At 71.8% G+C, this 922,746-nt stretch carries 813 protein-coding genes, 6 tRNA genes, 5 pseudogenes and 3 riboswitches (2 of these 827 running past the window's edge); of the genes and pseudogenes, 311 read left to right on the plus strand and 513 right to left on the minus strand.

The features are described 5' to 3' along the window. From gltB to BLU27_RS23355, 7 genes are all read right to left on the minus strand, one after another. On the minus strand, positions 1-4,291 hold the 5' portion of the coding sequence (gene gltB, locus BLU27_RS23325) for a glutamate synthase large subunit (protein ID WP_092655786.1). It extends 263 nt beyond the left edge of the window; the window shows 4,291 of its 4,554 coding nt (coding positions 1-4,291); its start codon is at positions 4,289-4,291; its stop codon lies off the left edge, out of view. Positions 4,292-4,554: 263 nt separating this feature from the next. Further along, on the minus strand, positions 4,555-6,150 hold the full coding sequence (gene lgt / locus BLU27_RS30650) for a prolipoprotein diacylglyceryl transferase (protein ID WP_241827592.1): 1,596 nt from the start codon (positions 6,148-6,150) through the stop codon (positions 4,555-4,557). A gap of 50 nt (positions 6,151-6,200) precedes the next feature. Then, positions 6,201-6,983, minus strand: a complete 783-nt coding sequence (locus BLU27_RS23335) for a DsbA family protein (protein ID WP_092655787.1) — start codon at positions 6,981-6,983, stop codon at positions 6,201-6,203. Between the two features lie 64 nt (positions 6,984-7,047). Continuing rightward, positions 7,048-7,866 carry a tryptophan synthase subunit alpha gene (gene trpA / locus BLU27_RS23340; RefSeq protein ID WP_092655788.1) on the minus strand — a complete coding sequence of 273 codons (819 nt, stop codon included), beginning with the start codon at positions 7,864-7,866 and terminating at the stop codon, positions 7,048-7,050. Continuing rightward, positions 7,863-9,173 carry a tryptophan synthase subunit beta gene (trpB, locus tag BLU27_RS23345; protein WP_092655789.1) on the minus strand — a complete coding sequence of 437 codons (1,311 nt, stop codon included), beginning with the start codon at positions 9,171-9,173 and terminating at the stop codon, positions 7,863-7,865. Before trpB ends, trpA begins: the two co-directional genes overlap by 4 nt. Before the next feature lie 65 nt (positions 9,174-9,238). Then, complete coding sequence (trpC, locus tag BLU27_RS23350) at positions 9,239-10,042, minus strand: indole-3-glycerol phosphate synthase TrpC (protein ID WP_092655790.1); 804 nt, start codon at positions 10,040-10,042, stop codon at positions 9,239-9,241. A 314-nt stretch (positions 10,043-10,356) separates the two neighbouring features. Next, entirely contained in the window at positions 10,357-11,076 is a 720-nt protein-coding gene (locus tag BLU27_RS23355; RefSeq protein ID WP_092655791.1) for an RDD family protein, read from the minus strand. A gap of 116 nt (positions 11,077-11,192) precedes the next feature. Here BLU27_RS23355 and BLU27_RS23360 point away from each other — a divergent pair, with 116 nt between their 5' ends. After that, positions 11,193-11,672 (plus strand): DUF2752 domain-containing protein, encoded by a 480-nt coding sequence (locus tag BLU27_RS23360; RefSeq protein WP_157728771.1) that lies wholly within the window; start codon positions 11,193-11,195, stop codon positions 11,670-11,672. 19 nt (positions 11,673-11,691) lie between these two features. On the opposite strand, the gene BLU27_RS23365 is transcribed toward BLU27_RS23360, so the two are convergent. From BLU27_RS23365 to BLU27_RS23380, 4 genes are all read right to left on the minus strand, one after another. Next, positions 11,692-13,800, minus strand: coding sequence for a GxGYxYP domain-containing protein (locus BLU27_RS23365; protein WP_092655793.1), 2,109 nt, complete (start codon positions 13,798-13,800; stop codon positions 11,692-11,694). Between the two features lie 459 nt (positions 13,801-14,259). Beyond that, entirely contained in the window at positions 14,260-15,570 is a 1,311-nt protein-coding gene (gene rocD / locus BLU27_RS23370) for an ornithine--oxo-acid transaminase (RefSeq protein WP_092655794.1), read from the minus strand. After that, entirely contained in the window at positions 15,560-16,468 is a 909-nt protein-coding gene (gene ddaH, locus BLU27_RS23375; protein ID WP_092655795.1) for a dimethylargininase, read from the minus strand. Before ddaH ends, rocD begins: the two co-directional genes overlap by 11 nt. 220 nt (positions 16,469-16,688) lie before the next feature. Beyond that, positions 16,689-17,153: an Lrp/AsnC family transcriptional regulator gene (locus BLU27_RS23380; RefSeq protein WP_092655796.1), complete on the minus strand. Its 465-nt coding sequence runs from the start codon at positions 17,151-17,153 to the stop codon at positions 16,689-16,691. Positions 17,154-17,284: 131 nt separating this feature from the next. Here BLU27_RS23380 and BLU27_RS30950 point away from each other — a divergent pair, with 131 nt between their 5' ends. Continuing rightward, a complete protein-coding gene (locus BLU27_RS30950; RefSeq protein ID WP_277869252.1) occupies positions 17,285-17,410 on the plus strand; it encodes a hypothetical protein in 126 nt (41 codons plus the stop codon). A 41-nt stretch (positions 17,411-17,451) separates the two neighbouring features. Then, a complete protein-coding gene (locus tag BLU27_RS23385; protein ID WP_092655797.1) occupies positions 17,452-18,108 on the plus strand; it encodes a hypothetical protein in 657 nt (218 codons plus the stop codon). Between the two features lie 13 nt (positions 18,109-18,121). Here BLU27_RS23385 and BLU27_RS23390 read toward each other — a convergent pair whose 3' ends face one another. The 4 genes from BLU27_RS23390 to hisI all read right to left on the minus strand — a co-directional run bounded on the left by BLU27_RS23390 (position 18,122) and on the right by hisI (position 21,093). Next, complete coding sequence (locus BLU27_RS23390; RefSeq protein ID WP_157728772.1) at positions 18,122-18,418, minus strand: HGxxPAAW family protein; 297 nt, start codon at positions 18,416-18,418, stop codon at positions 18,122-18,124. A 97-nt stretch (positions 18,419-18,515) separates the two neighbouring features. Next, positions 18,516-19,142: a Trp biosynthesis-associated membrane protein gene (locus tag BLU27_RS23395; RefSeq protein WP_092655799.1), complete on the minus strand. Its 627-nt coding sequence runs from the start codon at positions 19,140-19,142 to the stop codon at positions 18,516-18,518. Positions 19,143-19,156: 14 nt separating this feature from the next. Further along, positions 19,157-20,662, minus strand: coding sequence for an anthranilate synthase component I (locus BLU27_RS23400; RefSeq protein ID WP_092655800.1), 1,506 nt, complete (start codon positions 20,660-20,662; stop codon positions 19,157-19,159). Further along, positions 20,659-21,093, minus strand: coding sequence for a phosphoribosyl-AMP cyclohydrolase (gene hisI, locus BLU27_RS23405; RefSeq protein ID WP_092658136.1), 435 nt, complete (start codon positions 21,091-21,093; stop codon positions 20,659-20,661). Before hisI ends, BLU27_RS23400 begins: the two co-directional genes overlap by 4 nt. A 194-nt stretch (positions 21,094-21,287) precedes the next feature. Between hisI and BLU27_RS23410 the strand changes: the two genes are divergently transcribed. From BLU27_RS23410 to BLU27_RS23440, 7 genes are all read left to right on the plus strand, one after another. Next, positions 21,288-24,689 (plus strand): GH92 family glycosyl hydrolase, encoded by a 3,402-nt coding sequence (locus BLU27_RS23410; RefSeq protein ID WP_241827593.1) that lies wholly within the window; start codon positions 21,288-21,290, stop codon positions 24,687-24,689. Between the two features lie 85 nt (positions 24,690-24,774). Further along, complete coding sequence (locus BLU27_RS23415) at positions 24,775-25,410, plus strand: TIGR03085 family metal-binding protein (protein WP_092655801.1); 636 nt, start codon at positions 24,775-24,777, stop codon at positions 25,408-25,410. Positions 25,411-25,557: 147 nt separating this feature from the next. Further along, positions 25,558-25,677, plus strand: a riboswitch (TPP riboswitch). Positions 25,678-25,789: 112 nt separating this feature from the next. Continuing rightward, positions 25,790-26,410 (plus strand): ECF transporter S component, encoded by a 621-nt coding sequence (locus tag BLU27_RS23420; RefSeq protein ID WP_092655802.1) that lies wholly within the window; start codon positions 25,790-25,792, stop codon positions 26,408-26,410. Beyond that, positions 26,407-27,945, plus strand: a complete 1,539-nt coding sequence (locus BLU27_RS23425) for an ABC transporter ATP-binding protein (protein WP_197681544.1) — start codon at positions 26,407-26,409, stop codon at positions 27,943-27,945. Before BLU27_RS23420 ends, BLU27_RS23425 begins: the two co-directional genes overlap by 4 nt. Further along, a complete protein-coding gene (locus BLU27_RS23430; protein ID WP_092655803.1) occupies positions 27,942-28,748 on the plus strand; it encodes an energy-coupling factor transporter transmembrane component T family protein in 807 nt (268 codons plus the stop codon). Before BLU27_RS23425 ends, BLU27_RS23430 begins: the two co-directional genes overlap by 4 nt. Positions 28,749-28,875: 127 nt before the next feature. Next, entirely contained in the window at positions 28,876-29,388 is a 513-nt protein-coding gene (locus BLU27_RS23435; protein ID WP_092655804.1) for a PH domain-containing protein, read from the plus strand. Further along, positions 29,385-31,028 carry a PH domain-containing protein gene (locus BLU27_RS23440; protein WP_241827594.1) on the plus strand — a complete coding sequence of 548 codons (1,644 nt, stop codon included), beginning with the start codon at positions 29,385-29,387 and terminating at the stop codon, positions 31,026-31,028. The genes BLU27_RS23435 and BLU27_RS23440 overlap by 4 nt, the downstream gene beginning before the upstream one ends. Here BLU27_RS23440 and BLU27_RS23445 read toward each other — a convergent pair. Continuing rightward, positions 31,006-31,887 (minus strand): helix-turn-helix domain-containing protein, encoded by an 882-nt coding sequence (locus BLU27_RS23445; RefSeq protein ID WP_092655805.1) that lies wholly within the window; start codon positions 31,885-31,887, stop codon positions 31,006-31,008. The genes BLU27_RS23440 and BLU27_RS23445 overlap by 23 nt on opposite strands. 210 nt (positions 31,888-32,097) lie before the next feature. Between BLU27_RS23445 and BLU27_RS23450 the strand changes: the two genes are divergently transcribed. The 5 genes from BLU27_RS23450 to BLU27_RS23470 all read left to right on the plus strand — a co-directional run bounded on the left by BLU27_RS23450 (position 32,098) and on the right by BLU27_RS23470 (position 37,982). Continuing rightward, on the plus strand, positions 32,098-32,493 hold the full coding sequence (locus BLU27_RS23450) for a hypothetical protein (protein ID WP_157728773.1): 396 nt from the start codon (positions 32,098-32,100) through the stop codon (positions 32,491-32,493). Beyond that, positions 32,493-33,425 carry a hypothetical protein gene (locus tag BLU27_RS23455; protein WP_092655807.1) on the plus strand — a complete coding sequence of 311 codons (933 nt, stop codon included), beginning with the start codon at positions 32,493-32,495 and terminating at the stop codon, positions 33,423-33,425. The genes BLU27_RS23450 and BLU27_RS23455 overlap by 1 nt, the downstream gene beginning before the upstream one ends. A 306-nt stretch (positions 33,426-33,731) precedes the next feature. After that, the gene (locus BLU27_RS23460; RefSeq protein WP_241827595.1) at positions 33,732-34,598 is read left to right on the plus strand and encodes a glycosyltransferase family 2 protein; all 867 of its coding nucleotides are present in this window, start codon (positions 33,732-33,734) and stop codon (positions 34,596-34,598) included. A 3-nt stretch (positions 34,599-34,601) separates the two neighbouring features. Beyond that, entirely contained in the window at positions 34,602-36,302 is a 1,701-nt protein-coding gene (locus tag BLU27_RS23465) for a glycosyltransferase family 39 protein (protein WP_092655809.1), read from the plus strand. Between the two features lie 18 nt (positions 36,303-36,320). After that, complete coding sequence (locus BLU27_RS23470) at positions 36,321-37,982, plus strand: glycosyltransferase family 39 protein (protein ID WP_092655810.1); 1,662 nt, start codon at positions 36,321-36,323, stop codon at positions 37,980-37,982. Positions 37,983-38,037: 55 nt separating this feature from the next. Here the strand turns inward: BLU27_RS23470 and BLU27_RS23475 are convergent, their stop codons facing one another. Next, complete coding sequence (locus BLU27_RS23475) at positions 38,038-39,303, minus strand: hydroxyacid-oxoacid transhydrogenase (RefSeq protein ID WP_092655811.1); 1,266 nt, start codon at positions 39,301-39,303, stop codon at positions 38,038-38,040. A gap of 111 nt (positions 39,304-39,414) precedes the next feature. On the opposite strand from BLU27_RS23475, the gene BLU27_RS23480 reads away from it, so the two are divergent. The 5 genes from BLU27_RS23480 to BLU27_RS23500 are packed head-to-tail and all read left to right on the plus strand — an operon-like array spanning position 39,415 to position 45,307. After that, on the plus strand, positions 39,415-40,107 hold the full coding sequence (locus BLU27_RS23480) for an HAD-IA family hydrolase (RefSeq protein ID WP_241827596.1): 693 nt from the start codon (positions 39,415-39,417) through the stop codon (positions 40,105-40,107). Positions 40,108-40,166: 59 nt separating this feature from the next. Continuing rightward, positions 40,167-41,687, plus strand: a complete 1,521-nt coding sequence (locus BLU27_RS23485) for an ABC transporter substrate-binding protein (RefSeq protein ID WP_092655813.1) — start codon at positions 40,167-40,169, stop codon at positions 41,685-41,687. A gap of 4 nt (positions 41,688-41,691) precedes the next feature. Next, positions 41,692-42,639, plus strand: coding sequence for an ABC transporter permease (locus tag BLU27_RS23490; protein WP_092655814.1), 948 nt, complete (start codon positions 41,692-41,694; stop codon positions 42,637-42,639). Then, positions 42,636-43,532 carry an ABC transporter permease gene (locus tag BLU27_RS23495; protein ID WP_092655815.1) on the plus strand — a complete coding sequence of 299 codons (897 nt, stop codon included), beginning with the start codon at positions 42,636-42,638 and terminating at the stop codon, positions 43,530-43,532. Before BLU27_RS23490 ends, BLU27_RS23495 begins: the two co-directional genes overlap by 4 nt. Then, the gene (locus BLU27_RS23500) at positions 43,529-45,307 is read left to right on the plus strand and encodes a dipeptide ABC transporter ATP-binding protein (protein ID WP_092655816.1); all 1,779 of its coding nucleotides are present in this window, start codon (positions 43,529-43,531) and stop codon (positions 45,305-45,307) included. Before BLU27_RS23495 ends, BLU27_RS23500 begins: the two co-directional genes overlap by 4 nt. A 31-nt stretch (positions 45,308-45,338) precedes the next feature. Here BLU27_RS23500 and BLU27_RS23505 read toward each other — a convergent pair whose 3' ends face one another. Further along, positions 45,339-46,211: a phosphotransferase enzyme family protein gene (locus tag BLU27_RS23505; protein WP_092655817.1), complete on the minus strand. Its 873-nt coding sequence runs from the start codon at positions 46,209-46,211 to the stop codon at positions 45,339-45,341. 57 nt (positions 46,212-46,268) lie between these two features. Here BLU27_RS23505 and BLU27_RS23510 point away from each other — a divergent pair, with 57 nt between their 5' ends. Further along, positions 46,269-47,069, plus strand: a complete 801-nt coding sequence (locus tag BLU27_RS23510; RefSeq protein ID WP_092655818.1) for a DUF427 domain-containing protein — start codon at positions 46,269-46,271, stop codon at positions 47,067-47,069. Positions 47,070-47,180: 111 nt separating this feature from the next. Here BLU27_RS23510 and hisF read toward each other — a convergent pair whose 3' ends face one another. The 13 genes from hisF to hisD all read right to left on the minus strand — a co-directional run bounded on the left by hisF (position 47,181) and on the right by hisD (position 60,175). After that, complete coding sequence (gene hisF, locus BLU27_RS23515; protein ID WP_092655819.1) at positions 47,181-47,954, minus strand: imidazole glycerol phosphate synthase subunit HisF; 774 nt, start codon at positions 47,952-47,954, stop codon at positions 47,181-47,183. Beyond that, positions 47,951-48,484: a YbhB/YbcL family Raf kinase inhibitor-like protein gene (locus BLU27_RS23520; RefSeq protein ID WP_092655820.1), complete on the minus strand. Its 534-nt coding sequence runs from the start codon at positions 48,482-48,484 to the stop codon at positions 47,951-47,953. The genes hisF and BLU27_RS23520 overlap by 4 nt, the downstream gene beginning before the upstream one ends. Before the next feature lie 43 nt (positions 48,485-48,527). Continuing rightward, on the minus strand, positions 48,528-49,460 hold the full coding sequence (locus BLU27_RS23525; protein ID WP_092655821.1) for a lysophospholipid acyltransferase family protein: 933 nt from the start codon (positions 49,458-49,460) through the stop codon (positions 48,528-48,530). A gap of 7 nt (positions 49,461-49,467) precedes the next feature. Beyond that, positions 49,468-51,048 carry an NPN-dependent hydroxyacid isomerase, LarAH14/15/16 family gene (larAH, locus tag BLU27_RS23530; RefSeq protein WP_092655822.1) on the minus strand — a complete coding sequence of 527 codons (1,581 nt, stop codon included), beginning with the start codon at positions 51,046-51,048 and terminating at the stop codon, positions 49,468-49,470. Further along, complete coding sequence (locus BLU27_RS23535) at positions 51,045-52,229, minus strand: zinc-dependent alcohol dehydrogenase (protein ID WP_092658144.1); 1,185 nt, start codon at positions 52,227-52,229, stop codon at positions 51,045-51,047. Before BLU27_RS23535 ends, larAH begins: the two co-directional genes overlap by 4 nt. Then, a complete protein-coding gene (locus tag BLU27_RS23540) occupies positions 52,226-54,505 on the minus strand; it encodes an HAD-IB family hydrolase (protein ID WP_092655823.1) in 2,280 nt (759 codons plus the stop codon). The genes BLU27_RS23535 and BLU27_RS23540 overlap by 4 nt, the downstream gene beginning before the upstream one ends. Positions 54,506-54,659: 154 nt before the next feature. Continuing rightward, positions 54,660-55,379 carry a bifunctional 1-(5-phosphoribosyl)-5-((5-phosphoribosylamino)methylideneamino)imidazole-4-carboxamide isomerase/phosphoribosylanthranilate isomerase PriA gene (gene priA / locus BLU27_RS23545; protein ID WP_092655824.1) on the minus strand — a complete coding sequence of 240 codons (720 nt, stop codon included), beginning with the start codon at positions 55,377-55,379 and terminating at the stop codon, positions 54,660-54,662. Between the two features lie 77 nt (positions 55,380-55,456). Beyond that, complete coding sequence (gene hisH, locus BLU27_RS23550) at positions 55,457-56,101, minus strand: imidazole glycerol phosphate synthase subunit HisH (RefSeq protein WP_092655825.1); 645 nt, start codon at positions 56,099-56,101, stop codon at positions 55,457-55,459. Continuing rightward, on the minus strand, positions 56,098-56,247 hold the full coding sequence (locus BLU27_RS29310; protein ID WP_157728774.1) for a hypothetical protein: 150 nt from the start codon (positions 56,245-56,247) through the stop codon (positions 56,098-56,100). Before BLU27_RS29310 ends, hisH begins: the two co-directional genes overlap by 4 nt. A 16-nt stretch (positions 56,248-56,263) precedes the next feature. Next, entirely contained in the window at positions 56,264-56,872 is a 609-nt protein-coding gene (gene hisB, locus BLU27_RS23555) for an imidazoleglycerol-phosphate dehydratase HisB (RefSeq protein WP_092655826.1), read from the minus strand. Continuing rightward, positions 56,869-57,948: a histidinol-phosphate transaminase gene (locus tag BLU27_RS23560; RefSeq protein WP_092655827.1), complete on the minus strand. Its 1,080-nt coding sequence runs from the start codon at positions 57,946-57,948 to the stop codon at positions 56,869-56,871. Before BLU27_RS23560 ends, hisB begins: the two co-directional genes overlap by 4 nt. Next, positions 57,949-58,761 carry an inositol monophosphatase family protein gene (locus BLU27_RS23565; RefSeq protein ID WP_157728775.1) on the minus strand — a complete coding sequence of 271 codons (813 nt, stop codon included), beginning with the start codon at positions 58,759-58,761 and terminating at the stop codon, positions 57,949-57,951. A gap of 58 nt (positions 58,762-58,819) precedes the next feature. After that, on the minus strand, positions 58,820-60,175 hold the full coding sequence (gene hisD, locus BLU27_RS23570) for a histidinol dehydrogenase (RefSeq protein ID WP_092655829.1): 1,356 nt from the start codon (positions 60,173-60,175) through the stop codon (positions 58,820-58,822). A gap of 142 nt (positions 60,176-60,317) precedes the next feature. Between hisD and BLU27_RS23575 the strand changes: the two genes are divergently transcribed. Together BLU27_RS23575 and BLU27_RS23580 are read left to right on the plus strand one after the other, a co-directional pair. Then, positions 60,318-61,172, plus strand: coding sequence for an LLM class F420-dependent oxidoreductase (locus BLU27_RS23575; RefSeq protein WP_092655830.1), 855 nt, complete (start codon positions 60,318-60,320; stop codon positions 61,170-61,172). Positions 61,173-61,252: 80 nt separating this feature from the next. Next, the gene (locus BLU27_RS23580) at positions 61,253-61,792 is read left to right on the plus strand and encodes an aminoacyl-tRNA deacylase (protein WP_197681545.1); all 540 of its coding nucleotides are present in this window, start codon (positions 61,253-61,255) and stop codon (positions 61,790-61,792) included. 123 nt (positions 61,793-61,915) lie between these two features. Here BLU27_RS23580 and BLU27_RS23585 read toward each other — a convergent pair whose 3' ends face one another. Beyond that, positions 61,916-63,403 carry a DUF3352 domain-containing protein gene (locus BLU27_RS23585; protein WP_092655832.1) on the minus strand — a complete coding sequence of 496 codons (1,488 nt, stop codon included), beginning with the start codon at positions 63,401-63,403 and terminating at the stop codon, positions 61,916-61,918. Here BLU27_RS23585 and BLU27_RS29315 point away from each other — a divergent pair. Continuing rightward, on the plus strand, positions 63,392-63,871 hold the full coding sequence (locus BLU27_RS29315) for a hypothetical protein (RefSeq protein WP_157728776.1): 480 nt from the start codon (positions 63,392-63,394) through the stop codon (positions 63,869-63,871). The two genes, BLU27_RS23585 and BLU27_RS29315, sit on opposite strands and share 12 nt — an antisense overlap. A gap of 51 nt (positions 63,872-63,922) precedes the next feature. Here the strand turns inward: BLU27_RS29315 and BLU27_RS23590 are convergent, their stop codons facing one another. The 24 genes from BLU27_RS23590 to mraZ form a co-directional block, all read right to left on the minus strand. Next, positions 63,923-64,540, minus strand: coding sequence for a hypothetical protein (locus tag BLU27_RS23590; RefSeq protein ID WP_092655833.1), 618 nt, complete (start codon positions 64,538-64,540; stop codon positions 63,923-63,925). 68 nt (positions 64,541-64,608) lie between these two features. Continuing rightward, the gene (gene dnaE, locus BLU27_RS23595) at positions 64,609-68,142 is read right to left on the minus strand and encodes a DNA polymerase III subunit alpha (protein WP_092655834.1); all 3,534 of its coding nucleotides are present in this window, start codon (positions 68,140-68,142) and stop codon (positions 64,609-64,611) included. A 208-nt stretch (positions 68,143-68,350) separates the two neighbouring features. After that, positions 68,351-68,680 carry a chorismate mutase gene (locus BLU27_RS23600; protein ID WP_241827597.1) on the minus strand — a complete coding sequence of 110 codons (330 nt, stop codon included), beginning with the start codon at positions 68,678-68,680 and terminating at the stop codon, positions 68,351-68,353. Between the two features lie 57 nt (positions 68,681-68,737). Then, complete coding sequence (locus tag BLU27_RS23605) at positions 68,738-69,697, minus strand: RluA family pseudouridine synthase (protein ID WP_092655836.1); 960 nt, start codon at positions 69,695-69,697, stop codon at positions 68,738-68,740. Next, positions 69,694-70,344, minus strand: coding sequence for a signal peptidase II (gene lspA / locus BLU27_RS23610; RefSeq protein WP_092655837.1), 651 nt, complete (start codon positions 70,342-70,344; stop codon positions 69,694-69,696). The genes BLU27_RS23605 and lspA overlap by 4 nt, the downstream gene beginning before the upstream one ends. Next, positions 70,317-71,117: a TraR/DksA family transcriptional regulator gene (locus tag BLU27_RS31010; protein WP_338417582.1), complete on the minus strand. Its 801-nt coding sequence runs from the start codon at positions 71,115-71,117 to the stop codon at positions 70,317-70,319. The genes lspA and BLU27_RS31010 overlap by 28 nt, the downstream gene beginning before the upstream one ends. A 247-nt stretch (positions 71,118-71,364) precedes the next feature. Beyond that, on the minus strand, positions 71,365-72,210 hold the full coding sequence (locus tag BLU27_RS23620; protein WP_092655838.1) for a DivIVA domain-containing protein: 846 nt from the start codon (positions 72,208-72,210) through the stop codon (positions 71,365-71,367). 195 nt (positions 72,211-72,405) lie between these two features. Then, positions 72,406-72,699 (minus strand): YggT family protein, encoded by a 294-nt coding sequence (locus BLU27_RS23625; protein WP_092655839.1) that lies wholly within the window; start codon positions 72,697-72,699, stop codon positions 72,406-72,408. A gap of 144 nt (positions 72,700-72,843) precedes the next feature. Further along, positions 72,844-73,368 carry a cell division protein SepF gene (locus tag BLU27_RS23630; protein WP_092655840.1) on the minus strand — a complete coding sequence of 175 codons (525 nt, stop codon included), beginning with the start codon at positions 73,366-73,368 and terminating at the stop codon, positions 72,844-72,846. 65 nt (positions 73,369-73,433) lie between these two features. Next, positions 73,434-74,159 carry a YggS family pyridoxal phosphate-dependent enzyme gene (locus tag BLU27_RS23635; protein WP_092655841.1) on the minus strand — a complete coding sequence of 242 codons (726 nt, stop codon included), beginning with the start codon at positions 74,157-74,159 and terminating at the stop codon, positions 73,434-73,436. Positions 74,160-74,196: 37 nt separating this feature from the next. Continuing rightward, positions 74,197-75,675: a cell division protein FtsZ gene (gene ftsZ / locus BLU27_RS23640; RefSeq protein ID WP_092655842.1), complete on the minus strand. Its 1,479-nt coding sequence runs from the start codon at positions 75,673-75,675 to the stop codon at positions 74,197-74,199. A gap of 277 nt (positions 75,676-75,952) precedes the next feature. Next, a complete protein-coding gene (locus BLU27_RS23645; RefSeq protein WP_092655843.1) occupies positions 75,953-76,741 on the minus strand; it encodes a cell division protein FtsQ/DivIB in 789 nt (262 codons plus the stop codon). Beyond that, complete coding sequence (murC, locus tag BLU27_RS23650; protein WP_092655844.1) at positions 76,741-78,177, minus strand: UDP-N-acetylmuramate--L-alanine ligase; 1,437 nt, start codon at positions 78,175-78,177, stop codon at positions 76,741-76,743. The genes BLU27_RS23645 and murC overlap by 1 nt, the downstream gene beginning before the upstream one ends. Beyond that, the gene (murG, locus tag BLU27_RS23655; protein WP_092655845.1) at positions 78,174-79,289 is read right to left on the minus strand and encodes an undecaprenyldiphospho-muramoylpentapeptide beta-N-acetylglucosaminyltransferase; all 1,116 of its coding nucleotides are present in this window, start codon (positions 79,287-79,289) and stop codon (positions 78,174-78,176) included. The genes murC and murG overlap by 4 nt, the downstream gene beginning before the upstream one ends. A 4-nt stretch (positions 79,290-79,293) precedes the next feature. After that, positions 79,294-80,562, minus strand: a complete 1,269-nt coding sequence (gene ftsW / locus BLU27_RS23660; RefSeq protein ID WP_197681546.1) for a putative lipid II flippase FtsW — start codon at positions 80,560-80,562, stop codon at positions 79,294-79,296. A gap of 37 nt (positions 80,563-80,599) precedes the next feature. Beyond that, the gene (gene murD, locus BLU27_RS23665; RefSeq protein ID WP_241827598.1) at positions 80,600-82,117 is read right to left on the minus strand and encodes a UDP-N-acetylmuramoyl-L-alanine--D-glutamate ligase; all 1,518 of its coding nucleotides are present in this window, start codon (positions 82,115-82,117) and stop codon (positions 80,600-80,602) included. Further along, on the minus strand, positions 82,114-83,199 hold the full coding sequence (gene mraY, locus BLU27_RS23670; protein WP_092655846.1) for a phospho-N-acetylmuramoyl-pentapeptide-transferase: 1,086 nt from the start codon (positions 83,197-83,199) through the stop codon (positions 82,114-82,116). The genes murD and mraY overlap by 4 nt, the downstream gene beginning before the upstream one ends. After that, positions 83,196-84,635 (minus strand): UDP-N-acetylmuramoyl-tripeptide--D-alanyl-D-alanine ligase, encoded by a 1,440-nt coding sequence (locus BLU27_RS23675; protein WP_092655847.1) that lies wholly within the window; start codon positions 84,633-84,635, stop codon positions 83,196-83,198. Before BLU27_RS23675 ends, mraY begins: the two co-directional genes overlap by 4 nt. Then, complete coding sequence (locus BLU27_RS23680) at positions 84,632-86,287, minus strand: UDP-N-acetylmuramoyl-L-alanyl-D-glutamate--2,6-diaminopimelate ligase (protein WP_092655848.1); 1,656 nt, start codon at positions 86,285-86,287, stop codon at positions 84,632-84,634. Before BLU27_RS23680 ends, BLU27_RS23675 begins: the two co-directional genes overlap by 4 nt. Before the next feature lie 232 nt (positions 86,288-86,519). After that, on the minus strand, positions 86,520-88,331 hold the full coding sequence (locus BLU27_RS23685; RefSeq protein WP_241827599.1) for a peptidoglycan D,D-transpeptidase FtsI family protein: 1,812 nt from the start codon (positions 88,329-88,331) through the stop codon (positions 86,520-86,522). Positions 88,332-88,567: 236 nt separating this feature from the next. Next, a complete protein-coding gene (ftsL, locus tag BLU27_RS23690) occupies positions 88,568-89,257 on the minus strand; it encodes a cell division protein FtsL (RefSeq protein ID WP_092655849.1) in 690 nt (229 codons plus the stop codon). After that, entirely contained in the window at positions 89,254-90,246 is a 993-nt protein-coding gene (gene rsmH / locus BLU27_RS23695; protein WP_092655850.1) for a 16S rRNA (cytosine(1402)-N(4))-methyltransferase RsmH, read from the minus strand. The genes ftsL and rsmH overlap by 4 nt, the downstream gene beginning before the upstream one ends. A gap of 15 nt (positions 90,247-90,261) precedes the next feature. Then, positions 90,262-90,471: a hypothetical protein gene (locus tag BLU27_RS23700; RefSeq protein WP_157728777.1), complete on the minus strand. Its 210-nt coding sequence runs from the start codon at positions 90,469-90,471 to the stop codon at positions 90,262-90,264. Between the two features lie 223 nt (positions 90,472-90,694). After that, positions 90,695-91,135, minus strand: coding sequence for a division/cell wall cluster transcriptional repressor MraZ (mraZ, locus tag BLU27_RS23705; RefSeq protein WP_092655852.1), 441 nt, complete (start codon positions 91,133-91,135; stop codon positions 90,695-90,697). 860 nt (positions 91,136-91,995) lie between these two features. Between mraZ and BLU27_RS23710 the strand changes: the two genes are divergently transcribed. The 3 genes from BLU27_RS23710 to BLU27_RS23720 are packed head-to-tail and all read left to right on the plus strand — an operon-like array spanning position 91,996 to position 96,859. Further along, the gene (locus BLU27_RS23710) at positions 91,996-93,021 is read left to right on the plus strand and encodes an AAA family ATPase (RefSeq protein WP_092655853.1); all 1,026 of its coding nucleotides are present in this window, start codon (positions 91,996-91,998) and stop codon (positions 93,019-93,021) included. A 5-nt stretch (positions 93,022-93,026) separates the two neighbouring features. Continuing rightward, positions 93,027-94,505: a DUF58 domain-containing protein gene (locus tag BLU27_RS23715; protein ID WP_092658155.1), complete on the plus strand. Its 1,479-nt coding sequence runs from the start codon at positions 93,027-93,029 to the stop codon at positions 94,503-94,505. Next, complete coding sequence (locus BLU27_RS23720) at positions 94,502-96,859, plus strand: transglutaminase TgpA family protein (RefSeq protein ID WP_092655854.1); 2,358 nt, start codon at positions 94,502-94,504, stop codon at positions 96,857-96,859. The genes BLU27_RS23715 and BLU27_RS23720 overlap by 4 nt, the downstream gene beginning before the upstream one ends. A 180-nt stretch (positions 96,860-97,039) precedes the next feature. On the opposite strand, the gene BLU27_RS23725 is transcribed toward BLU27_RS23720, so the two are convergent. The 3 genes from BLU27_RS23725 to BLU27_RS23735 all read right to left on the minus strand — a co-directional run bounded on the left by BLU27_RS23725 (position 97,040) and on the right by BLU27_RS23735 (position 99,123). Next, positions 97,040-97,510, minus strand: coding sequence for a DUF3040 domain-containing protein (locus BLU27_RS23725; protein ID WP_092655855.1), 471 nt, complete (start codon positions 97,508-97,510; stop codon positions 97,040-97,042). Positions 97,511-97,724: 214 nt separating this feature from the next. Continuing rightward, complete coding sequence (locus BLU27_RS23730; protein WP_241827600.1) at positions 97,725-98,534, minus strand: methyltransferase domain-containing protein; 810 nt, start codon at positions 98,532-98,534, stop codon at positions 97,725-97,727. A gap of 94 nt (positions 98,535-98,628) precedes the next feature. After that, positions 98,629-99,123 (minus strand): SAV_6107 family HEPN domain-containing protein, encoded by a 495-nt coding sequence (locus BLU27_RS23735; RefSeq protein WP_172805023.1) that lies wholly within the window; start codon positions 99,121-99,123, stop codon positions 98,629-98,631. A 522-nt stretch (positions 99,124-99,645) separates the two neighbouring features. On the opposite strand from BLU27_RS23735, the gene BLU27_RS23740 reads away from it, so the two are divergent. From BLU27_RS23740 to BLU27_RS23750, 3 genes are all read left to right on the plus strand, one after another. Next, a complete protein-coding gene (locus tag BLU27_RS23740) occupies positions 99,646-101,031 on the plus strand; it encodes an MFS transporter (protein ID WP_157728778.1) in 1,386 nt (461 codons plus the stop codon). A 431-nt stretch (positions 101,032-101,462) separates the two neighbouring features. Continuing rightward, positions 101,463-102,056, plus strand: coding sequence for a DUF4126 domain-containing protein (locus tag BLU27_RS23745; protein ID WP_092655857.1), 594 nt, complete (start codon positions 101,463-101,465; stop codon positions 102,054-102,056). 83 nt (positions 102,057-102,139) lie between these two features. Continuing rightward, a complete protein-coding gene (locus BLU27_RS23750) occupies positions 102,140-103,522 on the plus strand; it encodes a phytoene desaturase family protein (protein ID WP_172805024.1) in 1,383 nt (460 codons plus the stop codon). Positions 103,523-103,623: 101 nt separating this feature from the next. Here the strand turns inward: BLU27_RS23750 and metF are convergent, their stop codons facing one another. Beyond that, on the minus strand, positions 103,624-104,547 hold the full coding sequence (gene metF, locus BLU27_RS23755; protein ID WP_092655859.1) for a methylenetetrahydrofolate reductase [NAD(P)H]: 924 nt from the start codon (positions 104,545-104,547) through the stop codon (positions 103,624-103,626). Positions 104,548-104,596: 49 nt separating this feature from the next. Between metF and BLU27_RS23760 the strand changes: the two genes are divergently transcribed. Further along, the gene (locus tag BLU27_RS23760) at positions 104,597-105,787 is read left to right on the plus strand and encodes a polyprenyl synthetase family protein (protein ID WP_241827601.1); all 1,191 of its coding nucleotides are present in this window, start codon (positions 104,597-104,599) and stop codon (positions 105,785-105,787) included. Positions 105,788-105,824: 37 nt separating this feature from the next. On the opposite strand, the gene BLU27_RS23765 is transcribed toward BLU27_RS23760, so the two are convergent. The 3 genes from BLU27_RS23765 to BLU27_RS23775 all read right to left on the minus strand — a co-directional run bounded on the left by BLU27_RS23765 (position 105,825) and on the right by BLU27_RS23775 (position 108,015). Next, entirely contained in the window at positions 105,825-106,250 is a 426-nt protein-coding gene (locus tag BLU27_RS23765) for a barstar family protein (protein ID WP_092655861.1), read from the minus strand. Positions 106,251-106,363: 113 nt separating this feature from the next. Then, positions 106,364-106,813, minus strand: a complete 450-nt coding sequence (locus BLU27_RS23770) for an Rv2175c family DNA-binding protein (protein ID WP_241827602.1) — start codon at positions 106,811-106,813, stop codon at positions 106,364-106,366. Next, on the minus strand, positions 106,810-108,015 hold the full coding sequence (locus BLU27_RS23775; RefSeq protein ID WP_241827603.1) for an NAD(P)/FAD-dependent oxidoreductase: 1,206 nt from the start codon (positions 108,013-108,015) through the stop codon (positions 106,810-106,812). The genes BLU27_RS23770 and BLU27_RS23775 overlap by 4 nt, the downstream gene beginning before the upstream one ends. 111 nt (positions 108,016-108,126) lie before the next feature. Here BLU27_RS23775 and BLU27_RS23780 point away from each other — a divergent pair, with 111 nt between their 5' ends. The 9 genes from BLU27_RS23780 (at position 108,127) to aroF (ending at position 118,754) form a co-directional block, all read left to right on the plus strand. Beyond that, the gene (locus BLU27_RS23780; RefSeq protein ID WP_092655863.1) at positions 108,127-108,936 is read left to right on the plus strand and encodes a class I SAM-dependent methyltransferase; all 810 of its coding nucleotides are present in this window, start codon (positions 108,127-108,129) and stop codon (positions 108,934-108,936) included. Between the two features lie 241 nt (positions 108,937-109,177). Beyond that, a complete protein-coding gene (gene pknB, locus BLU27_RS23785; protein ID WP_157728779.1) occupies positions 109,178-111,148 on the plus strand; it encodes a Stk1 family PASTA domain-containing Ser/Thr kinase in 1,971 nt (656 codons plus the stop codon). Between the two features lie 191 nt (positions 111,149-111,339). Beyond that, positions 111,340-112,179: a deoxyribonuclease IV gene (locus BLU27_RS23790; protein ID WP_197681973.1), complete on the plus strand. Its 840-nt coding sequence runs from the start codon at positions 111,340-111,342 to the stop codon at positions 112,177-112,179. Positions 112,180-112,307: 128 nt separating this feature from the next. Continuing rightward, entirely contained in the window at positions 112,308-113,180 is an 873-nt protein-coding gene (locus BLU27_RS23795) for a DMT family transporter (RefSeq protein WP_172805026.1), read from the plus strand. 166 nt (positions 113,181-113,346) lie between these two features. Continuing rightward, positions 113,347-114,306, plus strand: coding sequence for a carbohydrate ABC transporter permease (locus tag BLU27_RS23800; protein WP_241827605.1), 960 nt, complete (start codon positions 113,347-113,349; stop codon positions 114,304-114,306). A gap of 45 nt (positions 114,307-114,351) precedes the next feature. Further along, the gene (locus BLU27_RS23805) at positions 114,352-115,248 is read left to right on the plus strand and encodes a carbohydrate ABC transporter permease (RefSeq protein WP_172805027.1); all 897 of its coding nucleotides are present in this window, start codon (positions 114,352-114,354) and stop codon (positions 115,246-115,248) included. A gap of 44 nt (positions 115,249-115,292) precedes the next feature. Beyond that, positions 115,293-116,642, plus strand: coding sequence for an ABC transporter substrate-binding protein (locus BLU27_RS23810; protein ID WP_092655866.1), 1,350 nt, complete (start codon positions 115,293-115,295; stop codon positions 116,640-116,642). 298 nt (positions 116,643-116,940) lie between these two features. After that, positions 116,941-117,504, plus strand: coding sequence for a molybdopterin-dependent oxidoreductase (locus tag BLU27_RS23815; RefSeq protein WP_241827606.1), 564 nt, complete (start codon positions 116,941-116,943; stop codon positions 117,502-117,504). A gap of 176 nt (positions 117,505-117,680) precedes the next feature. Beyond that, positions 117,681-118,754 carry a 3-deoxy-7-phosphoheptulonate synthase gene (gene aroF / locus BLU27_RS23820; protein WP_241827607.1) on the plus strand — a complete coding sequence of 358 codons (1,074 nt, stop codon included), beginning with the start codon at positions 117,681-117,683 and terminating at the stop codon, positions 118,752-118,754. A 35-nt stretch (positions 118,755-118,789) separates the two neighbouring features. On the opposite strand, the gene BLU27_RS23825 is transcribed toward aroF, so the two are convergent. Beyond that, positions 118,790-119,857 carry a threonine aldolase family protein gene (locus BLU27_RS23825; RefSeq protein WP_277869253.1) on the minus strand — a complete coding sequence of 356 codons (1,068 nt, stop codon included), beginning with the start codon at positions 119,855-119,857 and terminating at the stop codon, positions 118,790-118,792. Between the two features lie 153 nt (positions 119,858-120,010). Here BLU27_RS23825 and BLU27_RS23830 point away from each other — a divergent pair, with 153 nt between their 5' ends. The 3 genes from BLU27_RS23830 to BLU27_RS23840 all read left to right on the plus strand — a co-directional run bounded on the left by BLU27_RS23830 (position 120,011) and on the right by BLU27_RS23840 (position 123,204). Then, positions 120,011-120,901 (plus strand): phytanoyl-CoA dioxygenase family protein, encoded by an 891-nt coding sequence (locus BLU27_RS23830; protein ID WP_092655869.1) that lies wholly within the window; start codon positions 120,011-120,013, stop codon positions 120,899-120,901. A 177-nt stretch (positions 120,902-121,078) separates the two neighbouring features. Beyond that, the gene (locus BLU27_RS23835; protein WP_092655870.1) at positions 121,079-121,936 is read left to right on the plus strand and encodes an RraA family protein; all 858 of its coding nucleotides are present in this window, start codon (positions 121,079-121,081) and stop codon (positions 121,934-121,936) included. After that, a complete protein-coding gene (locus BLU27_RS23840) occupies positions 121,879-123,204 on the plus strand; it encodes a mandelate racemase/muconate lactonizing enzyme family protein (protein ID WP_092655871.1) in 1,326 nt (441 codons plus the stop codon). The genes BLU27_RS23835 and BLU27_RS23840 overlap by 58 nt, the downstream gene beginning before the upstream one ends. A gap of 100 nt (positions 123,205-123,304) precedes the next feature. On the opposite strand, the gene BLU27_RS23845 is transcribed toward BLU27_RS23840, so the two are convergent. The 5 genes from BLU27_RS23845 to BLU27_RS23865 all read right to left on the minus strand — a co-directional run bounded on the left by BLU27_RS23845 (position 123,305) and on the right by BLU27_RS23865 (position 128,785). Next, positions 123,305-124,633, minus strand: coding sequence for a class II 3-deoxy-7-phosphoheptulonate synthase (locus BLU27_RS23845; protein WP_092655872.1), 1,329 nt, complete (start codon positions 124,631-124,633; stop codon positions 123,305-123,307). Positions 124,634-124,704: 71 nt separating this feature from the next. Then, positions 124,705-125,730, minus strand: a complete 1,026-nt coding sequence (locus BLU27_RS23850; RefSeq protein ID WP_092655873.1) for a 6-phosphofructokinase — start codon at positions 125,728-125,730, stop codon at positions 124,705-124,707. An 82-nt stretch (positions 125,731-125,812) separates the two neighbouring features. Continuing rightward, complete coding sequence (locus BLU27_RS23855) at positions 125,813-126,469, minus strand: response regulator (RefSeq protein WP_092655874.1); 657 nt, start codon at positions 126,467-126,469, stop codon at positions 125,813-125,815. A gap of 33 nt (positions 126,470-126,502) precedes the next feature. After that, positions 126,503-127,828, minus strand: coding sequence for a MacS family sensor histidine kinase (macS, locus tag BLU27_RS23860; RefSeq protein WP_197681548.1), 1,326 nt, complete (start codon positions 127,826-127,828; stop codon positions 126,503-126,505). 57 nt (positions 127,829-127,885) lie between these two features. Next, a complete protein-coding gene (locus BLU27_RS23865; protein ID WP_092655875.1) occupies positions 127,886-128,785 on the minus strand; it encodes a lysophospholipid acyltransferase family protein in 900 nt (299 codons plus the stop codon). 326 nt (positions 128,786-129,111) lie between these two features. On the opposite strand from BLU27_RS23865, the gene BLU27_RS23870 reads away from it, so the two are divergent. Then, positions 129,112-129,960 (plus strand): alpha/beta hydrolase, encoded by an 849-nt coding sequence (locus BLU27_RS23870; protein ID WP_197681549.1) that lies wholly within the window; start codon positions 129,112-129,114, stop codon positions 129,958-129,960. A gap of 2 nt (positions 129,961-129,962) precedes the next feature. After that, on the plus strand, positions 129,963-130,844 hold the full coding sequence (locus BLU27_RS23875; protein WP_092655877.1) for a hypothetical protein: 882 nt from the start codon (positions 129,963-129,965) through the stop codon (positions 130,842-130,844). Positions 130,845-130,880: 36 nt separating this feature from the next. On the opposite strand, the gene BLU27_RS23880 is transcribed toward BLU27_RS23875, so the two are convergent. From BLU27_RS23880 to BLU27_RS23910, 7 genes are all read right to left on the minus strand, one after another. After that, entirely contained in the window at positions 130,881-131,399 is a 519-nt protein-coding gene (locus BLU27_RS23880; RefSeq protein WP_092655878.1) for a 2,4'-dihydroxyacetophenone dioxygenase family protein, read from the minus strand. Between the two features lie 50 nt (positions 131,400-131,449). Further along, a complete protein-coding gene (locus BLU27_RS23885) occupies positions 131,450-132,313 on the minus strand; it encodes an SDR family NAD(P)-dependent oxidoreductase (RefSeq protein ID WP_241827608.1) in 864 nt (287 codons plus the stop codon). After that, on the minus strand, positions 132,310-133,695 hold the full coding sequence (locus BLU27_RS23890; protein WP_092655880.1) for a GH1 family beta-glucosidase: 1,386 nt from the start codon (positions 133,693-133,695) through the stop codon (positions 132,310-132,312). Before BLU27_RS23890 ends, BLU27_RS23885 begins: the two co-directional genes overlap by 4 nt. Then, positions 133,695-134,879 (minus strand): aldo/keto reductase, encoded by a 1,185-nt coding sequence (locus tag BLU27_RS23895; protein WP_197681550.1) that lies wholly within the window; start codon positions 134,877-134,879, stop codon positions 133,695-133,697. Before BLU27_RS23895 ends, BLU27_RS23890 begins: the two co-directional genes overlap by 1 nt. Positions 134,880-134,882: 3 nt before the next feature. Continuing rightward, entirely contained in the window at positions 134,883-135,572 is a 690-nt protein-coding gene (locus BLU27_RS23900; protein WP_092655881.1) for an endonuclease/exonuclease/phosphatase family protein, read from the minus strand. Between the two features lie 96 nt (positions 135,573-135,668). Further along, positions 135,669-136,316, minus strand: a complete 648-nt coding sequence (locus BLU27_RS23905) for a response regulator (RefSeq protein ID WP_092655882.1) — start codon at positions 136,314-136,316, stop codon at positions 135,669-135,671. Continuing rightward, positions 136,313-137,575, minus strand: coding sequence for a sensor histidine kinase (locus tag BLU27_RS23910; RefSeq protein WP_197681551.1), 1,263 nt, complete (start codon positions 137,573-137,575; stop codon positions 136,313-136,315). The genes BLU27_RS23905 and BLU27_RS23910 overlap by 4 nt, the downstream gene beginning before the upstream one ends. A gap of 216 nt (positions 137,576-137,791) precedes the next feature. Between BLU27_RS23910 and BLU27_RS23915 the strand changes: the two genes are divergently transcribed. Continuing rightward, entirely contained in the window at positions 137,792-138,463 is a 672-nt protein-coding gene (locus tag BLU27_RS23915) for a DedA family protein (RefSeq protein WP_092655883.1), read from the plus strand. A 60-nt stretch (positions 138,464-138,523) separates the two neighbouring features. Here the strand turns inward: BLU27_RS23915 and BLU27_RS23920 are convergent, their stop codons facing one another. The 11 genes and pseudogenes from BLU27_RS23920 to BLU27_RS23970 form a co-directional block, all read right to left on the minus strand. Beyond that, positions 138,524-139,561: a Gfo/Idh/MocA family protein gene (locus BLU27_RS23920; protein ID WP_241827609.1), complete on the minus strand. Its 1,038-nt coding sequence runs from the start codon at positions 139,559-139,561 to the stop codon at positions 138,524-138,526. Then, positions 139,554-140,471, minus strand: coding sequence for a TIM barrel protein (locus BLU27_RS23925; protein ID WP_092655884.1), 918 nt, complete (start codon positions 140,469-140,471; stop codon positions 139,554-139,556). Before BLU27_RS23925 ends, BLU27_RS23920 begins: the two co-directional genes overlap by 8 nt. Before the next feature lie 58 nt (positions 140,472-140,529). After that, a complete protein-coding gene (locus BLU27_RS23930; protein WP_092655885.1) occupies positions 140,530-141,342 on the minus strand; it encodes an ATP-binding cassette domain-containing protein in 813 nt (270 codons plus the stop codon). Further along, positions 141,339-142,412 (minus strand): ABC transporter permease, encoded by a 1,074-nt coding sequence (locus BLU27_RS23935; RefSeq protein ID WP_092655886.1) that lies wholly within the window; start codon positions 142,410-142,412, stop codon positions 141,339-141,341. Before BLU27_RS23935 ends, BLU27_RS23930 begins: the two co-directional genes overlap by 4 nt. 4 nt (positions 142,413-142,416) lie before the next feature. Beyond that, on the minus strand, positions 142,417-143,457 hold the full coding sequence (locus BLU27_RS23940) for a sugar ABC transporter substrate-binding protein (RefSeq protein ID WP_092655887.1): 1,041 nt from the start codon (positions 143,455-143,457) through the stop codon (positions 142,417-142,419). Positions 143,458-143,650: 193 nt separating this feature from the next. After that, a complete protein-coding gene (locus BLU27_RS23945; protein WP_092655888.1) occupies positions 143,651-145,216 on the minus strand; it encodes a CoA-acylating methylmalonate-semialdehyde dehydrogenase in 1,566 nt (521 codons plus the stop codon). Positions 145,217-145,322: 106 nt separating this feature from the next. Next, positions 145,323-147,212 (minus strand): 3D-(3,5/4)-trihydroxycyclohexane-1,2-dione acylhydrolase (decyclizing), encoded by a 1,890-nt coding sequence (gene iolD, locus BLU27_RS23950; RefSeq protein ID WP_092655889.1) that lies wholly within the window; start codon positions 147,210-147,212, stop codon positions 145,323-145,325. A 67-nt stretch (positions 147,213-147,279) separates the two neighbouring features. Then, entirely contained in the window at positions 147,280-148,146 is an 867-nt protein-coding gene (iolB, locus tag BLU27_RS23955; RefSeq protein ID WP_092655890.1) for a 5-deoxy-glucuronate isomerase, read from the minus strand. A gap of 107 nt (positions 148,147-148,253) precedes the next feature. Continuing rightward, positions 148,254-149,192 (minus strand): annotated as a pseudogene (locus tag BLU27_RS23960) (Cgl0159 family (beta/alpha)8-fold protein); the annotation flags it as partial. Continuing rightward, positions 149,189-150,133, minus strand: coding sequence for a 5-dehydro-2-deoxygluconokinase (gene iolC, locus BLU27_RS23965; protein ID WP_277869254.1), 945 nt, complete (start codon positions 150,131-150,133; stop codon positions 149,189-149,191). The pseudogene BLU27_RS23960 and the gene iolC, both read right to left, overlap by 4 nt. Further along, positions 150,130-151,131 (minus strand): Gfo/Idh/MocA family protein, encoded by a 1,002-nt coding sequence (locus BLU27_RS23970; protein WP_092655891.1) that lies wholly within the window; start codon positions 151,129-151,131, stop codon positions 150,130-150,132. Before BLU27_RS23970 ends, iolC begins: the two co-directional genes overlap by 4 nt. Before the next feature lie 222 nt (positions 151,132-151,353). Between BLU27_RS23970 and BLU27_RS23975 the strand changes: the two genes are divergently transcribed. Then, positions 151,354-152,091: a GntR family transcriptional regulator gene (locus BLU27_RS23975; RefSeq protein ID WP_241827611.1), complete on the plus strand. Its 738-nt coding sequence runs from the start codon at positions 151,354-151,356 to the stop codon at positions 152,089-152,091. A 441-nt stretch (positions 152,092-152,532) separates the two neighbouring features. Here BLU27_RS23975 and BLU27_RS23980 read toward each other — a convergent pair whose 3' ends face one another. The 4 genes from BLU27_RS23980 to BLU27_RS23995 form a co-directional block, all read right to left on the minus strand. Further along, complete coding sequence (locus BLU27_RS23980) at positions 152,533-153,573, minus strand: ROK family glucokinase (RefSeq protein WP_092655893.1); 1,041 nt, start codon at positions 153,571-153,573, stop codon at positions 152,533-152,535. Then, on the minus strand, positions 153,573-154,610 hold the full coding sequence (locus BLU27_RS23985; RefSeq protein WP_422386064.1) for an ROK family glucokinase: 1,038 nt from the start codon (positions 154,608-154,610) through the stop codon (positions 153,573-153,575). Before BLU27_RS23985 ends, BLU27_RS23980 begins: the two co-directional genes overlap by 1 nt. Before the next feature lie 202 nt (positions 154,611-154,812). Further along, positions 154,813-155,253: an SRPBCC family protein gene (locus BLU27_RS23990; protein WP_092655894.1), complete on the minus strand. Its 441-nt coding sequence runs from the start codon at positions 155,251-155,253 to the stop codon at positions 154,813-154,815. Positions 155,254-155,465: 212 nt separating this feature from the next. Next, positions 155,466-156,452 carry a DUF3500 domain-containing protein gene (locus tag BLU27_RS23995; RefSeq protein WP_092655895.1) on the minus strand — a complete coding sequence of 329 codons (987 nt, stop codon included), beginning with the start codon at positions 156,450-156,452 and terminating at the stop codon, positions 155,466-155,468. Between the two features lie 167 nt (positions 156,453-156,619). Here BLU27_RS23995 and BLU27_RS24000 point away from each other — a divergent pair, with 167 nt between their 5' ends. After that, the gene (locus tag BLU27_RS24000) at positions 156,620-157,306 is read left to right on the plus strand and encodes a UdgX family uracil-DNA binding protein (RefSeq protein WP_092655896.1); all 687 of its coding nucleotides are present in this window, start codon (positions 156,620-156,622) and stop codon (positions 157,304-157,306) included. Positions 157,307-157,833: 527 nt separating this feature from the next. Here BLU27_RS24000 and BLU27_RS24005 read toward each other — a convergent pair. From BLU27_RS24005 to BLU27_RS24030, 6 genes are all read right to left on the minus strand, one after another. Next, on the minus strand, positions 157,834-158,979 hold the full coding sequence (locus BLU27_RS24005) for a glycosyltransferase family 4 protein (RefSeq protein WP_092655897.1): 1,146 nt from the start codon (positions 158,977-158,979) through the stop codon (positions 157,834-157,836). 94 nt (positions 158,980-159,073) lie between these two features. Beyond that, positions 159,074-160,345 carry a M48 family metallopeptidase gene (locus BLU27_RS24010; protein WP_197681552.1) on the minus strand — a complete coding sequence of 424 codons (1,272 nt, stop codon included), beginning with the start codon at positions 160,343-160,345 and terminating at the stop codon, positions 159,074-159,076. Between the two features lie 391 nt (positions 160,346-160,736). Then, positions 160,737-162,143, minus strand: coding sequence for a hypothetical protein (locus tag BLU27_RS24015; RefSeq protein ID WP_092655898.1), 1,407 nt, complete (start codon positions 162,141-162,143; stop codon positions 160,737-160,739). Between the two features lie 96 nt (positions 162,144-162,239). Next, on the minus strand, positions 162,240-163,271 hold the full coding sequence (locus BLU27_RS24020; protein ID WP_092655899.1) for a C40 family peptidase: 1,032 nt from the start codon (positions 163,269-163,271) through the stop codon (positions 162,240-162,242). Positions 163,272-163,281: 10 nt separating this feature from the next. After that, positions 163,282-163,441: riboswitch (cyclic di-AMP (ydaO/yuaA leader) on the minus strand. Positions 163,442-163,651: 210 nt separating this feature from the next. Then, positions 163,652-163,966 (minus strand): hypothetical protein, encoded by a 315-nt coding sequence (locus tag BLU27_RS30010; protein ID WP_197681553.1) that lies wholly within the window; start codon positions 163,964-163,966, stop codon positions 163,652-163,654. A 262-nt stretch (positions 163,967-164,228) separates the two neighbouring features. Next, complete coding sequence (locus BLU27_RS24030; protein WP_197681554.1) at positions 164,229-165,551, minus strand: NYN domain-containing protein; 1,323 nt, start codon at positions 165,549-165,551, stop codon at positions 164,229-164,231. Between the two features lie 87 nt (positions 165,552-165,638). On the opposite strand from BLU27_RS24030, the gene BLU27_RS24035 reads away from it, so the two are divergent. The 4 genes from BLU27_RS24035 (at position 165,639) to BLU27_RS24050 (ending at position 169,557) form a co-directional block, all read left to right on the plus strand. Next, positions 165,639-166,379 carry a phosphotransferase gene (locus BLU27_RS24035; protein ID WP_092658184.1) on the plus strand — a complete coding sequence of 247 codons (741 nt, stop codon included), beginning with the start codon at positions 165,639-165,641 and terminating at the stop codon, positions 166,377-166,379. A gap of 113 nt (positions 166,380-166,492) precedes the next feature. Continuing rightward, the gene (locus BLU27_RS24040; protein WP_197681555.1) at positions 166,493-167,254 is read left to right on the plus strand and encodes a class I SAM-dependent methyltransferase; all 762 of its coding nucleotides are present in this window, start codon (positions 166,493-166,495) and stop codon (positions 167,252-167,254) included. 163 nt (positions 167,255-167,417) lie between these two features. Then, positions 167,418-169,187 carry a DEDD exonuclease domain-containing protein gene (locus BLU27_RS24045; RefSeq protein WP_092655901.1) on the plus strand — a complete coding sequence of 590 codons (1,770 nt, stop codon included), beginning with the start codon at positions 167,418-167,420 and terminating at the stop codon, positions 169,185-169,187. A gap of 88 nt (positions 169,188-169,275) precedes the next feature. Further along, positions 169,276-169,557: an Lrp/AsnC family transcriptional regulator gene (locus BLU27_RS24050; RefSeq protein WP_092655902.1), complete on the plus strand. Its 282-nt coding sequence runs from the start codon at positions 169,276-169,278 to the stop codon at positions 169,555-169,557. Between the two features lie 22 nt (positions 169,558-169,579). Here BLU27_RS24050 and trpD read toward each other — a convergent pair whose 3' ends face one another. Together trpD and BLU27_RS24060 are read right to left on the minus strand one after the other, a co-directional pair. After that, positions 169,580-170,620: an anthranilate phosphoribosyltransferase gene (gene trpD, locus BLU27_RS24055; RefSeq protein WP_092655903.1), complete on the minus strand. Its 1,041-nt coding sequence runs from the start codon at positions 170,618-170,620 to the stop codon at positions 169,580-169,582. A gap of 10 nt (positions 170,621-170,630) precedes the next feature. Next, positions 170,631-171,086, minus strand: coding sequence for a response regulator transcription factor (locus BLU27_RS24060; RefSeq protein ID WP_092655904.1), 456 nt, complete (start codon positions 171,084-171,086; stop codon positions 170,631-170,633). A 152-nt stretch (positions 171,087-171,238) separates the two neighbouring features. Here BLU27_RS24060 and ctaE point away from each other — a divergent pair, with 152 nt between their 5' ends. The 5 genes from ctaE (at position 171,239) to BLU27_RS30015 (ending at position 176,174) form a co-directional block, all read left to right on the plus strand. Then, positions 171,239-171,886, plus strand: coding sequence for an aa3-type cytochrome oxidase subunit III (gene ctaE / locus BLU27_RS24065; protein ID WP_197681556.1), 648 nt, complete (start codon positions 171,239-171,241; stop codon positions 171,884-171,886). A gap of 79 nt (positions 171,887-171,965) precedes the next feature. Next, on the plus strand, positions 171,966-172,793 hold the full coding sequence (gene qcrC, locus BLU27_RS24070; RefSeq protein ID WP_197681557.1) for a cytochrome bc1 complex diheme cytochrome c subunit: 828 nt from the start codon (positions 171,966-171,968) through the stop codon (positions 172,791-172,793). Further along, positions 172,790-173,824 carry a cytochrome bc1 complex Rieske iron-sulfur subunit gene (gene qcrA / locus BLU27_RS24075; protein WP_092655906.1) on the plus strand — a complete coding sequence of 345 codons (1,035 nt, stop codon included), beginning with the start codon at positions 172,790-172,792 and terminating at the stop codon, positions 173,822-173,824. The genes qcrC and qcrA overlap by 4 nt, the downstream gene beginning before the upstream one ends. Next, complete coding sequence (gene qcrB, locus BLU27_RS24080; protein WP_092655907.1) at positions 173,821-175,530, plus strand: cytochrome bc1 complex cytochrome b subunit; 1,710 nt, start codon at positions 173,821-173,823, stop codon at positions 175,528-175,530. The genes qcrA and qcrB overlap by 4 nt, the downstream gene beginning before the upstream one ends. A gap of 365 nt (positions 175,531-175,895) precedes the next feature. Further along, complete coding sequence (locus tag BLU27_RS30015) at positions 175,896-176,174, plus strand: hypothetical protein (RefSeq protein WP_197681558.1); 279 nt, start codon at positions 175,896-175,898, stop codon at positions 176,172-176,174. Positions 176,175-176,578: 404 nt separating this feature from the next. Here the strand turns inward: BLU27_RS30015 and BLU27_RS24090 are convergent, their stop codons facing one another. The 5 genes from BLU27_RS24090 to BLU27_RS24110 all read right to left on the minus strand — a co-directional run bounded on the left by BLU27_RS24090 (position 176,579) and on the right by BLU27_RS24110 (position 182,254). Further along, positions 176,579-177,778 (minus strand): L,D-transpeptidase, encoded by a 1,200-nt coding sequence (locus tag BLU27_RS24090; RefSeq protein WP_092655908.1) that lies wholly within the window; start codon positions 177,776-177,778, stop codon positions 176,579-176,581. Positions 177,779-178,019: 241 nt separating this feature from the next. After that, entirely contained in the window at positions 178,020-178,415 is a 396-nt protein-coding gene (locus BLU27_RS24095) for a cytochrome c oxidase subunit 4 (protein WP_092655909.1), read from the minus strand. Continuing rightward, positions 178,412-180,190 carry an aa3-type cytochrome oxidase subunit I gene (gene ctaD, locus BLU27_RS24100; protein WP_092655910.1) on the minus strand — a complete coding sequence of 593 codons (1,779 nt, stop codon included), beginning with the start codon at positions 180,188-180,190 and terminating at the stop codon, positions 178,412-178,414. The genes BLU27_RS24095 and ctaD overlap by 4 nt, the downstream gene beginning before the upstream one ends. Next, a complete protein-coding gene (gene ctaC / locus BLU27_RS24105; protein WP_092655911.1) occupies positions 180,187-181,059 on the minus strand; it encodes an aa3-type cytochrome oxidase subunit II in 873 nt (290 codons plus the stop codon). The genes ctaD and ctaC overlap by 4 nt, the downstream gene beginning before the upstream one ends. 193 nt (positions 181,060-181,252) lie before the next feature. Then, on the minus strand, positions 181,253-182,254 hold the full coding sequence (locus BLU27_RS24110; protein WP_092655912.1) for a carbohydrate kinase family protein: 1,002 nt from the start codon (positions 182,252-182,254) through the stop codon (positions 181,253-181,255). A 323-nt stretch (positions 182,255-182,577) separates the two neighbouring features. Here BLU27_RS24110 and BLU27_RS24115 point away from each other — a divergent pair, with 323 nt between their 5' ends. After that, complete coding sequence (locus BLU27_RS24115) at positions 182,578-183,201, plus strand: hypothetical protein (protein ID WP_092655913.1); 624 nt, start codon at positions 182,578-182,580, stop codon at positions 183,199-183,201. A gap of 46 nt (positions 183,202-183,247) precedes the next feature. Here the strand turns inward: BLU27_RS24115 and BLU27_RS24120 are convergent, their stop codons facing one another. Continuing rightward, entirely contained in the window at positions 183,248-184,618 is a 1,371-nt protein-coding gene (locus BLU27_RS24120; RefSeq protein WP_092655914.1) for an enolase C-terminal domain-like protein, read from the minus strand. Between the two features lie 256 nt (positions 184,619-184,874). Between BLU27_RS24120 and BLU27_RS24125 the strand changes: the two genes are divergently transcribed. From BLU27_RS24125 to BLU27_RS24160, 8 genes are all read left to right on the plus strand, one after another. Further along, on the plus strand, positions 184,875-185,870 hold the full coding sequence (locus BLU27_RS24125) for an aldo/keto reductase (protein ID WP_092655915.1): 996 nt from the start codon (positions 184,875-184,877) through the stop codon (positions 185,868-185,870). After that, positions 185,860-186,774 (plus strand): amidohydrolase family protein, encoded by a 915-nt coding sequence (locus BLU27_RS24130; protein WP_092655916.1) that lies wholly within the window; start codon positions 185,860-185,862, stop codon positions 186,772-186,774. The genes BLU27_RS24125 and BLU27_RS24130 overlap by 11 nt, the downstream gene beginning before the upstream one ends. Before the next feature lie 74 nt (positions 186,775-186,848). Beyond that, positions 186,849-188,315 (plus strand): M81 family metallopeptidase, encoded by a 1,467-nt coding sequence (locus tag BLU27_RS24135; protein WP_092655917.1) that lies wholly within the window; start codon positions 186,849-186,851, stop codon positions 188,313-188,315. Positions 188,316-188,398: 83 nt separating this feature from the next. Continuing rightward, positions 188,399-189,238 (plus strand): ATP-binding cassette domain-containing protein, encoded by an 840-nt coding sequence (locus BLU27_RS24140; protein ID WP_157728780.1) that lies wholly within the window; start codon positions 188,399-188,401, stop codon positions 189,236-189,238. Further along, positions 189,231-190,814 carry an ABC transporter substrate-binding protein gene (locus BLU27_RS24145; protein WP_157728781.1) on the plus strand — a complete coding sequence of 528 codons (1,584 nt, stop codon included), beginning with the start codon at positions 189,231-189,233 and terminating at the stop codon, positions 190,812-190,814. Before BLU27_RS24140 ends, BLU27_RS24145 begins: the two co-directional genes overlap by 8 nt. Then, positions 190,808-192,598 carry a hypothetical protein gene (locus BLU27_RS24150; protein WP_092655920.1) on the plus strand — a complete coding sequence of 597 codons (1,791 nt, stop codon included), beginning with the start codon at positions 190,808-190,810 and terminating at the stop codon, positions 192,596-192,598. The genes BLU27_RS24145 and BLU27_RS24150 overlap by 7 nt, the downstream gene beginning before the upstream one ends. A 30-nt stretch (positions 192,599-192,628) precedes the next feature. After that, positions 192,629-195,553: an NB-ARC domain-containing protein gene (locus tag BLU27_RS24155; RefSeq protein WP_092655921.1), complete on the plus strand. Its 2,925-nt coding sequence runs from the start codon at positions 192,629-192,631 to the stop codon at positions 195,551-195,553. A gap of 68 nt (positions 195,554-195,621) precedes the next feature. After that, positions 195,622-197,193: a CehA/McbA family metallohydrolase gene (locus tag BLU27_RS24160; RefSeq protein ID WP_197681559.1), complete on the plus strand. Its 1,572-nt coding sequence runs from the start codon at positions 195,622-195,624 to the stop codon at positions 197,191-197,193. Positions 197,194-197,340: 147 nt separating this feature from the next. Here the strand turns inward: BLU27_RS24160 and BLU27_RS24165 are convergent, their stop codons facing one another. Together BLU27_RS24165 and BLU27_RS24170 are read right to left on the minus strand one after the other, a co-directional pair. Next, positions 197,341-197,706, minus strand: a complete 366-nt coding sequence (locus BLU27_RS24165; protein WP_092655922.1) for a HesB/IscA family protein — start codon at positions 197,704-197,706, stop codon at positions 197,341-197,343. A gap of 135 nt (positions 197,707-197,841) precedes the next feature. After that, positions 197,842-198,948 (minus strand): glycerate kinase family protein, encoded by a 1,107-nt coding sequence (locus BLU27_RS24170; protein WP_241827612.1) that lies wholly within the window; start codon positions 198,946-198,948, stop codon positions 197,842-197,844. A 102-nt stretch (positions 198,949-199,050) separates the two neighbouring features. Here BLU27_RS24170 and BLU27_RS24175 point away from each other — a divergent pair, with 102 nt between their 5' ends. Further along, positions 199,051-199,935 carry a GNAT family N-acetyltransferase gene (locus BLU27_RS24175; protein ID WP_092655924.1) on the plus strand — a complete coding sequence of 295 codons (885 nt, stop codon included), beginning with the start codon at positions 199,051-199,053 and terminating at the stop codon, positions 199,933-199,935. Positions 199,936-199,969: 34 nt separating this feature from the next. Here BLU27_RS24175 and pspAB read toward each other — a convergent pair whose 3' ends face one another. The 4 genes from pspAB to BLU27_RS24195 form a co-directional block, all read right to left on the minus strand. After that, positions 199,970-200,539, minus strand: a complete 570-nt coding sequence (gene pspAB, locus BLU27_RS24180; RefSeq protein WP_092655925.1) for a PspA-associated protein PspAB — start codon at positions 200,537-200,539, stop codon at positions 199,970-199,972. Between the two features lie 85 nt (positions 200,540-200,624). Next, a complete protein-coding gene (htpX, locus tag BLU27_RS24185; protein WP_092655926.1) occupies positions 200,625-201,527 on the minus strand; it encodes a zinc metalloprotease HtpX in 903 nt (300 codons plus the stop codon). A 128-nt stretch (positions 201,528-201,655) separates the two neighbouring features. After that, positions 201,656-201,934, minus strand: coding sequence for a PspA-associated protein PspAA (gene pspAA / locus BLU27_RS24190; protein WP_092655927.1), 279 nt, complete (start codon positions 201,932-201,934; stop codon positions 201,656-201,658). Continuing rightward, positions 201,931-202,755 (minus strand): PspA/IM30 family protein, encoded by an 825-nt coding sequence (locus BLU27_RS24195; protein ID WP_092655928.1) that lies wholly within the window; start codon positions 202,753-202,755, stop codon positions 201,931-201,933. The genes pspAA and BLU27_RS24195 overlap by 4 nt, the downstream gene beginning before the upstream one ends. Positions 202,756-203,087: 332 nt before the next feature. On the opposite strand from BLU27_RS24195, the gene BLU27_RS24200 reads away from it, so the two are divergent. Next, positions 203,088-203,684, plus strand: coding sequence for a DUF3043 domain-containing protein (locus BLU27_RS24200; protein ID WP_092658190.1), 597 nt, complete (start codon positions 203,088-203,090; stop codon positions 203,682-203,684). A gap of 54 nt (positions 203,685-203,738) precedes the next feature. Here the strand turns inward: BLU27_RS24200 and BLU27_RS24205 are convergent, their stop codons facing one another. Beyond that, complete coding sequence (locus BLU27_RS24205; protein WP_092655929.1) at positions 203,739-203,948, minus strand: hypothetical protein; 210 nt, start codon at positions 203,946-203,948, stop codon at positions 203,739-203,741. Between the two features lie 523 nt (positions 203,949-204,471). Between BLU27_RS24205 and BLU27_RS24210 the strand changes: the two genes are divergently transcribed. Genes BLU27_RS24210 through BLU27_RS24225 form a run of 4 tightly spaced genes read left to right on the plus strand, consistent with a single transcriptional unit; the run spans position 204,472 to position 209,039 of the window. Further along, positions 204,472-205,251, plus strand: coding sequence for an SCO2322 family protein (locus BLU27_RS24210; RefSeq protein WP_092655930.1), 780 nt, complete (start codon positions 204,472-204,474; stop codon positions 205,249-205,251). 4 nt (positions 205,252-205,255) lie between these two features. Then, the gene (locus BLU27_RS24215) at positions 205,256-206,401 is read left to right on the plus strand and encodes an energy-coupling factor transporter transmembrane component T family protein (RefSeq protein WP_092655931.1); all 1,146 of its coding nucleotides are present in this window, start codon (positions 205,256-205,258) and stop codon (positions 206,399-206,401) included. Then, a complete protein-coding gene (locus BLU27_RS24220) occupies positions 206,398-208,071 on the plus strand; it encodes an ABC transporter ATP-binding protein (protein ID WP_092655932.1) in 1,674 nt (557 codons plus the stop codon). The genes BLU27_RS24215 and BLU27_RS24220 overlap by 4 nt, the downstream gene beginning before the upstream one ends. Beyond that, the gene (locus BLU27_RS24225; protein WP_092655933.1) at positions 208,068-209,039 is read left to right on the plus strand and encodes an ECF transporter S component; all 972 of its coding nucleotides are present in this window, start codon (positions 208,068-208,070) and stop codon (positions 209,037-209,039) included. The genes BLU27_RS24220 and BLU27_RS24225 overlap by 4 nt, the downstream gene beginning before the upstream one ends. Here the strand turns inward: BLU27_RS24225 and BLU27_RS24230 are convergent. Genes BLU27_RS24230 through gcvT form a run of 3 tightly spaced genes read right to left on the minus strand, consistent with a single transcriptional unit; the run spans position 208,994 to position 211,067 of the window. Further along, on the minus strand, positions 208,994-209,557 hold the full coding sequence (locus tag BLU27_RS24230) for an ATP-dependent Clp protease proteolytic subunit (protein ID WP_092655934.1): 564 nt from the start codon (positions 209,555-209,557) through the stop codon (positions 208,994-208,996). The genes BLU27_RS24225 and BLU27_RS24230 overlap by 46 nt on opposite strands. A gap of 53 nt (positions 209,558-209,610) precedes the next feature. Further along, positions 209,611-209,931, minus strand: coding sequence for a helix-turn-helix domain-containing protein (locus BLU27_RS24235; protein WP_197681560.1), 321 nt, complete (start codon positions 209,929-209,931; stop codon positions 209,611-209,613). 41 nt (positions 209,932-209,972) lie between these two features. Continuing rightward, the gene (gcvT, locus tag BLU27_RS24240) at positions 209,973-211,067 is read right to left on the minus strand and encodes a glycine cleavage system aminomethyltransferase GcvT (protein ID WP_092655935.1); all 1,095 of its coding nucleotides are present in this window, start codon (positions 211,065-211,067) and stop codon (positions 209,973-209,975) included. A gap of 147 nt (positions 211,068-211,214) precedes the next feature. Between gcvT and BLU27_RS24245 the strand changes: the two genes are divergently transcribed. Continuing rightward, on the plus strand, positions 211,215-212,726 hold the full coding sequence (locus BLU27_RS24245) for a leucyl aminopeptidase (RefSeq protein ID WP_092655936.1): 1,512 nt from the start codon (positions 211,215-211,217) through the stop codon (positions 212,724-212,726). A gap of 56 nt (positions 212,727-212,782) precedes the next feature. Here the strand turns inward: BLU27_RS24245 and BLU27_RS24250 are convergent, their stop codons facing one another. Further along, positions 212,783-213,154, minus strand: a complete 372-nt coding sequence (locus tag BLU27_RS24250) for a hypothetical protein (protein WP_092655937.1) — start codon at positions 213,152-213,154, stop codon at positions 212,783-212,785. A gap of 358 nt (positions 213,155-213,512) precedes the next feature. Here BLU27_RS24250 and lpdA point away from each other — a divergent pair, with 358 nt between their 5' ends. The 3 genes from lpdA to BLU27_RS24265 all read left to right on the plus strand — a co-directional run bounded on the left by lpdA (position 213,513) and on the right by BLU27_RS24265 (position 217,853). Next, on the plus strand, positions 213,513-214,904 hold the full coding sequence (gene lpdA, locus BLU27_RS24255) for a dihydrolipoyl dehydrogenase (RefSeq protein ID WP_092655938.1): 1,392 nt from the start codon (positions 213,513-213,515) through the stop codon (positions 214,902-214,904). Between the two features lie 50 nt (positions 214,905-214,954). Beyond that, complete coding sequence (gene sucB, locus BLU27_RS24260; RefSeq protein ID WP_092655939.1) at positions 214,955-216,769, plus strand: 2-oxoglutarate dehydrogenase, E2 component, dihydrolipoamide succinyltransferase; 1,815 nt, start codon at positions 214,955-214,957, stop codon at positions 216,767-216,769. Positions 216,770-216,956: 187 nt separating this feature from the next. After that, on the plus strand, positions 216,957-217,853 hold the full coding sequence (locus tag BLU27_RS24265; RefSeq protein WP_092655940.1) for a TIGR01777 family oxidoreductase: 897 nt from the start codon (positions 216,957-216,959) through the stop codon (positions 217,851-217,853). A 34-nt stretch (positions 217,854-217,887) separates the two neighbouring features. Here the strand turns inward: BLU27_RS24265 and BLU27_RS24270 are convergent, their stop codons facing one another. Beyond that, positions 217,888-219,546: a serine/threonine protein kinase gene (locus tag BLU27_RS24270; protein ID WP_172805028.1), complete on the minus strand. Its 1,659-nt coding sequence runs from the start codon at positions 219,544-219,546 to the stop codon at positions 217,888-217,890. A gap of 92 nt (positions 219,547-219,638) precedes the next feature. Continuing rightward, on the minus strand, positions 219,639-221,435 hold the full coding sequence (locus tag BLU27_RS24275) for a serine/threonine protein kinase (RefSeq protein ID WP_092655942.1): 1,797 nt from the start codon (positions 221,433-221,435) through the stop codon (positions 219,639-219,641). 108 nt (positions 221,436-221,543) lie between these two features. On the opposite strand from BLU27_RS24275, the gene lipB reads away from it, so the two are divergent. Next, entirely contained in the window at positions 221,544-222,203 is a 660-nt protein-coding gene (lipB, locus tag BLU27_RS24280; protein WP_092655943.1) for a lipoyl(octanoyl) transferase LipB, read from the plus strand. A gap of 66 nt (positions 222,204-222,269) precedes the next feature. Here the strand turns inward: lipB and BLU27_RS24285 are convergent, their stop codons facing one another. Continuing rightward, a complete protein-coding gene (locus BLU27_RS24285; protein WP_092655944.1) occupies positions 222,270-222,851 on the minus strand; it encodes a DUF84 family protein in 582 nt (193 codons plus the stop codon). 104 nt (positions 222,852-222,955) lie between these two features. Between BLU27_RS24285 and lipA the strand changes: the two genes are divergently transcribed. After that, positions 222,956-223,900, plus strand: a complete 945-nt coding sequence (lipA, locus tag BLU27_RS24290) for a lipoyl synthase (protein WP_092655945.1) — start codon at positions 222,956-222,958, stop codon at positions 223,898-223,900. Positions 223,901-223,962: 62 nt separating this feature from the next. After that, on the plus strand, positions 223,963-224,661 hold the full coding sequence (locus tag BLU27_RS24295; RefSeq protein ID WP_092655946.1) for a DUF4191 domain-containing protein: 699 nt from the start codon (positions 223,963-223,965) through the stop codon (positions 224,659-224,661). A 40-nt stretch (positions 224,662-224,701) separates the two neighbouring features. On the opposite strand, the gene BLU27_RS24300 is transcribed toward BLU27_RS24295, so the two are convergent. After that, positions 224,702-225,163: an RDD family protein gene (locus tag BLU27_RS24300; RefSeq protein ID WP_092655947.1), complete on the minus strand. Its 462-nt coding sequence runs from the start codon at positions 225,161-225,163 to the stop codon at positions 224,702-224,704. A gap of 243 nt (positions 225,164-225,406) precedes the next feature. On the opposite strand from BLU27_RS24300, the gene glnA reads away from it, so the two are divergent. The 5 genes from glnA (at position 225,407) to BLU27_RS24325 (ending at position 230,750) form a co-directional block, all read left to right on the plus strand. After that, positions 225,407-226,831 carry a type I glutamate--ammonia ligase gene (gene glnA, locus BLU27_RS24305; RefSeq protein WP_092655948.1) on the plus strand — a complete coding sequence of 475 codons (1,425 nt, stop codon included), beginning with the start codon at positions 225,407-225,409 and terminating at the stop codon, positions 226,829-226,831. A 285-nt stretch (positions 226,832-227,116) separates the two neighbouring features. After that, positions 227,117-227,587: a nuclear transport factor 2 family protein gene (locus BLU27_RS24310; protein ID WP_092655949.1), complete on the plus strand. Its 471-nt coding sequence runs from the start codon at positions 227,117-227,119 to the stop codon at positions 227,585-227,587. Between the two features lie 778 nt (positions 227,588-228,365). Beyond that, positions 228,366-229,118: a hypothetical protein gene (locus BLU27_RS24315; RefSeq protein ID WP_157728783.1), complete on the plus strand. Its 753-nt coding sequence runs from the start codon at positions 228,366-228,368 to the stop codon at positions 229,116-229,118. A gap of 99 nt (positions 229,119-229,217) precedes the next feature. Then, positions 229,218-229,964 carry a class F sortase gene (locus BLU27_RS24320; protein WP_157728784.1) on the plus strand — a complete coding sequence of 249 codons (747 nt, stop codon included), beginning with the start codon at positions 229,218-229,220 and terminating at the stop codon, positions 229,962-229,964. A 381-nt stretch (positions 229,965-230,345) separates the two neighbouring features. Beyond that, positions 230,346-230,750 carry a pyridoxamine 5'-phosphate oxidase family protein gene (locus BLU27_RS24325; RefSeq protein ID WP_092655952.1) on the plus strand — a complete coding sequence of 135 codons (405 nt, stop codon included), beginning with the start codon at positions 230,346-230,348 and terminating at the stop codon, positions 230,748-230,750. Between the two features lie 345 nt (positions 230,751-231,095). Here the strand turns inward: BLU27_RS24325 and BLU27_RS24330 are convergent, their stop codons facing one another. Both BLU27_RS24330 and BLU27_RS24335 read right to left on the minus strand, forming a co-directional pair. After that, positions 231,096-232,007 (minus strand): helix-turn-helix transcriptional regulator, encoded by a 912-nt coding sequence (locus BLU27_RS24330; RefSeq protein ID WP_092655953.1) that lies wholly within the window; start codon positions 232,005-232,007, stop codon positions 231,096-231,098. A gap of 185 nt (positions 232,008-232,192) precedes the next feature. Continuing rightward, positions 232,193-232,771 (minus strand): GNAT family N-acetyltransferase, encoded by a 579-nt coding sequence (locus BLU27_RS24335; protein WP_092658193.1) that lies wholly within the window; start codon positions 232,769-232,771, stop codon positions 232,193-232,195. An 84-nt stretch (positions 232,772-232,855) separates the two neighbouring features. Between BLU27_RS24335 and BLU27_RS24340 the strand changes: the two genes are divergently transcribed. From BLU27_RS24340 to BLU27_RS24350, 3 genes are all read left to right on the plus strand, one after another. Continuing rightward, entirely contained in the window at positions 232,856-233,611 is a 756-nt protein-coding gene (locus BLU27_RS24340) for an aminoglycoside adenylyltransferase domain-containing protein (protein WP_157728785.1), read from the plus strand. A 5-nt stretch (positions 233,612-233,616) separates the two neighbouring features. Further along, on the plus strand, positions 233,617-234,084 hold the full coding sequence (locus tag BLU27_RS24345) for a GNAT family N-acetyltransferase (protein WP_157728786.1): 468 nt from the start codon (positions 233,617-233,619) through the stop codon (positions 234,082-234,084). A gap of 85 nt (positions 234,085-234,169) precedes the next feature. Beyond that, entirely contained in the window at positions 234,170-235,333 is a 1,164-nt protein-coding gene (locus tag BLU27_RS24350) for an AAA family ATPase (protein ID WP_092655956.1), read from the plus strand. Between the two features lie 28 nt (positions 235,334-235,361). On the opposite strand, the gene BLU27_RS24355 is transcribed toward BLU27_RS24350, so the two are convergent. Beyond that, positions 235,362-235,934 carry a YceI family protein gene (locus tag BLU27_RS24355; RefSeq protein ID WP_092655957.1) on the minus strand — a complete coding sequence of 191 codons (573 nt, stop codon included), beginning with the start codon at positions 235,932-235,934 and terminating at the stop codon, positions 235,362-235,364. Positions 235,935-236,098: 164 nt separating this feature from the next. Here BLU27_RS24355 and BLU27_RS24360 point away from each other — a divergent pair, with 164 nt between their 5' ends. The 6 genes from BLU27_RS24360 to BLU27_RS24385 all read left to right on the plus strand — a co-directional run bounded on the left by BLU27_RS24360 (position 236,099) and on the right by BLU27_RS24385 (position 242,880). Next, entirely contained in the window at positions 236,099-236,623 is a 525-nt protein-coding gene (locus tag BLU27_RS24360) for a MarR family winged helix-turn-helix transcriptional regulator (protein WP_092655958.1), read from the plus strand. Beyond that, complete coding sequence (locus BLU27_RS24365; RefSeq protein WP_197681561.1) at positions 236,620-237,546, plus strand: EamA family transporter; 927 nt, start codon at positions 236,620-236,622, stop codon at positions 237,544-237,546. Before BLU27_RS24360 ends, BLU27_RS24365 begins: the two co-directional genes overlap by 4 nt. 63 nt (positions 237,547-237,609) lie before the next feature. Next, positions 237,610-238,479, plus strand: a complete 870-nt coding sequence (locus BLU27_RS24370) for an endonuclease/exonuclease/phosphatase family protein (RefSeq protein WP_092655959.1) — start codon at positions 237,610-237,612, stop codon at positions 238,477-238,479. Between the two features lie 130 nt (positions 238,480-238,609). Beyond that, on the plus strand, positions 238,610-240,550 hold the full coding sequence (locus BLU27_RS24375; protein WP_092655960.1) for an ATP-binding cassette domain-containing protein: 1,941 nt from the start codon (positions 238,610-238,612) through the stop codon (positions 240,548-240,550). Further along, positions 240,547-242,328: an ABC transporter ATP-binding protein gene (locus tag BLU27_RS24380; protein ID WP_092655961.1), complete on the plus strand. Its 1,782-nt coding sequence runs from the start codon at positions 240,547-240,549 to the stop codon at positions 242,326-242,328. Before BLU27_RS24375 ends, BLU27_RS24380 begins: the two co-directional genes overlap by 4 nt. Positions 242,329-242,430: 102 nt before the next feature. After that, positions 242,431-242,880, plus strand: a complete 450-nt coding sequence (locus tag BLU27_RS24385) for a GNAT family N-acetyltransferase (RefSeq protein ID WP_092655962.1) — start codon at positions 242,431-242,433, stop codon at positions 242,878-242,880. Positions 242,881-242,906: 26 nt separating this feature from the next. Here BLU27_RS24385 and BLU27_RS29325 read toward each other — a convergent pair whose 3' ends face one another. Then, entirely contained in the window at positions 242,907-243,110 is a 204-nt protein-coding gene (locus BLU27_RS29325) for a hypothetical protein (RefSeq protein ID WP_157728787.1), read from the minus strand. Positions 243,111-243,325: 215 nt separating this feature from the next. Between BLU27_RS29325 and BLU27_RS24395 the strand changes: the two genes are divergently transcribed. Then, a complete protein-coding gene (locus BLU27_RS24395; RefSeq protein ID WP_277869255.1) occupies positions 243,326-244,453 on the plus strand; it encodes a 3-deoxy-7-phosphoheptulonate synthase in 1,128 nt (375 codons plus the stop codon). 125 nt (positions 244,454-244,578) lie between these two features. Beyond that, positions 244,579-245,898, plus strand: a complete 1,320-nt coding sequence (locus BLU27_RS24400; protein WP_092655964.1) for a DUF2786 domain-containing protein — start codon at positions 244,579-244,581, stop codon at positions 245,896-245,898. 14 nt (positions 245,899-245,912) lie between these two features. Here the strand turns inward: BLU27_RS24400 and BLU27_RS24405 are convergent, their stop codons facing one another. Continuing rightward, positions 245,913-248,912, minus strand: coding sequence for a bifunctional [glutamine synthetase] adenylyltransferase/[glutamine synthetase]-adenylyl-L-tyrosine phosphorylase (locus BLU27_RS24405; RefSeq protein WP_241827613.1), 3,000 nt, complete (start codon positions 248,910-248,912; stop codon positions 245,913-245,915). Between the two features lie 6 nt (positions 248,913-248,918). Next, the gene (locus tag BLU27_RS24410; protein WP_092655965.1) at positions 248,919-250,256 is read right to left on the minus strand and encodes a glutamine synthetase family protein; all 1,338 of its coding nucleotides are present in this window, start codon (positions 250,254-250,256) and stop codon (positions 248,919-248,921) included. Positions 250,257-250,398: 142 nt separating this feature from the next. Here BLU27_RS24410 and BLU27_RS24415 point away from each other — a divergent pair, with 142 nt between their 5' ends. From BLU27_RS24415 to BLU27_RS24425, 3 genes are read left to right on the plus strand one after another with little or no spacing between them, the layout of a single operon-like run. Then, positions 250,399-252,204, plus strand: coding sequence for an NAD+ synthase (locus BLU27_RS24415; protein ID WP_092655966.1), 1,806 nt, complete (start codon positions 250,399-250,401; stop codon positions 252,202-252,204). Between the two features lie 2 nt (positions 252,205-252,206). Beyond that, positions 252,207-253,172: an EamA family transporter gene (locus tag BLU27_RS24420; protein WP_092655967.1), complete on the plus strand. Its 966-nt coding sequence runs from the start codon at positions 252,207-252,209 to the stop codon at positions 253,170-253,172. Beyond that, positions 253,169-253,357, plus strand: coding sequence for an adenylate kinase family protein (locus tag BLU27_RS24425; protein WP_092655968.1), 189 nt, complete (start codon positions 253,169-253,171; stop codon positions 253,355-253,357). Before BLU27_RS24420 ends, BLU27_RS24425 begins: the two co-directional genes overlap by 4 nt. An 81-nt stretch (positions 253,358-253,438) precedes the next feature. Here BLU27_RS24425 and BLU27_RS24430 read toward each other — a convergent pair whose 3' ends face one another. The 3 genes from BLU27_RS24430 to BLU27_RS24440 all read right to left on the minus strand — a co-directional run bounded on the left by BLU27_RS24430 (position 253,439) and on the right by BLU27_RS24440 (position 256,560). After that, positions 253,439-254,455 (minus strand): HEAT repeat domain-containing protein, encoded by a 1,017-nt coding sequence (locus BLU27_RS24430; RefSeq protein WP_092655969.1) that lies wholly within the window; start codon positions 254,453-254,455, stop codon positions 253,439-253,441. Positions 254,456-254,494: 39 nt separating this feature from the next. After that, positions 254,495-255,232 carry a HEAT repeat domain-containing protein gene (locus BLU27_RS24435; protein WP_277869256.1) on the minus strand — a complete coding sequence of 246 codons (738 nt, stop codon included), beginning with the start codon at positions 255,230-255,232 and terminating at the stop codon, positions 254,495-254,497. 332 nt (positions 255,233-255,564) lie between these two features. Further along, positions 255,565-256,560 (minus strand): TIGR03557 family F420-dependent LLM class oxidoreductase, encoded by a 996-nt coding sequence (locus BLU27_RS24440; protein WP_092655970.1) that lies wholly within the window; start codon positions 256,558-256,560, stop codon positions 255,565-255,567. Positions 256,561-256,663: 103 nt separating this feature from the next. On the opposite strand from BLU27_RS24440, the gene BLU27_RS30020 reads away from it, so the two are divergent. Together BLU27_RS30020 and BLU27_RS24450 are read left to right on the plus strand one after the other, a co-directional pair. After that, positions 256,664-257,398: a hypothetical protein gene (locus BLU27_RS30020; protein ID WP_197681562.1), complete on the plus strand. Its 735-nt coding sequence runs from the start codon at positions 256,664-256,666 to the stop codon at positions 257,396-257,398. Between the two features lie 278 nt (positions 257,399-257,676). Beyond that, the gene (locus BLU27_RS24450) at positions 257,677-258,489 is read left to right on the plus strand and encodes a histone H1-like repetitive region-containing protein (protein WP_092655971.1); all 813 of its coding nucleotides are present in this window, start codon (positions 257,677-257,679) and stop codon (positions 258,487-258,489) included. A 180-nt stretch (positions 258,490-258,669) separates the two neighbouring features. On the opposite strand, the gene BLU27_RS24455 is transcribed toward BLU27_RS24450, so the two are convergent. Then, on the minus strand, positions 258,670-258,867 hold the full coding sequence (locus BLU27_RS24455) for an SPOR domain-containing protein (protein WP_092658203.1): 198 nt from the start codon (positions 258,865-258,867) through the stop codon (positions 258,670-258,672). 79 nt (positions 258,868-258,946) lie between these two features. On the opposite strand from BLU27_RS24455, the gene map reads away from it, so the two are divergent. Continuing rightward, a complete protein-coding gene (map, locus tag BLU27_RS24460; RefSeq protein ID WP_092655972.1) occupies positions 258,947-259,810 on the plus strand; it encodes a type I methionyl aminopeptidase in 864 nt (287 codons plus the stop codon). A 19-nt stretch (positions 259,811-259,829) separates the two neighbouring features. Here map and BLU27_RS24465 read toward each other — a convergent pair whose 3' ends face one another. From BLU27_RS24465 to BLU27_RS24490, 7 genes are all read right to left on the minus strand, one after another. Then, positions 259,830-261,386 (minus strand): glycosyltransferase family 39 protein, encoded by a 1,557-nt coding sequence (locus BLU27_RS24465; protein ID WP_092655973.1) that lies wholly within the window; start codon positions 261,384-261,386, stop codon positions 259,830-259,832. A gap of 45 nt (positions 261,387-261,431) precedes the next feature. Continuing rightward, the gene (locus BLU27_RS29330) at positions 261,432-261,584 is read right to left on the minus strand and encodes a hypothetical protein (protein ID WP_157728788.1); all 153 of its coding nucleotides are present in this window, start codon (positions 261,582-261,584) and stop codon (positions 261,432-261,434) included. Positions 261,585-261,843: 259 nt separating this feature from the next. Then, positions 261,844-262,395 carry a PH domain-containing protein gene (locus BLU27_RS24470; protein WP_157728789.1) on the minus strand — a complete coding sequence of 184 codons (552 nt, stop codon included), beginning with the start codon at positions 262,393-262,395 and terminating at the stop codon, positions 261,844-261,846. Continuing rightward, complete coding sequence (gene hisG / locus BLU27_RS24475; RefSeq protein WP_092655975.1) at positions 262,392-263,237, minus strand: ATP phosphoribosyltransferase; 846 nt, start codon at positions 263,235-263,237, stop codon at positions 262,392-262,394. The genes BLU27_RS24470 and hisG overlap by 4 nt, the downstream gene beginning before the upstream one ends. A 99-nt stretch (positions 263,238-263,336) precedes the next feature. After that, on the minus strand, positions 263,337-263,600 hold the full coding sequence (locus tag BLU27_RS24480) for a phosphoribosyl-ATP diphosphatase (protein ID WP_092655976.1): 264 nt from the start codon (positions 263,598-263,600) through the stop codon (positions 263,337-263,339). A 186-nt stretch (positions 263,601-263,786) separates the two neighbouring features. Next, entirely contained in the window at positions 263,787-264,476 is a 690-nt protein-coding gene (locus BLU27_RS24485; RefSeq protein WP_092655977.1) for a response regulator, read from the minus strand. Further along, positions 264,469-265,716 (minus strand): GAF domain-containing sensor histidine kinase, encoded by a 1,248-nt coding sequence (locus tag BLU27_RS24490; RefSeq protein ID WP_241827614.1) that lies wholly within the window; start codon positions 265,714-265,716, stop codon positions 264,469-264,471. Before BLU27_RS24490 ends, BLU27_RS24485 begins: the two co-directional genes overlap by 8 nt. 204 nt (positions 265,717-265,920) lie before the next feature. On the opposite strand from BLU27_RS24490, the gene BLU27_RS24495 reads away from it, so the two are divergent. From BLU27_RS24495 to BLU27_RS24505, 3 genes are all read left to right on the plus strand, one after another. Continuing rightward, entirely contained in the window at positions 265,921-266,643 is a 723-nt protein-coding gene (locus tag BLU27_RS24495; RefSeq protein WP_092655978.1) for an SDR family NAD(P)-dependent oxidoreductase, read from the plus strand. Next, positions 266,640-267,794 (plus strand): S-adenosylmethionine:tRNA ribosyltransferase-isomerase, encoded by a 1,155-nt coding sequence (locus BLU27_RS24500; protein WP_092655979.1) that lies wholly within the window; start codon positions 266,640-266,642, stop codon positions 267,792-267,794. Before BLU27_RS24495 ends, BLU27_RS24500 begins: the two co-directional genes overlap by 4 nt. Positions 267,795-267,883: 89 nt before the next feature. Beyond that, entirely contained in the window at positions 267,884-268,510 is a 627-nt protein-coding gene (locus BLU27_RS24505; protein WP_172805029.1) for an SGNH/GDSL hydrolase family protein, read from the plus strand. A gap of 74 nt (positions 268,511-268,584) precedes the next feature. On the opposite strand, the gene fabI is transcribed toward BLU27_RS24505, so the two are convergent. Together fabI and fabG are read right to left on the minus strand one after the other, a co-directional pair. After that, the gene (fabI, locus tag BLU27_RS24510) at positions 268,585-269,355 is read right to left on the minus strand and encodes an enoyl-ACP reductase FabI (protein ID WP_092655980.1); all 771 of its coding nucleotides are present in this window, start codon (positions 269,353-269,355) and stop codon (positions 268,585-268,587) included. A 3-nt stretch (positions 269,356-269,358) separates the two neighbouring features. Further along, the gene (gene fabG / locus BLU27_RS24515; protein WP_197681563.1) at positions 269,359-270,063 is read right to left on the minus strand and encodes a beta-ketoacyl-ACP reductase; all 705 of its coding nucleotides are present in this window, start codon (positions 270,061-270,063) and stop codon (positions 269,359-269,361) included. A 192-nt stretch (positions 270,064-270,255) separates the two neighbouring features. Here fabG and BLU27_RS24520 point away from each other — a divergent pair, with 192 nt between their 5' ends. Beyond that, positions 270,256-271,392, plus strand: a complete 1,137-nt coding sequence (locus BLU27_RS24520; protein WP_092658211.1) for an alpha-hydroxy acid oxidase — start codon at positions 270,256-270,258, stop codon at positions 271,390-271,392. Here BLU27_RS24520 and BLU27_RS24525 read toward each other — a convergent pair. After that, positions 271,383-273,167: an ABC transporter ATP-binding protein gene (locus BLU27_RS24525; RefSeq protein ID WP_092655981.1), complete on the minus strand. Its 1,785-nt coding sequence runs from the start codon at positions 273,165-273,167 to the stop codon at positions 271,383-271,385. The two genes, BLU27_RS24520 and BLU27_RS24525, sit on opposite strands and share 10 nt — an antisense overlap. Next, positions 273,160-275,187 carry an ABC transporter ATP-binding protein gene (locus BLU27_RS24530; RefSeq protein ID WP_092655982.1) on the minus strand — a complete coding sequence of 676 codons (2,028 nt, stop codon included), beginning with the start codon at positions 275,185-275,187 and terminating at the stop codon, positions 273,160-273,162. Before BLU27_RS24530 ends, BLU27_RS24525 begins: the two co-directional genes overlap by 8 nt. 204 nt (positions 275,188-275,391) lie before the next feature. Here BLU27_RS24530 and BLU27_RS24535 point away from each other — a divergent pair, with 204 nt between their 5' ends. Then, complete coding sequence (locus tag BLU27_RS24535) at positions 275,392-277,017, plus strand: CocE/NonD family hydrolase (protein WP_092655983.1); 1,626 nt, start codon at positions 275,392-275,394, stop codon at positions 277,015-277,017. An 11-nt stretch (positions 277,018-277,028) separates the two neighbouring features. Here the strand turns inward: BLU27_RS24535 and BLU27_RS24540 are convergent, their stop codons facing one another. The 4 genes from BLU27_RS24540 to BLU27_RS24555 all read right to left on the minus strand — a co-directional run bounded on the left by BLU27_RS24540 (position 277,029) and on the right by BLU27_RS24555 (position 280,784). Then, a complete protein-coding gene (locus BLU27_RS24540) occupies positions 277,029-277,643 on the minus strand; it encodes a response regulator transcription factor (protein WP_092655984.1) in 615 nt (204 codons plus the stop codon). Further along, the gene (locus BLU27_RS24545; RefSeq protein WP_157728790.1) at positions 277,640-278,935 is read right to left on the minus strand and encodes a sensor histidine kinase; all 1,296 of its coding nucleotides are present in this window, start codon (positions 278,933-278,935) and stop codon (positions 277,640-277,642) included. The genes BLU27_RS24540 and BLU27_RS24545 overlap by 4 nt, the downstream gene beginning before the upstream one ends. Before the next feature lie 65 nt (positions 278,936-279,000). Then, positions 279,001-279,732, minus strand: a complete 732-nt coding sequence (locus BLU27_RS24550) for an ABC transporter permease (RefSeq protein WP_092655986.1) — start codon at positions 279,730-279,732, stop codon at positions 279,001-279,003. After that, positions 279,729-280,784, minus strand: coding sequence for an ABC transporter ATP-binding protein (locus BLU27_RS24555; RefSeq protein ID WP_241827615.1), 1,056 nt, complete (start codon positions 280,782-280,784; stop codon positions 279,729-279,731). Before BLU27_RS24555 ends, BLU27_RS24550 begins: the two co-directional genes overlap by 4 nt. Positions 280,785-281,020: 236 nt before the next feature. On the opposite strand from BLU27_RS24555, the gene BLU27_RS24560 reads away from it, so the two are divergent. Both BLU27_RS24560 and BLU27_RS24565 read left to right on the plus strand, forming a co-directional pair. Continuing rightward, positions 281,021-281,350: a DUF3099 domain-containing protein gene (locus tag BLU27_RS24560; RefSeq protein ID WP_092655988.1), complete on the plus strand. Its 330-nt coding sequence runs from the start codon at positions 281,021-281,023 to the stop codon at positions 281,348-281,350. Between the two features lie 281 nt (positions 281,351-281,631). Further along, on the plus strand, positions 281,632-281,844 hold the full coding sequence (locus BLU27_RS24565; protein WP_092655989.1) for a hypothetical protein: 213 nt from the start codon (positions 281,632-281,634) through the stop codon (positions 281,842-281,844). A 37-nt stretch (positions 281,845-281,881) separates the two neighbouring features. On the opposite strand, the gene moaA is transcribed toward BLU27_RS24565, so the two are convergent. Continuing rightward, positions 281,882-282,880 (minus strand): GTP 3',8-cyclase MoaA, encoded by a 999-nt coding sequence (gene moaA / locus BLU27_RS24570; RefSeq protein WP_092655990.1) that lies wholly within the window; start codon positions 282,878-282,880, stop codon positions 281,882-281,884. A gap of 154 nt (positions 282,881-283,034) precedes the next feature. Between moaA and BLU27_RS24575 the strand changes: the two genes are divergently transcribed. Together BLU27_RS24575 and BLU27_RS24580 are read left to right on the plus strand one after the other, a co-directional pair. Then, entirely contained in the window at positions 283,035-283,973 is a 939-nt protein-coding gene (locus BLU27_RS24575) for an SURF1 family cytochrome oxidase biogenesis protein (protein ID WP_092655991.1), read from the plus strand. A gap of 23 nt (positions 283,974-283,996) precedes the next feature. Next, entirely contained in the window at positions 283,997-285,814 is a 1,818-nt protein-coding gene (locus BLU27_RS24580) for a glycoside hydrolase family 15 protein (RefSeq protein WP_092655992.1), read from the plus strand. Positions 285,815-285,950: 136 nt separating this feature from the next. On the opposite strand, the gene alaS is transcribed toward BLU27_RS24580, so the two are convergent. From alaS to BLU27_RS24595, 3 genes are all read right to left on the minus strand, one after another. After that, a complete protein-coding gene (gene alaS, locus BLU27_RS24585; protein ID WP_092655993.1) occupies positions 285,951-288,812 on the minus strand; it encodes an alanine--tRNA ligase in 2,862 nt (953 codons plus the stop codon). A gap of 288 nt (positions 288,813-289,100) precedes the next feature. Continuing rightward, positions 289,101-290,435: an alpha-L-fucosidase gene (locus tag BLU27_RS24590; protein ID WP_092655994.1), complete on the minus strand. Its 1,335-nt coding sequence runs from the start codon at positions 290,433-290,435 to the stop codon at positions 289,101-289,103. A gap of 173 nt (positions 290,436-290,608) precedes the next feature. Beyond that, complete coding sequence (locus tag BLU27_RS24595; protein WP_092655995.1) at positions 290,609-291,412, minus strand: SIR2 family NAD-dependent protein deacylase; 804 nt, start codon at positions 291,410-291,412, stop codon at positions 290,609-290,611. Between the two features lie 186 nt (positions 291,413-291,598). On the opposite strand from BLU27_RS24595, the gene BLU27_RS24600 reads away from it, so the two are divergent. After that, the gene (locus BLU27_RS24600) at positions 291,599-292,357 is read left to right on the plus strand and encodes an SDR family oxidoreductase (protein ID WP_092655996.1); all 759 of its coding nucleotides are present in this window, start codon (positions 291,599-291,601) and stop codon (positions 292,355-292,357) included. A 42-nt stretch (positions 292,358-292,399) separates the two neighbouring features. Here BLU27_RS24600 and BLU27_RS24605 read toward each other — a convergent pair whose 3' ends face one another. The 3 genes from BLU27_RS24605 to BLU27_RS24615 all read right to left on the minus strand — a co-directional run bounded on the left by BLU27_RS24605 (position 292,400) and on the right by BLU27_RS24615 (position 296,561). Then, positions 292,400-294,289: an ABC transporter ATP-binding protein gene (locus BLU27_RS24605; protein ID WP_092655997.1), complete on the minus strand. Its 1,890-nt coding sequence runs from the start codon at positions 294,287-294,289 to the stop codon at positions 292,400-292,402. 215 nt (positions 294,290-294,504) lie between these two features. Continuing rightward, on the minus strand, positions 294,505-294,723 hold the full coding sequence (locus tag BLU27_RS24610; protein ID WP_092655998.1) for a helix-turn-helix domain-containing protein: 219 nt from the start codon (positions 294,721-294,723) through the stop codon (positions 294,505-294,507). 224 nt (positions 294,724-294,947) lie between these two features. Further along, positions 294,948-296,561: an ABC-F family ATP-binding cassette domain-containing protein gene (locus tag BLU27_RS24615; RefSeq protein ID WP_092655999.1), complete on the minus strand. Its 1,614-nt coding sequence runs from the start codon at positions 296,559-296,561 to the stop codon at positions 294,948-294,950. 282 nt (positions 296,562-296,843) lie between these two features. Here BLU27_RS24615 and BLU27_RS24620 point away from each other — a divergent pair, with 282 nt between their 5' ends. The 5 genes from BLU27_RS24620 to BLU27_RS24640 are packed head-to-tail and all read left to right on the plus strand — an operon-like array spanning position 296,844 to position 301,402. After that, positions 296,844-297,518 carry a biotin transporter BioY gene (locus BLU27_RS24620; RefSeq protein ID WP_092656000.1) on the plus strand — a complete coding sequence of 225 codons (675 nt, stop codon included), beginning with the start codon at positions 296,844-296,846 and terminating at the stop codon, positions 297,516-297,518. Positions 297,519-297,529: 11 nt separating this feature from the next. Further along, complete coding sequence (locus BLU27_RS24625; protein ID WP_092656001.1) at positions 297,530-298,825, plus strand: class I adenylate-forming enzyme family protein; 1,296 nt, start codon at positions 297,530-297,532, stop codon at positions 298,823-298,825. Further along, positions 298,822-300,066 carry a thiolase family protein gene (locus BLU27_RS24630; protein WP_092656002.1) on the plus strand — a complete coding sequence of 415 codons (1,245 nt, stop codon included), beginning with the start codon at positions 298,822-298,824 and terminating at the stop codon, positions 300,064-300,066. Before BLU27_RS24625 ends, BLU27_RS24630 begins: the two co-directional genes overlap by 4 nt. Next, a complete protein-coding gene (locus BLU27_RS24635; RefSeq protein WP_092656003.1) occupies positions 300,063-300,737 on the plus strand; it encodes an energy-coupling factor ABC transporter ATP-binding protein in 675 nt (224 codons plus the stop codon). Before BLU27_RS24630 ends, BLU27_RS24635 begins: the two co-directional genes overlap by 4 nt. Beyond that, a complete protein-coding gene (locus BLU27_RS24640; protein ID WP_197681564.1) occupies positions 300,734-301,402 on the plus strand; it encodes an energy-coupling factor transporter transmembrane component T family protein in 669 nt (222 codons plus the stop codon). The genes BLU27_RS24635 and BLU27_RS24640 overlap by 4 nt, the downstream gene beginning before the upstream one ends. Positions 301,403-301,486: 84 nt before the next feature. On the opposite strand, the gene BLU27_RS24645 is transcribed toward BLU27_RS24640, so the two are convergent. After that, entirely contained in the window at positions 301,487-302,350 is an 864-nt protein-coding gene (locus tag BLU27_RS24645; RefSeq protein ID WP_241827616.1) for an IclR family transcriptional regulator, read from the minus strand. 228 nt (positions 302,351-302,578) lie between these two features. Here BLU27_RS24645 and BLU27_RS24650 point away from each other — a divergent pair, with 228 nt between their 5' ends. Further along, complete coding sequence (locus BLU27_RS24650; RefSeq protein WP_092656005.1) at positions 302,579-303,583, plus strand: LLM class flavin-dependent oxidoreductase; 1,005 nt, start codon at positions 302,579-302,581, stop codon at positions 303,581-303,583. A gap of 16 nt (positions 303,584-303,599) precedes the next feature. Here BLU27_RS24650 and BLU27_RS24655 read toward each other — a convergent pair whose 3' ends face one another. From BLU27_RS24655 to BLU27_RS24695, 9 genes are all read right to left on the minus strand, one after another. Continuing rightward, on the minus strand, positions 303,600-304,373 hold the full coding sequence (locus BLU27_RS24655) for an acVLRF1 family peptidyl-tRNA hydrolase (RefSeq protein ID WP_197681565.1): 774 nt from the start codon (positions 304,371-304,373) through the stop codon (positions 303,600-303,602). Continuing rightward, complete coding sequence (locus BLU27_RS24660) at positions 304,351-304,674, minus strand: metal-sulfur cluster assembly factor (protein ID WP_092656006.1); 324 nt, start codon at positions 304,672-304,674, stop codon at positions 304,351-304,353. The genes BLU27_RS24655 and BLU27_RS24660 overlap by 23 nt, the downstream gene beginning before the upstream one ends. Continuing rightward, positions 304,671-305,228, minus strand: a complete 558-nt coding sequence (gene sufU / locus BLU27_RS24665; RefSeq protein ID WP_092656007.1) for a Fe-S cluster assembly sulfur transfer protein SufU — start codon at positions 305,226-305,228, stop codon at positions 304,671-304,673. Before sufU ends, BLU27_RS24660 begins: the two co-directional genes overlap by 4 nt. Positions 305,229-305,260: 32 nt before the next feature. Next, the gene (locus BLU27_RS24670) at positions 305,261-306,583 is read right to left on the minus strand and encodes a cysteine desulfurase (RefSeq protein ID WP_197681978.1); all 1,323 of its coding nucleotides are present in this window, start codon (positions 306,581-306,583) and stop codon (positions 305,261-305,263) included. After that, on the minus strand, positions 306,583-307,347 hold the full coding sequence (gene sufC, locus BLU27_RS24675) for a Fe-S cluster assembly ATPase SufC (protein ID WP_092656008.1): 765 nt from the start codon (positions 307,345-307,347) through the stop codon (positions 306,583-306,585). Before sufC ends, BLU27_RS24670 begins: the two co-directional genes overlap by 1 nt. Positions 307,348-307,373: 26 nt before the next feature. Next, positions 307,374-307,709, minus strand: a complete 336-nt coding sequence (locus BLU27_RS24680) for a non-heme iron oxygenase ferredoxin subunit (protein WP_092656009.1) — start codon at positions 307,707-307,709, stop codon at positions 307,374-307,376. Further along, entirely contained in the window at positions 307,706-309,070 is a 1,365-nt protein-coding gene (sufD, locus tag BLU27_RS24685) for a Fe-S cluster assembly protein SufD (RefSeq protein WP_241827617.1), read from the minus strand. Before sufD ends, BLU27_RS24680 begins: the two co-directional genes overlap by 4 nt. 84 nt (positions 309,071-309,154) lie before the next feature. Continuing rightward, positions 309,155-310,567, minus strand: a complete 1,413-nt coding sequence (sufB, locus tag BLU27_RS24690; protein ID WP_092656010.1) for a Fe-S cluster assembly protein SufB — start codon at positions 310,565-310,567, stop codon at positions 309,155-309,157. After that, positions 310,564-311,361 (minus strand): helix-turn-helix transcriptional regulator, encoded by a 798-nt coding sequence (locus tag BLU27_RS24695; protein WP_092658221.1) that lies wholly within the window; start codon positions 311,359-311,361, stop codon positions 310,564-310,566. Before BLU27_RS24695 ends, sufB begins: the two co-directional genes overlap by 4 nt. 285 nt (positions 311,362-311,646) lie before the next feature. Between BLU27_RS24695 and BLU27_RS24700 the strand changes: the two genes are divergently transcribed. The 3 genes from BLU27_RS24700 (at position 311,647) to BLU27_RS24710 (ending at position 314,503) form a co-directional block, all read left to right on the plus strand. Continuing rightward, a complete protein-coding gene (locus tag BLU27_RS24700; protein ID WP_092656011.1) occupies positions 311,647-312,582 on the plus strand; it encodes an ABC transporter ATP-binding protein in 936 nt (311 codons plus the stop codon). Continuing rightward, positions 312,579-313,376, plus strand: a complete 798-nt coding sequence (locus BLU27_RS24705) for an ABC transporter permease (protein ID WP_092656012.1) — start codon at positions 312,579-312,581, stop codon at positions 313,374-313,376. Before BLU27_RS24700 ends, BLU27_RS24705 begins: the two co-directional genes overlap by 4 nt. A gap of 128 nt (positions 313,377-313,504) precedes the next feature. Beyond that, a complete protein-coding gene (locus BLU27_RS24710; protein WP_241827618.1) occupies positions 313,505-314,503 on the plus strand; it encodes a COX15/CtaA family protein in 999 nt (332 codons plus the stop codon). Positions 314,504-314,636: 133 nt separating this feature from the next. On the opposite strand, the gene BLU27_RS24715 is transcribed toward BLU27_RS24710, so the two are convergent. Beyond that, on the minus strand, positions 314,637-316,280 hold the full coding sequence (locus tag BLU27_RS24715; RefSeq protein WP_092656013.1) for a DEAD/DEAH box helicase: 1,644 nt from the start codon (positions 316,278-316,280) through the stop codon (positions 314,637-314,639). Between the two features lie 227 nt (positions 316,281-316,507). Between BLU27_RS24715 and BLU27_RS24720 the strand changes: the two genes are divergently transcribed. Next, on the plus strand, positions 316,508-318,022 hold the full coding sequence (locus BLU27_RS24720; protein ID WP_092656014.1) for an MFS transporter: 1,515 nt from the start codon (positions 316,508-316,510) through the stop codon (positions 318,020-318,022). Between the two features lie 33 nt (positions 318,023-318,055). Here the strand turns inward: BLU27_RS24720 and BLU27_RS24725 are convergent, their stop codons facing one another. Then, the gene (locus BLU27_RS24725) at positions 318,056-318,901 is read right to left on the minus strand and encodes a tyrosine-protein phosphatase (protein ID WP_092656015.1); all 846 of its coding nucleotides are present in this window, start codon (positions 318,899-318,901) and stop codon (positions 318,056-318,058) included. 136 nt (positions 318,902-319,037) lie between these two features. Continuing rightward, a complete protein-coding gene (locus BLU27_RS24730) occupies positions 319,038-320,096 on the minus strand; it encodes a heme o synthase (protein WP_241827619.1) in 1,059 nt (352 codons plus the stop codon). A 283-nt stretch (positions 320,097-320,379) separates the two neighbouring features. Between BLU27_RS24730 and tkt the strand changes: the two genes are divergently transcribed. The 6 genes from tkt (at position 320,380) to pgl (ending at position 328,968) form a co-directional block, all read left to right on the plus strand. After that, positions 320,380-322,485 carry a transketolase gene (gene tkt, locus BLU27_RS24735; RefSeq protein ID WP_092656016.1) on the plus strand — a complete coding sequence of 702 codons (2,106 nt, stop codon included), beginning with the start codon at positions 320,380-320,382 and terminating at the stop codon, positions 322,483-322,485. Positions 322,486-322,516: 31 nt separating this feature from the next. Then, positions 322,517-323,629, plus strand: coding sequence for a transaldolase (tal, locus tag BLU27_RS24740; protein ID WP_092656017.1), 1,113 nt, complete (start codon positions 322,517-322,519; stop codon positions 323,627-323,629). Continuing rightward, a complete protein-coding gene (locus tag BLU27_RS24745) occupies positions 323,626-325,245 on the plus strand; it encodes a glucose-6-phosphate isomerase (protein ID WP_092656018.1) in 1,620 nt (539 codons plus the stop codon). The genes tal and BLU27_RS24745 overlap by 4 nt, the downstream gene beginning before the upstream one ends. A gap of 95 nt (positions 325,246-325,340) precedes the next feature. Continuing rightward, positions 325,341-326,879, plus strand: coding sequence for a glucose-6-phosphate dehydrogenase (gene zwf, locus BLU27_RS24750; RefSeq protein WP_092658227.1), 1,539 nt, complete (start codon positions 325,341-325,343; stop codon positions 326,877-326,879). Then, positions 326,876-328,186 carry a glucose-6-phosphate dehydrogenase assembly protein OpcA gene (locus BLU27_RS24755; protein ID WP_092656019.1) on the plus strand — a complete coding sequence of 437 codons (1,311 nt, stop codon included), beginning with the start codon at positions 326,876-326,878 and terminating at the stop codon, positions 328,184-328,186. The genes zwf and BLU27_RS24755 overlap by 4 nt, the downstream gene beginning before the upstream one ends. Then, positions 328,186-328,968: a 6-phosphogluconolactonase gene (pgl, locus tag BLU27_RS24760; protein ID WP_092656020.1), complete on the plus strand. Its 783-nt coding sequence runs from the start codon at positions 328,186-328,188 to the stop codon at positions 328,966-328,968. Before BLU27_RS24755 ends, pgl begins: the two co-directional genes overlap by 1 nt. Before the next feature lie 222 nt (positions 328,969-329,190). Here pgl and BLU27_RS24765 read toward each other — a convergent pair whose 3' ends face one another. Further along, positions 329,191-330,276, minus strand: coding sequence for a Gfo/Idh/MocA family protein (locus BLU27_RS24765; RefSeq protein WP_092656021.1), 1,086 nt, complete (start codon positions 330,274-330,276; stop codon positions 329,191-329,193). Between the two features lie 235 nt (positions 330,277-330,511). Between BLU27_RS24765 and BLU27_RS24770 the strand changes: the two genes are divergently transcribed. From BLU27_RS24770 to BLU27_RS24795, 6 genes are all read left to right on the plus strand, one after another. Continuing rightward, entirely contained in the window at positions 330,512-331,948 is a 1,437-nt protein-coding gene (locus BLU27_RS24770) for an AGE family epimerase/isomerase (RefSeq protein WP_092656022.1), read from the plus strand. Next, complete coding sequence (locus tag BLU27_RS24775) at positions 331,945-332,688, plus strand: glucosamine-6-phosphate deaminase (protein WP_092656023.1); 744 nt, start codon at positions 331,945-331,947, stop codon at positions 332,686-332,688. Before BLU27_RS24770 ends, BLU27_RS24775 begins: the two co-directional genes overlap by 4 nt. Next, positions 332,675-333,877, plus strand: coding sequence for an N-acetylglucosamine-6-phosphate deacetylase (locus BLU27_RS24780; RefSeq protein ID WP_092656024.1), 1,203 nt, complete (start codon positions 332,675-332,677; stop codon positions 333,875-333,877). Before BLU27_RS24775 ends, BLU27_RS24780 begins: the two co-directional genes overlap by 14 nt. Then, positions 333,874-335,058 (plus strand): alkaline ceramidase, encoded by a 1,185-nt coding sequence (locus BLU27_RS24785; protein WP_197681567.1) that lies wholly within the window; start codon positions 333,874-333,876, stop codon positions 335,056-335,058. The genes BLU27_RS24780 and BLU27_RS24785 overlap by 4 nt, the downstream gene beginning before the upstream one ends. Positions 335,059-335,317: 259 nt before the next feature. Then, positions 335,318-335,989, plus strand: a complete 672-nt coding sequence (locus BLU27_RS24790; protein WP_092656025.1) for a TetR/AcrR family transcriptional regulator — start codon at positions 335,318-335,320, stop codon at positions 335,987-335,989. Positions 335,990-336,017: 28 nt separating this feature from the next. After that, entirely contained in the window at positions 336,018-336,923 is a 906-nt protein-coding gene (locus BLU27_RS24795) for an alpha/beta fold hydrolase (protein ID WP_092656026.1), read from the plus strand. A 105-nt stretch (positions 336,924-337,028) separates the two neighbouring features. Here BLU27_RS24795 and nadC read toward each other — a convergent pair whose 3' ends face one another. The 3 genes from nadC to nadA are packed head-to-tail and all read right to left on the minus strand — an operon-like array spanning position 337,029 to position 340,665. Beyond that, on the minus strand, positions 337,029-338,000 hold the full coding sequence (nadC, locus tag BLU27_RS24800; protein WP_092656027.1) for a carboxylating nicotinate-nucleotide diphosphorylase: 972 nt from the start codon (positions 337,998-338,000) through the stop codon (positions 337,029-337,031). Beyond that, entirely contained in the window at positions 337,997-339,652 is a 1,656-nt protein-coding gene (locus BLU27_RS24805) for an L-aspartate oxidase (protein WP_092656028.1), read from the minus strand. Before BLU27_RS24805 ends, nadC begins: the two co-directional genes overlap by 4 nt. Further along, positions 339,649-340,665, minus strand: a complete 1,017-nt coding sequence (gene nadA, locus BLU27_RS24810) for a quinolinate synthase NadA (protein ID WP_092656029.1) — start codon at positions 340,663-340,665, stop codon at positions 339,649-339,651. Before nadA ends, BLU27_RS24805 begins: the two co-directional genes overlap by 4 nt. A 116-nt stretch (positions 340,666-340,781) precedes the next feature. Between nadA and BLU27_RS24815 the strand changes: the two genes are divergently transcribed. Further along, positions 340,782-341,462 (plus strand): NUDIX hydrolase, encoded by a 681-nt coding sequence (locus BLU27_RS24815; protein ID WP_092656030.1) that lies wholly within the window; start codon positions 340,782-340,784, stop codon positions 341,460-341,462. A gap of 62 nt (positions 341,463-341,524) precedes the next feature. On the opposite strand, the gene BLU27_RS24820 is transcribed toward BLU27_RS24815, so the two are convergent. Further along, entirely contained in the window at positions 341,525-343,291 is a 1,767-nt protein-coding gene (locus BLU27_RS24820) for an HNH endonuclease signature motif containing protein (RefSeq protein ID WP_092656031.1), read from the minus strand. A gap of 151 nt (positions 343,292-343,442) precedes the next feature. Continuing rightward, positions 343,443-344,726 carry an alpha/beta fold hydrolase gene (locus BLU27_RS24825; RefSeq protein WP_092656032.1) on the minus strand — a complete coding sequence of 428 codons (1,284 nt, stop codon included), beginning with the start codon at positions 344,724-344,726 and terminating at the stop codon, positions 343,443-343,445. A 289-nt stretch (positions 344,727-345,015) separates the two neighbouring features. Between BLU27_RS24825 and BLU27_RS24830 the strand changes: the two genes are divergently transcribed. Further along, positions 345,016-345,807 (plus strand): alpha/beta fold hydrolase, encoded by a 792-nt coding sequence (locus BLU27_RS24830; RefSeq protein ID WP_157728792.1) that lies wholly within the window; start codon positions 345,016-345,018, stop codon positions 345,805-345,807. Positions 345,808-345,830: 23 nt separating this feature from the next. Here BLU27_RS24830 and BLU27_RS24835 read toward each other — a convergent pair whose 3' ends face one another. Then, complete coding sequence (locus BLU27_RS24835; RefSeq protein ID WP_092656034.1) at positions 345,831-347,318, minus strand: hypothetical protein; 1,488 nt, start codon at positions 347,316-347,318, stop codon at positions 345,831-345,833. A 107-nt stretch (positions 347,319-347,425) separates the two neighbouring features. On the opposite strand from BLU27_RS24835, the gene BLU27_RS24840 reads away from it, so the two are divergent. The 4 genes from BLU27_RS24840 to BLU27_RS24855 all read left to right on the plus strand — a co-directional run bounded on the left by BLU27_RS24840 (position 347,426) and on the right by BLU27_RS24855 (position 350,609). Then, positions 347,426-348,292 carry a GntR family transcriptional regulator gene (locus BLU27_RS24840; protein WP_092656035.1) on the plus strand — a complete coding sequence of 289 codons (867 nt, stop codon included), beginning with the start codon at positions 347,426-347,428 and terminating at the stop codon, positions 348,290-348,292. Positions 348,293-348,364: 72 nt separating this feature from the next. Next, positions 348,365-348,811, plus strand: a complete 447-nt coding sequence (locus tag BLU27_RS24845) for a hypothetical protein (RefSeq protein WP_092656036.1) — start codon at positions 348,365-348,367, stop codon at positions 348,809-348,811. A 128-nt stretch (positions 348,812-348,939) separates the two neighbouring features. Continuing rightward, a complete protein-coding gene (locus BLU27_RS24850) occupies positions 348,940-349,788 on the plus strand; it encodes a hypothetical protein (RefSeq protein ID WP_092656037.1) in 849 nt (282 codons plus the stop codon). Further along, positions 349,785-350,609, plus strand: a complete 825-nt coding sequence (locus tag BLU27_RS24855) for a GNAT family N-acetyltransferase (RefSeq protein WP_092656038.1) — start codon at positions 349,785-349,787, stop codon at positions 350,607-350,609. The genes BLU27_RS24850 and BLU27_RS24855 overlap by 4 nt, the downstream gene beginning before the upstream one ends. A gap of 9 nt (positions 350,610-350,618) precedes the next feature. On the opposite strand, the gene BLU27_RS24860 is transcribed toward BLU27_RS24855, so the two are convergent. From BLU27_RS24860 to BLU27_RS24885, 6 genes are all read right to left on the minus strand, one after another. Next, positions 350,619-351,686 (minus strand): DNA polymerase IV, encoded by a 1,068-nt coding sequence (locus tag BLU27_RS24860; RefSeq protein ID WP_092656039.1) that lies wholly within the window; start codon positions 351,684-351,686, stop codon positions 350,619-350,621. A gap of 29 nt (positions 351,687-351,715) precedes the next feature. Further along, positions 351,716-353,023, minus strand: a complete 1,308-nt coding sequence (locus tag BLU27_RS24865) for a Bcr/CflA family multidrug efflux MFS transporter (protein WP_092656040.1) — start codon at positions 353,021-353,023, stop codon at positions 351,716-351,718. 385 nt (positions 353,024-353,408) lie between these two features. Continuing rightward, positions 353,409-354,083: an SDR family oxidoreductase gene (locus BLU27_RS24870; protein ID WP_092656041.1), complete on the minus strand. Its 675-nt coding sequence runs from the start codon at positions 354,081-354,083 to the stop codon at positions 353,409-353,411. Positions 354,084-354,408: 325 nt separating this feature from the next. Continuing rightward, complete coding sequence (locus BLU27_RS24875) at positions 354,409-357,255, minus strand: vitamin B12-dependent ribonucleotide reductase (protein ID WP_092656042.1); 2,847 nt, start codon at positions 357,253-357,255, stop codon at positions 354,409-354,411. Between the two features lie 206 nt (positions 357,256-357,461). Next, positions 357,462-357,956, minus strand: coding sequence for a transcriptional regulator NrdR (gene nrdR / locus BLU27_RS24880; RefSeq protein ID WP_092658231.1), 495 nt, complete (start codon positions 357,954-357,956; stop codon positions 357,462-357,464). 418 nt (positions 357,957-358,374) lie between these two features. Then, complete coding sequence (locus BLU27_RS24885) at positions 358,375-359,073, minus strand: LysM peptidoglycan-binding domain-containing protein (RefSeq protein ID WP_092656043.1); 699 nt, start codon at positions 359,071-359,073, stop codon at positions 358,375-358,377. Positions 359,074-359,431: 358 nt separating this feature from the next. On the opposite strand from BLU27_RS24885, the gene lexA reads away from it, so the two are divergent. Beyond that, the gene (gene lexA, locus BLU27_RS24890) at positions 359,432-360,169 is read left to right on the plus strand and encodes a transcriptional repressor LexA (protein ID WP_092656044.1); all 738 of its coding nucleotides are present in this window, start codon (positions 359,432-359,434) and stop codon (positions 360,167-360,169) included. 43 nt (positions 360,170-360,212) lie between these two features. Continuing rightward, positions 360,213-361,079, plus strand: a complete 867-nt coding sequence (locus BLU27_RS24895) for a hypothetical protein (protein WP_092656045.1) — start codon at positions 360,213-360,215, stop codon at positions 361,077-361,079. Positions 361,080-361,151: 72 nt separating this feature from the next. On the opposite strand, the gene BLU27_RS24900 is transcribed toward BLU27_RS24895, so the two are convergent. Beyond that, positions 361,152-363,299 (minus strand): ATP-dependent DNA helicase, encoded by a 2,148-nt coding sequence (locus tag BLU27_RS24900; protein ID WP_092656046.1) that lies wholly within the window; start codon positions 363,297-363,299, stop codon positions 361,152-361,154. Between the two features lie 135 nt (positions 363,300-363,434). Between BLU27_RS24900 and BLU27_RS24905 the strand changes: the two genes are divergently transcribed. Further along, positions 363,435-365,342 carry a S9 family peptidase gene (locus BLU27_RS24905; RefSeq protein ID WP_092656047.1) on the plus strand — a complete coding sequence of 636 codons (1,908 nt, stop codon included), beginning with the start codon at positions 363,435-363,437 and terminating at the stop codon, positions 365,340-365,342. Positions 365,343-365,436: 94 nt separating this feature from the next. Here the strand turns inward: BLU27_RS24905 and BLU27_RS24910 are convergent, their stop codons facing one another. Continuing rightward, on the minus strand, positions 365,437-366,129 hold the full coding sequence (locus BLU27_RS24910) for a GIDE domain-containing protein (protein ID WP_157728793.1): 693 nt from the start codon (positions 366,127-366,129) through the stop codon (positions 365,437-365,439). Positions 366,130-366,536: 407 nt separating this feature from the next. Here BLU27_RS24910 and BLU27_RS24915 point away from each other — a divergent pair, with 407 nt between their 5' ends. Continuing rightward, positions 366,537-367,103, plus strand: coding sequence for a rhomboid family intramembrane serine protease (locus BLU27_RS24915; RefSeq protein WP_241827620.1), 567 nt, complete (start codon positions 366,537-366,539; stop codon positions 367,101-367,103). A gap of 94 nt (positions 367,104-367,197) precedes the next feature. Here BLU27_RS24915 and hflX read toward each other — a convergent pair whose 3' ends face one another. Next, positions 367,198-368,646 (minus strand): GTPase HflX, encoded by a 1,449-nt coding sequence (gene hflX, locus BLU27_RS24920; protein ID WP_479683689.1) that lies wholly within the window; start codon positions 368,644-368,646, stop codon positions 367,198-367,200. A gap of 429 nt (positions 368,647-369,075) precedes the next feature. On the opposite strand from hflX, the gene BLU27_RS24925 reads away from it, so the two are divergent. Next, the gene (locus tag BLU27_RS24925) at positions 369,076-370,392 is read left to right on the plus strand and encodes an enolase C-terminal domain-like protein (RefSeq protein ID WP_092656051.1); all 1,317 of its coding nucleotides are present in this window, start codon (positions 369,076-369,078) and stop codon (positions 370,390-370,392) included. Between the two features lie 90 nt (positions 370,393-370,482). Here the strand turns inward: BLU27_RS24925 and BLU27_RS29335 are convergent, their stop codons facing one another. The 12 genes from BLU27_RS29335 to BLU27_RS30025 form a co-directional block, all read right to left on the minus strand. Beyond that, positions 370,483-370,647, minus strand: coding sequence for a hypothetical protein (locus tag BLU27_RS29335; protein WP_157728794.1), 165 nt, complete (start codon positions 370,645-370,647; stop codon positions 370,483-370,485). Positions 370,648-370,882: 235 nt separating this feature from the next. Further along, positions 370,883-371,737 (minus strand): diaminopimelate epimerase, encoded by an 855-nt coding sequence (dapF, locus tag BLU27_RS24930; RefSeq protein ID WP_092656052.1) that lies wholly within the window; start codon positions 371,735-371,737, stop codon positions 370,883-370,885. A 188-nt stretch (positions 371,738-371,925) separates the two neighbouring features. Then, a complete protein-coding gene (gene ggt, locus BLU27_RS24935; RefSeq protein ID WP_092656053.1) occupies positions 371,926-373,782 on the minus strand; it encodes a gamma-glutamyltransferase in 1,857 nt (618 codons plus the stop codon). A gap of 169 nt (positions 373,783-373,951) precedes the next feature. Further along, positions 373,952-374,911: a tRNA (adenosine(37)-N6)-dimethylallyltransferase MiaA gene (gene miaA, locus BLU27_RS24940; RefSeq protein ID WP_241827621.1), complete on the minus strand. Its 960-nt coding sequence runs from the start codon at positions 374,909-374,911 to the stop codon at positions 373,952-373,954. A gap of 192 nt (positions 374,912-375,103) precedes the next feature. Then, positions 375,104-375,931 carry a class III extradiol ring-cleavage dioxygenase family protein gene (locus BLU27_RS24945; protein WP_092658235.1) on the minus strand — a complete coding sequence of 276 codons (828 nt, stop codon included), beginning with the start codon at positions 375,929-375,931 and terminating at the stop codon, positions 375,104-375,106. A gap of 75 nt (positions 375,932-376,006) precedes the next feature. Continuing rightward, positions 376,007-376,567 carry a hypothetical protein gene (locus BLU27_RS24950; RefSeq protein WP_092656054.1) on the minus strand — a complete coding sequence of 187 codons (561 nt, stop codon included), beginning with the start codon at positions 376,565-376,567 and terminating at the stop codon, positions 376,007-376,009. A 145-nt stretch (positions 376,568-376,712) separates the two neighbouring features. Further along, positions 376,713-377,939 carry an alpha-hydroxy acid oxidase gene (locus tag BLU27_RS24955; RefSeq protein WP_092656055.1) on the minus strand — a complete coding sequence of 409 codons (1,227 nt, stop codon included), beginning with the start codon at positions 377,937-377,939 and terminating at the stop codon, positions 376,713-376,715. After that, positions 377,936-378,697, minus strand: a complete 762-nt coding sequence (locus BLU27_RS24960; protein ID WP_092656056.1) for a GntR family transcriptional regulator — start codon at positions 378,695-378,697, stop codon at positions 377,936-377,938. Before BLU27_RS24960 ends, BLU27_RS24955 begins: the two co-directional genes overlap by 4 nt. A 167-nt stretch (positions 378,698-378,864) precedes the next feature. Continuing rightward, positions 378,865-381,912 carry an alpha-mannosidase gene (locus BLU27_RS24965; RefSeq protein WP_092656057.1) on the minus strand — a complete coding sequence of 1,016 codons (3,048 nt, stop codon included), beginning with the start codon at positions 381,910-381,912 and terminating at the stop codon, positions 378,865-378,867. A gap of 253 nt (positions 381,913-382,165) precedes the next feature. Then, entirely contained in the window at positions 382,166-383,254 is a 1,089-nt protein-coding gene (locus BLU27_RS24970; RefSeq protein WP_092656058.1) for a LacI family DNA-binding transcriptional regulator, read from the minus strand. A gap of 81 nt (positions 383,255-383,335) precedes the next feature. After that, on the minus strand, positions 383,336-384,508 hold the full coding sequence (locus BLU27_RS24975) for a glycosyltransferase family 4 protein (RefSeq protein WP_197681568.1): 1,173 nt from the start codon (positions 384,506-384,508) through the stop codon (positions 383,336-383,338). 11 nt (positions 384,509-384,519) lie between these two features. Continuing rightward, positions 384,520-384,666, minus strand: coding sequence for a hypothetical protein (locus tag BLU27_RS30025; protein WP_197681569.1), 147 nt, complete (start codon positions 384,664-384,666; stop codon positions 384,520-384,522). 162 nt (positions 384,667-384,828) lie between these two features. On the opposite strand from BLU27_RS30025, the gene BLU27_RS24980 reads away from it, so the two are divergent. The 4 genes from BLU27_RS24980 (at position 384,829) to BLU27_RS24995 (ending at position 390,503) form a co-directional block, all read left to right on the plus strand. Next, positions 384,829-385,734, plus strand: coding sequence for a PIG-L deacetylase family protein (locus BLU27_RS24980; protein ID WP_092656059.1), 906 nt, complete (start codon positions 384,829-384,831; stop codon positions 385,732-385,734). Further along, positions 385,731-386,942: a lysylphosphatidylglycerol synthase transmembrane domain-containing protein gene (locus BLU27_RS24985; RefSeq protein WP_241827622.1), complete on the plus strand. Its 1,212-nt coding sequence runs from the start codon at positions 385,731-385,733 to the stop codon at positions 386,940-386,942. Before BLU27_RS24980 ends, BLU27_RS24985 begins: the two co-directional genes overlap by 4 nt. Positions 386,943-387,075: 133 nt before the next feature. Further along, positions 387,076-388,443, plus strand: a complete 1,368-nt coding sequence (locus BLU27_RS24990) for a Gfo/Idh/MocA family protein (RefSeq protein WP_157728795.1) — start codon at positions 387,076-387,078, stop codon at positions 388,441-388,443. Next, complete coding sequence (locus BLU27_RS24995) at positions 388,437-390,503, plus strand: hypothetical protein (protein WP_241827623.1); 2,067 nt, start codon at positions 388,437-388,439, stop codon at positions 390,501-390,503. Before BLU27_RS24990 ends, BLU27_RS24995 begins: the two co-directional genes overlap by 7 nt. A 15-nt stretch (positions 390,504-390,518) precedes the next feature. Here BLU27_RS24995 and miaB read toward each other — a convergent pair whose 3' ends face one another. Then, positions 390,519-392,042 carry a tRNA (N6-isopentenyl adenosine(37)-C2)-methylthiotransferase MiaB gene (gene miaB, locus BLU27_RS25000; RefSeq protein ID WP_092656061.1) on the minus strand — a complete coding sequence of 508 codons (1,524 nt, stop codon included), beginning with the start codon at positions 392,040-392,042 and terminating at the stop codon, positions 390,519-390,521. A 384-nt stretch (positions 392,043-392,426) separates the two neighbouring features. On the opposite strand from miaB, the gene BLU27_RS25005 reads away from it, so the two are divergent. The 4 genes from BLU27_RS25005 to BLU27_RS25020 all read left to right on the plus strand — a co-directional run bounded on the left by BLU27_RS25005 (position 392,427) and on the right by BLU27_RS25020 (position 395,877). Further along, complete coding sequence (locus BLU27_RS25005; protein ID WP_422386111.1) at positions 392,427-393,146, plus strand: amino acid ABC transporter ATP-binding protein; 720 nt, start codon at positions 392,427-392,429, stop codon at positions 393,144-393,146. Between the two features lie 222 nt (positions 393,147-393,368). Next, positions 393,369-394,244, plus strand: a complete 876-nt coding sequence (locus BLU27_RS25010; RefSeq protein WP_092656063.1) for a glutamate ABC transporter substrate-binding protein — start codon at positions 393,369-393,371, stop codon at positions 394,242-394,244. A 95-nt stretch (positions 394,245-394,339) separates the two neighbouring features. Beyond that, positions 394,340-394,987 carry an amino acid ABC transporter permease gene (locus BLU27_RS25015; RefSeq protein WP_092656064.1) on the plus strand — a complete coding sequence of 216 codons (648 nt, stop codon included), beginning with the start codon at positions 394,340-394,342 and terminating at the stop codon, positions 394,985-394,987. Continuing rightward, a complete protein-coding gene (locus BLU27_RS25020; RefSeq protein ID WP_092656065.1) occupies positions 394,984-395,877 on the plus strand; it encodes an amino acid ABC transporter permease in 894 nt (297 codons plus the stop codon). The genes BLU27_RS25015 and BLU27_RS25020 overlap by 4 nt, the downstream gene beginning before the upstream one ends. Before the next feature lie 82 nt (positions 395,878-395,959). Here the strand turns inward: BLU27_RS25020 and rny are convergent, their stop codons facing one another. The 9 genes from rny to ispD all read right to left on the minus strand — a co-directional run bounded on the left by rny (position 395,960) and on the right by ispD (position 409,679). Beyond that, positions 395,960-397,453 (minus strand): ribonuclease Y, encoded by a 1,494-nt coding sequence (gene rny, locus BLU27_RS25025; protein WP_092656066.1) that lies wholly within the window; start codon positions 397,451-397,453, stop codon positions 395,960-395,962. Positions 397,454-397,937: 484 nt separating this feature from the next. Beyond that, on the minus strand, positions 397,938-399,134 hold the full coding sequence (locus BLU27_RS25035) for a GNAT family N-acetyltransferase (protein ID WP_092656068.1): 1,197 nt from the start codon (positions 399,132-399,134) through the stop codon (positions 397,938-397,940). Positions 399,135-399,212: 78 nt separating this feature from the next. Next, positions 399,213-399,827 (minus strand): regulatory protein RecX, encoded by a 615-nt coding sequence (locus BLU27_RS25040; protein WP_092656069.1) that lies wholly within the window; start codon positions 399,825-399,827, stop codon positions 399,213-399,215. 21 nt (positions 399,828-399,848) lie between these two features. Then, positions 399,849-400,892 (minus strand): recombinase RecA, encoded by a 1,044-nt coding sequence (gene recA, locus BLU27_RS25045; RefSeq protein WP_092658243.1) that lies wholly within the window; start codon positions 400,890-400,892, stop codon positions 399,849-399,851. A gap of 294 nt (positions 400,893-401,186) precedes the next feature. Beyond that, positions 401,187-401,381, minus strand: a complete 195-nt coding sequence (locus BLU27_RS25050; RefSeq protein WP_092658245.1) for a DUF3046 domain-containing protein — start codon at positions 401,379-401,381, stop codon at positions 401,187-401,189. A gap of 321 nt (positions 401,382-401,702) precedes the next feature. Then, positions 401,703-403,736, minus strand: coding sequence for a glycosyltransferase family A protein (locus BLU27_RS25055; RefSeq protein ID WP_092656070.1), 2,034 nt, complete (start codon positions 403,734-403,736; stop codon positions 401,703-401,705). Positions 403,737-404,011: 275 nt separating this feature from the next. Continuing rightward, positions 404,012-406,012: a hypothetical protein gene (locus BLU27_RS25060; RefSeq protein ID WP_092656071.1), complete on the minus strand. Its 2,001-nt coding sequence runs from the start codon at positions 406,010-406,012 to the stop codon at positions 404,012-404,014. A gap of 128 nt (positions 406,013-406,140) precedes the next feature. Next, positions 406,141-408,042 (minus strand): hypothetical protein, encoded by a 1,902-nt coding sequence (locus BLU27_RS25065; RefSeq protein WP_092656072.1) that lies wholly within the window; start codon positions 408,040-408,042, stop codon positions 406,141-406,143. After that, positions 408,039-409,679 carry a 2-C-methyl-D-erythritol 4-phosphate cytidylyltransferase gene (ispD, locus tag BLU27_RS25070; protein ID WP_241827624.1) on the minus strand — a complete coding sequence of 547 codons (1,641 nt, stop codon included), beginning with the start codon at positions 409,677-409,679 and terminating at the stop codon, positions 408,039-408,041. Before ispD ends, BLU27_RS25065 begins: the two co-directional genes overlap by 4 nt. 361 nt (positions 409,680-410,040) lie before the next feature. Between ispD and BLU27_RS25075 the strand changes: the two genes are divergently transcribed. Continuing rightward, positions 410,041-412,179, plus strand: coding sequence for a glycosyltransferase family 2 protein (locus BLU27_RS25075; protein WP_092656073.1), 2,139 nt, complete (start codon positions 410,041-410,043; stop codon positions 412,177-412,179). Positions 412,180-412,274: 95 nt separating this feature from the next. Beyond that, positions 412,275-412,877: a dTDP-4-dehydrorhamnose 3,5-epimerase family protein gene (locus BLU27_RS25080; protein ID WP_092656074.1), complete on the plus strand. Its 603-nt coding sequence runs from the start codon at positions 412,275-412,277 to the stop codon at positions 412,875-412,877. Positions 412,878-412,961: 84 nt separating this feature from the next. Here the strand turns inward: BLU27_RS25080 and BLU27_RS25085 are convergent, their stop codons facing one another. Then, entirely contained in the window at positions 412,962-413,384 is a 423-nt protein-coding gene (locus tag BLU27_RS25085; RefSeq protein WP_092656075.1) for a nuclear transport factor 2 family protein, read from the minus strand. A 156-nt stretch (positions 413,385-413,540) separates the two neighbouring features. Between BLU27_RS25085 and BLU27_RS25090 the strand changes: the two genes are divergently transcribed. Next, on the plus strand, positions 413,541-414,377 hold the full coding sequence (locus BLU27_RS25090) for a helix-turn-helix domain-containing protein (protein ID WP_092656076.1): 837 nt from the start codon (positions 413,541-413,543) through the stop codon (positions 414,375-414,377). 114 nt (positions 414,378-414,491) lie between these two features. On the opposite strand, the gene BLU27_RS30030 is transcribed toward BLU27_RS25090, so the two are convergent. The 4 genes from BLU27_RS30030 to BLU27_RS25110 all read right to left on the minus strand — a co-directional run bounded on the left by BLU27_RS30030 (position 414,492) and on the right by BLU27_RS25110 (position 418,673). Then, complete coding sequence (locus BLU27_RS30030; RefSeq protein WP_157728796.1) at positions 414,492-415,499, minus strand: class I SAM-dependent methyltransferase; 1,008 nt, start codon at positions 415,497-415,499, stop codon at positions 414,492-414,494. 156 nt (positions 415,500-415,655) lie between these two features. Continuing rightward, positions 415,656-416,516 carry a dTDP-4-dehydrorhamnose reductase gene (rfbD, locus tag BLU27_RS25100; protein WP_092656077.1) on the minus strand — a complete coding sequence of 287 codons (861 nt, stop codon included), beginning with the start codon at positions 416,514-416,516 and terminating at the stop codon, positions 415,656-415,658. Continuing rightward, complete coding sequence (gene rfbB / locus BLU27_RS25105) at positions 416,513-417,520, minus strand: dTDP-glucose 4,6-dehydratase (RefSeq protein WP_092656078.1); 1,008 nt, start codon at positions 417,518-417,520, stop codon at positions 416,513-416,515. Before rfbB ends, rfbD begins: the two co-directional genes overlap by 4 nt. A gap of 85 nt (positions 417,521-417,605) precedes the next feature. Further along, positions 417,606-418,673: a glucose-1-phosphate thymidylyltransferase gene (locus BLU27_RS25110; protein ID WP_092656079.1), complete on the minus strand. Its 1,068-nt coding sequence runs from the start codon at positions 418,671-418,673 to the stop codon at positions 417,606-417,608. A 169-nt stretch (positions 418,674-418,842) separates the two neighbouring features. Here BLU27_RS25110 and BLU27_RS25115 point away from each other — a divergent pair, with 169 nt between their 5' ends. The 3 genes from BLU27_RS25115 to BLU27_RS25125 all read left to right on the plus strand — a co-directional run bounded on the left by BLU27_RS25115 (position 418,843) and on the right by BLU27_RS25125 (position 426,007). After that, on the plus strand, positions 418,843-419,502 hold the full coding sequence (locus tag BLU27_RS25115) for a SigE family RNA polymerase sigma factor (protein ID WP_197681571.1): 660 nt from the start codon (positions 418,843-418,845) through the stop codon (positions 419,500-419,502). Next, a complete protein-coding gene (locus BLU27_RS25120) occupies positions 419,490-420,854 on the plus strand; it encodes a hypothetical protein (protein ID WP_092656081.1) in 1,365 nt (454 codons plus the stop codon). Before BLU27_RS25115 ends, BLU27_RS25120 begins: the two co-directional genes overlap by 13 nt. Positions 420,855-421,006: 152 nt before the next feature. After that, positions 421,007-426,007, plus strand: coding sequence for an Lhr family helicase (locus tag BLU27_RS25125; RefSeq protein WP_092656082.1), 5,001 nt, complete (start codon positions 421,007-421,009; stop codon positions 426,005-426,007). Between the two features lie 56 nt (positions 426,008-426,063). Here BLU27_RS25125 and BLU27_RS25130 read toward each other — a convergent pair whose 3' ends face one another. After that, positions 426,064-427,782, minus strand: a complete 1,719-nt coding sequence (locus BLU27_RS25130; protein ID WP_092656083.1) for a glycerol-3-phosphate dehydrogenase/oxidase — start codon at positions 427,780-427,782, stop codon at positions 426,064-426,066. Between the two features lie 218 nt (positions 427,783-428,000). On the opposite strand from BLU27_RS25130, the gene BLU27_RS25135 reads away from it, so the two are divergent. Both BLU27_RS25135 and glpK read left to right on the plus strand, forming a co-directional pair. Beyond that, positions 428,001-428,723: an MIP/aquaporin family protein gene (locus BLU27_RS25135; protein ID WP_092656084.1), complete on the plus strand. Its 723-nt coding sequence runs from the start codon at positions 428,001-428,003 to the stop codon at positions 428,721-428,723. Positions 428,724-428,810: 87 nt separating this feature from the next. After that, positions 428,811-430,325, plus strand: a complete 1,515-nt coding sequence (gene glpK, locus BLU27_RS25140) for a glycerol kinase GlpK (RefSeq protein ID WP_092656085.1) — start codon at positions 428,811-428,813, stop codon at positions 430,323-430,325. Between the two features lie 78 nt (positions 430,326-430,403). Here glpK and BLU27_RS25145 read toward each other — a convergent pair whose 3' ends face one another. After that, positions 430,404-431,000 carry a nitroreductase family protein gene (locus BLU27_RS25145; protein ID WP_092658249.1) on the minus strand — a complete coding sequence of 199 codons (597 nt, stop codon included), beginning with the start codon at positions 430,998-431,000 and terminating at the stop codon, positions 430,404-430,406. Between the two features lie 101 nt (positions 431,001-431,101). Here BLU27_RS25145 and BLU27_RS25150 point away from each other — a divergent pair, with 101 nt between their 5' ends. Together BLU27_RS25150 and BLU27_RS25155 are read left to right on the plus strand one after the other, a co-directional pair. Then, positions 431,102-431,731 (plus strand): GDSL-type esterase/lipase family protein, encoded by a 630-nt coding sequence (locus tag BLU27_RS25150; RefSeq protein ID WP_092656086.1) that lies wholly within the window; start codon positions 431,102-431,104, stop codon positions 431,729-431,731. Then, the gene (locus BLU27_RS25155; RefSeq protein ID WP_092656087.1) at positions 431,724-432,527 is read left to right on the plus strand and encodes a DNA-formamidopyrimidine glycosylase family protein; all 804 of its coding nucleotides are present in this window, start codon (positions 431,724-431,726) and stop codon (positions 432,525-432,527) included. Before BLU27_RS25150 ends, BLU27_RS25155 begins: the two co-directional genes overlap by 8 nt. Before the next feature lie 38 nt (positions 432,528-432,565). Here the strand turns inward: BLU27_RS25155 and BLU27_RS25160 are convergent, their stop codons facing one another. The 5 genes and pseudogenes from BLU27_RS25160 to rimO all read right to left on the minus strand — a co-directional run bounded on the left by BLU27_RS25160 (position 432,566) and on the right by rimO (position 436,475). Then, positions 432,566-433,186 (minus strand): DinB family protein, encoded by a 621-nt coding sequence (locus BLU27_RS25160; RefSeq protein WP_092656088.1) that lies wholly within the window; start codon positions 433,184-433,186, stop codon positions 432,566-432,568. Positions 433,187-433,338: 152 nt separating this feature from the next. Beyond that, positions 433,339-433,572: pseudogene (locus BLU27_RS31405) on the minus strand (helix-turn-helix domain-containing protein); the annotation flags it as partial. Positions 433,573-433,716: 144 nt separating this feature from the next. Next, on the minus strand, positions 433,717-434,277 hold the full coding sequence (locus tag BLU27_RS25170; protein WP_241827626.1) for a CinA family protein: 561 nt from the start codon (positions 434,275-434,277) through the stop codon (positions 433,717-433,719). Between the two features lie 28 nt (positions 434,278-434,305). Continuing rightward, entirely contained in the window at positions 434,306-434,881 is a 576-nt protein-coding gene (gene pgsA / locus BLU27_RS25175; RefSeq protein WP_092658253.1) for a CDP-diacylglycerol--glycerol-3-phosphate 3-phosphatidyltransferase, read from the minus strand. A 19-nt stretch (positions 434,882-434,900) separates the two neighbouring features. Then, a complete protein-coding gene (gene rimO / locus BLU27_RS25180) occupies positions 434,901-436,475 on the minus strand; it encodes a 30S ribosomal protein S12 methylthiotransferase RimO (protein WP_092656090.1) in 1,575 nt (524 codons plus the stop codon). A gap of 209 nt (positions 436,476-436,684) precedes the next feature. Here rimO and BLU27_RS25185 point away from each other — a divergent pair, with 209 nt between their 5' ends. Genes BLU27_RS25185 through BLU27_RS25190 form a run of 3 tightly spaced genes read left to right on the plus strand, consistent with a single transcriptional unit; the run spans position 436,685 to position 437,420 of the window. Beyond that, on the plus strand, positions 436,685-436,990 hold the full coding sequence (locus BLU27_RS25185; RefSeq protein ID WP_092656091.1) for a hypothetical protein: 306 nt from the start codon (positions 436,685-436,687) through the stop codon (positions 436,988-436,990). After that, positions 436,975-437,115 (plus strand): hypothetical protein, encoded by a 141-nt coding sequence (locus BLU27_RS29345; RefSeq protein ID WP_157728797.1) that lies wholly within the window; start codon positions 436,975-436,977, stop codon positions 437,113-437,115. Before BLU27_RS25185 ends, BLU27_RS29345 begins: the two co-directional genes overlap by 16 nt. Then, positions 437,115-437,420 (plus strand): helix-turn-helix domain-containing protein, encoded by a 306-nt coding sequence (locus BLU27_RS25190; RefSeq protein WP_092656092.1) that lies wholly within the window; start codon positions 437,115-437,117, stop codon positions 437,418-437,420. The genes BLU27_RS29345 and BLU27_RS25190 overlap by 1 nt, the downstream gene beginning before the upstream one ends. Here BLU27_RS25190 and BLU27_RS25195 read toward each other — a convergent pair. From BLU27_RS25195 to BLU27_RS25210, 4 genes are all read right to left on the minus strand, one after another. Continuing rightward, on the minus strand, positions 437,384-438,424 hold the full coding sequence (locus tag BLU27_RS25195) for a mannonate dehydratase (protein ID WP_092656093.1): 1,041 nt from the start codon (positions 438,422-438,424) through the stop codon (positions 437,384-437,386). The genes BLU27_RS25190 and BLU27_RS25195 overlap by 37 nt on opposite strands. Before the next feature lie 79 nt (positions 438,425-438,503). Next, entirely contained in the window at positions 438,504-439,361 is an 858-nt protein-coding gene (locus BLU27_RS25200) for an NAD-dependent epimerase/dehydratase family protein (protein WP_172805031.1), read from the minus strand. Positions 439,362-439,560: 199 nt separating this feature from the next. After that, on the minus strand, positions 439,561-442,248 hold the full coding sequence (locus BLU27_RS25205) for an FtsK/SpoIIIE family DNA translocase (RefSeq protein WP_172805032.1): 2,688 nt from the start codon (positions 442,246-442,248) through the stop codon (positions 439,561-439,563). A gap of 11 nt (positions 442,249-442,259) precedes the next feature. Beyond that, positions 442,260-443,330, minus strand: coding sequence for an MFS transporter (locus BLU27_RS25210; RefSeq protein ID WP_092656094.1), 1,071 nt, complete (start codon positions 443,328-443,330; stop codon positions 442,260-442,262). Between the two features lie 524 nt (positions 443,331-443,854). On the opposite strand from BLU27_RS25210, the gene BLU27_RS25215 reads away from it, so the two are divergent. The 3 genes from BLU27_RS25215 to BLU27_RS25225 all read left to right on the plus strand — a co-directional run bounded on the left by BLU27_RS25215 (position 443,855) and on the right by BLU27_RS25225 (position 447,493). Continuing rightward, complete coding sequence (locus tag BLU27_RS25215; RefSeq protein ID WP_092656095.1) at positions 443,855-445,132, plus strand: cytochrome P450 family protein; 1,278 nt, start codon at positions 443,855-443,857, stop codon at positions 445,130-445,132. A 110-nt stretch (positions 445,133-445,242) separates the two neighbouring features. After that, positions 445,243-446,373 carry a mandelate racemase/muconate lactonizing enzyme family protein gene (locus tag BLU27_RS25220; RefSeq protein WP_092656096.1) on the plus strand — a complete coding sequence of 377 codons (1,131 nt, stop codon included), beginning with the start codon at positions 445,243-445,245 and terminating at the stop codon, positions 446,371-446,373. Between the two features lie 46 nt (positions 446,374-446,419). Continuing rightward, on the plus strand, positions 446,420-447,493 hold the full coding sequence (locus tag BLU27_RS25225) for a serine hydrolase domain-containing protein (RefSeq protein WP_241827627.1): 1,074 nt from the start codon (positions 446,420-446,422) through the stop codon (positions 447,491-447,493). A gap of 4 nt (positions 447,494-447,497) precedes the next feature. Here BLU27_RS25225 and BLU27_RS30035 read toward each other — a convergent pair whose 3' ends face one another. Genes BLU27_RS30035 through BLU27_RS25240 form a run of 3 tightly spaced genes read right to left on the minus strand, consistent with a single transcriptional unit; the run spans position 447,498 to position 449,235 of the window. After that, positions 447,498-448,187 (minus strand): permease prefix domain 1-containing protein, encoded by a 690-nt coding sequence (locus tag BLU27_RS30035; RefSeq protein ID WP_197681572.1) that lies wholly within the window; start codon positions 448,185-448,187, stop codon positions 447,498-447,500. Further along, entirely contained in the window at positions 448,184-448,915 is a 732-nt protein-coding gene (locus tag BLU27_RS25235; protein WP_092656098.1) for a hypothetical protein, read from the minus strand. Before BLU27_RS25235 ends, BLU27_RS30035 begins: the two co-directional genes overlap by 4 nt. Next, positions 448,912-449,235 (minus strand): helix-turn-helix transcriptional regulator, encoded by a 324-nt coding sequence (locus tag BLU27_RS25240; protein WP_092656099.1) that lies wholly within the window; start codon positions 449,233-449,235, stop codon positions 448,912-448,914. The genes BLU27_RS25235 and BLU27_RS25240 overlap by 4 nt, the downstream gene beginning before the upstream one ends. Positions 449,236-449,428: 193 nt before the next feature. On the opposite strand from BLU27_RS25240, the gene BLU27_RS25245 reads away from it, so the two are divergent. The 3 genes from BLU27_RS25245 to BLU27_RS25255 are packed head-to-tail and all read left to right on the plus strand — an operon-like array spanning position 449,429 to position 451,988. After that, positions 449,429-449,956, plus strand: a complete 528-nt coding sequence (locus tag BLU27_RS25245) for a hypothetical protein (protein WP_197681573.1) — start codon at positions 449,429-449,431, stop codon at positions 449,954-449,956. Next, complete coding sequence (locus tag BLU27_RS25250) at positions 449,953-450,390, plus strand: hypothetical protein (protein ID WP_092656100.1); 438 nt, start codon at positions 449,953-449,955, stop codon at positions 450,388-450,390. Before BLU27_RS25245 ends, BLU27_RS25250 begins: the two co-directional genes overlap by 4 nt. Then, the gene (locus BLU27_RS25255; protein WP_092656101.1) at positions 450,387-451,988 is read left to right on the plus strand and encodes a multicopper oxidase family protein; all 1,602 of its coding nucleotides are present in this window, start codon (positions 450,387-450,389) and stop codon (positions 451,986-451,988) included. Before BLU27_RS25250 ends, BLU27_RS25255 begins: the two co-directional genes overlap by 4 nt. A gap of 44 nt (positions 451,989-452,032) precedes the next feature. On the opposite strand, the gene BLU27_RS25260 is transcribed toward BLU27_RS25255, so the two are convergent. Then, on the minus strand, positions 452,033-453,295 hold the full coding sequence (locus tag BLU27_RS25260) for a DegT/DnrJ/EryC1/StrS family aminotransferase (protein WP_092656102.1): 1,263 nt from the start codon (positions 453,293-453,295) through the stop codon (positions 452,033-452,035). A gap of 172 nt (positions 453,296-453,467) precedes the next feature. On the opposite strand from BLU27_RS25260, the gene BLU27_RS25265 reads away from it, so the two are divergent. Together BLU27_RS25265 and BLU27_RS25270 are read left to right on the plus strand one after the other, a co-directional pair. Continuing rightward, the gene (locus BLU27_RS25265; protein WP_092656103.1) at positions 453,468-453,866 is read left to right on the plus strand and encodes a ubiquinol-cytochrome c reductase iron-sulfur subunit N-terminal domain-containing protein; all 399 of its coding nucleotides are present in this window, start codon (positions 453,468-453,470) and stop codon (positions 453,864-453,866) included. Between the two features lie 110 nt (positions 453,867-453,976). Next, complete coding sequence (locus tag BLU27_RS25270) at positions 453,977-455,185, plus strand: DegT/DnrJ/EryC1/StrS family aminotransferase (RefSeq protein ID WP_092656104.1); 1,209 nt, start codon at positions 453,977-453,979, stop codon at positions 455,183-455,185. A gap of 378 nt (positions 455,186-455,563) precedes the next feature. Here BLU27_RS25270 and BLU27_RS25275 read toward each other — a convergent pair whose 3' ends face one another. From BLU27_RS25275 to BLU27_RS25310, 8 genes are all read right to left on the minus strand, one after another. Then, positions 455,564-457,174 (minus strand): hypothetical protein, encoded by a 1,611-nt coding sequence (locus tag BLU27_RS25275; RefSeq protein WP_092656105.1) that lies wholly within the window; start codon positions 457,172-457,174, stop codon positions 455,564-455,566. Between the two features lie 100 nt (positions 457,175-457,274). Further along, positions 457,275-458,825 carry a hypothetical protein gene (locus tag BLU27_RS25280; protein ID WP_157728798.1) on the minus strand — a complete coding sequence of 517 codons (1,551 nt, stop codon included), beginning with the start codon at positions 458,823-458,825 and terminating at the stop codon, positions 457,275-457,277. Between the two features lie 48 nt (positions 458,826-458,873). Then, positions 458,874-459,665 carry an ATP-binding cassette domain-containing protein gene (locus BLU27_RS25285; RefSeq protein ID WP_092656107.1) on the minus strand — a complete coding sequence of 264 codons (792 nt, stop codon included), beginning with the start codon at positions 459,663-459,665 and terminating at the stop codon, positions 458,874-458,876. Then, positions 459,658-460,812, minus strand: coding sequence for an ABC transporter ATP-binding protein (locus tag BLU27_RS25290; protein WP_092656108.1), 1,155 nt, complete (start codon positions 460,810-460,812; stop codon positions 459,658-459,660). The genes BLU27_RS25285 and BLU27_RS25290 overlap by 8 nt, the downstream gene beginning before the upstream one ends. After that, positions 460,809-461,732 (minus strand): ABC transporter permease, encoded by a 924-nt coding sequence (locus tag BLU27_RS25295; RefSeq protein WP_092656109.1) that lies wholly within the window; start codon positions 461,730-461,732, stop codon positions 460,809-460,811. The genes BLU27_RS25290 and BLU27_RS25295 overlap by 4 nt, the downstream gene beginning before the upstream one ends. Further along, the gene (locus BLU27_RS25300; protein ID WP_092656110.1) at positions 461,672-462,691 is read right to left on the minus strand and encodes an ABC transporter permease; all 1,020 of its coding nucleotides are present in this window, start codon (positions 462,689-462,691) and stop codon (positions 461,672-461,674) included. The genes BLU27_RS25295 and BLU27_RS25300 overlap by 61 nt, the downstream gene beginning before the upstream one ends. A gap of 2 nt (positions 462,692-462,693) precedes the next feature. After that, the gene (locus BLU27_RS25305; RefSeq protein ID WP_092656111.1) at positions 462,694-463,581 is read right to left on the minus strand and encodes a Gfo/Idh/MocA family protein; all 888 of its coding nucleotides are present in this window, start codon (positions 463,579-463,581) and stop codon (positions 462,694-462,696) included. Beyond that, positions 463,578-465,416, minus strand: coding sequence for a peptide ABC transporter substrate-binding protein (locus tag BLU27_RS25310; RefSeq protein ID WP_157728799.1), 1,839 nt, complete (start codon positions 465,414-465,416; stop codon positions 463,578-463,580). Before BLU27_RS25310 ends, BLU27_RS25305 begins: the two co-directional genes overlap by 4 nt. 289 nt (positions 465,417-465,705) lie before the next feature. On the opposite strand from BLU27_RS25310, the gene BLU27_RS25315 reads away from it, so the two are divergent. Together BLU27_RS25315 and BLU27_RS25320 are read left to right on the plus strand one after the other, a co-directional pair. Beyond that, positions 465,706-466,728: an NAD-dependent epimerase/dehydratase family protein gene (locus BLU27_RS25315; protein ID WP_092656113.1), complete on the plus strand. Its 1,023-nt coding sequence runs from the start codon at positions 465,706-465,708 to the stop codon at positions 466,726-466,728. After that, positions 466,728-467,783 carry a dihydrodipicolinate synthase family protein gene (locus BLU27_RS25320; protein WP_092656114.1) on the plus strand — a complete coding sequence of 352 codons (1,056 nt, stop codon included), beginning with the start codon at positions 466,728-466,730 and terminating at the stop codon, positions 467,781-467,783. The genes BLU27_RS25315 and BLU27_RS25320 overlap by 1 nt, the downstream gene beginning before the upstream one ends. Positions 467,784-467,845: 62 nt before the next feature. Here BLU27_RS25320 and BLU27_RS25325 read toward each other — a convergent pair whose 3' ends face one another. After that, positions 467,846-469,144, minus strand: a complete 1,299-nt coding sequence (locus tag BLU27_RS25325; protein ID WP_157728800.1) for a hypothetical protein — start codon at positions 469,142-469,144, stop codon at positions 467,846-467,848. A gap of 134 nt (positions 469,145-469,278) precedes the next feature. On the opposite strand from BLU27_RS25325, the gene BLU27_RS25330 reads away from it, so the two are divergent. Further along, positions 469,279-470,265, plus strand: coding sequence for a dihydrodipicolinate synthase family protein (locus BLU27_RS25330; RefSeq protein ID WP_092656115.1), 987 nt, complete (start codon positions 469,279-469,281; stop codon positions 470,263-470,265). An 8-nt stretch (positions 470,266-470,273) separates the two neighbouring features. Here the strand turns inward: BLU27_RS25330 and BLU27_RS25335 are convergent, their stop codons facing one another. Both BLU27_RS25335 and dapA read right to left on the minus strand, forming a co-directional pair. Beyond that, complete coding sequence (locus BLU27_RS25335; RefSeq protein WP_092656116.1) at positions 470,274-471,965, minus strand: ribonuclease J; 1,692 nt, start codon at positions 471,963-471,965, stop codon at positions 470,274-470,276. Then, on the minus strand, positions 471,962-472,879 hold the full coding sequence (dapA, locus tag BLU27_RS25340) for a 4-hydroxy-tetrahydrodipicolinate synthase (protein ID WP_092656117.1): 918 nt from the start codon (positions 472,877-472,879) through the stop codon (positions 471,962-471,964). Before dapA ends, BLU27_RS25335 begins: the two co-directional genes overlap by 4 nt. Positions 472,880-473,238: 359 nt before the next feature. Between dapA and thrS the strand changes: the two genes are divergently transcribed. Next, a complete protein-coding gene (gene thrS / locus BLU27_RS25345; RefSeq protein ID WP_241827628.1) occupies positions 473,239-474,489 on the plus strand; it encodes a threonine--tRNA ligase in 1,251 nt (416 codons plus the stop codon). Between the two features lie 44 nt (positions 474,490-474,533). Here thrS and thyX read toward each other — a convergent pair whose 3' ends face one another. After that, a complete protein-coding gene (gene thyX, locus BLU27_RS25350; RefSeq protein ID WP_092656119.1) occupies positions 474,534-475,349 on the minus strand; it encodes an FAD-dependent thymidylate synthase in 816 nt (271 codons plus the stop codon). A gap of 511 nt (positions 475,350-475,860) precedes the next feature. On the opposite strand from thyX, the gene BLU27_RS25355 reads away from it, so the two are divergent. Both BLU27_RS25355 and BLU27_RS25360 read left to right on the plus strand, forming a co-directional pair. Continuing rightward, positions 475,861-477,024 (plus strand): C1 family peptidase, encoded by a 1,164-nt coding sequence (locus BLU27_RS25355; protein WP_157728801.1) that lies wholly within the window; start codon positions 475,861-475,863, stop codon positions 477,022-477,024. A gap of 11 nt (positions 477,025-477,035) precedes the next feature. Continuing rightward, positions 477,036-477,476 carry a hypothetical protein gene (locus tag BLU27_RS25360; protein WP_157728802.1) on the plus strand — a complete coding sequence of 147 codons (441 nt, stop codon included), beginning with the start codon at positions 477,036-477,038 and terminating at the stop codon, positions 477,474-477,476. Between the two features lie 112 nt (positions 477,477-477,588). Here BLU27_RS25360 and BLU27_RS25365 read toward each other — a convergent pair whose 3' ends face one another. The 7 genes from BLU27_RS25365 to paaA form a co-directional block, all read right to left on the minus strand. Next, entirely contained in the window at positions 477,589-478,017 is a 429-nt protein-coding gene (locus tag BLU27_RS25365) for a protease inhibitor I42 family protein (protein WP_197681574.1), read from the minus strand. 139 nt (positions 478,018-478,156) lie between these two features. After that, positions 478,157-479,404 (minus strand): cysteine desulfurase-like protein, encoded by a 1,248-nt coding sequence (locus tag BLU27_RS25370; RefSeq protein ID WP_092656122.1) that lies wholly within the window; start codon positions 479,402-479,404, stop codon positions 478,157-478,159. Between the two features lie 70 nt (positions 479,405-479,474). Further along, entirely contained in the window at positions 479,475-480,644 is a 1,170-nt protein-coding gene (paaE, locus tag BLU27_RS25375) for a 1,2-phenylacetyl-CoA epoxidase subunit PaaE (RefSeq protein WP_092656123.1), read from the minus strand. Further along, positions 480,641-481,150 (minus strand): 1,2-phenylacetyl-CoA epoxidase subunit PaaD, encoded by a 510-nt coding sequence (gene paaD, locus BLU27_RS25380; RefSeq protein ID WP_092656124.1) that lies wholly within the window; start codon positions 481,148-481,150, stop codon positions 480,641-480,643. Before paaD ends, paaE begins: the two co-directional genes overlap by 4 nt. Then, on the minus strand, positions 481,150-481,956 hold the full coding sequence (gene paaC / locus BLU27_RS25385) for a 1,2-phenylacetyl-CoA epoxidase subunit PaaC (protein WP_241827629.1): 807 nt from the start codon (positions 481,954-481,956) through the stop codon (positions 481,150-481,152). The genes paaD and paaC overlap by 1 nt, the downstream gene beginning before the upstream one ends. Continuing rightward, positions 481,953-482,288, minus strand: a complete 336-nt coding sequence (gene paaB / locus BLU27_RS25390) for a 1,2-phenylacetyl-CoA epoxidase subunit PaaB (RefSeq protein ID WP_197681575.1) — start codon at positions 482,286-482,288, stop codon at positions 481,953-481,955. The genes paaC and paaB overlap by 4 nt, the downstream gene beginning before the upstream one ends. Then, positions 482,285-483,328 carry a 1,2-phenylacetyl-CoA epoxidase subunit PaaA gene (gene paaA / locus BLU27_RS25395; RefSeq protein ID WP_092656125.1) on the minus strand — a complete coding sequence of 348 codons (1,044 nt, stop codon included), beginning with the start codon at positions 483,326-483,328 and terminating at the stop codon, positions 482,285-482,287. The genes paaB and paaA overlap by 4 nt, the downstream gene beginning before the upstream one ends. A gap of 198 nt (positions 483,329-483,526) precedes the next feature. On the opposite strand from paaA, the gene BLU27_RS25400 reads away from it, so the two are divergent. The 5 genes from BLU27_RS25400 to BLU27_RS25420 all read left to right on the plus strand — a co-directional run bounded on the left by BLU27_RS25400 (position 483,527) and on the right by BLU27_RS25420 (position 486,839). Then, positions 483,527-484,099, plus strand: a complete 573-nt coding sequence (locus BLU27_RS25400; protein ID WP_092656126.1) for a CGNR zinc finger domain-containing protein — start codon at positions 483,527-483,529, stop codon at positions 484,097-484,099. Beyond that, positions 484,096-484,650 (plus strand): GNAT family N-acetyltransferase, encoded by a 555-nt coding sequence (locus BLU27_RS25405; protein ID WP_092656127.1) that lies wholly within the window; start codon positions 484,096-484,098, stop codon positions 484,648-484,650. Before BLU27_RS25400 ends, BLU27_RS25405 begins: the two co-directional genes overlap by 4 nt. 2 nt (positions 484,651-484,652) lie before the next feature. Then, positions 484,653-485,504, plus strand: a complete 852-nt coding sequence (locus BLU27_RS25410) for an AzlC family ABC transporter permease (protein WP_092656128.1) — start codon at positions 484,653-484,655, stop codon at positions 485,502-485,504. Then, positions 485,501-485,806 carry an AzlD domain-containing protein gene (locus BLU27_RS25415; protein ID WP_092656129.1) on the plus strand — a complete coding sequence of 102 codons (306 nt, stop codon included), beginning with the start codon at positions 485,501-485,503 and terminating at the stop codon, positions 485,804-485,806. The genes BLU27_RS25410 and BLU27_RS25415 overlap by 4 nt, the downstream gene beginning before the upstream one ends. A gap of 139 nt (positions 485,807-485,945) precedes the next feature. Next, entirely contained in the window at positions 485,946-486,839 is an 894-nt protein-coding gene (locus BLU27_RS25420; RefSeq protein ID WP_092656130.1) for a phytanoyl-CoA dioxygenase family protein, read from the plus strand. Between the two features lie 26 nt (positions 486,840-486,865). Here the strand turns inward: BLU27_RS25420 and dapB are convergent, their stop codons facing one another. From dapB to rimP, 12 genes are all read right to left on the minus strand, one after another. Continuing rightward, positions 486,866-487,612, minus strand: a complete 747-nt coding sequence (dapB, locus tag BLU27_RS25425; RefSeq protein WP_197681576.1) for a 4-hydroxy-tetrahydrodipicolinate reductase — start codon at positions 487,610-487,612, stop codon at positions 486,866-486,868. A 103-nt stretch (positions 487,613-487,715) separates the two neighbouring features. Continuing rightward, complete coding sequence (locus BLU27_RS25430) at positions 487,716-489,104, minus strand: M16 family metallopeptidase (RefSeq protein ID WP_092656131.1); 1,389 nt, start codon at positions 489,102-489,104, stop codon at positions 487,716-487,718. Continuing rightward, positions 489,101-491,308, minus strand: coding sequence for a polyribonucleotide nucleotidyltransferase (locus BLU27_RS25435; RefSeq protein ID WP_172805033.1), 2,208 nt, complete (start codon positions 491,306-491,308; stop codon positions 489,101-489,103). Before BLU27_RS25435 ends, BLU27_RS25430 begins: the two co-directional genes overlap by 4 nt. A gap of 237 nt (positions 491,309-491,545) precedes the next feature. Continuing rightward, complete coding sequence (gene rpsO / locus BLU27_RS25440) at positions 491,546-491,815, minus strand: 30S ribosomal protein S15 (protein ID WP_092656132.1); 270 nt, start codon at positions 491,813-491,815, stop codon at positions 491,546-491,548. Between the two features lie 241 nt (positions 491,816-492,056). Next, positions 492,057-493,169, minus strand: a complete 1,113-nt coding sequence (locus BLU27_RS25445) for a bifunctional riboflavin kinase/FAD synthetase (RefSeq protein ID WP_092656133.1) — start codon at positions 493,167-493,169, stop codon at positions 492,057-492,059. 219 nt (positions 493,170-493,388) lie between these two features. Continuing rightward, positions 493,389-494,261, minus strand: a complete 873-nt coding sequence (gene truB / locus BLU27_RS25450; protein WP_092656134.1) for a tRNA pseudouridine(55) synthase TruB — start codon at positions 494,259-494,261, stop codon at positions 493,389-493,391. A gap of 91 nt (positions 494,262-494,352) precedes the next feature. Continuing rightward, positions 494,353-494,802, minus strand: a complete 450-nt coding sequence (gene rbfA / locus BLU27_RS25455) for a 30S ribosome-binding factor RbfA (protein WP_092656135.1) — start codon at positions 494,800-494,802, stop codon at positions 494,353-494,355. A 202-nt stretch (positions 494,803-495,004) separates the two neighbouring features. Then, entirely contained in the window at positions 495,005-495,313 is a 309-nt protein-coding gene (locus tag BLU27_RS25460) for a DUF503 domain-containing protein (RefSeq protein ID WP_241827630.1), read from the minus strand. Between the two features lie 291 nt (positions 495,314-495,604). After that, positions 495,605-498,709, minus strand: a complete 3,105-nt coding sequence (infB, locus tag BLU27_RS25465) for a translation initiation factor IF-2 (protein ID WP_092656136.1) — start codon at positions 498,707-498,709, stop codon at positions 495,605-495,607. Between the two features lie 84 nt (positions 498,710-498,793). Further along, entirely contained in the window at positions 498,794-499,207 is a 414-nt protein-coding gene (locus tag BLU27_RS25470; protein ID WP_338417584.1) for a YlxR family protein, read from the minus strand. 203 nt (positions 499,208-499,410) lie between these two features. Then, complete coding sequence (nusA, locus tag BLU27_RS25475) at positions 499,411-500,484, minus strand: transcription termination factor NusA (protein ID WP_241827632.1); 1,074 nt, start codon at positions 500,482-500,484, stop codon at positions 499,411-499,413. A gap of 4 nt (positions 500,485-500,488) precedes the next feature. Further along, complete coding sequence (gene rimP, locus BLU27_RS25480) at positions 500,489-501,082, minus strand: ribosome maturation factor RimP (RefSeq protein WP_092656137.1); 594 nt, start codon at positions 501,080-501,082, stop codon at positions 500,489-500,491. A 364-nt stretch (positions 501,083-501,446) separates the two neighbouring features. On the opposite strand from rimP, the gene BLU27_RS25485 reads away from it, so the two are divergent. Continuing rightward, the gene (locus BLU27_RS25485) at positions 501,447-502,076 is read left to right on the plus strand and encodes a ferritin-like domain-containing protein (protein ID WP_092656138.1); all 630 of its coding nucleotides are present in this window, start codon (positions 501,447-501,449) and stop codon (positions 502,074-502,076) included. A gap of 70 nt (positions 502,077-502,146) precedes the next feature. Beyond that, a complete protein-coding gene (locus BLU27_RS25490; protein ID WP_092656139.1) occupies positions 502,147-502,650 on the plus strand; it encodes a ferritin-like domain-containing protein in 504 nt (167 codons plus the stop codon). A 25-nt stretch (positions 502,651-502,675) separates the two neighbouring features. On the opposite strand, the gene BLU27_RS25495 is transcribed toward BLU27_RS25490, so the two are convergent. After that, complete coding sequence (locus BLU27_RS25495) at positions 502,676-504,616, minus strand: GxGYxYP domain-containing protein (protein WP_157728803.1); 1,941 nt, start codon at positions 504,614-504,616, stop codon at positions 502,676-502,678. 119 nt (positions 504,617-504,735) lie between these two features. Then, positions 504,736-505,500 (minus strand): HAD family hydrolase, encoded by a 765-nt coding sequence (locus tag BLU27_RS25500; protein ID WP_092658275.1) that lies wholly within the window; start codon positions 505,498-505,500, stop codon positions 504,736-504,738. Positions 505,501-505,733: 233 nt separating this feature from the next. On the opposite strand from BLU27_RS25500, the gene BLU27_RS25505 reads away from it, so the two are divergent. The 3 genes from BLU27_RS25505 (at position 505,734) to BLU27_RS25515 (ending at position 509,848) form a co-directional block, all read left to right on the plus strand. Then, entirely contained in the window at positions 505,734-507,539 is a 1,806-nt protein-coding gene (locus BLU27_RS25505) for a gamma-glutamyltransferase family protein (RefSeq protein WP_092656141.1), read from the plus strand. Between the two features lie 268 nt (positions 507,540-507,807). Further along, the gene (locus BLU27_RS25510) at positions 507,808-508,968 is read left to right on the plus strand and encodes a hypothetical protein (RefSeq protein WP_197681577.1); all 1,161 of its coding nucleotides are present in this window, start codon (positions 507,808-507,810) and stop codon (positions 508,966-508,968) included. A 67-nt stretch (positions 508,969-509,035) separates the two neighbouring features. After that, positions 509,036-509,848 (plus strand): helix-turn-helix transcriptional regulator, encoded by an 813-nt coding sequence (locus BLU27_RS25515; RefSeq protein WP_092656142.1) that lies wholly within the window; start codon positions 509,036-509,038, stop codon positions 509,846-509,848. A 33-nt stretch (positions 509,849-509,881) separates the two neighbouring features. Here BLU27_RS25515 and BLU27_RS25520 read toward each other — a convergent pair whose 3' ends face one another. Continuing rightward, positions 509,882-511,651, minus strand: a complete 1,770-nt coding sequence (locus BLU27_RS25520; protein ID WP_092656143.1) for a proline--tRNA ligase — start codon at positions 511,649-511,651, stop codon at positions 509,882-509,884. Positions 511,652-512,166: 515 nt separating this feature from the next. Between BLU27_RS25520 and BLU27_RS25525 the strand changes: the two genes are divergently transcribed. Genes BLU27_RS25525 through BLU27_RS25535 form a run of 3 tightly spaced genes read left to right on the plus strand, consistent with a single transcriptional unit; the run spans position 512,167 to position 513,468 of the window. Further along, a complete protein-coding gene (locus BLU27_RS25525; protein ID WP_157728804.1) occupies positions 512,167-512,631 on the plus strand; it encodes a YbaB/EbfC family nucleoid-associated protein in 465 nt (154 codons plus the stop codon). 6 nt (positions 512,632-512,637) lie between these two features. Then, positions 512,638-512,973, plus strand: a complete 336-nt coding sequence (locus BLU27_RS25530; RefSeq protein WP_092656145.1) for a hypothetical protein — start codon at positions 512,638-512,640, stop codon at positions 512,971-512,973. Positions 512,974-512,979: 6 nt separating this feature from the next. Then, positions 512,980-513,468, plus strand: a complete 489-nt coding sequence (locus tag BLU27_RS25535) for a WXG100-like domain-containing protein (protein WP_092656146.1) — start codon at positions 512,980-512,982, stop codon at positions 513,466-513,468. A gap of 33 nt (positions 513,469-513,501) precedes the next feature. Here the strand turns inward: BLU27_RS25535 and BLU27_RS25540 are convergent, their stop codons facing one another. The 6 genes from BLU27_RS25540 to dxr all read right to left on the minus strand — a co-directional run bounded on the left by BLU27_RS25540 (position 513,502) and on the right by dxr (position 522,995). Continuing rightward, a complete protein-coding gene (locus BLU27_RS25540) occupies positions 513,502-514,443 on the minus strand; it encodes a DUF389 domain-containing protein (protein ID WP_241827633.1) in 942 nt (313 codons plus the stop codon). A 51-nt stretch (positions 514,444-514,494) separates the two neighbouring features. Then, positions 514,495-518,208 (minus strand): hydantoinase B/oxoprolinase family protein, encoded by a 3,714-nt coding sequence (locus tag BLU27_RS25545; protein ID WP_241827634.1) that lies wholly within the window; start codon positions 518,206-518,208, stop codon positions 514,495-514,497. A 49-nt stretch (positions 518,209-518,257) separates the two neighbouring features. Continuing rightward, entirely contained in the window at positions 518,258-519,103 is an 846-nt protein-coding gene (locus tag BLU27_RS25550; protein ID WP_092656147.1) for a GNAT family N-acetyltransferase, read from the minus strand. Positions 519,104-519,175: 72 nt separating this feature from the next. Next, a complete protein-coding gene (gene ispG / locus BLU27_RS25555; protein ID WP_092658283.1) occupies positions 519,176-520,312 on the minus strand; it encodes a flavodoxin-dependent (E)-4-hydroxy-3-methylbut-2-enyl-diphosphate synthase in 1,137 nt (378 codons plus the stop codon). Between the two features lie 147 nt (positions 520,313-520,459). Then, positions 520,460-521,749, minus strand: coding sequence for a M50 family metallopeptidase (locus BLU27_RS25560; protein ID WP_092656148.1), 1,290 nt, complete (start codon positions 521,747-521,749; stop codon positions 520,460-520,462). Position 521,750: 1 nt separating this feature from the next. Next, positions 521,751-522,995, minus strand: a complete 1,245-nt coding sequence (dxr, locus tag BLU27_RS25565; RefSeq protein ID WP_197681578.1) for a 1-deoxy-D-xylulose-5-phosphate reductoisomerase — start codon at positions 522,993-522,995, stop codon at positions 521,751-521,753. 88 nt (positions 522,996-523,083) lie between these two features. On the opposite strand from dxr, the gene BLU27_RS25570 reads away from it, so the two are divergent. Both BLU27_RS25570 and BLU27_RS25575 read left to right on the plus strand, forming a co-directional pair. Continuing rightward, positions 523,084-523,743 carry a TetR/AcrR family transcriptional regulator gene (locus BLU27_RS25570; protein WP_092656150.1) on the plus strand — a complete coding sequence of 220 codons (660 nt, stop codon included), beginning with the start codon at positions 523,084-523,086 and terminating at the stop codon, positions 523,741-523,743. 76 nt (positions 523,744-523,819) lie between these two features. Next, the gene (locus BLU27_RS25575; RefSeq protein ID WP_092656151.1) at positions 523,820-524,746 is read left to right on the plus strand and encodes a TIGR03620 family F420-dependent LLM class oxidoreductase; all 927 of its coding nucleotides are present in this window, start codon (positions 523,820-523,822) and stop codon (positions 524,744-524,746) included. Between the two features lie 48 nt (positions 524,747-524,794). On the opposite strand, the gene BLU27_RS25580 is transcribed toward BLU27_RS25575, so the two are convergent. The 3 genes from BLU27_RS25580 to BLU27_RS25590 all read right to left on the minus strand — a co-directional run bounded on the left by BLU27_RS25580 (position 524,795) and on the right by BLU27_RS25590 (position 527,845). Beyond that, the gene (locus BLU27_RS25580) at positions 524,795-525,661 is read right to left on the minus strand and encodes a bifunctional methylenetetrahydrofolate dehydrogenase/methenyltetrahydrofolate cyclohydrolase (RefSeq protein WP_092656152.1); all 867 of its coding nucleotides are present in this window, start codon (positions 525,659-525,661) and stop codon (positions 524,795-524,797) included. Between the two features lie 108 nt (positions 525,662-525,769). Further along, the gene (gene purU, locus BLU27_RS25585; RefSeq protein WP_092656153.1) at positions 525,770-526,639 is read right to left on the minus strand and encodes a formyltetrahydrofolate deformylase; all 870 of its coding nucleotides are present in this window, start codon (positions 526,637-526,639) and stop codon (positions 525,770-525,772) included. Positions 526,640-526,912: 273 nt separating this feature from the next. After that, positions 526,913-527,845: a C1 family peptidase gene (locus tag BLU27_RS25590; RefSeq protein ID WP_092656154.1), complete on the minus strand. Its 933-nt coding sequence runs from the start codon at positions 527,843-527,845 to the stop codon at positions 526,913-526,915. Positions 527,846-528,122: 277 nt separating this feature from the next. Here BLU27_RS25590 and BLU27_RS25595 point away from each other — a divergent pair, with 277 nt between their 5' ends. The 4 genes from BLU27_RS25595 (at position 528,123) to BLU27_RS25610 (ending at position 533,449) form a co-directional block, all read left to right on the plus strand. Then, entirely contained in the window at positions 528,123-528,716 is a 594-nt protein-coding gene (locus tag BLU27_RS25595; RefSeq protein WP_197681579.1) for a DUF6328 family protein, read from the plus strand. Further along, positions 528,706-530,046, plus strand: a complete 1,341-nt coding sequence (locus BLU27_RS25600; protein WP_092656155.1) for a four-carbon acid sugar kinase family protein — start codon at positions 528,706-528,708, stop codon at positions 530,044-530,046. Before BLU27_RS25595 ends, BLU27_RS25600 begins: the two co-directional genes overlap by 11 nt. After that, complete coding sequence (gene pdxA / locus BLU27_RS25605) at positions 530,043-531,044, plus strand: 4-hydroxythreonine-4-phosphate dehydrogenase PdxA (protein WP_092656156.1); 1,002 nt, start codon at positions 530,043-530,045, stop codon at positions 531,042-531,044. The genes BLU27_RS25600 and pdxA overlap by 4 nt, the downstream gene beginning before the upstream one ends. Before the next feature lie 155 nt (positions 531,045-531,199). Next, on the plus strand, positions 531,200-533,449 hold the full coding sequence (locus tag BLU27_RS25610) for an outer membrane protein assembly factor BamB family protein (protein ID WP_172805035.1): 2,250 nt from the start codon (positions 531,200-531,202) through the stop codon (positions 533,447-533,449). A gap of 63 nt (positions 533,450-533,512) precedes the next feature. On the opposite strand, the gene BLU27_RS25615 is transcribed toward BLU27_RS25610, so the two are convergent. From BLU27_RS25615 to BLU27_RS31370, 5 genes and pseudogenes are all read right to left on the minus strand, one after another. Further along, on the minus strand, positions 533,513-534,397 hold the full coding sequence (locus BLU27_RS25615; protein WP_092656158.1) for a phosphotransferase: 885 nt from the start codon (positions 534,395-534,397) through the stop codon (positions 533,513-533,515). A gap of 11 nt (positions 534,398-534,408) precedes the next feature. After that, a complete protein-coding gene (locus tag BLU27_RS25620; protein WP_092656159.1) occupies positions 534,409-535,050 on the minus strand; it encodes a TetR/AcrR family transcriptional regulator in 642 nt (213 codons plus the stop codon). A gap of 78 nt (positions 535,051-535,128) precedes the next feature. After that, positions 535,129-536,232, minus strand: a complete 1,104-nt coding sequence (gene rlmN / locus BLU27_RS25625) for a dual-specificity RNA methyltransferase RlmN (RefSeq protein WP_092658285.1) — start codon at positions 536,230-536,232, stop codon at positions 535,129-535,131. Positions 536,233-536,323: 91 nt separating this feature from the next. After that, positions 536,324-536,461, minus strand: a complete 138-nt coding sequence (locus tag BLU27_RS30660) for a hypothetical protein (protein WP_241827635.1) — start codon at positions 536,459-536,461, stop codon at positions 536,324-536,326. 70 nt (positions 536,462-536,531) lie between these two features. Further along, positions 536,532-536,627 (minus strand): annotated as a pseudogene (locus BLU27_RS31370) (MarR family transcriptional regulator); the annotation flags it as partial. 113 nt (positions 536,628-536,740) lie between these two features. Here BLU27_RS31370 and BLU27_RS25635 point away from each other — a divergent pair. The 4 genes from BLU27_RS25635 (at position 536,741) to BLU27_RS25650 (ending at position 542,032) form a co-directional block, all read left to right on the plus strand. Beyond that, positions 536,741-537,022 (plus strand): MMPL family transporter, encoded by a 282-nt coding sequence (locus BLU27_RS25635; RefSeq protein ID WP_277869257.1) that lies wholly within the window; start codon positions 536,741-536,743, stop codon positions 537,020-537,022. Between the two features lie 380 nt (positions 537,023-537,402). Beyond that, positions 537,403-537,825 carry a TIGR03668 family PPOX class F420-dependent oxidoreductase gene (locus BLU27_RS25640; RefSeq protein WP_092656161.1) on the plus strand — a complete coding sequence of 141 codons (423 nt, stop codon included), beginning with the start codon at positions 537,403-537,405 and terminating at the stop codon, positions 537,823-537,825. 356 nt (positions 537,826-538,181) lie between these two features. Next, positions 538,182-540,212: an ABC transporter ATP-binding protein gene (locus tag BLU27_RS25645; RefSeq protein ID WP_241827636.1), complete on the plus strand. Its 2,031-nt coding sequence runs from the start codon at positions 538,182-538,184 to the stop codon at positions 540,210-540,212. Then, positions 540,212-542,032 (plus strand): ABC transporter ATP-binding protein, encoded by a 1,821-nt coding sequence (locus tag BLU27_RS25650; protein WP_092656162.1) that lies wholly within the window; start codon positions 540,212-540,214, stop codon positions 542,030-542,032. The genes BLU27_RS25645 and BLU27_RS25650 overlap by 1 nt, the downstream gene beginning before the upstream one ends. A gap of 49 nt (positions 542,033-542,081) precedes the next feature. Here BLU27_RS25650 and BLU27_RS25655 read toward each other — a convergent pair whose 3' ends face one another. From BLU27_RS25655 to rpsB, 6 genes are all read right to left on the minus strand, one after another. Further along, complete coding sequence (locus BLU27_RS25655; protein WP_092656163.1) at positions 542,082-542,672, minus strand: histidine phosphatase family protein; 591 nt, start codon at positions 542,670-542,672, stop codon at positions 542,082-542,084. A gap of 2 nt (positions 542,673-542,674) precedes the next feature. Next, positions 542,675-543,574 carry a phosphatidate cytidylyltransferase gene (locus BLU27_RS25660; protein WP_241827637.1) on the minus strand — a complete coding sequence of 300 codons (900 nt, stop codon included), beginning with the start codon at positions 543,572-543,574 and terminating at the stop codon, positions 542,675-542,677. A gap of 40 nt (positions 543,575-543,614) precedes the next feature. Further along, on the minus strand, positions 543,615-544,169 hold the full coding sequence (gene frr, locus BLU27_RS25665) for a ribosome recycling factor (RefSeq protein WP_197681990.1): 555 nt from the start codon (positions 544,167-544,169) through the stop codon (positions 543,615-543,617). A 190-nt stretch (positions 544,170-544,359) separates the two neighbouring features. Then, on the minus strand, positions 544,360-545,109 hold the full coding sequence (gene pyrH / locus BLU27_RS25670; RefSeq protein ID WP_092656164.1) for a UMP kinase: 750 nt from the start codon (positions 545,107-545,109) through the stop codon (positions 544,360-544,362). A gap of 114 nt (positions 545,110-545,223) precedes the next feature. After that, positions 545,224-546,045 (minus strand): translation elongation factor Ts, encoded by an 822-nt coding sequence (tsf, locus tag BLU27_RS25675; protein WP_092656165.1) that lies wholly within the window; start codon positions 546,043-546,045, stop codon positions 545,224-545,226. 74 nt (positions 546,046-546,119) lie between these two features. Continuing rightward, positions 546,120-547,076: a 30S ribosomal protein S2 gene (gene rpsB, locus BLU27_RS25680; protein WP_092656166.1), complete on the minus strand. Its 957-nt coding sequence runs from the start codon at positions 547,074-547,076 to the stop codon at positions 546,120-546,122. Positions 547,077-547,548: 472 nt separating this feature from the next. Here rpsB and BLU27_RS25685 point away from each other — a divergent pair, with 472 nt between their 5' ends. Continuing rightward, the gene (locus BLU27_RS25685; RefSeq protein WP_092656167.1) at positions 547,549-548,601 is read left to right on the plus strand and encodes a M23 family metallopeptidase; all 1,053 of its coding nucleotides are present in this window, start codon (positions 547,549-547,551) and stop codon (positions 548,599-548,601) included. Positions 548,602-548,646: 45 nt separating this feature from the next. Here BLU27_RS25685 and BLU27_RS25690 read toward each other — a convergent pair whose 3' ends face one another. The 5 genes from BLU27_RS25690 to BLU27_RS25710 all read right to left on the minus strand — a co-directional run bounded on the left by BLU27_RS25690 (position 548,647) and on the right by BLU27_RS25710 (position 554,412). Beyond that, a complete protein-coding gene (locus tag BLU27_RS25690; RefSeq protein WP_197681580.1) occupies positions 548,647-549,915 on the minus strand; it encodes an aminotransferase class V-fold PLP-dependent enzyme in 1,269 nt (422 codons plus the stop codon). A gap of 32 nt (positions 549,916-549,947) precedes the next feature. Continuing rightward, positions 549,948-551,012, minus strand: coding sequence for a tyrosine-type recombinase/integrase (locus tag BLU27_RS25695; protein ID WP_092656168.1), 1,065 nt, complete (start codon positions 551,010-551,012; stop codon positions 549,948-549,950). A 73-nt stretch (positions 551,013-551,085) separates the two neighbouring features. Beyond that, positions 551,086-552,399 (minus strand): DNA-processing protein DprA, encoded by a 1,314-nt coding sequence (gene dprA, locus BLU27_RS25700; RefSeq protein ID WP_092656169.1) that lies wholly within the window; start codon positions 552,397-552,399, stop codon positions 551,086-551,088. Position 552,400: 1 nt separating this feature from the next. Further along, on the minus strand, positions 552,401-554,056 hold the full coding sequence (locus tag BLU27_RS25705) for a YifB family Mg chelatase-like AAA ATPase (RefSeq protein WP_092656170.1): 1,656 nt from the start codon (positions 554,054-554,056) through the stop codon (positions 552,401-552,403). Further along, positions 554,053-554,412, minus strand: a complete 360-nt coding sequence (locus BLU27_RS25710) for a YraN family protein (protein ID WP_092656171.1) — start codon at positions 554,410-554,412, stop codon at positions 554,053-554,055. The genes BLU27_RS25705 and BLU27_RS25710 overlap by 4 nt, the downstream gene beginning before the upstream one ends. Before the next feature lie 173 nt (positions 554,413-554,585). Between BLU27_RS25710 and BLU27_RS25715 the strand changes: the two genes are divergently transcribed. Together BLU27_RS25715 and araD are read left to right on the plus strand one after the other, a co-directional pair. After that, complete coding sequence (locus tag BLU27_RS25715) at positions 554,586-556,325, plus strand: thiamine pyrophosphate-dependent enzyme (RefSeq protein WP_092656172.1); 1,740 nt, start codon at positions 554,586-554,588, stop codon at positions 556,323-556,325. A gap of 38 nt (positions 556,326-556,363) precedes the next feature. Next, positions 556,364-558,088, plus strand: a complete 1,725-nt coding sequence (araD, locus tag BLU27_RS25720) for an L-arabinonate dehydratase (RefSeq protein WP_092656173.1) — start codon at positions 556,364-556,366, stop codon at positions 558,086-558,088. 34 nt (positions 558,089-558,122) lie between these two features. Here the strand turns inward: araD and BLU27_RS25725 are convergent, their stop codons facing one another. The 16 genes and pseudogenes from BLU27_RS25725 to pabB form a co-directional block, all read right to left on the minus strand. Then, positions 558,123-558,878, minus strand: a complete 756-nt coding sequence (locus tag BLU27_RS25725; protein ID WP_092658293.1) for a ribonuclease activity regulator RraA — start codon at positions 558,876-558,878, stop codon at positions 558,123-558,125. A gap of 83 nt (positions 558,879-558,961) precedes the next feature. Continuing rightward, the gene (locus BLU27_RS25730) at positions 558,962-559,537 is read right to left on the minus strand and encodes an LURP-one-related family protein (protein WP_092656174.1); all 576 of its coding nucleotides are present in this window, start codon (positions 559,535-559,537) and stop codon (positions 558,962-558,964) included. Next, on the minus strand, positions 559,534-559,866 hold the full coding sequence (locus tag BLU27_RS25735; protein ID WP_092656175.1) for a DUF2469 domain-containing protein: 333 nt from the start codon (positions 559,864-559,866) through the stop codon (positions 559,534-559,536). The genes BLU27_RS25730 and BLU27_RS25735 overlap by 4 nt, the downstream gene beginning before the upstream one ends. A gap of 248 nt (positions 559,867-560,114) precedes the next feature. Then, a pseudogene (locus BLU27_RS25740) lies at positions 560,115-560,765 on the minus strand (ribonuclease HII); the annotation flags it as partial. A gap of 15 nt (positions 560,766-560,780) precedes the next feature. After that, positions 560,781-561,725 (minus strand): signal peptidase I, encoded by a 945-nt coding sequence (gene lepB / locus BLU27_RS25745; protein ID WP_241827638.1) that lies wholly within the window; start codon positions 561,723-561,725, stop codon positions 560,781-560,783. A gap of 23 nt (positions 561,726-561,748) precedes the next feature. Beyond that, entirely contained in the window at positions 561,749-562,108 is a 360-nt protein-coding gene (gene rplS, locus BLU27_RS25750) for a 50S ribosomal protein L19 (RefSeq protein WP_092656178.1), read from the minus strand. A 220-nt stretch (positions 562,109-562,328) separates the two neighbouring features. Further along, complete coding sequence (trmD, locus tag BLU27_RS25755) at positions 562,329-563,138, minus strand: tRNA (guanosine(37)-N1)-methyltransferase TrmD (RefSeq protein ID WP_092656179.1); 810 nt, start codon at positions 563,136-563,138, stop codon at positions 562,329-562,331. Beyond that, positions 563,135-563,680: a ribosome maturation factor RimM gene (rimM, locus tag BLU27_RS25760; protein ID WP_092658295.1), complete on the minus strand. Its 546-nt coding sequence runs from the start codon at positions 563,678-563,680 to the stop codon at positions 563,135-563,137. The genes trmD and rimM overlap by 4 nt, the downstream gene beginning before the upstream one ends. Before the next feature lie 112 nt (positions 563,681-563,792). Then, on the minus strand, positions 563,793-564,047 hold the full coding sequence (locus BLU27_RS25765) for an RNA-binding protein (protein ID WP_092656180.1): 255 nt from the start codon (positions 564,045-564,047) through the stop codon (positions 563,793-563,795). A 2-nt stretch (positions 564,048-564,049) separates the two neighbouring features. Then, complete coding sequence (gene rpsP, locus BLU27_RS25770; RefSeq protein ID WP_092656181.1) at positions 564,050-564,526, minus strand: 30S ribosomal protein S16; 477 nt, start codon at positions 564,524-564,526, stop codon at positions 564,050-564,052. A gap of 277 nt (positions 564,527-564,803) precedes the next feature. After that, positions 564,804-565,898 carry an amidohydrolase family protein gene (locus BLU27_RS25775; RefSeq protein WP_092656182.1) on the minus strand — a complete coding sequence of 365 codons (1,095 nt, stop codon included), beginning with the start codon at positions 565,896-565,898 and terminating at the stop codon, positions 564,804-564,806. Beyond that, positions 565,895-567,508 carry a signal recognition particle protein gene (gene ffh, locus BLU27_RS25780; RefSeq protein ID WP_092656183.1) on the minus strand — a complete coding sequence of 538 codons (1,614 nt, stop codon included), beginning with the start codon at positions 567,506-567,508 and terminating at the stop codon, positions 565,895-565,897. The genes BLU27_RS25775 and ffh overlap by 4 nt, the downstream gene beginning before the upstream one ends. Positions 567,509-567,645: 137 nt before the next feature. Further along, entirely contained in the window at positions 567,646-570,051 is a 2,406-nt protein-coding gene (locus tag BLU27_RS25785) for a [protein-PII] uridylyltransferase (protein ID WP_092656184.1), read from the minus strand. 31 nt (positions 570,052-570,082) lie between these two features. Then, on the minus strand, positions 570,083-570,421 hold the full coding sequence (locus BLU27_RS25790) for a P-II family nitrogen regulator (protein ID WP_092656185.1): 339 nt from the start codon (positions 570,419-570,421) through the stop codon (positions 570,083-570,085). Continuing rightward, entirely contained in the window at positions 570,418-571,908 is a 1,491-nt protein-coding gene (locus BLU27_RS25795) for an ammonium transporter (RefSeq protein ID WP_172805036.1), read from the minus strand. Before BLU27_RS25795 ends, BLU27_RS25790 begins: the two co-directional genes overlap by 4 nt. A gap of 217 nt (positions 571,909-572,125) precedes the next feature. Further along, positions 572,126-573,601 carry an aminodeoxychorismate synthase component I gene (pabB, locus tag BLU27_RS25800; protein ID WP_092656186.1) on the minus strand — a complete coding sequence of 492 codons (1,476 nt, stop codon included), beginning with the start codon at positions 573,599-573,601 and terminating at the stop codon, positions 572,126-572,128. Positions 573,602-573,841: 240 nt separating this feature from the next. Between pabB and BLU27_RS25805 the strand changes: the two genes are divergently transcribed. Next, a complete protein-coding gene (locus BLU27_RS25805) occupies positions 573,842-574,609 on the plus strand; it encodes a GAF domain-containing protein (protein ID WP_092656187.1) in 768 nt (255 codons plus the stop codon). On the opposite strand, the gene trxA is transcribed toward BLU27_RS25805, so the two are convergent. The 9 genes from trxA to BLU27_RS25850 all read right to left on the minus strand — a co-directional run bounded on the left by trxA (position 574,598) and on the right by BLU27_RS25850 (position 584,744). Next, positions 574,598-574,975 carry a thioredoxin gene (trxA, locus tag BLU27_RS25810; RefSeq protein ID WP_092656188.1) on the minus strand — a complete coding sequence of 126 codons (378 nt, stop codon included), beginning with the start codon at positions 574,973-574,975 and terminating at the stop codon, positions 574,598-574,600. The genes BLU27_RS25805 and trxA overlap by 12 nt on opposite strands. Next, positions 574,966-575,367 carry a MerR family transcriptional regulator gene (locus BLU27_RS25815; RefSeq protein ID WP_092656189.1) on the minus strand — a complete coding sequence of 134 codons (402 nt, stop codon included), beginning with the start codon at positions 575,365-575,367 and terminating at the stop codon, positions 574,966-574,968. Before BLU27_RS25815 ends, trxA begins: the two co-directional genes overlap by 10 nt. A 118-nt stretch (positions 575,368-575,485) precedes the next feature. Further along, positions 575,486-577,132, minus strand: coding sequence for a gamma-glutamyltransferase (ggt, locus tag BLU27_RS25820; RefSeq protein WP_092658297.1), 1,647 nt, complete (start codon positions 577,130-577,132; stop codon positions 575,486-575,488). Between the two features lie 5 nt (positions 577,133-577,137). Then, entirely contained in the window at positions 577,138-578,952 is a 1,815-nt protein-coding gene (locus BLU27_RS25825) for an ABC transporter substrate-binding protein (protein WP_172805037.1), read from the minus strand. A 112-nt stretch (positions 578,953-579,064) separates the two neighbouring features. Further along, positions 579,065-580,390 carry an aspartate aminotransferase family protein gene (locus BLU27_RS25830; RefSeq protein ID WP_092656191.1) on the minus strand — a complete coding sequence of 442 codons (1,326 nt, stop codon included), beginning with the start codon at positions 580,388-580,390 and terminating at the stop codon, positions 579,065-579,067. Positions 580,391-580,572: 182 nt separating this feature from the next. After that, complete coding sequence (locus tag BLU27_RS25835) at positions 580,573-581,364, minus strand: GNAT family N-acetyltransferase (protein WP_092656192.1); 792 nt, start codon at positions 581,362-581,364, stop codon at positions 580,573-580,575. Positions 581,365-581,414: 50 nt separating this feature from the next. Beyond that, positions 581,415-582,602 (minus strand): signal recognition particle-docking protein FtsY, encoded by a 1,188-nt coding sequence (ftsY, locus tag BLU27_RS25840; protein ID WP_092656193.1) that lies wholly within the window; start codon positions 582,600-582,602, stop codon positions 581,415-581,417. 80 nt (positions 582,603-582,682) lie between these two features. Next, a complete protein-coding gene (locus BLU27_RS25845; protein ID WP_241827639.1) occupies positions 582,683-584,068 on the minus strand; it encodes a sensor histidine kinase in 1,386 nt (461 codons plus the stop codon). A gap of 4 nt (positions 584,069-584,072) precedes the next feature. Further along, positions 584,073-584,744 (minus strand): response regulator transcription factor, encoded by a 672-nt coding sequence (locus tag BLU27_RS25850; protein ID WP_092656194.1) that lies wholly within the window; start codon positions 584,742-584,744, stop codon positions 584,073-584,075. A 167-nt stretch (positions 584,745-584,911) separates the two neighbouring features. Between BLU27_RS25850 and BLU27_RS25855 the strand changes: the two genes are divergently transcribed. From BLU27_RS25855 to BLU27_RS25865, 3 genes are read left to right on the plus strand one after another with little or no spacing between them, the layout of a single operon-like run. Next, a complete protein-coding gene (locus tag BLU27_RS25855; protein WP_172805038.1) occupies positions 584,912-586,060 on the plus strand; it encodes a LolA family protein in 1,149 nt (382 codons plus the stop codon). Positions 586,061-586,091: 31 nt separating this feature from the next. After that, entirely contained in the window at positions 586,092-587,081 is a 990-nt protein-coding gene (locus BLU27_RS25860) for an ABC transporter ATP-binding protein (protein WP_241827640.1), read from the plus strand. Continuing rightward, positions 587,068-587,946 (plus strand): ABC transporter permease, encoded by an 879-nt coding sequence (locus BLU27_RS25865; protein ID WP_092656195.1) that lies wholly within the window; start codon positions 587,068-587,070, stop codon positions 587,944-587,946. Before BLU27_RS25860 ends, BLU27_RS25865 begins: the two co-directional genes overlap by 14 nt. 1,651 nt (positions 587,947-589,597) lie before the next feature. Here BLU27_RS25865 and BLU27_RS25875 read toward each other — a convergent pair. From BLU27_RS25875 to BLU27_RS25890, 4 genes are all read right to left on the minus strand, one after another. Further along, complete coding sequence (locus BLU27_RS25875) at positions 589,598-590,605, minus strand: adenylosuccinate synthetase (protein ID WP_092656197.1); 1,008 nt, start codon at positions 590,603-590,605, stop codon at positions 589,598-589,600. A gap of 94 nt (positions 590,606-590,699) precedes the next feature. After that, the gene (locus BLU27_RS25880; RefSeq protein WP_092656198.1) at positions 590,700-591,548 is read right to left on the minus strand and encodes a TrmB family transcriptional regulator; all 849 of its coding nucleotides are present in this window, start codon (positions 591,546-591,548) and stop codon (positions 590,700-590,702) included. A gap of 82 nt (positions 591,549-591,630) precedes the next feature. Further along, on the minus strand, positions 591,631-592,200 hold the full coding sequence (locus BLU27_RS25885; RefSeq protein ID WP_092656199.1) for a methylated-DNA--[protein]-cysteine S-methyltransferase: 570 nt from the start codon (positions 592,198-592,200) through the stop codon (positions 591,631-591,633). Between the two features lie 273 nt (positions 592,201-592,473). Next, the gene (locus tag BLU27_RS25890; protein ID WP_092656200.1) at positions 592,474-593,439 is read right to left on the minus strand and encodes an LLM class F420-dependent oxidoreductase; all 966 of its coding nucleotides are present in this window, start codon (positions 593,437-593,439) and stop codon (positions 592,474-592,476) included. Positions 593,440-593,637: 198 nt separating this feature from the next. Here BLU27_RS25890 and BLU27_RS25895 point away from each other — a divergent pair, with 198 nt between their 5' ends. Continuing rightward, complete coding sequence (locus tag BLU27_RS25895) at positions 593,638-594,531, plus strand: dihydrodipicolinate synthase family protein (RefSeq protein ID WP_157728805.1); 894 nt, start codon at positions 593,638-593,640, stop codon at positions 594,529-594,531. On the opposite strand, the gene cydC is transcribed toward BLU27_RS25895, so the two are convergent. From cydC to BLU27_RS25920, 5 genes are all read right to left on the minus strand, one after another. Beyond that, positions 594,512-596,185: a thiol reductant ABC exporter subunit CydC gene (gene cydC, locus BLU27_RS25900; RefSeq protein WP_092656202.1), complete on the minus strand. Its 1,674-nt coding sequence runs from the start codon at positions 596,183-596,185 to the stop codon at positions 594,512-594,514. The two genes, BLU27_RS25895 and cydC, sit on opposite strands and share 20 nt — an antisense overlap. Further along, complete coding sequence (cydD, locus tag BLU27_RS25905) at positions 596,182-597,915, minus strand: thiol reductant ABC exporter subunit CydD (RefSeq protein WP_241827641.1); 1,734 nt, start codon at positions 597,913-597,915, stop codon at positions 596,182-596,184. Before cydD ends, cydC begins: the two co-directional genes overlap by 4 nt. Further along, positions 597,912-598,898, minus strand: coding sequence for a cytochrome d ubiquinol oxidase subunit II (cydB, locus tag BLU27_RS25910; RefSeq protein WP_092658307.1), 987 nt, complete (start codon positions 598,896-598,898; stop codon positions 597,912-597,914). Before cydB ends, cydD begins: the two co-directional genes overlap by 4 nt. A gap of 16 nt (positions 598,899-598,914) precedes the next feature. Further along, complete coding sequence (locus BLU27_RS25915) at positions 598,915-600,366, minus strand: cytochrome ubiquinol oxidase subunit I (RefSeq protein ID WP_092656203.1); 1,452 nt, start codon at positions 600,364-600,366, stop codon at positions 598,915-598,917. Positions 600,367-600,457: 91 nt separating this feature from the next. Beyond that, positions 600,458-601,612 carry an acyltransferase family protein gene (locus tag BLU27_RS25920; RefSeq protein WP_241827642.1) on the minus strand — a complete coding sequence of 385 codons (1,155 nt, stop codon included), beginning with the start codon at positions 601,610-601,612 and terminating at the stop codon, positions 600,458-600,460. A gap of 127 nt (positions 601,613-601,739) precedes the next feature. On the opposite strand from BLU27_RS25920, the gene BLU27_RS25925 reads away from it, so the two are divergent. Then, positions 601,740-602,141, plus strand: a complete 402-nt coding sequence (locus BLU27_RS25925; protein WP_092656205.1) for a BlaI/MecI/CopY family transcriptional regulator — start codon at positions 601,740-601,742, stop codon at positions 602,139-602,141. A 1-nt stretch (position 602,142) separates the two neighbouring features. Next, positions 602,143-603,075 carry a M56 family metallopeptidase gene (locus tag BLU27_RS25930; RefSeq protein WP_092656206.1) on the plus strand — a complete coding sequence of 311 codons (933 nt, stop codon included), beginning with the start codon at positions 602,143-602,145 and terminating at the stop codon, positions 603,073-603,075. A gap of 13 nt (positions 603,076-603,088) precedes the next feature. Here BLU27_RS25930 and BLU27_RS25935 read toward each other — a convergent pair whose 3' ends face one another. Together BLU27_RS25935 and BLU27_RS25940 are read right to left on the minus strand one after the other, a co-directional pair. Beyond that, positions 603,089-603,277, minus strand: a complete 189-nt coding sequence (locus tag BLU27_RS25935) for a hypothetical protein (protein ID WP_092656207.1) — start codon at positions 603,275-603,277, stop codon at positions 603,089-603,091. Between the two features lie 216 nt (positions 603,278-603,493). Beyond that, positions 603,494-604,342, minus strand: coding sequence for an ABC transporter substrate-binding protein (locus BLU27_RS25940; RefSeq protein WP_157728806.1), 849 nt, complete (start codon positions 604,340-604,342; stop codon positions 603,494-603,496). A 4-nt stretch (positions 604,343-604,346) separates the two neighbouring features. On the opposite strand from BLU27_RS25940, the gene BLU27_RS29350 reads away from it, so the two are divergent. Next, positions 604,347-604,763 carry a hypothetical protein gene (locus tag BLU27_RS29350; RefSeq protein WP_157728807.1) on the plus strand — a complete coding sequence of 139 codons (417 nt, stop codon included), beginning with the start codon at positions 604,347-604,349 and terminating at the stop codon, positions 604,761-604,763. Here BLU27_RS29350 and smc read toward each other — a convergent pair. The 10 genes from smc to recG all read right to left on the minus strand — a co-directional run bounded on the left by smc (position 604,760) and on the right by recG (position 616,020). Next, positions 604,760-608,320, minus strand: coding sequence for a chromosome segregation protein SMC (smc, locus tag BLU27_RS25945; RefSeq protein ID WP_092656209.1), 3,561 nt, complete (start codon positions 608,318-608,320; stop codon positions 604,760-604,762). The two genes, BLU27_RS29350 and smc, sit on opposite strands and share 4 nt — an antisense overlap. Before the next feature lie 286 nt (positions 608,321-608,606). After that, on the minus strand, positions 608,607-608,804 hold the full coding sequence (locus BLU27_RS25950; RefSeq protein WP_092656210.1) for a hypothetical protein: 198 nt from the start codon (positions 608,802-608,804) through the stop codon (positions 608,607-608,609). A 321-nt stretch (positions 608,805-609,125) separates the two neighbouring features. Then, complete coding sequence (mutM, locus tag BLU27_RS25955) at positions 609,126-609,983, minus strand: bifunctional DNA-formamidopyrimidine glycosylase/DNA-(apurinic or apyrimidinic site) lyase (protein WP_092656211.1); 858 nt, start codon at positions 609,981-609,983, stop codon at positions 609,126-609,128. A gap of 15 nt (positions 609,984-609,998) precedes the next feature. Beyond that, on the minus strand, positions 609,999-610,790 hold the full coding sequence (gene rnc / locus BLU27_RS25960; RefSeq protein ID WP_092656212.1) for a ribonuclease III: 792 nt from the start codon (positions 610,788-610,790) through the stop codon (positions 609,999-610,001). A 16-nt stretch (positions 610,791-610,806) separates the two neighbouring features. Continuing rightward, on the minus strand, positions 610,807-610,998 hold the full coding sequence (rpmF, locus tag BLU27_RS25965; protein ID WP_092656213.1) for a 50S ribosomal protein L32: 192 nt from the start codon (positions 610,996-610,998) through the stop codon (positions 610,807-610,809). Between the two features lie 4 nt (positions 610,999-611,002). Beyond that, the gene (locus tag BLU27_RS25970; RefSeq protein WP_241827643.1) at positions 611,003-611,587 is read right to left on the minus strand and encodes a YceD family protein; all 585 of its coding nucleotides are present in this window, start codon (positions 611,585-611,587) and stop codon (positions 611,003-611,005) included. A gap of 250 nt (positions 611,588-611,837) precedes the next feature. Then, positions 611,838-612,497 (minus strand): hypothetical protein, encoded by a 660-nt coding sequence (locus BLU27_RS25975; RefSeq protein WP_092656214.1) that lies wholly within the window; start codon positions 612,495-612,497, stop codon positions 611,838-611,840. 80 nt (positions 612,498-612,577) lie between these two features. Beyond that, on the minus strand, positions 612,578-613,063 hold the full coding sequence (gene coaD / locus BLU27_RS25980) for a pantetheine-phosphate adenylyltransferase (RefSeq protein WP_092656215.1): 486 nt from the start codon (positions 613,061-613,063) through the stop codon (positions 612,578-612,580). A 69-nt stretch (positions 613,064-613,132) separates the two neighbouring features. Continuing rightward, positions 613,133-613,723 carry a 16S rRNA (guanine(966)-N(2))-methyltransferase RsmD gene (gene rsmD / locus BLU27_RS25985; protein ID WP_092656216.1) on the minus strand — a complete coding sequence of 197 codons (591 nt, stop codon included), beginning with the start codon at positions 613,721-613,723 and terminating at the stop codon, positions 613,133-613,135. A 38-nt stretch (positions 613,724-613,761) separates the two neighbouring features. Next, entirely contained in the window at positions 613,762-616,020 is a 2,259-nt protein-coding gene (recG, locus tag BLU27_RS25990; RefSeq protein WP_449709426.1) for an ATP-dependent DNA helicase RecG, read from the minus strand. Positions 616,021-616,181: 161 nt separating this feature from the next. Between recG and rpmB the strand changes: the two genes are divergently transcribed. Continuing rightward, the gene (gene rpmB / locus BLU27_RS25995) at positions 616,182-616,367 is read left to right on the plus strand and encodes a 50S ribosomal protein L28 (RefSeq protein WP_092656217.1); all 186 of its coding nucleotides are present in this window, start codon (positions 616,182-616,184) and stop codon (positions 616,365-616,367) included. A gap of 130 nt (positions 616,368-616,497) precedes the next feature. Here rpmB and BLU27_RS26000 read toward each other — a convergent pair whose 3' ends face one another. Further along, positions 616,498-617,634, minus strand: a complete 1,137-nt coding sequence (locus BLU27_RS26000) for a thiamine-phosphate kinase (RefSeq protein WP_277869258.1) — start codon at positions 617,632-617,634, stop codon at positions 616,498-616,500. Between the two features lie 249 nt (positions 617,635-617,883). On the opposite strand from BLU27_RS26000, the gene BLU27_RS26005 reads away from it, so the two are divergent. Together BLU27_RS26005 and BLU27_RS26010 are read left to right on the plus strand one after the other, a co-directional pair. Then, a complete protein-coding gene (locus BLU27_RS26005) occupies positions 617,884-618,117 on the plus strand; it encodes an Lrp/AsnC ligand binding domain-containing protein (protein WP_092656218.1) in 234 nt (77 codons plus the stop codon). A gap of 11 nt (positions 618,118-618,128) precedes the next feature. Next, positions 618,129-618,590, plus strand: coding sequence for a DUF3515 domain-containing protein (locus BLU27_RS26010; protein ID WP_092656219.1), 462 nt, complete (start codon positions 618,129-618,131; stop codon positions 618,588-618,590). 158 nt (positions 618,591-618,748) lie between these two features. Here the strand turns inward: BLU27_RS26010 and BLU27_RS26015 are convergent, their stop codons facing one another. After that, positions 618,749-619,912, minus strand: coding sequence for a D-alanine--D-alanine ligase family protein (locus tag BLU27_RS26015; RefSeq protein WP_422386066.1), 1,164 nt, complete (start codon positions 619,910-619,912; stop codon positions 618,749-618,751). A 74-nt stretch (positions 619,913-619,986) separates the two neighbouring features. Between BLU27_RS26015 and BLU27_RS26020 the strand changes: the two genes are divergently transcribed. Beyond that, entirely contained in the window at positions 619,987-621,228 is a 1,242-nt protein-coding gene (locus BLU27_RS26020) for a trans-sulfuration enzyme family protein (protein WP_241827644.1), read from the plus strand. A 3-nt stretch (positions 621,229-621,231) separates the two neighbouring features. Here the strand turns inward: BLU27_RS26020 and BLU27_RS26025 are convergent, their stop codons facing one another. Together BLU27_RS26025 and BLU27_RS26030 are read right to left on the minus strand one after the other, a co-directional pair. Next, complete coding sequence (locus BLU27_RS26025; protein WP_092656221.1) at positions 621,232-622,239, minus strand: NAD(P)H-dependent glycerol-3-phosphate dehydrogenase; 1,008 nt, start codon at positions 622,237-622,239, stop codon at positions 621,232-621,234. A gap of 7 nt (positions 622,240-622,246) precedes the next feature. Further along, positions 622,247-623,023, minus strand: coding sequence for a lysophospholipid acyltransferase family protein (locus BLU27_RS26030; protein WP_241827645.1), 777 nt, complete (start codon positions 623,021-623,023; stop codon positions 622,247-622,249). Between the two features lie 137 nt (positions 623,024-623,160). Between BLU27_RS26030 and cofC the strand changes: the two genes are divergently transcribed. Then, positions 623,161-623,859 carry a 2-phospho-L-lactate guanylyltransferase gene (gene cofC, locus BLU27_RS26035; RefSeq protein WP_092656222.1) on the plus strand — a complete coding sequence of 233 codons (699 nt, stop codon included), beginning with the start codon at positions 623,161-623,163 and terminating at the stop codon, positions 623,857-623,859. Positions 623,860-623,889: 30 nt separating this feature from the next. Continuing rightward, positions 623,890-624,099, plus strand: coding sequence for a hypothetical protein (locus BLU27_RS26040; protein ID WP_092656223.1), 210 nt, complete (start codon positions 623,890-623,892; stop codon positions 624,097-624,099). Between the two features lie 118 nt (positions 624,100-624,217). Here the strand turns inward: BLU27_RS26040 and BLU27_RS26045 are convergent, their stop codons facing one another. The 3 genes from BLU27_RS26045 to leuC form a co-directional block, all read right to left on the minus strand. After that, the gene (locus BLU27_RS26045; RefSeq protein WP_092656224.1) at positions 624,218-624,793 is read right to left on the minus strand and encodes an HU family DNA-binding protein; all 576 of its coding nucleotides are present in this window, start codon (positions 624,791-624,793) and stop codon (positions 624,218-624,220) included. A gap of 721 nt (positions 624,794-625,514) precedes the next feature. Continuing rightward, complete coding sequence (gene leuD / locus BLU27_RS26050; protein ID WP_092656225.1) at positions 625,515-626,126, minus strand: 3-isopropylmalate dehydratase small subunit; 612 nt, start codon at positions 626,124-626,126, stop codon at positions 625,515-625,517. A gap of 14 nt (positions 626,127-626,140) precedes the next feature. Beyond that, on the minus strand, positions 626,141-627,553 hold the full coding sequence (gene leuC, locus BLU27_RS26055; RefSeq protein WP_092656226.1) for a 3-isopropylmalate dehydratase large subunit: 1,413 nt from the start codon (positions 627,551-627,553) through the stop codon (positions 626,141-626,143). A gap of 144 nt (positions 627,554-627,697) precedes the next feature. Here leuC and BLU27_RS26060 point away from each other — a divergent pair, with 144 nt between their 5' ends. Continuing rightward, a complete protein-coding gene (locus BLU27_RS26060; RefSeq protein WP_092656227.1) occupies positions 627,698-628,417 on the plus strand; it encodes an IclR family transcriptional regulator in 720 nt (239 codons plus the stop codon). 85 nt (positions 628,418-628,502) lie between these two features. Here the strand turns inward: BLU27_RS26060 and BLU27_RS26065 are convergent. The 3 genes from BLU27_RS26065 to BLU27_RS26075 form a co-directional block, all read right to left on the minus strand. Continuing rightward, positions 628,503-628,575: transfer RNA gene (locus BLU27_RS26065), tRNA-Glu, on the minus strand. A 48-nt stretch (positions 628,576-628,623) separates the two neighbouring features. Further along, positions 628,624-628,695 (minus strand) — tRNA-Gln (locus BLU27_RS26070). A 96-nt stretch (positions 628,696-628,791) separates the two neighbouring features. Further along, positions 628,792-629,808, minus strand: a complete 1,017-nt coding sequence (locus BLU27_RS26075; protein WP_172805040.1) for a VanW family protein — start codon at positions 629,806-629,808, stop codon at positions 628,792-628,794. A gap of 139 nt (positions 629,809-629,947) precedes the next feature. On the opposite strand from BLU27_RS26075, the gene BLU27_RS26080 reads away from it, so the two are divergent. Further along, entirely contained in the window at positions 629,948-630,292 is a 345-nt protein-coding gene (locus tag BLU27_RS26080) for a DUF3159 domain-containing protein (protein ID WP_157728808.1), read from the plus strand. Between the two features lie 14 nt (positions 630,293-630,306). Here the strand turns inward: BLU27_RS26080 and gltX are convergent, their stop codons facing one another. Further along, a complete protein-coding gene (gene gltX, locus BLU27_RS26085; RefSeq protein ID WP_092656229.1) occupies positions 630,307-631,812 on the minus strand; it encodes a glutamate--tRNA ligase in 1,506 nt (501 codons plus the stop codon). Next, complete coding sequence (locus BLU27_RS26090) at positions 631,805-632,584, minus strand: fumarylacetoacetate hydrolase family protein (protein WP_092656230.1); 780 nt, start codon at positions 632,582-632,584, stop codon at positions 631,805-631,807. Before BLU27_RS26090 ends, gltX begins: the two co-directional genes overlap by 8 nt. A gap of 160 nt (positions 632,585-632,744) precedes the next feature. Between BLU27_RS26090 and BLU27_RS26095 the strand changes: the two genes are divergently transcribed. After that, entirely contained in the window at positions 632,745-633,716 is a 972-nt protein-coding gene (locus BLU27_RS26095) for a 3-methyladenine DNA glycosylase (RefSeq protein WP_241827646.1), read from the plus strand. Here BLU27_RS26095 and cimA read toward each other — a convergent pair. Beyond that, positions 633,713-635,311 (minus strand): citramalate synthase, encoded by a 1,599-nt coding sequence (gene cimA, locus BLU27_RS26100; protein ID WP_092656231.1) that lies wholly within the window; start codon positions 635,309-635,311, stop codon positions 633,713-633,715. The genes BLU27_RS26095 and cimA overlap by 4 nt on opposite strands. 491 nt (positions 635,312-635,802) lie before the next feature. On the opposite strand from cimA, the gene BLU27_RS26105 reads away from it, so the two are divergent. Further along, entirely contained in the window at positions 635,803-637,605 is a 1,803-nt protein-coding gene (locus tag BLU27_RS26105; RefSeq protein ID WP_092656232.1) for an ABC-F family ATP-binding cassette domain-containing protein, read from the plus strand. On the opposite strand, the gene BLU27_RS26110 is transcribed toward BLU27_RS26105, so the two are convergent. After that, positions 637,575-638,603 (minus strand): winged helix-turn-helix domain-containing protein, encoded by a 1,029-nt coding sequence (locus tag BLU27_RS26110; protein WP_092656233.1) that lies wholly within the window; start codon positions 638,601-638,603, stop codon positions 637,575-637,577. The genes BLU27_RS26105 and BLU27_RS26110 overlap by 31 nt on opposite strands. A gap of 135 nt (positions 638,604-638,738) precedes the next feature. Between BLU27_RS26110 and BLU27_RS26115 the strand changes: the two genes are divergently transcribed. Continuing rightward, positions 638,739-639,995, plus strand: a complete 1,257-nt coding sequence (locus tag BLU27_RS26115; RefSeq protein WP_092656234.1) for an alpha/beta hydrolase — start codon at positions 638,739-638,741, stop codon at positions 639,993-639,995. Here the strand turns inward: BLU27_RS26115 and BLU27_RS26120 are convergent. The 5 genes from BLU27_RS26120 to BLU27_RS29355 form a co-directional block, all read right to left on the minus strand. Then, on the minus strand, positions 639,980-640,234 hold the full coding sequence (locus BLU27_RS26120; RefSeq protein WP_092656235.1) for a hypothetical protein: 255 nt from the start codon (positions 640,232-640,234) through the stop codon (positions 639,980-639,982). The two genes, BLU27_RS26115 and BLU27_RS26120, sit on opposite strands and share 16 nt — an antisense overlap. An 89-nt stretch (positions 640,235-640,323) precedes the next feature. Further along, positions 640,324-640,587 carry a DUF397 domain-containing protein gene (locus BLU27_RS26125; RefSeq protein ID WP_092656236.1) on the minus strand — a complete coding sequence of 88 codons (264 nt, stop codon included), beginning with the start codon at positions 640,585-640,587 and terminating at the stop codon, positions 640,324-640,326. Between the two features lie 193 nt (positions 640,588-640,780). Continuing rightward, positions 640,781-641,869: a branched-chain amino acid aminotransferase gene (locus tag BLU27_RS26130; protein ID WP_092656237.1), complete on the minus strand. Its 1,089-nt coding sequence runs from the start codon at positions 641,867-641,869 to the stop codon at positions 640,781-640,783. A 190-nt stretch (positions 641,870-642,059) separates the two neighbouring features. Continuing rightward, the gene (locus BLU27_RS26135; protein WP_092656238.1) at positions 642,060-643,115 is read right to left on the minus strand and encodes a 3-isopropylmalate dehydrogenase; all 1,056 of its coding nucleotides are present in this window, start codon (positions 643,113-643,115) and stop codon (positions 642,060-642,062) included. Between the two features lie 107 nt (positions 643,116-643,222). Further along, positions 643,223-643,363 carry a hypothetical protein gene (locus tag BLU27_RS29355; RefSeq protein WP_157728809.1) on the minus strand — a complete coding sequence of 47 codons (141 nt, stop codon included), beginning with the start codon at positions 643,361-643,363 and terminating at the stop codon, positions 643,223-643,225. A gap of 147 nt (positions 643,364-643,510) precedes the next feature. On the opposite strand from BLU27_RS29355, the gene BLU27_RS26140 reads away from it, so the two are divergent. Beyond that, complete coding sequence (locus tag BLU27_RS26140) at positions 643,511-644,077, plus strand: O-methyltransferase (protein ID WP_092656239.1); 567 nt, start codon at positions 643,511-643,513, stop codon at positions 644,075-644,077. A gap of 56 nt (positions 644,078-644,133) precedes the next feature. Here the strand turns inward: BLU27_RS26140 and serA are convergent, their stop codons facing one another. The 9 genes from serA to BLU27_RS30665 form a co-directional block, all read right to left on the minus strand. After that, on the minus strand, positions 644,134-645,708 hold the full coding sequence (serA, locus tag BLU27_RS26145) for a phosphoglycerate dehydrogenase (protein WP_241827647.1): 1,575 nt from the start codon (positions 645,706-645,708) through the stop codon (positions 644,134-644,136). A 391-nt stretch (positions 645,709-646,099) separates the two neighbouring features. After that, positions 646,100-647,131, minus strand: a complete 1,032-nt coding sequence (ilvC, locus tag BLU27_RS26150; protein ID WP_092656241.1) for a ketol-acid reductoisomerase — start codon at positions 647,129-647,131, stop codon at positions 646,100-646,102. 115 nt (positions 647,132-647,246) lie between these two features. Then, the gene (ilvN, locus tag BLU27_RS26155; RefSeq protein ID WP_092656242.1) at positions 647,247-647,783 is read right to left on the minus strand and encodes an acetolactate synthase small subunit; all 537 of its coding nucleotides are present in this window, start codon (positions 647,781-647,783) and stop codon (positions 647,247-647,249) included. 84 nt (positions 647,784-647,867) lie between these two features. Further along, positions 647,868-649,883, minus strand: coding sequence for an acetolactate synthase large subunit (locus BLU27_RS26160; protein WP_241828060.1), 2,016 nt, complete (start codon positions 649,881-649,883; stop codon positions 647,868-647,870). 24 nt (positions 649,884-649,907) lie between these two features. Beyond that, positions 649,908-650,507: a pyridoxamine 5'-phosphate oxidase family protein gene (locus BLU27_RS26165; RefSeq protein ID WP_092656243.1), complete on the minus strand. Its 600-nt coding sequence runs from the start codon at positions 650,505-650,507 to the stop codon at positions 649,908-649,910. 60 nt (positions 650,508-650,567) lie between these two features. Then, positions 650,568-652,244: a dihydroxy-acid dehydratase gene (gene ilvD / locus BLU27_RS26170; RefSeq protein WP_092656244.1), complete on the minus strand. Its 1,677-nt coding sequence runs from the start codon at positions 652,242-652,244 to the stop codon at positions 650,568-650,570. Between the two features lie 145 nt (positions 652,245-652,389). Further along, positions 652,390-653,751, minus strand: coding sequence for a glycosyltransferase 87 family protein (locus BLU27_RS26175; RefSeq protein WP_092656245.1), 1,362 nt, complete (start codon positions 653,749-653,751; stop codon positions 652,390-652,392). A gap of 83 nt (positions 653,752-653,834) precedes the next feature. Beyond that, positions 653,835-654,791: a 2-hydroxyacid dehydrogenase gene (locus BLU27_RS26180; protein WP_092656246.1), complete on the minus strand. Its 957-nt coding sequence runs from the start codon at positions 654,789-654,791 to the stop codon at positions 653,835-653,837. Further along, positions 654,791-655,066: a hypothetical protein gene (locus BLU27_RS30665; RefSeq protein WP_241828078.1), complete on the minus strand. Its 276-nt coding sequence runs from the start codon at positions 655,064-655,066 to the stop codon at positions 654,791-654,793. The genes BLU27_RS26180 and BLU27_RS30665 overlap by 1 nt, the downstream gene beginning before the upstream one ends. A gap of 13 nt (positions 655,067-655,079) precedes the next feature. Here BLU27_RS30665 and BLU27_RS30670 point away from each other — a divergent pair, with 13 nt between their 5' ends. Then, on the plus strand, positions 655,080-655,259 hold the full coding sequence (locus tag BLU27_RS30670; RefSeq protein WP_241828079.1) for a hypothetical protein: 180 nt from the start codon (positions 655,080-655,082) through the stop codon (positions 655,257-655,259). On the opposite strand, the pseudogene BLU27_RS30045 reads toward BLU27_RS30670, so the two are convergent. Continuing rightward, a pseudogene (locus tag BLU27_RS30045) lies at positions 655,196-656,050 on the minus strand (patatin-like phospholipase family protein); the annotation flags it as partial. The gene BLU27_RS30670 and the pseudogene BLU27_RS30045 sit on opposite strands and share 64 nt — an antisense overlap. Between BLU27_RS30045 and BLU27_RS26190 the strand changes: the two are divergent. Next, positions 656,049-657,275: a PQQ-dependent sugar dehydrogenase gene (locus BLU27_RS26190; protein ID WP_092658323.1), complete on the plus strand. Its 1,227-nt coding sequence runs from the start codon at positions 656,049-656,051 to the stop codon at positions 657,273-657,275. The pseudogene BLU27_RS30045 and the gene BLU27_RS26190 overlap by 2 nt on opposite strands. Then, positions 657,272-658,570, plus strand: coding sequence for a PQQ-dependent sugar dehydrogenase (locus BLU27_RS26195; RefSeq protein WP_092656247.1), 1,299 nt, complete (start codon positions 657,272-657,274; stop codon positions 658,568-658,570). The genes BLU27_RS26190 and BLU27_RS26195 overlap by 4 nt, the downstream gene beginning before the upstream one ends. Positions 658,571-658,604: 34 nt before the next feature. Here the strand turns inward: BLU27_RS26195 and gatB are convergent, their stop codons facing one another. The 3 genes from gatB to gatC all read right to left on the minus strand — a co-directional run bounded on the left by gatB (position 658,605) and on the right by gatC (position 661,985). After that, positions 658,605-660,104, minus strand: a complete 1,500-nt coding sequence (gene gatB / locus BLU27_RS26200) for an Asp-tRNA(Asn)/Glu-tRNA(Gln) amidotransferase subunit GatB (RefSeq protein WP_092656248.1) — start codon at positions 660,102-660,104, stop codon at positions 658,605-658,607. A 64-nt stretch (positions 660,105-660,168) separates the two neighbouring features. Continuing rightward, positions 660,169-661,668, minus strand: a complete 1,500-nt coding sequence (gene gatA / locus BLU27_RS26205) for an Asp-tRNA(Asn)/Glu-tRNA(Gln) amidotransferase subunit GatA (protein WP_092656249.1) — start codon at positions 661,666-661,668, stop codon at positions 660,169-660,171. Further along, the gene (gatC, locus tag BLU27_RS26210; RefSeq protein ID WP_092656250.1) at positions 661,668-661,985 is read right to left on the minus strand and encodes an Asp-tRNA(Asn)/Glu-tRNA(Gln) amidotransferase subunit GatC; all 318 of its coding nucleotides are present in this window, start codon (positions 661,983-661,985) and stop codon (positions 661,668-661,670) included. The genes gatA and gatC overlap by 1 nt, the downstream gene beginning before the upstream one ends. A gap of 334 nt (positions 661,986-662,319) precedes the next feature. Between gatC and BLU27_RS26215 the strand changes: the two genes are divergently transcribed. Continuing rightward, positions 662,320-662,994 carry an ACT domain-containing protein gene (locus BLU27_RS26215; RefSeq protein WP_241827648.1) on the plus strand — a complete coding sequence of 225 codons (675 nt, stop codon included), beginning with the start codon at positions 662,320-662,322 and terminating at the stop codon, positions 662,992-662,994. Between the two features lie 23 nt (positions 662,995-663,017). Here BLU27_RS26215 and ligA read toward each other — a convergent pair whose 3' ends face one another. The 6 genes from ligA to BLU27_RS26245 all read right to left on the minus strand — a co-directional run bounded on the left by ligA (position 663,018) and on the right by BLU27_RS26245 (position 671,188). Continuing rightward, entirely contained in the window at positions 663,018-665,135 is a 2,118-nt protein-coding gene (gene ligA, locus BLU27_RS26220; protein WP_092656251.1) for an NAD-dependent DNA ligase LigA, read from the minus strand. Between the two features lie 10 nt (positions 665,136-665,145). Beyond that, entirely contained in the window at positions 665,146-666,723 is a 1,578-nt protein-coding gene (locus BLU27_RS26225; RefSeq protein WP_092656252.1) for an N-acyl-D-amino-acid deacylase family protein, read from the minus strand. Positions 666,724-666,876: 153 nt separating this feature from the next. Further along, positions 666,877-668,397 carry a Na+/H+ antiporter NhaC family protein gene (locus tag BLU27_RS26230; protein ID WP_092656253.1) on the minus strand — a complete coding sequence of 507 codons (1,521 nt, stop codon included), beginning with the start codon at positions 668,395-668,397 and terminating at the stop codon, positions 666,877-666,879. Positions 668,398-668,477: 80 nt separating this feature from the next. Further along, the gene (menC, locus tag BLU27_RS26235) at positions 668,478-669,599 is read right to left on the minus strand and encodes an o-succinylbenzoate synthase (RefSeq protein WP_092656254.1); all 1,122 of its coding nucleotides are present in this window, start codon (positions 669,597-669,599) and stop codon (positions 668,478-668,480) included. Positions 669,600-669,605: 6 nt separating this feature from the next. Continuing rightward, positions 669,606-670,301, minus strand: coding sequence for a MurR/RpiR family transcriptional regulator (locus BLU27_RS26240; RefSeq protein WP_092656255.1), 696 nt, complete (start codon positions 670,299-670,301; stop codon positions 669,606-669,608). Beyond that, positions 670,298-671,188, minus strand: a complete 891-nt coding sequence (locus BLU27_RS26245; RefSeq protein WP_157728810.1) for a GNAT family N-acetyltransferase — start codon at positions 671,186-671,188, stop codon at positions 670,298-670,300. Before BLU27_RS26245 ends, BLU27_RS26240 begins: the two co-directional genes overlap by 4 nt. Positions 671,189-671,478: 290 nt before the next feature. Between BLU27_RS26245 and BLU27_RS26250 the strand changes: the two genes are divergently transcribed. Then, positions 671,479-672,693: a M20/M25/M40 family metallo-hydrolase gene (locus BLU27_RS26250; RefSeq protein WP_092656257.1), complete on the plus strand. Its 1,215-nt coding sequence runs from the start codon at positions 671,479-671,481 to the stop codon at positions 672,691-672,693. On the opposite strand, the gene BLU27_RS26255 is transcribed toward BLU27_RS26250, so the two are convergent. The 10 genes from BLU27_RS26255 to BLU27_RS26300 all read right to left on the minus strand — a co-directional run bounded on the left by BLU27_RS26255 (position 672,690) and on the right by BLU27_RS26300 (position 682,337). Further along, on the minus strand, positions 672,690-673,778 hold the full coding sequence (locus tag BLU27_RS26255) for a methionine synthase (RefSeq protein WP_241827649.1): 1,089 nt from the start codon (positions 673,776-673,778) through the stop codon (positions 672,690-672,692). The genes BLU27_RS26250 and BLU27_RS26255 overlap by 4 nt on opposite strands. A 34-nt stretch (positions 673,779-673,812) precedes the next feature. Next, positions 673,813-674,898, minus strand: a complete 1,086-nt coding sequence (mnmA, locus tag BLU27_RS26260; RefSeq protein WP_092656259.1) for a tRNA 2-thiouridine(34) synthase MnmA — start codon at positions 674,896-674,898, stop codon at positions 673,813-673,815. After that, the gene (locus BLU27_RS26265; RefSeq protein ID WP_092656260.1) at positions 674,898-676,115 is read right to left on the minus strand and encodes a cysteine desulfurase family protein; all 1,218 of its coding nucleotides are present in this window, start codon (positions 676,113-676,115) and stop codon (positions 674,898-674,900) included. The genes mnmA and BLU27_RS26265 overlap by 1 nt, the downstream gene beginning before the upstream one ends. Before the next feature lie 71 nt (positions 676,116-676,186). Continuing rightward, the gene (locus tag BLU27_RS26270) at positions 676,187-676,852 is read right to left on the minus strand and encodes a TenA family protein (protein WP_092658327.1); all 666 of its coding nucleotides are present in this window, start codon (positions 676,850-676,852) and stop codon (positions 676,187-676,189) included. Then, a complete protein-coding gene (gene thiD, locus BLU27_RS26275; protein WP_092656261.1) occupies positions 676,849-677,679 on the minus strand; it encodes a bifunctional hydroxymethylpyrimidine kinase/phosphomethylpyrimidine kinase in 831 nt (276 codons plus the stop codon). Before thiD ends, BLU27_RS26270 begins: the two co-directional genes overlap by 4 nt. Continuing rightward, positions 677,676-678,335: a thiamine phosphate synthase gene (gene thiE, locus BLU27_RS26280; protein WP_092656262.1), complete on the minus strand. Its 660-nt coding sequence runs from the start codon at positions 678,333-678,335 to the stop codon at positions 677,676-677,678. The genes thiD and thiE overlap by 4 nt, the downstream gene beginning before the upstream one ends. Before the next feature lie 2 nt (positions 678,336-678,337). After that, positions 678,338-679,147: a hydroxyethylthiazole kinase gene (gene thiM, locus BLU27_RS26285; RefSeq protein WP_092656263.1), complete on the minus strand. Its 810-nt coding sequence runs from the start codon at positions 679,145-679,147 to the stop codon at positions 678,338-678,340. Then, a riboswitch (TPP riboswitch) is annotated at positions 679,140-679,237 on the minus strand. It overlaps the preceding gene by 8 nt. Positions 679,238-679,342: 105 nt before the next feature. Continuing rightward, positions 679,343-680,305 carry an electron transfer flavoprotein subunit alpha/FixB family protein gene (locus tag BLU27_RS26290; protein WP_092656264.1) on the minus strand — a complete coding sequence of 321 codons (963 nt, stop codon included), beginning with the start codon at positions 680,303-680,305 and terminating at the stop codon, positions 679,343-679,345. Positions 680,306-680,397: 92 nt separating this feature from the next. Next, positions 680,398-681,189 carry an electron transfer flavoprotein subunit beta/FixA family protein gene (locus BLU27_RS26295; RefSeq protein WP_092658329.1) on the minus strand — a complete coding sequence of 264 codons (792 nt, stop codon included), beginning with the start codon at positions 681,187-681,189 and terminating at the stop codon, positions 680,398-680,400. A gap of 287 nt (positions 681,190-681,476) precedes the next feature. Then, positions 681,477-682,337 carry a sugar phosphate isomerase/epimerase family protein gene (locus tag BLU27_RS26300; protein ID WP_092656265.1) on the minus strand — a complete coding sequence of 287 codons (861 nt, stop codon included), beginning with the start codon at positions 682,335-682,337 and terminating at the stop codon, positions 681,477-681,479. Positions 682,338-682,541: 204 nt separating this feature from the next. Here BLU27_RS26300 and BLU27_RS26305 point away from each other — a divergent pair, with 204 nt between their 5' ends. After that, on the plus strand, positions 682,542-683,309 hold the full coding sequence (locus BLU27_RS26305) for a class I SAM-dependent methyltransferase (protein ID WP_241827650.1): 768 nt from the start codon (positions 682,542-682,544) through the stop codon (positions 683,307-683,309). Positions 683,310-683,366: 57 nt separating this feature from the next. Here the strand turns inward: BLU27_RS26305 and BLU27_RS26310 are convergent, their stop codons facing one another. The 3 genes from BLU27_RS26310 to BLU27_RS26320 form a co-directional block, all read right to left on the minus strand. Beyond that, positions 683,367-684,572, minus strand: coding sequence for an MFS transporter (locus BLU27_RS26310; RefSeq protein WP_241827651.1), 1,206 nt, complete (start codon positions 684,570-684,572; stop codon positions 683,367-683,369). Positions 684,573-684,615: 43 nt separating this feature from the next. Beyond that, positions 684,616-685,140 (minus strand): MarR family winged helix-turn-helix transcriptional regulator, encoded by a 525-nt coding sequence (locus BLU27_RS26315; RefSeq protein WP_092656266.1) that lies wholly within the window; start codon positions 685,138-685,140, stop codon positions 684,616-684,618. Positions 685,141-685,309: 169 nt separating this feature from the next. Beyond that, complete coding sequence (locus BLU27_RS26320) at positions 685,310-686,266, minus strand: M23 family metallopeptidase (protein ID WP_157728811.1); 957 nt, start codon at positions 686,264-686,266, stop codon at positions 685,310-685,312. Between the two features lie 561 nt (positions 686,267-686,827). On the opposite strand from BLU27_RS26320, the gene BLU27_RS26325 reads away from it, so the two are divergent. After that, a complete protein-coding gene (locus BLU27_RS26325; protein ID WP_092656268.1) occupies positions 686,828-687,289 on the plus strand; it encodes a BlaI/MecI/CopY family transcriptional regulator in 462 nt (153 codons plus the stop codon). On the opposite strand, the gene BLU27_RS26330 is transcribed toward BLU27_RS26325, so the two are convergent. From BLU27_RS26330 to BLU27_RS30675, 5 genes are all read right to left on the minus strand, one after another. Continuing rightward, on the minus strand, positions 687,265-688,017 hold the full coding sequence (locus BLU27_RS26330; RefSeq protein WP_241827652.1) for an acyltransferase: 753 nt from the start codon (positions 688,015-688,017) through the stop codon (positions 687,265-687,267). The two genes, BLU27_RS26325 and BLU27_RS26330, sit on opposite strands and share 25 nt — an antisense overlap. 260 nt (positions 688,018-688,277) lie before the next feature. Continuing rightward, entirely contained in the window at positions 688,278-688,478 is a 201-nt protein-coding gene (locus tag BLU27_RS26335; protein WP_092656270.1) for a cold-shock protein, read from the minus strand. A 196-nt stretch (positions 688,479-688,674) separates the two neighbouring features. Continuing rightward, positions 688,675-689,790, minus strand: coding sequence for a class I SAM-dependent methyltransferase (locus tag BLU27_RS26340; protein ID WP_092656271.1), 1,116 nt, complete (start codon positions 689,788-689,790; stop codon positions 688,675-688,677). A gap of 89 nt (positions 689,791-689,879) precedes the next feature. Next, positions 689,880-690,662 carry an enoyl-CoA hydratase/isomerase family protein gene (locus BLU27_RS26345; protein WP_092656272.1) on the minus strand — a complete coding sequence of 261 codons (783 nt, stop codon included), beginning with the start codon at positions 690,660-690,662 and terminating at the stop codon, positions 689,880-689,882. A gap of 320 nt (positions 690,663-690,982) precedes the next feature. Beyond that, entirely contained in the window at positions 690,983-691,213 is a 231-nt protein-coding gene (locus BLU27_RS30675) for a hypothetical protein (protein ID WP_172804835.1), read from the minus strand. Between the two features lie 28 nt (positions 691,214-691,241). Between BLU27_RS30675 and BLU27_RS26350 the strand changes: the two genes are divergently transcribed. The 3 genes from BLU27_RS26350 (at position 691,242) to BLU27_RS26360 (ending at position 694,618) form a co-directional block, all read left to right on the plus strand. Further along, positions 691,242-692,756 carry an MDR family MFS transporter gene (locus tag BLU27_RS26350; protein WP_241827653.1) on the plus strand — a complete coding sequence of 505 codons (1,515 nt, stop codon included), beginning with the start codon at positions 691,242-691,244 and terminating at the stop codon, positions 692,754-692,756. Between the two features lie 150 nt (positions 692,757-692,906). Further along, a complete protein-coding gene (locus BLU27_RS26355; protein ID WP_092656274.1) occupies positions 692,907-693,992 on the plus strand; it encodes an S-(hydroxymethyl)mycothiol dehydrogenase in 1,086 nt (361 codons plus the stop codon). Then, positions 693,989-694,618 carry an MBL fold metallo-hydrolase gene (locus tag BLU27_RS26360; RefSeq protein WP_092656275.1) on the plus strand — a complete coding sequence of 210 codons (630 nt, stop codon included), beginning with the start codon at positions 693,989-693,991 and terminating at the stop codon, positions 694,616-694,618. The genes BLU27_RS26355 and BLU27_RS26360 overlap by 4 nt, the downstream gene beginning before the upstream one ends. A 144-nt stretch (positions 694,619-694,762) precedes the next feature. Here the strand turns inward: BLU27_RS26360 and BLU27_RS26365 are convergent, their stop codons facing one another. Then, positions 694,763-695,683, minus strand: coding sequence for an SMP-30/gluconolactonase/LRE family protein (locus BLU27_RS26365; RefSeq protein WP_092656276.1), 921 nt, complete (start codon positions 695,681-695,683; stop codon positions 694,763-694,765). 400 nt (positions 695,684-696,083) lie between these two features. Between BLU27_RS26365 and panC the strand changes: the two genes are divergently transcribed. Genes panC through panB form a run of 3 tightly spaced genes read left to right on the plus strand, consistent with a single transcriptional unit; the run spans position 696,084 to position 699,153 of the window. Next, complete coding sequence (gene panC, locus BLU27_RS26375; RefSeq protein ID WP_092656278.1) at positions 696,084-697,769, plus strand: pantoate--beta-alanine ligase; 1,686 nt, start codon at positions 696,084-696,086, stop codon at positions 697,767-697,769. A 2-nt stretch (positions 697,770-697,771) separates the two neighbouring features. Continuing rightward, on the plus strand, positions 697,772-698,194 hold the full coding sequence (panD, locus tag BLU27_RS26380) for an aspartate 1-decarboxylase (RefSeq protein WP_092656279.1): 423 nt from the start codon (positions 697,772-697,774) through the stop codon (positions 698,192-698,194). After that, entirely contained in the window at positions 698,191-699,153 is a 963-nt protein-coding gene (gene panB / locus BLU27_RS26385) for a 3-methyl-2-oxobutanoate hydroxymethyltransferase (protein WP_241827654.1), read from the plus strand. Before panD ends, panB begins: the two co-directional genes overlap by 4 nt. Before the next feature lie 27 nt (positions 699,154-699,180). On the opposite strand, the gene BLU27_RS29360 is transcribed toward panB, so the two are convergent. Genes BLU27_RS29360 through BLU27_RS26400 form a run of 3 tightly spaced genes read right to left on the minus strand, consistent with a single transcriptional unit; the run spans position 699,181 to position 701,590 of the window. Continuing rightward, a complete protein-coding gene (locus BLU27_RS29360; RefSeq protein ID WP_157728813.1) occupies positions 699,181-699,615 on the minus strand; it encodes an OsmC family protein in 435 nt (144 codons plus the stop codon). Further along, positions 699,612-700,475 (minus strand): universal stress protein, encoded by an 864-nt coding sequence (locus tag BLU27_RS26395; protein ID WP_092656281.1) that lies wholly within the window; start codon positions 700,473-700,475, stop codon positions 699,612-699,614. Before BLU27_RS26395 ends, BLU27_RS29360 begins: the two co-directional genes overlap by 4 nt. Then, entirely contained in the window at positions 700,472-701,590 is a 1,119-nt protein-coding gene (locus BLU27_RS26400; RefSeq protein WP_092656282.1) for a universal stress protein, read from the minus strand. The genes BLU27_RS26395 and BLU27_RS26400 overlap by 4 nt, the downstream gene beginning before the upstream one ends. Positions 701,591-701,929: 339 nt before the next feature. Between BLU27_RS26400 and BLU27_RS26405 the strand changes: the two genes are divergently transcribed. From BLU27_RS26405 to BLU27_RS26425, 5 genes are all read left to right on the plus strand, one after another. Beyond that, entirely contained in the window at positions 701,930-703,180 is a 1,251-nt protein-coding gene (locus tag BLU27_RS26405) for a site-2 protease family protein (RefSeq protein ID WP_197681583.1), read from the plus strand. Between the two features lie 35 nt (positions 703,181-703,215). Then, positions 703,216-704,724 (plus strand): GAF domain-containing protein, encoded by a 1,509-nt coding sequence (locus tag BLU27_RS26410; RefSeq protein ID WP_157728814.1) that lies wholly within the window; start codon positions 703,216-703,218, stop codon positions 704,722-704,724. Then, on the plus strand, positions 704,717-706,249 hold the full coding sequence (locus BLU27_RS26415) for a GAF domain-containing sensor histidine kinase (protein WP_092656285.1): 1,533 nt from the start codon (positions 704,717-704,719) through the stop codon (positions 706,247-706,249). Before BLU27_RS26410 ends, BLU27_RS26415 begins: the two co-directional genes overlap by 8 nt. Positions 706,250-706,338: 89 nt before the next feature. Further along, positions 706,339-708,453 (plus strand): glycogen debranching protein GlgX, encoded by a 2,115-nt coding sequence (gene glgX, locus BLU27_RS26420; protein WP_241827655.1) that lies wholly within the window; start codon positions 706,339-706,341, stop codon positions 708,451-708,453. A gap of 164 nt (positions 708,454-708,617) precedes the next feature. Then, positions 708,618-709,043 (plus strand): RbsD/FucU family protein, encoded by a 426-nt coding sequence (locus BLU27_RS26425; protein WP_092656286.1) that lies wholly within the window; start codon positions 708,618-708,620, stop codon positions 709,041-709,043. On the opposite strand, the gene BLU27_RS26430 is transcribed toward BLU27_RS26425, so the two are convergent. From BLU27_RS26430 to BLU27_RS26450, 5 genes are all read right to left on the minus strand, one after another. Continuing rightward, positions 709,032-709,889: a PhzF family phenazine biosynthesis protein gene (locus tag BLU27_RS26430; protein ID WP_092658339.1), complete on the minus strand. Its 858-nt coding sequence runs from the start codon at positions 709,887-709,889 to the stop codon at positions 709,032-709,034. The two genes, BLU27_RS26425 and BLU27_RS26430, sit on opposite strands and share 12 nt — an antisense overlap. Positions 709,890-709,932: 43 nt before the next feature. Next, positions 709,933-711,153 (minus strand): WD40/YVTN/BNR-like repeat-containing protein, encoded by a 1,221-nt coding sequence (locus BLU27_RS26435; protein WP_092656287.1) that lies wholly within the window; start codon positions 711,151-711,153, stop codon positions 709,933-709,935. Continuing rightward, positions 711,125-712,426 carry an ATP-dependent Clp protease ATP-binding subunit ClpX gene (gene clpX / locus BLU27_RS26440; protein ID WP_092656288.1) on the minus strand — a complete coding sequence of 434 codons (1,302 nt, stop codon included), beginning with the start codon at positions 712,424-712,426 and terminating at the stop codon, positions 711,125-711,127. Before clpX ends, BLU27_RS26435 begins: the two co-directional genes overlap by 29 nt. 410 nt (positions 712,427-712,836) lie before the next feature. After that, entirely contained in the window at positions 712,837-713,526 is a 690-nt protein-coding gene (locus tag BLU27_RS26445; protein WP_241827656.1) for an ATP-dependent Clp protease proteolytic subunit, read from the minus strand. A gap of 28 nt (positions 713,527-713,554) precedes the next feature. Beyond that, entirely contained in the window at positions 713,555-714,169 is a 615-nt protein-coding gene (locus tag BLU27_RS26450; RefSeq protein WP_092656289.1) for an ATP-dependent Clp protease proteolytic subunit, read from the minus strand. 228 nt (positions 714,170-714,397) lie between these two features. Between BLU27_RS26450 and BLU27_RS26455 the strand changes: the two genes are divergently transcribed. Next, entirely contained in the window at positions 714,398-715,150 is a 753-nt protein-coding gene (locus BLU27_RS26455) for an ArsR/SmtB family transcription factor (protein WP_092656290.1), read from the plus strand. Beyond that, entirely contained in the window at positions 715,147-716,487 is a 1,341-nt protein-coding gene (locus tag BLU27_RS26460; protein ID WP_092656291.1) for an MFS transporter, read from the plus strand. Before BLU27_RS26455 ends, BLU27_RS26460 begins: the two co-directional genes overlap by 4 nt. Before the next feature lie 126 nt (positions 716,488-716,613). Here BLU27_RS26460 and tig read toward each other — a convergent pair whose 3' ends face one another. Both tig and BLU27_RS26470 read right to left on the minus strand, forming a co-directional pair. Further along, on the minus strand, positions 716,614-718,056 hold the full coding sequence (tig, locus tag BLU27_RS26465; protein ID WP_157728816.1) for a trigger factor: 1,443 nt from the start codon (positions 718,054-718,056) through the stop codon (positions 716,614-716,616). Positions 718,057-718,237: 181 nt separating this feature from the next. Then, positions 718,238-718,311: transfer RNA gene (locus tag BLU27_RS26470), tRNA-Pro, on the minus strand. A gap of 217 nt (positions 718,312-718,528) precedes the next feature. Here BLU27_RS26470 and BLU27_RS26475 point away from each other — a divergent pair. Further along, a tRNA-Gly gene (locus BLU27_RS26475) sits at positions 718,529-718,602 on the plus strand. A 7-nt stretch (positions 718,603-718,609) separates the two neighbouring features. On the opposite strand, the gene BLU27_RS26480 is transcribed toward BLU27_RS26475, so the two are convergent. From BLU27_RS26480 to BLU27_RS26495, 4 genes are all read right to left on the minus strand, one after another. Then, positions 718,610-719,125, minus strand: a complete 516-nt coding sequence (locus BLU27_RS26480; protein ID WP_092656293.1) for a GNAT family N-acetyltransferase — start codon at positions 719,123-719,125, stop codon at positions 718,610-718,612. Positions 719,126-719,229: 104 nt separating this feature from the next. Beyond that, positions 719,230-719,682 carry a GNAT family N-acetyltransferase gene (locus tag BLU27_RS26485; protein WP_092656294.1) on the minus strand — a complete coding sequence of 151 codons (453 nt, stop codon included), beginning with the start codon at positions 719,680-719,682 and terminating at the stop codon, positions 719,230-719,232. A gap of 124 nt (positions 719,683-719,806) precedes the next feature. Beyond that, positions 719,807-721,195: a bifunctional DedA family/phosphatase PAP2 family protein gene (locus BLU27_RS26490; protein ID WP_092656295.1), complete on the minus strand. Its 1,389-nt coding sequence runs from the start codon at positions 721,193-721,195 to the stop codon at positions 719,807-719,809. After that, positions 721,192-721,848, minus strand: a complete 657-nt coding sequence (locus BLU27_RS26495; RefSeq protein ID WP_092656296.1) for a phosphatase PAP2 family protein — start codon at positions 721,846-721,848, stop codon at positions 721,192-721,194. Before BLU27_RS26495 ends, BLU27_RS26490 begins: the two co-directional genes overlap by 4 nt. A 114-nt stretch (positions 721,849-721,962) precedes the next feature. Between BLU27_RS26495 and BLU27_RS26500 the strand changes: the two genes are divergently transcribed. The 8 genes from BLU27_RS26500 (at position 721,963) to BLU27_RS26535 (ending at position 728,550) form a co-directional block, all read left to right on the plus strand. Then, entirely contained in the window at positions 721,963-722,337 is a 375-nt protein-coding gene (locus BLU27_RS26500; RefSeq protein WP_092656297.1) for a BlaI/MecI/CopY family transcriptional regulator, read from the plus strand. A 4-nt stretch (positions 722,338-722,341) separates the two neighbouring features. Beyond that, positions 722,342-723,295, plus strand: a complete 954-nt coding sequence (locus tag BLU27_RS26505) for a M56 family metallopeptidase (protein WP_092656298.1) — start codon at positions 722,342-722,344, stop codon at positions 723,293-723,295. 76 nt (positions 723,296-723,371) lie between these two features. After that, on the plus strand, positions 723,372-724,004 hold the full coding sequence (locus BLU27_RS26510) for a class I SAM-dependent methyltransferase (protein WP_092656299.1): 633 nt from the start codon (positions 723,372-723,374) through the stop codon (positions 724,002-724,004). Between the two features lie 69 nt (positions 724,005-724,073). Continuing rightward, positions 724,074-724,718: a DUF305 domain-containing protein gene (locus BLU27_RS26515; protein WP_092656300.1), complete on the plus strand. Its 645-nt coding sequence runs from the start codon at positions 724,074-724,076 to the stop codon at positions 724,716-724,718. Between the two features lie 43 nt (positions 724,719-724,761). Then, the gene (locus BLU27_RS26520; RefSeq protein WP_157728817.1) at positions 724,762-725,040 is read left to right on the plus strand and encodes a GNAT family N-acetyltransferase; all 279 of its coding nucleotides are present in this window, start codon (positions 724,762-724,764) and stop codon (positions 725,038-725,040) included. Positions 725,041-725,135: 95 nt separating this feature from the next. Further along, entirely contained in the window at positions 725,136-725,621 is a 486-nt protein-coding gene (locus BLU27_RS26525) for a hypothetical protein (protein ID WP_092656302.1), read from the plus strand. Positions 725,622-725,710: 89 nt separating this feature from the next. After that, positions 725,711-727,288, plus strand: a complete 1,578-nt coding sequence (locus BLU27_RS26530) for a multicopper oxidase family protein (RefSeq protein ID WP_092656303.1) — start codon at positions 725,711-725,713, stop codon at positions 727,286-727,288. Between the two features lie 374 nt (positions 727,289-727,662). Then, positions 727,663-728,550, plus strand: coding sequence for a cation diffusion facilitator family transporter (locus BLU27_RS26535; RefSeq protein WP_241827657.1), 888 nt, complete (start codon positions 727,663-727,665; stop codon positions 728,548-728,550). A gap of 104 nt (positions 728,551-728,654) precedes the next feature. Here the strand turns inward: BLU27_RS26535 and BLU27_RS26540 are convergent, their stop codons facing one another. After that, positions 728,655-730,094, minus strand: a complete 1,440-nt coding sequence (locus tag BLU27_RS26540; protein WP_092656305.1) for an MFS transporter — start codon at positions 730,092-730,094, stop codon at positions 728,655-728,657. Between the two features lie 256 nt (positions 730,095-730,350). Between BLU27_RS26540 and BLU27_RS26545 the strand changes: the two genes are divergently transcribed. Next, positions 730,351-730,689 carry an MmcQ/YjbR family DNA-binding protein gene (locus BLU27_RS26545; protein ID WP_092656306.1) on the plus strand — a complete coding sequence of 113 codons (339 nt, stop codon included), beginning with the start codon at positions 730,351-730,353 and terminating at the stop codon, positions 730,687-730,689. 16 nt (positions 730,690-730,705) lie between these two features. Here the strand turns inward: BLU27_RS26545 and senB are convergent, their stop codons facing one another. Further along, positions 730,706-731,692: a selenoneine biosynthesis selenosugar synthase SenB gene (gene senB, locus BLU27_RS26550; protein ID WP_092656307.1), complete on the minus strand. Its 987-nt coding sequence runs from the start codon at positions 731,690-731,692 to the stop codon at positions 730,706-730,708. Between the two features lie 60 nt (positions 731,693-731,752). Then, a complete protein-coding gene (senA, locus tag BLU27_RS26555) occupies positions 731,753-733,087 on the minus strand; it encodes a selenoneine synthase SenA (protein WP_197681584.1) in 1,335 nt (444 codons plus the stop codon). 185 nt (positions 733,088-733,272) lie between these two features. On the opposite strand from senA, the gene selD reads away from it, so the two are divergent. Both selD and BLU27_RS26565 read left to right on the plus strand, forming a co-directional pair. Next, positions 733,273-734,310, plus strand: coding sequence for a selenide, water dikinase SelD (gene selD, locus BLU27_RS26560; protein WP_092656308.1), 1,038 nt, complete (start codon positions 733,273-733,275; stop codon positions 734,308-734,310). Positions 734,311-734,398: 88 nt separating this feature from the next. Then, the gene (locus BLU27_RS26565) at positions 734,399-735,493 is read left to right on the plus strand and encodes a permease (protein ID WP_206744629.1); all 1,095 of its coding nucleotides are present in this window, start codon (positions 734,399-734,401) and stop codon (positions 735,491-735,493) included. Between the two features lie 48 nt (positions 735,494-735,541). Here the strand turns inward: BLU27_RS26565 and BLU27_RS26570 are convergent, their stop codons facing one another. After that, positions 735,542-736,183: a TetR/AcrR family transcriptional regulator gene (locus BLU27_RS26570; protein WP_092656310.1), complete on the minus strand. Its 642-nt coding sequence runs from the start codon at positions 736,181-736,183 to the stop codon at positions 735,542-735,544. Between the two features lie 91 nt (positions 736,184-736,274). On the opposite strand from BLU27_RS26570, the gene BLU27_RS26575 reads away from it, so the two are divergent. Then, positions 736,275-736,694 (plus strand): DoxX family protein, encoded by a 420-nt coding sequence (locus tag BLU27_RS26575; protein WP_197681585.1) that lies wholly within the window; start codon positions 736,275-736,277, stop codon positions 736,692-736,694. Between the two features lie 162 nt (positions 736,695-736,856). Here BLU27_RS26575 and BLU27_RS26580 read toward each other — a convergent pair whose 3' ends face one another. Then, positions 736,857-737,432, minus strand: coding sequence for a dienelactone hydrolase family protein (locus tag BLU27_RS26580; protein ID WP_092656311.1), 576 nt, complete (start codon positions 737,430-737,432; stop codon positions 736,857-736,859). 70 nt (positions 737,433-737,502) lie between these two features. Between BLU27_RS26580 and BLU27_RS26585 the strand changes: the two genes are divergently transcribed. Then, on the plus strand, positions 737,503-738,099 hold the full coding sequence (locus BLU27_RS26585) for an ArsR/SmtB family transcription factor (protein WP_092656312.1): 597 nt from the start codon (positions 737,503-737,505) through the stop codon (positions 738,097-738,099). Between the two features lie 7 nt (positions 738,100-738,106). Here BLU27_RS26585 and BLU27_RS26590 read toward each other — a convergent pair whose 3' ends face one another. Then, on the minus strand, positions 738,107-738,640 hold the full coding sequence (locus tag BLU27_RS26590; protein WP_157728819.1) for a GNAT family N-acetyltransferase: 534 nt from the start codon (positions 738,638-738,640) through the stop codon (positions 738,107-738,109). 146 nt (positions 738,641-738,786) lie between these two features. On the opposite strand from BLU27_RS26590, the gene BLU27_RS26595 reads away from it, so the two are divergent. Continuing rightward, a complete protein-coding gene (locus BLU27_RS26595; protein ID WP_092656314.1) occupies positions 738,787-739,674 on the plus strand; it encodes a class I SAM-dependent methyltransferase in 888 nt (295 codons plus the stop codon). Positions 739,675-739,710: 36 nt separating this feature from the next. On the opposite strand, the gene BLU27_RS26600 is transcribed toward BLU27_RS26595, so the two are convergent. Together BLU27_RS26600 and BLU27_RS26605 are read right to left on the minus strand one after the other, a co-directional pair. Next, positions 739,711-740,061, minus strand: coding sequence for a MarR family winged helix-turn-helix transcriptional regulator (locus BLU27_RS26600; protein ID WP_241827658.1), 351 nt, complete (start codon positions 740,059-740,061; stop codon positions 739,711-739,713). A 129-nt stretch (positions 740,062-740,190) separates the two neighbouring features. Then, positions 740,191-740,718, minus strand: a complete 528-nt coding sequence (locus BLU27_RS26605) for a bifunctional nuclease family protein (RefSeq protein WP_092656316.1) — start codon at positions 740,716-740,718, stop codon at positions 740,191-740,193. A gap of 186 nt (positions 740,719-740,904) precedes the next feature. Here BLU27_RS26605 and tsaA point away from each other — a divergent pair, with 186 nt between their 5' ends. The 3 genes from tsaA (at position 740,905) to BLU27_RS26620 (ending at position 744,315) form a co-directional block, all read left to right on the plus strand. Then, positions 740,905-741,339, plus strand: a complete 435-nt coding sequence (tsaA, locus tag BLU27_RS26610; protein ID WP_092656317.1) for a tRNA (N6-threonylcarbamoyladenosine(37)-N6)-methyltransferase TrmO — start codon at positions 740,905-740,907, stop codon at positions 741,337-741,339. A gap of 145 nt (positions 741,340-741,484) precedes the next feature. Further along, on the plus strand, positions 741,485-742,474 hold the full coding sequence (locus BLU27_RS26615) for an SDR family oxidoreductase (protein ID WP_092656318.1): 990 nt from the start codon (positions 741,485-741,487) through the stop codon (positions 742,472-742,474). Positions 742,475-742,839: 365 nt separating this feature from the next. After that, on the plus strand, positions 742,840-744,315 hold the full coding sequence (locus BLU27_RS26620) for an alpha/beta fold hydrolase (protein ID WP_197681586.1): 1,476 nt from the start codon (positions 742,840-742,842) through the stop codon (positions 744,313-744,315). Here the strand turns inward: BLU27_RS26620 and BLU27_RS26625 are convergent. The 3 genes from BLU27_RS26625 to add form a co-directional block, all read right to left on the minus strand. Continuing rightward, positions 744,284-745,984, minus strand: coding sequence for a tetratricopeptide repeat protein (locus BLU27_RS26625; RefSeq protein WP_092656320.1), 1,701 nt, complete (start codon positions 745,982-745,984; stop codon positions 744,284-744,286). The genes BLU27_RS26620 and BLU27_RS26625 overlap by 32 nt on opposite strands. A 288-nt stretch (positions 745,985-746,272) precedes the next feature. After that, positions 746,273-747,016, minus strand: a complete 744-nt coding sequence (locus tag BLU27_RS26630; RefSeq protein ID WP_092656321.1) for an HAD family hydrolase — start codon at positions 747,014-747,016, stop codon at positions 746,273-746,275. After that, a complete protein-coding gene (add, locus tag BLU27_RS26635) occupies positions 747,013-748,020 on the minus strand; it encodes an adenosine deaminase (protein ID WP_092656322.1) in 1,008 nt (335 codons plus the stop codon). The genes BLU27_RS26630 and add overlap by 4 nt, the downstream gene beginning before the upstream one ends. A gap of 149 nt (positions 748,021-748,169) precedes the next feature. Between add and BLU27_RS26640 the strand changes: the two genes are divergently transcribed. Then, on the plus strand, positions 748,170-749,294 hold the full coding sequence (locus BLU27_RS26640; RefSeq protein ID WP_092656323.1) for an adenosine deaminase: 1,125 nt from the start codon (positions 748,170-748,172) through the stop codon (positions 749,292-749,294). On the opposite strand, the gene BLU27_RS26645 is transcribed toward BLU27_RS26640, so the two are convergent. After that, positions 749,272-749,622: a DUF6191 domain-containing protein gene (locus BLU27_RS26645; protein ID WP_197681587.1), complete on the minus strand. Its 351-nt coding sequence runs from the start codon at positions 749,620-749,622 to the stop codon at positions 749,272-749,274. The genes BLU27_RS26640 and BLU27_RS26645 overlap by 23 nt on opposite strands. A 91-nt stretch (positions 749,623-749,713) precedes the next feature. Here BLU27_RS26645 and BLU27_RS26650 point away from each other — a divergent pair, with 91 nt between their 5' ends. The 4 genes from BLU27_RS26650 to BLU27_RS26665 all read left to right on the plus strand — a co-directional run bounded on the left by BLU27_RS26650 (position 749,714) and on the right by BLU27_RS26665 (position 752,059). Then, positions 749,714-750,166, plus strand: coding sequence for a TIGR03618 family F420-dependent PPOX class oxidoreductase (locus tag BLU27_RS26650; RefSeq protein ID WP_092656324.1), 453 nt, complete (start codon positions 749,714-749,716; stop codon positions 750,164-750,166). Further along, positions 750,163-750,516: an MmcQ/YjbR family DNA-binding protein gene (locus BLU27_RS26655; protein ID WP_241827659.1), complete on the plus strand. Its 354-nt coding sequence runs from the start codon at positions 750,163-750,165 to the stop codon at positions 750,514-750,516. The genes BLU27_RS26650 and BLU27_RS26655 overlap by 4 nt, the downstream gene beginning before the upstream one ends. A 98-nt stretch (positions 750,517-750,614) precedes the next feature. After that, on the plus strand, positions 750,615-750,836 hold the full coding sequence (locus tag BLU27_RS26660) for an SDR family NAD(P)-dependent oxidoreductase (protein WP_172805043.1): 222 nt from the start codon (positions 750,615-750,617) through the stop codon (positions 750,834-750,836). Positions 750,837-751,342: 506 nt separating this feature from the next. Further along, on the plus strand, positions 751,343-752,059 hold the full coding sequence (locus BLU27_RS26665; protein WP_157728821.1) for a GAF and ANTAR domain-containing protein: 717 nt from the start codon (positions 751,343-751,345) through the stop codon (positions 752,057-752,059). 1,346 nt (positions 752,060-753,405) lie between these two features. Here BLU27_RS26665 and BLU27_RS26680 read toward each other — a convergent pair. The 14 genes from BLU27_RS26680 to BLU27_RS26740 form a co-directional block, all read right to left on the minus strand. Next, positions 753,406-753,478 (minus strand) — tRNA-Ala (locus BLU27_RS26680). Between the two features lie 125 nt (positions 753,479-753,603). Then, a complete protein-coding gene (locus BLU27_RS26685) occupies positions 753,604-754,242 on the minus strand; it encodes a histidine phosphatase family protein (RefSeq protein ID WP_092656326.1) in 639 nt (212 codons plus the stop codon). Beyond that, positions 754,239-754,703 (minus strand): ribosome silencing factor, encoded by a 465-nt coding sequence (gene rsfS / locus BLU27_RS26690; protein ID WP_092656327.1) that lies wholly within the window; start codon positions 754,701-754,703, stop codon positions 754,239-754,241. The genes BLU27_RS26685 and rsfS overlap by 4 nt, the downstream gene beginning before the upstream one ends. A 77-nt stretch (positions 754,704-754,780) precedes the next feature. After that, entirely contained in the window at positions 754,781-755,383 is a 603-nt protein-coding gene (gene nadD / locus BLU27_RS26695; protein ID WP_241828063.1) for a nicotinate-nucleotide adenylyltransferase, read from the minus strand. Positions 755,384-755,426: 43 nt separating this feature from the next. After that, positions 755,427-755,567: a hypothetical protein gene (locus tag BLU27_RS29655; RefSeq protein ID WP_172805044.1), complete on the minus strand. Its 141-nt coding sequence runs from the start codon at positions 755,565-755,567 to the stop codon at positions 755,427-755,429. A gap of 115 nt (positions 755,568-755,682) precedes the next feature. Further along, positions 755,683-756,942, minus strand: coding sequence for a glutamate-5-semialdehyde dehydrogenase (locus BLU27_RS26700; RefSeq protein ID WP_092658351.1), 1,260 nt, complete (start codon positions 756,940-756,942; stop codon positions 755,683-755,685). A gap of 103 nt (positions 756,943-757,045) precedes the next feature. Further along, complete coding sequence (locus BLU27_RS26705; RefSeq protein WP_241827660.1) at positions 757,046-757,402, minus strand: hypothetical protein; 357 nt, start codon at positions 757,400-757,402, stop codon at positions 757,046-757,048. Positions 757,403-757,428: 26 nt separating this feature from the next. Further along, positions 757,429-758,580: a glutamate 5-kinase gene (proB, locus tag BLU27_RS26710; RefSeq protein WP_241827661.1), complete on the minus strand. Its 1,152-nt coding sequence runs from the start codon at positions 758,578-758,580 to the stop codon at positions 757,429-757,431. A 7-nt stretch (positions 758,581-758,587) separates the two neighbouring features. Then, on the minus strand, positions 758,588-759,949 hold the full coding sequence (gene obgE, locus BLU27_RS26715; RefSeq protein ID WP_092656330.1) for a GTPase ObgE: 1,362 nt from the start codon (positions 759,947-759,949) through the stop codon (positions 758,588-758,590). 129 nt (positions 759,950-760,078) lie between these two features. Next, positions 760,079-760,333, minus strand: a complete 255-nt coding sequence (gene rpmA, locus BLU27_RS26720; RefSeq protein ID WP_092656331.1) for a 50S ribosomal protein L27 — start codon at positions 760,331-760,333, stop codon at positions 760,079-760,081. Between the two features lie 53 nt (positions 760,334-760,386). Continuing rightward, positions 760,387-760,698 carry a 50S ribosomal protein L21 gene (gene rplU / locus BLU27_RS26725; RefSeq protein ID WP_092656332.1) on the minus strand — a complete coding sequence of 104 codons (312 nt, stop codon included), beginning with the start codon at positions 760,696-760,698 and terminating at the stop codon, positions 760,387-760,389. Positions 760,699-760,897: 199 nt separating this feature from the next. Further along, the gene (locus tag BLU27_RS26730) at positions 760,898-764,203 is read right to left on the minus strand and encodes a ribonuclease E/G (RefSeq protein ID WP_092656334.1); all 3,306 of its coding nucleotides are present in this window, start codon (positions 764,201-764,203) and stop codon (positions 760,898-760,900) included. Positions 764,204-764,404: 201 nt separating this feature from the next. Beyond that, positions 764,405-765,199 (minus strand): TIGR03936 family radical SAM-associated protein, encoded by a 795-nt coding sequence (locus BLU27_RS26735; RefSeq protein ID WP_092656336.1) that lies wholly within the window; start codon positions 765,197-765,199, stop codon positions 764,405-764,407. A gap of 64 nt (positions 765,200-765,263) precedes the next feature. Next, complete coding sequence (locus BLU27_RS26740; RefSeq protein ID WP_092658355.1) at positions 765,264-767,240, minus strand: TIGR03960 family B12-binding radical SAM protein; 1,977 nt, start codon at positions 767,238-767,240, stop codon at positions 765,264-765,266. A 217-nt stretch (positions 767,241-767,457) separates the two neighbouring features. Here BLU27_RS26740 and BLU27_RS26745 point away from each other — a divergent pair, with 217 nt between their 5' ends. The 4 genes from BLU27_RS26745 to BLU27_RS26760 all read left to right on the plus strand — a co-directional run bounded on the left by BLU27_RS26745 (position 767,458) and on the right by BLU27_RS26760 (position 771,709). Then, complete coding sequence (locus BLU27_RS26745; RefSeq protein ID WP_092656338.1) at positions 767,458-768,768, plus strand: hypothetical protein; 1,311 nt, start codon at positions 767,458-767,460, stop codon at positions 768,766-768,768. 118 nt (positions 768,769-768,886) lie between these two features. Next, positions 768,887-769,714, plus strand: coding sequence for a DUF1707 SHOCT-like domain-containing protein (locus BLU27_RS26750; protein ID WP_092656340.1), 828 nt, complete (start codon positions 768,887-768,889; stop codon positions 769,712-769,714). A gap of 109 nt (positions 769,715-769,823) precedes the next feature. Next, complete coding sequence (locus BLU27_RS26755) at positions 769,824-770,024, plus strand: hypothetical protein (protein WP_092656342.1); 201 nt, start codon at positions 769,824-769,826, stop codon at positions 770,022-770,024. Positions 770,025-770,218: 194 nt separating this feature from the next. Continuing rightward, positions 770,219-771,709: a sulfatase family protein gene (locus BLU27_RS26760; RefSeq protein WP_092656344.1), complete on the plus strand. Its 1,491-nt coding sequence runs from the start codon at positions 770,219-770,221 to the stop codon at positions 771,707-771,709. Positions 771,710-771,751: 42 nt separating this feature from the next. On the opposite strand, the gene BLU27_RS26765 is transcribed toward BLU27_RS26760, so the two are convergent. Then, positions 771,752-772,354 carry a DinB family protein gene (locus tag BLU27_RS26765; protein ID WP_092656346.1) on the minus strand — a complete coding sequence of 201 codons (603 nt, stop codon included), beginning with the start codon at positions 772,352-772,354 and terminating at the stop codon, positions 771,752-771,754. Further along, a complete protein-coding gene (locus tag BLU27_RS26770) occupies positions 772,351-773,055 on the minus strand; it encodes a DUF2461 family protein (protein ID WP_092656348.1) in 705 nt (234 codons plus the stop codon). Before BLU27_RS26770 ends, BLU27_RS26765 begins: the two co-directional genes overlap by 4 nt. Before the next feature lie 140 nt (positions 773,056-773,195). Between BLU27_RS26770 and BLU27_RS26775 the strand changes: the two genes are divergently transcribed. The 3 genes from BLU27_RS26775 to BLU27_RS26785 all read left to right on the plus strand — a co-directional run bounded on the left by BLU27_RS26775 (position 773,196) and on the right by BLU27_RS26785 (position 777,328). Beyond that, positions 773,196-774,185: a helix-turn-helix transcriptional regulator gene (locus BLU27_RS26775; protein WP_197681589.1), complete on the plus strand. Its 990-nt coding sequence runs from the start codon at positions 773,196-773,198 to the stop codon at positions 774,183-774,185. 94 nt (positions 774,186-774,279) lie between these two features. Then, the gene (locus BLU27_RS26780) at positions 774,280-775,935 is read left to right on the plus strand and encodes a glutamate--tRNA ligase (protein WP_092656350.1); all 1,656 of its coding nucleotides are present in this window, start codon (positions 774,280-774,282) and stop codon (positions 775,933-775,935) included. A gap of 103 nt (positions 775,936-776,038) precedes the next feature. Next, positions 776,039-777,328: an Nramp family divalent metal transporter gene (locus BLU27_RS26785; RefSeq protein WP_197681590.1), complete on the plus strand. Its 1,290-nt coding sequence runs from the start codon at positions 776,039-776,041 to the stop codon at positions 777,326-777,328. 36 nt (positions 777,329-777,364) lie between these two features. Here the strand turns inward: BLU27_RS26785 and ndk are convergent, their stop codons facing one another. From ndk to BLU27_RS26810, 5 genes are all read right to left on the minus strand, one after another. Then, positions 777,365-777,775, minus strand: a complete 411-nt coding sequence (gene ndk / locus BLU27_RS26790) for a nucleoside-diphosphate kinase (RefSeq protein ID WP_092656354.1) — start codon at positions 777,773-777,775, stop codon at positions 777,365-777,367. Between the two features lie 142 nt (positions 777,776-777,917). Next, the gene (locus tag BLU27_RS26795; protein ID WP_092656356.1) at positions 777,918-778,250 is read right to left on the minus strand and encodes a DUF4233 domain-containing protein; all 333 of its coding nucleotides are present in this window, start codon (positions 778,248-778,250) and stop codon (positions 777,918-777,920) included. 4 nt (positions 778,251-778,254) lie between these two features. Further along, complete coding sequence (locus BLU27_RS26800) at positions 778,255-779,670, minus strand: bifunctional folylpolyglutamate synthase/dihydrofolate synthase (RefSeq protein WP_092656358.1); 1,416 nt, start codon at positions 779,668-779,670, stop codon at positions 778,255-778,257. Positions 779,671-779,798: 128 nt separating this feature from the next. Continuing rightward, positions 779,799-779,987: a peptidase dimerization domain-containing protein gene (locus BLU27_RS26805; protein WP_092656360.1), complete on the minus strand. Its 189-nt coding sequence runs from the start codon at positions 779,985-779,987 to the stop codon at positions 779,799-779,801. Between the two features lie 18 nt (positions 779,988-780,005). Further along, a complete protein-coding gene (locus BLU27_RS26810; RefSeq protein WP_092656362.1) occupies positions 780,006-782,669 on the minus strand; it encodes a valine--tRNA ligase in 2,664 nt (887 codons plus the stop codon). Positions 782,670-782,789: 120 nt separating this feature from the next. Between BLU27_RS26810 and BLU27_RS26815 the strand changes: the two genes are divergently transcribed. After that, on the plus strand, positions 782,790-783,365 hold the full coding sequence (locus tag BLU27_RS26815; protein WP_241827662.1) for a GNAT family N-acetyltransferase: 576 nt from the start codon (positions 782,790-782,792) through the stop codon (positions 783,363-783,365). A gap of 25 nt (positions 783,366-783,390) precedes the next feature. Here BLU27_RS26815 and BLU27_RS26820 read toward each other — a convergent pair whose 3' ends face one another. Then, a complete protein-coding gene (locus BLU27_RS26820; protein ID WP_092656364.1) occupies positions 783,391-783,843 on the minus strand; it encodes a hypothetical protein in 453 nt (150 codons plus the stop codon). Next, a complete protein-coding gene (locus BLU27_RS26825) occupies positions 783,836-784,195 on the minus strand; it encodes a hypothetical protein (RefSeq protein ID WP_092656366.1) in 360 nt (119 codons plus the stop codon). The genes BLU27_RS26820 and BLU27_RS26825 overlap by 8 nt, the downstream gene beginning before the upstream one ends. A gap of 409 nt (positions 784,196-784,604) precedes the next feature. On the opposite strand from BLU27_RS26825, the gene valS reads away from it, so the two are divergent. After that, positions 784,605-787,235 (plus strand): valine--tRNA ligase, encoded by a 2,631-nt coding sequence (valS, locus tag BLU27_RS26830; RefSeq protein ID WP_092658361.1) that lies wholly within the window; start codon positions 784,605-784,607, stop codon positions 787,233-787,235. 3 nt (positions 787,236-787,238) lie between these two features. On the opposite strand, the gene BLU27_RS26835 is transcribed toward valS, so the two are convergent. Both BLU27_RS26835 and glgP read right to left on the minus strand, forming a co-directional pair. Continuing rightward, the gene (locus tag BLU27_RS26835; RefSeq protein WP_092656368.1) at positions 787,239-788,666 is read right to left on the minus strand and encodes an alpha-amylase family protein; all 1,428 of its coding nucleotides are present in this window, start codon (positions 788,664-788,666) and stop codon (positions 787,239-787,241) included. A 75-nt stretch (positions 788,667-788,741) separates the two neighbouring features. Next, the gene (glgP, locus tag BLU27_RS26840; protein WP_092656370.1) at positions 788,742-791,345 is read right to left on the minus strand and encodes an alpha-glucan family phosphorylase; all 2,604 of its coding nucleotides are present in this window, start codon (positions 791,343-791,345) and stop codon (positions 788,742-788,744) included. Between the two features lie 263 nt (positions 791,346-791,608). Here glgP and BLU27_RS26845 point away from each other — a divergent pair, with 263 nt between their 5' ends. The 8 genes from BLU27_RS26845 to BLU27_RS26875 all read left to right on the plus strand — a co-directional run bounded on the left by BLU27_RS26845 (position 791,609) and on the right by BLU27_RS26875 (position 806,187). Further along, entirely contained in the window at positions 791,609-793,771 is a 2,163-nt protein-coding gene (locus tag BLU27_RS26845; protein ID WP_092656372.1) for an alpha-1,4-glucan--maltose-1-phosphate maltosyltransferase, read from the plus strand. Further along, positions 793,768-795,471, plus strand: coding sequence for a maltose alpha-D-glucosyltransferase (gene treS / locus BLU27_RS26850; RefSeq protein ID WP_092656374.1), 1,704 nt, complete (start codon positions 793,768-793,770; stop codon positions 795,469-795,471). The genes BLU27_RS26845 and treS overlap by 4 nt, the downstream gene beginning before the upstream one ends. Positions 795,472-795,574: 103 nt before the next feature. Next, entirely contained in the window at positions 795,575-796,984 is a 1,410-nt protein-coding gene (locus tag BLU27_RS26855) for a maltokinase N-terminal cap-like domain-containing protein (RefSeq protein WP_241827663.1), read from the plus strand. Positions 796,985-797,329: 345 nt separating this feature from the next. Continuing rightward, on the plus strand, positions 797,330-799,477 hold the full coding sequence (gene glgB, locus BLU27_RS26860) for a 1,4-alpha-glucan branching protein GlgB (RefSeq protein WP_092658363.1): 2,148 nt from the start codon (positions 797,330-797,332) through the stop codon (positions 799,475-799,477). Positions 799,478-800,658: 1,181 nt separating this feature from the next. Further along, on the plus strand, positions 800,659-803,253 hold the full coding sequence (locus tag BLU27_RS26865; protein ID WP_197681591.1) for an AfsR/SARP family transcriptional regulator: 2,595 nt from the start codon (positions 800,659-800,661) through the stop codon (positions 803,251-803,253). Continuing rightward, a complete protein-coding gene (locus BLU27_RS30050; RefSeq protein WP_197681592.1) occupies positions 803,181-803,933 on the plus strand; it encodes a tetratricopeptide repeat protein in 753 nt (250 codons plus the stop codon). Before BLU27_RS26865 ends, BLU27_RS30050 begins: the two co-directional genes overlap by 73 nt. A 33-nt stretch (positions 803,934-803,966) precedes the next feature. Beyond that, positions 803,967-805,238 (plus strand): FAD-dependent monooxygenase, encoded by a 1,272-nt coding sequence (locus tag BLU27_RS26870; protein WP_092656378.1) that lies wholly within the window; start codon positions 803,967-803,969, stop codon positions 805,236-805,238. Between the two features lie 10 nt (positions 805,239-805,248). After that, the gene (locus BLU27_RS26875) at positions 805,249-806,187 is read left to right on the plus strand and encodes an NUDIX hydrolase (protein WP_172805046.1); all 939 of its coding nucleotides are present in this window, start codon (positions 805,249-805,251) and stop codon (positions 806,185-806,187) included. 21 nt (positions 806,188-806,208) lie between these two features. Here BLU27_RS26875 and BLU27_RS26880 read toward each other — a convergent pair whose 3' ends face one another. The 16 genes from BLU27_RS26880 to BLU27_RS26955 all read right to left on the minus strand — a co-directional run bounded on the left by BLU27_RS26880 (position 806,209) and on the right by BLU27_RS26955 (position 825,182). Next, positions 806,209-807,273: a DUF8094 domain-containing protein gene (locus BLU27_RS26880; protein WP_157728822.1), complete on the minus strand. Its 1,065-nt coding sequence runs from the start codon at positions 807,271-807,273 to the stop codon at positions 806,209-806,211. After that, positions 807,257-808,486, minus strand: a complete 1,230-nt coding sequence (locus BLU27_RS26885; RefSeq protein ID WP_092656384.1) for a hypothetical protein — start codon at positions 808,484-808,486, stop codon at positions 807,257-807,259. Before BLU27_RS26885 ends, BLU27_RS26880 begins: the two co-directional genes overlap by 17 nt. A gap of 210 nt (positions 808,487-808,696) precedes the next feature. Beyond that, entirely contained in the window at positions 808,697-809,695 is a 999-nt protein-coding gene (locus BLU27_RS26890) for a tetratricopeptide repeat protein (RefSeq protein ID WP_092656386.1), read from the minus strand. A 79-nt stretch (positions 809,696-809,774) separates the two neighbouring features. Further along, the gene (locus BLU27_RS26895; RefSeq protein WP_092656388.1) at positions 809,775-811,442 is read right to left on the minus strand and encodes a xylulokinase; all 1,668 of its coding nucleotides are present in this window, start codon (positions 811,440-811,442) and stop codon (positions 809,775-809,777) included. Positions 811,443-811,577: 135 nt separating this feature from the next. Further along, positions 811,578-812,243: a response regulator gene (locus BLU27_RS26900; RefSeq protein ID WP_092656390.1), complete on the minus strand. Its 666-nt coding sequence runs from the start codon at positions 812,241-812,243 to the stop codon at positions 811,578-811,580. Continuing rightward, positions 812,240-813,568, minus strand: a complete 1,329-nt coding sequence (locus BLU27_RS26905; RefSeq protein ID WP_197681593.1) for a sensor histidine kinase — start codon at positions 813,566-813,568, stop codon at positions 812,240-812,242. The genes BLU27_RS26900 and BLU27_RS26905 overlap by 4 nt, the downstream gene beginning before the upstream one ends. A 113-nt stretch (positions 813,569-813,681) precedes the next feature. Further along, a complete protein-coding gene (locus BLU27_RS26910) occupies positions 813,682-815,463 on the minus strand; it encodes a glycerol-3-phosphate dehydrogenase/oxidase (protein ID WP_241827664.1) in 1,782 nt (593 codons plus the stop codon). Continuing rightward, a complete protein-coding gene (locus tag BLU27_RS26915) occupies positions 815,460-816,164 on the minus strand; it encodes a class II aldolase/adducin family protein (protein ID WP_092656392.1) in 705 nt (234 codons plus the stop codon). Before BLU27_RS26915 ends, BLU27_RS26910 begins: the two co-directional genes overlap by 4 nt. After that, positions 816,161-817,693, minus strand: a complete 1,533-nt coding sequence (locus BLU27_RS26920) for an FGGY-family carbohydrate kinase (RefSeq protein ID WP_092656394.1) — start codon at positions 817,691-817,693, stop codon at positions 816,161-816,163. Before BLU27_RS26920 ends, BLU27_RS26915 begins: the two co-directional genes overlap by 4 nt. A gap of 12 nt (positions 817,694-817,705) precedes the next feature. Further along, positions 817,706-818,824 carry a 2-hydroxyacid dehydrogenase gene (locus BLU27_RS26925; protein ID WP_092656396.1) on the minus strand — a complete coding sequence of 373 codons (1,119 nt, stop codon included), beginning with the start codon at positions 818,822-818,824 and terminating at the stop codon, positions 817,706-817,708. Beyond that, positions 818,821-819,864 (minus strand): ABC transporter ATP-binding protein, encoded by a 1,044-nt coding sequence (locus BLU27_RS26930; protein WP_092656398.1) that lies wholly within the window; start codon positions 819,862-819,864, stop codon positions 818,821-818,823. Before BLU27_RS26930 ends, BLU27_RS26925 begins: the two co-directional genes overlap by 4 nt. Then, on the minus strand, positions 819,861-821,009 hold the full coding sequence (locus BLU27_RS26935; protein WP_092656400.1) for an ABC transporter ATP-binding protein: 1,149 nt from the start codon (positions 821,007-821,009) through the stop codon (positions 819,861-819,863). Before BLU27_RS26935 ends, BLU27_RS26930 begins: the two co-directional genes overlap by 4 nt. Beyond that, complete coding sequence (locus BLU27_RS26940; RefSeq protein ID WP_092656402.1) at positions 821,009-821,899, minus strand: carbohydrate ABC transporter permease; 891 nt, start codon at positions 821,897-821,899, stop codon at positions 821,009-821,011. Before BLU27_RS26940 ends, BLU27_RS26935 begins: the two co-directional genes overlap by 1 nt. Before the next feature lie 2 nt (positions 821,900-821,901). Continuing rightward, entirely contained in the window at positions 821,902-822,894 is a 993-nt protein-coding gene (locus BLU27_RS26945; RefSeq protein WP_092656404.1) for a carbohydrate ABC transporter permease, read from the minus strand. Beyond that, positions 822,894-824,336, minus strand: coding sequence for an extracellular solute-binding protein (locus BLU27_RS26950; RefSeq protein ID WP_092656406.1), 1,443 nt, complete (start codon positions 824,334-824,336; stop codon positions 822,894-822,896). The genes BLU27_RS26945 and BLU27_RS26950 overlap by 1 nt, the downstream gene beginning before the upstream one ends. A 183-nt stretch (positions 824,337-824,519) precedes the next feature. Further along, on the minus strand, positions 824,520-825,182 hold the full coding sequence (locus BLU27_RS26955; RefSeq protein ID WP_197681594.1) for a histidine phosphatase family protein: 663 nt from the start codon (positions 825,180-825,182) through the stop codon (positions 824,520-824,522). 313 nt (positions 825,183-825,495) lie between these two features. Between BLU27_RS26955 and BLU27_RS26960 the strand changes: the two genes are divergently transcribed. The 3 genes from BLU27_RS26960 to BLU27_RS26970 all read left to right on the plus strand — a co-directional run bounded on the left by BLU27_RS26960 (position 825,496) and on the right by BLU27_RS26970 (position 828,387). Further along, positions 825,496-827,490 carry an HNH endonuclease signature motif containing protein gene (locus tag BLU27_RS26960; RefSeq protein ID WP_092656410.1) on the plus strand — a complete coding sequence of 665 codons (1,995 nt, stop codon included), beginning with the start codon at positions 825,496-825,498 and terminating at the stop codon, positions 827,488-827,490. 174 nt (positions 827,491-827,664) lie between these two features. Beyond that, positions 827,665-828,021: a VOC family protein gene (locus BLU27_RS26965; RefSeq protein WP_092656412.1), complete on the plus strand. Its 357-nt coding sequence runs from the start codon at positions 827,665-827,667 to the stop codon at positions 828,019-828,021. 51 nt (positions 828,022-828,072) lie between these two features. Then, positions 828,073-828,387, plus strand: coding sequence for a hypothetical protein (locus BLU27_RS26970; protein ID WP_241827665.1), 315 nt, complete (start codon positions 828,073-828,075; stop codon positions 828,385-828,387). 10 nt (positions 828,388-828,397) lie between these two features. Here BLU27_RS26970 and BLU27_RS26975 read toward each other — a convergent pair whose 3' ends face one another. The 8 genes from BLU27_RS26975 to BLU27_RS27005 form a co-directional block, all read right to left on the minus strand. After that, positions 828,398-829,861, minus strand: coding sequence for an FGGY-family carbohydrate kinase (locus BLU27_RS26975; protein ID WP_092656414.1), 1,464 nt, complete (start codon positions 829,859-829,861; stop codon positions 828,398-828,400). An 87-nt stretch (positions 829,862-829,948) separates the two neighbouring features. Next, positions 829,949-831,688, minus strand: a complete 1,740-nt coding sequence (locus tag BLU27_RS26980; protein ID WP_092656416.1) for a coenzyme B12-dependent isobutyryl-CoA mutase large subunit — start codon at positions 831,686-831,688, stop codon at positions 829,949-829,951. 145 nt (positions 831,689-831,833) lie between these two features. Then, positions 831,834-832,349 (minus strand): MarR family winged helix-turn-helix transcriptional regulator, encoded by a 516-nt coding sequence (locus BLU27_RS26985; RefSeq protein WP_092656418.1) that lies wholly within the window; start codon positions 832,347-832,349, stop codon positions 831,834-831,836. 97 nt (positions 832,350-832,446) lie between these two features. Beyond that, positions 832,447-833,520: a phosphatase PAP2 family protein gene (locus tag BLU27_RS26990; RefSeq protein WP_092656420.1), complete on the minus strand. Its 1,074-nt coding sequence runs from the start codon at positions 833,518-833,520 to the stop codon at positions 832,447-832,449. A 405-nt stretch (positions 833,521-833,925) separates the two neighbouring features. Then, positions 833,926-834,573, minus strand: coding sequence for a PH domain-containing protein (locus BLU27_RS26995; protein WP_092656422.1), 648 nt, complete (start codon positions 834,571-834,573; stop codon positions 833,926-833,928). Continuing rightward, complete coding sequence (locus tag BLU27_RS29660) at positions 834,570-834,737, minus strand: hypothetical protein (RefSeq protein WP_172805048.1); 168 nt, start codon at positions 834,735-834,737, stop codon at positions 834,570-834,572. Before BLU27_RS29660 ends, BLU27_RS26995 begins: the two co-directional genes overlap by 4 nt. A gap of 165 nt (positions 834,738-834,902) precedes the next feature. Further along, positions 834,903-835,976: a methylmalonyl Co-A mutase-associated GTPase MeaB gene (gene meaB / locus BLU27_RS27000; protein WP_422386067.1), complete on the minus strand. Its 1,074-nt coding sequence runs from the start codon at positions 835,974-835,976 to the stop codon at positions 834,903-834,905. Continuing rightward, complete coding sequence (locus BLU27_RS27005) at positions 835,973-837,163, minus strand: acetyl-CoA C-acetyltransferase (protein ID WP_092656423.1); 1,191 nt, start codon at positions 837,161-837,163, stop codon at positions 835,973-835,975. The genes meaB and BLU27_RS27005 overlap by 4 nt, the downstream gene beginning before the upstream one ends. Positions 837,164-837,253: 90 nt before the next feature. On the opposite strand from BLU27_RS27005, the gene mce reads away from it, so the two are divergent. The 3 genes from mce to BLU27_RS27020 all read left to right on the plus strand — a co-directional run bounded on the left by mce (position 837,254) and on the right by BLU27_RS27020 (position 841,156). Continuing rightward, positions 837,254-837,772 carry a methylmalonyl-CoA epimerase gene (gene mce / locus BLU27_RS27010; RefSeq protein WP_092656425.1) on the plus strand — a complete coding sequence of 173 codons (519 nt, stop codon included), beginning with the start codon at positions 837,254-837,256 and terminating at the stop codon, positions 837,770-837,772. A gap of 389 nt (positions 837,773-838,161) precedes the next feature. Continuing rightward, entirely contained in the window at positions 838,162-839,589 is a 1,428-nt protein-coding gene (locus BLU27_RS27015) for a DivIVA domain-containing protein (protein WP_092656427.1), read from the plus strand. A 169-nt stretch (positions 839,590-839,758) separates the two neighbouring features. Next, positions 839,759-841,156, plus strand: coding sequence for an AI-2E family transporter (locus tag BLU27_RS27020; RefSeq protein WP_197681595.1), 1,398 nt, complete (start codon positions 839,759-839,761; stop codon positions 841,154-841,156). Positions 841,157-841,270: 114 nt separating this feature from the next. On the opposite strand, the gene BLU27_RS27025 is transcribed toward BLU27_RS27020, so the two are convergent. The 4 genes from BLU27_RS27025 to BLU27_RS27040 all read right to left on the minus strand — a co-directional run bounded on the left by BLU27_RS27025 (position 841,271) and on the right by BLU27_RS27040 (position 844,728). Then, positions 841,271-842,056, minus strand: a complete 786-nt coding sequence (locus BLU27_RS27025) for a ThuA domain-containing protein (RefSeq protein WP_092656429.1) — start codon at positions 842,054-842,056, stop codon at positions 841,271-841,273. A 104-nt stretch (positions 842,057-842,160) separates the two neighbouring features. Beyond that, positions 842,161-843,291 carry a Gfo/Idh/MocA family protein gene (locus BLU27_RS27030; RefSeq protein ID WP_092656431.1) on the minus strand — a complete coding sequence of 377 codons (1,131 nt, stop codon included), beginning with the start codon at positions 843,289-843,291 and terminating at the stop codon, positions 842,161-842,163. Between the two features lie 185 nt (positions 843,292-843,476). Next, positions 843,477-844,355: an alpha/beta hydrolase gene (locus BLU27_RS27035; protein WP_241827666.1), complete on the minus strand. Its 879-nt coding sequence runs from the start codon at positions 844,353-844,355 to the stop codon at positions 843,477-843,479. 76 nt (positions 844,356-844,431) lie between these two features. After that, complete coding sequence (locus tag BLU27_RS27040; RefSeq protein ID WP_092656433.1) at positions 844,432-844,728, minus strand: hypothetical protein; 297 nt, start codon at positions 844,726-844,728, stop codon at positions 844,432-844,434. A 60-nt stretch (positions 844,729-844,788) separates the two neighbouring features. On the opposite strand from BLU27_RS27040, the gene BLU27_RS27045 reads away from it, so the two are divergent. Further along, the gene (locus BLU27_RS27045) at positions 844,789-845,007 is read left to right on the plus strand and encodes an FmdB family zinc ribbon protein (protein WP_092656434.1); all 219 of its coding nucleotides are present in this window, start codon (positions 844,789-844,791) and stop codon (positions 845,005-845,007) included. 22 nt (positions 845,008-845,029) lie between these two features. Here the strand turns inward: BLU27_RS27045 and BLU27_RS27050 are convergent, their stop codons facing one another. Beyond that, a complete protein-coding gene (locus tag BLU27_RS27050) occupies positions 845,030-847,075 on the minus strand; it encodes a hypothetical protein (protein ID WP_172805049.1) in 2,046 nt (681 codons plus the stop codon). Between the two features lie 431 nt (positions 847,076-847,506). Between BLU27_RS27050 and nucS the strand changes: the two genes are divergently transcribed. Continuing rightward, positions 847,507-848,184, plus strand: a complete 678-nt coding sequence (gene nucS / locus BLU27_RS27055) for an endonuclease NucS (protein ID WP_092656438.1) — start codon at positions 847,507-847,509, stop codon at positions 848,182-848,184. On the opposite strand, the gene BLU27_RS27060 is transcribed toward nucS, so the two are convergent. Next, positions 848,136-849,158, minus strand: coding sequence for an AraC family transcriptional regulator (locus tag BLU27_RS27060; RefSeq protein ID WP_241827667.1), 1,023 nt, complete (start codon positions 849,156-849,158; stop codon positions 848,136-848,138). The two genes, nucS and BLU27_RS27060, sit on opposite strands and share 49 nt — an antisense overlap. Before the next feature lie 116 nt (positions 849,159-849,274). On the opposite strand from BLU27_RS27060, the gene BLU27_RS27065 reads away from it, so the two are divergent. After that, the gene (locus BLU27_RS27065) at positions 849,275-850,129 is read left to right on the plus strand and encodes a phytanoyl-CoA dioxygenase family protein (RefSeq protein ID WP_092656441.1); all 855 of its coding nucleotides are present in this window, start codon (positions 849,275-849,277) and stop codon (positions 850,127-850,129) included. 70 nt (positions 850,130-850,199) lie between these two features. Beyond that, positions 850,200-851,237, plus strand: coding sequence for an FAD-dependent oxidoreductase (locus BLU27_RS27070; protein WP_092656443.1), 1,038 nt, complete (start codon positions 850,200-850,202; stop codon positions 851,235-851,237). A gap of 78 nt (positions 851,238-851,315) precedes the next feature. Here the strand turns inward: BLU27_RS27070 and BLU27_RS27075 are convergent, their stop codons facing one another. The 4 genes from BLU27_RS27075 to BLU27_RS27090 all read right to left on the minus strand — a co-directional run bounded on the left by BLU27_RS27075 (position 851,316) and on the right by BLU27_RS27090 (position 855,031). Then, positions 851,316-852,044, minus strand: a complete 729-nt coding sequence (locus BLU27_RS27075; protein ID WP_092656445.1) for a GNAT family N-acetyltransferase — start codon at positions 852,042-852,044, stop codon at positions 851,316-851,318. Between the two features lie 92 nt (positions 852,045-852,136). Next, positions 852,137-852,406: a UBP-type zinc finger domain-containing protein gene (locus BLU27_RS27080; protein WP_092656447.1), complete on the minus strand. Its 270-nt coding sequence runs from the start codon at positions 852,404-852,406 to the stop codon at positions 852,137-852,139. Further along, positions 852,403-853,977, minus strand: coding sequence for a Na+/H+ antiporter (locus tag BLU27_RS27085; RefSeq protein WP_092656448.1), 1,575 nt, complete (start codon positions 853,975-853,977; stop codon positions 852,403-852,405). The genes BLU27_RS27080 and BLU27_RS27085 overlap by 4 nt, the downstream gene beginning before the upstream one ends. Before the next feature lie 184 nt (positions 853,978-854,161). After that, positions 854,162-855,031, minus strand: a complete 870-nt coding sequence (locus tag BLU27_RS27090; protein ID WP_197681596.1) for a 3-hydroxyacyl-CoA dehydrogenase family protein — start codon at positions 855,029-855,031, stop codon at positions 854,162-854,164. An 87-nt stretch (positions 855,032-855,118) separates the two neighbouring features. Between BLU27_RS27090 and murA (BLU27_RS27095) the strand changes: the two genes are divergently transcribed. Next, positions 855,119-856,450, plus strand: a complete 1,332-nt coding sequence (gene murA / locus BLU27_RS27095) for a UDP-N-acetylglucosamine 1-carboxyvinyltransferase (RefSeq protein ID WP_092656450.1) — start codon at positions 855,119-855,121, stop codon at positions 856,448-856,450. 12 nt (positions 856,451-856,462) lie between these two features. On the opposite strand, the gene murA (BLU27_RS27100) is transcribed toward murA (BLU27_RS27095), so the two are convergent. Continuing rightward, a complete protein-coding gene (gene murA / locus BLU27_RS27100; protein ID WP_092656452.1) occupies positions 856,463-857,743 on the minus strand; it encodes a UDP-N-acetylglucosamine 1-carboxyvinyltransferase in 1,281 nt (426 codons plus the stop codon). 122 nt (positions 857,744-857,865) lie between these two features. Here murA (BLU27_RS27100) and BLU27_RS27105 point away from each other — a divergent pair, with 122 nt between their 5' ends. Continuing rightward, entirely contained in the window at positions 857,866-858,462 is a 597-nt protein-coding gene (locus tag BLU27_RS27105; protein WP_092656454.1) for a cob(I)yrinic acid a,c-diamide adenosyltransferase, read from the plus strand. A gap of 35 nt (positions 858,463-858,497) precedes the next feature. Here BLU27_RS27105 and BLU27_RS27110 read toward each other — a convergent pair whose 3' ends face one another. The 24 genes from BLU27_RS27110 to BLU27_RS29365 form a co-directional block, all read right to left on the minus strand. Continuing rightward, positions 858,498-858,935: a DUF2550 domain-containing protein gene (locus BLU27_RS27110; protein WP_197681597.1), complete on the minus strand. Its 438-nt coding sequence runs from the start codon at positions 858,933-858,935 to the stop codon at positions 858,498-858,500. Positions 858,936-859,071: 136 nt separating this feature from the next. After that, positions 859,072-859,464 (minus strand): F0F1 ATP synthase subunit epsilon, encoded by a 393-nt coding sequence (locus BLU27_RS27115; RefSeq protein ID WP_092656456.1) that lies wholly within the window; start codon positions 859,462-859,464, stop codon positions 859,072-859,074. Between the two features lie 199 nt (positions 859,465-859,663). Continuing rightward, positions 859,664-861,121 (minus strand): F0F1 ATP synthase subunit beta, encoded by a 1,458-nt coding sequence (gene atpD, locus BLU27_RS27120; RefSeq protein ID WP_092656458.1) that lies wholly within the window; start codon positions 861,119-861,121, stop codon positions 859,664-859,666. Between the two features lie 5 nt (positions 861,122-861,126). Next, a complete protein-coding gene (locus BLU27_RS27125; RefSeq protein ID WP_092656459.1) occupies positions 861,127-862,038 on the minus strand; it encodes a F0F1 ATP synthase subunit gamma in 912 nt (303 codons plus the stop codon). Positions 862,039-862,041: 3 nt separating this feature from the next. Further along, entirely contained in the window at positions 862,042-863,685 is a 1,644-nt protein-coding gene (gene atpA / locus BLU27_RS27130; protein WP_092656461.1) for a F0F1 ATP synthase subunit alpha, read from the minus strand. A 47-nt stretch (positions 863,686-863,732) separates the two neighbouring features. Then, positions 863,733-864,554: a F0F1 ATP synthase subunit delta gene (locus tag BLU27_RS27135; RefSeq protein WP_092656462.1), complete on the minus strand. Its 822-nt coding sequence runs from the start codon at positions 864,552-864,554 to the stop codon at positions 863,733-863,735. Then, positions 864,551-865,093 carry a F0F1 ATP synthase subunit B gene (locus BLU27_RS27140; protein WP_092656464.1) on the minus strand — a complete coding sequence of 181 codons (543 nt, stop codon included), beginning with the start codon at positions 865,091-865,093 and terminating at the stop codon, positions 864,551-864,553. The genes BLU27_RS27135 and BLU27_RS27140 overlap by 4 nt, the downstream gene beginning before the upstream one ends. Before the next feature lie 23 nt (positions 865,094-865,116). Further along, positions 865,117-865,326: an ATP synthase F0 subunit C gene (atpE, locus tag BLU27_RS27145; protein ID WP_092656466.1), complete on the minus strand. Its 210-nt coding sequence runs from the start codon at positions 865,324-865,326 to the stop codon at positions 865,117-865,119. A gap of 70 nt (positions 865,327-865,396) precedes the next feature. Next, a complete protein-coding gene (gene atpB / locus BLU27_RS27150; RefSeq protein ID WP_092658381.1) occupies positions 865,397-866,170 on the minus strand; it encodes a F0F1 ATP synthase subunit A in 774 nt (257 codons plus the stop codon). Between the two features lie 49 nt (positions 866,171-866,219). Next, entirely contained in the window at positions 866,220-866,441 is a 222-nt protein-coding gene (locus BLU27_RS27155) for a hypothetical protein (protein ID WP_092656468.1), read from the minus strand. A 105-nt stretch (positions 866,442-866,546) separates the two neighbouring features. Next, positions 866,547-867,005: a Cg1360 family ATP-synthase-associated protein gene (locus BLU27_RS27160; protein ID WP_092656470.1), complete on the minus strand. Its 459-nt coding sequence runs from the start codon at positions 867,003-867,005 to the stop codon at positions 866,547-866,549. A 198-nt stretch (positions 867,006-867,203) separates the two neighbouring features. Then, the gene (locus BLU27_RS27165) at positions 867,204-868,325 is read right to left on the minus strand and encodes an MraY family glycosyltransferase (protein ID WP_092656472.1); all 1,122 of its coding nucleotides are present in this window, start codon (positions 868,323-868,325) and stop codon (positions 867,204-867,206) included. A gap of 9 nt (positions 868,326-868,334) precedes the next feature. After that, positions 868,335-868,982 (minus strand): arsenate reductase/protein-tyrosine-phosphatase family protein, encoded by a 648-nt coding sequence (locus BLU27_RS27170; RefSeq protein ID WP_092656474.1) that lies wholly within the window; start codon positions 868,980-868,982, stop codon positions 868,335-868,337. 92 nt (positions 868,983-869,074) lie between these two features. Then, positions 869,075-869,722 (minus strand): L-threonylcarbamoyladenylate synthase, encoded by a 648-nt coding sequence (locus BLU27_RS27175; protein ID WP_092656476.1) that lies wholly within the window; start codon positions 869,720-869,722, stop codon positions 869,075-869,077. 121 nt (positions 869,723-869,843) lie between these two features. Beyond that, entirely contained in the window at positions 869,844-870,695 is an 852-nt protein-coding gene (gene prmC / locus BLU27_RS27180; RefSeq protein ID WP_092656478.1) for a peptide chain release factor N(5)-glutamine methyltransferase, read from the minus strand. 57 nt (positions 870,696-870,752) lie between these two features. Then, positions 870,753-871,835 carry a peptide chain release factor 1 gene (gene prfA, locus BLU27_RS27185; RefSeq protein ID WP_092656480.1) on the minus strand — a complete coding sequence of 361 codons (1,083 nt, stop codon included), beginning with the start codon at positions 871,833-871,835 and terminating at the stop codon, positions 870,753-870,755. A gap of 157 nt (positions 871,836-871,992) precedes the next feature. Then, entirely contained in the window at positions 871,993-872,217 is a 225-nt protein-coding gene (gene rpmE, locus BLU27_RS27190; RefSeq protein ID WP_092656482.1) for a 50S ribosomal protein L31, read from the minus strand. Positions 872,218-872,382: 165 nt separating this feature from the next. Further along, the gene (gene rho / locus BLU27_RS27195) at positions 872,383-874,500 is read right to left on the minus strand and encodes a transcription termination factor Rho (RefSeq protein ID WP_092656484.1); all 2,118 of its coding nucleotides are present in this window, start codon (positions 874,498-874,500) and stop codon (positions 872,383-872,385) included. Positions 874,501-874,837: 337 nt separating this feature from the next. Beyond that, positions 874,838-875,863 carry a homoserine kinase gene (thrB, locus tag BLU27_RS27200; RefSeq protein WP_092656486.1) on the minus strand — a complete coding sequence of 342 codons (1,026 nt, stop codon included), beginning with the start codon at positions 875,861-875,863 and terminating at the stop codon, positions 874,838-874,840. A gap of 70 nt (positions 875,864-875,933) precedes the next feature. Continuing rightward, positions 875,934-877,013, minus strand: coding sequence for a threonine synthase (thrC, locus tag BLU27_RS27205; RefSeq protein WP_092658383.1), 1,080 nt, complete (start codon positions 877,011-877,013; stop codon positions 875,934-875,936). A 161-nt stretch (positions 877,014-877,174) separates the two neighbouring features. Further along, positions 877,175-878,503 carry a homoserine dehydrogenase gene (locus tag BLU27_RS27210; protein WP_092656487.1) on the minus strand — a complete coding sequence of 443 codons (1,329 nt, stop codon included), beginning with the start codon at positions 878,501-878,503 and terminating at the stop codon, positions 877,175-877,177. 174 nt (positions 878,504-878,677) lie between these two features. After that, positions 878,678-880,078, minus strand: a complete 1,401-nt coding sequence (lysA, locus tag BLU27_RS27215) for a diaminopimelate decarboxylase (protein WP_241827669.1) — start codon at positions 880,076-880,078, stop codon at positions 878,678-878,680. Positions 880,079-880,147: 69 nt separating this feature from the next. Beyond that, on the minus strand, positions 880,148-881,197 hold the full coding sequence (locus BLU27_RS27220; protein ID WP_092656491.1) for a class I SAM-dependent methyltransferase: 1,050 nt from the start codon (positions 881,195-881,197) through the stop codon (positions 880,148-880,150). Beyond that, positions 881,194-881,991, minus strand: a complete 798-nt coding sequence (locus BLU27_RS29365; protein WP_157728823.1) for a hypothetical protein — start codon at positions 881,989-881,991, stop codon at positions 881,194-881,196. Before BLU27_RS29365 ends, BLU27_RS27220 begins: the two co-directional genes overlap by 4 nt. A gap of 300 nt (positions 881,992-882,291) precedes the next feature. Between BLU27_RS29365 and BLU27_RS29665 the strand changes: the two genes are divergently transcribed. Continuing rightward, the gene (locus BLU27_RS29665) at positions 882,292-884,592 is read left to right on the plus strand and encodes a glycosyltransferase (protein WP_092656494.1); all 2,301 of its coding nucleotides are present in this window, start codon (positions 882,292-882,294) and stop codon (positions 884,590-884,592) included. Here BLU27_RS29665 and BLU27_RS27240 read toward each other — a convergent pair. Together BLU27_RS27240 and BLU27_RS27245 are read right to left on the minus strand one after the other, a co-directional pair. Continuing rightward, positions 884,589-886,832: a glycosyltransferase gene (locus tag BLU27_RS27240; protein WP_092656496.1), complete on the minus strand. Its 2,244-nt coding sequence runs from the start codon at positions 886,830-886,832 to the stop codon at positions 884,589-884,591. The two genes, BLU27_RS29665 and BLU27_RS27240, sit on opposite strands and share 4 nt — an antisense overlap. Before the next feature lie 255 nt (positions 886,833-887,087). Then, a complete protein-coding gene (locus BLU27_RS27245) occupies positions 887,088-887,837 on the minus strand; it encodes a DALR anticodon-binding domain-containing protein (RefSeq protein ID WP_092656498.1) in 750 nt (249 codons plus the stop codon). A gap of 49 nt (positions 887,838-887,886) precedes the next feature. On the opposite strand from BLU27_RS27245, the gene BLU27_RS27250 reads away from it, so the two are divergent. Further along, positions 887,887-887,958, plus strand: a tRNA-Arg gene (locus tag BLU27_RS27250). Positions 887,959-888,561: 603 nt separating this feature from the next. On the opposite strand, the gene BLU27_RS27255 is transcribed toward BLU27_RS27250, so the two are convergent. Together BLU27_RS27255 and BLU27_RS27260 are read right to left on the minus strand one after the other, a co-directional pair. After that, positions 888,562-889,059 (minus strand): DinB family protein, encoded by a 498-nt coding sequence (locus tag BLU27_RS27255; protein WP_197681598.1) that lies wholly within the window; start codon positions 889,057-889,059, stop codon positions 888,562-888,564. A 119-nt stretch (positions 889,060-889,178) separates the two neighbouring features. Beyond that, entirely contained in the window at positions 889,179-889,547 is a 369-nt protein-coding gene (locus BLU27_RS27260) for a metalloregulator ArsR/SmtB family transcription factor (protein WP_338417585.1), read from the minus strand. Positions 889,548-889,992: 445 nt separating this feature from the next. On the opposite strand from BLU27_RS27260, the gene BLU27_RS27265 reads away from it, so the two are divergent. Further along, positions 889,993-890,538, plus strand: a complete 546-nt coding sequence (locus BLU27_RS27265) for an ArsI/CadI family heavy metal resistance metalloenzyme (RefSeq protein WP_092656504.1) — start codon at positions 889,993-889,995, stop codon at positions 890,536-890,538. 112 nt (positions 890,539-890,650) lie between these two features. Here the strand turns inward: BLU27_RS27265 and BLU27_RS27270 are convergent, their stop codons facing one another. Continuing rightward, positions 890,651-890,971 carry an ArsR/SmtB family transcription factor gene (locus BLU27_RS27270; RefSeq protein ID WP_092656506.1) on the minus strand — a complete coding sequence of 107 codons (321 nt, stop codon included), beginning with the start codon at positions 890,969-890,971 and terminating at the stop codon, positions 890,651-890,653. 111 nt (positions 890,972-891,082) lie between these two features. Here BLU27_RS27270 and arsB point away from each other — a divergent pair, with 111 nt between their 5' ends. Together arsB and BLU27_RS27280 are read left to right on the plus strand one after the other, a co-directional pair. Then, positions 891,083-892,180 carry an ACR3 family arsenite efflux transporter gene (arsB, locus tag BLU27_RS27275; RefSeq protein ID WP_277869318.1) on the plus strand — a complete coding sequence of 366 codons (1,098 nt, stop codon included), beginning with the start codon at positions 891,083-891,085 and terminating at the stop codon, positions 892,178-892,180. Further along, complete coding sequence (locus BLU27_RS27280; RefSeq protein ID WP_092656508.1) at positions 892,177-892,614, plus strand: arsenate-mycothiol transferase ArsC; 438 nt, start codon at positions 892,177-892,179, stop codon at positions 892,612-892,614. The genes arsB and BLU27_RS27280 overlap by 4 nt, the downstream gene beginning before the upstream one ends. Positions 892,615-892,646: 32 nt before the next feature. Here the strand turns inward: BLU27_RS27280 and rox are convergent, their stop codons facing one another. After that, positions 892,647-894,074, minus strand: a complete 1,428-nt coding sequence (gene rox, locus BLU27_RS27285) for a rifampin monooxygenase (RefSeq protein ID WP_092656510.1) — start codon at positions 894,072-894,074, stop codon at positions 892,647-892,649. 450 nt (positions 894,075-894,524) lie between these two features. On the opposite strand from rox, the gene BLU27_RS27290 reads away from it, so the two are divergent. Then, positions 894,525-895,115 (plus strand): dihydrofolate reductase family protein, encoded by a 591-nt coding sequence (locus BLU27_RS27290; RefSeq protein ID WP_092656512.1) that lies wholly within the window; start codon positions 894,525-894,527, stop codon positions 895,113-895,115. 260 nt (positions 895,116-895,375) lie between these two features. Here BLU27_RS27290 and BLU27_RS27295 read toward each other — a convergent pair whose 3' ends face one another. Then, on the minus strand, positions 895,376-895,954 hold the full coding sequence (locus BLU27_RS27295) for a hypothetical protein (RefSeq protein WP_092656514.1): 579 nt from the start codon (positions 895,952-895,954) through the stop codon (positions 895,376-895,378). A 93-nt stretch (positions 895,955-896,047) separates the two neighbouring features. Between BLU27_RS27295 and BLU27_RS27300 the strand changes: the two genes are divergently transcribed. Next, entirely contained in the window at positions 896,048-896,653 is a 606-nt protein-coding gene (locus tag BLU27_RS27300) for a hypothetical protein (RefSeq protein WP_092656515.1), read from the plus strand. 28 nt (positions 896,654-896,681) lie between these two features. Beyond that, positions 896,682-897,461 (plus strand): MgtC/SapB family protein, encoded by a 780-nt coding sequence (locus BLU27_RS27305; protein WP_092656517.1) that lies wholly within the window; start codon positions 896,682-896,684, stop codon positions 897,459-897,461. A 16-nt stretch (positions 897,462-897,477) separates the two neighbouring features. On the opposite strand, the gene BLU27_RS27310 is transcribed toward BLU27_RS27305, so the two are convergent. The 6 genes from BLU27_RS27310 to dnaK all read right to left on the minus strand — a co-directional run bounded on the left by BLU27_RS27310 (position 897,478) and on the right by dnaK (position 904,642). Beyond that, positions 897,478-897,741, minus strand: a complete 264-nt coding sequence (locus tag BLU27_RS27310) for a UBP-type zinc finger domain-containing protein (RefSeq protein WP_092656519.1) — start codon at positions 897,739-897,741, stop codon at positions 897,478-897,480. A 61-nt stretch (positions 897,742-897,802) separates the two neighbouring features. Further along, positions 897,803-900,427, minus strand: coding sequence for an ATP-dependent chaperone ClpB (clpB, locus tag BLU27_RS27315; RefSeq protein ID WP_241827670.1), 2,625 nt, complete (start codon positions 900,425-900,427; stop codon positions 897,803-897,805). Then, positions 900,424-900,921: a chaperone modulator CbpM gene (locus BLU27_RS27320; RefSeq protein WP_092658387.1), complete on the minus strand. Its 498-nt coding sequence runs from the start codon at positions 900,919-900,921 to the stop codon at positions 900,424-900,426. The genes clpB and BLU27_RS27320 overlap by 4 nt, the downstream gene beginning before the upstream one ends. Continuing rightward, the gene (locus BLU27_RS30960) at positions 900,921-901,982 is read right to left on the minus strand and encodes a DnaJ C-terminal domain-containing protein (protein WP_092656523.1); all 1,062 of its coding nucleotides are present in this window, start codon (positions 901,980-901,982) and stop codon (positions 900,921-900,923) included. Before BLU27_RS30960 ends, BLU27_RS27320 begins: the two co-directional genes overlap by 1 nt. 6 nt (positions 901,983-901,988) lie before the next feature. Further along, the gene (locus BLU27_RS27330; RefSeq protein ID WP_092656525.1) at positions 901,989-902,633 is read right to left on the minus strand and encodes a nucleotide exchange factor GrpE; all 645 of its coding nucleotides are present in this window, start codon (positions 902,631-902,633) and stop codon (positions 901,989-901,991) included. An 8-nt stretch (positions 902,634-902,641) separates the two neighbouring features. After that, positions 902,642-904,642 (minus strand): molecular chaperone DnaK, encoded by a 2,001-nt coding sequence (gene dnaK, locus BLU27_RS27335; protein ID WP_092654846.1) that lies wholly within the window; start codon positions 904,640-904,642, stop codon positions 902,642-902,644. Between the two features lie 326 nt (positions 904,643-904,968). Here dnaK and BLU27_RS27340 point away from each other — a divergent pair, with 326 nt between their 5' ends. After that, positions 904,969-905,604, plus strand: coding sequence for a DUF7144 family membrane protein (locus BLU27_RS27340; protein WP_157728824.1), 636 nt, complete (start codon positions 904,969-904,971; stop codon positions 905,602-905,604). A gap of 134 nt (positions 905,605-905,738) precedes the next feature. Here BLU27_RS27340 and BLU27_RS27345 read toward each other — a convergent pair whose 3' ends face one another. The 3 genes from BLU27_RS27345 to BLU27_RS27355 all read right to left on the minus strand — a co-directional run bounded on the left by BLU27_RS27345 (position 905,739) and on the right by BLU27_RS27355 (position 912,517). After that, the gene (locus BLU27_RS27345) at positions 905,739-908,678 is read right to left on the minus strand and encodes a helix-turn-helix transcriptional regulator (protein WP_092656529.1); all 2,940 of its coding nucleotides are present in this window, start codon (positions 908,676-908,678) and stop codon (positions 905,739-905,741) included. Positions 908,679-909,254: 576 nt separating this feature from the next. After that, positions 909,255-911,681, minus strand: a complete 2,427-nt coding sequence (locus tag BLU27_RS27350; protein WP_092656530.1) for a hypothetical protein — start codon at positions 911,679-911,681, stop codon at positions 909,255-909,257. Next, positions 911,678-912,517: a hypothetical protein gene (locus BLU27_RS27355; RefSeq protein WP_092656532.1), complete on the minus strand. Its 840-nt coding sequence runs from the start codon at positions 912,515-912,517 to the stop codon at positions 911,678-911,680. Before BLU27_RS27355 ends, BLU27_RS27350 begins: the two co-directional genes overlap by 4 nt. Before the next feature lie 329 nt (positions 912,518-912,846). On the opposite strand from BLU27_RS27355, the gene BLU27_RS27360 reads away from it, so the two are divergent. From BLU27_RS27360 to BLU27_RS29670, 3 genes are all read left to right on the plus strand, one after another. Beyond that, positions 912,847-914,301: a hypothetical protein gene (locus BLU27_RS27360; protein ID WP_092656534.1), complete on the plus strand. Its 1,455-nt coding sequence runs from the start codon at positions 912,847-912,849 to the stop codon at positions 914,299-914,301. A gap of 191 nt (positions 914,302-914,492) precedes the next feature. Further along, a complete protein-coding gene (locus BLU27_RS27365; RefSeq protein WP_092656536.1) occupies positions 914,493-918,314 on the plus strand; it encodes a multifunctional oxoglutarate decarboxylase/oxoglutarate dehydrogenase thiamine pyrophosphate-binding subunit/dihydrolipoyllysine-residue succinyltransferase subunit in 3,822 nt (1,273 codons plus the stop codon). A 51-nt stretch (positions 918,315-918,365) separates the two neighbouring features. Beyond that, entirely contained in the window at positions 918,366-918,542 is a 177-nt protein-coding gene (locus BLU27_RS29670; RefSeq protein ID WP_092656538.1) for a DUF6104 family protein, read from the plus strand. Between the two features lie 73 nt (positions 918,543-918,615). Here the strand turns inward: BLU27_RS29670 and BLU27_RS27375 are convergent, their stop codons facing one another. Continuing rightward, the gene (locus tag BLU27_RS27375; RefSeq protein ID WP_092656540.1) at positions 918,616-919,590 is read right to left on the minus strand and encodes a zinc-binding dehydrogenase; all 975 of its coding nucleotides are present in this window, start codon (positions 919,588-919,590) and stop codon (positions 918,616-918,618) included. Between the two features lie 92 nt (positions 919,591-919,682). After that, entirely contained in the window at positions 919,683-920,921 is a 1,239-nt protein-coding gene (locus BLU27_RS27380; protein WP_092656542.1) for an NAD(P)-dependent malic enzyme, read from the minus strand. Positions 920,922-921,170: 249 nt separating this feature from the next. Between BLU27_RS27380 and BLU27_RS27385 the strand changes: the two genes are divergently transcribed. Then, on the plus strand, positions 921,171-922,082 hold the full coding sequence (locus BLU27_RS27385; RefSeq protein WP_092656544.1) for an ABC transporter substrate-binding protein: 912 nt from the start codon (positions 921,171-921,173) through the stop codon (positions 922,080-922,082). Then, positions 922,079-922,746, plus strand: the 5' portion of a protein-coding gene (locus BLU27_RS27390; protein ID WP_092656546.1) for an amino acid ABC transporter permease. Its footprint extends 304 nt past the window's final position; the window shows 668 of its 972 coding nt (coding positions 1-668); its start codon is at positions 922,079-922,081; its stop codon lies beyond the right edge, outside the window. Before BLU27_RS27385 ends, BLU27_RS27390 begins: the two co-directional genes overlap by 4 nt.

Here is a 922,746-nt window from a genome sequence, read left to right on the forward strand (position 1 = left end):
CGTCGAGGTCGAGCACGTAGGCGACGCCGCCCGACATGCCCGCCGCGAAGTTACGTCCAGTCGCGCCGAGTACGACGACGACACCACCGGTCATGTACTCGCACCCGTGGTCGCCGACGCCCTCCACGACCGCGGTGGCACCGGAGTTGCGGACGCAGAACCGCTCGCCCACCTTTCCGCGCAGGAACACCTGGCCGGCGGTCGCGCCGTAGGCGATGACGTTGCCGGCGATGATGTTGTCCTCGGCCACCAGCGTGGCGGCGCGGTCGGGCCGGACGATGATCCGCCCACCCGACAGCCCCTTCGCGAGGTAGTCGTTGGCGTCGCCCTCCAGCCGGAGGGTGATGCCCCGGGGCAGGAACGCGCCCAGCGACTGGCCGGCCGAACCCACCAGGGTCAGGTCGATCGTGTCGTCGGGCAGGCCCTCGCCGCCGTACTTCTTGGTCAGCTCGTGCCCCAGCATCGTTCCCACGGTGCGGTTGACGTTGCGGATCGGCAACTGCGCACGCACCGGCTCACCCCGGTCGAGCGCGTCGCGGGCGATCTCGATGAGGTGGTTGTCGAGCGCCTTCTCCAGGCCGTGGTCCTGGTTGGTGACGCATCGCCGCGGCGTGCCGTCCGGCAGCTCGGGCACGGTGAGGATCGGCCGCAGGTCCAGACCGGCCGCCTTCCAGTGCTCCACCGCCTGCGCGATGTCGAGCAACTCGGCGTGCCCGACCGCCTCGTCGATGCTGGCGAATCCCAGCTCGGCGAGGTACTCGCGCACCTCCTGCGCGATGTACTCGAAGAAGGTGACCACGAACTCCGGTTTGCCGTTGAACCGCTTGCGCAGCTCGGGGTTCTGCGTGGCCACACCCACCGGGCAGGTGTCCAGGTGGCACACCCGCATCATCACGCAGCCGGAAACCACCAGCGGCGCGGTCGCGAAGCCGAACTCCTCCGCACCGAGCAGCGCCGCGATCACGACGTCCCGGCCGGTCTTGAGCTGGCCGTCGGTCTGGACGACGATCCGGTCACGCAGGCCGTTGAGCAGCAGCGTCTGCTGGGTCTCGGCGAGCCCGAGCTCCCACGGCGCGCCCGCGTGCTTGAGCGAGGTGAGCGGCGCGGCGCCGGTACCGCCGTCGTGCCCGGAGATGAGCACCACGTCGGCGTGCGCCTTCGACACCCCGGCCGCGACCGTGCCCACACCGACCTCCGCGACCAGTTTCACGTGCACGCGCGAAGCCGGGTTGGAGTTCTTCAGGTCGTGGATCAGCTGGGCGAGGTCCTCGATCGAGTAGATGTCGTGGTGCGGCGGCGGGGAGATCAGTCCCACACCCGGCGTGGAGTGCCGGGTGCGCGCGATCCACGGGTAGACCTTGTTACCCGGAAGCTGGCCGCCCTCGCCGGGCTTGGCACCCTGCGCCATCTTGATCTGCAGGTCGGTCGCGTTGGTGAGGTAGTCCGACGTCACCCCGAACCGCCCGCTGGCCACCTGCTTGATGGCGCTGCGCCGTTCCGGGTCGTGCAGCCGGTCGGTGTCCTCGCCGCCCTCGCCGGTGTTGGACCGGGCGCCGAGCCGGTTCATCGCGATCGCGAGCGTCTCGTGCGCCTCCGCCGAGATCGAGCCGTACGACATCGCACCGGTGGAGAAGCGCTTGACGATGCTCTCCACCGACTCGACTTCCTCGACCGGGATCGGGGGCCGCTGCCCGTACTTCAGCGAGAACAGCCCCCGCAGCGTCATCAGCCGCTGGGCCTGCTGGTCCACCCGGGCGGTGTACTGCTTGAAGATGTCGTACCGCTGGCTGCGGGTGGAGTGCTGCAGCCGGAACACGGTCTCCGGGTCGAACAGGTGCGGCTCACCCTCGCGCCGCCATTGGTACTCCCCGCCGATCGGCAGCCGGCGGTGTGCCGGAGCGATGCCGTCGCGCGGGTAGGCGGTCTCGTGCCGGCGGCGCACCTCGTCGGCGATGAGGTCGAGGTCGACCCCGCCGAGCCGGGACGTGGTGCCGGTGAAGTACCGGTCCACGACCTCCTGGCCGAGTCCGACCGCCTCGAAGATCTGCGCGCCGGTGTAGGAGGCGACGGTGGAGACGCCCATCTTGCTCATGACCTTGAGCACGCCCTTGCCCAGCGCCTTCACCAGTTGCTGGACGGCCTTCTCCGGAGCGATGCCCTCCAGGAAGATGCCTTCCCGGACGAGGTCCTCCACGCTCTCCATGGCGAGGTAGGGGTTGACCGCGGCCGCGCCGTACCCGATCAGCAGCGCGACGTGGTGCACCTCGCGGACGTCGCCGGCCTCCACGACCAGGCCGACCTGGGACCGGGTCTTCTCCCGGATCAGGTGGTGGTGCACCGCCCCGGTGAGCAGCAGCGACGGGATCGGCGCCAGCTCGGCGTTGGAGTGCCGGTCGGACAGCACCAGGACGCGGGCGCCGGACGCGATCGCCTCCGACACCTCGGCACAGATCTCGTCCAGCCGCTTGGCGAGCTCCTCGCCGCCGCCTTCGACGCGGTAGAGACCCTGCACCAGATGCGCGGCGTAGCCCGGGAAGTCACCGTCACGGTTGACGTGGATGATCTTCGCCAGCTGGTCGTTGTCGAGTACGGGGAACGGCAGCACGATCTGCCGGCACGAGGGGGGGCCGGGCGAGAGCAGATTGCCCTCCGGCCCGATCTTCCCGGCCAGCGAGGTGACCAGCTCCTCCCGGATCGCGTCCAGGGGCGGGTTGGTGACCTGCGCGAACAGCTGGGTGAAGTAGTCGAACAGGAGCCGCGACCGGTCCGACAGCGCGGCCAGCGGGGTGTCGCTGCCCATCGAACCGATCGGCTCGGCACCGGTGCGCGCCATCGGCGCCAGGATGACCCGCAGCTCCTCCTCTGTGTAGCCGAACGTCTGCTGCCGGCGGGTCACCGACTTGTGCGTGTGCACGATGTGCTCACGCGGCGGGAGGTTCTCCAGCCGGATCAGCCCGGCGTGCAGCCACTCGTCGTACGGGTGTTCGGCGGCGAGGCGGCCCTTGATCTCCTCGTCCTCGATGATCCGGTGCTCGGCGGTGTCCACCAGGAACATCCGGCCCGGCTCCAGCCGGCCCTTGCGGACAACGGACTTCGGGTCGATGTCGAGAACGCCGACCTCGGAGGCCAGCACCACCAGACCGTCGTCGGTCACCCAGTACCGGCTCGGGCGCAGGCCGTTGCGGTCCAGGACCGCGCCGACCTGGGTGCCGTCGGTGAACGCGACACAGGCCGGACCGTCCCACGGCTCCATCAGCGAGGAGTGGAACTCGTAGAACGCGCGGCGCGCGGGGTCCATCTCGGCGTGGTTCTCCCACGCCTCCGGAATCATCATCAGCACGGCGTGCGGCAGCGAGCGGCCGCCCATCTGCAACAGCTCGAGCACCTCGTCGAACCTCGCCGAGTCACTCGCACCGGGCGTGCAGATCGGGTAGAGCCGGTCCATTCCGCGGCCGGCGTCGGCACCGGCGGGCTGGGCGAGCAGGTCGCTTTCCAGCAGCGCCTCGCGGGCCCGCATCCAGTTCTCGTTGCCCATGACGGTGTTGATCTCACCGTTGTGGGCGACGTAGCGGTACGGGTGGGCCAGCGGCCAGGACGGGAACGTGTTGGTGGAGAACCGCGAGTGGACCAGCGCGATGGCGCTCTCCATCCGGCGGTCGGACAGATCGGGGAAGAACGGCTCGAGCTGCTCGGTGGTGAGCATGCCCTTGTAGACGATCGTCCGCGACGACAGCGACGGGAAGTAGGCGTCGGTCTCGTGCTCGACCCGCTTGCGCAGGGCGAACGCGCGCCGGTCCAGGGGCAGGCCGCTCAGCGCGGTGCCGTCGGCCCCCTCAGCGGTCAGGAACAGCTGGCGGAACCGCGGCATCACCGCGCGGGAGGTGCGCCCGAGCAGCTCGGGCACCACCGGGACGTCGCGCCAGCCGAGGACGTCGAGGCCCTCCTCGGCGGCGATCTCGGTGATCCGGGCGACGGTGGCGGCGTCGGCTGCGTCGTCGTTGGGAAGGAACGCCGTACCCACGGCGTACTCGCCGGGAGCCGGCAGGGCCAGGTCGGTGACCGCACGCAGGAAACTGTCGGGCACCTGGAGCAGCAGGCCGGCGCCGTCGCCGGAGTCCGGCTCGCTGCCGGAGGCGCCGCGGTGATCGAGGTTGCGCAGCGCCGTGAGCGCGTGCTCGACGATCTGGTGGCTGGGCTCGCCGCTCAGGGTGGCCACGAACGCCACGCCGCACGCGTCGTGCTCGAACCGGGGGTCGTACAGGCCTTGCGGCGGCGGGGGCGTTCCGAGCATGTGAATACTCCCGTCGTCAACTCGCGTTGGGACACGCTCAAGGGACGACGTTGGCCCCGGCGGTTGCATGCAGGGTAGCGGACACCTGACGGTGAGCCCCAGGGACGATGGTCCCGGGCGCACCACCTCGTCGTGGCGTCCGCTGTGAGCGAACTTCGGCGGTAGCCGGCAACGCCACAGGTCGCGACAGCATAGCCGCGTGGCAGTGGCGGGTCACGGCGGTGTGACGTACTAGCCGAGACGCGCGTTCGATCGTACTTCGGTCATTGTGAACCCTCCGGGGGGTTTTCTGTCGAACGTGTTCGCTCCTCGGACACCTGCCGCCGCCCGGCCCCTCTCCGGCGGGGGTCCTGGTCGGGCTCGTTGGCGCGGTTGCGCTGGTCTGCGAGGTACTTCTCCTCCGTGGCGTACCGGTCGTCACCCGGGTAGCGCTCGTCGGCGTACACGCCGCGGTCCTCGGCGGGATGGCGCCCCTCGGCTTCCGCCGGGTGGTCCGGGCGGCTGCGGGCCTCCTCTTCGGGCGTTTCCTGTCGCCCGGAGGTCTGCCGGTGAGCCGTCTCACCACCGCGCGGCCGGGTCTGCGACGGGCGAGCGCCCTCCTCGATCTGGGTGCTCTGCTCCACCAGCCGGTCGCGGTCGACCACCAGGTGACCCTCGGCCACCGAGGCGGGATCCTCCAGATCGCCAGGACCGCCTGGGGCGGCACGGTCGCCCGAGCCGTGTTCGGTGCCAGGACCTGCGGATATGCCCGAGTCGTCGGCCTGGCGAGGCTCGTCCGGGTCGCCGAAGCCACGCGGGTGGGCGGGGTCCTGACGGGGATCACCGGCGGCGCGTCCACGGTCGGTGGTCCCCCGGCGGGTTCCGGTCCCCTGGTCGGCGGTGGGCAGCTCGTCCTCCGCCGACGCTCGGCGTCCGGCCGCCGAACGGGAAGCCGACGGGGAGCCGGTGCCAGTGGTGCTCTGCGCGGAGGTGACCCCGCCGCGGCCGACGGTGTCGGCGGTGGCGCTCACCTCGTCGCCGGGGGCCGTGGGTGCCGTCGGCTCGACGACGCGTTCCCGGCCCGGGCGAAGAGTGGCCGAAAGGACGAAGTAGAGCATCGCGAGCAGGAAGACCAGCACCGAGGTCCAGACGTTCAGCCGCAGGCCGAGGATGTGGTTCACGGGGTCGACGCGGAGGTACTCGATCCAGCCCCGCCCCAGCGTGTAGCACATGACGTACAACGCGAACGCGCGCCCGTGGCCGAGGCGGAACCGCCGGTCGGCCCAGATCACCAGCAGCGCGGTGCCGACGTCCCAGATGCTCTCGAACAGGAAGGTGGGCTGGAACGTGGCGTACTGCTCATATCCGATCGGACGGTGCGCCGGGTCGATCCGCAAACCCCACGGCGCGGTGGTGGGAGCGCCGAACAGCTCCTGGTTGAACCAGTTGCCCCACCGCCCGATCGCCTGGGCGAGGACGATCCCGGGCGCGAGCGCGTCGGCCATCGCCGGCAGCGGAATGCCGCGCCGCCGGCAGGCGATCCAGGCACCGAGCGCGCCGAACGCCACACCGCCCCAGATGCCGAGGCCGCCCTCCCAGACCGCGAACGCCCGCATCGGCTCGCGGCCAGGGCCGAAGTAGAGCTGGTAGTCGGTGATGACGTGGTAGAGGCGGGCACCCACGAGGCCGAACGGGACTGCCCAGACGGCGACGTCGGCGACCGTCCCCGGCCGGCCGCCGCGTTCGATCCAGCGGCGGTTTCCCAGCCAGACCGCCACAACGACGCCGAGGATGATGCATATCGCATATGCCCGGAGCGGGAGCGGCCCGAGATGCCACACCCCCTGCGAAGGGCTGGGTATGGACGCGAGGATCTGCATGGCCTGTGAGAACTCCTGCGGGCGATGGTTACCGGACGGACCTTACCCGCTCACTGCTTGTTGGTCTTGGCAGCCGCGGAGTCGATCGCGAGCTTCAGGCCGGTCCCGCTGGTGTCGCCGGGGTCCAGCTGCTTGCCGTTGACGAAGACCGTGGGGGTGCCCTGTACGCCGCGGTCGGTGCCGGTCTTGTCGACCGCCTTGACCCAGTCGGCGAACTTGTCACCGTTGACGCAGGAACGGAACGAGCCGGAGGTGAGCCCGATCCCCTTGCCGAGCTCGACCAGCTGGGAGTTGGTCCAGCTCTGGCTGTAGTTGGCGTACAGCGCGTCGTGCATCTCGCGGGCCTTGCCGGCGTCGACGGCGCACCCGAAGGCGTTGGCGGCGAGCTCGGTCGGCCGGCCGAAGCCCGGCAGCGTGAGCGGGTAGTAGATGACCCGCGCCTTGCCGGCCTCGACCTGTTGGTTCAGGGTCTGCTCGGCGTCGCTTTCGAAGTCGCGGCAGTGCGGGCAGGCGAAGTCCTCGAACATCTCCACCACGACGGGGGCACTGGACTTGCCGAACCCGACACCGTCGCCCTGACCGCCCGCCTTGCCGGCGACCGGCGTCGGGTCGCTCTTGGAGGCCGGTTTGTACGGGGCGACGACGCCCTCGGGGTAGGCCGCGGTGGTGTCGACCTTGGAGCGCTGCCACTGGACGACCGCGGCGATGGCCACGATCACCACGGCCACGACCACGGCCACGCCGATGCGCATCATGTTCTCGCGCCGCTTGGCCTGCGCGGCCTGCCGGGCACGCTCGGCGCGCAACTGCTCCCGGGCCGACTTCTTGCTCATGCCGCTCTCCGCCTCGTCTGTCCACCGGCGCCGCCGCGTCGCGGCGCCGGATGCTGGTGGTGCCTCACTGCCCCCGCCGGCGAACTCCGTCGGCGAGGTCGCGGGCGACTTCGCGCACCCGCTCGACGCCGGCGCGCTCGTCGGGCGCGTCCAGCAACGGGCGTACGAACGCCGAGCCGACGATCACCGCGTCCGCACTCGCCGCCACCTCGGCGGCCTGGTCGCCGTTGGACACGCCGATCCCGACGCCGACGGGCAGGTCGGTGACCTCCCGCAGTCTGGCGACCAGCCCGGGCGCACCGGCGCTGGTCTGCTCACGGGCGCCGGTCACCCCCATCACCGCCGCGGCGTAGACGAAGCCCCGGGAGGCCTGCGCGGTCAGCCGCAGCCGCTCGGTGGACGACGACAGCGCGACCAGGAAGACCCGGTCCAGGCCGGTCGCGTCGCTGGCGGCCACCCACTCCCCGGCCTCCTCCGGAATCAGGTCGGGCGTGATCAGCCCCACCCCGCCGGCCGAGGAGAGGTCCCGTGCGAAGCGTTCAACGCCGTAGCGCTCGATCGGGTTCCAGTACGTCATCACCAGGGTCGGTACGCCGAAGCCGGAGACCGCCTCGACCGTACGGAGAACGTCCTTGGTGCGGGTGCCGCCGCGCAGCGCCTGGTCGGCGGCCGCCTGGATGGTCGGGCCGTCCATCGTCGGGTCGGAGTAGGGCAGGCCGACCTCGAAGACGTCGACCCCCGCCTCGGCCATCGCCTCGAACGCCGCGATCGCACCGTCGTAGCTCGGGAATCCCGCCGGCAGGTAGCCGACGAGCACCCCGCGGCCCTCTTCCTTCGCCCTGGCGAAGACCGGGCCGACCCCGGTGGACGTCGAGGTGCTCACGCCTTCTCCTCCGTGCTCTCCCGCGCCGAGTCCGCCTGCTTGGCGTTCTCCCGCTCGGTACCGGCCGTCTCCACCCCGGGCTTGTCGTCGAGCAGACCGAACCACGTGGCGGCGGTGTCGACGTCCTTGTCGCCCCGGCCGGACAGGCACACCAGGACGGTCGCGTCCGGGCCGAGGTCCTCGGCCACCCGGAGCGCTCCGGCCACCGCGTGCGCGGACTCGATCGCGGGGATGATCCCCTCGGTCCGGGTCAGGAGCCGCAGCGCGTCCATCGCCTCGGCGTCGGTCACCGGGAGGTAGGTCGCGCGGCCGGTGTCGTGCAGCCAGGCGTGCTCGGGCCCCACCCCCGGGTAGTCCAGCCCCGCGGAGATCGAGTGGCTCTCGATGGTCTGGCCGTCCTCGTCCTGGAGGAGGTAGGACCGGGTGCCGTGCAGGACGCCGACCTGACCGGAGGTGATCGTCGCGGCGTGCCGGCCGGTGTCCACGCCGTCGCCGCCGGCCTCGAAGCCGTAGAGCCGGACGGACTCGTCGGGAACGAACGCGGTGAACGTGCCGATCGCGTTGGAGCCGCCGCCCACGCACGCGCACACCGCGTCCGGAAGGGAGCCGGTCAGCTCGATCGTCTGTGCCCGGGCCTCGTCGCCGATACCGCGGCAGAAGTCGCGCACCATGACCGGGAACGGGTGCGGTCCGGCTGCGGTGCCCAGGAGGTAGTGGGTGTTGTCGACGGAGGCCACCCAGTCGCGCAGCGCCTCGTTGATCGCGTCCTTCAGCGTCCGGCTGCCGGTCGTCACCGGGATCACCTCGGCGCCGAGCAACTCCATCCGGGCGACGTTGAGCGCCTGCCGGCGGGTGTCCTCCTCGCCCATGTAGACCACGCAGTCCAGGCCGAGGTAGGCGCAGGCGGTGGCGGTGGCCACACCGTGCTGCCCGGCCCCGGTCTCGGCGATGATCCGGGTCTTGCCCATCCGGACCGCCAGCAGTGCCTGGCCGAGGACGTTGCGGATCTTGTGGGCGCCGGTGTGGTTGAGGTCCTCCCGCTTGAGCAGGATCCGGACGCCGGCCACCTCGGAGAGGCGGGTCGCGTCGTAGAGCGGGCTCGGCAGGTTGGCGTACTCCCGGAACATCCGGTCCAGTTCGGCCATGAACGCCGGGTCGGCCTGCGCGGCGCGGTGCGCCTGCTCGAGTTCGTCGAGCGCGCTGATCAGGGCCTCGGGGGTGAACCGGCCGCCGAAGCGACCGAAATGTCCGTCGAGTCCCTGACCGAGCACGCCCCGGTCGGTGTTGGCAGCGGCCACGTCAGTCATCGAGTCACTTCGGTTCGGGGGTCGGTTGCGAGTGGGTTCGGGCAGTCATGGGACCGGCCACCGGCTCAGTCATGGTGCAGAGCCGGATGGGCACCGGCCGCGACCAGATCGGCCACCGCGGACCGGGGGTCCTTCCCGGTGACCAGGCTCTCGCCGACGAGGACGGCGTGAGCACCGGCGCGGGCGTACTCGATCACGTCGTGTGGTCCGCGCACGCCGGACTCCGCCACCTTGACGATACCGTCGGGGACCCGCGGCGAGAGCCGGCTGAACGCGCTCCGGTCGACCTCCAGGGTGCGCAGGTCTCGGGCGTTGACGCCGATCAGCTTCGCGCCCGCGTCGACGGCCCGCTCGACCTCCTCCTCGGTGTGCACCTCGACCAGCGGGGTGAGGCCGATCGACACCGCGCGCTCGATCAGCGAGACCAGGGCGTTCTGCTTCAAGGCCGCCACGATGAGCAGCACCAGGTCGGCGCCGTAGGCCCGGGCCTCCCAGAGCTGGTAGCTGGTGATCACGAAGTCCTTGCGGAGGATCGGAACGTCCACCGAGGAACGCACCGCCCGGAGGTCGTCGATCGAGCCGCCGAACCGGCGGCGCTCGGTCAGGACGCTGATCACAGCGGCCCCGCCGGCCTGGTAGTCGGAGGCGAGCGCGGCCGGATCGGCGATCGCGGCGAGCGCACCCTTGCTCGGACTCGACCGCTTGACCTCCGCGATGACGGCAACGCCGTCGCCCCGCAGAACCGGGACGGGATCGATGGCGTACGGAAGAAGGGCGACCCGCTTCTTCAGATCGTCGATCGAGACTCTCGCCTGCCGCTCCTCAAGGTCGGCGCGGACCCCGTCGAGGATCTCGTCGAGAACACTCACGCAGTCAGTCCTTCCTGAGCGACCTAAGCGCAGGCGCGGGTCTTCGGCGAACGAACCCGCTCTCGCTTCCAGAGACCTGCTCAGAGTAACGACGACCTCCCCCCACCCCGACACCGGCTGGTGGTCAGGGCGCGTCCGGTGCAGGGCCGCGTGCGCGGTGGAGGAGGCAGGGTACGGGCCCGGAATCAGTACGAAAACGGTGCGGGCGACGGCGCGGGCCGGGACGGCGAGCGCGGGACCGGTCCCGTCCGCCGCCCGTCGGGGGCGTGTTCCGACGCTGGCCACCAGACTCGCCGAACACGCCCCCGGACGGCTCACACCTTGATGACCAGGCTGGACATCACCTTGTCGGCGAACGTCTGGCGCTTCTTGTCCCACAGGGGCCAGAGGAAGCCGACGTAGCAGGGCAGCGCGTCCAGGATGTGCGCGAGCGCACGGACGAAGGTCGTGCCCGGACCCAGCGGCTGCCCGTCGGACTCACGGACCAGCTTGATGTTGAGCACCTGCTTGCCGATGCTCTGACCAGTACGGCCCTGCCGGAAGACGATGTTCCAGATACTGATGGCCAGGCTCACGAGGTACAGGATCGAACCGATCATCGTGGCTGCCCCCGACGGCTGGCCACCGGACTGCAGACCGGTCATCAGCGCCGAGCCGATGGCGCCGGGGATCCACGCCACGACACCGTCGACGAGGTACGCGCCCAGACGGTGGACCCACGGGGCGAGCATGTCCCGGTCGATTTCGGGAGCGCCGGAGTACTGGCCGTACTGATCCGGCTGGCCGTACTGACCCTGACCGTACTGACCCTGACCGTACCCCTCCTGGCCCTGGGGGTACGCCTGGCCGTAACCCGGCTGCTGGCCGTACTGCTGGCCGTACTGACCGTGTTGCTGTTGCCGGCCGTAGCCCTGCTGGCCGCCCTGTCCCTGGGCCTGCCGGCCGTAGGGATCCTGAGGCTGCGGAGCACCGTGCCGTCCCGAGGATGAGCCCTGGTCGGGTGCGTCGGGACCCGGCGGGGTCGGTGTACTCACAACCGTCTCCGTTCTGGAAGTCACACGTGAAAGTGGCAACGAATTCGAACAACCTAGTGGTCACAGCCTCCCCGCGAAACCGGTTCGGGCGAGGGGGTTGGGGTTACCGTGGACCCGTGCCGCAACCGCCCCTGAACCGACCGGGCGGTCTGCCCGCCGCGCGCGCCGCGCACCAGGACGTGCTGCCCTCGGACAGCACGCTGGCCGGCCTCGCCGTCCTAGGCGCCACAGGTCTTGGACTGGCGGCGGCGAACGCCGTGTCGGGCGGACGGTTCGGCGTCCCGTGCCTGCTGCACTTCCTCACCGGGCTGGACTGCCCGCTGTGCGGTACGACCCGGATGGCGGCCGCCGTGCTGCACGGCGACCTGGCCGGCGCGCTCAGGTTCAACGCGCCGGCCCTCCTCGCGATCCTGGTCGTGGCCTACCTGTGGCTGAGCTGGGTGCTCGAACGCCTGCCCTTCCGTGCCCGACTCCCCCGTCCGGTGCTGGGCCCGCGGGCGCGGTCGGCGCTCCTCCCGGCGGTGGTGGCGGCGGCCGTGGTGTTCATGGTGCTGCGCAACCTGCCCTGGCCGCCGTTCACCGCCCTGCACGTCTGACCGGCCGGCGGGCGCGGGCCTACCCGAGCGCCTTCCGGGCCAGGTCGAAGTACTGGTCGCCGCGCACCACGCGGTAGTCGGATCCGAGCGAGGCGGTCACCTCGGCCAGGTCCTGCGGCGTCATCGCCCAGGCGTTCACGCCGATCGAGACGAACCGCGGCGAGTTGCCGTCCCAACCCTGCGCCGACCGGGCGATGGCGGCCTTGGTCTCCTGAATTCCGCCGACACCGAGGATGGTGGCGAGTGGCGTACCGCCCTCCACGAGGCGGGTGGTGGTCGTGCCGGACCAGTTCAGGAAGATCCCCTGCGGCTCGACGTCGGAGACGTACGCATGGGTCTTCTCCGCCGACAGGTCGACGTCGTGACCGTCCACCCGGTTGAGCACGTAGACGATTCCCATCCCCGTCGCGTGCATGTACTTGCCGGTCTGCCGGGTGAACGCGCCGAAGGTGCCGTCCGGCCACGGTGTCGGGTAGATGTAGCCCGCGCCGGAGGGGCCCGCCACCAGCAGGTCGTTGTCGGTCGCGGTGCGCTGGAAGTGGCTGAGGAAGTTCGGCGCGGCGTCGGCGAGCAGCGGGTTGGTGGTCCAGTTGACCGGCACGCTGCCCCTGCCCGGGTTGTCCCACAGGATCCGCAGCCGGTGTTCGTTGTACTGCAGGTTGTCGCCCTCGGACATGGTGAAGGTGACGTAGACCTTGTTCTCCAGCGGAAGCGTGGGTGCCGGCTTCTGCTGGTCGGAGATCGGCGCCCGGGCACCGGAATGCACGGTGAGGTTCTCGAACCAGTCCGCGGCCAGCACGTAGACGCCGTGTCTCGAGCACAGTTCGGTGCCGCCGAACTCGCCCGCGATGTCCTGGGCGAACCACCCGAGATAGGGCGTGTACGGCTCGACCTCGGACATGATCTGCTCGAACAGTTCGCGTTCGGCGTCGACGTTCGGATCCAGCCAGAACGTCATCGCCTGGTTGGCCACGGCGTAGTCGCGCAGGTAGGCGAACGCCACCTTCGTCGGCCGGGCCGGCTCGGTCTTGCTCACCGACACCACGTACTCGTTCCACATCTCCACCGAGAGCGTCAGCTTCGACGTTCCGGAGGGCGGGGCGAACCCGTACACGAAGTAGCGGCCGCCGTCGGCGAACCGGTGCAGCGGCGGGCCCAGGCTGGTCTGGGAGTTGCTGTCGTCGAAGAGGTACGGGTCCTCCGCGTCGGTGCCGGGCACGAAGTCGGCCACCACGGTGTCGTCCGCGCGCAACGTCACCTGGTGCACGGCGGGGCCCCAGCCGTCGTTGGTGAACGCGTCGTCGAAGCGCACCCACACGCCTTTGCCGCCGAGCTGGCCGGTGAGGTCGAACTCGTACACCTTCCGGTTGGAGGCGTCGTGGATGTGCGTGTCCACCTTGGCGATGGTGGTGTAGTACGACGGGAGTCCGGGCGGGAGGCTGACGTCCTTCAGCGGCGGCAGGCCGATCAGCATCCGGTGGGTGGTCTGCGACCAGAGGTTCTCGAACTGCCAGCGGTAGGCGTCGATCCGGCTGGTGAACCGCCCGCGCAGGTCCTCGACCACCTTCACGCCGTAGTCCTTCGCAAGCGGTCCCACCAGGTCCGGGCCGACGGCGACGAGGTTGCGCAGGCCGGCGAGGGTGGTGGCCACATTGAGCGAGTCGGGCACCTCGGGGTCGTACACGACGCTGCCACGGATCGCGCCGCGGTACCTGTCCACCAGCGTCCAGAAGTCGTCGCGCACGGTGTACGACACGCCCAGGTCGCGCAGCCAGGTCAGCCGGCCCTCGCCGTTGGTGGCGTCGTCGCCGATGAGGTAGATCTGCGGACGGACCCGGTTCACCAACCCCTGCAGGGTTCCCAGCATCAGCTTCTCGTCGCCGGACAGGCCGGTGATGTCTACGACGTCGAGGGCGCGTGGTGACGCGAAGTGGGGCAACGCCTGCCCGTCCGGCCAGCTGATGCCCGACCGCGCCCGGGTCGTGGTGGCGGTCACACCGGTTGCCGGGCCGCCGGTTGCCGCCTGTGCGGTCCCCGGCGTGAGGAGGTTCGGCACGGTCGCTGCACCGAGTCCGGCCACGACCATTCGGCCGAAGGTCCGCCGCGAGTACTGGTTGTTCCATGTCATCGGTCGTCGCACCGCCTGGTGGTAAGCGCTGTCCGCGCGCTGGAGAAGGGAATCCGGACACGCCCGGCCACCGCGGCGACGGACCCGGAGAGATGCCTCCGCGGCGCACCGGCGTACGGGAGTTGCTGCGGGTCGAGCGGGAGTACTGGCATACGGAAGAAGCGGACGTGCCGGAGTTGCAGACGTACGGGATGAACGGACGTACGGGAGGAACGGACGCTCGGGGAGGGCCGACGTACGGAGGAACCACGAACGAGAGCTGACGTGCCCGGGAAACGACGAGCGGGTGCCCGTCCCAAGCGATGCTGAGTGATTGTGGTGTGTGCGGACAGGCGCAGACAAGATCACTGGCCAGAGCAGGCCGCGTTGTCGCGGGCCGCTCCGGCCAGTGAGGTGGTCGGCTCCGTGGTGCCGAACGTGATGCCGAGGTTGTGCCGAGCGTGGTGGGTGGCGCCGTGCCTACCGAGTCGCCAGCACGTCGGCCAACTGGTCCACGGCCCACTCCAGGTCGGCCTGTTCGATCACCAGGGGCGGTGCCAGCCGGATCGTCGAGCCGTGGGTGTCCTTGGCGAGTACCCCCCGCTCGGCGAGCGTGGAGCAGATGTCGCGACCGGTGCCGAGCGCGGGATCGACGTCGATGCCGGCCCACAGACCGGCAGTGCGTACGCCCACGAGCCCCTTCCCCAGCAGGGCGTTCAGGCGCTCGGTGAGGACGGTACCCAGGGCTGCGGCCCGTCGCTGGTAGCTGCCGTCGGTGAGCAGGCCCACCACGGCCCGGCCGACCGCACATGCCAGCGGGTTGCCGCCGAACGTGCTGCCGTGCTGACCCGGGCGGACGACGCTCAGCACGTCCGGCGAGCCGGCCACCGCCGAGACCGGCACCACTCCGCCGCCGAGCGCCTTGCCGAGGATGTAGAGGTCGGGGACGACGCCTTCGCGGTCGCAGGCGAACGTGGTGCCCGTCCGCCCAAGCCCGGCCTGGATCTCGTCGGCGAGCAGGAGTACGCCCCGCTCGGTGCACGTGCGGCGGACCTCGCGCAGGTAGCCCTCCGGAGGCACGATCACCCCGGCCTCGCCCTGGACGGGTTCGATCAGCACGGCGACCGTGGTGTCGTCGATCGCGTCGGCGACCGCACCCGCGTCGCCGTACGGCACGGTCACGAAGCCCGACGTGTAGGGGCCGTAGTGGTCGCGGGCGTCCGGGTCGTCGGAGAAGCTCACGATCGTGATCGTGCGGCCGTGGAAGTTGCCGGCCGCGACGACGATGGTGGCCTGCCCGTCCGGGACACCCTTGCGCTCGTAGCCCCACTTGCGGGCCAGCTTCAGCGCGGTCTCCACCGCCTCCGCGCCGGTGTTCATCGGCAGCACCATGACGCCGGGGGAAGCCTCGGCGCCGGTGACGGACCCCGTGCTCGACATCGGGTTCGACGCCGCGACCAGCCCGGCGAGCTCGGCGCAGAAGGCCCCGAACTGGTCGTGGTGGAACGCCCGGCTGATCAACGTCAGCCGGTCCAGCTGCTCACGTGCGGCGGCGAGGATGGCCGGGTGGCGGTGGCCGAAGTTGAGCGCGGAGTACCCCGCCAGGCAGTCGAGGTAACGTCGCCCGTCCACGCCGGTCACCCAGGCGCCCTCGGCTTCGGCGGCCACCACCGGCAGCGGATGGTAGTTGTGCGCGGCGTACCGCTCGGCGAGCGTGATCTGCGCCGCGGTCGGGTCCAGGGTCGGGTCCAGGGTCGGGTCCGCGGTTCGGGTCGTCGGGTCACCGAGCATCCGGGGCCCCCTCTCCCGCCATGACCACACCGCCGGCGACACCGTTCTCGACGCGGCCTTCGACATGGCTCGGACGGATCTCCAGCGTGCAGCACTTCGGGCCGCCACCGGACTTGCGCAGCTCGGACAGGTCCACCGGCACCGGCTGGTAACCGCGTTCGGCGAGCCGGCCCGCGAGCCCGGTCGCCTGCACGGGCAGTACGACGTTCCGGCCGTCGGACACGGCGTTCAGGCCCAGCACCACCGCGTCGGCCTCGTCGGCAAGCACCGCATCCGGGTACAGGTCCGCCAGCACCTGCCGGCTCTCCGGCGCGAACGCCTCCGGGTAGTAGGCGACGTTGTGCTCGTCGAGCACCGACAGAGCGGTGTCCAGGTGGTAGAAGCGCGGGTCGACCAAGTGCAGCGTGACGACCGGCCGGTCGACGTACTCCGCCAGCTCGCGGTGGGCCGCCGGGTCGGTACGGAAGCCGGTGCCGGCGAGGATGCGGTCCGGCGTGGTGAGCAGGTCGCCCTCGCCCTCGGCGACGGCCAGCGGGAGGTACGCGTCGCGGACACCGTGCTCGACGCCGTGGGTCCTGAACCACTCGAGGTAACGGGTGGCCTCGGGCATCCGCTCCAGGTAGCGGAACCGCGAGCCGAACGCCAGCCCGTCCACGACCACTGCACCGTTCGCGGCGAACACCATGTCCGGCAGGCCGGGCACGGGCTCGATCAGGCTGACCTCGTGACCGAGGTCGAGGTAGGTCCGGCGCAGACGCTCCCACTGCGCGATGGCGAGCTCGGTGTCGACCGCGTTCTCCGGGTGCATCCACGGGTTGATCGCGTACGAGACGGTGAAGTACGTCGGCCGGCACATGAGGTAGTGCCGGTGAGTGGCGGTCCTGACGGTCGTGGGCATCGAGAAACCTCCGCTGGGGTACGAACGGGGGCGCGAGCGGCCGCCGCGACCTTCCCGAGGTCGAGCCTAGGTAGCCACCTACCCGCGACCCAATGCGTCCTGACTGCGCATGGGCGGCAGTTCGTTGCGTGCTCGGCGCCGATGGCAGCGAATCGTTGCGCGGCCGGTTCACCGGGCCGGACGGGACGCGTTCGTGCCCGGCAACCCTCGGGGGCGGGTGCTAACCCGGGGTCTCCTGGCCGGTCAGTCCGGGCCGCTCCAGCAGCCGGGACAGCACCAGCGAGCTCCTGGTCCGGGCGACGTACGGCTCGGCGTTGATGCGTTCCAGCACCCGCTCGAAGTGCCCGATGTCGGCGGTGAGGATGTGCACCAGGGCGTCCGCCTCACCGGTCAGCGTGCAGGCCGCCACCACCTCCGGGAAGCGCGCCACGCCCGCCCGGATGGTCGCGGGCGAGGTCTTGCCCTGGCAGAACAGTTCGACGTACGCCTCGGTGGTCCAGCCGAGGGCGCGCGGGTCGACCTTCGCGGTGAACCCGGTGACCGCACCCGCCTGCCGCAACCGGTCCACCCGGCGCTTCACCGCCGGCGCCGACAGTCCGACCTGGGCCCCGATCTCGGCGAAGCTGGCCCGGCCGTCGTCGAGCAGCAGGGCGACGATGCGTTCGTCCACGGGGTCCAGCCGCACGCTCGCTCTCCTCCTTCTCCCGGCGTCTCCCGGCGTCTTGTCCCGGCGTCTCCTCGGCTTCCAGCACCGGGTGCCGGGTGCCCTGCTCACCGCTCGCCGGCTGTTCGTACAGCCGCCTAAACTGTGCACCCGTGACCGGAGTCCGCGCATCCGACACCATGGCCGAGCCGGCCGTCTGCCGCGTCGCGATCCGCATCAACGGTCTGCCCGCCCCCGGAAAGTCGACACCGGTCGACGTCGGCGCGCTGAGTGCCTGATGTCGTACGGAACTCCTGCCAGGCCGGCGGAATCGCTGCCCATGACCTGGGATCCGTTCGGGACGATCGCCGACACCCTGTGGCTCGGCGGCGGGCAGTGGGCCGGCAAGTCGACTGTGGCCCGCATCCTCGCCCGCCGCTGCGGGATCACGGCGTACCACTACGACTACCACGATGCCCGGGGACACGACGCGCGCCGCGTCGCCGACCGGGCTGCTCGTGGGGAGCCGCTGACCGGGCCGGGCCCGGACGAGGTGTGGGTCCGGCGTACGTCCGCGGAGATGGCCCGGGACGCGCTGGAGGAGTTCGGCCGGAGGTTCGAGTGGACGCTGGACGACCTGCGGGGGCTGGTGTCCGGGCGGCCGATCCTCGCCGAGGGGTGGGGACTGCGTCCCGAACTCGTCGCACCGTTGCTGGACTCACCCGGCCGGATGCTGGTCATGGTGCCGACCGAGGAGTTCCGGCAACGTCAGCTGCGGGAACTCCCCCGCGCCCGGGAGTTCGGGCCACGGGTCAGTGATCCCGAACGTGCGCAGGCCAACCGGGTCGACCGGGACCGGCTGCTCGCGGTGTCGGCCGCCGAGGCCGCCCGGGAGCACGGGATCCGCGTGCTGGCTGTGGACGGAAGCCGGGACGCCGAACAGGTGGCCGACGAAGTGGCCGACCACTTCTCGCCCTACCTGGCCAACCTGAGCTGAGCGGAGGCGGCGGTCAGGAGACCGTGCTGCTCTCCTCGGAGGTGTCGCCCGCGATCGGCTGCACCTCGGCCGGGCTGTGCCGGGGCGGGCGGGGGCCACCGAGGCCCATGACGTGCATGATCTTGCCGATGAGCAGGGCGACCAGCGTCCCACCTACCGCGCTGGCGAAGAACAGCCACCAGTTGCCGATCACGATCGCCACACCGGCGACCACGGAGACGGCCAGCAGGATTCCTACGGTCGTCCACGCCGCCGGGGTGTTGCCGTGGTGGGACTGCGTGGTGTTCTCGTGCCGGAACTTGTCGCTCATGTCGCCCATGGCCGACCCTCTCTTTCGTACCGTGGCCCATTGTGTCGCGCGCCCTGATCACCGGCGACCCGGGGTCGCCCGGTCGCGGGGCCGCCGGTCAGTCGCGCAGGGTGGGGTCCTCGCCGCGGTCGAGAGCCGCCCACGGATCGTCGTCGGTCCGCCTGGCCGCCGGTGCGTCGTACCGGCTGCCCATCGCCGGCCACCTCCGGCCGCGCGCCACCGCGAGCACTCCGCCGGCCACGACGAGCGCTGCACCGGCCATCGCGAGCCACGGCCAGGACTCGACCGTGACCGTGGACGCCCGGATGCCGCCTCCGCCGCCTCCGCTTCCCGCCCCGCCGGCGATCGCGCGGCGCACCGCCGCGTCCGCGACCGGGCCGGTGCGGGTCCAGAACGTCGCGCACGAGGCGACCGCGGCGGCTCCTGCCAGCGCGACCAGTCCACCGGCGACCTGGCGGCCGAGCCCTCTGGTGGCCAGCAGGGCGAGCACTCCGGCGAGGCCGAGGAAGCCGGCCGAGCGGACCAGCGGGGCGGCCTGTGCCCCGGTGACGGCGGTGTGCACCGCGGGGTAGTCGGGGATCGCCCACCGGGCTGCGAGCCAGGTGCGCCCGGCTGCCCACAGCACGAGGGCCGCGCCTGCGAGAACCAGCCCGAGAGCGAGGAAGAACTGCCGCCGGGCGGTCGGCTTCGCGGACACGGGAGTCGCGGTGGTCCTGGTGGTCATGGTGGTCCTTGCCGTCACGGTGTCCGGAACGTTTCCGCCACCGCCACCGCGCGCAGTGCCGCGGCCGCCTTGTTGCGGGTCTCGGCGTCCTCGGCCGCGGGGTCGGAGTCGGCCACGATGCCCCCGCCGGCCTGGACGTACGCCACACCGTCGCGCAGCAGCGCGGTGCGAATGGCGATCGCAGCGTCCAGGTCCCCGGCGAAGTCGAGGTAGCCGACGACCCCGCCGTACAGCCCTCGCCTGGTGGGTTCGAGCTTCTCGATGATCTCCATCGCCCGCGGCTTCGGCGCGCCGGAGAGGGTGCCGGCCGGGAAGCAGGCACACAGGGCGTCGAAGGCGGTCCGCCCCGGCGCCAGCCGTCCGACCACGGTGGACTCCAGGTGCATGACGTGGCTGTACCTGCGTACGGTCATGAAGTCGACCACCTCGACGCTGCCCGGCGCACACACCCGGCCGAGGTCGTTGCGGCCCAGGTCGACCAGCATCAGGTGCTCGGCGCGTTCCTTCTCGTCGGCGAGCAGTTCCTGCTCCAGCGCGTGGTCCTCCTCCGGAGTGGCACCTCGTGGCCGGGTTCCCGCGATCGGGTGCGTCAGCGCCCGCTCGCCGGTCACCGTCACCAGCGCCTCCGGGCTGGAACCCACGATGTCGAAGTCGCCGAAGCGCAGGAGGTACATGTACGGCGAGGGGTTGGAGAGGCGCAGCACGCGGTAGATGTCGAACGCCCTGGCCGTCGTCGCCCGCTCGAACCGCTGCGACACCACCACCTGGAAGGCCTCACCGGCGTGGATCTCCTCCTTGGCCTGCTCGACCGCCGCCATGTGCTCCTCGGCGGAACGGCGGCGTTCGTAGCCGGGCGGGGCCTGCAGGTCGGCCGCCGCGACGAACGACGGCGTGGGCTGGGCGAGCGCCTTCGTCATGGCGTCCAGCCGCTGAACGGCGTCGGACCAGGCCTGGTCGACGCGCTCGCCGGTGTCGTCCCAGTTGACCGCGTTGGCGATCAGCAGCAGCGTGCCGTCCACGTGGTCCAGCACCGCGAGGTCGGTGGCCAGCATCAGTGCCAACTCGGGCAGCCCTAGGTCGTCGGTGGTGAGGTCGGGCAGCCGTTCCAGCCGGCGCACCGCGTCGTAACCGATGTAGCCGACGAGGCCACCGGTCAGCGGCGGCAGGCCGGGGAGGTTCGGGGTGTGCAGCCGGGCCACCGTCTCCTGCACCGCGGCCAGCGGGTCGCCGCCCTCGGGCAGCCCCACCGGCGGGTTGCCGAGCCACTGCGCCTCGCCGTTGCGTTCGGTCAGCACCGCCGCTGAACGGACGCCGACGAAGGAGTACCTCCCCCACACCCCGCCGTGCTCGGCCGACTCGAACAGGAACGTGCCCGGCTCGTCGCGGGCCAGCTTGGCGTAGACGCCGAGCGGGGTCTCGGCGTCGGCGAGCAGCTTGCGGGTCACCGGGATCACCCGGCGGCCGGACGCGAGGTCGCGGAAGCCGGCGAGGTCGGGGGTGGTCGCACCGAGGAACGTCACGGCCGGACCTCCTCCTCCGCGGCGGCCGCGGCTCCCGGCTCGCCGACCTTCGCGGTGAGCAGGCCGTCGTCGAAGCAGGTGCGCGTGCCGGTGTGACAGGCCGGGCCCTCCTGGTCGACCCGGACCAGCAGGGTGTCACCGTCGCAGTCCAGCCGGACCTCCTTCACCCACTGCCGGTGACCGGAGGTCTCCCCCTTCACCCAGTACTCCCGGCGACTGCGGCTCCAGAACGTCGACCGGCCCGTGGTGAGCGTGCGATGCACCGCCTCGTCGTCCATCCAGCCGACCATCAGCACCTCGCCGGTGTCGTACTGCTGGACCACCGCGACCACCAGGCCGTGGTCGTCGCGTTTGAGGCGGTCTGCGACCTCGGGGGCGAGTGCGGTGCCGGCGCCGGGGCTGTCGGCACTGTGGGTGTCGGCACTGGGCATGCCCGCCATTGTTCCCGGTGCCGCCGACAGCGGGCGCGACGGGTCGTGCCGGTCCGCTCACCACCGCGGCCGGAGCCGGGCATAGCGGTACGAACGCCGATCTGCACGGATCCGCCACCGCTTCGCCGCTCCCCCCCCGCGGCCGGGCGGAGCCGGTGATCGGCATGTCGGTGGGCCGTGGCAGTCTGCCCGCCATGGCGAACTCGGTGGTGCACTTCCGGTCCTCCTTCGAACCCGGCGAGCCCCGTCCCGACCTGGCGGGCGGTGCCGGCCGGGCCGACGGTCATGCCGACGGCGGGCTCACCGTCGAGGTCGCGGGCGGGCCCGGCCACGCACCGGCGGCCAAGCTCGGTGTCGGCTTCACCGGCCGGCACGCGCTCCGCTACGCCGCCGAGGGGGCGAGGTCGGCCCCGCGCAGCGTGCGGTTGTTCGAGGTGGACGTCGAGGTCGGACCCGACACCGAGCTGTCGTACGTCCTGTTCCCGGAGTTCACCTCCGGTGACCTGAGCTACGCCGCGACCTATGCCGCCGTCGACCTCGAGTTCGCCGACGGCACCCGGCTCGGCGAACTCGGCGCGCGCGACCAGTACGACCAGCCCGCGGACGCGGCCGCCCAGGGCGCCGCCCGCATGCTCTACGCCGACCAGTGGAACTCCCGGCGGATCGCGGTCGGTGCCGTCGCCGCCGGGCGCCGGGTCACCGCCATCCTGCTCACCCACCACCAGCCCGGCGGGCCCGAGAACCCCGACGGCAGCAATGCCGGCGATGCCGCCGATGCCGCCGATGCCGCCGTGCCGGTCCGGGGCTGGGTGGACGACATCGTTCTCGCCGAGCGCGCCCGTCCCGCCGAGGAGCCGCGCCGGCTGTCCGACCACGTGCTCACCACCCGCGGCACGCACTCCAGCGGGGCGTTCTCCCGGGGCAACAACATCCCGGCCACGGCGGTGCCACTGGGCTTCAACTTCTGGACCCCGGTCACCGACGCGGGCACGCTGCGCTGGGAGTACGAATACCACCGCGGCAACGACGACGAAAACCGGCCGCGGCTGCAGGCACTGGGGCTCAGCCACCAGCCCAGCCCGTGGATGGGTGACCGGCAGACGTTCCAGGTGATGCCGTCCAACGCCGCCGGCCACCCCAACGCCGACCGCACCGCGCGAGCGCTGGCGTTCCGCCACGACAACGAGATCGCCCGCCCGCACTGGTACTCCGTCACCTTCGACAACGGCCTGGTCGCCGAGATCGCCCCGACCGACCACGCGGCGATGCTCCGGTTCACGTTCACCGGGCCGACCTCCACGCTGGTCTTCGACAACGTCGACGCCGACGCGGCAGTGACCGTCGATCCCGAGACGGGTGTGGTGACCGGCTACACCGACGTCGGCAGCCAACGGTCCAACGGCGCGGGCCGGATGTTCGTGTACGCGGAGTTCGACCGGCCCGTGGTCGAGTCCGGCCGGCCCGACGGTGTGGGCGAGCGTGCGCACGCGGCGGCGTACGCACGGTTCGACCCCGCCGGCGACCGTACGGTCACCATGCGGATCGCCACCTCGCTGATAAGCCTGGACCAGGCCCGCCACAACCTGGAGCTGGAGATCGCGCCCGGCGACACCTTCGACGACGTCCGCGAACGCGCCCAGCGGCAGTGGGACGACACCCTCGGCGTGCTCGAGGTGGAGGGGGCGAGCGAGGACCAGCTCACCACGCTGTACTCCAACCTCTACCGGCTCTACCTCTATCCCAACTCCGCCCACGAGAACACCGGCACCGCTCAGGTGCCCGTCTACACGCACGCCGTGCAGTCGGCGACATCGGCGCCGCCGAGCGGCCCGACCCGGACCGGCGCCGACGTCGTTCCCGGCAAGGCGTACGTCAACAACGGCTTCTGGGACACCTACCGCACCACCTGGCCGGCCTACGCACTGTTCACCCCCACGCTGGCCGGTGAGCTGGTGGAGGGTTTCCTGCAGCAGTACCGCGACGGCGGCTGGGTGGCCCGCTGGTCCTCCCCCGGCTACGCCGACTGCATGGTCGGCACGAGTTCCGACGTGGCCTTCGCCGACGCCTGCTGCAAGGGGATCGAGGGCTTCGACGCCTGGGCGGCCTACGAGTCGGCGGTGAAGAACGCCACCGTCCGCCCGCCCAACCCCTTCGTCGGCCGCAAGGGGATGGAGCGCTCGCCCTTCCTCGGCTACACACCGGTGGAGGCGACCGAGGAGGCGATGTCGTGGTCGATGGACGGCTACATCAACGACTTCGGCATCGCCATGATGGCCGGACAGTTGGCACGGGACGTCGGTCCCGACGACGCCCGATACCCCCGGCTGTGCGAGGAGGAGGAGTACTTCCGCCGCCGTGCGCTGGGCTACGTCCACCTGTTCGACCCGGCGGTCGGGTTCTTCCAGGGCCGGCACGGTGACGGTTCGCGGCGGCTGTCACCGCAGGAGTTCGACCCGCGGGTGTGGGGCTTCGACTACACCGAGACCAATGCCTGGAACATGGCGTTCCACGTTCCGCACGACGGCGCCGGGCTGGCCTGGCTGTACGGCGGGCGGGAGGCACTCGCGCACAGGCTGGACGAGTTCTTCGCGACCCCCGAGACCGGCCAGGAGCGGTTCAAGGGTTCCTACGGCGTGGTGATCCACGAGATGACCGAGGCCCGCGACGTCCGGATGGGAATGTACGGCCACAGCAACCAGCCGGCCCACCACATCGCCTACATGTACACCTACGCCGGACAGCCCGCACGCACGCAGGAGAAGGTGCGCGAGGTGCTCACCCGGCTCTACCTCGGCAGCGACCTCGGCCAGGGCTACTGCGGCGACGAGGACAACGGCGAGATGTCGGCGTGGCAGGTGTTCAGCGCGCTCGGGTTCTACCCGCTGCAGATGGGCAGCCCCCGCTACGCCATCGGCTCACCGTTGTTCACCAGGGCGACGGTGCACCTGGAGTCGGGCGCGGACCTGGTGATCAACGCGCCGGACAACAGCGCCGACAACATCTACGTCCAGGGCCTCACCGTCGACGGCGTGCCGTACGACCGGGCATGGCTGCCGCACGACCTGCTCGCCAAGGGCGGCGTGCTGGAGTTCGCGATGGGGTCCGAGCCCTCCGGCTGGGCGAGCGGGCCGGACGCCGCACCGCCCTCGCTCACCGCACCCGGCGAGGCGCCCGCACCCCTCGTCGACGTGACCCGGCCCAGCTCCGGCACGGCCCGGGCGAGCGAGGGAGCGGACGCCGAGCACCTGTTCGACGACAGCTCGGCCGGCTCGGTGACGTTCGCCGGTACCCAGCGGTGGGTCTCGTACGAGCTGGCGGCACCGGCCCGGGTCGGCTTCTACACGCTCACCTCTCCCGTGGAAAACGCCGGCGGTGCGGCCCCGGCGGCGTGGGTGCTCGCCGGCTCCCGGGACGGGACGAGTTGGGAGGTGCTGGACATCCGGAGCGGGGAGGAGTTCGCGTGGCCGGTGCACACCCGGCCGTTCCGGGTCGCAGCACCAGGCGAGTACTCCCACTACCGGCTCGACCTCGCGCCGACCCCCGAAGCCGCGGGTGGCCCGCCGGTGTCCCTCGCCCAGGTGGAGCTGCTGGCGTAGGACGTGATCGAGGTGGGCCGCCTCAGACGAGACACGCGGCAGGCGGCCCGCCTCCGAACCCGCCTCGGCGTCCTACGATCGGGGGATGACTGATCACGCCCGCGCCGAACGCCGAGCGCTCGCCGACCTGCTGGACGCACTGGGCCCGGACGCACCCACTCTGTGTGCCGACTGGAGCACGTCCGACCTCGCCGCCCACCTGGTGATCCGGGAGAGTGACCCGCTGGGCGCCGCGGGCATCCTGCTGCCACCGCTCGCCGGCAAGACGAAGGAACGCATGGCCGGGCTGGTCGGGAGGCTCGGCTACACCGGGCTGGTCGACCGGTTCCGTCAGGGCCCTCCCTCGTGGTCTCCGGCCCGGCTGCCGGTGGTGGACCGCGCCGCCAACACGGTGGAGTTCTTCGTCCACCACGAGGACGTGCGGCGCGCCCAGCCGGAGTGGACTCCGCGCGAGCTGCCGGGTGACTTCGAGGACCTCCTGTGGCGGCGGGTCGGCAGCGCCGGCCGGATGCTGTTCCGCCGGTCCGCCGCCGGGGTGCTGGTGGCCCGGCCGGACGGGGCCACCGCACGGGTCCGCAACGGTGAGCCGACCGCCGTCCTGTCCGGGCTCCCGAGCGAGATCACGCTGTACATGTTCGGGCGCAGGGGCGCGTCCCGGGCCGAGGTCGGCGGGCCGCCGGCGGCGGTCCAGGCGCTGGCCCACGCCCCGCTCGGGGTCTGACGGCCCAGCGGCTCGTCCCGGACCACGGCGAGTCCGGGCGGCCCGGTGTAACCTTCGGGCGGACGGAAGCAGGACCAGCAGACAGCAGGACCAGCAGACAGCAGGACCAGCAAGACCAGCAAGACCAGCAAGACCAGCAAGGACAACAGCAGACGACAGGGGAGCGCGGAAGCGCTGAGAGTGCGGGGCCGCCAGTGATGGCGCCGCCCGCAGACCCTCGAACCTGATCTGGGTAATGCCAGCGCAGGAAGTCGGTCTGTCCGTTCGTCACCGGGTCCGCGCCGGGCCGATCGACCGATCGGGCGGTGCGGAGCACCTAGCGGCGAGCCGGACCTGTGGCACTCGGCCGCGTCTCCTCCCCGGTTCAGGGAGGACGTTCATGACCCAGGATGTGACCTCGACCGCGGCGCGCGGTCAGCGGCCGGTCAACCGGCGGTGGCGCACTGTCGACATCGTGGTCGCGGCGGTGGTAGCAGTGGCGTTCGGCGTTGTGTTCGTCGCCTGGGGCGCGATGTACACCGCGGTCGGCCCGGTCTTCGCCGGCTTCAAGCCGGCCCAGGCGGTGCTCTACGGCATGTGGCTGCTTCCCGGCGTGCTCGGCGGCCTGCTGATCCGCAAGCCGGGCGCCGCGGTGTTCACCGAACTCGTCGCCGCCGCCGTCTCGGCCTTCCTGGGTGTCGACAGTCCGCTGGCGATCATCCTCTACGGCCTGGTCCAGGGTCTCGCCGCGGAACTGGTCTTCGCGGCGTTCCGCTACCGCCGGTGGCGGCCGCCGGTGGCACTGCTCGCCGGCGCGGTCGCCGGGGTGGTCCCGGCCGTGATGGACAACGTCCTCTACAACGTCGCGTGGGCGCCGACCTGGAAGCTGGTGTACGGCGTCCTCGTGGTGGTGAGCTCCGTCGTCATCGCGGGGGCCGGCTCGTTCGCGCTCGTCCGGGCACTCGCCGCCACCGGTGTGCTGGCGCCGTTCGCGTCCGGCCGGGAGCAGACGCCCCGGTGAGCGCGGCGGCGTCGGCGTCCCCGTCCGCTGCGTCCCGGCCCGGTCCCCCGCTGTCGATCCAGGCACGCGGGTGGTCGTTCCGGTACGCCGGCCGGCAGACGTGGGCGGTCCGGGACCTCGAGCTGACCGTCGAGCCCGGCGAGCGGGTACTGCTCGCCGGGCCGTCCGGCGGCGGCAAGAGCACCCTGCTCACCGGGCTCGCCGGACTGCTCGACGCCGAACAGGCCGGCGACGTCGAGGGGGCCCTGCTGGTCGGCGGTGCGCCTCCGGCGCGGGTACGCGACCGGATCGGCCTGGCGTTCCAGGATCCGGAGACGCAGCTGGTGATGGCGCGGGCCGGCGACGACGTGGCGTTCGGGCTGGAGAACCGCGCCGTGCCCACCGAGCGCATCTGGCCGCGGGTCGACGAGGCGCTCGCGCTGACCGGTTTCCCGTACGACCGGGACCACCCGACCGGCCGGCTGTCCGGCGGGGAGAAGCAGCGGCTCGTCCTGGCCGGCGTGGTGGCGCTGCGCCCGGACCTGATCCTGCTGGACGAGCCGACCGCCAACCTCGACCCCGACGGAGCAGCGCTGGTACGCCAGGCCGTCGACCAGGTGGTCGCGGCCACCGGAGCGACGCTGGTCGTGGTGGACCACCGGGTCGGTGACTGGCTGCCGATGGTGGATCGGGTGGTGGTGCTCCGGGCCGGCGGCGGCGTGCTCGCCGACGGTACCCCGGAGAAGGTCTTCGCCGCCGGCCACGGGTCGCTGGCCGCAGCCGGAGTGTGGATCCCGGGCGAAATCCCGGCGCCGCGCCGGACCGCTCCGAGCAGGCCGGCCGACCTGCTCACCGCTCAGGCGGTCGGCTACACCTACCCGGCTGCCGAACGGCCCGCCCTCGCCGACGCCGACCTGCGGCTGTCGGCCGGTGAGGTGGTCGCGGTCACGGGCGCTAACGGCTCCGGAAAGTCCACCCTCGCCATGCTCACCGCCGGGTTGCTCAGCCCGTCGGCGGGTGAGGTGAGGGTCTCCCCCGACCTGTCGTCCGGTCTGTTCCCGAGGCTCGCCGCAGGCCGCCGGAGATCCGGCGAGCGCCGGCCGTTGCACCGCTGGCGCGCGGCGCAGCTGGTACGCGCGGTGGGCACTGTCTTCCAGGATCCCGAGCACCAGTTCCTCACCGCGAGCGTGCGGGCCGAGCTCGCCCTCGGGCCCCGGCTCGCCGGCCTCTCCCGCGGCGACACCGGTCAGCGGGTGGACGAGCTCCTGCACCGGCTCGCCCTGGACCACCTGGCCGACGCGAACCCGTTCACGCTGTCCGGCGGGGAGAAGCGCCGGCTGTCGGTGGGCACCGCGCTGGCGAGCGGGCCGCGGGTCCTCGTCCTGGACGAGCCGACGTTCGGGCAGGACCGGCGTACGTGGGGCGAGCTGGTCGACCTGCTCGCCGAGCTGCGCGACGACGGCCACGCGATCTGCTGCGTGAGCCACGACCGCGACCTGATCAGCGTGCTCGCAGACCGGGAGGTCCGCGTGCGGTCCGGGCGGGTGATCGGGTGAGCATCCTCGCCGAACCCATCGTCACCGACCCGGACGCGCCGGCCACCCGGCTGAACCCGGTCACCAAGATCGTCGCAGCCCTCGTGATCCTGGCCGGACTGCTGCTCACTGCCGACGCGGTGACGCCGGCCATCGTCCTCGGCGCCGAACTGGTCGCCATCGCCGCGGCCGGGCTGCGGTGGCGGATCCTCCTCCGCCGGCTGGTGTTGCTGTTCGTCACCGTCGCCGGGCTGGCGTTGTCCACATTGCTGTTCACCGACCAGACCGGCGGAACGGTGTGGCTCGATGCCGGTCCGTTGCACGTGTCCAGCCAGAGCCTGCTGGCCACCGTCTCGGTGGTGACCCGGGTGCTCGCCATCGCGTTGCCGGGCGTGGTGGCGTTCGCCTCCACCGACCCGACCGAGTTCGCCGACGCGCTGGTGCAGCACTTCCGTACGCCGCCCCGGTTCACCTTCGGCGCGCTGGCGGCGTTCCGGCTGCTGCCGGTGCTCGGCGACGAGTGGCGGACCCTGCTACTCGCCCGCCGTGCGCGCGGGCTGGACGCCGGCCGGTCGCCGGTACGCCGGGCCCGGCTGTTCGCCTCCGGCGTGTTCGCCCTGCTGGTGGTGGCGATCCGGCGTGGGGTCCGGCTGGCGACCGCCATGGAGTCGCGCGGCTTCACCGACCGGCCGGACCGCACGCTGGCCCGGCCCCGGCCGCTGCGCCGGGCGGACTGGGTGTTCGTCGCCGCCACGGTCGCGGTCGTCGCGGGCGCCACCGCGGTCAGCGTCGCCCTGGGCACCTGGCGGTTCCTGTTCTGGTAGCGAACGCGGGCAACGGGACGAGCCTCCGGACCGGCCAGACCCGCGCCCGGACCCCTGACATCTGTCACGGGTCCGGCCCGCCCGACCCACACGGGACGGGCGGGCGTTCCTTCGCCACACTGAGCGGGTGACTGTCGCCGACCAACGCCAGCCCGCACTCGAGCTTCGTCCACCCCGGCACCGCGTCGCACCTCGAGCCACGCGCTACTGGGCCGCCCGCGCCGGCGCGGGCTGGTTGTTGCTGCTCGCCGTACAGGTCGGGTGGTGGGTGCTCGCCGGCGGCGCCACCGGCTGGCGGGCGGCCGGCGTGGTGGCAACTGTCGTCCTCGGCGCCGCCCACGTGACGGTGATGCCGCGCTGGCGCTACCACGTGCACCGCTGGGAGGCCACCGACGAGGCCGTCTACACCCAGTCCGGCTGGTTCGACCAGGAACGCCGGATCGCACCGGTGTCCCGGATCCAGACCGTGGACAGTGAACGCGGCCCGCTTGAGCAGCTCTTCGGACTGTCGAACGTCACCGTCACCACCGCCTCGGCCGCCGGTCCGCTGAAGATCCGCGGCCTGGACCGCGACACCGCCGAGCGGCTGGTCGACGAGCTCACCCGGACCACACAGGCCAACCAGGGGGACGCGACGTGACCGAGCTCGGCACCCCGCCCGCCGGCACCCCTCCCGCCGACACCGCGAACGCGACCGACACCGGGAGCTGGCGGCGGCTGAGCCCGCGGATGCTAGCGGTCCACCCGGTGCAGGAACTCCTCCGCTCGCTGCCCGCGCTGCTCGGCGTCGCGGTGGCCGGGAGCACCAGCGGTCACGGCCCGCTGTGGGGCCTGGTCGGCCTGGTCCTCGTGGTCGCCCTCGGAACCCTGCGGTGGTTCACCACCACCTACCGCATCTCTCCCGCGCACGTGCAGGTCCGCCGCGGTCTGCTGCGCCGCCGGGTGCTGACCGTCCCTCGTGACCGGGTACGCACCGTCGACGTCACCGCGAACGCGATGCACCGGCTGGTGGGGCTCGCCCGGGTCGAGATCGGCACCGGCCGTTCGGACCGCAAGGGCGAGCAGGGGCTGAAGCTGGACGCCCTCGCTGCCCCGGACGCCCACCGCCTGCGCGAGGAACTCCTGCACCGGCTGCGGCCCGGCACGGCGTCCGCTGCGGCGCCCGAAGCGGCGGCGGCACGCGCATCGACGACCGCACCGCCACCGGCCCGTACGAACACCTCGGAGCAGGAGACCAGGCTGGCGACCCTGGACCCACGGTGGGTGAGGTACGGGCCGTTCACGCTGTCCGGGTTGCTGACCGTCGGCGTGGTCGCCGGTTTCGGCTCCCGCGCGGTGTCGGAGGCGAAGATCGACCTGAGCAAGGTCGGCCCGGTGCGCGGGCTGCTCGACCAGGTACGCGGCGCGGGCTGGCTGGTGGGGGCGGTGGAGGTGGTCGTCGCGCTGCTGGCCGTCTGTGTCCTCGCGTCCACCCTGGCCTACGTCCTGGCGTTCTGGAACTACCGGCTGACCCGGCATCCGGGCGGGACCCTGCACGTCGACCGCGGCCTGATCACCACCCGCGCCACCAGCATCGAGGAGCGCCGGATGCGCGGTGTCGAGCTCAGCGAGCCGCTGTCCCTGCGGCTGGCCGGCGGGGCACGGTGCATCGCCGTCGCCACCGGGCTCCGGGTCGGCCGGGGCGCTGAACGCGGCGGTTCCCTGCTGCTTCCCCCGGCGCCGCGCGAGGTCGCCCTGCGGGTGGCAGGCGAGGTGTTCGGCGGAGCCGAGCCGTACGCGACCCCGCTCGTCCCGCACGGGCCGAAGGCGGTGCGCCGCAGGTTCACCCGCGCACTCGGACCGACCGCCCTCGTGGTCGTCGTACTGGCCGCCCTGCACGAGGTCGCCGGGCTTCCCTCGTGGGTCTGGCAGGCCTCACTGGTGTTGCTCCCGTGCGCCGCGCTGATCGCCGGCGACCGGGCGCGCAGCCTCGGCCACGCGCTCCGCGACGGCGTGCTGGTCTGCCGGTTCGGTTCGCTCGTACGCCGCCGCAACGTGCTGACCTGCGATGGTGTCCTGGGATGGAACCTCCGGCAGTCGTACTTCCAGCGCCGCGCCGGGCTGACGACACTGGTGGCGACGACCGCGGCCGGACGGCAGCACTACGAGATCCCGGACGTCGAGACCGCCGAGGCGGTCCGGGTGGCCGACGCCGCCGTACCCGGTCTGCTGACGCCGTTCCTCGTCCGGCCGGAACCCCTGACCAGGACGTCCGGGGTCACTCCTCGGGGGTCTCGCTGAGCACGTGCTCGGCCGCCCGCACGAAGTAGGAGACCGAGTCCGCCGGGCTGAGCGCCATCGCCCGCAGGTGGTCGAACGCCAGGCTGTGGCGGTAGACCTCGGCGTGGCTCTCGACGTAGCGGTTGGCGGTCATCGTCTCGACGTACACCGCCTCCGGCTCGTGTGGGTTGGGAAACTCGAGGATGTCGAACGAGCCGGCGCTGGCCGGGTGCGCACCCGCCGAGGCGGGCAGCACCTGCACCGTCACGGTCCCGCGTTCGGCGTACTCACGCAGCCGGTCGTACTGCTCTGCCATCACCTTGGCCGAACCGACCATCCAGGTCAGCGCGGGCTCGGCGATCACCAGCCAGAACCGCAGCGGGTCGGCCTCGCGGGCCAGCAGCCGCTGCCGGGTCATCCGCGCCTCCACCCGGCGGTCGATCTCGGCGGGCGAGGACAGGCCCATCGTGGCGCCGCGGATGATCTCGCGGGCGTAGGCCTCGGTCTGCATCAGGCCGTGGATCAGGTGAGCGCTGTAGGAGCGCATGCCGGAGAGCTGCGCCTCCAGCTCGATGTAGTCGACGTAGTCGCTCGGCAGGAACTCCGCGTAGGCGTCCCACCAGCCCTTGGTCCGTGCCGTCCGGGTCTTGCTGAGGATGGCCGTTCGGCGGCCTTCCTCGACGTTGTAGAGGTCGAGGAGCAGGTTGAGGTCCTTCAGGCTGACGCCCACGACCGCGGTCTCGATCCGGCTGATCTTGGCGACCGACCAGCCGGTTTCGGTGGCGACCTCCTCCAGCGTCACCTGGGCACGTTCGCGGAACATCCGTAGCTCCGCGGCGAGCCGGCGGCGCTGGATCGTGGGAGGTTTCGTACTCGGCATCGCGTCTTCCCCGTGTGGCCGTGTCCAGAAGATGTTTTGTCATTCGATATTGCGGGAAGTAGTCCGTCTTCGCACCAGGATCAGCCCAACCCATCCGGCACGACACAAGTGCAAATTTACGCATTGGTGTTGTAGGTGGCGGTGCTCGGGATTACGGTCGACTCAGGATCGTGCACCCAGAGCCATCACTCGACGGGGGAGGTTCGTGCGATGGCAACGACACCCGAGCGTCTGGGGCATTCGGGCCGGTTGCCGACGTCGTACCCCGATGTCGGCTTCCTCCCACTCCAGCATGACCGGCCACCGCGGCCGGAAACCGAGGTCGGCACCGAGGTCATCACCGACGCCGACCCCGAGGCTCTGACGGAAGCTCTGACCCAACTGGATCACCGCGCGAGGGATCTCGCGTCGATCCACCGACCGGACCGGGACCCGTTCCGCTGGCACCGCCGCTGGGGTTCGCTGCCCTGGCTCGGGCACGACCGCCCGCCGTTGTGCGTCTTCTGCCGACGGCCGTGGCTGTGTCCGCCCGCTGCCTGGGCGCACGCCCAGCTGTCCACCCTGAGGTGCTCCGCCCCCGAGCACCCCCGCCAGGAGGCCCCCTGATGTCCACCCCTCCGCCCGGACCCGCCCCGAGCACCGTCGTCTCGCGTCCCGTCATGGCCGGCGACGACGTGTCGGACGGCACCTCGCCGGACGGCACCGTGTCCAGTACAGCCACCGAGGAGGAAGGCACCATCGTCACCGCCACCGGCCCGCGGGCCGGAACCCCCACCGGTTCGTCCTCGACCTCACGTTCGGGGCCGTCCTCCGGACAGGAAGTCGCGCCGCGACGTGCGCCGCGGACACTGCGGATCGGCCCGGACGAGCCCCTCGCGCCGGACGCCGCTCCCGCGTCCTACGACAGCGTGGTGGCGGTCGAACCAGTCGCGAGGATTCCGTACGCCTGGGTCCAGATCGTCCGCCCGGGCGGCCGGCTGGTCGTGTCGTGGCGCAACCCGTTCGCCGGCTCGGTCGAGGCGCACCTCACCGTCACCGAGGACGGCCGGGCCACCGGGCACTTCGTCGGCTGGAGCGGTGCTCCCGAGCCGAACGCGCCGACGTCGGTGGTGACCGAGGCCGAGGGCACGGTGCCGTGGTACCACACCACGACCACACTCGACCCGGAGGCGATCTGGGCCGAACCGGCGGCGTTGTTCGGGCTGGGGATCCGGCTGCCGCACCTGCGCTGGGCGCGCACCGGACCGGGCGGGCCAGCACGGTGCTCCGCAGCCGGTGCCGCCTCGCCGGGCACCGCAACGACGCGGCACTGGGTGTACGACGACACCTCCTGCGCCTCCGCCCTGCGGCTTCCCTCCGGCGAGGTCCGGGTCGAACAGCACGGTCCGCGCCTGCTGTGGCGGGATGTCGAGTCGGCGTTCCGGTGGTGGGACGAGCAGGGCAGGCCGACGTTCGAGCGGTTCGGGCTGAGCGTGGCGTCGTTCGGCCAGTTCGCCTGGCTGGGCCATCGCTGCTCCGGCCGGATCTGGCGCCTCTGAGCCCTCGCGGCGGGGCGCCGGAGACCCGGGGGCCCCGCCGCCCGCAGGTTCTGCCCGGTTTGCCGCGCTCTCGCCCCGGACACAATTCGTGTCAGTACGCACGCTCTGTGCAACCGATCGCGAACGCCACTCCCGCCGGGGGAACGACGAGCCATGGATCCCTCCGTCCGGCACAGCCGAACCGCCACCCGTCCCGTCGCACGTTCAGGTGGCAGCCTCCACCGCCGGCGCGCCTCACGGCCCGACAGGGGCTTCCATCTCGAGCCTGGCGGAGCCTCCGAACCCGACGGGCACGTCGATGTCAGCGTGATCCTGCCCTGCTTCAACGAGGAGCAGCACGTCCTCGCCGAGATCGAGCGCACCGTGGCCGCGATGGAGACCAGCGGTTACAGCTACGAGATCCTGGCGATCGACGACGCCTCCACCGACGAGACGCTGAAGGTCCTGCGGTCCGCGGAGGACCGGTTCCCGCGGCTGCGGGTGATCGCGTTCGCCACGAACGGCGGGTCCGGAACGGCCCGCCGGATCGGCACCCAGCAGGCCCGCGGGGACATCGTGGTCTGGACCGACGCCGACATGTCGTACCCCAACGACCTGATCCCCGACCTCGTCGCCGTCCTCGAGCAGGACGGCACCATCGACCAGGTGGTGGGCGCGCGCACCAGCGAACAGGGCTCGCACAGGTTCCTGCGGGTGCCGGCGAAGTGGATGATCCGCAAGGTCGCCGAGCGGCTGACGAACACCGAGATCCCCGACCTCAACTCCGGGCTCCGGGCGTTCCGCCGGGAGGTGTCCCTGCCGTACCTCCGGCTGTTGCCGGCGGGGTTCTCCTGCGTCACCACGATCACCATGGCGTTCCTGCACAACCAGCACGGCATCAGGTACGTCCCGATCCCGTACGCCAAACGGGCGGGCACGTCGAAGTTCCACTTCGTGAAGGACGCCTACCGCTACATCCTGCAGGTGCTGCGGATGGTGATGTACTTCAACCCGTTGAAGGTGCTGATGCCGCCGTCGCTGGCGCTGCTGACCCTGGGCTGCGGGAAGGCGGTGTACGACGTGGTCGCCAACCCCGTGCGGCTGGCCAGCAACACCCTGCTGATCCTGCTGACGGGGCTGATCATCGCCTCGCTCGCGCTGCTCGCCGACCTGATCGTGCGCTCGCGGACCTGACCGATGGTCGAGTCCCGTCCCGACGCCGCTCGCGGAGCCACCGGCCGCGGTGGCGCGGGTGTGTCCGCGGGCCCGTGCGCCGCACACGACGAGGATGCGGGGCTGCTACCGCCGCAGGTTCCGCGAACTGGTGCCGCCGCCGGGCCGCCGCTGCGCCGGGCCGCCACGGCGGCCGTCGACTGCCTGCTCGGTCTGACGGTGGTGGCGGTGGCTGTGCTCTACCGCCTGCCGCCGATCCCGTCCGACCCGATCAACTACCTCGTCGCGGCGAGCTACTTCCCGAACCATCCGGACCGCGTCATCGAGCACCAGTACCTCCGCATCGGCCTGGTCCTCCCTCTCCGGCTCGCCTACGACGCGTTCGGCTACGCGCAGGCGGCGTACCTCCTCGTTCCCGTCCTCGCGGCGCTTCTGCTCGTCATGAGCGTGCACGCCCTCGGCACCATGCTGTTCAACCGCTACGTCGGTGTGGCCGCCGCGCTGCTGACCCTGAGCAACTCGGTGGTGTTCCCCGACCTGACGCAGCCGCGGCCGGACCTGCCGGCGACCGCCCTCCTGGTCACCGCCCTCGTCCTCGCACTGGCCCTGCGCCAGCGCCGGCCCTGGGCGTGCGCGAACCGGCGACGCGAGGTCGGCGTTCTGCTGGCGACCGGTGCGCTGCTCGGCTGGAGCTACCTCTGCCGCGAGTACGTCGTCTTCTGCTGGCCGCTGATACCCCTGCTGCTCGTCCGCAGGGTCCCGTGGCGGCGGGCGCTGTGGGTCGTCGTCCCGCTGGTGGTCGTCGCGGTCGGCGAGGCGGTGCTGAGCTCGCTGACCTTCCACGACCCGCTGGCCCGTCTGCACACCGCGGCCGGGCATGGTTCGGGACCGCCCATCGCCACCGACTACATCGACCGCGCCCGCTCCTGGTACCTCCTCCGGTTTCCCGACATCCTGCGTTCGTCACCGGAGGGATGGTGGCTGCGGACGACAGCGGTCGTCGCGGTCTGGGGTGTGGCGATCTCCCGGCAGCTGAGATTCCTGGTCGCCTGGGCCGCGTTGTTCTTCCTGCCCCTGGTGATGCTGGGCGGATGGGTGAACCCGCACGCACCGATGTTGCGGCTCTACCTGCCGAGGTACTGGGTCCCGATCATCCCCGCGCTCGCCCTGGCCTGCACCGGGGTGGTGCACGTGCTGGCGCGGTACGCGATCCACCTGCCGGCGCGGTACGCGACCCCGGCGACGCCACTCCCGCGGACTCGTGCCGCGCTCGTCGCAGGCATCCTCACCCTTCTGGTCACGGCCTTCCCGGTCGGCGTGTCCCAGCACGCGCGGGCCACCGACATGTCGGTTGCGCTCAACCAGGACTACGCGGCCAACGGGGGCACGCAGTTCGAGCAGTTCCGTACCTGGCTGACCCTGCACCGCCGCGACGTTCGGACGATGTGGGGTGAGCGCCGCACCCTGCGGATACTGGGCTTCTTCGTCAACTCCCCGGCCGGAACGCCGGTGTGGACGGGGCCGCTGCGGGAGTGGTCGCCGCGCAGCGAGAAGCCGGCCACCGGCGACCACGTCCTCCTGTACAGCGCCTACTCCGACACCTGCCGGCCCTGCCGGATCAACGTCGAGAACAACCTCGGCGTCCATCCGGCACGGCCCCCGAGCACCTGGCACCTCGTCTTCACGACCAGGGACCGGGTGGTCCAGGTGTACCGGGCCGACTGAACCGATCGGGAGCCGACGATGACCGCCGTGACACCGGACGACGACCGGGCCGGTGCGCCCGGCGACCGCGGAACCGTCGCCACCGACACCGCGCCGGAGGCGGCCCCGCCGCCGCGGCCACCCGATCGCGCGCGACTGCTCACTCCCCGCGTCGTGGCGACCCTGCTGGTCGACGGCACTCTCGCGGCAGTGGTGGCGGTGGTCTGTGTGCTCTACCGCGTACCGCCGCACCCGTCGGACCCGCTCAACTATTTCGACGCGGCCACGACCTTCCCCAGCGCCCCGGCGTACGCCGCGGCGCACCAGCTCGTGCGGACCGGGCTGATCATCCCGCTGCGGCTCGCGCAGGAGGTGTTCGGCTACTCCCAGACGGCGTACCTCCTCGTGCCTGTCCTCGCGTCCCTGCTGCTGGTGATGAGCGTGCACGCGCTCGGCACCCTGCTGTTCAACCGGTTCGTCGGGGTGGCGGCGGCCATGCTGACGTTGTTCAACTCGGTGGTCTTCCCCGACCTCACCCAGCCGCTCCCCGACCTGATGGCCACCGCGCTGCTGGCGGCCGCGCTGGTGCTTTCGGTGGCGCTGCGGCAGAACCGCCCGTGGGCCGCAGCGACCGGCCGCCGCCGGGTCGGCACCCTGATCCTCATCGGCGCGCTGCTCGGCTGGAGTTACCTCACCCGCGAGTACATCGTCTTCTGCTGGCCACTTATGCCCCTGCTGCTCGCCCGCAGAATCCCGCTGCGTCAACAGGCCTGGCTGCTGCTCCCGCTGGCCGTCGTCGCCGTCGGGGAGACCGCGCTCGACACCGTGGTCTTCCACGATCCGCTGATCCGGTTGCGGGGCGCTGCCGACCACGGCTCGGTGGGCACACCCACGACCGACGACTACATCGGGCAGAGCCCGCGGTGGTACCTCACCCGGCTGCCCACGATCCTGTCCACCACGCCGGAGGGGCTCTTCCTCAAGGCCGCGATGGTCGCCATCGTGGTCGGCGCGCTGTTCTCCCGGCGGATCTTCTTCCTGCTGGCGTGGGCGCTGCTGTTCTATGTCCCACTGGTGACGCTGGGCGGGCTGATCGACCCCGAGGCTCCCAAGCTGCGGATCCTCAAGGAGCGGTACTGGCTGCCGCTCGTTCCCGCGCTCCTGCTCGCGGCCGCCGGCGGGTTGTGGCTGCTGCTGAACAACCGCATCCGGGCCGTGCCGTTCCTACGGGCTCGCACCCGCCTGGCCGCCGGTGTGGCCGGCGTCGCCACCCTCGTCGTCGCCGCCGTACCGGCCGGGGTGGCCCAGCACGCCCGGGCCGGCAACCTGGCCGACCCGGTGAACCAGACGTACGCCGCCAACGGCGGAACGCAGTGGGAGGCGTTCCGGTCCTGGCTGGACGCGCATGCGGGCGAGGTGCACACCATCTGGGCGGACAAGCGCACCATCCGGCCGCTCGGAATCTACGTCCGTCCACCGATCGGCGGGCCGCTGTGGCACGGCCGGCTGCGAGTGCTGCCGGTCAGGACCAGGCCGGCGGCTGGAGACCACGTCGTCCTCTACAGCGCGTACTCCGGCGTCTGCGTGTCCTGCCGAGTCGGCGAGCAGCGACTGCTGGGCCGGCCCGTGCGACCGCCGGCGAACTGGCACCGCGTCTTCGGCAGCCACGGCCGGATGGTGGAGGTCTACGAGGTCCGCTGAGCGCCGACGGGCCGTGGCCGGCGGTCGCGGTCGCGGTCGGCGCGGCCGGCGACGGTCACCACAGGGTGAGCGAGTCCCTCAGGACGTCGGCGAGCACGTCGTCGCCGACGTCGATGGGGGCGATGGACAGCAACCGGTGCTGGCGGCTCGCCCCGTCCACGAGATCGGCGACGTCGGCCTCGGCGTACCCCACCTCGGTCAGGCCGTTCGGCATGCCGGTGTCGCGCATCAGCCGGGTGACCGCCGCGGGCAGCCGTTCACTCGGCTCCGCCACCTGGTCGGTCTCGGGGTCGAGGACGTGTGCCGCCCACAGGTGCCGCTCGGGATTCGCGTCGTACGTACGCCGGAACGCCGCCGGCGCGGTCAGCACCACCGACATGCCGTGGGGCACCATCGGCTCGGCGTCGGGGTAGCCGGCCGGGCGGAAGTCGCGCACCCGGCCGGCGATCGGGTAGGCGCAGGCGTGCGGGATGTGCACCCCGGCGTTGCCGAACCCCAGACCGGCGAACAACGCGGCCTGCAGCATGTCGGTGCGCGCGGCGAGGTCGTCGCCTGCCCGGTGGGCGGTCCGGAAGGACCGGGCCAGCAGCGGCAGAGTCTGCCTGATCCACACGTCGGAGACCGGGTTCGCGCCGCAGTAGGCGACGCGTTCCTCCGGGCGGCGCTTCGGATAGGTGTCGTACGGGCGGGCGGTGTAGGACTCCAGCGCGTGGCAGAGGATGTCGAACCCGGTGGCCGCGGTTACTCCGGGCGGCAGGGAGAGGGTCAGCTCGGGGTCGACGACCGCGAGCGCGGGCCGCAGCCGCGGGTGGCTGATGCCGGTCTTCACCCGCAGGTCGAGGACGTCGAGGACGCAGACGGCCGTGCTCTCGGCTCCGGTGCCGGCCGTCGTGGGCACCGCCACCAGCGGTGCGAGCGGCCCGGCCGGCGCGAGCCCCTTGCCGATCGGGGCGTTCAGGTAGTCGGCCAGGTCCGCCGGGTGGGACGTCATCAGGTCGACCGCCTTGGCGGTGTCGATCGCCGACCCGCCGCCGACGCCGACGAAGCCGTCCCATCCGCCGTCGCGGGCGAAGTCCACCGCGGCTGCGATGCTCCTGTCGGTGGGTTCCACGTGGACGCCGGTGAAGAGCTCCGCGGCGAGCCCGGCGGCGCGCAGGGAGTCGACCACCCGGTCGGGTACGCCGGTGGCGGCCACGCCGGGGTCGGTGAGGACCAGCACGCGGGACGCGCCGAGCTGGGCGACGTCGTACCCGATCTCGGCCACCGCGCCGGCCCCGAACTTCAGCGCCGGCCCGCCCCAGGTGAACACCGTTTCCCGCATCGTGACCGCTCCCTCGCTCGCCGCGCATCCCGTTCAGTGACAGTGGCGCACCCGTGCAGAGCATGCAACCGGGGAACGCCCGGTCGAATGGGCGAGATACGGTCGGTCGACGTGACTCCTCCCCGCACCGACCACGAACCCACGAGCACCCCGGTGCTGCGTGCCGAGGCCGTCCTGCTCGACCTCGACGGGACACTGATCGACTCCACGGAGGCGCTTCGCCGCTCGTGGACGACCTGGGCCATCGAGCAGGAGCTGACCCAGCAGGACTTCGCCCGGGTCCTGGGCCACGGCCTCACCTCCGCCGCGATCGTCGCGGCCCTGGTGCCGCCGGAGCGGATCGCGGCCGCGCAGGCCCGGATCGACGAGCTCGAGGTCGAGGACGTGGCCGGGATCGTGGCGCTGCCCGGCGCGCAGGCGTTCGTCTCCTCGCTGCCGGCCGGGCGGTGGACCATCGTCACGTCCGGTAACCGCGCCGTGGCCGGTGCCCGCCTGCGGGCCGCCGGCCTGCCCGTGCCGGACACCCTGGTCAGCGCGGACGACGTACGCAACGGCAAGCCAGACCCGGAGCCGTACCTCCTCGGCGCCAAGCGCCTCGGCATTCCCCCCGAACGCTGCGTGGTCGTGGAGGACGCACCCGCGGGCCTGGCCGCCGCCCGGGCCGCCGGGATGGCGACGATCGCGGTGACCACCCACTACGAGCGGGCCGAGCTCGACGCCGACCTGGTTGTCGAGGACCTACAGAACGTGCGGGTCGAGGTTGACGGCGACGACCTCAGCATCGCGGTGGCCGACGGGGCATGATCGGGGTGACCGCCCGCGTGACCCCACGGCATGCAGGGCACACCCACAGGAGGTAGGCGATGGGGAGGATCCCCCGGCGCTCGATGATCATCGGCGCCCTCGTCGCGTTGACGCTCACGGCGGCATGCTCGGCAGGCAGCGGCACGACCGGCGACAGCGACCGCAAGGACCACACCAGCACGCTCTCGGTCGGCTTCAGCGCCGAGCCGGTGAGCCTGGACTTCACCCGCAACGACGGCGCGGCCATCCCACAGGCGCTGCTGGTCAACGTCTACGAAGGCCTGGTCAAGCTGGACGCGCACGGCAGAATCGTTCCCCTGCTGGCCGGCAGGTGGAAGGTGAGCCCGGACCGGCGCACCTACACGTTCACCCTGCGAAAGGGTGTGACCTTCTCCGACGGCAGGCCGTTCACCGCCCAGGACGCGGCGTTCAGCATCAACCGTGTCAAGACCGGCTGGACGACCTCGCTCAAGGCCGGCATGGATGTCGTCCAGGACGCGCGGGCCGCCTCCCCCACCTCCCTGGTGGTGACGCTGAAGCGGCCGAGCAACCAGTGGTTGTTCGCGATGACCACCCGGATCGGCGCGATGTTCTCGCGTACCGGCGTGTCGAAGCTCGCCACGAAGCCCGTGGGCACCGGACCCTACGTGCTCGACCACTGGAACCGCGGCGACGAGCTGGTGCTGAAGGCCAGGAAGGGCTACTGGGGCACCGAACCCGCGGTGCGCCAGGTGACGCTGAAGTACTTCAAGGACCCCACCGCGATGAACAACGCGATGCGCACCGGCGGCATCGACGTGGTGAGCACCGTGCAGGCACCGGAAAGCCTGGCGGAGTTCAAGGACCGCTCGAAATACCGCGTCATCGAGGGCACCAGCAACGCCGAGGTGGTCCTGTCGTACAACAACGCCAAGCCGCCGTTGACGGATCGCCGGGTCCGGCAGGCACTGTCGTACGCGATCGACCGTAAGGCCGTCCTTGACACCGCGTGGGCCGGGCACGGAACGCTGATCGGGTCCATGGTGCCGCCCACCGACCCGTGGTACGAAAACCTGTCCGGCACCTATCCGTACGACCCGGCGAAGGCGCGGCGGTTGCTCGCCCAGGCGGGCCACCCGAGGCTGACGCTGCGGCTGCGGATCCCCAACCTTCCCTACGCGGTGGCCAGCGCGCAGGTGGTCAAGAGCCAGCTCGCCGACGTCGGGGTGAGCGCGAAGATCGACGTGCTGGAGTTCCCGGCACGCTGGCTGGACGTGGTCTTCACCAAGGCCGACTACGACATGTCGATCATCGCCCACGTCGAGCCACGCGACATCACCACCTTCGGCAACCCCGACTACTACTGGCGGTACGACAACCCGCGGGTGCGCGAGCTGCTCGACCAGGCGGACTCGGGCACGCCCGCGGTCCAGGTCGCGAAGATGAGGCAGGTGGCCCGCACCATCACCGGCGACGCGGCCGCGGACTGGCTGTTCCTGCTGCCCAACCTGATGGTCGCCGACCCTGCCGTGCACGGGCTGCCGACGAACGTCGTGTCGGAGGCGTTCGACCTCACCGCCTGCTCCTGGGCGCGGTCCTGACGCCGTGCTGTTCCGCCTCCTGACCCGCACCGGGGTGTTCGCAGGCAGCGTCGCGGCCGCCAGCGTGGTGGTGTTCGCGTTCATGGCGGTGCTGCCCGGCGACCCCGCGCGGGTGGCGCTCGGCGTCAACGCCACACCGAGGGCCGTCGCGGAGCTGCGGCGGGAGTTCGGCACCGACCGGCCGCTGGCCGTGCAGTACGCCGACTGGGCGCGCGGGTTGTTCGTCGGCGACTTCGGGGTCTCCTACGTCACCCGGACACCGATCGGCCCGCAGGTGCTCGACCGGTTGCTGGTGACCCTGTGGCTGGTCGGCGCCGCGATGGTGGTCGCCGTGCTGGTGGCCGTACCCGTCGGCACCGTGATGGCCGTCCACCACCGGCGGCTGCGGGGACTGGCTCTGTCGGCGCTGAGCCAGCTCGGCATCGCGGTGCCGGCGTTCCTGAGCGGGGTGCTGGCCGTCGCGATCTTCTCCGTCCGCCTGGGCTGGCTGCCGGCGGGCGGCTGGACTCCACCGGCGCAGGACCCCGGGCAGTTCGCCCGGCAACTCGTCCTGCCGGCCGGTGCACTCGGCCTGGCGCAGGCGGCGATCCTCGCCCGCTACGTACGCACGGCCGTGCTCGACGTGTTGCGCGAGGACTATCTGCGCACGGCCCGCGCGAAGGGGCTCACCCTGGGCCGGGCGCTGGTGCGGCACGGCCTGCGCAACGCCGCCGTTCCGGTGAGCACGGTCCTCGGGCTGCAGCTGGCCACGCTGCTGGTCGGGGCGATCGTGGTGGAACGCGTGTTCGTCATCCCGGGCCTCGGCAGCCTGCTGCTGGACGGCGTGGCCAACCGCGACCTGCTGCTGGTCCAGGGCGTGGTCATGGTGCTGGTCGTCGCGGTGCTGGTGGTCAACTACGTCGTCGACGTGCTGTACACCGCGCTGGACCCGCGGCTGCGGAGGGCAGCATGACGAAAACGCCCGCGACCACCGCTGAGGACCGGCGCGGAGTCGCTGTCGACCGGCGGGAAGGGGCCGTCGACCGGCGTGGCCACGGTGTCAATCCGTCCTTGCTGGCGGGCGGAATCCTCGTCGCGCTGGTCGTCGCAGTGGCGCTGGTGTCGTTCCTGTGGACCCCGCACGACCCAGGCCGGGTGGATGCCGCGCACCGGTTGCTCGGACCGGACGGCACGTACTGGCTGGGCACCGACAAGTTCGGCCGGGACATCGCCAGCCGGCTGATGGTGGGTGCGCGGACGACGTTGTTCGTCGGCGTCGTCGCGGTCGGGGTGGCCGCCGTGCTGGGTACGCCGCTCGGCATCTGTGCCGGGATGTCCCGCGGCCTGGTCGGCGGCCTGCTCGCCCGCGCGACCGACCTGGCGATGGCCTTTCCCGCACTTCTGCTGGCCATCATGTTCGGTGCGGTGTTCGGGGCCGGCACGCTCACCGCGATGGTGGCGATCGGTCTGGCGACCGTACCCGCGTACGTCCGGATCGTGCGGGCAGGCACGCTGTCGGTGCTGGCCCGGGAGTACGTCCTCGCCGCCCGGGCGGCCGGTCGCCGCGGACCCGGCATCGCGGTGCGGCACGTGTTCCCGAACGTCGCCGGGCTGGTCATCGTGCAGGGTTCGGTGTCGTTCGCGATCGCCGTGCTCGCCGAGGCCGGGCTGTCGTTCCTCGGCTTCGGCACGGCACCGCCGACGCCCTCGTGGGGGCGGATGCTGCAGGAGTCGCAGGAGTTGCTGTTCGTGCACCCGCTGCTGGCGTTGTGGCCGGGCCTTGCCATCATGCTCGCCGTACTCGGCTTCAACCTCGCCGGCGACGGTCTCCGCGACCGCTACGACCCCCGGTCGGCCGCCCGATGACAACCGACGCGCGGAGTGTGCCGGCGGGGTCGCCGGAGGGATCGGGCAGGCCTGACAAGCCGGCGTTGACAGTGACCGGGCTGCGGATCGGCACCACCGGTCGTTCCCTCGTGCGCGACGTCAGCTTCACGATCGCGCCTGGCGAACGCGTCGGCCTGGTGGGCGAGTCCGGTTCGGGGAAGTCGCTGACCAGTCTGGCCGTGATGGGCCTGCTGCCCGAGGGGTTGCGCGCGCAGGGCGAGGTTGCGCTGGCCGGTACGCGTGGGAACCTGCTGGACCGCGACGACCGCGCGATGTCGCGGCTGCGCGGCAAGGCGATGGGCATGGTGTTCCAGGAGCCCATGTCGGCGCTGAACCCCGTTCGGCGCGTCGGCGACCAGGTAGCCGAGGTGCTCCGCATCCACCGACCCGAGCTCGGCCGGCCGGGGGCGGCGGCCCGGGCCGTGGAACTCCTCTCCGCCGTACGCCTGCCCGACCCCGGCGAGGCCGCCCGGGCGTACCCACACCAGCTGTCGGGCGGCCAGCGCCAGCGGGTGGTGCTGGCGATCGCGCTCGCCAACGATCCCGCCGTGCTGTTGTGCGACGAACCCACCAGCGCCCTGGACGTCACCGTGCAGGCGCAGGTTCTGGACCTGATCGTGGCCGGCACCGCGACCCGCGGCACCGGGCTGCTGTTCGTCACCCACGACCTGGCCGTGGTGGCCACCGTGTGCAGCCGCGTGCTGGTGATGCGGGACGGCGAACTCGTGGAGACCGGCCCGGTCGCGGAGGTGTTCGACCGGCCGCGCCACCCGTACACACGTGCCCTGGTCGGCGCCGCCGACCTCGGCGGATCCGCACCGCCGCGGCGTCCGGAGCCCGCCGGACAGCACCCCGGACAGTCCGCCGGACAGTCCGCCGGGGAGTCCGCCGGGCAGTCCGGGTCGCCGCCGATGGTGTCGGTGTCCGGAGTGTCCCGTACCTACCGCCGGGCCCGTACGTCACTGCGTACGCCGCCGTCGGTGGAGGCGCTGCGGGACGTGAGCTTCGACATCGCCGCCGGGCAGCGGTTCGGCATCGTCGGGGAGTCCGGCTCGGGCAAGTCGACGCTGGTACGCCTGCTGGCCGGGCTCGACAAGCCGAGCGCCGGCACCGTCCGCTTCGCCGGGCAGCGGGTCGACGGACAGCCCGAACGCCGGCTGCGGTTCGTACGCGAGGACCTGCAACTGGTCTTCCAGGACCCGACGGGTTCGCTCGACCCCCGCATGCGGGTCGGGGAGATCGTCGCCGAGCCGCTGGTCGCGCTGCGCGGCCGGGCCTGGCGTACGCACCTGCCCCGCGTACGCGACCTGCTCGCCGCCGTCGGCCTGCCCGCCGACGCAGCGGACCGCTACCCGCACCAGTTCTCCGGCGGGCAGCGGCAGCGGATCTCCCTCGCCCGCGCGCTGGCGCCCGCCCCGAAGGTGCTGGTGGCCGACGAACCGGTCAGCGCCCTGGACGCCTCGGTCCGCGGCCAGGTGCTGGACCTGCTCGCGTCACTCGCGGACTCGTTCGGACTGACACTGGTGTTCGTGTCGCACGACCTGTCGGTGGTACGCCGGGTCTGCGACACCGTTGCCGTCCTGCACGCGGGCGAGCTGGTCGAGCTGGGACCGGCGGAGCAGGTGCTCACCCGACCCCAACACCCTTACACACAAGGGTTGCTAGCCGCGGTGCCCAGCCTGTCCCGGGCACTGGCCCAGGCCGCGGCGGCCGAACTCGCCGGCGAGCAGCCGCGGCCCGGACCGTCGTCCTGAGTGGGCAGCGATTCCTCCGCGGAGGAGTCCTTCAGCCGGCGGATCGATCACCGGCCAGATCGGTCGCCCGGTCGGTGGTCCCGGCGCCCGTCCCAGCCTGGTCGGCCCACCGGCCGGTCCGACGGCGCAACGGTTCGAGCGCGTCCGGGCCGTGGGCGTACCTCCGGGCCAGGTCGGCCAGCATCATCTGCCCGGCCCAGCGCAGGCAGTCGGCCGGGATGGAGGTCGCCTCCGGACCGTAGCCCGCGGCCCATCCGTCGGCGAGTTCACCCAGCAGGTTTCGCTCGGATGCCGGCAAAACGGCCAGGGCGGGATCGACGGTCAGGAGTGCGTACGTACGGGCGATATCCAGGAGCGGGTGACCGCGACGGGCGTTGACCCAGTCCACGATGCCGCTCACCTCGTCCCCGTCGACCAGGACGTTCAGCGGATGCCAGTCCAGGTGCAGCAGCGCACCGGCCGTCCGGTCAAGGCCGGCCGGTGCCGCGGCCCGGGCGTCGACCGCGGCCGCCACCTCCGCCGGTGCCGGGACGCGGTGCAACTCACGGTGTGCGGCCCCCATCAGCTCACCCAGGCGACGGGCCGACCCGAGCCCGGCCCGGAGCACGTCCGCGACGGTCCGCCCCGGAAGCCAGCTGAGCAGCAGGACCTCCAACCGATCGTTACCGGCGTGCCGCACCACCTCCGGCACGGGGAGTCCGGCCGAGCCGGCGGCCCGCATCGCCGCGAGCTGGGCCGGGATGCCCGACCCGGGCGCCGCGCAGCGCAGGGCGTACGGCGTACCGTCGTACCACACCTTCCACGTCTCACCGGTCGCGCCGCCGGCCGCCTCCACCGCTGCGTCGGCGGGCAGGTCGACGGCGGCCAGCGCCTCGGCCACCGTGGACTCCATGGGGTGGGTCATGGCCGGAGGTTACCGCCTCGGGTTTTGCGCCGGAACCATCCGAGCAAGGGAGCTGCCATGAGCACCGACAGCCGCGACAGCCGTGCCCGCCGTGCCGACCGTGCCGACCGTGACCGGGCGGCCCGGATCCGGGTGGAACCCAGCCCGAAGCGGGTGCGGGTGGTCCTCGGCGGCCACCCGGTAGCCGACACCGAGCACGCCCTGCTGGTGTGGGAGAAGCCGAACTACCCGACGTACTTCCTGCCCGCCCGCGATGTGCGCACCGACACCTTCCGCACGACCGGCGAGCACGACCACTCCCCTGGCCTGGGTGACGCCGAGATCCACACAGTCGTCGTGGGCGAGCGCGAGGCACCAGGCGCCGCCAGGTGGTACCGCGACTCCCCAGTCGCCGAACTCAGGGACACCGTCCGGCTGGACTGGACCGCGATGGACGCGTGGTTCGAGGAGGACGAGGAGGTCTACGTCCATCCGCGCGACCCGTTCAAGCGCGTGGACGTGCTCGCGAGTTCCCGGCACGTACGCGTCGAGGTCGGCGGGGTGACCGTGGCCGAGAGCACCCGGTCGCGCATCCTGTACGAGACCGGCCTTCCGCCTCGTTACTACTTCCCCAAGACCGACGTCCGGCTGGACCTGCTGGAGCCCAGCGACCATCACACACAGTGCCCCTACAAGGGAACCGCGAGCTACTACACGGTCGTGGTCGAGGACGACCGGCACGAGAACCTCGCCTGGTGGTACCAGCACCCCGCGCTGGAGAGCGTCAGGATCGCGGGCCACGTGGCGTTCTACAACGAGTTCGTCGATCTGTACGTCGACGGGCGACTCCTTCCGCGGCCGGCGACGCCGTTCAGCTGACGAGTCCGGCCGATCAGGCGGGGCGCGGAATCGCGAAGGTGGGAAGACCTGGGGGCCCATAGCACCCATAACCCTTCCCACCCCGCCGAACGAGTCCGGCCTGGCCTCGGCTCAGCGGACGACGTGACCGGCCTGACGCAAGGTCTCCTTGACGTCGCCGATCCGCAGGTCGCCGAAGTGGAAGACGCTCGCCGCCAGTACGGCGTCGGCACCCGCGTCGATCGCCGGCGGGAAGTCCGACAGCTTGCCCGCACCGCCGCTGGCGACCAGCGGGATGTCCACGACCTTGCGCACGGCGGCGATCATCTCCACGTCGTAGCCCGCCTTCGTACCGTCGGCGTCCATGGAGTTGAGCAGGATCTCCCCCGCCCCCAGCTCGGCTCCGCGCCGCGCCCACTCCACCGCGTCCAGTCCGGCACCGCGGCGCCCGCCGTGCGTGGTCACCTCGAACCCGGACGGCATCCCCTCGGCCCGGCGCGCGTCCACCGACAGCACCAGCACCTGCGAACCGAACCGGTGGGCGATCTCGGCCACGAGGTCCGGCCGGGCGATCGCCGCGGTGTTGACCCCGACCTTGTCCGCGCCGGCCCGCAGCAACCGGTCGACGTCCTCCACCGACCGGACTCCCCCGCCTACGGTCAACGGGATGAACACCTGTTCGGCGGTACGGCGTACGACGTCCTGGGTGGTCTCCCGGCCCTGCGCGGAGGCGGAGACGTCGAGGAAGGTGAGCTCGTCCGCGCCCTCGGCGTCGTAGACCTTGGCCATCTCCACCGGGTCGCCGGCGTCGCGGAGGTCGGCGAAGTTGACGCCCTTCACCACCCGGCCGGCGTCGACGTCAAGACACGGGATGACCCGGACCGCGAGACTGCTGCTGGTGGTCATGCCTCGAAGGTCGGGACGAGCATCGCCCGGCCGACGGTGTGCCCGAACAGGTTGAAGCCGAGCAGCGCCGGGCTCGCACCTTCGGGCAGGTCGAGGGAGTCCACGTCGAGGGCGTGCACCACGAAGAAGTACCGGTGCGGACCGTGCCCGGCCGGCGGGGCGGCACCGAGGTACTGGCGTACGCCGCCGTCGTTGGTGAGGGTGACCGCGCCGTCCGGCAGCTTGGCACCGTCCGGGTCACCGGCGCCGGTGGGCAACTCGGTCGTGGTCACCGGGAGGTTGTAGACGGCCCAGTGCCAAAAGCCGCTCGCCGTCGGCGCGTCCGGGTCGTAGACGGTCACGGCGAAGCTGCGGGTCTCCTCGGGGAAGCCCGACCAGGCAAGGTGCGGTGAGGTGTCGGACCCGCCCGCACCGAAGATCCCGGACAGATGCGGCGTCGCCATCGTCTGACCGTCGGCGATGTCGTTGCTGGTCAGGGTGAACTCCGCCGCCTTCGGCAGCGCCTCGTAGGGGTTCGGTGCCGAGCCCATGGATCCTCCCTCAGCCGGTTGGTCCGGTTGCTTCCTTCGTACGCTAGCGCCACGCGCCGCGCTTGCTGCCCTCGGCGGGCGGAGCGGTCTGAGCCCAGATTCGCCGCCACGACGCGACCTGCGGCCCGGACGGGTCGGGCGTCTCTCCCCGTGCGGCCCGCCGGGTGGCGTCCCACCAGGTGGTCGCGTCCTCGTCCAGCAGCTGCGCCACGGCCGCTGAGATGCGGGGCGCGAACGTGCGCGGCGCCTCGCCCTCCGCCGGCCAGATCGGCGCACCGAACCGTACCCGCACCGGCAGCCGGCCCGGACGGGGCCAGCCGCGCCCGCGCGGCATCGCGGCGTAGGAGCCGCGGATCCCGATCGGGACGACGGGTACGCCGTGCTCGACGGCCAGCCAGGACGCACCCAGGCGGAACCTGCCGGCCCAGCCGTCCACCGAACGCGTCCCCTCGGGGAACACCACGACGTTCCAGCCCTGGTCGAGCAGGTCCCCCGGCGTGGTCGACAGGGTGCCGCCGCGGCGTTCGATCGGGAAGGTGTTGAACACCATCGCCGAGCCGCTGGCGCGCCACCAGGTGTCGAAGAAGTAGTCGGCGGCGGCCGCCACGGCGGTGCGGCGGCGCCACTCGTCCGGCAGCGAGCACAGGATCAGCGGGGTGTCCAGGTGCGAGGTGTGGTTGGCCACGAACAGCACCGGCGGCTTCAGGGTGGTGAGGACGTCCAGCCCGGCCGTCTGCGGCGTGATGGTGGAGTTCAGCAACGGGTGCAACCCGAACCTCTGCACGACGTCGCGCACGGCGTTGGCGGTTGGCGTACGAGCCCAGGCCGTCGGGAACACCGAGGGCTGCTTGGGCGGCTGGAAGGGCTGGGCCGACAACGGCACCAGCGGCCGCCGGCCCCACCGCCAGCCACGCGCCACCGTCCGCACGTCCTGCGCGGTCTCCCTGACGAAGCGCACGGGGTTCTTCTCGCTCATGTCAGGCTCACCGCACGTCCGAGATCAGGTGCGGCGGGTTGTGGGTGTAGGTGATCGACGGCGAACGCCCGACCGTGCCGCTCACCATCTCCAGCGCGTCGGCAAGTGTGGACGCGGCCCGGAAGCCCATCCGCTCCACCGCGCGGCGGTCCGCACCCACCCACACGACGTCGCCCACGTGGTCCATCGCGTGCGCCGCCCAGTACCACATGTAGAACGGGTGCACGCCGTGGTAGGCGTACGACGTGCGGTAGAGGTGGATGTACCACGGGTCGGTGGCGTACTGCTTCTCGAAGCGCTGCTCGATGGTCGCCGGGTCGGTCGACTCCGCCAGCACCTCCTCGAAGAAGTCGACGTAGCTCGGGTGGTGCAGCTGGCTGAACTCGTACGGCACCGGGTGGTAGAGGATGACCGCGCCGCCCGGCCGGACCACCGGCTTGTTGCGGTAGGAGTTGAAGAAGTAGCCCAGCCCCATGCAGGTGGCGAGGATGGGGTTCATCACGGCGTTGACGTTGTACGGGCAGAGGTAGGGCACGCCCATGATGAGGACGTCGGACTGGCCCTGCACCTCCACCGCCTGCTGGCGGTAGACGTTCTCGAGAGTCTTCTCGTGCACCGCCTCGGTCTCGCCCGCGTGCACGCCGGTGATGCCGTAGGGCGCCTGAATGCCCTGGAAGATCTTCCGCTTCAGCTTCGACGGGGCCACTGCCAACCCGCGCTTGGCGGCCAGCATGGTGGCCTGGTCGCGGACGTTCCACTCCCACTCGCGCTTGTTCAGGAACTCGTACGGCGCGGGGAACACGTCGTTGTTGAGCGTGGTCTCGATGGTGAAGATCTTCAGGTGGTCCTTCAGCAGCCGGCCCATCCGCCAGGCGGAGTGGTGCATGGCCGACTTCTTGTGGTCCATGAACGACCGCGAGTGGACCATGGTGCGGCTGTTGTGGTGGTGGCGCAGCGAGCGGTAGGACGCCAGACCGATCGGCACCGACTTGTGCCCGCCGTCCATCGGCACGATGTTGATGTTGACGTACACCAGCAGGTCGGACTGCGCCGCCCGCTTGTTGATCTCGACCTCTTCGCCCTGGTCGGTGGTGCCGATGAACTCGAGGTTGTCGGGGTCCTCGGCGTCGTGGTTGTAGAGCAGTCCGTCCGGCGCGAACGAGCGGTAGACCCGCTCGCCGAGGGCGTGCTGGAGCTCGCTCGGCGTCATCCGCCGGTGCAGGGCCAGCGCCGCGATGATCTGTACGTCGTCCACACCGGCCTCGGCGGCCATCGTCAGCACCTGCTCGATGACGCGCTGCCGGATGTCCGGGCGCTTCATCGGGGGCAGCGGCAGCGACACGTCGTCGAAGGCGATGGTGAGTTTCATGCCTGGCCGCAGCAGGGCCCGCAGCGGCTCGGAGTTCTCCGGCTCCTCCAGGGCGTGCCTGATCGCGCCGTCGACGTCACGCAACGCCGGCAGCGACTCCGGGGAGTAGACCACCCGGGTGCCGAGCGGGAACTTCTCCAGCCGGAACCCCTCGCCCTCGTGGACGATGAGGGGTGGCGTACGGTCGTCGACCTCGAGTACGAATCCTGGTCGGCTCACCTGCTGCTCCTTAGGTCGAACGCCACCTTGACGGTCCCCAGCCGCCCGGCCGAGTGGGCATGGTCGAGCGCCTCCCGCCAACGGTAGAGGGGGTAACGGCCGCCGACCACGCCGTCCAGCGGCGCACTCGCGGCCAGGTCGAATGCCCGGGCGAAGGCTTCACGGCCCTGGGTGGCGTAGGTGCCCACGACCTCCAGCTCCCGGAACCACACCGGCGACAGGTCCGCTCCGGCCGCCGGCATGCCCGACAGCACCACCCGGCCGCCGGCCCGGGTGACCCGGAGAGTCGTACTGAGGGAGTCCTTGCTGCCCACGGCGTCGATCGCGACGTCCACACCGCCGAGCAGGAACTCACCGCTGCGGTCAGGGGACAGCCGGAACGCCTGGGTCGCCCGCCGAACCCGGGCCGGCACCTCGTCGGGCGCCAGCACGTCGGTCGCACCGAACGCCCTGGCCAGCTCGCGCTGGCGGGCGTGCTTGGCGACCACGCTGATCCGGCCGGCCGGAGTCAGCTCGCGCAGCGCCAGCGTCGCGAACAACCCGACCGCGCCGGCGCCGGACACCAGCACCGACCCGCCGTCGGGCACCTGGGCCCGCATCGCGGTGTGCACCGCGCAGGCCAGCGGCTCGACCAGCACGGCACGCTCGTCGGACAGCCCTTCGGGTACGACGTGCAGCTGGCTGCGGTGAGCGACCAGCTGCCCGCCCCAGCCGCCGCCGGTGTCGGCGCAGTAGCCGGTCTGCAGGCCCGGCGAGACGTGCCCGACGGTGACCCGGTCGCAGCGGTTGGTCTGCCCGCTCGCACAGGACTGGCAGCGCTCGACCCCGCGGGCCGCGCAGGCCAGCACCGGATCGAGCACGACGCGGGTTCCGGCGGGCAGGTCCTCGCAGTCGTCGACCAGCTCGCCGACCACCTCGTGGCCGGGCACGAACGGCATCGACACCAGGGCGGAGAAGTACAGGCTGGTCTGCCCGAACAGCGCGCCGAGGTCGGAGCCGCAGATGCCGGACAGGATCGGCTTGACCCGGGCCCAGCCGGCGGCCGCGGTGCGCGGCTCCTCGCGGTTGACGAGTCGCACCGGCGCGGCCGGGCCGGTGAGGATGCCCGGAACGCGGCCACCCACCGCCCGGGCCGCGATGTAGCGGGGCAGCGAGCGGTACATCTCCAACGCCAGCATCATGAGCTGCTCCCGGAGGTCGCGCCGGGCAGGGCCAGTCGGGACACCGAACTCGAGGTCTTCCACTCCTCCACCGGCCAGCGGCCCTTGCGGGCCTCCCGCCACAGGTGGACGTCGGGGCTGACCGCCACCGGGCGGCCGACCACGCGCAGCATCGGCAGGTCGGAGTGGCTGTCGGCGTAGGCGTACGACTTCGACAGGTCGAGGTCGCGCTGGGTGGCGTACCGCTTCAGCCAGGCCGCCCGCGCCTCGCCGACCAGCGGCGGGCCGGACAGGAACCCGGTGCACCGGCCGCGGTCGTCGACGGCCAGGTCGGCCGCCACGATCTCGTCGAACAGCGGCTCCAGCGGACGGGTCAGCGGACGGATGGCACCGGTGATGAGCACGGTGCGGTGGCCGGCCGCCTGGTGCGCGCGCACCCGGCGCAGGGCGGCCGCGGACACGCGTTCGAGCACGTGCTGGGACAGCACCTCGTCGACGATGTGTTCCAGCTCGGCGAGGTCGGCGCCGGCGTAGCGGCGGTAGACCGAGCGCAGGAACCGGCCGCGGTCCTTGCGTTCGGCGTTCAGGAAGCCGGGCAGCCGGCGGACCAGCGCGCCGAGCTCGCGGGCCTTCCCCTGCCGGTCCAGCTCGGGCATCCGCAGCCAGAGGTAGGTCTCCACGACGTTGGACGACAGCAGCGTGCCGTCCATGTCGAACGCCGCCACGATGTCCTCACCGGCCGGCAGCTGCGGCGCCACCGCGGGGGTGGAGCGGCCGCGCCGGCGGCGGATCACGTCGTACTTGCGCATCGCCTCGGTCACCGCCGGGCAGTGCACCTCGACGAAGTAGTGGTGCCAGTCGAAGCTCGTGATGTCGAAGGAGAAGTCCCGCTGGTCCTCCAGGTCGAGGCCGTTGTAGAGCGCGACGGTCCGGTCGTCGGTGAAGACCAGCTCGGTCTCGAGGTAGGGGCGGTAGAGGTCGTGGTAGCGGCGCAGGAAGTCCAGCCGGCGGCGCTGCTGGTCCAGGTCGCGGGCGAACCTGCGGACGCGTTCGCCGCGCGGTGCGTGGGTGACGAGGAAGTCGGCTGCCTTGTGTGCGCGTTCGCCGAGCGCGAGGGTGCGCTCGACCTGTTCGCCACCGGGGAACCGCCACGTGGGCAGGCGGACCGCGCCGCGTTCGCTCATGTCGAACGGGTGCGCGTCGAAGTACTCGTGGACGAGCTCGAAAACCATCGCGAACGTGAGCGGGTTGCGCAGGCCGGACGTCACCTGGAAGTACGCCGGACTGCCCGGCTCCGGCCGCTCCGCCGCCGCGGCCAGGGTGGCGTTGACCACGTGGTCGACCGGCACGATGTCGCACTGGGAGTCCGGGCTCGCCGGGAACTCCGGCAGCTCACCCCGGCCGTAGGCCAGGATCAGCGGCTCGGCCATCTTGAAGCCCTCGATCCACCCCGGGTGGGGAGTCTCGAGTGCGCTCTCGATGATGCTCGGCCGCAGGATCGTGACCGGCAGCGGTGCGCCGATCTCCTCCACGACGCGTTCGCCCAGGGCCTTGGTGAAGGTGTAGACGTCGGTCCAGCCGAGGGATCGTGCCCGCTCCCCGCCGGCCTCGACCAGCTTGGTGTCGACCCACTCCTTGCGGCGCCGCTCGGTGTCCTGGGCGGAGGTGATCGGCCCGGCCCGGCGGTGCTCCCGCTCGGCCTCCCGGCGCAGCTTGGACAGGACGCCGGGCGCCCGCGAGGTCTCCTCGATCCGGTCGCGCATGGCCTGGCCCCAGCGGGCCTCGGTGCGCCAGTCGGCGGTGTGGTCGACCGGCCCCTCCGGAATCGCGCCACGGCGGCGGCCTGAGACGTACGCCGTGGACACGTGAAGGTAGTGGGCCCGGCTGCCGCTGTCGAGGATGCGGCGCAGCAGCATCTCGGTGCCGAGCACGTTGGTCTGGAACGCCTGGTGGATCGGCGGGTCGAACGACACGTCGCCGGCGCAGTGGATCACCACGTCGAGATCGCCGGGCAACTCCGGAACGTCGGACAGGTCGCCTTCGAGCACACTCACCCGGGCGTCGAGCAGTGCGGCGGTGTCACCGGCGTACCGGGACCGGGCCTGCTCGAAAATCGGCTTGTTGAGCAGCTGCTCCATCCGCGCCCGCCCGGTGAGCGAACCCTTCGGCCGGACCAGCGCCACCACGTGCGTCCCGGGGAGGTCGCGGAGGATGCGGTGCAGCAGTGCCTCGCCGACGAAGCCGGTGACGCCGGTGAGAAGCATCCGCTTCCCGTCGAGTCGCTCCCTGAGCCTCAACTGTTCCCCTCCGTCGACATGGTGATGACAGGTCCAGCGGGTCACCCGGGCTGGTTTCGCAACACCTTATCCGCACGTCCGCGCGCACCGGCCCAGCCCGTCCGGAAGTCGCGACCGCCAGCACCTGGCGGCGTGGGTCCCTCACCCCGCACGGTCAACCGACCGCGGCGAGTGCTTCCTCCAGGGTGAACGCGCCCGCGTACAACGCCGTACCGACGATTGCGCCCTCCACGCCCAGCGGGGTGAGGGCCGCGATCGCGCGCAGGTCGTCCAGGCTGGACACCCCGCCGGAGGCGACCACCGGCCGGTCCGTCGCGGCGCACACGTCGCGCAGCAGGTCGACGTTCGGGCCCTGCAGCATGCCGTCCTTGTTGACGTCGGTGACGACGTAACGCGCGCAGCCCTCGGCGTCCAGCCTGGCGAGGGTCTCGAACAGGTCGCCGCCCTCCCTGGTCCAACCGCGGGCGGCGAGGGTGCGGCCGCGTACGTCCAGCCCGACCGCCACCCGGTCGCCGTACTCGGCGATGGCGCGGGCACACCACTGCGGGTTCTCCAGCGCCGCCGTGCCGAGGTTGACCCGGGTGCAGCCGGTGCTCATCGCCCAGGAGAGCGCGTCGTCGTCGCGCAGCCCGCCGGACAGCTCCACCTGCACGTCCAGCCGGCCGATGATGTCGGCGAGCACCGCGCGGTTGTCACCCCGGCCGAACGCCGCGTCCAGGTCGACCAGGTGCACCCACTGCGCACCGGCGCGCTGCCAGGCCATGGCGGCCTCCAGCGGGCTGCCGTACTGGCCGCCCGTACCGGCCCGGCCCTGCACCAACTGGACGGCCTGGCCGTCGACGACATCGACCGCGGGAAGCAACGCGAGGCTCATGGGCGCCGAGGCTACCGGCGGCCCGGTGACGCGTGGCGGGCGAGGTCAGCGCGAGCGGACCGAGGCAGGCCCGAACCTCAGCGCAGCGCGCCGATCCAGTTGGCGAGCAGCGCGGCGCCGGCGTCACCGGACTTCTCCGGGTGGAACTGCGTTGCGGCGAGCGGGCCGTTCTCCACCGCCGAGACGAACCGGTCACCGTCGTACGGCGTCCACGTCACGGTCGGCTGCCGGAACTTCCCGGTGGCGTGCAGCTCCCACTCGCGCACCGCGTAGGAGTGGACGAAGTAGAACCGCTCGCCGGCGATCCCGGCGAACAGCGTCGACTCGTCCGGAACCTCCACGATGTTCCAGCCCATGTGCGGCACGATCGGGGCCTTCAGCCGTTCGACCGTGCCCGGCCACTCGCCGCACCCCTCGGTCTCCACGCCGTGCTCGACCCCGCGCTCGAACAGGATCTGCATGCCGACACAGATGCCGAGTACCGGGCGGCCGCCGGCCAGCCGCCGGCCGATCACCTGGTCGCCCCGCACCGCGCGCAGGCCCTGCATGCAGGCTTCGTAGGCGCCGACGCCGGGCACCACCAGGCCGTCCGCCTCGCAGGCGGCGTCGAAGTCGGCGGTCACCTCCACCGCCGCGCCCGCGCGGTCCAGAGCCCGCTGGGCCGAGCGCAGGTTGCCCGATCCGTAGTCGAGCACCACGACGGAGGGCCTGGCCGTGCTCACGGTGTCGACTCCCGCAGCCCCGCCCACAGGAACACCCCGGCGAGCACACCGAGGGCCACCGTCAGCCAGATCGAGCGCTTCTGCTGCCGGCTGGCGATCATGCCGCCGACCAGCAGGCCTGCGAACGCGAAGTAGACGTACTCCACTACAGCGCCCCCTCCACTACAGAGCACCCTTCGTACTCGGCACGCCGCCCTCGCGCGGGTCCAGCGCCACCGCGTCGCGCAGCGCCCGGGCCAGCGCCTTGAACTGCGCCTCGACGATGTGGTGCGGGTCGCGGCCGGCGAGCACCCGCACGTGCAGGCAGATCGCGGCGTGGAAGGCCAGCGTCTCCAGGACGTGCCGGGTCAGCGAGCCGGTGAAGTGGCCGCCGATCATCGCGTACGCCTGGCCCTCCGGTTCGCCGGTGTGCACGCAGTACGGCCGCCCGGCCACGTCGACCACGACGTGCACCAGCGACTCGTCCAGCGGTACCGTCGCGTCGGCGAACCTGCGGATGCCGCGCTTGTCCCCGAGTGCCTGCCGGAACGCCTGTCCCAGCACGATCGCGGTGTCCTCGACGGTGTGGTGCACGTCGATGTCAACGTCACCTTGCGCCCGGACGGTGAGGTCGAACAGGCCGTGCCGGCCCAACTGGTCGAGCATGTGGTCGTAGAACGGCACCCCGGTCGACACGTCGACCCGGCCGCGGCCGTCGAGGTCGAGCTCGACGACGACCTTGCTCTCCTTGGTCTCGCGTTCGATCCGCGCGGTGCGCGCAGGTTCGGTCACGCCGTCACCTCCTGCAGGGCGGCCCGGAAGGCCGCCATCTCCTGCTCGGTCCCGATCGACACCCGCAGCCAGCCGTCCGGCCCGGTCTCCCGGATGAGTACGCCGCGGTCCAGCAGGCCCTGCCAGACCGCGTGCCGGTCCGCGAACGTACCGAACAGCACGAAGTTGGCGTCGGAGTCGGCGACCCGGTATCCCTGTCCGCGCAGCCACCCGACGGTCTCGTCGCGCCGGGCCCGCAGCTCCTGCACGCGGGCGAGCAGGGAGCCGGCGTTGCGCAGTGCCGCCCGCGCCACCGCCTGGGTCACCGCCGACAGGTGGTACGGCAGCCGCACGATCCGCAGCGCGTCCACCACCGCCGGGTCTGCCGCGAGGTAGCCGAGGCGGCCGCCGGCGAATGCGAACGCCTTCGACATGGTGCGGGTCACGATCAGCCGCGGGTGGGCGGGCAGCAGGCTCAGCGCGCTCGGCGTGCCGTCGCGGCGGAACTCGCCGTACGCCTCGTCGACCACCACCATCCCCGGCGCGGCCGCACAGATGCGCTCGACCACCTCGAGGGGCAGCGCGGTGCCGGTCGGGTTGTTCGGCGAGGCGAGCAGGATCACCGCGGGCCGGTGCTGCTCGATCTGGGCGAGCGCGTGCTCGGGGTCGACGGTGAAGTCCTCCGCCCGGCGCCCGGTCACCCAGGTGGTGCAGGCGTCGCGGGCGTACTCGGGATACATGGAGTACGTCGGTGCGAACGACAGCGCCGTGCGGCCGGGCCCGCCGAAGGCCTGCAGGATCTGCAGCATCACCTCGTTGGAGCCGTTCGCCGCCCACACCTGTGCAGGCGTCAGGTCGTGGCCGAGGTAGGCCGCGAGGTCGGTGCGCAGCCCCAGCGCCTCACGGTCGGGGTAGCGGTTGAGAGTACGCGCGGCCGCCGCGACCGAGGAGGCGATGTCGGCCACGACGTCCTCGTCCGGCGGGTAGGGGTTCTCGTTGACGTTGAGGATCACCGGTACGTCGAGCTGCGGAGCGCCGTAGGGCTCCTCCTCACGCAGGTCGTCACGCAGCGGCAGGTCGGCGAGGGTCTGCCCCACTCAGATCACCTTCACCATGCCGACCAGGGTCTTGGTGACCTCAGGCGTACCGGCGACCAGGACCTCCAGCCCACTCGACGTGGTGACCCACTCGCTGGAGCCGCCCGCGGCGTCGACCAGCGCGATGCCGGCCGCGACGTCCCAGATGTTGACGCCGAAGCCGAGGTAGCCCTCCTGCGCTCCGAGCGCCACCGACAACAGCTCGCAGGCCGAGGAGCCGGTACGCCGGTAGTCGCGGGCCTGGTGCATCAGCTCGCCGAGGAACGCGTGCACCCGGGTGCGGTGGTCCAGCACGCTCGGCAGCCCGATCCCGACCAGGGAGTCGGACAGCTCGACCGCCGAGGACACCCGGGGCGTGCCGTCCCGGCCGAACACCTCCGCGCCGCCAGCCGCCGCCCAGTCGCCGTCGGCGGGCCGGACGACCGCGCCGGCCACGATCCGGCCGTCGCGTTCGACTCCCACCGACACGGCGTAGTCGCGGCGGCGGTGGACGAAGTTCATCGTCCCGTCCAGCGGGTCGACCAGCCAGCGCACTCCGCTGTCGCCGTCGTGCACGCCGGACTCCTCGGCCAGCACCGCGTCGCGGGGACGGGCGGCGCTGACCAGCCGCAGAATCGCGCTCTCGGCTGCCTTGTCGGCCGTGGTCACGAAGTCGGCTGCGTGTGCCTTGGTGTCGATCCGCAGCTCGCCGCCGCGCAGCTCACGCAGGATCGCGTGCGATCCGGCGTTCGCGGCCGCCAGTGCGAGATCGCGAAGATCCTGGTCCAGGGTTGCCGGATCGTCCGGCCGCCCGGGGTGTACCGGTCTGGTCATGACTGGCTCGATTCGTCGAGGTGGGCCGCAGTGCGCTCGCCGGTGGGGCGGCGGGCCATCAGGCATACCCGTCGGCTGCGGATCCGAACCGTGCCCGGACGGCCTGCCCGTGCGCGGGAAGATCCTCCGCCTCGGCGAGGGCGGTGACATGGCCGGCCACCTCGCGCAGCGCGGCCTGGTCGTAGTCGACGACGTGCACCGCCTTGAGGTAGCTGCGCACCGACAGCCCGGAGGAGTGGCAGGCGCAGCCGCCGGTCGGGAGCACGTGGTTGGACCCGGCGCAGTAGTCACCCAAGGAGACCGGCGACCAGGGCCCGACGAAGATCGCGCCGGCGTTGCGTACCCGGCCGGCCAGCTCCCGGGCGTTCTCGGTGTGGATCTCCAGGTGCTCGGCGGCGTAGGCGTCGACGACCGCGAGCCCCTGCTTCAGGTCGTCGACCAGCACGATGCCGGACTGCTCACCGCTCAGTGCCTCGGTGATGCGCTGGACGTGCTTGGTCGCCGGGACCTGGTGAGCGAGCTCGCCCTCCACCGCCGCGGCGAGATCCTCGCTCGGGGTGACCAGGACGCTGGCGGCCACCGTGTCGTGCTCGGCCTGGCTGATCAGGTCGGCCGCGACGTAGGCGGGGTCGGCGGAGTCGTCGGCCAGGATCGCGATCTCGGTCGGTCCGGCCTCGGAGTCGATGCCAACCGTTCCCTTGACCAGGCGCTTGGCGGCCGTGGTGGTGATCCGGCCCGGGCCGGCCACGAAGTCGACCGGCCGGCACAGCAGCCGGCTGTCGTCGGCGCCGACGCCGGCCGGCACGCCGTAGGCGAACATCGCGACCGCGGCCACACCACCGGCGGCGTAGACCTCGTCCACGCCGAGCAGCTCGGCCACCGCCAGCACCGTCGGGTGCGGCAGCCCGCCGTACTCCTTCTGCGGCGAGGACGCCAGAGCCACCGACTCCACACCGGCGACCTGGGCGGGCACGACGTTCATCACCACGCTGGACGCCAGCGGAGCGACCCCGCCCGGGATGTAGACGCCGACCCGGCGGAACGGAACCAGCCGCTGGGTCACGGTGCCACCGGGAACGACCCGGACCTCGGTGTCGCGCTCCAGCTCGGCCTCGCTGACCGCGCGGAGCCGGCGGATGGACTCCTCGAACGCCGCTCGTACGTCGGGGTCGAGTTCGCGCAGGGCCTGCTCCAGGGCGGACTTCGGCACCCGGATGTCGGTGAGCTCCACGTCGTCCCATCGCGCGGCGTAGTCGCGCAGCGCGTCGACCCCACGATGGCGCACGTCGGCGAGCGTCGGCCGGACGGCCTCCACGGCCGCCTCCACGTCGAACGGAGCACGCGGGACGAGAGCGCTGTAGTCGAGGGCGGCGCTGTTTGCGGCGCGGCCGCGCAGATCGATGCGACGGATCACCTCACCGAGTCTAGGGTGTGGGTTCTGTCGCCTGCGGCGAAGGGTGATCGGCTCGCCACCTGACTCCGGACCCGCCCCGGGCTTGGTCCGGGCCCGCCGCGGGATTGACTCTGACACTGATGTCGGGCTTTAGCGTCGGAGCATGAAGATCGGGACATTCATCTCCATGACGGACGAGACGCTCGACCCGGCCGGCCTGGCGCGGGCGGTCGAGGAGCGCGGGTTCGAGTCGCTCTTCGTCCCCGAACACACTCACCTCCCCGCCTCGCGGGAGACGCCGTACGAAGGCGGCGGCGAGCTCCCCCGCGACTACTACCGCGTCCTGGACCCCGTTTCCACCCTGGCCACCGCCGCGGCCGTCACCACCTCCCTACGGTTGGGTACGGCGGTGAGCCTGGTCGCGCAGCACGACCCGATCGTGCTGGCCAAGCAGTTCGCCACTCTCGACCACCTGTCCGGCGGCCGGATCGAGTTCGGCGCCGGCGCGGGCTGGAACCGCGAGGAGATGCGCAACCACGGCACCGACCCGCGGACCCGCGTCCGGCTGCTCCGTGAGCGCCTGCTCTCCATCCGGGAGATCTGGACGCGGGAGCAGGCGGAGTTCCACGGCGAGTTCGTGGACTTCGACCCGATCTTCTCCTGGCCGAAGCCGGTTCAGCGACCTCACCCGCCGATCCTGCTCGGCGGGTGGGGACCGACCACGCTGGGCCGGGTGGTCGACCACGCCGATGGCTGGCTCGCGCCGTTCGGGGCGAGCCCGGACGACCCCGCCCCGGGGCTGCGAACGCTGCGCGAGCTCGCGGCCGCCGCAGGCCGTCCCGAGCCGACGGTCACCGCGACCACGTTCGGGGAGGACCCGGCCGAGCTGGCGGAGTTCGCCGACCTGGGAGTACAGCGGGTGCTGTTCTTCCTGCCCGCGGACGAGCCCGCGCAGGTGCTCCACCGGCTGGACCGGCTGGCCGCCCTGCTGCCGGCAGGGGCTTCGGCTCCGGCGTAGATCAGGACGCCGGGGCCCTCGGTGGATCCGCGGCACGTCGGCCCTGGGGCGCCCACCAACCGTCTGCGAGGGTGGGAGCCGTGGCGAAGAAGAAGACCTCCCAGGGAACGCCCGCGGTGGTGGCGCTGCAGCGGGCCGGCGTGGCGCACACCCTCCACCCGTACGACCACGAGCACACCGAGGGTGGCCTTGCCGGGCGGCCCGGCAAGGCCGGGAAGGCCGGGAAGGAACGACCGCACTACGGGCTGGAAGCCGCCGAGGCGCTCGGCGTCCCACCCGAACGGCTGTTCAAGACGCTGCTCGCCCAGGTCGACGACGAACTCGCCGTGGCGGTGGTGCCGGTGAGCGCGTCGCTGGACCTCAAGGCGTTCGCCGCCGCGCTCGGCGGCAAGCGCGCGCAGCTGGCCGAGCCGGCGGTGGCGGAGAAGGCCACCGGCTACGTGGTCGGCGGGATCAGCCCGCTCGGCCAGCGTCGCCGGCTGCGCACCGTCGTCGACACCAGCGCGAAGGACCACCCGACCGTGTACGTCTCCGCGGGCCGGCGCGGGCTGCAGGTCGAGCTCGCACCCGCCGATCTGGTGGAGCAGTGCGCCGCCACCACGGCGCAGATCGCCAACTGATCCGCGGCCGGACGCGAACCCCCAAACCGAGAACGAGCAGGGACCCGCGGGCGCTGCGGCCCGCGGGTCCAACGTAGGTGCAGGACTTCCGTGTACGTGCCGAAAGGTCCGTACGTGCAGAACTCAGTCGACCAGCACCCGGAGGGTGAAGGTGCCGCCGTCAGCGGCAGTGCTGCCGGACATGCCGACCGCCTTCAGCACCTTGAGGTTGGCCTGGTCCTTCGCCGGCATGCTGGGGAGGTAGAGCTTCTCCAGCTTGTTCAGGTCGACGAACGCACCGAACTGGGCCTTGTCCGCGCCCTCCACGGCCTTGGTGAAGGTGTCGTCCCTGCCGAGGTCGCCGCCCTTGACGAGCTCGTCGGCGTACGCCTGGCTGGTGGCGAGGGCGACCTGGTCCGAACCGGTGGCCTTCTCCAACTGGACTCCGGCGCCGGTCGCGCCGAGCAGCTGGTCGATCTTCGGCAGCAGCTGCCTGGCCTTGGCGACGTCGGTGGTGGACCTGAAGCCGACCAGCGGAAGCTGCTGCGAGCCGTCCTGGCCCGCCGACCCCTGCGCGGTCAGGCGCTCCATGCCACGCTCGTCCATGGCAACGGTGAACTCCTTGCCCAGCAGGGTGTTCAGGTCGGCCGGAATCCGGATCCCGAACTGGCTCTGCGCCGCCTGGACGAAGGAGTCCAGCTGCGCGGCCCGGCCGCTGGCCTCCAGGGTCCTGCGAAGGTCGGGCCAGTTCTTCTCCAGCGCGGGGCCCGCGCCGGACACCGACAACGCCGCGACGGTGGTGGAAGGCAGCTCACCCAGCTTGATGCCGGTTCCCTGCAGGGAAGGAAGCTTCGCACCACGGGTCTTGGCCACCAGCTGAACGGAGTCGCTGGTGAAGCTCAGGCCACCGACCAGGCGGCCCTGCGCCGACATCGTGGGCAGCTGTGCGGTCCGGTCGCCGGACAGCCGGCTCAGCTTGGGCAGGTCGGCCCAGAACGACATGACGCCCTCGTCGACCTCTCCGACGTCACCCTTGAACGTCTCGTTGGACGACAGCGGGTTGTCCTTCACCGAGGAGGCCAGTGCGTCGGCGCGCGACTGGGAGTCGGCCATCAGCATGTAGTCGTCGACGAAGGCGTAGCCGCTCTTGTCGTCGCCTCCGGAGAGCTTCTTGATACCGACTCTGGCCTTGTCCTCGTCCTTGATCTGGACGGCGGCGACCGTCTCGGTTTCCTTGCCATCGGCGCCGGGCAGCACCGCCACGCCGGCCCGGTCACCGAGCCAGGGCTCGACGTCCTTGGCGTAGTCGACGTCCCGCAGCTTCGGGTCGTCCTTCTTGATCGCCTCGAACAGCGCCTTGCGGAGGTCGTCGCCCTCGCCGACTCGCTTGCGCGCGTCGGGGAACTTGCGGACGACGTTGAAGATCGCGGCCTTCTGCTGCACCGACGGGTCGAGGTCGACCCGGAAGTAGGCGACCGCGTTGGCCGGCAGCACCTCCTCCGGCTGCGTCCCGCCGCCGCTGATCCGGGAGAACGCCCACGCGCCGCCGCCGACCGCGAGAACGAGGACCGCCGCCAGCGCGGCGACCAGCCAGCGGCGGCCGGCGCCACCACGACGTTCGTGCTCGATCACCTCGGGACCACCCGGGCCACCAGCACCACCGGCACCACCCGGGCCACCCGGACCGCCGCCATCCTGGCCACCGCCATCCTGACCACCGCCCTGTCCGCCGGCGGCGTACCCACCGGCAGCTCCGGCGGCCCCGGCCTGCTGGGCGTACGGGGCCTGCCGGGCCGGTCCGCCCGGACCGGGCTGGGGTGCCCGCGAAGGCTGCTGGCCGTACGGGGACTGCGGACCGTACTGCCCCGGCCGCGGCCCGTGCTGCCCCGGCTGCGGACCACGCGGCGGCTGCTGCCCATGCGGGCCCTGTTGCGGCGCCGGTGGTCGGCCGCCCGGTCGCCACTGAGGCGATGCCCCGCCTGCGCCGGGCGGGCCCGGACGGTCGGGATCGCGAGGTGGCGTGCGGTCGTCGGACATGAGGGCACCCCCGGAGGTGACGGAACCGAGGTCGCGGAACCGAGGCCGCGAAACCTTGGCTGAGCTTTGCAGACACGAAATCGGCCGAACTAAGTGGCCGATTCGGACGCAAAACTAGCGCATCGGCGCCTCGGGGGTCCGGCTCCGGTCGCGCTGGCTGTGGATAACCCGGGAGGGTTCGCCGTCCCGGCCAGAGCCCAGCCAGACAAGCGGGATGACGGGTGCCAGCGCGGCCAGCGGCCAGCTCACGAGCACGCCGTACGCGTGCAACGTGAGGGGTGCCGACAGCGCGGTGCCCGGCGAGGCGTGCGGATCCCAGGACCAGATCAGCGAGCCGTTGGCCACCAGGCTGCCGACGACGACCGCGGCCACCGCCGCAAGCACGCTGCCCACCAGGAGCCCGGCCACCGTGACCAGGCCGTGCCGCAGGAACAGCGTGGCCAGCACCGTACCGAGGACCAGGGAGGTGCCGGCGCCGAGCGCGGCGTACCAACCGTCCATCGAGACTAGGCGGGCGGCCTGCTCCTCGTCGTTCGGGAAGGGGCCTAGCTCGGTCATGGTCATCGCCACGTGCGGCGACGGGGCGGTCCACGCCCACACCAGCCCGGCGATCGCTCCCGCCGCGACCAGCACGACGGCGATCACCCAGAACGCCCGCGCGGCACCGGGCGCCCGGTCGGGCGGAGTCCGAGGGCCGGGAGGAGTCGCGTCAGCCGGGTACGTGGTGCTCACCGCCCCAGATCCTACGCACGCTCCCCCGGTGCCTGGTCGGGACTCGGCTCCCCGGCGTACCGGCGTTCTCAGGAACGGACACACCCCGGCCCGAGCAGTGCCTTGAGGTCACCCATCAGCGCCGTCGACGGCGTGACCCGCCAGCGGTCCTCCAGCCTCATCACCATCGTCTTGGTCTCCGACCTCAGGTGCAGGTGGATCTGGGTCATCCCCGGATGGGTGGAGAAGATCTCCTTGAGCCGGTCGACCACCGGCGGCGTGCACCGCTCGCGGGCCAGGGAGATCGCGAACGGCCCGGTCTGCTGGTCGCTGCTGATGTCGGGTACGGAGAGCTCCATCGCGATCAGCTGGGGCACGTCGTCACGCCGGTCCAGCCGGCCCTTCACCACCACCACGGCGTCCTCGGTGAGCTGCAGGGCGGTCAGCTGGTAGGTCGACGGGAAGAACATCACGTCGATGCCACCCTCGAGGTCCTCGAGAGTGACGATCGCCCACGCGTCGCCCCGCTTGGTCATCTTCCGGGTGATCGAGGTGATCAGCCCGCCGACGGTGACGATGGAGCCGTCGGGGCGGTCCTCGTCGGCGAGCAGCGTGCCGATGGTGCAGTCGGAGGCGTTCGTGAGGACGTGCTCGATGCCGAAGAGCGGGTGGTCGGAGACGTACAGCCCGAGCATCTCCCGCTCGTGCGCGAGCAGGGTCTGCTTGTCCCACTCCCCGATCTCGGGCACCTGGGGCGACATCAGCGCGGCCACGTCGGCCTGGTCGTCCCCGCCGAAGCCGAACAGCGAGTCCTGGCCGATCGCCTCCTGACGCTTCTGGTCGATGTAGTACTCCACCGCGTCCTCGTGCCAGGCCACCAGTGCCCGCCTGCGATGACCGAGCGAGTCGAACGCGCCCGCCTTGGACAGCGACTCCAGCACCCGCTTGTTGCACACGGTGGCGGGCACCTTGGCCATGAAGTCGCTCGCGTCGGCGAACCTGCCCTTCGCCTCGCGCGCGGCGATGATCGCCTCGACGACGTTGGCGCCGACGTTGCGGATCGCGGTCAGCCCGAACCGGATGTCGGTGCCGACCGGGGTGAAGTTGGCCGCGGACTCGTTGACGTCGGGTGGCAGCACCTTGATTCCCGAACGCCGGCAGGCGTTCAGGTAGATGGCCATCTTGTCCTTGTCGTCCTGGACCGACGTGAGGAGCGCGGCCATGTACTCGGCCGGGTAGTTGGCCTTGAGGTAGGCGGTCCAGTACGACACCAGGCCGTACGCGGCGGTGTGCGCCTTGTTGAACGCGTAGTCGGAGAAGGGGACGAGGATGTCCCACAGCGTCCTGACGGCCGCGTCGGAGTAGCCCCGGGCATGCATGCCCTCGCTGAAGGGCCCGAACTCCTTGTCCAGGACCTCCTTCTTCTTCTTTCCCATCGCCTTGCGGAGCAGGTCGGCCTGGCCGAGGGAGTAACCGGCCACCTTCTGGGCGAGCCGCTGCACCTGCTCCTGGTAGACGATCAGGCCGTACGTCGGGCCGAGGATCTCCTCGCAGGCCTCCTCCAGCTCGGGATGGATCGGCGTGATCTCCTGCTGGCCGTTCTTGCGGAGGGCGTAGTTGGTGTGGGAGTTCGCACCCATCGGCCCGGGCCGGTAGAGCGCGCTGGCCGCGGAGATGTCCTCGAAGTTGTCCGGCCGCATCAACCGGAGCAGCGAGCGCATCCCGGCGCCGTCCATCTGGAAGATGCCGAGCGTGTCGCCGCGGCTCAGCAGCTCATACGTCGCCTTGTCGTCCAGCGGGAGCCTGAGCAGGTCGATCCGCTCGCCGCGGCTCATCTCGATGTTGCGGACCGCGTCGTCCATGATGGTGAGGTTGCGCAGCCCGAGGAAGTCCATCTTCAGCAGGCCGAGCGTCTCGCAGGTCGGGTAGTCGAACTGCGTGATCACCGCACCGTCGGCCTCGCGCTTCATCAGCGGCACGTGGTCGGCCAGCGGCTCGGCCGACATGATCACGCCCGCCGCGTGCACGCCGGTCTGGCGGATCAGGCCCTCCAGGCCCTTCGCGGTGTCGATGACCTTCTTGACGTCGTGGTCCTGCTCGTAGAGAGCGCGGACCTCCCCCGCCTCGCTGTGCCTGGGGTGGCTCGAGTCGAAGATCCCGGTGAGCGGGATGTCCTTGCCCATCACCGCCGGCGGCATCGCCTTGGTGATCTTGTCGCCGAGCGCGTACGGATAGCCGAGGACGCGGGAGGAGTCCTTGATCGCGGCCTTCGCCTTGATCGTTCCGAAGGTGGCGATCTGGGCGACCTTGTCCTCGCCGTACTTCTCGGTGACGTAGCGGATCACCTCGCCCCGCCGACGCTCGTCGAAGTCGATGTCGATGTCGGGCATCGAGACGCGTTCGGGGTTGAGGAACCGCTCGAACAGCAGGCCGTGCCGGAGCGGGTCGACGTCGGTGATGCCGAGGGCGTACGCCACCAGGCTGCCCGCAGCCGAACCACGGCCCGGGCCCACCGCGATGCCGTTGTTCTTCGCCCACATGATGAAGTCCGCGACGACCAGGAAGTACGACGGGAACCCCATCTGCATGATGATCCCGAGCTCGTACTCCACCTGCTTGCGGTAGGTCTCGTCGTACCCTTCGGTGAACCGGCGGTCCATGCCCCGCCAGGTCTCCTCCCGCAGCCACGACTCCTCGGTGTGGCCCTCGGGGATGTCGAACCGCGGCATGAGGTTCTTGAACTCGAACATCCCCGCCGTGTCCACCCGCTCCGCGATCGCGAGGGTGGTACGGCAGCCGGCCTGCCAGGCCTCGGAGTCGTCCAGCGCCCGCATCTCCTCCGCGGACTTCAGGTAGTAGCCCGAACCCTCGAACTGGAACGTCGGCGCGGCCAGCGTGGACGCGGTCTGCACGCACAGCAGCGCGGCGTGTGCGGACGCCTCGTGCTCGTAGGTGTAGTGGGAGTCGTTGGTGACGACGTACTGCAGGCCGAGCTCGCCCGCGATCTTCTCCAGGCCGGCCCGCGCCCGCTTGTCGATGTCGATGCCGTGGTCCATCAACTCGACGAAGAAGTTCTCCCGGCCGAAGATGTCGCCGAAGTCGGCCGCGGCGTCCAGCGCCTCCTTCTCCTGGCCGAGCCGGATGCGGGTGGAGATCTCCCCCGACGGGCAGCCGGTGGTGGCCATCAGGCCCTGGCTGTACTCCGCGAGCAGTTCGCGGTCGATCCGGGGCTTGCGGAAGAAGCCCTCCATCGACGCCCTGGTCTGCAGCTTGAACAGGTTGTGCAGGCCGACCGCGTCCCGCGCCCAGATGGTCATGTGGGTGAACGCGCCGCCACCGGAGACGTCGTCGCCCTTCTGGTGCTGCTGGCCCCAGCGGACCGGCGCCTTGTGGTAGCGGGAGGTCGGGGCGACATAGGCCTCCAGGCCGATGATCGGCGTGATCCCCGCCGCCGTCGCCCGCGTGTAGAAGTCGTACGCCCCGTGCAGGTTGCCGTGGTCGGTGATCGCGACGGCCGGCATCTGGAGCCGCTGCGCCTCGGCGAACATGTCCTTGAGCTTCGCCGCGCCGTCGAGCATGGAGTACTCGGTGTGGACGTGCAGGTGGACGAACGAGTCCGACATCAGGGAGAAGCGCCTCCTGTCTGCGCCGACGCCGAAGGCGTTGGGCGCCGGCCGGGGGAAGGGCGGCGGCGCTTCGCCAACAAGTGAGAGTCCGACTCTATTGCCCTTGCACGTAAGGGCAACGGCGCCCCGCCGACGAGTTCGTGATCAACCTTTGCTAGCGGCGGAACTGGCCGCTGGTTGGCCGTTGGCAGCCCGCCGATGGTGATCAACGGGTGGTCGCGGCGCCACGCTCGGCGAGGTCGAGGGACTCCTCGATCACCGCGGTCATGATCCGGCGGAGGCGCTCCGCGCCCAGCCTGGGTGCCCGCCGGGCCATGCCGGCGACGATCTCCGCCTCCCGGTCCGGGTCGCGGCCGGCGGTTCCGCCGACCGGCTTGAGGAGCTGGACCTGCTCGGTCAGCCCTGCGCGGTACTCGAGCAGGGCGGCCAGGGCGGCGTCCACCTCGTCGATCGCGGCCCGGGCCTCGGGCAGCGACGCCGGCAGGGGGCGGGCGGTCAGCGCGGCGACCGGTTGGTCCATCACGGGTCGGTGCACTCGTCCACGCTACGTAGCGTGCTGTACGGCGTTCAACATGGCGAGACGATCGTCTCGTCACCTGGAACGTTCGGAGTCGTCGCGGGCACGCTCCAGCGCCTGGGCGAGATCGTCGGGGTACGGCGACTCGAACGTCACCCGCTCCCCCGTCCCCGGGTGCTCGAACCCCAGGCTCGCCGCGTGCAGCCACTGCCGGGTGAGCCCCAGCCGGCCGGCCAGCACCGGGTCCGCGCCATAGGTCAGGTCACCTACACACGGATGCCGGATCGCGCTCATGTGCACCCGGATCTGGTGGGTACGCCCGGTCTCCAGGTGCACCTCCAGCAGGGACGCGTGCCGCAGCGCCTCCAGCGTCTCGTAGTGGGTCACCGACGGCTTGCCGTGAGCGACGACCGCCCACTTGTAGTCGTGGGTGGGGTGCCGGTCGATCGGCGCGTCCACCGTGCCGCGACTCGGGTCCGGATGGCCCTGGACCAGCGCGTGGTAGATCTTCTCCACCTCGCGTTCCTTGAACGCCCGCTTCAGGACGGTGTAGGCGTGTTCGGACTTCGCCACCACCATCAGGCCGCTGGTGCCCACGTCGAGCCGGTGCACCACACCCTGGCGTTCGGCGGCGCCCGACGTGGTGATCCGGAAACCGGCGGCGGCCAGGTGACCGATCACGGTCGGCCCCCGCCACCCCGGGCTGGGATGCGCCGCCACGCCGATCGGCTTGTCGACCACCACGATGTCCGCGTCGTCGTGGACGACTCGCATTCCCTCCACCCGGACGGGAGCGATCGGCTCCTGCGGGCGGGGAAGCTCGACCTCCAGCCAGGCGCCCGCACTCACCCGCTCCGACTTGGGCACCGCCTCGCCGTCGACTCGGACCAGGCCGTTCTCGACGAGTTCGGCGGCCTTGGTCCTGGACAGCCCGAAGAGCCGGCCCAGGGCCGCGTCCAGGCGCTCACCCTCCAGGCCCTCCGGCACCGGCAGCCCGCGCCGGTCCGCCGCTCCGGTGGCGGCCGTCACGCTCACTCCGCCTCCCTCAGCGCCGGCTCGTCGACGGCCGTCCCGGTGGTGCGTGGTGGCTCGTGCGCCTGCCGGGCGCTGCCGTCGGGCTTCTGCGACTCGGGCCGGCGGCGGCCGGACTCCTCGACGGTGCCGTCCCAGCGGCGACCCCGCATCGCCAGCACGATGATCAGCGCGGCGGCGGTGCAGATCGAGGCGTCGGCCACGTTGAACACCGGCCAGTGCGGCAGTGCCAGGAAGTCGACCACGTGGCCGCGCAGGAAACCCGGCTCCCGGAAGATCCGGTCGGAGAGGTTGCCGAACGCCCCACCCAGCAGAAGTCCGAGCGCGATCGCCCACGGAGTGCTCCGGAGCGTGCGGGACAGCCGGAGTACGACGACCACGACGGCCAGCGCCACCAGGGACAGGATGATCGTGTAGCCCTCGGCCAGGCCGAAGGCGGCTCCGGAGTTACGGACCAGCACCAGGGTCAGCAACCCACCGGCCAGGCGGATGGGTTCCCGGTCGGCGAGCTGGGACATGGCGACGATCTTGGTCACGACGTCGACGGCCAGTACGGCGCACGCCACCGCGGCGAAGAGCCCGAGCTGGCGGCGCCGAAGGCGGCGATCTGTGTCGGCGTCGTTCAGCGACGCTCTTCCCTCTGTTTGCATGACACGCACAGTGTCGCACGAGGGAACGCCAGCAACCGAGCCTTGCCGATGGGTTGGCCGCAGCCCTCGCACACGCCGTACGTGCCGTCGTCGATTCTGGCCAGCGCCCGGCGGGTCTGGGCGAGCATGTCCCTGGTGTTGTTGGCGAGCGAGATCTCGTGCTCGCGTTCGAAGGTCTTCGACCCGGTGTCGGCCTCGTCGTCACCGGCGCCGTCCCCGCTGTCGCGCAGCAGGTCGGCGATGTCGTCGGCGGCGGAGTGCAGCTCCTCCTCCAGGCGGGCGACGTCGCCGGTCAGCTCCTGGTAGACGCCGTCCAGTTCGGCCGGTGTCCACGGCTCCTCGTCCGGACGGACGACCAGCCGCGCGGCGCGCCCGGCCAGGTGGGCCGGCACCGGCGTGGTGGGCTCCGGCGTGGTGGGCTCCGGCGTGGTGGGCTCCGGCTCGGCCGGGATGCTCTTCTTCGCAGGTGCCTTGCCGCCCGAGGGGCCCTTCCTGGCCGAGGGGGCCTTCCTAGCCGAGGGGGCCTTCTTCGCCGGCGCGGCCTTCTTCGCCGGCGCGGCCCTCTTCGCCGGCGCGGCCCTCTTCCCGGATGCGGTCTTCGTCGCGGACGTCGTCTTCTTGGCTGATGCCGTCTTCTTCGCCGACGTCGCCTTCGTGGTGGCCGCACCCTGCCGTCCGCCGGCCGGCACGACCGTCTCCTCGCTCATGTCGTCTATCTGCTCCGCCACGTCGACCTCCACCCTGCGTACGTGCGGCGAGACCGTCCCGCACATCCTGCCAGTGTGCACGCGTCCGCCGAGTATGCACGTGTTCCCGCCAGCCGGCGGCCGCCGGCCACGGCAATCACCTTTCACGAACCGGGTCGTGGCCGGACCGAGCGGACAGGACGTACGAATGCGCTCCGGAGGTCGAGCCGGACGGAACGGACCAGTCCGGGCCTGGCCGTGCGTGATGGCCCGGGGAACGCGGCGAAGGCCCCCGGGAGGAATCCCGGGGGCCTTCGGATCATGCGTGCGTGCGCTACAGCGAGGAGTCGTCGTCGTCCTCGAGGAGGGCGTTCAGCCGAGGCGTGCCGCCACCGGAGTTCATCCGGTCGCCGCGTCCACCACGCTCCCGCTCCCCGCGCTCCTCCCGGTCACCACCGCTCGCGAGCGCCGGCTTGTGGGAGTTGATCGAGCGCGGGCCGTTGCCGGACCCGGACTCCAGGCCGTTCTCCAGGTTGCCCTGGCCGGCGAGCACCCGGAGCTGGCTCTCGAAGTAGGCCTTCAGGCGGCTGCGGTACTGCCGCTCGTAGGTGCGCAGCTCGTCGACCTCACGCTGCAGCCGGGTCTTCTCCTTCTCCAGCTGGCCGAAGAGCTGGGTGCGACGCTCGGCGGTGTCCCGGTCGAGCTGCTCCGACTTCGACCGCGCCTCGGACTCCAGCCTGCTGGCCAGCCCGCGGGCCTCGTTCTCCAGCCGCTCGGCCCGCGCCCGGGCGTCGCTCAGGATGCGGTTGCCCTGCTCCTTGCTCTCCGCCACGAGCTGGTCGGCGTTCTGCGTCGCGATCTCCAGTAGGCGGGCCGCGGCGCTGGACGCCTCGGCGATGCTGGAGGGCCCCGGCTGCGGCGCCTGCCGGACGGGGGGCTGTGGCTCGGGCTGCTCGGGCTTGCCGTAACCGCTGTCACGCCCGCTGTCGCGGCCACGATCTCCGTCGCCACGCTGCGCGGAGGCGAGCTTCTGCCGAAGGTCTTCGTTCTCGTGGTTGAGGCGTTCGAGTTCGGACTCGACTTCGTCGAGGAACTGATCCACCTCTCCCATGTCGTAACCCTCCCGCAAACGGACGGGCGTGAAGCGCTTGTTGCGCACGTCCTCGGGTGTCAACGGCATGACCTCACCTCAGGCTCGCAGGGCTCGACTTACGTGGATATCGGAGCAACCGTACCCGGTTTGGGTGGCAAAGACCGAGGGGGCTCCGGAAACTACCCGTTCGGCATGATCTGGTCACCCGGCCGAACGCATCGCCGGGCGGCGCCGAACGCATCGCCGGGCGGCGCCGGACGCTGCTCCGGAGCCGCCCGGAGGTCAGCGACCGAAGATCGCCAGGACCAGCGCCTGCAGCACGTAGATGATCACGATCAGCAGCAGGAACGACAGATCCAGGGCGAAACCACCCAGCCGAAGAGGCGGGATGACCTTGCGGAGCGCCTTCAGGGGCGGGTCGGTGACGGTGTAGACGCCCTCGAGGATGACGAGCAGGACCCCGCGCGGCTCCCACGACCGAGCGAAGAACTGCACCCAGTCCACCACCAACCGGACGAAGAGCAACACGAGGAAGATCCATAGTACGGAGTACAGGATCTCGCCGATGATCTGCACGCACACTCCTTGGGGAGGCCTTGCCGCCGGATCTCGAGCCTATCCCGCCGGCTCGTCACCATGGCCGGGCCGACCCTCGGGGATCGCCCGGTCAGATCCCCGAGATCGCGGGGCGTCGTGCGACCAGAGGGTCCGGGGCGCGTCTCAGCTCTGGTTGAAGAAGCCCGCCTCGGCCATGCGCTCCTTGTCCTCTGCCCGGACCTTCACGTTGGCCGGGGAGAGCAGGAACACCTTCGCCGTCACGCGTTCGATGCTCCCCCGCAGCCCGAAGATCAGGCCGGCCGCGAAGTCGACCAGCCGCTTGGCGTCGGAGTCGTCCATCCCGGTGAGGTTCATGATCACCGGCGTACCGTCGCGGAAGTGCTCACCGATCAGCCGGGCGTCGTTGTAGGTGCGTGGGTGCAGCGTCGTGATCCGTGACATCTCCACCTCCGGTGCCACCTGGACCTGACGTCGGTCGGGGAATGCTGCCACGGTGCCGCCCTTGTCCTCTTCGGTCTCGGCCGGCGACTGGGCGGCCGGACGGGTGCCCCGAGCCTCCCGGGTGTCGCGGTCGTCACCGTCGTCGATGTAGTCGCCTTCGTAGGCTCCGTCGTAGTCCTCTTCGTAACGGCCCTGGTCTTCTACGAGACCGAGGTACACCGCGACCTTGCGCATCGCGCCTGCCATGTGACCTCTCGCCTTCTGCTGTCAGCTGCGCCGGGCCGAGCATGCAGCCCCGTCCGGCGTCGACGCTACCTGTCGTAGCCGCGCTCACCTAGTAACCGGCGCCCAAGCCGTACGTGTGTCGCGCCGTGGGCGATGGCGTCCTCGAGGTCCGCGCTCATTCCGGCGGAGACCCAGGTGGCCTTCGGATACTTCTCGCGTACCTCGGCGGCGGTCCGGGCCAGCCGGGCGAACGCCTGGCCCGGTGGCGCGCCCAGCGGCGCGACCGCCATCACTCCGCCGAGGACCAGGCCGGGCGCCGTCGCCACGGCGTCGGCCACCTCGGCGACCTGGTCCGGTGACACTCCGCCACGCCCGCCGGAACCGCCGGGCTCGGCGACGTCGCCCAGGTCGACCTGCACCAGGCATCGCAGCGGGTGCTCGCGACCGGCCGCCGCTCGCCGCAGTGCGGAGACCAGCCGCACCCGGTCGACGGAGTGGACCACCGAGGCGTACTCCGCCACCGCACGTGCCTTGTTGGCCTGAAGCTGCCCGACGAAGTGCCAGGTGAGCCTCGGGTCCGCCACCGCGGCCACCTTCTCCTGCGCCTCCTGGTGGCGGTTCTCGCCGAAGTCGCGGACGCCGAGCTCGGCGAGCAGGCGTACGTCGTCGGCGGGGAAGGTCTTGGTGACCGCGATCAGCGTCACCTCCTCCGGCGACCGGCCAACGCGTTCGCAGGCTCGCTCGATCTGGGCGCGGACGGCCGCGAGGTTGGCGGCGAGCTGAGCCCGGCGCTCGTCGCTCGCCGGGCTCAACCGCTCGCACCCGGCCCGTGAAGAACCGACTGCCCGGTCACTTCAGGAAGTCGGGTACGTCGAGTTCGTCGTCGTCGATCGGGCGGCGGGCCGGCCGCGGCGTCGAGGTCGGCGAAGGCGAGGAGCTCTGCGGAGCGGAGCCGTTGGCCCCACCCGCACCGGATTCGCCCGGGCGGCTGCCACCACCGAGCAGTCGCTGACGAAGCTCCTGGGTCTGCGCGGCGAGGTCGGTCTGGCTCGACGAGGAGCCCGGCGACTGTGCCGGCTGTGCCGGCTGCGACTGAGGTGCCGGGGTCGACTGCACCGGAGCGGCAGCCGGTGGCGCCGACGAGGGGGCGGCCGGGGGGAACGACTGGCCAGAAGCCGACTGACCCGACGCGGGCTGGTCGGAGCCGGTGTCACCGGTGAAGTTCGGGCTGGCCGGCGCGCTCTGCGGCGCCTGCCCGCCCGCCGGCGCGGACTGCTGCGGCCGGCCGAGCTCACCTGGCCGGCGCCCCGCGGGGGGTGGCGGGACGGCCTGGCTCGAGCCGTTGCCGGCGGACGCCTCCTGCGCGCCGCGGCGGCGAGGCATACCGCCGTCGAAGCCGGCGGCGATGACGGTGACGCGTACCTCGTCGCCGAGACCGTCGTCGATGACCGCACCGAAGATGATGTTGGACTCCGCGTGCGCGGCGCTGGAGACCAGTTGGGCAGCCTCGTTGATCTCGAACAGCCCGAGGTCGGAGCCACCGGCGATGGACAGCAGGACGCCGTGCGCACCATCGATGGAAGCCTCGAGCAACGGACTGGATATCGCCATCTCGGCCGCGGCGACGGAGCGGTTCTCACCCCGCGCGGAGCCGATGCCCATCAAGGCCGAGCCGGCGTTGGACATCACGCTCTTGACGTCGGCGAAGTCGAGGTTGATCAGGCCGGGGGTGGTGATCAGGTCGGTGATGCCGGAAACACCCTGGAGCAGCACCTGGTCGGCCTGCTTGAAGGCGTCCAGCACGCTCACCTGCCGGTCGCTGATCGACAGCAGCCGGTCGTTGGGAATGACGATGAGGGTGTCGACCTCGTCGCGCAGGGCGTTGATGCCCTCCTCGGCCTGGCTCGCCCGCTTCTTGCCCTCGAAGGCGAACGGGCGGGTCACCACGCCGATGGTGAGCGCCCCGAGCGACCGCGCGATCCGTGCGACGACGGGCGCGCCGCCGGTGCCGGTGCCGCCGCCCTCTCCGGCGGTGACGAAGACCATGTCGGCGCCCTTGAGCACTTCCTCGATGTCCTCGGCGTGGTCCTCGGCCGCCTTGTTGCCGACGTCGGGCTGCGCGCCCGCGCCCAGACCGCGGGTCAGCTCCCGCCCGATGTCCAGCTTGACGTCGGCATCGCTCATCAGGAGCGCCTGCGCGTCGGTGTTGATCGCGATGAACTCGACGCCCTTGAGGCCGACCTCGATCATCCGGTTGACCGCGTTGACACCTCCGCCGCCGATGCCGACGACCTTGATGACCGCTAGGTAGTTCTGCGGTGCCGCCACGACGCTCGCCCTCTCGGTAGACATTCTTCCCCGGCCCGGAAAGGCAACCTCAACCATCAACCCTCACGGTCAAGTAGAGGGTTATAGTTATGTCAACCTCGGCCTGAACATGAAGGTACGGAGCGGTCCCGGACGAATTCAACGCAACACGCCGAGCCAGCGAGTTCTTGGATGTACGGGTCGAAAATCGGTCACCCAGCCGGCCGAGTCACACGCTCGCAGGTCGCCGAGCCACGAGGTGCACAGGCGGCGTTCGCGCGTGGGCTCGCGCCGGAGTTCAGGCCCGGGTGGTCGGGAAGCTCGGCACGCTCACGTCGTAGACCTTCGCCTTGCGGGGAAGGAGTTCGGCGAGGACCCGGGCCTTCAGCCTGGAGTTCTCGGCGTTCCCCCAGACGACCGTCACCCCGCCATGCAACCGCAGCATGACCGCGTCCGGAGTCTTCACCTCGATCGTGTCGAGTCTGCGCAGGAGTGGCCTGGGCAGCGCCGCCGCCACCCGGGCACCGACCACACGCAACTCCTCCGCCCTCTGCGGGCTCGGGCGCCCGGCTCGCAGCTGCACGAGCGGGTAGGCCCCAGCCGCGTCCGGCACCGCGCGGAAAGGAACGCCATCGGCGTCGACAAGGTGGTACGCCGATCCGTCCCGCCACACCGCGACCGCCCTGCGCTCCACGATCCGCACCGTCACCTCGTGCGGCCACGAGCGGCTCACCTCGGCCTCCTTGACCGGCGGCAGCTGGGCCACGATCCGGGTGCGTACGGCCGCGAGGTCGACCCGGGCCAGCGGGCGGCGCAGCGGCACCGCCGCCGCGGACCGCACCTGTGCCGGGGAGAGCCCGGACGCGGAGGTCAGGCCGCGCACGGCGACCGACCGGGCGTCCAGCAGGCTGGAGAACGCGACCGCCCACACGCCCGCGCCGACGACGAGCACTATCGCGACCAGGACGAGCAGCGGTCGCATCCGCGCCAGCCGGCGCGACCAACGCCGGCGGCCGAACCTGCGCGCCGACCTGTTCGCCGAACCGCGTGCCGACGTACGCGAGACCCCCGTGCCCCCCGTCGGCATCAGTGCGCTCCCGGCTCGCTCTCCGCCGCCAGCCGGTCGCCCACGAGCTCGAGGACCTCCGGGCCGACCAGTGCGACGTCGGGTGCGCCGAGGGTGAGGACCAGGTCGCCGGGCCGGACCCGCTCGGCCACCCGCACCGGGGCCGCCGACCAGGACCGTTCGTAGACGATCCGTTCCGGCGGCAGCGGGATGTGCGGGATGATCAGTGCGCCGGTGACGCCCGGGATCGGGTCGTCGCCGGTGGGATCCATCACGACCACCTCGTCGGCCAGCCCGAGGGCCTCGCCGAGTTCGCGGTAGAAGAACTGCGTCCGGGTGTGCCGGAGCGGACGGAAACAGACGACGACCCGCCCCTCCCCCGCGGCCCCGCGCGCGGCGCGCAGGTTGACCAGCATCTCGGTCGGGTGGTGGCCGTAGTCGTCGTAGACGCGCACCCCTCCGACCATGCCCTTGTACTCGAACCGGCGCCGGGTGCCGGCGTAGCTCGACAGCCCCTCGCGAAGCTCGCCGGACGGGAAGCCGAGCGCCAGCCCCGCGGCGTACGCGGCGGCGGCGTTCCAGGTGTGGTGCCGCCCGGCGACGTGCACGTCGATGGTGCCCTCCCGGCGACCCTGCACGACGACCTCGAAGCTGGAGCTGAGCGGCTGCTGGTGGACGTCCTCGATCCGGATGTCGGCGTCCTCGGCCTCGCCATAGGTGTGTACGTCGACCCCGCGGGCGCGGGACGCCTCGGCGAGCCGGCGCGCACCCGGGTCGTCGACGCAGGCGACCAGGCAGCCGCCCGGCACGATCCGGTCCACGAAGGCGTCGAACGCCCGGTGGTAGTCCTCCGGGGATTCGTACATGTCGAGGTGGTCGGGGTCGACGTTGGTCACCACCGCCACCTCCGGTGAGTACTGCAGGAACGCCCGGTCGGACTCGTCGGCCTCCACCACGAAGATGTCGCCGGTGCCGTCGTGGGCGTTGGTGCCGGTGTCGTTGAAGTTGCCGCCGATCGCGAACGACGGGTCCGCACCGCAGTGCTGGAGCGCGACCGCGAGCATCGACGACGTGGTGGTCTTGCCGTGTGCACCGGACACCGCCGCCACCCGACGGCCCTCCATCACCGCCGACAGCGCGGCGGCCCGGGAGTACAGCAGCAGCCCGCGCCGTCGGGCCTCCACGACCTCGGGGTTGTTCTCCTTGATCGCGGTGGACACCACCACGGTGTCCACGTCCGCGACGTAGGCGGGGTCGTGCCCGACGTAACAGGTGGCGCCGAGGGCGCGGAGGGCGGTGAGGGTGCGGGAGTCCTTGGCGTCGCTGCCGGTGACGGTGATGCCGCGGGCGATCATGATGCGCGCGATACCGGACAGGCCGGCCCCGCCGATTCCCACGAAGTGGACACGGCCGAGCTTCTCCGCGGGAACCAGCTCCGACGGGGGAGGAACGATCATCGGCCAACCTTTCCGGCTTTGCCCTGCGAACGCGCGGCTGCCGCCCGAACCAGCTCGGCCAGCCGCTCGTCGGCGTCGGCCGGCATGAGGTCCTGGGCGACCTTGGCCATCGCGGTCAGCCGGGCGTGGTCTGTCGCGAGCCCGACCACGTGCTCGCGCACCCAGTCGGGGGTGAGGTCGGCGTCGTCGACGAGCAGGCCGCCGCCGGCGTCCACCACGGGTTGTGCGTTCAGTCGCTGCTCGCCGTTGCCGACCGCGTACGGGACGAAGACGGCGGGCAGCCCGACCGCGGCGAGCTCGGTCACGGTGTTGGCACCGGCCCGGCCGACCGCGAGGTCGGCGGCAGCATAGGCCAGGTCCATCCGCTCGATGTACGGCACCACGACGTACGGCGGGTCGCCAGGGGCCGGCGGCGGCACCTCGACGGTGTTGCGCGGCCCGGTGGCGTGCAGCACCTGGACCCCGGCGGCGGCCAGCGCGGGCGCGGCCTGGGAGACGGCCTGGTTGATCCGCTGGGCGCCCTGGGATCCACCGGTGACCAGCAGGGTCGGACGGTCTGGGTCCAGCCCGAACTCCGCCCTGGCCTGGGCCCGCAGGGCGGACCGGTCCAGGGCGGCGATCTCCCGCCGGATCGGCAGCCCGACGAACCTCGCGTGCCGAAGCGGCGTCGCCGGGAAGCTCACCGCCACGTCGGAGGTGACGAACCGGGCCGCGAACCGGTTGGCGATTCCCGGGCGGGCGTTCTGCTCGTGCACCACGACCGGCAGCTTCATCCGCCGGGCGGCGAGGTAGGCGGGCATGGCGACGTAGCCACCCAGCCCGACCACCACCTGCGCTCCGGTGCGTTCGATCACCGCGGCCGAGGCCCGCACGGCACCGGCCAGCCGGCCGGGGACGGTGAGCAGCCGCGGGGTCAGCTCCCGGGGCAGCGGCACCCGGGGAATGAGCGCCAGGTCGTAGCCGGCGGCCGGGATCAGCCGAGCCTCCAGGCCCTCCTCCGTACCGAGAAACGTGAGACCCACCTCGGGGTCGGTGCGCCGGAGCGCGGCGGCGAGGGCAAGTGCCGGGCTGATGTGGCCGGCGCTACCACCCCCGGCGAGAACAACGTGCACAGACTCACCCTTCGTCGTGGCGGGCCGAACTCTTCCGCCGCGCCCGCGCGGCTGCCTTGGACGCCGCCCGGTTGGCGGCACGCTCGTCCAGCGCGGCGCGAGCGGCCGGCTCACGCCGCGCGAACGACACGAGCAGCCCGAGGGCGAACAGAGTCGGAAGCATGGCGGACCCACCGTATGACACCAGCGGCAGGGGTATGCCGGTGATGGGTAGCAGACCCAGGACGGCGCCCATGTTGACCAGCGCCTGGGCGGTGATCCAGCCCACGATCCCGGCCGTGGCGAGACGGGTGAAGGTGTCCTCGGTGCGCAGGGCGACCCGGATGCCGACATAGGCGAGGGTGAGGAACATCCCGAGGACCACCAGGGTGCCCACCAGGCCGAGCTCCTCCCCGATCACGGCGTAGATGAAGTCGGTGTGCGCCTCGGGCAGCCAGCCCCATTTTTCCCGGCTGTTGCCGATTCCGACGCCCCACCACCCTCCGGTGCCGAGCCCGAACAGCGAGTGCGCGGCCTGCCAGCCGGTGTTGCTGTAGTCGGCGAAGGGGTCGAGGAAGCTCACCAGCCGGCGCATGCGGTAGGCGCTGGTGATGGCGAGGTAGGTGACCAGCAAACCCACGACGGCGACGAACATCGCGAAGTAGCGCAGCGGCGTGCCCACCACGAACAACAGCACCAGCACCAGCGAGAACAGCACCAGCGACGTGCCGAGGTCGCGCTGCCCGAGCACCAGGGCGAGCACCAGCCCCGCGCCGGGCACGAACGGGATGACCAGGTGTTTCCAGTGCTGGAGCAGCTTCTCCTTGCGAGCCAGCACGTCGGCGCCCCACAGCACCAGCGCGAGCTTGGCCGCCTCGCTGGGCTGCATCATGAACGGCCCGCCGAACGACAGCCAGTTGCGGTTGCCGTTGACCTCCACGCCCAGCGGGGTGAAGGTGAGCGCCAGCAGCACGAACGCCACGATCATCATGGGGTACGTGCACACCCGCAGCACGCGCAGCGGCAGCCTGGTGGCGACGAACGCGATCGGGATGCCGGCGGCCACCCACATCAGCTGGCGCAGGGCCATCGTGTAGGAGTTGCCGTAGGTCTCCAGCGAGTCGTAGCTGGACGCCGACAGGACCATCGCGATGCCCAGGGCCAGCAGCAGGCCGCTCACGCCGACGATCAGGTGGTACGACGTCAGCGGACGGTCCAGCAGTCCCCGCAGGTCGGCCAGCCAGCTCGTCCGGCGTTCCGCGCCTGCGTTCCCGGTCTCCTCGGCGGTGGTCACGAGACTCCCGTCCCTGTGCGCAAGCGCGGCCTCCCGTTCAGCTGCTGTGCGGTGCACCTCCGGCGAGCCGCCGCGCCGCCGCGCCGAACGCGTCACCGCGCGCGCCGTAGCTCGCGAAGAGGTCGAAGGACGCGCACCCGGGCGCGAGGAGCACGGTGTCGCCTGGACGGGCCAGGTGCCGCGCGTGCGCCACGACGCGATCCATTACCTCAGTCTCGCCGTCAGCGACCTCGACGACGGGGACCTCGGGCGCGTGTCGCGAGAGTGCCTCGAAGATCAGTCTGCGGTCGCGGCCCAGGAGGACGACAGCCCGCAGCCGGCCCTTCACCGCGTGTACCAGGTCGTCGAAATCCTGCCCCTTCGCGAGACCGCCCGCGATCCAGACCACCGAGTCGTACGACAGCAGCGACGCCAGCGCCGCGTGCGCATTGGTCGCCTTGGAGTCGTCGACGTACGGGATGCCGTCCACGTCAGCGACCCGCTGGATGCGGTGCGGCTCCAACGTGAAGCTGGTGAGGCCGGCCCGTACCGCGGCCGGGCGGACACCGTGCGCGCGGGCCAGCGCCGCCGCGGCCAGCGCGTTGGCGACGTTGTGCGGCGCCGACGACGGGAGGTCGCGGACGTTGCACAGCTCGGCGGCGGAGGTTTGGCGCTGCTCGACGAAGGCCCGGTCGGCGAGCACCCCGTCGACCACGCCGAGCATGCCGACGGCCGGGATGCCCGCAGTGAAGCCGACCGCGCGGCAGCCCTCCACGACGTCGGCCGCCCGGACCAGCTCCTCGGTGGCGGCGTCGGCGACGTTGTAGACGCAGGCGATCTCGCAGCCCTCGTAGATCTTGCCCTTGTCGGCGGCGTAGCGGTCCAGGGTGCCGTGCCAGTCGAGGTGGTCAGGTGCGACGTTCAGCACCGCAGCCGCCCGTGGCCACAGCCGCCGCGACCAGTGCAGCTGGAAGCTGGACAGCTCGACGGCCAGGACGTCGTACGGCTCGGGGTCGAGCACCGCGTCCACGACCGGGGCGCCGATGTTGCCGACCGCCGCGGTCCGCAGCCCGGCGGCGGACAGGATCGAGGCCAGCATCCCGACCGTGGTGGTCTTGCCGTTGGTGCCGGTGAGGGTGAGCCAGGGCGCGGCGTGCTCGGGATCGCGCAGCCGCAGCGCGAGGTCGACCTCGCCGAGGATCGGGATGCCCGCGGCGGCCGCCTGCGCCAGGATCGGGGCGTCGGGCCGCCAGCCGGGCGAGGTCACCACGACGTCGGGTCCGCCGGGGATGGAATCCGGGATCGACGCGGTCGAGCCGGGGCCGAGCCGGACGTCGGCGCCGAGCGTCTGCAGGATCGTGGCGCGCTCGCGTTCGGCGTCCCCGTCGCGCTCGTCCACGACGGCGACCCGCGCGCCGACGCCCAGCAGGCCGGCGGCGGCGGAGTAGCCGGACACGCCGATCCCGGTGACGAGGGCGGACAGTTGGGGCCAGGGCGAGTGCCGGTCGGCGGTGTCCAGCCAGTCCGGACCCGCGTGCGGGGCGTTCTGGGCGTTCGGTGCGTCAGGTGTACTCACGTGCCGGACACCCACTCCGCGTAGAAGATGCCGATCGCGCCCGCCACGCAGATCCCGCAGATGATCCAGAACCGGATCACGATGGTGACCTCGTTCCAGCCCTTCAGCTCGAAGTGGTGGTGGATCGGGGCCATCCGGAAGATCCGGCGCGGGGTGCCGGTGCGCCATCGGGTGAACTTGAAGAAGCCGGTCTGCAGCATCACCGAGGCCACCTCGATGAGGAAGAGGCCGCCGATGGCGATCAGCAGCAGCTCGGTGCGGGTGAAGACCGCCATCGCGGCGACCCCGCCGCCGAGCGCCAGCGAGCCGGTGTCGCCCATGATGATCTTGGCCGGTGAGGCGTTCCACCACAGGAAGCCGAAACAGGCCGCGGTGACGGCGAACGCCACTACCGCCAGGTCGTACGGATCTCGGACCTCGTAGCACTTCGCGGCCGGCTGGTTGAAGCACGCCTGGTTGAACTGCCAGACACAGATCAGGGTGTACGCCGCGAACACCATCACCGACGCGCCCGTGGCCAGGCCGTCCAGGCCGTCGGTGAGGTTGACGCCGTTGGACGTCGCCGCGATCAGGAAGAGCACCCACAACACGAAGACGATCGAGCCGAGCTCCAGCCAGGGGACTCTGATGTCGCGGATGAACGAGACGAACGTCGAACCCGGCGTGACGTTCCGCTCGTCCGGGAACTGCAGGGCCAGGATCGCGAAGATCACCGCGACCGAGGTCTGCCCGGCGAGCTTGGTCTTCGCCCGCAGGCCCAGGCTGCGCTGCCGGGACACCTTGAGGTAGTCGTCCAGGAAGCCGACCAGGCCGAGCCCGACCATCAGCATCAGCACAAGCGCGCCGGACGCCGACGGCAGCCGCCAGACGAACAGGTGCGCGGCGATGTAGCCCAGCACCGCGGCAACGATGATCACGACGCCGCCCATCGTGGGCGTACCCCGCTTGGTGTGGTGCGAGGTCGGTCCGTCGTCGCGGATGATCTGGCCGTACCCCCGGGCGGCGAGCATCCGGATCGCGACGGGCGTGCCCAGCAGCGAGATCAGCAGCGAGACCCCGCCGGCGAGGAGGATTGCCTTCACGCGCCGCCCTCCACGGTCCCGGTTCCCAGGCCGCTCGCACTGCCGCCCGCACCCTCACTCAGGGTGTCGCCGAGATGACGCAACCCGGCGTCACGCGAGGACTTGACGAGTACGACGTCACCGGCACGGAGCTCCCGCCGCAGCAGCGCGAGCGCCTGATCGGTGTCCGGCACGAAGACCGACTCCTCTCCCGAATATCCCTCGGACCGGGCTCCGCGCTCGATCGCACGGGCGCCCGCGCCCACCACCACCAGCCGGGACACACCCAGCTGCACCGCAAGTCTGCCGATCCCCTCGTGGGCCTCGTCCGCGGCCTCCCCGAGTTCGAGCATCTCACCCAGTACCGCCCACGAGCGGCCACCCCTCGCCAGCACCGGCAACGTCTCCAGGGCCGCTCGCATGGAGTCCGGGTTGGCGTTGTAGGCGTCGTTGACGATCGTCACGCCGTCGGAGCGGACGCTCACCTCCATCCGCCAGCGGGACAGTGCCACCGCGGCCGACAGGCCCTCGGCGACCGCGGTGACGTCGAGGCCGACCGCGAGCCCGACCGCCGCCACCGCCAGCGCGTTGGCGACGTGGTGCCGCCCGACCACTCCGAGCGCCACCTTGGCGCTCCCGGCCGGGGTCACGAGTTCGAACGCCGCGCGGCCGGCATCGTCGAGCCGTACGCGCTCGGCACGGACGGTGGCGTCGGGCCCCTCGCCCACCAGGACGGTCCGGCCGCGGGTTCGCCCGGCCATCGCGGCGACCAGCGGGTCGTCGGCGTTGAGGACCGCGACGCCGTCCTCGCCGAGAGCCTCCACCAGCTCGCCCTTGGCCTTGGCCGTCATCTCCTTGCCGCCGAACTCGCCGACGTGGGCGAGGCCGACGTTGAGGACGACGGAGATGTCGGGCGGCGCCAGCTCGGTGAGGTAGCGGATGTGCCCGACCCGCTTCGCGCCCATCTCCAGCACGAGGTAGCGGGTCTGCTCGTCTGCCCGCAGGACGGTCAGCGGCATGCCCAGCTCGTCGTTCAGCGACCCCTCCGGCGCCACCGTCTCACCGGCCCCGGCGAGCAGCTGCGCGAGCAGATCCTTGGTCGTGGTCTTGCCCGCCGATCCGGTGACCGCCACCAAGGTGAGGTCGGGCAGCCGGTCGAGCAGGTGCCGGGCCAGCCGGCCGGCGGCCGCCACGGAGGCGTCCCGGTGGCCCTCCGCGGGTGGAGCGACCACGCACGGCAGGCCCGGGAGCGGCCGGCTGCTCAGCACCGCCGCGGCCCCCTTGTGGACGGCCTCGGCGGCGAAGTCGTGCCCGCGCCCGTCGGCGACGAACAGCCCGCGCGGCGACAGCTTCCGGGTGTCGGCGGCAACTCCCCCCGTGACGGTCGACTCGGGGTCGGCCTCGTGCAGCTCGCCGCCGACCGCGGCCGCGATCTCCGCCAAGGTCATCGTGATCATCGCTGCGCCCCTTCCTGGCCGGCTCCGTGACCGGCTTCGTGGCCGGCGGCCAGAGCTGCACCGTGGCAGCCGGACGTCCGCGCCAGTTCCTCCGTGACGACGACCCGGTCGTCGAAGGGGTGCACCACCCCGGCGATCTCCTGGCCCTGCTCGTGACCCTTGCCCAGGACGAGCACGGTGTCGCCGGGCCGAGCGGCCCCAAGTGCGTACCGGATCGCCTCCCGCCGGTCGGCGACCTCCCGTACCTCGCCGCGGTCGGCGGCGGGCACCTCCCGGGCACCGGCGAGCGCGGCCGCCCGGATCGCCGCCGGATCCTCCGAGCGCGGGTTGTCGTCGGTGATCACCGTGAGGTCGGCGTGCCGGGCCGCGGTCGCGCCCATCAGCGGCCGCTTGCTCCGGTCGCGGTCACCTCCGCATCCCAGCACCGTGACCAGCCGGCCGGGTGTGCGCGCCCGCATGGTGTCCAGTGCCCGGGCGATCGCATCCGGGGTGTGTGCGTAGTCGACCAGCACCACGAAGTCCTGGCCGGCGGTCACGCGTTCCATCCGCCCGGGCAGGGCCACCTCGGCGAACGCCGGAAGGAACTCCTCGGGAAAGACCCCCGCGGTGGCGAGCATGGCGGTCGCCAGCAGGGCGTTGGCGACGTTGAAGTCCCCGGGCAGCGACAGCGACACGGCCACGTCGATCCCGCCCGGTCCGCGCACCCGGAAGGCGCTGCCGCCGTCGGTGGCCGGCTGGACCTCCTCCGCGCGCCAGTCCGCCGCCGGGTCACCGGCCGCGGAGTACGTCACGACCTCGACCGCCGCCTCACGCGCCAGTCGCCGCCCGTGCTCGTCGTCCAGGTTGACCACGCCGACGCGGGCGTGCCCGGGGGTGAACAGCCTCGCCTTCGCCCGGAAGTAGGACTCCAGGTCCCCGTGGAACTCCAGGTGGTCCTGGCTGAGGTTGGTGAACCCGGCCACGTCGTAGATAGTCCCGTCCACCCGGCCGTGGACGAGCGCGTGGCTGGACACCTCCATCGACACCGCCTGCACGCCGCGCTCGACCATCACCGCCAGCAGCGCCTGCAGGTCCGGCGCCTCGGGCGTCGTCCGGGCGCTGGGCAGGATCTCGTCGCCGATGCGGGTTCCGGTGGTGCCGAGCAGTCCGGTCCGCCGCCCGGCGTACCGGAGGGCGGCCTCCAGCAGGAACGCGGTGGTGGTCTTGCCGTTGGTGCCGGTGATCCCGAGCATCAGAAGGTCCCGGGCGGGGTTGCCGTACATCCAGGCGGACAGCTCGCCCACCATGGCCCGCGGGTCGGGCACCACGAGCGTCGCCAGCCCGGCCGCCTCGCACCGGCCCCGGCCGGCCTGGTCGGTCAGGGCGGCCACGGCGCCGCCGTCGGCGGCGGTCCGGGCGTACGTGGCTCCGTGGGAGCGGTCGCCCGGGCGGGCGACGTAGAGGTCGCCGGGTACGACCGCCCGCGAGTCCTGGCTGATGCCGGTGATCACCACGTCGGCCCACCCGGCGTCGGAGCGCTCGGCGTACGACACCTCGGCCGGCGCGAGCTCGGCCCCCGGCAGCGCGGAGAGGAAGGAGACGACCTCCGGCAGCGTCCGGCGGGGCGGACGTGTCGGACGCGGGGTCACCGCGCCGGTGGCGGGGACGGCCACGGGGTTTCCTCCCTCGATGTCGAGAATCTTCGCCCACCCTGTCCGGGCGGGCCGGCGCAGTGCGGCCGGGATGTGGCCGCTCGCGCGTCCCCCACGCGCCACTGTCTGCGGCGTGAGGCTACAGCGTCACACCGGTGATCGCCTGCGGCCGCGTCGCCGGCACGTCACGTGCCCCGCCAGGGCAGCGTCGGTCAGGGCCTCCGTCACCTGTGATCATCAGGATCGCCTGTGGTCACCAGTACAGGGGCAGTACGGGCGACTTGGTGCCGGTGGGCGGGACGCCGTACTTCTGCAGGGTGAACGCCATGATGTCGTGGAAGACGGGTGCGGCGAGCCCGCTTCCGCTGTTGCCGCCCTTCTTGGGGTCCTGCAGGTCGACGTACACCACGAAGCGGGGGTCGTCGGCCGGGGCGAATCCGGCGAACGACGCGGTGTAGCCCCGGTAGCAGCCACAACTGGAGTCCGCGCGCTGGGCGGTCCCGGTCTTTCCGGCGATCCGGTAGCCCGGGATCGCCGCCTTCGTGGCCAGCGCGTCGGGGCCCTGGACGACCTGTTCCATCATCCGGGCCACGGTGGCCGCCGCCTGCTCGCTCACCACCCTGGTCCGCTTGGGCGCGGGGTTCGGCACGAGCGAGCCGTCGTCGCCGACGTACCCCTTGACCAGGGTCGGGTCGACCCGGACACCACCGTTGGCGACGGCCGCCACCGCGGCCGTCAACTGGACCGCGGTCACCGACATGCCCTGGCCGAACGAGATCGTCGCCCGGCGCAGCGGGGTCCAGTCGGACACCTTGCCGATGGTGCCGCCCGACTCACCCGGGTACCTGACGGCGGTGGGCTTTCCCATCCCGAACTTCCGGAGGTAGGAGGCCTGCAGCTCCTTCGGCATGCCCTCGGCGGCCAGCACGACACCGATGTTGCTCGACCTCGCCAGCGCACCGGCGAAGGTGAGGTTGACCGTGCCGTGTCCCCACCAGTCACCGATCCGGCGGCCGTCGCGGATCAGCGAGCCCGGAGCCCGGATCTTCGTCGAGGGCGTGACGTAGCCGCTGTCGACCAGCGCCGAGGCGGTGAGCACCTTGGCCACACTGCCCGGCTCGTACACCTCCTGGAAGGGCCGGTTGACGCGGTCCTCGGCAGGCGACTTCGTCGGGTGGTTGGGGTCGAAGGTGGGCGCGGTGGCGACCGCGACGAGTTCGCCGGTACGGGTGTCCATCACCACGACGTCACCGCTGCGGGAGTTGGTGGCCTTGACCTGGGCGGCGATCGCCTGCTGCGCCGCCCACTGGACGTCCCGGTTGATCGTCAACCGGACGTTGGCGCCGGGGACGGGATCCTCCTCCGAGCTGTGCGCGAGCGGGATCTGCTGGCCGTTCAGGCCGCGCTCGTAGACCATGTGGCCGTCCTTGCCGCGCAGCTTGCCGTCCAGGGCGTACTCGATCCCGGACAGGCCTCCGCCGTCGGAACCGGTGAACCCGACGATGTTCGCCGCCACCTGGCCGGAGGGGTAGGTCCGCATCGGGTCGGGCTCGGTCAGCACGCCGCCGAGGCCCTCCGCCCGGAGGGCGTCGCGGGCCCTCTTCCAGGTCTGTGTCGGAACCTTGCGGGCGAGGTAGACGAACCTCGTCTTCGGCGTGCGCAGCTTCGTCGTCAGCGCCTCCTGGTCGACCTTCAGGATCGGCGCGAGCGTCTCGGCGATCTGCCCGGCGTCGGGCCGGGTGATCGTCGGGTCGGCGGTGACCGCCAGCGTGTCCACGGTGGTCGCGAGGGGTACGCCCGTCGCGTCGGTGATCTCACCGCGGGTCGCGTGCAGGGTGACCCGGCTGATGCGTTCCTTCACGGCCGCGTTGGCGTACGCCGCACCGTCGAAGCCCTGCAGCTGGACCAGCCGGCCGGCGAACACCGACATCACGAACGCGACCAGCAGGAAACCCACGCGCAGCCGGCGCTCGGTGTGGCCGAGCCGGAGGGTGCGGGGCGGGCGCCGGGGCGAGGGGCGGACCACCCGTGCCTGGGTGGCGGGCCGCCGGCGGCGCACGGGCACGCCGGTCGCCCCTGGGGAGGACCGGCGCGTCGTCCCCGCCGAGCGCGGAGCGCCGGTGGAACGGGAGCTTCCGCTTCCGCTGCCGCTGGACCGGCCCGTGGCGCCTCGGCGGTTGCCGCGGTCGGCACTCCGGGCCGACTGGCGCCCTGTCTCCGGGCGCGCCGGTCGGCCGGACCCGCCACCGGAACGCCCCGCACCGGTGGCGCGGTCGGACGGTTTGCGCGGGCGCTCCGGGCTCACTGGTCACCCCCGCCCGACGTCGGCGGCTCCAGGGTCACCAGGGGCGCCGACCCCGAGGGCCGCTCGGTCTGGGGCCGCTCCGCCTGCGGCTGGTTGGTTCCCGACCGCGACTGGGTGCCCTGGTCGGCGGTCGTGCCCGCCGCGCCCGGGTCGGTCTGCGTGGTCGCCTGGCCCGGCTGGGTGCCGGTCTGGGCCCCGGTGCCGGTCTGGCTCTCGGACTGCGTGCCCGGCCGACCCGACGACACCTGGGGCGGGATGCTGTCACCGACCCGGGCCGACGGGGACGGCGCCGGGGTCTGGCGGGCCTTCGCGGGCACCGCGTCACCGAGCACCGCGCCGTCGCTCAGGCGCAGGAACACCGGGTTGGTGTTGGGCACCATGCCCAGGCGCTCTGCCTGTCCGGCGAGGTGCTCGGGCGCCCGCATCGCCGCGACCTGTTGCTCGAGGGCCGCCTGGCGGTCCTCGAGCAGAGTCGTCCGGCGCGACAGGTCGTGGATGGTGAACGAACCCTGCTGGACCGTGGTGTTGAGCAGCAGCAGCCCGAGCAGGCCCGCACTGAGGATCGCCACGACGAGAATGACGAAGGGCGCCCTGGACTGCTGGGGCTCCGGTTTCGGCACCACCCGGAGCCGTGGCCGCGGAGCCACCTCCCGTACTGGCCGGTTGAGACTCTCCAGGGCACTCATGCCGCTCCCCCTCTGCTCGCCGTACGGCGACTGTCAAGAATCCGTTCCGCTGCCCTCATCCGCACCGACGTGGCACGTGGGTTCGACTCCACCTCTTCCGGCGTGGCCTTCTCGGCCCCGCGGGTCAGCAGGCGGAGCACGGCTTCGTGGCCGGGTGGTACCGCCGGGACGCCGGGCGGGACGTCAGGGCGTGCGAGGGCACCCAACGTCTGCTTCGCCAGGCGGTCCTCCAGCGAGTGGTAGGCCAGGACGACGACCCGGCCGCCGACGGCGAGCCGGTCCACCGCAGCCGGCAGTGCGCGTTCCAGGGCGGCGATCTCGCCGTTGACCTCGATCCGCAGCGCCTGGAAGGTGCGCTTGGCCGGGTGGCCGCCGACCTGCCGATCGGCGCCCGGGATGGCCGAGCGCAGCAGGTCGACCAGCTCCCTGCTGGTGGTCAACGGCCTGCTCTCGCGTTGCCGGACGACCGCGTCGGCGATCCGCCGGGCGAAGCGTTCCTCGCCGTACACCCGAAGGATCCGGGCCAGGTCAGCGGCGGAGTAGGTGTTGAGAACGTCTGCGGCGGTCGGGCCCCGGGTGGGATCCATCCGCATGTCGAGCGGGGCGTCCCGGCTGTAGGCGAACCCGCGCTCCACCTCGTCCAGTTGCAGGGAGGACACGCCGAGGTCGAACAGAACTCCCCGCACCCGGTGGTGGCCGAGGTCGTCGAGGACGTCCGGAAGCTGGTCGTACACCGCGTGGACGCAGGTCGCCCGGTCACCGAACCGCTCCAGGCGTTCTCCGGCGGCGGCCAGCGCCTGCGGGTCGCGGTCGAGGCCGACCAGGCTGGCCTGCGGGCACTCCTCCAGGAGCGCCTCCGCGTGACCTCCGAGGCCGAGCGTGGTGTCCACCACCACGGAGCCGGGCTCGGCCAGCGCGGGAGCGAGCAGCTCCACCACCCGTGCCGCGAGGACGGGGACGTGGGTCGGCTCGCCGGCACGTTGGTTCATGGGAATCCTGTCCTCTCAGCCCGGCAGGCGCAGCAGGGTCGAGAGGGCGAACGACACGGCGGTGCAGGCGAGAAGCGTGAGGCCGGCCGCGACGAACCGCGCCCGGAGCAGCGGGCGCAACGCTTCCTGACCTGGGTCGAGCGGCCACGACCTGGCGGAGGGGTCGGTCGCCCCGGACACATGACCGGAGCGGTCCGCGCCGTGCCGGCGTGCCGGTTCCTTCACCTCGACCCCCACTGCATGGTGCTGCGTGTCGTTGCCGTGCGGCCAGGTCCCCGCCCGCTCACTGGGGAAACCGCCGTCTGGCGCCGGGGAAGGTGCGTCAGAAGGCGCAGGGAGCGGGCTGGAGACCTCACCGCACGACCACTGCTTGCTCGTTCGAATGGACTGTCCGCCGGAACGACCGGTGGACGGGGCATGTGACGGGGTACTGACCGGGGGCGGAACGTCACAGGATTCCTGGCAGCACCTCCTCGCTGAGCTCGGAGAACGCCTGCTCCTGGTCGCTGGAGTAACTGGCCCAGGCCTCGGCGTCCCAGATCTCGACGCGGTTCATGGCGCCGATCACCACGCAGTCGCGCCGCAGGCCGGCGTACTCCCGAAGCATCGGCGGAAGAGTGATCCGCCCCTGCTTGTCGGGCTTCTCGTCGGAGGCACCGGCGAACAGCATCCGGAGGTAGTCGCGCGCCGCCTTGTTCGTGACCGGCGCCTGTCGCATCTGCTCGGTCAGCCGACCGAACTCAGCCAGTGGCCAGACGGAGAGACAGCGCTCCTGTCCGCGTGTGACCACAAGCCCCTCCGCAAGCTCGTCCCGAAACTTTGCCGGGAGGAACAGCCGTCCCTTCTCGTCGAGACGCGGGGTGTGGGTGCCGAGAAACGTGGCCGCCACCTCCCCGTGAGGCTCGCCGGGTACCGCCGTCCACCACTGCGCGCCACTTTACCCCACAGCACTCCACCGTCAACCAGCTCTCGGCTCGGCGCGGCGCTTCTTCCGAGTGACGGTCCTGGGTATCTCCGCAGGTCAGAGGCGTGTTTGCGAACGGTGGAGGAAAGGGGAGCGGTGGAGCGGCACGCGTGGAGCGGCTGGAGCGGACGACGGCAGCCGGATGCGACCGTCGGCGTGTCGTACGGCGTGTCGCCCGGCGGGCCGTCCCTCCGGTGGCCGCGGCCGGCTTCTGCCGAACCGGCGTCGCGTACCACGCGTGCGAAGTGCGGGGATGTCGCGTACCACGACGTGCGTCGCGCCGTGGCACGGCGACCTGGTCGGGTGATGCGGTGGAGCGAAGTGGTGGGCGACGTACGTATCCCGGATGAGCGGACTGCTGAAGAGATGCAGGACCGGCACATCGTTCGTCTTCCCGAAGAGGCACGGTGACGCGACGACGCACTGAGCGACGCGACGAGCGACGCGACAAGCGACGTGACAAGGTCGGCCCGCCCGACGGGGCATCCAGGTCTGGCGACGGAGCAGGAAAGAGAGGCCGGACGGAGCTCAATAGAAGAGGACAGAAAGAGATGAGCCCGGGAATTTCTCGCCGAGCGAGGATTCCGCGGCCCGGCGGACGTACGGTCGATGCCAGGAGTCGTCCGGCTCGGTCAGTCCGGCGGGATGTCCGACAGGAGGACCGTCATCAGCAACACCAACCAGGCACGGACAACCCGTGCGATCCCCCATCCCCGGCAGGACCCGAACCTGAGACACTCGACCAACGCGCCGCTTCGCCAGCGGCCCCATTGGTGAAGGAGGCCATGGTGTCGACCGGCCCGACGTTCGAGCCGACGAGGCGACCGGAGGAGCCGCGCTGGGCTCCGGCGGCGGACTTTCCTTATCTCGCACAGACAGCGGGTCGCGTCCGCGACGCGGTCCAGCGCGTGATCGAGGGCAAGCCCGACGTGGTCAGGACAGCGCTGACGGTCCTGCTCGCCGAAGGCCATCTGCTCATCGAGGACGTGCCCGGCGTGGGCAAGACGATGCTCGCCAAGGCGCTGGCGCGCTCGATCGACTGTTCCGTACGCCGCGTGCAGTTCACTCCCGACCTGCTCCCGAGCGACGTCACGGGCGTGTCGGTCTACAACCAGGAGACGCACGACTTCGAGTTCCGGCCCGGTGGCATCTTCGCCAACATCGTGGTCGGTGACGAGATCAACCGCGCGTCGCCCAAGACGCAGTCGGCGCTGCTGGAGTGCATGGAGGAACGCCAGGTCACCGTGGACGGCACGACATACCATCTCGAGGCGCCGTTCATGGTCATCGCGACGCAGAACCCCATCGAGATGGAGGGCACCTATCCCCTGCCCGAGGCGCAACGCGACCGGTTCATGGCCCGCGTCTCGATGGGTTACCCGAGCCCCCAGGCCGAGCTGGAGATGCTCGACGCCCACGGGGCGGCCTCGCCGCTGGACGACCTGGAGCCGGTCACCGACGCGCGTGAGGTCGCGAAGCTGGTCGACATCGTGCAGGGCGTCTACGTCTCCCCCGCGGTGAAGGAGTACGCCATCACGCTGGTGACCGCCACCCGCAACTCCCCCGACCTGCGGCTCGGCGCTTCGCCCCGGGCGACCCTGCACCTGGTCCGGGCGGCCCGGGCGGCGGCCGCGCTCGACGACCGGGAGTACGTCCTGCCCGACGACCTGCAGGCTCTCGCCGTCCCGGTCCTCGCACACCGGTTGCTGCCCGCCGCGGAGGCCCAGATCGCACGGCGTTCGGCCGAGCAGGTCGTCACCGACCTGGTGCGGACCGTTCCGGTCCCCGACCCGCACCGCCGCTCTCGGTGACGCGGATGGGGGGACGGTTCTCATCCCTCACCACCCGCGGCCGGGCTTTCCTGGCCGCGGGTGTCGCCGCTGCGGTGTGCGCCGTCGCCCTGGGACAGAAGGACCTCCTGCGGGTGGCGGTGTTTCTGCTCGCCCTGCCGGTGGTGACCGTCCTCGTCGTCACCCGTACTCGCTACCGCATCGCCGCCTCCCGGACGATCGAACCGGTGCGGGTGCAGGTCGGTGAGCAGGCGACCGTACGCCTGCGGCTGGAGAACGTCGGCCGGATGCCCACCGGCCTTTTGCTCCTCGAGGACCAGGTGCCCTACCTCCTCGGTTCCAGGCCGCGGTTCGTCCTGGACCGGATGTCGGCCCGGTGGCGCCGCGACGTCACCTACCCCGTGCGGTCGGAGGCCCGCGGCCGGTTCACGGTCGGTCCGCTGACCCTGCGCGTCACCGATCCGTTCGGTCTGGTGGAGCTGTCCCGGTCGTTCCGGTCCCAGGAGGTGTTCCTGGTCACGCCGCGGGTGTACGCGCTCCCGGCGGCGAAGGCGGCCGGTGAGTGGTCCAGCAGCGGTGAGCACAACCAGCGTGCGGCGTCCGCCGACGGGGAGGAGGACGTCACCGTCCGCGAGTACCGCGAAGGCGACGACCTGCGCCGGGTGCACTGGCGATCCAGCGCCCGCCGCGGGGAACTCATGGTGCGGCGGGAGGAACAGCCCTGGCAGAGCCGCGCCACCGTCTTCCTCGACACGCGACGGATCGGCCATCGCGGCAGCGGCGCGACGTCCTCGTTCGAGTGGGCGGTGAGCGCGGCCGGTTCCGTCGGCGTGCACCTGCTGCGCCGGGGTTTCTCCGTACGCCTGCTGACAGACGCTGGCGCGTCGGTGCTGGCGACGGCGCGCGAGTCGGGTCCGACGGTCGAGTCGGAGGGGCAGATCCTGGACGCGCTCGCCGTGGTCGCACCGTCGTCGATCGGGCACCTGTCCCAGACCTCCCTGACGGCCGCCAACGACGGTTCGCACGGCCTGCTGGTGGCGGTGATCGGAGTAGTCACACCCGCCGAGGCCCAAGCACTGGTGCAGGCGCGGCAGCGGTCCAGCGCGGCGTTCGCGATCGTCGTCGACACCCCGTCCTGGGCGGCCGGCAACGAGCGTTCGCCCCAGGCGATGGCCGAGCAACTCGCCGAGAGCGTGCGCATGCTGCGCCGCGGCGGGTGGCGGGTCTCGGTGGTCAGGCACGGTACGACCGTCCCGGCGGCCTGGGCCCAGCTGATGCTCGGCGAGGACGGCGCCGGCCCCCGGTCTCCCGGGTCGGCCTCCTCGTCAGTGTCCCCCGCGTCTCCCGGGTCGGCCCCCTCGTCAGCGTCTCCCGCATCTCCCGCGTCCTCGCCGGCACCGGCCGCGGCGGCCGGGCCCCTGGCCGGGGTGGCGAACGACTCACCGACCCCACCGGCCGCGGCACCGACCGTTCGTGAGGAAACCTGGGGAGGGCAGGCGTCATGAGCAGCGCGCTTCGTCGGAGTCTCGCAGCCTTCCTCGCCACCGTCTTCGCCTCGCTCGCGCTGTTTCCCGCGTACGCCACCACCGAGTGGCTGTGGTCGGCCGTCCTGGCCGCGCTGTTCGTCACCACGATCGGGTTCGTCCTGCGCCAGGTCGGTACGCCGCGACTGCTCGTACCCCTCGGTCAGCTGGCCGCGCTCGGCTGGGCGTTCGTGCTGGTCTACGCGCCGCACGACCTGCGGTTCGGGTTCCTGCCCACCGGCGAGTCGGTGCTGGCGCTGGCCCACCGCATCAACGACGGGCTGCTGATCGTGGTGCGCTACGCCGCGCCGGTCCCCTACGACGCCGACCTGGTGATGGTGACCGCGATCGGCATCGGCCTCGTCGCGATCGCCGTCGACCTGCTGGCGGCGACGTACCGGCTGACCCCGTGGGCCGGCCTGCCGCTGCTGCTCGTCTACAGCATCCCGGCGACCACCGTCTCCGGCGGCATCTCCGCACTCGCGTTCGTCCCGGCCGCGATCGGCTACGTCGTCCTGCTGCTCGGCGAGGGCCGCGAACGCCTCGGCAGATGGGGACGCGTGATCGGCCTCGCCGACGATGTCGCCGGGCCGCAGGAAACCGTGCAGACCTCGCTGCTCGGCCAGACCGGCCGGCGGGTGAGCGCCGCGGTGATCGGGCTCGCGGTCGTCGTACCCGCGGTCGTGCCGACGCTTCCGGAGAGCGTGCTGGGACGCGGGGAGGGCGGCGGGATCGGTCCGGCCAGCCGCACGATCAAGGTGAACAACCCCATCGTCGACCTCAAGCGCGACCTGAAGCGCCCGCAGGACTTCCCGGTGATGACGTACACCACCGGATCGAACTCCCCCGACTACATCAAGCTCGTCACGCTGGACGAGTTCGACGGCGACCGCTGGCGGCCCTCCCCCCGCAGCGTCAGCAACGTCACCCCCGACCGGACGGAGTACGCGCGGCTCCCGGATCCGCCGGGACTGCGCAGCAAGGTCGCGAAGACCTCGGTGACGACGAAGTTCCAGGTGACCGACGCGCTGCAGTCGAGGTGGCTGCCGACGCCGTACCCCCCGACCGCGGTGAAGACGACGGCCGACTGGGGGTACGACCCGGAGACGCTGGACATCGTGCTCCGCGGTCAGGAGTCGGCCGGACTCTCCTACGACGTACGCACCCTCGACATCGACTACACCCCGTCCCAGCTTCGAGACGCCGGCCCACCGCCGGCCGCGGTGTTCGACCGCTACACGAAGCTCCCGCCGAACATCCCGAAGGAAGTTCTGCGGCTGGCCCGGGCCAAGACCGCGAAGGCGCGGACCGCCTACGACAAGGCGGTGGCGCTGCAGTCCTGGTTCCGCAACGACTTCATCTACGACCTCGAGGTCCAGCCCGGCCACGGCGGGTCGGCGATGCTCGAGTTCCTCGCGGACAAGCGCGGCTACTGCGAGCAGTTCGCCGCCACCATGGCCATCATGGCGCGCTCGCTCGACATCCCGGCCCGGGTAGGCGTCGGCTACATGCCGGGCACCCGGCAGGCCGACGGGCGTTGGCTGGTGACCTCCCACGACTCCCACGCCTGGCCCGAGCTGTACTTCGCGGGATACGGATGGGTGCGGTTCGAGCCGACCCCGCAGTCACAGACGGGCGTCGCTCCGGTCTGGACCGTCCCCGACACCAACACGCCGAACACGCCGATCCCCGACCAGCGCGACAACCCGGAGGACCCCCGGCAGAACCGGAACCCGTCATCGTCGCCGACGCCGTTGGCGCATCGGAACGACCACATCAACGCCGTACCCACCGCGCCGACGGGCCCGGCGTTCAATGTGCTCCCCCTGCTGGTCGTGCTGGTGGCGCTTCTGATCGTGGCCATGCCGATGCTGGCGCGGTTCGGTATCCGCCGGTCCAGGTTGTCGCAACGGGATCCGGAACGACTGGTCGAAGCCGCCTGGCGTGAGCTCGCCGACGTGACGACCGACCTGGGGGTGCCCTGGGACAATGCCACGACGCCGCGTACGGCCGGGGTCCGGCTGGCCGACCGGCTGCCGGCGTCGGCGCACCAGGCGCTGCGGACCGTGGTCGACGCGGTCGAACGCGGGCGGTACGCCCCGGCCCCGGGCGAGGTCGGCGACGTGCGCGCGGCGGTGGCCACGGTGACCCGGGCGCTGTTCGGTCAGGTGACCCTGCGGCGCCGGCTGCGGGCGTGGCTGGCACCGGTGTCGCTGTGGCGCCGGCTGCCGGCGCTGTGGTCCCCGGTGAGCGGCCTGCTCGACCGGGTCGACACGCTCGGGCCGCGACTCGCCCGGCGGTGGCGACGCGGCCGGATGGCCGGCACCAGCCGCTGAGCACCAGTCACGGAGCACCACGTCGTCACGGAGGCAGGACTGGCATCATGCCGCCGCCTCGGCGACCGATGGCGACGTGGGTACGGCGGCTGAGCGAAGTGCGGCAGACAGCGCGTGGCAGCTTCGGCGTCGGTGGAGGCCGAAGGTCGGCGGTCGACCGAAGATCTGTGGTGGCGAAGGTCAGAAACCGGACTCGCGGCGGCGCCGCCAGCGTTCTTCGACGCGTTGCATGAAGGTGCCGCTGGGCTTGGGGCGACGACCCCTCGGCTTGGCCTGTCCGCCCGGCTTGGCCTGTGCGCCGCGTGGTCGCTGCCCGCGCCCGCGAAGCGGCACCACCTTGGGTGTCTCTCCGGCCGCGGGCATGTGCCGGAGACTGGTCGCGACGTAGTAGGCGGAGACCAGCATGACCAGGAAGCCGAGCACGCTCACCGCGACGAAACCGCTGATGCTCTGGCCGGTGGTCATCATGATCGCGCCGCCGAGCATCAACACCATGCCGACGACGAAGACGGCGGCTCCGATCACGGCACGCCGGCGCTGGCGCGTGCGCAGATCGACCCCCCGCAACGCCGAGGCCAACTTCGGGTCCTCGGCGGCAAGGGCCCGCTCCATCTGCTCGAGCAGTCGCTGCTCGTGGTCAGAGAGAGGCACCTGACCTCCAACGGGACACTGCCGTGTTCGATCTTCAATGAGCCTAGATGAAAGTCTAGGCAGGCTCGGAACGGCACGGTAGCCGACCTTGCACGTTCGACGGAACCGGCGGGTAAAAGTCGGCTACGACGACCTCTGTCCGCATGGCGACGTTCGAGCGATGCTCCCACCGACACCGTACCTGAGCGGGCGGCTTCAGGCCCGTCGGCCGCGATCACTGCCTGCGGGCGAGCAGGTGGAGCTGGGCGGACAGGACGCGAAACTTCGGATGCGCCGAGGCCTGGGACTCGAGGTCGAGCAGGGCGGCGGTCGCCCCGGGCTCGTCGGCCAGGCCGGCCGGCAGCAGGTCGGCGAAGACCCGGACGCCGCGTTCGTCGACCACCACGAGTCCGGCGTTCTCGGCGAGCCCGCGCAGTTGCTCAGGGGTGAAGCGACGTGGTGTGGGGCCGGCCTCCACCGGATCGTCGGCGGCATCGAGCGCCGCCCGCGCCTGGTCGAGGTGACCGCTCAGCACCTTGGCCAGCACGGCGGCGTAGCGGTTGGCCGCCACCAGGCTGAGCGCACCACCCGGCCGCAGCACGCTCGCCATCGCGTGAACGGCTACCTGCGGGTCGTCGACCACTTCCAGCACGCTGTGGCAGAGCACCAGATCGGTGGTCGCCTCCCCGAGAAGCTCCCGCAGACTCACCGCGTCACCCTGCACCGCCTGGACTCGGCCGGTGACGTGCGCCTCCGCGGCGCGGCGTTCGAGCGCGGCCAGGGAATCCGGGCTGGGATCCACGACCGTGACCTGGTGACCCATCCGTGCGATGGGGACCGCGAGATGCCCGGTGCCGCCGCCGGCGTCGACGACCCGGAGGGCGGACCGACCGGACTTGGCCACCTGGTCGTCCAGGGCGGCTCGGACCAGGCGTCCGATCACCTCGTCACGAAGCGACCGGCGGCGTCCGGGTGCCGAACCGCTGAAGGAGTCGGCGGCCCGGTGACCGGTACCGCCTTCGGCGTCCAGGCTGCGCTCGGGCACGAAACGACCCTCCTCTGGGCTGGGTGACAGGCGTCACCAGCCTAGGGTCTGTCCTGCGGATCAGGGTCGACGAGTGAGCGGGTCATCCGGCGGGTCAGGCGGCCGCGCCCGGACCGTGGACCCGCAGACCCGCCCGGCTCAGACGATCGCCGTCGGCCGGGTCGGACTGATGTGGCAGCGAAGGCTGGTGCGGCAGCTCCAGCATCGCCTCCACGACCGCGATGAAGCGCTCGACGTCGCGGATCAGGTCGTCGGCGTCCCGGTCTGTCACCGCCCTGGGAAGTCCTGCCTCTGCGGCCGCGCGCTTGCCGGCTCCCGCGGCGAAGAACGCTGCCCACTCCGCGAGCTCCGGGGCGACCCGGGCCAGCAGGGTCCAGGCGTCGCGACGACCGCGACGAACGGTCGGCCCGGTGCGCGCGGCCAGGACGGCCGCCGCGGTGCGCAGGGCGGCGACGTGGGCGGCGGAGTAACGCTCGGTCGCGAGCTCTGCCATCCGGGCCTCGGCCAGGGAGGTCCGGGCCCGGTCGAGCGCCTCGAAGACACTCGGGCCGAGCGGGGCCTGGAACGACGGACTCGACTGTGTGCGCATGAGTTAGCCCTTCCGTTGCCTCAGAGCACCCCGGCCCGTGGCCGGGACGGAGCCTGCCTGCTGCTCGTCGGTGCGGGCGCCGACGCGGCACCGAGCTGTCTGGCCGCCGAACCGGGCGGGACGCTTTCCCCTGCCCCTGCGCGTCCCGCCCGGGGCCAACGGCGCTCCGGCGGGGGCAGGGACGAGCCTCCCCCGTCGGACTTCGCGACCCGACTCGGGAGATCGCTCGGCTCCCCCGAATCGGTAGGTCGAACATACGTTCGACCTACGAGAGAAGTTAACCCACCCGGCCGTCGCCGTCAACCGGACCCGGCACGTCCACCCGGGCGGGGCGGTGCGGGACCTCGTGGAACACTCACGTACTGCCATGCCGTCAGTCTTGCGGTGACCACCGACAGTCCCGGCCGACACCGGCCGACCCCGGCCGAGCCGGCCGCCGGAATCCGGGCAGCGAGGAACTTCAGTGATTTTCTGTGAGGAAAGTCGCACGCACTGTGTCTTTGCTGCGGCAAGATGCAAAAGGTGAGGGATGCTGACGGGTCGGCCCAGACCGGATATCGGGGTCTGCTCCGAAACCACGAGTTCGCGGGGTTGTTCGCCGCGGACGTCGCCTCGCGGATCGGCAGTCAGCTGGGGAAGTTCGCCCTCGCCGCTCTCGTCTACGAACGCACCCGGTCGGCCGCCCTGGCTGCGGTGACGTTCGCCGTCACCTACCTGCCCGGCCTGCTCGGCGGCCCGGTGCTGTCCACCCTGGCCGACCGGCTGCCCCGGCGCGGGCTCCTGATCACCTGCGACGTCGTACGAGCCGTGGTCACGGCGCTGATCGCCCTCCTCGGCGACCACATTCCGCTGGCGCTCGGACTGCTCCTGCTCGCGGAGTTCTTCCGGGTGCCGTTCGGAGCCGCGCGGACGGCGATCCTGGCCGACGTCCTGCCCGCCGAGCGGTTCGCCGCCGGAAACGCTCTGGTCGCCACCAGTCAGCAGGCCGTCCAGGTGATCGGCTTCGCGGCCGGCGGTTTCGTCGTCGTCCTCGTCGGTTCGCCCGCGGCGCTGGGTGTCAACGCCCTGGCGTACGCCATGTCGGCCGTCCTGCTCGCGGTGTTCGTCGCGTCCCGGCCGGCGCCGGAACGGCCTGCCGGCGCAGCCCGCCATCCGATCCTGCGCGACACCTGGCAGGGCCTTCGAATCGTCCGGGACACCGCCCGGATGCCGAGCCTGTTCTGCCTGCTGTTCCTGGGGCCAACGGTCCTCGCGACCGCGGAGGGCCTCGCCCTGCCGCTCGCCGCCGACCTCGGGCTCGGCGACCAGGGCGCGGGCATCCTGCTCGCGGCACCACCGCTGGGCAGCGCGGTCGGCCTGCTCGTGGTGGGTCGGATGTCCGCACCGAGGCGGAATCGACTGGTGGCCCCGGGTGCGGTCGCGGTCGGGCTGTGTGTCGCGGCGGCGGGACTTGCCGGGCCCGCGGCACTCGTGGTGGCGGCGCTGCTGCTGGCGGGTCTGGCGATGGGACACGTCGCCCAGCTTCAGGCCGCCATCGTCGGGCTGGTGCCGGCCGGCGCGCGGGGCCGAGTGGTCGGCCTGGCCAACACCGCGCTGCAGCTCGGCCAGGCCCTCGCCCTTCTGCTCGCCGGGGTGATCGCCCAGGCGACGTCGAGTCGCGGGGTGCTGGTCGGGGCCGGTGTGGCCGCCGGGATGGCCGCGGTCACGGTGGTCGGCCGGGATTCGTTCGGGCGGCGTGGCGCCCTGCCCGAACCAGAGATCGCGGACGATCTGCCGGGCGGCGGGACCGTGGCGCCGCGCCTGCCCGGCCCAGCGGGAGCGCAACCCGCTGGAACGCAGCCGGCGGACGTACGGCCGGCCGAAGCGCAGCTGGCCGGCCGGGAAGTGGAACATCGACCGGCAGGGTGAGCCCCACCCCCGTGGGGGCCCACCCGCGCCGTCCCGCCGCGGTGGCGAATCGGTCCGGGCCCAGGACCACCGCCGTGGCGGGCGTCCGCGGCCCTGACGGCCGCCGAACGCGTTGGAAAGATCCTGGCTCGGACCGGTCGGTGCGAGCATCCGGCGTCGTACTCATTCCCGCGTAGGTACTCACCACTCGTGTGCCGGGCGTCAGCTGGGGGCCGGACACCAGCGGCCCCGAGTACGCGGTGCCGACACGGCGGCCCGGCGTCCGCGTTCGGCCAGGGTCGTGGGTGACACTTGCCTGGCGTGGAGTCCTGGCGCGGACCCGTCGTCCCCGTCCGGTGACCGCGCGGGAGGCGCGGGCGGCCACGGTACGTGCCCATGCTGGACGCCAGCGAGGGTGCGCCACGGGAGGCGACGAGAGGAGGGCGGGCGAGGTGGAACTGCTTCCGCTGGTGTTCACCAGCGGCTGGGCGAGCGGCGTCAACGCCTACGCGACGGTCCTGCTCCTCGGCCTGCTCGGCAGGTTCCTCGGCGTCGAGGGCATCCCGGCCGCGCTGGAACGCACCGACGTACTGCTGGCCGCGGCCGGCTTGTACGCGCTGGAGTTCGTGGCCGACAAGATTCCGTACGTCGACTCCGGCTGGGACGCCGTCTCCACCGCGATCCGGCCCACCGTCGGCGCGATCCTCGGGCTGCTGATCGCCGGGCACACCGGCGACCTCGACCAGGCCCTGTCGGCAACTGTGGCGGGAACGACAGCGCTGGCCAGCCACGCCGTCAAGACTGGGTTGCGGTTCGCGGTCAACACCTCACCGGAGCCGGTGAGCAACGTCGCGGTCAGTCTGGGTGAGGACCTGTCGGTGGCGGGCGCCCTGATGCTCGCGGTGACGTGGCCGTGGACGGCGTTCACCCTGGTCCTCGGCACTCTGGCTGGTGGCGGCCTGCTGACGCTGGCGCTGACCCGGCGGGTCCGCCGCGGCTACCGCCGATGGCGCGAACGCCGGCACCAGGTTCTCGAGCAACCCTGAGTCCTCACGTGCCCGCCGTCCCCGAGCCCTCGGCGACGAGTCCTCGACGACCACGACGTCACCGGCCGCTAGGGTCTGGCGGCGTGGCACAGGTGGTGGTTGTCGGTGGCGGCCTGGGCGGACTCGCGGCGGCGGCCCGGCTGGCCAAGCTGGGCCACGACGTCTGCCTGTGCGAGGCGACGGAGCGGCTCGGCGGCGCGGTGGCGACCATGGAACGCGACGGCTTCCGGTGGGACCTCGGGCCGGGGACGATGACCCTTCCGGCGACCGTGCGCGACCTGTTCCGCAAGTCCGGCCGTCCCCTCGAACGCGTCCGTACCCTCCTGCCGGTGTCCACACCCCGCCGGCACGTCTTCGCCGACGGAACGACCCTCGACCTGCCGGTGGAGAGCCGGTCGGGTCAACGGGACGCCCTCGAGGCGGTTCTCGGCCCGGCCGCGGCGACCGCGTGGGAGAACACCGTCGATGACCTGACCCCGGTGTGGGAGGTGCTGCGTACCCGGGCGCTGGAGGTGCCCTTCGGCGGTGGGCGTGCGCTGGGTGCCGCCGGGCTGCGGACGATGGGGTACGGCCGGTCGCTGCGCGGGTTCGCGCGTTCCCGGCTGGCCGAGCCGAGGCTGCGGCAGGTGCTGGAGTACGCCGCGCTGCCCGACGGCGGTGCACCTGCCTCCCGGGCGCCCGCGTTCACCGCGGTGGCCGCCTACGTGGAGCGCACCTTCGGGTCCTGGTACTTCCCGGGCGGCTTCGCCGAACTGACCGCGGCCCTGCGCGACCGGCTGACCGAGCGCGGGGTGAGCGTGCGGCTCGGCGCCGAGGTCGCCGCGGTGACGACGGAACCGAACGCGGTCGGCGGCACACACACTTCGGTGACCGGCGTACGCCTGGCCGACGGTGAGACGTTGCCCGCACAGGTGGTGGTCGCCGACGTCGACGTGCGGACACTGGCCGACCGGATGCTGGACCGGCCGCCTGGGTCGCTGCGGCGCGGGGTGCGTTCCCTGCGCGTTCCGCCGCCCCGGCCGAGGCTGCTGCTCGGGGTTCGCGCCGACGGGGGCTCGCGCCTGCCGTACGAGACCGTCCTGCACCCGGCGCCCGGCTCGGCCGGGCCGCCGATCGTGGTCCGTGCTGCCCCCGACGAGGGGGCCGCGCCAGAGGGACACCAGGCGGTCAGCGTGTGCGCTGCAGGGGAGGTCGGCGCGGCCGCCGGGGAGGGCACGCCGGAGCTGCTGGACCTGCTCGCCGAGCGGGGCCTCGACCTGCGGGACCGCGTCGTCACCCGGGTGGTGGCCCCGGTCCCGTCGTACGGGCCCACCTGGCGCGGTGCGTGGCGCGGCCTCGGCGTACCTGCCAACCGCACCGACGTGGGCGGACTGTTCGTCGTCGGCGGGACGGCGCATCCCGGACCAGGAGTGCCGCTGGTGCTGCTCGGCGCCGCGACGGCCGTCCAGGAGATCGGCCGCGCCTAGGTCTGTCCTGAGCCAGCCGTCAACCGATGCTTGCGTACGGGCGTACGCCGTCGGCACGCGTCGGTTGACGAGCACAGGTGCGACCGCGCGGCGCCGATGCCTCAGGGCACGCGGACGACCGGCCCGACCACGTTGGCGTAGATCTCGCGGGTGGCCGTGGACCGGTTGAGGGTGTAGAAGTGCAGGCCGGGTGCTCCCCCGTCGAGCAGCTTCTGGCACAGGTCGGTGGCAACCTCCACCCCGATCGCACGGACGGCCGCCGGATCGTCCTCGACCGCCAGCAACCGCTCCGCGAGGGCGGGCGGGAACGCCGCACCGGACAGCGCCGCGAACCGCTGGATCTGCCGGACGTTGGTCACCGGCATGATGCCCGGGATGATCGGCATCTCGCAGGACAGCCGTTCGGCCCGGTCACGCAGCGCGAAGTAGTCGTCGGCGTCGAAGAAGAACTGCGTCACCGCGAAGTCCGCGCCCGCGGCCGCCTTGGCGGCGAGGTACTCCGCGTCGGAGTCCAGGCTGATCGCCTCCGGGTGCCCTTCGGGGAACGCCGCCACACCCACGCAGAAGTCGCCGAGCTCGCGGACCAGCGTGACGAGTTCGTCGGCGTGGTCGAGCCCCTCGGGGTGCCGGATCCAGGGCTGGTTGGGCCCTCCCTCGGGGTCGCCGCGCAGCGCCAGGATGTTGTTGACTCCGGCGTCGGCGTACGCACCGATCACCGAACGCAGCTCCGCGCGGGAGTGACCCACACAGGTGAGGTGGGCGACCGGTGTCAGCGTCGTGTCGCTGGCGATCCGGGCGATGATCCGGACCGTGCGGTCGCGGGTGCTGCCGCCGGCGCCGTAGGTGACCGAGACGAACGTCGGCGCCAGCGGCTCGAGCTCGCGGATGGCCCGCCACAGCTGCTGCTCGCCCTGGTCGGTCTTGGGCGGGAAGAACTCGAACGAATACGAACGATCGCCGTCCGCGAGCAGCTCACGGACGGTTCGGGACGGACGGGGAGCGGTGAAGGCGGGCCCAGAAGCCATGCCGCCCAGGCTAGCGGTGCCGCACCCGCCTCCGTCTAGGCTGGCGCGCGTGCCGGACCCCACGCAGCCGCGTCGTGACCACGCCGACACCGGCGCTGTCCCCGAGCCGACCGCCGGTGATCTTGCTGTGCCGCCCATGTCCCCCATACCGTCCATGTCGCCCCTGACGCCCGGTGCCGAGGCCGACCTGGCCGCGCTGCGCGCCGGGGTCGACCGGGCGCTGGAGGTGTTCCTCGCCGAGCGCGCCGCCGAGCTGGACGACGTGGACGCCGAGCTTGGCATCCAGGGCGATCTCGTGGCGGAGTTCGTCGCGGGCGGCAAGCGGCTGCGGCCGGCGTTCGCCTATTGGGGCTGGCGGGGTGCCGGCGGCGACCCCGACGATCCGCGGATGATGGTGGCCGCGGCGTCGCTGGAGTTGCTGCAGGCCGCCGCCATCGTGCACGACGACCTAATGGACGCCTCCGACACCAGGCGTGGCCGGCCGTCCATCCACCGGCAGTTCGCCGCCCTGCACCGCGACCGCGGCTGGGAGGGGGCGGGCGAACGGTTCGGCCTGGGCGGGGCGCTGCTGCTCGGCGACCTGTGCCTGTGCTGGTCGGACGAGATGCTGCGCAAGTGCGGGCTTCCGCCCGAGCGGCTGCTTCCTGCGCTCGGCTACTTCGACACGATGCGCACCGAGGTGATGGCCGGGCAGTACCTCGACCTGGTTACGCAGTCCGCGGCCGACACGACGATGGCGCGGGCGATGCGCGTGGTGCGGTACAAGAGCGCGAAGTACACCATCGAACGCCCGCTCCACCTCGGCGGTGCGCTGGCCGGTGCCGGCGAGGACCTGCTCGCGGTGTACTCCGCGTACGGCCTGCCGCTGGGTGAGGCGTTCCAGTTGCGCGACGACGTTCTGGGAGTGTTCGGCGACCCGGCGGTCACCGGCAAGCCGGCCGGTGACGACCTGCGCGAGGGCAAGCGCACCGCGCTCGTCGCGAAAGCCCTGGAGACCGCGACCCCTGCCCAGGTGGAACGCTTCCAGCGGTGGTTCGGCGACCCGGAGCTGGACTCCCGGGGAGTCGCCGAACTCCGCGAGATCATCGTCTCCACCGGTGCGCTGGCCGCGGTCGAACGCCTCATCACCGACCTCACCGCGCAAGCGTCGCAGGCCCTCGACAAGGCGCCGTTGACAGCCGACGACGCCCGCACCGCGCTCGCCGGCCTGGCCAGGGCGGCCACGCAGCGCACCGGCTGACGCGCCGGCGCGAACCACGCCCCGGCGTGCGGGCCGATCACTCCCAGGTGGGTACGTCGAGCACCGGCCCGGGACCCGCGACGACCACGGTCAGCACGCCCTGCTCCCGGTCGGCGGCACGGGTGGCGAACTCCGCCAGCGCGAGCTCGGTCGCCTGCGGGTTCAGCTCCGCGAGTCCGGCCCAGCCCTGCCACCACAACACCACGCCGTGCTCGTGGCCTACTTCGGCGAGCAGTTCGGCGAACGCGTCGAAGCTGCGGCCGAGGTAGGCCGGGAAGCCCAGGGTCTTGGCCACCGCGTCCAGCAACCCGGCCTTGTCGACGACCGTCGTGGTGTCCAGGTCGACGAAGTGCCAGCCCGCCTGGTCGACGACCGCCTTCACCTTGGCAGTGGGTGGCGCCGCCGGCCAGCGGTAGACACCTGGGGTGAGCTCACCGGCGAGCAGCAGGTCCAGCTGCGACATCGGCGACTCCTTTCGCGCTCTGCTGCATGTCGTGGTCTGCCTGTCTCCCGGGCCCGGTCACCTCGGTCCAGGGCGCGACCCGACGGTGTGTCAGGGCGTGTCTCGAACACGCCCTAGAACGCGAGCACCTGCGCGTGCCGGCGTACTTCCTTGATCCGGTTGTCGGCCAGCGCGTCGATCGGCCGCGTCTGCAGCCCGTCGTCGACGGAGAACAACCAGCGCACGGTCTCCTCCGCGTCGAAGCCACCGTCGTGCAGGACGGTGAGCGTGCCGGTGAGGCCCTTCAGGATGTGGTCGCCGTCGAGGAACGCCGCAGGGATGTGCAGCGCACCGCGCTCACCGTGCGGAACGGCGAGAAGCTCGCCCTCGCGCAGCAACTGGCGGACCCGGCTGACGTTGACGCCGAGGCGCTCGGCAACTTCGGGGAGGTTCAGCCACTCCGGTACGAGGCTGTCGACGTCGGCCGGGCTCCCCTGCCCGGCCTGATCCGGCCGGCCGGCCCGCTCCGGGTGCTCGGTGCGCTCCGACGGCTCCGTCTGCGTGATCGACTCGTTCTTCCTCACCCTGCAGAGCCTGCCACGCACGACTTGACGCTAACCGCTGGGTCCGCCAGCAGCGCGGGGTCGACGGCCGCGCCGGACTCGGCGATCCGGCGGCCGGCCACGAAGTCACGTGGCTGGTCGACGGCCAGGACGGCCGCCACCCGGGCGTCCTGGTCCAGCCAGAAGACCGACCACCGGTCGTCGGTGGCCGGGTCACCGCGCCACACCAGCCGGGTGCCCGGGAGGTCCGGCAAACCGGCGTACTGCACCATCCGCCCGAACTGCTCACTCCAGACGTACGGAACCGGGTCGTACGCCTGCGCACCGCCGAGCAGGTTGGCGACCGCCACCGCCGGTGCGCGCAGCGCGTCGTCCCAGTGCTCACCACGCACCCGCGCCCCGTAGCGCGGCGACCAGCGGGCCGCGACGTCACCCACCGCGTACACGTCGGGCCGGCCCGCGGCCAGGTCGGCGCCGACCACCACGCCGCGGTCCAGTTCCAGGCCGGAGCCGGCGAGCCAGCCGGTGGCCGGCCGCACACCGACACCGACGAGCACGACGTCGGCGCGCAGGGTGGTGCCGTCGGCGAACTCGACGGCGTTCGGCCCGACGGCGGCCACCCGGTGGTGGAGGAGGAGGTCCGCACCGGCCTCGGCGTACCACGGCGCCAGGTGCCGCCCGACCTGCGGAGGCAGCGCGTGCGCGACCGGGGTCGGCGCCTGCTCCACGACCGTGACCCGGCAACCGAGTGTCCGGGCGGCGGTGGCGACCTCGGCACCGATCCAGCCGGCGCCGACGATGACGACGGCCGCGCCCGGCCGCAACGCCGCCCGCAGCGCGTGGGCGTCGTCGTGAGTACGCAGGTAGCGGGCGCCCTCGCCGGGCAGGACGACCGGCTCGGCGCCGGTGGCGAGGACCAGCCCGTCGAAGTCCAGGTCGGGGCCGGACGCCTCGCCGGGGCCGGCCGTCTCTACGACGTCGCCGCGCAGCCGGGTCGCGCGGACGCCGGGCCGGAAGTCCACCCGCAGCTTCTCCGGGTCGAACGGCAGCGCCGAGTCGTCGGACTTCCCGGACAGGATCGCCTTCGACAGCGGCGGCCGGTCGTAGGGTCCCCGCGACTCCGCGCCGACCAGGGTCAGCTCACCGGCGTACCCCTGTTCACGCAGGCCGACGACCGTGCGCAGCCCGGCCAGCCCGGCTCCCACCACCACGACTCGTTCCACCCGTCCGACCCTAGCGTCGCGCAGTAGGCGCGCTCGGCTCACTCGCCGCGACGGCGTGCTTGGGCCGCGCGGGGCGGTCCTGGAGCGTGCCGACACTCCTACGCTGGGCCGATGACCCATCACACGACCGTCGGCCCGGCCGTGGACCGGGGCGTGCTCACCGGCGAGGAGTACGCCGACGCCTCCCGGCTGGCCGACCGCATCTCCCTCTACGCCTGGCAGCGGCCGCGGCTCGACATCGGCGGCGCCGTCCTGGAGCGGCTGCGCGACCTGCCCGGGCCGGGACCGGTGCTGGACGTGGGGTGGGGTACCGGCGCGCTGACCCGCCGGTTGCGCGCGGACCGGCCCGACCTGCGGGTGATCCCCGTCGACCTCTCGGCAGGGCTGCGCCCGGAGGTGGTGGCCGAGGTGGACCGGCTGCCGTTCGCCGACGGCTCGGTGGGCGCGGTGCTGGCGATGTACATGCTCTACTACGCGGCCGATCCGGCGAACGCGGTGCGCGAGCTGCGGCGGGTGCTCCGCCCGGGCGGGCGGCTGGTGGCCGGCACGAACGCCGCCGACGACAAGCCGCAGTGGGCGCGACTGTGGACGGACACCCTGCGGGACCTGGGCGTCCGCGAGCCGCCGCCGTACGACCGGGGCGACGCCCGCTTCGACCTCGAGCGGGGCGCCGAACTGGTGCGGGAGGTGTTCGGCGCGGTCGAGGTGTACGACCACCGGCACGAGATCGCCGTACCCGAGGCCGGGCCCGTCCTCGCCTACCTGCACAGCACCCGCGGGCGACAGGCCCGGGCGCTGCCGAACGGCCTGACCTGGGCGGACTTCCGGTCCGCCGCGTCCGGCCGAATCCAGGCCGAGGTCGAGCGGTCCGGCGCGTTCGTGATCACCGGCCACACCGGGATTCTGACCGCCGTCGCGTGACGCCCAGGCGTGGCGGACCCGGTCGTGAGCGCTGCTGTCGTACAGTCTGCTGTCACACGGAAGCGCGGCGGGCGCCATGGCGTACGACACAACGCGGGGGAGATGACGGGCGCCACGGGGCGATGGCGGGCGAGCCCGGGCGAGGCCGGGTGTAGCGGGCAGTCGGCGCGGCCTGCCGCCCTTCTCACCTGAGGTCCTTACACTCGTGACGTCCGAACAGCCATCCCAGCGAGGCCTCTGCGTGGACGTCACGGTCAGCGATCCCCTGGTCGGTCGCCTGCTCGACGGCAGGTACCGCGTGGGACGACGCGTCGCCCGAGGCGGCATGGCCACCGTCTACGAGGCCGTCGACACCCGTCTCGACCGCACCGTCGCGGTCAAGATTCTGCACGCCGGCCTGGTCGAGGACGCCGACTTCGTCCGGCGGTTCCAGCGCGAGGCACGGTCGGCGGCCCGGCTCTCCCACCCCCACGTGGTGGCGGTGTTCGACCAGGGCGCCGACGGCGGCACGCCCTACCTCACGATGGAGTACGTCGCCGGCCGCACGCTGCGTGACGCGCTGTACGACGAGGGGCCGCTCTCGCCAGAGCGGACGCTGGACCTGCTCGACCAGGTGCTGCAGGCGCTCGCCGCGGCCCACGAGGCCGGCATCGTGCACCGCGACGTCAAACCCGAGAACGTCCTGCTCGGCCGCGACGACCACGGCGACGTGGTGAAGGTCGCCGACTTCGGCCTCGCCCGGGCGGTGTCCGCGGCCACCAACACCTCCACTCACGGGCTGCTCATGGGTACGGTCTCCTACCTTGCGCCCGAGCAGGTGACCCACGGCACCGCCGACGCGCGCGCCGACGTCTACGCCGCCGGGATCATGGCGTACGAGATGCTGGTCGGCTCCAAGCCGCACGAGGGCGACTCGCCGATCCAGGTGGCGTACAAGCACGTCAACGAGGACGTACCGGAGCCGTCGAAGTCCGTGCCCGGCATCCCGGCGTTCCTGGACGCTCTGGTGCTGCGGGCGACCGCCCGCGACCCAGCGGTCCGGCCCGCCGACGCCCGCGTCTTCCTCCGCCACGTCCGCCGGGCGCGCACCGCGCTGCGCGACGGCGTCGACGACCCGGAGCTGACCCAGGACCTCACGGCGTTCCGTCGGCCGGCGCAAGCTGCCGCCGAGCACACCCTGATCGCGCCGCTGGAACAGATCCGGGCCGCCTCGAAGGCCGCGTTGTCACCATCGGTCGCCCTCCGTCCGGACCGGCTCGACGACGGGAAACCCGCCGACTACGCGGACGTACCCGAACCCCACGAGCCGGAGTCGCCTTCGCGGGCGTGGTGGCTGCGGGTGCCGGTCGTCGGCGGCCTGCTCGCGGTCCTCCTGCTGGCCGGCGGTCTGACCTCCTGGTTCGCCGGCATCGGACCGTTCACCAGGGTGCCGCCGGTGGTCGACGTGGCCCAGAAGAAGCTGCCCGGCCTGGCCGAGCAGTCCGGGGTGAAGTTCGTGGTCGCCGGTCAGGTCTACAGCGAGAACGTACGCAAGGGCCACGTCGTCCGGGCCGCACCGGCGCCGCGTGCACGTACCTGGCGGGGCGGGCCGGTCCAGGTGTGGATGTCCCTGGGGCCTGAGGTCCACGACGTACCCCGGCTCGCCGGGGCCTCCGAGGACCGCGCACGGCAACTGCTCAGCGAGGCCCGGCTGCGGGTCGAGGAGGTGCAGACCGCGTTCAGCGACACCGTCGGCGCCGGGCGGATCATCTCCACCTCCCCCGAGGCCGGCACGCCGCTGCGCCGGGACGGCGCGGTGACGCTGGTCGTCAGCAAGGGCCGGGAGCCGGTCGACCTGCCGCCGGTGGCCGGAATGCCGTACGACGCGGCGAACTCCACGCTCACCGCGCTGGGGCTGAAGGTCGCCCGCACAGACGCCTTCTCCGACCAGGTACCGCCCGGTGCGGTGATCGGGCAGCAGCCGCAGCCGGGCCGGGTCTTCCGGGGCGACACGGTGCACGTCACGGTGTCGAAGGGGCCGGAGTTCGTACCCGTCCCGTCAGTGGCCCGGATGCCGGTGGCCGAGGCGCAGTCGAAGCTGGCCGCCGCCGGGTTCAAGGTGCAGGTGACGCGCAACCCCGTCTTCGTCGGGCTGAACGTCGTGGTGAACCAGACGCCGGCCGGAAACGCTCGCGCGCGCGTCGGCTCGGTCGTCGTACTGGACATCGTCTGAACCACCGGCGGTCAGCCGACCGGCCGGTCTGTGCGGGTGGGCCCGTCTGAGAAGGTGGGCCGGTGGCATCCTCTGCTTCCCCGGACGCACCGGCCCGCCCCGCCAGGTCTGCCGGCGGCGGGTCTGCCCGGGCCCGCGCCGCGGCGACCGCGCGAGGTCCCCGGGCCCGTGCCCGGCGACCCCTCTCGCCGATCGGCAGCCATCTTCCGGTGGGTCCCGGGCTGGCGAGAGGCGCCTTCCGTACGGCGGTGGACATCGGCGCCGAGGCGCTGCAGGTCTTCGTCGGCAACCCGCGCGGCTGGGCGCGGGCCGCGGGTGATCCCGGGCAGGACGAGGCGTTCCGCTCCCTGTGCGCGGACGCCGGGATGCGTGCGTTCGTCCACACGCCGTACCTCGTGAACTTCGGCTCCCCCACGCCGGCCACGCTGGAACGCTCGGTCGACATCGTGGCGCACAACCTCGTCCGCGCGTACGCCATCGGCGCCGAAGGTGTCGTCGTGCACACCGGTTCGTGCGTCGCCGAAGGCAGCCGCGAGGTCGCGATGCGGCAGGTACGCGAGTCGCTGCTGCCGATCCTGGACGCGTTGCCCGAGGACGCTCCGTCGCTGCTCCTGGAACCCGCCGCCGGTCAGGGGCAGTCGCTGTGCTCGGGGGTGGACGACCTGCCGGCCTACCTCGCCGCGCTGGACGGGCATCCCCGGCTGGGTGTGTGCCTGGACACCTGCCACGTGTTCGCCGCCGGGGCGCCGCTGGACGCACCGGGCGGCACGACGGAGACGCTGGACCGGCTGGTCGCGCTGACCGGGCCGGACCAGCTGCGGCTGGTGCACGCCAACGACTCCAAGGACCCCCGCGGCAGCTTCCGCGACCGACACGAACGCATCGGGCGGGGACAGATCGGCCCGCGGGCGTTCGAGGAACTGTTGCGCCATCCGGCCGTGGCCGGCGTACCCGTCGTCGTGGAGACTCCCGGCGGCGTCGAGGCTTCCCGTGAGGACATCGCCGCGCTCAAACGTGTGAGGGGGCGGTGAGCGGCGGCCCAGACCGCGGCACCGGCAGCAGCACAGACCGCAGAATCGGCGGACCTGACCGCGCCGCCGCGCCGTCCCCCCACTCCGGTCGACCCGACGGGAAGTACGGGAGCGGACCGGGCGGTGCGGTGCCGAAACTGGCCGTGCTCGGACTGCTCGCCGTCACCGCGTCCTGGGGTTCGACGTTCTTCCTCATCAAGGACGTGGTCACCCGGGTTCCGGTGCCGGACTTCCTCGCGGTGCGGTTCGCCGTCGCCGCCGTCGTGGGTGTCTTCGCCGCACCGACGCTCGCCCGGCTCGGCGCCGCCGCGTGGCGACGGGGCGCCGTGCTCGGTCTGCTCTACGGACTGGCCCAGATCCTGCAGACCGAGGGCCTGGCGCACACCTCGGCATCGGTGTCGGGGTTCGTCACCGGGATGTACGTCGTACTCACGCCGGTTCTGGCCGGGGTGTTGCTCCGCCACCGGATCGGGCGCGCCACCTGGCTCGCGGTGGCCCTGGCCACCGCCGGGCTGGCCGTCCTTGCCCTGCGTGGGTTGGCGTTCGGTCCGGGCGAGCTGCTGACCCTGCTGTCCGCCGGGTTGTACGCCCTGCACATCGTCGCCCTCGGCGCGTGGACCAACCAGCGGGACGCGTTCGGCCTGTCGGTCGTGCAGCTCGGCGTCATCGCCGTGGTGTGCGGCGTCGCCGCCGCCCCGGGCGGTATCACCGTGCCGGACCGTAGCGGCGACTGGCTCGCCCTGCTCTACATGGCCCTGATCGCCGGCGCGTTCGCCCTGGTGACCCAGACGTGGGCGCAGGCACACCTGCCGCCGACCCGGGCCGCGGTCATCATGTGCATGGAACCGGTGTGGGCGTCGGCGTTCGCGCTGGTGTTCGGCGGGGAGTCCCTGACCGTACGAATGGTGGCCGGTGGCGGACTCATTCTGGCCGCGATGTACACCGCCAAACTCGCGCCGAGGCGCCGACTCCCTGCGGAGACCCCTCACCTGCCGGTTTGAGACCGAGGTGTTACAGGGCTGCGTCGGTAAACGTGTACCGGTGCCCTAGCATCTGCGCCAACATCTGGATGATCATCGTCTGGGAACGTTCCCAGACTGCCCGCCGGGGCGTGTCCGGAAGGAGGTCGACGGTTCGGCGTCATCCCCACTCACCGGAGGCACCACCTTGTCAGTCAGCACCCAAGACGCGCTGGGCACCGGCTCACCGGCCCGGCGGAGCAGCACCTCGTCGCGGTCGGCCTGGACACCGCGCGACAAGGCAAATCTCAGGAAGGGTCTGATCTTCATCGGCCCATGGATCGTGGGGACCCTCGCGTTCGTGGTCTTCCCGATCTTCTACTCGCTGATCATCAGCCTCACCAAGTACAGCGGCATGCAAACCCCGCAGTGGGTCGGGCTCAGCAACTACACGCGGATGTTCCAGGACCCCCTGGCCTGGACGTCCATCTTCAACACGCTGTTCTACTCCGGATGGGCGGTGCCGGTCGGGCTCGTCGTCGCCCTGCTCCTCGCGCTGGCCATGAACCGCAGTGTCCGGGAGGTGGCGGTCTACCGCACCATCCTCTACCTGCCGTCGCTGGCGCCCATCTTCGCGATGTCGTTCATCTTCATCGTGCTGGTCAACCCGGGTACCGGCATCGTCAACCAGGCCATCGCGTTCTTCGGTGGCCAGGAGCGCGACTTCCTCGGTGACCCGACCACGGCGAAGATCGTCATCGTGGCGATGGCCCAGCTCGGTGCAGGCAACGCCGCGCTCATCTACCTCGCCGGCCTGAACAACATCCCGCAGACGCTGTACGAGGCCGCCCGCATCGACGGCGCCAGCTCGTTCCAGTCGTTCTTCCGCATCACGCTGCCGCTGCTCACCCCGTCGATCCTGTTCAACCTGATCACCGGGATCAGCGCGGGTCTGCAGGTGTTCACCCAGGCCTACATCCTCACCGGAGGCGGGCCGAACAACGGCACGTTGTTCTACATGCTCTACCTCTACCGCAACGCGTTCAGCTACGCCGACCTCGGCTACGCCTCCGCGCTCGCGGTCGTGCTCTTCCTCATCGGGGTCGTGCTGGCCCTGCTCGTCTACCAGGTCTCGCGACGCTTCGTGAACTACGAAGTCGCCTCCTGACCGCGGGCTCCCCATCACGAATCCCGACGCTGCGAAGGACTCTCCATGACCACACAAACCGATACACCCGGTGCGCGCTACGGCGGCTCCGGCCCAGTGATGTCGGCCCGCGAGCGCACGGCGCGCACCGTGGGGGACCGCATCGGCGTCCGGGTCTTCCTGGTCGCGATGTCGGTGCTGTTCCTGCTGCCGATCTACTGGATGATCATCACCTCGCTCAAGTCCAACGAGGAGCTGGGGATCACCCCGGCGACGTTGTTCCCGCACGTGTTCCACTGGGGCAACTACGTCGAGGCGTTCAAGGCGTTCCCGTTCGCGACGTACTTCGGCAACTCCCTGCTCATCACGGTGCTCAGCGTGATCGGCTCGATCATCTCCAACCTGATCGTCGCCTACGGTTTCTCCTGCATCGAATGGCGCGGACGGGACAAGCTGTTCTACGTCGTGCTCGCCACGCTGTTCATTCCGTTCCCGATCGCACTCATCCCGACGTTCGACCTGTTCGCCTGGCTGCACTGGATCAACACCCTGCTGCCGCTGGTGGTTCCCAACTTCCTGGGCAGTGCGTTCTTCATCTTCCTGCTCCGGCAGTTCCTGCTGCAGATTCCGCGTGAGCACCTGGACGCGGCGCGCATCGACGGTGCGAGCGAGGCGCGCATCCTGTGGCAGGTGGTGTTCCCGATGGCCCGGCCGGCGGTCGCGGCGGTGGCCATCTTCACCGCCGTCGGTGCGTGGAACGACTTCCTCGGGCCGCTGCTCTACCTCCAGGACGAGGCGAAGCAGACGCTGGCCATCGGTATCCAGGCGTTCCGCAGCACCCACGACGTGCAGTTCAACCTGCTGATGGCCGCGTCGTTGATGATTCTCGCGCCGTTGGTGATTCTCTTCTTCGCCGCGCAGAAGTACTTCATCCGCGGCATCACCCTCGGGAGCTTCAAGTGAGCGAGAAGACGCTGAACGAGAAGACACCGAGAGGACGGGCAGACATGAGGTCGCGACCGCACCGAATCCGAAGGGTCGTCCTCGCCGTGCTCGCCACGCTCCTGGTGGCCGGTACGGCGGGTGCGTGCTCGGGGAACTCCTCCGACCGCAAACTGCTGGTGTGGACCCAACTCGGGGGCGAGCGCGAACTCAAGGCCCAGAACCTCGTCATCGACGCGTTCGAGAAGGCCAACCCCGGCGTCAAGGTGCAGATCGTGCCGAAGTCGGGCCAGTTCACCGGCGACTCCGCGGCGCTGATCGCCGCGGTGCGCGGCAACACCCCGCCGAACGTCTACATCATCGACCGGTTCACCACCGCGCAGGCGGCGTCGGTCGGCTTGTTCGAGGACCTGCAACCACGTATCGACAAGGACGGGGAGAACCTCCGCAGCAAGTACCTCCCGTACGCCGCGGACGAGGCGACGTACAAGGGAGACATGTACGCGCTGCCGTTCGACACCGACGTGCGCGGGCTGATGTACAACAAGACGGTGCTGCGCGACGCCGGCATCGACCCGGAGGTGCTCGACCCCAAGAACGGCCCGCCGACCATCGACGAGGTCGTCGCCCTGGGCAAGAAGATGGACAAGAAGGACAAGCGCGGCAACTACACCCGGATGGGGTTCATCCCCTGGGACGGCCAGGCTTTCCACGCCACCTGGGCGATCATCAACCGGGCGCAGTGGTTCGACGACAAGACCTGCGAGCTCACCCTGAACAGCCCGGGGTGGACCAAGGCCATGCAGGACTTCGCCGACTGGGCCAAGGAGTTCAACTACACCCGGGTGCAGACGTTCCTCGCGACCTACCGGCCGCCGAACCAGCCACCCACCCAGTCGCCGTTCTACACCGGCCACATCGGGATGGCCGTCGACGGCAACTGGTCGGTCGGCAGCATCAACGAGTACGCCCCGAAGCTCGACTACGGCGTGACCTACCTGCCGGTGCCGAAGAAGGGTGACAAGCCGCTGACCTGGGCCGGCGGGTTCGCGCTCACCATGCCCAAGGGCGCGCCGAACCAGGACCTCACCTGGAAGTTCATGAAGTTCATGGCCGGTGAGCAGGGCCAGCGCATCTACGCCAAGTCGGCCAGCAAGATCCCGACCTGGCAGAGCCTGGTCAACGACAAGAGCGTCACCGGCGACCAGGGCATCTTCCCGAGCATGGTGAAGTTCACGACCTCACGGCCGCCGTTGCCGGTGGGTGCGCAGATCTCGGACTCCATGGACGCCGCTCAGCAGGCGGTGCTCCTCGGTGACTCGACCCCGGCGGAGGCGCTGGACATCGCACAGAAGCGGGCCGGGCCGCAGATGAAGCAGTTCTGCCCGTTCAAGCTGCCCACCCACCCGGAGTAGCCGGGCGGCGTGACAGAGCACCCTCGCCGACGGCGATCCCGTCCGCGAAGGGACACCACGAGAGCCGGCGGGGCGGTCGGGCGTACGGTCCGACCGCCCCGCCGTGCGTGGCCCGGTTCCGTCCTGCTTCGGACCTGGTTCCGTCCTGCTTCGGACCTGGTTCCGACCTCCGCGCACGCCGACTTCGGTGATCTGCGACCATGACTGCGTGCAGGGTCGGCACTTCGGAGCGGATGTCACGCCGGAGCGCCTGGCGCGAATCGACGCCCGCCGGGGTGTACCGCCAGGGCAGAGTTGCGTGTCCAGCTGGAAGGTCATGCACTACGGCCGGGTTCCCCGCTCGACCGATCCGCAGGGCTGGGACTTCCGGGTCATCGGCGCCACCGCCAGCGGCACCGAGCACATCCTGGACTTCGCGACCCTGGCCACACTCCCCCGGGTCAGCGTGCTGGCCGACCTGCACTGCGTGAACGGCTTCAGCCTGCTCGACCTGACCTGGACGGGCATTCCCACCCGGGCGCTGCTCGAGCTCGCCCCGCCCCGCGAGGACGTACGCCACGTCATGGCCTGGGCGCAGTACGGCTACTCCGCCAATCTCCGCCTCGCCGACCTGCAGGCCGAGGGCACCCTGCTGGCGACCGGGGTGGGTGGGGAGGACCTGTCCCCCGAACACGGCGGGCCGCTGCGGCTGGTGCTCCCCCACCTGTACGCCTGGAAGGGCCCGAAGTGGCTCCGCGCGATCGAGTACCTCACCGAGGACCGGCGCGGCTTCTGGGAGGAGCGCGGCTACCACAACTCCGCCGATCCCTGGTCGGGCGAGCGGTACGCCTACCAGGAAAGCGCCGCAACGGGCCCCAACTAGCGCGCGCGGAGACGTCCGCGGTCGGTGTCACAACCGCAACCTGATTGAGACCTCGCCCGCGTCCACATGCCGGACGTTCCGGTAAACGGAGCCGAGTCCGACGGTTACGCTCACCCTCTCGCCGGCCGGAGTGTGGCCGGTGCGAGGACGGAGGTGCGCCTCACATGGTCGTGGTGATGAGTCCTGGCGCACCGCCGGAGCACCTCGCCGCGGTGGTGGCCCGGATCGAACAGGCGGGTGCGAAGGCGTTCGTGAGCCGCGGTCTGGACCGCACCATCGTCGGGGTCATCGGCGAGGGTTCGCGGGTGGCGGAGCTCACCCTCGCGGGGATGCCGGGCGTGGCCACGGTGCTCCGGGTCAGCGAGCCGTACAAACTCGTCAACCGCCAGGCCTGCACCGAACGCTCCGTCGTCTGGGTCGGCTCGGCCGGCCGCGAGGTGCCGGTCGGCCCGGGCACGTTCACCCTGATCGCCGGCCCGTGTGCGGTGGAGAGCGCCGCACAGACCCTCGGCGCGGCTCGGCTGGCGGCCGGCGCCGGGGCCACGCTCCTGCGCGGCGGGGCGTACAAGCCGCGCACGTTTCCCGGGGTTTTCCAGGGCCTGGGCAAGGACGCCCTGCGGATCCTCGCCGACGTCCGCGACGCCACCGGGTTGTACGTCGTCACCGAGGTGATCGACCCCGCCGACGTCGAACTGGTGGCGTCGTACGCCGACATGCTCCAGGTCGGTGCCGCCAACATGCAGAACTACGCACTGCTGGACAGCGTGGGCCGCCAGGGCAAGCCGGTTCTGCTGAAGCGGGGGCTGCAGGCCAGTGTCGACGAGTGGCTGATGGCCGCCGAGTACGTCGCGCAGCGCGGCAACTGCGAGATCGTCCTGTGCGAGCGCGGGATCCGGACGTTCGAGACCGCGACCAGCGCCACCCTCGACCTGGCGTCCATCCCGCTCGTCCAGCGGCTGTCCCACCTACCGGTCATCGTCGACCCGACCCATGCCGCCGGCCGACGGGACCTGATCGTGCCGCTGGCCCGGGCCGCGATCGCCGCCGGGGCCGACGGCCTGCTGATCGACGTGCACCCCGATCCGGAGAACGCCCTGGTGGACGGCCCGCAGGCGCTGGCCGGAGCCGAACTGCGCGAACTCGCCAGTGCCGTACGTCAGCTGCCGCCGGTGCTCGGCCGCAGGCCGGCCCTGCCACGTGACGAGGGTGCCGACACCGTACGGCTGGGTTCGCCCTCGCCCTCGCCGTAGTCCGGAGTCCGGAGTCCCTGAGTCCTGGGTGCTGCCTACTTCAGGGCCGTGGAAAGCACCTCGCCCGCGTGCCGGCAGCCGGCCTCGTCCACATCCAGGTGAGTGACCAGCCGCAGCGCGGCCGGCCCGAGGACGGACACCAGTACGCCGGCCGCCCGGGCCCGCTCGGCGACCTCGGCCGCACCGGTGCGGATCCCGGCGGCTGCCAGGTCGAGCACCACGATGTTGGTCTGTACACCGGCCGGATCGACGATGCCGGGTGCGACGTCGGCCAGCCGGTCGGCCAGGGCACGGGCGTTCGCGTGGTCCTCCGGCACCCGGTCCAGGTGGTGGTCCAGGGCGTACATCCCGGCAGCGGCGAGCACCCCCGCCTGCCGCCAGCCGGCGCCGAGCCGCTTGCGCCAGACCCGGGCGTCGGCGACGGCCGCCGCCGGCCCGGCCAGCAGCGAACCCACCGGCGCGCCGAGCCCCTTGGACAGGGCCACCGACACCAGGTCGGCGCAGGCGGCGTAGGTGCCGGGGGCCACCCCGGTCGCGGCACTGGCGTGCCACAGCCGAGCGCCGTCAAGGTGCACGCCGACACCGCTCGCCGCGGTGAGCTCGCGCAGCGCGCGCAGGGAGTCCAGCGGCTGGACCGAGCCGCCGCCGAAGTTGTGGGTGTTCTCCACCGACACCGCCGCCGTGGAGACGAAGTACGGCCCGGCGTCCGGCACCAGCAGCTCCCGCACCGCCGCCAGGTCGACCAGACCGCGAGGATGGGACCAGGTGCGGCTGGTCACGCCGAACACGGCCGCGTGGGCACCGAGCTCGGCACGGGCGATGTGCGCCCGGGCCTCGCACAGCACCTCAGCGCCCGGCCGCACCAGGGCACGTACGCCGAGCAGGTTGGCCAGCGACCCGGTGACGGTGAACAGCGCCGCCTCGGTGCCGAGCAGGTCGGCGACGCGTTCCTCGAGCGCCCGGCAGGTGGGGTCCTCGGCGTACACGTCGTCGCCGACCTCGGCCCGCGCCATCGCCGCCCGCATCCCCGGCGTCGGCGTGGTCACGGTGTCGCTGCGCAAATCCACCGGGCGGTCGCGATCTGTGTTCTCCACCTCAGCCACGACCAGCACGGTAGCCGACCTCTTCCGGTCCCCCGGCTCCGGCCGATCGCAGACCGATGGCAGACCGAGAGCAGACCGATAGCAGACAGGGTCGGCCGGAGCGGATGCTCACAAACCTAAGGTGGACGAATCGCACACGAAGGGAACCTCTGAATGGGCACCATCCGCGAAGCGGACTACCAGCACTGGCGTGAGCACGGGTACGTCGTCGTGCCCCTGCTCGACGACGAACAGGTGCGGGCCACCGTCGAGAACATCCACGAGTACATGCCGCCGTGGGAGGAGTACGCCCGGCACCCGCGGTGGTACGAGGAGTCGGTCGCCGCCAAGAGCGGGCGGCTGCGTACCTACGCCACGTTCCCCTTCGTCGGCGACGCGCTGAACGAGACGACGCTGCATCCGGAACTGATCGCGTTCGCCGAAAGGGTGATCGGCACCGACCGGCTGATGCTCAGCCACGGCCAGCTGGGTGGGAAGTACGCGGGTACGCGGGACTTCGAACAGCAACTGCATCTTGACTACGGCAACAACACGCTGGTCTGCCCGCCGCCGGACGAGGAGATCGTCGACCTGCCGGCGATCATCTACTACACCGACGTGACCGTGGACCTCAGTCCCACCTACGTCGTCTCGCAGAAGTTCACCCGCGACCTGCCCCGCGAGCCGCGCTTCCACACCCGCGAGGGGTCGCCGGACCTGTACGCACACGAGGTGCCGGTGGTCGTTCCGGCCGGATCGGTGCTGATCTACTCGATGAACACCTTCCACCGCGGCTCCGCGCTCACTGCGTCAGAGGGACTGAGGTACGCCCAGAACATCGGCTTCAAGCGGGTGGACACCCCGTGGTGCGGCCAGGTGACGTTCCAGCATGACGGCGGCAGCCCGGAGATGAACCACTTCCTGGAGCACGCCACCCCGCGCCAGCGTGAGTTCGTGGGCTTCCCCCGGGTGGGTGATCCGTACTGGAACAAGTCCACCGTCGCCAACGTCGGTGCGCGCTACCCCGGCATGGACATGAGTCCGTATCTCGCCGCGCTCACCTAGGACCGCCACGGGGCACGCACGGCACACCACGCCACGCCACGCAGCAAGGCCTTTCCCGGCCATCCGGTCGCCACAACCGGGCAGCGGTAACCGGCACAGGACGTACGCGTTGTTCCGCGACCGGCGCCCCTCCTACGATCGCCGAAGATTCACCGACGGCGGAGGTTCCCTTCACTCATGCGAATCCAACCCACTCCCGAGGACCTGATCGAGCTGACGTCCTCCTGGCAGGGCGAGCGTTTTCCGGACGGGCGGCCGAAGGTCCCCGACGAGGTGCTGGACGAGATCCGGCTGGCCACCACCGAGGAGGCGTGGGGTGTCCTCCGCCGCCAGGGCTACGAACGCCAGTTCGCCGGTGGCTGGCGCCAGACCCACCCCGACACCATCCTCGTCGGCCGTGCGGTCACCTCGCAGTTCCTGCCGCACCGGCCGGACTACGACAGTGCCGTCGTCGCCGCGGGTGCCCGCGAGGGTCACCTCACCCCCGACAAGCAGAACTCCTGGATCATCTCCACCCTGGTGCCCGGCGACGTGATGGTCACCGACATCTTCGGAAAGGTCCGCGACGGCACGGTCGTCGGTGACAACCTCAGCACCGCGGTCGCCGCGCGCACCGGCGTGGGCGCGGTGATCCACGGCGGAATCCGCGACTACCAGGGAATCAGCAAGCTCGACGGCAGTGTCAACTTCTTCTTTCGCGACGTCGACCCGACCGCGATCCGGGACGTGACACTGGCCGGCATCAACATTCCGGTCAAGATCGGCGACGCGACCGTGCTCCCCGGTGACGTGGTGCTCGGAACGCCGAGCGGACTCATCTTCATCCCACCGCACCTGGCGGCGATGGTCGCCGAGTCCAGTGCGGACATCCGTACCCGCGACGTCTTCGGCAAGCTCCGGTTGGCAGAGCAGATCTACAGCAGCGCCGAGATCGACGTCGGCACGTGGGCAAGCCACATCGAGGAGGACTTCCAGCGATGGCGCAAGGAGCAGGAGCAGCCCCCACAGCCCGAACAGGCCACGAACAGGAGCTGACCAGCGACCGGATGCTGGACCGGGTGAACACCAACTCCCGGCCCAGCGACCTGAAGATCACCGACCTGCGGGTCGCGTCGCTTGTCGGGGTGCCGTTCCGGTCCACCATCGTCCGGATCGACACCAACCAGGGCATCAGCGGGTACGGCGAGGTGCGCGACGGAGCCAGCCGCAGCTTCGCCCTGCTGCTGAAGGCCCGGCTGATCGGCGAGAACCCCTGTAACGTCGACAAGTTGTTCCGCGCCATCAAGCAGTTCGGCCACCACGGCCGGCAGGGCGGCGGGGTGTGCGGCGTGGAGATGGCACTGATGGACCTTGCCGGGAAGGCGTACGGCGTTCCGGCGTACGCCCTGGCCGGTGGGAAGTTCCGCGACCGGGTGCTCTGCTACGCCGACACCCCGAACTCTCCCGACCCGCAGGTGCTCGCCGAACGGCTGATCGGGCGGCGCAAGCTGGGGTATCAGTTCCTCAAGATGGACGTGGGCATCAACCTGCTGTGGGACGTCCCCGGTGCGCTGATCGCGCCGCCGGGCGCGCGCGAGCAGACCACCACGATGCACCCGTTCACCGGGATCCGGGTCACCGACAAGGGTGTCGACCTGCTGGCCGAACACGTCGCGACCGTGCGGGAGGCGGTGGGGTACGACATCCCCCTGGCCGTCGACCACTTCGGCCACATCGGTGTCGACTCCTGCCTTCGGGTCGGCCGGGCACTGGAGCCGTTCGCCCTTGCCTGGTTGGAGGACATGGTTCCGTGGCAGTTCACCGCGCAGTGGCGGGAACTCACCACGGCGCTGGCCACCCCGACGTGCACCGGGGAGGACATCTACCTCGCGGAGAACTTCAGGCCGCTGCTGGAGGCCGAGGCGATCCGGATCGTCCACCCCGACCCGGCCACCTCCGGCGGCATCCTGGAGACCAAGCGGGTCGGCGACCTCGCCGAGGAGCACGGGGTGGCGATGGCGTTGCACATGGCGGCCTCGCCGATCGCGACGCTGGCGAGCGCGCACATCGCCGCGGCCACGCACAACTTCCTCGCGCTGGAACACCACGCCGTGGACGTGCCGTGGTGGAGCGACCTGGTGACCGGGCTGCCCAGCCCGCTGATCGAGGACGGCCACATCACCGTGCCGGACAAGCCGGGCCTGGGCTTCGACGACATCAACGAGGAACTCTTCCGCGAGCATCTCGACCCGGCTTTCCCGGGGTTCTTCGAACCGACGGAGGTCTGGGATTCGGAGATCCGCCGCGACCGGCTGTGGAGCTGACCCACGGCGGTTCACCAAGTCCGCTGAACGAGCTCGGGCCGGGCGCGTCCCCTGTCGGGGGCCGCCCGGCCCGTTCGTCGTCGGTCGTACGCCAGGACCTTCAGGGACGGTGCAGCATCTCCGCGACGAGGAACGCGAGCTCCAGCGACTGCGCGCGGTTGAGCCGCGGGTCGCACACGGTCTCGTAGCGGTGCACCAGGTCGGCCTCCGCCAGTGCGTGGCCGCCGCCCACGCACTCGGTCACCTCGTCACCGGTGAGTTCGACGTGCAGTCCGCCCGGCACCGTGCCGAGTGCCCGGTGCACCTCGAAGAAACCCTCCACCTCGTCCAGCACGTCGTCGAAGCGGCGCGTCTTGTAGCCGTTCGGCGCCTCGAAGGTGTTGCCGTGCATCGGGTCGCACACCCAGGCGACGCTCGCCCCGCTCGCGGTGACCTTCTCCACGAGCTCCGGCAGCGCGTCGCGGATCCGGCCCGCACCCATCCGGGTGATGAACGTGAGCCGCCCCGGCTCGCGGTCGGGGTCGAGCCGCTCGATCAGGGTGAGCGCGTCCTGCGGTGTCGTGGTGGGGCCGAGCTTCACCCCGACCGGGTTGCGGATGTGCCGCGCGAACTCCAGGTGCGCGCCGTCGAGCTGGCGGGTCCGCTCGCCGATCCACAGGAAGTGGCCGGAGGTGTCGTACGGCAGGCCGGTCCGGGAGTCGATCCGGGTGAGGGCCTCCTCGTAGTCGAGCAGCAGGGCCTCGTGGCTCGCGTAGAAGTCGACGGAGTGAAACTCCGCCGGGTCGGCACCGCAGGCGTGCATGAACGAGATGGCGCGGTCGATGTCGCGGGCCATCCGGTCGTAGCGTTCACCGACCGGGCTGTCGCGCACGAAGTCGGTGTTCCACGCGTGCACCTGGCGCAGGTCGGCCTCGCCGCCGACGACGAACGCCCGGGCGAGGTTGAGGGTGGCCGCCGAGGAGTGGTACATCCGCACCAACCGGTCCGGATCGGGCGTACGGTCCTCGGGGGTGAAGGGAAAGCCGTTGACCGCGTCGCCGCGGTAGGCGGGCAGTTCGACGCCGTCGCGCACCTCGGTCGGCTTCGATCGCGGCTTGGCGTACTGACCGGCGATCCGGCCCACCTTGACCACCGGCATGCTGCCCGCGTAGGTGAGGATCACCGACATCTGCAGAATCGTGCGGAGCTTGTTGCGCAGCGCGTCGGCGCCGACGCCGTTGAAGGTCTCCGCGCAGTCGCCGCCCTGCAGGAAGAACGCCCGGCCGGCCGCGACGTCGGCGAGCCGCGCCTTGAGCGAGTCGCACTCGCCGGCGAAGACCAGCGGAGGGAACGTCCGCAGCTGTGCGGCGGCGGCCTGCACCGCGCCCGCGTCGGGCCATTCCGGCTGTTGGGCGGCCGGGAGGGCACGCCAGGCCTGGAGAGAGTTCACGTCACGAGAGTATGACCGGGGCCGGCGCGCGGACGCGCCGACCCCGGACGACGATCTGCGAGGTGCGAGCCTCAGCCGAACAGGACGCCGGCCTCGGCGTACAGCTCGGGGGTGACGACCTTCAGCTCGCGAGTGGCCTCGGCCAGCGGCGCCCGCACGATGTCGGTGCCGCGCAGCGCGACCATCTTGCCGAAGTCGCCGTCGTGGACCGCGGCGATCGCGTGCAGTCCGAACCGCGTGGCCAGCCAGCGGTCGAACGCGGTGGGCGTGCCGCCGCGCTGGGTGTGGCCGAGGACGACCGCGCGGGCCTCCTTGCCGGTCCGCTTCTCCAGCTCCGCGGCGATCATGTCGCCCACCCCGCCGAGGCGGACGTGCCCGAACGCGTCCAGCTCCTCGCTGTGGAGGGCGTGGGTGCCTTCCTTCGGCGTGGCGCCTTCGGCGACCACGATGATCGGCGAGAAGTTGGTCCGGAAACGGCTCTCGACGTGCTCGACGACCTTCTCCAGGTCGAACGGCACCTCGGGGATGAGGATGACGTTGGCGCCACCGGCCAGGCCGGAGTGCAGCGCGATCCAGCCCGCGTGCCGGCCCATGACTTCCACCACGACGATCCGGTGGTGCGACTCGGCCGTGGTGTGCAGCCGGTCGATCGCCTCGGTCGCGATGTTGACCGCGGTGTCGAAGCCGAACGTGAAGTCGGTGGCGCCGAGGTCGTTGTCGATGGTCTTCGGCACGCCGACGACGTTGACGCCGAGCTCGGACAGCTTCGTCGCCACGCCGAGGGTGTCCTCGCCGCCGATCGCGACCAGGGCGTCGACGCCGTTGCTCGCCAGGTTTTCCTTGATCCGCTCGACGCCGCCGTCCACCTTGAAGGGGTTGGTCCGCGACGATCCGAGGATGGTGCCGCCGCGCGGGAGGATGCCCCGAACCTGCGGGATACCGAGTTCGCAGGTGACGTTTTCCAGGGGGCCCTTCCAGCCGTCCCGGAACCCGAGGAACTCATAGCCGTACTCGGACGCTCCCTTGCGGACGACGGCCCGGATGACCGCGTTCAGTCCTGGGCAGTCGCCACCACCAGTGAGCACACCAACGCGCATTGACAGTCCTTTCCAAGACTGCAAGAACAGGTCCTGTCGAGCCTAGCCCTGCCGGGTTCGCAACCATTCGCAGGGCCGCTGGTCAGGTCTCGTCGGCGCCGTCGAGTCCGCTTTCGAGGGCGTACCGGACGAGTTCGACCCGGTTGTGCAACTGCAGCTTGCGCAGGGTGTTCTGGACGTGGTTCTGCACGGTTCGGTGGGACAGCACCAGACGGTCGGCGATGTCCTTGTAGCTCAGCCCCTTGGCCACCAGCCGCAACACCTCGGTCTCCCGCTCGGTGAGCTGGGGGGCGACGGGCTCGGCCGCTCGGGACGCGCCGGACAGGCGGCGGAACTCCCCCAGCACCAGCCCGGCGAGGCCGGGGGTGAAGACGGCGTCGCCGGCGGCGGTTCGGCGTACCGCGTCGAGAAGCTCCTCCCGGGACGCGGACTTCACGAGGTAGCCCGCGGCGCCGGCCTTGACCGCGGCCAGGACGTCCAGCTGTTCGGCACTGGCGGACAGGATGAGCACCCGGACGCGGGAGTCGCCCTCGGCCAGCCGGCGGGTCACCTCGACTCCGCCGAGCACCGGGATCTGCAGGTCGAGCACCACCACGTCGGGCCGGGTCGCCTCCGCGCGCCGCAGCGCCTCGTCACCGGCGCCGGCCTCCGCGACGACCTCGAATCCGGCCTGCTGCAGGTCGCTGGAAACGGCACCGCGCCACATGGGATGGTCGTCGACCACCATCACCCGGATCATGTGCTGACCTTACGCAACGTGCGGGCCGGTTCGTCACCCGATATCCGCTTTGGCATCGGCTTCGAGATCTGGTCCGGCGGCCCGTCCGCCGTCCGGTCTGGCCGGCCGTCTGCCCGCCAGCCATCCGGGCGGCGTCCACCGGGGCCCGGTGGACGCAGGGGGCACGTCGGCGCCGGTGCGGGGCACCCGGAGCTCCCACTCGGTGCCGCCCGCCGAGGTGGTGAGCGTGGCCGTGCCACCGAGCTCGGTCAGCCGGCCGACGATGGAGCGGCTCACGCCCATCCGGCCGTCGGCCGCGGCCTGGCCCAGCCTGCCCGCGGGGATCCCGGGACCGTCGTCGCGCACGCTGACCGTCACCGCCTCGCCGTCGTCCTCGAGCAGGAGGAACGCCTTGGCGCCCGGCGCGTGCCGGGCGACGTTGTCCAGCGCGGCCCGGACGGCGGCGACCAGTTCGGCGGCGACCTCTCCCGGTAGCAGCACAGGGTCGGCCGGGGTGGCGACGGAGATCCCGGCGGCGCCGAGGCCGGTGAGCTGCCCACCGACGTCGATCATGCCGGTGTCCGTGTCGTAAACGGCCTGCCCTGGCGGCACGCCGTGCTCGCCTGGCCCGGGCTGCCCGGCGCGCTCCCCCGCCGCCGGCATCGGCCGGCCGTTGACCAGCGCACGCAGTAGTTCGCCCTGCTCGCCGGCCGCGCGGGCAAGGTCACCGGCCTCACCGCCGAGTTCGTTCCCGCGCCGCTGGACGTACGCGAGGACCTGCAGCACGCCGTCGTGCACCGCCCGGGCGAGGCGTTCCCGTTCGGCCGTCCGGGCGGCCAGCTCGGTGGCCCGGGCGCGGTCGGCGGCGGCGCTGCGGGCCAGCGAGGCGGCGTAGCCGACCATCGCCCCGGCCAGGAGCAGCAGGAAGAGGTTGCTGAAGGTGGTGGAGGTGACGTGTGCCCGGGTGGCGATGTCGGCCGGGGAGATGACCAGTGCCGCGAGTACGCCGCCGATCCAGCCGTACCTGATCGCCCAGGCCAAGACTGCCGCTGTCACCCAGTACGTCGGCAGTGTGAAGTCGTGGCGGTTCAGCATCTCCGGGCTGAGGACGTACGGCGTGACCAGGATCGAGCCGACCGCGACCGCGAGGTCGGCCGACAGCAGCGGCCAACGCCGGCGTTCGGGTGAGTCGTAGGCCCAGGTGACCACCAGCGTCCAGGCCGAGATGCCGGTGAGAACGAGCCATCCGGTCAGCGGATGGTCGAATCGCTCCCAACGGAACAGGTTGACCGCCAGCGCCTGCGCCAGGACGACGAACCGGAGTACCGCCAGCGCCTTCCACAGCGAGTCGGTGCCGTCGGAGCCGGCGTTCGCGCGCATACGTGCAGATCCCGGCAGCACCGGCAACCGGCCGCCCGCCCCCATGGTCGGACCCTCTCAGCTCGCCCTGCGGACGGGGCCGCCGTCGGCACCCGGCTTGTCGGGGCCCTGGCCCGCACCGGAGCCGCCGGCCTGGCCGGTGCCGGCCGAGGTGGTGGTGCCCGACGCGGTGCCGCTCGAGGTGGCGCTGCCCGAGCCGTTGCCGCTCGAGGTGGCGCTGCCCGAGCCGTTGCCGCCCGAGGGGCCCACCGACCGCTCACCAGCGTCGCCTCCGCGCCGCCGGCCGAGCTCGTCCTTGGCCTTCTGGGCGTACATGTCGACGTACTCCTGGCCGGACAGCTCCATCAGTTCGTACATGATCTCGTCGGTCACCGAGCGCAGGACGAACCGGTCCTCCTCCATGCCCTCGTAGCGGGAGAAGTCCAGTGGCTTGCCGATCCGCACGCCGGGCCGCATCAGCTTCGGCAGTGCCTTGCCCGGCGGCTGCATCTTGTCGGTGCCGATCATGGCCACCGGGATCACCGGGGCGCCGGAGGCCAGCGCCAGGCGGGCCACGCCGGTCTTGCCCTTGTAGAGGCGGCCGTCGGGCGAACGGGTGCCCTCGGGGTAGATCCCGAACAGCTCGCCCTTCTGCAGAAGCTTGTGGCCGGCGTCGAGCGCCACCTGGCTGGCCCGTCCGCCGGTGCGGTCGATCGGCACCTGGCCGATGCCGCGGAAGAACAGCGCGGTGAGGCGGCCCTTGACCCCGGTACCGATGAAGTACTCGATCTTGGCCGGGAACGTGATCCGCCTCGGGAGGACCAGCGGAAGCCACACCGAGTCGGAAAACGACAGGTGGTTGCTCGCGAAGATGGCTGGACCTTCGCGGGGGACGTTCTCCAGGCCTTCGACCCAGGGGCGGAAGACCGTTCTCAGCAACGGCCCCAGGGCGAAGACCTTGAGGAACCAGTAGAACAAACCCCACCTCCGTCTTTGCCCGAGAACCCTAGGCCTCGTCCGGGCCCGGAGCAACGGCGACCCTCCCACCGGTTCCCACCTGAACAATCACCGGATCATCACCGGATCCTCACCGAGTAATCCCGAGTAATGCCGAGTAATGCCGAGTAATGCCGGCACGCCCACGGGGTATCGCCCCTACGGACCGGACGGAACCGGCGATCGGGGCGCCGAGCCCGCCCGCCCCCCGACCGACCCCGCGGCCGGCTCCGACCGGGCGGACGGCCCGTGGCACGATTCCGACCGGACCTCCCTCATCCTTGTCGCGCGACCTCAGGAGCGTGCCTGTGCGAGTGAAGCCGTACGCCGAACCGCTGTACGCCGGCACCGGCACCGCCGGCGTGCTCCTGTCCCACGGCTTCACCGGCTCCCCCGCCTCGATCCGGCCGTGGGCCGCCCACCTTGCCGACCGCGGATTCCGGGTGGCCGCACCCCGGCTACCCGGCCACGGCACCACCTGGACCGACCTCGACCGCACCGGCTGGCCGGACTGGTTCGCCGCGCTGGAGCGGGACTTCCTCCGGTTGCGCGAGGAGTGCGAGGTTGTGGTCGTCGGCGGCCAGTCGATGGGCGGCTGCCTCGCTCTGCGGCTGGCGCAGGTGTACGGCGACGACGTGGACGGGATCGTGCTCGTCAATCCGGCTTTGCGCAGTCGCGACCCGCGGCTGCCGGCGCTGCCCGTCCTGCGCCACTTCCTCGCCTCGGTCCCGGCCATCGGTGGCGACATCCACAAGCCCGGCGACCACGAGGGTGCCTACGACCGCACGCCGCTGACGGCGCTGCACTCCCTCACCCGGTTGTGGCGGGTGGTGGCCGCCGACCTGCCGGCGGTCCGGGCGCCGATGCTCGTCTTCCGCTCGCCGCAGGACCACGTGGTCGACGGTTCGAGCCTGCGGTTGCTGCGCGCCAGGGTCGGCTCTCGCGAGATCGAGGAACACTCGCTCCCCGACAGCTACCATGTCGCCACACTCGACTACGACGCGCCGACGATCTTCACCGAGACGGCCGGTTTCGTCGAACGTCTGTGCCGGACCCTGACCGGGCGGAGCTCGTCCGGTCAGCCGACTGGACGGTCCGCTTCGGGACCGCGCCGGGCAGGCCCGGACCTGGCAGCTCGGAACGACTCCGGGAGGTAGCGATGCGGGACAACGGCCTGCGCGCCCCGTCGTACGTCGCCATCGCCGACCTCGACCCGGAGGTCGCCGACACCATGCTGGCGATCCTGGCCGGCGCGCAGGTGGCCGCCTACGCCGACCCGTGCCCGCCGGTCGCCGAGCCGTGCCGCGAGATCCGGCTTCCACCGACTCCGTGCGACCGGCTCTACGTCGACGAGGAGGCACAGGACCGTGCCAAGACCCTGCTCGGCGAGCAGTTGACGAAGATCGGTGAGGGTGAGAACGCCTCCACCTGCGGACCGGACCCCTCGTCCGGCGACCCGCCGGCGGACGGTCCCGTGACCGATGCTGCTCCGTCCGGAGGTGGCGCCGGCGACGGTGACCACAGGTCCGACGGGCCCCGGATGGCGACCTTCGACGAGGATCAGCTCTGGGCCGAGATCGTGGCCGGCTACGACCGGGTGCCAGAAGATGCCGTACCCCGGTGGCCGGCGATCGAGGACGTCGAGCCGGCGGGACCGGACGGTACCGCCGACCGCGACCGGCGAAGGGCGGGCCGCGACGAGCCGGACAGGGCGGAGAGCGACAAGGCGCGCGACGACGCGCCGCCCGAGGAGCCCGGCCCCGCGGATCGGCGCCCGCAGGCGTCCGGGTCCCACCCGGCGGAGGAGCGCTTCGTCCCGCCACCTCCTCCGCCGCTGCCCCGCCTGGATCCGGTGACGAAGGCAGCCTGGGCCGCCCTGCTCGGCGGGCCGGCGCTCCTCCTGCTCACCGTCCTCGTCGGCGGCTACCTCCCGAGCTGGTCGGCCGCGTTCGGCGTACTGGCGTTCATCGGTGGATTCCTCACCCTGGTGGTGCGGATGAAGGGCGGCCCGCCGGACGACGACGACGGCGCCATCGTCTGACCGGCCGGTCGCGCCCGCGGCAGCGCACCGCGCGGCTCAGCGGATGAACTGGTCCACGTAGTCCGCGCCCAGGCCGACCTTCTCGTAGTGGGCGCGGCACAGCTCGATCTTGGTCCAGACGTCCTCGTACCCGATCTGGTGGCCCTCCTCGTCGAGGTAGATCATCGCGCCGGTGATGTTGAAGAACGTCACCATGTCCTCGCAGTCCGGCGGCACCGCGAGGGTGTGGATCTCACCGGGCGGCTCGAACACGAAGTGCCCGGCCTCGGCCACCCAGTCGTGCTCGTAGTAGTGCCACTTCCCCCGGATCACGTAGCCGAACACCGCGGCCGGGTGACGGTGCCGCGACACCACACCGGACCGGGTGACCCGCAGCAGGTTGCACCACTGGCCGACCACGGTGTTGAACAGCAGGGGGCGGAAGAACACGCCGTTCTCCTGCTCGACCCAGAGCCGCTCGTCGTCCGGCATCGCGGCGATCGCGATCTCCGGTTGCACTCCGATCGACTCCGTCACCTTGCCGAACACCACGTCGTGGGTGCTGGCCTCACTCATGGGTGCTTCCCTTCGTCCCGGCAACACGTCTCAGGGGTACGCGACGACACTCACGCGACGAGGTAGCCGCCGTCAACGGGTACGACCGCACCGGTCATGAACGCTGCCGCCGGTGAGGCGAGGAACTCCACCACGCCGGCCACGTCGTCGGGCGTACCCCAACGGCGCAACGGGGTGCGGTCGAGGATGCGGCGCTCGGCGTCGGGATCCTCGCGCAGCGCGGTGGTGAGCTCGGTGCTGATCCAGCCGGGCGCGACGGCGTTGACCCGAATGCCCTCCTCGGCGAACGCGACCGCGAGCGACCTGGTGAGGGCGGCGATGCCGCCCTTGCTGGCGGTGTACGCGGGCACCAGCGGCCCGCCGAAGTAGGTCAGCATCGAGGCCACGTTGACGATGCAGCCGGCCGATCTTGCCAGCAGGGGCCGAGCGGCGACGCAGGCGCGCATCGTCCCGGTGAGGTTGACGTCGAGCACCCGCTCGAAGACCTCCATCCGGAACTCCTCGCGGCGGCGGATGATACCCGCGCTGTTCACCAGGACGTCCAGGCGTTCCAGTCCGGTGAGGAAGTCGGCGAGCTCGTCCGGCCGCGTCACGTCCACCGCGGCGTACTCCACGGCCGCGCCGGCGCCGCCGGCGCGCTCGGCACCGCCGGCACCCTCCGCGCCGTTCGGGCGTACGCCGGGGCGGGCGACGTCGGCAACCGCGACGCGTGCGCCGAGCGCGGCGAACCGCCTGGCGACGGCACCGCCGATGCCGCCTCCACCACCGGTCACCACGACCGTGCGACCGGCGTACGGCGAGTTCGGGTCGCCGGGCGCGCTGTCCGCCGGGTCGGCCCCTGGGTTGGTCGCCGGGTTGGTCGCCGGGTTGGCCGCTGGGTCGGCCGCCGAATCCACAGCTCCCTCGGCGCTCACGGGAGCTCCCCACTGCGGGCGACCCGGGCGTACCACGCGGCACTCGACTTCGGGATCCGTACCTGGGTGGCGGTGTCGAGATGGATCACGCCGAACCGCTTGCTGTACCCGAAGGCCCACTCGAAGTTGTCGTACAGCGTCCACACGAAGTAGCCGCGCAGGTCGACGCCCTCGTCCATCGCCTGCCGGCAGGCGCGAAGGTGTCCGTCGATGTACCCGATGCGTTCGGGGTCGTGGACCCTGCCCTCGTCGTCCACGACGTCCGCGAGCGCCATGCCGTTCTCGGTGACGTACAGCGGGATCGACGGGTAGTCGTCGCGCAGCCGCACCAGCAGCCGGCGCAGGCCGTCCGGCTCGATCTCCCAGCCCATGTCGGTGGTGGGGAACCCCTGCGGGACCGGTTCCACGTCGTCGCAGCCGATCCACGGCGTGCTGCCCGCGGGCCCTGCCGACTCGCGCGCCCGGACGTAGGTCGGGCTGTAGTAGTTGATCCCGAGGACGTCGACCGGCGCGGCGATGGTGTCGGTGTCACCAGGCTGGATGTGCGCGGTGTCGGTGATGCCCGCGACGTCGGCGAGCACGTCGTCGGGGTAGCTGCCGCGCAGCAGCGGGTCCAGGAACGCGCGGTTGCTGATGCCGTCCACCCGGCGGGCGGCGTCCACGTCGGTGGGCGTGTCGGTGGCCGGCGACACCGGCCACAGGTTGAGCGTGATGCCGAACCTGTTGGTGGTGTCCGGGGTCGCCGCACGCATACCCCGGACGGCGAGACCGTGTCCGAGCAGCAGGTGATGTGCCGCGTGCAGGGCGGCTCGCGGGTCGCGGACGCCGGGCGCGTGCTGGCCGATGCCGTAGCCGAGGTACGCCGAGCACCAGGGCTCGTTGAGCGTCGTCCAGTCCGCGACCCGGTCGTGCAGGCGTTCGTACACCGCGACGGCGTAGTCGGCGAAGCGGTGGGCCGTGTCCCGCGCCGGCCAGCCGCCGGCGTCCTCCAGCGCCTGCGGGAGGTCCCAGTGGTAGAGCGTCACCCACGGCCGGATGCCCTTCTCCTGCAGGGCGTCCAGCAGCCGAAGGTAGAAGTCCAGGCCCGCCTGGTTGATCGGCCCCCGTCCGTCCGGCTGCAGTCGCGGCCAGGCCAGCGAGAAGCGGTACGTGCCGACGCCGAGGCCGGCGATCAGGTCGACGTCCTCGCGGTAGCGGTGGTAGTGGTCGCAGGCGACGTCGCCGCTCGAGCCGTCGCTGATGGTGCCCGGCGTGTGCGAGAACGTGTCCCAGATGGACGGCCGGCGTCCGTCCGCCTCGACCGCGCCCTCGATCTGGTAGCTCGCGGTGGCCACGCCCCAGGAGAAGTCGGCGGGGAACCGCACCGGTGTCGCGTCCGTCATCATCCACCTTCCTTGTCGCCGGGTCCGCCGGGTCCGAAGGGTCCGCCGGGTCCGCCGGGTCCGCCGGGTCCGGCCAGCGGCCGCAGGGACGCCCACAGTTCGTCCGGGATCGGCCAGGTCGCCCACGCGAGTGTCTGGTCCACGCGCTCGGGCGCGGAGATGCCGACCACCGTGGAGGCGATCAGCGGTTGCCGCAGGGAGTACTGCAGGGCTGCCGCACCGAGGGGCACGTCGTACGCCGCACAGGCGTCGGCCATCGCCCGCACCCGGGCCAGCAGGTCCGCGTCGGCCTCGCGGTAGGCGTACTTGCGCAGGGCGTCCGGCCCCTTGGCCAGCAGGCCGCCGCCGAAGGGTGCGGCGTTGACGACCGCGACACCCGCGGCCTTCGCCTGCTCGAGCAGACCGCGGGCGGACTGGTCCACCAGCGTGTGACGGTTGTGGGTGAGGACCACCTCGAATGCACCGGTGTCCACGAACCGGCCCAGCAGGTCGACCGGTCCGCCGGCCACGCCGAGGTGGCGCGCGATGCCCTGCTCGGCCAGGTCGACCAGCGCCTCCACCGCTCCACCGGATGCGGTCGCCGCCTCGAAGCCGATCACCTCCGGATCGTGCAGGTAGAGCAGGTCGAAGCTGTCCAGGCCGAGGCGTTCCAGGCTCTGCTCGGCGCTGCGCCGCACCTGCTCGCCGGAGTAGTCACCGGTCCTCGGGTCGGGGTCGACCTTGGTGGCCAGGACGAACCCGGGCGGCAGGCCGCCGTGCTCGGCGATCGCCGCGCCCACCCGGCGTTCGCTCTCGCCGTCGCTGTAGCCGGCCGAGGTGTCGAGGAAGTTGAGCGGGCTCGCCAGCGCCGCGCGTACTGTCGCGACGCCGCGTTCGGCCGCGACGTCGTACCCGAAGATCCCCGGCATTCCACCCAGCACACCGCAGCCCAGGCAGACCGGGGTCACCTCCAGCCCGGTCGAGCCGAGCCGGCGCCGGGCGAGCAGGTCGTTCCCGCCCAGGCTGGGTGTACTCACGTGGCTCATGCGGCTCCGTCCGGCTTGGGTGTCGTGGTTGGCGATGCGTGCGGGGTGTGCCTGCGTGCCTGGTCCGGCCGGTGCCTTCGGCACGACCTTCGAATCCTCCGGGTGCACCCCGAGGGCGGTCAACCGGTCCGCGCCGGTCCGCCGAATCGGGTCAGCCACGAGTCATCCGTCCAGGTCGACGTCCACCACGACCGGGAGGTGGTCGGAGGCGCGGGCCAGCCGGGTGCGTCCCTCGTCGTCGGTGGGCAGGTCGACGGCCCGGGCGCGCGCTCCCCCGGACGCGAACACCGCGTCGATGCGGGCCCGCGGTTCCCTTGCAGGGAAGGTGGGGGTTCCGTCCCCGGCCGCGTCGTGCAGCCCCGCGCCGGAGAGCGCGCGCCAGCTCGGTCCGCCCGGGGGTTCGTTCAGGTCGCCGGCCACCAGGACCGGCAGGTCGCCGAACGACCGCACCGTCCCCAGCACCCGGTCGAGGTCGCGCGTCCGGCCGGGAGCGGACAGGCTGAGATGCACCCCCACCACGCCGAACCTCCTCCCGCCCACGGCGAACGTCGCCGAGACCACGCCGCGGATCGGGTCGCGGAGCCGCTGCGGGATGCGTTCTTCGGCATGCCCGAGTACGACGGTCCGCTGGTGGGCCAGCAGCAGGTTGCCGCCCGCCGTACGACCGCCGGCGACGTAGAGCAGGCCGGTGGCCCGGGCCAGTCCGGCACACCGGGACCGCCAGCGCAGGAGCTTCGGCGCCTCCTGCACGACCAGGACGTCGGGCCGGAGGTCCCCGACCACCGTCGCCAGAGCGGACACGTCGTCACCCAGGCCGCGCACGTTGTAGGTCATCAGCCGCACCGTCGTCACCGGTCGACCGTAGCCGACCAGGACGGGGGGAAACCTTCGGCTCCGGTCAGGTCGGGTCAGGTCGGGTCAGGTCGGGCCAGGTCGGGTCCCGTCGGGTCAGGTCAGGTCCGCGTCGTGCACCAGGATCGCGGCCTGCACGCGGTTGTCCAGGCCGAGCTTGGCCAGGGACCTGCTGACGTGCGCCTTGACTGTCGCCTCGCTCATCGTGAGCTCCCGGCCGATCTCGGCGTTCGACAGACCGCGCGCGACGGCGCTCACCACCTCGCGCTCGCGGCCGGTCAGCACCCGCAGCCGTTCCCGGGCCGCCTCCGCCCGGCTGGCGCCGCGGTTCGCGAACGAGCTGATCAGACGCCTGGTGACCTCCGGGGCCAGCATCGCGTTGCCGGCGGCGACGGTCCGGACCGCGGCCACCAGGTCACGTGGCGGGGTGTCCTTGAGCAGGAAGCCGACCGCGCCGGCGCGCAACGCGGCATGGACGTACTCGTCCAGGTCGAAGGTCGTCAGCATCACCACCCTCGGTGGTGCCTGAGCGCGGCCGATCTCCTCCGCCGCCCGTACGCCGTCCAGTTCCGGCATGCGTACGTCCATCAGCACCACGTCGGGCCGGTGCCGGCCCACCGCGGCGATCGCGTCCCGGCCGTCCCTGGCCTCGGCCACGACCACCACCTCGTCGGCGGCCTCCAGGATCATCCGCAGCCCGGACCGGACCAGCGCCTCGTCGTCCACCACCAGAACGCGGATCATGTCGTCGCTGCTCCCCTGTCGTGCTCGGCGTCGGTCGTGTCGGTGGCCACCGTGCCGGCGTGGGTATGGGACGGCCGCGCGGGCAGCCGGGCGAACACCTCGAAGCCCCCGCGCGCGGTCGGGCCGGCCCGGAAGTCGCCGCCCAGCAGGTGGACGCGTTCGCGCAGACCGACCAGCCCGAACCCGCCGCTGTGCCCGGCCGCCGGCCGCGGCGCGTCCTCGTTGCGAACCCGCACCGTCAGTGCGTCCTCGCGGTAGCCGACCACGACCTCGACGGTCGCGCCCGGTGCGTGTTTGTGCACGTTGGTCAGCGCCTCCTGCACGATCCGGTACGCCGTAGTCCCGGCCATCGCGGGCAGCTCCCTCGGCGCGCCCTCGTCCCGGCGAGAGACCTCGGCGCCCGCTGCCCGCGACTGCTCCAGGAGCTGGTCGAGGTCGTCAAGGCCGGGTTGCGGCGAGAGCGGAGCCGGGCTCCCACCGGCCGGGGCGCGCAGGACCCCCAACACCTCTCGCAGGTTCTCCAGCGCCTCCCGCCCGGTCCCGCGGATCAGCTCGGCCGCCCGGGCCGTCCGCTCGTCCGGTGCGTTCACCTCCAGCGCGCCCGCGTGCAGGACCATCAGCGACACGCGGTGGGCTACCACGTCGTGCATCTCCCGGGCGATCCTGGCCCGCTCCTGCCCGCGCGCCTGTTCCGCGCGGGCGGCCTGTTCGCGTTCCAGCCGTTCGGCGCGCTCGCGCAGTCCCGCGAGCACCTCCCGGCGCGCCCGCACCCACAACCCCAGCACCAGTCCCAGTCCGACGAACAGCAGCGCGGAACCCTTGTTGGCGAGGCCGTCCAGCTGCGCTCCGGTGCCAAGGCAGGGTTGACGGCAGCCGGTCATCCGCACCCCGAGATCGGTGTAGAAGGTGTACGCCGGGATGATCAGCGCCAGGCAGCCGACCATGAACACCGCGAGCTCACGGCGACGGCGCAGGGTCGTCCCCGCATAGTAGGCGGAGACCAGCAGGCCCGGCCACAGGCCGATCAGTGCCACCCCGGCCGCCGTCGTCACGAACAACGGCCACCTCCGCCGTCTCGCCATCCACGCGGCCACGCCGGTCAGCGCGGTCAGCGCGAGCACCAGCGGCGCGTTCCAGTCGCGGACGGTCGACAGCGACAGCACACAGACCCCGGCGCCGAGCAGCCACGGCGCGCTCCGGTCGTACGCCCGGGCAACCCAGCGTTGCACCCGCTCGCCGACCACCCCGGTCCTGTCCACCTCGGCAGCCTAGGTCAGCCCTGCGACCGGTCGCCTCCGCCGATCGACACGGCACCCACTACCTAAGGATGAGGTCGCGCTCGACCACAGGCCGATTTCTGCTGGGTCGGCATCCGGGAGGGTCGGACGCATGGAATCCCCAGCCAGGCCCAGCATCCGCTCCAGCCACACCCCCGGCGTCGGCGCCGGCGTCGCCGCCGACAGGCGGGACCAGCCGTGACCGAGTCGATCCTGCAGGTGGTCCACGAGGTGATGAGCTCGCCGTGGGTCTACCTGGCGCTGTTCCTGCTCGCCGCGACCGACGCGTTCCTCCCCGCGGTCCCGAGTGAGAGCGTGGTGATCACCGCGGGGGTGTTCGCCGCTGCGAGCGGTTCGCCCCAGCTCGTGCTGGTCGTGCTCGCGGCCGCCGCCGGAGCACTCGTGGGCGACCACATCTCGTATGCGATCGGCCGCGGCGCGGGCGGCCGGCTGCTGGCCCGGGCACGGCCGGGCAGCAGGCGGCGCAGGGCGTTCGACCGGGCGGCCGACGCGCTCGCCGAACGCGGCAGCCTGGTGCTGGTGGTGGCGAGGTACGTACCCGGCGGGCGTACCGCGGTCACCGTCACGATGGGCGCGCTCGGCTACCCGCGCCGCACGTTCACCCGCTTCGACATCCTCGCCGCGCTGTCGTGGGCGGTCTACTCCGTACTGGTCGGATACATCGGCGGGATGGCGTTCGAGAACGACCCGATCAAGGGCGTCGTCCTCGGCATCGCGCTCGCGCTCGGGGTCACCGCACTGGTCGAGGTGGCGCGCTACGCACGCCGCAAGCGCCGCCTTCGGGAGGCCGAGAGCCGCGACGAGCTTCTCGTGCCGGCCGCCGACCAGGAGTCGGCCCGAACGCCTTGACCCGGGGTGCGGCGGCACTGTCGTAGGTCTGCGTGCCGCCGCGGGCGAGCCGGCCGGGGATCACCTGGTCGCGTAGAGCTCCGGTCGCGGTGGCAGCTCCACCGGAACCGGGATGCCCGGCTTGTCCAGGGCCGCCACTCCCGCGGCGGCCGCCACCGTCGCGACGTAGCCGTCCCAGGCGTCGGCTCCGCGCTGCTCCCCCGCAGCCGCGCCGGTGACCCAGTCCTGCAGCTCGCGCCGGTAGGCCTCGGCGAACCGGTCCCGCCAGTCCAGCGACACCGTGCTCGTCCGGGTGCGCTCCGCCCGGCGCCGCACCTGGACCGGCTCGTCGAGGTACAGCGACCCGAGCTCACCGACCAGCTCGCAGCGCACGTCGTAGCCGTACTGCGCGTTGACGAACACCTCCACGTCGGCAAGCAGTCCACTGGCGGTGCCGAGCAGCACCAGCAGCGGGTCGGTGGTGTCACCGACGACCAGTGACGACGGGCGCGGCCGGAACACCGTGACCTGGGTGATCTCCTCATCCAGCAGCCAGCGGATGACGTCGAACTCGTGCACGGCCGAGCCGGTGATCAGCCCGGAGCTCGGGGTGTTCGGCCTGGACGAGGCGTTGCGGTGTACGCAGTGCAGCAACAGCGGGGCGCCCACCACGCCCTCCCGCAAGCTCTCCTTGACATCGACGTAGCCGGGGTCGTAGCGGCGCATGAAGCCCACGCTCACCAGCCGCCGGCCGGCCTTCTCCTCCGCTTCCACGATGCGCAGAGAGCCCTCCGGGGCCGGCGTGAGCGGTTTCTCGCACAGCACCGGCTTGCCCGCCTGCACGCAGGCGAGGACCAGCTCCTCGTGGGTCGCGTCGGCGGAGGCGACGAGCACCGCGTCCACCTCGTCGTCGGCCACCAGACCGAACGGGTCGGAAAGTACGCGCGCTCCGTCGATCCCGGCGATCGCCGCCCGTGCCCGCTCGGCGTCGAGGTCGGTGACCGCGCTCACCCGGGCACCCGCGACCGACGTGGCGATGGTGCGTACGTGATCCGCACCCATGATCCCGGTGCCGACGACGCCGACGCGGAGTTCTCGCCCAGGTTCGCGTTCAGCCACGGTGGTTCACCTCCGCGCCCAGTGCCGGCACGACAGTGTCGCGGAGGTACGCGATGCTGCGGCGGACGTCGTGGACCGGACCCTCGCCGGCGGCGGGAGCACCGCCCAGCGCGGTGTCCTGCTCCAGGACGTACCACCCGGTGAAGCCCGCCCGCTCCAGCTCGACCACCACGCCGGTGATGTCGAGGTCGCCGTCGCCCAGCGGGGCGAACAGCCCCCGTCGCACGGCGTCCACCCAGCCGAAGGCACCGGCGTTGAACTCCGCCGCGACGTCGTTGCGCACGTCCTTCAGGTGCACGTGCCCCACCCGCTCGGGTGCGGACTTCGCCAGCTCCAGCGGGTCCGCCCCTCCGACGGCCAGATGGCCGGTGTCCAGGCACAGCGGCACGTCGCTGCGGGCCAGCAACTGGCGTACCGACTCGGCGGACTCGATCGCCGTGCCCACGTGCGGGTGCAGCGTCGTGCGCATCCCCAGGCCGGCCACGAGGTCCCGCACCCGGTCGAGGTTGTGCACCAGGTGCTTCCACTGATCCTCGTCGAGCACGACCTTGCTGTCGTACCCCGCCGGCCCGGCGTCCGCGGCCAGCACCACGACCTGCGACCCGGCGGCGGCCAGGGTGCGGATCGCCGCCTCCGCCTCGGTGAGGTCGACCTGGGCGCCGACGTGCAGCGTCACCGGCAGGAACCCGCCGACCAGGCTGAGCCCGTGGGTCTCCAGCGTGGCCCGGACCGCATCGGTGTCCGCGCCGAGGTAACCGGTGGGACCGAGCTCCGTCGCCGCCAGCCCGAGCTCGGCCATCTGCGCGAGCACCAGCGAGGCCGGCAGCTCGTGGCCCCAGCCCGGTGCCTCGCACACTCCCCAGGAGATGGGGGCACCGGCCACCCTGCCGGTCAGAGGTCCCAGGTCCATACGTGTCAACTCCTTGTTGCGTGTCTCGTGGTGTTGCCGTGATTCTTGGCGTTGCTCGTTACTTCTCGCTGAGCTCGTGGCTCAGCGCCTCCAGCTCCGCACCGCCGGCCATCTCCCGCGTGAGGTCGGCGACGCCGATGTCCGCCCGTACGTGACTCCCGGCCATCCTGCCTCGCTTCAACAGCACAAAGCGGTCACCCACGAGGTAGGCATGGTGCGGATTGTGCGTGATGAACACCACGCCGAGCCCCTCCTCCCGGGCGGCGGCGACGTACTTCAGTACGACACCCGACTGTTTCACCCCGAGGGCGGCGGTGGGTTCGTCCAGGATCAGGACCCTCGCACCGAAATACACCGCACGGGCGATCGCCACGGACTGTCGCTCGCCGCCGGACAGCGTGCCGATCGGCTGGTCGACGTCGCGCAGGTGGATCCCCATCCGGGCCAGTTCCTCCCGGGTGGTGGACCGCATCCGCCCGACGTCCAGCCGCCGCAACGGCCCCTTGCCCCTGGTGAGTTCCGAACCGAGGAAGAAGTTCCGCCACACCGGCATCAGCGGCACGACCGCGAGGTCCTGGTACACCGTGGCGATCCCGGCGTCCAGCGCCTGCCGCGGGCTCGCGAAGGTCGTGGGTGTGCCGTCCACCCGCAACTCCCCCGAGGTGTGCGCGTGCGCGCCGGACAGGATCTTGATCAGCGTGGACTTGCCCGCTCCGTTGTCGCCGAGCACACAGATGACCTCCGCGGCCCGCACGGTGACGCTCACCTCGTGCAGGGCGACGACACTGCCGTACGACTTGCCGATCCGGTCCGCCTCCACCAGCGGTGTGCCCACGACGGCCGGGGTGGCGCGCTCTTCCGTGGTGCTCACCGGCTCACCTCCGCCCGCCTGCGCACGTAGGTGTTGACGAGCACGGCCGCCAGCAGCATCACGCCGAGGAACGTCTTCAGCCAGTTGTTGTCCCACTGGGCGAAGACGATGCCCTGGTAGGTCATGCCGTAGATGAGAGCGCCGAGCGCCGCGCCGATGGCCGAGCCGTACCCGCCGGTCAGCAGGCAGCCGCCCACCACGGCACAGATGATGTAGATGAACTCCTGGCCGACCCCGGTGGACGCCTGCACGGTGGACGTACGGAACAACTGCAGCATGCCGGCCAGCCAGCCCGCCGCGGCGGTCGTCATGAACAGTCCGACCTTGGTGGTCAGCACGGGTACGCCGACCTGGCGGGCACTGGTCTGTGCCCCGCCGACGGCGAAGATCCAGTTGCCGGCACGCGTCCTCAGCAGTATCCACGTGGCGACCGCGGCCAGCCCGATCCACCAGGCGATGGAGACCTGGAACACCGTTCCGAACGCCACGACCGTCGAACCGAAGATCCACTTCACGTCGTAGAAACCGGGTACCCGGTCCAGTCCCTGCACCGCCACCTGTCCGATGAGCGCCTTGGTGACCGCGAGGTTGAGCCCCTGCAGAACGAAGAACGTGCCCAGCGTGACGATGAAGCTCGGCAGGCCGGTGCGCATCACCAGCAGGCCGTTGCCCGCCCCCACCAGCAGGGCGAACGCCAGCGCCAGCACCACCGCCAACCACACGTTGACACCGGAGTGCGTGGTGAGGATGCCGACGATCAGGCCGGTGGAGCCGACCATCGTGCCGGCCGACAGATCGAACTCGCCGCCGATCATCAGCAGCGCCACCGCGATCGCCATGATCCCGAACAGCGCCGCGGAGTCCAGCCAGGTGGCGACGCCACCCGGGGTGAGGAACGTGCGGGTCATCGCGGCGAAGAACGCGAACACCGCCACCGCCGCGACGGCCGCGCCGACCTCGGGCCGGCGGAGCACCCGCGTGAGCGTGCTCACCGCGCCCGGTGGCTCCTCGGTGTGCTCGGAGGGCTCGGCACTTCGCGCGCCCCGCGTGCGCACGGGTTCGGAGGCCATGGCGTCACCGTGTCCCGCGGTCGGCGAACCTGCCGACCTGCTCGGCGTTCTCCTTGGTGACGAAGCCCGGCCCGGAGTAGACCGGCTGCCCACCGCCGACGTCGTTGCCGTTGCGGACCTTCAGCGCCACGAACACCACCGGCAGATAGCCCTGCAGGTAGGGCTGCTGGTCGACCGCGAACAGCATATCGCCCCGCGCGATCGCCGCGCAGATGTCGGCGGACACGTCGAACGTCGCCAGCTTCGCCTTGCTCCCGGCCTCCTGCCGGGCCGATACGGCGGCCTTGGCGATCACCGGGTTGAGGGTGAGCACACCGTCGACGCTCTTGTCGGCGAGCAGCTGGGCCTTGATGGTGTTCTGTGCGTCGGCGACGTTGGACACGTCCACCTGAAGGTTGCGGACCGTGCCGCCGAGGGTCTTGCGTACGCCGTTGCAGCGGGCCTCCAGGCCGACGTTGCCGGCCTCGTGCACCACGCACAGCACCTTCTTCACCCCTGCTTCGGCGAGCTTGCGGCCGGCCGCCTCGCCGGCCAGTTCCTCGCTCTGCCCGACGTGGGTGATCGCGCCGAACTCCTTGTACTTCTCCAGGCCGGAGTTCATCGTGACGACAGGGATGCCTGCCTTGACCGCCCGGTGGACGCTCTCCCGCACGCCGTCCGGGTTGGCCATCGACACGACCAGTCCGTCCACGTGCGAAGCGACGGCGTTGTCGATCAGCTGGCTCTGCCGGGCCGGGTCGCCGTCACCGTTGTAGGTGACCTTGACGTGCTCGTCCTTGCCTGCCTGGTCCGCCCCGGACTTCACGATGTCCCAGAACGAGTCACCGGCCTGGCCGTGGGTGACCACCGCGACGGTGAGGTCGGACTTCGCCGCACCGCCCTTGTCGCCACCGGCCTTGTCCCCACCACCTCCGGCGGCGGCACCTCCACCACCACCGGCGCCGCCCGCGTCGGTGCCCGACTGCTGCGGCGCGGAGTTGGAACAGCCGGCAAGGGTGAGCATCGCCGCCACGGCGAACACACCGAGCCCACGGACGAATCTCATCGGTCCTCCCCTTCGAAAGGTCGGCATACGACCGGGCCATCGCTTCGGAACCTGCGTAGCTGCCTTGCTGCGTTGCGGTGTCGCCGTACTGTGTCGCTACGTCACTACGTCGCTGCGTTGCTGCACTGCTGCACTTGCGGGTCACGCCGAGGTCGGTCGTACCGGCCTGCCGGGTGGGGATCTCCGCTCTTCGTCAGCCCGACGTCGGGAAGTGGAACGCCGCGTCGGAGACGTGGTCCACGTGCGGCCACCGGGAGGTGACCGCCTTGCCCCGGGTGTAGAAGCCGACACCCTCCGGGCCGTGGACGTGCCGGTCGCCGAACAAGGAGTCCTTCCAGCCACCGAAGCTGTAGAACGCCATCGGGACCGGGATCGGCACGTTGACGCCGATCATTCCCACGGTGACCCGACGCTGGAACGTCCGCGCCGTCTCTCCGCTGTCGGTGAAGATCGCGGTGCCGTTGCCGTAGAGGTTCGCGTTCACCAGTGCGATCGCCTCGGCCAGGGTCTCCGCCCGCAGCACCACCAGGACCGGGCCGAAGATCTCCTCCTGGTAGACGCTCATCGCCGGCGTCACCTGGTCGAGCAGGTTCGGGCCTACGAAGAACCCGTCCTCGTACCCGCCGACACGGAGGCCGCGGCCGTCCACGACCAGCGTCGCGCCCTCTTCCGTCCCCCGCTGGACGGCCGCGACCACGCGGTCACGGGCCTGCGGGGTGACGACCGGACCCATCTCGGCGGTGTCGTCCACACCCGGGCCGACCTTCACCGTGGCGGCGCGCTCGCGCAGCTTCTCCACCAGGGCGTCGCCCGCGGCACCGACCGCCACCACGGCCGAGATCGCCATGCAGCGCTGACCGGCCGAGCCGTACGCGGCCGCGGTGATGTGGTCGGCGGCGAAGTCCAGGTCGGCGTCGGGCATCACCACCGCGTGGTTCTTCGCACCACCGAGCGCCTGCACCCGCTTGCCGGCCTTCGCGGCGTTCTGATGGACGTACTTCGCGATCGGGGTCGACCCGACGAACGACACGGCGGCCACGTCGGGGTGCTCGAGCAACGCGTCGACCGCCTCCTTGTCCCCGTGCACGACGTTGAACACACCGTCGGGCAGGCCCGCCTGCTGCCACAGCTCGGCGATCAGCCTGGACGCCGACGGGTCACGCTCGGAGGGCTTGAGCACGAACGTGTTGCCGCAGGCGATCGCGATCGGGAACATCCACATCGGCACCATGACGGGGAAGTTGAACGGCGTGATGCCGGCCACCACTCCCAGCGGCTGCCGGAACGAGTACGCGTCCACCCCGGAGGAGACCTGCTCGGAGAACTCGCCCTTCAGCAGTTGGGGAATCCCGCAGGCGAACTCCACGACCTCCAGCCCGCGCAGCACCTCTCCGCGCGCGTCGGAGAGCACCTTGCCGTGCTCGGCGGTGACGATCCGGGCCAGGTCGTCGACGTGCCGGTTGACCAGCTCACGGAACGAGAAGAGGATCTTCGCCCGCTTGCTGACCGACACGTCCTGCCAGCCGGCGAACGCCTTCGCCGCGGTCTGCACGGCGAGGTCGACGTCCGTCGGCGTACCCAGCACCACCTCCGCCTGGCGGGCGCCGGTCGCGGGGTTCCACACCGGACCGCGACGGGTCGAGGTGCCGGGCGTCGGGACACCGCCGATCCAGTGTTCGACGATGCTCGGGCGGCCCTCCCCGGACGTGGCCGGGCCGCGCGTGGTGCTGCCGCTGCTGGTGGAGTCGCTGGTGGACATGACCGAAACCTTCTTCTTGGTAGTGCCGCGTGTGGTGCCTGGTGGTGGCGCCCGGTTGGTGCCGGCGGTGGTCCCCGGCGGACGCCGTCGTCCTACAGCTGCCGACCTACAGGTAGTGCCGCTGGCTGGGTTTGTTCTTGTCGTACTCCGCCCGCGCCCGTTGCGTCGCCTCCAGCGTCGAGACCTCGGCGACCGGGACGTCCCACCACGCCTGCGAGTCGGGAGCACCGGTGAGCGGATCGGTCTCCACGTGCACAAGGGTGGTCCGGGTGGCCTCACGAGCCTTCGCCAGCGCGGAGCGCAACTCCTCCAGGCTGCCGGCGCGGATGACGTCGGCGCCCAGGCTGGCGGCGTTTGCGGCGAGGTCCACCGGGAGCACGTCGCCGTCCAGCGCACCGGTCTTCGGGTTGCGGTAGCGGTAGCTGGTGGCGAAGCGCTCGGAGCCGACCGACTCCGACAGCGAGCCGATCGAGGCGTAGCCGTGGTTCTGCACCAGGACGATGGTGAGCTTGACGTTCTCCTGCACCGCGGTGACGATCTCCTGCGCCAGCATGAGGTAGGAGCCGTCGCCGACCAGGACGATCACCTCCCGGTCCGGCGCCGCCATCCGCACGCCGAGTCCGGCGGCGATCTCGTAGCCCATGCAGGAGTAGCCGTACTCCACGTGGTACTGCTTCGGGTCCCTGGCGCGGAACAGCTTGTGCAGCTCACCCGGCATGCTGCCGGCGGCGTTGATCACCACGCCGCGTTCGCCGGCCGCCTCGTTGACCGCATCGAGCACGGCGGTCTGGGCGAGGTTGGTGGGCGCGGTCGCGGCGTACGCACCGTCGACGACCCGCTGCCAGTTGCCGGCCAGTTCGGCCGTACGGCCGCGGTAGTCGGTGTCGACCTGCCAGCCGGACAGGCGTTCGCCCAGCGCTGTCAACGCTGCCTTGGCATCGGCGACCACCGCCAGCCCGGCGTGCTTGGCCGCATCGAAGGACGCCACGTTGACGTTGACGAACCGCACGTCCGGGTTGGCGAACACGCTCCTGGACGCGGTGGTGAAGTCGCTGTAGCGGGTGCCGACACCGATCACCACGTCGGCCTGCGCGGCCAGCTCGTTGGCGGCGGTGGTGCCGGTCGCGCCGATCGCACCGACGGCGGCCGGATGGTCCCACGTCAAGGAGCCCTTGCCCGCCTGGGTCTCCGCGACCGGAACGCCCGTCGCCGCGGCGAAGTCGGCCAGTGACTGCGTCGCGCCGGAGTAGATCACCCCGCCACCCGCGACCAGCAGCGGCCGCCGGGCGGAGCGGATCAGTTCCACGGCGCGGTCCAGCACCGCCGGCTCCGGCACCGGGCGGGCGACGTGCCAGACCCTGCGGGCGAAGAACTCCACCGGCCAGTCGTGGCTCTCGGCCTGGACGTCCTGGGGCAGTGCGAGTGTCACCGCACCGGTCTCCGCCGGGTCGGTGAGCACCCGCATCGCCGCCAACGCGGCCGGGACCAGCTGTTCCGGGCGGTTGATCCGGTCCCAGTACCTCGACACCGGACGCAAGGTGTCGTTGACGGAGACGTCGTACGAACGTGGGTCCTCCAGCTCCTGCAGCACCGGGTTGGCGACCCGGGTGGCGAAGATGTCGCCGGGCAGCAACAGGACGGGGATCCGGTTGATCGTGGCCAGGGCGGCGCCGGTCACCAGGTTGGTGGCGCCGGGGCCGATGGACGTCGTACACGCGAAGGTCTGCAGCCGGTCACGCATCCGGGCGAAGCCGACCGCCGCGTGCACCATCGCCTGCTCGTTGCGTGACTGGTAGTACGGCAGCTCGTCGGGGTCGGCGTGGGCGGCCTGTGCCAGCGCCTGCCCCACACCCGCGACGTTGCCGTGCCCGAAGATGCCGAAGCAACCGGCGAAGAACCGCTGCTCCACACCGTCGCGCTCCGACCACTGCGCGGCCAGGAACCTGACGAGGGCCTGCCCCACCGTCAGCCGGACCGTGGATGCGCCGTCGCTCATCGCTGCCCTCCGTTGTTCGTCGTCAGGTTCGTCGTCAGGGTCGTCAACAGGGTCGTCAACAGGCTCGTCATCGGTTCGTCATCGGCAGTCGGGGATCGACGGGTTGGTCGGTCCAGGTGTCGCGGATCCAGCCGTGGGCCGGGTCGTCGCAGATCAGCCAGGCCCGGTCGGGCGAGGGTCCGGCCATCACGTTCAGGTAGTACAGGTCGTAGCCGGGCACTGCCATCGACGGACCGTGCCAGCCGTGTGGGATCGTCACCACGTCGCCGGTGCGGACCTCCGCCAGCACGTCGATCGGGCGCTCCGGAGTGCCGTAGACGCGCTGGTAGGCGACGCCGGGACCGGTGGGGCCGTCGGCGACCTCGAAGTAGTAGATCTCCTCCAGCGGGCACTCCTGCCCGGGCCGGTCCTCGTCGTGCTTGTGCGGCGGGTACGACGACCAGTTGCCGCCGGGAGTGAGCACCTCCACCGCGATCAGCTTGTCCGCCTCGAAGACGCCCGCGGCGGCGAAGTTGTGTACCTCACGGCTGCACTGCCCGGCGCCGCGCAACTCCACCGGTACCTGGTCGGCCGGGCCGTACCGCACCGGCAACCGGCGTTCGCAGCGCGCGGACGGCAGCGCCACCCTTGCGCCGGTACGCGAGGAGACGGTGACCTCGGCGCCCCGCGGCACGTACACGAAGTCGCTCACGCCTGAGAACACGTCCGCCCGGCCGGCCAGGTCGTACGCCGTGCCCTCGCACTCCACGCGTACGTCCTGCCCGGACAGCGGCAGCACCACCAGCTCGTCCTCGCCGGTGGAGAAGGCGTGCGAGGCGCCGGCGGCGAGGTCGAGCGTGGAGAGGCCACTGTAGGTCCAGCCGGCCTGTTTGGGCGTGAGCCGCAGGCTCCAGCCGTCCTCCGCCAGCGACCCGGCGGGTAGGTGGTGGTTCACGATGCCTCCAGATCCGTCGGGGTCGTCGCGGGCGCGGTGTCCGTTTCGGTCGTTGCAGCCGTCGGGAGTGCGCTGTCCGTCTGAGCCGCGCCGTCAGTCGACGGCGCGGCGGCCGTCGGGAGCAGGCTCACGGCGGTGTCGACCGCGGCGGCGACGTCGTCGTCGGGCGGATAGAGCAGGGAGCGCCCCACGACCAGCCCGCGCACCGTGGGCAGGGCGAGCGCCTTAGCCCACCGCGCGTACGCCGCGTCCGGGTCGGCCGCGACCTCACCGCCGAGCAGCATCACCGGCAGGGTGGTCGCCGCGGCCACGCGTTCCATCTCGTCGGCGTCGGCGACCACGGGCAGCTTCAGCCAGGTGTAGGCGCTGGTCGTGCCGAGCCCGGCCGCGATCACCGCCGACCGCAGTACCCCCTCACCACCCAGGTCGTTGGTCAGCCGCCCGTCGAGCCGGCGGGACAGGAACGGCTCGACCAGCGCGATCCGGCCGTGCTCGGCCAGCGCACTCACCGCACGTGCACAACTTTCCAGGGTGGTGGCGGTGTCCGGGTCGGCCAGGTCGACGCGCAACAGCATCTTGCCCGCGTCCAGCCCGTGCCGGGCGATGCTCGCCGGGTCGTACGCGGTGAACCGGTCGTCCACCTCGAACGCCGCGCCCGGCAGGCCGCCGCGGTTCATCGAGCCGATGACGACCTTGTCCTCCAGCGCACCGAGCAGCAGGAGGTCCTCGATCACGTCCGGCGCGGCGAGCACGCCGTCCACGCCCGGCCGGTCGAGCGCGACCAGCAACCGGCCGAGCAACTCGGCCCGGTCGGCCATCGCCAGGCCTCGCCTGCCCGCGCCCAGGGCTCCGCGCGCGGGGTGGTCGGCCGCCACGATCATCAGCCGGCCGCTCGGCCCGACCAGCGGTCGGCGGCGACGACTCGCGTAGGCCCGGGCGATCGCCCCGGGATCGGTGAACCGCCTTGTGGCCAACGCCTCCACGTCGACCGTCGCGGCCGTACGCGTGGCGGCCACCGTCTGGGCGTTCCCCACCGGACCGGTCATGGGGCGACCTTCGCCAGCAGAGCGTCGACCTCGGCCTCGTCGGGCATCGCGTCCGCGCACGCGAGCTGCCCCGCGACGTACGCCCCGGCGGCGTTGGCGAACCGCATCACCCGCGTCAGGTCCCAACCGGACAGAAGTCCGTGGCACAAAGCACCACCGAAGGCATCGCCGGCACCGAGCCCGTTCACCACGTCCACCGGAACCGGCGGTACGACGGTCTCCTCGGTACGCGTGCGCGCCAGCACACCACGCGGTCCCTGCTTCACCACGGCGAGTTCCACGCCTCTGTCAAGCAGCGCTTGCGCGGCCTTGTCCGGGTCGCGGGTGCCCACGGCGACCTCGCACTCGTCCAGGTTGCCGACCGCGACCGTGGCGTGCTCGACGGCGGTGCCGATCACCGAGCGCGCCGTCTCCACGTCGTTCCAGAACATCGGCCGGTAGTCGAGGTCGAGCACGGTGTGCGAACGATGCTCACGGGTCCGCAGCCCGGCCAGGGTCGTGGCCCGGCTGGGCTCCTCGGACAGGCCGGTGCCGGTCACCCAGAAGATCCTGGCGGCGCGGATGGCGTCGAGGTCCAGTTCCGACTCGTACAACTCCAGGTCGGGCGCCTTGGGATAGCGGTAGAAGTACAGCGGAAAGTCGTCCGGCGGAAAGATCTCGCAGAACACCACCGGCGTGGGCAGGTGCGGCACCGGCGTGACGAACCGGTCGTCCACGCCGAAGCCTCGCAGCGCCTGGTGGATGTAGTCGCCGAAGGGATCCGCGCCGGTACGCGTGATCACCGCCGACCGCCGGCCGTGCCGGGCGGCGGCCACCGCGACGTTCGTGGCGCTGCCGCCGAGGAACTTCGCGAACGACGTCACCTCCGGCAGGCGTACACCCACGTCGTTGGGATACAGGTCGACACTGACCCGGCCCATGGTGATCAGGTCATAGCTCACCGGCGTACCTCCTCGATCCGCACGGGACGGTTTTCCCGACGGGACAGTTCACAGGCGTCCGCGACGTAGAACGCCTCCAGCGCGTCCTCACCGCCGCACGGCGACGGGATCCGGCCGGCCGCCACGTCGGCGAACGCCGCGAGTTCGGCGACGTAGGCGGCGGCGAAACGTTCGGCGAAGTTGGCGTACGGCCGGGACTTCGTCCCCTGCGCCCTGGGTTCGGTGGACGTCAGCGGAGCGCGGTCGTCGAGCCCGGCGACCGCGGTGCCCAGTGATCCGTGCAACTCCAGCCGTACGTCGTAACCGGCGCCGTTGTAGCGCGACACCGCGACCGACACCAGCGTCCCGTCGTCCATAGTCAGCAGAGCGTGCCCGGTGTCCACGTCGCCGGCCGCGGCGAAGAAGTCCGCTCCCCGGTTGGCGCCGGTGGCGTGCACCTCGACGACCTCCGCACCGGTCGCCCAGCGCACCGCGTCGAAGTCGTGTACTCCGCAGTCACGGAAGATTCCGCCCGATGTGGGCAGGTACTCGGCGGGAGGCGGCGCGGGGTCGAGGGTGCAGGCCCATACCGAGTGCAGCCGGCCGAGTTCGCCGGACCGCAGCCGCTGCCTCGCCGCCTGGTAGCCGGGGTCGAAGCGGCGCTGGAAGCCGACCTGCAACGGGACCCCTGTGGCCTCGACCTCCGCGAGCACCGCGCGAGTGCCGGCAGCGTCGGGCGCGAGGGGTTTCTCACAGAAGACCGCCACGCCGGTACGGGCGGCCCGGCCCACGAGGTCGGCGTGTGCGGCGGTGGGTGCGGCGATCACCACTCCGTCGGGCCGGGCGGCGAACAGGTCGTCGACGCTTCCTACGGGGGTGAGCCCGAAGCGGTCCGCGCAGACCTTCGCCCGGCCGGGATCGGCGTCGGCGACGAGAACGGTGTCGACACCCGGCAGATCACGCAGGGTGCCGGCGTGGAGTGCCCCGATCCGTCCGACGCCGACCAGTCCGACCTTCATGCCCGCCCTCTCGTCCGGGGAGTACTCGGGAGAGTGTTCTCTCCTGTTACGACCGTGTCAATAGTTTGTCAGGACATTATGACGTTAGGCTGTCGGGGTGGCCGTACGGCACACTGGACGCCGACGGCGACCCAGCTGCTACCCCGTACAAGCGACCTGGACCGACCTACTTCTCCCTGCCAGAGACCTTCCGACCTCAGTGATCCCAGCCTAGGAGCGAGCGTGACACCACTCGCGGTGACGGTGGACCGGCGTAGCCCGGTGCCGCTCTACTTCCAGGTGGCCGAGCAGATCGAACGCGAGATCGTCGCCGGCCGGCTCGCACCGGGCGCCAAGCTGCCGAACGAGATCGTCCTGGCCGACCAGTTGTCCCTGTCCCGGCCGACCATGCGCCAGGCCATCCAGTACCTCGTGGACAAGGGGCTGCTGGTCCGCAAGCGCGGGGTGGGCACCCAGGTCGTCCAGTCGCAGGTACGCCGGTCGATCGAACTCTCCAGCCTGTACGACGACCTGGTCCGCGCCGGTCAGCACCCGACGACGGTGGTGCGCGACCTGCGGCTGTGCCCGGCACCGGAAGAGGCGGCGGCCGCGCTCGGCCTGCCCGCCGAGGCGGAGGTGCTGCGGATCCGCCGGCTGCGGTACGCCCAGGACGAGCCACTGGCTCTGATGACCAACTACCTCCCACCCGGGCTGGTCGACGTGACCGCCGAGCAGCTGCAGGCGAACGGCCTGTACGCCGTACTCCGAGGCGCGGGAATCCAGCTCCGCGTCGCCCGGCAGACGATCGGGGCGTGCGCCGCCTCGGCCGCGCAGGCGAAGGACCTGCACGAGAGCAAGGGCGCCGCGCTGCTCACCATGACCCGGACCGCGTACGACGACGTGGGCCGGGCGGTGGAGTACGGCTCACACGTCTACCGGGCCGCGAGGTACGCGTTCGAGCTCACCCTGATCGAGCGCTGACCTGACGCCGACCGGGCACCGACCATCCTCGGCCCGGAGTGACAACCCCTTGTGAGCAACGGGTTGAGGAGAAACGAGGTCCACCCGGCACCGGCGCGTCCGCGGACGGCGTACTGCTCTGCCGCTACCACCGCACCGCCGTCCACCACAAGGGCTGGCAAGTCCGCATGAGCACCCACGGCCACCCCGAATACGTACCGCCCGAGGGGTCCGGCCCACGGTCCGAGCCGCAGCGAAGAGTGCTCCGCCCCCGAGGGCGGGGCTACGGCGTAAGACCCACAGGTTTCGGGTTGTGACCCGATCCAACGCCGACACCCGGTCCGGCACCGCTCGTGGGCCGAACGCTCCTCTGGCGTGTCACGAAACTTCGAGATTTCCCTGTGTATACAGGGAAATCCGGCCCCGGCCGAGAGGGAGTCCCGGGGGGGCCGCGCACCTCCCCTAGATGTCGGCCAGCCGGTCGACGCGCTCGCGCAGTCGCTCGCTCGCCGGACGGCGGCGACGACGGCGTCGGCGAAACAGCCGGATGTTCTCCCGGGCCAGGTCGGCGGCCCCGACCAGGCCGGCCTCGTTGCCCAACGCCGCGCGCTGGATCTGAGCCTCGGGGCGGAAGCCCCGTCCGGTCAGCGACCGCTTGAAAGTGTCCCGCGCCGGTGCCAGGAAGAGGTCCCCTGCCTCGGACACTCCGCCGCCGACCACGAAGGTACCCGGGTCGAACGCCGCGGCGAGATTGGCCAGTCCCACACCGAGCCAGCGGCCGACCTCCTCCAGCAGTTCGACCGCAACCGGGTCGCCGTCCTTGGCCGCCTCCGTCACCGAAGGCCCGGTGATCCGCAGCGGGTCGCCGCCCACCCGGTCGAGGAGGTTCTGCGCCACCGGCGAGCCGGACGCCGCGAGCTCACGGGCCTCGCGGACCAGGGAGTTGCCGCTGGCGTACTGCTCCCAGCAGCCGCGGTTGCCGCATTCGCATCGGTGCCCGCCGGGAACGATCGTCATGTGGCCGAACTCCCCTGCCACGCCGTACTTCCCGCGCAGCATCACGCCGTCGGTCACCACCGCGCCGCCGATGCCGGTGCCGAGCGTCACGCAGACCAGGTGGCTCTCCCCCTGGCCGGCACCGAACCGCCACTCCGCCCAGGCGGCCGCGTTCGCGTCGTTCTCGATGATCACCGGCAGCCGGACCCGGCGGCGCACGGCGTCCCGCAAGGGTTCGTGCCGCCAGGCCAGGTGTGGCGAGAAGAGCACCGAGGCACCGGTCACGTCGATCCAACCGGCGGCACCGATACCGACTGCGGTCACCTCGTACCGGCTGCGCAACTCCGCCACCACGTCGGCGATGGTGTCCTCCGTGGCCTGCGGGCTGGTCGAGGGCGTGTCCCGCCGGAGACGTTCGAGGATGTTGCCCTCCGGGTCGACCACCCCGGCGGCGACCTTCGTCCCGCCGATGTCGACCCCGACGGTCAGTGCCTGGATGAACGCCATCATCGCCGCCGAGCGAGGTCGGCCGCCCCGATGATGCCGGCCTCGTTGCCGAGCACCGCGGGGCGGATCTCCAGGGTCGGCCGGTGGCCGCGCGCGGTGAGCTGCCGCCAGAAGGCGTTCCGGGCCGGCTCCAGCAGCAGGTCGGCCGCCTCGGAGACGCCCCCGCCGATGACCACGACGGCGGGGTCGAGTACGGCCGCCAGGGTGGCGATGCCCTCACCGAGCCAGCGGCCGAGGTCCTGGACGAGTTCGGTCGCCGCGGTGTCACCGGCCGCCGCGGCCTTGGTCACCATCGGTCCTTCGATGCGGTCGGCCTTGCCGCCGGCGAGTTCGAGCAGCGCGTCGGCCTGCGACGGGCTGGACCGGGCGAAGTCGCGGGCCTCCCGCACGAGCGCGCGACCACTGGCGTACTGTTCCCAGCAGCCACGGTTGCCACAGCCGCACAGGTGGCCGTTGGGAACGACCCGGAAGTGGCCGACCTCGCCGCCGACACCGAACGCGCCACGATAGAGCTCGCCGTTGAGGACCAGGCCGCCCCCGAGCCCGGTACCGATGGTGAGCAGGATCATGTCGTCGACGTCGTGTCCACCGCCGAACTGGAACTCCGCCCAGGCGGCGGCGTTCGCGTCGTTCTCCACCACGGTGGGCAGGGAGGTGCGGGCCTGCACGGCCTCCTTCAACGGCTCCTTGCGCCACGCGAGGTTGGGCGCGAACAGCACCTCGGAGCGGCTGGCGTCGACGAAGCCGGCAGCGCCGACCCCGATCGCCTCGACCTCGCGGCCCTCCGCGCGGCTTCGGAGCTCCTTCACGACCTCGACGATCGCGGCGACGATCTCGGGTGGGCTGGTGGCGGGGGTCTCCCGGCGGCCTTCGGCGACGATCTTTCCGTTGTTGTCGACCAGCCCGGCGGCGATCTTGGTGCCGCCGACGTCCACGCCGATGGTCAGCCCGGACGAGCCTTCGACGCCGGCAGCGGCCTTCGCAGCCGTCGGCGTACTCACCGGACTCTCCTGACCGGCCTCGCGCACGTCACTCACGCCAGTGTGCCCCTCTCACCGTCTGTTGCAGATGCCGAAGCAATGCTCCCGGGCAGGTCCGTCGGGTGGCCGGGGCACCAGGAGCGGACCCGAGCTTCCGGCAGAGGTTATCGGGTAACGCATGCGCCGAAACCGTCGCTGTCACCCGTCGGCCGCGCGAGCCGAGCCACCGGACGCCCCCAGGGCGTACTCGGAGGGAGTCCTAGCTCTGCTCGACCTTCTTCTTCAGCTCTTTCAGCGCGGTGTCGATGATGACCTTCTCCGCCTTGCGCTTGATCAGACCGATCATCGGGAACGTGACGTCCACGGCCAGCCGATAGGTGACCTCGGTGTTGCCGCGGCCCTTGTCGCGCAGGGTGTACGCGCCGTCCATCGCCTTGACGACCTTGCCCTCCACCAGGGTCCAGCGCACCTCGCGGTCGGCGTCCCAGGTGTAGCCGAGGGTGTACTCGTCCTTGATCGCACCGGCGTTCAGGACGAAGCGAACCCGCTCCGGCCGGCCAGTCCGGTCGTCGACGGAGAGCACCTCCGCCTCCTTCACCGCTGCCGCCCAGCTCGGATAGGACTCGAAGTCGGCGATGACGGACATGATCTGCGCCGGCTCCGCCGCGATGGTGACGCTCGAGCTCGTCTGCTCTGCCACTGTGTCCTGCCCTCCGCCTGAACGCTACGTGTCCCCGCCTTGGCAGGTTACCGAAAAGGAGGTGCCGGGTCCTGGCACCCGCCCCGGCTGGGCTCAACCGGCCACGCGGGCCGTGCGTTCGGTCGGTGCTCGCGGAACGGCCCGGGCACCTCGCTGACCAGCGTCGAAACCCGGGAGTCCCGGCCGGGCTGGTGGTCGGGCGGCGCGTCGAGTCAGCGGTGTTGCTGGGCGTAGTGCGCAGCCAGCAGGTCCTCACCCCAGTCGTTGCGCAGGTCGCGCCACACCGTGTGGATGTGGTTGGCGTCGTTCTGGGTGTTGTCGTACTCCAGCACGAACGTCGGGCCGGCCACGGCGTAGTAGTGCCGCTCGCCTACGCCCGGGCGCAGCGAACCCGCCCAGCTGAAGGTGACCCTCTCCAGACCCGCCTTCTCCACGTCGTGCCAGGATGCCTCGGCCACCTCCGGGGTCGACCGGCCGAGATAGTGCCGGACCAACGTCTCGAGATGCCCGCGCTGGCGGTCGGTCATGTCGGCGTACGCCAGCCCACGGGGAAGCCGACCCGCGTCGGCCACCGGGTCACGGCGGGTGAGGATGTCGTCGGGCGCCTCCGCGTCGACCACGGCCTGCGCCTGGCGCTCGGGATCGAGCGAGGTCAGCAGCGTGCGGGCAAGGTCCTCGGACTCGGGAAGGGTGCGAAGACCGGTGTGTGGTCCGGACAGCACGGTGGCCGGGTTGGCGCCGAAGAACTGCGGAGTCGCCGCCACCTGGTCACCGACCACGGCGAAGTGGACCGCCAGGTGGTGCCCGTTGACCCGCCACGCCCAGGGGCGGGATCCGGCGGGGTCGCCGAGAACGCGGACCCAGAAGAAGTTGGGGTCGCGCTGCCTCCACATGTCCGAACCGGCCTCGCGTTCGATGTCGCGCAGGATGCCGTCCAGCGTCATGATCGCCTGCGCCCGGCCGTTGCCATCGTCGCTCAGGCCGGTCGCCAGCAGTGCGGCCGCGAGGCCTCGCTGGTCCTCGGACATGTCGGCCAGGGAGAGCCCGGGCCGCGGACCGGGCAGATAGGTCCAGCTCCGGTGGTCGTCGGTGTCGAACGGAGCGGTGGCCGCCCTCCGCTGGTCCGGTGTGAGCGCGGACAGGAACGTGGTCGCCGCCGCGACCATCCGAGCGGTCGTACCTGCCTGGGATGCGGTCATCTGTCCTCCACGTTCGCCGGCCAGCAACCCGAGTCAGGCTAGCCGTGCCCACCGACAGACACCCAGGTCCGCTCGGGCACGCTGTCCCGCATCGGCCGGGCGGGGCTGGGTTCGGGTCGCGACAGATCGGCACGCTTGACCGGCGCCGGGACGGGTAGTCCACCCGGATGGCTCGCCGCACAGTCCGCACCGCCGCCGACCACGTACCCGACTCCACCGACGTGGCCGAGCTGCGCGCCGCCGCGAAGACCTGCCAGGGCTGCGACCTCTATCGCGACGCCACCCAGACCGTGTTCGGCGCCGGCGACCCGCACGCCAGGGTGATGCTGGTCGGCGAGCAGCCAGGTGACGTCGAGGACCGGCGGGGTGAGCCGTTCGTCGGCCCCGCGGGTGGCGTGCTCGAACGCGCGCTCGCCGACGCCGACATCGACCGGCGGCACACGTACGTCACGAACGCGGTGAAGCACTTCAAGTTCACCCCCGCCGAGCGGGGCAAGCGGAGGTTGCACAAGACTCCCGGGCAAACCGAGATCGTCGCCTGCCGGCCATGGCTGGTCGCCGAACTCGCTGCCGTACGCCCGCTGGTGCTGGTCTGCCTCGGCGCGACGGCCGCGAAGGCGGTGCTGGGGCCGGAGTTCAGAGTGAGCAGGCAACGTGGCCAGGTGCTGCCGGCGCCTGGGGCCCTGGCGGAGGCCGAAGACCGCGAGCGCTCCGCGGCCGGTTCCTCAGCGGGCGCCGGGCCCGCCGTCGTCGCGACCATCCACCCGTCGGCGGTCCTGCGCGCCCGCGACCGTGACGACATGTACGCCGGGCTGGTCGACGACCTTCGGGTCGTCGCCCGCGAGCTCGCCTGACGGCACCTTCTCGACCGGAGGCTGGGGGTCGCCCGCCGGCACGGGGTCGCCGACCGGAGGCTGGGGGTCGCCCGCCGGCACGGGGTCGCCCGCCGGCTCGAGGTCGCCCGCCGGCACGGAGCAGGTCGGGGGCTCGGCCGGCCCCAGAAGCGGTCGCGGCCCGACCCCCACCGTCCGCCCCGCCTCGATCTCGTCCTTGAGCGCGAACATCGCCGACTTCACCGCAACGGCGAACTCCCGCCGCACCCGCGCCAGCCGCCGCCCGGGCAACTGCCCGCGTGCCGGATCGACCCGCAGGAACACGTGCACGACGGTGCCGTCCCGACAGGGCTCCAGCCACAGTTCGGCGGTGCCGGTGAACTCGCCCCGGACGTACCACCGCATCCCCTCAGCGCCCCGGTCGTGGTACGGGTCGAGCCGCACCGACGGCCAGCAGGCACGCCAGAACTCCGCAGCTGTCAGCCGCCGCGCCAGGCGTGCCGGCTCGGCCACGACGAACGTGTCGTCGGCAAGGTCGACCAGGGACATCAGGCACCTGCGCCGGGGTAACCCAGCAGACCGCGCAGCCGCGCCACCGACGCGTCCCACGTCCAGCACTCCCGCACCCACGCACGACCCCGCTCACCCATCGCGCGCGCGGCGACCGGGTCGCCGAGCAGCGTGACGACCTTCGCCGCCACCGCCACCGGGTTGTACGGATCCACGACGTAACCGGTCTCCCCGTGGCGTACGGCGTCCGGAGCACCGCCGGAGTCGCCGACGACCACCGGCAGGCCGCTCGCCTGCGCCTCCAGGAACACGATCCCGAGCCCCTCCGGCTCCAGGCCGGCCAGGCGGGTGCGGCAGGGCATCGCGAACACGTCGCCGGCGTCGAAGTACGGCGGGATGTCGATCCACGGCACCGCACCCGCGAAGACGACGTTCTCGCGTACGCCGGCCTCCTCGGCCAGCCGCTCCAGGTCGCCGCGGTAGGGACCGTCGCCGACGACCAGCAGCGTCGCCCCCGGCACCTCGCGCAGCACGTGTGGCCAGGCCGTGATCAACGTGTCCTGGCCCTTGCGCTCGGTGAGTCGCGCCACACACACCACGACCGGCCGGTCGGCGGGAAGGCCCAGCCGCTTGCGGACCACCTCCCCGCCGGTGCCCGGCCGGAACGTCTCCGTGTCCACCCCCGGAGTGAGTCGGGTCATCCGGGCCGCGTCCTCGGGGGCGAGCCCGCGCGCCAGCACCGAGCGGGTGTACTCCCCCAGGTAGGTGAGGGAGTCGGTGGAACGCCCGATCCGGCGGAACAGCCCGCGCGGCCCCGGCACCCTCGCCCACCACGTCTCGTGGCCGTGGGTCAGCCCCACGATCCGCTTCGCCCCGGCCCGGCGCAGCGTCGGCGCGAGCAGGCCGAGCGGCGCGGCGGCGCCGAACAGCACCCGGTCGCAGCCTTCCGAACGCAGCACCCGGGTCGTACGCCGGGCAAGTCCCGGTGTCGGCAGCAGCGTCGAGGTGCGGTCGCGGATCACCGGGAACGGCAGAGTCGCGTCGTACTCCCTGCCACCGGCCATCGACGCGGTGTAGACCACCACCTCCGACGGCGGCATCCGCTGGCACAGGGCGAGCACGAACGCCTCGATACCTCCCTGCCGGGTCGGGAAGTCGTTCGTCACCACCAGAGTGCGGGCCACGGGGACCGACCCTATCCGGCACCCGGGCGGCGGCCGGTACTCACTCGGCGCTCACCCGCTGGTCTCTCGGTTGGCCGTCGGTCGTCATCGATGGTCACTCGGTGGTGGCCATCGCGGGCACGGCCGGCAGGCCGTGGCGCCGGGACCAGGACCGGATCAGCGCGATCCGCTCCGGCGCGGTGGGGTGGGTGGCGTAGAACACGTACAGCACCGGCGCGGGAGTCAGGTCACTGCGGTTGGACACCGCGAGCCAGCGCTGCACCTCCGCGTACCCTCGCGGGTCCCGGGTCAGGTCGAGCGCGTGCACGTCCGCGCTGGCCTCTATCCGCCGGGAGATCGCGTTCTGCAGCGGCAGACTGGCCTGTATGCCGATCGCGGTGAGGGCGATGACGAGCGCCACCACCCTCGGGTCTGCGGCCGACCCGACCCCGGCCCGTCGGCGCAGCCGGGCCGAGTCCAGCAACAGCGCGAGTGCGACCATCCCGCACGCCACCCCGACCGCGCCCACCACGGTTCCGCGCAGTACGTCGTTGTGCTTGGCGTGCCCGAGTTCGTGCGCGACGATCAGCCGCACCTGGTCCGGCGTGGCGTCCGCCAGCAGCGTGTCGTACACCACGATCCGGCGGGTGGAGCCGAACCCCGAGACGTAGGCGTTGAGCCGGGTGGTGCGCCGGGACTCGTCGGCGACCAGGACGTCGTCCACGGGTACGTGGTCACGGGCGGCCAGGTCCAGCAGCGACGAGCGAAGCTGCCCGGGCGGCATGGGGGTGAAGTGGTTGTAGAGGGGTTCGACCAGGACGGGATAGACGAACGATCCCATCACCACCATCCCCGCACCGATCGCCGAGCCCAGCGCCCACCACCAGCGGGGAAACCTCCGGACCAGGGCCAGCATGCCGACCAGCAGCGCGGCGGTGACCGCGAACGTCAGCCCGGAGGCGATCGCGGTGTCCCCCGCCCAGCCGGCGAAGCTCTGCGTGGACACCCCGCTGTCCCGGCGAACGATCTCCAACCACAGGTCGAACGGCAGCACCAGGACCCGTATCGCCAGTGTCACCGCGAACGTCCCCAGGAGCGCCCGGAGCCACCACCGTCGTACGCGGGGCAGCAGGGCGCCGGCGAGCCGGGCGCCGGTCCGGGTCAGGCCGAGCCATGCCGAGACCACCAGCCCGGCCGCTCCGGTGAGGTACGCGGGTGCGCGCACCAGCTGCTGGAACGCCACGCTGCTGGCGATCTCGGCCTTGTCGAAGTCCTCGGTCAGCGGCGCGGTCGACGTCGGCAGCAGGGCACTCGTACGAGCCCACGGGCTCCACGGAGTGGTGATCAGGACCAGCAGGACGAGTCCGGCCAGCAGTGCCACCAGCACGGCCGTCGCCGACCGTCTGTCAATCCCGGGTTGACATCCTGGCCGGTCTTCGGGCCGACACTCCGGTCGACGTTTCGGTCGGCGCCCCGGTGGGCGTTCCGGGTGAAAACCGTCCGCCTGGTGACGCGCGGCACGTCGGCCGCGCCCGATCTCTCGTGGGTGTACGGAATCCGGCCTGGGCACGGAATCCCGTAGCCGCACGCTCCCCCGTCGACGCACGTTCCCCCCAACGCACGCTTCGAGCCCGGCCGGCTACGGCCCTACGGCCCGCGGTCTCGCCACAATCCTCACCCCGTTGCCGTCGGTCCGCCGGTCAATCGGCCAGTCGGAAACCGCTCGGTCGCCAAACCAGTCCGTCTGTACGCCAGTCCGTCGTTCGTCGGTCGGTCGGTCAGTCGTCGCTGCGTTCGCGCACGTAGGCGCGCCAGCCCTGCACGAATCGCTCGGAGGAGGTGCCGAGGACGCGCCGATAGACGCGTTCCTGGTCGACCTTGGTCCTGGCGCCGTCCATCGCGACGTAGAACCGCAGCAGCTTTGCCCGGTCCCAGCGTTGCGCGATGTAGCGGCACGCCGTCCACGCCGACTCGTACGCCTCGTCGAGTGCCCTGGCCCGTGGGTCGAACTCCGTGCCCCCAGGCAGCGCGTCCGGAGGCCCCCGGCGGCGCACGTCGCTCAGGAACTCGTGAGCGATCACCTCAGCCGGCAGCCCGGAGCGGTGGAAGCCCACGTAGTCGGCGAAGCCTTCCGAGAGCCACACCGGCATGCCGCTCACGGTGGCGTGTGCCGCGACGTGAGTCGCCTCATGGGTCAGAACCACGAGCCGGCCGAGGCTGCCGATCCGGTCGAACGTGTGCGGGTTGACCACAATGTGCGAGGCGAGGGCCGGATCGGGCCGCCCGACGGAGGTCGTCACGGCCGCCACCGCGGTCTGGGTGTGTGAGCCGACCCCGATCAGTCGTTCCATCTGCGCCTGGCTGGGCGGCACCAGGACGACGATGTACTGGTCCCAACTGCTCCCCCACACCTCCGACACCCGCCGTACGGCAAGATCGGCGGTTCGGGCGAAGCGGCGAAGCTGGTCCAGGTGGCCTGAGCCCGCCACCATGCTGTGCTCACCGTGGACGACCTCGATCCGTTCGGTCATCCACAGTGGCAGGGACGAATCGGTTCCCTGTCCTTCCCGGTCGCCGGCGACGTAGCCGACCCCGTCCCGGTCGACGAACGCCATCCGCAGCGTGGTCCTCCATGGCTGGGTGTCGCCGCTCGCGAGGCGGAAGGACAGTTCGACCGAGGCGACCCAGGCGGAGGGACCAAGCGCGGCCCGCCGGGCAGGAGTGAGCCCCCGCGAGTCGACGACCGGTGTGCCGAACCGCACCTGGCGCACCCGCATCCGCTGCAGGTTGTCGAAGAGGTCGGCGGCTGTGGCGGCGTAGGAACCGGCCCGTGGATCGACCGTGGCGAGGTACGCGCGCCGGTCGTTCGCCCGGATCGCGGCGCTTTGGCGGGCGAGCAGTTCCCCGGCCACCGCGACACGCTGGGCAGTGAGGTGCCCACCCCGGGCGGCGACCGTGGGCCGGACCTCCGGGATGGAGCCGCCGGCCGGGTACGGGGCGCCGACGGAGTTCATCAGTGCGCCGGCCGCGGACGGAACGGCCGATCCGGTGGCCACTGCCACAGCGGACGCGAACGCTCCGGACACCAGCAGAACGCCGGCGACGAGAACGGCGAGGGCCTGCCCGACGAACCGTCGGCGCCGAGCGGCCCGACGGCGTACCCGCTGCGGAGAGTCGCCGATCACACCCGCATCGTACGGAAAATGGTCGCCGCCTATCCTGCTGAACGAGGAGAGGCGGCGAGTGAACAGCTTTGGGCCGGCAGGAAACAGTGTGGGAGCTTATCCGGGCCGCACGGCGCCGGCGTACGGCATGTAGCGCATCGGGAGGTATTCGACGCCCTTGCCGGGGCGGGGAGCGTGGATGACCATGCCGTTTCCGGCGTACAGGCCCACGTGGTGCCGGTCGGAGTAGAAGAGCACCAGGTCACCGGGCTGCAGCTGCGAACGGGACACCTTGGCCGACATGGCGTACTGCGACCTGGAGGAGTGCGGAAGGGACACCCCCGCCTGCCGCCAGGCCATCATCGTCAGACCGGAACAGTCCCAACTGCTCGGGCCCGCGGCGCCGAAGACGTAGGGCTCTCCCAACTGGGCACGGGCGAATGCGAGGGCGGTGGCGCCCCGGCCGCTGCCGGACGGAAGCGGAACGCGCTCCTGGCTGCGGGAGGACCGCTGTGCGGCCTGCTCGCGGGCCTGGTCGGCAGCCTGCACCCGGCGCCGCTCGGCGGCGGTGAGCCGGTCGAGGACGGCCTTGGCCTTGGCGACGTTGGCGTCGGCCTGCTTTTTGCGGGCCTTCGCGGCGTCGCGGGCCTCGCGAAGGCGGGTCAGCTCCGCCTGACGGGCCGCCTTCTGCTCCGACAGGCGCTTCTGCTCCGACTGCAGCTGCTTGAGGAGATCGTCCTGCTGGCCCGCGAACGCCTGCGCGGTGCTCATCTGGGCGATGTATTCCTTCGGATCCTGGGCGACCAGGAGCTGCACCGTGCTGTCGACGGCACCCGCACGGTATTCGGTGGCGGCGAACTGGCCGATCTGGCCACGCAGCGAGTCCAGGCGCTTCTGCTGCCGGGCCACGTCCACGTCGAGCTTGCCGACGCGGCGGTCGATTACCTTCGTCTGGTCGTTCAGCTCGTTGGCCTGCTCGGCGGCCTTCTCCGCCTGCGCGTAGAGGTCGTCGACCTGCTTGCGAACCTGGCCGATGTCGCGGCGGGGCTCGGCGTAACTGGCCCCGGGGACCGCGGCGATGAGCGCGACAGTGGCGGTGCCGACGGCGAGCAGCGCGCGCCCGGATGGGCAGGTGCGGCGGTTGGACATCGGGCGGTGAGCCCCTTCTCCTAGACGCCTACCGGGTCAGCTGACGGGTTCGGGCCGGGAAGCCGCCCTACGGTGGTCCAGCCGGTCCAACGTGACCGCCAGGGCCGCCGATTCACCCCGGGAAACCTGGGTCCCCGGCTCTCCTCCGGTTTGGCCGGCGGAGACTAAGCGGGTGCCCGCGTCGGCCGGGTGGCCGACTTACGCAGAACGGACACTTCGGGCGGCACTGTAGTGATCGCGCCCGAGGCTTTCAAATCCGACAGGCCCGTTGCGGAGGAGTCCACGGAAATCAGGGCACCGCGTTACCGGTCACGCCGACACGCGACAGCCGCCGATCCTGGCGATTTCCACACTCTTCGCTCCCGGCCACGTCCGGACCGTCACCGCGCGGCCTTCATCCCGTCCCGGTGTGGTGCCTCCGGCTCCGCCAGCCACGGCGGGTGCTCCGGTGACCAGAGGCCGGATTCGGCCAGCACCCGGAGGGCCTTCCGGTCCGCCTCGTCGAGCTCGAACCCCACCTCGCCGAACTCCGGCGGGGCGACTCCCGACGCCTCCAGCCACGCAGCGTCGACCGCGACCGGCTCCACCTGCGCCGGCGCCGGCCCGACGGGCTCGACGCCCACGGGCTCGATCGACGCGGGTGGCGCACCGAGAACGACCGCGACCACGCAGTCCTCGCAGTGTCGCTTCCGCACTGCGCAGCGATCGCACTGGATCCGCATGCTGCCCTCCGTCCGTCTCCCCGGCGTCCGTGCGCCCGGCACCTGGTGGCGCCTGTCTCGCGTCCGGACTCGCCGTTGCCGGAAACGTTAGACACGACCACCGACAGTGCCCTCGGACCAGCACGTGACCGGCGTCCGGACCGGCGTCCGGACCTGCGTCCGGACCGGCGTCCGGACCTGCGTCCGGACCAGACCCGAACCAGACCCGAACCAGGTCCCCTGGGCGGTACCACGGTCAGCGCGCGAGCAGGCGCACCAACGCGTCGGAGGCGACCGGACGCGCGCCGGAGCGGCGTACCCCGTCCACGATCTCCCGATCGCTCGACACGACCACGACAGGACGCCCCTCGGGCTCGGCCGCCACCAGCTGGCGGATCACGTCGTCGGCGCTGATCCCGGCCGGGCTGAACCGGACCCGCACGCCTCTCGGCGTGTTCAGCGGCGGCGGCACGGCGAGCTTCGCCCCGTCGAAGACGCAGGTCACCTCGGCGCCGGTGCGGGCCGCCACGCCGCCGAGCGCGGTCACCAACCGGGTCCGCTGGGTCTCCAGCGGAAGAGTCGGCCAGGCCGTCTTGGTCACGTTGTAACCGTCCACGACCAGATGGACCTGGGGCACGGTGAGCAAGGTCTCGAGCGGTACGACGCCCTCCGGACCGGACGGGAGGCCGCCGACCGCCGCCTCCCTGGCCGGCACCGAGTCGGCCGGACGCGACTGCGTGGGCGGCAGTGCGAGCTCGCGGCGCAAACCCTGTGCGGCGTCGACCAGCGTGTCCAGCAGCAACCGCAGCCGGACGCTGGCCAGGTCCCGGCCCTCCCGTGCGGACCGGCGGCTGAGCTCGATCGCGGCCTCCGCGTCCGCGATGCGGGTCCGCAGGCGGCGCAGCTCGGCGTCCGCCCGGGCGGTGTCGGCCGCCGCCTCCTCCCGGGCGCGGGCGGCCAGCTCAGCCTGCCGGGCCGCCTCTTCCTCGGCAGCCCGCGCGCGCTCGCGCGCCTGGCGCAGCGTGCGCCGCAGGGTGGCGTTCTCCTCCTTCAGCGCGGCGAGCTCGTGCCGGCGCCGGTCGCGTTCCTGGCGTACTCCGGCACGCGCCTCCGCCACCTGCTCCCGCAACCGGGTCAGCGACTCCGATTCCCGCTCCCCGGCCAGCGAGGCGGTCTCGCGCTCGAGCTGGTCGAGCACCTCACCGACCACGTCCTCCCAGCCCACCGGCCGCAGGACGTACGCCGTGGCTGCCACGTCCATCGGATCGACCGCGGACGGCCGGCGCCCCTCGGCCACCGCGGCGGCGAGGTCGGGCACCAGGGTCCGGATGCGATCGGCCACCCGGGCACGGAACTCGGCGTCGGCGTCGACCGCGGCCGCGATGGGGACGGCCGCCAGCCGGGCGCGGCGGCCCGGAGCGAAGCGAGCGAACGGCCGGAGAGCGGAGGGCACCTCGTCGGCGGTCAGCTCACCGAGGGTGTCGGAGGCCATCCCGACGACCCGCTGGCGGACCGGCTCGGGCAGCGGTCGGCCCAGGTCGTCGGGCCGGTCCGGCGAGGCCGCTGCTCCGTTGCTCACGGCTGCGAGCGTATCGGCGCGCCCGCCTACTCGGGCCCGAGTCCCGGCTCGGCCGGCGGCCGGAGCAGGTCGGGCAGAATGCCCGGCATGCGACAGCTGCCGCACGGTTACACCAACCGCACCGTCGGCGACGGTTCGGTGGTGGTGAAGGAGTACGCCGGGCCGGACGCCCGGGACCGGCAGCGCCGCGAGCACCTTGTACTCGACCGGCTGGCCGGCGCGGTTCCGCTGCCGCAGTTGGTCGCCGCAGGCGGTCTCCGGCTGACGACCGGCTTCGTCGGCGGGGCGCACGGCCAGGATCTCCTCGCGCCGGAGGAGTCACCGGCCCGGGCCGCCGCCGTGCTCGCCGCCTGCGGGCGCACCCTGCGCGAGATCCACACGCTCGACCCGGCACGACTGTCCGACCTCCCGCCCCTGCCGGACACAGCGGTGACCGTTCCGCAGGCGCCCGGCGGGACAGGCGGGACGGCCGGCGGCCACACCGTCCCGGTACACGGCGACTACGGGCCGAACAACCTGCTCCTCGACCCCGCCGACCACACCGTCACCGCGGTCTTCGACTGGGAGTTCGCCCATCTCGGTTCCGCGGTCGAGGACCTGGCCTGGTGCGAGTGGATCGTCCGAACCCACCATCCCGACCGCACACCGCTGCTGGGCGAGTTCTTCGGGGCGTACGGCGGCCCGGCCCCCGGCTGGCCGACCCGGCGGGCGGTGATGGTCGCGCGGTGTCGCGCCCTGGAGGCGTTCTGCACCCGGTGGGAACCCGGCGGCGAGGGCGCTCGGCAGTGGGCCCGGCGCGCGGCCGCGACCGCGGCCTGGCGGGAGTGAGACCGGAACCGACCGGGACCGAGGTGGGGAGGAAGCCAGGAGCGGGCGACGAGCAGGCGCCCACGGCGAGGTGGCGCGGTGCGCCGGGCCGAAGCGTGGTTAACTTCGCCAGCGTGACGACGAAGGACCGCGAGAACCTGCTCTACCAGCTGCGGTACGCCATGCGAAACCCGGCGAAAGTACCCCCTTACGCCCGGCGGCTCGCCCGGGACACGGTGCTGCGCCTGCGCAACCGCGACCACGTGGACTACTACCGGGCGGTGATGAAGTCCGACGCGTCCCGCAGTGCCGAGGCCGCGGTGGGCAGCAAGTCGCACGCGCGGTGGCTGGCGCTGGGCCGGATGCAGTTCGACTACCTCGTCGAGCACGGCCTGCAGCCGAGCGACCGGATGCTGGAGATCGGCTGCGGAAACCTGCGCGCCGGCCGGCTGTTCATCGACTATCTCGACTCCGGCAACTACTACGGGATCGACATCTCCCCCGACATCCTGATCGCCGCCCAGCGAACGCTGGTCGAGGACGGCCTGCAGGCCAAGCTCCCGCACCTCACGCCGGTGCGCGACCTGAAGTTCGAGTTCCTGCCGGACGCCTACTTCAACGTCGTGCACGCACACAGCGTCTTCTCCCACTCCCCGCTTCCGGTGATCGAGGAGTGTTTCGCCCACGTGGGCCGCGTTCTGGCACCGCGCGGGTTCTTCGACTTCACCTTCGACCGCACCGAGGGGCGGGAGCACCAGGTGCTGCGCGAGGACTTCTACTACCGCACCGAGACGCTGCTGAAGCTGGCCCAGCGGCACGGCCTGCGCGGGCGGTTCATGGCCGACTGGGAGAAGCGGCCGCACGGCCAGTCAAAGATCCGGCTCGGTCACGCCTGACCTTCCGTGCCGGCGAACCTCGAGGCCGGCACGGAACCCCCGCCCACCCCCGGTGGCCCCGCACCGCGGCCCAGCCCGCACCGCCCGGTTCCCCTCGGCGATGAGCGGACCGGGCGCGCTTCGTTTCGTCCGGTTGTCGGTGGCCGCCCGTAGCGTCTGGCCCATGACCGTCGCGGAACCTTCCCTGCCCGTCCAGGCGAGCTTCGACGAGCTCGGCACCCCGTTGCGGGAGGTGACCTTCTGTGTGGTCGACCTGGAGACCACCGGGGGTTCGCCGCAGCAGGCGGGGATCACCGAGATCGGCGCGGTGAAGGTCCGGGCGGGCGAGGTGCTCGGGGAGTTCCAGACGCTCGTCAACCCGGGTGCGGCCATCCCGCCGTTCATCGCCGTTCTCACCGGCATCACCGACTCGATGGTGGCCTCCGCCCCGACGCTCGGCGCCGCGCTGCCGGCGTTCCTGGAGTTCGCGCACGGCTGTGTGCTGGTAGCCCACAACGCACCGTTCGACGTGGGGTTCCTGCGGGCCGCCGCGCAGGAGCACGGCCGGCCCTGGCCGTCGTTCGAGGTCCTGGACACCGCGCGCCTGGCGCGGCGGGTGCTCACCCGCGACGACGCGCCCAACTGCAAGCTCGCCACCCTGGCCCGCTTCTTCCGCTCCGGCACCGTTCCCCAGCACCGCGCGCTCGGCGACGCCCGGGCGACGGTCGACGTGCTGCACGGGCTGTTCGAACGCCTCGGCCCGCTGGGCGTGCACTCGCTGGAGGAGCTGGCCGCCTTCAGCTCGCGGGTCTCCCCCGCCCAGCGCCGCAAGCGCCACCTCGCCGACCAGTTGCCCCACGCGCCGGGGGTCTACGTCTTCACCGACGACCGCGGCCGGGTGCTCTACGTCGGCAAGTCCAAGGACCTCCGCACCCGGGTGCGCACCTACTTCACCGCCTCGGAGACCCGCTCGCGGATGGGCGAGATGGTGACCCTCGCCGCGAAGGTGACCGGTATCGAGTGCGCCACCCCGTTGGAGGCGGAGGTACGCGAGCTGCGTCTGATCGCCGCGCACAAGCCGAGGTACAACCGGCGTTCGCGGTTTCCCGAGCGCGCGACCTGGCTCAAGGTCACCGTGGAGCCGTTCCCGCGGCTGTCACTGGTCCGTGAGGTGAAGGCCGACGCGGCGACCTACCTCGGCCCGTTCGGCTCGCGGCGGGTGGCCGAGCGGGCCGTCGCCGCGATCCACGAGGCGTTTCCCATCCGGCAGTGCACCCAGCGGCTCTCCCGCAGCCCGCGCTCGGGCTCGGCCTGCGTGCTGGCGGAGATGGACCGGTGCGTGGCGCCGTGCGTCGGTGCGGTCGACGTACAGACGTACGCCACGCATGTCGACGCCATCCGGCATGCCGTCGCCGCCGACCCCACCCCGGTGATCGAGGCGGCCACCCGCCGGATCGGCCGGCTGGTGGTGGAGTCGAGGTTCGAGGAGGCGAGTGTCCATCGCGACCGGATGGCCGCATTCGTACGCGCCGCGGCGCGCTTCCAGCGGATGAGCGCGCTGGCTCGCTGTCCGGAGCTGGTCGCCGCGAAGCGCACCGAGGAGGGTGGCTGGGAGGCGCACGTCGTGCGGTACGGCCGACTGGCCGCTGCCGGCGTCGTTCCCCGCGGCGCGCCCGCGCGCGCCGGGGTGGACGAGATCGTCGCCACCGCTGAGACGGTCGAGCCACCACCTCCGCCGACGCCGGCCGCGACCGCCGAGGAGACCGAGCGGATCCTCGCCTGGCTTGAGCAGCCGGGCGTACGCCTGGTCGAGCTCGCCGGCGAGTGGAGCTGCCCGGTCGGCGGCGCACAGGCCCACACCGAGTGGCTGGACACCGCGTACGCCGCCCGCGACGACGTCGTACCCTGCCAGGACCGCAGGCGCCTGCGGCCGACCCACCGGCCGGCCCGATGAGGCGCCCGACCCCGCCCGACCCTTGTTCGCCGGCCGGCGCAGGACAACCGCCGCCTGCCGGCAGACCCAGGCGCCCCGAGGAGGCACCTTGATCACCGCCATCGTGTTCGTCCAGGCAGATGTCGCGCGCATCCCGGAGGTGGCCCAGGAGATCGCCGAACTCGACGGCGTGAGCGAGGTCTACTCCGTCACCGGTGACATCGACCTGATCGCGCTGGTCCGCGTGCGCGAGCACGACCAGGTGGCCGACGTCGTGGCCGACCGGCTCAACAAGGTGCCGGGCGTGCTGTCCACCGAGACCCACATCGCGTTCCGCGCCTACTCCCAGCACGATCTGGAGGCGGCCTTCAGCCTGGGAATTCCGGAGTAGGACGGGCCTCCCGGGACGTGTCCTAGCCGCGGGCCGCGGCCACCCAGCGCTTGAGTGTCGCTTCGGCCCGTCCCCCGTCCACCGAGTCCACGGCGCGCGCGTAGCCCGCGCGGATCCGGTCCAGCAGCGGCGCGGAGGACGGCTCATGCACGGCGAGCGCGGCGGCGGCGTTCAGCAGTACCGCGTCCCGCACCGGCCCGCGCTCGCCCGCGAGCACCCGCCGGCAGACGTCCGTGTTGAACGTCACGTCGCCACCGCGCAGCGCGTCCGCAGGGGCCGGGGCGATCCCGAGGTCGGCCGGGTCCAGCTTCTCCTCGCCCACCTCGCCGTCCCGCACGACCCACACCGACGACGTGGTGGTGGTGGTGAGCTCGTCCAGCCCGTCGTCGCCACGGAAGACGAAGGCGTCCACGCCGCGTGCTGCGAACACACCGGCGACGATCCGCGCCATCCGCCGGTCGGCCACACCCACCGCCTGGGCCTGCGGCCGGGCGGGGTTGGACAGCGGCCCGAGGATGTTGAACGTCGTGGGCACGCCGAGCTCGCGCCGGGTCTGCGCGGCGTGGCGCATCGCGGCGTGGAAGTGCGGGGCGAAGCAGAACGTGATGCCCACTTCGCCGGCGATCTCCGCCACCCGGGCGGGCGGGAGGTCCAGCGGGACGCCGAGGGACTCCAGCAGGTCGGCCGCACCGCACAGGGACGACGCGCTGCGGCTGCCGTGTTTGGCCACCCGGGCACCCGCGCCGGCGGCGACGAGGGCGGCCATCGTGGAGATGTTGACCGTGTGCGCACCGTCGCCGCCGGTGCCCACCACGTCGACCGCGCGCCCGGGCACCTCGATCGTGCGGGCGTGGGCGTACATCGCGCGGACCATGCCGTCGACCTCGTCGACGGTCTCCCCCTTGAGGCGCAGGGCCACGGCGAATCCCGCCACCTGCACCGGGGTGATCTGCCCGTCGAGGATCTCGCCCATCGCCCAGGACGCCTGCTCGGAAGTGAGGTCCTCCCCGCGCAGAAGCAGGCCGAGGAGCCGTGGCCAGGTCAGGGCCGGCTGCTGCGCCATGACGGCCGGCTCATCGCCCGGAGGTGGCGGCCAGGCGCTGCCGCGCGAGGGCTACCGTCGCCCGGCACAGTGCCACCGGGTCGATGGGGTACGGCACCGCCGCCTCGGCTCGCGACCAGGTGGCCAGCCAGGCGTCCTGGACCCGGCCGGTGAGCACCAGGATCGGCGGGCAGTTGAAGATCTCGTCCTTCAGCTGGCGGGCGATGCCCATGCCGCCGGCCGGGACCGCCTCCCCGTCGAGGATCACCACGTCGATGCCGCCGGCGTCGAGTTCCTTCAGGACGGCGTACTGCGTCGCGCACTCGACGAACTCCACCGGAGGGAGATCGCGTTCGGGCCGCTTCCCGATGCCGAACTTCACCTTGTCGCGGGTCGTCCGGTCGTCGGAGTAGACGAGAATCCGGAGGGAACCCGGGGGCGAGCCGGCTGTCGAACCGGACTGGGACGCGGTGGCTTCAGCGCTCATCGGGGTGTCCTCGGCGAGAGTTCGTCACTGGCGGGCGGCGTCGGTCACGACGCCTGTGGGCGTACGGCGGTGATGTTACCCGGCTCGCCGTCGCCTGCCCGACCCGCGGGCGCCCGGGGGTCGCCCGAAGGCGGCGGGGATCGACCGACATAATGGCGCACGTGGCGACAGCAACCGTAGAACCCACCGCGCGCTTCCACGGCCACCCGAACCGCCCCTCGATGGTCAGTGTGGGGACGATCGTGTGGCTCGCGAGCGAGCTGATGTTCTTCGCCGCGCTCTTCGCGGCTTATTTCACGATTCGGGCGGTTTCCCCGGACCTGTGGGCACAGGAGACGGCGAAGCTCAACGTCCCCTTCGCGTTCGTCAACACGACGGTGCTGGTGCTGTCGTCGGTGACGTGCCAGATGGGCGTCTTCGCCGCCGAGCGCGGTCAGGTGGGACGCGCCGGCGGCATCCTGAACCCCGCGAAGTGGGGCCTGCGGGAGTGGTTCGTCCTCACCTATCTCATGGGTGCGTTCTTCATCGGCGGCCAGACCTACGAGTACGCCGAGCTGATCCACGAGGGCGTCTCGATCTCCTCCACAGCGTACGGCTCGGTGTTCTACCTCACCACCGGCTTCCACGGCCTGCACGTGACCGGCGGCCTGATCGCCTTCCTGCTGGTCCTCGGTCGCACGTTCATGACGAAGCGGTTCACACACGAGCAGGCGGTGAGCGCCATCGTGGTGTCGTACTACTGGCACTTCGTCGACGTCGTGTGGATCGGACTGTTCGCGACCATCTATCTCATCAAGTAGGACGGAGCTGGAAGACGTGCCTTTCGGCGTCCGGGGTCGCCCCCGGTTCCACACGGTCGGGTTCCGGGCTCGTCCCCGGTTGAGCACCATCCTGAGCGCGCGACGTCGCAACCGGTTCGCCGGGCTGGTCGTCGTGGCCCTGGCGTTGACGGTCTTCGGCGGCGTCTACGCCGTCGCCTCCCCGTCGTCGAAGGCGTCCGCCGACGCTGCCCAGTCGACGCAGGTCGAGCAGGGCCGCAAGCTGTTCGCGGTGAGCTGCTCCTCCTGCCACGGCTTGAACGCGCAGGGAACCAACGCGGGTCCGCCGCTGATCGGCGTCGGCGCCGCGGCGGTCGACTTCCAGGTCGGCACCGGGCGGATGCCGGCCCAGCAGCCGGGCGCCCAGATCCCGAAGAAGCCGGTCGCCTTCAACGACCAGGAGATCGCCGCGCTCGCGGCCTACGTCGCCTCGCTCGGGCCCGGCCCGTCGGTGCCCTCCAAGCAGGAACTCGACACGTCCGACCTCAGCGACGCCGAGATCGCCCAGGGCGGTGAGCTCTTCCGCACCAACTGCGCCTCCTGCCACAACGTGGCCGGCAAGGGCGGTGCGCTCACGTGGGGCAAGTACGCCCCCAACATCGACAACACCACGGACCGGCACATCTACGAGGCCATGCTGACCGGTCCGCAGAACATGCCCGTGTTCTCCGACCAGGTGATCACCCCGAAGAACAAGCGGCAGATCATCGCCTACCTCGACGAACTGAAGCAGCAGCCGAGCCGCGGCGGGTTCGGCCTCGGCGGCCTGGGCCCGGTGAGCGAGGGCGTCGCCGCCTGGCTGGCGGGGCTCGGCGCCTGCATCGTTCTCGCGGTGTGGATCGCGGCCAAGACCGCACGGACCAACGGAAAGGGAGCACAGGGCAAATGAGCGACGAGACCTCTCGTGGCGAGGTTCCCGTCCCGGCCGGCCCGACCGGCACCGGGTACGAGGACCCGGTGCCCAACCCCGGTCTGCCGACGCACGGGCCGCGTCCCACCGACGTCGACGAGGCTGCCGCCAAGCGGGCGGAGCGCCAGGTCGCCACGATGTTCGGCCTGGCCACGCTGCTGACGCTCGGCTTCGTGGTCGCCTACTTCGCCATTCCCACCGACGCGACCTTCCTCGGCTTCGGTGCGTCCACCTTCGTCATGGGGATGACCCTCGGCCTCGCGCTGCTGTTGATCGGGATCGGTGCGGTCCAGTGGGCCCGCAAGCTGATGTCCGACAACGAGATGGTCGAGGAACGCCACCCGGCCAAGTCGACCGACCAGGAGCGGGCCGAGGCCATCGCGACCGTCCGGCAGGGCGGCGAGGAGAGCGGCATCGGCCGCCGCAAGCTGATCCGCAACTCCCTGATCGGCGCGCTGGCCGCGCTCGGGCTGCCCGTGATCGTGCTGTTGCGTGACCTCGGGCCGCTGCCCGGCAACGCGTCCGCCCACACGATCTGGCGCCGCGGCACCCGGATCGCCAACGACGTGACCTTCAAGCCGATCAAGGCGGAGGATCTCGAGCTCGGCCAGCTGGTCAACGCCGTACCGGCCACGCTGGAGAAGGTGCCCGAGGGCGCCGAACGCCAGGACGCCAGGGCGAAGTCCTCGGTGATCGTCGTCCGGATGAAGGAAAACGACATCCGGGCCCTGCCGAACCGCCGCAACTGGGGCGTTTCCGGCATCCTCTGCTACTCCAAGGTGTGCACCCACGTCGGCTGCCCCGTTAACCTGTGGGAACAGCAGACACACCAGGTCCTCTGCCCCTGCCACCAGTCGACGTTCAATCTCGCCGACAATGGAAGGGTCGTCTTCGGGCCGGCTGCGCGGTCGCTGCCACAGCTGCCGATCATGGTCGACTCCGAGGGATACCTGGTCGCCCAAAGCGACTTCACCGAGCCCGTCGGACCGAGTTACTGGGAGCGCGGATGAGCAGCGCGACACCACACCCCCTCGGCAAGCCCCTGGAGTTCCTGGACGATCGCATCGGCCTGGCCAAGCTCGTCAGGAAGAACATCCGCAAGGTCTTCCCCGACCACTGGTCGTTCCTGCTCGGTGAGATCGCGCTCTACAGCTTCATCATCCTGTTGCTGTCGGGCACCTTCCTGACGCTGTGGTTCAAGCCGAGCATGCAGGAGGTCGTGTACAGCGGTCCCTACGTGCCGTTGCGCGGCGTGCACATGTCCGAGGCGTTCGCCTCGACGCTGCACATCTCCTTCGACGTCCGCGGCGGGCTGCTGATGCGGCAGATCCACCACTGGTCGGCGATGCTCTTCATCGGCGCGATGACCCTGCACATGCTCCGGACGTTCTTCACCGGGGCGTTCCGCAAGCCGCGGGAGATCAACTGGCTGATCGGGACCATCCTGCTGCAGCTGGGCCTGGTCGAGGGCTTCACCGGCTACTCACTCCCCGACGACCTGCTCTCCGGCACCGGTCTGCGCTTCATCGAGGGTCTGCTGCGGGCGTTCCCGGTGGTCGGCACCTACCTGTCGTACTTCGTGTTCGGCGGGGCGTTCCCGGGCGACATCGTCATCCCACGCCTGTATCCGGTGCACATCCTGTTGCTCCCCGGAGTCATCCTGGCGCTGATCACGGCGCACCTGGCGCTGGTCGTCTACCACAAGCACACCCAGTTCCCGGGCCCCGGGCGGACCAACCAGAACGTCGTCGGCTACCCGCTGCTTCCGGTGTACATGGCCAAGGCCGGCGGCTTCTTCTTCATCGTCTTCGGCGTCACCGCGCTGATGGGTGTGCTGTTCCAGCTGAACCCCGTCTGGGTGTACGGGCCGTACAACCCGTCCCAGGTCGGTGCCGGCACCCAGCCCGACTGGTACATGGGCTGGGTCGAGGGCGGCCTGCGCATCATGCCGAACTGGGAAACCCACATAGCGGGCTTCACCATCAGCTGGAACATCTTCGTGCCAGGCTTCGGTCTGCTCGGGCTGCTGGCCGTCGTCCTCGCGCTCTACCCGTTCATCGAGTCCTGGGTGACCGGTGACCGGCGCGAGCACCACCTGCTGGACCGGCCCCGCAACCAGCCGGTGCGGACCGCGTTCGGTGTGGCCGGGATGACGTTCTACGGCCTGCTGTGGATCGGCGGCGGTAACGACATCATCGCCACCATCTTCCACCTGGCGATCAACGACATCACCTGGTTCCTCCGCTTCGCTGTGTTCATCGGCCCGGTGATCGCGTTCCTGATCACCAAACGGATCTGCATCGGCCTGCAGCGCCGGGACCGGGAGCGGCTGCTCCACGGCCGGGAGACGGGCATCGTCATGCGGGCTCCCAACGGAGAGGTCAGCGAGATCCACGCTCCCCTCGATCCGGAGGAGGCTTGGACGATCGCCAGCCACGACCGCCAGGAGCCGCTCGAGGTCGGTTCGGGCGTGGACGCCCACGGTGTGGCCGACCCCCACTTCCGGCGGCGGAAGCTGCGCGCGCGTGCGTCCCGCTTCTACTTCGGCGACCAGCTACAGGTGCCGACGAAGGCCGAGTTGGAAGCCGCCCACGGCAACGGCCACGGCCACGAGCTGGCCAACGGGAACGGCCACGCCCGCGAGCTGGCCAACGGCCACGGCGACGGTACGAAGCAGGTCGGCGCCGGCGGCGGGAGCTCCCGCTCCGAGCACTGAGGCGGACACCAAGCCCACGCGCACTGTGCCGCGGCTCACCTCCTGGTGGCCGCGGCACAGTGCTGTTCCGGCGCTGTCGCCAGCCCTGGGGGTTTCGCACGGCGCCGGTCAGGGACACCCGGCACGAACCTGCGGACGGCCGCCGTGGTAAGGCACAGCGCCCCGCCGGATGGCCGAGTTCCTCGGGACGGACGCGCGCCGCTACGACCAGGTCCGACCCGCCTGCCCGGACGCCCTGATTGCACGGGTGGTCGCAGGAGCCCTGGCCCGGACGGACTCGACGTCGGCCGCGGTACCAGCATCGCGACCCGTTGGTTCCAGGCCGCGAGGTGCAGCGTGCTCGGGCGTCGAACCCCGATGCGCGGATGGCCGAGTTCGCGCGAGCGCGCGGGCTGCGCGTCGAGGTCGCGACGTTCGAGACCTGGCAGCCGGCCGGCCGGGCGTTCGACACCGTCACCGCCGCCCAGGCCTGGCGCTGGGTGGACCAGGCGGCCGGCTCCGTGAAGGCCGCACAGGTGCTGCGGCCCTGGAGGGCGGCTGGCGATCTTCGGGCACTCGTCGAGGTCGCCGAGCCGTTCGCCGCCGCGTACCGGCTAGTGGCACCGGACTACCCCTCGAAGCCCAACCGGCGCGGCGGCCGCTGAGCGTCTGGGCCGGCTACGCGAAAGTTCGCCGACCAGCTCCGCGACACCGGGCTCTTCGACACCCCCGAGCAGTGGCGGTTCGACCAGGAGCGGGCCTACACCCGCGACCGGTGGCTGGCCCTGCTGCCCACCACCGGTGGCGTCACTCGGCTGCCGGCGGACCGGACGGCCGAGATCCTCCAGGCCGTCGGCGCCGCCGTCGACGCGCTGGGCGGGCGGTTCACGATGCTCCACACCACCTTGGCGACGACGGCGGTACGGGTCACCACCGGCGCCTGAGCACCAGAGCCACGAACACGCAACGGGCCCCCGTCCACGAGGACGTGGGGCCCGTTTCGTGTCCCCGGTGCGTCCCCACGTCCTGGTGGACGTGGGGCCCGCTCCGATTACTTCGGCCTTGTTCCCTACAGTGCGCTGCCGGCCTTCCAGTCCGTCCAGGAGACGTTCCAGTCGCCGTACCCGTTGCCGGTGGTCTGCATCGGCGAGCCGTCCTTGCTGGACACCTCCACCGGGTCACCGACGTGGGAGACGTGCCACAGCCAGTCGGAATCCTTCGTGTTCATACCCACGCAGCCGTGGCTGACGTTGGCACGGCCCTGGGAGCTGGTCGACCAGGTGGCGGTGTGCAGGAACTCGCCGCTCCAGGTCAACCGGAGCGCCCACCTTCCGGTCAACCGGTAGTGCTCCTTCTCGCCGATGGCCTCGTTCTTGAAGAGGACGTTCTCCCGCTTCTCCAGGATCACCTTCGTGCCGTTGCGGGTCCGCCACCCCTTCTTTCCACCGGTCACGTCGATGGTGCGGGCCAGCTTGCCGTCCACGTACACCTTCGCGGTGTGCGTGCGGTCGAGGTCGACCTTGGTGACCACCGAGTTGGTGATGCTGAACGTGCGGACCTTGTCCCTGATCCCCCACGCCCCGTTACCGGCGTCGAAGTCCTTGGTGTTCACCTTCAGCGTCACGTTCGTGTGCGCCGGCCAGTAGGTCTTCGGACGGTAGTGGACCTCGGAGTCGCTGAACCAGTGCCAGGCTCCCTCGACCGGCTTGGACGTCTCCAACACCAGCCGCTTCTGCGCTGCGGCGCGATCCTTGACCGGCTCGGTGAACTTCACGATGATCGGCATCCCCACGCCGACGTTGTAGCCGTTCAGCGGGGTGATGTCGGTGCCCAGCACCTTGGCCGGCGGCGCCGTGGTGAAGGTCTGGCTGAGATCGGTCGCCCGCCCGTCGGCGTTCTTCGCGCTCGCCGTCACCGTGTACGTCCTTGCGGGCAGGAGGGCGTCGGCCTTGGCGGTCCAGGCGGTCCGGGCGGCGTTCAGCGTGCCCTGAAGGTCGGCGACGCCCTCGCTGGTGACGGTGACCTTCTCCAGCTTGCCGCCGCTGACGGAGACCTTCACCGGGTCGGTGAGCGCCACCTTCGCCGACTTCTTCGCGGAAAGTGTGATCTTGGCCGGTGGAGTCGTCTTCTTGGGAGTCGCCGCCGAGCGGTTGCCCGGATTGGCGTTCGCCTCGATCGGGTCGCCCGTGGACTTCGACTGACACCCGACCACCAACACCATTGCCAGCAACGCTGCCAGCACCCCTGCTCTACGCACCACTGACCGCATGCGCCCCCGATTCCCCATGAATGCTCCCGTCCCGGCGGACCTACTCAGTCAGGTCGATCCCCCCTGCAGGGACCCCCGGTGCAAGACGTCCTGATCCCCCGGGAAGTTGCACCTGAGTAGGTGTGTCCCGTTAAAGAATACTGAACCGGATCAAGCGAACACAGAACGAGGGGGCAGACCCACGTGGACCTGCCCCCTCGACCGGGTTGATGCGTTCCGACCGGCCGTCAGCGGGTGGCGATCAGTGCGCGTGCTCCCCGCGGTAGTACTCGAAGACCATGCCGAGCACCGAGACCGCACCGACTCCGGCGCCGATGATGAAGAGCCACCAACCGAAGACGATGCCCAGGACGAGCACGGACAGGGACGCCGCGCAGGCCAGCGGCCACCAGCTGTGCGGGCTGAAGAAGCCGAGCTCGCCGGCTCCCTCCTCGATCTCGGCGTCCTTGCGGTCCTCCGGGCGCGGGCCCACCCGGCGGGCCGTGAGGAGCACGTAGAACGCCACCAGGGCGGCGAGCAGCGTGGTCATCACCAGCGCGCTGGTTCCGGTCGGGTCGTGGGACAGGAACCAGTAGACGGGCGAGACGACGAGAAAGAATCCGGTCAGGATCGCGAAGATGTATCCCTCGGCCTTCACGAGCGGTCCTTCCGGTTCTGCTGCGAGCTGGAGTGGAGTTGACTGTCGCGGCCGCTGTGCTCGGGCATGTCGGCGACACCGTGCGGGTCGTTCTGCGCGAGGTCGAGCAGCGCGATCTCCGGGTGGTGGACGTCGAACGCCGGGCTTTCGGAGCGGATCCGCGGGATCGAGGTGAAGTTGTGCCGCGGCGGCGGGGACGAGGTGGCCCATTCCAGCGACCGGCCCCAGCCCCACGGGTCGTCGACCCCGACCTTGGGGCCCTTCCAGGACACGATCACGTTGAGCAGGAACGGCAACGTGGACATTCCGAGCAGGAAAGCGCCGATGGTGGAGACGGTGTTCAGCGTCGCGAAGCCGTCCTGGACGGTGTAGTCGGCGTACCGGCGGGGCATGCCCTCCACGCCCAACCAGTGCTGGACCAGGAAGGTCAGGTGGAAGCCGAAGAACAGCGTCCAGAAGTGGATCTTCCCGAGGGTCTCGTTCAGCATCCGGCCGGTCATCTTCGGCCACCAGAAGTAGAAACCCGCGAACATCGCGAACACCACGGTGCCGAAGACGACGTAGTGGAAGTGGGCGACCACGAAGTAGGTGTCACTGACGTGGAAGTCCAGTGGTGGAGCGGCCAGGATCACGCCGGTGAGCCCGCCGAAGAGGAACGTCACCAGGAAGCCGATCGACCACAGCATCGGCGTCTCGAAACTGACCGAGCCGCGCCACATCGAGCCGATCCAGTTGAAGAACTTCATTCCGGTCGGCACGGCGATGAGGAACGTCATGAACGAGAAGAACGGCAGGTCCACCTGGCCCGTCACGAACATGTGGTGCGCCCACACAGCCACCGACAGGGCGGCGATACCCATCGTGGCCAGCACCATGCCGACGTAGCCGAACAGCGGCTTGCGGCTGAACACCGGGATGATCTCGGTGATGATCCCGAAGAACGGCAGCGCGATGATGTAGACCTCGGGGTGCCCGAAGAACCAGAACAGGTGTTGCCACAGCAACGGACCGGCACCGCCGTTGGCCGGATCGAACACGCGTGCACCGAAGTGCCGGTCGGCCTCCAGCATCAGCAGGGCGCCGGCGAGGATCGGGAACGCGATCAACGCGAGGACGCTGGTCACCAGGACGTTCCAGGTGAAGATCGGCATCCGGAACATCGTCATGCCCGGTGCCCGCATGCAGAAGATCGTGGTGACGAAGTTGACCGAGCCGAGGATGGTTCCCAGACCGGCGATGTAGAGCCCCATCACCCACAGGTCACCGCCGACGCCCGGGGTCCGCACCGCGTCGGAGAGCGGGGTGTACGCCGTCCAGCCGAAGTCAGGCGCGCCGGACGGGGTGAGGAACGATCCCAGCGTGATCAGGCCACCGAACAGGAACATCCAGTAGCTCAGCATGTTCATCCGCGGGAACGCGACGTCGGGCGAACCGATCTGCAACGGCATGATCACGTTGGCGAACCCGACGAACAGCGGCGTCGCGAACAGCAGCAGCATGATCGTGCCGTGCATGGTGAACAGCTGGTTGTAGAGCAGCTCGCCGTTGGTCTTGTCGAGGACCTGCATGCCGGGCCGGGCCAGCTCGGACCGCATGATCAGTGCCATCAGGCCGCCGACAAGGAAGAACGCGAACGACGTGACGAGGTAGAGGTGACCGATCACCTTGTGGTCGGTGGTGGTCATCCACGACACGATCTTCGCGCCCGTACTGCGGCGGCGTACCGGCTCGGTCGGGAATCCGGACGCCTGCCGGCGCTCACTGAGAATGGTCACTTGGTCCCTCCCTCGCCTTCCGTCTGCAGCCCCTGCTGGGTCCGTGAAGCCGCGCCGCCGGTGTTCAGGCCCGTCTGGCCCTTGGCCTTCAGCTGACGCAGGTGCGCGGCGTACTCCTCCTTGCTCACCACGTGCACGGTGAACAGCATCCGGGAGTGGTACACGCCGCAGAGTTCGGCGCACTTGCCGGCGAACTCACCCTCCTTGGTCGGGGTCAGCTCGAAGTAGTTGGTCTTGCCCGGGAAGACGTCCATCTTGAACAGGAACGCCGGGATGAAGAAGGAATGGACCACATCGGGCGAGTTGAGCTTGAAACCGACCTTCTGCCCCACGGGGAGGTAGAGCGTCGGAAGGTGCTCGGGGGTCCCGGTCTCCCACACCGTGCCGACGCCGGGTGCGTTCTCGTAGTTGAACGTCCAGCTCCACTGCTGGCCCACGACGTTGACGACGTTGGTGGGCGGATCGTTCTTGTCGACCTTGAGGATCGCGTTCTGGTCGCGCACGGTGAAGAAGAAGAGCACCGCGATGATCACGAACGGCACCGCGGAGTAGAGGATCTCGATCGGCAGGTGGTAGCGGACCTGCGCCGGAACGGAGTCGTCCCGGCGGCGGTAGGCGATCACCGCCCAGATGATCAGCCCCCAGACCAGGACGCCGACCGCGAGCGCGGCGATCCAGGCGCCCTGCCACAGGCTCAGAGTGTGGGTGGCCCGGTCACTCGCGGGCGGGGGCATGCCGCCCCGCTTCCAGGTGTCCAGCTGCTCGGTGGAGCAGCCACTCGCCACGAGCAGGGCGATGCCTACGAGCGACGCCACGGACGCCCTGCGCAGAATCGGGCGCGGAGCGCGTTCGCCAGCGTTCGACCTCACGGGATGCCTTTCTCCCTCAGACCCTCCGCACCGGCGACTACACAGACCCACCGGGTGCACAGCGGCGCAACCTCGTATCAGCGACAGAAACCCTACTCGCAGGACTTGTCCGCACGGCCCGCACCCTCCCGGCGGGCGGAAGCCCCCCTCAGGGCGCACGGCGACGGACCGTCCCGGCGCACACATGGTCGGCTCAGGAACGCGTGATCTTCTCCTGGACGCGGGTGAGCATGGGCTCGACGTCGGCCGCGGCGTCGTCGCCGTACGCCTCGGCCAGCCGGCCGAGGAAGGTCTCCCGGGTGAGGGCGTACTCCTGCGGGCCGACGGTCTCGATCACGTGCGCGGCGAGCAGGCAGCCGACCTGCGCGGCCCGCTCGAGGTCGAGCCCCCAGCCGACCGAGGCCAGGAAACCGGCACGGAAGCCGTCGCCCACGCCGGTGGGGTCGACCAGGCCGCGTACGGGTGCGACGCCCACGTGGATCGGCGCCTCGCCCTTGCGGTGGATGCGGACACCCTCCGAGCCGAGCGTGGTGACGACCACGCCGACCCGGGTCAGGATCTCCTCGGTGTTCCAGCCGGTCTTCTGCTCGGTCAGCGCGGATTCGTACTCGTTGGAGAGGAAGTAGGTGGCGCCGTCGATCAGCTCGCGGATCAGCTCCCCGTCGGACCAGGCGAGCTGCTGGGAGGGGTCGGCGGCGAACGCGTAGCCGCGGTCCCGGCACTCGTCGGTGTGCCTGCGCATCGCCTCGGGGTCGTTGGCGCCGATCACCACGAGGTCGAGCCCGCCGACGCGTTCGGCCACGGGGGCGAGCTCGATCTTCCGGGCCTCGCTCATCGCGCCGGGGTAGAAGGTGGCGATCTGGGCGTGGGCGGAGTCGGTCGTGCACACGAACCTCGCCGTGTGGTGTTCGTCACTTGTGTGCACCGAGCCACAGTCGACGCCGTGCCGCTCCAACCACGAACGGTAGTCGGCGAAGTCGTGGCCGACCGCGCCGACGAGGACTGGGTCCAGGCCGAGGCAGGCCATGCCGAACGCGATGTTGGCGGCGACGCCACCCCGGCGTACCTCGAGGTCGTCGGCGAGGAACGACACCGAGATCTTGTCCAGCTGGTCGACCACGAGGGAGTCGCGGAACTTGCCGCCGAACGTCATGAGGTGGTCGGTGGCGATCGACCCGGTAACCGCGATTGGCACGAAGAAGTCCCCTTCGGAATGGTCGGACGGCGAACCGGCAGCTCACCATACCGAGCGCGGACCGGTCGGCGCCGTGCTCGGCTCGGCGAGTCCGGGCCGGCCGGGCGTCTCCCCGCAGCCCTCCCAGGCCGCCGGGTGTGGCGCGGGCGCCCGTGGCAAAACCCGCGGCCGGAACCGGCGGCGGTGGGACGGCGTCCATGTGGGCGGGCAGGTGTTCGCTCCGGTCGCGGCCAGGAGAGCCCCGGGCCGTGGTTGCCCGGCGCCCACCGGTCCTCGCCGGTACGCCGGCAAAGCCAGGCACCTCGACGTCCCCGGGGGAACACATGAGGTCACCGTCCGCGGGTCCCGTCCGTCCCAACCGTCCCAACCGTCCCGTTCGCACCGCCGCGGTCCTGGCCGCACTGGCCGTGCTGACCCTGTCCACCTCGTGCGGAGCCGGTACGACCGTCGAGGCCGGTGACCGGCCGGACTCGCCCACGGCCACGAAGTCAGCCGCCCCAACGCCGTCGGCCACCGAGTCCGCTCGGCCCACCCCGTCGGCGACCTCCTCTCCCGGCTCGACCAGGCGACCCGGCGGCGAGGGCGGCAAGGGCGGCAAGGGCGGCAAGGGCGGCGACCGGCCCGGCATGCCGCCGGCCACCCCGCCGGGAGAGAACTGGCAGCCGCTGATCCGGGTGGACGCCGTCGACGGCACACCCGCCGTCCGGACGCTGAAGGTGCACTACGCCCTGCCGACGCCGTGCTCGCCCGGCCTGCGACGCGCCGAGGTGACCGAGCGCCCCGACGCCGTGGTGATCAAGCTGCACCGCGACCCGCCCGGCAGGAGCGACGTGATCTGCGCCCAGGTGATCAAGGAGCAGTCCGTAGAGGTTCACCTGGACACGCCGGTCGGTGCTCGGCCGCTGGTCGACGGATCCTCCGGCCGGGTGGTCAAGCTGCGCGGCTGACGCCTGTCCGCCGAATCGCCGCCGGCTCGGGACCCGCGGCGTACGCTCAGCCGCCGACCGCGACCCCCGCGGGCCAGGGCCCACTGCCGCCCTCGTCGTTCACGACGGTGCCCGCCGGTGCCGGCGAGCCCGCCCACACCGGACCCTCCGGATAGCGGTAGTCGGCCAGCGTGGCCGGGCGAAGCTCCGCAGACATGCCGGGCGCGGTCGGCGCGGCGTAGGCGCCGTCCACGATCCGCACCGGGTCGACGAAGTGCTCGTGCAGGTGGTCGACGTACTCCACCACCCGGTCGGGCCGGTGCCCGCCGACGGCCACCTCGTCGAACATCGCCAGATGCTGTACGAGTTCGCACAGGCCGACTCCTCCGGCGTGCGGGCACACCGGCACGCCGAACTTCGCCGCCAGCAGCAGGATCGCGACGTTCTCGTTCACCCCGCCGACCCGGGCCGCGTCCGGCTGCAGGACGTCGATCGCACCCGCCTGCAACAGCTGCTTGACGATGACGCGGTTCTGGGCGTGCTCGCCGGTCGCCACCCGGATCGGGGCGATCTCGCGCCGGATCGCGGCGTGGCCGAGCACGTCGTCGGGCGAGGTCGGCTCCTCCACCCACCACAGGTCGAACTCGCGCAGTCGGCCCACCCAGCGCACCGCCTCCGCGACGTCCCAGCACTGGTTGGCGTCCACCGCGATCCGGACGTCCGGGCCGACCGCCCGGCGGGCCACGCCCAGGCGGCGCCGGTCGTCGTCGACGTCCCGGCCGACCTTCAGCTTGATCTGGCCGAACCCGTCCGCGACGGCCTGCCGGGACAACCGGTCGACGGTCGCGTCGTCGTACCCGAGCCATCCCGGCGTGGTGGTGTACGCCGCGAGGCCACGTGCACGCAGGCGTTCCTCGCGGGCGGCCCGGCCGGGTTCGGCCGCCCGGAGCAGGTCGAGCGCCTCCTCCGGCGTGAGCGCGTCACGGAGGTAGCGCCAGTCGACCAGGCCGACGATCTGCTCCGGCGTCATGTCCGCGAGCAGTTTCCACACCGGCAGGCCCGCGCGGCGGCCGGCGAGATCCCAGACGGCGTTGACGACAGCACCGATCGCCATGTGCATCAGCCCCTTCTCGGGACCGAGCCAGCGGAACTGCGAGTCGTCCACGAGGTCGAAGTAGACCCGGCCGAGGTCGGCGCAGATCTCCTCCACGTCCCTGCCCACCAGGGCCGGGGCGAGCGCCCGGATCGCGGCACACTGCACCTCGTTGCCCCGGCCGATGGTGAAGGCGAAGCCGTGTCCGTCGGGCCCGTCGCTGGTGCGCAGGACGACGTACGCCGCGGAGTAGTCGGGGTCGGGGTTCATTGCGTCGGAGCCGTGCAGCTCCAGGGATGTCGGGAACCGCACGTCGTGTACGTCGACCGCGACCAGTTTCGCCACCGGGTCACCTCGTTCCGGATGTCTGGGGGGGTTGGCTTCTTGTGGCTGCTTCTTTCGGGCATGGCGGTTCGCAACGTCGGCCGGACTACCGGAGACGGCCGCGCACGCGACCAGCCGAATCGTCAGACGACCACTAGGATCCGGAGTCAGCTTGCCACGTGGCCGGGCGGGGCCGGTCGACTGATCGCGGCGAGCGGCCGTCGGACCGTACGCCACGCCCCTGCCGTGTGCGAAGCAACGCGAAGCGAGGCGAAGCATGGGCAAGCGGGCCACGCAGCGGCACCGGCTGGGCACGAGCGACGTGGAGGTCACCCGGCTGGGGCTGGGAACCGCCCCGCTGGGCGGGCTGTTCACCTCCGTCGCGGACGAGACCGCGACCGCGGTGGTGAAGGCCGCGCTGGACGCCGGCCTCAACTACCTGGACACCGCTCCGCTCTACGGGCACGGAACCGCCGAGCGCCGGGTGGGCGCCGCGCTGTCCGGAACCGGCCGTTCGGAGTACGTCCTGTCCACGAAGGTGGGCCGGCTGATCGTGCCCGCGGAGGGCGCGGACGGCGGCGAGGGCGGGCCGAACGCCAACGGGTACGCCGACGCACCTCCGTCGGAGGCGGCGTTCGACTACAGCCGGGACGGCATCCTGCGCTCGGTGACCGAGAGCCTGGAACGCCTCGGCCTGGACCGGGTGGACATCCTCTACATCCACGACCCCGACGACCACGAGGAGGAGGCCCTCACGGTCGCCTACCCCGCGGTCCGCGAGCTCCGCGACCAGGGCGTGGTGCGCGCGATCGGCGTCGGCATGAACCAGTCCCGCATCCCGACCCGGTTCGTGCGCGAGACCGACGTCGACGCGGTGCTGCTGGCCGGGCGCTACACGCTGCTGGAGCAGCCAGGGGCGGAGGACCTGCTGCCGGCCTGCCTGGAGCGGGACACCTCGATCGTGATCGGCGGTGTCTACAACTCCGGTCTGCTGGCCGACCCCCGGCCGGGCGCGACGTACAACTACGCGGAGGCGCCGGCGCACCTGATCGCCCGGGCACAGGAGCTGGCCGCGATCTGCGAGCGGCACGGCGTACCCCTCAAGGCGGCGGCGATCCAGTTCCCGCTGTGGCACCCGGCGGTGGCGACGGTCCTCACCGGCGCACGGAGCGTGGCCGAGCTGGAGGAGAACCTCCAGATGATGGAGTACGACGTCCCGGACGCTCTGTGGGACGACCTCGCGGACGCGGGGGTGAAGCGGTATGGCGCCTGACGCCGGCGCCGGCTCGGCCACCTCCGGCAGGGTGGGCGGCCCTGGCGGGGCGGCCCATCCCGGCGGCGTGGATGCCCACCACCACGTCTGGGACCTGTCCGTCCGCCCGGAGCCGTGGATCGCAGGGCCGCAGATGGCCCCGATCGACAAGACGTTCCACCTGTCCGACCTCGAGCCGCACGCGAAGGCGGCCGGGGTGACCCGGACCGTTCTGGTGCAGACGGTGCCCGATTTGGACGAGACGCGGGACTTCCTCGCTCTCGCCGAGGGCAGCGACCTGGTGGGCGCGGTGACCGGCTGGGTCGATCTCACCGCGGACTCGGTGGCCGACGATCTCGCCGAACTGGCCGCCGCGCCGGGCGGTCGCTTCCTCCGCGCCGTCCGGCACGGGGTGCAGGGCGAGGAGGACCCGGCCTGGTTGTGCCGCCCCGACGTCCGGCGTGGCCTCGCCGCGGTGGCGGGCGCCGGGCTGCGCTACGAGCTGCTGACGTTGCCGGAGCAGTTGCCGGCGGCGGTGGAGACGGTGGAGGCACTGCCGGAGGCGGCGTTCGTCCTCGACCACTGTTCCAAGCCGGAGATCGCCCGGGGCGAACGCGAGCCGTGGGCAGGACTGATCCGCCGGCTCGCCGCGTACCCCAACGTCACCTGCAAGCTGTCCGGGCTGGTGACGGAGGCCGACTGGGCGTCCTGGGACGTCGCCACGCTGCGGCCCTACGTCGACGTGGTGCTGGAGGCGTTCGGCCCGGACCGGGTGATGTTCGGCTCGGACTGGCCGGTGTGCCTGCTGGCCTCGTCGTACGCCGACTGGGTGTCGGCCGCCCGGGAGCTGACCGCGCACCTGGACCCGTCCGAACGCGCCGACGTGTTCGGCGGCACCGCCCGCAGGGTGTACGCGCTGGACTGAACCCGGCTCGCGCCCCGGACTCACCGCCTACTCCGAGATCCGGGCTGTCCCTGCCCTGGTGTAGAACCTCCGGCATGACCTACCGCATCGCCATCGCCGGCATGTCCACCGAGTCGAGCACGTTCACCACCCACCGCACCGGCCTGGCCGACTTCCGTGTCGGCCGGGGCGAGGAGCTCGCCGACCGCTACCCGTTCCTGGCCGGCTGGCGGCTGCCGGAGCATCCCGAGGTCGAGTTCGTCCCGTTGCTGCAGGCGTCCGCGCTGCCGGGCGGCCAGGTGCTGCCGGAGGTGTACGACGCGATCGAGGCGGAGATCCTCGAGCGGCTGCGGGCCGTGCTGGACGAGGGCGAGCTGCACGGGTTCTACTTCGACATCCACGGCGCGATGGCGGTCGAGGGCCGGCGTGACGCGGAGGCCGCGCTGGCGCACCGGATCCGGTCACTGGTCGGTTCGGACTGCGTGATCTCGGCGTCGATGGACCTGCACGGCCAGGTGTCGGAGGACCTCGCGGAGACCGTCGACCTGCTCACGGCCTACCGCACTGCTCCGCACCTGGACTACGTCGAGACGCGCGAACGGGCGGTCCGCAACCTCGTCCGGTGCCTGGTCGAGGAGATCCGGCCTGTGCGGGCGTGGGTGCGGGTGCCGGTTCTGCTCCCGGGCGAGAAGACCAGCACCCGGGTGGAGCCGGCGAAGTCCGTCTACGCCTCGGTGGAGGAGGCCGAGCGCCTCGACGGCGTCATGGACGCCTCGCTGTGGGTCGGGTACGCCTGGGCGGACGAGCCGCGGTCGGCGGCGACCGTCGTGGTGTACGGCACCGACCAGGGCGTGGTCAGCGCCCAGGCCGAGCGGATCGCCAGGGCCTGGTGGGACGCCCGGCACGAGTTCGAGTTCTGTGCCCCGGCGGGACCTGCCGACTGGTGCGTGGCGCAGGCGTTCGAGTCCGGCCAACGGCCGTTCTTCGTCAGCGACTCCGGGGACAACCCCACCGCGGGCGGGTCCAACGACGTCGCCTGGCTGCTCGGCCACCTGCTGGCCACCCCGGCGCTGGCCTCCGGTGAACGCACCGCGATCTGGGCCAGCTGCGTCGCCCCCGACGCCGTACGCACCTGCGTGGACGCCGGTGTCGGCGCTCGGGTCGATGTCCAGGTCGGCGGTGTCTTCGGCGGCGGCGAGCCGGTGGCGATGAGCGGCGAGGTCACCCACGTCACCCGCGACGACCAGGTGGGCGGTGACATCGCGGTGGTGCGTTCCGGCGGGGTGTCCGCGGTGCTCACCAGCAGGCGCAAACCGTTCCACTACGTCGCCCACCTGCAGGCGCTCGGGCTGGAGCCGGCCGACCACGACCTGACCGCCGTGAAGATCGGCTATCTCCAGCCCGACCTCTACCAGGCGGCCAAGGGCTGGGTGCTGGCGCTGACCCCGGGAGGCGTCGACCAGGACCTGCTCCGGCTCGACTACCAGCACGTCGTCCGGCCGGTGCACCCGCTGGACGACGACCTCGCCGACCCCGACCTGACTCCGGTGATCTTCGGGTAGGTCGCGGGGTGAGCATGATCATCTAAGGTGGGCTACCTGTCTGTCGGGTGGGCTACCTGTCGGCTGTCGGCACGGGGAGCGGCATGGCCGGATTGCGACTGGACGACCTCAGCGTCGAGGGCGTGTGCACGTCCTGGTCGCTGACCGTGCCCGTCGGCACCGTCCGCGCGGCCGTCGTACGTGACCAGGAGTCGGTGCGCGACCTGCTCGAGGTGGTGCTCGGGCTGGTCGCACCGACCGGCGGACGGGTACTCGTCGACGACGTGAACGCCCTGGAGCAACCCGACGACCACCACCGGCGCCGACGGCACCGGGCCGGCAACGACGACCAGTGCCGGGTGCGGTACGTCCCGGCCTCGGGCGGACTCGAACCCGGGCTGACCCTCCAGCAGAACCTCACCCGCGCGAGCTGTCCCACGGTCCGGGTGTCCCGCCGGCGGGCGGCCGCGCAGGCCCGGGACACCGCGACCCGGCTCGGGCTGCGCCGACTGCTGGGTCGCTACCCCGAACAGCTCACCGTGGGCCAGCGCCAGCTCGCCGGGTTCGCGATGGCGCTGTGCTGGCGGCCGTGCGCGCTGGTGGTGGAGGACTCCCCCGACCTGCCCACGTGGGACGCGGCGCTGGAGTTCGAACGCCTGCGGCTGGACCCGGCGGCTGTGCCCGGGCCGAGGGGGCTGTTCGCGGAGGTGGCCGGGCTGGTGCTCACCACCGACCCGGCCCGCACCCGGCTGCTCGACCCGGACCCGGTTGGCGTACAGCCCGCGAGTGTCGCCGGCCTTGGGGACAGGCGGGGCGACCACGACAGGAACGACGACGACGGCGACGACGACAGGGGCGACGGCGACGGCGAGCCGTCCGGCCGGGCCGGTGAGCGCGTCGGAGGCACGTCCCGGGACACTGGCCGCGGCAGCCGCCATGCCTGAGCCGCTCGCGCCGACCCGGCGAGCCGTCCTGCGCGCGGCGGCCCTGACCCCGCTGGCCGTAGCCGCCACGGGCTGCGGCGGGTCCACCGTCCTCGGCGACCGCCCCACGGTTCGGGTCGCCGTGAGCTGGAGCGCGGGTGAGCTGGGGGCGTTCCGCGACGTGCTGGCCGGGCTGAACCACCTGCCCGGCTTCGGGCCGATGACCTACGACGTGACGCCGGTGCCGTTCGGGGACGACATCGGGACCGCGCCGGCGGCGCGCGGCGCGGGACGGCTGGACCTCGTGATGCTGCCGCTTCCGGGTGAACTGCGCCGCCACCTGGACACGCTGGCGCCGATCCCCACCGACCTGTGGCCGGACTCCCCCGTCGGGTCGGCCGGGTCCGCCGCTCGATACGCACCAGTGTGGCGGTCGCTGCTGTTCGCGGCCGGCCCGCGCGCGAACGGTCCCGGCCGCCTCCTGCCGTACGGCCTGCCGTTCAAGATGTCGAACAAGTCGGCGGTGTGGTACGACCGCGACCTGTTCCGCCGCCTGCACCTGCGGCCGCCGAGCACCTGGGCCCAGTGGCTGCGGCTCAACCAGGCCCTGCGGTCGGCAGGCCGGCGCCCCCTCGCCCTCGGCGTGGCCGACGGGTGGTCGCTCACCGACTTCTTCGAGAACGTCCTGGTCGGCACCTCGCCCTCGACGTACGAGCGACTGGCCCGCGACCCCGCACACCGGCCCGCCCTGTGGGGCAGCGCACCCGTGCGGGCGTGCCTGCGCCGCCTGGCCGACCTGTGGAGTCCGGCCGGAACACTGGCCGGCGGCGTGACCGGGTCGCTGGTCCGGCAGTTCCCCGAGGCAGTGCTGGAGGTGTTCGGCTACCACCGGGCCGCGATGGTGGTGGTGGCCGACTACGCCGAGCCGTACGTACGCCGGTTCGCCACAGGTGACGGCGACAACTCCCCCGGCAGGTCCTCCTCCGGCAGGCTCCCCGCCGGCCACGGATCGGTGCGCGGGTCCGGCGGCACCGACGACCCGGGCCGCATCGGGGTGTTCCGCTTCCCGCGGATGTCGTCCGACCTGCCTGCGCCGCTGGTCGCCGGCGGCGACGTCATGGTGCTCACCCGGCCCGCCGGTCCGAACGCTGTCGACCTGCTCCGCCGGCTCGCCCACCCGCTCGCCCCACGTCCGTGGATCGCGAGTACGGGCGGCTTCATCGCCGCGGACCACGACACGCCCGCCGGCTCGTACTCGCCGCAGGCCGCACCCCTCGCGGCCGAACTGCGCACCGGCACCTTCCACTTCGACCTGTCCGACCAACTCGGCGCGGTCGGTTCCCGGGAAGGCATGTGGCGGGCGCTGAAGGACTTCCTGGTCGACGTGTCGCCGGAGCACGACGGCGGCGAGGGCCGGACCGTGGACGCGGCCGTCGAGCGGTTCGTCGCCCGGATGCGGCTGGCCGAGGAGCGCGAGCGGGCGTCCGACCCCGAGGACCCCGAGGACCCCGGAGACACCGGAGACCCCGGAGACCCCGGAGACCCCGGCGGCACGTCCCGGGACACCGGCACCGGGACCGGAGGCGGCCGATGGTGATCCACAGTCACCGCGGCCTGCGGCTGGAGGTCACCAGCCGGCCGATGTCCGGCCCGCTCGTCCCCGGCGGCCGCGGCTTCGCCGGGTTGTACGCAGCCCTGCTCGTGGCGGCCGCCACGCTCCTGGTCGCGCTGCTGGTGGTCCCGACGCTCCTCACCGCCGGCTCGGCGCTCGGGTCGCCGCGCCGGCCGCACCTCGGGTACCTCGCCCAGGTGTTCACCGACGGGGACTCCCGACGGGCTTTCCTGAACACCATCGGCTGGCTGGTGGTGGCGCTGGCACTGGTGCTGGTCGGCTTCTGGATCGCGCTGCTCAGCCGGCGGCTCGGCCGCTGGTCGGTGGCTTTCCTCAACGTGCTGATGTTGCCGTTCGGCCTGTCCGCACTGGCGTCCGGCGCGGCCTTCCGGATCATCTTCGACCCCGCACCCGAACGCGGAACCGCCACCGCCATGCTGACCTACCTCTTCGGCGGCAGCCCGGTCTGGCTCGGCCCGTGGTGGGTCTGGTGGGTGCTGGTGTCGGCGTTCGCCTGGACCTGGCTCGGCTTCGTGGTGTCGTTGTTCCGGGCCGGCCTGGAGGCGATCCCGCCCGAACTCATCCGCCGCGCCCGGTTGCAGGGACCGACCGGCCGACTGGACGGCGTGTGGCGACTTCAGTGGCGGATGCTCCGGCCGGTCACCGCGGTCATCGTCCTCACCCTCCTCGTCGCGGCCGCCCGGATCTTCGACCTGGTGCTGATCGTGGTGCCGGTGCCGATGCAGGACGAGGTGGACGTGGTGTCGGTGCGCTGGTGGCGGCTCACCACGTCGGCCACGGAGCAGGGCGAACCCGCAGCGATCGCGCTCGTCCTGCTCGCGGTGGTGGCCGCAGCCGCACTGGGCGCCCGCAAGGGAATGCGCATCCCGCACGGCGTGCCCCAGCCGCCTCCGCCGTGGTGGCGCCGCCAGTTGCTGGCCGGCTGGCGGCGCCGCGTCCCGTGGCTGAGCGCCACGGTCGGGATCGCGGTCAGCCTGCTGTGGGCGTTCCCGTTGTTCGTACTCCTGGCGACCGCGATCCGCGCACCGGGCGACGCCGGCATGCTCGGCTGGTGGCAGCCCGTGGGCCACCTGCTCAGCCTCGCCTCGCTGGCGGAGGTGTGGAACGCCGGACTGCCCGGCGCGCTGCTCGGAACCCTCGGCGTGGCCACCGGCTCCGCGCTGCTCGTGGTGAGCATCGCGGTGGTACCCGCACATGCGCTCGCGGCCGGGGTCGTACGCGGCCGGGCGCTCACCGTCGTCCTGGCCGTCCTCAGCGTCCTGGCCGTGCTGCCGGTGCAGATGTACGTGGGTCCGCTGCGCCAGGCGTTCACCGCGGTAGGCCTGACGGGCTCACGGCTGCCGCTGGTCCTGATGCACGCCGCGGCCGGGCTGCCGTTCGCCATCCTGCTGCTGCGGGCGGCGCTGTCCGCGGGCAACGAGGGCCGCTACGCCGACGCGTTCGGCGGCCTGACCGGCTACCGCACCGGGGCGACCCGCGTGTGGCGTACCACCGGGCCGGCGCTGGTGGCGGTGGCGGTGGTGGAGTTCGTCCTGGTGTGGGACGACTTCATCGTGAGCTTCCTGGTCAGCGGCCCGGGCGCCAGCCCGCTCACGCTCGTGCTGTGGGGCGAGGCGCGGCAGTTCGCCACCTCGACCGGGCCGGTCGCCGCGGCGGCGGTCGTCTCCGCGGCAGTGCCGTCGATCCTCCTGCTGCTGACCTGGCGGCGCTGGGTGGTCCCCGGCCTCACCGGCGGGGTGTTGCGATGAGCGGGGTGCTGCGATGAGCGGGGTGCTGCGATGAGTACGCCGCCGGTGGACGACCGGCCACCGAGCGCTCTGCCGGAGACCGGCACCGCTTCGGCCGGGCCGGGTCAGGGCCCGGGCGGCCCTCCGTCGGGCCCCGGCTACCAACCGGGCTCGGTGCGACCACCCGAACGCGCCGTCCCCGCCGAGGTCACCGATCTCGGCGGCCCAGAGCCGTGGATGCTGCGCCGCCCGCGTTCGGGTCCGCTCCACTTCCTCCTGCGCAGCACCAGCGCGATCGCCCTGGCACTGCTCAGCGGCGTGGCGGTGAACGTCCTCACCGACGTGTGGAACACCAGTCCCCTCGGCACCGACCTCAACGGCGCGGTGCGGACCGGACTGGTGGTGGTGCTGGTCGGTGTCGGACTGGTCACCGTGATCCTCCGGGTGCTCGAGCGGCGGCGCGCCCAGGCCGCCGGCCGGGGCAGGGAGCCGGCGCTGGTCGCCCCGGGTACGCCCATCCGGCCCGCCTGGCACCGGGCCAGGCCGGTGCTGGACGACCGGGACGCCGCCGTCGCGCACGGGGTCCGCGCCCTGCGCGAGCACGGTGTCGCCGCGATCGTCGGCGAGCCCGGCACCGGCACCTCGGCGGTGGCCGACGGCGTCGTGCACGCCCTCCTTGAGCTGGGCACCATCCGGGCCGGCCAGGTCGCGCCGTTCGACCTGCGCGGCTGGGCGTGGGAGCCGGACAGCCCGCTGACCCTGGCGAGCCATCTGCTGCCGGCGTTCGGGCAGACCGCGCCGACGTCGGACGCCGACCTGCCGGAGGCGGCCCGCCGGCTGCACGGCGTACTCACCGAACGCCGGGTACTGCTGGTGCTGGACAACCTCACCGCGACCAGCCAGCTGGAGTGGCTGGCACCGGTGCTGTCCGCCCGGCCGCGCGAACCCCGGCTGCTCGTGGTCGGGCGGCCGGGGCTGGCCGAGCTGTTCGAGCCGTTCGAGGGGGGCGAGCCCGCAGTGCCGTATCAGGCGGCCCACGTCGGCCCGGCCGACCAGTCCGCTGGTCCCGACGGCGACGGAACGCCCGTCCGGCCGTACGAAGTGGTGACGCTGGCGCCGGTGGGCATCGAGACCCTCCGCGCGGTCTGGGTGGCCGCGGGCGGACCGAGCGACCTGCCCGGTGGCTGGCTGGACCGCGTACTCCCCCGCTGCGGCGGCCTCCCCAAGGCAGCACACGACCTCGCCCGCGAGTTCACCCGTCCGGGCGCACCGTGGACGCCGGAGGAACTCCTCAGCGCGTTCGGCGCGTTCCGCGCCAAGTCCTGCCGGCCCGGGATGGAGGCGGTCTGGACCGCGATCCTGGAACGCACGGGGGACAGCCTGTCCCGGCGCGGCAGGTTGCTGCTGGGCGCGCTGGCCGAGCTCTCGGTGACAGAGCTCACCGTGGAGGCCATCGAGGCGGTACGCGGCAGCCTGGACGACCTGATCGAGATCCTGGAACGCGGGGAGGACCCCCTACCGGGCAGGCAGGTCGAGCCCCCACCCGATCCGGTCGCCGAACTGCGTGACCGCCGGCTCATCCGGGAGACCGCGGCCGGGCGGTACCGTCTGCCGGACGAGATTCGGACGGTGGTCCGCGCACTGGGAAACTCCTCAGAGGGCGCTCCGGGCGCGGCGGTGGCCCGGCAGGCACTCGTCCGCCACTACGCAACCCTGGCCCACACCTGGATGCGGGCGCTGGACTCCCCTCGTGGCGCCGCGGCGGCGGCCCGGTGGTTCGAGACGACGGAGCCACTGCTGGACGCACTGCTGGCGGGCGCTCCACGCGACGAGGAGCCCGGGCTCGATGCAGCAACGGCCACAGGATGGGGCGCGAGTTCCGGGCGCGGACCGGATGCCGGGCACGGAATCGGCCTGGGTGCCGGTGGGCGTGCAGGTCCGGGTGCCGGTGCGGGTGCGGGTCTGGGTTCCGGCCTGGTCGACGACCTCTGCGCCCTCGCCGACGCCCTGGACTGCTGGCGCGCCCGGACCGGCCGGCCCGGCGACCCGGGCGGACAGCCCGCGGAGTTCGTCCGCGTCCTGCGACGGTCGCGGCGGCCGGACCTCGCCCAGCTCGCCGGGATCCGGCACGCCGCCGCACTGCGCCAGGCGGGACGGCTGGCCGAGGCGGAGAGCGAACTCACGCGGGTCGCGCACACCCGGCTGCCGGTCCGCAACCGCAGGTACGCCTCCGCCCTGCAGGCACGCCGGCACCACGAGACCGCGCTGCACCTGCTGGCACTGGCCGCCGCCACCGACGATCCGACCGCCGCGGGAGTACGACTGCGCGACGCCGAGCAGGAGCTCTACCTGTGCTGGGCCGCACTGCCGGTTCGGGACGTGTCCGGCGAGGTGACCACGCTGCTGACGATGGCGGAGGTCCACCTGCGCCAGGGACTGCCCGACCGGGCGCTGGACCGGCTTGACCTGGCCGAGCTTCGGGCCGCCGACAGCGCCGACCCGAGTGGACTGGCGTACACCCACGAACTCCGCGGCGTCGCCGCCTGGATGCAGGGCAGGTCCCCGGCGGCGGTCGTTCGCTGGCAGCGCGCGCTCACCGGGTTCCGCCAGATCGCCGACACCACCGGCCAGGCCAGGTGCCTGCAGCACCTCGGCTCGGCCGTGCTGGTCGCCCCCGAGCTGACCGGGCTGTTGCTGGAGGAACGCCGCCGCCCGCACGACGAGGTGGCAGCGGCCCGGCAGGCGCAGGTCTGGCTGGAACGCAGCCGGCGGCTGCGCAGCGGGCCACCGACCGCGGTGGCCGAGGGGTACCTCACGCTGGCACGTCGGCACGCCCGCCGCGGCGGTGTCGTGTCGCCGCCCGGGCCGGAGGAACTCCCCTCCGATCCGCAGCCGCCGCGGCCGGAGTCCGTGCCGGCCACCCGGATCGGCCGGTTCCTCGCCGGCTTCGGCCGCCGTACCTCCTCCCCCCACTGAACCTCGGAGCCTGCGGCCGGTCCCGGCACCGGCTTCACCATCGCGGTACCGCAGCCATACTCGGACCCGTGACGTTCTCCGCGGACACCCCATCCGAGCCCGAAGCCGCCACCAGCCGGCGGGACGACCTCACCCGGATCCTGGAGGGCCGGCTGGGGCCCGGCGCGCCCGACTGGGTCTACCTCCCTGTCGACGTTCCCCGCGGCGTCGCCGAACTCGCCGTCCGCTACGAGTACGACCGGCCCGCCACCCCGCCCGGCGTACCCGGGAACGCACTCGACATCGGCGTCTTCGACCCGCGCGGGCACCGCGGCGGGGACCCGGCCGGGTTCCGCGGCTGGTCCGGCGGCGCCCGCGACGCGTTCGTCATCTCCGCCTCCGACGCCACCCCCGGCTACCTGCCGGGACCGATCCAGCCCGGGACCTGGCACGTCGCGCTCGGCCCCTACACTGTCGCGCCGCAGGGCCTCGCCTACCGGGTCGAGGTGACGTTGCGTCCCGGCGAGCCCGGTGAACCGTTCGTTCCGAACCCCGCCCCGCTCCGAGCGACCGGTCGTGGGCCGACGTGGTACCGGGGCGACCTGCACACGCACACCGTCCACTCCGACGGCGTACGGGAACCGGCCGAACTCGTCGCCGCCGCACGGTCGGCCGGCCTGGACTTCGTCGTCTCGACCGAGCACAACACGACCTCGGCCCACGGCGTCTGGGGCCACCACGTGCCGGAAGACCTGCTGGTCGTCAATGGCGAGGAGGTCACCACCCGCAACGGCCACCTGGTGGTGGCGGGCCTGCCGGCGGGTACCTGGATCGACTGGCGGTTCCGGGCCGTCGACGGCGTGCTCCACCGGGTCGCGGAGGCGCTGCACGGGTTCGGCGGACTGGCGATCGCGGCCCACCCGTTCTGCCCGTACGTCGGCTGTGCCTGGAAGTTCGGCTTCGCCGAGGTGGACGCGGTGGAGGTGTGGAACGGCCCGTGGACGCCCGACGACGAGGTGTCGCTGCGGCAGTGGGACGCGGCCCTGGTCGCAGGCGGCGCGGGCCTCGACGGCGGACGGTGGCTGCCCGCCGTCGGCAGCAGCGACACCCACGCCCACGGCGACACGGTCGGACTCGGCCAGACGGTGGTGTGGGCTGAGGACCTCAGCCGGGACGCGATCCTCGCCGGCGTGCGCGCGGGCCGCAGCTACGTCGCGGAGTCGGCCGCCGTGGAGGTGACCTTCCAGGCGACCGGCGCCGGCCGGACCGCCGGCATCGGCGAGCGGCTGCCCGTCGGGTCCGACGCGCCGGTGGAACTCGCGGTGACGGTACGCGGCGTCGAGAGCGGGTTCGTCCGCTTCGTCTCCGACGAGGGAACCCTCGCCCAGCTGCCGCTGCCGACGCCCACCGGGACGGGTTCGAGGCCGGCTCCGGCGGGCGACTCTCGACCCGAGGTCGACGGTCAAGCTGAGGTCGAGGTCGAGGCTGGGACAGAGCAGGGCGAGGCCGCCCAGGTCACGTGGACCACCACCGCCGCGGTCTCGAAGTACGTCCGTGTGGAGGTACGCCACACCTCCTCCCAGCCGACCGTCTTCGAGGGCATGGCGGCGTTCACCAACCCGATCTTCCTCGGCGTGGACCACCCGGCGGAGCGGCACTGAGCCTCACCGGGAGCCGGCGCGGCCACATCGGGAACGACGACGGCCCCACCGGTGCGGACACGAGGTCCGCCCCGGTGGGGCCGTCAAAGGCTCGACAGCCGTCAGCTACGCCGACCCGCCGGTAAGGGACAGGTCGTGCGGTTGGACTCAGTGGAAGGAGTCGCCGCAGGCGCAGGAGCTGGTGGCGCTGGGGTTGTCGATGGTGAAGCCCTGCTTCTCGATGGTGTCGACGAAGTCGATCACCGCACCCTGCAGGTACGGAACGCTCATCCGGTCGACGACCACACCGACGCCCCCGAACTCACGGACCGTGTCGCCGTCCAGGTCGCGCTCGTCGAAGAAGAGCTGGTAGCGCAGACCCGAACAGCCACCGGGCTGCACGGCGAGGCGCAGACGAAGATCGTCCCGACCCTCCTGCTCGAGGAGGCTCTTGACCTTCGACGCGGCCGCGTCGGTGAGCACCACGCCGTCGGCCTGCTGGTCCTGCTGGGTCACGTCGCCCTGAATGGTCATCCTTCGGACTCCCGTGGTTGTCCCGGAGATAGTTGTCGCAGGCTCAACGCCTGCGGGGGCACCGTACATTCCGATGCACTCGTCCATGGTCGCATAGTTCGGCCGGTACGACGTCCATCGGGACCTCGAAGGGCCTCAGCGTGACCAGGTTCGCGCCACCCGCCGGGCCAGCTCGACCAGACTGTCCCGTGGCGCGCCGAGAGCCCGCTCCCGGCCCACGAGTTCCACCAGCGAATAGGCGGATTCGACGCCCATCGTCCGCATTTCCCGGATTCCGACCAGCACCTGCCCGGCCAGTACTACGCAGGGCCGGATCGCGTCCCCGGCCACCGCCGCGACGCCGGAGACCACCTTGCCGCTGGCCGACTGGAAGTCGAAGGACCCCTCACCGGTGAGCACCAGGTCCGCCGCCCGCGCCCGCTCCGGCAGCCCCACCGCGGCCGAGATCGTCTCGATGCCGGGCACCCGGGTGCCACCGAGCAGCAACACCGCGTAGCCGAGACCGCCGGCAGCGCCGGCGCCCTTCGCGTCGGCCAAAGACCGGTCGGCCCGGTCGGCGAAATGTTCCAGGGCCGCGTCCAGGGTGACCCGGCGTTCCTCCGCGACACCCTTCTGCGGGCCGAAGACGTTCGTCGCACCTCGCAGGCCCAGCAGGGGGTTGTCGACGTCGCTGGCGGCGAGGACCTCGACTCCGGCGAGCCGCGCCCGGGCGGGCGCTAGGTCGAGCGCCGTCACCCCGGCCAGTGCCGCGCCTCCGGACGCCAGGGCCCCGGCCGGCTGCGCGGTCGCACCGAGCGCGGCGAGCAGGCCCGCACCCGCGTCGTTGGTGCCGCTGCCGCCGAGGCCGAGCACCAACCGGCGAGCGCCCGACTCCAGGGCGGCCGCGACGAGTTCGCCCACGCCGTACGTCGTGGCGCGTTCGGGGTCCCGGCGCCCGGGCGGGACCAGGTCCAGTCCGCAGGCCTGCGACGTCTCGACGTAGGCGGTGCCCTCGTGCAGCAGGACGGTTGCCGGGGTGGGTTCACCGAGCGGGCCGGTGACCGTGACCGCGAGCAGCTCACCGCCCAGTGCGGCGGACAGGACGTCGACGAAGCCCGGGCCACCGTCCGACATCGGGACGGTCACCACCTCGTCGTCCGGCGCCTGGTCGTGCCAGCCGGCGGCCATCGCCTGCGCGGCCTCCACCGCCGTGAGGGTGCCGGCGAACTTGTCGGGAGCGATCAACACGCGCACGGGCGCCATCCTTGCGGGTCGGCGCGGTCCACGCCGCTCCGGGGTGCTTGGGGGCGCCGCACCAACGCCGACCACCGGGTGCGGCGTAATGCCGAGTAATAGGGTCGGACCGTGTTGATCAGGCCGATGCGTGACGACGACATCGGGGCGGCGCGCGCGCTCACCCACGAGGAGCTGCAACTGAGCCGCTCGGCGACCCGGCCGGCCTCGCTGCCCGCCCCGCCCGCCGGCCCGCCGACGCCGGACTGGAGCGGCCGCTGGGAACGCCGCGCCAAGCACCTCCTGCGTCACGACGCGGAGGGATGCTGGGTGGCCGAGACCGACGGCGAAGTGGTCGGAGTGGCGATGTCGCTGCGCCGGGAGAAGCTCTGGGGACTGTCGGCTTTCTTCGTCCACCCGCAGGCACAGGGTGCGGGTGTCGGCGCGGCGCTGCTGGACGCGGCCCTCGGCTACAGCCAGGGCTGCCTGCGCGGCATCATCATCTCCACCGCCGATCCGCGAGCCGCCCGTCGCTACCGGCTGGCCGGCTTCACCCTGCACCCCACGATCCGGGTCGCCGGTACGGTCGACCGCTCGGCGATTCCGGTGGTGGACGGCGTACGGACCGGTGGGCCCGGCGACCAGGATCTGTGCGCCTCGGTGGACCGGCGGGTGCGCGGCGCCGCGCACGGCGTCGACCACGAGTTCCTGTGCGCGGAGTACGGCCTGCTGGTGTCCGACACCTTCACCGGGAGCGGCTACTGCTTCGTCGACCCGTCCGGGTCACCGGTGCTGCTGGCCGCCACCAGCCGCAAGATCGCCCAGCGGCTGCTGTGGGCCGCGCTGGCGGTGTCACCGGAAGGCGCGGACGTACATGTCGACTACCTCACCGCCGACCAGGAGTGGGCCGTCGACGTGGCCCTGGCTGCCGGGCTGTCCCTGCGGACCGAGGGCTACCTGTGCCTGCGCCACATGCGCCCGCCGGCGCCGTACCTGCCCTCCGGCGCGTTCCTCTGACCGCCCGCAGGCAGACCCCTCTCGGGCTCCCGGCTCACATGCCGGGCGCACCCCACACCGGGAACCAGCGGGACAGGTCCTGCTCGATCTTCAGGTCGTTGGCCACCAGGCCGCGAGCCTGCAGCTCCAGCGCGTTGTCCCGGCGTTCGCCGGACAGCGGCGCGAAGGGGTAGAACGCGCCGCGCTTGTAGAGGTAGACCAGCGCCAGCCTGCGGCCGTCGCCGTTGACGAAGGTGACCAGCGAGCACAGCAGGGACGGGCCGAACCCGGCCGCCTCCAGCGAGGAGTTGACCGCGTGCAGGTCGGTGACCAGGCCGGAGGTGTCCTCCGGGTCGTGGCGTACGACCAGCCAGGTGAAGCCGTAGTCGTCGGTGACCCGCTCGACCTTCGGGCCCTCGTCGGCGTCCAGCAGCTCCTGGATGTCGGCCTGGGTGGTCGCGAAGGCCCCGCCCTCGGCGGCGCGGTAGCAGACCGAGCCCACGCCGGTAGGCCGGAAGTCCGCGGCCGCCTGCAGCGTCAGTGCCGCCTGCGGAAGCCCGAACAGCTGGTCGAGGTCGGGCCTCTTCGGCTGGCTACGCCCGAGGAGCGCGTCGAGGAACTTCATGCCGGCAGCCTTTCGGTTCCGCTGGGGACGGAGCGTGGCCGTGGGCGCCCACGGTCAGCGGGCGCCCACGCGTGCGTCACTTCTTTCAGAGCATCGGCTTGCCGAGCTCGGCGCTCACCTGCGCCAGCCGGGCCAGGCGTTGTTCGGTCGTGGGGTGGGTGGACAGCAGGTTGCCCAGCGACCTCCCCACCGCGGCCGGGGCGAAGAAGAACGCCTGAGCCGGCTGGGACCTGCGCAGGTCCCGGGTGGGGATCGCGGACATGTCGCCGGAGATCTTGGTCAGGGCGGACGCCAGCGCCGAGGGCTGGCCGGTGAGGTAGGCACCGGCCCGGTCGGCGGCGAACTCGCGGTAGCGGGACAGCGCCCGGGTGAGCAGGAAGCTGATCACGTAGACCGCGATGCTGGCCAGCCAGACCACCGCGAACACCAGCGCGGCGTTGTTGTCCCGGCTGCCGCGGCCCATGCCGGAGTACATCCCGAACCGGGCGACCAGGCCGGCCAGTACGCCGAGGAACGACGCGATTGTCATCACCGCGACGTCGCGGTGGGCGACGTGGGACAGCTCGTGAGCCAGAACGGCCTCGAGTTCGGTGCGGTCCAGTTTCCTCATGATGCCCGTGGTGACACAGACCACGGCCTTGTTGGGGTTGCGGCCGGTGGCGAAGGCGTTCGGCATGTCCGTGGGCGCGATGGCTACCCGCGGCTTGGGCATGTCGGCGAGCGCGCACAGCCGGTCGATCACCGCGTGCAGCTCGGGCGCCTCGTCGGGAGAGACCTCGCGGGCCCCCATCGCGGCGAGGGCGATCTTGTCGGAGAAGAACCACTGTGCCAGCAGGAACCCGCCGGCGATGATGATCACCCAGGCGAGGTTCAGCCCGGCGGCGATGAGCCCGCCGACGGCCGCGACATACAGCAGGCCGAGCAGGAACATGACCAGGACCATCCGCGAGGTGAGGCCCCGGTCGGGTTGGAATCGTGTGCGAGCCATGTGTTTCACCGCTCCTTGAAGGGTCACTCATACGACGACGCGCGAGCACCAGAATGTTCCCGGCGCTCGCGCGTGTGACGTATGAGTTCGCTCACCTGCTGTGGTCGGGTTGGTGGACCCCACCCGATCTATCCGGGGATGAGGCCTTCCTCCCCCAGGAGCTCCTTCACCTCGTCGACCGTTGCGTCCTCCGGCGGCAGGAACAGGTCGGACTCCTCCAGCGAGTCGTCCGGCAGCTTCGTGCCCACCGCGCGTACCTGCTCGAGGAGACCCGTCAGGGCCCCCCGGAAACCTTCCTCGTCCCCGGCGTTGACCGCGGCCTCGAGTCGCGCGTCGAGCTCGTTCAGCGCGTCGAGGTGCTCGTTGGGTACCCGAAGCTGCCCCTCGCCGAGTATGCGGACGATCACGATCCCTCACCCTGCCTTTGTGGCTGGTCCGGTGCGGGCTGGGCGGACTGCTGCGTCGCGGACGGCGCTGCCTGCTCGCCCGGAGTTGCCTGTCCCTCGATCTGCCGGGCCGGGGCCGAGCCCCCGCCGAGCTGGGCCTTCATCGCGGCCAGCTCGCTCTCGACGTCGTTGCCCGACGCCATGCGCTCCAGCTCCAGGGAGATGTCGTCCTTGCTGGTGCCGGTGACGTCGTCCAGCGCGCCGGAGGCAAGCAGCTCGTCGATCGCACCGGAACGGGCCTGCAGCTCGGCCGTCTTGTCCTCGGCCCGCTGCACGGCGAGGTTGACGTCGCCCATCTCCTCGGAGATGCCGGTGAACGCCTCGCCGACCCGGGTCTGCGCCTCGGCAGCCGTGTAGGTGGCCTTGATGGTCTCCTTCTTGGTGCGGAACGCCTCGACCTTGGTCTGCAGGCGCTGCGCCGCGAGGGTGAGCTTCTCCTCTTCACCCTGCAGCGTGGCGTGCTGGGTGCTGAGGTCGCCGATCTGCTGCTCCACGCCGGACCGCCGGGTCAGCGCCTCACGGGCCAGGTCCTCCCGCCCCATGGACAGCGCCTTCTGTGCCTGGTCCTTGAGCTTGCTGGACTGCTGGTTGAGCTGGTTCATCTGCAGCTCGAGCCGCTTGCGGCTGGTCGCGACGTCAGCCACACCACGCCGGACCTTCTGGAGCATTTCCAGCTGCTTCGTGTAGGAGTAGTCGAGCGTCTCGCGCGGGTCTTCGGCGCGGTCCATCGCCTTGTTGGCCTTCGCGCGGAAGATCATCGCGAAGCGGTTGAGAATACCCATCGAGGTCGGCCGCCCCCTTCGTCTCCAGGCCGGTCGTGCCTCCCTGCCGCGGATGGCACGGGACGGCGTCGTGTGTGGGTTCACCCTATGCCGACGAACGTACAAGGGCGACCCCACCTCCCCCGGACATTTCCCCTAGACGAGCCGCGATCCCGCGGAGTTCCCGGCGGACTTCCTCAGGGGGTGTCCTGCGGAGTTTCCGGCGGAGTTTCCGGAGTGTTCTCCGGGGATTTCCCGGCGGAGCCCGTGGTCCGATCCCGCAGCGGACGGCACCGTCGGTGACCGCCCGGGCGGGCTGGGGCACAGATTTGCCGGACCGTTACTCTGTGGGCGTGTTCCGACGCCGTACGACAACCGAGGCCCCCGCCGAGACGGCCACCGAGCCGACGCCGTCCACGAAGGCCGGCGGCACCGGCGGCAAGGGACGCCCCACGCCCAAGCGCCGCGAAGCCGAGCAGGCCCGCAAGACCCGGGTCAGCGCGCCACGCGACCGCAAGGAGGCGATCCGCCAGCAGCGGGAGAAGTCCCGCTCGGAGCGCGCCAAGATCCAGCAGGCGATGGCCACCGGCGACGAGCGCTACCTCCCGGCCCGGGACAAGGGCCCGGTGCGGAGGTTCGTCCGCGACTACGTCGACTCCCGCCGCACCCCGGCGGAGTACCTCCTGCCGTACTTCCTGGTCATCTTCATCTTCATGACCTTGCCGATGCCGCAGGTGCGGGTGGTGGCGACCTACCTCTGGCTGGTGGCGATCATCATCGTGCCGCTGGACCTGCTCCTGTTGGGGCGGCGGCTGAAGAAGCGGCTGCGCGAGGAGTTCCCCAACGACAGCCACCGCGGCGCGCTGTCGTACGGCATCATGCGCTCGACCCAGATCCGCCGGCTGCGGATGCCGAAGCCACAGGTCAAGCCCGGCGGCGAGAAGATCTAGGGCGTACGACTGCCGGCCCGCCCGATCAGGTCCGGGGTCACCCCGGCTGGTCGGTCAGTCGGCGGGATGCAGGCTCATCGGGCCGTAGACCTCGCGCCCGGCTTCGAGCAACGTCACCTGGTCGACACCGCTTCCGGCGAGTTCGCGCCAGGTTTCACCGATCCAGCTCTCGGCGTCGCTCTGGGAGGGGAACTCGCGGCGGGCGAGCTCACCGGCGTCCACGGGGTTGCCCTCGGAATCTTCGAGTCGCCACGTCCAGGTCATGAAAGCCGAGCTTAGAGCTTTCCCCGGCTTCGCCGTGGTCTGCTTGGTCGGGCACGGCCGGGGTCGGTCGCACAGGAACCAGGTACAGGTCCTCAGGTCCTTCCCACCCGAACGTCTCGCCGAGTTCCGGACATCTTTGACTTCCCGGGCCGGCCGTGAGAGCGTCCGTCCTGCACGACGTCGTCGGGCGGGACCCACCGGGTCTCGCACGCAGGGAAAGCCGGTCCGATTCCGGCGCTGACCCGCAACCGTAGGCCGCGTGCCCGCACGTCCGTACGACCTGACCCGACCACCCGGTCGAGCCGGGCTCGAGCGAACTCACCGGGTGCCCGCGGCGAGCCGGAGCACCTGCCGACGACGACCGGCTCCACGACACCCGTCGAGGTCTGCGGGCGGAGCGCGGGTCACGCACCCGAGCCCTGCCCTCGGCTACCGGCGTTCCACGCCGCACGTAGCCGGGGGCGTTCTCATGTGTGGTCCCGGTTCCCTTGGCCGTGACCGCACCACGAGAAGAGGACATCGGATGAGGCTCGTTCCGAAGGTCACGCGGCGCTCCGCTGCGGCCTTCCTCCTGACCACCCTGGCGACCGTGCTGGCCGCCGGTCTGCTCGCCACGACCGTCGGCGCGGGCGTCGCGCAGGCGTCTGCGTACCGCTACTGGGGCTTCTTCCAGTGGAAGGACAACGCCTGGAAGATGGCGTCGGTCGGGCCCGGCTCGGTCATCCCGAAGGACGGCGCCGTCGACGGCTGGCGGTTCGCGGTGTCCGGTGAGAAGTCGCCGCCCCGGTTGCCGCGGGCGGCCGCCGACTTCGCCGAGCTGTGCGGCAGCAGCAAGGCACAGGCAGGCAAGAAGCGGGTCGGGGTCGTCCTCGACTACGGCGTGGCCGACGAGGCGCCCGGCGGGCAGCAGCCCGCGAAGCCCCGGGGCGCGTGCGCCGTCGTGGACGCCAAGGCGACCTCCGCGCAGGTGCTCGCCGCCGTCGCCGACGTCCGCGAGCAGAAGAGCCTGGTCTGCGGGATCGACGGCTTCCCGTCCAGTGGCTGCGGCGACCCGGTGAAGAAGGCACCGGCGGTCGCCTCGCCGGAGCCGACCGTGGCGCTCGCGCTGCCCGCCAGTCACACCGACGCCAAGGCGGGCAGGAAGGGGGAGGCCGGCGAACCCCGCGAAGGCGCCGGTGACCGCGCCGTCGACGCCGGGTCCGGCGGTCTGCCCGTCCTCCCCGTGGTGGCGGTCATCGTCGTCCTGCTTGGCGGCGGGCTGTTGCTGCTGCGCCGTCGACGTAACGCCGACCAGGGCGCCTGAGCCGATGCGCGCCGTCCACCGGCCCACGCTGCCGCGCACCCTGCATCCGGGTGCGTGGTGGCTGTGGGCGCTCGGCCTGGCGACGGCGGCGAGCCGCACCACCAACCCGCTGCTGCTGGTGCTGGTGCTCGCCGTCGCCGGCTACGTGGTGGCGGCCCGGCGTACCTCCGCGCCGTGGGCACGTTCGTACGGCGCGTTCCTGCGGCTCGGGCTGGTGGTCATCGCGATCCGGGTGGTGTTCCAGTCGCTGTTCGGGGCGGCGGTGACCGGGCGGACGGTGCTGTTCACACTGCCGCAGGTGCCGCTGCCCGGCTGGCTGGAGGGGATCCGGATCGGCGGCGCGGTGACGGCCGAGGCACTGGCGTCCGCGGCGTACGACGGACTCCGCCTGGCCGCCGTTCTCGCCTGCATCGGCGCCGCGAACGCGCTGGCCAACCCCAAGCGGCTGCTGGCCGCGATGCCGGGTGCGCTGTACGAGCTCGGCGTGGCCGTGGTGGTCGCGATGACCTTCGCCCCGCAGTTGGTCGGAGACGCCGCCCGGGCCCGGGCGGCCCGCAGGCTGCGTGGCCGGGCGGACCGGGGCCTGCGCTCGCTGCGCGCCACCGCCGTACCCCTCCTGGAAGGCGCACTGGAGCGATCGCTGGCCCTGGCCGCGGCGATGGACTCGCGTGGGTACGGCCGGGTGGGCCAGGTGCCGCGGGCCACCCGGGTGGTGACCGCGGTGCTCGTCCTCGGCGGCCTGGTCGGCCTGTGCGCCGGCGCCTACGGGCTGCTCGCCGCCGACGGCGGGCCGTTGTTCGGAGTGCCGATGCTGGTGGCCGGCGCTGCGGCCGCGGTGGCCGGGCTGGCGCTGGCCGGGCGGCGGGCCGTCCGCACGCGGTACCGCCCCGACCCGTGGGCGCTGCCGGAGTGGCTGGTCGCGGCCAGCGGCGTCGCAGTCGCGGCGGCGTTCACCTGGGCCGCGTCCACCGGCGTACCCGACGTGGTCGTCTCCGCCTCTCCCCTGACCCTGCCCGGACTGCCGGTGCTCCCCACCGTCGGCGCGCTGCTGGGGCTGCTGCCCGCCTGGGCCTCGCCCCCGCCGCAGCCGGCCACCGGCCCGTCCGCACCGTCGGACTCGTCCGGCCCTTCTTCGGAGGTGCTCGCGTGATCAGGTTCGAGTCGGTGACCGTGCGCTATCCCGGCGCCGCGTCGCCGGTCCTGCAGGACGTCACCTTCGAGGTCGCCGAGGGCGAGCTGTGCCTTGTCGTCGGGCAGACCGGCGCCGGCAAGAGCACGCTGCTGCGCGCGGTCAACGGGCTGGTGCCGCACTTCACCGGCGGGACGATGGCCGGACGCGTCCTCGTCGACGGCCGGGACACCCGTACGCACCGGCCGCGCGACCTCGCCGACGTGGTCGGCGTCGTCGGGCAGGATCCCCTCGCCGGGTTCGTCACCGACACGGTGGAGGACGAGCTGGCGTACGGCATGGAGTCGCTGGGGCTGCCGCCGGACGTGATGCGTACCCGCGTGGAGGAGACACTCGACCTGCTCGGCCTGGCCGGCGTACGCGGCCGGCCGATCGCCTCGCTGTCCGGCGGGCAGCAGCAGCGCGTAGCCATCGGCGCGGTCCTCACCACCCATCCCCGGATCCTGGTGCTGGACGAGCCGACGTCGGCGCTGGACCCGCAGGCCGCCGAGGAGGTGCTCGCCGCCCTCCAGCGGCTGGTGCACGACCTCGGTGTCACCGTGCTGCTGGCCGAGCACCGGCTCGAACGAGTCGTGCAGTACGCCGACCGCGTGGTGCTGGTCCACGGCACCGGCCACGCGCTGGAGGTCGGCCCGCCGGCGCAGATGATGGCCCGCTCCTCGGTCGCGCCGCCGGTCGTCGCGCTCGGCCGGCTCGCGGGGTGGGAGCCCCTCCCCCTCAGCGTCCGGGACGCCCGGCGAATGGCCGGGCCGCTCCGCGAACGACTGGCACCTCTGCCTCCACCGGTGCGGGCCGGCGTACCCCGGAAGGCGACGTCGAACAGCCGTCCCTCGATCGACACGGTGGCCTCGGTGGCCACCGTGCACGGGCTCACCGTGCGGTACGGCGGCCGCCGGTCCGCCCAACTGCCCGCGGTCCGCGACCTCGACCTCGACGTCACCGCGGGCGAGGTGGTCGCGCTGATGGGCCGCAACGGCGCGGGCAAGTCCACGCTGCTCGGCTCGCTGGTCGGCCTGGTTCGCCCGGTGGCGGGCACGGTCCGGGTCGGCGGGGAGGACCCGGTCGACCCGGCCACCGCCAAACCGCGCACGATCGCGCGGGCGGTCGGCCTGGTGCCGCAGGACCCGAGCAGCCTGCTGTACGCGGAGACGGTGGCGCAGGAGTGCGGCCAGGCCGACCGGGACTTCGACGCACCGGCCGGGAGCTGTGCCCGGCTGCTGGAGCGGCTCGCTCCCGGCGTACCCCCCGACCGTCATCCCCGCGACCTGTCCGAGGGGCAGCGGCTGTGCCTGGCGCTCGCCGTCGTGCTCACCGGGCAGCCGCCGCTGCTGTTGCTGGACGAGCCGACGCGGGGACTCGACTACACCGCCAAGGCGCGGTTGACGCGGATCGTGCGGGACCTCGCCGCCGCCGGGCACGGCGTCGTGTTCGCCACCCACGACGTCGAGCTCGTCGCGGAGGTGGCCACCCGGGTCGTCGTGCTCGCCGACGGGGAGGTGGTCGCCGACGGGCCGGTGGGTTCGGTGGTGGCCGCGTCACCGACGTTCGCACCGCAGGTGGCGAAGATCCTGCGGCCGCTGCCCTGGCTCACCGTCGCCGACGTGGCCGCCGCGCTGGAACCCGCGTCGTGACCGACGCCGGGACCACCGTCGTCCGGCTGCGGCCCCGGTCGGTCGCGGCCCTCGCGGTGGCCGGCCTGGTCGGCGTACTGGGGTTCGGTTGGCCGTTCCTGACCGGAGCCGGTGACCCGGCCGCCGCGTCCGGGGGTGCCGGCCCGAACGCGCCGTACCTCTTCCTGGCTCTGCTTCCCCTCGTCATCGCGGTCGTGCTGGCCGAGCTGACCGAGGGCGGCATGGACGCCAAGGCCGTCGCCATGCTCGGCGTGCTCGCCGCGGCCGGGACCGCGCTGCGGGCGCTCAGCCCGGGCACCGGCGGGTTCGAGCCGACGCTGTTCCTGGTGATCCTCGCTGCCCGGGTGTTCGGTGCGGGGTTCGGGTTTGCGCTGGGGTCGGTGGTGATCCTGGCCAGCGGGCTGGCCACCGGCGGCGTGGGTCCGTGGCTGCCGTTCCAGATGGTCGGCCTGGCCTGGGTCGGGCTGGCTGCGGGGCTGCTGCCGCGCGCGTCCGGCCGGGCCGAGCGGGTGCTGCTCGCCGGCTACGCGGCCGTGGCGGGGTTCGCGTACGGCGCGATGCTCAACCTGTCCTTCTGGCCGTTCTCCACCTCGCTGCCGGCCGGGATGAGCTACGCCGCCGGCGAGCCGGTGCTCACCAACCTCCGCCACTACGCGGCGTTCTACGTCACCACGTCGTTCGGCTGGGACTGCGTACGCGCGGTGGTGAACGCGGTCCTGATCCTGATCGCCGGCCGGGTGGTGCTCGGCACCCTGCGCCGGGCGGCCAGGCGGGCGGCGTTCGAGGCTCCCGCCGACTTCGAGGCTCCCGCCGACTTCGAGGCTCCCGTCGACTTCGAGGCTCCCGTCGACTTCGAGGCGGCGCACCCCGAGGCGCCGGCGCAGTCCGACGCGTTGGAGCAGTCGGGTCAGCCACCTCCGGCTCAGCCCACGGATCGGCCGGCAGCCACCCGTTGGGCCAGTCCGTAGCCGACGGCCTCCTCGGCGGTGAGGAACCGGCCTGTCCGCAGGTCGGCGGCGACCGACTCGGCCTGGCGCCCGGTCGCCTCCGACAGCAGGTCCACCAGGTCGTCGCGCTGACGGAGGTACTCCTGGGCGTAGGTGTCCACCTCGGTGGCGGTGCCGGTGCGCTCGGGCGCCTTCGGCTCGGCCAGCCGGAACCGCGCGTGGGGGTAAGCGACCCGTACCGGTGCCGCCGCGTACGCCGCGACCGCCGGGCCGCCCACCTCGCCGACCGCGACCGCGGTGAGCTCGGCGCGCAGCACCCGCACCGTGTCGGCCAGGCTGAGCGCGGCGCCCGGCGTGCCGTCGGGGCAGGACAGGTGCAGCTGGATCGGGTCGGGGGCCAGCGCCTCCAGAGTGAGCAGTTGGGCGGCGGTGCGGGTGGCGCGCTCCTCGTCGAGGAAACCCCGCGCCAGTACGACCCGGCGCGCGAACAACTGCTCGGCGACGTAGGAGTCGAAGGTCATCGCCCGGTCGTCCCTCATGACGGCTCCTCCGGTGTGGTCGGCCTCTACGGGCTGGTCATGCGCTCACAGGGTCAGCCGCCGCCGAGCCGGACGTCGAGCCGGTGGCCGACGGCGGCGGCGTAGCGCTCCAGGGTGGACAGGCGTACGTCGACCTCACCGGCCTCCAGCCTGGCGACCGCCGACTGGGACGTACCCATCCGCGCGGCCACCTGGGTCTGGGACAGCCCGGATCGGCGGCGCAGGTCGACCAGCGACTCGGCCAGCGCCCGCCGCCGCAGCGCCATCTCCCGGAAACCGGGCATCACCGGCAGGTCGTCGTCCCCGGCCCGGGAGGACGGGGAGGACGAGGAAGTCGGGGAAGACGAGGAAGTCGGGGAGGGCTCGTTCGCCATACCGGAAACGCTATCTCGCAAACGAGATAGCTGCCACCGTGTCAGCTCGTGGGCGAGGCTTCGACGAAGGGCGGGCGGCGAACCGCGAACGCCTCCCGCCGGCCGCGTACGTCGACCGCGACCTCGTCTCCCTCGTTCACCCGGGCGTCCAGCAGGGCCAGCCCGATCCCCATCCTTCGGGTCGGCGAGAACGTCCCGCTCGTCACCACGCCCACGGGTGCGCCGTCGGCGTCGACCACGGACATGCCCGGCCGTGGAATGCCCCGCCCGCGTGACTCCAGGCCGAGCAGCCGCCGGGCCGGCCCGGTCGCTCGTTCCGCCGACAGCACCGCCCGGCCCCAGAACGCCGGCTTCTTCCAGCCGACGGCCCAGCCGAGGCGGGCCTGCACCGGGGTGATGTCGAGGGAGATGTCCTGCCCGTGCAGGGGGTAGCCCATCTCGGTGCGCAGGGTGTCGCGGGCGCCGAGGCCGCAGGCCGCGATGCCGTACGCCTCTCCGGCGGCGAGGATCGCGTCCCACAGGTCCGGCCCGGCGTGCGCGGGCGCCACGAGTTCGTACCCGCGCTCGCCGGTGTAGCCGGTACGGCAGACGGTGACCGGCGCTCCCTGCCAGCCGGCCTGCACGAACGACATGTACCCGTGCCCGGCAGGCAGCCCGGCGGCGGCGAGCACGTCGTCGCTGCGGGGGCCCTGGACGGCGAGCACCACGAAATCGTCGTGCAGGTCGACGACCTCCACCCCGTCCGGCGCCTGCGCGGCGAGCCGGGCGACGACCTCGGCACAGTTGGCGGCGTTCGGCACGAGGAACACCTCGTCGTGGCCGCGCAGGTAGGCGATCAGGTCGTCCACGACACCGCCGGTCGCGTCGTCGCAGCACAGGGTGTACTGCGCCTTGCCCGGCTCGATCCTGGCCAGGGAGTTGCTGAGAGTCGCGTCGACATAATCCGCCGCGCCTGGGCCGCTCACCCGCGCCTTGCCGAGGTGGCTCACGTCGAACACGCCCACGCCGGACCGCACGGCCGCGTGCTCGCGCAGCACCCCTCCACCGGCGTACTCCAGCGGCATCTCCCAGCCGCCGAACTCCGCGAACTTCGCACCCAGAGCCTGGTGCCGGTCGTGCAGCGGCGAACGTCTCATGCCCGCGAACCTACCGAACCCGCACCGCGGGGACGGCGTAGCATCCGCCGGGACAGGCGTCGAAGTTCTCAAGCTCCGTTCACCCGCACGGCACCGGCAACTGACCGCACGGCATCGCCGACGAATCCGCACGAGGAGAGATCAAGCGTGAGTGTGAAAAGTCCGAGCATCTCCGTCCGCAAGGCGTCCGCCCCTTCGGTGAAGGTGGACGCGCTGGTCGTCGGCGTGGCGCCCGGTGACCAGGAAGTGACGCTCGACTCCGGAGCGCGCGAGGTCGACAAGGCCCTCGGCGGCCGGCTCGCCTCCACCCTCACCGCGCTTGGCGCGAAGGGCAAGGCGGAGGAGGTGACGCTGCTTCCCTCCCCCGGCGGCGTGGACGCCACGTTGGTCGCGGCGGTCGGGCTGGGCGGTGACGAGCCCAACGCCGAGGCGCTGCGCCGGGCCGCCGGTGCGGTCGTACGCCGGCTGGCCGGCAAGGCGGACACCGTGGCGTTCGCGGTCGGTGACGGAGCCGCCGAGAGCGTCGCCGCGCTCGCCGAGGGTGTGCTGCTCGGGTCCTACACCTTCGACCGCTACCGCACCAACGCAGACAAGCGGCCGGCGCCGATCTCCGCGGTCACGGTGCTGACCGGCAAGGCCCGCGACAAGGCCGTCAAGGCCGCCTTGGCACGAGCCGAGGCGGTGGCGGCGGCGGTCAACCTCACCCGCGACTGGGTCAACACCGCACCCTCCGACCTCTACCCCGAGGTGTTCGCGGACGAGGCCAAGGCGGTCGGCAAGCGGGCCGGACTCACCGTCGAGGTGCTCGACCGCAAGGCGCTGGAGGCCAAGGGCTACGGCGGAACGCTCGGCGTCGGCCAGGGTTCCGAACGCGAGCCGCGGGTCGTCCGGCTGAGCTACAAGCCGGCCCGCGCCAAGAAGCACCTGGTCTTCGTCGGCAAGGGGATCACCTTCGACACCGGTGGCATCTCCCTCAAGCCCAACGAGGGCATGCTCACCATGAAGAGCGACATGGCCGGTGCGGCGGCGGTCCTGGCCGCGGTCACCGCGGTCGCCGAACTGCAGCTCCCGGTCGCGGTGACGGCCTGGGCGCCGATGGCGGAGAACATGCCGTCCGGGTCCGCCCAGCGGCCCTCCGACGTGCTGCGCATCTACGGCGGCAAGACGGTGGAGGTGCTCAACACCGACGCCGAGGGCCGGCTCGTCCTGGCCGACGCGATCGCCCGGGCCAGCGAGGACAAGCCCGACGTCATCGTCGACGTGGCCACCCTCACCGGCGCCTGCATGGTCGCGCTCGGCGGCCGGACGTTCGGGATCATGGGCAACGACGAGGACTTCAACTCGTTCGTACGCCAGACCGCCGGCCGCGCCGGCGAGGACGGCTGGCCGCTGCCCATTCCCGAGGGCACCCGGGAGAGCCTGGACTCCAAGGTCGCCGACCTGGCCAACGTCGCCCGCGGCCGGCTCGGTGGTGCCCTGGTGGCCGCGAGCTTCCTGAACGAGTTCGTCGGCGAGGGGATCCGGTGGGCGCACCTGGACATCGCCGGACCTTCGTACAACGACGGTTCCGCCTGGGGCTACACGCCGGTCGGCGGGACGGGCGCCAGCGTGCGCACGCTGGTCGGCCTGGCCGAGGCCGCGGCGGCCGGTGAGCTGTAGCCCGAGCCGGAGGGCTCCGGGCTCGAACGACGTCACAGCGCTCCCGGCGCGGTGGGCTAACCCGCCTCGCCGGGAGCGGTCGGTCCCAGCGACCTCGCCTGCTTCTCCGCAGCCGCACGCCGGCTGTTCCACGCCCGCATGCGCTGGGGGTAGCCGACCACCTGGGCGTCGTAGCTGGGGATGCCGAGCCGGTTGGCGAACTCATGGGCCCTGGCGGCGTCCGGCATCCGCCGCCGGGTCCACTCCCCGTCGTCGGCGACCAGCAGCAGGGTGGTCTCTGTCACGGTCGTGCGCGGCTCGACGAAACCCTCGACGCCGCGGCGCGTACGGGCGAACTCCGTCAGGTGGGCGAGGTCCTCGCTCGCAGCCGACCCGCGTCCGTGGGCAGGGGCCGAGCCGGCGCGGCGCCGCCGGAACCATCGCCGCATCGCGACCTCCTTAGCAGCCGAGCTGACTTGTCGATCGAACGCACGAAGTGTGCCGCAGGTTCCGGGCGTCCGGAAGGCCCGGACACCGTGTCGCCGAGCACCGCCGGCGGGCAAGTTCCAGTCGGCACAGACACTCCCAAGCCCGTACGAACCACCACCATTCGCCGGTCCGGATACCACGCCGACGCGGCCGGGACGGACCCTTTGGGCACTTGGGCACCGAGGGTGGAAAGATGACGGTGACGTGACGACCCCGTACCGGCCCACACCGGCTCGGAGCCGTCACCACCACGTTCAGACAGCTTGAGTCAGCTCCACGCAGTTCAGGCAGGTTCAGACCAGCGGCACGGAGGACCCCGTGGCGGACAACGACGCCGGCACCTCGTTCGACCTTGTGATCCTCGGCGGAGGCAGCGGCGGGTACGCGTGCGCTTTGCGCGCGGCCGAGCTCGACATGCGGGTCGCGCTCGTGGAGAAGGACAAGCTGGGCGGCACCTGTCTGCACCGCGGGTGCATCCCCACCAAGGCGCTGCTGCACGCCGCCGAGATCGCCGACAACGCCCGCGACGGCGCCGACTTCGGCATCCGCTCGACGTTCGAGGGCGTCGACATGGCGGGGGTCAACAAGTACAAGGACGGCGTCGTCAACCGCGCCTTCCGCGGCGTCGGCGGGCTGCTCAGGGCCCGCGACGTCACCGTCGTCGAGGGCGCGGGCCGGCTGGTCGCGCCCAACGCGGTCCAGGTCAACGGCACGAGGTACGAAGCGCCCAACATCGTCCTGGCCACCGGGTCGTACTCCCGCACCCTGCCCGGGCTGGACATCGACGGCGAACGCGTCATCACCAGCGACCACGCGCTCCAGCTCACCGACGTACCCTCCTCGGTCATCGTGCTCGGCGGCGGCGTGATCGGCGTCGAGTTCGCCAGCGTCTGGCGTTCCTTCGGCGCCGACGTCACCATCATCGAGGCGCTCCCCCGGCTGCTGGCCGTCGAGGACGAGGCGAGCTCCAAGGCCGTCGAACGCGGCTTCCGCAAGCGCGGCATCACCTTCAGGACGAACACGCCGTACAAGAGCGTCGAACGCACCGAGCAGGGCGTACGCCTGACCGCCGAGTCCGGGGAGACCTTCGAGGCCGAACTACTCCTCGTCGCGGTGGGACGCGGCCCGGTGATCGCCGACCTCGGCTACGAGGACGTCGGCGTGGCGATCGACCGCGGCTTCGTCCGCGTCGACGAACGGCTGCGCACCACGGTCCCGGGCATCCGCGCGGCAGGTGACATCGTCTTCGGCCTGCAGTTGGCGCACCGCGGCTTCCAGCAGGGCATCTTCATCGCCGAGGACATCGCGGGCCTCGACCCGGCGGTGATCGACGAGACCGGCATCCCGCGGGTGACCTACTGCGACCCCGAGGTGGCCTCGATGGGCCTCACGGAGGCCGCGGCCAAGGAGAAGCACGGGGCGGACGGGATCGAGACGTTCACCTACGACCTGGCCGGCAACCCCAAGAGCCAGATCCTGAAGACGCAGGGCTTCGTGAAGGTGATCCGGGCCAAGAACGGCCCGATCGTCGGCATCCACATGGTGGGTGCCCGGGTCGGCGAACTCGTCGGCGAGGCCCAACTGATCTACAACTGGGAGGCGTTCCCCGAGGAGGTCGCCCAGCTGGTCCACATGCACCCGACCCAGAGCGAAGCGATCGGCGAGGCCCACCTGGCCCTCGCCGGCAAGCCGCTGCACGTGCACGGCTGAGGCGCCTCGCCCCCAAGGCCCAGTTCGGCAAACCACGACAAGGAGCAAGCATGCCGGTCTCCGTCACCCTTCCCGCCCTAGGGGAGAGCGTCACCGAGGGAACTGTCACGCGGTGGCTGAAGCAGGTGGGCGAAACCGTCCAGGCTGACGAGCCGCTGCTCGAGGTCTCCACGGACAAGGTCGACACCGAGATTCCCGCGCCGAGCGCGGGCGTTCTGCTGCAGATCACCGTCGGTGAGGACGAGACCGTCGAGGTCGGCGCCGAACTCGCCGTCATCGGTTCGGAAGGCGAGCAGCCCGAGAGCGGGGGCGCGGACGACTCGGCGCAGGCCGAACAGGAGGCCGAACCCGAGCCGGAACCCGCCCAGGAGCAGGCCGAGCCGGCCGAGGCCGAGCGGGAGCCCGTGTCGGCGTCGGCCAACGGTTCGGGCGGCGGTTCGGCCGAGGGCACCTCCGTCACCCTGCCCGCGCTCGGCGAGAGTGTCACCGAGGGCACCGTCACCCGCTGGCTGAAGCAGGTCGGCGACAAGGTCGAGGCCGACGAGCCGCTGCTGGAGGTCTCCACCGACAAGGTGGACACCGAGATCCCGGCACCGAGCGCCGGCACCCTGGTCCAGATCACTGTCGGCGAGGACGAGACCGTCGAGGTGGGCGCCGAGCTGGGCGTGATCTCCACCGGCGCGGCGCCGGCGCCCCGGCACGCCGCGCCGCAGCCCAGCGAGCCGGAGCAGGCCGAACAGCCGCAGCAGGCAGAGCAGAAGCCGGCCCAGAAGGTTGAGCAGAAGGCCGAGGCCAAGCCCGAGCCGAGGCGTGAGCCCGAGCAGCCGGCGGCCCGCCAGGAGCCGGCCCAGCCCGCGGCGCAGAAGCCGGCCGCCCAGCCGCAGCGTCCCGCAGCCGCCGCCACCGAGGAGGGAGCGGCGCAGTACGTCACCCCGCTGGTCCGCAAGCTGGCCGCCGAGCACCAGGTCGACCTGTCCTCGGTGACCGGCACCGGCGTCGGCGGACGCATCCGCAAGCAGGACGTGCTGGACGCGGCGAAGGCCCGGCAGGAGGCCGAGCAGGTCGCCAGCCAGCAGGCCGAGTCGGCGGAGGGCCTGCCCGGCGCGGCACCGGCCGTCCAGTCCGCGCCCGCCCAGCCCAGCCCGCTTCGCGGTACGACCGAGAAGCTCAGCCGGCCGCGCAAGGTCATCGCCCAGCGGGTGCACGAGTCGCTGCAGAACACCGCCCAGCTCACCACCGTGGTCGAGGTCGACGTGACGGCCATCGCCCGGATCCGGGACCGGGTCAAGCGCGCGTTCCAGCAGCGGGAAGGCATCAAGCTGTCGTTCCTGCCGTTCTTCGCCAAGGCGGCGCTGGAGGCGCTCAAGGAGCACCCGAAGCTCAACGCCAGCCTGGACCTGGACAAGGGCGAGGTGACCTACCACGCCAACGAGAACCTCGTGATCGCGGTCGACACCGAGCGCGGCCTGATGGTGCCGGTCATCCACGACGCGGGTGACCTCAACGTCACCGGGCTCGCCAAGCGGATCACCGACCTGGCCGAGCGCACCCGCACCAACAAGATCACGCCGAACGAGATCTCGGGCGGCACGTTCACCATCACCAACACCGGCAGCCGGGGCGCGTTGTTCGACACGCCGATCTTCTTCCAGCCGCAGGTCGCCATCCTGGGCACCGGCTCGGTGGTGAAGCGCCCGGTCGTCGTCGACACCCCGCTCGGGGAGACCATCGCCATCCGGCACATGGTCTACCTCGCGCTGAGCTACGACCACCGGCTGATCGACGGGGCGGACGCCGCGAGGTTCCTGGTCGCGGTCAAGACCCGGCTGGAGGACGGCAGCGTGGCCGCGGAGTTCAGCAGCTGAGTTCCCTCCGCGCGGTAGTCGCGTTCCGTTCGTAGCAAGCGACCGGCACACGGCCAGAACGCAGGTCGGCCCGTTCCCGGACCCCGGGAACGGGCCGACGCGCGTCTGGCCATCTGGTGGCTTCCGCCCTTTCCCCGACCCGATCTTGGCCGAGCATGGCGACCGCCTCGCAGGGCATGCTGACGGCATGAGATTCGTGCTGGCGGGTGCGTCGGGTTTCCTCGGACAGGCGCTGCGCGCGCGGCTCACCGGCGAGGGGCACGACGTGACTCAGTTGGTGCGCCGCCCGCCACAGGGCGAGGACCAGGCGCAGTGGGATCCCGACCGCGGCCAGGTCGACGCCGAGGTATTCTCCGGCGCCGGCGCGGTCGTCAACCTCGCCGGGGCCACCATCGGCCGGGTGCCGTGGACCTCGTCGTACCGGCAGACGATCCGGACCAGCCGGCTCGGCACCACCTCGACGCTCGCCCGGGCGCTGGCCGACCTTCCCGACCCGCCGGTGTTCGTGTCCGCAAGCGCCACCGGCTACTACGGCAAGGACCGCGGCGACCTGCTGCTGGACGAGGACTCCCCCGCCGGCGACGGGTTCCTCGCCGAGCTGTGCCGCGACTGGGAGGGCGCCACCGAGCCCGCCGAACGCGCGGACGTACGGGTCGTCCACCTGCGTACGTCACCGGTGTTCGATCGTTCCGGCGGGGCGTTCAAGCTGATGGAGCGGCAGTTCCGGTTCGGTGCGGGCGGACGGCTCGGGTCGGGGCGGCAGTACCTCCCGATGATCGCGCTGGACGACTGGCTGTCGGCGGTGCAGTTCCTGGTCGACCGGGCGGACGCGCGCGGTCCGTACAACCTCACGATCCCCGAGCCCGCGACCAACGCCGAGTTCACCAAGGTGCTCGGCGCGGCGCTGCACCGGCCGACGCTGCTGCCGGTGCCCGCGGTGGCGCTGCGCACCGCGCTCGGGGAGTTCTCGGCGGAGATGCTCGGCAGCGTGCGGCTGGCGCCGCGCCGGCTGCTGGACGCCGGGTTCACCTTCGCCGCTCCCGACGTCACCGCCCTGGTGGACAGCGCGCTGCGCCGCCGCTGACCTCAGCCGCAGCGCCCGCTGTTGTGACGCCGGCTCAGTTCTCCTCGATGCGGGAGATCAACCACCCCTGGCCGGTCCGTACGAGCGTGATCCGGCGGTGCTTCGGCTCACCGGCGGGGCGGGACACGCGCTCGCCGTCGTCGGAGACCACGGAGTACGCCTGCAACTGGTCGACGACCCGCAGCACCGCCCGGTCGCGGCGTTCGCTGTCCACGTGCAGCGTCCGGACCGCGAACCGCAGGCCCTCCAGATGGCAGCCGGCCCGCACGCACTTGTCGATCTCGGTCCGGTCCTCGGCGGCCAGGTCGGAGCCGGCCGGATAGTAGACGTGCGCCAGCACGGCCGGATCGTTCGTGGCGTACGCCTGCGCGCGGCGGGCGTCCAGGGTGGCAAGGACCCTTCGCCACCTCGCCTCCGCGCCGGACGGGCCCGCTGGTGCCTTCGGGGTGGCGGCCGCGCTCGGCTTTGCCGACGGCTTGGTGGAGGGCCGGGAGGTGGCGCTCGGGGTAGGCGTACCGGGCGTGGCAGTGGTGGTCGGTGACCTGCTCGCCGTGGCGCTCGGCGGGCCGGTCTGGTCGGCGCTCGGTGCGTTGTCGGAGCGCTTCGCCCACGCGATCCCGCCGACGACCGCCCCCGCGACCAGCACCACGGCGGCCGCCACCGCGGCGATCAGGCCGATCCGTGGGCCGCGTTCGTCCTCGTCCAGGTCGAGGTCGTCGTCCAGGGCACCGGGAGCACCCGGCGAGGCGAACCCGCCCGGATCGGCCGGCCCCTGCTCGCCGCGCCGCTGCGCGGTCGGCCTGCGCTCGGCGGGTGGGCTCGCCGGCGCAGATCCGTCCTCCGGGGCCGCCACGGCGTCCGGTGCCGCTGCCCCACCGCCGCCGCTCATCGCCGCGAGGTCGGCGTCGGTGAGTACCAGCCCCACCGGGAAGCGGACCGGCGCCGGAGGACATGCGGCGTAGAGCAGGTCGGCGAACTGCGCGGCGGTGGGCCTGCGAGCCGCCACCGGCTGCAGCCCCGCTCCGACGGCGTGCACCAGCCCGGACGGCGCGTCCGGAACCGCCTCGGCCAGCGGCGGGCGGCCCTGACCCGGTCGCGGAACCACGCCGGTCAGCGCGGTGTAACAGACCGCGGCCAACCCGTAGACGTCCCCGGCCGGGCTCGTCGCCGGTCCGGGCGGGCTGTCGGGGTCGGTGTAGCCGTGCGTGCCGAGAGACTCCCCGCCCTCGACCAACGCGAGAACGCCCACGTCCGTGAGCAGCGGCCGCCCGTCGGCGGTGTAGAGGATGGCCTCCGGTGTCACGTCGCCGTGCAGGAGCCCGTGCTCGTGCGCCGCGGCCAGCGCCTCCGCCACCGGTGCGGCCGTGGTGACCACCTCGCCGGGGTCCAGCCGGCCACGCCCGTGCAGGAGCTGGTCGAGGCTGCCGCCGTCGGCGTGGTCCTGCACCAGGACGATCTCGTCCCCGAGAGGCAGGGCCTCGTGGACCCGTACCAGGTGCGGGTGGTCGATCAGGCCGAGGACGGACGCGAGCCGGCGTACGTCCTCCCGCGCGTCCGGCGTGCGCGGGCGGATCCGCCGCAGGGCCACCTGCTCACCGGTGCCGTGGCGGCGGGCCTCCCACACCTCACCAGTGGCGCTCGCGCTGATCAGCGCACCCAGGTCGTAGCCCTGTACGCGAAACTGCGCCCCCATGGTCGCCTCTCGTGCGGTCGGACGGTGTCGAACGGTGTCGAACGGTGTCGAAGTCGAACGGTGTCGAACGGTCTCGTCAGCGGGCGAGAAACCTAGCGGGCCGGCTCCGCCGGCGTAGTACCGGCGATCTCCTTGCTGGCGGCGATCAGCCATCCGCCCGAGTCGGAGCGTTCGAGGGTGATGCGGAAGCGTTTCGGCGGCTTGCCGTCGTGCGGATAGTAGTTGCCGTCGATCCGGACCCGGTAGGGACGCAGCTGGCTCTCCGCGTCCACGACCACGCGGTCCGAACTCTGCGACACCACGTGGAGGGAGAGGATCGGCGTACGGAGACCGTCCACGCTGGTGACGCCTTGTTGTGCGTACGTCTGCATGTCCGCGAGGTCCTGGCTCATCGGGCTGGACCCGGGCGTGTAGACCTGCTCGAGCAGCCCGCGGTTCCATTCCTTCCAGGCTCTGGCCCGGCGCAGGTCGAGCTCGTCCAGCACCTTCGCCCACCGGGCCTCCGCCGGCGACATGGCAGAGGCCCGCGTCGGTGTCGGCGTCGAGGTCGGTGCCGAGGTCGGCGTCGAGGTCGATGTCGGATCGGGGCCGGGCTCGCGAACGGCCCGCCAACCGAGTACGCCGGAGACCGCGACCACCACCAGCAGCAGCGGAATGCCGCCCAGCATCAGCAGCCGCCGAGCCCGGTCCGAACTCCCGTCGTCCTCGGCGTCCTCGGGCTCTCCGGCGTCTCCGCCGTCCTCCGCGTCCTCGGAGTCGGCGGCCTCGACGCGGCCGGATCGCCCGGATCGGCCGGAGCGGCGGGGGCGCCAGGAGCGGCCGGTCGGCTCGTGCTCGGCGGAGTCGGGGTCCGTGGTCGCGCCGACGGCGTTCGCGGCGAAGTCACCCAACGCGCTGGGGAAGTCCGGTGGTGCCGGAGCGTCGGTGCGCCGACCGGTCTCACTCCCCCGCGCCGGATCCTCCCGTCCGCCCCGCTCCGCGGCCGGCTCGCCCGCGCGCCCTGACCCGGGGCGCGAACCGGAGGCGCGGCCGGGGGCAGGACCCGCGCCTATGCCGAAGTCGGCACCGGTCCCGGGTCCGGGATTCGGCCCGAACGGCAACGAGTCGTCGGCACCGAGCCCGGACGGGAACCGGACCGGGACACTCGGGCAGGCCGCGGCGAGCTGGGCGCCGAGGTCCGCCATGGCCGGGCGCTGTGCGGGATGGGCCTGCAGGCCCGCCTCGACGATGTGCGCCAGCGCCGGCGGAACCCCGGGCGCCACCTGGTGCAGTGGGCGGCGGCGGAGTCCCGGCTCCGGCGGCGTGCCGGTCAGCGCCGTGTAGCACACGGCGGCCAGACCGTAGACGTCACCGGCCGGTGTCGGCGGCGTACCGTCGCTGCCGGCCGGGTCGGAGTAGCCGACGGTGCCCGCCTCGCCGCCCTCCACCAGGCGCAACAGGCCGGCGTCGGCGAGCAGCGGGCGGGCGTCGGCGGTGAATAGGACGTTCTCCGGTGTCACGTCCCCGTGCACGACGCCGCGCCGGTGCACCGCCTGGAGCGCGTCTGCCATGGCGGTCGCCATCGTGACGACCTCGCCGGGGTCCAGCGCGGGCCGGGCAAGCAGCAGCTGACCGAGGCTGCCGCCCTCGGCGTAGTCGAGGACGAACACGACCTCGCGCTCGTACGGCAGCATCTCCCGGATTCGCAGGACGTGCGGATGGTCCAGCGACTCGAGGGCGGAGACGATCCGGCCGGCCTCCTCCTGTGCGGCAAGGTCGCGGGGGCGGACCCGCTTCAGCGCCGCCTGGGTGCCCGAGGCCTGCTCCCGGGCCAGCCAGACCTCACCCGCCGGCCCGGCGCCCAGCAGCCCCTCGATGTCGTATCCGTCGACGCGGAAGTCACCCTGCATGATGCGCCAATGATTCCATGGTGATCAGGCCTGGTGATCAGGCGTGACCTGCGTCGCGGCGAGACCCCGTTCCACGGCAGGGATCCCCGACAGTTCTAAGCTGCGGTCATGGGTTCCATGCGGTTCGTCCGGGCCGGCTTCGGTTCGGAGGCAGTCGAGTACACCTCCGCCTGGGCACGTCAGCGAGAGCTGCACGCCGCACGCGTCGCCGACCAGGCCCCCGACACGGTGCTCCTGCTGGAGCACGAGGCGGTCTTCACCGCCGGCAAGCGGACCGAGCCGCACGAGCGCCCGATCGACGGCACACCCGTCATCGACGTGGACCGCGGCGGCAAGCTCACCTGGCACGGTCCCGGCCAGCTGGTCGGTTACCCGATCGTGCGGCTGACCGAGCCGATCGACGTGGTGGCGTTCGTACGCCGGCTCGAGGACGCGCTGATCGCGGTCTGCGCCGACGCCGGCGTGCACACGGTCCGGATCGAGGGCCGCAGCGGGGTGTGGGTGCCCGCCGACGAGCGTGGCCCCGCCCGCAAGATCGCCGCCATCGGGCTGCGGGTGGCCCAGGGCGTGACCATGCACGGGTTCGCGCTCAACTGCGACTGCGACCTGTCGGCGTACGGCAGGTTCGTGCCGTGCGGCATCACCGACGCGGGTACGACCTCGCTGTCGGTCGAACTCGGCCGCCCGGTCGGGGTAGCCGACGTGCTCGACGCCGTCGAACGCCGGCTCACCGAGGCGCTGGCACCGGTCGCCGACCAGGTGGCCTGAGCCGTACGGGCACGCCCGGGACGGCCGAGGGGCCGCCCAGCGCCACCACCGGCCGACTGCTCCCGGCTACTCCGGGCGCCCGTCGAGGACCGGCTCCGCCGACGGGAACGTCAGGTCGACGTTCCGGAACGGCACCATCGCCAGCACCAGCGCGTGGGCGTAGAACGCCACCCGGTCGATGACACCGCCGGTGAGCGGGCCGACCGTTCCGGTCGTGGACTTGGTGTCGGTGCCACCCATCACCTCGTCCGTGGCGGTGCCGAGCTCGACGCCGGCGCGAATCCGGTCGGCGATCTCCGCAGGCAGGGTGAAGGTCGCGGTCCGGCTCTCGCCGCGGACGACCGGGCCGTCCGGCTCACGGCGGCCGAGGACGACGATCCAGGCCATGCAGTCCAGGGCACCGTCGCGTTCGACCACGCCGCCCTCGACGCCGACCCACAGGTTGGCGTTCGGGCGTTCCTGCCGGGCGGCCTCGGCGCGGTTACGGGCGCCGCGCAGGGTCTCCTCGTCGCCGACCGGCTGGTGAGCGACTCCCGAGGCGACGTCGACCGTGACGGAATCGACCTCGTCCTCACCCAGGGCGACCTTGACTGCTTCGAGCGTGGCGCGGCGCTTGACCGGATTGCCCGACGCGATGACTACACACATAGACACGAGGCACAACCTAACCCCGGGTAGCAAACCCGGGGCACGGGAGGGCGGCGTACGCACGCACTTCCGGACGACTCGCCACCGCACCGTACGCTGAGGGGGTGACTGCGCTGGCCCCCGACGGACGCAAGCTGCTGCGCCTCGAAGCGCGCAACAGCCAGACGCCGATCGAGAAGAAGCCCGAATGGATCAAGACCCGGGCCCGGATGGGCCCGGAGTTCACCGAGCTCCGCTCACTGGTCAAACGTGAGGGGCTGCACACGGTGTGTCAGGAGGCGGGCTGTCCCAACATCTACGAGTGCTGGGAGGACCGCGAGGCGACGTTCCTCATCGGCGGCGACCAGTGCACCCGGCGGTGCGACTTCTGCCAGATCGACACCGGCAAGCCGGCCGCCCTGGACCGTGACGAGCCGCGCCGGGTGGCCGAGAGCGTCCGCCAGATGGGCCTGCGCTACGCCACGATCACCGGCGTCGCCCGGGACGACCTGCCCGACGGCGGGGCGTGGCTGTACGCCGAGACGGTGCGGGTCATCCACGAGCTCAACCCCGGCACCGGGGTGGAAAACCTCATCCCGGACTTCAACGGCAAGCCCGACCTGCTGCGGGAGGTGTTCGACTCCCGGCCGGAGGTGCTGGCCCACAACGTCGAGACCGTGCCCCGGATCTTCAAGCGGATCCGTCCCGGTTTCCGGTACGAACGGTCGCTGGAGGTCCTCCGGCAGGCCAGGGAGTACGGCCTGGTCACGAAGTCCAACCTCATCCTCGGCATGGGCGAGGAACGCCACGAGATCAGCGAGGCCATGCGCGACCTGGTGGACGCGGGCTGCGAGCTGCTGACGATCACGCAGTACCTCCGCCCCTCCGTACGCCACCACCCGGTCGAGCGCTGGGTGAAGCCGGAGGAGTTCGTCGAGCTCTCCGAGGAGGCGCGTGGACTAGGCTTTGCGGGAGTGATGTCCGGACCGCTCGTCCGCTCCTCCTACCGCGCCGGCCGGCTCTACCGCCAGGCGCTGGAGTCCCGGGAGCAGCCGGCATCCTCCAGCTGAGCAACCACCCGTGCCGGGGCAGCCGACCCCGTACACCTTGAGGAAGGACCTACCAGCCGACCATGGCCAAGCGCGACGAGACTCCCGAGAACAAACAAGGCCGTGTCGCCCAGGTCCGCGCCGCCTACTCGATCACGAAGGAAGTGCAGCCGCGGATCGGGCTGATGCTCGCCGGCATCTTCCTCGCCGTGATCGTGGTGTTCGTCGCCGTCGGTTTCGTGCTGAAGAACCCCATCCTGTGGGGTGTCACGGGCATTCCGTTCGCCGTACTGCTCACGGTGATCTTCTTCGGCCGGCGCGTGGAGAAGGCCGCCTACTCCCGCCTGGAGGGCCAGCTCGGCGCCGGGGCCAACGCCCTGTCCACCCTGCGCAAGGGCTGGACGGTCGACCCGGCGGTCGCGGTGACGCGCAACCAGGACGTCGTACACCGCGTGGTGGGCCGGCCGGGCATCGTGCTGGTCGCCGAGGGTGCGCCCAACCGGGTCGGCAACCTGCTCGCCAACGAGAAGCGCAAGCACGCCCGGGTCGCGCCCGACACGCCGATCTACGACGTCGTGGTCGGCGATGGTGAGGGTCAGGTGCCCCTGCGCAGGTTGTCCGGCCATGTCATGAAGCTCCCCCGCAACCTCCGCCCGGCCGAGGTCACCGAGGTGCTCAACCGGCTGAAGGCGCTGTCGGCCAACCGGAGCCAACTGCCGATCCCCAAGGGCCCGCTCCCCCGCAACGCGAAGCTTCCCCCGGGCGCGTCCCGCCCCCGGTAGCCCGTCGCGTCCCCTGCCGCCGATTAGCCCCGTCCCAGGCTCAGCGCGCGCGTACCAACACGGTGCCCGCCAGCCGGTCGTGCAGGCCGCGGCCGTCCGCGTCCACGACCAGCGGCGGGATCACCAGAAGCACGAGCACCGCACGGACCAGCGAGCGGGCGAAACCCACCGGCCGGCCGTCCAGACGAGCAACCACCAGGTGCCGCATCCGCTGGCCGATGCTGGCGCCGACGAACGCCGTCATCAGCCAGATCTGCACCCCGAACACCATCAGCGGGACGAAATCGACGGCTGTCACGGGCGCCTGCCAGACGCTCGCGTCGCGGACCAGTGCGACCGCCACCAGGTTGGCCAGCAACCAGTCGAGGAGCAGGGCGGTGATCCGTGCGCCCCAGCCGGCCAGCGCGCCGCGACCGTCCTCGGGCAGGCCCAGTCGGTAGCCGGCGTACTGCTGCTCGGTGGCCGCAACCGGACCCCGACGAGACCTCTCCTGCTCGGACATGCTCCGAGGTTATCCTCCGACACTGGTGGTCCCACGGGGCCGTTGGCGGCGCCCAACAGGCTGTCCGCGGGTTTCACAGGGCCCCCGCCGCGCCCCTCCGAAGCCCCCGACGAGGTGCAGGGTCGGTGCCCCGCGCCGGGTCCGGGTGCGCCAAACTGGCCGTAACACGCGCGCAACATTGGCGATACGGCAGGGAAACGGCCAGCTCCTAGCGTCGCCTGCCAAGAGACGGAGGAGGGCCGAATGTTCGAAAGCGCCGACGAGCTGTTGGCATTCGTACGTGACGAGGGCGTCGAGTTCATCGACGTTCGCTTCTGTGACCTGCCGGGGGTCATGCAGCACTTCAACGTGCCGGCGGGGTCGTTCACCGAAGACGACATCGCCAACGGCCTGATGTTCGACGGGTCGTCGATCCGCGGCTTCCAGGCCATCCACGAATCCGACATGAAGCTGGTTCCGGACCCGGCGACCGCGTTCGTCGACCCGTTCCGCGAGCACAAGACGATCGCCATCAACTTCTCGATCGTCGACCCCTTCACCGACGAGCCCTACAGCCGCGACCCGCGCAACGTCGCCGCCAAGGCAGAGGCCTACCTCAAGGCGAGCAACATCGCCGACACCGCCTACTTCGGACCCGAGGCGGAGTTCTACGTCTTCGACGACGTGCGGTTCGAGACCAAGCAGAACGCCGGCTACTACCACATCGACTCGATCGAGGGCGCGTGGAACACCGGCAAGGAGCAGGACGGCGGCAACAAGGGATACAAGCCGCGCTACAAGGGCGGCTACTTCCCCGTCGGCCCGACCGACCACTTCGCCGACCTGCGCGACAAGATGACGGCCCAACTCCTGGCGTCGGGCATCGAGGTCGAGCGCGCGCACCACGAGGTGGGCACCGCGGGCCAGGCCGAGATCAACTACAAGTTCGACTCGCTGCTGCACGCGGGCGACACCCTGATGCTGTTCAAGTACATCATCAAGAACGTCGCCTGGAACGCCGGCCACACCGCTACGTTCATGCCGAAGCCGCTGTTCGGTGACAACGGTTCGGGCATGCACTGCCACCAGAGCCTGTGGAAGGACGGCCAGCCGCTGTTCTACGACGAGCTCGGCTACGGCGGCCTGTCCGACATGGGCCGGTGGTACATCGGCGGGCTGCTCAAGCACGCGCCCAGCCTGCTGGCGTTCACCAACCCGACGGTCAACTCCTACCACCGGCTGGTCCCGGGCTTCGAGGCTCCGGTCAACCTGGTCTACAGCCAGCGCAACCGGTCCGCCGCGGTGCGGATCCCCGTCACGGGTACGAGCCCGAAGGCCAAGCGGATCGAGTTCCGCGTGCCGGACCCGTCCTGCAACCCGTACCTCGCGTTCGCGGCCATGCTGATGGCCGGCGTCGACGGCATCCGCAACAAGATCGAGCCGCCGGAGCCGATCGACAAGGACCTGTACGAGCTGCCTCCGGACGAGCACGCGGCGGTCAACCAGGTGCCGGCCTCCCTGCCGGCGGTCCTCGACCGGCTCGAGGTCGACCACGACTACCTTCTCGAAGGTGGCGTGTTCACCCCGGATCTCATCGAGACCTGGATCGACTGGAAGCGCACCAACGAGATCGACCCCGTGCGTCTGCGTCCGCACCCGCACGAATTCGAGCTGTACTACGACATCTGATCCACCCGGCCTGACGGCCGGAGGATCCGAAGAACGGCGGCCGGCCCGCACTCGCCCTTCGTGGCGCGTGCGGGCCGGCCGCCGTTTTCCGCGATCATGTGTACCGGACGTGTACCGCTGACCGTCGTATCGGACACAAGGTGCCGGCGATGCTGCGGCTATGACGGCAGGCCTTGGCTCCTCGAGATCTACGCCATCGAGGCATCCGGCTGGATTGTCACCCCTGGTCCGGACGGTTACGGATCTCGCCCCCTGGGAAGCTAGCCACCCTGAAGGGAGGCTGTTATGTCCGAATCACGCCCACCCTTACCGCCGTTCAGCGAAGAGACTGCGCTGCAGAAGGTGCGGGGCGCTGAGGACGCCTGGAACACTCGCGATCCACAGGCGGTGTCCCTCGGCTACTCCGTGGACAGCCGGTGGCGTAACCGGGCTGAGTTCGTCAACGGCCGCGAGGAGATCGTCGCCTTCTTGACCCGCAAGTGGAACCGGGAGCTCGACTACCGCCTGATCAAGGAGCTGTTCGCCTTCACCGATGACCACATCGCGGTGCGTTTCGCGTATGAGTGCCACGACGACTCGGGCCAGTGGTACCGCTCCTACGGCAACGAGAACTGGGTGTTCGACAAGAACGGCCTGATGGTGCACCGCTACGCCTGCATCAACGACCTGCCGATCAAGGAGTCTGAGCGCAAGTACCACTGGCCCATCGGCCGCCGCCCCGACGACCACGCAGGCCTGAGCGAACTGGGAATGTGATGTGGCCGACGGGAAGCGGACACGGACATTGACGTCTGCCCCATCAAGGCCGTGAGTACATACCTGGGACACAGCGATCCCGGGCTCACGCTGCGGACGTGCACCCATCTGATGCCCTCCAGTGACGAGCGCACCCGGCGGGCTGTTGACGCTGTACTCGGTGTACCCGATGTGAACCGAACCTCCGGCGTCGCCTCATCCTCGCAGGCCAGCGACTCTTCGTAGGTCTACTACGACATCTGACCCACCCGGCCTGACGGCCGAAGGATCCGAAGAACGGCGGCCGGCCCGCACTCGCCCTTCGTGGCGCGTGCGGGTCGGCCGCCGTTTTCCGCGATCATGTGTACCGATGCGTACGGCCCCACCGGACCTCAAGCTCGACGGCTTCTCCTGCACATGTCGCCAGCTCGGAGTGCTGGCGCGGCGCCTGCTCGTGGCTCCTGTGGCGCCCGAGGGCTACTCCTGGCAGATCCCTCATGACCACCGAGGGCCGCGACTAATAGGTTCACGTGACACATCCCTTTTGGCGCGGATGCACCCAATCGCCTACTCAGCCGTGAGGGGTGGATTGAATGGATTGCGTCCGAGCGGAAAATTGCCTGTCACCAGGCAAGGGCCACGCAGATTTCCCCCCTTAATCAACCTGGTTTGGCTTTCGCGAAGGCTCGGGTAGCAGTCTCAAGCAACCATCTGATGGCGAACCAGACTGATCATCACATGACTCGTGATGAGCCAGACAACACTGGTTACAACATCTGATACGAACGGGGGAAATTAGATGGGTAAATCTACCTCACTGCGCATCGCTGGTCTGGCGGTGGCGTGCGGGCTTGCCCTGCTTTCGATGCCGGGCTCGGCCAGCGCCGCTCCCGCGCCAGCGACCAAGAACGCAGCGGCCGTTAGTGCGGCATCACCGAAGGCGGACGCGCTGCCGATGTGGAAGAAGCCGAAGAACAAGTTCAACGGCTGTATCGACTCGTCGCAGCAGAACAACGAGAAGTTCGTGGTCTTCGTGCCCGGTACCGACAACGATCTGTGGATCTGGAAGGAGAACCGCGGCGCCGGTAGTGTCAACCCCTGGGTGCTGTTCACCGAGACGGAGGGAGCGAACCCCATCCCGGAGGGGGTCGTCTGCGCGACGATCACCGCACATGGCAACAACGTCGCGATCACCATCGTGACCCAGAACGACTCCACGCAGCAGGTCTGGCAGACGGACTGCACCGTCAACCCGGACAACGCTAACGACCCGTTCGACCCGAACGAACGCTGCGCGGACTTCGAGGAGCTCACGCCGCTACCGGAGGCCACCGCCTCCGGGCCCGCGCCTGAGCGTGGGCGTGCGTATGGGAGTGAGCCTGCGCCTGCGGTCGGCGCCCCCATTGGGCCGAACACCGGTGACGGGGCGAGCATGAGCAGTGGTTCTGGTACCGCGACCACCGCTGGCGGCGTCTTGCTGGGACTGGCAATCACAGGCGGAGCCCTAGCGCTGCGGCGCCGGCGCTTCAACAGTGACACCACTGCGGCCTGAACCATCGGCCTGGACTACGCAGTGCGACACCTACAGTGGTCGGCCCTCCGCCCCGGACATGCGGGGCGGAGGGCCGCCGCATCCCTGACGCTCATGCTCATGGCGGTGAGTGGGCTCGGGCTGATTGTTTCCGACCAACTCGGTCAGGCGTCGCCACCACCGATGCCGGTGGCGACGACGCCACCACCGGAACCAGCCCCGACAACGCCTCCACCGAAGCAGGCTGCGACGACGCCTCCACCGAAACCGATCAACACCACAGGAGGGTCCAGTCGTCAGGGGATCGCGTCACCAACGCCTGATCCCATCTCGACGCAGCTACCGACGACCAACGCGCGGCCTGTCCGACTCGACATCGGCGCCATCGATGTCGCCGCCCCCCTCATCGCGGTAGGTAACGCCCCCGACGGCACCATCGGCATCCCGCCCGAGAACAAGCCCTATCTCGCCGCGTGGTACAAGTACAGCGCCGCCCCGGGCGAACCCGGCCGTACTGTCATCGTGGGTCATCTGGACTCGATGTTCAGCCGGACCTACACCGCCGTCTTCTACCGTCTCGGCGCTTTGAAGCGCGGCCAGAAGGTGTCGGTGAGGCGCGCCGACGGAATCGTCGTCGAGTACGTCATCGACGGCGCATCGCTTCAGTCGAAGGCGAACTTTCCGACTGGCCAGATCTACGGGAAGAGTGAGCGTTCCGAACTCCGGCTCATCACCTGCGGCGGCACCTACGACAAAGCCACCGGCTGGTCAGGCAACGTCATTATCTACGGCCACATGGTCTCCTGGCACCACGTGACCGCCCCAGAGCGCAAGAAGCCGATGCACTACGACACGCCGTCGCGATGAACCATGACCGCAGGCGACGCGCCGCCAGGGGGCGAGGTGACACACCTGTTCTGGACCGCCCCTGTGGAACCGAGCTACGACCTCCGGGGCAGAGAGAAACTTGGCGCGGGCTGGCGACTCGTATCGCGCGAAGGGTCGGCAGGGTTTGCTCGCCGCCTGACTCGGGTCGCGGAGACCGGGGGCCGTACGCTTCCGCGGCTCGGGCGGGTTCGTGGCGTTCAGACCAGCACAGCGCGTGGACCGGCGCCCGGCATCAACCGCTGCAAGCCTGACGGTTCTGTCGTCGGGCCACGCGCTGAGCGCTGCTTGTACGGTGGAGTTGGGACCCAGGAGATGGTCAAGCAGCCCCATGCTGGCGTTTCTCGTTAAGGGCAAACGAAAATGTATGACGCGCTAACGGTCGAAGTTCTGGATAGAAGTGAGTGCGAGAAGTATCTCCGCGAACGTCTACTCGGCAGGGTCGTATTTGTGGACTCCTTGATGCTGGCCGTTCATCCGGTCCGCTATGCCGTTGAGGGAAACTATATCCTCTTTCGCACCCCTCACGGTGCGAAACTTCGCGCTGCAGCTCAGCGCAAGATGCTCGCTTTCGAGACCGATCACATCGATCCGGGCACCGGACACGGTTGGAGCGTCGTCGCGAGCGGCTACGCAGAGCATGTGACCGAACCGTACGAGATCCAGAGGCTCAGCGACATGGTTCCGATTCTGTGGTCACCTGCAGAAGGAACCGATCTGGTTCGGCTTTTCATAGACATCCTCCAGGGGCGAAGGTACCGGGCGTAGATATTGCGCCGTACTCCAAGGCGTAACCGATCAACGAGCGTGGGCTGGCCTTCTGTGACGTGGGGAACGCTGGCCCGCGCACCCGACGGTGCGTCGACCCGAACCCACGCCGGGCCCGCTCCAACCGATGGTCCTTCTCCGCCTTGATCAGGTCCGGGGTCAACCGTGTGCTGAAAGTGATGCCCTCGCAGTGGTTCCGGTGCCTCTCGTAGGCAGCCACGCACTTGTGCGACGAACGCACGGGTCCGACGCGGAGTGCTGACGCCGGATGCCCGTGTCTGGGCGCCTTCCCGGCTGGAATGCTGACGCCGCTTTGGCCATGTGGACCGGATGCGTGGCGGACGGCTAGGAGGCGCTCTGCGCGACCCAGCGCATCGGGTCACCCCAGCCGAGGTCGGAGATTCCCGCCGCGTCCAGAGCCAGCGCGACCAGCGTGCGCCGGTGTGCGGCGAAGGTCAGGACATGCGCGATCATGCCGCCGTAGGTGAACACTTCGGCCGGCTCGCACAGCGCGTCGACGAACGTGTCGTCGAGCCGGCCCCGCTCGGTGGTCTCGACGACGTGCGCGAGGAAGGTCTGGCCTTCCTCGGCGAGCCGGCGGCGCAGCGAGTCCACCGACTCGTGCTCCTCGACCGACCAGTCATAGGGCCGGTTGGCCATCGCCGCGTTCCACATGCCCATCTGCCCCACCAGGCGTGACAGCAGGGAGCGGATCGTCTGCCGGTCCTCGTCGACCGACAGTTCGATCACTGCGTCGAGCCGCTCGTCATCGAGCCGGGAGGCGCGTTCGACCATCTCGCCGACGAGCCAGATGTGGTGCTCGACCATCTTGGTCAGCAGGTCCATCGAGGTCACCTTCTTCTGGGCAGGCAGCCGAAGGCTGCCGGGTGGGTGGAAGTGCACGTTGCTCGGCCCGTCGAGGCGTAGCCGCGTGGGCCGGGTCCGGTACCGGCCTGGTCCCACTCCGTAGGCCCGGGTGAAGGCCCGGGTGAACGCTTCGTGTGAGCCGTAGCCGGCCTCGACCGCGACGTCGAGGATGGTGAGTTCGGTGGACAGCAGGCGGTACGCCGCCCGCTCGAGCAGCACCCGCCGGCGCAGTGCCGCCGGCGGCTCCCCGCCCGCCGAGGAGACGAGCCGGTCGAGGTGGAACCGGGACAGGTGCAGGCGTGCGGCCAGGTCAGCTGCGGTGGTGTCGTGGTCGTCGAGCGCGGACGCGAGGACGTCGATGAACCCGAGGAAGTGGTCGGCTGCCGGCATGCCTCCATCCTGCAGGTGCCGGAGCTCGCCGCGTTTGATCGTCGTTGCGCATCGTCGACCCGGAGACGGACAGACTCCTCTGCGAACTCGCCGTCACCTGATACTGACAACCAGTGCTTGACAGCGCTGCAGCACTTCCCGCGGTCCGCAGCACCTCCAGGTGGAGGACCTCCGCACGTGGCCCCTCACGCCTGACGGCTGGACGGCCTGTAGTCCCGCCGGAGCAGGCCGTAGATGGCGCCGTCGTGGTAGGTGCCTTCCTCCTCCAGGGAGTAGGCCCGGCGTAGGCCTTCACGGTGGAAGCCGAGCCGCTGCAGGAGGCGTACCGACTCGTGGTTGTCGGCGATCGTCTGGGCCTCGACGCGGTTGAGCCGCATCCTGGTGAAGCCGAATCGGAGCATCGCGCCGAGCGCCTCCGTTGCGATCCCACGTCCCCAGTGGTCCCGGCGAAGGTCGTACCCGGCTTCGGCTCGATGGTGGAACCGCTCCCAGGAGACGAACCCGAAGAGTCCGACGGCCCGGCCTTCTCCCGAGAGCGTCACGGCCCAGTGGATCGACCTCTGTGCTGAATACTCGCGCCGCAGATCCTCGATCAGCTGCGCCGCTTGCCTCACGTCCCGCATCGGCTCGGAGTTGTACTTCTGAACCTCCGGATCGCTCCGCCAGACGAACAGGTCCGCGGCGTCCTCGGGCTCGAACTGCCGCAACACCACCCGCTCGCTCGTCAGCGTCGGAAACGTGGAGAAGTCGAAGGTGTCAGTCACTCTGCACGCCTCCTGCCGCACCGGTGGTGCGTCGTCTTCTGCCGACAGGTGGTCAGGCTCACTCAGGTACCCGATGATGGCACCGTGCTCGCACCCGAAGTAGCCGAGTTCGGTGACCGTGTAAAGGACGTACTGGTCCACACACTCGGAGGGAACCTCGTCGGTACGTACTTCGTCGGCTCTGTGGCCCTCGGCGGGTACGTCCCCGGGGAGAGCGACATCGACATCCTCGCCGTGTCGGACTCCGCTCTCACCCTTCCGCAGAAGCAGCGCGTCGCGTCGGCCGTCGTCGAGGCCAGTGCTGCCTGCCCGGCCCGCGGCCTGGAGTTCACGCTCTATCGCCGCGATGTCGTGGGCTCGCCTCCTGTCGGCGCCGACTTCGAGGTCAACGCCAACGGCGGGCCACGCATGCGTACGGCGATGCATCTGGACGCAACGGCCGAGCCCGGGTTCTGGTACGTGCTGGACCGGGCCATCGCGCGCCGGTCAGGTCGTGCGATCAGCGGGCCGCCACCGCGAAGGACCTTCGCCGACATCCCTCGCCGCACCCTCCTGGAAGCCATGTACGAGTCGATGGCATGGCACCGCGTTCACGAGAAGGCGACCCTCTATTCGGTACTGAACGCGTGCAGGGCATGGCGGTTCGCCCAGGAAGACGTGCTCGGGTCGAAGCTGGAAGGCGCCGCGTGGGCTCGTACCCGCTGGCCTGACGCCGGTGTCATCGATGCGGCTGTGGCTCTCCGGCGCGGTGAGGATGCAGCGCTTGACGGATCTGCGGTCGACGCGCTCCTGTCCGAGGTGGGAGCTCAGCTGCGTGCAGCCACGACTCTGGGATGCTGACCGGCATGTCCGACCAGATCATCGACGTCTTCAAGGCCGACCGTCTCGACGCCGCTGCTCGCCTGTTCGTCTCCGTGTTCAACGCCGAGCCGTGGAACGACCGCTGGAGCGAGGCGTCTGTCCGGGCGCGTCTGGCGGATGTCGTTGCCACGCCGGGCTTCGTCGGCGTGGCGCTCCAGGCCGGCCAGGACCTGCACGGCTTCGCGATCGGTCACACCGAGCAGTGGTTCACCGGGAGGCACTTCCTGCTGCAGGAGATGTGCGTGCGTACCGACCTCCAACGGCAGGGCGTCGGCGCCGCACTGCTCGATGCCCTGGAGGCTCGCCTGGTCGATGTGGAGCAGATCTACCTCCTCACCGAACAGGACGGCGCGGCGCGGCGCGGCGCGGCGCAGAGGTTCTACGAGCGCTGCGGGTTTCGTGCAGCTCGGCGGACGGGCGTGATGACGAAGAGGATTCCACCCATGCCGTGACCGCAAGGGACCTCGTCCGGGCCCATCGCGTCGGCTTCGCCCGCGGGCGTGTGCCATCGCCGGCCGGCTGGGTAGCGTAGCGCGGGTGATTCGCTGTCTGGCCGTGGAGAACTACCGGTCACTGCGGAGCCTGGTCGTCGAACTCGACCAGCTGACCGTGGTGACCGGCGCGAACGGCACCGGCAAGTCGAGCCTCTACCGCGCGCTGCGGCTGCTGGCCGACTCCGCACGCAACGGCGCCGTGGCCGCGCTGGCCCGGGAGGGCGGGCTTCCCTCGACCCTGTGGGCCGGGCCGGAGACGATCGGCAGGTCGGTGCGCGCGGGCGACCATCCGGTGCAGGGGACGGTACGCCGCGGGCCGGTCGCCCTCCGCCTGGGCTTCGCCGGCGACGACCTCGGGTACGCGATCGACTTCGGTCTGCCGCAACCGGCCCGGTCGGCGTTCCAGCTCGACCCGCTGGTGAAGCGGGAGGCGGTGTGGGCCGGACCGATCCTGCGGCCCGCGACCCTGCTGGCCGAACGCGCCGGAACCATGCTGCGAGTCCGCGACGGCCGCTCGTGGGCGACCTTCCCGGACTCGGTGGGGCCCTTCGACAGCATGCTCAGCGAGTACACCGACCCGCAGCGCGCGCCGGAGTTGCTGACGCTCCGCGAGCGGGTGCGGTCGTGGCGCTTCTACGACCAGATCCGCACCGACCAGGGAGCACCGGCCAGGCAGGTACGGATCGGCACCCGTACGCCGGTACTCGCCCACGACGGCGCCGATCTCGCCGCCGCGCTGCAGACGATCCTGGAGGTCGGCGACCACGCCGCGCTCGCCGCCGCGATCGAGGCCGCGTTCCCCGGCAGTGCGCTGGAGATCGGGATCGAGGGCCCGCGCTTCGAGGTCCGGCTGCGCCAGCCCGGCATGCTGCGGTCGCTGGGCGCCGCCGAGCTGTCCGACGGGACACTGCGCTATCTGCTGTGGACCGCCGCGCTGCTCTCCCCGCGGCTCCCGGAGTTGCTCGTACTCAACGAACCGGAGACCAGCCTGCACCCGGAGTTGGTCCGGCCGCTGGCCGACCTGATCGCGGCGAGCGCGGAGCGTACGCAAGTCGTGGTTGTCAGCCACTCACGCTCCCTGATCGACGCACTCACCGCCGACCACGACAACGCGACCAGGATCGAACTGGTCAAGGACCTCGGCGAGACCCAGGTGGAGGGGCAGGGACGGTTCGACCATCCGCCCTGGCAGTGGCCCAAACGCTGACCGCGACGTCGGCCGATCGCTGACAGGATCACCGGCGAACGGCTTGGACGTCCAGTTCGACGCGGATCAGCTTGCTCAGCAGCAGCCCTCCGGTCTCCATCGGCTGGTTGAACGTGATGCCGAACTCGTACCGGTCGATGGTGGTGGTCGCGGAGAAGCCGATGCGTGGCCGCGTCGCGTCGCCCATCGGGTCCGGGCACGCTCCGTCGAACGTCGCGTCGAGGACGACCGGACGGCTCTCGCCGCGGATCGTGAGGTCTCCGTGGACCTGTAGCGACTCCTCACCGAACTCCACGCCGGTGCTGGAGAAGGTGAACGTGGGATGGCCCTCGACCCCGAAGAAGTCGGTGCTTCGCAGGTGGGCGTCGCGCTGCGCCTGGGCGGTGTCCACGCTGTCGGCCTGGACGGTCACCTCGACCGCGGAGTGCAGGGGTTCCTCCGCGACGACGATCGTTCCGTCGAAGTCGGTGAAGCGCCCGCGCACCTTCGAAAAGCCCAGGTGCTTCACCTGGAACGCCACACTGCTGTGCATCGGGTCGATCGCGTACGTCCCTGGGACGGGAAGCTGCCGGCCGTCGACGGTGCGGGTGAACGTGGTCATGACTGCTGCCTCCGGGAAGGGTTCGAGTCGTTCCTTCGCGGAGTAGACCGACCTCGAACCTCCGGCTCATCGGTCGTCCGCGATCTGTTCACGTACGCGAACCCACACCGCTGCCGCAACCCCGCCGAGTTGCGAGTGACCCTGAGGCTCGTTATGCATGCATCATGCATGATCCAGCTCGTACGGCGAACCTCCTCGGCGCGGCTGCACTCGCCCTGACCGACCGGCTGCTCGCGGGGACCACCGACGCGGCCGGCACCAGCCCGAGTGGCGCCGCCGCCCTGGTCGTACTCGCCACCAGCCCGGACCTCAACGTCACCGAGGTCGGCCGGCGAGTGGGCCTCAGTCAGCCGGCCGCCACGCGCATGGTGGACGGTCTGGTCGCCGACGGACTGCTGGCACGCGGGCCGAGCCTCGGCCGGGCGTCCAGGGTCCGGCTGACCCGACGCGGGCGGGCCAGGGCGCGCCGCCTGCTGGGGACCCGCGGCGAGGTTCTCACCGATGCCGTCACGGCCCTGTCCGCGACAGAGCAGGCGACGTTGTCCGCCCTGCTGGAGAAGCTGCTCACCCACCTCTACCCCACGGTGGGCAGTGCCGATCTCCTGTGCCGCCTGTGCGACCGGGCCGCGTGCACGGCAGCAGACGCGACCTGTCCGGTCGGGGCGGCGGCGAGAGAGCGGGCATCTTGATCGGGGCCGTGCTCGCCCTCGGCTCGGCCGCCTGCTTCGGCCTCGCCGACTACGTGGGCGGGCTGCTGACCCGCCGCGCGAACGCGACCTCGGTCGCGTTCACCGTGCAGGCGAGCGGCGCCCTCGTCGTCCTCGCAGGCCTCGCCGTCACCGCCTCAGACACCTCCGACACCTACGGCACCTGCGTCGCGGCGCTCGGCTGGGGTGCACTGTCCGGCGTCGGCACAGCGGTAGGAGTCCTCTTCCTGTACAAGGGGATGGCCGGCGGCCCGATGAGTGTCGTCGTCCCACTCAGCACGATGGGCGGAGTCGTGCTTCCGGTCCTGGTGGGCGTGACGTTGCTGAGCGAGAAGCCGTCCCCGTCGGCATGGGTGGGCATCGTCCTCGCCGTGCCCGCCATCGCGCTCGTCTGTGCCGCGGGCGGATCCGGGACCAGGGTCGGCAGGGCGGCGGTGGTGGCCGCACTGGTGTCAAGCGTGGGTTTCGCACTGCAGTACGTCGCCCTGGCACAGGCCGGTTCGTCTGCCGGACTGTGGCCGGTGGCAGCCGGCCGAGTCGCCTCGATGCTGACGATGGTGGTGTCGATCCCGGTCGCTAAGTGGATGTCGCAGCTGAGGTCAGCACCGGAGACAGCACCGGGGTCAGCACCGGAGTCCCAGCCGACGCGGCGTTCTCCACTGAAGTTGCCCCCTCGCCTGGCCCTCGCCGCGGCGGGCAACGGCATCCTCGCCGCGGCAGGGCTGACGCTCTATCTCGCCGCGACCGGGCAGACCTCGATGTCGGTGGCGGTGGTGCTCTCCTCGCTCTATCCGGTGGTCCCGGTCTTGCTGGGCGTCGTGGTGCTCCGCGAACGCCTCACCCGCCGGCAGGTGGCCGGCCTGGCCACGGCGGCGGTGACCGTCGTACTCGTCACCGCCGGTTGACCCCACGTCAACGGACGCCTGACGACAACCCAGACCCGAACGACGGAAGTCCGGAGGACTGCGATGACCGATCCTGCCCGCGACCCGAACACCCTGCGGGTGCTGACGTTCAACCTGTACGGACCGGCGAACCCGGACTGGGACCGGCGCTCCCGGCTTGCGGGGAAGGAGCTCCGCGCGCTCAACCCCGATGTCGTCGCTTTGCAGGAAGTGCCGGTGGACGCGCGCTTCCTGCACGATCTCCTGGGTGGCGGCTACCACGTGACGCCGTTGTCCGTACGCGACGAGCACGGGTGCGGCGCCGTGCTCGCCACGAGGCACCCTCATCGTGCGCTGACCGAACTCGACCAGCGGATCACCGAACGGTCCCGCGAAACACTGCCCTGGTGCGCGACGCTGCTGGTGGAGATGGACACCCACGTCGGTACGGTCGTGGTCGCCCACCACAAGCCGAGCTGGCCGTTCCCTTTCGAGCTGGAACGAGAACGCCAGGCGCTGCGCGCGGCCCGGGCGCTGGAGGAACTCCTCGCCTCGCACGCTGCCGCGAATCCCGAAAGTCCCATGCACGCGGTGGTTCTGGGCGACTTCGACGCCACACCGGATGCGGCCAGCATGCAGTTCTGGCGCGGCCGCCGGTCCATGGACGGCCTCAGCGTCTGCTACCAGGACGCGTGGGAGTACGCCCACCCCGACGAGCCGGGGTTCACCTTCGAGCTGGGCAATCCGCTCGTCGACGAGGGCGAGGTCGCCACCGCCGTGAGCAGGCGCATCGACCACGTCCTGGTCCGCGCCGGCCTGCACGGCCCGACGCTGCGGGTGACGCAGTGCGAGCGGGTGCTGGACCGGCCGGTCGGCGGCGTGTGGGCCAGCGACCACTACGGCGTGATGGCCGATCTCGAGCGTCCCCGCGACCCGCCGGGCTTCCGGAGCTGAGCCGGACCCGTGCCGGCCGGTGTCCGGGACCGGTCAGCGGCAACGATCCTGCCTTACCCGCTTGACCCGGCCGGGCGTACCTGCGAGCTTTCTTCGGCGCACGCACGGTCGCCGACACGGGGAGGGACACGTGCACCGATACACCGAGAGCGCTCGGCGGTACGCCCTGCACGCCCGGTTGCTGTGGCGCGCCGCGCCGGTGCATTCCGTACTGAACGTGGTCCTGGTGGTGGCCAGTGCGGCGACCGTGACGTTCGGCATCGTCGCCACCGGCCGGCTGATCGGCACCCTTCCGGCCGCGGTGAAGGCCGGCGTCGGTTCACCGGCCGCCGACCGGGCGTGGTGGTGGCTGGCGGCAGCGGTCGCGGCGTACGTCACCGGCCCTCTCATCCATGCGGCAGAGAACGCGGTGGCGCAGGTGGTCTCCGCCCGTTACCTGCGGCTGGTCTTCGACATGGTCGCCGAGGTCGGTACCGCGCCGTACGGGATCACGCACCTGGAGGATCCCGAAGTCGCCGGTCGCCTGGACGCGGTGAAGCGCGCCATGCGCGACTGGACGTTCGTGACAGGTGTGGAACAGACCTGGAACCTGCTGGCCACCCGCCTCAGCGGAGTGGGCGCCCTGGTGGTGGCGGCGAACTGGAACTGGTGGGCCGCGCTGCTCGCCGCCGGTTCGTACGCCCTGATGGCCAAGGTGCTCGTCGCCTGGCTCGCGACCATCTTCGACGACCTGCTGGAGGCGACCGGCAACCAGCGACGGCAGGCGAGCTACGTCCGCGACCTGATGACGGGTGCACCGGCGGCGAAGGAACTTCGCCTGTTCGGACTCGCCGACTGGCTGGTGCACCGATACTCGACCGCCTGGCGGGACGCGATGACCGTCGTCTGGCGCAACCGCCACCGCAACCTGTGGCCGATCCTCCTGGCCTCGGCGATCACGCTGGTGGTCAACGCGGGGGTGTTCGCCCTGCTGGCCCGGGACGCGTCAGCAGGCACGGTCTCGCTGGCCTCGCTGGTCACGGTGGTGCAGGCACTGCTCGCGCTGGAGGCGTTCGGCCCGCTCGGTGACAACCAGTCCGCGCTGGGCCGTAACACCTCGACGGCGACCATGCTGGTCGCCCTGCGCCGGCGGCTCGGACTGCCCGGCCTGCCTGCGCGCTCCCCCGCCGCGGAGCCGGCCGAGCCCGTCGAGCCGGCCGAGCCCGTCGAGCACGTCGAGCCCGTCGAGCCTGAGCCGGTTCCGGCGGCGCGTTCCGCGGCCGCGGTGATCGAGCTGCGCGAGGTGACGTTCCACTACCCGAGCCGCACCGAGCCGACGATCGAGCGGCTGTCCCTGCACATTCCGGCCGGGCAGTCGGTCGCGATCGTCGGCATCAACGGCGCCGGAAAGTCGACGTTGATCAAACTGCTGTGCGGGCTCTATCCACCCGATGCCGGGATCATCCGCATCGACGGCGGCGACCCTTCGGCGGACGAGGCGACCCGCAACCGCGTCGCGGTCATCTTCCAGGACTTCGTGCGCTACCACCTTCCGCTGCGCGACAACGTGGGGTTCGGTGCGCACACCCGGCACGACGACGACGCCGTGCTGGCCAAGGCTCTCGACGACGCCGGCGGGACCTCACTGCTGGACCGGCTCGAGCGCGGCTGGGACACCGTGCTCAGCTCGGAGTACGCCGAGGGTACGGACCTGTCCGGCGGCCAGTGGCAACGCGTGGCGCTGGCCCGGGCGCTGGCCGCGGTCGCCGGCGGCGCCGGCGTCCTCGTGCTGGACGAACCAACCGCCGCCCTCGACGTCCGGGCCGAGGCGGCGTTGTTCGACCGGTTCCTGGAGGTGACCCGCGGGATGACGACGCTGCTGGTCAGCCACCGGTTGTCCAGCGTGCGGCACGCCGACCGGATCGTGGTCATCGGCTCCACTGACCCGACCCGCACCGGGACCGGCATCGTCGAGGACGGCAGCCACGAGGAACTGATGGCGGCAGGTGGCGCCTACGCCCGGATGTTCTCGTTGCAGGCGGCGCGGTTCGCGGCGGCCGGCGCGAGCGAGACGGCGGTGGACCCCCGATGAGAAGTTCACTACGCGGCATCTGGCTGGTCGTGGCCATGTCGGTCCGGGTCAGCCCCTGGCAGAGTTTGCTCTGCCTGGCCGAGTCACTGGGCAGCGTCATCTCCCTGCTGCAGCCGCTCTACCTCGCGTGGTTCGTGGACGGCGTACTCCACCACGACACGGCACGTATGGCCGTCGCGGTGACGGCGTTCGCCGCCTCGACAGGCTTGAGCTGGGGCCTCGGCATGGCGGGGTGCGACGCGCGGATTCGGCAGTTCGAACGCGTCGGGTTCGCGTTCGACACCGAGATCGCCCGGATCACCGCGTCCATCCCCACCATCGACCACCTGGAGTCCGGCAAGTACCTCGACCAACTGCAGGCGCTGCGAGACCAGCAGGGCGCCCTCGGCATGGCTCTCAACAACGTGCTCAACACGTTCAAGAACGTCGTCTTCGCCGGTGGGACGATGCTGCTCGCCGCCGGCGCGGACGTCCGGCTGCTGCTGCTCGTCGTGGCCGGGCTGCCCGGCGTCGTCGCCACCCGATGGATCATTCGCTGGCAGGCGCGGGCCGAGGAAGTGTCCGCGGAGCCGGGACGGCTCGCCACACACCTGCTGGACCTGAGTACGACGGCCGGCCCGGGCGCGGAGGTCCGCGTCTTCGGGCTGCGCGACGTGGTGCGGCACAGGCTTGACCGAGCCGTGGCCCGTTGGCGCGCGCCGACGGTCGACCTGGCCCGGCGTACCGAACTCGTCAACGCCGTCTGCGAAGCATTCTTCTTCGGCAGCGCCGGCGCGGTCCTCGCCTGGATGGTGCACGACGCGATCCGCGGGCAGGTTCCGGTCAGCGCTCTGGTGCTCGCGGTCATGCTGGTCGGCCGGCTGCAGAGCACGGCCAACGTGCTGCGGTGGTCGATCCACAACATCTCCCGGCTCACTCGTACGACCGGGCGCTTCCTGTGGCTGCGCGACTACGACCGGGAGGTACGCGCTGCGCACCGCGGCGCGCAGCCGCCGCCGGCGAGCCTTCGGCACGGAATCACGCTGGAGGGACTGAACTATGCCTACCCGGAGACGGCCGATCCCTCCCTGCGGGACGTGAGCCTGCACCTGCCGGCGGGCTCGGTCGTGGCGCTGGTGGGCGAGAACGGCGCCGGGAAATCCACCCTCGTGAAGCTGCTGACCGGGCTGTACCGCCCGACGGCGGGCCGGGTACTCGTGGACGGGGTGGACCTCGACGACCTCGACCTGCCGGCCTGGCGAACGCGGGTCTCGGGCGCCTTCCAGGACTACGCGCGGGTCGAGTTCACCGCCCGGGAATCGATCGGGGTCGGCGACCTGCCCCGCGTCGACGACGAGGCTGAAGTCAGCCGCGCGCTGCGCGAGGGTGCCGGCGAGGACGTCCTCACCGCCCTGCCCTCCGGGCTGGCCACCCAGCTGGGCTCGTCCTGGCCGGAGGGAGTGGAGCTGTCCGGCGGGCAGTGGCAGCGGCTTGCGATCGCCCGCGGCATGATGCGCACCGACCCGTTGCTGCTCGTCCTCGACGAACCCACCGCGGCTCTCGACGCCGCCACCGAGCACGCGTTGTTCGAACGCTATGCGGCCGCCGCGCGGGCGGCCGGTGGCCGGGGCGCGGTCACCCTGCTGGTCACCCACCGGTTCTCGACGGTGGCCGCCGCCGACCTGGTTGTCGTACTGGACGGCGGCCGGGTCGCCGAGGTCGGCAGCCACGCCGAACTCGTGGCGGCGCGCGGTCACTACGCCGAGCTGTACGAGCTGCAGGCCCGCGGGTACCGCTGAGGCCGGCCGCCGCGAACGCCCGTGCCGTACGGGATTCCTCCGCGGAAGAATTTCGGAGGTGGCCCATCGGGGAGGGTGCCTAGGCTGAGCGACGTGAGTGGCATGAGTGGCGTGGGCGGCGTGGGCGGCGTGGGCGGCGAGTTCGAGTTCGACGACGACCCCGGCCGGGTCGATCTGGACGCCCTGTGGCAGGTGCTGTCCACCCAGGTCTACTGGGGGAAGTGGCGTACCCGCGAGCACGTTCGCCGTCAGGTCGCCTCGGCCTGGCGGGTGGTCGGCGTGTACGAGGCCGCGAGCGGGCGGATGGTGGGGTTCGCGCGGGCGGTCTCCGACGGCGTGGCCCTCGCGTACCTCGCCGACGTCTACGTACTCCCCGATCTGCGGGGCAAGGGGCTCGGAACCCGCCTGGTCGAAGCCATGGTCGAGGACGGCCCCGGCGCGGACTTCCGGTGGATGCTGCACACCGCGGACGCCCACGGCCTGTACGAGAAGTTCGGCTTCGCACCACCGGACCGGTCCTACCTCGAACGCCCCCGCAGGGACGCGGACTGAAGGCTGCCCGACCGGCCGGATGCGCCCTACGTGCCTGGTCTGTCTGCCCGGTCTGCCTGCCCGGTCTGTCTGGTCCGGGTGATCTGGGTGGCCTGGGTGGCCTGGGTGATCTGGGTGATCTGGGTGATCTGGGTGGTCTGGGTGGTCTGCCTGGATGGCGACGCCGGCTGCCACCGGATCCTGACACCGCGTTGCCGCTCGTCGGGACCGGCGGCTAAGGTACTCCGCATGCAGTGGTGCTATCGGTTTAGCGAGCCGGCCCTGGGTGGGCACGGCGGCGACCGCATCCGCTGACATCCCCCCAGAGCCGGCAGGGCAGAGTCCGCACAGGACCTGCCCTTTTCTGTGCCCCGAACAGGGAGCCGGCCCGAGGTGACGCGGGCGGTTCCCGACACAGATCCAAGGAAAGGACCGCTCCGTGTCTGCCAGCCCCGCCTCAGATTCCGTGACCGCCCCCTCCGACGCCGTGCCCGGCTCCTCCGACGCCGTGCCCGGCTCGCAGCGGGCCCTCAGCGACGTCCGGATCACCCGGTCCCGTCCCCTGCTCTCACCCGCGCTGCTGCGCGACGAACTCCCGCTTCCGGACGACTCCGCGCAGGTCGTGGTCCGCGGCCGGGACGACGTCACGCGCATCCTTGCCGGCGAGGACGACCGGCTGCTCGTCGTCGTGGGGCCGTGCTCGATCCACGACCCGAAGGCCGGACTGGAGTACGCCAGGAAGCTGGCGGCGTTCGTGCCCGAGGTGGCCGCGGACCTGTGCGTGGTGATGCGGGTCTACTTCGAGAAGCCGCGTACGACGCTCGGCTGGAAGGGCCTGATCAACGACCCGGACCTCGACGGCAGCTACAACGTCAACAAGGGCTTGCGTACGGCCCGGAAGGTGCTGCTGGACGTGCTGGCCACAGGTCTGCCGGCGGGCTGTGAGTTCCTCGACCCGATCATTCCGCAGTACATCGCTGACACCGTGAGCTGGGGTGCGATCGGCGCGCGGACCTCCGAGAGCCAGGTGCACCGGCACCTCGCCAGCGGCCTGTCCATGCCGGTGGGCTTCAAGAACTCCACCGGCGGCGACGTGCAGGGCGCGATCGACGCGATCGGCGCCGCCGCGGTCAGCCACGTCTTCACCGGCGTCACCGAGGACGGCGTGGCCGCGATCCTCACCACCAGCGGCAACCCCGACTGTCACGTCATCCTGCGCGGCGGGCAGACCGGGCCCAACTACGACGCAGCCGGCGTCACCGACGCTCTCGGCCGGCTGGCCAAGGCGGACCTGCGCGAACACGTGGTGGTCGACGCCAGCCACGGCAACAGTGGCAAGGACCACCTGCGCCAGCCCGTCGTCGCCGCGGACGTCGCCGCGCAGGTAGCCGCCGGACAGCGCGGAATCGTCGGCGTCATGCTGGAGAGCTTCCTGGAGCCGGGCCGGCAGAACCTCGTCGAGGGTGCGGCCGACAAGCTGCGATACGGCCAGAGCATCACCGACGCCTGCATGGGCTGGGAGCCCACGGTCGAGGTGCTGCGGGAGCTGGCGGCCGGGGTGCGCTCCCGCCGCTCGGTCGCGCGTACGAACTGACCTTCCCCGCGGCCTCCGCGGGGTTCAGGAGGTGGGCGGATCTCCCCTACGCCACGCGAACCGGCTGTCGGTGGGCCCTGGCATCCTCACGGCCCTCGACAACATCGACGACATCGACAACCTCGATGTCCAACGCTCACGGGGAGATGGTCGGCGTGCGACACCAGGATCCAGCGGGATGGGTGCGGGTGCTGTTGTGGGAGACGGCGCAGCGGGCAGCAGACGGAGGGCGCGACCGGAGCGACCATGCCGCCCTCGAGCTTGCCGACCCGAGCCTGCCCGCACCGCTGGTCGACGGGGTGGTCGACGACTGTCTCACCGGTGCGGTCGGCCGACTGTGGGAGCGCGGCTGGCAGCCACAGGACGTGGCGGAGTTCGCGGCCAGGCGGTTGTCCGGGCCGGCCCGGCAGCTTGTGCTCGACGTGGTGGCGAGCCAGGCCGCTCGCTGTCCGAGGTCCACGCTCGATCCCCGCTGGCGATCCCAGCTGGAGGAGCTGGAGACCTCGCCGAGCTGGGCGGCCGACGGCGCGCGGCTGACGCCGTGGGCCACCCGGCGACGGCTGAGCCGGGTGGTGGCGCTCAGGCTGGCGCTCACGGTCCTGACCTTCCTGTACGCCGCACCGTCGCTCGCGGCGGTGCTTCCACCACCCGGGCGGGCCGGTGCCGCCGGTCAGGCAGGGATGCCGGGCGTCGCCGGCACGGGTGAGCATGCTCGGCGAAATGACGCCGGCGAGAAGGTGCTGCACCGGATCCGGGCCCTGCTTGCCAAGGCGGAGTCGACGGAGTTCCCCGAGGAGGCCGAGGCGCTGAGCAGCAAGGCGCAGGCGCTGATGACGAAGTTCTCCCTGGACCAGGCCATGGTGGCCGACGACGTGTCGGTACCTTCGGCCGGCGCGGCAGGTGCCCACGCGAGCGCCCGCCGGGTCTGGTTGCGGGCGCCCTACCTCAACGCCAAGGCCTTGCTGGCTCAGCTCGTCGCGGAAGCCAACCGCTCCCGCGTGGTGGCCTGCACCGGCATGGGATTCGTCACGATCATCGGCGCCGAGGCCGACCTGCAGATGGTGGAGCTGCTTCTCACGTCGCTGCTCCTGCAGGCCGACCGCGCCATGCTCGCGGCGTCACCCTCGGCACGCGCGGGCGGGCACAGCCGCACCCGCTCGTGGCGGCAGTCGTTCCTGGTCTCGTACGCCACCCGGATCGGCCAGCGGCTCAGCGCGGCGAGCGAGGCGTCCATGGCCGAGTACGACGCCGACACCTCCGGCCGGCTGCTGCCGGCGCTCACCGCCCGCGACCGCGCCGTCCGGCAGCTGGTGACCGAGCTGTTCCCACGCATCCGGAAAACGGCCGTGTCGACGTCCAACCCCGCCGGCTGGGCGGCGGGGAAACTCGCCGCCGACCTGGCCGACCTGGGCGCGCGGCGAGGCGTCGGCCGGGCCGCCTCGTGAAGGCCGGGTCGGGCTCACTCCCAGAAGACGCGCTCGACGACCGATCGGGCATGCCGGGTGATCCGGCGGTAGTCCTCCAGGAACAACCCGGACTCCAGCGGCTCATAGCCAAGCAGCCGAGACACCGCGGCGAGGTCACGTGGATCGCGGGGGAGGGAGTCGGAGGCCCGGTCGCGCACCAGCATCATCGCGTTGCGTGCCCGGGTGGCCAGCCGCCAGGCGGCGAGCAGGTCGTCGGCGTCCTCGCGGGACAGCAGTCCCGCGTCGGCGGCCGCCTCCAGCGCCCGCACGGTGCGGGTGGTGCGCAGTCCCGGCACCTCCGCTCCGTGCCGCAGCTGCAGCAGCTGGACGGTCCATTCCACGTCGGCAAGGCCGCCCCGGCCGAGCTTGGTGTGCGTCGTCGGGTCCGCGCCACGCGGCAGGCGCTCGGCGTCCACCCGGGCCTTGATCCGGCGGATCTCCCGCTCGTCATCGGGTGTCAGCCCGCTGTCCGGCCAGCGGAGCCCGTCCACGAGCTCCATGAATCTCTCGCGCAGTCCTGGGTCGCCGCACACCGCGTCGGCTCGCAGCAGGGCCTGCGCCTCCCAGACGTGCGACCAGCGCGCGTAGTAGGAGGTGTACGACGCGAGCGTGCGCACCAGCGGTCCCTGCCGACCCTCGGGCCGCAGGTCGGCGTCCACTCCGACCGGTGGGTCGGGGGCGGGCGCGGCGAGCAGCCGTCTGAGCTCGGTGACCACCGCGGTGGCCGCGTCGGCAGCCTCCTTCTCGTCCGCGCCGTCGTACGGCTCGTGCACGAAGATCACGTCGGCGTCGCTGCCGTAGCTCATCTCGTGGCCGCCGAACCGCCCCATCGCCACGACCGCCAGCCGGGTGGGGATGGTGGACCGGCCCTGGGCGGCGACCGAACGCACCGCCGCGACCACACCGCCGCTGAGGGTGGCGGCGGCGATGTCGGTGAGCGCCTCCCCCACGGTGTCCACGTCGATCATCCCCAGGACGTCCGCCGCGGCCACCCGCAACAGCTCCCTGCGCCGGATCGCCCGGACCGCGGCGGCGGCCGACGCCGGGTCGTCGTACCTCCCGGCGGCGGCGAGCATCTCCGTCTCCACCTGCTCGCGGGTGCGCGGGCGCAGCTCGCGGTCGTCGCCGAACATCGCCACCGCCTCCGGCGCTCGGCGGAGCAGGTCGACGACGAACTTGCTGGAGGCCAGCACCCTGGCCATGCGTTCGGCGGTGACGCCTTCGTCGCGCAGCAACCGCAGATACCAGGGCGTGGACCCCAGCTCCTCCGACACCTGGCGAAACGCCAGCAGCCCGCCGTCGGGATCGGGCGCGTCGGCGAACCACTCCAGCATCACCGGCAGCAGCGTGCGCTGGATGGACGCCCGCCGGGAGACCCCGGCCACCAGTGCCTCGATGTGCCGCAGCGCGGCAGCGGAATCGGTGTAGCCGAGCGCGGTGAGCCGGGCCCGGGCGGCATCCGGGGTGAGCCGGGTCTCCGCTGTGGGGATGCGTGCCACGGCGGCGAGCAGCGGGCGGTAGAAGAGCTTCTCGTGCAGCCGGCGTACTTCCCGGACGTGTTTCTTCCACTCCCGGGTGAGTTCCTTGACCGGCTCCGCCCACAGCCCGAGCGAGCGGCCGAGCGCACGCAGGTCCTGCTCGTCCTCGGGAAGCAGGTGGGTACGCCGCATCCTGGACAGCTGGATCCGGTGTTCGAGCGTACGCAGGAAGCGGTACGCCTCCGCGAGCGCGGCACCGTCGTCGCGGCCGACGTAACCACCGGCGGTGAGAGCGTCCAGCGCCCGCAGGGTCGACGAGCGGCGCAGGGAGGGGTCGGAGCGGCCGTGCACCAGCTGGAGCAACTGGACCGCGAACTCCACGTCCCGCAGGCCGCCCGGTCCCAGCTTGAGCTGCCGGTCCAGCTGGGCGGCCGGGATGTGGTCGACCACCCGGCGCCGCATGGCCTGCACGTCGGCGACGAAGCCGTCGCGTTCGGCCGCGCGCCAGACGAGTGGGTCGATGGCTTCCAGGAAGCGGGCACCGAGCTCGTGGTCGCCGGCCACGGCGCGGGCCTTGAGCAACGCCTGAAACTCCCAGGTCTTCGCCCAGCGCTGGTAGTACGCGTCGTAGCTCGCCACCGACCGGACCAGCGGGCCGGCCTTGCCCTCGGGCCGCAGTCCGGCGTCCACCGGCCACAGGGTGCCCTCGCCGCTGTGTTCGGAGCAGATCCGGATCACCTGCGCGGCGAGCTGGGTCGCCGTCCGGGTCGCGTCGCCCTCCCCTGCCTGTTCGGCAGGCTCGGCGACGAACAGCACGTCCACGTCGCTCACGTAGTTGAGCTCCCGCCCACCGGTCTTGCCCATCCCGATGATCGCCAGCCGACAGGGTGTGGCGTTTCGCGGCAGCCTGGCCCGGGCCACGGCGAGCGACGCCTCCAGCGCGGCAGCGGCGAGGTCGGCGAGTTCGGCGGCCGCGTCGTCGACCCGCACCTCGTTGCCGAGATCGCGGACGGCGAGCCGGAGCAACAGCCGGTGGTAGGCCACCCGCATGGCGTCCGCGGTGCCGGGGCCGCCGTCGGCCGCTACCGGCACCTCCGCCTCGGGGTCGGCGCCCACCGTGGAGAGGAGGTCGGCGCGCAGCGCCCTGGTCGTGGGGCGGGTGCTGGACAGATGCGGGTCGGCGAGGTCGCGCCAGTGCTCCGGGTGCCGGATCAGGTGTTCGGCCAGCCCCGTGCTGGCACCCAGCAGGCGGAGGAGCCGGCGCCGCAGCGTCTCGTCGTCCACGAGCGCGGCGACCAGCGCGGGACCCTCGCGTTCGTCGTGCACCAGGTCGGCCAGGAACGCCACCGCCTGGTCGGGGTCCGCGGCTGCTCCGGTCGCGTCCAGAGCCGGGACGAGCGCCGCCGGAAGCTCGGCGATGCGGCGGAGGGCCGTCTCCGGCTCGGCGAACCCCCACCGCACCAGTTGACCCTCGCTGGGAAGCCGGCCACCTTCGGGGGTTCGCAGCTCCGTCAACGTGCCTCAGATCACCGGGAGGAGCCGGTCGCGTTCGAACGCCGTCACCTGCTGGCGGTACTCCTCCCACTCGGCTTTCTTGTTCCGCAGGAAGAAGTCGAAGACGTGCTCGCCCAGGGTCTCGGCGACGAGTTCGCTGTTCTCCATGGTGCGGATGGCCTCGTCCAGGCTCTGCGGCAGCGGATCGATGCCCATGGCACGGCGCTCGCCCTCGGTCAGCGACCACACGTCGTCCTCGGCCCCCGCCGGCAGGTCGTAACCCTCCTCGACGCCCTTGAGGCCGGCCGACAGCAGGACGGCGTAGGCGAGGTAGGGGTTGGCCGCGGAGTCCAGCGAACGGAACTCGATCCGGGTCGACTGCCCCTTGTCCGGCTTGTACATCGGCACCCGGACCAGCGCCGAGCGGTTGTTGTGCCCCCAGCAGACGTAGGCAGGCGCCTCGCCGCCGCCCCACAGCCGCTTGTAGGAGTTGACCCACTGGTTGGTGACCGCGGTGATCTCCCCCGCGTGGCGGAGCAGTCCGGCGATGAAGGACCGCGCGATCTTGGACAGGTGGTACTCCGCGCCCGACTCGAAGAACGCGTTGCGGTCCCCTTCGAACAACGACATGTGCGTGTGCATGCCCGACCCCGCCCACTGCGTGAACGGCTTCGGCATGAACGACGCGTAGATCCCCTGGCCGAGCGCGACCTCCTTGACCACCACCCGGAAGGTCATGATGTTGTCGGCGGTGGCCAGCGCGTCGGCGTAGCGCAGGTCGATCTCCTGCTGCCCGGGCGCGCCCTCGTGGTGGCTGAACTCCACCGAGATGCCCATCGCCTCGAGCATGGTGATCGCCTCGCGACGGAAGTCCTGGCTCATGCCGTGGGCGGTGTGGTCGAAGTAGCCGCTGCGGTCGACCGGCGACGGCACCCGGCCCTTCTCCGGCGGGTCCTTGAAGACGAAGAACTCGATCTCGGGGTGGGTGTAGAAGGTGAAGCCCAGCTCGGCGGCCCGGCTCAGCGTGCGCTTGAGCACGAAGCGCGGGTCGGCGTACGACGGCGACCCGTCAGGCATCAGGATGTCGCAGAACATCCGTGCCGTGGCCGGGGAGTTGCCCCGCCAGGGCAGGATCTGGAACGTCGACGGGTCCGGCCGGGCCACCATGTCGGCCTCGTAGACCCGGGCGAAGCCCTCGATCGCCGAGCCGTCGAACCCGATCCCCTCCGCGAACGCCCCCTCGAGCTCCGCCGGAGCCACCGCGACCGACTTGAGGAAGCCGAGCACGTCGGTGAACCACAGTCGGACGAACCGCACGTCTCGCTCCTCGAGGGTACGGAGTACGAACTCTTGCTGTTTGTCCACTGGTCACATCTCCGCTCGGATTGCGGGGTGCCGGTCGCCACCGGATCGCAGTTAGCACGTTACCGCCTGGGTCCGCCCGGTACCGTGCGAGGCCGCACCGGCTGGCTCGGTCAGATCACCTCGCACCCATTACGCTGCGAACGTGGCACAAATCCGTCTGGCGCTCGCGCAGCTCAACGTCACCGTCGGGGACATCGCGGGCAACGCCGAGGCCATCCAGAGGTGGGCCCGGCACGCCGCCGACCGCGGTGCCCATGTGGTCGCGTTCCCCGAGACCGCTCTGACCGGGTATCCGGTCGAGGACCTCGCCCTGCGGTCGTCGTTCGTGGAGGCCAGCCGGACCGCGGTGGAGGAGCTCGCCGGCAAGCTCGCCGCGGCCGGGCTCGGCAACCTCGTGGTCGTCTGCGGCTACCTCGACCGGGCCGAGGACGGCTACGAACGCACCGGCAGGCCGAAGGGCTCGCCGCAGAACGCCGCCGCGGTCATCCACCGGGGCCGCATCGTCGCCCGTGCGGTCAAGCACCACCTGCCCAACTACGGTGTGTTCGACGAGTTCCGCTACTTCGTCCCGGGCGACAGCCTGCAGGTCGTCACCGTGCACGGCGTCGACATCGCGGTGACGATCTGCGAGGACCTCTGGCAGGAGGGCGGGCCGGTCCGGGCGACGCGGGCCGCCGGGGCCGGGCTGCTGCTGACGATCAACGCCTCGCCGTACGAGCTCGCCAAGGACGACGACCGCCTCAACCTCGTCACCCGCCGGGCCCGCGAGGCAATGTGCCCGCTCGCCTACGTCAACATGGTCGGCGGCCAGGACGAGCTGGTCTTCGACGGGGACTCCCTCGTCGTCGACGAGACCGGCACGGTGCTCACCCGTGCGCCGCAGTTCACCGAGGGCCTGCTGACCGTCGACCTGGATCTCGCCGCCACGACCCGGGGAGCAGACGAGTACGCGGGGATCCGGGTCGAGCGCACGGTGGTGAGCGACACCCCGCTGCCGGCCTACGAGGCGAGCCCCTCCGGCGAGGCGCCGAGGCTGGACGAGGAGGCCGAGATCTACACGGCCATCGTCACCGGCCTGCGTGACTACGTCCACAAGAACGGCTACGAAAGCGTCGTTCTCGGACTGTCCGGCGGCATCGACTCCGCACTCGCCGCGACCATCGCCTGTGACGCTCTCGGCCCGGAGAACGTCTACGGCGTGTCCAACCCCAGCCGAATCTCCAGCGAACACTCCCGCGAGGACGCCGCCGACCTCGCCGCCCGCACCGGCCTCAACTACCGCGTCATCCCGATCGAGCCGATGGTGTCCGCCTTCGCCGACAACATCGAGCTGACCGGGATCGCGCAGGAGAACCTCCAGGCCCGCATCCGCGGGATGATCTGGATGGGCATCGCCAACCAGGAGGGCCACCTCACCATCGCCGCCGGCAACAAGAGCGAGCTGGCGGTGGGCTACTCCACGATGTACGGCGACGCGGTGGGCGCGTTCGCGCCCCTGAAGGACGTGCCGAAGTCCCGCGTCTGGGCGCTCGCCCGCTGGCGCAACCAGGCCGCCCTCGACCTCGGAGAGACACCGCCGATCCCGGAGAACTCCATCACGAAGGAGCCCTCCGCCGAGCTGCGCCCAGGTCAGCGCGACACCGACTCGCTCCCGCCGTACGACCTGCTCGACCAGATCCTGGAGGACTACGTCGAGGAGGACGCCGGCGCCGCCGACATCGTGGCCGCGGGCTTCGATCCCGAGCTCGTCGAACGCATCATCCGGATGGTGGACGCCGCTGAGTTCAAGCGCCGGCAGTACCCCCCGGGCCCGAAGATCACGTTCAAGGCGTTCGGCCGCGACCGGCGACTGCCGATCACCAACGGCTGGCGCGAGGCGGTCATCGCGGGCCACGAGCCGCATGCGCCGCTACGCACCGCCCCGCCCGGCGAGGGACCACAGGCGTAGGGGTGGCGACCCGGGACGTCACCGAGGTCCGCGGTCCCGGCACCCGCGGCGGCCCACCCGCACCGGGCGGTGAGGCCCGCTCAGTGGGTCTGGTGCTCGGCAGCGCGGTCTCGCTGCAGGTGGGTGCGGCGTTCGCGGTTGTCCTGCTCGGCCGGGTCGGCCCGGTCGGCGCGGTCACGCTGCGGATGGTGCTCGCCGCGGCCATCGTGTGGGCGCTGGTGCGGCCGCGGCTGCGGCACCTCCACCGGCGCGACCTGCTCGTCGGTGTCGCGTTCGGGCTGGTCCTGGTGCTGATGAACACCTGCTTCTACTCCGCGGTGGCCCGGCTGCCGCTCGGCGCCGCGGTGACCATCGAGTTCCTCGGCCCGCTCGGCCTCGCGGTGGCGACGTCGCGGCGGGTGCGAGATCTGCTCTGGGTCGGGCTGGCCGGCGCCGGGGTGTTCCTGCTGGGCGAGACCGGGTTCGAGCCGCTGGACCCGGTAGGCGTCGCGTTCGCGCTCGGCGCAGGCGTGTGCTGGGCCGGCTACATCCTGCTCGGTGCGCAGGCCGGCCGGCGGCTCGGCGGCACGAACGCCCTGGCGGTGGCCCTGGCTGTCGCCAGCGTCGCGATCGTGCCGGCAGCCGCGCTCACCTCCGGGCCCGACCTCGTGCAACCGGATACTCTCCTGCTCGGGCTCGGCGTCGCCGTCCTGTCCTCGGCGCTGCCGTACTCCCTGGAGCTGGCCGCACTGCGCCGGATCCCGCCGCGTACGTTCGGAGTGCTGATGAGCCTGGAGCCGGTGGTGGCCGCGCTCGTCGGGTTCCTCGTCCTGCGGCAGCGGCTCAGCGGCTGGCAACTCCTCGCCGTCACGCTGGTGGTCGTCGCCAGCGTCGGCGTCACCCGCGCCGGACCGGCGTCCGCGGCGACCCGCACCGCCGAACCCGTCCCCGGCGTGGCCGGCGCGGACGCCGGGAGGTCGAAGCCGTGACCGAGGTCCCCGAGGGCGCGGCCATGCGGGTCGTGTGCCCGCGTTGCGGCGGAACGGGAGCGGTCACGGTCGAGCGCTCGGCGGTCGAGCTGCACGGCGACCGGACCGGGACCGGCCTGGTCCGGCGCCCCTGCGACACCTGCGACGGCGAGTTCTGGCTGCCCGGCGTTGCCGGGTTCGCCTGAGTGAGCCCGCCCGCCGGCCCCTCCGGGCAGGCTCGGCCCGAGGGCCCCCTGGGAGCATTCGCTACCGGACCTGGGGTCTCGTCATCGTTCGTCGCGCAGCCTGAGGATGTACGTCGCGGTGAGCGCGACCACCCGGTCCTCGTCGTACGACAGCTCCGCAAGGGCACGTGAGGCCGCGTCACCCGGAATGTCCGCGAGCGCCTGCGTCAGCCGCTGACGGGCCGGCGACCCGACATCCGGTCCGCCGAGGCGGTCGACGAGCCTGGCGACGATCCGGTCCGCCAGCGCCGGATCAGTCGCCAACGTGCTCAGCGCGTCGGCAGCATCGACGTCGTTCGCCTCCTCGACGATCATGTCCACGAGGGTCGGGATCGCGTCGGGCACTCCGCGAGCCCCGAGCGTCAGAGCCGCAGTCCTGCGGACCACGAGGTCTTCGTTCGCGAGCGCGTCCGTAAGCAGTGCGGTCGCCTCGGCGTTCACAAGCTCGACGAGGCACTCGACGGCGCGCTTTCGCACCTCGGCCGCGGGCGAGCCGAGGCCCGCGGCCAGCAGCGCCAGCGCGTGATCGCCCCCGCCCTCCCCTGACCGCGCCAGCGCCCATCGAAGGGCCCCGGCGACGTTCGGATCCGGCTCGTTCAGCGCCGCCTCGACCAGAGCCTCCACCGGCACCGGGGCCTCACCGGCCAAGGACAGGGCCGCGCGCTGGCGCTTCCCGGCGCTGTCGGATCCCAGCCCCTGCAGGAGAGCGACGATCCGGAGTACGTCCTCCCAGTCGGCGGGAGCCGCGGCGCCGATCCGCCGAAGGCGCGTGAGCAGCTCCGTCTCGGCGGCGACGCGTTCCCGCGTACGGCGGACGAGGTCGTCGACCAGTTCGCCCGGCCTGAAGCCGGGATCGTCCAGCGCCCGCCCGACCTCGCGCAACGAAAGCCCCAGCGACCGCAGGATCTCGACGTGGAGAATGCGCCGGATGTCCTCTCCGGAGTACTCCCGGTAGCCGGCCTGCGTACGACCTGTCGGCCGCACCAGGCCGAGCGCCTCGTAGTGACGCAGCATCCGGGCGCTGACCCCGGAGCGCCGCGCCACGTCACCGATCAACACCGACCCACCCCTTCCCGGCGCCGCTGCCCGACCCGGCTGTCACTCGTCCTGGCTGGTCGTTCCCAGCGCCGCGACACGCTTCGCCTCCTCGATCGCCGACTCGAAGCCGGCATCCGGGTCGTACCACAGCCGCTCGGTGGCGATCGCGTGCTGACGCACCTGGGGGTCGGAGGCCGCCATGGCTGCCTGCAGGGTCGGCATCATCCGCTCCCCGAGCGCGATCACTGCCCGGCTGAGACTCAGCCGCGTCTCCGGGCCCCCGCGCCCGAGCTGGGTCACCAGCACCGCGGCCAGCCCGGGTTTCTCCCTCTCGGGCACGAGGACGACCGCCGCCCGCCAGGCGGCGCGCGCCACTTCGTCGTCGGCGTCGGTCAGCAGCGCCCGGGTGATCGCCGGCCACGCCTGCCCGTCCCCGATCTTGGACAGCGTGTGCAACGCCTGGCTTCGGGCCTGGGCCCGCTCCGAGCGGAGTTCGCCGACGAGCTTCGGCACCGTGATCGACGGTGAGTGGCGGGTGAGTGCCCAGGTGAGCATCTCCCGTACGTGGAACTCGGGCTCGACCGCGCAGCGCTCGACCAACTTGCCGACGAAGCGTGGGTCCGGGTCCGTGCCCACCGCCAGCGCCGCCTGCACCCGTACCGACGCTCCCGCGCTCTCCAGCGCCCGGAAAGCCCGCGCCGCGTACGTCTCCTGCCCCGGCTCGTCCGGCTCCGGCTTCTGGTCCGGCTCCGGCTTCTGGTCCGGCTTCCGTTCCGGCTTGTGGTCCGGCATGGTCATCGGGACCACCTCCCCGCCACAGCGAAGACGTTGTCACCGTGTCAAGGTCAAGCGGGACCAACCGGGTACGCCCGAACGCCGGCCGGCCGCCGTGACCGGCCGTCGCCTCACGCACCGGGGTCGCCCGGCACGCAACAGGACACCGGTCCACCCAGATCCAGTCCAGCCGAGCGCGGGTGAGAGCGGTCGCCCGGCACCCACGGGGGCGCGACCGTCACCCCGGCGAGGTAGTGGCCGGGCGGTGCGGCGTCGGGGCGAACGACATGGCGCCTCCTCCGCCGAACAGCCACCGGGCCCACCGTCCGCGCGTAGCTCGCGCTGGCAGGTGAGGATCAGGACCAGCGGTCCCGCAGCTTCGGCAGTACGTCCCGGGTGAACAGCTCGAGGAACCGCCGCTGATCGTTGCCCGGCCCGTGGAAGACGAGCTCGGTGAAGCCGAGGTCGACGTACGGCGCGACCCGCTCGACCACCTCGTCGGCATCCGTGGTGACGATGAACCGCTTCGTCGCGATCAGCGGGTCCTCGTCGGCGAGGCGCTCCAGCTCCAGCGGGTCATCCACGCCCTGCTTCTGCTCCGCGCTCAGTCCCAGCGCCGCCCACCAGGTGCAGGCCTCCTTGGCGGCCTGCAGGTCGGTGTCGTACGACACCTTGATCTCGATCTGGTGCGGGAACTTCTCCGGGTCGCGGCCGGCCGCCCTGGCCGACTCGGCCACCTGGCCGAGGACGTTCTCGTACAGCTCCGGCGGCTTCCCGCTGGTGGCGATCACGCCGTCACCGATGCGGCCGGCGAGCTTGCCGGCCAGCGGGCCGCCCGCGGCGACGTAGATGGGCAGCGGCACGTCGGGGCGTTCGTACACCGAGGCCTTGTCGGTCCGGTAGTACTGGCCCTCGAACGTCACGCGGTCCTCGGTCCACAGCTTCCGGATCAGCGTCACGGCTTCGGCCAGGCGGGCCCGCCGCTCCTTGCCACCCGGCCACGCCGTGCCGGTGGCGGGTACTTCGTTCATCGCCTCGCCGGTGCCCACGCCGAGGAAGACCCGGCCGGGCGCGAGCTGGTCGATCGTCCCGAACCCCTGGGCGACCACGGACGGGTGGTAGCGCAGTATCGGGGTGAGCACGCTGGTCCCCATCGTGATGCGCTCCGAAGCCTGGGCGAGGGCACCGAGCCAGCTGAACACCAACGGCGCGTGCCCTCCGTGGTGGCGCCAGGGCTGGAAGTGGTCGGAGACCGCCACGATGTCCAGGCCGAGTCGCTCGGCCAGCAGTGCGTAGCCGAGTAGCTCACGGGTGCCGAACTGCTCCGCCGACGCCTTGTAGCCGTATTTCACTGCGCTCCCCTTCCGCCGTTCACGGTCGTCTTCCGCTGTCACGGTCGCCGCGGCGCTCGCGGCCCGCGTGATACCCCTTCGCCAGTCTGGCACGCTGGAGCCAATGGACCTTCAGCAGGCGAGAGTGCTTCGCGACCTCCTGGCCGACACCCGGTGGTGGGACCGCACCCGGGCGTTCGGCACCGCGTTGCGTACGTCCACGAAAGGCCCTGGCGGCCTGCTCCTCGTCGGCCCGCCCGCCGCCGAGCCGTGGCACCTCACAGCGCACCTGGACGACGAGGCGAGGTACGCCGAAATCCCCGAACTCTCGCCCACTCTGGTGCGCTGGAACCCCCCACCGAACGCGCCGCGGCACCTGTCGGTAGGGCTGGATCGGCTGGCCGCCGCCCGGCGCGGTGAGTCCCTGCTGGTGGTCGCCGAGGCGGCTCCTGCGTCCCTGCTCGAACGCGTCCAGGACGTACGCCGCGCGGGAGCGACCATCTTCGCCCTGGACACCGGCCGGACCGAACTCGCCGATCTCGCTCACGAAATCCTTTCCGTGGACTCGACAATTTCCGACACAATACCTGTGGAGGACGGGACGTTCGGCTTTCCTCCGGCAGTCCCCGGCGGTGTGGCAAATTCCGAATCGGGATGGAAATCTGCTAGCGGTTCACCGGTCTCCTTCGACAGTGCACAGCATCTGCTCAGCATCGCCGCCGCCGAATCCGCGCCGGGCCCGCGTGGTTCGGGCGGGAGCCGGGGTAGGAGCGCGGACGGTCCGGGCAGTACGGAGGCCAGGGGAATGCGCTCCCGCCTGGCCAGACTCCTCGACCTGATCTCCGGTCCGGATTCCTGAACTCACGTAGCCACCACCCGTCGGCACATCGCCGGACGACCGCGTTCGGGTAACGAGAATCCCGAGCGCCACGAGAAATACAGCAAAGCTCTGTCGGGCATAAATCGTTAATCCGCAAGAAAGCACGAGTGCGTGACCGGCAGTCCGGAAACTGCTGTGTCCTTCGTGGTTTACGAAGCCGCCGAATGTTGCAGATCCCCTCCAGATGGCGGGGTCACGTCCTTGCCATAGCAACGGTCCGGTAATTGCCGGATGTCCCCTCAGAGGGAGGCAGTGCGGTGCCCACCACAGCGACATCAGCAAGAAAGACCGCGGCCCGGTCCATCGCCAAGCGGACCACGGCTGCCAAGCGGACCGCCTCGACGGTCGCGCGCAAGGTCTCCAAGCGGGTCACGGGGAAGTCGACCTCGCCGGCGGTCAAGCGAACGACAGCGAAGCGGACCACAGCCAAGCGGCCCTCCGCGGCCCGCAAGACCACGGCCAGGAAGGCGCCGGCCAAGCGCACCGCCGCCAAGCAGACGACGGCGAAGCGCGCACCGGCCAAGCGGACCGCTGCGAAGCGGACGACGGCGAAGAAGACCACCGCCAAGCGCGCACCGGCCAAGCGGACAACCGCCAAGAAGACCACTGCTCGCAAGAGCGCGGCCAAGAAGACGACGGCGCGCAAGACGACGGCCAGGAAGGCCACCGCCAAGCGGACAACCGCCAAGAAGACCACGGCCAAGCGGGCGCCCGCCAAGAAGACCACGGCGAAGCGCACCACGAAGAAGGCCACCGCCAAGCGCGCACCGGCGAAGAAGACGACGGCGAAGCGGGCTCCGACGAAGAAGTCGACCGCCAAGCGCGCACCGGCGAAGAAGGCGGCCGCAAAGCGGACCACGGGCAAGCGGGCCACCGCCAAGCGCGCGACCGCCAAGCGCACCACGGCCCGGGGGGCGGCCGCCACCGGGACCCGGAAGACGGCGACGCGCCGACGCACCCGGGCGGCGTCGATGGACACTGCCATGCCCATCGACATGCCCGTCGACACCGACACCATGATGCCGATGGTGCGGCCGGCGAGCTCGCCCCGCGAGTCGCGTCGAGGCTGAAACCGCTGCCTGGGTGTGGAGGCGTGACTGCTGGCACGCCCCACACCCATCGGCCGCCACCACACCAATCAACCGCCACCACACCCATCGGCACGACGAGGACCCGTCGGCACGGGTGTGGCGCCTTCGCCGAATGGTGAAGGTCGGTGCGGAACCAGCCGGGTCAGCCTCCGGCGGCGGTCACTGGTCCTCGTCGTCGTCGGACCAGTTGGGGTCGTTGTCCCACGTCTCGTTGCGCTCGGCCACCTTGTCCAGCGCCCGCTCCGCCTCGGCCCGCGAGGAGTAGGGGCCGAGCCGGTCGGCGGCCTTGCAGCCCTCCTGGGGCTCGACGGTGTGGTGCCGCAGGCAAAAGAACCATTCCGGGTGCTCGGTGCTCATGACCAGAGCTTTCCGCAGCCGGGCGGCCCCGGCAACTCCCGACGGTGCGTACCCCGAGGCGTCGTAGACTCCGGGAATCATGGGCAATCTCGCACCGGCCACCATCTCACCCCGTCGTTCGGTCCCCCGCACCATCGAACGCCCGGAATACGTCGACCGGAGCGGTCCGAGCCCGTTCACCGGCTCGGAGGTCAAGGACGCCGACACCATCGCCCGGATGCGGGTCGCCTGCCGGCTCGCCGCCCAGGCACTGCAGGAGGTGGGCCGGCACGCGAAGCCGGGCGTCACCACCGACGAACTCGACCAGATCGGGCACGAGTTCCTCTGCGCGGCCGGCGCCTATCCCTCCACGCTCGGTTACCGAGGTTTCCCCAAGTCGCTGTGCACCTCGGTCAACGAGGTCATCTGCCACGGCATCCCGGACTCCCGTCCGCTGGAGGACGGAGATCTGCTCAACATCGACATCACCGCGTTCCTCGACGGCGTGCACGGCGACACCAACGCGACGTTCCTGGTCGGCAACGTGGACGAGGACAGCCGGTTGCTGGTCGAACGCACCCACGAGTCGATGATGCGCGGTATCAAGGCGGTTCGTCCCGGTCGCCAGGTCAACGTGATCGGCAGGGTGATCGCGTCGTACGCCAGGCGGTTCGGCTACGGCGTGGTGGAGGAGTTCACCGGCCACGGCATCGGCACGGCGTTCCACTCCGGGCTGATCATCCCCCACTACGACGAGCCGCGGTTCGACACCGTGATCGAGGCCGGGATGACCTTCACCATCGAGCCGATGCTCACTCTCGGCACGCACGAGTGGGACATGTGGGACGACGGGTGGACGGTCGTCACCAAGGACCGCCGCCGGTCGGCGCAGTTCGAGCACACCGTGCTGGTCACCGAGCAGGGGGCCGAGATCCTCACCCTGCCGGACGCTCCGGAGTCCTGACCGCCCGCCGGTCCCCCGCTCACTTCGTGGGGCGCGTCCGGCTCCACAGACTGACCCGCAGGCCGGGTACGTCCACGGTCCGCAGGTGCCGCAGGCCGGTCACGCCGGCCGGGCCGTCACGCTGCCAGTCCGGCTGCACCACCCACACCCGGCGTACGTCGTCGGGCAGCCGTCCGTCCAGCCAGGGCGGGACGCACCGGGCGTGCCGCAGGTAGTACGGCAGCGTCTGCACGGTCGAGACCGTGCGCTGCATCCCGTCACCCGGACGGCAGCCGGCCGCGACGACCTCGGCCGCGGACCGGATGTCCGGCCCGTGGCCGGTGACTCGGCGTACCTGCGCGAGCGACGGCCAGGCGACCGCGACGGCGACGGCGACGGCCACGGCGACTCCCGTAGCCGTCGTGGAGGTGGAACTCCTCGCCGAGGGAGCCGTCGTGCGCGGGCCGTCCGGGCCCTTCGAGCCGTTCGAGCCGTCCGAGCCGTTCGAGCCGTCCGGGCCGCTCGGGGTGGCGAACGCGGACGAGGCCAGCAGCGCGAGGGCGGGCGCACACACGAGCAGGTAACGCGGCAGGAACACCGGCGTGAGCAGGCCGAGCCCCGCCAGGGCCAGCGGCGGGACGACCAGCCAGCACGCCGAGGCGACGAGGAGCCGTCCGCGGCCGGCGCGTGAGGGTCCCGGCGCCGCCCTCAGCACACCGGCCGCCGCCAGCGCGCCGAGCAGCCGGAGGTACGCGCCGCTTCCGGCCGGCGCGACGAAGCCGTCGAGGAGGCCGGACCAGCTGGTGCGCGGTATCCAGGAGACCGTCGCCCGCTGCCCGAACGCGGCGACCGCGACCACAGTGGGCAGCACCAGTCCGGCGCAGGTGGCGACAAGGTACGCCCGCCACGGTGCCCGGCCGGTTCGTCCGGACGCGGCCCGCAGCAGCAGAGGGTGGGCGGCCAGCACCATCAGCGCGACCACGTGCACGGCCCCGAGCGCGGCGACAGCGGTCGCGTACGCGATCCACCACTGCCGCGCCGACCGCAGCGACTGCGCCGACCGCGCCGCCGTCCCGGTTCGCGAGCCGGACTCGGCGGCCCGCCACAGGCACCACGCGGCGGCCACCGCGGCCAGGACGGCGAACGAGTAGGGCCGGGCCTCCTGGGCGTACCGCGACGCCATCGGCGAAACGGCCGCCAACAGAGCCGCGGCGACCCCGGCGCCGCTCCCCCACCATCTCCGGCCGAGATCGGCCAGCAGCCCGACCGCGGCCGCCATCGCCACCGCCGACGGGAGCCGCAGCCAGGCCTCGCCGTCGCCGAACCACGTCCAGCCGTGCATGAACAGGTAGTAGGCACCCAGTCCGGCGTCGCGCTCGGCGAGGAACCCGAGCAGTGCGGCCGGCGATCGGCCGGACTCACCGGCGGTCGCGGCCTCGTCCAGCCACAGCGCCGGGGTGCCGATCCGGAAGAGGTACAGCACCAGCGCACCGAGAGCGGGCAGCACGGCCACCGCGAACGCCTCGATGGCCGGCGAGGTCGCCGGACGCGACGGTGCGGGCGGCGCGGGAAGCGTCCCAGCCGCCTCCCGCGTCACGCCCGCACCTCCACCCGTCGGCGCCTGGCAGTGCCGCCAGTGCCGTTAAAGCTCCGCCTCACCGCGCCGTAGCTCGGCGACGATCTGCTCGGCGTCGCGCTGGGTCATGTCCAGCCGCCGAATCCACCAGTCGCCTGCCTTCGCGTCCCAGATACCGTAGCCGTACTCGGTTTCTCGTACCTCGAATCGTTCGCTCACCAGTCGCCCTCCCCATACCGAGTACCCCCAGGGTATCGAACGCGTGTTCGAACGCAAGTCCCGGATCCAAGGCCGGCCTCCGATCGCGCTGCCCGGTGGGGGCGGTGAACCACGACGAACGGCACGAGCCCATCGCACACCCGCCGCGGTGAACGACTCCGCGCGGCCCGGGGCCACCGGCCCGACGGTCACGCTCCGGACACGGTTGAACGGGAGGAGTACGCTCGGCCCGGCCTGGTCCGGTCGTACCGAACGGTGCTCAGTCGTCGCGGCTGGTGCTCGTGCGCGCGGCGACCAGGCGGGCGAGCTCCCGGGCCGCCGACCGTGCCCGGTCGCCGTCGGCGGACTGGATGGCCATCACCGAGACGGTGGTCCCGTCGTCCAGGTCGAGCTGCACCCAGGGGTCGCCGCGGCGCAGGTTGACCCGTACCACCTGGGCCCAGACCAGCGTGTGCGTACGCGTGAGGTTGACGATGGTCAGCCCGGCCTCGTCCGCGCGCAGCCGCATCCTCCCGAGGCGGTACAGCCCGAACAGCAGCACCGCGAGGAACGCCAGCAGGGTGAGCGTCTGCGGCCAGCTGAACTTCGCCCTGATCTCCGCCGGGAACGCGATCCACAGGCCCGCAGCAGCGGCCGTCAGCAGAACTCCCATCGCCACCGCGACCACCAGGCCCAGCTGGGAACGCCAGGTGTGCGGCAGCCTCGGGACGTCCGGCCCGGCGCCGCCGCCGGCACCACCGCGGTCGCCACGGTCACCGGCGTCGCCCGGATCTGGCCGGCGTACGGACATCGAGTGCACCGATCCGCTCACAGTCGGCAGGCGTGGATGCTGGTGACCAGGATCGCCCGCGCGCCGGCGTTCCACAGCTCGTCCATCAGCCGCTGGGCGTCCGCGCGCGGCACCATCACCCGCACCGCGACCCAGCCGGACCGATGCAGCGGGGAGACCGTCGGCCCTTCCAGCCCCGGCGCGATCCTGGACGCCTCGTCCACCCGGTCCGCTGCGATGTCGTAGTCCATGAGGACGTAGTCGCGGGCGACCAGCACGCCCTGCAGGCGGCGCAGCATGAGGTTGAACCCCTCCGGGTCGGCCGTGCCGTTGCGGCGGATCAGCACGCCCTCCGAACGCAGGATCGGGTCGCCGAACAGTTCCAGCCCGGCCTGGCGGAGCGTGGCGCCGGTCTCGACGACGTCGGCGATGGCGTCGGCGACGCCGAGCTGGATCGCGGTCTCCACCGCGCCGTCGAGGTGGGTCACGTGCGCAGTGACGCCGTTCTCGGCGAGGTAGGTCCTGATCAGCCCGGCGTACGACGTGGCGATCCGAAGGCCCTCGAGGTCGTGCACGGACTTCGCGGTTCCCGGCCGGGCGGCCAGCCGGAACGTCGACCGCGAGAAGCCGAGCTCGAGCACCTCGTCGGCGGGCGCGCCGGAGTCCAGCAGCATGTCCCGGCCGGTGATGCCGAGGTCGAGGGTGCCCTCGCCGACGTACACCGCGATGTCGCGGGGACGGAGGTAGTAGAACTCGATCTGGTTGTCGGGGTCGATCAGCACCAGTTCGCGGGAGCTGCCGCGCTGGCGGTAGCCGGCCTCGCGCAGCATCTGGGCGGCCGGCTCGGCCAGCGCCCCTTTGTTCGGAATGGCCACACGCAACATGTTCGGACGCTCTTTCCTCAAGCCTGGAAGGAAACCTGGCGGACCCTTGCGAATCCTGGCGGTACCCGGTCGTCGGTCAGGGGTGAGGGCCGCTCACCCCTACAGATGCGCGTAGACGTCCTCGAGCTTCAGGTCGCAGGCGAGCATCAGCACCTGGGCGTGGTAGAGCAGCTGGGAGATCTCCTCCGCGGCCCGCTCGCGGCCCTCGTGCTCGGCGGCCATCCAGGACTCAGCGGCCTCCTCGACGAGCTTCTTGCCGATGGCATGGACGCCCGCGTCCAGCGCCGCGACCGTGCCCGAGCCCTCCGGGCGGCTGGCGGCTTTCGCGGTCAGCTCGGCAAACAACTCGTCGAACGTCTTCATCCGAGTGGGTTCCTGGGATCGGTTGGCGTACGGGAGTACGGGCGTACCGGCGTACGTGGACGCGCCCCAGCCTATGGGGTGAGGGAAACCGCGCCTCTGGCCGCCCTCTTCCGGAAATGCGGTGGGCGATGTCCCGCCTCTGGCCACCCTCTCCGGAAACCGTGGGCCGGTCGGAGGTCCCGCCGATCAGGCCAGCCCGCGGCGGACCGCGTACAGCGCCGCCTGGGTCCGGTCGGCCAGGCCCAGCTTGGCCAGGATGGACGACACATGCGTCTTGACGGTCTTCTCCGACAGCACCAGTGCGCGGGCGATCTCCCGGTTGGAGCGGCCATGGGCGATCTCGACCAGTACCTCACGTTCGCGTTCGGTGAGGGCGCCGCCGGCGCGTTCGGCCGGGTCGTCACCGCGGAGCAGGGCGTCGGCCACCTCGGGTTCGAGGAGCACCTGCCCCGCGTGCACGGCCCGGATCGCCTGCGCGAGCGCCTCCGGGTCGACGTCCTTGAAGAGGTAACCCGCCGCGCCGGCCCGCAGCGCGGGCACCACGGTGGCGGGTTCGGTGAACGAGGTGAGGACGAGAACGCGCACCGTGCTCCCCCGGTCACGCAGCATGCGCAGCGCGGACACGCCGTCGACGCCGGGCAGCTGCAGGTCGAGCAGCATCAGGTCCGGCCGCAGAGTCTCGGCAAGCTCCACCGCCGCGCCGCCGTCACCGGCCTCGCCGACCACCTCGATGTCGTCCTGGATGTCGAGGAACGTCCGCAGGCCGTGGCGTACGACCTGGTGGTCGTCCACGACGAGTACGCGGATCGGCCCGGCCTTCCCCGCGGCGGCCGGAACGCCGGCGGCCGCGGCGCTGCCTGGGGCTGTGTCACTCATGCGGCACCTCCAGCCGGAGCGTGGTTCCCGCGCCGGGACGGGACTCGACCCGCAGCCGCCCGCCCGCCTGCCGGGCGCGCTCGCGCATCGAGGCCAGGCCGAGGTGGTGGCCCCCGTCGCGGGCCGGATCGCCGTCGAACCCCTTGCCGTCGTCGGCGACGACGAGCACCACCTCGTGATCGGACGTACGGAGGTCGATGTCGACTGCCGACGGCTCGGCGTGCCGCAACGCGTTGTGCAGCGCCTCCTGGGCCACCCGGAACACCACGTCCTCCACCTCGCCGGGAAGCTCGCAGCGGCCGTCGCAGTTGGAGTCGAAGCGGACCCGGACCGGATGGGCACGCGAGATCACCGCGACGTGCTTGCGCAGCGCGGGCACCAGGCCGTCCTCACGCACCGCCGGCGGACGCAGCTCGGTCACCACGGCACGCAACTCGTCCAGTGCGGAGCCGGCGAGTTCTTTCACCCGGGCGAACTGTTCGCGTGCACGGTCGCGATCTCCCTTCACCGTAAGGGCTTCCGCGGCCCCGACGGTGAGGCGCAGGCTGAACAGCTTCTGCGCGACCGCGTCGTGCAGGTCGCGGGCGATCCGGGCGCGCTCCTCCACCAGGGTCAGCTCGCGGTCGCGTTCGAACATCCGGGCGCGGGTGAGCGCGATCGCGGCGTGGGCGGCGAGGATGCCGAGCAGGCGTTCGTCCTCGTCTCCGAACACCGGTGCGTCCGGGCCGTTGGCGACGTAGATGGCGCCCATGATCTCGCCCCGGTCGACGATGGGAACGCCGAGGAAGCCCCGCATCGGCGGATGGGTGGCCGGCCAGCCGGAGAAGCGCGAGTCCGCCTGGACGTCCTCGGCGCGGTAGGGCCGGGCCTGCGCCATCATCACGCTCAGCAGGCCGTGCGCACGCGGAAGCGGGCCGATCGCCCGCCACTGCTCGGGGCTGATCCCGCTGGCGTAGAACTCCGCGAACCGGCCGCGCTCGTCCGGCAGCCCCAGCGCGGCGTACTCGGACCGGACCAGCGATCGCGCCGACTCCACGATCATCTGCAGGACCTCGCGGGTCGCGGTCTGCTCGGTGATCGCGAGCAGGGCGCGCGACAACGCCTCGAGATCGTCCCGGCCGCTGCCGTCGCGGCCCTGGTCGCGGTCGCCGCGGCTCTGGTCGCGGTCGCCGCGGTTGTCGCTGCCGGTACCGGCGGCCTGGTCGGAGAGCTGGTCGGAGGGCTGGTCGGAGGTGGACACGTTCCGAACGCTACCCGCCGCCGGCGCCCGCGGGACCGGCCCGCCGCCCCGCCGCTGGTCCTAGGTCCATCGGCGCAGACCGGTCCGATCCGCTGACCGATGGCCTGCCCCGCCGGCGCTCCTAGCGTCGGGACCAGAAAGACAGCGGGCGGTTCCCGGTCGACGCGGAGCCGCCGAAGATCCCGTCCCATCCGGAGGTACGCCATGCCCGTCGCCCTCGTCACCGGAGCCTCCCGCGGCCTCGGGCTCGCCCTCGCCGGCGGGCTCGCCGACCGCGGCTGGTCCCTCGTCGTCGACGCTCGCCACGAGGCACCTTTGCGCGACGCGGTTGCCGAGCTGACCAGCCGGGCCGGCCCCGGCGCGCGGGTCGAGGTCCGCGCCGGGTCGGTCGGGGACGCCGCTCACCGCGCCGACCTGGTGGCGGTGGCCCGTGGGCTCGGCGGCCTCGACCTGCTGGTCAACAACGCCGGCGTGCTCGGTCCCAGCCCGCTGCCGCCGCTGGCCGCGCTCGGCGTACCGGCGTACCGGGAAGTGCTGGAGATCGGCGCCGTCGCCCCGCTGGCGCTCACCCAGCTGGCGCTGCCGTTGCTGCGCGAGCGGTCCGGCGCCGTGTTGAACGTCACCAGCGACGCCGCCGTGGAGGCCTACCCCGGCTGGGGTGGCTACGGCTCGGCCAAGGCGGCGCTGGAGCACTGGTCCCGCGTGCTCGCGGTCGAGCTCGCCGAGGCCGGCGACGACGTACGGGTGTGGTGGGTGGACCCGGGTGACCTGCGCACCCAGATGCACCAGGACGCCTTCCCCGGCGAGGACATCTCCGACCGGCCGTTGCCCGACACGGTGGTGCCGGCGTTCGTCCGGCTGGTGGGCGAACGCCCGGACAGCGGCCGCTACCGGGCCGCCGACCTGCTCACCGAGGTGGCGGCATGAGCGCCGGTACGACGACCGCGGTCCAGGCGGCCGGCACCGCTCCCAACGTTCTCCCGGCGCCCAGGGTCGACTTCGTTCTGCCGCCCGAACTCGAGGCACACGAACCGCCGGAGGCGCGGGGCCTGACCCGGGACGGGGTACGGCTGCTGCTCGGCCGTGGTGACGGGTCCGGTGACGGGCCCGCGAACGAGGTCGCCCACCACCGGTTCGTCGACCTGCCGCACCTGCTCGAACCCGGCGACGTCGTGGTGGTCAACCGGTCAGGGACCCGGCCCGCCGCCGTGGACCTGCCCACGCACCCCGAGGACACCGACAGCACCGACAGCACCGACAGCACCGGCACCACCGGGGAGGGCGAACGGCGCAGCGTGCACTTCTCCACCCTCGCCGCCGACGGTTCCTGGCTGGTCGAGCTCCGCCGCGGCGACGGCCCCGACCCCGGCGGCCGACCGGGCCGGCGGATCGACCTGCCCGGCGGTGCCTCGCTCGTACTCCGTGAGCGGCACCGGTCCGGCCGGCTGTGGCACGCCGTGCCGATCGTTCCACCGGCCGTCCCCGACGTACCGGCCTATCTCGCCCGGTACGGCCGGCCCATCCGGTACGGCTACGTCGGCCGCGACTGGCCGCTGCACGCGTACCAGACGGCGTTCGCCACCACGCCCGGAAGCGCGGAGATGCCCAGTGCCGGGCGGCCGTTCACGCCGGAGGTGGTGACCGAACTGGTGGCGCGCGGGATCCTCGTGGTGCCGATCACCCTGCACACCGGGGTGGCGTCGGCGGAGTTCCACGAACCGCCGTACGCGGAGTGGTTCGAGGTGCCGGCCGCGACCGCCGCCGTGGTGAACGACGCCAACGAGCGAGGCGCCCGGGTGGTGGCGGTCGGTACGACGGTGGTGCGTGCGCTGGAGTCCGCGGCGCACGGGTCCTGGGTGCGGGCGGCGTCCGGCTGGACCGAACTCGTGGTCACCGCCGAGCGCGGGGTAGCGGTGGTGTCGGGACTGCTCACCGGTTTCCACGAGCCGCAGGCGTCCCACCTGCTGATGCTGGAGGCGATCGCCGGGCCCGAGCTGGTACGCCGCTGCTACGCCGCCGCGGTGGAAGAGGGCTACCTGTGGCACGAGTTCGGCGACGTCAACCTGCTGCTTCCCTGACCGAGTGCCCGTCGGGATGCGGTGCGGCGGCAGTCCAGGACCGGACCCCGAACCCGCCGAACGGGCCGAGTCGGCCTAGGTTCGAACGCGTGAGCGTACTGACCCAGAACTCGACGGTTCTGTTCATCGGCGACAGCGTCACCGACGGCGGCCGCGACCGTTCCGACCCGCACAGCCTCGGCCACGGCTATCCCCGGCTGGTCGCGGACACCTGCTCCCGTACCCGGCCCGGCGACGGCGTGCGGTTCCTCAACCGCGGCATCAGCGGCAACCGGGTGCGCGACCTGCGCACCCGGTGGCAGGAGGACTGCCTGGATCTCGGTCCGGACGTGGTGTCGATCCTGATCGGCATCAATGACACGTGGCGCCGCTACGACAGCGGCGATGCCACCTCGGCGGACGACTTCGCCCGCGACTACGACCACATCCTGGCCCGGACCACCGACGCGCTGCCCGCCCGGCTGGTGCTGGTCGAGCCGTTCGTGTTGCCGGTGACCGCGGGCCAGCACGGCTGGCGGGAGGACCTGGACCCCAAGCTCGAGGTCGTCCGCCGGCTGGCCGGGGAGTACGGCGCGACGCTGGTCCCGCTCGACGAGCTGATGGCCAAGGCGGCCGCCGACCAGGACCCGGCCGAGCTCGCCGCCGACGGCGTACACCCCACCGAGGAGGGGCACGCGCTGATCGCGAGGTTCTGGCTGGAGGCAGCCGCCTCCTGACAAGACACCGGTGGGCGCCGCGCCTCGTGCGCGGCGCCCACCTGGGAGCAGTTGCTGGTACGGAGATCCGCCGGTCAGGCGCCCATCGCGTGGTAGCCGCCGTCGACGTGGACGATCTCGCCGGTCGTCTTCGGGAAGAAGTCCGACAGCAGCCCGACCACCGCGCGGCCGGTGGGGCTGCTGTCGGTCGGGTCCCAACCGAGCGGCGCCCGCTCGCTCCAGACGTTCTCCACCTTCTCGATGCCGGGGATGCCGCCCGCGGCGATCGTCTTGGTGTAACCCGCGGACACCAGGTTGACCCGGATGCCCTTGGGCCCGAGGTCGCGGGCGAGGTAGCGGGCGCAGGACTCCAGCCCGGCCTTCGCCACCCCCATCCAGTCGTACGCCGGCCAGGCCACCGTTGCGTCGAAGGTGAGGCCGACCACCGACGACCCCTCCTTCATCAGCGGCAGGACGGCCGTGGTGAGCGACTTCAGCGAGTACGCCGAGACCTGCAGCGCCGTCGCGGCGTCGGCCCAGCTGGTGTTGAGGAAGTTGCCGCCGAGCGCCTCCTGCGGGGCGAACGCGATGGAGTGCACCACGCCGTCCAGCCCGTCGACGTGGGCACGCAGCGCGTCGGCCAGCCCGGCCAGGTGTTCCTCGTTGGTGACGTCGAGTTCGAGCACCGCCGGCTCGACCGGCAGCCTCTTGGCGATCCGCCGGGTGATCGACAGTGCCCGGCCGAAGTTGGTGATGACCACCTGCGCGCCCTGCTCCTGCGCGACCTTCGCGACCGCGAAGCCGAGCGAGGAGTCCATGGTCACGCCCGCGACCAGGATGCGCTTGCCCTCGAGGATCCCGCCCATGTCTTAGTGCCCCATCCCTAGTCCGCCGTCCACCGGGATGACGGCCCCGGTGATGTATGCCGCCTCGTCGCTTGCCACCCACCGGATCACCCGCGCCACTTCCTCGGTGCTGGTGTACCGGCCGAGCGGGATCTGCTTGAGGTACTGCTTTTGTAGCTCCTCCGAAAGCTCGGCCGTCAGGGCGGTTTCCACAAAACCGGGGGCCACGACATTGGCGGTGATTCCCCGCGAACCCAGCTCGCGGGCGATGGATCGGGCCATGCCGACCATGCCGGACTTGCTGGCGGCGTAGTTGACCTGGCCGGCGCCGCCGAACAGGCCGACGACCGAGGACACCAGGACGATGCGGCCGCGGCGCATCCGCAGCATGCCCTTCGCGGCCCGCCGGGCGAAGCGGAAGGCGCCGGTCAGGTTGGTCTCGATGACGCTGGACCAGTCCTCGTCGCTCATCCGCATCAGCAGGGTGTCGCGGGTGATGCCGGCGTTGGCCACCAGCACCTCGACCGGGCCCTGCTTCTCCTCGACCTCGGCGAACGCCGTCTCCACCGTCTCCGGCTCGGTCACGTCGCACTTCACCGCCAGGAAGCCCTCCGGGGGCTCCCCGCCGCGGTAGGTGATCGCAACGTCGTCGCCGGCCTCGCGGAACGCCTGCGCGACAGCCAGCCCGATGCCGCGGTTCCCCCCTGTCACCAGCACCGATCGACCCACGTACGCCTCCCTGGTCAGCTGCGGTCCTTCGATCCCAGGCACGCTAGCAGCCCGGGTGTCGATCACCGGGTCAGGCACGGCGAGCGTCGCCGTCCTGCGAGCGCGGCGGACGAGACCTCGGGCCGGCCGCAGACCGACCGCGGACGGGAGTTCGGACGTTCGGAGGAGACTCCGGACGGGACAATGGCCGTCATGACCTCCGTGCCTTCCACGCCTTCCCCGGACACGCCTGTTCCCGGCGCGCAGCCTGCGGCGGCTCCCGTGGCGGCGTCCCCCGCCGTGACGGCACCACCGATCGAGCCGCGTGACCTCGAGGCGGCAGCCCGCTCGGTGCTGCCGACGGAGGTGTACGACTACATCGCCACCGGCTCCGGGGCGGAGGAGACACTGGCCGCCAACCTGGCCGCCTGGCGTGACCTGGCGCTGGCGCCGCGGGTACTGCGTGACGTGGGCGGTGTGGACGTGTCGACGACGGTGCTGGGTACGCCGGTCAGCTCACCGGTCCAGGTCGCCCCGACCGGCTACCAGCGGCTGGTGCACCCCGACGGCGAGCTGGGCATGGCGACCGGCGCCGCACACGCGGGCTCCCTGCTGGCCCTGTCCACCCGGGCCACGACGACGTTCGAGGAGCTCGCGGACGCGGCCGGCCCGTGGTGGCTGCAGCTGTACGTGCTCCGTGACCGCGACCTGACCGCGACCGTGGTCGAACGGGCCGCTGCCGCCGGCGCCCGGGCGCTGGTGCTGACCGTGGACACGCCGTACGTCGCGAGGAAGGCGCGAGCCACCGCGTTCCCGCCCGCCGAGGTCTCGCCCGTGCTCGTCCCGGAGCTGCGCGCCCGGGCGGACGAGGGCGTGTGGCAGGACCCCGGCGTGACGTTCGCCGACCTCGCCTGGCTGGCCGAGGTGTCCGGCCGGCTGCCGCTGGTGGTGAAGGGCGTGGTGCGCGGCGACGACGCCCGCGCCTGTGTCGACGCGGGCGCGGACGCGGTGTGGGTGTCCAACCACGGCGGGCGCCAGCTTGACGGTGCCGTACCCACCGCGCGGGCCCTGGCCGAGGTGCGGTCCGCCCTGCCCGACGAGGTCGAGGTGTACGTCGACGGCGGGATCCGCAACGGCCGCGACGTCGTCCGCGCGCTGGCCCTCGGCGCCACCGCGGCGTTCGTCGGCAGGCCCGCGGTGTGGGCCCTGGCCACCGGCGGTGCCGCCGGGGTGGGCGACCTGCTGGTGACGATGCGCGCGGACCTGGAGGAGACGCTCGCCCTGTGCGGATGCGCGTCGCTCGCCGACGTCACGCCCGACCTGCTGCGCCCGGCTCATCCTCACCGGTAGGCCCGCGACTGCAGGTCGTACAGCTCGGCGTACAACCCGCCGTGCTCCATGAGCTCGGCGTGGCTGCCCTGTTCCAGCACCCGCCCGCGGGACAGCACGACGATCAGGTCGGCCATGCGTACGGTGGAGAACCGGTGCGAGACCAGCAACGTGACGGTGCCCTGGCGCGCCCCGCTGCGTGCGGCCGCGGCGAAGCGTTCGAACATCGCGTGCTCGGTCTGCGGGTCCAGCGCCGCGGTCGGCTCGTCGAACACCACCAGCAGCGGGTCGGTGCGCATCAGGCCGCGTCCGAGCGCCAGCCGCTGCCACTGGCCGCCGGACAGGTCGACACCACCGTCCCAGGACTTGCCGAGCTGGGTGTCCAGGCCGTTCGGCAGCGCCGTCAGCACGCCACTCGCGCCGGCGCGCTCCAGCCCGGCCAGCACGGCCGCGTCGTCGTCGACCCGGCGCAGGTCGGCCACCCCGACCGCCTCCCGGGCGGTGAACTCGAACGGCACGTGGTCCTGGAACGCCGCGCTGAGGCGGGACCGCCACTCCTCCACCGGGAAGTCGGCGAGCGGCGTTCCGTCCACCAGGATCTGCCCCGCGTCCGGGCGGTAGAAGTCGCACAGCATCTTCACCAACGTGGTCTTTCCGGCGCCGTTCTCACCGACGAGCGCGACCACCTTGCCGGCCGGTAGCCGCAGGGACAGCCGGTCGAGCACCTTCCCGCCGGTGTCGGGGTAGCCGAACGACACGTCGCGTACCTCGATGCCCTCGCGCAGCCGGTTCGGCACCGGCGCCGGGCGGGCCGGGACGTACGCCTCGGCCTCGGCGTAGTCCTCCAGCCACACCAGCCTCCGCGCGAGCTTGAGCACGTGCATGAGACTTGTGCCGTACGAGACGGCCGTGGACACGATCCAGGTCAGCTGCGCGGCCAGGCCGATGGCCAGCACCACGTCGCCGGGACCGGCATGCCCGCGTACGGCGAGGAGCAGGACGAACGCGATCGCGGCGACGTACGCGGCGGCCACGACCAGCGCGTCCACCGCGCCCAGCACCGCACCTCGCCAGGTGGCCCGGTTGCGTTCGGCGACGACGCGACCGGCGACCTCGTCGTGGCGGGCTCGCAACTCGCCGGTGAGCCCGAAGACCCGCAGCTCCTTGCCGGCCGAGGCGGACGTGGCGACGTCGAAGAGGTGCCGGCGCAGCCGCTCGGGCTCGGTGGTCACCTCCTGCGCGGTGACGTCGAGGTCCCGTGCCCGCCGGCCGATCACGATGGACACCACGGAGACCAGCGGCAACGCGAGCAGCGCCGGGTGCACCCGGCCCAGGAGCACCCCGGTGGCCGCCAGGGACACCAGCGACCGCACCATCCCGGCGGTGGCGTTCACCATCGTCCCGAGGGACCGGCTCTCCTCGCGGATGCGCTGCACCTGGTCGAGGTACTCCGGGCGTTCGTGGTGCGCCAGGCCGTCCACCCCGCCGAGCAGCACCATCAGCCGCCGCTCCGCGTAGGCCTGGGCCCGCTCGATGACGCCGAACACGCAGTCGCAGTAGTAGAAGACGTTGACCAGGCTGACCGCGACGACACCGGCGAGCAGGCCCGCGGCCCACAGCGCCAGCGCCGGGTCGTGCTCCATGGCGGCGTCCACGACGAGTTTCGCGCCGTACGCCAGTACGACCGGCACCAGGGCCATGACCATGCCGGTGACCAGCTGGAAGGTCGCTCGCCAGGGCGCCGCGCGGAACCCGATCGCCATCGTCATGCGGTAGGCCCGCAGTGCCTCACGCATGGGTCCCCATCCCTTCTCCGGTGGCTCCTGTGGACGTGTCGGAAGGAAGCCGGTGCCCGCCGGCCGAGCGCGCCGGCTGCTCGTCGAGGAACCGCGACGCCTGCAGGGTGAACATCTCGGCGTACCGGCCGCCGAGGTCCATCAACCCCTCGTGGCTGCCGTCCTCGACCACGCCGCCGTCGGCGAGTACGACGATCCGGTCGGCCCGGCGCACCGTCGAGAAGCGGTGCGATATCAGGCAGGTGGTCAGGCCCTCGGTGAGCTCGAGGAACCGCTCGTAGAGCTCCGCCTCGGCTCGTACGTCCAGCGCGGCGGTGGGCTCGTCCAGGATCAGCAGCCGGGCGCCGGCCTGCACCGCGAACATCGCCCGGGCGAGCGCGATCCGCTGCCACTGGCCACCGGACAGGTCGACGCCGCCGGTGTACTCCCGCGACAGCACGGTGTCGAAGCCGTGCGGCAGCGACTCGACCAGGTGGAGTACGCCCGCCTTCCGTGCGGCCAGCCGCAGCCGGTCCTCGTCGTGTGCGTACGCCGGCGCGCCCAGCCCGATGTTGTCGCGTACGGGCAGGTGGTAGCGCGCGAAGTCCTGGAAGAGCACGGCCACCTGATCCCGCCACGCCGCGGGGTCCAGGTCGGCGAGGTCGTTGCCGTCCACCAGCAGCCGGCCCCGCGTCGGTGCGTACAGGCCGCACAGGAGCTTGACCAGCGAGGTCTTTCCGGCGCCGTTCTCCCCCACGATGGCCAGCGACCGGCCGGCCGGGATGGTGAGGTCGAGCCCGCACAGGGCGGTGCGCTCGCTGCGTGGGTACCGGAACGTCACGCCGTCGAACCGGACGCCGTGACGCGGCAGGCCGGGTGCGGCCGCCGGCCTCGGCAGCTCGGCGACGGACACGGGGCCACCGGACACGCGGCCACCGGACACGCGATCACCGGACACGGGCGCGGCGGACACGGGCGCGGAGTAGCCGCCCGAGCCGCCCAGCCGGGCGTCCAGCGCGAGCACCTTCGGCACGGTCACCGCGGCGTAGGACAGGTAGACGTTGCGGTCGTCGAAGGCGGTGTAGGAGTTCACCCCCGCCAGCGCCTGGGTGTAGATCGCCACCGCCGCGACGGACAGGTCACCACGGGCCGCCGCCCAGCCCAGCAGTCCGTACGACACGGCGTTGACCGCCAGCACCGCCCCGCTGGCACCGAACAGCACGCTCCCCCGCGGGCTGCGCACCTTCCACACCGGCGCCATCGCGGTGTACCACGCGCGTTCGAACGCGTCGATCAGCCAGCCGAGCATCCCCCACACGCGTATCTCCTTGCCGGCGGCCGGTCCGAGCGCGACATCGCGGAGGTACTCGGCGCGGCGCAGCGCGTCGCTGCGGCCGTAGCCGATCTCCCCGACGCGGAGGTACTCCTGCTGCATCGCGAACACCACGATCGGCCAGACCACCAACCACAGCAGGCCGATCCACCAGGAGAAGAACAACAGCACCACGGCCGAGCCCAGCGCCTGCAGCCACGACGGCAGGACGTACCCCAGTCCCTCCACCGCGAGGCCGGGACGTTGCGCGTCCGCGCCGAGCCCCTTGACCAGGCGTACGTGCGCAAGGATGTCGGGGTCCTCCAGATGGGCGATCCCACCCGGCCGGCCGACCGCGGCGAGTACGCGGTCCTGGAGGTAGCGGTCGGTCTCCCGGCCGAGCGTCATCGACACCGCGCGCAGCATCGGGGCGACGAGGCGCTGTGCCACGACCAGCGCGCCGACGGCGACGAGCAGGTCGAGGGTCCGGTGGCCCGCCGCGGAGTCCAGGCCGCCCCGAACCGCGTCCGGGATCGAGCCGACCAGCAGGCCGGTCAGGGCGACGGCCGCGACCGGGAGGGCCGCGGTCAGCAGGACGCCCACTCCCAGCAGGGCGGACTGGCGGCGGCTCACCGAGGGCAACAGGCGCAACAGGATCGGAATGCCCCGGATCGACTCGAAGCCGGGCCAACGGCGCGGGAGGGCACGAACTCGTTCAGCCAAAGTCATGACGGCATCATGGCGTCATGAAGACGTCATGTCAATGCATTGCGGCGTCAGTACGGCGTCAGGTCGGCGTCGGAAGCGGCGTCAAGGCTCCGGGGCGACCTTCGGGCGACGGACCTGACCTCGGCAGAAGGCATGGTGACCAGGGGCGGACAACGGGTCGGCGGGACCGAAGGCCCTCGGATGCGGCGAACGTAGGCTCCCCACGTGACCCCGCCTTCGCGTGTCCTCACCCTCGACACCACCGTCACCGCCGCCGACGGCGCCGCGCTGGCGACCGACGTCACGGTCGCCGACGACGGCCGGCGGCACCCGGTGGTGCTGGTCCGCACCCCGTACGGCCGGGCCTCCGCGCGGGCCGCGCACGACGCGATCGGCCTTGCCCGGCTCGGGTTCGCGGTCGTCACCCAGGACGTACGCGGACGCTGGGACTCCGCCGGGCAGTTCACGCCGTTCCGGTCCGAACGCGACGACGGCGCGCGCACGGTCGCCTGGTGCGCCAACCAGCCGTGGTCGGCCGGCGCGGTCGCGATGATCGGCGCCTCCTACAACGGCTTCACCCAGTGGCTCGCCCTGGCCGACCGGCCCGCCGGCCTGCGGGTGGTCGCGCCGGCCGTTGCCGGGCCGCGGATCCGGTCGGTCGCGTACGAGGGCGGCGCACTCCAGCTCGGCGTCTTCTCCTCCTGGACACTGGGACTGGGTGCGCTCGGCAACAACCTCGACGACGACATACGGCAGGCGGCCATCGAGGCGCTGGACACCTGGCCGGCCTCACTCCCCCGGGCCGAGAAGACCCTGGCCGAGATCAGCCCGGAGTGGCAGCGCTGGGTGCGCCCTGCCGGTTCGGGAGGACAGCCGGTCGCCGCCGGGGAGGACCCGTGGGCCGAGTTCGACGCCACCCCGGCCCTCGACGGGGCCGGCACCGACGTCGCCGGCTACCACCTCGCCGGCTGGCACGACCTGTTCTGCGAGAACACCATCGCCGGCTACTCCCTGCTGGCCGGCCGCGACGGGCGGGCCGCCCACCGCCAGCGGCTGGTCGTCGGCCCGTGGTCGCACCTGTCGATGCTGCGGCGGACGACCGGGCAGCTCGACTTCGGCGTCGCCGCCATGGGCGACCTCAACGGGCTGTACGAGGAGCAGGTCGGGTTCCTGAGCGCCGGCCTGGCCGGCAGGGAGGTGTCGCACGGCGTACGCGTGTACGTCATGGGGAGCAACCGGTGGCTGGACCTCGAGGCCTGGCCGCCACCCGCGCACGAGACCGCCTTCCACCTCGCGGCAGACGGCAGGCTGGAGCGGCCCGTACCGCAGGAGTCGGGCACCGACCGCTACCGCCACGACCCTGCCGACCCGGTGCCCACCAACGGCGGGCGCACCCTGCATCCCGTACTCCCCGAGGCCGGTCCGCGCGACCAGCGCGACGTGGAGCGCCGGGACGACGTACTCGTCTACACCGGCGACGTGCTCGGCCAGGACCTCACGGTGCTCGGCGAGGTCCGCGCGCACGTGGTCTTCGAGTCGACCGCGCCGGTCGCCGACGTCGCGGTGAAGCTGGTGGACGTCCACCCCGACGGAACAGCGATGTCGGTGGTCGACTCGGTTCGCCGCGTGGAGGCACCGTACGGGCAAGCCCCCGGAGAGGGCACGGAGGTGGAGGTGACCGTCGGCTCGACCGCGATGACCTTCCGGGCCGGCCACCGGATCCGGGCGGAGATCGCGTCGTCCAACTATCCGAGGTTCGACCTGTGCCCGGCCGGCGACCAGACCGTCCACCGCGGCGGGCGGGCGGCGTCGCGGATCGTCCTGCCGACGTACGCCGGAACGCCTTCCTAGGGGAAAGCCCCTCAGAGCCAGCCGTTGGCGTCTGCGATCCGGACCGCCTCGGCGCGGGTACGCGCACCTGTCTTGCCGATCGCGCTGGACAGATGGTTGCGGACCGTCCCCTCCGACAGCACCAGCGCCCGCGCGATGTCGGCCACCGTCCCGCCGCCGCGGGTCTCCAGGAGCACGTCGCGTTCCCGTGCGGTCAGCGGGCTCTCCCCCGAAGTGAGTGACTCCACCGCCAGCGTCGGGTCCACCACCCGCAGGCCCTGGTGCACCCGCCGGATGCTGTCGGCGAGCTGGGACGCGGGGGTGTCCTTCACCACGAAGCCGCTCGCACCGGCGGCCAGCGCCCGGCGAAGGTAGCCGGGCCGGCCGAACGTCGTGACCACGAGCACCCGGCAGTCCGGCAGCGCCGTCCGCAGGTCGCGGGTGGCGGTGATGCCGTCGGCGCCGGGCATCTCCACGTCCAGCAACGCGACGTCGGGCGTGGTCTCCCGTGCTCGGGCCACCACCTCGTCGCCCCGCCCCACCTCGCCCACCACCTCCAGGTCGGCCTCCAGGGACAGCAGGGCGGCGAGCGCTCCGCGGACCAGGTGCTGGTCGTCGGCGAGCAGGATCCGGATCGACTCGCTCACGCGGGCACCTCCGCCCGCAGCGCGAACCCGCCACCGGGCAACGGGCCGGCGGACAGGCTGCCACCGGCGGCGCGCACGCGTTCGGCCAGGCCGACCAGCCCGTGTGAGGAGGCCGGGTCGTCGAACCCGTCGGAGAGGTTGAACGGCGGCTCGACCGGTGCGGGGCCGTTCGCTGCGTGGCCGTTCCAGCCCCTGCCGGGACGCCGACTGGTTCCGTCGTCGACGACCTCCACGCTGGTGGGGGTCAGATGTACGGTGCAGGTCGCCGCTCCGCTGTGCCGTACGACGTTGGTCACGCCCTCGCGCACGACCCACCCGAACACTTCCCGCGGCGGCCCGGTCACCTCGTCGGCGGAGCTCGGCAGCACCGCGGTGATGCCCGCGGACTCCAGGGCATACCGGGCCTGGCTGAGCTCGGCAGCCAGGCTGGTGGCGCGGTAGCCCGCGACCGTGGCCCGGACGTCGGCCAGCGCCTCCCGGGCCAGGCGTTCGACGTCGGCGATCTCACCGGCTGCGCGTTCGGGCCGCTGCTCCAGCAGCCGGCCTGCCAACTCCGCCTTGACGGTGATGACGGTGAGGCTGTGCCCGAGGATGTCGTGCAGGTCCCTGGAGAAGCGCAGCCGCTCGTCCGCTACTGCCAGCCGGGCGATCTCGCCCTGGGCCTCGCGCAACTCCCAGTTGCGCCGCAGCAGGCTGACGAACGCCGAGGAGGCCAGCGCACCCAGCAGCACAGACATCGTGCCCTCCGGGGTGATGTTCCACCCAGGGACGGCCAGCGGCGCGACGACGGTCGCCGCGACACATCCACCCGTCCACCAGGCCGACGTGCGCGCCGGGAGCGCCGCGGCACCGCCCGCGGCGACGTAGACCAGGCAGAACATGCCGTCCTCGCCCGCGAGCAGGCAGAACGCGCCGCAGAGCACCGCCAGCGTCGCCAGCCACACCAACGAGTGGCGGCGGTCGGCGTCGCGGCGCACCAACCGGAAGATCACGACGTAGGTGGCGCAGAACCCCACGGTGACCGCGGCGACGAGCAGCTGCCACTCCCAGGAGGGATTCCGCTTCAGGGCCGACGACACCGGCGAGACGATGAAGACCAGCCAAAGGGCGGCTCCAAAGATGCCCCGCCACCGCCTCCGGCGGTCTCGTCGCGTGAGCTCGGGCTCCCTCGGTTCGGCGGTCCCCGGGACGACCGGGGAGCCGGCGTCGAAGGAGACGGCCACCGCGCGGCCGCTGTCCGGCCGGTCAGGTGCCGTGTCCTCGCCGGGCACGGCGTTCGGGGTCACGCTCATCGACCTCAGTTTCCGGTAGCTGTTCGCCGGCGGCTCGGCGGGTGCCGGATCCGGGCGTTCGTACTTCACGCCCGGGCGGTGTCGACGCGGTACCGCCGCACCACGATCAGTGTGAGCACTGCCGTCCAGGCCAGCAACACGGGCACCGCCTGCCACTCGAACCCGGACAGGCCGAGCGGGCTGCGGCCGATGATTCCCAGCCAGTACGACGGAAGCAGCTGCGCCAGGTTCGCCATCAGCCTGGGCATCGCCTCGACCGGGATGAAGATGCCGCCGAACAGGGACAGGACCATGAAGGTGGCCGGATAGATCGCCTGGGCGCTGTCGGGCGAGGCGACGTACCCGATGACGATCCCGATCACCGCGAACGGGATCAGGGCCAGCCACAGCCCGACGGCCGACATCGCCCACTCCTGTGGAGCGAGCCGGACGTGCGCGGCCAGCCCGCCCGCGCCGTAGACCAGGACCACGGAGGGCACGGCCACCAGCATGGCCACCGCGGCCTTGGCCACGAGGTAGGAGAGCGGCTTGAGTGGCGTCAGCCGGAGCTGGCGGTTCCAGCCGCTCTGGCGTTCCAGCGCGATCCGCGAGCCGGCCGACATCGCGGCGCTCATCGAGCCGAACGCCGCCATCGAGACCATGAGGTACGCCCGCACGTCCACGCCGTTGATGTGCCCCTTGCCGTACATCTGGACGTAGACCAGGAACAGCACCACCGGCATCGCGAGGGTGAAGATGAGGAACCGCTTGTTCCGGTAGGCGCGGCGCGCCTCCAACATGAGGTAACGCGTCGTCATGACCGGCTCTCCTGGTCGTTCCGGCTGTGGGTCGGGTCGGTGGGCGCGGCGGTGCCCTGGTCGTCGGCCGCGGAGGTGAGGGCCACCACGGCGTCCTCGAGGTCGACGCTGCGGACCTCCAGGTCACGGGCCTGCTCATACGCCGACAGCAGCGCGCGCAGCGCGGCGTCCGCGTCGGTGCAGTGCAGCGTCACGCGGTCACCGCGGACCGCGACGTCGAAGACGCCGGGCAGGGCACGCAGCCGGGCCTCGTCCGCACCGGGAAGCCGCGCACCGATCCGCCGGCCGCTCACCTGGTTCTTGATCGCGGCGGCGGTCCCGTCGGCGATGATCCGGCCGGACCGCATCAGCACCACCCGGTCGGCGTAGTCGTCGGCCTCGTCGAGGTAGTGGGTGGCGAACAACACGGTCCGGCCGGCCGCGGTGAGGTTGCGCATCGCCGCCCAGAACGCGCGCCGGGACTCCACGTCCATCCCGACAGTGGGTTCGTCGAGGACGAGCAGGACGGGGTCGGGTACGACCGCCAGGGCGAACCGCACCCGCTGTGCCTGCCCGCCGGACAGCTTGCCGGTGGGCCGGTCGGCGAGGTCGGCGATGCCTGCACGCTCCAGCGCCTCCTCCACCGGCAACGGCGCGCGGTGCAGGGCGGCGAACATCGCGACCAGCTCGCCCACGCTCGCGTCCGGCAGCAGCGACCCGGCCTGCAGCATCGCACCGACGTGCCCCTGCGCCACCGCCTGACGGGGTTCGGCGCCGAACAACGCGACCGTGCCCTGGTCGGGCCGGGCCAGGCCGAGCAGCATGTCGACGGTGGTGGACTTGCCGGCGCCGTTGGGGCCGAGCAACGCCACCACCTCACCGGGCGCGATGTCGAGGTCGACACCGCGGACGGCGTGGACGTCGCCGTAGCTCTTCACCAGTCCGGACAGGTGGACCGCCATGCCGTTCGCGGCCGGGGGCGGGTTCGAGGGCGCCGTACGCCGGTGGGACGTACGGGGGGAATTCGTACGAGCCGTACGGGACCGTGCCGTACGGGATGGTGTCGTCTGCACGGAGTCCACGGTGCCGGTCCGGTGGTGCGCCGCACTGCGCCGGTGATCCTGGTCCGGGCATGACATCTGTCACGTTCGGCCCGGCCGGTGTCACGTTCGGGCGCGCCGAGTGGTCCTGAGGGGGTAGGTCCACCGGGATCGGGAGAGCCGGTGGGCTGTCAGGGCCGTCGGAACGCCACTCGCCGGTGGGAACTGTCGGTGGGCGCGCGTACCGTGGATCGAGTGCGGGAGGTGGAATGAGCCAGAAGTCGGATCAGGATGTATTCCGGATCTCGGGAGCTCCGCGCAGTCTGAAGGCCGACGTGCGGTCCCGGGAGGTGCGATACCTGATCTCCATGGGGATACGAACGCTCTGCTTCGTGGGTGCGTTCGTCACTCAGGGCATCGTCCGATGGCTGCTCATCGTGGCGGCGTTCATCCTCCCGTACGTCGCCGTCGTGATCGCCAACGCCGGTCGAGAGCGCACCAAGGCTCCGCCACCCGCCTACCTGCCCGATCATCGGCTGGAGCTTCCGGCACCTCCGGAGCGCCCTGTCCCGCCGCAAAATAACGCGAGGACCGGCTAGACCTACCTGGTGCCTTCGTGCCAGACTCGTTCTGCGCGCTCCGCTTCCCCCGTCGGAGTGCGACGTGATGCGATGCCGGGCGGCTTCCCCCGTGGCTGCCCGGCATCGCTTCTTGTTATCTACGGACCGTTAATTATGACTCAGCGTGAGCTAATCCGCCGGATGTCGCCACTCTCGGCTACTCCACGCAGTCAGGCCGTCCGGAGCCCCCAGCGGACCCACCGGCCCGGGGGCGCGGGTCCGGCTTCTCAGGCGCGGCGGTCGCGCGGTGAGGTGGAGTCGTGACCGAGCCTGTGGTCGAGCCCGAGCCGATCTGTTCGGCCAGGGGGTGCAGCGCGCCCGCCGAGTGGGCGTTGCGCTGGAACAATCCGCGCATCCACCCCGAGGAACGCCGCAAGACCTGGCTCGCGTGTGAGGCCCACCGCGCCCAGTTGTCCGACTTCCTGTCCGCCCGCGGCTTCCTGCGCGAGGTGGAGCCCTTCTCCCCCGACTGATCGACAACGCAGCCGGTCGTGATGCGGGGGCAGCGTGCTAGCCGCCGATGGCGGACATGGGGCGGGAGGGTTGCAGGAAGCTCGGGTCGTCGATGCCGTGACCGGGCAGTTTGCCGGCCATCGCGGCCTGCCAGCGCCGGGCGAGTTCGGCGTCGTCGGCCCCTGAGCGCAGAGCGGTGCGCAGGTCGGACTCCGACCGCGCGAACAGGCAGTTGCGGACCTGACCGTCGGCGGTGAGCCGGACCCGGTCGCAGTCGCCGCAGAACGGCCTGGTCACCGACGCGATCACCCCGACCCGGCCCGGGCCCCCGTCGACGAGGAACGACTCGGCGGGCGCGCTGCCCCGCCGGCTCGGGTCGTCGGGCACCAGAGTGAACCGGGTTTCCAGCCGCTCGATGATCTCCTCGGCGGTCACCATGGTCTGCCGGTCCCAGCCGTGCTGGGCGTCCAGCGGCATCTGCTCGATGAACCGCAGCTCGTATCCACGCTCCAGGCACCAGGCGAGCAGGTCGGGCGCCTCGTGGTCGTTGGTGCCGCGCATCAGCACCGAGTTGACCTTCACCGGCGTCAGTCCGGCCTCCGCGGCGGCCGCGAGCCCGGCGACCACGTCGTTCCACCGGTCGCGGCGGGTGAGCCGGGCGAACGTGTCGGGGCTCAGGGTGTCGAGGGAGACGTTGATGCGGTCCAGCCCCGCCTCGCGCAGGGGCGCCGCCAGCCGGGTGAGCCCGATCCCGTTGCTGGTCAGCGAGATCTCCGGGCGGGGCGAGAGTCGCGCCGTACGGGAAACGATGTCGACCAGGCCGCGCCGGACCAGTGGCTCGCCGCCGGTGAAGCGGACCTCGCGCACCCCGAGCCGGCACACGGCGACCTCGACCAGCCGGGCGACCTCGTCGTCGGTGAGCAGCTCGGGCCCGGGCAGCCAGGCGAGCCCCTCGGCCGGCATGCAGTAGGTGCAGCGCAGGTTGCAGCGGTCCGTCAGGGAGACCCGCAGGTCGGTTGCCACCCGGCCGAAGGAGTCCACTAGTTGCGCGACCATTCGCCCAGCCTAGGACACACCTCCGACAGTCGCCCCCTCTCGAAGCCAGACTCGGGCGGCGGCGCACGGAGCCGCGCCCGGATCCGTGCCCGAAGACGGCCGTCGACACCCCGATGGGAGGGCCGCCGGGCTGGTTCGGTTAGCGTCATTCATCGTGTACCGCTTCCTGTTGCGGCCACGCTGGCTCGCCATGATGGTCGCGGTCGTGATCGCGGCCGCCGTGTGCGTCGAACTCGCCGGCTGGCAGCTGCACCGCCTGGAGGCGCGCCGCGCACACAACGCCCTGGTCACCAGCAACTCCGGCGTGTCCGCCCGACCCGTCGGCGACGTGCTCGCGCCGGGCCGGTCGGTGGGCCCGGGCAAGGAGTACGCCCAGGTGAAGGCCCGCGGCACCTACGACGCCCGGCACCAGATCCTGGTCCGGTACCGCCCGCTGCAGGGCGAGCCCGGCTTCAACGTCCTCACTCCGCTGCGGCTGGCCGGGTCGAGGAACGCCGTCCTGGTCAATCGGGGCTGGATTCCCAGCCTCCGGTCCACCGACGCACCCAGGGCACCCGCCCCGCCCGCCGGCGAGGTCACGGTGATCGCGCGGGTCCGGGCCAGCGAGGCAGCGGACCGGCCGGAGAAGGTGATCGACGGGCAGGTCCGGTTCATCCAGGTCCGGGCGATCTCGGCGGTCGTGCCGTATCCCCTGCTCGGCGACTACGTCGAACTCGCCCGTCAGATCCCCGCCCAGCGATCCGACCTCCCGCGGATGCTCCCGCCGCCCGAACTGTCGGAGGGGCCGCACCTGGCGTACGCGTTCCAGTGGTACATGTTCGCGCTGATCGCGGTCGCCGGCGGAATCTTCCTGGCGTACGACGAGGCCCACGACGGCAGGCTGCGCGAACGGCTCCGGAATATGCGGGTCGAACCCAACGAACCCCGCCAACCCCGCCAATCCCCCGGACGCACGTCGCCCGGCCGTACGCCCCCGGCGCGAAGCCCCGGGCCGCCCGAGCGCCCCGGCCCCGCCGGTCCGACGGGCACTCGCGGGCACTCGGGCACGAGCGCGACACTGGAGAACGAGGACAGCGCGCGGCGTCCCACCTGACGGCGCCTTGAGGAGCGTGGGACATGGCGGCACCCATCGAGGACTACGCCATCGTCGGCGACATGCAGACCGCCGCCCTGGTCAGCAGGTCCGGCTCCATCGACTGGTTGTGCTTCCCCCGCTTCGACTCCGGCGCGTGCTTCGCCGCCCTGCTCGGTGACAACGACAACGGGCACTGGACGATCAGGCCCCGCGGCGGCTCGAGGCGCGCGGCGCGGCGGCGCTACCGCGGCGACACGCTGGTCCTGGAGACCGAGTGGGAGCTCCCCGAGGGCGCGGTCCGGGTGATCGACTTCATGCCTCCCCGCAACCAGGCGCCCGACATTGTCCGCATCGTCGAGGGCATCTCCGGGAGAGTGCCGATGCGCAGTTGCCTGCGGCTGCGGTTCGACTACGGCGCCGTCATCCCGTGGGTCCGCAAGATCGACCAGCAGACCGCCGCGGTCGCCGGTCCGGACGCGGTCTGGTTGCGCTCCGACGTACCCACCTACGGCCGGGACTTCGCGACGTACGCCGACTTCGACGTGCGCGCGAACGACCGGGTGCGGTTCGTGCTGACCTGGCATCCGTCCCACCTGCCGCCGCCCACCCCGGTCGACGCCGACGAGGAACTCGCCGAGACCGAGGCGCTGTGGAAGGAGTGGTCGGGGCAGTCCACCTACGACGGTCCGTGGCGGGAACCGGTGCAGCGTTCGCTGCTGACGTTGAAGGCACTGACGTACGAACCGACCGGCGGCATCGTCGCCGCGGCCACCACGTCACTGCCCGAGGACCTGGGCGGCAGCCGCAACTGGGACTACCGCTACTGCTGGCTGCGCGACGCGACCATGACGTTGTCCGCGCTGATCCGCAGCGGGTACGACGAGGAGGCGGCCGCGTGGCGGCAGTGGCTGCTGCGCGCGGTCGCCGGTTCTCCCGCCGACCTGCAGATCATGTACGGCGTGGCCGGTGAACGCCGGCTGCTGGAGTACTACCTGCCGTGGCTTTCCGGCTACGAGAACTCCCGCCCGGTCCGGGTCGGCAACAAGGCGGTCGACCAACTGCAGCTGGACGTGTACGGCGAGGTGGTCGACGCCCTCGCGTTGGCCCGGCAGGCCGGGCTCGACCCACACGAGGAGTCGTGGCCGCTGCAGGCGGTGCTGATCTCCCACCTCAGCGAGCACTGGCACGAGCGGGACGAGGGGATCTGGGAGGTACGCGGCCCGCGGCGGCCGTTCACCCATTCCAAGGTGATGGCCTGGGTGGCGATGGACCGCGCGGTGAGGGCGGTCGAGGAGTACGGGCTGCGCGGGCCGGTCGGGAAGTGGCGGGCCGTCCGGGACGAGATCCATCGCGAGGTGTGCGCGAAGGGGTACGACGCCGACCGCAACACCTTCACCCAGTCGTTCGGGTCCCGCGACGTAGACGCGGCGCTGCTGCTGATCCCGCAGGTCGGCTTCCTGCCGCCGGACGACCCGCGCGTCGTCGGAACCATCGAGGCAGTCCAGCGCGAACTCACCCGCGACGGACTGGTGATGCGCTACCCCACCGACGAGGGTGGCGAACCAGGCACCGACGGCATGCCGGGCACCGAGGGCACCTTCCTCGCGTGCACGTTCTGGCTGGCCGACGACCTGGCCATGATCGGGCGTATGCGGGAGGCGCGCGACCTCTTCTGCCGCCTGCTGGACCTGCGCAACGACGTCGGCCTCCTCGCGGAGGAGTACGACCCGCGCCACCGCCGGATGGCGGGGAACTTCCCGCAGGCGTACAGCCACATCGCGTTGATCAACTCGGCCCTGCACCTGGACGGCAACACCCCGGTGCGCTGCGACCCGAACCACACCCGTCCCCCGGAGTGAGATCCGGACTGGGGTTCGCCGGGGCTCGCGCTCCGAGGACCGCGACGAGGTGGGAAGACCTGTGGGTACAGCACCAGTACGTCTTCCCACCTCGTCGATCCGCGGCCGGCCGGGTAGTGGGAGCCCCGGGCAGCGCTCAGGCGCCGGCGGTCGCGTCGAGATGCTCGGTCAGCCGGTCGGTCGCCAGCGCGAGCGCGGTGTCCAGCCGGTCGACCTCGCGGCCACCCGCGTGCGCGAACGACCCGTTGCCGCCCGCTCCGCCGCCGATCGCCCGTCCGGCGGGTGTCAACAGCTCCTTGGCAGCGCCGCGGCCCGCCGGCGACGGGTCGACCGCCAGCACCAGCTGCGCCCTCCCGTCGACCGCGCGGGCGAGGACGACGCCCGCGGGCCGGTCCCGCGGGCCGCGTTCCAGCACCGCCTGCGCCAGTTCACGCAGGTCGAGGTCACGCAGGCCCGAGCCACGCAGGCCCGAGCCACGCAGGCCCGAGCCACGCGGATCCACGCCACCGGCCTCGACACCTGGCTCGTCCACCCGGCTCGCCACCAGCCAGCCACCGGACGCGGTGTCGCGGCGACGGCCCAGCAGGCAGTCAGCGCCCGCCAGCAGGTCTGCCCGCCGGCGTCGGCCGAGTTCGCGTTCGGCGTCGGCCAGGTCGGTGAGCCGGCGCCGGAGCTGGTCGAGTATCCGGTCCGGGGACCGTCCCGGTCCAGCGGAACCCGGCCTACCGGAGCCCGGCCGGCCGGACCCGCCGAGCAGGTCCTGGATCTGTTCCAGCAGCCGGTGTTCGTGGTCGGCGTACCGCAGCGCGTCCACGCCGGTCAGCGCCTCCAGCCGGCGTACCCCCGCGCCGACCGAACTCTCCCCCACGATCCGCACCGGGCCGGCCGCGCTCGCGTGCCCGACGTGCGTGCCGCCGCACAGTTCGCGGGAGTAGTCGCCGATGTCCACGACCCGGACCACCTCGCCGTACGTCTCGCCGAACAGCGCGATCGCTCCCGCGGCCCGCGCCTCGTCCTGGCTGGTCTCCCACACGCGCACTTCCGGGTCGGCCAGCAGCCGCTGGTTGACCTCCTCCTCGACGGCACGCACCTGGCCGGGGTCCAGGGGCGCGAAGTGCGACACGTCGAACCGCAGCCGTCCGGGCGCCACCAGCGAACCCTGCTGGCGAGCGTGGTCGCCGAGGTACTCCCGAAGCACCGCGTGCAGGACGTGCGTCGCGCTGTGCGAACGCGCGGTCGCCTGCCGCCGCTGCACGTCGACGGTCGTCCGCGCCGGCTCACCCGGCCGGAGTTCGCCGTGGACCACCTCGACCTCGTGGACGTGCAGCCCTCCGGGCCCGCGCCGGGTGTCCAGCACCCGCAGGCGGGCGTCGTCACCCGACCGCGACGACCCGGACGAAACGCGGATCGTCCCGGTGTCACCCACCTGGCCGCCGGACTCCGCGTACATCGGCGTGCGATCCAGCACGAGCGTGCACCGCTCCCCCTCGGTCGCCACCGCGAGCTCACGGCCGTCACGCAGCAACGCCAGCACGGTGCCGTCCGACTCGTGCCGGTCGTAGCCGACGAACCGGGTCGGCCCGTGCCGTTCGGCGAGTATGCGGTACGAGACGTCGACGTCGCCCGGTGCCGAGGTGCGCGCCTGCCGCGCGCGCTCACGCTGGTCCTCCATCAGCGCCGCGAACCGGTCGGTGTCGACCGTGAGCCCGGCCTCCGCCGCCACCTCGACGGTGAGGTCGACGGGAAAGCCGTACGTGTCGTGCAGTTCGAACGCCGTACGCCCGGACAGCGCGGGCCGCCGGGACGATCCCGAGGGGCCCGAGGACTCGGAGGACTCGGAGGACTCCGAGGACTCCGGCGTCCTCGTCTCCGCCCGCGCCCGCCGGATCGCGGTGTCCAGCAGCCGGGTCCCGTGCGTCAACGTCCGGCCGAACGCCTCCTCTTCGTGCGCGACGGCCTGCCGGACCAGTGCGCGGTGCCCGGACAGCTCCGGCCAGGACTCCACGTGGGTGTCGATCACCTGGTCCGCGAGGTCGGCGAGGATCGGCGAGCCGACCCCGAGCAGGCGCGCGTGCCGGACCGCCCGGCGCACCAGCCGGCGCAGCACGTAACCGCGTCCGTCCGGGCCGGGCAGTACGCCGTCGGCGAGCAGGAACGCCGCCGCCCGCACGTGGTCGACGACGATCCGCGCGGACAGTTCCGGCGACCGGCTGCGCGTCCCCGCCGCCCGGCCCAGCACGTTCGACAGCACCGGCAGCAGCGCGTCGGTGCGGTGGATGTGGGGCACGTCCTGCAGCACCACCGCTGCCCGCTCGGCCCCGAGCCCGGACTCCACGCACGCCTGCGGCAGGTCACCGACGACCGGGAAGTCGTCGTCGGTCCCGCCCTCGCCGCGTACGTACCGCATGAAGACGAGGTTCCAGACCTCGAGGAACCGGTCGGGGTCGGCCGCAGGCCCGCCGTCCCGGCCGAACTCCGGGCCACGGTCGTAGAAGATCTCCGTGCACGGCCCGCACGGTCCGGGGCCGCCGGTGGACCAGTAGTTGTCGGCCATGCCGAGCCGCTGGATGCGCTCGGGCGGGATGCCGAGCCGCTGCCAGCGGGCCGGGGTCTCGTCGTCGTCGCGGTAGACGGTCGCCCACAGCCGGCCGGGGTCCAGGCCCAACCGCTCGGTGAGGAACTCGTACGCCCACGGCACCACCTCGTCCGGACCGTAGGAACCGAAGGAGAAGTTGCCGAGCATCTCGAAGAACGTCGTGTGCCGGTCGGTGCGGCCGATTCCGTCGATGTCGACGGTCCGCACACATTTCTGCGCCGACGTGAGCCGGGACGCGGGCGGGGCGGAGGTGCCGAGGAAGTACGGCTTGAACTGCACCATGCCCGCGGTGGTGAACAGCATGGTGGGGTCGTCGGTGACGAGGGAGGAGGACGGCACGACCTGATGGCCGCGGTCGGTGAAGAAGTTCAGGAAGGTACGGCGAATGTCGACGGTGCGCACGAGAAGCCCTCAGTTCTTGCGTCGGCGGGGCGAACGGGGATCGCGTTCACGCCGAGCCGGACCGAGGGCCGGTCGAGGAGTCAGCGAAGACGGACCTCGGCGCCCAGCTCGGCGCACGTAGCTCGCTGTCCGACCCGCATCGTCGACCCTTCTCGCTCACGTCGTTGCTGATGCTTGCTCACACGCCGCCCGGCCGGTGCGGTACGCCGAACCCGCGGACGGCTCTCGTCCGTGACCAGTATGCCGAGCCGGACCGGCCGCCTCCAGCGGGTTTTCCGAGGCCCCAGCTCACCTCGCGGGCGCGTCGACCTTCTGTGCGGAGATGTCCGGTTGCTCCTCCAGAACCGGCGCCCGGGTCACTCCGGTCCGGTGCGCGGTGACACCGGCCAGCGCGGCGCCTGCTCCGGTGAGCCGGATCTCCAGCCGGTCGGCGGTCACCTCGTCGAACGCGTGGATCCGGCGGACCCCGATGGTGCCACCGGCCGCCACCACCGCACCGTCGACGAGCACCTCGTGCCGGGTGACATGCTGCCCCGCCGTGAGTTCCTCGCCGAGGACCACGTGGTCGAACGACATCCGCGCGCCGAGGTCGACCCGGACCACCGCCGTACCCGCGTCCGTGGGGCCGCCCGGACCGGTCGCCGCGTCCGGCTCGGCGGTCAGCACGCCCGGCCGCCCCGACCCGAACCGGCGCCGCAGCTCCGCACCGAACTCGGCCAGCCGGGCACGGTCGTGCTCGTCGAGCAGCCCGCGCCGGTCCGGCGGGACGTTCAGCAGCAGGCCGGCGCCGAGCCCCACCGAGCGGTGGTGGATCGCCAGCAGGTGCTCGAGGCTCTTCAGCGTCGCCAGGTCGTCGGTCTGCCAGAACCAGTGCCGTCGGATCGGCACGTCGCACTCCGGCGGCAGATAGCGGCCCTCGCCGAGCCACGCCCGGTCACCGCCCTCGCTGCCGGTGTCACCCTCGACCGCGGAGACGACGTACTCGCACGGGTCGGCGGCCAGCCCGTCCTCGTTGCCCACCCAGCGGATCGTGGGGCGGCCCATGTTGAACACCATCGCGTCCGGCTGGTGCTCGTCGACCACGTCCATGATGCGGCCCCAGTCGTACACCCGACCCTCGGAGCCGGCGCCGTCGAACCACACCTCGAACAACGGGCCGTACCTCGTGCAGAGTTCGGTCAGCTGACGGACGTAGAAGTCGTCGTAGGCCGCCGGGTCGGCGTAACAGGCGGCGTTGCGGTCCCACGGTGAGAGGTAGAGCCCGAGGCCGAGCCCCGCGTCGCGGCACGCTTGGGCGAGCTCCTCGACGACGTCGCCTCGCCCGCCCCGCCACGGCGAGGACCGAACCGAGTAGTCGGTGGTGTCGGTCGGCCACAGGCAGAACCCGTCGTGGTGCTTGGCGGTGAGCACGACGTATCGCATGCCGGCGTCGGCGGCGGTGTCCACCCACTGCCGCGCGTCGAGCTCGGTCGGCGCGAACCCCGAAGCCGGCAGCGTGCCGTCGCTCCACTCCTTGTCGAAGAACGTGTTGATGCCGAAGTGGCAGAACATCCCCATCCCGGCGCGCTGCCAGGCCAGCTGGGCGGGCGTCGGTCGTCGGCTGGAGGACACGGCGTGCGTCATGGGCGCTCCCAGGGTCCGTCAGGGTCTCTTCTGCTGCGGTCTTCGCCAGGCGCGTCGAACCCTAGGGCATGCCTCCGACAGGCAGTTCCCAGGACGTTCCCAGGACATTCGCCGGAGCCTGCGAGGTGCGGGTCAGAGCCGGCTTCGACCCGTCGCCTCCTCGGCCAGCCGGGTCAGAGCCGGCTCCGGCCCGTCGTCTCCTCGGCCAGCCGGGGCAGGACCTCGCCGATGGGAGTACGCAGGACCGCGCAGGCCACCTCGTCGTACGGCGTGGGCTGAGCGTTGACCACGACCAGCCGGGCACCCGCCCGCAACGCGACGTCGCACAGACCGGCCGCCGGGTGGACCTGGAGCGACGTACCGATCGCCAGCAGCAGGTCACAGGCGCGCGCCGCCTCCTGCGCGGCCAGCAGCACCGCGCGGTCCAGCGCCTCCCCGAAGGAGATGGTGGCCGACTTCTGGATGCCGCCGCAGCTCAGGCACCGGGGGTCGGCCTCGCCGGCCTCGACCCGGGCGAGCACGTCGCGCATCGGCGTACGAAGTCCGCACTCCACGCAGGTGACCCACCAGATCGTGCCGTGGATCTCGATCACCCGCCGCGATCCCGCGCGCTGGTGCAGCCCGTCGATGTTCTGCGTGACGACCGCCGCGACGAGATCCGCCTCCTCCAGCCGGACCAGTGCCTCGTGGGCGGGGTTGGGGCGTGCCGACCAGGCCGGGTGGTCGAGCCGCCGCCGCCATGCCTCGGCGCGTACCTCCGGATCGGCGAGGTAGTCCTCCAGGGTGGACAGCCGCTCGGCTCGCGGCTCGCGGGTCCACACGCCGTTCGGGCCGCGGAAGTCCGGGATGCCGGAGTCGGTGGAGATGCCGGCGCCGGTGAGGACGGTGACGGCGCCGGCCGTACGCAGCCACGCGCCCACGGTGCGGTCTTCGTGGGACCTCTCACCAGACGTGCCACCAGACCTGCCACCAGACATGCCACCGACCGTACGCGAGGACGGCGCGAACCGGCGACCGGCCGCAGCGGACCGCCCCTCACCCCCGCCCCGAAGCGCACCCGGCGTGACGATGTCCGGCCCGGCGCTCCGGGATCACCACACTGGTCGGACCACCCAGCGTGTCAGTACGCATGGCGTCACCGTCATGAGGAAAGATGAGGCATCGTGGATCTTGGCGTACGGGACCGAGTGTTCCTCCTCAGTGGTGCGAGTCGTGGGCTGGGCCGGGCGGCGGCGGAGGTGCTGGTCGCGGAGGGTGCCTACGTGGTGATCTCCGCGCGCAGCGAGGAGGGCGTGCAACGCGCCGCCGCGAGCCTGGGCACCGCGCGTGCCGTCGGGGTCGCGGCCGACAACGCCGAACCCGCCTCGGCCGAACGCCTGGTCGCCACCGCGATGGCCAAGTGGGGGCGGCTGGACGGCGCGCTCATCAGCGTCGGAGGGCCCGCTCCCGGCACCGCCATGGACGCCCAGGACGAGCAGTGGCGGTCAGCCTTCGAGTCGGTGTTCCTCGGAGGCCTGCGGCTGGCCCGCTCGGTCGCCGCCGCCTGCCGGGACGGCGGCTCGATCGCGTTCGTCCTGTCGAGTTCGGTACGCGCGCCGATCCCGGGCCTGGCGATCTCCAACGGCCTGCGCCCGGGTCTCGCCGGGCTGGCCAAGACACTCGCCGACGAGCTGGGGCCGGCCGGCGTCCGTGTCAACGCCCTGTTGCCGGGCAGCTTCGACACCGAGCGCACTCGCGAGATCGCCGACCAGAGCCCGGACCCGGAGGCCTACCGCCGCCGGCGTGAGGCGGAGATCCCGCTGCGGCGGTACGGCGCGCCGCTGGAGTTCGGCCGGGTGGCGGCGTTCGTGCTCGCCCCGGTGGCCTCCTACATGACGGGTACGACGGTCTCCGTCGACGGCGGCGCCACCCGCGCGATCTGACACCGGGAGTACGCCGGGAGTACGCCGGAAGAAGCCGGCCCGCTACAGCGTCCCCTGCGCCTCGGCCTGAGGGCGGAACTGCGTTCGGTAGAGCTCGGCATAGAGACCACCGGCGGCCAGCAGCTGCTCGTGCGTGCCGCGCTCGGCGATCCGGCCCTCGTCCAGCACGACGATGAGGTCGGCGTCCCGTACGGTCGACAGCCGGTGGGCGATCACCAGGGACGTCCGGCCGGCCAGCGCGGTCGCCAGTGCCTTCTGGACCGCGGCCTCCGACTCCGAGTCCAGGTGCGCCGTCGCCTCGTCCAGGACGACGATCCGGGGCGCCTTCAGCAGCAGACGGGCGATCGCCAGCCGCTGCTTCTCCCCGCCGGACAGGCGGTAGCCGCGTTCGCCGACCACGGTGTCCAGACCGTCGGCCAGGCTGGCGACGAGTGTCCAGATCTGCGCCGCCCGCAGCGCCTCGACGAGCTCGTCCTCGGTGGCGTCCGGCTTGGCGTACAGCAGGTTGGCCCGGATCGTGTCGTGGAACATGTGCGGGTCCTGGGTGACCACGCCGATCGCGTCCCGCAGCGACTCCAGCGTGAGGTCGCGCACGTCGATCCCGCCCACGCGCACCGCGCCCGCGGTGACGTCGTACATCCGGGTGACCAGGTGGGTCATCGTCGTCTTGCCCGCACCGGACTGCCCGACCAGCGCCACCAGCTGGCCGGCCTCCGCCCGGACCGACACCTCGTGCAGCACCTGGGTGGAGACGGTCTGGTCGAGCACGGCGACCGTCTCCAGCGAGGCGAGGGACACCTCGGCGGCCCGCGGGTACTCGAAACTCACCCGGTCGAACTCGATGCTCGCGGGCACCTCCGCCGGCAGGTCGCGGGCGCCGGGGAGGTTCTTCACCAGCGGCTCCAGGTCCAGCACCTCGAACACCCGCTCGAAGCTCACCAGCGCGGTCATGATGTCGACGTGCACGTTGGACAGCGCGGTCAGCGGGCCGTACAGCCGGGTGAGGTACGCCGTCAGCGCCACCAGCGTTCCGACACTCAGCGCACCGGCCACGGCCTGGACGCCGCCCCAGCCGTAGACCAGCGCCACCGACAGCGAGGCGACCAGCATCAGCGCGGTGAAGAACACCCGGCTGTACATCGCCTGGGTGACGCCGATGTCGCGGACCCGGGCCGCCCGCTGCCCGAACGCCTCGTCCTCCACCTCGTGCCGGCCGAACAGCTTCACCAGCAGGGCTCCGGACACGCCGAGCCGCTCGGTCAGCATGGCGTTCATCTGCGCATTGAGGTCGTAGGACTCCCGGGTGATCGCCTGCAGCTTGCGCCCGAGCCAGCGGGCCGGCAGCAGGAACAACGGCAGCATGACCAGGGAGACCAGGGTGATCTGCCAGGACAGGACGAACATCGCGCTCAGCGTGAACACCGCGGTGAGCAGGTTGCTCACGACGTTCGACAGCGTGGACGTGAACGCCTGCTGCGCGCCGAGGACGTCGTTGTTGAGGCGGGACACCAGGGCGCCGGTCTGGGTACGCGTGAAGAACGCCAGCGGCATCCGCTGGATGTGTGCGAACACCCGCGAGCGCATGTCGAAGATCAGGCCCTCGCCGATCCGGGCGCCGCAGTAGCGCTCGACCAGGCCCAGCGCGCCGGTCAGGATCGCGATGCCCGCGACCACCAGGGCCATCCGGACCACCAGTCCGGAGTCCTTGCCGAGCACGCCCTCGTTGATGATCTCGCGGAAGATCAGCGGGGTGACCGCGCCGGCGGCGGCGTCGACGGCCAGCAGCACCGTCAGCGTGCCGACGAACCCGGCGTAGGGACGGGCGAACGACACGATCCGCCGGGTCGTGCCGGGCGCCAGGCGCCGGCGGGCCGCCGACCTGTCCCGGGTGAAGGACCGGATCGTGCCCCAGCCACCCCCACCACCGTGCATGCTCAAGGCGCGGCTTCCCTTCGTCGGCGACCGGTCCGCACAGGTGAACCCCCTGGCCGGACAATGTCTTCCCGGCCAGGGGGTTCGTTCGTCAGGGCGTCATGATCTCGCAGAGACCGGCCCAGCTCCCTGGTGACCCCCGCAGTCCCAAGGCCGTGGCCTGCCTCCGTACGTCTGCTCCTCGCGTCTGACGGGGTGCGTACGGCGGCGCGGCTTCAGGCCCGCACCTTCTTGGCCCGGGTCGCTCCGCCCCTGCTGCGAAGCCGCACCCCGGACTCGCTCAGCAACCGGTGCACGAACCCGTAGGACCGGCCGGTCTCCTGGGCGATCGTACGGATGCTCTTGCCTCCGTCGTACTTTCGTCTCAGGTCCGCGGCGAGCTTGTCCCGCTGTGGTCCGGTGACCCGAACGCCCTTCTTCAATGTCTCGACCACGCTTGCCTCCGCTGGCGAGTTGGCGGTTGCCCTGGGCTCACATGGCAGAGCCGCACGGCATTCGATCAACCCACCAATGCCCGATGATCGGCCGGACCATGCGCGTCGGCAACACCTGATCGGACGCGATTACCGATTCGCAATCCGGCGGATGTCGCTCGAACCAGTGAAATGGGGCGACTCGGCCTCGCGCCGGAGCGTGGAGGACCGGAGTCCTCCCACGCTCAGGCGAGCGAGACCAGGTCGGCGTAGTCGGCGTTCCAGAGGTCCTCGACACCGTCGGGGAGCAGCAGGACGCGTTCGGGTTCGAGCGCCGCGACCGCGCCCTCGTCGTGGGTGACGAGCACGATCGCACCCTTGTACGACCGGATCGCGCCCAGGATCTCCTCCCGCGACACCGGGTCGAGGTTGTTCGTCGGCTCGTCCAGCAGCAGGACGTTGGCGCTCGAACACACCAGCCGGGCCAGCGCCAGCCGGGTCTTCTCCCCACCGGAGAGCACCCCCGCCGGCTTGTCCACGTCGTCGCCGGAGAACAGGAACGAGCCCAGCACCTTGCGCGCCTCGGTGTCGGTGAGGTGCGGAGCCTCGGCCAGCATGTTCTCCCGGACGGTACGCGTGGTGTCGAGTGTCTCGTGCTCCTGGGCGTAGTAGCCGAGCCGGAGGCCGTGGCCCGGCACCACCTCGCCGGTGTCGGGCCGCTCGACCCCGGACAGCACCCGGAGCAGGGTCGTCTTCCCCGCACCGTTCAGCCCGAGGACGACCACCCGGCTGCCCTTGTCGACGGCCAGGTCGACGTCGCTGAAGACCTCCAGCGAGCCGTACGACTTCGACAGCTCGCGCGCTGTCAACGGCGTCTTGCCGCAGGGAGCGGGCTCGGGCAGCCGGATCCGGGCCACCCGGTCGGCCTTGCGCTCGGCCTCCAGCCCGGAGACCATCCGCTCGGCCCGGCGGGCCATGTTCTTGGCCGCGGTCGCCTTCGTCGCCTTGGCCCGCATCTTGTCGGCCTGGGCCATCAGGGCGCTCGCCTTGCGCTCGGCGTTGGTGCGCTCGCGCCTGCGCCGCCGGTCGTCGGTCTCGCGCTGCTCGAGGTAGGTGCGCCAGCCGACGTTGTAGACGTCCAGCTCGGCGCGGTTGGCGTCCAGGTGAAAGACGCGGTTGACAGTCGCCTCGAGCAGGCCGACGTCGTGGCTGATCACCACCAGGCCGCCCCTGTAGGACCGCAGGTACTCCCGCAGCCAGGTGACGGAGTCGGCGTCGAGGTGGTTGGTCGGCTCGTCGAGGAGCAGGGTGTCGGAGCCGGAGAACAGGATCCGGGCCAGTTCGATGCGGCGCCGCTGACCGCCGGAGAGGGTGCGCAGCGGCTGGGACAGAACGCGCTCGGGGAGGCCAAGGCTCGCGGTGACCTGGGCCGCCTCGGACTCGGCGGCGTACCCGCCGCGGGCGAGGAACTCCTCCTCGGCCCGGGCGTACTTCCGCATCGCGCGGTCGGTGCCGGCGGTCCCGGCACTGCCCGCGCCGACGCCGGCCATCTCCAGCTCGGCGGTGCGCAGCTGGTCGACCACCTGGTCCAGGCCGCGCGCGGACAGCACGCGGTCGCGGGCGGTGACGTCGAGGTCGCCGGTGCGAGGGTCCTGCGGGAGGTAGCCGACCGAGCCGGAACGGGTGACGGTGCCGGCGGCCGGCTGGCCCTCGCCGGCGAGGATCCGGGTCAGGGTCGTCTTGCCGGCGCCGTTGCGGCCGACCAGACCCACGCGGTCGCCGGGGGCGACGCGGAAGGAGACGTCAGAAAGAAGAAGACGCGCGCCAGCACGGAGTTCGAGACTGCTTACGGTGATCACGGGAGAACGCTCCGGAGTCGAACGGACACAGGGGACACGTGGGCAACGGAGTGTCCAGTCACGCAATCCGGATGAGCATGCCTGCCAGTGTAGAGGGCACTCCCGGGTGGCCGCGACCCGGTTGCCGGGGCCCCGGCTGCGGGGTCGCACCGATTGTGGGGTCACGCCAAGCGGCAGGACCGGACGTTGGCGCGGAAGGCAGGTCGGACCGGCGGGCCGGCCGCATACCCTCGATGCGGCCCCGCCTCCGCGCCGGGCCGACCGAACCACGAGGAGTTCCACATGGCAGCACCGGCACCGGTCCGCCGGCTACCCACCCGCGACCTGGCGCTGATCGCGCTGTTCGCGGCCCTGATCGCGGTGCTCGGCTTGCCGGGATCCATCGCGCTGTTCGGCAGCACCGTCCCGATCACCGCGCAGTCGCTGGGGCCGATGCTGGCCGGGTCGATCCTGGGTGCGCGCCGCGGCCTGCTGGCCACGCTGACGTTCTGCGCGCTCGTGCTCGCCGGGCTGCCGCTGCTGGCCGGCGGCCGGGGCGGGCTGGGCGTACTGGCCGGTGCGTCGGCCGGCTACTTCGTGGGGTTCCCGCTGGGCGCCTGGGTGACCGGATGGCTGACCGAGCGCCTGCTCCCCCGCTACAGCATCCCGGCCGGGCTGGTCGCCAACATCGTCGGCGGCATCGTCGTGGTGTACGCGGTGGGTGTTCCGGTACAGGCGTGGCGGTCGGGTACGACCGGACTGGTCGCCACGTTGGTAGCTGCGACGGTGTTCCTGCCCGGCGACCTGATCAAGGCGGTGATCGCGACGCTGGTCGCCCGCGGGGTCCACGCGGGCTACCCGACTCTCGGTTCGGCCGAGGCCGGCGGACCAGCGGCCGAGCCTGACGGCCCCGGTGGCGAGCCCGCCGACCCGGCTGGCGGGAAGCCGAGCGGGTCGAAGCGGCGAGCGCGGCGGTAGCGTTCGCCTCGATGCCCATCTCCCGCGACGTACGCCGCCGGGCGGCCGCCGAGCCGGACCGGCCGGCGCTGGTCGGTCGCTCCGGGACGGTCGGCTACGGCGAACTGGCCGCCCGCGCCGAACGCCGGGCCGAGACGCTCGCCGCCTCCGGAGTCGCAGCCGGGCACGCCGTGGTCTGTGCCGACCCGGACCCGGCCGACCTGCTGGCCGCCGTAGTCGCGGCCGACCTGCTGGAGGCGGCCGCTGTGGTCGCCGACGCCGACTGGCCGGACGCCGTCCGCGAGCCGGCCGCGGCCTCCGCCCGCGCACTGGTGGACCGGCACGGCACCGCCGTGAGCCTGGTGGTGTTCACCTCCGGCAGCACCGGCACTCCCCGGCCGGTGGCGCGGACCCGCCGGTCGTGGACGTTCAGCTTCCCCACGTTCTCCGCCCTCACCGGTGTCGGTGCGCAGGACACGGTGCTGGTGCCCGGCCGGTTGTCCGGAAGCCTGTTCCTGTACGGCGCCCTGCACGCGCTGACCGTGGGTGCCGCGGTGCACGCCCTGCCGTCCTGGTCGCCCGCCGACGCCGCCCGGGCCTGCGAGTCCTGCACCGCCGTGCACCTGGTGCCGAGCATGCTCACCGAACTTCTGGACCGGCTCGGCCCCTCCGCCGGCCGGCTGCGGACCGTCGTGTGCGGGGGCGCCCACCTCGACCCCGGCGTACGCGCGAAGGCCGCGGCGGCCGGAATGGAGGTCGTCGACTACTACGGCGCGGCCGAACTCTCCTTCGTCGCCATCCGCAGGCCGGGCCTGCCGCCGGATCGGTTGCGGCCGTTCCCCGAGGTGGACGTCGACGTCCGCGACGGCGTGATCTGGGCCCGCGGCCCCTACCTCGCGCTCGGGCTGGACCGCGACCCCGACGGGTTCGCCACGGTCGGCGACCACGGTGTACGCCACGACGACGGAACGCTGTCGGTCCACGGGCGCGGCGACGCGGCGATCACCACCGGCGGCGCGACCGTCCTCGCCGAGGCGGTCGAACACGTGCTGCGGCAGGTGCCCGGGGTGGCCGAGGTCGCCTGCGTCGGTACGCCGCACGAACGGCTGGGCCAGGTCGTCGCCGCGGTCGTCGAACCCCGGCCGGGCTGCGCACCCACCCTGGCCGAGCTGCGGGCGGCCGCGGCGGTGGGCCTGGCGGCCACCGATCGGCCGCGGCTCTGGTACGCCGTGGACCGGCTCCCCCGTACCCCCGGCGGCAAGGTGCCGCGAGCCGAGGTCCACGCCGGCCTGCGCGACGGCTCGCTCGGCGCCCGGGTGCTGACGTGAACCCGCACCCCGGCTCAGCGCCCGTCCTGGTGGCCGCCCGGCGTACGCCCCTGGCCACCGCCGGCCGCGGGCTCGCCCACCTGTCCGCCGACGAACTCGCCGCACCGGTGCTGCGCGCGCTGTTGGCCGACCTCCGGATCCCCGTCGAGCAGGACACCGCGCCGCACTCTGTGCCGAACTCCGTGCCGAGCACCGCGGTCGCCGACGTCATCCTCGGCAACACGATGGGTCCCGGCGGGAACGTCGCCCGGGTGGCCGCCCTGCGTGCCGGGCTCGGTCCGGCTGTGCCCGGCCTGACCGTCGACCGCCAGTGCGGCAGCGGCCTGGAGGCGGTGACGCTGGCGGCCGGACAGGTACGTGCGGGGCTGGGCGCGCTTTACCTCGCCGGCGGGGTGGAGAGCGCGTCCACCGCGCCGGTGCGGGCGTGGCGGCCGGACACCCCGGGCGAGGCACCACGCCCGTACGACCGTGCGCCGTTCGCTCCCCCGCCGTACGCCGACCCGGAGATGGGCGCCGCTGCCGACCTGGTGGCCCGCGAGGCCGGGGTGAGCCGGGAACGCCAGGACGGCTACGCCGCGCGCAGCCATGCCCGGGCGGTGGCGGCCGCGGCGGCAGGGCGGTTCGCCGCGGAGATCGTCCCGCTGGCCGGTTGCGACCGCGACGACCGTCCCCGGGCCGGGCTGGACCTGAGCAGGCTCGCCCGGCTGCGGCCGGCGTTCGTTCCCGTCGGCGAGGGAGGCACGGTCACCGCGGGCAACTCCTGCGGCGTCAACGACGGCGCGGCCGCGGTGGCCGTCGTCTCCGAACGCCTGCGCGCCGCACGTGGGTGGGCCGGGCTGCGGCTGGTCGACTGGGCGTGCACCGGCACCGATCCCGGCCGGCCCGGTCTGGGACCGGTGTCCGCCGTACGCGCCCTGCTGGACCGGCAGGGCCTCAAGCTCGCCGACGTGGGTGCGATCGAGTTCGTGGAGGCGTTCGCCGGTCAGGTGCTCGCCTGCGCCGACGCCCTCGACCTGGACCCGGAACGGATCTGCGCCGACGGCGGCGCGCTGGCGCTCGGCCACCCGTGGGGCGCGAGCGGCGCGGTCGTCCTCGTGCGGTTGTTCTCGCGGATGGTGCGCGCCGGTGGTCCCGACCTCGGGCTGGCCGCGGTCGCGGTCGGCGGCGGGATGGGGCTGGCCGCGCTGGTGGCGAGGGTGCCCGGCGAGTCTGCCCCCGACTCTGTTGGGAGCCGGTCGTGATCGAACTCCGCAGCGTCTCCCACCATTACGGCCCGCGGACCGTGCTCTCCGGGCTCGACCTCGAGCTGTCCGAGCGGCGCATCGGCGTGATCGGCGCCAACGGCTCGGGCAAGTCCACGTTCGCGCGGCTGCTCAACGGCCTGGTCCTGCCGACCCGCGGTCAGGTGCTGGTGGACGGCTACGACACGCGTACGGCGGGCCGCGAGGTCCGCCGCCGGGTCGGGTTCGTGTTCACCGATCCCGACGCCCAGGTGGTGATGCCGACGGTGGCCGAGGACGTCGCGTTCGGGCTGCGCCGGTCAGGGCTGTCCCGGGCGCAGATCGCCGAGCGGGTGGAGGCGGCGCTCTCGGCGTACGGTCTCGCGGAGTACGCCGACCACCCTGCCCACCTGCTCTCCGGCGGGCAGACCCAGCTGCTGGCGCTGGCCGGTGTCCTGGTAACCGAACCCGGCACGCTGGTCTGCGACGAGCCGACCACGCTGCTCGACCTGCGCAACGCGCGGCTGGTCACCGAGTTGCTGGCCGCGCTGCCTCAGCGGGTCGTCCTGGTCACCCATCACCTGCAACTGCTGGACGGCTTCGACCGGGTGCTGGTGCTGCACGAGGGCCGGGTGGCCGCCGACACCGACCCCGCCTCGGCGGTCACGGCGTACGAGGAGCTGCTGGCGTGACCGCGTCCTCGTCGCCGGGCGCCTCGGTGTCGTCCGGGCTCGGGCTCTACCAGCCGGGCGGCTCGCTGCTGCACCGCGCGCCGGCGGGCGCGAAGCTCGCCGGCCTGGCGGTGGCCGCCGTCGGCGTACTGCGGATCACCACCGTGCCCAACCTCGTGCTGGCGTTCGCGGTGACGTTGCTGGCCGCCGGGCTCGCCCGGATCCCGTGGCGCGTCGGCCTGGCCCAGCTGCGGCCGGTGCTGTGGTTCGCGGTGCCGCTGCTGGCGTTCCAGTGGCTCACCGCCGGCCCGCACCGGGCGGTGCTGGTCGTCGGGCAGCTGCTGCTGATGGTCACGCTGGCCGCACTGGTGACCCTCACCACCCGGGTGTCGGCCATGCTGGACGCGTTCGAGGCCGGCCTGCGGCCGCTGCGGAGGGTGGGGGTGAGCCCGGCCCGGGTGGCGCTGGTGCTCGCGCTCACGGTGCGCTGCGTACCCCTGGTCGCCCAGACGTTCGCCGAGACCAGGGAGGCACAGCGGGCCCGCGGCCTGGAACGCAGCCCGGCCGCGCTGGTGGTCCCGCTCGTCATCCGGTTGCTCAAGCGGGCCGACGCGATCGGTGAGGCGCTGGCCGCCCGCGGTGTCGACGACGACCCCGCTGACACCGGCGGCCGGCCGCGCCGGTGACGCCCGCCCGTCGCCGGCGAGCAGCGTCGGGTGAGCTGGGTCGGCCGAGGCGGGTCACGCGGGCGGGTCACGCCGGCGGGCGGGTCACCCGGGCGGCGGCTCGGCCCTGGTGAGGTAGGCCGCGACACCCTCCCGGGTGGCGCCGAGCTGTTCGGAGATCGACCACGCGGCCGCGACCACCAGCGGGGCGTACTCCTCCATGCGTTCCTCCGGCATCCGCCCGGCCGGCGCGGAGACGCTGAGCGAAGCGACGGGCAGGTCGGCACCGTCGAAGACGGCGGAGGCGACTGTGCGGATCCCCGACGTGCGCTCGGCCCGGGAGAACGCGACGTTGCGCCGGCGGATGCCGACCAGCTGCTTGCGCAGCACGTCCGGCTCGGTCGGATCGGCCGGTGACGTGGCCTGTGACGTACCCGGCGAGGTTCCCGGTGACGTGGCCGTGATCGGCCGGGCGAGCACCGCCTCCTGTACGTCGTACGGCAGGGCGGCCAGCAGCACCTTGCCGGGCGCGCCGAGTGGCAACGGGATCGGTGCGCCGAACTCGGTGTAGGTCCGCCGCAGCGGCTGGCGGCTTTCCACCTGGTCGATGACCGCGCGTTCGCGGGTGGGCAGGAGTACGTGCAGGCCGACCGTCTCGTCCACCTCGTCGCGCAGCCGGGTCATCACCGGGCGGGCGGCGTCGAGCACGCTGGCCGGGGCGGCGCCGACCCTGGCCAGCCGCAGCAGCAGCGGGCCGAGCGCGTAGCGGCGGTCGCGGGACTGGCGTACGAGACGGTTGTCCTGCAGCGCGCTGAGCAGCCGGTGGGTCGTGCTCGTCGACAGGCCGGTGCGGCGCGCCAGGTCGCTGATACCGAGCTCGGGATGCGCGGTGTCGAAGCAGCGCAGGATCGCGACGGCGCGGTCGATGGACTGTACGCCGCGGCGCCGCCCGGACGTCACGGACGTCACGGACGTCTCGGCCGGTTCGTTCGGCGAATCGTCGCGAGTCGTTGACCTCACCCTTCCGGCGGTGCGTAGGTGGTGCGCAGGTCACGGGGTCCTGAATTGCGAGCGATTATCCCACTTGGCGGCATTACCGGCATTGGTTTCCGGCGATGACCCTCACCGGCGGCGACCGCTTCCTGCCGCGCCGTACCCGTCGACTCGCCCGAACCCATCCGGTCGAGCGCCTCGCTCATGGGCCCGCCGGCGGATAGCCTGCGAGCGCGAACCCCGCAAAAGCCCCGCGGGGCGGTGAGAGGAGCCGGCGTGCACGTAGGTCTGATTCTCCCGATGGGTGATGAGCAGGAGCCCGGAGTGCCCCGCGGCTACGCCGGCATCCGCGACCTCGCCGTCCGGGCCGAGGCGCAGGGCCTGGACTCGATCTGGGTCTACGACCACCTCGTGGGTGACTCCACCGACGACAGTGCCGGCTCCCCCTGGGAGGCCTGGACCGTGCTGACGGCGCTGGCCGAGGCCACCTCGACCGTCCGGCTGGGTGCGCTGGTCCTGTGTACGGCGTTCCGGCCGCCCGGCGTACTGGCCCGGATGGCCGACACCCTGCAGGAGGTCAGCGGCGGCCGGCTGGTCCTCGGTCTCGGCGCGGGCTGGCACGAGCCGGAGTTCCAGGCGTTCGACCTGCCCTTCGACCACCGGGTGGGGCGGTTCGACGAGGCCCTGCAGATCATCACCACGATGCTGCGCACCGGCCGGGCGACCATCGCAGGTGAGTACCACCGCGTGCAGGACGCGCCGGTCCGCGACCGGCCCGACCGGCCGGTGCCGCCGGTGCTGGTCGCGGGCGTTCGGCCGCGGATGCTCGGGCTCGCCGCGCAGTACGCCGACCTGTGGAACCTCGCGTGGTTCGGGCTGCCCGGAGACCGCTTCCGCCAGGCGAACGCTGCGCTCGACCAGGCCTGCCGCGACGTCGGCCGCGATCCGGCCACGCTGGCCCGCACCGCCGGTGTGCAGGTGGCCGCGCCGACGGCCGCCAACGCCGAGGAGAAGCCCGAGCGGCTGATCCGCGGCGACGTCGACGAGGTGGCCGCGGCGTTCGCCGCCTGGGAGGCCGAGGGGGTCTCGGAGCTGATCTGCTCACCCGACCCGGCCGACCCCGACACGGTGACCCTGATCGCCGACGCCTGCGCGCGCTACCGCGAGAACGCCGGCCGTACGACCGACACCTCCCCGCGGGTGCGGTAGCCGGCGCGCGGTGGGTTCAGGCGAGCTGGTCCGGCGGAGCTTCCTGAGCCGCCTGAGCCGCCTGAGCCGGCTCGGTGAGCCGCAGCCGGACGGCACGGAACCGCTCCGGCGTCGCCCGCAGCACGGCGAGCTTCGGGTCGGGCACGTCCAGGTGCGGCCCGGTCACCAGCGCCCGCAGCGGCGCCAGTCTCGGGTCCTGCAGCACCTGGCCCACGGCTCGACGATCACCGCCGACGACCACCGCGGCCAGGTCGGAAAGATGAGGCAGCACCACCCGGGCGGCCACGTCCGCCGCCGCGGCGAACGCCTCCCGGGCCTGCTTCTCCCGGCGCCGCGCGAAGCGCTGCTGGGACCATCCACCCGCGGCGGTGCGGCCCTGCACCAGGCGCGAGCCGACCTTCGACCTACGCAGCACGGGGCCGTCGAACACCCCCGCGGCGTAGCCGCCCATCCGCACCAGCACCACACCGACCGTGCGGTCCCGGATCACGTGCGCCACCAGCCCGGCGTACGGCAACGCCGGATCGGGGGTGAGCGGCGGGAAGGGCACGCCGACCTCCACCCGGGCACCGTCGGCCGCGCGCACGATCACGGAGGTGCCGTCGGCCGGCACCTCTGCGTCGCTTCGGGCGGCCGGGTCCGCAGGGCCGCCGTGCCGGGTGAGAAAACCCGCCAGCCAACGGTCGAGCCGATCCGGCCCGACCGTCAGCTCGCGGGTGGATTCCTCTAGGCCGGCAACGGATCCGGACTCCGGCTCGAAGGCCGGCTCAGACGTTGAAGCCGAGGGCACGCAGCTGTTCCCGGCCGTCGTCGGTGATCTTGTCCGGCCCCCACGGCGGCATCCAGACCCAGTTGATCCGGAACGCCTCCACGATGCCGTCGAGGGCGACCTGCGTCTGGTCCTCGATCACGTCGGTCAGCGGGCACGCGGCCGAGGTGAGGGTCATGTCGATGGTCGCCACGCCCTCGTCGTCCAGGCTCACGCCGTACACCAGGCCGAGGTCGACGACGTTGATGCCCAGTTCCGGGTCGACGACGTCCTTCATCGCCTCGAGCAGGTCGTCCTCGCTCGTCTTCACGGCCTCGCTCATCGGCCGGCTCCCTTCTCGTCGTTGTCCGCATCGCCAGCGTGGTGGTCGTCGGCACCGGCCGACGCCGTGGCACCGGACACGTCCAGCGTGCCCGCACCGTCCGGCTGGTCCACCTGTGCCTTCGCGGTCGCGTCCTTCCACGCCATCCAGGACAGCAACGCGCACTTGATCCGGGCGGGGTACTTGGAGACGCCGGCGAACGCGATGCCGTCCTCCAGCACGTCCTCGTCGGGTTCGAGCTTCCCCTTGGACTGCATCAGCGTGAGGAACTCGTCGTGCAGCCGCAAGGCTTCCTTGACAGTCTTGCCGTGCACCAGGTCGTACATCACCGATGCCGACGCCTGGCTGATCGAGCACCCCATGCTGTCGTACGACACGTCCGCGACCCGCGCGTCGGCACCCTCGCCCTCCAGGTGCACCCGCAGCGTCACCTCGTCACCGCAGGTGGGGTTGACGTGGTAGACCTCGGCCTCGAACGGCTCCCGCAGGCCCTTGCCGTGCGGGTTCTTGTAGTGGTCCAGGATGATGTCCTGGTACAACGCCTCGACCTGCATCAGGTCAGCACCGTCCTGTCGTCTGCGGCTGGTCAGCTCGTGGTGGTCGCGCCCGACCGCCCGCTCGTCCCCACGGTCGTCTCGGCCACGCCGAAGAACCGCCGGACCTGCTCGATCCCGTCGGCGAGTACGTCGATCTCGGCGCGGTTGTTGTAGAGGTAGAACGTCGCCCGGGTGGTGGCCGGAATCTTGTAGCGACGCACGATCGGCCAGGCGCAGTGGTGCCCGACTCGCACCTGGATGCCGAGCTCGTCGAGCACCTGGCCCACGTCGTGCGGGTGGAGCTCGTCGACGACGAAGGACACCGCGCCGCCGCGTGCCTCCGCGGTGGGCGGCCCGATGATGCGCACGCCGGGGATCTCCGGCAGGCGTTCCAGCGCGTACGCCGTGAGGTCGCGTTCGTGCGCCTCGACCGCCTCCATGCCGACTGTCTGGAGGTAGTCGACCGCGGCGCCCAGTCCGATGGCCTGCGCGATGTTGGGTACGCCGGCCTCGAACCGCTGCGGTGGCGCGGCGAACGTCGTCCCCTCCATCCGCACGACCTCGATCATCGACCCGCCGGTGAGGAACGGCGGCATCGCGGCCAGCAGCTCGTGCCGGCCGACGAGAACGCCGATCCCGGTGGGCCCGAGCATCTTGTGGCCGGAGAACACCAGGAAGTCCACGTCCAGGCGGGCGAAGTCGACCGGCTGGTGCGGCACCGACTGCGCGGCGTCCAGTACGACCAGCGCGCCGACAGCGTGCGCACGGGGCACGATCAGGTCGAGCGGATTGACCGTGCCGAGCACGTTGGACTGGTGGGTGAGCGCCACCAGCCTGGTGCGCTCGTTGATCAGCTCGTCGATGCCGGACAGGTCCAGCCGGCCGTCGTCGGTGAGGCCGAACCACCGCAGCGTCGCACCGGTGCGCCGGCAGAGCTCCTGCCAGGGCACGAGGTTGGCGTGGTGCTCCATCTCGGTGACGACGACCTCGTCGCCCGGCCCGATCCGGAAGCGCTCCGCCTCCGGCCCGGCGGTGGCGGCGTTGCTCATGGCGTAGGCCACGAGGTTGATGCCCTCGGTGGCGTTCTTGGTGAACACCACCTCGTCCACCCCGGCACCGACGAACGCGGCGATCCGGGCGCGCGCGGACTCGTAGAGGTCGGTCGCCTCCTCGGCGAGCCGGTGCGCGCCCCGGTGCACCGCGGCGTTGTGCTGCTCGTAGAAGTCCCGCTCGGCGTCGAGCACCTGGCGCGGCTTGTGCGAGGTGGCCCCGCTGTCGAGGTAGACCAGCGGCCGGCCACCGGGCATGACCCGCTCCAGGATCGGGAAGTCCTTGCGGATCCGCTCCACGTCCAGGCCGGTCCGGTCGGCGATCACGACGATGCGCCCGCCTTCTGGTAGCTCGCGTACCCCTCGGCCTCGAGCTTCTCGGCGAGCTCGGGGCCGCCCTCCTCCGCGACCCGGCCGTCGACGAAGACGTGCACGTAGTCGGGGGTGATGTAGCGCAGGATGCGGGTGTAGTGGGTGATCAGCAGGACACCCTTGTCACCCTTGCCGTGGAAGCGGTTGACGCCGTCGGAGACGACCTTCAGCGCGTCGATGTCGAGGCCTGAGTCGGTCTCGTCCAGGATCGCGAACTTCGGGTCGAGCAGCTCCAGCTGCGCGATCTCGTGCCGCTTCTTCTCACCGCCGGAGAAGCCCTCGTTGACGTTGCGCTGGGCGAAGTCCGCACCCATGCCGAGCTTCTCCAGGGCACCGTTGACGTCCTTCACCCAGCTGCGCAGGTTGGGCGCCTTGCCGTCGACGGCGGTCTTGGCCGTACGCAGGAAGTTGGCCACGGACACCCCGGCCACCTCGACGGGGTACTGCATCGCGAGGAAGAGGCCGGCGCGGGCGCGCTCGTCCACGCTCAGGGACAGCACGTCCTCACCGTCCAGGGTGACCGAACCACGGGTGATCTGGTACTTCGGGTGGCCGGCGATGGAGTAGGCCAGCGTCGACTTGCCCGAGCCGTTGGGACCCATGATCGCGTGGGTCTCCCCCGACCTCACGGTCAGGTTGACCCCGCGCAGGATCTCCTTCGGGCCGGCCTCGGTCTCGACGGAGACGTGCAGGTCGCGGATCTCGAGGGTGCTCACGGATTCAGGCTCCAGTTCTTGCGGGGTCAGGCTCGGGTGTTGAGCGGGTGGTGGACGTCGACCAGCACGTCGTCGCCGTCGATCTTCACGGGGTAGACCGGCACCGGCTCGGTGGCCGGCAGTCCGGTCGGGGCGCCGGAGTTCAGATCGAACCGCGAGCCGTGCAGCCAGCACTCGATCTCGCCGTCCTCGACCTCCCCCTCCGACAGCGCCACCTCCGCGTGCGAGCAGACGTCGTGGATCGCGTGGACGTCGCCCTCGCTGCTGCGCACGACCGCGACGGGTACGCCGTCGACGACGACCGGGATCGCCCCGACGTCGGGAAGGTCGGCCAGCGGGCAGGCGCGCAGGTAGTCGGTCACGCGCCCACCTCCTGCGCGGCACCGCTCGACGCGGGCACCGCGGTGGAGGACGCCGGTGGCAGCCCGACGCTGCGCTCGAGCTCCTCCTCGACGTGGCCCATCAGCCGCTCCCGCAGCTGGGGAACGCCGATGTGCCGGATGAGGTCGGCGAAGAAGCCGTGCACGACCAGCCGGCGGGCCTCGTCGGCCGGGACGCCGCGCGACTGGAGGTAGAACAGCTGCTCGTCGTCGAACCGGCCGGTGGCGCTGGCGTGCCCCGCGCCCTCGATCTCGCCGGTCTCGATCTCCAGGTTGGGTACGGAGTCGGCCCGGCAGCCGTCTGTCAACATCAGGTTGCGGTTGTGCTCGTACGTCTGGATTCCCTCGGCCACCTTGCGGATCAGCACGTCGCCGACCCACACGGTGTGCGCGCCCGCGCCCTGCAGTGCGCCCTTGTACTCGACGTTGCTTCGGGTGTGCGGCTGGTTGTGGTCGACGAACAGCCGGTGCTCCAGGTGCTGGTCGGCATCGGCGAAGTACAGGCCGAGCGCCTCGACCTCACCGCCCGGACCGGCGTAGGAGAGGTGGCTGTGCAGGCGTACGAGATCACCGCCGAAGGTCACCACCACGTGCCGGACGTGCGCATCCCGGCCGATCCGCAGCGCCTGGTGCCCGGCGTGCACGGCGTCGTCGGCCCAGTCCTGCACCGACACCAGTGTCACCTTGGCGCCGTCGCCGACGGAGAGCTCGACGTTGTCGGCGTAGGTCGCCGAGCCCACGTGGTCGAGGACCACGACCGCCTCGGCGTACGGCTGGACGTCGACGAAGGTGTGGGCGTAGCTCGCACCCTCGGCCGCCTCGCCGCGCACGGTCACCACCACCGGGTCCGCCGGTCGCGCCTCGGCCGGAACAGTCACCACCGTTGCCTGGCCGAACGACGTCCACGCCTGGGCGCTCACCCGGTCACCGGGCTTGTGCACCGAGCCGAGCCGTGCGTCGTCGCGGCCCACGGTCTCCACCCGCACCTCCGGGCCGGCGGAGACGTCGACGACCACCTTCCCGGAGGCCTCCGCCGAACCGTCGGTGAGGCGGCGCAGCCGCTTCAGCGGGGTGAACCGCCACACCTCCTCCCGCCCCGTCGGGACCGGGTGGTCGGCCAGGTCGAAGGAGCCTTCCGGATGCAGGTGGGACGCGGGCTGGGCGTCCGCACCCGCGCCGTGGGAGTGCGCCTGGCCGGCCGAGCCCGCGGGGGTCGGCGGCGGGCCGGCGACGGCACCAGTGTCCGGCGAGAGCACCTGGGACGCCACGGCTGCGCGTTCCTGCGCGGCCTCGGCCCCGGTGTGGGTCTGGTCGTGATCGGGCATGTCGGGTGTCGCTCTCACCTTCTCGTCGTACCAACAGGTCGTCGGCGGGGTGGTGCGGCCGGGGTCCGGGAACCGGAGCCGCCGGCCGCACCGCCACCGGGGTCAGCCGACGGCCCCCTCCATCTGCAGCTCGATCAGCCGGTTCATCTCCAGCGCGTACTCCATCGGCAGCTCGCGGGCGATCGGCTCCACGAAGCCGCGCACGATCATCGCCATCGCCTCGTCCTCGTTGAGCCCGCGGCTCATGAGGTAGAAGAGCTGGTCGTCGGTCACCTTGGACACCGTGGCCTCGTGCGCCATCTCCACGTCGTCCTCGCGGACGTCGACGTAGGGATAGGTGTCGGACCGGCTCACCTGGTCGACCAGCAGCGCGTCGCACTTCACCGTGCTCTTGGAGTGGTCGGCGCCGTCCTGCACCTCGACCAGGCCGCGGTAGGAGGTGCGGCCGCCGCCGCGGGCCACCGACTTGGAGATGATCGAGGAGGACGTACGCGGCGCGCAGTGGACCATCTTGGCGCCCGCGTCCTGGTGCTGGCCCTCGCCCGCGAACGCGATGGAGAGCGTCTCGCCCTTGGCGTGCTCGCCCATGAGGTAGATCGCGGGGTACTTCATCGTGATCTTCGACCCGAGGTTGCCGTCGACCCACTCCATCGTCGCGCCCTCGGCCGCGGTCGCCCGCTTGGTGACGAGGTTGTAGACGTTGTTGGACCAGTTCTGGATCGTGGTGTAGCGGCAGCGGGCGTTCTTCTTCACGATGATCTCGACCACCGCGGAGTGCAGCGAGTCCGTGGAGTAGATCGGCGCGGTGCAGCCCTCGACGTAGTGCACGTAGGCGCCCTCGTCGACGATGATCAGCGTCCGCTCGAACTGCCCCATGTTCTCGGTGTTGATGCGGAAGTACGCCTGCAGCGGGATCTCCACGTGCACGCCCGGCGGCACGTAGATGAAGCTGCCGCCGCTCCAGACAGCGGTGTTGAGCGCGGCGAACTTGTTGTCGCCGGCCGGGATCACCGTGCCGAAGTACTCCTTGAACAGCTCGGGGTGCTCACGCAGGCCGGTGTCGGTGTCGACGAAGATGACGCCCTGTTCCTCGAGGTCCTCGCGGATCTTGTGGTAGACGACCTCGGACTCGTACTGCGCGGCGACACCCGCGATCAGCCGCTGCTTCTCCGCCTCGGGGATGCCCAGCTTGTCGTAGGTGTTCTTGATGTCGTCGGGCAGCTCGTCCCAGGTGGTCGCCTGCTTCTCGGTCGACCGCACGAAGTACTTGATGCTGTCGAAGTCGATCGTCGACAGGTCGGCGCCCCAGGTGGGCATCGGCTTGCGGTAGAAGAACTTCAGCCCCCGCATCCGCAGGTCGAGCATCCACTCGGGTTCGTTCTTGAGCGCGGAGATCTCGCGCACGACATCCTCGGACAGGCCACGCTTGGCGGTCGCGCCCGCGGCGTCGGAGTCGGCCCAGCCGTACTGGTAGCGGCCCAGCCCCTCGAGTTCGGGATGCGCGGTCGTGCTCATGAAGGATTCCTCCCAGTTCGGGATCGAACACTGCGGGTCGTGGCGTGCGTCGTGGGGTTGGTGGTGGAGTTCGTCGTCGGGTGCGGGCTCGTGGTGCGCTCGGGAGCGTGCGCCGCGTCGGGGCGGACGGCCCCGGCGGGACGGGGTACGTGGGTCGTGCACACGCCGTCCCCGTGCGCGATGGTGGCGAGGCGCTGGACGTGTCGCCCGAGCAGCCGGGAGAACACCTCCGTCTCCGCCTCGCACAACTGCGGGAACTGCTCGGCCACGTGGGCCACCGGGCAGTGGTGCTGGCACAGCTGCTCGCCCGTGCCCGCCGGCTCGACCGAGGCAGCGTACCCGTCCTCCGACAGCGCCTCGGCGAGCGCGGTTGTTCCCTCGTCGGCGGGAAACGCGGTGGCGACCGAGCGGTAACGCTCCTCGAGCCGGCCGACGAGCCGCCGGGCGAATGCTTCCAGCGCGTCCTCCCCGCCGGTCTCGCGGATGTAGCGCAGCGCGCTGACCGCCAGGTCGTCGTAGGCCTGGTGGAACGCGCTGCGGCCCTCGTCGGTGATGGCGAAGACCTTGGCCGGGCGCCCGCGACCGCGGGGGCCGCGAATCCGCTGCTCGCGGGCCGCGACGACACCCTCGGCCACCATCGCGTCCAGGTGGCGGCGGATCGCCGCCGGGGTCACGCCCAGCTGGTCGGCGAGCGCCGCCGCCGTCTGCGGCCCGCGCTCGAGGATCACCCGGGCAACCCGTTCCCGGGTGGACTCATGCCCGGCCTCGGCGTCCGCATGCGCAGCACCGCCCACCCCTGCGGGCGCTGTGCCCGGGGGTGCGGAGTGCGGCGCCGGCGGGGCCGGAGCCACCGGAGTCGTCCGGGTGTTTTTCACAACGCCATTGTGCTGTTATTCGTCCGGAGAGGCTAGTGAGGTCGACCTAACTCCTCCTGCGTGACGGCCGGATGGAGCTGCGACCTTGGTCACATCCGCTCTCGTTCGGGTACGAACCGGACGCTTCGCCCTCGCGTCACCCCGGCAGCACCCCCGCACGTCCCGGCGGTCGGACCTCCCAGGTGACCGACCTAGACTCCCAGAGTGGGCGATCTGGTGATCGAGATCGAGGACCTCGTGGTGCGCTACGGGCGGGGCGGTTCCGCCGTCACCGCCGTCGACGGGCTGAGCCTCACCGTCCGGCAGGGCAGCGTCACCGCCATCCTCGGCCCCAACGGCGCCGGCAAGACCTCCACGATCGAGACGGCCGAGGGCTACCGTCGCCCCGACCGTGGCCGGGTGAGCGTCCTCGGCCTGGACCCGGTGGCCGACCGGCGGGCGCTGATGCCCCGGCTCGGCGTGATGCTCCAGGAGGGCGGGGCGTGGTCCGGCGCCCGGGCCCGGGAGATGATCCGGCACGTCGCCCGGCTGCACGCGCATCCCCTGGACGTCGACCTGCTGGTAGAGCGGCTCGACCTCGGCAGCTGCGGCCGTACGCCGTACCGCCGGCTGTCGGGCGGGCAGAAGCAGCGCCTGGCCCTGGCCACCGCCCTGGTCGGCCGCCCCGAGCTCGTCGTGCTGGACGAGCCCACCGCCGGACTGGACCCGCTCGCCCGGCGGTCCACCTGGGAGCTGGTCGAGGAACTCCGCCGCGACGGGGTGTCACTGGTCCTCACCACGCACTACATGGAGGAGGCCGAACGCCTCGCCGACCAGGTGTACGTCATCGACCACGGCCGGGTGATCGCTTCCGGCTCTCCCGCCGAGCTGACCTCGCGCGGCGCCGCCAACTCGCTGCGGTTCCGCGGGCCGATGGGCCTCGACGTCCGGTCGCTGCGGGCTGCCCTGCCCGCCGGGAGCGAGGTCCGCGAACCCGCACCCGGCAGCTACCTCGTCCTCGGCGAGATCGACCCGCAACTGCTCGCCACGGTCACCGCCTGGTGTGCCGCCAACGGCGTGCTCGCCGACGACCTCGCGGTCGAACGCCACACCCTCGAGGACGTCTTCCTCGAGCTCACCGGACGGGAGCTGCGCGCGTGAGTGCCGCCACCTTCGCCCCCCGTCCCGGCGCGGCGTCCCTGCCCCGGATGGTGCTCGCCCAGGGCCTGATGGAGGCGCGGCTGCTGTTCCGCAACGGGGAACAGGTCGTCCTCGCCCTGGTCATCCCGCTGCTGCTCCTGGCCGCCGGAACGCTCGCACCCGGGCTGTCCCTCGGCCCCCAGCGGCGCATCGACGTCCTCGCACCGGGGGTCATCGGCCTGGCGGTGATGTCCACGGCGTTCACCAGCCTGGCCATCGCCACCGCCTTCGAACGCAGGTACGGCGTCCTCAAGCGGCTCGGCGTCTCTCCCCTGCCCCGCACCGGGCTGCTGGCCGGGAAGGTGCTCGCGGTCTTGATGGTGGAGGTCGTGCAGGTCGTCCTGATCGGCGCCGTGGCCTACGCCCTGGACTGGCGGCCCCACCTCGGCGCCGGCACGGTCGGCGCGGTCGTCGTCCTGGTGGTCGCGGGTACGAGCGCGTTCGCCGCCCTGGGACTGCTGATGGCCGGCACGCTGCGGGCGGAGGCGACCCTGGCCGGCGCCAACCTCGTCTACCTGCTGCTGGTGGTGTGCGGCGCGACCCTGGTGCCGGTGGCGTCCTACCCGGCCGCGATCCAGCCGGTGATCGGCTGGCTGCCGTCGGCGGCCCTGGCCGAGGGACTGCGGCACACGTTCGGCGTGGCCGGCGCCTCGGCAGGCACTTCCTGGGGAGCCGTGGCGGGTTCCGCCGGCATCCTGGCGGCCTGGCTGCTCGCGGCGGCGCTGGCCACCTCGCGTACGTTCCGCTGGGAGTGAGCGGGCCGATCGGGTGGTCAGGCGAGCCATATCCGGGTGATTTGCCCCGAGCCGGACATCCGGCCCGGCGGACCCGGCGGCCGAGGGGAGCCGACAGGCGTCCGGGAGTGGCCGCTTACGCTTGGCGCGTGCAGGTCCCCCGTCCCACTCTCGGCCAGATCCGCGGCCTGGCCGTCGCGTCGCTGGTCGCCAACCTCGGCATCGTGATCACCGGCGGCGCCGTCCGGCTGACCGGTTCGGGGCTCGGCTGCCCCACCTGGCCGAGGTGCACCGACACCTCGTTCACCGCGCATCCCGAGCTCGGCCTGCACGGTGTGATCGAGTTCGGCAACCGGCTGCTGACGTTCGTCCTGGCCATCGTGGTGGGGCTGACCTGGCTGGCGGCGATGCGCTACCTGCCACGCCGCCGCGACCTGCGGTGGCTGTCCGGAATCCTGCTGCTGGGCATTCCGGCCCAGGCCGTCGTCGGCGGCATCACCGTGCTGACCCACCTGAACCCGTGGGTGGTGGGCGCGCACTTCATGGTGTCCCCGGCGCTGGTGGCGGTGGCCGTGGTGCTCGCCCGGCGTACCCGCGAACCCGGTGGGCCGATGGCGCCGTCCGTTCCCCGGCCGGTCCGCGGCCTGGCGTACGGCCTGTTCGCCACCGCCGTCGCGGTGCTCTACCTCGGCACGGTGGTCACCGGGAGCGGTCCGCACGCCGGTGACCTGCAGGCTCGGCGCAACGGCCTGGATCCGGCGGCGGTCAGCCAGGTTCACGCCGACGTGGTGTTCCTGCTGATCGGCCTGACCGTCGGGATGATGGCGGCGGTCTGGGCCACCGGCGCGCCGGCGCGCGCCCGGCGGGCCGCCCTCGCTCTGCTGGTGGTCGAGGTGGGCCAGGGAGCGGTCGGGTTCCTGCAGTACTTCACGGGCCTGCCGGCCGCCCTGGTCGGCATCCACGTCGGCGGCGCGGCGCTCACGCTCGCGGTGGCGACATGGGTGCTCGTCGGTACGCGGGGACCGGCGGCGACGGCGGACGGGTTCTCCGAGTCCCGGGAGGCTGCGAAGACGTCAGCTGAGAGGTCCGCGGACAGGTCCGCGGCGCTCACGGTCCGCGGGATCGCCCCGGCCGGCCCCCGGGACTGACCAGTACTCCTCCGCTTCCGCAGAAGCACCCCTCCGCTCCGCGGAAGCCGGATCCACGGAGAAAACCACGAGGACCCGCGGTGGCCAGGTGCCACCGCGGGTCCTCGTACTTGTCTGCCCGTCAGGCCGTCCGTCAGGAGGCGCGGCTGGTACGCCCCTCGCCTCGGCGGCCACCGTGGTCCGTGCGGCCGGGGCGGCCGGCACCGGGACGACGCGGCCGGCGTCCGCCGGAACCGCCTCGCCCGCCGCGGCCGTGCCCGCCCCGGGCACCGGACGGCTCGACCGGCGCGGGCCGGGTCACCACGATCGGCGTACCCGAGGCGGCGACGTCCCGGACGGCCTCGTGCCCGGGCTCGACGTCGACCGCGTTGGGGGTGACCTTCGCCAGCTTGTGCAGCTTGGCGACGTCGCGCCGCTGGTCGGGCTGGACCAGCGAGATGACCATGCCGGACGCGCCGGCGCGGGCCGTACGGCCGGACCGGTGGAGGTAGTCCTTGTGGTCCGCCGACGGGTCGTAGTGCACCACGAGATCCACGTCGTCGACGTGGATGCCGCGGGCGGCCACGTCGGTGGCGATGAGCACGCGGGGCGCGCCGGAGGCGAACCCGGCAAGGGCACGTCGCCGCGCTCCCTGCTTGAGGTTGCCGTGGATGGCCGCCGCCTCGACGCCCGCGTGACCGAGCTGGCGGGCCAGCCGGTCGGCACCGTGCTTGGTGCGGACGAAGAACAGCGTCCGGCCCGGGCGGGCCGCGATCTCCGCGGCAACGGCAACCTTGTCGTCCGGTCGCAGGGTGAAAACCCGGTGCTCGACCGACTCCACCGGTGCCGCGGCCGGAGCGACGGCGTGCACGGCCGGGTCGGTGAGGTACGTACGGACCAGCCGGCTGACGCCCCGGTCCAGCGTGGCCGAGAACAGCATCCGCTGCCCACCGGCGGGCGTCATGTCCAGCAGCTTGGTGACCGCGGGCAGGAACCCGAGGTCGGCCATGTAGTCCGCCTCGTCCAGCACGGTGACCTCGACCTCGCCGAGCGAGCACTCGCCCTGCTCGATCAGGTCGATCAGCCGGCCAGGAGTGGCGACCACGATGTCGACGCCGCCGCGCAGCGCCATCACCTGGCGCCGCATGGAAGCGCCGCCGTAGACGGTGGTGAGCGAGGCGTTGAGCCGCCGGGCGAGCGGGGTCAGGACGTCGGCGACCTGCTGGGCGAGCTCGCGGGTGGGCACCAGGACCAGCCCGCGGGGCGTGCCCGGGCGACGCGTGTCGACCCCGGCGCTCAGCCGGGCGAGCATCGGCAGGCCGAACGCCAGCGTCTTGCCGGAGCCGGTCTGGGCGCGACCCAGCACATCGCGCCCGGCGAGGGTGTCGGGCAACGTTCTGGCCTGGATGGCGAACGGCCGGTCGATCCCCCGCCGGGAGAGCGCCTCGACCAGCCGCTCGGGCAGGCCGGTCTCGGCGAAGCTCGCGGGCAGGTCGGCGGACTCGGCGACGGAGGCCGCGTCCAGAGCGGCATCCAGCTCGCGCTCGTACGCGGCAAGTCCGTCCTGCGAGGGGGCGGAAGTGGGCCTACCACCGCGCTGCGGGCGGGTGACCCGGCCCCGGGAACGGCCCGCGGGCGCTGCGTCACCGCGACGGCGCGGACCGTTGGCGCCGGAGATACCGGAGGAACGGGAGGAGCCCGCGGAACGGCCGGAACCGGAGGTACGAGCGGCACTGCTGAAGTCAGAGGTGGTACGACGAACGCGGCGGGAGTATTCCGCCTCGGAGTACTGGGGCATGAAGAAGGACAGCTCCGTGAAATGGCTGCGGCCGCGACTTCCGGTCCGCGGTGCGCGCGACGCCCGGCCGGCACGCGAGAAGGGCCTGGCAGGCGGAAACGGAACAACGCTCGGAGGGCGACCATGCGGGCGGCTCGCCCACAGGAGAGACGGCGGACGCCGTCGCAGAGGAATCATACCCAGATGGCCCGTCCTGGCCACAATCGGGTTCCGTAGGCTCGGTCACCATGAGCAGCACCGCGTCCGGCGCCGGCTCCGCCGGCTCCGGCGGCAACACGGACGGTCACCGGGTGTCCCTCGCCTCCCCCACCGGGCGGTGGGTGCTGACCGCCGCGATCCTCGGCTCCGGCATGGCCCTGCTGGACGGGACGGTGGTCACCATCGCCCTGCCCGCCATCGGGCGTTCTCTCGGCGGCGGACTGCTGGTCCAGCAGTGGGTACTGGACGGCTACCTGCTCACCCTCAGTGCGCTGCTGTTGCTCGGCGGGGTCCTCGGCGACCGGTACGGCCGGCGGCGGGTGTTCACGCTCGGTCTGGTCCTGTTCACGCTGGCCTCGCTGGCCTGCGGGCTGGCGCCCAGCGGGCCGGTGCTCGTGGCCGCCCGGCTCGCCCAAGGCGTCGGCGGCGCCCTGCTCGTTCCCGGCAGCCTGTCCCTGATCGACGCCTCGATCCGCTCGGAGGACCGGGGCCGGGCGGTCGGCGCCTGGGCCGGACTCACCGGCGTCGCCGCGGCGGTCGGCCCGTTCGTCGGCGGCTGGCTGGTGGTCGCCGCGTCCTGGCGGTGGGTCTTCCTGATCAACCTCCCGATCGCCGCGGTCGCGCTGGCGCTGACCGTACGCCACGTGCCGGAAAGCCGGGCCGCGGCCACGTCCCACCGGCTCGACGTGCTCGGAACGGTCTGCGTCACCGCGGGGCTCGCCGGCCTGATGTACGCACTGATCGAGGTGCCCGCCCACGGCTGGACACCCGCGACCGTCGTCGCGGTGGTCATCGGCGTCGCGGGTCTGGTCGGGTTCCCGCTGGTGGAGCGGCGCTCACCGGATCCGCTGCTCCCCCTGGACATCTTCGGTTCCCGCCAGTTCACCGGCGCGAACCTCACCACGCTCGCGGTGTACGCCGCGCTGGGCGGCGCGTTGTTCCTGCTGGCGCTGCAGCTGCAGCAGTCCCTCGGCTACTCCGCGCTGGCCGCGGGCGTTGTCAACCTGCCGTTGACGGTGCTGATGCTGCTGCTCTCCCCCAGGATCGGCGACCTCGCGCAACGCATCGGACCCCGGCTGCCGATGACGATCGGGCCGCTGGTCGCCGCCGCCGGCCTGGCGCTGATGGCCAGGATCGTGCCGGGTACGTCGTACTGGACGGTGGTGCTGCCCTCGGTGGTGGTGTTCGGACTGGGCCTGTCCATCACCGTGGCGCCGCTGACCTCGACCGTGCTCGCGTCGGTGCCGGAGGCCCGGGTGGGCACGGCGTCCGGCGTCAACAACGCGGTGGCGCGTACCGCCGGGCTGCTGGCGGTGGCCATCCTGCCGCCGGTCGCGGGCGTGAGTATGGGCGGCGGCCCGCTCGGGCCGGGCTATGTCCGGGCGATGGTGATCGCGGCGGTGGTGTGCGCGGCCGGAGGGCTGGTCGCGTGGGCGACCGTACGCCGGGGAACGCCGGTCGAGCACCACCCCCTGGCCGGGCTGCAGCAGTGCTGCGGCGATCCCGCGACCCGGTGCGCATACGAGGAGCGCGCCGCCCGCTGACCCTACGGGCACCTGCCGAACGCAGGCCGCACCTCAGCCGACCAGGCGGTCCCGCAGCCCCTGCGCCCGGTCCGGCCCGAATCCGCCGCGCTCGAGGTAGTTCGCGACACCTCCGTACTTGCTGTCCAGGTGCTCCAGCGTGGTCCGCATGACCTCCGGCGGCGTCGGCTGGAGCCCGCGCATGATCTCGCGCACCCGCGGGTCGCTGATGGCCGCGAGGGCGGCGGCGTTCTCCTCCACCAGCCGGCCCTCGGTCAGGGCATAGTCGGCGGCGATGGTGGCCGTCTCCACTCCGGCGAGATGCAGCGCCATGGCCACCACCATCCCGGTGCGGTCCTTGCCGCCGGCGCAGTGCACCACGACACCACCGGGCGGGGCGTCGGCGATCGCGGCCACGGCGGTCGCGAACAGCCGCGGCCGCAGGTCGAGCATCGCGATGTAGATCTCGGCGAGGGTGAGCCACTCGTGGTCGGGGTCGGCGGGGTTCTGGACAGGCACGTGACAGTGCAGCGGGGTGCCCAGGAACGGGCTCGGCGCACGCTCGCACTCGGCGTGCCGGCGCAGGTCGATGACCCGGCTCACGCCGTACGCGTGCACGGCGGCGACACCCTGCTCGGTGAGGCGGTGCGGACTGTCGGTGCGGATCAGCGCGCGGTGCCGGATCGCCCGGCCGTCGGTGGTCGGCAGCCCGCCGAGGTCGCGCGCGTTGCGGCAGTCGGGCCAGTCGAGGTGGCGGGACGGCAGGCCGTCCAGGTCGAGGGCGGCCTCGACGTCGTCGCGCCGGTTGCCCTGGGGAGTGATGTGCGAACTGTTCAGCGGAGCGTTCTGGAGACCGTCGTGGAAATCGTCGCGTGGACCGTGCTCTGCCGTACCAGCCATCTGTGCGGTGCACCCCTCACTGCCCGTTTACCGCGTCGTCGCACCCGGCGCGCGACGACCGGGCTCCAGCCTATGCGGCCGGGACGCCCGTACGGAGGAGTGTTCGGCAACGGTCAGGCCCGCGGGGACCGACGGCTCAGCGCGTCACCAGCGGGTCCAGCGCGACCGCCACGAACAACAGCGCGAGGTAGAGGTTGGACCAGTGGAAGAAGCGCATCGGCCGCAGCGCCGGGCCGGTCTGGCCGCGCGCGACCCGGCGTACCAGCGCGAACGCCTCCACCATGACGACGGCGCCCAGCACGGCCGCGGCGACGGGATACAGCCAGCCGGTCGGCGCGATCGGCCACAGGGCCAGGGAGGCCAGCACGGTCGCGGCGGAGTAGGCCACCACCTGCCAGGCGACGGCGCGCTCGGTGGCGACCACCGGCAGCATCGGCACACCGGCCTCGGCGTAGTCCTCGCGGTAGCGCATCGCCAGCGTCCACGTGTGCGGCGGCGTCCAGAAGAACACCACCAGCACCAGCGCCAGCGGCGCCCAGTCGAGGGACCCGCGCACCGCCGTCCACCCGATCACCACCGGGAAGCAGCCCGCGATGCCGCCCCACACGATGTTCTGTGACGTACGGCGCTTCAGCACCAGCGTGTATACGAGGATGTAGAAAGCGTTCGCGGCCAGTGCGAGCCCGGCCGACAGCCAGTTGACGACGAAGCCCAGCCACAGTGTCGCCACCAGGCCGAGCGCGATGCCGAAGACCGCGGCATTGCGCGGGCCCACCGCGTGCCGGGGCAGGGGCCGGCGGCGGGTGCGGCGCATCCGCTCGTCGATGTCGCGGTCGAGTACGCAGTTCAGGGTGTTGGCGCTGCCGGCGGCGGCGATGCCGCCGACCATCGTGGCGAGCACCAGCCCGAGCGACGGGACGCCTCGCTGGGCGAGGAACATCACCGGCACGGTGGTGACGAGGAGGAGCTCGATGATGCGGGGCTTGGTGAGGGCGACGTACGCCGCCACGACGTCCCGCCAGTGCGCCCGGCCGGGCGGGGCGGTGCGTCCGTGTCCCGCGTCCGGCCCGGCGGTGCGGTGGCCCGAGGTGCGCGACCCCGAGGTGGTGGGGCCGGAAGCGATGGGGCCGGAGTCGACTGCCGCCACGAACACCTCGTCACCGGAGTACAAATCGGCCGGACGGTCCGGCCGCACGATCGCCGCAAGTCTAGGAGCCGTTCCCCGGAGGGCCTTCCCCGGGCTTACGGTGGCGTGCGGCCGGACCCCCATACCCATACAGTCCGGACACAATCGCGGGGGCGAAACGGTTCCGTCGTCCTGCGCGGGGTAAGCCACACCACTGCGCCGCACCGCGCACAGTGATCCAGGGTCATTTCCGGGCCTCGCGGTGGACGGCACCGCCGCGCGAGCAGATCCGCACGTGGGTAGGCTCGCAAATGATGGCTTCCGCATCCTCTGACAGGAGTCGATCAGCCGTATGACTTCCAGCGACGCACCTGCCCCCCTCGACTGGACCGACCTGGACAAGCGGGCCGTGGACACCATCCGCGCGCTCGCCATGGATGCGGTCGAGAAATCCGGCAACGGCCACCCCGGCACCGCGATGAGCCTGGCGCCCGCGGCGTACCTCCTCTTCCAGCGGCTGATGCGCTACGACCCCGCCGACCCCGACTGGATCGCCCGCGACCGGTTCGTGCTCTCCGCCGGCCACACCAGTCTCACGCTGTACATCCAGCTCTTCTTCGCCGGCCTGCTCGATCTGGAAGACCTCAAGCACTTCCGCAAGTGGGGCAGCCGCACCCCTGGTCACCCCGAGCACGGGCACACCCCAGGAGTGGAGACGACGACCGGTCCGCTCGGACAGGGGCTGGGCAACGCCGTCGGCATGGCCATGGCCGCCCGCCGCGAGCGCGGCCTGCTCGACCCGGACGCCCCGGCCGGTCAGAGCCCGTTCGACCACCGGATCTACACGATCGTCAGTGACGGTGACATCGAGGAGGGCATCAGCCACGAGGTCAGCGCGCTGGCCGGTCACCAGAAGCTCGGCAACCTCGTCGCGTTGTACGACGAGAACAAGATCTCCATCGAGGACGACACCACGATCGCCCTGTCGGAGAACGTCGCCGAGCGCTACGAGGCCTACGGCTGGCACGTGCAGACCGTGGAGTGGAAGCGCTCCGAGGAGTACGTCGAGGACGTCCAGGCGCTGTACGACGCCTACGAGAAGGCGATCGCCGAGACCGACCGTCCGTCGCTGATCGTCCTGCGCACCATCATCGCCTGGCCCGCACCGCACGCCCAGAACACCGGCAAGGCGCACGGTGCCGCACTCGGCGCCGACGAGGTGGCCGCGACCAAGCGCATCCTGGGCTTCGACCCGGACGAGACGTTCGTGGTGGAGGACGAGGTCCTCGAGCACGTACGCAAGGTGCGCGAGCGCGGCGGCCAGGCGCACCGGGACTGGACCGGCGCCTTCTCCGCCTGGCGGACCGAGAACCCCGAGCGCGCCCGGTTGCTGGACCGGATGCGGGAGCGCCGGCTGCCCGAGGGCTGGACCGACCGGATCCCGACGTTCGAGGCGGGCAAGGCCGTCGCCACCCGCAAGGCGTCCGGTGCGGTGATCTCCGCGCTCGCCCCGGTGCTGCCGGAGCTGTGGGGCGGCTCGGCCGATCTCGCGGAATCCAACAACACCACGCCCGTCGGCGAGCCGTCGTTCATCCCACCGGAGTACTCCACCAAGGAGTTCGCCGGCGACTGGTACGGCCGGGTGCTGCACTTCGGCATCCGCGAGCACGGCATGGGCGCGATCCTCAACGGCATCGCCCTGCACGGCGGGACCCGGCCCTACGGCGCGACGTTCCTGGTGTTCAGCGACTACATGCGCCCCTCGGTGCGGCTGGCGGCGCTGATGCAGCTGCCGGTCCTCTACGTCTGGACGCACGACTCGATCGGCCTGGGCGAGGACGGGCCGACCCACCAGCCGATCGAGCACCTCGCCTCGCTGCGGGCGATTCCGGGACTGGAGATCATCCGGCCCGGTGACGCCAACGAGACGGCGGCGGCGTGGAAGTTCGCCCTCTCCCGGCCCGACAGGCCCAAGGGGTTCGCGCTGTCCCGGCAGAATCTCCCGACCTTCGACCGTTCGGAGGGCAGCGGCTTCGCGCCGGCGAGCGAGGTCGGCCGCGGCGGCTACGTCCTCGTCGACGCACCGGGTGACGCGGTGCCCGACGTGATCCTGATCGCGACCGGCTCCGAGCTGCAGATGGCGGTGGCCGCCCGCGAGCAGCTCGCCGAGGAGGGCGTCGCGGCCCGGGTCGTCTCGATGCCGTGCGTGGAGTGGTTCGACGCGCAGGACAAGTCCTACCGCGACACCGTCCTCCCGCCGACCGTGCGGGCCAGGGTGTGCGTCGAGGCCGGCATCGCCCAGCCGTGGTACCGCTTCGCCGGTGACGCCGGCCGGATCGTCTCGATCGAACACTTCGGGGCCTCGGCGGATTACCAGACCCTGTTCGAGGAGTTCGGATTTACGGCGGGCACGGTGGCGCAAGCCGCCAGGGAGAGCCTGGAGGCGGTACGCGGCTGAGCCCCGACACCCACACAGCTAAGGAGACTCGATGAACGACCGACTTGCCGCACTGTCCGACGCGGGCGTGGCCGTCTGGATCGACGACGTCTCGCGTGGCCGCCTCTCCACCGGCAACCTCGCCGAACTCGTCGCCGACAAGCACGTCGTCGGAGTGACCAGCAACCCGACGATCTTCGCCAAGGCGGTTGGGAAGGCCGACGACTACGCCGAACAGAACCGCGATCTCGCCGCCCGGGGCGTCGACCTCGAGGAGGCCGTGCGCGCGATCACGACGTACGACATCCGCTGGGCCTGCGACGTCCTGCGCCCGGTCTACGACCGCACCGACGGCGTCGACGGCCGGGTGTCGCTGGAGGTCGACCCGCGCCTGGCCAAGGACACCCTGAAGACCGTGGCCGAGGCACGAGCCCTGTGGTGGCTTGTCGACCGGCCCAACCTCTTCATCAAGATCCCGGCCACCCGCGAAGGGCTGTCCGCGATCACCGCCGCGCTCGCCGAGGGCATCAGCGTCAACGTCACGCTGATCTTCGCCCTCCAGCGCTACCGGGACGTGATGGACGCGTTCATGACCGGGCTGGAGAAGGCCAAGGATAAGGGCCTCGACCTGAGCCGCATCGGCAGCGTCGCGTCCTTCTTCGTCAGCCGGGTCGACACCGAGTACGACAAGCGCCTGGACAAGATCGGCACCGACGAGGCCAAGGCCCTGAAGGGCAAGGCGGCCATCGCCAACGCGCGGCTGGCGTTCGAGGCGTACGAAGAGGTGTTCTCCTCCGACCGGTGGAAGGCGCTGGCGGCCGCCGGCGCCAAGCCGCAGCGCCCGCTGTGGGCCTCCACCTCCACCAAGGACCCCAACCTGCCGGACACGATCTACGTCACCGAACTGGTCACCGACGGCGTGGTCAACACCATGCCCGAGGCCACGCTGAACGCGTTCGCCGACCACGGCGAAGTACGGGGGGACACCGTGCGCGGCCGCTACGACGAGGCCCGTCAGCTGATCGCCGGTCTGGAGAAGCTCGGCATCAGCTACGACGAGGTGGTCGAGCAGCTCGAGGTCGAGGGCGTGGAGAAGTTCGCGGCCAGCTGGAAGGAACTCCTCGACACCGTACGCACCGCACTCGAGGGGGGAAACAAGAAGTGAGCGCCGAAGGGCTCACCGTCGAGGTCACCCGGCCCGAGGATGACGCGGTCAGCCGACTGGTCAAGGACCAGGTGGCCTCCAAGCTCGCCGCGAAGGACGCCACGCTGTGGGGCCCGGACGCGGAGCCGGAGGCATCGATCCGGCTGGGCTGGGTCGACCTCCCGCGTACGTCCCGGCCGCTGCTGGCCGAGATCGAGGCGCTGCAGGCGCAGCTGCGCCAGGAGGGTCTGGACCACATCGTCCTGTCCGGCATGGGCGGCTCCTCGCTGGCACCGGAGGTGATCACGACCACCGCCAACGTGCCGTTGACAGTGCTCGACTCGACCGATCCGTCTGTCATCGCGCGGGCGATCGGGCAGGATCTCGACCGCACCGTCCTGGTGGTGTCGAGCAAGTCCGGGTCGACCGTGGAGACCGACAGCCACCGGCGGGCCTACCTCAAGGCGTTCGCCGACGCCGGCATCGACGGCCCCAGCCGGATCGTCGTGGTCACCGACCCGGGCTCGCCGTTCGCCGAGCTGGCCGCGCGTGAGGGCTATCGCAAGGTGTTCCTCGCCGACCCGAACGTCGGCGGCCGCTACAGCGCACTGACCGCGTTCGGGCTGGTCCCGGCGGGGCTGGCCGGGGCCGACGTCGCGGAGTTGCTCGACCAGGCCGAGGCGGTGCTCCCGGCGCTGGCGCAGGACAGCGCCGACAACCCCGCCCTGGCCCTGGGCGCCGCTCTGGGCGCCGGGCACCAGGCCGGTCGGGACAAGGTCGTGCTGGGCGAGGGAACCACCTCCGTCACCGGGTTCGGCGCGTGGGCCGAGCAGCTCATCGCCGAGTCGACGGGGAAGCTCGGCCGGGGCCTGCTGCCGGTCGACGTCGGCGGCACCTCCGACGCCACGCCCGGCTGGGCGAACCCGGGACCCGACGTCACCCCGGTGGCGATCGGCACCCCCGAGCAGACCGTGCCCGGCCTGGTCGTGACCGACGGCTCGCTCGGCGCGTTGTTCCAGGTGTGGGAGACGGCGGTGGCGGTCGCCGGCCGGTTGATCGGGATCAACCCCTTCGACCAGCCCAACGTCGAGGAGGCCAAGAAGGCCGCCCGCTCGCTGCTGGACCAGCCGCCCTCGCAGGAGTCCGCCCCCTCCCCCGCCTTCGCCGACGGTGCGGTCGAGGTCTACGGCGACGAGAAGCTGCTGGCCGGTGCGAGCTCGGTCGAGCAGGCCCTCAGCGCCATCGTCGAGGCGGTACCCGAGCGTGGCTACCTCGCGCTGCTGGCCTACCTCGACCGGGACGCCGACGCGGACGCCGCCCGGCTGCGTCCCGCCCTCGCCGCCTCGGTCCCGTTCCAGGTGACCTTCGGCTTCGGGCCGAGGTACCTGCACTCGACCGGGCAGTATCACAAGGGCGGGCATCCCAACGGTGCATTCGTGGAGATCACCGGGGCCGTCACCGACGACCTCGAGGTCCCCGGCCGGCCGTACACCTTCGGGCAGCTCATCTACGCCCAGGCCGTCGGCGACCTCGGCATCCTGCGGGACAAGGGATTCCCCACGCTGCGATTCCACCTGACCGACCGGAAGGCCGGTCTCGCCCAGCTGCTGGACGCAGCCGGAAAGGTGCGCACATGACCGACGCAGGAGGAACCACCGAAGCCGGCTCCCAGCGGGGCGCCGGCTCCAACGTCGTGGGGGTGTCGGCCGACACCGAGCCCCTGCACTGGCCGATGGCGGCGGTGTCGGCGGCAGAGACCAACCCACTGCGCGACCCGCAGGACCGCCGGCTGCCGCGCATCGCCGGCCCGTGCGGCCTGGTGATCTTCGGTGTCACCGGCGACCTGGCCCGCAAGAAGCTGATGCCGGCCGTCTACGACCTCGCCAACCGCGGGTTGCTCCCGCCGGGGTTCGCCCTGGTGGGCTTCGCCCGGCGCGACTGGGCGCACGAGGACTTCGAACGCGTCGTGCACGACGCGGTCAAGGAGTACGCCCGTACGCCGTTCCGTGAAGAGGTCTGGAAGCAGCTGTCGGAAGGCTTCCGATTCGTGCCCGGCGAGCTCGACGACGACCCGTCGTTCGAGCGGCTGCGCGCCACCATCGACGACCTCGACCGCGAACGCGGCACCAACGGCAACCACGTCTTCTACCTCTCGGTGCCGCCGAAGCTGTTCCCGGTGACCGTGCGCCAGCTGAAGAAGCACGGCCTGGCCGAGCAGAGCGAGGACCACTGGCGCCGGGTCGTGGTGGAGAAGCCGTTCGGGCACGATCTGGCCAGCGCACGCGAGCTGAACGCCATCGTCTCGGAGGTCTTCTCCCCCGAGCAGGTCTTCCGCATCGACCACTACCTCGGCAAGGAGACCGTCCAGAACATCCTGGCGCTGCGCTTCGCCAACCAGCTGTTCGAACCGGTCTGGAACTCCAACTACGTCGACCACCTGCAGATCACCATGGCCGAGGACGTCGGCATCGGCGGCCGGGCAGGCTACTACGACGGCATCGGCGCGGCCCGCGACGTCATCCAGAACCACCTGCTCCAGCTCGTGGCGCTGACCGCCATGGAGGAGCCGGTGAGCTTCGACGCGCAGAGCCTGCGGCTGGAGAAGCAGAAGGTCCTGGCCGCGATCCAGCTGCCCCGCCGGCTCGACCTGCACACCGCGCACGGGCAGTACTCCGAGGGCTGGGCCGGTGGGATCAAGGTACGCGGATACCTCCAGGAGGAGGGCATCCCGCCGGACTCCCGGACCGAGACCTACGCCGCGGTCAAGCTGGACATCGACAACCGGCGGTGGGCGGGCGTCCCGATCTACCTGCGCACCGGCAAGCGGCTCGCCCGCCGGGTCACCGAGGTGGCCGTGGTGTTCAAGAAGGCCCCGCACCTGCCGTTCGCATCCACCGCGACCGAGGAGCTGGGCAACAACACCCTGGTGATGCGGATCCAGCCCGACGAGGGGATCACCCTGCGGTTCGGCTCGAAGGTGCCGGGCAGCCAGATGGAGATCCGCGACGTGACGATGGACTTCGCCTATGGCGGTGCGTTCACCGAGTCCTCGCCGGAGGCGTACGAACGACTGATCCTCGACGTGCTGCTCGGTGACTCCCCCCTCTTCCCGCAGCACGAGGAGGTGGAGCTGTCCTGGCGGATCCTCGACCCGATCGTCAACTACTGGGCCGAGCACACCAAGCCCGAGCAGTACCCCGCCGGCACCTGGGGGCCGGCGTCCGCCGACGAGATGTTGGCCCGCGACGGCCGGGCCTGGAGGCGTCCGTGATCATCGACCTGTCCGACACCACCGCGAGCAAGATCGCTTCCGCGCTGGTCAGGGCGCGCGCCAGCTCGGGCAGCCCGGCGATGGGCATGGTTCTCACGCTGGTGGTCGTCGCCGACGAGAGCAGCCACTACGACGCGCTCAGGGCGGCGCTGGAGGCGGCGAAGGAGCACCCGTCCCGCATCCTCGGCGTCATCCCTCGCGGCGGTCGCGGCGCGGCCCGGCTGGACGCCGAGGTCCGGGTCGGCGGTGAGGCCGGGCCCGGTGAGAGCGTCCTGCTCCGCCTGTACGGCGACCTCGCCCGGCACGCCGAGTCGGTCGTGATGCCCCTGCTGCTGCCGGAGTCGCCGGTCGTGGTGTGGTGGCCGAACAAGGCGCCCGAGGTGCCCTCGCAGGACGCGGTGGGCCGGTTGGCCCAGCGCCGGGTGACCGACGCGGCAGCCTCGCGCCGGTCACTGGAGACGCTGATCTCCCAGTGCGGCAGCTACCAGCCCGGCGACACCGACCTGTCGTGGACCCGGGTCACACCGTGGCGGGCGCTGCTGGCCGCCGCCCTGGACCAGCCGCACAGCCGGGTGACCGGTGCGACCGTCGAGGCCGAGCGCGGCAACGCCAGTGCCGACCTGCTGGCGGCGTGGCTGTGCCGACGGCTGCGGGTGCCCACCAAGGTGAAGTCCAGCCGGGGGCCGGGCATCACCGCGGCCGTGCTTCACACCGACGCGGGCGACGTCGCCATCACCCGGCCCGACGGGCGGCTGGCGCGTTACACCGTTCCCGGTCAGCCCGAACGCCACGTGGCCCTGAAGCGGCGGGACACCTTCGAGCTGCTGGCCGAGGAGCTGCGCCGCCTCGACCCCGACGACGTGTACGCCGAGACCGTCTCCGAACTCCTCGACCGGGCCCAGGCCAACCGCAAGGGCTCGGCCAACGGACCCGCGCGTACGTCCGCCGACGAGCGTCCCGCGGGCGGCTCCGACGGTGACGGAGCGGCGGGATCCGATGCGGCGGCCCGCCCGGCGACGAAGTCGGCTGCCGACCGATCGCCTGCCGAGGATGCGCTGGCGTCCGACCGGAAGGTGGCCAAGAAGGCGGCGAAGAAGGCCCCTGCCGAAGACACCACGGCCAAGCAGGCGCCCGCAAAGAAGGCCGGAGCAAAGAAGGCGCCGGCGAAGGAAGCAGCCGCGAAGAAGGCCCCCGCCGAGAAGGCGGCGAAGAAGGCACCCGGCCGGAAGGCCGCTGCCGAGCGGGCGTCCGCCCCGAGGAGCGCCGGCCGGTCGGCGCGCCGCCGTACCGACTCGGACGGCGCCTGATGGGTGCGCCCGAGGTGGTAGTCCACGCCCACAAGGACCTCCTGGCCCAGGCCGTCGCTGCCCGTCTGGTGACCCGGGTGGTCGACGGCCAGGCCGGTGGGCGCACCGCACACGTGGTCCTGACCGGCGGCGGTATCGGCACCGCCGTCCTCGCCGCGCTCGCCGCCGCACCGGCCAGGGACGCCATCGACTGGTCGCGCCTTGACGTTTGGTGGGGCGACGAACGCTTCGTACCGGAGGGCGACCCCGAACGCAACGAGACCGGTGCGCGGGCAGCACTGCTCGACCACGTGCCCATCCCCGCGGACCGGGTCCACCCGATGCCGGCCGCGGACGGAGCCGAGGGCGACCGCCCCGAGGACGCGGCACGCCGGTACGCCGAAGAACTCCGCGCGGCGGCCCGGCCGGAGGACCACGGGCCGGTCCCGCGGTTCGACGTCCTCATGCTCGGCGTGGGGCCGGACGGGCACGTCGCGTCGCTCTTCCCCGAGCATCCCGCGGTGCACGAGGAGGAGGATTCGGTGGTCGCGGTGCACGGTGCGCCGAAGCCGCCGCCGACCAGGTTGTCGCTGACGTTCCCCGCGCTCAACGCCGCCCGCGAGGTGTGGTTCCTGGTGTCCGGTGAGGAGAAGGCCGGGGCGGTACGCCTCGCCCTCGGCGGGGCCGGACCGGTGCAGATCCCCGCGGCGGGCGTACGCGGCCGGCAGCGCACCCTGTGGCTGCTGGACCGTTCCGCCGCGAAGGAACTCCCGGTGGAGCTGACCCGGCCCACCGAGCACTGACCCGGCCCACCGAGCACTGACCCGGCCCACCGAGCACTGTCCCGGGCTACCGCCTGGTGGTGTGGCGGCGCGGTGGTCGCGGTCGCCGCGCGCGGCCGGCGTCGACGCGGCCGGCGTCGACGCGGCGCCTTTGCTGGTGCGCCACGACGTCCCCGGGCCGTTGACGTAGGCGATCCGGCGCTGGCCTGTTGCTCGCCGTTGGTCGGGCGAGCGAAGCCCGGCTCAGCTCGCGACCGCGACCGGCCCGCCACCGGAGACGGACTCGTGCACTGCTGCCAGGATCGCGGTCACCCGCCGGCTCTCCGCGAGGCTCACCAACGGTGGTCCCCCGTCGGCGACGCAGCCGATCATGTGCCCGACGGCGTAGGCGAGCGCGCCCGCCGGCACCCCGTGCAGCACCGGCATGATCGAGATGCGTGGGTACTCGAACTCCGACGGCGTGGCCACCTCGAGCTGGTCGTCCTTGCGGTCCAGGTGCACTACGCCGTGCTCGCCGACCACCTCGACGAACGAGTCCGTCATCGTCGGGTAGGTGTCGGGGTAGATCCAGCAGGACTCGAACGTCGCCACCGCTCCGGATGCGAACCGCACCTGCGCCTGGATGGCGTCCGGGGTGCGCACACCCTGCCCGTCGAGCACTCCCCGGACAGCCGTGGCGTACACCTCGACCGCGCGGTCCTCGCCGAAGAACCAGCACACCAGGTCGATGTCGTGGCTGGACAGGAACCACGCGGGCGTGGTGTCGGCCGCCCAGGACAGCATCTGCGTGGGCACGTGGATCCGGTCGTTCTTGCGTGCGTACGCCATCCGCGGCCGGCCGATCCGGCCCGCCTCGATCGCGGCCTTCGCCTGCGCGTAGCTCGGGATCCAGCGGTGGTTGAACGACGTCATCGCCGTGACGCCGGACCGCTCGACGGCTGCGATCACCTTGTCGGCGTCCGCCAGGCTGGTGGCCAGCGGCTTCTCCACCAGGATCGCCTTGCCGGCCAGCGCGGCCTCGACCGCGATCGGCGTGTGCAGGTGGTCCGGGGTGGCCACGATCACCAGGTCGACGTCGGTACGCCGAAGCAGCGTGCGGTAGTCGTCGGTGGCCACTTCCGCGCCGTGGCGGCGGGCGACCTCACGTGCGGCCGTGTCGGGAACGCTGGCCACCCCGACCAGCCTCGCGCGCGGGTCGGCGGCCACCACCGCCGCGTGGGCGGCGCCCATCACGCCGGCGCCGACGACCGCGACACCGACGCCCGGGACACGACCGCCCGCGACACCGACGCCCGGGACACCGATCGGAGGGTGCGCGTTCTCCGCCATGCCTGCAAACGGTTGCACACCATGCCCGGACGAACAACGCCGCCAGGTTTCCGATATCGGCAAGGGCACCTGCCCGATCCGTGATTGACGCGCAACCGCTTGCACGAAAGACTTGTCGGTCATCCATGCCCGGTGCGGAGGAGTGACATGGGGACCCCCGACAGCGCAGCACTGGTCGCGGCCATGTCGCAGGAGGACCCCTGTCCGGCGGAGGAGACGCGCGAGGTGACCTCGCGTGCCTGAGACACCTGAGACACCTGCGACGACCGGTTTCGACGGTCCCGACAGCACAGGCGCGGCGGAGTCCGGTGAGTACGCCGGAGTCGTCGACCATCTGGTGCACGACGTGCTGGCCTGGTGGCTGCGGAACGCGCCGGACCGCATCCGTGGCGGCGTCTTCACCTGCTGGGACAACTCCGGTGAGCACCTGCTGTCCACCGACAAGTACACCTGGTCCCAGGGACGCTGGATCTGGTTGCTGGCAAGCGCCGCCGACGCACTCGAACGCGGCGTGCTCACCGGGCAAGACGTGCTTGACGCCGCGGACCTGCGTGCACTCGCCGGGCAGAGCGCGGCCTTCGTTCGTAGGCACGCGGTGCTGCCGGACGCGACCACGGCGTACGTCACCGATGCCGCCGGAACCCCGCACGAGCCCACTCCCGGGGCCGGACTGCACACCAGCGTCTTCGCCGACTGTTTCGTCGCACTCGGCCTGGCCGCCTGGGCACGGGTCGGCCCGACCTGCGAGGCCGCCGACGCCGACGACGCCGCTGAGGCCGCCGAGGCGGGCAAGCTGGCGTTGACACTGCTCGAGTCCGCCGCGGCAAGGGTCCGGGGCGGGCAGGCGCGCACGGACCCGTACCCGATCCACCGGGACTTCGCGGCGCTGTCGTTGCCGATGATCTGCGTGGGCACGGCGACGGAGGTCCACCGGGCAACCGGCAGCCACACCAACGACGGCCCGGCCGCCGCCATCGCCGCCGAGGCGGCGGCCATGATCGCGCGCGAACTGCGCGCGGGCCACGACCTTCGGGAGCTGGTCCCCCGCGTCCCGGGCCGCGACGACACCCTGCTGGCCCGGCACCGTACACCAGGGCACGCCCTGGAATGTCTGTGGTTCCTGGTGCACGCGGCGGACAGCGTGCCGGGCGTGCAGGCGGCGCTCGGTGGCGGCGCGTTCGGCGCGGACGGCGACCGGGCGTGGATTCCGGAGGCCGCCCTGCACGCCTTGCGGATCGGCTGGGACGACGAGCACGGCGGACTGCTCCGCTACGTCGACCTTGATGGCGGCCCGCCCCGCGGCCGGACGCTCGACGACCCCTACGAGGTGCTGGTCCGCGAGACCTGGGACACCAAGCTGTGGTGGCCACACGCCGAGGCGTTGTACGCGACGCGGCTGCTGGCCGGGCGGTTTCCGGCGTATGCACCCGAACTCTCAGGATGGCACGAGCGGCTGCGAAGCTACACCTACGGCACGTTCCCGGCGGGTCGTGGGAGGGAGTGGGTGCAGATTCGTTCGCGCGACGGCGCACCACTGAACCGCACGGTCGCCCTGCCGGTGAAGGACCCGTTCCACATCGCCCGCGCGCTGCTGCTCCAGGCCGAACTCCTCGCCGCGACCGGCGACGCCGGCCATCGAACACCCAACGACGTCGAGAGGAAACACCAGTGACCGAACCGATCGTCCGCGTCTTTCCCGACCGAGCGAGTCTCGGCTACGCGGCGGCGGCCGACATCGCCGCGCAGCTGCGCGAGCGCCTGAGCTACCAGAACTCGGTGCGGATGGTGTTCGCCGCGGCCCCGAGCCAGCAGGAGACCCTGGACGCGCTCGTGGCGGAGGTGGGCATCGACTGGACGCGGGTGACCGCGTTCCAGATGGACGACTACATCGGCCTGCCGCAGGAGGCGCCGCAGCGGTTCGGGCAGTGGCTTCGCCAGGCGATCTTCGACCGGGTGCCGTTCAAGGAGGTGCACCTGATGCGCACCGACGGCGACCCCGGCCGGCGGGCGCGGGAGTACGCCGACCTGCTGGCGGCCGAGCCGATCGACCTGGTGTGCCTGGGCATCGGCGTCAACGGGCACATCGCGTTCAACGACCCACCGGTCGCCGACTTCGCCGACCCGGAGGCGGTGAAGGTGGTCGAGCTCGACGACACCTGCCGCCAACAACAGGTTGACGACGGCTGCTTCCCCACCTTCGACGACGTTCCACCGCGAGCGCTCACCCTGACGGTGCCCCGGTTGCTGCAGGCCGACCACCTGTTCTGTGTCGTGCCGGGAAGGGCCAAGGCGGAGGCCGTCCGGCGCACGCTGAACGACCCGATCGGCGAGGCCTGCCCGGCGACGGCGTTGCGTACGCACCCCTCCTGCGTCCTCTACCTCGACCAGGACTCCGCCGGTGCGCTCGACTGAACCCGGGGCGGGTCCGGAGAACCCGCGTCGCACCTTCGAGATCGCCGGCCGCGACCCGGCAACCGGCCGGTGGTGCACCGTCGAGGTGGCGGACGGACGGATCACGCAGGTCCACGTCGACAACGCCGACACCGGCAACGAGGACGGATCCCAACCCTGGTTGGCTCCTGGCCTGGTCGACCTGCAGGTCAACGGCTTCGCCGGCTTCGACGTGAACGCCGCAGAGGCCGGACCGGACACGATCGGCGCGATGGTGCGGGCGCTGTGGAAGGTCGGGGTCACCACGGTGGTGCCGACCATCGTCACCGCCTCGGAGGACCACATCCTCACCTGCCTGCGCAGGGTGGCGGAGGCGCGTGCGAGCGACCCGATGGTGCGGCACGCCGTTCCGTACGTCCACGTGGAGGGCCCGCACCTCTCACCGGAGGACGGGCCGCGCGGCGTGCACGACGCCGAGCAGATCCGCCCGCCGGACGTCGCGGAGTTCGACCGCTGGCAGGAGGCGGGCGAGGGCCTGGTGGGCATGGTCACCATGTCGCCGCACTTCGACGGCAGTCCGTCGTACGTTCGCGCGCTCGTCGACCGCGGGGTGCGGGTGTCGATCGGCCACACCAGCGCCACCCCCGAGCAGATCCACGCGGCCGCCGACGCCGGCGCGAGTCTGTCGACGCACCTCGGCAACGGTGCGCACGCGGTGCTCCCCCGCCATCCCAACTACGTGTGGGCGCAACTCGCCGACGACCGGCTCACCGCCGGCTTCATCGCCGACGGGCACCACCTGCCGGCCGACACGCTGGTCGCCATGCTCGCCGCCAAGGGCCCGGCCCGGTCGGTCCTGGTGTCGGACGCCACCACCCTCGCCGGCTCTCCGCCCGGGGTCTACCAGACGCCCGTAGGCGGGGCGGTGGAACTGTCCGCTGACGGGCGGCTCTCCCACGTCGGCACACCCTACCTCGCCGGCGCGGCGCGGCCGGTCACCGACGGCGTGGCACACGTGGCGAACCTCGGGCGGTTCTCCCTCGCCGAGGCACTGGCGCTGGCGACGAGTTCGCCGGGACGGTTCGTGGGTGGGCGCGGCCGGCTGGAAGCGGGTGCGCCCGCGGACCTGGTGACGTTCCACTGGAGCCCGGGCAACCCGACCTTGACAGTGGACAGCGTCACGGTCGCCGGAACGCCGGTGGTGGGGTGAGCCGGCTCGGCGGGGTGAGCCTGGTCGGCGCGGCGACGGTGGACGTCACCCCGCCGGCCGGGCTGGCGATGTCCGGCTTCCTCGCACGCACCTCCCCTGCGACCGGGACGCACGACCCGCTGACCGTCCGCACGGTGACCGTCGGCGGCACCGCGGTGGTCACGGTGGACGCCTGCGGCCTGCACGAGGACACCTGCCGCCGGGTCCGCGAACGCCTGCTCGGCGGCGAGATCCCCAACCTCGCCGACCTCCCCGTCCTCACCGAGGTGGTCGTCGCCGCCACCCACACCCACGGCGGCCCTGCGGTGGTTCCCGGCCGGCTGGGCGGTCCGGTCGACCCCGGGCACCTCCGCCTGCTGGAGGACGCCTGCGTCGACGCCGTACGCACGGCGCTCCGCGGCGCCCGTCCGGCCCGGCTGCGGTTCGGCATCGGCGCGGACCCGGGCGTTGCCCGCAACCGGCGACGTCCCGGCGGGCCGACTGATCCTGCTCTGCCCGTGCTGGTGTGGGCGGACGAGGCCGGCGCGACGGTCACGGTCGTCACCGCGTACGCCTGCCATCCCGTCGTACTCGGCGCGGACAACACGTTGTGGACGGCCGACTATCCCGGGGTCGTGCGCCGTCAACTCGAACTTGCCCATCCTGGTGCCGTGGCTGTCTTCCTCACCGGCTGCTGCGGCGACGTCAACACCGGCCACTCCGCCGGCTCGTCCACGCTCCAGGCGAGTGACACCCGCACCTACGCCGCGTGCGAACGCGCCGGCACGGCGATCGCGCAAGCGGCCCTTGACGCCGAGACCAGGCCGGTCGACGGGCCCGTCGGTGCACGGTCGGCCGAGGTGGGTCTCGAACGCCTGGACGGCAGCGGCTGGACCGCCCGGGTGAGCGTGCTCGACTGGTCCGGCGTCCGGTTGGTCGCCCTGCCCGGCGAACCGTTCGCGGCCACCGCGCTGGCTATGCGGGCCGCGGCCCCAGAACCCCTTGTGGTGTTCGGGTATGCCGACGGCTGCCCAGGGTACTTCCCCACCAGCGACGAGTACGCCGCCGGCGGATACGAGGTGGAGCAGGCGCACTTCTACTACGGCGCACAGGCGGCGTTCGCACCCGGCAGCGCGGAGCGCCTCGGTGCCGAGGCGCTCCGCCTGCTGGAGCGAGACCCCGGTCTGAACCTCACCGGCTGACCGCGGCCGCCGCCGGACCGGCAGCGGCCGGACCGGCAGCTGCCGGACCCGGCGGGGGCCGGACCCGGCAGCGGCCCGACAGGCGGCGCCGCCGTGGTGTCGGCGAGTTCGACCGCCTCCTCCGAGGCCACCTGGTAGACCATCGCCGTCGGCCCGAAGCGCTTCCGACGGGGCCGCCGAGGAGCGATCCGGGAGGGAACGGACGCACTGCCCGCGCCTCGGTCGACAGAGCACGTACGGCGGAGTTACGATACGCGGCGTGTCGTATCGAAATGAAGCGCGGGAGCCGCTCAGCCGTGGCCGCCCACGAGACGAGCTCCTGGAGCAGCGCATCGTCGCTGCCGTGAGCTCGCTGTTGTCCGAGAAGGGCTACGACGGTGTCACCTTCGAGGAGGTGGCGCGTCGCTGCGGAGCTTCGAAGGCGAGCCTGTATCGGCGCTGGAAGTCCAAGCGGGACATGGTGATCGCCACGCTGAAGGCCGGCCCCGTGCAGTACGACCCGGCCGAGGCGATCGACACCGGCAGCCTGCGAGACGACCTGCTGGCGTTGTGCCGCCGCCTCGACCGGACCATGCGTTCGGCCGACAGCCGGACCGCGATGCTGCTTCTGCAGGCCGGGCTCGAGGACCCCGAGCTCTGCGACGCGATCGAGACGGCAGTCGGCCCGACCGGCGCTCGGCTGCCTCTCCAGGTGATCGATGCCGCGGTCGCCCGCGGCGAACTTCCCGCCGGCGTCTCCCCCTTCCCCTTCGACGAGGTGGTCGGCGCGGTCCTGCTGCTCCGCAGGGTCAACGGCCTGCTCGTCGACGAGGAGTACCTCGCCGTCCTCGTCGACACCGTCGTGCTGCCCGCGTTGCGTGCGACCACCAACGCCAACAGCAGTCTCCCTGCCGGAATCTTCTCCGGCCACCCGTCAAGCCAGAACCCGTAATCCCCGCCCGTCGGGTGAAGGAGAACCAGTGAACACCCCTGTCATCGAAGGCTTCGACTACCGGACCATCCCCGGCGCAGACGGCATCTGCCTCAACGTCGCGGTGGGAGGCAACGGGCCGGCCGTGGTCCTCCTGCACGGTTTTCCCCAGAACCACTACATGTGGCGGTACGTCGCCCGGCAGCTCGCCGGCAGCCACACGGTGATCGCACCCGACCTGCGTGGCTACGGCAGCAGCGACAAGCCCCCGGGCGCACGGCCGGAGACGTACTCCAAGCGCACGATGGCGGGCGACATCGTCCACGTCGCGACTGCTCTCGGCTTCGACCACTTCGGCCTCGTCGGGCATGACCGCGGGGCGCTCGTCGCGGTCCGCGCGGGCCTGGACCACCCCCACGTCGTGGACTACCTCGGCATCCTGGACGTGCTTCCGACCCTGGACACGTGGGCGGTCCTGCAGGGTGTCGACGCCAAGGTCGCCTGGCACCTGTACCTCATGGCCCAGCCCGCGGGTCTGCCCGAGAAGATGATCGCCGCGGTCGCCCCGGAGTTCTTCGGGTCCTTCCTGGACGCCTGGGACCCCGGCGGCTCGGCCTTCACCGCACAGGAGCGCGACTACTACGTCGACAGTTCGGTCGCCGCCGTCGACTCCATCGTGGCCGACTACCGGGCAACCGCCACCGTCGACCTCGACATGGACCAGGCCGACCGGGCACGAGGGGCGCAGCTGACCATGCCCGTGGCCGTCATCTCGCAGGACTGGGGCTCACAGCTCGGCTTCGACGCCGCCTCGTTGTGGAAGGCTTGGGCGCCCGACCTGACCTACCAGGCCACCACCTCCGGCCACTTCATGGCAGAGGAGAACCCGGCCGAGATCACCGCGTTCGTCACGGCGCTCGCCGGACGCGCCACCGACGGCCACAACCGATCCTGACCAAGGCGCCAGGGGCCCATCGATCACGGCGGACCCCTGGCGCCACGTCAACCGCAGACGTTCGTCGCTCGCGTCGCCGGCGCTCGCGTCGCGACTCCCCTTGGCTTACCCCTGGCTCCGCAGGTCCAGGCCGAGGTCGAGGGCGGGCGCCGAGTGCGTCAGCCCACCCACCGCGAGGTAGTCGACGCCGGTCTCCGCGTACGCCCGGGCGACCTCGAGGGTGAGCCCGCCGGAGGCCTCCAGCAGCGTTCCGGTCCCGGCCGCGCGGGTGCGCCGGACCGCCTCCGCGCACTCCTCCGGCGTGAAGTTGTCCACCAGCACCAGCTCCGCCTTGGCTTCCAGCACCGAGTCGAGCTCGTCCAGCGTGGTCACCTCGACCTCGGCCGGTAGCTGCGGGGCGTGCCGGCGGGCCGCCTCCAGCGCGGCGACCGCCGACCCGGCGGCGATCACGTGGTTGTCCTTCACCAGCACCGCGTCGCCCAGCCCGAGCCGGTGGTTGACGCCGCCGCCGCACCGGACGGCGTACTTCTGCAGCAGCCGTAGACCGGGCAGCGTCTTGCGGCTGTCGCGGACGGCGCACCCGGTCCCGGCGACGGCGTCCACCCAGGCGGCGGTGAGCGTCGCGACACCGGACAGGTGACACACCAGATTGAGCGCCGGGCGCTCCCCGGTGAGCAGGGTCCGGACCCGCCCCCGCAGGACCAGTGCCGGCTCACCGGCCCGCAACCGGGTTCCGTCCTCCACCTGGTGGAGCACCTCCACCTCACCGGGTGCCAGCAGGTCGAAGACGGCAGGTACGAGAACCCCGCCGGCGAGAACGCCCGGTACCCGGGGCGTGAGCTCCGCCTCGGCCACCGCGTCCGCCGGCACGGTTGCCGCCGTCGTCTCGTCCGGGCCGTAGCGCAGGTCCTCCGCCAGCGCCGTGCGCAGCACCCGCAAGGTGTCGTCGACATCCAACCCGGCCCGGGCCAACCCCTCGGCGACGCCGGGCGAGAACCCGCGAGGCGCCGACGCTTCGGAGGTCTCCGGAGCATCCCAAGCGAGCGAACTGTGGGACGAACCAGTGGGCACCGTCATGCCACACCTCCCAGGTCGAGAGCGGGCAGCAGGGTGGGCTCGCCGGACTCGTCCAGGCCGACGACGAGACTCCGCCGCCACCGTTGGTCGTCTCGTACGGGATGGTCGTGCCGGACGTGGCAGCCGCGGGACTCCGTACGCGTGGATGCTGCGAGCACCAGCGCCCGGGCCGCCAGGTGGAGCGCGGCGTCCTCGACGTCGGCCCGCCCGGCAGGCGTCGTACGCGTAGCCATGGCGTCCAGCGACTTGGCCACGATCGCGAGCCCGGCCTGATCCCTGCCGATCGCCGCGTGCCGGCTCATCAGCTGCTGCAGTCCTGGCCGGTCCGCGACCGGCTCGGGCACCAGTGCGACGTCTCCGTCGTCGATGCGGCCCGCCGACCGCCTCCCGGCCTGGCCGGCGGACAGGTCGGCCACCACAGCCCTGGCGGTCCGGTGCCCTACCACCAGCCCTTCGAGGAGGCTGTTGGAGGCCAGCCGGTTGGCGCCGTGCAGGCCGGTGCGGGCCACTTCCCCTGCGGCGTACAGACCGGGCACAGCGGTCCGGCCGTCGACGGTGGTCACCACGCCGCCACAGCTGAAGTGCGCCGACGGTGCCACCGGAATCGGCTCGGACTCCGGGTCCACGCCGATCGCCCGGCACGCGGCGTACACCGTGGGGAAACGCGTCCGGAAGGCTTCCGCCCGCAGGTGGGTGGCGTCCAGGAACACGTGGTCGTCCACCCCGCCGGGCGCGTCGGCCAGCCGGCGGATGATCGCCGCGGAGACCACGTCCCTCGGGGCGAGGTCGCCGAGCGGGTGGACGCCGGCCATGACGGGCTTGCCCGCCGCGTCGACCAGCACCGCGCCCTCGCCCCGGACCGCCTCGGTGACCAGGGGACGCGACCCAGTGGCACCCCGGCCGGGATACAGGACCGTCGGGTGGAACTGCACGAACTCAAGGTCTGCCACCGACGCGCCCGCACGCAGGGCCAGCGCGATTCCGTCGGCGGTGGCGACGTCGGGGTTGGTGGTGGTCTCGTAGAGCTGGCCGAGCCCGCCGGTGGCGAGCAGCACGGCGGGCGCCCGGAGGATCCCCGCCACGCCGTCGTCGGCGAGCACCAGCAACCCGCCCACCGCTCCCACTTCGGTGCGCACCACGGAGGCGGCGACATGGCGTTCGAGCAGTGTCAACCGCTGGTTGCGTACGCCGGCCAGCAGTGCGCGTTCGACCTCGGCCCCGGTGGCGTCACCACCGGCGTGCACCACCCGGAACGCGGTGTGGCCGCCTTCCCGGGCGAGCGCCAGCCGGCCCCGCCGATCCGGCTGGTCGTCCCCGGCCGGGTCGAACGCCGCGCCACCGGCGCGCAGCCTGGCCACCGCGTCCGGCCCGTCGGCCAGGATCGTCGCCACCGCGGCCGGATCACACAGGCCCGCTCCGGCGACCAGGGTGTCGTGGACGTGCCGGCGGACGCTGTCGCCGGGTTCGTGTTCGCCCGGCAGTACGACCGCAACCCCGCCTTGCGCCCAGCGCGTGTTGCCCGCGTCGGCTTCGGCCTTGGTGACGACGACGACCCGCAGGCCGGCGCGCGTCGCCTCCAGGGCGGCACTCAGCCCGGCCACGCCCGTACCCACGACGACCAGGTCGGCGGTCGCCTCCCAGCGGCTGGTCATTCGCCACCACCGGGGTTGCCGATCTCGATCATCGCCTGCACCGCTCCCCGCGCCCGCGCGGCGATCTCCGGCGCGACGTGCACCTCGTCGGTGCCCTCGCGGAGGCTGCGCAGCAATGCCCCCGGCGTGATCATCTTCATGTAGCGGCACGACGCCCGGTCGTTCACGGGGCGGAAGTCCACACCCGGCGCGGCCTTGCGCAGCTGGTGCAGCATGCCCACCTCGGTGGCCACGAGCACCGACCGCGCCTTCGTCTCCTTCGCCTGGTCGAGCATCCCGCCGGTGGAGAGGATCTTCACCCGGTCCGCGGCCACCGCGCCCTCGCCGGCGAGGTAGAGCGCCGACGTGGCGCAGCCGCACTCGGGGTGGATGAAGAGCTCCGCGTCCGGCTGGGCGGCGGCGCGGTCGGCGAGCTCCGCGCCGTTGATCCCCGCGTGGACGTGGCACTCCCCCGCCCAGATGTGCAGGTTGTCCCGGCCGGTCTCCCGCTTGACGTGGGCTCCGAGGAACATGTCCGGCAGGAACAGCACCTCCCTGTCGGCCGGGACCGAGGCCACGACCTCCACCGCGTTCGCGGACGTGCAGCAGATGTCGGTCTCGGCCTTCACCTCGGCGGTGGTGTTGACGTACGACACGACCACCGCTCCGGGGTGCTCGGCCTTCCAGGCCCGCAGCTGGTCGGCGGTGATCGAGTCGGCCAGGGAGCAACCCGCCCGGGCGTCCGGGATGAGGACGGTCTTGTCGGGGCTGAGGATCTTCGCCGACTCCGCCATGAAGTGCACGCCGCAGAAGACGATGGTGGACGCCTCGCTGGCCGCGGCGATGCGGCTGAGCGCGAGGGAGTCGCCGGTGTGGTCGGCGATGTCCTGGATCTCGGGGATCTGGTAATTGTGCGCGAGCAGCACCGCGTCGCGCTCGGCCGCGAGCCGGCGTACCTCTTCTCGCCACGCTTCGTCCGGCACTACCTCGTCGTAGGCCGTGTCGGCGCGGACCGCTTCAGTGACAGGGGTCATGTGACCCTCCCGGCAAAGTTCCTCACCCAGAGCGGCTGCCCCGGGTCTTCGTCCAGGCTTCCGGCGCCTGGGGTTTTCGACTTACGAGCGAAAACTTCCCGAGATACTATCACCGCGTGAGCCGACTGGGGCATGAGGTGCTGGCAGCGGTCCTCCAGGTCCGGTCCCGGTCACTGCAGGTCCTGCTGTGGCAGCGTGCCCGCGAACCCCAGGTAGGCAGGTGGGCACTCCCCGGTGGCCGGCTTGGCGCCGTCGAGGACGTCGAGACTTCCGTACGCCGGCAGCTCGCCGAGAAGGTCGACGTACGCCAGCTGTCGCATGTCGAGCAGCTCGCGGTGTTCAGCGCTCCCGACCGGATGCCCGGGCCGCGGGTCCTGGCCACGGCGTTCCTCGGTCTGGTGCCGAGTGACGCCGACCCGGAGATCCCCGAGGACACCCGGTGGTTTCCGATCGACGACCTGCCGAAGACCGCGTTCGACCACGAGGCCATCGTGCTGCGCGCCCGCGACCGGCTGCGGTCCAAGCTGTCCTACACCAACCTCGGGTTCGCGCTCGCTCCCCCGACCTTCACCGTCTCCGAACTCCGCGAGGTCTACTCCGCCGCGCTCGGCCACCGGGTGTCGGCAACCAACCTGCAACGGGTGCTCACCCGGCGTGGGCAGCTGGAGGCCACCGGCCAGACGGCCGGCTCCGGGCCGACCGGCGGGCGCCCCGCCGCGTTGTTCCGGTTCACCTGCCGGGACATGTTCATCACCGACCCGTTCGCGGTGCTCCGGCCACCGGCCGCGCGTAGCTGACCTTCGGACCCGCTGGAACTCTGTGCCCATGGACCTCCTGCTGCTCAGCGGGCGCTCGACTCTCATGGGCGGCGCACTTTCTGTTGCGGGTCCACCCATTCGGGTGGGGTGTATTCGGGGTGGCCGTGGTTGCCCATGCTCACTTGCCAGCCTTTGTGGTGGACGTAGGCGTGATGCGTCTTGCACAGCAGTACTCCGTTGGCGAGGTCGGTGGGGCCGAAGTCTTCCCAGGCGGTGATGTGGTGGGCGATGCAGCGGCGTTCGGGGACGTGGCAGCCGGGGAAGTGGCAGTGGGACCCGTCGCGGATGGCGAGGGCTCGTCGTTGTGGTTCGGTGAAGAACCGGTCGGCCATGCCGATGTCGAGGATTTCGCCGTTGCCGCCGAGGACGACGGGGATGATGTTCGCGTCGCACGCCATCCGCCGGATCGTCGCCACCGAGAGCGGTTCTCCGCGCAGGCGGAGGATCCGGGCCGACCCTCCGCCGCCGCACTTGGTGCAGCCGTCGTGGAGATCGAGTTGGTTGTTGGAGTCGTTGGCAGCGTCCGGCCCCGCCGCCCCCTTCTCTGATTCGGGTCCAGCGTCTGTGTCGGCGTCGTCTTCCGGCTCGAGCTCCCAATCTTCGGGTTCGGGATCTGCTGCCGGTTCGGCGTCGGGGCTTGGACCCGTTCCGGTTGCGGTGTTCGGTTGTGGGTGCTGCCGGGGTTCTCGTGGTCCGGGTATCCGCTCCGCGAACCCAGCCGGGTCAGGTGGCTCGGCTCGTCGTTTCTCCTTGTCCAGTTGAGTGTTCCGGCCGGGCATGGAGTCCGTGGACCTGACCGCCCCGGCCGCGACGGGCCTCCCCTTGGACCCCGCTGTGGGCTTCCCGCCCCCACTGCCAGCGGCACCCTCGCCGGGCCTGCACTTCCTGCGCTCGGCCTGTCGTGTGGCGTCGGTGGTCTGGCAGCCGCAGGGCATGGGACGGACGGGGGTGGTGTCGTCGATGGTGCCGAACCCGGTGCCTTCTAGGAGTTGGTCCAGGCCGATCGTGACGGTCACGCAGTCGCGTCCACGGCCACGGTTCGGCGACGCCTGCCACTCAGCCATCCTGGCCACGAGTTCGGCGAACGCGTCCCCCCGTTTTTGGTCCAGCGGCCGCTCGTCCGGTTCGGGACCGTTGTCGGCCGCGATGAGCGCCTCGATGATCTTGCGGAGAGCTTCCATCTCCAGCACCGGCAGCTTGACGATCATGGTTTCGGACCCGGGGATCCCGTTCGCCAGGTATTTCAGGGAGCGTCTGCGTTCGGCGGCGCGTTCGGCGGCGTCGAGTTCCTCACCCAGCCGCCGTTCCCACTCCTCCGGGGCGAGCACCAGCAGCAGATGCCGCCCCAGCAGCCGCACATCGTCAGGGCTACGCCGCCGGGATTCGTCGATCAGGTACTCCTCACCCTGCACCCGCTGTTCCAGGCTGATCCAGGTGGGCAGGTCCTTGATCGCGGCGGCGATCACCTGCGCATGCCGAAACGACACCTCACCCCGCGCAAGAGCGGCGGCAGTCAACGTCACCGTACGGTCCAGGTCCCGCGCCAGCACCACCGCCGCGGAAGCATCGTTCTTCGACATCCGCTGCGCGGTCCGCAGCCACACAGCCGTGGTCGCCGCACCGGTCGTCTTCCCGACCTCGCGCGCCTCGGCCTGGCGGACCCAGCCCAGAGTGAGCGCATCGACCCGGGCCTTCTCCACCGCCAGCTCACCGATCAGCTCACCCAACTCACCCACCTCCACGAACGTGGTCGGCGTCGCCAGGGCCTCGTCCAACCCGACACGGATCGCCGCCAGCGCAGCCCTCAACCGGGCGACCGCACCCCCACCCCCCGCACCGGGAAAACCTGCTCCGTCGAATACATGTTCGAAGCCTACCGACCGGCGCCGCCATCAAGACCGTTGTCCACAAGGAGATCCCGATCAGCCACCTGTGGACAAAATCAGGGGCGCAGCCGGCTCACGGTGTCTCGCGTGCAAGGTCGAGCAACCGCCCGAACACGCCGGCCTGCCGCAGACCGTCGTGCTCATGCTCGTTGGTGATCCACGGAGTGAGGCGACCGACGGCGTTCGCGGTGGCCAGCGAGTGCTCCCGGGCGACGTACATGTCCTCGTAGTAGACCGCGGCGTACGTCGGAACCTCGTTGCGGGCAAGGCGATCCGGGTCGTACAGCGCCGGCCAGTCGTCCTTGGCCGCGAGCAGGTCCGCCGCATCCCGCAACGGCACCAGAGCCGGATCGGCGTCGAACACGAACGGATAGATCATCTCGCCGGTGAACAGGAACGGCGTGTCGGTCCCGAGCGCGAACTCCGGCCGCTGCGCGTACAGACGTTCGGCCGACCAGTCCGAAGCCACTCCCTGGCAGTAGATCGGCTCGTGCAGCACCGCGTACAACGGATTGGTCGCGAAGCTCACCGCACCGGCGAGGCCGGCGAGAAACGTGTCGGACAACTCCGGCCCGCCCACCCCGTCGACGAACGCCTCCTCCAGCAGGTAGTGCAGGCCGTCGAAGTTGCCGCGCATACCCAGCCCCATCCCCGCGGTCTGGAACCTCCTGGGGGTGAGGCGTTCACCGGTCGGCAGCTGAACTTCGTTGTGGCGCAGGTGTTCCACGATTCGTGCGCACAGGTCACGGTCACCGGGATGGCGGTCGAAATAGGCCGCGTTCTTCTCCGCCGTGCGCTCGTAGGTGAGTGCGTACACCTCGTCCGCGCCGTCTCTCAGCGGCGGCAACCCACCGGTGACGTACACCTCCTTGAGCCCCTCGGGTGCGAAGGACAGGTACGTCAACGCGCAGAACCCGCCGTAGCTCTGGCCGAGCGCGCTCCACGGCTGGTCGCCCTGGAGTTCGCGGCGCAGGAGTTCGGCGTCGGCGACGATCGAGTCGGCCCGGAAATGGGTGAGGTACTCCGCCTGGGCGCTGGCATCGCCCCTTCGCGGCAGGGTCTGCCGGTTGGCCGGAGTGGACAGGCCGGTCCCCCGCTGGTCGAGGAGGACCACTCGGAAGTCACGCAGCGCCCGGGCGAGCCATCCACTTCGGCTGGTCGGGCGGTGCCCCTTGCCGCCGGGCCCACCCTGCAGGTACACCAGCCGTGGCAGGTCGGCGTCCACCTTGGCCGGGTCCACGACCTCGCGCGCGTAGACCTCGATCCGCTCGCCGTCGGGCCGGCTGTGGTCGAGTGGCACGTCGAGGGTGTACTCGGTGCACGCAAGATCTCGTTGACGGTAGGTCCGCGACCGCACGGACGCCTCCTTCGTTCGGTGACCGACGGCGCCCGGCCGCCGGGAGTCCCCGACCGGGCTCGGCGGGCGTAGGACCCGTTGAGCTCGATCGCTCCCGTCAAGATAGAGGGGCGGTACGACGACGAGCGGCCGGGACGAACTCCGCAGCCCGCCGACAGGTACGTTCCCGGACACCTGCCACCACGTTCTCGCACCAGCGCGTTCCGGCGCCGCTCCTGCCAGTGGCCAAAAGCGGTGGTCAGGTGGGGATGGCATGGCGAAAGATCGCCGGTCCGCTTACATAGGCGGCATGACCATTCGGTGGGAGCGCCCCGGACCTGCGCGCGGCCGGATTCTGTTGGTGCACGGAGAGCTGTCCCAGTCCTCCACGTGGTGGCGGGTCGGGCCTGCACTGGCCGACCAGGGATGGCAGGTAAGTACGGTCGACCTGCCCGGCCACGGCGACATGCCGCACGACGGTCGCCCACTGGACCTGCCGACCCTGGTGCAGGGTGTCGCCGAACACCTGCCCGGCCGGGTCGACGTCATCGCCGGTCACGGCCTGGGCGCGGTCGTCGCGCTGGCCCTGGCGAACCGGTTCGTCGACCTCGCGCAGGCCGTCGTCATGGAGGAGCCGCTCAGCTCGCGGGAGGAGGACCGCGGCGCCCTCGTCGATGCGGTCGTCGCGGCGACCACGATCGCGCGTTCGGACCTGGAGCACCTCGAACTCCAGCTCCGCACCAACCATCCCCAGTGGAACCCGGAGGACGTCGCGCACGCCACCGAGGCGATCGCGGCCGCCGAGGCCGAGCAACTTCTGGCCGGCCTGCGCCGGCCTCGTCCGTGGGATCTGCCTGCCCTCCTGGGGACGCTGCGTATCCCCGCGCTGCTCCTCGTCGCCCCGGACGAACCGCACCCGTCCGGAACGGGCCGGCTGAGCACGTTGCGCGGGCTGGACCGGCTGGCCGCGGAACGCTGCGTACCCGCCGAACGGTTCGTCGTACTGCCCGGCGGCCACCACCTGCACCGCGATGTTCCCGAGCGGTGGCTGCAGGCGGTGACGCGGTTCGCCGACGAGGTGTGTCCGCCCCGGGAGGACTGACCTCGCCGGGTCGTACGAGCCGGTCAGTCGTGCGGGTCGTTGGCGCGCAGCCGCAGCGCCGTCATGGCCGCCGACCGCCCGGTCTCGCTCAACAGGTGAACGCCCTTGCCCGCGGCGACCACGAGGGGGAGGCGACCCGCGGCGATCTCCGCCACGTAGCCCGCCCCGTCAGTGCTGACGGACTCCTCGAAGTCGTCGGCGTCGTCTGCGTCACTGACGTCATCCGCGTGATCGAACTCGGACCCGTTCTGGATGGTGCCCCCGCAGTCCGGACAGATCTCGTCCTCCGCGGCGTCCCCCTCCAGCTCGCCTGCCCAGCCCTCCGGGTCGTACGCCACGAACCCGAACATCGCCCCGCGCCGTAGCCAGATCCAGATCGCGGCCTGGGTCAGCCGCCAGTGGACCGGTTCGCCCTCGGGGGTGCGGAACATCGGCGAGACCATCTCGTGGGCGGCCGCCGCCATCTGTACCCAGTACGTCGGCTTGGTCAGCAGCATCGCCGCGGCGACCTCGTTCACCGCCTGGTCGTACGGCGAATCGCCCAGCCAGGCCCGGGCCGCGAGCTCCCACAGCTTGACCGGCTCCTCCAGCACGGCCCGCCCCCGGGCCGACAGGCGGAGAACACCCTGCCGCTTGGCGACCAGCTTGTGGTGGCGGAGCAGCAGGTGCAGGTCACGTAGCTGCGGCAGGTCCAGCTCACGGCTCACCCGGCCGGGTTTGGGCTTCCAACCGAACAGCGCGTCGGCCTCGCGCGCGATCTCCGGCGGGAGATAGCCGCGCTGGGTGAGGCGCACGCCGTCACCGATCCGGGCGAGCAGCCACACCAGCGGCTCGGGCTCGGCGGCGGGTACCGTCACCGGACGGTGGATCAGCGGCTCGACCAGGCCGAGGACGCGACCGCGAATCTGTGGGCCCGCGTCGATCCAGGTCTGCCGGCGGTCCTTGTGGATGACGTCGAGGGGGCGCTCGCCGTGGAAGTACCGCGACGGCGTGGTGAGCCAGCGTTCGGTCAGCGCCTGCTGCCTGCGCCGCCAGCCGGGACGGCCGGGTTCGTACTCACCTGCGACGATGGCCGTCTCCAGCACCCGTTGCAGTTCGTCGTAGGCGCTCGCCTCGGCGCTGCTGACGCTGCGGCGCCAGGTGAGCAGATCGGTGTCGGGTGGATTGGTGCCGGTGCGTTCGATCGCGGCGTTGGCCGCCTCGATCCCCTCCTCGCGCGACCGCGCGTACGCCCCGAACACCTGCTTCGTCTCTTCGGAGCGGGCGAGCCCGGCGAGGGTCGGCCGCCACGCGAGCTCCAGGAGCTGGGCGGCTGCCTCAGCGACTCGTGGCCACTCGTGCGGGGGCATCCCCCACGTGACCGGAAGCAGGATCCAGAGGAACCGCTGGATCTCGATCTGGCCGACCTCGCTGAAGTCCCGAAGGTCGCCCACCAGGAGGTCGACAACGTTGCGGGCGTCCTCGACGAGGTCCTCGGGCATCCGCGCCAACAGCATGTCGTGGCGACCCATCCGGCAACACCCTCTCCAGCTGGTGATCACTGGCGTCTCCAGGATCACACAAGGCGCCGATCGAAGACGAGACGATCTCGAGCGGCTCCTCAGGTCGATACTGGACCATGTCGCGGACCCGTCACGAGATCGACCCGAGCACGTTGACGACCGGCGCCCTGTCAGCCGGCCGACCCAAGGGCCACCAGTTGCGCAAGATACTGGAGGACCTGGCCGGACGCTTGCCGCCGGGCGCACTACTGCCGTCCGAACGCGTCCTCGCCGACCACTTCGAGATCTCCAGAACGACCGTACGCCAGGAAATCCAGCGGCTGGTCACCGACGGTGTTCTGCTCCGGCGGCACGGGCACGGGACCGTCGTCGCCGAACCCCGGCCGGCGCACACCGACCTGCTCACGTCGTTCAGCCGGGACATGCGCGCCCGCGGACTCTCCCCCGGCTCCCGGGTGCTGTCCACGTCGGTGGAGCCGTCCGGCCCACGGATCGCCGCGCGGCTGGAGGTCGAGCCTGGCTCCCCCGTTCTGCACCTCGTACGACTGCGGACCGCCGACGGGGATCCCATGGCCCGGGAGAGTACGGACGTGTCCCTCGCCAGGTTTCCCGGCCTGGACGAGGTGGCATGGGAGCAGCAGTCGTTGTTCGACACGCTGCAGGAGAGGTTCGGCGTACGACCGGCGACAAGTGAGGCTCGCATCTGCGCGGTACTACCGGAGCCGTACGACGCCGAACTGCTCGAGATCGGCTCCGGCCAGCCGTGCCTGCTGATCGAGGCGGTGACCCGTGACGGCGCCGGCCACGTGCTGGAGGCCGAACGCTCCGTCTACCGCGGTGACAGGTACGACGTCCTGGCCCGGGCCAGGCGCGCCGGCGACCACCACTCCGACGGCCACGACTACGGCTACGGCTACGGCTACGGCTACGGCTACGACGAGCGCTGCGACGACCCGGCGGACTGGAACGGCCGCACTGTGTGACAGAAAGCAACATGAACATATCCACCTGTGGAAAACACTCACCTGGGTGGTGGGAATGGCGCACTATCAGGTATGGCCACTTCCAGGTCGGACCTTCGCGATCCCGCCGCGGCTCTCGCCGGCATCGCCCGGCGCCACCAGCTGCGGCCCGGCATGGTCATCATCGGACTGGTCGAGCACCCCAGCACGATCCAGCACCTGCTCGACACGACCGTTCTCTACGACGCCGCACAGGCGCCGGAGCAGGCCCGCCACTGCGGCGTCCTGATCCAGCGGGCGGCGGAGCGGTTGTTCGGGCCGCGGCTCATCCTCGGCCAGCCGCGACATACCTTCCTGACCGTCGTCGTACGCCGTGGGCCGCTGGTCGTCACCAACGAGGACCAGCGGTGGTTCGACGGCTGGCGTGAGGCCGAGCATCGGCTGCCGGTGCTGGACGGGACGCTGGTGCTGTTGACCGACCAGGGCTGGATGTGCGCCGACAACAAGCGCGTCGGATTCCTGCCCGCGTTGGTGGCCTGAGCTCGGTACGCCGGGGAGACTCGGCACGCTGAGGAGACTTGAGCCCGGCTTCCATCATGTGACCGATGGCCTGCGGTCGACCGCGCGAGGCTTTATGCTCGCGATCGGTTTGGTCGGAGGAGTACGTCATGCCCGCACGGTTCAACGCGCCGCCCAACTGGCCGGTCCCGTCAGGCTGGACTCCGCCTCCCCACTGGAGGCCGGACCCCGCGTGGGGGCCACCGCCCTACGGCTGGCAGGTGTGGGTCGAGGAGTCGCCGCCGCGCTCGGCGTGCCGACGCCGCCAGGTGCTGGTCGCGTTCGGGGTGGTCGTCGGCCTGGGCAGCATGGTCGGCTACGTCCATGCGTTCTCCGCACCCGAGCCAGAACCCGCGACGACGTTCACCACCAACACCGAGGACGCGCGGAATCCGGCCGCCGAGCCTCCGGCGCCCGCCTCCCGCGAGGGGGTCCGGCCCACGGGCCGCGGCACAGAGGTGGACGTCTCCCGCCGGGACCCGCCGCCCTACACCGTCTCTCCGCCGGACGTGGACACCCCGCCGTCGACCCGGGCACCGCGGCCGCCGGCCCCACAGGGAAGGCGATCCGGCCAACCGGATGCGCCGAACGTGTCCCCGGGGGTGACTCCCCCGCCCGACGCGGCGGACGGGCGGCGCAAGCCCTCCTCCGGCAAGCTCCCGCCGAACACGCCAGGTCCGCGCACCCGGCCCGGCCCCGAGGCGAACGAGCACCCGCACCAGCTGGGCGACGGCCGTGGCCCGGGCGACCGGCAGGGAGACCGGAACAGGCGACCGCCCGGCGGCCATGACCACTCCGACCACTCGCGGCCGCGTCCTCGCTTCGAGCAGCCCGTGGAAGTACTCCAGCGCACCAGGCCCGCGTCACCGACCACACCGGCACCCACCACACCGGCACCCACCACACCGCCGCTTCCCGGCACGGCTGCCGGCAGTCGTGGCCTGGATCACGCCTCATGACGGCCGGCTCCGGCGCACCGCCGCCCGGGAACGACGTTGCCGGTGAGTGGACACGGGACCGGATCCTGGCCACCGCCGCGGACTGGGTGTGGGTGCCCGACGACGCCACCGAAGTCCGCACCGACGACTACCACCTGATCGCCTACCCCGAATGGTTCTCCTCCGGCACGCAGGTCGCCTGGTGCCGGTCGGAGCGTCCCGCCGACACGCTCGTCCGCGAGGTCGCCGGCCAGGTACGCCGGTGGGGCCGGGACCAGGTGAGCTGGTGGCTGTCCTCCGCCAGCCGGCCCGCCGACCTCGAGTCCTGGCTGCGTACCGCCGGTGCGGCGCTCAGCGAAACCGTGGAAGTCCTCGCGTACGACCTGACCGGCCCGCTCCCCGACGTCGGCACGGTCGACGTCCGGTGCGTGCCCGTCGACGACGCCCGGACCCTTGCCGACGCGCACCTCGTGGCGCAGGAGGTGTGGGGCGGAGGCCAGCCGCCGTCGGAACAGGTGGAGCGCGAGCTCGCCGGGTGCGCGCTGCCGATCGCCGAGCGCGGGGAGTTCCGGGTCGTGGCGTACGTCGGGAACGAGCCCGCCGCCACGGGCGGCTGCACCCTCGCCGGCGGCGTGGCCCGGTTGTGGGGTGCCGCGACCCGCCCCGCGCTGCGTGGCGGCGGAGCCTACCGCGCCGTCCTGCTGACCAGGCTGGCCATCGCCCGCGACCACGGCGCGACCCTTGGTCTGGTGAAGGGACGGGTCGCGACGTCGGGTCCGATCCTGCGCCGCGCCGGCTTCACCGCGTACGGACGCGAACGCAGGTACCTCCTGCCGGTGTGAGCCGCGGGGTCAGGTCTCCGCCTCCTCGGCGAACTCCGCCCGCACCCCCAGCAGGCGGACCGGTCGCTCACCGCCGCGCCGGTCCGTCCGCTCCTCCACCGAGAACCTGTCCAGCGCCGCCAGCGCGCCCGCCTCGATCGCGGCCGGGTCGCTGGTCGGTGCCGGCAACCGCACGCTGCGGGTCAGCGTCACGAACGGCGCGAAGCGCACCTTGATCCCCACCCGCGCCGCCGGCCTGCCCTCCAACCGGACGTCCTGCGCCACCCGCGCGGCGAGCAGGACGACCTGGGTGCGAACGGCGGCCCAGTCGGTGAGGTTCTCCTGGAACGTCGTCTCCCGGCTACGGGAACGCGGCACGTACGGCGTACCGACCACCGGCGAGCTGTCCGCGCCACGGGCGAGGCGGCGAAACCACGGGCCCATCGTCGGACCCAGCCGGTCCGCGAGCAGACGCGGGTCGGCGGCCGCGAGGCCGCGGACGGTGTCGATCCCGAGGTCGGCGAGCTTGCGTGCGGTCTTCGACCCGATTCCCCACAACGCGTCGGTGCGCAACTCCCCCATCACCGTCCACCAGTTGTCCTCGGTGAGCCGGAACACTCCGGCCGGCTTGCCGAAACCGGTGGCCAGTTTCGCCCGGAGCTTGTTGTCCCCGACGCCGACCGAGCAGTTCAGCCCGGTCCGTTCCCGTACCGCATCCTGAATCTCGCGGGCCACCGACTCCGGGTCGTCGGTGTGCACTTCCAGGAAGGCCTCGTCCCAGCCCATCACCTCGACGACCGCGGGAAACTCCCGCAGGGTGTCCATCACCCGCGCCGACGCCTCCTCGTACGCCGGGTGGTCGGCGGCCAGAAAAACCGCGTCGGGGCACCGCTTCGCCGCGGTCCGCAGCGGCATCCCCGACCGCACCCCGAACTCGCGGGCCTCGTACGACGCGGTGGCCACCACCCCACGCTGGGTCGGGTCGCCGGAACCACCGACCACCACCGGCCGGCCGGCGAGTTCAGGGCGGCGAAGCACCTCGACGGCGGCGAGGAACTGGTCGAGGTCGACGTGCAGGACCCAGCGGCGGGTGTCCACGAACTCCAGTCTGCCCGGCCGGGCGACGGTCAGTGCGGGAGCGGCGCGGTCTGCTCGCGCTCCACGGTCGTGGCGATTCCCTCGTCGACGACTGTCGCGCCGTCGGTGCGTGCACCGCCGGATCCGCGCGTGCGGGGCTCGGACGGTGCGAGGACGAGCGCGATCGCGAGTACGCCGACAATCCCGGCCGCGATCACCCCGGCCATCGGGACCGCGGTGTGCGAACCGAGCGATCCGATGAACGGGCCGGCGGCCGCACCCACGACGAACTGGGTCATCCCGACCATGGCGGCGGCCGTGCCCGCCGAGTCCGGGTGCCGGTTCAGTGCCAGCGCACCGGCGTTCGGCAGCACCAGGCCGATACTGGTCATCAGCACAAACAACGGCACCGCGAGCCCGGCCAGGCCGAACGCTCCGGTCGTGGCGGTGAACACCAGCGCCAGCGCCGCGACGACGCTGAGCCACAGCGCCCGCCGCAGGATCTGGAACGGCGGGATGCGCAGCACCAGCCGGGCGTTCCACTGGCTGGCGGCGACCATGCCGACGGAGTTCATGCCGAACAGCAGGCCGTACGTCTGCGGGGACACCCCGTGCACCACCTGGTAGGCGAACGGCGAGCCGGACACGTAGCCGAAGATGGCGAGGAAGCCGAACGCCGACATCCCGGCGTACCCGACGTAACGCCGGTCGCGCAGCAGCCTGCGGTAGGTGCGCAGCGTGCCCACGACCCCGCCCGAGCGCCGGCGTTCGACGGTCAGCGTCTCGCGTACGAAGAGGGCGACCACGCCGGTCATCACCAGCCCGAACCCCGCCAGCAGCCAGAACAGCCCCCGCCAGCCGGTGAGGCCGAGCAGCTGACCGCCCAGGGTCGGCGCGATCACCGGCGCCACCCCCATCACCAGCATCAGCCGGCTCAGGATGCTGGCGACCATCGGGCCGTCCACGAGGTCACGCACCAGCGCCTGGGCCAGCACCGCACCGGCTGAGCCGGCCAGGCCCTGCAGGAAGCGGCCGACTGCCAGCGCCTCCACCGAGGGCGCGAGCGCGCAGAGCACCGAGGCGACGGCGTACCCCGCCATCCCGAACAGCAGCGGCCGGCGGCGGCCGATCGCGTCCGACAGTGGGCCGATCAACGCCTGGCCGATCGCCAGGCCCACCAGGCAGGCGGTGAGGGTGAGCTGCACCAGCGGCTCGGTGGTGTGCAGGGAGCGGGCGAGCTCGGGGAACGCGGGGAGGTACAGGTCGATCGACATCGGGCCGATCGCGGTGATCGAGCCGAGGAGCAGGACCAGCAGAGGCATCCGGGGCACGCCGGCATTGCCGGCGGAGGTACGCACAGTGGACTCCGAAGCAGTTCGTGGGTGGTACGGGCGAGCGGGTGTACGCGGGCCGAGCGTCCGGTCACGGCACGCCGTCCGAACGATGAGCGCGGGGCGTGGTCGAAGACGAGACGATCAGCGAAGGAGAGGGAAGACGAGGCGGATCGGCCGGGCGACGCTGCCCACATCGTGCCTCAGCTACATCGATACCCTGGAGCATTCCACGTCGTCGAAGTGACTCACATCACTACCGCGTGGCTCAGGCGTGGCGGGCCGGAACTTTTCACATGGCGTTCACCGGGGTTAACTCCGGGCGCTGACTTCCCGGCGATCCGGAAGGTTGCAGGCCGCCGCCCGCCGTCGGCGACTTTCGTCTGCACGGGTCTGGGTGAGCCGGCGTGTGTCAGCCCTCTCGGGCCACCCGCGCCACCGCGTCCTCGATCGGCTCCTCACCGCCGACGAGTTCGAGCACCATGCCGGCGGTCGCCGGGGTGTCCAGCAGGGCGGCGAGAACGGCAGCCACGTCGTCGCGACTGACCGACCCGCGGTCGACCCGCGGCGCGAGCCGGACCCGGCCGGTACCCGGGTCGTCGGTGAGGCGCCCGGGACGCAGAATCGTCCAGTCCAGATCACGTTGGCGCAGATCCTCTTCGGCGGCGAGCTTGGCCCGGAGATAGGCGACGAACACCTCGTCCACGCCTTCGGGAGTGGCCCCGCCACGGACAGACTCCACACCCATCGACGACACCTGGAGGAACCGCCGCGTCCTGGCCTGCTCGGCCGCGGCGGCCAGCAGGACTGCCGCGCCCCGGTCGACGGTGTCCTTGCGGGCTACCCCGCTGCCTGGCCCTGCGCCCGCGCTGAACACCGCGGCGTCGGAGTCGGCCAGGAGGTCGGACACCTCGTCGACGTCGGCATGCTCGAGGTCGAGCACGGCCGGCTGAACGCCGACGGCCTCCAGGTCGGCGGCGTGAGCGGGGTTGCGGATGATCCCCACCACCTCGTCCCGGCGCCGCGCCAGCAGGGTCCCGAGGCGGATCCCGACCTTGCCGTGGGCACCAGCCAGTACGACGCGCATCGTCGCCGCCTCCTCCTCGTGTCGCCGTACCTGCGGGGTCGCGGTACCTGTCGCCTGTCGTCGCCGAGTTCGCATGCCCGAACTCGTACGTCTGAGCTCGTCACTTCTCCTGCGCGCGTAAGACGTCGGAGAGGTAGTCGAAGACCACATCGGGGTCGGCGTAGACGGTGGTGCTGGCCTGGTGGGTTCCCATGGACGGCCTCCTCGGTCGGTACGACGTGCCCGCCGTCCCACCTGACCACGGCCGAGAAGTACCCGCAACCAGCTGTCCCCGAAACCGGAGTTTCGGGGACAGCGGGTTGCCACCGGTGGCTCGTGCGCGGGTTCAGCTGCAGCCGCTGGTGCTGCCGCACCCCTCGCAGACGAAGCAGCTTCCGGCCGGGCGCATCTTCGTGCCGCAGGTGAAGCACAACGGCGCGTCGGCGGTCGTGCCCTGGATCGCCTCCAGCAGCTCGGTCGAGGTGTGCGCCTCGACCGGTGCCGGCTTGGCGGCCGGCGCAGCCGCGGCGGCCTCCTCGACCTCCCCCGCCTGGCGGAGCGAGGACGCGTCACCGGTGTCGGTCGGCACCTCGGCCGACTCGTACGAACCGGTCTCGAGCTGACGCTGGCGCTCGTCGGCGGAGTAGATCCCGAGCGCCGACCGCTTCTCGAACGGCAGGTAGTCCAGGGCCAGCCGCCGGAAGATGTAGTCCATCATCGACTGCGCCATCCGGACGTCGGGGTCGTCGGTCATCCCGGCGGGCTCGAAGCGCAGGTTGGTGAACTTCTGGACGAACGTCTCCAGTGGAACGCCGTACTGCAGCGCGATCGAGATGGCGATCGAGAACGCATCCATCACCCCGGCCAGGGTCGACCCCTGCTTGCCGAGCTTCAGGAACACCTCACCCAGCCCGTCGTCGGGGTAGGAGCCGGCGGTCATGTACCCCTCGGCACCGCCCACCGTGAACGACGTGGTGCGCGACGGCCGCGACTTCGGCAGCCGCTTGCGGGTGGGGCGGTACTCCACGACGACCTGGGGAGCGGTCTCCTCCTCCTTCACCTCGGCCTTCTTGGCCCGGGCGTCGGACAGCGGCTGGCCGACCTTGCAGTTGTCGCGGTAGATGGCGAGTGCCTTCAGACCCAGCTTCCAGCCCTGGAAGTAGATCTCCTCGACCTCCTCGACGCTCGCCGTCTCCGGCATGTTGACCGTCTTGGAGATCGCCCCGGACACGAACGGCTGCACCGCGGCCATCATCTTCACGTGGCCCATCGGGCGGATCGCCCGGGCACCCATCGCGCAGTCGAACACCTCGTAGTGCTCGGGCTTCAGACCGGGCGCGTCGACGACGTGCCCGTGCTCGGCGATGTACTCGACGATCGCCTCGACCTGCTCCTGCTGGTAGCCGAGGCTCGCCAGCGCGCGGGGGACGGTGTTGTTGACGATCTGCATCGACCCGCCGCCGACCAGCTTCTTGAACTTGACCAGCGCGAGGTCGGGCTCGATACCGGTGGTGTCGCAGTCCATCGCCAGCCCGATGGTGCCGGTGGGCGCGATGACCGACGCCTGGGCGTTGCGGTAACCGTGCTTGGTGCCGACCTCCAGCGCGCGCTGCCAGGCCTCCCCGGCAGCAGACAGAACCGAGCGGTCGAGCTCGCCGACCGAGCGCACGGCGTCGTTGGCGGCGGCGTGCTTGCGGATCACCCGCTGGTGCGGCACGGAGTTGCGGGCGTAACCGGCGTACGGGCCGACGATGCCGGCCAGCTCAGCCGACCGCTTGTAGGCGGTGCCCGTCATCAGCGAGGAGATCGCGGCCGCCATCGCCCGGCCGCCGTCGGAGTCGTAGCCGTGGCCGGTGGCCATCAGCAGCGCGCCGAGGTTGGCGTAGCCGATGCCGAGCTGGCGGTAGTCGCGGGTCGTCTGCCCGATCGCCTCGGTTGGGAAGTCGGCGAAGCAGATCGAGATGTCCATCGCGGTGATGACAAGCTCGACGGCCTTGGCGAAGTTCTCCACGTCGAACCGGCCGTCGTCACGCAGGAACTTCAGCAGGTTGAGCGAGGCGAGGTTGCACGAGGAGTTGTCCAGGTGCATGTACTCCGAGCACGGGTTGGACGCGGTGATCCGCCCGGTCTCGGGGCAGGTGTGCCAGTCGTTGATCGTGTCGTCGTACTGCAGGCCGGGGTCGGCGCAGCTCCAGGCGGCCTCGGCGATCCGGCGGAAGAGCTTCTTGGCGTCGACGTCCTCGAGCACCTCGCCGGTCTGCCGCGCACGAAGGCCGAACGACGTGCCGCCCTCCACCGCACGCATGAACTCGTCGGAGACCCGCACGGAGTTGTTGGCGTTCTGGTACTGCACGGAGTGGATGTCGGCACCGCCGAGGTCCATGTCGAACCCCGCGTCGCGCAACGCGCGGATCTTGTCCTCCTCGCGCGCCTTGGTCTCGATGAACTCCTCGACGTCGGGGTGGTCCACGTCGAGGATGACCATCTTCGCCGCCCGGCGGGTGGCACCGCCGGACTTGATCGTGCCGGCGGAGGCGTCGGCACCACGCATGAACGACACCGGGCCGGAGGCGGTGCCGCCGGAGGACAGCAGCTCCCGGCTGGCACGGATGCGGGAGAGGTTGACCCCCGCACCGGAGCCGCCCTTGAAGATCAGCCCCTCCTCCTTGTACCAGTTCAGGATGGAGTCCATCGAGTCGTCGACGGCGAGGATGAAGCACGCCGAGACCTGCTGCGGCGACGGCGTACCGACGTTGAACCACACCGGGCTGTTGAAGCTGAAGTACTGGTGCAGCAGCATCCAGACCAGCTCGTGCTCGAACACCTCGGCGTCTGCAGGGCTGGCGAAGTAACCGTGCTCCTCACCGGCCGCGCGGTAGGTCTTCACCACCCGGTCGATGAGCTGCTTCAGGGTCCACTCGCGCTCCGGGGTGCCGACGGCGCCGCGGAAGTACTTCGTGGTGACGATGGTGGACGCGTTGACCGACCAGAAGTCGGGGTACTCCACGCCGCGCTGTTCGAAGACGGTCTCGCCGGTCTTCCAATTCTGCTGAACGACGTCCCGGCGCTCCCAGGTCACCTCGTCGTACGGGTGGGTGCCCGGGGTGGTGAAGATCCGGCTGACCTTCAGTCCCTTCGCCGAGCGCCCCTTCGTGCCCCCGCGCGTGCTGGGACCGCTGACCGTCTCCGTCATGCTGGCTCTCCTTGTCCTGCTGATCGTCTGCGCGGATCAGCGTCGTGGTCCGGGCGGGACGCTTCCCCTCGTCCCCCCGGGGTCGTGGACTTCCTGTGTTCTTTCCGTCGTCGTGGGCGGCCTCGCGGCCGGGTGTGTCCGGGCCGGCTGCGTCTGGGGCCTCTTGTGTCCGGACTCTTGTCCTGTCCGGTTGTCTGGCCTGTTGTCTAGGACCGGCTGGGTTGCCGGCCCGGCCGTGGCTCGGGCACCGTCTCGTCGTGTTCGGCACGCAGCACCGCGATCTCGGACTCGAAGTCGGCCAGGGAGTCGAAGCTGCGATAGACGCTGGCGAAGCGCATGTAGGCCACCTCGTCGAGCTCCCGAAGCGGGCCGAGAATGGCGAGACCCACCTCGTGGGAGGGGATCTCCGCCGAACCGGTGGACCGGATCGTCTCCTCCACCCGCTGTGCCAACTGCGCGAGGGAGTCCTCGGTGACCGGGCGGCCCTTGCACGCCTTGCGGACCCCGGTGATGACCTTCTCGCGGCTGAACGGCTCGGTGACGCCACTGCGCTTGACCACCGCGAGCGTTACCTGCTCGACCGTGGTGAACCGGCGCTCGCAGTCCAGGCACTGGCGCCGACGACGGATGGCGGCTCCGTCATCGGCGGTGCGGCTGTCGACCACGCGACTGTCTGGATGCCGGCAGAACGGGCAGTGCATCGCCTCGTGACTCCCCTCGCCGCCGGCGGGCACGACGCCCGGCCAATCTCCGTCCGACCACTCGCCGACACCGCCTCCCTGGGGACGAACCTGTGGATGACCTGGGGAGAACCTGTGCCTGGCGAATCACAACCTGTGGATGACTTACAGGTCTGTAACTACCACATCTAGGGGTACGCTACGTCGGTCGTTCGAGGCACGCAAGGCGCCCCGCGTGTCGCTGCGGACACGTCTCGGCGTCCCCGCAGGTCAGGCCCGCGAGGCGGGTCGAAAGCAACATTTCGGCTCGGCGTGTCGGCCCGGAGATGGGGGCGAACACGGGTCATGGCCGACCGCCGGAGGGCGCACGGGAACGCACGGCGCACGGGCACACGCAGGCTCGCGCCCCGCTCGGGCAGGCGGGCTGGCGGGCGGCAGGTCAGCGGGCCTGGACAGGGACGATCAGCCGCTGGCCGACCCGGAGGTCACCGGCGCGGGAGAGGTCGTTGAGCCGGGCGATCTCGTCGATGGTCGCCCGCGGGTCGGTGTTCGGGGTGAGCTGGGTGGCGATTCCCCACATCGTCTCCCCCGGCTCCACCGTGATCGTGGTCGTGGCCGTCGGGCCGGCCGCACCAGCGGCGGGCGCGGCATCGAGCACGGCCTGGGCCAGGAGCCCGAGGACACCGGCGAGCGCGAGCGCTGCCAGCGCCGTCATCGTGGTCAGGACCAGCCGCCCCCGCCTCGTGAGACGAAGACTGGAACCGGCGCCGCGCCCGCCGGCCGGGAGCACGCACGACCGCACGCCGCGCGGACGCGGCGGACGTCGACGAACGGCAGGCGGTTGCGGGGTGGGGGTGGGCCGCAGCCGCCCGCCCGCCTCCTCGCGCAGGTCCGCCCGGGTCACGCCTGGCACAGCAGTCCGGGTGGCACCCTCCGGCACCTGCCACGGGCGCATCCGCAGGAAGGGGCGGACGTCACCGGCCTGGACGTCACCGGCCTGGACGTCACCGGCCTGGACGTCACCTGGGCGTACGGGCGGCGCGACCGGGCTGAGGTGCCTGCGGCCGCGGCCCGGAGCACCGCCGGCCCGACGGGACACGAAGTCCTCGAGATAGACCACCGACGCGCTGTTGCTCATCGTCCGACCTCCCACGAACACCGATTCACTTCCGTCACGCCTTCGCCGCCCGTCACATCGCCGCCGGCCGCTTCCGCTGCACGCATCCGCGTCACCACTTCCACGCCGGCGCTCGAACGACTGTTCGACGTTCCCACTGATGGATTTCTACACCAGCCCACCGACAAGCACCAGAGTTCCCTCGAAAACACGTTCGACGGAGCTGCCCGAAAGGCTCCTTTCCTGGTCTTTCGAGTTCCGGTAAAACAATCGCGACACGCGTCGAACAGATGTTTGAAAGTGCTATGACCAGGCTCTAGGCTCACTTCCGAGGGTCGGCAGAGTCGCGGCCCGAAATCTGTGGAAGGAGACAACCGCTATGCCCAAGCGGAAAAACACGGCGACCGAGTCCTCGACGGCGACCGTCCGGGAGTTGCCCGACGGCCCACCCGACGCGACCGGACTCACTCCACGCCAGCGTCGCATCCTCGAGGTGATCCGCGACTCGGTGGAGACGCGCGGATATCCCCCCGCGATGCGTGAGATCGGCGACCTCGTGGGCCTCACCTCGTCCTCGTCGGTCGCCCACCAGCTCAGAGTCCTGGAGACCAAGGGGTTCATCCGCCGTGACCCCAACCGGCCCCGCGCGCTCGAGGTGCTCGCACCCTCACCGTCCACAAGGCGGCCGTCCCTGTCGGGCGTGCCGGCCTACGACGAGACCGACAGCGGCGAGGACCGCCCTGCGCCGGCGTTCGTGCCCGTGGTGGGGCGGATCGCCGCCGGTGGCCCGATCCTGGCCGAGCAGTCGGTCGAGGAGATCATGCCGCTGCCGCGGCAACTCGTCGGCGAGGGCGAGCTCTTCCTGCTCCGCGTCCGAGGTGACTCGATGGTGGAGGCGGCCATCTGCGACGGTGACTGGGTGGTCGTACGCCAGCAGCCGGAGGCGGAGTCGGGCGAGATCGTCTCGGCGATGATCGACGGCGAGGCGACCGTGAAGACGTATCGCCCCCGTGACGGCAAGGTGTGGCTGGTGCCGCACAACCCGGCTTACGAGCCCATCCCTGGAGACGACGCGGTCATCCTCGGTAAGGTCGTCGCCGTCCTACGTCGCGTCTGAGCAGGAGGCGACGCTCGTCACAGGAGCTATCACCGGGAGCGACATGTCCGACCCAGCGGCGGAGACCGGCACCATGCCCGGATCCAACCATGCACCTCTCAACGTGGGTGCCGCGGAGTCCGGGCGTCCGGGACCCCCGCCGAAGGAGCCACTGGACCCCAACGCCGGGAAGAGTCTCATCATCGAGGTGGACGGGGCGCGATGGGCACGCGTCCCGATCCAGACCGACCTGTTCGGCCGGGGTGACCAGGTGGCGGACAAGCTCAGCGACTACGTGGTCAAGACGGTCCGGCTCGCCGAGGACGACTCCAGGTTCGAAGGTGCGTTCGCCGAGCCGTGGTACGTCGTGGTGAGCGAGAAGATCGTGGCGATCTCGCAGGGACGGTCCTACTTCACCTGGGAGATCAACCCCACCCCCGCGGCCAGGGTGCTGTCGAAGTGGGTGCAGCGCACCCCACACGGCATCGGACTCGGCAGCCCGTGGACGATGCAGCTGGCGATCAAGGAGGCCGGGCTTCCGCGCATCCTGGTCGCAGCCGGGGCCAGCGTCGTGGGCAAGGCGGTGGGCCGGCGTGGCTGGTTCTACCGGGTGGCCGGCCACCGGGTCAACGCGATCGACGGGCCTACGCCCTACTCCGCGTTCCCGTCCAACGTCTCGGCGAAGCTGCCGCCGAAGGCGCCCGACAAAATGGCTGCCGAGATCACCGCGGCAGTCCGTAAGGTGCTCCCGCCGGGGCCGGCGCGCACGCTGGGCGGCACCGTGGTGATCGACTCCAACGACCTTGGCCGGGACGTCCTCGGTCACGACACCAGCCAGCCGACCGAGTTCTTCGCCGAGCTCTTCCGCGACAACCCGTTCGGCCAGGGCCGGCAGCAGACACCCGTCGCGGTGTGCGTCCATCGGCCCTGACCGAGCCCACGACCGACCCGACGACCGACCCGACGACCGTCGCCCGAGCCGACAGCCCGCCCGGCCACGGTTTTACTGCTCGCGAGCTGACCGGAGCCGGCGCAGCGCTCCGAGCGCGACGTCGCGGTCGCCGGTGAACCACATCGGCGGCAGCGACGCCCGCAGATAGGTGCCGTACCGCGCCGTGACCAGGCGCGGGTCGAGCACCGCCACCACTCCGCGGTCGCTCGACCTGCGGATCAGGCGGCCCACCCCCTGCGCGAGCAGAAGCGCGGCGTGCGTGGCTGCCACGGACATGAAGCCGTTCCCTCCCGCCTCGTCGACCGCGCGCTGACGCGCCGAGGTCAGCGGATCGTCCGGGCGCGGGAACGGAATCCTGTCGATGATCACGAGCTGACAGGCGTCACCCGGCACGTCGAGGCCCTGCCACAGCGACAGCGTTCCGAACAACGACGTGTCCGGCTCGGCGGCGAACCTCCGGTGCAGCTCGCTCAGCTGCCCCTCGCCCTGGCAGAGCACCTCGACTCCCAGCCGGTCCCGCACCGCCGCGGCCGCCTCCTCCGCCGCCCGGCGGGAGGAGAACAACCCCAACGTCGCTCCGCCGGCCGCCTCGACCAGCTCGCTCACCTCGTCCAGGACCCGCGGAGAGATCCCGCCCCGGCCGGGCGGAGCCAACCTGCGGGCGACATAGAGGATCGCCTGCCGGCCGTAGTCGAACGGCGAGCCGACGTCCAGGGCGCGCCACGGCAGCGGCTCCACGACGTCCTTGCCGCCCTCACTCGCCGAGTCACCGTCCTGTTCTCCGGTCGAGTCGCCGTCCATCTCACTCCCGGCACGGGCTTTCCGGCCGGACCCGCTCGCCTCGCCGGCGGCACCGTCGGTCCCACCACCCGCCTGGCCGTCCCCGTCCGGGATCCGGTCGACCGGGCGCAGGCCCACCGACCGGGCGGCGGCATCGAAGTCCCCGCCCAGCTTCAGCGTCGCCGAGGTGAGAATGCAGGTCCGTTCGGCGAGCAACTTCTCCCGCAGCAGCCCCGCGACCGACAGCGGCGCCACCCGAAGCTCCGGACCGCCGCGCTCGCGTTCGGCCACCCACACCACGTCGTACGGCGACAGTTCGCTGACGCGTTCGGCGACGTCACGGATCTGCTCGACGTAGGAACGCGCCTGCCGGCGACCCGACTCGGCGTCGGAGTCCTTCTTCTCGCTGGGAAAGGCCGACCAGGCCGAGCGCGCGGAGTCGCGGACCAGCGCGACCGCGGCGGCGAGCTCGGAGCTGGGCGTCTCCACCCTGCCCAGCGGGGCGGACGCCAGCGCCGAGCGCAGCGCCTCCCCCGCGTCCTCCAGCGGATCGGCCTCGCCGCCCTCACAGAACGGCTGTGCTCTCCGTGCGGCACGTTCGATCATGCCCGGGGACAGCTCGGCCGAGGCGGTCCCGGTCACGCGGGCGGCGAGTTCGTGCGCCTCGTCGATGATCACCACGTCGTAGTCCGGCAGCACCGAGATGTTCTCCAGCGCGTCGATCGCGAGGAGCGCGTGGTTGGTGACGATCACGTCGGCCGCGAGCGCGCGTTCGCGGGCGCGTTCGGCGAAGCACTCCCCGCCGTACGGGCAGCGCTGCGCACCCAGGCACTCCCGAGAGGACACCGCGACCTGCGCCCAGGCCCGGTCCTGGTGGGTGGGTGCGGCGTCACGGTCACCCTCACCACCGGTCTGTGCCTGCATCGTCGCCCACGACCGAAGCTCCAGCACCTGCCGGCCGAGCGGACCGCTCGGCACGCGTTCCAGCAGCGCGCCCTGCTCATCAGGGACGCCGTCGCGCACACGGTGCAGGCAGGCGTAGTTGTGGCGTCCCTTGAGAATGGCGTATGACGGACGGCGTTCGAGCCGCTTCTCGATCGCCTCCGCGAGCTGCGGAAGATCGCGACCGACCAGCTGGGCCTGCAGCGCGAGGGTCGCGGTCGCCACCACGACCGGACGTTTGCGGCCACCCGGGTTCAAGAACGCCGGCACGAGGTACGCCAGGGACTTCCCGGTGCCGGTGCCCGCCTGGACCACCAGGTGCTCGCCGGTGGCAATCGCCCGGGCGACCGCATCGGCCATCACCAACTGGCCGGGGCGCTCCATGCCGGCGAGGGCGTCGACCGCATCGTGGAGCAACTCTCGCACGCGGTGGTCGGGACGTTGCTGGTCGGCGGAACCCCGCGCTGCGTCGGCCATCCCGCGAGGCTATACCGGCGGAGGTCCGGGCAGAACCGACGGCACCACACGGCCGGGGTGGCGCCGGGCGTGCGCGGGCACGGTCTGGCACGTACCGCCCTGCCGGATGTCCCCGGGATGTGGTGGGATCGCTGCATGACCTACGACGCCGTTCCGCTCATCCCCCGCGCGGTCCTGTTCGGGAACCCGACCTACGCGAGCCCCACGGTCTCCCCCGACGGCACGCTGCTCGGCTTCCTCGCTCCCGAGGAGGGCGTGCTGAACGTCTGGGTCGGCCCGGTCGACCGCCCGCACGAGGCGACGCCGCTCACCCACGACCGCGGCCAGGGCATCCGGGTCTTCGGCTTCTGCCACGACGACCGGACCCTGTTCTACCTCCAGGACGCCGACGGCGACGAAAACTGGCGCCTGCACCTGCTCGACCTCACCGACGGCCGCGAGCGGTGTGTCACGCCGTACGACAACGTTCAGGTCCGAGTTCTCGGCCACAACCGCTGGCACCCGACGACGATGCTGCTCGGCATCAACAAGGACCGGCCCGAGTTGCACGACGTCTACGAGCTCGACCTGGAGACCGACGAGCTGCACAAGCGGATCGAGAACCCCGGCTTCGTGGGCTGGCTGGCCGACACCGATCTGGAGGTGCGTGGCGCGGCCTCGATCACCGAGGACGGCGGCGCGGTCTACTACCTCGCCGACAAGGCCGGCGACTTCCACCCCTGGCTGGAGGTGTCGGCCGAGGACACCAACACGACCAGCCCGCTGGGCTTCTCCCGCGACGGCCGCACCCTCTACCTCGTCTCGTCGGTAGGGTTCAACGCCGCCCGGCTGGTCGAGGTCGACCTGGCCGAAGCCGAGCGGGAAGCCGAACTAGTCGACGGACAGGGCGACGGACAGGCGGGCGCGGACGGCAGCTCACAGAGGGTGCTCGCCGGGGACGACGCCTACGACGTCGGCGGGGTGGAGTTCGACCCGCAGACCAGGGCGCCGCAGGCGGTGATCTTCGACAAGGACCGCGAGGTCTGGGAGTACGTCGACGAGGACTTCGGCCGGGCGGTGGAGGAGGTACGTTCCGCGCTGGGGATCGACGGTGAGCTCGGGATCACCCGCTCCGAACGCAGCGAACGCACCTGGCTGGTCTCGGTGGTGCCCTCCGACGGCCCGGTGCGCTACTACTTGTACGACCGGCCGACGAAGAGCCTGAAGTTCCTGTTCTCCCACAAGCCGGACCTCGCGGGCTATCCGCTGGCTCCGATGGAGCCGTTCGCGTTCACCGCCCGGGACGGGCTGGAGATCCACGGCTACCTGACGTTCCCGCCCGAGACCGAACGCCGCGACCTGCCGGCGGTGCTCAACGTCCACGGCGGGCCGTGGGCCCGCGACAGCTGGGGCTACAACGCCGAGGCGCAGTGGCTGGCCAACCGCGGCTACGTCAGCGTGGAGATCAACTACCGCGGCTCCACCGGCTACGGCAAGGCGTTCGGCAACGCCGGCAACAAACAGTGGGGCCGGTCGATGCACACCGACCTGCTGGACGCCGTCGAGCACCTCGTCGGCCAGGGCCTGGTCGACCGGGAGCGAGTGGGCATCATGGGCGGCTCCTACGGCGGCTACGCGGCGCTCGCCGGCGCGGCGTTCACCCCGGAGGCGTTCCGCTGCGCGGTCGACCTGTGCGGGCCGTCCAACCTGCTCACCCTGCTCAGCTCGATCCCGCCGTACTGGAAGCCGCTGGTGGCGATGATGTACGCCAAGGTGGGTGACCCGGAGACCGAGAAGGACATGCTCTGGGAACGCTCGCCGCTGTCCCGCGTCGACGACATCGCCATCCCGGTGCTGGTTGCCCAGGGTGCGAACGATCCGCGGGTGAAGCAGGCAGAGGCCGAGCAGATCGTGGAGGCGCTGAAGGCGAAGGGCGTGCCCCACGAGTACCTCCTGTTCCCGGACGAGGGGCACGGGCTCGCCAGGCCCGAGAACCGCGAGATCTACTACGCCGCGGCCGAGCGCTTCCTGGCCGAGCATCTCGGCGGACGCACGGAGTCCTGAGGGGTATCCGATGCCCTGGGCAGTCGGCTGGCGTGCCCTGCCGGCTGCCCGGCGGCTGGTGACCGAGCGTGCCAACCGTGCAGGACAGAGCCCCTCAGCCGAACATCTGGAACACGCCGACCACGGCCGAGGCGAGGCCGACTGCCGCCGCGACCAAGGCCGCGATCGTGAACGTCCGTTGCCGAGAGCGTGACCTCGCGAGCAACTCGGCCTCGGTTCGCGTGCTGACGATCTGGGGCTCGGTGACGGCGAGCTCGCCGGTTGCGTCGCTCGCCTCACCGAGAACGTAGACCCGCCGGCCCGGACGCAGGACCCACTCCTCGTACTGGTATCCGTCGGTACCCGAATCGTCGCTCGGGATGCTCATGCGGAACTTTCCGAGCTGCAGGGTGGTCGCTCCCCCGCGGGTGTCCCGCTCGAACCGGTCGAGCACCTTCTGTGCCCCGTCGACCAGGACGCCGCCCGGGTACACGGTGACCACACCGCTCGGGTCCTGCACGAGGAAGGGCTGACCGGAGGTGTGCTGGGACATGATCTCGGTTCGGCTGACCCGCCGGGTGCTCCCCTTGCTGTCGCGCCGGGTCTCCCAGTACTTCCGCGTCACCACATGCCGGTGCCACACGCAGTCGACCTTCGCGAGCTCGGAGGTCAGCGGTCCGGACCCACCGGCGCACAGCCGACCGGTCACCTCGACCCGGTAGCGGAAGGCGCCCGGGCCGGCGGCCTGTACGGCAGCCTGCTGGAGGGCACCAAGCTCCTGTGCGCTCAGGGTCTCGGTGGTGATCATGGCATGCTGCCTGGCGCGCGCGGTTTGCGCGAAGTACGCGCACACGGCTCCGGCGACAAGGGCCAGGACGCCTACGACGATCATTCGACTGCCCCCGTACGTTCGGACTAACCCGCGTGATGACCGCAGGGCCTTACGGATACTGCCGTACGCGGGATGCGTCAAGGAAGCCCGGGACCGAGTGCAAGCTCCCCCGCAGAGAACAGCGGATGCCACCAGCCTGCGTTCGCACCCAGGTATGGCGAGCCGACCGGCAGCCTGGCGTGGTGCCGGAATGAGAAGCTGCTGAGAATCGAGGGCGTCCACCCGCGCCCTTGCACCGATCAGGCATGGTTGGGGATATGGCCTTCGAGACGTCCCGGTGGTCCGAGCGACGCGGATCCGGTAGGGCACCCGACCCCGGCGTCATGGGTCTGAAGGCGCTCATCGGCCTGATCGGGCTGATGTGGGTGAGCGAGATCGCCGACATGCTGCTCGGCCATCACCTGGACACCTACGGCATCCAGGCGCGCGAGACCGAGGGGCTGCTCGGCATCGCGTTCGCGCCGTTCCTGCACGCGGGCTTCGGCCACCTGATCTCCAACACCATCCCGCTGCTGATGCTGGGCGCGATCATCGCGGTGGCCGGCGCGGCCCGGCTCCTGCTGGTCACCGGACTGATCGCGCTGGTCAGCGGCCTCGGCACCTGGCTGACGTCGCCACCTGGATCGGTGACGATCGGCGCGAGCGGTGTGGTGTTCGGCTACGCGTCCTACCTCATCGCCCGCGGCATCTTCAGCCGCAGTCTCGGGCAGTTGCTGATCGGCCTGGTGGTCATCCTGGTGTGGGGCGGTGCGTTGCTGGGCGGACTGTTGCCCCAGGCCGGCATCTCCTGGCAGGGGCATCTGTTCGGCGCCATCGGCGGCGTGCTCACCGCGGGTCTGCTCAGCGACGGCCGACGCCGTCAGCCGACCGTCCCGGGCTACCGATACTGACGCGCCGATCGGGCGTCCCCGGCCGGTAACCGTCCGAGGACACCCGTCGACGCGAGAGCGTCTCTGCCGTACGGGGCGTTGTACGTCGGCGAACTCAGGCGGTGGCGAAGCCGTTCAGGGTCGCCGCCAGCCCCGGATCGACCCGGGCGCGCAACCGAGTGCCGTCGGCGGTGTGCTCGACCTCGATCACCTCGCCGTGTTCGTGCACCTTCGCCACCAGGTCCCCGCGGGCGTACGGGACGAGCGCACTCACCTCGACCTCGGGATGGGGTAGCTCGGCACCGATCATCTCCAGGAGTTCGGGTATGCCCGCGCCGGTACGCGCGGAGACCACGACGGAACGAGGCACCAGGGTCTGCAACCGGGCCAGCTCGATCGGGTCGGCGAGGTCGGCCTTGTTGATCGCCACGATCTCCGGCAGGTCGCCCGCCCCGGCCTCGGCCAGCACCTCGCGTACGGCACTGATCTGGCCCGTAGGGTCGGCGTGCGAGCCGTCCACGACGTGCACCACGAGGTCGGCCTCTGCGACCTCCTCCAGCGTCGACCGGAACGCCTCCACCAGCTGGTGCGGCAGATGCCGGACGAAGCCGACCGTGTCGGTCAGGGTGAACAGCCGCCCGTCGGAGGTGGTGGCCCGCCGGGTCGTCGGGTCCAGCGTGGCGAACAGCGCGTCCTCGACCAGCACCCCGGCGCCGGTGAGCCGGTTGAGCAGCGAGGACTTGCCGGCGTTCGTGTACCCGGCGATCGCGACGGAGGGCACGGCGTTGCGGCGGCGCCGCTGCCGCTTGGTGCTGCGGCCGGTCTTCATGGCCTCGATGTCGCGCCGGAGCTTGGCCATCCGGGTGCGGATGCGGCGCCGGTCGAGCTCGATCTTCGTCTCACCGGGTCCGCGTACACCGACGCCGCCGGTGCCGCCGCCGGCACGACCGCCGGCCTGACGGGAAAGGTTGCCACCCCAGCCACGCAGGCGGGGAAGGAAGTAGGAAAGCTGGGCCAGCTCGACCTGCGCCTTGCCCTCGCGGCTCTTGGCGTGCTGGGCGAAGATGTCGAGGATCAGCGCGGTGCGGTCGATGACCTTGACCTTGACCCGCTCCTCCAGGTTGCGCAGCTGGGCGGGGCTCAGCTCACCGTCGCAGATCACGGTGTCGGCGCCGGTGGCGATCACCTCGTCGCGCAGCTCCTCGACCTTTCCGCGCCCGATGTAGGTCGCCTGGTCGGGTCGGCTGCGGCGCTGGATCAGCCCTTCCAGCACCTCCGCGCCGGCCGTCTCGGACAGCAGCTTGAGCTCGCGGAGGGAGTTTTCCGCATCGGCGATGCTTCCACCGGTCCACACCCCGACGAGCACCACGCGCTCCAGCTGGAGCCGGCGGTACTCGACCTCGGTGATGTCGGTGAGCTGGGTGGAGAATCCGGCCACCCGCCGGAGGGCCTGGCGGTCTTCCAGGTCCAGCTCGCCTGTCGCGGGGTCGTCCACCGGAAACTCCCGGTCGACCACCGTGAGGCGCAGGTCAGCGTCGTCCGCCGGAACCGTCTGTGCCGTCACGGGCAGACGGTCGGCGTCGGTGTGTTCTTCGCGTCGTAGTGTCATACAACTCCAGTCAACGCCACGGGTCGGCCGTAGCTTCCCCAATCGTGGCACCTCCTAGCCCGTCGTGCATCCGGATATGTCCCGGCTGCGTCGATTCCGGCCCGCGAATCGTGCCGCACGACCGGTCGCCGGACCGGCCCAGCCGCTCGACCGGCCCGGTGGCCCGGCTCGGCTGACCGAAACCAGCCCAACCGGGCCGACCCGGGCCGTCCGGGTGGCAGCAGTGGCGCCGCGCTCCCTAGAGTCCCGAGCAGGCCGGAACAAGCCGGGAGCAAGCCGGCCCAACCGGGAGTCAGCCGAAACCGCGGAACTCCCGCAGAACCCGGCGCCGAGCAGCCACAAAGACGAACGCCCAGACGAAAGTCCGGACCGGAAGGAAGCCTGGTGACCTCCCCCGAGCACAGCCCCGAACCCCTCGCCGCCCCGCCCTGGCAGGCCCCCGGAAGCGGAGGGACGCGGATCACCAGGGTGAGGACCATCCTCACCGCGCCGGAGAACATCACCCTCGTCGTGGTGAAGATCGAAACCTCCGACCCGGGGCTCTACGGCCTGGGCTGCGCGACGTTCACCCAGCGTGCCCGCGCGGTCGCGGAGGCGGTCGACTCCTACCTCGCCCCCCAGCTGGTCGGTCGGGACCCCGCCGACGTCACCGACATCGCGAGCTCGCTGTTCCTGAGCTCGTACTGGCGGTCGGGCCCGGTGCTCAACAACGCGCTGTCCGGTGTCGACATGGCGCTGTGGGACCTGAAGGGCAAGCAGGCCGGGCTGCCCGTGTGGCAGCTGCTGGGCGGTCGGTGCCGCAGCGCGGTCCCGGTCTACGGGCACGCATCGGGCCGGGACGCGGCGGAGGTCGAGGACGGCGTACGCGCGTTCGCGGAGAAGGGCTACAGGTACGTCCGCTGCCAGGTCGCGGTGCCGGGCGCGCTCACGTACGGCGTGTCCGCGGCACCCGGCGCTCCCGACCGCGGGCCGGTGGGCTCGGGCACGGGGTCGGCCCGGGCGGCCCTGGTGCCCGACGCCTGGGATCCGGACTCCTACCTGCGGGTCGTACCGGAGCTGTTCGCCCACCTGCGAGACAAGCTGGGCGAGAGCGTCCACCTGCTGCACGACGTGCACGAACGGCTGAACCCCACGCAGGCTGTCCGGCTGGCCAAGGCGCTGGAGCCGTTCGGGTTGTTCTTCCTGGAGGACCTGCTGGCGCCGGAGGACCTCGGCTGGCTGCCGACGGTGCGGGCGCAGGCCGCCACGCCGCTGGCGATCGGCGAGTTGTTCACCAACCCGGCGGAGTATGTGCCGTTGGTACGGGACCGGCTGGTCGACTTCGTACGCTGTCACATCTCCGCGATCGGCGGACTGACGCCGGCCTGGCGACTCGCCAACGCCGCGGAGCTGTTCGGGATCCGGACCGCCTGGCACGGCCCGGGCGACGTCTCCCCCGTGGGCCATGCCGCCAACCTCGCCCTCGACCTCGCCGCGCCGAACTTCGGCATCCAGGAGCAGCACGTCTTCAGCGAGACCGCGGCGGAGGTGTTCCCCGGGTGCCCGCAGGTGCGGGACGGCCACCTGTGGCCGAGCGACACACCCGGACTGGGCGTCGACCTGGACGAGGAACTCGCGGCGCGGTTCCCGCCGGTGGAGCCGCTGGTCAGGGACGCCTGGACGCGTACCCGGCTGCCGGACGGCACCGTGCAACGTCCGTGACGGCCGAACGCTGACGAACGCTGCCGCCGGTCGAACGCCGGAGCCGAGCACTGACGAACGCCGGGAAAGAAGCCCGGCAGGGCCTCTTCCTCAGCGTTCGTGGTAGCTGGCCGAGCGGAGGAGGACGGCCGTCCGGGCGATCGCGGACCTCCGGGCGAAGGCTGACGCCCGGCGGACCCGCACCTGCCGCAGGACGGCCCGACGCCGCTGCGCACGCAGCACGTCTTCGCCGTCTGGGGGGCTGCTGGTGTCCATGCTCTCGACCGTATCCCGGACCGCCGACAATCTCCTGCGTCACAGGTCTGGGGTGGACTCCGTCTTCGGGAGGAGAAGGCCCCGCCGGATACTCAGGGAGTGACCCAGGCCGACCCTGGTGCCGACACTCGAGGGGCAGCACTCGGGACCGGCAATCAGGGGCAGCACTCGGGACCGGCACACACGATCAGCAGTCGGCCCCGGCAGTCGGGGCCGACCGGCCCGGCGGCTCCGCTCAGCCCAGGACCAGGTCCATCTCACCGCAGGCGGTGAGGACGGCCGGTCCGGTCATCTCCACCGAGCCGTCCGGGAGCAGGGCGATGGTGAGCGTACCGCCGGGAACGTCCACGCGGTAGGAAGCGGGGGTGGTCACGCCGTCGGCCCGGGCCACGCTCGCGGCCACCGCGCACGCACCGGTGCCGCAGGACCGGGTCTCGCCGACGCCGCGTTCGTGCACGCGCATCGCCAGGTGCCGCTCGCCCCGGCGTACGGCGAACTCCGCGTTCACCCCCTTGGGGAACACCTCGGCCGGCGTCCACACCGGTGGGTCCAGCAGGGCACCCGGGTCGGCGAGGTCGTCGACCATCGCCACCGCGTGCGGGTTGCCCATGTCGACCGCCACCGCGTCCCACGTACGCCCGCCGGCCGACATCACCAGGCCGGTGGACTCGGGAAAGCCGGGCACGCCCATCCCGACCGTGAGCTGTCCGTCGGCCTCGAACCGCACCGGCCGCAGACCCGCCCTGGTCGCCACCGGCACCTCACCGGCGCCGTCGACCAGTCCGCTGGTGCGCAGGAAGTGCGCGAAGACCCGGACGCCGTTGCCGCACATCTCGCCCACGGAGCCGTCGGCGTTACGGAAGTCCATGAACCACTCGGCCGTGCCCGCGAAGGCCCGGCCGTCCTCGATCGCGCCGGTGCGCACCACCCGCAGGACACCATCGGCGCCGACCCCGCGCCGCCGGTCACACAACTGCCGGACCGCCGCGGCGTCCAGGTCGGGATGCAGGATGCCATCGGGGTCGGGGACGAGCAGGAAGTCGTTCTCCGTGCCGTGACCCTTGACCCAGGCCACCGTGGACGTGCTCACCCGCGGACGTTCCTTCCTGCCTCCGGCACCGGCTCCACCCGACCGACCCCCGACCGACGCCGGACGGCACCGGACAGCACCCGACAGCACCGGACAGCTCCGACTGACTGCGCCTGACGTCTGCCCGGCCCAGCCCCTCGGCGGGCCGGGCAGACGCACGTCCACCCCAGGCTACGGGGTCGGTCGGGTCACCGCGGCGCCGGAACGTGTCCGTGGCCGCGGCCGCCCGTGGGCAGTACGACCATCGCCGAGCCGCCGCCGCGGCGGGTGGGCTCGGCCACCGCCTCGACCGCGCCACGCTCACCGAACTGCAGCGCGGTCTCCGCGCCGATCTCCGGCACGGACCTGAACGCGTGCCCCTCGGCGACCAGTGCCTTCCCCTCCGCGGAGGCGAGGAATGCCGGTTCGGCCTCGAGTGCGGTGTTTCGCGAGGAGGCGCGTGGCGCCGCCACCGCGTCCGGCAGGCTCATCCCCAGTTCGTAGCGGTTGACCAGGGTCTGCAGGACGGTGGTGATGATCGTCGCGCCGCCCGGGCTGCCCAGCGCCAGCACCGGGTGCCCGTCCTCGAGCACGATCGTGGGCGACATCGACGAACGGGGCCGCTTGCCCGGGCCGGGCAGGTTGGGGTCGGGCGCCTCACCCTGGGTGGGCTCGAAGTTGAAGTCGGTCAGCTCGTTGTTCAGCAGGAAGCCGCGGCCGGGCACGACCATGCCCGAACCGCCGGTCTGCTCGATGGTGAGCGTGTACGACACGACGTTGCCCCACCGGTCGGACGCGGTGAGGTGGGTGGTGGACAGTCCCTCGTGCTGGTCGGCCGGGGCGACCGCGGCCTTCGTGCCACAGGCGGCGGAGCCGCCGTAGTCGCCGTCGGGCACGCCCGGTGCGACCGGCTTCTTGAGTACGGCGTCGGGCCGGATCTCGCAGGCACGCTCGTCGGCGAAGCCCTGGGACAGCAACTGCGGCAGCGGTACGTTCACCTCCTCGCTGTCACCGACGTAACGGTTGCGGTCGGCGAACGCGAGCGCTGCGGCCTCGAGGTAGGTGTGCAGCACGCCCACCTTGTCCTGGCGGTCGGGGTTCGTCGCCTCGATGATGTTCAGCGCCTCGCCGACGGTCGAGCCACCAGAGGACGGCGGGCCCATGCCGAACACGTCCATGCCGCGGTAGTCCACCTTGGTCGGTGCGCGCAGGGGCGCGTCGTAGGCGGCCAGGTCGTCGGTGGTCATGGCGCCCGGGCGCACCACCCGGTCGGCGTCCGCGGTGACCGGCGGGTGCTGCACGGTCCGCGCGATCTCGGCGCCGAGCTCACCGTCGTACAACGGCTTCATGCCCTCGCGGGACAGCATGCGGTAGGTGTGCGCGAGGTCGCGGTTGCGGAACACCGAGCCGACCGCGGGCGGCGCACCGCCCGGAAGGTAGAGCTTCCGGGTGGAGGTGAAGTCGTCGAAGACGTCGGCGTTCTCCTGGATCTGGGACCGGAACGTGTCGTCGACCACGAATCCCCGCGAGGCCACCTTCGTGGCCGGTGCCAGCGCCTGGCGCAGCGACCAGGTGCCCCACCTGTCCAGGGCCCGGTCCCACGTCGCCGGTGTGCCCGGCACCCCGACGGACAGGCCGCTCACCCGGGCGTCCTGGAACGACAGCGGCTTGCCCGTCTCGGGGTCGACGAACAGCTTGTCGGTGGCGCTCGCCGGGGCGGTCTCGCGTCCGTCGATGGAGTGCACCCTGCCGGACTTCGCGTCGTAGTAGACGAAGAAGCCACCACCGCCGAGGCCCGCGGAGAAGGGTTCGGTGACGCCGAGCGTGGCGGCAGCGGCCACCGCCGCGTCGACCGCGTTGCCGCCCCGGCGCAGGACCTCGATGCCCGCCCGCGTCGCGTCCAGGTCGACGGTCGCCACTCCGCCACCGTAACCACGGGCGACAGGTGTCTTGACCGGTTCGTTCCTCAGCTGGTGACCGTGCGGCGGATCGGCGGCCGCGGCCGGCCCCAGCGCGGCGGCGGTGACGAGCGCCCCCACCGCGGTGACGACGACGGATCGACGCATCGACTGCTCCCTTCTCGTCGGCCCGCGCTCCCGGCCGTGAACGGCGGCACAGCCCGCCCCGGAACACGCTGGCGAAGGTTGATGATCATGCCAGGGATCGCGGGATTCGCACGCCGGCTGCCGGAAGGCTCGGCTTGCCCGGGGCCACACTGCAGCAGGCTGCGGGGCGTCAGCCCAGGTCGGAGGCGTCGTCAGCAGCGTCGTCGGCTGTGTTGCCGACGGCGCTGTCGACGGCGCGGTTGACCAGATCCGGCGCGTCGTACGGCAGCCAGCGGATCCGCGGGTCGCGGCGAAACCACGAGTCCTGCCGGCGCGCGAACCGCCGGGTCGCGCGTACGGTCGACTCCTTCGCCTCCTGCTCGGTGCACTCACCGGCGAGGAACGCCAGCACCTGGGAGTAGCCGAGCGCCCGAGCGGCAGTCAGTCCGGTGCGCAAACCGGCCGCGTCCAACCGGCGTACCTCCGCGACGAACCCGGCGTCCCACATCCGGTCCACCCGCTCGCGGATGCGTTCGTCCAGCACGTCCCGAGGCACGTCAAGGCCCACTTGACGCACGTGCGGGAAGGCGTACTCGTACGCGGGCAGGGTCGCGGTGAACGGCCGTCCGGTCAGCTCGATCACCTCCAGTGCGCGGACGATCCGCCGAGTGTTCGTCGGCAGGATTCCCGCGGCCGCGGCCGGGTCGAGTCCGGCCAGCCGGGCGTGCAGGCGTTCGGCGCCGACCTGCGCGAGTTCGCCCTCCAGCCGTGCGCGGATCGCCGGGTCGGTGCCGGGGAACTCGAACCTGTCCAGGATGGCCCGGATGTACAACGCCGACCCGCCCACCACGACCGGGAGGACGCCGCGCTCGTGACAGTCGGCGACGGCCGACCGGGCCCGCTGCTGGAACTCCGCCACGGTCGCGGTCTCACTGACGTCGAGCACGTCCACCACGTGGTGGCGTACGCCGCCGCGCTCGGAGAGCGGGAGCTTGGCGGTCCCGATGTCCATGCCCCGGTAGACCTGCATCGAGTCGGCGTTGACCACCTCACCGTGCAGGCGCAGCGCGAGCGCGACGGCGAGGTCGGACTTGCCGGCCGCGGTCGGTCCGACGACGGCGAGCACCGAGGGCACCGAGGGCCTGGTCACGCGTTCGGTCTCCTTCTCCGATGGGCACGGCGAGGTGGCGGCGTGGCGGCGTGGTGTGTGGTCGGTTCGGCTCGGGTAGAACTCGAACGAGCGAACTCCACCCCGGACCACCACCGGAACCATCCCTGCGTCACCCCAGTCCACCATTGCCGGGGAACGCTCGCGGCACCCGGGACACCGTCGTCCCGGTGGTCAGCCAAGCAGTCGCCAGTACGCGACGAAGTAGCCGACGCCGTAGGGGGCCTCGTCCGCCAGGAGACGTGGTTCGAGCCGGCGACCGGCCCCCACCGCGGCGCCCGCCGCACCTGCCAGCACCTGCCAGGCCGCCCGGCCGGCAACCAGCAGCTCACGCGCCAGGTCGGGTCGAAGCCCCCGGAGTCCGTCGAGGTCGCCTGTTCCCAGCGAGGTGGCCACCAGTGCGTCCAGTTCCGGTGCGCGCGGGTCGGCGGCTCCGGGGGCGTGCTGGCCCCGGCGCGCCGAGCCGTCGCCCATCACTAGCAGTCCGATCCTGCCCGCCTGCCGAGTCGAGGTGGCAGTGGATGTGGCAGTGGATGTGGCAGTCGACGTGGCAGGGGTGGTGCAGTTGGTGAAGAGGGCGGCGCCGAGGTCGGCACACCGGGCGGAGTCGTAGAAGTCGGGTACGCCGACGTAGCTTCGCTCTCCCGTGTATCCGCAGGAGTCCAGCAACCAGGCGCCCACAGTGTGCGCGAGCGGCAGGTCCGGGTTCGCCACCTCGCCGGACTCCGGCTTCGGCGTGCCCGTCCCCGCCGTGCCTGGGCCGCCCACTCCTACGTCGACGCCGTACGCGGCGAGCGATCCGGTCGCGGTGCTGCCCCAGGTGAGCACGGTGTCTGCGGCCGGCGCGCCACCCACGCAGACCACCAGGTCGGGGCCTGCGGCCAGCAGGTGGCGTACGGCGGACCGGGCGGCCGACCGCAGGCCGGCCAGCTCCTCGGCGTTCGCGCCGGCGAGTTCGGGGACCAGCAGGGGCGGGTGCGGGCAGACGGCGGCGGCGATCACGGCGGGCAGCGTAACGCCGCCGGATTCCGGACCGGCCTGACGGCTGGTGCGCTTCGGGACCGGCCGGTCCACAGGTCAGCTGATGCCGCGGCGCTTGAGGATCTCGTCGATGTCCTCGAAGCCCGCGAGCGGGTCCTCCGGCTTGTCCTTGCTCCTACCTTTGCCCTGCTCGACCGCCTTGGGCTTGCCGGCACCCTTCGCGGTCCCCCCGGGGTTGGCACCGGCGGACTTCGAACCGACGGCGTTCGAACCGACGGCGTTCGAACCGACGGCGTTCGAACCGGCGGCGCGGGTGCCGCTCGTGGTACGGCCCGCCTCGACCTCCCCCGCGCGGGAGCGGCGACGGCGCATGGCCGCGGCGACCGGCAGGCAGATCGCCGCGACCCCGAACAACGCGAGCCCGGCCCAGACGTACGGGCTGAAGACGAACCCACTCACCCACTTGACCAGCGCCGCGCCGACAGTCCACAGCAGCCGGACCATGCCGGTGAGGTAGATCGCCATCGGCAGTACGGCCCAGCCGAACAGCCGCAGCCCGGCGGCCGCGCCACGGCGGCGGAACGCGAAGAACGCCGCGACCACACCCAAGGCGCTCAGTCCGGCGCAGACCGGGAACCAGGTCGCGTCGTCGTACATTCGGATTCACCTTCCGTCGCGTCAGCCCTCCGTCCATCCTGCACCGAAGCCCCGGGGGAAGCACGGGGGATGTCCCCGGGGCGACCCGGAAAGTCCACCGGCGGGGCGGACCTACCGGGCGGCCCGGGCCGGTGCGGCTACGGGGTCAGAACGGGACCGCGGGCAGGGTGACGTGCTCCGGCCGCAGCTCACCGACGTCGGCGGCGCCGAGCAGCTGCATGGTGCGGGTGATCTCGCTGCCGAGGATCTCGACGGCCCGCTGCACGCCGCGTTCGCCGCCGGCCATCAGGCCGTAGAGGTACGCCCGGCCGACCAGCACCGCGCGGGCGCCGAGCGCGCAGGCGGCCACGATGTCGGCACCGGTCATCACTCCGGTGTCGATGTAGACCTCGGCCCGGTCGCCCACCGCGTCCACGACCTGGGGCAGCAGCTGCAGCGGCACCGGCGCGCGGTCGAGCTGGCGGCCGCCGTGGTTGGAGATCACCAGGCCGTCGACGCCGAGGTCGACCACCTTGCGGGCGTCGTCGACGTTCTGGATGCCCTTGACGACCAGCGATCCGGGCCACTCCTCCCGCATCCAGGCCAGGTCGTCGAAGGTCACCGTGGGGTCGAACATGTGGTTGATCAGCTCGGCCACCGTGCCCGGCCAGTCCGACAGCGAGGCGAACGTCAGCGGCTCGGTGGTCAGCAGGTTCAGCCACCACGCCGGGTGCATGCCCATGTCGAGGATGGTCTTCGGCGTGAGGCTGGGCGGGATCGTCATGCCGTTGCGGACGTCCCGCAGCCGCGCGCCCGCGACCGGCACGTCGACGGTGAGCACCAGCGTGGTGTACCCGGCGGCCAGGGAGCGGTCCATCAGGTCCTTGCCGGCGGCCCGGTCGGTCCAGACGTACAGCTGGAACCACTTGTCGGCCTCGGGTGCGGCCGCGGCGACGTCCTCGATCGAGGTGGTCCCCATGGTCGACAGCGCGTACGGGATGCCGGTGCGCTGGGCGACGCGGGCCACGGCCGGCTCACCCTCGTGCTGCATCATCCGGGTGAAGCCGGTGGGCGCGAACGCGAAGGGGTACGCCGACGGCCGGCCCAGGATGGTCGTGCTCGGGTCGACCTTGGACACGTCCCGCAGGATGCTCGGGTTGAACTGCAGCCGGTGGAACAACGAACGCGCGCGGTTCAGGGTGACCTCGCCCTCGGCCGCGCCGTCGGTGTAGTCGAACGGCGCCTTCGGCGTCCGCCGCCTGGCGATCGTCCGCAGGTCTGCGATGGTCAGGGCGCGGTCCAGGCGCCGCTTGGTGGCGTTCAGCTCCGGCCGGCGGGTACGCACCAGCGGCCTGAGCTCGGACCAGCGGGGCAGTCGGCGTTGCGTCGTCATCGGAGGGTTCTCCCTTGTCCGGCGGGGCTCTTCGGTCCGGGCGGATCGGTGGGCGGATCGGTGGGCGAATCTGTCTGCGGATCCGTGCGCGCATCGGTGGGCGCATCAGGGGGCAGGGCGAGCGCGCGGACCAGTCCCTGGCGGCCGACCTCCAGATCGTCGGCGAGAGCACGCTGGGCCTTCTCCACGCCGCGGTCGAGGTTGGCGAGCAGCTCCCGGTGCAGGCGGGCGAGACGGCCCGGGGTGAACTCCGGCCGGGCGAACGCGAGCAGGAACTGCAGCTCGTCCTCGCACGCGGAGTACGCCGTGAGCAGGCGGGGGTTGCCGGCCGCGGCCACCAGTGCGTGGTGCACGGCTCGGTGGGCAGCGGTCACGTCGTGCCAGGCGGCCGGCGGGCCGCCGGGCCGGTCGACGGCTTCCAGGGCGGCGACGGCGGACTCCACCGGTGCCAGGTCGCGGCCGCCGGCGAGGGCGAGCCGGAGCGCGCCGAGCTCGATGACGGCGCGGTAGCCGAACAGCTCGTCCACCCGGTCGATGGTGAGGTCGGGAACGAACGCACCGCGATGGCGTACGTGGCTGAGCAGGTCGGCGGTCACCAGGGCCCGCAGAGCCGCCCGCACGGTGTAGCGGCCGACGCCGAACTCCGCGGCGAGCTGCTCTTCCGACAGGTGCGCGCCCGGTGGCAGCGCGCCGTCGAGCAGCCGGGCACGCAGAACCTCCGCCACCTCCTCGGCGGCCGCCCGGCTGACCTCGCCCATGCGCGAGATTGTGTCACAACCAGGCGGGAGCCCGGAAACGACAGTGGCCGGCCCGGGCGAACCCGGGCCGGCCACCTACCGGCTCTGCTGTCTAGCGCCAACCGGCGATCCGACCGATGATCAGGCCGTCGAGGATCAGGCGATCGAGCGGCCAGGCGCCCACACGATCAGGCGCGGGCGAACCTCAGGGTGAGGATCTGGAACGGCCGCAGAGCCACCTCGACCGCACCGTCGACCACCTCGCGGTCGGCCAGCGGACGCTCGAGCAGGTCGGTCTCCTTGACCGACGCGACGCCGAACGACGTGGACACCCGGCCGGTCGCGCGGCCGCCGTGCGCCTCGTACAACCGGACCACGACGTCGCCGGACCGGTCGTCGGCCAGCTTGACGGCCTCGACCACCACGGCCGGGTTGTCCACCCGCACCAGCGGGGCGACGCCCTCGGCACCGGTCACCGTGCGCGCCGGGAGGTTGATGCGGTAGCCCTCCTCGACCGCCTCGGCGATGCCGGCGCCCGGCACCAGCGCGTACGACAGCTTGTGCACGCCCTGGTCGGTCACCGGGTCGGGCACCCGCGGGGCCCGCAGCAGCGACAGCCGCACCGTGGTGGTGGTGCCGCCGTCCTCACGGACGTCGCGGGTCACGTCGTGGCCGTACGTCGAGTTGTTGACCACTGCGTGGCCGTAACCCGGCTCGCCCACCTGGATCCACCGGTGCGCGCAGATCTCGAACTTCGCGTTCTCCCACGAGGTGTTGGTGTGGGTGGCCCGGAACACGTGCCCGAACTGCGTCTCCGAAGCGGACTGGTCGGCACGCACGTCCAGCGGGAACGCGACCTTGAGGAACTTCTCCTTCTCGTGCCAGTCGATCTCGTTGTCGACGTTGACCTGGCACTCGCCGACCCCGATGCGGATGGTCTGCCGGACCGTGGAACCGCCGAACGAACGGGTCACCGCCACCGCGGCCTCGGTCCCCGACTCCGACACGACCTCGATCGAGTCGACGTCGGTGAGGTCGCGCACCTTGTTGCGGTAGAAGGGGTCGACGTCCCAGGCGTCCCAGAGGTTCGGCGTGTCGACGTGCAGCTGCAGCAGGTTGCCGGCCGCACCGGGGGCGATCGCCTCCCGGCCGGACTCCAGCTCGACCACGGAGCTGAGCAGGCCGCGCTCGTCGACGGTCACCCGGACGAGACCGTTGTCGAGGACGACGGCGCCACCGTCACGGCGTACCGAAACCTCCGGCGCGTGCGAGGAGGCCTGCACGTCCGCGCCCATGGCGGGCACACCGAGGCGGTCGTGCGGTGCCGCGTTGAAGACGACGGTGGCGTCGCCCTCGCCGGCCAGGGCCCGCTGGGCGCGCTCGATGATCGCCTCCAGCTCCACCGCCAGCCGGGCGTAGGTCTCCTCGGCCTCGCGGTGCACCCAGTGGATCGAGCTGCCCGGCAGGATGTCGTGGAACTGGTTGAGCAGGACGGACTTCCAGATCCGGTCCAGGTCCTCGTACGGGTACTCCAGCCGGCCCGCGACCGCCGCCGCGGCGGACCACAGCTCGGCCTCGCGCAGCAGGTGCTCGCTGCGACGGTTGCCCTGCTTGGTCTTGGCCTGGGAGGTGAAGGTCGCCCGGTGCAGCTCGAGGTAGAGCTCACCGACCCACACCGGCGCCTTGGCGTACTCGTCGTGGGCGCGCTGGAAGAAGTCCGCGGGGTGCTCGATGGTCACCTTCGGTGAGCCCTCCAGGTCGGCGAGCCGCTCGGCCCGGCCGAGCATCTCCCGGGTGGGTCCGCCGCCGCCGTCGCCGTGGCCGAACGGCAGCAGCGACCAGGTGCCGCCGCCCTGGTCCTGGTAGTTGCGCTGGGCGCGGGCGAGCTCCTCACCGGTCAGCTGGCCGTTGTAGGTGTCGGCCGGCGGGAAGTGGGTGAACACCCGGGTCCCGTCGATGCCCTCCCACCAGAAGGTGTGGTGCGGGAACTTGTTGGTCTGGTTCCAGGAGATCTTCTGGGTGAGGAACCACTTGTTGCCGGCGAGCTTCACCAGCTGCGGCATCGCCGCGGAGTAGCCGAAGGAGTCCGGCAGCCAGACCGTCTCGGTCTCGATGCCGTACTCGTCCAGGAAGAACTTCTTGCCGTGCACGAACTGCCGGGCCATCGCCTCGCCGCCCGGCATGTTGCTGTCGGACTCGACCCACATCCCGCCGATGGGGATGATCTGGCCCGACTCGACGGCGGCCTTCAGCCGGTCCCAGACCTTCGGGTGGTGCTCCTTCATCCAGGCGTGCTGCTGGGCCTGGGAGAACGCGAACCTGAAGTCCGGGTGGTCGGCGGCCAGCGTGGTGACGTTGGAGACGGTACGGGCGACCTTGCGCACCGTCTCGCGCAGCGGCCACAGCCAGGCCGAGTCGATGTGCGCGTGGCCGACCGCGGAGATCTGGTGGGCACTGGCGTACGCCGGCTTGGCCAGCACCGGGGCGAGCTGCTCACGGGCGAGCGCGGCCGTACCCGGGATGTCGTCGTAGTCGAGGGCGTCCAGGGCGCGTTCGAGGGCGCGCAGGATCTCCGGCCGGCGCGGCAGGTCGGTCGGCAGCTCGTGCATCAGCTGCCCGAGGACCTCGATGTCGCGCAGCAGGTGGTAGACGTCGGCGTTGAACACCGCGAGCTCGGCCCGGCGGATCTCGTACATCGGCTCGGTGCCGGCGGTGGACTTGTCGCCCAGGTCGGTCGGCAGGAAGCCGGACTGGATCACCGCGGGGTTGGCGGCTGCCTCGAGGTAGACCTGGAACGCCGCACCTCCCTTGGCCTTGGCGTGCTCCGACGGCGAGACGCCGCCGGCCGCGAGTCCGCTGATCGGGAGGTAGATGTTGTCGGGGTTCAGGCCCTTGATCGGGTCACCGTCGGGGGTGTAGGCGAGCCCCTCGGCGGAGAAGCCGGGTCCGCCGCCGAAGCCGAGGTCGACGACCGCCTCCACCCGAAGGCCGTCCCACTCCTGGGGAACCTGCGCGGTCAGCCGGAACCAGCTGGTCCCCCACGGCGGGCCCCACTTGTCACCCAGGGCGGCCGGCTTGAAGTCGGCCGCGAAGGCTTCGGTGACCGGGACCGGCTCACCGGGGGCATGCCACACCTCGATGTCGAGCGGGACGGTGTCGCCGTACAGAGCGGGGCGGAGCCGTTGCTGGAGAGCGCGTTCCAGCCGGGCTTCCACCAGCTTCTGGTCATCGTGCATGGGTCCTCCGAAGGAACCGGGAAGGTCACCCGGGGCCGACATATGGGAGCGTTCCCACATTCGGGCCGGCGGGACAGGAATGTCTGGGGAGTGACGCTAGCCCAGCCCGAACGCGCGGCCGCGCGGCGCCCACCGACGGCAACCTCGGGGGACGCGGAGCGACCCGACGACCACGGAACGTCGTCAGGGTGCCGGAATTCCGGGCGCGGCAGGCGGGACCGGTGAGACCGCCGACGGGTGGGGCTCGGGACGGCTAGGGCGACGACGGGACCGAGAAGCCCGAAGTCTCCGGCGGGAGCGACCCGAGCAGCGGGGTGGCCGCGCCGGTGCTCTCCCGCGCGATCAGGCGGTAGTCGGCGTACACCTCCTGCGGCCCGCCGTCGGCATCGGCGCGCCCGGCCGCACCGGTCCGCAACTGCCGGTGCAGCAGATCGACCGCGCACCCGGCGATCCGGCGCTTGTCCGGGGAGATGGTGGACAGCGTCGGCACACTGAACCGGCCGTCCTCGATGTCGTCGAAGCCGATCACCGCCACGTCGTAGGGTACCCGCAGGCCGCGCTCGGCGAGGGTGCGCAGGGCACCGAGAGCGAGCAGGTCGTTGAAGCAGAACACCGCGTCCGGGCGAGCGCCGGCGTCCAGCAGCTCCGCCATCGCCGCCGCGCCGTCCGCGCGGTGGAACCGCGGTGTGGAGGCGACCAGCCGCTCGTCGTAGCCGACCCCGGCACCGGCCAGCGCCGAACGGTAGCCACGCAGCCGCATCCGGGCCGTCACCCCGGCTGCACTGCGCTGGGCGCCGATCGCGGCGACCCGGGTGCGGCCCAGCCCGAGCAGGTGGGCGGTGGCGTCCCGGGCGGCGGCCACGTTGTCGATGAGCACGTGGTCGGCCGGGCCCCGGTGGATGCGCTCGCCCAGCAACACCATCGGCGTGGCGTCGGTGCGCTCGGCCAGGTCGGCCGCGGTGAGGGCCAGCGGGCTGAGCACCAGGCCGTCGATGAGCTGGTCGCGGATCCCGCCGATCACCTGGCGTTCGCGTTCGCGTACGCCGTCGGTCTGGTCCACCAGCACGGTCCAGCCGTGCGCGTCCGCGGCCTCGACCAGGTGGCGGGCGAGCTCGGCGAAGTACGGCACGTCCAGCTCGGGGACGGCCAGCGCGATCACGCCGGTACGGCCGCGGCGGAGGTTGCGGGCGGACAGGTTGGGCCGGTAGTTGAGGGTGACGATCGCCTCCTCCACCCGGACCCGGGTCTCCGCCCGCACGTGGAGGTAGCCGTTGACGACGTTGGAGACCGTCTTCGGCGACACGCCGGCCAGCCGGGCCACGTCGCGCAACGTCGTACGCATCGCGTTCCTCCCGCCTGCTCCGCCTGCTGGTTCACCGTTCGTGGGGACCCCATTGTGCGGGAACGCGGGCGCCGGGGAAACCTAAGGTGCCGAGCGTCCTGCCCGGAGCCGGGCCAGCGCGTACAGCTCGTCGAAGTCGGCCAGCACCACCGGCCAGGTGCAGCGCACCGGCTCCGTCGACCGGTTGTACTTCGCGATGGTGCCGCGCAACGCGTCGTCACCGGCCAGCCGGGCCACCGCGGCGGCGAGTTCGGCCGGCGAGCCGCCGAGCAGGCCTTCCTTCTCCGAGACGACGAAGTCGGCCACGCCGCCGCGCTCGTACGCCACCACCGGTACGCCGGCCAGCCGGGCCTCCAGCGCGGCGATGCCGAACGACTCCCGCGTCGCGGGGGCGAGGAACACGTCAGCCGACCCCAGCACCGCACGCACCCGGTCCCGGTCCAGGCGGCCGGTGAGCTCCACCCAGTCGGTCATCGCGTGCCGGCGAAGGTAGCGCTGCATCAGCGGACGTGCGGGCCCGTCGCCGACGACCGTGGCGTACAACGGCACCCGTCCGCCCAGCGCGGACCGGGCGGCCCGCAGGATCGCCAGCAACGTCAACGGCTGCTTGCGCGGGGCAAGCCGGCCCACGGCTACCACGTGGACGCCGGGTCGGCGCCGTTCCACCTCGTCCGCGGGCTCGACCGGCCGCCACTGTGCGGTGTCGATGCCGTTCGCCACCACCCGCACGGGGACCCGGTCGCCGACCACCCGCCGGATCGGGGCGGCGGCCGCCTCGCTCACCGTGGACGCCACCGCCGGCCAGCCGGTCCAGCCGGCGCCGGCGTCCAGGGCGCGGTACATGGCGCAGGTGGCGGGGTCCCACATGCTGTGCACGGTCACCACGGTGGGCAGGCGCCGGCGGGCCGCCGCGCGTACGGCCGCCCAGCCGAACGGCGAGACGGCGCCGACGTGCACGTGGACGACGTCCGGGCGCAGCTCGGCGTACAACCCGCCGACGTGCCGACCGGTGCGCGGATGGACCGGCAGCTCCCATGGCAGCGGCGCCACCACCCGATGGACCGGCACGCCCGGCCCACCGGACCGGTCCCCCGCGGCGGCCGCCCAGGCCGCGTCCCCGCTGGCGCTGTCGGGGGTGCTGTCGGGGGTGGCGGTGACCACCTCGACCTGGTGGCCGGCGCGGTGCTGCATCCGGGTGAGTTCGGCGAGCTGGATCTCGATCCCGCCGAGCCGAGGCAGGAAGCAGTCACTCACGTGTACGACTTTCACCACAGGTCCCCCGTGTCGACGTTCGTCGGGGCGATCCAGGCCGCCCCCGGTCCGGCTCGGGAGAGGACGCGGGGCAGCGGGTGTACGGTGACGGGCTCCGCGGCGGCGTGCGTCCGCCTCGCCCCGCGTTTCCCGTCGGCCATGTCGTCTGCGTAACCCACTTCGTCCACGTCGTCCAGGCCCTGTGCGCCGATCCGAGCCGTTCATGAGTATCAGCACTGGCCCACGCCGTCGCCACTGGAGGATTCCCGGAGATGTCCCTGAGGACACGGCGGTTTCGTACCCACCCGTGCGAGGGTGGGGGGATGGGCCGCACGTGCGTGTTCTTCCACGCTCATCCCGACGACGAGGCGTTGTTCACCTCGGGCACCATGGCCCGGCTCGCGGCGGAGGGGCACCGTGTCGTCCTGGTGGTCGCCACGGCAGGTGACCAGGGACTGGCCGCGCCGGAGTCGATCATCGCCGGGACGGGCCGCGGCACGTCGGGAGGCGCCGGACGCGGCTCCGGCGCTCCCGCTGACCGCACCGCCGCTCCCCGGCTCGGCGACGTACGCCTCGCCGAACTCCGCGCGTCCGCCGCGGCACTCGGCGTCGCTCGTGTGGAACATCTCGGCTACGCCGACTCCGGCCTCGATGGCCGGGCCGAACCCACCTGGGCGCCGGCCTTCGTCCGCGCCGACGTCGACGAGGCGGCCGGGCGGCTGGCCACGCTGCTGGCCGAGGAGCATGCCGACCTGGTGACGACGTACGACCCGGCCGGCGGCTACGGCCACCCCGACCACGTGCGGGTGCACCAGGTGGGCGCCCGGGCCGCCGAACTCGCCGGTACACCCACCGTCCTGGAGGCGACCGTCGACCGGGAGCTGCTGCTGCGCGCGCTGCGCCTGGTGGGGCGGGTCTACCGTTTCCCGCCGGAGTTCGACGTGAGCAGCTTCGAGCGCGCGTTCGCGCCCCGGCCGGAGATCACCCACCGGATCGACGTACGCCGGTACGCCCGAGCCAAGCGGGCGAGCCTGGCCGCGCACGCCACCCAGGCCACCGGCGGCGACTCGGTGCGGACCGTCGCGGCGTTGCGCCGGCTGCCCGGGCCGCTGTTCCGGCTGGTGCTCGGCACCGAGTGGTACGTCCAGCGTGACCTCGCGCCCGGCACCCGGTTGACGCACCCGCTCGCCGGGCTCGCCACGTCCCGCACTCCCGGCGGTGCGCGGTGACGGCGACCGGAGACGCGTTCCGCCACCCGTGGGTGCGCACCGCGCTGTCGGTGGCCTCGGTCCTGGTCGCGATCGGACTGGTCGTGGCCCTGCCCTACATCGTGGGCATCGACTGGGGCATCATCTGGGCGCAGTTCGCCCGGCTGAACCCGTGGGTCGTGGTGGGCCTGTTCGCCCTGTGGGGTCTCGGCCTGTGGGCGTACACCTGGGTGCTCACCGCGTCGCTGCCCGGGCTCAACCACCGCCAGGCGCTGACCCTGAACGCGGTCGGCAGCGCGGTGAGCAACCTGATGCCGTTCGGCGGGGCCGCAGGTGTGGCGGTCAACTTCGCCATGGCCCGGTCGTGGGGGTTCCGCAGCCACGCGATCGCGGTGTCCACGGTCGCCTCCGGCATCTGCAACGTCCTGGCGAGGTTCCTGCTGCCGGCGGTCGGTCTGCTCGCGCTGCTGGCCGCGGGGCACGTGCCGGACGCCTGGCTCGCCGTCCCCGTGGGTACCGCCTCGCTGGCGTTGTTCGGGCTGGTCGCCGCCCTGGTGGTCGCGCTGCGCTGGGACAGTGCCGCCGAGGTCGTTGGCCGGGCGGCCGACCGTGCACTGCGGCTACTCCCCCGCCGCATCCGGCCCGCCGACCACCAGGCCAGCACCGCTCTCGCCCGGCTGCGGGTAACGACCTCGGGACTGCTCAGGTCGTCGTGGCTGCCGATGACCCTCGGGATCAGCACCTACCTCGCGCTGCAGGCCGCGTTGTTCTGCGCGTGCCTGCTGGCCACCGGCGCCTACCGGGGCGTCGGCGAGGCCGTCGCGGCGTTCGCCCTCGGCCGGCTGCTCACCACCGTGGTGGTCACGCCGGGCGGGTTCGGGATCGCCGAGGCCGGCACGGCGGCGGTGATGATCCACCTGGGCGGGGCGCCGGGGCCGGTCACCGCGGCGGTGCTGCTGTTCTCGATGTTCACGTTCGTACTGGAGGTGCCGCTCGGAGCGGCGTTCTGGCTGCTGCGGTCGCTGTCCGGCTCGCCCGCGACGGGCGACCAGCGGCTGCGGCTGGTACCGGCCCTGATCATGCCCCCGGCCGGGGGCGACCGCCGTACCGAGAACGTGGAGGGTGGAGAGGGCACGGACGACGCCGACCACGCCGACCACGCCGGCCACGGCGGCGGCCACTCGGAGCGCACCGACCGGGCCCCGCGACGCTCCGCGGCCGAGTACTGAACCCCATCACCCGGCCCCGGCCCCCTCGCGGGGCTGCCCGAGGCCCGCGGAGGACGGGTACGGGAAAGCGCTTTCGTACGATGGGTTGCCCAACCTGTGCGGCACACCTCGCACGCCGGTACGAGGAGGCGACGTGACGACCCCACCTCTGAGCTCCCCTCAGGCCGACCCCGGGGATACGACACCCCGCGTCGGGCTGGTCGGCGTCAACGGATACGGCCGTACCCACCTGCGCAACGCCGCCCGGCTGCAGGAGCAGGGGCTGCTGCGGCTGGTCGGGTACGCCGACGTCGCGCCGGACGCCGCCGCCGTGGTCGCCGAACACCTCGCCGCACGGGCGTACGACGGCCCACCGCCGCACGGTCACCGCACCCTCACCGACCTGCTGGCCACCGACCGCCCCGACATCGTGGTGCTCGGCACGCCGATCCCCCTCCACGCGCAGATGATCGAGGAGGCGTTCACCGCCGGCGCCTCGGTCCTGGTGGAGAAGCCGCCGGTGGTGACCGTGCAGGACATGGACCGGTTGCTGGCCCTGCAGGACTCCGCCGGCTCTGCCGGCTCAGGTGACTCAGGCGACTCCGGCGGTCCGCTGTGCCAGGTGGGATTCCAGAACGCCCGGGCACCGGCCGTCCGCGCGCTGGCCCGGCTCGCCCGTGACGGCGCGCTCGGCGAGGTGGAGCACGTGGGGCTGGGCGGCCGCTGGTCGCGTCCGGACTCCTACTACGCGCGCACCGACTGGGCCGGCCGCCTCGTCCACGACCGCAGGTACGTCCTGGACGGAACGCTCACGAATCCGCTCGCGCACGGGCTGATGAACGCCCTGATCGTGGCCGGCGACCACGACGACAGCCCGGCCACGCCGACCGCGGTGCGGGCGGAGCTGTACCGCTGCCGGGACAGCATCGAGGGCGACGACACCGCGAGCGTCCGCGTGGAGACCGCCGAGGGCCGCACCGTCGTCGCGTCGGTCACGCTGTGCGCGCCGGTGCAGGTGCCGCCGTACGTGTTCGTCCGGGGCAGCCGGGCAACCGCCCGGGCGTACTACACGACCGGACAACTCACCCTGGAGTCCGCGCGCATCGCTCAGCCACCGCCGGCAGCAGCCGTCCGGGCGGTCGAGGCGCTGGCCGCCGACGCGGCGCGCGCCGGCCGCGCGCCGGGTGACCCCGGGTCGCCCGATCTGCTCGCGAATCTGGTCAATGTCGTCCGCGGTTACGACGATCGGCTCCTGTGTCCCCTTAGGATGACCCGAGGCTTCGTCCTCGCCCTCAACGGCATGTACGAGTCCGCAGGCAGACCCGGCCCCGTCTCGCCACGCTTCACCACCGTCCATGACGAGAACGGCGAGCGCTGGGTGCACCTGGTGGGCGTCGACGACCTCATCGAGCGCTGCGCCCGCGACGGGCTGTTGTTCTCCGAGGCCGGCGCCGACTGGGCCACACCCACCCGCGCGTTCTCCCTCGCGAACTACCGGAACTTCACTTCGTTCTCATGCTGATGGACCGCTATCGCATCGTCGCGCGCCACAACGTCCGGCGGACCTCCGCCGACCCGCTGGAGCCGCTCACGGTCGGCAACGGCGAGTTCGCCTTCACCGCCGACGTGACCGGCCTGCAGACGTTTCCCTCGTTCCACGCCGAAGGTATGCGGCTGGGAACCCAGGCGCAGTGGGCCTGGCACACCGCGCCCAACCCGGAAGGCTACGCGCTGGAGGAGTCCTTCGAGGACTACGCGACGGCGGCCGGGCGCTCGGTGCCGTACTCCACCACCGGCCCGGACTTCGGCGACCCGTCGGCTCGTTCCCGCGCCAGGCTGGCCCGCCAGTGGCTGCGGGAGAACCCCCACCGCATCGACCTCGGCCGGATCGGGTTCGTGCGCCCCGGCGGACAACTGCTGCAGCTGTCGGAGCTGGGCGCGGTCAGCCAGCGGCTGGACCTGTGGCGTGGCCGGATCGAGAGCCGGTTCGAGCTGGACGGGACGCCGGTCGAGGTGACGACGGTCTGCGACCCCGAGCTCGACCTGCTCGCGGTACGCGTGGAGTCGCAGTTGCTGGCGCGCGGTGAGCTCGCGGTGGGCACCCGCTTCCCGTACGCCGTGGGCGACTGGAGCGAGCCGTGCGACTGGGATTCGCCCACCAGCCACCTCTCCGAGGTGCACGTGCGCGACAACCGCGCCGACATCCGCCGGGTACTCGACGACGACGTGCACCACGTGGCGCTCACCTGGTCGGCCGGTGCGGCGCTGAAGCAGCTGGGACCGCACGAGTTCATCGTGCACGCCGACGGCGTGGGCGTCCTCGAACTCACCGTCGGCTTCTCCCCCGCCCCGGTCGAGGAGGCGCCGACGGTGGCCGCCGTGCTTGCCGCGGCCGAGGTGTCCTGGACGGAGTTCTGGTCGACCGGCGGGATCGTCGACCTGTCCGGCTCCACCGACCCGCGGGCCGGGGAGCTCGAACGCCGGGTGGTTCTGTCGCAGTACCTCACCGCGGTCAACTGCGCGGGCTCGACCCCGCCGCAGGAAACCGGTCTGGTCACCAACAGCTGGCGCGGGAAGTTCCACCTCGAGATGCACTGGTGGCACGCGGCCCACTTCGCGCTCTGGAACCACCCGGCCCTGCTCGAACGCAGCCTCGGGTGGTACGACAAGGCGCTGTCGGCCGCCCAGGAGACCGCCCGGCTCCAGGGCTACTCCGGGGCCCGCTGGCCCAAGCAGGTCGGGCCGGAGGCGCGGGAGAGCCCGAGCGACATCGGCGCGCTGCTGGTGTGGCAGCAGCCGCACCCGATCTACTTCGCCGAGCTGGTCTGGCGGCGCCGGCCGTCCCGGCGTACGGCGGAACGCTTCGCCCGCCTGGTCTTCGAGTCGGCGGCCTTCATGGCGTCGTACGCCACCTGGGATCCGCGCCGGGAACGCTTCGACCTCGGACCGCCGGTGGCGTCGGCGCAGGAGAAGGCCTACCCACTGCGCCGCGAGGCCCGCAACCCCGCGTTCGAGCTGGCGTACTGGCGATGGGGCCTGCAGAACGCACAACTGTGGCGCGAACGCCTCGGCCTGGCCCGCGTACCCGCCTGGGACGCGGTGGCGAAGCATCTCGGGCCGCTGCCGGAACGCGACGGCCGCTACGTCGAGCTGGAACACCCGGTGACCGAACGCGAGGGCCACCCGACGATGGTGGGTGCCCTGGGGTTCGTGCCCGACGTCGGCCTGGCCGACGTCGACCTCATGCGGACCACGCTGCGCGACGTGCTCGACCGCTGGGAGTGGTCGGACACGTGGGGCTGGGACTATCCCCTGCTGGCGATGACCGCCTGCCGGGTCGGCGAACCCCGCCTCGCGGTGGAGGCACTGCTGCTGGACACGCCGAAGAACCACTACCTCGGCAACGGGCACAACTTCCAGCGCCCGGGCACGTTGCCGCTGTACCTCCCCGGCAACGGCGGTCTGCTGTACGCCGTGGCGATGATGGCGGCCGGCTGGGACGGCGCCCCCGAGGGTCCGGCGCCGGGGTTCCCCGATACCGGGTGGCAGGTGCGGTCGGAGAACCTCGCGCCCGCACCCTGAGCCACCCGCCCGCGGTCAGCGGCGGACGGCCGGCATTCCGAGCAGGACCCCGGACGGCGTACCCGACACGTCCGCGGTCTGCGTCGGTCCCGCTTGCCGGGCCGCCCACAGGTCACCGGCCCGGGTCCGCCGAACGTCCAGCAACGGGCCGTCGGCGACCAGGTGGTGCGGGGCGGCGTAGGTGACCTCGACCGTCACCAGGTCGCCGGGGCGTACGCCGGCCAGGGCGGCGCCACCGGGGCGGCCACCGGAGAAGTGCACCAGCCGGTTGTCCCGGGCGCGTCCGCTCATGCGTTCGGTGGCGGCGTCCTTGCGGCCCTCCCCCTCGGAGACGAGCACCTCGACCTGGCGGCCGACGAGCGCGCGGTTCTCCGCCCAGGCGAGCTCCTCGACGAGCTCGACCAGGCGTTCGTACCGCGCCTGCACGACCCTCTTGGGTACCTGGTCGGGCAGCGTCGCCGCCGGCGTACCCGGCCGCTTGGAGTACTGGAACGTGAACGCCGCGGAGAACCTCGCCTCGCGTACGACGTTCAGCGTCTCCTCGAAGTCCTCCTCGGTCTCGCCGGGGAAGCCGACGATGATGTCGGTGGTGATCGCGGCGTCCGGCATCGCCTGCCGCACCTTCGCCACGATGTCGAGGTAGCGGGCCTGGCGGTAGGAACGCCGCATCGCCTTCAGCACGCGGTCCGATCCCGACTGCAGCGGCATGTGCAACTGGTGCATGACGTTCGGTGTCTGCGCCATCGCGGCGATCACGTCGTCGGTGAAGTCGCGCGGGTGCGGGGAGGTGAACCGCACCCGCTCCAGCCCCTCGATCTCCCCGCACGACCGCAGCAGTTTGCCGAACGCGAACCGGTCGCCGAACTCCACGCCGTAGGCGTTGACGTTCTGGCCGAGCAGCGTGACCTCGAGGACACCCTCGGCGACCAGCGCCTCGACCTCGGCGAGGATGTCGCCGGGCCGGCGGTCCTTCTCCCGGCCGCGCAGCGCCGGCACGATGCAGAACGTGCACGTGTTGTTGCAGCCGACACTCACCGCGACCCAGGCCGCGGCCGGCGACTCCCGGCGCGAGGGCAGGGTGGACGGGAACGTCTCCAGGTAGTCCTTGATCTCCACCTGCGCCTCGCCGAGCACCCGGGACCGCTCCAGCAGGGCCGGCAGCGAGCCGATGTTGTGGGTGCCGAACACGACGTCGACCCACGGCGCCCGGCGGACGATCTCGCCCTTGTCCTTCTGGGCGAGGCACCCGCCGACGGCGATCTGCATGCCGGGGCGCCTGGCCTTCGCCGGCGCCAGGTGGCCGAGGTTGCCGTACAGCTTGTTGTCGGCGTTCTCCCGGACGGCGCAGGTGTTGAGGACCACGACGTCGGCCGCGGCGCCGGCGGGCGCGCGGACGTAGCCCGCGTCCTCCAGCAGTCCGGACAGGCGCTCGGAGTCGTGGACGTTCATCTGGCACCCGAAGGTGCGCAGCTCGTACGTGCGCGTGCCGGGATCGCCGACGGCAGCGCCGGATGCCGGGGATTCGATACGGTGCGTCATGACCGTCCAAGGGTACGGCGCACCGTGGTCGCGGCAGGGGGGCAGGCGGCCCCCTCAGCGGCGGAACTGCGGGATCTGACCGAAATGTACCCGGATCTCCCGGTCCCGCCGTGCACGGGGCTGCCCGGGACCTGCCTCGACCTGCCCGGGACTCGAGGCGAAAGCGACATACACGTCCGGGTCGATCGGTGCCGTCCCGGACGTCAGCGGAGCACCCCGCGAACGATCACGGTCGCCACGGCGTGATCGTCATGTTCCAGTCGGGCTACAGACCGCCGGGCGGTCTCGCGTCAGAACTCGAAGGAAGGTACCTTCCCCGTCATGACAGACACGAGCGAGCGACCGCCCTCTGCCGGCGCGGCCTCCGCACGCCCGCTGGTCACCATGGAGCACGTCGACAAACACTTCGGTGACCTGCACGTGCTCCAGGACATCAACCTCACCGTGAACGCGGGTGAGGTCGTGGTGATCATCGGGCCGTCGGGGTCGGGCAAGTCGACGCTGTGTAGGACGATCAACCGACTGGAGCCGATCGACTCCGGAGAGATCCGGCTCGACGGCCAGCACCTTCCGGAGGAGGGCAAGAAGCTCGCCCAGCTCCGCGCCGACGTGGGCATGGTCTTCCAGTCCTTCAACCTCTTCCAGCACAAGACCGTGCTGGAGAACGTCACGCTCGGCCCGATCCGGGTCCGCAAGGTTCCCAAGGCGGAGGCCGAGACGAGGGCCCGGGCGCTCCTGGACCGGGTGGGTGTCGGCAACCAGGCCGAGAAGTACCCCGCGCAGCTGTCCGGCGGCCAGCAGCAGCGGGTGGCGATCGCCCGCGCCCTGGCGATGGAGCCGAAGGTCATCCTCTTCGACGAGCCCACGTCCGCACTCGACCCGGAGATGATCAAGGAAGTACTCGACGTGATGGTCGACCTCGCCCGCGGCGGCATGACGATGGTCGTCGTCACCCACGAGATGGGGTTCGCTCGCAGCGCGGCCGACCGGGTCGCGTTCATGGCCGACGGGCGGATCGTCGAGGAACGCACCCCAGAGGAGTTCTTCACCAATCCCCAGTCGGCACGGGCGAAGGACTTCCTCTCCAAGATCCTTCAGCACTGAGCGCCGTAGCTAAGCCGCACCGGACCGTGACGATGCCTCAGTCGACCTTTGATGATGCTGCGCCGGGGCCGCGCGGCCGCCTAGGATCACCGACCACAGCGGGGCGGCCTCCCGTTCCCGCAGCAAAGAGCTCAACCCGCACACGCCGAAAGCCGTTCCCCACCGGACCTGCCGGGACCATACGCAAGCTGGGGTTGCGGGCCACCACAAGAAAGGGACGTCATGCGTAAGAGCAGTCTGCGGTTGCTCGGAGCCGGCCTGGTAGCCGCGCTGGCCCTCACCGCCTGCGGAGGCAGCGGCGGAGGCCAGACGGACGTCAAGGTCGCCGAGAACCCCAAGTTCCCCGCGGGTTCGTCGATGGCGAAGTTCGCCAAGGCGAAGAAGATCAAGATCGGCATCAAGTTCGACCAGCCGGGCATCGGCTACAAGAAGCCCGGCACCGACACGCCGACCGGCTTCGACGTGGCGATGGCCGAGATCATCGCGGGCGGCATGGGCATCGAACCCAAGAACATCGAGTGGGTCGAGACCGTGTCGAAGAACCGCGAGCCCTTCCTGCAGAAGGGCACCGTCGACCTCGTGCTCGCGTCGTACTCCATCACGCCCGAGCGGCGCCAGGTCGTCGGCCAGGCCGGACCGTACTTCGTCACCGGGCAGGGCCTGCTCGTCCGCAAGGACGACAAGTCGATCAAGTCCGGCAGCGACCTCAAGGGCAAGAAGGTCTGCTCCGTCACCGGCTCGACCTCGCTGAAGCAGGTCGAGGAGAAGTACGGCGCCAACCCGGCCCCGTTCGGCTCCTACTCCGAGTGCGTGACCCAGCTGAAGAACAAGTCCGTCGACGCGGTCACCACCGACGAGGCGATCCTCCTCGGCTACGCCGCGGAGGACAGTGACCTGGCGGTCGTCGGCAAGCCGTTCACCGAGGAGCGCTACGGGATCGGCTTCAAGAAGGGCGACACCGGGATGTGCAAGTACCTCACCGACGCCATCAACAAGTCGGTGAAGGACGGGGACTGGAAGAAGGCGTTCGACGCCACGCTCGGCAAGGCCGACGTGAAGGCGCCGGCCCCGCCCAAGCCGGACCCCAACTGCCAGTGAGCACAGGCCTGCCCGGCGCGCGGCCCGCGCCGGGCAGGCCTATGTCGCCCACCCGTCCGCTTCATCGGGCGCCGACCAAGGGAGACCAGCCCGACGTGAACGTGCTGATCGACAACCTGCCGAAGATCCTCTCCGGCTTCTGGCTCACGGTCCAGTTGCTCGTCGTCTCCGGGGTCGTCGCGACGCTGCTCGGCACCATCCTGGCGGCCATGCGGGTCTCCCCGGTGCCGGTCCTGCAGCGAGCGGGCACGGCGTACGTCACGGTCTTCCGCAACACCCCGCTGCTCATCGTCTTCCTGATCGTCGTGACCGGGCTGCCGGCGGTCGGGCTGCAGTACAGCTTCTTCGTCCGGGCGATCATCGCACTCTCCCTCTACACCGCGGCGTTCGTGTGCGAAGCGCTGCGCTCGGGCATCAACGCCATCCAGGCCGGCCAGGCGGAGGCGGCCCGGGCCATCGGCATGACGTTCGGGCAGAGTCTGCGGCTGATCGTGCTGCCGCAGGCGTTCCGCGCCGTCGTACCACCGCTGGCGAGCATCCTCATCGCCCTCACCAAGAACACCGCCATCGCCGAGGTGTTCGGCGTGACCGAGGCGAGCTACCAGCTCGACTCGCTGGTACGCGACTTCCCGACCGCCCTGTGGTGGCTGTTCGCCGGTATCGCGATCGGCTACATGATCATCGTCTTCGTGATCGCCGGTGGCGCCTCCCTGCTCGAACGACGTTGGACGGTGACCCGATGAGTACAGTCCTCTTCGACGTACCCGGCCCGGTCGCCCGGCGCCGGCACCGCATCGGCGGAGTGATCGGCGCGCTCGTCCTGCTGGCCCTGCTCGGGTTCGTGCTGTGGAAGCTGTGGGCCGCCGACCAGATCACCCCGAAGGCCTTCGAGCCGTTCGCCGACCCCGACATCCTGCGCGGGCTGGGCGAGGCGATCGTCACCACGCTGACCGCGGCCGCCGTCGCCATCGTGCTGGCCCTGGTGTTCGGAGCGGTGTTCGCCGCCGGCCGGCTGTCCGACCACGCGATCCTGCGCTGGCCGTCGATCGCGGTGATCGAGTTCTTCCGTGCCATCCCGCTGGTGCTGCTGATCCTGGCCGTCTTCCTCGGCTTCGGCGACGTGACGGGCCGCTTCTGGGCCCTGGTGCTGGCCCTGATGCTCTACAACGGGTCGGTGCTGGCGGAGGTGTTCCGCGCCGGCATCAAGGCGGTGCCGCGCGGCCAGTCGGAGGCGGCGTACGCGCTCGGTCTGCGCAAGAGCAGCGTGATGTTGCTGATCCTCGTTCCGCAGGCCGTCACCACGATGCTCCCGGCCATCATCAGCCAGTGCGTGGTGGCGCTGAAGGACACCGCGCTGGGCTACATCATCAGCTCCCAGGAACTGGCGTCGTTCACCAAGCAGGTCATCTCCGGCTACAACAACCCGATCGCGGCCGGAGCCATCGCGGCCGCGGTCTACATCGTCATCAACTACACGCTGTCCCGGATCGCGCAGTGGCTGGAGGCTCGGCAACGCCGCAGGGGCCGGGCCGTCGTCCCGTTGGCCAGCACCCCGGCCGGCGACCCCAGCGGCGGTGTCTCGACTGGTGTGTCCGGCGGTACGCCCGGGGGCGGCTCCGGCCCGGCTCGCTGAGCCCGCGGTCGGCCCGGCCCCGCCCCCGCGCTGTCCACCGTGCGCCGGGGGTCGGCGTCCGGTCACCGGTCGCCGGTCGTGATCACAGAGCGGTCTCGGTGGCGCGGGTCTCCCGGATCACGGTGACCCGGATCTGCCCGGGGTAGGTCAGCTCGGCCTCCACCCGCTTCGCGATGTCGCGGGCGAGCACCTGCGCCTGGAGGTCGTCGACCTCGGCCGGGACCACCATGACGCGGACGTCCCGCCCGGACCGCATCGCGTGCACGGTGTCCACGCCGGGGTACGACCGAGCGATCTCCTCCAGTCGCTCCAGTCGCTGGACGTACGCCGCGAGCGACTCCCGGCGGGCGCCGGGCCGGCCGCCGGAGATGGCGTCCGCCGCCTGGGTCAGCACCGCCTCGACCGTGCGTGGCTCCACCTCGTCGTGATGCGCCTCGATCGCGTGCACCACCTCCGCGCTCTCGCCGTGCGACCGGGCGAGTTCGGCGCCCACCAGGGCGTGACTGCCCTCGGCCTGGTGGGTGAGCGCCTTGCCGATGTCGTGCAGCAACCCGCACCGCTTGGGCAGTGCCGGGTCCAGCCCGAGCTCGGCGGCCAGCAGGGCCGCGATGGACGCCGACTCGACCAGGTGCCGTAGCACGTTCTGGCCGTACGACGTGCGGAACCGCAACGTGCCGAGCAGCCGGACCAGTTCGGGGTGCAGGTCGGTCAGCCCGGTCTCCGCGACCGCCTCCTCTCCCGCCCGCAGGCAGGTCTGCTCGACCTCGCCGAGGCTCCGGGCGTACAGCTCCTCGATCCGGCGCGGATGGATCCGTCCGTCGAGCACCAGGTGCTCCAGGGTCATCCGACCGACCTCGCGCCGGACGGGATCGAAGCAGGACAACATGACCGACTCCGGGGTCTCGTCCACGATCACGTTGACGCCGGTGATCTGCTCGAAGGCGCGGATGTTGCGCCCGTCCCGGCCGATGATGCGGCCCTTCAGCTCGTCACTGGGCAGTTGCAGCGTGGTCACCACCGAGTCGGTGGTCTGTTCGGTCGCCAGGCGCTGTACGACCGTGGTGATGATGGCCCGGGCTCGCCGGTCCCCCTCCGCGCGTGCCTGGCGTTCCAGCTCGCGGACCGTCAGTGCCGCCTCGCGCTTGGCCTCGTTCTCAATGGAGCTCACGAGCTGGGCCCTGGCCTGGTCGGCGGTCAGCCGGGCGGCGCGCTCAAGGACCAGCCTGCGCTCGGTCTCCAGGTCGGCGAGTGCGGCCTGGCGAGCGGTCAGCGCCTCCTGGGTGGCCGAGATCGTGCGGCTCCGGATCTCGAGTTCGCGTTCGGCCACGTCGAGCCGGGACTCGCGTTCGGCGAGGCGGCGTTCACGGCGCTCGACGTCGTCGGAGCGGGCACGCAGCTCCTCCGGCGGTGAGGTTGCGGCGGCACCACCGGCGGTGTCAGCGGCGGAGGCCGACGGGCCTCCCGGCCTGGCACGGGCGGTGGCCCACCAGGACCACGCGGGGCGAAGGAGGGCACCGAGGAGTACGAGCACGGCAAGCCCGACGAGCAGCAGGGCGACCTGGACGAGCGACCACATCAGCGCAGCACTCCCTTCCCCGACCGCCACCTCGGCGAACCCGCCGGTGGAGGTCTGGCCCGGGACGAGATCGGTCGGCGCGCATGAGCCGGTGGGCGGGCGGCGACCTTGCCGCGCCCGGCGCCCGGGTGTCACGTCGTCTCGCGTACCAGCCTCACCTGGCGCAAGATCCGGTGACGCAGAGTTGTCACTGGTCCGACTCTTCGAGCCGTTCGACGGCGATGGTGGCGGCGGTCTCGAGGAAGTTGCAGGTGAGGCTCGGTCCGGGGGACGCGAGTGGCGACGACGGCGACTGACGCAGAGTGATCTCTTCCTGTTCTGGAGGCTAAGTCGCCGTACGGGGCCGGTCAAGGACGGTGGACAAGGGCGGCCGTCCGCCCGGGCCGGTCGAGCCGGGGCTCCGCCCGACCGAACGCCCGACCGAACGGCTGGCCGCCCGCCGGACCGTCCGCCTGACCGTGCGCCTGACCGGTACGGCTCGGCCTCAGAAGAAGTCGCGGGACCAGGGCAGGCGGCCGGCGAACACGCGGTCCAGTGCGGCCAGGTCGGCGGCGTCCGCGCCGGTGACCAGCCCGAGCCGGGCCAGCCGGTGCGGCGACGCCCAGCCGGTGTAGAGCGAGGCCAGCCGGCCGATACCGAGGCGTACGTCCCCTCGTCCGCCCGGCTCCAGGTGGCCGGCGCCGTCCTTGACCCGCAACACGTGCGGGCCGGTGTTCCATCTGGCCACCGGGTCGTCGAGGTGAAGATGGACCTCGGCGGTGACGTCCGGGGCGTACCCCCGAGCGGCGATCGCACCGGCCGCGTCCACCAACCGGGTCATCCAGCACCAGCCCCGGTCGGCCGGGCGCAGGTCGCGTTCGCCGACCAGCATCGGCAGCGCGGACTGCGGCGGCGTCACCAGCGTCACCGTGCCGGCCACGGGGTACTGCGCGGCGAGAACGCGCAGCAGGGCAAGCTCACTGGCCAGGTCGACGGCCAGCAACTGGAGCACGGTGATGGTGTAGAAGCCGCGGTCGTCGGCGGGGTCCGTCCGGCTGGCGACCAGCAGGCCGGTGAGGCGACCATTGGCCTCGGCGACGTACCCCTCCTGGATCCCGGGATGGCCGAGCAGCCGGCGGGCGCCGAACTCGGGACCGTGGGACAGGTTGCCCGGCTCCTCCCGCGACACCGCTTCGTGCAACTCGCGGATGGCGGGCAGGTCCGCCTCCGTGGTGGGCCGCACGTCGACCTGACCGTCCGGCCTGGGCAGAGGGGTGAGTGCACGCAGGTCCAGCCGCTGCTCGGGATAGCTGCCGGCGACCTCCCAGCCGTTGCGGCGGTAGAGGGTGTGGTTCATCGGATAGAGCGAAGACACCACTTCGCCCCGGTCGCGCATTGCCCGGATTGCCTCGTGGACGAGGGTGCTCGCGACTCCCCTGCCGCGCGCGTCGGGGGCCACGGCAACGCCGGAGACACCGCCCATCGGCACCCGACGTCCCCCGAACCACTGGCCGAGCTCCCACACCGCCAGCCGCCCCACGATCCGCTCGCCCTCGGTAGCCAGCAGCCGGCGGTCGAGCGGGTTCGCGCCCCGGTCGTTCGCGTCGTCGTAGGGAGCCGGACGGGCCGCGAACGCCAGTTGGCTGAGATCGTGGAGTGCCTGCCGGTCGTCGTCGCGGGCGGTCCGCACCTGAAGCGCCATGGCTGGCACGCTAGCGCCGACCTCGCGGCGGCGGTGACCCGGGCGGACCACCGGCCGGTTCAGGCCGTGGGCCCGGATCTACGGACCGGCGGTTTCCATCGAGTCGGCGGCACCGCTGAACTCTGCGACAGCGGCGCGGTGCTCCTCGTCGGACTCCCCCTCCAGCGCCTCCCGGACGACTCGCGCGGCGAGCCCCGGCGAGTAGCCTTTGCGGGCCAGCATCGCGGCCAGCCGACGGACCCTGGTGCGCCCGTCGAGTCCCCGGGTCGCGGCGAGCTTGCGGTCCACCAGGGCACGGGCGGTTTCCAGCTCGGTCTCCGGCGACAGCTGGTCGAGCGCCTCGCCGACCTCGGAGTCACCGACCCCCCGGCGGCGCAGCTCGTGGGCCAGGGCCCGTCGTGCCAGCCCGCGCCCGGTGTGGCGGGACTCGACCCACGCCCGGGCGAAAGCCGCGTCGTCGATCAGGCCAACGTCGGTGAACCGCCCGAGGACGGACTCGATGATGTCCTCGGGCACCTCCTTGCGGCGCAGCGCCTGTTCCAGCTCCGCCCGCGAGCGGGGCTGGCCGGTGAGCTGGCGCAGAACGATGGTGCGGGCTGACTGCTCGGGATCGGTCGCGGCCTGTTCCTGATCGTCGTCCGACCGCGACCTCGATGATCTCGACCTAGAGGATCTCGATGACTTCTGCCTCACCTGTTCGTCTGCTCCTCGGCGCTAGAAGTCCTCGGGCTCGGGCTCGGACTCGTCCGCGGGCTGGTCCACTTGCGGGCCGATACCGACCTTCTCCTTGATCTTCTTCTCCAGCTCCTCGGCGAGGTCAGGGTTGTCCCGAAGGAACTTCCGCGCGTTTTCCTTGCCCTGGCCGAGCTGGTCGCCGTCGTAGGTGTACCAGGCGCCGGCCTTGCGGACGATGCCGTGCTCCACCCCGAGGTCGATCAGGCTGCCCTCGCGGCTGACTCCTTCGCCGAACAGCATGTCGAACTCGGCCTGCCGGAAAGGCGGGGCCATCTTGTTCTTCACGACCTTCACCCGGACCCGGCTGCCCACGGGGTCCTGGCCGTCCTTCAGCGTCTCGATCCGCCGCACGTCGAGGCGAACGGACGCGTAGAACTTCAGCGCCTTGCCGCCGGTCGTGGTCTCCGGCGACCCGAACATCACACCGACCTTCTCGCGAAGCTGGTTGATGAAGATGGCGGTGGTCTTGGAGGAACTGATCACACCGGTCAACTTGCGCAACGCCTGGCTCATCAGCCGGGCCTGCAGACCGACGTGGCTGTCGCCCATCTCGCCCTCGATCTCGGCCCGTGGCACCAGGGCCGCCACCGAGTCGATCACGACGACGTCGAGGGCACCGGAACGGATCAGCATGTCGGCGATCTCCAGCGCCTGCTCACCGTTGTCCGGCTGGGACACCAGCAAGGCGTCGGTGTCGACGCCGAGCTTCTTTGCGTATTCAGGGTCGAGGGCGTGCTCGGCGTCGATGAATCCGGCGACACCGCCTGCCTTCTGCGCGTTGGCCAACGCGTGCAGTGCGAGGGTGGTCTTACCCGAACTCTCCGGCCCGTAGATCTCCACGACCCGCCCACGGGGCAGGCCGCCGATCCCGAGCGCCACGTCGAGGGCGATCGCTCCGGTCGGGATCACCTCGATCGGAGCGCGACCCTCCTGGCCCAGGCGCATCACTGCGCCCTTGCCGAACTGCCGCTCGATCTGCGCTATCGCGGTGTCCAGCGACTTGTCGCGGTCCTGAGCTCCCATGCTCGCCATCCCGGTCAGGTCGGGGGCTCGCCGTGAGCCCCGGGACTTCTTCTGCGTGGTCTTCTCGTTCATCACACCCGAGACGTTAGAGGTGACCACCGACATACCTGAATCCGGGCGGTGGAACCTGTGGACGCCACGGCCGTGAGCCGCATTGTGGACAAAACCCGCCGGCGGCGAGTGTGGCCCGTCAATGACACTCTACGACGATATGGCGAACACGCGTTCGAAGAGGTACGCCACGCCGAGTCGAGCCGTTCGGACCGGGAACGTCGGGCATGGGGCCGGCGACGTTCAGCGCTCCGACGGAGGAAGCTCCAGGGCCCGCCACACCGCGCGCCAGACGGTCTTCGCGTCGACGCCGGAGTCCAGCGCCTGCTGGGGAGTGCGGCCACCCAGCTCCGCAAGGACCTGGTCGCGTGCCCACGACCGGGCGTAGCCCGAGCCGAGGTGGTGTTCCATCCGTTGCCAGAATTCCGTCAGTCGCACCGGGCCAGTATGACCGTCGCCCGGCCCCGGACCGGCGGCGGTCGCGAGCCCAGCCGGCGTACTCACGGGTGACCGCGACGGCGAACGGGCCCGGCCGCCGCTTCGCGACCGGGCCCCGCACCGCATGGCGTGCCGACGAGCGTCAGCCGCGTCGGTGTCGCCGGCCTGCTCCGCACGCCGCGCACAGGTCGGGTACATGACGGTCGCCTCGTGCAGCTCACCCTTCATCGACTTCTCCAGGTTGGCCGCGTTGTCGCGCACCAGCCCGTACAACTCGGCCGCCTCGGCGAAGTGCTCCCCCAGCTCGACGGAAGTCGGGGGTCAGCTCGGACGGGACCAGCGAGCCACTTGCCGAACCACCTTCTTCAGCAGCTCCGCCTGCTCGTCGGGCAGTCTCCCCAGCAGGCGGTACGTCTGGTGGCGCAGCCGCTGGTCCCCGGCGAGCCGGCTCAGCAGCCGGCGCGGCAGGGCGCGGTAACCGATACCCCGCACTGCCACGATCCGCCCCTCGCGGACGACCGCCACGCCGATCGGGACGGCCGACCGCAGACCGGAGGAGTCGGTGCGCAGGGCGATCGGGTGCCGTCCGGCCGGCAGAACGGGCACGTCCTCCAACGCCAGCACCGCCGCCCCCGCCGGCTCGATCCGGCCCGGGAGCGTGCGCGTCCTGCCGGCGCGGCCGACCACCAGCTCGACCTCGTGGGAGCCCGCGTCCGGGCCGGTGCGTACCGGCAGCGAAAGCTGCAGGCGCGACCCGCCGAGCTGCAACGGCCTCACCCCCAGCGAGGCGACCGCGCCGGCGAGAGCCTGGTCGCGGTCACCCACCTCGACGGTCAGCCGCCCGGTGGGGAGCATCCGCCTGGGTACGACGATCCGGGCAGGGTTCCCGACCACCGCGGGCACCAGCGCCTGCTCCCAGTGAGGGCTGCCGTCCAGAGTGATCCGCAGCGAGCGACCGAGGCCGAGGATCTGGACCGACACCGACAGCTCGCAACGGCCGGCGGGAAGCGGCCCACCGCCGGCCAGCCGGTCCGGATCGAAGGAGAACTCGCCCGAGGCGACCACCTGGTAGCGCGCCTGCGGGCCGTCGTGCGCGACGCGCTCCAGCGAGCCCTTCAGGAGCTCGGGCGCGAACCACCACGTGTTGGTGTCGCGGTGGTGGACGCGCAGGTCGCCGTGCACGTGCCGGCACGGATCACCGACGTCCCACCCGTCGGGCACGGTGGGCAGGCCGGCGGTGAGCTCGTCGTCGAGGTAGTACCTCCCCGCGCGTTCGGTGACCACGACCGGGCGCCCGTCGGAGTGGACGAGGACTACGCGCACCCCGATCCGGAACGCACCGTCGCGCCAGCCCACCTCCTCGACCGAGAGTTCGGCGTGCACCTTCTCACACCGAGTGGCGAGCTCCCGCAGGCCGTCCAGCCGGTCGCGCAGGAGCAGTACCGCGCGCAGCCGCACTACCGGCGCCAGGTCGGAGACCACCCCGTCGTCCTCCCGGAAGCGTTCCAGCGCGAGCTTGCGAACCTCCTTGTAGCCCGCGTTGCGGTAGCCCTCGGAGTAGCGGTTCAGCTTCGGCTCGCGCAGCCGGCCCAACATCTCCGCCCGGAGGAAGCGCCGGAGCAGCCGGTCGCGCAAGTCTCCGGGCTCGGTGCCCTCCACGACGGCATCCATCACCTGCCGGAGGTTCTGGTAGTAGGCCCTGAGGTTGAGGGCGTTGCCGCTGTTGTTGCCCCCGTCGTCGCGCCGGGTCCAGTAGTAGCAGACGTAGTCGCCGACGATGGAGACCGACTTCGCGCGGGTGTACGCGCGAGCCATGAACAGCTGGTCCTCCAGGCGGACCTTCCCCTCCGGGAACCTGATTCCGTTGTCCAGCAGGAACGAGCGGCGGAACATCTTGTGGGGCGTGGCGCTGTCGATCAGCGGCGCGTCCGCGACGGTGCACGATGCCACCGTCCGCGCGAAGACGCTGCTGGGACCGGCCATCGTGCCGCCCACCTTGCCGAGGACGATGTCGGCGTCGTTGCTGGATCCCAGGGCGTACATGCGTTCCAGGGCCTCCGGCGCGAGCTCGTCGTCCTGGTCGACGAACTGGACGTACTCACCGCGCGCGAGGTCGACGCCGACGTTGCGCGGCTTGCCGGGCCAGCCGGAGTTCTCCTGGTGGTGCACCCGCACGTGCGGGTTCGCGGCGGCGAGTGCGTCGAGCCACCCGGGCGAGTCGTCGGTGGAGCCGTCGTCCACGAACACGATCTCGTACTCGTCGGGTGGGAGGCTTTGGCCCAACAGTGACTCCGCGCACTGCTGGAGGTACTTTCCGGGGTTGTAGACGGGCACGACGACACTGGCCTTGATCATTGACTCCCCCGTGCAGATTTGTCCCCGTGGCTGCTGCAGCGCGCACGTGTCGATGAGGTTCCCGGTTGCTCATCTGGACAAACGGCGTGGAACTGCGACGGGTTGCACGCGGAGTTGATCTTTCTTTGACGGCCCCGTGCACAGCAGGACCACGAGCCGGTACGGACAGGACCTGCTACCCGGTCGGACCGACCGGCTGCGCGGGCCCAGGGGCCGTCCCGGGCCACCTGGGCTACTACCCGGGCTATCGGGCTACTACCGGGCTATCCGGAGTACTACCCGGGCTGGCTCTCCCCCATCGCCTCCGGCGCCGGGCTGGGCTCCACGAACGCGGTGACCTGTTCCAGCTGCGGCCCGGCGCCGTGCTGGCCGTCCCACTCCAGGTCGGCCGCGGCCATCAGCGCGTCCGCAGCGGCGTTCCAGCGTTGCTGCGCGGGCGGCTCGTCGGGCCCGAGAAGGTAGGCGCGCGCCTGCACGCGGGCGTCCGCCTTCGGGTCGCTGCGCACGATCGTGTCCACGAGCTCGGCGATGTCCGCACCGGGGTTCAACAGGTAGGAGGAGTACGCGCTCGGGAACGCCGCGCGGAAGTCGTCGTCGGACAGTCCCTTGGGGTTGGCGACCACGCAGGGCTTGCCGGTGGCCAGGTAGTCCGACACGACGCTGGAGATGTCGGCGACCAGGACGTCGGCCTGGTTGTACGCGTCGAACAGGTTCGGCAGCGACCCCTCGACCAGGACGTGCCGCGTGCCCTGCGCGGCCCAGAACACCTCGTGCCACCGCGCCTGCAGGCCCTCGGCCTCCGCGACGGTCACGTCCTCGTCGGCCAGCCTTGCCTCCAGCTGGGCCAACTCGGCGGCAGCCTGCTGCGGCACCGGCGGCATCTCCCGGATCGCGGCCGTGATCGCCGCCTGGATCTGCCGGTCGGCCTCCGCCGCACGCCGGTCTCGGGTGCCGGTCAGCGGGTGCGGCTTGTAGATGATGCGGACGGGCAGCGGCGAGGCCAGCAGCCGGGTCACGAGATCCAGTCCCATCACCGTCAGGGACGTCTGGAAGTCGTCGTCTGTCCAACCCTCCCAGGTGGGAAGGTAGAGAACGGTCAACGGACGCTCTGGGGTGATCGGCGGCAGCAGGCCCGTCCGGCGTTCGATCACGTCCAGCTGGGGCCGTCCGACCTCGACGATCTCGTCGTCGCGGACGCCCACCTGGGCGCGGGCGTAGCGTTCCCGTCCGGCCGGGCCGGCCACCCAGATCTCGTCGTAGACCTTGCTGAACGGGTTGAAGCTCGCCACCTTGTCGCTGTCGCCGTGGCCGATGAAGACGTGCTTGACCCGTGGCTCGCGCAGCAGGTGGATGTTGTTGCCGACATTGGAGACGAACAACGCGATCCGGGCGTCGGCCAACGTGAAGTTCATCAGGTCGACCTGGTTCGGGATGCACACGATCGGCAGCGTGGTGCGCCCGAGATTGCGGATCGCGTGCCGCTGCCGTACGAGCACCACACCCTGGTGCGGCATGCGTTCGACCGTCCGCAGCCACATCTCGGCCTGGTAGAGCGAGGTGGCCGAGCCGCTGAAGTACAGCACGACCTCGGGGTGGTACTGATCACGCAGCGCGGCGCTCACCCCGTCCAGGAGCGCCTGGCGTCCGGGCCTCGCGCCGAGCGCGAACAACTGCCGCAGCAGCAGCAGGCTCCCCGCACCGACGACCAGGACGTAGAGGACCATCATCATCCCGAACGGCCGGAAGTCGTTGAGACGTACGCTGACCGCGCCCGCGAGCACCGGCAGGAGTCCCAGGGCGAGCAGCCGGGGCGTGAGGTTGTCCACGAGGATCCCCGGCGTGGAAGCCGGCCGCAGCTCCGGTGGCAGGTCGACGTTGCGCACCTCCACCGGCGGCTGGGTGCGCCGGCGCACCAGGGTGAGCAGGCCGAGGTAGCCGATCCGGCCGACCGGAACCAGCATCGCCACCAGGCTGACCACCAGGAGTTCCGAGCGGCTCATGTCGCGGTTGGCGTCGGTGATCGCGATCAGGAGCAGCAGCAGGAAGATCTGCACGAACGCGCGGTGGGAAATGCCGAACTGTGCCCGGCGCAGCAGGTACACCACGGGGCGGAACCTGCGTTCGACCACGATGTCCATCGCCGCGGCGACCAGCAGGAAGAACCCGAAGATCAGCGGGGTGGCCAGGACCGCGGTCACGACCAGCGCGGCGTAGCTCGCGACGAGTGCGAAGAGGACGCCGATCAGCGGTCCTCGGCGGACGAGCGTCTGCAGCACGGGTGGTTCTCCCAGGTGGTCGTGGACGGCGGCTGGTCAGCGGGCGGCCGGCCGCCCTGTGCCCTGTCGGCAGGTGGCAGATCGGCCGGTGGCAGGTGCGCCGGTGGTGGGCCGGCAGGGGACGGTGGTCAGGACCCGGCCACCGCCTTCCGCATGCGTTCAAGTGCCGGGGGCTCGGGCGGGCCGAGGAGCTCCGCGCGCAGCTTCGCCCGCTCGGTCGCGGCCGGATCGACCTGCCCGCGCCCGGCCGCCAGCAACCGGTCCAGGCCCGCGCCGTCGGCACCGAGCAGGTAGCCGCCGCGGCAGGAAGGGTACCGAAAAGTGAACTCCTCGTCGGGGAGACCGGCCGGGTTGGTGACGGCGTACGGCCGCTCGCCGGCCAGGAAGTCGGTGATCACGCTGGACACGTCGCACACCAGGACGTCGGCCGCGGCGAAGCAGGCATACAGGTTGAAGTCCGGTCCGGGGACAACGAGGTGGACCGGGGGGCCCGGCCGATCGGCGAGCTGGGCACCGGCCCAGGCCGCCTGGGCGGTGACCTCCTCCACCCGCGACGTGCCTGCCGGCGCCGTCACGACGTCCAGGTCGTCGCGCGGCACGGCCAGCCGCGCCGGGGACGCGGGCCGCCGCACCCTGCGGTCGCCCAGCAGCGTGACGATCTCGCGGTGCGCCCGGGCGACCGCCGGGTCACGGGTGCCGGCCAGCGGGTGCGGGCGGTACAGCACCCGGACGTCCGGCTCGGCCAGCAGGCGTTCGAGGAGTTCCCGGCCGCCGGCACCGAGCGAGGTCTGGTTCGGCTCGTCGCCGTACCCCTCCCAGGTCGGGGCGTACAGCACGGTCAGCCTGCCGGGCACCCGATCCGCCCCGCCCACGTCGCCGCGGCCGGCCACCTCGTCGAGCTGAGGCCGGCCGATCTCGACCACCCGGGCGGGGTCGACGCCGATCCCGGCTGCCGCGAACCGCTCCCGCGCGGCCGGGCCGGAGACCCACACCTCGTCGTACGCCTTGAGGAAGGGGTTGGTGGTGACCGGTTTGTCGCTGTCACCGTGCCCGATGAACACGTGCCGGACACCGCGACGGCGGAGCAGGTGCAGGTTGCTCACCGCGTGTGAGACGTACAACGCCACCCGCAGGTGCGGCAGCGGAAGCTCCATCAACACGGTGCCGTGCTCGACGCACAGCACCGGCAGGGTGGTCGGGCCGAGGTGGCGGAAGGTCTCCCGGTCGCGCAGGATCAGCAGGACCGACACTTCGAGGCGTTCGAGTGTCTCGACCCACATCTCCAGCTGGTAGAGCGTGTCCGGTCCGGAACCGAAGTGCACCGCGACCTCGGGCGCGGCCTTCGCCACCCCCTTGTCGACCGCCGCGCGCAGCCTCGCCCGGCTGAGCCGGCGCATCGCGGCCGCGGCGTACGCGAGCGCGGCGACTCCGGCCAGCACCAGCACCGCGGCGACCACCGCACCCGCCACCAAGGGGCCCTCCGAGCCGGCGAGGACGGCCAGCGCCGCACCGGCCGACAGCGCGACGTCCGGGCAGCCGAGCGTGGTGTCGGCGTGCCGGCCCAGCACGGGCGGCAGTGCCCGGGGCACCCGGAGTCTTCCCAGGTCGAGCCCACGGCTGAGCACCGGCATCCTGCGAGCCCGGTGCACCAGCTCGGCGAGCCCGGCGCCGGCGGCTCGCAGCGCGGCCAGGGCCAGCAACCCGGCCACGGCGACCAGGAACCAGCTCCGCGGCGCTTCGGAACGGACGAGGAACGCCAGGACGGCCACCGCGCGCAGCAGGCCGCGCCACTGGGCACCCAGGCCGATCCGGCCCAGGGCCCAGCCGACGAACGGCGCCCGCAGCGTGCCGGCAACCTCCAGGGCGGCCACCGCCAGCGCGGTCACCAGCAGGCCGGCCGCGGTGGGGACCAGGGCGGTGACCAGCAGGCCGGCGTACGCGAGGACCAGACAACCGGCCAGGCCGAGCGCCCGGCGCCCGGTGTCCGGCGCGGGTGCCCGCTCGGTGACCTGCACCAGACGTGTGGTCATCCGCGGCGCCGGTCGTTCCCGTCGCCCGTGCGGGTGCTGCCCCCGCCGTCCACCCGGTCCACGTCCTCCACCGGGTCCACGTCGTCCACCTCGTCGGCGTCGTCGGCGGCGTGTTCCTCCACGTGCTCGAGCGCGGTCGAGATGTCCCGGGCGTGGTCGTGGTCGCCGGGCGGTGTGGTGACCGGCGCCGGAGCGGGGTCGCGCCGGACGTCGACGACGTTGCCCGTCTGTTCGGACAACAGGACGTCGAGGGAGGCCAGGCCGACGTCACGCGCGGGCAGCAAGGTGCCCGGCGGCTCCTCCCCGAACGCGCGGGTGCGCATCGGCGTCTGGGTGCGTTCGGGGTTGACGCAGTTGACCTGGATCCCGTCGGCGGCCCACTCGTCGGCCAGCGCCTGGGTGAGGTTGACCACCGCCGCCTTGGTCGAGGAGTACAGGCTGTAGCCCGCCCGGCCACGGGTGTAGGAGCTGGACGTGAACAGCAGCAGGTGGCCGCGGCTCTCGGCGAGGTAGCGGTGCGCCGCCCGCGCGACGTAGACGGGGCCCAGGAGGTTGACCTGCAGGCTCTGGGCGATGAGGTCGTCCGGAGCATCGGCCAGCGGCACGGTGTGCAGCACACCTGCCGTCACCGCGACGTAGTCGATCCGGCCGGACTCCTCGTACGCCTGTGCCAGCGCGGCACGCACGTGCTCGGGATCCTCCACGTGGGTGCCCGTCGCGGACCTGCTGAAGCTGAACACCCTGGCGCCGAACTCGCGCGCGGCGTCCCCGATCTCGGCTCCGATGCCGTAGCTGCCGCCGAAGACGACCAGCGTCTTGCCCGCGAGGAGCTCGCCGACCTGCTCGGTCGGCACCGGGGTGGGCGGGGTGTGCGAGCCGAGCCGGAAGAGCTGGTCGGCGAGGAACACGTCGATCGGATAGGTGACCTTCATGTTGCGCTCGGAGCCCTCGACCACCGTGATGGGCACCTCGGGGAGGTAACGCAGCACGACCGCGCAGTCGTCGGTGGCGGCGAAGTTCGGGTCGTCCGCGGCAACCTCGTAGGCGCGGCGGATCGTGGACAGCCGGAACGCCTGCGGGGTCTGCCCGCGCCGCAGCCGTGCCCGGCTGGGGATGTCGGTGATGAGCCCGTCGTCGACGACCACGATCGTGTCCGCGGACGGGATCGCCACGTCGACCGCCGAGAAGGTGTCCAGCGCCTTCACGCAGTCGGCGATGATGCGGTGGTCCAGCAGCGGGCGTACGGCGTCGTGGAACAACACCTTGGCCTCGTCCGGCCCGACCGCCTCCAGCGCCCGGCGGGTGGTGTCGTTGCGGGTCTCCCCGCCCTCCAGGACGCGGGTGACCTTGCGGAAGCCGGCGTTCTTGATGATCTTCTCGGCGTCCTCGGTCCAGCCCGGAGCCATCAGTACGACGATCTCGTCGATGTCCGGCGAGGTCTCGAACACCTCGACGGTGTGCTCGAGGAGCGGCTTGCCGGCCACCTTGAGTAGCTGCTTGGGGAGGCGAAGGCCCACCCGGGTTCCCTGGCCACCGGCCAGCACCACTCCCACCGCGCGCAGGGGCTCACCTGTCGTCGGTTCGCCTGTCGCCGTCACCGCTGGCGTGGGCGTGGTCTCGGGCCTCGTGTCGGCCACGGTCGGGTCACATCCCCTCTGGTCGTCACTTTTCGTACCCGTCGACGCACGCGGTGCGTCCTTGTGTCCGGATCTGCCAGAGCCCGGCGGGGTCTCCACCCACTTCCGGCGACCGGGAACCGTCGGGCGCGGCTCCCAGGTCCGGTAGGTACGGTGCCAGGGATGGTAGTTGGCCGGTGCGCCAGGTGTCCGGTCGGCTGCCGTCTGCTGGACATCGGGTGGATGTCCAGCAAGCCGGCGCCGACTCCCCCGGCGCGGCCGGACGTCTGGCCGAACGCACTCCGCTACCCTCGCATTTCGGACCGACAGGCAAACGATCGACGCATTCGAGGCCCCGTGGGAGGGGCAGAGGACGGGGCTGATGACTGAGGAACTCAAGGTCAGCGTGGTCGTTCCGGTCTACAACCCCGGGCGCTACGTCGAGGACTGCATCGCGTCGCTGCTGCGGCAGAGCCTGCCGGCGGAGGAGTTCGAGGCAATCTTCGTCGACGACGGGTCGACCGACGAGACTCCGGCCCGGCTGGACGCGCTGGCTGCGGAGCACCCGCACATGCGGGTGATCCACCAGGAGAACTCCGGCTGGCCCGGCAAGCCGCGAAACGTCGGTATCGACGCGGCCCGCGGTGAGTACGTCTTCTTCGTCGACAACGACGACTGGCTCGGCGACCAGGCCCTCGAACGCATGTACGCCTTCGCCCGGGAGAACGACTCCGACGTCGTGATCGGCAAGATGGCCGGCAAGGGGCGCGGAGTCCCCCGGGAACTGTTCCGGCGTACCTACCCCAAGGCGACCCTGGCCACCGCGCCGCTGATCGACAGCCTGACCCCGCACAAGATGTTCCGGAAGGCGTTCCTCGACGAGAACAACCTCCGCTTCCCCGAGGGCCGGCGGCGGCTGGAGGACCACGTCTTCGTCACCGCGGCGTTCTTCGCCGCCAAGACGATCTCGGTGCTCAGCGACTACGTCTGCTATTACCACGTACGCCGGGAGGACTCCTCCAACGCGGGCTTCCAGCGGATGGACCCGCACGCCTACTTCGCCAACCTCAACGAGGCCCTGGACATCGTCGAGGCCAACACCGAGCCCGGCCGGCTGCGGGACGGCCTGTACCGCCGCTGGCTGCGGGTGGAGATGGTCGAGCGCCTGCGCGGCAGCCGGCTGCTGGCGGCTCCGCCCGACTACCGCCGCGAGCTCTTCGACGAGATCGCGGACACCTGCGAACGCTTCGGGCCCGGAGTGGCCGCCGGGCTACCGCCCAGCCAGCGGGTGGTCGCGGCCCTGATCCGCGCGCGCCGGCTCGACGACCTGGTGCGGCTGGCCCACTGGGAGAGCGGCATCAGGCACCACGCCGAGCTGGAGGACCTCGCCTGGCACGGCGGCACGCTGCGAATGTCGCTGACCTCGCAGCTGCGGGCCGGCCGGGAGCCGATGACCTTCCGGCACGTCGACGGGCGCGACATCCTCGACCCGCCACTGTCGGCCGAGGCTGCCGAGCTGGTCTCCGCGGCAGAGCTGGACGCCACCGACCGGCTGACGCAGAGCAAGGTGGACGTCATCCTCCGCTCCCGCGACAACGGCGCCGAGCACTATCTCCCCGTGACCTTCACCTCCGACCGGCCCGGGGTCGGCGCGGGCGACTCCACCTTCGCACTGGAGTTGCGCACGGAGGCCACGCTGGACGCCGACACCGCCGCCGGCGGCGCGCCGCTGGAGCGGGGCGTCTGGGACGTCGTCGCCAGGATCAGCTCCTGCGGCTGGAGGAAGGACACCCGGCTGGGTTCGGTCCGCACGGCACGAGCCGGCGCGCACCGTGCCCCGGCGGTGGCGGGCACGCCGCCTCGGGTGATCACGCCGTACTGGACGGACAAGGGCAACCTGTCCGTCGACGTCGCCCAGCGGACCTCCAGCGTCGGCAACGACCTGCTGATCTCCGGCGCGGCCACGCTGGGTCCCGCCCGCGCCGCCGCGGACTCCGCGGGTTCCGCCGACGGGGTGGGTGAGTCCGAACTCCTGCTCGCGCTCCCTCTTCGCACCGTGGTGGCGACCGAGATCGACGTGGCCGCCGTCCAGCTGCTGCACGAGGGCAGCGGCGTGGCGGTGCAGGTCCCCGGCCGGCTCGTCCCGTACGTCCATGACGGGATGGGCTGCTCGCGGCTGTCCGCGCAGTTCTCCCGGGACGCCCTCAGCGCCGGCCGCTGGTCGGTGCGAGTGCGCCTGGTCGCCGCCGAGCAGGGCACGTTCGTCCCGTTGCCGGTGACCGTGACGGTGCCGGCCGGCGGCGGCCTGCCGGCGTTGAGCGAGTTCGGCCGGCGGGCCGGGAGCAACGGCCACGTTCCCTTCCGGGACTCCGAGGACGGCGCGGGAACGACCGAGGGCCTGCGGCCGGAGCTGCTCGCCTGGCTGCGCACAGGTGGGCGCCTCGGCCGCCGAGCCGGTAGGAGCCTCGGCCGCCGGGCCGGCAGGTTGGTCACCACCCGGCTCAGGCGGGACCGCGGCTGACACCTGTGCCTCGCGGCCACAGCGGCCGGTGAACCGAGCTACTACAGTCTGACGACCCGAAGCGCGGACAGCGACACGGAACGAGGAGTGGAACGTTGCAGCCCCTGAGCATCGACGGCGCCTGGCTCGCCCAGCCGCCGGTCTTCCCCGACAGCCGAGGCCTGTTCTCGCCGTGGTTCTCCGGCGAGGAGTTCCGCAAGGCCACCGGCCACGACCTGGCGCTGCGCCAGGCCAACCTCTCGGTGTCCGCCCGGGGGGTGCTGCGCGGTGTCCACTTCGCCGACGTGCCGCCGAGCCAGGCGAAGTACGTCACCTGCGTACGCGGCGCCCTCCTCGACGTGGTCGTGGACATCCGGGTCGGCTCGCCGACCTACCGCCAGTGGGAGGCGGTACGCCTCGACGAGGAGACCAGGCACGCGGTCTACCTCAGTGAGGGACTCGGGCACGCGGTGATGGCGCTCACCGACGACGCGACGCTGCTGTACCTCTGCTCCGAAGGCTTCGCTCCCACCCGCGAACACGGCGTCCACCCGCTCGACCCGGCGCTCGGGATCGACTGGCCGGCCGACCTCGAGCCGCTGCTGTCGGACAAGGACGCGGCCGCGCCCACCCTGGCCGAAGCGGAGCACCAGGGCCTGCTGCCGTCGTACGCCGACTGTCAGGCCTATCGCGAGCAGCTGCGCTCCCAGGCCGGTTAGGGCCTGTCCCTGGGCGACTGCACGGAGGTTCGCGGCGTGCGGGCCACGAGGTCGTGACCCCGTGGCCCGCACGCTTCACCGGCATCAGTCGTGGTCGTGATGGCCGAACCCCTCCGGCGGCTGGTCGAGAAAGCCGGTGACCTCGGTGATCCGGCCCGCGTCGTCGAGGTGGAGTACGTCCGTCCCGGTGGCGAACGTCGTGCCGCCGACGACGATCTCCCACCGCAGGCGAGCCCGCTCGTGGTGGGTCTCCGGCACCTCGCGTGCCTGGAACCGGTAGTCCGGGAAGTGCTGCGCGAACTGGTCCCGGAACGCGACCAGCTCCTCGACTCCCCGCATGACGGCCACGGGCGTTCGAGAGCTCACCCCGGCGGCGAACGTCTGCGCGGCGAGCCGCTGCTGGTCCTCCGGTGCCGCCGCGTTCCAGAACTCGACGTACCGCTCGACTGCGTTGGCGGGGTGGGGCGGTTTGGTGGGATGGGCAGGGTTGGTGGTGGTGTCGGTCATGTGCAGGCTCCTCCGCTTCGCGAGGACGTGGGTGGCCGCACGGGTTTCGTGCGGCGGCTGTTCACAACGCCACCACGGTGACGCGGGCGGCGGCGGCGCGGCAATAACCTCGAAGGTCATTGCCCGGCCGGGCGGAAGCAGGCCATCGTGGCGGACATGACAGCCACAGCCGCCGCGCCGGAGGAGACGATCGGGATGATGGTGAAACGGTGGCGCGAACGGCGTCGCCGGTCCCAGCTGGACCTGTCGCTGGCCGCTGAGATGTCGACCCGGCACCTGAGCTACATCGAGACCGGCAGGTCCAACCCCAGCCCGGCGATGATCGAGCGGATCTGCGACGAGCTGGACGTACCCCTGCGTGAACGCAACCGCTTCCACCTCGCCGCGGGTTTCGCGCCGGCCTACCGCGAGCGACCGCTCACCGACCTCGGCGCCGCCCAGGACGCGGTGCGTGCGGTGCTCGCGGGCATGGAGCATCACCCCGCCGTCGCCGTGAACGTGCACTGGGACCTGCTGGCCGCCAACCAGGCGATGGAGGCGTTCCTTCGCGACCTGCCCGGCGAGCTGCGCCGCCCCCCGGTCAACATGCTGCGGGCGACCCTGCACCCGGACGGTCTGGCGGCGCGGATCATGAACCTCGGCCAGTGGCGGTCGCACGTGGTTCGGCGGGTACGCCGGCAGCTCGAACGCACCGCCGCCGACGGGCTGGCGGCGCTCCTCGCCGAACTCGAGGCCTACGGCCCGCCGTCCCCCACGACCGGACCGGCCGCGGACGGGACGACCGCCGACGACCTGGTTGTCCCGCTGCGGATGGCTACGCCGTACGGCGATCTCGCGCTGCTCTACACGGCCACGGTGTTCGGCTCACCCCGTGACGTCACCCTGGACGAGATCGCCATCGAGACGTTCTTCCCCGCGGACCAGGCCACCGCACAGGTGCTCCGGTCGCTCGCCGACCTGCGGACCGCTCCGCGAGCCGAAACACCCACCTGACCGGGACGGCGAGAAGCCCCCACCCAGCGCGGCTTCGCGCGGATGAGGGCTTCTCGGTGCTCTCGGTGCCGCCGGTCGGCGCGGAGCGCCTCAGCGGGCCGGGCGCGGAGCGCCTCAGCTGCCGGCGCGCAGGCTGCGGCGTACGCGGTTGCGGACGAGCTGGCGTACGTCGTCGGGCAGCCGGTCGACGACCCTCTTGCCCGCCGCGCGAACAGCCGGCTTTCCGGCCGCGCCGCGGATCAGCCGCTGGGACACGCTGGCCTGGCCGTTCCCGCCGGCCGGTGCGGCCGAGGCGGGCTTGGGGGCCGCCTTGGGCTTGGGCGCCGCCTTCGGTGCGGCCGGGCGCGGATCGGGCTGCCAGCCGGCGAGGGAGAGCGGTACGTCGGGCGCCTCACCGAGCACCTTCTCGATCTCGGTGCGTACCGCGGTCAGCTCCGCTGCGTCGCCGCTCTCGCGGGCGGCGATGAAGCGGGGCCAGAAGTCCGCCTTGAGCACGGTCTCCGGGGCCATCGCGACTCGCCGGTCGATCAGCACGTCGGGAACCTGCTGCGGGTCGGGCTGGATGTAGGCCTCGACGATCTCGTCGTACTTGTCGGCGAGCACGGTGTTGGCCGGGTCGAGACCGAGGACGACGAGCACACCGGTCGGCCCGGTGTCCATCAGCGCGAGGATCAGGTCGGGACGGTAACGCTGCAGCACCGGCACGATCTTGTAGACGTCACCGGTCCAGCCGCCGGTGTGCCGGTCGCGGGCCGCCTCGTCGACGTTGCGCGGCAGCATGTCGTCGAACACCACGACGGTGCCGGCGTGGGCGTGCCGTTCGGTGTTGATGAAGTCGCGGAGCGCGAACTCGAACAGGTGCATCCCGTCGATGAACGCCAGGTCGATGGCCGCGCCGTTCAGGTGCTCGAACGGCTGCTCGCGGGCGAAGAAGTCGTCACTGGTGGCCCGCACCATGTGCAGGTCGCAGCGAACCTCCTTCACGACCTTGAACGCCGGGTCGACGGCGACGGTGGGTACGCGGGACAGGGCGAGGCTTCGGCCGTCGTTGATGCCCACCTCGAAATAGGCACGCGGCCGGGAGACCTCGTGCAGCGTGCGGAGGAACTCGTGGCGAAGCACAGGAACACACTCCTCTTACGGACGGACGGTCGAACTGCGGGCCGGTCACGGTCTGAGCGAGTGACCGTAGCCTGAAACCGACAGTGACGAACACGGCCATGGCTGTGACCGCGTACTCGTACGGTCGCTACGCTTCGGCGTCGCACCCAGGTGGCCTCACCTTAGCGACGAAAACGCCGCTCGCAACGCATCCCGCCACTCTCGCAGTGGTGGGACTCCGATCTGGGCCCAGCGGTCGTGGCCGAGCACGCTGTACGCCGGGCGCGGCGCGGGCCGCGGAAACTTGTCGGTGGTCGTCGGCCGGACCCGCTCGGGGTCGGCTCCGAGCAGCCTGAACACCTCGCGGGCGAGCTCGCACCAGGTCGCCTGCCCCGCGCTGGTGGCGTGGAACACTCCGCGCGCCTCCGGGCGGGTGCCGAGCGCGACCAGAGCGCCCGCGACGTCGGCCGTCCACGTCGGCTGGCCGCGCTGGTCGTCCACGACGTCGAGGGTGTCCCGCTCGCCCTCGAGCCGGATCATCGTCCGGACGAAGTTGGCGCCGTGCTCGCCGTAGAGCCAGGCGGTGCGGACCACGGTCCCGGTCTCGGGCAGCGCGGCGAGGACGGCCTGCTCGCCGGCGAGCTTGGTGCGGCCGTACGCCGTCCGCGGCCCGGTCGGGTCGTCCTCGGCGTAGGGCCGGGTGCCGTCGCCGGCGAACACGTAGTCGGTGGACACGTGCAGCAGCCGGCCGCCGCGCTCGGCGCAGGCCCGGGCGAGCACCCGCGGCCCTTCGGCGTTGATCGCGTGAGCCGCGTCCTCGTGCTCCTCGGCGTCGTCGACCGCGGTGTAGGCGGCGCAGTTGACCACGACGTCGGGAGCGTGGTCGGCCATCGCCTTGGCCACCGCGGCGGCGTCGGTCACGTCGAGGTCGGCGCGGGTCAGCCCGAGGATGTCCGCGTCGTCAACGGCGTCGGCGCGGAGCCGGGACACGACGTCCCGGCCGAGCATCCCGCCCGCGCCGGTGACGAGCCACCTCACGCGAGACCCGCCCGCTGCTTCAGCGGCTCCCACCAGGCACGGTTGTCGCGGTACCAGGCGACCGTCTCGGCCAGCCCGGACTCGAAGTCGTGCCGCGGCTCGTACCCCAGCTCGGCGTTGATCTTGCGCCAGTCGACGGAGTACCGGCGGTCGTGGCCCTTGCGGTCCTCGACGTAGTCGACGCTGTCCCAGGTAGCGCCGCACGCGGACAGCAGCCGGTCGGTGAGTTCCTTGTTGGTGATCTCCGTGCCGCCGCCGATGTTGTAGACCTCGCCGGCCCGGCCCTTCTCCAGGACGAGCGCGATGCCCTGGCAGTGGTCGTCGACGTGCAGCCAGTCGCGGATGTTCAGGCCGTCGCCGTACAGCGGCACCTTCCCGCCGTCGAGCAGGTTGGTGATGAACAGCGGGATGACCTTCTCCGGGAACTGGTACGGCCCGTAGTTGTTGGAGCAGCGGGTGACGCGTACGTCCAGACCGTGGGTGCGGTGGTAGGCCAGCGCGATCAGGTCGCTGGACGCCTTCGAGGCGGAGTACGGCGAGTTGGGCGCGAGCGGGTCGGTCTCCGGCCAGGAGCCCTCGGCGATCGAGCCGTACACCTCGTCGGTCGACACGTGCACGAACGGGCCGATCTCGCGCCGGTGCGCGGCATCCAGCAGCGTCTGGGTGCCCACGACGTTGGTGACCACGAAGTCGGCGGCACCGGTGATGGACCGGTCGACGTGCGACTCGGCGGCGAAGTGCACCACCGCGTCGTGGTCGGCCAGCAGGCTGTCGACCAGCCCGGCGTCGGTGATGTCGCCCTCGACGAACGCGAAACCCGGCTGGTCACGCACCGGGTCGAGGTTGGCCGGGTTGCCGGCGTAGGTCAGCTTGTCGAGCACCGTGACCCGCGAGCCGGCCAGGCCCGGGTAGGCGCCCGAGAACAGGGAGCGGACGAAGTGGGAGCCGATGAATCCGGCGCCGCCGGTGACGAGAATGCGCGAGGTCGCGCCGGGTTGAGGCACGGTTAACTCCCCTGTGCTCGCTCGGTCAGGGACTCGGTGATGGACTCGGTGTTGGACTGGGTGTTGGACTGGGTGAGGGACTCGGTCATGAACTGATCTGGATCCGGCTGTGGTCGCCGAGGACCAACCGGTGTGCCTTGGGTACGCGAGGTGCCGGGGTGACCTCCACGTGGTGACCGACCAGCGACGCCTCGATCCGGCGTACGCCCGCGATCGAGGAGTCGTGCAGCACGATCGAGAACTCGATCTCGGAGTCGATCAGGTGGCAGCCGTGCTGGACGGACGTGAACGGCCCGACGTAGGAGTCGACGACCTTCGTGCCCGCACCGATGATGACAGGTCCGACGATGCGCGACCCGGAGATCTCCGCACCCTCCTCGATCACCACCCGGCCGATGATCTCCGACACCTCGTCCACGGTGCCCTCGACGCGGGGCTCGAGCGTCTCCAGCACGGAGCGGTTGACCTCGAGCATGTCCTCGACGTTCCCGGTGTCCTTCCAGTACCCCGAGATCACCGTGGAACGAACGTCGTGGCCGTTGTCGATCAGCCACTGGATGGCGTGGGTGATCTCGAGCTCGCCCCGCCGGGACGGCTCGATGCTGTCGACCGCCTCGTGGATGGCGTCGGTGAAGAGGTAGACGCCGACCAGGGCGAGGTCGCTCTTGGGCTGCTGCGGCTTCTCCTCCAGTGCCACCACGGCGCCGGCGGCGTCCAGCTCGGCGACCCCGAACGCGGTCGGGTTGGGCACCTTGGTGAGCAGGATCTGCGCCTCGGGCCGGTCGGCGCGGAACGCCTCCACCAGGGAGGTGATGCCGCCGACGATGAAGTTGTCCCCGAGGTACATCACGAAGTCCTCGTCACCGAGGAAATCCCGGGCGATCAGGACCGCGTGCGCGAGCCCGAGCGGCGCCTCCTGCGGGATGTAGGTGACCGAGATCCCGAACTGCGCGCCGTCGCCCACCGCCTCCTTGATCTCCTCGGCGGTGTCCCCCACCACGATGCCGACCTCGGTGATGCCGGCCTCGGCGATCGCCTCCAGCCCGTAGAAGAGGACGGGCTTGTTGGCGACCGGCACCAACTGCTTGGCCGACGTGTGCGTGATCGGTCGAAGACGTGTGCCTGCTCCACCCGAGAGCACCAGTGCTCGCATGAGTCGACACCATAGCCGTCCGCACTGGGCGTCGTCCGCCACGGCTCGGCGAGGGATGGGTACCAGCGTGAGTATCGGGACGGATGCGAAGATTTCCCGGAGCCGGGCAACCTACGGTGAACGGTCCTGCGTCCGAAGGCACGGACCGCCAGAGGCGAAGGGGAGCCGCGTGCGGCGCGAAGAGGAGGATGCGTTCGATGCGTTCGTTCGTGGGCGTATGTCCGACTTGTTGCGATTCGGCCACATGCTGACCGGCAACGCCGACGCCGCCGCCGACCTCGTCCAGGACGCGCTGGAGCGCACCCTGGCGGCTTGGCCGCGGGTGCGTAACCGCGACGACCCCGAGGGCTACGTACGCCGGACGATGGTCAACCGCAACGTCAGTGTCTGGCGACGGCGCCGCCGTGAGTACCTCACCGACGACGTGCCCGAGAGCGGCCAGCACGTCGACCCACCGCTTCCCGACCAGGAGCTCCAGGCCGCGCTCGACTCCCTGCCCCGCCGCCAGCGGGCCGTTCTCGTGCTGAGGTTCGCCGAGGACCTGTCCGAACGCCAGACCGCGGACATGCTGGGCTGCTCCGTCGGCACGGTGAAGAGCCAGACCTCCAAGGCGCTGGCGAAGCTTCGGCTCCGGTTGCCCGAGGCTGCCGGCACCACCACCCGCGCCGCCGCCGGCGGCGTGCCGCCACGTCCGGTCCGGACCACAGCCGCCGAGAGCCCGACCGAGTCCACCGTCGTCATGGAAACTCCGGCCGAACACCCCGCCGCCGTGGACCACCCGGCCAAGCGTCCCGCCGGCGAGGGAGAGAACACACGATGGACCCGCTAGAGGGCCGGCTTCGCGAAGCGCTGCGCGACGACGCGTGGCGGTTGCCGGCCGACACGGCGCTGCTCGACCGGGTACGCGTCAACGCTGCCGCGCGGCGCAGGCGTCACCGCACGGCCGCGATGACCGCCGTGGCGGTGTTCCTGCTGGTCGCCGGCATTGGCGGGGTGGGTTACATCCTCCGCGGTCCCGGCCAGACGACGGTGGCCGGAAAGAGCGAGTCCACCACGACCACGCTCGAACGGTCGGGTGGCGATGCCCGGAAACCGACCGAGGACCACGCCGCCGGCGCGCCGGCGTCCACCCGGCGCCCGACCCCGACGCGGACCCCGAGCCCCACCACCGATGCCCGCACCGCGTCTCCGTCCCCGACTCCGCCCGGGAAGTCCGCGACGCCGGACGTCGCGGCGGGCGGTGTGCCGGCGAAGTTCTCCCCGGTGTCCCTCACCGCCTCCAGCGACCAGAACTTCTGGGTCCTCGGCGAGTCCCCCACCGGCCCCGGCCGCGCCACGGTCGTGGTCACCCGTGACGGCGGGGACCGCTTCACCGCCCTGCCGGCGATCGCCGCGCCGGTCGTACGCGCCGCCAACAAGGTCACCGCGGACACAGTCCACGACCTGCGGTTCGCCGCCGACGCCAAGGACGGCTGGGCGTACGGCGGCGCGTTGTGGAGCACCCACGACGGAGGCCGGGGCTGGCACCAGGTGCGCGCGGTGACCGGTCTCGTCGAGCAGTTGGAGACCGCGAACGGCACGACGTACGCGCTGGTGCGCGACGGCTCCACCTGGACGCTGTGGCGCTCGCCCCGTAACGAGGACGCCTGGAGCCGGGTCGGCGTCGACCTGAAGACGCCCGCCAGCCTGGCGGTGACCAGCAAGGTGGTGGCCGTCACCGACCGGTCCGGCACCGACGCCTTCGTGCTGACCTCCGCCGACGGCGGCAGGACGTTCGACCAGCACCCCACGCCGTGCAACGCGGACCTCTCGGCCGGCCGGCTGTCCGCGACCACGGGGTCGATGTGGCTGACCTGCCCCACCGGAACCGCCGCGGAGGTGCACGTCTCCCGCGACAACGGTGCGTCCTGGTCGGCGGTGTCCTCCGGCACTCCCGCGATCTCGGGTACTGCGGCCGCACTCGGCGCCAGGAGTGCTCGGCAGGCGGTGGTGGCCGTACCCGGTAAGGCACTTCTCGTGAGCGGTTCGGACCAGCCGGCGCAGGCGAAGGTGGAAGGCCTGGGCACTCCGAGGTACGCCGGGTTCACCAGCGACCGGGTCGGCTACATCCTCGACGTGAACGGCGGGCTGTTCCGCACCGACGACGGTGGCGGCACCTGGCAGCCGGTCACGGTCAGATGATCTTGTCGATCCGCTGACGGGACGCGGCCGACCCGATCTGACCTGATCTGACCAATCTGACCCGACCTGGCCCGACCCGGCCCGACCTGCAGCTGACGGTCCGGTTCCCGGCCTACTTCCCCAACCGGGACGAACGCCGCTGACCCGGGCGGATGGCGCCCGCGGGCGGGGTTGTCGGTGGGCGGGGGCACGATGGAGCGGTGTCCGACGTTCTCGACCGCTTCTCCCCGGCCACCCAGGAGTGGTTCCGGTCCTCCTTCGCCGCGCCCACGGCGGCCCAGGAGGGCGCCTGGGACGCCATCAGCCGTGGCCACCACAGCCTGGTCGTCGCACCGACCGGCTCGGGCAAGACCCTCGCGGCCTTCCTCTGGGCGCTGGACCAGCTGGCCCGCGAGCCGGTCCCGGCCGAGCGCACCCGCCGGTGCCGGGTCCTCTACGTCTCGCCGCTGAAGGCGCTCGCGGTCGACATCGAGCGCAATCTCCGCGCCCCGCTGGCCGGTCTGCGGCACACCGCCGCCCGTCTCGGGGTGCCCGAGCCGCGGATCGAGGTGGCCGTCCGGTCCGGTGACACCCCGGCCGAGGAGCGCCGGCGGTTCGCCCGCACTCCTGCCGACGTGCTGATCACCACCCCGGAGTCGCTGTTCCTGCTGCTCACCTCCCAGGCCCGGGAGTCGCTGCGCGGTGTTGAGACGGTGATCGTGGACGAGGTGCACGCTGTGGCGGGCACAAAGCGCGGTGCACATCTGGCGCTGTCGCTGGAGCGTCTGGACGCGCTCCTCACCGAGCCCGGGACGGACTCCGAGGAGAACACCGGCGAGGACGCGACGGCGGCCGGCGCCGCGACCGCGACCGCGCCGTCATCGTCCCGTCGCCGGGCCCAGCGGATCGGGCTGTCCGCGACCGTACGCCCGGTCGAGGAGGTGGCGCGGTTCCTGGGCGGCGCCGACCCGGTGACGGTGGTCAATCCTCCGTACGCCAAGGAGTTCGACCTGCGGGTGGTCGTCCCGGTGGAGGACATGAGCGAGCTCGGCCGGCCGCTCCCGCCGGAGGAGCAGCTGGGCGCGGCAGCCGGCGCCGAACGCCGCGTCTCCATCTGGCCGCACGTGGAGGAGCGGGTCACCGACCTGGTGGAAGCCCAGCGGTCCACGCTGGTGTTCGCCAACTCCCGGCGGCTGGCCGAGCGGCTCACCGCCCGGCTGAACGAGATCGCCGAGGAGCGCGCCGAGGAGGGCACCCGGAAGGAGGCCGGAGACGTTTCCGGCGAGCTGTCCGACCTCTTCCCCGGCGACCTGGTGCCGCCGCGGGTGGTCGGGCGCCCCGCGGAGCTGATGGGTCAGGCGGGTGCGAGCGGAGGTGCCCCTCCCGTTCTGGCTCGCGCTCACCACGGCTCGGTGAGCAAGGAGCAGCGAGCCCTGATCGAGGACGACCTGAAGTCCGGTCGGCTGCCCTGTGTGGTCGCCACCAGCAGCCTGGAACTGGGCATCGACATGGGCGCGGTCGACCTGGTGGTGCAGGTGGAGGCGCCGCCCTCGGTGGCCAGCGGCCTGCAGCGGGTCGGGCGCGCCGGCCACCAGGTCGGCGCGGTGTCGAGGGGCGTGATCTTCCCGAAGTACCGCGGCGACCTCATCGCCACCGCGGTGGTGACCGAGCGGATGCGCACCGGCCTGATCGAGGCCACGAAGGTGCCGGCCAACCCGCTCGACGTGCTCGCCCAGCAGGTCGTCTCCGCCGTGTGCGTGGACGCCTGGCCGGTGGACGAGCTGTACGACCTCGTCCGCAGGGCCGCGCCGTTCCACACCCTGCCCCGGTCGGCGTTCGACGCGGTGCTGGACATGCTGGCCGGCCGCTATCCGTCCGACGAGTTCGCCGAGCTGCGGCCCCGGCTGGTGTGGGACCGAGTGGCTGGCACGCTCACCGCCCGGCCCGGTGCCCAGCGGCTCGCGGTGACCAGTGGCGGCACCATCCCCGACCGGGGCATGTTCGGCGTGTTCCTGGTCGGTGAGAAGTCCAGCCGGGTAGGTGAGCTGGACGAGGAGATGGTGTACGAGTCGCGCACCGGCGACGTCTTCACCCTGGGCGCCTCGTCCTGGCGGATCGAGGACATCACCCACGACCGGGTGCTGGTCTCGCCGGCGCCCGGACAGCCCGGGCGGCTGCCGTTCTGGAAGGGCGACGCACTGGGCCGGCCGGCCGAGCTGGGCCAGGCGATCGGCGCGTTCGTCCGCAAGCTCGGCCGCCAGGCACCGGACGACGCACGGGCCCAGGTGCGCGCGGCGGGGCTGGACGAGTGGGCTGCCGACAACCTCGTGTCCTACCTCGAGGAGCAGAAGCAGGCGACCCGGCACGTGCCCGACGACCGGACGATCGTGGTCGAGCGTTTCCGGGACGAGCTCGGCGACTGGCGGGTCTGCGTCCACACGCCGTTCGGTGGCGGACTGCACGCGCCCTGGGCACTGGCCATCGGTGCCCGGCTGCGCGAGCGCTACGGCGTCGACGTCCAGGCCGCGCACGCCGACGACGGCATCGTCCTGCGCATCCCCGACACCGACGAGGACCCGCCTGGTGCGGAGGTGGTGCTGTTCGAGCCCGACGAGATCGAGCGGATCGTCACCGACGAGCTCGGCGGGTCGGCGCTGTTCGCGTCCCGGTTCCGCGAGTGCGCCGCCCGCGCCCTGCTGCTCCCCCGCCGCGACCCGCGCCGCCGCACACCGCTGTGGCAGCAGCGGCAGCGCTCCGCGCAGCTGCTGGCGGTCGCCGGGAAGTACGCCTCGTTCCCGATCGTCCTGGAGACGGTTCGCGAGTGCCTGCAGGACGTCTACGACCTGCCCGGGCTGGTCGAACTGCTGCGCGGGGTGGCCGCCCGCCGGATCCGGGTGGTCGAGGTGGAGACCCAGGAGCCGTCGCCGTTCGCGAAGTCGCTGACCTTCGGCTACATCGCGGCGTTCATGTACGAAGGGGACGCCCCGCTGGCCGAACGCAAGGCCGCGGCGCTGGCCCTGGACAAGTCGCTGCTCGCTGAGCTGCTCGGCACCACCGAGCTGCGCGATCTGCTCGACGCGGAGGTGATCGAGCGGACCGAGGCCGAGTTGCAGCGACTGACACCCGACCGCCGGTGCCGCGACACCGAGGGAGTCGCCGACCTGCTGCGGCTGCTCGGCCCGCTGTCCGCGGCGGAGGTCGGGCAACGCTGCACCGAACCCACCCAGGCGGCCGGCTGGCTCGCCGAGCTGGCCCAGGCCCGCCGGGTGATCGCCTTCCGCGGGCCGGGGCTCGCCGGTGAGGAACGCTGGGCCGCGGTGGAGGATGCCGCGCGGCTGCGGGACGCGCTCGGCATCCCGCTCCCCGTCGGCGTGCCGGAGGCGTTCACCGAGCCGGTCGCCGATCCGATGGGTGACCTGGTGGCCAGGTACGCCCGCACCCACGGGCCGTTCCACGCCGGTGAGGTGGCCGCCCGGTTCGGGCTGGGGGTCGTCGTGGTCGCCGACACCCTGCGCCGGCTGGCCGGCGAGGGACGCGTGGTCGAGGGGGCCTTCCGGCCCGCGGGTGAGGCGTCGGCGGCCGGCGCGGGAGCGCAAGGGGCGAGCGGCACGGCAGGCGAGGAGAGCGCGGACGGGCCGGTCATCCCGGCCGCCCGGTCGGCGAACACCGGCCACGGCACGGAGTGGTGCGACGCCGGGGTGCTGCGTACCCTCCGCCGCCGCTCGCTCGCCGTCCTGCGCAGCGAGGTCGAGCCGGTCGAGCCCGCCGTACTCGCCCGGTTCCTTCCCGCCTGGCAGCAGGTCGGCGGCCGGCAGCGCGGCACCGACGGCGTGCTGTCGGTGGTGGAGCAACTGGCCGGGTGCGCCGTCCCGGCTTCCGCGCTCGAACGCCTGGTGCTGGCCACCAGGGTGCCCGACTACTCCCCCACGATGCTGGACGAACTGACCGCCTCCGGCGAGGTCGTCTGGTCCGGCCACGGCACCCTGCCGGGCACCGACGGCTGGGTGTCTCTTCATCTCGCCGACACCGCCGACCTGACGTTGCCCGACCCCGACCCGGAGTTCGAGCCGAGTCCGGTGCACACCGCGATCCTGGACGTGCTCGAGTCCGGCGGAGGGTTCTTCTTCCGGCCGCTGGCCGGGGCGGTCCAGGCCAGGATCGGCGAGAGTCCGGTGCTGGACGACCAGGCGCTGGTGACCGCACTGTGGGACCTGGTGTGGGCGGGCCACATCACCGGCGACACGCTGGCCCCGCTGCGGACGCTGGTGGGCAGCGGGTCCTCGGCGCACCGGAGCCGGCGCAGCACGCCCCGGGCGCGGTTCGCCGCCGGAAGGTCGGGGCTGCGCGGCCGCGGCCGCCCGGCGATGCCGTCGCGGACCGGCCCGCCGAATGCCGCCGGACGTTGGTCACTGCTGCCCGAACGCGATCCCGACGCCACCCGGCGCGCACACGCCGCGGCGGAGGCGCTGCTCGACCGGCACGGCGTGGTGACCCGCGGCGCCGTGGTCGCCGAGCGCATCCCGGGCGGGTTCGCCGCGGTCTACCAGGTCCTGTCGGCGTTCGAGGAGTCCGGCCGCTGCCGGCGGGGCTACTTCGTCGCCGGTCTGGGCGCCGCGCAGTTCGGTGCGCCCGGCGCCGTCGACCGGTTGCGTGGCATGGGTGCCCCGAACGCCGACACCGCGCCCGAGCAGCGCGGGCAGGCCGGACCGGGTGGGCACAGCGGGCAGGGCCGGCAGGGAGCCGGCCGCCCGTCCGCGGACGCGTCCGGCAGGACGCTGGTGCTCGCCGCCACCGACCCGGCCAATCCCTACGGCGCCGCGCTGGCCTGGCCGCCCAAGCCCGACCGCGCACCGGACGACCAGCACGGGCACCGGCCCGGCCGCAAGGCAGGAGCGCTCGTCGTCCTCGTCGACGGTGAGCTGGTGCTGTACGTCGAACGCGGCGGCCGCACGTTCCTCACCTGGTCGGAGGACCTCCAGGTGCTGCAACCCGCGGTCGATGCGCTCGCGCTCGCCGTCCGCGACGGGGTGCTCGGCAAGCTGACCGTCGAACGCGTCGACGGTGAGGCGATCCTGCGGCCGGCCAACCACCCCGACGGCACCACGCCACTGGCCACCGCGCTGGCCGCGGCCGGGTTCCACGTCACGCCGCGGGGGCTGCGGATGCGCGGCTGACCGCGCACCCGCGCCCGCGGCCGGCCGCTAGGCCGGTCAGCCGGCCGCCCGTCCGGTCAGCCCAGGGCGCGGCCCACCGCGAGCTTGCGGGTGTCCGGCGCGAGCAGCCGCTCGGCGTCGGCGCCCAGGTCGTCCGGCTTGGTCTGCGACTCGCGTTCGGCGGCCACCCGGGCCTGGTAGACCTCGACCTCGTTACGGGTGCGCGCCTCGTCCCAGCCGAGCACGTCCGCGACGAGTTCGGCCGCGGGCTGGGCGGACTCCGTGCCCCGGTGCGGCGTCTCGATGGAGATCCGGGTGCGCCGGGCGAGTACGTCGTCCAGGTGCACCGCCGCCTCGTGGGTGGCGGCGTACCTCGCCTCCACCCGGAGGTACTCCCCCGCGCCGGGCAGCGGCTCCAGCAACGTCGGGTCGTCCTGGGCCAGCGCCATCAGCTCGTCCACCATCGAGCCGTACCGGTCCAGCAGCCGCTGCATCCGCCACACCGGAAGCCCGCGGTCCTCGGCCAGCCGGTCCACCTGGTTGATCAGCGCGTGGTAGCCCTCCGCCCCGACCAGCGGGACGTGCTCGGTCACCGACGGCGGCAACGAGTTCCCGAGGTCGGGCCGGGCCGCGTCGATCGCGTCCTTGGCCATCACGCGGTACGTGGTGTACTTCCCGCCGGCGATCGACACCAGGCCGGGCAGCGGCCGGGCCACCGCGTGCTCCCGGGACAGCTGGCTGGTCTGCTCGGACTCCCCGGCCAGCAGCGGCCGCAGCCCGGCGTACACACCCTCGATGTCGTTGTGCGTGAGCGGCACCGACAGGACCTCGTTGACGTGGGCGAGGATGTAGTCGATGTCGGCCCGGCTGGCGGCAGGGTGGGCGCGGTCGAGGTTCCAGTCGGTGTCGGTGGTGCCGATGATCCAGTGGTTGCCCCACGGGATGACGAACAGCACCGAGCGTTCGGTGCGAAGGATCAGCCCGACCTCGGAGGCGATCCGGTCACGTGGCACCAGGACGTGCACGCCCTTCGAGGCCCGCACGCGGAACCGTCCCCGCCCGCCGGTGAGGCGCTGCAGGTCGTCGGTCCACACCCCGGTCGCGTTGATGACGGCCTTCGCCCGGATCGTGGTCGTCGCGCCGGAGTCGACGTCTCGTACTTCCGCGCCGACCACCCGGCCGCCCTCGTGCAGGAAACCGGTCACCTCGCTGGAGTTGCGGACCGCGGCGCCGTAGCGGGCGGCGGTGCGCACCACCGTCAGGGTGTGGCGGGCGTCGTCGGCCTGCGCGTCGTAGTAACTCACCGCGCCGACCAGCGCGTCCTGGCGGAGTCCGGGGCTCAGCTTGAGTGCGCCGGTCCGGCTGAGGTGCCGGTGTGCGGGCACCGACCGGCCGCGGCCCATGGTGTCGTAGAGGATCAGGCCGGCGCCGACGTACGGGCGTTCCCACAGCCGGTGCTGCAGCGGGTAGAGGAACCGCACCGGCTTGACGAGGTGCGGCGCGATCCGGGTGAGCATGAGTTCGCGTTCGCGCAGCGCCTCGGCGACCAGTCCGAAGTTCAGCTGCTCGAGGTAGCGCAGGCCGCCGTGGAAGAGCTTGCTGGACCGGCTGGACGTGCCGCTGGCGAAGTCGCGCGCCTCGACCAGCGCGGTGTTCAGCCCGCGGGTCACCGCGTCCAGCGCGGAGCCGGCACCGGTCACGCCGCCACCCACCACGAGTACGTCGAACTGCTCGGCACCGAACCGGTCCCAGGCCTCGGCGCGTTGCTGCGGGCCCAACTTCCCGGAACTACTCACAACCAACTCCTCAGGCGATACGTGGACAGCGGACTCAAACGGACACCTGCCGGCCCCGATATCCGGGAATCACGCAGGATCGCAGAAGTCGGGGAGTTTCGCGACAACCAGTGCGACGGCGGGCAGGATCGGGCCGGGACGGTCGGTCGGCTCGTGGTCCTCGAGCACCGCTCGGTCACCGCAGCTTGTCGCGCGCCACCGCCCGGAGGGGTCCATCGATGTGGACGATCGTCGTCTCGGAGACGCTGGGGACGATGATGCTGACCCTGCTGGGTTGTTCGGTGGCGGCGAACGTGCGGCTGAGGAACACCTTCGGTCATCAGGGCGGCTGGTTGCTGGTCAGCCTCGGCTGGGGCCTCGGCATCTTCGTCGGCGTGTACGTCGCGTTCGCCAGCGGCGCGCATCTGAACCCCGCAGTGACGTTCGGCATCCTCGTCGACGGTGCGCCGAGCTTCGCGCCGGGCATCCCGGTGACGCCCCTGAACACCCTCGCGTACCTGGTCGGGGAGTTCCTCGGCGCGTTCGTCGGTGCGGTGCTGTGCTTTCTGGCGTACCGGCTGCACTTCGAACACAGCGAGGTCGGAGCCGACAAGCTGGCGGTCTTCGCCACCGCGCCTCGTTATCGTGCCTACGCATGGAACGTCGTGACCGAGGCGATCGCGACCTTCGTCCTGGTCTACGTCGTTCTGGTGTTCGGGCGAACGCCGTCGGGGCTCGGCCCGCTGGCCGTGGCGCTGGTGGTCGTGGGGATCGGCGTCTGCCTGGGCGGCCCGACCGGCTTCGCGATCAACCCCGCCCGCGACCTCGGTCCACGCTTCGCCCATGCGGTTCTTCCTATCAAAGGCAAGGGCGAGAGCGACTGGCCGTACGCCTGGGTGCCGGTGGTGGCGCCGCTGGTCGGAGGCCTCGTCGCGGGGCTGCTCGCCCGGGCCGCGTCCTGACATGCCACCTCCCCACCAGGCCCCGGCCCACCTACGCCGGTTCTACGTACGCTACCCCCGCACCCTTCCAACCCAGTGGGAGCTCACATGACCGACTACGTCGCAGCGATCGACCAGGGAACGACCAGCACCCGGTGCATGATCTTCGACCATGCGGGCCAGGTCGTGAGCGTGCACCAACTGGAGCACGAACAGATCTTCCCGCGCGCGGGTTGGGTCGAACACAACGCCGAGGAGATCTGGCGCAACACCCGGCAGGCCGCGGCCGGCGCGCTGGCAGGCGCCGACCTCACCGCCACCAACGTGGCCGCGGTCGGCATCACCAACCAGCGGGAGACGGCCCTGGTGTGGGATCGCGCGACGGGCAAGCCGGTCTACAACGCGATCGTGTGGCAGGACACCCGTACCGACCGGATCTGTGAGCAGCTCGGGGCGCTCGGCGGCGGCGCCGAGCGCTACCGCGATCGCACCGGCCTCCCGCTCGCGACGTACTTCTCCGGTCCCAAGGTGCGCTGGATCCTGGACAACGTGGAGGGTGTCCGCGAACGCGCCGAACGCGGCGAGCTGATGTTCGGCACGATGGACAGCTGGTTGCTGTGGAACATGACCGGTGGCACCGACGGCGGCCTGCACATCACCGACGTGACGAACGCGTCCCGGACGATGCTGATGGACATCGCCACCCTGCGCTGGGACGAGAACATCGCCGAGGAGATGGGCATCCCGATGTCGATGCTGCCGGAGATCCGGCCGTCGTCGCAGGTGTACGCCGAGGGCCGGCGCGGCGGGTCGCTGCCCGGTGTGCCGATCGCCGGCATCCTCGGCGACCAGCAGGCGGCGACGTTCGGCCAGGCCTGCTTCGAGGTGGGTACGGCGAAGAACACCTACGGCACCGGCAACTTCCTGCTGCTGAACACCGGCACCGAACGCGTGATGAGCCAGAACGGCCTGATCACCACCGCCTGCTACCAGATCGGCGACAACGCACCCGTCTACGCACTGGAGGGGTCGATCGCGGTCACCGGGTCGCTGGTGCAGTGGATCCGGGACAACCTCGGCCTGATCAGCCGGGCGGAGGAGATCGAGACGCTGGCGCGTTCGGTGGACGACAACGGCGGCGCGTACTTCGTCCCGGCGTTCTCGGGGCTGTTCGCGCCGTACTGGCGTTCCGACGCCCGGGGCGCCCTGGTCGGCCTGACCCGCTACGTCAACAAGGGCCACATCGCCCGCGCCGTCCTGGAGGCCACGGCGTACCAGACCCGCGAGGTCGTCGACGCGATGAACGCCGACTCCGGCGTCGCCCTGACCGAGCTCAAGGTCGACGGCGGCATGGTGGTCAACGAACTTCTGATGCAGTTCCAGTCCGACATCCTCGACGTACCGGTGGTCCGCCCGCAGGTCGCCGAGACCACCGCGCTCGGCGCGGCGTACGCGGCGGGTCTGGCCGTCGGCTACTGGTCCGGCGAGGACGACCTGCGCCGCAACTGGCAGGAGGACAAGCGCTGGACGCCGAAGATGGACGTCAAGATGCGCGAGCGTGACTACGCGCGCTGGAAGAAGGCAGTCACCCGGACGTTCGACTGGGTGGACGACGAGGACTGATCCGCCGGCACGTTCTCCCCGGCACCCTCCGGCTGTCAATCCGGGGTTGTCGCGAGGCAAGGCGGGGTTGCGCCGCGGTCACCACCGGCCGCGGTGCACCACCTGCTCCGCACCGCGCCGGCCGCGCCGCAGCGACGGCGAACGCCGGTCCGGCGCGCGGTGCCCGAGGGCGACCACGCCGATCGGTTGGTGGTCCTCCGGTACGCCGAACTCCGTACGGAACGCCGGGATGCGTTCGGGCGGGATGCCGAAGAAGCAGGCGCCGAGGCCCTCGTCGGTGACGGTGAGGAGCATCAGCAGCGCGGCCATGCCGGTGTCGATGTGCCAGTACGGCACGGGCCACCGTGACTCGTCCTGGTCGGTCCAGCCCTTGTCGGGCTCGGCGTAGCGCTCGAGATAGGCACGCTTGCACGACAGCGGCACCACCAGCACCGGCGCCCGGCGCAGGCCCTGCGACCAGGAGTCGGTGCCGGCCCCCTCCGGCGTGGTGGCGGCCCAGAAGCGCTCGACGGCGGCCGGCTGGTCCAGCACCAGGAACCCCCAGCCCTGGCTGAAGCCGGCGGACGGGGCGTGCAGCGCGTTGTCCAGGATGCGTTCGACCACGGCCGGGTCCACGGGGCGGGGGTCGAAGTTGCGCACCATCCGGCGGCGGCGTACGACGTCTGCGAATTCCATGCCCGCCAGCATGGCCCACCCCGCCGGGCGCGCCGGACGAGGGCGTGGAACACGCCCTGGGGCCTCGACCCGCCCGGAGCGCGGTCGGGAAGAATGCCGCCATGACCGACCTGCGGATCAGTTTCGTCGGCGACTCCTACACCGCCGGGGTGGGCGACCCCGAGGGGCTCGGCTGGGTGGGGCGGGTCGCCCGGGAGACGTTGCGCAGGGGCCGGGACCTCACGTTCTACAACCTGGGAATCCGCCGGGACACCTCACGCGACGTCCAGGCACGGTTCGCCGGCGAGATCGGGTCGCGCCTGGCCGCGGGCTGTGACAACCGGGTCGTCTTGTCCTTCGGGACCAACGACACCGCGCCTGACGAACGCGGCGACGGGTCCGAGCGGGTGCCGAGCGCCGGCACTCTGGCCGTGCTGGCCGACCTGCTCGAGTGGACCCGGCGGCGGGGTCTGCTCACGTTCGTGGTCGGCCCGCCCGCGCTGACCGACGACACCCGGAACGAGCGGCTGCTGGCACTGACCGTGCTGATGGGGGAGCTCACCGCCCGGCGCGGCGTGCCGTTCGTACCCCTCACGCAGGCGTTCGCCGAGGACACCGGATGGCGGGCCGAGCTGGCCGCCGGCGACGGTGCCCACCCTCGTGCGGTGGGCTACGAACTGCTCGCCCGGACGGTCCTCGACTCGGGCTGGTGGGACTGGCTGGGCACCCCTGCGGCGGTGCGCGGTGCCTGAGGGCGACACCGTCTGGTTGACAGCCCGGCGGCTGGGGGTGGCTCTGGCCGGGCAGCCGCTGACGCACGCCGACCTGCGCGTTCCCCAGCACGCCACCGCCGACCTCACCGGCCGGACGGTGACCGAGGTCGTCTCGCGCGGCAAGCACCTGCTGATCAGGATCGAACCGGACCTGACCCTGCACACCCACCTGGGCATGGACGGTTCCTGGCGGCTGTTCCCGGCCGGTACGGCGTTCCCGGGCCCACGCGAACCCGTCCGCGTGGTGCTGGCCAACGCCCGTGCGGTCGCGGTCGGCCGGAGCCTGGCCCGGGTGGACCTGGTACCCACCGACCGGGAGGACACGCTGGTCGGCCACCTCGGCCCGGACCTGCTCGGCCCGGACTGGGACCAGGCCGAGGCGGTCCGCCGGCTGGCCGGCCAGCCCGACCGCACGATCGGCGAGGCGCTGCTGGACCAGCGCAACCTCGCCGGGATCGGCAACCTCTACCGCGCCGAGGTGCTGTTCCTGCGCGGGGTGTCGCCGACGGCCCCGGTGTCGGCGGCCGGTGACCTCGACCGGATGGTCCGGCTCGCCCGGCAACTGCTGTGGGTCAACCGCGAGCATCCCGAACAGGCCACCACCGGTGACCTGCGCAGGGGCCGCGGGCACTGGGTGTACGGCCGGGCCGGCGAGCCGTGCCGCCGGTGCCGGGCCCGGATCCGGCAGGGCGAGCTCGGCCCGCCCGGGCAGGAGCGGGTGACGTTCTGGTGCCCGCACTGCCAACCAGACCCCGCGACCTCCGCGCCGGGCTGAGGGCCGGACGACGCGCCACCAAGCCGCGCCTGCCGCCGCTACTCCCCCGTCACCCCGTCGGTCAGCTCCCGGACGATGTCGAGGTGGCCGTTGTGCCGGCACGTCTCCTCGATCAGGTGATGCAGGATCCAGCGAAGCGTGACGCCCTCCTCGCCGGGACGGCGCGGAGCGGCACGGTGGTCCAGGGAGAACACGGCGGCGATCTCCCGCGACCTCGCGACCTGCTTGTCGTACGCGGCGAGCAGGTCGGCGAGCGGCACGTCGTAGGGCGGGCGCCACTCGGCGTCGGGGTCGTCCGGGTCGAACGGCGCCGCCTCAGCCTCGCCGAGGAGCACGCGTTCGAACCAGTAGCTCTCCACCCACCGGAGGTGGGACACCAGGCCGGCCGCGGTCATCGACGGTGAGGTCGGCACCGGGGCGTTGTGGGCACCGGCCTGGGTCAGGCCGGCGCACTTCACCGCGACGGTCGCGCGGTGGAAGGCGAGCCAGGCGTCGAGCATGCCGCGCTCGTCCGCGGCGTACGGCGGATCGTCGCGATGCGGATCCTCGGACGGCGGCTCGGCCTGCGGCGGCTCGGCCTGCGGCGGCTCGGCCTGCGGCGGCTCGGCCTGCGGTGGCTCGGCCTGCGGTGGATCGGTGGGCTCCGGACCGGCCGCCATCAGGCGGCAACGACGACGTCACGGTGGGCGTCGGTCGGCTCGATCCTCGAGGTGTCCAGTCGGGGCCCGTCGATCCGGTTGGCGGCGATCCGCTTGGAGGTGACCTTCCTGATCACCTGCTGGCGCGGCGCTGCGGTGAGGACGCTGCGGGTCTGCGCCTTGTCGATCTCGTCGCTGACCTCACGCAACACGTCGGACAGCGGGACGTCCAGGGCGGTACAGATCGCCGCCAGCAGCTCGCTGGAGGCTTCCTTCTGGCCGCGTTCGATCTCGGAGATGTAGCCCAGACTCACCCGGGCGTCGAGGGACACCTCGCGGAGAGTGAGCCCGCGGCGAAGGCGCTGGCGGCGGAGTACGCCACCCAGCAGGTGACGAACCAGGACCATTGGTGGCTCCCCTCGGTGTCCCCTCGTTGTGGTGCCCGGCGTCGAATGGTCTGACACCCGGACATCCGGCTGTGGGCTGAACCCACCGTACCCGCCTTCGTACCCCGGTGACGACTCCGCACGCCGGGACACGGAACGGATTGATCAGCTGTTGTGCGGCGTGGCCCGGAGTACGTCCAGGAGGAGCTCCAGAGCGGCGGTCACCGTGGACCGGCGGATCTGCTCCCGATCGCCCCGCAGCCGCAGCCGTTCGCCCCGCGTACCCGCAGGTCCCGCGCAGGCCACGTCGACCGTGCCGACCGGCTGGTCGCCGTGCGGCTCGGGCCCGGCGACCCCGGTGGTGGACAGGCCGTACGTGGCGCCGAGCCGGTCGCGGACCCCCTCGGCCATCGCCCGGGCGGTGCTCGGGTGCACCGGTCCGTGTTCGGCCAACTGGTCCGCGTCCACGCCGAGCAGCGAGGTCTTCAGGTCCACGGCGTACGACACGACCCCGCCGCGGTAGGTGGCCGAGGAACCCGCCTGGTGGGTGAACGCCGCGCCCAGCAGTCCGCCGGTCAGCGACTCGGCGGTGGCAGCGGTCGCGTGCTGTCGGCGCAGGAGCTCGTGGCACCGGCCGGCCAGGTCCTCAGCCGACGCCGGACAGGTCCCGCTCGTCCACGCTTCACTCGTCCCGGCCCTGTTGGTACCGACACCGCTTTCGGACACCACCGGACAACCCCCTCGACGTCGGACGTCACGCGGACCGCGACCGGCGCGACCGCAGCACCTTCCACAGGTAGTCGACCCCGGTCACCACCGTGACCACCACGGCCGCGGCCATGACCACCATCGCCACGATCCGCACCGGCCCGTCGTAGGGCAGGAGGTACAGCGTGATCGCCACGGTCTGCAACACGGTCTTGGCCTTGCCGCCCCGGCTGGCCGCGATCACCTGCGACCGGATCACCAGGAACCGCAGCAGAGTGATACCCAGCTCGCGGACGAGCACCACGGCCGTCACCCACCAGGGCAGCTCGCCGAGGACGGACAGCCCGACCAGGGCCATGCCCATCAGCGCCTTGTCCGCGAGCGGGTCGGCGATCTTGCCGAAGTCGGTGACGAGGTTGTAACGCCGGGCGAGCTCGCCGTCGAACCGGTCGGTCAGCGCGGCGAGCAGGAAGACCGCCAGTGCGGCGAACCTGTAGGTGGTGTCGGCGCCGCCCTCGCTCAGCAGCAGCCAGCCGAACACCGGGACCATCACCACGCGGAGCGCGGTCAGGACGTTCGGGCCGTTCCACACACTGGGCGAGGCCTTCGGAACTTCGGTCACCGTACGCCTCCCCGAGACCTCAACGACCCGCACCTGCACCCGCACCTTGCAGGGCCTCGGCCACGAGGTCCACACCCTCGGTGTCCACCACCAGGGCACGGACGAAGTCACCGGCCCGGGCGCCGGACGCACCGACGACCCGGGTGGTGCCGTCGACCTCGGGACCCTGGTGGGCGGCCCGGCCCTCGACGGACCCGGCCGGCAGGTCGGAGTCGGCTCCGGTGGAGCCGTCCGGCTCGACGGACTCGACCAGGACGTCGACGACCTCACCGATCCGGTCCTCGGCCCGCTGCGCGGTGAGTTCCTCGGCGAGCTCGCCGACCCGGGCGGCCCGCGCGGCGATCTCGTCCTCGTCGAGCTTGCCGTCGTAGCCCAGCGCCTCCGTACCGTCCTCGTCGGAGTAGCCGAACACGCCCACCACGTCCAGCCGGGCCGCCTCCAGGAACTCGCACAGCTCCTCGACGTCCCTCTCGTTCTCTCCGGGGAACCCGACGATGACGTTGCTGCGGATGCCGGCCTCCGGCGCGACGGCGCGGATCTGCTCGATCAGGCCGAGGAAGCGTTCGGTGTCGCCGAACCGCCGCATCCGGCGCAGCACGGTGGGGCTCGCGTGCTGGAACGACAGGTCGAAGTACGCCGCGACGCCCGGGACGGTGGCCATCGCCTCGACCAGGCCGGGACGCATCTCGGCCGGCTGGAGGTACGACACCCGCACCCGCTCGATCCCGTCGACGGCGGCCAGCTCGGGCAGCAGGCTCGTCTCCAGCAGCCGCAGGTCACCGAGGTCCTTGCCGTACGACGTGGAGTTCTCGCTGACCAGGAAGAGCTCTCGGACGCCGTGCCCGGCGAGCCAGCCCGCCTCGGCGAGGACGTCCTCGGGCGGCCGGGAGATGAACGCGCCCCGGAAGCGCGGAATAGCGCAGAACGCACAGCGCCGGTCGCACCCGGACGCGAGCTTCAGCGGCGCCACCGGGCCGCCGCCGAGCCGCCGCCGGTGTACGCGAGGTCCCGACGCCGGCGCGATGCCGGCGGGCAGGTCGGGCGCGGCCGCCCGGGAGTCAGGTGTCACCAACCGGTGACCCGGGACCACCGCGCCGCCGGCACCGGTCGAGTCCGCGGCGGCCGAACCCCGCGCGGCGGGCGAGATCGGGAGCAGCTTGCGCCGGTCGCGCGGGGCGTGCGGCACGTGCGGAGCGCCGGTCAGGATCGTGCGGACGCGGTCGGCGATGTCGGGGTAGTCGTCGAAGCTCAGCACCGCGTCCGCCTCGGGGAGCTCGCGGGCCAGCTCCTCGCCGTACCGCTCGGCCAGGCAGCCCACGGCGACCACCGCCTGCGTACGCCCGCCGTCGGCCTTCAGGTCGGCGGCACCGAGCAACTGGTCCACCGAGTCCTTCTTCGCGGTCTCGATGAAGCCGCAGGTGTTGACCAGGACGGCGTCCGCCGACTCGGCGTCCTCGACGAGGGTGAAGCCGCCCTCGGCCAACCGGCCGGCGAGCTCCTCGGAGTCGACCTCGTTGCGGGCACAGCCGAGGGTGACGACGGCCACGGTGGTGGTGGCCTCGGCGGTCGGGTGGGCATGGGAAGGCGCAGTCATCGCGCCCCATCCTCGCGTACGGGAGCTCGACCGGCGATCCCGGCGTCCCCGCGCGCCCGTGAATCCGCCGCCGCGCAGCCTGGCGGCGGACTCGTCCCCGGCGTAGCTTATCGATTGTCGATGGGTCGTTCCCGGCAATCGGCCGCCTCGACGACCCTTCGACCGGCCACGACCCAGCACGCCATGCTCGACCGAGGGGGGATTTCAGCATGACCGAGCGTGTTCGCGACACCCGTACCAGAAAGGAGATGTGGTCGGTGCCGTGGTGGCGGATCCGGGTCCTCGGTGACGGCCGGGCGGGACTCACGTGGCTGTGCCTGGAACTCGGCGCGCTCGTCCGGTGGGCGTTCCTCGCCAGCGTCCAGAAGGATCACGCCTTCGACCCGCGAAACTCGCGGCGGTTCCGGATCCTCGCCCCGCTCGTCCTGGTCTGCGGAATCGGTGGCCCGCTGCTGGAGCGCGCGGCCACCAACGCGCCGCTCGCCCGCGCGGATCTGCCGTGGCCCCCGGCGTGACGGTCGGCGCACCCGCCATCGACTTCCCCCTCAGCCCGCTGCTCGTCGCCGGCGGGATGTGTGTACTGGCCGAGGTGTTCCGGCGGGGGCGACTGCTGAGCCGGGACGTGGAGGGGCTGGTGTGATGGCGCGCCGCGGCGGTGACCGTGACACAGACGCCGCCGGTGAGGGCGGTGTGGGCCATCGGGTCGAGTGCCGGCTGGACGAGCTCCTGGCCCGGCGCGGCATGACCGTCACCCAGCTCGCCCGCCGGGTCGGCGTCACCGTCGTCAACCTGTCCGTGCTGAAGAACAACCGGGCCAGGGCGGTGCGCTTCTCCACGCTCACCGCCCTGTGCGACGCACTCGACTGCCAGCCCGGCGACCTGTTCCGGGTCGTGCCCGGCAGGCCGGGTCAACCCACCGACAGGGCTCCGTCCCGATCCGCCTGAGCCGGCCTGGTGCCGGCCCGGCCGTCTCGTTCCACACCCTCCATCAGTCCACGGATGTAGCCGAGCGCGAACAGCCGCCCGTACAGCGAGTAGCCGGGGTTGACGTTGCTGTCGCCCTCGACCGTCGGCACGTGGTCGGGCCGCATCGGCCCGTCGAACCCGACCTCGCGGTAGGTGCGCAGGCATTCGTACAGGTCGGTCGGGCCGTCGTCGTGCCAGGTCTCCACGAAGTTCTCCACCGTGCCGCGGACGTCGCGGAAGTGGACGAAGAAGATCTTCCCCTGCTCGCCGAACTTCCGGATCGCGGCCGGGATGTCGTCGGTCATCAGCCGGAAGTTGCCCTGGCACAGCGTGATGCCGTTCACCGGACTCGGCACGAGGTCGAGCAGCCGCTGGAAGTTGTCCACGCTGCGCATGATCCGGCCCACCCCGCGGACCGGTGAGATCGGCGGGTCGTCGGGATGCATGGCCAGCTTGACGCCCGCCTTCTCCGCGACGGGAACGACCCGGCGCAGGAAGTACTCGAGGTTCTCCCAGAGTTCGTCCTCGCTGATCGGCCCGGCCTCCACGGGCGGCGCCTGCTGCATCAGCGCGTGGTCGTATCCGCTCACCAGCGAACCCCCGCGGGAGGGTACGGCGGTGTCGGTACGCAGCCAGTTGAAGTCGCTCATCCACTCGTAGCACCACACCGGGATGCCGAGCCGGCCCATGTTCTCCAGCAGGGTGCACACGGCGTCGATCTCGGCGTCGCGACCGTCCAGCCCGCGCTTGGCCCTGGCCAGCGGCGGCCGTGCCTCGATGACGGCCAGCCGCAGGCCGGCGTTCTCGTACCGCTTCTTCATCGACAGCAGCGGGAGGTAGTCCCACGGTGCGTCGGTGCCGCGCCGGTCCGCACCGACAGTCTGCGGCAGTCCGCCGACCGCCCACCCGACGCCGGCCTGGACCACGAGCCGGGCCAAGGGGGCGGCCTCCGGCGCGGACGGAACCATCTCTGCGAGCTTCATGCCAACCCTTCCGGTCATACGCCGATGTCCTGGCGGATCTGCGAGCCGTAGAGGAGGCTGGTCCACGCGCGCCGGCGTGTCACCCGTCGTGGGACCAGCCGAGCACCCTCGCGGCCTTGCCGCAGTCGTAGAAACCGTGCTGCCCGGACAGCTCTGTCCGGACCTCCACGTCGGGGTAGAAGCGGCGCCGCAACTCCGCCGACTCCAGTGCGCTGGTGGTGGTCGGTGCGACCACGAAGAACACCTCGTGCCCGGTGAAGTCGGCGGTCAGCCCGAGCAGGCATGCCCGGGACGCCGCCTCCAGGCTCACCCAGCCCCACAGGTGCTTGGCCTCGAAGGCGAGCCGCTCCTCGTCGCGCGGTTCCAGGCTCGGCGGCTGCGGGGTGATGCCGTGGAAGCGGAGGCTCGCGACCGTGAGGTCGGGTTCGCGGCGTACGAAGGCGTCCGCCTGCTGCTCTCCGAGCCACTTCGACAGGCTGTAGGCGTCCTCGGCGTACGTCGGGTGCGCCTCGTCGACCGGCAGGTAGTCGTAGTGCGCGTGCTTGCTGTAGATGCCGCCGATCGCGTTGATGCTGGAGGCACACACGACGCGGCGGATGCCGAGTTCGACCGCGGCGCGCAGCGCGTGGTAGTTGCCGAGCACGTTCGTGGCGTGCACGAGGTGGTCCGGCGTGCCGCCCGGGCCGGGAATCGCGGCGAGGTGCACCAACGCGTCCGCCTGCGCGGCGGTCAGGCGCTCGAGCAGGTTGTCGTAGTGGGTGACGTCGACGCCCTCGACGGGCACCGACAGCGTCCCGAACGCCGCCCGGTCGTCACGCTCGCCCTCGGCCAGCCCGGTGACGCGGTCCAGCGCGACGACCTCGTGGCCCTCCTTGAGCGCGGCGGCCACCACTCCCCTGCCCAGCCGGCCGTTCGCCCCGGTCACCGCAATGCGCACGCCACCACTCCTCGCGATCTCGCTGGTGGACCAACCGTCGTCGGTTGTCCTGGCGACATGATCGCGGGCCCGGGCGTCGCGGTGCACGCCGGGGCCCCACGTCGGTCGGCCGGGATCGGCACGCCGCCCTGACCGTGCCCGGGAGCGACGGGCCGGCGATTCATCCGCGGAGGAATGCCGCCCGACCGCGGGGCGTGGCCTACTCGGGCTCGCCCTCGCCGCGGAGGATCACCAGGAAGCCCTCGAGGTCCTCCGGCTTCACCAGCACGTCGCGCGCCTTCGAACCCTCGCTGGGCCCGACGACGCCGCGGCTTTCCAGGATGTCCATCAGCCGGCCGGCCTTGGCGAAGCCGACCCGAAGCTTGCGCTGCAGCATCGACGTGGACCCGAACTGCGTGGACACGATCAGTTCGGCGGCCTGCACCACGAGGTCCATGTCGTCGCCGATGTCGTCGTCGAGTTCCTTCTTGGCACCCGGCGCGGCGGTGACGTCCTCGCGGTACGTCGGCTGCAGTTGGGTCTTGCAGTGCTCGACGACCTTGTGGATCTCGCTCTCGGAGACCCACGCGCCCTGGATCCGTATCGGCTTGCTCGCGCCCATCGGCAGGAACAGCCCGTCGCCCTGCCCGACCAGCTTCTCCGCGCCGGGCTGGTCGAGGATGACCCGGCTGTCGGCCATGCTGGACGTCGCGAACGCCAGTCGGGACGGCACGTTGGCCTTGATCAGCCCGGTCACCACGTCGACCGACGGCCGCTGGGTGGCCAGCACCAGGTGGATGCCGGCGGCCCGGGCCAGCTGAGTGATGCGTACGACCGAGTCCTCCACGTCGCGCGGGGCGACCATCATCAGGTCGGCCAGCTCGTCGACGATCACGAGGAGGTAGGGGTACGGCGCGAGGACGCGTTCGCTGCCCGGTGGCGGGGTGACCTTGCCCGTGCGGACGGCCTTGTTGAAGTCGTCCAGGTGCCGGAACCCGAAGGCTGCCAGGTCGTCGTAGCGCCGGTCCATCTCCGACACCACCCACTGCAGGGCCTCGGCGGCCTTCTTCGGGTTGGTGATGATCGGGGTGATGAGGTGCGGGATGCCCTCGTAGACGCTGAGCTCGACCCGCTTCGGGTCGACCAGGATCGCGCGTACCTCGTCGGGGGTGGACCGCATCAGGATCGAGGTGATCATCGAGTTGATGAAGACCGACTTACCCGAGCCGGTGGCGCCCGCGACGAGCAGGTGCGGCATCTTCGCCAGGTTGGCGACGACGAAGCCGCCCTCGACGTCCTTGCCGAGCCCGGCCACCATCGGGTGGTGGTCGCCGCGCGCGACGTTGGACCGGAGCACGTCGCCGAGGCTGACGATCTCCTTGTCGGTGTTGGGGATCTCCACCCCGATCGCGGACTTGCCCGGGATCGGCGACAGGATCCGCACGTCGGTGCTGGCCACGGCGTAGGCGATGTTCTTGCTGAGCGCGGTGACCTTCTCCACCTTGACCGCGGGGCCGAGCTCGACCTCGTACCTCGTCACGGTCGGCCCGCGCGTGTAGCCGGTCACCTGGGCGTCGATCTCGAACTGTTCCAGCACCTCGGTGAGGCGGTCGACGATCGAGTCCGAGGCCTTGGTGCGCGCCTTGTGGGCGGACCCGGGGGCGAGCACGTCGTTGGCCGGCAGGGTGTACGTCACGTCGCCGGACAGGGCGAGCTGCTCGACCCGCTGCGGCAGCGGACTGTGCGGCGGCGGTTCGGTCTGCTTGCCGTCGCCGTCGTCTTTTGCGCCCGCACCGGCGGCACCGGCGGCCGCCACAGCGCCGGCGCCGGCATCGGAGGACTTGGCGTCGCCCGTGGGCTTGCCCTTGCCGCGCTTGCCGAGCTCGCGGCCCTCGAGCACCGGACTGTCGTACGGCGCCTCGCCGGCGAAGTCGGAGTCCTCGCCTGCGTCCTCGCTCTTGGCCGCCCCGATCCGCCGCCGGGATCGCGACCTGCGCAGCGGCTGGGTCGGCGGCTCCCCCTTCGCGTCGGCCGCGCCGCCGGTCCCCTCGGCGTCCTCGCCGGTCTCTTTGCCGCGTGCGCGGTCCCACAGGTCGTGGAACCGCTCGGGCAGCGCGTGCAGCGGCGTGCCGCCCACCACTACCACCCCGAACAGCGTCAGCAGGATCAGCAGCGGAATGGCGACGTACACGGTGAGCAGGTCTGCGGGCAGCGACGACATCACGAACCCGATGGCGCCGCCGGCGTGCTCCAGACTCCTGACGCCGCCGGTGGGGCGGGGCAGCCCGTCCTTGATGTGGACCAGACCGAGGACGCCGCCCAGGATCGCCGCCCAGCCGATCGCCTGCCGCCCACCGGGACCGTTGCGGTCCGGGTGGCGCAGCGTCCGCCAGGCGACCAGGGCGAGCAGGATCGGGATCGACCAGTCCAGCACCCCGACGGTGCCGGAGACCACACCTCGGATGGCCTTGCCGACGTCGTTGGGCATCCGCCACCAGACCGCGGCCGCGACCACGATGGCCAGGCCGACGAACGCCAGGCCGACGCCGTCGCGGCGAAGCTCGGGGTCGAGCTCACGTGCGCTCGACCCCATCCGCCGGACGATCCCACCGATGAGGTGGGCGATGCCGAGCCAGATGCCGGCGACGAGCCGGACGATCCCGGTGAGCAGCTGGCCGAGGACGCTGCCCACCGAACCCGAACTCGCTCCCCGCGACGGGCGCCTGGCCTGGGACTTCTTCGCCGGAGCCTTCTTGGCCGGGGCCTTCTTCCCGGACGCCTTTCCGGGCGCGCCGGACCTGTTCGTCCGCGCCGGCGCCGCGGACGCCGAACGGGTGCGCGTGTCCGGGCGTGCGGGGCCCGCCGTGCGCGATTGTCCCCGGCGTACGGGGGAAGACGTCCGGGCCATGGTCAACGAGCCTACGGGATCGCGTCGGCTCGCTCACGCCTCACACGCCGCGGCCGGCCCGCCGGCCCGCCCGGCGACCGGCCGGACGACCGACCCCGTGACCGCCCGAGCGCGACCGCGCGGGCGTACAACCCGGCCGCGGGAAGTACGAGCAGACCGGTGAGTGCCAGCGCGGCGCGGATGCCGAGGCGCTCGCCGACCAGCCCGACCGGCGGGCCGCCGAGGATCTGCCCGGCCGCGTCGACCTGACCCGACATCGAGAACACCGTCGCCCGGGTCCGCTGCTCGGTGTTCGCCACCAGCCAGCTCGCCACCAGCGGATGGCAGACCGACCGCAGCAGGCCCACCAGCACGCTCGCCGCCGCGGCCAGCCAGAACGCACCGGCCGACGCGAACACCAGCACCCCCGCGACCACGCCGAGTTGGGCGACCAGCAGGCACACCAGGACCGGCCGGCCGCGCACCACCCGGGCACCGGCCACGAACTGGCCACGCATCGCCGCGAACGACCCGCGCTCGGCAGGCGCCGCCGGCTCGAAGGAACGCTCCGGCATCACGAACACCAGCGCGATTCCCAACAGCAACCACACCGTGGCGCCGGCGACGATCGGGAGGTTGAGGCCGATCCCGGCGAGCAGGACGCCCACGCCGATGCCCGCGACGGTGGCCACCTGGCCCACCTGGGCACCCCGGGTGAACACGCCGGGCGCACGATCCTCGCCGAGCTCACCGCTCACCCACGCCTCCTCGGCGCCGTCGACGCAGGTGGAGCCGATGCCCCACAGGACGTTGCCGACGACGATGGCGAGGAACGCGGGGACGAGCCCTTCGAGGAGGGTGCCCGCCCCGATGAGCAGGTAGCCGACGATCACCGAGAGCCGGCGGCTGTACAGGTCGGCGATCACCCCGGTGGGCACCTGCGCGAGGAAGCAGGTGACCTCCAGCACGGTGCCCACGAGAACGAGTTCGAGAGGACCGAGGCCGACGGTCTGGATCTGGTAGACGAGGTTGAGGGTGAACGCGCAGGCGCCGGCGAAGGAGCCGAGCCCGCGGATCAGGAGGTAGACGGCGTACGCGCGCATACGTGGAACTCCGGACGCGAGGACGGGACGGGAGGACAGCCCTCCGGCGTCGAGTGAGTCGACAGGGCGCGAGCGCGCGCGAACGCGGATGGCGAACGCGGAACGCGGGAACGCGGTCGGGCACCGGCAGGCGAGACGACTCGCCGCCGGTCAGGACGGAGCCCGGCAGGTCAGCGACTGGCCGCCGACGTACCCCTCGTCACGACACCGGAGGTCGAGGACGGGGTGCTGGCTCGCATGCGCTGGGTCCTTTCGTCCGGGGCTTCCGGGGCTTCCGGTGCTTCCGCGGAGTCGGGCCGCCCGGGCAGGCCGAGGATAGCGGCCCCGCCATCCGGTCGCATCCGGATTGCCGCGCCCGGCGGCCCGACCCACCGGCCATCCGAACGGTCGGACATTTCCTCCTCACGCAGGATCACGGGCAGGTGCTCGGACGTTCATCCTGTGCGGGGGCTCGGCAGGCGCCCCGGACCGCCGGTCGGGCCAGGTCATGCCTGGAGCTGCCGGGCACACGAGGGAGGACTCACATGACCAAGCCAGGAGTGGTCGGCTCGACGCGCACCGCGCCCACCACGGAGCTCACCGCGGAGTCGGGCGGCCCGCCGCCGGCGCTGGACACCGGCTACTTCCAGGATCCGGAGGCGGTCCACGCGGCGCTCCGCGAGGAGGGGCCGGCCCGCAAGGTCGTGCTCCCGCACGGCTGGGAGACCTGGATCGTGACCAGGTACGACGAGGCCCGCGCCGCGCTCGCCGATCCCCGGCTGCTGAAGAACGGCCGGGTTCTGGACCAGTACATGGACCCCGAGCAGCTCGGCGACGAGATGGTCTTCGCCGAGGCGCTGCGGGCGCACATGCTGAGCTCGGACCCGCCCGACCACACCCGGCTGCGCAAGCTGGTCAACAAGGCGTTCACCTCCCGCCGGGTCGAGGCGCTGCGACCCCGGATCGAGGCGATCACCGAGGAGCTGCTCGACGCCATGGCCGCCCGCGGCGCGGACGGTGAGCCGGTCGACCTGATCGACGCCTTCGCCTTCCCGCTGCCGATGACCGTGATCTGCGAACTGCTCGGCGTCCCCTTCGAGGACCGCGAGGACTTCCGCGCCTGGTCCGCGGTGGTGCTCGCCGACGACCCGACCGACGACGAAGTACGCACCGCGTCGTACGCCATGGCCGCCTACCTCAGCCAGCTGATCGCGGCCAAGCGCGCCAACCCAGGCGAGGACCTGCTGACCGGCCTGGTGCAGGCCCGCGACGACAACGACCGGCTGGACGAGAACGAGCTGATCGCGATGGCGTTCCTGCTCCTCGTCGCCGGGCACGAGACGACCGTCAACCTGATCGGCAACGGCGTCCTCGCGCTGCTGCGCAACCCCGACCAGCTCGACCGGCTGCGCGCCGACCCGTCTCTGGTGGGCGGTGCGGTCGAGGAGTTCCTGCGCTACGACGGGCCGATCAACCTCGCCACCATGCGGTTCACCTCCGAACCGGTGCGGCTCGGCGACGTGGAGATCCCGCGCGGGCAGTTCGTGCTGGTGTCGCTCGCCTCGGCCAACCACGACGAGAGCCGGTTCCCCGACGCCGGGCGGCTCGACGTCACCCGCCGGGGCGGCGGCCATCTGGCCTTCGGCCACGGAATCCACTACTGCGTGGGCGCCCCGCTGGCCCGGCTGGAGGCGGAGGTGGCGTTCCGCCGGATCCTCGACCGCTTCCCCGAGTTGTCGTTGGCGATCGAGCCCGGCGAGGTGCGCTGGCGGCACAGCAGCCTGATCCGGGGCGTGGAACGCCTTCCCGTACGCCTGTCCTGACAAGCGGCTGATCTTCGGTAGGGTCGGCTCGCGGCACACCAGGCCACCCGCCCGCCGCCGCGGTCGGCACGGGCACGGTTCCACGAGTGGCACCTGCGGAACGGAGACTGATGCGCGTCGCCGACATCGACGTCTGGGTTGTCAACGTCCCCTTGACGACCACGTTCGCCAGCAGTTTCGAGGCAAAGGCCGGCACCACCCGCACCGTGATCCGCGTCCGAGACCACGACGGGCTGGAGGGCTGGGGCGAGACCATGCACGGCCGGCCGACGGCGGCACTGGTCGAGCGGATCAGGGACCAGTTCGTCGGTGCCGACCCGCGGGCGAGCGCGGCCGTCCGGCGTACGTGCGCGATGGTGCCGTTCTTCTACGGCTACATCGGTTACTGCGCGCTGGCCGGGCTGGAGATGGCGTTCCTCGACCTTGCGTGCAAGGCCGCGGGGGTGCCGCTGCACCTGCACCTCGGCGGCGCGGTCCGCGACGTCGTACCCCTCACCGGCCTGCTCACCCGGGGCGCGGCCGGCGACGTGGCCCGCGCCGACCAGCCGGCCGCGCTGGCCGACGAGGCCGCCCGGATCGTGGCGAAGCACGGGTTCACCGCGCTGAAGTTCAAGGGCTCGACCGACGCGCGGTTCGACGTGTCGGTGATGGAGGCGTTGCGGGAGAAACTGCCCGACACCGCGCTGCGGGTGGACCCCAACGCCGTCTGGTCGGTGCCCGAGTCGGTGTGGGCGGGCCGCCGGCTCGACACTCTCGACCTGGAGTACCTCGAGGACCCGTGCGCGGGCCTGGAGGGGATGGCGCAGGTGCGCGCGCAGATCGCCACTCCCCTGTGCACCAACATGTGTGTCGTACGCGAGGAGGACCTCGCCCCGGCGGTGCGGATGGGTGCGGTCGACATCATCCACGCCGACGTGCACAAATGGGGTGGCGTCGGCCCGACGATGAACCTCGCCGCCACCTGCCGGACGTTCGGTCTCGGCCTGAACTTCCACAGCGGCGGCGAACTGGGTATCTCCACCGCATGCCATCTCCAGGTCGCCGCTGCCCTCGACCGGCTCGACCATGCCGTGGACGCGATGTACTACCTCGCCGACGGCGACGTGCTGACCGAGCGCATCGAACTGTCCCACGGAAGCCTGCCGGTGCCCCGGGGTGCCGGCCTCGGCGTCGACGTCGACCTCGACCGGGTCCTCCACTACGCCCGCCGCAACGAGAAGGAGGGCGACCACACGCCGTGAGGTCGCACCGCTCACCTTCCCTCCACACCGACCCGGAGCCGACGCCGTGACCCCGCCGCCGACCGAACCACTGACCGCCCTTCTGGAGCATGCCCGCGCGGACCGGGTGTTCTCCGGGGCAGCCTGGTCGGCCGGCACCGCCGACGGACCCGTCCGTCGCGGCCACCTCGGCACCCTCGCGTGGGACGGCGACCCGGTGGCCGAGGACACCGGCTGGGACCTCGCCTCGCTCACCAAACCCGTCGCGGGGCTGGTGGTGATGGCCCTGGTCGAACGCGGCCTGCTCGCGCTCACCGACACAGTGGCCATGCATCTGCCCGACTACGCAGGCACCGACAAGGCCGACCTCACCGTCTGGCACCTGCTGACCCACACCTCGGGTATCCCGGGCGGGCAGCGTCTCTACCGCGACCACCCCGACCGGGACGGCCTGCTGGCCGCCGTCCGCGACCTTCCGCTGCGCGGCGGGCCGGGCACCCGGGTGGAGTACAGCTCGCAGGGATTCATCGTGCTCGGCCTGGTCGCCGAGGCCGCCGCCGGCCGGCCGTTGGACACGTTGGTACGCGAGTACGTCGCGGAGCCGCTCGGCGCCGCCGACCTCACCTACAACCCGCCGCGGGAACGCTGGCGCCGTACCGCGGCCACCGAGGAGTGCGCCTGGCGCGGCCGGCTGATCCAGGGCACCGTGCACGACGAGAACGCCGAGGTGCTCGGCGGGGTCTCCGCACACGCCGGACTGTTCGCCACCCTCGCGGACGTCGAACGCCTCGGGCTGGCGCTCGTCCGCGGCGGCCGCGGAGAGTACGGCCGGCTGCTGGCGCCGCGTACGCTCGCGGTGATGACCAGGCCGGCGACCGACCACCTGAACCTCCGCAGATCCCTTGCCTGGCAGGGAAACGACCTGCTGTCGACACTCCCCGGCGACCTGATGAGCAGGTCGGCGTACGGACACGCGGGTTTCACCGGCACGAGCCTGTGGGTCGATCCCGAGCTCGGGCTCTACGTCGCCCTTCTCACCAACCGCGTCCACCCCGAACGCGACGCCAGCACGATGCCCCGGTTGCGGCCTCGCTTCCACAACCTCGCGGTGACCGCCGTCCTCGACGAACTCGGGGCCTGAGGCGTCAGCCGCGGCGGAACGCGAGGTTGGCGCTGCGGCACAGCGAACCCAGCTGCCAGGCCGAGACCACTCCGGTGGCCAGGGACAGCGCGACCGCGGGCGTCGAGCCGGCCAGCATCCACGCGATCCGCTCGGCGTTGGCGACGTTCATCACCACCGCGCAGACGGTCGAGACCAGCACCGCCCCGCCGCAGAGTAGGACCAGCAGGGCGAGGAGGAGCCGTACCGGAACCACCCGGCGCGCCGACACCACCAGCAGCGCGGCCAGGACGCAGCCTGCGACCCCGCCGGCGATACCGGCCCAGTCGGTGAGGTCGGACAGAACGCCCAGCCGCCACCGGTGACCGCCGGTCGGCACCTCCGCACTCCACGTCAGTCCCCAGGCAAGAACCGTCGCCGGCATGGACAGCGCGCACACCGCGGCCGTCCGCCGGCCCTGGACCGCCGCGAGCTCGGGTGCGTACGCGACCGCGACGTCCTCCACCGGCCCGCTCTCGCGGACCGCCCTGGCCTCCGCCTCCCGCGCGGGCATCCCCGCCTCGACGTAGGCGTCGGCGGCGTCCCGTAGCCCGTCGGCGAGTTCGGTCGTGACGTCCCGCCGGGCGCCGCGCGGACCGCGCAGGGCGTTGCCGAGGGCGGTGACGTACGCACCGATCGGATCGTCGTCGCTACGGCGCCCGAGGACAGTCGTCACCGTCCCACCCGTTCCACTCGTCCCACGTGCTCCATACCAGCCGGCGCGGGACCCGACGGCGTACGGGCGGCGGCGAACGCCGACCACAGCGACCGCACCAGTGACCGGACCAGCAGGCACGCGCAGACGACGGTGACCGAACCCACGAGGAGTCCGATCCAGGAGGTCGCGAACGCCTGGCCCGGCCCGTCGGCGTTGACGAGCATCATCGCCACCGAACAGCTCAGCGTGACCGTGAACGCGACCGCGCCGATGATTCCCACCGCACCGGTGAGCGAGGTGGCCGGGCGCTCACGCCGGGCCGCGAGCACCATGAGGAGGATCAGCACCACGGCACAACCACCGCCCAGCAGGTCGGTCGCGGTGACCACCCGGGACAACGCCGACACGACGCCGTTCGGCGGGGCGTTCCACGGGCCCGCGATCATCCACGGCACGTCCCACAGGAGGTTGAGGCCGGGCATGAGGACGGCGACGAGCATCGCCGTGTGCCGGCCCTGTACCGCGGTGAGTTCGGGCCGGCAGGCAGCTGCGGTGTCCTCGGCCGGTCCGCACTCGGCGACGGCCCGCGCCTGCGCCTTCTCCGCCGGGACGCCGGCTCGGACGTGGGCTTCGGCGGCGTCGTACAGGCCGTCGGAAAGCTCGCGCAGCATCCCGGCCCGAGCCGACGCCGGGCCGGGCAGGAGAGCACGCACCCGCCCGACGTATCCGTCGATCTGCGCGCTCATCGCGACTCCCCCAGGACATCGCCGATCGCCGCGGTGAACCGGCTCCAGTCGGCCCGCTCCCGGGCCAGCTCCTGCCGCCCGGCGCGGGTGAGCTGGTAGGTGCGCCGCCGGCGGCCGCCGACGATGCTCCACCGCCCGGAGATGTACCGGGCGCGTTCGAGGCGGCGCAGCGCCGGATAGACGCTTCCGGTGGGCAGGTCGAGCACGCCACCGCTGCGGGCCTGCAGGGCCTCGATGATCGCGTAGCCGTGCAGGGGCCCGTCGGCGAGGGTCGCGAGCAGCAGCGCGTCGAGGTGCCCACGCACGATGTCGGGCTTCACAAGTACGCAGCCTACTCATCCGTACCACTGTCGGACAGCTCCGCGGCACGGCCCTCAGGGGCGAACTCCGGTATTCCCCTGAGCGGATGCCGGGGTGGGGGCGGGCATCGAAGACCAGGGAACAACCCGATTCATATGTAGGCAGCCGACACATAGCCTGGGCGGGTTCGCATCCGACTCTCGAGGAGGTCCGTTGCCCTCCGCCGTCCTCACCGCCGGCCCCCGGCCCAGTCCGCCGGGGGCCCCCGCGGGCGGGCCGCGGGCCACGCTGTGGCTGCTGCGGTTCGTCGCGCTCGTCCACGCAGGCCTGGCGGTCGGCCAGCCCCTGCTCGCCGGGATCTACCTCAGCGGCCGCTTCGACGCGCTCGCCACCCACTCGCTCAACGCCGGCCTGGTGATGCTCGCCTGCATGTGGCAGTTCGGTGCCGCACTGCTCTACGTCTGGCCCGGCCGGGGGCGCGGCTGGCCCGTCCTGGTCACCGCGCTGCTGTTCTTCGCCGAGGGTCTCCAGATCGGCATGGGGTACGCCGGCCGGCTCACCGTGCACGTGCCCCTCGGCGTCGCGATCGTCACGACACAGGTGGTGTTCGCGGTCTGGCTGTTCCGGTCCGGTGCCCGCCGCTCCGGGCGCGGTCCGCGCGTTCGGGGTCGTTCCCGCACGGGCGCTGCCGAGCAGCCCGCTCCGGCCGGGTCCCACCCGAAGGCAGGTGAGCAGGCATGACCACCCTGACGGAGGCGAAACGGACGCCCGGAACCCGGCCGCGGCGATCCCTGCTCGCACTGCGGATCGCCGCGCTTGTCCTGACCGCGGCCATGTTTCTCCAGCCCGTGCTGGCCGGGAGCTACCTCACCGGGAACGTGGGCGCGCTCGGTACGCACGAGACGAACGCACACGTGGTCACCTCGCTGGTGTTCGTACAGCTGGCGGCCGCCCTGGTGTACGCGTGGCGGGGCGGCGGACGCTGGTGGCCGGCGGCGTTGTCGGCCGTGCTGCTGGTGGCCGCTGAGACCCAGGTGTTTCTCGGCTATGCCCAGACCCTGCTCGTGCACGTCCCCCTCGGTGTGGGCCTTGTCCTCACGCAGATCCTCTTCACCTGTTGGCTGACGGGTTCGCACGCACGCCGGGCCCGAGTGCGTAAGGAGAACCGTCGATGAGTACAGCGCTGTCAAGGCGAGGTTTCCTCGGTCTGGTCGGTGCGGCCGGTGCGGCGGGAGCCGCAGGGTCCTTCGGCCTGGCAGGCTGCGGCCGGGACACCACCGGCCAGACGGCCCAGCTGCTCACCAGCCTCGGCCCCACACCACGGCCGTACGCCGTTCCGCTGCCGGTGCCCGCTGTCAAGAAGCCCTTGCGCAGCGACGCCACCACCGACTACTACGAGATCGTCCAGCGAGTCGCCGACGTGGAGATCCTCCCTGGGCTGAGGACACCGATCCTCGGGTACGACGGCACGTTTCCGGGGCCCACGCTGGTGAGCCGCAGCGGGCGGCGGACCGTCGTACGTCACCGCAACACCCTCCCGGTGCCGACCGTGGTGCACCTGCACGGCGGGCACACGCCACCCGACCACGACGGCTATCCCGTCGACCTGCTGCTGCCGGCCGGCGGCTGGAATCCGGGTACGGGACACGGCCACGGCGCCGGTCACGGCGCGAGCCCGACCACCGGCTCGATGGCCGGCGACGTACGCAAGGGGGTGCGCGACTACGCGTATCCGTTCCACCAGCGCGCGGCGACGTTGTGGTACCACGACCACCGGATGGACTTCACCGGCGCGCAGGTCTACCGCGGCCTGGCCGGCTTCCACCTGGTGCACGACGACGAGGAGCAGGCACTGCCGCTGCCGAGCGGCGAGCGGGACGTGCCGCTGATGATCTGCGACCGGGCGTTCGAGGAGGACGGCGCGTTCCGCTACCCCGCGCTCGACCGGGAGCTCCGCTCGACGCCGGGCGTCACCTCCGCCTACATGGAAGGCGTTCTGGGCGACGTCATCCTGGTCAACGGCGCGCCGTGGCCGGTGATGGAGGTGGCCGCCGCGCGCTACCGCTTCCGGATCCTGAACGCCTCCAACGCCCGCCGCTACCGGCTGGCCCTCGATCCCGGGCCCAGGGAGGGCGCGCCGTTCGTCCAGGTCGGCGGGGACGGCGGCCTGCTCGAACATCCCCTGGACCAGGACACCATCGTCGCCGCCCCGGCCGAGCGCTTCGACGTGGTGGTGGACTTCTCGGCGTACAGGCCCGGAACGCTGGTGACGATGGTCAACCAACTGGGCAGCGGGCCGACCGCGCGGGTGATGCGGTTCCGGGTGACCGGCCGGGTGAAGGACGACAGCGCGATCCCGGCCAGGCTCGCCAGAATCGAGAAGCTCGACCCCGCGAAGGCGGTGCGCACGCGGGAGTGGCGGTTCTCCCGGGGCGACGTGCACGGCGAGAAGGGCTGGACCATCAACGGCCGGCCGTTCGACGCGCGCCGGATGGACGCCCGGCCACGGCTCGGCGACATCGAGATCTGGCGGTTCCAGGCCGACCTGCACCATCCTGTGCACGTGCACCTCGACCCCTTCCAGGTGGTCCGGCGCGGCAACCGTGGTCCCGGACGCTTCGACGCCGGCTGGAAGGACACCGTCGACCTGCGGCCCACGGAGTACGTCGACGTGGCGGTGCGCTTCACCGACTACACCGGGCCGTACCTCCTGCACTGCCACAACCTCGAGCACGAGGACATGGCGATGATGGCCGCGTTCGCCACCACCTGAGCCGGACCGCTGCCGAGCGAGCCCGCGCCGCCTCGAAGCGCCGACTACCTCGACGTGAACGCGCGGTGCACCTTGCGGACCGCGTGGGCGATGTCGTCCACGTCGGCGTCGGTGTAGCGCTCGTTCCAGGAAACCACCAGCAGCCGTTCGCCGATCAGGCGTTCGGCCTCCGGGCAAAGCCCGACGTCGTACGTGGGCTCGACGCGCGCGGGCGGTGAGAGGAGCGGGTAGCCGGAACGGCCGTAGGTACGGCGTTCGGTGAGTACCGGCGTCCGGTAGACGGGCCGGGTCAGGTAGCCGCCGTTGGCGGGGATGCCCTCCGCCGCCAGCGCCTTGCCGTAGTCGTGGCAGGTGCCGCCGGCCTGGCCCGGGTCGACGACGAGGGGGTACTGCCAGTAGCTCACGCCGCCCTCGTCCGGCGGAATCGCCAATCCCGCAAGGCCGGAGAGCGCGGCACCGAGCCGCCGCGCACCGGCCCGCCGGTCCGCCACCACGCCCGCGAGCTTGGGAAGCTGGGCGCGGGCCACCGCCGCCTGCAGTTCGGTCATGCGGTAGTTGGTGGACAGGAACAGGTGGGTGCGCTCGTCGGTGTCGCGCGGCCAGCCCTTGTCGGCGAACAGCCGCATCATCCTGGCCAGGTCGTCGTCACCGGTGATGCACAGACCGCCGTCGCCCGCGGTGATGTGCTTGGACTGCTGCAGGCTGAAGCACCCGATCTGGCCGACCGTGCCCGCGAGCCGCCCGTCGGAACAGCGGGTGAGGTACGCCTGGGCGCAGTCCTCGACCAGCAGCAGGCCGTGCGCGTCGGCCAGCGCCCGCAACTCCACCACCGGCGCCGGTGCGCCGAACAGGTGCACCGCGATGATCGCCCTGGTGCGCGGGGTGATCCGGGAGCGGACCGAGGCCACGTCGAGGTTGCCGGTGCGCGGATCGACGTCGGCGAAGACTGGAACGGCGTTCTGCATCAGGATCGGCAGCACGGTGCCTGCGTCGGTGATCGGCGTGGTGATGATCTCGTCGCCCGGCTCGGGGTCGACGGCGGCGACCGCGAGGTGCAGCGCGGCGGTGCCCGAACTCGACGCGACCGCGTGCGGGAGCCCGTAGTAGTCGGCGAACTCGCGTTCCAGTTGCCGGGTCTCGTCGCCAACCGTGCTGTTGAGCCGGCCGGAGGCCACCACCCGGGTGACCGCCTCGATCTCCTCGGCTCCCAGGGTGCGGCCCGCCGCGTTGCCCACGCTCGGGAAAGCTGCGGTGCGGACCGGCGTGCCGCCGTCGAGTGCGAGGGTCTGCTCGTCCGGCTGGCTCATGCGTACCTCACCATGCTTACCTCACAGGGGATCCGTCGCGCGTGCGTACTGTCCGGCCGAAGCACAATCTATACGGTCTTGACCTAAAGTCCAGTACGCGGCAAGCTCGCTGGGAACGCTTCAGCCTTTTCGCCGCACGTCCTCGCATGTCCCCCGCCCGGAGGAGACAGCAATGACCAGTTCCGGCCCAACCGACAGCTCCGCGCCCGGCGCCGTCTCCGAATCGCTCCCAACCGGTCGTGGCCCGCGCCGGCGTGACGTCCTCCGCCTCGCCACCCTCGGAGCGGTCGGTGCGGCCGGCGTACTCTCGCCTTTCTCCGGGCCGGAACGGGCCGCACCGGACTCGGTCGTGGGCCGCTACGTGTACGTCGACAACGACGGCGTACGCAACGCCGTCTACCGCATCGTCGGCGCCACCCGCCCGGACGCGCGCACCCTCGTCCTGGACGTCGGTGACCTCACCACGATCCGGGGGTACGTCGATCCGGAGGACTTCGAGAAGGGATACACCCACGACGTGGCCGAAGGTGCCGCCGCCCGCATCCCGCTCACCCGGGAGTGGTCGGCATGACGGCCCGCCACACCGTTCCAGGCTCCGTTCCACACACTGTCCCACTCGCTCAACCGCACCCCGAACCCCACACCGAACCACCCGACCAACCACACGAGGTGACCGCAGCCATGGCCAGCACGCTCGCCCTCCGGGGCGGCACTCCCGTCCGTACCCGACCCTTCCCTTCCTGGCCGGTGGCCGGCCAGGAGGTGGGCGCCGAACTGCTCGACGTCCTGGACTCCGGGAAGTGGGGCAGCACGCACGGCGAGCGGGTGGCCGCGTTCGAACGCGACTTCGCCGAATACCAGCAGGCGGCGCACTGTGTCTGCGTGAGCAGCGGAACCCTCGCCCTGGTCGCCGGGCTGCGGGCGGCCGGGGTCGGGATCGGCGACGAGGTGGTCGTTCCGCCGTACACCTTCATCGCCAGCGCGGCGGCTGTGGTGCTCGTCGGGGCGGTCCCCGTGTTCGCCGACGTCGATCCTGCCACCCACCTGCTGGACCCGGCGGCGGCAGCGGCCGCGATCACCCCGCGCACCCGGGCGGTGATGCCGGTGCACATCGCCGGCCGGCCGTGCGACCTCGACGCGTTCGCCGCGATCGGCCGCGAACACGGCGTGGCGATCGTCGAGGACGCCGCGCAGGCCCATGGTGCGGAGTGGCGGGGTCGCCGCGTCGGCGCGCTCGGCGACCTCGGGACGTTCAGCTTCCAGACGTCGAAGAACATGAGTGCCGGTGAGGGCGGCGCCATGGTGACCAACGACGACCGGCTCGCCGAACGCCTGTACGCCCTCGCCAACGTCGGCCGGGTCCGCGGCGGCGGGTGGTACCAACACGAGTACCTGGGCTACAACCTGCGGCTGACCGAGTTCCAGGCGGCGATCCTCGCGGGGCAGCTGCGCGACCACCCGGCGACCCAGGCGACCCGGGACGCCAACGCTCGCCTGCTCGGCTCCCTGCTGGGGGACGTGGAAGGCGTGCTGGTGGCCGCGGACGATCCGAACGTCACCGCCCACGGCCGGCACCTGTTCCTGATGCGCCTGCCCGCGCTGGGTGTCGCCGGGAAGCGGGACGAGTTCGTGCAGGCGCTTGCCGCAGAGGGCGTCCCCTGCTCGGGCGGTTACGTCGGGCTGCACCGCAACAACGCCCTGCGGGAGGAGATCGCCGCGATCACCAAGCGGCTCGACCTCCCGTACGACGAGCCGCGGGTTCCGGGCGCGGAGCAGGTCGCCGCCGACACCGTGTGGCTGCCGCAGCCCGCGCTGCTCGGCACCGAGGACGACGTACGCGACATCGCCGCGGCGGTGAGCAAGGTCCTCGGCCAGGCGCACACGCTCTGAGCACGTCGCTGCTCGGGCGGGCCGGGAAGTGTGGAGGCTTACGGGGGCTGTGACACCCTTAAGTCTCCACACTTCGGCAAGAACGGCGCGTGGATCGGGCATCGTCCGTCGGACAGGGCCTAGGCTCGTAGAAGACAGTAGGGCCGCCGACCTCCGCGGGGTGGGTCGGCAGCCCTACTGTCTTTTCGAGCGCTGGTGAGCCAACTGCGGTCGGCAGCCCTACTGTCTTTTCGAGCGCTGGTGGGCCAACTGCGGTCGGCAGCCCTACTGTCTTTTCGAGCGCTGGTAGGCCAACTGCGGTCGGCAGCCCTACTGTCTTTTCGAGCGCTGGTGGGCCAACTGCGGTCGGCAGCCCTACTGTCCGTCCGGGTATCGGGGTCAGCCGCGGCGGGCGTACCAGTTGAGGTTGGCCACACACAGCAGGCCCGAGCCGAAGCCCGGCTGAACCTGCCGGTCGTCGTAGATCGCCCGGGCGTTGGTGAACACCCGCTCGTCCCACCACGCCACCGCCATCCAACGAGGCGCCTGGAGGTACTGCCCGGACGCGGCAAGTCCGCCGCCTCCGTCGACCCGGGTGTACGTGGTGGCGATGCCGTCGGGTGTCGTGGTGGCGAGGTTGCGGGTGTACGTCGCGGCGAAGGCCGCCATGTCCGCACCGCGGAAGACCACCCCCGACCGGAACGCCCGGACCGCGAAGTCCACCTCGATCGCGCCGTGGCTCACGTCCTCGTACTGCTGGGCGCCGCGGCCCGCCGACCCGTACGCCGGGGTGTAGATCGACACGTCCGTTGCGGGGCTTCCCGTCTTGGCGTAGCCGTCGTACATCCGGCTCGTGGTCGGCCAGTAGTGCCAGGTCGCCGCGCCCCTGCTGTCAACCTCGAGTTGCGTGGCGAACATCCGCGCCAGCCGGCTCGCCCGGTCGCGGTAGGTCCGGTCCCGGGTGACCTCGGCGAGCGCGAGGTAGGTGCGGCCGAGTGCCACGCTCTGGTTGATGGGCTGGATGTTGCCGTCGTACGGGACCGGCATGCCCTTGGGCCACTGGAACCATCCGGTGCCGTCGGGGCCGTCGCGCCACTCCGCGTCGTGCACCGCGGCGGCGTCGCGTGCCGCCGCGGCGTACTCCTCCGCCTTGCGGGCGTAACGCGGATCGCGGCACAGGCGTGGGTCGGTGAGCACCGTGGCGGCGAACCAGGCGAACGGATAGCTGATCATCCCGGTGTGCACGGCGAACACGACCGGCGCGGAGGCGAGCGCGGTGTCGCCCGGCGCCGGCGGGTCGCCCGCCGCGGGCGCGGGCCGCAGGTCGCGGACGGTCACCATGGTCCCGGTGGGGTACGCGTCGTACACCCGGTCGACCACGTAGTCGGGACCGGCCGGGTCCATGGTCACGTCGGCGAAGGTGTCGGTCCGGCCGTACTGCGCGTTCGTCACCGAGAGGGTGAACCGCCCGCCCTCGCCCGCCCGCACGGTCGCGGTCGCCCGGTCGGCGTAGGCCAGCGCGCTGCGTACCTCCAGCACCGGCGCGCCGCCGGCGTCGCTCAGCCGGGCGATGCCCACGGTGTAGGGATTCGTCGTCCGCCACGCCGGCCGGGATCGTCCGGCGTAGTCGGTGACGCCGCGCTCGCTGTCGCGGTTGGCGAGCACCAGATCGGCGTTGTGCACGAACCGGTCGAGGTAGTAGGTGTCCCGGTAGGCGTCGTACATGCGCAGGAAGCTCGCCAGCACGTACGACTGGCCCCACGCCAGGCCGCCGGCCTCGTTCGGCTGGTCCGGCTGCCCGGAGCTCCCGCTCTCGTGGAAGGCACGGTCGAAGGTGTCGTACGTCGCCCGCGTGGTGTAGTCGTACGCCGAAGGTGTCGCGGCCAGGGCGCGGGGGGTCGGCGTCAGGGCCGGTACGCCGACCGCACCGACTCCCGCCGCGCCGAGCACCATCGCGGAGGTGCCGCACCGGCGCAGGAAGGCCCGGCGGCCGAGTTGCCCACTGCTCATGGTTGTCTCCCTCAGTCGGACCGGCCGGAGCGTCCGGCGGTCGGCCGGGCCGGCCGGCGCGTCCGGCGGCCGGCCGGTGGTCAGCCCGGCCGGCCGGTGGTCAGCTGGACCGGCCGGATGTGGTGACGGTGAACACCGACGTCCCGGCCGGAAGGTCGGCGGCGAGTTCGAGCAGCCGGCGCCCGTGCCGGGTCACCACGGCGCAGGTCGCGTCGCCGGTGAGCACCCGCGGCGTGCCGCCGGTGTCGGCCTCGCGCAGTCCGGGCACGGCGACCAGCACGCCCGCGCCCTTCACCGCCGCGGTCGCGGTGACCTCGATCCGCAGCTCACCGCTGCCGGCCCCGGGCTCCGCGGCAACGCGTACGCCGCGCCGGGCGCGTTCCCAGTCGTTGAGCTGTTCGGCGGTCCACCACTGCATGCCGAGCCGCCGGGCCTCCGCGGCCACGTCCCGGCAGGCCTGCGCGACGTCGGGCTTGGTGTGCAGGTGTGCGGCGTGGAACAGGAAGTGCGCGACACCGTGCAGGTCCAGCGCCTCGGTCAGAATGACGTCCCGGATGGCGGTGTGCCCGGCCCAGGCGAGGTCCTGGGTGTGCAGGGGAAGCTCGAGGACGTCGATCCGGCGGTTGTGCTCGCGTACGCCCGCGATCGGGAAGCTCAGGTGGCACGACCCGAACGGGAAGCCGACGTTGCCCTGCTTGCTCGGCCCGCGCGACTCGTCGATCCGGATGCCGATCCGCTCGCACCACAGGAAGAACTCGTCCCAGCCCTCCCAGCGGGTGTAGTGGTTCTTGTTGGACACGATGTCCTCGCGCCCGGTCATCGCCTGTGCCCAGGCGTACTGCGCACGCAGTTGCGGCCAGCCCCAGGAGGCGATGTCGGCGTCGCCCATCGCGTTGTAGTGCAGCGCCTGCTCGTGGCCGCGGGCCGCGATCTCGGCGACCACCTCCGGCCGGTAGCCGCCGGGGAAGCAGTGGCACCAGGTCACGTGCACGCCGGCCTGGTCGAACACCTCCAGCGCGCTCAGCGCCGCCTCGGAGTTGTTGCCGTCGGAGTCGTGGGACATGTGCGCCACCGCGGGCACGCCGGCCGGCCAGTAGTGCAGCCACGGTACGGCGATCCCGGCCGCCTCGGCGGCGTCGAACAGCAGGTGGAGGAAGTCCAGCCGGAGCCGGTCCGCCCTGGCCCGGTGGAACATCGGCGCGGCGGCCGGCGGCGGGTAGGTGTGGGAGAACGTGCCGCTCAGCTCGGGCTCTCCGGGCGGCATCGCCCGGTCCTCGTCGTAGGACAGCGCCAGACCGTCGTCGCACTTGAGGATGCCGTCGTCAACCGGGCACGACCCGTCCGGTGCGGGCGGTCCGTCCTGCTCGACCGGCGTGCCCTGCTGGATGGTGACGATGCGCTCCCACAGGTCGGCCGGGAACGCCGTCTCACCTGCCGGGCTCACGATCCGGCCCTCCGCCGGATGCACCAGCACGGTGCCGCCCGCGGCCAGCCGGGCGGCCGCCTCGTCCGGGTCGATGACGTCGTACGGCACCCGCAGGTGGTCCAGGACCTCCGTGGAGTACAACCACCACGCGTTCTCGCTCCGGGCATGCGCGGCGGCCCGAAGCTCCGGGTCGAGCACAACCGCGACGGGACTGGTGCCACTCACGTGACTTCCTCCTTCGGGCCGGTACGGAGGGACCTCCTCCGGCCGGCGTCAGCTGGCCGCGCGCTGTCCGCGGACGGGCAGGACAGCGCCCAGCAGGGCGCGGGTGTAGGGGTCTTGCGGCGCGCGGAAGAGTTCCTCGGTCGGCGCGAGCTCGACGACGCGACCCTCCCGCATCACCGCGACCCGGTTGGCGAGGCGTTCCACCACGGCGAGGTTGTGCGAGATGAACAGGCAGGTCAGGCCAAGGCGCTCGCGCAGGTCGTCGAGCAGGTTGAGGATCTGCGCCTGGATGGAGACGTCCAGCGCGGACGTGGGTTCGTCGCACACCAGCAACTCGGGTTCGAGTGCCAGAGCGCGGGCGATCGCGATGCGTTGTTGCTGGCCGCCGGAGAACTGCCGGGGATACAGGTCCGCAAAGCGCGGGTTGACACCCACCAGGTCCAGCAGCTGCTTCGCCCGCTCACGCCGGCTGTCCTTGTCGCCGATGCTGTGCAGCCGCAGCGGCTCGGCGACGTTGCCGGCCGCGGTGTAGTGCGGGAGCAGCGAACCGTAGGGGTTCTGGAAGACCATCTGCATCCGCCGCCGGACGGTACGCAGCTCCCGGCCGGGCACGCCGGCCAGATCGGTGCCGTCGAACAGCACCCGGCCCGACGTCGGCTCCTGCAGCCACATCAGCAGCCTGGCCACGGTGGACTTGCCGCTGCCGCTCTCCCCTACCAGACCGAGCGTCTCACCGCGTAGGACGTCGAACGTCACGTCGTCGACGGCGACCACGTCACCGGCCGGGGTGGAGAATGTCTTGCCGAGGTTCTCCGCGCGCACCAGTACGCCCTCAGGCATCGGGCACCACCTTCCAGCACGCGGCCTCCCGGCCGCCCGTGCCGCCGACACCGATCGGGAGCAGTGGCTGGTCGGTGAGGCAGCGGGGCGCCTCGGCCAGTCCGCACCGCGGATGGAACGCGCACCCCTGCGGCCGGCGGGCGAGGTCCGGCGGAGCGCCCTGGATCGGTGCGAGCGCCCGGCCGCGGTCCCCGATCTCCACACACGAGCCGAGCAGGCCGACGGAGTACGGATGCCGCGGCGTGTCCAGCAGCTCCGGCGTGGTCGCCCGCTCCACCACCCGCCCGGCGTACATCACCACCACGTCGTCGCAGAAGTACCGCGCGACGCCGAGGTCGTGGGTGATCATCACGATGCCGGTGCCGCGGTTCTTCACCTCCACCAGCAGGTCGAGGATCTGCCGCTGCACGGTCACGTCGACGGCGGTGGTGGGTTCGTCGGCGATCAGCAGGGCCGGCTGGGTGAGCATCGCCATCGCGATCATCGCCCGCTGGCGCATACCGCCGGACAGCTGGAACGGGTACGTCCTGATCCGGCGTTCGGGCTCGGGGATGCCGACGTCACCGAGCGCCCGCACCGCCCGGTCGCGGGCCTCGGCCTTGCCGCAGATCCCGTGCCAGAGCAGGTGTTCGGTCAACTGGCGTTCGAGGGTGAGGGTGGGGTTCATCGCCTCCATGGCGTTCTGGAAGACCATGCCGATGTCCCGCCCGCGTACCCTCCGCATCTCGCGTTCACCAAGGCGCAGCAGGTCGCGCGGGCCGGCGGCACCCCGGTCGCGGCGGCCGCGACCGCCCGGCCGTTCGCCCCTGCCCGCGTGCGGGTCGCCGTCCCGGTTTCCGGCGGCGTGGTTGAACCACACCTGCCCGCCGGCGATTCGCGCGTTGCGCGGCAACAGCCGCAGCAGGCTGCGGGCGGTCACCGTCTTGCCGCTGCCGCTCTCCCCCACGACGGCCAGCGCCCGGCCGGCGTGCAGGTCGAAACTCACGCCGTCCACCGCGCGCAAGGTCTCCTTGCCCCGGCGGAAGTGGACGTGCAGGTCGCGGACCGACAGCAGCGGCGCGTCCGGGCCGGAGCCGGGACCGGAGCGGGCGTCGTGTTCGGAGCGGCCTCGGCGGTCGTCCGCACGGTCCCGGGTCGGGGTGGTCATCGTTGCTCCGCCGTCGGGTCGAAGGCGTCCCGCAGCCCGTCGCCCACCCAGGTGAACGCCAGCAGCGTCAACGCGAACAGGGTTGCCGGAAAGACCATCACGTGCGGTGCGGCCAGCAGGTAGCGCATCCCGTCGGTGATCATCGCGCCCCACGAGGGCGTCGGTGGCTGGACGCCGAGTCCGAGCAGGGCCAGGCCCGCCTCGGCCGAGATCGCCGCCGGGATGGCGAAGCTGGTGGTGACCAGGATGGGCCCGATCGCGTTCGGCAGGATGTACTTCACCGCGATCGTGGTGCCGCGTGCCCCCATCGCCTTGGCGGCCTCGACGTACTCCCGCTGTTTCAGCGTCAGCACCTGCGCCCGGACCAGCCGGGCCTGGGTCACCCACGAGGCGATGCCGATGGCCAGGATCAGCGCGAACAGGCTGCGGCCCAGCACGGTCACCAGCACCACTGCGAAAAGGTAGCTGGGGAACGCGTACATCACGTCGGTGAGGCCCATCAGCCCCTGCTCGACCCGGCCGCCGCGGTACCCCGCGACCAGGCCGACGAGCAGCGCGAGCACGAGCGCGGTGAGCTCCGCGCCGAACGCCACGAACAGCGCCGTGCGCAGGCCGTAGACCAGGCGGCCGGCGATGTCGCGGCCGAGCAGGTCGGTGCCCAGCGGGTGGCCGGGCGCGCCGATCGGCGCCAGCCGTGCGGTGTAGTCGACCTCGGCGTAGTGGTGCGGCGCGACCAGTGGTGCGGCCAGCGCCGCCAGGATCAGCAGCGCGCAGAACACCAGGCTGCCGAGGGCGAGCCGGTTGGCCCGGAACCGGTCCCACGCCCGGGCCCACTGACCCCTGGGGCGCTCCTGTTCGATCAGAGTGCTTCCTGCGGTGAGATCCGCTGCGACGCCTTCCGAGAGCGCGATCGTCCCCACCCCCCTTCGGCCCGGATCCGTGGATCGAGTACGCCGTACACCAGGTCGACCAGGAGGTTGGTGACCATCAGGATGACCGCGAAGAACAACGTGCTGCCCATCAGCAGCGGCATGTCCCGGCTGGCGGCCGCGGTGGCGAAGTAGAGCCCCAGCCCGGGGATGCGGAACAGCGCCTCGATGAACACCGTCCCGGTCATCAGCCCCGCCAGCAGCGGGCCGACCACCGTCACCAGCGGGATGAGGGAGTTGCGCAGCGCGTGCCGGACGATGACCGTGCGGCGCGGGCCGCCCTTGGCGTACGCCGCCGTGACGTACTCCTCCCGCAACGTCTCCAGCATGCTCGACCGGACGTAGCGGGCGAGCACCGCGGCCGGCCCGATGGCCAGCGCGAGCACCGGCATGATCAGGTTGCGCGGCCCGGTGAACCCGCTGGAGGGCAGCAGGTGCAGCGTGGCCGTGAAGAACAACACGAGGAACGCCGCACTGAGGAAGCCCGGCAGCGCGTGCCCCAGCGTCACCAGGAACATCGTGCCGTGGTCGGCCGGGGAGTTCTGCCGCAGTGCGGCGAAAACCCCTACCGGCAGGGCGATGAGCAGCGCCAGCAGCACCGACAGCAAGGCCAGCGTGGCCGACACGGGGAACGCCTTGGCGATGATCTCCTGGACGTCCAGCGTGGGGTACTTGTACGACGGACCGAAGTCCCAGGTGACCGCGCCCTTCATGAAGATGAGGTACTGCTTCCAGACCGGGACGTCGGCGCCGTAACGCGCCTTGAAGGCGTTCGCGACGTCCTCGGTGCCGGCCGACCCGATGGTGCTGGCGCCGCTGCTGATCCGCTGGATGTCGGCGAAGTTGCCCGGCGCCAGCTGCAACAGGACGAACGTGATCAGCGACACCGCGACCAGCGACACCACCAGGCGCAGCAGCCGGCGGCCGAGGTACGCCACGAACCCGAACACGCTCAGTCCCCGGCGAGGACGGACGCCACGCTGACCCTGGCGCCGTCGCGTTCGGCCGACAGCACGCCGGCCCGCAGCACCGCGAGGAGCTCGAGGGTCTCCTCCGGCCTGATCGGGGGCGTGCCGGTGCGGGCCATCTCCACCGCGGCCCGCGCCTGGCCGGCGTAGAACCCGTCGAAGTCGGCGATCCGGACGGCGTGCATGTCCTGCGCGCCGTACATCGTGAGGTGGAAGCGGTACGCCGCGTCGCGCAACGTCTGCACCACCGCGGTCGGTCCGCCGTCGGCGTAGGACATCACCGCGACGTCCCGGTCGGGCCAGGTGAACCGCTGCACCCACTCCACGCCGCCACCGACGGCCGCGTAGAGCTGCTCGACGGCGTGGACGCCGTAGTAGTACCACTCGCCCGGGCCGACGCTCACCACCGACGACAGGGCGCCCAGCTCGGCGATCCGGTCCTTCTCGGCGGCGAGTTCGACGGCGTACCGCAGCGCCGACGAGCTGGTCACCGGCGTCCCCTTCGCCGTGGCCAGGTCGAACAGCTCCTTCGCCGCACCGAGGTCGACCGCCATCGGCTTGTCCAGGAAGGCCGGCACGCCTGCCTCCACGAACGGCCGGGCCAGCGGCACGTGGTTGGCACCGCCGCCGGTGTCGTCGACGACGAGCACCAGGTCGGTGTCGCCGATCCGGTCCGTGGGCTCGGCCACCACCTCGGGGATGTCGTACTTCGCGGCCAGCGTCGGCGCGTCCGGCTGGTCCGAACGCAGCTCACCGCCCCAGACCCAGGTCACCCGGGCGCCCGGTGCGACCTCGCGCTCGTTCAGCAGCCGCGCGAACGCCCCCGCATGGGAGGTGTTGACACCGACCAGACCGACTCGCAGTTCACTCATGCACTGCCCTTCCCGATGCTGATTCCCTTGAAGTAGAAGAAGTCCGGCGCCGCCCGCAGGTGCAGGTCACGCACCTTCGGCGCGACGGCGAACATCGCGGAGTTCCACAACAAGGGAACGTAGAGGAACTGCTGGTCGCGCAGCTTCGCGGCCTCCTTGAACAGCTTCAGCTGTTCGTTCTCGTCGCGGGTGGCCGAGGCCTCCTCGACGAGCTGGCCGAGCCGCTTGGACTCCGGACTGGCCTTGTCCGCCAGCATCGCGTCGAGCTGGGCGTTGCGCTTGGCCGGGCTGAGCTTGGTGTCGCTTTCCACCTGCTGGTACTTCGCCCAGTCGGCAGCGGGCAGGCTGAACTTCTGCACGTCCTTGGGTCCCCACAGGACGCCGACCATCACCGGCCAGGTGTGCAGGCCGGCGAACGTGCCGAAGTAGAAGCCGATGTAGTCGTCGGCCTGCACCGCCCACCGGCGCTCGACGTAGACGCCGGCCTCCACGATGTCGGCCTTGGCCTTGATTCCGAGGTTCTTCTGCCAGGCCTGGACCAGCGCGTCGACGATCGGCGACTGGACACCGGCGAGGATGCGGACGGTCGGCAGGCCCTTGCCGCCGGGGTAGCCCGCGTCGGCGAGCAGCTTGCGAGCCTGCGCCACGTCGTCCTTGATGGCAAGGCTCGAGTCCCAGCCGGGCACGTTGTCGACGACCAGCGAGGTGCCCTGCGCCATGCCCGGGCCGATCTTGGCCAGGTCGGCCCGGCCGGCAGCGAGCGACAGCGCCTTGCGCACCCGTACGTCGTCCAGAGCGGGATTCTTGCTGCGCAGCTTGGCGAGGTAGACGATGGAGTACTTCTCCACCGAGTGCACCTGCTTGGCCAGCGTGGGGTCCTTCTGGAAGCGGATCGCGTCGGCGTCGGCGATCCCCACCATGTCGACCTCGCCGTTCTCGTACGGCACGGTCGCGGTGCCGGTGGCCACCGCCTCCTGCAGGTTGATGTCGATCCGGGACAGGAACACCTTGCCCTTGTCCCAGTAGTGCTCGTTGGGCACCAGGACCATCGAGGCGTTCTGCGTCCACTTGGACAGCTTGAACGGTCCGTTGGAGACGAGGTTGCCGGCGTTCTGCCAGCCCTTCGGGTCCTTCTCGACGCTGTCCATGTGCAGCGGAAGCATCGACGGGTGGGTGAGCCCGAGCAGGAAGCCCGCGTTGGGGTTCTCCAGGGTGATGACGAGCTCGTGGTCACCGTTGGCCTTGACGCCGACCTTCGACCAGTCGGTCAGGCTGCCGGCGAGGAAGTCCGAGGCGCCCTTGATGCCGGTGGCGGCCTGGTAGGAGTTGGCGCCCATCGTCGTGCCGCCGGCCGAGGCCTGGCTCGGGGTGAACAACCGCTTGAGGGTGCGCTCGAAGTCCGACGCCACCACCGGGTCGCCGTTGGACCACTTGGCGTTCGTGCGCAGGGTGAAGGTGTAGGTGAGGCCGTCACCGGACATCGACCACTTCTCGGCCACCGCAGGGACGACGTCGGTGCCCTGGTCGTTCTGGGAGACCAGGCCCTCGAAGATGCCCCGTTGGGACAGCCACATGCCGTCGGTGATGACCTGCGGGTCGAGGACGGCGAAGTTGTTGAAGCCCAGCCGCAGCACCTGCTTCGGCTTGCTGCCGGCGGCCGCGTTGCCGGCGTCGGCGGCGTCGGCGGGTCCGGCGTCGGAGCTGTCCTGGAAGACCGAGCAACCGGTCAGGGCACCCGCGCCTGCGGCGAGGGTGAGGAAGCTGGCGCCGCGCAACAGGTCGCGCCGGGTGGGACCGGACACCGGCGCGCCGGGGGAGCGAAAACGCTCGAACATGGGTGCCCCCAGGGGGAAGGGATTCAGCGATCTTGGAGAATTCCGGTCCTGACCGTAGGACCCCCTCTCCGCCGCTGTCAATGGTCGAACCGAGCCGTAACGCAACTGTCGCGCGAGCAGGCCGGAGGGGAACGAGTTCGCCAGGACACGCATGTGGCGCCTGCGGGAGCCGGGAGGTGGGTGTCCCGGCGAGCCGCTGCGGTCCGGACGTTGACGCAGGAACCCGCTCTAGATACGGTCTCGACCGTAATGCCGGTGCAGTCCGGCGGCGAGGAAAGGAAGACAAACGGTGTTCGAGTCCGACGACGACCTGGAACGGCGGTTGGCCGAGCCCCCACCGCGGTTGGTCACCGACCTCGCCGAGCTGACCGGCGACCTGGTGGTGCTCGGCGCCGGCGGCAAGATGGGCCCCAGCCTGTGCCACCTCGCCCGGCGCGGCCTGGACGCCGCAGGACGCACCGACGTCGACGTGGTCGCGGTGTCCCGCTGGAGTGACCGCGAGGTCGAGAAGCGGCTGCGCGAGCGAGGCGTTCGTACCGTCTCCTTCGACCTGTCCCCCGACGCCGACCTCACCGACCTTCCCGACGCCGGCAACGTCGTCTACATGGTGGGTGCGAAGTTCGGCTCGTCCGCCGATCCCGCGCAGACGTGGGCGGTCAACGCCTTCCTGCCGGTGGCGGTGGCCCGCCGCTACGCCGGTGCACGGATCGCGGCGTTCTCCACCGGCAACGTCTACCCGCTGGTCCCGGTCACCGCCGGCGGCTGCACCGAGTCCGATCCGCCCGACCCCGTGGGCGAGTACGCCATGTCGTGCCTCGGCCGCGAGCGCGCGTTCGCCTACGCCAGTTCCCGGCACGGCACGCCGGTGGCCCTGCTACGGCTCAACTACGCGGTCGACCTGCGCTACGGCGTACTGGCCGACATCGCCCGCTCGGTGCGGGCCGGTGAGCCGGTCGACGTGACCACCGGGCACGTCAACGTCGTCTGGCAGGCGTACGCCAACGAGGTCGCCCTCCGCTCGTTGCTGCACGCGTCCAGCCCGGCGCTCACCCTCAATCTCACCGGGCCGGAAACCCTTTCCGTACGCCGGGTCGCGGCGAGGTTCGGCGAACTGTTCGGCGTCGAGCCACGGTACTCCGGCACCGAGGCGCCGACCGCGCTGCTGTCGGACGCGTCCCGCTGTCACGCCTTGTTCGGCTATCCGGAAATCTCCGCGGGTGCGCTGGTCGAGGCGCAGGCGGCCTGGGTCGCGGCCGGCGGCACCCTGTGGGACAAGCCGACAAAGTTCCAGCGACGGGACGGGCGGTTCTGATGGCGGCCACTCTCCCGGCCGCGCAGGCGCGACTGCTCGCCGAGGGCTGCGTGATTCCGGCGCACCCGCTGGCCCTCACCGCCGACCGGACCTTCGACGAACGCCGCCAGCGCGCCCTGACCCGCTACTACGCCGCGGCGGGTGCGGGCGGGGTGGCGGTCGGCGTCCACACCACGCAGTTCACGATCAGATCCGCCGGACTGCTCGAACCCGTTCTCGACCTGACCCGGGAGACGCTGGACGAGGCGGTCGCGGGCCGGCCGTTCCTGCGCGTCGCCGGTGCCGTCGGCGACGTACACCAGGCGGTCCGCGAGGCCGAGCTCGCCGCCCGGCTCGGCTACCACGCCGTTCTCCTCGGCCCCGCCGGGCCCGGCCTCGACGAACAGGACCTGCTGCTGCGGGCCAAGGCCGTCGGCGAGGTGCTGCCGGTGTTCGGGTTCTACCTCCAGGAGGCGGTCGGCGGGAGGTACCTCTCCCGCCAGTTCTGGCGCGACCTCGCCGACCTGCCGTGCGTCGTGGCCGCCAAGCTCGCGCCGTTCGACCGCTACCGCACGATGGAGGCGGTGCGCGGGATCGCCGAGGCCGACCGGGGCGGCGAGGTCGCGCTCTACACCGGCAACGACGACACCATCGTGACCGACCTGCTCGCGCCGATCAGCGCGCAGGTTGGCGGCCAGGTGGTGCAGCGCCGCATCGTCGGCGGCCTGCTCGGCCAGTGGGCGGTGTGGACGCACCGGGCGGTACGCATGCTGGAGCGGGTACGCCGGGCCTGGGCCGGCGACGACGCCGAACTGCGGGCGCTGCTCGCGGAGAGCACCCGGCTGACCGAGGCCAACGCCGCGGTGTTCGATGCCACCGGCGGCTTCGCGGGCTGCATCGCCGGTGTGCACGAGGTGCTGCGGCGGCAGGGCCTGCTGGCCGGCACCTGGTGCCTCGACCCGCACGAACGCCTCTCCCCCGGCCAGGCGGAGGAGATCGCCCGGGTGTGCGCGGCCTACCCCGAGCTCACCGACGACGAGTTCGTCGCCGAGCACTTGGACGACTGGCTGCGCTGACTCCTCGGGGCCCGGTCGGGGCGCCCGATCAGGCCCCCGGACCGGGCCGCCGGGCGGCCCGGTCAGCCCAGCTCGACGTGGTAGACGACCGGCGGGCGGCCCATCTGGCCCTCGTTCAGGGTGCCGACCGGGACCGCCGCGCCGGCGCGTTCCAGGCGCTTGAGCAGCCGGCGCGCACTGCGCTCCTGGATCTCGAACGCGAGGGCGAGTTCGGTCGCGGTGACCCGGCCCTCCTCGACGCCCTCCAGGAACTGCCGCAGCGACTGCAGGGTCGTCCGGCTCATCCCCAGCCGCTGAGCGAGCCGGCCCAGGTCGGTCGGGCCGGCCGCCTCTGCGGGTTCGCCCACGGCGAGGATGATGTCGGCGTCGTGCGGCGCGGCGAGGACGGCGGCGACGTCGCCCTGCGCGCGGGCGCGGGCCAGCGCGCGCGAGGCGTGTGCGGCCGCCTCTCCTGCCGAACGCCCGATGCCGAGCCCGACGTGCACGTGGTCGTGCCGTTCGGCCAGGCGACCGAGGAACGGCGCGGCCCGGAAGTCGTCGGTGACCCGCTCCAACGGACCGCGCGTGGTCACCAGCAGATAGCGCTCGGCGTCGATCCGGACCACCGCACCGCCGAGTTCGCCGAGGTCGCGTTCGAGCGCCGGGTCGGCCTCGTCCAGTTCCACGAACCCGAGCGCCACCTGCGCGTCGGAGTGGTGGACGTTCCTGGTCTGCAACGCGAGTTCGTCCACGGCGTCGCGGATGTCGCGCGGTGAGGGTGCGAGCCGGACCACCGGCATCTCCTTGCGGAGCACGTCGTACGCCGACCGCAGGCAGGTCACCGCAACCGTGGCGCCCTCGTCCTGCCGGGCCTGCCGATGGAACGCCACCACGTCCCGGGATCGCACCTCCGGCGCGTAGACCATCGTGCGGGCGGCGTCCTCGGCCAGACCCGCCTCGGCCAGCGTCTCGCGTACTTCCAGCGGGTCCAGTGTGTCGATGCTGATCCGGGTCAGGTCCCGTCCCTCGCGGCCGAGCCGGAACAGCGCCGCGAGCAGCGTGAGACCGCTGTACGACACGTGCCCGGCCGGCGCACCGACCGCGTGTTCGGCGTCGGCGATCGCGTGCGGCACCACGCCGGTGAACAGCCAGGCGTCCACCTCGTCGGCGTGCTCGCGCAGGATGCGGGCGGTCTCCTGCTCCTGGCGGTACGGCAGGCGTACTGCCTGCAGGGCGGGCGTCGCATCCACCACCGCGGCGACTCGGGGCACCAGGTCGGCAGGGCCCACCACGCCGAACAACAGGGTCCGGTCCGCCCGCGGCACCACGCGCCGGCTTCCCTGGTCGGGGCGCGCCGCGGACGGCCGCACGGTTGTCTTCATGGCGCGTAGGTTACGGCCTCGGCCGGAACACCGCCCGCACTCTCGGCCGGTGGGGGCGGCGTCCGGCGTGAAAGCGCCACACCACCCGCATCCGGACTCCGCCCCCGAACCCGGACAGGGCAGACTCGGGGACCATGACCAGCAGCCCAGGATCGCCCGGAAACCCACCGACCGGCCTGGCCGGCGCGACGGCGGCCGTCGCCCAGGTGCGCGACCTTCTGCGGGGCGGGCTCGTGGCGGCGACGCTCACGCCGTTCCGCCCCGACGGCACCGTGGCGCGCTCGGCCGTGGCACCGTACGCCGCCGCACTTGTCGACGCCGGTGCACGTGGACTGGCGGTCGGCGCGCACACCGGCCGCGGCGTCCACCTACCCGCCGACGACCTCACCTTCCTGGTCCGCGAGTGCGGGCAGGCGACCGGGGCGCCGGTCGTGGCCGGCCTGTCGCTGCCTGCCGGCACCGGCTCACCGGACGACCTCGTCGCGCTCGGCGCCCGGCTGCGCGATGCCGGCGCCAGGGCCCTGCTGGTGTCCCCCGTTCCGTACGCCGACCGGGCCGCGACGGTCGGCCTGCACGTCCGGCTCGGTGAGGAGGTCGGCCTCCCGCTGGTGGCGTTCGTGTTGTACGAGCGCGCGAGCCGCCTGCAGTACGACGTGGGCACGCTCACCGAACTCCTCGCCCTCCCCTGGGTGTGCGGTGTCAAGCTGGCCTTGCTGGACGACGCGATGGCCTGCCAGGACCTGCTCGAGGCGGCCACCGCCGCGGCGCCCGAGGCGCTGGTGTTCACCGGTGAGGACCGGATGTACGGACCGTCGCTGATGTGGGGTGCGCAGGCGGCGCTGCTCGGGATCGCAGCCGCGCTGCCGGCGTGGTCGGCAGCCGTCCTGGACTCCTGGACGCGCGGCGACCTCCCGGAGTTCGTCCGCGCCTCCGCACGGCTGGACGCCCTTGCCAGGTTGACGTTCCGCGAACCGATGGAGGGCTACGTCCAGCGGATGGCCTGGGTGGCGGCCTGGCAGGGCCTGCTGCCCGCCGACGTCGCGTTCGACCCGTACGCCCCGCCGCTGCCGGCCGGTGAACGCGCCACCCTGCTCGAACGGCTGGACGCCCTCGGCGGCTGATCCGGGACTCAGACCTCCACGACCACCGGAATGATCATCGGTCGGCGGCGGTGGGTGTCGCTCACCCACTTGCCGATGGTGCGCCGGATCAACTGCTGAAGCTGGTAGGTGTCGTCCACGCCGTCGCGACCGGCCCGGTCCAGCGCCTCGGAAATCTTCTCCAGGACGGGATCGAAGACCGAGTCGTCCTCGGCGAAGCCCCGGGCCTTGATCTCCGGTCCCCCGGTCACCTTCCCGGTCACCGAGTCGACCACCACGATGACGGAGATGAAGCCCTCCTCGCCGAGGATGCGGCGGTCCTTCAGCGACGTCTCGGTGATGTCGCCGACGGTCGAGCCGTCGACGTAGACGTAACCGCAGTCGACCTTGCCGGCGATCCTGGCGACACCGTCGATCAGGTCGACCACCACGCCGTCCTCGGCGAGCACGACGCGTTCCCGGGCCACACCAGTAGCCACCGCCAGGTCGGCGTTGGCCCGCATGTGCCGGATCTCGCCGTGCACCGGCAGGACGTTGCGGGGCCGGATGATGTTGTAGCAGTACAGCAGCTCCCCGGCGGACGCGTGGCCGGACACGTGCACGAGCGCGTTGCCCTTGTGCACGACGTTGGCACCCCAGCGGGACAACCCGTTGATCACGCGGTAGACGGCGTTCTCGTTGCCGGGGATCAGCGACGACGCCAGCACCACTGTGTCGCCGACCTCGATCCGGATCTGCGGGTGGTCGCGGGCGGCGATCCGGGACAGCGCCGACAGCGGCTCGCCCTGCGAACCGGTGGAGATCAGCACCACCTCGTTGGGCTCGTACTTGTCCACGTCGCGCACGTCGATCACGGTGTTCGGCGGCACCCGCAGGAACCCCAGGTCGCTGGCGATGCCCATGTTGCGGACCATCGAGCGCCCGACGTAGGCCACCTTGCGGCCGTGCTCGACCGCGGCGTCCATCACCTGCTGGACGCGGTGCACGTGCGAGGCGAAGCAGGCGACGATGATCCGGCGGTCTGCCCTGGCGAAGACCCGGTCGATCGTCGGGGTGATGTCGCGTTCGGAGACGGTGAAGCCGGGCATCTCGGCGTTCGTCGAGTCGACCAGGAACAGATCGACGCCCTCCTCGCCGAGCCGGGCGAACGCCCTCAGGTCGGTGAGCCTGCGGTCCAGCGGAAGCTGGTCCATCTTGAAGTCGCCGGTGTGCAGGACGGTCCCCGCACCGGTGCGGATGGCCACCGCCAGCGCGTCCGGGATCGAGTGGTTGACCGACACGAACTCCAGGTCGAACGGGCCGAACCGCGTCCGCTGGCGTTCGCGGACGACGTGGTGCGGAACGTCCTTCAGCCGGTGCTCGCGCAGCTTTCCGTCCAGCAGCGCCAGGGTGAGCTGGGAGCCGACCACCGGGATGTCGGGGCGTTCGCGCAGGAGGTACGGCACCGCACCGATGTGGTCCTCGTGCCCGTGGGTGAGGACGAGCGCCTCGATGTCGTCCAGGCGGTCCCGGATCGGCTCGAAGTCGGGGAGGATCAGATCGACGCCGGGATGCTTGTCCTCGGGGAAGAGCACGCCGCAGTCGACGATCAGCAGCCGGCCGTCGTGCTCGAAGACCGTCATGTTGCGGCCGATCTCGCCGAGACCGCCGAGTGGGATGACGCGCAGCGCGCCGGGAGGAAGCGTGGGAGGGGTGCCGAGTTCGGGGTGGGGGTGGCTCATGAGGTGAGTCCAGCCTCCCGCAGGTCGGTTCCCAGCGCCCGGAGCTGGTCCTCCGTGGCCGGGACCAGCGGAGGTCGGACGGTACGGCCGGGCAGAACACCCAGCACTTCGAGCGCGGCCTTCGCCATGATCGCTCCTTGGGTTCGGGTCATGATCGCCTGGAACGCCGGGACCAGGCGGCGGTCGATCGCCCGCGCGGTCGCGAGATCACCCGCGTCGACGGCGGCCAGCATGTCGGCGTACTCCCTGGCCGCGACGTGGGCGACGACGCTCACCACGCCGACAGCGCCGGTCGCGAGCAGGGCGAGGTTCCACTCGTCGGACCCGCTGTAGTAGGCGAGGTCGGAGCGCGCCAGCACCGCGGTGGTGCCGGCGATGTCGCCCTTCGCGTCCTTCACCGCGACGATCCGCTGGTGCTCGCCGAGCCGGATCAGCGTCTCGGTCGCGATCGCGGTGCCGGTGCGGCCCGGGATGTCGTACAGCATCACCGGCAGCCCGGTGGAGTCGGCAATGGTGCGGAAGTGCGCCAGCAGGCCTTCCTGCGGAGGCTTGTTGTAGTACGGCGTCACCACGAGCAGGCCGTGTGCGCCGGCCTTCTCCGCCTGTACCGACAGCTCGACGGCGTGCCGGGTGTCGTTGGTGCCGGTGCCGGCGACCACGGTCGCGCGGTCGCCGACCGCCTCCACCACCGCGCGCAGCAGCGCGTCCTTCTCCGCGTCGCTGGTGGTGGGCGACTCACCGGTGGTGCCGCTGACCACCAGGCCGTCGTTGCCGGTGTCGACCAGGTGGGTCGCCAGGCGCTGGGCGGCGGGCAGGTCGAGGTCGCCACCGGCGGTGAACGGAGTGACCATCGCGGTAAGGACGCGGCCGAGGGGGGCGCGGGACGCCTCGGCAGGCGTTGAGCTGGGAGCCATGGGACCTCACGCTACCGGTCCGGGGTGGATCGGCGGAGCCGGTGGCGGCACGAACGGCCGCGATCTCCGCTACGCTCGTGCCGTGAACTCCGCGTCGGTCCTGTTCAGCACGACGACGCCGCAGTCGCTTCCCGCGACGCGGCGGCCTCGTCCCGACGATCTTTTCGCAACGATCAGTCGATAACGGCCGCGCGGACGGCCCGGGAGCACTTCCCGGGCCCGTCGGCACTCGGGGTGCTCCCTCCCTCACCCGAAGGAGACGAACTCCCATGCACGCACCCCACTCACCGGCCGCTTCATTCCCCCACGAACCGGTCGAACCCGGCGAACGACTCGGTGGATCCCTCCGACAGGATGCCGTGGCCGCCGCGGACTCTCCGGCCGACCACCGCCGGCTCGGCCGCGAGCTCGACATCTTCACCGGCGACGAACTCGTCGGCGCCGGCTTCCCGCTCTGGCTGCCCGACGGTGCCGCCGTCGTCGCCGAACTCGAGCGCTACGTCCTCGACCTGGAGCGCCGGCAGGGCTATCGCCACGTGCGGACCCCCGCGCTGGGCAAGCGCGCGTTGTACGAACGCTCCGGCCACTGGCAGCACTTCGGACCGGACATGTTCCCGCCGTTCCGGGTGGGCGGTGAGGACCTCGTCCTGCGGCCCGTGCTGTGCCCGCACCACGCCCTGGTCTACCGCTCCCGGCTGCGCAGCCACCGCGAGCTGCCGCTGCGGATCGGGGAGGTCGGGTCGATGTACCGCATGGAGCGGTCCGGCGTGGTGGGCGGCCTCACCCGAGTCCGCGGCATCACCCTGAACGACGCGCACATCTTCTGCGCGCCGGAGCAGGCCGCGCGGGAGGCGGTGCGGGCGCTGGCGATGATCGACGAGGCGTACGACGTTCTCGGGATCCGCGCGGCGTACCACCGGCTGTCGCTGCCCGGTCCGCCGGAGGTGGGCAAGTCCTATGCGGGCGAGGCGCCGATGTGGGAGCGCGCCGAGGCGATCCTGCGGGACGCGCTCGAACAGCACGGCGTGGAGGTTCGCGCGGTGCGGGGCGAGGCGGCGTTCTACGGACCGAAGATCGACGTACAGGTGTACGACGCGCACGGGCGGGAGTTCACCCTCTCGACCGTGCAGGTGGACCTTTACCAGCCGGAGCGGTTCGACCTGGAGTACGTCGCTCCCGACGGCAGCCGGAGGCGGCCGGCGATGGTGCACCGGAGCGTGCTGGCGTCGATGGAACGCATGATGGCCTACCTGCTGGAGGCCTACGCCGGCGCGCTCCCGCCCTGGCTCGCACCGGTCCAGGTGCTCGTCCTCCCGGTGAGCCCGGCGCAGGCCGAGGCAGCCCGGACGGTGGCTCTGCGGGCCGAGGAGGCGGGCCTACGTGTCGACGTGGACGACCGCGACGAGAGCCTGGGCGCGCGGGTGCGGGCCGCGCGCCCGCGCCGGGTGCCCTATCTCGCGGTGGTCGGCGCGCGGGAGGCCGAGGCCGGCAGCGTGTCGGTCCGGCTGCGCGACGACCGCCGGCTGCCCGCGCTGCCGGTGGACGCGTTCGCCGATGGCGTGGCGGCAGTGGTCGCCGACCGCCGCCGCGACCTCGGGTTCGCCGGCTGACCCCGAACTACCAACCAGCGTTGGCGCCTGGGCGGGTCCCCCGCTCAGGGGGCGACCCGGCCGTTGCGCTGGAAGGCCGCGTGACTGAGCGGCATCAGGCGGGCCCACTCCTCCTCCATCCGCTCGGCCATCATCTCGATCTCGCGCTGGGGGTAGGAGGGGACCGCGGACTCCTCCCGGCTGGTGCGCAGCGACAGGATGTTCATCAGCGAGCGGGCGTTGACGGTGACGTAGGCCGAGGAGTAGATCGTGAGCGGCAGCACGATCCGGGCCACCTCGCGGGCGACGCCCGCCGCCAGCATGCGCTGGTAGGACGCGTAGGCCCGGGTGCACTGCTCACGGGTCTCGCGTTCGACCAGCGCATGCTGCTCCGGCGTGCCCGACACGAACTGGTAGTGCCCGGGCTTACCCTCCTGCACCAGCCTCCGCTCCGGGCCGGGGACGTAGAACACCGGCCGCAGCTCGCGGTAGCGCCCGGACTCCTCGTTGTAGGAGGCGATCCGGTGCCGCATCAGCTCGCGGAAGACGAAGATCGGCGCGTGGACGTAGAAGGTCATCGAGTTGTGCTCGAACGGGCTGCCGTGCCGGGACCGCATGAGGTAGTTGATCAGGCCGGCGGACCGCTGGGCGTCGGCCTCCACGTCGTCCAGGGACTGCTCTCCCTTGGTCGACACCCGGGCAGCGAAGAGCACGTCGGCGTCCCGGGCGGCCGACCGGACCAGCTCGACCGAAACGTCGTCGCGAAACTCCACTGCCGCGCCGTCGGGGTCCGTGGGCTCCACCGGCTCGCTCCCCTCGTCCCTCGCGGTCAGGTCGTCCGTACGCGCGTCCACGTCGGTCGCCGCCGTCGCACCACCCATGCCTGCTCCTCCCGGAAAGTCGTGTGCCGGATGTCGTGAAGTGTCCTGTTCGCACCCGACTCGCGTCAGCCTAGACGGCCGCACCGACAGGCCGGGGACCCGCGCCGGGGTGCCGACCGGCGCCCCGGCAGACCTCGCGATGCCGACCGAACCGCCGCTGACCAGGCCTTTTTGCGTGTCTGAACATTCACCGAACTGCAATGACTACTTTCCGGTTAACACTTGTCACTCTTCTCACATGGGAGTACCCAGAACGCAAGGCCCCGGAAGTCACCATCCCGGGACCCCTTGGAGGGCGTCCATGGAGACGTCGCAGAGCAGCGGGCCCGCACGCTTCGGCGGCCCACCGGGGAACGCCGTCGGTCGCGCCACGGCCTTCCGTGCTTGTCCCACCGGTCGTCCCACCGATCGTTCCGTCAGACAGTCCCACCAGACCGGCCGCCGGGCCCGCACCGGCGTACCCGCAGGCGACCGGAGTCCCCGATCCACCGGAAACGCCCACGGGGGAACCATGCCTGTTCACCAGCCCCTCGACCTGGCCGGCCTCGACCGGACGCTGAACTGCGCCGGTACGCCCTGGGATCTGGCGCGGAACCCGATGACGGCGCTGTCGGAGAGCGAGCGCGCCGACCGGGTCCGCTTCCCGCTGCCCAGGCCCCGCGCGGCCGAGGCCGGCCCCGGCGGGCCCCGGGTCACTGTCCCGGCGACGCCCGCCCCCGGGGCTCCCCGCCCCGGGGACCGGTCGAACCGAACGGGTGGCGACGCCGGTGAGGCGGGCCACTTCGACCTGCGCGACGTGGACGGCGTCGACTACACCACGCCGGTCAAGGACCAGGGGCCGTGCGGCAGCTGTGTGGCGTTCGCGACGCTGGCCGCTGTCGAGCACGTCGCCCGGTTCACCCGGCACATGCCCGACCTGCCGCTGGACCTGTCGGAGGCACACGCGTTCCACGGTTACGGCCGGTCCGACGGGGCGGGCGCGGACACCGGCTGGTGGCCGGGTCGGCTGCTGCCGTCGGTCGCCGAGTCCGGCGTGGCGTTCGAGGACTGCCTTCCGTACTCCCCGAATGACGCCGACGACACGGGGCTGGACCCCGGCTGGCTCGACCGGCGCGTCCGGGTCACCGGCTTCACCCGGATCGGAGCCGGTCCGGGTGCGATCAAGGAGCACCTGCGCACCTACGGTGCGGTCATCGCCTGCCTCGTGGTGTACCAGGACTTCCTCAGCTACCGGTCGGGCGTCTACCGGCACCTGACCGGGGCGGCGACCGGCGGGCACTGCGTCGTACTGGTCGGATACGACGACGCCCAACAGTGCTGGATCGCCAAGAACAGCTGGGGAACCGGATGGGGCGAGCAGGGTTTCTTCCGGATCGGCTACGGCGAGTGCGACATCGAGTCCTACCCCGGTCCGGGTGGTGTCGAGGTTTACGGCATCACCGGCGTCACCCTGCGCGCCCTGCTGCCGGAAATGACGGTTCTCGCCCTGTGGGCGGGCGAGGACGACACCCACGTGTGGGTGTACGGCGCCGTACGCGGCTGGCTCAGCCTCGACGGTGACGACCTGACGCCGGAGCATCCGCTACTGACGGAGCTCGCGACGTCGCAGGCCCTCGGACGGCCGGTCCGGTTGTTCGAGGACGACGGACGCATCACCTCGCTCCATCCTTCGTGAGGATCCACACCATGGCGACCACGTTCACCGAAGGAAGCTCGGCACGGGCTCCCGTTCCACGCACGACGGCGACCTCGACGGGCAGCGCGCCCGGCTCCCGCCCCGAGCCGCCGTTCACTCCCCCGCTGGCGCCGCCGCCGCGGCGCCGGGCGGGCGACCTCACCGAGGCCGACCTGGCCGCCGCGACCTGGGGTGCCCAGGTGGGCGCCCAGCCCGGCGTACGGCTCGGTCAGTGGCACACGAACGTCCAGGTCGAGGCGTACCGGCCGGCGGAGGGGCCGGGCACGCCGTGGCTGTTCCTGCGTGGGCCCGGCTGGCGCCGGTTGCCCCGCGCGGATGAACGCGCCGGCACCGCGCTGGCGTTCCTGGGCGCGCAGGCACACCGCACCGGCCGACCAGTTAGCGTCTGCGAGGACGCGGAGGGAGTGATCCGGCAGATCTACCTGTGGTGAACGGCTGTCGAACCGAGCACGTGGCCGGGCAACCGTCCGTGCTGGGCACTCGCGCGCCGGCCGGTCCCGGTGGTCGGGCCGTACGGCGGGCGGGTGCCCGAGGACCGCTGCGCTAGGAGGTCGCGGGCCGGGCGCGTATCTCGACCTCGAAGCGCTCCAGGAAGCTCGTCTCCCAGGAGCGGCTGAGGACGAGCTCGGCCGCGCCCAGGCCGGGCGCGACGACGGCGAGCCGGACCAGCCTCTGCCCACCCGCACCCGGCACCGGTGCCGCACCGGTGCCGGCGCCGGGCAGCGCCAGTTCCGACGACACCACCTCCAGCGGCCCGGACACGCGTTCGACGCTCCACTGGTAGCCCGTGGTGGCGTTCTCCGGCAACTGCACGAGGATCTCGTCACCCACGGCCGCGACGGTCGACGTTCCGGTCTTCGTGACCACGATCTCGGCGATGGCGTCCACCCCCTTGACTGCGAGGTCGGATGAGTCAGCTCGGCAGGTGCTGGCCCACGCCACGGATCGGCCGGGTGCCGTCGAACTGGACACGTCAATGGTTCCTTTGGCCGCTCACCATAGTGCTTGGCCAGGCGTGCGCGGCGGTTATCACCAGGCTCGTTCGACGGGATCCGGATCAGGCCCGGATCAGGCCCGGATCAGGCCCGGATCGGCCTTTGATCAGGCCCGGTCAGCCTCGCCGGTGGGCTGCCCGGGCGGCTCCGGACCGGGCGAGGTCGGCGACGCCCTCCAGCAGCCGGTCGACGTCGGAACGGTCGGTGTAGTGCGCAAGGCTGGCCCGGACGGCGCCGCCGGTGTCGCGTACGCCGAGCACCGCGGCGAGTTCCCAGGCGTAGTTGAAGCCGTTGGAGACGTTCACCCGAAGGTCCGCGAGGTGTTCGGCGACCTCCCGTGGAGTGTGGCCGGCGACGGTGAAGTAGGCGGTGGGAGTACGCCGGGCCGCCTTGCCGTAGGTGGTCACGTGCGCCATCGCGTCGAGGGCGCCGAGGAGGTATGCGAACAGGTCCGCTTCGTACGCCTCGACCACGGCCATCGACGCCAGCAGCCGCGCCCGCCGCGACCCGGCGGCGGCGCCGTCGAGGCAGGCCAGGTGGTCGACGGCGGCGACGGCACCGGCCAGGTCGGCGAACGGCAGGGTGCCCCGCTCGAACCGCCCCGGCGCCTCCTCCGGCGCGGGCAGCAGCCTGTCCGGGCGTACGCCGTCCAGCGCGACCGGATCGGCGATCACCGCGGCCAGGTGCGGCCCGGACCACTTGTAGGCGCTGGTGGCGTAGAAGTCGGCGCCGAGCGCGCGGACGTCGACCCGGGTGTGCGGGGTTGAGTGCACCCCGTCGACGTAGACCAGAGCGCCGACCGCGTGGGCGCGGCCCGCGATCGCGGCGACGTCGGGACGGGTGCCGACGAGGTTGCTCGCACCGGTGACAGCGACCAGCCGGGTGCGGGCGCCGAGCAGGTCGTCGTACTGCTCGACGGGCAGCTCGCCCGTCGCGGGGTCGACGTCCGCCCAGCGCACGGTCGCCCCGGCGCGTTCGGCGGCCTGGACCCACGGCCGGACGTTCGCGTCGTGGTCGAGCCGGGACACCACCACCTCCTCACCCGGTCCCCACTGCCGGGCCAGCGCGTCGGCCAGCCGGTAGGTCAGCGCGGTCATGCTGGGCCCGAGGACGACGCCCTCGGGTTCGCCGCCGACGAGGTCGGCCACCGCCCGCCGGCACTCGGCGACGATCCCGTCCGACCGCCGGCTGGCCGCCGACGCCCCGCCGACGTTGCTGAGCCCGTGGCGGTAGGCGTCCGCGATCGCGTCGACCACCGGCTGCGGCACCTGGGTGCCACCCGCTCCGTCGAGGTACGCGTGCCCGTCCGCGAGTGCGGGGTAGGCCGCGCGGATGCCGTCGATGCCGTAAACGTCGTTGGCCATCTACCCACCGTAGCGGTGCGCTGACGGACCGGACCCGGCTGGTCCGCTGTTCTCGTACGCCGCGCCGAGGTCAGGCGTCGTAGTCGACCACCAGGCGGTCGCTTGTCGGACGGGCCTGGCAGGTGAGGACGTAGCCGCGGGCGACCTCCTCCGGCTCGAGCGCGAAGCAGCGGTCCATCCGTACGCCGCCCTCGAGCACGCGTGCCCGGCAGGTGCCGCACACCCCGCCCCGGCACGCGAACGGCGCGTCCCCGCGTACGCCCAGAACGCCTTCCAGCACCGGCGGTCCCGGCACCGGCAGCCGGAACGACGACCGCCGGCCGTCCATCACCACCTCGACCTCGCAGCCGGCCGGTGCGGCCTCCGTCGTCGGTGGCGCGGCGACCGGCGCGGCCTCGACCGGAGGGCCGACGTGGAACAGCTCGGTGTGCACCCGGGTGCGGGGCACCCCGCGTTCGCGCAACAACCCGCGGATCTCCTCGACCATGGCCAGCGGCCCGCACAGGTACCACTGCTCCACCGACTCCACCGGCAGCAGCGTGTCCAGGAAGCCGCCCAGCTTCGCCGCGTCCAACCGGCCGCCCAGCAGGGCGATCTCGGGCAGCTCGCGGGACAGCACGTGCACCAGGTGGAACCGGTCGGGACAGCGGTCCTTGAGGTCGGCGAGCTCCTCCACGAACATCACCGAGGCGCTGGTCCGGTTGCCGTACAGCAGCGTCACCCGGCTGGCCGGCTCGACGGCAAGCACGCTGGCCACCATGGACAGGATCGGGGTGATGCCGCTGCCGGCGGCCACGAACGCCAGGTGCCGGGCCGCCGCCGGGTCCGGCACGACCGTGAACCTGCCGGTCGGCGTCATCACGCCCACCTCGTCACCCGGCGCCAGGTCGGTCAGCGCGTACGACGAGAAGCCGCCGCCGGCCACCCGCTTCACCCCGATCCGCAACCGCGCCGGCGGCCGCGGGCTCCACGGGGAGCAGATCGAGTAGCTGCGGCGCAGGTCGTCCCCCGCGCGCGGCGTCGAGACGTTCAGGTGCTGGCCGGGCACGAACCGGTAGTCCTCGGCGAGTTCGGGCGGCACCTCGAACGTCACCGCCACCGCGTCGTCGGTCAGCGGGTCCACCCGGGCGACCCGCAGCTGGTGGACGACCGCGTGCCGCCGGACGCCGGTGCGCGGGGTCCGCGGCTCGGCCTGGCCGGCGGCCGGGTCAGTGGGCGGATCCGCGGGCGGGGCGCTCACAGTGCCTTCACGTGTTCGAACGGTTCCCGGCAGGTCGCGCACGTACGCAACGCCGTGCACGCCGTGGGCCCGAACCGGCTGAGCTCACGGGTGGCCGTGGAGCCGCATTGCGGACACCGCACCGTGAGCGGAAGGTCGACCGGTCCGGAACCAGCCGCGCCGCCGTGACCCGCCGGGGAGGGCGGCGCGATGCCGGCCGCGGCCAGCTTGTCGCGGCCGGCATCGGTGATCCAGTCGGTGGTCCAGGCCGGTGCCAGCACCCGGCGTACGCGAACCCCGGTGGCGCCGGCCGCGCGCAAGGCGGCCTCGACGTCGGCCTCGATCGCTTCCAGCGCAGGACATCCGGCGTAGGTCGGGGTGACGTCGACCTCGACTGTTCCGTCCGGCTCGACCCGCACCGCGCGCAGGATGCCGAGCTCGGCGATGGTCACCACCGGCAGCTCGGGGTCGGTGACCGCGGCCACCGCAGCGCGGGCGGCCTCCGGAGCCAGCGTTCGCACCGGCATCACCACCTCGCCCCCGGATGCGAACGCACCAGGTGCTGCAGCTCCGCCAGCAGGTAGCCCATCGCCTCGGTGTGCACGCCGGAACGCCCGCCGGTGGCCGGTGCGGCCGCGGGCTCCGGCACGGTGAGGGTCGCACGCCTCAGCACGTCGTGTACGTACGTCTCCCACTCCGCACGCAGTCCCGGCCGGTCGACCGCGACGCCCTCCGTCACCAGCGCGCGTTCGAGGGCGTCGGTCTCGAACAGCTCGTCGACGTGCGGCCACACGCTGTCAACTCCGGCCTGCATGCGGCGGTGGCTCTCCGGTGTGCCGTCGCCGAGCCGCAGCACCCACTGGGTGGCGTGGTCGCGGTGGTAGGCGACCTCCTTGACCGCCTTGGCCGCGATCGCCGCCAGCGTGGGGTCGGCGGACGCCGACAGCCCGCGGTACAACGGCAGTTGGTACGCCGAGAACACCAGCAGCCGGGCCATCGCCTCACCGAAGTCGGCGTCCACGCGCTCCACCAGCGTGACGTTGCAGAATCCGCGCTCGTCCCGGCAGTAGGCCAGGTCGTCCTCGTCGCGGCCGAGACCTTCCCGCTCACCCGCGTAGGTCAGCAGCATCCGCGCCTGGCCCAGCAGGTCCAGTCCGAGGTTGGCCAGCGCCACGTCCTCCTCCAACTGCGGCGCGTTGGTGATCCAGCCACCCAGTCGCTGGGCCATGATCAGCGCGTCGTCGCCCAGCCGGGTGGCGTACACGGCGACCGGTGGACCCACCACCGCGCCGGCGAGACCCGGAGCGCCGGGCACCTTTCCCCGTACCGTCACAGGTGCGGCGCCCCTTCCGGTACCTCGTAGAACGTCGGATGGCGGTAGGCCTTGTCCGCCGCCGGGTCGAAGAACGCGTCCTTCTCGTCCGGGCTGCTCGCACTGATCGCGGCCGCCGGGACGACCCAGATCGACACGCCTTCCTGCCGGCGGGTGTACAGGTCCCGGGCGTTGCGCAGGGCCATCACCGCATCGGGCGCGTGCAGGCTGCCGGCATGTACGTGGGACAGTCCGCGCCGTGCCCGGACGAACACCTCCCACAGCGGCCAGTCCGCGCGGCCGCCGCGCCGGCCGGTGTCGCGGTCCTGGACGCCGCGATCGGGTTCGCTCATGCCGCTGGCCCGCCGTTCGTCTGGTTCGTCCCGTTCGTACGACAGGCCATGTGCCCGGACCCGCCGGTCGCGTGCCTGGCGGCGTACGCCGTGGCCGCCTCGCGTACCCACGCACCGTCCTCGTGCGCCCGGCGGCGATGCGCCATCCGCTGGGCGTTGCACGGCCCGGCGCCGTTGATGACCCGGAGGAGTTCGGCGTAGTCGGGCTGGGTGAAGTCGTGGTGGCCGCGCTCGGCGTTCCAGCGCAGGTCGGGGTCGGGGATCCGCACGCCCAGCACCTCCGCCTGCGGCACCGTCATGTCGACGAACCGCTGCCGCAACTCGTCGTTGGAGAACCGCTTGATCCCCCAGGCCGCCGACTGCGTGCCGTGGGTGGACTCGGCGTCGGGCGGGCCGAACATCGCCAGGCTCGGGTACCACCAGCGGTCCACCGCGTCCTGCGCCATCGCCCGCTGCCGCTCGGTCCCCCTGGTCAGTGCCAGCAGCAGGTCGAACCCCTGCCTTTGGTGGAACGACTCCTCCTTGCAGATCCGCACCATCGCCCGCGCGTAGGGGCCGTAGGAGCAGCGGCACAGCGGCACCTGGTTGGTGATCGCCGCGCCGTCCACGAGCCAGCCGATGGCGCCGACGTCGGCCCAGGTGAGGGTGGGGTAGTTGAAGATCGAGGAGTACTTCTGCCGGCCGGTGTGCAACTGGTCGAGCAGGTCGGCCCGGTCGACGCCGAGCGTCTCGGCGGCGGCGTAGAGGTACAACCCGTGGCCGGCCTCGTCCTGCACCTTGGCCATCAGGATCGCCTTGCGGCGCAGGCTCGGCGCGCGGGAGATCCAGTTGGCCTCCGGCTGCATGCCGATGATCTCCGAGTGCGCGTGCTGGGCGATCTGCCGGACGAGGGTCCGGCGGTAGCCGTCGGGCATCTCGTCGCGCGGCTCGACGCGCTCGTCGGCGGCGAGCAGTGCCTCGAGCGCGGACGCGCCGTCCGGCCGCCCCGCCACGTCGGCAACGGCGTCGGTGTCCGCACTGGTCCGGCCCCTGGCGACCATGCGCCCCAGCGTACCGCCGGATGTGACGGGTTCCCACAGATTCGGCGGGAAGGTGTCATATCCGCAGTGATCAGCCGGGCCGTCGGTTCGCCGGCCGCCGGGACGGAATGTCTGCACCGGCGTGCGGATTATGGTGGTGTCGAGGCGTCCGGCGGCCGGGCCGGGCCCCGGTGCCGAGGGCGCGGAGGGGGTGGGAAGGTGACCGAGCCGCCCGCGCACCGGGTCCCGCCGCCCGTGGAGCTGCTGCCCGCGTTCGTCAACACCTACGACGTCGACCTCGCCGAACCCGAGCAGCTGCCCGACCCGGCCGCGCTGACCGCCTGGTTGCGTTCCCAGGGCCTGATCGCCGACGGCACCCCGCCTGCTGCCGACGACGACGTCGCACTGGCCCACGAGCTCCGTGCGGGCCTGCGGCAGGCGATGCGCCAGCACCACGACGGCGACCTGACCACCGTCGTACCCGAGCTGGAGCGGGCGGCCGCCCGCCTTCCGCTGCGGGTGATCTTCACCGGCACGGCTCCCTCGCTCGCCCCGGCCGGTACGGGCGTCACCGCAGCCCTGGCCGCGCTGGTGGCCGCGGTCGCCACCGCCGAGGCCGAGGGCAGCTGGCAGCGGCTGAAGCTGTGCGCCGCCGAGGACTGCGAATGGGCGTTCCTGGACTCCTCCAAGAACCGCTCCCGCCACTGGTGCTCGATGGGTTCCTGCGGCAACCGCCAGAAGACCCGGGCCTACCGCGCCCGGCTGAAGGCGGCTGACAGGATGGACGGATGAGCCAGCCCACCGCCGACACCAGCGTCCGTATCGCCTGGGCCGCCGACGCCCCCGAGGTCGCCCGGGTCCAGGTGGCGGCCTGGCGGCAGGCGTACGCCGGGCTCCTCCCGCCCGAGGTCCTCGACCAGCTCGACGAGGAGGCCTTCGCCGAGCAGTGGCGGCGGTCCCTGGCGCAGCCGCCGGACGCCCGCCACCGGCTCCTGGTCGCGCTCGACCACCAGACCGTGGTCGGGTTCGCCGCCACCGGCCCCGCCGACGACCCCGACGCCGACCCGGTCGCCGACGGGACGATTGCCGCGTTCCACGTCGACCCCTCCCAGACCCGGCACGGGCACGGATCGCGGCTGCTGCAGGCCTGCGTCGACACCCTGGTCGCCGACAACTTCCGCCGGGCCGTCATCTGGCTGCTGGCCACCGACGACGTGCTCCGCGCGTTCCTCACCGAGGCCGGGTGGGGGCCCGACGGCGCGCACCGCGAGCTCGACCTGTACGGCGACGGGAGTGTCCGCGCCAAGCAGGTACGCCTGCACACCGCGCTCGTCGACGACTGACCATGTCCGTGTCCCGATCCGCTCCGGCGGTACCGGAGACCCGCCGCGCCGTGGTCCGCGACGCGGTCGCCATCGGTGTCGCCACCGGCGCGTACGGCATCTCATTCGGCGCCCTCGGCGTGGCCGGGGGCCTGTCGGTCGCGCAGACCTGCGTCCTGTCCCTGCTGGCGTTCACCGGCGCGTCTCAGTTCGCGTTCGTCGGAATCGTCGGAGCGGGTGGAGCGGGCCTGTCGGCCGTGGCGGCGGCGTTGCTGCTCGGCACCCGGAACACCTTCTACGGCCTGCGGCTGACCGACCTGCTCCGGCTGTGCGGTCTGCGCCGTCTGGTAGGCGCACACTTCGTCATCGACGAGACCACCGCGATGGCGGTCGGGCGGCGCTCGCCGGAACTCGGCCGCGCCGGCTTCTGGTACACCGCGCTGATCCTCTTCACCCTGTGGAACGCCGGGACGCTGCTCGGCGCGGTGGCAGGCGCCTCGCTCGGAGACCCTCGCACCTACGGGCTGGACGCCGCCGCTCCGGCCGCGTTCGTCGCCCTGCTGTGGCCGCAGCTGACCACGGCACGGACGCGGGCGGTCGCGGCGGGCGGCGCCCTGGTCGCGGTGGCGCTGGTGCCGCTGGTGCCGGCGGGCGTTCCCGTCCTCGCCGCCGGTGCGGTGGCGGTCGCCTTCGGACTGCGGTCCGCTGCTGCCTCGCCGGCGGGCGCCGAGCCCCCGCCCGACTCACCACCTGGCTCGCCGTACGACTCACCGCCCGGCACGCCGCCCGGCACGCCGCCCGACCCGCCGTACGAACCCGCACCCGAGGCCTCGGCCGGCACCTCCTCCCGGCCCGGCCGAGGGGACAGCCGATGACGCTGTGGACCGCCGTGCTGGCCACCGCCCTCGGCTGTTACCTGCTCAAGCTGGCCGGGGTGTCGGTGCCCCGGCAGGTGCTCGACCGGCCGGCCGTACGACGGTCCGCGGCCCTGCTTCCGGTCGCCCTGCTCGCCGCGCTCGTCGGGGTGCAGACCCTGAGCTCGGGCACCCGCCTAGTGGTGGACGCCCGGCTGGCCGGGGTCGCGGTCGCGGTGGTCGCGTTGCTGTTGCGAGCTCCGTTCATCGTGGTGGTGACCCTCGCGGCAGTCACGGCCGCCCTCGTGCGGCTGGTGTTCTGACCGCTCGCCGGCCACCGCCTGACCAGGCGCGGACAACCGTCTCGGAAACCGAGACCCGCGTACGAACCGGCGACGCGTCCGGCGCGCACGGACCTAGCGTCGCAGTAGACGAACGAATCACCGCGACGGACGGACTCTCATGGCTTCGGGCTACCAGGTACTCACCGACGAACAGGCACAGGCGTTCCTCGAACAGGGCTTCGTGGTCATCCACGACTGCTTCACCCGCGAGGCGGCCGCGGAGTACACCGACCAGGTGTGGACCCGGCTCGGATACGACCCGGACGACCAGTCGACCTGGAAACAGTCCTCGATCCACATGCCCACGCACCGCCGGATCGACGTACGGGAGTTCGCGCCGAAGGCCTGGCAGGCCGCCTGCGACCTGCTGGGTGGCGAGGACAGGGTGGCCAAGCCGTACTCCTGGGGCGACGGCTTCATCGTCAACCTGTGGGAGGGCGCGGACCGTCCCTGGCAGCCCACCTCGGCTGCGGCTCCCGGCTGGCACAAGGACGGCGACTTCTTCCGCCACTTCCTCGACTCGCCCGAGCAGGGCCTGCTGACGCTGGTGCTGTGGTCCGACGTACGCCACCAGGGCGGCGCGACGTTCGTGGCCGCGGACTCCGTGGGACCGGTGGCGCGCTACCTCGCCGAACGGCCGGGTGGTGTGCTGCCCACCGAGTTCGACACCCCGAGCCTGGTCGGGCAGTGCCAGAACTTCGTGGAGGCAACCGGCCGGGTCGGCGACGTCTTCCTGCTCCACCCGTACGTCCTGCACGCGAAGGCGCAGAACCTGCTGCGCCTGCCCCGGCTCATCACCAACCCGCCGGTGCACCTGGCCGAGCCGATGCGCTTCGACCGCGAGGACCCGGCCGACTTCTCGCTGGTGGAGCGGGCGGTGCTGCGCGGGCTGGGTGTGGACCGGTACGACTTCACCCCCACCGCGCCGCGGGAGGCCGTCGTCCCCGAGCGCGTGCGCCGGCAGGAGCGGATGAAGGCCGAGGAGGAACGCCGGCTCAGCGCGCGCCGGTGAAGCCGTAGGGGCGACGCGGGGAGTGTTCAGTCCAGGTCGAGGTAGTGCTCCAGCCCGACCGTGAGGCCGGGCCGCTCCCCCACCATCCGGGCACCGAGCACGACGCCCGGCATGAACGACGTACGGGCCATCGAGTCGTGCCGCAGCGTCAGCGTCTCGTCCTCGCCACCGAACAGCACCTCCTGGTGGGCGACCAGGCCGGACAGCCGGACGCTGTGGACGGGTACGTCGGCCACCCTGGCGCCGCGCGCACCGGCCACCTCCTGGGTGGTGGCGTCCGGCACCTCGCCCAGGCCCGCCTGCTGCCGGGCGGCGCTGATCAGCTCGGCCGTCCGCGCGGCCGTGCCCGAGGGCGCGTCCGCCTTGCGCGGGTGGTGCAGCTCGATCACCTCCACGGACGGGAAGAACCGCGCGGCCTGCTCGGCGAACCGCATCATCAGCACGGCACCGACGGAGAAGTTGGGGGCGATCAGCACCCCGACCTTTGGCGCGTCTGCCAGCCAGCCGCGCACCTGGTCCAGCCGCTCCGGCGTGAAGCCGGTGGTGCCGACCACGGCGTTGATGCCGTTCTCGATGCAGAAGCGGAGGTTGTCGAGCACCGCGTCGGGGTGGGTGAAGTCGATCACCACCTCCGCACCGGCGGCGCGCAGGTCGGCCAGCTGGTCGTCGACGTCCAGCCCGGCCACCAGGTCCAGCCCGTCGGCGGCCTCGACCGCACGACAGGCCTCCGCGCCCATCCGGCCACGGGCTCCGAGTACGGCAACCTTCACCACGTACGACTCCTCCCCTGCCGCGCCGGCGGCGAACCACCGACCCTCAGCCGACCGACCCTCAGCCGACCGACCCTCAGCAAACCAGCACTCGGCGAACCAACACTCAGCGAACCGCGCCGGCGAACCGGTCGGCGTCCTCGAACGGCCCGACCACCGCCAGCGTCGGCGCCGCCTCCAGCAGTTCCTTGGCGATGTGGCGAACGTCGTCCGGCGTCACCGCGTCGATCCGGCGCAGGACCTCGTCCACGCTGAGCAGCTCGCCGTACACCAGGTCGGCCTTGGCCAGCCGGCCCATCCGGGAGCCGGTGTCCTCCAGACCGAGCACCAGTGAACCCCGCAACTGGCCCTTGCCCCGCTCGAGCTCCTCGTCGGTGAGCCCGGAGGAGACGACCTTCGCCAGCTCGTCGCGGCAGATGTCGAGCACCTCGTCGATCTTGCTCGGCAGGCAGCCGGCGTAGATGCCGACCATGCCGGAGTCGGCGTAGTGGGAGGCGAACGAGTAGACGGCGTAGGCCAGCCCGCGCTTCTCGCGTACCTCCTGGAACAACCGGCTGGACATGCCGCCGCCGAACGCCGCGTTGAGCACGCCCAGCACGAACCGCCGGTCGTCCGAGCGCGGCAGACCGGGAACGCCGAGCACGAGGTTGGCCTGCTCGGTGGGCCGGTGAGCCAGCCGGACCGAGCCCCGGGCAGCCGTGGCGGCCGCGGCCGCCGACGCCATCGCCCTGCTCGGGTTGCCGGACCGTGGCGGCGTCGGGTCGCTGACCTGGCCGTTGAGCCCGCCGGCCTGCTCGAACGCCTGCGTCACCAGCCGCACCACGGCACGGTGCTCGACGTTGCCGGCGACCGCCACCACCATGGACTCCGGGCGGTAGCGGCGGCGGTAGTAGCCGTGTACCTGGCGCCTGGTCAGTGCCTCGATCGACCCCGTGGTGCCGAGGATCGGCCGGCCCAGCGGCGAGTCGCCCCACAGCTCCTCGGCGAACAGGTCGTGCACCGCGTCGGAGGGGTCGTCGTCGTGCATGGCGATCTCCTCCAGGATCACGCCACGCTCGCTGTCCACGTCGGTGGCGGTGATCAGGGACGAGGTCACCATGTCGCAGATGACGTCCACCGCCAGCGGCAGGTCGGCGTCCAGCACCCGCGCGTAGTAGCAGGTGTACTCCTTGGTGGTGAACGCGTTCATCTCACCACCCACGGCGTCCAGTGCGGAGGAGATCTCCATCGCGTCCCGGCGCCGGGTGCCCTTGAACAGCAGGTGTTCGAGGTAGTGGCTGGCGCCGGCGAGCGCCGGGGTCTCGTCGCGCGAGCCGACGCCCGCCCAGACCCCGAAGCTCACCGAACGCACCTGTGGCATGGCCTCGGTGATGATGCGCAGTCCGCCCGGCAGAACCGTACGCCGGACCACTCCGCCGTCGCCCTCCTTCAGGAGGGTACGAGTCGAGCCGGACGGCTGGCTCCCCGCAGCCAGCCGCGCCAATCGCCGGCTCACTTCTCGGGCGACTTCTCGGAGTCCTCGACCACCGGCACCAAGGACAGCTTGCCCCGGTCGTCGATCTCCCCGATCTCCACCTGCAGCTTGTCGCCGACCTTCACGACGTCCTCGACGTTCTCGACCCGCTTGCCGCCGGACAGCGCCCGCAGCTTGGAGATGTGCAGCAGGCCGTCCTTGCCGGGAACCAGCGAGACGAACGCACCGAAGTTGGTGGTCTTCACCACCGTGCCGAGGTAGCGCTCGCCGACCTCGGGCATCGTCGGCGTGGCGATCCCGGCGATGACCGCGCGGGCGGCCTCCGCGGAGGGACCGTCGGCGGCACCGATGAAGATCGTGCCGTCGTCCTCGATTGCGATGTCGGCGCCGGTGTCGTCCTGGATCTGGTTGATGACCTTGCCCTTGGGCCCGATCACCTCGCCGATCTTGTCGACCGGGATCTTCATGGTGATGATCCGCGGCGCGTACGGCGACATGTCGCCGGGCGCACCGATGGTCTTCTCCATCAGGGTGAGGATCGTGAACCGCGCCTCCCGCGCCTGCTGCAGGGCGGACGCGAGCACCGACGCGGGGATACCGGTCAGCTTGGTGTCCAACTGCAGGGCGGTGACGAACTCACGGGTGCCGGCGACCTTGAAGTCCATGTCGCCGAACGCGTCCTCCGCGCCGAGGATGTCGGTCAGCGTGACGTACTCCGTCTTGCCGTCCACCTCGTCGCTGATCAGGCCCATCGCGATGCCGGCCACCTGCGCGCGCAGCGGGACACCGGCGCTGAGCAGCGCCAGCGACGACGCACACACCGAGCCCATCGAGGTGGAACCGTTGGAGCCGACCGCCTCCGACACCTGGCGGATGGCGTACGGGAAGTCCTCGCGGCTGGGCAGCACCGGGTGGATCGCCCGCTCGGCGAGCGCACCGTGCCCGATCTCGCGCCGCTTCGGGGAGCCGACGCGGCCGGTCTCGCCGGTGGAGTACGGCGGCATGTTGTAGTTGTGCATGTAGCGCTTGGTCGTGTCCTCGGCGAGGGTCAGACCGATGCGACGCTCCAGCGACAGCATGTTCAGCGTGGTGATGCCGAGGATCTGCGTCTCGCCGCGCTCGAACAACGCCGAGCCGTGGACGCGCGGGACGACCCCGATCTCCGCGGCCAGCGGCCGGATGTCGGTGAGGCCGCGGCCGTCGATGCGGACCTTGTCGCGGAGCACCCGCTCGCGCACCAGGGTCTTGGTCAGCGAACGGAACGCCGCGCTGATCTCCTTCTCCCGGCCCTCGAAGTCGGCGCCGATCCGCTCCAGCGCGAGTTCCTTCACCTCGTCCAGGCGGGACTCGCGGGTGGCCTTGTCGCCGATGGTGAGAGCCTCGGCCAGCTCACCGCGCACAGCACCGGCCAGCGCCTCGAGGACGTCCTCCTCGTAGTCGCGGAAGACCGGGAACTCGGTGGTCGGCTTGGCTGCCTTGGCGGCGAGGTCGTTCTGCGCCTGGCAGAGGGTGCGGATGAAGCCCTTGGCGGCCTCCAGCCCCTCGGCGACGATCTCCTCGGTCGGCGCCTGTACGCCGCCGCGGACGAGCTCCCAGGTGTGGTCGGTGGACTCGGCCTCGACCATCATGATCGCCACGTCGCCGTCGTCGAGCGCGCGGCCGGCGACCACCATGTCGAACACGGCGTTCTCCAGCTCGTCACGACGCGGGAACGCCACCCACTGGCCGTCGATCAGCGCGACCCGCACACCACCGATCGGCCCGGTGAAGGGCAGGCCGGCGATCTGGGTCGACGAGGCCGCGGCGTTGATCGCGAGCACGTCGTACAGCACGTCGGGGTTGAGCGACAGGACGGTGACGACGACCTGGACCTCGTTGCGCAGGCCCTTGACAAACGACGGGCGCAGCGGGCGGTCGATCAGCCGGCAGGTGAGGATCGCGTCCTCGCTGGGCCGGCCCTCGCGGCGGAACACCGAGCCGGGGATCTTGCCGGCGGCGTACGCCCGCTCCTCGACGTCGACGGTCAGCGGGAAGAAGTCGAACTGTTCCTTCGGGTGCTTGCCGGCCGTCGTGGTCGACAGCACCATGGTGTCCTCGTCGAGATAGGCGACGACGGAACCATTCGCCTGGCGGGCCAGGCGTCCGGTCTCGAACCGGACCGTGCGGGTGCCGAAGCGGCCGTTGTCGATGACGGCTTCGGCGGTGTGAATTCCGGGACCCTCCACTGGGCTCCCTCCTCATGGGATCAGGGAGCGATCTGCCGCGGGGTGCGTGGGGGCAGGATGTGCCGGTCTTCGATCGAGGCTCTCGGGTACGTCTTGGGTGATCTCGCCCGGGGGACTCCCGGAAGCCACTACCGAGGACCGGCGGACCTGGCTACCGCCTCACGCGGGGACCGCTCCGGTCCTTGTTGTGTACCGGGAGCGGCGCCACGAAGGCGGCCGCTCCCGGAGATTGCCCAGCTATCGGCGCAGGCCGAGCCGCTCGATCAGGGAGCGGTAGCGCTGGATGTCTTCCTTCATGACGTAGTTGAGCAGCCGGCGGCGCTGACCCACCAGGAGCAGCAGACCGCGACGGCTGTGGTGGTCGTGCTTGTGGGCCTTCTGGTGCTCGGTCAGGTGAGTGATCCGATGCGTGAGCAGCGCCACCTGGACCTCGGGCGAACCGGTGTCGCCCTCCTTGGTCGCGTACTCGGAGATGATCTTCTTCTTGGTCGCAGCGTCGAGCGACACGAGGCTCCTTTCGGGATCCGTTGCGCGGCGCGCCAGGGCGGGTTCACCTGGGCACTCTTTGTCCGCGGCCGGCGTACGGCAGTGGTCAGGTTACCAGCCCGCGGGTCGGCGGACGGTCAGCCGGGGCCGCCGGCGCCCTGGTCCGGCACCTGGCCGGTCGCCCTGGTCCGGCACCTGGCCGGCGGCGTGGCCGGTTTCCGGCGGGTGTGTGGTCCGCCCGGTCGGCCCTGATCAGCCCCGATCAGCCTGGATTGGCCCGATCGGCTCGATCGGCTCGATCGGCCCGGTCGGCGGCGAGGAGGTGGCGTACGTGCTCCACGTCGGCACGAATCTGGGTGACGAGGGCGTCCACCGAGTCGTACGTCTCCTGCCCGCGCACCCGGTCGACGAACTCCACGGCGATCGGCCGGCCGTACAGGTCCAGATCGTCGCGATCCAGGACGTACGACTCGACCCGGCGCGGCTCGTTGCCGAACTGCGGGTTGGTCCCCACCGAGATCGCCGCCGGCAGGACCTGCGGACCGGGCGCGTCCACGTCGGCGACCCGTAGCCATCCGGCGTACACGCCGTCGGCGGGCAGGGCCAGGGCGGTCGACGCCGGCACGTTGGCGGTGGGGAACCCCAGCTCGCGTCCCCGGTGGGCGCCCTCGACGACCACGCCGTCCACCCGGAAGGTGTGCCCGAGCAGGGCGCGGGCGCCGGCCACATCGCCGGCCGCGAGCCGGTCCCGGACCGCGGTGGAGGAGACGGCGTCGACGGGTACGTCGGCGGTCGCCGCGTCCATGGGCGCGGCACCTCCCGGCGCGGGGTCGGCGGGATCGGTGGTCACCGCCGCACTCCCGCCGGGAGCGGGGGCCGGAGCCGGGTCGGCGGTCGACGGGACCTTCGCCGCGCGGGCGAGCCCCTCGACGGCGAACCCGAGCTCCCCGCCCAGCGTGCGGAGCAGGTCGACGTTGCCGGCCGCCTTGTGCCCGAACCGGAAGTCGTCGCCGACCACCACCGCCACCGGGCGCAGCGCGCGGACGAGCTCACGGACGAACTCCTCGGCGGGCTCGCGGGAACGTTCCTTGTCGAACGGCACGACGACCACACCGTCCATGCCGTACGCCTCGAACAGCTCCAGCCGGCGCTCCACCGTCGCCAGCAGCGGCGGCACCGCCTCCGGGCGGACCACGGAGGCCGGATGCGGGTCGAACGTCACCACGACGGAGCGGGCGCCGTGCGCGCGGGCCAGGTCACGGGTGCGGGAGAGCACCCTCTGGTGACCGCGGTGTACGCCGTCGAAGACGCCGATCGTGACGACCGTCGGCCCGAACCGCGGGTCCACCCCGGCCAGGTCTGTCCAGCGCTGCATCGTGTCCTCGTCGCCCTTCCGTCCCGATACCTGCCACCGACCGCACAGCCCGCCATCCGAGCCCGCGCAGGGGTCCCGCAAAGAGGGGCCGCGCGGAGAGCCCGCCTCAAAGGGTGCCAGACGGGCGTCCGCCGGCCCTCGGTCCGGTCCCGGCATCCGGCACAACGCAGGGACCTCGGCCCCGTCCGGACCGAACCGATCCCCGGCCAGGCCCCGCGATCAGCTCGCGAACACCGCGAGCGGCCGGGCGCCTTCCTCGACGTCCTCGTACAGCGCGAGGAAAGCACCGTCCGGGCCGAAGACTCCCACCGGGCCGCCGCCCACCCGCACGCCGGGCAGCTTCTGCCCGAACGAGACCAGCCGCGCCGTGTGCTCGTCCACGTCGAACGTGGGGAAGGTCCGGGCCGCCACGTCGGCGATCGGCACCACCTCGAAGTCGCCCTCGAGCTGGTCGATCCTGCGGGCCTGCTCCAGGCCGTAGGCACCGACGCGGGTACGCCGCAGCGCGGTCAGGTGGCCGCCCACGCCCAGCCCCGCACCCAGGTCACGGGCCAGCGCCCGGACGTAGGTCCCGCTGGAACACTCGACCACCACGTCGACGTCCACGACCTCGCCCATCGGCCGGACCTCGGTCACCTCGAACCTGCGGACCGTCACCTGACGCGGTGCAAGCTCGACGTCCTCACCTTTGTGCACCTTGCGGTAGGCGCGTTCGCCGGCCACCTTCACCGCCGACACCGCCGAGGGCACCTGGGAGATCTCGCCGGTCAGTGCGGCGATCCCCTCCTCGATGTCCGCCCGGCGTACCTCCCGCGCGGACGTCTGGGCGGTCACCTCTCCCTCCGCGTCGTCGGTGCGGGTGGACACCCCGAGCCGGATCGTCGCGTCGTAGGCCTTCTCGGTGAGGGTGAGGTAGCCGAGCAGCCGGGTGGCGCGTTCGATGCCGAGGACGAGCACACCGGTCGCCATCGGGTCGAGGGTGCCGGCGTGGCCCACCCGCCGGGTGTGCGCCAGCCTGCGGACCTTGCCCACGACGTCGTGGGAGGTCCAACCGGCCGGCTTGTCCACGACGACGATGCCGCTCGGGCTCACGCCAGGTCGGGCCGCGCCAGGTCGGGCCGCGCCAGGTCGGGCCGCGCCGGGTGGGGTCGCCTCAGGTGGGGTCGCCTCAGGTGGGGTCACGTCAGTCCTCGTCGGCGAGGTCCTCGTCCGTGCGCGGCACGCGGTACGGATCCGCCTCGCCGGCCGGGCTCGCCTGCGCGGCCCGACGGGCCACCTCCGCGTCGGAGTCACGGGCGCGGCGCAGCAGGTCCTCGATGTGCTTGGCGTTCTCGGGTACGGCGTCGGCGACGAAGGTCAGGCTCGGCGTGTGCCGAAGCCCGAGCCGGCGGCCGACCTCGGAGCGGATCAGCCCCTTCGCGCTCTCCAGCGCCACGGCGGTACCCGTGTGGTCCTGGTCGCCGCCGAGCACGGTGTAGAACACGGTGGCGTCGCGCAGGTCACCGGTCAGGCGGGCCTCGGTGACCGTCACGAAGCCGAGCCTGGGGTCCTTCACCCGGCGCTCCAGCATCTCCGCGACGATCACCTGGATCCGGTCCGCGAGCTGGTTCACCCGTGTCTGGTTCATCGCCATCCTCTCCTCGGCCGGCGGGCGACCCGGCCGGGGTCGCCCACCGGTCCGGGTTCGCGTGCTTCGTGCCGGCTCACTTCGGTTCCACCCGATACCACTCGGTCCTGCTGGTCCGAATCGTGTCGCCCGATCGGTCTCACCGGGTCCTCACGGTCCCGCCGGGAACCGCGCGGGTACTACTCGTCACTATCGTCACTGGTCGGTACTACTCGTCGTCATCGGAGAACAGCTGCCGGCGTACCTGCAGCAGTTCCACACCCGGGCGCTCGGCGAGCATCCGCTCCACCGCGTCCAGGACGTCGCGGCAGCGCACACTCTCGCCACTCACCACGGCAACACCGATCTCCGCCCGACGGTAGAGGTCATGGTGCCCTGTCTCGGCGACGGACACGGCATGGCGGCGTGCGATCTCCGCCACGATCGGCCGGACCACCGAACGCTTCTCCTTCAGCGACCGCACGTCGCCGAGCCGCAGGTCGGCGCACAGCGTCCCGGTGAACATCGGCTCGCCCATCCTCCGGAAGTACGACATCGACGACTGCGACCGGCCCGGGCCGCAGCGGCGGCTCGCCGGCCGCACCCGGCCCGCGGCACGCCTCGGCACGCCGCAGCACACAGCCAACCACTCTCGTGGCGCCCCGGTCGCGACCGGGGCGCCCGGGCCGAAACGAAGCCCCGAAGCCCTCCGGCGAGGAACAACACAGGCGTGCTGTGGGTCCCCTCCGGAGTCGCTCCGGGGCTTCGTCGACGGCGAGTCCCGATCGGCCGGCCTTGTGAACGCCAGGCCGGCCGACGGGGATCGGGGTCAGCCGCGCGGCTTCTCCCGCATCTCGTACGTCTCGACCACGTCACCGACCCGCACGTCGTTGTAGTTGTGCAGGGTGAGGCCGCACTCGTACCCCTCGCGGACCTCGGTGGCGTCTTCCTTGAACCGGCGCAGGGACGCGATGTCGCTGCTTTCCACGACGACCGCGCCGTCGCGGAGCAGCCGCGCCTTGGAGTTGCGGCGGATGGTCCCGCTGGTGACCAGACAGCCGGCGATGGTGCCGAACTTGCTGGAGCGGAACACCTCCCGCACCTCCGCGGTGCCGAGCCGCGCCTCTTCGTACTCCGGCTTCAGCATGCCCTTCAGGGCTGCCTCCACCTCTTCGATGGCCTGGTAGATCACCGAGTAGAACCGGATCTCCACGCCTTCGCGGTCGGCCAGCCGCTCCACCGACCGGCCCTGGGCCCGGACGTTGAAGCCGATGATGATCGCGTTGTCGATCGTCGCAAGGTTGACGTCGTTCTCGGTGACCGCACCCACACCGCGGTGCAGGATCCGCAGGTCGACCTCCTCGCCCACGTCGATCTTGGCGAGCGCGTCCTCCAGGGCCTCGACCGACCCGGACACGTCACCCTTGATGACGAGGTTGAGGGACTGGCGCTCCTCGAGCAGCTTCGACAGGTCGTCGAGGCTGACCCGCTTGGTGCGCTGGGCGAACGACGCGTTGCGCTCGCGCGCCTCGCGCTTCTCCGCGATCTGCCGGGCCATCCGGTCGTCGGCGACGACCATGAAGGTGTCACCGGCGCGTGGCACGGCCGACAGGCCGAGTACGAGCACCGGTCGCGCGGGCGGAGCATCCTCGACCGGCTTGCCGTTCTCGTCCAGCATCGCGCGCACCCGGCCGTACGCCGGACCCGCGATGATCGAGTCGCCGACCCGGAGCGTGCCGCGCTGCACCAGCACCGTCACCACCGGACCGCGACCCTTGTCCAGGTGCGCCTCGATCGCGAGACCCTGCGCGTCCTGGTTGGGGTTGGCCCGCAGGTCCAGCGCGGCGTCGGCGGTGAGCACGATTGCCTCGAGCAGCCCGTCGAGGTTGGTCCGGGCCCGTGCGGAGATGTCGACGAACATCGTGTCGCCGCCGTACTCCTCGGGGACCAGGCCGTACTCGGTGAGCTGGCCGCGGACCTTCGCCGGGTCGGCGTCGGGCACGTCGATCTTGTTGACCGCCACCACGATCGGCAGGTTGGCCGCCTTGGCGTGGTTGAGCGCCTCGACGGTCTGCGGCATCACGCCGTCGTCGGCCGCCACCACGAGCACCGCGATGTCGGTCGACTGCGCACCACGGGCACGCATGGCGGTGAACGCCTCGTGGCCCGGGGTGTCGATGAACGTGATCTTGCGATCCTGTCCGTCCACCTCGGTGGCGACCTGGTAGGCACCGATGTGCTGGGTGATGCCGCCCGCCTCGCCGGCCACGACGTCGGCGTTGCGGATCGCGTCCAGCAGCTTGGTCTTTCCGTGGTCGACGTGACCCATCACCGAAACGACCGGCGGCCGGGCGATGATCTCGGCGTCCTCGCCCTCGTCCTCACCGAACTCGATGGAGAACGACTCCAGCAGCTCGCGGTCCTCGTCCTCGGGCGAGACCACCTGGATGTCGTACTCGAGCTCGGCGCCCAGTAGCTGCAGCGTCTCGTCGCTGACCGACTGCGTGGCGGTCACCATCTCGCCCAGGTGGAACATCACCTGGACCAGCGACGCCGCGTCCGCACCGATCCGCTCGGCGAAGTCGGTGAGGCTGGCGCCTCGCGGCAACCGGACGACCTGACCGCCGCCGCGGGGAACCCGCACGCCGCCGACGGACGGCGCCTGCATGTTGTCGAGCTCCTGGCGCTTCTGCCGCTTCGACTTGCGGCCACGGCGCACCGGTCCACCCGGACGCCCGAAGGCACCGGCCGTACCGCCACGACCGCGCGCGCCACCGGGACGGCCGCCGAAGCCACCGCGCGGCGGAGCACCGGCGGGAGCACCGGCGCCGCCACCACCCGGGCGACCGGCACCGCCGCCGGGACGACCGGCACCGCCACGACCCGGCGCGCCGGTGCGGCCACCGGGACCACCGGTACGGCCGCCAGGGCCGCCGGGGCGGCCACCGGGACCGCCGGTGCGGCCGCCGGGACCGCCCGACCGTGGGGCCGGACGCGACGGCATCATGCCGGGGTTCGGACGGGGGCCACCCGGACGGTCGCCGGAGCTCTCCGGCCGGGTCGGCATCATCGCGGGATTGGGCCGCGGAGCGCCGGGGACGCCGCCGCCCTGCTGACCGGAACCGCCGCCGTCACGACGCGGACCACCCTGGCCGGGTCGCTCCGAGCGCGGCCCACGCATGCCGGTGGTGGAGGTGAAGGGGTTGTTGCCCGGACGCGGAGCCCCACCCTGACGCGGGCCGGACGGACGCTGCCGGGTGTCGCCGCCCTGACCGCCGCGACCACCGGGGGCGCCGCCGGGACCACCGGGACCACCTGGTCCGGGCTGGCGCGTGGGGCGCTGCCCGGGAGGAGCCGGCCTCGCGCCGGACGGACCCGGACGCTCTGGACGGTCCGGCCGGTCGGAACGTTCTGGCCGGTCGGTACGACGGCCACCGTCGGGCCGCGGGCCCGGACGGGGCGTCTGCGGCTGGGGCGCCGACCGCTCGGGTGCCTGGGGCGCCGGGGCGCTCGGCTGGGCCGTGGCGCTCGGCTGGGCCGCGGCCGCCGGGCGCTCGGTCACCTCCGGCGCGACCTCGCGAACCACCTCGGCGGGCGCGGGGGAAGGCTTCGCCGGAGCCGGCCGCGGCGGCGCGGGCTTCGCGCCGGGGACCGGAGTTGGTTTGGGTGCCGTCGGGGCCGCAGCGCCCGAAGCGGCCTGCGCCGGGGACGCCGGTGCGGCCTGCTTGCTCGCGGACTTGCGCGCCGATCCCCGTCCGCCGGCCTTGCCACCGGTTTCGGTCGCGAAGGACTCCTTCAGCTTGCGGACGACGGGTGCCTCGACGGTTGACGAAGCGGAGCGAACGAATTCACCCAGCTCCTGAAGCCTGGCCATGACGGCCTTGCTTTCGATGCCGAACTCTTTGGCGAGTTCGTAGACCCGGACCTTTGCCACTGCTCTCCTTTGCCGGCCCGGGCCCCTCGTGGGTCCAGGCCGCTAGTAACCAGGCGTGCTCATTGCTCGGTTCTCATCGAGTGCTCATGAGCCGCTCGACCCACTTTCTTTGCCTGGGCGGCGCCCCTGGTCGCGCTGGGCGTCGCCGGTGTTCGGTGCGTTGCTGGCCAGATCGGTGGCATCCGCCTGGCCGGTGTCGACTGGATCCTGCTGCTCGACATGGCGCCGGAGCGGACCGACGTCGATCGGGGTTCGCGCACGCAGGGCGCGCGCGAACGCTCGTCGGCGTTCGGCGAGTCCGAGGCATTCTCTCGTGGGATGCAGATGCGCCCCACGCCCCGGCGCGTGGCCGGTGACGTCCGCGACCAACCGTGTGGCGGTCTCGTCACGTGCGAGGACGACCCGGAGCAGGTCAGACTTTGCCGTACGTTGCCGACACCCCACACACGTGCGCACCACGTGCGGACGCGTGTTTGGTTCCAGACCTGTACGACCCACCTCGTGAGAGTGTACCCAGACCGCCGGACTCGGCGAGCGCTGGATCTCTTGATCCGGATCGGAGAAGGGTCCGATTCCGGCCGGATCTCCCGGATTCGCCTGGTCAGCAGGGGTCGGACCAGTCTGGTGCCGGACGGGCCGACGCCGACCTCGGTGCCGCCTCCTGGTCGGTGGTGTGCCGGCCCCTTCCGGAACGAGCCTACCTACTGCTGGTCGCCGGCCTGCTGGTCGCCGACCGCGCCCGCGCCGGCCGGGTTCGGCGGCTCGGCAGAGCCCTCGCCCGCGGCAGTGGTGCCCGGTGCCGGCTCGGCCTCGGCCGTGTCGGACCGGATGTCGATCCGCCAGCCGGTCAGCCTGGCGGCGAGCCGGGCGTTCTGGCCCTCGCGTCCGATGGCGAGGCTGAGCTGGTAGTCGGGCACGACCACCCGAGCCGACCTGGCCGCGGCGTCGACGACCTCGACGCTGCGCACCCGCGCCGGCGACAAGGCCTGCTTGACGTACTCCGCCGGGTCCTCCGACCAGTCGACGATGTCGATCTTCTCACCGTGCAGCTCGTTCATGACGTTGCGTACGCGCGAACCCACCGGGCCGATGCAGGCACCCTTGGCGTTGACCGACGGGTTGCGGGAGTGCACCGCGACCTTGGTGCGGTGACCGGCCTCGCGGGCGATCCCCCTGATCTCGACGGTTTCGTCGGCGATCTCGGGAACCTCCAGCGCGAACAGCTTCCGGACGAGGTTCGGGTGCGTGCGGGACAGGGTGATCTGCGGGCCGCGGAAGCCCTTGCGGACGGCCACCACGAAGCACTTGATCCGGTCGCCGTGGTTGTAGCGCTCACCCGGCACCTGTTCCTGGGGCGGCAGCACGCCCTCCACCCGGCCGAGGTTGACGTAGACCAGCCGGGGGTCCTTGCCCTGCTGGATCACCCCGGAGAGGATGTCGCCCTCCTTGCCGACGAACTCGCCGAACATGTGGTCTTCCTCGGCGTCGCGCAGCCGCTGCAGGATGACCTGTTTCGCCGTGGTGGTGGCGATCCGGCCGAAGCCCGTCGGGGTGTCGTCCCACTCCCGCGCCGGCTTGCCCTCGTCGTCGAGCTCGGTGGCGTAGACCGTCACGTGCCCGCTCTTGCGGTCGAGTTCGACCCGGGCGTGCTGCTGGGCTCCCTCGGTCCGCTGGTAGGCGATGAGCAGTGCCTGTTCGATCGCCTCGCAGACGGCCTCCAGAGGGACGTCCTTCTCGCGCTCCAGGGCGCGCAGGACCGCCATGTCGATGTCCATGGACCTATCCCTCCTTGTCCGTGCCGTCGTACCTGTCGTACGTGTCGTCGCTGTCGTGGTTGTCGTGGTTGTCGTCGTCGTCCGGAAGGTCGGTGTCGTCGAGCTCCTCGCCGGACTCGGCGTCGTCGGCCGGCGCCATCTTCGCGAACTCGACCTGCACCCGCGCCTTGGCCACCCGGGCGTATTCGACCTGGTGGGGGGTTCCGTCGACGTCCAGCTCGGCACTCCGCTCGTCGGCCGCGGTGACCCGCCCGAGCAGCTGGCTGCCGTCGGCGTGCACCACCTTGACCAGGCGGCCGACGTTGCGCCGCCAGTGACGGGGTTCGGTCAGCGGGCGGTCGACGCCCCGCGAGGTCACCTCGAGGGTGTAGGAACCCGCACCCATCACGTCGCCGGCGTCGAGCAGCTTCGCCACGGTGCGCGAGATGTCGGCCAGCTGGTCCAGAGTGACGCCGCCGTCGGCGTCCACCACGATCCGCAGGACGGTACGGCGGCCGGCAGGGGTGAGGTCGACGGACTCCAGGTCGAGTCCGGACTGGGCGAGCACCGGCGCGAGGAGGTCGGCCACCTGGTCACGAGCAGCAGCGCCGCTTGCCACGGGTGCCTCCCTCTCTAGTTGTGCGGTCGGTGCGGGCGCGGTGCCACCCGGTGTCGGGTGCCGCGGTGAGCGGCGCCGTCGCGACCACCTGGTTGCCGGCCCGGCCGCCCCGCCGACTGGTGCGGACCTGGTGCGAACTGGTGCGAACCGAGGGCCGACCGGAGTGTCCTGCGGTCACCTCGACCCGGCCTCGGCGTGGTCAGCGTACCCGGCACCGGAATTGCCCTTCAAACGGCGCCGCGCGCCGCGCCGGAGCGCCGTTCGATCTCCGCGGCGGAGGGCTCCGGCGGGCCGGAATTCCCCAGGTCGGAGAAGGGGGACGTAACGCGCCGAGGCCCGAATTCGCTCGGGTAACGTCACGCTCGTGAACGCGCCCACCAACGCTTCGTCCCCTGCGCCTCCGCCGTCTCCGGCGTTCGCCGAGGTGTCGCCGACCCGGCGTGGAGTCCTGCGGACGACCCTGGGAGCCGGCGTCCTCGGCCTGACCGGAGGCCTTCTCGCGGCCTGCACGACCGGCCACGACACCGGGCCCGGGTCGTCCAGGGGCGCCGGACACGGCTTGGATGCGGCGCCCACGCCCGACCCGGATCTTCCGGTGCTCACCTCGGCGCTGACCGAGGAGCGGGCGTTGCTGGCCGCCTATGCCGCGACCGTGGCCAAGCACCCCGACCTGCGAAAGCAGCTGTCGGGATATGTCCGGCGGCACGAGGAACACCTCGCCGCAATCACCGCGCTGACCCGGCGTGCCGGCGGGTCCACGGCCAGTCCGTCCCCGACCCCGGGCCGCACCGCGAGTCCCGGGCCGACCTCCCCGGTCGTCCCCGACGCGGGCGGAGACTCGGTCACCGCCCTGCTCGCTCTGGAGAAGGCCGCCACCGCCGCGCGCCGGACCAACGTCCGGGTGGTGCGCGATCCCGAGCACGCCCGGATCCTGGCCTCGATCGGTGCCTGCGAGTCGGCCCACGTGCTGACGCTGGGCGCGGGGAGCTCTTAGATGTTTCGACGACGCTCGACGAGTTCGGCGGGTGCGAGGAGTTCGACGCCGCCTCCGGGGAGGCTGACCGATGAGTGACCGTGAGGTCGCCGGCCTGCAGGAAGCGCTGGCCGGTGTGCACGCCGCGATCTGGGGGTACGGCGTGCTGACGCCCCAGCTGGGTTCGGACGACCGGAGCCGGGGCGAGAGCACGATCGAGCTGTACCGCGAGCTGCGGGAACGCCTGCGGACGCTGGTGCGTGCACGGCACGCCACACCGGTCGCCGGCGACGCGGGCTACCGGCTGCCGTTCCAGGTGACCGGTGGCAGGAGCGCCCGGCGGCTCGCGGCGTACCTCGAGGACGGATGCGCCGGCGTGTTCGCCGACCTGGTGGCTGCCGCGACCACGTCGAGCGTGCGCACCATTGGCGCCGACCTGCTCGCCGACTGCGCCCGCCGGCGCCTGGAGTGGGGCGCCGACCAGGTGGCGTTCCCCGGTGTCGCCCATCCGCCCGGTGCGGCGCCTACGCCCACGCGTCCGGCGTCGCCGTCGGCGTCCCGCCGCGTCTCCGGCGCCGGTAGTCGACAGCGGTAGCGAACCCGGCACGGTCGCCGCGTGCTCAGCCGAGGTGTTGCCGAACCAGCGCGTAGAAGGTGTGCGCGTCCACGAGCTCCACCGCCGCCTCCCGCGCCTGCGCGAGCACCATGTCCACCACCTCGCGGTGCCACGAGGGGCTTTCCAGGATGGTGCGCACACAAAGGAACCGAGGCGCCGCGGGCGGCCCGGCCAGGTCGCCGTCGAGCGCGTCCCGTAGAGCCCGGGCCGCGGTCGCCGGGTCGGCGCGCGGCAGGTCGGGGCCCATCCGGACGAAGGGGGTGGTGCCGACGAGTCCCATGGGTTCGATCTTCTGCGCGGCGAACCCGTCGGGTGAGAAGTCGGCGTACGCCGCCCTGGTCTCGGCGTCCATGCCCGGCGCGTAGCCGTCGATCACGAAGCCGGTCACGGTGAGGTCCCATCGGGCGTAGCGCGGCCGGCAGTGCCGCCTCCACGCGGCGACGCCCGACGGCAGGCCGGAGAACTCGCGCGGCTCGGCCAGCATGCCCGGGTTGACGTAACCAGCGCCGCTGTCACCGGCCACGAACGTGTCGGCCGAGGTCGCCGTCCGCCGCGCGAGGTCCAGCGCCACCGGCATCCGCTCGGCGAGGTTGGGATTGAACGCCCAGTTGAGCGGGACCTTGCCGCGGGCGGCGTCGTCCCAGACATAGGGCATCACCTGGTACAGCCAGGCGGCCGAGTCGTAGTCGCCCACGTAGAACATCACGTAGCGGCGCGGGGCCACCGCACCCGACGCGTCGACGAAGCCGCGGGCCCGCAGGTCCGCGGTGGTCGGGCGCGGGCGTTGCGGGTAGGCCGACCGCAGCGGGGCGTGCCGGAACACCGAGGCGTTGGCCATCGCGTCGAGGTTCTCCGCGTCGGCGTCGAGGTAGGCGTTGTAGGCGGAGGCGACCTGCACGAAGCGCCACTCGGTGGCCACCGGTTCGTGGTGCCCGCCGGCCGGGTCGACCGTCGTGTACTTGTAGCCCCACGGGACGAACCCGTGCACCGGGACCATCGCTCCGCCCGCCCGCTCGTAGGCCACCCGCAGGATCTCCTCCAGCGTGGCCTGGTCGGTGCCGACGGGCTGGTTCGGATCGTCGACAGGAGCCTCGTCGTCCCAGGGCAGCAGGTCGAAGAAGAACCCGCGCCGGCTGACGAGGTAGTCGTGGTTGGTGAGCAGGGCCTGCTGCAGCTTGCCCTGAGGCCGGCATAGCCAGTAGCCGTCGAGGTAGTAGCCGAGATCAGGAGTGGACCGCCCGGTGCGGAGATAGTGCTCGACCGCCCAGACGTACGCGTCGCACTTGGCGCTGCCGGTCGACTCGCGCCGGGTGCCGGGAATCGGCCCCCGGCCGGTGAACAGCGAGCTCCCGTCGTCGCGTACGAGTCGTACGACGGCCGGCAACCGCAGTGGTCCGTCGGCCGCGTCGCGGATGCCGACGTAACGGGTGTACAGCGAGTCCGGTGAGGGGTCGTACCGAACGGCCACCAGGTCGCGGGCGCCCGCCACCGTCGACGCGACGTCGGAGGTGGCCGGCACGTTCGGGTCCCACACCACCGCGCCTCGGAGCGAGCGGCGGAAGGTCGTGACCAGATCCTCGAGGGTGCCGAGGTGGCGAAGCGGCCGGTCGGCGAGCAGGCCTCCGTCCCGGCGTAGTACGGCGAGCCAGTAGTCGTCGATGTCCTTGGTGCCGAACTCGCTGTGGTCGACAAAATGAACGTAGAGCCGGGGATGGTCGCGGTTGACGATGCCCTGCAGGGTGGACACGAAGTGGAGTTCGTCGTACGCCCGGGCAGCCTGCTCCGGATCGGCCAGGTCGAGGGTGTACAGGTGCGTCAGGTCGTAGTGGAACACCGGCTCGGCGGCCGCACCCGGGGGCGCGGGGCGCGCAGTGGCCAGCAGCGAGGCGCCGGCAGCGAGGCCGCCCAGGCCTCCGACGAAACCGCGGCGGTCGATCTCGGGCATGGCGGGTCCTCCCCGTACGACTGTCATCGGCGTCGGCCGATCTCCTCCTGAGCCGTGGCCCAGGACATCGGCCCGAGGTGTGTGCTGAGCGCAATGGCATCGCTACCGGACGGCGGGGTTCAACCGCCGCGACCGGTAACGGCTGGCCGGGTCGGCTCAGCAGCGGTAGCCGACCCGGATCGCCAGCCGTCCACGAGCGGGAGGATGTCGGCCAGTCGCTGGACCACCGCGTCCGGCTCGCCGTCGGTGTGCCCACGCTGCAGGGCGGGAATCTCGCTGTGCGGCACGTGGACGGCCCGCATCCCCGCCGAGCGCGCACCGTGGATGTCGTCGAAGAGCCGGTCGCCGACGAAGACGCAGTGCTCCGGGCGGTCGACGCCGACGGCCGCCATGGCGGCGCGGAACGCCTCCGGGTGTGGCTTGGTGTGTGCGATCTCGCTGGTGTAGACGGCTCCGTCGATGAGGTCGAGCAGCCCGTCGCGGGCGAAGACGAGTTCGTGGTCGTCGCGTGGCCAGACGGTGTTGGACAGCACGCCGACCCGGATTCCCCGCTCACGCAGCGCCCGGAACAGCGGTGCGGCGTCCGGGTCGGACAGGGTGTGCGGCTCCCACCAGGCGCGATAGGCCTCGACCCCGCGCTGGTGCGCCGGACCGGACGGCTCCAGCCCGGCCGCCCGGACGATCGTGTCGAACGCGGTCGCGCGGTGCTCCTCCCTGGACCGCCGCCAGGCCTCGTCCTCGGCCGCCCGCAGCGCTGCCGACACCTCGTCGCCGTGCGCCGGGTCGTAGGCCCGGGCGTAGTGCCGCCACTGGTCGTGCAGGTCGACCGTGTGCCAGGGCGTGAGAGTGCCGCCCCAGTCGAAGATCACCGCGCTCACTGTCATGCCGGGATGGTGCCAGCGGGCACCGACAACCGGGCTGCCGTTCGCACCTGCCGCCCGCACCCGCTGTCCGCACTCCCCGTCGGCCGGCGATCGGCGGTGCCGGGACCGGCATCGCGGCCGCCGGACGGCGTACACGCGTTAGGGTCGGGCGCACCGCCGGTCGCGCCCGCACGTCTGCGTCGCCGTGCCCGAGACCGCCGGCCGGCTTCCTCCTTCGACGACGAGGACGGTTCATGACGTTCACCACCCGCCCGACCCTCCGGGGCACCTTCGGCATGGTCGCGTCCACGCACTGGCTGGCGTCGCAGAGCGCCATGAGCGTGCTCGAACGCGGCGGCAACGCCTTCGACGCGGCCGCCTGCGCCGGCTTCGTCCTGCACGTGGTCGAGCCGCACCTGAACGGCCCGGGCGGTGAGGTCCCCGCCGTGGTGGCCACCGCCGGCGACCCCGCGCCCAGGGTCCTGAACGGGCAGGGACCGGCACCGGCGGGCGCCACCATCGAGCACTTCCGCGACCTGGGCCTGGACCTGGTCCCCGGCTCCGGGCCGCTGGCGGCCACCGTCCCCGGAGCGGTGGACGCCTGGCTGCTGCTGCTCCGCGACCACGGCACCTGGCGGCTGCGCGACGTGCTCGAGCCGGCGATCGGGTACGCCCGCGCGGGTCATCCGCTGGTGTCCGGCGCGGTGACGACGATCGCCACGGTCGAGCGGTTGTTCGCCGAACACTGGCCCACCTCGGCGGCGCTGTGGCTGCGCGACGGAAAGCCACCGGCGCCGAACGCGATGTTCGCCAACCCGGCGTACGCCGGCACCCTGGAGCGGCTGGCCGCCGAGGGCGAGGCCGCCGGCACCGGCCGGGAGGCCCAGATCGACGCCGCCCGCCGGGCCTGGCGGGAGGGGTTCGTGGCCGAGGAGGTGGCGGCGTTCTCCCGGCAGGCGCACCGCGACGCAAGCGGCGCCGACCACGCCGGCGTGCTCACCGGTGACGACCTCGCCTCCTGGTCGGCGTCCTGGGAGGAACCCGCGACTTTGGAGTGGAACGGCCTGACCGTGGCCAAGACCCGGGCGTGGGGTCAGGGGCCGGTCCTGCTGCAGTCGCTGGCCCTGCTGGACGCGCTGGACGCCACGGCCGACATCGACAGCACAGACGGCAGCGGTGAACTCGGCGTCCACCTGACGGCGGAGGTGCTCAAGCTCGCCCTGGCCGACCGGGAGGCGTGGTACGGCGACCTGCCCGACTCCCCGCTGCCGGCGCTGCTGTCCAGGGAGTACGCCACCGAACGCGCCGCGCTCGTGGGCGACCGGGCTTCGGGCGACCTGCGCCCCGGCTCGCCTGAGGGACGTACGCCGAGGCTGCCGGCAGCGCACGCCGACCCGGAACGGACCGCCCCGGCCGGCGGACGCGGGACCGGCGACACCGGCGAACCCACCGTCGACCTCACCGGCCGTACCCGCGGCGACACCTGCCACGTGGACGTCGTCGATCGCTGGGGCAACATGATCTCCGCCACGCCGAGCGGCGGCTGGCTGCAGAGCTCGCCGACGATCCCCTCGCTCGGGTTCTGCCTGGGCAGCCGGGCACAGATGTTCTGGCTGGAGGAGGGGCTGTCCTCCTCGCTCGTGCCCGGTCGGCGTCCTCGTACGACGCTGTCGCCGACGCTGGTGCTCGCCGACGGCCGTCCGGTGCTCGCCTGCGGCTCCCCCGGTGGTGACCAGCAGGACCAGTGGCAGCTGCTGTTCCTGTTGCGGCACCTCGGCGCGGGGCAGGACCTCCAGCAGGCCATCGACGCGCCGGCGTGGCACACCACGAGCTTCCCCGGTTCGTTCTACCCGCGGACGATGGAGCCGCGCGGTCTGGTGGTCGAGGACCGGCTCGGCGAGGAGGCGATCGGTGCGCTGGAACGCCGCGGCCACGTCGTCACGCGGTCGGGCCCGTGGAGCCTCGGCCGGCTGTGCGCGGTCGCCCGCGACCCGCGGACCGGTGTGCTCTCCGCGGGCGCCAACCCACGCGGGATGCAGAACTACGCCGTCGGCCGGTGAGGAGGACCGGTGGACGAGGACCGGTGGACAGGGACCGACCGTCGACGGGGACCGTGTGAACGACCCCGTGGACCGGTGACAGATCGCCGGGGTGTCGCCTAGTCTGGCCCCGGCGCCCTGCCGCGCCCAACCTCCGCGATCCACCCCAGCGGGATCTGCCAGGGAGGCAAAGGGGAACCGACCTCGGCAGCGGGCATGATCACCTGTCACCGCTGTCGTGCTCGGCTCCGCTGGGGGGCGCTGGCACGGCACGAAGGGACAGGTCGACATGACCCGAGACGCCGCGTTCAAGCGCCGTGTCCGCGCGCGGATGGCCAGGACGGGTGAGCGGTACGCCGCCGCCCGCGCACAGTTGGCGGACCGGACCGCCCCCGAGCCCGGAGACGAGCCGGCAGCCGGGATCGCCCCCGAGACCAGAGCAGAGACCAGAGCAGAGACCAGGGACGACCACACCAGGGACGTCCTGCACGTCACCAACGGCGACTGCGCCGCGGAGGTGATGCGGGCGGCCGGGCTCACCGAGCCGATCCTGCCCTGGCGGGACGTACTCCACGACGGCCCGGTGCCCGGCGGACTCACCGACGCCGAGCTTCGTGCCGTACGCGCGGACTTCATCGCCGGAGAGGGGCTGGATCCGGCCTCGGTGCGTGCCGACTTCGATGCCCGCGACGCAGCCCTCGCGGCCCACCGTGGTGGCCGGGTTGTGCTGTGGTTCGAGGCCGACCTGTACGACCAGCTCCAGGTGGTGCAGATCCTCGACCAGCTGCACCGGGCCGGTGTCCCACCGGAGTCGGTGTCGCTGGTGTCGGCCGGAGAGTTTCCCGGGATAGCGCACTTCGGCGGACTGGGCGAACTGGCGCCTGCGGACCTGCTGCGGTTGCGTGCGGACGAGCTCCCGCTGACCGCCGAGGCGTTCGACCTCGCGATAGCCGCCTGGGGGGCGTTCACCGCTCCCGACCCTGGCGGACTGGCCGAGATCGCGCGGTCGGCCTCGCCCGTCCTGCGGCACCTCCCGGAGGCGTTCGGCCGGTTGGCGCAGGAGTACCCCGCGCGCTCGGACGGACTCTCCCTGACCGAGCGCAGGATCCTCCTTGCCGTCGACGGTGGCGCGGGCACGGCAGGCGCGGTCTTCGCCGAGGTGCGGCGCCGCGAACGCCGGCCGTTCCTCGGCGACACCTCCTGCTTCGACCGCATCGCCGAGCTGGCGGCTGCCCGTCAACCGCTGCTTGCGGTGGATGGTGACACAGCCGACGGACCGTACGCCGAACGTCGGGTGGCGCTCACCACGGCTGGACGGGACGTCCTCGCCGGCCGGGCCGACCACGCCGAGCTCAACGGCGTGGACCGCTGGATCGGCGGTGTCCACCTGACCGGTACGCATCCGGCCTGGCGTTACGACGAACGGCTGGAGAGGCTCCTGCCGGGCTGAGCGGCTCGGCCTGCTGACGTACTGCACCGAGCTGACGTACTGCGTGCGCCGGCTCTATGGTCGGTGCATGCAGTACGTCAGTCGGGCGCCGAGTGCGGCGCTAGCGCCGTTCGTCCGTCACCTCGGATACGCCGAGGGCATCGCGGGCAACGGCCGCGAGCGCGCGTTGCCGACCGGCGTTCCGCAGCTGCTGGTCAACCTGGCCGAGGACAGGTTCCGGGTGTACGGGGAGGCCGGCGACGCGCAGGCAGCGGAGTTCGTCGGCGGCGCAGCCTTGTCCGGACCGCAGTCCGGCGTCCGGGTGATCGACACAGCGGACCAGCGGGAGACCGTGTGGGTGGCGTTCCGGCCGGGCGGCGCGGCCCCGTTCTTCGCCGGGCCGGCGGACCGGACCGGTGAACGGCTGCTCGACCTCGACGCGCTCTGGGGCGACCACGCGGGCGGCGAACTTCGCGAACGCCTGGCGGCGGCGGCCACACCGGGGGCGAAGCTGGACGTGGTGGAGCAGGTCCTGCTGAGCCGGGCGGTCCGCCCCCTGCGGGCCGACCCGGGACTGGAGTTCGCGGTGGGCGAACTCCACCGGGGCAGACCGGTCGCGCAGGTGGCCGAACGTTGCGGGCTGACCGGCCGGGCGTTCACCCGGCGGTTCGCTGACAACGTGGGGTTGACACCGAAACTCTTCGCCCGCGTACGCCGCTTCCAGCGGGCGCTGGCGGCGATCCCCCACGACCGGCCGGTCGACTGGGCCGAGATCGCCCACCGGACCGGCTACTTCGACCAGGCCCACTTCGTCAAGGAGTTCCGGGCGTTCACCGGCCTGGCGCCGTCGGCGTACCGACCGCGCTCGGCGACCACCCGCAACCACGTACCACTCGGCTGACCGGTCGACGGACCGGCCCGGAAGCACAGCGGGTCAGGAAGCGCAGACCTCCACCAGATGGTCGACGACCTCGGCGATCGGCAGATCGATGCGTTCGCTGGTACGCCGGTCCTTGATCTCCACCTTGCCGTCCACGATCCGCCGCCCGCAGGTCACGATCGTGGGGATGCCCAGCAGGTCGGCGTCGTTGAACTTCTCCCCCGGGCTCGCCCCGCGCCGGTCGTCCAGCAGCACCCGGATGCCCCGGGCGTCCAGCTCGGCGGCGAGTCGCTCGGCGGTCTCGAACGGCGCGTCGTTCTTGCCGGTGGCGATGACGTGCACGTCGGCCGGGCTGATCTCGCGGGGCCAGATCAGGCCCTTGGCGTCGTGGTTCTTCTCCGCGATCGCGGCGACTGCCCGGCTCACCCCGATGCCGTACGACCCCATCGTCACCACGACCTGCCTGCCGTTCTCGTCCAGCACCGTGAGACCGAGCGCCTGCGCGAACTTGCGGCCGAGCGCGAAGACGTGCCCCATCTCCATGCCCCTGGCCGAGGCCAGCGCGCTGCCGCAGCGCGGGCACGGGTCACCGTCGCGTACGTCGGCGGCATGGATGGTGCCGTCGGGGGTGAAGTCGCGGCCGGCGACGAGGTCCACCACGTGTTTGCCGGGTTCGTTGGCGCCGGTCACCCAGCGGGTGCCCGACGCGACCCGTGGGTCCACGAGGTAGCGAACCCTGGCCGGCTTGTCCGCACCCAGCGCGGCGGGTCCGATGTAGCCGCGCACCAGCTCCGGCCTGGCCGCGAAGTCCTCGTCGGTCGCCGCCTGGACGGTGGCCGGGTAGACCTGGGCCTCCAGCCGCTTCAGGTCCACCTCCCGGTCACCGGGTACGCCAACGGCAAGGAGTTCGCTGTCGCCGCCTGGTTGGACGACCTTGACGATGACGTTCTTCAGGGTGTCGGACGCCTGCCAGGGACGGTCGTCGCGACGGAGCTTCTCCCGGCCGTTCAGGAGCGCGACCAGCGACTCGATCGTCGGGGTGTCCGGCGTGTCCTCCACGTGCGCGGCGGGCAGGCCGGCGTGCGGCACCGGCTCGGTGGCGGGCACTTCCACCGCCTCGGTGTTGCTCGCGTAGTCGCAGGATGTGCAGCGGACGTAGGTGTCCTCGCCCACCTCGGTGGGGGTGAGGAACTCCTCGCTGAGCGAGCCCCCCATCGCTCCGGCCATCGCCTTGACGATCACGTGGTCGAGTCCGAGCCGGTCGAACGTACGGACGTACGCCTCACGGTGCCGGTGGTAGGAGCGCTCCAGGCCGGCGTCGTCGACGTCGAAGGAATAGGAGTCCTTCATGGAGAACTCCCGGCCCCGCAGGATGCCGGCCCGCGGACGTGGCTCGTCGCGGTACTTCCACTGGATCTGGTAGATCGACAGCGGGAGGTCCTTGTAGGAGGAGAACAGGTCCTTCACCGCAAGGGTGAACATCTCCTCGTGGGTGGGGCCGAGAAGGTAGTCGTTGCCCTTGCGGTCCTTGAGCCGGAAGATGTCGTCGCCGTAGTCGGTCCACCGGCCGGTGCGTTCGTACGGCTCGCGCGGCAGCAGCGCCGGGAAGTGGACCTCCTGGAACCCCGCGGCGTCCATCTCCTCCCGGACGATCCGCTCGACGTTGAGGTAGGTGCGCCAGCCCAGCGGCAGCCAGGAGTAGATGCCCGGTGCGACCCGCCGGATGTAGCCGGCGCGCACGAGCAACCGGTGGCTCGGCACCTCCGCGTCGGCCGGGTCCTCGCGCAGCGTGCGCAGGAACAACGTCGACATCCGCAGGATCACGGGGAAACTCCTCCGAGGAAGGGACGGCGGCGTCACCACCGCCGGGACCGAGGCGAGAATACCGGCTGTGCGTGACCAGGCCCCTGCTCGGCCCGAGGCGTGCCACGTCGCGAGGCGGCCCCGAGCCACAATTTCTCCACAGCCAGCGGATCGGTCGCTCACCCGGATCTCCTTGTGGACAACGGGTTGGATGGCGGTCGCCATCGCTAGAGTTCGAACATGTATTCGACAACCAAGGATCTTCCCCGCGGCAGGGGCAGCGGCACCGTTGCCCGGTTGAGGGCTGCGCTCGGCATGTTCGGGGCCGGCATGGACCAGGCCCGGTCGACGCCGACCCTGAAGCCCGCACCGGCCGCGAACGACGAGGCGGCACAGGGCGACGCTCCGATCGAGGGACGTTGTCCACAGCTTGTCGATCACGTCCGGGTGGCGCCCGAAGTGTGGGCTAGAGTCGCTCAGCAGCGGAGATCCCGCACACCGGGGCATTAGTGCGGGACGACAACGGGGAGGCGGCCGTGGCCGACGTCAGCGCCAACGACTTCGACCGGCTGTTCGACGACGCCATGGCGGCTCTGCGGCCGCTGGCCGGGCAGCCTGACCCCCACGCTGACAGCGCTCCCGGGGCTGAACAGGGCGCCGCCGACGGCGGCGCCGAACCCACCGGGCCGGTCCGCGGTGTCGGCGAGGCACTCGACGGCTACGTCCGCGTGACCGCCAAGCCGGGCGGAGAGCTGGAGACGGTCGAGCTCAACCCCCGCGTTCTGCGTTCGGACTCCGAGTCGATCGCGGAGGCGTTCCGGGAGGCGGCCAACGCCGCGCTCGCCGACCTGCAGGCCAAGCTGACCAGCGCCCTGCCCGCGCTCGCCGACCAGCAGCAGATGCTCGAACGTCTGCAGGAGTTCCAGCAGCAGTCGGTGATGCAGATGCGGCGCTACCTGCAGGCCATCACCGACGTCCAGGACCGACTCGACAGGGACTGAACGACCATGGGTGACGAGAGCGTCAGGCTCGGGTGGAACCAGCTCAACCGCGCCTCGGGAGACCTCGACAAGGCGGCCCAGGACCTCGCCCGCGAGCTGAAGGGGATCAAGGCGGAGCTTGCCGCCTTCGGTGAGCCGTGGGGCGGCGACGAGATCGGGATGCTGATCGGTGTCACCCACCAGGCCGTGTCGGAGTTCGCCTTCGACCAGCTCGACGGGATCCTCGGCGACCTGACCGCACACTCCGAGGCCGCCAACCACGTGGCGCGCACCGCGCGCGACAACGAGGAGGGCGGCGAGCAGCTGTTCAGCCAGGTCGGCAACGACGTCGAGGCGGTCTGAGACGACATGGGGCTCCAACTTCCCGGCGAGCTGGTCACCGTGCTCGGCATGATCGGCATCAACTGGCCGGAGGGTGACGAGGAGAAGCTGTTCGGTATGGGCCAGACCTGGGTGGACTTCGCCGGGCGGCTGAGCACGGTCGCAGGCGGCGCCGAGGGCGCGGCCACCAAGGTCTCCGAAGGGCACGAGGGCCCCACCGTCGAGGCGTTCACGAAACTGTGGGCCGAACACGGCGGCACCAGGAACCTCGACATCGCCTCCACCGCCGGTACGGGCTTCGGTCTCGGCCTGTTCGTCTACGCCGGGGTGGTGCTGGTCCTGAAGATCAACGCCATCATCCAGCTGGTGATCCTGGCTTTCCAGATCGCCCAGGCGATCGCGACCGCGGCGGTGACGTTCGGCGGCTCGCTGCTGGAGATCCCGATCTTCCGGCAGATCACCAAGTCCATCATCGAGAACCTGATCTGGATGGCGATCGGGCAGATCATCGGCTGAGCGTACGGCGCACCGGCCGGCGTGGCCCGCCCGTCAGATCCGGATCCGCTGCCCCGGTCTGCCCACCGCCTTCTGTAGCATCAGCGTCGCCACCCCGGCGAGCACGATGGCGGCCATGTTGATGCCGAGCTGGGCCGCCGAGCCGGCAAGTTCGGCGAGGTCACCGAGCGCCAGCGCCGCGGCGAGGTTGCCGGCCGCGGGCACGGTGGTGACCGAGATGAACACGCCGACCAGCGTGCCGGACTTCGAGGCGGTGAGCGACAGCACGCCGGCGATCCCCGCGATGAACGCCACCACGAACGACCACCGGTCCGGGGTCCAGATGAACCCTGTCAACGGTCTGGGCCGGTCGATCTGGGCGATGGTGATCCATCCCGCGGCCCGCGCGATCAGGCACAGTACCGTGGTGCCCGCGATCGCCGCGGCGAAGCCGACGGCCAGGGTGAACAGCCCCCGGCGCAGCAGACCCGTGCGGTGATGCACGATCCCGACCGCGATCGCGGCCAGCGCGACGAACTCCGGGCCCACCACCATCGCGCCGATCACCAGGATCGAGGAGTCGAGTACGACCGCGATGGCGGCGAGAGTGGTGGCGAGGAAGAGGAACGACAGGAACGTCCACGAAAGCACGGCGTCGTCGGAGGTGTGCCGTACGACCTCCTCCCAGATGACCGCGTCCGCGCCCTCGCCCGGCGCGGCGCGCTCGGCGCGTTCGGCGGCGTCGTAGACGGCGGTGTCGACCATCTCCATGGCGATCGTCCCGTCGGAGTCGAGGCCGAGGTCGCGCAGCCCACAGAGCACCCCCTCGACGGACTCCCGCGCGATGTCCGCGAACACCAGATCGCCCGGGGGCCGGATCGACGCGCCCGGCACCACCGCCAGGTTGGCGACGCCCACGCAGTCCTCGAGGAGCGCGACGACCTTCTCGGTCCGCTCCGACGGTGAGGTCACCCGCAGATGCAGCACGCCGGACATGGTAGGTCGCGCACCTACCGCGCTCGGGTCCGGCCGATCAGGTGCTGCCGATCAGGTGGACCCGTCCCGCCCGGAAGGACCCGACGGACCATCTGGTCCAGACGGCACAACCGGGCCGTATCCCCCTCCGCCCGGTGTCTCCACGACCAGGACGTCGCCGGTGCCCACCTCGGCCGAATCGGCACCCGCCAGCTCCACGACGCTGCCGTCGGCGCGTTCGACCCGGTTGTGCCCGAGCGCGCCGGCCCGGCCGCCGGCCATGCCGTACGGCGGAACCCGCCGGTGGCCCGACAGCGTGCTCACCGTCGCCGGTTCCAGGAACCGCAGCCGGCGCACCGCTCCGTCGCCACCACGCCAGCGCCCCTCACCGCCGCTCCCCCGCCGGATCGCGAAGCTCTCCAGCAGCACCGGCAGCCGCCACTCCAGCACCTCGGGGTCGGTCAGCCGGGAGTTCGTCATGTGCGTCTGCACCACGGCCGCGCCGTCGAAGCCGTCGCCCGCACCCGACCCGGACGCCACCGTCTCGTAGTACTGGTGCCGCGCGTTTCCGAACGTCACGTTGTTCATCGTCCCCGAGCCCTCCGCCTGCACGCCGAGCGCGGCGTACAGCGCGCCGGTCACCGCCTGCGAGGTCTCCACGTTCCCGGCGACGACGGCCGCCGGGAACCTCGGCGCGAGCATGCAGCCCTCGGGTACCACGATGCGCAGCGGCCGCAGGCACCCGTCGTTGAGCGGAATGTCGTCGTCGACCAGGGTGCGGAAGACGTACAGCACGGCCGCGGTCGCCACCGACGCCGGTGCGTTGAAGTTGGTGTCGAGCTGGGCCGAGGTGCCGGTGAAGTCGATGGTGGCGGTACGCGCCGAGCGGTCCACCTCGACCCGCACCTCGATCCAGGCGCCGGAGTCCATTTCGTAGCTGTACGACCCGCCGTCCAGGGTGGCGACGACCCGGCGGACAGCTTCCTCGGCGTTGTCCTGCACGTGCCGCATGTACGCCTGTACGACGTCCAGCCCGAAGTGGTCGATCATCTTCCCGACCTCCTCCACTCCCTTCTCGCTGGCGGCGATCTGGGCGCGCAGGTCGGCGAGGTTGGTGTCGGGGTTGCGGGAAGGGTACGGCGCCTCGGTGAGCAGCCGCCGCGTCTCCTCCTCGCGCATGCGGGCGTTCTCCACCAGCAGCCAGTTGTCGAACAGCACCCCCTCCTCCTCGACCGAGCGGCTGGTGGCCGGCATCGAGCCGGGGGTGAGCCCACCGATCTCGGCGTGGTGACCGCGGGAGGCGACGAAGAACAGCACCTTCTCCCCCGCCTCGTCGTACACCGGCGTCACCACCGTCACGTCGGGCAGGTGGGTGCCGCCGTGGTAGGGATCGTTGACCGCGTAGACGTCGCCGCGCTTCATCGCGGAGCCGCGCCGGCGGATCACCTCCTGCACGCTCGCGCCCATCGAGCCCAGGTGCACCGGCATGTGCGGCGCGTTGGCGATGAGGTTGCCGTCGGGGTCGAACAACGCGCAGGAGAAGTCCAGCCGCTCCTTGATGTTCACCGACTGCGCGGTCGAGGACAGCCGGGCACCCATCTGCTCGGCGATCGACATGAAGAGGTTGTTGAAGATCTCCAGCAGCACCGGGTCGACCTCGGTGCCGACGTCCTCGACGTCGGCGCGGGCGCTGACGCGTTCGATCCGCAGGTGGCCGGTCGCGGTGACGGTCGCCGCCCAACCGGGCTCGACCACCGTGGTGGCGTTGGCCTCGGTGACGATCGCCGGTCCGCTGACGGTGGTGCCGGCAGCGAGCCGGTCGCGCCGCAGGAGCGGTACGTCGTGCCAGCGGTCCCCGGCGTACATCCGTACCGCCGGCTCCTGCGCCGCGCCGCCCGGGTCCTCCCCGGCCGGGCTTCCGTCGCCGGGGTCGGCCGGCGCCAGGGCGTCCAGGTCCGGAGGGACGGTGGCGCCGACCGCCTCGACCGACACCGCCTCCACCACCAGCGGGCGGTCCATCAGGAAGGAGTACGTACGCCGGTAGGCCGCCTCGAACTCCGCCACCATCGCCGCCGGGTCGGCCGGCTCGGCCAGCGCCACCGGCACCGCGGTGTCGGTTCCGTCGTAGCGCAGGTGCGCCCGCCGGACCACCTCGATGCGTTCGGCCGACACCTCCTCGGCGAGGAGCTCGTCGCGGGCGGTGCGGGCGAGGTCGTCGGCCACCGCATCGACCCGCTTGAGTCCGTCGGCGTCCAGCCCGCACTCGACGGACTGCTCGCGCATGGTGGTGGTGTCGGCCAGGCCGATACCGAGCGCGGAGAGTACGCCGGCCATGGGCGGCACGAGCACCGTCCGGATGCCGAGCGCGTCGGCCACCGCGCAGGCGTGCTGGCCACCCGCGCCGCCGAACGTGGTGAGGGCGTACTCGGTGACGTCGTGCCCCTTCTGCACCGAGATCTTCTTCACCGCGTTGGCCATGTTGGCGACCGCGATCGCCACGAACCCGGCGGCGACCTGTTCCGGTGTCCGGTCGTCGCCGGTCGCGGCCGCGATCTGGCCGGCCAGCTCCGCGAACCCCGTCCGCACGACGGAGACGTCCAGCGGCTGGTCGCCGCCGGGCCCGAAGACGTGCGGGAAGTACGCCGGCTGCACCCGGCCGAGCATCACGTTGGCGTCGGTGACGGTCAGCGGGCCGCCGCCGCGGTAGCAGGCGGGCCCAGGGTCGGCGCCCGCGGAGTCGGGCCCGACGCGGTAGCGGCTGCCGTCGAAGTGCAGAACCGACCCACCGCCGGCCGCGACGGTGTTGATGTCGAGCATCGGGGCGCGCAGCCGCACGCCGGCCACCTGGGTGTCGAAGACGCGTTCGTACTCTCCGGCGTAGTGCGAGACGTCGGTGGACGTCCCGCCCATGTCGAAGCCGATCACCTTGTCGAACCCGGCCAGCCGCGACATCCGCACCATGCCGACGATCCCGCCCGCGGGCCCGGACAGGATGGCGTCCTTGCCGCGGAAGTGCCCAGCCTCGGCCAGCCCGCCGTTGGACTGCATGAACATCAGGCGTACGCCGGACAGCTCGTCGGCGACGTGCTCGACGTAGCGGCGCAGCACCGGTGAGAGGTAGGCGTCGACCACCGTGGTGTCACCGCGCGGCACCACCCGCATCAGGGGGCTGGCCTCACTCGACAACGACACCTGCGGAAAGCCGATCCGCGCCGCCAGGGCGCCGACCTGTTGCTCGTGCGCGGGATGGAGGTAGCTGTGCAGGCAGACCACGGCGACCGCGCGAACGCCGTCGGCGTACACCTCGCGCAGCTTCTCCTCCAGCGCGCCGCGGTCCGGCGGACGCAGGACGGTGCCGTCGGCGGCGACGCGTTCGGCGACCTCGACGACCCGCTCGAACAGCATGTCCGGCAGCACGATGTGCCGGTCGAAGATGCGCGGGCGGTTCTGGTAGCCGATCCGCAGCGCGTCGGCGAACCCCTCGGTGATCACCAGCGCGGTCCGCTCGCCATGGCGTTCGAGGAGCGCGTTGGTGGCCACGGTGGTACCCATGCGGACCGACTCGATCAGCTCGGCGATCGGCCTCGCACCGGGCGGTTCCTCGCCTGCCCGGTCCAGCAGCGCCCGGATGCCGGCGACCGCGGCGTCGGCGTACCGCGCGGGATTGTCCGAGAGCAGCTTGTGGGTCACCAGGGCACCGGTGGGTGTGCGGGCCACCACGTCGGTGAACGTGCCGCCCCGGTCGATCCAGAACTGCCAACCCGTGACCACTGTCCCGCGTGCCAAGCCGCTCCTCACCGGATCGGTTCCTACCGGACGGACCCCAGGGGTGCCCCTAGAACAACACGGTCATGAACGTGTCGGCGTGGGTGAAGCCGACGCGTGCGTAGGTGCGCCGTGCCGCGTGGTTGAAATCGTTGACGTACAACGTAGCCACCGGCGCCACGTCACGCAGCCCGGCGGCGGTCACCGCCGCGACCCCCGGCGCGGAGAGTCCCTCGCCCCGCCGGTCCGGCCGCACCCACACGCCCTGGATCTGGAACGCCCGCGGAGTCGCCACCCCGATCTCGGCCTTGAAGACGACCTCGCCGTTCTCGAACCGCGCGAACGCGTGGCCCCGGGCGATCAGCTCCGCGACCCGTGCACGGTAGTAGGCCCCGCCGTCGCGCTCCTCCGGGCTCACCCCGAGCTCCTCGCGGAAGAACGCCACGCTGGCGCGGTAGAGCGCGTCGAGCTCGTCGATGCGGACCCGGCGCACGGCCGGGTCGGCGGGCACCGCCGGCTGGTCGCGGGTGGTGAGGAACGGCTGCTCCGCACGCACCCCACGGGCCGGTCCCCAGGTCGGCGCGAGCGCGTCCCACAGCGGCGCCACCGCCTCCCGCGGGCCCCACACCGACGAACAGTTGCGGCCGTAGCGCAGGGCGAGTTCGGCGAACGCCGCGACCGCGGCCGGCGTGGCGGCGACGGGCACGAGGTTGGCACCGGCGAAGCACAGCGACGTGAGCCGGCTGCCCTCGCCGTACCCCCACAGCTGCCCGCCCATCCGGCGCAGGTCGCTGCCGGCCGCGCGGACCCGCGCGTCGATGAACACGTTGGTCACCGGGTCGGCGTCCAGCAGCCGCCGGACAGCGCGGAGATCGGACGTGCGCAGGAGCCGGACCCGCTCGGTGGTCTCGAGCATCCCCCGCCTCCTCGTGATCGTCACCGCCCGGGCCTGGAAGAGACCCGGTCTCCGACGATCCTCGTCCCTGGCCTAGCGCACCTCGACCTCGGGTGCCCCGGATGCTACTCCGGCACCCTTCAGCTCCTCACCGATCCGCATGGCCTCGTCGATGAGGGTCTCCACGATCTCGCTCTCGGGGACGGTACGCACGACCTCGCCCTTGACGAAGATCTGGCCCTTGCCGTTGCCGGACGCCACACCGAGGTCGGCCTCGCGCGCCTCGCCCGGGCCGTTCACCACGCAGCCCATCACGGCGACGCGCAGCGGCACCTCCATGCCCTCCAGGCCCGCGGTCACCTCCTCGGCGAGCTTGTAGACGTCGACCTGCGCGCGCCCGCACGAGGGGCAGGACACGATCTCCAGCTTGCGCGGGCGGAGGTTCAGCGACTCGAGGATCTTGATGCCGACCTTGACCTCCTCCGCCGGCGGGGCGGACAGGGACACCCGGATCGTGTCGCCGATCCCCTTCGACAGCAGGGCGCCGAACGCCACCGAGGACTTGATCGTGCCCTGGAACGCCGGGCCGGCCTCGGTCACGCCCAGGTGCAGGGGGTAGTCGCACTGCTCCGACAGCAGCTCGTACGCCCGCACCATCACCACCGGGTCGTGGTGCTTCACCGAGATCTTGAAGTCGTGGAAGCCGTGCTCCTCGAACAGGCTGGCCTCCCACAGGGCCGACTCGACCAGCGCCTCGGGGGTGGGCTTGCCGTACTTCTGCAGCAGCCTGGGGTCCAGCGAGCCGGCGTTGACGCCGATCCGGATGGACACGCCCGCGTCGGCGGCCGTACGAGCGATCTCCTTCACCTGGTCGTCGAACTTGCGGATGTTGCCGGGGTTGACCCGTACCGCGGCGCAGCCGGCCTCGATCGCGGCGAAGACGTACTTCGGCTGGAAGTGGATGTCGGCGATCACCGGGATCTGCGACTTCGCGGCGATGGCCGGCAGCGCGTCGGCGTCGTCCTGGCTCGGGACCGCGACCCGGACGATGTCGCACCCGGTCGCCGTCAGCTCCGCGATCTGCTGCAGCGTCGCATTGATGTCGGTGGTCGGCGTCGTCGTCATCGACTGCACCGAGACCGGTGCGTCGCCGCCGACCAGCACCTTGCCGACCCGGATCTGCCGGGTCTTGCGGCGTTCGGCGAGGACGGGCGGGGGTGCTGCGGGCATGCCGAGGTCGATGCTGGTCACGAGTTGTCCTTCGCTGCTCGTCGCACGGCTTCCCGCGCGTACGTCTGGATCGTTACCCGATCAGCCGCCCGGATCACGTGTCCGGTGACGTCTCGGGTCGGTCGATGGGTCACGGGGTACGGCACCTCAGTTCGATATCCGTACCGGGTTGACGATGTCGGCGTACAACAACAGGACGCCCATCACGATGAGCACGCTCGCCACCGCGTACGCGACCGGCAGGGCCCGCGCCACGTCGACGTAGCCCGGATCGGGCCTGCGCCGCAGCCGGGCCACGGCGCGCCGCAGCGCTTCGTACAACGCCCCCGCGATGTGACCGCCGTCCATGGGCAGCAGCGGCACGAGGTTGAACAACGCGACGAAGAGGTTCAGCGCCCCGAGCCACTGCAGGAACGTGGCGATCCGGTCGCCGACCGACACCTGCGAGGCGGAGGCGATCTCGCCCGCGACGCGGCTGGCGCCGATCACGCTCATCGGGCTGTCCATCGCCCGCTTCTCCCCGAACGCCGCCTTGGCCACCCCGACCATGCGTTGGGGGATGTGCACCATTGCGTGGGCCGTCGCCGCGGTGAGCCGGCCCATCTCACCGATCACCGCACCGGGTCCCTGGCGTTCGCGGACCACGGTGGGACTGACCCCGAGGAAGCCGACGCGTTCCAGCTGCGCGGGGTTGTTCGGGTCGGGCCGGTCGGCCGCGATCAACGTGGCGTGCAGGGTGCGCCGCGCGCCGTCCCGGTTCACCGTGATCGTGACCGGGCCCGCGCCGGCGTCACGGATCAGCGCGGACGCCTTGTTCCAGGAGTCGATCGGGGTGCCGTTGAAGGCCACGATCTCGTCGCCGGGCCGCAGCCCGGCCTTCTTCGCCGGCGACAGCGGATCAGCCGGCGTGCACTTGCGGGCGCCGTCGGCGGCGGGAACCACGCAGTCGGGCACCGCGCTGACCGTCGGCTTGGGCACGTCGGTGCCGAAGCCCATCAGCACGATCCCGAACAGCAGGACCGCCAGGATGATGTTCATCAGCGGGCCGCCGCTCATGATGATCAGCTTCTGCCACCACTTCTTGGTGTAGAAGAGGCGGTGCTCCTCACCGGGCGGCGTCTCCTCCGCCGAGGAGTTGCGGGCCTCCTCGATCAGCGTCTGGAACGGCCCGGTGCTGGCCCTGCGCATCCGCCCGTCGCGGGCCGGCGGGAACATCCCGATCATCCGGACGTACCCGCCGAACGGGATGAGCTTCAGGCCGTACTCCGTCTCACCGCGCCGACGCGACCACACCGTGCGGCCGAACCCGACCATGTACTGGGTGACGCGGACGTCGAACCACTTGGCTGGCGCGAAGTGGCCGATCTCGTGCAGGGCGACCGAGGCGAGCACGCCGACGAAGAAGACGACGGCGCCGGTGATCGCGATCAGGTCCATGTCAGATCCATCCGGAGGAGCCCTCCCGGTCAGACGATGCGGCGTGGCCTTCGATGAGTTCGGTGGCGCGGGCGCGTGCCCAGGTCTCCGCCTCCAGAACCTCCGGGAGCGTACGGGGGTTCCCGCCGGCTCCGGGGCCCGCCTGGTGAGCGTACTCCCCGACGATCGCGGCCACGGTGTCCACGATGCCGAGGAACGGCAGCCGACCCGCCGTGAACGCCGCGACGCACTCCTCGTTGGCGGCGTTGTAGACCGCCGGCGCCAAGCCGCCCCGCTCTCCCGCCTCCCGGGCGAGGCGCACCGCCGGGAACGCCTCGTCGTCCAGCGGCTCGAACTGCCAGGTCGCCGCCCGGGTCCAGTCGCAGGCGGGTGCGGCGTCGGGCACGCGGTCCGGCCAGCCGAGCGCGAGCGCGATCGGCAGCCGCATGTCGGGCGGGCTGGCCTGGGCGATCGTGGACCCGTCGGCGAACTCCACCATCGAGTGCACGACCGACTGCGGGTGGACCACCACCTCGATGTCGGCGTACGGGACGTCGAAGAGCTCGTGCGCCTCGATCACCTCCAGCCCCTTGTTGACCAGGGTGGCGGAGTTGATCGTGACCACCGGGCCCATGTTCCAGGTGGGGTGGGCCAGCGCCTGCTCGAGCGTGACGTCGGCCAGGGAGGCCCGGCTGCGGCCGCGGAACGGGCCGCCGCTGGCGGTGACCACCAGCCGGCGCACCTCGGAGCGGCTGCCGGAACGCAGGCACTGCGCCAGCGCGGTGTGCTCGGAGTCGACCGGGACGATCTGGCCGGGTTTGGCGGCCGCGCGGACGAGTGGACCGCCGGCGATCAGCGACTCCTTGTTGGCCAGCGCGAGCGTGCGGCCGGCGTTCAGCGCGGCGAGCGTGGGTGCCAGCCCGACGGAGCCGGTCATGCCGTTCAGAACGGTGTCGCAGGGCCAGGTGGCGATCTCGGCGGCCGCGTCCGGCCCGGCGAGGATCTTCGGAACGCTGAACTCGCCGCGGGAGTAGCCCTGCCGCTGGGCCTGCGCGTAGAACGCCAGCTGGAGGTCCTGGACGACGGTCGAGCGGGACACCGCCACCACGTCGACGCCGAGATCGAGCGCCTGCCGGGCGAGCAGGTCGACCTGCCCGCCGCCGGCGGCGAGCCCGACGACGCGGAACGTGTCCGGGTTGCGGCGTACGACGTCGATCGCCTGGGTTCCGATCGAGCCGGTCGAGCCGAGGAGTACCACCTCACGCATGAGCACCAGTGTCCCCTATCGGAGTGACCGGGTGGCGTACGGTCGCGTCTCGGTGGGTTTTTGACCGATCGGTCATATACTCCTTCCCATGTCGGACATCGCCCCGGCCCCCTCGGCCTCCCGGAGCAGACCGCCCGGCCGGCCGCGCTGCTTCGACCCCGGCGCCGCCCTCGACACGGCTGTCGAGGCGTTCCTCGCCCGGGGTTACCACGCGACCTCGCTGACCGACCTCACCACCGCCACCGGGCTGCACCGGGGCAGCCTGTACGCGGCGTTCGGCGACAAGCACAGCCTGTTCCTGGCGGCGCTGCGCCGGCACGCCGAGCGCAGCCTGGCAGTGCTCGACGCCACGGTCACCGCCGCACCCTCGCCGCTGGAAGGCATCCGGACATTCCTCCGCGACCACGCCGAACGCGCCGCCGGGCAGGGGAACGGGCAGGGCGACGGGCGCGGCTGCCTGGTCGCCAACACCACGCTCGAACTGCTGCCCGAGGACCGCGAGGTGGCCCGGGAGATCGAGGCGTACCAGCTGCGGATGACGGCCCGGGTCGCACAGGCGCTGGACGAGGCGCGGGCGGCCGGCGAACTCACCGCACCGGGTTCGACGACGGCGCAGGCGCGGTACCTGTTCGTGGTGGTGGAGGGAATGTGGCAGCTCGGGCGTACGACAGGCGACACCGGCACGCTGCTCGACGTCGCGGAGGTCGCCCTCGCCGCCCTCGGCCCGCGGACCGACCCGACGACCTGACGCACCGACTGACGCACCGACTGACGCACGGACTGACGCACGGAGAAGTTCACCTACCGACGAAAGGTCACCTCTCATGACACCCCTCTCCGGCAACGCGCCCCGGCCCGGCACCTGGAAGGAGCGGCTGGGCTCCGTCGGCGTCTGGAGCAGCGCTCTGAACTGGGCGTCCGCAGCCTCCGCCCGCGAGGCCGCCGCCGAGGTCGAGGAGCTCGGCTACGGCTCGCTGTGGGTCTCGGAGACCCCGCTGTCGAAGGAGCCGTTCGCCAACGCCGCCGTCCTGCTGGCGGCGACCGCGCGGATCCCCATGGGCACCGGCATCGCCAACGTGTGGGCCCGGGACGCGGCCGCCGCCAGAGCCGCTGCGCTGACGCTGTCGGAGTCGTTCCCCGGCCGGTTCGTGCTCGGCCTCGGCGTGAGTCACCTGCCCGCGGTCCAGGCCAGAGGCGGGCAGTACGAACGCCCGTTGGCCAAGATGCGTGACTACCTCGACCAACTGGAGGGCGGCGCACCCTACGAGGCGAACCGCGGGCAGGAGGACCCGCCGGTGGTGCTGGCCGCGCTGCGCCGGAAGATGCTGGAACTCGCCCGCGACCGTACGCAGGGCGCGCACCCCTACTTCGTCCCTCCCGAGCACACCGCCCGTGCTCGGGAGGTGCTGGGGGCCGACCCGCTGCTCATCCCCGAGCAGGCCGTCCTGCTCGAGACCGACCCCGAACGGGCGCGTGCCCTCGGCCGCGACCACACGTCGTACTACCTCAAGCTCCCCAACTACACCAACAACCTGCGCGCGCTCGGCTTCTCCGACGAGGAGTTCGAGAACGGCGGCAGCGACCGCCTGCTCGACGCGATCGTCGCGTGGGGTGACGTCGACGCCGTACGCGCCAGGGTGCGGCAGCACCTGGACGCGGGTGCCGACCACGTGCTGCTCCAGCCGGTCGCGCCCGAACACGGCATCGGGCTGGACCAACTACGCGAGCTCGCACCGGCCCTGCTCGGCTGAGAGCGGGAGGTCCGCCGCTTCCCGTCCGAGCAGCCCGCCGAAAGCGGGTCAGCGGGAGGCGTCGGCCGCCGCCGCCTCGGCTGCCTCCACCACGTTCGTCAGCAGCATCGCCCGCGTCATCGGGCCCACCCCGCCCGGCATCGGCGCCAGCCAGCCGGCCACCTCGCGCACACCCGGGTCGACGTCGCCGACCAGGCCGGCGTCGGTCCGGGTGATGCCGACGTCGAGCACCGCCGCGCCCGGCCGCACCATGTCGGCGCGGATCAGCCCGGGCACCCCGGCCGCCGCCACCACGATGTCGGCGCCGCGCACGTGTGAGGCCAGGTCCTTGGTACGGGTGTGACAAAGGGTCACGGTGGCGTTCTCCGAGCGCCGGGTGAGAATCAGCCCGAGCGGACGGCCGACCGTGATGCCGCGGCCGATCACGCAGACCTCCGCACCGGCCAGCTCCACGTCGTGGCGGCGAAGGAGCTCGACGATGCCCCGCGGCGTGCAGGGCAGCGGCGCGGGTTCACCGTGCACCAGCCAGCCGAGGTTGGCCGGGTGCAGCCCGTCGGCGTCCTTGGCCGGATCCATCAGGGCGAGCACGCGGTTGGCGTTCAGTCCCCTCGGCAGCGGCAGCTGGACGATGAACCCCGTGCAGGCCGGGTCGGCGTTCAGCCGGCGTACCTCCGCCTCGACCTCCTCCTGGGTGGCGTCGGCGGGCAGCTCCACCTGGATGCTCTCGATACCGACCTGGGCGCAGTCGCGGTGCTTTCCGCGTACGTACGCGTGGCTGCCGGGGTCGTCGCCGACGATCACCGTACCCAGCCCGGGTGCGACACCCTGCGCGCGCAGGCGCGCCACGCGTTCGGTCAGCTCGGCGCGGATGGCCGCCGCCGTCGCCTTGCCGTCCAGGATCCGTGCGCTGCTCATCGTTCTCCTCGTTCGGGGCCCGGTGTCGGTCCGCGTGCGTTCGTCACGTCCGTACGTCGTTCCTACCAGTGCGTGGCCCGCGCACCTCGCGGCGGGCCGCGCGGTGGCTCACCGGAAGATGACCGTCCGCATGCCGTTCAGGATCACCCGGTGCTCCAGGTGCCAGGTGACGGCCCGGGCCAGGGCGAGGCATTCCAGGTCGCGGCCCACCGCCGCGAGTTTGGCCGGGGTCAGGGTGTGGTCGACCCTGGCCACCTCCTGCTCGATGATCGGCCCCTCGTCCAGCACCTCGGTGACGTAGTGGGCGGTCGCGCCGATCAGCTTGACGCCGCGTTCGTACGCCTGGTGGTAGGGCCGCGCGCCCTTGAAGCTCGGCAGGAACGAGTGGTGGATGTTGATCGCCCGGCCAACCAGCTTCTCACACAGATCGTGGGACAGCACCTGCATGTAGCGGGCCAGCACCACGAGGTCGACCCGCTGGGCGGACACGAGATCGAGGATCGCCTGTTCCTGCGCCTGCTTGGTGTCCGCCGTCACCGGCAGATGGTGGAACGGCAGGCCGGTCTTCTCCACCATCGGGCCGGCGTCGGGGTGGTTGGACACCACGGCGGCGATGTCGGCCGGAATCGCACCGACCCGGCAGCGGTACATCAGGTCGTTGAGGCAGTGGTCCTGCTTGGAGACCAGCACCAGCAGCCGCTGGCGGACACCGAGGTCGCGAACCTGCCAGTCCATCCCGAAGGTGGCACCGATCGGGGCGAAGCCGACCTGCAGGTCGTCCAGCGTCGTCTGCTCGGACTCCGCCTGGACGTGCACCCGCATGAAGAAGCCGCCGTCCAGCCGGTCGCTGAACTGCTGGCTGTCCACGATGTTGCAGCCGCGCTCGGCCAGGAAACCGGCCACGGCGTGCACGATGCCGAGCCGATCGGCACAGGACAGGGTGAGGACGTACTCCGGCCGGGGGCTGGTGTTGCTCATGGGTTCGATTGTCCCGGGCAGCGGCCCGCGGCACGGCCCGACCCCGTCAGTCGGCCGCCGGAGTTGCTCGTCGCCGCTCCTGCCGGCCCTCCTCGCAGCGCCCCGGCGACCGTGGCAGGAACCGCCGAAACCTGCCCATCAAGGGGCAGAACCCGACGAACGGGAACTTTTGCAGGTGCGGTGTGCTCGTCGCGCCTGTCCTTCCTCGGCACGTTCCTGGGTGCCGCCGCGCTCGGGGTGGTCGGCGATCTCTTCGTCCTCGCGGGTGTGCGCCTACTCGTCGAAGGCGGTGGTGTCGAACATCTCCGCCTGGGTCATCGACCACCAGTCGGTGGCGAGCTCGCGACGGACGTACTCGTACGGCAGCCAGCCGTAGCCGCTGTCACCCCAGCTCTCCCCCCACGAGTTGCGGACGAGGAACGCGCCGGTCTGCGTGGTGTTGTCGCCCGGGTTGGTGACCTTGCGCTTGTCGTCGTACCCGACGGCGGCGATCGCGTGGCCGCCGAGGACGTTCTCCTTGGCGCTCGGGAACGGAATGTCACCGGGGCTGGCCGGCTTCTGGATCGACTCGTAGACGGTGAAGCCGAACATCGCGGGGATGCCGGCGGCGAGGTGGCTGCGCACCTCCGCGAGCGCGTCCTCGCCGTTCGTCCCGGCTGGGTCGAGCCGGAAGTACTGCAGGGCCTGGTAGTTCTGCGCGAAGGCGAACGCGAACGCGGGCGGGTCCTCGTCGAACTTCGTCACGTCGTAGGGCCAGTACTTCTCCGGCGGCGAGCCGAAGGCGGCCAGTGCCCCCATCACCGAACGCAGGTAGGCACCCGTGTCCCCCTTCACCCCGAGGAAGTCGCGGGTGACCTTGTACAGGAACAGCCGGGACAGGTCGATGTACTTCCCGCTGGCCCGGCGCTGGTAGTACTCCATGATCCCGCAGGCGGCGTTCGCCGTGCACGAACCGAGCTCGCCCTGGTCCTCCACCGACGAGCACCACTGCCGCAGGTCGACCTTGGCCGGCAGCTTGTTGGTGGCCCGCCCACCTCCCGCGGTCGTCATCCGGTCCGCCAGGCCGCGCAGGCTGGCCGAGGCGGAGTTCTTCAGCTTGTCCACCACGGGCGTGGACCGGCTGGTGAGGTCGCGTACGTCGGGGCGGTCGGGCAGCCAGCCCGTGCCGACCGGCCGGGTCCGGCCGGGCAGGACGATCGTCTCCATGGCGGTGTCTCCCTGGGTCTGCCTGGTGATGGTTCGGTGATGCTTCGCTGATGATTCGGTCGTGCTTCGGTGGTGCCGGTACACCGGGGGTTTTCCCAGGTCAGGCCGGACATATGTCGGCCGTGGGCCCGATCCCGCCCTGATCCCGCCCTGATCCCGCCCTGATCCCGCCCTGATCCCGCCCTGGTGCTGCCGGGTGCTCGCAAGGTGCTCCCCGGATGCTGCTGGGCGCTGCCCGGTGCTGCGGGCCGAACGCGGTCCCGGGCATGATGCGGACATGGACAGTTCCGGAGGGACCGGGCCGCGCCGACCCCTGCGGCCCGGCGAGACCCGGGTCCAGCGGGCCGACCGGAACTTCGCCGAGATCCTCGGTGAGCTGCGGGTCCTGCAGACCGGTGTGCAGATCCTGTTCGGTTTCCTGCTGATCCTCGCGGTGCAGCCGAGGTTCGGCGAGACCTCGACGTTCGGCCGGGTCACCTACGTCGTCACGTTGATGCTGTGCTGCCTGGCGACCGCGTTGCTGATGGGCCCGGTCGCCTACCACCGCGCGCTGTTCGCGAAGGGCCTCAAGCCGGAGATCGTGCGGGTGTCCAACCGGTTCGCCCGCGCGGGCATGCTGGTGCTGTTCCTCGCGATCGACGGTGCGGTGCTGCTGGTGATGGACTTCGTGTTCGGCCTGCCTGTCGCACTGGTGCCGGCGGCGTTCGTCCTGGTGGTGTTCACGGCGGCGTGGTACGTCCTTCCGACCAGACGGCTGGCGGCCCTGGACCGGGAGTTGCGCGAGCTACGGGAAAAGCCCGAGCAGTCCTTGCCCGGGCAGCGGAGTCCTGGAGGTCCCCACGAGCCCGGGAACGCGGGCCATGGCTCCTGAGCTCCGGGTGGCCGTCGTGGCCGACGACCTGACCGGCGCCGCCGACACCGGCGCCGGCTTCCTGCGGGCCCGGCTGAGCACCACTGTGACCTGGGCGGAGGAACTCCTCGTCGGCAGCCTCACCATTCCCGGCCATGGCCACACCGACGTACTCGCCGTCGACGCCGGTACGCGGCGGGCGACCCCCGAGCTTGCCGCGACGATGACGGGGCGAGTGGTGGAGGCGCTTCGAGTGGCCGGGACCCGCGTCCTCTACCAGAAGGTCGACTCGATGGCCCGTGGTCACCTCGGGGCCGAGGTCGGCGCCGCGTTGCGGGCCTGGCATCCAGGCGCGGTGGCGGTGGTCGCGCCGGCGTTCCCGGCCGCGGGACGCAGCACGGTCGGCGGGGTCCAGCGAGTGTACGGCGTTCCCGCCGAGCGCGGCGACCTCGCGGCCCGGCTCGACCGGGCCGGGGTCCGCGCTGCGCGGGTCGACCTGACTGCCGTACGAAGCGCCGACCCGCGGGCGGCCCTGGAACGTTCGCTTCCGCCCGGCGTCCAGGCCCTGCTGTGTGACGCCGAGACCGACGCCGACCTGGCCGCGATCGCCGGCACGGCCGCCTCGCTGTCCCGGCCCGTGGTGTGGGTGGGCTCGGCCGGCCTCGCCCACGTACTCCCCCACGTGCTGGGTCTCGTCGGCGACAGCGGGCCGCCTGACAAGGACTGCTTGACAGTGGTCGGCAAGGCGAAGTTGACAACCGATCCGGAGGGGCCCGTGCACGGACCGGGCGTCCATCCGGCCGGGCCGGTCCTGGTCGCCGTGGGCAGCGTGCACGCGTCGGCACGCGAGCAGGCCAGCCACCTGCTGGCCGACGGGGCGGGCCATGTGGAGGTGCCGGTGGCCTCCCTCGACCACCACGTCGACGTGACCCTCGCAGCGATCCGGCGGCACCTGCGGGCGGGCACCGACGTCGTACTCACCCTCTCCGACGACCTCGGCGTCGCGGGGCCGGACGACCACCGGCTGACCGACCGGCTCGGCGAACTCACCAGGCCCTGCGCCGACCTGGTGGCCGGACTCGTGCTCACCGGCGGGGACACCGCCACCGGTCTCCTGCGGGCCTGGGGCGTTTCGGGGCTGCGCCTGTGTGCCGAGGTCGAGCCCGGCGTACCCCTGTCGGTGACGACCGGTCGCCGGCGAATCCCGGTCGTCACCAAGGCCGGTGCGTTCGGCGACGCCGCGACACTGCGGCGGGCCCGGGCCCGGCTCGCCTCGTTCGCCGCCTCCACCTCCACCCGCTCGTCCAGTTCCTCGTCCACCCACTCGCCATCCGCCGAAGGAGAACGATGAACCGTCCCGTCATCGCGATCACCATGGGAGACGCCGCGGGTGTCGGCCCCGAGGTGGTCGTCAAGGCCCTCGCCCACCGGGAGACGTACGACCTGCTCCGGCCGGTCGTCGTCGGGGACGCCGGCCGGCTGCGGCGCGCGGTCGAACTCACCGGCGTGGACCTGGACGTACGCGAGGTCGACTCCCCCACCGACGCGGCGTACACCGCCGGCACCGTCGACTGCATCGACCTCGGACTGATCCCGGCCGACCTGGAGTTCGGCAAGCTGTCCGAGGTCGCCGGGGACGCGGCGTTCCGCTACATCGAGCGGGCCGTCGCGCTGGCCACGTCCGGTGAGGTGGACGCCATCTGCACCGCCCCGCTGAACAAGGAGGCGCTGCACGCGGCCGGGCACCGCTACCCCGGCCACACCGAGATCCTGGCCGCGCTGACCGGTACGCCCGAGGTGTCGATGATGCTCAGCGCACCCAGACTGCGGGTGGTGCACTGCACGACCCACATCGGCCTGGTGGACGCGGTCGAGCGGATCGAGCCCGGGCTGGTCGAACGCACCATCCGGCGCGGGCACGAGACGCTGGTCAGGTCGGGGATCGACGCACCGCGGATCGCCGTCTGCGGGATCAACCCGCACGCGGGCGAGAACGGCCTGTTCGGGAACGGCGAGGAGGAGACGAAGGTCGCCCCGGGCATCGCCGCCGCGCGGGCCGACGGCATCGACGCCCGTGGCCCGCTGCCCGCCGACACGGTGTTCTTCCGGGCCGTACGCGGCGACTTCGACCTGGTGGTCGCGATGTACCACGACCAGGGGCACTGCCCGGTCAAGGTGCTCGGACTGGACGCCGGCGTCAACATCACCGTCGGGCTGCCGGTGGTGCGGACCTCGGTCGACCACGGAACGGCGTTCGACATCGCCGGCACCGGCGAGGCGGACGAACGCAGCATGCTGGAGGCGCTGCGGCAGGCGGCCGAACTCGCGCCCGAACGCCACGCGGCCTGAGGGAGGTCGTACGCCACGCCGGTGGGGCGATCTCGGGGCGGTCACCGGCCGGATGGGGTCTGTTCATGACCGTTCACCGGCGAACCGGCGCGCGTTGCCGGCGGTTGCGGCTAGCGTTCCGGCGAAGATCATCCTCGGCCGGAAGGACACCCCCGATGCCGCCTCACTCCGACCCGGTTGTGCCCGCGTCCCCGCTCGGCCGGCGACGGTTCCTCACCTTGGCCGGTGCTCTCGGCGGCGCCGCGGCATGGGGTGGGACGGGTGGGTTCGGCACCGCGTGGGCGGCGGCACCGGGCGCGGACGTGACCGGTAGGGCGGCGTCGGCCGCCACGGTCGCCGGAGCGCCCGGCGCGCCGCTGTCGTTCGCCGTCCTCACCGACACCCACGCAAACGTCCAGGCGCCGGCGGGGCTGGACACCCTGCGCCGCACCTTCGCCTCCGTCGAGGCGGCCGACCCGGCGTTCGTCCTCAACTGCGGCGACATCACCGACTACGGCGCCGACGACGAGTTCGGAGCCTACCTGTCCACGATCCCGGCAGGGCTGCGTGACCGGCTCCACCACGTGCCCGGCAACCACGAGGTGCGCTGGGACGTCCACGGCCGCGAGCTCTACCACCGGCTGTTCGGCCCGGCGCCGTACTCCTTCGACGTGGCCGGGCTGCACGTCGTGGGCCTGGACCCGACCCAGCTTCTGCAGGAGCCGGGCCACTTCGGCCGGGACGGCCTGCGCTGGCTCGCCGACGACCTCGCCGCGGCCGGGCCGAGCGTGCTCTTCCTGCACTACCCGATGGGCGGCGAGCACTACTACGTCAACGACCAGGACGCGTTCTTCGAGACCGTTGCCGACCTGCGGGTGCGGGCGATCTTCGCCGGGCACATCCACCGCGAGCAGGTCGTCCGCACCAACGGCCTGACCCAGGTCGCCGCCAACGCGGTGAAGAACGGCGCCTACTACTACTGGGTCGACCGGGTGTCCGAGGCCGGGCACAGCGTGCTGCGGGTCTCGGCGGTCGCGGTCGCTGCCGACGGCACCGAGACCAGACGGGACCTCACCACGATCCCGCTGGAGGAGGACCGCACCACCCGGCGGCTCCGGCCGGTACGCATCGAGGTCGGCGTACCCTCCGGCGGCCGGGTGCAGGTCGACGTTCAGGTGCCTTCGACCGGCTCCACAGGCACCCAGGCACAGGTTTATCCGCAACAGATCTTCGGCGGTGGCTCGGCCGGGACCTGGGCCGACCTGACCCGCACGAGCCGCGGCTGGTCGGGGTCGGTCGACGTGGCAGCGCTCGCGGCAGGTGCACACCGGCTGCAGGTGCGGGTGCTCGGCACCGGCGGTGCCCGCTACGACGTGACCCGCCCGTTCACCGTGCCCGCCGTCGGTGACGCGCCCCGCGACCGGTGGCAGGCGCGGCTACCAGGCAGCATTCAGGGCGCCCTGGCCGCACACGAAGGTCTCGTCGTGGCCGCGACCACCAGCGGCGCGGTCGAGGCGTTCCGCCCCACCCGCGCCGGTCGCGAGGTGGCCTGGCGGGTGACTCTCGGCCCGGTCCGCCGCGGCCCGGCGTTCACCGCCGACGGCAGGACCGTCCTCGTGCCCTCCGCCGACCACCACCTGTACGCCCTCGACGCGGCGGACGGCAGCGTGCGCTGGCGGTTCGGCGTTCCCGACCCGGTGCTCAGCTCGCCGCTGGTGACGTCGGTGGGAGAGGTCGCCACCGTGGTCTTCACCGCCGGCACGACGCTGTACGCCGTGCACGCCGAGACCGGTGAGCAGCGGTGGAAGGCCGACCTGCACGGCTTCTTCGCCGGCCGCGCGGCATGTGACGGCGACCGCGTCTATGTCGGCGGTGGAGACGGCCGCGCGTACGCCTTCGACGCGGCGACCGGCGCCCAGGCCTGGTCCTACGACGCCACCACCCGGCAGGACTCCTACGGCCGGCTCCTCTACGGGCCCTGGGACGACGTGATCGAGCTCCTGCCCGGCGGCGGTGTCCTGGTGTCCACCGTCTCGGCCGCCGCGGCACTCGACCGCGCGTCGGGGCAACGCCGGTGGAGTGTGCCGGGCAGCTACATCTACTCCCCCTCGCCGGTCACCGAGCGCGGCGTGGTGCTGATCGACGAGTGGGGCCGGGTGCAGCTGGTAGACCCGGCGACGGGGACGGCCACGTGGAAGACCGAGATCGGCGCCCGGGCGCTCAACTCCGGCCCGGTCGTGGTGGGCGACCTGATGTGGAACGTCGCGGTGACCGGGCTGCTCGCCTGCGTCGACCTCACCGACGGGACCGTGCGGCACCGCCGCCAGCTCGGCCCGGTCAACACGTTCAGCACACCCGTTCTCGTGGACGGTCTGCTGGTCACCGGCGACCAGGACGGCACGCTGCGTGGCATCGAGCTGCCGTAGAAGGTCGGGAGACACGTGATCGGAGGGGTCGGCGCCGCTGGACCTCGCCGATCGCGGGCAGCTCTAGTCGTCGATACGGGTGCGGGCGAAGTCGATCATGGCGTCGACCTCGGCGGCGGAGTAGTGCCGGATCATCCAGTCGACCATGCGCAGGCTCATCGACGCCCAGTAGACGCGCAGGGTCGAGGGCTCGATGGTCCGGTCGATCACGTCGTCCAGCCAGCGCGCGGCGTCCGGGTCACCGTTTCGGGAGGCGACGCCGAACCGCAGCGTCACCAGGTCGAACCTCCGGTCGCCCCGCCCGATGCCGTCCCAGTCGAAGATTCCGGTGATCGCACCGGTCTCGTCGACCAGCACGTTGCCGGCGTGGAAGTCGAGGTGCACCAGGTCCTCGCCGGCCATCCGGGCGTCGTCGCCGGCACCGACCTCGCGGATCCACGACAGCAGCCCCCGGGTCCGGTCGTCGTAGCGTTCCAGCGGTTCGTGCAGGCAGAAGCCGGGCCCGCTGTGCCGCAGGTAGAGGTCGGGTGGTTGCAGGTCTGGACGGTCGGCCAGCAGGCCGGCGAAGCGTCCGTTGAGCTCGACCATCGCCTCGATCACGGCGCGGTCGTCCCGGGCGGGCGGGGAACCCGGCAGCCTCTCCTGGACGATCGCCACCGCGTCCGGCACCTCCGCCACCAGGTCGTACGCCGGGACGGGCAGGCCACGCGCCCGCGCGGCCGCAAGGATCTCGGCGGTGGTGCGGAGTTCGTCGGCACGGCCCGCCGGACCCATGGTGAGCACTCCGTCCCGGCCGTCGGGCCAGCGGACGAACGCGGCGCCGACCTCCCCGCCGGGCGCCGGTCCGAGCAGGGTCAGCCGGGCGCCGGTGTGGTCGTTGACCAGCGCGACGAGGTGAGCGGGATCGAGCCGGCGTACGGGAGCCAGATCGGGGTGATCATCGGGCATGAACGCAGACGCTACCCCGCAGCCGTACGGATGCCGACAAGCGCGACGTCGACACCGCGTCGAGCGGCTGCCCGAACCTCCGCCGGCGACTCGCCGCGGGCGATGGCGGTCAGCGCGGCCGCCTGTGCCGCACCCGTGAGCGCGCCGACGAACGCCGCGGCACTCACCCGGTCGAGCCGGTCGGGGTAGGCCCGGCACAACGCGTCGGTCAGCTGGCGCTGGGCGTCGAAGATCACGTGCAGCGCCCGGGCCTGCAGGGCCGGCACCGACATCACCAGACGTGCTCGCACGGTGTAGATCAGCTCGGCGTGCGCCTCGTCGGCCGTGTCACCCGAACCGTCGCCGGTGCCCATGAGGGCCATCACCCCTTCGGCGACCCGGGCCAGCAGGTCGCCGACATCTTCCTGGTCCCCGTGGTCGGTGATGAGCCGTACCGCCAGTTCGATCCGCTCGCCGGTGTCGGCGAACAGGACGGCTTCCTTGCTCGGGAAGTAGTTGAAGAACGTCTTCGTGGAGACGTCGGCGGCCGCGGCGACCGCGGCGACGGTCGTCTGGTCGTATCCCTGCTCGTCGAACAACCTGATCGCGGTCTCGATCAGGGTCTGGCGGGTCCGCCGCTTCTTACGTTCGCGCAGTCCGGCGCCGTCCGACATGCGGACACGCTACCCCAGCTGTATTCCTGCACTCGCTGTAATCCTTCACCCGGACAACGGCCGCGGGCGACACCGCCGTCAGGACTGCTTCGCCGCCAACTGCCCGCAGGCGCCGTCGATCTCCTGCCCCCGGGTGTCGCGGACCGTGACGGGTACGCCGTGCGCCTCCAGCCGGCGGACGAACTCCCGCTCGTCCTCCGGCCGCGAGGCGGTCCACTTCGACCCAGGCGTGGGGTTGAGCGGGATGAGGTTGACGTGCACCAGATGTCCGGCCAGCAGCCGGCCCAGCAGGTCGGCCCGGAACGCCTGGTCGTTGACGTCCTTGATCAGGGCGTACTCGATCGAGACCCGGCGCTTGGTGCGGTCGGCGTACTCCCAGGCCGCGTCCAGCACCTCGCCGACCTTCCACCGGGTGTTGACCGGCACGAGTTCGTCGCGAAGCTCGTCGTCGGGCGCGTGCAGCGACAGGGCCAGCGTCACCGCCAGCCCCTCCTCGGTGAGCTGGCGGATCCGCGGGACCAGCCCGACGGTGGAGACGGTGACGCCGCGCTGGGACATTCCGAGGCCGTCCGGGACGGGGTCGGTGAGGCGGCGTACGGCGGAGATCACCGTCTTGTAGTTTGCCAGCGGCTCGCCCATGCCCATGAACACGACATTGGAGACCCGGCCCGGCCCGCCGGCGACGGTACCGCTGGCGAGCAGCCGCGCGCCCGCGACCACCTGGCCCACGATCTCGGCGGCGGACAGGTTGCGGGTCAGGCCCGCCTGACCGGTGGCGCAGAACGGACAGGCCATCCCGCATCCGGCCTGGCTGGACACGCACATGGTGACCCGGCCCGGGTAGCGCATCAGGACGCTCTCCACCAGCGCGCCGTCGAAGAGCCGCCACACGGTCTTGACCGTCGCCCCGCCGTCGCAGGTCAGCGTGCGTACGGGAGTCAGCAGATCGGGCAGCAGGCCGGTGCCGATGCGTTCGCGGCTGCCCAGCGGCAGGTCGGTCATCTCCGCGGCGGAGTCGACGAACCGGCCGAAGTAGTGGGTGGACAGCTGGCGGGCACGGTAGGCGGGCTCGCCCAGCTCGACCAGCGCCTCCCGGCGTTCGGCCGGGGTGAGATCGGCGAGATGGCGGGGCGGCCGGCCGCGGCGCGGCGGGGCGAAGACGAGATCAACAGGAGCAGCCATGACGGCTCCCAGTGTCACACAGCGCACCAAAACCGGGCCGGTCACTCACTCCTCCGGCCGCTCGTCGCCCGGCTGCCGCTTGCCCGGCCACTCACTGTTCCGGTCGTGGCTGCCCTTCCTGACGGAGGTACGTCCGGAACGCCTCCGCCACGTCGCGCAGGTAGCGCAGGATGATCTCGCGCTCGTCCGGCGAGCGCTCCGCGGTGACCGCGGACACCTGAGCCAGCAACGGAAGCAGCTCCCCGCATCACCTCGCGCATGCCGGACTCGGTGACCGAGAGCACCTGCCGGCGCTGGTCACCGGGATGTGGCATACGCCGGACGTGCCCGTCCGCGACCAGCCGGTTGACGGTCTGGGTGGCCGCGGCGGATGTGATCCCGAGCCGCCGCGACAGCTCGACCGGCCCGGGGCCGACTCCCGTCTCGTTCCCCTGCTGCTCGCCGAGCGGGCTGCGCGCCGGGGTGCCAGCGGCGGCAGGCTTCCCGGCCCGGCCCGGCCCGGCCCGGCGTGGGAGGGCACGCCACCCGCCGGGCCGTCCTGCGTGCGCTCGCCGTCACCGGCGGCGTGATCACCAGCGCGGGCATCCTGCCGGCGGCGGTGTTCGCGGTGCTCGGAGTGCTGCCGCTGATCACGCTCACTCAGATCGGCGTCGTGGTCGGTGTCGGCGTACTCCTCGACACCCTGCTGGTACGCACGGCGCTCGTGCCGACCCTGGTGCTCCTCGCCGGGCGGCGGTTCTGGTGGCCCGGCCAGCCCGAGGTCGCCCACCGCGAAGCGCACCGGACCTGAAAGGGAGTGCCGAACGGGGCGGAGAAATACCGGGCCGAGAATTCGACGGGATTTCTCCGGCGAACGCCAGGTCAATTTCAGACTACGGGCCCGAATGCGGGCTGAGCCGTTCCGAGTCGGGCCTGAGTTCGGTCTGAGTTCTCTGAGTTCGGCCTGACAGCCGGCGCCGATTCTCGTGCAGTAACCCAGCAGGTGCAGGCGCCGGGAATTCGCGGACCGCCACCGACGGCAACGACGGGCAGAATTTCGTACGACCGTACGGAGTTTCGGGTCGGTTTGCCGGTCGGGTTCGGCCGGCGCGGACCAGCGCGGCCCCTCGCGATCCGACCGGACGGGATACGCTCCGGCAGGAGAGCTACCGGCAGGAGGGGGCGGCGCCGATGCGGCTGACCGGCGAGGAGGCGAGACGGCGGTTCGCGGGGAGCCGCACCGCCGCGCTGGCCATGGTGGACGCGGACAGCCGTCCCCACGTCGTGGTGGTGACGTTCGCCGTGGCCGGCGACGTGATCCTCACCGCCGTCGACCACAAGCCGAAGTCGACTCCGCGCCTGCACAGGCTCCGTCTGGTGACGGAGAATCCGCAGGTGTCGTTGCTCGCCGACCACTACGACGACGGCGACTGGACCCGGCTGTGGTGGGCCCGGGCCGACGGCCGAGCCGAGGTGGTGACCGACGCCGCCGAACGCGCCGAGCCGGTCCGGTTGCTGAGCGGGAAATACTCGCAGTACGCCGCCACACCGCCGGCCGGTCCGGTGATCAGGGTGCACGTCGAGCGCTGGACCGGCTGGGCGTACACCGAATGACGCGGCCGCAGCGGCTGTTCGCAGGCGCTGCACAACGCCCTTGCCGCGGCATCGATCGGGGGTACCCTTTTCCTGCTGTCGGAATTCACTTTCCCCAAGCGGATCTCGAAGGTCCCTGCAGGAATTTCCGAGCCGGTCCGGTGAATGATTTCCGCAGGCCGCGGAATTCGCATCCTCAGTGGGCACAGAATTCGTGTCGCGCACCTTACCAGCGACCACCGACAACCTGATTTTCCCCAGGAATCCCCTTGGCGGACGGCCCGGGTTTCGTGCTAGAAAGTCCTGGTCTCACGCGCGGAGCCGGCACCGGACACGATCGTGCGACCCCCACCCCGTTGGTTCCTCGGAGGAAGCTCGTGGCCACGCCCAGATCGGAGTTCACCGTCGCCGACCAGCGACGGTCCGACCTTCGCGGTCCGGTTCGCTGGATCCTGTCCCATCCGCTGCGTCACCGCCGCTACGCCACCGGGTTCCTGCTCGGCTCGCTGATCATGGTGGTGCTCAACTCCGCGATCCCTGGGCTGACGGGTTCGGCGTTCGACGCGGTGACGGCCGGCGGTGACGAGGGTCGACGCAAGCTCGCCGGCATCGTGGTCGCACTGGTGGCCCTCGTTCTCCTGCGCGGTGTCTTCGATCTCATCGCCCGGCTGTGCACCGAGGTGCTCGCCAAGCGCATGGAGCGCGACGCACGCGAGGAGCTCTACACCAGCCTGCTCGGCAAGAGCCAGACGTTCCACAACCGGCAGCGGGTCGGCGACCTGATGGCCCGCGCCGCCAACGACGTCCGACAGCTGAGCACGATGATCTCCCCCGGCTTCGACCTGATCGTCGACTCGATGCTGCAGGGGCTCGTCCCGATCATCTTCATCGCGTTCATCGACCCCCGGCTGCTGCTGGCCCCGGTGCTGTTCGCGGTGTCGTTCTACTTCGCGATCCGGCACTACATGCGCCGGCTCAACCCTGTGTCGACCGCGATGCGCGACCAGTTCGGAAACCTCAACGCCGGCCTGAGCGAGGCCGTGCGCGGCATCGAGGTGGTCAAGGTCACCGCGCAGGAGGAGCAGGAACGCCGGCGGTTCGAGACCAACGCCCGCACCTACCGCGACTCCTTCGTCAAGCAGGGCATGATCCAGGCGCGGTATCTCCCGACGCTGCTGCTCGCGGTCGCCACCGGCGGCGCGCTCCTGCACGGGCTGGTGCTCTACCGCGCGGGCAACCTGTCGCTGGGTGACCTGGTTGCCTACCTCGGCCTGATGGGCCTGCTCGGGTTCCCGACCGGCATCTCCATCTTCTCGTTCTCCCTGGTCCAGATCGGGATCGTCAGCGCGCGGCGCATTCTCACCCTGATCCAGGAGGAGACCGAGCTCGACCAGAACACCGCCGGTCACCAGGGCGCCATGCGAGGCGAGATCGTCTTCGAGAACGTCTCCTTCGGCTACGGCGGGGAGCCGGTCATACGTGATCTCAGCTTCCGCGCCGAGCCTGGCCAGACGATCGCGATCGTCGGCGAGACCGGGTCGGGCAAGAGCACCCTCACCAAGCTGGTCAACCGGATCTACGACGCCGACGAGGGCCAGGTGCTGATCGACGGGGTGGACCTGCGCGACTGGAATCTCGACTCCCTCCGGTCCCAGATCTCCACCATCGAGCAGGACATCGTGCTGTTCTCGCGGCCGATCGCTGAGAACATCGCGTTCAGCCTCGGGCAGCGGGCGCACCGCGACGACGTGGTTCGGGCGGCCAAGGACGCCCAGGCCCACTCGTTCATCGAGGAGCTCGAGGACGGCTACGACACGGTGATCGGCGAGCGAGGCGTCACGCTGTCCGGCGGGCAACGCCAGCGGCTGGCCATCGCCCGTGCCCTGCTCACCGACCCGGCCGTCCTCATCCTGGACGACTCGACCAGTGCCATCGACAGCGCCACCGAGGACGAGATCCAGCAGGCGATCCGGCGGATCCTGCAGGGCCGCACCACCCTGCTCATCACCCACCGGCTGTCCCAGATCCGCTGGGCCGACAAGGTGCTCCTGATCCAGCGCGGTGCCCTCGTCGACCAGGGGACCCACGACGAACTCCTCCAGCGGTGCGCGCTGTACCGCCGGATCTTCGCGCACTACGACGAGGTGGCCCACCCCGAGGCGGTGCCCGCGGAGATCGGTGCCGGCGGGATCGTCGAGCCCTCGTTCGAGCCCGACGAGGCTGATCGGGACGGGATCCTCCAACCCGCCGGCGAGCGGGTGGGTGCCGGCGCGCGAGCGCACGACCACCCGGCGACGGTGACGGCCGACGGGCACCACCCCCACCACCCCGGGCAGAGCGACGAGCCCGCGCGCTCCGGCAGGCACCGGAGCCCGGCCAACCCGGTTCACGACGGCGAGGAACTGTAATGGGCTTCCTGATGGACGGCCTCTCGGCCGAGGACTACGACCGCACCTACTCCGACCGTGACCTCGTCCGGCGCATCCTCGGCTACTTCCGGCCGAAGCTGCCGGCCATGTCGGTGGTCGCGGGAATGCTGGTCCTGACCTCGCTGCTGCAGGCGGTGCTCCCACTGGTGATCAGCTGGGGCCTGGACCGGGTGGTCAAGGACGATTCCGCCAACTTCATCGCGATCCTCGTGGGGCTCATCCTGCTCTCCGGCGTCTTCGCCTGGGTCACCAACTTCGTCCGTCAGGCGTTCAGCGCCCGGGTCGTCGGTGACGTGGTGCTGCAGCTGCGGGAGGACGCGTTCGCCGCGACGCTCAAGCGCGACCTGTCCTTCTACGACGAGAATCCCTCCGGCAAGATCGTCAGCCGGGTCACCTCCGACACCGACGACTTCGCCAACGTCGTGACCCTGACGATGAACCTCCTCAGCCAGCTGCTGCTGGTCGGCGTGATCACCGGCCTGCTGTTCGCCCGCGACGTCGGCCTCGCGTTGCTCACCCTGGCACTCACCCCAGTGGTCATCGCGCTCGCGCTCGCCTTCCGACGGCTCGCCCGCGACACCACGCGCAAGGCCCAGCGGTCCCTGGCCCGGGTCAACTCCAACGTCCAGGAGACGATGGGCGGCATCGCGGTCGCCAAGAACTTCCGTCAGGAACAAACGATCTACGACGAGTTCAGGCCGATCAACGACCAGAACTACCGCGTGACCCTGCGGCAGGGAATGGTCTTCGGGGCGATCTTCCCGCTGCTCTTCCTGGTCGCCGGGCTCGGCACGGCCATGCTCGTGCATGTCGGCGGTCACAGCGTGCTCGACGGCCGGGTGTCGGCGGGCGACTGGTACCTCTTCCTGCAGGCCGTCGCGTTGTTCTGGTTCCCGCTGACCAGCATCGCGTCGTTCTGGTCGCAGTTCCAGCAGGGTCTGGCCGCGGCCGAACGCGTCTTCGCTCTGATCGACGCGACTCCGCGGGTGCTGCAGACCAACCCCGGGCCGGTGGGCCGGCTCACCGGTGAGATCGAGTTCGCGGACGTGACGTTCGGCTACGTGCCCACCCAGCCGGTGCTCGACCACTTCTCGCTGCACATCCGGGCCGGGGAGATGATCGCGCTCGTCGGCCACACCGGCGCCGGCAAGTCCACGCTCGGCAAGCTCATCACCCGCTTCTACGAGTTCCAGGGTGGTCACATATACCTCGACGGCCGCGACATCCGGTCGCTCGACCTGCACGACTACCGCCGTCAGCTCGGCGTCGTCCCGCAGGTGCCGTTCCTGTTCGCCGGCACCGTGGCCGACAACATCCGCTACCCCCGACCGGAGGCCGGCGACGAGGAGGTCCGCCAGGCGGCGCGGCACATCGGCAACGGTGACTGGCTGGCCGCGCTGCCGGAGGGGCTGGCCACCGAGGTCGGCGAACACGGGCAGGCACTGTCCATGGGGCAGCGGCAGCTGGTCGCCCTTGCCCGGCTGCTCATCCAGGACCCGGCCATCGTCATCCTCGACGAGGCAACCGCGAGCGTCGATCCGCTGACCGAGGCACAGATCCAGGAGGGGCTGGACGTCGTGCTCGAAGGACGTACGTCGATCGTGATCGCCCACCGGCTGTCCACGATCCAGCACGCCGACCGGATCGTCGTGCTCCGCGACGGCGGGATCGTCGAGGAAGGCGACCACGTGTCGCTGATGCGGCGAGGTGGCCAGTACTGCGAGGTCTACAACACCTATTTCCGCCACCAGTCGCCGAACTATCGGCCGGGCACCGGGTTCGTCCCCGTCGGCACCTGATCCGCAGGACGCGCGCGCGATCAGGAAGGGTCCGACGCAGGACGCTGGGTCAGGAAGGGTCCGGAACGGGCTCGCCGGCTCCCCACGGTGAGACGATCTCCGCGATCTCGCCGTCGACCCGGAGGGCGCAGTGGTCCGGCATCCGCAGCCGCTCCCACGCCTGCAGGTCGGGGGGACGTCGCGTCAGGGCCGCGACCACCAGAGTCCAGGCCGTACCGTGACCGACGAGCACCACGTCGTCGTCCGGGCAACTGTCGGTGATCCGCCTGACGGCACCCACCACCCGGTCGGCGGTGGCGGCAGCAGCTTCCCACCCGGGTGCTGCCGGAACCTCCGGCTCGGACATGCACCGCCGGACCAGCGCCGCCCATTCCTGCGCACCCAGCCACGGCTGTGCCGGCCGGGTCATCTCGCGCAGGCCGTCGACGAAGCCGACGGAGGTGCCGGTCAGCGCCCGGGCGGTGGCCCGCGCCTTAGGCTCCGGGGAGGAGAACCACCGCGCTCCCACCGGGAGCTTCCCGGACTCGCGCAGCGCGGTCAGCCCGGCGCCGGCGTCGGGATGCAGCGGCCACTCCTCGGCCGGGCGGGCGTCGTCCGGCGCGGACCGGCCGTGGCGTACGAGATGGATCATCTGGGTCATGCTCAGGTCACCACCGGCACCAGCAGGCTCAGCACCAGCCAGCTCACCAGGGCGGTGGGCAGCAGCGAGTCCAGGCGGTCCATCACCCCGCCGTGCCCGGGCAGCAGGCTGCCCATGTCCTTGATGCCCACGTCCCTCTTCAGCATCGACTCCACCAGGTCGCCCAGCGTCGCGGTGATCGTGGCGGCCGCACCCAGGATCAGCCCGGCCCACCAGGAACCCTCCAGCAGAACCATCACGCCGACCACACCGATGGCCAGACAGAAGACGGCCGAACCGGCCAGTCCCTCGTAGGTCTTCGCGGGACTGATCGAGGGCGCCAGCGGATGGCGCCCGAAGAGTACGCCCGCGGTGTAGCCGCCGATGTCGCTGGCGACCGTGACGGCGACGAAGACGACGACCCGAAGCGGACCGTCCTCCGGCCGGAGCATCAGCATCGCGAATCCGGCGAGGAACGGTACGTACATCGCCACGAACACACCGGCGGTCACGTCGCGGACGAAGCCGTCTCGCCCTCCGGCCAACCGGCCCATGCAGAGCGCGAGCGCGGTCAGCCCGAACGCACCCACGAGTGCAGGGGTCTGCCCGACGTACGCACCGACCAGCATTCCGATCACCCCGGCCAGGAGCGGCACCAGGGGAAGCCGTACGCCGGCCGGCTGGAGAGCACGGGACAGTTCGATGACGGCGATGCAGACGGCGACCACCACGAAGCCGACGAACACGGCCTTGACGATGAACAGCGAGGCGAGCACCACCACGCCCAGCAGCAGACCGACGCCGATCGCCGCCACCAGGTTGCGGCCCGGGCGGGGACGTGGGCGCGCCGGGACGACGTCCTGCCCGGAGTCGGCGGGGGACGGGTCGCCGCCGGAAGAGGGATGGGTCACGATTTCCTGCACCGGCAGCTTCCTCGCAGGTCGTGCGGTCGCGGAGCCACGCCTAGACCTCGAGGATCTCTTCTTCCTTGTGCTTGAGAACACCGTCGACCTGCTCGACGTACTTGCGCGTCAGCGAGTCGAGGTGTTTCTCCGCGCGAGCCACGTCGTCCTCGCCGGCCTCACCGTCGCGCGAGAGGCGGTCCAGCGTCTCCTTCGCGTGCCGGCGGACGCTGCGGACCGAGACCCGTGCCTCCTCCGCCTTCTGGCGGGCGAGCTTGACGTACTCCTTGCGGCGTTCCTGGGTCAGCTCCGGCAGCGAGATCCGGATCACGTTGCCGTCGTTGGCGGGGTTGACACCAAGGTCGGAGTCGCGGATCGACTTCTCGATCGCCGACATGGCGTTCTTGTCGTACGGGGAGATCACGACGAGCCGGGCCTCCGGGATCTGGAAGGAGGCAAGCTGCTGGATCGGCGTGGGCGTGCCGTAGTACTCCGCCTGGATCTTCGCGAACATTGCCGGATGCGCGCGACCGGTCCGAATCGCGGCGAACTCGTCTTTGGCAAAGTCAACTGCCTTGCCCATCTTCTGTTCCGCGTCGCGGAGGGTCTGGTCGATGGTCACGGTCGCGGTCTCCTTCGTCCTCGGTTGCCGGCCTCCGGCCCCGGGGGCGCTCCGGCAGGGGTTTGGCGTACACGAGTGCTTTGGGCGTCAGGTGTCGCGTTCGGCACGTCGTTCGCTCCGTGGACGGAACCGCGCAGGCGCCGCGAGGCCGACCACTTCGCTCACTGCGACCCGAACCGCTCCGTCAGGAGTCGGCCGAGACGAGCGTTCCGATCCTCTCACCCCGAACGACCCGAGCGATGTTGCCGTCCTCGAGCAGGTTGAAGACGATGATCGGCAACCGGTGCTCCATGCACAGGCTGAACGCGGTCGCGTCCGCGACCCGCAACCGCCTGCGCAGGCACTCGCCGAAGCTGATCTGCTCGAACTTCGTCGCCTCGGGCACCTGCTTGGGGTCGGCGTCGTAGACGCCGTCGACGGAGGTGGCCTTCAGCAGCACGTCGGCACCGACCTCGAGGGCACGCTGCGCGGCCACCGTGTCGGTGGAGAAGTACGGCATGCCGGAGCCGGCGCCGAAGATGACGACCCGGCCCTTCTCCATGTGGCGGATCGCCCGCCGCGGGATGTATGGCTCGGCGATCTGCCCCATGGTGATCGCCGTCTGCACGCGGGTGTCGACGTGCTCCTTCTCCAGGAAGTCCTGAAGCGCCAGGCAGTTCATCACCGTGCCCAGCATGCCCATGTAGTCGGCGCGGGCCCGGTCCATGCCGCCCTGCTGGAGCTCGGCGCCGCGGAAGAAGTTGCCACCGCCCACGACGACCGCGACCTGCACGCCACTGCGTACGACGTCGGTGAGCTGCTTGGCGATGCTCGCGACGACGTTCGGGTCGACGCCGAGCCGGCCGCCGCCGAACACCTCACCGGACAACTTCAGGAGAACGCGGTCGTAGGGGCGCTCCTGCGGGGCTGAGGGCGGGATCGCTGCGGCCGTCATCGGCGTGTTCCCCTTGGTACGGCCTTCACGATCCCGCCTCCTGTCCAGCTGAGGGTTGATGTCAGTCGCGCCGGCGGAGTGCGGACTGTGCCCACCGCCGGCGCGCTGGGCAGCTCAGGACTGGCCGACCTCGAAGCGCACGAAGCGCTTCACGGTCACCCCGGCGTCACTGAGGACCTGGCCGACCGTCTTGTGCTGGTCGTGGACGGAGGGCTGCTCCACCAGAACCGCGTCCTTGAAGAAGCCGTTGACGCGACCCTCGACGATGCGCGGGAGCGCCTGCTCGGGCTTGCCCTCGGAGCGGGCGGTCTCCTCGGCGATCCGCCGCTCGCTCTCGACGACCTCGGCGGGTACGTCGTCGCGGGAGGCGTACTGCGGGCGCATCGCGGCGATCTGCATCGCCGCGCTCTTGGCAGCATCCTCGTCGGCACCTTCGTAGGCGACGAGGACGCCGACCTGCGGAGGCAGGTCGGTGGCGCGCCGGTGGAGGTAGACCGCGGTCGGTCCGTCGAAGACCGCCACGCGGCCGATCGCGAGCTTCTCACCGATCACCGCGGCGAGCGCGTCGACGGCCTCGCCGGCGGTCTTGCCGTCGGGGAGCGTCGCCGCGGTCAGCGCCGGGGCGGAGTCGACCTTCGCGTCGGCCGCGGCGGCGGCGAGCTCGGCACCGAGCGCCTGGAACTGCTCGTTCTTGGCCACGAAGTCGGTCTCGCAGTTGAGCTCGACCAGGGCACCGTCCTTGGCGACGACGATGCCGTTGGCGGCGGTGCGCTCGGCTCCGCGCTTGGCCGCCTTGGCCGCGCCCTTGACCCGCAGGATCTCGACAGCGCGCTCGAAGTCGCCGTCGGCTTCCTGGAGGGCGTTCTTGCAGTCCATCATCCCGGCCCCGGTGGCTTCCCGGAGCCGCTTCACGTCGGCTGCTGTGATGGTGCTCATCTGAAGTGGATCGCTCTCTTGCTCAGTGGGCGTCTGTGGAGTGCCTCGAACTCAGGCGGCTTGCGCTGCCGGGCTCAGGCGTTGCCGTCGGACTCGCCGGCCGGAGCTTCAGCGGTGGCGGACGCCTGCGCCGGAGCGGCCTGCTCGGAGCTCGCGGCCTCGGTGCCGGCGGTCTCGGTGCCGGCGGTCTCGGTGCTCGCCGGGGCCTGCTCGCCGTTCGCCGCCTTCTCGGCCTCGCCACCGGCCTCGGCCTCCGAGCGTGCCAGCAGCTCCCGCTCCCACTCGGGCAGCGGCTCCTCGGCACCGAGCTCGGCGCCCGCCTGCGGCTCCTCGCCGCCACCGGCGCGGGCCATCAGGCCGTCGGCGACCGCGTCGGAGATGATCCGGGTGAGCAGCGAGACCGAACGGATCGCGTCGTCGTTGCCCGGAATCGGGAAGTCGACCTCGTCCGGGTCGCAGTTGGTGTCCAGGATCGCGATGACCGGGATACCGAGCTTCTTGGCCTCGTCGACGGCGAGGTGCTCCTTCTTGGTGTCGACGATCCACACGGCGCTGGGCAGCCGCTGCATCCGGCGGATACCGCCGAGCGTGCGGTCGAGCTTGTCCCGCTCGCGACGAAGCTGCAGGAGCTCCTTCTTGGTCATGCCCGAGCCGGCCACGTCGTCGAAGTCGATCTCCTCGAGCTCCTTGAGACGCTGCAGCCGCTTGTAGACGGTCTGGAAGTTGGTGAGCATGCCGCCCAGCCAGCGCTGGTTGACGTAGGGCATCCCGACCCGGGTCGCCTGCTCGGCGATGGCCTCCTGGGCCTGCTTCTTCGTACCCACGAAGAGCACCGAGCCGCCGTGGGCCACGGTGTCCTTGACGTACTGGTACGCACGGTCGATGTACGACAGCGACTGCTGCAGGTCGATGATGTAGATGCCGTTGCGCTCGGTGAAGATGTAGCGCTTCATCTTCGGGTTCCAGCGCCGGGTCTGGTGTCCGAAGTGAACGCCGCTCTCGAGCAGCTGCCTCATCGTGACGACGGCCATGGCCGTAAGTCCTCCTCTGCGCTCCGTGGGAGCGCGCTCTCGGTTCGGTGGCCTCGACCCGGTTGGTCGTGCCCCTGACGCCCGCGCACACCCAAGCCCCGCCTGGCTTCATGCCCGCAGGGACCGAGAGGTGTGCCCGCGTCGTCGGAACGACTTGGAGAGCGGGCGTGCGTAATGTGTTGCTCTGATATCGGTGATGTCGCTGATATCGAGTTGTGGTGCTTCGTCGTACTTGCTGTGCTGACATCCCGTCCGGACCGGCAGGCCCGAGCCCCGACCCGGAGTGCACGGTGGCGTACTCCGAGACGGCGGGTAGACGGATTGCCCGGTGAAGTGTACTCGATCGCCGGAGTTGGCCCCGGCCCCGCGTCCCGGCGGCTGGTTTCCGTCCACAGCACCCCGACCGGCTGCGGCGTCCACAGCGGCCGCCTCCTTTCGGGCAGGCCGCGCCGCCGCTCGAAACGATCAGCCCATGACTCCCTCCCACCCCTGTTCCGCACGTCCGGCGCTCCCACGTGGCGCCGCCTCGTCGATCATGGCCGGTCTCGTGCTCGTGGTGCTCCTGGCGAACGCGACGGCCGCGTCCGCGGCCGCATCGGCCCCGGCGCCGGCACGCTGGGTGTGGCCGCTGTCTCCGCGCCCGGAGATCGGCCAGCGCTTCGATCCGCCGGACGCCCCGTGGGGCCGGGGCCATCGCGGCGTCGACCTGCTCGGCTCCGACGGCCAACAGGTCCGGGCCGCGGGTGCGGGGGTGGTCACCTATGCAGGACTCCTCGCCGGCCGCGGAGTCGTCTCCGTCCGCCATGGAGACCTCCGTACGACCTACCAGCCGGTGAGCCCGGACGTCCCGGTCGGCGCCCACGTCGACGCCGGTGACGTGGTGGGTTCGCTGCGCGCGGACGGCAGCCACTGCGCACCGCGAACGTGCCTGCACTGGGGGTTGCTCCGCGGCGACGACTACCTGGACCCGCTGTCCCTTCTCGGCACCGGCCCGCCGCGCCTGCTCCCCCTCGACGTGCCGCGCACCACCGGGGTGCCGCTGACGACGGCGCGGTGGACGCCGTTCACCCTGCCGTCACATTGGGAAGTCCCAGCCGACCTGGCCGCGGGCTCGCCGGGCGTCCCCTCCCAACCGGCCGACTCCGCCCAACCGGGCGAGTCCTCCCTGGAGACGGAATCGTCGCCAACAGGGCCACCGATGGCGCTGCCGTCGCTCGCCGTGCCCTCTCCGAGTCCCAGGGACCCGGACCGGCAGGGCCGTCGGCTCGACGCCCGCGCTCCCGAGATCCCCACGCTGCTCACCACGGTCATGGCTCCCGCGGCGGGTGCGCTCGCCGGGGCGGTCGCGGCGGGCCTGCTGGTCCGGCGCAGCAGCACACCGATGAGCCGGCCACCGTTACCGCCTTCTCCGCCGCCCACCCCGGCGTTCGGGCCCGCGCGCCGGTTGCACCTGCGCCGCCGGCGACGTCCGGCGCCGGTCGTGGACCTCGCCTCGATGCGCCGCCGGTCCGGGCGTGCGGCCTGACAACGAGATGCCGGCGTGCGCACCGCGCTGGACCTGGGACATGCCCTAGCCCAGGATCTGGGCGAGGCCGGTCGCGAGTCGCTCGTACTCCTCGGCCGCGTTGTACGCCTGGGCCGAGACCCGCAGGAACCCGCGGTCACGCCAGCAGGTGACAGCCGCCTCGACCCGCAGGTCCTGCGCGATGCGGGCGGACAGTGCGCGCGCACCTTCCTCGTCGGTGGCGACCCCAGCCGGCAAGGGGATGATGCGCATCGACAGCTCGGCCGCGCCTCCGGCGGCCTGCCACCCCACGCCGAGAGCGGTGCCCACCACCTGCTGCCCGTAGGCCGCCAGCGCGTTGTTGTGGTCGCGCAGCCGCTTCGGCTGCCAAGCAGCGAAGAAGTCGAGCGCGTCGGGAACGGCGAGCCAGGCGGAGTCGTCGGCGGTTCCCTGCTGGTCGAACGCTGCCGGAAACTGGTGTGCCTCGTTCCAGGAGGCGACCAGCGGGCGGATCCGGTCCCGCCACGGCTGGGCGATCCACAGGCCGGCGACCCCGCGGGGGGCAAACGCCCACTTGTGGAAGTTGCCCACCCAGAAGTCGGCCCCGAGTGCTTCGACCTGAACCGGCAGCATCCCTGGTACGTGTGCGCCGTCGACCAGGGTCGCCACGTCTTGTGCCCTCGCGGCGGCGGCGATCCCCGCGACCGGGAACAGCCGCGCGGTCTGGGAGGTGATCTGGTCGATGATCAGGAGGCGCGTGCGGCTGGTGAAGGCGCCCACGACCGCGCTGGTCACCTCCTCGTCGGAGGCGAGCAGATCGACCTGGGCGGTCACCACCCGCGCTCCCGCCGAGCGCGCCCAGCGGTGGGCGGCGAGAGTCACCGCTCCATAGCTGTGGTCGGTCAGGACCACCTCGTCGTCCGGCCTCAACGGGAACGAGGCCAGCACCGTGCTCACGCCCGCGGTCGCGTTGCCGACCAGACCCACGGAGCCCGGCGCGGCACCGAGAAAGGCGGCCGCGCGCTCCCGGGCATGCTGGACCGCGGGGACGCGTACCTCGCGGTAGTAGTTCATCGGGTTCGCGTCCGACAGGTCGCGCCACCGGGTCTGGGCGGCTCGAACCACTCGCGGGACAGCACCGAAGGACCCGTGGTTGAGATGCGCTCGGCCAGGATCGAGATCCCATGCCGAACGAGGGTTTCCCCAGTCGGGCGCGCCCGCCGAGTCTGACTTCGCCGTCGGCGCCTCACCGGTCATCGCCGTCACGTCCCAGGTCACGACGGGCGATTGTGCCACGCTCACCACGCTGGACGTACGCCCCACGCTCGTGCGCATCTGGACAACCCCTGGGTGCGCGCGTTCGGCCCTCAGGCGCGCGGATGCGCCTGCTGGTACACCTTGCGCAGCCGTTCCGCGGAGACGTGGGTGTAGATCTGCGTGGTCGCCATCGAGGCGTGTCCGAGGAACTCCTGCACGGTGCGCAGGTCGGCGCCACCTTCGAGCAGGTGGGTCGCGACCGAGTGGCGCAGGCCGTGTGGTGCGAGGTCGGGTGCGTCCGGAACGTCGGCCAGCCTGGCGTGCACCAGCCTGCGGACCGTGCGCTGGTCGAGCCGCCCACCACGTACCCCGACAAACAGCGCGGGCCCGCTCCGGTCGGTGCACAACCTGCCGCGGGCCGTCCGCAGGTAGTCGTTCAGCGCCTCGGCCGCCGGGACCCCGAACGGCACCGAGCGTTCCTTGCGCCCCTTGCCGAGCACTCGTACCAGCCGGCGGCCCTGATCGATGTCGTCGACGTCCAGGGCGACAAGTTCGCCGACCCGGACACCGGTCGCGTAGAGAAGTTCGAGAACAGCGCGGTCGCGACTTCCGACGGGCGACCCGTCGTCGCTGGCGACGGCGGCGACCCGCAACAGTCGACCGGCCTCGTCCTGGCGGAGCACGCCCGGCAGAGTGCGGCGCGGCTTGGGCGAACCGAGCAGCAGCCCGGGATCTTCGGGCAGGACTCCGGTGCGGTGGGCCCAGGCGGTGAAGGTCCGGGCCGCCGCCGCGCGGCGGGCGAGGGTGGTTCGGGCTCGGCCCCCGGCCTGGATCCCGGCCAGCCAGTCGCGAAGCAGGTGGATGTCGATCAGGCCGAGCGGGCCGGTCGCGGCCTCGCCTCCTCCACCAGAGTGTTCATGGTCCTTCTCAGCGGCTCCGTCACCGTCCGCGGCACCGGGGTCGACCGCATCACCGCCCTCGTCCGCCCCAGCGGTGCTCCGGACGGACTGCACGTGCTCGAACAGGCTCCGGATGTCGCCGAGATATGCCCGAACCGAGTGCTCGGACAGGTCACGCTCAGCCTGGAGGTGGCGGGCGAAGGCAGCGAGCGTGGACTCGGCCCACTCGGGTCCGGGCCGACCGGGGGCGCGTTCGGCTTTCACAACTACGACCATGCCGCATCCGACGTCTTCACGGGAGGGCGACCGGCCGAGGAAGCGAGCCGCTGCTCGGTGCGGGTCGCGGCGGTCATGGGCCGCTCGACTGGTGTCGGCGGGTGTCCCGCTCCCGGGCCGACAACCGCCAGCCGGTCCCCTGGCGTTCGACGAAGCCGAGCAGGAACAGCTCCCCGAGCGCGGCGAGCACCTCGTCGGCGGCCACCCCCGCTGACCGGGCGATGGAGGCGACACCGCTCGCCCGCAGAACCGGCACCGCCTCCAGCACCTGGCGCGCCCGCGGGTCCAGACCGTCCCGTGACCGGCTGACCCCGGTCTTCGGTGAGGCGAGGTCCATGCCCAGTCGGCCGATCTGTTCCACGACCTCCTCGGCGTCGGTGACCAGGACGGCGCCGCCGTCGCGGACCAGCCGGTGTACCCCTGCCGAGGCAACGGAAGTCACCGGCCCCGGCACGCCCATCACCTCCCGATGGCACCGATCGGCCCAGCTCGCGGTGTTGAGCGCCCCGCTGCGCAGTGCCGCCTCCACCACGACGGTGCCCAGGGTCAGTGCCGCGATCAGGCGGTTGCGGATGAGGAAGCGCGGCCGGCGCGGAGTCGATCCGGGCGGCACCTCGCTGATCACCAGTCCGGCGTCGGCGATCCAGCTCAGGAGCTGTTCGTGCGCCCGGGGATAGGGGACGTCCACGCCGGAAGCGAGGACGGCGACCGTGCAGCCACCCGCGGCGAGCGCGCCGCGGTGGGCAGCCGCGTCGATTCCGAACGCGCCTCCGGACACGATCGTCACGTCGTGGTCGGCGGCACCGGATGCGAGCTCGGCCGCGACGTACAGGCCGTACTCGGTGGCCGCCCGGGCTCCGACGAAAGCGCACGAGCGTGCGGTCACGGCCCGCAGATCCGTGCGCCCGCGCACCCACAGCGCCAGCGGAGGACCTCCGCGTCCGTCGATGGTCCCGGCCACGTCCAGGACGTCGAGCGAGGGCGGCCACTCGGCGTCGCCGGGGCAGACCAGCCGGCCGCCGACGGTGGCAGCGGTCTCCAGGTCGCGGTCGGGGTCGAAGGCCGCGAGCCGGGACTGGTAGTCGCCGAGCCTGCGGCCCGGGAACCGGCTCGTGCGGATGGCGTCGTAGGCGGCCTCGGCGCCGTGCTCGGCGACGAAGCGGGCCAGGGTCAGATCACCGGGTTCGCCGAGACGGGTCAGAGCGGCCCGGGCCCGGCGTTCGGCCGAGGTGACCCCGCCTCGGCTGTCCCGTGCCGAGGAGTCGACCGCCGCCGGAGCCCCTACTCCACGACGGTTCTCCTGGTTCTCCGGACTCCTCGTGGAACCCGGGTCGCCTACGCCGTCCAGGCCGAGTTGGCCGGGTGCGTCACCAGCTGGGTTGGCCATGTCAGCGGCTCCGTCGTCTCGGTGTGGACTCCCCCGCCACCGCGACCGGAACCGATGCGACGGGTGGCACCGCGCCGTGCCTTCCTGTGTCCCGGCGGAAGGGCTCCCTGCCCAGCCGCAGCGTCAGTGCCGCGAACACGTCCTGCCGCCCGGGGCGGTCGCGGCCGGCCAGATCCGCGAGGGTCCAGGCCAGGCGGAGCACCCTGTCGGCACCGCGGGCGGTGATCCAGCCTGAGCTGAGCTGGCTCTCCACGGCGGGCAACGCGTCCGGCTCGGGTGGCCAGCGTCGCCGCAGCTCGTAGCCGGGCACGTGGGCGTTCAGCGTCCACGGATCGTGCGCGAAGCGCCGGACCTGGCGCTGCCTGGCCGCTCGCACCCGCTCCGCGACGACGGCACTGGGCTCGACCAGGCTCTGGTCGGCGACCATCTCCGCCCGGGCGACGGGCTCGACAAACTGCATGATGTCGATCCGGTCCTTGATCGGACCGGACAGACGATGCTGGTAGCGGCTCCTGGCCTGTGGGGTGCAGGTGCAGTAGAGGCCCTTGCCGTAGGCGCGTCCGCACGGGCACGGGTTGGACGCGATCACCAGTTGGAAGCGGGCGGGAAACCTGGCTGTGCCGGCCGCCCGGGCGATGACCACCTCGCCGTGTTCGAGCGGCTGGCGCAGCGCGTCGAGCACCGTGGGCCTGAACTCGGGAGCCTCGTCCAGAAACAGCACCCCCCGGTGGGCCAGCGACACCGCGCCCGGCCGGGCCGTCCGGGCACCCCCGCCGACGATCGCCGGAAGGGAGGCGGAGTGGTGGGGATCGCAGAACGGCGGCCGCACCACCAGCGGAGCGTGTGAGGGCAACAACCCCGCGACCGAGTGGATGGCGGTCACCTCCAGCGCCTCCCGCTGGTCGAGGTCGGGGAGCAACGAGGGCATCCGCTCGGCCAGCATCGTCTTGCCGGCGCCCGGCGGACCCGACATCGCGAGGTGGTGCCCACCGGCGGCGGCCACCTCGACCGCCTTCCGGGCGGCTGCCTGACCGAGCACCTCGGCGAGATCGAGCCCGGCCAGCCGATCCGAGCGCGGCAGCACACTGTGCTCGGCTGCCGCCGGATCGTCCTCGGCGGGATAGGGCGGCTCGTCGGGCAGCTCCTCCCCGCACAACAGAGCCATCGTCTGCCGCAGTGACCGCACACCGAAGACCTCCACTCCGGCCACCAGCCTTGCCTCGTCGACGTTGGGCTCGGGAACGACGAACCGCGTCCGGCCCGCCGTGGCGGCGGCGAGCACGGAGGGGAGGGTGCCCCGGATGGGTTTGAGGCGGCCGTCGAGCCCGAGCTCACCGAGCAGCACCACGTCGTCGAGCCGGTCCTGCGGAACGGCCTGGGCCGCACCCAGCACCGCCATCGCGATGGCCAGGTCGAAATGGGCGCCGGCCTTCGGCAAGGTGGCCGGTGACAGCGCCACCGTGAGCTTGCGCTGCGGCCAGCCCTGGCCGGAGTTGGCGACGGCGGCACGCACCCGCGACCGCGCCTCGGCCAACGCGGCGTCTGGCAGGCCCACCAGGCTGAACCCGGGAAGGCCGTTGCCAATGTGGGCCTCCACGTCGACGACGTGGCCCTCCACTCCGGACAGGGAAACGGACCGGGCACGAGCGAGCGTCATCCGTCGATCCCCCGTACGTGCTCGATCTGGGCGGGAGCCGACCCCCGGCGGAGTATGCCGACGACGTCGATCCGGACCGCACGCGGCCGAAGGTCGTGGTCGGCGAGGAAACGCGCGGCGAGCCGGCGTAGCCGCGCGGCCTTCTCCGCCGTCACCGCCTCCAGCGGGGTCCCGAACATCACGCCGGACCTGGTCTTGACCTCACACACGACCAGGGTCTGCTCGTCCCGCGCGACGATGTCGATCTCGCCGATGTCACAGCGCCAGTTGCGGGCCAGGACGGCGAATCCGGCCTCCTGCAGATGCCGGGCCGCCAGCTCCTCGCCGTGGCGTCCGACCAGGTCTTTCACTCGCATCGGTGCTCACCTCCGCGACCACTGTGGCCGGACGCGCGGGCTGGTTTCGGGGCGGCGAGACGGACTGTGGACAAGGCCGCCGGCGTACCGACTGTGGACAGAAACCGGTCGCCACGCGGGTGTTGCGGGAGGCGGCTGATATGACGGGAGTCCGCGCAGAAGGGAGGGAGCAGATGACCCAGACCGTCGCCGGGACGGCTGTCCGGCAGCTTGTCGAGGCCGGCGTCCGGACCGCGTACACGGTTCCGGGAGAGTCCTTTCTCCCTCTGCTCGACGCCTGGGAGGCCGAGCACGGCGTACGCCTGGTCTCGACTCGGCACGAGTCCGGGGCGGCGTTCATGGCGGAGGCGGAGGCCAAGCTGACCGGGCGGCCGGCGCTCGCCCTGGCCAGCCGCGGTCCCGGGGCTGCCAACCTCGCCATCGGCGTACACACCGCGCGCCAGGACCAGACGCCGCTGATCGCGATCCTCGGACAGGTGGAGTCCGGCGCACGTGGCCGGGAGTCGTTCCAGGAGGTCGACCTCGCCGCCATGTACGCCCCACTCACCGGATGGGCGCGGGAGGCACGCGCCGCCGAGGAGGTGCCGTCGCTGTTGGCCGAGGCCCACCGAGCGGCGACCGGGCCGCGCCCCGGGCCGGTGGCGCTAGCGGTGCCGGCGGACTTCTGGACCGCTGCGTACGACGAGGGGATGCCGCTCGCGCCCGGCGGCGACCAGCACGCCCAAACGGCCCGCTCCAGCGGCGAGTCGGCCGACGAGTCAGCGGACGGGCTCGCCGAACACCTCGCCGGCCTGCTGTCGTCGGCGCACCGACCGGTGGCGATCTGCGGTCCAGGCGACCGGGTGGGCCGGGAGACCCTGCGGGCCGCCTGCGAGGCCGCCGGCTTCGGGGTCTACTCCGCGTTCCGGCGGCAGGACTGCTTCGACGAGGACCACCCGCACTTCCTCGGGCACCTCGGTCTCGGCGTACCCGCGCAGGTGCGCCAGGCGCTTGACGAGGCCGACCTGGTGATGGTCCTCGGCACCCGGCTGGATGCGATCACCGCGCAGGACCACCGCTACCCCCTGCCCCACCAGCACCTGGTCCTGGTGGGCACCGGCCTGCCAAGGCCAAGGCACCCGGGCCTCACCACCGTCCTGGACGCGGACCCGCACGCCGTCCTGGCTGCCCTCGTCCGCCGCGCCACCGGCGCTACGGAGGCCGGCTACCAGGGTCCGCGAAGTCCGGGAGCGCCCCAGAGCGCACGGGCCGCGGCGCGGGAACGGTGGGAACGCCACCACGCCGCCGCCGTCCGGTACGCCCGCCCGACCGGCGAGGCCACCCGGCCCGGCACCGTGCACCCGGCCGAGGTGGTCACCGCGCTGCGGCGGCTCGTCCCCGACGACGTCATCCTCACCAACGACGCCGGCAACTTCTCCGCGTTCTTCCACCGGCACTGGGGGTTCCGCGCCACCCATCGCCTGCTGGCTCCCTGCAACGGCGCGATGGGGTACGCCGTCCCGGCTGCTGTCGCGGCCAAGCTGCACCGGCCGCGGAACACCGTCGTCGCACTGGTCGGGGACGGCGGCGTCCTGATGACGGGGCAGGAGATCGAGACCGCGGTGCGACACGCCGCGCCGATTGTCGTCCTGGCGTTCCAGAACGGCATGTACGGCACCATCGCCATGCACCAGGCGACCTCGCACGGACGGCTCGCCGGCGTGGACATCGGCCGCCTCGACCTCGCCACCTGGGCCCGCGGCCTGGGCGCGGAGGGCTTCGTCCTCGACGACCCCGCGCGCGTGGAGGCAGTCCTCGCCGAAGCCCTGCGCTGCGGACGGCCCTGCGTGGTGGACGTGCGTACCGACCCCGACGTCATCGCGCCGGGCCGGCGGCTCTCCGGCCTGCTCGAACCCGCCGGCCACCCCACGTAGACCCACGTAGAAGCGTCCACCCAGAATGGGAGAACACCGTGACCCGCCTTCGCCCCGAGGACCTGCGCAGCCACGCGTGGTATGGCGACCCCGGCCTGCGCGCCTTCGGTCATCGTTCCCGCACCCGCCAGATGGGCATCAGCGCCGAGGAGCACCTGGGCAAGCCGGTCATCGGGGTGATCAACACCTGGAGCGAGATCAATCCCTGCCATACCCACCTGCGCCAGCGGGCGGAGGAGGTCAAGCGCGGCGTGTGGCAGGCCGGTGGCTATCCCGTCGAGCTTCCGGCGATGTCGTTGTCGGAGCCGTTCCAGAAGCCGAGCACGATGCTCTACCGCAACCTGCTCGCCATGGAGACCGAGGAGCTGTTGCGGTCGTACCCCATCGACGGCGCGGTTCTGCTCGGCGGCTGCGACAAGACCACCCCGGCGTTGCTGATGGGCGCGGTCAGCATGGACGTGCCCTCGGTGTTCGTGCCGGCCGGGCCGATGCTGCGCGGAAACTGGCGCGGCACCGTCCTGGGCAGCGGCAGCGACGTGTGGAAGTACTGGGCGGACAAGCGCGCGGGCGTCATCGGCGACCAGGAGTGGAGCGAGCTCGAGGACGGCATCGCACGCTCACCGGGCCACTGCATGACGATGGGTACGGCGTCCACGATGACCTCGGCGGCGGAGGCGCTCGGCATGACATTGCCGGGTGCGGCGTCGATTCCGGCGGCGGATTCCGCGCACGCCCGGATGGCCGCGGCCAGTGGCCGGCTCGCGGTGGACATGGTGTGGAACGACCGGCGGCCGTCCCAGATCCTCGACCGGCGCGCCTACCTGGACGCGGTGACCACGGTGCTCGCGCTCGGCGGCTCCACCAACGCCGTCATCCACCTGATCGCGATGGCCGGTCGAAGCAAGGCGGAGTTGACGCTGGACGACTTCGACGAGCTCTCCCGCCGGGTTCCCGTGCTGGCCAACATCCGCCCGACCGGTGCCTACCTCATGGAGGACTTCTACTACGCCGGCGGGCTGCGCGGCCTGCTCGCCCAGCTCCGCGACCTGCTGCACCTGGACCGGATCAACGTGACCGGCCGGACGCAGCGCGAGGTGCTGGCCGGTGCCGAGGTGTACGACGCGGACGTGATCCGCCCGCTGGACAAGCCGGTGTGGCCCGAGGGTGGCCTCGCGGTCCTTCGCGGCAACCTCGCCCCGGCCGGCGCGGTGGTCAAGCACGCGGCGGCCGACCCGCGCTTCCACCGGCACACCGGGCCGGCGGTGGTCTTCGACGGCTACCAGGACCTGCAGCGCCGGATCAACGACGAGTCCCTGCCGATCACGCAGGACACCGTGCTGGTGCTGCGCGGCGCGGGGCCGCACGGCGGACCCGGGATGCCGGAGTACGGCATGCTGCCGATCCCCGACCGGTTGCTCAGGCAGGGCGTGCGGGACATGCTGCGGATCTCCGACGCCCGGATGAGCGGCACGAGCTACGGCGCCTGCGTGCTGCACGTCTCACCCGAGTCGCACGTCGGCGGACCGCTCGCGCTGGTACGCGACGGCGACCTGGTGACCCTCGACGTCGCCGAACGCCGGCTGAGCCTGGAGGTGTCCGACACCGAGCTCGCCGAACGCCGGGCAGCGTGGGCAGCCCCGGAGCCGGCGTACGGGCGAGGCTACGGCGCGCTCTACCTCTCCCACATCACCCAGGCCGAGGAGGGCTGCGACTTCGACTTCCTCGCCCGCGAGGGACAGGTGGCCGCGCCGGAGAGCCGCTGAGAGCCGACGCGCGCCGCCGGGAGCCGAACGGGGCTCAGGCCTGGGGCGGGTTGTCCTTCGCCCAGGCGCGGTAACGCTCCCGGGTCTGCTCGTTCGGCGGGTAGACCCCGGGCAGTGCCGCCCCCGCCTCGATCTCCGCCTGGACGAACTCCTCCAGGTGTTCCTGCGCGACCGCGTCGCGGGCGACCTCCGCGGCCAGCTCACGCGGTACGCACACCACACCTTCACCGTCACCGACGAGCACGTCGCCCGGATACACCGGCACCTCCGCGCAGCCGATCGGCACCTGCAGGTCGACGGCGTGGTGCTGGACGAGGTTGGTGGTGGCCGAGACTCCCGCGGAGTACGCCGGCAGCCCCAGCGTGGCGAACGTCGGCGAGTCGCGGACCGAGCCGTCGGTCACCACGCCGGCCGCCCCGCGGCGCAGCAGCCGGGTGCCGAGGATGCCGCCCAGGGAGGCCGCCCGGCCCCGGCCCCGGCAGTCCATCACCAGCACCTGGCCGGGACCGACCGACTCCACCGCCTTGCGCTGAGGGTGCTCGGGGTCGGCGAAGACACCGAGCACATCGAGATCCTCCCGGGCCGGGATGTAGCGCAGTGTGAACGCGGTGCCGACCATCCGTGCCGCATGCGGGTTCAGCGGGCGCAGACCGGCGAGGAAGGTGTTGCGCAGGCCGCGGGACATCAGCTGGGTGGTCAGCGTCGCGGTCGACACCTGTCGCAGTGCCGCGACCGTCTCCGGTGCCAGCGGGCCGGACTGGGCGGGCCGGGACTCGCGGACGTCGGTCATCTCGAAGCGCTCCCTCTCGGTCGGCCGGAACGGACCCGGCACGAACGGCCCCCAGGACGGACCTGGGTGGTGAATCCCGGGCTTCAGCGAGCCTGCAGCGCGTCCAGGGCGACCGCCATCGCGCACGCCAGCCGCCGGTCGAGTGCGGGGTCGCGCACGGTCACGTCGTAGCGGTCGCGGAGCCCGAACCGGCGCTCGACCGACATCACCGGCCGGCCGTCGCCGGTGGTGAAGTCGAAGTGGTACGGCAACGGCAGGGAGTCCTGCACACGGCGCAGGATCGCGAACAGCTGGCTGCGTTCGCGTCCGACACACTCTCCCAGACCCGGCTGGGACAGGTGCCAGGTCGAGCGCAGCAGCGACTGGCGGAAGTCCTTGCGGAACGACCCGACCGGCGAGCCGTCGGCGGCGGTCACGTCGTAGGTCGCGCCGAGGTCGACCACCGATCGGGCCTTGAAGCCGAACAGCGGCGTCTCCATCCCGTCGTCGGCGTACAGCGTGACCTGCTCCCGGAACGCCATCCGCTTCTGCTGGGCCACGGCGACCAGGACGTCGCCGGTCCAGATCTCGTACCGGTTGACGGTGAACCGCAGCTGCTGGCGTACCTCGAAGTGCTCGTTGGAACCGAACCTGGCCTGGAAACCGCTCGGGTCGCTCACCGGCCGCCGCCGAAGGGCCCGTCGTCCTTGGGCACGTCGAAGTCGCTCTTGGCCAGCTCCTCGACGTTGACGTCCTTGAACGTCACCACCTTGACGTTCTTCACGAACCGCGCAGGGCGGTACATGTCCCACACCCAGGCGTCGGACATCGTGACCTCGAAGTAGGTCTCCCCGCCCTCGCTGCGGACCTTCAGGTCGACATGGTTGGCGAGGTAGAACCGGCGGTCGGTCTCGACGACGTACTTGAAGATTCCGACGACGTCGCGGTATTCGCGGTAGAGCTGGAGCTCCATCTCGGTTTCGTACTTCTCGAGGTCTTCGGCGCTCATCGCGCGCGCTCCCCTCCCCGAGCTCGGTTCCCCGTGGTCACGCTCACCAGGTCCTCGCTGTCGGTCGGTTGGTCGTCGGCCGGCCGGTCGCCGTCCGGGACGGGGGCCGTCCCGGAACCATTCTGGCCCATGCCGCTGGACCTGCCCGGCACGGACCCGGCCGGGGACGATCCGTCCGGTTCGTCCCGGGGTTCCGGCTCCTCCGGCGGCTCCTCCGGGAGCTCCTCCACCGGAATCGAACCGGTGCGGTCGACCCCCGCGGCGCGCATGACGTTGATGTAGCGCAGCCGGTGTTCCGGACACGGTCCGTGCCGATCGAGCGCCGTCTGGTGGTCGGCGGTGCAGTAACCCTTGTGGGTGGCGAAGTCGTACGCGGGATAGCGCTCGGCCAGCTCGCACATCAGCCGGTCGCGGGTGACCTTCGCGATCACCGAGGCGGCGGCGATGCAGGCGATCACCCGGTCGCCCTTCCAGACCGCGAGGCCGGGGGCGCCGAGGCCGTCGACCGGAAAACCGTCGGTGAGGACGTACGCCGGCCGGGTGTCCAGCGCGAACAACGCCCGGCGCAACGCCTCGATGTTGACCCGGTGCATGCCGAGCCGGTCGCACTCGGCGGGGGGTACGACGACCACGGACCAGGCGACGGCCCGCCGGACGATCTCGGCGTAGCAGCGTTCGCGGGCCGCGGCGGTCAGCAGCTTGGAGTCGGCGAGGCCGCGTACCTCACCGCGGCTTCCCTCCGGAAGGATCACCGCGGCGGAGACCAGCGGGCCCGCGCAGGCGCCCCGGCCGGCCTCGTCGACGCCCGCCACCGGGGCGAGCCCCCCACGGACCAGGGCGCGTTCGTACGCGTAGAGGCCCGAGTCTCGCCGGACCACCACTCGGCGTACGGCTGGCATGGCCTGACCTCCCGGTCAGCGGCCCGCCCGGGACCGGCGGCGTCGCAGCAGCCCGCGCCGTAGTCCGCCGAGCGGGAACACGACACCTGCCCCGGCCAGGACGGGCACGGCGTCGGTCAACGGGGAACCGATCGGTGCGGTCGGCGCGGTCGACGCGGTCGACGTGGCCGGCACCCGCGCCTGCCCACTGGCCAGGCCGGCGTCGCCGTAGGCGCCCGGCCGGGTGAGCAGGTCGACCCGGTTCAGCGGCCACACGATCACGAACGCGCGGCCGACCACGTGGTCGATCGGGATGGTTCCGCCACCGGGGTCACCCAGGTGGGAACGGGAGTCGGCGGAGGCGGACCGGTGGTCGCCCATCACCCACAGCCGCCCGTCCGGCACGCGGACGTCGAACGCCATCGCCGACGGCGGGTCGCCCGGGTGCAGGTAGCCGCTCTCGGTGATCGCCTTGCCGTTGACCGTCACGCGGTTCTGCTTGTCGCAACAGACCACATGGTCGCCGGGCAGGCCGATCACCCGCTTGATGAAGTCCTTCTCGCCGACGGTGGAGAAGCCGAACAGCTCGCCCACCTTGTGCAGCAACTTCTGCACCGACCCGCTGGGCTGAGCGAGGTCGACCTCGCTCTCCCAGGAGTCGGCGCCGTTGAACACGACCACGTCGCCGCGCTGGATCTCGCCCAGGCGGTACGACAGTTTGTTGACGAGCACCCGGTCACCGGGGACCAGGGTGTTCTCCATCGACTCCGACGGAATGTAGAACGCCTGCACCAGGAAGGTCTTGATCAGCAGCGCAAGACCGAGGGCCAGGACTACGAGGACGGGGAGCTCGCGCCAGAAGGAGCGCTCCTTGCCGCGGTTACGCCGGGCGTCACTCGTGTCCGACCCGTCGTTGGACCCCACAGTCGACGCCCTCCCGGTCGCCGGCTCACCACCGGCAGCGATCTCCCGCTCATCCACCCGTCGAGCCTAGTCCGGCAGGCTCAGTGCGCGGCGGTGGACTCGCGCTTCTCCTTGATCTTCGCGGCCTTGCCGCGCAGGCCACGCACGTAGTAGAGCTTCGCGCGGCGGACGTCGCCGCGGGTGGCGACCTCGATCTTCTCGATGATCGGGGTGTGCAGGGGGAACGTGCGCTCCACCCCGACGCCGAAGCTCACCTTGCGGACGGTGAAGGTCTCCTTCAGACCGGCACCGGCGCGCTTGAGGCAGACGCCCTGGAAGACCTGGACCCGGGTCCGGTTACCTTCGACGACCTTGACGTGCACCTTCAGCGTGTCGCCGGCCTGGAAGTCGGGAACGTCGGAGCGCAGGGAGGCGGCGTCGACGGCCTGGAGCGAAGTCATGTCTTCTCCTCGTGGTGCCACAGGTCACCATCGGTAGATGGTCTGTACGTGGTGACGCGATCGGGCGAGTGCCCGGCGCTCCCCCTGTGGCAGGAACGCTGATCGGCTGGACCCGCAGTGGGCAGCCAGCGGCCAAGTCTGGCATACCGAGCTGGGAACTCCCACAGCGACCCGGAAAGCCGGAGCCGGTTCGCCCGGTTCGGGTGGATCTCGGCCGGGGTCAGCCCGGCCCGCTCTCCTCGCCGGCCCGCCCGGCGCCGGACGAGTCGGACCCGTGGGCGTCCGGCCGGTCCCGCTCGGCGAGGACCCGCCGGTCCCGGGCGTCGAGCTCGTCCGCGGGCAGTCGGCTCAGCAGGTCCGGCCGGCGCCGCGCCGTGCGCCGCAGCGCCTCGTCCCGGCGCCAGCGGGCGATCTGGCCGTGGTGCCCGGACAGCAGGACCGGCGGGACCTCACGTTCGCGCCAGGTCGCCGGCTTGGTGTAGACGGGGTATTCCAGCAGCCCGGCGCTGTGGGACTCCTCGGTCAGCGACTCCGGGTTGCCGAGCACCCCCGGAAGCAGCCGGGCCACCGCTTCGACGATCACCAGGACAGCCACCTCGCCGCCCGCGAGAACGTAGTCGCCGAGCGAAACCTCGTCGACGCGCATCCGGCTGCCGGCGTACTCCACGACCCGCTGGTCTATCCCCTCGTACCGCCCGCAGCCGAACACCAGCCACGGCTCGGCGGCGAGTTCGGCGGCGAGGTCCTGGGTGAACGGCCTGCCGGCCGGCGTGGGTACGACGAACCGCGGCTGGGCACCGCCGGGCGGCGCCAGGGTGTCCAGCGCCTCACCCCACGGCTCGGGCCGCATCACCATGCCGGCGCCGCCGCCGTACGGAGTGTCGTCGACGGTGCGGTGCCGGTCGTGGGTCCAGTCGCGGAGGTCGTGGACGCGCAGGTCGAGGATGCCGCTGTCGACCGCCTTGCCCACCAGCGACAGCCGCAGCGGGGCGAGGTAGTCCGGGAAGATCGAGACGACGTCCAGCCTCACGGGGAACCCTCCGGTCCCCGCTCCGGCACGTCGTCGTCCTCGACGTCCCCGAGGAGGCCCGGCGGCGGGTCGACGATCACCCGCCCGTGCTCGAGGTCGACCTCCGGCACGATCGCGGCGACGAACGGCACGAGCACCTCGCCCGCGTCCGGCGTGCGTACGGCGAGCAGGTCCTGCATCGGCAGGTGCACGACCTCGGTCACCTCCCCGACGTTCTCCCCCGCGACGGTCACCGCGGCGAGCCCGACCAGCTGGTGGTCGTAGAACTCGTCGGGGTCCTCGGGGCGTTCGTCGTCGGGCACCTCGGCCACCAGATCGGTCCCTCGCAGACGTTCGGCGGCGGTCCGGTCGCGTACGCCGTCGAAGCTCACCAGCAGCCGGCCGCTGCTCCAGCGCACCGTGTCGATCCGCAGGTCACCGGCGTCGGTGGCGAAGGACGCGCCCGGCACGAACCTCTCCTCCGGCGCGTCGGTGCGCACCGTGACGGCAACCTCGCCACGAAGCCCGTGGGCACGGCCGATCCGGCCGACGAGCAACTCCATCAGAACAGCCTCCGCGAGGGCGGGACGAGCGGTCAGGACGTACGAAGGGCCGGCGGCGCCGCGTTCGGCCGAACCGAACGGGACGCTGCCGGCCCCACGCGTTGCTGTCTGGTCAGCGGCCGCGGCCGCCGCGCGCGCCGACCTCAACGAAGTCGATGCGCGGGCTGCGGCCCTTGTCGAGAGCGCCGACCACCGTGCGGATGGCCTGCGCGGTGCGGCCGCGGCGGCCGATCACCCGGCCGAAGTCCTCCGGGTGAACGCGGACCTCGAACGTGCGACCGCGCCGAAGCTCCCGCGTGCTCACCCGGACGTCATCGGGGTGAGCGACGATGCCGCGGACGACGTGCTCGAGCGCCTCGACCAGCATGGTCAGGCCCCGCTCTCGCCCTGCGCGGCCTCGGTGCCGGCGGACTCGCCGGTGGCCTCGGCCTGGTCGGCGGGCTTGTCCTCGGCCTTGGGCTTGCGGGCCGCGGACTTCTTGCTGACGGCCTCGCCCTGCGGCTCGGAGTGCGCGTCACGCAGCGCGTCGTCGAACAGCGCGCGCTTGTCGGCCTTGGGCGCCGGCGTCTTCAGCGGCTCCGGAGCGGGCTCGCCCTTGAACTTCTGCCAGTCACCGGTGCGCTTCAGGATCGCGAGGACCGGCTCGGACGGCTGCGCCCCCACGGACAACCAGTGCTGTGCACGCTCGGAGTCGACCTCGATGAAGCTGGGGTCGCTCTTGGGGTGGTACTTGCCGATCTGCTCGATCGTCTTGCCGTCGCGCTTGGTGCGAGAGTCGGCCACGACGATGCGGTAGTAGGGCGCACGGATCTTGCCCATGCGCTTCAGCCTGATCTTGACGGCCACGAGTGTGGAGTCTCCCTGTGTGGACGGAGGGTGAGCGGGCAGCGCCGCGTGGGGTGCGGAACCGACCTCTCGAAGGGAGCCGGCCAGCCGCGGAGTTGAGAGGGCTCGCGACGGACGGACTCGGCCGACCATTGTGCCAGACGGGGCGGAGCGCGTGGCCCGCACGGGTGCACCGGGCGGAACGACGAGCAGATCGCACCCCGCGAACCAGGCGAACCCGGACGTTTCGGCGGGGTCGGAGGGACCCGGCGAGATGGCTCCTCCCAGGCCCCGGGCCCTACGCGACCACCCTGCCGCGCAGGACCACGCGTACGGGAGCGGCCAGCGTGCGGAGGTCGGCCACCGGGTCGTCGGCGTACACCACGAAGTCGGCCGGTGCGCCCTCCTCCAGCCGCGCCGGCCGACCGAGCCACTCGCGGGCCCGCCACGAGCCCGCCGCCAGTGCGTCGTACGGCGACATGCCGGCGCACTCGGCGAGCATCCGGATCTCGGTCGCCACCAGCCCGTGCGGGAGCACGCCACCGGCGTCGGTGCCTGCGTAGATGGGGACACCGGCCTCGTAGGCGGCCCGCAGCGTGCCGTCGACCCGGGAGTGCAGGTCGCGCATGTGCCGGGCGTACGCCGGGAACTTCGCCTCACCCTGGGCGGCGTACTCCGGGAAGTTGTCGATCTGGCGCCGGGTCGGCACCAGCGCCACCTGGCGGCGGGCCATCTCGGCGATAAGGTCGCCGGTCAGCCCGGTGCCGTGTTCGAGGCAGTCGATCCCGGCGGCGAGCAGGTCGGGCAGCGCGTCCTCGCCGAAGACATGCGCGGTCACCCGGGCACCGAGCTCGTGGGCCTTCGCGATCCCGGCGGCCAGGGCGTCGCCGGGCCAGCACGGCGCGAGGTCGCCCACGCCCCGGTCGATCCAGTCGCCGACGAGCTTGACCCAGCCGTCGCCGCGGTTGGCCTGCTCGGCCACGGTGTCGACGAGTTCGAGCGGCTCGACCTCGGCGCCGTAGTTGCGGATGTAGCGCTTCGTGCGGGCGATGTGGCGCCCGGCCCGGATGATGCGGGGCAGGTCGTCGCGGTCGTCGATCCAGCGCGTGTCGGCGGCGCTGCCGGCGTCCCGGATCAGCAGGGTGCCGGCGTCGCGGTCGGCGACCGCCTGCTGCTCCTGCACCGGCGGCGGCACGGCGCCGTCGGCGTCCAGGCCGACGTGGCAGTGGGCGTCGACCAGGCCGGGTACGACGTAGCCCTCGCCGACCAGGTCGGCGTCCGGCACCGGTCTGTGGCTGATCCGCCCGCCGACGACGTACAGGTCGCGGTGCTCGCCCTCGGGCAGGACGACACCGCGTACCCGAAGCGCACCCTCACGACCCCTGGTGGTCACTTGCCGTCTTTCGGCAACAGGTCGCGCAGCTCCTTCGGCAGCTCGAAGCCCTCCGGGACCTCGGTCGGGGAGTTCAGGTCGGGCAGGCCGTTGCCGCCGAACGCGGCCGGGATGCCGCCCTGCTCCTCGCCCTGGTCGCGGGCGGCCACGGCCGCCTCGGCGGCCTGGCGGGCCCGCTTGGCCGGGTTGCCGGAGCGCCCACCGGCGCGCTGGCTGCCCTTGCCCTTCTTGCCCTTCTTGCCCTTGCGGCTGCCGGCACCGAGGGCGCCGCCCATGCCCGGGATGTTGGGCATCCCCGGGACGCCCTTGCCCTGGCTGAGCTGGCTCATCATCTTGCGGGCCTCGAGGAATCGCTCCACCAGCAGGTTGACGTCGGAGACCGTGGTGCCCGAACCGTTGGAGATCCGCAGCCGCCGCGAGCCGTTGATCAGCTTGGGGTCCTCCCGCTCGGCCGGCGTCATCGAACGGATGATCGCCTCGATCCGGTCCAGCTCCCGGTCGTCGATCTGGTCGACCTGGTTGCGGATGTCGCCGAGGCCGGGGAGCATGCCGAGGATCTTCGACAGCGAGCCCATCTTGCGGACGGCCTGCATCTGGGCGAGGAAGTCCTCGAGGGTGAAGCCGCGCTCGGTCTTCAGCTTGTCCGCGACCCGGGCGGCCTGCTCCTCGTCGAAGGCCTTCTCGGCGGTCTCGATGAGGGTGAGTACGTCGCCCATCCCGAGGATGCGGGAGGCCATCCGGTCGGGGTGGAAGACGTCGAACTCGTCGAGCTTCTCGCCGTTGGAGGCGAACATCACCGGCCGACCGGTCACGTGCCGCACCGAGAGCGCGGCACCACCGCGGGCGTCGCCGTCGAGCTTGGACAGCACCACGCCGTCGAAGCCCACGCCGTCGCGGAACGCCTCGGCCGTGGTGACGGCGTCCTGGCCGATCATCGCGTCGACGACGAAGAGGATCTCGTCGGGCGAGACCGCGTCGCGGATGTCGGCGGCCTGCTGCATCATCTCGGCGTCGATGCCGAGGCGGCCCGCGGTGTCGACGATCACCACGTCGTAGAGCTTGCTCCGGGCATGCTCGATGCTGCGCCGCGCGACGTCGACAGGGTCGCCCACGCCGCTGCCGGGTTCGGGCGCGAAGACCGCGACTCCGGCCCGCTGGCCGACGACCTGCAACTGCTCGACGGCGTTGGGACGCTGCAGGTCGGCGGCGACCAGCAGTGGCTGGTGGCCCTGACCCTTCAGCCAGAGACCGAGCTTGCCCGCCAGCGTGGTCTTACCAGCGCCCTGCAGTCCGGCCAGCATGATGACGGTCGGAGGGTTCTTGGCGAACCGCAGCCGGCGGGTGTCGCCGCCGAGGATCTCGATGAGCTCCTCGTTGACGATCTTGATGACCTGCTCGGCCGGGTTGAGGGCCTGGTGGACCGCGGCTCCCCGCGCCCGCTCCTTGAGCTGTGCGATGAAGGAACGCACGACCGGCAGCGCGACGTCGGCCTCCAGCAGCGCGATCCGAATCTCCCGCGCGCTGGTGTCGATGTCTTCGTCGGTGAGCCGGCCCTTGCCGCGGAGCCGCTTGAACGTCGCCTCGAGGCGATCCTGAAGGGTGGCGAACACGGTGGCAGTCTGGTCCTCGTTAGACGTGGTGGGGTCCTGGCCAGGGTAACCGTCCGGTGGGCCGCGGTCGGCGGCGCCGGAGGTTTGGCGTCGATCCGACCCTGCTCACCCGGTTTCGGCGGGTCCTCCCCACTGTGTCACCGGTTCGTGCCCCTGTCATCCAGCGCGGTGCGTATCGACTCCGCCACCTGCGCCGCCACGCCGTCGTCCAGCGGGCCGCCCTGAGGCCGGGTCAGGTAGAAGACGTCGACCGCGTTGTCCGCCCAGGTGCTCACGTGCGCCGATCGGACCGAGCAGCCGGTCGCGGCCACGGCCGCACAGATCTGGTGGAACAACCCGGGGCGGTCGTGCGCGCGTACCTCGAGCACCGTGGCGGCGGCCGACGCGCCGGACGCCACCCGCACGTCGGCCGGGGCGGTGAGGCCCGGCCTGCCGTGCGCGGCGTGCGTGGCGTCCATCCTGGCCACCCGTGGGGCCACCTGGTCCCGGCCGGACAGCGCGGCGTCCAGGCGTTCGCGCAGCACCGCCGGATCGGGCGGCTCCCCCGCCACCGTCCAGATCGACACCCCCACGTCACCGTCGGTGTGCACGGACGCCGACCGCACCGACAGCCGGGCGAGTGCCAGGACACCCGCGACGGTGGCCAGCGACCCCACCCGGCCGGGCGCGACGGCGGTGATCCGGAACGGCTCCCCGTCGATCTCGGGCGGCTCGACCACGACGCCGGGCACGTGTTCGCGGGCGAGCGCCCGCTGCCACTGCGCGAGCGGACCCGGCGCCGGGACCTGGCCGCGTTCGAGGTGGCGGCGTACGTGCCCGACGAGCCGGCCGACCAGCGCCGCCCGCCACGGCGTCCACGCCGCCGGCCCGGTGGCCCGGGCGTCCGCCTCGGTCAGGGCGGCGAGCAGGTCGAGGGTGTCCGCGTCACCGACCACGGCGGCGACCTGACGGATCGTGGTCGGGTCGTCGAGGTCGCGGCGGGTGGCCGTGTCGGCGAGCAGCAGGTGGTGGCGGACGAGCAGGACCAGGGTCGCGGTGTCCGCCTGGTCGAACCCCCACCTCGGTGCCAGCCGAGCGGCGATCTCCGCACCGGTCACGCTGTGGTCGCGCGCCGGGCGGCCGGGCTCACCGCCCTCGCCGTCGCGGTCGCCGCGTTCACCGCGTTCGCCCTTGCCGAGGTCGTGCAGCAGCGCGCCGACCAACAGCAGGTCCGGCCGGTAGACGCGGCGGACCAGCCGGGACGCCTCCACGCAGGTGTCCAGCAGGTGGCGGTCGACGGTGTGCCGGTGCACCGGGGAGTACTGCGGCGCGCACCGCACCCGGTCCCACTCCGGCACCAGGTCGTTCACCAGCCCGGCCTGGTCGCAGGTCTCCCACACAGCCAGCAGGTCCGGTCCGCTGCCGAGCAAGGCGGTGAACAACCGGCGCGCCTCCGCGGGCCACGGCGTCGGCAACGTGGCGGGGGTGCTTCCCAGCCGGTCGGCGGTGTGCGGCGCCAGCAGCAGCCCGTGGTCGGCCGCCGCGTACGCCGCCCGCAGGGGCAGCAGCGGGTCGGTGCCGAGGCGTGCCTCCGGTGCCAGCACGACCTCGCCGTCGACGGCGGCGACCCCGGGCCCCAGCGGGGTGAGGGCGGGGCCGGGGCGCGGCCGGGTGCGGCTGCCGCGCCGGACCGAGCGCCCGGCGAGGGCGCGTCCGGCCCGTCGCCAGGCGATGTCGGCGGTGTGGCTCATCGTGCGGCCCAGGTGGTAGACGTACCGCAGCAGTGCGTCCCGGTCGGGCAGGCCGCAGCCGGCCGCCACGTCCGCCTGCAGGTCGGCGCGCAGCCGGTCGGTGGGCCGCCGGCCGCCGACCTCGTGGAGCACGTCGCGTACGTCGAGCAGGCCGGACCGCAGCCGGGCGATGTTCACCTGTGGCACGTCCACCAGCCAGGTGGCGGCCAGCGCCCGCATGACGACGCCGTCGCGCAGGCCGCCTCGTGCTTCCTTCAGGTCCGGTTCGAGCAGGGCGGCGATCTCCCCGACCCGGACGGCGCGTTCACGGCAGCTTCGCTCCAGCTCCGGGAGCCGGCGGGGCGCCGTCCGCCGCCACCCGGCGAGCAGCGTGGTCCGCAGCTGGATCGTCAGCGCCGCGTCGCCGGCCACGTGCCGGGCGTCCAGCAGGGACAGGGCGGTGCGCAGGTCACCGGCAGCCGCCTCGGAGGTCTCGGCGACGGTGCGCACGCTGTGGTCCAGGGCGACCCGGTCGTCCCACAGCGGGTACCACAGGCGTTCGGCCACCGCGGCGACGTCGGGACAGCGGTCGTCGTACAGCAGGAGGACGTCGAGGTCGCTGGCGGCGGAGAGTTCCTCCCGGCCGTACCCGCCGAGCGCGACGACCGACACCCCGCCGGCGGTGGGCGGGATGCCGGTGGCGGCGAAGGCGTCGGAGAGCAGCGACCGCAGCCGCCCGTCGGCCGCCCGGGTGCGCTCGGCCCGCGAACGGCCGACCTGGGTCAGCCGTTCGCGGGCCGATGGCGCCAGCGAGGAGGTGGGGGTGAGTGGCATGGCCAGAAGTCCGCGGCAGGCCGTCAGGCCGCTACAGCGCCTCCGGCCCGTGTTCGCCCGTTCGTACCCGCACGACCGTCTCCACCGGGACGACCCACACCTTGCCGTCCCCGATCTTGCCGGTGTGTGCGCTCTTGACCACGACGTCCACGATGTCGTCCACGTCGGCGTCGTCGACCACGATCTCGACCCGGACCTTGGGCACCAGGTCCACCTCGTACTCCGCGCCCCGGTAGACCTCGGTGTGTCCCTTCTGGCGGCCGTACCCACTCGCCTCGGTGACCGTCATGCCGGAGACCCCGAACGTCTCCAGCGCTGCGCGTACCTCGTCCAACCGGTGTGGCTTGATGACGGCGGTCACCAGCTTCATCGGGTCCAGCTCCCTTCCTTCTCCTCTGCCGGCGCGGCCGCCGGCCCGTCCTCAGGACCCTGACCCGGCTCCCCCGGGCCCGGCTCCGGGCCCGACTCCGACGTTGGCTCCGAGGCCGACTCCGACGTGGGGTCCGAGGCCGACCTCGGCGCCGGCTCGTGCGAGGCGGCGACCCGTGCACCGTGTTCGGGCCGAACCGCCGTGCCCCGGGCGAGCCCGTGGGTGCGTGAACCGCCGCCGATGGTGCTGAAGTCGTACGCGGTCTCCGCGTGCTCGGTGAGGTCGATGCCGCTCACCTCGTCATCCTCACTGATCCGGAAGCCCATCGTCTTGTCGATGACCTTGCCGATCACGTACGTCAGTACGAAGGAGTAGGCGAGGACCGCCGCCGCGGCGACCGTCTGGCGCCACAGCTGGTCGAACCCGCCCCCGTAGAACAGGCCGTTCACGCCCGCCGGCGCCGCCGCGGAGGCGAGGAAGCCGATGATCAGCGTGCCCACCAGGCCGCCGACGAGGTGGACACCCACCACGTCCAGGGAGTCGTCGAAGCCGAACTTCGTCTTCAGCCCGACGGCCAGCGCACACAGCACACCCGCGGCCAGGCCGACCAGGATCGCGCCCAGCGGGGTGACCGAGGCGCACGCCGGCGTGATCGCCACCAGGCCGGCGACCGCGCCGGAGGCCGCGCCGAGCGTGGTGGGCTTTCCGTCCCGGATCTTCTCCACCAGGATCCAGGCGAGCAGACCGGCCGCCGTGGCGACCTGGGTGTTGATGAACGCCACACCGGCGGTGCCGTTGGCCGACAGGGCCGAACCCGCGTTGAACCCGAACCACCCGAACCACAGCAGTCCCGCCCCCAGCAGGACCAGTGGAAGGTTGTGCGGCCGCATCGGGTCCCGGCGCCAGCCGACCCGGCGGCCGAGGACCAGCGCCAGGGCGAGACCGGCCGCGCCTGCGTTGATGTGCACGGCGGTGCCGCCGGCGAAGTCGAGCGCCTTGATCTTGTCGGCGATCCAGCCGCCGTTGCCGTCGTCGAAGAAGAAGACCCAGTGCGCGACCGGGAAGTAGACGATGGTCGCCCACGCGACGATGAACACGATCCACGCGCTGAACTTCGTCCGGTCCGCGATCGCACCCGAGATCAGCGCCACCGTGATGATGGCGAACATCGCCTGGAACGCCACGAACACCGTCGTCGGAATCGTGCCGGACAGCGACTTCTCGCCGATCAGGCCCTCCAGGCCGAAGTCGCCGAGCCCGCCGATCAGTCCTCCGCCGACGTCCTTGGAGAAGGCCAGCGAGTAGCCGTAGAGGACCCAGAGAATGCTCACCACGCCGATCGCGGCGAAGTTCATCATGAGCATGTTGAGTACGCCCTTGGCCCGGACCATGCCGCCGTAGAACAGCGCCAGTCCGGGTGTCATCAGTAGTACAAGTGCGGCACTGGCCAACACCCAGGCGGTGTCGCCGGCACTGAGCTGGGGCATCGCGTCTCCTCCTGTGGAGATCCGAAGCTGTTCTGGGGGGCTTCGGGAGCTCAGCCGACCGGGGCCGGCGGGCGGCGACGGCGGCGCCCTGGGTGAGCTCACGAGGATGCGGCAAGACTTGTCGCGGTGTGTTTCGCCGGCGGGAGTTCGATGTTGCGGGCAGATGACGGAGCCGACGGCGAGTGTGAAATCCGTGTGAACACGGGGACGGATCCCCTCACTCGTCACAAGGGGGAACGACCAGTGCGCGCAGTGGAACGGCGGCCTTCATCAGCATCTCGTCCCATTCGTCCGCCGGGTCGGAGTCCAGCACGATCGCCCCGCCCGCGCCGACGGTGAGCCGTCCCCGGTGGATCACGGCGGTCCGGATCACCACGCTGAGGTCGGCCGTGCCCGCCAGCCCGAAGTGGCCGAGCGCGCCGGAGTAGATGCCGCGCGGCCGGGTCTCCAGCCGGTCCAGAATGCGCATCGTGGACAGCTTCGGCGCACCGGTCATCGAGCCCGGCGGGAAACAGGCCCGGGCCGCGCGCACGGCGGTCACGTCGGACCGCAGCCGGCCCCGCACCGTGGAGACGAGCTGGTGGACCGTGGCGTAGGACTCCACCGAACAGAACGCCGGCACGCTGATGCTTCCCGGCTCGCACACCCGGCCCAGGTCGTTGCGGACGAGGTCCACGATCATCAGGTTCTCCGCCTGCGCCTTGGTGCTCGCCGACAACTCCTTGCGGGCAAGGTCGTCGGCCACCGGCTCGTCGCCGCGGGGTGCGGTGCCCTTGATCGGCCGGGACTCGGCGTACCCCTGCGCGTCGACCCGCAGGAAGCGCTCCGGCGACGCGGACAGGACGTGGAGGTCGTCCAGCCGGAGATAGGCGGCGTACGGGGCGGGGTTGCGGCGGCGCAGGCGGCAGTAGGCCTCGAACGCCTCGAACGCCTCGAACGGGGTACCCGCGAAGGGCATCTCCACGGTGTTGGTGAGGCAGACCTCGTAGCTGTCACCCGCTCGCAACCGGTCCAGGCAGTGGCGTACGTCGCGCAGGTAGGTCTCGCGTGGGCGGGCCAGCCAGGGCTCGGGATCGGGCTCCGGCGTCGAGGGGTTCGGGAGGCCTGGGTTCGGCCTGTCGGTACGACTGGTCGCAGGCAGGCCCGCAAGCGTGGTGGCCGCGTCGTCCAGCCAGGACGCGGGCGTGTCCGCAGTGCCGAGTTCGACCAGCCAGGCGCGTCCGGCCAGATGGTCGAGGGCGAGGTATCGCGTCGCCGCCATCCAGTACGCGTCCGGCAGCTCGGACCGGTGTGGCGAGGGCGCGCCGTCGTGCGCCCTCAACTCGTAGCCGAAGTAGCCGACGTAGCCGCAGGCGAGCTCGGCGGGCAGCTCCGCGGGGACGTCGACACGTCGCTCGGCGAGCCGACGTTCGAGCCGGTCGTAGACCGAGTCAACCGGGTCACCCGAGTCACCCGGATCCGCCGCGTCACCCGGATCCGGGTCCGGCGGGGTCGGTCGCGGCCCGACCTGGTCGATGAGGACGTCGGCGTGCGGACCGGCGCACTCGCCGAGTACGGAGTACCTCGCGGGCCCGCCCACCATGGAGCTGTCCAGCCAGTAGGCCCGGCGGCCGGCGCCGAAGAGGGCCCGGAACGCCTGCTCGGCGTCCACCGTGGCCGCGAGCTCCCGGCACCGCAGCACCCACTTCGTCACCCGGCTCAGCGTAGAGCGCCGACGCCGGGCAGTTGTCACTGCTGTCAACCCGGGCTGGACAGGTGCCGATCACCGTCCTGCCCGCTGTCAATGCCGGGTTTCACCCGTTCGGCGTACCGAGAGGCGACGATCCCGTTCGGTGAGGTCCTGCTCCTCTGTCGACCTGAACGAAGGGCGGCATACCGTTTGTAACCTCACTCGTCCGGGAGCCATGCCGGAAGACCTCTCCGGGGAGTCAGGATGGCCGAGTACGACGGTCTGGCCCGCGATCTCGTCAGGGTCGTGGCACAGAACGGCCTGCAGGCTCCGCTGCGAATCTGCGAGGCGGTGGTGGCCTCGCACCTGGCCGACGGTGCCGCGGTGACGTTGATCAGCGACCCGGATCGGCAGGAGCCGATCTGTGCCACCGACGAGATCGCCACCCGCCTGGACGAGCTCCAGTTCAGCCTCGCCGAGGGGCCCTGCCTGGATGCCCACACCTCCGGTCGTCCGGTGCTGGTGGCCGACATCACCGATCCCGCCGACACCCGCTGGCCCGGCTTCGCCGAAGGTGCTCGCGGCACGCGCGCGCGTGCGCTGTACGCGCTTCCGATGCGGATCGGCGGCGCCAGACTCGGCGTACTGGATCTGTACCGGCTGGAGCACGGGCCGTTGTCCCGCGGGGGGTTGACCATGGCGTTGCGGGCCGCGGATGCGGCGACGTGGGCCGTGCTCAACCCGGGCGCCGGAGGGCGGCAGGCTCCGCCGGGGGTGCTGGAGGACCTGATCGGCGCCGGGCTGGCACGAGCGGAGGTGCACCAGGCCACCGGAATGGTCGCCGTCCAGCTGGGCGTCCCGGTGGGGGCGGCACTGGCGCGGCTGCGGGCCCACGCCTTCGCCCATGGCCGGCCCCTGGCCGACGTGGCCCACGACGTGGTGACCCGGCGGCTGAGACTCGACTCCACCGACGACCCACCCGGCGACGACCGCAATCTCCCCGGCGGGCCCGACGCCCCCTCAGGCCGGTGACAGCACGTCCTCCAACTCGGCGAGCAGTCGCGCCTTCGAACGGGCGCCGACGAGCGACTTCACCACTTCCCCGCCGCGGTAGACCTGCATCGTCGGTACGGCCATCACGTGGGTGGACATGCCGGTCTGCGGGTTCTCGTCGTAGTTGATCTTGACCACCCGGAGGCGGTCGGCGTACTCCCCCGCGATCTGTTCGAGCACCGGCCCGAGCATCCGGCACGGCCCGCACCAGGTCGCCCAGAACTCCACCAGCACCGGCAGGTCGCTGCCGAGCACCCGGTCGGCGAAGGTCGCGTCGGTGACCGCCTCGAGTTCCTGGCCTGCCTGCCCGCGGGACGTACGGGAGGGGTTGTCGTTCAGCAGCATGTCGTGTCTCCAACGGTGGGGTCGGTCAGGTCGGAGGCCGTACGCCGCAGCGCGGTCGCCAACTGCGCTTCGATCTGGTCCCGCACCGCACCCAGCCGGGTGAGACAGTCGTCGATCTCGGCGAGCTTGGCGCGGTAGACCTGCACGGAGCTGGGGCACACGTCACCGGCCTCGTGCCCGGACCGCAGGCACTCCACGAATGGCCGGGTCTCCTCCAGCGAGAACCCGATCGCCAGCAGGGAACGGATCTCCTCGACGATCCGCCGGTCGGTGTCGCCGTAGTCGCGGTAGCCGTTCGACGTACGCCGCGCAGCCAGCAGCCCCTGCGACTCGTAGTAACGCAGTGCCCGCGTGGTCGTGCCGGTTCGTTCGGCAAGCTCTCCGATGCGCATCTGGCCTCCTCGACCACCGACGCTAGACCTTGACGTCGGCGTCAACGCCAGCACACGCGCACCGATTTCCGCGGCCTGTTCTCCCGGTGGATTCCGCCGGTGAGTTCGGGCGGTGAGCTCACAGGCCCAGTGCGGATCCTTCGGTACGCGGGTCGCTGCCGCCGGTGAGCACTCCCGTCACCGGGTCGCGGGCGATCACCTGGGCGCCGCTCTCCGCACTCCAGTCAGCGTCGACCGACACGTCGTGCCCGCGTTCGGCCAGCGCCGCGGCGTACTCCGCACCGACCCGGCCCTCCAGCGTCAGCGTGAACCTGCCGTCCTCCCCCGCCGACGGCGAGCTGATCCACAGCGGTTGCTCCACCGACTGCTGCGGGTCGAGACCGTGGTCGAGCAGCCCGGTGATCACCTGGAGGTTCCACTGCGGCTGCCGGTCGCCGCCCGGCGTGCCGCCGACGATGGCCATCCGGCCCTCCCGGTCGGCGATCAGGTAGCAGTTGAGCGTGTGCATGGGCAGCTTCCCGGGCGCGAAGACGTTGGGCGAGGCCTCGTCGAGGGAGAACGCCTGGCAGCGGTTGTTCAGCAGGACACCCGTGTCACCGGCGACCAGGCCGCTGCCGAAGTTCGCGGCCACGGACTGGATCAGCGACACCATCATGCCGTCGCGGTCGGTGACGCACAGGTAGGTGGTGTGGCCGGGGTCGAACGTGCCGGCGGGCACGTCGTGCCGGGCCTCGCGCCCGATCAGGCTCGCCCGCTCGCCCGCCCAGTCCTTCGACAGCAGCCGCTCCACCGGCGAGGGTCCGAACGCCGCGTCGCCACAGCAGTGGGCGTACCGGTCGGCGAACGCCAGCTTGGTCGCCTCCACCAGGAGGTGGGTGCGTTCCGGAGAGGCGGCGCCGAGGTCGGCGAGGTCGAAGCGTTCGGCGATGTTCAGCGCCTCCAGCATCACCAGACCCTGGCTGGGCAGGCAGGTCTGGAACACCCGGTGGCCTCGGTACGTCGTGGACAGCGGAGCCGACACGTCGGTGTGGTGGTCCTTGAAGTCCGCGGCGGACAACGCGCCGCCGGCCTGGGCCATGAACGCACCGATCCGCTCGGCGATCTCGCCCTGGTAGAAGACCTCGGGGCCACCGGCGGCCACCAGCTCCAGGGTGCGCGCGAGGTCGGGTTGCGCGAGCACGCTGCCGGGTGCGGGCGGCGTTCCGCCGGGGAGGAACACCCGGGCCGAGGACGGCGCCGCGGCCAGCAGGTCGGCGAACTTCGTGATGAAGCCCACCAGCACCGGCGACACCGGATGGCCGTGGGCGTAGCCGATCGCGGGCTGGGCGAGGTCGGCGAACGTTCTGGTGCCGTGGCGTTCGAGCAACGCGAACCAGCCGTGCACCGCACCGGGCACCGTCACCGACAGCGGACCGCGGCCCGGCAGGTGCACGCCGTCGCCGGCCTTCCGCATCGACTCCAGGCTCGCCGCACGCGGCGCGATTCCGCTGCCCTGGAAGGACGTCACGGTGCCTTCGGGGCCGGTTGCCTCCGGGTCGTGCACCAGCGCGAACAGGTCGCCGCCCAGCCCGCACATCTCCGGCATCACCACCGCCGCGACCAGCGCAGAGGCCACCGCGGCGTCCACGGCGTTGCCGCCTCCGGCGAGCACCCGCAGTCCGGCGCCGGTCACCAGCGGGTGGGCCGAGGCCACCATCCCGCCCTCGGCGAACACCGGGGCGATCCGGCGACGGGGCCAGGCGAACCCCGCGCTCGCAGTGCTCATCGTGCTCACCGTGCTCCCTTCGCGGGCCGGAGGCGTCCGGCGTACAGCAACATGATCGTGAAGTTGTCGGCGTACGGCGAGTTCTGCAGCAGCGGATCGCCGTCGGGTGGCCAGGCGGTCACCCGAACCCCTTCCAGCGCAGGGTTGTTGCCGTACCGCTCGAACAACGGGATCATCGGCAACAGCTCGTTGAACGCCAGGCCGAGGGTGGTGACGGTGGCGCGTTGTGCCGCCTCGTCGAGGCCCTCACCCGCCTGGATCACCAGCCGCTGCAGGTCCACCGGGCCACGCACCTTCGTGCGCTGCCGCAACTCGAATCCCATCCCCCGGCCGCCCTGGTTCGCGGCCACCGGAATGTTGTGGATGAACAGGTCCTGGACGAAGGCGAAGTGCGGGTGTGGGTGCGCCGACGTGCCCCACGACTGGATGGCCAAGGAGAAGTTGCCCTTGTCCACGTCGATCGGCTGTTGTGACTCGGTGACCCCGCGCGGGGTGACCCTGACACCGAAGTCGGACAGCTGGCGCGCGACGTTCTCACCCGACGCCGACCAGTCGGCGTACTCCGCCGGGAAGGTGATCTCGTACTCCGCCGGCCTGCCTTGTGGCGTCAACCACCGCTTGCCCTGGCGCCGCCACCCCGCACCGGTCAGCAACCCGGCCGCCTTGTCCTGGTCGAACTCGTAGGCGTTCAGCCGGCCGCGGTCGGCTTCGGACATCCACTGCGGTACGAGGTTGTCGGAGAACCCTGCCAGGTAACGCACACCCCGGCCCGACCGCGCCAGCGAGACCTTGCCGTTGAGGTCCCGGTCGATCGCGTGCGCCAGTGCCTGCCGCGCGGCCGGGTCGGCGAACTCCGGCAGCCGGACGAGGTTGAACAGCAGCGCGGGCCCGGAGTAGACCGGTGGCCGGATGATCCGGAAGCCCTTCTTGACAAGCTGTTTCTCGGTCGCCACCGGGAAGCCGTGGGTGGCGTAGTCGAGACGTCTCGCGAGGACGACCGGCGTGATCGTGGTCGTCTCGCCGTTGTGAACGATCACCTTGTCGAAGGCGATCTTGTTCGCCGCGTACCCCTTGGGGTTCTTCACCAACGTCAACTGGGCGTTGGTGATGGTGTCGTAGTCGTAGTCGAACGGGCCGGACACGACAGCGCGTTCGGGCCGGAACGCCTGGAACTCCTCGTTCAGCTGCTTGCCCTCTGGAGTGTCCAGGTCCTTTCCGGACCCGAAGAGCCGCTGCGCGCGGCGCGCCCACGGGCCATAGGTCGCGTCCGCATGCAGGTGCTGGCGCAGGACGTAGCGCTCCACGACGGTCGACGGCTTCCTCATGGTGAGTACGACGGTCCGGTCATCCTGCGCGCGTACGTCGTCCAGGTAGTCCCACAGCGAGTTCCGCATGATCCGCAGGCACCAGAAGGTGGTCAGGGCGTCCTTGCTGGTGATCGGCCTGCCGTCACTCCACTTCAGCCCGGACCGCAGCGTGCAGGTGAAGGTGCGAGCCGCCTCGTCGACCTGCCACTTCTCCAGCAGCATCGGTTCCCACTTCTGCTCCTTCCACCGATACATCGCGCCCGGGGCGAGGATCAGGTCGAGGTAGAAGTGGTCACCGAGAATGGCGTCGGTCACGCCGTCCATCAGGTTGAAGTGGCCCTTGGGCGGTACCTGGTACGCCGTTCCACCGTGGAACTCCGTGGGCGCACCGGCCGCGCCGGGCTCGCCGTCCTGCCGGCACCCGGCCAGCGCCCAGGCACCCGCGCCGGCACCCATGGCGGCCAGGAGGTCCCGCCGGGTCAGGCGAGGAGTGTGAGCGGGAAATGAGGGCATCTGATGATTGTCGCGGCGGTACGCCGGCCGGCGAAAGCGTCGCGTGGCCCGCAGTCCTCGATAGGACAGGAGTTTCCGGATCCGGATGACCTCGGATGACCGGCGTGTTACCTCAGACCAGCGCCTCGTACACCCGCCCGATCGCGTCGGAGGCGATCGCGAGCCCCTCCTCGGCCTCGTCCTCGGTGAGGGTGAGCGGCGGCCCGATCCGGATCACGTTTCCGTGCAGACCGCCCTTGCCGACCAGTAGCCCGCCGCGCCGGCACTCCGCCAGCACCATCGCCGCAGCCCGCGGGCTGGGCGTGTCGGTGCCCGGCTCGACCAGCTCCAGGCCGATCATCAGCCCCTTGCCGCGTACGTCACCGACGATGTTCGTACCGTCGGCGAGCGCCCGCAGCCCGGACATCAGCTTCGCGCCGAGCTTGGCGGCGTTGGCCTGCAGGTCGTGGGCGAGCAGGTAGTCCAGGGTGGCGTTCGCGGCGGCCATCGCCAGCGGGTTGCCGCCGAACGTCGACAGGGAGCTCGCGTTCAGGCCGTCCATCAGGTCCGCGCGGGCGACCACGCCACCGATCGCCAGCCCGCCCGCGGCACCCTTGGCGAACGTCAGCACGTCGGGCACCACGTCGTGTGCCTGGTAGCCCCAGAAGTGCTCCCCTGTCCGGCCCCAGCCGGTCTGCACCTCGTCGGTCACGAAGTGGATGCCGTACTCGTCCAGCACCTGCTTCATCGCGCCGTACAGCCCGTCCGGCGGGGTGGCGAACCCACCCACGCCCTGGATCGGCTCGGCGATCATGCATGCCACGTCGCCGGCGGTGGTGGTCTGGATGACGTCGCGCAGGTCGTCCACGCACGCCTCGATGTAGTCGGCGTCGGACAGGTGGCGGAACGGGCTGCGGTAGCGGTACCCACCGTGCACGTAGCTCACGTGGACCGGGGACAGCGAGCTCGTACCCCAGCTCCGGTTGCCGGTGATCGCGACCGTGGCGAACGCGCGGCCGTGGTAGGAGTTGCGCAGCGCCAGCACCTGGTTGCTGCGCCGGGCGTGGGTGGTGAGCAGCAGCGCGGCCTCGTTGGCCTCCGTACCGGAGTTGACGAAGAACACCTTCGCGCCGGGGATGCCGGACAGCTCCGCGACCCGTTCGGCGTACTCCACCTGGGCCCGCCCGAGGTAGGCGGTGGACGTGTGCACCACTCCGGTGTCGAGCTGGCGGCGGACTGCGTCGTTGATCTCGGGTACGCCATAGCCGAGGGAGTTGCTCAGGATCCCGGCGAAGAAGTCGAGGTAGGTCCGGCCGTCGCCGCCGGTGAGCCGGCGCCCCTGCCCGCCGACGATCTCCAGCGGGTCGTCGTAGTAGAGCGCCTGCCAGTTCGGGAGCACTGCGCGGTGCCGGGCGAGCAGGTCGCCGCCTCGCTCGGTGGCCCGGTCGGTGCTGGTCATCGCCACTCCTCCTGCGTCGGTGGGCTCGCCCACCAGTGCGGGCAGGCGAGTCGCCTCCGACCCAGGCTAGGCCTTTCCCAGCACCGCGTGGGCAGCTGCGTCCTGCCGCCGCGCCAGCGTCTCCCTGTCCGGGAGTACCTCGTCGGACTCCGTCCCGGTGTAAAGGAGGCGGCGCCGCGCTGTCAGCCGTCGAGGGCGACGTAGATGTCCAGGCCGGCGACCTCGGTGAAGCCCAACCGCGTGTAGAGGCGGGCGGCCTCCTCGGTCTCGGGGTTGAGGTGGGCGAGTGTCGCGCCACCGCCGAAGCCCCAGGTCAGGATGTCCGCGGTGAGCGCGGCGCCGATGCCGCGCCTCCGGACCCCCGGAAGAACGCCCACGCCGAAGACGCCGACGCTCTCACCGCCGGGGCCGCCGGTGCGTATGCCGGTGGCCACGCCGACCGGCTCGCCGTCCAGCCGGGCCAGCACGGACCGGAAGCCGTCGGCCCCCAGTTGCGGGCGTACCCAGGCGAGGTTCTGCTCCACCGGGTCGCCGAACGCGTCCGCGTCCACGGTGGCGAAAAGTTCCGCCTCGTCGGGTCCGGCCGGGGTGATGGTGACCCCCGGTGGCGGCGCGGCGGGAGGGTCGTACGCCGGGGCCGCCAATGTCATGCACCGCTTCCGGAACAACCACCGGCCGTACCGCCACGGGGTGCCTGCCGGCACCCGCACTCCCCACGGCACGCCTCGGGGTGCGTACCACGCGCGCACCTGCTCCAGGTCGAACAGCGCCGGGTCGGTCACGTCGCCGTTGTTCCACTGCGGGTGCGGCAGGCCGGAGGCCATCACCGAACAGCCCGGCAACCGCGCGGCACCGCCTCCGGCGGCCACCCGGATCCGGCCCATCGCCTGCCAGGCGTCCGCGTGCGCCGCCCACACCCGCGTGTCCACGGGCAGGTCCGGCAGGTCCGGCCTGGTCATCCCATCGGCGGTCATCGGATCACCACCACGGTCACCACGTCGTCGCCGGGCCGGTCGCCGACTGGTCAGTCCGCGAGCAGCGCGTCGACGAACTCCTCCGGAGCGAACGGCGCGAGGTCGTCCGCGCCCTCGCCGAGGCCGACGAGCTTGACCGGCACGCCGAGTTCGCGCTGCACGGCGATGATGATGCCGCCCTTGGCGGTGCTGTCCAGTTTGGTGAGCACGATGCCGGTGACGTCGACCACCTCGGCGAACACCCGGGCCTGGGTGAGGCCGTTCTGCCCGGTGGTGGCGTCGATGACCAGCAGCACCTCGCTCACCGGCGCCTGCTTCTCGATCACCCGCTTGACCTTGCCGAGCTCGTCCATCAGCCCGGTCTTGGTGTGCAGCCGGCCGGCGGTGTCGACGATCACCACGTCGGACTCCTGCTCCACCCCGGCCTTCACCGCGTCGAACGCCACACTGGCCGGGTCGCCACCCTCCGGGCCACGCACGGTGGGTACGCCCACCCGCTCACCCCAGGTCGCCAGCTGGGCGACCGCGGCGGCGCGGAAGGTGTCCGCGGCGCCCAGAATGACGTCCTTGTCCTCGGCGACGAGGACCCGGGCGAGCTTGCCGCAGGTGGTCGTCTTGCCGGTGCCGTTGACGCCGACGACGAGCACCACGGCGGGGTTCGTGGCCGTACGGTCGGCGTGCACCGAGCGGTCCAGATCGGTGCCGACGAGGTGCAGCAACTCTGACCGGAGGATCTCCCGCGCCTGCTCCGGGCTGGCGACACCCTCGACCCGCACCCGGGTGCGCAGCCGCTCGACCAGCTCCTGGGTCGGGCCCACGCCGACGTCGGCGGACAGCAGGGAGTCCTCGATCTCCTCCCAGGTGTCCTCGTCGATCCGGTCCCGGGACAGCATCGCCAGCAGGCCCTTGCCGAGCGCGCTCTGCGAACGCGCCAGCCGGGAACGAAGCCGGACCAGGCGGCCCTCGGCGGGTGCGGGCCGCTCCAAGGTGGGCGTGGGCGGCTCGACGAGATCGAGTTCCTCGGTGGGCGGAGCGGGGGCGCCGGTGCCGGTCGGGCGTTCGGCGGTCGTGACCGGGCCCTCCGCCTCGGACTCCTTCTCGGCGGGCGGCGAGATGGTGCCGGCGCCTCGGTCCGCCTGCGGCGGCAGCTCACGGCGGCGGACCCTGGTGATCAGGAACGTTCCGGCGGCGCCGAGGGCGATGACTGCGATGACGATGGCTGCGACGACGTACTCCACGATCGTTCATCCTCCCAGACCCGGCCGGGAACCGCCGACGCCCGGGGTGGTCACAGCCGGTCACCACCCAAGGGCGCTGGTCAGACCCGGTCCGCAGCGGGCAGCCGTACCTCGGCCCGTACGCCGGGACCCGCGTCGGCCAGCGTCACCGTGCCGCCGTGGAGGCGGGCCAGCTCCCGCACGATCGCCAGGCCCAGCCCGCTGCCGCCGTCGTCGCGGGCCCGGGCGTCGTCCAGCCGGGTGAACCGGCCGAACACCCGCTCCCGGTCCGCGGGCGCGATCCCGGGCCCGTCGTCGGTGACGGTGATCAGCACGCCCTCCCCCGGGTCCTCCACCGCGACCCGTACCTGGGTGGTGGCGTGCCGGACGGCGTTGTCGGCCAGGTTGGCGATCAGCTGCCGCAGCGCGCCCGGCGTGCCGCGTACCCATCGGGCCTCGGGCGCCTCCACCTGGACCGGCACCCGCGCGCCCGCGTACCTGCCGGCCAGCTCCTTGGCCAGCGCGGCCACGTCCACCCGCTCGGCCGGCGGGGGCAGGGCACCCTCGTCGGCGCGGGCCAGTAGCAGCAGGTCGTTGGTCAGGTCGGCCAGCCGGTTCAGGTCCGTCAGCAGGTCGGTGAGCAACTCCGGCTGCGAGCCGGCCCCCGGTGCAGGCGTGTCCAGCCGGACCGCGACCTCCAGCTGGGTACGCATGCTGGCCAGCGGGCTGCGGAGCTCGTGCGCGGCGTCGGCCACGAACGCCCGTTGCCGCCGCCGGGTCGACTCCAGCCGCTCGAGCATGTCGTTCAGCGTCACCGCGAGCCGGTGCACCTCGTCGTTGCCGGCCGGCACCGGCAGCCGCCGCGCCGAACTCGTCCCGGTGATCTCAGCCGCGCCCCGGCGCAGCGTCTCCACCGGAGCGAGCGTCCAGCCGACCACCCGCCAGGCGACCGCTGCCAGCAGCCCGACCAGGATCGGGAACGCCACCAGCAAGGTCCCCTTGACGACGCCGATCGATTCGGCCGTCCCGCGTTCGGACACCGCCACCAGAACCGTCCGCCCGCCCGGCAACGGCTCGCCGACCACCCGGACCGCGCCGGTGATCCCCAGCTGTTCTCCGTCCACGGTCAGCCGGGCACCGCTGCGCACCGACGTCAGGTTGCCGGGCCCGAGCATCGGCACCAGCCGGTCCGCGCCCGCCGACGCCGCGGTCACCCGCCCCCGCCCGTCCACCACCTGCACGAACGACACTCCGCCGCCGACCGGAATCGGGTCGGACAACCGCCCGGCGTGTACGAGCCCGGCGACGTCGCGAGCAGTGCCGACCGCACCCTCGTCCAGGTTGCGCTGCAACGTGAACTCCAGCGTCCGGACCAGGATCAGCCCGCCCAGGGCGAGCCCGGCCGCCACCCCGACCGAGCCGATCAGGATCAGCCGGCCCCGCAGGGTCAGCCGGTGCCACCGGCGGGTCAGCCCGCGCGCGTTCACCGGTTCACCCCACGGTCACGTCGGTGACCAGGCGGTAGCCGGCTCCGCGCACGGTCTCCAGCGCCGACCGGCCGATCTTGCGGCGGAGGTAGCCGACATACACCTCGACGACGTTCGGGTCGGTGTCGTCGGCGGCGTCCCAGACGTGGTCGAGCAGCTCGATCTTGGTCACCACGTCACCGGGTCGCCGGATGAGGTACTCCAGCAACGCGAACTCCCTGGCGGTCAGCGCGATCTCCGCACCCGCCCGGGTCACCCGCCGGCTGGCCGGGTCCAGGGTGAGGTCGCCCGCGGTCAGCACGGTCGGGCGTTCGGGGGCACCGCGGCGCAGCAGGGCCCGCAGCCTGGCCACCAGCACGACGTACGAGAACGGCTTGGTGAGGTAGTCGTCGGCGCCGGCGTCCAGCCCGTCGGCCTGGTCGTACTCGCCGTCCTTCGCCGACAGCATCAGCACCGGCACCCAGTGCTGCTCCGCGCGCAGCGCGCGTACGACGTCGTAGCCGGACATGGCGGGCAGCATCACGTCCAGCACCACCGCGTCGTACCCGCCGTGCAGTGCGCGATCCAGCCCGTCGCGGCCGTCGGTGGCCAGGTCCACGACGAAGCCCTCGGCGGACAGGCCGCGCACCAGGGCACGGCCGAGCCGGGGTTCGTCCTCGACGAGCAGCAGTCGCACGCGCACCAGCGTGACACGCGCGGCGCCGCCCGGGCGAGCAGCCAGGACAGCCGCCGCACAGAATCGCTCGCGGGAGGGAGCTTCTCAGCGTGCTCACAGGCGGCACCACGCAGGATGGGGTCGACGTCCCCGCACTCCCCCGAGGAGATCTGTTGAGGAGGCCCGGCTTGTTCACGTCCCGTCCTGCCCTGCGCTGGCTGGCTCCGGCGGCCGTCCTTGCGCTGGTGCTGACCGCCGGCACGGCCGGCACCATGCTGCGAGCCGACGCGGCCGGCGCCCTGCCGTCGCGGACCGCCGCCCAGCTGCTGGTCGACCTGCAGAAGGCCGATCCCGTCCCGTTCTCCGGCACCGTGTCCCAGCAGTCCGACCTCGGGCTTCCCGAGCTTCCCGCCCTGGACGGCGGAGGCGGCAGCTCCGACCTCAGCTCGCTCGTCAGCGGCAGCCACACCCTGCGAGTGTGGTACGACGGTCCGCAGCGGTTACGCCTGGCGTTGCTCGGCACCCTGGGCGAGTCCGACGTCGTACGCAACGGCTCGGACCTGTGGCTGTGGTCCAGCCAGGACCGCGCGGCCACCCACCGCACGCTGCCGGCGAAGTCGAAGCACGCTGCTCCGGACCCGTCGAAGCTGCCCGCCGACCTGCCGAAGACGCCGCAGGAGGCCGCCGACCAGGCGCTGAAGGCGCTCGACCCGACCACGAAGGTCACCACCGACGGCACCGCCAAGGTCGCCGGCCGGTCGGCGTACCTGCTGATCCTCACCCCGCGCGACGCCTCCTCCCTGGTCGGCCAGGTCCGGCTGGCGGTCGACGGCACGCGGCACATTCCGCTGCAGGTGCAGGTGTTCGCCAAGGGATCGAGCGAGCCGGCGTTCCAGGTGGGGTTCACCTCGATCAGCTTCACCCGGCCCAGTGCCGACCAGTTCCGCTTCACCCCGCCACCGGGCACGAAGGTGACCGAAGGCGAGAAGGGCTCCGGCAGGAGGCACGCTCCGAAGAGCGTCCCAGCCAAGCCTGCGGAGCAGCCGCGGGTGGTCGGCAAGGGCTGGACCAGTGTCGTGGTGGCCACGATGCCGGCCGAGCAGGCGGCCGCGCCCGGCAAGGGCAAGCAAGGCGACCAGCCCGGTGACCGATCCGGTGGCCAGTTCGGTCAGCTCGGCCAGGTGCTGAACGCCCTGCCGAAGGTCAGCGGCAGCTGGGGCAGCGGCCGCGTCCTGAAGGGTTCGCTGTTCTCCGTGCTGGTCACCGACGACGGCCGGGTGCTGGCGGGCGCGGTGTCGCCGGACCGGCTGTACGCCGTCGCCGGGTCGACGAAGTGAGCGAGTACGAAGTGAGCGAGGGCGGGGCGTCGTGAGTGAGTCCGCGTCCGCGGTGGTGCCCGCCGACCTGGCGGGCGGGCACCACGAGGACACGCCGGCGATCCGTACGTACGGTCTGCGCAAGCGGTTCCGGTCCGGTCAGGTCGCGGTCGACGACCTCGACCTGACCGTGCCGACCGGCGCCGTCTACGGCTTCCTCGGGCCGAACGGCTCGGGCAAGACGACCACGATCCGGATGCTGCTCGGCCTCGTTCGCCCGTCCGCCGGTCGGCACGAACTCCTCGGCTGCCCGATTCCCCGGGAGTCCGCTCGTGCCCTGCCCCGGATCGGTGCGCTCGTGGAGGGTCCGGCGTTCCATCCCTACCTGTCCGGGCGTGCCAACCTGCACCGGCTGGACGCGGCCGACCGTACGGCGGACCCGGCGACCGCGCGGCGACGAGTGGACGCCGCCCTGGACCGGGTGGGACTCCTCGCGGCCGCCCGCAAGCGCTACCGCGCCTACTCCCTCGGCATGCGGCAGCGGCTCGGGCTGGCCGCCGTACTCCTGCAGCCACGCGACCTGCTGATCCTCGACGAACCCACCAACGGCCTGGACCCGCAGGGCACCCGCGAGGTGCGCAACCTCGTCGCCGACCTCGCCCGCGACGGCGCGACCGTCATGCTGTCCACGCACCTGCTCTCGGAGGTCGAGCAGATCTGTTCGCACGTGGGCGTCATGCACGTCGGGAAGCTGCTGACGCAGGCGCCGCTGGCACAGGTGCGGTCGAGCGCGCAGGCCCGGGTGGAGGTGGAGACCGAACGACCCGACCTCGCCGAGGGAACACTGCGCAGGTTCGGGTTGACAGAGCTCGCGGTGGCCGGGACGAAGGTCAGTGCTCTGATCGGTGACGTGCCGCCGGAGAAGATCGTGCCGGTGCTGGTCGAGGACGGCGTGCCTGTACGCGCGTTCGGTGTGCAGACACCAGGGCTGGAGGACGTGTTCGTGTCATTGACCGGGGAGGGCTTCGATGTCAGCGGCTGAGCCGATCGCCGGGCGGGCGAGCGCGCGGCCGCACCGTCGGGTGAGCCCGCGGTTCTTCTGGTCGGAGCTGGCCCTGCTGTTCGGCCGCCGGCGCAACTGGGCGGGGATGGCAGTGCTCTCCGCCGTACCCCTCGTCATCGCCATCTCGGTGAAGCTGTCCTCGCCGTCCTCCGGTGGCGGTGGTGGTGAGGACGGCCCGAACTTCTTCGCCGGCATCACCTCCAACGGCCTGTTCGTGGCGCTCGCCGCGCTCACCGTCGAGCTCCCGTTGTTCCTCCCGCTCGCGGTGTCGGCGATCGCAGGCGACGCGGTGGCCGGTGAGGCCAACCAGGGCACGCTGCGTGGCCTGCTCGCCGTACCGGTCGAACGCACCCGGCTGCTGGCGGTGAAGTACGCCGGGATCGTGGTGTTCGCGTTCGCCTGCACACTGCTGGTCGCGGTGGTGGGCTCGGTCGCCGGGCTGATCCTCTTCGGTGGTGGGCCGATGGTGTTGCTGTCCGGCGTCCAGGTCGGCTTCGTGGAGGGGCTGGGCCGGTTGCTGCTGGTGTGCGCCTATCTCGCGGTCTGCCTGTCCACGCTGGGCGCGATCGGGTTGTTCGTGTCCACGCTCACCGAACAACCCATCGGGGCCACCATCGCCACCGTGATCCTCAGCCTCACCAGCCAGATCCTGAACGTGATCCCCCAACTGGGCCGGCTGCATCCGTACCTCCCGACCCACTACTGGACCGGGTTCGGCGACCTGCTGCGCTCGCCGATCGCCACCGAGTCGGTGGCACCGGGGCTGTGGCTTTCCCTTGCCTACATCGCGGTGTTCCTCGCCGCGGCGTGGGCGAGATTCGCCGGCCGCGACGTGACCAGCTGACGCGGTCAGCGTGGACCGCCGCAACGGACTTGATCCGCTGCACCTTCGCCCGCGTGCGTATGGCGCCCCAGCTCGGCTGCGAGGAAGACCAGGGCGGCATTGGTGGTGACGTCGAGTTGTCTGCCGGCGGATCAGGCGGACGCGGCGGATCGACCGCCTCGTCCCCGGCTGCCTTGTCCCCGGCTGCCTTGTTCCCGGCTTCGTGGGCGGCAGTGTCGTGGACCGGGACGCCGTTCTTCGCGGCCGCCCCGCACACAGTGCACCTGGCGACCGGCGCCGGGGAGCAGTCGCCACACTCACACCAGCTGTCGTGCAGGTCGTGGTCGGGGAACCGGTGCACGGCACAGGGACCCAGCTCGCCAAGGTCGGTCTCGGGCTCGCCCTGTGCCCGAGAGTCGTCCTGCGCAGATTGGCCTTGTTCCGCATGGTCGTTTGCGGCTTCGTCCTGCGCCGCCTCGTTCCGCCTGTCACGCTGGTCAGCGGTGGCCGATGGAGCCGAGCAGTCGGTGATGTCGGCGGTGCCGGTGGCAGGGAGGCGGCGACGTCGGCGCGGAGTTGGCTGAGGGTGCGTGGGTCGCCGGTGGACTTCACGGCGCGGGCGATGGCGTCGATGTTGCCGTACGCTTCGGCGGCCTGGTCGGCGGAGAGTCCGCGGACGGCGAGGTCTGTCACCCCGTCGACTGCGGGCCAGGTCGCGACGTTCCGCCCGGTCCGCGCGGCCCGGTGCCGCTTGGCGGCCGCTTCGGGGTCGGCCTTGAGCACCTCCGCCTCGACCTTCGCCCGTAGTAGTCCTCCACGCAGTTCCAGGACCTTGGGGAAGATGGCGTCCTCGATGGCGCCCCACAGGTCGGGTTTGGCGTCGGTGATCCGGTCCACGATGGTGCGGACTTCGTTGATCTCCAGCTGCCCGGACGCCAGGGCCTCCCGCACCCGCGGGAGGCGGGGAAGGGTGGTGGCCAAAGACACGTACTGGTGCGCGCGGTAGCCGGTCCAGCCCAGCAGCGGTTCGAGGATCTCGTGTCATCTCATCCGGGATGACACTGCGCTCGGCCGGTCTATCGCTCATGCCGGGTTCGGCGTAGGCCAGCTCGTTCACATCGGACAGGCACTCAGCCTCCAGCCAGCAGATCAGCCGCCGCCGTGCCTTGATCGACTCCTCCAGCTCGAACCCGTTACACATGCTCCGATCCACCGAGGCGACCAGCACTGCCAACCGCGGACCAGCCGGCATCTCCGCCAGCCCCGCAGGCAGCACCCGACGAGGCCCGAGTTCCTCACCCGGACCGTCGTCGAAGCACTCACCGCCGTCGCTCATGTGTTCGATTCTACCGTACCTTTTCAGCTGCCGCCCGCCGGAAACCGCTTGTCCACAAGGGAAAATCCAGGAGGTCCTTAGGGCCAGCAGGCGCCGGCCTGCAGAACGACCGGTCATGGCATGCGGCCTATGACGCCCGTGCGGATCGGGAGGTCCCGCAAGGCACCTATACCTGGAACCCGGAGTTCAACGCCGTCTCCAACGCCGACTACAAAGCGGTACGTGCGCCGCCGTGAGCTGTGGCGCGATGTTGCGAACCTCCGGGTCCTGTTCCGCGCGGTGCACCTTGTCAAGCTCGGGTTGACCTGACGAGGGCCGCAGCCGTTCCTCGCAGCCTCAGCGGAGATCGATCATGTCGCTCAGACCCGGACCTGTGTCCAGCAACACCACCGGCGCACCGGTGTCGTGTTCGACCTGCTCGATCAGCGCCCGGACCGGCGCGGTGATCGCCCCGGCGTCGCGGGCACCGCGCATCGCGGGGTCCACGTGGTCGCAGAACGTCAACGCGATCTGGGTGGGCCCGTTGAGCATCGCGGCGTAGCCGAGGAGTTCCCGGTCCAGCCGGCCGGCCTTGCGCCGCGGGCGCCCGGTGACCACGCCGTACTCGGCGATGCCGCGCCGGAGCACCTCCTCCTCGGGCAGCTCGTACGGCAAGGGGCCCTCACCGACCCGGGTCGGCAGAGCCTTGACCACCATCAGCACGTCCTGCACCAACCGCCAGTTCAGGCCGACGTCGTCCATCGCCGCGGCGGCAGTGCAGTTGCCGGAGGTCGTGTAGGGGTACTCGTCACTGAACGCCAACGACAGCAGGGTTCCCTGCGATCCCTCCACGAGCACCAGACCGTCGCGGGCCACGTCGTTCACGTGCCGGGCGACGTCGGTGAGGTACGGCGCGAGGGCCGGTTCGTCACGCGCCTGCCTGGCCCGGCGGAGCACGAAGTCCGCCCGGGCGGCGCCGTTGCCGGTGCAGGTCGAACCCACGGTCGCGGCCAGGTGCGCGTCGGCGCGCTCGGCCTCGACGTGCCCGGGCTCGATCAGGGCGCAGCGCCCGTCCACGAGCACGCGGCCGTCGAGGTCGAACCTCGCCACCTCCCCGGCCAGCACGGTTGGGTCGACGAGGACGCCGGACCCCACCGCGACGGTCGTACCCGGGTTGATCCACCCGGTCGGTAGCTGCCGCGCGCGAACGAGCGTGCCGTCGTCCAGCGTCACGCTCGCGCCGGCGTTGGTGCCGACGCCGGCGCGTACTGCCAGCGGCGCCTTGTCACGTACGGCAAGGTGCGCGCACACCTTGCCCTTTCCGGAGTCTCCCCACAATGCGTCCACGATGACGACCGCACCCATGTCAACCCATCCTTTACGAGGCGTCGGAGCACACGGATTTCCGAACAGGAACCAAGAGTCCGAACAGGTACTGAGATTCCGACCAGGGATCGCACTACTCCGGCGGGAGGAGTTCCTCCACGACCGGCGCGCCCGCGCCGAACCCGACCACCGACAGCAGGGCACTGGCCTGCTCGGCGGGGAGCAACCTGGACCGCAGGTCGACCAGGTGCGGACCGAACGTCTCCTCCAGTTGCGGCCGGAGCTGGTCGTAGATGGCGGCGAGGTAGGCCTCGTCCCGGATGAGTTTCTCCACCACCCGCAACAGCGCGGGGTGCTCGGTGTGCACGGCCGCGGCGGGCTCGTCCAGGGACGCGATGAGGGCCGTCGTGGAGTCCACGGCGAGGGTGAGCAGATGCCCGCCGACAGTCTTCGCGGGCGGCTCGTGGCGGTAGACCTCGCCGAAGTCGACCGGCACGTCACCGAAGACGTTGACGACGACGTGGCAGCCCGACCGCGCGGCCGCGCGCAGCGGCGCACCCAGCCAGTCCAGGTCGTCGGCCCACAGGCAGACCGCCACCCGATCGTGGGCGTCCGCGACCAGGGCACCGGCGCGCTCGATCACCGACTCCCGGCCCTTCAGGCTCCAGAACGCGGTGGGCTGCGCCGGGCCGGACAGCGCGGCGAGGTCGGCGACCAGCGCGTCGCACCGCCGGGCGGTCTCGTGCTTGATCCGGCCCAGCACCTGAGCCGGTGGCTGGGCGAGGAACCGCGCGGGTGCGTCGCCGACCTGCTCCACGACGCCGCGTTCGGTCAGCGAGGCCAGCACCTGGTAGACGTTCGCCCGCTGCAGGCCGGCGAGCTTGGCCAACTCGTAGCCGGTCGCCGACGGCTGCCGCAGCGCCGCGACGTAGACCCGGGCCTCCTGGGAGGAGAAGCCCACCCGCACCAGTTCGTCGATCACGTGCGATGAGCCTAGACGAGACGTAGTAGTGATCGCAACTACTACGTCCCGCCCAGTGCACCGGCTCGGCTTCGCGACAGGCTCAGGCGGCGCGGACCCGGCGTTCGAGGTCCAGCAGGAACTGCTTGCGTTCCAGCCCGCCGCCGTACCCCGTGAGACTTCCGGACGCGCCCACCACCCGGTGGCAGGGCACGATGATGCCGATCGGGTTTCGGCCGTTGGCCAGTCCGACGGCCCTGGACGCGGCCGGCCTGCCGATCTCGCGGGCGAGTTCGCCGTAGCCCCGGGTCTCGCCGTACGGGATGGACCGCAGTCCGGCCCACACCTGCTGCTGGAACGCGGTGCCCACCGGCGCGAGCGGTACGTCGAACTCGCGAAGGCGACCCGCGAAGTACGCCTCCAGTTGCGCGGTGACCTCCTCGAACCCGTCCGGGTCCGGGACGCCGAACGTCTCCTGGCCGGGCCGGTGGCGCTGGTCGGACATGTAGAGGCCGGCGAGCACACCGTCGGTGGCGACCAGCGTGAGCGGCCCGACCGGACTGTCGACCCTCGTGTGGGTGCGCCGCCCGGCTCCCGGTGTCGCGGGACGGGACGCGGCCGCAGCGGTCGTCGCCCTCACGTCGGCGGGCGTGGCGGTGGTGGAAGTACGCATGGATCCCTCGCCTCGGTTCCTCGTTCGGTACAGGTGGTGCCGGTGGCCGGCCCGATCACCGCACCCCGTCAACCTAACCTTTCCCCCGGTCCGATCCTGGCGGGAATCCGACATCGTGGTGGGCCCGGGCGGGCAGCAGGCCGGTCGCGAGACCGGTCGCGTTTTCCGAACCGACAAGGCGAACGGGCCCGCCTCCTCCGCCGTGGAAGGAAGCGGCCCGTTCGAGCAACCGTGACGAACCGCTGCGGACAGCGGCGGACAGCGGCGGATCCGTCAGCTGAAGCGCGGGATGACCTCGTCCGCGAACCGCTGCAGCGGCTCGTGGTCGTAGGCGACACCGGGGATGTAGGTGATGAGGTAGTCCGAGCCGGCCTCGACCAGCGCCTCGACCTTCGCCGCGATCTCGTCGGCGGTGCCCACGACGTTGGCGTCGGCGAACTGCTCGTAGCTCTGCCGGCCGCGGGCCTTCGCGGTGGCCTTCTCCGGGTCGGCGCCGGCCTCGATCGGGAACACGTTGAGGCTGGTCGACTTGATGATCGAGTCGTAGTCGCGGCCCAGCTTGTCGCAGTGCTCCTTCAGCACCGAGGCCTTGTGCTTGAACGCCTCGGGGTCACCGCCACCGATGTTGGCCGCGTCGCCGTACTTCGCGACCAGCTTCAGCGTGACCTTCTCGCCACCGCCACCGATCCAGAACGACGGGTGCGGCTTGCGCGCGCCCTTCGGCTCGTTGTACGGCTTGTCGATCGAGTAGTACTTGCCGTTGAAGACCGGCGCGTCCTCGGTCCACATCTTGTAGATGAGCTCGGTGGCCTCACGGAACGCACCCATCCGGTCCCGCAGCTCCGGCCACTCGTAGCCGTAGGCTTTCCATTCGTGTTCGTACCAGCCCGCGCCGATGCCGGCGTACAGGCGGCCGTGGCTCGCGACGTCGACCGTGGAGGCGATCTTGGCGTACAGCGCCGGGTGACGGTAGCCGTTGCAGCCGACCATCTGGCCCACGTTGACCCGCTGGGTGTCGCGCACCAGCGTCGAGGTGATGGTCCAGCACTCGAACGTGGTGTTCTGCGTGGGCTCGGGCACCGTGTGGAAGTGGTCGTAAACCCAGATCGAGTCCCATGGTCCCGCGTCGGCGGCCTTGGCGACGGCGGTCATCGCTTCGTACTGTTCGACCGGATCGGAGATCTCGGTCAGGTCCATCCGCCAGCCTTGGGGTACGAACACACCGAAACGCATGGTCATGCGAACTGTCCCTTCGTCGTGTCCGCTTACCGGACACCTCGCTTCGGACCTTACCGAGAGCCGACGAACGATCGGCGACGCCCGTGTGGCCCCGCAGCGGAGCACGACCGGTATCGGACGCGAGGCCACCGGTCCGCGTGCACAACCAGGGTGCACCGACCACGCACGATGACCCGACGACGACGGAACGGACACCTCATGCCCGACGCAACGCCCGACCCGGTGCCCGGCCTTCAGGTGATCACCGCGGCGCCGACACCGTTCGGTCACGACCAGTCGCTCGACGTCGCCGGGGTTCGCACCCTGCTCGCCCACGTCGCGACGTACGGCGTGAACGGGGTGCTGGTCGCCGGTACGAACGGCGAGTTCGTCGCGTTGTCCGACGCCGAACGCCTCGCCGTCGTGGACGCGGCGCTGGAGGTCTGGCCGGACACGGACGGCGTCTACGCCCACGTCGGGGCGGCGACGACGTACCAGGCCGTGGCACTCACCCGGGCGGCGGTCGGGCTCGGGGCACGCAAGCTCGCCGCGCTCACGCCCTACTACCACCCGGCGAGCCGCCAGGTGGTGCTCGACCACTTCCGAACCGTGGCAGACGCGGCCGGCGGAGCGGCGGTGTACGCGTATCTCTTCGAAAGTCTCACCAACACCCGGGTGGACGTGGAACTCCTGGCCGAGCTGGCAACGATCCCAGGCCTGGCCGGGGTGAAGGTCAGCGGGCAGCCGGTGGACGCGGTGGCGGCCTACCGCGCGGCCCTGCCGCGAGAGTTCGCGGTCTATTCAGGGGCGGACATCGACCTGGCCCGGATCCACCGCATCGGTGGCACCGGCGTCGTCTCCGGTGTCTCCGCGGCCTTCCCGGGACCGTTCCTGGACTTGGCCGCGGCGGTGCGGGCCGGTGACGCGGTGACCGAGCAGCGCGCGCAAGCCGAGGTTGACACGGTGGTCGACGCGCTGTCCGGTGGTACGGCGAGCCTGAAGGCCGCACTGGACCTCCTGGGGTTGCCGGCCGGTCCGGTGCGGGTCGGCGTCGACCCGCCGTCCGCGCAGGAGTACGACCACATCCGGCAGCTCACCGAGCGGCGACGGTAGGCCCCAGGTCCAGCACCTCGTCCACCAGATCGGCGGGCACCGCGCGGTGGGTGACCAGGATGACGGTGCGGTCGGCGGTCGCGGCGAGCAGGTCGCGGGTGAGCGCGGTGGCGTCGGGCTCCGCCAGGTGCTCGGTGGGTTCGTCGAACGCCACCACCGGGGTTCCGGCCAGCAGGCACCGGGCCAGCGCCAGCCGTTGGCGTTCGCCACCGGACAACCGCTCGCCGTGTTCGCCGACCCTGGTGTGGATGCCGGCTGGGAACGATTCCAGCCGGTCCAGCAGCCGGGCCCGCTCCAGGGCCTGACGTACGTCGGCGTCGTCGGCGCCGGGCCGGGCCAGCCGGACGTTCTCGGCGAGGGTGGTGTCGAAGATGTGGGCGTCCTGGGCGCACAGGCTGACCACCGTACGCACGTCGTCGGTGGCGAACCGGCGTACGTCCACACCGTCCAGGCTGATCCGGCCCCGGCCCGGCTCCACGAACCGCACCAGCGCCTGGGCGAGTGTGCTCTTGCCGCATCCGCTCGGCCCGACCACGGCGATCCGCCGGCCGGGTGGCAGGTCCAGGTTGACACCGGTGAACACCCACGGCGCGTCCGCCGACCAGCGCACCGCGAGATCGTCCACCCTCAGGTGGTGCGGGCCGGGCGGCAGAGGCAGTGGGTGCTCGGGTTCGGCGACCGGCTCTGGCGCCGACCGCAGCTGCGTCAGCCGGGCCAGCGCCGGACGTGCACGCGTGGCGCCCAGCGCCGCTGCCGGGATCGGGGCGAACACGTCGGCCAGGGCCAGCGGGACCAACGCCACCACGGCCAGCAGCACCGGGTCCAGCCGGCCACCGGCGACCGCGGGAACCCCCACCGCGAGGCCCACCCAGCAGGCCGCACCGACCGCCAGCACCAGGCCGGCCGAGCCGAGGCCCGCGCTCCAGGCCGACCTGCGCTCGGCCCGCCGAAGCCGTTCCGTGCCGGCACGCACGTGCTCCAGCACCGGGCCGGTCGCACCGTAGGCCAGCAGGTCCGGTGCTCCGTCGAGGAGTTCGGTGGTGGCGGTGGCCAGCCGACCGCGCTCGGGAGCGACCGCACGCTCGGCCGCGCGGGCGGACCGGGCCACCAGCCACGGCACCACGACCAGAGCCAGTCCGACGCCCACCGCGGTCGCCACCCCGGCGGCCGGCAGGACCAGCCCGAGGAACACCGCCGTGGCGGCGCCGGTGATCCCTGCGGCGGCCACCGGCAGCGCGACCCGCAGGATTACGTCCAGCACCGCGTCCACGTCGGCGACCAGCCGAGCGAGCAGGTCTCCGGACCGGAACGCCGACAGCCCGCCGGGAGCCAGCCGTTCCAGCCGGCGGTACGCGTCCGCCCGGACGTCACCCAGCAGCCGGTACGCCGAGTCGTGCGCGAGCAGCCGTTCGACGTAGCGCAGCACACCCCGGCCGAGCCCGAACGCGCGCACCGCCACGATCGCGACCATCAGCACCAGCACCGGCGGATGCTGGGCGGCCCGCGAGATCAGCCACGCCGACGTGGCCAGCAGGGCGACGGCACTGGCCGCCGCCGCGACGCCCGCGGCCGCGGCGAGGAGCAGCCGGGCCCCGGCCCTGCGGGTGTTCCTGGCGATGCGGAGACCCTGCACCACGCGGGTCGTTCTGGTCATGCGAGCGCTCCGGCGAGGGGGCGACCGGGCCGGGAGGTGGGGGGCGGTCGCAGAGGTACCTCCACGACCCGGTCGGCAAGTGGGAGAAGCGCCTGACGGTGCGTGACCACGACCGTGGTGACGCCCCTCGTCCGCAGCCGGGCGAGTTCGGCCCTGACCTGCTCCTCGGTTGCGATGTCCAGTCCGGCGGTGGGTTCGTCCAGCAGCAGCAGGCAGCCGCGGCCGGACGCCAGCCGCCGCTCCACTCGGGCCAGCGCGCGGGCGAGCGCGACCCGGCGAACCTGCCCGGCGCTCAGACCGGCGCCGCGCTCCCCCACCGGCCGGTCGGCGTCCAGATCAGCGGCACCGGCGCGGGCCAGGAGGGCCGCGACCTGGCTCCGGCCGGCTTCCGGGTCGCCGATCCGGACGTTGCCGGCCACCGTTCCGGCCAGCAGGTAGGGACGTTGGGGCACCCAGGCGACGCCGGCCCGCCAGGCCGCCGGGTCGACGCCGGCCAGGTCGCGCCCATCCGCGAGCACCTGCCCGGACACCGGGGCCACGAAGCCGAGCAGGCCGGCCAGCAAGGTGGACTTGCCCGCGCCACTCGGCCCGGCGACCGCCACCGTCTCCCCCGGCCGTACGGTCATCGTCAATCCGGCAAGGGCAGGCGCGTCACGGTCGGGATAGCGGACCTCGAGGTCGCGCACCGTCAAGGTGACCTTGCCCGGGTCGACCGAGAGATCACCGCGATCGGGCAGCGGAGTCTCCAGGACGCGGAACGCCTCCTCCGCCGCGGCGAGCCCGTCGGCACTGGCGTGGAAGTGCGTACCCACCATCCGCAACGGCAGGTACGCTTCCGGTGCCAGCACCAGCACCAGCACCGCGGTTCGCAGGTCCAGCTCACCCTCGACCAGCCGCAGCCCGATCCCGACCGCGACCAGTGCCACCGACAGGGTGGCCAGCAGTTCGAGGACGAGCGCGGACAGGAACGCGATCCGCAGGGTGGCCAGCGACTCCCGCCGGTGCTCGTCCGACACCTCGCGCAGCGCCCGCGCCTGGGCCTTCGCCCGGCCGAACAGCTTCAGGGTGGGCAGACCTGCGACGACGTCCGCGAAGTGGTGCGCCAGCACGGCCAGCGCCCGCCACCGCCGCCTGGTACGTGCCCTGGTGGCCAGCCCCACCAGGACCATGAAGACCGGGATCAGTGGCAGGGTGAGCGCCACGATCACCGCGGAAACCGGATCGGCGGTGAACAGGCACACCACGACGGCGGCCGGGACGATGGTGGCGAGCACGAGTTGAGGCAGGTAACGCGCGAAGTAGCCGTCCAGCGCGTCCAGGCCGGACGTCACCAACGTGGTCAGCGCGGCCCGGCGTTCGGTGCCCAGCCAGGACGGCCCGAGCTCGGCCACGTGCTCGGTGATGCGCTGACGCAAGGTCGCCTTGACGGCGGCGGACGAGCGCTGGGCGGCGACCTCCTGCCCCCAGGCGAGCCCGGCCCTGGCCGCGACGACAAGTCCCAGCAGGGCAAGCGCCCATCCGTACCCCGCTGTCTGCGTCGTCCCCCCACGCCCACCGGAAGCACCGTCGAACACGCCGCTGATCACGTCGGCCAGCAAGGTGGCCTGGGCGATCACCAGACCGGCCGTCACCGCACCGATCCCGGCGGTCAGCCCGACGTACACCGCACTCGCCCGGGCGTACCGCAGCAGCCGCGGATCGAGCGGACGCACCGTCGACGACGCGCTCATCCGGCCACCCGCCTGCGGAAGACCCAGTACGACCAGCCCTGGTAGGCGAGCACGGCCGGCAGGGTCACCAGCCCGGCCACGGTGAGGACACGCAGCCCGTACGCCGGGGAGGCCTCGGTCAGCACCGTGAGGTCGTGTGCCCGGCCGACGGTGGACGGCATCAGGGTCGGGAACGCCGAGCAGAAGATCGCCACCACCGTGGCGCCGACCGCTGCCGTGGTGCCGGCGAACGCCCAGCCGTCGTGGCGCAGGACCACCCCGGCGACCACGCCGAGGGCCGCCACCGCACCGACCAGGTCCACCCACCCGGACAGCCCGCCGGCAGGGCCCGCTCGCAGCGCGGTCCACAGCCAGAACCCGCCGCCGAGCAGGACCGCCGGAACGCTCGCGACGGCGAGTGCCCGGCTCGCGCGGGCGCGCAGTTCACCGGTCGTGCGCAGCCGCAGGAACGCTGCACCGTGCAGGAGGCACAGGGCGAGCAACGCGCACCCACCCAGCAGGGCGTACGGATGCAGCAGCGCGCCGAGGCCGCCGACGAGCACGCCGCGTCCGTCCAGCGGAAGGCCCCGGGCCGCGCCGGCCAGCGCGACGCCCCACGCCAACGGCGGGAGGGCCGAGCCGACCGCCACCCCCAGATCGCACCTGCGGCGCCAGCGGTCGTCGTCGTGCTTGCCGCGGAACTCCAGTGCGACTCCACGCAGGATGAGCGCGACCAGGATCGCCACCAGCGGGAGGTAGTAGACGCTCGTCAGGGTGGCGTACCACCCCGGGAACGCCGCGAACATCGCGCCGCCGGCCACCACGAGCCACACCTCGTTGCCGTCCCAGACGGGCGCGATGGTGGACAGCAACTTCCCTCGCTCGGCTTCGTCGCGGCCGAGCACGCGGGCGAGCACTCCGACTCCGAAGTCGAAGCCCTCCAGGACGAAGTAGAGCGTCCAGAAGAAGACGATCAACCCGAACCACAGCGTCGGCAGGTCCATCATTGCGGCCCTTTCGTCAGTAGGCGAAGGTGATCGGGCGGTCGGCCTCGTCGGCCTCCCGGTCGCCGGAGTCACGCCCGGGCGGTACGAGATCCGCACCGTCACCGTCGCCGGGCGGCAGGTCGGGTACCTGCCGGGCGACCCGCCGCAGCAGGCCGAGTTCCACCACCGCCATCACCCCGTACACGAGCGTGAACACGCCCAGCGACACGACCACCTGCCAGGCGGCGGTGCCCGGCGAAACACCGTCCGCGGTCTGGAACAGCCCGTACGCGAGCCACGGTTGACGGCCGCCCTCGGTGAACAACCAGCCGAAGCTGTTGGCCAGCAGCGGGAGGAACGGCACCGTCAGCGCGACCCGGGGCACCCAGCGGTTGGCGAGCAACCCCGGCTTGCGCAGCACCACCAGCCCCACCAGGGCGAGGAACGCCGCGAGCAGACCGAAGCCCATCATCAGCCGGAAGCTCCAGTAGGTCACCGGCACGTTCGGCACGTAGTCGCCGGGCCCGAACGCCGCGACCGCCTTGTGCTGCAGCTGGTTGACGCCCTCCACCTTGCCGGTGAAGCTGCCGGTGGCCAGGAACGACAGCAGGTCCGGGAAGCGGAAGCTCCACAGTTCTCGCCGGCCGTCCGCCGTCCCCAGGGTCAGCAGCGAGAACCCCGCCGGCTGCTCGGTGTCGAACAGCCCCTCGGCCGCGGCCACCTTCATCGGCTGCAGCTGGGTCATCAGCTTCATCATCGAGTCACCGGTGACCACCACGCCCAGGGCCGCGACGACCACGACACTCGAACCCACCTTGGCCGCGGTACGAAACGCCGCCCGAGCGGCCTCGGTCGCCTTCGGGCGGGCCAGGTGCCAGAACGCCACACCCGCCACCAGGGCACCGCCGGTGAGCAGGCACGCGGCCGCGGTGTGCAGGCCGGCCTCGATCGCGACCGGGTTCGTCAGCAGGGCGGTGAAGTCGGTGAGTTCGGCCCTTCCGGTCGCCGGGTCGATCCGGTAGCCGACGGGATGCTGCATCCACGCGTTGACGCTCAGGATGACGTACGCCGAGATCTGGGTTCCGATGGCGACCACCCAGATGCAGCCGAGGTGCACCGCCCGCGGCAGCCGGTCCCAGCCGAACACCCACAGGCCGAGGAACGTCGACTCCAGGAAGAAGGCGAGCAGTCCCTCGATCGCAAGCGGTACGCCGAAGATGTCGCCGACGAACCGCGAGTAGGCACTCCAGTTCATCCCGAACTGGAACTCCTGGATCAGCCCGGTGACGATGCCGACCGCGAAGTTGACGATGAAGATCTTGCCGAAGAACTTCGTCAACGTGAGGTAGCGCTGCGCCTTCGTGACGAACCACGCGGTCTGCAGCCCGGCCACGATCGCCGACAGGCCGATCGACAGCGGAACGAAGAGGAAGTGGTAGACGGTGGTGATGCCGAACTGCCACCGCGCGAGGTCGACTGCACCCATGCCTGAATACTACTTCTTGTAGTACGACAGAGCGTCGTAACCTTGCTCACACCGGTCAGGCGCGGTGATGCGGGGGAAGTGCTCGCTCCGCCTACGTGAGCTTGCGGGGACGAGGGCGGAACGCCCAGGCCAGGCGCGGCTCGACCGCCCACCTGGTCGCCGCCCGGACCGGCGGCGTCGACAACAGCCCGGCCAGCGCGATGCCACCCACCGCGGCGGCCAGGACGCCGAGAGTGGTGTGCAGCGCGGGGTGGTCGTACCACCCGAGGTAGTCGGCCACCTTCACCGGCACGCCGTGCAGGAGGTAGACGTACAACGTGATCGCACCAAGGCCGGTGAACCACGTCTTCCTCGAGGGCACGAGCGCGAGGAACGCCGCGGACAGGATCGTCGCGCAGACCAGCATCCCCGTCCGCATGGCCGTACCGGTGAGGTTGTCCACCCCGAGATAGTCGTTGCTGCGGCGCCAGAAGACCCACTCCACGCTCATCCGGGTCTGCGCCCAGTAGGCGACAACCAGGCCTGCGGCCAGCACCGGAACGGCGAGGATCCGCACCCAGCGCCGCCGCAGGTAGGCGAAGTGCTCCGGCTTCAGCATCATCCCCAGCACGAAGAACGGCAGCAGGCTGAGGATCCGGCCGGTTTCCAGCACGCCCGGAAGCTCCTGCAGCCCGGCCGCCAAGGAGATCAGCACCGCCACCGCCAGCGGCCGGCGGATCCGCAGCCAGACCGGCGTCGACAGCCGCCAGGCGAACAACGCCAGCAGGAACCACACCAGGAAGTACGGGTCGAGCAAGGTCGGGTTGACATCGTGGCCGCCGACGAACTTTCCGAGCAGCATGTACACGATCTGGAAGAGGACGTACGGCGCGAGCAACTGCGTGATGAGCTTGCGGGCCTTGTTCCTGGAGAACGGGAAGCGCCGGGAGAAGTAGCCGGACACGATGATGAACACCGGCATGTGGAACATGTACAGGAAGAGGTAGAGCGCGCGGCCCGCCGGCACGTCACGCAACGCCTCCATCGCGTGACCGGCCACCACCAGCACGATGGCGATGTACTTCGCGTTGTCGAAGAACGGGTCGCGCGTCTTCTCCGCCCACCCGGCGGCCTCGGACCCGGTTCCGGTGGCGGCACCCTCGGTTGCGGCACCCTCCCTCGCACCACTGTGCTGGACGTCACCTTCCAGGGACGGTCCCACCGGGTCGGACGAGGGGGCTCCGGGATCAGCGGCAGATGTCACCACCGGCGGGACGATACCTACCGGCCCGGCGGCGGCCAAACCGCGTGACGCCTGCCGCGTGAGCGAAACCACAGCGCCCGGTACCGACCGAGAACGCCCGAGTACGACACAGCGTCGTAGAATCGCGGACATGGCGCGGTTGGGAAACCTCGAACGCGAGGTCATGGAACACGTCTGGTCCGCCAAGGATCCGGTCACGGTCCGCGAGGTCCACGAGGCGCTCGCGGTCGAACGTGACCTGGCCTACACCACGGTGATGACGGTCCTGGACCGGCTGGCGAAGAAGGGTGTCGTACGCCGCGTGCGCGACGGCCGCGCCTACCGCTACGAGGCGGCCGCGGGCCAGGACCAACTGGTCGCCGACCTGATGCGTGAGGCGCTCGACGGAGCCGGCAGCGGCGCCAACCGGGCCGCCGCCCTCGTCCGGTTCGTCGACCAGGCGTCCCCGGAGGAGGCAGCCGCCCTGCGTGAGGCCCTCGCCGAGGTGGACGCACTCGCCCCCCGGCCCCGCCGACGGACCCCCCGGAGCTGACATGACGCCGGTCGTCCTGGGTGCGCTGGCGCTCCTCCTCACCTGGCCGGTGCCCGAACTCCTCGGCCGCGCCCGCTGGCCCTCGCTGGTGCCCCGCGCCGCACTGGTCCTGTGGCAGGCGCTGGCGCTGGCCGCCGTCCTCGCCGCCCTCGGTGCCGGCCTGAGCCTGGGCACCGACGTCGTACTGCGGCCCGGCCAGGGAGCGGAGCGGACCGCCCTGCAGGTGGCGGTGACCCTGCTCACCGTCGTGGTCGCGGTCCGGTTGGCGTGGGCGAGCCTGCTGGTCGCGGTCCGCACCCGGGCCCGGCGCCGCCACCACCGGATGGTCGTCGACCTGGTGGGCACTCCCGGCGAGCGGCTGCAGTCCACCCGTCCGGACACCGCCCGGCTGCAGGGTGAGGAGCTCGGCATCCGGGTGCTCGCCGAGAAGACGCCGTTCGCGTACTGCCTGCCGGGGGTGCGGTGCTCCCGCGTCGTGGTGTCCTCCGGCGCCCTGGACCAGCTTGCCCCCGAAGAACTCGACGCGGTCCTCGCGCACGAGCGCGCCCACCTGCGGGCTCGCCACGATTTGGTGCTGGAGGCGTTCACCGCGCTGCGACAGGCGTTTCCGCGCTGGGTGCGCAGCCGCACGGCGTTCGAGCGCGCACACCTGCTGGTGGAGATGCTCGCCGACGACGCGGCCCGGCGACGGGTCGGCGCTCCCCCGGTGGCCCGCGCCCTGGTGACGCTGGCGTCCACCCCGGCCGCACCGGCCGGCGGGCTGGCCGCCGGTGGCACGGGAACCCTCGCCCGCGTACGCCGGCTGGCCCGGCCCGGCGAACCCCACCGGGTGCTCGCGGCCACCACCTACCTCGCGGCGGCCGCGTTGGTGGTGGTGCCCACGCTCACCCTGGCCGTGCCGTGGCTCGCCCGGCTGGTCGAGCACCTGGCCTGAGGCACGCGGTTCGTCAGGCGGCGTCCTCGTACTGCCCGTTCAGTCCGGGCCGGTCCGGATGGAGCAGATGTCCGTCCTGGTAGTGGTTGGCGTCCTCTTCGGGCGTGGGTGTGCTCGTGGTGCGGGAGAAGACCGCGACGAGCGCCATGACCACCAGCGCGAGCGTCGTGATCGCCAGCAGCGAGCCGATGAGAGCAATCACATTGTGAGAGTCCCCTCCGCCGGTCCGACGAAAACGCTTCCGCCCGACGGAATTCTGCTTCGGGCCCGACGGAAATCCCTCGGATGATCGCGAGGCCCCTTGTCTGCTTGGCGAATCGGCCGCTCTGTCCGGCATGTACCACTCGGGGAGCGCGGAATCCCTGTCAGGAAAGAGAAAACCGGCGTCGTGCATCCTGATCCGGAGGAAAGGCAACGACTAGGAAGACCGGCCCAGTGCACGCACGAGTGCGTCTGCGCAGGCGCGGGTTGACAGCGGCCCACCGAAGAACCACGTTCTCGCGCCGAGCCGGTGAACCCGTCGTTCGGCCACGAACGCGAGCCCCCGCCAGTCCTGCCGGCCGGTCATGGCGCCGGTGAAGATGTCGCTTCGTGGGTCGGCCAGGTAGAGGAAGTCCGCCGTGGACACCTGCCCGAGATCTGCCGGCCCGACCGTGGAGAGGCCGTACCGGTCCGGCTCCCCGCGCCAGTCGTTCTGCAGGCCGAGCCGGCCCAGCAGGTCCCCGGCCAGCGAGGTCCGGCCGAACATCCGGATCGTCGGCACGCCCTCCACGGAGTAGCCCTGGGCGAGCGCCACCGGCAGGTTCGCCGCCCCCGCGGCGGCCAGCTTCGACCGGTCCCGCGCGATCGCGTCGTCCAGCCCGCGCAGCACCCAGGCGGCCTGGTCGGTGCGGCCGACCGCCCGGGCCACAGCGGCGAACGTCGTCCGCATCTCGGTCCAGGCGGACATGTCGGGCCGGTACGGGTCGAACACCAGCACCGGCGCGATCTTGCGCATCTGCGCCACCACAGCGTTGGTCTCGTCCGCACCGACCAGGATGAGGTCGGGCCGCAGGGCGCGCACGGCCGTCGGGTCGGGCTGCTGGCGCGGCCCGACCTCGGCCGTGGTGTGGTCCAGCCGGGGACCGCCGCCGACCCACGCCGCGTAGCCGGCCTTGTCCGCCACGCCGACCGGCCGGACACCGACCGCGAGCAGATCCTCGGCGTACGTCCAGTCCAGTGCCACCACCCGGCGGGCCGGCGCCGGCAGCCGCACCACGCCGTTCACGTCGGTGACGGTCACCGGTTTCGGCAGGGCGGCCCGGGCACGCGCGGCTGCGGAACCCGGACTCGCGGAGGCCCCGGCGGTCACAGAGGTACGCGGGGACGCCGAGGCGCTCGGGGACGCGGAGGACGCCGGGGACGTCGAGACGTTCGGAGACGTCGAGGCGCTCTGTGACGTCGGGGACGCGGGGGACGTCGAGAGGCTCGGCGCCGGCGAATCCTCGCCGGAGCAGGCGACCAGCCCGGTGGCGAGCAGTACGCCGACCAGGGCGGCGCAGACACGTCGTACGGAAGCGGGACTCACCGGGCTCGCCTCTTTCGGTGGTGGGACTCACCGAATCGCTTACCCGCCGACGAAGATCACCGACCGGCCCGTGCCGGAACAGGGCCGTACCGGAACAGGGGCAGTACCGCGACCCGCCTAGGCGGACTCCGCCTCGCGCATCCGCTGACTGATCACCGCCGACACGCCGTCGCCGCGCATCGACACGCCGTACAGCGCGTCCGCGACCTCCATCGTGCGCTTCTGGTGGGTGACGACCAGCAGCTGGCTGTTCTCCCGCAGCTCCTCGTAGATCTCCAGCAGCCGACCGAGGTTGGTGTCGTCCAGCGCCGCCTCCACCTCGTCGAGGAGGTAGAACGGGCTGGGCCGTGCCTTGAACAACGCGACCAGAAACGCCACCGCGACCAGCGAGCGTTCGCCCCCGGACAGCAGCGAGAGGCGCTTGACCTTCTTGCCCGGCGGGCGGGCCTCCACCTCGATGCCGGTGGTGAGCATGTCGTCGGGATTGGTCAGTACGAGCCGGCCGTCACCACCCGGGAAGAGCCGGTCGAACACCTGCGCGAACTGCTTCTCCACGTCGCGGTAGGCGGCGGTGAACACCTGCTCGACCCGCTCGTCGACCTCCCGGACGATCTCCATCAGGTCCTTGCGGGTGGCGCGGAGGTCCTCCAGCTGGCGGGACAGGAACGTGTGGCGTTCCTCCATCGCCGCGAACTCCTCCAGCGCGAGCGGGTTGACCTTCCCCAGCAGGTTCAGCTGACGCTCGGCGGCCCTGAGCCGCTTGGTCTGCTCGGCCCGGTCGTAGGGACGCGGCTCGCCCTCCGCCTCCTCACCCGGAGCGGTCTGGGACGGCGGCACGGGCACCTCCGGGCCGTACTCGCGGGAAAGTGTCTCCGGGTCGACTCCCAGCTCCTCGACGGCGCGGGTCTCCAGCTGCTCGATCCGCATCCGCTGCTCGGCCCGGGCCATCTCGTCGCGGTGCACCGAGTCGGTCAGCTCGTCCAGCTCGCCGGCCAGGGCGCGGACCTTCTGCCGGACGGCGTTGATCTGCGCCTCTCGGGCGGTGCGGGCCTGTTCGGCCTCCTGCCGCTCCCGCCCGGCCGCGGCCAGCGAGCCGTCCAGGCGGGCGAGGACCTGGCGTACGGCGGAGAGGACGGCGGTGGCGACCTCCGCCTCGCGGGCGCGGCGTTCCCGGCGTACCCGGGCGCGTTCGCGGGCCGCGCGCTCCTCGCGGGCCGCGCGCTCCAGGGAGTCGGCGCGGCCGGACATCGCCCGGCCGCGTTCCTCGGCGGTACGTAGCCCGAGCCGGGCCTCCATCTCCCGCTGGCGAGCGTCGCGGCACACCTCGGCGAGCCGGTCGCGCTCGTCGGTCGACGGCTCCTCGTCCGGGCTGTCCTGGGCGGTGGACAGCCGCTCCTGCAGCTCACCCAGCCCGCTCTGGTCGCGGACGACGGCCTGCCGGGCCTCCTCGATGGCGGTGCCGAGCCGCTCTGCCTCCGCCTGCGCCGACCGGGCCGCCGAGCCCAGCTGACCCAGGCGTTCGGCGACGGCCGCGAGCTCGGCATCGGACTCGTGCAGCCGGTTGAGCGCCTGCTCGGCAGCGGCAGCGGCGGCCTTGCGGCGTTCCTCCGCCTCGGCGCGTTCGGCGCGCAGGCGTTCGGCTCGTGCACTCGCCTCACGCAGCCGCTCGGCGGCGTCGTCGACGGCAGCCTGGACCTCCAGCAGGCTCGGCTGGGCGGCCGAACCGCCGTACGCGGTGTGTGCGCCCAGCAGGTCGCCCTCCCGGGTCACCGCCATCACGTCCGGCTGGTCGGCGACCAGCGCCCGGGCCGCGGCGAGGTCGTCGACCACGGCGACCCTGGCCAGCAACCGGACCAGCGCGGGCAGCACCTGCGCCGGGGCGCCGGCCACGTCGACGGCGTAGCGGGCGCCCGGAGGCAGTGCCGGCCAGTCCGAGGGAGCGCCCTCGACGCCCGGGCCGGCACCGCCGACCAGTAGCCCGGCCCGGCCGAGGTCCTCGGTACGCAGGTGGTGCAGCGCGGCCACGGCCGAGTCGACCGACTCCACCGCCACCGCGTCGGCAGCCCGGCCCAGCGCACCGGCGACGGCCGCCTCGTAGCCCGGCTCCACCGACAGCAACGCGGCGACCGAGCCGAGCAGGCCGGACACGCGTTCGGTGGCGGCGAGCAGCTCGGCGGCGCCGTCCTTACGGGCCAGGCCCAGCTCCAGCGCCTCCTTGCGGGCGGCCAGGGCGGCCCGCTCGCGTTCGGCCTCCTGCTGGTGCTGACGCAGGGTGAGCAGTTGTTCCTCGAGCGCCTCCAGGGCGGCCTGGGCGGACTCGTACGCCGCGTCCAGCCCGCGTTCGCCGGCGTCCAGGCTCGCCACCTGGCTCTCCACCGCGACGAACTCCTCCTGCGCCTGCTCCGCACGCTCCCTCGCCTCGGCGCGGGCGGCGGTGAGCCGCTCCACCTCGGCCTCGCGGGCCTCCAGCCGGCTGCGCACGGAGTTGACCTGCCCGGTGAGCCGGGCCAGGCCCTCGCGCCGGTCGGCGGCGGCGCGCGACAGCGCGGCGATCCGGCGTTCCTCCTCGGCCAGCGCTCGCTCGGACGCCTGCCGGTGTCCGACCGCCTGGTCCAGCGCCTCGCGGTGGGACTCGGTCTCGGCGGCGATCGCCTCCTCCTCGGCCCGTACCCGGCGCGCCTCCTCCTCCAGCTGGTCGGGGTCGCGGCCCGGGCGTTCCTCCTCCCGGGCCTCGGCCAGATGGCGGGTGCGCTCGACGGCCAGCCCGGCGGTGCCGCCCAGCCGCTCCTTGAGGCTCGACAGGCGGTACCACGTCTCCTGCGCCCGGGCCACCCGCGGCGCGTCGGCCCGCAGGCTCTCCTCTAGCTCGGCCTCCTGCGCCTGGACGACGCTCAGCTCGCGCTCGACGGCCGCCCGGCGCTCCCGTACGGCGGACTCGTCGGCCACCTCCTGGGCCAGCGTCGTGGTGAGCTGGACGAGATCGTCGGCGAGCAGCCGCAGCCGGGCATCGCGGGCGTCGGCCTGGATCACCGCGGCCTTTCGGGCGGCCTCGGCCTGCTTGCCCAACGGCCGGAGCGCCCGCCGGATCTCCGCCAGGAGGTCCTGCAGCCGGGTGAGGTTTCCCTCGGTGGCGTCCAGCTTGCGCAGCGCCTTCTCCTTGCGCTTGCGGTGCTTGAGGACGCCGGCGGCCTCCTCGACGAAGCCGCGCCGGTCCTCCGGGGTCGCGTGCAGGATGGAGTCGAGCCGGCCCTGTCCGACGATGACGTGCATCTCCCGGCCGATACCCGAGTCGGAGAGGAGCTCCTGGACGTCGAGAAGCCGGGACGTGCGGCCGTTGATGCTGTACTCCGAGCCGCCGTTGCGGAACATCATCCGGCTGATGGTGACCTCGGCGTAGTCGATCGGCAGAGCGCCGTCGCTGTTGTCGATGGTGAGGATCACCTCGGCCCGGCCCAGCGGGGCCCGTCCGGACGTGCCGGCGAAGATGACGTCCTCCATCTTGCCGCCGCGCAGGCTCTTGACCCCCTGCTCACCCATCACCCAGGCGATCGCGTCGACGACGTTGCTCTTGCCCGAGCCGTTCGGGCCGACCACACAGGTGATGCCCGGCTCGAAGTGCAGGGTCGTCGAGGACGCGAACGACTTGAACCCACGGAGCGTCAGGCTCTTGAGGTACAACGCGCGCTCTCCTCGATGCTTCCGGGGCCGGGGGGACTCGGTGGTCCGGGGCGCCGGCCTGGGCGGGGTCTGGGCACTGGTCCGGGTGCGGGGCCCACGACCCTGGGCGGGCCGGTGGGGACCTGTGCCCGACGATACCGGGGGTGAGCGCCGGAGCCGTTCGCGACGCGGCCGGGTATTGCGCGCCCGAACGTTCCAGGCACAACAAAACGGGACGCCTCAGATGAGGCGTCCCGTTCCATCTCGGTCTTTCGAGGCTGGTCCACTCAGTGAGACCGGACCTCCCTCAGGTCAACGCGGGCTCGTGCCGGGCGTCGATGGTGAGCAGTTGGTCTTCGTGCACCACTGCGGAGAGGGAGTCGTTTTCTGCCTGAAGACGCATGACATGCGCCTCCAGCTCCGATACTCGCTTTTGCAGACGTCGCACCTCGGAGACCAGACGGGGGTCAGGGCCACCAACGTGGCCGAGGAGCGCTTTCGCCATAGGGGGTCCTCCACGCTGAGTGACCTAAGGTTTGGGTCGCTACATCGCAGCACTCAAGTGGGGCAGGGAGCGCGGCGGTGTTTCTAGAGTCTCACCAGAGCGCCATGCCGTCAAGGTGACCGCACCACGACCCACCGTAGTCAAGTGATCGCACTCCCCACTTGTCCGGCAATATCGCCACCGGATCACAGGGCGGGCGAATGGACGTCACAACGTCCAGGACGGCTCAGATCCCCTTGTACACAAGGGAAAACGCCTGTCGCCACCGCAGGCGGCAGTTGCCCGGCGTATGGCGGAAAACAGGTGTCAACGTGGTAGAAGTCACCAACGACCGCGACGTGGACGGGGCTGACACCTCGGGCATGTGAAGGACGACCGATTCATGAAGGGATCCCGCCGCACGGCGTTTCCGCAACGTTCACACGGCTCGCCTTCCCTGCCGTACACCGAAAGCGAACGCGCGAAGTAGCCGCTTTCGCCGTTGACGTTGATGTACAGACTGTCGAACGACGTTCCGCCGGCGGCCAGAGCGGCGCTCATCACGTTGCGAACCTCCGCCAACAGCGTCTGTGCCTCGGTCCGCCGCATCGTGTCGGTTGCCCGGGCGTAGTGCAGCCGGGCTCGCCACAACGCCTCGTCGGCGTAGATGTTGCCGACCCCGGAGATCAGCCGCTGGTCGAGCAAGGCGCGCTTGACACCGGTACGGCGGCGGCGCAGCGCGGTCACGAACTCGTCGTCGGCGAACGCGGGATCGATCGGGTCCCTGGCGATGTGCGCGATCTCGGCCGGCAGTTCGGCGCCGCCGGGGCTGATCGACAGGCCACCGAACATCCGCTGGTCGACGAACCGCAGCTCCCAGGACGGCTGGTCGGTGAACGTGAACCGGACCCGCAGATGGGGTTCGTCCGGACGTTCGGTGGGTACGACGACGAACTGGCCGCTCATCCCCAGATGGGCCAGGAGGGCGTCACCGCTGTCCAGCGGCAACCACAGGTACTTTCCGCGCCGCCGGGCACCCACGACGCGGTGCCCCACCAACCGGTCGGCGAAGTCCTGCGGGCCGGCAAGATGCCGTCGGACCGGGCGGGGATGACCGACCGTGACAGTGGCAATCGCGTGCCCGACGACCAGCTTCTCGATGCCCGCGCGGACGACCTCGACCTCGGGCAACTCAGGCATGCCCGGCCCCCTCGCTCAGGCCGGAGCCGTATCCGCGGCGCCGCCGGCGGCGGTCCGGTCGGCGGAACCGCCGACCTGCTGGTCGGCCGAGCCGTCGGTGCTCTCACCCAGCATGGCGCGGATCGCCGCCCAGGCCGCCTCGGCGGCCTGCTGCTCGGCTTCCTTCTTGCTGCGGCCGGTGCCGACGCCGTAGTCGGTGCCACCGACCACCACGTGGGCGGTGAACACCTTCTCGTGGTCGGGGCCTCGCTCCTCCACGACGTACTCCGGCACGCCCAGCGAGGCACGCGCCGTGAGCTCCTGCAGGCTGGTCTTCCAGTCCAGACCGGCACCCAGCCGGGCCGACGCCTCCAGCAGCGGGTCGAACAGCCGGTGCACGAACTCCTGGGCCAGCGGGAACCCGCCGGCGAGGTAGACCGCGCCGATGACCGCCTCTACCGCGTCGCCGAGGATCGACGACTTGTCCCGGCCGCCGGTGGTCTCCTCACCGCGGCCGAGACGGAGGTACTTGCCCAGGTCCAGCCGCCGGGCCACGTCAGCGAGCGCCCGCATGTTGACCACCGCCGCCCGCAGCTTCGCGAGCTGTCCCTCGGACAGGTCGGGATGCGTACGGAACAACGCGTCGGTGATCACCAGGCCGAGCACAGCGTCGCCCAGGAACTCCAGGCGCTCGTTGGTCGGCAGGCCGCCGTTCTCGTAGGCGTACGACCGATGTGTCAGCGCGCGTTCGAGCAACGCGTCGTCAAGCACCAGACCAAGCTTGGTGTTCAGCTCGGCGTACGCCACTGTCCCCCCGAGGCGATCCACTGACTCAGACCGAAACTCAGACGTCGAGAACCTGACGGCGCCCGGCGCGAGGACCGTACTGCCCACACTGCGGGCACGCGCGGTGCGGCAGGTGCGAGGCCCGGCACGCGGGGTTGGCGCAGACGACCAGCTGCGGGGCCGACGCCTTCCACTGCGCCCGCCGGCTGCGGGTGTTGCTCCGCGAAACCCTCCGCTTGGGAACGGCCACGCCACTACTCCTTTACCTCGGGCCGTCGGGGCGAACCCGCGACCTCGTCCGTGTCGTTCTCGTCCGGCACGATCGTGGCCAGCGCCGCCCATCGAGGGTCGATCGCCGCCTCGTGCTGGTGGTCAGGGTCGTCTGCCAGGCGCGCGCCGCACTGCGGACACAGCCCCGGGCAGTCGTCACTGCACACCGGTTGGTACGGCAACGCGAGCACAACCGCGTCACGCACCACCGGCTCGAGGTCGAGCAGGTCGCCCTCGAGCCGACTGGCCTCGTCGTCCTCGATCTCGCTCTCCGGGAAGGCGTACAGCTCCTGGAAGTCGACGTCGAGCGGTTGCTCGAGCGGCTCCAGGCAGCGCACGCACTCACCGGTCAGCATCACCCGCGCCGTGCCGGACGCGAGCACTCCCTCCATCACCGACTCCAGTCGCAGAGCGAGCTCGATGTCGGTGCCTTCGGGGACGCCGAGGACGTCGATGCCGAGTCCAGCCGGTGCGGGCACCGAACGCCGGAGCTTACGTTGTGCCCCCGGGCGGCGGCCGAGCTCGCGAGTGTCGAACACGAGCGGCGCCTGAGGGTCGACGGTGCTCAAGGCGTCCTTGCTTTCTGGGTCGCAGGGCTGGATTCGGCCTCGATCGAGACCGGCTATCGAGCGTACCCGAGGGGCGTTGGTGCACTCAACGCGGCCCGGTCGCTCGCTCCCCGTGTCCGGTCGGGGAGCGTACCGGACGCCGGACGCCGACCCTGGCGAACCCGGACGCATCGGGATCCACTCTCCGAAACCGGCGAGGTCACTCCCGTCGCTCCCCTCGCTCCCGGGGTCGCCGCCGGGTCGCAGCCAGTCAGCCGCCGGGTCGCTCTCCGGGCAGCGGAGGTCCGTCCGGGTCGCCGCCGGCGAAGGTGTCGTCCAGACCGCTGCGGTCGCGCAGGCGTTCCCGGCCACGGGTCACCGAGTCCAGGGTTCTGCGCAGGGACTCCTCGAACTTCCCGAGCTTGGTCTCGACGTACTCGTCGACCTCCGCCGGCGACTTCGGGCCGTCGCCCCGGCCGGCGTTCCGGCTGCGGCTGCGCAGCTCCTCCCGGCCGCGGGCCACCGAGGTCAGCGTCTTCTGCAGGGCGATCTCGAAGCCGGCAAGCTTGCCGTCCACGTAGTCGTCGACCTCGCGGCGCAGCCCGTCGGCCTCCGCCTGAGCCTTGGCGGTCAGCTCGTCGGCGGCGGCGCGGGCCTCGCGATGGATGTCGGTACGCTCGACGAGCTCGGCGCGCTCGCGGCGGGCCTCCTCGACCAGCCGGTCGGCCTCGGCCCGCCCCTCGGCGACAACCGCGTCCCGCTCGGCGGCCACCTTGCGAGCCGTCTCGAACTCCTCCGGGAACATCCGCTGCGCCTCGTCGAATCCGGCGAGCAACTCGGTCCGGTTGACGAGACACGACGCGGACAGCGGCACCGACCGGGCGCTCTGCACCATCCGGCGGAGCTCGTCGAGCTTGTGCTGCACGTCCACGATCTGTCCTTTCCGAATGCGGCCCCTTGCCGAGTCGGCCTGAGATCTGGGCGACGTCTCCCCCGGGCCGGCCGGGCCGGCTAGGCCGGGGTGTCCCCGAGCCGAGCGGTGAGCCGGCTCAGGACGTGCTCGGGCACCAGACCCGAGACGTCGCCACCGTACGTCGCGACCTCCTTGACCAGACTCGACGACAGGAAAGAGTACTCGGGACTGGTGGGTACGAAGACGGTCTCGACGCCGGTGAGGCGGAGGTTCATCTGCGCCATCTGCAGCTCGTAGTCGAAGTCGCCGACCGCCCGCAGTCCCTTCACGATGGCCTGGATGCCGTGCGCGCGGCAGAAGTCGACCAGCAGTCCGTCGAACGTCGCGACGCGCACCTCGGCGAGGTCCTTGGTGACCTCGCGGATCAGCTCGACCCGCTCGTCCACGCTGAACAACCCCGCCTTGCGTGGGTTGGCGCCGACGGCGACCACCAGGTCGTCGAACAGCCGGGCCGCGCGCACGATGATGTCCAGGTGACCGTTGGTCACCGGGTCGAACGACCCCGGGCACACCGCGCGGTGCACTGGCGCCTCCCCTGCCCCTGTCGTGGTCGTGGTCGTCTTCGTGGTCGTGGTGCGGTCCTGTCGTGCGGTCTACCCCTCGATGGTGGCGTCCCCGTCCGCGGCGTGACCGTACCAAAGAGCCGTGTCGCCGTACTTCCGCATGCGGTCGGCGGTGAAGCCGGGTGGCCAGGTAAACGCGGCTGATCGCGCGGACCGCTCGACCACGACCACCGCGTCCGGGGCCAGCCAGCCGTTGCCGGCGAGGTCACGCAGGACGGCGGCCACGGAGGCGTCGGGCAGGGAGTACGGCGGGTCGACGTAGACCACGTCGAAGCCGTCCGGCTCCGGCGGCGGGCCGCCGACGACACGCTCGACCCGGCCGGCCAGCAGGCTGGCGCCGGGCAGGCCCACCGTGCGGAGGTTGTCCCGGATCACCCCGACCGCCCGCCGTGCCACCTCGACCAGCACGACCGCGGACGCACCGCGCGAGAGCGCCTCGATCCCGACCGCGCCGCTGCCGGCGTACAGGTCGAGGAACCGCAGGCCCTCCAGCGAGCCCAGCTCGGAGCTGAGCGAACCGAACAGCGACTCGCGTACGCGGTCAGAGGTCGGCCGCGTGTCCTTCCCGTCGGGCACGCTCAGCCGGCGCCCGCGGGCCTCTCCTGCGACGATGCGGCTCATCGCCGCCATCCTCTCGCACGCGGGCGCCGTCACGCGGGTCAGGTCTTCTCGAGGTAGTCGGCCCGGTCGTCGTCGTACAGCGCCGCCACCGCCACCGCCAGAGCGGGCTCACCACGCAGGCCGGGGTCGGCGGCGACCACCTCAGCAGCGTCGGTGCGGGCCTGGGCGATCACCTTCTCGTCCCGGATCACCGCCAGCATCCGCAGACTCGACCGGCGCCCGGACTGGTCCGCGCCGAGGACGTCACCCTCCCGGCGGTGTTCGAGGTCGATCCGGCTGAGTTCGAACCCGTCGGTGGTTGAGGCCACAGCGTCCATCCGGACCCGTGCCGGTGTCCCCTCCGCCGCACCGGTCACCAGCAGGCACAGCCCGGGATGTCCGCCGCGGCCGACCCTGCCCCGCAGCTGGTGCAGCTGGGAGACCCCGAACCAGTCGGCGTCCATCACCACCATCGTGGACGCGTTGGGTACGTCGACACCAACCTCGATGACCGTCGTCGCGACGAGGACGTCGATCTCCCCGGCGGCGAACCTGCGCATCACGGCGTCCTTGGCGTCCGAGGCCTGCCGGCCGTGCAGCTGGTCGACCCGCAGCCCGGCGAGCGGTCCGCCGGCGAGCTCGGCGGCGAGTGCGACCACCGCGGTCATCTCCCGCGAGCCGTCCGCCTCGACGTCGGCCGGTAGGTCGGAGGTGTCGGTGTCCTCGCCCGCGCCGCCGCTGCCGCGTGCCCTGCCGTCACCGTCCTCGCCGTCGTCACCGATCCGCGGGCAGACGACGTAGACCTGCCGACCGGCGTCGACCTCCTGGCGGACCCGGCGCCACACGTGGTCGATCCAGTCCGGCTTCTCCGCCAGCGGAACGACGTTGGTCTGGATCGGCGCGCGTCCGCTCGGCAGCTCGCTGAGCGTGGAGACCTCCAGGTCACCGAAGACGGTCATGGCGACGGTGCGCGGGATCGGGGTCGCGGTCATCACCAGCACATGCGGGGGCACGCCGCCGGCCTTGCCGGTGAGCGCGGCCCGCTGCTCGACGCCGAACCGGTGCTGCTCGTCGACCACCACCAGCCCGAGGTCGGCGAACTGCACCTTGTCCTCCAGCAGAGCGTGGGTGCCCACGACCAGGCCCGCCTCGCCGGAGGCCACCTCGAGAAGCGCCTTGCGGCGGGCGGCAGTGCCCTGACCACCGGTCAGCAGCGCCACCCGGGTGCCGTCCTCGGCGCCGCCGATGAAGCCGCGCTCGGCGAGCGGGCCGAGCAGGGCCGTGATCGAACGGAAGTGCTGCTGGGCGAGCACCTCGGTGGGCGCGAGCAGCGCCGCCTGGCCGCCGGCGTCGACCACGGTGAGCATCGCCCGCAGCGCGCAGACCGTCTTGCCGCTGCCCACCTCCCCCTGCAGGAGCCGCTGCATCGGGTGGTCGCGAGCCAGGTCGGCCGCGATCTCCTCCCCCACCGCGCGCTGGCCGTCGGTGAGCGCGAACGGCAGCCTCGCCTCGAACGCGGCGAGCAGGCCGCCCTCGCCGGCGACGCGGGGACGCGCGGCCAGCTCCCGGGCAGCCGACCGGCGGCGGGCCAGCTCGGTCTGCAGGACGAACGCCTCCTCGTACCGGAACCGCTTCCGGGCGGCCTCGACGTCGGCGAACGACTCCGGCCGGTGCACGGCCTCGAACGCCTCCCGCAACCCGAGCAGGCCCCGGCGCTCGCGTACCGGCGCGGGAATCGGGTCGGGCACCTCGCCGAGAGCGTCCAGCACGTGGCGCACGACCCGGGCGATGCTCCAGGTCGCGGCCTTCGCTGTGGAGGGGTAGATGGGCATCAGCGCACCGGCGAACTCCTCGATGATGGAGTCGGCGTCTGTGCCGGCGTAGTCGCCGAACAGCACGAAGTGCGGGTGGCTGAGCTGCATGGTGCCGCGATAGGAGTCGATCTTGCCGGCGAAGAGGCCACGCATTCCCTGCTGCAGCTGGTTGGCCCGCCACTGCTGGTTGAAGAACGTCAGCTTCAGCTCGCCCGAGCCGTCGGTCACCACGACCTCGAGAATGTTGCCCCGGCGGTTGCGCATCGGCCGGGTCTTGACCGACTTGATCTCCGCCTGGACGGTGACCTCCTCACCCGCCCTCAGCCCGCGAAGGTTGGTGAGCTCACCGCGCTGGACGTAGCGCCGGGGGTAATGTCGCAGCAGGTCGCCGAGGGTCGCGAGCTCCAGTCGCTCGCGCATCGCCTTCAACAGCTCGGCCTTCGCGAAACCCGACAACGGCATGCCCAGGTCGACCTCCGCGGGAAGCCGCAGGAGCTTTGCCATCACACCTCCACGGTCGTTGCCGTCGAGGCTAGCGGGCGGCACCCCCACTGGGCCGGTTGGCGCTTTCGTGTGGGCGTCGGATACTCTCGACCGGTTGCCCCGCGCGGTTGGCGTGCGCTGGGCAGCGGTCCATGTCCTCATCTTGCTCGGGAGAGTCTCCGGTGGCTGCCGTCTGCGACGTTTGTGGCAAGGGGCCCGGCTTCGGCAACAACGTGTCGCACTCGAAGCGGCGCACCCGTCGACGCTTCGACCCCAACATCCAGCGGGTTCGTGCGACCGTCCACGGCACCCCGAAGCGGGTCAATGTCTGCACTTCCTGCCTGAAGGCGGGCAAGGTCACTCGCTGACCCGGTCCCCACTCGCGTGGGGCCGCACCGAACGCCGTACCACAAACCTGGATCGAACGAAGATCGACTGACCGTCGTGGCCGGTCACCCCGTCGGGGGTGGCCGGCCACGTCGCCTGTTCCGACCTGGCTCAGCGGAAGTGGTCGTGCCCGGCCGGGCCCTCGTACTCCTCGCCGTTCACCGTCACCGGCGGCTCACCGCTCTCCCGTGGCCGGCCCTCGGGGTGGCCCTCGCGTTCGCCCTGCTCCTCCGCCGCGAGCACCCGGCCCACGACTTGCCACCGCTCGGGGAGTTCGACGTCCGGACCGAACGTCGCGGCCAGCGCGTGGTCCTCGCCGCCGGTGAGCACGAACGCCAACGGGTCGGCGTTGATCGCGGCCGCCACAGCACGCAGCGGCTCGGCGACGTCCAGGGTGCCGGTGTCCACGTCGATGCGTACCCCGCTCGCCCGGGCCACGTGCCCGAGGTCGGCGAGCAGTCCGTCGCTCACGTCGATCAGGGCGCTCGCCCCCAGTGCGGCCGCCTCCGGGCCCGCGTCGTAGGGGGGTTCGGGGCGACGGTGTGCCTCCACAACGACCCGCGGGGACCGGAAGCCCCGGCCCAGGACGGTGAGCCCCGCCGCGGACCAGCCGAGCCGCCCGCACACGGCGACCACGTCGCCTGGCCGGGCGCCTGAGCGGGTCAGCGCCTCCCGGCCCTGCAGAGTGCCGAGCGCGGTGATCGAGACGACGATCGGCCCGGAAGCCACCACGTCGCCGCCTGCCACGGACGCTCCCGCCGCCGCCGTCTCGTCCCGGAGCCCTTCGGTGAACTCCAGCGCCCACTGCGCCGGCAGGTCCGGTGGCGCTCCGAAGCTCACCAGCAACGCGGTCGGGACCGCGCCCATGGCCGCGACGTCGGCGAGATTCTGTGCCGCCGCCTTGCGGCCCACGTCGTACGCCGGTGACCAGTCGCGGCGGAAGTGGCGTCCCTCGACCAGCATGTCGGTGGTGGCGACCACGCGGCTGTCCGGCGCCGAGATCACCGCCGCGTCGTCGCCGGGACCGAGCAGGACGTCCGGGCCGGTCGGGAGGCGTGCGCTCATCGCCGCGATGAGCCCGAACTCCCCCAGTTCGGCGACGGTGCCGCCGACACCCTCGGTGCCGCCGGCCGGTCGCCGCGAGCCCGCCTGAGTACCCCTGATCTGCGTCACCTGCGCCGCTCCTGACCTCGCGTCGTTGATGTCAGCCCACATCGTGCCGTGCCCCACCGCGGTGGTGACCGGCACGGTGCACCTTCGCCGGGCGCCCTTGCCGTCGGCCCCGACCGGGGTAGCGTCTGAAACATCCCTCAGGTTTGCCGGCCGGGCGGCGTCGCGGCGAGGATCGCGGACCCTCGGCCTGCAGGGTGGGGGCGCGCGGAGGGGCCGGCTCGCGATACCGTGCACACTCACTTGACCGACCTTGGAGCATCACCACCGAGACGATCGTCGCGAACGACCGCGCGGTGAGGCCCTCCAGCCCGAGAGGACGTATCGATGGTTCAGGCCTACATCCTCATCCAGACCGAGGTCGGCAGGGCGGCCGAGGTCGCCGAGGAGATCTCGCACATCACCGGCGTCACCCTCGCCGAGGACGTCACCGGTCCCTACGACGTGATCGTCCGCGCCGAGGCCCACAACGTCGACGAGCTCGGCCGGCTCGTCGTCGCCCAGGTGCAGGGGATCAACGGGATCACCCGTACTCTCACCTGCCCGGTGGTCCACATCTGATCCGGCCGTCATTGCGAAGGCTCCCCGCGGTCGCCGCGCTCGGTCTGCTCGCCGTGTTCGTGGTGGGCTGCGGCGAGCCGACCGTTCGCGTCGAGCAGCCACACCCGACCGGTGCCGCAGCGTCCGCGTGCCGTGCGCTGACCGCCGCGCTGCCCACGAAGGTGCTCGGCGAGTCGGCGCGGGTGGTGCAGCCGTCCTCCCCCAACACCGCGGCGTGGGGTGACCCGCCCATCCTGCTGCGCTGCGGCGTGCCCCGGCCGGCGAAACTGCTGGCGTCCTCGGAGTGCCTGGTGATCGACGGCGTGGGGTGGTTCTCCGAACGCGCCACCCGCGGATACATCTTCACCACCGTCGGCCGGGACGCCTACGTCGAGATGTTGGTGCCGTCGGCCTACCAGCCGCCGTCCAGCGCGCTGGTGGACGTCGCCGCGGCGGTCCGGAAGGCGGTTCCCGCCCGTACGCCCTGCGTCTGACCCAGGCATGCCCGAACGCACCGCAGGGGTCCCCGACGCGGTGGCCGTGCGTCAGGGGACCCCTCGTCCACTGCTCGCCCGAGACACAGCGTCCGTCCCGGGCGAAGGCTTCAGCCCGTCGCGACCCGCCGGGTCCGCGGCCGGGTCAGCGGCCAGGGTCAGCGCAGGCCTGTGGGCCTGCGCAGCGCGAGCTGGATCAGGTGGTCGCACAGCGCGGCGTAGTCGACTCCGCTGGCGGCCCACATCCGCGGGAACATGGAGTACGGCGTGAAGCCCGGCATCGTGTTGATCTCGTTCAGCAGCAGCGTGCCGTCGCTGCGGAGGAAGAAGTCGACCCGGGCCAGGCCCTCGGCACCCAGCGCCTCGAACGCCCGCACCGCGACGTCCTGCACCTGCCGGGTGGACTTCTCGTCCAGGGGCGCCGGCAGTGCCAGGTCGACGTGCCGCTCGTCGTCGAGGTACTTCGCCTCGAAGTCGTAGAACTCGTACTCCGTGCCGTACCGGATCTCCGCGACCGCGCTGGCTCGCGGCGGCCCGCCGTCGAGGCTCTCGAGCACCCCGCACTCGATCTCGCGGGCCCCCTCGACCGAGGCCTCCACGAGCACCTTGGGGTCGTGCGCGGCGGCCTTCTCCACCGCCTCGCCGAGATCCTGCGGCCGGCTCACCTTGGTGATGCCGATGCTCGAACCGCCGCGGGTGGGTTTGACGAAGACGGGGTAGCCGAGAGACGCGACCGCCTCCTCGCACGCGGACCGGTCGGCAGCCCAGGCGCCCGGCTTCAGCAGGGTGTAGGGCACCACCGGGAAGCCCTGACCGGAGAGGACGAGCTTGGCGAAGTGCTTGTCCATGGCGACCGCGCTGGCGAGCACACCGGCGCCGACGTAGCGGACGTCGGCCATCTCCAGCAGACCCTGGAGGGTGCCGTCCTCGCCGAACGGGCCGTGCAGCAGGGGAAGAACGACGTCGACCTCGCCGAGGGTGCCGGGCACCGTCGCCGGGTCGAGCGAGACCAGCTCACCGCCCCGGTCGTTGGCGAGCACGACCGCGGCACCCTTCTCGTCGACCTCGGGCAGCCTGCCCGCCCCGATCGCGAGCCGCTCCGGATCGTCCTTCTCCAGCACCCAGCGGCCGTCGACGGTGATGCCGACAGGGATGACGTCGTAGCGTTCCCGGTCCAGCGCCCGCAACACGCTGCCGGCGGTCGCGCACGACACGGCATGCTCGGAGCTGCGGCCACCGAAGACGACGGCCACCCGGGGTTTGCGTCCGGCCCGCGCGGACGGGTCCTCGCCCGCCTGCGGACCCCGCTCGTACTCGCTCACCGGCCTGACCCTACCGGTCGCCGACATCGGCCGCTGACCGGTCAGCCCGGGCAGGACTCGGGAAGAATCGGCGTATGTCCGACTTCGACGAGCACGCCGCGCCGGATCAGCCTCCGGCCCAGTCACAGTTCACGCCGATGGCCCAGTCGCCGGCCCGGTCGCAGGAACACTCACCGGGGTCGCCCGCACTCGGCCTGGACACGGTGGCGGTCACCGCCGGCCGCCCCCCACGCGACCCGGACCAGCCGCTGAACCAGCCGCTGGTGATGGCCTCGACGTACGTCGCGGGCGGTGATCTGGAGTACGGCCGGTACGCCAACCCCACCTGGTCGGCGTTCGAGGAGGTGCTGGGCGCCCTGGAGGGTGGCCGGGCCCTGGCGTACCCCTCGGGCCTCGCGGCGGTGGCCACGGTGCTCGACCTGGTTCCGGTGGGCGGCATCGTGGTCGCGCCCCGGCACGCCTACCTCGGCACGCTCGGGCAGCTGGCCGACCTGGTGGAGTCCGGCCGGCTGAGCGCGGCGCCGCTGGTCGACGTCGCGGACACCGAGGGCACCCTTGCCCTGCTGCCCGGCGCCGACCTGGTGATCCTGGAGTCACCCACCAACCCGGCGCTGGAGGTCGCGGATCTGCCCGCCCTCTGTGCGGGCGCCCGGGAGGCCGGTGCGGCGGTGGTGGTCGACAACACGTTCGCGACGCCGATGCTGCAGCGCCCGCTGGAGTACGGCGCGGACGTCGTACTCCACTCGGCGACGAAGTACCTCGCCGGCCACAGCGACCTCGTGCTCGGAGCGCTGGTGACCGCCCCGACCGAGCGCGGGAACGAGCTGCACGACCTGCTCGACCTCCGGCGCCGCAAGCTGGGCGCGACACCGGGTGCGTTCGAGACCTGGCTGGCGCTGCGGGGCCTGCGCACCCTGCCGCTGCGGGTCGAACGCGCCTGCGCCAACGCCGCCGTTCTCGCACACAGGCTGGCCCAGCACCCGGCCGTGGAGCGGGTGCGGTACCCCGGGCTGCGCGACGATCCCGGACACGCCCGTGCGACCGCCCAGATGACCGCGTACGGGGCGATCGTGGCCGTGGAGGTACGCGGAGGCGCCGAGGCCGCCGAAGCCCTCACGACGGCGACCAGGCTGTGGGTACGCGCGACCAGCCTCGGCGGGGTCGAGTCGACCCTGGAGCGCCGGCGGCGGTGGTCGGGTGAGAGCGCCACGATCCCCGACAACCTGGTGCGGCTCAGTGTCGGCGTGGAGGACGTCGAGGACCTGTGGGCCGACCTGTCCGCGGCCCTGTCGGCCGTCGGTCCCGGAGCCGGGTGAGAGTCACCAGCCGTGGCGCTCGGGCTTCGCGCTGCGACTGACGAGACCGGCGATCAACTGCGCGGGTGACAGCTCGCCGCGTACGACCCGGGTCACGTGCTCGGCGACCGGCATCTCCACCCGGTGCCGGCCGGCGAGTTCCAGGATCGCCGCGCAGGTGCGTACGCCCTCGGCGACCTGTCGGCTGCCCGCGAAGGCCTCGGCGACCGTACGCCCCTCCCCCAGGGCGGTGCCGAGCTGACGGTTGCGCGACAGCGGGGACGAGCAGGTGGCCACCAGGTCGCCCAGACCGGCCAGCCCCGCGAACGTGTGCGGGTCCGCGCCCAGGGCCACACCGAGCCGGGTGACCTCGGCCAGGCCGCGGGTGATGAGCGAGGCCCGCGTGTTGTCCCCGAACCCCAACCCCGCGGCGATCCCGACCGCGAGCGCGATGACGTTCTTCGCCGCGCCCGCGAGCTCGCACCCCACCACGTCGGAGTTGGTGTACGGCCGGAACGCGGGAGAGTGGCACACCTGCTGCAGGCGCCTCGCCACGTCGGCGTCCACGGACGCGACCACGCTCGCGGCCGGCTGTCGTTCGGCCACCTCGCGGGCGAGGTTGGGGCCGGTGACGACGGCGACCCGTTCCGGTGGGATCCCGGTGGCCTCGGCGATCACCTCGCTCATTCGCTTGCCGGAGTGGAGTTCGACACCCTTGGCGAGACTGACCAGCACGGCGCCGGCGGGGACGAGCGGCGCCCACCGGGCCAGGTGGGAACGCAACTCCTGTGCGGGTACGGCGAGGAACACGTAGTTCGTCTCCGCCAACGCCGTCTCGACGTCCGCGGTCGCGCTCACCGCAGCCGGCAGTCGCACGCCCGGCAGGTAGTCGGAGTTCTCCCGCCGGGCCGCGATCGTCTCGGCGAGCGCGCGCCGCCGTGCCCACAGGCCGACCGTCGCGCCCGCGTCGGCTAGCACCAGCGCGAACGCCGTGCCCCAGGAACCGGCGCCGAGAACGGCCGCCCTGGTCATCCGAAGGTCACTTCCGGGGAACCCGCCGCTTGTAGGGGTTGCCGATGCTGGGCAGGCCCGTCTTGCCCGGGTCGAACCGCACGGCCGGCGGCGCTTCGTGCCGCAGTCCTGCCACCATCCGGGTGAGCACGTCCATGAGTTCGTTCGTGGCCTTCTTCAACAGCGTGGGCGTGAACGGGACGTCGCGGTAGGCGGACAGGTCGAACGCCGGGCCGGCCTGCATCCGCATCGTCTTGCGAGGCAGCAACCGAGGGACCTTGGCGTACGGCAGCAACACTTCCTGCGCACCCCACTGGGCGATGGGAACGATCTCACATCCGGTACGCAAGGCGATCCGCACCGCACCCGTCTTGCCGACCATCGGCCAGAGGCCAGGGTCACGGGTGATCGTTCCCTCGGGGTAGACCACCACACACTCGCCGCGTTCGACCGCCTGGCAGGCTTCCTTGAGCGCGTCGCCCGCGGTGCGCTTCTCCCGGTGCACCGGGATCTGACCCGCCGAGCGCAGGAACCTGCCCACCAGCGGAACGTCGAACAGGCTCGCCTTGGCCAGGAAGCGAACCGCGCGTCCCTGTTCGTGCAGGAAGTGCCCGAGCGCGATCGGGTCGAAGTAGGACAGATGGTTGGTGACCGCGATGAAACCGCCCTCGCGTGGGACATGCTCGCCACCCCGCCACTCACGTCTGGTGAAAGCCAGCATGGTGGGCCGAATGACGCCTGCGGCGATGTCGTAGGCCCGACCGGTGCGGGGCAGGGGCACGCTGTCCTCCTCGTCGATCCTCACTCACAAACGCGAGATAGCTGAGCTGACGCCGGCCGCTCGGACGCTGGCCGTGCCGCTTGCCAAAGTGTGAAGTACGCGGCAACCAGTGTCGACCGGCGGGTCGGGGTCGCTTGCCCGAGGCTGAGAGGATCGGGGCGATGTCAACGCATGAACGTCCCGTGGCGCCGGCCGGTTCCATCGGCTGGAGCCTGGTGGTGCCCGTGAAGCCCGCGGCGGTCGGAAAGTCCCGCCTCGCACCGTTCGCCGGTGGTCATCGCACCGAACTCGCCCAGGCGATGGCGATCGACACCATCACCGCGGCACTCGCGTGCCCGCGAGTGGTCGAGCTGCTGGCGATCACTCCCGACCCGGAGTTCGCCGCCATCCTGGCCGGAGTCGGTGCGGTCGTCGTCACCGACGAACCCGCTGCCGGGCTGAACGCCGCCCTGCTGCACGGTGCCCGGCTGGCGCGTTCGCGCCGCCCCGAAGGCGCCGTGGCGGCCATGCTGGCCGATCTTCCTGCGCTGCGGCCGAACGAGCTGACGACGGCGCTCGACGCCGCGACGGCGTGGCCGACGTCGTTCGTCCCGGACGCCGCGGGTGTGGGCACCACGCTGTACTGCGCGTCGCCGGGCGTGGAGTTCGCGCCGAGGTTCGGCGGACCGTCCCGGCTGGCACACCTGGACGCCGGCGCGGTCGAGCTGATGCCGGTGCCGATCACGTCCGTACGCCGCGACGTCGACACCGGCGCGGATCTCCACCAGGCCAGGGATCTGGGCGTCGGGCCGCGAACCCGGGCAGCCCTCGCGGCGATGGCGCGGGCCGGCGACCCGGTGGCGGAGACCGGAACCTCCTGACAACCCGACCGGATGCCCTAGGCTCCACTCATGCAGGCGACGGTGCGAACCTTCGACCCCGGCTCTCGCGCGGGCACGGTGCTGGCCGACGACGGTGTGGAGTTGCCGTACGACGCGACCGCCCTCCCCGGCGGCCTTCGTCATCTGCGGATCGGGCAACGGGTCCAGGTGGAGTTGACAGCCCCGGACGAGCCCGCGACCCGGGTGCGCTCGCTGCACATCTACACCCTTCCGCACTGATCCGGCGTACTTCCGGCGTACCGATCTCGCGCAGACGCAAGCGAAGGGCCGAGCCCCTGCGGGGATCGGCCCTTCGCTTTGTCCTGCGTGGGTCCGGTTGGTGACCGGTGGAACGCCGTCAGCGCTTGGCGGTGCGCTTGGCCGGAGTCCGCTTGGTGGTGGTCTTCTTCGCAGCGGTCTTCTTGGCCGTCGTGCTCGGGGCCTTCTTGGCCGCGGTCTTCTTGGCCGTCGTGGCCTTGGTGGCGGCGCGCCCGGTCGTCGTGGTCTTCTTCGCCGCCGCCTTCTTGGCCGGTGCCCTGGTGCCGGCGACCTTGCTCGCTGCGGTCTTCGTCGCAGGGGCCTTGGTGGCGGTGGTCTTCGTCCCGGCGCGACCGGTCGTCGTGGTCTTCTTCGCCGCGGCGAGCTTCGGCAGCTTCTTGGCGCCGGAGACGACGGCCTTCAGCTCGGCACCAGCGCGGAACTTCGGCACCGACGTCTTCTTGGCGCGCTTACGCTCGCCGGTGCGGGGGTTGCGGACCATCCGGGCCGGGCGGTCGATCTTCTCGAACGCACCGAAGCCGGTGATCGCCACCTTTTCTCCGGACGCAACAGCACGAGTGATCGTGTCGATCACGGACTCGAGCGCGTGCTGCGCATCCTTCTTGTTGTCGTCGAAGCGCGAAGCGAGCACCTCGACCAGCTGGGACTTGTTCACTGTTTCCCTCCGTGAACGGGATTGATACGAGCCTGCGCTCGGTTCATGCGCACGTTAGGAAATGTAGCGCCGTTCCTCAATCACCGTCGGCACCGGTTCCCAACGTCGACGGGGATTCTGCCCCTTGCGCGCGCACCTGAGGCCTGCTCGTACGCACCGTCCGGACGAGTTGACCACGGTCCCGGCAGGCCGCCGCTCCCCTGCTCTGGTTGGGGATGCGGCGTCCTTCCCGGGCCCTCGCCAGGCCCTCCGCCCGCGCTCCGGCCCGGCGGCCGGAGTGCCCGCCGGTGCGAGTACGTCGACCGGGCCGGTACCGAAACTCCCTTGCATGGTTGGGATCTGGCGTACTCGTCAACGGTCCATGGCGTGTCGTCGGCCGGTCGGCGGGCCGACCTGGGCGCCACCTCGACGGCTGCAATCGCCAAGGTCGCCCCTCGGCCGACAAGATCGTCAGCCGCCCGGTAGGGCCAGGGATCCTCACCGTGCAAGGGCGCCGGCGCCGGATCGCGGCGCCCGGCCCGGCCGTCGAGAAAATCTGAAAAAAAGTCAGCGATGACTTCCGTCACTTCGGCGTGTCGCACCCGGCATGTCGCGCACGACTGCACGAAGAAGCCCGGTGCGGAGCCAGTCTCGCTGGCATCCGCACCGGGCTGGAAGCGTTCCCAGGACGAGCCCGTCCCTGCGGTGGGCCGGTTTCACGCCCCGGGGAAGGCGTTCGCCGTCACGTCCTCACCGGCAACGTGGTCGGCTTGTAGCTGGGCCGACGGGCTTCGTAGGCGTCGATCTCGGTGACGTGGGACAGGGTGAGACCGATGTCGTCCAGCCCCTCCAGCAACCGCCAGCGGGTGTAGTCGTCGATGTCGAAGGTCTCCCGGATCGCCTCCGGACCCGAACCCGCGAGCACCAACCGCTGCTCCAGATCGACCGACACCTTGGTCTCCGGTGCCTCCTCCAGCAACGCCCACAGGCGTTCGATCACCTTCTGGTCCACCAGGGCCGCCAGCAGGCCTGCCTTGCCCGAGTTGCCACGGAAGATGTCGCCGAAGCGGGAGGAGAGAACGACCCGGAAGCCCGCGTCCTGCAGGGCCCAGACGGCGTGCTCACGCGAGGATCCGGTGCCGAAGTCGGGCCCGGCGACCAGGATCGAGGCACCCTGGTGTTCGGGGCGGTTGAGGACGAAGTCGGGATCGCCGCGCCAGGCGGCGAACAGCCCGTCGCCGAAGCCGGTGCGGGTGACCCGCTTGAGGTAGACGGCGGGGATGATCTGGTCGGTGTCCACGTTGGCCCGGCGCAGGGGCAGCGCCTTGCCGCTGTGCAAGGTGAACTTGTCCATGGTGTGCTCCCGGGTCAGGCGGTGACGGACGGCAGGTCGGCGGGCGCGGCGAGGTGACCGGACACCGCGGTCGCGGCGGCCACCAGCGGGGACACGAGGTGCGTACGACCGCCCTTGCCCTGCCTGCCTTCGAAGTTGCGGTTGGAGGTCGACGCGCTGCGCTCCCCCGGCGTCAGCTGGTCGGGGTTCATACCGAGGCACATCGAACATCCTGCGCCGCGCCACTCGGCCCCGGCCTCCTTGAAGATCACGTCCAGGCCCTCGGCCTCGGCCTGCAGGCGAACCCGGCCGGAGCCCGGAACCACCAACATGCGTACGCCCTCGGCCACCGAGCGACCGCGCACGACGGCCGCGGCCGCGCGCAGGTCCTCGATCCGGCCGTTGGTGCAGGAGCCGAGGAACACCGTGTCCACGGCGATGTCGCGCATCGGCGTACCGGCCTCGAGCCCCATGTACTCCAGGGCACGCTCGGCCGAACGCCGCGCGTCGGGGTCGTCGAAGTCGGTGGGGTGCGGAACGCTCGCACCCAGCGGAACGCCCTGCCCGGGGTTGGTGCCCCACGTCACGAACGGCGTGATGGAGCCGGCGTCCAGGGTCACCTCGCGGTCGAAGACCGCGTCGTCGTCGGTACGCAGTGTCCGCCAGTACGCCACCGCCGCATCCCAGTCGGCACCCTTCGGTGCGTGCGGGCGCCCTTCCAGGTAGGCGAAGGTGGTCTCGTCGGGGGCCACCAGGCCGGCCTTGGCGCCCCACTCGATGGACATGTTGCAGACCGTCATCCGGCCTTCCATCGACATCGTGCGGAACGCCTCGCCGCGGTACTCCACGACGTGGCCCTGCCCGCCGCCGGTGCCGACCTTGGCGATCAACGCGAGCACGAGGTCCTTGGGCGTGACGCCGTCGGGCAGCTGACCGTCGACGGTGACCGCCATGGTCTTCGGCCTGCTCTGCGGCAGCGTCTGGGTGGCGAGCACGTGCTCGACCTCGCTGGTGCCGATGCCGAACGCCAGCGCGCCGAACGCGCCGTGGGTCGAGGTGTGCGAGTCGCCGCACACCACCGTGGTGCCGGGCTGGGTGAGCCCCAGCTGCGGCCCGACGACGTGCACGATGCCCTGGTCGGCGTCACCGAGGGGGTGGAGCCGGATGCCGAACTCCTCGCAGTTGCGGCGCAGCGTCTCCACCTGCGTACGCGAAACCGGGTCGGCGATCGGCTGGTCGACGTCCACGGTGGGTACGTTGTGGTCCTCGGTGGCGATGGTGAGGTCGGGACGCCGGACCGGCCGGCCCGCGAGCCGCAGCCCGTCGAACGCCTGCGGGCTGGTTACTTCGTGGACCAGGTGGAGGTCGATGTAGAGGAGGTCGGGCTCACCCTCGCCACGACGTACGACGTGCTCCTCCCACAACTTCTCCGCAAGGGTGGTCCCCATGCTGGTGCCTCCAGGTGTGTGAATGCTCTCGTGAAGTGATGTCGCGGACGCTCCGCGGTCCGTCTCCTCGGTCACCGGGCCGGAGCGACGGCCATTTTGGACCTCCGACTTGCGTCTCGGAATTCGAGACTGCAATATCGAGTCATGGACAACTCTAGCGGAGTCGGCGTACTTGACAAGGCCGCGCTCGTACTCGGGGCCCTGGAAGCCGGTCCCGCGACCCTGGCCGGCCTCGTCCAGGTCACCGGACTGGCCAGGCCCACCGCGCATCGCCTGGCGGTCGCCCTGGAGCACCACCGGCTGGTGGCCCGGGACATGCAGGGCCGGTTCATCCTCGGCCCGCGGCTCGGCGAGCTGGCCGCGGCCGCCGGCGAGGACCGCCTGCTGGCGGCCGCCGGACCCGTCCTGGCACGGCTCCGCGACATCACCGGCGAGTCCGCCCAACTGTTCCGCAGGCAGGGCGAGGGGCGCGTCTGCGTCGCCGCGGCCGACCGGCCGACAGGGCTGCGCGACAGCATCCCGGTGGGCACCCAGCTGACCATGCAGGCGGGCTCGGCGGCGCAGATCCTGCTCGCCTGGGAGGAACCGGAGCGGATGCACCGCGGCCTGCAGGGCGCGAAGTTCACCGCCGCCACGCTGGCCGCCGTCCGCCGCCGGGGCTGGGCACAGAGCGTGGGAGAACGAGAGACCGGAGTGGCGTCGGTGTCGTCGGGGATCCGTTCGCCCTCGGGCAAGGTGGTCGCGGCCGTGTCGGTGTCCGGTCCGCTGGAACGCCTTTCCCGCCAGCCCGGCCGGATGCATGCCCCGGCGGTGATGGCGGCCGCCGAGAGGCTGTCGGAGGCCTTGCGGCGCGCAGCTGAGTGACCGCGCGACCGGCCTCGACGGCAACGACAGGCCGGAACGGCAAAGGCCCCCTCCCCGGACCGGGAAGGGGGCCTTTGTCTGGTTGTAGCCCCGACCGGATTCGAACCGGCGCTACCGCCTTGAGAGGGCGGCGTGCTAGGCCGCTACACAACGGGGCCTTCGACGAAGCGAGCTGAACTCTAGCAAGAGCCGTACCAGCTCACTCGCTGGGGTACTAGGACTCGAACCTAGACTAACTGGACCAGAACCAGTCGGGCTGCCAATTACCCCATACCCCATGGGACGGGCCCTCCTCCCGAACCGACGAGCGGATCGTGGTGGTGAGCCGCGAAGCACAATACCGGAGACCGGCCGCCGACCCCAAAGCGACCGGGTCACCCACGCTTCGACCCGGCCTGTCCCGCCTCGAAACCCTTTGGCACGTAGGTCGCGAGAGCGAAGTTCCGCTTGAGGAGTTCCTCGCGTACGCGGTTGCCGGTACGCCGGTCGATCACCGACCGCCAGATCTCGTTGCGCCGGAAGTGCCGGCCGCCGAGGGTCAGGAACTGCTCGTCCCTCGCGTACACCGAGTAGGAGTGCGGCAGCTCCCGGTCGGCACGCAGCTCGCCCTCCAGGTAGCGGTCGCCGACCCCGGCCAGCACCTGGAACGTCGCGTCGGTGTCGTTGCGCACCTGCAGATCGACGTAGTTGTAGAAGACCGCGCAGCCGGTGCCCCAAGGGATCACCCGGCCGTTGTCGGGGAACGGGTCCCAGCCGTGCGCGGAGCGTTCGACGACGGTCAGCGGACTGTGCAGGACCATCCAGTGCAGGAGGTTGGCCAACTGGCAGATCCCGCCGCCGAGCCCGGCCCTGGCCTTGCCGTTGGACAGCAGCATCCCGTCGACGTAACCGCGCCGCCTGGTCGCCTTGCCGACCGTACGGCAGAAGGACAGCGTCTCGCCCGGCCTGATCAGCAGCCCCGCCACCCGTGGCGCTGCCAACCGGAGGTTGGCGACCTTGTTGTGCTGCAGCCACATCTCGCTCTCGCCCAGTTGCCGCAGCAGCAACGAGTTGTGCCGCTTCACACGTACCGGCAGCGGCTCGGCAGCGCGTTCGTGCGCCCAGCGGGTGCGGGACGTCAGCCAGCGCACTCGCCGGCGGGCACGGTGCGCGGCGACCGCCAGCGGATACAGCGCGGGCGCCACCTGGGCGACCCGGCGGCGGCGCCCGGTCAACGCCACCGGAAGCTCCCAGCCGTCGGCGACCAGGGAACGCAACAACGCCTCCTCTTCAGCCGACAGCGGGCCGACCTTCCCCGGGCCGGGCACCTGCTGTGGACCTGCGTTCGGCTGCCCTGGTTGGCCGGCGAGGTGCGGCTGGTCGGGCTGGACCTGCTCAGGTGCGTACGCCATCGGTGATTTCCCCCGTCAAGCACGACTGGTCGTCGCGTGTGCGCGAAGATCATGCACCGGCACCAGGCAGTTCGACCACCATGCGCAGGCAAATCCTCATGGCCGACAGGGCTCTCGGCCCGGACAGGCCCTACTCCCGGTGACCCCGCCCCATGTCGTCGGCGGACTCGACGCGAGCCAGCGCCCACCGCGCCCAGTCGTGGAACGCGGCGTACTGCCGCAGGCCGAACTCCGCCGCGAACCGGCCGAACCGCTGGGGCTCGCCGGCCTCCTCGGACGCCTCGAGTTGCCGCTGATCTTCCACGCCGCCCGGAGGTTCTCGGCGCGCACCGAGGCGGCCAGGGCCGGCTGGGAGGACCTGTGGCACTCCTCCCCCGGTTTCCGGCGTACGTTCGTAGTCCTGTCGGCGGGCCCGGCCGCGCAACCCCGCCGGGCGGCCACGAAACCCCACGAGGACGGCGCTCCGCAGGGCGCCACCACCTGAGTTCGTCCGGCCGATCAGACCCCGACGTGATGGTCGAGCGCACGACGGATCCTCGCCAGCGTGCGCTCGCGGCCCAGCAGGGTCAGCGACTCGAACAGCGGCGGCGACACTCTGTTCCCGGTCACCGCCACGCGAACCGGCCCGAACGCCCGCTTGGGCCGGCGGCCGAGTTCGTCGACGAGGGTTCGCCGCAACGCGCTTTCGATCGCCTCGTCGGTCCAGTCCGGCAACGCCTGCAACGCCGCCTCGGCGGCCTCCAGCACCGCCTTGGCGTCCTCGGTGAGGATTCGCGCGGCTGCCTCCGGGTCGACGTCGAAGACGTGCTCGGGGACCAGCAGGAACGCCAGCAGGTCGGCCGCCTCGGTGAGGTGGACGAGACGCTCCTGGATCAGCGGGGCGGCCGCCGCGACCGTGCGCGCCTGCTCCGGCGTCGGCGGCTCGTTCACCAGGCCGGCGCGGGCGAGGAACGGCATCGTCCTGCCGACGAGTTCGTCCGGCGGAAGTGCCCGGATCTTGTCGCCGTTGATGGCGTCCAGTTTGCGCGGGTCGAGGCGGCCGGCGGTCGCACCGACACGCTCGAGGTCGAACGACTCGACCAGGGCGTCCAGGGTCAGCTCCTCCCGGTCACCGCCCGGAGACCAGCCAAGCAGCGCGAGGTAGTTGACCACCGCCTCCGGGAGATAGCCGTGGTGGCGGTACCACGAGATGCCCGCCGCCTGGCGCCACGACGAAAGCGGCGAACCGTCCGCCGTCAGGATGTCCGGGGTGTGCGTGTAGACCGGCAGGTCGGCCTCGGCCACCCCCATCGCCGCGTGGATGGCGATCTGGCGAGGTGTGGAGGCCAGCAGGTCGTCACCGCGGACGATGTGGGTGATCCTCATCATGGCGTCGTCCACCGACACCGCGAGGTTGTAGAGCGGATATCCGTCGGATCGCTGCACCACGAAGTCGGGCACGTTCGCGTGGTCGAAGACGATCTCGCCGCGGATGGTGTCGCGTACGACGGTGGACCCCTCCGGCATCCGGAAGCGGACCACGGGACGCCTGCCCTCCCGGCGGTACGCGGTGACCTGCGCGGTGGTGAGCTCTCGGCAGTGCCCGGCGTATCCGGTGGGCAGCCCCTTGGTGCGTTGCTCGTCCCGCTCGCCGTCGAGCTCCTCCTGCGAGCAGTAGCAGTGGTACGCCGTGCCGTCGGCGAGGAACCTGTCGACCCACTCGCGGTACAGCGACAGCCGCTCGCTCTGGCGGTACGGCCCGAACTCCCCGCCGACGTCGGGCCCCTCGTCCCAGTCCAGGCCCAGCCAGCGGAGCGCGTCGATCGCCCCGGTCACCGCCTCCGGTGAGACCCGGGACCGGTCGGTGTCCTCGATCCGGACCACGAAGCTGCCGCCGCAGTGGCGTGCCCACGCCCAGGAGTACAACGCCGTTCGGACCGCGCCGACGTGGAGGTCGCCGCTCGGTGAGGGGGCGAACCTGGTTCGGGTACGGGCCGAGCCCCTACTTGAACCCTCCCTAGCCATGCCCGATCACCCGGTTGGTGAGGGTGCCGAGGCCCTCCACGGTCACCGACACCTCCTCACCCACCCGCATCGGGCCGACACCCGCGGGCGTTCCGGTGAGGATGACGTCGCCCGGCAGCAGCGTCATGAAGCTGCTGACGTAGGAGATCAGCGAGGGGACGTCGTGGATCATCTGGGACGTACGCCCGGACTGGCGTACCTCCCCGCCGACGGTCGTGGTCACCGCGAGGTCGGACACGTCCAGGCTGGTGTCGATCCACGGCCCGAGCGGGCAGAACGTGTCGAAGCCCTTGGCGCGAGCCCACTGCTTGTCCGACCGCTGCAGGTCGCGGGCGGTGACGTCGTTGCCGACGGTGTAGCCGAAGACGACCTCGGCGGCGCGTTCGGCCGGGACGTGCCGGCAGATCCGGCCGATCACCGCGGCCAGTTCGCCTTCGTACTGCAGGTCGCTGGTCTGCGGCGGGTGGACGATGCCGTCGCCGGGGCCGACCACCGAGGTGTTCGGCTTGAGGAAGACCAACGGCTCGTCCGGCACCTCGTTGCCCAGCTCGGCGGCGTGCTCGGCGTAGTTGCGGCCGATGCCGATCACCTTGCTGCGGGGAATGACCGGGGCGAGCAGCCGGACGTCGGCGAGCGGCAGGCGTTCGCCGGTCAACTGCACCTGGCGGTAGAGCGGATCTCCGTCGAGGACGGCGAGGACCTCCGCGCCTGGTTCACCTTCCACCGCGGCGTATCGGGGGTCGTCGCCGGCACTAAAGCGGGCGATGCGCAAGGGGCTCTGGCCTCCATCCGTCGAACCTACCGGCGTGCGCAGCCTACCGGGCGCGGGCGTCAGACGCGGGTGGGCGTGGTGGGCGGAGCGCGGTCGACGTGACCGGGCAGTGCCGGTCGGCCTGACGGGCCGCGAGCCGGCCGAAGGTACCGTGGCTCCCGTGAGCGCACCCGGTCCCACCCGTCCAGGCGGCGTCGCAGGGCCGGACGCCGAGCCGGTCCTGGCGGCCGAGGTGCTCCCCGAGCACGAGTGGCAGGCGCGCCGCGCCGCACACGTTCGCCGGGTGGACGCCTGGCTGGAGCCCCACCTGCACCGGCGCGGGGAACGCCGCGCGCATCCGGTCGAGGACTTCCTGTTCACCTACTACTCCCACCGGCCGGCCCGGCTGCGCCGCTGGCATCCCGGGGCCGGCGTGGTGCTGGCCGGCGACGCGGCCCGGGCGGCGTACGGCGGCAGCCGCGACTACCTCGGCGTACCCGCAGGCATCGTGGTCGACCCGGCGACGCTCGCGGCCCGGTCGGACTCGATTCGCTGGATCCGGGACCTGTTGGCCGCCACCCGGGCGCGGCCGGCGTTCCTCGGCTGCTTCGGCCTGCACGAGTGGGCGATGGTCTACCGCCTGCCGCAGGAGGAGGTCCGGCACTCCGCCTGGCCGCTGCGGCTGGGGGCCGAGGGCACCGACCAGGTGGTGGAGTCGCACCGGATCCGCTGCTCGCACTTCGACGCGTACCGCTTCTTCACCGAGCCGGCGCGGCCTCGCAACGCCCTGCGCCCGGCCCGGGAGACCCAGCGCGACCTCGAACAGCCCGGGTGCCTGCACGCGAACATGGACCTCTACAAGTGGGCGTACAAGCTGTCGCCGTACGTCCGCTCGGAGCTGGTCGCGGACTGCTTCGAGCTCGCCCGGGAGATCCGCGAGCTGGACATGCGGGCCTCGCCGTACGACCTGTCCGCGCTGGGCTGCCGGCCGGTCCCGATCGAGACGCCGGAGGGCCGGGCCGAGTACGCCGCCGCCCAGCGCGGCTTCGCCGAGCGCGCCGAGATCCTGCGCGACCAGCTGGTCCGGGCCTGTGACGACCTCCTCGCACTCGCCGACAAGGACCCGGACCCGGGCCGGCCCAGCCCTCGCTAGGCCTGCTCGGCCGCTGGGGCCCGCTCGACCCCCGCCCGCACCAGGGCGTACGTCACACCGTCCACCAGCGCCTCCCACGACGCCTCGATGATGTTGTGCCCGACCCCGACGGTCTCCCAAGACTCCTCGCCGTCGGACAGCTGGATCAGAACTCTGATCACCGCGTCGGTCCCGTGGCCGGTGTCGAGGATGCGGACGCGGTAGTCGATCAGGTCCAGCTTCTCCACCACCGGGTGGGCCTGCCCGATCGCTCCGCGCAGAGCGGCGTCCAGCGCGTTGACCGGGCCGTTGCCCTCGCCGGTGACGATCGTGCGTTCCCCACCCGCCCGCAGCTTCACCGTCGCCTCCGACAGCGCCTCCTCCCCCGGCCGGGAGTCGGTGAGCACCCGCCAGGACTCCACCTCGAAGTAGGTCGGGCGTACTCCCTCGACCTCCTCCATCAACAGCAGCTCGAACGACGCGTCGGCCGCCTCGAAGGTGTAGCCGCGCGCCTCCATCGCCTTCACCCGGTCGGTGATCCGGGTGACCAGAGCCCGGTCGCCGGCGAGGTCGTAGCCGAGTTCGCGGCCCTTGAGCTCGATGCTCGCCCGGCCGGCCATGTCCGACACCAGCAGCCGCATGTCGTTGCCGACGTCGGCGGGATCGGCGTGCTGGTAGAGGTTCGGGTCCACCTTGATCGCGCTGGCGTGCAGGCCGGCCTTGTGGGTGAACGCCGACGCGCCGACGTAGGGCTGACGGGAGTACGGCGGGATGTTGGTGAGCTCGGCGACCGCGTGGGAGATCCGGGTCGCCTCCCGCAGCGCGTCGGTGGGCACCAGGCTCATGCCCCGCTTGAGCTGGAGGTTGGCCACGATGGTGACCAGGTCGGCGTTGCCGGTGCGTTCGCCGTAGCCGTTGAGCGTTCCCTGCACGTGGGTGGCGCCGGCGTCGACCGCGGCGATGGTGTTGGCCACCGCGCAGCCCGCGTCGTTGTGGCAGTGGATGCCGACCCGCGCACCGGTGCCGGCGAGCACGTTCGTCACCACCTCACCCACCTGGTCGGGAAGCATGCCGCCGTTGGTGTCGCACAGCGCCACGACGTCCGCGCCCGCCTCAGCGGCCACGCGCACCACCTCCAGCGCGTACGCCGGATTGTCGCGGTAGCCGTCGAAGAAGTGCTCGGCGTCGAGGAAGACGCGCTGGCCGCCGGCGCGCAGGAACTCCACCGTGTCGCGGACCATGGCGAGGTTCTCCGCCAGTGTGGTGCGCAGCGCGTGCTCGACGTGCCGGTCGTGGCTCTTGGCCACCAACGTGACGACGCCGGCACCGGAGTCACGCAGTGCGCGGACCAGCGGGTCGTCGGCGGCGGCCACCCCGGCTCGGCGGGTGGCGCCGAACGCCGCGAGCGTGGCCCGGCCGAGCCGGAGCTCCTCCCCCGCCCTGCGGAAGAACTCCGTGTCCTTCGGGTTGGCGCCCGGCCATCCGCCCTCGATGTAGCCGACCCCGAGCTCGTCGAGGTGGCGGGCGATCGCCAGCTTGTCCTCGACCGACAGGCTGAGGCCCTCTTGCTGGGCCCCGTCGCGCAGCGTCGTGTCGTACACGTGGAAGTCGCTCATCGGGGGACGCTCCTTGCGAACCATCGTCGACGTTCGGTGGGGGTTCGGTTTTCGGATCTGGATCTGGATCTGGATCGGGTCAGGGGTGGGACCGGGCAGACAAACAAAAAAACCTCTCGCGGGGTGCGAGAGGTCTGCGCGCGGGACGGGGTGGTGTCCGGCGCGCCTAGGTAATGATCACGGTGTACGAGGCGACCATGCGGGCCAGTGTCGCATACCAACGTGCGTCCGGTCACGTGACCCACCGTTCCCGGCCGGTTCCGCGCCGTCGGAGGGTCGTCGGCCAGGTCCCGGGATGCCGGTCTGGTCCCGAATACCCGAGTGGGACCGGCGCCGGTCACGCCGACGGCGCGGGTGCGACGTGGATACCGGTTGAGCGGACCGCCGGGCGTTGGCTAGGGTCTGGTTGGTGGGCAGCTGACCGGAACTCTCCGATTCTCCTGTGTCGCGTGGTGATCCACCCGCGGCTCCCTTCGAGTTCCCGGGATCCCATGCCTGCATCCACTGTTTCTTCCGTTTCTTCTGCTGGTTCTGCCGCGCCCGCCGGTGCCACCGCGGCTGCCGGCCCCTCCGCGTCCGGCGCGCCCGTCCTCACCGCCTCCGGCCTGACGAAGACGTACGACGGCGAGCCGTTGTTCGCCGACGTCAGCCTGGTCGCGAACGCGGGGGAACGCATCGGTCTGGTAGGCCAGAACGGCGCCGGCAAGTCCACCTTGCTCCGTATCCTCGCCGGCCGTGAGCAGGCCGACCGCGGGTCGGTGCGGTACGGCCCGCACGACCGGGTCGGGTACCTCGACGCCCAGGTCGCGGACACCACCACGACGATCGGGGCCTTCCTGGACGCCGGTCTCGGCGAGATCGCCGAACTCGCGGCCCGGATGAGGACGCTGGAAGCGGCGATGTCGGCCGGCGCCGACGACAGTGCCGACGTTGCCGACGGTGCCGACGGTGCCGGCGAGGCGGTCCTCGCGGAGTACGCCGCCGCGCAGGACCGGTTCGCCCTGCTGGGTGGCTGGCAGGCGCAGGCACGGGCGGACGAGGTACGCCACCGGTTGGGTGTCGCCGACCTCGACCTGGACCGCCGCCTGGGCGACGTCAGCGGTGGCGAACAGGCCCGGGTCCTGCTCGCCCGGCTGCTGCTGGAGGAGCCCGGCATCCTGCTGCTGGACGAGCCCACCAACCACCTCGACGCCACCGGCCTCGCCTGGCTGACCGAGTACCTCACCGGCTACCGCGGGGTGGTGGTCGTCGTCACCCACGACCGGGCGTTCCTCGACCGCCTGGTGCACCGGATCGTCGAACTCGACGTGCTCACCGACCGGGCGGAGTTCTACGTCGGCGGCTACACCGCCTACCGCGAGGAGAAGCGAAGGCGCCGGGCCCGGTTGCTGGCCGACCTGGAGGCACAGGAGAAGTTCCGCCGCCGGCTGGAGCAGGACATCGAACGCACCGCCAACCAGGCCTTGCGTACCGAACTCGGCACCCACAACGACAAGGCCCGCCGCTACGCCAAGAAGGTGGCCCGCAAGGCGAAGGCGCGCCGGCGCAGGTTGACCCGGGAGATGACCTCGGCGCGCTGGCTGGAGCGGCCGGAGGAACGACCGCCGCTGGTACTCGACCTCTCCGGTCAGGCGCCGCCGGACGAGGTGATGGTCGCCGTCGACAACCTGGTCGCCGACCGCGGGAACGGCCCACTGTGGCAGGCGTTCTCGGCGGCCGTACGAGGCGGCGAGCGCGTGCTCGTCTCCGGGGAGAACGGCACCGGCAAGTCCACCTTGCTCTCGCTGCTGGGTGGGGCGCTCACCCCGGCCGGCGGCACGGTGCGGCTCTCCCGCGCCCCCGGCGTCCTGCCGCAGGTGCATGACAACCTGCCGTTGACACTGCCCGCGCTGGACCACCTGCGCCGGCAGGTGCCGATCTACGAGGAGGATGCCGAGCGCCTGCTGGACTCCTACCTCTTCGACCCCGACCAGATCCGCCGTCCTCTCGGCACGTTGTCGGCGGGCGAGATCCGCCGGTTGCTGCTGGCCTGCCTGGTCAACGGAGGTTCGGACCTGCTGTTGCTGGACGAGCCGACGAACTACCTGGACTTCGAGTCGCTCGACGTGCTGGACGAAGCCCTCGCCGGTTACGGCGGAACGGTGGTCGCGGTCAGCCACGACGAGCGCTTCGCCGAGAGCTTCCGGCCCACCCAACGCTGGCAGTTGCACCGGCAGGCGGACGGTCCGGCGCACTGGCAGGTGTCCTCGGAGCCCGCCGTACCTCACGCCTGCCGAGTCGTTCCCGGTTCCTGACGGCGCACCAGCAGGTCGCCGAGGGCGGTGCGCTGGTGCAGGACGGACCGGCCCGCTCGCACGGTGGTGATGAGCCCGGCGCCACGCAGGGCCGCGGTGTGAGCGGAGGCCGTGGCGTTGCTGACCCCGAGCCGACGGGCGAGATCGCTGGTGGTGTACGCGTCGGCAAGCAGGAACAGCAGCTCGAAGCGGGTCCGGCCGAGCACCTCGGCCAGCCCGGCCCGGCCATCACCCCCGCGGCCCCCGCGGCCGGCGACGCCCGCACCGTCCGGAGGAAGCGGCGTCCCCGGGCCGGCCGGATAGGTGACGACGACCGGCAGGTCCGGCAGCGCCGGCAGGTCGCAGACCAGCGGGTGCCCGGTCCAGTGGAACGTCGGCATCAGCACCAGGCCGCGTCCGGCCACGTCGACCTGCTGTTCGACCGGTGCGTCGAGCTCCCACACCTGGCCACGCAGCCGTGCACCGGCTACCAGTCCACCGAGCGCGCCCCCGATCCCGCGCTCGGCGACGGACACCGCGTACCTGGTGAACTCCGCCTGGTGCAGGTCCTGCACCACACCCCACACCGGCCGGACGGCAGCCTCGAACGCCGCCCGCTGACCGCGGCGCAGCACCCGCCACGCGTCGGCGTCCCCCCGGTGCAGCTCCCGGATCCAGGTCGGTACCGGCGTCGTCGCCGGGGCACGTGCGTACACCCGTTCCAGCTCGGCGCGTACGAGTTCCCGCCGCCACGTCCGCGGACGGTCCAGGGCCGCGGCCAACGAGTCGTCGAACACGTCCAGGAAGGCCGGCGCCACGCCGGCGGGCACAAGGTCGGCGAGCGGCCGCACGGTCGCGGGCAGGGAACGCGCCAGACGCCGGCGCCAGGCACCGAACAACAACCCACCGTCGGGCCGGCCCATCATCAGGAACGCCGTGTTCAGCTCCAGCAGCGGCGCCGGGCGGGGGGCGAACCGGATCCCGGCCAGGTCGTCGGCGGTGAGGCGGATGCGGATCATCAGGGTCCCCCGGTTTCGCGCGAGCCTTTCGAGCCGGCCCTCGGCGCCATCCTCTGGGGCCAGCCTTTAGGGCCAGCCTTTAGGGCCAGGTCGAAACCATGGTCTCCGTTCCTGGCAAAGGACACCATGCGGGGCATGTCCCACGTACACGTGTATCCCGACGCCCCCGGGCCTGCTCGCCCGTCCCGGCGAGCCGTCACCGTCTCGGCCGTCCTCGGCGCCTTCCTGGTCGCGTCCGGCGCGGACGTCGCCGCGGCACGCACCGCTTCGGCCGACATACTCCTGCGGCTGCCGGCACCGACCGGACCTCACCCGGTCGGGCTCACCACCTGGTACCTCGTCGACCGTTCCCGGCGCGACCCGTGGGACGGCACCATCCCGGTCCGCGAACTCGTGGCAACGGTGTTCTATCCCGCCCGGGGCGTCCGGCGTCACCCGCCGGCGCCGCAACTGGCCCCGGTCGCGGCAGCGGTGTTCGGCGCCCTGGCTCCCTACCAGCATCCGGGGTTGCCGGTCGCCGGAGTGGACTGGGCGGCGACCATGACGCACGCCCACCAGGACGCGCCGGCGGCACCCGCCCGCAGGCCGGTGCTGCTCCACAGTCCGGGCGGCGGCGACCCGCGCGGCTTCGGCGCCGGACTTGCCCAGGACCTCGCCAGTCACGGCTTCGTGGTGGTGACCGTCGACCATCCCGGCGACGCACTGGTGGTGGAGTTCCCTGGTACGACCGAGTACCGAGGCGACGTGGTCCGCACCACGGCGTTCCGGGAGGACCCGCGTTCGAACCCGGCGACGTTCGACACCATGATCAGCACCCGGATCGCGGACCTGCGGTTCGTGCTCGACCAGGTGGAGGTCCTGGCCGGGGGCGGCAACCCGGACGCCACCGGGCGTGCGCTGCCGACGGGACTTGCCCGCGCCGTCGATCCGCGCCGGGTCGGTGTGTACGGACACTCGGCGGGCGGGACCGCCGTGGCCCAGGCGACGTACGACGACCGAAGGATGGACGCCGCGATCGACCTGGAGGGCTACCTGGACCACCCGGGCGAGCGGCCCGGCGAGCCTGGGCGGTTGTTCCCGGTCGCGGAGTACGGCGTCAACCGGCCGTTGCTCCTGTGGGGTACCGACGGCTTCCCCGACCGGGCGGGGATGGAGCGTTCCTGGCAGCCGATGCTCGCCCACCCGGGAGGGTGGACCCGGCGGCGGGAGCTTCGCGACGCCGCGCACTGGGCGTTCACCGACTTCGCCGCGTTCGCTCCGCAACTGCAGGCGGCCGGGCTGATGACCGCGGACGCCCGCACTGCCCTGGTCGGCGCGATCGAGCCGGCCAGGTCGGTACCGACCGTGCGAACCGGCGTACGGGAGTTCTTCGCCTGTCACCTGGGTACGTAGCGGCGCACCCGGAGGAACGACAGCAGACGTACGGCACGTCGCCAGGCCGGAGCGGGCCGGCGCGCTGTGGCCGGGCGTACCTGTCCACGTTGCAGCGGGATCCGGACAGGCGGGCGGTACGGGGCGCAGGGCCGGGGCTTCCGGGTGAGCCGCGCCAACTGCCGGGCCTCGGCCGCGCGGTGCAGGTCCGCGATCCGGGCATGAGCGAGGTCGTTGAGCATCCGATCGTGCATGATCATGGATCACCACGCCTTCGGCAGGGCCGGGCGGACCGGCTCGAAACCCTTTGTGTGCAACGGCTTTCGTCACCGGTCCGCCGGTCGTGCGCTCAGGTCAGCGGTGTCTCCAGCTCCTCCGGGTCGAACTCGCCGTCCTTGGCTCCGGCCAGGAACGCCTCCCACTCGTCCTCGGTGAACACGAGCACCGGGCCGTCGGGGTCCTGGGCGTTGCGCATGCCGATGAGTTCGTCCACGAAGGCGACCTCGATGTCACCGCCGGCGGCGGAGGACCGCCACTCGGCCCGCTCCAGATCGAAGGTTCCCTTGAGCGGATGGTTGACGCCGGCGCTGTCGTGGGTCGGTCGTTCGATCATGTGTGGTGCGTACTCCCTGTGTGAGGATCGGCCCGCGCGGGGCGCCGGAGAAGACCGGGCGCCTGCCGCGATCCCGCTGCGCAGCAGACAAGCTACTCCCCTTGCCGCGCGCATGTACACAGAGTTCCCGCTCGTACGCAGGACGTAGACGATGAGTTCCCACGTCACACGTGAGCGTGGGCTCGGGCAGACCTCAGCAGACCCGGTGCAGCCAGTCGTAGGTGTCCTCGGTCCGGCCGTACTGGATGTCCAGCAGCTGCCGGCGGATCCGGGTGGTGACCGGGCCGGCGGTGCCGTCACCCATCACCAGCTCCCCCTCGCGCGAGCGCAGCGTCCCGACCGGGGTGAGCACGGCGGCGGTGCCGCAGGCGAAGACCTCGGTGATCCGCCCGGAGGCGGCACCCTCGCGCCACTCGTCGATGCCGATCCGGCGTTCCTCGACCTTGTGCCCGGCCTCGGTGGCCAGGGTGATGATCGCCTCGCGGGTGATGCCCTCCAGGATCGTGCCCAGCTCGGGGGTGACGATCTGCCCGTCGTCGTAGACGAAGTAGAGGTTCATCCCGCCGAGCTCCTCCACCCAGCGGCGGTCGACCGCGTCCAGGAACGCCACCTGGTCGCAGCCGTTCGCGATCGCCTCCTGCTGTGCGATCAGGCTGGCGGCGTAGTTGCCGCCGCACTTGGCCGCACCGGTGCCGCCGACGGCCGCCCGGGTGTAGTCCTCCGAAAGCCAGATCGAGACCGGCTTCACTCCCTCGGAGAAGTACGCCCCCGCGGGGGACGCGATCACCACGAAGCTCACCTGCCGGGCCGGGCGCACCCCGAGAAAGACCTCGGAAGCGAACATGAACGGGCGGAGATACAGGCTCGCCTCGCCGCCACTGGGAACCCACGCCTCGTCCACCCTGACGAGGGTGTCGAGCGCGGCCACGAAGTCGTCGACCGGGAGCTGCGGCAACGCCATCCGGGCAGCCGAGCGCTGGAACCGGGCCGCGTTGGCCTCCGGTCGGAAGGTCCACACCGAACCGTCGGCGTGGCGGTAGGCCTTGAGCCCCTCGAAGATCTCCTGCGCGTAGTGGAGCACCGCCGTCGCCGGGTCGATCGCGAGCGGTCCGTAGGGCTTGACCACCGCGTCGTGCCACCCCTGCTCGGGGGTCCACGTGACCGTGACCATGTGGTCGGAGAAGTATTTGCCGAACCCCGGCGCGGCGAGGATCTCCTCCCGGCGCGCGGAGGGCACCGGGGAGTCGGAGAGCTGCTGGCGGAACTCGAGGCTTGCGGTCATGGCTGCACCGTACCCAATCATTGCTCGACCCGTGGAGGTGTGATCCTCACGCGGTCCCTCCGGCGCCCACGCGGGGGAGGGAGATGACGTACGAAAACCGGCGAATGGCAACCGGGAACGACGAACGAGAACCGCCGCCCACGCGTCACGCGGGCGGCGGCCAGCTCCGAGGCGGATGACGCGACGAAGCCTAGTTGGATACTCGCTCGGCGATGTCGTCGCCGATCTGGCTGGTCGTGCGGTCCGGAGCGTCCACCCGGGCCGCGATGTCGGCGGTGACGGCATCCTCGACCCGTCGGGCCGCGGCCTGCTCGCCGACGTGGTCCAGCAGCAGCGCGGCGGACAGGATCGCCGCCGTCGGGTCGGCCTTGCCCTGCCCGGCGATCGACGGCGCGGAGCCGTGCACCGGCTCGAACATCGACGGGGCGGTGCGGTCGGGGTTGACGTTGCCGCTGGCGGCCAGGCCGATTCCACCGGTGACGGCGGCGGCCAGGTCGGTGATGATGTCGCCGAAGAGGTTGTCGGTGACGATCACGTCGAACCGCTCCGGCTCGGTCACCAGGAAGATGGTGGCCGCGTCCACGTGGAGGTAGTCGACGGTGACGTCGGGGAACTCCGGCGCCACCTCGCCCACGATCCGCGACCAGACGCCGCCGGCGTGCACCAGGACGTTGGTCTTGTGCACCAGGGTCAGCTTGCCCCTTCGCCCCTGTGCCCGGACGAACGCGTCGCGCACCACGCGTTCGACCCCGAACGCGGTGTTGACACTGACCTCGGTGGCCAACTCCTGCGGGGTGCCCTTGCGGACCACACCGCCGTTGCCGACGTACAGCCCCTCGGTGCCCTCGCGAACCACCACGAAGTCGATCGGGGCGTCGGAGGCGAGCGGAGTCGGGACGCCCGGGTAGCTGCGCGACGGGCGGAGGTTGACGTAGTGGTCGAGCTCGAACCGCAGCCTGAGCAGCAGCCCGCGTTCAAGGATGCCCGCGGGCAGGTTCGGGTCGCCGGGGCGGCCGCCGACCGCGCCGAGCAGGATCGCGTCGTGCTCGCGAAGCTCTGCCAGCACGGTGTCGGGGAGCACCTCACCGGTGGCGAGGTAACGCTGTGCGCCGAGGTCGTAGTGCGTCGGGTCGACCTTGATGTCGTACGCCGGGGAAATCACCGACAGGACCTTCAGCGCCTCCTCGGTGACCTCGGGGCCGATGTAGTCGCCGGGGATCACCGCGAGACGAATGCTCTGCGCCATGGGGCTCACCGTACTTCCTCATGTCCACATCTCGACACGCGGGTCTTGCGATGCGGACGGTCGGGTTGGGTCCCGGAACCGGGAGGATCGCGCGAAGGGGATACGAGCTACCGGACGGACACGTGCTCGTCGGCGTCGTGCCGGTCGGGCGCGAGCGACTCCGACTCCACCTCACTGCGACCGCCGTTGTCGCGGCGGTCCATGGCTTCCTGCAGGGCGCGGTAGGCCAGTTGCTGGGCTTCGATCATGGGGCGAATCTCCTTTCTGGACAACAAAGGACGTATACCCACATCACCTGGCCGACAATAGTAGGGCGTCCTAGTAGTTGTCTCGCCAGACGACCCGGTGTCTCGGACTACGAGATCCGGTCGGACCTTGTGCCACACTCTGGCCGCATGAGCGCTCCGCCCCAGATCCCCGGTGTGGTCACCCGCGCCCACCAACTCTCCCGCCGGCGCGGCTTCGTCTCCTCCTGTCGCAACGAGACCGGCTGGCTGCTCGCCTCCCTGGCGGCCTCGCGCCAGGGCACCCTGGCCGAGTCGGGCACCGGCTGCGGCGTCGGCTCCGCCTGGCTGCGCAGCGGGATGCGCGCCGGCTCGAGGCTCGTCACCGCCGAACACGACGCCGGGCTGGTCGAGGCGGTCCGGGAGATGTTCGCCGGCGACGAGGCGGTCGACGTCCTGGAGGCGGACTGGAAGGAACTCGCTTCGCGGGCGCCGTTCACGCTGTTGTTCCTCGACGTGCGCGAGGCCAAGCGGGCCGGCCCCGACCTGGCCGCCGAGCTCGTCGAGCCCGGCGGCCTGGTCGTACTGGACGACTTCACACCCTGCGCCACGTGGCCGCCGATGTACCAGGGACGGGTCGACACCACCCGCCAGCAGTGGCTCACCGACCCGCGGTTCACCACCGTCGAGGTGATGGTGGCGATCGACGCCAGCGTCCTGATCGCTACCAGGAACTGACGCGGTCCCATTCCGGGCCCAACCGGCCGAACCCCGCGGGAGCGGGGTCGCGTGGGTCAGTCGTCCAGGTCGATGGCGCGAACGCCCTCGGCGCTGATCTCCTGGGCGATCTCGTCAAGCGCGGCTTGCGGGATGGTCGAGTCGACCGTCATCGCGGCCAGCGCCTCTCCCCCGCGGCGGTCCCGGCTCACCTGCATGCCCGCGATGTTCACCCCGGCCGCTCCGAGGATCCGGCCGACGACGCCGACCACACCGGGCCGGTCGACGTACCGCAGCACCGCCATGTGCGAGGTGAGCTCGATCTCGATGTCGAACCCCTCCACCTCGACCAGTCGCTGGATGTGCCGCGGGCCGACCAGGGTGCCGCCCACCGAGACCTGCCGGCCGTCCGCGAGCGTGCCCCGCAACGTGACGAGGTTGCGGAAGTCGGGGCTCTCGGGGTCGGTGCGCAGGCGTACCTCCAGGCCCCGCTCGGCCGCGAGCAAGGGCACGTTGACATAGGAGACCTGCTCCTCCACGACGGAGGCGAAAACCCCTTTGAGAGCAGCGAGTTCGAGCACCTTGACGTCGTGGTCGGTGATCTCGCCGCGTACCTCCACGTCCATCTGTACGGCGACCTCGCCGGCCAGCGCGGTGAAGATGCGGCCGAGCTTCTCCGCCAGCGGGATGCCGGGCCGGACGTCCTCGGCGATGACGCCGCCCTGCACGTTGACCGCGTCGGGTACGAGCTCACCGGCCAGTGCGAGCCGCACCGAACGGGCGACCGCGACGCCGGCCTTCTCCTGCGCCTCCGCGGTGCTCGCGCCGAGGTGCGGCGTCGCCACGACGTTGGGCAGCTCCAGCAGGGGCGAGTCGGTGCACGGCTCGGTCGTGAACACGTCGATGCCGGCGCCACCCAGCCGGCCCTCCTTCAGCGCGACGTACAACGCGTGCTCGTCGATGATCCCGCCGCGGGCGGCGTTGACGATCAGCGCGCCCGGCTTCATCGTGGCCAGCTGGGCCTCGCCCACCAGCCCGAGCGTCTCCGGAGTCTTCGGCAGGTGGACAGTGATGGCGTCGGCGACCTCGAGCAGTTCTTCCAGTGGAACCAGCCGGACGCCCATCTGGGCTGCCCGGCCGGGCTGGACGTAGGGGTCGTACGCCACCACCTTCATGCCGAACGCCGCCAGCCGCTGTGCCACCAGCACGCCGATCCGGCCCAGGCCGAGTACGCCGAGGGTCTTGTCGTACAGCTCGACTCCGCCGAACTTGCTGCGCTTCCACTCCCCCGCACGAAGGGACGCGTCGGCCGCCGGAACGTGCCGGGCCACCGCGAGCAGCAGCGCGATCGCGTGCTCGGCAGCGGAGATGATGTTGGACTGCGGCGCGTTGACCACCATGACGCCGGCCTGGGTCGCGGCCCGTACGTCCACGTTGTCCAGACCGACGCCGGCACGGGCGACCACCTTCAACCGGCGGGCAGCGGCCAGCGCCTCCGCGTCGACTTTGGTGGCACTGCGGACGAGGAGCGCGTCGACGTCGGCGAGCGCGGGCAGGAGGGCCGACCGGTCGGCGCCGTCGCAGTGCCGGATCTCGAAGTCGTCGCCGAGGACGTCCAGGGTGGCGTCGGACAGTTCCTCCGCGATGAGCACGACCGGCCTGCGCGCGGCGCCTGACGGCGCCGGCGTTGCCGGCGCTGCGGACACGGCGGGCGTGGCGGCTGGGGTGGCGGGAACGGCCGCCGGGGTGGCGGATCCTGCCGAAATGGGGGAATTCACGGCTGCAGGCCTCCAGCACGTCGCGAGGGCGAGGGACGGTCCCCCGAGCACGACGTTGGGCCCGGCACTTGCGGTCAGGATAGCCAGGGCCGCCCGCCCGGCGCAGTCCCGGCGCCGGGTCCGGTCGGGGATGGCCGAACCCTCACCCTCGCCGGTCGCGCCGGACTCCGGAAACGACGAGGTGGGAAGACCTGTCAGGGCTGTGGGCCCCACAGGTCTTCCCACCTCGTTGGACTTGCCGAGCGCCTGCCGGCGACGCCGTACGTCAGCCGCGGGCGGCCGTGCCCTCGACGTAGTCGTCGTCGTGGCTCTTCACCCAGGCCATCAGCTTTCGCAGATCACGGCCGACGGTCTCGATCGGGTGCTTCTCCGACTGCTCGCGGAACTTCTTGAACTCCGGAGCGCCGGCGTCCTGGTCGTCGATGAAGCGCTGCGCGAACGTGCCGTCCTTGATGTCGGCGAGGACCTCGCGCATCCGGGCCTTGACCGACTCGTCGATGATCCGCGGGCCCGACACGTAGTCGCCGTACTCCGCGGTGTCGGAGATCGACCAACGCTGCTTGGCGATTCCGCCCTCATACATCAGGTCGACGATCAGCTTCAGCTCGTGCAGGCACTCGAAGTAGGCGACCTCAGGCTGGTAGCCCGCGTCGATGAGCGTCTCGAAGCCCGCCTGGATCAGCGCCGAGGCGCCGCCGCACAGCACCGCCTGCTCGCCGAACAGGTCGGTCTCGGTCTCCTCGGTGAAGGTCGTCTTGATGCCGCCGGCGCGCAGGCCGCCGATGGCCTTCGCGTACGACAGCGTGAGCGGCCAGGCACCACCGGTGGCGTCCTGCTCGACCGCGACCAGCACGGGGACACCGCGCCCCTCGGTGTACTCGCGGCGCACCAGGTGACCGGGCCCCTTCGGCGCGACCATCGCCACGTCCACCCCGGCCGGCGGCTTGATGTAGCCGAACCGGATGTTGAACCCGTGGCCGAAGAACAACGCGTCGCCGTCGGCGAGGTTGGGCTCGACCGCCTCGGCGTACAGCTTCCGCTGCACCGGGTCCGGCGCCAGGATGACGATCAGGTTGGACTCCTCCACCGCCTCCGCCGGCGTGAGGACCCGAAGGCCCTCCGCCTCGGCCTTGGCACGGCTCTTCGAGCCCTCGGGCAGGCCGACGCGGACGTCGACACCAGAGTCCCGCAGCGACAGCGCGTGGGCGTGGCCCTGACTGCCGTATCCGAGAACGGCGACGGTACGACCCTGGATGACCGCGAGATCGGCATCGTCGTCGTAGAACAGCTCTGCCACAACTTCTCCTTTGACCAATTCATTGTGTGGGGGTCGTACGACGGGTACGGCCCCGGTGTCCTTCGCTGGCTGAACGCGAGCCGGCTCCTCGCGGGAGGACGTCCGCGCCCTGCCCTCAGGCGCTCCGCTCGCCCACCCGGTCCAGGGAACGAAGCGTCCGGTCTGTGATGGAGCGGCCGCCGCGCCCGACGGCGACCATGCCCGACTGCACGAGCTCGCGGATGCCGTAGGGCTCGAGGACCCGCAGCATCGCGTCGAGCTTGTCCGGGCTGCCGGTCGCCTCGATCGTCACGGTATCGGTCCCGACGTCGACCACCTTCGCCCGGAACAGCTGGACCGTCTCCAGCACGCTGCCCCGGGCCTGGCCGTCGGCCTTCACCTTGACCAGCAGCAGCTCCCGCTGGACCGAGGTGGAGGGCTCCAGCTCGACGATCTTGATGACGTTCACCAGCTTGTTGAGCTGCTTGGTGACCTGCTCCAGCGGGAGTTCCTCGACGTTGACCACGATCGTCATCCGGGAGATCTCCGGGTGCTCGGTCGGGCCGACCGCGAGGGAGTCGATGTTGAACCCGCGCCGGGAGAAGAGTCCGGCTATCCGAGCCAGGACACTGGGTTTGTTCTCGACCAGCACGGAGAGGGTGTGTCGGGACATGTGCCTCGTCCTTGTCCTTTCGAGGGGGCCGGCTACGACGACTGGCGGGACGCGGGGTCCTTTCCGAGTCGGCGACGCTGCGGTCTAGAGGTCGTCGTTCTCCCAGACCGGCGCCAGGTCGCGCGCGATCTTGATGTCGTCGTTGCTGGTGCCGGCCGCCACCATCGGCCACACCATGGCGTCGCGGTGGACCACGAAGTCGATCACCACCGGAACGTCGTTGATCGCCATCGCCTTGGCCAGCACGTCGTCGACGTCCTCGGCCTTGTCACAGCGCAGCCCCACACAGCCGTACGCCTCGGCCAGCTTGGCGAAGTCGGGGATCCGGCTGGAGTGCAGGTCGGTGTTGGAGTAGCGGCCCTCGTAGAAGAGCGTCTGCCACTGGCGGACCATGCCGAGACTGGAGTTGTTGATCACCGCGACCTTGATCGGGATGTTGTCCAGCGCGCAGGTGGCCAGCTCCTGGTTGGTCATCTGGAAGCAGCCGTCGCCGTCGATCGCCCAGACGGTGGCGTCGGGCCGGCCCGCCTTGGCACCCATCGCGGCGGGCACGGAGAAGCCCATCGTGCCGAGTCCGCCGGAGCTGAGGAAGGTGCCGGGATTCTCGTACGAGATGAACTGTGCGGTCCACATCTGGTGCTGGCCCACGCCCGGGACGTAGATCGCCTCCGGCCCCGCGACCTGGCCGATCCGCTCGATCACCTGCTGCGGCGACAGGGAGCCGTCGTCGGGCTTGTCGTACCCCAGCGGGTAACGGGAGCGCCATTCCTCCAGCAGCCGCCACCAGCCGGTGTAGTCGCCGGCGCGGCCGGCGGCGTTCTCGGCCTGCAGCGCGACCACCAGGTCGGCGATGACCTCCCGGCAGTCACCGACGATCGGCACGTCGGCGGTGCGGTTCTTGGAGATCTCGGCCGGGTCGATGTCCGCGTGCACGACCTTCGCCCGCGGCGCGAACGTGTCCAGCTTCCCGGTCACCCGGTCGTCGAACCGGGCGCCCAGGCTGATCAGCAGGTCGGCCTTCTGCAGCGCGCCGACCGCCGCGACGGTCCCGTGCATTCCGGGCATGCCCAGGTGCAACCTGTGGTTGTCGGGGAACGCGCCGCGCGCCATCAGCGTGGTGACCACCGGGATCCCGGTCATCTCCGCCAGCACCCGCAGCTCCCGGGCGGCCCGGGCGCGCAGCACGCCACCGCCGACGTAGAGCACCGGGCGCCGGGCCTCGCTGATCAGCCGGGCCGCCTCACGGACCTGCTTGGCGTGCGGGCGGCTCACCGGCCGGTAGCCGGGCAGGTCGACACCTGACGGCCACTCGAACGTGGTCATCGCCTGCATCGCGTCCTTGGACACGTCGACCAGGACCGGGCCGGGCCGGCCGGTGGAGGCGATGTGGAACGCCTCGGCGATCGTGCGCGGGATCTCCGCCGGGTCGGTGACGAGGTAGTTGTGCTTGGTGATCGGGAGCGTGATGCCCTGGATGTCGGCTTCCTGGAAGGCGTCGGTCCCGATCGAGCTGGCGGCGACCTGCCCGGTGACCGCGACCATCGGCACGGAGTCCATGTAGGCGTCGGCGATCGGGGTGACGAGGTTGGTGGCGCCGGGCCCGGAGGTCGCCATGCACACGCCGACCCTGCCGGTGGCCAGGGCGTAGCCCTCGGCGGCGTGTCCGGCGCCCTGCTCGTGGCGGACCAGCACGTGCCGGATCTTGCGGGAGTCCAGGAGCGGGTCGTACGCGGGGAGAATCGCCCCGCCGGGGATGCCGAATACCGTGTCGACGCCGGCTTCCTCCAGCGATCTGATCAGGCTCTGCGCCCCCGTCATCTGCTCACTCATGAGCGTCCTCTCGCTGTCGTGCCGGGTGTACCGCTGCTGGAACCGCCGGCGGTCCTGCCGGTGCTGCCTGTGCGCGTGGTGCGTGCTGCGGGTGGTGCTGGTGCTGCGGGTGTCGTGGTCGTGGTGGTCTGCGCCGTCAGAACAGTCTCCTGGGAAACAAAAACCCCTCGGCCCGGGTGGGCAACGAGGGGAGCGCGCTGGCTGGAAGCTTCGAGAGCGGTCAGCCGGCGCGCGAGTGGAGTACGAGAATCTGCGGACGCACCCATGCAGGTTTTCCGACCGGCCGCCTTCACGTCAAGCCAAACCCTTGGCCGTCTCGACATTTGGACGGTCCGTCCACATGTCGTCGTCGTCGAACGCGGGCAGGCCGTCGACGCTGCGCTGGTTCTTCTTCCGCCGGTAGTCACGCAGCCCCTCCTCGCCCTTGCGGTCCATGTGCGCGGGCAGCAGGTCCCGCTCCCCCACGTAGTCCATCAGGGGTACGCCGTAGCCGCAGGAGTCGGAGACCCGGGTGACGTCGACCACGATCACCGCCCGGGCGCCGCGCCGCTCGGTGAACTGCGCGGCCAGCTCGGCGAACTCCGCGTCGTACATCGACACCACCCGGCCCCGCCCGTGCAGCCGGACGACGTTGGGCGGGCCCTCGAAGGCGCAGAACATCAGCGTGATCCTGCCGTTCTGCCGCAGGTGGGCGATCGTCTCCGACCCGCTCGCGGTGATGTCGATGTAGGCGACGGTGTGCTCGTCGAGCACCGCGAACGTCCCGCCGATGCCCTTCGGCGAGACGTTCACGTGCCCGTCGGAACCGCTCGGTGCCGTGGCTACGAAGAACACCCGCTGCGCCTCGACGAACTGCCGCAGCCGCCCGTCGATGCGTTCGTGCACCTTGCCCATCGGGTGTTCCCCCTTCGCCGTAGGTCGTGCCGTGGAGCCGTCGGTCGTGCGGTGGGGCCGTCAGCCGCACACGGCGCCGTGCGCCGCGGACGTCACCAGCCGGGCGTACTTGCCGAGCACACCGCGGGTGAACGTCGGCGGCAGCGGCGTCCAGTCGGCGCGGCGCCGCTCCAGCTCGTCGGCGTCGACGAGCAGGTCGAGCGTCCGGTTGGTCATGTCCAGCCGGACCATGTCGCCGTCGCGGATCAGCGCGATCGGGCCGCCGTCGACCGCCTCGGGCGCGACGTGGCCGACGCACAGGCCGGTCGTCCCGCCGGAGAACCGGCCGTCGGTGAGCAGCAGGACGTCCTTGCCCAGGCCCGCGCCCTTGATCGCCCCGGTGATGGCGAGCATCTCCCGCATCCCCGGCCCGCCCTTGGGGCCTTCGTACCGGATGACCACCACGTCGCCGGCCTGGATGGTGCCGTCCTCGAGGGCGTCCAGCGCGCCGCGCTCGCGTTCGAAGACCCGGGCCGGGCCCTCGAACACCGCCGCCTCCAGGCCCGCGCTCTTGACCACGGCGCCGTCCTCGGCCAGCGAGCCGCGCAGGATCGTCAGGCCGCCGGTGCGGTGGATCGGGTCCTTGATCGCCCGGATGATCGTGCCGTCCAGGTCGGGCGGGTCGATGTCGGCGAGGTTCTCCGCGACGGTCCTGCCCGTCACCGTCATCGGCTCACCGTGCAGCAGGCCGGCGTCGAGCAGCGCGCGCATCACCACCGGGATCCCGCCCACCCGGTCGACGTCGCTCATGACGTACCGGCCGAACGGCTTGAGGTCGCCGAGGTGCGGCACCTGGTCGCCGATCCGGTTGAAGTCGTCGAGGGTGAGGTCGACCTCGGCCTCGCGGGCGATGGCGAGCAGGTGGAGTACGGCGTTCGTGGAGCCGCCGAGCGCCATCACCACCGCGATGGCGTTCTCGAACGCCTCCTTGCTGAGGATCTGCCGGGCGGTCAGGCCGCGGCGCAGCATCTCCACCACGGCCTCGCCGGAACGCCTGGCGATGCCGTCGCGGCGCCGGTCGACTGCCGGCGGGGCGGCCGACCCGGGCAGCGCCATGCCGAGCGCCTCGGCTGCGCTGGCCATGGTGTTGGCGGTGTACATGCCGCCGCAGGCGCCCTCGCCGGGACAGATCGCCTTCTCGATCCGGTCGACCTCCTCGCGCGGGATCAGCCCCCGCGCACACGCGCCGACCGCCTCGAACGCGTCGATGATGGTGACGTCGCGGCCGTCGACCTTGCCCGGCAGGATCGAGCCGGCGTAGACGAACACCGACGCGAGGTCGAGCCGGGCGGCGGCCATCAGCATGCCGGGCAGGCTCTTGTCGCAGCCGGCCAGCAGCACCGAGCCGTCCAGGCGTTCGGCCTCCATGACCGTCTCCACCGAGTCGGCGATGATCTCCCGGGACACCAGGGAGAAGTGCATGCCGACGTGGCCCATGGAGATGCCGTCGGACACCGAGATGGTGCCGAACTCCAGCGGGTAGCCACCGGCGGCGTGCACGCCGTCCTTGGCGGCCTTGGCCAGCCGGTCGAGGGAGAGGTTGCAGGGGGTGATCTCGTTCCACGACGAGGCGACGCCGATCTGGGGCTTCTCCCAGTCCTCGTCGCCCATCCCGACCGCGCGGAGCATGCCGCGGGCGGCTGCGCGCTCCAGCCCGTCGGTGACCTCCCGGCTGCGCGGCTTGATGTCGCTACTCATGTGCGTTGGGCTCCTCGTTCACCGTGGCGGTGGTGGGGCTTGCTGGGGCGGGGCGCCGGTACGCCGAGCGGTCGGCCGCGGATGCGCAGCAGATCGCGGGAACGTACACCCGGGCCGCGGTATCGCAGGCGGGGTCACCGCACCCTCACCTTACGGCGGCGTCCGCGAGGGGCCGACGGTCGGGCTCGGGGGTGACCTGCCGACCGGTCGCGTACGCCACCGCGAGCAGGGCCAGCCCGAGCGCAGGGCCGAGCACGCTGAGCGCCTGCTGCCAGGGTGCGTAGGAGAGTTCGACGTCGCTGCCCCACGGCAGGACGTACTTGAAGATCGCCGCCGCCACCCACACCACGAACACCGCGCCCGTCCAGCGCAGCGACCGCGGCAGGTGCGAGCCGACCAGCACCGTCGCGCCGAGCGGCACCACCCAGACGTAGTGGTGGGTCCACGACAGGGGGGACGCGAGCAGGGTGGCCAGACCGCAGAGCGAGACCGCCAACATCTGCTCTCGGCGCCGCCACCACACCGCCGCGACGTAGGCACCGGCGATGCCCGCCGCCGCGCCCAGCGCGAGCCCGGCGTAGTGCTGCCAGCCGCCGTAGCCGAAGAGCCGGACGACGACGCCCAGCATCGACTGGTTCATCAGGAAGTGCGCGGGGCCGGTGCGGGTGTCGCCGGACAGCAGCAGCTTCGCGAACCCGATCGTCTCCCGTGGCATCACCACGGCGGTGGCGACGGTGATCACCACGGCGGTGACGACGACCGTGCGCGCCTCCCGCCAGCGCCGCGCGAACAGCAGCATCACCACGAACAACGCGGGCGTGACCTTGATCGCCGCCGAGATGCCGGTGAGGACGCCGGTGGGCAGCGACCGGCCGCCGTCGGTGTGCGAACGCCGCCGGAGCCGCGGCATCCATCGGCGGCCGGGCACCAGGTCGGCGACCACCAGCGCCATCAGGAACACGTTGATCTGGCCGAAGCTGACCGTGGCGCGCACCGGCTCCACGACCAGCGCGCAGGCGGTGGCGAGCAGCGACAGCGTCCAGCCGCGCAGGCCGGCCCGGTGCAGGACGAACAGCAGCGCGAGGCCGTTGAGGACCGTCCAGACCAGCTGCAGGAGCGTCTGCGGCACGAACACCAGCGGGACGCTGAGCAGCGCCGCCACCGGCGGATAGATGAACGCGAGCGCGGTGTCCGGCGTCCGCGCGGTGAGGATGTCCCCGCCGCCGAGCAGGACGTGGCCGGTGTAGACGTACACGTCCAGGTCGACGGTGTTCGGCTGCCAGGGCCAGAACTCGCCGTACGACTGGGCGAACGGCAGTATCGCGAGCAGCGCCACGATCGGCAGCGCGATCCGGGCGGCGAGACCCACGACGCCCGCCGCGCCCCGGCGGGACGCCCCGGCGGTCGCGGTCGTCTCGGTGGTCGCGGTCGTCTCGGTGGTCGCGGTCGTCTCGGCGGCCCCGGTGGTCTCGTCGCTACTGCCCGTGCTGTTCGTGCTGGTCCGCACGTCGCTCCTGTCCGATGGTTCCGGGGCACCTTCATACCCCGTCGGGCCCGGCCGCGGAATCCCGGGCCGTGGGTCCGCCAGGCTCAGTAGGCCCCCGCGACGGCGTTGACCAGCGGCTCCCCCGCGGCGTACCGGCGAAGCTGTGCGCTCACCAGCCGCCGCCCGCGCGGGACGAAGGCGGAGGTGTTGCCACCCACGTGCGGGCTGAGCAGCAGCCCGGGCGCGTCCCACAGCGGGTGTCCGGCCGGCAGCGGCTCGGGGTCGGTGACGTCCAGCGCCGCCCGCAGCCGGCCGGCGGTCAGCTCGGCCAGCAGGGCGTCGGTGTCGACCACCGGGCCGCGGGCGAGGTTGACCACCAGCGCCCCGTCCTTCAGCCGGGACAGGAACTTCGCGTCCACCAGGCCGTGCGTCTGCTCGGTCAGCGGAAGCAGCAGCACCACCACGTCGGCGGTGGGCAGGAGCTCGGGCAGCCGGTCCATGCCGGCCACGCCCTCCCCGGGAGTACGGCTGACCTTGACGACCGAGCACTCGAACGGCTCCAGCCGGCGTTCGAGCGCCCGGCCGATCGCGCCGTACCCCACCACGAGCACCCGCTTGTCGGCCAGCGAGTCGCGCCGGCCGGCGGCCCAGCGGTGCTCGTCCTGGGCGCGCACGAAGTCGGGGAAGCCGCGCAGCGAGGCGATGATCAGCCCGACGCCCAGCTCGGCGGTGCTGGCGTCGTGCACGCCGCGGGCGTTGCACAACGTGACGCCGGGGCCGACGAACGGGCGGACGTTCTCCACGCCGGCGGTGAGGGTCTGCACGACCTCCAGCCTCGGCATGTCGGCGATGATCTCGACGGTGTGCGGCGCTCCCATGTACGGGGGTACGTAGAACGCCACCTCGCCGATCGTGGCAGGCGGGTCGGACCGCCCGTCGTACACGTCGATCGCCAGGCCGGCGGGCAGGTCGTCGTACACCTCCGGCGGCTCCGGCAGCCACACCCGCCCCGCGGTCGCCGGCCCGCTCGTCTCGTCGGTTCCGCTCGCTGCTGCTCCCACTACTGAGGTCCTCCTCGGCACTTCGTGACGTACTGGTCGAAGTCCCAGGTGCGCAGGAACTCCCGGGCCGCCTGCGACCCCTCGGCCAGCAGCGCGTCCTGTTGCTCCGTGGTGACGTCGAAGTCGACCGCGGACACCGCCGAGGAGTCCACGAACGTCGTCCGGATCAGGCTGCACGGCTGCTGGGCGAGCTCGAGGTTGTGCGCCTGCAGCAACGTCTCGACCAGCGCGGCGGTCAGCGCGACCGGCCCGCGTACCGGGTGGGAGCGTGCCACAGGTCCGGGCTGGGTGGAAAGGCGTACGCCGAATGTCGGCCACCGGGGCGGCCTGCCGTCGGTGCGGTCGAAGATGGTGATCGGGAAGTTCCACAGCAGGCCGCCGTCGATCAGCGTGGCGTCGCCCGCTCCCGGTGTCCGGCCGGCGATCGCCGCCCTGGCCGCGTTCGCCCGCCCGGCGCGCAGCGTGTAGGGCTCGAAGAAGTACGGGATGGACGCGGAGGCCCGGACAGCGTCGGCGACCGGCTGCTCGTCGGGGTCCAGGCCGTACTCCGGGTAGTCTCACGGCAGCCGGGCCGCGCGCTGCCGGGACACGTCACTGGCCAGCACGACCAGGCGGTAGCGGTGGCCGGGCGGCAGGTCGCTGCCGGGGTCCGGTGGCAGCCGCAGGTCGCCGAACGTCTTGACACCGAGGTCCCTCAGGACGCCGGCGATCCAGTCGTGGAGGTACTTCCCCTCGAACAGGCCGGACTCCACCGCAAGCGACATCCCGTCGACCAGGAGCCCGAGACCCACCCGGTCGGCGACCCCGCCGACGACGCCGCCGACGCGGCCCCGGTCGCGGAACTTCCGGTAGTCGAGGGTGCGGGCGATCTCCTCCAGCCGGTCCAGCGGTTCACCGGCCACCTGCAGCCCGGCGAGGACCGCGCCGACGAGGGCGCCGGCCGACGTCCCGGCGATCCGCCGGAAGTCGTACCCACTCTTGGCGAACGTCCCGACCGCGCCGACCAGCCCGATCCCCTTGACGCCGCCGCCTTCCAGGACGAGGTCCGCCGGACGCGTGCCGGCGGCCTTCCCCGTCCGCTTCTCGGTCCGCTTCTCGGTCCGCCCGGCGCGGCCTTCCGCGCCCGGGTCCTTTCGCGTGGTGCTCATACCTGAAGGTAATCCGATCCATGACCGTGGGCGACTGGTTCGTGGCCCTGCGCGACACCACCAGGTGGCGCGGTGGGTCGCCGTGCCGGTCGCCGTGCAGACTGGGCCCATGCGTCGCGTCAGGGTACTTCCCGTCCGGCCGGCCGACGGGGCCGTCACCAGGGGCGCCAAGCCGCTCACCAGGGGCGCCAGGGCTGCCGCCAGGGCCGTCACCGTGGCCGTCGCGGGTGCGCTGGTCGCCGGCTCCGTCGGCTGTACGCCCACGTCCGGGCCGGGTGAGAAGAACTCCCACCGGTCGCCGGCGGGCGCCGGCTCGAACGGGGACGCCGCGCACCGGCCGCGGGTGGCCGGCACCGTCGCCACCGGGCTGGCCGCGCCGTGGGGGCTCGCGTTCCTGCCCGACCGAAGCGCGCTGGTCGCCGAACGCGACACCGGCCGGGTACGCCGGATCCCCGGCGCCTCCAGTGCCGGCGCCGGCACTGGAGGCGAGAGCGGCCGGCCCGTCGAGGTGGACCGGGTGCCGGGCGTGCAGTCCGGCGGCGAGGGCGGGCTGCTCGGGCTCGCGGTGGCCCCGTCGTTCGAGAAGCAGCCGTACGTCTACGCGTACCTCACCACCGCGAGGGACAACCGGGTCGTGCGGATGCGGTACACCGGCGGGCGGCTCGGCGCCCCCGAGGTGCTCCTGGCCGGCATCCCGTCGGCCGGGGTGCACAACGGCGGGCGGATGGTGTTCGGACCGGACGGCATGCTGTACGTCGGGACCGGCGACGCCAGCGACGGCGACAACGCGCAGGACCGGCGCTCCCTGGGCGGCAAGATCCTCCGGCTGACCCCGGACGGCAGGCCTGCGCCCGGCAACCCGTTCGAGAACTCCCCGGTGTGGAGCTACGGGCACCGCAACGTCCAGGGGCTCGCGTTCGACCCCGGCGGCCGGCTGTGGGCCAGCGAGTTCGGCCAGAACACCTGGGATGAGCTGAACCTCATCCGCAGGGGCGGCAACTACGGCTGGCCGCAGGCGGAGGGCGTCGCGCAGGACCGCAGGTCGCTGGACCCGGTGGCGCAGTGGCCGACCAGTGACGCCTCGCCGTCCGGCCTCGCCTACGCCGACGGCGCGCTGTGGATGGCCGGTCTGCGCGGACGCCGCCTGTGGCGCATCCCGGTGCGGGACGGCCACCGGGCCGGCGAGCCGCAGGCGTACCTCACCGGCACCTACGGCCGGCTGCGCACCGTCGCGGTCGCGCCGGACGGCAGCCTGTGGCTGAGCACCAGCAACACCGACGGACGGGGAGCACCCAAGCCCGGCGACGACCGGATCCTGCGACTGAGGCTTCCATGACCAGCTCCCGAACCCCGTACCCGGCGCTCCGTGCGGTCCTGGTGATCGTCGCGCTGTGCACGGCCACCGCCTGCGGGCTGACCGGCTCAGGCTCCGGTGACACCGACGGTGCCGGCGGACCGGACCGGAGGGCCACACCGACCAGGAGCGCCTCGCCGACTCCCGGCACGCCGACGCCGAGCACGACCACGGCCACGCCGTCGGCCACCACCACGTCGCCGACGCCGTCCGCCCGGGCCACCCCGCCCTCTCTTACCCGGCGGGCCACACCACGGCCGACCGCTTCCCGCAGGCCCGCCGCACGCCCGGCCGGCCCCGCCCGTCCCGTCGTCGCCGGCACCATCGCGAAGGGGCTCACCACACCGTGGGACCTCGCCTTCCTGCCCGACGGGTCCGCCCTGCTGTCCGAACGCGACACCGCGCGAGTGGACCGGGTGACCCCGGGAGGGAAGGTCGGCACCGTCGGGCGGGTACCCGGCGTGGTGCACGAGGGCGAGGGCGGGCTGCTCGGCCTGGCGCTGTCGCCGCACTACTCCCGGGACCATCTGCTGTACGCGTACATCACCACCCGTACCGACAACCGGGTCGTACGCATGACCTACGACGGCACCGGGCTCGGCCCACCGGAGGCGGTCTTCACCGGGATCCCGCGCGGGCCGCAGCACCACAACGGCGGGCGGCTGCGGTTCGGTCCGGACGGCTACCTCTACGTACCCACCGGCGACGGTGAACAGCGCGCCCGGGCCCAGAACCGCTCCTCCCTCGGCGGCAAGATCCTCCGCATCACCGCGAACGGGAAACCCGCGCCGGGCAACCCGTTCGGCACCGCGGTCTGGACCTACGGCCACCGCAACGTCGAGGGCCTGGTCTTCGACCCGCAGGGCCGGTTGTGGGCGAGTGAGTTCGGCGACAAGGCGGCGGACGAGCTCAACCGGATCCGGGCCGGCGGCAACTACGGCTGGCCGGTGCTGGAGGGGCGCGGCGGCGCGAGACGCGGGTACGTCGACCCGCTGGCGCAGTGGCCCACCGACGACGCGTCACCGTCCGGGCTCACCTACGCCGACGGGTCGATGTGGCTGGCGTCGCTGCGCGGTGAACGCCTGTGGCGGGTGCCGGTCGCCGGAGGCCGCGTGACGGGAGCGTCGAAGGCGTTCCTCGTCGGTACGTACGGACGGCTCCGGCACGTCGCCCGGGCACCGGACGGGTCGTTGTGGCTGCTCACGAACAACACCGACGGGCGGGTCTCCCCGCGACCGGGCGACGACCGGATCCTCCGGCTGCGGTTGACGAGGTAGCCCGCGTCAACCGCACCTTGCACCAAGCCTCCGATCACTGCCCGAGGCGCTGCAGGATCAGCTCACGAACGCGGCCCGCGTCGGCCTGTCCGCGCATCTCCTTCATCACCGCGCCGATCAGTGCGCCGGCCGCGGCCACCTTCCCGCCACGGATCTTCTCCGCGACGTCGGGGTTGGCCTCGATCGCCCGGTCGACCGCGGCGCCGAGCGCCGAGTCGTCGCTGACGACCGCGAGCCCACGCTTGTCGACGACCTCCTCCGGGGTGCCCTCGCCGGCGAGCACGCCGTCGATGACCTCCCGTGCCAACTTGTCGTTGACAGTGCCGGCATCGACCAGGGCCTGCACGCCGGCGACCTGGGCGGGCGTGATCGGCAGCGCCTCCAGCTCGACCTCGGTGTCCTTGGCCCGGCGGGCGAGCTCACCCAGCCACCACTTGCGGGCCGCCGCCGGCGTGGTTCCGGCCTCCACGGTCGCCTCGACCAGGTGCAGCGCGCCCGCGCCGAGGATGTCGCGGAACTCCATCTCGGTGAAGCCCCACGCCTCGAACAGCCGGCGCCGGTGCTGACTCGGCGGCTCCGGCAGGGACCCGCGCAGCTCCTCGACCCACTCCTTCGACGGGGCGATCGGCACCAGGTCGGGCTCGGGGAAGTAGCGGTAGTCCTCCGCCTCCTCCTTGGACCGGCCGGACGTGGTGACGCCGGTGTCCTCGTGCCAGTGCCGGGTCTCCTGGGTGACCTTGCCGCCGCCGGCGAGGATTGCGGCCTGCCGGCAGATCTCGTACGTCAGGGCACGTTCGACCGACCGCAGCGAGTTGACGTTCTTGGTCTCGGTACGCAGGCCGTACGCAGTCTCGCCCTGCCGGCGCAGGGAGACGTTGGCGTCGCAACGTAGCGACCCCTGCTCCATCCGGACGTCGGACACGCCGAGCGCCCGCAGCAGGTCCCGCAACTGCGCGACGTAGGCCCGGGCCACCTGTGGTGCCAGCCGGCCGGCGCCCTCGATCGGCTTGGTGACGATCTCGATCAGGGGAATGCCGGCGCGGTTGTAGTCGACGATGGAGTAGTCGGCGCCGTGGATGCGGCCGCTGACCCCGACGTGGGAGGACTTGCCGGTGTCCTCCTCCATGTGGGCGCGCTCGATCTCCACCCGGAAGATCTGTCCCTCGACCTCCACCTCGACGACACCGTTGGTGGCGATCGGCTCGTCGTACTGGCTGGTCTGGAAGTCCTTCGGCATGTCCGGGTAGAAGTAGTTCTTCCGCGCGAACCGGCACCAGGGCGCGATGTCGCAGCCCAGGGCCAGCCCGATCCGGATCGCCGACTCGACCGCGCGGCCGTTCACCACCGGCAGCGAGCCCGGCAGGCCGAGGCAGACCGGGCACACCTGGGTGTTGGGGGGCGCGCCGAACTCCGTCGGGCACCCGCAGAACATCTTGGTGGCGGTGTTCAGCTCGACGTGCACCTCCAGACCCATCACCGGGTCGAAGAGCTCCAGAGCCTCGTCGTAGGACATCAGGTCGGTGGTGACGGTCATGATGCGTCGTTCTCCTCGCCTGCCGGCGCTGCTTGCATGACTGGCGTTGCTTGCGTGGCGGGTCTCACAGCTCCGGCACCTCCGCCAGCAGCGGGTGACCCCAGCGACGCTCGAACTCCTGCTCCACGGCGGCGCCCACGCGGTAGAGCCGGTCGTCGGCCATCGCCGGCGCCATCACGTGCAGCCCCACCGGCAGCCCGTCGTCGGGCGAACGGCCGGCCGGGAAGGACGCGGCGGCGTTGCCGGCCAGGTTGGCCGGGATGGTGCACAGGTCGGCGGCGTACATCGCCAGCGGGTCGTCCACCCGCTCGCCGATGCGGAACGCTGTGGTGGGCGTGGTCGGCGACACCAGCACGTCGACCTGCTCGTACGCCCGCTCGAAGTCGCGGGTGATGAGCGTGCGGACCTTCTGTGCCTGGCCGTAGTAGGCCTCGTAGTAGCCGCTGGACAGGGCGTACGTGCCGATCATGATGCGTCGCTTGACCTCGGCACCGAATCCGGCCTCGCGGGTCAGCGCCATCACCTCCTCGGCGCTGTGCCGGCCGTCGTCCCCGGCGCGCAGGCCGTAGCGCATGCCGTCGAAGCGGGCGAGGTTGCTGGACGCCTCGCTCGGTGCGATGAGGTAGTAGGCGGCCAGCCCGTAGGTGAAGTGCGGGCAGGAGACCTCCACCACCTCAGCGCCCAGGTCGGAGAGCAGGTCGACCGCCTCGCGGAAGCGCTGCTCCACCCCGGGCTGGAAGCCGGCGCCGCCGAGCTCCTTCACCACGCCGATCCGCAGGCCGCGCACGTCGGGGTTGCGGGCGGCGTCCACCACCGGCGGAACGGGCCTGTCGATCGAGGTGGAGTCCAGCTGGTCATGGCCGGCGATCACGCTGTGCAGCAGGGCGGCGTCGAGCACCGTGCGGGCACACGGGCCGGCCTGGTCCAGGCTGGAGGAGAAGGCCACCAGGCCGTAGCGGGACACCCCGCCGTAGGTGGGCTTCACCCCGACCGTGCCGGTCACCGAGCCCGGCTGGCGGATCGAGCCGCCGGTGTCGGTGCCGATCGCCAGCGGCGCCTCGAACGCGGCCAGCGAGGCCGACGAGCCGCCGCCGGAGCCGCCGGGGATCCGGTCGGTGTCCCACGGGTTGCGGGTCGGCCCGAAGGCGGAGTTCTCCGTGGAGGAGCCCATCGCGAACTCGTCCATGTTGGTCTTGCCCAGGACGACGACGCCGGCGTCGCGCAGCCGGCGGACGACGGTCGAGTCGTACGGCGGCCGCCAGCCCTCGAGGATCCGCGAGCCGCACGTGGTGGGCACGCCCTTCATGGTGAGGACGTCCTTGAGGGCGAGCGGGACACCGGCCAGCGGGCCGAGCGTGCCGCCGGCCGCACGCCGGTCGTCCACCTGACGGGCGGCGGCCAGCGCGCCCTCGGTGTCGAGGTGGAGGAACGCGTGGATCCGGTCGTCGACCTTGCCGATCCGGTCCAGGTGGGCCTGGGCGACCTCCACCGCGGAGGCCTCGCCGGTGCTGATCAGCTCGGCGAGGCGGGCGGCGGTGAGCCTGGTCAGGTCGCTGTCGCTCATCAGGCCTCCTCACCGAGAATGCGGGGAACGCGGAAACGGCTCTCCTCGACCGCGGGCTCACCGTCGACGACGGGAGCGCCGGACAGCGCCTCCTCGGCGGTCAGCCCCGGGCGCAGCTCGTCGGCGCGGAAGACGTTGGTGAGCGGCACCGGGTGGGAGGTGGGCGGAATGTCCTGGGCGGCCACCTCGCCGACCTGGGCGACCGACTCGAGGATGACGCCCAGCTGGCCGGCGTAGTGGTCGAGTTCGTCGTCGGTCAGGTCGATCCGAGCGAGGCGCGCTAGGTGCGCGACCTCCTCGCGGGTGATCGCAGGCACTGGAGTGCTTCCTTTACCTCGTTCGTGGAGCACCCCGGCGGATCGCGGAGCGCTTCTGGCTGATGTGGGGTGTTGCCGGCGGCCGGCGACGGCCGTAGGGCAATCCTAGGAGCCTACGCGGAGGCGCCCGCGACCGCCGCGAGCAGAAGAACCGCCGCGTCCGGACCCCGGCGCGATCCCGATCCGATCCCGATCCGATCCCGACCCGATCCCGACCCGATCTCGACAAGATCATGGTCAGGCCGGAGGGATGGTCCCGGCTTGGCCGGGTCTGGTCGCGTGAGGTCGATCGGTAACGTCCGCGCAACCGCGCGAAGGCGCCGATCGCGCCACAATGAGCAGCGTGTACCTGCTGCGCATCGCGCTCCCCGACCAGCCCGGCGGGCTCGGCGAGGTCGCCTCGGCCCTGGGCAAGGCCGGCGCCGACATCGTTGCCGTGGACGTGGTGTCCCGGGGCGCCGACGGCACCGCGATCGACGACTTCGTGGTGGAGCTTCCCCTCGGCGGCCGGGCCGACTCCCTGGTGTCGGCCTGCCTGTCGGTGCCCGGCGTCCGGGTGATCTGGCTGTCGCGGTACGCCGCCGGCGGAACGCTGCGTCACGACCTCGAGGTGGTCGAGTCGATGACCGAGCAGCCGGCCGAGGCCGAGCGGATACTCGTGCGGCACGCGCCGGTGGTGTTCCGCGCCGACTGGGCGTTCCTGGTGTGCCAGGACGGGAACTCCGGCAAGGCGGTGGTGGAGGAGTCCACACCGGCCGCCCCCGACCTGCCCGGCGACGACGCGCCCTGGCTGCCGCTGGAACGCCCGTTGCGGCTGGCGGTGCCGGCCGAGTGGGACAACCAGGGGTGGCGTCACATCACCGCTGCGGCCACCCCGATGGGCAACCCGAACCGGGCGCTGGTGATCGGGCGGTCCGGTGGGCCGGAGATCCTCGACTCCGAACTCGCCCGGCTCGCCCACCTGGCGGCACTCACCCAGACGGTTCGGCAGGCGCTCTCCCAGAGCTGAGCGTCAGCCCCTGAAGCTGACCGTCACTCCTGCTGTCCAGGCAGGGCTCGTTCCCGCGCCGCGTCCGGCCCCTCGGCCAGCAGCACCCGGAAGCCCTCCTCGTCGAGGATCGGCACGCCCAGGTCGCGGGCCTTGTCGAACTTCGAACCGGGGTTGTCGCCGGCCACCACGAAGGCGGTCTTCTTCGACACCGAACTGGACGCCTTGCCGCCCTGGGTCTGGATCGCCTCGGAGGCCTCGTCGCGGGAGAAGCCCTCCAGACTGCCGGTGACCACGACAGTCACACCGTCCAGCGGCCGCGGCCCCTGGTCGACGATCTCCTCGCGGAACCGCACCCCGGCCGCCCGCCACTTCTCCACGATCTCGCGGTGCCAGTCGACGGAGAACCACTCGACCACCGACGCGGCGATGGTCGGCCCGACGCCCTCGACGGCGGCCAGCTCCTCCTCGTCGGCGGCCGCGATCCGGTCGAGGTCCCCGAACGTGCGGGCCAGCGCCTGCGCGGCGGTGGGTCCGACGTGCCGGATGGACAGCGCGACCAGCACCCGCCACAGCGGCCGGGTGCGGGCTGCCTCCAGGTTGTCCAGCAGCCGCTTGGCGTTGGCCGACAGCGCACCGGACTTGGTGGTGAAGAAGTCCGAGCCCTTCAACTGCTCCGCGGTCAGCGCGAACAGGTCGCCCTCGTCGGCGATCAGGCCGCCGTCCAGCAGGGCGGTGGCGGACTGGTAGCCGAGCACCTCGATGTCGAACGCGCCCCGGCCACCCAGGTGGAACAGCCGCTCCCGCAGCTGGGCCGGGCAGGCCTTCGTGTTGGGGCAGCGCTGGTCGGCGTCGCTCTCCTTCTCCGGACGCAGCTCGGTGCCGCACTCCGGGCACCGGACGGGCATCTCGAACTCCCGCTCGGAGCCGTCGCGCAGGTCGGCGACCGGACCGACGATCTCCGGGATCACGTCACCGGCCTTGCGCAGCACCACGGTGTCGCCGATCAGGACGCCCTTGCGGCGTACCTCCGAGGCGTTGTGCAGCGTGGCGTACTCCACCGTGGAGCCGGCGACCTTCGTCGGCTCCATCACGCCGTAGGGGGTGACCCGCCCGGTCCGGCCGACGTTGACCCGGATGTCGATCAGCTTGGCGTTGACCTCCTCCGGCGGGAACTTGAACGCGATCGCCCACCGCGGCGCGCGCGAGGTGGAGCCGAGCTGGCGCTGCAGCGAGATCTGGTCGACCTTCACCACCACGCCGTCGATCTCGTGGTCGAGGGAGTGGCGGCGCTCGCCGTAGTCCCGGGCGTAGGCGTCCACCTCCTCCAGGGTGCGGCGGACGCCCACGTGGTCGCTGACCGGGATGCCCCACGCCGCGAGGGTGGCGTAGGCCTCCGACAGCCGCTGTGGCTGCCAGCCCTCGGTGCGGCCGATTCCGTGGGCGGTGAAGTGCAGCCGGCGGCGAGCGGTGACCCGGGGGTCCTTCTGGCGCAGCGATCCGGCCGCGGAGTTGCGCGGGTTGGCGAACGGCGGTTTGCCCGCCTCCACCAGGGCGGCGTTGAGCTCCTCGAAGTCGCGCACCCGGAAGTAGACCTCGCCGCGCACCTCCAGCACCTCGGGCGTGGGTGCGTCGGCCTTGGCCAGCCGGTGCGGGATGCTGTCGATGGTGCGGACGTTGAGCGTGACGTCCTCCCCGACCCGGCCGTCGCCGCGGGTGGCCGCGCGCACCAGCCGGCCCCGCTCGTAGACCACGTCGATGGCGAGGCCGTCGATCTTCAGCTCGCAGAGGTATTCGGCCTCGGTGCCGATCTCGCGCTCGACCCGCGCCGCCCAGGCCCGCAGCTCCTCCAGCGCGAACGCGTTGTCCAGCGACAACAGGCGTTCGAGGTGCTCGACGGGCTCGAAGTCGGTCGACCAGGTGCCGCTGACCCGCTGGGTGGGGGACTCCGGGGTGCGCAGCTCCGGATGGGCCTCCTCGAGCGCCTTCAGCTCCCGCATGAGCGCGTCGTACTCCGCGTCGGAGGCCGTCGGCCGGTCGAGCACGTAGTAGCGGTAGTTGTGCTCCTCGATCTCCTGGGACAGCACCGAGTGCCGGTCCAGCGCCTCGGCGGGGACGCCCGCGACCTTGGTCTTCGCCGACTTCGACGCGCTCTTCGCCATAGCCCGAACGCTACCGCCGCCCGCCGACAACCCGGCCCGCAGCGGCACCGGTCGCGGCGCCGTTCTCCCACACCGGCGTACCGGCCACGAGGGTGTACGACACTCCGCGCGCGAGCTGCCACGGTGCGTCGTAGGAGGAGGGGTCGGCCACCTCGTCGGGGTCGAACACCGCGAGGTCGGCGACCGCGCCGGGGCGCACCACGCCGCGGTCGCGCCAGCCCAGCCGGGCGGCCGGCAGCGAGGTCATCTTCGCAACGGCGGTGGGCAGGTCGAGCACACCGTCCCGCACGTAGTGGCCGAGCACCCGCGCGAACGTGCCGAAGCTGCGCGGGTGCGGCGTACCGGCGCCCGTGCAGTCGAGGATCCAGCCGTCGCTGGCGACCGCGACCGCCGGGTCGGCGAGGATCGTGCGGACGTCGTCCTCGGCCATCCCGTGGCTGATGATCGAGGCCACCCCGCGCTGGCGGCGCAGCAGGTCCACGGCCGTCTCCGCCGGCGTCCGGCCGACTGCCCGGGCGATGGTGGCGAGGTCGCTGCCGAGGTGTGCGCGGTAGGGGCCGTCCGGGGTGTCGGACAGTACGATCCGCTCGGGCAGGAAGGTCGTTCCCGTACGCGCGGTGAGGTCGGCGACCAGCCGGTCGCGATCCTCCGCGCGCTCCAGCCGCTCCCGCAGTGCCGCCACCCCGCCGTCCATCGCCCAACCGGGCAGCCGGGCGGTGAGCGTGGTGCTCGACGCGGTGTAGGGGTACTGGTCGCCGTGCGCGTCCACACCGTCGCGCCTGGCCTGCGCGAGGGTCTCCAGGACTCTCCCCACCCGGCCCCAGTTCGCCGGGCCGACAGCCTTCAGGTGCGAGACCTGCACGCGTACGCCGGTACGCCGGCCGACCTCCAGCGCCTCCTCCACGGCGTCGTCCAGCCGATCCCCCTCGTCGCGGATGTGGGTGGAGTAGAGCCGCCCGGCGGCAGCCACCGGCTCGGCCACCGCGGCCATCTCCTCCGCCCTGGCGTACGACGCGGGAGCGTAGATCAGCCCGCTGGACAACCCCACGACACCGTCGTCCACCGCCGCCGACACCAGCGCCCGCATCCGGTCCAGCTCGGCGGGCGTGGGTGCCCGGTCTGCCACGCCCATGGCGCCGACGCGGACGGCGCCGTGGCCGACCTGCAAGGCGAGGTTGACGCCGAGCGGAAGGCGTTCCACCGCCGCGGCGTACTCCCCCGCCCCCGACCAGTCCCACGGCAGGTCCGCGTCCAGGAAGCCGGCGTGCGCGCGCAGCTCGTCCTCGTGCCCGGACACGACCGGGAACGGCGAGAAGCCGCAGTTTCCGGTGACCAGGGTGGTGACGCCCTGGGCGACCTGGGTGAGCGCGCCCGGGGCGCCGAACACGGTGAAGTCCGCGTGGGAGTGCAGGTCCACGAACCCGGGGCAGACCACCGCACCCGTCACGTCGAGCCGGCGCCTCGCCCGCGTCCTGGGCACCCTGCCCACGAAGGCGATCCGGCCGTCCTCGACGGCCACGTCGGCAACGACGCCGGGCGCACCCGTCCCGTCGAGGACGGTTCCGCCGGCGAGCACCACGTCGTACATCTGCTGACCTCCGGGTCGCGGTCGGGTGGGTGTTCGGGTCGAGCTCAGGTTCGGGTCGAGCTCAGGTTCGGGTCGAGCTCAGGTTCGGGTCGAGCTCAGGTTCGGGTCGAGCTCAGGTTCGGGTCGGGCCGACCGTCAGGGCGGGCTTGCGGGTCAGGTCATGACCGCGAGCAGGACCGCGTACATCACACAGGCCGGAACCATCACCAGCCAGCCTGTCAACAAGACGTTGCGGAGGTTCTGCGAGCGGGCCAGGCCCATGGCGCCGATCATGTTGGCGTTCGGGAACGGGCCGTACGTGTCGCCCTTGGACGCCCACAGCAGCACGATGACCCAGGCGCTCGCCGACACCCCGAGGGTCGCGCCCAGCCCACCGAAAACCTTGTCCAGCAGGACGACCTGGGCCGCCGTCGCCCCGGGCACACCCACCCAGCCGAGCAGCCCGATCGCCACCGCGAACGGGAACGCGCCGAGGTGGGACAGCTGGGACCCGAACGTGTCCAGGATGACGTCGTACGGCTTCAGCCACTGGTCGATGATCCCGAACAGCGCGGCCAGCAGCCAGAACAGCACGAAGATGCTGAGCAGCCGGGCGCCCCCGCGGTACATCCGGCCCGCGATCTCGACGCTGGAAAGCCCGCCGGCGAAGCCGGTGACGATGCCGAGCAACGGCAGCGCCAGCAGCGGGAACGCCGTACCCGCGTTGGTCACCGTGGCGTAGACCACGCTCGCGACCAGCAGCAGGAGGAACGCCGCGGTGGCCCGTCCTGCCTTCGGGTTGCGGCCGGTGCTCGCGCCGTCGGAGGCCTCCTCCGCGGTGTAGAAGTCGTTGCCGGCGGCCGCCGTACGCCGCTGCATCCACGGCACGATCAGCATGGCCAGCGCGATCGACAGCACGGCCAGCGGCCCGGCGCCGACCCGCAGGTAGGTGAGGTAGTCGACGTTCGCCGCTGTGAGGATGGCGACGTTGGAGCCGGCGAACGGCGCCAGGGCGAGACCCGCGCACCCGCCGACGAACATCATCGACGCCGTGGCCGAGCGGGTGAAGCCCATCCTGGCCGTGATGGGGATCAGGATCGGCGCCGCGATGGCCAGCGCGCCGGCGAGCGTGCCGAGGCTCGCGACCAGCACCAGGCAGGCGAACATCACGCCGAACGTCACCGCGTGCCGGCTGCGTTCGCCGACCGTGCGCATGATCGCGCTGACGATGGTGTCGGCCACACCGGTGACGCGCAGCACCTCACCGACCCCGGCGCCCAGCACGATGATCAGCCCGATCATCGTCACCAGGTCGCCGAGGGAGGTGCCGAGGAGTTCGCCCACCTCGGTGGGCGGCCGGGCCGCGATCAGCAGGCCGGAGAGTACGGCGACGACGGTGGCGACCACGATGTCCAGTCCGAGCAGGCACAGCGCGGCGTACAGCAGGATCGGGAGCAGACCCCACAACGTCGGCGCCTGCACCACCTGGCCGACGACCAGCGAGGCGAGCAGACCGGCGAGCGCGATCACCGTGCAGATCCGGCGGCGCAGCGGCGGCAGCCCGACCGCGTACGCGTTGGACTCGTTGGACTCCCCCGCCTCGCCGCCCGGCTTGGTGGCTTCGCCTTCGGGTTTGGTGGCCTCCCCGCCGGGCTTGGTGGCGGCGTCGCTTCGGCCAGGTCGGGACTGGGACATGGCGCTCCTTCTCGGTGGTGCTGGTGTTTCCCTGTAGGTGCTGAGGGCCGCGTTGCCCAGGTGACGGTTCGTGGGTGAGGTCAACCGGCGGAGACGCGAGCCGTGCGCGAGGAGATCTCCCGTACGAACTCCTCGTCGACCGAGTGCCCGCTGCCGGCCTGCTTCCACGGCACGTCGACCAGGCCGTGGTCGGCGGTGATCGGCGGACGCACCACGTCGCGGGCGTAGTACTTGTCCGAGGCGGACACGTCGGAGGGCAGGGTGAAGCCGGGCAGGCTGGACAGGGCGACGTTCGCCGCGCGTCCCACTCCGAACTCGTGCATGCCGCCGCACCACACCGGAACGTCGTGGTCGCGGGCGAGGTCGTGTGCCGCGACGGCCGCGGTCAGCCCGCCCATCCGGGACACCTTGATGTTGAGGATCGCGACCGCTTCCAGGGCCAGGGCGGTGCGCAGGTCGTGCAGGTCGGTGACCGACTCGTCCAGGCAGACGGGAGTACGCAGGACGCGGCGCAGGCGAGCGTGCGCCAGCAGGTCGCGCGGAGCGAACGGCTGCTCGACCATCGTCAGGCCGAACCCGTCCAGCCCGCGCAGCGCGGCCAGGTGGTCCGGGTCCTCGGTGTAGGCGCCGTTGGCGTCGACGTGCAGGTCGAGGTCGGGGAACGCCGCGCGCACGGCACGGACCGGCTCGACGTCCCATCCCGGCGCTATCTTCAGCTTCACCCGCGGATAGCCCGCCTCGACCTGGCGGGCCACCTGAGCGACCAGGTCGGCGGGCGTCGGCTCGATGCCGAGGCTCACGCCGGCCACCACGCGGTCCCGGGTGCCGCCGAGCGCACCGGCCAGCGGAACACCGGTCGCGGTGGACCACAGGTCCCAGCACGCCATGTCCACACCGGCCTTGGCGAACTCGTTCCCGCGTACCTTCGACCACAGCGCGGGCACCTCGCCCGGGTGTGACCAGCCGGCGCCGACCACAGCCGGCAGGAGGTGGTGTTCGGCGACGTGCCAGCAGCTCTGCACGGTCTCCGCGCAGTAGTACGGCCCGGACGGCGAGGCGATCTCGCCCCAGCCCACCGCGCCGCCGGCGTCGGTCACCCGGACCAGGATGTGCTCCAGGTAGGCCTTGCGGTGCGAGCTGGTCTCGAACTCGTGCACCAGCGGCAGCCGGGCCGCGAAGAGTTCGGCGGCGGAGATCTGCATGCGTGCTCAGGCCCCTTCGTAGAGTTCGAGGTCGCGGGTGACCTCCTCGCGCCTGCGCAGGCGGCGGCGTGCTCCCTTGGCGCTGGCCGCCGTGAGCGTGGCGAGGATGTGGGTCGCCGCCGCGACCGCGGTCGGCGAGTCGACGTACGACGCACTGCGGGTGCCCACCACCACCGCGACCTCCGCCAGCCGGGCCAGCGAACTGTCCGGGTCGTCGGTGATGCCGACCACGGTGCCTCCTGCGGCGGCGAACTCCCGGGCCACCGCGATGGTCTGGCGGGTGTAGCGGCGGAACGAGAAGGCCACCAGCACGTCGTCGGCACGTACGTCGCACAGCACGTCCACCGGGCGGGCGGCGATGCCGTCGACGAGGGTGACGTTGGCCAGGCTGGCGGACAGGTCGATGGCCAGCAGCGCGGCGTACGCGGACGACTTCGAGCCGCCGATCACGAACCTGCGGCGGGCGGCGACGATCCGGGCGGCGGCCTGCTCCAGCGTTCCGTCCACCCGGATCCGACGGGCGGTCTCGGCCAGGTTGGCGGTCTCGTGGTCGAGCAACCGGTCGAGCAGGATCGAGGACGACGAGCGGCGCCGCAGCCGGGCGCCGTACCGCTGGTCGGGACTGCTCGGGTCGGGACTGCTCGAGTCGGGACCGCTCGGGTCAGGAGTGCTCGGCTCGGCGGACTTCGGCTCGGCGCTCACCGGGCCTCCACCGCGCGCGCGAGCAGGTACACCGCGGTGTCCGGGTTGATCCGGCGGCAGGAGGTGAGGACGTACCCCGCGTCCAGTGCGTTCTCCAGCGCGTCGGCCACCTGGTCGCGGACGTCGCCGGCGCGGAGCGGGTCCGGCCCGTCAGGCGCGCCCCAGCGGGCCGGGATCGCCAGCAGCCGGATGTCGGCGGAGGGGCCGGCCGCCGGAACCGCCGGGAGCGTGCGGACCGTTCCCCACTCCGGGCCGGGATCCCGGCCGGCCCGGGCAACCGGGTCCGCCGTCGGTCCGGGCAGGTCGCCGCCCTGGCCGGTCGCGCCGGTCACCTCGGTCACCTCGGTCACCTCGGAGTCGGTACGCCACTCCACGATCACCCGGTCGCTGCGGCCGGCGGCGTCGGTGAGGCCGTAGTAGTCCCGGACGAACCACCGGCCGCGGGCGCCGAGGACGTCGAGGTTGAAGTGCGCGTTTCGGGCGAGCATGGGGTCGTACGCCCAGCGCATCGCCCGAACGCCCGCCCGTGAGGCCTCGGCGGCCTGGGCCCGCTTGAGCACCCGGCCGACGCCCTTCCCCTGCGCGGCCGCGTCGACCACGGCCGCCTGGGAGTAGTGGTAGGTCGCGCCGTCCTGCGTACCGACGAAGCCGTAGGTGAATCCCACCAGGCGTCCGGACGGGTCGAAGGCGCCGAGCGCGGAGCCGCCGTTGCGCTGCAGCGCGACCAGGAGTTTCGGGGTCATCGCGGGGTCACCGGAGCCGAGGCCGAACACCTTGCGATACAGCCCCACGGCCTCCTCGCGCTCGCGCTGGGTGCGCAGCGGGCGGGCGGTGACGGCGGCGCCGGGCGCGGGCTGTGCCGGCTGTGTCTGCTGTGCGGGCCGCATGGTCTGCATGGCACCCCCGGCGAAGACCGACGACCGGCCGAGCCGGACGTCACACGATGCGTATGCCTGTCGGACGTGGTTACGGGCGCCTGTCAACACTGGCGAGGCGACCACCACGGGACGAAGATACGCGACAGATAACCGCGAGATGTCTAGCAGGGGTGCTACCCCCAGGTCAATGGCCGCACCCGGAATCCGTGGTCCAGAGCTGGTCTCGACCACGGTCTGGAGCTGCCTCGCGTGCGGGTCGGTGGCGGACGGACGAGGATACGGGTCATATCCTGCGCTGCATGGATTCCCTCGAACGGCTCGTGCGCCGGGCCCGTGAGCTCGAGCCGCGGATGCGCGAGCGGCTCGCCGCCTACGTCCACCACGAGACACCGACCGGTGACGCGGACGCGCTGAACCGCCTCGCCGAGGTGCTCGGTGGCCACTACGCCGAACTCGGCGCCACCGTGGCCGCGGTCCCCTGCGACACCGGCGACCATCTGCTGGCCACCTGGCCCGCCGGTGAGGCGCACGACTCCTCCGTCTCCGAGCAACCGCACGTCGTGGTGCTCGGCCACCACGACACGGTGTGGCCGGTGGGTCAGCTCGCCGAGCGGATGCCCTACGCCGACGACGGAACGCTGATCCGCGGGCCTGGTGTGTTCGACATGAAGGGCGGCCTGGTCGCGTTCGAGACGGCGATCGCGGTGCTGCGCGACTGCGACGTCCCACTAGCCCAGCCGGTGCGGTTGGTGGTCACCGCGGACGAGGAGATCGGCACGCCCACCGGCCGGGCCCTGGTCGAACGCGAGCTCGCCGGCGCGGCCGCCGCTCTCGGGCTGGAGCCGCCGCACCCCAAGGGCGGGCTGAAGACCGGCCGGCACGGGAGTACGCGGGTACGCCTGGAGGTCACCGGCGTGGAGGCGCATGCGGCGCTGGACCGCACCCGCGGAGTGTCCGCGATCGACGAGCTCGTCGACCAGCTGGTCCGGCTGCGGGGCGTCGCCGCGGCCGAGGAACACGTGCTCTACAACGTCGGGACCGTGCACGGCGGCACTCGCACCAACGTGACCGCCGGGAAGGCCCGCGCCGAGCTCGGCTTCAGGTTCGGGGACGCCGAGGTCGAACGCCGGGTGCTGGACCAGCTGACCCGGCTCGAACCCGTCCGCGAGAACGCCGGAGTGCAGGCTCGGATCCTCACCAGCCGCCCGGCCTGGGCCGGCACCGGCAACGAGGACCTCTTCGCCGCGGTGGTAGCTGCCGGAGCAAGGGTCGGGCAGCAGGTCCGGGGGTCGCACGCGCTCGGCGCGGCCGACACCAACTTCGCCGGTGCGGCCGGGGTGCCCGCGCTGGACGGGTTCGGCCCACGCGGACGCGGGGCCCACGCGGTGCACGAGGAGATCGTGGCCGAGTCGCTGGTCGAACGCGCGGCGCTGATCGCGTCCGTGCTGGCCTCCCCGCTCGGCCCGACGTCCCAGCCCGACGTCCCAGCCCGACGTCCCGGCCCGACGTCCTAGCTCGCCAGGTGTGCGGCCGCCTCCCGGGCCAGCTTCATCGCCGTACGCGCCCACGCCGGGTCGGCACCGGCCAGCCCGCACGCGGGCGTGACCACGACACCGCGGGCGACCTCGTCCGCGGCGAACCCCAGCCGCCGCCAGAACGCCTGAACCGTCCGGGCCACGTCGGCGTCGGTGGGTCCCGGCGGGCCGGCGGGGCGGGGTGCGGCAGCCGCACCGTCGGCCGCGGCCGCCGCGCCCGGCGCGGGCCGGACCGGCTCCTCGGGCCGCAGCGCGGGTACGGCACCGGCGAACAGCGCCACCCCGGCCTCGACCGCCTCCGACAGCGGGTCCGCGTCGGCCTGACCGAGCTTCTTCAGGTCGAACGACAGCCCGCGCGCCCCGGCGCGTACCAGCAACTGGAACGGCGTTCCGGCCGCGCAGCTGTGCACGACCGGCACCGCGTCGGCGGCCACGATCGAGGCGACGACGCCGCCCAGCAGGTCGGTCACCTCGTGCTCCTCGACCGGGCGGTAGCGGGAGAACCCGGAGGCCGTCGGCACCGATCCGCGCAGGACGGCGGGCATCGAGGGTTCGTCGAGCTGGACCACGAGCGACCCACCCGGCACCCGGCGGCGCAGGTCGCGCAGGTGGACCGTCAGGCCCTCCGCCAGGGACTGCGCGAGGTCGCGGCGGGCCCCGCTGTCGCCCACCACCCGGCCCCCGCGCGGGCGCTCGACCGCGGCGGCGAGCGTCACCGGCCCGGTGAACTGGACCTTCAGCGGACCGGCGTAGCCCTGCGTCAGCTCCTCCAGCGCGTCCAGGTCGCGGGCCAGGGTCGACCGGGCGCGGCGCTGGTCGAGTCCCTCCCCCGCGACCAGCCGCCAGCCGGCCGGCTGCAGGTCGACGCCGAGTTCGACCAGGAGTGCGCAGGCCCGGCCGATCATGTCCGCGCCGGGGCCCCGGCCGGGCAGCTCGGGCAGGTGCGGCAGGTCGGGCAGCTCACCCAGTACGACCCGGGTGGCCTCCAGCGGGTCGTCGTACGGCAGCGAACCGACGCCGGTCGCGGCACCCGGACGCCAGGGCATCTCGATGGGATTCGGCACGGGCAAAGCCTACGGGCGCCGGTGGCCGGCGGACTCAGTGCGCGGCGGCGGGGACCGTGGCGGCGATGGTCGCGGACCCGATCACCCGGGTGCCGGTGTACAGCACCACTGCCTGCCCGGGCGCGACGCCGGTGGCCGGCTCGGCGAGCTCGACCCGGAGCACGTCGTGCTCGACCCATGCCCGCGCGGGCAGCGTCTCGCCGTGCGCACGGATCTGGGCACGGCACTCCACCGGGCCCGTGGGCGCCGGGCCGCACCACCGCGGCTGGCTGCCCTGGATGTGGGCGACCGTCAGCCGGTCGCGGGGGCCGACGGTGACGGTGCGGCTGACGGGTTCGATGGACAGGACGTAGCGGGGCTTGCCGTCGGCGGCCGGCCGACCGAGGCGCAGGCCGCGCCGCTGCCCGACGGTGAACGCGTACGCCGCGTCGTGCTCGGCCAGCACGCTGCCGTCCTCGTCGACCACCTGCCCGGGCTGCTCGCCCAGCTCACGGGCCAGGAAGCCCGCGGTGTCGCCGTCGGCGACGAAGCAGATGTCGTGGCTGTCGGGTTTGTCGGCGACCGCGAGCCCACGCTCGGCGGCCTCGGCCCGCACCGCCGACTTCGGCGTGCCGCCGAGCGGGAAGTAGGCGTGGGCCAGCTGCTCGGCGGTGAGGACGCCGAGGACGTACGACTGGTCCTTGCCGGGGTCGACCGACCGGTGCAGCTCCCGGCCGTCGGGGCCGTCCACGAGCTGGGCGTAGTGGCCGGTGCAGACGGCGTCGAAGCCGAGGGCCAGCGCCCGGTCGAGCACCGCGGCGAACTTGATCTTCTCGTTGCAGCGCAGGCACGGGTTGGGGGTGCGGCCGGCTGCGTACTCCTGCACGAAGTCGGTCACCACATCGGCGTGGAACCGCTCGGCGAGGTCCCAGACGTAGAACGGGATGCCGAGTACGTCGGCGGCCCGGCGGGCGTCGCGGGCGTCCTCCAGCGTGCAGCAGCCGCGTGCGCCGGTGCGGTAGGACGACGGGTTGCGCGACAGCGCGAGGTGCACCCCGGTGACCTCGTGGCCGGCGTCCACCGCCCGCGCGGCCGCCACCGCGGAGTCGACCCCGCCGGACATCGCCGCCAGCACCCGCATCAGTTCCTGCCTCCGCTCACGTTGACCAGACCCGCACTGCGGGCGCGCTCCACCACCGGACCGATCGCCGCGCCGAGCGCGTCGACGTCGGCGCGGGTGGAGGTGTGGCCCAGGCTGAACCGCAGCGACCCGCGGGCGCGTTCCTCGTCGCGGCCCATCGCCAGCAGTACGTGGCTCGGCTCGGCCACCCCTGCCGAGCACGCCGAGCCGGTGGAGCACTCGATGCCGCGCGCGTCGAGCAGCAGCAACAGCGAGTCGCCCTCGCAGCCGGGGAAGGAGAAGTGCGCGTTGCCCGAAAGCCGGCCACCGGGGTCGGGGTGAGCGATGCCGGGGTCGCCGTTGAGCTCGGCGTCGGGCACCGCGGCGCGTACCTGTGCGACGAGCTCGGCCCGCAGCCCGGCCAGCCGGTCGGCGAGCCGTTCACGGCCGGTCGCGGCGGCCTCGACGGCGACGGCGAACGCCGCGATCGCGGCCACGTCGAGGGTGCCCGAGCGGACGTCGCGTTCCTGTCCCCCGCCGTGCAGCAACGGCACCAGCTCGACCTGGCGCCGCACGACCAGTGCGCCCACACCGACCGGGCCGCCCAGCTTGTGCCCGGTCACCGTCATCGCGTCCAGACCGGAGGCCGCGAAGTCGACCGGGAGCTGACCGACCGCCTGCACGGCGTCGGAGTGCACGGGGATGCCGTGGTGCCTCGCCAGCTCGGCGACCTCGGCGATCGGCTGGACGGTGCCCACCTCGTTGTTGGCCCACATCACCGTGACCAGCGCCACCGACCCGGGATCGGCCTCGATGCTCGTACGCAGGGCCGCCACGTCGACCCGGCCGTGCTCGTCGACCGGCAGGCACTCGACCTCGGCACCGGCGAACGACCCCAGCCAGCGCACCGAGTCGAGCACAGCGTGGTGCTCGACCGCGCTGGCCAGCACCCTCCGACGGCGTGGGTCGGCGGCCCGCCGCGCCCAGAACAGGCCCTTGACGGCGAGGTTGTCCGCCTCGGTGCCGCCGGCGGTGAAGACGATCTCCGACGGCCGGGCACCGAGTGCCTCGGCCACCGACTCCCGGGACTCCTCCACCAGCCGCCGGGCGGCCCGGCCGGAGGCGTGCAGGGACGACGCGTTGCCCAGCCGGGCGAGCTGGGCGGTCATCGCCGCCACGGCCTCCGGGAGCATCGGGGTCGTCGCGGCGTGATCGAGGTAGATGTGTGGTGCCGTCATCGCGGCTCCAGCGTAATGACCGCCACCGACAGCCGCTCCACCCGCCGGTCCGCTCGGCGCCGCCAAACCCGTCAGGTCCGGGCCGGCCAGCCTTCCAGCCGCCACGCGGCGTCCCAGAACATCCACTCCCACGCCGTCGCCCGGGCGAACGCCTCGTGCATGCGTTCCAGCGTGGCCGGGTCGGCCAGGTCGGCCATCCGGTCGGCGATCCGGCAGACCTGGGCGGTGGACCGGGCGAACTCCTCGTCCGCGTAGGTGCCGATCCAGTCGCCGTACGGGTGGCCGGTGAGGTCGCCGGCCGCCGCCAGCAGCCGCGTACCCACGTCCTGGTAGATCCAGAAGCACGGCAGCAGCGCGGCGACCAGCTCGGCGTAGCCGCGGGTGTGCGCGACACCGAGGAGGTACGACGTGTAGCCGACGCAGGTCGGCGACCGCTGGTACCGGTCGAGGTCCGGGACGTGGGTGCGGTGCAGGTCCTGTTCGACCTTGATCGCGGTGTGCGCGGACTTCGCGAAGAACGCGAGGTCCGCGCCGTTCGGCGCCTTCACCGCCGCGGCCGCGAGCGCCCGGGCGTAGTCGTCGAGGTAGAAGGTGTCCTGGGCGAGGTAGTACGCGAACCGCGCGCGGTCCAGGCTGCCGTCGCCGAGGCGTACGACGAACGGCAGTTCGTCGATCGCGGCCCGAGTGGTCGCGGTGGCCGTCCAGGCATCCGCACAGAACCCCGTCGATCCGGTCATCGCGATCCCCACCAGGCGTGGAAGTGGTGCACGGGCCCGTGTCCCCCGCCGACGTCGAGGGAGTCGGCCGCGGTCAGCGCTCCGGTGAGGTAGTCCTTGGCGTCGCCGACGGCGGTACGCCAGTCCGGCCGCTGGGGCCGCAGCGCGGTGATCGCCGAGGACAGCGTGCAGCCGGTGCCGTGCGTGTGCCGGGTGCGGATCCGGGGTGCCCGCAGCCACTCGGCGCCGTCGGCGTCGACGTAGAGGTCGGCGGACTCGTCCGGGTCGTCGCCGTGCCCGCCCTTCAGCAGGACCCGGGGTACGCCGAGCGCGAGCAGGTCGGCGGCCTGGCGTTCGACCTCGGCGGGCGTCCGCGCCGGTGAGGTGTCCAGCAGGGCGGCGGCCTCGGGGAGGTTCGGGGTCACCAGGCCGGCCAGCGGGAGCAGCTCGGTGCGTACCAGCGCGACCGCGTCCTCGGTGAGCAGCCGGTCCCCGCTGGAGGCGACCATCACCGGGTCGAGCACCACCGACGGAAGCCGGTGCCGGCGCAGCGCCTCGGCGACCGTGTGCACGACGGTGGCGTCGGCGAGCATGCCGATCTTCACCGCGTCCACGCGTACGTCGGCGACGAGGGTGTCCACCTGCTCGGCGATGAACGCCGGCGGGACGACGTGGATGCCGGTGACGCCACGGGTGTTCTGGGCGGTCAGTGCCACCAGGACCGCGGTGCCGTAGGCACCGAGGGCCGAGAACGCCTTCAGGTCGGCCTGGATGCCCGCCCCACCGGACGGGTCGCTGGTGGCGATGGTGAGCGCGACGGGCACACGCGTGGGAAGGTGACTGGTCATCGAACCTCCGTACGCAGGACTCGGGCGGCGGCCGCGGGGTCGGGCCGGCCGCAGACGGCGCTGACCACCGCGATCCCGGCCACACCGGTGGCGCGTACGGCGGCGGCGTTGTCCGGGCCGATACCGCCGATCGCGACGCTGGGCAGGCCACCCGCGGCGGCGGTGGCGACGAGTTCGGCGAGGAAGGCCAGGCCGAGCGGGGACGCCGCGTCCGGCTTGGTCGCCTGGGGGAAGACCGGCCCCACTCCGAGGTAGTTCACGGTCCCCCGCGGCAGGGCCAGCGCCCGGTCGAGCTGGCCGGAGGTGTGCGCGGACAGGCCGATCCACACGCGCGGCCCGAGCAGGTCGCGCGCGTGCTCGGGCGGCAGGTCGGACTGACCGAGGTGCACGCCGTCGGCGCCGAGCGCGTGCGCGACGTCGGCACGGTCGTTGACGAACAGGGGTACGCCGGTGCCCGCGAGCACCTCGCGGACCTGCGCACCCGTTCGGAGCAGGTCCCGGGTCGTGGCGCCCGGGTCGCGAAGCTGTACCGCGCTCACGCCGCCGGCCACCGCTTCTCTCACCGTCGCGGCCACCCCGCGCGGCCCGCACAGTGCGGTGTCGGTGACGAGGTAGAGCGAGAGGTCGAGCGAGCGATCCGGGTTGTTCGGCCCCATCGTCAAGCCAGCCTTGCGCCGGCGCGGATGCGGTCGGCGTCGGTGGCGTCCAGCTGGTCCAGCAGGGCGGTCGCGAACGACCCCGGCCGCGGTGCCCGCGCGGCCGCCGCCTCCCCGGCGAGGGTGAGCAGGACGGTGGCCGCCGTCGCGGCCAGCAGGGCGTCCCCGGTCACCGCGAGACAGCCGGCGGTGAGCGCGCCGAGCACGCAGCCGACCCCGGTGACCCGGGTCATCAGCGGATGGCCGTTGGCGACGCGTACGGTGCGTTCGCCGTCGGTGATCAGGTCGACCGGTCCGCTCACCGCCACTGACAGGGCGTACGTCCCGGCGAGCGACCTCGCGGCCGGCCAGGCCTGCTCCGGGTCGGCGGTGGACTCCACGCCGCGGCCGCCGGTGCCGCCGGTCAGGGCGAGCACCTCCGAGGCGTTCCCGCGTACGACCGCCGGCGGCGCGAGCGCCAGCAGGTCGCCGGCCAGGGCGGTACGCCAGGGCAGCGGACCGGCGGCCACGGGGTCGAGCACCCACGGACGCCCCGCCCGGGCCGCCGACGTCACCGACGCCCGCATGCCCTCGGCCGAGGCGTGGGTGACCGTACCGAGGTTGACCAGTACGGCACCGGCACCGGCAGCGAGGACGTGCGCGTCCTCGGGGGTGTCGGTCATCGCCGGGGACGCGCCCGCGGCGAGCAGGGCGTTGGCGGTGAAGTTGGCGACGACGAGATTGGTGAGGCAGTGCACCAGCGGCGCTTGATCGCGGAGGTCCTCGCGTACCCGCGCTACGGCGTCCGCGGTGACGGACGTGGTCGTGACCATCGTGCGACAGTCCCTTCGCCAGCATGATCTGGATCAGGTTCGACGGGTGTGATCTCAGTCCCGGCGTCCGGGACACCCCGCGTCACTGCGTCCGACCGTACCGGCTGAACGCGCACAATGGCGAACGCCGGCCCGCGCGGTCAGCCCGCGTGGACCGGCGTTCGCCATGAGGCCGGGACCGTGGAACCACGTCGTTCAGCCCTTGCGGCGGTTGATCTCCTCGGTCGCCTGCGGCAGCACCGCGTGCAGGTCGCCGACGACGCCGAAGTCGGCCATCTCGAAGATCGGCGCCTCCGGGTCCTTGTTGACCACCGCGATCGTCCTCGAGGTCTGCATGCCTGCCCGGTGCTGGATCGCGCCGGAGATGCCGGCGGCGAGATACAGCTGCGGTGAGACGGTCTTGCCCGTCTGGCCGACCTGGTACGCGTGGGGGTACCAGCCGGCGTCCACCGCCGCGCGGGACGCGCCGACCGCGCCGCCGAGCGCGTCCGCGAGCCCCTCGACCACGGCGAAGTTGTCCGCGGAGCCGACGCCGCGGCCGCCGGAGACCACGATCGCCGCCTCGGTCAGCTCGGGACGTCCGGTCTGGGTGCGCGGCGAACGTTCCACCACGCGCGCGGCCCGTGCCCGGTCCGACACCGTGACGTCGGCCTTCTCCTCCACCGGTTGCGCGGGTGCGGGCTCCGGCGTCGCGGAGTTGGGCTTCACGGTGAGGATCGGTGTGCCGTGGGTGACCCTGGACCGGACGGTGTAGTTGCCGGCGAACACCGCCTGGGTGGCAACGACCGTGCCGTCGCCGGGTTCGACGTCCACCACGTCGGTGAGGACTCCGGAGCCGAGCTTGATCGCCAGCCGGCCGGCGATCTCCTTGCTCTCGGCTCCCGAGGTCAGCATGATCGCGGCCGGTGTGCTCCGGTCGGCGAGCTGGGCAAGCGCCTCGGCCTTCGGTGCGACGAGGTGCTCGGTCAGCTCCGGCTGCTCCAGCAGGTAGACCTTCTGGGCGCCGTAGGTCGCCAGGGCGTCCCTGGCCTGCTCGTACCCGGCACCGACGAACACCGCCGAGGGTTCGCCGAGGCGCCGCGCGATGGTCAGCAGCTCGGTGGTGGTCTTGCGTACGACTCCGTCGACGTGGTCGACGAGAACCAGGATCTCGCTCATTTCGGCACGCTTCCTTGCAGTCGCCCGCGGTCGGTCGCCCGTACCCGGATCGGTGGTCGAAGGTCTTGGCAGCTCGCGGCTGGGTGCGGACGTCAGACGAACCGCTGCTCGGCCAGGAACGCGACGAGCCTCTGCCCGCCGTCGCCCTCGTCGGTGACGACCGTGCCCTTCTGCCGGGGCGGGCGCGCCTCGAACGAGTCGACCGCGGTCCACGCCGCGGCCAGGCCGACCGAACCGGCGTCGACGCCGAGGTCGGCGAGGCTCCAGGTCTGCACCGGCTTCTTCTTCGCCGCCATGATTCCCTTGAACGACGGGTAGCGGGGCTCGTTGGCCTGGTCGGTGACCGAGACCACGGCCGGCAGTGCGGCCTCGACGGTCTCGGTGGCGGCCTCGCCGTCGCGACGGATCCGCACGGTGCCGTCGCCGACCTCGAGCTCGCTGGCGAAGGTGAGCTGTGGCAGGTCGAGACGCTCGGCCAGCATCGCCGGGACCACCGACATGCTGCCGTCGGTGGAGGCCATCCCGCACAGCACGAGGTCGACCGGCTGGTCGGTGCCCAGCTTGCGGATCGCCTCGGCCAGCACCAGCGACGTGCCCACCGAGTCCGAGCCGTGGATGGCGTCGTCGAGTACGTGCACCGCCTTGCCCGCGCCCATCTGCAGGCTCTTCTTCAGCGCGTCGGCGGCGTCGGCGGGACCGACGGTGAGGACGGTCACCTCGGCGTCGCCGGCCTCGGCGAGCTTGAGGGCGGCCTCGACCGCGTACTCGTCCAGCTCCGACAACAGGCCGGGCACACCGGACCGGTCGACGGTGCGGTCGCCGGGGTCGAAGCCGCGTTCCGCGGTCGCGTCCGGGACGTACTTCACACACACCACGATGTTCATGCTCGCGTCCGGCTCCTCACTCGCGTCCTTGGCGGCCGTGTCGGTCCGACCCGGCGTCCTCGACGGCCCCACTGGGCCAGAGGGTTCACCGACCCGGGGTTCCGCCCCCAACCGTAGACAAGACCTACCCGACAGGCGCGAGGTTACCCGCGAGTAGCTTCGCGGGCAACCACCGGGTTTGGAGGGGCCGGTCAGGGATCCCGGGCAGCCGAGGGTGCGGCCTGGGGGAGTCCGGGCGGACTCCCCCAGGCCGGCGGCTGCGTCCCGGGCCGTCCTCCCGGGCGGTCCTACAGAACGGCGTTCAGCGACTCGGCGGTCTTGGCCACCGCGTCGCGGGGGTCCATGGCCCGCAGCTCGGCGTTGAACGGCTCGACCTTGACCGGCCCGACGTACCCGATCTTGCGCAGGGCGCCCACGAAGCCGGCCACGTCGATCACGCCGGTGGCGCCGGGCAGCATGCGCTGGCCGTCCTGCTGCTGGTCGCGCTCGAGGCCGGTGGGCGCGTCGTTGAGGTCGACGGCCACCACCTCCTCCGCCGACAGCTCGGCGATGTCGGCCGCGGACTCACCGGAGGTGTACCAGTGGAAGGTGTCCAGGATGAGCCCGACGTTGGGGCTGCCCACCGCGTCGATGAGCTCCCGCGCCTCGGCCAGGGTGTGCACGAACGGATACAGCTCGGTGCTCCAGAACGACTTCGGCCCGACGTACTCCAGCCCGAACCGCACGCCCGCGCCGGCCAGGATCTCGTCCACGAGGGCGATCCGTTCGGCGTGCCGGCGGAAGTTGCGCCGGTAGGTCAGCGAGTTGCTCATCGGCCGGATCCAGGTACCGACCCGGTCGATGCCGTACGACGCCAGCCGGGCGGCGTGGTCGTTCAGCGCGGCCAGCTGGGAGGCGAACGTCGCCGCGTCGGCGTTCAGGTCGACCGGCAGGCCGGCGTTCCCCCACTTCACGCCGTGCTCGGCCAGGCGCGAGCGCAGCGCCTCGACCTGCTCGGCGGACTGCGAGGTGAGGTAGCCGACGTCCGGCTCGACCGCGCCGAAGCCGAACTCGATCGCGAGGTCGACGGCGGCCTCGAAGCCCGGCCTGATCCCGAGCGCGCCGCAGCTGAGGTTGGTGTAGAAACCGTCGGTGGTCTGGTCTGCCATGAGTTCCGGCTCTCCGTCTTGTCCCGGGGTACACGTTCGCCGTCCAGTCTGCTGGAGGACACCCCACAACCGGGAGCCGCGGGCTGCGCACACGGGGCCGAAACAGGACCCGGGACCGGCACCGGCCGCCCCGCGGCGCAAGTAGCCTGACCGTCACCCGGGCACCGACTCTGGACAAGCGCCCGGACAAGCGGAGGAGCCAACGTGCCGGACCTGCCCCTCACCGGTGAGCGCACCATGCCCGGTATCTGGCACGAGACCTACTGGTTCGCCCGGCACGTGGTCGGCTACGACTGGGCGGCCGGACTGCTGGCCGCCGAGCTGGCGGGGCCGACTCGCACCGCGCCGCCGCCGCGCGTGCTGGACGCCGGGTGCGGCGAGGGGTACGGCGCGCAGAGTCTGTACGACTCGCTGGGCGCCGAGGCGACCGTGGTGGGCGTCGACTACGACGCGGCAGCCGCGGCGCATGCCGCCGCGACGTACCCCGGCGTGCGGGTCGTCCGCGGCAACCTCGTCCAGCTGCCGTTCGCCGACCGCGCCTTCGGCGCCGTGGTCAGTCTGCAGACGATCGAGCACCTGTGGAACCAGCCGGCGTTCGTCGCCGAGTGCGCCCGGGTCACCGAGCCCGGCGGCCTGCTGGCCTGGTCCACCCCGAACCACCTGACGTTCCCGCCCGGCAACATCTGCCACGCCCGCGAGCTCACCGCTCCCGAACTCCGCGCGCTGGTCGAACGGTTCGGCCCGGATCTCGAGCTCGTCACGATGACCGGGCTGCGGCACGGGCCGCGCATCGAGGCCTGGGAACGCCGGCACGGCGACCTGGTGAAGGCGCAACTGGCCCACGGGCCGGCCGCCTGGTCAGCGGAGCTGGCGACGTTCGTCACGTCCCTCACGGCGGCCGACTTCGTGCTGTCCGAGGACGACCTGGACAGCAGCCTCGACCTGCTCGTGCACGTACGGGTGCGCGGCTGAGCACACCCTTGGGCAGGCCGAGGCCGACTGTCTTGTCAGACGCGGCGCTGTCGCTTCTCAGACCTGTTCGCCGACCACCACGGCCTCGGCCGGCACCTCGTGCGGGTTCGGCTCGCGGCCGGCGTACATCAGAGCCACCGCGCCGGCGCACAGCACGGCCGCCACGACGAACGGCGCCCGCTGGGAGCCACCCCACTCGGCGAGGTGGCCGACCAGGATGGCGGCAGCCGCGCCACCCATCCAGCGCAGGAAGTTGTAGCCCGCGCTGGCGATCGGGCGGGGCGCCTGGGAGACCGACATCGCCATCCCGGTGAGGAAGGTGTTCAGGCAGCCGGACGCGATACCGGATGCGATGGTCGCCACCACGACGACCGGCACCGAACCCCAGACGAACACCAGCATCAGCAGGCCGTACATCGCCAGCGCCAGCATGGTCGCGTTGCGCTCGCCGATCTTCGCGGCCAGGCGCGGGCCGACGACGACGCCGCAGACCGCGACCATCAGGCCCCAGCCGAAGAAGATCCCGCCGACCGCGAACGCGCCGTACCCCAGAACGAACGGAGTCCAGGCCAGCACGGTGAAGAAGGCGTACGTGTAGAGCAGCGCCGACAGCGCCACCAGCAACAGCCGGCGGTCACGCAACGCCCTGAACGGCGCGCTCACCGAGACCCGCCGCGTGCTCGGCTGGTCCCGGACCAGCATCGTCGCGGTGAGCACCAGGGCGACCAGCATCAGCACGGACGTACCGACGAACGGGCCGCGCCAGGAGATACTGCCCAGCAGGGCGCCGACCAGCGGCCCGGCGGAGATGCCGAGGCCGAGAGCCGCCTCGTAGAGCAGGATCGCCGCGGTCTGCCCGCCGGAGGCCGCGGCCACGATGGTGGACAGCGCGGTCGCGATGAACAACGCGTTCCCGAGCCCCCAGAAGGCCCGGAGGGCGACGAGCTGGCCGATCGAACCGGCCAGGGCACACGTGCCGGCGAACACCACTATGAGCGCGAGCCCGGCGACCATGGTGCGCTTGCCTCCGTACTTCGCCGCGAGGACGCCGGTGAAGAGCATCGCGAGGACCTGCACCACGAGGTACGACGCGAACAGCAGGGTGACCTGGCTCGGAGTGGCGTTCAGGCCCTTCGCGATGGAGAGCAGAATCGGGTCGACGAGCCCGATTCCCATGAACGCGATGACCGCCGCGAACGCGACCACCCACACCGAACGCGGCTGGCCGCGGACGGCATCGAGCAACTTCACCTGATGGGACACGGGCGCGAACCTTCCTTCGCTGGAACGGATGCCGGAGTACGTCTCACTGGTCGGCGGCGACCGGGTCGGCGGCGACCGGGTCGGCGACCAGCCGGGCCAGCGCGGGCAGCGCGGACTCGACGGCCTGCCGGTCGCCGGGACCGAGCCGGGTCAGCCGCTCGCGGAGGAACTCCTCGCGCGCCACGACCACCCGGGCGAGGTCGGTGCGGGCCTTGTCGGTCGCGGACACGACCACCATCCGCCGGTCGTGTTCGGCCGGTCGGCGGCGCACGTAGCCCGCGCGTTCGAGCCGGCTCACGACGTTGGTCATCGAGGGCTGGCGGACACCTTCTCGGGCGGCGAGGACGCTCATCGTCTGGGGACCGTCGTGGACCAGGACGCTGAGGACCGAACCCTGGGTCAGCGTGACGCCGAGGTCCGGCGAGTGCCGGCGGACGACGTCGTACAGGCGGTACACCAGGGGGCGAAGCTCCCGGGCGAGCGGCCCGACGCCGACGGCACCGACGGCACCGGCGGCGGGGTGGGATCCGGAGGAAGCTTCGGAGCGGGATTCGTACTGTCCGGCCATTGCTTAGCCAGGCTAACTTAGCCTTGCTAAGTAATCAAACCGGGGGTGCCCCGGCGGGCGGGCCCGCGGCGGACGGCCCCATGCAGACACGACGCTGCCCCAGGTCCGCCGAGGCGGTCCTGGGGCAGCACGCGGGTGTCGCTGTGGACGGTTCCGGTCGAACCGTCGCTCAGGGATTCAGGCCCTTGTTCTTCAGCCAGACGAACGGGTCGATCGCGTCGTCGAGACCGCCGCCGTGCGGACGGACCTCGAGGTGGCAGTGCGGGCCGGTGACGTTCCCGGTGGCGCCGACGTAGCCGATCACGTCGCCGGCGCTGACGCTGCCGGAGGTCCTCGCGAACCGGGACATGTGCCCGTACAGCGTGACCGTGCCGTCCGGATGGCGGATCTCGATCGCGTTGCCGTAGGCGTTCTGCCAACCGGCGCTGATGATCTCGCCCTTGCCGACCGCGTGGATCGGCGTACCGGTGTCGGCGGCGAAGTCGAGTCCGTGGTGGGAGGACGCCCAGTTGTTGCCGCTCTGCCCGAACCGTCCTGTGAGCTCGTACGACGTCAGGGGCAGCACCCACTGGGGCGCCCTCTTCGCCGCCGCAGCCTTCTCCGCGGCAGCCTTCTTCTCGGCGGCCTTCTTCTCGGCGGCCTTCTCCGCCGCAGCCTTCTCCGCGGCCCGCTTCCTCTCGGCGGCTTTCTCCGCCGCAGCCTTCTCCGCGGCCCGCTTCCTCTCGGCGGCCTTCCGCGCGGCGGCCTTCTTCTCGGCGGCCTTCTTCTCCGCGGCGGCCTGCTCGAGCGCCGCGCGCCGCTGCTCGGACCGGGCGGCCCGCTGCTTGGCGACCCCGGCCCGCTCGGCCTGTTCGGCCGCGGCCTTCTCCTTCGCCGCCTTCTTCTCGGCGGACTCCTTCGCGATCGCGGCCGCCGCGTCGATGCGTTCCACCGCCCCGGAGGCGGGCTTGTGCTCACCGGACGCCGTGGTCAGTGCAGCATTTTCCGGCTGTGAACCCGACCCGAACGCCAGGGCGAGAACGCCACCGACCAGGCCGAGAGCGACAATTCCGGCTACTGCTGTCAAGGGGATGTTGCGCCAGCGGATGCCCCACAGGGCGCGTAGGCGTCTCGGGAAAGAATCCAACGCTTCCTCGCTCGTTCGACGGCAGCCCTCACCGCCGCGCGGGGTGCGCGGGAATCTGGCGTACCGTGCCCTGGTGCGGGCGTAAGTCACCCAGGCGTGGCGGCGCGAGAGCAGCCACGCGGGAAAGAACCGGGTGCCAATGCGGACGTTTACCGAAGCCGCCGGCCAATGGTGAATTCTCCACGAATCCCCAGGTCAGCGGTTCCGGCGACAGGTCTAACAGAGGACCTTCGCCACTTTCCAGCCTGCGTTTTGCGGCTGTCTACGATGCACGATCGTAGTGGTGGAGAAAGCAGCGCCCGGATATAGTCGCGACTCCATGGGTACGGACTGCCGCCGCACGGTTTCACAACGGCAGAAAAGCCGCTTTGACGTGAGCTTTCGGAAAAGACACTCTTTGTCGAAGAGTGTCGAGAATGCCGATTTGTTCGTTTTGCACGACCGCGAAGGGCCAGCTCGGGACGTCTACGATGATCGATAGCAATCCGGCGTTGACATGTGACGCACCTCACACCCGCCCGGCGCCGACCTGGATTCGCCCCGGACGCGGCGGGAGGTCGGATGCGTTCGTTCGGTGAGCTCGAGGAACAGGTGATGTTCCAGCTGTGGGCCGCCGACCGTCCCCTCCAGGTGCGCGACGTCCGCCGGCTGCTGGCGCCGGAGCGCACGCTGGCGCACACCACCGTGATGACCGTGCTGGACAAGCTGTACCGCAAGGGTTGGCTGCGCCGGGAGGCCGCCGGCCGGGCGTATGCCTACGCGCCCCTGATGTCCCGCGACTCCTACACCGCCGCCCTCATGCACGACGCCTGGTCGCTCGCCGCCGGACCGGCCACCGCGCTGGTGTACTTCATCGAGGCGATGAATCCCGAGCAGCAGGCCGCGCTCCGAGACGCGCTCCGCGTGGTCTCACTCGGCCGGGAGTCGGCCGACCGCGACCACCCGGAGGGCCGGCTCCATGACCGGCCCGAAACCGGCGCGGAGCCGGAGGACCTCGGTCAGGACGAGCCCCGCGCCGGTTGACCCGGCCGGGCTTCCCGCGCCGCACCATCCTCGACGCCGCTGTCCGCAGAGTCCTCGGCCCCGCCGTCCGAACCGGCCGGCATCGCGCTCCCCCGGGCCCGGCCGGCTGCCTCCTCGGCGCCCCGGGCCAGACCCTCGAGGTACGCCCGCCGGCCCGCATCCGCCGCGTAGGTGTCCCGGCGGTTCTTCACGATCCGGGCCGGTACCCCCGCGGCCACGCCGAAGTCGGGCACCTCGCCGCGGACGACCGCGTGCGCGGCCAGCACCGCGCCGGTGCCGACCGTCGTACCGCGGACCACCGTGACCTTCGTGCCCAGCCAGCAGTCCGGACCGATCCGCACCGGCGACTTGACGAGCCCCTGGTCCTTGATGGGTACGGCGAGGTCGGAGGTCACGTGGTCGAAGTCGCAGACGTAGACCCAGTCGGCGAACAGGCAGGACCGGCCGATCTCCACGTCCAGGTAGCAGTTGACGGTCACGTCCCGGCCCAGCACGCACTTGTCACCGATCCGGAGGGTGCCCTCGTGCGCGTGCAGCCGGGTTCCGTCGCCCAGGTGCACCCACCGGCCCAGGACCAGCCGGCCGTAGCCGCGCCGGGCCCGCACCTGGACCCGCCGGCCGAGGAAGACGAACCCCTCGGTGACGACGTGAGGGTGCCGCAGCCGGAACAGCAGGAAGCGCCAGTAGCGCAGGAGGTAATAGGGCGTCCACGCCCGGTGCCGGATCACCCAACGCAGGCTGGCTGGAGTGAGGAAGCGGGCCTGCCGCGGATCCGGGGAACGACGTACCACGGCACCAGACCCTAGGGCATGGAAGGCCGCTGCCCGGACACGACGAAGGCCCGCAGGAGACCTGCGGGCGCATCAGCAGAAACGACGAAGGCCCGCAGGAGACCTGCGGGCGCATCAGCAGAAACGACGAAGGCCCGCAGGAGACCTGCGGGCCCACGTTTCTCACCGTGATGTGTGCGACCACACCCGGAGAGGGATCACACCGTGCGGACGTTCTCCGCCTGCGGGCCCTTCGGACCCTGCACGACGTCGAACTCCACGCGCTGGTCCTCGTCCAGGGAGCGGTAGCCGTCGGCGACGATCGCGGAGAAGTGGACGAACACGTCCTGACCGCCGTCGACGGAGATGAAGCCGAAGCCCTTGTCAGCGTTGAACCACTTGACGGTTCCCTGCGCCATGTTTTTCTGTTTCCCCTCGCGGAGACGTTGGTGCAGCACTCGAACCTCACGAGCACCGAGTCGCCACGGGGCATTGCCCGCGTGTCGAATCCCGCGGGCCGAGAGCCACGCGTGCAGACCACCGAATCCTCGGACGGTCTGCGACGCACGCTCCCGCGCGTCTTGTCGAAACGACGAACGACCGCGCAGGACGGTATCACTTTCGTGCTTGTCTGACCACGGCTCGACCGCTTTGCCCTCCGGTGTCGGTCACGCAGGCCTGCGCGGGGTGGCGGATTCCGGTAATCGAGACGTTGTAGTACAGCTCTGCGGGCACCAGCGGCTTGAGCAGCCGGTCGACCGCACTCAGCCGCTGCCAGCTCCGGTAGGCGAAGTTGGCCCACCCCCAGCCGAGGCGGTCGGGGTTGACGGCGTACTCGAACGTCCGGACCGGCCAGCCGAACCACGCGGCGGTCAGTTCCTCGGTGACGGTCCGCACGTCCGCGGCGCCCGCGCGCTCGGCCGTCCTGGCCAGGGCGTCCGGGTCGAAGGTGTGCAGGTCGACCACCGACTCCAGTGCGGCGGCACGGGAGGACTCGTCCAGCTCTTCCTTCGAGCGCGCCCACCGGCTGCGCAGCAAAGCCGTGTGGGTGGCTCGGGTGGCCAGCCACCACGTCGCCTGGGAGAGCTTGCGCGCCACCAGGTCGCCGTACCTCGTCGGCTCGCCGCAGATCACGAACCGCCCGCCCGGGCGGAGCACCCGCAGCATCTCCGCGAAGGCGAGCTCGACGTCGGGGATGTGGTGGATGACCGCGTGGCCGACGACCAGGTCGAAGGTCTCGTCGGGGTAGGGCAGGCGTTCGGCGTCGGCCACCCGGCCCTGCGCCTCGAACCCCAGCCGGCGGGCGTTCTCCCGGGCGGCCTCGACCATGCCCGGCGACAGGTCGGTCACGTGCACCTCGTCCACCACCCCGGCCTGGCGGAGGTTGAGGCTGAAGAAGCCGGTGCCGCACCCGACCTCCAGCGACTTCGCGTAGGGCCAGCCGGCCGCACCCGCGGCGGCCACGAACCGGTCCCGCGCGTAGGCGATGCAGCGGTCGTCGAAGGAGATGGACCACTTGGAGTCGTAGCTCTGCGCCTCCCAGTCGTGGTAGAGCACGTTGGCGAGCTTGGGGTCGCCCCAGGCCGCCGCGACCTCCTCCTCGCTGGCCACCGGGTGCGGCGCCGGGTCGGCCGATGCCCCGTCGCTCGGTGTGCCGGATGTGCCCGGTGTGCCCGGTGTGCCCGGTGTGCTCGGCGTGCTCGGTGCGAACTCCTCGAGGGGCGAAGACATCGGGCTCCTTGCGCTCGGTACAGCAATGCTCGGTTGTACTGCAGTGCGGTGGTACGGCAGTGCGGTCGTACGACGGACGGTGGGGGCGGTCAGCGTCCCTCGAAGCGCGGCGGCATCTTGTCCACGAACGCCCGCATGCCGGTCATGCGGTCCTGGGTCGCGAACAACGCGGCGAAGCTCTGGCGTTCGATCTCCAGGCCGGTGCCGAGGTCGACGTCGAGCCCCCGGTCGATCGCGGACTTGGCCGCACGCAGCGCCACCGCCGGTCCGCCGACGAACTGCGCCGCCCAGGCCCGGGCCGCGGCGTGGACCGCGTCCGGAGCCTCGTCCTCGACCACCTGGTCCAGCAGCCCGATCGCGCGCGCCTCGGCGGCGTCGACCATCCGCCCGGTGAAGATCAGGTCCTTGGCCACCGAGGGGCCGACCAGCCTGGCCAGCCGCTGGGTCCCGCCCGCGCCGGGAATCACCCCGAGCTTGATCTCGGGCTGGCCCAGGCGGGCCGTCGCCGCGCCGACCCGGCGGTCGGCGGTCAGCGCCAGCTCGCAGCCCCCGCCGAGGGCGTACCCGGTGATCGCGGCCACCACCGGCTTGGGGATCCGGGCCACGCTGTCGAACGCCGAGGTGAGTCCGCGCGACCGGACCTCCATGTCGGCGTAGGACATGTCCAGCATCTCCTTGATGTCGGCGCCCGCCGCGAACACCCGCTCGCCGCCGTAGAGCACCACCGCGGCAACGTCGTCCCGCTCGGTCGCCTCCCGCGCCGCCGCCCGGATCTGTTCCTGCATGGCCGTGTCCAGTGCGTTCATCGGCGGGCGGTCCAGCCGGATCGTGCCGACGCCGTCCTCCACCTCCAGCCGCACCCAGGTGTCCACTCAGGGCCTCCCCTCACGCCGTTCGGTGTCCCGGCGCTCGATCTCCGGCCGGTCCTCCTGGCCTGCGACAGACCCTAGGGCACCGCTGCTGTGCGTCGGCCGGGATGTCGGGTTTCTCCGCATGGGTACGACCGGGCGCAGGCGCGGCCGATGACGGCCAGCGGGGCCGACCGTTCCAACCTTCGATACACAGTTGCAGAAAGCAACCATATTCTGTGAAAGTCGACCGAACCCTCACAGAATCGGAGTGCTCACCCCCCGATGTCCGCGTCCGGCTCACATACCAGCGTCACAGATCCGACCAGCCGTTCCACCGACCGTCAGGCCACCGCCCCGGCTACCAGGGCAGCCACCAGCCCGGCCGCCAGGGCGGTCCCCAGCCCTCGCCCCACCACCGGACCCGAACGCGAGCCGAGTCCCTCGACCTCCTCCCCGGCGCCCGTCCCGGCGGCCGCCCCCAGCGCGATCAGCCCGGCCGCGGTGTCCAGCGCGGCCCGGCCCGCAGCAGCGGCGGCCGGGGCGACGACCTCGAACCCGGCGTTCAGCCACAAGCAGATCCTGGAGATCGTCTGGGCCCTGTTGCTGTGCCTGTTCGTCTCCTCGTTGTCCGGCACCGTCGTCGGTACCGCCCTCCCCACGATCGTGGGTGACCTCGGCGGCCAGGACCAGCTCGCCTGGGTGGCCAGCGCCACCCTCCTCACCACCACCGTCTCCACACCGCTGTGGGGCAAGATCTCCGACCTGTACGGCCGCAAGCCGCTGATGCAGGCCGCCATCGCCGTCTTCGTGGTGACCTCGGCGCTCGCCGGGCTGTCCCAGACGATGGGCGAGATGATCGCCGCCCGGGCCGGCCAGGGCGTCGGCGCCGGCGGGCTGATGGCGCTGTCCCAGGCGATCATGGCCGACATCGTGAGCCCCCGCGAGCGGGGCCGCTACTCCGGCTACCTCGGCGCGTCGTTCGGCGTGGCCACCGTCGCCGGTCCGCTGATCGGCGGCTTCCTCGTCGACGGACCCGGCTGGCGCTGGTGCTTCTACGTCGGCATCCCGATCGCCGTGGTCGCGTCGGTCGTACTGCAGAAGACCCTCGACCTGCCGCGGGAACGCCGCGAGACCCGGATCGACTGGCTCGGCGCCACCGTCATCACCGGTTCGGTGACCTCGCTGCTGTTGCTGGCCTCGCTCGGCGGCAAGGAGTTCGACTGGGTGTCGGGATGGTCGCTGCTGCTGGCCGCGCTCGCGGTGGCCGGCCTGGTCGCGGCCGTACTGGTCGAACGCCGGGCCGCCGAGCCCATCCTGCCGCCCGGGCTGTTCCGCAACCCGACCTTCAACCTCACCGGGGCCGCGGGGTTCTTCACCGGGTTCGCGATGTTCGGCGCGATGATCTACCTCCCGCAGTACCTCCAGGTCGTGCGGGGCCAGAGTCCCACCGCGTCCGGGCTGCTGACGTTCCCGCTGGTCGTGGGGATGCTGTCGGTGTCGGTGCTGAGCGGCCGGGCGATCACGAAGTGGGGACGCTGGAAGGTGTTCCCGCTGGTGGGCCTGGCCCTGGTCGGCATCGGCACCGCCCTGCTGGCCACGCTGCGGGTGGACACCCCGATGGTCGCCGTCTGCGGCTACATGCTGGTCTTCGGCGCCGGGCTGGGCTTCACCATGCAGGTGCTGATCCTCGCCGTGCAGAACACCTCCGAGCGGCGCGACCTCGGCATCGCCACCTCCGCCTCGACGTTCTTCCGTTCGATGGGCGGAGCGGTGGGCGTCGCGGTGTTCGGGGCGGTGCTCAGCTCCCGGCTCACCTCCGCCATCCCCGAACTCCTCGCCGAGCACGGTGTGCGGGCACGGCCGACGGGAGACTCCCTGACTCCGCACCTGGGTACGCCCGCGGAGATCGCCCGGCTGTCGGAGCCGCTGCGGTCGGTCGTACGGGAGGGCTTCACCCTCGGCCTGGACCGGATCTACCTGCTGGCGGTGCCGTTGGTGGTGCTGGCGTTCCTCGCCGTTCTCGCCGTACGCGAGGTTCCGCTGCGCGGGCGCGGACCGGACGCCGGTCCCGACGCAGCACACCAGGGCGCGGCGCGGGGCCGGCACCAGGCCTGAGACCTGGCCGACGGGACGCGCGTCCGGGTTCCCAACCGGGCGCGCGTCCGGGTTCCCAACCGGGCGCGCGTCCTGGAAGGATCGAACCGCGGAGCGAACCACCCGATCGAATCAACCGAACCACCGAACGATCCGAAGGGAAGTACGCCGATGCCGGACGTACAGGCTGTCGTGGCCCGAGCCAAGAACGAGCCGGTCAGCGTGGAGACGATCCACGTGCCCGACCCGGGACCCGGTGAGGCGCTGGTCAGGGTGCAGGCGTGCGGCGTCTGCCACACCGACCTGCACTACAAGCAGGGCGGGATCGGCGACGACTATCCGTACCTCCTCGGGCACGAGGCGGCCGGCGTCGTGGAGTCGGTCGGCGAGGGCGTCGACGACGTGGCCCCCGGCGACTTCGTGATCCTCAACTGGCGCGCGGTGTGCGGCAAGTGCCGGGCCTGCAGGCGCGGCCGGCCGTGGTACTGCTTCGACACCCACAACGCCAAGCAGAAGATGACGCTTGCCGACGGCACCGAGCTCTCCCCCGCCCTCGGCATCGGCGCGTTCGCGGAGAAGACGCTGGTGGCGGCCGGTCAGTGCACGAAGGTCGACCCCGAGACCCCGGCCACGGTCGCGGGCCTGCTCGGCTGCGGCGTGATGGCCGGGCTGGGTGCCGCCCTCAACACCGGCAACGTCCAGCGCGGCGACTCGGTGGCGGTGTTCGGCTGCGGCGGCGTGGGTGACGCCGCGGTCGCCGGCGCCAGCCTCGGCGGCGCGACGACCGTGATCGCGGTGGACGTGGACGACCGCAAGCTCGCCTGGGCGCGGCAGTTCGGCGCCACCCACACGGTGAACGCCCGGAACGAGAACGCCGTGGAGCGCATCCAGGAGCTGACCGGCGGGTTCGGCGTCGACCTGGCGATCGAGGCGATCGGCCTGCCCGAGACGTACAAGCAGGCCTTCTACGCCCGCGACCTCGCCGGCACGGTCGTCCTGGTCGGCGTGCCCACCCCGGAGCAGAAGCTCGAGCTCCCGTTCATCGACTTCTTCGCCCGCGGCGGATCGCTCAAGTCGTCCTGGTACGGCGACTGCCTGCCCGAACGCGACTTCCCGATGCTGATCGACCTCTACCGCCAGGGCCGGCTGCCGCTGGACGCCTTCGTCACCGAGGAGATCGGCATCGGCGACGTCGAGGAGGCGTTCACCAAGATGCACGCCGGCGACGTCCTGCGGTCCGTGGTGGTGATGAAGTGAGCACGCGCATCGAGCGGGTGGTCACCTCCGGGACGTTCAGCCTGGACGGTGGCACCTGGGACGTCGACAACAACGTCTGGCTGGTCGGCGACGACGACGAGGTGCTGGTGATCGACCCCGCCCACGACGCCGGTCCGATCCGGGACGCCGTGGGCGACCGGAGGGTCACCGCGATCGTGTGCACCCATGGGCACGACGACCACATCGGCGCCGCCCGCGACCTGGCCGAGTCGACGAAGGCGCCGGTCTGGCTGCACCCGGCGGACCGCATGCTGTGGGACGTCGTGCACCCAGGCGCCGCACCGGACGCCGAGCTCGCCGACGGGCAGGAGTTCGAGGTGGGCGACGTCACGTTGACCGCCGTGCACACCCCGGGCCACTCCCCCGGCGGCGTCTGTCTGTCCGCTCCCGACCTGGGCGCGGTGTTCAGCGGCGACACGTTGTTCGCCGGCGGGCCGGGCGCCACCGGGCGTTCGTTCTCCGACTTCGGCACGATCATCGACTCGATCCGGGACCGGCTGCTGACCCTGCCGCCGGAGACGGTGGTGCACACCGGGCACGGCGACACCACCACGGTCGGCGCCGAGCGGCCGCACCTGCGGGAGTGGATCGACCGCGGCCACTGACCCGGTGGGGTCTGGTCGTACGCACGCCGATGCCGGCGACGGTCTCCACCGTCGCCGGCATCGTCGTCTTCGGCGGCGGCCGGGGTCCTGCCGGCCGCAAGGGACACTTGACGGTGTTCCGGCCGCGTTGACAGTGCGGCCGGTCTAGCGTCGCAACGCGCCGTTGACAGGCAGCAGCACGCTGTACAACGACGTGGTGGCGGCGATGAACAGCCGGTTTCGGCGCGGACCCCCGAACTCCACGTTGGCCACCGTCTCCGGCACGAGGACCTTCCCGAGCAGCGTGCCGTCGGGGTGGTAGCAGTGCACGCCGTCGGCGGCGCTGGCCCAGATCCGGCCGGCGGTGTCCAGCCGGAAGCCGTCGAACAGCCCGGACGTACAGGTGGCGAACTCGCTTCCGCCACTCAGCGTCCCGTCGGGGGCGACGTCGAAGACCCGCATGTGCCGGGGCCCGCCCCGGTGGTGCGTCGAGCCGGTGTCGGAGACGTACAGCCGGGTCTCGTCGGGTGAGAACGCGAGGCCGTTGGGGCGTACGAAGTCGTCGGCGACAATGCGTACGTCCCCCGTCGTCGCGTCCCAGCGGTAGACGTGGCAGGCGCCGATCTCGCTGTCGGCCTGGTGCCCCTCGTAGTCGCTGTCGATGCCGTACGCCGGATCGGTGAACCACACCGACCCGTCGGACTTCACCACCACGTCGTTGGGGCTGTTGTAGCGCTTCCCGCCGAAGTTGTCGGTGAGCACCGTCAGCGAGCCGTCGTGCTCGGTCCGGGTGACCCGCCGGTTGCCGTGTTCACAGGTGACCAGCCGCCCCTGCCGGTCGACGGTGTTGCCGTTGCTGAAGCCGGCCGGCTCCCGGAACACACCCACCGTCCCGGTGGTCTCGTCCCAGCGCAGCATCCGGTCGTTGGGGATGTCGCTCCACACGAGGTAGCGGCCCGCCGGGAAGTACGCCGGCCCCTCCGCCCAGCGGCAGCCCTGGTACAGCAACTCCACCTGGGCGCTGGTCTTGACGAGGGTCGAGAACCGCTCGTCGATGATCTCGAACCTCTCGGTCACCCCGGCCATACGAGTCTCCTGGTCTCCTCGTCCGCGAAGCCGCGCCGGCGTGGTGCCGATCGCGGTGGCACCTCGCCTCCGGCCCGTTCGGGCGAGGGATGCTCTGGTGCGAACGTAGCGACCCGGACGCGGCGGGCGCGACCGGCGGGTGCCATGGTGCCGACCTTGGCCGTCGGTCTCCGCGTGGCCAGGCTCGCGGCCGGTTCGGGCGCCGGCCCGGGCGACGGTTCGGTCGTCGGTTCGGTCGTCGCTTCGGCAGGCATCGGCGGGCCTCGGCGGCACCTATACTTTTCCTGCGCCGCGACCCGGACACCCGCACCTTCGGGGACCTGGGCGCGGACGCGGAATGCCCCAGGAAACACCAAAGTACGTACAAGCACCCCACACCGAAAGCCGTCTGGTATCTCCGATGCGAGAACTGGAACGGAACCGAGACGCACCGGACACCGGTGCGTCGACCGGGCTGCGCAGCCTCGCCGTGATCGGCGCCGGCCGCACCGGCGGTTCTGTCACATCCGCCGCCCGCGCCGCCGGGCTCGACGTCCGCGTCGGCACCCGGGGCACCGCCGCCGTCACCGCCGGTGGCTCCGGCATCGCCCTCCTGTGCGTCCCCGACGAGTCGATCTCCGCCGTCTGCGCCGAGGTCGCCGCCGGGACGGACCTTCCCCCCTACGTCGGCCACGTCAGCGGCGCCACCGGCCTGGACGCGCTGGAGTCCGCCGCCCGCCGGGGAGCACAGACGTTCCGGCTGCACCCGCTGCAGACCATCCCGGCGCCGGGGACCAGTCTGACCGGCGTTCCGGCGGCGGTCACCGGGTCAACCCCGGCCGCGGCCGAGGTCGCCCGCACGCTCGCCCGACGGCTCGGGATGGTGCCGTTCGACCTGGCCGAGGAGCACCGGGCGGCCTACCACGCGGGCGCCGTGCTCGCGTCCAACTTCGTCCTGGCACTGGCGGAGACGGCGGCCGACCTGCTCACCCGCGCCGGCGTGAAGGACGCCCGGGCGGCCCTCACGCCGTTGGTGCTGAGCACGGCGGCGAACTGGGCCGGCGCGGGCCCGGCCGCGCTCACCGGACCCATCGCCCGGGGAGACGAGGAGACGGTCCGCGCCCACCAGGCCGCGCTGGCCGATCTCGCCCCCGAGCTTTCGCCGGTCTACACCGCACTCGCCGACCGCACCCGGGCGGTCGCCGCGAACCAGCACCCAGGAGGTACGCCGGTGTCCACCCCGAAGATCGTCCGGACCCGGGAGGAGCTGCGGGCGGAGCTGGCACCCGCCCGCCGGTCCGGTGCCCGGATCGGCCTCGTACCCACCATGGGCTTCCTGCACGAGGGCCACGCCAGCCTGCTGCGCGCCGCCCGGGAGCGCTGCGACGTCGTGGTGATGAGCCTGTTCGTCAACCCCACACAGTTCGGCCCGAACGAGGACCTCGCGGCCTACCCGCGCGACGAGGCGGCCGACCTCGCCGTGGCCGCGGCGGCGGGCGTCGACCTGGTGTACGCACCGGCCGCGGACCACGTGTACCCGCCCGGGTTCGCTACCACCGTCGAGGTCGGCGGCGACCTCACCAGCGTGCTCTGCGGCGACCCCGCGCGCCGCGGTGCCGCCCACTTCCGCGGCGTCACCACCGTGGTGGCGAAGCTGCTCAACGCCGTCGGCCCGGACGTGGCGTTCTTCGGCCAGAAGGACGCCCAGCAGGCGATCGTCGTCCAGGCGATGGTGCGTGACCTCGAACTCCCCGTCGAGATCGTGGTCCTGCCCACGGTGCGCGAGCCGGACGGCCTGGCGATGAGCTCGCGCAACGTCTACCTGACAGCGGAGGAACGCGTCCGGGCCCGGGCCCTGAACCAGGCGCTGACCGCCGCCGCCCGCACCGCCCGCAACGGGTCCACCGTCCAGGACGCGCTGGCCGCGGCCGGGAAGGTACTCGCCGACGCCGGAATCGAACCGGAGTACCTCGAGGCCCGCGACGCCGGAAACCTCACCGTGGCGGAGCGTTTCGGCGACCGCCCCGTCCTGATCGCGGTCGCCGCCCGGGTCGGCCGCGCCCGGCTGATCGACAACCAGGTCGTCGAAGTAGTCCAAGGAGCATGACCATGCAGCGAACCATGCTGAAGTCCAAGATCCACCGCGCCACGGTGACGGCCTGCGACGTGGACTACGTGGGCAGCATCACCATCGACGCCGCCCTCATGCGCGCCGCCGACCTGCTGCCCAACGAGCAGGTGCACGTGTGGGACGTCGACAACGGCACGCGGTTCGTCACCTACGTGCTGGAGGGCGCGCCGGGCTCGGGCTCCATGCAGGTCAACGGCGCGGCCGCGCTGCTCGTGGAGAGGGGCCACAAGGTGATCGTGGCGTCGTTCGCGACCTACGACGCCGCCGAACTCGCCACCCACGACCCCGCCGTCGTGCACGTGGACGCCGGCAACGCCGTCGCCCTGGTCGGCTCGGACGCAGGCGTGCTGATGGACTCCCCGCTCGCCTCCGCGGCCGGCTTCGAACGGACCGGGCCGTGAGCACCCGGCCCGCTTCGCCCGGTGCCGGTTCCACGCCCGGTCCCACGCCCGGTTCCACGCCTGGTTCGAACCCGGGTTCCGGCCCCGACGACGCGGCTTCGACGCGGGCCCGGCTCACCGTCGGCGCGCTCGCCCAGCTGAAGGCGACGGGCATGCCGATCACGATGGTGACGGCCTACGACTTCCCGTCCGCCCGGGTCGCGGAGGACGCCGACGTCGACGTGGTGCTGGTCGGCGACTCCGCCGCGATGACGGTCCTGGGCCACGACTCGACGCTGCCGGTCGGGATGACCGAGATGCTGGTGCTCGCCGCCGCGGTCCGCCGGGGTCTGCGTACCCCCCTGCTGGTCGCCGACCTTCCGTTCGGGTCGTACGAGCGTTCCGACGAGCACGCGATCGGCAACGCCCAGCGGTTCGTGAAGGAGGCCGGCGCGGACGCGGTGAAGCTGGAACGCGGGGGCACCTCCGCCGACCGGGCCCGGGCGATCGTCGCCGCCGGCGTACCCGTGATGGGGCACGTCGGTCTCACCCCGCAGACGGCCGGCCAGCTCGGCGGTTTCCGCGCCCAGGGCCGCACCGCCGCGGGAGCGACGCGCATCGCCGAGGAAGCCCTCGCCCTGCAGGAATCCGGCTGCTTCGCCCTGGTCCTGGAGGCGATCCCGGCGGCGGTCACCGAGCAGTTGATGCCGTACCTCCGGATCCCGGTGATCGGCATCGGCGCCGGCCCGGCCACCGACGGGCAGGTGCTGGTGTTCCACGACCTGCTGGGGATGTCGGCCGGCACTCCCGCGAGGTTCGTGAAGCGGTACGCCGACCTGCACGAGCAGATGGTGCGCGCGGTCGGCACGTACGCCGAGGAGGTGCGGACGGGGAAGTACCCCGGACCCGAGCACACCTACGGCATCGCCCCCGAGGAGCTGACGGCGTTCGCGGAAGCCCTTGCCGCACGGGCGGTCTGAGCGTCCGGTCCCATCAGGCAGCAGCGATCAGCCCGGTGCGAGGCTCGGGAAGCCGTCGATCTCCAGGTCCAGCTCGACGGCGTGCGTCAAGGTGTTCTTGACGGTGCACGCGCCGAGCACCGCCCGCAGCGCTGGTACGCGTTCGGGCGGCAGGTCCGGTGGCACCACGACCCGCACGTGCACCGCGTCCACCCGGGTCGACCCCTCGGCCGCCATCGTGAACATCGCCCGGACCGCCAGCCCCTCCGCGCCGACGCCGTGCCGCGCGAGGAAACGCCCGGCGTGGAAGGCGACGCAGGCGGCCAGCGCACCGACCAGCAACTCCACCGGTGTCGGTGCGGTGTCGGTCCCGCCCTCCTCGCGCGGCTGGTCGACGTGCAGCTGGTGTCCGCGTACTTCCACGACGTACGCGTCACCCTCCAGCGGACGCACCTCGACCGGTGCCGGTTCGTGCCGGCTCACCGGGCTGCCGCCCGTACGACCGCGACCGAGCAGTGCGCGTGGTGCAGCAGCGACTCGGCCACCGAACCGAGCAGCATGCGTTCCAGCCCGCCGCGTCCGCGCGATCCCACGACGACCAGCTCCGCGCCACGGGACGACTCCGACAACAACACCGCGGGGCGTCCCTCCAGCACGCTGGTGCTCACCACGACGTCCGGGAACTTGGACCGGAAACCGGCGAGGGACTCCGAGAGCCACAGCATGTGCTCGTCGCGGCGGCGGGAGAAGGCGTCCGCGTCCCACTGCGCCTCGTCGGGGTGTTCCAGCCGCCAGCAGTGGACGGCCACCAGGGGCAGGCCGCGACCGGCGGCCTCCTCGAACGCGAACGCCACCGCGCGTTCGGAACACTCCGACCCGTCCACCCCCACGATCACCCGCGGGCCGGCCGGCGAGTGTTCCTTCGACGCGCGGGCGACGATCACCGGGCAGCGCGCCTGGTGCGCGACCGCCGAGCTCACCGACCCGAGCACCACCGAGGCCACCGCCGACCGCGACCGCGAACCCACCACGAGCAGCTCCGCGTCCATGGCCTGGTCGAGGAGCGCCCGTGCCGGCCGGTCTGCCAGCACTGCCGGCGTCAGCACCATGTCCGGGTCGAGCTGGTCGCGGGCGATGCTCGCCGCCGCGTTCGCGTCGGTGTTCTCGCCGTCGGTCTCGAGGTCGTCGACGCCCTGCACCGGTGCGGGATATTCGTGGGAGACGACGATGCGCAGAGGGAGCATCCGGTTGCGGGCCTCGTCGATGGCCCACTGCAGTGCCAGCCGGCTCTCCGCCGTGCCGTCGACGCCGACCACCACCGGGCGCCGGTTGCGTTCGGTCATCGCAGCGCCTCCTCCCGGGGGCGGGTCGTCGGCCGGCCGGTCGGACGGACGGACGGGCGGCGGGCCTGCGGCACCCGGATCCGGGCCCCGGCCCGGCCGCCGCGCCGGTCGGCGACCAGGTCGCCGGCCGGTACGGGCACCAGCGCGACCGGGCACCGGGCCCGGTTGATCGCCGTACAGCCGAGGGTGGAACCGAGGATCCCGCTGACGCCCGCGTCCCGGCTGCCGACCACGAGCAGGTCGGGCGGCCGGGCGATCCGCAGCGGTCCGGCCACCGTGCCGTCGCCGGGCGCGACCGTGACCTCCACGTCGGGGTACGCCGACAGATGGGGTGCCAGCAGCGCCTCGACCGCGTCGAAGCCCGGTGCGCTCACCCCGTGCACGTGGGTGTCCAGGGCGCGGGTCCACCACTTGTCACCCCGCGGCGGCACCGGTACGGCGAGCAGCCGGGCACCCCGCCGGGCGGCCACGTCGAACCCGAACCCGACGACGGCCCGCGTCGACGCACCGCCGTCCACTCCGACCACCACGTGGCCGTCGAGCCCGTCCAACAGGTGCCCGTCCCCCACCGGCACGCCCGACAGCCCCACCGGCAGCGGCCGGGGCGGCCTGCTGTCCTGCCGGACGAGGACCACCGGCGGCACCGGTCTTCCTTCCCGGCCGGCTCGGTGCGCACCGCGCAGGAACGCGAGCAGGACGCCCCTCCCCCGGGTGCCCACGACGACGAGGGTGGGATCGGCGACCGCCTGGCCGAGCACGTCGGGCAGCGGGCCGGCGGCGGCCCAGGCGTACGCCTGCAGCGTGGGTTGCACAGCCACCGCCGTCGCGACCGCGGCGTCGGCCAGGCGCCAGGCCCGTTCCCGGGTCGTCGGCGTCCCGCCCTCGTCGTCGTCGACGGCCCCCTGACCGTCGTCCGGACCGAACTCGGATGCCAGCGGTCCGTCGGCGGGTCGCCGGTCGGTACGGGAACGTTCGCCGTACGCCTGCACCACCACCAGTGGCAGCTGGCGGAGGACGGCCTCGCGGGCGGCCCAGTGCAACGCGGGGTTGGCCAGCGCCACCCCGTCGAACGTCACCACGACCGCCCGCGCGGGACGCGGCTGTCGACCGGTCATCGAACGTCCCCCGATCTGTCCCCGCCCCTGGTGGCGACCCAGGCGCCAGACTGGTCCGGCCCGTACGGATCGACGTAGAGGACAAGGTCCTGTGCCTGCGGGTCCTTGGCCCTCGCCTGTTGCGAGAGCCACGGTGAGAACCCGCCATGGTCAAGAGGTCCGTGCCGCCGGGTTCATACCCACCGGGCCCGGCTCGGACGCAGGATCCCCGCGCGGAGCGCGCATGCGCGCAGCGGAACGGGTCCTAATCCTCTGTAGGACCCGGACCGGCGCGCGGACGCTTGGACCGGGGGTGCGGGCCTGTCGCCGGACGGCCCGCCAACGACACATGGCCGAATCATGAAGCCGACGTTCACGCTGGGCCGCGTCGCCGGGGTCTCCGTCGGCGTCCACTGGTCCGTGCTGGTGATGATGCTGCTGGTCACCGAGATCGTGGCGGTGGCCATCCTCCCGGTCCAGGCGCCCAACGCCGGCACGGTGGTCGACTGGGTGGCCGGGGTGCTCGCGGCGGTCACGTTCCTCGCGTCCCTGCTGGCACACGAGCTCGCGCACGCCGTCGTCGCCCGGCGGTACGGCATGCCGGCCGACCGGATCACCCTGTGGCTGCTCGGCGGGGTGACCGAGCTCGGCTCCAACCCGCCCACCCCCCGCGCGGCGTTCCTGGTCGCCGGTGCGGGCCCGGCCACCAGCCTCGTCCTCGGCGCGGCGTTCGGGGGCCTGGCCGCGGGTGCCGCCCTGCTCTCGCTGCCGATCGTGCTCCGGGAGGTGCTGACCTGGCTCGGGTTCGTGAACGCGGTGCTCGGCATCTTCAACCTGCTGCCCGGCGCGCCGCTGGACGGTGGGCGGCTGCTCCAGGCAGGGCTGTGGAAGCGGTCCGGCGACCAGGCGCGGGCGGCGGTCTCGGCGGCGCGGGCGGGCCGGTTCCTCGGCATGGCGCTGATCGCCCTCGGTGTGTTCCAGCTCGTCGCCGGCCAGGTGGTCAGCGGTCTGTGGCTGGCCCTGATCGGCTGGTTCCTGGTCATGTCGGCGCTGTCGGAGGAGTCGGTGACCGGAGTGCGGGAACGCCTGACCGGCGTACGGCTGCGGGACGTGATGAGCCCGGCGCCGGTGACCGCACCGTCGTGGTGGACCGTGGACGCCTTCCTGGAAAGGGTCGCCGAGCGCGACCACCACCGGTCCTTCCCCGTCGTGGACATGGAGGGCCGGCCGCTGCGCGTGGTCAGCCTCACCGACCTCGCCCGGGTGCCCGAGCAGACGCGGGGCACCACCAAGCTCGCCGACCTCGGCCGGCCGCTGCGACCGGACGGGACCGCCGGCCCAGAGGACCTGCTGACCGAGCTCCCGGCAGGTACGTGGCAACTGTCCGGCCGCGGGATGCTGCTGGTCGTCGAAGGTGGCCACGTGGTCGGCATCGTGAACAGCCACGACGTGAACCGCGCCGTCGAGCTCGCCAAGCTCGGGCACCTGCCCCACGCGGGCGACGGGTCGGCCGGCGCCGAGCCGGCTCAGGCGGGCCGGGAAGGTCAACCGGGCCAAGAGGGTCACGGCACCCCGAGCCCGTACGTACCGTGGCAACGGCCCGGCGGCTGACCGCCCGCCCGCACTGCGCGGCCTACCATCGAAGTGTGGTCGGGAACGGTTCCCCTCCGCACGAGCGCCTGCGCTCCCTGGTCAGTTCTCTTCTCACCCTCGGCACCGACCTCGAGGGCGAACAGGCGGCCGAGCGGATCCTGCGGTCGGCGAGCGAGCTCGTGCGGGGCAGGTATGCCGTTGTGCGGCAGGCGAACCCACCAGACGAGACGGTCGAGCTCTTCCTGCACGGCCTGAGCCGGGCCGAGTACGCCGAACGCGCGGATCGCCCCGACTTCGCCCGGTTGGTCGAGCAGCTCACGCTGTCCGGCCGGCCGGTCCGCACCCGGGCGCTGCTGGGCGTACCCATGCGTCCGCGTGACCACCACTCCGGCCAGCTCCTCGTCGGTGATCCCGAGGGAGGCGAGTTCACCCGGGACGACGAGGACCTGCTCGCGGCCTACGGCGCCGCGGCGGCGATGGTGATGCACCGGGCCGACCTCCACGAACGCGAACGCCGGCAGCAGCGCTGGCTGCACGCGGTGACCGAGCTCACCGAACTGCTGCTCGGCCAGGTCGACCGGGAGAAGGCCCTCGGTACGCTCACCGCCCGGCTGCGGGAGGTGTCCGGTGCGGACTACAGCGCGCTGCTCCTGCTGGACCCCGCCGATCCCGATAGCGGCACCCTGCACGCGGTCACCGGACTGTCGCTGGAGCACCTGGCCGGACGGCGTGTCCCGCTGCGCGGCCTCACCGCCCACGTCGTGCGCTCCCGGCGCGGCGTGGTCAGCCCCGACCTGGACCAGGTGTACGGGTACGGACCGCCTCCGGAGTGGCGGACCGCGCTCGCCGACCTCGGGCTGGGCATGCTGTTGCCGCTGCGCACCGACGGCGAGGTGCTGGGCGTTCTCTTCGCCGGCTGGCGCAAGGAGTCTCCGGTGGCGCACCTGGCCGCCCAGGAGGTGGACCTGGTGGAGATGTTCGCCCACCAGGCGGCGCTGGCGCTGCGGCAGGCTCGCACCCAGACCAGTCGTACCGAACTCTCGGTGCTCGCCGACCGGGAGCGGATCGCGCAGGACCTCGACACCGTGGTCGCCCGCCGCCTGAACCGGGTGGCCGCGGACCTGGGCGCCGCCGTCGAGGGCAGCAGGCGTCCGGTCGTACGGGAACGGCTCGCGGTGGCCGAACGGGAGGTGGCCGAGACCATCACCCTGATCCGCGAGGTCAGCGGCGACCTGCGTACCCCCGCCCAAGCCGCGCAGCGGGCCGCCTCGGCGTGCTGGCTGCGGTTGCAGGCGGAGGTGGTGAAGGCGTCTGACCGGTTCGGATTCGTACCGGGCCTCGAGGTGCACGGCGCGCTGGACGCGGTCTGCGACGCCGTCCAGTGTGAGCTGGCCGCCCAGGTTCGGCGGGCGCTGGACCGAGCGGCGGAGTACGAGTCGCCGAGCCGGGTCGACCTGGTCATCGACCTCGAGGAGAGCCGGTTCCGGTTGATCGTGGCCGGTGCCCGCAACGCCCCCTCGCCCGGTGAACAGGTGACCGAGTGGGCGGTGCGGCTTGGTTGACGGGTGGTCACGGCACGCGGACCGGAACACCCTCGTCCGCCTGGTCGAGGCGATCGTCGACGTGGGTTCGCAGGTCGACGTCGAGACCGTGGGGACCCGGGTGGCCGCCGCGGCCGCCCGCCTGGCCGGCGCCCGAACAGCGATCGTACGGCTCACTTCCGGGACCACCGCCCGGACGTTCCGGCACGGTGTCGGCGCCGACGACGCGGCGCGGCTGCTCGCGGGGCCCGAACTCACCGCCGCCCGCGGCCTGCTGGCGAAGTCCGATGAACCCGTGCACCGACCCGGCCTGCTCGCCCTGCTGCTGCCGGCCGCCGACACCGGCTCCGTCGCCGGCGAGCTGTATCTCCTGGACCGGCGGGACACCTCCTTCAGCGCCGACGACGAGGCGGCCGTCACCGTCCTGGGCACCGCCGCCGTGACCGCACTGCACAACGCCGAGCGGTACGAGACCGAACGCCGCCGCCAGCGGTGGCTGCGTTCCACCGCCGAGCTCACCCACCAACTGCTCGGCCGGACAAACCGGCGAGAAGCCCTGGACCTGCTGGTCACCCGGCTGCGCCAGGTGTCGGGTGCCGACTTCGGTGGGCTGCTGCTCCTGGACCCGGCCAACCCCGGCACGGTCGTCCTGGAGGCTGCCCAGGGCGCCGGGCTCGCGGACACCACTGGCGGGCGGGCGCCGCTGCGCGGGCTGACCGCCAAGGTCGTCTCCTCCGGACAGAGCATGGTGAGCGAGGACCTCCGTGCCGTTCCGGGATACAACCCGCCGCCTGCCTGGCACGCGGCGCTGGCGAACGTCGGCGTGGGCATGCTGACGCCGCTCACCGCCGAGGGGGAGGTTCTGGGCGTGCTGTTCGCCGGGTGGCAGCGGGATTCGCAGTCCGAAGGCCTGACCGTCCCCGACGTCGCTCCGGTGGAGATGTTCGCCAGCCAGGCGGCGCTCGCGCTGCGGCACCAGCGCGCCCAGGAGGCACGGATCGAGCAGCGGGTACTGGAGGACCGCGACCGGATCGCCCAGGACCTGCACGAGCGGGTGATCCGCCGGCTGTTCGACGTCAGCGCGAAGCTGCACCTGGTCGCCAGCCTTCGCGACGGCGCCGAGGTCGGCACCCGGGTCGAGCGGGCGATCGGCGATCTGGACGCTGCCACCCGCGAGGTGCGCGGCGCCATCTTCGCGCTCACCGGACCCCCGCCCGGCACGCACTCCCTGCACGCCGACCTGCTGGCGGCGATCGACCGGGCCCGGGAACGGTTCGGCATCGTCCCCCGGCTGGTGGTGCACGGCCCGCTGGAGTCCGTCCCGCAGCCGGTGAGAGCCGAACTCCTCGCGGCCGCGCGTGCCGCGTTCGACCGGATCGAGGAGGCGGGGCCGCCGAGCCGGCTGCAGGTCGAGGTACGAGCCGCGCAGGGCGAGGTACGGCTGAGGGTGACCTACTCCGCGGTCGACGAGCCGCCGGGCGGGCTCGCGTACGAGCAGACCGCCACCGACTGGCAGGCCCCGCTCGGCGAGCCGGACCAGTCCTGAGCGGCACCGGGAGGTCACGGAACGGGGCCGAGGAGGGCGGTCTGGATGATCTGTTTCCACCACGCTCGCGGACCGGCGAGGATGTGCGCGTGAGCACACCATTCCAGACCCAGTGGTGGCCCGACGGTGGCCCTCCGCGCGGGGCGACCTATGACGGATCCGGCGTGACGTTCGCCCTCTGGGCGCCGATGGCCGAACGCGTCGAGGTCTGCCTGTTCGACGACCACTCCACCGAGCGCCGGGTTCCGCTCACCGACCTGTTGTTCGGGGTGTGGTCGGGCCGGGTTCCCGGCCTGCACCCGGGCCAGCGGTACGGCTACCGCGTGCACGGGCCGTGGGACCCCTACACCGGCCACCGGTTCAACGGCGCGAAGCTGCTGGTCGACCCGTACGCCCGGGCGATCACCGGTGAGGCGGACGACCACGCCGCCGTGTTCGGCCACGTGGCCGGCGGCGACGACACGGTGCGCGACGACCGGGACTCCGCGCCGTACGTTCCGCGTTCGGTGGTGGTCGACCCGACCTTCGACTGGGGCGAGGACCCGCGGCCGTACGTCCCGTGGAGCGACACGGTGCTGTACGAACTCCACGTACGCGGGGCGACGATGCGGCACCCGGACGTGCCGCCGGAGCTGCGCGGCACCTACGCCGGGCTCGCGCACCCGGCCGTGCTCGGTTACCTGCGCGACCTCGGCGTCACCACCGTCGAGCTCCTGCCCGTCCACCACTTCGTCAGCGAGTTCGTCCTGCGCGGGCGGGGTCTTTCCAACTACTGGGGCTACAACACCCTCGGCTTCTTCGCACCGCACGCCGGCTACGCCAGCACGGGCACCGAGGGGCAGCAGGTCGCGGAGTTCAAGCGGATGGTCAAGGCGATGCACGAGGCCGGCCTGGAGGTCGTGCTGGACGTCGTCTACAACCACACCGCCGAGCAGAACGAGTTCGGCCCGACGTACTCCTTCCGCGGCATCCACAACATCGCCTACTACCGGCTGGACGGCGGCGGCCGTCGTTACCGCGACCTCAGCGGCACCGGCAACACGCTGAACGCCCGCCACCCGGACGTCGTGCGGCTGGTCCTGGACTCACTGCGCTACTGGGTGCAGGAGATGCACGTGGACGGCTTCAGGTTCGACCTCGCGCCGATCCTCACCCGCGGCGTGGGCGACGTGGACATGGCGGGTGCGTTCCTCGCCGCCGTCGGGCAGGACCCGGTGCTGTCGCGGGTCAAGCTGATCGCCGAGCCGTGGGACCTCGGCTTCGACGGCTACCAGGTGGGTGGGTTCCCGGCGCCGTGGTCGGAGTGGAACGACCGGTTCCGCGATGCCGTACGCGAGTTCTGGGCAGGTTCGGCCGACGGCGTGCGCGACCTCGCCTCCCGGCTGTCGGGGTCCAGCGACCTCTACCGCCGCAGCGGCCGGCGGCCGTTCGCGTCCATCAACTACGTCACCGCTCACGACGGATTCACCCTGCGCGACCTGGTGAGCTACGTCAGCAAGCACAACGAGGCCAACGGCGAGGCCAACGACGACGGGCACAACGACAACCGGTCGGTCAACTTCGGGGTGGAGGGCGAGACCGACGACCCGGAGATCGTCAAGCTGCGGTTGCGTCAGGTGCGCGGGCTGCTCACCACCCTGCTGCTCGCCACCGGCGTGCCGATGCTGATGGCCGGCGACGAGAGCGGACGCACCCAGCACGGCAACAACAACGCCTACTGCCAGGACAACGAGATCTCCTGGCTGGACTGGTCGGAGGAGCAGACCTGGCCGCAGTTACGCGACACCGTCCGGGACCTGCTGCGGATCCGCCGCGAGCACCCGGTGTTCCGCCGGCCGCACTTCTTCCACGGGCGGCTGGACCCGGCCGGCGGGCGGCGTGACGTCGGCTGGTTCGCGCCCTGGGGCGAGGAGATGGACGACGACGCCTGGCACGACTCGTCCCTGCGCACTCTCGGGATGTTCCTCGCCGGTGAGCACACCGCTCGGACCGCGCCGAGCGGTGAGCCCGTACGCGACGACTCGTTCCTGCTGTGGCTGCACGGCGGCGACGCGCCGGTCGACGTCACGCTGCCCGGGCCGCCGTGGGCGATGGCGTACACCGTGGCTCTCGACACCAGCGAGTGCCTCGGCTCCGACCAGGTTGCGGCCGGGGAACACCTGCTGCTCCCACCGCACACAGCGGTGGTTCTGCGTGCCGTGTGAGCCGTGTGAGCGGCGTGCGAGCGGCCGGACGGCCCGCCGGGTGACCCGGGGTGGACACCCCGCGGGCCGACCGCGGACAGCGGGCGCCCACCGGCGCGGCAGGACCGGCTGGGGGCCGTTTCCAACCGTTATAGTCCGAGGCCGAACCGACGAAGAGGTTGTCCATGCTGCGCTACACCCTGATCCACCCCGAGATCCTGGCCGCGCTGGCGTCGGCCGGGCACGGCTCGCGGGTGCTGATCGCCGACGGGCACTACCCGTTCGCCACCGCGGCGGGCCCGAACGCGACGCACGTCTTCCTCAACCTGTCCCCCGGCAAGCTGTCGGTCACCGACGTGCTGACCGCGCTGGTGGACGCTGCGCCGATCGAGGCGGCCGCGGTGATGCAGCCGCCGCCGGACCAGCCGACGCCGGAGATCTTCGCGGAGTTCGACGACCTGCTTCCCGTCGGCACACCGGTCGAGCGTCTCGACCGGTTCGGCTTCTACGACGCGGCCAGGACCGACGACGTGGCCCTGGTCATCGCCACCGGCGAGCAGCGCACCTACGCCAACCTCCTGTTGACGCTGGGCGTCGCGTCAGTCGGGTAGCCGGATCTCCCCCGCGGCCACCGGCGCGACCTGCCCGGTGACCCTGGTCTCGCGTGCCTGCCCCTCCTGCGCGCGTACCACGCAGTCCAGCCGCGACGGCCGGCCCAGCTCCGCGCCCTGGACCACGGTGTAGGCCGTCTCGCCGTCGCCGGGGACCAGGCCGTTGCCGACCAGCCACACCCCGAGTGCCAGGGCGGCCGAACCCGTCGCCGGGTCCTCGGCGATACCGAGCTCGGGGGCGAACAGCCGGGCGTGGGCCTCCCGCCGGTCGGCGTCCCAGGAGAAGAGGTAGACCTTCTTCACGCCCTGGGCGCGGGCGGCCCCGGAGTCCAGGCTCGCGCGGGCGACCGCCTCGTCGATGACAGGCAGGAACACGTGGTCGACGCCGGCGGCCGCGGTCTGGGCGGGCGGGCCGAGCAGGTCGGCGAAGCCCAGCCCGGCGGCGGCGAGCAGCGGTCCGGGGTCGAGTGTCGAGCCGAGCACCGGCTTGCCGCCGGTGATGGTGGCCAGGTCGCCGTCCACGTGCACCGGCAGGTTGCCGGCTCCGCACTCCTGCACGACGTCGCCCGAACGGATGCGGCCGAGACGGGCCAGCGTCGCCGCGGTCCCCACGCTCGGGTGCCCCGCGAACGGCAGCTCGGCGCCCGGGGTGAAGATGCGCACGCGGTAGTCGCCACCGGATTCCGGCGGGAGCACGAACGCCGTCTCCGACAGGTTGAACTCCTTGGCGAGCGTCTGCATCACCTCCCCGCTCATAACCTCGGCGTCCAGGACGACGGCGAGCGGGTTGCCGGCGTAGGGCCGGTCGGTGAACACGTCGACGATCTCGTACGGTCTGCTGGGCATGGCTCCCATGATCCCAGCCGGGCCCGGCCCACTGCGACCGGATTCAGCCCGCGGTGAACGGCTTCCAGGTGTGGCCGCCGTCGTCGGTTCGGAACAGCTGCGACGTGTGCAGGTCGGCGTAGCCGGCGACCAGGGTGCCGTGCAGGTCGTCGGTGAACGCGAGGTCGTACACCGGGCCTCGCTCGGGCACGGCCATCGTGGTCTGCCAGGTGCGGCCGCCGTCGAAGCTCATGTGCACGAAGCTCTCGTCGCCGCCGGTGGCGCCGACCGCCAGCGTGCCGCCTGGGGAGACCGCGAAGCCGGTGGTGATGCCGGTGGCCGGGGCCGTCCCGACGGTCGTGAACGTGCCACCCTCGCCGGCCAGGCGTACGACCTTGTCCATCCGGCCACGGCCGGGATTGGAGCTGCACAGTGCGTACACCTCGCTCGGCGCGGCCGGCCCGAGCTCGGTGGCGGCCTCCTGCCGGCACGGTGTGCTCCGCGCCGTCCAGTCGGCGCCCTCCGGGGAGGTCCAGTAACGGGTGGGCGAGAACACCGGCCCGAGGCTCACCACGACCGAGCTCCGCCGTACACCGAGCGCGCCGCTGGCGTACGCCGCACCGCCGCTGTCGGCGACGCTCACCCCCCGCACGGCCGACCAGGCACGCTCCCCGATCGGGGTGCGGTAGACCTCCGTGCGCCGGTCCTGCCCGGACCCGGAGGCCACCACGGCGTACGCGGTCTGGTGGGCGGCGGCCAGATCTCCGACGAAGGCCGGCTGGCGGTCACCGGCGAGCTGCTCCGCCCGCCAGGTGCGACCGCCGTCGTAGGTGGCGTACAGCTCCAGGCCGTTGGTGGCCAGGCCGATCGAGCGGTGGTGCAGGAAGTCACCGAAGCGCGCGGCGAACAGGATGCGGACCTGGGCGTGGCTGGGAGAACTGCGGATCGGCGGGGCCGGCACGCGGGTCCAGTGGGCACCGCCGTCGGTGGTGTGCAGCAGGACCGGGCACTGCCCGCCCTCACCGGGGCCGGGCGGCCAGCACAGGGAATAGCCGAGCACCCAGCCGACCTGCGGCGTCGTCCACGACGTCGAGGTGGGGCTGAAGCCAGGCGGGGCGACGCCCTGGCCCGGCGCAGGGGCGTTCGGACTTGCCGACGCCCGTCCACCGGCACCGGCGAGCGGCACCGTGAAGGTGATCAGGAAGGCGGCGAGGAACAGCGCCGGGAGGGTGCGTGCCAGTGACGGCCGCGCACCGTCAGGCCGACTTCTCGCGGCGCTCCCCACTGCGGGACTTGCGACCTGGCTGCTCGCGCGGAACCAGCGTCGGGTTGACATTGTCGAGTACCACCTCGCGTGTGACGATCACCCGGGCCACGTCGTCTCTGCTGGGTACTTCGTACATCACGTTGAGCAGGACTTCCTCGATGATCGCGCGGGTTGCGCGCGCGCCGGTGCCGCGCAGCAGCGCCTGCTCGGCGATCGCCTCCACGGCGTCCTCGCTGAACTCCAGCTCCACTCCGTCGATCTCGAAGAGCTTCTGGTACTGCTTGATGAGCGCGTTGCGGGGCTCGCTGAGGATGCGCATCAGGGCCGGGCGGTCCAGCGGCTGGACGGTCGCGATCACCGGGAGGCGGCCGACGAACTCCGGGATCAGCCCGAACTTCAGCAGGTCCTCCGGCATCACGTCGGCGAACGTGTGCTCCTTCTCCCGGTCCTCCCGGGTGCGCACGTTGGCGCCGAAGCCGACGCCCTTCTTGCCGACGCGTTGTTCGATGATGCGCTCGAGGCCGGCGAAAGCGCCGCCGACGATGAACAGCACGTTGGTGGTGTCGATCTGGATGAACTCCTGGTGGGGATGCTTGCGCCCGCCCTGGGGAGGAACGCTCGCGGTGGTGCCCTCCAGGATCTTCAGCAGTGCCTGCTGCACGCCCTCGCCGGAGACGTCCCGGGTGATCGACGGGTTTTCGCTCTTGCGGGCGATCTTGTCGACCTCGTCGATGTAGATGATGCCCGTTTCGGCCTTCTTGACGTCGTAGTCGGCAGCCTGGATGAGTTTGAGCAGGATGTTCTCGACGTCCTCACCGACGTAGCCCGCCTCGGTGAGCGCGGTGGCGTCGGCGATCGCGAACGGCACGTTGAGCATCTTGGCCAGCGTCTGGGCGAGGTAGGTCTTGCCGCAGCCGGTGGGGCCGATCAGCAGAATGTTGGACTTCGCCAGCTCGACCGGCTCGTCCTTGGCGTGCCGGCCGCCGGCGGAGAGGCCGGACTGGACGCGTTTGTAGTGGTTGTACACCGCCACCGACAGGGCCTTCTTGGCGGCGTCCTGGCCGACGACGTACTGGTCGAGGAACTCGAAGATCTCCCGCGGCTTGGGCAGCTCCTGCAGCCCTACCTCGGAGGACTCGCTGAGCTCCTCCTCGATGATCTCGTTGCAGAGGTCGATGCACTCGTCGCAGATGTAGACGCCCGGACCTGCAATGAGCTTCTTGACCTGCTTCTGGCTCTTCCCGCAGAACGAGCACTTGAGCAGGTCGCCGCCGTCACCGATGCGTGCCACTCCGGAACGTCTCCTTAGGTTGCTCCGCCCGATGCTCGGGCGTGTGTCGAACCTGCCTCGGACCCGGGCGGGTCGCCTACCTCGTCGCCGCCCCGGCCTTGTGGGCCAGTCAGCCGCGCACCTGAGAGTACAGAGAACGACGGTACCCCGTTCTCGGCGCGAACGGTCGTGTTCAACCTCGCGATGTGTACGCCCCTGGCGAAATCGGGAACTCCCGACGGTCCGCGGGCGTCACCGCAGGGTGGCCGACGGCGCTGGTCAGCAGGGGCATACCCGCTCCGCGCCTGCCGACCCGCGGCGATCGCGCACCGGCATGTCGCCGTAACGGATCCGCGGGTCGGCACGGGCGTGTTGCGGGAACCACGAGGCCGCCGTGGCCCGGCCACCCGGGGTCGAGCCTGGTCCTCGACCTAGACCTCGACCAGGCTCTTCTTGCGGCTGACCAGCACCTCGTCGATGAGGCCGTACTCGACCGCCTGCTCGGCGCTGAGGTACTTGTCCCGCTCGATGTCGCGGGCCACCTCCTCCAGCGGCCGACCGGTGTTCTCGGAAATCATCTGCTCGAGCATGCCGCGCATGCGCAGGATCTCGTTGGCCTGGATCTCGATGTCGCTGGCCTGTCCGTACCCGCCCTCGGTGTAGGGCTGGTGGATGACGATCCGGCTGTGCGGGAGCGCGGACCGCTTGCCGGGGGCGCCGGCGGCCAGCAGCACCGCCGCCGCGGACGCGGCCTGCCCGAGGCAGACCGTGTGCACGTCGGGTGTGATGTAGCGCATGGTGTCGTAGATCGCGGTCAGCGCCGTGATGGAGCCGCCGGGACTGTTGATGTAGATCTGCACCTCGCGCTCGGGGTCCATCGACTCGAGGCACAGCAGCTGGGCCATCACCGCGTTGGCGATGTCGTCGCTGATCGGCGTGCCGAGGAAGATGATGCGGTCCTCGAACAGCTTCGCGTAGGGGTCGATCTGGCGGTAGCCGTAGGGAGTGCGCTCCTCCCAGCGCGGGATGAAGTAGTCCGCGCGCGGCAGCCGCTCGGCCGGAGTGGCGAGCCCGGGGGCCGTCAGGCCCGGCGTGGGGAGGGGCGGTGGGATCGTGGGCATGTGCTTCTTCCTCCAGGTAGCTGCCGGGTCAGGAAACGGGTCCGACGGAGGTGACCTCGCCGGCGTACTTCACCACGTGGTCGATGAAGCCGTACTCACGGGCCTGCTCCGCGGTGAACCACCGGTCGCGGTCGGCGTCCTGCTCGATCTGCTCGACCGACTGACCGGTGTGCAGCGCGGTGAGCTCCTGCAGCTGCTTCTTCAGGTGCAGGCTCTGCTGAGCCTGGATCTTGATGTCGGACGCCGTTCCGCCGAGACCACCGGACAGCTGGTGCATCATGATGCGCGAGTGCGGCAGCGCGTAGCGCTTGCCCTTGGTGCCGGCGGCGAGCAGGAACTGCCCCATGGACGCGGCGAGGCCCATCGCGACGGTCGCCACGTCGTTGGAGATGAACTGCATCGTGTCGTAGATCGCCAGACCGGAGTCGACCGAGCCGCCCGGGCTGTTGATGTACAGCCAGATGTCCTTGTTCGGGTCCTCGGCGTTGAGCACGAGCATCTGCGCGCAGATCGCGTTGGCGTTCTGGTCACGGACCTCGGAACCGAGGAAGATGATCCGTTCCTTGAGTAGCCGCTGGTAGATGTGGTCATCGAGGCCGCCCTGGCCGTTCGGGCCCTGCGCCTCCTGCGCGTATTCGTTCACGTCCTCGCCTACGTCCTCGTGACTCGTGGTGGGTGGCGTACGGGACCTGATCGATCCGTACGCCTTGGAACCTGCCACCGACCCTAGCCAACGCCTCCCCTGTTACCCCGAGGCAGCCGCCGGTGTTCGCTCACGGCGCAGAGGTGGCGGACGAGGGAATACCCCGGTCACGACCCAAACCGCAAACACCTCTTTGCAAAATTCTCTTTGCGGTCTACCGTGTCCGTCATGTCCGAACCTCCCGACTCCTCACCGATCCCGGAGTCCCGGTCGACGCCTCCGCCGGGACCCGGCGACGAAGCCGCGGCCGGCCACCGAGCCGCCTCGATTCCCGACTTCGACCCCGAGCACGACCTCGCCCTGGACGCCAAGTCCCTGCGCGGCCTGGCACACCCCGTCCGGGTACAGATGCTCGGGCTGCTCCGAACCGAGGGGCCGGCCACCGCGACCCGCCTCGCGGCCCGGTTGGGCCTGAACTCCGGGGCGACGAGCTACCACCTGCGCCAGCTCGCAGCCCACGGCTTCGTCGTCGAGGCCACCGACCTCGGCACCGGCCGGGACCGCTGGTGGCGGGCGGCCCACCGGTCCACGTGGTACGACATGCACGCCGCTGCCGCCGACGCGGAGGCCGGCGATGCGTACCTGCGAAGCGTCGCCCGGATCTACGCCGACACCCTGCTGCGCGCCGTGGACGAGCGGGCGACGCTTCCGCCGGAATGGCAGGACGTCAGCACCATGAGCGACTTCGTGCTGCAGCTCACCCCGGCTGAGGCCGACCAGCTGAGCAACCAGATCCTCGAGGTGCTGCGTCCCTACCGCCGGGCCGACCCGGAGGCGCCCGCACCAGAGGGCACCGCGCCCACGACGTTCCAGTTCGGCCTCTTCCCGCTTCCCGGTGCGCTCGGCGGCACCGACCCCGCCTCGGGCTCCGACGCGGCATCGACCCCGGCCTCCGGCGAGGACTCCGAGGGGGACGCATGAGCACCGAAGCCGTGGCCCGGCCACGCTCCCGGCGCGGGCTCGTGGGGCTGCTCACCGCGCAGGCGATCTCGCTCACCGGTACCCGGATCTCAGCCATCGCCCTGCCGTGGTTCGTGCTGGTCACGACCGGGAGCGCCACCAAGACCGGCATGGTGGCGTTCTGCGAGCTGGCTCCGTACGTCGTCGTCAAGGCGCTGACCGGCCCCCTCGTCGACCGGCTCGGGCCGCGCCCCATCAACGTCGGCGGTGACCTCGTCGCCGCCGTGCTCGTGGGGACCATCCCGCTGCTGCACACTCTCGGCCTGCTGCACTTCGGCCTCCTGCTGGCGCTGGTCGCTCTGCTGGGCGCGATGCGCGGTCCGGCCGACTCGGCCAAGGAGGTGCTGATCCCCGACGTCGTGGCCGACGCCCAGGTGCCCACCGAACGCGCCACCGGCCTCGCCGGGACGGTCGAGCGGCTCGCCTCCACCATCGGGCCCGCGGTCGCCGGGGCGGTCGTCGGCCTGCTCGGGCCGCTGAGCGCCCTGGCACTCGACTCGGCGTCGTTCGTGCTGTCCGCCGTGATCATCGCCACGACCGCACCACGGCGGCACCACACCGAGGAGGGGTACGAGGAGCGGGCGGCCGGCGGGTACCTCCACCAGCTGCGCGAAGGGTTCGACTTCCTGCGCCGCGAGCGCCTGCTCCGGTCGATCATCGGCATGGTGGCGGTGACCAACCTGCTGGACGCGGCGATGTTCGCGGTCCTGCTGCCGGTGTGGGCGCGCGACTCCGGCCGCGGCCCGGCCGCGATCGGTCTGATCGCCGCGGTGATGAGCGCGTTCGCGGTGGGCGGCAGCCTGCTGGCCGCGACCTTCGCGCACCGGCTTCCCCGGCGTACGACGTACCTGCTGGGCTACTTCATCGCCGGCGCCCCGAGGTTCGTCGCGCTGGCTCTGGGCGCCCCGGTGTGGCTGGTGCTCGGGGTGCACGCGGTGGCAGGGTTCGGATCGGGGTTCATCAACCCGATCATCAGCGCGGTGGTGCTCGAACGCATCCCCCGCCGGCTGCTCGGCCGGGTCAACGCGCTCGGGGACGCGCTGGTGTGGGCAGGCATACCGTTCGGCGGACTGCTCGGCGGTGCGCTGGTCGGGCTGGTCGGGCTGTCACCGGTGATGTTGGTGTTCGGCGGGATCTACTTCCTCACCACGACGCTGCCGGGGCTCCAGTCGGAGTGGCACGAGATGGACCGGCGCCGGGCGGGCGTGGGCCGCGGCGGGGACGCCGACCGGGCCGCGACCGCCGTGGGCGTGGACCCCGCCGTGGGGGTCGGTCCGGAGTCCGAGCGGGTCACCTGACCGGTCGGGGCCGGGTCCGTACGACGGCGTACGGACCCGGCCCAGGGACCGTCCTGGAAAAGACTGTCGCCCCGGGCGCCGGCGTATCGGCCGGCGTCCGGGGCGACAGTGACGTACTCGGGAAGCTCAGGACTCGGACTTCTCGCCCTCGCCCTGCTCGCCCTGCTCTGTCTCGGCCGCCTCGGTGGACTCCTCGGCCGGAGCGGACTCCGTGCCCTCGGCCTCCTCGGACCCCTCCGGGGCGTACGTGCCGTCCGCCTGGAGGCGGCTGAGCTCGACCCGGTTGCCGGACGCGTCGGTCACGACGGCCTGCTCGACCAGGAAGCCGAGGGCCTTACCGCGGCGCACCTCGCGCACCAGCGTGGGGACGTAGTTGTTCTGGACGACCTGCTGGATGTACTCGTCCGGGCTCACGCCGGCCTGCTGCGCCCGCTGGAGCAGCGCCTGGGTGAGCTCGGGCTCGCTGACGTTGAGCTCCTCGGTGTCGGCCACCTTGTCGAGGACGAACTGCGTCATCAGTGCCTCGCGGGAACGCCGGTCGAGGTCGGCGACGAACTCCTCCTCGGTCTGGCCCTCGCTCTGGAGGTACTGAGCCTCGGTCGCGCCCATGTGCTGCAGCTGGTGACCGATCGCCTCCCGCCGCGCCTGGATCTCGTCGGTGACCGCGCCCTCGGGGACGGGTACGTCGACCTGGTCGAGAAGCTTCTCCAGCACGTTGTCGCGGGCCTCCTGGGCCTGCTGCAGCCGCTTCTGCCGGACCAGCCGCTCGCGCACGTCGGCGCGCAGCTCGTCCAGGGTGTCGAACTCGCTGGCCATCTGGGCGAACTCGTCGTCCAGCTCGGGCAGCTCCTGGACCTTCACGCTGTCGACCACCACGGTCACGTCGACGTCCTGGCCGGCGTACTCACCGGAGGCGAGCTGGCTGACGAACGTCTCGGACTCACCGGCCGACTTGCCGCGTACGGCGTCGTCGAGGCCCTCCAGCATCGAGCCGCTGCCGATCTTGTAGCTGAGCCCGGTCGCCTGGGCGTCCTCGATCGGCTGGCCGTCCTTGCTGGCGGCGAGGTCGATGGTGAGGAAGTCGCCGTCCTCGGCGGCCCGCTCGACGGTGCTCAGGGACCCGAACCGCTCCCGGAGGGAGGTCAGCTGCTGCTCGACCTCCTCGTCGGTCACCTCGGCGCCGGCGACGCCGACCTCGATGCCCTTGTACTCGGGCAGGGTCACGTCGGGCCGTACGTCGACCTCCGCGGTGAAGGTCAGGTCGGCGCCGTCGGCGAAGTTGGTGACGTCGACCTCGGGCTGGCCGAGCGGCTCGACGTCGTTCTCCTGCAGGGCGCTCACGTACAGCTGCGGGAGGGCCTCGTTGACGGCCTGCTCGAGCACGAACTCCCTGCCGACCCGCTGGTCGATGATCTGGGGAGGGATCCTGCCCTTGCGGAAGCCGGGGATCGTCACCTGCTTCGCGATCTCGCGGTAGGCGGTGTCGAGGCTTGTCCTGAGCTCCTCGAAGGGCACCTCGACGGTCAGCCGAACCCGGGTGGGGCTCAAGGTCTCGACGGCGCTCTTCACGATCGTGAATCTCCTCCGGATGCGGCGTGGATCGCCCGAATGCGCCGGACGGCGCTCGCAGGCTCGGGACCTCGGGACGGCCGATGGCGGACGTACCCGACGCGCGTGGCAGTGTACGCCAACGGCCGGCGTGCCCGGCCGCCGCGGGTGAGCGCGACGGGGGCACGCCGTACGTCGTACGTCGGGGAGGGGGGATTTGAACCCCCGGCCTTCGGCACCCAAAGCCGACGCGCTGCCAAGCTGCGCCACTCCCCGCCGACACGTACCGGGACCGGGCTCGCCCCGGACGCGCGACAGCGCAGCCGGGCCGGCTCGGACGGAACGTGAGACATCTTCCACCCACCCCGAGCGCACCGGAGTGGACTGGCACTACGCTTACTTCGCGGTGCCGCCCGGAGTTTAGTCCACGGACCACAACGGGTGAGTCACCGAGCCGGTCTGTGCGGGGTCGTGGGAACATGGGCCGGCACACGCGGGTGTAGCTCAATGGCAGAGCCCCAGCCTTCCAAGCTGGTCATGCGGGTTCGATTCCCGTCACCCGCTCCACCGCCCCTCAGGTCAGAGGGGGGCTGCTCGGCAGCCCGAGCTCACGGCGATACCAGGTGCCCGGCCTGCCGCCGACGTCAGCTGGATCGGCCGGGCCGTCCGGGACGAAGCCGGCCTTGCTCAGCACCTTCTGGGACGCGATGTTGTGAAGAGACGTGGCTGCCCTGAGTGTGCGCAGTCCGTGCTGCGCCGCGGCCTGCGTGCACAGCTCCCGGACGGTCGAGGTCGCAACGCCGCGGCCGGCGACATGCTGCGCGACGCGGTAGCCGAGTTCGGCGGTGCCGTCCTTGATGTCGTACAGGTTGAACCTGCCAAGCACCGCGCCGTCCTCGGCGACAAGAACGTGGAAGGCACAGCTGCCGTCCTCCTGCTCGGCGAGCAGAGCGGTGTACCTGTCGGCGAACTGTTCGTAGTAGTCGTCGCCGCGGTCGGAGATGAAGTCGGCGAAGTAGGCGCGGTTCTCCAACTCGAAGGCCAGGACCGCAGGGGCATGGAGCGCGCTCAGAGGCATCAGCTCGGGCATCGGCCGACTTTACCCAGACGAGGTAGTCCGCCGGGACGGGAGCCGCGCTCCGGGATCTCCGTGGGCAGGCTCACGGCCTTGCCCGGTCGGCCCTCGTCGCTCGGTCATCGGCGCTCTGGACGCAGATCCACCTCGAACGTCGGGTAGTGCGGCTGCGGGCACGCGAGCCCGGTGTATCCGAGCTTGGTGTAGAAGGGCGCCGCCCGGGTTTCGTGGGCCTGCCATTCGAGATAGCGGGCGCGGCCTCTGGCCCACCCGATCGCCGCGTTCAGCAGTTGCGTACCCGCACCGTTGCCGCGCTCGGACTCGGTCACGATCAGGTCGTGCATGCGAACGGTCCGGTGGAAGTCACCGTGCCTGAGATGTGGTCCGTAGTCCTGCGCTGCGACGTACCCGATGGCGACGTCCTCGCGGTACGCGCCGATGATCGCCCACCTGTCGTCTCCGAGGAGCCGGGCGAACACCTGCCGTGCCCTCGGCTCGGGATCATGCGGGTCGATCAGCGGCCGCAGGTCGTCGTAGTCACTCAGCCGGACAGGCCTGATCGCGAAGATCATCGGCCCACCCTGGCTCGTTCGACGGGTACCGGCAACAGAATTCGCTTGCCCCCCTTCAACCTTCGGCACGGGCCGTCGGCACGGCCGTCGTACGACAGCAGCGGTTCGCGTCGGACTGCAGGGGTCAGGCGGGTTCGAGTTGCCCGGCTTCTCGCTCGACCTCGCTGCGGGCGGGTGTCGCCAGGCGCACGATGCCGTACAGGCCCAGCAGACCGACTCCGAGGGCGAGCGAGGCGAGTACGTCGGTGGGCCAGTGCACGCCGAGGTAGACCCTGCTGGCGGACACCAGCAGCACCACCGTCGCGGCGACGGCGGCCAGGTATGTGCGGGCGCGCCCCGAGGTCTGACCCATGGCCAGGATGGCGACGATGCCCCACGCCACGGTCGCCTGGATGGTGTGGCCGGAGGGATAGGACCAGCCGCCGGCGCCGGACAGCCAGTCCGCGGCCGGTGGGCGGGCACGGTGCACCCAGTCCCGTACGACGGCATGGACCAGCAGAGCAGATCCGTACATCACGGCGATGGTGACGGCCGGTCGCCACGAGCGCCGGGCGCGAACGAGCACGATCGCCGCGACGAGCAGTCCGGGCAGCAGCACCGTGTTCGAGCCCAGCCACGTGAGGACCCGCATGACGTCGTTCAGCCATGCCTCGCGGTGGTGGAGAACCCAGGTGTGGACGGTGGGGTCGATGGTGGCGAGTTCCTCGTGGGCGAGGACGTCCTGGCTCACGCCGAGGAACACCCAGGTCGATCCGACGGCCACCGCCACGGCGACGGTCATCGTCAGGCCGGTCGGCGAACTCGGAGCGAACCGGCCGCCGATCCAACTCATCTGCCTCGGGTAGCGGTTCGTCAACCGGGTCGCGATCGGGCTCTCTCGTACGCGCTCGACCTGCCGCAGCCACCAGTCACCACGCGTCCGGCGGAGCAGGTAGCCGCCCACCGCCAGCAGCACGACGACGGCCAGGACGCCCAGCCCGATACGGGAGGCGAGGTGTTCCACGTGCCGCCAGCTGCTGCCTCCGAGGTAGCCGAGCAGCACACACATGCCGCCCCAGGCGAGGCCGCCGGCGATGTTGAAGGCGGCGAACTTCGGGTAGTGCATCCGCGACATTCCCGACAGCCCGGGGATCATCACGCGCAACGCGGCGGTGAAGCGTCCCAGGAAGACCGCCTTGCCACCGCGCTCGGCGAGATAGTGCTCCGCGTGGTCGAAGTGCTTGTGGTTGATCAGCCTGCCCAGAGTTCCCTCGAGCAGCCGCCGACCGTACCTGCGTCCGACCAGGTAGCCGACGGAGTCACCGATCACCGCACCACCGATCCCGGCGACCAGGACGGCGACCAGGCTGACCCGGCCCTCGTACGCCAGAACCCCGCCCAGGATCAGCGCGATCTCGCCGGGAAAGACGAACCCCACGAACGCCGACGACTCCAGCGCGGGAAGCGCGAACACCACCACCAGCGCCACCCATGCCGGCAGCGCCAGGATGTGAGAGGCGACCGTGTTGATCACGAGGCGACCGGGGCCCTCGGGGCTTCGACCGGCCTCGGCGCGGCGGTCAGCAGCGGGCGCAGCGGCGTACGAGCCAGCATTTCGACCAGCCACAGCAGTGCCCGCCGGAGCACCACGAAGCCCACGAGCACCACGGCCGCTCCGAACGCCAGCCCCGCGAGGACGTCTCCGGGATAGTGGGCGCCCACATAGACCCGGGCGAATGCCATCACCAACGCCGCGACCAGGCCGACCAGGCCAAGCCGGTAGCTCACCAGGAACAGGCCGGCCGTCACCGCCCCCGCCATCGTCGCGTGGTCACTGGGAAACGAGGCGTCGGTGCTGCGGGACACCAGAACCAGCACGTGCGGCAACGCGGCGTACGGACGCGCTTCGTCTACGCCGTGCACGATCGGCTGGTTCAGCCCCACGGCGACCAGCATTCCCACCGGCGCCCACAGCGCTGCCGCCATCCTGCTCAGGTCGCCGGTCCCGCGGGCCGTCCACCACCCCCACAGCAGCAGGAGCGCGAAGAGGACCACGCCGTACTTCGCGTACGCGCTGACCGGTGCGTGCAGCCATCCGGTCGCCCGGGAGAAGTGGTTGACGGCCCGGAACCACGCCGGGTCGTCCGGCAGTTGCCCGGCGGCAGAGGCAAGCATCACTGTGCCCATATGACGGCGTTCTCCTACCGGTAGTGCGGCCGCAGCCTCGGAATCACCTGGCGTCACCTACAGTCGTTGTAGGTGGAGAGTACTACTACAAACTTTGTAGGTACGGAGGGATACGTGAGTTTGCCTCGGCGCGGGCACGGCGATCTTGAACAGGAGATCCTCGCCGCCCTCGACCCGTCCGACGGTCCGACGACCCCGGGCCAGGTCCGCGAGCGGCTGGGCAACGCGCTGGCGTACAACACGATCACGACCGTGCTCAGCCGGCTCCACCGCAAGGGGCGGGTCACCCGCACCCCCGTCGGACGGGGGTACGGCTATCAGCTGGTGCGCGACCCCTCCCAGGTGACGGCGTTCCAGATGAGGCAACTCCTGGACGGCGACACCGACCGCGGCGCGGTCCTCACCCGGTTCGTCGGCAGCCTCTCTCAGGAGGACGAGGAACTGCTGACCCAACTGCTCCGCTCGACCGACCCGGACGATCAGGGGTAGGCCGGTGATCGCTTCGGTACTCGTGGTGCTGGCCTGCGCCGGCGCGTACGGATGGTCCGCGCCGGCGCTTGCTCGGAGCCTCCCGCCGGCCATGGCGACCAGGCTGCTCGTCCCCGCCGGTATGGCGGTCAGCGCGGCGGTGTGGTTCGTTCTGGCCGTCATGGCGTTCACCTGGATCGGGCAGTACGCGGAGATCGCCGAGCTCGGACCCTGGTCGCCACAACGGCTACGGGCACTGGCACCGATCGCGCCCACGGTCGCCGAGGTCGCCCTCGGCGTACTCGCGGTGGTGTGCGTCCGGACGATCCTGCGGGTGGTCGCACGGAGCCGGGCCATGCTGCGGATCCACCGCCTCTGCGGACGGCTCGGCGGACCCGGCGCGGTGGTGGTGGTCGACAGCGAGGTCCCCGACGCGTTCACCACACCGGAGGCCGCCGGCCGGATCATCGTCACCCGCGGCATGCTGGCGACCCTGACCGGCGACGAACGAGCGGCGCTCCTCGCGCACGAGCGGTCCCACGTCCGGCATCGGCACAGCTGGTGGATCCTCGTCGCGGACATCGCGGCTGCGGCGAGTCCCTTCCTCCCGCGTACGTCCCAGGCCGTACGCCATGCGGTGGAGCGCTGGGCCGACGAGGACGCGGCCGCGGACATGGCCGACCGCCGTCTGGTGGCCCGCGCCCTGGCACGCGCCGCCCTCACCCGCCAGGCACACAGCCGCAAGGCGCAAAGCCCGGCTCTCTTCGCACGGTCCGACAGCAGCGCGACCGCCGCGGTCGGAGGTGACGTACCCACCAGGGTTCAAGCCCTCATCGACCCGCCCGCTCGGCACGTCCGCGCCGGGATCGCCGCTCTCGTCGCGTTGCTGGTCGTGCTGACCGCGGGAGGAGCGGCCGTCGAACGCCAGGGCGAGCGTCTGTTCGAACAGGCCACCACCACGTCTGCACCGCACCGCTGACGTACACCGGATCGAACTCCCCTCATCAGGGCTTTCCCGGATCGCACCTGGGTCGGCGTTGTGGTGGGCTTCGGACATGAACCTGCTGATGCGCATCGTGGATCCCGCCTTCGGACATCCACGGGGGATCCTCGGCCGGCTCGGTGGCCGCCTCATGGTCCGCGGCAACGCCGAACAGGAGCGGTGGGCGGTTGGTTCCGCTGAGCTGAAACCGGGCGAACGGGTCCTGGTGGTCGGCCACGGCCCGGGCGTGGGGCTGGCGCTCGCGGCGGACGCGGTGGGGCCCACCGGACACGTGCTCGGCGTCGATCCTTCCGACACGATGCGCCGCATGGCAGCAGAACGCTGCGCCCGCGAGATCCGGAACGGGGTCGTCGAGCTTCGCAGCGGGACCGCCGAGGTCACCGGCGCCGCAGCGGAAAGTCTCGATGTCGCGATCTCCGTCAACAACGTCATGCTCTGGAGACTGGACGCCGGTTTCGCCGAGATCGCGCGGGTGCTGCGCCCCGAGGGGCGACTCGTGCTCACGGTCCATCGCCACGTCCTCGGCCGGGAGCCGGAGGAGTTACGGCAGGCCGCGCAGGCGGCGGGCTTCGACCGCGTGGCACTCGGGCTGCGCCCACGCCGCAGGAACAGCCGGGCCGTCGAGCTGACCGCACGAAAGGCCGCTGTCGAGCCCGGAAGTGTCGGGTCTCCGCCGCCTGGGTAACGGGCCGGCATGGCCCCACCGAGCGGAGTTTGACCTCCGCACCGGGCACTGATCCTTGTCGCAACCGCCATGGCGATCGGTGCGGTCCTGACAGGGTGCGGGCCGGGCGACCCGGCCACCAAGCAGGAGTTCGGCGCCGCGTCCCCCACTGCGACCGCGCCGGCCGGAAAGCACAACGCGCAGGACGTTGCGTTCGCTCAGGGAATGATCCCTCACCACGAGCAGGCAGTCGTGATGAGCGAGCTGGCCGCGGCTCGTGCTTCCAGTCCGCAGGTGAAGGCGCTGGCCGGGCGGATCGAGAAGGCCCAGGAGCCCGAGATCGCGGAGATGACCGCCTGGTTGAAGGCCTGGGGCGAACCCGTACCCAGCCTGGAGCGCGACATGGCACCCCACATGGAGGAGCCCGGCGAGCACTCCCCGCACCACGGCATGACACCGGGCCCCCACATGACGAGCCCTGACATGACTCCTGGCCCACACATGCCGGGGATGATGGACCAGCACGACATGGACAGGATGCGGCGCGCGTCCGGGGCCGGGTTCGACCGGATGTTCCTGCAGATGATGATCCGCCATCACGCCGGCGCGATCGAGATGGCGGAAGTCGAACTGCACAAGGGTCTCTACCCGCCCGCGAGGGCGATGGCCGCGCACATCGCCACCAGCCAGGCCGCCGAGATCAAGCAGATGCGGGTGATGTTGAAGAACCTCTGACGGCCACAGCGCTCCAGCCCTTCAGTACGGCAGCATGTCGCCGGTGACGGACATTCGGTGTGGTGGCGCGAACCCGCAGTTGGCTGCCGTCCTCGCGGACCGGATCAACAGCTTCAACGTCGCGGAAACCGGGATCGGCTGGTTGCTCCAGGCCATCACCGAGGAGGCCCGAACGCGCTCCTGCACCCAGATCGTTCTGCACACGCACACGTTCCAGGCACCGGACTTCTACCTGCGCCACGGCTTCGAGGAAGCCGGGCGGGCCGACGGATATCCGGCCGGGCACGCGTTCCTCCTCATGCGTAAGGACATCGCGCGCTGAAGCGGCGCCCGAGAGGGTGGTCGGGCGGACAACCGGGCTGCCGGTCGGTGGAGTTACCCTGAGCGCGAAAGCCCAAAGGGAGCAGGGAGAACGCGATGGCCGGCAGGCGGGGATCGGCCGCGGTGCGGTTGCTCCTCCTCGGCCTGCTCACGCTCGGCGTCGTGGGGATGCACACGCTCGGGCACCCCTCCTCCCACCACCCGCCGGAGATGGGTACGCAGGCCGTACCTGCTCATTCCAGCCATGGATCGGAGCACGCCGATCCCGCGACAGCCGGCTCAGCCCAGGTCAACGCCACGGGCAACGACGCTCGCTCGATCGCTCCGGGAAGGCACCACACAGTGACCTCCCACAAATCGGGCGACCGGGGCATGGGTCTGGACCCGCTGTCGGTCTGCCTGGGTGTTCTGACGGTGCTCGGTCTGATCATCGCCCTACGCCTGGCGCGGCTTCGCCGGGACGAAGGCATCGTGCCGCGGCGCCGCGTCGGCGTGGGGATCGGCGGATCCGGGACTCGTGGACCACCCGGCCGCCCCGCTGTCGGTCTTCACCTCGCCGATCTGTCGGTGCAGCGGATCTAGGAGCGCCTCCCCGGTCGCGATCTCGTCGTGACCGGACTTCGGCGTACTCCCGGACCGCTTTACTTCGACGATCGTGAGGTAACACCACCATGCGTCCAGTCGATCGACGCACCCTTCTCCGCGCCGCGCTGGCCACCGCCGGCGCCGGCCTGCTCGCCTCCTGCGGCGAGGACAACACCCCTGCCGGGTCCATGGACCACCAGTCGATGGGGCACGGCTCCATGGGCCACGACTCCATGGGCCACGACACTGCCGCGACCCCTACCCCCCACCCCACCGGACGCCTGCCGAAAGGATTCGTCGGCCCGGACGGACCGCAGGTCCGGGCAGCGGAGGCCGCCCGCAAGCCAGGCAGGATTCGCGACTTCCGGTTGACCGCCACCACCGGACAGATCGACCTCGGCGGGAAGACGGTCAGCACCTGGACCTACGGCGGCCGGCTTCCGGGCAAGCCGATCCGGGTCACCGCGGGTGAGGTGGTCCGCGCCCGGCTGAGCAACCAGCTCCCTGCGGACACCACAGTGCACTGGCACGGGCTCTCCCTGCGCAACGACGCCGACGGCGTACCCGGCGTCACCCAGAAGAACGTCCCCACAGGGAAGGAGTTCACCTACGAGTTCACCGCGGCGAACCCGGGCACGTACTGGTTCCATCCGCACACCGGCCCACAACTGGACCGCGGCCTGTACGCGCCCCTGATCGTCGACGACCCGAACGAGCCGCTCGACTACGACGACGAGTGGATCGTCGTCCTCGACGACTGGCTGGACGGCGTCACCGGAACCCCCGAACGGGTTCTTGCCGAACTCCGCCGCGGCATGGGTGGTGGCATGAGCGGCGACAGCGGCTACATGATGATGGGTGCCACCAGCCCTGTGCTCGGCGGCGACGCCGGCGACGTGCGCTACCCGCACTTCCTTGTCAACGGCAGGTTGCCCAGCGCGCCGGCGTCCTACCGCGGCAAGCCGGGAGTTCGGCTGCGCATCCGGTTCGTCAACGCCTCCGGGGACACCGCGTTCCGGGTCGCCCTCGGTGGCCACCGCATGACGGTCACCCATACCGACGGGTACGCCGTGAACCCGGTGCAGACCGACGCTCTCCTGCTGGGCATGGGCGAACGCTACGACGTACTCGTCACCCTCGGCTCCGGCGTCTTCCCGCTGGCCGGCGTGGCCGAGGGCAAGAAGGCTTCCGCGCTCGCGGTCGTACGAACCGGCGCCGGGTCCGCGCCGACGACGCGCACCCGTCCCCGCGAACTCGACGGCCACCTGGTTTCCTACCGCGAACTCAAGCCCGCCGATGACGTCCGGCTCGCCAACCGCGCCCCGGACCGTACGGAGACGCTGAAGCTGACCGGCTCGATGATGAAGTACGACTGGGCCTTCGACGGAAAGCCCTACGACCTGTCACACGTCACGCCGGTACGGGCCGGTGAACGCGTACGGCTCAACTTCGTCAACACCACCACCATGTGGCACCCGATCCACCTGCACGGCCACACCTTCGCCCTGGGCAACGGCCTGCGCAAGGACACCGCGATCGTCCTGCCCCGCAAGACGCTCACGGTCGACTTCGACGCCGACAACCCAGGAATCTGGATGGTGCACTGCCACAACGTCTACCACGCCGAAGCGGGCATGATGACCCTCCTCGGATACCGGACGTAGGGGGACTCCGGCTGTTCTCGGTCGGCCAGGGCCGCGACGGATGGCGCCGAACCGTCGCGGCCCAGCGTGCCCGAGAACGCCACCCCTGCGCCGCTGCGCCGCCTCGCGACGGCAGGCGTCCTGCACATGATTCGCGGTTGCGCAGGCGTGGTTGTTCGGGGGGTGCTGCAATCGGGTTCTGGTGTGATCCTTGGTGGGTGACCTCAGCTCCCACCAACAGCCACGGCCACAGCCACGACGGCCACGGGCATGGGCATGGCAGCCATGGGCACCGGTCTGGATCGTGGCTCGCCAAGCTCCGGCACGTCGTCACCCCGCACAGTCACGACACGGCTGATGTGGTCGACGGGGCGCTGGAGGCCAGTAGGCGAGGCATGCGTGCCTTGTGGATCTCCTTCGCCGCCCTGATGGTCACCGCGGCCGCCCAGGCCGTCCTGGTCAGCGTGACCAGTTCGGTGGCTCTGCTGGGCGACACCCTGCACAACTTCGCGGACGCGCTGACCGCGGTGCCCCTCGCGATCGCATTTCTCCTGGGTCGCCGGGCCGCCACCAGACGGTTCACCTACGGACTCGGCCGCACCGAAGACCTCGCCGGGCTCGTCGTGGTCCTCGTCATCGCCGGCTCCGCCGGGCTCGCCGCCTGGGAGGCCGTCGACCGCCTGACCCATCCGCGACAGGTCACGAATCTGGGCTGGCTCGTTCTCGCCGGTCTTGTGGGCTTCGCCGGCAACGAACTCGTCGCCCGCTACCGCATCAAGGTAGGCAAGCAGATCGGGTCGGCCGCCCTGGTCGCCGACGGGCTGCACGCCCGCACCGACGGGTTCACCAGCTTTGCCGTCCTGCTGTCCGCCGGAGGGATCGCGGCCGGATGGTCGTGGGCGGACCCGGTGGTCGGCCTGCTGATCACCCTCGCCATCGTGAGCGTGCTGTGGGGTGCGGCGCGCGAGGTCTTCGGCCGGCTCCTGGATGGGGTCGACCCTCACCTGGTGCACCTCACCGAACAGGTGGCCGCCGAGACTCCGGGCGTCGCGGCGGTGCAGACCGTACGCCTGCGCTGGGTCGGACATGCCCTCCACGCGGAGATCGACATCGCCGTCGATTCACGGTTGAGCATCGTCGACGCCCACAACATCGCCCACGACGCCGAACACCGCCTGCTGCACGCGGTGCCGCGCCTTGTGCGCTCCAACATCCACACCAACCCCCTCGGCCCGCAAGGTCAGCTCGCGCACAGCCGCACCGCGCACCACAACCACGAATGACCTGCCCCCGCGTGGACGCCTAGCAGGTCGCACCACCTTGCGGACAGACGCAGGGCCGGCGACCGTGAGTCGGTCACCGGCCCTCGGCTGCTGTGCGGCGATGGTCAGGCGGCGACCTTCTCCGCCTGGTCTGGGTCCGTCGCAGCCGCAGCTCGCCTGCCCCGGATGGTGACGACAGCGAGTACGGCCCCGAGGAGGGCGACGACGGCCGCACTCACGAAGGCGGCGGAGAATCCGCCGGCGAGGGCGGTGGGGTCACCGATCCGGCCGGCGCCGTTGGCCGTGGCGATCGCGGTGACGACGGCAAGACCGAGCGCGGAGCCGACCTGGTAGCTGACGTTGACGATGCCGGACGCCAGGCCGCCGTCCTCCGGCGGCGCGGCCGAGATCGCGGTCCCCAGCGACGGGATGAACGCCAGGCTCATACCGAGCGCGGCGAGCAGGCCGGCGGGAAGGACGTCCACCCAGAAACTTCCGTCGGGACGGACGAACGACAACCAGCCCATGGCGACGGCCAGCAGCACAAGGCCGGACACGACCATCGTCCGTACGTCGAAGCGGGCCATCGCCTTGGGCGCCAGGACGATCATCCCGAGCATGATCAGTCCGGTCATCGGCAGCAGCGCCGCGCCGGCGGGGAACTCGCTGTAGCCGAGCACCTGCTGCAGGTAGAGGTTGAGGAAGAACCACATCGGAATCCACGCAGCACCCAGCAACAGCTGTGCCAGGTTCGCCCCGGCCAGGTCGGGCCGCCGGAAGATGGACAGCCGCATGAGCGGCTCGCGCCGGTTGGCCTGGACCACGACGAACGTCACCAGCAGCAGGAGTGCCAGCGTCAGCACGCCAAGGGTCGAGCCGGAGAACCAGCCCACCTCCGGCGCGCGCACGATGCCGTAGACCGCGAGTGCCAGGCCGGCCGTGACCGTGGCCGCACCAACCACGTCGACGGATCCGCCGCGGCCTCCCCCGGCCGGCATCAGCGCCCGGCTGCCGAGGAGCGCCAGAAGCGCCACCGGCACGTTCACGAAGAAGACCCACGGCCACGAGGCGTACTGCGTGAGTACGCCCCCGAGGAACACACCTGCCGTTCCACCGGCCGGTGCCGCGGCGCCGTACAGCGCGAGCGCCTTGGTGAGCTCCTTCGGATCGGATCCGAACAGCATGAACAACAGCGTGAGCGCAGACGGCGCGATCAGCGCGGAACCGGCGCCCTGGACCGCTCGTGCGGCGAGCTCGACTCCGGGACTGGTGGCCAGGCCGGCGGCCAGCGATCCGACCAGCAGAGTCGCCCAGCCGGCACCGAAGATCCGGCGAGCGCCGAACAGGTCCGACAACCTGCCGCCCAGCAGCAAGAGTCCGCCGAACGCCACCACGTAGGCGTTGAAGACCCAGGACAGGTTCTCCTGGCTGAAGCCCAGATCGGCCTGCATCCTCGGCAGTGCGACGCCGATGATCGACGTGTCCATGATCACCATGAATTGCGCCAGGGCGATCAACCCCAACGCCGGCCCGCGCCGCCGCGCGGGTCTGTGGACGGCACCCATCTCTACTCCTCGACTCGAAGTTCGGGGTAAGGATCTATACCCTAGGGGGGTACCCTATCCAATCCTGTCAAGCGCGATCCATCGGCCAGGAAAACTGTCCAAGGACGACTGAACGCACAGTGAGGCAGGGCATTGACCTGTCCCCATGCGGCCGGGCAGCCTGGCGACCCTGACACCCAGCTACCCATAGGGGGTATGCCTGCCCGACGCGTACACCGGTCGTCGCCGCGGGTCCAGTCGTCGGTAGCATCGGCGCGTGGACGCCGACCAGGTGCGTGAACTCGCACTGAGTTGTCCCGGCGCCGTGGAGTACGACCACGGTGGCCGGCCGTCGTTTCGTGTCCAGGGGCGACCGCGCTTCGCCAGTGGACTGGACCAGAACGGCATCAGCCTGATGCCCGGGGAGGTCGCGATCCGGGAGGCCGTCGCCGAATGGCCGGAGATCTGCACCGAGGACTGGCACGGCAGGCGACTGGTCTCCGTACGGGTCGCATATCCCCGGCTGCCGGACGCGGTGGTCGTGGAACTGGTGACGGAGGCCTGGGCCTACCGAGCACCCGCGCGCCTCGTCCGGGCCTACCGGGCCGGCCGCTGACGGGATGCGCCGCGACTCACCCCCGCGGGTCCGCGCCGCGGAGCTCGGCGAGGAGGGCAGCCCAGGCGTCCCGCTCCCGCTCGGGTGACGCGAGGTCGGCCAGCCGCCCGCAGTGCCGTACGAGGTCGTCGTACAGGCCTGCACGGTTGCCTTCGACGCGGTACAGCAGCTCGGCAAGGGCTTCCGCGTCGCCGACCGGGAAGTAGCCGGGGTAGTCCGCGCCGAGGATCCCTTCCGTACCAGGGATTCTCGAGGCCACGACCGGGACGCCGGCCGCCAGTGCCTCCGAGATCACGTTCGCCCCGCCCTCGTGCCGGGAGGGACAGACCAGCAGGCGGCTGCGGGCGAGCAACCGCTGGGCATCCGGCGGCGGGAGTTCACCCAGCCAGGTGTAGCGCGGATTCGTCCGCGACTCCTGCTGGGCCCGGGCACCGAGTTCGGGCTCGATGACCGCACCGGCGTGCTGAACCTGGATCCGTGAGTCGACGGGGAGCAGGCGTACGGCCGCTGCAACCACGAACGGATCCTTCACCTGCCGTACGTGCGCGAGAACGGCGACGGCGAAGTGGCCCTCCCCCGGGCGGGAAGGCGCGGACGTAGCGTTGCAGGGCGGGGGTTCGGCAGACTGCTCGATGACCCGGGCACGTCCACGCAGGTGCTCGGGGATCTGCTCGACACCGAGCGGTTGGAGGACCACCAGCCGGTCCGCCGCCTCCAGGACTCCCGGATCGACGCCGGTGCTCTCAAGGCCGGGGTAGAGGTCGGTGCCGGTGAGGGCGAGCACGATCGGTGTGGCCGGTCGTTGCGCCCGGACCTGTCGTACGGCATCGGCACTCCTGCGTGCGTGCAGCGCGACCAGCAGGTCGATCGGGCCGCCGTCGTAGGTCTGGGTGACCTCGACGGAGTGGCCGAGCACGCGCAGGATGGCCGTCCAGCGCAGCGCTGTGACGCGGTTGCCGTGGTAGCTGTGCGGCGGAGCCGGGGTGACCAGGCAGATCCGCATCAGGCCCTCCAGTCCACTCAGGCGATCAGTCCACGCAGGCGATCAGCCCACTCCGCCCGCTCAGTCCTCGGCGGCGGTCCGGAACCCGGCGAGTACGTCGCGCCGGTCGGGCGTGAAGTAGTTCCGCAGCGTCCCCCGGATGAACCGCGACCGGGTGGCCCACGCCCCGCCGCGCAGCACCTTCCGGCTGCCGAACCACGGCCAGGAGTTGTCGCGGTAGGGATCCTGCTCGAAGTTCGGGTACGGCTCGAACGTGCTGGCTGTCCACTCCCACACGTTGCCGACCATCTGCCGGCAGCCGAACGCGCTGTCGCCCGCGGGGTAGGTGCCGACGTCGGTGGTGCCGAGGTGGCGCCAGTCCAGGTTGGCGTGCTCGGCCTCCGGCGCGCCGTCTCCCCACGGAAGCCGCCGCTTGCGCGGGGACAGTCCGCCCGACCCGTCCGGTTGACCGATCGCGGCAGCCTCCCACTCCGCCTCGGTGGGCAGTCGCCGGCCGGCCCACCGGCAGTACGCCTGCGCCTCGTGCCAGCTGACGTGGCTCACCGGTCGGTGCGGCTCCAGAGGGACCCAGCGGTCGAAGTCGCGGCGTTCCCACCCGTTCGCACCGCGCCGCCAGTAGACAGGGGCTTGCGCGTCGACGCCGCGACGCCACGTCCAGCCCTCGTCGCCCCACACCTCGCGCCGCCGGTAACCGCCGTCGTCGACGAAGGCGGCGTACTCGGCCTGGGTCACCGCTGCCCTGGCCAGCGCGAACGGCGCCAGGTCGACAGGGTGGACCCACTTCTCGTTGTCGTGGACGAACGCCTCGTCCCGGTCGGCGCCGAGAAGAAACCGGCCACCGGGGATCTGCGCGTCCCCGGCCAGTGGGCCGCCCTCACCCGGCGGGTCGGGCACCTCGCCCGGCACCGCCGCGCCGGGCAGCGTGGGGGCGGGATAGCCGAGCGTCTGCCGCGTGTACGTCAGCGCCTCGGTGTGCATGTCGTGGTGGTGTACGGCGTACCGGGTGATGTAGCGCAGCTGCGCGGTCGCATCCGTACGCCCGAGCCGCTCCGCCACCCGCTCGGCGACCTCGTCGACGTAGGCAAGCGTTTCCTTCCGCGACGGAAGCACCAGCGACCAGCGGGTGTCGTGCGGAATGGCGCCGGAATCCCAGACCGCGTCGCCCTGCTCGAAGATCGGCGGCTCCGCCAGCGCACGCCGCAGCACGAAAGTCTCCATGAACCACGTGATGTGCCCGATCTCCCAGATCAGCGGATTGATCGTCGGGATCTTCGGCCCGATCATCTGCTCGTCGGACAGGTCGGCGACCAGCTCGGCCAGCCGGCTGCTCGCGTCCCTGACCCAGCCGGCCAACTCGTCCGCCGTCAGCGACCGCACATCCGTCGTACTGCCCACGAGGTGCTCCTCCGGTCTCTCCGCTCGACAACTCCGTCCGAACAACTCCGTCCGAACAACTCCGGCGGACACCTTCGTTCGGCAAACTCCGTTCGGCAACTCCGGCCGAGGAGGGACACGAGGTCTCGGCCGAACGGGTCCGTCGTGGTTAGGCTGCGGGAGCGAACCTACCGAAGGGGAGGGCGATGAACCAGCAGCCGAGGCGGCTCACCAGCTACAGTCACCGTGCTGGTTGAGCCGGCAAACTCGCTCCTGGCGAGCTGGCGCAGGTCCTGCGCCACCTACACGCCGGTCACCCCGACCTGATCGTGGGGACCGAGACAGGCGACGACGCCGCGGTGTGGCGACTCGACGACAGCCGCGCCCTCGTGTCGACCGCCGACTTCATCACGCCGATCGTCGACGACGCCCGGGTCTGGGGCCGGGTCGCCGCGGTCAACTCGGTGTCCGACGTGTACGCCATGGGCGGCCGCCCGCTTTTCGCGCTCAACCTGGTCTGCTGGAACTCGGCCGAGCTCTCCTCCGAGCTCCTCGACGAGGTGCTCGCCGGAGCGGCCGAGGTCGCCGACGAGTGCGGCTTCGTGATCGCCGGCGGTCACACGGTCGACGACCCCCAGCCGAAGTTCGGGCTGAGCGTGGTCGGTGAGGTGCATCCGGACCGCGTGCTGCGTAACTCCGGATTGCGCGCGAACGACGTACTCGTGCTCACCAAACCCATCGGCACCGGGGTCATCTCAACGGCGGCAAAGGCCGGCCGGGCATCTGAGGACGCGGTGGCCGCGATGGTCGCGTCGATGACCCGTACGAACTTCGACGCCTCGGCCGCGGCGCTCGATGCGGAAGCCGACGGTTGCACGGACGTGACCGGTTTCGGCCTGCTCGGCCACCTCGGTCAGATGGCGCGGGCGTCCGAGGTCGACGTCGACCTCGACGTCGCCGCCGTTCCGGTGCTTCCCGGCGCACGCGACCTGGCGGCGGACGGATACCTGCCGGGAGGTTCGGAGCGGAACCTGGAGTGGGTACGCGACCGGCTGGATCCAGGAAGCACCGACGAGCTGACCGTGAACCTGCTCGCCGACGCGCAGACCTCCGGCGGGCTGCTCTTCGGCGTGGCCCCCGAGGCCGTACGGGAGGTGCTCGACCGGCTCGAATCCACCGGCCACACCTGCGCCGCCGTGGGCCGCGCCACACCTGGAACGGGGCGGTTGCACCTACGGCAGTGAGATTCGGGAGCACCAACGGAGGGGACGCATGAGCGAACACACCAGCGCCGCAGGAAGAGACGCTCGCCCCGCTACGACCTCATCGTCGGTGCCGCCATCCGAGACCGGGCGATCCGAGGCGTCCGCACCGCCGGGCCCCTCGGCGAAGGGGATGCTGGTCGGGCTGGCCGTCTTCGTGGTCGTCCTGGTGATCGCACTGACCTGGGCCAAGTGGTTGCCGTACGTCCACAAGACGGCCGGGGTGCTCCACACCGGCAAACTGGACGCCACCTCCTCCGTCACCGACGGCTCCGCCGCGCCACCGGCACCGTCGTGGCACGCGGCGTGGTCGTTCGGGCTGGCGTACTTCAAGTCGGTGTGGATGGCGCTGCTCGCCGCGCTCGTCATCGCCTCGGCGGTGGAGGCGTTTCTGCCGCGCCAGTGGCTGGTCCGGGTGCTCACCAGCGGGCCGCGACGCCTCGGCGGGTCGCTGGCCGGCGGACTGCTCTCGATGCCTTCGATGATGTGCACCTGCTGCACCGCTCCGGTCACCGCGTCGCTGCGCCGGCGTGGTGTGCCGACCAGTTCGGCGCTGGCGTACTGGATCGGCAACCCCACGCTCAACCCGGCGGTGCTCGTCTTCATGGCGGTCGTACTGCCCCTGCAGTGGGTGGGCGTACGGATCGTGGCAGGCGTTCTCCTCGTCTTCGTCGTCCCGCCGCTGGTGGCCCGGCTGAGCCCGCAGCCGTCCGCCGAATCGACCTGGACGGCGGACGAGGAGGCCGACACCAGCGTGGCCCCACGCGAGGCGCTGGGGCGGTTCGCCCGGACGTTCGGCAGGCTGTCGCTCACGCTCGTGCCGGAGTACCTCGTCATCGTTCTGGGACTCGGCGCCGTCCGCGCATGGATGTTCCCGATCAGCGGGCACCTGGCCGAATGGGGCGTCCTCGCGCTGGTCGTACTCGCTGTCGCCGGCGCGCTGTTCGTCATTCCCACCGCCGGTGAGATCCCGATCATCCAGGGACTTCTCCACGCCGGCATGGGCGCCGGTCCGGTGGGGGCGTTGCTCGTCACGCTTCCGGCGCTCAGTCTGCCGTCGCTCATCATGCTGCGGCGGTCGTTCCCGGCACGCGTCCTGCTCGCCTTGCTCGGCGCCGTCGTGGTCGTCGGCATCGGGACCGGTCTGGCCCTCTGGACCCTGTAGCGCAGAGACGTCAAGGCCGGGTTGTCAGGGACCGGTGTCCGGATCGGTCTACGACGGCTTGGAGCGCCGGCGGACCACCTCGCCTCCGAGGACGTGGGCGACGACAGCGTCGACCATGCCCTCCGGGATCGGCCGGTGAGCGACGAACCGGCGATAGAAGAACGGGCTGGTGAGCAGGTCGGTCGCCAGCTCCACGTCGAGGTGGCCGGGCAGCTGGCCGCGCTCGCGGGCGCGGTCGAGCACGACGAGGACCGGCTCGCGGCGGCGTTCGGTCAGGTCGGCGTGCAGGGTGGCCAGGGCGGGGTCGCGTTCGGCGGCGTCGACGAACGCGGCGAGCAGCCGCGGGAACGGCGTCTCCTCCAGCAGCCTGACGAACGCGGTGAGCAGCTGTGCGACGTCGGTCTCGACCCGGCCGGTGTCGGGCACCGGGAACGGCTGGAACGTCGCGTCCATCGCGTCGACCAGCAGGGCCCCGGCGCTTTGCCAGTGGCGGTACAGCGTGGCCTTGCCGGCGTTCGCTCGCCGGGCCACCGCCTCCATGGTGAAGCCGGGCAGGCCGTGTTCGTCCAGCACCTCCAGGGCGGCGCGCAGCACCCGCTGACGGGCGCCGGCGCCCCGCGAGATCGGCTCCCTCTGCTCGCCCTGCTTCCGCTGCCTGGTCGAAGTCGAAGCAGGCTTGGCCGAAGACATTGCCCCACCTCCATCGAGACGCTACCGTTCCACGTTAAGAGAACGGAACCGTATCGATAGCGGGTATGCGGTCCCGACGGGAGGTTGCTCGATGACCCGAACCATGACAGCGTTCCGGCCGGCGGACCAAACGTCTCGAACCCGAGCACGTTGGCGCCCCGGCGTCTACTGGACGGCTACCGCGCTCGTGGTCGGCGAATGTGCGATCGGCGGCGCGATGGACCTGCTGCGGATGCCGCCCTTCTATCCGGTGATGATCGAACTGGGCTATCCCAGCTACCTCGCCACGATCATGGGTACGGCGAAGATCGCCGCCGCCGTGGTGCTGTCGGCGCCCCACCTGCCCCGGCTGAAGGAGTGGGCGTACGCCGGCGTCATGATCAACCTGCTCGGCGCGATCGCATCGACCATCGCCGTGCACCAGCCGACAGGCAGCCTGATCGCTCCGTTCGCATTCGCCGGCCTGACCCTGTCGTCGTGGGCCCTGCGTCCGCCCAGCCGCCGCCTCTGACGAACGACGGCATACCGCCGAACGCCTGCGGACAAGCGCGTCGCCGTCGGCCTGGCAGGCGCTCCTGGCCGGGCCCCTGGTCATCCACGAGTAGACGACCGACCTGTAGAGCCGGGCAGGCGTTCGGCGAGACCGATCCCCACTCGCGCACGTGGGGCCGACTCAGTTGATCCGGGCGAGGAAGTCGAGAACCCGACGCGTGAGCAGTTCGGTGGCGGCCTGGTCGTACGACGGCAGCGAGGAGTCGGCGAACAGGTGCTCCTTGCCCGGATACAGGAACAGCTCGGCGTCCTCCACCGAGCCGACCAGCTCACGCGCGGCGTCGAGGTCTCCCTCGTCGGCGAAGAGCGGGTCACCCTCCATCCCGTGCACCTGGACGGGAACACCCGCCGGCCACACGCCGAACTCCTCCACCGGCAGGCACGAGTGGAAGAACAGCGCCCCCTTGGCCCCGTCGCGGTTCTGGGCCAGTTGCTGCGCCGGCATCACACCCAGCGAGAAGCCCGCGTAGACGAGGGCGTCACCGAGTTCCTCGGCTGCTGCGATTCCACGCGCACCGACGGTCCCGAACCCGGTCTGCCGCGCGTAGGCCAGACCGTCCTCGAGCGTCTCGAACGTGTGCCCCTCGTAGAGATCGGGGACGTGGACCGTGTGACCGGCCCGGCGCAGCTCGGCGGCGAAGCCTTCCACCCCCTGGGTCAGTCCCTGCGCGTGGTGGAACAGCACGACCTCTGCCATGGCTCGCTCACTTTCAGGTGCCAATGATCCAAATATCTCGAACGATCGACGATGCTAGTCTGATCCAACCATGTCGAGCAACACCCCTGCCCCGGACTACGACCTCGACGACCGGCTCGAGCTCACCACGGCCGAGCAGGTGCGGGCGATCAGCGACCCGTTGCGTACGACGCTCCTCGGCCTGCTGCACGAGCGGGCAGCGACCGTGACGGAGCTGGCGGCAGCGGTGAAACGGCCGAAGAGCACGGTGGCCCACCACGTCAACCTCCTCACCCGAGCCGGTCTGATGCGCGTCGTGCGCACCCGGCGGGTCAGGGCGATCGAGGAGCGGTACTACGGCCGCACCGCGCGGATGTTCTACATCGGGCTCGGCCGGCACTCCCCCGACGGTGACAAGCTCCCGCACGACTTCAACGACTTCGACGTCGCGGCGAAGGAGTCGGCCGCGGCGTACGAGGACGGCCGGATGCGTGCCTTCCTCCGGCACGCGCGGATACCGGAGGAGCGTGCAGCGGAGTTCTGGCGCCGCGTCGACCAGGTGATTCACGAGTTCGACCAGCTGCCTCGCTCCGGGGACACGGTCTACGGCTTCGCGGTCGGGCTCTACCCGATGCCCGACTACCCGATCCTGCCGCCGGCGTCGGCGTCGGAGGACGACTCGGGCTGAGGGACGTTCATGGAACGCCGCCGTCGCGAAGTCGTTTGCCGTACACGACCTGCGGGCCGTCCTTGTGCGGTTCCCCCGGGCCGAGCAGCGTCCAACCACAGCGTTCGTACAGCTTCCGCGCCCTGACGTTGGCGGCCTGCACGTGCAACTGCGCGCCCTGGTACCCGGCGGCCACCAGGGCACGCTCGGCGAAGGCCAGCACGGCCCGGCCGTACCCCAGACCCCAGTACGGCGGCGCCACAGCGACCAGGCTGAGGTGCGCCTCGACCTCGGACGGAACCCCGCGAACACCGTCAGCCGATCGCAGCGGGCTCCCGAAACAGCAGGCCACGGTCTCCGCGGCGCGTTCCCCGACGACCACCACGGTGCGCGGCGCGTCCAGGCGGGCGCGGACGACCTCCACCAGCCGCCGGTCGGCCACGACGGGCTCGGTGGCGCCGAGCCGACGTGCCGTCGCTCGCTCGTACAGAAGGGTCACAGCCGCCGCCACTCGACTGTCGGCCACCCGGAAGACGACGCCCCCGACGTCGTGCAACGTCATGCGGGAGAGCGTAGGCCGGAATCCGGACAGCCGGGGTCCGTCCACGGCTCCGGGCTGATCGTTCATGTGGGCATGCCGGTCACCGTACGACGGCGCACCGACACCGAGCGACGGGCTTTCCCGGGTGACGCCTGCTAGAAAAGGTCATGTCCACGACGTCGGCCGGCAGCGATGCACCCAGCGACAGCGACTCACCCAGCGGCACCGGCACGACCGGCGGTACCGATCGGACGGACTACGGCGGGTGGTTCCAGGACCCGCTGATCGTCGAGGTCTACGACCGTCGGCCGCCCTATCCCCACGAGCTCGTCCGGCTGCTGGCCGAACTGGCCGGGCAGGCCGATCTCGCCGCCGGCGACACTCCACGGGCGGTGCTCGACATCGGCTGCGGGACCGGCGAACTGGCGCGGCGGCTCGCACCCCTGGTCGACCGGGTCGACGCCGTGGACAGGTCGGCGGCGATGCTGGCGCGCGGCCGGGAGCTTCCCGGAGGCGACAACTCCAAGCTGCGTTGGTGTCTGGGCACGGCGGAGGACGCCGAACTCGATCCGCCGTACGCCCTGATCACCGCCGGCGAGAGCCTGCACTGGATGGACTGGGACGTCGCGCTGCCGAGGTTCGCCCGGGCGTCGGCGCCGAACGCCGTGCTCGCCGTGGTCGAGCGGTCCTGGGACGGGCCGCCCGCGATGAGCTCCCGGCTGGGTGAGATCTTCGCCCGACACTCCCCCGTACGCGGCTATCGGCGCCGGGACGTGCCCGGTGAGCTGGAACGCCACGGCCATTTCACCAGGCTGGGTGAGCGATCGTGCGGCCCCGAGGTCTGGCGGCCGACGGTGGAGGAGTTCGTCGAGGCACGGCACTCACAGGTGGGCGGCTCCCGTACGCACATGGGAGAGGCGACGGTGACGGAGTTCGACCGGGCGATCCGCGCCCTGCTCGACGACCTCGTGGCGGCGGGTGACGTCCGCCGGGTCGGCGACCGGCTCGACCTGCGCGTCGAGGGGCGGGTCACCTGGGGGCAGCTCTACGCCTGATCTCGGCCGGGAGGACCGGGAGGGTTCCCCCGGGGACTACACCTCCCCCTGCCGGCCGTGGTGGTCCACGAGTGTCACGAGCAGGCGGGTCAGCTGTTCGCGTTGCGTCGGGGTCAACTGGGCCAGCACCTCGTCCTCCACCCGGGCGAGCAGCTTGTCCAGTTTCAGCAACTGCCGCCGCCCCGACCTGGTCGGCGTGACGACGTTCCGCCTGCGGTCGGCAGGGTCGGGTGCGCGTTCGACCAGGCCCTGGTCGGCCAGTTCGCTGACGACCGAGACCATGTCACTGCGACAGATGCCGGTCCGCGCGCTGAGTTCGGCCTGGCTCGCGGGCCCGAACTCCTCCAAGGTCGCGAGAACCGCGTATTGCCACTTGCGGGCATCCACGCATGCCAACTCCTCGTTGACACGCCGGTCGGAATGGATCGCAGCCAGCGAAACTGTGGCGCAACGTCGCGCCCGCGGTCGGTCTCGCCACCCGTCTCATCGCACCCGACCTGATCGGGATCGCGTCGGTCACCTGGCTCCGGAGGCTCGGCGGATCTCCTCGGCCAGGTCGGACCCGGTGGTCGGATAGTCGCGCCACTTCCCTGCGCCGGTCGCGGCCGGGTCGGCGAGGATGCGCTCGTCCACGCGGATGGGCGCGCCCGTGATGCAGGCCAGGCACAGCGCGTCGCTCGGCCTGGCGTCAACCTCACCTTGCCCAGCCGGGCCGTCCAGCAGGACCGAGGCGTAGAAGCTGCCGCCGGCGAGTTCGGTCACCCGCACCTCGGTGACCCGCGCGCCGGTCGCACCGAGCAGGTTCGCGGTGAACCGGTGCGTCGTCGGGCGCGGCATCTCCACGTTCTCCACGATTGTCGTCAAGGCGACCGCGGCGTCGGCGAGTACGCCGATCGGAAGCTCCCGGGAGCCGTCGTTCTCCCGAAGAATCACGAGATGGATCCTGGTGCCGGCGTCCTCGCCGCCGGGCCGCCGGATCCCCGCCACGCAGACGTCCACCCAACACGGCTGCGTCGACGTCGCGGCCACCGGAGTGTGTGACATGAAATCCTCCCAGGCAAAGGGAATCAGCCGCCGCGCGCACGCACCGCGGTCGTGAGGCTCACCCCGTCAAGTGTGCGGTCGGCGGTCCGGGAGGTTGGCTCCGTGCGCGACCCGTGACCGAAATCGGGCACGATACGGCAGGCAGAACCCAGGTGGTTCGAGCGCCGAGCACAGGAAGGCAACCCGATGAGCCGGGAGACGAGCGAGCAGTACCCCCAGTACGCCCTGCGGCCGATCGGCCGGGTCGAGTCCGCACTGCATGATCCGGCAGCCGCACCCAAGCAGGGCGACGAGGGAGCACCCGAGTCGACCCTCGTCTTCGTACCCGAGGTCGAGGACGGCCTGCGCGACCTGCGGCCCGGCGCAGACGTCCTCGTACTGACCTGGCTGCACCGCGGCGACCGGGACGTCCTCGCCGTCCATCCGCGCGGCGACCGGACCAGGCCGCTCACCGGCGTCTTCAGCACCCGATCGCCGGACCGCCCGAACCCGATCGGCCTGCACCGGGTGCGCATCCTCTCCGTGGACGGCACCCGGATCCGGGTGGCAGACCTGGAGGCGCTGGACGGCACTCCTGTCCTGGACGTGAAGCCGGTGCTGGACCCCGGCACCGAGCGCTGACCGCCGAGCGCAGGCGCCGCGACCAGCACCGGAAGTGGTCGGAGCGACTCCGGCCGGGCGGTGGAAGGATGGCGGGGCCAGACCCGTGCGCCGTCCCGGCGCCCCGGGTCCCGCGAGCAGAGCGAGCAGAGGAGTCTCCGACCGTATGACGTCGCTCAAGGTCTTGTTCATCGGCGGCACCGGCATCATCAGTTCGGCGTGCGGCGCCCGCGCCGTCGAGTCCGGCGTCGACCTCACCATCCTCAACCGCGGTTCGACCTCGATACGCCCCGTGCCCGACGGTGCCGAGGTGATCCAGGGCGACATCCGCGACCCCGAGTCAGCCAGGGCGGCGCTGGGCGACCGAGAGTTCGACGTGGTGGTCGACTTCGTCGCGTTCACGCCGGACCACGTGCAGACCGACGTCGACCTGTTCACCGGCCGCACCGGGCAGTACGTCTTCATCAGTTCCGCCTCCGCGTACCAGACTCCCCCGGCCCGGTTGCCGATCGTGGAGTCCACGCCGCTGCGCAACCCGCGCTGGGAGTACTCCCGCAACAAGATCGCCTGCGAGAACCTCCTGGTCGAGGCGTACCGCACGAACGGGTTTCCGGCCACGATCGTGCGCCCGTCCCACACCTACGACCGGACCGCCATCCCCCTCACCGGCGGCTGGACCGACCTGGACCGGATGCGCCGCGGCGCGCCCGTCGTGGTGCACGGCGACGGCACCTCGCTGTGGGCGCTGACGCACCACGTCGACTTCGCCAAGGCGTTCGTCGGACTGCTGGGACAGCCGGCCGCCGTCGGGGACAGCTTCCACATCACCTCCGACGAGTCGCTGACCTGGAACCAGATCTACACCGCGATGGCCACGGCCCTGGGCGTCGAGGCGAAGCTGGTCCACGTCGCCTCGGACACGATCGTCGCCGCCGAACCCTCGCTGGAGGGCGCGCTGCTCGGCGACAAGGCGCACTCGGTGATCTTCGACAACAGCAAGGTCAAGGCGCTGGTGCCGGACTACGTGGCGACCATCCCGTTCTCGGCGGGTGCCCGCGAGATCGTCGAGTGGCACGACGCCCACCCCGAACGCCAGACCGTGAACGACGACCTCAACGCGACGTTCGACAAGCTGATCGCCGCCGCCGGCCAGTAGCCGGCCTGGACCTGACGGCCAGCGGGCCCGCGGGTCGGCCGCTCGTACCGGCAGGAAACAGCACGCTCACCCGGGTCGGCACCACACCCGACCCGGGTGAGGCCGGTGTGCGTGACCCTCGTCCCGGCGTGGTCGGGACGGACCGGCCCTCCGGCCGTCCTTTGTCCCCTGGGTCTGCCCGCGGCCCGACCCGCATCGTGGGTTTGGCACCCACCGGCGACTCAGGTACGCGACCACCGCGAGGGGGACGGTCCGGTCACGACCGACCGAGGCGGGCTCGGGCTCGAACCAAGCCCCACACGGTCCGTGCGACGCCCCGTCGGTGGGTGCCTCCTACCCGGCATCGCGCCGCAAGGAGGCCGGACGTGGCGGTCATCGCACCAGAGCGCCCCGAACTCCCCGAACGCCCGTCGCGCCGCGAGCGCTGGAAACGTCGCAGACGCGGCAAGGCCGACCAGCCCGGCAAAGCCGGCAAGGCCCGCAGGCCCCGCAGGCGCGGCAGGCCGGGAACCGGCAGGCCCGGGCGTCCGAAACGCACACCCATCCGGCGGCGAGTGCTGCGACGGCTGGGCCGCCTGGTCGGCCACCGCCCGGTCTGGCGGAAACCGAAACCCCCGCTGCGGTTACTCCCGCAGGCGACGAAGGTGTCCGCGGTCGGCTTGGTGGTCGTTCTCGCGCCGGGCGGCACGGTCCTCGGCCGGGTGGTGCGGCTGCTGGTGGTCGTGGCCGCAGCCCTGCTCGTCCTGCGCGCCCAGCGTGGTGGCGCGCCGCGTCGGCGGGCCAGGCTGGCCACCGCGGTCGGGCTGGTGGACGTGGCCGCCGGCTTCGGGATCGGGTTGCCGCACGCCGGCGCCGACGGCCTGTCGCTGCGTTCCATGGCCGGGGTGATCCTGGCCGTTGTGGGACTGCCGCTGCTGCTGGCGGGCATCCTGGCGTACGCCCGAACGGTGCGCCGGTGGCTGCGGCTGCCCGTCCTGGTCGCCTCGGCGGTCGCGGGGGCGGTGCTGCTGCCGCCCATCGTGTCCGGGGTGGCCGCGGTGAACCCGCCGCCGGTACTGCTGGACAAGCTCGACCCGGGCGACAAGGGGTTCGTGTACGACGACGTGGAGCTGCACACGTCGGACGGCGTGCTCCTGCGCGGGTGGTACATCCCGTCCCGCAACTCCGCCGCGGTCGTCCTCGCGCCCGACGCCGGCATGACCCGCTCCAACGTCCTGCCGCAGGCGGCCCTGCTGGCCGAGCACGGGTACGGCGTCCTGCTGTACGACCCGCGCGGCACCGGGCGAAGCGAGGGCGACGCCATGGACCTCGGCTGGACCGGCGAACGCGACATCTACGCGGGGGTGAAGTTCCTGGCCCACCACTACGGCGTGCGGCGCTCCAAGATCGGGGTGATCGGCCTGGGCCGGGGCGGCGAGGCGGCGATGGCCGCGTCGGCGCACGACGGCCGGATCCGCGCCGTCGTCGCGGAAGGCGTCGGACGGCGCTCCCCAGGCGACACCCTGCGGATCCCGGGCACCCCGACCGGTTGGCTGCAGCGGGTCACCGAGAACGTCGAATACGCCACGGCCGCGGTGCTGCGAGGCTCGCTTCCGCCGCGGAGCCTGCGCCACGACATCAGGGCGATGCGGCCGCACAAGCTGCTGCTGGTGGCCGAGCGCGGGCAGATCCGGGCGGGCCAGCTCTACCGGCGTACCGCCCCGGGCACGGTCACCTTGTGGAAGCTGCCCGACATCCCGAGCCTGCAGGCGTACGCGACCCGGATCGCTGCCTGGGAGGACCAGGTGATCGGTTTCCTGCAGAAGAACCTCAGGCCTCGCCAGGTGCCGATGAGTTCCTGACCGGCGGGAACGCCAGGTGTTCGCGGATCGCCACCGACTCGTCGATCGCCACGAACGCCTCGACGAGGTAGCCGCGCGCGTCGTGGAGGTGGGCCATCTCCTCCAGGGCGTCGGCCAGCAGCGCCTGGTCGTCCTGCCACGCCCGCTCGCTCAGCCGGACCGGCCGGGCACCACCCAGCTCGTCCTCGGGCAGCGCGGTCGTCAGTGCGTCCTCAGCGAGCGCGTCGTCAGCCCGGACAGCGTCGGTCAGGACACCATCGGCCAGCGCGTCGTCGCGTAGGGGGTCGTCGGGAAGGGCGCCGGCCTCGTCGGTGTGCCGGGATTCGTCGGGCAGTACGGCGTCCGCCGGCACCGCCTGCTCGTCTGCGAACCTCGCCGCCCGGGACCGCAGCAACGCGATCGCCTCCTCGATCGCCTGGGCCGCCTCCTCCGACTGTCCGGTCGCCCGGCAGCGGACGCCGAGCAGGTAGAGGTCGCGGGCCAGGACGTGTTCGGCGTCGGCGCCGGAGGAGTCGACACCGGGGACGTTCGCGGCGAGCAGTCGCCGGTCGACCGCCACGCGTTCGGCAGTGAGCCGGATCGCGGGCACCCGCCGGCCCATCCCCCACATGAGTTCGGCGAACTCCACCAGTAGCTCCGCCAGCGGCCACAGTTGGGCAGGCGAGCCCGTCGCCAGTCGCCGGCGGAGGGCGACCGCCTCCTCCAGCGCGACGATGGCGGCGTCGGGCCTGCTCTGGGCGCGCAGCTGGACGGCAAGGCAGCGCAGGGCGTACGCCAGGCCGGCGCCCGCGCGCTCGGGTTGGACGTCCAGCTCGTGCCGGAACAACGACACCGCGAGGTCGGCGCCGTCAAGCGCCTCCGCGTGCTGGCCGAGGGCTCCGCGCCACTGCGCCACCTCGGTGAGCAGCGCCGCCTGGACGCAGCGGTACTCCGCCGGATAGGCACCGGCCATCAGCTGGAAGTACGCCAGTGGCCGGACGCCCTGTTCGAGTGCTTCGGCATAGCGTCCGAGGGCGCCCAGCTGGCGGGCCAGCTCGCCCTGGGCGCAGAGGTACGGGACGGTGTAACGCCAGCATCCCCGCCGGAACAGCCGTTGGTACAAAACGACCGCCTCGCCGTAGGCCGCGAGCGCCTCCTCGTGGCGCCCGGCGGCGGCGAGCAGGCCGCCCAGCCGGCTCAGCCCGGTGGCCAGAACGGCAACCGCGGTCCGGCTCGGGGCGACGTCCAGCGGCCGCAGCAGGCTGACGGCGCGTTCGGCGGCGGCCAGGGCCTCCCCGGGCCGTTCGGCGTGCGCGGAGACGAAGGACAGGGCAGACCGGGTGGCGGCGAGCGTCACGACGTCCGCGGTCTCCTGTCGTTCCGCGAGCGCGACCGCCTCCTTCGCCACCTCGAGCGCCTCGCCGACCCTGCCGAGATCGGCCAGCCGCTCGGCGAGCGCTCCCAGGGCCCGGGCCAGCCGGGCGCCGTGCCGGCCGGGCCGGCGGGCGTCCAGGGCACGCCAGCAGTGCACGCCCGAACGCGCCGCCGAGGCCGCCTCCTCGCGCCGATAGTGGAACGCGAGCTGCTGGGCGGCCCGGACCCACACGGCGGCGAGCCACACCGGACCCCACACGGGCACCACCCTGGCCGCCACCCGGGCGGAGGCGATGCGAGCGCGGAGAACGATCACGGGGCTCCCTACCAGTCGTGGGGGGCGGCTCACCCAAGGGCAAGCTCACCGAGCCGGTCGAGCTGGGGCGTTTGCCGAGATCATCTCACCGCTCGGGCTCTCGGTCACCCCATTGGTTCCGCAGCCAGCGATCTGCCGAACATCTTCAGGGTGTCGTCCAGCTGAGAGTGGCGGCGGCTGGGCAGCGCGTCCAGGGGAACCATCCCAGGGCGCCGAACTTGTGCGGCTCTCCGATCGAGACGGTCTCCGGTGCAGGGCTCGTCCCGGCGTGCGCAGTGGATCGACGCCTCAGAAGTGGGTGAGCAGGTCGGTGAACGCGTCCAGCCGGAGTACGCCGTCGTCGGCGGGGTCCACCTCGTCGTGTTCGAGGACCCAGGTGTGCTCGTTGGGGATGAAGACCGCGTTCATCCCCGCCCGGCGCGCCGGGTTGATGTCGGACTTCGGCGAGTTGCCGATCATCCAGGTGCTGGCGGGCTCCAGAGCGTGGGTGGCGGCGAGCTCGACGTAGGTGTCCACCCGCTTCTCCGCCACGATGTGGATGCCGGCGAAGTGGTGCGCGAGGTTGGACGCGTCGATCTTGCGTTGCTGCTCGTCGATGTCGCCCTTGGTGAGCAACCGCAGCTGGTGGCGCCGGCCGAGGGTGTCCAGGGTCTGCGCGACGCCGGGCAGCAGCTCGACCCGGTGCTCGATCAGTGCCACCGCGAGCTCGTCGATCTCGGCACGCTCCCGTGCGGTCGCGGGCCGGGCGCGCAGGTGCTCCAGGCACTCGCCGAGGCTGCGCAGGAACACCTTGCTGCCGTACCCGTGCGTGACGGCGTTGGCGGCCTCGATGTCGTCGAGGATGCGCCGGATCTCGGTCCGGTCGAGGGTGGGGTGTTCGAGCCAGTCGAGGTAGTCCTCGATGACCCGCTCGAACAGCAGGTTCATCTCCCACAGCGTGTCGTCGGCGTCGAAGATCAGCACCTGGCCGGGTGGTATCGGCGTGGCCGGGGCGGGGCCGGTGCTCGTGGAGCGGGTCGTGGGTGTGGTCATGCCGGAACCTTCGGATAGGCGTCGTCGAGGATGCCGGCCAGTCGCCGGCTTACGGAGGGGGCGGCGAAGCTCGCGGTCAGCGCCGCGCGGTTGACCTCGCCGAAGTCGGCCAGGGTCCAGCCGAACGCCTCGGTCAACCGGGCATACTCCCTGGTCAGGTCGATGTCGGTGACCGCCCTGGTGTCGGTGCTGACACTCACCGGGACGCCCGCGGCCCGCAGCGCGCCGACCGGGTGCGCGGCGTAGCTCGCGACCGCTCCGGTCTGGACGTTGCAGCTCGGGCACACCTCCAGGTGGACCCCCTCGGCCGCCAGCCGGGCCAGCAGGTCGGGGTCCTCGACCGAACGGACGCCGTGACCGATGCGCCGGGTGGTGGTCTTGTCCAGTGCCTCCGTCACGCTGTCCGGACCGCCGCCCTCGCCCGCGTGCACGGTCACGCCGAGACCCGCGTCGGCGGCCAAGTCGAACGCCGGCAGGTGGGTGTCGAGCGGGTGGCGGGCCTCGTCGCCGGCGATGTCGAACGCGACCACCGGGCCGATCCGGGCATGGTGCACCGCCAGCCGCGCCGTACGCAGGCTCCGCTCGGTGTCGTAGTCGCGCAACGTGCACAGGATCAGGCCTGCGTCGATGCCGGTCGCCTCGGTCTGGCGTACGGTCTCGTCGCTGACGGCCGCGACCACCTCGTCGGCGGACAGGCCGTCCTCCACGTGCACCATCGGCGCGAACCGGAGTTCGGCGTACGCCACGCCGTCGGCGGCGAGCTGGGCGAAAGCGTCTTCCACCGCGATGCGCAGCGCTCGCTCGGACTGCAGGACGGCGCGGTAGTCGAACGTGTAGGTGAGGTAGTCGCCGAGGGAGTCGCAGACCGGCGGGGCGACGAAGTGCCGGTCGTAGTGCTCACGGGAGATACGGGGATCGATCCGGCGTACGGCGTCGTAGCTCAGGCCGCAGTCGAGGTGGCTGTGCAACTCGATCTTGGGCAGGGCGCGCAGCTCGTCGGTCATGTGGACACCTCCTCCGGCGGGCACGTTACACAGCGTGGCTCGCCGTTCCGAGGGGATAAACGCTCTCCAAGCGGGACTCACCGCAGTATCTGACAATCCGATGGCAGGTTCGCCGCCCGGGCCCAGCCGGCTGTGCGAGACTCCCGGCCATGCCCACGCCCGAGCCGCACCTGTCCGCCGTCTCCTCAACGGACGTTCCCGGCGCCGCCGCGAACACCGCCGGCGCGACGAGCCTTCCGGCTGCCGTCCCGCACCGGCACGAGGCCTTCCTCGCGGGACTGCCGAAGGCGGAACTGCACGTGCACCACGTCGGCTCGGCGTCCCCGCGCGTCGTGGCCGAGCTCGCCGCGCGGCACCCGAAAGCGGGCGTGCCGGCCGACGAGGCGAAGCTGGCGGAGTACTTCACGTTCACCGACTTCGCGCACTTCATCACCGTCTACCTCAGCGTGGTCGACCTGGTCCGCGACGCCGAGGACGTCCGCACCCTGACGTACGGCGTGGCCGAGAACATGCGGGCTCAGGGCATCCGGTACGCCGAACTCACCGTCACGCCGTACTCCCACATCCACCGCGGCATCCCCGGCGAGGCGTTCATGGAGGCGATCGAGGACGCGCGGCTGACCGCCGAACGCGACCTCGGCCTGGTCCTGCGATGGTGCTTCGACATCTCCGGCGAGTCCGGGATCCCGGCCGCCGACGTCACCCTGGACGCCGCCACTCGGCTGGCACCCGAAGGCCTGGTCAGCTTCGGGCTCGGCGGCCCGGAGATCGGCGTCGGGCGCCCGCAGTTCAAGCCGCACTTCGACGCGGCACGCGCGACGGGCCTGCACAGCGTGCCGCACGCCGGTGAGACGACCGGGCCGGAAACGATCTGGGACGCAATCAACTATCTCGGCGCCGAACGCATCGGGCACGGCACCTCCGCGACCCGCGATCCCGACCTGCTCGCTCACCTCGCCGAGCAGCGGATTCCGCTCGAGGTGTGCCCCACCTCGAACATCGCCACCCGCGCGGTGCCCACGCTGGCCGAGCACCCGTTGGCGGACATGGTCGCAGCCGGCTGCCTGGTCACCGTCAACTCCGACGACCCGCCGATGTTCGCCACCGACCTCAACCGTGAGTACGCCGTGGCGGCCGACCTGCTCGGCCTGGACGAGTACGGAATCGCCGCCCTGGCCAAGAACGCCGTCACCGCGTCGTTCGCACCCGAGGATGTCAAGGCGCGCTTGACAGCGGAGATCGACGGCTACGTCACGAGCTGGACCTCCTCGTAGTCAGCGCACGCCTCTGCGCGGCATCAGGAGCGTGAGGAGGGCGGGAGGCTGCGCCGTCCGGTCGTAAGACGACCACTCCGCGATCCAGATCGACGCCGAACGGCGGAGCGCCCTGCGGGTCCTCCTCGCGGATCAGCGAGACCGACTCCCGGTGTTCAAGCTCGGTTCGCTTCGTCGCGTGGAAGACCGCCGTGAACTCGTTCAGGTACGTCGACGACAGCGGCGTGCCCTGCCGCCTGCCACGGCGCTGCTGCACCTTGTCGTACGCCCAGAAGACGACGAGGAGGACGACCACCGCCGGAATGGTCAGGCCGAAGACCAGCTCCACAGGTTCACGGTAACCGGCGATCGGGCGATCGGTGTCCGGAAACGCGACGCAACTCCGCACAGGTGCCGGTGGCCGCTCGTAGGCTCCAGACATGAACGATCTCACCGCGTTCGCGGAGCTGGTTCCCCTCGACCACGGCCTGTGCGTGCTCAGCACATTGCGGCGCGACGGCGGCATCCAGTCGTCGGTCGTCAACGCCGGCGTCCTGGAGCACCCGCTACGCGGCGGGCAGGTGGTCGGGTTGGTCGCCATCGGCGGATCACGCAAGCTGAGCAACCTGCGCGCCGACCCCCGCGCCACGGTCGTCGTCCGGGCCGGCTGGCAGTGGGCGGCGGTCGAGGGCGACGTCGACCTCATCGGACCCGACGACCCGCATCCCGACGTCGACACCGAGGCACTGCGGTTGTTGTTGCGCGAGGTGTTCTCGGCGGCGGGTGGTACGCACGACGACTGGGACACCTACGACCGGGTGATGGCACAGGAGCGGCGGGCTGCCGTGCTCGTCGTCCCGCGCCGCGTCTATACGAACGCGCAGACCTCGTGAACCGAGACGACGTGCTGGCCACCTGCGCCGCGATGCCCGGCGCGGTCGAGGACTATCCCTTCGGTGAGGGCGTGGCGGTGTTCAAGGTCGGCGGCAGGATGTTCGCCCTCGTGCCGCTCGAGGGCAACCCGACCACGAATCTCAAGTGCGACCCGGACCTGGCGCTGGAGCTGCGGGCACGCCACCCGTCCGTGCGCCCCGGCTACCACCAGAACAAGCGGCACTGGAACACCGTCGAACTCGACGGCTCCGTCGACGACGACGAACTGCGCTGGATGATCGACCATTCGTACGAACTGGTCCTCGCCAAGCTCCCACGGGCCGTCCGCGCCCGGATCCCCACGTACTGACCTTTCCCAGAACGCCTCTCGGCGCCGGGTGCATGGGTGATCCTCAGGCGGCTGTGACCACGCCTTCGCGATGCCGCCGAGCCCGAGGGAGACCGGCGATGCGCACACTGTCCGAACAGGTCGTCGTGGTCGCCGGCGCGTCCAGCGGAATCGGCCGCGCCACCGCCGCCGAGTTCGCCTCCGCGGGTGCACGTGTGGTGGCCGCCGCGCGTGGCCGCGAGGGCCTCGACTCGCTGGTGGAGGAGCACCCGGGGTCGGTCGTCGGCGTACCCACCGACGTCGCCGACCTGTCGTCGGTGACGGCGCCGACGTGGCGGTAAGCCTTTTCGGCCGCATCGACACGTCGGTGAACGTCGCCGCCGTCTGAACACCGCGCCGAGTGACCGTCAGCTCGCGTGCGACCGCGTGGCGTCATGTCAACTGGTGGTTGTCACTGTCCAGAACGGAGCCTGTAAGGCCGCGATGGCCGTTGTGGGCCAACTTCGCTCATCATGATCGATCCCGGTGTACGTGGTTAGACCACGGTGCAGTAGCGTTCGGGCACCCGACCCGCTGGTCCACATCACTGCACCCGGCGTTCCCCCGTCGCTGGTGAGTGGTGACCTCCGTGTGGTCCAGCGGGTCGGGCTCAGCGCTGCGACTGCGCGGCTCACCTGAGCATCTGCTGTGGCTGGTCGTCCGTTCGAAGATGCACCGACGTCGCCCGATCGCCGTCAGCGAGTCCGACGAACCCGGTCTAGTCTTCCCGAAACCTCGACCGAGGCCACTGCCCTCCCAGTGGCGGCAACGGTGTGAGGAGAATCCGGCAGCGGCGTTGGGATTTTCGATGGACGGGGCAGACGGCCAACGGCTCGCGGAAGCGCTCGACGGGTTGACACATGCCCTGTGGAACCACGAGCCACCCGAGGCGTCCCTCGCCTGGCTGACCAGGGCCGCCGTGACGGCAGTGCCCGGCGCTGTGGCAGCCGGTATCACGCTGCGCGACCAGAAGGGCGCGCTGGAAAGTTTCGCGGTCACCGCGGACTTCGTGATGGAAGTGGACGCGGTGCAGTACCGCTCCGGCGAGGGCCCCTGCGTCGCGTCGCTGCGCCATGGGCCGGTTCACCTGGTCAACGACATGGCCGCTGATCCGCGCTGGCCGACGTTCGCTCCCGCGGCGGTGGCCCTGGGCGTCGGCGGCATGCTGTCGGCGCACATGTTCGCCTGGGACGGCATGGCCGGCTCCCTGAACTTCTACGCCGACCGCTCGGACGCCTTCGCCACAGGCGCGGAAGCCGTCGGGCTCATGTACGCGTCCCAGCTCGCCATGACGTACGCCCTCAGCCGGCAGTCGACTCGGCTGCGGGACGCGCTGGCCAGCCGGACCGAGATCGGCGCGGCGCTCGGGATCCTGATGGAACGCCACCACCTCACCAAGGACCAGGCATTCGTCCTGCTGCGGAAGCGTTCACAGCACCACAACACCAAGTTGCGCGAGGTCGCCCGGCAGGTTGTTCGGGTGCAGCAGAGCGGGCGGGTGCCGGACTTCGGCGTGAACATCTGACGTTCGGTGGATGAGTGGTCAACCCGGGCTGCAGTAGCGTTCGCGTGAGGCAGAATGCGCAGGTAGTGCGAGTGGACTACCACAACCGGGGTAGCCGTGGGGATGTGTCGGACTTTCGGCTTGTCTACATCGGGGGGCTGGGCCGCTCCGGCTCAACGGTGATCGAACGGCTCTTGGGTGAACTTCCCCAAGTCTGCTCTGTGGGTGAAGTGGCGCATCTGTGGCAGCGGATGTTGATCGATGGCGAAGCGTGCGGGTGCGGGGAGCCGTTCTTGCGGTGCGCGTTTTGGCGGGAGGTCGGCGAGGAGGCGTTCGGTGGGTGGTCCAGAGTCCGGCCATCGGACATTCTGCGACTGAAGGGATCGGTAGACCGGCTGCGCTTCCTACCGCGTCTCCTTCGGCGCGGCCTTCCGGCGGATCTTGCAGCGCGGGTGGATCGGTACACAGTGATGTACGACCGGCTGTACGCCGCGACGGCCCGGGTGGATGGAAGTCAGGTGGTCGTGGACGGCAGCAAACACGCGTCAATGGCTGCTTGCCTTAGCCATCGTTACGGCGCCGACGACCTGCGGATAGTGCACGTTGTCCGGGATCCGCGTGCAGTCGCCTACTCGTGGGCGAAACGGCGGGCCCGCCCAATGGCAACCGGCGTCAGCAAGGAAAGGGAGATGGCCCGGTACTCGCCCGGCCGCGCGGCCGTGCAGTGGAACGCGGAGAATACCGCTCTGACACTCCTTGCCCGCCGCGGGGTGCCGACCTTGCGTATCCGGTACGAGGACTTCGCGGCACGGCCGTGGGAGACTCTCGCCGAGATTTCCGGCTTCGCCGGCCTTGCTGACGAGGCGCCGTTGGGACCGAACCGTACTGCCGCTCTCTCCCCGACTCACGCTGTGTGCGGCAATCCCGCGTTGTGGCGCTCTGACCACATAACCGTCCGCGAGGACACCTCCTGGCGAAGCGAACTTGGTCTCCGCGACCGCGCCCTCGTGTCCGTACTGACCGCACCAACCCGTCCCCTCTTCGGCTACCGATAGCCGATCAATCAGGCGAGAATCCTGGGCTTCTTTTGCCAACGGCGTTGCTGACAGGAAACCCGGACGACCATGGACGCCAGCCGACCGGGCGCACCGAGCGAGTCGAGCCCAGGAATCTCAACCGCAGCTTCATCAACCGCCGCGCGGTGGCTGGCGTGCGGGAGATCCGGCTGCATGACACTCGGCACACGTGTGGGTCGCTGTTGGCAGCTCTCGACGTGCATCCACCAGTGACGATGCCGATTCTGAGGCATAGCACCGGGGGAGAAAAGAGGCCGGCCCCGATGCGGGAAACCGGCCTCTGACCTGCGGTGGAGCTGAGGGGATTCGAACCCCTGACCCCCTCCATGCCATGGAGGTGCGCTACCAACTGCGCTACAGCCCCTTTGCCCGGGTGGGCGCGGCCTACTCTATCTGGTCCGCCCGGCACAGGCGAAACCAGGGCACCCCTGGAGATCCCGACCGTCCGCGGCGGCCCCGACCGACTTCGAAGCTACCCGGCCGGGCGCCTCAGCGGTCGTCGCTGAGCACAGGCTCGGGTAGGGTGCCGGCGTTCCACTCCACGATCCGCCAGCCTCGCCGGCCCGGCTCGCAGACCACCCACGCGCAGTTGCTCAGCCCGCCGAAGGCGTCCCAGTGCGCCGGCGCGAGACCGACAAGTCGGGCGACTCCGACCCGGGTGGCCAGGCCATGCGAGGCGACCACGACGGTCTCGCCGTCGGCGACGAGCTCGGTGGCCCGGCGGAACGCCTTCTCCGCGCGTTCGGCAACCTCGGCAACCGTCTCGCCGTCGCCGCCGCGCCGGACGTCCTCCCCCGCCTCCATCCGGGCGTGGAGGTCGGGGTGGCGGGCGGCGAACTCGACCTTCGTCAAGCCCGCCCAGGAGCCGACGTGGATCTCCCGAAGATCGGGGTCGTACGTCACTTCCAGCCCCGTCAGGCGGGCCAGCGCCGCCGCGGTCTGGGCGGCCCTGCGCAGGTCGCTGGCCACGATGGCGGCCGGGCGCAGGGCGGCGAGCCGGGCTGCGGCGTCCTCGGCCTGCCGCAGCCCCACCTCGTCCAGCGGGATGTCGGTCTGACCCTGGAAACGGTCCGCGAAGTTCCACCCGGTCCGCCCGTGTCGCCAGACCACCAACCTGCCCGCGGTCACGCGTCGGTTCCGGTGGGACGCGGTCCCTCCGCACCGGGGATACGGCCGGGCATGTCACCCGGCATGTCTCCGGCCAGGTCGCGGGGGCCACCGCCCACGGTGACGGCCTCGGGGAGCTTGATCTCGGGGCAGTCCCGCCACAGTCGTTCGAGCGCGTAGAAGGCGCGCTCCTCGACGTGCTGGACGTGGACGACGAGATCGCCGTAGTCCATTAGGACCCAGCGGTTCTCCCGGTCGCCCTCGCGGCGGGAGGGCTTGTACCCGGCGGCGGCCAGTCGGTCCTGGATCTCCCGGACGATGGCGCCGACCTGACGGTCGTTGGTTGCGGAGCACAGAAGGAACGCGTCGGCGATGGCGAGCCGCTCGGAGACATCGAATGCGACGATGTCGCGGGCCAGCTTGTCAGAAGCGGCCCGGGCGGCCAGCTGTGCCAGCTCGACGGCTTCGGTCGTTGCGGGCACGAGGTCCTTTCTCGCCGATTCCGTGACGAACTTTTCGGAACGGCGTATCTGTTCGACGTAAGGTCCACTCCAGGATCTCACGGCTTGAGGTACATCCGCCTCTTGTTGATGTACTGAACGATGCCGTCGGGGACGAGGTACCAGATCGGGCGACCCGCCGCGACGCGCTCGCGACACTCCGTGGAGGAAATGGCCAGCGCCGGGATCTCCAGGAGGGTGACGGCGTCCTTGGGAAGCCGGTCGATCTCGAAGGTGTGGCCCGGCCGGGTGCACCCGACGAAGTGCGCCATCCGGAACAGCTCGTCGACGTCGCGCCAGGTCAGGATCTGGGTCAGCGCGTCCGCACCGGTGATGAAGAAGAACTCCGCATCCGGCCCCCGCGCGGCCCGCAGGTCACGCAACGTGTCGACGGTGTAGGTGAGTCCCGGGCGGTCGATGTCGACCCGGCTCACCGAGAACCTCGGGTTGGACGCGGTGGCGATCACCGTCATGAGGTAGCGGTCCTCGGCCTCCGCGACCTGCCGGGCACCCTTCTGCCAGGGCTGGCCGGTTGGTACGAAGATCACCTCGTCGAGGTCGAAGTCGGCCTGGACCTCGCTCGCGGCCACCAGGTGGCCGTTGTGGATGGGGTCGAACGTGCCGCCCATCACGCCCAGGCGGGGACGTCGGTCGTTCACCAGGCCCTCCGGACCGCCGGGCTGTGCGTACGCATCTGCGTCGGGCTCAGGCGTGCGGCCGGCCCTTACCGAAGGCGAGCGTGATCGCCAGGAGGATGAACAGGATCAGGAAGGCGATGAGCCCGAACACCGGCCCGGGGACGGGCAGTTCCGGACCTTCCTGTGCGAGAAGTACGACGGACGCCATGGGCGCAAAGCCTACCCCGCACCCCTCCGCTCACCGCGCCGGGCCGGGCCGTCGGCTACGGCCCTGGGCCACCGGCGACGACACGCGGGCCCCCTGGGGCCGCGCGATCGTCGCGTCAGCCGCGGATCTGCCCCTCTCCGACCACGACGTACTTGGTCGAGGTGAGCTCGGGCAGGCCCATCGGCCCGCGGGCGTGCAGCTTCTGGGTGGAGATGCCGATCTCCGCGCCGAACCCGAACTCCCCGCCGTCGGTGAACCGGGTCGAGGCGTTCACCACCACCGCGGCGGAGTCGACCGCCTGCACGAACCGGCGGGCCGCCGGCTGCGAACGCGTGACGATCGCGTCGGTGTGGCCCGAGCCGTGCCGGCGAATGTGCCGGCAGGCGTCCTCGAGGGAGTCGACGACGGCTGCGGCGAGGTCCAGGGAGAGGTACTCCGCGTCCCAGTCGGCGTCGGTGGCCGGGACGACGTTCTCGTCGTACGCCGCGACCCGGGCGTCTCCGTGCACCGTCACCCCCGCGTCGCGCAGCGCCGCCAGCGCACGCGGCAGGAACGCCTCGGCGGCGTCGGCGTGCACGAGCAGCGACTCGGCGGCGTTGCAGACGCTCGGGCGCTGGGTCTTCGCGTTCAGCAGGATGGAGACGGCCATGTCCAGGTCGGCGTCGGCGTCGACGTAGACGTGGCAGTTGCCGACGCCGGTCTCGATCACCGGGACCGTGGACCCCTCGACGACGCTGCGGATCAGGCTCGCGCCGCCGCGCGGGATGAGGACGTCGACCAGACCGCGTGCCCGCATCAGGTGCCCGACCGACTCGCGGCTGTCGCCGGGTACGAGCTGGACCGCGTCGGCGGGCAGCCCGGCGTCGACCAGGGCCTTGCGCAGCACGTCCACGATCGCGGCGTTGGACTCCCGCGCCGAGGACGAACCCCGCAGCAGGGCGGCGTTCCCGCTCTTCAGGCACAGGCCGGCCGCGTCGGCGGTGACGTTCGGGCGGGCCTCGTAGATGATGCCGACCACGCCGAACGGCACCCGCACCTGACGAAGCTCCAGGCCGTTCGGCAACGTGAACCCGCGGACCACCTCGCCCACCGGGTCGGTCAGCGCGGCGACCTCGGCCAGGCCGTCGGCCATCGCCGCGATCCGGCCCTCGTCCAGCCGCAGCCGGTCGATGATCGCGTCGGGTGTTCCCGCCGCACGTGCCCGCTCCACGTCGGCCGCGTTGGCGGTGACGATGCTCGCCGCCTGGGCGCGCAGTGCGGCGCCCATCGCGGCCAGGGCGGCGTCCTTGTCGGCGCGGGAGCGGCCGGCCAGGTCGACGGCGGCCTCGCGGGCGCGGGCCGCGGCGTCGAGAACGGCCGCGCGCTCACGGTCGATGTCGGCGCCTGCGTTCACGGCGTCGGCGTTCACGGAAGCAGTCACGGTCCCGATCCTAGGGCGTGTCCTGCGGATCGGGCGCCGAGGAGTGAGCGTCGCGAAACTAGTAGGGGCGGACGCTGGCGATCCCCGCGAACAGCGGTGGGGCGGTTCCCTCGTCCACCCGCATGGTGAAGGTGTCCCGGTCGAGCACCTCCAGGCCGATGACCTCCCACTGGGGCAGCCCCGCGCTCTCGCGGTGCTCGGTCCACAGCCGCAGCGCCAGCGAGGCGGCGTCCAGGATCTCCGTGGCCTGCTCCCAGTAGCGCACCTCCGCCCGGTCCGCCTGGAAGCGCACGGTCAACAGGAACGGCCGCTCCTCGACCAGGCGTTCGAGCCCGGCGCGTACTTCGTCCGGATCGTGGGGTTCGCCCGCCACCGTCACGGTGATGTGCCACATCCGCGTCTCGTCGGAGCTCACACCGCCGCCTTTCTCCAGTGCGTGATTCAGGTGTGCGCGATCGTACGGTCACGTTCGGGTACGAGCACGAGGTCGTCGCGGTGAACGACCTCGCGTTCGTAGGCGGGACCGAGCTCGCGAGCAAGGTCCCGCGTGGACCGGCCGAGCAGGCCGGGAAGCTCGCGGGCGTCGAAGTTGACCAGCCCGCGGGCGACAGTACGGCCCTCGGTGTCGACCAGATCGACAGGATCCCCCACCTCGAACGCTCCGTCCACCGCCACGATCCCGGCCGGGAGGAGGGATGCGCGGCGCTCGCAGACCGCGCGCACGGCGCCGTTGTCGAGCCGGAGCCTGCCGCGCGGCGTGGTGGCGTGGGCTAGCCACAGCAACCGGGTCGGCCGCCGACGGCCGGTCCGGTGGAAGTAGGTGCCGACCCGCTCGCCGGCCAGTGCGCGGCCCGCGTCGCCGGCGTCGGCGAGTACCACCGGAACGCCGGCGGCGGTCGCGATCCGGGCGGCCTCGACCTTGGTCGCCATGCCGCCGGTGCCGACGCCGGACCGGCCGGAACGCCCGAGTGACACGTGCTCGAGGTCGGCGTCGCCGCGTACCTCCTCCACCCGGGCGGTGCCGGGCCTGCGCGGGTCTCCGTCGTAGAGGCCGTCGACGTCGGACAGCAGGACGAGCAGGTCCGCGTGCACCAGGTGGGCGACCAGGGCCGCCAGCCGGTCGTTGTCGCCGAACCGGATCTCCTCGGTGGCCACCGAGTCGTTCTCGTTCACGATCGGCACCACGCCGAGCTCCAGCAGCCGCGCCATCGTGCGGTAGGCGTTGCGGTAGTGGGACCGCCGGGTCACGTCGTCGAGGGTGAGCAGCACCTGCGCCACCCGGAAGCCGTGCCGGCCGAACGCCTCGGTGTAACGGGCCACGAGGAGCCCCTGGCCGACGCTCGCCGCCGCCTGCTGGGTGGCCAGGTCACGCGGGCGGGCGCGCAACCCGAGCGGCGCGAAGCCGGTCGCGATCGCGCCGGAGGAGACCAGGACGATCTCGGTGCCGGCGGCGCGACGGGTCGCAAGTGAGTCGACGAGCGCGTCGATGCGGTCCTGGGCGATGCCGCCGCGCGAGGTGGTGAGTGAGGACGACCCGACCTTGACGACCACCCGCTCGGCAGCCGTCACGTCGGTGCGCAGCCCTTTGGTCACCGGCTCGTCACCGGCCGTCCAGACGAGGATCGCTGCCCCGCGGGCCCTGCAGCAGCTCCGCGCCGGACTCCACGCTGGGGTCGAAGTCGAACACCACGGCGTTGTCCTCCTCGCCGATCGCCACCGCGTCGCCGCGCTGGGCGCCCAGCTTGCGGAGCTTGTCCTCGACGCCGAGACGGTTCAGCCGGTCGGCGAGGTAGCCGACGGCTTCGTCGTTGCTGAAGTCGGTCTGGCGGACCCACCGCTCGGGACGGCGGCCGCGCACCCGCCACACGTCACCCTCGCGGGTCACGGTGAAGTCGGACTCGTCGACGGCCCTCGGACGGATCACGATCCGGGTGGGCTCGGCCGGTGGGGCCGCCGCACGCCGGCCCTGGACCAGGCGTGCCATGGCGTACGACAGCTCGACCAGGCCGGCGTGAGTGGCCGCGGACACCTCGAAGACATGCAGGCCACGGGCGGCGAGCTCGGGCTTCACCAGCTCGGCCAGGTCATGGCCGTCGGGCACGTCGACCTTGTTGAGGGCGACGATGCGCGGGCGGTCCTCCAGCCCGCCGTGCGCGGCGAGCTCCCTCTCGATGACGTCCAGGTCGGACAGCGGGTCGCGGCCCGGCTCCAACGTCGCGCAGTCGATCACGTGACACAGCGCGCTGCAGCGTTCGACGTGGCGGAGGAACTCGTGGCCAAGGCCCCGCCCCTCGCTCGCGCCCTCGATCAGGCCGGGTACGTCGGCCACGGTGAACGTCGTGTCGCCCGCGGTCACCACGCCCAGGTTGGGCACCAACGTCGTGAACGGATAGTCGGCGATCTTCGGCCGAGCTCGGGACATGGCGGCGATCAGGCTGGACTTGCCGGCGCTGGGGAACCCGACCAGCCCCACGTCGGCGACGAGCTTCAGCTCCAGGACGATGCTGCGGCGGTCACCGGGCTCCCCGAGCAGCGCGAACCCCGGAGCGCGGCGGCGGGCCGAGGCCAGTGCGGCGTTGCCCAGGCCGCCGTTGCCGCCGGCGGCGACGACGTAGGAGGTGCCGGTGCCCACCAGGTCGATCAGCACCTCGCCGTCGGTGGTCTTGACGACCGTGCCGTCCGGCACCTTCAGCACGAGGTCGTCACCGTCGGCGCCGGCGCGGTTGCTGCCCTGGCCGGGGCGGCCGTTGGCCGCTCGGCGGTGCGGTGCGTGGTAGTAGTCGGCCAGCGTGGTGAGGTTGGGGGCGACCTCGAGGACGACGCTGCCGCCCCGGCCGCCGTTGCCGCCGTCCGGGCCACCGAGTGGCTTGAACTTCTCCCGATGGACCGAGGTGCAGCCGTGGCCGCCGTCACCGCCGGCCACGTGCAGCGTCACCCGGTCGATGAACGTGGGGACCGCCACGGCGCACCTCCTCCTGCTGGAACCGCCTACTGGAGCCGACCGCCGCGCGCCACCTGCGCGCGACTGCTGGTCAAACAGGTACGGGGCGGGCCCAGATGGCCCGCCCCGCCCACTGTGTCCGGGTGTGGCTTACTCGCTCGGGAGGATGCTGACCGTCCGGCGGCCGCGGCGGCTGCCGAACTCCACGGTGCCGGCCGACAGCGCGAACAGCGTGTCGTCGCCGCCCCGCCCGACGTTGAAGCCCGGGTGGAAGTGGGTGCCGCGCTGGCGGACGATGATCTCACCGGCGTTGACGAGTTGACCGCCGTAGCGCTTGACACCGAGTCGCTTGGAGGTGGAGTCGCGCCCGTTCCGCGAGGACGAGGCGCCCTTCTTGTGTGCCATGAGATGTCAGCCCTTGGTCTTCTTCGGTGGGTTGGTCCGCAGTGGTGCTCGGACTAGCCCTTGTTGATGTCGGTGACCTTGACCTTGGTCAGCGCCTGGCGGTGGCCCTGGCGCCTGCGGTAGCCGGTCTTGTTCTTGTACTTCAGGATATGAATCTTCGGGCCCTTGGCGGCACCGAGGACCTCAGCGGTCACCGAGACCTTGCCGAGCGCCGCGGCGTCGGACGTGACGCTCTCACCGTCGACGACGAGGACGGCCGGAAGCTGCACCGTCGAACCCGTCTGCTCGGCCAGTCGGTTGACCTCGAGGACGTCGCCGACGGCCACCTTGTGCTGACGGCCGCCACTGCGCACGATCGCGTACACCGCTGGTCTCACTCTCTTCGGACGTTCGGGAGCGCGTCGCGGGAACGGACGCGCGAAGATGGCGCGGACACCGCGCCGACGGATCAGACTACCGCAGGTCCGCCGGCCGGATCAAAGCCGGGCCACCCGCGGGCGCCGGTGGGCCGGCCACCGGACGCCTGCACCGGGTGTTCCTGCTCGGAACCGGCGCTCGCGGGTCCTACTCGGCGGATACCCGCCGGCGGCTGCGCCGGCGAGCGGGACGACCACCGAAGTCCTCCGGCGACTCCTCCTCGGGGGCACCGGACGGCTCCTCGGACCTGGCGGGCTCCGCGCCGTTGCGGGCCGCCTCCTCGGGTGCCGGCTGGTCCGCTTCCTGAGCCGGCTGAGCTTCCTGGGACGACCGGACAGCCTGGTCGTCCCCGCCGGTCTGCATGGGTGCTCCGGCATGCTCCGGCGTACCCGATTCTTCGGGTGTACCGGTCGGCCGCGTCGTACCGGACGCTTCGGACGTACCGGCGGCGGCCTCGGAAGATGCGGTCTCGGTTGCCTCGGAACGGGTGGACCCGACGTCCACCCACGTGGCCGCGGGCTTGGCATCGACCGGCTCGGCACCTGCCGGCCGGGCTTCCGCCTGCTCGGCCTGCCGCTGCTCGCCTTCGGTCTTGGCGGCGTTCACGTCCTTGGACACCGACGCGGAATCGGACGCGCCGTCGGCCGCCTCGGATGCGACCTGCTCGGACTCCACTGGCGTCGCGTCCACCGGCTCCGCGTCCACCGGCTCCGCGTCCACCGGCTCGGCGACGCCGTTGCCGCCACCACCACGGCGCCGGCGACGGGACCGCCGGCTGTGCTCCTCCTCGCCGTTGGGCGACGACGGCGCCTCCACGGGTTCGAGGCGTACCTTCACGCCGCGCCCCGAGCACGCCTCACACGGCTCGCTGAACGACTCCAGCAGGCCGGTGCCGATCCGCTTGCGCGTCATCTGGACCAGCCCCAGCGAGGTGACCTCGGCCACCTGGTGCTTGGTGCGGTCGCGGCCGAGGCACTCCACCAGCCTGCGGAGCACCAGGTCGCGGTTGGACTCGAGCACCATGTCGATGAAGTCGACGACGATGATCCCGCCGATGTCGCGCAGCCGGAGCTGGCGCACGATCTCCTCGGCGGCCTCGAGGTTGTTCCGGGTGACGGTCTCCTCGAGGTTGCCGCCGGCACCGGTGAACTTCCCGGTGTTGACGTCGATGACCGTCATCGCCTCGGTGCGGTCGATCACCAGCGAACCGCCGGACGGCAGCCACACCTTCCGGTCCAGGGCCTTCACGATCTGCTCCTCGATCCGGAACGACGTGAACACGTCGTCGGGCTTGCCCCAGCGTTCCAGCCGGTCGGCGAGGTGCGGGGCCACGTGCTCGACGTACCCCTCGACCATCTCCCAGGCCTCGTCGCCGGAGACGACCAGGCGGGCGAAGTCCTCGGTGAACAGGTCCCGGACGACCTTGATGAGCAGGTCGGGCTCGGCGGAGAGCAGGTTGGGCGCCTGGCCGTTGGCGGCCTTCTTCTCGATCGACTCCCACTGCGCCTTCAGCCGGGCGACGTCGCGGGAGAGTTCCTCCTCGCTCGCACCCTCGGCGGCAGTGCGTACCACCACGCCAGCCTCGTCGGGAACGATGTCCTTCAGCAGTGCCTTGAGCCGGCTGCGCTCGGTGTCGGGAAGCTTGCGGCTGATGCCGTTCATCGAGCCGTGGGGTACGTAGACGAGGTAGCGGCCGGGCAGGCTCACCTGGCTGGTCAGCCGGGCTCCCTTGTGGCCGATCGGATCCTTCGTCACCTGGACCAGCACGCTCTGCCCCGACTTGAGCGCGAGCTCGATCCGGCGGGGCTGGTTCTCGTGGCCCAGGCCGTTCCAGTCGACCTCGCCCGCGTAGAGCACCGCGTTGCGGCCGCGGCCGATGTCGATGAACGCCGCCTCCATGCTGGGCAGGACGTTCTGCACCCGCCCGAGGTAGACGTTGCCGATCATCGACGACTGCGACTCGCGGGTGACGTAGTGCTCGACGAGTACGTCGTCCTCGAGCACCGCGATCTGCGTCCGGTCGCGCTGCTGACGGATCACCATCGTGCGCTTGACGGCCTCGCGGCGGGCCAGGAACTCCGACTCGGTGAGGATCGGCGGCCGGCGGCGGCCGGCCTCGCGGCCCTCGCGGCGTCGCTGCTTCTTGGCCTCCAGCCGGGTCGAGCCCTCCAGGGCGCTCGGCTCGTCGTCGCCCTTGCGGGGCTCGCGCACCTTGACGACGGTGTGCTCGGGGTCGTCGGGCGAGGCGTCGGTGGACTCACCGCGACGGCGACGCCGCCGGCGGCGACGACGCGAACCGCCACCGTCCTCGTCGGAGTCGTCCTCGGAGTCCTCCGACTCCGCCGCGGGAGACTCCGCCGACCCGTCGGTGCCGGTCTCGGCGTCGTCGAAGGTGGCGCCGGAAGTGGCGTCGGAGGCAGAGTCGTCGTCGGTGCCGTTCTTGTTCCTGCGGCGCCCGCCGCGGCGGCGGCGGCGGCGCCGGCCGCCCTCGGACTCCTCGCCGTCGTCGGAGTCGTCGCTGTCGGCTTCGTCACCGACGGGTTCTGCCCTGCGGCCGCGCCTACCGCGGGTGGACCTGCCCGAGCCGTCGGCCCCCGCCCTGTCCGCCTCGGCGGCCTGGTCCGGCTGGCTCTGCTGGTCGGCGGCCGCCTGGTCGGTCTCGGCGGTCTGGTCGGCCTCCACGGCGGCCGTTCCCCCGCGGGTACGCCGGCGCCGCGACGGCTTCTGCTCACCGCTCTCGGCCGGCTCCCCTTCCGGGGCCTTCCCGGCCGGAACGGTCGGTGGGGTCTCGATCGTCGGCGGCTGGAACAGCACGGTCGGCGGCTGGAAGGCTACCGCCGCCGGAGCCTCGGGGCCGGGGCCCTGCGGCTGTCGGGTGGACTCGGTGGATTCGGCGGGCTCGGCGGAGCCGGCGGTCGACTCGGCCGACGCCTGCGCGGCCTGCTCGGTCCGGGCCTGCTGCTCGGACGGGACGTTGCCCGACTGCTCGCCGCCGGCCGCCGCGGGCGGGTTCGCCGCCGCGGCCTCTGCGGCGGCCGCCTCCGTGGCAGCAGCCTCGGCGGGCGCCATCTCGGCGGAAGCGGACGTGGCCGGCTGGTCGTTCTTCGGCGCCGCGGCCTTCTTGGCCCGGGTGCGCTTGGCGGCGGCTCGCTTGCGCGGCGCCGGCTTCTGCTCCTCGGCCGCCCCGTCGGCTGAACCATCAGCCGCACCTTCGGCCGGGCCTGAGGAGGACTCGGCGTCCGCCGTGGCCTCGGCCGGCGCGGCGGCTGCCTTCTTCGCCCGGCTCACACGCTTACGAGCGGTGCGCCGCGGCGTGGTGGCCGGCTCCGCCTCCTGGGACGGCTCCTGCGGCGGGCCGTCCGCCTGCGGCGGCGTGCCGCCGGTGCCGGCAGCGGGTCGATCGGAGTATTCGGGTGTCGCGCCCGTTTCGGCGCCGGGCTCGTTTTCGAGCAAGTCTGTCTCCTGTCAGCCCCCGGGCTGGTGAGCCGCGCGGAGGCCCGTGTCGGTCGTCGGGGCAACCGGCAGGCCGCTCCGACGTAAGTCGCTTGTCAGCCCCGACCGCGAGCCGTAGCTTCGCATCGGAACCGCGACGGCGCCTTCGCCACGGCACCGCTCCCGGGTCGGTGTCCCAACCGCGTCAACGGCTCCTGTCACTCACGAGGTGACGGAAGCGTCGCGGTCGGGGGCCAGCGGGTCGCCCACGGTGCCGGACTCCTCGTCCCACGGGCCCTGGCTCCGCCGGGTCATGCGATGTGGTGGCGGAAGCTCGAGCCCAGACGCCAGGCGGAGCCCAGCGAGGACGTCGTCGGGTCGCACGGCGGGCGTTCCGTGCCGCACGACCACCTGCAGTATCGCACAAGGACTCGAGAGGTCGGTCGTTCCGCCGGACGGTGCGCCCGCGGCCGGTTCCGGCCGGGTCAGTTCCAGTCGCCGGACGGCGTCCCGAATGTCGAATACGCGAGGTCCGTTCTTGGTGAGGCGTTCCACCTCCACCACGTCGCGGGCGAGGAACGCCTCGACCGCCATGTCCAGGTCGCCGGCCGCGTCCACCGGGCAGGCGATCTCCCAGAACGAGGCCTGCAGGCGGTCCGCCAGCGCACCCGGGCCCGCCTCCACGACTTCCAGCACGTCCAGCCCGTCGGGCAGCGCGGAGTCCAGGCCGACACGCAGCGCCTGCGGGTCGCAACGGACCGCGACACCGAGTTCGGCGTACTCCGCCTCACTGGCGGCCCCGGTCGGCGCCGCGCCCGCGTAGGAGATCTTCGGGTGCGGACTGAAGCCGGCGGAGTACGCGATGGGTACGCCGGCCCGGCGGACGGCGCGCTCCAGCGCCCGCTGGAAGTCGCGGTGGCTGGTAAAGCGCAGCCGCCCCCGCTTGGCGTACCGGAAACGCAACCGCTGCACGGTCGGCGGGGTGTTGCGGTCGGGTGGCTTCGGTGTCCGGCTCATCTCGGCGCAGACCCTATCTGTCGACCTGTTCGCCGCGGCCTGTGGCAGCCGTCGGGTCGGCCGGTCAGCCTGAGTCGCGGCTGCCGGCGGGGGCGAGCAGGTCGGCCTGCCGGGCCTGCGAGACACCCACGATGGGCAGCATCTTCTGCCCCGTCGGACCGACCTGGATCTCCGTACCCATCTGCGGGCAGACGCCGCAGTCGAAGCACGGCGTCCAGCGGCAGTCCTCGACCTCCACCTCGTCCAGCGAGTCCTGCCAGTCCTCCCACAGCCACTCGCGGTCCAGGCCGGCGTCGAGGTGGTCCCACGGGAGCACCTCGGTCTCGCCGCGTTCGCGGGTGGTGTACCAGTCGAGGTCGACGGGCTCGCCGGCCAGCGCCTCCTCGCACGCCTTCACCCACCGGTCGTAGGAGAAGTGCTCGCTCCAGCCGTCGAACCGGCCGCCGTCGGCCCACACCGCCCGGATCACCCGGCCCACCCGGCGGTCACCGCGGGACAGCAGTCCCTCGACCACCGAGGGCTGGCCGTCGTGGTAACGCAGCCCGATCGCCTTGCCGTACTTCCGGTCTCCCCGGATCGCGGCCCGCAGCTTGGACAGCCGGGCGTCGACGTTCTCCCAGGACTCCTGGGCCGCCCACTGGAACGGCGTGTGCGGCTTGGGCACGAACCCGCCGATGGACACCGTGCACCGGATGTCGTTGCGACCGGACACCTCGCGCCCGGTGGCGATCACCCGCTGGGCGAGGTCGGCGATGGCGAGTACGTCCTCGTCGGTCTCGGTCGGCAACCCGCACATGAAGTACAGCTTCACCTGCCGCCAGCCGTTGGCGTACGCGGTGGCGACGGTGCGGATGAGGTCGTCCTCGCTGACCATCTTGTTGATGACCTTGCGCATCCGCTCGCTGCCGCCCTCGGGCGCGAACGTCAACCCGGACCTGCGGCCGTTGCGGGAAAGCTCGTTCGCCAGCGTGACGTTGAACGCGTCGACCCGCGTCGACGGCAGTGACAAGGAGACGTTGCTCCCCTCGTACCGGTCGGCGAGTCCCTTCGCCACGTCACCGATCTCGGAGTGGTCGGCGCTGGACAGCGACAGCAGCCCGACCTCCTCGAAACCGGACGCCTCCACGCCCTTCTGCACCATCTCGCCGATGGTGGAGATGTTGCGCTCGCGTACCGGCCGGGTGATCATCCCCGCCTGGCAGAACCGGCAACCGCGGGTGCAGCCGCGGAAGATCTCCACCGAGAAGCGCTCGTGCACGGTCTCCGCCAGCGGGACCAGCGGCTGCTTCGGGTAGGGCCACTTGTCGAGGTCCATCAACGTGTGCTTGACGACGTGCGACGGAACCCCGCTGCGGTTGGGGGCCACCCGCTTGATCCGGCCGTCGGGGAGGTAGTCGACGTCGTAGAACTTCGGTACGTAGACCCCACCGGAGGCGGCCAGCCGGAACAGCAGTTCGTCCCGCCCGCCCGGGCCGCCCTCGGCCTTCCATTCCCGGACGACCTCGCTGATCGCGAGGACGACCTCCTCGCCGTCACCGAGGACGGCGGCGTCGAGGAAGTCGGCGATCGGCTCGGGGTTGAACGCGGAGTGGCCGCCGGCCAGCACGATCGGATGCTCGTCGGTGCGCTCGCGGGCCTCCAGCGGGATGTCGGCCAGGTCGAGCGCGGTGAGCAGGTTGGTGTAGCCGAGTTCGGTGGCGAACGACACACCGAGGACGTCGAACGCGCCGACCGGGCGGTGCCCGTCGACGGTGAACTGCGGGATGGCGTTGTCGCGCATCACCTTCTCCATGTCCGGCCACACGGAGTACGTGCGCTCGGCCAGGATCCAGTCGCGCTCGTTGAGCACCTCGTAGAGGATCTGCACGCCCTGGTTGGGCAGCCCCACCTCGTAGGCGTCGGGATACATCAGCGCCCACCGGACCTGGACGGAGTCCCAGTCCTTGACGGTCGAGTTGAGCTCACCGCCGACGTACTGGATCGGCTTCTGTACCGCCGGTAGCAGGGGCTCCAGCCGGGGGAACAGCGACTCCACGGCCATGGTTCTCAGCACACCTTCGATCGGGGTCTCGTCGGCCAAAGCATCCAGGGTAACCGCCGGGCGGGGGCCGGCCCGGGCCGCAGGTCTGCCGGGCGGGTCCGCGCGGGGCGTCGAGCCCCGTGGCGGGTCGGCCGGCCGCGGGGCCGGCTCGGGTGGGCGACGCCCTTCCCCCGCGGGAGGGAGGGCGGAGCAGGTCCGGTCCGGCCAGCGTGAAGGCATGCGAACTCCTGACGGCACGCGGATCCGCCGCGACGCGGACGGCTTCGACAGCCCGGACGCCCTGGACGGCCTTGATGCCCTGGACGCCCGGGAAGGTCACCGGCGGCGAGGTCCTGGTGCCCTGCGAAGACCGGGAGGCGGCACGCCGTCGGCTCGCCCGAAGGTCCACTGGTCGGCGCGGCTGCCGGGGCTGGTGATCGGCTGGGCTCTCGCATACGGCGCACTTCGTACGTACTGGGCGCTCGGTCACCGGCCCTGGTTTCCGCCTGTCGGGCCCGACCTGCTGGCGTTCTCCGGCTGGGGCGTGGTCGTCCTGTGCGCGGCGTCGGCCGCGGCGGCCGTGGCCGTCCGCCTGCTGGTCGGCCCGCTCGGACTGCTCCCCGGAGACGACCGGCCGCCCCCGCCGAGGATCACCGGGGTGAGTGCGGTCGCCGCCTGGACAGCGGTCGCGATCACCTGGGCATTGAGCGCGGCGCTCACCTCCGCCGCCTGCCTCCTGCTGCTCGACGTCGTGGGGCTGTTGTTCGTGGGTACCGGCACGTCCTTCGACGCGGGCGCGCTGCTCAGCCGGTCCAGCTGCATGGCGGGCGCCGTGCTGGTGGGTACGACGGCACTGGCCGCCGGCCGGCGACTGCGGGCCGCCTGCCCGGATTGTGGCCGGCCACCGCGTGCCGCCCCGGCCGGGGCATCCGGGGCCAGGGCCGGATCCACCAGGGCCGGATCCACCGGGGCCGTCGGATCCGCCGGGGCCGTCGGCGCGGTCCGGGCGCCGTGGTGGGCGTTCGCGGCCGGCTACGCGGCGGTCCTCGGGTGCGTGATCCGGTTCGGAGCCCAGGCAATGGTCGGGTTCGGTCCGAAGGCGGCTCCCGCGAGCGGATCCGCGGGCAGGGTGGCGGGGCTCGCTTTCCTGGCGGCCGCCGCACTCGCCGGCACGCTGCTGCCGCTGGCGCAGGTGCACCGCTTCGGACGGGTCTGGCCGCGCTGGGTGCTCGGTCTCGCCGGCCACCGGGTGCCGCGGTGGCTGGTCCTCGGCCCTGGACTGGCTGTCTCGGTGGGGATGACGGCGTACTTCGGAACCGGCCTGGTCCAGCTCCTCACCCAGCCCGCGACCGCGGCACAAGCCGACCCGTACCCGCCCTGGTTCATGGGAGTGGCCATGTCCGCGTACCTCGTGTGGGGTGTCGGCCTCGGGGTCGCCGCCCTTGCCTACCGCCTGCTCACCCGGCCGCGGTGCGCATGGTGCGGTACGCCGGCCGAGCAGACCAGGATTCCTTCGGTACGGCGGGATCCTGTCGGTACGGCGGGATAATGTCCGCGCGGTGGGCGGGACCGGGACACGCCCCGGTCCGTCGTACGGGCGACTCCGCCCACCACCGACAGAAACACCGACAGAAACACCGACAGAACACAGCGCGGGGAAGGCGGCCATGAGCGACCAGCAACCCGAACCCCACCCGTCCGAGCCGGCGGGACCTGCCCACCCGGTGGCCGGCGGCGCCGACATCCTGGCCTCCGACGCCGAGCGGGAGGCGGTCGTGTCCCGGCTCAACGCCGCGTGCGGTGAGGGGCGGCTGACCCTGGAGGAGTTCAGCGACCGGCTGGAACGCTCCTACACCGCACGCACCCGCGGAGAGCTCGAACCTCTCCTCCGCGACCTGCCCTCGGCCGGCACGGAGGAAGCCACCGACCCCGCCGTACGCCGCGCCGCTGGTCGCGGTCGCACCGACTGGCACGTGACGCCGCTGGGTGGGCTGCGCCGGGGTGGCCGGTGGCGAATGCGCGACCACCTGGTGTCGGTGACGTTGATCGGCGGTGTCGACCTGGATCTGCGCGAGGCCCAGCTTGACGCGCCGGAGGTCATTCTGACCTCGGTGTCGGTCATCGGGGGCGTCAGCCTCACCGTCCCGCCCGGGGTCTCGGTGGTCACCGAGGGGTTCAGCCTGCTCGGCGGCCGGCGCATCGACGTCGACGAGGTGGCCGGTGAGGACGCGCCGACGCTGCGGGTGCGCGCGTTCTCCCTGCTCGGTGGTCTGCGGGTGGCGAGCTCCCGGCCGTACGACAGGTTCCGGGCCGCCCGGGAGAGCAGACGCGAGGCCCTCGCCGATGCCCGGGCCCAGCGTGGCGTGGCCCTCGGCGAAGGCCGGGCCCAGCGCAGATCCGCGCTGGCCGACGCCCGGGCCGATCGCCGGGACGCCCTGCGCGATGCTCGGCAGGCCCGTCGGGACGCCAGGCGCGCTCGCCGGGGCGGCCGGTAGCCGGAACGCCCTGTAGCCCAGAAAGCCCGGTAGCCGGACTTCGCGACTCCGCCACACCTGGAGCCGGTCCGGGTAGGAGGCTTCGGGATGTGATGGGAAGATGTGCCGCATGGCCGCGTTCCTGTGTCTCCCGACCGGGTCGGGACTCACTCTCGCCGACATCGAAGACTGGGCGTCCCGCGCCCGCGCGCTCGGCGCGGTCGACGACGCCGAGGTGATGGTCGGCGATCCCCCGCTGGCCGGCGGCGGCGAGCCGCTGACGCTGAGCGTCGCGGTCAACGTCAGCCGTACGGTCCTCCCCGACGCCTGATCTCCCCGACGCCTGATCTCCCGGACGCCTGACGCGGGTCCGAGCTGCGCATCGGCGCGCGGACCGTCCCGCCGCAGGTGCGATCGGCGCTCGCCGTGCCGCGTTGTTCAGGTGCGTCTTCCGGTGGAACGATCTCCCGACGGCGGTGACAGCTCCGACCGACCGGCACCGTTCACCGACAGGAAGGTCCGCCCATGCCCGACGCCAGGCCCGACCGCACCCCTGCCGCCAGGCCCAACGTGGTGGTCGTCTTCACCGACCAGCAGCGCTGGGACACCACCGGGGTGCACGGCAACCCGCTGGACCTCACCCCGAACTTCGACGCGATGGCGCGTGCCGGGACCCACGTGGTCCAGGCGTGTACGCCGCAGCCGGTGTGCGCGCCGGCACGGGCGGCGATCCAGACGGGCGCCTACCCCACCACCACGGGCGTGTTCCGCAACGGCCGCACTCTTCCGGCAGACGTGCCCACGCTGGCCGGGTGCTTCGCCGGCGCGGGATACTCCACCGGCTACATCGGAAAGTGGCACCTCGCCGACGAGGAGCCGGTGCCGCCGGGTAAGCGCGGTGGCTACCAGAGCTGGCTCGGTGCGAACGTGCTGGAGTTCGTCTCCGACGCCTACCGCACGGTGATGTTCGACGAGGACGGCGAGCCGGTGATGCTGCCGGGTTACCGCTCGGACGCGGTCTTCGACGCGGCGATCCGGTTCGTCGCCGACCAGACCGGCCCGGACGGCTCCGGCGTACGACAGCCGTTCTTTCTCTTCGTCTCGCTGATCGAGCCCCACCACCAGAACGAGGTGGACACCTATCCGGCACCCGAGGGCTACGCCGAGCGCTACCAGGGCCGCTGGCTCCCGCCGGACCTCGCCACGCTGTCGGCACAGGGCGGTACGGCACACCAGCACCTCGGTGGCTACTGCGGGCAGATCCGCCGGGTCGACGAGGGACTGGGCCGACTGGTCGACGCGCTGCGCAGCCTGGACCTGCTCGACGACACGATCCTCGCCTTCACCTCCGACCACGGCAGCCACTTCAAGACCCGCAACGGGGAGTACAAGCGCTCCTGCCACGACGCCTCGATCCGGGTGCCGCTCGCCCTGCGAGGCCCGGGCTTCGACTCCGGCGGTGCGCTGAACCGGCCGGTGAGCACGATCGACCTGCCACCGACCCTGCTCGACGCGGCCGGCGTGGACGTGCCCAAGCAGATGCAGGGCCGGTCGTTCCTGCCGCTCGTCCGCAATCCCGGCGCGGACTTTCCAGAGGAGGTGTTCGTGCAGGTCAGCGAGTCGGAGGTGGGCCGCGCGATCCGGACGTCCCGGTGGAAGTACTACGTCGTCGACCCCGAGGCGCACCCCTGGAACGACCCGGCGGGCAAGCGGTATGTGGAGACGGCGCTGTACGACCTGGCCAGCGACCCGTACGAACTCCGCAACCTGGCCGGACTGACCTCCCACCGCGAGATCTCCGACGAGTTGCGGCGACGCCTGGCCGCCCGGATGGTGGCGGCCGGTGAGGCTGCCCCAGACATCGTGCCCGCACCAGAGGTGCCCGCCGGGCCGCAACGCCGGGTCGACCCCGCCGCGCACTCCGGTCGGTGGACGCCGGTGCGGTTCGGGCACCAGCGGGCCGGGTCCGGATCGGGTCCCAGGACGCACGGCGGGGTCACCGACGCGCAGCCGTGAGGCCGACGCCGACCACGCCGGACCGCGGGCTGCCCGGGTGGCTCACGAGCCGGCGAACGGATCCCGCGGACGCTGGTGTCGGTAGAGGTCGCGGACGACCCCGATCTCCGCGCCGTGGTGGATCAGCTCGTCCAGGATGTGCAGCGCGAAGGCCGCGCCGTCGGACTCGGCGTACGGGCCGGCGAGCTCGCCCATTGGCCGGGCCAGCGCCTCGTCGGTGACCGCGGCGAGCCGGCGGCGCCAGATCGCGTGCGCACGCTCCAGGGAGGCGACCCCCGCGGCGGCGGTGCCCTGTGGCGGGTCCGGCTCCTCGTCCGGGCCGACCGGCAGTCCTAGCCAGGTGGCGGTCCGCTCGGCGCCGAGGACCTCGGTCAGGTGGGCGATCCGCCAGGCCAGGGTGGTGAACGGCGCCGGCTCCGGCGGCGTGGCCGAGCCGTCGGCGGCGTGGCCGCCGTCCCCGGTCGGCCGGACCGTCCAGGCGCCGGCGACCGGCTCCCAGAGGTATTCCTTGTCGGTGAGTTCGCCGAGCCGGTGGTGGAGTCGCTGCCAGGCGAAGTCGGAGAGGTCGAGCAGGTGCGCCTTCATCGAGTTGCTCGTCGAAGGGGCGGTCGAGGAGGCGGGCGGGGGACTCGTGGGGCTGGTCATGAACGCACGCTAGCCCCGGTGGCGGACAGCTCCGGTCCGGCATTCTCGGCGAACCACGACGTCAGCGGGCGGAGCGCGGCGAACTCCGCGAGAACCCGGTCGACCACCTCCGGCGTGTGCAACCAGGCCTCGCCGCCGACGGGACGGGCGGCGGTCAGCGTGCGGTGCCGAAGCAACTTCGCCCGAGGATGGTCGGGCGCGTAACCACGCGGCATCCGCTTCAGCAGGTCACCGCCGATCTCGTACCCGTCCCCGGCCAGCCCCTCGACGATCTCCGCCAGCTCCGCGCCGGCGTCACCGGCGACCGAGGCGCGGTAGCGCTCGACCTGCTCGCCCGGCGCGTACCACCACGAGCACTGAACGGCCAGCCCGTCGAGGTCGAACGAAACCCCCAGTTCGACGTTGGGCGCGACCCGGACCATGCCGGCCTGCCGCTGCCATGGCCACAGCATCTTGGCGAAGCCCCAGACGTGGAAGTCCTCGTAGGCCTCGTCGGCGTCGGCGACGTCCTGCAGCAGCGCGATCATCGGCTTGCGGACCAGGCGCTCGCGGTCGCGACGATGTCGTTCGCGTTCGGCCAGGGTCGGGTCGCCGTCCAGCCGCAGCAGCACGTCGAAGGCCTCCTCCGGCCAGCCGGTGCAGCGACGTTCGCCGCTTGGGTTCGCGGTCTGGTTCGCGGTCTGGTTCGCAGGTCGTCCCACGGGGACCTCCCGGGCGGGTGCGGGATCGCGGATGGGATGTGCGGAGCATGCCACCGCCCACCGACAACCGGCCGCGGACCGCCCATCCGGCGCCGAAGGGCTGGCCCCCGACGGCCCGCGCGCGGAAGAATCGCCGGGTCATGGATGTGATGGACACCGCCGCGCGCCTACTCCGGCTGCTCTCCCTCCTCCAGGCCCGCACGCACTGGCCTGGCGAGGAGCTGTCCGAACGCCTCGGTGTCACCCCGCGTACTGTCCGTCGTGACGTCACCCGGCTGCGCTCCCTCGGCTACCCCGTTCAGGCCGAACTCGGTACGCACGGCGGCTACCGGCTCGGCGCCTCGGGCCGGCTGCCTCCGTTGCTGCTGGACGACGACGAGGCGGTGGCCATCGCGGTCGGGCTCGGCGTCGCCGCGACCACCGCGGTGTCCGGTGTGGCAGACGGCGCGGTCGCCGCACTCGCGAAGCTGGACCAGGTGCTGCCGGTCCGGCTGCGGGAACGCGTGAGCGCCGTACGGGCGAGCACCGTGCAACTGCCCGGGCCGGAACTCCCCCGGGTGGACGCCGACGTCCTGGTCGTCCTGGCCACCGGCTGCCGGCGTACGGAGGGAGTGCGGTTCGGTTATCTCGACCACCAGGGGCGGGCCGGCGAGCGGTCGGTCGAGCCGTACCGCATCGTGCACACCGGCCGCCGGTGGTACCTCGTGGCCCGGGACCGGGACCGCGCCGACTGGCGTACTTTCCGGGTCGACCGGGTGCGGGAGCCGGTGCTGACCGGCCGGCACCACGAACACACCGACCCGCCGGACGCGGTCGCCATGGTGTCGGAAGGGACCAACCTCGCACCGTGGTCGATCCAGGCCCGGCTCCGGGTCCCGTTCGGCCTGGCGGAGGCCCGCCGGCGGTTCCCGCCCAGCGTCGGCGTGCTGGAACCCGACGGCGAGCCGGACGAGCACAATGCACCGTCCGCGATCCTGCGGGTGGCCGCCAACGACCTGGGCCCGCTGGTGTCGTTCGTCGCGGGGCTGGACTGCGAGGTCGACGTGCTCGCACCGGAGGAGTTGCGGGTCGCCGTCCGCGACCACGGCGCCCGCCTGGCCGCACGCCACGGCCGGCCACCGCCCGCATGACCACCGGCCTACCGGTCGCCGCCCGGTGGCGGTGCTCGCATAGGGTCGACGCAGCGATCCCACCCCACGTCTTCGCCAACGGAGATCACCAGCGATGCTCGACCGCGCCGAAATCGACGCCCTCTTCCCGGCGGACCTGCCCGAGCCGGCGTACTGGGAACAGCAGTACCCGCCCCGGCAGCTGCCCGAGGGCGCGAAGGTGACGCGGGTCGGTCCCTCGCCCACGGGGTCGGCCCACCTGGGGCTCCTCTACGTCGCGATCATCGACCGGTCCGTCGCCGACGAGTCCGGTGGCCGCTACATCTTCCGGATCGAGGACACCGACCAGGCGCGGGAAGTCCCCGGCGCGCTGGAGCAGTTCGACCGGGCCTTCGCCTACTTCGCGGTGAAGCCGGACGAGGCCGAGGACCTGCCCGGCGACTACGGCCCCTACCGCCAGTCCCGGCGTTCGCACATCTACCTCAGCTACGTCCGCGAGCTGCTGCGCCAGGACAAGGCGTACCTCTGCTTCGCCACCAAGGAGGAGCTGGCGCAGATCACCGCGACGCAGCAGAAGACGAAGCTGCCGACCGGCTACTACGGGCGGTGGGCGATCTGGCGGGACGCCGAGCCCGACGCCGTGCGGGCCAAGCTCGCCGAGGGTGCACCGTACGTCGTCCGCTTCCGCGCGCCCGCACGTCCCGGCGCACGGACGAGGTTCACCGACGCCATCCGGGGCGAGCTCTCCCACGAGTCCAACCGCAACGACGTGGTGATCCTGAAGACCTCCGCGCAGGAGCCGCGACTGCCGACGTACCACTTCGCGCACGCTGTGGACGACCACCTGATGCGGGTCAACCTGGTGATCCGCGCCGACGAGTGGATCTCGTCGGTGCCACTGCACCTGCAGCTGTTCGAGGCGCTGGGCTTCGAGGCGCCGGAGTACGCCCACATCGCGCCGCTGAACAAGCAGGACGGCGGCAGCAAGCGCAAGCTGTCCAAGCGCAAGGACCCCGAGGCCTCGGTTGACTTCTTCCTGGAGGTGGGCTACCCCGCGCCGGCCACGCAGTACTACCTGCGCGGCCTGGCCAACGGCCGGCTCGCCGACCTGCCGATGGCGGAGGCACTGGCGGCACCGATCCGGCTGGCCGACTGCGGCGTGGCCGGTCCCCTTGTCGACGTGGTGAAGCTGTCCGACATCAGCGCCGACTACATCGCCACCCTGTCCGGTGAGGAGATCCTCGGCCAGCTCTCCGCATGGGCGCAGACCTACGACCCCGAGCTGGTGGACGTCGTGGCGCGGGACCGCGACCTCGCGCTACGCGCGCTGGCCGTCGAACGCGAAGGGGTGGACAACCCCCGCAAGGACCTGCGGCGCTGGTCGGACTTCCGGCCGGTGTACGGCTTCTTCTTCCCGGCGCTGTTCCCCCTGGTGTCCGACCCGGGCGACGAGCGCCTGGGCGGGCTGGACCCGGCGATCGTCCGCACGCTGGCAGCCGAGTTCGCCGACGGGTACCAGGAGCTGGACGACCCGCAGGAGTGGTTCGCGCAGATCCGCGACCTCGCCGCCCGGCACGGCTTCGCCAAGAACGCCAAGGAGTACAAGCGCGACCCGGACGCGTTCCCCGGCTCCATCCGGGAGGCCGCCCAGGTGATCCGGGTGGCGCTCACCGGCTCCACCCGCAGCCCCGACCTGTTCTCGGTCGCCCGGGCACTGGGTGCGCCGGAGGTGCTGCGGCGGGTGCGCGCGCTGACCGGCGACCAGGCGTAGGGCCGAGGCGGACCACGGCACCCCGATGCCGACCACGATCGGGGGTACGGGGGGTACTCGGGGCACGCGCAGCCGAGCCGGTGGGCCGCGGCCGGGCGTACGCATGCGCTCGGGGGCGGCCCTGCTCGGTCCGGCCATGGTCGCCGCCGTCGCCTACGTCGATCCCGGCAACGTCGCCACCAACGTCACCGCCGGCGCGGAGTACGGCTACCTGCTGGTCTGGGTGATCGTCGCCGCCAACCTGATGGCCGGTCTGGTGCAGTACCTCTCCGCCAAGGTGGGGCTGGTCACCGGGCGTTCCCTGCCGGCCCTGGTCGCGGACGAGCTGTCCCGGCGGGCCCGGTTGGCGTACTGGCTGCAGGCGGAGCTGGTCGCGGTCGCCACCGACCTTGCCGAGGTGGTGGGCGGGGCGATCGCGCTGGCGTTGTTGTTCGACCTGCCGCTGCTGGCCGGCGGGCTGGTCACCGGCACGGTGTCGATGGCGGTGCTGGCCGTGCACGACCGGCTCGGCCGGCGACCGTTCGAACGCGTCATCGTCGCGTTCCTGCTGGTCGTGACGGTCGGGTTCCTGGCCGGCCTGGTGGTGGCTCCGCCGACGCCGGGTGAGGTCGCGGCCGGCCTGGTGCCGGGGTTCGCCGGGCTGGACAGCGTGCTGCTGGCCACCGCGATGCTCGGCGCGACCCTGATGCCGCATGCGGTGTACCTGCACTCCGGCCTGGCCGCCGACGGCCCGGCCGCGCGAAGACTCGCTGCCTGGACCTCCGCCGGGCGGCACCCGGCCGGGGTTCGGGCGGGGGTCGCGACCGCTGCCCGGGTGCGCCGCCGCGCGGGCCGGGTGGTCCGGCGCTACCTCGCCGTCACCCGGATCGACGTGCTGGTGGCGATGGTGCTGGCCGGCACCGTCAACCTCGGGTTGCTGCTGGCCGCCGCCACCGCCCTACGGGGTGTGCCGGGCACAGACCGGCTGGAAGGTGCGTACACCGCGATCGCCGACCAGCTCGGCGGCGGTCTGGCGGTGGTCTTCGCAGTGGGGTTGCTCGCCTCCGGGCTGGCGTCCACCTCGGTCGGCTGCTATGCGGGCGCGATGATCATGGCGGGGCTGCTGCGCCGGCGGATCCCGCTGCTGGTCCGGCGGCTGGTGACGCTGGCGCCGGCCCTGCTGCTGCTCGGGGGCGGGGTCGACCCGACCCGGGCGCTGGTGCTGTCGCAGGTGGTGCTGTCGTTCGGGGTGCCGTTCGCGGTGGTGCCGCTGGTGATTCTCACCGCCCGGCGGAGCCTGATGGGCGAGGCCACCAACCACCCGCTCACCACGGCGGCCGCGGTGGTCGTCGCCACCGTGGTGACCGCGCTGAACCTCGGGCTGGTGGCGCTCACCCTCACCGGGGCCGGCTGACCGCAGGGCGCGGTGCGGTCGGCCCCGGCACCTGCGCTAGCCGAGCTTCGGGAACCAGAGGTCGATCTCGCGGGCGGCCGACTCGGCCGAGTCCGAGCCGTGCACGAGGTTCTCCCGGTTGGACAGCGCGAGGTCACCGCGGATGGTCCCGGCAGCCGCCTTCCGCGCGTCGGTCGCGCCGTTGAGCAACCGGACGACCTCGACCGCCTGGTCACCCTCCAGCACCGCCGCGACCATCGGACCGCTGGTCACGAAGTCGCGCAGCGGTGGGTAGAAGGCCTTCTCCACGTGCTCGGCGTAGTGGGCGTCGGCCATCGCACCGTCGATGGTGCGGAGTTCGAGCGTGACCAGGGAGAGCCCCTTGCGTTCGTAGCGGCTCAGGATCTCGCCGACCAGGCCACGGCGTACGGCGTCGGGCTTGATCAGGACCAGGGTGCGCTCGGACACGCGTACTCCTCGCGATGAGTGGGCCGGGCGTGCGGGGACGCCGGCCCGGCGGAACGGACAGAACCTACGGAGCGGACAGGACTGGCAGGGCCGGAGGGACGGGCAGGGCTGACACGGCGGACAGGATGCGCAGCGTAACCGGTCACTCGGTGCGGTCCCGCTCGGCCCGGAGCGCGACGATGCGCCGGTCGAGGACGAGACAGACGAACCACAGCACGGCGAAGATCGCACCGAGGAAGAACATCAGGGGTACGACGACCCCCAGTGCGATCGCGACCACCTGCAGCACCGACCCGATCACGCGCCCGGCGGGGAACCGCAGCAGGCCCGCCGTGACCAGGCAGGCGACGGCGATCCCGCCGCCGACCGCACCGGCCCGGCCGCCGCCGACGTTCTCGATCGAGACGGCCACCGGGATGGCCAGGCCGACGATGATCGCCTCGAAGACGAGGATCGCCGCGAGTACCGAACGCACGACGTCACCGTCCTCCGAGCAGGACGCGGGCCTCGCCGGCGGTGATGACCGAGCCGGTGACCAGGACTCCGCCGGAGCCGAGTGCGCTGGCCTCCTCCTCCGCCAGGCGCATGCCGAGGTCCAGCGCCTCGTCCAGTCGCGGTGCGAGGTCGACGCGTTCCTCACCGAAGATGTCCATCGCGATCTCGGCGAGTTCGGCGGCGGGCATGGCGCGCGCGGTGGAGTTCTGGGTGCACACGATCCGGCTGAGCACCGGCTCGAATGCCTCCAGCAGCCCCTCCACGTCCTTGTCCGCCATCACCCCGACCACGCCGACCAGCGGCTCGAACGAGAACGACTCGGTGACCGCCGCCGCGGTCGCGGTCGCACCGTGCGGGTTGTGCGCGGCGTCCAGCACCACCGTCGGGCTGCGGCGGACGACCTCGAGGCGTCCGGGCGAGCTGACGTTGGCGAAGCCTTCGCGTACGAGGTCGGCGTCCAGGCCCTCGCCCTCGGTGACGCCGCCGGCGAGGAACGCCTCGACCGCGGCCAGCGCAACCGACGCGTTGTGCGCCTGGTGGACGCCGTGCAGCGGCAGGAAGATCTCGTCGTACGTCCCGTGCAGGCCCTGGAGGGTGAGCCGCTGCCCGCCGACAGCCAGATCGCGGTTGACGAGCCCGAACTCCAGGCCCTCCCGCGCCACCGACGCGCCGACCTCCGCGGCCCGGCGCATCAGCACCTCCGCGACCTCGACCTCCTGCTGGGCGATCACCGCGACCGCACCCGGCTTGATGATGCCGGCCTTCTCCCCGGCGATCTCGGCAGGCGTGTCGCCGAGGTACTGCGCGTGGTCGACCGCCACCGGGGTCACCACCGCGACCCGGCCGTCGGCGACGTTGGTCGCGTCGAAGCGGCCGCCGAGGCCGACCTCCAGCACCGCCGCGTCCACCGGGGCGTCGGCGAAGACGGCGAACCCGATGGCGGTGACGATCTCGAAGAACGACAGCGGCCGGTCCAGCCGCGGGTCGGCGAGGTCCACGAACGGCATCACCTCGTGGTACGCCTGCACGAACCGCTCCGGCGACACCGGCTCACCGGCCAGGCTGATCCGCTCACGGATCTCGGCCAGGTGCGGGCTGGTGAGCCGGCCGGCCCGGACACCGAACGCCGCCAGCAGCGAGTCGACCATCCGGGCGGTGGACGTCTTGCCGTTGGTGCCGGTCAGGTGGATCACCGGCGCGGCGTGCTGCGGCTCACCCAGCAGCTCACACAGCAGCCGGATCCGCTCGAGGGTGGGGCCTTCGACCGACTTGTGCTCGGGCAACCGGCGCAGCAGCGCCCGCTCCACCTCGGCGTAGGCCTCCCGGGCGGCCTGGTCGGCCTGGTCGGCCTTTGCAGCCCCGGCAGCCCGACCGGCTCGGCCGGCGTCACCGCGCGCCATGGCGACCAACTCCTGCTCGTGTAGTCACCCGGGCATTGTTTCGCGCGCGGGCGCCGGGCCGCCGCAAGGGGTCGCCATCCCAGCCGCCCCGGCACCCGCGGCCTGCTCGGGTTAGGGGCTCCGCCTGGTCACCTCGGCTGCTCGCGGACGAGCTCGACCAGGCGGGCGAGCAGTGCCGCCCGGCGCTGCAGTTGCGCGACCTCGACGTACTCCCGGTCCCGGTCGGCCGTCGAGGACGCCCGCACGTCGACGTGCACCGACGCCTCGGCCGGCACGGTGTTGTTCGTCGTACCGGCCGCCAGCACGGTCGGCGTCACGGTCGGGCGGCGCCGGCATCAGCCGGCGGGCAGAGCGGCGAGCTGTGCTTCCAGCCGGGCGATGTCGGCCTCGGCCGTGGCGTACTGGCGGTTCACCTTGTCAACCACAGGTTGCGGCGCCTTGGCGAGGAACTCGGCGTTGCCGAGCTTGCGCTGTGCCTGGTCGCGATCCTTGCGGGCGTTGCCGAGGTCCTTCTCCAGCCGCCGCCGCTCGGCCGCCACGTCGATCGTGCCGGCGGTGTCGAGTTCGACGCGGACGTCGCCCACCGGCAGGGACGCCGACGCGGCGAAGTCCGGGCCCGCCTCGTCCAGCCGCAGCAGCGTGCGGATCGCCGGCTCGTGTGCGGCGAGGACGCCCGTCTCGATGCCGACCAGACGGGCCGGCACCCGCTGCCCGGGACGCAGGCCCTGGTCGGAACGGAACCGCCGGACCTCGGTCACCAGCCGTTGCAGGGCAGCGATCTCGGCCTCCGCGGCCGGGTCGGCGTACGCCTTCTCCGGCGCCGGCCACGCGGCCACCACCAGCGACCGCTCGGCCTCGGCCTCGCCGTCAACACCACCTTGCGTCAGCGCGAGCCACAGCTCCTCGGTGACGAACGGCATCACCGGGTGCAGCAGCCGCAGCAGCCGGTCCAGGACGTGCCCGAGCACCGCCCGGGTCGCCTGGGCCGCGTCGCCGCCGGCTGTCAAGGACGTCTTGGCAAGCTCGACGTACCAGTCGCAGAACTCACCCCACGCGAACGCCTGGATCGCCTCGCACGCCTTGGCGAACTCGTAGCCGTCGTAGGACGCGTCGACCTCGGCGATCAGCGTGTGCAGGCGGGACAGGATCCACCGGTCGGCGCTGGACAACCGCTCCGCCGGCGGTACGGGCAGCGCGGCGGACGCGCCGTTCATCAGCGCGAAGCGGGAGGCGTTCCACAGCTTGGTGGCGAAGTTGCGCGAGCCCTGCGCCCACTCCTCGGTGATGGGTACGTCGGAGCCGGGGTTGGCGCCGCGGGCCAGGGTGAACCGGGTGGCGTCGGCGCCGTACCGGTCGATCCAGTCCAGCGGGTCGACGACGTTGCCGAACGACTTCGACATCTTCTTGCCGTGCGCGTCGCGGACCATGCCGTGCAGGACGATCTCGCGGAAGGGCACGCTGTCGGCGGGGCCGCGGTCCTTCATGGCGTACAGCCCGAACATCGCCATTCGCACGACCCAGAAGAACAGGATGTCGTAGCCGGTGACGAGCACGCTGGTCGGGTAGTAGCGCGCGAGGTCGGGTGTCTGCGCGGGCCAGCCGAGGGTGGAGATCGGCCACAGGCCGGAGGAGAACCACGTGTCCAGCACGTCGCCGTCCTGCGTCCAGCCCGGGCCGCTCGGCGGCTCCTCGTCCGGCCCGACGCACACCACCTCGCCGTTCGGGCCGTAGTAGACCGGGATGCGGTGGCCCCACCACAGCTGGCGCGAGATGCACCAGTCGTGCATGTTGTCGACCCAGGAGAAGTAGCGCTTGGCGAGTTCGGGCGGGTGGATCGTGACTCGACCGGACCGCACGGCCTCGCTGGCGGCGCTGGCGAGCGGTTCCACCTTCACGAACCACTGCAGGGAAACCCGTGGCTCGACCACGGTGTCGCAGCGCTGGCAGTGGCCGACGGCGTGGCGGTACGGCCGGACCTCGCGTTCGATCCGCCCGTCGGCCCGCAGCGCCGCGACCACGGCGGGCCGCGCCTCGAACCGGTCCAGCCCCTGGAACGGCCCGTGCGCGGTGATCACGCCGTGCTCGTCCATGATCATCAGGCTGGGCAGGTCGTGCCGGCGGCCGATCTCGAAGTCGTTGGGGTCGTGCGCGGGCGTGACCTTCACCGCGCCGGTCCCGAACGCCGGGTCGACGTGCTCGTCGGCGACGACCGGGATGCGGCGGCCGGTCAGCGGGAGCTCGACCTTCGTGCCGACCAGGTGGGTGTAGCGCTCGTCGTCGGGATGCACCGCGACGGCGGTGTCGCCGAGCATCGTCTCCGCGCGGGTGGTGGCGACCACGAGGGAGTTGTCACCGTCGCCGTAGCGAATGGAGACCAGCTCGCCGTCGTCGTCCGCGTGCTCCACCTCGATGTCGGACAGCGCGGTCAGACAGCGCGGGCACCAGTTGATGATCCGCTCGGCACGATAGATCAGCCCGTCGTCGTACAACTGCTTGAACATGGTGCCGACGGCCCGCGACAGTCCCTCGTCCATGGTGAACCGCTCGCGGGTCCAGTCGACCGAGTCGCCGAGCCGGCGCATCTGGCCGAGAATCTTGCCCCCGGACTCGGCCTTCCACCGCCACACCCGCTCCACGAACGCCTCCCGGCCGAGGTCGTGGCGGGACAGGCCTTCCTTCGCGAGCTCGCGTTCGACGACGTTCTGGGTGGCGATGCCGGCGTGGTCCATGCCGGGCAGCCACAGGGCGTCGAAACCCTGCATGCGGCGACGGCGGACCAGGACGTCCTGGATGGTGTGGTCGAGCGCGTGACCCACGTGCAGGGAGCCGGTGACGTTCGGCGGAGGGATGACGATGGAGTACGGCGTGGCGTCGGGCTTGCCGCTCGGAGTGAAGTAGCCCCGCTCGACCCACCGCTCGTAGAGCGTGCCCTCCACGTCGGCCGGGACGAACGTCTGCGGAAGCTCGGGCGCGGACTCGGGCCGCTGCGGCGCACTCATGCGGTGAAGTTTAGGGACCGGCCCCCGGCGCCCGACCACGCGGGAACAGCTACCCGCAAAGGTGTCGGTTTCGCACGAAATGGTCTGGCGAGGTGCGGCGCGGCCGGGCACACTGCCCGGGTGCATCCCGCGAATTCCGACCGAACCGGCTCCGGCCGCCCCGCCCACACGCTGCGCGCCGCCACCGCCGAGGACGCCGGCTTCATCGCCGAGATGACCCTCGAGGCGTTCAACTGGTCACCGGACCGGCCGGCGTTCACCCTAGAGCAGTTCTGGGCGGATCCGGCGCTGCGGAAGTACGTCGAGGGCTGGCCGGCACCTGGTGAGCAGGGCGTGGTCGCGGTCGCCGGGGACGAGCCCGGGGACGAGCCCGGGGACGATGCCGGGCTCGACGGCTCGCCGGGCCGTCCGGTCGGCGCGGCCTGGTGGCGCTGCTTTCCCGCCGACAGGCCCGGATACGGCTTCGTCGCGGAGGACGTGCCTGAGGTGAGCATCGCGGTGGCGCCGGACTGGCGCGGACGCGGGCTCGGCCGAGCGCTGATCCGGGGGATCGTCGACCAGGCACGGGCGGCAGGAGTGCCCCGGCTCAGTCTGAGCGTCGAACGCGCCAACCACGCGGCCCGGCTCTACGCCGCCGAGGGGTTCGAGATCGTGGGCGGCGACGAGAACGCCGACACCATGGTCCGGAAGGTCTGAGGCCGCAAGCGCCTCGGAGTGGGGATCAGGCCGGATCGGCGGCTGTCCTGCCGGTGTGCCGGAGCCAGGCCAGCCCGAGGATCGGCAGCACCAGCGGAACGAACAGATAGCCCCGCCCGAACACCGACCACACCGTGGCGTCCGGGAAGGCCACCGGGTCGAACAGGCTGAGGAACCCGACCGCCAGCACCCCGGCGAGTTCGACGCCGCACGCGCACCAGGCCACCCTGCGGGCGGTCGGGCCGCCCCGGGCGAGCGCCACGGTGGCCACGACGTACACCACGGCCGAGAACGCCGAGAGGACGTACGCCAGCGGGGCCTCGGCGAACTTCGTGAGGATCTGCACCGTCGCCCGCGACGTGGCCGCCACGGCGAACACTGCGTACACCGCGACCAGGACCCGGCCCGGGCCGGACCGGGTGCTCGCCGGCTCGTGCGGCAACGACCGCTCCTCCGGCGCCGACCGCTCGTCAGGCACCGGTCCACACCTGCTGCATCCGCAGGACCAGGACGACGACCACCAGGCCGCCCACGCCGAGCACGAGGCTGCTCCAGCGGTTGCGTTCGGCGGCCGCCCACAGCACGGCGACCGGCATCACCAGCACCGACACCACCATGTACGCCAGGAACGTCGCGAACTCCGCCGGCCGATCTCCCCGCACGAGCTGGACGATCACGCCCACCAGCTGGACCAGGGCCAGGAGCTCGACCAGCGCGGCTCCGCCGACCTGCAAGGTGCCCGGCAGGCGGTTGAGCGCCGCGCTCCCCAGCGCCAGCACGGCGAACGCCAGTGCCACGACCATCACCGCGACCGCCAGGGGGCCGATCACCGCTGCTCCTCCGTCTGGTCGATCGCCGTTGCCCGGCCCGCCGTCAAACGCCCCGAGCAGGCCCGCCGGCCAGTCTACGAACACAGCGGGACTGTCCTACGCCCGGTAGTACAAATGCCGCGCGCGGAGTAGGCGCCGTCGCGTACTATCGGCGGCGATGGCTACGAACGGTCCGTTGTTTCCCCGCGCCCGCTGCCGCACCCACGGCGCCCGGGCGCGAGTAACCATGCGCCGCCAGGGCGCGTAGCAACACTCCTCTCGCGCATCCCTCGCGGCGCGCCTTCGCCGACCGCACTCGCATCCGGCGTACGCCACCATCCCCATGAGCGGCGCCGCGACCCCAAGGTGAGCCATCGTGACTACCGACGCGACGACCACATCCACCCGCGCCACCACCGCGCCCGAAGCCATCTCCTCCACCACCTCCGCCGGCTCCGCGACCGGATCGACGTCCGCCATCCCGGACAAACCGACCCTGGACGGCCTGCACCAGACCTGGGCGCGGCGCTGGCGGGAGCAGGGCACCTACCGCTTCGACCGCACCGCCGAGCGGTCCGCGATCTACGCGATCGACACTCCCCCACCCACCGTGTCCGGCAGCCTGCACGTCGGGCACGTGTTCTCCTACACCCACACCGACCTCATCGCCCGCTTCCAGCGCATGCGCGGCAAGGAGGTCTTCTACCCGATGGGGTGGGACGACAACGGCCTGCCCACCGAGCGCCGGGTGCAGAACTACTTCGGCGTCCGCTGTGATCCCTCCCTGCCCTACGACCCCGACTTCACCCCGCCGGCCAAGCCCGACCCGAAGCGGCAGGTGCCGGTGAGCCGGCCGAACTTCGTGGACTTGTGCGAGCAACTCGTCGAACAGGACGAGGAGGCGTTCGCCAAGCTCTGGCGCAACCTCGGCTTGTCAGTGGACTGGGAGCAGTCCTACACCACGATCGGGCCGGTGGCCCGGACCGCCTCCCAGCGGGCGTTCCTGCGCAACTACGCGCGCGGTGAGGCGTACCTCCAGGAAGCGCCGACCCTGTGGGACGTGACGTTCCAGACCGCGGTCGCGCAGGCCGAACTCGAGTCCCGGGAGTACCCCGGCCACTACCACCGGATCGCGTTCCACGGCCCGAACGGACCGGTGTACGTCGAGACCACCCGGCCAGAACTCCTGCCAGCCGCGGTCGCTCTGGTGGCGCACCCCGACGACGAGCGGTACGCCCCGCTGTTCGGCACCACGGTCACCTCGCCGGTGTTCGGGGTGCAGATCCCTGTGCTGGCACACGAGGCCGCCGAGCCGGACAAGGGGGCCGGGATCGCGATGTGCTGCACGTTCGGTGACCTGACCGACGTCACGTGGTGGCGCGAACTGCGGCTGCCGGTGCGTACGGTCATCGGCCGCGACGGCCGGCTGCTGCGGGAGACGCCGGAATGGCTCGCGCACGAGCCCGCCGCCTCCGCGTACGCCCAGCTCGCCGGGAAGACCACCCACAGCGCCCGCCAGGCGACGGTGGCCCTGCTGCGCGAGTCCGGCGACCTCGACGGCGAGCCCACGCCCACCACGCGGATGACGAACTTCTACGAGAAGGGCGACAAGCCGCTGGAGATCGTCTCCACCCGGCAGTGGTACATCCGCAACGGCGGCCGGGACGACGACCTGCGGGCCGAGCTGCTGGAGGACGGCGCGCGGATCACCTGGGTGCCCCCGCACATGCGGCACCGGTACGACAACTGGGTCGGCGGCCTGAACGGCGACTGGCTGATCTCCCGGCAGCGGTTCTTCGGCGTGCCGTTCCCGGTGTGGTACCCGCTCGACGGCGACGGCGAGCCGGACTTCGACCACCCGCTGCTCCCCGGCGAGGCCGAGCTCCCGGTCGACCCGTCCGCACAGGCGCCACGGGGATACGACGAGTCGCTGCGGGGCCGGCCGAACGGCTTCACCGGCGACCCGGACGTGATGGACACCTGGGCCACCTCGTCGCTGTCCCCCCAGATCGCGGGCGGCTGGGAGCGCGACCCGGACCTGTTCGCCCGGGTCTTCCCGATGGACCTGTGCACCCACGCGCACGACATCATCCGCACCTGGCTGTTCTCCCGGATGGTGCGCGCCCACCACGAGCACCAGACCGTGCCGTGGACGCACGCGCTGATCTCCGGCTTCATCGTCGACCCCGACCGGAAGAAGATGAGCAAGTCCAAGGGGAACGCGGTGGTGCCCGAGCAGATCATCGACACCTTCGGCGCGGACGCGGTGCGCTGGCGCGCGGCGATGGCCCGGCCGGGGCTGGACTCGCCGTTCGACGAGACGCAGATGAAGGTCGGCCGCAGGCTGGCGATCAAGATCCTGAACGCCAGCAAGTTCGTGCTCGGGCTGGGCGCGACCGGCGCGACGGGTGCGACCGGGCCGGCCGAGGCGGGTGCGGTGACGCAGCCGCTCGACCAGGCGATGCTGGCAGCGCTCGCCGAGGTGGTGGAGCGGGCCACGAGGGCGTTCGAGGCGTACGACTACACCACCGCCCTGGAGGTCACCGAGCGGTTCTTCTGGACGTTCTGCGACGACTACCTGGAGCTGGTGAAGGACCGCGCCTACCGCGGCGACCCGTCCGTCAAGGCGGCCTTGGCACTGGCCCTGTCGGTGCAGCTGCGGCTGTTCGCGCCGATCATGCCGTTCGTCACCGAGGAGGTGTGGTCGTGGTGGCGGGACGGCTCGATCCACCGCCAGCCCTGGCCGCGCGCCGGGGAGCTCCCGGCAGGCGGCACGGACGCGCGGCTGCTGGCGCTGGTGGGTTCGGCGCTGTCGGCAGTGCGTGGGGAGAAGTCGGCCCGCAAGCTGTCCATGCGTACGGAGATCGACCACGTGGAGGTGGCCGGCCCTGCTGCCGATCTCGACCTGCTCTCCACGGCCCGCGACGACCTCGCCGCCGCCGGCCGGATCCGCACCCTCGACGTGCGGCCCGACCCCGCCGCGGACAGCCTGTCGGTGACCGTGGGCATCGGCCGGTCCGGTGAGCGGGACGGGAAGAACAGCGGCGAGGTCAGTGGCTGAACGTCAGTCGCTGACCAGGATCGACCAGCCGTGGGCGGGGACCGTCGTGATCGGCGTGTTCTCGCCCCGGCCGGTCGCCGGGTCCGAACGCGAGTCGAGGTCTTCCACCATGCCCTGCCCGGTCTCGGCGTGGTGGAAGCCGCCGGCGTCGATCGGGAAGTCGTACTCCTCGTCGTCGAGATTCAGCAGGAGCAGGGTTTCCGGGCCCGCCGCCCCGTCGGCGCCACCACCGGCCGGACTCGACCGCAGCGCCAATCCGCGGTTGACGACGTGTTCGGTGGCGGTGCGGGCGTGTGTCAACCACGGGTTGGCGCGCCGGAAGGCGAGCAGCCGCTGGTGCAGGCGGTACAACGGCCAGCCGGAGGGCGCGAGGTCCGCCGGAGTCGCCGGGAACGCTGGCCGGATCGCGTCGTCGCCGCCCTCGCGTTCCTCCTTGGTGCCGCAGAACGCCTGCTCGTCGCCGGCGTAGATGCTCGGCACCCCCGCCACGCACATCAGCACGGCCAGCGCGTGCCCGAGGTGGCGCTGGTCGTCCAGCCGGGTGGCGAGCCGGGTGACGTCGTGGTTGCCGGTGAAGGTCTGCGGCAGCTCGGCGGCGGCGAACTCACCGTGCCGGCGCAGCGCCCATTCCAGCTCGAACAGGTTGCGGTCGTTCAGGCTGCTCCAGATCGCCTTCCACAGTTCGTACTGGGTGACCGAGTCGACCGTGCTCTCCCGGGCGAACTCCGCGTAGTCGCCGTGGATCACCTCGGCCAGGAACCACGCGTCCGGATGGGCCGCGCGGGCAGGCGCCAGGACCGTACGCCAGAACGCGGGCGGCACGGCGTAGGCAGCGTCCAGCCGCCAGCCGGAGATCCCCCGGTCCAGCCAGTACGTCAGCACCCGGGTCACGTGATCGGCGACCGCGGGCTCGGAGTGGTCGAGAGCGACCAGCTGGTGGTGGCCCTCGAAGGTCGCGTAGTCGTCCGGCCCGTCGCCGGTACGCCGGAACCACCGGCCGGCCGGTGAGTCCGGGCCGAAGCGAAGCGCCTCGGCGAACACCGGGAACGACCGGCCGACGTGGTTGAACACTCCGTCCAGGACCACACGCAACCCGCGCGCCCGAGCGGCGGCCACCAACCGGTCGAAGTCGGCCTCGTCGCCCAGCCGGGGGTCGATCCGGAAGTGGTCCTCGGTGTCGTACCCGTGCGTGCCGGAGGCGAAGACCGGGCCGAGCAGCAGACCCGAGCAACCCAGGTCGGCGGCGTAGTCCAGCCACGCCTCCAGCCGGTCCAGCCTGTGCCGCACCGGCTGAACCGGCTGAACCGGCCGGCCGTCACCGACACCGTCACCGACACCGTCACCGACAGCGTCGATGGAGGAGGGTTCGGCGCCGACGAAGCCCAGCGGGTAGACGTGCCACAGCACCGCGTCGTCGAGCCAGGTCGGCACCGCTCCCCCGTTCGTACCGGTGTGGTCGGCCGCGCCGGTCGTGATCAGTCCGAGGCGGCCGGAATCAGGCCGAGGTCAGCGCAGGTTGCCGTTGACCATCGGCGACGCCTCCGGCGGCCAGGCCACCAGCCCGAGCTCGGCCGGGGAGCTGAGGTCGGGGTGCATCGGCAGGATCCGGACGGTGTAGCCCACCGGGCCGGTCCGGTCGAACCGCACCTGTCCCTCGTACCGGTAACGGCCCGCCTCGTAGTCCTCGGCCCGCTCCAGCGACACCACGCTCGGGCTCTGCAGCCGGTCGGCCTCGTCGACCCGCCCGTGCAGGACCTGGATGTCCACGTCGTCGGGCGAGAGCCCGCCCAGGCTGACGAACACCCGCAGCTGCGCGGACCCGCCGACCTCGGCGCCCTCGCCGGTGCCGACCGACTCCACATGGTCGACGTGCACGCCGCCCCAGCCCTCCCGGACCCGCCGCTTCCACGCGGCGAGCTGCCGAGCGCCCTCGAACGAGGAGTTCATCGCCCGCGAGCTCAGGGCCGCCGGGCCGTAGAGCTTGGTCACGTAGTCGTCGAACATCCGGGTGGCCAGCACCTTCGGCCCGAGCGACTTCAGCGTGTGCCGGACCATCTCCAGCCACCGGCGCGGCAGCCCGTGCTCGTCCCGGTCGTAGAACCGCGCCGCCACCTGGTGCTCGAGCAGGTCGTACAGCGCGTGCGCCTCGAGGTCGTCGCGCCGGTCGGGGTCGTTCACCCCGTCGGCGGACGGGATCGCCCAGCCGTTCTGGCCGTCGTACCACTCGTCCCACCAGCCGTCGCGGATGGAGACGTTGAGCCCGCCGTTCAGGGCCGCCTTCATCCCGGACGTGCCGCACGCTTCGTACGGCCGCAGCGGGTTGTTGAGCCACACGTCGCAGCCGGTGACCAGCGGGTGGGCCAGGCCCATGTCGTAGTCGGGCAGGAAGACGATCCGGTGCCTGACCTCGGGGTCGTCGGCGAACCAGACGATCTCCTGGATCAGCCGCTTGCCGCCGTCGTCGGCCGGGTGCGACTTGCCCGCGATGACCAGCTGGATCGGCCGCTCCGGGTCGAGCAGCATCCGCTTGAGCCGCTCCCGGTCCGACAGCATGAGGGTGAGCCGCTTGTACGACGGCACCCGGCGGGCGAACCCGATGGTGAGCACGTCCGGGTCGAGCGCGCTGTCCACCCAGCCCAGCTCGGCCTCGGAGGCACCGCGGGCCAGCCAGGAGTCCCGCAGCCGGGTGCGGGCGTAGTCGACCAGGCGGGCGCGCATGGCGGCCTTGGTCTTCCAGATCGCCGACTCCGGAACCTGGTCGACGCCCGCCCAGTCCTCCGCGCCGTCACGGGCGGTGGCGTCCACCTCCGGGCGTGACACCAGCTCGGCCATCTCCCGGGCGACCCACGTCCCCGTGTGCACGCCGTTGGTGATGGAGGTGATCGGCACCTCGGTCTCGTCGAAGCCCGGCCACAGGCCGGCGAACATCCCGCGGCTCACCACGCCGTGCAGCGCGCTCACGCCGTTGGCCCGCTGACCGAGCCGGAAGCCCATCACGGCCATGTTGAACAGGCCGGGGTCGCCGCCCTCGTAGTCCTCGGCGCCGAGCGCGAGGATGCGGTCCACCGGGACGCCGACCGCCTCGTTGTCGCCGCCGAAGTGCTGCTCCACCAGATCCCGGGCGAACCGGTCGATTCCGGCGGGCACCGGGGTGTGGGTGGTGAACACGGTGCCGGCCCGGGTGACCTCCAGCGCGGCGTCGAAGTCCAGCCCGCGGTCCTCGACGTACTCCCGGATGCGTTCCAGCCCGAGGAAGCCGGCGTGGCCCTCGTTGGTGTGGAAGACCTCGGGGGCGGTGGCTCCGGTGATCCGGCAGTAGGCGCGCAGCGCACGCACGCCGCCGACGCCGAGCAGCATCTCCTGCAGCAGCCGGTGCTCGGTGCCGCCGCCGTAGAGGCGGTCGGTGACGTCGCGCTCGGCGGGCTCGTTGTCCTCGATGCCGGAGTCGAGCAGCAGCAGCGGGACCCGGCCGACGTGCGCGACCCAGACCTGGGCGGCCAGGCGGCGGCCACCGGGAAGGCCCACGAAGACCCGGGCGGCGGTGCCGTCGGCCTCGCGCAGCAGGCTGAGCGGCATCGCCTGGGGGTCGACGATCGGGTAGCGCTCCTGCTGCCAGCCGTCACCCGACAGTGACTGCTTGAAGTAGCCGTGGCGGTAGAGGAGGCCCACGCCGATCAGCGGGGCGCCGAGGTCGCTGGCCGCCTTCAGGTGGTCGCCGGCGAGGATGCCGAGGCCACCGGAGTACTGCGGAAGGACGGCGGTCAGCCCGAACTCCGGCGAGAAGTAGGCGATCTGGCGGGGTACGTCCGACCCCAGCGACTGGTACCACCGGTCCTGGTGCACGTAGGCGTCCAGGTCCGCGGCGACCGAGCGCAGGTCGGACAGGAACGTCTCGTCCGAGCCGAGCTCGGCGAGCCGGTCGGTCGCGACCTCGCTGAGGAGCCGCATCGGGTCGTGCCCGGTCGACGCCCACAACCTGGGGTCGACAGCGGCGAACAGGTCCTGGGTCGGCGGGTGCCAGGACCAGCGGAGGTTCATGGCGAGGTCGCCGAGCGGCGCGAGCGGCTCGGGCAGGACCGGTCGGACTGTGAATCGACGGATGGCACGCACGAGGGCAGAGGCTAACCCAGCGAAGGGTCCGACACGCCGTCGGCATGCCTTCCTGTTGCAGGAAGAGCAAGGTTTTGCAACGTTCCAGGGGGAACCACTCCGTTATGAGCACCCCCGGATCGCATGCCCCCAGGGGCGGGACCGACCGCCCGGAAGATCGACGAGGTGGACGCCCGGCCACAAACCCTGATACTGGGGTAGGTAGGTTCACCGCTGTGCCTGCGCGCCGACAGAAAACCCGCCGACTCCCCACTCGGAATCCGATGCCTGCCAAGAACGAGCAGCCCAGGACCACGACCGAGACCGCCACGACCGCGAGTCAGGTGACCGCGTCCACCGATGGCGGCGCCTCCGGCACCCCGGCCACCTCGTCCCCCCGGACCGCCGCACCGAACGACCCGCACGGGCTCTTCGACACGGTCGTCGGCCGGATCCCGATCATCAACGTCTCTCCCGACGTACGCGCCGGTGGGCGGCTGCCCGCCAAGGCCGTCGTCGGCGAGCCGCTCACGGTCGAGGCGACGGTCTTCCGCGAGGGCCACGACGCCCTCGGGGCCAACGTCGTGACCCGCGGCCCCGGCGGCCGCACGCTCGGCTGGGTGCCGATGCGGTGCGACGAGCCGGGAACCGACCGATGGTCGGCGCAGATCCGGCCCGACGCCGAGGGCGACTGGACGTACTCCGTGGAGGCGTGGAGCCACCCGGTGCAGACCTGGCGGCACGCCGCCGAGGTCAAGATCGCCGCCGGCGTCGACGTCGAACTCATGCTGGCCGAGGGCGCGCTCGTGCTGGAACGCGCCGCCGCCAACCTGCCGGCCGAGCAGACCCACGGCCGGGAGGTGCTCCAGGACGCCGTTCGGGCGCTGCGCGACGAGTCGCGCCCGGCCCAGGCCCGCCTCTACGCCGCCACCGCGCCGGACGTCGAGGAGGTCCTCGCCGCCCACCCGCTGCGCGACATGGTGACGGCCTCGGAGGAGTTCCCGCTGCGGGTGGATCGCGAACGCGCGCTCTACGGCAGCTGGTACGAGTTCTTCCCACGGTCCGAGGGTGCCTACTACGACGAGCACCAGGGCCGCTGGGTGTCCGGCACGTTCAAGGCCGCCGCCGACCGGCTGCCCGCGATCGCCGAGCTCGGCTTCGACGTCGTCTACCTCCCGCCGATCCACCCGATCGGGCGGGTCAACCGCAAGGGCCCGAACAACACCCTCGACCCCGCGCCCGGCGACCCCGGGTCCCCGTGGGCAATCGGCAGTGACGAGGGCGGACACGACGCCGTGCACCCCGACCTCGGCACGCTGGAGGATTTCGACGAGTTCGTGGCCCGGGCCAACGAGCTGGGCCTGGAGATCGCCCTCGACCTCGCGCTGCAGGCGGCGCCGGACCACCCCTGGGTCAAGGAGCACCCGGAGTGGTTCACCACGCTGTCCGACGGAACGATCGCCTACGCCGAGAACCCGCCGAAGAAGTACCAGGACATCTACCCGATCAACTTCGACAACGACCCCGCCGGGATCTACGCCGAGGTGCTCCGCGTCGTCCGGCACTGGATGAGCCACGGCGTCCGGATCTTCCGGGTGGACAACCCGCACACCAAGCCGGTGCGATTCTGGGAGTGGCTGCTCGCCGAGGTCCGGCGTACCGACCCCGACGTGCTCTTCCTGTCCGAGGCGTTCACCCGGCCGCCGATGCTGCAGACCCTGGCCAAGATCGGGTTCCACCAGTCGTACACCTACTTCACCTGGCGCAACACCAAGGAAGAGCTGGAGTCCTACTTCACCGAGCTCAGCCATGAGTCGTCGGACTTCCTGCGGCCGAACTTCTTCGTCAACACCCAGGACATCCTCACCGCCTTCCTCCAGACCGGCGGGCTGCCGGCGTTCCGGATCCGCGCGGCGCTGGCCGCCACCGGCTCACCGACCTGGGGCGTGTACTCCGGGTTCGAGCTGGGTGAGCACGTCGCGCTGCGCCCGGGCAGCGAGGAGTACCTCAACTCCGAGAAGTACCAGTACCGCCCCCGCGACTGGGCGGCGTACGAGCCGGGTGCGGGGCGCGCGGGTGAGTCGATCGCGCCGTACCTCCGGCAGCTGAACGAGATCCGGCGCCGCCACCCTGCCCTGCAGCGGCTGCGCAACCTCGCGTTGCACCACGTTCCCGAGCCCAACCTGCTGGTCTTCTCCAAGCGGGACGTACTCCCCGACGGACGCGACGACACGGTGATCGTGGTGATCAACGTCGATCCGTACGCACCGCACGAGTCCGTGGTCACCCTCGACATGCCGGCGCTCGGCCTGGCGTGGCACGACTCGTTCGTCGTCCAGGACGAGTTCACCGGGGACAGTTGGCGATGGGGCCAACACAACTACGTCCGGCTCGACCCGGCCTACCACCCTGCCCACATCCTCACGCTTCACCGGGGTTCCGCATGACCCAAACCCAGCTACTGAACGAGGGCGGCCTCAGCTCCGAGCCGGAGTGGTACAAGCGCGCCGTCTTCTACGAAGTCCTCGTCCGGTCCTTCCACGACTCCTCCGGCGACGGCGTGGGAGACCTCAAGGGCCTCAAGGAGAAGCTCGACTACCTCGAGTGGCTCGGCATCGACGCGCTGTGGCTGCCGCCGTTCTACGTCTCGCCGCTGCGCGACGGCGGGTACGACGTGGCCGACTACACCGCGATCTCCCCCGACGTGGGGGCGCACGAGGACTTCGTCGAGTTCATCGAGGCGGCACACCAGCGCGGGATCCGGGTGATCGTCGACTTCGTGATGAACCACACCTCGGACCAGCACCCGTGGTTCCAGGCGTCCCGGTCGGACCCGGACGGTCCCTACGGCGACTTCTACGTCTGGGCGGACACCGACGAGGGCTACTCCGACGCGCGGATCATCTTCGTCGACACCGAGACCAGCAACTGGACGTTCGACCCGGTGCGCAAGCAGTACTTCTGGCACCGGTTCTTCTCCCACCAGCCCGACCTGAACTTCGACAACCCCGCCGTCCAGGAAGCGATCATCGACGCGCTGCGCTTCTGGCTGGACCTCGGCATCGACGGGTTCCGGCTGGACGCGGTGCCCTACCTCTTCGAGGAGGAGGGCACCAACTGCGAGAACCTCCCCCGCACCCACGAGTTCCTCAAGCGCATCCGCAAGGAGGTCGACGCCGACTACCCCGACCGGGTGCTGCTGTGCGAGGCCAACCAGTGGCCTGCGGACGTGGTGGAGTACTTCGGGGACCTCGGCAGCGGCGGGGACGAGTGCCACATGGCGTTCCACTTCCCGGTGATGCCGCGCATCTTCATGGCGGTGAGGCGGGAGTCGCGCTACCCGATCTCGGAGATCATGGCGCAGACGCCGAAGATTCCCGACGGGTGCCAGTGGGGCATCTTCCTGCGCAACCACGACGAGTTGACGCTGGAGATGGTCACCGACGAGGACCGCGACTACATGTGGGGCGAGTACGCCAAGGACCCCCGCATGAAGGCCAACATCGGGATCCGCCGGCGCCTCGCACCGCTGCTGGAGAACGACACCAACCAGATGGAGCTGTTCACCGCGCTCCTGTTGTCCCTGCCTGGTTCGCCGATCATCTACTACGGCGACGAGATCGGCATGGGCGACAACATCTGGCTCGGTGACCGCGACGGCGTACGCACCCCGATGCAGTGGACGCCGGACCGCAACGCCGGCTTCTCCAACTGCGATCCGGGCCGGCTGGCGCTGCCGGTGATCATGGACTCGATCTACGGGTTCCAGGCGGTCAACGTCGAGTCCCAGCTGTCCAACGCCTCGTCCCTGCTGCACTGGGTGCGCAGGATGATCCACGTCCGCAAGCAGAACCCCGCGTTCGGCTCGGGCAGCTTCACCGACCTCGGCGGCAGCAACCCCAGCGTGCTGTCGTTCGTCCGCGAGTTCGGCGACGACGTCGTACTCTGCGTCAACAACCTGTCCCGGTTCCCCCAGCCGGTCGAGCTCGACCTGCGCCGGTGGGAGGGTGCCGAGCCGATCGAGCTGCTCGGAGGGGTGCGGTTCCCGAAGATCGGGGAGCTGCCGTACCTCCTCACTCTCGGCGGCCACGGGTTCTACTGGTTCCTTCTCCCGCCGCATTCGGGTGGGGAGGAGGCCACGGGGTGAACCCGTCCGGAGCGGCCGGTCCGTCAGCGCGGTCAGCGCGGCACGGGCTCGCGGGGGTGTGCGTTCCACGCGAGCCCGGCCACCTAGCGAACGAAAGGCGATGATGGTGAAAGCCACTCAGACCACCGGACTGCACGACTTCCTGGAACGGCAGCGGTGGTTCGCGGGCAAGGGCAGAGAGTTCACGGTCGAGTCCGTCCACCCGCTGAGTTGGCTGTCCGAGCGCGGCGCCTGGCCCGCGGTTCGGGTGGTGCTGGTGTCCGTGCGGTACGCCGACGCCGACAGCGCCGCCCCCGACGTGTACCAGGTCCCGCTCAGCTACTACCCCGAGCCCGCCGACCACCTCGGCCACGCGGCGGTGTCGGAGTGGACCGAGGAGGAGCTGTCGCCGGACCCGGTCTGGGTGTACGACGCGCCGCACGACAAGGCGGCCATGTCGCTGCTCCTGGGCGGGCTGCTGGGCGAGGTGGCGCGCACCGACCTCGCGTTCCACCGCATCGGCGAGCTCGAGGTGTCCGCCGAAGTACCCTCCCTGGTGCTGACCGGTGAGCAGAGCAACACCTCGCTGGTCTACGGCGAGGACGTCCTCCTCAAGCTCTTCCGCCGCGTGCACCACGGCCGCAACGCCGACATCGAGGTGCACGAAGCGTTCGCCCGCAACAACTGCGACAACGTCGCCCGGCTGTTCGGCTGGCTGGACGCCGAGTGGCCCGACGCCGACGGCAAGAGCGGCCGCGGCGACCTCGGCATGTTCAGCGCCTTCTTCCGTACGGCCACCGACGGCTGGGAACTCGCCATCGCCAGCGTGCGCGACCTCTACGCCGAGGCCGACCTGCACGCCGACGAGGTGGGCGGCGACTTCGCCGGCGAGTCCCACCGCCTGGGCGCCACCGTGGCGCAGGTCCACGCCGACCTGGCCCGCTACCTTCCCACCGGCGAGTGGGGCCGGGAGGAGCTGGCGGGGCTGGCAGCGGCGATGCGCACCCGGCTGGACGAGGCGGTGGAGATCGTGCCCGCGCTGGCGGAGTACGCCGACCGGCTGCGCGGCGCCTACGACGACCTGGCCCGCACCGAGGCGCCGGTGTCCGTCCAGCAGGTCCACGGCGACCTGCACCTCGGCCAGGTGATGCGGACCGTCGCCGGCTGGCGGGTCATCGACTTCGAGGGTGAGCCCAACCGGCCGTGGGAGGAACGCAACGCGCTGGACTCCCCCGTCCGCGACGTCGCCGGCATGCTGCGCTCGTTCGACTACGCCGCGCAGCACCTGCTCGCCGACCACGGCCGGGCCGACGAGCACCAGCTGAGCTACCGTGCGGCTGAGTGGGCCGAGCGCAACCGGTCCGCGTTCTGCGAGGGGTACGGCGAGGTCGCCGGCACCGACCCGCGCGAACTGGCCGTGCTGTTGCGTGCGTACGAAACCGACAAGGCGGTGTACGAGGTCGTCTACGAGACGCGGAGCCGCCCGGACTGGGTGGGGATTCCGCTGACCGCGATTCAGCGTCTCGCGGGCTGAGCAGGCGGGTTCGAGGCGCAGGTCCCGGGTACGACCCGCACACGCGAACGGAACACCCACCACGAAGCCAGACGAAGAAGGTGTCCCCGGATGTCCGACCACCGCACCACTCCCGAACCGTCGAACGGTTCCGCGCCGAAGCGGTCGAAGGGCGTGAGCACCCGCCGCCGGTCCGGAGACGCGGAGCAGATCCAGCAGACCGGCGCGGCTGCGCCGAGCAGCGGTCAGCCGAGCACCGGTCAGCCGAGCACGGGTCAGCCGAGCACCGGCAAGGCGAGCGCCGGCAAGACGCCTGCGCGGGACACGCCGAAGGGCGGCGGCCGCCCCAAGGTCGACCCGGCCGAGATCGACCGGCTGGTCGACGGTGACCACCACGCACCGCACTCGATCCTGGGACCGCACGTGCACCAGGGCGAGGTGACCCTGCGGGTGCTGCGCCCGATGGCCGAGCGGGTGTTCGCCCGCGTCGGCGACCAGCGGGTCGAGCTGGAGCACGAGCACAACGGCGTGTGGGTGGGCACCCTGCCCGGCTCGGAGGTGACCGACTACCGGCTGGAGGTCGTCTACCCACACGGCGTGACGGTCCCCGCCGACGACCCGTACCGCTTCCTGCCCACGCTGGGCGAGGTCGACCTGTACCTCATCGGCGAGGGCCGGCACGAGAACCTCTGGCAGGTGCTCGGCGCGCACGTGCGCAGCTACGACACCCCGAGCGGGACGGTCACCGGGACGTCGTTCGCGGTGTGGGCGCCCAACGCCCGCGGCGTGCGTGTCGTCGGCGACTTCAACGGCTGGGACGGCCGCCCGCACCCGATGCGCTCACTCGGCAGCAGCGGCGTGTGGGAGCTGTTCGTCCCCGACGTCGGCGACGGCACCGTCTACCGCTACGAGATCCTCGGCCGCGACGGCGTGCGACGGCAGAAGTCCGACCCGATGGCCTTCCGCACGGAGGTGCCGCCGGCGAACGCCTCGGTGGTGCACACCTCGCGGTACACCTGGGGCGACGAGGAGTGGCTGGCCCGGCGGGCGGCCACCGAGCAGTACGCCGCGCCGATGAGCACCTACGAGGTGCACCTGGGTTCGTGGCGGCGTGGCCGCACCTACCGCGAGCTGGCCGACGAGCTCGTCGCCTACGTCGTGGAGATGGGCTTCACCCACGTCGAACTGCTGCCGGTGATGGAGCACCCCTTCGGCGGGTCGTGGGGCTACCAGGTCTCGTCGTACTTCGCACCGACCGCCCGGCTCGGCGACCCAGACGGGTTCCGCGCCCTGGTCGACGCACTGCACCAGGCCGGCATCGGCGTCATCCTGGACTGGGTGCCGGCGCACTTCCCCAAGGACGACTGGGCGCTGGCCCGCTTCGACGGGACGCCGCTCTACGAGCACGCCGATCCCCGCAGGGGCGAGCACCCCGACTGGGGAACGCTGATCTTCGACTTCGGCCGGCGGGAGGTCCGCAACTTCCTGGTGGCGAACGCGTTGTACTGGCTGGAGGAGTTCCACGTCGACGGCCTGCGCGTGGACGCCGTCGCCTCGATGCTCTACCTCGACTACTCCCGCGGCGAGGGCCAGTGGACGCCCAACGAGTACGGCGGCCGGGAGAACCTCGAGGCGGTGAGCTTCCTGCAGGAGGTCAACTCCACCTGCTACCGCCGGGTCCCCGGGATCACCACGATCGCGGAGGAGTCGACGTCGTGGCCCGGGGTCACCCGCCCGGTCCACCTCGGCGGCCTGGGCTTCGGCTTCAAGTGGAACATGGGCTGGATGCACGACTCGCTGGACTACCTCTCCCGCGAGCCGATCTACCGCTCCTTCCACCACCACCAGATGACGTTCTCCCTCGTCTACTCCCACTCGGAGAACTTCGTCCTGCCGCTCTCGCACGACGAGGTGGTGCACGGCAAGGGCTCCCTGCTGACCAAGATGCCGGGTGACCGCTGGCAGCAGCTGGCGAACCTGCGCGCCTACCTCGCGTTCATGTGGGCGCACCCGGGCAAGCAGCTGCTGTTCATGGGCAGCGAGTTCGCCCAGCCGCAGGAGTGGGCGGAGTCCCGCGAACTGGAATGGTGGCTGCTGGACTTCCCCGAGCACCAGGGGATGCGGTCGCTGGTCCGCGACCTGAACGCGGTGTACGCGGACGCGCCGGAGCTGTGGGCCACCGACCACCTGCCCGAGGCGTTCGCCTGGATCGACGCCAACGACGCGGGCAACAACGTGTTCAGCTTCCTGAGGTACGGCCCCGGGGGCAGCGTGCTGGCCTGCGTCGCCAACTTCGCGGGTGTCCCTCACCACAACTACCGCCTCGGTCTGCCGGCCGCGGGCAGGTGGCGGGAGATCGTCAACACCGACGCCCACAGCTACACCGGGTCCGGCGTCGGCAACCTCGGCGCGGTGGAGGCGCTCCCGGTCACCTGGCACGGGCAGCCCGCGTCGGCGACGCTGACGCTGCCGCCGCTCGGCACGCTGTGGCTGCGGTTCGACCCGGCCGCCTGAGGAACGCCTGGCCAACGGCAGGCGAACACGGGGGAAACTCCGGAGAGCACGCGGACCGGCCCCCGGCGGAAGTCACCGCCGGGGGCCGGTTCTCGTTGTGCCGTGGGATCCGCACGGCGTAGGTCTTGGGACTACAGGACGCTCAGTTCAGCGCGACGGGCTTCGGTGCTGTCGCCGACGCTGACCCAGAGGGGCGCTTGCCGGTCAGCAGATCTCGGCGCCGGGACGCGGCGCGTCGAGCCGGTCGGCAAGCCGACCGAGCCGAACGCCGGTGCCGCGAAGCGACCGGACTACCCAGCGGTGCTTCGGCGCCGCGACCGAGGCCGAAACCCGGGTCCGCCGAGCGAGCCGCTCGTTGTAGTCATCGGCGTAATTACCAATGGCAGGCCACATCTTGTTCTTGTCTCCAAAGCAGTTGCTTGCGGTTGGCCGAGATGAGGTGTCCCCCACGACCAGTCGTGTCGTGCTCGCAGGCGTCCTCGTTGACTCCCCCGATGGCGACCACCGACGTTGCTCAGCGCATGCTCGCCTGGTCACCACCTTGATGGTGACAGGGCAATGTGGCGCAGAGGTTTCCCCGATGCTTCGACTGGATGCACTCTCTTGCTGAATGCACCTCTCGACTCACATGTGCTCCAACGCCGGGGTCCGGCGGGGCATTCCCGAGCGGCTTCGATGTGGTCGTCGCCACACCCGTGGCCCGGTCTTGCGACCCAAGCTTAGTAGGTGGGCGTCGGCCGGCTCCTTGCCGCCCTCGGTGTTGCCCGACAAGGCTTCCACACCGTCCGGAGCGCGTCGAAGGGTTTTCTCCCCCTCACTGTCAACCTGGGCTTGCGCCCGGCCGTCGGGCCGCCATGGCCACGAGAGACTGGGAGACCCCGCCGACGATCTCGGGAAACGTACGGGAGCGTGCCAACCAGGTAGCCGCCGCAGCGCCCTCGGCCTGGTCCTCCGCGACCGGGTACCGGCGGCTCCCTCGGCCGTGCGCCGTGAGGTCGCGCGCCTCGGGCCGGTCGATCGGCCCCCGAGTCGGCCACACTGTCAACCGTGGCTTGCAGACAGGGCGCCTGCGTCACCGCGGGGTCACTGTCTGCGTGCCCACCCGGTCCGCCGATCCGGCCCACGGGCCTGGGTGACCCAGCCCGCCCGTACGCCGCCGACTCGGTGCGAGGATGCGGACCATGCGGTTCGGCATCCTCGGCCCTGTCCGGGCCTGGCGCGACGACGGCACGGAGGTGGCCCTGGGCGGCCCGACCCGCCGTGCCCTGCTGACGCTGCTGGTTGCCCGGGTCGGCGAGATGGTCCCCACCGACCGGCTGGTCGACGATCTCTACGGCGACCAGCCACCGGCGGATGCAGGCCATGCGCTCCAGTCCCAGGTGTCCCGGTTGCGTCAGGCGTTACGCCCGGACGCCACCGTCGAGGGGGCGGCGACCGGCTACCGGCTGGCCGTACCCGCCGACTCGGTCGACGCGATCGAGTTCGAACGGCTGGCGCGGGACGGCCGCGACGCCCTCACCACCGGGCGTCACCGGCAGGCGGCCGACCTGCTGGGCCGCGCCCTGGCGTTGTGGCGGGGAGACCCGCTCGCCGACGCCGCCGAGGCGGAGTCGCTGCGAGCCGACGTCGTACGCCTGACCGAAGACCGCCTCGCCGCGCTGGAGGACCGGATCGAGGCGGACCTGGCGCTGAACAGGCAACGAGTCGTCGTACCGGAGCTGCGGGACCTCGTTCGCCGGCATCCCCTGCGCGAACGCCTGCACCACCAGCTCATCCGCGCGCTTCGCGCCGACGGGCGGCAGGCGGAGGCGCTGGCGGCGTACGAGGACGTCCGGCGGCGGCTGGCCGACGAGCTGGGCACCGACCCGGGCCCGGACCTCACCGCCTTGCACCAGGACCTGCTGCGTGGCGAGGCGGGTCCGCGGCCGACTCCGCTGCCTGCCCAGCTCACCAGCTTCGTCGGCCGCGACGAGGACGTCGAGCGGGTCGGTGCGCTCCTCGGCACCGGGCGGCTGGTCACGCTGCTGGGGCCGGGCGGGGTCGGCAAGACCCGGTTGGCGGTCGAGGTGGCGGCATCTCACGGGGACGTGCGCCTGGTGGAGCTGGCCCCGCTGCGTACGGCAGACGAGCTCGCCCACACCGTCCTCACCGCCGTCGGCCTGCGTGACGGCGGTCTGTTCCCCCGGGCCGGCGACACCACGCCGACCGACCGGCTGGTGGCGGCGCTGGCCGACCGGCCGCTGCTCCTGGTCCTGGACAACTGCGAGCACCTCGTCGAGCCGGTCGCAGCGTTCGCCCACCGGCTGCTGGCGGCCGCCCCGGCCCTGCGGATCCTCGCCACCAGCCGTGAACCGCTCGGCATCACCGGTGAGCAGCTGTGGCCCGTCCGGGGGCTGGCGGGGACGGCCGCGGTCCGGCTGTTCGCCGAACGGGCCGCGGCTGTTCGCCCCGACATCGCCCTGGGCCCGCCGGACGAGGACGTCGTACGCCGGATCTGCGCGAGCCTCGACGGACTTCCCCTGGCGATCGAGCTGGCCGCGGCCCGGCTCCGGACACTGGACGTGGGCGACCTGGCCGACCGGCTGGGCGACAGAGTTGGCGACGGAGTGGGCAACAGAGTTGGCGAGCGCTTCGCGTTGCTCTCCCGCGGCAGCCGGGCCGCCGACGCCCGCCACCAGACCCTGCGGGCGGTCGTCGCCTGGAGCTTCGACCTGCTCAGCCCTGACGAGCAGGCGATGACCCGCAGGCTCAGCGTCTTCGCCGGTGGCGCGACCGTCGCGTCAGCCGCCCAGGTGTGCGGGGTGGGCGATCCGGCCACGGACGAGGATCTCCTGGGCTCCCTCGCCGACAAGTCGCTGGTGGAGTTCGACCAGGGCCGTTACCGGATGCTCGCCACGATCGCGGCGTACGGCATGGAACAACTCGCGTCGGCCGGTGAGGCCCAGGACTGCGTTCGGGCACACGCCGACCACTTCCTCGCCTTGGCAGTCACCGCCGACCTGCACCTGCGCGGTGCCGACCAGCCGACCTGGCTGAGCCGGCTGGACGCCGAACAGGAGAACCTCCTGGCCGCGCTGCGACGAACGGTCGAGGCCGGTGAGGCCGAACGGGCAGCGGCATTGTTCGCCGCCATGGCGCCGTACCTGTGGATGCGGGGCCTGCGCGGCGCGGTGACCGGGCCGGCGGTCGCGCTCCTGGACCTGCTGGGAACGCGCCCTCCGGCCGGCGCCGCGGACGGCTACCTCCTGGCCGCCCTCACCGCGGCCGCGGACCCGGCCGGGCGCCCGGCCTGGGAGAGACATCGGGCCACCGCGGAGGCCCTGGTCGCCGCCACGTCGCCGCACCATCCGGTGATCACCTTCCTGTGGCCGATGATCAACGCGGCGGCGACCGATCCCGGGTCGTGCTCGCCGTGCTCCGGGCCGGCCTGGCCGGACCGGATCCGTGGGAGCGCGCCGCCGCCCGGATCATCTGGGGCTACCCCCACCTCGCCGCCGGTGACGTGGACGCGGCCGGACGCGAGTTCAGCGCCGCGGCCGAGGAGTTCCGTGCGCTCGGCGACCGGTGGGGTACGGCGCTGGCGCTGGACGGGCTGGCCGGCGCCGCGGACCTTCGCGGTGACCACGCGCGGGCGCTCGTCCTCACCGACGAGGCGCTCGTCCTCGCCGAGCAACTGGACGCCGCGGAGGACGTCGCCGACCTGTTGTGCAACCGCGGCGACTACGCCCTGCGCCCCGCCGGGCTGGCTGTGGGAGACACCGGCGGATGCGACCTGACCGCGGCGCGCGGCGACTTCGAACGCGCCGCCGCGGTCGCCCGCCGCGTCGGCAGCCCTGCTTACCTGGCCGGTGCGCTGCGCGGGCTGGCCGACGTCGCCCGCCTCGCCGGCGACCTGGACGAGGCGACCCGGCTGTACGAGGAAACGCTGGCTCGGCTCACCCCGCACTGGGTGAAGAGCGACCGGCACGTGGTCCGGGCACTTCTCGGCCTGGGCCGGATCGCCCAGGAGCGCGGCGACCTCGCCACCGCACGCACCCGGATGCGCGAGGCGGCCGCGACCGCGGTGGCCCGGGGCCCGCTGTACGACTGCGCTCTGGCCGTGGAGGCGCTCGCCGGCACCGCACTGTGTGACGACGAGCCCGCGACGTCCGCCCGGCTGCTGGCGGTGGCCGGCGAGCTCCGCGGGGTCGTCACGACCGACGACCGCGAGGTCGCCCGGGTCCGTGCCGGGGCGCGGGCCCGGCTCGGTGAGGACGGTTACGCCGCCGCGTACGCCACCGGCACCGGCCTGTCCCTGGCCGAGGCCTGCCGGCTGGCCGGCGTACCCGAGGAGGTCCTCGCCGCTTCCTCGCGCGACCGGAACGGCAGGCCGCCCGACCTACCCGACGGCCCGCCCACATCCCCGGCCACCTCCCCGCTCACCGGGCCGGAGGCCGGTGGTGAGCGTTCGGTGTGAGCGCGGTGAGCGGCCGCGGCCACTCTCGTCCACATGACGCCCACACAGAAAAGAACCCGGACCGTGCTGATCTCCGGTGCCGGTGTCGCCGGTCCCGCGCTGGCCTTCTGGCTGGCGCGGTACGGCTTCCGTCCGACGATCGTCGAACGCGCGCCTGCCCTGCGCGAAGGCGGTTACGCCGTGGACTTCCGGGGCGAGGCACACCTGTCCGTGCTGGAGCGCATGGGCATCCTGGCCGACGTCCGAGCCGCGCAGACGCACATGGGCGCCATGGCGTACGTCAACGACGCCGGCCGAGAGGTGTCCCGGATGCCGGCGGACGTGTTCTCCGGCGACCTGGAGATCCTCCGCGGCGACCTCGGCCGGATCCTGTACGACGCCACGAAGGAGCAGACCGAGTACGTCTTCGGCGACTCGATCACAGCCCTCGCCGAGGATGCCGACGGCGTGACCGCCTCGTTCGAGCGAGCCGAACCCCGGCGGTTCGACCTGGTGGTGGGCGCGGACGGCGTGCACTCCACGGTGCGGTCGCTGGCCTTCGGGCCGGAGGAGGCGTACGTCCGGCCGACCGGGCTGTACTCCGCCATCTTCACCACCCCGAACCACCTCGGCCTCGACCACGCCGGCCGCGCCTACCTCACGCCCGGCCGGCTCGTCGCGGTCTACAGCGCCCGCGACAACACCGAAGCCAAGGCGGTGTTCTACTTCGCGGCCCCCGGCGCCCCGTCCCACGACCGCCGCGACGTCGCCGCCCAGCAGCGGATGGTTGCCCGGGCCTACGCCGGCAACGGCTGGGAGACCGAACGACTGCTGGCCGCCATGCCGTCCGCGCCCGACTTCTGGTTCGACTCGATCAGCGCGGTACGGATGGACTCGTGGAGCCGCGGCCGGGTGGCGCTCCTCGGCGACGCGGCCTGGTGCCCGACCCCGCTGTCCGGGATGGGCACCGGCCTGGCGATCGTCGGCGCGTACGTGCTCGCCGGTGAGCTCGCCCTGGCCGGCGGCGATCACCAGGCGGCGTTCGCGCGGTACGAGGATGCGCTGGCCGAGTACGTCCGCGGATGCGCCAAGCAGGCCGACGGTGTGGCCAACTGGATGGTGCCGGGCAACCGGTTCATGGCGTGGTTCGTGCACCAGAACTACCGGTTGCTCCCGTACGTGCCCTGGAAGGGCCGGATCGCGGCCTCCATCCGGCGGACCGCGAACGCGATCGACCTGGCCGACTACGGGTCTGTCCTGCGGACCAGGCAGAACAGAGCTTGTGGCAGCGCGCTGGCGCCGAGCGACAACGCGGCCGCGCGGTAGCCTGCCCGGCGTGACCTCCTCAGCGCCCACGCCCGGTCCCGACGAGTCCGCAGGCCCGCTCACCGACGGCCTGGTGACCCTGCGGCCCACGAAGGCGACCGATCCGTACCACTTCGTCGTCGTCGCCCAGGACCGGCAGGTCGGCCACGTCGAGCTCCACGACCTCGGCGGCGGGGTGGGCGAGCTCACCTGGGGCATCGAGGAGACCCATCGACGGCAGGGGTACGCCACCCGCGCGGTCCGGCTGGCCACCGTCCACGCCCTGCGGGACCTCGGCCTGCACCGGGTCCAGGCCGAGGTCCCGGCCCACGACCGGGCGTCGCTGCGGATCGCCTCCCGGGCGGGGCTGCGCCGGGAGGGTCTGCTGCGCGCGCACCGCACGGCGCAGGGCGAACGCCACGACGTTGTGGTGCTGGCCCGGCTGACCGGCGACCCCGAGCCGGAGACTCAGGAAGGGTTCATCGGCCTCGTCAACTCCAGCCTGCCGCGAACCCGGCTGATCGCGCACGTGGTGGTCCGCGACCCCCAGCAACGGGTCCTGCTCGCCCAGGTGACGTACAAGCCGGACTGGGAGCTGCCCGGCGGCGTGGTCGAGCCGTTCGAGTCGCCGCGCGAGGGTGCCGTACGGGAGACGTGGGAGGAGATCGGCATCGAACTCCCGATCGGGAAGCTCCTGAGCGTCGACTGGCTGCCGCCGTGGCGGGGGTGGGACGACGCGGTGGAGCTTCTCTTCGACGGCGGGGTGCACGAGCCGGAGGCGCTGCTGTCGACGTTCACGCTGGCGCCGCACGAGATCAAGCAGGTGGAGTTCTGCACCCTCGACCAGGTGCGCGAGCGCTGCCTGCCCGGGACGTACCGCCGGATGGCGGCCGTGCTGGGTGCGCCCGAGGGCGCGGTGCTCTACCTCGAACGCGGCGTCACTCCCGGCTCCCCCGACCCCCTGGTCTGAGGGAGCCGGCTGCTTCGTCAGCTACTTCGTCTGCACCGACGCCAGCCCGCGGTCGACGCCGAGCAGGCGGACCCTTCCGTCACCCTTGCCCTTGGCGGGAACGTGGGCCACCACCTGCCACACCCAGGTCGTGCGGACGAGGGTCTGCCCGATCCGGTATCCCGTGTAGGCAGCCACCGGGTTCGACCTGTCGAACTCCAGGGGGGCCGAACCTCGGGCCTGGTAGTTCTCGATCTCGTTCATGGTGAACAGTTCCAGCGCGCCGCCGTCGGCGGTCGCCAGCGCGCGGACCGACGTCACCTCGTACCTGTGGCGGTAGACGAACGCCGGGGACCGGCCCTTCTGCACGGCCGCCTGCTGTGCCCGCGCGGTCTGCGGATGGGGAGCGAACGCCCAGGCCTGCGGCGCCTTCGGACCACCGGTCAGCAGCAGGGCGTAGGCGGTCGCCGTCTTGTCCGGCGGCCGGATCAGGGTGCCGGCGTCGGCGGCGGGCAGCACGACCGGCGCATCGCCGCGCTCGGCGAGGGCGGGCAGCCGGGCGCCGTCGTCCAGGACCACCGACTGCGCGGCCTTCCACGTCGACCCGGCGCTGGGCCGGGTCATCAGGTCTACCACCGTGCGAGCACCCTTGCCCGACCGCTGCCCGCTCGCCTGTCCCGGCTGGCCCGGCACCTGATCGGTGGTGGAGACGGCGAGGAACCACACCGGATACCCGGAGAACCTCGGAAGGTGGACCACCGTCCCGGACCTGCTCGGCGAGGTGAGCGCCGACCTGCCCTCGGGATCGAAGCCGTGGGCGACGCGCAGGCCGCCCTGACCGGCCCGCAGCAGCGGTCCGGATTCCACGGACGTGAGCAGGCGGGCGTTGCGGGTGCCGGCGGCCCTCGCCTGGATCCGGTCGTACCGGCGTACGACCGGCACCGTGTCCTCGGCGCTGATCGGGGCCCACGCCGGCGCGGCTCCGGTCTTCTCCTTCGGCATCGTCACGCAGCCGGACGCGGTGGCGGCGACCACGGTCACCGTGGCCGCGAGCGCGAGGACCATCCGGCGGCGCGGGTTCGGCCGACCCCTACTGACGCTGCTCATCGCCGTCTCCGGTGTCGCTGCGGTCCCTGAGGTCATGGCTGTCCCCGGTGTCGGGCCAGTGGTGCCTGTCCCTGAGGTCAGGGCTGTGCTCGTTCTGGGAATCCGGACGTGAGGTGTCCGGTCGGCCGGGCCGGCCGTCGTACAGCCGGTCCGGCCGGCTCGGTGCACTCGGGTTCGGTGAACCCGGCGGCGCCGAAGGTCGCCGGGCACCGGCGGGCCGCCAGGGAAGTGCGGGAGAGGCGGGACCGGACGTGGCGCTGTTGCCGGAGGAGTCCCACCCAGGTCGCGTACGGCGCGGAGCGGCTGTCGAAGTCGGCGGCTGGCCGACCGGCGCCCTATCCGGCGCCCTATCCGGCGCCTTATCCGGCGCCTTATCCGGCGCCCGGTCCGGCGGTACCTCACCGGCCGGTACCTCGCCGGGCGGCGGCGCCTCGGCGTCGTCGCCCGGCTGCGTCTCCGACGAGTCCAGCCAGCTCGGCCGCTCGTCGGTGGAGCGTTCGGCCGCCGGCCTGCCGGCCCAGTATTCGTTCTCCTCCCAGGCCTCCCGGCCCTCCCACAGCAGTTCGTCGTCGTCCTCGCGCCGCCGCCGGCGCGGGCCGGGCCGCCGGCCCCACAGCAGCAGGACCGCGGCCAGGACGAGCAGGGCCAGGCCCACGGCGAACACCACTACCGCGAACCGGAACGCGCCGGGAAACTCGACTCCGGCGGTGACGCGGACGTCCACGCCGGGCCGGCCGTCGGCGTTCATGACCACGACGTCGTACGGTCCGTCGGCCAGGCGCCACGACAACGTGCGGGCGCCGGGACCGGACTGCTCGGCGACCCACCAGCCCAGCCGGTCAGGGGGTACGAGGCGGTCGGCGGAACCGGCGACCGGGCGGGTGCGCATCGTCGAGGGGACGCCGAACTCCACCACCTGGGCGCCCGCGGACCCGGCGAGGTAGCTGCGGACGTCGACATGGTTCCCGATGCCGACGAACACCTGCTGACCGCGCCTCATGGGCTCGGCGGTGACCACCAGCCGGGCGTCGTAGTAACGGATGAGGTCCGGAGACGTTGCGATCGCCACGCCCCTGGTGGTGAGGCGGTGGGTGCCGGCGGTCAGCACGTCGCCGGGGCCGATCAGGCCGAACACCGCCACCCCGCCCGCGACGGCACCGAGAAGTCCCAGGAGTCCGGCAAGGACACCTGTCACCACTCGAAAGACGCGCATGCTCACCCGCCGACCCCCGCGAACCGTTGGCACCACCCATGGGGACAGGTGTCGAAGCGGCGACCTCGCCGGTCGCTGGACCAGCCGCTGACCGGATCGGCGGACTACTTCGACGCGCCCCAGGCCCGCTAGCCTAACGAAGCGCCGGCGCATGACGGTCCCACCGGCCGCCCGGCTGTGGACGAGTGGTCCGCAGGGCGACGAGACGGGCTAGAACAGCGCGGCGCTGAGCTGCCTGCGAGCCGTCCGCACGAGCTCGTCGTCGCCTCCGACCACCTCGAACAGCTCCAGCAGATGCACCCGCAGCGTGTCGCGGTCGGCCCCGGCGGACCGGCGGATGGCGTCGATGAGCCGGTCGAACGCGGCCCGCGGCTGACCGTCGGCCACGTCGACGTCAGCAGCGAGACACTGAGCCTGAACGTCGTCGGGGCGGGCGGCCGCGTCGGACCGCACTGTCGTCGGGTCGAGGGTGCGCACCCGGCGAACGAGCTGAACCTGGGCGAGCCCGCTCTTGGCCTCCTCGTCGGCGGGCGTCTGGGTCAGGATCTTCTCGTACGCCGCGACCGCGCCGTCGAGGTCGTCGCGGGCCAGCGCCTCGTCGACCTCGGCGAACCTCGGGTCGCCGGCGTCCTCTTCGGGGGCATCCTTCGGCGCTTCGCCGCCGCCGATGGGCTGCGCGGTGCCGGTGACGCCCTGCCCGGCGGCGAGCCGGAGCAACTCGTCGAGGAACTGGCGTACCTGCGACTCGGGCACCGCACCCTGGAACAGCGGCACCAACTGACCGCCGACCACGGCCACCACCAGCGGGATGCTCTGGATGCCGGCCGCCTGGGCGAGCCGGGGGTTGGCGTCGACGTCGATCTTGGCGAGGACGAACTTCCCGGCGTACTCCGCCGCCAGCTTCTCCAGCACCGGGCTGAGCTGCTTGCACGGCTGGCACCACGTGGCCCAGAAGTCGATCACGACCGGCACGGTCGCGGACCGGTTGACGACCTCGGCCTGGAAGGTGGCCTCGGTGACGTCGACGACGAATCCGCCGCCCGCGCCGCCGGCACCTCCCGGGGCACCCGTTGCCCCGGCCGTGGTGCCGGGGGCACCCGCGGCACCTGCCGATGCGGGGCGGCCGCCCGGGGCGCCGGCCGGCTGGTTGGCCCGGTTCGCGAGTCCGGACAGGTCGACAGCGCCGTAGCGGGAGAAGTTTCCGGTCATGCCTCCGATTGTCCCCGACCGGGGCCGCTCGGCCACACAGGCCCTCGGGGTGTCCGGCCAGTTGTGGCCTCGGGCCGTACTACCCGTCGGCGGCGCGGGCTTCCGCGAGCAGGTCGTAGCTGCGTCGCAGCGCGGGATACAGCTCCCGGTAGACCGCGTAGTAGCGCTGGTACGCCTTGTGCCGGCCGGGGTCCGGAGAGTAATGCCTCACCGCGTCGGCCGCCCGGCCTTCCTGGGCGGCACCGACCGCGCTGCCGGCGCCCTCCCCCGGACGCGACCGCGCGGCGACCGCCTGCGCCAGGTCGGCCACCAGCCCCACCCCGGCGGCGGCCACCAGCGCCACCCCGACCGGCGCGCCCCTGGTGTTCGGGGGCACCTCGACCGGAAGTCCCGTGACGTCGGCCTTGATCTGGTTCCAGGTGCGACCCCGCGCTCCGCCGCCCACGCTGCGCAGCACCGCGGGGCGAAGGCCGAGCCGGGCCAGCTCGTCCAGGTTGTGCGCGAGGCCGTACGCCGTACCTTCGAGGATCGCCCGGACCACCTCGGCCCGGCGGCTGGCCATCGACAACCCCACCAGCGCTCCGCGCGCGTCGGCGTTCCACACCGGTGACCGCTCGCCGAGGAAGTACGGCAACAGCACAAGCCCGCCGCTGCCCACCGGCGCCGTGGCGGCCAGCGCGTCGAGGGCCGCGAACACCGAGCCTGCCGAGCCTGAGCCCGAGCCCGCCGAGCCCGAGCCCGCCGAGCCCGACTCCGCCGCGCGCACCTCCCGGTCGCCGAACTCGTCCCGGAACCACCGCAGAATGCCGCCGGTGGCCACCATCGACCCGTAGACGAGGTGGTGGCCCGGCAGCGGGTACGGCAGCACGCTCATCGTCCCCAGGGCGTCCCGGCGCAACCGGCCGGCTTCGACCGCGGCGTTCACCACGGTCGACTGGCCGGTCATCTCGCACACGTCGCCGTGCCGGGCGAGGCCCGCCTCCAGCGCCGCGGCGGCTCCGTCGACCGCACCGGCCACCACCGGCGTACCGGCGAGCAGTCCGGTCACCCGGCCCGCCTCCGCGCCGACCCGGCCGACCACCGTGCCGGGGTCCACCGCCTCGGGCAGCCACGCGCGGGGGATCCCCCACAGGTCGACCAGCGCGTCGGACCACCGGCCGGTGTCCAGGTCGGCGAGCAGCGTGAGGCCCTGGTGACCGGTGTCACACGTGGGTACGCCGGTGAGCCGGTGCACGACGTACCCGTTGGCCATCACCACCGCGGCACCGGCGCGGCGTACCTCCGGACGCTCCGCCAGCAGCCAGGCGAGCTTCGGAGCCGCGAAGTAGGCGTCCATCCGGTTGCCGGTGGCGGCCACGACGTCCGCGGCGGACTCCGCCCTGGCCCGGCACTCGGCCTGGCCGCGCCGGTCCAGCCACAGCAGCGCGGGGCCGACGGGTACGCCGGATCGGTCCAGTACGACGACGCTCGGCGCCTGGCTGCTCACCCCGACGCACTCCACGGCCGCTGGGCTCAGCCCGCTCGTCTCGGCGGCGGATCGCAGGGCGCCGGCGACGCATCGCGCGGTCGCCGACCACCAGTCGTCCGGCTCCTGCTCGGCACCGTGTGGAGGGACGTACCGGGTGGGGTACTCCTCGCCGGCCTCGGCCAGCACGCGACCGCCGGCGTCGGCGACGACCGCCTTGACCCCGGTGGTGCCCACGTCCACCCCGACGACAACGTTGCTGACACCGGTGACACCGGCCATCCGCCCGCCTCCTCGGCCTCCGGCTGCCCGAACCCCCCGGATCAGCATGCCGAGGACGAGGGGCGTACGGGAGACCGTGCCCGGCACCGGCCGCCGGAGGAGAGCCGAGGCGGCAGAGGAGAACCGAGGCGGCGGTCAGGTGTCCGAGGCGCTCCCGCCGGTGAGGCCGGCCTCGTGCGCGAGCAGCCCGACCTGGGTGCGGTTCTCGCAGCCGAGCTTGTCCAGCATCCGCGAGACGTACCCCTTCACGGTCGCCTCCGACAGGTGCAGCCGGCGCCCGATGCCCGCGTTCGACAGGCCCTCGCCGAGACAGGTCAGCACCTCGACCTCGCGCTCGGTCAGCCGGGAGACCAGGTCCCTGGCGCGGTCCCGGGCGGCGTGGGCGCCGGCGGACGCGCCGACGAGGCGGCGGGCGGCGTCCGGTGACAGGACGGTGTGCCCGTCGGCGGCGACCCGGACCAGGCCCACCAGGTCCTCCGGCGGCGTGGACTTCACCAGGAAGCCCGAGGCGCCCGCGCGCAGCGCCCGCATCACGTAGTGGTCGGCGTCGAACGTGGTCAGCGCGACCACCGCGGGCCGCTCGGCGAAGGTATTGATGCGCTCGATCGCGGCCAGCCCGTCGACGCCGGGCATCCGCAGGTCCATGAGTACGACGTCGGGCCGGTGCCGGATCACCGCCTCCACCGCGGCAGCGCCGTCGTGTGCCTCGCCCACCACCTCGATGTCGTCGGCCGCGCCCAGGATCGTCCGCAGGTGCGCGCACACCATCGGCTCGTCGTCGACCAGCAGGACCGAGATCATCGCACCGCCTCCGTGGTCTTCGGTCCGGTCCCCGGGGTGGTCTCCGGTGTGGGCTCCCGGACGGGCTCGACGGCGGGTGCAGCCGTGGGTACGTACGCCGGCAGGTCGGCGACCACCTCGAACCCGCCGTCGGAGGTCGGCCCCGCGGACAGCGTTCCCCGGACCAGTTCGATGCGCTGCCGCAACCCGGCCAGGCCGGTACCCGAGCCGGACCCGGCCAGTGCGGGGTCGGGCGGCCCGGCCGGTGCCGTGTTGGTGACCCGCACACCCACGCGGTCGGTGTCGTACCGCACCTCCACCGACACCGAGGCGCCGGGAGCATGCTTGCGGACGTTCGTCAGCGCCTCCTGGACGACGCGGTACGCCGTACGCCCGACCACCGGCGAGGCCCGACCGGGGTCGCCGACCTGGGCGAGTTCGGTCCGGATGCCCACCGACTCCGACTCGGCCACGAGCGTGGCGAGATCACCGACGGCCGGGCGTTCTGCGTCCTCGGTCATCCGCAGGATGCCCACCAGGTCCCGAAGCTCGTCCAGGGCCTGGCAGCCGGCTGCCCGCAGCTCCTCGGCCGACCGTCGGGTCTCCTCGTCCCGGGCACGCACCCGCAGCGCGCCGGCGGAGAGCACCATCAGCGACAGCCGGTGAGTCACAACGTCGTGCATCTCGGCGGCGATCCGGGCACGTTCGTCGGCGCGGGCCTGCGCGGCCAGGAGGTACTTCTCGCGTTCGGCGCGTTCGGCGCGCTCGCGCAGCACCGACACCAGCCGGTGCCGGGCGCCGAAGTACAGCGCGAGCAGCGGGCCGAGCGTGGTGCGCAGGACGGCGATGGTGACGACCGCGGCCGAGGGGTCCCAGATCCGGGCGGAGACGAGGGTGAGCAGGCCGACCAGCACCCAGCCGGGGCGGCGTACCGCCGGGTAGGCCACCGGGAGATAGGCGACCAGCACCGCGGCCACCGGAGCCCAGACCGTCCACGGGCCGGGGCGGCCGCCGGTGGAGCCGGTGGACACGAGCACGGTGACGAGGACGGTGTACGCGGTCACCGCGCCCAGCACGGCCAGCGGTGCCCTGCGGCGCAGGACCAGACCCGCGTCCACGAGCACCTGCAGGCCGAGCAGGAACCACGCCACCGTGCCCGGCCGCTGCGGCCACCACGAACCATGCGAGAGCGTGAGCAGCGTGTCGCCCACCACGAACCCGAACGCGAGGAGGACGTCCCGGTACCCCGGCGGCAGCCATCGCCGCCATCGTCTCGCCCAGGGCGCCGGCCAGGCCTGGCCGAGCGGTCGGCCGCAGTCCGGGCCGGCGGTCGCGCGTTCACTCACCCCGGCAACGGTAGGCGACGCTCGTCACCGCGGGCCAGATCTGCGGTGCTGGACCAGACGATGGTGGGTACGCCGGACCGCACGGCACGACTTTCGTCGTACCAGGGACTCCCCTACCGAGCCGCGGCTCCGGCGACGGTCTGCCAGGCCCGCACCGCCTGGTCGTCCGTCGGCATGGTCGCGGCGTGCCGTTCAGCCTCCACGGCCGTGGTGTACGCCGCGACCTCGGCGGCGCGACGTTCCTCGTCCCACCCGAGGACCGACCCCATCACCCGTGCCGCCTCGGGAGCGGCCGCCACGCCACGGTCCGGGGTCTCCATGAAGACCCGGGTCCGGCGGGCGAGCGCGTCCATCAGATGCAGGGCGCCCTCGTTGCGGGCGGCGTAGGCGACCTCGGCGGCGAGGTAGTGCGACGCGCCGGGCAGCGGCCGGGCGAGTTCGGGCCGGTCGGCGAGCAGGTCGAGCACCTCCGGGGTGAGCGCGCCGTAGCGGCCGAGCAGGTGCTCGACCTGTTCGGGTTCCAGCCCGGCCTCGCGGGCCAGCCGGTCCCGCTGGTGGCGTACCGCGACGTAGCCGGTGGCGCCGAGCAGCGGCAGCCGGTCGGTGCTGGACGCGGGGATCGTCCGGCCCAGCGAACGGCCCGCCGCGTCCACGGCGTCCCGAGCCATCAGCCGGTACGTCGTGTACTTCCCGCCGACCACGGTCACCAGGCCGGCCGGCTGCTCGACGACGGTGTGGTCGCGGCGCAGCGCGGCGGTCGTCGCGGGGTCGGTGCTCCCTCTGGCACCGGGGGTGCGTACGGGCACCCCGGCCAGCAGTGGCCGCAGGCCGGCGTAGACGCCCACCACGTCGGCGTCGCCCAGGGGATGCTTCAGCCAGCGGTTGGCCTGGCCGAGCAGGTAGTCGACGTCCTCGCGGGAGGCCACCGGATGTCCCCGGTCGTGGTCCCACGGGGTGTCGGTGGTGCCCATCAGCCAGTGGTCGAACCATTTCCTGATGATGAAGACGCTGTCCGAGGTCCGCGCGATCAGGCCGGTCCGCGACTCGATCCGGTCCGCCGGTACGACGAGGTGGACGCCCTTCGCCGGGCGGACCGCGATGCTCGGCGACCCGCCCAGGGACTGCACCTCGTCCGCCCAGACCCCCGCCGCGTTGACCACCACGCCGGCAAGGACGTCGACATGGCCGCCGTCCTCGAGGTCGTGCAGGCGTACACCGGTCACCCGCTGGCCGTCGCGCAGCATGCCGACGACCCGGGTCCGGGTGAGGACGGTGGCGCCGAGCCCCGCGGCGGTACGTGCCAGCGTCATCGTGTGCCGGGCGTCGTCCACCCGTACGTCGTGGTACTGCACCGCACCGGTGATGTCGTCCGGGCGCAGTCCGGGCATCTCGGCGAGTGCCGCCCGCCGGGTCAGATGGCGGTGCCCGGGCACGCTGCGCGGGCCGGTGAGCCGGAACAGGTCGTACATCGCCACGCCGGCACCGACGTAGGGCCGCTGCCAGCGGCTGGTGAACGGGAACAGGAACGGCTCGGGCTCGACCAGGTGCGGGCACAGCCGCTCCACCATCAGGTCGCGTTCCAGCAGCGCCTCGCGGACCAGCGCGAAGTTGAGTTGCTCGAGGTAGCGCAGCCCGCCGTGGAACACCTTGCCCGACCGCGAGGACGTACCGCTGGCCAGGTCGTCGGCCTCCACGAGCAGTACCGACAGGCCCCGGGCCGTCGCGTCCAGCGCCACGCCGGCGCCGGTGACGCCGCCACCGACCACCACCAGGTCGAAGTCGCGGCCGGCGGCAGTGGCCAGGTCGCCGCGCCGCCGGTCGGCCGACAGCGCGGTGCGGTCGTTGGTGGCGGCGCTGGTCGCGGCCAACGGCACGGGACGTTCGTGCAGACTCACCGTCCGGCTCCGGCTTCGCCTTCGCTGCCACCTGCGCCGCTCACCCCCGGCGGCGGCACCTGGCCGTAGCTGCCGAACTTCTCGATCACCCGGTCCAGCTCGTCACCCGGCAGCTCACGCGGGGAGACGCCGAGCGCGGCACCGGCGCCGACCGCGCGCAGCCACACCTCGCACAGCCATTCGAGGTACTGGTTCAGCTGGTACGCCTTCGCCAGCGAGTCGCCGACGGTGACGGTGCCGTGGTTGGACATCAGGCAGCCGGTACGCCCCTTGAGCGCCTCGGTGACCGACGCGGCCAGCTCGGGGGTGCCGTACGTCGCGTACGGCGCCACCCGGACCGGGCCGCCGAACAGCGCCGTGAGGTAGTGCACCACCGGAAGCTCGTCCACCAGCGTGGAGGCCACGGCCGCGGCGGTGGCGTGGGTGTGCACGACGGACGTGTGGTCGGTGGTGTTGTAGACCGACAGGTGCAGCGGCATCTCGCTGGTCGGGTCCAGCTCGCCCTCGAGTTGCCTGCCGTCGAGGTCGGTGACGCAGATGAGTTCGGGGGTGAGCACGTCGTAGTCCAGGCCGCTCGGCGTGGCGGCCACCAGGTCACCGACGCGCACGCTCAGGTTTCCTGACGTACCCACCACGAGCCCTTCCGGGCGGAGCCGCTGGGCGAAGCGGACCAGCTCGGCGCGTTCGTTCGCCAACCTCATACCTGACGCTCCTTCCACTCGGTGCGCGCACGGTCCACCGCCGCGCGGTAACGCTCGTACTCTTCCGCGTACCGCTTGGCGGGTCCCTCACCGGGGTTGACCACCGTGGTGTCGGCGGCCCGGTCGCGCGCCCAGGCCGCGGTGTCCACCGGCAGGCCGGTGGCGGCGATCCCGGCCAGCACCGCGCCGTACGCACCGACCTCCGGGCAGGCCGACACCCGGACCGGCCGGCCGAGGGCGTCGGCGAACAGCCGCAGCCACTCCCGGCTGCGGATCCCGCCCCCGCACACCGCGACCTCTCCTTCCAGGCCGGCCGCCTCGAAGCAGTGCCGCGCCGCGAACGCGATGCCCTCGCAGACAGCGCGCACCACGTCGGCGGTGCTGGTCTGCACGGTCAGCCCGTCCAGGCGGGCCCGGGCGCCGGACTCCACGAACGGCGCGCGCTCACCGGCCGGGGAGAAGTACGGCAGACACCGCACGCCGTGTGCACCCGGCTCACCGGTGGCCAGCAGCGGGTCGACGTCGTCGTGCGTACGGCCGACCAGCTTCAGCGTCCAGTCCAGCGCGGCGGTGCCCACCATCGCCGGCATCGAACGCAGCCAGCGGTCCGGGCCGAGCGGGATCGTCAGGCCGGCCGGTTCGCCGCCGGGCTGGAGTTCGGCGACCGCGACCTGGCAGGCGAGCGTCGTCCCGACGATCAGGTGGCCGTCCCCCGACGTGGCGGCCAGGCCCGAGCCGAGCGCGCACGCCGGCAGGTCGAACGGGCCGGCCGACACCGGCGTGCCCACGGGCAGCCCCACCAGCGCGGCGCCCTCCGCGGTCAGCGTGCCGGTCGGCAGAGGTTCGGCGACCGGGGCGAGCAGGTCGGCGCGGTGCCCGAGACCGCACCACTCCAGGACGTCCGGTGCGTAATCGCGCGTCACCGGGTCGAGGAACGGCAGCGAGGCGTCGGAGGTGTCGGTGGCGCGTACGCCGGTGAGCCGCTGCATCACCATGTCCTTGCAGTACGCCGCGGTGACCGACCGGTCGAGCACGTCCGGCTCGTGCCGGTCGAACCACGCCAGGACCGGCGCCGGACAGCCGGGGAACATCGCCCCGCCGGTACGCCGGAAGACCGCCTCGGTGGTCCCGTCCGCCCGCCAGCCGTCGGCGATCCCGGCCGCCCGGGCGTCCAGCCACGACACCGCCGGGCGGACCGCGCGGCCCTCGCCGTCGAGCAGCCACACGCCGTCACCCTGGCCGGTCAGCGCGAGCAGGGCCGGCGGGTCGCCCGCGCCCCCGTCCTGGCCGTCGACCAGGGCCCGCACGACCTCGCCGACCGCGGCGAGAACCTCGTCCATGTCCTGCTCGAACCAGCCTTCGCGGGGGTTCACCACCCGGGCCGGGGCCGTCCGCAGCGCCCGTTGTTCGCCGTTCCCGTCGAACAACGCGGCCTTGATGACCGACGTGCCGATGTCCACGCCGACGTACGTGGGCCCGGCCGCCCTGCGACCGTTCACCGCGCCACCGTTCACCGCGCCACCGTTCATCGAGCCGCCTCCTCAGCGCCGGGTCGACCTGGCCGACGTGCCCGACGTGCCCGGCGTGCCGGACGTGGCCGATCCGGACAAGACCTCCGGGTTGGCGCAGTGCGCCGGTGGTTGGCCGTCCAGCCAGCGGCGCACCTCACCGGCACAGATGGCCGCCGCGCGTTCGGCCACCTCGCGGCTGCACCCGGCGATGTGCGGAGCCATCACCAGGCGCGGCGTTGTGAACAACCGCGAGTCGGCCGGCAGCGGCTCGGCCGGGAAGACGTCGATGCCGGCGGCCGCGAGGTGCCCGCGGTCGAGGGCGTCGCAGAGGGCGTCGTAGTCGAGCAGCCCGCCGCGTGCGGTGTTGACCAGGACCGAGCCGGCCGGCATCCGGGCCAGCTCCGCCGCCCCGATCAGGTGGCGGTTCTCCTCGGTCTGCCGGGCGTGCAGGCTCACCACCTGGGAGGCGGCGAGCAGGTCGTCCAGATCCTCGACGCGTTCCGCCTCCGCGCCGAACGCCTCCGCCGGTGCCATCGGGTCGTACGCCAGCACCCGCGCGCCGAACGCGGCCAGCAACCTCGCGACCAGCTGGCCGATCGCGCCGTAGCCGACCAGGCCCACGGTGGCGTCACGGAGTTCGAAACCGGCCGACTCGTAGCGGAAGTAGTGCCCCGGCCAGGTGCGCGAGCCGAGCTCGGCGTGCCCGGCGGCGATGTTGCGGCAGGTGGCCAGCATCAGGCCGAGAGTGAACTCCGCAGCCGCGTTCGCGTTGCGGCCGGGCGCGTAACAGACGACGACGCCTGCTCGGGTGGCCGCTGTCAGGTTGACGTTGACAGGGCCGCCGCGGGAGACCACGACCAGGCGCAGGTCGGGTGCGTGCTCGAAGACCCGGCGGGTGAACGGCGCGAGATGGGTGACCGCTGCGTCAACACCGTCGAGGGCGGCGATCATCGTGTCCTCGTTGCCGGCCGCCTCGACGACCTCGCCGACCTTGCCCCACGGTTTCGTCGGCCAGCCGACGTCGAGGGTACGCACGGACACCCGGTGGCGGGACCGTCCGGCCCGATCGAGCTCGGCGTCCAGCGCCCGCGTCAGCAGGTCGGTGCGTACGAACTCGTCACCCGCGGCGAGGATCCGCGCTCTGGTCATCTGACCCGGTCTCCTGTGGTCGTGTCGAACATGTACGTCCGGTCCCGCTGGAAGGCCAGGCCCACGGCCTCCCCGGGCACCTGCGCCGGACCCGGTCCAGTCTGGACGACGAGCCGTTGCCGCGTCGCGGCGAGTTCGACCGTCAGCAGGCCGTACTCGCAGAAATCCTCCACGACGACCACCACGCCTGTGACGTCACCCCGGGCACCGTCACCCTCTGCGTCGACCTCGTCCTCCACCACCGCGACGTCCTCGGGGCGCACCCCCACGATCCGGCCGGGGCCGGCCAGCCCGGTGAGCAGGTTCATGGCCGGCTCCCCCACGAACTCCGCCACGAACAGGTCGGCCGGATCGTCGTACACCTCGTCCGGCGTGCCCACCTGACGGACCCGGCCGCCCTCCATCACCACCACCCGGTCGGCCAGGCTGAGCGCCTCCTCCTGGTCGTGGGTGACGAGGACGGTGGTGTAGCCGAGCTCGCGTTGCAGACGCCGCAGCTCACGCCGGGTCAGGTCGCGCTGGGCAGCGTCCAGGTGGGACAGCGGCTCGTCCAGCAGCAGGACCTCGGGTTCGCGGGCGATGGCGCGGGCCAGCGCGACCCGCTGTTTCTGGCCCGAGGACAGGTTGACCGGCCGGGCGTCGAGAATGTCGCGCAGCCCGATGCGCTCGGCAAGGTCCTGCACGCGTTCCCGGCACGCCCGCGCGGACAGGCCGCCCCGCGCGCGCAGGCCGAAGGAGATGTTGTCGGCCACCGACAGCGGCGGATAGAGCGCGTAGTTCTCGAACGCCACCCCGATGTTGCGCCGCTGCGGGCGCAGGCCGAGCACGGACCTGCCGCCCACCCGGATGTCGCCGCCGGTGACGTCCTCCAGGCCGGCGATCATCCGCAGCGTGGTCGACTTGCCGCACCCCGACGGGCCGAGCAGCCCGACGAGTTCGCCGCTGCGTACGTTCAGGTCGAAGTGGGCCACCGCCTCCACCGGCGGGCGTCCCCGGGTGGCGAACACCTTCCGTACGCCGTCCAGCACCAGGTCGCTCATCCGGCCGCCTCGGTCACGTGGGTCGTCTCCACCCGCCGGCCGCTGTCGTCGGCGAGGAACACGTGCACGCGGCGCGGGTCCACCGTCACCACCACCCGGTCGTCGGTCCCGAGCCCGGCGACCTGGGTACGCGGAACCACCAGCGCCAGCAGGCAGGAGCCCACGCGGACGGTGAGCTCCGCCTGGCGGCCGAGGTGTTCGAGGACGTAGACGGTGCCCTCCAGCCGCGCGGCCGCCGACCCCGACGCCGACTCGGGCACGTCGCCGGCTCCGCGGTGCAGGGTCAGGTCGCGGGGACGGATCCCGAGCTGTACGCGGGTGCCCGGTCGTATCCGCCTCCCCGGCAGCGGCAGGTCCAGTCCGCCGTCGTCGGCGAGGAACCGCGGCCCGGCGACGTCGGCGACCACCCCCGACACGACGTTGATGGCCGGCCGGCCGAACGACCGCGCCACCACGATGTCGACCGGTTCCTCCCACAGGTGGCGAGGCGTGCCCACCTGGCGGATCCGGCCGGCGTCGAGCACCCCGACGCGGTCGGCCAGCGACAGCGCCTCCACGTAGTCGTGGGTGACGTACAGCGTGGTCGTGCCGCGCTCGCGGCTGATCGCCTTGAGCTCCGCCCGCATGGTGGCGCGAAGCTTGGCGTCCAGGTGGGACAGGGGTTCGTCCAGCAGGTACGCCGCGGCCGGCCGGACCAGCACCCGGCCGAGCGCGACCCGCTGGCGCTGGCCGTTCGACAGTTGCGTCACCGAACGCTCCAGCAGCGCGTCGATGCCGAGGAGTTCGGCGACCTCCTCGACCCGGCGCCGGGCGGCGGCCTCGGGCAGGCGGTGGCGCGGCGAACGCAGGGGCGAGACCAGGTTGGTGAAGACGTCCTGCTGCGGATAGAGCGCGTAGCTCTCGAAGCACATCGCGAGGTTGCGGTGCGTCGGTTCCACGTCGGTCACGTCCGTGCCGCCGATCCGGACCGTGCCCTCCGTCGGCTCTTCCAGGCCGGCCACGACCTTCAGCGTGGTGGTCTTCCCGGCGCCGGACGGGCCGAGCAGGCAGCAGAACTCCCCGTCGGCCACCTCCAGCGACAACTCCTCCAGCGCACGCAGCCGGCCGAAGTCCTTGCGGATCCCCGCCAGCGCCAGCCCCGCCATCAGCTCTTCACCGCACCGAACGACAGGCCACGCACGAGGTAGCGCTGGATGAACAACGCGAGCACCAGCGGCGGCAGCACCGCCATCACCGCACCGGCGGCGACCAGATTGAAGCGCACCTGGTTGCCGCCGAGGAACGCCAGCGAGCTCACCGTGACCGTCTGCGCGTGGCTGGAGGTCAACGTGAACGGGAAGATGAAGTTGTTCCAGGCGAAGATGAACGCCAGCAGGCAGACCGCCGCCACGCCGGGGCGCACCAGCGGGAGCACGATCCGTACGAACGCCTGCCGGCGCGAGTAGCCGTCCAGCAGCGCGGCCTGTTCCAGCTCCGGTGGCAGGTCGGTGAAGAACGACCGCAGGATCCACACCACGAGCGGCATCGTCACCAGCTGCAGCACCCAGATCATCCCGACGTAGCTGTCGTACAGGCCGAGCTGCTGGTAGAGCACGCCCAGCGGAATGATCACCACCAGCTCCGGGGCGAACCGGAACGACAGCAGGGTGAAGAGCAGGCTCTCGCTGCCCCGGAAGCGGTAGCGCGCCGCCGCGTACGCCGCCGGGACCCCGATCACCAGGGAGACCAGGACGGCACCGACCGCGCACACCAGGCTGGCGACGAAGAACCGCAGGTACGGCGAGTCGGCGGCGCCGAGACCGAGCACCGTGCGGTAGTTGGCGAGCGTGGGTGCGAACCGTAGGTACGTCGAGGTCTGGTCGGCGTTCGACTTCAGGCTCAGGGCCACGATGAACACGACCGGAGCGAGGGAGAACGCGAAGTAGAGCAGGAGTGCGGCATCGGCGGCAAGCCCGGCAACGGTTCCGGTGGTTCCGGTCGTTCCGGTGGCTCTGGTGGCTCTGGTGGCTCTGGTGGAGCGGCTCGAAGTCACCATCGTCACCCCACCTCCGCCCGTGCCGCCGTACTCGGCGATGCTCCTGTCGGCGCACTCGCCGGCGTCCCGATCGACACCCCTGCGGCGCGGTTCTGGACCCGGCTCAGGTAGCGAACGAGGACGAACGAGATCGCGTACACCACCACCCAGAGGATCAGCATGAACGTCATGCCCCGGCTGTAGCGGGCGTAGGTGATCGCCTCGAGATACGCGTTGATCTGCAGCGTCGTGGTCGCGTCACCGGGACCGCCGGCAGTGAGCCCGTAGATGATGTCGAAGACCTTCAGGCAGTCCATGAACCGGAAGATGACAGCGACGAGGACGTACGGCCACAGCATCGGCAGGGTGAGCCGGCGAAATGTCAACCACCAGTTGGCACCGTCCACCGCCGCCGCCTCGAACGGCGATCTCGGCAGCGAGCGCAGCCCCGCGAGCGCGAGGATCGCCACGAACGGCGTGTACAGCCAGGCGTCCACGACCACCGACCAGAAGAAGGCCGCGCCCGCTCCGTCGGTGCCGCGGTAGCCGTGCACCCCCACCGCCGCCAGGATCGGCCGGACCCAGCCCACCTCCGGGAGCAGGATCAGTTTCCACATGATGGCGGCGATGATCGGCGCCACCATCAACGGCACGATGAGCAGGCGTTCCAGCAACCGGCCCAGCAGGCTGGAGCGGTGCAGCAGCAGCGCCACTCCCACGCCGAGCACCGTCTCCACGGTCGTGGCCGCGACCGCGAACGCGACCGTCACGCGAGCCGAGTGCCACAACGTGTCGCTGCCGAGGATGTCGGCGAAGTTGTTCAGTCCCACGAAGCTGGGTTCGCGGTTGGCGTCGGAGAAGTTGTACACCGTGTACGCGACACCGACGAAGAACGGATACAGGATCCCGGCACACAGCAGCACCGCGGGGGTGGCGAGGAGGTAGGGCCGCAGCCGGCGCCGCCACCTCGGCGTCACCGTCGCGGCGGTGACGGCTCCCGCCCCGGTCGCGCCCATCAGCCGTTGACCCGGGGCTCGAGATCCTTCGCCAGTTTGTCCAGGGTCGCCTTCGCGTCGGCTCCGCCGTAGATCTCCTGCAGGGCGGCGGCCCACGAGGTGGTGGCGTCGAAGAAGTTCCGCTGCGGGGTGAACTGGATCTTCGTCTGGTCGATGACGGTCTGGAACGTGTCCAGGAAGCCCGGCACCGCCTTCAGCCGATCCTTGTACGCCGAGTTGTCGGCCACGGACCGGCGTACCGCGTCAATGTGCTGTTGCTTCGTGCCCGCCCACAGCAGGTGTTCCTTGGATGTGGCCCACTGCAGGAACCACCAGGCGGCCGGCTTCTTCTTCGACGAGGAGTTCATGGCCAGCGACCAGATCCACATGTTGGTGGCCAGCGAACCGTCCTTGCCCTTCGGGCCCGGGTGCCAGGCCAGCTTGCCCGCGGCCGGTGTGTCGACGTTCTGGAAGTACGACGCGGTGTCGGCGTCGAACAGCATCGCCGCCTTGCCGGCACCGAGGTCGCTGGACGCCTGGTACCACGTGTACGACGTCCATCCCGACGGTCCGGCGTCCCGCACCATCTTCGCCCACCTGCTGGTGAAGTCCACTGCCTCGGGAGAGTTCATGGTGGGGACGAGCTTCTTGCCCTCGACCTTGAAGTCCTTCAGGCCCTCACGGGAGTACATCGTCATGAAGCCGGGGTGGATCGTCGCCCACTCCCGCGAGCCTCGCACGGCGATGCCGTACATCCCGTCGAACCCCGCTCCGGGCGCCTTCGCCTTCAGCGTCCGGGCGAGTTCGGTGAGGTCGTCGAAACTCTCCGCGGGCTTGAGGCCGAGCTTGGCGAAGACGTCGCTGCGGTAGCACACGGTGTTGGTCTCGAACCCCCAGGGCAGCATCCACTGCTGCTTCCCACCGAGCGGCGCGCCGTTGACGAAGTTCCACTGCCCGGCCTTGATCAGGTTGGGGAAGAAGTCGTCGGGCTCGAACTCCGCGTGGGTGGCCGAGGAGTTGTGCATCCAGGGGCCGAGGTCCTCGAGGTAGCCGGGCGGGCCGTACTGCCAGACCATGTAGGCGCCCAGCATGAACGCGTCGTAGTTCCCCTGCCTGGACTTGAGTTCCAGGGTCACCTTGTCGAAGTAGTTGGACTCGGGGAACTCGTCGATGGCGAGCTTGATGCCGGTCTTGTCCTGGAACTCCCCGCGGTGCGCCTTCAGCGCGTCGGTGTAGGGATGCTTGTTCATCAGCAGCCGCAGGGTGGTCCCCTTGTGCTTCTTCCAGTCGAAGCCGCCGGAGACCTTCTTCGCCGCCGAGTCCTCACCGCCGTTGTTCGACAGTGAGCCGAAGCCACACCCGGTCAGGCCCGCCGACCCGAGCAGCCCGGCGCCGACGCCCGCTCCCGCGAGCCGGAGGACTTCACGGCGACCCCAACGCTTCGGGCCGGTCGGCTCGGTCATGGCAGCCCCCAGTGCAGGTTCGGCGCACGCCGAGATCACCTCGCGGCGTGATCGGACCGCCTCACCTTGTGACCTCGGTGTCCGGCGGGTCAAGCCACACCGACCGCCTTCGGCCAGTTACCGGGTGCGACCTTCTGCGGCCGGCAAGGCCTGCGGGGGACTCAGTCCCGGCCGGTGCGGGTGTCACCAGGTGTCGGTCCCGGCGGCCAGGGGCGGGTTCCAGGCGACCAGGCCCCAGTGTCCTGCCCGGTCGCGACGGAGTACGGCGCCGCTGGCGTTGCGGATGACCGGCAGCACTGTGCGGTAGGTACGAGGAGGGATACCGAGCAGGTCGCAGGCGACGATGCGCAGCAATGTGCCGTGTGCGACGACGAGCACACGGTCGCCGTGAGAACCGTCGGCGAGTTCGTCCAGTGCGGCCCGGCCGCGGGCGAGCGCCGCCGCCGGAGCTTCCCCGTCCGGCAGGGGATTGTCGTACGGGTCAGCCTCGAACGCCGCACGCTCACGCGGAAACCGTTCCCGCATCTCGGCAGCGGAAAGCCCTTCGGCGGCGCCGAAGTCGAGCTCGACCAGCCGCTCGTCCAGGAGCGGTGTCAACCCCGCCTTGCGGGCGGCCGGCTCGGCGGTTTCCCTTGCCCGGCGCAGCGTGGAGGACGCCACGGCCGTTAGTCGCGCCGCGGACGCCCACTCCCCCAGATCGGCCGCCTGGGCCTGGCCACGCTCGGTCAGTGGCGCGTCGGTCCGGCCGACGTAGCGGTTCTCCGCGTGCATGGGCGTCTCACCGTGGCGCACGAAGAACACCGTGATCGGACCGGAACGGGGAGCCGGGGGGCGATCTTGGGTCACGGGCTCGACGATAGACGAGGGCGCGGCACCCGAGAGGACAGGGCCTCGGAGTTGCCTCGGAGGCAGGACCGGGCACCCGCTGCTCCCGGATCCGGCTGCCGCGTCCGGGCTGCCGCGTCCGGGCTGTGACCGCCCGATCCGGACCCCGGAGCTCGGCTGGCAGATCCCTGTGGCGCCCTCCGATCGGCGACCAGGGACATCTGACCCGCGGACCGGGGCCAGCTTTTTGTCCACAGGTGTCGGGCCGGCGTCGCATCGGGCTCTCCTTGTGGACAACGGTCTTGGTGTCATTCACGGTCATTAGGCTTCGAACATGCGTTCGGCAGAGCAGGATCTTCCCGGCAGCGGTGGCAGCGGTGGCAGCGGTGGTGGTGGTGCGGTCGCCCGGTTGAGGGCTGCGCTGGCGGCGATCCGTGCCGGGTTGGACGAGGCCCTGGCGACGCCGACCACGTTCGTGGAGGTGGGTGAGTTGGGGGAGCTGATCGGTGAGCTGGAGACCGAGAAGGCGCGGTCGGACGCGCTCACTCTGGGCTGGGTCCGCCAGGCCGAGGCGCGCGAGGTCGGGAAGGCGACCGGTGCGGCGACCACCGCTGTGTGGCTGCGGAACTCCTTGCGGATGGGCAGGAGGGACGCCTACGCGGCGGTGGCGCTGGCGCGGGACCTGGACCGTACGGTGACGCTTACGGCGCGGGCGTTGGCGCGGGGTGAGGTGTCGTTTCGGCATGCGCAGGTGATCGCCGCCGCGATCAAGGACCTGCCCCGATGGATCAGCCTGGAACAACGGGTGCAGGGTGAGGAGTACCTGATCGACGAATCCCGGCGGCGTAACCCTGACGATGTGCGGCTGCTGGGGCGGCACCTGCTGCTGGTGCTCGCCCCGGAGGAATGGGAACGGCGGCTCGGAGAGGAACTCGACGCCGCCGAACGCGCCGCCGAACGCAGACGCTCCCTGAAATACCTGCCGAACGGGATCCCCGGGTCCGAAACCATGATCGTCAAGCTGCCGGTGCTGGAGATGGAAGCTCTCCGCAAGATCATCGAAGGGCTGATCGCCGCAGATACCCGCGCCGAACCCGACGAACGCCCCCTGGACCAAAAGCGTGGGGACGCGTTCGCCGAACTCGTGGCGAGGATGGCTGAGTGGCAGGCGTCGCCGAACCGTGGCCGTGGACGCGACTGCGTGACCGTCACCATCGGACTCGACCAGCTCCTACAAGGCACCGGGTTCGGCGCCATCGACGACACCACCCCCGTCCGCCCCATGCCCTGCGGCTGCCAAACCCCCGACGCCACACGACAGGCCAAGCGAAAGAACCGGAAACAAAGCGACGGGAAGCAGAGCGACGGCGCGCAGAGCGACGGCGGCACGGATACCGCTGGCACGACGGGCACCCCCAACTTCAAGCCCACCAAGAACAAGTCCGGCGAAGGCACCGGTGACACCCAGCGTGAAGCCGGGACTCGTAGCCGTGTCCCCACCCCGGACGCGACGAGGGACCTTCGCGAGACCGCTGGGCCAGCCGGAGGCGTCGATCCGAGCAAGGCTGGCACCGACACCACGACCACTGGCCGGAAAGGTCAACCAGACAACGACAATCGGCCGCCCGACTCCGCCGAGCTGGCCGACTCAACCCATCCGGCCGCTGTTGGGGAGCGAATAGCCGGACGGCGAGAACCCCGGCAACAGCCACAACAGAACACCGCAACCGGAACGGGCCTGACCAAGGCCCATCCGGAAGCAAACGCCGAACCCGAGGAACGGTGCCTCGGGGAGATGGACGACGCCTGCGCCGACTCCGACCGGGGAGACGATGCGACGAGGCCGGACGCTGCCAACGACTCCAACAACCAACTCGATCCCCACGACGGCTGCACCAAGTGCGGCGGCGGCGGATCGGCCCGCATCCTCCGCCTGCGCGGAGAACCACTCTCCGTCGCCACCATCCGCCGCATGGCCTGCGACGCCAACATCATCCCCGTCGTCCTCGGCGGCAACGGCGAAATCCTCGACATCGGAACGGCAGACCGGTTCTTCACCGAACCACAACGACGAGCCCTCGCCATCCGCGACGGAAGCCACTGCCACTTCCCCGGCTGCCACGTCCCCGAACGCCGCTGCATCGCGCACCACATGACCGCCTGGGAGCAGTTCGGCCCCACCGACCTCGCCAACGGAGTACTGCTGTGCAAAACGCACCACGCCTACGTCCACCACAAAGGCTGGCAAGTGCGCATGGGCAACCACGGCCACCCCGAATACACCCCACCCGAATGGGTGGACCCGCAGCAGAAAGTACGCCGGCCGTGACGACTACAGGCGCCATGGCCACCGTGAAAGCCCGAGCCCACCGTCAAAGCCGATCCACCTGAAACCGAGCCCACCTGATACCGAGTCCACCTGATACCGAGTCCACCTGATACCGAGTCCACCTGACCGCAACCAGGACGCGGATCGTCCGGGACGCTCCGTACCATCCAGGCCATGGCTATCGCACGCTTCCCGAGCATCGTCATCGACTGCCCCGACCCGGGCGCTCTCGCCACCTTCTACGGCAAGCTACTGGACTGGAAGGTCGACATCTCCGAAGACTGGGCCGAGATCCGCGCCGAGTACGGCCAGTGCATCTCCTTCCAGCAGGTCGAGGCCTACACCCCGCCGGCGTGGCCCGCCCAGGAGGTGCCCCAGCAGATGCACCTGGACGTGATCGTCGACGACCTCGACTCCGCCGAGACAGCCGTCCTCGGTATCGGCGCCACCAAGCACGACCACCAGCCCGGAACGACCTTCCGGGTGTTCCTCGACGCGGCCGGGCACCCGTTCTGCCTGTGCGTGAACTGAACCCACAGGTCAGGCTCACCCGAGGCGTCGCGGCCGTGCGAACATGCCTCCATGAGCGGTGACCACATCGACAGGGACATCGACAGGGACATCGAGATAGGCGCTCTGGCGATCAACGTCACGGTCCCGGAAGCGTTGCGCTGGACCGACAACCGGCGCGGTGAGGAGTTCACGCTGACCACCCTCAACGTGCGACTGCTCCCCAGCGGGCACCTCGCCGCAAAGGCCTACGGTCGTCCCACCGCCGGCGGCCGGGGCAACTACGTGTCGTTCTCGGTCCCCGACCGGCCGGAGCTGGCGAACCTGATCGCCGGGGCAGCCGACCGCGCCGGTGCGATGTGGTCCGCACACCAGGGCCTTCGCTGACCGAGAAGCACTAGTTCCAACCGCGGGAGCCGAGTTCGTCCAGCCAGCGGCCGTACGCCTCGCCGAACCGTTCGACCGCCTGCGGGCGCGGCACATGTCGCACGCGTTCGCGGACCATCGCGGCGGCCGCGCCCGCGAGCGAGCCGTGCGCCGGCGCGGCCGCGACGACCGCCATCCCGAACGCACCGTCGGTCACCTCCGGCACCACTATCTCCCGGTCGAGGACGTCCGCGTGCAGCCTCGGCCAGTACGAGCTCCGCGCACCGCCGCCCGTCAGCGTCACCACCGGACCGACCGAAGCGCCCAGACGCTGCACGTGCTCGAGGCACAGCCGCTCCACGAACGCCACACCCTGCAGATAGGCCGCGTAGCGTTCCGCCGGATCCGACGGGTTGCCGGTCAGGAAACCGGTCGCGTCCGGGCGGGCGACCGGGAAGCGTTCCCCCTTGCCCACAAGGGGATACGCCAGCACACCCGCCGGCTCGAACGCCTCCGCCGCCGCGTCCAGCGCCTCGAGGTCGGCGCCGGGAAACTCCCGCGCCAGCACGCCGGCGCCCGCACTGGACGCACCACCCGGCCACCAGCCACCGTCCGGGCTGCGATGGGAATAGACCGCACCACTCGGGTCGTGCACCGGCTCGGTGGTCGTGCCCTTGAGGACCAGCGTCGTACCCAGCACGAAGTTCCACGCGCCCGGGGCAAGTGCACCCGACGCGACCTGGGCCGCACACCCGTCGGTGAGGCCGGCGAGGATCGGTGTTCCGGCGGGGATGCCGGTGAGCTCGGCCGCCCGCGCGCCCACCTCGCCGATCGGTGCTCCGGGCGCCACCACCGGGGGAAGCCGCTTGGCGGGCAACCCGTGCCGGTCGAGCACGTCGTACGGCCAGTCGGTTCGCACCAGGTCGACGCCACTCTTCAGGGCGTGGCTCCAGTCGGTGGCAACGGCCGACCCGGCCAGCCGTGCGGTCACCACGTCGGCCTGATGGGCCAGTCGCGCAGACTCCGGCACGTCGTACTCCGCCAGCAACCACAGCGCCTTCGCCAGCCCCCACGACGCCTGCGGACGCGCGCCCGCCGCCGACCATCCCGGGGCCGGGTCGGCGGCGAGCCGGGCGGCCTGCTCCCCGGCCCGTCCGTCGTCGTACATCAGCGCGGGCGTCACCGGCCGGGCCGGGTCGCCGGGCACCTCCTCGACGAACAGCACCGTCCCGGACGTACTGCACACCGACAGGCCCTCCACCGGCCGCCCGGCGACCTGCCCGCCCACTTCACCCGCGGCGCGCACGAACGCCAACCACCACTCCTGGGGATCCTGTTCGTGATGGACGCCATCACGGGTGCTGCGCAGCGGTGCCATGGCCTTCGCCACCACCGACCCGGTGGCCGTCGCGGCCACCACCCGAACGCCCTGGGTGCCGAGGTCGACGCCGAGCCACACCGGCTCGTGCGCGTTGCCACCACCAAGATCGGTCATGACTCCATCTCACCGACGCGCGGGTGGCCCGTCAAACCGACCCGATCCTTCGCGGCCAGGCTCGGAAAGCCGGTTCACGGCCCGTCGTCAGAACCGCGCCGGCTCGCGGTAGTCGCCCCACTCGTCCTTGAGTACGCCGCAGATCTCGCCCAGCGTCGCCTCCGCCCGGGCAGCGGCCAGGATCACCGGCACCATGTTCTGTTCGGTGCGGGCGACCTCCGCCAGCTTCCGCAGCGCGGCGTCAACCTCAGCTTGCGAACGGGACCGGCGCCGCTCGCCGAGCACGCGGCACTGCTCGGCCTCGACCTCGTGGCTCACCCGCAGGATCTCCACCGGGCCACTGACCGTACTGGTGTGCGCGTTGACGCCGACGATCTTCTTCTCACCGGTTTCCAGCGCCTGCTGGTAGTCGAACGCCGCCTCGGCGATCTCCCCGGTGAAGTACCCGTCGTCGATTCCGCGCAGCAGCCCGGCGGTGATCGTGCCGTCGTCGCTCAGCTCCCTTATCCGGGCGAACACCTCCTCCGCCTCGGCCTCCATCCGATCCGTCAGCGCCTCGACGTACCACGAACCGCCCAGCGGGTCGGCGACGTTGGCCACGCCCGTCTCCTCCAGCAGGACCTGCTGGGTGCGCAGCGCCACCTCCGCGGACTGCTCCGACGGCAACGCGAGCGTCTCGTCGAACGCGTTCGTGTGCAGGGAGTTGGTTCCGCCGAGCACCGCTGCGAGTGCCTCCACCGCCGTCCGGACGATGTTGTTGTACGGCTGCTGGGCAGTGAGCGAGACGCCCGCGGTCTGGGTGTGGAAACGCAACCAGGCCGCGCGGTCGGTCTTCGCGCCGTACACCTCCCGCATCCACCGCGCCCAGATCCGCCGGGCCGCCCGGAACTTCGCGATCTCCTCGAAGAAGTCCAGATGGCTGTCGAAGAAGAACGACAGACCGGGAGCGAAGACGTCGACGTCCAGCCCCCGCGACAGGCCCAGTTCGACGTAGGCGAACCCGTCCGCCAGCGTGTACGCGAGCTCCTGCGCGGCGGTCGAGCCGGCCTCGCGGATGTGGTAGCCGGACACCGACAGCGGCTTGTACGCCGGGATCTCCTTGGAGCAGAACTCCATCAGGTCGCCGATCAGCCGCAGGTGCGGCTGCGGCGCGAACAGCCACTCCTTCTGCGCGATGTACTCCTTGAAGATGTCGGTCTGCAGCGTGCCGTTGAGGGTGGCGATGTCCACGCCCTGGCGCTCGGCCGCGACGAGGTACATGCAGAAGATCGGAATCGCCGGGCCGGAGATGGTCATCGACGTGGTGACCTCGCCCAGCGGAATGCGGTCGAACAGCACTTCCATGTCGGCGGCGGAGTCGATCGCCACGCCGCAGTGACCCACTTCGCCGAGCGAGCGCGGGTCGTCGGAGTCGCGGCCCATCAGCGTCGGCATGTCGAACGCCACGGACAGTCCCCCACCGCCCGCGGCGAGGATCATGCGGTAGCGCTCGTTGGTCTGCCTGGCGTTGCCGAAGCCTGCGAACTGCCGGATGGTCCAGGTGCGGCCGCGGTAGCCGGTGGGATACAGGCCGCGGGTGAAGGGGTACTCGCCGGGCCAGCCGATCCGCTCGAACCGGGGATCGTCCGCGTCCGGTGGCGGGCCGTAGACCGGGTCCACCTCCATCCCGGACAGTGTCGTACGGCGTGAGCGGTCGTGCTGGTCGCGCGTTTCGCCACCCTCGCCCGGCTTGCCCTCGCCGGGCCCGCCCGGCTTGCCCCGTCCGGCCGCCGCGTCGTAACGCTGCTGCCACCGGCGCCGGCCCGCCTCGATGTCTTCGGCCCGCATAGGTCCTCCCGACTGACGTGGCCGCCCTCGTGAGGCGCCACTGCCACGATAGTAGGATGTCCAACTATCCGCAGCCGGTAAGGGGTTCGGGAGGTTACGTCCCCTCAGACGACGGGCCGTCTCAGGGTCGGTCCGCTCGACGGGCTCAGGTGAGGAAGTCGCCGGCCTCGCGGCGCACCCGCGTGAGCAGTTCGTGCACCGTGGCCAGGCTCTCGTCGTCGAGCGCGTCGAATCCGAACCTCATCCCTACCAGGTCCTTGGTGGTCGCCTTGACCACCTCGCGCCCCTCGTCGGTCACCTCGGCCAGCACGCCGCGGCCATCCTCCGGATGAGGCGTACGCCGTACCAGTCCGTCGCGTTCGAGCCGCCGCACGATCGAGGTCACCGAGGTGGGGTGCACCTGGAGCCGTTCGCCCATCTTCCCCAGCGGCAGAGCGCCGGTACGGGTGAACGTCAACAACACGAGCGCCTCGTACCTCGCGAAGGTCAGGTCGTAGCGCCGCAGGATCTCGTCCAGCCGGGAGAGCACGATCTGCTGCACCCGCATCAGGGAGGTGACCGCCCGCATCGGCTCGACAGCCGCGTCCGCGCCGAAGTGGTGTGCCCACTGGCGTGCCGCCTCCTGGACGGGGTCGAACGGTAGGGGCCGCCTCTTCGCCATGAAAGCGAACGTAACAGGCGAGCCGCATGTCCCCGGGAACCGGTCCGGACCTGACCCTCCGGCCGGCCCTGTCGAGCCATGGTCGGCCTGGTCGGGCCTAGTCGGGCCGGGCGGTCCTGGAGGTTCCGGCTTCGGCAGGGTCGGTGCGCCCGCCGGACCGATCATCCGGCTGGGCGCCGGTTCGCACGCCGGCTGGGGCGGCGGGCCGCGGGCCCGGCCGGGGATCGCGCCGATCGTCGGAGCGGGAGCCAGAGCGGGAGCCAGAGCGGGAGCCAGAGCGGGAGCCGGACAGACGCGGATCGGTGCTGGTGGTGTGCACCCGCCGTGCGACCGCCTTCGTCGGAGGGACGACCCGCGGCCGGATCAGCCCGACCGCCCACTCGACGGCCACCCAGGTCGGGCCCGCCAACCGGCGTAGCCATCGGCGCACCTCGTTCCAGTGGAGGTCTGCCAGCAACGACACCTGCAGCACCGCGCCGCCGACCATCGTGCCCGCGACCAGGTCGCTGAACCAGTGCGTGTGCCGGTAGACCGAGATCACCGTCATCAGCACCTCGGCCGCCGCGACCAGTCCGATCAGCAGCCATCGCCGGTGCTTGCTGACGTTGCCGTACCGCACCAGCAGCGCCACGACCAGTCCGTACACGAAGATCACGTTGGCGGTGTGGCCGGACGGGAAGAGCACGTTGTCACCGGTGAACAACGCGGGGCCGCCGGTACGCGGACTCTCCCGGCCGCTGGCGAGCTTGATGACGCCGATCGTGAAGTTCAGTCCGAGGGTGGCGCCCACCGCGATGACCAACGGTCGGATGCTGCGGATACGGCGACTGAGGTAGTACGCCACGCCGAACAACAGCGGCAGACAGATGAGCCGCTGGCCGATCCGGTCGACCGCATCTGCGTAGGCGTACTCGTACGGTCCCTTGAACTTCCAGATGTGGGCGACGAACTCGTCCAGCCGGAGCAGGGGTCCGCCGCGCGCCAGGTCGAGCAGGATCGCCACGACGCCGACGAGCAGCAGGGCCGCCAGCACCGGGAAACGCAGAACCGGACGGACGATCTCGTCGGCACGGGACGGAGTGGTGGTGAGCTCGGCGTCCGGGGACTCCTCGCGACTCCGCTGGTCGCGGCGGGACTCGTCTCGGTGCGGCTCGGAGACTCGGCCATACATTGACCAGCCGGCTCCTCTCGGTGCGGGTGGACATCGGCGGTACTGGTGTGATGGCGTGCCGATACCCAGGTGCCAGGTGTCCCTGGTCGGTCAACCTGACGATAGACGAGTGGTGACAGATGGTTGTTCCGACGTGAGTGTCGATCACTGAGCGTTGTCTCATCGTTCATCCACCCGTCGCGATGACCTCGCGAGCATACCCACTACGGCTGGGAGTGGCCGGACTGGTGAGCGCGGCCACGGCGGGCGCAGGAGCGACCACACCGGGCGAAACCGGGCAGAAGTCCGGCGCGAGGCCGTGCCGGCTGAGAGGCGGGCCGGAGAAGGCCGGAACATACCCGAAGAGGGTCGGGGACCCGAAAGGAGCCGGCGCGGCGTTCGGTCGGCGGAACGCCGGCGCGGCCGTCAGCGCGGGAACCGGCGCGCGGTGGGCGGGCCGGGGCGGCGCGGATGGTTGGCGCGGGGCCGGGCGCCAGCCGGTGCCTTCACGATCGTCGAACTCGAACCGTCGCCCTCATCCTCCTTGGCGGTGGCCCGCAGACCGGAACGCTGCAGGAGCCGTTGGATCGTGAGGTCACGCTGGTCGGGTTTGCCGACGAACTTGATGATGCGCAGCCCCTGCTCCTGCGCGGCGTTCTCGAAGATGAAGTGCCCGTATCCGAGGATCCGTCCGACGAACGGCTTGTCCACGGTGATGTCGAGGATCCGCATGATCGGGGTCGTGGCGATCTTCTTGGTCATGACCCCGCTCACCCGGAACACCCGCATGTTGGTGATGACGAATCTGTCCATGTGTTCGATCAGCGCACGTGAACCTGCGTGAGCAAGCAGCGCGAGCGCGGCGATGAACGGCACCCATGCCAGGTTGACGGGGAGGTTGAGCATCGCCCCCAGCAACAGCAGCGCGCCGACACACTCGAGTACCGGAATGATGAAGACCACCCAGTGGTGGCGTACCTCATCGACGACCACCTCGCCCTCGTCGGCGAGAAGGTGCCGCACGATCTTCGGGTCAGCGAAGCTGTGCCTGACCCATCGAACGGGTCCGGTCACGCGAACACGGAACTGAAGAACTGGATGAGGGCCTGAAAGCCCTGTCCAATCAAGGCGCCCGCCCCACGGACGGCGCCAGCAGCGTTATCCGGCCTGGTCACCAGATAGAACGCCAGAAACGCGATCACAAGCCAGGTGACCACTTTCTTAGTACCGGCTGTCACGACCGTACTCCTCCCTCGTCGGGCTCCCCTGCGGCCTTCGCGTGTTGTAGCCCAGCATGAACTCTAAGTGGTTTCGACCGGAAGGCAAATGGGGCACGGCACACTTGTCCACGCCGCGGGCTCAGACGGCCAAAAGGTCTGACCAAACGGGCATCGCGGACGATGTTAGCGAGATCTCGCCGCCGTGGCACCCCCGTTGGGGTCGCCGATCTGTGACGGCTGGTCACCGAGCATCTGGCCGACCAGTTCGTCGGCCGCGCGGTACGGATCGAGATCACCTTCCGCGACCCGGGCTGCCACGGCGTCCAGGCGGTGGTCGCGGGGCAGTCGGTCCAGGCGGGCACGCAGGTCGGCCAGCGCCAGCGCCTCGACCTCCGCGCGGGCCCGCCGGACCCGGCGACGGGCGAGTTCGCCGGTGTTCTCGCCGTCCGTGTGGTGCCGGTGCACCGCGTCCACCACGGCGTCGACGCCCTCACCGGTGGTCGCCACGCTCAACACGATCGGCGGCTTCCAGGCCCCCTCGGGCCAGGTCCCCAGCGCGAGCATGTTGCGCAGATCGCGGCGAACGCGTTCGGCGCCCTCGCGGTCGGCCTTGTTGACGACGTAGACGTCGCCGACCTCCAGCAGTCCCGCCTTGGCGACCTGCACGGCGTCGCCCATACCGGGCGCGAGAAGGACGACGGTGGTGTCGGCGAGCCCGGCGACCTCGACCTCGGACTGGCCCACTCCCACCGTCTCCACCAGGATCACCGCGCAGCCGGCCGCGTCGAGGACGCGAACCGCCTGCGGTGTGGCCCAGGCCAGCCCGCCGAGGTGTCCTCGGGTGGCCATCGAGCGGATGAACACCTCGGGGTCGGTGGCGTGGTCCTGCATCCGGACCCGGTCGCCGAGCAGTGCACCCCCGGAGAAGGGCGACGTCGGGTCGACGGCCAGCACACCCACGCGCAGGCCCTGCCGACGGTAGGCAGCCACCAGGGCGGAGGTGCAGGTCGACTTGCCGACCCCCGGCGCGCCGGTGATACCGACGATCCGGGCCTTCCCGGCGTACGGAGCGAGTGTGGCGGCCACCTCGCGCAGGTCGGGCGAGGCGTCCTCCACCATGGAGATCAGCCGACCGACCGCCCGCGGGTCACCTGCCCGTGCGCGCTCGACCAGATCGGGGACCGAACGCCGGCGCCGGTCGGCCGTGTGATGCCCGGCTGCCCCGCCGGCTTCGGCATCCGGGGCGGGCTCGCTCACCGGGATCCGCCGGCGGCCCGGACGACCAGCGCGTCGCCCTGACCACCACCGCCGCACAGGGCGGCCGCGCCGACCCCGCCGCCACGGCGGTCGAGCTCCAGCGCGAGGTGCAGGACGAGCCGGGCACCCGACATGCCGAGCGGGTGGCCGAGCGCGATCGCTCCGCCGTGCACGTTGACGCGTTCCTCGTCGACGCCGAGTTCGCGCACCGAGTGCACGGCGACGGCCGCGAACGCCTCGTTGATCTCGATCAGGTCCAGGTCGGCGGGGGTGATCCCCTCCTTGGCGCAGGCGGACCGGATCGCCGCGGCCGGCTGGGAGTGCAGCGAGGAGTCCGGCCCGGCCACGGTGCCGTGCGCACCGATCTCGGCGATCCAGCGCAGCCCCAGGCGTTCGGCCACCGCCTTGCCGGCGACGACGACCGCGCACGCGCCGTCGGAGATCGGGGAGGAGGAACCGGCCGTGATCGAACCCTCGGGTGTGAACGCCGGCGAGAGCCCGGCCAGCCGGTCGGCCGTGGTGTCCGGGCGGATGCCCTCGTCGGCGGTGACCACCAGCGGCTCACCCCGACGCTGCGGCACTTCGACCGGGGCGATCTCCGCCTCGAAGATGCCGTCCTTCGCGGCGGCCGCGGCCCGCTGGTGGGAGCGAGCGGCGAAGACGTCCTGCTCCTCCCGGGTCAGCCCCAGCTCGGCGTTGCGCCGGTCGGTCAGTACTCCCATGGGCGCCTCGGTGTAGGCGTCCCACAGCCCGTCGTGCTCCATGGAGTCCACGAGCCGGGCGTTGCCGTACTTCACTCCGGTCCGTGAGCGCGGCAGCACGTGGGGGGCGTTCGTCATCGACTCCATGCCGCCGGCCACCACGATGTCGAACTCGCCGAGCCGGATGAGCTGGTCGGCGAGCGCGATCGCGTCCAGGCCGGACAGGCACACCTTGTTGACCGTGATCGCCGGGACGGTCATCGGGATGCCGGCCTTCACCGCGGCCTGGCGGGCGGTCAGCTGGCCGGCGCCGGCCTGCAGTACGTGGCCCATCACGACGTACTGCACCTGGTCCGGTGATACGCCGGAGCGGTCGAGGGCGGCCTTGATCGCGATCCCGCCGAGGTCCACGGCGGAGAAGTCCCTGAGCGAGCCGAGCAGGCGCCCCATGGGGGTGCGCGCGCCGCTGACGATGACGGTTTCCACGAACCCACCCTACGCGGGCGAGGTCTGCTCGTCCCGGTTCGTCGGCGGGCCTGGGACCGGCCGGGCCGGCGATGGCGGAGGATGGGTGACATGCCCGACGAGACCTCCGCTCCACGGCCGGCCACCCCGCCGGTCCCCCCGTTGTTCGGCTCGATCGACCACGTGGGCGTCGCCGTCCGCGACCTGGACGCGGCGATCTCGTGGTACGAGCAGACGTTCGGAATGCGGCTCGCGCACATCGAGACCAACGAGGAACAGGGCGTGCGCGAGGCGATGCTCGAGGTGGGTACGTCCGGCCCCCAGCTCCAACTGATCGCTCCCCTGCGGGACGACTCCCCCGTGGGCCGCTTCCTCGCCTCCCGCGGCGAGGGCCTTCACCAGGTGGCCTACTCCGTGGACGACCTGGCGGAGGCCGCCGCGACGCTGCGGTCGCGCGGAGTGGAACTTCTGTACGACCAACCGCGGCGGGGCACCGCGGGGACGCGGGTCAACTTCATCCATCCGAAGGCGGCCGGCGGCTTCCTCGTCGAGCTCGTCCAGGCCGCGCCGGAGGGCGCCGAGAGCACGTCGGACTCGCCCGCGGAGACGGACCGGGACACGGACCGGTAGGCAACCCCGTGGCCGGGCCGGGAGTCCGTCCAGGAGGGATCCCGCTCCCAGGCGGGGCGCGCTAGACCGAATCCTTAACAGTTCCGTAGAAATCTGAGAATCCTGGTCACAGGCATCCACGGGGACACTGTCGCGTGCCAAGGTTGTGGAGGTGCCCTGCTCGCGGCGCACCAGGTGCGGTGGAGGGGTTCACCGGACGGGGCTGGACGGAGGTCGTGGCGCGGATCGTGTCGTGCGTTTTTGCGGCCTGTCCAGGTGGCTGACACGCGCGGTCACCGGCTAGGGTTCGTCGCCGCACCGGCCGGCACCAGTCGGTGGTCCCGTCGTAGCGGGTGTCTGCCGGGCCGGGCACCATAGGGGGAGTTCCACCGACGCTGTGAGGAGCGCAGATGTCTGAGCCGGACGAAGGCCTTTCCCTACTGGAGAATGGTCGCAAGGTCGGCACGTTCACCACCGTCCTCCTCGGTTACGACCGGCAGGAAGTCGATGAGGTGGTCGCACAGCTCGACTCCGCCCTCGACGAACGTGACCGGTCCCTCGGTGAGCTCCAACGAGATCTCGCGCTGACCAGGCGTGCCCTCGAGGACGCCGGTGAGCCCACCTGGGCCAAGCTCGGGCGGCGGGCACAGGAGATCCTGCGGCTGTCGGAGGAACAGGCCCTCGACGTGGAGACCCGCGCCGACGACGCGGCGGCCGACATCCGGGCCGAGGCGGAGGCGGAGGCGCGGCGGCTCACCGACGACGCCGAGCGGGCGGCGTCGGAGCTGCGCCGGCGGGTGGCGGAGGAGACGGAGAAGATCCGCAACGCCTCCGACGAGGAGGCCGAGCGCATCATCAAGGCCGCACAGAAGCGGCGCGAGGAGATCCTCCGGCACGCCACCGACAACGCCAACCGCCAGTTGCGTGACCTCGACCACCAGCTCAAGACGCGCCGGCAGGGTGCCGAGCACGAGGTGGCCGCCATGCTCGCGACCGCCGAGCGGGAGGTCACCGAGCTGCGCGGCCGCGCGGACCAGGAGGTGACCGAACTCCGGTCGACCGCCGAGCGGGAGACGAAGGAGCTGCGCACCACCGCCAGGCGGGAGGTCACAGCGCTGCGCGCCACCGCCGAGCGCGAGGTGACCGAGCTGCGCACCACCGCGGCGCGGGAGGTGGCCGAGCTGCGCGCCACCGCCGAGCGCGAGGTGGCCGAGCTCCGAGACACCGCCGAGCGGGAGGTGGCCGAACTTCGGGCCACCGCCGACCAGGAGGTGGCCGAGAAGCGCGCGGCCGTCGAACGCGAGGTCGCCGAGCGCCGCAACGCCGTGGCCGGGGTTCTGGAACAAGCCCAGCGCGAGGCCGCGGCGGTGTACACCGCGGCCACCGCCGATGCGCACCGCAACACCAGCCACGCCGAGCAGTTGCTACGGGACGCCGAGAAGCGCGCGCAGGACAGCGACCAGCGCACCGAGGAACGCCTGCGTGCCGCGAACGACCGGGTGGCCCAGGTGCTGGCCCGCTCCCGCCGCGAGGCCGAGCAGATCCGCAGGGAGGCGCGCGCGGAGGCCGAACGCATCGTGCGGGACGCGCAGGCCCGGGCGCGTGAGGAGACCACGGCGGCCGAACGCCAGATCGCCAACCTCCACCGCCAGCGCGACGAGCTGATCGAGAGCCTCACCCGGCTCAAGGACAACGTCCACCCGATCTCCGGCGCCAACGTCCCCGACCAGCAGCGGCCGGCACCGGTCGGCGCGACCAGTGGGTCGGCCGCGCAGGCGGGGAAGAACTCCCCGGAGAGCAACCGGCCCGGCACCGGCGGGGCCTCCACCGAGTCCTGACGCCCGGAGGCCTGATCTCGGGCCGGTTCGCCGCCGGGCGGTCGGCTGCCGAGGAGTCGCGCCGACCGGGCGCGGCAGGACAGGTGCAAAGCCGGGGCGGTCGTGAGAACCTGCACTGGCGTACGCCGGGCAGGACACACCTGGAGCCCCCGGCATGGTCGGAGGCGACATGGGTGAGCAGAACGCGCCGGGCGGGTCCCGGCCCGGAGCCGGCGACGGCGGTCAGGCGTCCGGGTCCCCAGGGCGTGACCACCCGGCAACGAACGGTGACTCGGCCACGAACGGCGGCCCGGCCTCGACCCCTGGCGCAGCCCCCGAGGCGGGCCGCGACCGTGGCCCGACGCCGGCCGCCTCGACCGCCACCCTGCCCGCCGGCCCGGGCGCCGAAGTCGGCTCCGGGAAGGTCTCCGACCTCGGGGCGCAGCCCGGCGCGGGCGCCTCCGCGCGGCGCCAGGGCGAGCTCGGGCCGGACATCCAGCCGGACGGCGAGGACGACGGAGACGGCAGGGGGGCGAGGTTCGGCCGGCCGGGGCCACGGATCAGCCGGCGTTCACCGTTCTATCTCGGCTTCTTCGGTGCCCTCGGCGCCCTGCTGGCCTGGCAACTGTTCAACCTGCTGGCCTCGGCCAGCAGCGTGATCGTGCTCCTGGTGGTGTCCCTCTATCTCGCCGTCGGGCTCAACCCCGCGGTCGAGTGGTTCGTCCGGCGGCGGATCAGCCGTGGCGTCGCGGTCGCCCTGGTCTTCCTCTGCCTGGTGGTGGTCTTCGCCCTGATCGGCCTGGCGATCGTGCCGGTGGTGACCAAACAGGTCACGCTGTTGATCAACCAGGTACCCGACTGGTTCACCACGCTGCGCAACAACCCCAACCTCCAGTCGCTGGACGACCAGTACCAGGTCACCAAGAAGGTCCAGGACTACATCACCAGCGGCGGGCTGGCCGAGCGGCTGTTCGGCGGCGTGGTGGGAGCCAGCCGGATCGTGGCCAGCACGTTGTTCGGCGCGTTCACGATCCTGGTGCTCACGCTGTACTTCCTCGGCTCGCTGCCGACCACGAAGACCGCCCTCTACAAGCTGGTCCCCCGCTCCCGCCGGGACCGCGTGAGCATGCTCGGCGACGAGATTCTCGCCCGGGTCGGCAGCTACGTCGGCGGGCAGCTGGCGGTGGCGGCGATCGCGGCGTCCGCGTCGTTCGTGTTCTTCATGATCGTGGGGCTGAGCGAGTACGCCCTCGCGCTGGCGATCGTGGTGGCGATCCTCGGCCTGATCCCGTTGATCGGCGGCGCCGTCTCGGCGGTGGTCGCCACCTCGGTCGGCCTGCTCACCGACGTGAAGATCGGGATCGCCTGCATCATCTACTACGTCATCTACCAGCAGATCGAGAACTACCTGATCTACCCACGGATCATGCAGCGCTCGGTGAAGGTGCCCGGCACGGTCATCGTCGTCGCCGCCATGGTCGGCGGCTCGCTGCTGGGCATCGTCGGCGCACTGCTCGCGGTGCCCACCGCGGCCGCCATCCTGCTGCTCATCCGCGAGGTGCTGCACCCCCGGCTCGAGGATGCCTAGCCAGGGCCGTCCAGGCCCGGACTCCGGCGGGGCAGGGCACCCACCGACGCGAAAGCTCCCCGGCATCTCAGTGCTTCGAGATGCCGGGGAGCTTCGTCGTTCACCGCCCGCCGGTCAGGACTGCGCGAGGCGCGGGTCCGCGGTCGGCAGGGTCTCGCCGGACTCGTACCAGCCGGTCGGGCGACGGGACACGAACGGCGTGATCCGCTCGGTACCGCTCGGGGCCGCCCAGGTGACCGCGTTGGCCAGCACCCGCTGGATGTCCGGGTGGTGGTAGACGGGGTACTCCTGGTCGCCGGGGCTGAAGTAGAACACCCGGCCACGGCCGCGGCGGTACGCACAACCGCTGCGGAACACCTCGCCGCCGGAGAACGAGCTGATGAACACCAGCTCGTCCGGCTGCGGGATGTCGAAGTACTCGCCGTACATCTCCTGCGCCGGGATCAGGATGGGGTTGGGCACGCCCACCGCGATCGGGTGGTCGGGCGCGACGGTCCAGACCATCTCCCGGTCGTTCTCGCTGCGCCAGTCCAGCGAGCAGGTGGTGCCCATCAGCTTGCGGAAGATCTTGGAGAAGTGGCCCGAGTGCAGGACCAGGATCCCCATGCCGCCGAGCACCGCCTCGTGCACCCGGTCGACAACCTCGTCGGACACCTCACCGTGGGCGGCGTGGCCCCACCAGGTCAGCACGTCGGTCTGCGCGAGCACCTCGGCGGTCAGCCCGTGCTCGGGCTCCTGCAGGGTGGCGGTGCGGACGACGACGTTCTCACCGAGGTGCTTGGCGATCCCGTCGGCGATCGCGCCGTGCATGCCGTCGGGGTAGATCTCCTTGACCGAGGCGTCCCGCTGCTCGTGGACGTTCTCGCCCCAGACTGTCACCCGGATCGGGGACACGCTCATGTGGTAACTCCCTGTAAGTCGGTTCGGAAAGCTCTGTACGGGCCGGTCCAGACTGGTGGCCTGTGACCCTGGTGTGGTGAGGGCGAACGGGACGGACCCGTCGCTCAGGCCTCCACCACCGGGACCTCGCGGCCCTCCAGCGACGACAGGTAGCACGCGTCGATGATGCGGGCGCGGGCCAGGCCGTCGCGGCCGGCGTGTGCCGACCAGTCTCCGTTACGGATGACGCCGACGAAGTCCCGTACGACCGCACGGTGCCCCTCACCACGGACGACCCGCGGACGGACCTCGGCGGGCGCTCCGGCCACGTCGGTGTAGATACGGAGCGTGTCCTCGGAGGCGTAGTTCTCCACGCCGATCTCGGCGCCGCCGTCGGTGCCGTACAGCGAGACACCGAAGTCGTCGCCGGGCTTGCGGAACGTCGCCCAGCTGGTCTCCAGCTGCAGGACGCCGCCGCCCTCCAGCCGCAGGAACGCGGTGGCGAGGTCTTCCACCTCGTACGCCGACCCCACCGTCTGCTTGGCGGCGTACTGCGAACCGCCGAGCCCACGCGGTCCCAGCTCGGAGAAGGTCGACGCGCTCGCGGACAGCACCCGCGGCTCGCCGAGGAGGTACAGCGCCATGTCGAGCATGTGCACACCGAGGTCGATGAGCGGGCCGCCGCCGGCCATCTCGCGGTTGGTGAACCAGCTGCCCATGCCGGGGATGCCGTTGCGCCGCATCCAGTGCGCCTTGGCGTAGTAGACGCGGCCGAGCTGACCGGCGTCGAGCTGCTGCTTGAGGATCGCGACGTCGCCGCGCTCGCGGTGGTTGAAGCACACCTTGAGGACGCGGTTGGCCTTGGTGGCCGCGTCGACGATGGTCTGCGCCTCCTCACCGGAGCGGGCCAGCGGCTTCTCGCACAGAACGTGCTTGCCGGCCTCGAGGGCGGCGATCGAGATCGGCGCGTGCAGGTGGGTGGGGGTGGCCACGCTCACCGCGTCGATGTCGTCGCGCGCGATCAGGTCCTGCCAGCGCTCGTACAGATAGGGGATCGAGTGCTCCTTGCCGAGCTCGGCGAGGCGGTCGGCCTCGAGCCCGGCAAGGGCGACGACCTCGACGTCTGGCAGGGCTAGGTAGCCCTTGAGGGCGGCCTGCCCGGCGAAGCCGAGGCCGACGACGCCGACGCGAAGGGGACGGGAAGGATCGGGCTGCCCGGCGGCCGGAGGCTGCGCCGGATTCGAATTGGTGCTCATCGCCGCCCAGTTTATGGAGTCGACCTGTATGCCCCGAAGACATGAAGTCGGGGGCAGGTTGGCCAAACCCGGCCAGTCTGCAGGCGGGGTCGAGGGTTGTCCACCATGATCGGGTCCGACTGTGTCAGCACGGCGACGCGCCGGAGCCGCCACGGCGAATCATCGGCGTACGCGCCGCTTCGCGGTCATCCCTCCGACGTCAGGTCGCCGGGTACGGGAACGTCGGCGAAGGCGGCCACGGTCCGGTCCGCGTAGGCGCTGGCGTCGGCGTACTCCATCGGGCCCGTCCAAGTCGTCGGCAACGGCCCTACCTCGGGCGCCACCCGGGCGACGATCTCGTCCAGGATCCGCTCGGCGTCTCCGACCCACAGGTGCTTGCCGCCGTCGATGCCGATCACCTCCGCCTGCGGAACAGCCGCGAACCGCTCGCGTGCCTCCGCCGGCCGCAGGTAGTCGTCGAACTCCGGTACGAGCGCGGTGAGCGGCTTGCCGGAGTCCGCCCACAGCGCGAGGTGCTCGGGCCGGGAGAACCGCAGCGACGGCGACAGCAGGATCGCGCCCTCCACCTCCGGGTCGCAGCCGTGCATCAGAACCAGGTCCGAGCCGAACGACCACCCCACCAGCCAGATCCTGGGCAGGTCGGCGAACTCGGCGTACTCCAGCGCGGCCGCCACGTCGAACCGCTCGGCGCTCCCGCCGTCGAACTCCCCCTCGCTCACGCCCTGGACGCTGCGGGTGCCGCGGGTGTTGAACCGCACGACCGCGAGCCCGGCCAGTGCGGGCAGCCGGTAGGCGGCCTTGCGATAGATGTGACTGTCCATCATTCCGCCGTGGGTCGGCAGCGGGTGGACGCAGACCAGCGTCGCGGTCGGTGCGCGGTCCAGCGGCTGTGCGACCTCGCCGACCAGGGTCAGCCCGTCGGCGGTTTCCAGGGCGAGGGGGGTACGCCTGGCCGGGAGGACGCTGTTGGCCCGGATCGGCCGGGCAGTGCCCTCAGCCTGGTCGGCGCTCTGGGCGGAGCCCTGGCCGGCGGTCTCGGCGGGGGTTTCGGCGGAACTGGTCACCCCCCGATTGTCGTCTCCGGGCCAGGACGGGTTTCACGCTGGGGCGCCCGGGGTGGGGTGCCGGGAGGCGAGTGGCTCAGCGGCGCCGTCGCCGGTCGCGGGCCCGCCAGCAGCCGTTGTGCCAGTGCCGGCGTTCGTCCAGGCCGGTGCCGACGAACGACGCAGGGTCGACCGGCCACGCCACCACGTGCGGCGTGGCGGGCGGGATCAACTGGTCGCAACCGGGACAGCGGTACGGCTTCGTGCTGGTCGAGCCGGTGAGCTTGCGAACCACCCAATCGCCGTCGGGCCACTCCTCCACCTGCTGGTGACCGCCGAACAGCGGCCGCTGCGGGGGCTCGGGGCGACGGGGGCGCGGGCGGCGGCGGGGCACGGTCCAATTGTCACCTGCTCACCCGTGCCGCCGACTCGCCCGGTCGCCTACCCTGGTCGCGTGCCGCGATACGAGTACCGCTGCCGCACCTGCGGCGACACGTTCGAGCGGGCCCTGCCGATGAGCGAGTCGGGCTCGCCCACCCCCTGCCCCCAGGGCCACGGGGACACCGTGAAGTTGCTGTCCACCGTCGCTCTCGCCGGCCGCGCCGGCACCGGCCCGGTGGTCGCGCCACCGAGCGGGGGCGGCTGCTGCGGCGGCGCCTGCGGTTGCCGCTGACCCGGCCCGGGTGCGGAGAGTTCTAGTACAGCCCGTACGCCCGGATCGAGGTCATCGTCAGCTCGTTGCCCTGGTCGTCCTCGGCCTTCGTCCGGATCGAGACGAAGCGGCCGGGCAGGTTCGGGTGGTTCACCCGTGCCGACCAGCGGCCGGGTGCGCCGGGAGTCGTCTTCACGCGCGTCCAGGTGTGCCCGTCGTCGTACGACAACCACAGCAGCGTCCGGGTCACCGTGCTGGTCGCGTCGGGGCTCGTCGTCAGCAGGTTCAGCGTGAACGGCTGCCCCGCGCGCGCCCGCCCGAGCAGGTCGAACGTCCCGGCCGCCACCGTGTTCAGCAGCGGGACGGGGGCGCCGTAACCCGCCGGCGCGGCCGAGGTGAACTCCCAGTGGCCGGTCACCGTCGTGGCGTACCTCGACCACGGCACGTGCTGCCCGGCTCGAAGGTCCAGGGTGTAGGGCGCGCCCGCCTTCGGCTGGACACCCGCGTTCAGGACGAACGGGTCGGTCGACCTGGCCACCACGGCGCCCGAGCGGCGCAGCGTGCTGGTGGCGGTGATGCCGGTCGGGTCGTTGACGATGAGCGTCCCGTCGCGCAGGGACGGTGACAGCGGCTTCGTCGAGAGGTTCATCACGCCGTCGCCCTGCCGGAAGCCCTGCGCCTGCGGCCGGAACGCCGCAGGACTGAACGTGTGCCGGACCCGCTGGCCAGGCGCGTAGCGCAGCGGGTCGCAGACCTCGCTGTACCAGACCTGGGTGGGCGCACTCCGCATGTCGAAGTTGTCCGACCACGCCAGCGACCGGCCGGCGTACTGCGGGGTGAACAGGTGCGTCCGCCGGGCGGGCAGCGGCACGTCGAAGTACCAGCCCAGCCCCATCATGGAGTCGCCGGGGAGCTGCGCCTCGCGGAACCACACGCCGTCGATGTCCAGCCCGCTTCCCGGGGCCGCGAACGCCGCGTCGTAGCGGGTCAGGGCAGCGTCGTGCACGACGTACGTTGGGTTCGCCGGCACACTGCCCTGCTGCCCGAGGAGCAGGTCGTAGGTGACCGAGCCGGCCGCCAGGGAACGGAACACGGTGAACTGGTACGTCCGGCCGGTGACCGTCCCGGTGGCCCGCGCGTAGAGCTGGTTGGGCGCGTTGCCCTGCAGGGTCAGCAGCGTGGTGAACGGTTCGCCGCCGACGGTTTCCACCAGGCCGAAGGTCGTCACGCCCGTCGTCGGGGAGGCCGCGTCGACCCGGGTGGTGATCAGGTGTGCCTGCCGCGCGTCCAGCGTCACCGTGGTGTTGGCGTGCACGGTGATCCGCGGGGCCGACAGCAGCGTGTAGCTGGTCGGCGAGGAACCCTGGTCGGTGGAGACGATCCCGCTGAACGTGTAGGTGCCGGCCGTCAGCTGCGCGACCAGGCCGGTCGGTCCTCCGGTCAGGTCGGCCATCTCGCCGGTGTCCAGGTCGGCGACCACGGTGGGCGAGGGCTGCAGCCGGCCCGGGTCGGTGACGAGCCTGCCCGCGCGGTCGATCACCCGGAGGGTGAGGGTGTAGGTCGCGGGGTCCACCTGCGCGGCACGGAGCTCCTCACCCTTCGCGGTGGCGCCGGCCGCCGACGGGTCCAACCAGATGTGGCTCGGCGTACTGGCGAGCCAGCGCCAGGTCCTACCGGCCGCGGCCTTGGGTTCGGCGACGGCGAGCCCGCTCAGGGTCGGCACGGCACGGCCGGGTCGCAGGGCGGGCGGGAGCCACGAGTGCGCCGAGGAAGCGGCTGAGGCCGAGGTGGCCGAGGCCGAGGTGGCCGAGGTGGAGGCCGTCGGCCGGGCGACGACGAGCGGGACCTGGCCGGCCTTCTCGTCGCCGTAACCGGCGCGCACGAGCCCGGCGACCTCGAACAACCGCGGATCGAGCCGTCCGCTCGCCACCAGAGGGGCGGCGTCGGCCGGGACGACGCTCAGCTCGCGCCCGTGCCGCCGGATGCCGAACGTCGTTCCGCCGCGGCCCGGCCCGGGGATCGGTGTGGCGGTGGAGGCGCCGTCGGGGCCGGTGGTGAGGCGTACCCGGTCGCCGGTCACGAGAGTCACCGTGGCGAGCTTCGCCTGCTGCGCGCCTCGCCCGGCCCCGGGTCGGTCCGCGCGGCCGGCGCGGTCCGGCCCGGTGAGCGTGGTGTGCCCGGATGGTGCCACGGATGACCCGGACGGAGCTGCCGCCCACGCGCCGGCTGTAGCCAGTGTCGTCAGAACGACCGTGGTCAGGGCAGGCAGAACCGTTCGCAGGCGACGCATCGATACACCCCCGTGTCAGCGCCGCGCGCGGCAACCGGTGCGGCGATGCCGGAAGCATTCCACCCAAAGCCGGCGGCAATGCGTTATTGCGTACGCGTCTCGCAATCGGCGACCCGACCGCAACCCGGTTCCCGTACGGACGCCGCTGTGCGGCCGCCCGCGGCACACCAGCGCACACACCCGGAGCAGCCGACGGGCCGGCCACCGGACATGCCCTAGGGTGAGGCGTCGTGCGCCTCGTCATCGCCTCGTGCCAGGTCGACTACCTCGGCCGGCTCACCGCCCACCTGCCCCGCGCGAACCGCCTCATCCTCGTCAAGGCCGACGGTTCGGTGTCGATCCACAACGACGACCGGGCGTACAAGCCGCTCAACTGGATGAGCCCCCCGTGCAAGCTCGTCGAGCAGCCGGCCACCGAGTCCGACCCGGCGCGGTGGACGGTCACCGGGAAGGACGGCGGCCAACTGGTGATCACGCTGGACGAGGTGCTGCACGACTCCAGCCACGAACTCGGCGCCGATCCCGGGCTGCGAAAGGACGGCGTGGAGGCGCACCTGCAGGAGCTCCTCGCCGAGCACCCCTCCACGCTCGGGGAAGGTCTGACGCTGGTGCGGCGGGAGTACCCCACCGCGATCGGCCCGGTCGACCTGCTCTGCCGTGACGCGGGCGGTGCGGCGATCGCCGTCGAGGTCAAGCGGCGCGGCGAGATCGACGGCGTCGAGCAGCTCACCCGCTACCTCGAACTCCTCAATCGCGACCCGCTGCTCGCGCCTGTCCGCGGAGTGTTCGCCGCGCAGGAGATCAAGCCGCAGGCCCGGGTGCTGGCCGGTGACCGGGGCATCGAGTGCGTGACGGTCGACTACGACGTACTCCGCGGGCTGGACGACCCGACCGCACGGCTGTTCTGACGGTAACCGCCCGGCGGCACCCCGAACCGCTCCCGGAACACCCGGCTGAAGTGGAACGCGCTGACGAACCCCGACGCGGCGGCCACACTGCCCACCGGCAGGTCCGTCGCCTCCAGCAGCCGCGCCGCGTGCCGCATCCGCGCGTCCCGCAGCGCCTGCATCGGCGTACGCCCTGTCTGCGCGGAGAACAGGTGCGCCAGCCGCGACGGTGACAACGCGACCCGTGCGGCCAGCGACGCGACGGTGTGCGGCGCGGCCGGGTCGGCGACGAGCAGCGCTTCGACCCGGCGTACCCGCGGGTCGACGGTCTCCCCCGACCGCGGTCCGGCGGGGGGTCCGGCGCCCGCCGCTGACCTGGGGCCGGCCGCCGCCACCGCCGCGGTCGTGAGCACCAGCACCTCCTCCACGCCACCGAGGGCGAGCTCGCGGGCCGCCACTCCGGTCGCCGCGGCGGGTACGACGTCGCGGTGACTCGGGCTCACCGGCTCCGGCGACGGGCCCTCGCCCGACCACCGGGCATCGGCGTGCAACCGCCGGAACGCCGACTCCACCCGGCCGCGGACGTACTCCGGCACCTCCGGTACGCGGTAGAGCCGCTCGCCCACCCGGTAGGGCGCCAGCCAGCCGTGCCAACCGGGGCGGGCCGGACAGTGCACCCACCAGAACGACCAGCCCGGCGCACCCGGCGCCACCGTGTAGTCGTGCGCGAGCTCCGGACCGAGGGCCACCAGGTCTCCGGGTTCGGCGCGGACGGTCACCCCACCCTGCCGGAACCGCCCGCCGCCGGCGAGCGTCCAGGCGAACAGCCAGCTCGGCGCACCCCGCGCCCGATGGACGGCGTACCCGCCACCAACGTCGAAACGGGCCGCCACCACCAGCTCCGCCGGAGGCGCCGGCGTCCCCTCGACGTCCCCGTCCCCCGTGGGACCGGCAGCAGGGCCGGCAGCAGGATCGGGCAGGTCGGCAGCGGTCACGGGCATCCCCACCCGCCGGGTGGCGCCGTACCGTCAGGAGTCACAGGCAGTTCCATCAGGTACGACCGTACTCACGGCCGACCTGAGCCGGAACCGAGTCGAGGAGGCTCTCCACCATGACGGACGTCCGCACCAGCGCTCCCGCCGCGCCCACGCGCGAGCGAGAAGGTGTTCCCGTCGCCGCCGCGGCCCGGCAGTTCGCCGAGGACGGCTTCACCATCATCCGGTCGCTGTTCTCCCCCGAGGAGATCGCCGAGATCCAGGACGAGTTCACCGCGCTGCACGCGCGCGGCCCCGTGCCCGGCCACTTCGAGCCGCGGCCCAACCCGCCCGGTGAGCCGACGGACGTGCTGCGCGAGTACCCCCGGGTGATGCACCCGCACAAGATCAGTGCCGTCGCCAGGCAGTACCTCCTCGACGCGCGCCTGCGGGTGATCCTCAGCTACCTGCTCGACGAGGAGCCGCTGGCCGCGCAGAGCATGTTCTACTTCAAGCCGCCGGGCGCGCGCGGACAGGCGCTCCACCAGGACAACTTCTACCTGCGCGTCGAGCCGGGCACCTGTGTGGCGGCATGGGTCGCCTGCGACGTGATCGACCGGGACAACGGCGGGCTCGAGGTCGTACCCGGCACTCACCGGATGGACGTGTTCTGCCCCGAGGACGCCGACCCCGAGGTGTCGTTCACCAAGGAGTACGTCCCGCCGCCGCCCGGCCTCGCCGCCGTGCCCGTCGACCTGCAGCCCGGCGACGTGCTGTTCTTCAACGGCAGCCTGGTGCACGGTTCGGGACCGAACACCACCACCGACCGGTTCCGGCGTTCGTTCATCTGCCACTACGTCGGCCGGGACTCCTGCGAGCGGATCTCGCCGTGGTACGCCACGCTCACCATGGACGGCGACCCGGTGGAGCTGCCGGAGAGCCTCGGCGGCGGCCCCTGCGGCACAGAGACCGACACCGCCGGCCCGCACTAGCCGGCCCGGACAGGGGCAGCCGGGACCAAGCCACTTCGCAACCTGTCCCTGCTCCGGCATCATCGGTGACATGGCGACCGGCCCAGAACAGGTGACCGAGCAGGCGACCGAGTCAGGCAGCGCGCAGGTGACCGAGCCGCTGCCGGCCACCACCGCCTCGAGCGCACGGCGGCGGGTGCTGGTGGTCGGCGCCGGAGTGGTCGGGCTGACCTGTGCGGTGGCGCTGGCCGAGGACGGGTTCGAGGTCAACGTCGTGGCGCGCGACCTTCCGCCGGAGACGACGTCCGCGGTGGCCGCCGCGCTGTGGTTCCCCTACCGCGCGCTCCCCCAGGACCGGGTGACGGCCTGGGCCGCCGCGTCGTACGACAGGTTCACCCGGCTGGCACGCGAGGAGGAGTCGGCCGGGGTCGACCTGGTTCCCGGCGCCGAACTCGTCCGTACGACGAGCAGCGAACCCTGGTGGGCCGCGGCGGTGCCGGGCCTGCGCCCGCTGAGCGAGCCGCCCGACGGGTACGCCGGCGGCTGGGAGTTCGAAGCGCCCGTGGTGGACACCGGCATCTACCTGCCCTGGCTGGTCGCCCGGCTGACCGCGCTCGGCGGCACGCTCACCCGGCAGGCGCTGCCCGCCCTCCCCGACAACGCCCCGATCCTGGTCAACTGCACCGGGCTGGCCGCCCGCGCGCTCGCCCGGGACCGCTCGGTGACGCCGGTTCGCGGTCAGCTCGTCGTCCTGGACCAGGTCGGGGTCACCCGCTGGTGGGCCGACGACACCGATCCCGGCCGCCCGCTGTACGTCGTACCCCGGCGCCGTTCGGTGGTCGTCGGCGGCACCGCCGAACCCGGCGACTGGGACACCCGGCCCCGGCCGGAGACCACCCGGGACCTGCTCGCGGCCGCGGCGCGGCTGGAGCCCGCGCTGGCCCGTGCGCGGGTGCTCCGCGAACGCGTGGGGCTGCGGCCGGCCCGACCGGCCGTGCGGGTCGAAGCCCAGGCGAGCGAGCCCGGTCGGCTGGTGGTGCACTGCTACGGCCACGGCGGCTCCGGCGTCACCGTGTCCTGGGGCTGCGCGGCCGAGGTCGTCGGGCTGGTCCGCGCCCACGTCGGCTGACCCGCTCGGCCACTCGCCCGTCGCGGCCTCCGTCGCGGCGGTCGGCCACGGCTCGATCCCGCGCCCCTACTTACTCCTCTACTCGTCCGGGCGCAGCAGGACGTGGGTGTCCACCGGACGGAACCCGATCCGGCCGTACATCCGGTGCCGGTGCGGCTCGGCGCTGAGCCACACCGCGCGCGGACGCAGGCCGAGGGCGTACCTCGCCGCGGCCGCCGAGATCGCCGAGCCGATGCCGCGGTCACGCCACTCGGGCAGGACGCCGACCGCCGAGATGTACGCCGTACCGGCCACCTCCCGGACCTGGGCACAGGCGACGGCCACACCGTCGACCCGGCCGACCAGGAGGTGGTAGGTGGGCGAGGCGAGGACGCCGGGCGTCACCAGCGGGCCGAGCCCCGCTCCGTAGACACCGAGGAACTCCTCCGCGCTGTCCGGCGCGCCGACGGTGAGGCCGGCGACCGGCACGGCCGCCGCGAGCCGGGCGACGCTGCCCAGGACCAGGACGGGAAGCTCCAGCCACGACCGGAACCCGCGCCGGGTGAACTCGGGTTGGCCGGCGTACCTCGCGCGGGTGGTCACCACCCACTGCCCGCGGGTCATCGCATGCGCGTCCAGCCACTCGATCGCCTGGTCCAGCGCGGACGCCGACGGCGGCCCCATCGCCTTGGCCTGGGTCGCCCACGGCTGGTCGATCGGGTAGCTCACGCAGGCGATGCCGGCCACCACGGCGCTCGCGCCGCTGTCGGCGGGAACGTCCGCCAGCGCGGCCTCGGCCCGGGCCAGCAGGTCGGAGAGGTCGGTCATCGCCGGACCTGCTCGAGGCTTGATCGTACGGGTGCCACGCCGTCACCCTAACGATCACGTACGCCGAGGTCCTCCTGGTTTACCGGTGGAGGTCAGCCGATCCGCTGGTCCACGTAGCACCAGCGCCAGCCCTCGCCGCGCTCGAACGAGCGGATCACCGGGTGGCCGGTCTCGCGGTGGTGCGCGGTCGCGTGCTTCCACTGGGAGGAGTCGCAGCAGCCGACGTGGCCGCAGGTCAGGCACAACCGCAGATGCACCCAGTCGTCGGTGCCCTGCGCCAGGCACTCCTCGCAGCCCTGCGGCGTCTTCGGGGTCACGTCGTCGGTCGCCTGTGCGAGGTGCGTACAGGCCGGGCTGGTCATGAGTCGTCGTCCTCCTGTCGGCCGCGGGCCATCATCAGCTGTTCCAGGTCCAGCTCGCGCTCCACCTGGCGCAGCACCTCCTCCGGGATCCGCTTCTCGTCCCGGGCCTTAACGAAGACGCCGCGCTCGGCGTCCAGCATTCCCAGCCGCAGCCGGCGCATGGTCTCGGTGGGGGGTTCGCGGTCGGGGTTGCCGAGGCGTTCCCACACCTGGTTGGCGCGGATCTCGGCCGACTCGCGCAGCCGGTCGACGACGTAGTCGGGCGCGTCGCCGCGGTCGTCGTCCAGCCTGGCCAGGGCGGCGCGCATGGCGTCCTGGCGTACTTCCGCCTCGGCCAGCAGGTCCTTGCGCGGATCGTCCCGGCCGACACCCACGAGGCGGACCACCGCAGGCAGCGTCAGCCCCTGCGCGACCAGCGTCACCAGGATGACGACGAACGCGATGAACACCAGCAGTGCGCGTCCGGGGAACCGCAGCGGGAGGCTGAGCGCCGCCGCCAGCGTCACCACTCCGCGCATACCGGCCCAGGAGACCACCACGACGTTCGGCCACGGCGGATAGGCATGATGTGCCCGGTCCAGGCGCAGCATCGGAGGAAGGTACGCGCCGGGGAAAACCCACACGAACCTCCCGACCACGACGGTGGCGACCACGGCCACGGTCGCCGCGGTCACCAGTTGCCAACCCGACGCCAGGGCGTCCACCACCGACCGCATCTGCAGCCCGACGAGGAGGAACAGCGTCCCTTCGAGCAGGAACTGCGTCACCTTCCACACCGCGTCGATCTGCACCCGTGCCGCCGGGTCGAACATGCGGTCTCGGCGGTGTCCGAGGTAGAGGCCGCAGGTCACCACCGCGACGATGCCGGAGGCGCCGATGTAGTTCGCGGGTACGAAGGCCACGAACGGCGTGAGCAGGGAGATCGTGTTGTCCAGCAGCGCGTCCCGGGTGCGCTGGTGCAACCACATGGCGAGCATGGCGACCACGCCGCCGATCGCCAGCCCGCCGAACACGGAAAGGCTGAGCTGGCCGACGGCGCCGAGCCAGGTCACCGTCGTACCGAGGGCGGCCGACACCGCCACCCGCAGCGCCACCAGCGCGGTGGCGTCGTTGACCAGGCTCTCCCCCTCCAGGATCGTCACCACCTGGCGGGGAAGGTGCAGGCGGCGGGCGATCGCGCTGGCGGCCACCGCGTCCGGCGGCGCCACCACGGCCCCCAGCGCGAACGTCGCCGCCAGCGGGATCGACGGCACGACGGCGTGCAGGACCAGGCCGACGATCGCGGCGATGAACAGCACGTGCCCGAACGCCAGCAGCACGATCGGGCTCAGGTTGCTGCGGAACGCCGGCAGGGAGGTGCGGATCGCCCCGATGTAGAGCAGCAGCGGCAGGATGCCTTCGAGAACGAGCTCCGGCTCGAGGTGGATTTCGGGACCGATCGGGATGAACGAGAACGCAACGCCCGCCACGACCAGGAGGATCGGGGCGAGCAGACCGGTTCGGCGGGCCAGCCCGGAGACCAGCCCGACCACCGCCAGCAACAGAACTACGTCGAGCAGGCTCTCACGCACGTCACGAGACTAGCCGGGGTTACAAAACCAGCCCCGGCTGCCGCGACCTGCGCTTCCGCACGCCCGGAGGGCGCAGGCGCGCGGGTCTTCCGCGCCCGGCCGGCCAGGCGGAGGAGGAGGCACGTAGCGGTGTTCTACGTGCGACGACGACAACGCAGCCAGGCAGGATGCGGAGGCCCGCGGGTCAGGGCTGGTCGTAGTCGTAGAACCCGCGCCCGGACTTGCGGCCGAGCTCGCCGGCCTCGACCATCCGGGTCAGCAACTCCGGGGGGAAGAACTTCGGGTCGGCCGTCTCGTCCCAGATGTTGCGGGTGGCGTGCCGCAGGACGTCGACGCCGGTCAGGTCGGTGGTGGCCAGCGGGCCCATCGCGTGCCCGAAGCCAAGCTTGCAGGCGGTGTCGATGTCCTCGGCGGTGGCCACGCCGTCCTCCACCAGGCGTACCGCCTCCACCACCAGGGCGGAGATCAGCCGGGTGGTCACGAAGCCCGCGATGTCGCGGTTGACCACGACGCAGGTCTTGCCCACGGACTCGGCGAACTCCCGGGCGCGCTCCAGCGTCGCGTCGGAGGTGCGGTGACCGCGTACCAGCTCACACAGCCCCATCATCGGCACCGGCGAGAAGAAGTGCGTTCCTACCACCGCCTCCGGGCGGTTGGTGGCGGCGGCGATGCGGGTGATCGGGATCGCGGAGGTGTTGGTGGCCAGGACCGTGCCGTCGGGGCAGATCCGGTCCAGCTCGGCGAACACCTCGCGCTTGACGTCGAGGCGTTCGAACACCGCCTCCACCACGATGCCGGCCTTGGCGACCGCGCCCAGGTCGGTGGTCGTGGTGATCCGCCCCAGGGTCGCCTCGACGGCGTCCTCGGGGAGCTTGCCCTTGCGCGCGAACGTCTCCAGCGACCGCCGGATGCCGGCCGTCCCGCGTTCGAGCGCGTCGTCGGTGACGTCGCGGAGGATGACCTGCCAGCCCGCCGTGGCCGCCACCTGCGCAATCCCGGATCCCATCAATCCGGAACCTACGACCGCCACCGTGCGACTAATGAGTTCCGTCATGCAGGCACCTTACGAGAAGACGGCGACCAACACGGTGAGTCGCCGCGACGCGAAAGTCGCGGCGTACGACCACCAGGAGGGAGACGTATGAGCCGTACGAACACCGACACCATGGAGGTGTCGGGTGGGACGCCACTGGCCGGAGAGATCTCCGTGCGCGGGGCCAAGAACCTCGTCCCCAAGGCAATGGTGGCGGCCGTCCTCGGCGACCAGCCGTCGACGTTGACCAACGTGCCCCGGATCAGCGACGTCACGATCGTCCGCGAGCTGCTGGAGCTGCACGGAGTGACCGTGCGCGACGGGGCCGACGGGCCGCACTCGCTGGTCCTGGACCCCTCCCGGGTCGAGCAGGCGACGATGGGTGACATCGAGGTGCACGCGGGCTCCAGCCGGATCCCGATCCTGCTCTGCGGGCCGCTGCTGCACCGCGTCGGGCACGCGTTCATCCCGGACCTGGGCGGCTGCCGGATCGGCGACCGGCCGATCAACTTCCACCTGGACGCCCTCCGGCAGTTCGGCGCCGTCGTGGACAAGCGGCCGGAGGGCCTGCAGATCACCGCGCCGAACGGCCTCACCGGGACCCAGCTCGAACTCCCGTACCCGAGCGTCGGCAGCACCGAGCAGGTGCTCCTCACCGCCGTCCGCGCCCAGGGAGTCACCGAGTTGCGCAACGCCGCGGTCGAGCCGGAGATCATCGACCTGATCTGCGTCCTGCAGAAGATGGGCGCGATCATCAACCTCGACACCGACCGGGTCATCCGCATCACCGGCGTACGCCGGCTCGGCGGCTACATCCACGAGGCGCTGCCCGACCGGATGGAGACGGCCTCGTGGGCCTGCGCCGCCCTGGCCACCGGTGGCGAGGTGTTCGTCCGCAACGCCCGCCAGGTCGACCTGATGACGTTCCTGAACGTCTACCGCCGGGCCGGCGGGGAGTTCATGGTCACCCACGAGGGCATCCGGTTCTGGCACCCGGGCGGCAAGCTCAACGCCGTGGCGCTGGAGACCGACGTCCACCCCGGGTTCATGACCGACTGGCAGCAGCCCCTGGTGGTTGCGCTGACCCAGGCGACCGGGCTGTCGATCCTGCACGAGACGGTGTACGAGAACCGCCTTGGCTTCACCGAGGCACTGGTCCGGCTGGGCGCGCAGATCCAGGTGTTCACCGACTGCCTCGGCGCGACGCCGTGCAGGTTCGGCCGGCGCAACTACACCCACTCCGCGGTGATCTCCGGCCCCACCTCGCTGCGCGGCGCCGACCTCACCGTGCCCGACCTGCGGGGCGGCTTCTCGTACATGATCGCCGCGCTGGCCGCGCAGGGCAGGTCGACGCTGCGCGGGATCGACATCTTCGCCAGGGGGTACGAGAACTTCCTGCCCAAGCTGGAGGGACTCGGCGCCCAGGTGGACCTCCGCTGACGCCCCGAGGGGTCAGCCGAAGTCGACGTTGTCCGGCTCGCGCTGCACGTCGGCACCGAGTCCCTGGAGGACCTCCACCAGGCGGGGATAGCCGCGGTCGAGGTGGTGTACGCCGGACACCAGCGTCTCCCCCTCCGCGACCAGTCCGGCCAGCAACAGGCCCGCACCCGCGCGGATGTCGGTCGCCTCCACGGGTGCGCCGGACAGCGCCGGGCGTCCTCGGATCACCGCGTGGTGCCCGTCGGTGCGCACGTCCGCGCCCAGCCGGGCCAGCTCCTGGACGAACCGGAACCGCCCGTCGAAGAGGTTCTCGGTCACCATCGAGGTGCCCTCGCTGATCGCGGCCAGCGCCACCATCATCGCCTGCAGGTCGGTCGGGAACCCTGGGTACGGCAGCGTGACGACGTTGACGGCTCGCGGCCGCCCCTCCATCGACACAGTGAAGCTCACCGGCCCGGTCCGCACCGACGCGCCGGCCCGGGTCAGCTTGTCCAGCACGATGTCGAGGTGGTCGGCCCGCGCGTCCCGCAGGGTGACCTCCCCGCCGGTCACGACGGCACCGATCGCCCAGGTGCCGGCCACCATCCGGTCCGGCACCACGGTGTGCTCGACCGCGGACAGGTCCGCCGGCCCCTCCACCTCCAGCGTGGGAGTGCCGATCCCGCCGATCTTCGCGCCCATCTTGGTGAGCATGTCGGCGATGTCGACGATCTCCGGCTCGCGGGCGGCGTTGTCGATCAACGTCGTACCGTGGGCGAGGGTCGCGGCCAGCAGGAGGTTCTCGGTGGCGCCGACGCTCGGGAAGTCCAGCAGGATGCTCGCGCCGTGCAGCCCCGCAGGCGCCTCGGCCACCACGAAACCGTGCTCCACGCCGATCTGGGCGCCCATCCGTTCCAGCCCGGACACGTGCATGCCCAGGCCGCGGGAGCCGATGCTGTCACCGCCCGGCAACGCCACCTTCGCCCGCCCGCAGCGGGCCACCAGGGGGCCGAGCACCGTGATCGAGGCCCGCAGCCGGCGTACGAGGTCGTAGTCAGCCTCGTGGTGGATGGACTCGGGCACGTCGATGGTGAGCGTTCCGCTGTCGAACATCGAGGTGTCGAGCTCACAGCCCATGCGTTTGAGCAACGCACCCATGAACTTCACGTCCAGGATGTCGGGCACGTTGTGCAGGACCGTACGACCCTGTGTGAGCAGCGACGCCGCCATCAGTTTCAGCGCGCTGTTCTTGGCGCCGCTGACCGGCACCTCGCCCTCGAGCCGGTTGCCACCGCGAATTCTCAGCCGTTCCACCCGTGCATGCTATGAGCCCCCGCCCGCGCGCCGCGCGGCACACTCGTGCTTCCGGACGAGACCACCCGCCGAGGGTGAGGTGTCCTGGGGCCTGTCCTGCGGAAAGGCCCTAGGCTGCGGACATGGTCAACCTCACTCGGATCTACACCCGTACCGGAGACGGCGGGCAGACCCGGCTGGTCGACAACAGCCAGGTCACCAAGACCGACCGCCGGCTGGCGGCGTACGCCGACGTGGACGAGGCCAACGCGAGCATCGGCACCGCGCTCGCCCTCGGCGGCCTGGCCGAGGACATCGCGGCGGTTCTGGTGGAGGTACAGAACGACCTGTTCGACGTGGGCGCCGACCTCGGCAACCCGGTCGACCACGGCGCCGAGCCCGGCGCGGCCCTGCGAATCACCCCGGAGTACGTCCAACGCCTCGAGGCGCACTGCGACGCGTTCAACGAGCGGATCGAGCCGCTGCGCTCCTTCGTGCTCCCGGGCGGGACGCCCGGCGCGGCCCTGTTGCACACGGCCCGCACGGTGGTCCGGCGGGCCGAACGCACCGCGTGGGCGGCCTGGGAGGAGCACGCGGACACGATGAACGCGGCCACGATCAAGTACCTCAACCGGCTGTCGGACCTGTTGTTCATCCTGGCCCGGGTGGCAAACGCCGGCCGTGGGGACGTGCTGTGGCAGCCCGGCGGCGGGCGGGCCGACCAGGCGGGGCGTTCCTAGCTCACGCTCGAGGGCCGGGGCTGAGGTCGTAGGTTTCAGAGCGGCGCGTGCCGGCGGCCCGGCGGGGCCGCCTCGAGCCAGACCAGGAAGCCGGTCAGGGCGTCCTCGGCCATCGCCAGCTCGATCGTCCGGCCGGCCTGCTCACACTCCACCACGACGTGGTCGGCGTAGAGCCCGAGGGCCTCGTTGGCGGCCGGGTCGCGGCGGGCCTGCACGATCAGGTCGTTCCGGGAGAACGTCCGACGGGGGCGGAAACCGTACGAGAACACCGGAAACCACTCCACGGAGTCCCCGGCGTAGCGGGCGATGCCGAGTGACCAGCCCTTGCCGTTGTCCTGCTTGCGCAACCTGAGGCTGGAGTCGAAAGTGCCGCCGCCGCGTTGCAGCAGACGGCGGCGAAATGCCAGACCGGCAAGACCTACGAGGACGAGCGCGAGGGTCAGCCCGGCGATGTCGAGGATGATCTCGATCATCGCCTGCGACCGTCCGGACAGCCACGCCTTCGGGCAGGACGGACTCCACCGGTGGTACGGCGGTAAGGCTCACGGGAGGGCGTGCGCGGCGCGGCCGCATGACCTGTCGCTGCCACACCCACCCCCCGTCCAGCCGTCAGGAAGCCATCTCGACAGCGCGTACGCGAGCCTCGGCGCGGCGTACGTGCTCGAGAGCTTCCTGGTCGTTCTCGCCGGCCGCCCGGGCCCGCTCCAGTTGCTGCCGGGCCTCCTCGAGATCGATCTCGTGGGACATCTCGGCGTACTCGGCGAGGATGGACACCCGGTCGTTCGCGACCGAGAGGAAACCGCCCTGGACCGCGGCCACGTAGATCTCCGAGTCCGGCGTGCGTACCTCGACCACGCCGTCGACCAGGAGACCCAGGACCGGTGCGTGCCCGGGCAGGATCCCGATGTCACCTTCGGACGTACGGGCGATGACAGTCGTCGCCTCGCCCGACCAGACCGTGCGGTCCGGTGCGACCAGCTCGACGTGCAGGGGCTCTGCCACCGTGAATCCTCCTGGCCTGAATTCGTTCTTGCCTGAATTCGTTCTGTGGAGAATACCCGCTCCCGGGCATTCCACTTCCGGCTACCCCGCACCGCCGAACCGGTGCCGGATCGGTGCCGGATCCGCCGACAGGGCCTCCCGGGCGACCTGCGCCCGGGAGGCCCCAATCGTCACATCTGTGTTGCGTCCTGCGAGCCGGTCAGAGACCCTTCTGGATCTCCGCCCACTTGCGCTCCACGTCGTCCAGACCGCCGACGGAGTAGAACGCCTGCTCACCCACGTGGTCGTACTCGCCGTCGCAGACCTTCTTGAAGGCCTCGATGGTGTCCTCCAGCGGGACGAACGATCCCTCGATGCCGGTGAACTGCGTGGCCGCGAAGGTGTTCTGGGACAGGAACCGCTGCAGCTTGCGCGCCCGGGCCACGGTGATCTTGTCTTCTTCGGGAAGCTCGTCGATACCGAGGATGGCGATGATGTCCTGCAGTTCGCGGTTGCGCTGCAGGATCTGCTTGACCCGGATGGCCGTGTCGTAGTGCTCCTGGGAGATGTAGCGCGGGTCCAGGATGCGCGACGTCGAGGTCAGCGGGTCGATGGCCGGGTAGATCGCCTGCGCGGCGAGGTCCCGGGAGAGCTCCGTGGTGGCGTCGAAGTGCGTGAACGCCGTCGCCGGAGCCGGGTCGGTGTAGTCGTCCGCCGGCACGTAGACCGCCTGCATCGAGGTGATCGAGTGCCCACGGGTGGAGGTGATCCGCTCCTGCAGAAGGCCCATCTCGTCGGCCAGCGTGGGCTGGTAACCCACCGCCGACGGCATCCGGCCGAGCAGGGTCGACACCTCCGCGCCCGCCTGGGTGAAGCGGAAGATGTTGTCGATGAACAGCAGCACGTCCTGACGCTGTACGTCGCGGAAGTACTCCGCCATCGTGAGGCCGGCCAGCGCGACCCGCAGCCGGGTGCCCGGCGGCTCGTCCATCTGGCCGTACACGAGCGCGGTGTCCTTGATGACGCCGCTCTCGTCGAACTCGAGGATGAGGTCGTTGCCCTCACGGGTGCGCTCGCCGACGCCCGCGAAGACGGAGGTGCCACCGAAGTTGCGGGCGACCCGGATGATCATCTCCTGGATGAGCACCGTCTTGCCCACACCGGCGCCGCCGAACAGGCCGATCTTTCCGCCCTGGACGTACGGCGTGAGCAGGTCGATCACCTTGATGCCGGTGACCAGCATCTCGGTCTTGCCCTCGAGCTGGTCGAACGGCGGGGCCGGCCGGTGAATCGGCCAGCGCTCGGTGATCTCGAGCTCCTCGCCCTCCTCGGCGTTCAGGCAGTCGCCGGCGACGTTCCAGACGTGCCCCTTGGCCACGTCACCGACCGGCACCGTGATCGGGCCGCCGGTGTCGCGCACCTCCTGGCCGCGCACCAGGCCGTCGGTCGGCTGCAGCGAGATCGCCCGGACGAGGTTCTCACCCAGGTGCTGCTGGACCTCGAAGGTCAGGGTGCTGCGCTGGTCGCCGAGGGTGATCTCGGTCTTCAGCGCGCTGTAGATGTCGGGGATCGCGCCGGCGGGGAACTCGACGTCGACGACCGTGCCGATCACGCGTGCGACACGGCCGACGCCGGCAGCCGACTTCTCGGCGGTGTTCTCGCCAATCGTGGCAGTCATCTCTCTCACTCACTCCCAGCGCTTGACTCGGCGAGCGCGCTAGCGCCACCGACGATCTCGCTGATCTCTTGGGTGATCTCGGCCTGGCGGGCCTGGTTTGCTTCGCGGGTGAGCGTACGGATCAGCTCCTCCGCGTTGTCGGTGGCCGACTTCATCGCACGCTGGCGGGCCGCGAGCTCACTGGCCGCCGCCTGCAGCATGCAGTGGTAGATGCGGTTGTCGACGTAGCGCGGCAGCAACGCGTCCAGCACCTCGGCGGCCGAGGGCTCGAACTCGTACAGCGGCAGCACATCCTCCTCCGCCGGGGGCTCCTCGCCCTCGACGACCTCCAGCGGCATCAGCCGGATGACCTCCGGCCGCTGCGTCATCATGCTGACGAACTGGGTGTAGACGATGTGGATCTCGTCCACCCCGCCCTCGTCCGAGCCGGCCAGGAAGGCCTGCGTCAGCTCCTGGCCGACCGCTCGGGCGTCGTCGTAGCTCGGCCCGTCGGAGAACCCGGTCCACTCCCCCGCGATCTCGCGGTTGCGGAAGCGGTAGTAGGCCACCGCCTTGCGGCCGCAGACGTACGGGACGACTTCCTTGCCCTCGCCGCGCAGCAGCTCGGCGAGCCGCTCGCCCTCCCGCAGCACGCTGGAGGAGTACGCGCCGGCCAGGCCGCGGTCGCTGGAGATGACCAGCACGGCTGCCCGTCGCGGGTTCGCCCGCTCGGTGGTGATCGGGTGGTCGACGTGGGAGTACGTCGCCAGCGCCGACACCGCTCGGGTGAGCTCCCGGGCGTACGGCGTGGCCGCCTGCGAGCGCTCCTGCGCACGGCGGATGCGCGACGCGGCGACCAGCTCCATCGCGCGGGTGCTCTTCTTGATCGTCGTCACCGCACGGATGCGCTGACGATAGACGCGGATCTTGCCTGCCATGGCTCAGCCCCGCTTCTGCCGGACGATCTTCTCCTGCTCGACGCTCTCCTCTTCCAGCGCCTCCACCTCTTCCCGGCCGGGCTTGAGCAGCTGGCCGTCGGAGGTCTCGAAGGTCTGCTTGAAGTCGGTGACCGCCTCTTCCAGCGCGCTCACCGTGTCGTCGGTGAAGTTGAGCGTCTCGCGGATGCCGGCGAGAATGCCGGACCGGTCACGCCGCAGGAACTCGAGGAACTCGCCCTCGAACCGGCGCACGTCGTCGACCGGAACGTCGTCGAGCTTCCCGGTGGTGCCGAGCCAGATCGACACGACCTGCTCCTCGACCGGGTACGGCGAGGACTGCGGCTGCTTGAGCAGCTCGGTCAGCCGCTGGCCACGCTCCAGCTGGCGGCGGGAGGCCGCGTCGAGGTCGGAGGCGAACATCGCGAACGCCTGCATCTCACGGAACTGTGCGAGCTCCAGCTTGAGCTGGGCACCGACCGCCTTCATCGCCTTCGTCTGCGCGGACGTACCGACCCGGGACACCGACTGGCCGACGTCGATCGCCGGGCGCTGGTTGGCGTTGAACAGGTCGGACTGGAAGAAGATCTGCCCGTCGGTGATGGAGATGACGTTGGTCGGGATGTACGCCGAGATGTCGTTGGCCTTGGTCTCGATCACCGGGAAGCCGGTCATCGAACCGCCACCGAGCGCGGCGGACAGCTTCGCGCAACGCTCCAGCAGCCGGCTGTGCAGGTAGAACACGTCGCCGGGGTAGGCCTCGCGGCCCGGCGGGCGGCGCAGCAGCAGGGACATCGCGCGGTAGGCCTCGGCCTGCTTGGACAGGTCGTCGAAGACGATGAGGACGTGCTTGCCGCCGTACATCCAGTGCTGGCCGATGGCCGAGCCGGTGTAGGGGGCGATGTACTTGAAGCCCGCGGGCTCGGAGGCGGGAGCCGCGACGATGGTGGTGTACTCCATCGCGCCGGCCTCCTCCAGCGTGCGCTTGACCTCCGCGATCGTGGTGCCCTTCTGGCCGATCGCGACGTAGATGCAGCGGACCTGCTTGGTCGGGTCGCCGCTCTCCCAGTTGGCCTTCTGGTTGATGATCGTGTCCACCGCGACGACCGTCTTGCCGGTCTTGCGGTCACCGATCAGCAGCTCGCGCTGGCCGCGGCCGATCGGGATCATCGCGTCGATCGCCTTGATGCCGGTCTGCAGCGGCTCCTTCACCGGCTGGCGCGCCATCACGCCCGGAGCCTGCAGCTCCAGCGCGCGGTTGCCGTCCAGGCCGGTGATCTCGCCCAGGCCGTCGATCGGCTTGCCGAGCGCGTCCACCACGCGGCCGAGGTAGCCCTCGCCCACCGGTACCGACAGCACCTGGCCGGTACGGCGGACCTTCTGGCCCTCCTCGATCCCGGTGAACTCACCGAGGACGACCGCGCCGATCTCGCGGACGTCGAGGTTCAGCGCCATCCCCAGCGTGCCGTCCTCGAACTCCAGCAGCTCGTTGGCCATCGCGGACGGCAGGCCCTCGATGTGTGCGATGCCGTCACCGGCGTCGACGACCGTGCCGACCTCTTCGGCGGCCAGCTCCGCGGGCTGGTAGCTCGAGACGAAACGCTCCAACGCTTCCCGGATCTCCTCCGGGCGGATCGTCAGCTCCGACATCTTCGTGGTCCCTGCTCTCTCGGCAATCTCAGGTGTGTGCGGGGCGGTCAGCCGGCCAACCGGCGCCGCGCGTCATCCAGCCGACTGGCGATCGTGCCGTCGATGACCTCGGCGCCCAGCTCGACGCGCATTCCGCCGAGAACCCCGGGGTCTACCAGGATGTTGAGGTGTACGTCGTGGCCGTACTGGCGACGCAGCGCGCCCGCCAGCCGATCCTGGTCGGCGGCGCTCAGCGGCGTCGCCGTACGGACCGTGGCCACCAGCCGTTCCCGCCATCCGGCGGCGAGTTTGGCGTAGTTGTCGAGCGCCTCGGTGAGCGAGAGCCCGCGCGGGGCCACCACGGCCTGCTCCACCAAGGGTACGGCCCCTTCGGGGGCCTTCCCCGCGAGCAGCTCCCGGACCAGGGTGGCCCGGTTGTCCGCCGGGATCCCCCGGTCGGTCAGCGCCAGATGGAGGCCTTCCTCCCGCTCCAGGAGCCGGGCGAACCGGAACAGGGCGTCCTCGAGGTCGTCGAGGCGTCCCTCCTCCTCGGCCGACCGCACCAGCGCCAGGGCGCCGACCTCTTCCAAGGCGTCGGTGAACTGGCGCGTCCGCGGCCAGGAAAGGCGGACCGCGGCGGTCACGAGATCCAGCGCCTGGGCACCGATCCGCGATCCCAGCAGGTTGCCGGCGAGCGCGGCCCGGTCGTCCGGGGTCCGGGTGGAGTCGGTGAGAGCCCGCCGCAACGCCGGTTGGGCGTCCAGCAGCCGGACGACGGAGAACAGCTGCCGCCCGGCCTCTTGGAGCTCCGCCGGCGTTCCGGCGACGCCCCGCAGCCGCTGCCGCAGGGACGCCACCGCCTCTCGCGAAGTGCCGTGGAAGTCCGTCATCGCGCCTCTCCGACGGGCTGCTGCTCCAGCTCGTTGATGAAGCGTTCGACGATGCGCCGCTGGCGGCCCTCGTCCTCGAGCGCCTCACCGACGATCCGGCTGGCGAGCTGGGTGGACAGGTCACCGATCTCGCTGCGCAGCTGCAGCAGCGCCTGCTGCCGCTCCGCCTCGAGCTGGGTGTGCGCCTGCGCGACGATCCGCTGGGCCTCGGCCTGGGCCTGTTCCCGCATCTCCGCCACGATCGCGGCGCCCTGCTCCTTGGCTTCCTCGCGGATGCGGGACGCCTCGTGCCGAGCCTCCGACAGCTGCTGCTGGTACCGCTCGAGGGCTGCCTTGGCCTCGGCCTGCGTCTCCTCGGCCCGCTTGAGCCCACCCTCGATGGCCTCGGCGCGCTCGGCGAACGCCTTCTCGAACTTCGGCGCGACCCACGTACGGACGACGTAGAACAGGATGCCGAAGACGATCAGGCTCAGGATGATCTCGATCGGGTGCGGAATGAGCGGGTTGACCGCTTCCCCCGCGGCGAGGATCGATGTCATGGCTAGTGCCCCTTAGTGTGCGGTCAGCCCTGGAACACGAAGGCGAGGGCGATACCGATGATCGCGAGCGCCTCGGCCAGACCGAAGCCGAGAATCGCGATCGTCTGCAGGCGCGCCTGCGCCTCGGGCTGGCGGGCGACACCGTTGATGTACGCCGCGAAGATCAGGCCGATGCCGACGCCGGGGCCGATGGCCGACAGGCCGTAGCCGATGATGGCGAGCGAGCCTCTCATGGGCCAGTCCTTTCCTTGGTTACTTCGGTCGTTCGTTGCGGATGGAACTCGGATTGCGCTGTGGAGCAGATCAGTGTTCTTCGGCGAGGGCGCCGGAGATGTAGTTGGCCGTCAGGAGCGTGAAGATGTAGGCCTGCAGCACCTGGACCAGGAGCTCGAGGAAGAAGAGCGCGATGTCCAGGAGCAGCGACACCACGCCGATGGGCTTGAAGAACAGCACGTCGGAGTGGAGCAGGAGGTACTCGCCGCCGACCGCGAACAGGATCAGCACGAGGTGGCCGGCGAACATGTTGGCGAAGAGCCGCAACGACAACGTGATCGGCCGGACGACGATGTTGGAGATGAACTCCAGCGGAACCAGCAGGATCAACATGACCGGGCTGACTCCCGCAGGCACCGTCTGGTGCTTGAGGTAGCCCAGGAAGCCCTTCCGCCCGATGCCCACCGCGTTGTAGACCACCCAGCTGATCAGCGCCAGCGGGTAGACGAAGCCGATGTGGGAGAACGTCGGGAACTGCAGGAACGGCACGATGCCGAAGACGTTGTTGACCAGGATGAAGAAGAACAACGTCACGAGGTACGGCACGAACCGCATGAAGTCGTGCGACCCGATCACGTCGCGCGCGATCGAGTTGCGGACGAAGCCGTAGGCCATCTCGCCGCTGTACTGCAGCCGGTCCGGCACCATGGCCGCGCGGCGTGCCGACATGACGAAGAAGACACCGACGACCACCGCGGCCAGCACCAGCAACGTCATCGGCTTGGTGATGCCGGCGGCGTAGGGCGGCAGGTCGAAGACGCTCGGCCCTGGTGGCGTGAAGCCCCCGTCCGCAGCGAGGATCATCGCGCTCACACGCTCTCCTCTCGTACTGGTCGAGTGATGGTGGCGGGGGTCACTGGTCGTCCCTGGGCTCGTTGTGGCCGTACCGCTTGAAGACGAGGTACAGCGCGAGCGCAAGGCCGAGCAGGATTCCCACGGGCACCAGGAAGGACGTTCGGAAGTAGTGGTCGCCGAGCCAGCCGAGTCCGCCGTAGAGCCCCACTCCGGCCACCAGGTAGCCGAAGGCACCCCAGGGATCCTGCCCGCGGTGCGGGGGCGGCTCGTTCTGCCTCATCGCGCACCGAACGGTAGCAGTCGACGCGGCTGTTGGCCCGGGCGGGGTAAAGAGACGGTAATGGCGCCGGGCACGTCGCCGGAGTCCACCGGCGCACGCCGGCGGTCACGATCCACCGCCGGTGGTGCCGGCGCCGCTGGCGGCACTGGGCCGGTCGTCGAAGTCGTAGATCGGCTGCCGCATGCGGACGAACGCCCGCAGCTCACCGGCGAGCCAGGTGGCCACGCAGGCCAGCACCGCGAGTGCGGTGGCCGTGCGGTTGAGCACGTCGTCGATCCCGTCGACGGTGCCGAGAATGGCCAGCAGCCCGCCGAAGATCACCACGCGCACGAAGTAGCTGCCCACCGCTACCAGCAGGACCACTTCGGGATACATGGTGCGTACGGCCCGCATGGCGAGGAGTCCGACACCGGAGAAGACGAGAACCACGGCCGCGCCGACGCAGGCACCGACCAGACCGCGACTGCCGGCGACCACCGTGCTCACCGCGACGGTGAGCACCGCGACCACCAGGGTCGGGAGCAGCGCACCGCGCAGCAGGGGGGTCACTCTGTCGGTCGTCATGACGGCGGCCGTCCTCGGGAGAAGTCCATCAAGGTTTGTGAAACTTAGCACAAGGTCCGGGCAAAACTCGAATCCACGCCCACTTACCGCGCTCCGTGCCGCGGCCGGATCCGGTCCCGGGGGCCGCACACCGGGCCTGCCCGCCCGTCCGTCCGGACGGCGGCCGGACCCACCCCGGCCCGCCGGGGATCGCCCGGCTCAGAGCGGATGTGGCAGCTTACGACGGCGTGGCAGGACCGCCGTACAGAGGATGGCCACCACGACGATCACCCCCACCACCGCGGCGGTCACCCAACTCGTCCACAGACCGACCGCGACCATGCCGAACGACAGCACCCCGGCCCACAGGTACATCACCAGCACCGCACCCGGATGGGAGTGCCCGAGCTCCAGGTGCAGCCGGTGGTGGAGGTGCTTCTTGTCCGCGTCGAAGGGCGACCGCCCCGCGCGGGTCCGCCGGATCACCGCGAGCATCAGGTCGATGAACGGCAGCGCCATCACCGCGATCGGCAGGACCAGCGGCAGCAGGGCCGGCAGCAGACTCTGCCGTACGCTCGCGGCCGCCGTGACGCTCGGGTCCAGCCAGCCGGTCAGGCTGATCGTCGAGGCGGCCAGCATCAGCCCCAGCAGGTAGGCGCCGGAGTCGCCGAGGAACACCCGGGCCGGGAAGAAGTTGTGCGGCAGGAAGCCCAGGCACGCGCCCGCGACCACCACCGTGACCAGCGTCGCCGTGGTCGCGCGGTTGAGCGACAGCCCCACCGTCAGACCGTAGGAGTACGTGAAGAACGCGGCCGCGCCGACGCACACCACCCCGGCGGCCAGCCCGTCCAGCCCGTCGACGAAGTTGACGGCGTTCGCCATCCCGACGATCACCACCGCGGACACGATCGCGCTCTGTGACGGGGACAGCGACAGGGTGGTGCCGTCGGGCAACGGCAGCCAGTTGAGCTGGATGCCGGACACCACCAGGATCCCCGCCGCGACGACCTGGCCGGCGAGCTTGGTGATCGGATCCAGGTCGACCACGTCGTCGACGGCGCCGACCACCGCGATCACGAATCCGGCCAGCAGGAGGGCCCAGACGTCCCCGCGCAACTCCGGCAGAAGTCCCAGGAACGGCAGATGGGTGGAGACGACGAACGCCGCCAGCACCCCGCCGAGCACCGCCAGCCCGCCCAGCCGCGGGATCGGGACCGAGTTGATGTCCCGGTCCCGGATCTCCCGGACCGCGCCGATCCGCGCCGCGAAGCGCCGGGCGAGCCCACCGAGGAGGTAGGTCGTACCGGCGGCGACGAAGAGGACGAGCAGGTATTCGCGCACGCGGCCGCCCTACGAGCCGACCAGCGCGGTGACCGACACCCCGACGGCCCCGGCGATGATCGCGCCGACGTGTTCGTACACCTCGGCCGACCGGCCGATGGGGTCGGGGATGTCGTCGTCGTCCGGCCGCGCGGGCCGCACGGTGCCCCTCGCCCGGGCGGCGGCCGCGACCAGCGCTCGCGCACGCTCGACCGGCTCGGCGGGCAGCTCCGGCGGCGCGTCCACGAGGGCCTGTCCCGCCGGTGCCCGGTCAGTCAGCGCGCGGTCGGTCACCGCGCGGTCGATCAGCGCTGCGGCGAGCCGGGCGAACTCGGTGATGGTGAAAGTACGCCGCAGCGCGCCCGGGTCCATGGTCACCACGTCGCTGCGGTGGGCGCGGGTGGCCGCCAGCACCAGGTCGGCACCGCCCACGTGGGACTCGGTGAGCTCGGCGGAGACGAACCCGGTGGGGTCGGCGGCGTACGCCTTGACCTGCGCGGCTGCCTCGGCGGTCATCACCCGGCCGTCGACGGTGCCCGTCCCGGCGCTGTACACGGTGAACCGGTCCGCGTTCGGCCCCAGCCTGGCTGCGAGGGCCGCCCGGGTCATCCGCTCGGCCACCGGGGATCGGCACATGTTGCCGGTGCAGACGTACAGGATCGCGAACGTGTCGCCCATCGTGCCGCTCCTCACCGGTCGTACTCCTCGCTCACGTCCACTCACTACCCCGCCGCCGGGTGTCCCGGCAGCCGCGTGCCGTCCGGCCGCCGTCAGCCGAGGTCCTCGATCTCCGGAACCACCGCGCGCAGCCGGGCGAGCGAGATCACCCCGGCCCGCAGGATCCGCGGCGTACTGCTGGTCAGGTCGACGATGGTGGACGCCACCGAGCCCGGGGTCGGGCCACCGTCGAGGTAGACCGACACCGCGTCACCGAGCTGCTCCTCGGCGTCGTCACAGGTCGTCGCAGCGGGAATCCCGGACTTGTTGGCGCTGCTCACCGCGAGCGGCCCGGTCTTCTCCAGCAACGCCAGCGAGATCTCCTCGTCGGGCATGCGCACCGCGACCGTCTCACCGGTCTCCCCGATGTTCCACACCAGGCTGGGCTGCTGGCGGCAGATGATGGTGAGGGCGCCAGGCCAGAACTCCTTCACCAGTGCCCGGCCGGCGTCGGGGATGTCGGTGGCGATGCCGTCGAGAGTGGCGACCGAGCCGACCAGCACCGGTGGAGGCATCGAGTGGCCGCGGCCCTTGGCGGCCAGCAGGGCGTCGACCGCCGCCGGCACGAAGGCGTCGGCGGCGATGCCGTAGACGGTGTCGGTGGGCAGCACCACGAGGTCGCCGGCCCGGATGGCGGAGGCGGCGATTTCCAACCCGATCGTGCGTTCGTCCCGGTCCGCGCAGGAATAGCGTTCGCTCACAGTCGCTCATCGTGCCATGTCGCGGTGGGAACCCACCGGGCAGCCGCCGGGGCGTCGGGAGGTACGCCGGCCCGCACGCCGGTCCGCACGCCGGTCCGGGGCGTGGGGTGGCCGGCCGCCGTCAGCGAGCGACCCGCCACGCGGTGACGAACCGGTGCCGCCCGGCCAGGTCCAGGTGGTCGCGTACGCGGTCCCAGCGGCCGGTCCCGGCGAACACCGCCGGCGCGCTCTCACCCTGCACGTCGGCGTGTTCGACGACGGCGACGCCGCCGGGCCGCAGCAACCGGGCGGCCGTCCGCTCGACCATCCGGATGGCGTCCAGGCCGTCCGGCCCGGACCACAGGGCCAGGGCGGGGTCGTGGTCGCGTACCTCCCGCTCGACCGACTCGTAGGCATCCAACGGGATGTACGGCGGGTTGGCGACCACCAGGTCGACCGTGCCGTCGAGGTCGGGGAACGCCGTCGCCGCGTCGCCGCGGACCAGCGTGACGTCGGTGCCGGCGAGGTTGCGTTCGGCCCAGGCGTGCGCGTCCGGGTCCAGCTCGACGGCGTACACCCGTGTCCTGGGCACCTCCCCCGCGATCGACCCGGCGATCGCCCCGGACCCGGTGCACAGGTCGACCACCACCGGGGCGTCGGCGAGGCCGGCCAGGGCGCCGATCGCCCAGTCGACCACCACCTCGGTCTCCGGCCGCGGCACGAAGACGCCCGGACCGACCAGGAGCTCCAGGTGGCGGAACGGCGCGGTGCCTGTGAGGTGCTGCAGGGGCTCACGGTCCGCCCGGCGGGCGACGAGCTCGGCGTACCGGCGTTCCTGGTCCGGGCTGAGGTCGACCGACGCCCACGCCAGCCGGGACCTCGGAACCCCCAGCAGGTGGGCGAGCAGCGCCTCGGCGTCGTGCCGCGGCGAGGCGACCCCGGCCTCGGCGAGGCGGCGGGCCGCGGGCTCCAGAACCGTGCGGGCGGTGGTCATCGTCCTGTGCTCACTGGGCTCGGGTTCACCGGGTCGGTACCGATCGGCAGGCGCGGCTCAGCCGGCCTGGCTCTCCAGCGCGCCGAGGCGCTCACGCTGGTCGGCCTCCTGCAGCGCCGCGATCACCCCGTCGAGTTCGCCGTCGAGCACGTGGTCGAGGTTGTAGGCGGTGTAGCCGACCCGGTGGTCGGTGATGCGGTTCTGCGGGAAGTTGTACGTGCGGACCCGCTCGGACCGGTCGACGGTGCGCACCTGGCTGCGACGAGCCGCGGCGGCCTCCTGGTCGGCGGCCTCCTGGGCGACGGCCAGCAGCCGGGACCGGAGGATCCGCAGGGCCTGCTCCTTGTTCTGCAGCTGGCTCTTCTCGTTCTGGCAGGAGACGACGATTCCGGTGGGTACGTGGGTGATCCGGACGGCGGAGTCGGTGGTGTTGACGCTCTGCCCGCCGGGTCCGGACGAACGGAAGACGTCGACGCGCAGGTCCTTCTCCTCGATCTCCACGTCGACGTCCTCGGCCTCGGGCAGCACCAGAACGCCCGCCGCGGAGGTGTGGATGCGCCCCTGGGACTCGGTGACGGGCACCCGCTGAACCCGGTGGACGCCGCCCTCGAACTTCAGCCGTGCGTACGGCGTCTCCCCCGGCTCGGCGCCGTTGCGTCCCTTCACCGCCAGGGTGAGGTTCTTGACGCCGCCGAGGTCGGACTCGGCCACGTCGAGCGTTTCGGTCTTCCAGCCATGGCGTTCGGCGTAGCGGAGGTACATCCGCACCAGGTCGCCGGCGAACAGCGCGGACTCCGCGCCGCCCTCGCCGGCCTTGATCTCCAGCAGGACGTTCTTGTCCTCGTTGGGGTCGCGGGGCAGCAACAGCAGCCGGAGGCGCTCGGCCGCCGCCTGCTCCTCACCGGCCAGGCGTTCGGCCTCCTCGGCGAAGCCGGCGTCCTCCCCCGCGAGCTCCCGGGCGGCCGCCGCGTCGTCGACCAACTGCCGCCATGTGTTGTGCGCGGCCACGATCCGGCCCAGCTCCGCGTACCGCCGGCCGACCTTGCGCGCCGCCGCCTGGTCGGCGTGGATCGCGGGGTCGCCGAGGCGGCGCTCGAGGTCGGCGTGCTCGGCGAGCAGCGTCTCGACGGATTCGAACACGGAGGCCTCCTCAGGGGCGGGTACGGGCGGAGCGGGCGGAGCGGGCGGAGTGACCCGGGCACCTCGGGTCGTCGGCGTACGGCGCGGTGGGTCGCGGACGCAAACAGCGCCGGCCAGGGGGACCCGGAAAGGTCCGCCGGCCGGCGCTGAACGCTCGCTACTTGCTCTTCTTGCCCTGGGCCTGCGCGTAGCGCTTCTCGAACCGGGCCACCCGGCCACCGGTGTCGAGCAGCTTCTGCTTGCCGGTGTAGAAGGGGTGGCAGTTGGAGCACACGTCGGTGTGGATGCTGCCGGAGGTCGACGTGCTGCGCGTGGTGAACTCGTTGCCACACGTGCAGGTCACGGACGTCTCGACGTACTGGGGGTGGATGTCAGGCTTCACGGCTTTCCTCCGCTCTCGGGGCACCGGGTCGTCGCGCCTTCGGACGGGACGTGAACCGGGGCCGGCGAATCAGTGTGCCATCTGGGCGCCACGACTGCTCAACCGACCCGGCCCCGCCCGCATTCCCCTGGGAGGTGCGGGCGGAGCCCCGGTCGTGGGTCGAGGTCAGTCGTCGTCGCGGCGGTCGCGGGACGAGGACGGCGCCGTGGGCATCGTCTTGTTGATCTGCATGAGGAACTCGACGTTGCTCCGGGTCTGCCGCAGCTTCTCCAGAACGAGTTCGAGTGCCTGCTGCCCGTCGAGCCCGGACAGGACCCGGCGGAGTTTCCAGACGATGCCGAGCTCCTCCTTGCCCATGAGGAGTTCCTCGCGCCGGGTGCCGGAGGCCACCACGTCGATCGCCGGGAAGATGCGCTTCTCGGAGAACTCCCGCCGCAGCCGCAGCTCCATGTTGCCGGTGCCCTTGAACTCCTCGAAGATGACCTCGTCCATCTTCGAGCCCGTCTCGATCAGGGCGGTCGCGAGGATCGTCAGCGATCCGCCGTTCTCGATGTTGCGGGCCGCGCCGAAGAACCGCTTGGGCGGGTACAACGCGCTGGAGTCGACACCACCGGAGAGGATCCGCCCGCTGGCCGGAGCCGCGATGTTGTACGCACGGCCCAGGCGGGTGATCGAGTCCAGCAGGACCACCACGTCGTGGCCGAGCTCGACCAGGCGCTTGGCCCGCTCGATCGCCAGCTCGGCGACGGTGGTGTGGTCGTCGGCGGGGCGGTCGAAGGTCGAGGCGATGACCTCGCCCTTGACCGTCCGCTGCATGTCGGTGACCTCCTCGGGCCGCTCGTCGACGAGCACGACCATGAGGTGGGCCTCGGGGTTGTTCTGCGTGATCGCGTTGGCGATCGCCTGCAGGATCAGCGTCTTACCGGCCTTCGGCGGGGAGACGATCAGACCGCGCTGCCCCTTGCCGATCGGCGTGACGAGATCCATGATCCGCGTCGTCGGGTTGTTGGCGTCGACCTCGAGCCGCAACCGCTCCTGCGGGTACAGCGGCGTGAGCTTGTTGAACTCCGCCCGCTGCTTGGACAGTTCCGGGTCCGCGCCATTCACGGTGTCCACCCGGATCAGCGGGTTGAACTTCTCCCGCCGCTCACCCTCGCGGGGCTGCCGGATGGCGCCGATGATGGCGTCGCCCTTGCGCAGGCCGTACTTCTTGACCATGGCCAGCGAGACGTAGACGTCGTTCGGGCCGGGCAGGAAGCCGCTGGTGCGGACGAACGCGTAGTTGTCGAGGACGTCCAGGATGCCCGCCACCGGGATGAGCACGTCGTCCTCGGACAGCTGCGGCTCCGGGTCGAAGCGGTCCCGGCCGCCGCGCCGGCCACCGTCGCGGTCGCGGCCACCACCGCTGTCGCGGCCACCGCCGCCGTCCCGGTCGCGGAAACGGTCGCGCGAACGCCGCCGGCGACGCCGGCCGCTGCCGTCCTCGTCGTCGTCGTTGCGGTTGCCCCGGCCGCCGTCGCGGTTGGAGTCGCGGTTGTCGCGGTTGTCGCGGCCGTCGCGGTTGTCTCGGTCGCGGGTGGTGTCGCGGCCGTCGCGGTCCCGGGACTCGCGGCTGTCGCGGTTTCCGCGACCGCCTTCCCGGTCACCCTCGCGGTTGTCGCGGGACTCGCGGTTGTCCCGGTTGGAGTCGCGGCCGTCGCGTCCGTCGCGGCCGGTCTCCTGGCCGGCGTCGCGGCCGGACTCGCGTCCCGCGTCGCGCCGGTTGTCCCGGCCGCCGTCGCGGTCGGTCTCCTGCTCGTCGCGTACCCGCTCGGAGGTCGCGTCGGCGGACGGCTGCTCACTTGCCGCCACCTGGGCACGGGCCCGGCGGCGCTGCCCATGGCCGTTGGCCGTGGGGTCGGGCTGGGCGTCCGGCCCAGCCGCGGTGTGGTCACCGGCCGGGGTGTCCCCGCCGGCGATGTCGATCTGGGTCTGCTCGCCGCGCCCCCGGGCACGGCCCGCCCGCTTCGCGGCGGGACGGGCGGCAGACTCGTCCGAACCGGCAGGTGTCGGAGCGCCGCCGGCCTGCGCCGCCTTGATGGCGTCGATCAGCTGGGACTTCCGCATCCGCGCGGTCCCGGTGATGCCGAGGCCCTGCGCGACCTGCTGCAGTTCGGCGAGCACCATCCCCGACAGGCCACTCGCGCGACGCCGCGTCCGGGTGGGTCCGTCCTCCTGGGACGGCTGACCGGAGACAACGGAGCCGGGAGCCTGCGAGGTGGTGAGATCGGTGGTTTCGGTCACGTGAGGTCCTTCCCACGCGTGATGTCGGCCGTGGTGATCGCGTGCCAACCTGTCGATTGCCGGCGAATGCCGGGTCCTCCCTGGTGGAGCTCGCGCGCTGTGCGCACGAGGTGGATCTTCTCGACGAGTCCGGGTCCGCCGGCTGTGCCCTTGTCCGCACAAACAGTGCACAAAACCACAGAGGGGACGCCACAGAAACTGTTGACAGCGAAGAAACGCTTCCCGGATTCGTGGCGAGATGGCGCCAAGCCATAACATGGGCTCGGGCTCGTCACGGAGCCTAACAGAATCTCTGGGTTCTGGCTGCTCCCCCCTGTGAACATCCCTCCCGGCGTTCTCATTCCCCGGCCGCGGTCCAGGTCACCCGCCCGCCTGCGCGATCCACCGGGAGCACGTACACGGCCCAGCCCTCGGGCGCGCGGGCGCGGAGTTCCTCCTCACCACCGGGCCGGGCGAACGCCAGCACCGTCGGACCGGCGCCGGAGATGACCGCCGGATGGCCGCGTTCTCGCAGGTCAGCGACCAGGTGGGCGGACTCCGGCATGGCCGGGGCCCGGTAGTCCTGGTGCAGCCGGTCCTCGGTCGCGGCCAGCAGCAGAGCCAGGTCGACCTCACCGGCGGGCGGAGCACCGAGGACGTCGGAGGCGCCCACAGGGCCCGCGGGTGGACCGGCCGTACCCGGGGTTCCGGTGAGAGCAGCCACGAGGAGCGCGGCCCGGCCCGCGTTGGCGGCGGCGTCCGCGTGCGGGACGACCCCGGGCAGCAGGCCGCGTGCGGTCCGGGTCGAGAGTTCGGTACGGGGCACGAAAACCACCGGCTGCACCCGCGCAGGTTCGAGGCGTACCGCTCGTCCGGCGGTGCGCCCGGAGCCGCCCCGTATGTTCGAATCCGTCATCCAGGCGATCGTCAAGCCGCCACGCAGGCAGGCGGCAACATTGTCCGGATGACCTTCGAGTTCGGTCGCCAGCGCCAGCGCCTCGGTGTCGTCCATCCCGGACGCTCCGGACTCGACCAGGGCCCGCCCGGCCAGTACGCCCGCCACGATCGCGGCGGCGGAGGACCCCAGCCCGCGTCCGTGTGGAACGCGGTTGGTGCACGTCAGAGCGAGTCCTGGCGGCTGGCCGCCGAGCCGGTCGAGGGTCGCCCGCAGGGCTCGTACGACCAGATGGCTCTCGTCGGTGGGCACGTCGCCGGCACCCTCGCCACGGACGGTGACCGAGAGACCGCCGGGCGCGAGCCTCACCTCCACCTCGTCGTACAGTCCGAGCGCGAGGCCCAGCGCGTCGAAGCCCGGGCCGAGGTTGGCGCTGGTCGCGGGCACCCGGACGCGAACCCGCCCGGGCACGAACGTCGGCGCACCCATCAGCGCCTCTCCTCCCACCGGACTTCCCGCCCGGCTTCCGCTCCGGCTTCCCGCCTGGCTTCCCACCCGATCAGCGCAGCTCCAGCGCTCGGGCGGTGGCTTCCGGGTCCGGGGGCACGACGAGCTTGACCAGGTCCCCGGCCGCCGCCAGCGCGGTGTCGACGTCCTTCAGGCCGTGCCCGGTCACCGTGATCACGATCCGTTGCCCCGGATCGACCAGGCCCTCGGCCTGGGCGCGCAGCAGTCCCGCCACGCCGACCGCGGAGGCAGGTTCCACGAACACGCCCTCCCGGGCGGCGAGCTTGGACTGTGCGGCGAGGATCTCCTCGTCGGGTACGGCGTCGATCCGGCCGCCGGACTCGTCCCGGGCGGCGACCGCCTGGGTCCAGCGAGCGGGGCGGCCGACCCGGATCGCGGTGGCGACCGTCTCCGGGTGCTCCACCGGTTGGCCGGCGACGATCGGCGCGGCACCGGCCGCCTGGAAGCCCCACATCCGCGGGAGGCGGGTGGCGTGCCCGGCGGCGGCGTACTCCTGGTAGCCCGCCCAGTAGGCGGTGACGTTCCCGGCGTTGCCCACCGGCAGGAGGTGCAGGTCGGGCGCGTCCCCGAGGACGTCCACCACCTCGAACGCCGCGGTCTTCTGCCCGGCCAGCCGGTAGTTGTCCTCGTTGGCGGAGTTGACCAGGACGACGGGGTACTCCTCGGCGAGGCCGCGGGCGAGCCGCAGGCAGTCGTCGAAGTTCCCGCGGACCTGCAGCAGGCGGGCCCCGTGCACGATGGCCTGGGCCAGCTTGCCCTGCGCGATCCTGCCCTCCGGCACCAGCACGACCGGTTGCAGGCCCGCCCGCGAGGCGTACGCCGCGGCCGAGGCGCTGGTGTTGCCGGTGGAGGCGCAGACCACCATCTTCACCCCGGCCTCGGCGGCCTTGGACACCGCGACCGTCATGCCGCGGTCCTTGAAGGAGCCCGTGGGGTTGTCACCCTCGACCTTGATCCACACCTCGCAGCCGGTGACCTCGGCAAGCCACGCCGAGGGGACCAGCGGCGTGCCCCCTTCGCAGAGGGTGACCACCGGCGTGTCCGGACCCACCGGAAGCCAGGAGCGGTACTCCTCGATGACACCTCGCCAGGGCCGAGGCACCGTAACCACCACGCCTTCTGTTCGATGACCTGCTGTTCGGGAGTGGTTCGTCCCGGACCGCGTTGTTCGGGAGCGTTGCTGTTCGGGCGTTGCCGTTCGGGAGGTCTGCGTGCGATCGCCCGGGTGTACGGCGGCTGGTGCGTGGCGGCCCGGTTCGGCCGGCCCCCGGCTCACCTGTCGCCGAGCCCCTCCACCCGCATGACGCTGGTCACTTCGCGCACGCTGTCCAGGTCCTCGAGCTCCTCGACCGTAGCGGTGAGGGCACGGTCGGGCGCCTGGTGGGTGACCACCACGAGCTGCGCGTCGGCGCCGCGGCCTTCCTGGCGTACGGTCTGGATCGACACGCCGTGGCGGGAGAACGCGTTGGCCACGCTGGCCAGCACGCCCGCGCGGTCGTAGACGTCGAGGGAGATGTGGTAGCGCGTCGGCGTCTCCCCCATCGGGTGCACCTCGAGCTGGGCGTAGGTCGAGGCGGCCGCGCCGCGCACCCCCTGCACGCGGTTGCGGGCCACGGTCACCAGGTCGCCGAGCACCGCGCTGGCGGTGGGCGAGCCGCCGGCTCCCGCGCCGTAGAACATCAGCTGCCCCGCGGCCGCGCTCTCCACGAACACCGCGTTGTACGCCCCGCGCACGCTGGCCAGCGGGTGCTCGCGCGGAATCATCGCGGGGTGTACGCGCACCCCCACGCCCGTGCCGTCGGCGGCGAGCTCGGCGATGGCGAGCAGCTTGACCACACAGCCCATCGCCCGCGCGCTCTCCACGTCGACCGAGCTGACCTGGGTGATGCCCTCCCGGTGGACGTCGGAAGCCAGCACTCGAGTGTGGAACGCCAGGCTCGCGAGGATCGCGGCCTTGGCCGCCGCGTCGAAGCCCTCCACGTCGGCGGTCGGGTCGGCCTCGGCGTAACCCAGCTCCTGCGCCTCCTCCAGCGCCTCGGCGAAGCTGGTGCCCTCGGTGTCCATCCGGTCGAGGACGAAGTTGGTGGTGCCGTTGACGATGCCGAGCACCCGGCGTACCCGGTCGCCGGCGAGGGACTCCCGCAGCGGGCGGATCAGCGGGATGGCCCCGCCCACGGACGCCTCGTAGTAGAGGTCGGTGCCCCGCTTCTCCGCGGCGGCGAACAGGGTCGCGCCGTCCTCGGCGAGCAGGGCCTTGTTGGCGGTGACCACGGAGGCGCCGTTGTCCAGCGCGGCGAGGATCAGCGAACGCGCCGGCTCGATGCCGCCGATCACCTCGACCACGAGGTCGATGTCGGTACGCCGCACCAGGGCGTGCGCGTCGGTGGTGAACAGAGCCGGGTCGACCGGGACGTCACGGTGCCTGCCACCCCTGCGCACGGCGATCCCGGCCAGCTCCAGCGGCGCGCCGACGCGGGCGGCGAAGTCGGCCTGGTGCTCGACGAGCAGGCGGACCACCTCGCTGCCGACCACACCGCATCCGAGCAGGGCGACCTTCAGCGGCCGGTCCGGCTTCGGCGGTTCCGCGGACTGCTCCACCATCTGTTTTCGGCCTCTCGTCTCCCTTGTCGGCGTTCTGCCCGTCCAGTGTCGAAGACGCCGCAGATCCTTGCGCGCTGCGTCCAGAATTCGAGACGTCGTCTCAGTTCACGGTCACGGCAGTCCGTACCACCCGTCGGCCGGCCGTCCGGTCACCCAGGTCACCTGGTCAACCGGTCACCACACGTCCAGCCGCATGAGATCCTCCTCGGTCTCCCGCCGGACGACCACCCGGGCCTCACCGGCCCGCACCGCGACCACCGGCGGGCGCGGCACGTGGTTGTAGGTGCTGGCCAGTGAGCGGCAGTATGCCCCGGTCGCCGGGACGGCCACCAGGTCGCCCGGCCGGACGTCGGCGGGGAGAAACTCGTCCTTGACGACGATGTCGCCGGACTCGCAGTGCTTGCCCACCACCCGGCTCAGGGCCGGCGGCGCCGACGAGCGCCGGGAGGCCAACGTGCAGGAGAAGTCCGCGTCGTACAACGCGGTGCGTACGTTGTCGCTCATCCCGCCGTCGACGGCGACGTAGGTGCGCACCGCCCCCGCGTCGAGTTCGACCCGCTTCACCGTGCCGACCTCGTAGAGAGTGAGGACGGCGGGACCGGCGATCGCGCGCCCCGGCTCCACTGACAACCGCGGCTTGACGACGCCGTACCCGTGGCACTCGTGCTCGACGATCGCGGCGAGCTCACCGGCCAGCTGGGCGGGCGACTCCGGGTCGTCCTGAGTGGTGTAGGCGATGCCGAAACCGCCACCGAGGCAGAGTTCGGGCAGGTCGACACCGTGCCGGTCGCGGACCTGCGCGTGCAGCCCGACCACCCGGCGGGCGGCGATCTCGAACCCCGCGCTGTCGAAGATCTGCGAGCCGATGTGGGAGTGCAGGCCCCGCAGCTCCAGGGACGGCTCGGCCAGCACCCGGTCGACGGCCGCGGCGGCGTCGCCACCGGCCAGGGAGAAGCCGAACTTCTGGTCCTCGTGGGCGGTCGCGATGTACTCGTGGGTGTGTGCCTCGACGCCCACGGTCACGCGTACCAGCACCGGCGCGGTGACTCCGCGGTCGGCGGCCAGCTTCGCCAGCCGGCTGATCTCCTCGTGGGAGTCGACCACGATCCGGGCCACGCCGGCGTCCAGCGCACGGGTTAGCTCGGACTCTGACTTGTTGTTGCCGTGGAAGGCGATCCGGTCCGCCGGGAAGCCCGACCGCAGTGCCACCGCCAGCTCTCCGCCGGTGCACACGTCCAGGCGCAGCCCCTCCTGGGCGACCCAGCGGGCGACCTCGGCGCACAGGAACGCCTTGCCGGCGTAGTAGACGTCCCATCCGGCGAAGCCGTCGCGGAAGTCCCGGCAGCGGGCACGGAAGTCGTCCTCGTCCACGACGTAGGCCGGGGTGCCGAACTCCTCCGCAAGTTTCGTGACGTCGACACCCGCGACGGACAGAACACCGTTGGCGCCCTTCGTCACGTTGGCGGGCCACAGGGAAGGGGTCAGCGCGTTGGGATCGTCCGGCGCCACCAGCCAGGCCGGGCCACGGTGGCCGGCGCCGGCGTGCAGCGCACCGGCTTCGTGGGCTCTACTCACGCAGACCATCCTGACGGCTGCGCCCGTACCGGGTGAGACCGGGGCGGGCGGTAGCTTCTGGTTCCGCCCTCAGGTCCTGCGCAGCAGCGCGGCGTTCTTCTCCAGGCTCACCCGCTCGGCGCGGTAGTCGGGACGCGCGGCGAGCCAGCGTTCGAGCACCTCCTGCTCGTCCGGCCGGATCAGGTCGTCCAGCACGACCACGGCGTCCGGGCTCAGCTTGTCCACCAGCAGTGGGAACGCCGGGAACCGCGCGTGCGGGCCGACCTCGCCGGGTGGGCCGTCCACGAACAGCAGCCCGATGCCGTCCAGCTCGTCCCACGCCTGCCGGGAGTACCACTGGTACGTCGTTCCGTCGACCTCGACCGGCTCCAGCGGCGCGTACCGCACCTCGACGTACTCCGCCAGGTCGTGGCGCAGCACCGTCGCCCACGCCGACTCCACGAAAGGCTGCTGGTGTTCGAGCGAGATCACCCTGCCCTTGATCTCGAACCGGCGCAGCAGCATGGCCAGCCACAGCGTCGACGTCCCGCTGCCGCACTCGACGACCAGGCTCGGCTCCTCGCGTTCGACCAGGGTGGCCAGCAGGAGCAGGAGGTCCGGGGAGGACGCCCAGCCGCGCGTCGGCGGCATCGGCCGGTCGACACCGCCCACCGCGTAGAGATTGTGCATCGCCTCGATCTGCCGGAACGTGAGCAGCAGGTCGACGGCCACACCCTTGCGGGTCCGGGTGATGACGTCGGCCGCCGCCGTCCGGAACTTCGCGTCGAACTCCTCCCGGTGCGGCAGTGCGTCGACGGTGGCGCGCAGCGCGCCGAGGTCGGTGGCGATCGACGGGGTGAGGTCGGCGAGCCCCTCGACGCGCTCGCCGACCTGGGCGACACGCTGGGTGTGGCTTTCCAGGATCGCCGTCTGCCGGTCGAGCAGCGCCTTCTGCCGGTCGAGCCGGGCCAGCACGGTGCGGTGCTGGCGGTGGGACTGCACGAGCCCGGCGACGAGGGGGGCGAGCGCGACCAGGACGACGGTGGTGCCGGAGGAGGGCCGGGCGAGGATGGCGTACGCCGCGGCCGCGCAGACCCAGCCGAGCAGCGCCAGGACGATCCACGTCCTGCAGGGCTTCATCGGGAGGTCCGGCCGATACGGCGGCGCAGGCCGCCGCGTGCCTGCCAGTAGCGCAGGGTGAGCGCGCCCAGCTTCGACGACCGGAGCCGCCTGTGCTGGCGGTCCAGCGTCTCGAACCGGCGCCGGAGGTCGGTGTGGTCGCGTTCCAGCCGGGACCGGGCGGCCCGCTCCGCGGCGAGGTCGGCACTGAGCCCGGCCAGGTGACGCAGCAGGGCGGCCTCGCTGCCGGCGCGGTCGGCGAGCGCAGCCTCCTGATCGGCGCGCCGACTCCGCTCGGCGAGGTCGAGGGTCCGGGTCATCGTCGCCAGCCGGCCGGCCACGTCGGAGCCGGCGGAGGTGCCGGAGTCGCCGAAGTGGTCGTGGTCGGGGTGGTCGTCGTCGGGGTGGTCGTCGTCGGCCTCGGTCTGCGAGTGAGGCAGACCGGCGTCCTTGCGCAGCAGGGCGCACGGCCGGTCGGCGAGCAGGGCGAGACCGACCCAGCGCACGCCGGGTTCGGCGGGCGGCGGAGGTGGCGAGGTGTCGCCGTGGCCGGCGGGCACGACCGCGAGGTGACCTCCCGGGCGCACGCACCGGGCTGCGGGCGCGAGCACACCGGCGGCGCCGCCTACTCCCAGCGCCGGGCCGTCGATCACGACGGCGTCGTAGGACTCGTGGTCGACGAGGTCGAGGTCCTCGGGCCCGGCGATCGTCGCCCGCTCGAACGGAAGGCCGAGCCCCGGGGTCGTCGTACCGGACGTCACGAGCAACAGCCGACCGACGGCCCACCGCCGCGCCGCGATATCGGCGAGGTCCATTGATTCCGGATCCGCGAATTCGCGATCGCCGGGGATCGACTTTCTCAACTTGGGTGCGGAATATGGCACCGTCGTCCTCCTGCCACCAATTGACGCGGCCACCGCGCCAGACACCGAGCCCGCATCCTGCGGAATGCGGGCAGTGGATTCATCCACACGTTGATACCGTACGCGCGCTACGTCACAACGCCTGGCAGGCTTGCGGAGTGGGTGTTCCAGCGCCGGCAGGCACCGCAGAGTGTGGTCGACGAACGGCGCCGGGGTCAATTGCCCGCGCCGTCGACAGAAAAAGGAAAACACGTGGTGAACAACAGGGCGACGAACCGAGAAGAAAGCCCGACGAATCCGGGTGACAGGCCCTGGGTCGCGCATTCGGATACCCGGCCGGTCGACGAGTCGGTGGTCGCCAACTGGACCCGCGCCCTCCGGGACGCCCGACCGGCCACTCCGTCGAACGCCGGGGCGAGCGTCGGGGCGCAGGCACCGTCGGGGCCAGGCTCCGGCGACCTCTCGCCCGGCGTGACCGTGGTGGTACGGGCCGGCGCGGGCGAGGACGTCTCCGGCTGCCTGCACGCACTGGCCGGGCAGGTGTGGGTGGCGGACGGAGAACTCCGCGACGTGCTGGTGGCCGTGGACGGGCCTGCCTCGCCCGAGGTCACCGACGCGGTGCGCAGCCTCGCCGGGGCCGCTCACGTGTCCGCCGCCCGGGTGGTCGACTCGGCCCGGCCGGGCATGCTGTCCGCCCGCGACGTCGGTCCGGCCGCCGCCCGTACGACCTTCACCTGTTTCCTCGACGCCACCGACCGCCCGGTCCCGGAGTTCGTCGCCTCCCTGCTCACCATCGCCGGACCGGCGGTCGTGGTCGCCGCGGCGGAGCGTGCCGGCGCGCAGGCTCGGCTCCCCACCACCGTCGCGGGCACGCTGGTACCGACAGCCACCGCACGGCAGGCCGCCGCCCGCACGTCCGGCAACAACGGCACCGGCAACAACGGCACCGGCAACAACGGCACCGGCAGCAACGGCACCGGCGTGGACGCCGCCCCGGGGCTCACGCCACACGCGGACGCGTTGTTCCTCGCCACGCTGGTCGCGGCGTACGACTGTCAACTCCGCCTTGCGCCCGTCACCGGGCCCCTCTCCGCCGCCGGTGAGGTGCAAGACCACCAGCAGGCCACGCCGCCGGCGGAGCCCGCTCTCGACGTGACCGCCCAACTGGACTTCCTGCGCCGTCTCGACGTGGTGGGCCGTGGCGCCGCGCCCGAGGCTGTCGCGCTGATCCGTGCCCACCTGGACGCCGAGGTCGACCGGCTCAACGCGCACCTGCGGGTTCACCCGGACGACCACGCCGAGGTGGTGGCGGCACTGGACGGCCACGCCTTCGACTATTTCCCGTACGACCGGCTCAACCGCGGGCGCGCCCGGGCGCTCGCCGTCGCCTACTGCTTCGCGCCCTACAACGACACCAGCGCGGTCGTGATGGCCAAGCGGGTGCGTGAGCGTCAGGACGTCGTTGACGCGGTGTTCAACGCGATGGACGGCAACCGCGAGCAGGATCCGAGCATCCGCCGGATCAGCGGACCGTACGTCGAGAACGAGATCGCCACGGACACCCCGACGTACTTCTCCCACTGGGGTGCGATCGAGGCGTACTGCTCCGCCGGTATGGAACGAATCACCGAACTCGAACGCCGGAAGGGCCCGTACGAACGCGTCTACAGCCGGGTGATGTGGCCCGCCTCGCACTTCCTCGCCGCCGCGTACAAGCTGCACAACCCCGCGACGGCCTGGACCGCGGAGTTCTCCGACCCGGCGGCGCGCGACGTGCAGGGCAAGCCGCGCGTCTCACCTCTCGGTGACAGCGACCTGCTCGCCCGGGCGGCCGAGCGGATCCGGACGCTCGGGCTGCCGGTGCTGGAGTCGGACAACGTACTGGACTGGTGCGAGTACCTCGCGTACGCCCTCGCCGACCGGCTGGTCTTCACCAACCCCAACCAGCTCGACTACATGCTGAGCTACGCGCCCGTGCCGCAGATCGCGGCGACGGCCCGGGAGAAGGCGGTCATCTCGCCACACCCCACCCTCCCCCCGGCCTTCTACGCCATGGCCGACCAGGCGTACTCCCTCGAGCCGGGCATCGCACACGTCGGCTACTTCGGCAACTTCTACGCCACCCGCGGCCTGGGCGACGTGCTCACCGCCCTGGCGGAGCTGGAGCCGGCGACCCGCGAGCGGCTCCGGCTGCACGTCTTCACCGGCAAGGCCGACGCACTGCGGGCCCACGTTGCGGAGCTCGGGATCGCGGAGCTGGTGCGGATCAACCAGTACGTGCGCTACCTGGCATTCCTGAACCTGGCCTCGAAGTTCGACTGCCTCGTCGTCAATGACGCCTTGACGTCGGACACACACGCCAGGAACCCTTACCTGCCGTCGAAGTGGAGCGACTACGCCGGCAGTGGGCGGCCGGTGTGGGGCCTGGTCGAGGACGGCAGCCCGATGAGCACCAGGCCGCTGGACCACCTGTCACCCGTGGGTGACGTGGCCGCCGCCCAGGACGTGCTGCGCAAGCTCGCGGCGGCCGCGAGCGAGTCCCGTACGCCCTAGGGTCCGAGCAAGACCTCGCGGAATCTCGGCTCCACGGCCCGCCAGTCGAAGTGCTCCACGACGTACTCCCGGGCGGCGGCCCCCGCCTCCGCGCGCCGCTCCGGGTCGGCGTGGGCAAGGATCCGCGCCGCCGCCTCCGCGGGACTGCGGACCACCCACTCGGCCGGGAAGATCCCGCTCGCGCCCGAGTAGTCGGCGTACATCGGCCAGTCGCGCATGACCGGGACCGCACCGGAGGCGGCGCCCTCGGTGGGCCCGACCGGGAAACCCTCCCGCCGGCTGGCGCTGAGCACGAATCCGGCGTCGCGCAGCACCTCGGGGAGCTCGGTGGTGTAGCCGACGTGGACCAGCCCGTCACGTACGTCGTCGGCGGCCGCGCGCTCGCGGAACTCGTCCTGGTAGCGCAAGGCACCGGCGTGCTGGTGCGGCGAGAAGTCCCGGCCGATCAGCAGCAGCCGCCACGTGGGGTCCTCGGCCCGCAACAGTGCCAGCACCTCCAGCGCCCACAGCGGGTCCTTCACCCGCTGCGCCCAGCCGACCATGGCCAGCGTCCGCTCGGCACCCGGCCGTTTGGGCAGGCCGAAGCGTTCCAGCCGCATCTCGTTGGGGACCACGTGCCGGCCGGGCACCTGGGTGAGGTCGGGCACGGCGCGTTCGACGAGCTCGCGGACGTGCCGGCCGACGAAGATCACCTCCGACACCTGTGACCAGTCGACCATGTGCGGCTGGGGTGAGATCGCTTCCAGGCTGTGGAATCGGACCACCAGCCGAGTCGTACGCGGCGCGTGGATGGTGACCCACTGGGCGGCGTTGTCGCACCAGTCGACGAAGATCGTGTCCGCCCACTCCAGCAACTCCGCGTCGGGTCGGGCAGGAGCCGGGACCGGACGTCCGACGGCGTCGCGCAACCGGTCCAGGACGAGCGCGCCTCGCTGGTAGCGCCGGCGTACGCCGGGCGCGCGGAGGTTCAGCACCCGCACCTCGAGGTCGGGTTCGTCGGCGAGCGCGCTGATGATGCCCTGGGTGAAGTGCGGGTAGTCGCCGGGCACGACGAGTACGCGGTGCGGTGCCGGCGTCCCGGGCAGTATCGGCGGCGGACCGGGGAGGGTGGTCGCCGGGGCGAGGGAAGCCGGTCTCTCCGGAGAGGCCGATGACCCCGAAGGTGCCGACGGGTCCGAGGGGACCGAGGGGACCGGGGACACGGCGCGGTTCGTGCCGGGCAACACCCAGGCCATCGACCCCGCCGGCGCCCGCAGCGCCTGGAACGTCAGCGAGTCTCGCAGTGGCGCGAGGAACCCCTCCGGGTCCTCGAGCAGTGGGCTGGCCAGGACGTCGGCGTGCAGCTCGCGGTGCAGAACCGCGTCGGTCGCCTGGACGGCAATCCGGCCGGCGGTCTCCAGGTCACCCTCGCGCAGTGCCTCGTCTGCGAACCCCAGCAACTCCCGGACCGCCTCGGCCAGTTCCCGCGCGGGACTGCCGCCCGCCGCGATCTGGTTGGTGACCAGCTCCACCCGCAGCGCGGCCATCTCCGCCGGCGGCAGGTCCAGGCCCAGCGCGGACCGGGCCACCACCTCCGCCTCCTCGAACGCGTGACCGCGCCGCAACGCGTGTACGACCCCCACCGCCTGACCGACGAAGTCGTTCAGGTGCGGTTCGGCCGGGTCGGCGGCCACCCGCTTCCAGGCCAGCACGACCTCCTCGGCGGTGGTGCGGGACAGGCCCTGCCGGAGCGCGCGGCGGAGGGGGACGGTGGTGGCGAGCTGGGCGAGTACGCCGTCCAGGGCCGGGTCGGTGGCGGTCAGGCGTACGGCGTCCCGGTTGTGCCGCGCCGCGAGCTCGGCAGCTCGTTCGGCGTCCCGGTCGGCGGCGAGGATCAGGTCGGCCTGGCGTGCCCGTCGCCGGATCCACGGGTCGTAGCGCACCATCAGCCAGCCGCGGCGTTCGTCGTCGGCGACCCGGACGCCGCCGCGGACGACCAGGTTCCGCGTGACCACCTTCGCCCAGCGGCGGGAGAACCGTGCCGGGGCGACGCCGCCGCGGCGTCCGCTGAGGTTCATCCGGACCATCCGGACCTCGGCGGCGTCGGTGCCGAGCTGTTCCTCCACGTCCGCGGCGGTGGCCGAGGCGGGGACGGCGAGCGCGACCCGAATGGTCAGGCCGGCGGAGCCGAGCCGTTCGAGGAGCCCCAGCAGGCGGGGTACGTCGGACAACGACACGACGATGAGCAGAACCTCTGTCATGGAACGTCCACAATCCCCCGGGGTCGTTCGTACTCCGTCTCGGCACGTGTCCGTCGGCTGCAGACTATCGACGGAGAACGACCGGGATCCGGATTCGCGGTCGGCCGGAGAGTGCGCCCCGGCCGCATCTCCCTGGGCCGGTTCAGAACGAGTTGGCCCGGGGTTCGGGCCCGGTTCGCGCGGTGTTCAGCCGGGTCCGTCCGGCTGTGGTCGACTGGTGTCGGCGGACGACGGCGGAAGTCGGCTGACGGGGCCTCACAGCCGGTCGGGAGCGCAAAGGCCGTAACGCCGCAATGCGCTCGCCAGCGTGATCCGGGCCGCGTCGACCAGGACGAGCCGGGTGCCGTGGGCGGCCGTGGACGGTTCGTCTCCGCGCGGCAGCACCGCGACCGAAACCTCGAATTCCTCAACGCAGGAAAGGATCTCGGTGAAGTACTTGTGCAAGGCGCGCGGACTCTCCCGCGCCGCGACCGAGGGCAACTCGGCCAGAGCACACACCAGGCGGCGCGCCGGAGGGTCCGCGAGAACGGCCACCTCGAGCCGGTCCGGGTCGTACGGAACCTCCAGAGCCGGTCCGGCCCGGAGCAGACCGGCGAGCCGGGCGTGCGCGAACCTCGCTCGATGGCCGAGTTCATCGTCCGGCGGTGCAAACATCACCGGATGTTCGCCGTACGCCGGACCGGCGGCGACGACCTCGCGGACGGTTTCGGCGAGCGCAGCGTCGTTGACGACGACGTTCACGAACCCGCCCGCGGCCTCAGCGTGGGCCACCTCCGGGCTCTCCTGGAGCGCGGCGGCGACCAGTCGGGCCACCTCGCCCGGCGTACTCCCGTATGCTCCGGCCAGCCGTAGCGCGACCGGGCTGGCGTAGTCTCCGCGAGCGTTCCGGAACGGCCGCTCGACCCGGATCTCACCGGGGATGCCGGTCGTCGACGGGAGATGTCCCGACCGGACGAGGGCGTCGAGAACACGGCCGATCTGGTCGGCCAACCGGTCGGGAAGCACCGCGCCAGCGTAGCCACCGGAGGACCCTGCTAATCTGTCTCCGCCCCGAGCCCCCGTAGCTCAGGGGATAGAGCAACGGCCTCCGGAGCCGTGTGCGTAGGTTCGAATCCTACCGGGGGCGCACTCGCACCACCTGCGACGATCTGTCGCTGGCAGCCTTCTGACCTGGGGTGATGCCCCTGCGGACCCGTCGGCGCATGTCTCACTGACTCCGGCTGTGTCTCGCTATCTCGCAGCGTTCGCGAAAGAGAGGCGCAAGGGTCTCATCGGCTCGCGCAGAACCAACTGGAGTCGGTCAGACGGAGGCAGGATGGACTCGACCGACCGGCGCCGGGGCGACCATCCCTGACTTCCCTCGCCCAGCCTCAAGCAAAGTTGGATCGATCCGGTGTCCGCCGAGGTCGAGGACGAAGCCGCCGAGGCGGCAATGCATGAGCATGGGGACCCCGGATCGCAGTCGACTCCCCTGCCTGGATCAGTCGCATCCAGGGCCCCCGGCCCAGCCCTTAGGTTAGCCGACAGGTCAAACACGCGTTCGATTTCTAACTCACTTCCAGCCGTCTCGTCTTCCGGCGTGGGACTGGAGTGCTGACGTTAAGCTCAACCGCGCGCCCGCGCCGACCCTTGGCCACCCGAGAACCTCCCACCGGCCGGCTTGCTTCGACGGAGGCCCTGTTGGCAGGCGTCTGCAGTGTGGCCAGCCGTCGCCCGGCCCGGAGGGCTCCTACGCGCCGGGTGGCTGGAGGGTCAGTTGCTGCTGGTGGAAGTCGAAGTGCTGGGTCCCGAAGTGGTAGACGTCGAGCAGGCTCATCTTGTCTGCAAAGAAGGGGTCCCAGTCGACGGGGAAGTGCATGCCCCGCGCCAGGGCGTCGTCAGTCTCCTGGTCGAGGTTGCGGTGTAGTGCTGCCACCGTCTTGTCGAACTTCCTGGTCAGTCGGGCACCGCGGAACACGAGCGCGCCGCCGCAGGAGCCGAGGTAGTTCACGACGTGGAACGGTCTCGTGGTGGTGTTGAGCATGCGGGCAAACCGCCGACTGAAACCGTCCGGCAGTCGTCCGAGTGTTCGCACCAGCGGTAGCAGTCTGCGGACGATCATGTATCCGAACAGCATGTGGAACAGCAACTGCTGGTTCGTCCACCGGGTGCCATCGGAGTCGCGGCCGAGGGCGGCAGGGGATGCCTGCGACACCAGCGCCTGGAAGGTCGCACGGGCGTGCTCCATCTCCGCATGTATCGACTGCCGGTCCATCCGCGGCTCACGCACCCTCAGGTTGAAACCCCGCCAGCCGCAGGGCTGGCCTCAGTCTGCGCCGGCGGGCCGGGGTGTCAAGCGTCCCCAGTTCAGGCGGCGGTGACCGGGGCGAGGATGTTGGCGAGGCCGGTCAGGGCGTCGCTCACCACTTGGTAGTAGGTGAAGTTGCCGACCCTGCGTTCGGGGACGACCAGGCCTGCGGCGGCGAGCTTGCGCAGATGGTGTGTGATCGTCGGCTGGGTGAGCCCGAGCGGTTCGGTGAGGTCGCAGGTGCATGCCTGCATGCCTGGGCTGGCCAGCATCAGGGACAGCAGCCGTAGCCGGGTGGGGTCCGCGATCGCCTTGAGCCGTACGGCGAGTTCCTCGGCCTGCTCGGCGGTCAGCGGCGCGGCGGTGAGGGGTGCGCAGCAGGCGGCCGCGGGCGGCACGGGCTGGATCACGGGCAGCGGCTTCGGCATGCCACCCATAGTGCCACGAGATAGGTGGCCGTCTATCAACTCTCCGGCGGCGGCGGTGGGGCGAGCCCGCAAGCATTGCCGAAGAAACCTGAGATAGACGCTTGTCAATGCGCTTCGCATAGACCAGTATCTATGTCGTGGGCCGGGACGGTCCGGCCGAGGCGAAGGAGAAGGCTCATGCACCCGATCATGATCGAAGCCGTGGCGCAGGCACACCGGGATGACCTGCTCCGCGCAGGCGCGGCTCGGCGCAGGGCTTCGCGCGTGGAGCGCCGGCCCCATTTCGGACTGGCCGGGCTTTCCGGGCTTACCCGCACCGCCGGTGTTCTCCTGCGAGGCGCAGCGCCGCGTCGGCCCGCGACTGCGCCCCAGAAGTCGTCCGTGCTCTGCTGCGCCTGACTGACGAACATTCATATCGACCCCACTGATCCGACCAGGAGCATCAATGTCCCGTCTTCAGCTGGCCCTCAACGTCAACGACATCGACGCGGCCGTGGAGTTCTACTCCGCGCTGTTCGACACCGAGCCGGCCAAGCGCCGCCCCGGGTACGCCAACTTCGCGGTCGACGACCCGCCGCTGAAGCTGGTGCTGTTCGAGAACCCCGAAGCCACCGGCACCCTGAACCACCTCGGCGTCGAGCGGGAGTCGATGGAGGAGGTCGAGGCACAGGCCAACCGACTCGAGGCCGCCGGCCTCAGCCTGGACACCGAAGGCGACGTCGTTTGCTGCTACGCCCGGCAGGACAAGCACTGGGTCACCGGACCCGACGGGCAGCGCTGGGAGAACTACGTGGTCCTCGCCGACGCCGGAGCCGAGCTGGAGGGCAGGACGACGGCCGACGTCGCTGCCGGCGACCAGCCCGCCGCGGCGACCGAACCGGTCAAGACCGGTGACGGCGGCTGCTGTGGCGGCGCCGGCAGCACCTCGACAACCGAAGGCCAGCTGGCCGTTGTGCCGGCCGGCGGCGCCGGAGCGTGCTGCGCCGGCTAGCTGCTCGGTTCCGCTTCTTGTCGATCGTCCCGCCACAACGGGCCCGCCTCCAGTGAGGTGGGCCCGTTTGGCGTGTGCGTATGCCCGCCTGGGGCGCCCCAAGGCGGAGAGGTCAGCAGGGCCGCTTGCGGGCCTGCGCGGCGTCAGCGTCTACCGCGAGCTGGGCCACCTCGCCGGCCAGGGCGTGCAGGACCTCCGGGCGCAGCCGGTAGTAGGTGAACCGGCCGCATGGTTCGGTCTCGACGACACCGGCCTGCCGGAGCAGCCGCAGAGCATTGCTGACCGTCGTCTGGCCGGCGCCGGTCTCCTCGACCAGGTGGCAGGTGCACAGCTGTTCCTGGGTGAGCAGTTCGACGATGCGGCGGCGGAGTGGATCGGCGAGCACCTTGAACAGGGAGCCGACCGATGCATCAGTGCTTGGTGATGTCATCATCGGTTGATATGTTATCGGCCGCCGACCGGCCCGCCAAGCTGAGGAGAACCGTTGAGCCCGCAGCATCCCACCGTCGTCGACGCGCGGTCGACAGGGGCAGCCCCTCATGGCGTGGTGGGAGGGCTGTCGCGTCTGGACCGGTTCCTGCCCGTCTGGATCGGCCTCGCGATGGTGGCGGGGCTGCTGCTCGGACGGTGGGTGCCCGGGATCGCCGGCGTGCTGGATGCCATCAAGGTGAGCTCGGTGTCGCTGCCGATCGCGCTGGGTCTGCTGGTGATGATGTATCCGGTTCTGGCGAAGGTCCGTTATGACGAGGTGGGCCACGTCGCCCGTGACCGGCGCACGATGGTCTTGTCGTTGGTGCTGAACTGGCTGGTCGGCCCGGCACTGATGTTCACCCTGGCCTGGACCTTCCTCCCCGGTCTCCCCGAGTACCGCACAGGGCTGATCGTCGTCGGGCTCGCCCGCTGTATCGCCATGGTAATCATCTGGAACGACCTGGCCTGTGGTGACCGCGAGGCCGCCGCGGTCCTGGTGGCGCTGAACTCCGTCTTCCAGGTACTCGCGTTCGGGCTGCTCGGGTGGTTCTACCTGAACCTACTTCCCGGCTGGCTTGGCCTGGACACCACCGGCATCGACGTGTCCGGCGGACAGATCGCCGGAAGCGTCGCCGTGTTCCTCGGCATCCCGTTGCTCGCCGGCTACCTGACCCGCCGTCTCGGCGAGCGCAAGCGAGGACGCGAGTGGTACGAGTCGCGACTTCTGCCCCGGCTCGGGCCGTGGGCGCTGTACGGGTTGCTGTTCACCATCGTCGTCCTGTTCGCTCTCCAAGGCCGGGCAATCACCTCCGAACCGCTCCACGTCGCTCGCATCGCCGTCCCACTCGTCGTCTACTTCGCGCTCATGTGGGGCGGCTCCATGCTGATCTCCCGTGCCGTCGGCCTGGGCTACAGCCGATCGACCACGGTCGCGTTCACCGCGGCGGGCAACAACTTCGAACTCGCCATCGCGGTCGCGATCGCGGTGTTCGGCGTGACCAGCGGCCAGGCCCTCGCCGGAGTCGTCGGACCACTTGTCGAGGTGCCCGTACTCGTCGGCCTGGTCCACGTGAGCCTGTGGGCACGCCGCTTCTTCCATGACCAGCCGCCCCGGAGGAGCCCGCAAGTGCTCGTTGACACCGGTGTTCGCCCGTCGAAGGAGCTCGCATGAACGACCGGCCCCAGATCGTCTTCGCCTGCGTACGCAACGGTGGCCGGTCCGTCGCGGCCCGCGTCCTCACCGAGCACTACGCGGGCGGTCGCGTGGTAGCCGTGTCCGCCGGCACCCAACCAGGCGAGCACATCCACCCCGAGGTCGCCGACGTACTCAACAAGCTCGGGCTGGACACCTCCAAAGAGCACCCCAAGCTGCTCACCCGCGAGACCATCGCGGCCAGCAACCTGGCCATAACCCTCGGGTGTGGGGAGGAGTGCCCGTACGTACCAGGGGTGAAGTACGTCGACTGGCCGGTCGACGATCCCGGCGGCCAGGACGAGGCCACGGTCCGCCGTATCGTCGCCGACATCGACACCCGCGTCCGGCGCCTCCTCGTCGAACTCGTACCCGACATCGAACTGCCGCCCTCGGTTCTCGGACAAAGCTGACCGAGTTCGGGGTGGGGCAGCGACCGGATCGCTCAACTGACGGGCGCGCCGAACCACTTCGGCAGCCGGCCGAGCAGATCCTGCTGGTCCTCGCCGACCCACGCCACATGGCCGTCCGGCCGGAGCAGAACCGCGGGCACGTCGAGTTCCTCGCTGACGTCGACGACGTGATCCACCCGGTCCGCCCAGCCCGCCACCGAGAGCCGGCCGGTCTGGTCGAGCAGCAGCCCGCGGCCGCGCCGCATCATTTCGTACAGACGTCCCTGCTTCAGCGCCACGTCCCGCAGCCTGCGGCCGAGCAACTCGTGCCCCTCGCCGAAGTCGTACCGGATCCCGACCGCGGTGATCTTCTCGATCAGGAAGCGGTTCACCTCCTCGATCTCCATCAGCTGTGCGATCAGCCGGCGCAGCGCCCGGGGGCCTGGTTCGTGCGACATCAACTCCGACTGCGCGCGGGTGTTGTCGAGTACGTCGGCGGCCACCGGGCGTCGTTCGGTGCCGTAGCTGTCCAGCAGACCCGCGGGTGCCCAGCCGTCGATCTCCGCGGCCAGCTTCCAGCCCAGGTTGAACGCGTCCTGGATGCCGAGGTTGAGCCCCTGGCCGCCGAGCGGCGGGTGGACATGCGCCGCGTCACCGGCCAGCAGCACCCGGCCGACGCGGTAGCGCTCGGCGAGCCGGGTCGCGTCGGTGAAACGGGACAGCCAGCGAGGTGAGTGCACACCGAAGTCGGTGCCCGCGTACGCCACCAACTGGTGCCTGATCTCCTCCAGCGTCGGCGGGACCAGGCGGTCCTCGGCCACCTCGGCAGCGGGTACGACCGCACGGTAGGTCCCGTCCCCGGTCGGCCCGACTCCGAACCCGTGTTGCGTCTCGCGGATCCTCGCCACCACCGCCGTCACCTCCGCAGGCGGCGCCGTGACCTCCAGCTCGCCCAGCAGCCACTCGTTCTTCGCGGGCTCGCCGGGGAAGGCGACACCGGCCAGCTTGCGTACGGTGCTGCGGCCGCCGTCGCAGCCGACGAGATACCGCGAGCGCAGCCGCGTACCGTCGGCGAGTTCGGCCGTCACGCCGTGGTCGTCCTGGCTCAGTCCCACCAGCTCGGTGCACCACCGGATCTCGGCGCCGAGCTCGGTCGCGTGCTCGGTCAGGATCCGGTCGGTTTCGGTCTGCGGGATGCCGAGGATGTACGCGTGTGCGCTGTCCATCCGGCCGGGCCAGGGTTGCCTGATGCCGGCGAAGTAGCCACCCAGTTGGTACGTCTTGCCCCGCGCCAGGAATCGTTCCAGCAGGCCGCGCTGGTCCATCAACTCGATGCTGCGTACGTGCAGTCCGAGTGAACGAACGATTCTGGTCGGCTCCGCATCCTTTTCCACAACGACGACGCGTATGCCGCGCAGTCGCAACTCACCGGCCAGCATCATGCCGACCGGCCCGCCGCCGGCAATGACCACATCGATCATGAGTCCCCCAGTTGTCGTACGGAATGCCACCTGGCTTGTCGGCGGAAACCTTCGAACTGCATCGCGTGGCGCCGGGTGTTCCACGCAGGTTGACAGCGCGTACCCCGTGACGTGTGAGCACGAACACCGCGTTCGTCGAATTCCGCGGAACCGGCTCAGGCCGGAGATTCTGCAGCATGACCCGGGTCTTGCGGCAAGCCCCCAGGTGCGCTGTATCTTGGTAGTGGCAAGGAGCTGAAGCTCCTTGCCCTCTCTTTGTGTCGGCCACTTTTCGGCAGACCGGCCCCCGGCAGGCCGACGCCCTCGTCGATGTCGGTGCGGGCGGCGAGGCCGAGCTACGCCGCCGGTGTCGACCCTCCTCGTGTCGATCCGCGCCTTCGTCGTTCGTGTGGAGGGTGAGGCGCCGGCACTTCGCAACCCCCAGCCGGCCGACGACGAAGGAGACGGGGCATGGGCAAGGTCATCGCGGTCGAACACCTGACCCTCGACGGCGTGATGCAGGCACCCGGCGACCGGAACGAGGACGCGAGGGACGGTTTCGTCCACGGCGGCTGGGCGAGCCGGCGCCAGGACCCGGTGATGCAGAAGGTGATCGGCGCACGGATGGGAAGCTCCTGGTCGCTGCTGGCCGGGCGGCGTACGTACGAGCAGTTCGCGGAGTACTGGCCGGCTCAGGAACCGAACCCGTACACCGAGGCGCTGACCCGGGCGCGGAAGTACGTCGTGTCGACGACGCTGACCGAGCCACTTCCCTGGCAGAACTCCGTTCTCCTGAAGGGCGGTGCCGTCGACGCGGTGACCCGGCTGCGGGCCGAGGAGAACGGCAACCTCGTGGTGTTCGGCAGCGGTGAGCTCGTCCGGTCGTTGCTGCCGCACGGACTGGTGGACGAGTTGGTCCTGATGGTGCACCCGGAAGTGCTCGGCTCGGGCCGGCGGCTGTTCACCGGCTCAGGCTCGGAGCCGTTCGGCCTCCAACTGGTCGAGTCGGCGACGACCGGCACCGGAGTGTTCGCCGGCGTCTACCAGGCAGCGGAGCGCTGAAGCCGAAGCCGACTACGGCGTGGGCGGCTGCTCGATGGGCGCCCTGGTCGCGGTGTTCAACACGATGGGCTTCCGGCTCACCGCCGGGCCGTTCTGCCTCGCGGTGCTCACCGGCGGATTCTTCGCCGTCCACGGCGTGGCCAGCGGCTGAGTTCCGGCGCGGGCGCACGCCGGCGGGGTGCCACCGGTGCGCTCACGCTGCTGCTCCGCCGGACGCCCACGCTTGCGAGCGGAGTGCGCTGAGATCGCCGGCGCTACCGTCATCGGGACAGTTTCGCTATGCCCAGCAGGGCTTCCGGCTTGCGGTCCGGGTCGCGGAACACGTAGCCGTCCCGCTTGCGGTCGTCCCGTCCCTCGTACTGGTGGACCACCTCGCGCAACTGCGCGGCGTCGTAGATCAGCAGCAGGTCGAGCCGGACCGGTACGCCGTGGACCGCGATCGAACTGTGGTAGAAGCCCCAGCTCATCGCCTCGAACAGCCGCATCCGCGGGGTGGCCCTGCGCCGGAAGGCGAACAGGTCGATGCGCTTGTTCTGGAGGTTGTCGTACCGGTCGCCTGCCCGGTCGGGGTCGTAGCGGTCGGTGCCGAGCCGGCAGACGATCTCGATCAGGTCGTCGACGGTCCGGCCCGGATGGTGCTGCGCGCCGATCCCGCGTACGACGACCGTGCGGCCGAGGAAAAGCTTGCGTAGCTCGGCGTCCACGACCCTGCCGACCGCTCGGTGGTCGGGCTCGGTGTCAACCCGGTATTGCGGTACGTCGATGTCGAACACCACGGGCCCGGACGCGGGACCCGACGGCACCCGGCCGTGGTCGCTGCGGTCGGCGGTGTCGCTCACCGGGACAGAATGCCCGAACCTCCCTCGACGGGGGGAGAGGTTTCCTTCCCGCGGGTAGGGCGGGCACGGCCCCGCACTGGGATCTTCGAGGTCATGAGTACATCCGTTGCCGTTCGTTCGAAGGTTCCCCACCTCTCCTCGCGGCTGCGCGCCGCCTGGCGCGCCGCTCACGACCCGGTTCCGGGAGTCCCCACCTGGGCCCGGATCGCCGCGTACGCCGTGCCGTTCACCGTGCTGCCGTCCGGCCTGTGGCGTATCAGCGTGGTGACGTTGCACCTGCCCATAGTCAGCACCACCCCGCGCGCCGGGCACACGCTGGGCATGCCGGACGAGGTGTACGTCGTGGTGTTGTCGGCCGTGTCCGAAGTACTGGCGTTCACCGCTGTCGGCCTGGTCGCCCGCTGGGGCGAGGTCTTTCCGTGGTGGGTCCCGGTACTTCGTGGCCGGCGGGTGCCGACAGCGGCCGCGGTCCTCCCCGCCGCCCTGGGCGCCACGGTGCTCACCGCGCTGTGGACCAAGGTGTTCGCCGGCCTGCCCGCCTCGCTGCGAGAGCCCGCACCTCCCGGCGACCCGATCGCCGAACACGGCTGGCGGCTGGTCGTCTTCGTCGGCAGCTACGCCCCGCTGCTGCTGTGGGGCCCGTTGCTGGCGGCCGTCACCTACGCGTACTGGCGGCGGCGAACCGGCCGATCCAGCTGAAACGGCCCGGTCCGATAGATTTGACCGGATGGTCGACGGTCACACGGTGTGGGTGCAGGTTCTGCTGGTTCTGGTGGCGTTCGCGCTGTCCTCGCTGATCGGGCTCGAACGCCAGATCCGGCAGAAGTCCGCGGGCCTGCGCACCCACGCGCTGGTCGGCATGGGATCGGCGTTGTTCATGGTGGTCAGCAAGTGGGGCTTCGCCGACGTACTCGGCCCGCACGTCTCGCTCGACCCCTCCCGGATCGCCGCCCAGATCGTGTCCGGCATCGGCTTCATCGGCGGTGGGCTGATCTTCGTCCGCCGCGACGCCGTACGCGGGCTCACCACGGCGTCGGTGGTCTGGGTGACCGCCGCCGTAGGTGCGGCCGCCGGTGCCGGCATGGTGGTCGTGGCCGTCGCGGCGACCGCGGCACACTTCGCGGTCATCGTCGGCTTCACCGCACTTGGCGGCCGGTTGCCGAGCGCCCGCGGCGCCGTTCAGCTCCGCATCGTCTACGCCAACGGCAGCGGCGCGTTCCGGCGTGCGCTGGTCGCCTGTACGAGCAGGGGTTTCGAGGTCGGTCAGGTGACGATCGAACGCGGTGACCTGCTGGCCGAGCCCGCCGACGAGGGGCGCGGCAACGGTCACCGGCGGGGCACTCCCGTCGACCGCGACGGTGGGGAGGACACGAACGCCCGGGCCGGCGACGTGGTGGTGGCCCTGCAGCTCTACGGCAGCGCGCCCGTGGCCGACCTCGCGGCACACCTCACCGAGGTGACCGGTGTGCGGTCGGTGCTGGTCGGTGCGGGCACCGAGGAGGAGTGACCACCGCCAAGCGACGTCAGACGAACTGCTCGTCGACGAAGCACCACCGCCAGTCCTCGCCCGGTTCGTACGACGCCACGATCGGGTGGTCGGTCTCGCCGGCGTGCGCGCGGGCGTGCCGCAGCGGCGAGGAGTCGCAGCAGCCGACGTGGCCGCAGGTCAGGCACAACCGCAGGTGCACCCACGGTGAGCCCAGCCGCAGACACTCCTCGCACCCGGTCGGTGTGCGGGGCTCGACCCCCTGGATCTGTTCCACATGTGGATCCAGCGTCCCCGGCATGTCGTTCCTCCGTTCCTCCGTCCCCCCCGTTCCTCCGTTTCCCCCGTTCTCCGTTCGGCGTTCAGGCGGCCTCGGCCCGTCTGGTTGGGGCGGGGTTGTGGTGGGTCACGGTGATCTCGCTGTTGTGGGTGTCGACGGTGATGACGGCGCCGTCGTGTATGTCTTCGGTGAGGAGGGTGCGGCCGATGCGGGTCTCGATTTCGCGGGAGATGAATCGTCGTAGGGGCCGGGCGCCGTAGACGGGGTCGAAGCCTTCCAGGGCGATCAGTCGGCGGGCTTGTTCGGTGACGTCGAGCCTGATCCGCCGGTCGGCCAGCCGTGCCCGTAGTTCGTCGAACATCAGGTCCACGATGCGTTCGATCTCGGTCTGTGTGAGTGGTTTGAACAACACGATCTCGTCGACCCGGTTGAGGAATTCCGGCCGGAACCGTGATCGCAGGTCGGCCATTACCCGTGCCCGGGCGTCGGGGGTGATCTGTCCGCCGGCGGTCGCGCCTTCGAGGAGGTATTCCGACCCGACGTTGGAGGTCATGATGACGACGGTGTTGCGGAAGTCGACCGTGCGGCCCTGGGCGTCGGTGAGGCGGCCGTCGTCGAGGACTTGCAGCAGCAGGTTGAACACGTCGGTGTGCGCCTTCTCGATCTCGTCGAACAGCACCACCGAGTACGGCTTGCGGCGGACCGCTTCGGTGAGCTGGCCGCCTTCCTCATAGCCGACGTATCCGGGTGGGGCGCCGACCAGGCGGCTCACCGTGTGGCGTTCTTGGTATTCGCTCATGTCGATGCGGACCATGTTGTCCTCGGTGTCGAACAGCGCGGCGGCGAGGGTCTTGGCCAGTTCGGTCTTGCCGACCCCGGTGGGGCCGAGGAAGATGAACGACCCGATCGGGCGGCGCGGGTCCTTGATCCCCGACCGGGCCCGGATCACCGCGTCCGCGACGAGCTGGACCGCCTCGTCCTGGCCGATCACCCGCTGGTGCAGTATCTGGTCCAGCATCAGCAGCTTCTCCCGTTCGCCTTCCTGCAACCGGCTCACCGGGATACCGGTCCAGCGGGAGACGATGGAGGCGATCTCCTCCTCGGTGACCACCTCCCGCAGCAGCCGCCGCTCGCCGAGCTTCTCACTCAGCTGCTCCTCCTCCGCGTGCAGCCGCCGTTCCAGCTCCGGCAGCCGGCCGTGGCGCAGTTCCGCGGCGCGGTTCAGGTCGTAGTCACGCTCGGCCTGCTCGGCGTCACGGCGTACCTGCTCGATCTCCTGCCGCAGCTCCTGCACCCGCCGCAGCGCCTGCCGTTCGGCCTCCCACTGCGCCCGCATCGCGTCGGTCTGCGCGTGCAGGTCCGCCAGCTCCTTACGCAGCTGTGCCAACCGGTCCTTGCTCGCGGCGTCGGACTCCTTGCTCAGCGCCGCCTCCTCGATCTCCAGCCGCCGCACCCGCCGGGTCAGCTCGTCCAGCTCGGCCGGCATCGAGTCGATCTCCGTGCGCAGCATCGCGCACGCCTCGTCGACCAGATCGATCGCCTTGTCGGGCAGGAACCGGTCGGAGATGTAGCGGTGGCTGAGCACGACAGCCGCCACCAAAGCCGCGTCCTGGATCCTCACCCCGTGGAACACCTCCAGCCGCTCACGCAGCCCGCGCAGGATGGAGATCGCGTCCTCCACCGACGGCTCGTCCACCATCACCGGCTGGAAACGGCGTTCCAAAGCGGCGTCCTTCTCCACGTTCTTGCGGTACTCCACCAGCGTGGTGGCGCCGATCATGTGCAGCTCACCGCGGGCCAGCATCGGCTTGAGCATGTTCCCCGCATCCATCGCACCCTCGGCCGCACCCGCACCCACCACGGTGTGCAACTCATCGACGAACAACAGGATCCGCCCCTGCGCGGCACGCACCTCGTTCAGCACCGCCTTCAGCCGCTCCTCGAACTCACCGCGATACTTCGCACCCGCCACCAGCGCACCCATGTCCAGCCCGAACACCACCTTGTTCCGCAGCCCCTCGGGCACATCCCCGTTGGCGATCCGCTGCGCCAGCCCCTCCACGATCGCGGTCTTCCCCACCCCCGGGTCACCCACCAGCACAGGGTTGTTCTTCGTCTTCCGCGACAGGATCTGCACCACCCGCCGGATCTCCCCATCCCGCCCGACCACCGGGTCCAGCCGGCCCGCCGCCGCATCAGCCACCAGATCCCGGCCGTACTTCTCCAACGCCTCATACGCCGCCTCCGGCTGCGCGGAGGTCACCCGCTGATTACCCCGGACCCGGGTCAGCACCGCAAGGAACCGGTCCCGCGACAGCCCCAGATCGTGCAACAACCTCCCCGCCGGGCTGGCCGGCCCCTCCTCCAGCAAAGCGACCACCAGATGCTCCACCGACACATACTCATCCTTCAGCCGCCTGGCCTCCCGATCCGCCGCATCCAGCAACCTCGACAGCCGCTGAGTCACATACACCTGCCCCGGCTCCACACCCGGCCCACTCACCCGCGGCCGGCGTTCCAGCTCCTCCTCCACCTGCTTACGCAACAGGTCCGGATCCACCCCCGCCTGCACCAACAACCGCGGCACCAGACCCTCTGGCTGGTCCAGCAACGACAGCAACAAATGCTCACCATCGACCTCGGTATGCCCAAACCGCAACGCGGCGGACTGCGCCTCCTGCAAAGCCTCCTGGCTCTTCTGAGTCAACCGGTTCGGGTCCACAAGCTGCCTCCATAACGTCGGGCCACAGACGACTGTCCGCGCCCACCGGATTTGGTGACCGTCCGCCTACCGGCACCAACAGTGCCAACGGTGCCAACAGGGTCAACGGTGTCAACGGGGTCAACGAAGGTAGACGGCTGCGGGGAGCGCCGCGGAAGGCGCACACCAGCCGCGCGTTCGGCCGCCTCCAGTTCCGCGATCCGGTCCAGCAGGTCCAGCACCACCCCGATCCCCGCATAGTTCAAACAAAACCCGGCCCGCAACCGCTCGATCCGCGCAGCACGGCCAACCTGAGCAGGCGCGAAATGCAGCCGCCCCGACGGGTCGGCATCCGCGTCCAACAAACCCAGCACCACCAGCCGGCGAACATGATCCGGATGCAGCCCCACCACCGCAGCGAACTCCTCCAACCCAAGATGCCCCTGCCCGCCAGGACGCCCCTCCCGCCGAACCCGCACACGCACCAGCGCAAACGACATCAGCCACCCCCTGCGCGTGGGGCGAACCCGGACGCCTGGGCCAGCTGCGACCACAACGTGCGTTCTTCCTCACTCGGGTGCGGCGGCACCATGATCCGCACCTGCGCGTAGACGTCACCCGGCCGGCCGCGTGGGTTCGGCATCCCCCGGCCCCGCAGCCGCAGCGACCGCCCGCTGGAGGTGCCCGGCGGCACCTTGACCTTCGCCTCACCGCCCGGGGTGTCAACCGCGACCGTCGCGCCAAGAGCCGCCTCCCACGGGGCAAGCGGCAGGTCCAGGTAAATGTCGCGGCCCCGCACCCGGTAACGCCGATGCGGCACAAGCCGCACAACGAGGTAGAGGTCACCGGGCGGGGCGCCGTCACTTCCCCGCCCGCCCTGGCCGGCCAGCCGGATCCGCTGCCCCTCGGTCACACCGGGCGGAACGTTCACCTCATACTGCCGGGCACCCCCCGGCCCCGACAACGTCACCGACCGGGGCCCACCCCGATACGCCTCCTCCACACTCAACGGCAACTCGGCCTCCTGGTCCGCACCCGGAATCGGGCCCCAGCCACGCCCGCCCCAACCAGCCCGACCAGCCCGCCCGGTCCCGGCGCGTCCGGCGCGTCCGCCGAACATGCCGCTGAGCAGATCCTCCAGATCGACCTCCTCCCCCTCCGCGCCACCGAACCCCTCGAACCCCTCAAACCCCTCGAACCCGCCGAACCCGCCGGCACCCCCGAACCCGCCTGCGCCGCGAGCCCCCGCACCCGCCCGGGCACGACCACCCGCCCGGGCCCGCGCCTGCGCCTGCGCCTGCGCCCGCGCCCAGGTGTCGGGGTCGACGTCGTCAGGCACCCGCCGAAAGTCCGCGCCGAACACGTCGTAGCGCTTACGCAGATCAGGATCCGACAGCACGTCGTAGGCCTCCGAAACGTCCTTGAACCGGTCTTCGGCACCAGGATCCTTGTTCACATCGGGATGGTTCTCCCGCGCCAGCCGCCGGTAAGCGCGCTGGATCTCCTCCCGGGTCGCCGTCCGGGGAACCCCGAGAACCTGGTAGAAGTCACGGTCAGCCATCCGCCCTCACGCCGCCTTCGTGGCCACCACCACACCCGCCGGCCGCAGCTGCCGCTCCCCCTCGCCATAACCCGGCCTCACCACGTCCAGCACCGTCCCCGCCGGCACCTCCGCACTGGGCACACTGGCCACCGCCTCATGCCGAGCCGGATCGAACACCGCACCCACCTCCTCGTCCTGACGCGGAAACCCCAGACCGGCAAGCACCCCGACCGCCTGCTCCAAAACCGCCCGAACCCCCTCCAGCAACGAGTCCTGCTCCCCCACCTGCGCACCGTGCGAACCCTGCGCGTGCGAACCCTGCGCGGCCTGCGCGTGCGAACCCTGCGCGTGCGAACCCTGCGCGTGCGAACTCTGCGCGGCCTGCGCGTGCGCCACCGCCCGGTCGAGGTTGTCCACCACCGGCAGCCACCGCGCCGCCAAACTCGCCGCCACCTCCGCACGCTGCCGGTCCAGCTCACGCACCTGCCGCTTGCGCTGGTTGTCCGCATCGGCCACAGCACGCCGCCACCGGTCCTCAAACTGCGCCACCCGCTCCTGCGCCTGAGCGAGCTCGTCACGAAGCTCGAAGTCCGCAGGCACACCCGTCTCGCCGGTCGCACCCGCCTCCGGGTCATGCGGGCGGCCTCGCGGAAGGTTCTGCTCGGTCATCACAACCCTCAGTCCGTGGTGAACTCCGCGTCGATCACGTCCTCGTCCTCGGCCGCTGCACGCTGCCCCGGCACACCCTGACCGCCAGGCCCACCACCAGGCCCACCACCAGGCCCACCACCAGGCCCACCGCCAGGTCCGCCGCCGGGTCCGCCACCGGGTCCGCCGGGTTCACCGCCTGGTCCGCCGCCGGGTCCGCCCGCTTGGCCACCAGCACCCGCGGCGCTCAGGCTGTGGTAGATCTGCTGCAGTTCACCGGTCAGCGACCGCAGCCGTTCCAGCGGAGCACTGTCGTCCTTGACCGCCTGGCGGGCATCGCCCAGCAGCAGCTGCGCCCGCGCCCGCTCATGCTCCGGTGCGGCGTCACCGAGCTCACCCAGCCGCCGTTCGACCTGGTAGGCCGCCGCGTCCAGACCGTTGCGGGCATCCACCACCTCCCGGATCCGGGCATCGTCGGCCCGGTACCGCTCGGCATCAGACACCATCCGGTCCACCTCGGACTTGTCCAGGTTGGAACTCTCACTGATAGTGATCCGCTGCTCGGCCCCGGTGTCCTTGTCACGCGCGGACACGTTCAAAATGCCGTTCGCGTCCACGTCGTAGGTCACCTCGACCTGCGGCTCACCACGCGGCGCCGGCCGGATGTTCTCCAGCCGGAACCTCCCCAGCACCCGGTTGTCACTGGCCCGCTCCCGCTCACCCTGCAACACCACCACATCCACCGCGGACTGGTTGTCCTCGGCCGTACTGAACGTCTCAGTACGCCGCGCCGGGATCGTCGTGTTGCGGTCCATCACCTTCGTCATCACCCCACCAAGGGTCTCGATCCCCAACGACAACGGCGTCACATCAAGCAGCACAACGTCCTTCATCTCCCCCTTCAGCACCGCCGCCTGGATCGCCGCGCCCAGCGCCACCACCTCATCAGGGTTGACCGTCATGTTCGGGTCCTTGCCACCCGTCATCCGCCGGACCAGGTTCTGCACCGCCGGCATCCGGGTCGCCCCACCAACCAGGATCACCTCATCGATATCGTCCGCGGTCACCTTCGCATCAGCCATCGCCTGCTCCACCGGCCCACGGCACCGTTCCACCAGATCACGGGTGATCTCCTCAAACGTCGACCGCATCAACGTCATGTTCAAATGCCTGGGCCCGGAAGCGTCAGCAGTGATGAACGGCAGATTGATCGTCGTCTGAGTAACCGAGGACAACTCGACCTTCGCCTTCTCCGCCGCCTCGAACAACCGCTGCAACGCCTGCGGATCCCGCCGCAGATCAATCCCGTCCGAACGCTGGAACTCCTCCGCCAGATAGTCCACCACCCGACGGTCGAAGTCGTCACCACCCAAATGCGTGTCACCCGCCGTGGCACGCACCTCCACCACCCCATCCCCCACATCGAGCAAGCTCACGTCGAACGTCCCACCACCCAGATCGAACACCAGGACCGTCTCATGCCCCTTCTTGTCCAGCCCGTACGCCAGCGCCGCCGCCGTCGGCTCATTGATGATCCGCAACACCTCAAGCCCCGCGATCCGCCCCGCATCCTTCGTCGCCTGACGCTGCGCATCATTGAAATACGCCGGCACCGTGATAACCGCCTCGTTCACCTTCTCCCCAAGAAACTTCGCCGCATCCTCGGCCAACTTGCGCAACACCAGCGCAGAAATCTCCTCCGGCGAATACAGCTTCCCGTGCACATCGAACCGCACCGCACCATCCGGCCCCGCCACCACATCAAACGACACCGCACGACTCTCGCTACCCACCTCCTCAAACCGCCGCCCGATGAACCGCTTCGCCGACGTGATCGTCCCCTTCGGATTCAAGATCGCCTGCCGCCGCGCCAACTGACCCACCAACCGCTCACCACCCTCGGTGAACGCCACCACCGAAGGCGTCGTCCGCTGCCCCTCCCCATTCGGAACCACAGTCGCCACACCATCCACCACCGCAGCAATCACCGAATTCGTCGTACCCAGATCGATACCAACCGCTTTCGCCATGGTGTCCGTCCTCACGTCGGGTCTCGATCCACAGTCTTCGCCGCCCACGCGGGCAGCGACAGACCCAGCGGCCGCAGTGGGATCCAAGTACCCGGCGGACCGGGACTCGCGGGCTGCTGGGCCCCTGCACGCCGGGACCTTCGGGTTCACCCGGATGGAGTGGCGCGGGCGGGCCCCTCGCCCCACAGGTGTCGAACGGCGTGACGGAAACGGCGGGCAGGAGTTCACCCGGTCCGGGTGAGGTCGCGGGCCGGGGTCTGCACGCAGCGTGGTGTGTGGACCCCTCCGTCGAACGGAGGGCGCGAACCACCAGGGGGTTATGGGCCATGACTGAACACGGCGACATGGGCACGCCGGCGCAGGAAGGGCGCGGGCAGGCCCAGCAGGCGCAGGGACAAGCCCAGCAGGTGCGGGGACAGGCACAGGGCCAGGCTCCGCAGGGTGCTCAGCAGGGGCGTGAGATGGGCCAGACCAGGCAGGCCGAAGCCCCGGCCACGGTGCCCCAGGCCCGCCGGTCCGCCGAGGCCGAGGCCGAGGCGCGAGGTGGCCGGCCCAGCACCATGCCCGAAGCAGCGGGGTACGGCATGGGCTGGATGGTCTATGCCGGAACGGTCCTGATCGTCCTGGGTTGCCTGCAGGCGATCTGGGGGTTCACCAGCCTGTTCAAGACGACCTACTTCCTGGTCGCCAGCAGCGGGCTGATCATCCCGTGGGGCTACACCGCCTGGGGATGGTTCCACATCGGGCTGGCCGCCCTGCTCGTGGTCACCGGTCTCGCGATCCTCGCGGGACAGACCTGGGCACGGTACGCCGGTATCGTGATCGCCTCCATCTCGTTGCTCGCGAACTTCCTTTCGCTCGCGGCGTTCCCGATCTGGTCGGCCATCCTGATCGCGGTCGACATCCTCGTCATCTACGGCCTGTCGGTGCACGGGCGGGACATGGCGATGTTGCGCGAGTGACCGGAGCGAGCGACACCCGAAGCACCATCAGGCAACGGGACGGCGCCGGGAAACCGGAACCGTCCCGGTTTGCCGTGTGCATGGATGGTCTTCTTGGATGTTCGGCCGGTGTTGTTTCGTGGGGAGCGCGTCGGTCAGCGGAGCAGGTCGATCTGGAGGGCGCGGGCGATCGCCTCCCGCCGCGAGGTCACCCCGAGTTTGCGGTAGAGCGTGCGCAAGTGTGACTTGACAGTGTTCACCGACAGGCACAGGTCCTGCGCTATCTCCTCGTTCGTCAGGTGCGAGGGAAGGTAGCGCAGGACGGCGCGTTCGCTCGCGGTGAGCCGGATCGCCTGCTCGGTCGACCTGGCCTTCCAGCCGGCCGCCGGGGCCACGTCGAACCGGTGCAGCAGCGCGCTTCGGAACGCCGCGTGCCGGCCCTCCGGTGCCACCACCACCGTGAGAAGCGCGCGCACTCCCCGGCCCGCGTCCAGGAAGACCCGGACCAGGTAGTCGCGCTCGGCCAGTGCCAGCGCGCGTTCGAGATACTCACCGGCAGGCGCCTGCTCACCCAGCCGGCGCTGCGCGGTCGCCGCGACGAGCAGGGCGGCCACGGTGTCGAGCGGGCGCGCGGGAGCCCGGTCGGCATCCAGGCAGGGCGCCACCGCGGTGAGTGCGCCAGCGGGATCACCGGCCGCCAGCAGGGTGCGTCCCTCGGCAACCAGTACGGCGGGCGGTGGGCCGGCCGCGGCGCCACCGGCCGAGGTGTCTCCGGCCGAGGTGTCTCCGGCCGAGGTGTCTCCGGCCGAGATGTCTCTGGCCGGGCCCGGATCGCGGCGCAGCCCGGCGAGCAGTTCGGTCGCCCGCTCGGTGGCTCCTTCGTGGGTGGAGATCTCCGCCTCGAGCAGCGTGGCCGCCTGGTCGACCACCGGGTGCAGCCGGCCGGCGGCGTCCCTGGTGGCGGCGAGTTCGGTGCGCGCGGAGCCGAGGTCGCCCCGGTAGAGCAGGGCCCGGGCGCGCAGCACCCCGAGCAGGTCGCCCAGCGGCGGATCGGCGGGATCCGCAGCGGCCACCACACCCGTCGAGTCGATCCGTTGGGCCGGATCGCCGGGATCGGCCGGAACAGCCGGATCGACCGGAACAGCCGGATCGGCCGGATCGGCCGGATCGGCCCTGTTCGTGTCGTCTCGCTCCCTCGTGGGCCCTGGCGTGTCTGCAGCGCCGATCCGGGTTCCCTCGTGGCGGTGATGTTCGAGGAGCACCCAGGCCTGGTCCAGCCTGTCCCGTTCGAGTTCGATCGCGGCGCGGGCCAGATCTCGTACGAGCGGAGAGCCGGTCCGGGCCTCGCGGGCCCGCTCACCGGACGGACCCGCGTCCGCACCGGCGGGCCGGATCTGCGGCGCGGACGGCGCTTCCCCGCCTCGGTCAACTCCCGCGCGCAGCACCTGCTCGGCCGCCGCCAACCGGCCCTCCAGGGCGTTCAGCAGGGCCAGCCAGTCGCGCGCGTGCCCCTCCCATCGGCGTAGCCCACCGGTGGTCAACCGGCCGAGGGCCTGCGCGAACGCCTCCTTCGCCTCGGGCAGGGCGCCGCGCCAGAGCTCGGCCACCCCCACCCAGTACGCCAGCGCCCCCACCTCGGCCTGCCGGTCCGCGGCGACGCCGGCCGTGCGCGCCCGGTCGAGGAGTTCGCGTCCGCGCGCCACGTCCGGGCGAGTGACCCGGCCGCGCAGGCAGGTCTGGCGTAGCCGCAACTGGGCGGTGCGCAGCAGGCGGACGAACGCCTGCAGCTCGTCGGCGCCGTCCGCCGGCCGCGCCTCCTCGGCCAGCCGGAGCAGGGCCTCCGCGCCGTCCGCGTCCCCCGCGTTCAGCCGTACGTGAGCGCAGGCGGCGGCCAGGTCGGCGTGCGCGGCGACGGCCTCCGCGGGGACCGAGGCCAGCAGCGGTTCGAGCTCGGCGCCCTCACCGTTGGCGAAGACGCGGCTGCCGTCCCGGCCGAGGACCTCGCCGGCGAGCACCCAGTCGCGTGCCGCCACCGCGCAGCGCACCGCGCCCGCCACCATTCCCGCACCCGCGTACCACCGCGCCGCCCGGCACCGCAGCTCCGGCTCCTGCCCCGGCCGCTCCCGCCCGAGCCGGTACGCCAGGAACTCCCGCAGCAGCGGCGCGTACCTGAACCACACCCGCCCGGAGCCGACGCCGTTCACCAGGGCGTTGTCCCGGTCCAGTGCCTCCAGCGTCAGGGCGCCGTCGCGCTCACCCGTCATCGCGTCGGCGAGGTCGCCGCACACCGGCTCGACCAGGCAGGTCGCCAACAGGAACTCCCGGGCCAGCGGCGGTTGCGGGCGCATGAGCTCGTCGTCGAGGTACCCGGCGACCAAGGGCTGGTCGCCGGTGAAGCCCGTCAGGTCCCGGCCCGCGGCCGGCTGAGTTTGCCACCACAGGGCAGCCAGCCGGAGACCGGCCGTCCAGCCCTCGGTACGTCGCCACACCTGGGTCGCCTGGGCGTCGTCGGCCTGTACGCCGTACGCCGCCAGCAGGTCGACGGCCTCCTCGCGGGTGTAGGCCAGGTCGGCCGAGCCGAGGTCGGCGAGTTCGCCCGCCACCCGCAGCCGGGCCAGCGGAAGCGCCGGCTGCCCACGCCCGGCGAGCACCAGCCGCAGGCCTGCCGGACCGTGCTGGAGCACCGTCTCCAGTCCGGCCAGCAGCCGCCAGTCGGTGATCTCGTGCGCCTGGTCCACGATCAGGACGACGGGTTCGCGCAGCCTGCCCACCGCGTCCAGGAACCGCCGCGGGAACTCCTCACCGCCCAGGTCCGCCGCGCCGAGGTCGGCGAGGAGCGCCGCATCCTCCGCACCGCACGCGCGGCGCAGGGACTCCACGACGTACGCCCAGAAGAACTTCGGCTCGTTGTCACCTCTGTCGAACGAAACCCAGGCCGCCCGCTGGTTGGCCGACCAGCGCAGCCACGAGGCGAGCAACATCGTCTTGCCGGTACCGGCGGAGGCGTTCACGACGGTCACCCGGTGCTCCACCGCAGCGGTCAGCGCCGCGAACAGCCGGGGGCGCGGCAGCACCGGCACCGTCGGCACGGGCACCGTCACCTTGGCGTCAAGGAAGCCTTGCGCCGCCGGAGCGGGCGCACGGCGCGCTTGTGGGATCAGTGACGGTGTCGAGGAACCCACGCCGCCCATCTCGGACCTCGCAGGCATTACCTCTCCACCTCCGCCCCCGGGCGCGCGGGCTGTTCACCCCGTGCGGGCGACAGCCGACCGAACTTCTTCGACTATGGCCCGCGACCGCCGGGTCCCGCGCCTTTTTCACATTGTTGACCAGAGGGCGGACCGGACTGGAAAGACGATCAGCAATTGTTCGAGAAAGGACAGCACGCGACAATTCGGGTCCGATCGGCGGTGATGCCTGCCATCACTCCGAATCACCTTGCCTGCAAGGGAATCTCCTGTTCTGGGCAGTCCGGACGAAGGCCGGGGACCCGTCGGACTTTCCGGAAGGCAATTGTCGGACCAGCGTTAATCGATGACTGAGATGTCGGAAGGATCACGGAAATTCTCATGTTTCGGCTTGGGTGGTTATTGCGCGGAAGAATTCCCAACCGTCGCCGGGCCTCAGGGTGTGAAACCGGCCGGGGTTGCCGACCACCCGGGTAAGGAGCCTCAGCCGGGCCGCTCGCCGTCCCGGTTCGGCCGGCGCCGGAACATCCCTTCCCAGCGCTCACGCGGCAGGCGACCTTCGCGCGCGGACTGCTCGCCCGGCGACCCAGGTTCCTCGTCCTCCCAGCGACCCTCGTCGGCCGGCTGGTCTCCCCGCACCGAGGGATCGTCGTGCACCACACGGTCGTCCCGCACGAAGGGATCGTCGCGCATGAACGGATCCTCGCGCACCAAGGGATCGTCGCGCGCCGGGGGATCCTCCGGAAGGAGGTGCTCGCCGGGGAGGACCGCCCCACCGGCAGTCGCGCTCGGAACGCCCGGGGGACGCGGCAGCCCGGGCGGTTCGGCCACGTCACGACCGGCGAGCGCCGCCACGTCCGGCAGCCCGGTGGGCCGGGCCAGCCGCGCGCGGAGTTCCTCGCCGACCCGGGCACCGATCTCGTCGGCCCGGAACTCCTGCCGGCGAAGCGATGTCGTCGCGTCGCGTTGTTCCTGGGAGAGTTCGGGTCCGCAGTCGCCCAGCCGCGGGCTGCCCGGGTCGCGGGGGTCGACGAGCACGAACGCCGTCGGCGACAGCGACTGCAGGAACGCCGGCTCCACACTGAACTCGTACACCCGCTGGTAGCCCATCGCCTGGCCCTCGGTGCTGCCGGACTGCTCCGACCGGCTGGTTCCGGTGGTCGCGGACGTACTCCGCCCGGTGGACGTCGACGACTGGTCCATCCTGGTGCGGGCGCCGGAGTCGTGCGGAAAGTCCATCAGCGCGCCGTAGTGGTACTCCCGGCTGCGCGACCACTGCCGCCCACTGGTCTTCGCCTGCTGGTCGCTCACGCTGTCTGCCCGGGACGTGCCCACCGTCGTGGCCAGGCTGGCGCTGCGCGACACGGTGAACTGGCTGAGCACCAGCCGGTGGTCGCGGCCGATGAACGCCGCGGCCTGTTCGGCCTCGCGCGCGTTGCCGAGCCGCAGGAACATCACCGCCTCTCCGCCGCCGAGCACCTCGACCGCGTCCTCGCGCAGGTGGCGGAAGAGCAGCACGAGGCGGACACCACGCCGGCGGGCCAGCCGGTCTAAGCGTTCGATGTGCGTACGACGGAACCGATCCGCGCCGACCAGCGCCACCACCTGGCCGGAGACGTCCTCCTCGCCGCGCAGGCGGTACAGCAGCACCTGGAACACGACGTGGGCGAGCAGGTCGCCGGCAAGGTCGCCGACGCGTTCGGACAGCTCCCAGACCTTCAGGCCAGGACGCGCGGCCGCGTCGGGCGGCGACGTCGATCGGGACCTCAGCCGGTCCTCGGGCCCGGCTTCGGCGTCGGAACCGGTGCCGGAACCTGCATCGGTGCCGACATCGGTTCCGGTGCCGGCCAGGGACTTGGACTCCAGCGCCGCGAGCCGCCGCAACGCCGCGGCCAGCCGGAACAACCGGGCCTCGGTGGACCGCCGGGCACCCTCGCCCAGCAGGCCGGCCAGCCGGGCGTACTCCTCCTGCGTCAGCTGCGGCGGGCACGGCTCCTGGTGGGCGACCACCCGTACCGCCGCGTGCAGGCGGGTGAAGTTCAGCGAGCCCTGCAGGCAGGCACAGACCTGCTCGACCAGGGTGGCGTCCAGCGTGCGGTCGCCGCCCGGGGCTCGTTCGCGTTCGGTCACGTGCACCGCCTCCGCGACGACGCCACCGACATCCTCCGCGGACAGGCCGCCGAGCAGGTCGAGGGCGGCGAGGCCGTCCGGAAGCAGGACCGCCTCGACCGACCGGTGATCCTCGCGCGCCTTCTTCGTCACCGGATGAGCGATCCCGTCCTGGGAGAGGTCCACGACGGTGACCTGGGCGCCGGTGTCCAGCAGCGATCCCGCCACGCTCAGCAGCAACGCGCCCGCGCCCTCGGGGTCGCCGCCGTAGACGTCGACGCGGTGAGTGGTCACCGGCCGCAGCGGCTCCCAGTGCTGGGGGCGTTCGGTGGCCGACCGTACGCGGTCGTGTTCTGCCCGGCGGCGCGCCCACTCACGGGTCTGGGCGAGCACCGGACCCTGGTCGGCGAGAACGGAGCGCCGCCAGCGGCGGTAGCGCAGGTCGCTCCACCACGGCAGGACGAACGGGCGGACGGTGAAGTAGCCGACGACCGCCGTGCCCGCGCCGAGCGTCCCGGTCGTCCAGTGCCCGGCGTCGCCGGTCAGCGCGGTGGACATCCAGGTCGCACCTCCGCACAAGGCGAGCCCGCAGACCCGGCGTACGTGCGACCACCAGCCCAGCGGGGTGCGGTCGCGGCGACCGGCCAGCCTGGTCAGCCACGGCGCGTCGGCAGGTGGCAGCCCGGGCGGCTGGTCGGCGAACGGCTGCGGCGGGGCGACCTCCGGTGCCCGCAGCTCCCACCCCCACCGCTCGCCGGTCCCCTCCGTGGGACCCGGCTCCCGCGGTGCTCCGACCGTCACCGGTCCGCGCCCCTGTCGGCGCCGCCCCTGTCGCCGCCGCCCCTGTCGGCGCCCTCCGGCCGGGGCGGCCAGTCGGCGAACAACCCGGCGCCCGAACCCAGCTCGGCCAGCTCGCGTTCGGCGCGGGCCGACTCCTCGGCCGCGATCCGGCCGCGTTCGTCCCGCTCGGCGTCGTCGGCCGGGGCGAACCTGCGCGCACATCCACGGCAGTGCAGTACGCCGTACGCCGACCACTCGCCGCAGCCGCGGCAGTGACGGGCCTCCAGCCAGGTACGGCGTTCCTCGATCACCTGCCGGAGGGCGACCGCGCGTTCCCAGCGTTCGCGGCTTCGCGCCAGCACCCGGGACAGGTCCGCGTCGGGCACCGTCCGGCCACCTGCCGACCGCACGGCGTCCACCACGCGGCGCAGCGCTCGGCGGGCCCGGATCGAGGCCGCCGACTCCGGCCCCACGGTGACCACCAGCGGGTACCACCCGAGGACCACCAGCAGCAGCGAGTCACCCCCCGGATGTCGCCACTGCCGGCGCAGCACCGGGAGCCCGGGCTCGGCGTCGGCCTCGGCGTTGACGACCTGCCACGTGCGATCGCCCCGGCCGGCCCGGATCTCGCCGCCGTCGTCACCGTCGCCGTCGGCCTGGCCGTGCACCGCGCGGTCGAAAAGTTCGCGGTGGCGCTCGTCCAGGTGGGGAACGGGCAGCACCAGATGGGCGTACGAACGCCCGACCCACGGCTTGCGGGCGGACTCCCGGTCGGCGTCGGCGGCGTTCGGGCGAAGCGCGCGCGGTATGCCGGACGACCGGCCGCGCGCCGGCGTGTTGGCCACCCCGGTCCACATCCGCCTCACCCCGTGACCAAGCCGACCGTCGGGCCGGGGCGGCGGCCTGGCCGGCCGATGAAGCGCCGGGCCCGACGGGGAGGAACTTTTGCACAAGGTACCCCGATTTCGTCCGGGACGAGGCGTATGACCGGCGCGCCGGGAGACCGGTCGCGGGGCTGCCGAGGAGCCGGTCGGCCCTCGCGCCGGTCGGGTCGGACCCGGGCCGCGAGGGGATCGGGAGCGACTCCGAGGCGGCTTGACAGCGGGTCACACGTGTTGAAGGCTGCCCGGGACCAAGCGGTCGAACCTTCGCAATCCAACAGCTCCGCAGGTGGGAGGAACGTTCGATGAAGGACGTCCAGAAGGGCCGGAAGTCATGGCTGGAGCGGCTCACCTCGCCGCCTGAGGACAGCGAGGACAACGAGCAGTACGACGACCAGACCCAGGCGTTCCACCCGTTCCCTACGGACGACGGCCGGCGTGACCGCGACGCGGACGACGAGCGTCCGGACGAGCACGCCGGCCAGGACTACTCCCCCGAGCACGGGCGGCGTCCCGAGCAGGGCCAGGACCCGGAGCGCACCGAGCGCACCGAGCGCACCGAGCGCACCGAGCGCCCGGCGTTCGGTGCCGGCCCGCACCAGCAGGGGGCACGGGTCGCCGGTGTCGAGGGCAGGCAGCCGGACGACTTCGACGCGGCGTTCGCCCCGCGCGGGCTCCGCACTCCACCGAGCGACTTCCGCACCGGGCCGCTGGAGCGCGCTCGCGTCATGGGCCGGTCCGCCCAGGCGCCGGGTCCGTTCCGCCCCGACGCCGGCGACACCGCGACGCCCGAGCGGCACGGGTTCCGGCGCAACCAGCCCGGCACGCAGGGCGAGCCTGCCTGGGGCGGTGAGCCACCGCACACCACCGACGGCGGCGCGTTCGGGCGGCACGGCGCCGACCGGCCCGAGACCGGCCGGCGCGAGGCCGACAGGCCCGAGGCCAACCGGCCCGACGTCGAGCGCCCGGACCTGGTCCGACAGGACACCGACCAGCCGGACACCGACCGGCCGGACACCGACCGTCCGGCGACCGACGAGGACACCGGGCTGGGCGGCAAGCCGCAGGGGGACGCTCCGGCGGACCGCGAGCAGGAGGTCGGTGAGGTGGCCGAGGGGCCGTTCACCGGCCGGGCGGAGTCGCCCGAGGCCGATGGACGCGAGCGCGACGACCGGTTCAGGCATGAACACGACTCCGCGTCGGCGGAGGAGGTTCCGGCCCGCGATCACCAGGACGGCCCGGACATTTCGGACAGCCAGAACGAGTCGGACAGGGAGGCTGTCCTCGCTCTCCCGGACAGGTCTGCCGGTCCGAACGACTCGCTCGCCTCGGAGGAGTCGGCCCGCCGGCCCGGCGACCGTGCCCAAGCGGAACACGACGACGTGGTTCGGAGCGACCGCGACCTGGCCGAGGTGCCCGCAGGCGATACATCGGGCACGAACGCCCCGGCGACCGGCCGTGACGAGTGGGACGCTGCCGAACGCCGGCGCCGGATCGACGATCTCCAGCAGCGGTGGCTGGACGCCCAGGCCAAGCTTCTGGACGACCCTCGCGACGCCGCACACGAGGCCGGTCTGCTCGTCGGCGAGGCCATGGTGTTCGTGACCTCGACGTTCACCGAGCACCGCGACCGGATCGAGCGCGACTGGCGCGACGCCGCCGATCTCGGCACCGACGAGCTACTGTCGATCATGCGCCGTTACCGCAGCTTGTTCCGGTCTGTCCTGGCGGCCTCGGAGCTTCCCGAAGACCGCCGCTGACCTGGGGCGAGACCCGCTTCGACAACACCGTGTGGGCGGCCGCCCACACGGTGTTGTCGGCCGTGGTCCGGCTCGTAACCAAAACCCCTGCTCCGGGACCAACGGAGTTGAACTCGGCGACTAGGCTTGGTTCCCGGAAGCCGAACAATCGGTCCAAACGATCATGGTGAGCGGAAGAGGCGATCAACGCCGTGGCGTCCCAGTCCTCGCACAACGACCCGCTGTCCCAGTTCGGGACGAACGAGTGGCTCGTCGACGAGATGTACCAGCGCTACCTGAACGACCCTGATTCCGTGGACAAGGCCTGGCTGGCCTTCTTCCGCGACTACCAGCCCGACCGCAACGGCAGTGGCGCCGACGCGGGCACGGGCGGTGCCTCGGCGAAGGCCAAGGGGTCCGGTGGCGCGTCCGGGACGAACGGCACCTCCGCCGTACCCAGCCGGTCCGGCTCCGGGAAGCAGGTGGCGTCCGGCCAGCCGAAGGCGGCCGCTCCGGCCAAGCAGGCTCCCGCCAAGACCGCCCCCGCCAGGCCCGCTCCGGAGAAGTCCGCGCCGAGCAAGGCCCCTTCCGCCAAGACCGCCCCCGCCAAGCCGGCCCCGGGCAAGCCCACTCCCGCCAGGCCCGCGCCCGGCAGGCCCGCCGCCCCGGCGGAGGAGACGAAGGCAGCCGAGCCGGAGCTCGTCCCGCTGCGCGGCGCCGCCGCCCGCACGGCCAAGAACATGGACGAGAGCCTCACCGTCCCGACCGCGACCAGCGTGCGCCAGGTGCCGGTGAAGCTGCTCATCGACAACCGCATCGTCATCAACAACCACCTCGCCCGGTCCCGCGGCGGCAAGGTCAGTTTCACCCACATCATCGGCTACGCGATCGCCAAGGCGGTCCGCTCGATGCCGGAGATGAACCACGGCTACACCGAGGTCGACGGCAAGCCGACCCTGGTCAAGCCGCCTCACCTCGCCCTCGGCCTGGCGATCGACATCCAGAAGCCGGACGGCACCCGGCAGTTGCTGGTCCCCAACATCAAGGCCGCGGAGACGCTCGACTTCGCGTCGTTCTGGAGCGCCTACGAGGACGTCGTACGCCGCGCACGGAACAACAAGCTCACCGTCGAGGACTTCCGGGGCACCTCGATCAGCCTCACCAACCCGGGCACGATCGGCACCAGCCACTCGGTCCCGCGGCTGATGGCCGGGCAGGGCGCGATCATCGGCGTGGGCGCGATGGAGTACCCCGCCGCCTACCAGGGCGCCGCCGAGGAGACGATGAACCGTCTCGCGGTGAGCAAGGTGATGACGCTCACCTCGACCTACGACCACCGGGTGATCCAGGGTGCGCAGTCCGGTGAGTTCCTCCGGCGGGTGCACCAGCTGCTGCTGGGCGACGAGGACTTCTACGACGAGATCTTCGCCGCGCTGCGGATCCCGTACGAGCCGGTGCGCTGGGTGTCGGACATCCCGACCTCGCACGACGACGAGATCGGCAAGCAGGCCCGGGTGCTGGAGCTCATCCACGCCTACCGCGTGCGCGGCCACCTGATCGCCGACACCGACCCGCTGGACTACAGGGTCCGCCGGCACGAGGACCTCGACGTGGTGACCCACGGCCTGACGCTGTGGGACCTCGACCGCGAGTTCGCCACCGGCAGCTTCGGCGGCGGCAAGCGGTTCATGATGCTGCGGCACATCCTGGGGCTGCTGCGCGACGCCTACTCCCGCACCGTCGGCATCGAGTACATGCACATGCAGGAGCCGGACGAGCGGCGGTGGATCCAGGACCGCGTGGAGCGTCCCCAGGACCGGCTGCCGCAGCAGGAGCAGCTGCGCATCCTGTCCAAGCTCAACCAGGCCGAGGCGTTCGAGACCTTCCTGCAGACGAAGTACGTCGGCCAGCGGCGGTTCAGCCTGGAGGGCGGCGAGTCGGCGATCGCGCTGCTGGACGAGGTGTGCGAGCAGGCTGCGATGGCGGGCCTGGACGAGGTCACCATCGGCATGGCCCACCGCGGCCGGCTCAACGTCCTGGCCAACATCGCCGGCAAGCGGGCCGCGCACATCTTCCGCGAGTTCGAGGGCAACATCGACCCGCGGACGATCCAGGGCTCCGGCGACGTGAAGTACCACCTCGGCGCGGAGGGCGAGTTCACCGCGGACAGTGGCGCCAAGATCAAGGTGTCGGTGGCCGCGAACCCCTCCCACCTGGAGGCCGTCGACCCGGTGCTGGAGGGCATCGCCCGGGCCAAGCAGGACATCCTCAACCGCGGCCTGGAGTTCCCGGTGCTGCCGCTGCTCGTGCACGGCGACGCGGCGTTCGCCGGGCAGGGCGTGGTGGCGGAGACGCTCAACCTCTCCCAGCTGCGCGGCTACCGCACCGGCGGGACGATCCACGTCATCGTCAACAACCAGGTCGGCTTCACCACCTCGCCCACGGCGTCGCGCTCCTCGACCTACTGCACCGACGTCGCGCGGATGATCCAGGCGCCGATCTTCCACGTCAACGGCGACGACCCCGAGGCGTGCATCCGGGTGGCCCGGCTGGCGTTCGAGTACCGCCAGACGTTCCACAAGGACGTCGTGATCGACGTCATCTGCTACCGCCGCCGTGGGCACAACGAGACCGACGACCCGTCGTTCACGCAGCCGAAGATGTACGACCTGATCGAGGGCAAGCGCTCGGTCCGCAAGCTCTACACCGAGGCCCTGATCGGGCGCGGCGACATCTCCGTGGAGGAGGCCGAGCAGGCCCTCCGCGACTACCAGGAGCGCCTGGAGCGGGTGTTCGCCGAGGTGCGGGCCGCCAAGAACGCGCCGTCGGACGACTACTTCACCGCCCCGGACTATCCCGAGAAGCCGGCCGCCGAGGCGGACACCTCGGTGTCGCTGGAGACGCTGAAGCGGATCGCGGACGCGCACGTGTCCACGCCGGAGGGGTTCACCGTCCACCCGAAGGTGCTGCCGCAGCTGCAGCGCCGGGCGGCGGCGATCACCGACGGCCCGATCGACTGGGCCACCGCGGAGATCATCGCGTTCGGCTCCCTGCTGATGGCGGGCCGGCCGGTCCGGCTGGCCGGTCAGGACAGCCGGCGAGGCACGTTCGTCCAGCGGTTCGCCACCATCGTCGACCGGCACACCAGCGAGGAGTGGACACCGCTCCAGCACCTCGACGAGGACCAGGGGCCGTTCTACATCTACGACTCGCTGCTCAGCGAGTTCGCCGCGATGGGCTTCGAGTACGGCTACTCCGTGGCCCGCCCGGACGCTCTGGTGCTGTGGGAGGCGCAGTTCGGCGACTTCCACAACGGCGCCCAGACGATCATCGACGAGTTCATCTCCGCCGGTGAGGCCAAGTGGGGCCAGCTGTCCGGCGTCGTGCTGCTGCTGCCGCACGGATACGAAGGCCAGGGCCCCGACCACTCCTCCGGCCGGATCGAGCGGTTCCTGCAGCTCGCCTCGGGCGACTCGATGACCGTCGCCCAGCCGTCCTCACCGGTCAACTACTTCCACCTGCTCCGCTGGCACAGCCTGGGCGCGGTGCACCGTCCGATGGTCGTCTTCACCCCGAAGTCGATGCTGCGCAGCAAGGCGGCCACCAGCAAGCCGGAAGAGTTCACCAGGGGCCGGTTCCTCCCGGTGATCGGCGACGACACCGTGGACCCGGGCAACGTCGACCGGGTCGTCATGTGTTCGGGCAAGATCGCCTGGGAGCTGCTCGCCGAGCGCAAGCGGCGCGAGGGTGCCGAGCCGCGCACCGCGATCGTCCGGGTGGAGCAGCTGAGTCCCCTCCCGGCCGAGGCGCTGCGGGCAGAGCTCGCGAAGTTCGACGGTGCCCGCGAGCTGGTGTGGGCCCAGGACGAGCCGGCGAACCAGGGCGCCTGGCCACACATGGCGCTCAACTTCTTCCCCCAGCTCGGCCAGTCCGTACGTCTCGCGGCCCGGCCCGCCTCGGCGGCGCCGGCCGTCGGCTCGGGCGCGGTGCACAAGACCGAGCAGGCTGCGTTGTTGGACAGCGTGTTCGCCTGAGCCGCCGGGCACCACACCCGCGAAGTTCGCAGACCGGAGTTCGTAGCCACGATGTACTTCACCGACCGCGGAATCGAGGAGCTGTCCGACCGCCGGGGAGACGAGGAGGTCTCGCTCGCCTGGCTGGCCGGACGGCTGCAGGAGTTCGTCGACCTCAACCCCGAGTTCGAGACGCCGATCGAACGACTGGCCACCTGGCTGGCCCGCCTGGACGACGAGGACGAGTAGGTCACGCCCGTCTTCACACCCGCGCCGGACGAGTAGCGCGAACCGGCCAGGGTCCGCAGCACGGGACCTCGCGCTACGACTGGACCGTGAAGACGACCTTGCCGAAGAGGTCGCCGTCGGCCATCGCCGCCAGGCCGTCCTTCACCTGCGACAACGGCAGCACCCGGTCGATCACCGGCCGGACCCCGGACTGGTCGCACAGCCGGACCAGCGCGGCGAGTTCGTCCCGCGTGCCCATCGTCGAGCCGACAACCCGCAGGCCGAGATAGAAGATCCGGTTGAGTTCGGCCGGCGGGTTCGGACCGCTCGTGGCACCCGAGCACACCAGCGTCCCGCCCGGTCGCAGCGCCTTCAGCGAGTGGCTCCAGGTGGCCTCGCCGACCGTCTCCATCACCGCGTCGACCCGCTCGGGCAGCCGGGCGCCGGACTCGAACGCGGCGTCCGCGCCGAGTGTGTCCACCGCGCGCGCCCGCTTTGCCTCGTCCCGTCCGGTCACCCAGACCCGCAGGCCGGCGGCCTTGCCGAGCACCACCAGCGCGGTCGACACGCCGCCGCCGGCCCCCTGGACCAGCACGGTGTCACCGGGCCGAAGGCCGGACTGGGTGAACAGCATGCGGTACGCCGTCAGCCACGAGGTGGGCAGGCAGGCCGCCTCCTCGAAGGACAGCGAGGCGGGCTTGGGCAGCAGGTTGGCGCGGGGCACCGCCACCCGCTCGGCGAACGTGCCCGGATACCGCTCGGACAGCAGCGAACGCCGCGGGTCCAGCGTCTCGTCGCCGCGCCAGTGCGGGTCGCCGACGACCGCGTGGACGACGACCTCGTTGCCGTCCTCGTCCACCCCGGCGGCATCGCAGCCGAGGATCATCGGCAGCTGCTTCTCGGCCAGGCCGACACCGCGCAGCGACCACAGATCGTGGTGGTTCAGCGCGGTGGCCCGGACGTCGACGCGCACCCAGTCCGGCGCCGGCTCCGGCTCGGGGCGCTCACCCCACTCCAGCGCGGACAACGGGTCACGGGCATCGAGTCGTGCGGCGTAGGCGGCGAACACGCTCCGACCCTACCGACCCGGCCGGTCGGCGTCAGGCACTCCCGGCCGGGCGAGGTCGGGCAGTGGCCCTCCGCGTACTACGGCGCGAGGGCTCAGCGTCGGGCGAGCCCTTCCGCGCGGGCAGCGTCGGCGACCGCCGCCGCCACGGCGGGTACCACCCGGGCGTCGAACGGCGAGGGGATGATCCGGTCGGCTGCGAGGTCCTCTCCGACCAGCCCGGCCAGCGCCTGGGCCGCGGCCAGCTTCATTCCTTCGCTGATCCCGGTGGCCCGCACGTCCAGCGCTCCCCGGAACACTCCCGGGAACGCCAGCACGTTGTTGATCTGGTTGGGATAGTCCGAACGCCCGGTGGCCACCACCGCGGCGTGCCGGGCGGCGACCTCCGGATGCACCTCGGGTGTCGGGTTGGCGAGCGCGAACACGATCGCGTCCGGCGCCATCGCGGCCACCATCTCCTCCTCGACCTGTCCGCCCGACACGCCGATGAACACGTCGGCGCCGGCGAGGACGTCGGACAGCGAGCCGGTGACCCCGGTCGGATTGGTCGTCAGCGCCAGCGTCTGCTTGATCGGGTTGAGGTCGGTCCGCCCAGGGTGCAGAGCCCCGCCACGGTCGGTGACCACGATGTTGACCACACCGGCCGCGAGCAGGATGGCCGCGACCGCGACGCCCGCCGCACCCGCGCCGGAGATGACCACCCGGAGGTCCACCGGCTTGCGGCGGGTCAGCTCGAGGGCGTTGGTGAGCGCGGCGAGGACGACGATCGCCGTGCCGTGCTGGTCGTCGTGGAACACCGGGATGTCCAGCCGGTCGCGCAGCCGGCGTTCGACCTCGAAACACCGGGGTGCGGCGATGTCCTCCAGGTTGATGCCGCCGAACGCCGGCGCGATCCGGGTCACGGTCTCGACGAGCTCGTCGACGTCGGTGCAGTCCAGGCAGATGGGAACGGCGTCCACCCCGCCGAACTTCTTGAACAGCAGCGCCTTGCCCTCCATCACCGGAAGCGCCGCCTCCGGTCCGATGTCACCCAGTCCGAGCACGGCGGTCCCGTCGGTGACGACCGCGACCGAACGGGACTTCCAGGTGTAGTCATGGACGAGTTCGGGCGATTCGGCGATCGCCGTACAGACGCGGGCGACACCCGGCGTGTAGGCGAGGGAGAGGTCGTCGCGGCCCCGCAGCGGCACCGACGAGGCGACCTCGAGCTTGCCACCGCGGTGGAACGGGAACGCCGGGTCCTCCTCACACCCCACTGGCACGGCGGGCGGCGGAGCCGGGTTGGACCGGGAGAGTCCGGTCAGGGACGAGTCTGTCAAGGAGTCTGTCGACATGAGGACCCTGCGCTAAGAGGCGAGAAAGGGGTGGATCGGCGCGGGGGCACGCGTTCGGTACCCGGCCGGCGCACGAGAAGGACGACACCGCGGCGGCGACGGGAGGGTCCGGGTCGGTCGCTGCGTCAAACGGGGATCACCCGTATCCGATGAGTCTGTCATACCATGTTCGGCCTCGCGGGAGACAACGCGAACTCGCAGGCCACCCGCAGCACTCCGCAACAGCAGTCCACACGCAAAGGACGTGCCATGCCCAGGCAGTTCACCCGCCTCGCGACCGCCTCGTGCGCGGTACTCGTCACCGCCGCCGCGCTCGCCGGCTGTGGCAGCAGCAGCCAGTCAGGCTCCGCCGCCAAGCCGACCGTCACCACCAAGGCCGACAGCAAGCTCGCCGCGATGGTGCCGGAGGAGATCAAGGCGGACAAGAAGATCCGGGTCGGCACCGACGCGTCCTACGCGCCGAACGAGTTCATGGACGCCGACGGCAAGACCGTGATCGGCATGGACGTCGAGCTGTACGACGCGATCGCTGCCAAGTTGGGCTTGCAGGTGCAGTGGGTGCCCAGCGAGTTCGGCAACATCCTGCCTGCGGTGCAGTCCGGAAAGTACGAAGCCGGCGTGTCGTCGTTCACGATCAACCCCGAACGCACCAAGCAGGTGCTGATGATCTCCTACTTCAACTCCCCCATCCAGTGGGTGACGGAGAAGGGCAACCCGAAGAAGGTCAGCATCGACGACGCCTGCGGTCTGCAGGTCGGCGTGCAGAAGGACACCGTCGAGGTGCCCGACCTGGAAGCCCGGTCGAGGAAGTGCGTCGCGGCCGGAAAGCCGAAGATCGGCGTGCAGGCGCTGCCCGGACAGGACACCGTGACCAGCAACGTCGTCACCGGCAAGTACGACGCGATGACCGCGGACCTTCCGATCGCGGTCTACGCCGTGCGGCAGAGCCAGGGCAAGCTCGCCCTGCTCGGTGAGCCGTACGGCCAGGCGCCGTACGGCTTCATCGTCGGCCGCGACCAGAGGAAGTTCGCCGACGCGCTCGCCGCTGCCACCAAGGCGATCATCGACGACGGCACCTACGCCAAGATCCTCAAGAAGTGGGGCAACCAGAAGGGCGCCATCACCGCCGACCAGGTGAAGGTCGAGTCCGCCGCCTCATGAGCGACGCCCGCACCCAGTCCCCGTCGGGCCAGGCCCAGGCCGTCGAGGCGGTGCCGGTCCGCCACCCGTGGCGGTGGGCCGCGAGCGCGGTCATCGTCGTCCTGGCGGCGATGTTCGTGCACATGCTGCTGACGAACCAGGCGTTCCAGTGGGACTTCATGGCCCGCAACGCCTTTTCCGGGCCGGTCCTCGACGGCGCCCGCACCTCGATCGCGCTCACGGTCGTGGCGATGGCGATCGGGATCGCGCTCGGCGTGGTGCTCGCGGTGATGCGGCTGTCGGCCAACCCCATCCTGTCCGGGATCGCCTGGCTGTACATCTGGTTCTTCCGTGCCGTACCCCGCGTCGTGCTGCTGGTGCTGTTCGGCAACCTCGGCATTCTCTACAAGCGCTTCGAGTTCGGTGTCCCGTTCGACTGGGCACTGGCGGACCTGCTGGGCGTGGACCTCGGCGGCCGGCTGTTCGGTTTCGACGCCCGTACGGTGATCTCCGGCTTCGTCGCCGCCATCCTGGGCCTGGCCCTGTCGGAGGCCGCCTACATGGCCGAGATCGTGCGCGCGGGCATCGAGTCCATCCCGCAAGGCCAGCTTGACGCGGCCGGTTCACTCGGCATGTCCCGGGCCCTCACGCTGCGGCGGATCATCCTTCCCCAGGCGATGCGGGT

Source organism: Actinopolymorpha singaporensis, assembly GCF_900104745.1.
In the GTDB taxonomy this organism is placed as follows: domain Bacteria; phylum Actinomycetota; class Actinomycetes; order Propionibacteriales; family Actinopolymorphaceae; genus Actinopolymorpha; species Actinopolymorpha singaporensis.

What these genes read in the sequence shown, in the direction of transcription:
- BLU27_RS24995 (WP_241827623.1), top strand. Translation starts at nt 388,437, where the DNA reads ATGCTGATGGACCGCTATCGCATCGTCGCGCGCCACAACGTCCGGCGG.
- BLU27_RS23520 (WP_092655820.1), bottom strand. Translation starts at nt 48,484, where the DNA reads ATGGGCTCGGCACCGAACCCCTACGAGGCGCTGCCGAAGGCGGCGGAG.
- BLU27_RS26510 (WP_092656299.1), top strand. Translation starts at nt 723,372, where the DNA reads ATGAACCTGCTGATGCGCATCGTGGATCCCGCCTTCGGACATCCACGG.
- BLU27_RS25195 (WP_092656093.1), bottom strand. Translation starts at nt 438,424, where the DNA reads ATGAAGCTCGCAGAGATGGTTCCGTCCGCGCCGGAGGCCGCCCCCTTG.
- BLU27_RS24875 (WP_092656042.1), bottom strand. Translation starts at nt 357,255, where the DNA reads ATGACGGAGACGGTCAGCGGTCCCAGCACGCGCGGGGGCACGAAGGGG.
- BLU27_RS25500 (WP_092658275.1), bottom strand. Translation starts at nt 505,500, where the DNA reads ATGACAGTGAGCGCGGTGATCTTCGACTGGGGCGGCACTCTCACGCCC.
- BLU27_RS23805 (WP_172805027.1), top strand. Translation starts at nt 114,352, where the DNA reads ATGACCACACAAACCGATACACCCGGTGCGCGCTACGGCGGCTCCGGC.
- paaD (WP_092656124.1), bottom strand. Translation starts at nt 481,150, where the DNA reads ATGCCGGTGCGAACGCTGGCTCCGGAGGCCGCCCGCGCTGCGGTGGCC.
- recA (WP_092658243.1), bottom strand. Translation starts at nt 400,892, where the DNA reads ATGGGAGCTCAGGACCGCGACAAGTCGCTGGACACCGCGATAGCGCAG.
- cimA (WP_092656231.1), bottom strand. Translation starts at nt 635,311, where the DNA reads ATGAGCGACTTCCACGTGTACGACACGACGCTGCGCGACGGGGCCCAG.
- BLU27_RS25235 (WP_092656098.1), bottom strand. Translation starts at nt 448,915, where the DNA reads ATGAGCGCGCAGATCGACGGATACGTCGGGCGGGTGCGTGCTCTCCTG.
- BLU27_RS23970 (WP_092655891.1), bottom strand. Translation starts at nt 151,131, where the DNA reads ATGAAGGTCGGACTGGTCGGCGTCGGACGGATCGGGGCACTCCACGCC.
- BLU27_RS27360 (WP_092656534.1), top strand. Translation starts at nt 912,847, where the DNA reads ATGAAGGACGTCCAGAAGGGCCGGAAGTCATGGCTGGAGCGGCTCACC.
- BLU27_RS26530 (WP_092656303.1), top strand. Translation starts at nt 725,711, where the DNA reads ATGCGTCCAGTCGATCGACGCACCCTTCTCCGCGCCGCGCTGGCCACC.
- BLU27_RS24315 (WP_157728783.1), top strand. Translation starts at nt 228,366, where the DNA reads ATGGGTAAATCTACCTCACTGCGCATCGCTGGTCTGGCGGTGGCGTGC.
- BLU27_RS23890 (WP_092655880.1), bottom strand. Translation starts at nt 133,695, where the DNA reads ATGACGGACGCGACACCGGTGCGGTTCCCCGCCGACTTCTCCTGGGGC.
- atpB (WP_092658381.1), bottom strand. Translation starts at nt 866,170, where the DNA reads ATGATCCTCGCTGCGGACGGGGGCTTCACGCCACCAGGGCCGAGCGTC.
- BLU27_RS25735 (WP_092656175.1), bottom strand. Translation starts at nt 559,866, where the DNA reads ATGAGCGCCGAAGACCTCGAGAAGTACGAAACCGAGATGGAGCTCCAG.
- BLU27_RS24270 (WP_172805028.1), bottom strand. Translation starts at nt 219,546, where the DNA reads ATGGGGGCGCAGTTTCGCGTACAGGGCTACGACCTGGGTGCGCTGATC.
- BLU27_RS25215 (WP_092656095.1), top strand. Translation starts at nt 443,855, where the DNA reads ATGACCAAGCCAGGAGTGGTCGGCTCGACGCGCACCGCGCCCACCACG.
- BLU27_RS25835 (WP_092656192.1), bottom strand. Translation starts at nt 581,364, where the DNA reads ATGACCGCCGATGGGATGACCAGGCCGGACCTGCCGGACCTGCCCGTG.
- rbfA (WP_092656135.1), bottom strand. Translation starts at nt 494,802, where the DNA reads ATGGCGATGAACCAGACACGGGTGAACCAGCTCGCGGACCGGATCCAG.
- senB (WP_092656307.1), bottom strand. Translation starts at nt 731,692, where the DNA reads ATGCGGATCTGCCTGGTCACCCCGGCTCCGCCGCACAGCTACCACGGC.
- BLU27_RS24850 (WP_092656037.1), top strand. Translation starts at nt 348,940, where the DNA reads ATGCCCGCACGGTTCAACGCGCCGCCCAACTGGCCGGTCCCGTCAGGC.
- BLU27_RS27380 (WP_092656542.1), bottom strand. Translation starts at nt 920,921, where the DNA reads ATGTCGACAGACTCCTTGACAGACTCGTCCCTGACCGGACTCTCCCGG.
- BLU27_RS26630 (WP_092656321.1), bottom strand. Translation starts at nt 747,016, where the DNA reads ATGACCACACCCACGACCCGCTCCACGAGCACCGGCCCCGCCCCGGCC.
- pspAB (WP_092655925.1), bottom strand. Translation starts at nt 200,539, where the DNA reads ATGAAGTTCCTCGACGCGCTCCTCGGGCGTAGCCAGCCGAAGAGGCCC.
- BLU27_RS26590 (WP_157728819.1), bottom strand. Translation starts at nt 738,640, where the DNA reads ATGACGTTGCACGACGTCGGGGGCGTCGTCTTCCGGGTGGCCGACAGT.
- BLU27_RS23710 (WP_092655853.1), top strand. Translation starts at nt 91,996, where the DNA reads ATGGTGTCGACCGGCCCGACGTTCGAGCCGACGAGGCGACCGGAGGAG.
- BLU27_RS24380 (WP_092655961.1), top strand. Translation starts at nt 240,547, where the DNA reads ATGAGAAGTTCACTACGCGGCATCTGGCTGGTCGTGGCCATGTCGGTC.
- hisF (WP_092655819.1), bottom strand. Translation starts at nt 47,954, where the DNA reads ATGACCACCAGCAGCAGTCTCGCGGTCCGGGTCATCCCGTGTCTTGAC.
- BLU27_RS25705 (WP_092656170.1), bottom strand. Translation starts at nt 554,056, where the DNA reads ATGACGCTCGCTCGTGCCCGGTCCGTTTCCCTGTCCGGAGTGGAGGGC.
- BLU27_RS25310 (WP_157728799.1), bottom strand. Translation starts at nt 465,416, where the DNA reads ATGTTCGAGCGTTTTCGCTCCCCCGGCGCGCCGGTGTCCGGTCCCACC.
- BLU27_RS26480 (WP_092656293.1), bottom strand. Translation starts at nt 719,125, where the DNA reads ATGCCCGAGCTGATGCCTCTGAGCGCGCTCCATGCCCCTGCGGTCCTG.
- BLU27_RS26845 (WP_092656372.1), top strand. Translation starts at nt 791,609, where the DNA reads ATGCCTGCCAAGAACGAGCAGCCCAGGACCACGACCGAGACCGCCACG.
- BLU27_RS25505 (WP_092656141.1), top strand. Translation starts at nt 505,734, where the DNA reads ATGACGTTCACCACCCGCCCGACCCTCCGGGGCACCTTCGGCATGGTC.
- BLU27_RS24900 (WP_092656046.1), bottom strand. Translation starts at nt 363,299, where the DNA reads ATGGCCGACGCAGCGCGGGGTTCCGCCGACCAGCAACGTCCCGACCAC.
- gcvT (WP_092655935.1), bottom strand. Translation starts at nt 211,067, where the DNA reads ATGAGACGTTCGCCGCTGCACGACCGGCACCAGGCTCTGGGTGCGAAG.
- BLU27_RS26315 (WP_092656266.1), bottom strand. Translation starts at nt 685,140, where the DNA reads ATGGCCGGACAGTACGAATCCCGCTCCGAAGCTTCCTCCGGATCCCAC.
- thiD (WP_092656261.1), bottom strand. Translation starts at nt 677,679, where the DNA reads ATGACCAGTCACCTTCCCACGCGTGTGCCCGTCGCGCTCACCATCGCC.
- BLU27_RS26980 (WP_092656416.1), bottom strand. Translation starts at nt 831,688, where the DNA reads ATGCGGGCCGAAGACATCGAGGCGGGCCGGCGCCGGTGGCAGCAGCGT.
- mce (WP_092656425.1), top strand. Translation starts at nt 837,254, where the DNA reads ATGCCCGACGAGACCTCCGCTCCACGGCCGGCCACCCCGCCGGTCCCC.
- BLU27_RS23720 (WP_092655854.1), top strand. Translation starts at nt 94,502, where the DNA reads ATGAGCAGCGCGCTTCGTCGGAGTCTCGCAGCCTTCCTCGCCACCGTC.
- BLU27_RS24725 (WP_092656015.1), bottom strand. Translation starts at nt 318,901, where the DNA reads ATGGCTGGTACGGCAGAGCACGGTCCACGCGACGATTTCCACGACGGT.
- ggt (WP_092658297.1), bottom strand. Translation starts at nt 577,132, where the DNA reads ATGAGCACTGCGAGCGCGGGGTTCGCCTGGCCCCGTCGCCGGATCGCC.
- BLU27_RS26495 (WP_092656296.1), bottom strand. Translation starts at nt 721,848, where the DNA reads ATGGGCACAGTGATGCTTGCCTCTGCCGCCGGGCAACTGCCGGACGAC.
- BLU27_RS23935 (WP_092655886.1), bottom strand. Translation starts at nt 142,412, where the DNA reads ATGGCCTCCGAACCCGTGCGCACGCGGGGCGCGCGAAGTGCCGAGCCC.
- BLU27_RS26060 (WP_092656227.1), top strand. Translation starts at nt 627,698, where the DNA reads ATGGACAACTCTAGCGGAGTCGGCGTACTTGACAAGGCCGCGCTCGTA.
- BLU27_RS24215 (WP_092655931.1), top strand. Translation starts at nt 205,256, where the DNA reads ATGCGCGCCGTCCACCGGCCCACGCTGCCGCGCACCCTGCATCCGGGT.
- BLU27_RS25005 (WP_422386111.1), top strand. Translation starts at nt 392,427, where the DNA reads ATGGAGCACGTCGACAAACACTTCGGTGACCTGCACGTGCTCCAGGAC.
- BLU27_RS23415 (WP_092655801.1), top strand. Translation starts at nt 24,775, where the DNA reads ATGACTGATCACGCCCGCGCCGAACGCCGAGCGCTCGCCGACCTGCTG.
- BLU27_RS25695 (WP_092656168.1), bottom strand. Translation starts at nt 551,012, where the DNA reads ATGGTCGTAGTTGTGAAAGCCGAACGCGCCCCCGGTCGGCCCGGACCC.
- BLU27_RS27305 (WP_092656517.1), top strand. Translation starts at nt 896,682, where the DNA reads ATGGTCGACGGTCACACGGTGTGGGTGCAGGTTCTGCTGGTTCTGGTG.
- BLU27_RS24915 (WP_241827620.1), top strand. Translation starts at nt 366,537, where the DNA reads ATGGGTCTGAAGGCGCTCATCGGCCTGATCGGGCTGATGTGGGTGAGC.
- rpsB (WP_092656166.1), bottom strand. Translation starts at nt 547,076, where the DNA reads ATGGCCGTCGTCACGATGAGGCAGCTGCTCGAGAGCGGCGTTCACTTC.
- BLU27_RS24330 (WP_092655953.1), bottom strand. Translation starts at nt 232,007, where the DNA reads ATGCCGGCAGCCGACCACTTCCTCGGGTTCATCGACGTCCTCGCGTCC.
- BLU27_RS27090 (WP_197681596.1), bottom strand. Translation starts at nt 855,031, where the DNA reads ATGACGGAACTCATTAGTCGCACGGTGGCGGTCGTAGGTTCCGGATTG.
- BLU27_RS23485 (WP_092655813.1), top strand. Translation starts at nt 40,167, where the DNA reads ATGGGGAGGATCCCCCGGCGCTCGATGATCATCGGCGCCCTCGTCGCG.
- miaB (WP_092656061.1), bottom strand. Translation starts at nt 392,042, where the DNA reads ATGACGCACCGTATCGAATCCCCGGCATCCGGCGCTGCCGTCGGCGAT.
- BLU27_RS26400 (WP_092656282.1), bottom strand. Translation starts at nt 701,590, where the DNA reads ATGACCGGTCGACAGCCGCGTCCCGCGCGGGCGGTCGTGGTGACGTTC.
- murC (WP_092655844.1), bottom strand. Translation starts at nt 78,177, where the DNA reads ATGATCGTTCCTCCCCCGTCGGAGCTGGTTCCCGCGGAGAAGCTCGGC.
- BLU27_RS24845 (WP_092656036.1), top strand. Translation starts at nt 348,365, where the DNA reads ATGGCCACTTCCAGGTCGGACCTTCGCGATCCCGCCGCGGCTCTCGCC.
- BLU27_RS24020 (WP_092655899.1), bottom strand. Translation starts at nt 163,271, where the DNA reads ATGTCCAACCGCCGCACCTGCCCATCCGGGCGCGCGCTGCTCGCCGTC.
- BLU27_RS23505 (WP_092655817.1), bottom strand. Translation starts at nt 46,211, where the DNA reads ATGACCCACCCCATGGAGTCCACGGTGGCCGAGGCGCTGGCCGCCGTC.
- purU (WP_092656153.1), bottom strand. Translation starts at nt 526,639, where the DNA reads ATGAGCAACACCAGCCCCCGGCCGGAGTACGTCCTCACCCTGTCCTGT.
- tsaA (WP_092656317.1), top strand. Translation starts at nt 740,905, where the DNA reads ATGAGCCGGGAGACGAGCGAGCAGTACCCCCAGTACGCCCTGCGGCCG.
- BLU27_RS26750 (WP_092656340.1), top strand. Translation starts at nt 768,887, where the DNA reads ATGAGCGACCAGCAACCCGAACCCCACCCGTCCGAGCCGGCGGGACCT.
- glpK (WP_092656085.1), top strand. Translation starts at nt 428,811, where the DNA reads ATGACCGACTACGTCGCAGCGATCGACCAGGGAACGACCAGCACCCGG.
- BLU27_RS24720 (WP_092656014.1), top strand. Translation starts at nt 316,508, where the DNA reads ATGAGCAGCACCGCGTCCGGCGCCGGCTCCGCCGGCTCCGGCGGCAAC.
- BLU27_RS25890 (WP_092656200.1), bottom strand. Translation starts at nt 593,439, where the DNA reads ATGACCATGCGTTTCGGTGTGTTCGTACCCCAAGGCTGGCGGATGGAC.
- BLU27_RS23575 (WP_092655830.1), top strand. Translation starts at nt 60,318, where the DNA reads ATGAAGATCGGGACATTCATCTCCATGACGGACGAGACGCTCGACCCG.
- nadC (WP_092656027.1), bottom strand. Translation starts at nt 338,000, where the DNA reads ATGACGGTGCCCACTGGTTCGTCCCACAGTTCGCTCGCTTGGGATGCT.
- BLU27_RS23875 (WP_092655877.1), top strand. Translation starts at nt 129,963, where the DNA reads ATGCGGGACAACGGCCTGCGCGCCCCGTCGTACGTCGCCATCGCCGAC.
- rny (WP_092656066.1), bottom strand. Translation starts at nt 397,453, where the DNA reads ATGTGGTCGCTCGTCCAGGTCGCCCTGCTGCTCGTCGGGCTTGCCGTG.
- cofC (WP_092656222.1), top strand. Translation starts at nt 623,161, where the DNA reads ATGTCAACGCATGAACGTCCCGTGGCGCCGGCCGGTTCCATCGGCTGG.
- BLU27_RS26225 (WP_092656252.1), bottom strand. Translation starts at nt 666,723, where the DNA reads ATGTACGACGTGGTGCTCGCCGGCGGAACCGTCCTCGACGGGACGGGT.
- BLU27_RS24035 (WP_092658184.1), top strand. Translation starts at nt 165,639, where the DNA reads ATGCGACAGCTGCCGCACGGTTACACCAACCGCACCGTCGGCGACGGT.
- BLU27_RS24970 (WP_092656058.1), bottom strand. Translation starts at nt 383,254, where the DNA reads ATGCGTACGACGTTGCGCGACGTGGCCCGGCTGGCCGGCGTGTCGCCG.
- ggt (WP_092656053.1), bottom strand. Translation starts at nt 373,782, where the DNA reads ATGCGTCGATCCGTCGTCGTCACCGCGGTGGGGGCGCTCGTCACCGCC.
- add (WP_092656322.1), bottom strand. Translation starts at nt 748,020, where the DNA reads ATGACCGACGAGCTGCGCGCCCTGCCCAAGATCGAGTTGCACAGCCAC.
- BLU27_RS24590 (WP_092655994.1), bottom strand. Translation starts at nt 290,435, where the DNA reads ATGACGCACGCCGTGTCCTCCAGCCGACGACCGACGCCCGCCCAGCTG.
- BLU27_RS27020 (WP_197681595.1), top strand. Translation starts at nt 839,759, where the DNA reads ATGGGTGAGCAGAACGCGCCGGGCGGGTCCCGGCCCGGAGCCGGCGAC.
- dapA (WP_092656117.1), bottom strand. Translation starts at nt 472,879, where the DNA reads ATGGCTCCCAGCTCAACGCCTGCCGAGGCGTCCCGCGCCCCCCTCGGC.
- BLU27_RS25415 (WP_092656129.1), top strand. Translation starts at nt 485,501, where the DNA reads ATGACGCTGTGGACCGCCGTGCTGGCCACCGCCCTCGGCTGTTACCTG.
- BLU27_RS25925 (WP_092656205.1), top strand. Translation starts at nt 601,740, where the DNA reads ATGGCGCGGTTGGGAAACCTCGAACGCGAGGTCATGGAACACGTCTGG.
- BLU27_RS25205 (WP_172805032.1), bottom strand. Translation starts at nt 442,248, where the DNA reads ATGGCCCGGACGTCTTCCCCCGTACGCCGGGGACAATCGCGCACGGCG.
- BLU27_RS24250 (WP_092655937.1), bottom strand. Translation starts at nt 213,154, where the DNA reads ATGCGGCGATGGTTCCGGCGGCGCCGCGCCGGCTCGGCCCCTGCCCAC.
- BLU27_RS25320 (WP_092656114.1), top strand. Translation starts at nt 466,728, where the DNA reads ATGGCGGCCACTCTCCCGGCCGCGCAGGCGCGACTGCTCGCCGAGGGC.
- BLU27_RS26740 (WP_092658355.1), bottom strand. Translation starts at nt 767,240, where the DNA reads ATGGCCGTGGAGTCGCTGTTCCCCCGGCTGGAGCCCCTGCTACCGGCG.
- BLU27_RS24895 (WP_092656045.1), top strand. Translation starts at nt 360,213, where the DNA reads ATGTCCGACCCAGCGGCGGAGACCGGCACCATGCCCGGATCCAACCAT.
- BLU27_RS24285 (WP_092655944.1), bottom strand. Translation starts at nt 222,851, where the DNA reads ATGTGTGTAGTCATCGCGTCGGGCAATCCGGTCAAGCGCCGCGCCACG.
- qcrA (WP_092655906.1), top strand. Translation starts at nt 172,790, where the DNA reads ATGAGCGACGAGACCTCTCGTGGCGAGGTTCCCGTCCCGGCCGGCCCG.
- BLU27_RS24855 (WP_092656038.1), top strand. Translation starts at nt 349,785, where the DNA reads ATGACGGCCGGCTCCGGCGCACCGCCGCCCGGGAACGACGTTGCCGGT.
- BLU27_RS25335 (WP_092656116.1), bottom strand. Translation starts at nt 471,965, where the DNA reads ATGAGCCACCCCCACCCCGAACTCGGCACCCCTCCCACGCTTCCTCCC.
- BLU27_RS26785 (WP_197681590.1), top strand. Translation starts at nt 776,039, where the DNA reads ATGCGCTCGGGGGCGGCCCTGCTCGGTCCGGCCATGGTCGCCGCCGTC.
- BLU27_RS25420 (WP_092656130.1), top strand. Translation starts at nt 485,946, where the DNA reads ATGGCTTCGGGCTACCAGGTACTCACCGACGAACAGGCACAGGCGTTC.
- BLU27_RS26230 (WP_092656253.1), bottom strand. Translation starts at nt 668,397, where the DNA reads ATGTCCCAGTCCCGACCTGGCCGAAGCGACGCCGCCACCAAGCCCGGC.
- BLU27_RS27290 (WP_092656512.1), top strand. Translation starts at nt 894,525, where the DNA reads ATGGGCAAGGTCATCGCGGTCGAACACCTGACCCTCGACGGCGTGATG.
- zwf (WP_092658227.1), top strand. Translation starts at nt 325,341, where the DNA reads ATGGCGGCGGTGTCGGCGGCAGAGACCAACCCACTGCGCGACCCGCAG.
- BLU27_RS24525 (WP_092655981.1), bottom strand. Translation starts at nt 273,167, where the DNA reads ATGCGTGAGGCACTGCGGGCCTACCGCATGACGATGGCGATCGGGTTC.
- BLU27_RS26075 (WP_172805040.1), bottom strand. Translation starts at nt 629,808, where the DNA reads ATGGCGTACGCACCTGAGCAGGTCCAGCCCGACCAGCCGCACCTCGCC.
- BLU27_RS26040 (WP_092656223.1), top strand. Translation starts at nt 623,890, where the DNA reads ATGCAGGCGACGGTGCGAACCTTCGACCCCGGCTCTCGCGCGGGCACG.
- BLU27_RS23410 (WP_241827593.1), top strand. Translation starts at nt 21,288, where the DNA reads ATGGCGAACTCGGTGGTGCACTTCCGGTCCTCCTTCGAACCCGGCGAG.
- BLU27_RS26580 (WP_092656311.1), bottom strand. Translation starts at nt 737,432, where the DNA reads ATGGCAGAGGTCGTGCTGTTCCACCACGCGCAGGGACTGACCCAGGGG.
- BLU27_RS24965 (WP_092656057.1), bottom strand. Translation starts at nt 381,912, where the DNA reads ATGCACGATGACCAGAAGCTGGTGGAAGCCCGGCTGGAACGCGCTCTC.
- BLU27_RS25515 (WP_092656142.1), top strand. Translation starts at nt 509,036, where the DNA reads ATGCAGTACGTCAGTCGGGCGCCGAGTGCGGCGCTAGCGCCGTTCGTC.
- BLU27_RS26885 (WP_092656384.1), bottom strand. Translation starts at nt 808,486, where the DNA reads ATGCGCGTCTTTCGAGTGGTGACAGGTGTCCTTGCCGGACTCCTGGGA.
- BLU27_RS27260 (WP_338417585.1), bottom strand. Translation starts at nt 889,547, where the DNA reads ATGCCGAAGCCGCTGCCCGTGATCCAGCCCGTGCCGCCCGCGGCCGCC.
- BLU27_RS25120 (WP_092656081.1), top strand. Translation starts at nt 419,490, where the DNA reads ATGGACCCGCTAGAGGGCCGGCTTCGCGAAGCGCTGCGCGACGACGCG.
- dxr (WP_197681578.1), bottom strand. Translation starts at nt 522,995, where the DNA reads ATGCGTGAGGTGGTACTCCTCGGCTCGACCGGCTCGATCGGAACCCAG.
- BLU27_RS25685 (WP_092656167.1), top strand. Translation starts at nt 547,549, where the DNA reads ATGACTCCCTCCCACCCCTGTTCCGCACGTCCGGCGCTCCCACGTGGC.
- trpD (WP_092655903.1), bottom strand. Translation starts at nt 170,620, where the DNA reads ATGGCGCAGCAGCCGGCCCTGACCTGGCCACGGCTCCTCGGCCTGCTT.
- BLU27_RS25075 (WP_092656073.1), top strand. Translation starts at nt 410,041, where the DNA reads ATGACTGAGGAACTCAAGGTCAGCGTGGTCGTTCCGGTCTACAACCCC.
- BLU27_RS24345 (WP_157728786.1), top strand. Translation starts at nt 233,617, where the DNA reads ATGTCCGACCAGATCATCGACGTCTTCAAGGCCGACCGTCTCGACGCC.
- BLU27_RS23420 (WP_092655802.1), top strand. Translation starts at nt 25,790, where the DNA reads ATGACCCAGGATGTGACCTCGACCGCGGCGCGCGGTCAGCGGCCGGTC.
- thrB (WP_092656486.1), bottom strand. Translation starts at nt 875,863, where the DNA reads ATGGGTGCGCCGACGTTCGTGCCCGGGCGGGTTCGCGTCCGGGTGCCC.
- BLU27_RS26515 (WP_092656300.1), top strand. Translation starts at nt 724,074, where the DNA reads ATGGCGATCGGTGCGGTCCTGACAGGGTGCGGGCCGGGCGACCCGGCC.
- BLU27_RS26120 (WP_092656235.1), bottom strand. Translation starts at nt 640,234, where the DNA reads ATGATCATGCACGATCGGATGCTCAACGACCTCGCTCATGCCCGGATC.
- pyrH (WP_092656164.1), bottom strand. Translation starts at nt 545,109, where the DNA reads ATGACGGCCGCAGCGATCCCGCCCTCAGCCCCGCAGGAGCGCCCCTAC.
- BLU27_RS30960 (WP_092656523.1), bottom strand. Translation starts at nt 901,982, where the DNA reads ATGGCTGACCGTGACTTCTACCAGGTTCTCGGGGTTCCCCGGACGGCG.
- BLU27_RS24140 (WP_157728780.1), top strand. Translation starts at nt 188,399, where the DNA reads ATGGCCGGATTGCGACTGGACGACCTCAGCGTCGAGGGCGTGTGCACG.
- BLU27_RS25815 (WP_092656189.1), bottom strand. Translation starts at nt 575,367, where the DNA reads ATGCGCATCGGAGAGCTTGCCGAACGAACCGGCACGACCACGCGGGCA.
- BLU27_RS27065 (WP_092656441.1), top strand. Translation starts at nt 849,275, where the DNA reads ATGACGGACGTCCGCACCAGCGCTCCCGCCGCGCCCACGCGCGAGCGA.
- BLU27_RS29325 (WP_157728787.1), bottom strand. Translation starts at nt 243,110, where the DNA reads ATGCGGAGTACCTTAGCCGCCGGTCCCGACGAGCGGCAACGCGGTGTC.
- BLU27_RS26810 (WP_092656362.1), bottom strand. Translation starts at nt 782,669, where the DNA reads ATGAGTGCGCCGCAGCGGCCCGAGTCCGCGCCCGAGCTTCCGCAGACG.
- BLU27_RS25145 (WP_092658249.1), bottom strand. Translation starts at nt 431,000, where the DNA reads ATGGAATTCGCAGACGTCGTACGCCGCCGCCGGATGGTGCGCAACTTC.
- BLU27_RS26975 (WP_092656414.1), bottom strand. Translation starts at nt 829,861, where the DNA reads ATGACCGATCTTGGTGGTGGCAACGCGCACGAGCCGGTGTGGCTCGGC.
- BLU27_RS25830 (WP_092656191.1), bottom strand. Translation starts at nt 580,390, where the DNA reads ATGACCAGCACCGACCGGGCCACCGAGCGAGGCGGCGACCTGCTCGCC.
- BLU27_RS26445 (WP_241827656.1), bottom strand. Translation starts at nt 713,526, where the DNA reads ATGCCCACGATCCCACCGCCCCTCCCCACGCCGGGCCTGACGGCCCCC.
- BLU27_RS26195 (WP_092656247.1), top strand. Translation starts at nt 657,272, where the DNA reads ATGACCAGCTCCCGAACCCCGTACCCGGCGCTCCGTGCGGTCCTGGTG.
- BLU27_RS26190 (WP_092658323.1), top strand. Translation starts at nt 656,049, where the DNA reads ATGCGTCGCGTCAGGGTACTTCCCGTCCGGCCGGCCGACGGGGCCGTC.
- BLU27_RS27135 (WP_092656462.1), bottom strand. Translation starts at nt 864,554, where the DNA reads ATGACGGACTTCCACGGCACTTCGCGAGAGGCGGTGGCGTCCCTGCGG.
- BLU27_RS23385 (WP_092655797.1), top strand. Translation starts at nt 17,452, where the DNA reads ATGACCTGGGATCCGTTCGGGACGATCGCCGACACCCTGTGGCTCGGC.
- macS (WP_197681548.1), bottom strand. Translation starts at nt 127,828, where the DNA reads ATGCGCGCGAACGCCGGCTCCGACGGCACCGACTCGCTGTGGAAGGCG.
- BLU27_RS23765 (WP_092655861.1), bottom strand. Translation starts at nt 106,250, where the DNA reads ATGTCGCAGCTGGACCTGCTGCTCGCCGGTGAGCTCACCCCAGGTGTC.
- BLU27_RS25250 (WP_092656100.1), top strand. Translation starts at nt 449,953, where the DNA reads ATGACCACCCTGACGGAGGCGAAACGGACGCCCGGAACCCGGCCGCGG.
- BLU27_RS23525 (WP_092655821.1), bottom strand. Translation starts at nt 49,460, where the DNA reads ATGAGCGAGAAGAACCCCGTGCGCTTCGTCAGGGAGACCGCGCAGGAC.
- BLU27_RS23500 (WP_092655816.1), top strand. Translation starts at nt 43,529, where the DNA reads ATGACAACCGACGCGCGGAGTGTGCCGGCGGGGTCGCCGGAGGGATCG.
- BLU27_RS24210 (WP_092655930.1), top strand. Translation starts at nt 204,472, where the DNA reads ATGAGGCTCGTTCCGAAGGTCACGCGGCGCTCCGCTGCGGCCTTCCTC.
- BLU27_RS25260 (WP_092656102.1), bottom strand. Translation starts at nt 453,295, where the DNA reads ATGAGCCAGCCGGACGAGCAGACCCTCGCACTCGACGGCGGCACGCCG.
- BLU27_RS26780 (WP_092656350.1), top strand. Translation starts at nt 774,280, where the DNA reads ATGCTCGACCGCGCCGAAATCGACGCCCTCTTCCCGGCGGACCTGCCC.
- BLU27_RS24155 (WP_092655921.1), top strand. Translation starts at nt 192,629, where the DNA reads ATGAGTACGCCGCCGGTGGACGACCGGCCACCGAGCGCTCTGCCGGAG.
- BLU27_RS26485 (WP_092656294.1), bottom strand. Translation starts at nt 719,682, where the DNA reads ATGATCTTCGCGATCAGGCCTGTCCGGCTGAGTGACTACGACGACCTG.
- BLU27_RS25410 (WP_092656128.1), top strand. Translation starts at nt 484,653, where the DNA reads ATGTCCGTGTCCCGATCCGCTCCGGCGGTACCGGAGACCCGCCGCGCC.
- BLU27_RS26570 (WP_092656310.1), bottom strand. Translation starts at nt 736,183, where the DNA reads ATGTCTTCGGCCAAGCCTGCTTCGACTTCGACCAGGCAGCGGAAGCAG.
- BLU27_RS26270 (WP_092658327.1), bottom strand. Translation starts at nt 676,852, where the DNA reads ATGACCGGATCGACGGGGTTCTGTGCGGATGCCTGGACGGCCACCGCG.
- BLU27_RS27255 (WP_197681598.1), bottom strand. Translation starts at nt 889,059, where the DNA reads ATGGAGCACGCCCGTGCGACCTTCCAGGCGCTGGTGTCGCAGGCATCC.
- ctaE (WP_197681556.1), top strand. Translation starts at nt 171,239, where the DNA reads ATGGCGCACGTGGCGACAGCAACCGTAGAACCCACCGCGCGCTTCCAC.
- BLU27_RS25010 (WP_092656063.1), top strand. Translation starts at nt 393,369, where the DNA reads ATGCGTAAGAGCAGTCTGCGGTTGCTCGGAGCCGGCCTGGTAGCCGCG.
- BLU27_RS26430 (WP_092658339.1), bottom strand. Translation starts at nt 709,889, where the DNA reads ATGCCCAGCAGACCGTACGAGATCGTCGACGTGTTCACCGACCGGCCC.
- BLU27_RS24150 (WP_092655920.1), top strand. Translation starts at nt 190,808, where the DNA reads ATGGTGATCCACAGTCACCGCGGCCTGCGGCTGGAGGTCACCAGCCGG.
- BLU27_RS23535 (WP_092658144.1), bottom strand. Translation starts at nt 52,229, where the DNA reads ATGATGCTGGCGTTGGAGATGTACCGCTCGCTGCCCCGCTACATCGCG.
- BLU27_RS25725 (WP_092658293.1), bottom strand. Translation starts at nt 558,878, where the DNA reads ATGACCGACGTCCGCGAGTCCCGGCCCGCCCAGTCCGGCCCGCTGGCA.
- BLU27_RS25325 (WP_157728800.1), bottom strand. Translation starts at nt 469,144, where the DNA reads ATGAAGACAACCGTGCGGCCGTCCGCGGCGCGCCCCGACCAGGGAAGC.
- BLU27_RS24835 (WP_092656034.1), bottom strand. Translation starts at nt 347,318, where the DNA reads ATGGGTCGCCACGACATGCTGTTGGCGCGGATGCCCGAGGACCTCGTC.
- BLU27_RS25930 (WP_092656206.1), top strand. Translation starts at nt 602,143, where the DNA reads ATGACGCCGGTCGTCCTGGGTGCGCTGGCGCTCCTCCTCACCTGGCCG.
- panC (WP_092656278.1), top strand. Translation starts at nt 696,084, where the DNA reads ATGCGAGAACTGGAACGGAACCGAGACGCACCGGACACCGGTGCGTCG.
- BLU27_RS24595 (WP_092655995.1), bottom strand. Translation starts at nt 291,412, where the DNA reads ATGTCTGGTGGCAGGTCTGGTGGCACGTCTGGTGAGAGGTCCCACGAA.
- BLU27_RS24870 (WP_092656041.1), bottom strand. Translation starts at nt 354,083, where the DNA reads ATGCGCGTCGTACTGGCTGGTGCCCACGGCAAGGTCGGGATCCGCCTC.
- BLU27_RS23850 (WP_092655873.1), bottom strand. Translation starts at nt 125,730, where the DNA reads ATGCGCGTTGGTGTGCTCACTGGTGGTGGCGACTGCCCAGGACTGAAC.
- BLU27_RS25405 (WP_092656127.1), top strand. Translation starts at nt 484,096, where the DNA reads ATGAGCCAGCCCACCGCCGACACCAGCGTCCGTATCGCCTGGGCCGCC.
- BLU27_RS27240 (WP_092656496.1), bottom strand. Translation starts at nt 886,832, where the DNA reads ATGACAGAGGTTCTGCTCATCGTCGTGTCGTTGTCCGACGTACCCCGC.
- BLU27_RS24325 (WP_092655952.1), top strand. Translation starts at nt 230,346, where the DNA reads ATGTATGACGCGCTAACGGTCGAAGTTCTGGATAGAAGTGAGTGCGAG.
- BLU27_RS30015 (WP_197681558.1), top strand. Translation starts at nt 175,896, where the DNA reads ATGGCCGAGTTCGCGCGAGCGCGCGGGCTGCGCGTCGAGGTCGCGACG.
- BLU27_RS26540 (WP_092656305.1), bottom strand. Translation starts at nt 730,094, where the DNA reads ATGGGTGCCGTCCACAGACCCGCGCGGCGGCGCGGGCCGGCGTTGGGG.
- BLU27_RS25125 (WP_092656082.1), top strand. Translation starts at nt 421,007, where the DNA reads ATGGCGCCCGCGGGCGGGGTTGTCGGTGGGCGGGGGCACGATGGAGCG.
- BLU27_RS26140 (WP_092656239.1), top strand. Translation starts at nt 643,511, where the DNA reads ATGAGCGCTCCGCCCCAGATCCCCGGTGTGGTCACCCGCGCCCACCAA.
- BLU27_RS24360 (WP_092655958.1), top strand. Translation starts at nt 236,099, where the DNA reads ATGCATGATCCAGCTCGTACGGCGAACCTCCTCGGCGCGGCTGCACTC.
- BLU27_RS26340 (WP_092656271.1), bottom strand. Translation starts at nt 689,790, where the DNA reads ATGTCTTCGCCCCTCGAGGAGTTCGCACCGAGCACGCCGAGCACACCG.
- leuD (WP_092656225.1), bottom strand. Translation starts at nt 626,126, where the DNA reads ATGGACAAGTTCACCTTGCACAGCGGCAAGGCGCTGCCCCTGCGCCGG.
- BLU27_RS26135 (WP_092656238.1), bottom strand. Translation starts at nt 643,115, where the DNA reads ATGGCGCAGAGCATTCGTCTCGCGGTGATCCCCGGCGACTACATCGGC.
- BLU27_RS26265 (WP_092656260.1), bottom strand. Translation starts at nt 676,115, where the DNA reads ATGACGGCACCACACATCTACCTCGATCACGCCGCGACGACCCCGATG.
- BLU27_RS24135 (WP_092655917.1), top strand. Translation starts at nt 186,849, where the DNA reads ATGACCTACCGCATCGCCATCGCCGGCATGTCCACCGAGTCGAGCACG.
- BLU27_RS23445 (WP_092655805.1), bottom strand. Translation starts at nt 31,887, where the DNA reads ATGCCGAGTACGAAACCTCCCACGATCCAGCGCCGCCGGCTCGCCGCG.
- BLU27_RS25640 (WP_092656161.1), top strand. Translation starts at nt 537,403, where the DNA reads ATGCGGCTGACCGGCGAGGAGGCGAGACGGCGGTTCGCGGGGAGCCGC.
- BLU27_RS26115 (WP_092656234.1), top strand. Translation starts at nt 638,739, where the DNA reads ATGTCCCACGTACACGTGTATCCCGACGCCCCCGGGCCTGCTCGCCCG.
- BLU27_RS26930 (WP_092656398.1), bottom strand. Translation starts at nt 819,864, where the DNA reads ATGAGCGACCTGGTGCTGGACGGCGTACGGAAGGTGTTCGCCACCCGG.
- rsmH (WP_092655850.1), bottom strand. Translation starts at nt 90,246, where the DNA reads ATGAACCAACGTGCCGGCGAGCCGACCCACGTCCCCGTCCTCGCGGCA.
- BLU27_RS24805 (WP_092656028.1), bottom strand. Translation starts at nt 339,652, where the DNA reads ATGACCAGCCGCTGGGAGGCGACCGCCGACCTGGTCGTCGTGGGTACG.
- BLU27_RS23630 (WP_092655840.1), bottom strand. Translation starts at nt 73,368, where the DNA reads ATGGCAGGCGCGATGCGCAAGGTCGCGGTGTACCTCGGTCTCGTAGAA.
- BLU27_RS26300 (WP_092656265.1), bottom strand. Translation starts at nt 682,337, where the DNA reads ATGGCAGACCAGACCACCGACGGTTTCTACACCAACCTCAGCTGCGGC.
- BLU27_RS26325 (WP_092656268.1), top strand. Translation starts at nt 686,828, where the DNA reads ATGCGTTCGTTCGGTGAGCTCGAGGAACAGGTGATGTTCCAGCTGTGG.
- BLU27_RS27125 (WP_092656459.1), bottom strand. Translation starts at nt 862,038, where the DNA reads ATGGCAGGCAAGATCCGCGTCTATCGTCAGCGCATCCGTGCGGTGACG.
- rimM (WP_092658295.1), bottom strand. Translation starts at nt 563,680, where the DNA reads ATGGAGTTGCTCGTCGGCCGGATCGGCCGTGCCCACGGGCTTCGTGGC.
- BLU27_RS23995 (WP_092655895.1), bottom strand. Translation starts at nt 156,452, where the DNA reads ATGACCGCATCCCAGGCAGGTACGACCGCTCGGATGGTCGCGGCGGCG.
- BLU27_RS27105 (WP_092656454.1), top strand. Translation starts at nt 857,866, where the DNA reads ATGGTCAACCTCACTCGGATCTACACCCGTACCGGAGACGGCGGGCAG.
- BLU27_RS29670 (WP_092656538.1), top strand. Translation starts at nt 918,366, where the DNA reads ATGTACTTCACCGACCGCGGAATCGAGGAGCTGTCCGACCGCCGGGGA.
- BLU27_RS25285 (WP_092656107.1), bottom strand. Translation starts at nt 459,665, where the DNA reads ATGCCTGAGGGCGTACTGGTGCGCGCGGAGAACCTCGGCAAGACATTC.
- cydC (WP_092656202.1), bottom strand. Translation starts at nt 596,185, where the DNA reads ATGACCAGAACGACCCGCGTGGTGCAGGGTCTCCGCATCGCCAGGAAC.
- BLU27_RS23905 (WP_092655882.1), bottom strand. Translation starts at nt 136,316, where the DNA reads ATGATCCGCGTTCTGGTGGTGGACGACGAGGCGCTGGTCCGGTCCGGG.
- BLU27_RS23735 (WP_172805023.1), bottom strand. Translation starts at nt 99,123, where the DNA reads ATGCGCACACAGTCGAGTCCGTCGTTCCAGGCCCCGCTCGGCCCGAGT.
- BLU27_RS25580 (WP_092656152.1), bottom strand. Translation starts at nt 525,661, where the DNA reads ATGAGCAGCGCACGGATCCTGGACGGCAAGGCGACGGCGGCGGCCATC.
- BLU27_RS24605 (WP_092655997.1), bottom strand. Translation starts at nt 294,289, where the DNA reads ATGCACGGTGGTGGGGGTGGCTGGGGCACGATCCGGTCCTTCACCCGG.
- BLU27_RS25445 (WP_092656133.1), bottom strand. Translation starts at nt 493,169, where the DNA reads ATGCAGCGCTGGACAGACCTGGCCGGGGTGGACCCGCGGTTCGGGCCG.
- dnaK (WP_092654846.1), bottom strand. Translation starts at nt 904,642, where the DNA reads ATGGCGAAAGCGGTTGGTATCGATCTGGGTACGACGAATTCGGTGATT.
- BLU27_RS24955 (WP_092656055.1), bottom strand. Translation starts at nt 377,939, where the DNA reads ATGACGACGCAACGCCGACTGCCCCGCTGGTCCGAGCTCAGGCCGCTG.
- BLU27_RS25220 (WP_092656096.1), top strand. Translation starts at nt 445,243, where the DNA reads ATGCGCGTCGCCGACATCGACGTCTGGGTTGTCAACGTCCCCTTGACG.
- BLU27_RS26425 (WP_092656286.1), top strand. Translation starts at nt 708,618, where the DNA reads ATGCTGCGCTACACCCTGATCCACCCCGAGATCCTGGCCGCGCTGGCG.
- BLU27_RS23335 (WP_092655787.1), bottom strand. Translation starts at nt 6,983, where the DNA reads ATGAGCAAGAAGTCGGCCCGGGAGCAGTTGCGCGCCGAGCGTGCCCGG.
- BLU27_RS26020 (WP_241827644.1), top strand. Translation starts at nt 619,987, where the DNA reads ATGTCCGACTTCGACGAGCACGCCGCGCCGGATCAGCCTCCGGCCCAG.
- BLU27_RS26755 (WP_092656342.1), top strand. Translation starts at nt 769,824, where the DNA reads ATGGCCGCGTTCCTGTGTCTCCCGACCGGGTCGGGACTCACTCTCGCC.
- murA (WP_092656450.1), top strand. Translation starts at nt 855,119, where the DNA reads ATGAGCCGTACGAACACCGACACCATGGAGGTGTCGGGTGGGACGCCA.
- BLU27_RS26405 (WP_197681583.1), top strand. Translation starts at nt 701,930, where the DNA reads ATGAAGCCGACGTTCACGCTGGGCCGCGTCGCCGGGGTCTCCGTCGGC.
- BLU27_RS24530 (WP_092655982.1), bottom strand. Translation starts at nt 275,187, where the DNA reads ATGACTTTGGCTGAACGAGTTCGTGCCCTCCCGCGCCGTTGGCCCGGC.
- BLU27_RS25265 (WP_092656103.1), top strand. Translation starts at nt 453,468, where the DNA reads ATGACCAGTTCCGGCCCAACCGACAGCTCCGCGCCCGGCGCCGTCTCC.
- BLU27_RS24520 (WP_092658211.1), top strand. Translation starts at nt 270,256, where the DNA reads ATGACCTCCGTGCCTTCCACGCCTTCCCCGGACACGCCTGTTCCCGGC.
- BLU27_RS27385 (WP_092656544.1), top strand. Translation starts at nt 921,171, where the DNA reads ATGCCCAGGCAGTTCACCCGCCTCGCGACCGCCTCGTGCGCGGTACTC.
- BLU27_RS23565 (WP_157728775.1), bottom strand. Translation starts at nt 58,761, where the DNA reads ATGACCAGACCGGTACACCCCGGGCGGCCGGACGATCCGGCAACCCTG.
- tal (WP_092656017.1), top strand. Translation starts at nt 322,517, where the DNA reads ATGAACGACCGACTTGCCGCACTGTCCGACGCGGGCGTGGCCGTCTGG.
- rox (WP_092656510.1), bottom strand. Translation starts at nt 894,074, where the DNA reads ATGATCGATGTGGTCATTGCCGGCGGCGGGCCGGTCGGCATGATGCTG.
- BLU27_RS26915 (WP_092656392.1), bottom strand. Translation starts at nt 816,164, where the DNA reads ATGAGGTTGGCGAACGAACGCGCCGAGCTGGTCCGCTTCGCCCAGCGG.
- BLU27_RS26535 (WP_241827657.1), top strand. Translation starts at nt 727,663, where the DNA reads ATGCGTGCCTTGTGGATCTCCTTCGCCGCCCTGATGGTCACCGCGGCC.
- lspA (WP_092655837.1), bottom strand. Translation starts at nt 70,344, where the DNA reads ATGCAAACAGAGGGAAGAGCGTCGCTGAACGACGCCGACACAGATCGC.
- BLU27_RS27300 (WP_092656515.1), top strand. Translation starts at nt 896,048, where the DNA reads ATGAGTACATCCGTTGCCGTTCGTTCGAAGGTTCCCCACCTCTCCTCG.
- lipB (WP_092655943.1), top strand. Translation starts at nt 221,544, where the DNA reads ATGGGTTCCATGCGGTTCGTCCGGGCCGGCTTCGGTTCGGAGGCAGTC.
- BLU27_RS25560 (WP_092656148.1), bottom strand. Translation starts at nt 521,749, where the DNA reads ATGGACCTGATCGCGATCACCGGCGCCGTCGTCTTCTTCGTCGGCGTG.
- BLU27_RS24980 (WP_092656059.1), top strand. Translation starts at nt 384,829, where the DNA reads ATGGGCCGCACGTGCGTGTTCTTCCACGCTCATCCCGACGACGAGGCG.
- BLU27_RS26665 (WP_157728821.1), top strand. Translation starts at nt 751,343, where the DNA reads ATGGACGGGGCAGACGGCCAACGGCTCGCGGAAGCGCTCGACGGGTTG.
- BLU27_RS26525 (WP_092656302.1), top strand. Translation starts at nt 725,136, where the DNA reads ATGGCCGGCAGGCGGGGATCGGCCGCGGTGCGGTTGCTCCTCCTCGGC.
- BLU27_RS24295 (WP_092655946.1), top strand. Translation starts at nt 223,963, where the DNA reads ATGGCCAAGCGCGACGAGACTCCCGAGAACAAACAAGGCCGTGTCGCC.
- BLU27_RS24625 (WP_092656001.1), top strand. Translation starts at nt 297,530, where the DNA reads ATGCCCATCTCCCGCGACGTACGCCGCCGGGCGGCCGCCGAGCCGGAC.
- BLU27_RS25355 (WP_157728801.1), top strand. Translation starts at nt 475,861, where the DNA reads ATGCCTGTTCACCAGCCCCTCGACCTGGCCGGCCTCGACCGGACGCTG.
- BLU27_RS25540 (WP_241827633.1), bottom strand. Translation starts at nt 514,443, where the DNA reads ATGTCCGGCGTGCTGCATCTGCGGGTGACCTCACCGTCGGAGCGGACC.
- cydB (WP_092658307.1), bottom strand. Translation starts at nt 598,898, where the DNA reads ATGGACCTGCCGACGCTGTGGTTCGGGTTGATCGTCTTCTTCTGGACG.
- BLU27_RS23645 (WP_092655843.1), bottom strand. Translation starts at nt 76,741, where the DNA reads ATGCCGACGGGGGGCACGGGGGTCTCGCGTACGTCGGCACGCGGTTCG.
- rsmD (WP_092656216.1), bottom strand. Translation starts at nt 613,723, where the DNA reads ATGAGCCGCATCGTCGCAGGAGAGGCCCGCGGGCGCCGGCTGAGCGTG.
- BLU27_RS24195 (WP_092655928.1), bottom strand. Translation starts at nt 202,755, where the DNA reads ATGGGTATTCTCAACCGCTTCGCGATGATCTTCCGCGCGAAGGCCAAC.
- metF (WP_092655859.1), bottom strand. Translation starts at nt 104,547, where the DNA reads ATGGCTTCTGGGCCCGCCTTCACCGCTCCCCGTCCGTCCCGAACCGTC.
- prmC (WP_092656478.1), bottom strand. Translation starts at nt 870,695, where the DNA reads ATGACCACCGCCCGCACGGTTCTGGAGCCCGCGGCCCGCCGCCTCGCC.
- BLU27_RS25795 (WP_172805036.1), bottom strand. Translation starts at nt 571,908, where the DNA reads ATGCCCCAGCTCAGTGCCGGCGACACCGCCTGGGTGTTGGCCAGTGCC.
- BLU27_RS24370 (WP_092655959.1), top strand. Translation starts at nt 237,610, where the DNA reads ATGACCGATCCTGCCCGCGACCCGAACACCCTGCGGGTGCTGACGTTC.
- lgt (WP_241827592.1), bottom strand. Translation starts at nt 6,150, where the DNA reads ATGCAGATCCTCGCGTCCATACCCAGCCCTTCGCAGGGGGTGTGGCAT.
- BLU27_RS23945 (WP_092655888.1), bottom strand. Translation starts at nt 145,216, where the DNA reads ATGTCCACCAGCGACTCCACCAGCAGCGGCAGCACCACGCGCGGCCCG.
- tsf (WP_092656165.1), bottom strand. Translation starts at nt 546,045, where the DNA reads ATGAGCACCATCACAGCAGCCGACGTGAAGCGGCTCCGGGAAGCCACC.
- BLU27_RS24715 (WP_092656013.1), bottom strand. Translation starts at nt 316,280, where the DNA reads ATGCCCCAGTACTCCGAGGCGGAATACTCCCGCCGCGTTCGTCGTACC.
- BLU27_RS24910 (WP_157728793.1), bottom strand. Translation starts at nt 366,129, where the DNA reads ATGATCACCACCGAGACCCTGAGCGCACAGGAGCTTGGTGCCCTCCAG.
- BLU27_RS25460 (WP_241827630.1), bottom strand. Translation starts at nt 495,313, where the DNA reads ATGGGCGAGCCGATGTTCACCGGGACGCTGTGCGCCGACCTGCGGCTC.
- BLU27_RS24205 (WP_092655929.1), bottom strand. Translation starts at nt 203,948, where the DNA reads ATGACCTGGACGTGGCGACTCGAAGATTCCGAGGGCAACCCCGTGGAC.
- BLU27_RS25615 (WP_092656158.1), bottom strand. Translation starts at nt 534,397, where the DNA reads ATGCCCGATGATCACCCCGATCTGGCTCCCGTACGCCGGCTCGATCCC.
- BLU27_RS27265 (WP_092656504.1), top strand. Translation starts at nt 889,993, where the DNA reads ATGTCCCGTCTTCAGCTGGCCCTCAACGTCAACGACATCGACGCGGCC.
- BLU27_RS24435 (WP_277869256.1), bottom strand. Translation starts at nt 255,232, where the DNA reads ATGACCATGCCGGACCACAAGCCGGAACGGAAGCCGGACCAGAAGCCG.
- BLU27_RS23940 (WP_092655887.1), bottom strand. Translation starts at nt 143,457, where the DNA reads ATGAGATTCGTCCGTGGGCTCGGTGTGTTCGCCGTGGCGGCGATGCTC.
- rpmA (WP_092656331.1), bottom strand. Translation starts at nt 760,333, where the DNA reads ATGGCACACAAGAAGGGCGCCTCGTCCTCGCGGAACGGGCGCGACTCC.
- BLU27_RS23620 (WP_092655838.1), bottom strand. Translation starts at nt 72,210, where the DNA reads ATGCCGTTGACACCCGAGGACGTGCGCAACAAGCGCTTCACGCCCGTC.
- BLU27_RS24650 (WP_092656005.1), top strand. Translation starts at nt 302,579, where the DNA reads ATGGGCCCGCCGGCGGATAGCCTGCGAGCGCGAACCCCGCAAAAGCCC.
- BLU27_RS26950 (WP_092656406.1), bottom strand. Translation starts at nt 824,336, where the DNA reads ATGACCGAGCCGACCGGCCCGAAGCGTTGGGGTCGCCGTGAAGTCCTC.
- BLU27_RS23470 (WP_092655810.1), top strand. Translation starts at nt 36,321, where the DNA reads ATGACCGCCGTGACACCGGACGACGACCGGGCCGGTGCGCCCGGCGAC.
- BLU27_RS25185 (WP_092656091.1), top strand. Translation starts at nt 436,685, where the DNA reads ATGACCGAGCGTGTTCGCGACACCCGTACCAGAAAGGAGATGTGGTCG.
- panD (WP_092656279.1), top strand. Translation starts at nt 697,772, where the DNA reads ATGCAGCGAACCATGCTGAAGTCCAAGATCCACCGCGCCACGGTGACG.
- BLU27_RS27355 (WP_092656532.1), bottom strand. Translation starts at nt 912,517, where the DNA reads ATGTGGACCGGGGTGGCCAACACGCCGGCGCGCGGCCGGTCGTCCGGC.
- BLU27_RS26355 (WP_092656274.1), top strand. Translation starts at nt 692,907, where the DNA reads ATGCCGGACGTACAGGCTGTCGTGGCCCGAGCCAAGAACGAGCCGGTC.
- BLU27_RS26970 (WP_241827665.1), top strand. Translation starts at nt 828,073, where the DNA reads ATGAGCGGTGACCACATCGACAGGGACATCGACAGGGACATCGAGATA.
- BLU27_RS23835 (WP_092655870.1), top strand. Translation starts at nt 121,079, where the DNA reads ATGCGAATCCAACCCACTCCCGAGGACCTGATCGAGCTGACGTCCTCC.
- BLU27_RS26880 (WP_157728822.1), bottom strand. Translation starts at nt 807,273, where the DNA reads ATGAGCAGCGTCAGTAGGGGTCGGCCGAACCCGCGCCGCCGGATGGTC.
- BLU27_RS24385 (WP_092655962.1), top strand. Translation starts at nt 242,431, where the DNA reads ATGAGTGGCGTGGGCGGCGTGGGCGGCGTGGGCGGCGAGTTCGAGTTC.
- mutM (WP_092656211.1), bottom strand. Translation starts at nt 609,983, where the DNA reads ATGCCTGAGTTGCCCGAGGTCGAGGTCGTCCGCGCGGGCATCGAGAAG.
- BLU27_RS23675 (WP_092655847.1), bottom strand. Translation starts at nt 84,635, where the DNA reads ATGATCACGATGACCTTGGCGGAGATCGCGGCCGCGGTCGGCGGCGAG.
- BLU27_RS27075 (WP_092656445.1), bottom strand. Translation starts at nt 852,044, where the DNA reads ATGACCGACCTCTCCGACCTGCTGGCCCGGGCCGAGGCCGCGCTGGCG.
- menC (WP_092656254.1), bottom strand. Translation starts at nt 669,599, where the DNA reads ATGCAGATCTCCGCCGCCGAACTCTTCGCGGCCCGGCTGCCGCTGGTG.
- BLU27_RS24765 (WP_092656021.1), bottom strand. Translation starts at nt 330,276, where the DNA reads ATGGCGGAGAACGCGCACCCTCCGATCGGTGTCCCGGGCGTCGGTGTC.
- BLU27_RS25160 (WP_092656088.1), bottom strand. Translation starts at nt 433,186, where the DNA reads ATGGCGGCCGGTCCGGAGCCCACCGATCCACCGCAGGCCGAGCCACCG.
- BLU27_RS29355 (WP_157728809.1), bottom strand. Translation starts at nt 643,363, where the DNA reads ATGATCGAAGCCCAGCAACTGGCCTACCGCGCCCTGCAGGAAGCCATG.
- hisG (WP_092655975.1), bottom strand. Translation starts at nt 263,237, where the DNA reads ATGTTGCGTGTGGCCATTCCGAACAAAGGGGCGCTGGCCGAGCCGGCC.
- glnA (WP_092655948.1), top strand. Translation starts at nt 225,407, where the DNA reads ATGTTCGAAAGCGCCGACGAGCTGTTGGCATTCGTACGTGACGAGGGC.
- BLU27_RS25575 (WP_092656151.1), top strand. Translation starts at nt 523,820, where the DNA reads ATGACACCCCTCTCCGGCAACGCGCCCCGGCCCGGCACCTGGAAGGAG.
- BLU27_RS24840 (WP_092656035.1), top strand. Translation starts at nt 347,426, where the DNA reads ATGTCGCGGACCCGTCACGAGATCGACCCGAGCACGTTGACGACCGGC.
- BLU27_RS26920 (WP_092656394.1), bottom strand. Translation starts at nt 817,693, where the DNA reads ATGAACGGTGGCGCGGTGAACGGTGGCGCGGTGAACGGTCGCAGGGCG.
- BLU27_RS25790 (WP_092656185.1), bottom strand. Translation starts at nt 570,421, where the DNA reads ATGAAGCTGGTGACCGCCGTCATCAAGCCACACCGGTTGGACGAGGTA.
- BLU27_RS24090 (WP_092655908.1), bottom strand. Translation starts at nt 177,778, where the DNA reads ATGCGGTCAGTGGTGCGTAGAGCAGGGGTGCTGGCAGCGTTGCTGGCA.
- BLU27_RS24500 (WP_092655979.1), top strand. Translation starts at nt 266,640, where the DNA reads ATGAGCGCCGGTACGACGACCGCGGTCCAGGCGGCCGGCACCGCTCCC.
- thiM (WP_092656263.1), bottom strand. Translation starts at nt 679,147, where the DNA reads ATGGTCACGACCACGTCCGTCACCGCGGACGCCGTAGCGCGGGTACGC.
- BLU27_RS26110 (WP_092656233.1), bottom strand. Translation starts at nt 638,603, where the DNA reads ATGATCCGCATCCGCCTCACCGCCGACGACCTGGCCGGGATCCGGTTC.
- BLU27_RS25360 (WP_157728802.1), top strand. Translation starts at nt 477,036, where the DNA reads ATGGCGACCACGTTCACCGAAGGAAGCTCGGCACGGGCTCCCGTTCCA.
- BLU27_RS24310 (WP_092655949.1), top strand. Translation starts at nt 227,117, where the DNA reads ATGTCCGAATCACGCCCACCCTTACCGCCGTTCAGCGAAGAGACTGCG.
- BLU27_RS25710 (WP_092656171.1), bottom strand. Translation starts at nt 554,412, where the DNA reads ATGCGAGTGAAAGACCTGGTCGGACGCCACGGCGAGGAGCTGGCGGCC.
- BLU27_RS26940 (WP_092656402.1), bottom strand. Translation starts at nt 821,899, where the DNA reads ATGGTGACTTCGAGCCGCTCCACCAGAGCCACCAGAGCCACCAGAGCC.
- map (WP_092655972.1), top strand. Translation starts at nt 258,947, where the DNA reads ATGGGCAATCTCGCACCGGCCACCATCTCACCCCGTCGTTCGGTCCCC.
- BLU27_RS26990 (WP_092656420.1), bottom strand. Translation starts at nt 833,520, where the DNA reads ATGTATGGCCGAGTCTCCGAGCCGCACCGAGACGAGTCCCGCCGCGAC.
- BLU27_RS25690 (WP_197681580.1), bottom strand. Translation starts at nt 549,915, where the DNA reads ATGCGCACGAGCGTGGGGCGTACGTCCAGCGTGGTGAGCGTGGCACAA.
- BLU27_RS23830 (WP_092655869.1), top strand. Translation starts at nt 120,011, where the DNA reads ATGGGCACCATCCGCGAAGCGGACTACCAGCACTGGCGTGAGCACGGG.
- BLU27_RS24165 (WP_092655922.1), bottom strand. Translation starts at nt 197,706, where the DNA reads ATGACCATTCAGGGCGACGTGACCCAGCAGGACCAGCAGGCCGACGGC.
- BLU27_RS25950 (WP_092656210.1), bottom strand. Translation starts at nt 608,804, where the DNA reads ATGGCGAAAGCGCTCCTCGGCCACGTTGGTGGCCCTGACCCCCGTCTG.
- BLU27_RS24905 (WP_092656047.1), top strand. Translation starts at nt 363,435, where the DNA reads ATGACCTACGACGCCGTTCCGCTCATCCCCCGCGCGGTCCTGTTCGGG.
- BLU27_RS26760 (WP_092656344.1), top strand. Translation starts at nt 770,219, where the DNA reads ATGCCCGACGCCAGGCCCGACCGCACCCCTGCCGCCAGGCCCAACGTG.
- BLU27_RS25020 (WP_092656065.1), top strand. Translation starts at nt 394,984, where the DNA reads ATGAGTACAGTCCTCTTCGACGTACCCGGCCCGGTCGCCCGGCGCCGG.
- BLU27_RS24620 (WP_092656000.1), top strand. Translation starts at nt 296,844, where the DNA reads ATGGCAGCACCGGCACCGGTCCGCCGGCTACCCACCCGCGACCTGGCG.
- BLU27_RS24060 (WP_092655904.1), bottom strand. Translation starts at nt 171,086, where the DNA reads ATGAGCGCTGAAGCCACCGCGTCCCAGTCCGGTTCGACAGCCGGCTCG.
- BLU27_RS23855 (WP_092655874.1), bottom strand. Translation starts at nt 126,469, where the DNA reads ATGATCCGGGTGATGGTGGTCGACGACCATCCCATGTGGCGCGGTGCC.
- BLU27_RS29655 (WP_172805044.1), bottom strand. Translation starts at nt 755,567, where the DNA reads ATGGCGTCCGTCGTACTTCTCGCACAGGAAGGTCCGGAACTGCCCGTC.
- BLU27_RS26650 (WP_092656324.1), top strand. Translation starts at nt 749,714, where the DNA reads ATGAACGATCTCACCGCGTTCGCGGAGCTGGTTCCCCTCGACCACGGC.
- BLU27_RS24130 (WP_092655916.1), top strand. Translation starts at nt 185,860, where the DNA reads ATGGCGCCTGACGCCGGCGCCGGCTCGGCCACCTCCGGCAGGGTGGGC.
- gatB (WP_092656248.1), bottom strand. Translation starts at nt 660,104, where the DNA reads ATGACCGTCACCACCGACCTGATGTCCTACGACGAGGCTCTGGAGCTC.
- ligA (WP_092656251.1), bottom strand. Translation starts at nt 665,135, where the DNA reads ATGGCGAAGAGCGCGTCGAAGTCGGCGAAGACCAAGGTCGCGGGCGTC.
- BLU27_RS26460 (WP_092656291.1), top strand. Translation starts at nt 715,147, where the DNA reads ATGAGCACCGAAGCCGTGGCCCGGCCACGCTCCCGGCGCGGGCTCGTG.
- moaA (WP_092655990.1), bottom strand. Translation starts at nt 282,880, where the DNA reads ATGGTCGCGCAACTAGTGGACTCCTTCGGCCGGGTGGCAACCGACCTG.
- tkt (WP_092656016.1), top strand. Translation starts at nt 320,380, where the DNA reads ATGACTTCCAGCGACGCACCTGCCCCCCTCGACTGGACCGACCTGGAC.
- BLU27_RS24000 (WP_092655896.1), top strand. Translation starts at nt 156,620, where the DNA reads ATGGCTCGCCGCACAGTCCGCACCGCCGCCGACCACGTACCCGACTCC.
- BLU27_RS30025 (WP_197681569.1), bottom strand. Translation starts at nt 384,666, where the DNA reads ATGGCCGACGGGAAACGCGGGGCGAGGCGGACGCACGCCGCCGCGGAG.
- dnaE (WP_092655834.1), bottom strand. Translation starts at nt 68,142, where the DNA reads ATGTCGGACTCGTTCGTCCACCTGCACGTCCACACCGAGTACTCCATG.
- BLU27_RS26605 (WP_092656316.1), bottom strand. Translation starts at nt 740,718, where the DNA reads ATGTCACACACTCCGGTGGCCGCGACGTCGACGCAGCCGTGTTGGGTG.
- BLU27_RS25275 (WP_092656105.1), bottom strand. Translation starts at nt 457,174, where the DNA reads ATGAGCAGTGGGCAACTCGGCCGCCGGGCCTTCCTGCGCCGGTGCGGC.
- BLU27_RS26800 (WP_092656358.1), bottom strand. Translation starts at nt 779,670, where the DNA reads ATGGCGCGCGGTGACGCCGGCCGAGCCGGTCGGGCTGCCGGGGCTGCA.
- thiE (WP_092656262.1), bottom strand. Translation starts at nt 678,335, where the DNA reads ATGGGGCCGAACAACCCGGATCGCTCGCTCGACCTCTCGCTCTACCTC.
- BLU27_RS25610 (WP_172805035.1), top strand. Translation starts at nt 531,200, where the DNA reads ATGCCGCCTCACTCCGACCCGGTTGTGCCCGCGTCCCCGCTCGGCCGG.
- iolD (WP_092655889.1), bottom strand. Translation starts at nt 147,212, where the DNA reads ATGAGCGACGGCGCATCCACGGTCCGGCTGACGGTGGGGCAGGCCCTC.
- BLU27_RS24300 (WP_092655947.1), bottom strand. Translation starts at nt 225,163, where the DNA reads ATGTCCGAGCAGGAGAGGTCTCGTCGGGGTCCGGTTGCGGCCACCGAG.
- BLU27_RS26105 (WP_092656232.1), top strand. Translation starts at nt 635,803, where the DNA reads ATGCCTGCATCCACTGTTTCTTCCGTTTCTTCTGCTGGTTCTGCCGCG.
- BLU27_RS25210 (WP_092656094.1), bottom strand. Translation starts at nt 443,330, where the DNA reads ATGCGCGCGTACGCCGTCTACCTCCTGATCCGCGGGCTCGGCTCCTTC.
- BLU27_RS26735 (WP_092656336.1), bottom strand. Translation starts at nt 765,199, where the DNA reads ATGAGCCGGACACCGAAGCCACCCGACCGCAACACCCCGCCGACCGTG.
- BLU27_RS26960 (WP_092656410.1), top strand. Translation starts at nt 825,496, where the DNA reads ATGCGTTCGGCAGAGCAGGATCTTCCCGGCAGCGGTGGCAGCGGTGGC.
- BLU27_RS23980 (WP_092655893.1), bottom strand. Translation starts at nt 153,573, where the DNA reads ATGGCGTTCATCCAGGCACTGACCGTCGGGGTCGACATCGGCGGGACG.
- BLU27_RS25620 (WP_092656159.1), bottom strand. Translation starts at nt 535,050, where the DNA reads ATGTCGGACGGCGCCGGACTGCGCGAACGTAAGAAGCGGCGGACCCGC.
- BLU27_RS26395 (WP_092656281.1), bottom strand. Translation starts at nt 700,475, where the DNA reads ATGACCGAACGCAACCGGCGCCCGGTGGTGGTCGGCGTCGACGGCACG.
- atpE (WP_092656466.1), bottom strand. Translation starts at nt 865,326, where the DNA reads ATGAGAGGCTCGCTCGCCATCATCGGCTACGGCCTGTCGGCCATCGGC.
- BLU27_RS24480 (WP_092655976.1), bottom strand. Translation starts at nt 263,600, where the DNA reads ATGAAGACGTTCGACGAGTTGTTTGCCGAGCTGACCGCGAAAGCCGCC.
- BLU27_RS25330 (WP_092656115.1), top strand. Translation starts at nt 469,279, where the DNA reads ATGACCAGCAGCCCAGGATCGCCCGGAAACCCACCGACCGGCCTGGCC.
- BLU27_RS26215 (WP_241827648.1), top strand. Translation starts at nt 662,320, where the DNA reads ATGAGCAGCGTGTACCTGCTGCGCATCGCGCTCCCCGACCAGCCCGGC.
- BLU27_RS25875 (WP_092656197.1), bottom strand. Translation starts at nt 590,605, where the DNA reads ATGGGTGCGGTCGTCATCGTGGACGCATTGTGGGGAGACTCCGGAAAG.
- dprA (WP_092656169.1), bottom strand. Translation starts at nt 552,399, where the DNA reads ATGGCCAACCCAGCTGGTGACGCACCCGGCCAACTCGGCCTGGACGGC.
- BLU27_RS24455 (WP_092658203.1), bottom strand. Translation starts at nt 258,867, where the DNA reads ATGAGCACCGAGCACCCGGAATGGTTCTTTTGCCTGCGGCACCACACC.
- BLU27_RS27110 (WP_197681597.1), bottom strand. Translation starts at nt 858,935, where the DNA reads ATGATCGAGATCATCCTCGACATCGCCGGGCTGACCCTCGCGCTCGTC.
- BLU27_RS29365 (WP_157728823.1), bottom strand. Translation starts at nt 881,991, where the DNA reads ATGGACCTCGCCGATATCGCGGCGCGGCGGTGGGCCGTCGGTCGGCTG.
- rlmN (WP_092658285.1), bottom strand. Translation starts at nt 536,232, where the DNA reads ATGGCTGCTCCTGTTGATCTCGTCTTCGCCCCGCCGCGCCGCGGCCGG.
- BLU27_RS27320 (WP_092658387.1), bottom strand. Translation starts at nt 900,921, where the DNA reads ATGTCGTTTGCGCTGGTGCGTGTGCGGGTTCGGCGGGAGGGGCGTCCT.
- atpA (WP_092656461.1), bottom strand. Translation starts at nt 863,685, where the DNA reads ATGTCGGAGCTGACGATCCGCCCGGAGGAGATCCGGGAAGCGTTGGAG.
- nadA (WP_092656029.1), bottom strand. Translation starts at nt 340,665, where the DNA reads ATGACCCCTGTCACTGAAGCGGTCCGCGCCGACACGGCCTACGACGAG.
- BLU27_RS26025 (WP_092656221.1), bottom strand. Translation starts at nt 622,239, where the DNA reads ATGACCAGGGCGGCCGTTCTCGGCGCCGGTTCCTGGGGCACGGCGTTC.
- BLU27_RS24115 (WP_092655913.1), top strand. Translation starts at nt 182,578, where the DNA reads ATGAGGTCACCGTCCGCGGGTCCCGTCCGTCCCAACCGTCCCAACCGT.
- BLU27_RS26575 (WP_197681585.1), top strand. Translation starts at nt 736,275, where the DNA reads ATGACCCGAACCATGACAGCGTTCCGGCCGGCGGACCAAACGTCTCGA.
- BLU27_RS25370 (WP_092656122.1), bottom strand. Translation starts at nt 479,404, where the DNA reads ATGGCCAACGACGTTTACGGCATCGACGGCATCCGCGCGGCCTACCCC.
- BLU27_RS25885 (WP_092656199.1), bottom strand. Translation starts at nt 592,200, where the DNA reads ATGCGTACTTCCACCACCGCCACGCCCGCCGACGTGAGGGCGACGACC.
- BLU27_RS23495 (WP_092655815.1), top strand. Translation starts at nt 42,636, where the DNA reads ATGACGAAAACGCCCGCGACCACCGCTGAGGACCGGCGCGGAGTCGCT.
- BLU27_RS24545 (WP_157728790.1), bottom strand. Translation starts at nt 278,935, where the DNA reads ATGAGCGTGACCCCGAACGCCGTGCCCGGCGAGGACACGGCACCTGAC.
- BLU27_RS23780 (WP_092655863.1), top strand. Translation starts at nt 108,127, where the DNA reads ATGACCCATCACACGACCGTCGGCCCGGCCGTGGACCGGGGCGTGCTC.
- BLU27_RS26775 (WP_197681589.1), top strand. Translation starts at nt 773,196, where the DNA reads ATGGATGTGATGGACACCGCCGCGCGCCTACTCCGGCTGCTCTCCCTC.
- BLU27_RS26365 (WP_092656276.1), bottom strand. Translation starts at nt 695,683, where the DNA reads ATGGCCGGGGTGACCGAGAGGTTCGAGATCATCGACGAGCGGTTCTCG.
- BLU27_RS26005 (WP_092656218.1), top strand. Translation starts at nt 617,884, where the DNA reads ATGGTTCAGGCCTACATCCTCATCCAGACCGAGGTCGGCAGGGCGGCC.
- BLU27_RS27140 (WP_092656464.1), bottom strand. Translation starts at nt 865,093, where the DNA reads ATGACATCGATCCTCGCCGCGGGGGAAGCGGTCAACCCGCTCATTCCG.
- sucB (WP_092655939.1), top strand. Translation starts at nt 214,955, where the DNA reads ATGCCGGTCTCCGTCACCCTTCCCGCCCTAGGGGAGAGCGTCACCGAG.
- BLU27_RS25785 (WP_092656184.1), bottom strand. Translation starts at nt 570,051, where the DNA reads ATGCCACTCACCCCCACCTCCTCGCTGGCGCCATCGGCCCGCGAACGG.
- treS (WP_092656374.1), top strand. Translation starts at nt 793,768, where the DNA reads ATGACCCAAACCCAGCTACTGAACGAGGGCGGCCTCAGCTCCGAGCCG.
- atpD (WP_092656458.1), bottom strand. Translation starts at nt 861,121, where the DNA reads ATGACTGCCACGATTGGCGAGAACACCGCCGAGAAGTCGGCTGCCGGC.
- BLU27_RS25510 (WP_197681577.1), top strand. Translation starts at nt 507,808, where the DNA reads ATGACCCGAGACGCCGCGTTCAAGCGCCGTGTCCGCGCGCGGATGGCC.
- BLU27_RS24355 (WP_092655957.1), bottom strand. Translation starts at nt 235,934, where the DNA reads ATGACCACGTTCACCCGCACCGTCGACGGCCGGCAGCTTCCCGTCCCA.
- BLU27_RS27310 (WP_092656519.1), bottom strand. Translation starts at nt 897,741, where the DNA reads ATGCCGGGGACGCTGGATCCACATGTGGAACAGATCCAGGGGGTCGAG.
- cydD (WP_241827641.1), bottom strand. Translation starts at nt 597,915, where the DNA reads ATGAGCGCGTCGTCGACGGTGCGTCCGCTCGATCCGCGGCTGCTGCGG.
- BLU27_RS26985 (WP_092656418.1), bottom strand. Translation starts at nt 832,349, where the DNA reads ATGGCGAAGAGGCGGCCCCTACCGTTCGACCCCGTCCAGGAGGCGGCA.
- BLU27_RS26455 (WP_092656290.1), top strand. Translation starts at nt 714,398, where the DNA reads ATGTCCGAACCTCCCGACTCCTCACCGATCCCGGAGTCCCGGTCGACG.
- BLU27_RS25715 (WP_092656172.1), top strand. Translation starts at nt 554,586, where the DNA reads ATGACCCAGACCGTCGCCGGGACGGCTGTCCGGCAGCTTGTCGAGGCC.
- BLU27_RS25570 (WP_092656150.1), top strand. Translation starts at nt 523,084, where the DNA reads ATGTCGGACATCGCCCCGGCCCCCTCGGCCTCCCGGAGCAGACCGCCC.
- BLU27_RS26295 (WP_092658329.1), bottom strand. Translation starts at nt 681,189, where the DNA reads ATGAACATCGTGGTGTGTGTGAAGTACGTCCCGGACGCGACCGCGGAA.
- BLU27_RS25055 (WP_092656070.1), bottom strand. Translation starts at nt 403,736, where the DNA reads ATGATCAAGGCCAGTGTCGTCGTGCCCGTCTACAACCCCGGAAAGTAC.
- BLU27_RS25865 (WP_092656195.1), top strand. Translation starts at nt 587,068, where the DNA reads ATGTCAGCGGCTGAGCCGATCGCCGGGCGGGCGAGCGCGCGGCCGCAC.
- lexA (WP_092656044.1), top strand. Translation starts at nt 359,432, where the DNA reads ATGCCCAAGCGGAAAAACACGGCGACCGAGTCCTCGACGGCGACCGTC.
- recG (WP_449709426.1), bottom strand. Translation starts at nt 616,020, where the DNA reads ATGGCAAAGCTCCTGCGGCTTCCCGCGGAGGTCGACCTGGGCATGCCG.
- BLU27_RS23925 (WP_092655884.1), bottom strand. Translation starts at nt 140,471, where the DNA reads ATGGACCTGGGACCTCTGACCGGCAGGGTGGCCGGTGCCCCCATCTCC.
- sufB (WP_092656010.1), bottom strand. Translation starts at nt 310,567, where the DNA reads ATGAGCACGACCGCGCATCCCGAACTCGAGGGGCTGGGCCGCTACCAG.
- nusA (WP_241827632.1), bottom strand. Translation starts at nt 500,484, where the DNA reads ATGGACATCGACATGGCGGTCCTGCGCGCCCTGGAGCGCGAGAAGGAC.
- BLU27_RS24230 (WP_092655934.1), bottom strand. Translation starts at nt 209,557, where the DNA reads ATGAGGGACGACCGGGCGATGACCTTCGACTCCTACGTCGCCGAGCAG.
- BLU27_RS26595 (WP_092656314.1), top strand. Translation starts at nt 738,787, where the DNA reads ATGTCCACGACGTCGGCCGGCAGCGATGCACCCAGCGACAGCGACTCA.
- BLU27_RS24495 (WP_092655978.1), top strand. Translation starts at nt 265,921, where the DNA reads ATGCCCGTCGCCCTCGTCACCGGAGCCTCCCGCGGCCTCGGGCTCGCC.
- BLU27_RS25535 (WP_092656146.1), top strand. Translation starts at nt 512,980, where the DNA reads ATGGGGCTCCAACTTCCCGGCGAGCTGGTCACCGTGCTCGGCATGATC.
- ddaH (WP_092655795.1), bottom strand. Translation starts at nt 16,468, where the DNA reads ATGCCCACGACCGTCAGGACCGCCACTCACCGGCACTACCTCATGTGC.
- BLU27_RS24275 (WP_092655942.1), bottom strand. Translation starts at nt 221,435, where the DNA reads ATGCAGGGTGACTTCCGCGTCGACGGATACGACATCGAGGGGCTGCTG.
- BLU27_RS26865 (WP_197681591.1), top strand. Translation starts at nt 800,659, where the DNA reads ATGCGGTTCGGCATCCTCGGCCCTGTCCGGGCCTGGCGCGACGACGGC.
- BLU27_RS24950 (WP_092656054.1), bottom strand. Translation starts at nt 376,567, where the DNA reads ATGTACGACGACGCGACCTGGTTCCCGGTCTGCGCCGGACTGAGCGCC.
- BLU27_RS27330 (WP_092656525.1), bottom strand. Translation starts at nt 902,633, where the DNA reads ATGACCGAGCAGAACCTTCCGCGAGGCCGCCCGCATGACCCGGAGGCG.
- BLU27_RS24400 (WP_092655964.1), top strand. Translation starts at nt 244,579, where the DNA reads ATGTCCAACGCTCACGGGGAGATGGTCGGCGTGCGACACCAGGATCCA.
- rplS (WP_092656178.1), bottom strand. Translation starts at nt 562,108, where the DNA reads ATGACTTCGCTCCAGGCCGTCGACGCCGCCTCCCTGCGCTCCGACGTT.
- BLU27_RS24170 (WP_241827612.1), bottom strand. Translation starts at nt 198,948, where the DNA reads ATGGCGCCCGTGCGCGTGTTGATCGCTCCCGACAAGTTCGCCGGCACC.
- BLU27_RS26890 (WP_092656386.1), bottom strand. Translation starts at nt 809,695, where the DNA reads ATGACCGGAAACTTCTCCCGCTACGGCGCTGTCGACCTGTCCGGACTC.
- BLU27_RS25110 (WP_092656079.1), bottom strand. Translation starts at nt 418,673, where the DNA reads ATGCGAGCACTGGTGCTCTCGGGTGGAGCAGGCACACGTCTTCGACCG.
- BLU27_RS23475 (WP_092655811.1), bottom strand. Translation starts at nt 39,303, where the DNA reads ATGCGGGAAACGGTGTTCACCTGGGGCGGGCCGGCGCTGAAGTTCGGG.
- BLU27_RS26250 (WP_092656257.1), top strand. Translation starts at nt 671,479, where the DNA reads ATGGATTCCCTCGAACGGCTCGTGCGCCGGGCCCGTGAGCTCGAGCCG.
- BLU27_RS25495 (WP_157728803.1), bottom strand. Translation starts at nt 504,616, where the DNA reads ATGCCCGAGATCGACCGCCGCGGTTTCGTCGGAGGCCTGGGCGGCCTC.
- BLU27_RS23510 (WP_092655818.1), top strand. Translation starts at nt 46,269, where the DNA reads ATGAGCACCGACAGCCGCGACAGCCGTGCCCGCCGTGCCGACCGTGCC.
- BLU27_RS25915 (WP_092656203.1), bottom strand. Translation starts at nt 600,366, where the DNA reads ATGGGTGCAGTCGACCTCGCGCGGTGGCAGTTCGGCATCACCACCGTC.
- BLU27_RS27170 (WP_092656474.1), bottom strand. Translation starts at nt 868,982, where the DNA reads ATGGGCGACACGTTCGCGATCCTGTACGTCTGCACCGGCAACATGTGC.
- BLU27_RS26925 (WP_092656396.1), bottom strand. Translation starts at nt 818,824, where the DNA reads ATGACCAGAGCGCGGATCCTCGCCGCGGGTGACGAGTTCGTACGCACC.
- ispG (WP_092658283.1), bottom strand. Translation starts at nt 520,312, where the DNA reads ATGCCCGCAGCACCCCCGCCCGTCCTCGCCGAACGCCGCAAGACCCGG.
- BLU27_RS25550 (WP_092656147.1), bottom strand. Translation starts at nt 519,103, where the DNA reads ATGCTCGAGACCACCGAGCGGGTCCGGCTCCTGCGCACGTCCGATCTC.
- BLU27_RS27280 (WP_092656508.1), top strand. Translation starts at nt 892,177, where the DNA reads ATGAACGACCGGCCCCAGATCGTCTTCGCCTGCGTACGCAACGGTGGC.
- BLU27_RS26290 (WP_092656264.1), bottom strand. Translation starts at nt 680,305, where the DNA reads ATGAGCGAGATCCTGGTTCTCGTCGACCACGTCGACGGAGTCGTACGC.
- BLU27_RS26895 (WP_092656388.1), bottom strand. Translation starts at nt 811,442, where the DNA reads ATGGCCGGTGTCACCGGTGTCAGCAACGTTGTCGTCGGGGTGGACGTG.
- BLU27_RS24145 (WP_157728781.1), top strand. Translation starts at nt 189,231, where the DNA reads ATGCCTGAGCCGCTCGCGCCGACCCGGCGAGCCGTCCTGCGCGCGGCG.
- paaA (WP_092656125.1), bottom strand. Translation starts at nt 483,328, where the DNA reads ATGGTCGCCAGGGGCCGGACCAGTGCGGACACCGACGCCGTTGCCGAC.
- BLU27_RS26640 (WP_092656323.1), top strand. Translation starts at nt 748,170, where the DNA reads ATGCCCACGCCCGAGCCGCACCTGTCCGCCGTCTCCTCAACGGACGTT.
- BLU27_RS25590 (WP_092656154.1), bottom strand. Translation starts at nt 527,845, where the DNA reads ATGGAGACGATCGTCCTGCCCGGCCGGACCCGGCCGGTCGGCACGGGC.
- BLU27_RS24885 (WP_092656043.1), bottom strand. Translation starts at nt 359,073, where the DNA reads ATGAGCAACAGCGCGTCGGTGGTCTATCTCGAGGACTTCGTGTCCCGT.
- BLU27_RS23810 (WP_092655866.1), top strand. Translation starts at nt 115,293, where the DNA reads ATGAGGTCGCGACCGCACCGAATCCGAAGGGTCGTCCTCGCCGTGCTC.
- BLU27_RS25765 (WP_092656180.1), bottom strand. Translation starts at nt 564,047, where the DNA reads ATGCTGGTCGAGGCGCTCGAGCACGTCGTCCGCGGCATCGTCGCTCAC.
- BLU27_RS26335 (WP_092656270.1), bottom strand. Translation starts at nt 688,478, where the DNA reads ATGGCGCAGGGAACCGTCAAGTGGTTCAACGCTGACAAGGGCTTCGGC.
- ilvN (WP_092656242.1), bottom strand. Translation starts at nt 647,783, where the DNA reads ATGTCCCGACACACCCTCTCCGTGCTGGTCGAGAACAAACCCAGTGTC.
- paaB (WP_197681575.1), bottom strand. Translation starts at nt 482,288, where the DNA reads ATGAGCGAACCCGATCGCGGCGTCCAGGACCGCGACACCGGCCGGCGC.
- ilvD (WP_092656244.1), bottom strand. Translation starts at nt 652,244, where the DNA reads ATGAGTAGCGACATCAAGCCGCGCAGCCGGGAGGTCACCGACGGGCTG.
- BLU27_RS26660 (WP_172805043.1), top strand. Translation starts at nt 750,615, where the DNA reads ATGCGCACACTGTCCGAACAGGTCGTCGTGGTCGCCGGCGCGTCCAGC.
- BLU27_RS27340 (WP_157728824.1), top strand. Translation starts at nt 904,969, where the DNA reads ATGACTGAACACGGCGACATGGGCACGCCGGCGCAGGAAGGGCGCGGG.
- ftsL (WP_092655849.1), bottom strand. Translation starts at nt 89,257, where the DNA reads ATGAGTGCCCTGGAGAGTCTCAACCGGCCAGTACGGGAGGTGGCTCCG.
- BLU27_RS31010 (WP_338417582.1), bottom strand. Translation starts at nt 71,117, where the DNA reads ATGTGCGGGACGGTCTCGCCGCACGTACGCAGGGTGGAGGTCGACGTG.
- BLU27_RS23715 (WP_092658155.1), top strand. Translation starts at nt 93,027, where the DNA reads ATGGGGGGACGGTTCTCATCCCTCACCACCCGCGGCCGGGCTTTCCTG.
- gltX (WP_092656229.1), bottom strand. Translation starts at nt 631,812, where the DNA reads ATGGCTAGGGAGGGTTCAAGTAGGGGCTCGGCCCGTACCCGAACCAGG.
- BLU27_RS25595 (WP_197681579.1), top strand. Translation starts at nt 528,123, where the DNA reads ATGGACAGTTCCGGAGGGACCGGGCCGCGCCGACCCCTGCGGCCCGGC.
- rocD (WP_092655794.1), bottom strand. Translation starts at nt 15,570, where the DNA reads ATGCTCGGTGACCCGACGACCCGAACCGCGGACCCGACCCTGGACCCG.
- fabI (WP_092655980.1), bottom strand. Translation starts at nt 269,355, where the DNA reads ATGGGCGGGATCCTCGAGGGCAAGCGCATCCTGGTCGCGGGCGTGACC.
- hisI (WP_092658136.1), bottom strand. Translation starts at nt 21,093, where the DNA reads ATGCCCAGTGCCGACACCCACAGTGCCGACAGCCCCGGCGCCGGCACC.
- BLU27_RS25805 (WP_092656187.1), top strand. Translation starts at nt 573,842, where the DNA reads ATGGCCGAGTACGACGGTCTGGCCCGCGATCTCGTCAGGGTCGTGGCA.
- BLU27_RS23465 (WP_092655809.1), top strand. Translation starts at nt 34,602, where the DNA reads ATGGTCGAGTCCCGTCCCGACGCCGCTCGCGGAGCCACCGGCCGCGGT.
- BLU27_RS24660 (WP_092656006.1), bottom strand. Translation starts at nt 304,674, where the DNA reads ATGAGCGAGGCCGTGAAGACGAGCGAGGACGACCTGCTCGAGGCGATG.
- BLU27_RS25085 (WP_092656075.1), bottom strand. Translation starts at nt 413,384, where the DNA reads ATGACCGACACCACCACCAACCCTGCCCATCCCACCAAACCGCCCCAC.
- BLU27_RS26165 (WP_092656243.1), bottom strand. Translation starts at nt 650,507, where the DNA reads ATGGGCAAGGTGCACGAACGCATCGACGGGCGGCTGCGGCAGTTCGTC.
- BLU27_RS26870 (WP_092656378.1), top strand. Translation starts at nt 803,967, where the DNA reads ATGACGCCCACACAGAAAAGAACCCGGACCGTGCTGATCTCCGGTGCC.
- BLU27_RS30020 (WP_197681562.1), top strand. Translation starts at nt 256,664, where the DNA reads ATGGACCTTCAGCAGGCGAGAGTGCTTCGCGACCTCCTGGCCGACACC.
- BLU27_RS26130 (WP_092656237.1), bottom strand. Translation starts at nt 641,869, where the DNA reads ATGACCGCAAGCCTCGAGTTCCGCCAGCAGCTCTCCGACTCCCCGGTG.
- trxA (WP_092656188.1), bottom strand. Translation starts at nt 574,975, where the DNA reads ATGCTGCTGAACGACAACCCCTCCCGTACGTCCCGCGGGCAGGCAGGC.
- rimO (WP_092656090.1), bottom strand. Translation starts at nt 436,475, where the DNA reads ATGACTGCGCCTTCCCATGCCCACCCGACCGCCGAGGCCACCACCACC.
- BLU27_RS26245 (WP_157728810.1), bottom strand. Translation starts at nt 671,188, where the DNA reads ATGCGGCCCGCACAGCAGACACAGCCGGCACAGCCCGCGCCCGGCGCC.
- BLU27_RS24485 (WP_092655977.1), bottom strand. Translation starts at nt 264,476, where the DNA reads ATGAGTGACACAGCCCCAGGCAGCGCCGCGGCCGCCGGCGTTCCGGCC.
- BLU27_RS27160 (WP_092656470.1), bottom strand. Translation starts at nt 867,005, where the DNA reads ATGACGACCGACAGAGTGACCCCCCTGCTGCGCGGTGCGCTGCTCCCG.
- BLU27_RS23455 (WP_092655807.1), top strand. Translation starts at nt 32,493, where the DNA reads ATGTCCACCCCTCCGCCCGGACCCGCCCCGAGCACCGTCGTCTCGCGT.
- BLU27_RS25135 (WP_092656084.1), top strand. Translation starts at nt 428,001, where the DNA reads ATGTGGACGATCGTCGTCTCGGAGACGCTGGGGACGATGATGCTGACC.
- BLU27_RS29335 (WP_157728794.1), bottom strand. Translation starts at nt 370,647, where the DNA reads ATGGACACCAGCAGCCCCCCAGACGGCGAAGACGTGCTGCGTGCGCAG.
- BLU27_RS25825 (WP_172805037.1), bottom strand. Translation starts at nt 578,952, where the DNA reads ATGCCCTCATTTCCCGCTCACACTCCTCGCCTGACCCGGCGGGACCTC.
- BLU27_RS23390 (WP_157728772.1), bottom strand. Translation starts at nt 18,418, where the DNA reads ATGAGCGACAAGTTCCGGCACGAGAACACCACGCAGTCCCACCACGGC.
- BLU27_RS27070 (WP_092656443.1), top strand. Translation starts at nt 850,200, where the DNA reads ATGGCGACCGGCCCAGAACAGGTGACCGAGCAGGCGACCGAGTCAGGC.
- BLU27_RS23880 (WP_092655878.1), bottom strand. Translation starts at nt 131,399, where the DNA reads ATGAGTGAGGCCAGCACCCACGACGTGGTGTTCGGCAAGGTGACGGAG.
- BLU27_RS27155 (WP_092656468.1), bottom strand. Translation starts at nt 866,441, where the DNA reads ATGAGGCAGAACGAGCCGCCCCCGCACCGCGGGCAGGATCCCTGGGGT.
- BLU27_RS25895 (WP_157728805.1), top strand. Translation starts at nt 593,638, where the DNA reads ATGCCCGACGCAACGCCCGACCCGGTGCCCGGCCTTCAGGTGATCACC.
- BLU27_RS26765 (WP_092656346.1), bottom strand. Translation starts at nt 772,354, where the DNA reads ATGACCAGCCCCACGAGTCCCCCGCCCGCCTCCTCGACCGCCCCTTCG.
- BLU27_RS25600 (WP_092656155.1), top strand. Translation starts at nt 528,706, where the DNA reads ATGGCTCCTGAGCTCCGGGTGGCCGTCGTGGCCGACGACCTGACCGGC.
- thyX (WP_092656119.1), bottom strand. Translation starts at nt 475,349, where the DNA reads ATGGGTGGTGCGACGGCGGCGACCGACGTGGACGCGCGTACGGACGAC.
- pdxA (WP_092656156.1), top strand. Translation starts at nt 530,043, where the DNA reads ATGAACCGTCCCGTCATCGCGATCACCATGGGAGACGCCGCGGGTGTC.
- BLU27_RS25530 (WP_092656145.1), top strand. Translation starts at nt 512,638, where the DNA reads ATGGGTGACGAGAGCGTCAGGCTCGGGTGGAACCAGCTCAACCGCGCC.
- BLU27_RS24045 (WP_092655901.1), top strand. Translation starts at nt 167,418, where the DNA reads ATGACCGTCGCGGAACCTTCCCTGCCCGTCCAGGCGAGCTTCGACGAG.
- BLU27_RS25190 (WP_092656092.1), top strand. Translation starts at nt 437,115, where the DNA reads ATGGCGCGCCGCGGCGGTGACCGTGACACAGACGCCGCCGGTGAGGGC.
- BLU27_RS24265 (WP_092655940.1), top strand. Translation starts at nt 216,957, where the DNA reads ATGAGATTCGTGCTGGCGGGTGCGTCGGGTTTCCTCGGACAGGCGCTG.
- BLU27_RS27025 (WP_092656429.1), bottom strand. Translation starts at nt 842,056, where the DNA reads ATGAGCGTGTCCCCGATCCGGGTGACAGTCTGGGGCGAGAACGTCCAC.
- BLU27_RS24235 (WP_197681560.1), bottom strand. Translation starts at nt 209,931, where the DNA reads ATGGCGAACGAGCCCTCCCCGACTTCCTCGTCTTCCCCGACTTCCTCG.
- BLU27_RS24550 (WP_092655986.1), bottom strand. Translation starts at nt 279,732, where the DNA reads ATGACGACGCGTTACCTCATGTTGGAGGCGCGCCGCGCCTACCGGAAC.
- BLU27_RS26855 (WP_241827663.1), top strand. Translation starts at nt 795,575, where the DNA reads ATGGTGAAAGCCACTCAGACCACCGGACTGCACGACTTCCTGGAACGG.
- BLU27_RS27030 (WP_092656431.1), bottom strand. Translation starts at nt 843,291, where the DNA reads ATGAGCACCAATTCGAATCCGGCGCAGCCTCCGGCCGCCGGGCAGCCC.
- BLU27_RS25090 (WP_092656076.1), top strand. Translation starts at nt 413,541, where the DNA reads ATGACAGCCACAGCCGCCGCGCCGGAGGAGACGATCGGGATGATGGTG.
- mnmA (WP_092656259.1), bottom strand. Translation starts at nt 674,898, where the DNA reads ATGCGGGTGCTGGCGGCGATGTCCGGCGGGGTCGACTCCGCGGTGGCG.
- BLU27_RS27015 (WP_092656427.1), top strand. Translation starts at nt 838,162, where the DNA reads ATGTCTGAGCCGGACGAAGGCCTTTCCCTACTGGAGAATGGTCGCAAG.
- BLU27_RS23840 (WP_092655871.1), top strand. Translation starts at nt 121,879, where the DNA reads ATGGCGCAAGGAGCAGGAGCAGCCCCCACAGCCCGAACAGGCCACGAA.
- BLU27_RS23395 (WP_092655799.1), bottom strand. Translation starts at nt 19,142, where the DNA reads ATGACCACCAGGACCACCGCGACTCCCGTGTCCGCGAAGCCGACCGCC.
- BLU27_RS24320 (WP_157728784.1), top strand. Translation starts at nt 229,218, where the DNA reads ATGGCGGTGAGTGGGCTCGGGCTGATTGTTTCCGACCAACTCGGTCAG.
- BLU27_RS25490 (WP_092656139.1), top strand. Translation starts at nt 502,147, where the DNA reads ATGAGTGACCGTGAGGTCGCCGGCCTGCAGGAAGCGCTGGCCGGTGTG.
- BLU27_RS26900 (WP_092656390.1), bottom strand. Translation starts at nt 812,243, where the DNA reads ATGATCTCGGTCCTGCTGGTCGACGACGAGCCGATGGTGTGCGCGCAC.
- aroF (WP_241827607.1), top strand. Translation starts at nt 117,681, where the DNA reads ATGAGTCCTGGCGCACCGCCGGAGCACCTCGCCGCGGTGGTGGCCCGG.
- BLU27_RS26125 (WP_092656236.1), bottom strand. Translation starts at nt 640,587, where the DNA reads ATGATCGAACGACCGACCCACGACAGCGCCGGCGTCAACCATCCGCTC.
- BLU27_RS26615 (WP_092656318.1), top strand. Translation starts at nt 741,485, where the DNA reads ATGACGTCGCTCAAGGTCTTGTTCATCGGCGGCACCGGCATCATCAGT.
- BLU27_RS26965 (WP_092656412.1), top strand. Translation starts at nt 827,665, where the DNA reads ATGGCTATCGCACGCTTCCCGAGCATCGTCATCGACTGCCCCGACCCG.
- BLU27_RS24580 (WP_092655992.1), top strand. Translation starts at nt 283,997, where the DNA reads ATGGCGGCACCCATCGAGGACTACGCCATCGTCGGCGACATGCAGACC.
- BLU27_RS25065 (WP_092656072.1), bottom strand. Translation starts at nt 408,042, where the DNA reads ATGACCACACGTCTGGTGCAGGTCACCGAGCGGGCACCCGCGCCGGAC.
- BLU27_RS25035 (WP_092656068.1), bottom strand. Translation starts at nt 399,134, where the DNA reads ATGGCGCTTCAGGTGCGGACCGCCCGCGACGACGACCGGCAGGCACTC.
- BLU27_RS26935 (WP_092656400.1), bottom strand. Translation starts at nt 821,009, where the DNA reads ATGGCGGGGCTGGCGCTGGCGGGGATCCGCAAGGACTTCGGCCGGCTG.
- BLU27_RS24960 (WP_092656056.1), bottom strand. Translation starts at nt 378,697, where the DNA reads ATGGGCGAGGTCAGCCGGGCGGCCGCCGAGGAGGTGGCGGAGGTTCTG.
- nrdR (WP_092658231.1), bottom strand. Translation starts at nt 357,956, where the DNA reads ATGCACTGCCCGTTCTGCCGGCATCCAGACAGTCGCGTGGTCGACAGC.
- BLU27_RS25290 (WP_092656108.1), bottom strand. Translation starts at nt 460,812, where the DNA reads ATGACCACCCCGACCCGGGACCGTGCGGACGACCGCCGAGGCCGCTCC.
- BLU27_RS23450 (WP_157728773.1), top strand. Translation starts at nt 32,098, where the DNA reads ATGGCAACGACACCCGAGCGTCTGGGGCATTCGGGCCGGTTGCCGACG.
- htpX (WP_092655926.1), bottom strand. Translation starts at nt 201,527, where the DNA reads ATGGCTCGCACACGATTCCAACCCGACCGGGGCCTCACCTCGCGGATG.
- BLU27_RS23365 (WP_092655793.1), bottom strand. Translation starts at nt 13,800, where the DNA reads ATGACATGGAACAACCAGTACTCGCGGCGGACCTTCGGCCGAATGGTC.
- BLU27_RS25650 (WP_092656162.1), top strand. Translation starts at nt 540,212, where the DNA reads ATGGGCTTCCTGATGGACGGCCTCTCGGCCGAGGACTACGACCGCACC.
- BLU27_RS24560 (WP_092655988.1), top strand. Translation starts at nt 281,021, where the DNA reads ATGAGCCAGAAGTCGGATCAGGATGTATTCCGGATCTCGGGAGCTCCG.
- BLU27_RS24830 (WP_157728792.1), top strand. Translation starts at nt 345,016, where the DNA reads ATGACCATTCGGTGGGAGCGCCCCGGACCTGCGCGCGGCCGGATTCTG.
- gatA (WP_092656249.1), bottom strand. Translation starts at nt 661,668, where the DNA reads ATGAGCGACAGCGACCTGACCAGGCTCACCGCCGCCCGCCTCGCCGAG.
- BLU27_RS25655 (WP_092656163.1), bottom strand. Translation starts at nt 542,672, where the DNA reads ATGACCCAGATGATCCATCTCGTACGCCACGGCCGGTCCGCGCCGGAC.
- pgl (WP_092656020.1), top strand. Translation starts at nt 328,186, where the DNA reads ATGGGTGCGCCCGAGGTGGTAGTCCACGCCCACAAGGACCTCCTGGCC.
- BLU27_RS27220 (WP_092656491.1), bottom strand. Translation starts at nt 881,197, where the DNA reads ATGAAGCCCTGCAGGACGTGGATCGTCCTGGCGCTGCTCGGCTGGGTC.
- BLU27_RS26585 (WP_092656312.1), top strand. Translation starts at nt 737,503, where the DNA reads ATGTCGAGCAACACCCCTGCCCCGGACTACGACCTCGACGACCGGCTC.
- BLU27_RS24125 (WP_092655915.1), top strand. Translation starts at nt 184,875, where the DNA reads ATGGGCAAGCGGGCCACGCAGCGGCACCGGCTGGGCACGAGCGACGTG.
- trpB (WP_092655789.1), bottom strand. Translation starts at nt 9,173, where the DNA reads ATGACTGACGTGGCCGCTGCCAACACCGACCGGGGCGTGCTCGGTCAG.
- priA (WP_092655824.1), bottom strand. Translation starts at nt 55,379, where the DNA reads ATGAGCCTCGCGTTGCTTCCCGCGGTCGATGTCGTCGACGGCCAGGCC.
- leuC (WP_092656226.1), bottom strand. Translation starts at nt 627,553, where the DNA reads ATGGGGACCACCCTTGCGGAGAAGTTGTGGGAGGAGCACGTCGTACGT.
- BLU27_RS27270 (WP_092656506.1), bottom strand. Translation starts at nt 890,971, where the DNA reads ATGATGACATCACCAAGCACTGATGCATCGGTCGGCTCCCTGTTCAAG.
- BLU27_RS27080 (WP_092656447.1), bottom strand. Translation starts at nt 852,406, where the DNA reads ATGACCAGCCCGGCCTGTACGCACCTCGCACAGGCGACCGACGACGTG.
- BLU27_RS25255 (WP_092656101.1), top strand. Translation starts at nt 450,387, where the DNA reads ATGAGTACAGCGCTGTCAAGGCGAGGTTTCCTCGGTCTGGTCGGTGCG.
- BLU27_RS25270 (WP_092656104.1), top strand. Translation starts at nt 453,977, where the DNA reads ATGGCCAGCACGCTCGCCCTCCGGGGCGGCACTCCCGTCCGTACCCGA.
- BLU27_RS26945 (WP_092656404.1), bottom strand. Translation starts at nt 822,894, where the DNA reads ATGGGCGCGACCGGGGCGGGAGCCGTCACCGCCGCGACGGTGACGCCG.
- BLU27_RS27210 (WP_092656487.1), bottom strand. Translation starts at nt 878,503, where the DNA reads ATGGTGGAGCAGTCCGCGGAACCGCCGAAGCCGGACCGGCCGCTGAAG.
- qcrB (WP_092655907.1), top strand. Translation starts at nt 173,821, where the DNA reads ATGAGCAGCGCGACACCACACCCCCTCGGCAAGCCCCTGGAGTTCCTG.
- BLU27_RS25150 (WP_092656086.1), top strand. Translation starts at nt 431,102, where the DNA reads ATGACCGACCTGCGGATCAGTTTCGTCGGCGACTCCTACACCGCCGGG.
- sufU (WP_092656007.1), bottom strand. Translation starts at nt 305,228, where the DNA reads ATGCAGGTCGAGGCGTTGTACCAGGACATCATCCTGGACCACTACAAG.
- BLU27_RS26745 (WP_092656338.1), top strand. Translation starts at nt 767,458, where the DNA reads ATGCGAACTCCTGACGGCACGCGGATCCGCCGCGACGCGGACGGCTTC.
- BLU27_RS25305 (WP_092656111.1), bottom strand. Translation starts at nt 463,581, where the DNA reads ATGAGTGAACTGCGAGTCGGTCTGGTCGGTGTCAACACCTCCCATGCG.